785 protein-coding genes, 9 tRNA genes, 3 rRNA genes, 30 pseudogenes and 3 riboswitches (1 of these 830 only partly in view) are annotated in these 922746 nt (G+C 70.2%); of the genes and pseudogenes, 313 read left to right on the top strand and 514 right to left on the bottom strand.

From position 1 onward, the window contains the following. Nucleotides 1-539 carry the 5' portion of an AraC family transcriptional regulator gene (locus QFZ76_RS36535; protein ID WP_373464556.1) on the bottom strand. It extends 340 nt beyond the left edge of the window, so only the first 539 of its 879 coding nucleotides appear in the window; its start codon is at nt 537-539; the stop codon falls past the left edge of the window. 339 nt (nt 540-878) lie between these two features. Between QFZ76_RS36535 and QFZ76_RS36530 the strand changes: the two are divergent. The 3 genes and pseudogenes from QFZ76_RS36530 (at nt 879) to QFZ76_RS36520 (ending at nt 7613) form a co-directional block, all read left to right on the top strand. Beyond that, nucleotides 879-5859, top strand: a pseudogene (locus tag QFZ76_RS36530) (ATP-dependent helicase). 119 nt (nt 5860-5978) lie between these two features. Further along, nucleotides 5979-6815 (top strand): DNA-formamidopyrimidine glycosylase family protein, encoded by an 837-nt coding sequence (locus tag QFZ76_RS36525; protein ID WP_307677670.1) that lies wholly within the window; start codon nt 5979-5981, stop codon nt 6813-6815. 33 nt (nt 6816-6848) lie between these two features. Further along, a complete protein-coding gene (locus QFZ76_RS36520) occupies nt 6849-7613 on the top strand; it encodes an SDR family NAD(P)-dependent oxidoreductase (protein WP_307677669.1) in 765 nt (254 codons plus the stop codon). A 599-nt stretch (nt 7614-8212) separates the two neighbouring features. On the opposite strand, the gene QFZ76_RS36510 is transcribed toward QFZ76_RS36520, so the two are convergent. From QFZ76_RS36510 to QFZ76_RS36475, 8 genes are all read right to left on the bottom strand, one after another. After that, nucleotides 8213-8593, bottom strand: a complete 381-nt coding sequence (locus tag QFZ76_RS36510) for a helix-turn-helix domain-containing protein (RefSeq protein WP_003993396.1) — start codon at nt 8591-8593, stop codon at nt 8213-8215. A 109-nt stretch (nt 8594-8702) separates the two neighbouring features. Then, nucleotides 8703-9260 carry a CinA family protein gene (locus QFZ76_RS36505; RefSeq protein WP_307677667.1) on the bottom strand — a complete coding sequence of 186 codons (558 nt, stop codon included), beginning with the start codon at nt 9258-9260 and terminating at the stop codon, nt 8703-8705. Further along, nucleotides 9257-10081: a CDP-diacylglycerol--glycerol-3-phosphate 3-phosphatidyltransferase gene (gene pgsA, locus QFZ76_RS36500; RefSeq protein WP_307677666.1), complete on the bottom strand. Its 825-nt coding sequence runs from the start codon at nt 10079-10081 to the stop codon at nt 9257-9259. The genes QFZ76_RS36505 and pgsA overlap by 4 nt, the downstream gene beginning before the upstream one ends. Beyond that, complete coding sequence (rimO, locus tag QFZ76_RS36495) at nt 10078-11550, bottom strand: 30S ribosomal protein S12 methylthiotransferase RimO (protein WP_307677665.1); 1473 nt, start codon at nt 11548-11550, stop codon at nt 10078-10080. The genes pgsA and rimO overlap by 4 nt, the downstream gene beginning before the upstream one ends. 85 nt (nt 11551-11635) lie before the next feature. Further along, a complete protein-coding gene (locus QFZ76_RS36490; protein ID WP_307677664.1) occupies nt 11636-12475 on the bottom strand; it encodes a helix-turn-helix domain-containing protein in 840 nt (279 codons plus the stop codon). 234 nt (nt 12476-12709) lie between these two features. After that, nucleotides 12710-15412 carry a DNA translocase FtsK gene (locus QFZ76_RS36485; RefSeq protein WP_307677663.1) on the bottom strand — a complete coding sequence of 901 codons (2703 nt, stop codon included), beginning with the start codon at nt 15410-15412 and terminating at the stop codon, nt 12710-12712. 124 nt (nt 15413-15536) lie between these two features. Continuing rightward, nucleotides 15537-16217: a two-component system response regulator gene (locus tag QFZ76_RS36480; protein ID WP_307677662.1), complete on the bottom strand. Its 681-nt coding sequence runs from the start codon at nt 16215-16217 to the stop codon at nt 15537-15539. 318 nt (nt 16218-16535) lie between these two features. Beyond that, on the bottom strand, nt 16536-22028 hold the full coding sequence (locus QFZ76_RS36475) for a HAMP domain-containing protein (RefSeq protein WP_307677661.1): 5493 nt from the start codon (nt 22026-22028) through the stop codon (nt 16536-16538). A 374-nt stretch (nt 22029-22402) separates the two neighbouring features. Here QFZ76_RS36475 and QFZ76_RS36470 point away from each other — a divergent pair, with 374 nt between their 5' ends. After that, nucleotides 22403-25156, top strand: coding sequence for a SpoIIE family protein phosphatase (locus QFZ76_RS36470; protein WP_307677660.1), 2754 nt, complete (start codon nt 22403-22405; stop codon nt 25154-25156). 66 nt (nt 25157-25222) lie between these two features. Here QFZ76_RS36470 and QFZ76_RS36465 read toward each other — a convergent pair. From QFZ76_RS36465 to thyX, 8 genes are all read right to left on the bottom strand, one after another. After that, a tRNA-Thr gene (locus QFZ76_RS36465) sits at nt 25223-25298 on the bottom strand. A gap of 87 nt (nt 25299-25385) precedes the next feature. Beyond that, the gene (locus tag QFZ76_RS36460; protein ID WP_307680232.1) at nt 25386-26048 is read right to left on the bottom strand and encodes a DegT/DnrJ/EryC1/StrS family aminotransferase; all 663 of its coding nucleotides are present in this window, start codon (nt 26046-26048) and stop codon (nt 25386-25388) included. 114 nt (nt 26049-26162) lie between these two features. After that, nucleotides 26163-26279 (bottom strand): 5S ribosomal RNA (gene rrf / locus QFZ76_RS36455). A 92-nt stretch (nt 26280-26371) separates the two neighbouring features. Beyond that, a 23S ribosomal RNA gene (locus QFZ76_RS36450) occupies nt 26372-29496 on the bottom strand. Nucleotides 29497-29814: 318 nt separating this feature from the next. Continuing rightward, nucleotides 29815-31342: ribosomal RNA gene (locus tag QFZ76_RS36445) — 16S ribosomal RNA — on the bottom strand. The 16S, 23S and 5S rRNA genes sit together here, the layout of an rRNA operon. Before the next feature lie 499 nt (nt 31343-31841). Next, nucleotides 31842-33527: a ribonuclease J gene (locus QFZ76_RS36440; protein ID WP_307677659.1), complete on the bottom strand. Its 1686-nt coding sequence runs from the start codon at nt 33525-33527 to the stop codon at nt 31842-31844. A 153-nt stretch (nt 33528-33680) separates the two neighbouring features. Then, nucleotides 33681-34580, bottom strand: a complete 900-nt coding sequence (gene dapA, locus QFZ76_RS36435; RefSeq protein ID WP_307677658.1) for a 4-hydroxy-tetrahydrodipicolinate synthase — start codon at nt 34578-34580, stop codon at nt 33681-33683. 211 nt (nt 34581-34791) lie between these two features. Next, nucleotides 34792-35532, bottom strand: coding sequence for an FAD-dependent thymidylate synthase (thyX, locus tag QFZ76_RS36430; RefSeq protein ID WP_307677657.1), 741 nt, complete (start codon nt 35530-35532; stop codon nt 34792-34794). Between the two features lie 201 nt (nt 35533-35733). On the opposite strand from thyX, the gene QFZ76_RS36425 reads away from it, so the two are divergent. Together QFZ76_RS36425 and QFZ76_RS36420 are read left to right on the top strand one after the other, a co-directional pair. After that, the gene (locus QFZ76_RS36425) at nt 35734-35970 is read left to right on the top strand and encodes a hypothetical protein (RefSeq protein WP_307677656.1); all 237 of its coding nucleotides are present in this window, start codon (nt 35734-35736) and stop codon (nt 35968-35970) included. Nucleotides 35971-36062: 92 nt separating this feature from the next. Beyond that, on the top strand, nt 36063-36617 hold the full coding sequence (locus tag QFZ76_RS36420) for a hypothetical protein (protein WP_307677655.1): 555 nt from the start codon (nt 36063-36065) through the stop codon (nt 36615-36617). Nucleotides 36618-36690: 73 nt separating this feature from the next. On the opposite strand, the gene QFZ76_RS36415 is transcribed toward QFZ76_RS36420, so the two are convergent. From QFZ76_RS36415 to QFZ76_RS36390, 6 genes are all read right to left on the bottom strand, one after another. Next, nucleotides 36691-37143, bottom strand: a complete 453-nt coding sequence (locus QFZ76_RS36415; RefSeq protein WP_266433037.1) for a hypothetical protein — start codon at nt 37141-37143, stop codon at nt 36691-36693. A gap of 8 nt (nt 37144-37151) precedes the next feature. Then, the gene (gene dapB, locus QFZ76_RS36410) at nt 37152-37904 is read right to left on the bottom strand and encodes a 4-hydroxy-tetrahydrodipicolinate reductase (RefSeq protein ID WP_266433038.1); all 753 of its coding nucleotides are present in this window, start codon (nt 37902-37904) and stop codon (nt 37152-37154) included. 80 nt (nt 37905-37984) lie between these two features. Next, nucleotides 37985-39364: a pitrilysin family protein gene (locus QFZ76_RS36405; protein WP_307677654.1), complete on the bottom strand. Its 1380-nt coding sequence runs from the start codon at nt 39362-39364 to the stop codon at nt 37985-37987. Then, nucleotides 39361-41577 carry a polyribonucleotide nucleotidyltransferase gene (locus QFZ76_RS36400; RefSeq protein WP_307677653.1) on the bottom strand — a complete coding sequence of 739 codons (2217 nt, stop codon included), beginning with the start codon at nt 41575-41577 and terminating at the stop codon, nt 39361-39363. The genes QFZ76_RS36405 and QFZ76_RS36400 overlap by 4 nt, the downstream gene beginning before the upstream one ends. A gap of 338 nt (nt 41578-41915) precedes the next feature. Then, nucleotides 41916-42203, bottom strand: coding sequence for a 30S ribosomal protein S15 (rpsO, locus tag QFZ76_RS36395; RefSeq protein ID WP_307677652.1), 288 nt, complete (start codon nt 42201-42203; stop codon nt 41916-41918). Nucleotides 42204-42409: 206 nt separating this feature from the next. Further along, a complete protein-coding gene (locus QFZ76_RS36390; RefSeq protein ID WP_307677651.1) occupies nt 42410-43888 on the bottom strand; it encodes a PQQ-binding-like beta-propeller repeat protein in 1479 nt (492 codons plus the stop codon). Nucleotides 43889-44037: 149 nt separating this feature from the next. Here QFZ76_RS36390 and QFZ76_RS36385 point away from each other — a divergent pair, with 149 nt between their 5' ends. Beyond that, nucleotides 44038-44334, top strand: a complete 297-nt coding sequence (locus QFZ76_RS36385; protein ID WP_307677650.1) for a DUF397 domain-containing protein — start codon at nt 44038-44040, stop codon at nt 44332-44334. A 57-nt stretch (nt 44335-44391) separates the two neighbouring features. Here the strand turns inward: QFZ76_RS36385 and QFZ76_RS36380 are convergent, their stop codons facing one another. Further along, nucleotides 44392-45897, bottom strand: coding sequence for a PQQ-binding-like beta-propeller repeat protein (locus QFZ76_RS36380; protein ID WP_307677649.1), 1506 nt, complete (start codon nt 45895-45897; stop codon nt 44392-44394). Between the two features lie 16 nt (nt 45898-45913). Further along, on the bottom strand, nt 45914-47416 hold the full coding sequence (gene eccD, locus QFZ76_RS36375; RefSeq protein ID WP_307680231.1) for a type VII secretion integral membrane protein EccD: 1503 nt from the start codon (nt 47414-47416) through the stop codon (nt 45914-45916). 319 nt (nt 47417-47735) lie between these two features. Between eccD and eccCa the strand changes: the two genes are divergently transcribed. From eccCa to QFZ76_RS36345, 6 genes are all read left to right on the top strand, one after another. Continuing rightward, nucleotides 47736-51710 carry a type VII secretion protein EccCa gene (eccCa, locus tag QFZ76_RS36370; protein ID WP_307680230.1) on the top strand — a complete coding sequence of 1325 codons (3975 nt, stop codon included), beginning with the start codon at nt 47736-47738 and terminating at the stop codon, nt 51708-51710. 60 nt (nt 51711-51770) lie between these two features. Next, nucleotides 51771-52001, top strand: coding sequence for a DUF6199 family natural product biosynthesis protein (locus QFZ76_RS36365; protein WP_307677648.1), 231 nt, complete (start codon nt 51771-51773; stop codon nt 51999-52001). 163 nt (nt 52002-52164) lie between these two features. Continuing rightward, entirely contained in the window at nt 52165-52680 is a 516-nt protein-coding gene (locus tag QFZ76_RS36360) for a hypothetical protein (protein ID WP_307677647.1), read from the top strand. Beyond that, nucleotides 52680-54992 carry a DUF6571 family protein gene (locus QFZ76_RS36355; RefSeq protein WP_307677646.1) on the top strand — a complete coding sequence of 771 codons (2313 nt, stop codon included), beginning with the start codon at nt 52680-52682 and terminating at the stop codon, nt 54990-54992. Before QFZ76_RS36360 ends, QFZ76_RS36355 begins: the two co-directional genes overlap by 1 nt. Nucleotides 54993-54995: 3 nt before the next feature. Further along, nucleotides 54996-55634 (top strand): hypothetical protein, encoded by a 639-nt coding sequence (locus tag QFZ76_RS36350; RefSeq protein ID WP_307677645.1) that lies wholly within the window; start codon nt 54996-54998, stop codon nt 55632-55634. Between the two features lie 4 nt (nt 55635-55638). Next, nucleotides 55639-56367, top strand: coding sequence for a hypothetical protein (locus QFZ76_RS36345; RefSeq protein WP_307677644.1), 729 nt, complete (start codon nt 55639-55641; stop codon nt 56365-56367). A gap of 141 nt (nt 56368-56508) precedes the next feature. Here the strand turns inward: QFZ76_RS36345 and QFZ76_RS36340 are convergent, their stop codons facing one another. The 6 genes and pseudogenes from QFZ76_RS36340 to QFZ76_RS36315 all read right to left on the bottom strand — a co-directional run bounded on the left by QFZ76_RS36340 (nt 56509) and on the right by QFZ76_RS36315 (nt 60120). After that, on the bottom strand, nt 56509-57015 hold the full coding sequence (locus QFZ76_RS36340) for an ATP-binding protein (protein ID WP_307677643.1): 507 nt from the start codon (nt 57013-57015) through the stop codon (nt 56509-56511). A gap of 4 nt (nt 57016-57019) precedes the next feature. Next, nucleotides 57020-57586 (bottom strand): annotated as a pseudogene (locus QFZ76_RS36335) (contact-dependent growth inhibition system immunity protein); the annotation flags it as partial. Nucleotides 57587-57608: 22 nt separating this feature from the next. Then, nucleotides 57609-57898 (bottom strand): annotated as a pseudogene (locus QFZ76_RS36330) (RNase A-like domain-containing protein); the annotation flags it as partial. A gap of 73 nt (nt 57899-57971) precedes the next feature. Further along, nucleotides 57972-58688 carry a hypothetical protein gene (locus tag QFZ76_RS36325; RefSeq protein WP_307677642.1) on the bottom strand — a complete coding sequence of 239 codons (717 nt, stop codon included), beginning with the start codon at nt 58686-58688 and terminating at the stop codon, nt 57972-57974. A gap of 88 nt (nt 58689-58776) precedes the next feature. Next, nucleotides 58777-58938 (bottom strand): annotated as a pseudogene (locus QFZ76_RS36320) (S8 family serine peptidase); the annotation flags it as partial. A 537-nt stretch (nt 58939-59475) separates the two neighbouring features. After that, nucleotides 59476-60120, bottom strand: a complete 645-nt coding sequence (locus tag QFZ76_RS36315; protein WP_307677641.1) for a hypothetical protein — start codon at nt 60118-60120, stop codon at nt 59476-59478. 258 nt (nt 60121-60378) lie between these two features. On the opposite strand from QFZ76_RS36315, the gene QFZ76_RS36310 reads away from it, so the two are divergent. The 3 genes from QFZ76_RS36310 (at nt 60379) to QFZ76_RS36300 (ending at nt 63754) form a co-directional block, all read left to right on the top strand. Continuing rightward, nucleotides 60379-60849, top strand: coding sequence for a hypothetical protein (locus QFZ76_RS36310; protein ID WP_307677640.1), 471 nt, complete (start codon nt 60379-60381; stop codon nt 60847-60849). 10 nt (nt 60850-60859) lie between these two features. Continuing rightward, the gene (locus QFZ76_RS36305) at nt 60860-63118 is read left to right on the top strand and encodes a hypothetical protein (protein WP_307677639.1); all 2259 of its coding nucleotides are present in this window, start codon (nt 60860-60862) and stop codon (nt 63116-63118) included. A 63-nt stretch (nt 63119-63181) separates the two neighbouring features. After that, on the top strand, nt 63182-63754 hold the full coding sequence (locus tag QFZ76_RS36300) for a hypothetical protein (protein ID WP_307677638.1): 573 nt from the start codon (nt 63182-63184) through the stop codon (nt 63752-63754). A gap of 973 nt (nt 63755-64727) precedes the next feature. Here QFZ76_RS36300 and QFZ76_RS36295 read toward each other — a convergent pair. Further along, nucleotides 64728-64937, bottom strand: coding sequence for a DUF397 domain-containing protein (locus QFZ76_RS36295; protein ID WP_307677637.1), 210 nt, complete (start codon nt 64935-64937; stop codon nt 64728-64730). Next, complete coding sequence (locus QFZ76_RS36290; protein WP_307677636.1) at nt 64934-65806, bottom strand: helix-turn-helix transcriptional regulator; 873 nt, start codon at nt 65804-65806, stop codon at nt 64934-64936. Before QFZ76_RS36290 ends, QFZ76_RS36295 begins: the two co-directional genes overlap by 4 nt. A gap of 541 nt (nt 65807-66347) precedes the next feature. On the opposite strand from QFZ76_RS36290, the gene QFZ76_RS36285 reads away from it, so the two are divergent. Next, entirely contained in the window at nt 66348-67145 is a 798-nt protein-coding gene (locus tag QFZ76_RS36285; protein ID WP_307677635.1) for an ATP-binding protein, read from the top strand. A 539-nt stretch (nt 67146-67684) separates the two neighbouring features. Here the strand turns inward: QFZ76_RS36285 and QFZ76_RS36280 are convergent. The 5 genes from QFZ76_RS36280 to QFZ76_RS36260 form a co-directional block, all read right to left on the bottom strand. Further along, nucleotides 67685-67987, bottom strand: coding sequence for a WXG100 family type VII secretion target (locus QFZ76_RS36280; protein ID WP_307677634.1), 303 nt, complete (start codon nt 67985-67987; stop codon nt 67685-67687). A 65-nt stretch (nt 67988-68052) separates the two neighbouring features. Further along, nucleotides 68053-68391, bottom strand: coding sequence for a WXG100 family type VII secretion target (locus tag QFZ76_RS36275; protein WP_307677633.1), 339 nt, complete (start codon nt 68389-68391; stop codon nt 68053-68055). A 129-nt stretch (nt 68392-68520) separates the two neighbouring features. After that, nucleotides 68521-69792, bottom strand: a complete 1272-nt coding sequence (locus QFZ76_RS36270) for a S8 family serine peptidase (RefSeq protein WP_307677632.1) — start codon at nt 69790-69792, stop codon at nt 68521-68523. A 24-nt stretch (nt 69793-69816) separates the two neighbouring features. Beyond that, a complete protein-coding gene (locus tag QFZ76_RS36265) occupies nt 69817-71499 on the bottom strand; it encodes a WXG100 family type VII secretion target (RefSeq protein WP_307677631.1) in 1683 nt (560 codons plus the stop codon). Continuing rightward, nucleotides 71496-71960: a hypothetical protein gene (locus QFZ76_RS36260; protein WP_307677630.1), complete on the bottom strand. Its 465-nt coding sequence runs from the start codon at nt 71958-71960 to the stop codon at nt 71496-71498. The genes QFZ76_RS36265 and QFZ76_RS36260 overlap by 4 nt, the downstream gene beginning before the upstream one ends. 355 nt (nt 71961-72315) lie before the next feature. On the opposite strand from QFZ76_RS36260, the gene QFZ76_RS36255 reads away from it, so the two are divergent. Further along, nucleotides 72316-72663, top strand: coding sequence for a DUF4333 domain-containing protein (locus QFZ76_RS36255; RefSeq protein ID WP_307680229.1), 348 nt, complete (start codon nt 72316-72318; stop codon nt 72661-72663). A gap of 40 nt (nt 72664-72703) precedes the next feature. Here the strand turns inward: QFZ76_RS36255 and QFZ76_RS36250 are convergent, their stop codons facing one another. The 8 genes from QFZ76_RS36250 to eccB all read right to left on the bottom strand — a co-directional run bounded on the left by QFZ76_RS36250 (nt 72704) and on the right by eccB (nt 79800). Then, nucleotides 72704-73396, bottom strand: coding sequence for a contact-dependent growth inhibition system immunity protein (locus QFZ76_RS36250; RefSeq protein WP_307677629.1), 693 nt, complete (start codon nt 73394-73396; stop codon nt 72704-72706). Nucleotides 73397-73412: 16 nt separating this feature from the next. Next, nucleotides 73413-73712: an RNase A-like domain-containing protein gene (locus QFZ76_RS36245; RefSeq protein WP_307677628.1), complete on the bottom strand. Its 300-nt coding sequence runs from the start codon at nt 73710-73712 to the stop codon at nt 73413-73415. A 59-nt stretch (nt 73713-73771) separates the two neighbouring features. Beyond that, nucleotides 73772-74335, bottom strand: a complete 564-nt coding sequence (locus QFZ76_RS36240; protein WP_307677627.1) for a hypothetical protein — start codon at nt 74333-74335, stop codon at nt 73772-73774. A gap of 17 nt (nt 74336-74352) precedes the next feature. Then, nucleotides 74353-76104, bottom strand: coding sequence for an RNase A-like domain-containing protein (locus tag QFZ76_RS36235; protein ID WP_307677626.1), 1752 nt, complete (start codon nt 76102-76104; stop codon nt 74353-74355). Then, nucleotides 76104-76418, bottom strand: a complete 315-nt coding sequence (locus QFZ76_RS36230; RefSeq protein WP_307677625.1) for a WXG100 family type VII secretion target — start codon at nt 76416-76418, stop codon at nt 76104-76106. The genes QFZ76_RS36235 and QFZ76_RS36230 overlap by 1 nt, the downstream gene beginning before the upstream one ends. A gap of 42 nt (nt 76419-76460) precedes the next feature. After that, the gene (locus tag QFZ76_RS36225) at nt 76461-76883 is read right to left on the bottom strand and encodes a WXG100 family type VII secretion target (RefSeq protein WP_307677624.1); all 423 of its coding nucleotides are present in this window, start codon (nt 76881-76883) and stop codon (nt 76461-76463) included. Nucleotides 76884-77005: 122 nt separating this feature from the next. Then, nucleotides 77006-78262 carry a type VII secretion-associated serine protease mycosin gene (mycP, locus tag QFZ76_RS36220; protein ID WP_307677623.1) on the bottom strand — a complete coding sequence of 419 codons (1257 nt, stop codon included), beginning with the start codon at nt 78260-78262 and terminating at the stop codon, nt 77006-77008. 11 nt (nt 78263-78273) lie between these two features. Further along, nucleotides 78274-79800 carry a type VII secretion protein EccB gene (gene eccB, locus QFZ76_RS36215; RefSeq protein ID WP_307677622.1) on the bottom strand — a complete coding sequence of 509 codons (1527 nt, stop codon included), beginning with the start codon at nt 79798-79800 and terminating at the stop codon, nt 78274-78276. A gap of 199 nt (nt 79801-79999) precedes the next feature. On the opposite strand from eccB, the gene eccE reads away from it, so the two are divergent. From eccE to QFZ76_RS36200, 3 genes and pseudogenes are all read left to right on the top strand, one after another. Next, complete coding sequence (eccE, locus tag QFZ76_RS36210; RefSeq protein WP_307677621.1) at nt 80000-81337, top strand: type VII secretion protein EccE; 1338 nt, start codon at nt 80000-80002, stop codon at nt 81335-81337. Between the two features lie 5 nt (nt 81338-81342). Then, nucleotides 81343-82128 carry a hypothetical protein gene (locus tag QFZ76_RS36205; protein WP_307677620.1) on the top strand — a complete coding sequence of 262 codons (786 nt, stop codon included), beginning with the start codon at nt 81343-81345 and terminating at the stop codon, nt 82126-82128. Between the two features lie 344 nt (nt 82129-82472). Continuing rightward, nucleotides 82473-82553: pseudogene (locus QFZ76_RS36200) on the top strand (SCO5717 family growth-regulating ATPase); the annotation flags it as partial. 23 nt (nt 82554-82576) lie between these two features. Here the strand turns inward: QFZ76_RS36200 and QFZ76_RS36195 are convergent. Further along, nucleotides 82577-82807 (bottom strand): hypothetical protein, encoded by a 231-nt coding sequence (locus tag QFZ76_RS36195; protein ID WP_307677619.1) that lies wholly within the window; start codon nt 82805-82807, stop codon nt 82577-82579. A 319-nt stretch (nt 82808-83126) separates the two neighbouring features. Between QFZ76_RS36195 and QFZ76_RS51910 the strand changes: the two are divergent. Then, nucleotides 83127-85683, top strand: a pseudogene (locus QFZ76_RS51910) (AAA family ATPase). 87 nt (nt 85684-85770) lie between these two features. Here QFZ76_RS51910 and QFZ76_RS36185 read toward each other — a convergent pair. The 10 genes and pseudogenes from QFZ76_RS36185 to rimP form a co-directional block, all read right to left on the bottom strand. After that, nucleotides 85771-86727: a bifunctional riboflavin kinase/FAD synthetase gene (locus tag QFZ76_RS36185; RefSeq protein WP_307677617.1), complete on the bottom strand. Its 957-nt coding sequence runs from the start codon at nt 86725-86727 to the stop codon at nt 85771-85773. Between the two features lie 133 nt (nt 86728-86860). Continuing rightward, the gene (locus tag QFZ76_RS36180) at nt 86861-89719 is read right to left on the bottom strand and encodes a serine protease (protein ID WP_307677616.1); all 2859 of its coding nucleotides are present in this window, start codon (nt 89717-89719) and stop codon (nt 86861-86863) included. 369 nt (nt 89720-90088) lie between these two features. Further along, nucleotides 90089-90773 (bottom strand): annotated as a pseudogene (locus QFZ76_RS36175) (trypsin-like peptidase domain-containing protein); the annotation flags it as partial. A gap of 497 nt (nt 90774-91270) precedes the next feature. Next, entirely contained in the window at nt 91271-92176 is a 906-nt protein-coding gene (gene truB / locus QFZ76_RS36170; protein WP_266433102.1) for a tRNA pseudouridine(55) synthase TruB, read from the bottom strand. Beyond that, on the bottom strand, nt 92173-92619 hold the full coding sequence (gene rbfA, locus QFZ76_RS36165) for a 30S ribosome-binding factor RbfA (RefSeq protein ID WP_266433104.1): 447 nt from the start codon (nt 92617-92619) through the stop codon (nt 92173-92175). The genes truB and rbfA overlap by 4 nt, the downstream gene beginning before the upstream one ends. Nucleotides 92620-92658: 39 nt before the next feature. Beyond that, on the bottom strand, nt 92659-92952 hold the full coding sequence (locus QFZ76_RS36160) for a DUF503 domain-containing protein (protein ID WP_266433106.1): 294 nt from the start codon (nt 92950-92952) through the stop codon (nt 92659-92661). Between the two features lie 223 nt (nt 92953-93175). Continuing rightward, nucleotides 93176-96343: a translation initiation factor IF-2 gene (gene infB / locus QFZ76_RS36155; protein ID WP_307677615.1), complete on the bottom strand. Its 3168-nt coding sequence runs from the start codon at nt 96341-96343 to the stop codon at nt 93176-93178. Between the two features lie 147 nt (nt 96344-96490). Further along, nucleotides 96491-96769, bottom strand: a complete 279-nt coding sequence (locus QFZ76_RS36150; RefSeq protein ID WP_307677614.1) for a YlxR family protein — start codon at nt 96767-96769, stop codon at nt 96491-96493. 102 nt (nt 96770-96871) lie between these two features. After that, the gene (nusA, locus tag QFZ76_RS36145; RefSeq protein WP_307677613.1) at nt 96872-97858 is read right to left on the bottom strand and encodes a transcription termination factor NusA; all 987 of its coding nucleotides are present in this window, start codon (nt 97856-97858) and stop codon (nt 96872-96874) included. A gap of 2 nt (nt 97859-97860) precedes the next feature. Continuing rightward, nucleotides 97861-98370, bottom strand: a complete 510-nt coding sequence (rimP, locus tag QFZ76_RS36140) for a ribosome maturation factor RimP (RefSeq protein WP_266433114.1) — start codon at nt 98368-98370, stop codon at nt 97861-97863. Nucleotides 98371-98575: 205 nt separating this feature from the next. On the opposite strand from rimP, the gene QFZ76_RS36135 reads away from it, so the two are divergent. Genes QFZ76_RS36135 through QFZ76_RS36125 form a run of 3 tightly spaced genes read left to right on the top strand, consistent with a single transcriptional unit; the run spans nt 98576 to nt 100539 of the window. After that, nucleotides 98576-99133: a hypothetical protein gene (locus QFZ76_RS36135; RefSeq protein ID WP_307677612.1), complete on the top strand. Its 558-nt coding sequence runs from the start codon at nt 98576-98578 to the stop codon at nt 99131-99133. Then, nucleotides 99130-99612, top strand: a complete 483-nt coding sequence (locus QFZ76_RS36130) for a ferritin-like domain-containing protein (protein WP_307677611.1) — start codon at nt 99130-99132, stop codon at nt 99610-99612. The genes QFZ76_RS36135 and QFZ76_RS36130 overlap by 4 nt, the downstream gene beginning before the upstream one ends. Nucleotides 99613-99639: 27 nt before the next feature. Continuing rightward, nucleotides 99640-100539 (top strand): aminoglycoside phosphotransferase family protein, encoded by a 900-nt coding sequence (locus tag QFZ76_RS36125; RefSeq protein ID WP_266433120.1) that lies wholly within the window; start codon nt 99640-99642, stop codon nt 100537-100539. 32 nt (nt 100540-100571) lie between these two features. On the opposite strand, the pseudogene QFZ76_RS36120 reads toward QFZ76_RS36125, so the two are convergent. From QFZ76_RS36120 to QFZ76_RS36075, 11 genes and pseudogenes are all read right to left on the bottom strand, one after another. Beyond that, nucleotides 100572-100745: pseudogene (locus tag QFZ76_RS36120) on the bottom strand (ferredoxin); the annotation flags it as partial. Between the two features lie 6 nt (nt 100746-100751). Further along, nucleotides 100752-101276 (bottom strand): NADH-ubiquinone oxidoreductase-F iron-sulfur binding region domain-containing protein, encoded by a 525-nt coding sequence (locus QFZ76_RS51905; RefSeq protein ID WP_373464398.1) that lies wholly within the window; start codon nt 101274-101276, stop codon nt 100752-100754. Then, nucleotides 101249-101923, bottom strand: coding sequence for an FAD:protein FMN transferase (locus QFZ76_RS51900; RefSeq protein WP_373464397.1), 675 nt, complete (start codon nt 101921-101923; stop codon nt 101249-101251). Before QFZ76_RS51900 ends, QFZ76_RS51905 begins: the two co-directional genes overlap by 28 nt. A 62-nt stretch (nt 101924-101985) precedes the next feature. Further along, nucleotides 101986-103686: a proline--tRNA ligase gene (locus QFZ76_RS36110; RefSeq protein ID WP_307677610.1), complete on the bottom strand. Its 1701-nt coding sequence runs from the start codon at nt 103684-103686 to the stop codon at nt 101986-101988. A 73-nt stretch (nt 103687-103759) separates the two neighbouring features. Beyond that, nucleotides 103760-104290, bottom strand: coding sequence for a GNAT family N-acetyltransferase (locus QFZ76_RS36105; RefSeq protein ID WP_307677609.1), 531 nt, complete (start codon nt 104288-104290; stop codon nt 103760-103762). 41 nt (nt 104291-104331) lie between these two features. Beyond that, complete coding sequence (locus QFZ76_RS36100; RefSeq protein WP_307677608.1) at nt 104332-105180, bottom strand: GNAT family N-acetyltransferase; 849 nt, start codon at nt 105178-105180, stop codon at nt 104332-104334. 216 nt (nt 105181-105396) lie between these two features. Beyond that, nucleotides 105397-106554: a flavodoxin-dependent (E)-4-hydroxy-3-methylbut-2-enyl-diphosphate synthase gene (gene ispG / locus QFZ76_RS36095; protein ID WP_307677607.1), complete on the bottom strand. Its 1158-nt coding sequence runs from the start codon at nt 106552-106554 to the stop codon at nt 105397-105399. A gap of 169 nt (nt 106555-106723) precedes the next feature. Next, nucleotides 106724-108016 (bottom strand): RIP metalloprotease, encoded by a 1293-nt coding sequence (locus QFZ76_RS36090; RefSeq protein ID WP_307680228.1) that lies wholly within the window; start codon nt 108014-108016, stop codon nt 106724-106726. A gap of 8 nt (nt 108017-108024) precedes the next feature. Beyond that, nucleotides 108025-109281: a 1-deoxy-D-xylulose-5-phosphate reductoisomerase gene (gene dxr, locus QFZ76_RS36085; RefSeq protein WP_307677606.1), complete on the bottom strand. Its 1257-nt coding sequence runs from the start codon at nt 109279-109281 to the stop codon at nt 108025-108027. A gap of 106 nt (nt 109282-109387) precedes the next feature. Next, the gene (locus QFZ76_RS36080) at nt 109388-111319 is read right to left on the bottom strand and encodes an acyl-CoA dehydrogenase family protein (RefSeq protein ID WP_307677605.1); all 1932 of its coding nucleotides are present in this window, start codon (nt 111317-111319) and stop codon (nt 109388-109390) included. Nucleotides 111320-111507: 188 nt separating this feature from the next. Continuing rightward, nucleotides 111508-112317, bottom strand: coding sequence for an endo-1,4-beta-glucanase (locus QFZ76_RS36075; protein WP_307677604.1), 810 nt, complete (start codon nt 112315-112317; stop codon nt 111508-111510). Between the two features lie 343 nt (nt 112318-112660). On the opposite strand from QFZ76_RS36075, the gene QFZ76_RS36070 reads away from it, so the two are divergent. The 3 genes from QFZ76_RS36070 to QFZ76_RS36060 all read left to right on the top strand — a co-directional run bounded on the left by QFZ76_RS36070 (nt 112661) and on the right by QFZ76_RS36060 (nt 117103). Continuing rightward, complete coding sequence (locus QFZ76_RS36070) at nt 112661-113677, top strand: LacI family DNA-binding transcriptional regulator (protein ID WP_266433160.1); 1017 nt, start codon at nt 112661-112663, stop codon at nt 113675-113677. Between the two features lie 81 nt (nt 113678-113758). After that, nucleotides 113759-115819 (top strand): glycoside hydrolase family 31 protein, encoded by a 2061-nt coding sequence (locus QFZ76_RS36065; RefSeq protein ID WP_307677603.1) that lies wholly within the window; start codon nt 113759-113761, stop codon nt 115817-115819. Between the two features lie 96 nt (nt 115820-115915). Then, a complete protein-coding gene (locus tag QFZ76_RS36060; protein WP_307677602.1) occupies nt 115916-117103 on the top strand; it encodes a sulfotransferase in 1188 nt (395 codons plus the stop codon). Nucleotides 117104-117135: 32 nt separating this feature from the next. Here the strand turns inward: QFZ76_RS36060 and QFZ76_RS36055 are convergent, their stop codons facing one another. From QFZ76_RS36055 to QFZ76_RS36025, 7 genes are all read right to left on the bottom strand, one after another. Further along, on the bottom strand, nt 117136-117849 hold the full coding sequence (locus tag QFZ76_RS36055) for a hypothetical protein (RefSeq protein ID WP_307677601.1): 714 nt from the start codon (nt 117847-117849) through the stop codon (nt 117136-117138). A gap of 48 nt (nt 117850-117897) precedes the next feature. After that, on the bottom strand, nt 117898-120114 hold the full coding sequence (locus tag QFZ76_RS36050) for a glycoside hydrolase N-terminal domain-containing protein (RefSeq protein WP_307677600.1): 2217 nt from the start codon (nt 120112-120114) through the stop codon (nt 117898-117900). Next, a complete protein-coding gene (locus QFZ76_RS36045) occupies nt 120111-122078 on the bottom strand; it encodes a beta-galactosidase (RefSeq protein ID WP_307677599.1) in 1968 nt (655 codons plus the stop codon). Before QFZ76_RS36045 ends, QFZ76_RS36050 begins: the two co-directional genes overlap by 4 nt. Next, nucleotides 122078-124297 (bottom strand): exo-alpha-sialidase, encoded by a 2220-nt coding sequence (locus QFZ76_RS36040; protein ID WP_307677598.1) that lies wholly within the window; start codon nt 124295-124297, stop codon nt 122078-122080. Before QFZ76_RS36040 ends, QFZ76_RS36045 begins: the two co-directional genes overlap by 1 nt. A 192-nt stretch (nt 124298-124489) precedes the next feature. Then, nucleotides 124490-125452 carry a carbohydrate ABC transporter permease gene (locus tag QFZ76_RS36035; RefSeq protein ID WP_307677597.1) on the bottom strand — a complete coding sequence of 321 codons (963 nt, stop codon included), beginning with the start codon at nt 125450-125452 and terminating at the stop codon, nt 124490-124492. Continuing rightward, nucleotides 125449-126483, bottom strand: a complete 1035-nt coding sequence (locus tag QFZ76_RS36030) for a sugar ABC transporter permease (RefSeq protein ID WP_307677596.1) — start codon at nt 126481-126483, stop codon at nt 125449-125451. Before QFZ76_RS36030 ends, QFZ76_RS36035 begins: the two co-directional genes overlap by 4 nt. Nucleotides 126484-126509: 26 nt before the next feature. Next, on the bottom strand, nt 126510-128192 hold the full coding sequence (locus QFZ76_RS36025; RefSeq protein ID WP_307677595.1) for an extracellular solute-binding protein: 1683 nt from the start codon (nt 128190-128192) through the stop codon (nt 126510-126512). Between the two features lie 351 nt (nt 128193-128543). Between QFZ76_RS36025 and QFZ76_RS36020 the strand changes: the two genes are divergently transcribed. After that, complete coding sequence (locus QFZ76_RS36020; protein WP_307677594.1) at nt 128544-131399, top strand: glycoside hydrolase family 3 C-terminal domain-containing protein; 2856 nt, start codon at nt 128544-128546, stop codon at nt 131397-131399. Nucleotides 131400-131543: 144 nt separating this feature from the next. On the opposite strand, the gene QFZ76_RS36015 is transcribed toward QFZ76_RS36020, so the two are convergent. The 3 genes from QFZ76_RS36015 to QFZ76_RS36005 form a co-directional block, all read right to left on the bottom strand. Beyond that, nucleotides 131544-132989, bottom strand: a complete 1446-nt coding sequence (locus QFZ76_RS36015; RefSeq protein ID WP_307677593.1) for an aldehyde dehydrogenase family protein — start codon at nt 132987-132989, stop codon at nt 131544-131546. Nucleotides 132990-133101: 112 nt separating this feature from the next. Next, nucleotides 133102-134781 carry a PucR family transcriptional regulator gene (locus QFZ76_RS36010; protein WP_307677592.1) on the bottom strand — a complete coding sequence of 560 codons (1680 nt, stop codon included), beginning with the start codon at nt 134779-134781 and terminating at the stop codon, nt 133102-133104. Nucleotides 134782-134908: 127 nt separating this feature from the next. Continuing rightward, a complete protein-coding gene (locus QFZ76_RS36005; protein WP_307677591.1) occupies nt 134909-137041 on the bottom strand; it encodes an ATP-binding protein in 2133 nt (710 codons plus the stop codon). Between the two features lie 245 nt (nt 137042-137286). Here QFZ76_RS36005 and gabT point away from each other — a divergent pair, with 245 nt between their 5' ends. Together gabT and QFZ76_RS35995 are read left to right on the top strand one after the other, a co-directional pair. Then, a complete protein-coding gene (gabT, locus tag QFZ76_RS36000) occupies nt 137287-138621 on the top strand; it encodes a 4-aminobutyrate--2-oxoglutarate transaminase (protein ID WP_307677590.1) in 1335 nt (444 codons plus the stop codon). A gap of 120 nt (nt 138622-138741) precedes the next feature. Next, nucleotides 138742-139581, top strand: a complete 840-nt coding sequence (locus QFZ76_RS35995) for a phosphatase PAP2 family protein (RefSeq protein WP_307677589.1) — start codon at nt 138742-138744, stop codon at nt 139579-139581. 163 nt (nt 139582-139744) lie between these two features. On the opposite strand, the pseudogene QFZ76_RS35990 reads toward QFZ76_RS35995, so the two are convergent. From QFZ76_RS35990 to QFZ76_RS35960, 7 genes and pseudogenes are all read right to left on the bottom strand, one after another. After that, nucleotides 139745-140191 (bottom strand): annotated as a pseudogene (locus tag QFZ76_RS35990) (hypothetical protein); the annotation flags it as partial. 119 nt (nt 140192-140310) lie between these two features. Then, complete coding sequence (locus QFZ76_RS35985; RefSeq protein ID WP_307677588.1) at nt 140311-141729, bottom strand: FAD-binding oxidoreductase; 1419 nt, start codon at nt 141727-141729, stop codon at nt 140311-140313. Between the two features lie 29 nt (nt 141730-141758). Beyond that, nucleotides 141759-142559 carry an ABC transporter permease gene (locus QFZ76_RS35980; RefSeq protein WP_307677587.1) on the bottom strand — a complete coding sequence of 267 codons (801 nt, stop codon included), beginning with the start codon at nt 142557-142559 and terminating at the stop codon, nt 141759-141761. After that, nucleotides 142560-143489 carry an ABC transporter permease gene (locus tag QFZ76_RS35975; protein WP_307677586.1) on the bottom strand — a complete coding sequence of 310 codons (930 nt, stop codon included), beginning with the start codon at nt 143487-143489 and terminating at the stop codon, nt 142560-142562. It lies immediately after the preceding gene. Further along, nucleotides 143489-144659: pseudogene (locus tag QFZ76_RS35970) on the bottom strand (ABC transporter ATP-binding protein). Before QFZ76_RS35970 ends, QFZ76_RS35975 begins: the two are co-directional and overlap by 1 nt. A gap of 5 nt (nt 144660-144664) precedes the next feature. Further along, the gene (locus QFZ76_RS35965) at nt 144665-145912 is read right to left on the bottom strand and encodes a spermidine/putrescine ABC transporter substrate-binding protein (protein WP_307677585.1); all 1248 of its coding nucleotides are present in this window, start codon (nt 145910-145912) and stop codon (nt 144665-144667) included. A 60-nt stretch (nt 145913-145972) separates the two neighbouring features. Next, nucleotides 145973-147508, bottom strand: a complete 1536-nt coding sequence (locus tag QFZ76_RS35960; protein WP_307680227.1) for a gamma-aminobutyraldehyde dehydrogenase — start codon at nt 147506-147508, stop codon at nt 145973-145975. Nucleotides 147509-147726: 218 nt separating this feature from the next. Here QFZ76_RS35960 and QFZ76_RS35955 point away from each other — a divergent pair, with 218 nt between their 5' ends. Then, a complete protein-coding gene (locus tag QFZ76_RS35955; protein ID WP_307677584.1) occupies nt 147727-148293 on the top strand; it encodes an NADAR family protein in 567 nt (188 codons plus the stop codon). Nucleotides 148294-148348: 55 nt separating this feature from the next. Here QFZ76_RS35955 and QFZ76_RS35950 read toward each other — a convergent pair whose 3' ends face one another. Beyond that, entirely contained in the window at nt 148349-149317 is a 969-nt protein-coding gene (locus QFZ76_RS35950; protein WP_307677583.1) for a DUF4190 domain-containing protein, read from the bottom strand. A gap of 150 nt (nt 149318-149467) precedes the next feature. On the opposite strand from QFZ76_RS35950, the gene QFZ76_RS35945 reads away from it, so the two are divergent. Together QFZ76_RS35945 and QFZ76_RS35940 are read left to right on the top strand one after the other, a co-directional pair. After that, on the top strand, nt 149468-150529 hold the full coding sequence (locus tag QFZ76_RS35945; RefSeq protein WP_307677582.1) for an adenosine deaminase: 1062 nt from the start codon (nt 149468-149470) through the stop codon (nt 150527-150529). Between the two features lie 31 nt (nt 150530-150560). After that, a complete protein-coding gene (locus QFZ76_RS35940) occupies nt 150561-151247 on the top strand; it encodes a glycerophosphodiester phosphodiesterase (protein WP_266433214.1) in 687 nt (228 codons plus the stop codon). Nucleotides 151248-151260: 13 nt separating this feature from the next. On the opposite strand, the gene QFZ76_RS35935 is transcribed toward QFZ76_RS35940, so the two are convergent. Continuing rightward, nucleotides 151261-152922 (bottom strand): RNA polymerase sigma factor, encoded by a 1662-nt coding sequence (locus QFZ76_RS35935; protein WP_373464396.1) that lies wholly within the window; start codon nt 152920-152922, stop codon nt 151261-151263. A 311-nt stretch (nt 152923-153233) separates the two neighbouring features. Between QFZ76_RS35935 and QFZ76_RS35930 the strand changes: the two genes are divergently transcribed. After that, nucleotides 153234-154376: a serine hydrolase gene (locus QFZ76_RS35930; protein WP_307680226.1), complete on the top strand. Its 1143-nt coding sequence runs from the start codon at nt 153234-153236 to the stop codon at nt 154374-154376. Here QFZ76_RS35930 and QFZ76_RS35925 read toward each other — a convergent pair. The 7 genes from QFZ76_RS35925 to QFZ76_RS35895 all read right to left on the bottom strand — a co-directional run bounded on the left by QFZ76_RS35925 (nt 154366) and on the right by QFZ76_RS35895 (nt 158912). Further along, complete coding sequence (locus QFZ76_RS35925; RefSeq protein WP_307677580.1) at nt 154366-154896, bottom strand: hypothetical protein; 531 nt, start codon at nt 154894-154896, stop codon at nt 154366-154368. The genes QFZ76_RS35930 and QFZ76_RS35925 overlap by 11 nt on opposite strands. 52 nt (nt 154897-154948) lie before the next feature. Beyond that, nucleotides 154949-155404 (bottom strand): hypothetical protein, encoded by a 456-nt coding sequence (locus QFZ76_RS35920; protein ID WP_307677579.1) that lies wholly within the window; start codon nt 155402-155404, stop codon nt 154949-154951. Next, the gene (locus tag QFZ76_RS35915) at nt 155388-155879 is read right to left on the bottom strand and encodes an RNA polymerase sigma factor (RefSeq protein WP_266433222.1); all 492 of its coding nucleotides are present in this window, start codon (nt 155877-155879) and stop codon (nt 155388-155390) included. Before QFZ76_RS35915 ends, QFZ76_RS35920 begins: the two co-directional genes overlap by 17 nt. After that, nucleotides 155876-156502, bottom strand: a complete 627-nt coding sequence (locus QFZ76_RS35910; protein ID WP_307677578.1) for a class F sortase — start codon at nt 156500-156502, stop codon at nt 155876-155878. The genes QFZ76_RS35915 and QFZ76_RS35910 overlap by 4 nt, the downstream gene beginning before the upstream one ends. Next, nucleotides 156499-156885, bottom strand: coding sequence for a sortase-dependent protein (locus QFZ76_RS35905; RefSeq protein WP_307677577.1), 387 nt, complete (start codon nt 156883-156885; stop codon nt 156499-156501). Before QFZ76_RS35905 ends, QFZ76_RS35910 begins: the two co-directional genes overlap by 4 nt. Nucleotides 156886-157074: 189 nt before the next feature. Continuing rightward, entirely contained in the window at nt 157075-158259 is a 1185-nt protein-coding gene (locus tag QFZ76_RS35900) for a cell wall metabolism sensor histidine kinase WalK (RefSeq protein WP_307677576.1), read from the bottom strand. Further along, nucleotides 158256-158912: a response regulator transcription factor gene (locus QFZ76_RS35895; RefSeq protein ID WP_307677575.1), complete on the bottom strand. Its 657-nt coding sequence runs from the start codon at nt 158910-158912 to the stop codon at nt 158256-158258. Before QFZ76_RS35895 ends, QFZ76_RS35900 begins: the two co-directional genes overlap by 4 nt. A gap of 122 nt (nt 158913-159034) precedes the next feature. On the opposite strand from QFZ76_RS35895, the gene QFZ76_RS35890 reads away from it, so the two are divergent. Further along, nucleotides 159035-159574, top strand: coding sequence for a hypothetical protein (locus QFZ76_RS35890; RefSeq protein WP_307677574.1), 540 nt, complete (start codon nt 159035-159037; stop codon nt 159572-159574). 74 nt (nt 159575-159648) lie between these two features. Here the strand turns inward: QFZ76_RS35890 and QFZ76_RS35885 are convergent, their stop codons facing one another. Beyond that, the gene (locus tag QFZ76_RS35885) at nt 159649-161088 is read right to left on the bottom strand and encodes a gamma-aminobutyraldehyde dehydrogenase (RefSeq protein ID WP_307677573.1); all 1440 of its coding nucleotides are present in this window, start codon (nt 161086-161088) and stop codon (nt 159649-159651) included. A gap of 193 nt (nt 161089-161281) precedes the next feature. Between QFZ76_RS35885 and QFZ76_RS35880 the strand changes: the two genes are divergently transcribed. The 7 genes from QFZ76_RS35880 (at nt 161282) to QFZ76_RS35850 (ending at nt 168044) form a co-directional block, all read left to right on the top strand. Continuing rightward, a complete protein-coding gene (locus QFZ76_RS35880; protein WP_307677572.1) occupies nt 161282-161797 on the top strand; it encodes an Lrp/AsnC family transcriptional regulator in 516 nt (171 codons plus the stop codon). After that, nucleotides 161782-163161 (top strand): aspartate aminotransferase family protein, encoded by a 1380-nt coding sequence (locus QFZ76_RS35875; protein WP_307677571.1) that lies wholly within the window; start codon nt 161782-161784, stop codon nt 163159-163161. The genes QFZ76_RS35880 and QFZ76_RS35875 overlap by 16 nt, the downstream gene beginning before the upstream one ends. Nucleotides 163162-163345: 184 nt before the next feature. Continuing rightward, complete coding sequence (locus QFZ76_RS35870; protein ID WP_307677570.1) at nt 163346-164089, top strand: ABC transporter ATP-binding protein; 744 nt, start codon at nt 163346-163348, stop codon at nt 164087-164089. Beyond that, a complete protein-coding gene (locus tag QFZ76_RS35865) occupies nt 164071-165540 on the top strand; it encodes a hypothetical protein (protein ID WP_307677569.1) in 1470 nt (489 codons plus the stop codon). Before QFZ76_RS35870 ends, QFZ76_RS35865 begins: the two co-directional genes overlap by 19 nt. Nucleotides 165541-165646: 106 nt before the next feature. Then, entirely contained in the window at nt 165647-166063 is a 417-nt protein-coding gene (locus QFZ76_RS35860) for a VOC family protein (protein ID WP_307677568.1), read from the top strand. A gap of 23 nt (nt 166064-166086) precedes the next feature. Beyond that, complete coding sequence (locus QFZ76_RS35855) at nt 166087-167208, top strand: LOG family protein (protein WP_307677567.1); 1122 nt, start codon at nt 166087-166089, stop codon at nt 167206-167208. A 146-nt stretch (nt 167209-167354) separates the two neighbouring features. Then, complete coding sequence (locus QFZ76_RS35850; RefSeq protein ID WP_307677566.1) at nt 167355-168044, top strand: LAETG motif-containing sortase-dependent surface protein; 690 nt, start codon at nt 167355-167357, stop codon at nt 168042-168044. A 207-nt stretch (nt 168045-168251) separates the two neighbouring features. Here the strand turns inward: QFZ76_RS35850 and QFZ76_RS35845 are convergent, their stop codons facing one another. The 10 genes from QFZ76_RS35845 to rpsB all read right to left on the bottom strand — a co-directional run bounded on the left by QFZ76_RS35845 (nt 168252) and on the right by rpsB (nt 179011). Continuing rightward, nucleotides 168252-169274, bottom strand: a complete 1023-nt coding sequence (locus QFZ76_RS35845; protein WP_307677565.1) for an ABC transporter ATP-binding protein — start codon at nt 169272-169274, stop codon at nt 168252-168254. 53 nt (nt 169275-169327) lie between these two features. Then, nucleotides 169328-171001 (bottom strand): iron ABC transporter permease, encoded by a 1674-nt coding sequence (locus QFZ76_RS35840; RefSeq protein WP_307677564.1) that lies wholly within the window; start codon nt 170999-171001, stop codon nt 169328-169330. Further along, nucleotides 170977-172056 carry a thiamine ABC transporter substrate binding subunit gene (locus tag QFZ76_RS35835; protein ID WP_307677563.1) on the bottom strand — a complete coding sequence of 360 codons (1080 nt, stop codon included), beginning with the start codon at nt 172054-172056 and terminating at the stop codon, nt 170977-170979. The genes QFZ76_RS35840 and QFZ76_RS35835 overlap by 25 nt, the downstream gene beginning before the upstream one ends. Nucleotides 172057-172145: 89 nt before the next feature. Further along, nucleotides 172146-172251, bottom strand: a riboswitch (TPP riboswitch). A gap of 24 nt (nt 172252-172275) precedes the next feature. After that, nucleotides 172276-173382 (bottom strand): 23S rRNA (adenine(2503)-C(2))-methyltransferase RlmN, encoded by a 1107-nt coding sequence (gene rlmN / locus QFZ76_RS35830; protein ID WP_307677562.1) that lies wholly within the window; start codon nt 173380-173382, stop codon nt 172276-172278. A gap of 252 nt (nt 173383-173634) precedes the next feature. After that, nucleotides 173635-174084 carry an SRPBCC family protein gene (locus tag QFZ76_RS35825; protein ID WP_307677561.1) on the bottom strand — a complete coding sequence of 150 codons (450 nt, stop codon included), beginning with the start codon at nt 174082-174084 and terminating at the stop codon, nt 173635-173637. A 177-nt stretch (nt 174085-174261) separates the two neighbouring features. Then, the gene (locus QFZ76_RS35820; RefSeq protein ID WP_307677560.1) at nt 174262-175479 is read right to left on the bottom strand and encodes a phosphatidate cytidylyltransferase; all 1218 of its coding nucleotides are present in this window, start codon (nt 175477-175479) and stop codon (nt 174262-174264) included. Next, a complete protein-coding gene (gene frr / locus QFZ76_RS35815; protein ID WP_266433260.1) occupies nt 175479-176036 on the bottom strand; it encodes a ribosome recycling factor in 558 nt (185 codons plus the stop codon). The genes QFZ76_RS35820 and frr overlap by 1 nt, the downstream gene beginning before the upstream one ends. 130 nt (nt 176037-176166) lie before the next feature. Continuing rightward, nucleotides 176167-176925 carry a UMP kinase gene (gene pyrH, locus QFZ76_RS35810; protein WP_266433261.1) on the bottom strand — a complete coding sequence of 253 codons (759 nt, stop codon included), beginning with the start codon at nt 176923-176925 and terminating at the stop codon, nt 176167-176169. 185 nt (nt 176926-177110) lie between these two features. Then, nucleotides 177111-177947 (bottom strand): translation elongation factor Ts, encoded by an 837-nt coding sequence (tsf, locus tag QFZ76_RS35805; protein WP_266433263.1) that lies wholly within the window; start codon nt 177945-177947, stop codon nt 177111-177113. Nucleotides 177948-178045: 98 nt separating this feature from the next. Next, nucleotides 178046-179011 (bottom strand): 30S ribosomal protein S2, encoded by a 966-nt coding sequence (rpsB, locus tag QFZ76_RS35800; protein ID WP_307677559.1) that lies wholly within the window; start codon nt 179009-179011, stop codon nt 178046-178048. A gap of 272 nt (nt 179012-179283) precedes the next feature. On the opposite strand from rpsB, the gene QFZ76_RS35795 reads away from it, so the two are divergent. Then, nucleotides 179284-179874, top strand: a complete 591-nt coding sequence (locus tag QFZ76_RS35795) for a murein hydrolase activator EnvC (RefSeq protein ID WP_307677558.1) — start codon at nt 179284-179286, stop codon at nt 179872-179874. A gap of 242 nt (nt 179875-180116) precedes the next feature. Here QFZ76_RS35795 and QFZ76_RS35790 read toward each other — a convergent pair whose 3' ends face one another. The 18 genes from QFZ76_RS35790 to proS form a co-directional block, all read right to left on the bottom strand. After that, nucleotides 180117-180674 (bottom strand): TetR/AcrR family transcriptional regulator, encoded by a 558-nt coding sequence (locus QFZ76_RS35790; protein ID WP_307680225.1) that lies wholly within the window; start codon nt 180672-180674, stop codon nt 180117-180119. A gap of 83 nt (nt 180675-180757) precedes the next feature. Continuing rightward, nucleotides 180758-181600, bottom strand: coding sequence for an RNA polymerase sigma factor WhiG (whiG, locus tag QFZ76_RS35785; protein ID WP_266433269.1), 843 nt, complete (start codon nt 181598-181600; stop codon nt 180758-180760). 282 nt (nt 181601-181882) lie between these two features. After that, the gene (gene dprA / locus QFZ76_RS35780; RefSeq protein WP_307677557.1) at nt 181883-183043 is read right to left on the bottom strand and encodes a DNA-processing protein DprA; all 1161 of its coding nucleotides are present in this window, start codon (nt 183041-183043) and stop codon (nt 181883-181885) included. Next, on the bottom strand, nt 183040-184665 hold the full coding sequence (locus tag QFZ76_RS35775) for a YifB family Mg chelatase-like AAA ATPase (protein ID WP_307677556.1): 1626 nt from the start codon (nt 184663-184665) through the stop codon (nt 183040-183042). The genes dprA and QFZ76_RS35775 overlap by 4 nt, the downstream gene beginning before the upstream one ends. Before the next feature lies 1 nt (nt 184666). Further along, on the bottom strand, nt 184667-185038 hold the full coding sequence (locus QFZ76_RS35770; protein ID WP_307677555.1) for a YraN family protein: 372 nt from the start codon (nt 185036-185038) through the stop codon (nt 184667-184669). A gap of 119 nt (nt 185039-185157) precedes the next feature. Further along, nucleotides 185158-185466 carry a DUF2469 domain-containing protein gene (locus QFZ76_RS35765; RefSeq protein WP_069765426.1) on the bottom strand — a complete coding sequence of 103 codons (309 nt, stop codon included), beginning with the start codon at nt 185464-185466 and terminating at the stop codon, nt 185158-185160. A 56-nt stretch (nt 185467-185522) separates the two neighbouring features. After that, nucleotides 185523-186044, bottom strand: coding sequence for an NUDIX hydrolase (locus QFZ76_RS35760; protein ID WP_307677554.1), 522 nt, complete (start codon nt 186042-186044; stop codon nt 185523-185525). Then, nucleotides 186034-186810, bottom strand: coding sequence for a signal peptidase I (lepB, locus tag QFZ76_RS35755; protein WP_307677553.1), 777 nt, complete (start codon nt 186808-186810; stop codon nt 186034-186036). The genes QFZ76_RS35760 and lepB (QFZ76_RS35755) overlap by 11 nt, the downstream gene beginning before the upstream one ends. Nucleotides 186811-186904: 94 nt before the next feature. After that, on the bottom strand, nt 186905-187885 hold the full coding sequence (lepB, locus tag QFZ76_RS35750) for a signal peptidase I (RefSeq protein ID WP_307677552.1): 981 nt from the start codon (nt 187883-187885) through the stop codon (nt 186905-186907). Then, nucleotides 187773-188870, bottom strand: coding sequence for a signal peptidase I (lepB, locus tag QFZ76_RS35745; protein WP_307677551.1), 1098 nt, complete (start codon nt 188868-188870; stop codon nt 187773-187775). Before lepB (QFZ76_RS35745) ends, lepB (QFZ76_RS35750) begins: the two co-directional genes overlap by 113 nt. Then, nucleotides 188863-189603: a signal peptidase I gene (gene lepB, locus QFZ76_RS35740; protein WP_307677550.1), complete on the bottom strand. Its 741-nt coding sequence runs from the start codon at nt 189601-189603 to the stop codon at nt 188863-188865. The genes lepB (QFZ76_RS35745) and lepB (QFZ76_RS35740) overlap by 8 nt, the downstream gene beginning before the upstream one ends. A 45-nt stretch (nt 189604-189648) precedes the next feature. Beyond that, entirely contained in the window at nt 189649-189999 is a 351-nt protein-coding gene (rplS, locus tag QFZ76_RS35735; RefSeq protein WP_266433287.1) for a 50S ribosomal protein L19, read from the bottom strand. Between the two features lie 132 nt (nt 190000-190131). Further along, a complete protein-coding gene (gene trmD, locus QFZ76_RS35730) occupies nt 190132-190965 on the bottom strand; it encodes a tRNA (guanosine(37)-N1)-methyltransferase TrmD (protein WP_307680224.1) in 834 nt (277 codons plus the stop codon). Beyond that, on the bottom strand, nt 190965-191543 hold the full coding sequence (gene rimM / locus QFZ76_RS35725) for a ribosome maturation factor RimM (protein WP_307677549.1): 579 nt from the start codon (nt 191541-191543) through the stop codon (nt 190965-190967). The genes trmD and rimM overlap by 1 nt, the downstream gene beginning before the upstream one ends. 95 nt (nt 191544-191638) lie before the next feature. Next, entirely contained in the window at nt 191639-191878 is a 240-nt protein-coding gene (locus QFZ76_RS35720) for an RNA-binding protein (protein ID WP_005479813.1), read from the bottom strand. A 2-nt stretch (nt 191879-191880) separates the two neighbouring features. Next, the gene (gene rpsP, locus QFZ76_RS35715; protein ID WP_266433292.1) at nt 191881-192309 is read right to left on the bottom strand and encodes a 30S ribosomal protein S16; all 429 of its coding nucleotides are present in this window, start codon (nt 192307-192309) and stop codon (nt 191881-191883) included. Nucleotides 192310-192599: 290 nt separating this feature from the next. Beyond that, entirely contained in the window at nt 192600-193202 is a 603-nt protein-coding gene (locus QFZ76_RS35710; protein ID WP_266433294.1) for a hypothetical protein, read from the bottom strand. Between the two features lie 260 nt (nt 193203-193462). Further along, the gene (proS, locus tag QFZ76_RS35705; RefSeq protein ID WP_307677548.1) at nt 193463-194878 is read right to left on the bottom strand and encodes a proline--tRNA ligase; all 1416 of its coding nucleotides are present in this window, start codon (nt 194876-194878) and stop codon (nt 193463-193465) included. A 197-nt stretch (nt 194879-195075) separates the two neighbouring features. Here proS and QFZ76_RS35700 point away from each other — a divergent pair, with 197 nt between their 5' ends. Further along, complete coding sequence (locus QFZ76_RS35700) at nt 195076-195927, top strand: SAM-dependent methyltransferase (protein ID WP_307677547.1); 852 nt, start codon at nt 195076-195078, stop codon at nt 195925-195927. Here the strand turns inward: QFZ76_RS35700 and QFZ76_RS35695 are convergent. The 6 genes and pseudogenes from QFZ76_RS35695 to QFZ76_RS35670 form a co-directional block, all read right to left on the bottom strand. Continuing rightward, nucleotides 195924-197162 (bottom strand): annotated as a pseudogene (locus tag QFZ76_RS35695) (AAA family ATPase); the annotation flags it as partial. The gene QFZ76_RS35700 and the pseudogene QFZ76_RS35695 sit on opposite strands and share 4 nt — an antisense overlap. Nucleotides 197163-197397: 235 nt before the next feature. Continuing rightward, complete coding sequence (gene ffh, locus QFZ76_RS35690; RefSeq protein ID WP_307677546.1) at nt 197398-198951, bottom strand: signal recognition particle protein; 1554 nt, start codon at nt 198949-198951, stop codon at nt 197398-197400. A 138-nt stretch (nt 198952-199089) separates the two neighbouring features. Next, nucleotides 199090-201540: a [protein-PII] uridylyltransferase gene (locus QFZ76_RS35685; protein ID WP_307677545.1), complete on the bottom strand. Its 2451-nt coding sequence runs from the start codon at nt 201538-201540 to the stop codon at nt 199090-199092. Between the two features lie 26 nt (nt 201541-201566). Continuing rightward, entirely contained in the window at nt 201567-201905 is a 339-nt protein-coding gene (locus tag QFZ76_RS35680; RefSeq protein ID WP_006379495.1) for a P-II family nitrogen regulator, read from the bottom strand. Next, entirely contained in the window at nt 201902-203242 is a 1341-nt protein-coding gene (locus tag QFZ76_RS35675; RefSeq protein ID WP_307677544.1) for an ammonium transporter, read from the bottom strand. The genes QFZ76_RS35680 and QFZ76_RS35675 overlap by 4 nt, the downstream gene beginning before the upstream one ends. Before the next feature lie 325 nt (nt 203243-203567). After that, nucleotides 203568-205070 carry a hypothetical protein gene (locus QFZ76_RS35670; RefSeq protein WP_307677543.1) on the bottom strand — a complete coding sequence of 501 codons (1503 nt, stop codon included), beginning with the start codon at nt 205068-205070 and terminating at the stop codon, nt 203568-203570. 446 nt (nt 205071-205516) lie between these two features. On the opposite strand from QFZ76_RS35670, the gene QFZ76_RS35665 reads away from it, so the two are divergent. Then, complete coding sequence (locus QFZ76_RS35665) at nt 205517-206173, top strand: bifunctional DNA primase/polymerase (RefSeq protein WP_307677542.1); 657 nt, start codon at nt 205517-205519, stop codon at nt 206171-206173. An 84-nt stretch (nt 206174-206257) separates the two neighbouring features. On the opposite strand, the gene ftsY is transcribed toward QFZ76_RS35665, so the two are convergent. Next, nucleotides 206258-207460, bottom strand: coding sequence for a signal recognition particle-docking protein FtsY (gene ftsY / locus QFZ76_RS35660; RefSeq protein WP_307677541.1), 1203 nt, complete (start codon nt 207458-207460; stop codon nt 206258-206260). 170 nt (nt 207461-207630) lie between these two features. Here ftsY and QFZ76_RS35655 point away from each other — a divergent pair, with 170 nt between their 5' ends. Continuing rightward, a complete protein-coding gene (locus QFZ76_RS35655) occupies nt 207631-208602 on the top strand; it encodes an LLM class flavin-dependent oxidoreductase (protein WP_307677540.1) in 972 nt (323 codons plus the stop codon). Nucleotides 208603-208700: 98 nt separating this feature from the next. On the opposite strand, the gene QFZ76_RS35650 is transcribed toward QFZ76_RS35655, so the two are convergent. The 4 genes from QFZ76_RS35650 to QFZ76_RS35635 all read right to left on the bottom strand — a co-directional run bounded on the left by QFZ76_RS35650 (nt 208701) and on the right by QFZ76_RS35635 (nt 215142). Further along, nucleotides 208701-210119 (bottom strand): sugar porter family MFS transporter, encoded by a 1419-nt coding sequence (locus QFZ76_RS35650; protein ID WP_307677539.1) that lies wholly within the window; start codon nt 210117-210119, stop codon nt 208701-208703. 218 nt (nt 210120-210337) lie between these two features. Beyond that, complete coding sequence (locus tag QFZ76_RS35645) at nt 210338-214060, bottom strand: AAA family ATPase (protein WP_307677538.1); 3723 nt, start codon at nt 214058-214060, stop codon at nt 210338-210340. 213 nt (nt 214061-214273) lie between these two features. Further along, nucleotides 214274-214477, bottom strand: a complete 204-nt coding sequence (locus QFZ76_RS35640) for a hypothetical protein (RefSeq protein WP_053747983.1) — start codon at nt 214475-214477, stop codon at nt 214274-214276. 383 nt (nt 214478-214860) lie between these two features. After that, a complete protein-coding gene (locus QFZ76_RS35635) occupies nt 214861-215142 on the bottom strand; it encodes an acylphosphatase (protein ID WP_307677537.1) in 282 nt (93 codons plus the stop codon). A 168-nt stretch (nt 215143-215310) separates the two neighbouring features. On the opposite strand from QFZ76_RS35635, the gene QFZ76_RS35630 reads away from it, so the two are divergent. Then, entirely contained in the window at nt 215311-216393 is a 1083-nt protein-coding gene (locus QFZ76_RS35630; protein ID WP_307677536.1) for a CAP domain-containing protein, read from the top strand. Nucleotides 216394-216487: 94 nt separating this feature from the next. After that, a complete protein-coding gene (locus QFZ76_RS35625; protein WP_307677535.1) occupies nt 216488-216892 on the top strand; it encodes a helix-turn-helix domain-containing protein in 405 nt (134 codons plus the stop codon). On the opposite strand, the gene mutM is transcribed toward QFZ76_RS35625, so the two are convergent. From mutM to QFZ76_RS35585, 8 genes are all read right to left on the bottom strand, one after another. Next, entirely contained in the window at nt 216865-217725 is an 861-nt protein-coding gene (gene mutM / locus QFZ76_RS35620; protein WP_307677534.1) for a bifunctional DNA-formamidopyrimidine glycosylase/DNA-(apurinic or apyrimidinic site) lyase, read from the bottom strand. The genes QFZ76_RS35625 and mutM overlap by 28 nt on opposite strands. Nucleotides 217726-217808: 83 nt before the next feature. Then, nucleotides 217809-218621, bottom strand: coding sequence for a ribonuclease III (gene rnc / locus QFZ76_RS35615; protein WP_307677533.1), 813 nt, complete (start codon nt 218619-218621; stop codon nt 217809-217811). A gap of 19 nt (nt 218622-218640) precedes the next feature. Further along, a complete protein-coding gene (rpmF, locus tag QFZ76_RS35610) occupies nt 218641-218814 on the bottom strand; it encodes a 50S ribosomal protein L32 (protein ID WP_033321093.1) in 174 nt (57 codons plus the stop codon). A 2-nt stretch (nt 218815-218816) separates the two neighbouring features. After that, nucleotides 218817-219461, bottom strand: coding sequence for a DUF177 domain-containing protein (locus tag QFZ76_RS35605; protein WP_307677532.1), 645 nt, complete (start codon nt 219459-219461; stop codon nt 218817-218819). Nucleotides 219462-219624: 163 nt separating this feature from the next. Beyond that, nucleotides 219625-220719, bottom strand: a complete 1095-nt coding sequence (locus QFZ76_RS35600; protein WP_307677531.1) for an ATP synthase F0 subunit B — start codon at nt 220717-220719, stop codon at nt 219625-219627. Between the two features lie 57 nt (nt 220720-220776). Continuing rightward, nucleotides 220777-221256, bottom strand: a complete 480-nt coding sequence (gene coaD, locus QFZ76_RS35595) for a pantetheine-phosphate adenylyltransferase (protein WP_307680223.1) — start codon at nt 221254-221256, stop codon at nt 220777-220779. A gap of 26 nt (nt 221257-221282) precedes the next feature. Further along, the gene (gene rsmD / locus QFZ76_RS35590; RefSeq protein WP_307677530.1) at nt 221283-221867 is read right to left on the bottom strand and encodes a 16S rRNA (guanine(966)-N(2))-methyltransferase RsmD; all 585 of its coding nucleotides are present in this window, start codon (nt 221865-221867) and stop codon (nt 221283-221285) included. 76 nt (nt 221868-221943) lie between these two features. Continuing rightward, nucleotides 221944-225165 (bottom strand): helicase-related protein, encoded by a 3222-nt coding sequence (locus QFZ76_RS35585; protein ID WP_307677529.1) that lies wholly within the window; start codon nt 225163-225165, stop codon nt 221944-221946. 167 nt (nt 225166-225332) lie between these two features. Here QFZ76_RS35585 and QFZ76_RS35580 point away from each other — a divergent pair, with 167 nt between their 5' ends. Together QFZ76_RS35580 and QFZ76_RS35575 are read left to right on the top strand one after the other, a co-directional pair. After that, nucleotides 225333-227177, top strand: a complete 1845-nt coding sequence (locus QFZ76_RS35580; protein ID WP_307677528.1) for an HSP90 family protein — start codon at nt 225333-225335, stop codon at nt 227175-227177. Further along, nucleotides 227177-230239, top strand: a complete 3063-nt coding sequence (locus tag QFZ76_RS35575) for a tetratricopeptide repeat protein (protein WP_307677527.1) — start codon at nt 227177-227179, stop codon at nt 230237-230239. The genes QFZ76_RS35580 and QFZ76_RS35575 overlap by 1 nt, the downstream gene beginning before the upstream one ends. Before the next feature lie 34 nt (nt 230240-230273). Here QFZ76_RS35575 and QFZ76_RS35570 read toward each other — a convergent pair whose 3' ends face one another. Further along, nucleotides 230274-232070: a DAK2 domain-containing protein gene (locus QFZ76_RS35570; RefSeq protein ID WP_307677526.1), complete on the bottom strand. Its 1797-nt coding sequence runs from the start codon at nt 232068-232070 to the stop codon at nt 230274-230276. A gap of 482 nt (nt 232071-232552) precedes the next feature. Here QFZ76_RS35570 and rpmB point away from each other — a divergent pair, with 482 nt between their 5' ends. Beyond that, nucleotides 232553-232738 carry a 50S ribosomal protein L28 gene (rpmB, locus tag QFZ76_RS35565; protein WP_217234690.1) on the top strand — a complete coding sequence of 62 codons (186 nt, stop codon included), beginning with the start codon at nt 232553-232555 and terminating at the stop codon, nt 232736-232738. A 135-nt stretch (nt 232739-232873) separates the two neighbouring features. On the opposite strand, the gene thiD is transcribed toward rpmB, so the two are convergent. Continuing rightward, nucleotides 232874-233677 carry a bifunctional hydroxymethylpyrimidine kinase/phosphomethylpyrimidine kinase gene (gene thiD / locus QFZ76_RS35560; protein WP_307677525.1) on the bottom strand — a complete coding sequence of 268 codons (804 nt, stop codon included), beginning with the start codon at nt 233675-233677 and terminating at the stop codon, nt 232874-232876. Further along, nucleotides 233674-234639, bottom strand: coding sequence for a thiamine-phosphate kinase (locus QFZ76_RS35555; protein WP_266433349.1), 966 nt, complete (start codon nt 234637-234639; stop codon nt 233674-233676). The genes thiD and QFZ76_RS35555 overlap by 4 nt, the downstream gene beginning before the upstream one ends. Before the next feature lie 206 nt (nt 234640-234845). On the opposite strand from QFZ76_RS35555, the gene QFZ76_RS35550 reads away from it, so the two are divergent. Continuing rightward, nucleotides 234846-235079, top strand: coding sequence for an Lrp/AsnC family transcriptional regulator (locus QFZ76_RS35550; protein WP_020138723.1), 234 nt, complete (start codon nt 234846-234848; stop codon nt 235077-235079). Between the two features lie 20 nt (nt 235080-235099). Then, complete coding sequence (locus QFZ76_RS35545; RefSeq protein ID WP_307677524.1) at nt 235100-235609, top strand: DUF3515 domain-containing protein; 510 nt, start codon at nt 235100-235102, stop codon at nt 235607-235609. Nucleotides 235610-235649: 40 nt separating this feature from the next. Here QFZ76_RS35545 and QFZ76_RS35540 read toward each other — a convergent pair whose 3' ends face one another. From QFZ76_RS35540 to QFZ76_RS35530, 3 genes are read right to left on the bottom strand one after another with little or no spacing between them, the layout of a single operon-like run. Next, nucleotides 235650-236807: a D-alanine--D-alanine ligase family protein gene (locus tag QFZ76_RS35540; protein WP_307677523.1), complete on the bottom strand. Its 1158-nt coding sequence runs from the start codon at nt 236805-236807 to the stop codon at nt 235650-235652. 59 nt (nt 236808-236866) lie between these two features. Next, nucleotides 236867-237877 (bottom strand): NAD(P)H-dependent glycerol-3-phosphate dehydrogenase, encoded by a 1011-nt coding sequence (locus tag QFZ76_RS35535; RefSeq protein WP_307677522.1) that lies wholly within the window; start codon nt 237875-237877, stop codon nt 236867-236869. Next, nucleotides 237874-238650: a 1-acyl-sn-glycerol-3-phosphate acyltransferase gene (locus QFZ76_RS35530; RefSeq protein ID WP_307677521.1), complete on the bottom strand. Its 777-nt coding sequence runs from the start codon at nt 238648-238650 to the stop codon at nt 237874-237876. Before QFZ76_RS35530 ends, QFZ76_RS35535 begins: the two co-directional genes overlap by 4 nt. Before the next feature lie 154 nt (nt 238651-238804). On the opposite strand from QFZ76_RS35530, the gene cofC reads away from it, so the two are divergent. Both cofC and QFZ76_RS35520 read left to right on the top strand, forming a co-directional pair. After that, a complete protein-coding gene (gene cofC, locus QFZ76_RS35525; protein WP_307677520.1) occupies nt 238805-239443 on the top strand; it encodes a 2-phospho-L-lactate guanylyltransferase in 639 nt (212 codons plus the stop codon). Between the two features lie 9 nt (nt 239444-239452). Continuing rightward, nucleotides 239453-239656 (top strand): hypothetical protein, encoded by a 204-nt coding sequence (locus QFZ76_RS35520; protein ID WP_266433362.1) that lies wholly within the window; start codon nt 239453-239455, stop codon nt 239654-239656. 71 nt (nt 239657-239727) lie between these two features. On the opposite strand, the gene QFZ76_RS35515 is transcribed toward QFZ76_RS35520, so the two are convergent. The 4 genes from QFZ76_RS35515 to leuC all read right to left on the bottom strand — a co-directional run bounded on the left by QFZ76_RS35515 (nt 239728) and on the right by leuC (nt 243042). Next, nucleotides 239728-240366 carry an HU family DNA-binding protein gene (locus tag QFZ76_RS35515; RefSeq protein WP_307677519.1) on the bottom strand — a complete coding sequence of 213 codons (639 nt, stop codon included), beginning with the start codon at nt 240364-240366 and terminating at the stop codon, nt 239728-239730. Nucleotides 240367-240504: 138 nt separating this feature from the next. Beyond that, on the bottom strand, nt 240505-240735 hold the full coding sequence (locus tag QFZ76_RS35510; RefSeq protein ID WP_030045295.1) for a hypothetical protein: 231 nt from the start codon (nt 240733-240735) through the stop codon (nt 240505-240507). Between the two features lie 277 nt (nt 240736-241012). Next, nucleotides 241013-241606: a 3-isopropylmalate dehydratase small subunit gene (leuD, locus tag QFZ76_RS35505; protein ID WP_307677518.1), complete on the bottom strand. Its 594-nt coding sequence runs from the start codon at nt 241604-241606 to the stop codon at nt 241013-241015. A gap of 5 nt (nt 241607-241611) precedes the next feature. Beyond that, nucleotides 241612-243042: a 3-isopropylmalate dehydratase large subunit gene (leuC, locus tag QFZ76_RS35500; protein ID WP_307677517.1), complete on the bottom strand. Its 1431-nt coding sequence runs from the start codon at nt 243040-243042 to the stop codon at nt 241612-241614. Between the two features lie 187 nt (nt 243043-243229). Here leuC and ndgR point away from each other — a divergent pair, with 187 nt between their 5' ends. After that, nucleotides 243230-243946 (top strand): IclR family transcriptional regulator NdgR, encoded by a 717-nt coding sequence (gene ndgR / locus QFZ76_RS35495; protein WP_028806673.1) that lies wholly within the window; start codon nt 243230-243232, stop codon nt 243944-243946. A gap of 74 nt (nt 243947-244020) precedes the next feature. On the opposite strand, the gene QFZ76_RS35490 is transcribed toward ndgR, so the two are convergent. After that, nucleotides 244021-244533 (bottom strand): DUF4188 domain-containing protein, encoded by a 513-nt coding sequence (locus QFZ76_RS35490; protein WP_307677516.1) that lies wholly within the window; start codon nt 244531-244533, stop codon nt 244021-244023. A gap of 119 nt (nt 244534-244652) precedes the next feature. On the opposite strand from QFZ76_RS35490, the gene QFZ76_RS35485 reads away from it, so the two are divergent. Continuing rightward, nucleotides 244653-245297, top strand: coding sequence for a MerR family transcriptional regulator (locus tag QFZ76_RS35485; protein WP_307677515.1), 645 nt, complete (start codon nt 244653-244655; stop codon nt 245295-245297). 50 nt (nt 245298-245347) lie between these two features. On the opposite strand, the gene QFZ76_RS35480 is transcribed toward QFZ76_RS35485, so the two are convergent. The 9 genes from QFZ76_RS35480 to QFZ76_RS35440 form a co-directional block, all read right to left on the bottom strand. Further along, nucleotides 245348-245420 (bottom strand) — tRNA-Glu (locus QFZ76_RS35480). Nucleotides 245421-245448: 28 nt separating this feature from the next. Beyond that, a tRNA-Gln gene (locus QFZ76_RS35475) sits at nt 245449-245520 on the bottom strand. A gap of 35 nt (nt 245521-245555) precedes the next feature. After that, a tRNA-Glu gene (locus QFZ76_RS35470) sits at nt 245556-245628 on the bottom strand. A gap of 28 nt (nt 245629-245656) precedes the next feature. Further along, nucleotides 245657-245729, bottom strand: a tRNA-Glu gene (locus QFZ76_RS35465). A gap of 42 nt (nt 245730-245771) precedes the next feature. Next, nucleotides 245772-245843, bottom strand: a tRNA-Gln gene (locus QFZ76_RS35460). Nucleotides 245844-245934: 91 nt separating this feature from the next. Then, on the bottom strand, nt 245935-246666 hold the full coding sequence (locus QFZ76_RS35455; protein WP_307677514.1) for an HAD family hydrolase: 732 nt from the start codon (nt 246664-246666) through the stop codon (nt 245935-245937). Between the two features lie 94 nt (nt 246667-246760). Continuing rightward, nucleotides 246761-248245 (bottom strand): glutamate--tRNA ligase, encoded by a 1485-nt coding sequence (gene gltX / locus QFZ76_RS35450; RefSeq protein ID WP_307677513.1) that lies wholly within the window; start codon nt 248243-248245, stop codon nt 246761-246763. Then, on the bottom strand, nt 248238-249014 hold the full coding sequence (locus QFZ76_RS35445) for a fumarylacetoacetate hydrolase family protein (RefSeq protein ID WP_307677512.1): 777 nt from the start codon (nt 249012-249014) through the stop codon (nt 248238-248240). Before QFZ76_RS35445 ends, gltX begins: the two co-directional genes overlap by 8 nt. 119 nt (nt 249015-249133) lie before the next feature. Further along, nucleotides 249134-249325, bottom strand: a complete 192-nt coding sequence (locus QFZ76_RS35440; RefSeq protein ID WP_307677511.1) for a hypothetical protein — start codon at nt 249323-249325, stop codon at nt 249134-249136. A gap of 613 nt (nt 249326-249938) precedes the next feature. On the opposite strand from QFZ76_RS35440, the gene QFZ76_RS35435 reads away from it, so the two are divergent. From QFZ76_RS35435 to QFZ76_RS35400, 8 genes and pseudogenes are all read left to right on the top strand, one after another. Further along, nucleotides 249939-253622 (top strand): nitrate- and nitrite sensing domain-containing protein, encoded by a 3684-nt coding sequence (locus tag QFZ76_RS35435; protein ID WP_307677510.1) that lies wholly within the window; start codon nt 249939-249941, stop codon nt 253620-253622. 9 nt (nt 253623-253631) lie between these two features. Beyond that, nucleotides 253632-254045: a roadblock/LC7 domain-containing protein gene (locus tag QFZ76_RS35430; RefSeq protein ID WP_030611534.1), complete on the top strand. Its 414-nt coding sequence runs from the start codon at nt 253632-253634 to the stop codon at nt 254043-254045. 110 nt (nt 254046-254155) lie between these two features. Then, complete coding sequence (locus tag QFZ76_RS35425) at nt 254156-254551, top strand: DUF742 domain-containing protein (RefSeq protein WP_030611532.1); 396 nt, start codon at nt 254156-254158, stop codon at nt 254549-254551. Continuing rightward, nucleotides 254532-255107, top strand: a complete 576-nt coding sequence (locus QFZ76_RS35420) for an ATP/GTP-binding protein (protein WP_046258886.1) — start codon at nt 254532-254534, stop codon at nt 255105-255107. Before QFZ76_RS35425 ends, QFZ76_RS35420 begins: the two co-directional genes overlap by 20 nt. Nucleotides 255108-255485: 378 nt before the next feature. Then, nucleotides 255486-258704 carry a nitrate- and nitrite sensing domain-containing protein gene (locus tag QFZ76_RS35415; protein ID WP_307677509.1) on the top strand — a complete coding sequence of 1073 codons (3219 nt, stop codon included), beginning with the start codon at nt 255486-255488 and terminating at the stop codon, nt 258702-258704. Nucleotides 258705-258714: 10 nt separating this feature from the next. Beyond that, the gene (locus tag QFZ76_RS35410; protein WP_005479603.1) at nt 258715-259128 is read left to right on the top strand and encodes a roadblock/LC7 domain-containing protein; all 414 of its coding nucleotides are present in this window, start codon (nt 258715-258717) and stop codon (nt 259126-259128) included. A gap of 96 nt (nt 259129-259224) precedes the next feature. Continuing rightward, nucleotides 259225-259837: pseudogene (locus tag QFZ76_RS35405) on the top strand (DUF742 domain-containing protein). Further along, a complete protein-coding gene (locus tag QFZ76_RS35400; protein WP_026248371.1) occupies nt 259818-260399 on the top strand; it encodes an ATP/GTP-binding protein in 582 nt (193 codons plus the stop codon). Before QFZ76_RS35405 ends, QFZ76_RS35400 begins: the two are co-directional and overlap by 20 nt. A gap of 174 nt (nt 260400-260573) precedes the next feature. Here QFZ76_RS35400 and QFZ76_RS35395 read toward each other — a convergent pair whose 3' ends face one another. From QFZ76_RS35395 to QFZ76_RS35385, 3 genes and pseudogenes are all read right to left on the bottom strand, one after another. Next, nucleotides 260574-260765, bottom strand: coding sequence for an acyl-CoA carboxylase subunit epsilon (locus tag QFZ76_RS35395; protein WP_307677508.1), 192 nt, complete (start codon nt 260763-260765; stop codon nt 260574-260576). A 57-nt stretch (nt 260766-260822) separates the two neighbouring features. Further along, nucleotides 260823-262442, bottom strand: coding sequence for an acyl-CoA carboxylase subunit beta (locus tag QFZ76_RS35390; RefSeq protein WP_307677507.1), 1620 nt, complete (start codon nt 262440-262442; stop codon nt 260823-260825). A 151-nt stretch (nt 262443-262593) separates the two neighbouring features. Beyond that, nucleotides 262594-263067, bottom strand: a pseudogene (locus QFZ76_RS35385) (polysaccharide lyase beta-sandwich domain-containing protein); the annotation flags it as partial. Between the two features lie 216 nt (nt 263068-263283). Here QFZ76_RS35385 and QFZ76_RS35380 point away from each other — a divergent pair. Continuing rightward, nucleotides 263284-263892, top strand: a complete 609-nt coding sequence (locus QFZ76_RS35380) for a YceI family protein (protein ID WP_307677506.1) — start codon at nt 263284-263286, stop codon at nt 263890-263892. A 106-nt stretch (nt 263893-263998) separates the two neighbouring features. On the opposite strand, the gene QFZ76_RS35375 is transcribed toward QFZ76_RS35380, so the two are convergent. After that, the gene (locus tag QFZ76_RS35375) at nt 263999-264565 is read right to left on the bottom strand and encodes a YdeI family protein (protein ID WP_307677505.1); all 567 of its coding nucleotides are present in this window, start codon (nt 264563-264565) and stop codon (nt 263999-264001) included. Between the two features lie 276 nt (nt 264566-264841). Between QFZ76_RS35375 and QFZ76_RS35370 the strand changes: the two genes are divergently transcribed. Next, the gene (locus QFZ76_RS35370) at nt 264842-265624 is read left to right on the top strand and encodes a serine protease (RefSeq protein WP_307677504.1); all 783 of its coding nucleotides are present in this window, start codon (nt 264842-264844) and stop codon (nt 265622-265624) included. Nucleotides 265625-265934: 310 nt separating this feature from the next. Here the strand turns inward: QFZ76_RS35370 and QFZ76_RS35365 are convergent, their stop codons facing one another. Together QFZ76_RS35365 and QFZ76_RS51895 are read right to left on the bottom strand one after the other, a co-directional pair. After that, the gene (locus tag QFZ76_RS35365) at nt 265935-267293 is read right to left on the bottom strand and encodes a hypothetical protein (RefSeq protein WP_307677503.1); all 1359 of its coding nucleotides are present in this window, start codon (nt 267291-267293) and stop codon (nt 265935-265937) included. Nucleotides 267294-267610: 317 nt separating this feature from the next. Further along, nucleotides 267611-267874: pseudogene (locus QFZ76_RS51895) on the bottom strand (carbohydrate binding domain-containing protein); the annotation flags it as partial. Nucleotides 267875-268041: 167 nt separating this feature from the next. Here QFZ76_RS51895 and QFZ76_RS35355 point away from each other — a divergent pair. Beyond that, nucleotides 268042-268530, top strand: a complete 489-nt coding sequence (locus tag QFZ76_RS35355; protein WP_307677501.1) for a hypothetical protein — start codon at nt 268042-268044, stop codon at nt 268528-268530. A 7-nt stretch (nt 268531-268537) separates the two neighbouring features. On the opposite strand, the gene cimA is transcribed toward QFZ76_RS35355, so the two are convergent. From cimA to QFZ76_RS35325, 6 genes and pseudogenes are all read right to left on the bottom strand, one after another. Then, nucleotides 268538-270142 (bottom strand): citramalate synthase, encoded by a 1605-nt coding sequence (gene cimA, locus QFZ76_RS35350; protein ID WP_307677500.1) that lies wholly within the window; start codon nt 270140-270142, stop codon nt 268538-268540. Nucleotides 270143-270450: 308 nt separating this feature from the next. After that, a complete protein-coding gene (locus QFZ76_RS35345; RefSeq protein ID WP_307677499.1) occupies nt 270451-271665 on the bottom strand; it encodes a hypothetical protein in 1215 nt (404 codons plus the stop codon). Nucleotides 271666-271694: 29 nt separating this feature from the next. Further along, the gene (locus QFZ76_RS35340) at nt 271695-273785 is read right to left on the bottom strand and encodes a hypothetical protein (RefSeq protein ID WP_307677498.1); all 2091 of its coding nucleotides are present in this window, start codon (nt 273783-273785) and stop codon (nt 271695-271697) included. Nucleotides 273786-273908: 123 nt separating this feature from the next. Continuing rightward, nucleotides 273909-274107, bottom strand: a pseudogene (locus QFZ76_RS35335) (TetR family transcriptional regulator C-terminal domain-containing protein); the annotation flags it as partial. Nucleotides 274108-274298: 191 nt separating this feature from the next. Continuing rightward, nucleotides 274299-275405 carry a branched-chain amino acid aminotransferase gene (locus QFZ76_RS35330; RefSeq protein WP_307677497.1) on the bottom strand — a complete coding sequence of 369 codons (1107 nt, stop codon included), beginning with the start codon at nt 275403-275405 and terminating at the stop codon, nt 274299-274301. 265 nt (nt 275406-275670) lie between these two features. After that, complete coding sequence (locus tag QFZ76_RS35325; protein ID WP_307677496.1) at nt 275671-276714, bottom strand: 3-isopropylmalate dehydrogenase; 1044 nt, start codon at nt 276712-276714, stop codon at nt 275671-275673. 142 nt (nt 276715-276856) lie between these two features. Here QFZ76_RS35325 and QFZ76_RS35320 point away from each other — a divergent pair, with 142 nt between their 5' ends. After that, the gene (locus QFZ76_RS35320) at nt 276857-278437 is read left to right on the top strand and encodes a metallophosphoesterase family protein (protein WP_307677495.1); all 1581 of its coding nucleotides are present in this window, start codon (nt 276857-276859) and stop codon (nt 278435-278437) included. 76 nt (nt 278438-278513) lie between these two features. On the opposite strand, the gene QFZ76_RS35315 is transcribed toward QFZ76_RS35320, so the two are convergent. Continuing rightward, nucleotides 278514-278645 (bottom strand): hypothetical protein, encoded by a 132-nt coding sequence (locus tag QFZ76_RS35315; RefSeq protein ID WP_107091473.1) that lies wholly within the window; start codon nt 278643-278645, stop codon nt 278514-278516. Between the two features lie 233 nt (nt 278646-278878). Then, nucleotides 278879-279793, bottom strand: coding sequence for a LysR family transcriptional regulator (locus QFZ76_RS35310; RefSeq protein WP_307677494.1), 915 nt, complete (start codon nt 279791-279793; stop codon nt 278879-278881). Nucleotides 279794-279896: 103 nt separating this feature from the next. Here QFZ76_RS35310 and QFZ76_RS35305 point away from each other — a divergent pair, with 103 nt between their 5' ends. Further along, nucleotides 279897-280895 carry an NADP-dependent oxidoreductase gene (locus tag QFZ76_RS35305; protein ID WP_307677493.1) on the top strand — a complete coding sequence of 333 codons (999 nt, stop codon included), beginning with the start codon at nt 279897-279899 and terminating at the stop codon, nt 280893-280895. A gap of 415 nt (nt 280896-281310) precedes the next feature. Here the strand turns inward: QFZ76_RS35305 and QFZ76_RS35300 are convergent, their stop codons facing one another. The 4 genes from QFZ76_RS35300 to QFZ76_RS35285 all read right to left on the bottom strand — a co-directional run bounded on the left by QFZ76_RS35300 (nt 281311) and on the right by QFZ76_RS35285 (nt 284927). After that, nucleotides 281311-281565 carry a hypothetical protein gene (locus QFZ76_RS35300; protein ID WP_307677492.1) on the bottom strand — a complete coding sequence of 85 codons (255 nt, stop codon included), beginning with the start codon at nt 281563-281565 and terminating at the stop codon, nt 281311-281313. A 53-nt stretch (nt 281566-281618) separates the two neighbouring features. After that, the gene (locus QFZ76_RS35295) at nt 281619-281987 is read right to left on the bottom strand and encodes an alpha/beta fold hydrolase (protein ID WP_307677491.1); all 369 of its coding nucleotides are present in this window, start codon (nt 281985-281987) and stop codon (nt 281619-281621) included. Between the two features lie 142 nt (nt 281988-282129). Further along, nucleotides 282130-283761, bottom strand: a complete 1632-nt coding sequence (pruA, locus tag QFZ76_RS35290; RefSeq protein ID WP_307677490.1) for an L-glutamate gamma-semialdehyde dehydrogenase — start codon at nt 283759-283761, stop codon at nt 282130-282132. A gap of 239 nt (nt 283762-284000) precedes the next feature. Further along, nucleotides 284001-284927 (bottom strand): proline dehydrogenase family protein, encoded by a 927-nt coding sequence (locus tag QFZ76_RS35285; RefSeq protein WP_307677489.1) that lies wholly within the window; start codon nt 284925-284927, stop codon nt 284001-284003. Between the two features lie 162 nt (nt 284928-285089). Here QFZ76_RS35285 and QFZ76_RS35280 point away from each other — a divergent pair, with 162 nt between their 5' ends. Further along, nucleotides 285090-286292 carry a helix-turn-helix domain-containing protein gene (locus QFZ76_RS35280; RefSeq protein ID WP_307677488.1) on the top strand — a complete coding sequence of 401 codons (1203 nt, stop codon included), beginning with the start codon at nt 285090-285092 and terminating at the stop codon, nt 286290-286292. Here QFZ76_RS35280 and QFZ76_RS35275 read toward each other — a convergent pair. The 3 genes from QFZ76_RS35275 to QFZ76_RS35265 all read right to left on the bottom strand — a co-directional run bounded on the left by QFZ76_RS35275 (nt 286193) and on the right by QFZ76_RS35265 (nt 292315). After that, complete coding sequence (locus QFZ76_RS35275; RefSeq protein WP_307677487.1) at nt 286193-288433, bottom strand: hypothetical protein; 2241 nt, start codon at nt 288431-288433, stop codon at nt 286193-286195. The genes QFZ76_RS35280 and QFZ76_RS35275 overlap by 100 nt on opposite strands. Continuing rightward, nucleotides 288433-289482 (bottom strand): hypothetical protein, encoded by a 1050-nt coding sequence (locus tag QFZ76_RS35270; RefSeq protein ID WP_307677486.1) that lies wholly within the window; start codon nt 289480-289482, stop codon nt 288433-288435. Before QFZ76_RS35270 ends, QFZ76_RS35275 begins: the two co-directional genes overlap by 1 nt. A gap of 148 nt (nt 289483-289630) precedes the next feature. Then, nucleotides 289631-292315: a hypothetical protein gene (locus tag QFZ76_RS35265; protein ID WP_307677485.1), complete on the bottom strand. Its 2685-nt coding sequence runs from the start codon at nt 292313-292315 to the stop codon at nt 289631-289633. Nucleotides 292316-292535: 220 nt separating this feature from the next. On the opposite strand from QFZ76_RS35265, the gene QFZ76_RS35260 reads away from it, so the two are divergent. The 4 genes from QFZ76_RS35260 to QFZ76_RS35245 are packed head-to-tail and all read left to right on the top strand — an operon-like array spanning nt 292536 to nt 297480. Continuing rightward, on the top strand, nt 292536-294032 hold the full coding sequence (locus QFZ76_RS35260) for an ABC transporter substrate-binding protein (RefSeq protein ID WP_307677484.1): 1497 nt from the start codon (nt 292536-292538) through the stop codon (nt 294030-294032). Continuing rightward, nucleotides 294029-295813: an ABC transporter permease subunit gene (locus QFZ76_RS35255; protein WP_307677483.1), complete on the top strand. Its 1785-nt coding sequence runs from the start codon at nt 294029-294031 to the stop codon at nt 295811-295813. Before QFZ76_RS35260 ends, QFZ76_RS35255 begins: the two co-directional genes overlap by 4 nt. After that, nucleotides 295803-296786 carry an ABC transporter ATP-binding protein gene (locus QFZ76_RS35250; protein WP_307677482.1) on the top strand — a complete coding sequence of 328 codons (984 nt, stop codon included), beginning with the start codon at nt 295803-295805 and terminating at the stop codon, nt 296784-296786. The genes QFZ76_RS35255 and QFZ76_RS35250 overlap by 11 nt, the downstream gene beginning before the upstream one ends. Then, a complete protein-coding gene (locus tag QFZ76_RS35245; protein ID WP_307677481.1) occupies nt 296770-297480 on the top strand; it encodes a dipeptide/oligopeptide/nickel ABC transporter ATP-binding protein in 711 nt (236 codons plus the stop codon). The genes QFZ76_RS35250 and QFZ76_RS35245 overlap by 17 nt, the downstream gene beginning before the upstream one ends. On the opposite strand, the gene QFZ76_RS35240 is transcribed toward QFZ76_RS35245, so the two are convergent. Next, the gene (locus tag QFZ76_RS35240) at nt 297434-298015 is read right to left on the bottom strand and encodes a TetR/AcrR family transcriptional regulator (RefSeq protein ID WP_307677480.1); all 582 of its coding nucleotides are present in this window, start codon (nt 298013-298015) and stop codon (nt 297434-297436) included. The genes QFZ76_RS35245 and QFZ76_RS35240 overlap by 47 nt on opposite strands. Before the next feature lie 97 nt (nt 298016-298112). Between QFZ76_RS35240 and QFZ76_RS35235 the strand changes: the two genes are divergently transcribed. Next, complete coding sequence (locus tag QFZ76_RS35235; RefSeq protein ID WP_307677479.1) at nt 298113-299639, top strand: MFS transporter; 1527 nt, start codon at nt 298113-298115, stop codon at nt 299637-299639. A 94-nt stretch (nt 299640-299733) separates the two neighbouring features. Here the strand turns inward: QFZ76_RS35235 and serA are convergent, their stop codons facing one another. From serA to QFZ76_RS35205, 6 genes are all read right to left on the bottom strand, one after another. Continuing rightward, the gene (serA, locus tag QFZ76_RS35230) at nt 299734-301323 is read right to left on the bottom strand and encodes a phosphoglycerate dehydrogenase (RefSeq protein ID WP_307677478.1); all 1590 of its coding nucleotides are present in this window, start codon (nt 301321-301323) and stop codon (nt 299734-299736) included. Between the two features lie 248 nt (nt 301324-301571). After that, nucleotides 301572-302573 carry a ketol-acid reductoisomerase gene (gene ilvC / locus QFZ76_RS35225; protein ID WP_266433466.1) on the bottom strand — a complete coding sequence of 334 codons (1002 nt, stop codon included), beginning with the start codon at nt 302571-302573 and terminating at the stop codon, nt 301572-301574. Nucleotides 302574-302691: 118 nt separating this feature from the next. Then, nucleotides 302692-303219, bottom strand: a complete 528-nt coding sequence (ilvN, locus tag QFZ76_RS35220; protein WP_266433468.1) for an acetolactate synthase small subunit — start codon at nt 303217-303219, stop codon at nt 302692-302694. Between the two features lie 20 nt (nt 303220-303239). Next, nucleotides 303240-305096, bottom strand: coding sequence for an acetolactate synthase large subunit (locus tag QFZ76_RS35215; RefSeq protein WP_307677477.1), 1857 nt, complete (start codon nt 305094-305096; stop codon nt 303240-303242). 237 nt (nt 305097-305333) lie between these two features. Continuing rightward, the gene (locus QFZ76_RS35210; RefSeq protein WP_307677476.1) at nt 305334-308366 is read right to left on the bottom strand and encodes a bifunctional diguanylate cyclase/phosphodiesterase; all 3033 of its coding nucleotides are present in this window, start codon (nt 308364-308366) and stop codon (nt 305334-305336) included. A 487-nt stretch (nt 308367-308853) separates the two neighbouring features. After that, nucleotides 308854-309804, bottom strand: a complete 951-nt coding sequence (locus QFZ76_RS35205) for a 2-hydroxyacid dehydrogenase (RefSeq protein ID WP_307677475.1) — start codon at nt 309802-309804, stop codon at nt 308854-308856. Between the two features lie 76 nt (nt 309805-309880). Here QFZ76_RS35205 and QFZ76_RS35200 point away from each other — a divergent pair, with 76 nt between their 5' ends. Beyond that, nucleotides 309881-310879, top strand: coding sequence for an aldo/keto reductase (locus QFZ76_RS35200; RefSeq protein WP_307677474.1), 999 nt, complete (start codon nt 309881-309883; stop codon nt 310877-310879). 142 nt (nt 310880-311021) lie between these two features. Continuing rightward, nucleotides 311022-312194 carry a sorbosone dehydrogenase family protein gene (locus QFZ76_RS35195; protein WP_307677473.1) on the top strand — a complete coding sequence of 391 codons (1173 nt, stop codon included), beginning with the start codon at nt 311022-311024 and terminating at the stop codon, nt 312192-312194. Nucleotides 312195-312209: 15 nt separating this feature from the next. Here the strand turns inward: QFZ76_RS35195 and QFZ76_RS35190 are convergent, their stop codons facing one another. The 7 genes from QFZ76_RS35190 to QFZ76_RS35160 form a co-directional block, all read right to left on the bottom strand. Further along, a complete protein-coding gene (locus QFZ76_RS35190) occupies nt 312210-312401 on the bottom strand; it encodes a DUF6191 domain-containing protein (RefSeq protein WP_266433481.1) in 192 nt (63 codons plus the stop codon). Nucleotides 312402-312439: 38 nt separating this feature from the next. Then, entirely contained in the window at nt 312440-315538 is a 3099-nt protein-coding gene (locus tag QFZ76_RS35185; RefSeq protein ID WP_307677472.1) for a helix-turn-helix transcriptional regulator, read from the bottom strand. A 71-nt stretch (nt 315539-315609) separates the two neighbouring features. Beyond that, the gene (locus tag QFZ76_RS35180) at nt 315610-315795 is read right to left on the bottom strand and encodes a hypothetical protein (protein WP_307677471.1); all 186 of its coding nucleotides are present in this window, start codon (nt 315793-315795) and stop codon (nt 315610-315612) included. A 204-nt stretch (nt 315796-315999) separates the two neighbouring features. Further along, complete coding sequence (locus QFZ76_RS35175) at nt 316000-316587, bottom strand: hypothetical protein (RefSeq protein WP_307677470.1); 588 nt, start codon at nt 316585-316587, stop codon at nt 316000-316002. Nucleotides 316588-316622: 35 nt separating this feature from the next. Next, on the bottom strand, nt 316623-317198 hold the full coding sequence (locus QFZ76_RS35170) for a GNAT family N-acetyltransferase (RefSeq protein ID WP_307677469.1): 576 nt from the start codon (nt 317196-317198) through the stop codon (nt 316623-316625). Beyond that, on the bottom strand, nt 317176-319422 hold the full coding sequence (locus QFZ76_RS35165) for an MMPL family transporter (RefSeq protein WP_307677468.1): 2247 nt from the start codon (nt 319420-319422) through the stop codon (nt 317176-317178). The genes QFZ76_RS35170 and QFZ76_RS35165 overlap by 23 nt, the downstream gene beginning before the upstream one ends. Before the next feature lie 213 nt (nt 319423-319635). After that, nucleotides 319636-319929, bottom strand: coding sequence for a hypothetical protein (locus tag QFZ76_RS35160; RefSeq protein WP_307677467.1), 294 nt, complete (start codon nt 319927-319929; stop codon nt 319636-319638). A 188-nt stretch (nt 319930-320117) separates the two neighbouring features. Between QFZ76_RS35160 and QFZ76_RS35155 the strand changes: the two genes are divergently transcribed. Beyond that, nucleotides 320118-320921, top strand: a complete 804-nt coding sequence (locus tag QFZ76_RS35155; RefSeq protein ID WP_307677466.1) for a cyclopropane-fatty-acyl-phospholipid synthase family protein — start codon at nt 320118-320120, stop codon at nt 320919-320921. A 140-nt stretch (nt 320922-321061) separates the two neighbouring features. On the opposite strand, the gene gatB is transcribed toward QFZ76_RS35155, so the two are convergent. The 9 genes from gatB to QFZ76_RS35110 all read right to left on the bottom strand — a co-directional run bounded on the left by gatB (nt 321062) and on the right by QFZ76_RS35110 (nt 331988). Continuing rightward, nucleotides 321062-322576 (bottom strand): Asp-tRNA(Asn)/Glu-tRNA(Gln) amidotransferase subunit GatB, encoded by a 1515-nt coding sequence (gene gatB, locus QFZ76_RS35150; protein ID WP_307677465.1) that lies wholly within the window; start codon nt 322574-322576, stop codon nt 321062-321064. 15 nt (nt 322577-322591) lie between these two features. After that, nucleotides 322592-322831 carry a hypothetical protein gene (locus tag QFZ76_RS35145; RefSeq protein ID WP_307677464.1) on the bottom strand — a complete coding sequence of 80 codons (240 nt, stop codon included), beginning with the start codon at nt 322829-322831 and terminating at the stop codon, nt 322592-322594. Continuing rightward, nucleotides 322828-324330, bottom strand: coding sequence for an Asp-tRNA(Asn)/Glu-tRNA(Gln) amidotransferase subunit GatA (gene gatA / locus QFZ76_RS35140; RefSeq protein WP_307677463.1), 1503 nt, complete (start codon nt 324328-324330; stop codon nt 322828-322830). Before gatA ends, QFZ76_RS35145 begins: the two co-directional genes overlap by 4 nt. A 5-nt stretch (nt 324331-324335) precedes the next feature. Further along, complete coding sequence (gene gatC / locus QFZ76_RS35135; protein ID WP_007384860.1) at nt 324336-324632, bottom strand: Asp-tRNA(Asn)/Glu-tRNA(Gln) amidotransferase subunit GatC; 297 nt, start codon at nt 324630-324632, stop codon at nt 324336-324338. 93 nt (nt 324633-324725) lie between these two features. Next, nucleotides 324726-326981 carry a bifunctional diguanylate cyclase/phosphodiesterase gene (locus QFZ76_RS35130; RefSeq protein WP_307677462.1) on the bottom strand — a complete coding sequence of 752 codons (2256 nt, stop codon included), beginning with the start codon at nt 326979-326981 and terminating at the stop codon, nt 324726-324728. 279 nt (nt 326982-327260) lie between these two features. After that, nucleotides 327261-329453: an NAD-dependent DNA ligase LigA gene (ligA, locus tag QFZ76_RS35125; RefSeq protein ID WP_307677461.1), complete on the bottom strand. Its 2193-nt coding sequence runs from the start codon at nt 329451-329453 to the stop codon at nt 327261-327263. Nucleotides 329454-329468: 15 nt separating this feature from the next. Next, the gene (locus tag QFZ76_RS35120) at nt 329469-330470 is read right to left on the bottom strand and encodes a methionine synthase (RefSeq protein ID WP_307677460.1); all 1002 of its coding nucleotides are present in this window, start codon (nt 330468-330470) and stop codon (nt 329469-329471) included. A gap of 261 nt (nt 330471-330731) precedes the next feature. Further along, nucleotides 330732-331430 (bottom strand): SDR family oxidoreductase, encoded by a 699-nt coding sequence (locus QFZ76_RS35115; protein ID WP_307677459.1) that lies wholly within the window; start codon nt 331428-331430, stop codon nt 330732-330734. Between the two features lie 18 nt (nt 331431-331448). Further along, nucleotides 331449-331988 (bottom strand): TIGR00730 family Rossman fold protein, encoded by a 540-nt coding sequence (locus QFZ76_RS35110; RefSeq protein ID WP_307677458.1) that lies wholly within the window; start codon nt 331986-331988, stop codon nt 331449-331451. Nucleotides 331989-332038: 50 nt separating this feature from the next. Between QFZ76_RS35110 and QFZ76_RS35105 the strand changes: the two genes are divergently transcribed. From QFZ76_RS35105 to QFZ76_RS35085, 5 genes are all read left to right on the top strand, one after another. Continuing rightward, nucleotides 332039-332362 carry a DUF427 domain-containing protein gene (locus tag QFZ76_RS35105; protein ID WP_307677457.1) on the top strand — a complete coding sequence of 108 codons (324 nt, stop codon included), beginning with the start codon at nt 332039-332041 and terminating at the stop codon, nt 332360-332362. A gap of 73 nt (nt 332363-332435) precedes the next feature. After that, nucleotides 332436-333266 carry an alpha/beta fold hydrolase gene (locus tag QFZ76_RS35100; RefSeq protein ID WP_307677456.1) on the top strand — a complete coding sequence of 277 codons (831 nt, stop codon included), beginning with the start codon at nt 332436-332438 and terminating at the stop codon, nt 333264-333266. 89 nt (nt 333267-333355) lie between these two features. Next, entirely contained in the window at nt 333356-334981 is a 1626-nt protein-coding gene (locus QFZ76_RS35095; RefSeq protein ID WP_307677455.1) for a cellulose synthase catalytic subunit, read from the top strand. Continuing rightward, nucleotides 334978-335997: a glycoside hydrolase family 26 protein gene (locus tag QFZ76_RS35090; protein ID WP_307677454.1), complete on the top strand. Its 1020-nt coding sequence runs from the start codon at nt 334978-334980 to the stop codon at nt 335995-335997. Before QFZ76_RS35095 ends, QFZ76_RS35090 begins: the two co-directional genes overlap by 4 nt. An 11-nt stretch (nt 335998-336008) precedes the next feature. Beyond that, nucleotides 336009-337772 (top strand): glycosyltransferase family 39 protein, encoded by a 1764-nt coding sequence (locus QFZ76_RS35085; protein WP_307677453.1) that lies wholly within the window; start codon nt 336009-336011, stop codon nt 337770-337772. A 25-nt stretch (nt 337773-337797) separates the two neighbouring features. Here the strand turns inward: QFZ76_RS35085 and QFZ76_RS35080 are convergent, their stop codons facing one another. From QFZ76_RS35080 to mnmA, 3 genes are all read right to left on the bottom strand, one after another. Next, nucleotides 337798-338034 carry a M48 family metallopeptidase gene (locus tag QFZ76_RS35080; RefSeq protein ID WP_307677452.1) on the bottom strand — a complete coding sequence of 79 codons (237 nt, stop codon included), beginning with the start codon at nt 338032-338034 and terminating at the stop codon, nt 337798-337800. A 174-nt stretch (nt 338035-338208) separates the two neighbouring features. Continuing rightward, complete coding sequence (locus tag QFZ76_RS35075) at nt 338209-339351, bottom strand: ATP/GTP-binding protein (RefSeq protein ID WP_307677451.1); 1143 nt, start codon at nt 339349-339351, stop codon at nt 338209-338211. A 253-nt stretch (nt 339352-339604) separates the two neighbouring features. Beyond that, on the bottom strand, nt 339605-340735 hold the full coding sequence (gene mnmA, locus QFZ76_RS35070) for a tRNA 2-thiouridine(34) synthase MnmA (protein ID WP_307677450.1): 1131 nt from the start codon (nt 340733-340735) through the stop codon (nt 339605-339607). 60 nt (nt 340736-340795) lie between these two features. Here mnmA and QFZ76_RS35065 point away from each other — a divergent pair, with 60 nt between their 5' ends. Beyond that, nucleotides 340796-341464, top strand: coding sequence for an N-acetylmuramoyl-L-alanine amidase (locus QFZ76_RS35065; protein ID WP_307677449.1), 669 nt, complete (start codon nt 340796-340798; stop codon nt 341462-341464). 30 nt (nt 341465-341494) lie between these two features. On the opposite strand, the gene QFZ76_RS35060 is transcribed toward QFZ76_RS35065, so the two are convergent. From QFZ76_RS35060 to QFZ76_RS35050, 3 genes are all read right to left on the bottom strand, one after another. After that, nucleotides 341495-342664 carry a cysteine desulfurase family protein gene (locus QFZ76_RS35060; RefSeq protein ID WP_307677448.1) on the bottom strand — a complete coding sequence of 390 codons (1170 nt, stop codon included), beginning with the start codon at nt 342662-342664 and terminating at the stop codon, nt 341495-341497. A gap of 75 nt (nt 342665-342739) precedes the next feature. After that, a complete protein-coding gene (locus QFZ76_RS35055) occupies nt 342740-343006 on the bottom strand; it encodes a DUF4190 domain-containing protein (protein ID WP_307677447.1) in 267 nt (88 codons plus the stop codon). A 63-nt stretch (nt 343007-343069) separates the two neighbouring features. Further along, nucleotides 343070-343234, bottom strand: coding sequence for a hypothetical protein (locus tag QFZ76_RS35050; RefSeq protein WP_307677446.1), 165 nt, complete (start codon nt 343232-343234; stop codon nt 343070-343072). Nucleotides 343235-343380: 146 nt separating this feature from the next. Between QFZ76_RS35050 and QFZ76_RS35045 the strand changes: the two genes are divergently transcribed. Beyond that, nucleotides 343381-344007: a TetR family transcriptional regulator gene (locus tag QFZ76_RS35045; protein WP_307677445.1), complete on the top strand. Its 627-nt coding sequence runs from the start codon at nt 343381-343383 to the stop codon at nt 344005-344007. Nucleotides 344008-344041: 34 nt separating this feature from the next. Here QFZ76_RS35045 and QFZ76_RS35040 read toward each other — a convergent pair whose 3' ends face one another. Beyond that, a complete protein-coding gene (locus QFZ76_RS35040; RefSeq protein ID WP_307677444.1) occupies nt 344042-345016 on the bottom strand; it encodes a YafY family protein in 975 nt (324 codons plus the stop codon). A 69-nt stretch (nt 345017-345085) separates the two neighbouring features. Then, nucleotides 345086-345937: a thioesterase family protein gene (locus QFZ76_RS35035; protein ID WP_307677443.1), complete on the bottom strand. Its 852-nt coding sequence runs from the start codon at nt 345935-345937 to the stop codon at nt 345086-345088. A gap of 157 nt (nt 345938-346094) precedes the next feature. On the opposite strand from QFZ76_RS35035, the gene QFZ76_RS35030 reads away from it, so the two are divergent. After that, nucleotides 346095-347288 (top strand): esterase family protein, encoded by a 1194-nt coding sequence (locus tag QFZ76_RS35030; protein WP_307677442.1) that lies wholly within the window; start codon nt 346095-346097, stop codon nt 347286-347288. Here QFZ76_RS35030 and QFZ76_RS35025 read toward each other — a convergent pair. The 9 genes from QFZ76_RS35025 to QFZ76_RS34985 all read right to left on the bottom strand — a co-directional run bounded on the left by QFZ76_RS35025 (nt 347197) and on the right by QFZ76_RS34985 (nt 357199). Beyond that, nucleotides 347197-347853: a trimeric intracellular cation channel family protein gene (locus QFZ76_RS35025; RefSeq protein ID WP_307677441.1), complete on the bottom strand. Its 657-nt coding sequence runs from the start codon at nt 347851-347853 to the stop codon at nt 347197-347199. The two genes, QFZ76_RS35030 and QFZ76_RS35025, sit on opposite strands and share 92 nt — an antisense overlap. 71 nt (nt 347854-347924) lie before the next feature. Then, nucleotides 347925-349190 carry an ABC transporter ATP-binding protein gene (locus QFZ76_RS35020; RefSeq protein WP_307677440.1) on the bottom strand — a complete coding sequence of 422 codons (1266 nt, stop codon included), beginning with the start codon at nt 349188-349190 and terminating at the stop codon, nt 347925-347927. Further along, nucleotides 349187-350284: an ABC transporter ATP-binding protein gene (locus QFZ76_RS35015; RefSeq protein ID WP_307677439.1), complete on the bottom strand. Its 1098-nt coding sequence runs from the start codon at nt 350282-350284 to the stop codon at nt 349187-349189. The genes QFZ76_RS35020 and QFZ76_RS35015 overlap by 4 nt, the downstream gene beginning before the upstream one ends. Further along, nucleotides 350281-351279, bottom strand: coding sequence for an ABC transporter permease (locus QFZ76_RS35010; protein ID WP_307677438.1), 999 nt, complete (start codon nt 351277-351279; stop codon nt 350281-350283). Before QFZ76_RS35010 ends, QFZ76_RS35015 begins: the two co-directional genes overlap by 4 nt. 110 nt (nt 351280-351389) lie before the next feature. After that, nucleotides 351390-353189: an ABC transporter substrate-binding protein gene (locus QFZ76_RS35005; RefSeq protein WP_307677437.1), complete on the bottom strand. Its 1800-nt coding sequence runs from the start codon at nt 353187-353189 to the stop codon at nt 351390-351392. A 94-nt stretch (nt 353190-353283) separates the two neighbouring features. Next, nucleotides 353284-354291, bottom strand: coding sequence for an ABC transporter permease (locus QFZ76_RS35000; RefSeq protein WP_307677436.1), 1008 nt, complete (start codon nt 354289-354291; stop codon nt 353284-353286). 319 nt (nt 354292-354610) lie between these two features. Further along, entirely contained in the window at nt 354611-355429 is an 819-nt protein-coding gene (locus tag QFZ76_RS34995) for an enhanced serine sensitivity protein SseB C-terminal domain-containing protein (RefSeq protein ID WP_307677435.1), read from the bottom strand. Between the two features lie 174 nt (nt 355430-355603). Further along, nucleotides 355604-356407: an enhanced serine sensitivity protein SseB gene (locus QFZ76_RS34990; RefSeq protein WP_307677434.1), complete on the bottom strand. Its 804-nt coding sequence runs from the start codon at nt 356405-356407 to the stop codon at nt 355604-355606. Nucleotides 356408-356524: 117 nt separating this feature from the next. Beyond that, nucleotides 356525-357199: an AAA family ATPase gene (locus QFZ76_RS34985; RefSeq protein ID WP_307680222.1), complete on the bottom strand. Its 675-nt coding sequence runs from the start codon at nt 357197-357199 to the stop codon at nt 356525-356527. Nucleotides 357200-357373: 174 nt separating this feature from the next. Next, nucleotides 357374-357473: riboswitch (glycine riboswitch) on the top strand. 151 nt (nt 357474-357624) lie between these two features. On the opposite strand from QFZ76_RS34985, the gene gcvT reads away from it, so the two are divergent. The 5 genes from gcvT (at nt 357625) to QFZ76_RS34960 (ending at nt 362654) form a co-directional block, all read left to right on the top strand. Beyond that, nucleotides 357625-358743 (top strand): glycine cleavage system aminomethyltransferase GcvT, encoded by a 1119-nt coding sequence (gene gcvT, locus QFZ76_RS34980; RefSeq protein WP_307677433.1) that lies wholly within the window; start codon nt 357625-357627, stop codon nt 358741-358743. A gap of 131 nt (nt 358744-358874) precedes the next feature. Continuing rightward, nucleotides 358875-359252 (top strand): glycine cleavage system protein GcvH, encoded by a 378-nt coding sequence (gene gcvH / locus QFZ76_RS34975; RefSeq protein WP_307677432.1) that lies wholly within the window; start codon nt 358875-358877, stop codon nt 359250-359252. Nucleotides 359253-359267: 15 nt separating this feature from the next. Beyond that, entirely contained in the window at nt 359268-360530 is a 1263-nt protein-coding gene (gene glyA, locus QFZ76_RS34970) for a serine hydroxymethyltransferase (RefSeq protein WP_307677431.1), read from the top strand. 78 nt (nt 360531-360608) lie between these two features. Next, on the top strand, nt 360609-361976 hold the full coding sequence (locus QFZ76_RS34965; RefSeq protein WP_307677430.1) for an L-serine ammonia-lyase: 1368 nt from the start codon (nt 360609-360611) through the stop codon (nt 361974-361976). 120 nt (nt 361977-362096) lie between these two features. Next, on the top strand, nt 362097-362654 hold the full coding sequence (locus QFZ76_RS34960) for a glycoside hydrolase family 25 protein (RefSeq protein WP_307677428.1): 558 nt from the start codon (nt 362097-362099) through the stop codon (nt 362652-362654). A 35-nt stretch (nt 362655-362689) separates the two neighbouring features. Here QFZ76_RS34960 and QFZ76_RS34955 read toward each other — a convergent pair whose 3' ends face one another. Together QFZ76_RS34955 and QFZ76_RS34950 are read right to left on the bottom strand one after the other, a co-directional pair. Then, on the bottom strand, nt 362690-363370 hold the full coding sequence (locus QFZ76_RS34955) for an NADPH-dependent F420 reductase (protein ID WP_307680221.1): 681 nt from the start codon (nt 363368-363370) through the stop codon (nt 362690-362692). A 122-nt stretch (nt 363371-363492) separates the two neighbouring features. Continuing rightward, complete coding sequence (locus QFZ76_RS34950) at nt 363493-364500, bottom strand: zinc-dependent alcohol dehydrogenase family protein (protein WP_307677427.1); 1008 nt, start codon at nt 364498-364500, stop codon at nt 363493-363495. A gap of 101 nt (nt 364501-364601) precedes the next feature. Here QFZ76_RS34950 and QFZ76_RS34945 point away from each other — a divergent pair, with 101 nt between their 5' ends. Next, nucleotides 364602-365522: an AraC family transcriptional regulator gene (locus QFZ76_RS34945; RefSeq protein ID WP_307677426.1), complete on the top strand. Its 921-nt coding sequence runs from the start codon at nt 364602-364604 to the stop codon at nt 365520-365522. Between the two features lie 58 nt (nt 365523-365580). On the opposite strand, the gene QFZ76_RS34940 is transcribed toward QFZ76_RS34945, so the two are convergent. Both QFZ76_RS34940 and QFZ76_RS34935 read right to left on the bottom strand, forming a co-directional pair. Continuing rightward, nucleotides 365581-365793: an EF-hand domain-containing protein gene (locus QFZ76_RS34940; protein WP_307677425.1), complete on the bottom strand. Its 213-nt coding sequence runs from the start codon at nt 365791-365793 to the stop codon at nt 365581-365583. A gap of 50 nt (nt 365794-365843) precedes the next feature. After that, complete coding sequence (locus QFZ76_RS34935) at nt 365844-366758, bottom strand: MerR family transcriptional regulator (protein ID WP_307677424.1); 915 nt, start codon at nt 366756-366758, stop codon at nt 365844-365846. An 84-nt stretch (nt 366759-366842) separates the two neighbouring features. Between QFZ76_RS34935 and QFZ76_RS34930 the strand changes: the two genes are divergently transcribed. Further along, entirely contained in the window at nt 366843-367514 is a 672-nt protein-coding gene (locus QFZ76_RS34930; RefSeq protein ID WP_373464392.1) for an N-acetyltransferase family protein, read from the top strand. Here the strand turns inward: QFZ76_RS34930 and QFZ76_RS34925 are convergent. The 7 genes from QFZ76_RS34925 to QFZ76_RS34895 all read right to left on the bottom strand — a co-directional run bounded on the left by QFZ76_RS34925 (nt 367468) and on the right by QFZ76_RS34895 (nt 374691). Continuing rightward, entirely contained in the window at nt 367468-368079 is a 612-nt protein-coding gene (locus QFZ76_RS34925) for an ADP-ribosyltransferase (protein WP_307677423.1), read from the bottom strand. The two genes, QFZ76_RS34930 and QFZ76_RS34925, sit on opposite strands and share 47 nt — an antisense overlap. Nucleotides 368080-368169: 90 nt before the next feature. After that, entirely contained in the window at nt 368170-369360 is a 1191-nt protein-coding gene (locus QFZ76_RS34920; protein WP_307677422.1) for a YncE family protein, read from the bottom strand. Then, on the bottom strand, nt 369360-370154 hold the full coding sequence (locus tag QFZ76_RS34915; RefSeq protein WP_307677421.1) for a polysaccharide deacetylase family protein: 795 nt from the start codon (nt 370152-370154) through the stop codon (nt 369360-369362). Before QFZ76_RS34915 ends, QFZ76_RS34920 begins: the two co-directional genes overlap by 1 nt. Nucleotides 370155-370236: 82 nt before the next feature. Beyond that, entirely contained in the window at nt 370237-370740 is a 504-nt protein-coding gene (locus tag QFZ76_RS34910) for an ATP-binding protein (protein ID WP_307677420.1), read from the bottom strand. Between the two features lie 262 nt (nt 370741-371002). Then, nucleotides 371003-371770, bottom strand: coding sequence for an enoyl-CoA hydratase/isomerase family protein (locus tag QFZ76_RS34905; RefSeq protein WP_307677419.1), 768 nt, complete (start codon nt 371768-371770; stop codon nt 371003-371005). A 230-nt stretch (nt 371771-372000) separates the two neighbouring features. Next, complete coding sequence (locus tag QFZ76_RS34900; RefSeq protein ID WP_307677418.1) at nt 372001-373281, bottom strand: Ig-like domain-containing protein; 1281 nt, start codon at nt 373279-373281, stop codon at nt 372001-372003. A 165-nt stretch (nt 373282-373446) separates the two neighbouring features. Further along, nucleotides 373447-374691, bottom strand: coding sequence for an Ig-like domain-containing protein (locus tag QFZ76_RS34895; RefSeq protein WP_307677417.1), 1245 nt, complete (start codon nt 374689-374691; stop codon nt 373447-373449). Nucleotides 374692-374843: 152 nt separating this feature from the next. Here QFZ76_RS34895 and glgX point away from each other — a divergent pair, with 152 nt between their 5' ends. Further along, on the top strand, nt 374844-377090 hold the full coding sequence (gene glgX / locus QFZ76_RS34890) for a glycogen debranching protein GlgX (RefSeq protein ID WP_307677416.1): 2247 nt from the start codon (nt 374844-374846) through the stop codon (nt 377088-377090). Nucleotides 377091-377309: 219 nt separating this feature from the next. Here glgX and QFZ76_RS34885 read toward each other — a convergent pair whose 3' ends face one another. From QFZ76_RS34885 to QFZ76_RS34870, 4 genes are read right to left on the bottom strand one after another with little or no spacing between them, the layout of a single operon-like run. After that, the gene (locus tag QFZ76_RS34885; protein WP_307677415.1) at nt 377310-377954 is read right to left on the bottom strand and encodes a response regulator transcription factor; all 645 of its coding nucleotides are present in this window, start codon (nt 377952-377954) and stop codon (nt 377310-377312) included. Further along, complete coding sequence (locus QFZ76_RS34880) at nt 377944-379197, bottom strand: sensor histidine kinase (RefSeq protein WP_307677414.1); 1254 nt, start codon at nt 379195-379197, stop codon at nt 377944-377946. Before QFZ76_RS34880 ends, QFZ76_RS34885 begins: the two co-directional genes overlap by 11 nt. 25 nt (nt 379198-379222) lie before the next feature. Beyond that, nucleotides 379223-379972 (bottom strand): ABC transporter permease, encoded by a 750-nt coding sequence (locus QFZ76_RS34875; RefSeq protein WP_307677413.1) that lies wholly within the window; start codon nt 379970-379972, stop codon nt 379223-379225. Beyond that, entirely contained in the window at nt 379969-380874 is a 906-nt protein-coding gene (locus tag QFZ76_RS34870; RefSeq protein WP_307677412.1) for an ABC transporter ATP-binding protein, read from the bottom strand. The genes QFZ76_RS34875 and QFZ76_RS34870 overlap by 4 nt, the downstream gene beginning before the upstream one ends. A 206-nt stretch (nt 380875-381080) precedes the next feature. Here QFZ76_RS34870 and QFZ76_RS34865 point away from each other — a divergent pair, with 206 nt between their 5' ends. From QFZ76_RS34865 to QFZ76_RS34840, 6 genes are all read left to right on the top strand, one after another. Continuing rightward, nucleotides 381081-382886 carry an ABC transporter ATP-binding protein gene (locus QFZ76_RS34865; RefSeq protein ID WP_307677411.1) on the top strand — a complete coding sequence of 602 codons (1806 nt, stop codon included), beginning with the start codon at nt 381081-381083 and terminating at the stop codon, nt 382884-382886. Then, nucleotides 382883-384745 (top strand): ABC transporter ATP-binding protein, encoded by a 1863-nt coding sequence (locus tag QFZ76_RS34860; protein ID WP_307677410.1) that lies wholly within the window; start codon nt 382883-382885, stop codon nt 384743-384745. The genes QFZ76_RS34865 and QFZ76_RS34860 overlap by 4 nt, the downstream gene beginning before the upstream one ends. 37 nt (nt 384746-384782) lie before the next feature. Beyond that, the gene (locus QFZ76_RS34855; protein ID WP_307677409.1) at nt 384783-386531 is read left to right on the top strand and encodes an ABC transporter ATP-binding protein; all 1749 of its coding nucleotides are present in this window, start codon (nt 384783-384785) and stop codon (nt 386529-386531) included. After that, nucleotides 386528-388312: an ABC transporter ATP-binding protein gene (locus QFZ76_RS34850; RefSeq protein WP_307677408.1), complete on the top strand. Its 1785-nt coding sequence runs from the start codon at nt 386528-386530 to the stop codon at nt 388310-388312. The genes QFZ76_RS34855 and QFZ76_RS34850 overlap by 4 nt, the downstream gene beginning before the upstream one ends. Nucleotides 388313-388600: 288 nt before the next feature. Continuing rightward, entirely contained in the window at nt 388601-390679 is a 2079-nt protein-coding gene (locus QFZ76_RS34845; protein ID WP_373464391.1) for a M4 family metallopeptidase, read from the top strand. A gap of 73 nt (nt 390680-390752) precedes the next feature. Then, nucleotides 390753-391262, top strand: coding sequence for a DUF1990 family protein (locus QFZ76_RS34840; RefSeq protein WP_307677406.1), 510 nt, complete (start codon nt 390753-390755; stop codon nt 391260-391262). A 66-nt stretch (nt 391263-391328) separates the two neighbouring features. Here QFZ76_RS34840 and QFZ76_RS34835 read toward each other — a convergent pair whose 3' ends face one another. Continuing rightward, entirely contained in the window at nt 391329-393947 is a 2619-nt protein-coding gene (locus QFZ76_RS34835; protein ID WP_307677405.1) for a glycosyltransferase family 1 protein, read from the bottom strand. A 287-nt stretch (nt 393948-394234) separates the two neighbouring features. On the opposite strand from QFZ76_RS34835, the gene QFZ76_RS34830 reads away from it, so the two are divergent. From QFZ76_RS34830 to glgB, 5 genes are all read left to right on the top strand, one after another. Then, the gene (locus tag QFZ76_RS34830) at nt 394235-395434 is read left to right on the top strand and encodes a S8 family peptidase (protein WP_307677404.1); all 1200 of its coding nucleotides are present in this window, start codon (nt 394235-394237) and stop codon (nt 395432-395434) included. Between the two features lie 218 nt (nt 395435-395652). Further along, nucleotides 395653-397749 (top strand): alpha-1,4-glucan--maltose-1-phosphate maltosyltransferase, encoded by a 2097-nt coding sequence (locus QFZ76_RS34825; protein ID WP_307677403.1) that lies wholly within the window; start codon nt 395653-395655, stop codon nt 397747-397749. After that, nucleotides 397749-399449, top strand: a complete 1701-nt coding sequence (gene treS / locus QFZ76_RS34820) for a maltose alpha-D-glucosyltransferase (protein WP_307677402.1) — start codon at nt 397749-397751, stop codon at nt 399447-399449. The genes QFZ76_RS34825 and treS overlap by 1 nt, the downstream gene beginning before the upstream one ends. A gap of 104 nt (nt 399450-399553) precedes the next feature. Then, on the top strand, nt 399554-400942 hold the full coding sequence (locus tag QFZ76_RS34815) for a maltokinase (RefSeq protein ID WP_307677401.1): 1389 nt from the start codon (nt 399554-399556) through the stop codon (nt 400940-400942). A gap of 8 nt (nt 400943-400950) precedes the next feature. After that, a complete protein-coding gene (gene glgB / locus QFZ76_RS34810) occupies nt 400951-403461 on the top strand; it encodes a 1,4-alpha-glucan branching enzyme (RefSeq protein WP_373464555.1) in 2511 nt (836 codons plus the stop codon). Nucleotides 403462-403690: 229 nt separating this feature from the next. Here the strand turns inward: glgB and QFZ76_RS34805 are convergent, their stop codons facing one another. From QFZ76_RS34805 to QFZ76_RS34785, 5 genes are all read right to left on the bottom strand, one after another. After that, nucleotides 403691-404581, bottom strand: coding sequence for a Gfo/Idh/MocA family protein (locus QFZ76_RS34805; protein WP_307680219.1), 891 nt, complete (start codon nt 404579-404581; stop codon nt 403691-403693). A 144-nt stretch (nt 404582-404725) separates the two neighbouring features. Beyond that, a complete protein-coding gene (locus QFZ76_RS34800; protein ID WP_307677399.1) occupies nt 404726-405751 on the bottom strand; it encodes a Gfo/Idh/MocA family protein in 1026 nt (341 codons plus the stop codon). A 51-nt stretch (nt 405752-405802) separates the two neighbouring features. Then, on the bottom strand, nt 405803-406681 hold the full coding sequence (locus QFZ76_RS34795; RefSeq protein WP_307677398.1) for a carbohydrate ABC transporter permease: 879 nt from the start codon (nt 406679-406681) through the stop codon (nt 405803-405805). Then, nucleotides 406678-407658, bottom strand: a complete 981-nt coding sequence (locus QFZ76_RS34790; protein WP_307677397.1) for a carbohydrate ABC transporter permease — start codon at nt 407656-407658, stop codon at nt 406678-406680. The genes QFZ76_RS34795 and QFZ76_RS34790 overlap by 4 nt, the downstream gene beginning before the upstream one ends. Next, a complete protein-coding gene (locus tag QFZ76_RS34785; protein WP_307677396.1) occupies nt 407655-408995 on the bottom strand; it encodes an ABC transporter substrate-binding protein in 1341 nt (446 codons plus the stop codon). The genes QFZ76_RS34790 and QFZ76_RS34785 overlap by 4 nt, the downstream gene beginning before the upstream one ends. Before the next feature lie 176 nt (nt 408996-409171). On the opposite strand from QFZ76_RS34785, the gene QFZ76_RS34780 reads away from it, so the two are divergent. Beyond that, entirely contained in the window at nt 409172-410380 is a 1209-nt protein-coding gene (locus tag QFZ76_RS34780; RefSeq protein ID WP_307677395.1) for an ROK family transcriptional regulator, read from the top strand. Nucleotides 410381-410401: 21 nt separating this feature from the next. Here the strand turns inward: QFZ76_RS34780 and QFZ76_RS34775 are convergent, their stop codons facing one another. The 4 genes from QFZ76_RS34775 to QFZ76_RS34760 all read right to left on the bottom strand — a co-directional run bounded on the left by QFZ76_RS34775 (nt 410402) and on the right by QFZ76_RS34760 (nt 414103). Beyond that, entirely contained in the window at nt 410402-412624 is a 2223-nt protein-coding gene (locus QFZ76_RS34775; protein ID WP_307677394.1) for a UvrD-helicase domain-containing protein, read from the bottom strand. A 182-nt stretch (nt 412625-412806) separates the two neighbouring features. After that, nucleotides 412807-413121 (bottom strand): co-chaperone YbbN, encoded by a 315-nt coding sequence (locus QFZ76_RS34770; RefSeq protein WP_307680218.1) that lies wholly within the window; start codon nt 413119-413121, stop codon nt 412807-412809. Nucleotides 413122-413135: 14 nt separating this feature from the next. Further along, on the bottom strand, nt 413136-413564 hold the full coding sequence (locus QFZ76_RS34765) for a MerR family transcriptional regulator (RefSeq protein WP_307677393.1): 429 nt from the start codon (nt 413562-413564) through the stop codon (nt 413136-413138). Between the two features lie 29 nt (nt 413565-413593). Continuing rightward, nucleotides 413594-414103 carry an Lrp/AsnC family transcriptional regulator gene (locus QFZ76_RS34760; protein ID WP_307677392.1) on the bottom strand — a complete coding sequence of 170 codons (510 nt, stop codon included), beginning with the start codon at nt 414101-414103 and terminating at the stop codon, nt 413594-413596. Nucleotides 414104-414148: 45 nt separating this feature from the next. Between QFZ76_RS34760 and QFZ76_RS34755 the strand changes: the two genes are divergently transcribed. Then, nucleotides 414149-415066, top strand: a complete 918-nt coding sequence (locus QFZ76_RS34755; RefSeq protein WP_307677391.1) for an NAD-dependent epimerase/dehydratase family protein — start codon at nt 414149-414151, stop codon at nt 415064-415066. A 1-nt stretch (nt 415067) separates the two neighbouring features. After that, a complete protein-coding gene (locus tag QFZ76_RS34750) occupies nt 415068-415961 on the top strand; it encodes an aldo/keto reductase (RefSeq protein ID WP_307677390.1) in 894 nt (297 codons plus the stop codon). 179 nt (nt 415962-416140) lie between these two features. Here the strand turns inward: QFZ76_RS34750 and QFZ76_RS34745 are convergent, their stop codons facing one another. Continuing rightward, nucleotides 416141-417850 (bottom strand): ATP-binding protein, encoded by a 1710-nt coding sequence (locus tag QFZ76_RS34745; protein ID WP_307677389.1) that lies wholly within the window; start codon nt 417848-417850, stop codon nt 416141-416143. Between the two features lie 65 nt (nt 417851-417915). Continuing rightward, entirely contained in the window at nt 417916-418548 is a 633-nt protein-coding gene (locus tag QFZ76_RS34740) for a maleylpyruvate isomerase family mycothiol-dependent enzyme (protein WP_307677388.1), read from the bottom strand. A 103-nt stretch (nt 418549-418651) separates the two neighbouring features. Here QFZ76_RS34740 and QFZ76_RS34735 point away from each other — a divergent pair, with 103 nt between their 5' ends. Next, entirely contained in the window at nt 418652-419092 is a 441-nt protein-coding gene (locus tag QFZ76_RS34735; RefSeq protein WP_307680217.1) for a MarR family winged helix-turn-helix transcriptional regulator, read from the top strand. 66 nt (nt 419093-419158) lie between these two features. Here QFZ76_RS34735 and QFZ76_RS34730 read toward each other — a convergent pair whose 3' ends face one another. After that, nucleotides 419159-420850, bottom strand: coding sequence for an MFS transporter (locus QFZ76_RS34730; RefSeq protein ID WP_307677387.1), 1692 nt, complete (start codon nt 420848-420850; stop codon nt 419159-419161). Between the two features lie 124 nt (nt 420851-420974). Here QFZ76_RS34730 and QFZ76_RS34725 point away from each other — a divergent pair, with 124 nt between their 5' ends. Beyond that, nucleotides 420975-421610, top strand: coding sequence for a TetR/AcrR family transcriptional regulator (locus QFZ76_RS34725; protein ID WP_307677386.1), 636 nt, complete (start codon nt 420975-420977; stop codon nt 421608-421610). Nucleotides 421611-421772: 162 nt separating this feature from the next. Here the strand turns inward: QFZ76_RS34725 and QFZ76_RS34720 are convergent, their stop codons facing one another. Then, nucleotides 421773-423200 (bottom strand): cation:dicarboxylate symporter family transporter, encoded by a 1428-nt coding sequence (locus QFZ76_RS34720; RefSeq protein ID WP_373464553.1) that lies wholly within the window; start codon nt 423198-423200, stop codon nt 421773-421775. A gap of 124 nt (nt 423201-423324) precedes the next feature. Here QFZ76_RS34720 and QFZ76_RS34715 point away from each other — a divergent pair, with 124 nt between their 5' ends. Beyond that, on the top strand, nt 423325-424986 hold the full coding sequence (locus QFZ76_RS34715) for a sensor histidine kinase (protein ID WP_307677384.1): 1662 nt from the start codon (nt 423325-423327) through the stop codon (nt 424984-424986). After that, on the top strand, nt 424983-425672 hold the full coding sequence (locus QFZ76_RS34710) for a response regulator (RefSeq protein ID WP_307677383.1): 690 nt from the start codon (nt 424983-424985) through the stop codon (nt 425670-425672). Before QFZ76_RS34715 ends, QFZ76_RS34710 begins: the two co-directional genes overlap by 4 nt. Before the next feature lie 48 nt (nt 425673-425720). On the opposite strand, the gene QFZ76_RS34705 is transcribed toward QFZ76_RS34710, so the two are convergent. After that, a complete protein-coding gene (locus QFZ76_RS34705) occupies nt 425721-426266 on the bottom strand; it encodes a hypothetical protein (protein ID WP_307677382.1) in 546 nt (181 codons plus the stop codon). 26 nt (nt 426267-426292) lie between these two features. On the opposite strand from QFZ76_RS34705, the gene QFZ76_RS34700 reads away from it, so the two are divergent. The 5 genes from QFZ76_RS34700 to QFZ76_RS34680 all read left to right on the top strand — a co-directional run bounded on the left by QFZ76_RS34700 (nt 426293) and on the right by QFZ76_RS34680 (nt 432494). After that, nucleotides 426293-427156, top strand: a complete 864-nt coding sequence (locus tag QFZ76_RS34700) for a 5'-methylthioadenosine/S-adenosylhomocysteine nucleosidase (protein ID WP_307677381.1) — start codon at nt 426293-426295, stop codon at nt 427154-427156. 40 nt (nt 427157-427196) lie between these two features. Then, on the top strand, nt 427197-429227 hold the full coding sequence (locus tag QFZ76_RS34695; RefSeq protein ID WP_373464390.1) for a tetratricopeptide repeat protein: 2031 nt from the start codon (nt 427197-427199) through the stop codon (nt 429225-429227). Between the two features lie 68 nt (nt 429228-429295). Then, entirely contained in the window at nt 429296-430678 is a 1383-nt protein-coding gene (locus tag QFZ76_RS34690) for an extracellular solute-binding protein (RefSeq protein WP_307677380.1), read from the top strand. Further along, nucleotides 430675-431625 carry a carbohydrate ABC transporter permease gene (locus QFZ76_RS34685; protein ID WP_307677379.1) on the top strand — a complete coding sequence of 317 codons (951 nt, stop codon included), beginning with the start codon at nt 430675-430677 and terminating at the stop codon, nt 431623-431625. The genes QFZ76_RS34690 and QFZ76_RS34685 overlap by 4 nt, the downstream gene beginning before the upstream one ends. Before the next feature lie 5 nt (nt 431626-431630). Continuing rightward, nucleotides 431631-432494: a carbohydrate ABC transporter permease gene (locus QFZ76_RS34680; protein WP_307677378.1), complete on the top strand. Its 864-nt coding sequence runs from the start codon at nt 431631-431633 to the stop codon at nt 432492-432494. 38 nt (nt 432495-432532) lie between these two features. Here QFZ76_RS34680 and QFZ76_RS34675 read toward each other — a convergent pair whose 3' ends face one another. Beyond that, complete coding sequence (locus tag QFZ76_RS34675) at nt 432533-432988, bottom strand: PPOX class F420-dependent oxidoreductase (RefSeq protein WP_307677377.1); 456 nt, start codon at nt 432986-432988, stop codon at nt 432533-432535. 178 nt (nt 432989-433166) lie between these two features. Here QFZ76_RS34675 and QFZ76_RS34670 point away from each other — a divergent pair, with 178 nt between their 5' ends. Continuing rightward, nucleotides 433167-433874, top strand: a complete 708-nt coding sequence (locus QFZ76_RS34670) for an XRE family transcriptional regulator (RefSeq protein ID WP_307677376.1) — start codon at nt 433167-433169, stop codon at nt 433872-433874. 36 nt (nt 433875-433910) lie between these two features. On the opposite strand, the gene QFZ76_RS34665 is transcribed toward QFZ76_RS34670, so the two are convergent. After that, complete coding sequence (locus tag QFZ76_RS34665) at nt 433911-434936, bottom strand: ATP-dependent 6-phosphofructokinase (protein ID WP_307677375.1); 1026 nt, start codon at nt 434934-434936, stop codon at nt 433911-433913. A 211-nt stretch (nt 434937-435147) separates the two neighbouring features. Between QFZ76_RS34665 and pta the strand changes: the two genes are divergently transcribed. The 3 genes from pta (at nt 435148) to pyk (ending at nt 439959) form a co-directional block, all read left to right on the top strand. Beyond that, nucleotides 435148-437250 carry a phosphate acetyltransferase gene (pta, locus tag QFZ76_RS34660; RefSeq protein WP_307677374.1) on the top strand — a complete coding sequence of 701 codons (2103 nt, stop codon included), beginning with the start codon at nt 435148-435150 and terminating at the stop codon, nt 437248-437250. Next, the gene (locus QFZ76_RS34655; protein ID WP_307677373.1) at nt 437247-438455 is read left to right on the top strand and encodes an acetate kinase; all 1209 of its coding nucleotides are present in this window, start codon (nt 437247-437249) and stop codon (nt 438453-438455) included. The genes pta and QFZ76_RS34655 overlap by 4 nt, the downstream gene beginning before the upstream one ends. A gap of 73 nt (nt 438456-438528) precedes the next feature. Next, a complete protein-coding gene (gene pyk, locus QFZ76_RS34650; protein ID WP_307677372.1) occupies nt 438529-439959 on the top strand; it encodes a pyruvate kinase in 1431 nt (476 codons plus the stop codon). Nucleotides 439960-440070: 111 nt separating this feature from the next. Here pyk and QFZ76_RS34645 read toward each other — a convergent pair whose 3' ends face one another. The 4 genes from QFZ76_RS34645 to QFZ76_RS34630 form a co-directional block, all read right to left on the bottom strand. Beyond that, nucleotides 440071-441396: a hypothetical protein gene (locus QFZ76_RS34645; RefSeq protein ID WP_307677371.1), complete on the bottom strand. Its 1326-nt coding sequence runs from the start codon at nt 441394-441396 to the stop codon at nt 440071-440073. Next, entirely contained in the window at nt 441386-441979 is a 594-nt protein-coding gene (locus QFZ76_RS34640) for a DUF6114 domain-containing protein (protein WP_307677370.1), read from the bottom strand. The genes QFZ76_RS34645 and QFZ76_RS34640 overlap by 11 nt, the downstream gene beginning before the upstream one ends. Nucleotides 441980-442163: 184 nt before the next feature. Further along, on the bottom strand, nt 442164-442808 hold the full coding sequence (locus tag QFZ76_RS34635; protein WP_307677369.1) for a DUF6230 family protein: 645 nt from the start codon (nt 442806-442808) through the stop codon (nt 442164-442166). A gap of 650 nt (nt 442809-443458) precedes the next feature. Beyond that, nucleotides 443459-444445: a tetratricopeptide repeat protein gene (locus tag QFZ76_RS34630; protein ID WP_307677368.1), complete on the bottom strand. Its 987-nt coding sequence runs from the start codon at nt 444443-444445 to the stop codon at nt 443459-443461. 237 nt (nt 444446-444682) lie between these two features. Here QFZ76_RS34630 and QFZ76_RS34625 point away from each other — a divergent pair, with 237 nt between their 5' ends. Further along, on the top strand, nt 444683-445339 hold the full coding sequence (locus QFZ76_RS34625; RefSeq protein WP_307677367.1) for a TetR/AcrR family transcriptional regulator: 657 nt from the start codon (nt 444683-444685) through the stop codon (nt 445337-445339). Here QFZ76_RS34625 and QFZ76_RS34620 read toward each other — a convergent pair. The 4 genes from QFZ76_RS34620 to QFZ76_RS34605 form a co-directional block, all read right to left on the bottom strand. After that, nucleotides 445336-447036, bottom strand: a complete 1701-nt coding sequence (locus QFZ76_RS34620; RefSeq protein ID WP_307677366.1) for a methylmalonyl-CoA mutase — start codon at nt 447034-447036, stop codon at nt 445336-445338. The two genes, QFZ76_RS34625 and QFZ76_RS34620, sit on opposite strands and share 4 nt — an antisense overlap. 80 nt (nt 447037-447116) lie before the next feature. After that, entirely contained in the window at nt 447117-447455 is a 339-nt protein-coding gene (locus QFZ76_RS34615; RefSeq protein ID WP_266433689.1) for a DUF3817 domain-containing protein, read from the bottom strand. Between the two features lie 62 nt (nt 447456-447517). Continuing rightward, complete coding sequence (locus QFZ76_RS34610) at nt 447518-448027, bottom strand: MarR family winged helix-turn-helix transcriptional regulator (RefSeq protein WP_266433691.1); 510 nt, start codon at nt 448025-448027, stop codon at nt 447518-447520. Nucleotides 448028-448059: 32 nt separating this feature from the next. Further along, nucleotides 448060-449322 (bottom strand): MFS transporter, encoded by a 1263-nt coding sequence (locus QFZ76_RS34605; RefSeq protein WP_307677365.1) that lies wholly within the window; start codon nt 449320-449322, stop codon nt 448060-448062. 85 nt (nt 449323-449407) lie between these two features. Here QFZ76_RS34605 and QFZ76_RS34600 point away from each other — a divergent pair, with 85 nt between their 5' ends. Further along, a complete protein-coding gene (locus QFZ76_RS34600) occupies nt 449408-450388 on the top strand; it encodes a DUF5937 family protein (protein ID WP_307677364.1) in 981 nt (326 codons plus the stop codon). A 14-nt stretch (nt 450389-450402) separates the two neighbouring features. Here the strand turns inward: QFZ76_RS34600 and QFZ76_RS34595 are convergent, their stop codons facing one another. Beyond that, complete coding sequence (locus QFZ76_RS34595) at nt 450403-451311, bottom strand: SMP-30/gluconolactonase/LRE family protein (RefSeq protein WP_307677363.1); 909 nt, start codon at nt 451309-451311, stop codon at nt 450403-450405. A 46-nt stretch (nt 451312-451357) separates the two neighbouring features. On the opposite strand from QFZ76_RS34595, the pseudogene QFZ76_RS34590 reads away from it, so the two are divergent. Further along, nucleotides 451358-451720: pseudogene (locus QFZ76_RS34590) on the top strand (Lrp/AsnC family transcriptional regulator); the annotation flags it as partial. 71 nt (nt 451721-451791) lie between these two features. Here the strand turns inward: QFZ76_RS34590 and QFZ76_RS34585 are convergent. Both QFZ76_RS34585 and QFZ76_RS34580 read right to left on the bottom strand, forming a co-directional pair. Continuing rightward, nucleotides 451792-452088, bottom strand: coding sequence for an MTH1187 family thiamine-binding protein (locus tag QFZ76_RS34585; protein ID WP_266433699.1), 297 nt, complete (start codon nt 452086-452088; stop codon nt 451792-451794). After that, nucleotides 452085-452429, bottom strand: a complete 345-nt coding sequence (locus QFZ76_RS34580; RefSeq protein ID WP_307677362.1) for a DUF3817 domain-containing protein — start codon at nt 452427-452429, stop codon at nt 452085-452087. The genes QFZ76_RS34585 and QFZ76_RS34580 overlap by 4 nt, the downstream gene beginning before the upstream one ends. Nucleotides 452430-452527: 98 nt before the next feature. On the opposite strand from QFZ76_RS34580, the gene QFZ76_RS34575 reads away from it, so the two are divergent. From QFZ76_RS34575 to QFZ76_RS34555, 5 genes are all read left to right on the top strand, one after another. Next, nucleotides 452528-452695, top strand: a complete 168-nt coding sequence (locus tag QFZ76_RS34575) for a hypothetical protein (protein ID WP_307677361.1) — start codon at nt 452528-452530, stop codon at nt 452693-452695. Between the two features lie 158 nt (nt 452696-452853). After that, nucleotides 452854-453486 (top strand): AIM24 family protein, encoded by a 633-nt coding sequence (locus tag QFZ76_RS34570; protein WP_266448071.1) that lies wholly within the window; start codon nt 452854-452856, stop codon nt 453484-453486. 1 nt (nt 453487) lies between these two features. Continuing rightward, entirely contained in the window at nt 453488-454138 is a 651-nt protein-coding gene (locus QFZ76_RS34565; protein ID WP_307677360.1) for an AIM24 family protein, read from the top strand. Nucleotides 454139-454140: 2 nt separating this feature from the next. Continuing rightward, complete coding sequence (locus QFZ76_RS34560) at nt 454141-454938, top strand: AIM24 family protein (protein WP_307680215.1); 798 nt, start codon at nt 454141-454143, stop codon at nt 454936-454938. Nucleotides 454939-455034: 96 nt separating this feature from the next. Beyond that, nucleotides 455035-455511 carry a MarR family winged helix-turn-helix transcriptional regulator gene (locus QFZ76_RS34555; RefSeq protein WP_307677359.1) on the top strand — a complete coding sequence of 159 codons (477 nt, stop codon included), beginning with the start codon at nt 455035-455037 and terminating at the stop codon, nt 455509-455511. Nucleotides 455512-455545: 34 nt separating this feature from the next. Here QFZ76_RS34555 and QFZ76_RS34550 read toward each other — a convergent pair whose 3' ends face one another. Together QFZ76_RS34550 and QFZ76_RS34545 are read right to left on the bottom strand one after the other, a co-directional pair. Continuing rightward, complete coding sequence (locus QFZ76_RS34550; RefSeq protein WP_307677358.1) at nt 455546-456982, bottom strand: cell wall metabolism sensor histidine kinase WalK; 1437 nt, start codon at nt 456980-456982, stop codon at nt 455546-455548. Further along, a complete protein-coding gene (locus QFZ76_RS34545; RefSeq protein WP_307677357.1) occupies nt 456979-457653 on the bottom strand; it encodes a response regulator transcription factor in 675 nt (224 codons plus the stop codon). The genes QFZ76_RS34550 and QFZ76_RS34545 overlap by 4 nt, the downstream gene beginning before the upstream one ends. Before the next feature lie 135 nt (nt 457654-457788). On the opposite strand from QFZ76_RS34545, the gene QFZ76_RS34540 reads away from it, so the two are divergent. Continuing rightward, on the top strand, nt 457789-458454 hold the full coding sequence (locus QFZ76_RS34540; protein WP_307677356.1) for a PepSY domain-containing protein: 666 nt from the start codon (nt 457789-457791) through the stop codon (nt 458452-458454). A gap of 57 nt (nt 458455-458511) precedes the next feature. Here QFZ76_RS34540 and QFZ76_RS34535 read toward each other — a convergent pair whose 3' ends face one another. The 3 genes from QFZ76_RS34535 to QFZ76_RS34525 form a co-directional block, all read right to left on the bottom strand. Then, nucleotides 458512-459720, bottom strand: coding sequence for an MFS transporter (locus tag QFZ76_RS34535; RefSeq protein WP_307677355.1), 1209 nt, complete (start codon nt 459718-459720; stop codon nt 458512-458514). Nucleotides 459721-459879: 159 nt separating this feature from the next. Then, nucleotides 459880-460836, bottom strand: coding sequence for a methylmalonyl Co-A mutase-associated GTPase MeaB (gene meaB / locus QFZ76_RS34530; RefSeq protein ID WP_307677354.1), 957 nt, complete (start codon nt 460834-460836; stop codon nt 459880-459882). Nucleotides 460837-460910: 74 nt separating this feature from the next. Beyond that, the gene (locus QFZ76_RS34525) at nt 460911-462113 is read right to left on the bottom strand and encodes an acetyl-CoA C-acetyltransferase (protein WP_307677353.1); all 1203 of its coding nucleotides are present in this window, start codon (nt 462111-462113) and stop codon (nt 460911-460913) included. A 151-nt stretch (nt 462114-462264) separates the two neighbouring features. Here QFZ76_RS34525 and mce point away from each other — a divergent pair, with 151 nt between their 5' ends. From mce to QFZ76_RS34490, 7 genes are all read left to right on the top strand, one after another. Then, nucleotides 462265-462705, top strand: coding sequence for a methylmalonyl-CoA epimerase (gene mce, locus QFZ76_RS34520; RefSeq protein WP_266433721.1), 441 nt, complete (start codon nt 462265-462267; stop codon nt 462703-462705). A 233-nt stretch (nt 462706-462938) separates the two neighbouring features. Further along, nucleotides 462939-466850 (top strand): polarized growth protein Scy, encoded by a 3912-nt coding sequence (scy, locus tag QFZ76_RS34515; protein ID WP_307677352.1) that lies wholly within the window; start codon nt 462939-462941, stop codon nt 466848-466850. Nucleotides 466851-467045: 195 nt separating this feature from the next. After that, nucleotides 467046-467981, top strand: coding sequence for a cellulose-binding protein (locus QFZ76_RS34510; RefSeq protein WP_266433725.1), 936 nt, complete (start codon nt 467046-467048; stop codon nt 467979-467981). Between the two features lie 152 nt (nt 467982-468133). Continuing rightward, nucleotides 468134-469087, top strand: a complete 954-nt coding sequence (locus tag QFZ76_RS34505; protein ID WP_307677351.1) for an ABC transporter ATP-binding protein — start codon at nt 468134-468136, stop codon at nt 469085-469087. Between the two features lie 2 nt (nt 469088-469089). After that, a complete protein-coding gene (locus QFZ76_RS34500) occupies nt 469090-469860 on the top strand; it encodes an ABC transporter permease (RefSeq protein ID WP_307677350.1) in 771 nt (256 codons plus the stop codon). Nucleotides 469861-469972: 112 nt separating this feature from the next. After that, nucleotides 469973-471322: an ABC transporter ATP-binding protein gene (locus QFZ76_RS34495; RefSeq protein ID WP_307677349.1), complete on the top strand. Its 1350-nt coding sequence runs from the start codon at nt 469973-469975 to the stop codon at nt 471320-471322. Further along, nucleotides 471319-472191, top strand: a complete 873-nt coding sequence (locus tag QFZ76_RS34490; RefSeq protein WP_307677348.1) for an ABC transporter permease subunit — start codon at nt 471319-471321, stop codon at nt 472189-472191. The genes QFZ76_RS34495 and QFZ76_RS34490 overlap by 4 nt, the downstream gene beginning before the upstream one ends. 21 nt (nt 472192-472212) lie before the next feature. Here QFZ76_RS34490 and QFZ76_RS34485 read toward each other — a convergent pair whose 3' ends face one another. Then, on the bottom strand, nt 472213-472554 hold the full coding sequence (locus QFZ76_RS34485) for an ATP/GTP-binding protein (RefSeq protein WP_307677347.1): 342 nt from the start codon (nt 472552-472554) through the stop codon (nt 472213-472215). A gap of 222 nt (nt 472555-472776) precedes the next feature. Here QFZ76_RS34485 and QFZ76_RS34480 point away from each other — a divergent pair, with 222 nt between their 5' ends. Continuing rightward, the gene (locus tag QFZ76_RS34480) at nt 472777-473805 is read left to right on the top strand and encodes an LLM class flavin-dependent oxidoreductase (protein ID WP_307677346.1); all 1029 of its coding nucleotides are present in this window, start codon (nt 472777-472779) and stop codon (nt 473803-473805) included. A gap of 98 nt (nt 473806-473903) precedes the next feature. Here the strand turns inward: QFZ76_RS34480 and QFZ76_RS34475 are convergent, their stop codons facing one another. Then, a complete protein-coding gene (locus QFZ76_RS34475; protein ID WP_266433739.1) occupies nt 473904-474296 on the bottom strand; it encodes an SCO5389 family protein in 393 nt (130 codons plus the stop codon). A 245-nt stretch (nt 474297-474541) separates the two neighbouring features. Between QFZ76_RS34475 and nucS the strand changes: the two genes are divergently transcribed. Continuing rightward, complete coding sequence (nucS, locus tag QFZ76_RS34470) at nt 474542-475213, top strand: endonuclease NucS (protein ID WP_307677345.1); 672 nt, start codon at nt 474542-474544, stop codon at nt 475211-475213. A gap of 94 nt (nt 475214-475307) precedes the next feature. Here the strand turns inward: nucS and QFZ76_RS34465 are convergent. The 4 genes and pseudogenes from QFZ76_RS34465 to QFZ76_RS34450 all read right to left on the bottom strand — a co-directional run bounded on the left by QFZ76_RS34465 (nt 475308) and on the right by QFZ76_RS34450 (nt 480268). Beyond that, a pseudogene (locus QFZ76_RS34465) lies at nt 475308-477903 on the bottom strand (ATP-binding protein). A gap of 255 nt (nt 477904-478158) precedes the next feature. Further along, nucleotides 478159-478482, bottom strand: coding sequence for an STAS domain-containing protein (locus QFZ76_RS34460; protein ID WP_307677344.1), 324 nt, complete (start codon nt 478480-478482; stop codon nt 478159-478161). A gap of 151 nt (nt 478483-478633) precedes the next feature. Further along, nucleotides 478634-479482, bottom strand: a complete 849-nt coding sequence (locus QFZ76_RS34455) for a 3-hydroxyacyl-CoA dehydrogenase family protein (RefSeq protein WP_307677343.1) — start codon at nt 479480-479482, stop codon at nt 478634-478636. 144 nt (nt 479483-479626) lie between these two features. Next, nucleotides 479627-480268 carry a TetR/AcrR family transcriptional regulator gene (locus QFZ76_RS34450; protein ID WP_307677342.1) on the bottom strand — a complete coding sequence of 214 codons (642 nt, stop codon included), beginning with the start codon at nt 480266-480268 and terminating at the stop codon, nt 479627-479629. 80 nt (nt 480269-480348) lie between these two features. Here QFZ76_RS34450 and QFZ76_RS34445 point away from each other — a divergent pair, with 80 nt between their 5' ends. Genes QFZ76_RS34445 through QFZ76_RS34435 form a run of 3 tightly spaced genes read left to right on the top strand, consistent with a single transcriptional unit; the run spans nt 480349 to nt 482497 of the window. Further along, nucleotides 480349-481131: an ABC transporter ATP-binding protein gene (locus tag QFZ76_RS34445; protein ID WP_307677341.1), complete on the top strand. Its 783-nt coding sequence runs from the start codon at nt 480349-480351 to the stop codon at nt 481129-481131. Between the two features lie 30 nt (nt 481132-481161). Next, nucleotides 481162-481911, top strand: a complete 750-nt coding sequence (locus QFZ76_RS34440; RefSeq protein WP_307677340.1) for an ABC transporter permease — start codon at nt 481162-481164, stop codon at nt 481909-481911. A 13-nt stretch (nt 481912-481924) separates the two neighbouring features. Continuing rightward, a complete protein-coding gene (locus QFZ76_RS34435) occupies nt 481925-482497 on the top strand; it encodes a cob(I)yrinic acid a,c-diamide adenosyltransferase (RefSeq protein WP_307677339.1) in 573 nt (190 codons plus the stop codon). A gap of 343 nt (nt 482498-482840) precedes the next feature. Here QFZ76_RS34435 and QFZ76_RS34430 read toward each other — a convergent pair whose 3' ends face one another. Both QFZ76_RS34430 and QFZ76_RS34425 read right to left on the bottom strand, forming a co-directional pair. Then, nucleotides 482841-483032, bottom strand: coding sequence for a DUF5708 family protein (locus tag QFZ76_RS34430; RefSeq protein ID WP_307677338.1), 192 nt, complete (start codon nt 483030-483032; stop codon nt 482841-482843). Further along, nucleotides 483029-483616 (bottom strand): hypothetical protein, encoded by a 588-nt coding sequence (locus QFZ76_RS34425; protein WP_307677337.1) that lies wholly within the window; start codon nt 483614-483616, stop codon nt 483029-483031. The genes QFZ76_RS34430 and QFZ76_RS34425 overlap by 4 nt, the downstream gene beginning before the upstream one ends. Nucleotides 483617-483768: 152 nt before the next feature. Here QFZ76_RS34425 and QFZ76_RS34420 point away from each other — a divergent pair, with 152 nt between their 5' ends. From QFZ76_RS34420 to QFZ76_RS34410, 3 genes are all read left to right on the top strand, one after another. Then, nucleotides 483769-484935: a sensor histidine kinase gene (locus QFZ76_RS34420; RefSeq protein ID WP_307677336.1), complete on the top strand. Its 1167-nt coding sequence runs from the start codon at nt 483769-483771 to the stop codon at nt 484933-484935. Beyond that, complete coding sequence (locus tag QFZ76_RS34415; protein WP_307677335.1) at nt 484932-485582, top strand: response regulator transcription factor; 651 nt, start codon at nt 484932-484934, stop codon at nt 485580-485582. The genes QFZ76_RS34420 and QFZ76_RS34415 overlap by 4 nt, the downstream gene beginning before the upstream one ends. A 116-nt stretch (nt 485583-485698) precedes the next feature. Then, entirely contained in the window at nt 485699-487522 is a 1824-nt protein-coding gene (locus QFZ76_RS34410) for a glycoside hydrolase family 18 chitinase (protein ID WP_307677334.1), read from the top strand. A gap of 5 nt (nt 487523-487527) precedes the next feature. Here the strand turns inward: QFZ76_RS34410 and QFZ76_RS34405 are convergent, their stop codons facing one another. From QFZ76_RS34405 to QFZ76_RS34280, 26 genes are all read right to left on the bottom strand, one after another. Beyond that, a complete protein-coding gene (locus QFZ76_RS34405) occupies nt 487528-487974 on the bottom strand; it encodes a DUF2550 domain-containing protein (RefSeq protein WP_266433768.1) in 447 nt (148 codons plus the stop codon). A 142-nt stretch (nt 487975-488116) separates the two neighbouring features. Then, nucleotides 488117-488491 carry a F0F1 ATP synthase subunit epsilon gene (locus QFZ76_RS34400; RefSeq protein ID WP_266433771.1) on the bottom strand — a complete coding sequence of 125 codons (375 nt, stop codon included), beginning with the start codon at nt 488489-488491 and terminating at the stop codon, nt 488117-488119. Between the two features lie 132 nt (nt 488492-488623). Further along, on the bottom strand, nt 488624-490060 hold the full coding sequence (gene atpD, locus QFZ76_RS34395) for a F0F1 ATP synthase subunit beta (RefSeq protein WP_307677333.1): 1437 nt from the start codon (nt 490058-490060) through the stop codon (nt 488624-488626). After that, on the bottom strand, nt 490060-490977 hold the full coding sequence (locus tag QFZ76_RS34390) for a F0F1 ATP synthase subunit gamma (protein WP_307677332.1): 918 nt from the start codon (nt 490975-490977) through the stop codon (nt 490060-490062). Before QFZ76_RS34390 ends, atpD begins: the two co-directional genes overlap by 1 nt. Before the next feature lie 21 nt (nt 490978-490998). Beyond that, a complete protein-coding gene (gene atpA, locus QFZ76_RS34385; RefSeq protein ID WP_307677331.1) occupies nt 490999-492588 on the bottom strand; it encodes a F0F1 ATP synthase subunit alpha in 1590 nt (529 codons plus the stop codon). Nucleotides 492589-492711: 123 nt separating this feature from the next. Continuing rightward, nucleotides 492712-493527 (bottom strand): F0F1 ATP synthase subunit delta, encoded by an 816-nt coding sequence (locus QFZ76_RS34380; protein ID WP_307677330.1) that lies wholly within the window; start codon nt 493525-493527, stop codon nt 492712-492714. Then, nucleotides 493524-494075: a F0F1 ATP synthase subunit B gene (locus tag QFZ76_RS34375; protein WP_266433783.1), complete on the bottom strand. Its 552-nt coding sequence runs from the start codon at nt 494073-494075 to the stop codon at nt 493524-493526. The genes QFZ76_RS34380 and QFZ76_RS34375 overlap by 4 nt, the downstream gene beginning before the upstream one ends. Before the next feature lie 42 nt (nt 494076-494117). Beyond that, a complete protein-coding gene (gene atpE, locus QFZ76_RS34370) occupies nt 494118-494342 on the bottom strand; it encodes an ATP synthase F0 subunit C (RefSeq protein ID WP_018521144.1) in 225 nt (74 codons plus the stop codon). A gap of 78 nt (nt 494343-494420) precedes the next feature. Beyond that, nucleotides 494421-495245 carry a F0F1 ATP synthase subunit A gene (gene atpB, locus QFZ76_RS34365; protein ID WP_307677328.1) on the bottom strand — a complete coding sequence of 275 codons (825 nt, stop codon included), beginning with the start codon at nt 495243-495245 and terminating at the stop codon, nt 494421-494423. Between the two features lie 225 nt (nt 495246-495470). Next, entirely contained in the window at nt 495471-495905 is a 435-nt protein-coding gene (locus QFZ76_RS34360; protein ID WP_307677327.1) for a hypothetical protein, read from the bottom strand. Between the two features lie 298 nt (nt 495906-496203). Further along, on the bottom strand, nt 496204-497523 hold the full coding sequence (locus tag QFZ76_RS34355; protein WP_307677326.1) for an MraY family glycosyltransferase: 1320 nt from the start codon (nt 497521-497523) through the stop codon (nt 496204-496206). Between the two features lie 129 nt (nt 497524-497652). Continuing rightward, entirely contained in the window at nt 497653-498897 is a 1245-nt protein-coding gene (glyA, locus tag QFZ76_RS34350; protein ID WP_307677325.1) for a serine hydroxymethyltransferase, read from the bottom strand. Nucleotides 498898-499134: 237 nt separating this feature from the next. Next, nucleotides 499135-499812 carry a protein-tyrosine-phosphatase gene (locus tag QFZ76_RS34345; RefSeq protein WP_266433789.1) on the bottom strand — a complete coding sequence of 226 codons (678 nt, stop codon included), beginning with the start codon at nt 499810-499812 and terminating at the stop codon, nt 499135-499137. Continuing rightward, entirely contained in the window at nt 499809-500456 is a 648-nt protein-coding gene (locus tag QFZ76_RS34340; RefSeq protein ID WP_307677324.1) for an L-threonylcarbamoyladenylate synthase, read from the bottom strand. Before QFZ76_RS34340 ends, QFZ76_RS34345 begins: the two co-directional genes overlap by 4 nt. A gap of 52 nt (nt 500457-500508) precedes the next feature. After that, nucleotides 500509-501348: a peptide chain release factor N(5)-glutamine methyltransferase gene (gene prmC, locus QFZ76_RS34335; RefSeq protein WP_266433793.1), complete on the bottom strand. Its 840-nt coding sequence runs from the start codon at nt 501346-501348 to the stop codon at nt 500509-500511. Between the two features lie 82 nt (nt 501349-501430). Further along, entirely contained in the window at nt 501431-502507 is a 1077-nt protein-coding gene (prfA, locus tag QFZ76_RS34330) for a peptide chain release factor 1 (protein WP_307677323.1), read from the bottom strand. Nucleotides 502508-502615: 108 nt separating this feature from the next. Next, on the bottom strand, nt 502616-502837 hold the full coding sequence (rpmE, locus tag QFZ76_RS34325; RefSeq protein WP_030042685.1) for a 50S ribosomal protein L31: 222 nt from the start codon (nt 502835-502837) through the stop codon (nt 502616-502618). Between the two features lie 151 nt (nt 502838-502988). Next, nucleotides 502989-504125: an LCP family protein gene (locus QFZ76_RS34320; RefSeq protein WP_307677322.1), complete on the bottom strand. Its 1137-nt coding sequence runs from the start codon at nt 504123-504125 to the stop codon at nt 502989-502991. A 206-nt stretch (nt 504126-504331) separates the two neighbouring features. Then, nucleotides 504332-506137, bottom strand: coding sequence for a trypsin-like serine protease (locus tag QFZ76_RS34315; RefSeq protein WP_307680214.1), 1806 nt, complete (start codon nt 506135-506137; stop codon nt 504332-504334). A gap of 139 nt (nt 506138-506276) precedes the next feature. Continuing rightward, on the bottom strand, nt 506277-508394 hold the full coding sequence (gene rho / locus QFZ76_RS34310; RefSeq protein WP_307677321.1) for a transcription termination factor Rho: 2118 nt from the start codon (nt 508392-508394) through the stop codon (nt 506277-506279). Between the two features lie 408 nt (nt 508395-508802). After that, nucleotides 508803-509732, bottom strand: coding sequence for a homoserine kinase (gene thrB / locus QFZ76_RS34305; protein WP_307677320.1), 930 nt, complete (start codon nt 509730-509732; stop codon nt 508803-508805). A gap of 289 nt (nt 509733-510021) precedes the next feature. Next, nucleotides 510022-511080, bottom strand: a complete 1059-nt coding sequence (gene thrC, locus QFZ76_RS34300) for a threonine synthase (RefSeq protein WP_307677319.1) — start codon at nt 511078-511080, stop codon at nt 510022-510024. A 6-nt stretch (nt 511081-511086) separates the two neighbouring features. Continuing rightward, on the bottom strand, nt 511087-512379 hold the full coding sequence (locus QFZ76_RS34295) for a homoserine dehydrogenase (RefSeq protein ID WP_307677318.1): 1293 nt from the start codon (nt 512377-512379) through the stop codon (nt 511087-511089). A gap of 194 nt (nt 512380-512573) precedes the next feature. Next, a complete protein-coding gene (lysA, locus tag QFZ76_RS34290) occupies nt 512574-513974 on the bottom strand; it encodes a diaminopimelate decarboxylase (protein WP_307677317.1) in 1401 nt (466 codons plus the stop codon). 16 nt (nt 513975-513990) lie between these two features. Beyond that, entirely contained in the window at nt 513991-515037 is a 1047-nt protein-coding gene (nrtL, locus tag QFZ76_RS34285) for an ArgS-related anticodon-binding protein NrtL (RefSeq protein ID WP_307677316.1), read from the bottom strand. Between the two features lie 100 nt (nt 515038-515137). After that, nucleotides 515138-515653, bottom strand: a complete 516-nt coding sequence (locus tag QFZ76_RS34280) for a response regulator (RefSeq protein ID WP_307677315.1) — start codon at nt 515651-515653, stop codon at nt 515138-515140. A 156-nt stretch (nt 515654-515809) separates the two neighbouring features. On the opposite strand from QFZ76_RS34280, the gene QFZ76_RS34275 reads away from it, so the two are divergent. Beyond that, nucleotides 515810-515884: transfer RNA gene (locus QFZ76_RS34275), tRNA-Arg, on the top strand. Nucleotides 515885-516246: 362 nt separating this feature from the next. Here QFZ76_RS34275 and QFZ76_RS34270 read toward each other — a convergent pair. Then, a complete protein-coding gene (locus tag QFZ76_RS34270; RefSeq protein WP_307677314.1) occupies nt 516247-517278 on the bottom strand; it encodes a recombinase family protein in 1032 nt (343 codons plus the stop codon). Further along, nucleotides 517221-517586, bottom strand: coding sequence for a hypothetical protein (locus QFZ76_RS34265; protein ID WP_307677313.1), 366 nt, complete (start codon nt 517584-517586; stop codon nt 517221-517223). Before QFZ76_RS34265 ends, QFZ76_RS34270 begins: the two co-directional genes overlap by 58 nt. A 1068-nt stretch (nt 517587-518654) precedes the next feature. Here QFZ76_RS34265 and QFZ76_RS34260 point away from each other — a divergent pair. The 5 genes from QFZ76_RS34260 (at nt 518655) to QFZ76_RS34240 (ending at nt 523058) form a co-directional block, all read left to right on the top strand. Beyond that, entirely contained in the window at nt 518655-519314 is a 660-nt protein-coding gene (locus QFZ76_RS34260) for a DUF1707 domain-containing protein (protein WP_307677312.1), read from the top strand. Nucleotides 519315-519748: 434 nt separating this feature from the next. Beyond that, nucleotides 519749-520267, top strand: a complete 519-nt coding sequence (locus QFZ76_RS34255; protein ID WP_307677311.1) for a toxin-antitoxin system HicB family antitoxin — start codon at nt 519749-519751, stop codon at nt 520265-520267. Nucleotides 520268-520355: 88 nt separating this feature from the next. Further along, nucleotides 520356-521198, top strand: a complete 843-nt coding sequence (locus QFZ76_RS34250) for a DUF4097 family beta strand repeat-containing protein (protein WP_307677310.1) — start codon at nt 520356-520358, stop codon at nt 521196-521198. Nucleotides 521199-521274: 76 nt separating this feature from the next. Continuing rightward, a complete protein-coding gene (locus tag QFZ76_RS34245) occupies nt 521275-522270 on the top strand; it encodes an ATP-binding cassette domain-containing protein (protein WP_307677309.1) in 996 nt (331 codons plus the stop codon). Continuing rightward, entirely contained in the window at nt 522267-523058 is a 792-nt protein-coding gene (locus tag QFZ76_RS34240; protein ID WP_307677308.1) for an ABC transporter permease, read from the top strand. Before QFZ76_RS34245 ends, QFZ76_RS34240 begins: the two co-directional genes overlap by 4 nt. A 267-nt stretch (nt 523059-523325) precedes the next feature. Here QFZ76_RS34240 and QFZ76_RS51890 read toward each other — a convergent pair. From QFZ76_RS51890 to QFZ76_RS34205, 8 genes and pseudogenes are all read right to left on the bottom strand, one after another. Continuing rightward, nucleotides 523326-523628: pseudogene (locus tag QFZ76_RS51890) on the bottom strand (Tn3 family transposase); the annotation flags it as partial. 161 nt (nt 523629-523789) lie between these two features. Further along, nucleotides 523790-526335: pseudogene (locus tag QFZ76_RS34235) on the bottom strand (ATP-binding protein). Between the two features lie 52 nt (nt 526336-526387). Next, nucleotides 526388-527071: a response regulator gene (locus tag QFZ76_RS34230; RefSeq protein WP_307677307.1), complete on the bottom strand. Its 684-nt coding sequence runs from the start codon at nt 527069-527071 to the stop codon at nt 526388-526390. A gap of 124 nt (nt 527072-527195) precedes the next feature. After that, nucleotides 527196-527864 carry a potassium-transporting ATPase subunit C gene (locus QFZ76_RS34225; RefSeq protein WP_307677306.1) on the bottom strand — a complete coding sequence of 223 codons (669 nt, stop codon included), beginning with the start codon at nt 527862-527864 and terminating at the stop codon, nt 527196-527198. A 5-nt stretch (nt 527865-527869) separates the two neighbouring features. Continuing rightward, nucleotides 527870-530002 (bottom strand): potassium-transporting ATPase subunit KdpB, encoded by a 2133-nt coding sequence (gene kdpB, locus QFZ76_RS34220; protein ID WP_307677305.1) that lies wholly within the window; start codon nt 530000-530002, stop codon nt 527870-527872. Further along, nucleotides 529999-531663 (bottom strand): potassium-transporting ATPase subunit KdpA, encoded by a 1665-nt coding sequence (gene kdpA / locus QFZ76_RS34215; RefSeq protein WP_307677304.1) that lies wholly within the window; start codon nt 531661-531663, stop codon nt 529999-530001. Before kdpA ends, kdpB begins: the two co-directional genes overlap by 4 nt. An 8-nt stretch (nt 531664-531671) precedes the next feature. Continuing rightward, nucleotides 531672-531761, bottom strand: coding sequence for a K(+)-transporting ATPase subunit F (gene kdpF, locus QFZ76_RS34210; protein ID WP_307677303.1), 90 nt, complete (start codon nt 531759-531761; stop codon nt 531672-531674). 293 nt (nt 531762-532054) lie between these two features. After that, nucleotides 532055-532905, bottom strand: a pseudogene (locus QFZ76_RS34205) (amino acid permease); the annotation flags it as partial. Nucleotides 532906-532941: 36 nt separating this feature from the next. Here QFZ76_RS34205 and QFZ76_RS34200 point away from each other — a divergent pair. Both QFZ76_RS34200 and QFZ76_RS34195 read left to right on the top strand, forming a co-directional pair. Next, complete coding sequence (locus QFZ76_RS34200; RefSeq protein WP_307677302.1) at nt 532942-533229, top strand: hypothetical protein; 288 nt, start codon at nt 532942-532944, stop codon at nt 533227-533229. Further along, nucleotides 533229-533477: a hypothetical protein gene (locus QFZ76_RS34195; protein ID WP_307677301.1), complete on the top strand. Its 249-nt coding sequence runs from the start codon at nt 533229-533231 to the stop codon at nt 533475-533477. Before QFZ76_RS34200 ends, QFZ76_RS34195 begins: the two co-directional genes overlap by 1 nt. A gap of 357 nt (nt 533478-533834) precedes the next feature. Here the strand turns inward: QFZ76_RS34195 and QFZ76_RS34190 are convergent, their stop codons facing one another. Then, the gene (locus QFZ76_RS34190) at nt 533835-534122 is read right to left on the bottom strand and encodes a hypothetical protein (protein ID WP_307677300.1); all 288 of its coding nucleotides are present in this window, start codon (nt 534120-534122) and stop codon (nt 533835-533837) included. A gap of 6 nt (nt 534123-534128) precedes the next feature. Here QFZ76_RS34190 and QFZ76_RS34185 point away from each other — a divergent pair, with 6 nt between their 5' ends. Then, the gene (locus QFZ76_RS34185; protein ID WP_307677299.1) at nt 534129-534908 is read left to right on the top strand and encodes a MerR family transcriptional regulator; all 780 of its coding nucleotides are present in this window, start codon (nt 534129-534131) and stop codon (nt 534906-534908) included. 675 nt (nt 534909-535583) lie between these two features. Here the strand turns inward: QFZ76_RS34185 and QFZ76_RS34180 are convergent. Further along, the gene (locus QFZ76_RS34180) at nt 535584-537566 is read right to left on the bottom strand and encodes an amino acid transporter (protein WP_373464552.1); all 1983 of its coding nucleotides are present in this window, start codon (nt 537564-537566) and stop codon (nt 535584-535586) included. 388 nt (nt 537567-537954) lie between these two features. Here QFZ76_RS34180 and QFZ76_RS34175 point away from each other — a divergent pair, with 388 nt between their 5' ends. After that, nucleotides 537955-538455, top strand: a complete 501-nt coding sequence (locus tag QFZ76_RS34175; RefSeq protein WP_307677297.1) for a hypothetical protein — start codon at nt 537955-537957, stop codon at nt 538453-538455. A 167-nt stretch (nt 538456-538622) separates the two neighbouring features. Here the strand turns inward: QFZ76_RS34175 and QFZ76_RS34170 are convergent, their stop codons facing one another. Further along, nucleotides 538623-539297 carry a DUF2637 domain-containing protein gene (locus QFZ76_RS34170; protein ID WP_307677296.1) on the bottom strand — a complete coding sequence of 225 codons (675 nt, stop codon included), beginning with the start codon at nt 539295-539297 and terminating at the stop codon, nt 538623-538625. A gap of 325 nt (nt 539298-539622) precedes the next feature. On the opposite strand from QFZ76_RS34170, the gene QFZ76_RS34165 reads away from it, so the two are divergent. After that, nucleotides 539623-539886: a CopG family transcriptional regulator gene (locus QFZ76_RS34165; protein ID WP_307677295.1), complete on the top strand. Its 264-nt coding sequence runs from the start codon at nt 539623-539625 to the stop codon at nt 539884-539886. Further along, nucleotides 539883-540296 carry a type II toxin-antitoxin system VapC family toxin gene (locus tag QFZ76_RS34160; RefSeq protein ID WP_307677294.1) on the top strand — a complete coding sequence of 138 codons (414 nt, stop codon included), beginning with the start codon at nt 539883-539885 and terminating at the stop codon, nt 540294-540296. The genes QFZ76_RS34165 and QFZ76_RS34160 overlap by 4 nt, the downstream gene beginning before the upstream one ends. 140 nt (nt 540297-540436) lie before the next feature. Here QFZ76_RS34160 and QFZ76_RS34155 read toward each other — a convergent pair whose 3' ends face one another. Continuing rightward, nucleotides 540437-541489: an SPFH domain-containing protein gene (locus QFZ76_RS34155; protein WP_307677293.1), complete on the bottom strand. Its 1053-nt coding sequence runs from the start codon at nt 541487-541489 to the stop codon at nt 540437-540439. 4 nt (nt 541490-541493) lie between these two features. Further along, nucleotides 541494-541925, bottom strand: coding sequence for an NfeD family protein (locus QFZ76_RS34150; protein WP_307677292.1), 432 nt, complete (start codon nt 541923-541925; stop codon nt 541494-541496). Nucleotides 541926-542220: 295 nt separating this feature from the next. Here QFZ76_RS34150 and QFZ76_RS34145 point away from each other — a divergent pair, with 295 nt between their 5' ends. Further along, the gene (locus QFZ76_RS34145; RefSeq protein ID WP_307677291.1) at nt 542221-542691 is read left to right on the top strand and encodes a hypothetical protein; all 471 of its coding nucleotides are present in this window, start codon (nt 542221-542223) and stop codon (nt 542689-542691) included. A gap of 44 nt (nt 542692-542735) precedes the next feature. Here QFZ76_RS34145 and QFZ76_RS34140 read toward each other — a convergent pair whose 3' ends face one another. Next, complete coding sequence (locus QFZ76_RS34140; protein WP_307677290.1) at nt 542736-542954, bottom strand: hypothetical protein; 219 nt, start codon at nt 542952-542954, stop codon at nt 542736-542738. A 136-nt stretch (nt 542955-543090) separates the two neighbouring features. Between QFZ76_RS34140 and QFZ76_RS34135 the strand changes: the two genes are divergently transcribed. Both QFZ76_RS34135 and QFZ76_RS34130 read left to right on the top strand, forming a co-directional pair. Continuing rightward, nucleotides 543091-543591, top strand: coding sequence for a peptidylprolyl isomerase (locus QFZ76_RS34135; protein ID WP_307677289.1), 501 nt, complete (start codon nt 543091-543093; stop codon nt 543589-543591). A gap of 92 nt (nt 543592-543683) precedes the next feature. Next, nucleotides 543684-545126, top strand: a complete 1443-nt coding sequence (locus QFZ76_RS34130; RefSeq protein WP_307677288.1) for an acyltransferase — start codon at nt 543684-543686, stop codon at nt 545124-545126. 68 nt (nt 545127-545194) lie between these two features. Here QFZ76_RS34130 and QFZ76_RS34125 read toward each other — a convergent pair whose 3' ends face one another. Next, nucleotides 545195-547576, bottom strand: coding sequence for an endonuclease/exonuclease/phosphatase family protein (locus QFZ76_RS34125; protein WP_307680213.1), 2382 nt, complete (start codon nt 547574-547576; stop codon nt 545195-545197). 359 nt (nt 547577-547935) lie between these two features. On the opposite strand from QFZ76_RS34125, the pseudogene QFZ76_RS34120 reads away from it, so the two are divergent. Then, nucleotides 547936-549195 (top strand): annotated as a pseudogene (locus QFZ76_RS34120) (beta-ketoacyl synthase); the annotation flags it as partial. 81 nt (nt 549196-549276) lie between these two features. On the opposite strand, the gene QFZ76_RS34115 reads toward QFZ76_RS34120, so the two are convergent. After that, nucleotides 549277-550326: a Ku protein gene (locus QFZ76_RS34115; RefSeq protein ID WP_307677287.1), complete on the bottom strand. Its 1050-nt coding sequence runs from the start codon at nt 550324-550326 to the stop codon at nt 549277-549279. A gap of 63 nt (nt 550327-550389) precedes the next feature. Between QFZ76_RS34115 and ligD the strand changes: the two genes are divergently transcribed. Next, nucleotides 550390-551271, top strand: a complete 882-nt coding sequence (gene ligD / locus QFZ76_RS34110; RefSeq protein ID WP_307677286.1) for a non-homologous end-joining DNA ligase — start codon at nt 550390-550392, stop codon at nt 551269-551271. 99 nt (nt 551272-551370) lie between these two features. Here ligD and QFZ76_RS34105 read toward each other — a convergent pair whose 3' ends face one another. Next, nucleotides 551371-552174, bottom strand: a complete 804-nt coding sequence (locus QFZ76_RS34105; RefSeq protein WP_307677285.1) for a nuclease-related domain-containing protein — start codon at nt 552172-552174, stop codon at nt 551371-551373. 136 nt (nt 552175-552310) lie between these two features. Between QFZ76_RS34105 and QFZ76_RS34100 the strand changes: the two genes are divergently transcribed. The 6 genes from QFZ76_RS34100 (at nt 552311) to QFZ76_RS34075 (ending at nt 558348) form a co-directional block, all read left to right on the top strand. Further along, nucleotides 552311-552817: a dual specificity protein phosphatase family protein gene (locus QFZ76_RS34100; RefSeq protein WP_266433838.1), complete on the top strand. Its 507-nt coding sequence runs from the start codon at nt 552311-552313 to the stop codon at nt 552815-552817. Between the two features lie 76 nt (nt 552818-552893). Continuing rightward, nucleotides 552894-553667, top strand: coding sequence for a hypothetical protein (locus QFZ76_RS34095; RefSeq protein ID WP_307677284.1), 774 nt, complete (start codon nt 552894-552896; stop codon nt 553665-553667). After that, nucleotides 553664-554899: a HAMP domain-containing sensor histidine kinase gene (locus tag QFZ76_RS34090; RefSeq protein WP_307677283.1), complete on the top strand. Its 1236-nt coding sequence runs from the start codon at nt 553664-553666 to the stop codon at nt 554897-554899. Before QFZ76_RS34095 ends, QFZ76_RS34090 begins: the two co-directional genes overlap by 4 nt. 161 nt (nt 554900-555060) lie before the next feature. After that, nucleotides 555061-555471 carry an SH3 domain-containing protein gene (locus tag QFZ76_RS34085; RefSeq protein WP_307677282.1) on the top strand — a complete coding sequence of 137 codons (411 nt, stop codon included), beginning with the start codon at nt 555061-555063 and terminating at the stop codon, nt 555469-555471. Between the two features lie 43 nt (nt 555472-555514). After that, on the top strand, nt 555515-556876 hold the full coding sequence (locus QFZ76_RS34080) for an FtsW/RodA/SpoVE family cell cycle protein (protein ID WP_307677281.1): 1362 nt from the start codon (nt 555515-555517) through the stop codon (nt 556874-556876). Next, complete coding sequence (locus QFZ76_RS34075) at nt 556873-558348, top strand: penicillin-binding protein 2 (protein WP_307677280.1); 1476 nt, start codon at nt 556873-556875, stop codon at nt 558346-558348. Before QFZ76_RS34080 ends, QFZ76_RS34075 begins: the two co-directional genes overlap by 4 nt. Nucleotides 558349-558362: 14 nt before the next feature. Here the strand turns inward: QFZ76_RS34075 and QFZ76_RS34070 are convergent, their stop codons facing one another. Next, on the bottom strand, nt 558363-560339 hold the full coding sequence (locus tag QFZ76_RS34070; protein WP_307677279.1) for a nitrate- and nitrite sensing domain-containing protein: 1977 nt from the start codon (nt 560337-560339) through the stop codon (nt 558363-558365). 168 nt (nt 560340-560507) lie between these two features. On the opposite strand from QFZ76_RS34070, the pseudogene QFZ76_RS34065 reads away from it, so the two are divergent. The 5 genes and pseudogenes from QFZ76_RS34065 (at nt 560508) to QFZ76_RS34045 (ending at nt 564429) form a co-directional block, all read left to right on the top strand. Further along, a pseudogene (locus QFZ76_RS34065) lies at nt 560508-561082 on the top strand (DUF3291 domain-containing protein). A gap of 140 nt (nt 561083-561222) precedes the next feature. After that, a complete protein-coding gene (locus QFZ76_RS34060; RefSeq protein WP_307677278.1) occupies nt 561223-562161 on the top strand; it encodes a diiron oxygenase in 939 nt (312 codons plus the stop codon). A 97-nt stretch (nt 562162-562258) separates the two neighbouring features. After that, on the top strand, nt 562259-562912 hold the full coding sequence (locus QFZ76_RS34055) for a TetR/AcrR family transcriptional regulator (RefSeq protein WP_266433855.1): 654 nt from the start codon (nt 562259-562261) through the stop codon (nt 562910-562912). 10 nt (nt 562913-562922) lie between these two features. Beyond that, nucleotides 562923-563258, top strand: a complete 336-nt coding sequence (locus QFZ76_RS34050; protein ID WP_307677277.1) for a hypothetical protein — start codon at nt 562923-562925, stop codon at nt 563256-563258. Between the two features lie 103 nt (nt 563259-563361). Then, on the top strand, nt 563362-564429 hold the full coding sequence (locus QFZ76_RS34045; RefSeq protein WP_307677276.1) for a C40 family peptidase: 1068 nt from the start codon (nt 563362-563364) through the stop codon (nt 564427-564429). Here QFZ76_RS34045 and QFZ76_RS34040 read toward each other — a convergent pair. The 5 genes from QFZ76_RS34040 to QFZ76_RS34020 form a co-directional block, all read right to left on the bottom strand. After that, on the bottom strand, nt 564407-565669 hold the full coding sequence (locus QFZ76_RS34040) for a styrene monooxygenase/indole monooxygenase family protein (RefSeq protein ID WP_307677275.1): 1263 nt from the start codon (nt 565667-565669) through the stop codon (nt 564407-564409). The genes QFZ76_RS34045 and QFZ76_RS34040 overlap by 23 nt on opposite strands. Nucleotides 565670-565736: 67 nt before the next feature. After that, complete coding sequence (locus QFZ76_RS34035; RefSeq protein WP_307677274.1) at nt 565737-566372, bottom strand: ATP/GTP-binding protein; 636 nt, start codon at nt 566370-566372, stop codon at nt 565737-565739. Further along, nucleotides 566353-566772 (bottom strand): DUF742 domain-containing protein, encoded by a 420-nt coding sequence (locus QFZ76_RS34030; RefSeq protein ID WP_307677273.1) that lies wholly within the window; start codon nt 566770-566772, stop codon nt 566353-566355. The genes QFZ76_RS34035 and QFZ76_RS34030 overlap by 20 nt, the downstream gene beginning before the upstream one ends. Further along, the gene (locus tag QFZ76_RS34025) at nt 566769-567278 is read right to left on the bottom strand and encodes a roadblock/LC7 domain-containing protein (protein WP_307677272.1); all 510 of its coding nucleotides are present in this window, start codon (nt 567276-567278) and stop codon (nt 566769-566771) included. Before QFZ76_RS34025 ends, QFZ76_RS34030 begins: the two co-directional genes overlap by 4 nt. Continuing rightward, the gene (locus tag QFZ76_RS34020; RefSeq protein ID WP_307677271.1) at nt 567275-570007 is read right to left on the bottom strand and encodes a nitrate- and nitrite sensing domain-containing protein; all 2733 of its coding nucleotides are present in this window, start codon (nt 570005-570007) and stop codon (nt 567275-567277) included. The genes QFZ76_RS34025 and QFZ76_RS34020 overlap by 4 nt, the downstream gene beginning before the upstream one ends. A 378-nt stretch (nt 570008-570385) precedes the next feature. On the opposite strand from QFZ76_RS34020, the gene QFZ76_RS34015 reads away from it, so the two are divergent. Further along, entirely contained in the window at nt 570386-571174 is a 789-nt protein-coding gene (locus QFZ76_RS34015) for a protein phosphatase 2C domain-containing protein (protein ID WP_307677270.1), read from the top strand. A gap of 47 nt (nt 571175-571221) precedes the next feature. On the opposite strand, the gene QFZ76_RS34010 is transcribed toward QFZ76_RS34015, so the two are convergent. Continuing rightward, entirely contained in the window at nt 571222-571734 is a 513-nt protein-coding gene (locus QFZ76_RS34010; protein ID WP_373464386.1) for a MarR family winged helix-turn-helix transcriptional regulator, read from the bottom strand. 333 nt (nt 571735-572067) lie between these two features. Beyond that, on the bottom strand, nt 572068-574482 hold the full coding sequence (lon, locus tag QFZ76_RS34005; RefSeq protein WP_307677268.1) for an endopeptidase La: 2415 nt from the start codon (nt 574480-574482) through the stop codon (nt 572068-572070). 389 nt (nt 574483-574871) lie between these two features. Here lon and QFZ76_RS34000 point away from each other — a divergent pair, with 389 nt between their 5' ends. Beyond that, nucleotides 574872-575624 (top strand): GNAT family N-acetyltransferase, encoded by a 753-nt coding sequence (locus tag QFZ76_RS34000; RefSeq protein WP_307680212.1) that lies wholly within the window; start codon nt 574872-574874, stop codon nt 575622-575624. Between the two features lie 89 nt (nt 575625-575713). Here the strand turns inward: QFZ76_RS34000 and QFZ76_RS33995 are convergent, their stop codons facing one another. Further along, nucleotides 575714-576583 carry a rhomboid-like protein gene (locus tag QFZ76_RS33995; protein ID WP_307677267.1) on the bottom strand — a complete coding sequence of 290 codons (870 nt, stop codon included), beginning with the start codon at nt 576581-576583 and terminating at the stop codon, nt 575714-575716. Between the two features lie 215 nt (nt 576584-576798). Between QFZ76_RS33995 and QFZ76_RS33990 the strand changes: the two genes are divergently transcribed. The 5 genes from QFZ76_RS33990 (at nt 576799) to QFZ76_RS33970 (ending at nt 583806) form a co-directional block, all read left to right on the top strand. Further along, the gene (locus QFZ76_RS33990; RefSeq protein ID WP_307680211.1) at nt 576799-577476 is read left to right on the top strand and encodes a spermidine synthase; all 678 of its coding nucleotides are present in this window, start codon (nt 576799-576801) and stop codon (nt 577474-577476) included. A 124-nt stretch (nt 577477-577600) separates the two neighbouring features. Continuing rightward, complete coding sequence (locus tag QFZ76_RS33985) at nt 577601-578338, top strand: response regulator transcription factor (RefSeq protein WP_217239405.1); 738 nt, start codon at nt 577601-577603, stop codon at nt 578336-578338. Continuing rightward, on the top strand, nt 578335-579441 hold the full coding sequence (locus QFZ76_RS33980; protein WP_307677266.1) for an ATP-binding protein: 1107 nt from the start codon (nt 578335-578337) through the stop codon (nt 579439-579441). Before QFZ76_RS33985 ends, QFZ76_RS33980 begins: the two co-directional genes overlap by 4 nt. A 282-nt stretch (nt 579442-579723) precedes the next feature. Further along, nucleotides 579724-583539 (top strand): multifunctional oxoglutarate decarboxylase/oxoglutarate dehydrogenase thiamine pyrophosphate-binding subunit/dihydrolipoyllysine-residue succinyltransferase subunit, encoded by a 3816-nt coding sequence (locus QFZ76_RS33975; RefSeq protein ID WP_307677265.1) that lies wholly within the window; start codon nt 579724-579726, stop codon nt 583537-583539. An 84-nt stretch (nt 583540-583623) separates the two neighbouring features. Next, nucleotides 583624-583806 (top strand): DUF6104 family protein, encoded by a 183-nt coding sequence (locus QFZ76_RS33970; RefSeq protein ID WP_019075209.1) that lies wholly within the window; start codon nt 583624-583626, stop codon nt 583804-583806. Nucleotides 583807-583872: 66 nt separating this feature from the next. Here the strand turns inward: QFZ76_RS33970 and QFZ76_RS33965 are convergent, their stop codons facing one another. Beyond that, nucleotides 583873-584724 (bottom strand): hypothetical protein, encoded by an 852-nt coding sequence (locus QFZ76_RS33965; protein WP_307677264.1) that lies wholly within the window; start codon nt 584722-584724, stop codon nt 583873-583875. Between the two features lie 158 nt (nt 584725-584882). On the opposite strand from QFZ76_RS33965, the gene QFZ76_RS33960 reads away from it, so the two are divergent. Both QFZ76_RS33960 and QFZ76_RS33955 read left to right on the top strand, forming a co-directional pair. Then, nucleotides 584883-585839 (top strand): DUF4097 family beta strand repeat-containing protein, encoded by a 957-nt coding sequence (locus QFZ76_RS33960; RefSeq protein WP_307677263.1) that lies wholly within the window; start codon nt 584883-584885, stop codon nt 585837-585839. 1 nt (nt 585840) lies between these two features. After that, nucleotides 585841-586929 (top strand): helix-turn-helix transcriptional regulator, encoded by a 1089-nt coding sequence (locus tag QFZ76_RS33955; protein WP_307677262.1) that lies wholly within the window; start codon nt 585841-585843, stop codon nt 586927-586929. Between the two features lie 71 nt (nt 586930-587000). On the opposite strand, the gene QFZ76_RS33950 is transcribed toward QFZ76_RS33955, so the two are convergent. The 4 genes from QFZ76_RS33950 to QFZ76_RS33935 all read right to left on the bottom strand — a co-directional run bounded on the left by QFZ76_RS33950 (nt 587001) and on the right by QFZ76_RS33935 (nt 591063). Next, complete coding sequence (locus QFZ76_RS33950) at nt 587001-587564, bottom strand: Clp protease N-terminal domain-containing protein (protein ID WP_307677261.1); 564 nt, start codon at nt 587562-587564, stop codon at nt 587001-587003. Continuing rightward, nucleotides 587564-587773: a helix-turn-helix domain-containing protein gene (locus tag QFZ76_RS33945; protein WP_067439455.1), complete on the bottom strand. Its 210-nt coding sequence runs from the start codon at nt 587771-587773 to the stop codon at nt 587564-587566. Before QFZ76_RS33945 ends, QFZ76_RS33950 begins: the two co-directional genes overlap by 1 nt. A gap of 98 nt (nt 587774-587871) precedes the next feature. Beyond that, the gene (locus QFZ76_RS33940) at nt 587872-588837 is read right to left on the bottom strand and encodes a zinc-binding dehydrogenase (RefSeq protein WP_307677260.1); all 966 of its coding nucleotides are present in this window, start codon (nt 588835-588837) and stop codon (nt 587872-587874) included. A gap of 1002 nt (nt 588838-589839) precedes the next feature. Next, nucleotides 589840-591063: an NADP-dependent malic enzyme gene (locus QFZ76_RS33935; protein ID WP_266433895.1), complete on the bottom strand. Its 1224-nt coding sequence runs from the start codon at nt 591061-591063 to the stop codon at nt 589840-589842. A gap of 722 nt (nt 591064-591785) precedes the next feature. Between QFZ76_RS33935 and QFZ76_RS33930 the strand changes: the two genes are divergently transcribed. Genes QFZ76_RS33930 through QFZ76_RS33920 form a run of 3 tightly spaced genes read left to right on the top strand, consistent with a single transcriptional unit; the run spans nt 591786 to nt 594494 of the window. Further along, nucleotides 591786-592754, top strand: coding sequence for an ABC transporter substrate-binding protein (locus QFZ76_RS33930; RefSeq protein WP_307677259.1), 969 nt, complete (start codon nt 591786-591788; stop codon nt 592752-592754). Between the two features lie 34 nt (nt 592755-592788). Then, on the top strand, nt 592789-593736 hold the full coding sequence (locus QFZ76_RS33925; RefSeq protein WP_307677258.1) for an amino acid ABC transporter permease: 948 nt from the start codon (nt 592789-592791) through the stop codon (nt 593734-593736). Beyond that, complete coding sequence (locus QFZ76_RS33920; protein ID WP_307677256.1) at nt 593733-594494, top strand: amino acid ABC transporter ATP-binding protein; 762 nt, start codon at nt 593733-593735, stop codon at nt 594492-594494. Before QFZ76_RS33925 ends, QFZ76_RS33920 begins: the two co-directional genes overlap by 4 nt. A 108-nt stretch (nt 594495-594602) precedes the next feature. Here QFZ76_RS33920 and QFZ76_RS33915 read toward each other — a convergent pair whose 3' ends face one another. Then, the gene (locus QFZ76_RS33915) at nt 594603-595379 is read right to left on the bottom strand and encodes a trans-aconitate 2-methyltransferase (RefSeq protein WP_307677255.1); all 777 of its coding nucleotides are present in this window, start codon (nt 595377-595379) and stop codon (nt 594603-594605) included. A gap of 113 nt (nt 595380-595492) precedes the next feature. Between QFZ76_RS33915 and QFZ76_RS33910 the strand changes: the two genes are divergently transcribed. Continuing rightward, nucleotides 595493-596122 carry a CGNR zinc finger domain-containing protein gene (locus QFZ76_RS33910; protein ID WP_307677254.1) on the top strand — a complete coding sequence of 210 codons (630 nt, stop codon included), beginning with the start codon at nt 595493-595495 and terminating at the stop codon, nt 596120-596122. Here the strand turns inward: QFZ76_RS33910 and sodX are convergent. Further along, nucleotides 596026-596460, bottom strand: coding sequence for a nickel-type superoxide dismutase maturation protease (gene sodX, locus QFZ76_RS33905; protein WP_266448091.1), 435 nt, complete (start codon nt 596458-596460; stop codon nt 596026-596028). The two genes, QFZ76_RS33910 and sodX, sit on opposite strands and share 97 nt — an antisense overlap. A 144-nt stretch (nt 596461-596604) precedes the next feature. Here sodX and sodN point away from each other — a divergent pair, with 144 nt between their 5' ends. Together sodN and QFZ76_RS33895 are read left to right on the top strand one after the other, a co-directional pair. After that, nucleotides 596605-597000, top strand: coding sequence for a superoxide dismutase, Ni (gene sodN, locus QFZ76_RS33900; protein ID WP_020123534.1), 396 nt, complete (start codon nt 596605-596607; stop codon nt 596998-597000). Nucleotides 597001-597103: 103 nt separating this feature from the next. Further along, a complete protein-coding gene (locus QFZ76_RS33895; RefSeq protein ID WP_307677253.1) occupies nt 597104-597328 on the top strand; it encodes a hypothetical protein in 225 nt (74 codons plus the stop codon). Between the two features lie 101 nt (nt 597329-597429). Here QFZ76_RS33895 and QFZ76_RS33890 read toward each other — a convergent pair whose 3' ends face one another. The 4 genes from QFZ76_RS33890 to QFZ76_RS33875 form a co-directional block, all read right to left on the bottom strand. Continuing rightward, a complete protein-coding gene (locus tag QFZ76_RS33890) occupies nt 597430-598233 on the bottom strand; it encodes a phosphatidate cytidylyltransferase (protein WP_307677252.1) in 804 nt (267 codons plus the stop codon). Then, on the bottom strand, nt 598230-600020 hold the full coding sequence (locus QFZ76_RS33885; protein ID WP_307677251.1) for a histidinol-phosphate aminotransferase family protein: 1791 nt from the start codon (nt 600018-600020) through the stop codon (nt 598230-598232). Before QFZ76_RS33885 ends, QFZ76_RS33890 begins: the two co-directional genes overlap by 4 nt. A gap of 180 nt (nt 600021-600200) precedes the next feature. After that, nucleotides 600201-600434, bottom strand: coding sequence for a hypothetical protein (locus tag QFZ76_RS33880; RefSeq protein ID WP_307677250.1), 234 nt, complete (start codon nt 600432-600434; stop codon nt 600201-600203). Nucleotides 600435-600452: 18 nt separating this feature from the next. Beyond that, nucleotides 600453-601607 (bottom strand): inorganic phosphate transporter, encoded by a 1155-nt coding sequence (locus QFZ76_RS33875; protein WP_307677249.1) that lies wholly within the window; start codon nt 601605-601607, stop codon nt 600453-600455. Between the two features lie 113 nt (nt 601608-601720). Here QFZ76_RS33875 and QFZ76_RS33870 point away from each other — a divergent pair, with 113 nt between their 5' ends. Then, nucleotides 601721-602455 carry a VOC family protein gene (locus QFZ76_RS33870; protein WP_307677248.1) on the top strand — a complete coding sequence of 245 codons (735 nt, stop codon included), beginning with the start codon at nt 601721-601723 and terminating at the stop codon, nt 602453-602455. Between the two features lie 7 nt (nt 602456-602462). Here the strand turns inward: QFZ76_RS33870 and QFZ76_RS33865 are convergent, their stop codons facing one another. From QFZ76_RS33865 to QFZ76_RS33845, 5 genes are all read right to left on the bottom strand, one after another. After that, on the bottom strand, nt 602463-602795 hold the full coding sequence (locus tag QFZ76_RS33865; protein ID WP_307677247.1) for a DUF952 domain-containing protein: 333 nt from the start codon (nt 602793-602795) through the stop codon (nt 602463-602465). A gap of 9 nt (nt 602796-602804) precedes the next feature. Next, entirely contained in the window at nt 602805-604031 is a 1227-nt protein-coding gene (locus tag QFZ76_RS33860; protein WP_307677246.1) for an RNA polymerase sigma factor, read from the bottom strand. A gap of 7 nt (nt 604032-604038) precedes the next feature. Then, nucleotides 604039-604455 (bottom strand): YciI family protein, encoded by a 417-nt coding sequence (locus QFZ76_RS33855; protein ID WP_307677245.1) that lies wholly within the window; start codon nt 604453-604455, stop codon nt 604039-604041. A gap of 142 nt (nt 604456-604597) precedes the next feature. After that, nucleotides 604598-604843, bottom strand: coding sequence for a hypothetical protein (locus QFZ76_RS33850; protein WP_307677244.1), 246 nt, complete (start codon nt 604841-604843; stop codon nt 604598-604600). 26 nt (nt 604844-604869) lie between these two features. Then, nucleotides 604870-605454, bottom strand: a complete 585-nt coding sequence (locus QFZ76_RS33845) for a dihydrofolate reductase family protein (protein ID WP_307677243.1) — start codon at nt 605452-605454, stop codon at nt 604870-604872. Between the two features lie 125 nt (nt 605455-605579). Here QFZ76_RS33845 and QFZ76_RS33840 point away from each other — a divergent pair, with 125 nt between their 5' ends. After that, complete coding sequence (locus QFZ76_RS33840; RefSeq protein ID WP_307677242.1) at nt 605580-606170, top strand: TetR/AcrR family transcriptional regulator; 591 nt, start codon at nt 605580-605582, stop codon at nt 606168-606170. A gap of 507 nt (nt 606171-606677) precedes the next feature. Here QFZ76_RS33840 and QFZ76_RS33835 read toward each other — a convergent pair. The 3 genes from QFZ76_RS33835 to QFZ76_RS33825 form a co-directional block, all read right to left on the bottom strand. After that, on the bottom strand, nt 606678-607295 hold the full coding sequence (locus QFZ76_RS33835) for an N-acetyltransferase (protein WP_307677241.1): 618 nt from the start codon (nt 607293-607295) through the stop codon (nt 606678-606680). A gap of 167 nt (nt 607296-607462) precedes the next feature. After that, nucleotides 607463-608575 carry a family 2 encapsulin nanocompartment cargo protein polyprenyl transferase gene (locus QFZ76_RS33830; RefSeq protein WP_307680210.1) on the bottom strand — a complete coding sequence of 371 codons (1113 nt, stop codon included), beginning with the start codon at nt 608573-608575 and terminating at the stop codon, nt 607463-607465. Nucleotides 608576-608702: 127 nt separating this feature from the next. Next, the gene (locus QFZ76_RS33825) at nt 608703-610109 is read right to left on the bottom strand and encodes a family 2B encapsulin nanocompartment shell protein (RefSeq protein ID WP_307677240.1); all 1407 of its coding nucleotides are present in this window, start codon (nt 610107-610109) and stop codon (nt 608703-608705) included. A gap of 313 nt (nt 610110-610422) precedes the next feature. On the opposite strand from QFZ76_RS33825, the gene QFZ76_RS33820 reads away from it, so the two are divergent. Next, nucleotides 610423-611013, top strand: a complete 591-nt coding sequence (locus tag QFZ76_RS33820) for an N-acetylmuramoyl-L-alanine amidase (RefSeq protein WP_266433931.1) — start codon at nt 610423-610425, stop codon at nt 611011-611013. Nucleotides 611014-611037: 24 nt separating this feature from the next. Further along, the gene (locus QFZ76_RS33815) at nt 611038-611979 is read left to right on the top strand and encodes a 1-aminocyclopropane-1-carboxylate deaminase/D-cysteine desulfhydrase (protein WP_373464384.1); all 942 of its coding nucleotides are present in this window, start codon (nt 611038-611040) and stop codon (nt 611977-611979) included. Nucleotides 611980-612049: 70 nt separating this feature from the next. On the opposite strand, the gene QFZ76_RS33810 is transcribed toward QFZ76_RS33815, so the two are convergent. Next, on the bottom strand, nt 612050-613645 hold the full coding sequence (locus QFZ76_RS33810) for a Na+/H+ antiporter (RefSeq protein ID WP_307677238.1): 1596 nt from the start codon (nt 613643-613645) through the stop codon (nt 612050-612052). 86 nt (nt 613646-613731) lie between these two features. On the opposite strand from QFZ76_RS33810, the gene QFZ76_RS33805 reads away from it, so the two are divergent. The 3 genes from QFZ76_RS33805 to QFZ76_RS33795 all read left to right on the top strand — a co-directional run bounded on the left by QFZ76_RS33805 (nt 613732) and on the right by QFZ76_RS33795 (nt 615771). Beyond that, nucleotides 613732-613992: a UBP-type zinc finger domain-containing protein gene (locus QFZ76_RS33805; RefSeq protein ID WP_266433934.1), complete on the top strand. Its 261-nt coding sequence runs from the start codon at nt 613732-613734 to the stop codon at nt 613990-613992. A gap of 250 nt (nt 613993-614242) precedes the next feature. Beyond that, the gene (locus QFZ76_RS33800; protein ID WP_019058277.1) at nt 614243-614656 is read left to right on the top strand and encodes an anti-sigma regulatory factor; all 414 of its coding nucleotides are present in this window, start codon (nt 614243-614245) and stop codon (nt 614654-614656) included. Beyond that, nucleotides 614653-615771: an RNA polymerase sigma factor SigF gene (locus tag QFZ76_RS33795; RefSeq protein ID WP_307677237.1), complete on the top strand. Its 1119-nt coding sequence runs from the start codon at nt 614653-614655 to the stop codon at nt 615769-615771. The genes QFZ76_RS33800 and QFZ76_RS33795 overlap by 4 nt, the downstream gene beginning before the upstream one ends. Nucleotides 615772-615852: 81 nt before the next feature. Here QFZ76_RS33795 and QFZ76_RS33790 read toward each other — a convergent pair whose 3' ends face one another. Further along, nucleotides 615853-616302, bottom strand: a complete 450-nt coding sequence (locus QFZ76_RS33790; protein WP_307677236.1) for a hypothetical protein — start codon at nt 616300-616302, stop codon at nt 615853-615855. Nucleotides 616303-616418: 116 nt separating this feature from the next. Between QFZ76_RS33790 and QFZ76_RS33785 the strand changes: the two genes are divergently transcribed. Together QFZ76_RS33785 and QFZ76_RS33780 are read left to right on the top strand one after the other, a co-directional pair. Then, nucleotides 616419-617387, top strand: a complete 969-nt coding sequence (locus QFZ76_RS33785; protein ID WP_266433938.1) for a diacylglycerol kinase family protein — start codon at nt 616419-616421, stop codon at nt 617385-617387. 319 nt (nt 617388-617706) lie between these two features. Beyond that, the gene (locus QFZ76_RS33780) at nt 617707-617964 is read left to right on the top strand and encodes a WhiB family transcriptional regulator (RefSeq protein ID WP_006142322.1); all 258 of its coding nucleotides are present in this window, start codon (nt 617707-617709) and stop codon (nt 617962-617964) included. Between the two features lie 190 nt (nt 617965-618154). Here QFZ76_RS33780 and QFZ76_RS33775 read toward each other — a convergent pair whose 3' ends face one another. Then, nucleotides 618155-619630: a sensor histidine kinase gene (locus tag QFZ76_RS33775; RefSeq protein ID WP_266433940.1), complete on the bottom strand. Its 1476-nt coding sequence runs from the start codon at nt 619628-619630 to the stop codon at nt 618155-618157. A 374-nt stretch (nt 619631-620004) separates the two neighbouring features. Then, nucleotides 620005-620637, bottom strand: coding sequence for a TetR/AcrR family transcriptional regulator (locus QFZ76_RS33770; protein ID WP_307677235.1), 633 nt, complete (start codon nt 620635-620637; stop codon nt 620005-620007). Between the two features lie 97 nt (nt 620638-620734). Between QFZ76_RS33770 and QFZ76_RS33765 the strand changes: the two genes are divergently transcribed. Together QFZ76_RS33765 and nagB are read left to right on the top strand one after the other, a co-directional pair. Beyond that, nucleotides 620735-621487 (top strand): SDR family oxidoreductase, encoded by a 753-nt coding sequence (locus QFZ76_RS33765; RefSeq protein WP_307677234.1) that lies wholly within the window; start codon nt 620735-620737, stop codon nt 621485-621487. 160 nt (nt 621488-621647) lie between these two features. Further along, on the top strand, nt 621648-622433 hold the full coding sequence (nagB, locus tag QFZ76_RS33760; protein WP_307677233.1) for a glucosamine-6-phosphate deaminase: 786 nt from the start codon (nt 621648-621650) through the stop codon (nt 622431-622433). A gap of 1022 nt (nt 622434-623455) precedes the next feature. Here the strand turns inward: nagB and QFZ76_RS33755 are convergent. From QFZ76_RS33755 to QFZ76_RS33740, 4 genes are all read right to left on the bottom strand, one after another. After that, a complete protein-coding gene (locus QFZ76_RS33755; protein WP_307677232.1) occupies nt 623456-624952 on the bottom strand; it encodes a glycoside hydrolase family 3 protein in 1497 nt (498 codons plus the stop codon). A gap of 8 nt (nt 624953-624960) precedes the next feature. Next, nucleotides 624961-625839 carry a carbohydrate ABC transporter permease gene (locus QFZ76_RS33750; protein ID WP_307677231.1) on the bottom strand — a complete coding sequence of 293 codons (879 nt, stop codon included), beginning with the start codon at nt 625837-625839 and terminating at the stop codon, nt 624961-624963. Continuing rightward, nucleotides 625836-626822: a carbohydrate ABC transporter permease gene (locus tag QFZ76_RS33745; RefSeq protein WP_307677230.1), complete on the bottom strand. Its 987-nt coding sequence runs from the start codon at nt 626820-626822 to the stop codon at nt 625836-625838. Before QFZ76_RS33745 ends, QFZ76_RS33750 begins: the two co-directional genes overlap by 4 nt. Before the next feature lie 112 nt (nt 626823-626934). Then, on the bottom strand, nt 626935-628224 hold the full coding sequence (locus QFZ76_RS33740) for an extracellular solute-binding protein (RefSeq protein WP_307677229.1): 1290 nt from the start codon (nt 628222-628224) through the stop codon (nt 626935-626937). Nucleotides 628225-628601: 377 nt separating this feature from the next. Here QFZ76_RS33740 and QFZ76_RS33735 point away from each other — a divergent pair, with 377 nt between their 5' ends. Beyond that, nucleotides 628602-629366: a GntR family transcriptional regulator gene (locus QFZ76_RS33735; RefSeq protein WP_266433955.1), complete on the top strand. Its 765-nt coding sequence runs from the start codon at nt 628602-628604 to the stop codon at nt 629364-629366. Here the strand turns inward: QFZ76_RS33735 and QFZ76_RS33730 are convergent. Next, on the bottom strand, nt 629363-629521 hold the full coding sequence (locus QFZ76_RS33730; RefSeq protein ID WP_307680393.1) for a hypothetical protein: 159 nt from the start codon (nt 629519-629521) through the stop codon (nt 629363-629365). The two genes, QFZ76_RS33735 and QFZ76_RS33730, sit on opposite strands and share 4 nt — an antisense overlap. On the opposite strand from QFZ76_RS33730, the gene QFZ76_RS33725 reads away from it, so the two are divergent. The 8 genes from QFZ76_RS33725 (at nt 629459) to QFZ76_RS33690 (ending at nt 639064) form a co-directional block, all read left to right on the top strand. After that, nucleotides 629459-629635: a YbdD/YjiX family protein gene (locus QFZ76_RS33725; protein WP_307680209.1), complete on the top strand. Its 177-nt coding sequence runs from the start codon at nt 629459-629461 to the stop codon at nt 629633-629635. The two genes, QFZ76_RS33730 and QFZ76_RS33725, sit on opposite strands and share 63 nt — an antisense overlap. A 176-nt stretch (nt 629636-629811) precedes the next feature. Then, the gene (locus tag QFZ76_RS33720; protein WP_307677228.1) at nt 629812-631431 is read left to right on the top strand and encodes a transposase; all 1620 of its coding nucleotides are present in this window, start codon (nt 629812-629814) and stop codon (nt 631429-631431) included. 227 nt (nt 631432-631658) lie between these two features. Beyond that, nucleotides 631659-632726, top strand: coding sequence for an IS110 family transposase (locus tag QFZ76_RS33715; RefSeq protein WP_307672140.1), 1068 nt, complete (start codon nt 631659-631661; stop codon nt 632724-632726). A 187-nt stretch (nt 632727-632913) separates the two neighbouring features. Continuing rightward, the gene (locus QFZ76_RS33710; RefSeq protein WP_307677227.1) at nt 632914-633174 is read left to right on the top strand and encodes a DUF3311 domain-containing protein; all 261 of its coding nucleotides are present in this window, start codon (nt 632914-632916) and stop codon (nt 633172-633174) included. Beyond that, the gene (gene mctP, locus QFZ76_RS33705) at nt 633171-634799 is read left to right on the top strand and encodes a monocarboxylate uptake permease MctP (protein WP_307677226.1); all 1629 of its coding nucleotides are present in this window, start codon (nt 633171-633173) and stop codon (nt 634797-634799) included. Before QFZ76_RS33710 ends, mctP begins: the two co-directional genes overlap by 4 nt. A gap of 72 nt (nt 634800-634871) precedes the next feature. Then, entirely contained in the window at nt 634872-635378 is a 507-nt protein-coding gene (locus tag QFZ76_RS33700) for a GNAT family N-acetyltransferase (protein ID WP_307677225.1), read from the top strand. Nucleotides 635379-635455: 77 nt separating this feature from the next. Next, nucleotides 635456-635539, top strand: a riboswitch (cobalamin riboswitch). Nucleotides 635540-635684: 145 nt separating this feature from the next. Next, nucleotides 635685-638051, top strand: a complete 2367-nt coding sequence (locus QFZ76_RS33695) for a ribonucleoside-diphosphate reductase subunit alpha (protein WP_307677224.1) — start codon at nt 635685-635687, stop codon at nt 638049-638051. After that, a complete protein-coding gene (locus QFZ76_RS33690) occupies nt 638051-639064 on the top strand; it encodes a ribonucleotide-diphosphate reductase subunit beta (protein ID WP_266433968.1) in 1014 nt (337 codons plus the stop codon). Before QFZ76_RS33695 ends, QFZ76_RS33690 begins: the two co-directional genes overlap by 1 nt. On the opposite strand, the gene QFZ76_RS33685 is transcribed toward QFZ76_RS33690, so the two are convergent. Next, on the bottom strand, nt 638977-639219 hold the full coding sequence (locus QFZ76_RS33685) for a hypothetical protein (RefSeq protein WP_266433969.1): 243 nt from the start codon (nt 639217-639219) through the stop codon (nt 638977-638979). The two genes, QFZ76_RS33690 and QFZ76_RS33685, sit on opposite strands and share 88 nt — an antisense overlap. 92 nt (nt 639220-639311) lie before the next feature. On the opposite strand from QFZ76_RS33685, the gene QFZ76_RS33680 reads away from it, so the two are divergent. Continuing rightward, entirely contained in the window at nt 639312-640328 is a 1017-nt protein-coding gene (locus QFZ76_RS33680) for a GlxA family transcriptional regulator (RefSeq protein WP_307677223.1), read from the top strand. On the opposite strand, the gene QFZ76_RS33675 is transcribed toward QFZ76_RS33680, so the two are convergent. From QFZ76_RS33675 to QFZ76_RS33630, 10 genes are all read right to left on the bottom strand, one after another. Next, nucleotides 640282-641652 (bottom strand): cytochrome P450, encoded by a 1371-nt coding sequence (locus tag QFZ76_RS33675; protein ID WP_307677222.1) that lies wholly within the window; start codon nt 641650-641652, stop codon nt 640282-640284. The genes QFZ76_RS33680 and QFZ76_RS33675 overlap by 47 nt on opposite strands. Beyond that, nucleotides 641649-642734 carry an epi-isozizaene synthase gene (gene cyc1 / locus QFZ76_RS33670; RefSeq protein WP_307677221.1) on the bottom strand — a complete coding sequence of 362 codons (1086 nt, stop codon included), beginning with the start codon at nt 642732-642734 and terminating at the stop codon, nt 641649-641651. Before cyc1 ends, QFZ76_RS33675 begins: the two co-directional genes overlap by 4 nt. Nucleotides 642735-643025: 291 nt before the next feature. Beyond that, nucleotides 643026-643676 (bottom strand): peptide deformylase, encoded by a 651-nt coding sequence (gene def, locus QFZ76_RS33665; protein ID WP_266433977.1) that lies wholly within the window; start codon nt 643674-643676, stop codon nt 643026-643028. A 75-nt stretch (nt 643677-643751) separates the two neighbouring features. Beyond that, on the bottom strand, nt 643752-644732 hold the full coding sequence (locus QFZ76_RS33660) for a hypothetical protein (protein WP_307677220.1): 981 nt from the start codon (nt 644730-644732) through the stop codon (nt 643752-643754). 104 nt (nt 644733-644836) lie between these two features. Beyond that, complete coding sequence (locus QFZ76_RS33655; protein WP_307677219.1) at nt 644837-646084, bottom strand: HD-GYP domain-containing protein; 1248 nt, start codon at nt 646082-646084, stop codon at nt 644837-644839. Then, entirely contained in the window at nt 646081-647388 is a 1308-nt protein-coding gene (locus QFZ76_RS33650; protein WP_307677218.1) for an HD-GYP domain-containing protein, read from the bottom strand. Before QFZ76_RS33650 ends, QFZ76_RS33655 begins: the two co-directional genes overlap by 4 nt. A gap of 129 nt (nt 647389-647517) precedes the next feature. Next, nucleotides 647518-647829 carry a mycothiol system anti-sigma-R factor gene (gene rsrA, locus QFZ76_RS33645; protein WP_266433986.1) on the bottom strand — a complete coding sequence of 104 codons (312 nt, stop codon included), beginning with the start codon at nt 647827-647829 and terminating at the stop codon, nt 647518-647520. After that, entirely contained in the window at nt 647826-648512 is a 687-nt protein-coding gene (sigR, locus tag QFZ76_RS33640) for an RNA polymerase sigma factor SigR (RefSeq protein WP_307677217.1), read from the bottom strand. Before sigR ends, rsrA begins: the two co-directional genes overlap by 4 nt. 258 nt (nt 648513-648770) lie before the next feature. Further along, a complete protein-coding gene (locus QFZ76_RS33635; RefSeq protein ID WP_307677216.1) occupies nt 648771-649436 on the bottom strand; it encodes an alpha/beta family hydrolase in 666 nt (221 codons plus the stop codon). Nucleotide 649437: 1 nt separating this feature from the next. Further along, a complete protein-coding gene (locus tag QFZ76_RS33630) occupies nt 649438-650253 on the bottom strand; it encodes an SOS response-associated peptidase (protein ID WP_307677215.1) in 816 nt (271 codons plus the stop codon). Nucleotides 650254-650362: 109 nt separating this feature from the next. On the opposite strand from QFZ76_RS33630, the gene QFZ76_RS33625 reads away from it, so the two are divergent. The 4 genes from QFZ76_RS33625 to QFZ76_RS33610 all read left to right on the top strand — a co-directional run bounded on the left by QFZ76_RS33625 (nt 650363) and on the right by QFZ76_RS33610 (nt 654039). After that, nucleotides 650363-651085 (top strand): M50 family metallopeptidase, encoded by a 723-nt coding sequence (locus QFZ76_RS33625; RefSeq protein WP_307677214.1) that lies wholly within the window; start codon nt 650363-650365, stop codon nt 651083-651085. A gap of 111 nt (nt 651086-651196) precedes the next feature. After that, nucleotides 651197-652513, top strand: coding sequence for a 3-phosphoshikimate 1-carboxyvinyltransferase (aroA, locus tag QFZ76_RS33620; RefSeq protein WP_307677213.1), 1317 nt, complete (start codon nt 651197-651199; stop codon nt 652511-652513). A 9-nt stretch (nt 652514-652522) separates the two neighbouring features. Continuing rightward, complete coding sequence (gene rsgA / locus QFZ76_RS33615; protein WP_307677212.1) at nt 652523-653533, top strand: ribosome small subunit-dependent GTPase A; 1011 nt, start codon at nt 652523-652525, stop codon at nt 653531-653533. Nucleotides 653534-653715: 182 nt separating this feature from the next. Next, nucleotides 653716-654039 carry a multidrug efflux SMR transporter gene (locus QFZ76_RS33610; RefSeq protein ID WP_307677211.1) on the top strand — a complete coding sequence of 108 codons (324 nt, stop codon included), beginning with the start codon at nt 653716-653718 and terminating at the stop codon, nt 654037-654039. A 34-nt stretch (nt 654040-654073) separates the two neighbouring features. On the opposite strand, the gene QFZ76_RS33605 is transcribed toward QFZ76_RS33610, so the two are convergent. After that, the gene (locus QFZ76_RS33605) at nt 654074-654685 is read right to left on the bottom strand and encodes a TetR/AcrR family transcriptional regulator (protein WP_307677210.1); all 612 of its coding nucleotides are present in this window, start codon (nt 654683-654685) and stop codon (nt 654074-654076) included. A 176-nt stretch (nt 654686-654861) separates the two neighbouring features. On the opposite strand from QFZ76_RS33605, the gene hisN reads away from it, so the two are divergent. Together hisN and QFZ76_RS33595 are read left to right on the top strand one after the other, a co-directional pair. After that, a complete protein-coding gene (gene hisN, locus QFZ76_RS33600; RefSeq protein WP_307677209.1) occupies nt 654862-655662 on the top strand; it encodes a histidinol-phosphatase in 801 nt (266 codons plus the stop codon). A gap of 149 nt (nt 655663-655811) precedes the next feature. Then, entirely contained in the window at nt 655812-656204 is a 393-nt protein-coding gene (locus QFZ76_RS33595) for a cyclic nucleotide-binding/CBS domain-containing protein (protein WP_307677208.1), read from the top strand. A gap of 74 nt (nt 656205-656278) precedes the next feature. Here the strand turns inward: QFZ76_RS33595 and QFZ76_RS33590 are convergent. Both QFZ76_RS33590 and QFZ76_RS51885 read right to left on the bottom strand, forming a co-directional pair. Further along, a pseudogene (locus QFZ76_RS33590) lies at nt 656279-656503 on the bottom strand (catalase-related domain-containing protein); the annotation flags it as partial. Between the two features lie 39 nt (nt 656504-656542). Next, nucleotides 656543-656653, bottom strand: a pseudogene (locus tag QFZ76_RS51885) (hypothetical protein); the annotation flags it as partial. Between the two features lie 82 nt (nt 656654-656735). Between QFZ76_RS51885 and QFZ76_RS33585 the strand changes: the two are divergent. The 4 genes from QFZ76_RS33585 (at nt 656736) to QFZ76_RS33570 (ending at nt 660111) form a co-directional block, all read left to right on the top strand. Further along, nucleotides 656736-657152, top strand: a complete 417-nt coding sequence (locus QFZ76_RS33585) for a Fur family transcriptional regulator (protein WP_307677207.1) — start codon at nt 656736-656738, stop codon at nt 657150-657152. Nucleotides 657153-657347: 195 nt separating this feature from the next. Continuing rightward, the gene (locus QFZ76_RS33580) at nt 657348-658115 is read left to right on the top strand and encodes an ABC transporter ATP-binding protein (protein WP_307677206.1); all 768 of its coding nucleotides are present in this window, start codon (nt 657348-657350) and stop codon (nt 658113-658115) included. Next, nucleotides 658112-658972 carry an ABC transporter permease gene (locus QFZ76_RS33575; protein WP_307677205.1) on the top strand — a complete coding sequence of 287 codons (861 nt, stop codon included), beginning with the start codon at nt 658112-658114 and terminating at the stop codon, nt 658970-658972. Before QFZ76_RS33580 ends, QFZ76_RS33575 begins: the two co-directional genes overlap by 4 nt. Continuing rightward, nucleotides 658969-660111 (top strand): ABC transporter substrate-binding protein, encoded by a 1143-nt coding sequence (locus QFZ76_RS33570; RefSeq protein ID WP_307677204.1) that lies wholly within the window; start codon nt 658969-658971, stop codon nt 660109-660111. The genes QFZ76_RS33575 and QFZ76_RS33570 overlap by 4 nt, the downstream gene beginning before the upstream one ends. Before the next feature lie 70 nt (nt 660112-660181). Here the strand turns inward: QFZ76_RS33570 and QFZ76_RS33565 are convergent. From QFZ76_RS33565 to QFZ76_RS33550, 4 genes are all read right to left on the bottom strand, one after another. Continuing rightward, a tRNA-Met gene (locus tag QFZ76_RS33565) sits at nt 660182-660255 on the bottom strand. An 873-nt stretch (nt 660256-661128) separates the two neighbouring features. Continuing rightward, nucleotides 661129-662979, bottom strand: a complete 1851-nt coding sequence (locus tag QFZ76_RS33560; protein ID WP_307677203.1) for a tetratricopeptide repeat protein — start codon at nt 662977-662979, stop codon at nt 661129-661131. Nucleotides 662980-663210: 231 nt separating this feature from the next. Further along, a tRNA-Met gene (locus QFZ76_RS33555) sits at nt 663211-663284 on the bottom strand. Between the two features lie 109 nt (nt 663285-663393). Continuing rightward, nucleotides 663394-666354, bottom strand: coding sequence for a UPF0182 family protein (locus tag QFZ76_RS33550; RefSeq protein WP_307680208.1), 2961 nt, complete (start codon nt 666352-666354; stop codon nt 663394-663396). A gap of 163 nt (nt 666355-666517) precedes the next feature. Between QFZ76_RS33550 and QFZ76_RS33545 the strand changes: the two genes are divergently transcribed. Then, a complete protein-coding gene (locus tag QFZ76_RS33545; protein ID WP_266434019.1) occupies nt 666518-667060 on the top strand; it encodes a PPA1309 family protein in 543 nt (180 codons plus the stop codon). A 9-nt stretch (nt 667061-667069) separates the two neighbouring features. Here QFZ76_RS33545 and QFZ76_RS33540 read toward each other — a convergent pair whose 3' ends face one another. From QFZ76_RS33540 to QFZ76_RS33525, 4 genes are all read right to left on the bottom strand, one after another. Continuing rightward, a complete protein-coding gene (locus QFZ76_RS33540; protein WP_307677202.1) occupies nt 667070-668164 on the bottom strand; it encodes a PDZ domain-containing protein in 1095 nt (364 codons plus the stop codon). 53 nt (nt 668165-668217) lie between these two features. After that, nucleotides 668218-668382 (bottom strand): hypothetical protein, encoded by a 165-nt coding sequence (locus QFZ76_RS33535; RefSeq protein ID WP_307677201.1) that lies wholly within the window; start codon nt 668380-668382, stop codon nt 668218-668220. A 129-nt stretch (nt 668383-668511) separates the two neighbouring features. Beyond that, nucleotides 668512-668973, bottom strand: coding sequence for a molybdenum cofactor biosynthesis protein MoaE (locus QFZ76_RS33530; protein WP_266434025.1), 462 nt, complete (start codon nt 668971-668973; stop codon nt 668512-668514). A gap of 132 nt (nt 668974-669105) precedes the next feature. Continuing rightward, a complete protein-coding gene (locus QFZ76_RS33525; RefSeq protein WP_307677200.1) occupies nt 669106-670218 on the bottom strand; it encodes an SDR family oxidoreductase in 1113 nt (370 codons plus the stop codon). 191 nt (nt 670219-670409) lie between these two features. On the opposite strand from QFZ76_RS33525, the gene QFZ76_RS33520 reads away from it, so the two are divergent. Together QFZ76_RS33520 and QFZ76_RS33515 are read left to right on the top strand one after the other, a co-directional pair. Next, nucleotides 670410-671861: a zinc-dependent metalloprotease gene (locus tag QFZ76_RS33520; RefSeq protein ID WP_307677199.1), complete on the top strand. Its 1452-nt coding sequence runs from the start codon at nt 670410-670412 to the stop codon at nt 671859-671861. Further along, on the top strand, nt 671858-672379 hold the full coding sequence (locus tag QFZ76_RS33515; RefSeq protein WP_307677198.1) for an NUDIX hydrolase: 522 nt from the start codon (nt 671858-671860) through the stop codon (nt 672377-672379). Before QFZ76_RS33520 ends, QFZ76_RS33515 begins: the two co-directional genes overlap by 4 nt. 131 nt (nt 672380-672510) lie before the next feature. On the opposite strand, the gene QFZ76_RS33510 is transcribed toward QFZ76_RS33515, so the two are convergent. The 4 genes from QFZ76_RS33510 to QFZ76_RS33495 form a co-directional block, all read right to left on the bottom strand. Then, nucleotides 672511-673248, bottom strand: coding sequence for an AIM24 family protein (locus tag QFZ76_RS33510; protein WP_307677197.1), 738 nt, complete (start codon nt 673246-673248; stop codon nt 672511-672513). 19 nt (nt 673249-673267) lie between these two features. After that, complete coding sequence (locus QFZ76_RS33505; RefSeq protein ID WP_307677196.1) at nt 673268-673945, bottom strand: AIM24 family protein; 678 nt, start codon at nt 673943-673945, stop codon at nt 673268-673270. 5 nt (nt 673946-673950) lie between these two features. Beyond that, nucleotides 673951-675510, bottom strand: a complete 1560-nt coding sequence (locus QFZ76_RS33500) for a TerD family protein (RefSeq protein ID WP_307677195.1) — start codon at nt 675508-675510, stop codon at nt 673951-673953. Nucleotides 675511-675648: 138 nt separating this feature from the next. Further along, nucleotides 675649-676245 carry a M48 family metallopeptidase gene (locus QFZ76_RS33495; RefSeq protein ID WP_266434039.1) on the bottom strand — a complete coding sequence of 199 codons (597 nt, stop codon included), beginning with the start codon at nt 676243-676245 and terminating at the stop codon, nt 675649-675651. A gap of 276 nt (nt 676246-676521) precedes the next feature. Between QFZ76_RS33495 and QFZ76_RS33490 the strand changes: the two genes are divergently transcribed. Next, complete coding sequence (locus QFZ76_RS33490) at nt 676522-677736, top strand: TOMM precursor leader peptide-binding protein (protein WP_307677194.1); 1215 nt, start codon at nt 676522-676524, stop codon at nt 677734-677736. Next, the gene (locus QFZ76_RS33485) at nt 677729-679105 is read left to right on the top strand and encodes an AarF/ABC1/UbiB kinase family protein (protein WP_307677193.1); all 1377 of its coding nucleotides are present in this window, start codon (nt 677729-677731) and stop codon (nt 679103-679105) included. Before QFZ76_RS33490 ends, QFZ76_RS33485 begins: the two co-directional genes overlap by 8 nt. A 15-nt stretch (nt 679106-679120) precedes the next feature. Here QFZ76_RS33485 and QFZ76_RS33480 read toward each other — a convergent pair whose 3' ends face one another. The 5 genes from QFZ76_RS33480 to QFZ76_RS33460 all read right to left on the bottom strand — a co-directional run bounded on the left by QFZ76_RS33480 (nt 679121) and on the right by QFZ76_RS33460 (nt 683018). Further along, the gene (locus QFZ76_RS33480) at nt 679121-679330 is read right to left on the bottom strand and encodes a hypothetical protein (RefSeq protein WP_307677192.1); all 210 of its coding nucleotides are present in this window, start codon (nt 679328-679330) and stop codon (nt 679121-679123) included. 138 nt (nt 679331-679468) lie between these two features. Next, on the bottom strand, nt 679469-679792 hold the full coding sequence (locus QFZ76_RS33475; protein ID WP_307677191.1) for a hypothetical protein: 324 nt from the start codon (nt 679790-679792) through the stop codon (nt 679469-679471). Then, on the bottom strand, nt 679789-680157 hold the full coding sequence (locus QFZ76_RS33470; protein WP_252546277.1) for a WhiB family transcriptional regulator: 369 nt from the start codon (nt 680155-680157) through the stop codon (nt 679789-679791). Before QFZ76_RS33470 ends, QFZ76_RS33475 begins: the two co-directional genes overlap by 4 nt. A gap of 175 nt (nt 680158-680332) precedes the next feature. Beyond that, nucleotides 680333-680653, bottom strand: a complete 321-nt coding sequence (locus QFZ76_RS33465; RefSeq protein WP_266434050.1) for a hypothetical protein — start codon at nt 680651-680653, stop codon at nt 680333-680335. A gap of 166 nt (nt 680654-680819) precedes the next feature. Beyond that, on the bottom strand, nt 680820-683018 hold the full coding sequence (locus QFZ76_RS33460; RefSeq protein ID WP_307677190.1) for an ATP-dependent DNA helicase UvrD2: 2199 nt from the start codon (nt 683016-683018) through the stop codon (nt 680820-680822). 184 nt (nt 683019-683202) lie between these two features. Between QFZ76_RS33460 and QFZ76_RS33455 the strand changes: the two genes are divergently transcribed. Further along, a complete protein-coding gene (locus tag QFZ76_RS33455) occupies nt 683203-683445 on the top strand; it encodes a mycoredoxin (RefSeq protein WP_266434053.1) in 243 nt (80 codons plus the stop codon). A gap of 67 nt (nt 683446-683512) precedes the next feature. Here QFZ76_RS33455 and nudC read toward each other — a convergent pair whose 3' ends face one another. From nudC to QFZ76_RS33430, 5 genes and pseudogenes are all read right to left on the bottom strand, one after another. Continuing rightward, nucleotides 683513-684457 (bottom strand): NAD(+) diphosphatase, encoded by a 945-nt coding sequence (nudC, locus tag QFZ76_RS33450; RefSeq protein WP_307677189.1) that lies wholly within the window; start codon nt 684455-684457, stop codon nt 683513-683515. A 154-nt stretch (nt 684458-684611) separates the two neighbouring features. After that, on the bottom strand, nt 684612-686024 hold the full coding sequence (locus tag QFZ76_RS33445) for a dipeptidase (protein WP_307677188.1): 1413 nt from the start codon (nt 686022-686024) through the stop codon (nt 684612-684614). A gap of 10 nt (nt 686025-686034) precedes the next feature. Further along, nucleotides 686035-689565, bottom strand: coding sequence for an ATP-dependent DNA helicase (locus QFZ76_RS33440; protein ID WP_307677187.1), 3531 nt, complete (start codon nt 689563-689565; stop codon nt 686035-686037). A gap of 105 nt (nt 689566-689670) precedes the next feature. Continuing rightward, nucleotides 689671-692992 (bottom strand): annotated as a pseudogene (locus QFZ76_RS33435) (ATP-dependent helicase). 449 nt (nt 692993-693441) lie between these two features. Next, nucleotides 693442-693828: an MGMT family protein gene (locus QFZ76_RS33430; protein WP_307677186.1), complete on the bottom strand. Its 387-nt coding sequence runs from the start codon at nt 693826-693828 to the stop codon at nt 693442-693444. 186 nt (nt 693829-694014) lie between these two features. Between QFZ76_RS33430 and QFZ76_RS33425 the strand changes: the two genes are divergently transcribed. From QFZ76_RS33425 to QFZ76_RS33415, 3 genes are all read left to right on the top strand, one after another. Beyond that, nucleotides 694015-696801, top strand: coding sequence for a lysylphosphatidylglycerol synthase transmembrane domain-containing protein (locus QFZ76_RS33425; protein WP_307677185.1), 2787 nt, complete (start codon nt 694015-694017; stop codon nt 696799-696801). 89 nt (nt 696802-696890) lie between these two features. Further along, nucleotides 696891-698435: an alpha/beta hydrolase gene (locus tag QFZ76_RS33420; RefSeq protein ID WP_307677184.1), complete on the top strand. Its 1545-nt coding sequence runs from the start codon at nt 696891-696893 to the stop codon at nt 698433-698435. A gap of 138 nt (nt 698436-698573) precedes the next feature. Continuing rightward, the gene (locus tag QFZ76_RS33415; RefSeq protein ID WP_307677183.1) at nt 698574-700124 is read left to right on the top strand and encodes an alpha/beta hydrolase; all 1551 of its coding nucleotides are present in this window, start codon (nt 698574-698576) and stop codon (nt 700122-700124) included. 86 nt (nt 700125-700210) lie between these two features. Here QFZ76_RS33415 and moeZ read toward each other — a convergent pair whose 3' ends face one another. The 7 genes from moeZ to QFZ76_RS33380 form a co-directional block, all read right to left on the bottom strand. Further along, entirely contained in the window at nt 700211-701389 is a 1179-nt protein-coding gene (moeZ, locus tag QFZ76_RS33410) for an adenylyltransferase/sulfurtransferase MoeZ (protein ID WP_307677182.1), read from the bottom strand. A gap of 63 nt (nt 701390-701452) precedes the next feature. Beyond that, nucleotides 701453-702202: a spherulation-specific family 4 protein gene (locus QFZ76_RS33405; RefSeq protein ID WP_307677181.1), complete on the bottom strand. Its 750-nt coding sequence runs from the start codon at nt 702200-702202 to the stop codon at nt 701453-701455. Further along, a complete protein-coding gene (locus QFZ76_RS33400; RefSeq protein ID WP_307677180.1) occupies nt 702190-703149 on the bottom strand; it encodes an NAD(P)-dependent oxidoreductase in 960 nt (319 codons plus the stop codon). Before QFZ76_RS33400 ends, QFZ76_RS33405 begins: the two co-directional genes overlap by 13 nt. 333 nt (nt 703150-703482) lie before the next feature. Continuing rightward, nucleotides 703483-704778 (bottom strand): hypothetical protein, encoded by a 1296-nt coding sequence (locus tag QFZ76_RS33395; protein WP_307677179.1) that lies wholly within the window; start codon nt 704776-704778, stop codon nt 703483-703485. Beyond that, nucleotides 704775-706478 (bottom strand): DUF3492 domain-containing protein, encoded by a 1704-nt coding sequence (locus tag QFZ76_RS33390; RefSeq protein ID WP_307677178.1) that lies wholly within the window; start codon nt 706476-706478, stop codon nt 704775-704777. Before QFZ76_RS33390 ends, QFZ76_RS33395 begins: the two co-directional genes overlap by 4 nt. Nucleotides 706479-706700: 222 nt before the next feature. After that, the gene (locus QFZ76_RS33385) at nt 706701-708287 is read right to left on the bottom strand and encodes a DUF3152 domain-containing protein (protein ID WP_373464383.1); all 1587 of its coding nucleotides are present in this window, start codon (nt 708285-708287) and stop codon (nt 706701-706703) included. 8 nt (nt 708288-708295) lie between these two features. Next, nucleotides 708296-709360, bottom strand: a complete 1065-nt coding sequence (locus tag QFZ76_RS33380; protein ID WP_307677176.1) for an alpha/beta fold hydrolase — start codon at nt 709358-709360, stop codon at nt 708296-708298. 164 nt (nt 709361-709524) lie between these two features. On the opposite strand from QFZ76_RS33380, the gene QFZ76_RS33375 reads away from it, so the two are divergent. The 4 genes from QFZ76_RS33375 (at nt 709525) to QFZ76_RS33360 (ending at nt 711369) form a co-directional block, all read left to right on the top strand. Further along, the gene (locus tag QFZ76_RS33375) at nt 709525-709749 is read left to right on the top strand and encodes a hypothetical protein (RefSeq protein ID WP_307677175.1); all 225 of its coding nucleotides are present in this window, start codon (nt 709525-709527) and stop codon (nt 709747-709749) included. A 154-nt stretch (nt 709750-709903) separates the two neighbouring features. Continuing rightward, nucleotides 709904-710545 carry a TetR/AcrR family transcriptional regulator gene (locus QFZ76_RS33370; RefSeq protein ID WP_307677174.1) on the top strand — a complete coding sequence of 214 codons (642 nt, stop codon included), beginning with the start codon at nt 709904-709906 and terminating at the stop codon, nt 710543-710545. Nucleotides 710546-710691: 146 nt separating this feature from the next. Next, complete coding sequence (locus QFZ76_RS33365; RefSeq protein WP_019754243.1) at nt 710692-710919, top strand: DUF3107 domain-containing protein; 228 nt, start codon at nt 710692-710694, stop codon at nt 710917-710919. A gap of 180 nt (nt 710920-711099) precedes the next feature. Beyond that, nucleotides 711100-711369: a hypothetical protein gene (locus QFZ76_RS33360; protein ID WP_307680207.1), complete on the top strand. Its 270-nt coding sequence runs from the start codon at nt 711100-711102 to the stop codon at nt 711367-711369. A 44-nt stretch (nt 711370-711413) separates the two neighbouring features. On the opposite strand, the gene QFZ76_RS33355 is transcribed toward QFZ76_RS33360, so the two are convergent. Further along, nucleotides 711414-712160: a ferritin-like fold-containing protein gene (locus QFZ76_RS33355; RefSeq protein ID WP_307677172.1), complete on the bottom strand. Its 747-nt coding sequence runs from the start codon at nt 712158-712160 to the stop codon at nt 711414-711416. Nucleotides 712161-712633: 473 nt separating this feature from the next. Between QFZ76_RS33355 and QFZ76_RS33350 the strand changes: the two genes are divergently transcribed. Further along, on the top strand, nt 712634-715135 hold the full coding sequence (locus QFZ76_RS33350; protein ID WP_307677171.1) for a DEAD/DEAH box helicase: 2502 nt from the start codon (nt 712634-712636) through the stop codon (nt 715133-715135). 94 nt (nt 715136-715229) lie between these two features. Further along, the gene (locus QFZ76_RS33345) at nt 715230-716111 is read left to right on the top strand and encodes an alpha/beta fold hydrolase (RefSeq protein WP_307677170.1); all 882 of its coding nucleotides are present in this window, start codon (nt 715230-715232) and stop codon (nt 716109-716111) included. Between the two features lie 24 nt (nt 716112-716135). On the opposite strand, the gene QFZ76_RS33340 is transcribed toward QFZ76_RS33345, so the two are convergent. Beyond that, entirely contained in the window at nt 716136-717029 is an 894-nt protein-coding gene (locus QFZ76_RS33340) for an NYN domain-containing protein (protein ID WP_307677169.1), read from the bottom strand. 230 nt (nt 717030-717259) lie between these two features. Here QFZ76_RS33340 and QFZ76_RS33335 point away from each other — a divergent pair, with 230 nt between their 5' ends. After that, nucleotides 717260-717412: a hypothetical protein gene (locus QFZ76_RS33335; protein WP_217241068.1), complete on the top strand. Its 153-nt coding sequence runs from the start codon at nt 717260-717262 to the stop codon at nt 717410-717412. A gap of 87 nt (nt 717413-717499) precedes the next feature. Here the strand turns inward: QFZ76_RS33335 and QFZ76_RS33330 are convergent, their stop codons facing one another. The 3 genes from QFZ76_RS33330 to QFZ76_RS33320 all read right to left on the bottom strand — a co-directional run bounded on the left by QFZ76_RS33330 (nt 717500) and on the right by QFZ76_RS33320 (nt 719801). Continuing rightward, entirely contained in the window at nt 717500-718105 is a 606-nt protein-coding gene (locus QFZ76_RS33330) for a MarC family protein (protein WP_307677168.1), read from the bottom strand. Between the two features lie 66 nt (nt 718106-718171). Then, the gene (locus tag QFZ76_RS33325) at nt 718172-719029 is read right to left on the bottom strand and encodes a PHP domain-containing protein (protein WP_307677167.1); all 858 of its coding nucleotides are present in this window, start codon (nt 719027-719029) and stop codon (nt 718172-718174) included. A gap of 130 nt (nt 719030-719159) precedes the next feature. After that, nucleotides 719160-719801: a DUF6758 family protein gene (locus QFZ76_RS33320; protein WP_266434105.1), complete on the bottom strand. Its 642-nt coding sequence runs from the start codon at nt 719799-719801 to the stop codon at nt 719160-719162. 161 nt (nt 719802-719962) lie between these two features. Between QFZ76_RS33320 and QFZ76_RS33315 the strand changes: the two genes are divergently transcribed. Next, a complete protein-coding gene (locus tag QFZ76_RS33315) occupies nt 719963-721252 on the top strand; it encodes an MFS transporter (RefSeq protein ID WP_307677166.1) in 1290 nt (429 codons plus the stop codon). 41 nt (nt 721253-721293) lie between these two features. Here the strand turns inward: QFZ76_RS33315 and QFZ76_RS33310 are convergent, their stop codons facing one another. Further along, nucleotides 721294-721878, bottom strand: a complete 585-nt coding sequence (locus tag QFZ76_RS33310) for a suppressor of fused domain protein (RefSeq protein ID WP_307677165.1) — start codon at nt 721876-721878, stop codon at nt 721294-721296. A 475-nt stretch (nt 721879-722353) separates the two neighbouring features. Between QFZ76_RS33310 and QFZ76_RS33305 the strand changes: the two genes are divergently transcribed. Both QFZ76_RS33305 and QFZ76_RS33300 read left to right on the top strand, forming a co-directional pair. Next, on the top strand, nt 722354-723475 hold the full coding sequence (locus QFZ76_RS33305) for a magnesium and cobalt transport protein CorA (protein ID WP_307677164.1): 1122 nt from the start codon (nt 722354-722356) through the stop codon (nt 723473-723475). Nucleotides 723476-723497: 22 nt separating this feature from the next. Next, on the top strand, nt 723498-724010 hold the full coding sequence (locus QFZ76_RS33300; protein WP_307677163.1) for a hypothetical protein: 513 nt from the start codon (nt 723498-723500) through the stop codon (nt 724008-724010). A gap of 25 nt (nt 724011-724035) precedes the next feature. Here the strand turns inward: QFZ76_RS33300 and QFZ76_RS33295 are convergent, their stop codons facing one another. Next, entirely contained in the window at nt 724036-724791 is a 756-nt protein-coding gene (locus QFZ76_RS33295; RefSeq protein ID WP_307677162.1) for a hypothetical protein, read from the bottom strand. 235 nt (nt 724792-725026) lie between these two features. Between QFZ76_RS33295 and QFZ76_RS33290 the strand changes: the two genes are divergently transcribed. The 3 genes from QFZ76_RS33290 to QFZ76_RS33280 are packed head-to-tail and all read left to right on the top strand — an operon-like array spanning nt 725027 to nt 728076. Further along, a complete protein-coding gene (locus QFZ76_RS33290; RefSeq protein WP_307677161.1) occupies nt 725027-726313 on the top strand; it encodes a magnesium transporter MgtE N-terminal domain-containing protein in 1287 nt (428 codons plus the stop codon). Further along, on the top strand, nt 726303-726899 hold the full coding sequence (locus tag QFZ76_RS33285) for a DUF1003 domain-containing protein (protein ID WP_307677160.1): 597 nt from the start codon (nt 726303-726305) through the stop codon (nt 726897-726899). Before QFZ76_RS33290 ends, QFZ76_RS33285 begins: the two co-directional genes overlap by 11 nt. A 43-nt stretch (nt 726900-726942) precedes the next feature. Beyond that, entirely contained in the window at nt 726943-728076 is a 1134-nt protein-coding gene (locus QFZ76_RS33280) for an Mrp/NBP35 family ATP-binding protein (protein WP_307677159.1), read from the top strand. Nucleotides 728077-728149: 73 nt separating this feature from the next. Here the strand turns inward: QFZ76_RS33280 and QFZ76_RS33275 are convergent, their stop codons facing one another. From QFZ76_RS33275 to sigE, 5 genes are all read right to left on the bottom strand, one after another. Continuing rightward, the gene (locus tag QFZ76_RS33275; protein WP_307677158.1) at nt 728150-728806 is read right to left on the bottom strand and encodes a hypothetical protein; all 657 of its coding nucleotides are present in this window, start codon (nt 728804-728806) and stop codon (nt 728150-728152) included. A 225-nt stretch (nt 728807-729031) separates the two neighbouring features. Then, nucleotides 729032-729481 carry a sec-independent translocase gene (locus QFZ76_RS33270; protein WP_307677157.1) on the bottom strand — a complete coding sequence of 150 codons (450 nt, stop codon included), beginning with the start codon at nt 729479-729481 and terminating at the stop codon, nt 729032-729034. 220 nt (nt 729482-729701) lie between these two features. Then, a complete protein-coding gene (locus QFZ76_RS33265; protein WP_307677156.1) occupies nt 729702-731753 on the bottom strand; it encodes a S1C family serine protease in 2052 nt (683 codons plus the stop codon). 107 nt (nt 731754-731860) lie between these two features. Beyond that, nucleotides 731861-732841: an anti-sigma factor gene (locus QFZ76_RS33260; protein ID WP_307677155.1), complete on the bottom strand. Its 981-nt coding sequence runs from the start codon at nt 732839-732841 to the stop codon at nt 731861-731863. Next, on the bottom strand, nt 732838-733611 hold the full coding sequence (gene sigE / locus QFZ76_RS33255; protein WP_307677154.1) for an RNA polymerase sigma factor SigE: 774 nt from the start codon (nt 733609-733611) through the stop codon (nt 732838-732840). Before sigE ends, QFZ76_RS33260 begins: the two co-directional genes overlap by 4 nt. Nucleotides 733612-733774: 163 nt before the next feature. Here sigE and QFZ76_RS33250 point away from each other — a divergent pair, with 163 nt between their 5' ends. Further along, nucleotides 733775-734473 (top strand): O-methyltransferase, encoded by a 699-nt coding sequence (locus tag QFZ76_RS33250; RefSeq protein WP_307680206.1) that lies wholly within the window; start codon nt 733775-733777, stop codon nt 734471-734473. Between the two features lie 127 nt (nt 734474-734600). On the opposite strand, the gene QFZ76_RS33245 is transcribed toward QFZ76_RS33250, so the two are convergent. Continuing rightward, nucleotides 734601-734768: a DUF3117 domain-containing protein gene (locus QFZ76_RS33245; protein WP_003966491.1), complete on the bottom strand. Its 168-nt coding sequence runs from the start codon at nt 734766-734768 to the stop codon at nt 734601-734603. A gap of 377 nt (nt 734769-735145) precedes the next feature. Between QFZ76_RS33245 and QFZ76_RS33240 the strand changes: the two genes are divergently transcribed. Then, entirely contained in the window at nt 735146-735949 is an 804-nt protein-coding gene (locus QFZ76_RS33240; protein WP_307677153.1) for an enoyl-CoA hydratase/isomerase family protein, read from the top strand. A 38-nt stretch (nt 735950-735987) separates the two neighbouring features. Here the strand turns inward: QFZ76_RS33240 and QFZ76_RS33235 are convergent, their stop codons facing one another. Then, nucleotides 735988-736572 (bottom strand): DNA-3-methyladenine glycosylase I, encoded by a 585-nt coding sequence (locus QFZ76_RS33235; RefSeq protein ID WP_307677152.1) that lies wholly within the window; start codon nt 736570-736572, stop codon nt 735988-735990. Then, nucleotides 736569-736919, bottom strand: coding sequence for a DivIVA domain-containing protein (locus tag QFZ76_RS33230; protein ID WP_307680205.1), 351 nt, complete (start codon nt 736917-736919; stop codon nt 736569-736571). Before QFZ76_RS33230 ends, QFZ76_RS33235 begins: the two co-directional genes overlap by 4 nt. A 165-nt stretch (nt 736920-737084) precedes the next feature. Between QFZ76_RS33230 and folP the strand changes: the two genes are divergently transcribed. Then, nucleotides 737085-737945: a dihydropteroate synthase gene (gene folP / locus QFZ76_RS33225; protein WP_307677151.1), complete on the top strand. Its 861-nt coding sequence runs from the start codon at nt 737085-737087 to the stop codon at nt 737943-737945. A gap of 56 nt (nt 737946-738001) precedes the next feature. Here folP and QFZ76_RS33220 read toward each other — a convergent pair whose 3' ends face one another. Beyond that, nucleotides 738002-738760, bottom strand: a complete 759-nt coding sequence (locus QFZ76_RS33220) for a TIGR00730 family Rossman fold protein (protein ID WP_266434137.1) — start codon at nt 738758-738760, stop codon at nt 738002-738004. 122 nt (nt 738761-738882) lie between these two features. Continuing rightward, nucleotides 738883-739962 carry a succinyl-diaminopimelate desuccinylase gene (dapE, locus tag QFZ76_RS33215; RefSeq protein ID WP_307677150.1) on the bottom strand — a complete coding sequence of 360 codons (1080 nt, stop codon included), beginning with the start codon at nt 739960-739962 and terminating at the stop codon, nt 738883-738885. Nucleotides 739963-740047: 85 nt separating this feature from the next. On the opposite strand from dapE, the gene QFZ76_RS33210 reads away from it, so the two are divergent. Further along, the gene (locus tag QFZ76_RS33210) at nt 740048-741034 is read left to right on the top strand and encodes a heavy metal transporter (RefSeq protein WP_373464382.1); all 987 of its coding nucleotides are present in this window, start codon (nt 740048-740050) and stop codon (nt 741032-741034) included. Between the two features lie 338 nt (nt 741035-741372). Beyond that, nucleotides 741373-741822 (top strand): ATP-binding protein, encoded by a 450-nt coding sequence (locus QFZ76_RS33205; RefSeq protein ID WP_266434143.1) that lies wholly within the window; start codon nt 741373-741375, stop codon nt 741820-741822. 88 nt (nt 741823-741910) lie between these two features. On the opposite strand, the gene QFZ76_RS33200 is transcribed toward QFZ76_RS33205, so the two are convergent. Then, nucleotides 741911-743005 carry a bifunctional succinyldiaminopimelate transaminase/glutamate-prephenate aminotransferase gene (locus tag QFZ76_RS33200; protein ID WP_307677149.1) on the bottom strand — a complete coding sequence of 365 codons (1095 nt, stop codon included), beginning with the start codon at nt 743003-743005 and terminating at the stop codon, nt 741911-741913. Nucleotides 743006-743112: 107 nt separating this feature from the next. Further along, on the bottom strand, nt 743113-743433 hold the full coding sequence (gene fdxA, locus QFZ76_RS33195) for a ferredoxin (protein WP_003985062.1): 321 nt from the start codon (nt 743431-743433) through the stop codon (nt 743113-743115). A 141-nt stretch (nt 743434-743574) separates the two neighbouring features. Between fdxA and QFZ76_RS33190 the strand changes: the two genes are divergently transcribed. Next, nucleotides 743575-744591 carry a GNAT family N-acetyltransferase gene (locus QFZ76_RS33190; protein WP_307680203.1) on the top strand — a complete coding sequence of 339 codons (1017 nt, stop codon included), beginning with the start codon at nt 743575-743577 and terminating at the stop codon, nt 744589-744591. A gap of 99 nt (nt 744592-744690) precedes the next feature. Next, nucleotides 744691-745542 carry a transglutaminase-like domain-containing protein gene (locus tag QFZ76_RS33185; protein ID WP_307677148.1) on the top strand — a complete coding sequence of 284 codons (852 nt, stop codon included), beginning with the start codon at nt 744691-744693 and terminating at the stop codon, nt 745540-745542. Between the two features lie 118 nt (nt 745543-745660). On the opposite strand, the pseudogene QFZ76_RS33180 reads toward QFZ76_RS33185, so the two are convergent. The 5 genes and pseudogenes from QFZ76_RS33180 to QFZ76_RS33160 all read right to left on the bottom strand — a co-directional run. After that, a pseudogene (locus tag QFZ76_RS33180) lies at nt 745661-745904 on the bottom strand (ABC transporter permease); the annotation flags it as partial. A gap of 11 nt (nt 745905-745915) precedes the next feature. Then, a complete protein-coding gene (locus QFZ76_RS33175; protein WP_307677147.1) occupies nt 745916-748546 on the bottom strand; it encodes a hypothetical protein in 2631 nt (876 codons plus the stop codon). Nucleotides 748547-748704: 158 nt separating this feature from the next. Continuing rightward, nucleotides 748705-749118: a DUF6113 family protein gene (locus QFZ76_RS33170; protein ID WP_307677146.1), complete on the bottom strand. Its 414-nt coding sequence runs from the start codon at nt 749116-749118 to the stop codon at nt 748705-748707. After that, entirely contained in the window at nt 749115-749996 is an 882-nt protein-coding gene (gene mshB, locus QFZ76_RS33165; protein WP_307677145.1) for an N-acetyl-1-D-myo-inositol-2-amino-2-deoxy-alpha-D-glucopyranoside deacetylase, read from the bottom strand. Before mshB ends, QFZ76_RS33170 begins: the two co-directional genes overlap by 4 nt. A gap of 21 nt (nt 749997-750017) precedes the next feature. Beyond that, nucleotides 750018-750212, bottom strand: a complete 195-nt coding sequence (locus QFZ76_RS33160; protein WP_053749487.1) for a hypothetical protein — start codon at nt 750210-750212, stop codon at nt 750018-750020. 190 nt (nt 750213-750402) lie between these two features. Between QFZ76_RS33160 and QFZ76_RS33155 the strand changes: the two genes are divergently transcribed. Continuing rightward, complete coding sequence (locus tag QFZ76_RS33155) at nt 750403-752523, top strand: S9 family peptidase (RefSeq protein ID WP_307677144.1); 2121 nt, start codon at nt 750403-750405, stop codon at nt 752521-752523. A 160-nt stretch (nt 752524-752683) separates the two neighbouring features. Here QFZ76_RS33155 and QFZ76_RS33150 read toward each other — a convergent pair whose 3' ends face one another. Genes QFZ76_RS33150 through QFZ76_RS33130 form a run of 5 tightly spaced genes read right to left on the bottom strand, consistent with a single transcriptional unit; the run spans nt 752684 to nt 758280 of the window. After that, nucleotides 752684-753733: an ABC transporter ATP-binding protein gene (locus QFZ76_RS33150; protein ID WP_307677143.1), complete on the bottom strand. Its 1050-nt coding sequence runs from the start codon at nt 753731-753733 to the stop codon at nt 752684-752686. Further along, nucleotides 753726-754700 (bottom strand): ABC transporter ATP-binding protein, encoded by a 975-nt coding sequence (locus QFZ76_RS33145; protein ID WP_307677142.1) that lies wholly within the window; start codon nt 754698-754700, stop codon nt 753726-753728. Before QFZ76_RS33145 ends, QFZ76_RS33150 begins: the two co-directional genes overlap by 8 nt. A gap of 9 nt (nt 754701-754709) precedes the next feature. Next, a complete protein-coding gene (locus tag QFZ76_RS33140) occupies nt 754710-755723 on the bottom strand; it encodes an ABC transporter permease (protein WP_307677141.1) in 1014 nt (337 codons plus the stop codon). After that, entirely contained in the window at nt 755716-756639 is a 924-nt protein-coding gene (locus QFZ76_RS33135) for an ABC transporter permease (RefSeq protein WP_307677140.1), read from the bottom strand. The genes QFZ76_RS33140 and QFZ76_RS33135 overlap by 8 nt, the downstream gene beginning before the upstream one ends. Nucleotides 756640-756645: 6 nt before the next feature. Next, entirely contained in the window at nt 756646-758280 is a 1635-nt protein-coding gene (locus QFZ76_RS33130) for an ABC transporter substrate-binding protein (protein WP_307677139.1), read from the bottom strand. A gap of 483 nt (nt 758281-758763) precedes the next feature. On the opposite strand from QFZ76_RS33130, the gene QFZ76_RS33125 reads away from it, so the two are divergent. The 5 genes from QFZ76_RS33125 (at nt 758764) to QFZ76_RS33105 (ending at nt 764892) form a co-directional block, all read left to right on the top strand. Further along, entirely contained in the window at nt 758764-759789 is a 1026-nt protein-coding gene (locus QFZ76_RS33125; RefSeq protein ID WP_307677138.1) for an ABC transporter permease, read from the top strand. Between the two features lie 84 nt (nt 759790-759873). Then, complete coding sequence (locus QFZ76_RS33120; protein WP_307677137.1) at nt 759874-761631, top strand: ABC transporter substrate-binding protein; 1758 nt, start codon at nt 759874-759876, stop codon at nt 761629-761631. Between the two features lie 98 nt (nt 761632-761729). Beyond that, a complete protein-coding gene (locus QFZ76_RS33115) occupies nt 761730-762710 on the top strand; it encodes an ABC transporter permease (RefSeq protein WP_307677136.1) in 981 nt (326 codons plus the stop codon). Between the two features lie 71 nt (nt 762711-762781). Continuing rightward, nucleotides 762782-763819, top strand: a complete 1038-nt coding sequence (locus QFZ76_RS33110) for an ABC transporter ATP-binding protein (RefSeq protein WP_307677135.1) — start codon at nt 762782-762784, stop codon at nt 763817-763819. Between the two features lie 26 nt (nt 763820-763845). Continuing rightward, nucleotides 763846-764892, top strand: coding sequence for an ABC transporter ATP-binding protein (locus QFZ76_RS33105; RefSeq protein ID WP_307677134.1), 1047 nt, complete (start codon nt 763846-763848; stop codon nt 764890-764892). A 140-nt stretch (nt 764893-765032) separates the two neighbouring features. Here QFZ76_RS33105 and QFZ76_RS33100 read toward each other — a convergent pair whose 3' ends face one another. Then, nucleotides 765033-765536: a DinB family protein gene (locus QFZ76_RS33100; RefSeq protein WP_307677133.1), complete on the bottom strand. Its 504-nt coding sequence runs from the start codon at nt 765534-765536 to the stop codon at nt 765033-765035. A gap of 61 nt (nt 765537-765597) precedes the next feature. Beyond that, nucleotides 765598-765987, bottom strand: coding sequence for a VOC family protein (locus tag QFZ76_RS33095; protein ID WP_307677132.1), 390 nt, complete (start codon nt 765985-765987; stop codon nt 765598-765600). A gap of 102 nt (nt 765988-766089) precedes the next feature. Here QFZ76_RS33095 and QFZ76_RS33090 point away from each other — a divergent pair, with 102 nt between their 5' ends. Next, nucleotides 766090-766845, top strand: coding sequence for a trans-aconitate 2-methyltransferase (locus QFZ76_RS33090; protein WP_307677131.1), 756 nt, complete (start codon nt 766090-766092; stop codon nt 766843-766845). Between the two features lie 334 nt (nt 766846-767179). Here the strand turns inward: QFZ76_RS33090 and QFZ76_RS33085 are convergent, their stop codons facing one another. The 7 genes from QFZ76_RS33085 to QFZ76_RS33055 form a co-directional block, all read right to left on the bottom strand. Then, nucleotides 767180-768292: an ABC transporter ATP-binding protein gene (locus QFZ76_RS33085; RefSeq protein WP_307677130.1), complete on the bottom strand. Its 1113-nt coding sequence runs from the start codon at nt 768290-768292 to the stop codon at nt 767180-767182. Nucleotides 768293-768342: 50 nt separating this feature from the next. Next, complete coding sequence (locus QFZ76_RS33080) at nt 768343-769404, bottom strand: ABC transporter ATP-binding protein (RefSeq protein ID WP_307677129.1); 1062 nt, start codon at nt 769402-769404, stop codon at nt 768343-768345. Between the two features lie 10 nt (nt 769405-769414). Then, nucleotides 769415-770395 carry an ABC transporter permease gene (locus tag QFZ76_RS33075; RefSeq protein ID WP_307677128.1) on the bottom strand — a complete coding sequence of 327 codons (981 nt, stop codon included), beginning with the start codon at nt 770393-770395 and terminating at the stop codon, nt 769415-769417. A gap of 87 nt (nt 770396-770482) precedes the next feature. After that, nucleotides 770483-772291, bottom strand: coding sequence for an ABC transporter substrate-binding protein (locus QFZ76_RS33070; protein WP_307677127.1), 1809 nt, complete (start codon nt 772289-772291; stop codon nt 770483-770485). A 99-nt stretch (nt 772292-772390) separates the two neighbouring features. Next, nucleotides 772391-773425: an ABC transporter permease gene (locus tag QFZ76_RS33065; RefSeq protein ID WP_307677126.1), complete on the bottom strand. Its 1035-nt coding sequence runs from the start codon at nt 773423-773425 to the stop codon at nt 772391-772393. Nucleotides 773426-774089: 664 nt separating this feature from the next. Next, complete coding sequence (gene typA, locus QFZ76_RS33060) at nt 774090-775997, bottom strand: translational GTPase TypA (RefSeq protein ID WP_307677125.1); 1908 nt, start codon at nt 775995-775997, stop codon at nt 774090-774092. A gap of 139 nt (nt 775998-776136) precedes the next feature. Beyond that, a complete protein-coding gene (locus QFZ76_RS33055) occupies nt 776137-778296 on the bottom strand; it encodes an ABC transporter family substrate-binding protein (protein ID WP_307677124.1) in 2160 nt (719 codons plus the stop codon). 285 nt (nt 778297-778581) lie between these two features. Here QFZ76_RS33055 and QFZ76_RS33050 point away from each other — a divergent pair, with 285 nt between their 5' ends. From QFZ76_RS33050 to QFZ76_RS33035, 4 genes are all read left to right on the top strand, one after another. After that, nucleotides 778582-778872: a hypothetical protein gene (locus QFZ76_RS33050; protein ID WP_307677123.1), complete on the top strand. Its 291-nt coding sequence runs from the start codon at nt 778582-778584 to the stop codon at nt 778870-778872. 361 nt (nt 778873-779233) lie between these two features. After that, complete coding sequence (locus QFZ76_RS33045; RefSeq protein WP_307680202.1) at nt 779234-780070, top strand: hypothetical protein; 837 nt, start codon at nt 779234-779236, stop codon at nt 780068-780070. Continuing rightward, nucleotides 780070-782004, top strand: a complete 1935-nt coding sequence (locus QFZ76_RS33040; RefSeq protein ID WP_307677122.1) for a fumarate reductase/succinate dehydrogenase flavoprotein subunit — start codon at nt 780070-780072, stop codon at nt 782002-782004. Before QFZ76_RS33045 ends, QFZ76_RS33040 begins: the two co-directional genes overlap by 1 nt. Further along, nucleotides 782001-782771, top strand: a complete 771-nt coding sequence (locus tag QFZ76_RS33035; RefSeq protein WP_307677121.1) for a succinate dehydrogenase/fumarate reductase iron-sulfur subunit — start codon at nt 782001-782003, stop codon at nt 782769-782771. The genes QFZ76_RS33040 and QFZ76_RS33035 overlap by 4 nt, the downstream gene beginning before the upstream one ends. Here QFZ76_RS33035 and QFZ76_RS33030 read toward each other — a convergent pair. From QFZ76_RS33030 to QFZ76_RS33015, 4 genes are all read right to left on the bottom strand, one after another. Next, nucleotides 782752-783066, bottom strand: coding sequence for a hypothetical protein (locus tag QFZ76_RS33030; protein WP_307677120.1), 315 nt, complete (start codon nt 783064-783066; stop codon nt 782752-782754). The genes QFZ76_RS33035 and QFZ76_RS33030 overlap by 20 nt on opposite strands. Nucleotides 783067-783139: 73 nt before the next feature. After that, nucleotides 783140-784117, bottom strand: coding sequence for a class I SAM-dependent methyltransferase (locus QFZ76_RS33025; RefSeq protein ID WP_307677119.1), 978 nt, complete (start codon nt 784115-784117; stop codon nt 783140-783142). 91 nt (nt 784118-784208) lie between these two features. Beyond that, nucleotides 784209-785213 (bottom strand): phosphotransferase family protein, encoded by a 1005-nt coding sequence (locus QFZ76_RS33020; RefSeq protein WP_307677118.1) that lies wholly within the window; start codon nt 785211-785213, stop codon nt 784209-784211. A 101-nt stretch (nt 785214-785314) separates the two neighbouring features. Further along, entirely contained in the window at nt 785315-786406 is a 1092-nt protein-coding gene (locus QFZ76_RS33015) for a glycosyl hydrolase family 18 protein (protein ID WP_307677117.1), read from the bottom strand. A gap of 224 nt (nt 786407-786630) precedes the next feature. On the opposite strand from QFZ76_RS33015, the gene QFZ76_RS33010 reads away from it, so the two are divergent. After that, complete coding sequence (locus QFZ76_RS33010; RefSeq protein WP_373464550.1) at nt 786631-788385, top strand: hypothetical protein; 1755 nt, start codon at nt 786631-786633, stop codon at nt 788383-788385. A gap of 5 nt (nt 788386-788390) precedes the next feature. Here the strand turns inward: QFZ76_RS33010 and QFZ76_RS33005 are convergent, their stop codons facing one another. From QFZ76_RS33005 to QFZ76_RS32980, 6 genes are all read right to left on the bottom strand, one after another. After that, nucleotides 788391-791015, bottom strand: a complete 2625-nt coding sequence (locus tag QFZ76_RS33005) for a SpoIIE family protein phosphatase (protein WP_307677115.1) — start codon at nt 791013-791015, stop codon at nt 788391-788393. 252 nt (nt 791016-791267) lie between these two features. Further along, entirely contained in the window at nt 791268-791675 is a 408-nt protein-coding gene (locus tag QFZ76_RS33000; RefSeq protein WP_266448108.1) for an ATP-binding protein, read from the bottom strand. A 540-nt stretch (nt 791676-792215) separates the two neighbouring features. Next, nucleotides 792216-792626, bottom strand: coding sequence for a (deoxy)nucleoside triphosphate pyrophosphohydrolase (locus tag QFZ76_RS32995; RefSeq protein ID WP_307677114.1), 411 nt, complete (start codon nt 792624-792626; stop codon nt 792216-792218). 54 nt (nt 792627-792680) lie between these two features. After that, complete coding sequence (locus QFZ76_RS32990) at nt 792681-792872, bottom strand: SPOR domain-containing protein (RefSeq protein WP_053749454.1); 192 nt, start codon at nt 792870-792872, stop codon at nt 792681-792683. 385 nt (nt 792873-793257) lie between these two features. Then, nucleotides 793258-794010: a GntR family transcriptional regulator gene (locus tag QFZ76_RS32985; protein WP_307677113.1), complete on the bottom strand. Its 753-nt coding sequence runs from the start codon at nt 794008-794010 to the stop codon at nt 793258-793260. 147 nt (nt 794011-794157) lie between these two features. Then, nucleotides 794158-795387: a DUF4190 domain-containing protein gene (locus tag QFZ76_RS32980; protein WP_307677112.1), complete on the bottom strand. Its 1230-nt coding sequence runs from the start codon at nt 795385-795387 to the stop codon at nt 794158-794160. Between the two features lie 113 nt (nt 795388-795500). Here QFZ76_RS32980 and QFZ76_RS32975 point away from each other — a divergent pair, with 113 nt between their 5' ends. After that, the gene (locus QFZ76_RS32975; RefSeq protein WP_307677111.1) at nt 795501-796694 is read left to right on the top strand and encodes a serpin family protein; all 1194 of its coding nucleotides are present in this window, start codon (nt 795501-795503) and stop codon (nt 796692-796694) included. Between the two features lie 28 nt (nt 796695-796722). On the opposite strand, the gene QFZ76_RS32970 is transcribed toward QFZ76_RS32975, so the two are convergent. Next, complete coding sequence (locus QFZ76_RS32970; RefSeq protein WP_307677110.1) at nt 796723-798297, bottom strand: S8 family peptidase; 1575 nt, start codon at nt 798295-798297, stop codon at nt 796723-796725. A 305-nt stretch (nt 798298-798602) separates the two neighbouring features. On the opposite strand from QFZ76_RS32970, the gene QFZ76_RS32965 reads away from it, so the two are divergent. Together QFZ76_RS32965 and QFZ76_RS32960 are read left to right on the top strand one after the other, a co-directional pair. Next, the gene (locus tag QFZ76_RS32965) at nt 798603-799568 is read left to right on the top strand and encodes a hypothetical protein (RefSeq protein WP_307677109.1); all 966 of its coding nucleotides are present in this window, start codon (nt 798603-798605) and stop codon (nt 799566-799568) included. A gap of 5 nt (nt 799569-799573) precedes the next feature. Beyond that, a complete protein-coding gene (locus QFZ76_RS32960; RefSeq protein WP_307677108.1) occupies nt 799574-800542 on the top strand; it encodes a squalene/phytoene synthase family protein in 969 nt (322 codons plus the stop codon). Between the two features lie 128 nt (nt 800543-800670). Here the strand turns inward: QFZ76_RS32960 and QFZ76_RS32955 are convergent, their stop codons facing one another. Beyond that, nucleotides 800671-801591, bottom strand: coding sequence for a LysR family transcriptional regulator (locus tag QFZ76_RS32955; RefSeq protein WP_307677107.1), 921 nt, complete (start codon nt 801589-801591; stop codon nt 800671-800673). 322 nt (nt 801592-801913) lie between these two features. Between QFZ76_RS32955 and QFZ76_RS32950 the strand changes: the two genes are divergently transcribed. From QFZ76_RS32950 to QFZ76_RS32925, 6 genes are all read left to right on the top strand, one after another. Next, entirely contained in the window at nt 801914-804379 is a 2466-nt protein-coding gene (locus QFZ76_RS32950) for a CaiB/BaiF CoA-transferase family protein (RefSeq protein WP_307677106.1), read from the top strand. After that, nucleotides 804376-805176 (top strand): crotonase/enoyl-CoA hydratase family protein, encoded by an 801-nt coding sequence (locus tag QFZ76_RS32945; RefSeq protein WP_307677105.1) that lies wholly within the window; start codon nt 804376-804378, stop codon nt 805174-805176. The genes QFZ76_RS32950 and QFZ76_RS32945 overlap by 4 nt, the downstream gene beginning before the upstream one ends. A gap of 154 nt (nt 805177-805330) precedes the next feature. Beyond that, the gene (locus QFZ76_RS32940) at nt 805331-806512 is read left to right on the top strand and encodes a thiolase family protein (RefSeq protein WP_307677104.1); all 1182 of its coding nucleotides are present in this window, start codon (nt 805331-805333) and stop codon (nt 806510-806512) included. 12 nt (nt 806513-806524) lie between these two features. Then, nucleotides 806525-806941: a Zn-ribbon domain-containing OB-fold protein gene (locus QFZ76_RS32935; protein WP_307677103.1), complete on the top strand. Its 417-nt coding sequence runs from the start codon at nt 806525-806527 to the stop codon at nt 806939-806941. 84 nt (nt 806942-807025) lie between these two features. Further along, nucleotides 807026-808498 (top strand): aldehyde dehydrogenase, encoded by a 1473-nt coding sequence (locus QFZ76_RS32930; RefSeq protein WP_307677102.1) that lies wholly within the window; start codon nt 807026-807028, stop codon nt 808496-808498. Nucleotides 808499-808601: 103 nt separating this feature from the next. Continuing rightward, a complete protein-coding gene (locus tag QFZ76_RS32925; RefSeq protein WP_307677101.1) occupies nt 808602-809690 on the top strand; it encodes an NAD(P)-dependent alcohol dehydrogenase in 1089 nt (362 codons plus the stop codon). Nucleotides 809691-809819: 129 nt separating this feature from the next. Here the strand turns inward: QFZ76_RS32925 and QFZ76_RS32920 are convergent. The 3 genes and pseudogenes from QFZ76_RS32920 to QFZ76_RS32910 all read right to left on the bottom strand — a co-directional run. Beyond that, nucleotides 809820-810452, bottom strand: a pseudogene (locus QFZ76_RS32920) (DUF234 domain-containing protein); the annotation flags it as partial. Between the two features lie 689 nt (nt 810453-811141). Further along, complete coding sequence (locus tag QFZ76_RS32915; RefSeq protein ID WP_307677100.1) at nt 811142-811318, bottom strand: hypothetical protein; 177 nt, start codon at nt 811316-811318, stop codon at nt 811142-811144. A gap of 706 nt (nt 811319-812024) precedes the next feature. Beyond that, the gene (locus tag QFZ76_RS32910; protein WP_307677099.1) at nt 812025-812648 is read right to left on the bottom strand and encodes a low molecular weight phosphatase family protein; all 624 of its coding nucleotides are present in this window, start codon (nt 812646-812648) and stop codon (nt 812025-812027) included. 795 nt (nt 812649-813443) lie between these two features. On the opposite strand from QFZ76_RS32910, the gene QFZ76_RS32905 reads away from it, so the two are divergent. Beyond that, a complete protein-coding gene (locus tag QFZ76_RS32905; RefSeq protein WP_307677098.1) occupies nt 813444-813743 on the top strand; it encodes an LPXTG cell wall anchor domain-containing protein in 300 nt (99 codons plus the stop codon). 569 nt (nt 813744-814312) lie between these two features. On the opposite strand, the pseudogene QFZ76_RS32900 reads toward QFZ76_RS32905, so the two are convergent. Continuing rightward, nucleotides 814313-815217: pseudogene (locus tag QFZ76_RS32900) on the bottom strand (GDP-L-fucose synthase family protein). Nucleotides 815218-815509: 292 nt separating this feature from the next. Next, a complete protein-coding gene (locus QFZ76_RS32895) occupies nt 815510-816790 on the bottom strand; it encodes a nucleotide sugar dehydrogenase (protein WP_307677097.1) in 1281 nt (426 codons plus the stop codon). 252 nt (nt 816791-817042) lie between these two features. On the opposite strand from QFZ76_RS32895, the gene QFZ76_RS32890 reads away from it, so the two are divergent. The 5 genes from QFZ76_RS32890 (at nt 817043) to QFZ76_RS32870 (ending at nt 823623) form a co-directional block, all read left to right on the top strand. Further along, nucleotides 817043-818122, top strand: a complete 1080-nt coding sequence (locus QFZ76_RS32890; RefSeq protein ID WP_307680201.1) for an NAD(P)-dependent oxidoreductase — start codon at nt 817043-817045, stop codon at nt 818120-818122. Next, a complete protein-coding gene (locus QFZ76_RS32885; protein WP_307677096.1) occupies nt 818119-819279 on the top strand; it encodes a glycosyltransferase family 4 protein in 1161 nt (386 codons plus the stop codon). The genes QFZ76_RS32890 and QFZ76_RS32885 overlap by 4 nt, the downstream gene beginning before the upstream one ends. 142 nt (nt 819280-819421) lie before the next feature. Continuing rightward, on the top strand, nt 819422-820519 hold the full coding sequence (locus tag QFZ76_RS32880) for a glycosyltransferase family 4 protein (protein ID WP_307677095.1): 1098 nt from the start codon (nt 819422-819424) through the stop codon (nt 820517-820519). A 795-nt stretch (nt 820520-821314) separates the two neighbouring features. Further along, nucleotides 821315-822484: a glycosyltransferase family 4 protein gene (locus QFZ76_RS32875; RefSeq protein ID WP_307677094.1), complete on the top strand. Its 1170-nt coding sequence runs from the start codon at nt 821315-821317 to the stop codon at nt 822482-822484. Between the two features lie 47 nt (nt 822485-822531). After that, nucleotides 822532-823623, top strand: a complete 1092-nt coding sequence (locus QFZ76_RS32870) for a glycosyltransferase family 4 protein (protein ID WP_307677093.1) — start codon at nt 822532-822534, stop codon at nt 823621-823623. Nucleotides 823624-823849: 226 nt separating this feature from the next. Here the strand turns inward: QFZ76_RS32870 and QFZ76_RS32865 are convergent, their stop codons facing one another. Then, nucleotides 823850-824956: a glycosyltransferase gene (locus QFZ76_RS32865; RefSeq protein ID WP_307677092.1), complete on the bottom strand. Its 1107-nt coding sequence runs from the start codon at nt 824954-824956 to the stop codon at nt 823850-823852. Between the two features lie 81 nt (nt 824957-825037). After that, entirely contained in the window at nt 825038-825595 is a 558-nt protein-coding gene (locus QFZ76_RS32860) for a PIG-L deacetylase family protein (RefSeq protein WP_307677091.1), read from the bottom strand. A 369-nt stretch (nt 825596-825964) separates the two neighbouring features. Between QFZ76_RS32860 and QFZ76_RS32855 the strand changes: the two genes are divergently transcribed. Continuing rightward, complete coding sequence (locus QFZ76_RS32855; protein ID WP_307677090.1) at nt 825965-827344, top strand: O-antigen ligase family protein; 1380 nt, start codon at nt 825965-825967, stop codon at nt 827342-827344. Nucleotides 827345-827526: 182 nt separating this feature from the next. Here QFZ76_RS32855 and QFZ76_RS32850 read toward each other — a convergent pair whose 3' ends face one another. The 7 genes from QFZ76_RS32850 to QFZ76_RS32820 all read right to left on the bottom strand — a co-directional run bounded on the left by QFZ76_RS32850 (nt 827527) and on the right by QFZ76_RS32820 (nt 836326). Continuing rightward, a complete protein-coding gene (locus QFZ76_RS32850) occupies nt 827527-828654 on the bottom strand; it encodes a glycosyltransferase (protein WP_307677089.1) in 1128 nt (375 codons plus the stop codon). 6 nt (nt 828655-828660) lie between these two features. Then, nucleotides 828661-829539, bottom strand: a complete 879-nt coding sequence (locus tag QFZ76_RS32845; RefSeq protein WP_307677088.1) for an FkbM family methyltransferase — start codon at nt 829537-829539, stop codon at nt 828661-828663. A gap of 172 nt (nt 829540-829711) precedes the next feature. After that, nucleotides 829712-831103 carry a lipopolysaccharide biosynthesis protein gene (locus tag QFZ76_RS32840; protein WP_307677087.1) on the bottom strand — a complete coding sequence of 464 codons (1392 nt, stop codon included), beginning with the start codon at nt 831101-831103 and terminating at the stop codon, nt 829712-829714. A 76-nt stretch (nt 831104-831179) separates the two neighbouring features. Next, a complete protein-coding gene (locus tag QFZ76_RS32835) occupies nt 831180-832160 on the bottom strand; it encodes an NAD-dependent epimerase/dehydratase family protein (protein ID WP_307677086.1) in 981 nt (326 codons plus the stop codon). After that, nucleotides 832157-833293 carry a glycosyltransferase gene (locus QFZ76_RS32830; protein ID WP_307677085.1) on the bottom strand — a complete coding sequence of 379 codons (1137 nt, stop codon included), beginning with the start codon at nt 833291-833293 and terminating at the stop codon, nt 832157-832159. Before QFZ76_RS32830 ends, QFZ76_RS32835 begins: the two co-directional genes overlap by 4 nt. 127 nt (nt 833294-833420) lie before the next feature. After that, nucleotides 833421-835154, bottom strand: coding sequence for a DUF4012 domain-containing protein (locus tag QFZ76_RS32825; RefSeq protein ID WP_307677084.1), 1734 nt, complete (start codon nt 835152-835154; stop codon nt 833421-833423). A gap of 272 nt (nt 835155-835426) precedes the next feature. Beyond that, entirely contained in the window at nt 835427-836326 is a 900-nt protein-coding gene (locus QFZ76_RS32820) for a glutaminyl-peptide cyclotransferase (RefSeq protein WP_307677083.1), read from the bottom strand. 334 nt (nt 836327-836660) lie between these two features. Here QFZ76_RS32820 and QFZ76_RS32815 point away from each other — a divergent pair, with 334 nt between their 5' ends. Next, the gene (locus tag QFZ76_RS32815) at nt 836661-838103 is read left to right on the top strand and encodes a polysaccharide biosynthesis tyrosine autokinase (protein WP_307677082.1); all 1443 of its coding nucleotides are present in this window, start codon (nt 836661-836663) and stop codon (nt 838101-838103) included. Between the two features lie 211 nt (nt 838104-838314). On the opposite strand, the pseudogene QFZ76_RS32810 reads toward QFZ76_RS32815, so the two are convergent. Beyond that, a pseudogene (locus tag QFZ76_RS32810) lies at nt 838315-838359 on the bottom strand (hypothetical protein); the annotation flags it as partial. A 978-nt stretch (nt 838360-839337) separates the two neighbouring features. Between QFZ76_RS32810 and QFZ76_RS32805 the strand changes: the two are divergent. Further along, nucleotides 839338-839598, top strand: coding sequence for a hypothetical protein (locus QFZ76_RS32805; protein WP_307677081.1), 261 nt, complete (start codon nt 839338-839340; stop codon nt 839596-839598). Nucleotides 839599-839769: 171 nt separating this feature from the next. On the opposite strand, the gene QFZ76_RS32800 is transcribed toward QFZ76_RS32805, so the two are convergent. From QFZ76_RS32800 to ychF, 3 genes are all read right to left on the bottom strand, one after another. Further along, the gene (locus tag QFZ76_RS32800) at nt 839770-840024 is read right to left on the bottom strand and encodes a Txe/YoeB family addiction module toxin (protein WP_009321768.1); all 255 of its coding nucleotides are present in this window, start codon (nt 840022-840024) and stop codon (nt 839770-839772) included. Beyond that, the gene (locus tag QFZ76_RS32795; RefSeq protein WP_066983759.1) at nt 840021-840302 is read right to left on the bottom strand and encodes a type II toxin-antitoxin system Phd/YefM family antitoxin; all 282 of its coding nucleotides are present in this window, start codon (nt 840300-840302) and stop codon (nt 840021-840023) included. Before QFZ76_RS32795 ends, QFZ76_RS32800 begins: the two co-directional genes overlap by 4 nt. 203 nt (nt 840303-840505) lie before the next feature. After that, complete coding sequence (gene ychF / locus QFZ76_RS32790; protein WP_307677080.1) at nt 840506-841594, bottom strand: redox-regulated ATPase YchF; 1089 nt, start codon at nt 841592-841594, stop codon at nt 840506-840508. 396 nt (nt 841595-841990) lie between these two features. On the opposite strand from ychF, the gene QFZ76_RS32785 reads away from it, so the two are divergent. Further along, entirely contained in the window at nt 841991-842596 is a 606-nt protein-coding gene (locus tag QFZ76_RS32785; protein WP_307677079.1) for a DUF6542 domain-containing protein, read from the top strand. 32 nt (nt 842597-842628) lie between these two features. Here QFZ76_RS32785 and ppgK read toward each other — a convergent pair whose 3' ends face one another. Then, nucleotides 842629-843375, bottom strand: a complete 747-nt coding sequence (ppgK, locus tag QFZ76_RS32780; protein WP_307677078.1) for a polyphosphate--glucose phosphotransferase — start codon at nt 843373-843375, stop codon at nt 842629-842631. 81 nt (nt 843376-843456) lie between these two features. Next, nucleotides 843457-844473, bottom strand: coding sequence for a 4-hydroxy-3-methylbut-2-enyl diphosphate reductase (locus QFZ76_RS32775; protein WP_307677077.1), 1017 nt, complete (start codon nt 844471-844473; stop codon nt 843457-843459). Between the two features lie 164 nt (nt 844474-844637). Between QFZ76_RS32775 and xseA the strand changes: the two genes are divergently transcribed. The 3 genes from xseA (at nt 844638) to QFZ76_RS32760 (ending at nt 846840) form a co-directional block, all read left to right on the top strand. Then, on the top strand, nt 844638-845846 hold the full coding sequence (gene xseA / locus QFZ76_RS32770; protein WP_307677076.1) for an exodeoxyribonuclease VII large subunit: 1209 nt from the start codon (nt 844638-844640) through the stop codon (nt 845844-845846). Between the two features lie 9 nt (nt 845847-845855). After that, nucleotides 845856-846098 (top strand): exodeoxyribonuclease VII small subunit, encoded by a 243-nt coding sequence (locus QFZ76_RS32765; protein WP_307677075.1) that lies wholly within the window; start codon nt 845856-845858, stop codon nt 846096-846098. A 151-nt stretch (nt 846099-846249) separates the two neighbouring features. Then, nucleotides 846250-846840, top strand: a complete 591-nt coding sequence (locus QFZ76_RS32760) for a malonic semialdehyde reductase (RefSeq protein WP_307677074.1) — start codon at nt 846250-846252, stop codon at nt 846838-846840. 115 nt (nt 846841-846955) lie between these two features. Here QFZ76_RS32760 and QFZ76_RS32755 read toward each other — a convergent pair whose 3' ends face one another. Further along, the gene (locus QFZ76_RS32755) at nt 846956-847477 is read right to left on the bottom strand and encodes a DUF4245 domain-containing protein (protein WP_266434258.1); all 522 of its coding nucleotides are present in this window, start codon (nt 847475-847477) and stop codon (nt 846956-846958) included. A gap of 126 nt (nt 847478-847603) precedes the next feature. Here QFZ76_RS32755 and glpX point away from each other — a divergent pair, with 126 nt between their 5' ends. Next, complete coding sequence (gene glpX / locus QFZ76_RS32750) at nt 847604-848638, top strand: class II fructose-bisphosphatase (RefSeq protein WP_266434260.1); 1035 nt, start codon at nt 847604-847606, stop codon at nt 848636-848638. Between the two features lie 113 nt (nt 848639-848751). Here the strand turns inward: glpX and QFZ76_RS32745 are convergent, their stop codons facing one another. Beyond that, nucleotides 848752-849129 (bottom strand): WhiB family transcriptional regulator, encoded by a 378-nt coding sequence (locus QFZ76_RS32745; protein WP_307677073.1) that lies wholly within the window; start codon nt 849127-849129, stop codon nt 848752-848754. A 184-nt stretch (nt 849130-849313) separates the two neighbouring features. Next, nucleotides 849314-850006: a DUF1707 domain-containing protein gene (locus tag QFZ76_RS32740; protein WP_266434264.1), complete on the bottom strand. Its 693-nt coding sequence runs from the start codon at nt 850004-850006 to the stop codon at nt 849314-849316. A gap of 185 nt (nt 850007-850191) precedes the next feature. Here QFZ76_RS32740 and QFZ76_RS32735 point away from each other — a divergent pair, with 185 nt between their 5' ends. The 4 genes from QFZ76_RS32735 (at nt 850192) to QFZ76_RS32720 (ending at nt 857602) form a co-directional block, all read left to right on the top strand. After that, nucleotides 850192-851883, top strand: coding sequence for a fumarate hydratase (locus QFZ76_RS32735; protein WP_307677072.1), 1692 nt, complete (start codon nt 850192-850194; stop codon nt 851881-851883). 1153 nt (nt 851884-853036) lie between these two features. Beyond that, nucleotides 853037-854422, top strand: a complete 1386-nt coding sequence (locus QFZ76_RS32730; RefSeq protein ID WP_307677071.1) for an aspartate ammonia-lyase — start codon at nt 853037-853039, stop codon at nt 854420-854422. A gap of 83 nt (nt 854423-854505) precedes the next feature. Then, complete coding sequence (locus QFZ76_RS32725) at nt 854506-855201, top strand: DUF402 domain-containing protein (RefSeq protein WP_307677070.1); 696 nt, start codon at nt 854506-854508, stop codon at nt 855199-855201. Nucleotides 855202-855496: 295 nt separating this feature from the next. After that, nucleotides 855497-857602 carry a SpoIIE family protein phosphatase gene (locus QFZ76_RS32720; RefSeq protein WP_307677069.1) on the top strand — a complete coding sequence of 702 codons (2106 nt, stop codon included), beginning with the start codon at nt 855497-855499 and terminating at the stop codon, nt 857600-857602. Nucleotides 857603-857686: 84 nt separating this feature from the next. On the opposite strand, the gene QFZ76_RS32715 is transcribed toward QFZ76_RS32720, so the two are convergent. Beyond that, nucleotides 857687-859990, bottom strand: coding sequence for a transglycosylase domain-containing protein (locus tag QFZ76_RS32715; protein WP_307677068.1), 2304 nt, complete (start codon nt 859988-859990; stop codon nt 857687-857689). Between the two features lie 245 nt (nt 859991-860235). On the opposite strand from QFZ76_RS32715, the gene QFZ76_RS32710 reads away from it, so the two are divergent. From QFZ76_RS32710 to QFZ76_RS32690, 5 genes are all read left to right on the top strand, one after another. Next, nucleotides 860236-861171 carry an SPFH domain-containing protein gene (locus tag QFZ76_RS32710; protein WP_307677067.1) on the top strand — a complete coding sequence of 312 codons (936 nt, stop codon included), beginning with the start codon at nt 860236-860238 and terminating at the stop codon, nt 861169-861171. After that, entirely contained in the window at nt 861168-861422 is a 255-nt protein-coding gene (locus tag QFZ76_RS32705; protein ID WP_307677066.1) for a hypothetical protein, read from the top strand. Before QFZ76_RS32710 ends, QFZ76_RS32705 begins: the two co-directional genes overlap by 4 nt. A 93-nt stretch (nt 861423-861515) precedes the next feature. Further along, nucleotides 861516-862040, top strand: coding sequence for a PadR family transcriptional regulator (locus QFZ76_RS32700; RefSeq protein WP_307677065.1), 525 nt, complete (start codon nt 861516-861518; stop codon nt 862038-862040). Further along, a complete protein-coding gene (locus tag QFZ76_RS32695; RefSeq protein ID WP_266434284.1) occupies nt 862037-862726 on the top strand; it encodes an ABC transporter ATP-binding protein in 690 nt (229 codons plus the stop codon). Before QFZ76_RS32700 ends, QFZ76_RS32695 begins: the two co-directional genes overlap by 4 nt. After that, entirely contained in the window at nt 862723-865062 is a 2340-nt protein-coding gene (locus QFZ76_RS32690) for an ABC transporter permease (RefSeq protein ID WP_307677064.1), read from the top strand. Before QFZ76_RS32695 ends, QFZ76_RS32690 begins: the two co-directional genes overlap by 4 nt. Nucleotides 865063-865086: 24 nt before the next feature. On the opposite strand, the gene QFZ76_RS32685 is transcribed toward QFZ76_RS32690, so the two are convergent. The 5 genes and pseudogenes from QFZ76_RS32685 to QFZ76_RS32665 form a co-directional block, all read right to left on the bottom strand. Continuing rightward, a complete protein-coding gene (locus QFZ76_RS32685) occupies nt 865087-865467 on the bottom strand; it encodes a roadblock/LC7 domain-containing protein (protein ID WP_307680200.1) in 381 nt (126 codons plus the stop codon). Between the two features lie 187 nt (nt 865468-865654). After that, a complete protein-coding gene (locus tag QFZ76_RS32680) occupies nt 865655-866965 on the bottom strand; it encodes an AI-2E family transporter (protein WP_307677063.1) in 1311 nt (436 codons plus the stop codon). A gap of 123 nt (nt 866966-867088) precedes the next feature. After that, nucleotides 867089-867790 carry a transglycosylase SLT domain-containing protein gene (locus QFZ76_RS32675; RefSeq protein WP_307677062.1) on the bottom strand — a complete coding sequence of 234 codons (702 nt, stop codon included), beginning with the start codon at nt 867788-867790 and terminating at the stop codon, nt 867089-867091. A gap of 398 nt (nt 867791-868188) precedes the next feature. Further along, nucleotides 868189-869515: pseudogene (locus QFZ76_RS32670) on the bottom strand (PhoH family protein). 350 nt (nt 869516-869865) lie between these two features. After that, nucleotides 869866-870639: an isoprenyl transferase gene (locus QFZ76_RS32665; protein ID WP_307677061.1), complete on the bottom strand. Its 774-nt coding sequence runs from the start codon at nt 870637-870639 to the stop codon at nt 869866-869868. 862 nt (nt 870640-871501) lie between these two features. Between QFZ76_RS32665 and QFZ76_RS32660 the strand changes: the two genes are divergently transcribed. Continuing rightward, on the top strand, nt 871502-871696 hold the full coding sequence (locus tag QFZ76_RS32660; protein WP_307677060.1) for a hypothetical protein: 195 nt from the start codon (nt 871502-871504) through the stop codon (nt 871694-871696). A 23-nt stretch (nt 871697-871719) separates the two neighbouring features. On the opposite strand, the gene QFZ76_RS32655 is transcribed toward QFZ76_RS32660, so the two are convergent. Then, nucleotides 871720-872550 (bottom strand): class I SAM-dependent methyltransferase, encoded by an 831-nt coding sequence (locus QFZ76_RS32655; RefSeq protein WP_307677059.1) that lies wholly within the window; start codon nt 872548-872550, stop codon nt 871720-871722. A gap of 101 nt (nt 872551-872651) precedes the next feature. On the opposite strand from QFZ76_RS32655, the gene QFZ76_RS32650 reads away from it, so the two are divergent. Then, nucleotides 872652-873137: a DinB family protein gene (locus tag QFZ76_RS32650; RefSeq protein ID WP_307677058.1), complete on the top strand. Its 486-nt coding sequence runs from the start codon at nt 872652-872654 to the stop codon at nt 873135-873137. Between the two features lie 176 nt (nt 873138-873313). Beyond that, nucleotides 873314-873685 carry a DUF192 domain-containing protein gene (locus tag QFZ76_RS32645; protein ID WP_307677057.1) on the top strand — a complete coding sequence of 124 codons (372 nt, stop codon included), beginning with the start codon at nt 873314-873316 and terminating at the stop codon, nt 873683-873685. Between the two features lie 47 nt (nt 873686-873732). Here the strand turns inward: QFZ76_RS32645 and QFZ76_RS32640 are convergent, their stop codons facing one another. Both QFZ76_RS32640 and QFZ76_RS32635 read right to left on the bottom strand, forming a co-directional pair. After that, entirely contained in the window at nt 873733-874731 is a 999-nt protein-coding gene (locus QFZ76_RS32640; protein WP_307677056.1) for an alpha/beta fold hydrolase, read from the bottom strand. A gap of 190 nt (nt 874732-874921) precedes the next feature. Then, nucleotides 874922-875416 carry an ATP-binding protein gene (locus tag QFZ76_RS32635; RefSeq protein ID WP_373464381.1) on the bottom strand — a complete coding sequence of 165 codons (495 nt, stop codon included), beginning with the start codon at nt 875414-875416 and terminating at the stop codon, nt 874922-874924. Between the two features lie 275 nt (nt 875417-875691). On the opposite strand from QFZ76_RS32635, the gene QFZ76_RS32630 reads away from it, so the two are divergent. Both QFZ76_RS32630 and QFZ76_RS32625 read left to right on the top strand, forming a co-directional pair. Next, entirely contained in the window at nt 875692-876543 is an 852-nt protein-coding gene (locus tag QFZ76_RS32630; RefSeq protein WP_307677055.1) for a helix-turn-helix transcriptional regulator, read from the top strand. A gap of 11 nt (nt 876544-876554) precedes the next feature. Continuing rightward, a complete protein-coding gene (locus tag QFZ76_RS32625) occupies nt 876555-876746 on the top strand; it encodes a hypothetical protein (RefSeq protein ID WP_307677054.1) in 192 nt (63 codons plus the stop codon). Nucleotides 876747-876859: 113 nt separating this feature from the next. On the opposite strand, the gene QFZ76_RS32620 is transcribed toward QFZ76_RS32625, so the two are convergent. The 14 genes from QFZ76_RS32620 to QFZ76_RS32555 form a co-directional block, all read right to left on the bottom strand. Further along, a complete protein-coding gene (locus QFZ76_RS32620; RefSeq protein WP_307677053.1) occupies nt 876860-877492 on the bottom strand; it encodes an OmpA family protein in 633 nt (210 codons plus the stop codon). 7 nt (nt 877493-877499) lie between these two features. Then, on the bottom strand, nt 877500-878078 hold the full coding sequence (locus tag QFZ76_RS32615; protein ID WP_307677052.1) for a hypothetical protein: 579 nt from the start codon (nt 878076-878078) through the stop codon (nt 877500-877502). 34 nt (nt 878079-878112) lie between these two features. Next, the gene (locus QFZ76_RS32610) at nt 878113-878718 is read right to left on the bottom strand and encodes a pilus assembly protein TadG-related protein (RefSeq protein WP_307677051.1); all 606 of its coding nucleotides are present in this window, start codon (nt 878716-878718) and stop codon (nt 878113-878115) included. Continuing rightward, complete coding sequence (locus QFZ76_RS32605) at nt 878718-878915, bottom strand: Flp family type IVb pilin (RefSeq protein ID WP_307677050.1); 198 nt, start codon at nt 878913-878915, stop codon at nt 878718-878720. Before QFZ76_RS32605 ends, QFZ76_RS32610 begins: the two co-directional genes overlap by 1 nt. 100 nt (nt 878916-879015) lie before the next feature. Next, entirely contained in the window at nt 879016-879786 is a 771-nt protein-coding gene (locus QFZ76_RS32600; protein ID WP_307677049.1) for a response regulator transcription factor, read from the bottom strand. Nucleotides 879787-879800: 14 nt separating this feature from the next. Next, a complete protein-coding gene (locus tag QFZ76_RS32595) occupies nt 879801-881111 on the bottom strand; it encodes a sensor histidine kinase (RefSeq protein ID WP_307680198.1) in 1311 nt (436 codons plus the stop codon). A 70-nt stretch (nt 881112-881181) separates the two neighbouring features. Further along, a complete protein-coding gene (locus QFZ76_RS32590) occupies nt 881182-882069 on the bottom strand; it encodes a DUF5936 domain-containing protein (RefSeq protein WP_266448118.1) in 888 nt (295 codons plus the stop codon). A gap of 18 nt (nt 882070-882087) precedes the next feature. After that, nucleotides 882088-883032: a type II secretion system F family protein gene (locus QFZ76_RS32585; protein ID WP_307677048.1), complete on the bottom strand. Its 945-nt coding sequence runs from the start codon at nt 883030-883032 to the stop codon at nt 882088-882090. A gap of 11 nt (nt 883033-883043) precedes the next feature. Beyond that, complete coding sequence (locus QFZ76_RS32580) at nt 883044-884381, bottom strand: CpaF family protein (protein ID WP_307677047.1); 1338 nt, start codon at nt 884379-884381, stop codon at nt 883044-883046. A gap of 10 nt (nt 884382-884391) precedes the next feature. After that, nucleotides 884392-884766 (bottom strand): TadE/TadG family type IV pilus assembly protein, encoded by a 375-nt coding sequence (locus QFZ76_RS32575; RefSeq protein WP_307677046.1) that lies wholly within the window; start codon nt 884764-884766, stop codon nt 884392-884394. A 1-nt stretch (nt 884767) separates the two neighbouring features. Beyond that, nucleotides 884768-885187, bottom strand: coding sequence for a TadE/TadG family type IV pilus assembly protein (locus tag QFZ76_RS32570; RefSeq protein ID WP_307677045.1), 420 nt, complete (start codon nt 885185-885187; stop codon nt 884768-884770). 2 nt (nt 885188-885189) lie between these two features. Further along, complete coding sequence (locus QFZ76_RS32565; protein ID WP_307677044.1) at nt 885190-886449, bottom strand: AAA family ATPase; 1260 nt, start codon at nt 886447-886449, stop codon at nt 885190-885192. 9 nt (nt 886450-886458) lie between these two features. Further along, nucleotides 886459-887166 carry a Flp pilus assembly protein CpaB gene (cpaB, locus tag QFZ76_RS32560; RefSeq protein ID WP_307677043.1) on the bottom strand — a complete coding sequence of 236 codons (708 nt, stop codon included), beginning with the start codon at nt 887164-887166 and terminating at the stop codon, nt 886459-886461. A gap of 66 nt (nt 887167-887232) precedes the next feature. Continuing rightward, nucleotides 887233-888153, bottom strand: coding sequence for a hypothetical protein (locus QFZ76_RS32555; protein WP_307677042.1), 921 nt, complete (start codon nt 888151-888153; stop codon nt 887233-887235). Nucleotides 888154-888482: 329 nt separating this feature from the next. Between QFZ76_RS32555 and QFZ76_RS32550 the strand changes: the two genes are divergently transcribed. The 5 genes from QFZ76_RS32550 to QFZ76_RS32530 all read left to right on the top strand — a co-directional run bounded on the left by QFZ76_RS32550 (nt 888483) and on the right by QFZ76_RS32530 (nt 897992). Next, entirely contained in the window at nt 888483-890183 is a 1701-nt protein-coding gene (locus QFZ76_RS32550; RefSeq protein WP_307677041.1) for a chitinase, read from the top strand. A 187-nt stretch (nt 890184-890370) separates the two neighbouring features. Next, the gene (locus QFZ76_RS32545) at nt 890371-890979 is read left to right on the top strand and encodes a hypothetical protein (protein ID WP_307677040.1); all 609 of its coding nucleotides are present in this window, start codon (nt 890371-890373) and stop codon (nt 890977-890979) included. Then, complete coding sequence (locus QFZ76_RS32540; protein WP_307677039.1) at nt 890976-891653, top strand: hypothetical protein; 678 nt, start codon at nt 890976-890978, stop codon at nt 891651-891653. Before QFZ76_RS32545 ends, QFZ76_RS32540 begins: the two co-directional genes overlap by 4 nt. Further along, complete coding sequence (locus QFZ76_RS32535; protein ID WP_307677038.1) at nt 891653-896329, top strand: putative T7SS-secreted protein; 4677 nt, start codon at nt 891653-891655, stop codon at nt 896327-896329. The genes QFZ76_RS32540 and QFZ76_RS32535 overlap by 1 nt, the downstream gene beginning before the upstream one ends. 409 nt (nt 896330-896738) lie before the next feature. Continuing rightward, complete coding sequence (locus tag QFZ76_RS32530; protein ID WP_307677037.1) at nt 896739-897992, top strand: DUF1266 domain-containing protein; 1254 nt, start codon at nt 896739-896741, stop codon at nt 897990-897992. Here the strand turns inward: QFZ76_RS32530 and QFZ76_RS32525 are convergent. Further along, nucleotides 897973-898476: an ATP-binding protein gene (locus tag QFZ76_RS32525; RefSeq protein WP_307677036.1), complete on the bottom strand. Its 504-nt coding sequence runs from the start codon at nt 898474-898476 to the stop codon at nt 897973-897975. The genes QFZ76_RS32530 and QFZ76_RS32525 overlap by 20 nt on opposite strands. Nucleotides 898477-898752: 276 nt before the next feature. Between QFZ76_RS32525 and QFZ76_RS32520 the strand changes: the two genes are divergently transcribed. Then, nucleotides 898753-899604: a helix-turn-helix transcriptional regulator gene (locus QFZ76_RS32520; protein WP_307677035.1), complete on the top strand. Its 852-nt coding sequence runs from the start codon at nt 898753-898755 to the stop codon at nt 899602-899604. Nucleotides 899605-899615: 11 nt separating this feature from the next. Next, nucleotides 899616-899807 (top strand): hypothetical protein, encoded by a 192-nt coding sequence (locus QFZ76_RS32515; RefSeq protein WP_307677034.1) that lies wholly within the window; start codon nt 899616-899618, stop codon nt 899805-899807. 12 nt (nt 899808-899819) lie between these two features. Here the strand turns inward: QFZ76_RS32515 and QFZ76_RS32510 are convergent, their stop codons facing one another. After that, nucleotides 899820-900212, bottom strand: coding sequence for a hypothetical protein (locus tag QFZ76_RS32510; protein WP_307677033.1), 393 nt, complete (start codon nt 900210-900212; stop codon nt 899820-899822). Between the two features lie 169 nt (nt 900213-900381). Here QFZ76_RS32510 and QFZ76_RS32505 point away from each other — a divergent pair, with 169 nt between their 5' ends. Together QFZ76_RS32505 and QFZ76_RS32500 are read left to right on the top strand one after the other, a co-directional pair. Then, a complete protein-coding gene (locus QFZ76_RS32505; RefSeq protein ID WP_307677032.1) occupies nt 900382-900891 on the top strand; it encodes a SigE family RNA polymerase sigma factor in 510 nt (169 codons plus the stop codon). Between the two features lie 90 nt (nt 900892-900981). Continuing rightward, nucleotides 900982-902253 carry a hypothetical protein gene (locus tag QFZ76_RS32500; RefSeq protein WP_307677031.1) on the top strand — a complete coding sequence of 424 codons (1272 nt, stop codon included), beginning with the start codon at nt 900982-900984 and terminating at the stop codon, nt 902251-902253. Nucleotides 902254-902257: 4 nt separating this feature from the next. Here the strand turns inward: QFZ76_RS32500 and QFZ76_RS32495 are convergent, their stop codons facing one another. From QFZ76_RS32495 to QFZ76_RS32480, 4 genes are all read right to left on the bottom strand, one after another. After that, complete coding sequence (locus tag QFZ76_RS32495; protein ID WP_307677030.1) at nt 902258-903571, bottom strand: Nramp family divalent metal transporter; 1314 nt, start codon at nt 903569-903571, stop codon at nt 902258-902260. A 168-nt stretch (nt 903572-903739) separates the two neighbouring features. Beyond that, a complete protein-coding gene (locus QFZ76_RS32490) occupies nt 903740-904222 on the bottom strand; it encodes an ATP-binding protein (protein WP_307677029.1) in 483 nt (160 codons plus the stop codon). Between the two features lie 27 nt (nt 904223-904249). Further along, nucleotides 904250-905062: an MEDS domain-containing protein gene (locus QFZ76_RS32485; RefSeq protein WP_307677028.1), complete on the bottom strand. Its 813-nt coding sequence runs from the start codon at nt 905060-905062 to the stop codon at nt 904250-904252. 156 nt (nt 905063-905218) lie between these two features. Further along, nucleotides 905219-907549: a LuxR C-terminal-related transcriptional regulator gene (locus QFZ76_RS32480; RefSeq protein WP_307677027.1), complete on the bottom strand. Its 2331-nt coding sequence runs from the start codon at nt 907547-907549 to the stop codon at nt 905219-905221. Nucleotides 907550-907846: 297 nt separating this feature from the next. Here QFZ76_RS32480 and QFZ76_RS32475 point away from each other — a divergent pair, with 297 nt between their 5' ends. Next, on the top strand, nt 907847-909196 hold the full coding sequence (locus QFZ76_RS32475) for a M14 family metallopeptidase (RefSeq protein WP_307677026.1): 1350 nt from the start codon (nt 907847-907849) through the stop codon (nt 909194-909196). Nucleotides 909197-909283: 87 nt separating this feature from the next. Here QFZ76_RS32475 and QFZ76_RS32470 read toward each other — a convergent pair whose 3' ends face one another. The 5 genes from QFZ76_RS32470 to QFZ76_RS32450 all read right to left on the bottom strand — a co-directional run bounded on the left by QFZ76_RS32470 (nt 909284) and on the right by QFZ76_RS32450 (nt 914311). Continuing rightward, nucleotides 909284-910087 carry a hypothetical protein gene (locus QFZ76_RS32470; RefSeq protein ID WP_373464380.1) on the bottom strand — a complete coding sequence of 268 codons (804 nt, stop codon included), beginning with the start codon at nt 910085-910087 and terminating at the stop codon, nt 909284-909286. Nucleotides 910088-910180: 93 nt separating this feature from the next. Further along, nucleotides 910181-911659 carry a GntP family permease gene (locus QFZ76_RS32465; RefSeq protein ID WP_307677025.1) on the bottom strand — a complete coding sequence of 493 codons (1479 nt, stop codon included), beginning with the start codon at nt 911657-911659 and terminating at the stop codon, nt 910181-910183. Between the two features lie 116 nt (nt 911660-911775). Then, nucleotides 911776-912186 (bottom strand): RidA family protein, encoded by a 411-nt coding sequence (locus QFZ76_RS32460; protein ID WP_307677024.1) that lies wholly within the window; start codon nt 912184-912186, stop codon nt 911776-911778. Next, nucleotides 912183-912947, bottom strand: a complete 765-nt coding sequence (locus tag QFZ76_RS32455) for an IclR family transcriptional regulator (protein ID WP_307677023.1) — start codon at nt 912945-912947, stop codon at nt 912183-912185. Before QFZ76_RS32455 ends, QFZ76_RS32460 begins: the two co-directional genes overlap by 4 nt. Further along, nucleotides 912944-914311 carry a sugar kinase gene (locus tag QFZ76_RS32450; protein ID WP_373464549.1) on the bottom strand — a complete coding sequence of 456 codons (1368 nt, stop codon included), beginning with the start codon at nt 914309-914311 and terminating at the stop codon, nt 912944-912946. Before QFZ76_RS32450 ends, QFZ76_RS32455 begins: the two co-directional genes overlap by 4 nt. 142 nt (nt 914312-914453) lie before the next feature. Between QFZ76_RS32450 and QFZ76_RS32445 the strand changes: the two genes are divergently transcribed. Both QFZ76_RS32445 and QFZ76_RS32440 read left to right on the top strand, forming a co-directional pair. After that, nucleotides 914454-915719 (top strand): amino acid deaminase, encoded by a 1266-nt coding sequence (locus tag QFZ76_RS32445; RefSeq protein WP_307677022.1) that lies wholly within the window; start codon nt 914454-914456, stop codon nt 915717-915719. A 10-nt stretch (nt 915720-915729) separates the two neighbouring features. Next, the gene (locus QFZ76_RS32440; protein ID WP_307677021.1) at nt 915730-917337 is read left to right on the top strand and encodes an amidohydrolase family protein; all 1608 of its coding nucleotides are present in this window, start codon (nt 915730-915732) and stop codon (nt 917335-917337) included. An 11-nt stretch (nt 917338-917348) separates the two neighbouring features. On the opposite strand, the gene QFZ76_RS32435 is transcribed toward QFZ76_RS32440, so the two are convergent. After that, complete coding sequence (locus QFZ76_RS32435; protein ID WP_307677020.1) at nt 917349-918233, bottom strand: serine protease; 885 nt, start codon at nt 918231-918233, stop codon at nt 917349-917351. A 149-nt stretch (nt 918234-918382) separates the two neighbouring features. After that, nucleotides 918383-919108, bottom strand: coding sequence for a hypothetical protein (locus QFZ76_RS32430; RefSeq protein WP_307677019.1), 726 nt, complete (start codon nt 919106-919108; stop codon nt 918383-918385). Between the two features lie 126 nt (nt 919109-919234). Between QFZ76_RS32430 and QFZ76_RS32425 the strand changes: the two genes are divergently transcribed. Both QFZ76_RS32425 and QFZ76_RS32420 read left to right on the top strand, forming a co-directional pair. Continuing rightward, nucleotides 919235-920446 (top strand): pyridoxal phosphate-dependent aminotransferase, encoded by a 1212-nt coding sequence (locus QFZ76_RS32425; RefSeq protein ID WP_307677018.1) that lies wholly within the window; start codon nt 919235-919237, stop codon nt 920444-920446. Between the two features lie 76 nt (nt 920447-920522). Then, nucleotides 920523-920945 (top strand): hypothetical protein, encoded by a 423-nt coding sequence (locus QFZ76_RS32420; RefSeq protein WP_307677017.1) that lies wholly within the window; start codon nt 920523-920525, stop codon nt 920943-920945. 425 nt (nt 920946-921370) lie between these two features. On the opposite strand, the gene QFZ76_RS32415 is transcribed toward QFZ76_RS32420, so the two are convergent. Further along, the gene (locus QFZ76_RS32415) at nt 921371-922594 is read right to left on the bottom strand and encodes an RNA-guided endonuclease TnpB family protein (protein WP_307680195.1); all 1224 of its coding nucleotides are present in this window, start codon (nt 922592-922594) and stop codon (nt 921371-921373) included. Nucleotides 922595-922746 lie beyond the last annotated feature (152 nt).

The raw sequence follows: 922746 nt of genomic DNA, 5'->3' as shown, positions 1-922746 counted from the left end.
AGCACGGCACGCGCGCGTGCCGCGACCCGGGCCCCCGCCGTCCGTACCTCCCGCTGCGGCAGCGCCCCGCCGTTCAACCGCAGCAACCGGGTCACGGCAACCCGCAACAACGTGTCGGCGGCCAGTGCGTTCCCCTCCTCCGCGGCCCGCAGCACCTGATGCACCAGTTCCACGGCATACGCATCGTCCAGCACGGGCCGGACGAACCCCGGCATCCCCCGGATCCGCGTCGTCTCAGCAGCGATCTCCGCCACCACCTCCGGCGACGGATACACGGCCCCGTACCGCCACCCATCAGGAACGCCGGCCCGCCCCGTATGAGCCGTATCCGGATTGACCAGGGCCAGAGCCCCCGCCCCCGCGTACTGATCGGCCCCCCGATGATGAAAGACCTCGACCCCGTCAGCGATGGCCGCGATGACGAAGTTCTCATGCGTATGCCGCACAAAGGTCTTCCGGACATACCGAGCCCGCAGCAGATCGACCCCCGGCAACCCGGCATACCGCCAGTGCCGCGCCCGCTCACCCGAACCTGCCATGCCCCCATTTTCCGACAACGGCCGACAGCCCGGCCCGGCGGCGGCCACTCGCGTACCCGCAGGCGCCCACGGCGGGAAGGGGACGTGTCGGGGGGTGTCCGCCCGCAGCGGTTGGCGCGTCAACACGGGCGCGTTGGTAGGTGACCGATTCCGCGCCGTTCCGAGGACGGACACCCCCCGACACGGCCCCGACCCACCACCCAACGCAAGGCGCTACGCGCACCCCCACCCAACCCGCACAGGCCGCCGCAGGCATCCCCCGCCCCAGCCCAGCGCAGCGACGCCGCAGCGACACCGCAGGTCAGCCGCATTGTCAGTCCCGAGGTGCAGGATGGACACATGGTCAGCTCCGCACACCAGGCCCTCAAAGCCTTCTCCCCCGCGACCCGCGGCTGGTTCACGGGCGCCTTCGACGCGCCCACCGCCGCCCAGGCAGGCGCGTGGCAGGCCATCACAGCGGGCTCGGACGTGCTGGTCGTCGCCCCCACCGGATCCGGCAAGACCCTGGCCGCCTTCCTCGCCGCCCTGGACCAGCTCGCCGCCACACCCCCACCCGCCGACCCCAGGAAGCGCTGCCGCGTCCTGTACGTCTCCCCGCTCAAGGCCCTCGCCGTGGACGTGGAGCGCAACCTCCGCAGCCCCCTGACCGGCATCCGCCAGGAGTCCGTCCGCCTGGGCCTGCCCGAACCGGAGATCAAGGTCGGCATCCGCTCCGGCGACACCCCGGCCGCCGAGCGCCGCGCCCTGTCCACCCGCCCCCCGGACATCCTGATCACCACCCCGGAGTCCCTGTTCCTGATGCTGACGTCGGCCACCCGCGACGCACTGACCGGCATCGAGACGGTGATCCTGGACGAGGTCCACGCGGTGGCCGGCACCAAGCGCGGCGCGCACCTCGCCCTCTCCCTGGAGCGCCTGGACGAGCTGCTGCCGAAGCCCGCCCGCCGCATCGGCCTCTCGGCCACGGTCCGCCCGGTCGACGAGGTCGCCCGCTACCTCTCCCCTCGCGGCAAAGTGGAGATCGTCCAGCCGAAGTCCGGCAAGGAGTTCGACCTCTCGGTCGTCGTCCCGGTCGAGGACCTGGGCGAACTCGGCGGCTCCCCGGTCGCCGACGGCAACGAAGGCGCGGAACGCCCGTCGATCTGGCCGCACGTCGAGGAGCGCATCACCGACCTCGTCCAAGCCCACCGCTCCACCATCGTCTTCGCCAACTCCCGCCGCCTCGCGGAACGCCTCTGCAACAGGCTCAACGAGATCGCCTACGAGCGAGCCACCGGCGAACCCCTGGACGAGCACCACGCTCCCGCCGAACTCATGGGCGGCTCAGGCGCGGCCCAGGGCGCACCCCCGGTCATCGCCCGCGCCCACCACGGCTCGGTCTCCAAGGAGCAGCGCGCCCTCGTCGAAGAGGATCTCAAAGCAGGCCGCCTCCCCGCCGTGGTGGCCACCTCCAGCCTCGAACTCGGCATCGACATGGGCGCGGTCGACCTCGTCATCCAGGTCGAATCCCCACCCTCCGTCGCCTCCGGCCTCCAGCGCGTCGGCCGCGCGGGCCACCAGGTCGGCGCGGTCTCCACCGGTGTGGTCTTCCCGAAGTACCGCGGCGACCTGGTCCAGGCAGCGGTCGTCACCGAACGCATGCGCACGGGCTCCATCGAGTCCCTCAAGGTCCCCGCCAACCCTCTGGACGTCCTGGCCCAGCAACTCGTCGCGATGACCGCGATGGACACCTGGCACCTCGACGACCTCCTCGCGATGGTTCGCCGCGCCGCCCCCTTCGCCTCCCTCCCCGAGTCCGCCTTCACGGCCGTCCTCGACATGCTCGCCGGCCGCTACCCGTCCGACGCCTTCGCGGAACTGCGCCCGCGCGTGGTCTGGGACCGAGTCGCGGGCACGATCACCGGCCGCCCCGGCGCCCAGCGCCTCGCCGTCACCTCCGGCGGCACCATCCCCGACCGCGGCCTTTTCGGGGTCTTCCTCGCCGGTTCGGATCCCAAGAAGGGCGGCGGCCGGGTCGGCGAGCTCGACGAGGAGATGGTCTACGAGTCCCGGGTGGGCGACGTCTTCACACTGGGCACCAGCTCCTGGCGCATCGAGGACATCACCCGGGACCGCGTCCTGGTCTCCCCCGCGCCGGGCGTCCCGGGCCGGCTCCCCTTCTGGAAGGGCGACCAACTGGGCCGCCCGCTGGAACTGGGCCGCGCGGTGGGCGCGTTCCTGCGTGAGGTCGGGTCCCTCACCGAGGAGGACGCCCGCCTCCGCCTCCTCGCCGCGGGCCTGGACGCCTGGGCCGCGGACAACGTGCTGTCCTACCTGAACGAGCAGCGCGAGGCCTGCGGCCACATCCCGGACGACCGCACGATCGTCGTGGAACGCTTCCGCGACGAGCTCGGCGACTGGCGGGTCGTCGTGCACTCCCCCTTCGGCGCCCAGGTGCACGCGCCCTGGGCGCTCGCCCTCGGCACCAAGCTCTCCGAGCGGTACGGCATGGACGCCCAGGTCATGCACGCCGACGACGGCATCGTCCTGCGGCTGCCCGACGCCGACCTCATGGGCCTGGACCTGCTCGACCAGGAACCGACAAAGATCGGCACTGAATACGACGCGGACCAAGCCCCCGTCGGCGCGGCGGACGTCGTCTTCGACAAGGGCGAGGTCGAACAGACCGTCACCGAGCAGGTGGGCAGCTCGGCCCTGTTCGCGTCCCGCTTCCGCGAGTGCGCGGCCCGCGCCCTGCTGCTGCCGCGCCGCAACCCCGGCAAGCGCACCCCCCTGTGGCAGCAGCGCCAGCGTGCCTCCCAACTGCTCCAGGTCGCCAGCGAGTTCGGCTCGTTCCCGATCGTCCTGGAAGCCGTCCGCGAATGCCTCCAGGACGTCTTCGACGTCCCCGGCCTGGTAGAGCTGATGGGCGACCTGGAGTCCCGCAAGGTGCGCCTCGTCGAGGTCACCACCCCCGAACCCTCGCCCTTCGCCCGCTCCCTCCTCTTCGGCTACGTCGCCCAGTTCCTGTACGAGGGAGACTCACCGCTCGCCGAGCGCCGCGCCGCCGCCCTCTCCCTGGACTCGCGCCTGCTGGCCGAACTGCTCGGCCAGGCGGAACTGCGCGAACTGCTCGACGCCGAGGTACTGACCGAGCTGGAGAAAGAACTCCAGTGGCTCACCGAGGACCGCCGCGTCAAGGACGCCGAGGGCGTCGCCGACCTGCTCCGCCTGCTCGGCCCGCTCACCGACGCCGAGCTGGCCGAGCGGGGCGCCGAACCCCAGTGGGCCCAGGAGCTTGCCGCCGCCCGCCGCGCGATCCGCGTCCGCGTCGCCGGCACCGACCACTGGGCGGCGATCGAGGACGCGGGCCGTCTGCGCGACGCGCTAGGCACAGCACTGCCGGTGGGCGTCCCGGAAGCCTTCACGGAGCCCGTCAAGGACCCGCTCGGCGACCTCCTCGCGCGCTATGCCCGCACCCACGGCCCGTTCACATCGGCCACCGCGGCAGCCCGCTTCGGCCTGGGCGTGGCGGTCACCGATGGCGCCCTCCACCGGCTCGCCGCGACGAGCAGGGTCGTACAGGGCGAGTTCCACCCGGCCGGGATCGGCCAGGAATGGTGCGACGCCACCGTCCTGCGCCGCCTCCGCCGCCGCTCCCTCGCCGCCCTGCGCCACGAACTGGAACCGGTGCCGCCGCCCGCGCTCGCCCAGTTCCTCCCCCAGTGGCAGCACATCGGCAAGGGCCATGGCCTGCGGGGCATCGACGGACTGGTGCGTGCCGTGGAGCAGTTGCAGGGCGCGTCCGTACCCGCGTCCGCCCTGGAGAAGCTCGTCCTCCCCTCCCGCGTCGCGAACTACACACCCGCGATGCTGGACGAGCTCACCGCGGCCGGCGAGATCGTCTGGGCCGGCGCCGGAGCCCTCCCCGGCAAGGACGGCTGGGTCTCCCTGTACATCGCGGACGCGGCTCCCCTGCTGCTCCCGCCGCCCCACCCCCTGGAGCTGACGGCGCTCCACCAGTCCGTCCTGGACGCCCTCTCGGGGGGCTACGGCCTGTTCTTCCGCCAGATCGCCGATCAGGTCCCGCGCCACCACCCACCCGGAAGCCACCGACCCCCAACTGGCCGACGCCGTATGGGACCTGGCCTGGTCCGGACGGCTCACGAACGACACGCTCGCCCCCATGCGCTCCCTCCTGGGCTCGGGCCGCACCGCCGGCTCCACGGCCCACCGCGCCAAGCGCACCGTCCCGCGCGGGCGCTACGGCTCCCTCACTGCCGCCGCACGCCCCGCGTCCCGCACCGGCCCGCCGACCGTCGCCGGCCGCTGGTCCGTGCTCCCGGACCGCGATGCCGACCCCACCGTGCGCGCCCACGCCCTGGCCCGCGTCCTCCTCGACCGGCACGGCGTGGTGACCCGGGGAGCCGTCTCCGCGGAGGGCATCGAGGGCGGCTTCTCGGCGGTGTACCGCATCCTGTCCGCCTTCGAGGACAACGGCCAGGCCCGCCGCGGTTACGTGGTGGAGGGACTCGGCGCCGCACAGTTCGCCATGGACGGCGCGGTGGACCGCCTCCGCGCGGTGGCCAACGCCCGCGACCGGGGCGAAACCCTGCCACCCCCGCCCCAAGGCAACAGCGCTCAAGACGGCTTCGGCCCCGACACCCCCTTCGCACCGAACCCCTTCGACTCCCCCACCGACTTCGCACCCGACCCCTTCGCATCACCCGACCCCCACCCGACCACCGACGGACCGAACCCGGCCGACAGCCACACAGACCAAAGCGCCCCCACCTTCGACCCCGGCCGCACCGACGACTGGCCGCCCTTCCCCGCCCCCACCTCGCGGAGCGAATGGACCTCCCCCCGCGACTTCCCCCCATCGACCGGCCCCGCGTACGGCCCGTTCGGCACGCCTTCCTCCCCCCACCGCACCCGCCCCGCCCCCGACTCCCGAGCCGTCGTCCTCGCCGCCGCCGACCCCGCCAACGCATACGGCGCGGCCCTCCCCTGGCCGGACCCTCCGACCGACGCCGGCCACAAGCCGGGCCGGAAGGCGGGCTCCCTGGTAATTCTCGTCGACGGCGAGCTGACGCTCTACATGGAGCGAGGCGGCAAGACCCTGCTGGCCTGGCCCTCCGACCCGTCCGGCACAGCCACCGACGACCCACGTCTCCAAGCGGCGGCGCAGGCCCTCGCCGCGGCGGCAAAGGCGGGCTCCCTCGGCACAGTCACCGTCGAGCGCGTCAACGGCGCATCTGCCCTCACGTCCCCCATCGGCACCCTCCTGGAGGGAACGGGCTTCATCGCCACCCCACGCGGCCTGCGACTACGCGCATGAACCGGAAGGAGCCGCACCCCGCACCCACGCTCCACGCCGCAAAGCGCACCGCAGCACACCCACACACCCACCCCCACACCACGCATCCCCGCCGCCCACCCCCATGCCACCCTTGACCCATGCCCGAAGGAGACACGGTCTGGCAGGCCGCGAGGCGGCTGCACGGCGCCCTCGCCGGCAAGGTGCTGACCCGCAGCGACCTCCGGGTGCCGAAGTACGCCACGGCCGACCTCACAGGCCGCACCGTCCTGGACATCACCCCACGCGGCAAACACCTCCTCGCCCGCATCGAGGGCGGTCTCACCCTCCACTCGCACCTGCGCATGGACGGCTCCTGGAAGGTGTACGCCAACCACCAGCGCTGGACCGGCGGCCCGAGCCACCAGATCCGCGCGATCCTCGGCACCGCCGACCGCACGGCCGTCGGCTACCGCCTCCCCGTACTCGAACTCCTGCGCACCACCGACGAGCACCGCGCCGTCGGCCACCTCGGCCCCGACCTCCTGGGCCCGGACTGGAACCCGGACCAGGCTCTGGCCAACCTCCTCGCCGACCCCGCCCGCCCCCTCGGCGAGGCCCTGCTCGACCAGCGCAACCTCGCCGGCATCGGCAATGTCTACAAGAGCGAGCTCTGTTTCCTCCTCGGCGTCACCCCCTGGCTGCCCGTCGGCGCCCTCCCCGCCGACCGCGCCGCTCACCTGCCCGCGCTCGCCAAGAAACTCCTGGAAGCCAACCGCGACCGCCCGGTCCGCACCACGACGGGCCGCCGAGGCCAGGACCTCTTCGTGTACGGCCGCGCGCCCCGCCCCTGCCTCCGCTGCCACACCCCCGTCCGCGTGGCCGACCAGGGCGACGGATCCCGCGAGCGCCCCACGTACTGGTGCCCGACCTGCCAGCGAGGCCCCGCCCCAACCACCACCCCGCTCCGCGGAACCCAGCGCCGTACGACTAATTGACGGACCGTCAGAAATCCTCGTACCGTCCCCTTCATGCCCCTCACGGCGTACGACCTCACCGGCCGCACCGCATTCGTCACCGGCGCCGCCAGTGGCATAGGCCGCGCCTCGGCCGTCCTGCTCGCCACGGCCGGCGCCACCGTGCACTGCGCGGACCTCGACGCACCGGGCCTCGACGAGACCGCGAGAGCCATCAAGAACACCGGCGGCACGGCCCACACCCACGCCCTCGACGTCACCGACCGCGAACAGCTCCACGAGGCCGTCGCCTCCTGCGAGCGCCTGGACGTGATGGCGGCGGTCGCCGGCATCATGCACAGCAGCCCGGTCCTGGAGACCCGGGACGAGGACCTCGACCGGGTGCTGAACGTCAACTTCAAGGGAGTGCTGTACGCCTGCCAGGAGGCAGCCCGTCTGATGCTCGCCCGGCACATCAGGGGCAGCATCGTCACGATGGCCTCGGGCGCCGTGGACACCGGCGGCCCCGGCCTGCTCTGCTACGGCGCCGCCAAGGCGGCCGTCGTCCAGCTGACGAAGACACTGGCGACCGAGGTCGGCCGACACGGCATCCGGGTCAACGCGGTCGCACCGGGCTGGATCCGCACCCCCATGACCGACCGCCGCGACACCGAGGCGCAGGCGCACACCGAGTCGCTCATGGCCCGGATGTCGCCCCTGGGCCGGGTGGGCGAACCGGAGGACGTCGCCCAGGCCGTGCTCTACCTGGCCTCCGACGCCTCGTCCTTCACGACGGGCCAGATCCTGCGTCCGAACGGCGGTGTGGCGATGCCGTGGTAGGCGGCGACACCCGCGACACCGTGGTAGCCCGCGCCGCCCGCGACACCGTGGTGACCCGCGTCGCCCGCCAGGCCGCCGCCCACCGCCCCGAGGCCACGGCTCCCGCTGCCCGGCCCTTTGGCACACAGTGCACCGGCAGCAGACTCAGCCCCCACCCGCCGGCCGCGACCGCTCCCTCCAGCACCCCCGCGTCCGACGCCAGCGTGAGCCGCAGCACGGCCCACCACCACAGCACCCCGAGCCCGAGCACCGCCCCCCAGCGCGCTGTCGGCCCCGCCATGGACGTCACCTCCAGCCCCGACCAGCCCGACGCCAGGCCGCCGCCTCACCCACGGGGAGGGCGCACCGGCGGCACACGGGAGCACCGCCCGTCACTCGATCCCGGCCAGGCACAACCAAGCTCCACCATGACCGCCACCGACCCCACCGGCAAACGGACCAGAGCGACCCCGAGCCCACCAGAACGCGAAAAACCCCGACCGCTCCCCTCCAGGTTTCCCCGGAGAAGCCCCGGCCGGGGCCTCACACTTCTTCGGCGCAAGCGCAATCGGACGCGCTCAGCGCACGTCAACGTCGGCGCGAGCACATCCGCGTGAGCGTCACGCGGCCACCACGTCCACCGCTTCGGCGGGCGCCTTGATCGTCACCCGTTCCGGTGGCACACCGGTCACCGAGACGGAACCCAGCATCGGGCGAACCGGCGTCGGCACAGGCTCGCTGGGGGTGGCCGCAGCAGACTGGGCCAGCTCGGCGAGGGCGAGCTCGTCGCTCACTTCCCGCATGAGCTCGGACATCCGTACGTCCAGCGCGTCGCAGATGGCGGAGAGCAGCTCGGAGGAAGCCTCCTTCTGCCCCCGCTCCACCTCGGAGAGATAGCCGAGTGAGACTCGGGCGGACGAGGAGACTTCGCGCAGAGTACGGCCCTGGCGTTGGCGCTGCCGACGCAGCACGTCACCCAACAGGCGACGGAGCAGAATCATCGGTGGCTCCCTCCTCGGACCGCGTAGCCGCATCCTTCTCGCCCCACCGTACCGCCTTGCGCCGCGGCCGTGCGGGGAGCGATGTCGTGTTCACTCAGGGCTGCAAACATCAAAACCCCCCGTTCCGTTCCGTATCCTGTGTCCGCTCATTCCCGGTCAGTTCGCTCGCAAGCCCCTCCAGGAGCAGTGCGAGTACGCTCCGTACACTCTCCATACGAATTTCCGCACGGTCGCCGTTCAACCGCAGTGCGGTCACTTTCCCGCCACCGATTGCGCCGGAAGACTCCGCGAGGGGCCCGTCGACGGCCACGAAAACCGTCCCGACGGGCTTGCCGTCCTGCGGTTCCGGACCGGCGACTCCGGTGGTGGCGATGCCCCAGTCGGCGCCGAGCGCCTTGCGCACTCCGGCCGCCATCTGGCCCGCGACCTGCGGATCCACGGCCCCGCGCGCCGCCAGCAGACTGGCGTCCACGCCCAGCAGTTCATGCTTCAGTTCGGTGGCGTAGGCGGTCACCGAACCCCTGAAGGCCTTGGAGGCCCCGGGGACCGCTGTGATTTCCGCCGCGACCAAACCGCCCGTGAGCGACTCGGCAACGGCGAGCGTCTCACCCTTCACGGTGAGTAGTCGTACCACTTCTACGGCCACGTCCGCGGCCGGGGAACTCACGCTTCCGTCTCCTCCAACGCCGCCTTGCGCTCGGCGATTCCCTGCCGGCGCAGCACAATGGCCTGTCTCACATAGTCCAGCCCCGTCACGACGGTCAGCACGACCGCGGCCGCCATCACCCAGAACCTCAGGGTGGCCAGCCATCCCGTCAGTGCCAGGACGTACATCCCCACGGCCACGCCCTGCGTGAGGGTCTTCAGCTTGCCGCCGCGGCTGGCGGGAATGACGCCGTACCGGATGACCACGAAACGCAACAGCGTGATTCCGAGTTCCCGGCCGAGGATGACGCCCGTCACCCACCACGGCAGGTCACCGAGCGCGGACAGACAGATCAGCGCCGCGCCCATGATCGCCTTGTCGGCGATGGGGTCGGCGATCTTCCCGAAGTCGGTGACGAGGTTGTACGTGCGTGCCAGATGCCCGTCGAACAGGTCGGTGATCATGGCGACCGCGAAGGCCGCCCAGGCGAACGAGCGCCACGCCGGGTCGTAGCCGCCGTCGGCGAGCATCAGCGCGACGAAGCCGGGCACCAGGAGCAGCCGGAGCATGGTCAGCAGATTGGCGATGTTCCAGACACTGGCCTGATTGACGGCGGCAGCCGTCAGCTTCCCACCACGTGCCGACTTCCCACCGGCATCAGCGCCAGAGGCACCAGAAGCACCAGAAGCACTAAGCGCACCAGAAGTACCAGACGTACCAGAAGCACCGGAGACGGCACCGGACGCGGCACCGGACGCGGACGCGGCACCCGAAGCCGTGCCCGCGGCCGCACCCTTCGCAGCGGAGGAGCCACCCGCAGCGGACGCCGGGACTCCGGTCATCTGCCTGCCTCCTCACTCCACGCGAGCGAGCCCTGCAGCGGCTCGGCCACCAGGTCGACACCTTCCGTACCGACCACCTTCGCCTCGACCATACGACCGACACTCAGGCCCTCGCCGCTCGTGAGCAACACCTGGCCGTCGGTTTCGGGCGCCTGGTGCGCCCCACGGCCGTACACGCCCTCCACGGAGTCCACCGACTCCACGAGCACCTGCACGGTCTCGCCGACACGCTCCTCGGCCCGCTGCGAGACGAGTTCCTCCGCGAGTCGGGAGACGCGGGCCAGCCGCTCGGCGACGACGTCCTCGTCGACCTTGTTGTCGTACGTCGCCGCTTCGGTGCCGTCCTCGTCGGAGTACCCGAAGACGCCGATGGCGTCCAGCCTCGCGCCGTTCAGGAAACGCTCCAGCTCGGCCAGATCGGCCTCGCTCTCACCGGGGAAGCCCACGATGAAGTTGGAGCGCACGCCGGCCTGGGGTGCCTTGCTCCGGATGGTGTCGAGCAGCTCCAGGAAGCGGTCGGTGTCGCCGAAGCGGCGCATCGCGCGCAGCACGTCGGGCGCGGAGTGCTGGAAGGACAGGTCGAAGTAGGGCATGACCTTGGGCGTGGACGTCAGCACGTCGATGAGCCCGGGCCGCATCTCGGCGGGCTGGAGGTAGCTCACCCGCACCCGCTCGACGCCGTCGACCTCGGCGATCTCGGGCAGCAGGGACTCGAGCAGGCGGATGTCGCCCAGGTCCTTGCCGTACGAGGTGTTGTTCTCGGAGACCAGCATGATCTCCTTGACACCCTGCTCGCCCAGCCACCGCGCCTCGTTCAGCACGTCGCTGGGGCGGCGCGAGATGAAGGAGCCGCGGAAGGACGGGATGGCGCAGAAGGAGCAGCGCCGGTCGCAGCCGGAGGCGAGCTTCACCGAGGCGACCGGGGCGCCGTCCAGACGGCGGCGCAGGGGCGCACGGGGGCCGGAGGCCGGAGCGAGCCCCTCCGGCAGGTCGGACGCGGCGCCGTGCCCGGGCAGGGCGACGTCGGAGACCGACTGCCGCTCGGCGGGGCTGATCGGCAGCAGCTTGCGCCGGTCGCGCGGGGTGTGGGAGGCGTGGATTCCGCCGTTCAGAATGGTCTGCAGCCGGTCGGAGATGTCGGCGTAGTCGTCGAAGCCGAGCACGCCGTCGGCCTCCGGGAGGGCCTCCGCGAGATCCTTGCCGTACCGCTCGGCCATGCAGCCCACCGCCACGACGGCCTGGGTTCTGCCGTGCCCCTTGAGGTCGTTGGCCTCCAGGAGGGCGTCGACGGAGTCCTTCTTGGCGGCGTCGACGAAGCCGCACGTGTTGACGACGGCCACGTCCGCGTCCGAGGCGTCCTCCACGAGGTGCCAGCCGTCCGCCTCCAAGCGGCCTGCCAGCTCCTCCGAGTCCACCTCGTTACGGGCGCAGCCAAGAGTGACGAGTGCGACGGTACGGCGTTCAGGCATGGGCTCAAGACTACTTCGTCCCACTGACACCCCACGTCGACGGGGTTGGCCGATCTTGGCCAACCCCGTCCGTACCCGTCCGGTCCTAACCGACCTGAGGGTCGCCCTTCGTATAGGTGAGCCGCTCCACGGCCCCCGGCTGCCAGTCCTCGTCGATCTTCTTGCCGTTCACATACAGCTGGATCGCCCCGGCGTCGCCGAGGACGAGGTTGACCTTCTGGCTGTCCTGGAAGGTCTTGGACTCGCCCTGCTTGAGCAGTCCGTCGAACAGGCTCCGCCCGTTGTGGTCCTTGGCGGAGATCCAGCTCTTTCCGTCGGCGGCGCTGACCTGGACGGTCACCTTGTCCTGGGGCGCGGCGGCGATGGCGCTGTCCGAGGGCGCCGGCTCGGTGTCCTCGGGCTTGTCGTTCTTCGGCGTGGGCGAGGCGTTCTTGCTCGTCGAGGGATTGGAGCCCTCGGCGACCTGCGTCTTGCCGCCGTCGTCGTCACCGCCTCTGAAGGCGGTGAACCCGACGAAGCCGACCACGGCGACGATCGCGGCGACCATGGCCGCGGTCCAGTTGGGCCCGCGCCGCTCCGGACGGATCCGTTCCGCCTCGAACAGCGGAGCGGCCGGGGTCGGCGCCGGACGCCCGCCGTGATCGTGGTCGTACTGGGCGAGCAGCGGGGCGGGATCGAGACGGACGGCCTTGGCCAGGGTCCGGATGTGACCGCGGGCGTAGACGTCGCCGCCACAGGGGTCGAAGTCGTCCGCCTCGATGGCGTGCACGATGGCGATGCGGACCCGGGTGGCGGAACTGACGTCGTCGACGGTCAGTCCGGCCGCGATACGGGCCTGCTGGAGAGCACGACCGATCGAGGGGCGGGCTTCCTCACGGTCGTCTTCGAACGGACGCTCGTCTTCAGGGGAGTTGCCGAGGGACACGGGGGCGCCTTTCGAGCGTTTTAGCCGCCTGTGCTGGAGGTTCAGTCTATGGGGGGTAAGAAAGGGTGGGGCAACCGGGCGGTGGCACTTTGTACGCCATCGGTATGGCCGGACACGCCGATGGTGGGGCAGCAGCTTGTCGCTTCCCTCAACTTGACGTACGCGGAAGGGAAACGGTTGCTCAATGATCCCTTACGGGTGAGTCACGATTGAACAGCGGCCTTGGGACTCCCTTTAAGCCTCCCCGCGGATCACCGCGAGCACTCCGTCCAGTTCGTCAGCCTTCACAAGAACATCACGAGCCTTGGAGCCTTCGCTCGGCCCGACGATCCCCCGGGACTCCATGAGGTCCATGAGCCGACCCGCCTTGGCGAACCCGACCCGCAGCTTCCGCTGCAGCATGGACGTCGACCCGAACTGCGTGGAGACGACCAGTTCGGCGGCCTGGCACAGCAGGTCGAGGTCGTCGCCGATCTCCTCGTCGATCTCCTTCTTCTGCTTGGTGCCCACGGTGACGTCGTCCCGGAAGACCGGCGCCATCTGGTCCTTGCAGTGCTGGACGACCGTCGCGACCTCCTCCTCGGTCACGAAGGCACCCTGCATACGGGTGGGCTTGTTCTGACCCATCGGCAGGTACAGCCCGTCACCCTTGCCGATCAGCTTCTCGGCACCGGGCTGGTCGAGGATGACCCGCGAGTCGGCGAGCGAGGAGGTGGCGAAGGCGAGCCGCGAGGGCACGTTCGCCTTGATCAGACCGGTGACGACATCGACGGACGGCCGCTGCGTCGCGAGGACCAGGTGGATGCCGGCCGCGCGCGCGAGCTGCGTGATGCGCACGATCGAGTCCTCGACGTCCCGCGGGGCGACCATCATCAGGTCGGCGAGCTCGTCGACGATCACCAGCAGATACGGGTACGGCTGGAGCTCCCGCTCACTGCCCTCCGGCGACTTCACCTTGCCGCTGCGCACGGCCTCGTTGAAGTCGTCGATGTGCCGGTAGCCGTACGCCGCCAGATCGTCGTACCGAAGATCCATCTCCCGTACGACCCACTGGAGCGCCTCGGCGGCCCGCTTCGGGTTGGTGATGATCGGCGTGATCAGGTGCGGGATGCCCTCGTACGCGGTCAGCTCGACGCGCTTGGGGTCGACGAGGACCATGCGGACGTCCTCGGGAGTCGCGCGGACCATGATCGACGTGATCAGGCAGTTGATGCAGGACGACTTACCGGAACCGGTGGCTCCGGCAACCAGCACGTGCGGCATCTTCGCGAGGTTGGCCATCACATAGCCGCCCTCGACGTCCTTGCCTAGCGCGACCAGCATCGGGTGGTCGTCCTCGGCGGCCGCGGCGAGGCGCAGCACGTCACCGAGGTTGACCATCTCCCGGTCGGTGTTCGGGATCTCGATGCCGACCGCGGACTTGCCGGGGATCGGGCTGATGATCCGTACGTCCGGACTGGCGACGGCGTACGCGATGTTCTTGGTCAGCGCGGTGATCCGCTCGACCTTCACGGCGGGACCGAGCTCGACCTCGTAGCGCGTGACCGTCGGCCCACGGGTGAAGCCGGTGACGGCGGCGTCGACCTTGAACTCGGAGAAGACGGTCGTGAGCGAGGCGACGACCGCGTCGTTCGCGGCGCTGCGAGACTTGCCGGGGCCCCCGCGCGTGAGGAGGTCGAGCGAGGGCAGCGCGTAGGTGATGTCGCCGGACAGCTGCAGCTGCTCGGCGCGCGCCGGGAGCTCGCGGGGCACGTCGGGCGCGGACTTGGTGAGGTCCGCGACCCCCACGTCGAGCTTCTCCTGCTTGGGGCGCGCGGCCGGGACCGGCGTGGGAGTCGGGGTCGGCTCCTCGCGCTCCCCCACGCTGACGCCCTGGGTGAGGTCGGCGACGATCGGCGAGGGCGGCATGCCGTGCAGCACGGCCCCGTCGAGCGCGGCGGCGGCGGCCGCGGCGACGTCCACGGCGTCCATGGGACGGTCCAGATCGGGCTGCGGCACCGCGGAGCGCCGGGGGCGGCCACGACGCCGGGAGAGGGCCTCCTGCTCGGCTCCGTCGGGGTCGTACGCCGCGGGGGCCGGGCCGCGTCTGCGAGGGCGCGCGGGCACGGCGTCGCGCCACTGGTCGTCGTAGCGCTCGTCGTCCTCCCCGAACTCGTCCTCGGCGGGGTCGTGCACGAGGCCGAGACGCACCCCGAGCAGCCGCAGCCGCTGCGGGATGGCGTTGACGGGAGTGGCCGTGACGACCAGCAGCCCGAAGATCGTCAGCAGCGCGAGCAGCGGTACCGCGAGGACCTCGCCCATGGTGTACGTCAGCGGGGTCGCCGCTCCCCAGCCGATGAGGCCGCCGGCATCCCGTATCGCCTGCATGCCCTCACCGCGCGCGGGTGAGCCGCAGGCGATGTGGACCTGGCCGAGCACGCCGATGACGAGTGCGGACAGACCGATCACGATGCGACCGTTGGCCTCGGGCTGTTCGGGGTGCCGGATGAACCGTACGGCGATGACCGCGAGCAGTATCGGCACGAGCAGGTCGAGCCGGCCGAAGGCGCCCGTCACCAGCATCTCGACGAGGTCGCCGACTGGACCGCGCAGGTTGGACCAGGTACCGGCGGCGACGATCAGTCCGAGGCCGAGCAGCAGCAGCGCGACGCCGTCCTTGCGGTGCGCCGGGTCGAGGTTCTTCGCGCCCTGCCCTATCCCGCGGAACACCGCGCCGACGGCGTGCGCGACGCCGAGCCACAGCGCGCGCACGAGCCGGTAGATGCCCCCGGTAGGGCTGGGCGCCGGCTTCGGCGGCGCGACTTTCTTCGCCGCGGCCTTCTTGGCGGGCGCCTTTTTGGCGGGCGCCTTCTTCGCAGCGGCCTTCTTCGCCGGAGCCTTCGCCGGAGCGGCCGCCTTCTTGGCGGGCTTCTTGGCTGCGGAGGGACGTGAGGCCATAGGTGTGAGGTTACCGGTGGAGACGACAGCGGACACCTGTGCCTACTGCTTCACCCGTTCGTGTCGCCCTTGAAAGGGAGCTGAACTGACGCGCGTTCACGCACAACGACGCCTGTGGGAGGCATCAGTTCTGCGACGGCACCGAGGGAGAACTTCCCGTTCCGGGCTCCAGCGCGTCGAGCGCCCGCCGCAACCCCGTGAGTTTGCGTTCGAGATGGGCCGCCGTGGCGACCGCCGCCGCATCCGCGGAGTCGTCGTCCAGTTGCTTCGACAGCGCCTCGGCCTGCTCCTCCACCGCCGCCAGCCGCGCCGACAGCTCGGCGAGCAGCCCTGCCGGCTCCTTCGCGTCCCCGGCCGACGCCTTGCCGCCGCCCTCCAACTGGAGCCGCAACAGCGCCGCCTGCTCCCTCAGCTGGCAGTTCTTCATGTACAGCTCGACGAAGACGGAGACCTTGGCGCGCAGCACCCAGGGGTCGAACGGCTTGGAGATGTAGTCGACCGCGCCTGCCGCGTAGCCACGGAACGTGTGGTGCGGTCCGTGGTTGATCGCGGTGAGGAAGATGATCGGGATGTCCCGGGTGCGTTCTCGCCGCTTGATGTGCGCGGCCGTTTCGAAGCCGTCCATACCCGGCATCTGGACGTCCAGCAGAATGACCGCGAAGTCGTCCGTGAGCAGTGCTTTGAGCGCTTCCTCCCCGGACGATGCCCGCACCAGTGTCTGATCGAGCGCAGAGAGGATGGCCTCCAGCGCGAGCAGATTCTCCGGCCGGTCATCGACCAGGAGGATCTTGGCCTTCTGCACCATGGCCCGCCCTCCTCGCCCCGGCGTGGGGCCTCCCCTGTCCGCAGGACTTGGGGTGACGCCTACCGGCGCCGCCCCAGGGGACGACTCCCTTGCGCCGCCCGTCCTTGTGCCGGTCATCGTAGCCGCACCCCGCCCGTCGCCACACCCTGTCACCGCGATGTCACTGTGCACGTAGCAGAAACGCGACGGGAGACCAGAAGGTTCCCCGAATCCCGTACTTCTACACGGCTTCGGCCACCCAGAGTCAGCAACTCCGGGTACTCGCCGAAGGTTCCCGCCACATCCGCACGAAGCCCACGCATTGCCCGACCGATCCCGTCACTCGCCACGCATCCACTGGTCCATCACCGTCAGCAGGTGATCGGGGTCGACCGGCTTGGTCACGTAGTCGGAGGCGCCGGACTCGATCGCCTTCTCCCGGTCGCCCTTCATGGCCTTCGCTGTCAGCGCGATGATCGGCAGCCCGGCGAACTGCGGCATCCTGCGGATCGCCGTCGTCGTCGCATAGCCGTCCATCTCGGGCATCATGATGTCCATCAGGACGACCGCCACGTCTTCGTGCTGCTCCAGGACCTCGATGCCCTCGCGGCCGTTCTCGGCGTACAGCACGGACAGTCCGTGCTGTTCGAGGACGCTGGTCAGCGCGAAGACGTTGCGGATGTCGTCGTCGACGATCAGCACCTTCTCCCCGCCGAACCGGATGCCGCGGCGCGATTTCGGCGTCGTCTGCTGCTCCGCCGCCACGGGCCACTGCTCCTGCTGCGCGAGACGCTGCTCGATCTCCGGCATGGGCCGCCTGCGGCGCCTGAAGAGCGCCGCGGCACCGTTCTGCGTCTCCCGGTACGACCTCACCTCGGCCGGCGTCTCGACCTCCGCGTCGGACAGCTCTGTCGGCTCGTGCCGCCCCGAGGAGGAGGACCCCATCAGGTCGCCGGCCTCCAGGGCGGGCGGCGCGAGCTGCTGATAGCCCTGCGGCGGCAGTTCGCTCGGGTGCAGCGGCAAGTACAGCGTGAACGTCGATCCGCGCCCGGGCTCGCTCTGGGCATAGATCTCACCGCCCAGCAGCTGCGCGATCTCCCGCGAGATCGACAGCCCGAGCCCCGTACCGCCGTACTTGCGACTCGTCGTACCGTCCGCCTGCTTGAACGCCTCGAAGATCACCCGCATCTTGCTGGCCGCGATCCCGATCCCCGTGTCCGTCACGGAGAACGCGATCAGGTCGGCGTCCGCGTCACGCAGCGAACCCGCCTCCAGGAGCTGCTCCCTGATCGCCACCGGCACATCCCGGCCGGCGGGCCGGATGACCAGCTCGACAGCCCCGGAGTCGGTGAACTTCACCGCGTTGGACAGCAGGTTGCGCAGCACCTGAAGGAGCCGCTGCTCGTCGGTGTGCAGCGTGGCCGGCAGCTCCGGCGACACCCGTACGGACAGGTCCAGGCCCTTCTCCGCGGTCAGCGGCCGGAAGGTGGCCTCCACGTAGTCCACGAGCTGGACGAGCGCGATGCGCGTCGGGGAGACGTCCATCTTGCCCGCCTCGACCTTCGACAGGTCGAGGATGTCGTTGATCAGCTGGAGCAGGTCGGAACCGGCCCCGTGGATCGTCTCGGCGAACTCGACCTGCTTCGGCGAGAGGTTCCCCTCCGCGTTGTCGGCGAGCAGCTTGGCCAGGATCAGCAGCGAGTTGAGCGGTGTACGCAGTTCGTGCGACATGTTGGCGAGGAACTCGCTCTTGTAGCGCATCGACACGGCGAGCTGCTCGGCGCGCTCCTCCAGGACCTGCCGCGCCTCCTCGATCTCGGTGTTCTTCACCTCGATGTCGCGGTTCTGCTGGGCCAGCAGCTCCGCCTTCTCCTCCAGTTCGGCGTTGGACGCCTGGAGAGCCTTCTGCCGGTTCTCCAACTCCTCCGACCGCTCGCGAAGTTGCTCGGTCAGCTCCTGCGACTGCTTCAGCAGCACCTCGGTCTTGGTGTTGACGGAGATGGTGTTGACGCTGGTCGCGATCATCTCGGCGATCTGGTTGAGGAAGTCCTTCTGGATCTGCGTAAAGGGAGTGAAGGAGGCCAACTCGATGACACCGAGCACCTTGCCCTCGAACAGCACCGGCAGAACGATCACCTGCGCGGGCGGCGCCTCCCCGAGCCCGGAGGAGATCTTCAGATATCCACTGGGCGCGTTCTCCACGAGGATCGTGCGCTTCTCCTCGGCGGCCGTCCCGATCAGCGCCTCGCCCGGCCTGAACGACGTCGGCATGGAGCCCATCGAGTAGCCGTACGACCCCAGCATCCGCAGCTCGTACTGCTCCTCCGCCTCGGCGCTCAGGTCCTTGCCGTCCAGGAGCGGCATGGCGACGAAGAACGCGCCGTGCTGCGCGGTCACCACCGGCGTCAGCTCGCTCATGATCAGCGAGGCCACGTCGGCCAGATCACGGCGGCCCTGCATCAGTGCGGAGATGCGGGCGAGGTTGCCCTTGAGCCAGTCCTGCTCCTTGTTGGCGATCGTGGTGTCGCGCAGGTTGGCGATCATCTTGTTGATGTAGTCCTGGAGTTCCTGGATCTCGCCGGAGGCGTCCACGTCGATCTTCAGGTTCAGGTCGCCACGGGTCACCGCGGTCGCCACGCGCGCGATGGCACGCACCTGCCGGGTCAGGTTCCCGGCCATCTCGTTCACCGACTCGGTGAGGTCGCGCCAGGTTCCGTCGACGTCACGCACGCGTGCCTGACCGCCCAGCTGGCCCTCCGTACCCACCTCGCGGGCGACTCGGGTGACCTCCTCGGCGAACGACGACAGCTGATCGACCATGGTGTTGATGGTCGTCTTGAGCTCGAGGATCTCGCCACGAGCGTCAATGTCGATCTTCTTGGTCAGGTCACCCTTCGCGATGGCCGTGGTCACCATGGCGATGTTGCGCACCTGACCGGTCAGGTTGGACGCCATCTGGTTCACCGACTCGGTGAGGTCCTTCCAGGTCCCGGCCACTCCCGGCACCCGAGCCTGCCCGCCCAGGATGCCGTCCGTGCCCACCTCACGGGCTACCTTGGTGACCTGGTCGGCGAACGAACTCAGCGTCTTCACCATGGTGTTGAAGGTGTCCGCGAGCTGCGCGACCTCGCCGCGCGCCTCGATCGTCACCGTCCGCGTCAGGTCTCCGTTGGCGACCGCCGACGCGACCTGGGAGATGTTGCGCACCTGCATGGTCAGGTTGTTGGCCATCAGGTTGACGTTGTCGGTGAGGTCCTTCCAGATGCCCGTGACGCCCGACGCGTGGGCCTGACCGCCGAGGATGCCCTCCGTGCCCACCTCGCGCGCCACCCGCGTCACCTGCTCCGCGAAGGACGACAGCTGGTCGACCATCGTGTTGACGGTGCTGACGAGTTCGAGGATCTCGCCCTTCGCGTCGACGGTGATCTTCTTCGACAGGTCTCCCTTGGCGACCGCGGTCGTGACCTCGGCGATGTTGCGCACCTGGATGGTCAGGTTGTTCGCCATGAAGTTCACGGACTGCGTGAGGTCCTTCCAGGTGCCGGAGACACCCTGCACCTCGGCCTGGCCGCCGAGGATGCCCTCCGTGCCCACCTCGCGCGCCACCCGCGTCACCTGGTCGGCGAAGCTCGACAGCTGGTCCACCATCGTGTTGAGGGTGTTCTTCAGCTCCAGGATCTCGCCGCGCGCGTCCACGTCGATCTTCTGCGACAGGTCACCCCGGGCCACCGCCGTCGCGACCTGCGCGATGTTGCGCACCTGGGCGGTCAGGTTCCCCGCCATGCCGTTCACGGAGTCGGTCAGGTCACGCCACACACCGGCGACGCCGGGCACCTGCGCCTGGCCGCCGAGGCGGCCCTCCGTACCCACCTCGCGGGCGACCCGGGTCACCTGGTCCGCGAAGGCGGACAGCTGGTCGACCATCGTGTTGATGGTGTTCTTCAGCTCCAGGATCTCGCCGCGCGCATCCACGTCGATCTTCTGCGACAGGTCACCCCGGGCCACCGCCGTCGTCACCTGGGCGATCTGCCGCACCTGCGAGGTGAGGTTGCCGCCCATGAAGTTGACGGAGTCGGTGAGCTCCTTCCACGTACCGGACACGCCGGGCACCACGGCCTGACCGCCCAGCCGTCCCTCGGTGCCCACGTCCCGCGCCATCCGCGTCACCTGGTCCGCGAAGGCCGACAGCTGGTCCACCATCGTGTTCACGGTGTTCTTCAGCTGGAGCATCTCGCCGGAGACGTCCACGGTGACCTTCTGGGACAGGTCACCGTTGGCCACGGCCGTGGTCACCTGGGCGATGTTCCTCACCTGTCCGGTGAGATTCCGGAACGCGGTGTTGACGGAGTCCGTCAGGTCCTTCCACGTGCCGGCGGCCCCGGGCACCTGCGCCTGGCCTCCCAGCTCGCCCTCGACACCGACCTCGCGCGCCACCCGCGTGACCTCGGCGCCGAACGCGGACAGCTGGTCCACCATCCCGTTGACGGTGTTCTTCAGCTCCAGCATCTCGCCGGCCACGTCGACGGTGACCTTCTGCGAGAGATCACCGTTGGCCACGGCCGTCGTCACGGCGGCGATGTCCCGCACCTGCGTGGTGAGGTTCCTGAAGACCGTGTTCACCGAATCGGTGAGGTCCTTCCACGTCCCCGCCGCACCCGGCACGTTCGCCTGCCCGCCGAGCTGCCCCTCGGCACCGACCTCGTTGGCCACCCGCGTGACCTCGTCCGCGAAGATCCGCAGCGTCTCGGTCATCTGGTTGATCGTGTCGGCGAGCTGCGCGACCTCGCCGCGCGCCGAGACCGTCACCTTCTGCGACAGGTCACCGCTGGCGACCGCGGTCGTCACCTGCGAGATCCCGCGCACCTGGGCCGTCAGATTGCCGGCCATAAGGTTCACCGAATCGGTGAGGTCCTTCCACACACCGGCCACACCGGGGACCTGCGCCTGCCCGCCCAGCTCGCCCTCGACACCGACCTCGCGCGCGACCCGCGTCACCTCGGAGGAGAACGACGACAGCTGGTCCACCATCGTGTTGACGGTGTTCTTGAGCTCCAGCATCTCGCCGGCCACATGAACCGTGACCTTCCGGGACAAGTCACCCTTGGCGACCGCCGTCGTCACCAGCGCGATGTCCCGCACCTGAGCCGTGAGCCGGTACGCCATCGTGTTGACGGACTCCGTCAGGTCCTTCCACGAACCCGACATACCGCGCACCCGGGCCTGCCCGCCCAGCTTGCCCTCGGTGCCCACCTCGCTGGCCACCCGCGTGACCTCGTCGGTGAACGTCGACAGCTGGTCGACCAGATTGTTGACGGTCCGCCCGACCTTCAGGAACTCCCCGCGCAACGGATGCCCGGTCCCGTCCGGCGCCTGCGTCCGCAGCTCCATACGCGGCGACAGGTCGCCCTCCGCCACCGCGGACAGCACCCGGCTCACCTCGGAGACAGGCCGTACGAGATCGTCGACCAGCGCGTTCGAAGCATCGATGGCGGCAGCCCAGGAGCCCTCGGAGGCACCTGTTTCCAGCCGTTCCGTGAGCTTTCCCTCACGCCCCACCATGCGCCGGACCCGCGACAATTCACCCGTCAAGTGGAGATTCCGGTCGGCCACCTCGTTGAAAACCGCGGCGATCTCCGACATCACGCCGTCACCGGACACGGTGAGCCGCTTGCGGAAGTTCCCGTCGCGCATCGAGACGAGAGCCGCCAGCAGCCTGTTCAGGGCAGCCGTATCCACCGCGGTGGTGCCGTTGCGCGGTTTGCGCTGGTTACTCAGGGACTGTCCGCCTTTCGCGCGCGTCTTAGTGCCCCGCGTCGCTGCGCCAGACTCCACTGTGTCCCTCCCGCAGGGGTCGACCGTTACTGCTGTGCCCAGGTACTACTGCTCGGCTTGCCGGTTACTGCTGCCTATTCATGCCCGCTGTATCAGGCCACCCGGGGCTGCTGCCCACCGTGTGCACATCACACTCAGCCTGCCAGTACCTTCACCAGAAGCTTGCCCAGTGTTTCACCCTGGCCGAACCAGGCCATAACAGTTCGGCAGCTTCGCACATCGTCCGCACACCCTCCGGACGGAAACACTGCAGACCGGCATCCGCATGGACGGGGAAGGTAAGTAACCTTGCATGCGGCTGTCCAGCCGCGCCGGTCCGTCCGGCCTGGGCGGTGGCACAAGAACGAGCGGGCATCGGAGGGGCGGCCGCACACATGACCACCGGACTGATCCCTGGGGGACAGCCCCCGGACCCCCGGCCGACCAGCGGCCTGCCGCATCAGCGGCACGAGCTCGCCGGCCAGGGAGCCCTGCACGTCGACAACCGGCCGAGGAGTTCTGTGATCACCGCGCGCGCGGCCGCCAGCTTCGAGCCCGTCGGGCGATCGGTCGCGAGCGCCCGCGCCTTCGTCCGCGACACCCTCCAGGGCTGGGGCTTCGCCGACATCATCGACGACGCAGTGGTCCTCACCAGCGAACTGGTGACCAACGCCGTGGTGCACGCCGGCACCTCAGCCGACGTGTTGTGTCTACGGAGCGACGACGGCGTACGCGTGGAGGTCGCCGACCGTTATCCGGAACGCGAGATCCCGCTCCAGGGGCAGGCCGTCGACATGGGCAGCCCGGACCGGGAGGGAGGCCGCGGCCTCCAACTGTGCGCGGCACTGGCCGGCCACTGGGGCGTGGAGTACACGCCCACACACAAGCAGGTCTGGTTCCAGCTCGACCTCCCCGAACGTCCGGTGGGCACCCGCGCCGCGGGCCCCGCGCTGCCCGCCGACCTCCTCCCGCTGGCCGACGGCCGCGTCCGCGTCGCCGTGGTCCAGATCGACCGCACCGGCGCCCTCACGTCCTGGAACGAGGACGCCGAGGAACTCTTCGGCTACGCCGCCGAACAGGTCCTCGGCAAACCGCTGACCGACCTCGCCGCCTGGCCGCACACCCCGGGCACCAGCACCGGCATCGCGGAGGCCCTGCAACTCTCGCGCTGGGAGGGCAGTTACGGCATCAGGGCCGCCAACGGCCGCGTCAGCTCCGTGTACGCCTCCCACCTCCGCGTCCGCGACACGGGCGGCGAGCCCTCCACGGTCTGCCTCCTGGTCCGCGACCACGAACGGGCGGTCCTGCAGACGCCGTTGCGCGTCCCGGCCTCCGACACGAACACCGGGTCCGACGGCCAGAGCACCGACCCCTTCGAGGTGTTCATCGGCTCCCCGGCCCCGGACGACCTCGACGGCCTCCTCCAGCGCACGGTGGAACGCGCCCGCGACATGCTCGACGGCGACTCCGCCTTCCTGCTCCTGGCGACCGACGACGAAACGGAGTTGGAGGTCCGCGCCTCCACCGGCCTCCCCTCGGCCCGCCAGCGCTTCGCCCGCGTCCCCGTCGAGGCGGGCCCCGGCCGCTACGGCTCGGCCCGCATGCCGGCCGTCCACGACGACCTCACGGCCGTACCGGGCGCCGTACCGCTGCTGAGCGGCACCGGCATGCGCTCCGTCGTCACGGTCCCCCTGAAGGTGGAAGGCCGCCTCACCGGCTCACTCGGCGTCGCCGCCGAATCTCCCGGGAGATACTCGAACGAAGAGGCGCTGCGCCTCCAGTTCGCCGCCGACCGCATCGCCTTGGCGGTCGAGTCCGCCCGCCTCGGCGAACTCGAACGCCTGCGCCGAGGCTCCCTGAGCTTCCTCGTCGAGGCTTCCGACCTCCTCGCCGGCACCCTGGACCGCGACCAGACACTGGCCCTGATGGCCCAGATGACGGTCCCGACCCTGGCCACCTGGTGCGCGGTCTACACGATCGCCGACCAGGCCTCCGAGCCGTACCTGTCGTACGTCCTGCACGAGGACGAGGAACTGATCGACGGCATCAAGTCCCTCTTGTCGAAGGTCGCCCCGCCCGACCCGGTCCCCACCCCCGGCGCCCGCGTCTGGTCGGCCCCCGGCGAGGCAGCCCACCAGGCCGCCCTGCGCAGCTCCATGCGCAGCCTCGGCATGAGCGGCGGCCCGCCGCACCAGGTCACATCCGGCATCGGCCCCACCCTCGCCACGGCCTCCGCCGTCGGCGGCGAAACGGTGGTCCTTCCCCTCGTGGCCCGCAACCGGGTCATCGGCATGCTCACCCTCGGCAAGCCCACGGACGAGCACTTCCGCCAGGAAATCCTGGAACTGGCCGAGGACTTGTCCCGCCGGGCCGCCCTCGCCCTCGACAACGCCCGCCTCTACTCCGAGCGCACCGCCATCAGCCAGTCCCTCCAGCGCAGCCTCCTGCCGCCCGAACTCCCCGAGATCGACGGCGTCGAGGTCGAGGTCATCTACCGCGCGGCCGGCGAGGGCAACGAGGTCGGCGGCGACTTCTACGACCTTTTCCCGATCCGGGACGGCGCGTACGGCTTCGCCATCGGCGACGTCTGCGGCACGGGCCCGAACGCGGCGGCCGTCACGGGCCTGGCCCGCCATGCCCTCCGACTGTTGGCCCGGGAGGGCCTGAGCGGTCCCGCGGTCCTGGAGCGCCTGAACTCCGCGATCCTCGACGAGGGCGCCCGCAGCCGCTTCCTGACCCTCCTCTACGGCGAGTTGTGGCCCCAGGAGGACGGCAGTGCCCAGCTGAAGGTGGTCTGCGCCGGCCACCCCCTCCCGCTCCGCCTCCGCCAGGACGGCACCGTCGAACCGGCCGCCGAGCCCCAGCCGCTCCTCGGAGTCATGGAGGACCTGGAGCTCTACGAGCAGACGATCACCCTCGACCCGGGCGACGTCCTCCTCTGCGTCACGGACGGCGTCACCGAACGCCGTGAAGGCACCCGCATGCTGGGCGACGACGGCCTCGCCGACGTCCTCACGACCTGCACCGGCCTCACGGCAGGCGCGGTCGCCGCCCGCATCATGCGCGCGGTGGAACGCTTCGCGCAGGACGCCCCCTCAGACGACATGGCGATCCTCGCCATGCGCGTACCGGGCCTCCACAAGGACTGAAGGAACCGAAAGAACGGAAAAGGACATGCGAAAGGACCCCGCCCGTAAGGGCGAGGGCCTTTTTGCTGGAGCCCCCAAACGGAATCGAACCGTTGACCTTCTCCTTACCATGGAGACGCTCTACCGACTGAGCTATAGGGGCCAGTCACCTTTTCGAGGGATTTCCCCCGCGGCAACGGAATAGATCATACCCCGAACAGACCCGTACCCCCAACCACCTCACGGGTCCTCAGAAAGCCGGCTGGAGCAGTCCCCCAAGGGCATTGCACGCCCCCACAATCCGCTGCATGTCCCGCTTGGTCAACGCGGCATCCACCGGAAGAGCGAGCGTCTCGTCCGCGGCCCGCTCGGTCTCCGGCAGGGACACGCACCGACGGTATTCGGGCAGCCGGTGCACTGGCGTCTTCACCGGCACCCGGCACTCAACCCCCTTGGCCTGCACGGCCCGGGCAAAGGCGTCCCGATCCGGCCGCCCGTTCCCCGGTACCCGCACGACGTACTGCTGATAGGTGTGCCCGTCACCGCCATCAGGCGTCCGCACACCCCTCAACTTCGCATCGAGATACCCAGCCCGCTGCCTCCGCTGAGCGATCTCGTCGTACGGCTCCCCGGACTCCCCCTCCTGGAGCACAAGCAGCCCGTGCCGCTCCCCCACCCCGAGCAGCCGCACCATGTCGGCCGGCCGACCGAAGCGGTGTACGACAACGACGGCCGCGGTACGCGGAGTTATGGCCGCCTCGACAGCGGACGAGTCCAGGCAGTACGTCACCGGATCTATGTCGGCGAACACTGGAAGCGCCCCCGCCAGGACCACGGCCTCGGCGACTTCCACGTTTCCGAAGGCCGGCACGACAACCTCGTCGCCGACTCCGACACCAGCGGCCCTGAGCATTGCAGCAGTACCCATGTCGGTGATCGTGGTAGCGCAACGTGAACTTCAAGTGACGCACAACAAAAAAGGGTTGGACCCCGAACCGAAGTTCAGGATCCAACCCTTTGAAAAATTGTTCGGCGGCGTCCTACTCTCCCACAGGGTCCCCCCTGCAGTACCATCGGCGCTGTAAGGCTTAGCTTCCGGGTTCGGAATGTAACCGGGCGTTTCCCTCACGCTATAACCACCGAAACACTATGAAACTGTTTCAGCCGCACCGTTGTCGTGGCCCGACAACGGGGCTGTTCGTGGTTTCAGAACCAACACAGTGGACGCGAGCAACTGAGGACAAGCCCTCGGCCTATTAGTACCGGTCACCTCCACCCATTACTGGGCTTCCAGATCCGGCCTATCAACCCAGTCGTCTACTGGGAGCCTTAACCCCTCAAAGGGGGTGGGAATACTCATCTCGAAGCAGGCTTCCCGCTTAGATGCTTTCAGCGGTTATCCCTCCCGAACGTAGCCAACCAGCCATGCCCTTGGCAGGACAACTGGCACACCAGAGGTTCGTCCGTCCCGGTCCTCTCGTACTAGGGACAGCCCTTCTCAATATTCCTGCGCGCGCAGCGGATAGGGACCGAACTGTCTCACGACGTTCTAAACCCAGCTCGCGTACCGCTTTAATGGGCGAACAGCCCAACCCTTGGGACCGACTCCAGCCCCAGGATGCGACGAGCCGACATCGAGGTGCCAAACCATCCCGTCGATATGGACTCTTGGGGAAGATCAGCCTGTTATCCCCGGGGTACCTTTTATCCGTTGAGCGACGGCGCTTCCACAAGCCACCGCCGGATCACTAGTCCCGACTTTCGTCCCTGCTCGACCCGTCGGTCTCACAGTCAAGCTCCCTTGTGCACTTACACTCAACACCTGATTGCCAACCAGGCTGAGGGAACCTTTGGGCGCCTCCGTTACTCTTTAGGAGGCAACCGCCCCAGTTAAACTACCCATCAGACACTGTCCCTGATCCGGATCACGGACCCAGGTTAGACATCCAGCACGACCAGACTGGTATTTCAACGACGACTCCACCTGAACTGGCGTCCAAGCTTCACAGTCTCCCAGCTATCCTACACAAGCCGAACCGAACACCAATATCAAACTGTAGTAAAGGTCCCGGGGTCTTTCCGTCCTGCTGCGCGAAACGAGCATCTTTACTCGTAGTGCAATTTCACCGGGCCTATGGTTGAGACAGTCGAGAAGTCGTTACGCCATTCGTGCAGGTCGGAACTTACCCGACAAGGAATTTCGCTACCTTAGGATGGTTATAGTTACCACCGCCGTTTACTGGCGCTTAAGTTCTCAGCTTCGCCACCCCGAAGAGTGACTAACCGGTCCCCTTAACGTTCCAGCACCGGGCAGGCGTCAGTCCGTATACATCGCCTTACGGCTTCGCACGGACCTGTGTTTTTAGTAAACAGTCGCTTCTCGCTGGTCTCTGCGGCCACCCCCAGCTCGAGGAGCAAGTCCTCTCACCAGTGATGGCCCCCCTTCTCCCGAAGTTACGGGGGCATTTTGCCGAGTTCCTTAACCATAGTTCACCCGAACGCCTCGGTATTCTCTACCTGACCACCTGAGTCGGTTTAGGGTACGGGCCGCCATGAAACTCGCTAGAGGCTTTTCTCGACAGCATAGGATCATCCACTTCACCACAATCGGCTCGGCATCAGGTCTCAGCCTTGATGAGCGGCGGATTTACCTACCACTCGGCCTACACCCTTACCCCGGGACAACCACCGCCCGGGCTGGACTACCTTCCTGCGTCACCCCATCACTCACCTACTACAAGTCTGGTCCGTCGGCTCCACCACTCCCCTTTGCCCGAAGGCTCCAGGGCGGCTTCACGGACTTAGCATCGCCTGATTCAATGTTTGACGCTTCACAGCGGGTACCGGAATATCAACCGGTTATCCATCGACTACGCCTGTCGGCCTCGCCTTAGGTCCCGACTTACCCTGGGCAGATCAGCTTGACCCAGGAACCCTTAGTCAATCGGCGCACACGTTTCTCACGTGTGTATCGCTACTCATGCCTGCATTCTCACTCGTGAACCGTCCACAACTCGCTTCCGCGGCTGCTTCACCCGGCACACGACGCTCCCCTACCCATCACAGCACCCGTTGGGGCTATATGCTGCAATGACACGACTTCGGCGGTACGCTTGAGCCCCGCTACATTGTCGGCGCGGAATCACTAGACCAGTGAGCTATTACGCACTCTTTCAAGGGTGGCTGCTTCTAAGCCAACCTCCTGGTTGTCTGTGCGACTCCACATCCTTTCCCACTTAGCGTACGCTTAGGGGCCTTAGTCGATGCTCTGGGCTGTTTCCCTCTCGACCATGGAGCTTATCCCCCACAGTCTCACTGCCGCGCTCTCACTTACCGGCATTCGGAGTTTGGCTAAGGTCAGTAACCCGGTAGGGCCCATCGCCTATCCAGTGCTCTACCTCCGGCAAGAAACACACGACGCTGCACCTAAATGCATTTCGGGGAGAACCAGCTATCACGGAGTTTGATTGGCCTTTCACCCCTAACCACAGGTCATCCCCCAGGTTTTCAACCCTGGTGGGTTCGGTCCTCCACGAAGTCTTACCTCCGCTTCAACCTGCCCATGGCTAGATCACTCCGCTTCGGGTCTTGAGCGTGCTACTGAAACGCCCTATTCGGACTCGCTTTCGCTACGGCTACCCCACCCGGGTTAACCTCGCAACACACCGCAAACTCGCAGGCTCATTCTTCAAAAGGCACGCAGTCACGACTGTATGTGCAAGCACATACAGCGACGCTCCCACGGCTTGTAGGCACACGGTTTCAGGTACTATTTCACTCCGCTCCCGCGGTACTTTTCACCATTCCCTCACGGTACTATCCGCTATCGGTCACCAGGGAATATTTAGGCTTAGCGGGTGGTCCCGCCAGATTCACACGGGATTTCTCGGGCCCCGTGCTACTTGGGTGTCTCTCAAACGAGCCGCTGATGTTTCGACTACGGGGGTCTTACCCTCTACGCCGGACCTTTCGCATGTCCTTCGCCTACATCAACGGTTTCTGACTCGTCTCACGGCCGGCAGACCGTAAAAGAGAGATCCCACAACCCCGCATACGCAACCCCTGCCGGGTCTCACACGTATACGGTTTGGCCTCATCCGGTTTCGCTCGCCACTACTCCCGGAATCACGGTTGTTTTCTCTTCCTGCGGGTACTGAGATGTTTCACTTCCCCGCGTTCCCTCCACATACCCTATGTGTTCAGGTATGGGTGACAGCCCATGACGACTGCCGGGTTTCCCCATTCGGAAACCCCCGGATCAAAGCCTGGTTGACGACTCCCCGGGGACTATCGTGGCCTCCCACGTCCTTCATCGGTTCCTGGTGCCAAGGCATCCACCGTGCGCCCTTAAAAACTTGGCCACAGATGCTCGCGTCCACTGTGCAGTTCTCAAACAACGACCAGCCACCCATCACCCCGAACCAACCGGTTCGAGTTCACTGGGGCCGGCACCGAAGATCCAGACTCGAAAGCCCGTACCCTCAGACACCCAACAGCGTGCCCGACACCCTTCCCGCTCCCCTCAACGGTCCACGCTCTTGCGAGCAGTACTGGAAGGAGAAGACGATCAAGTGTGCCGAGTAGTCAACGTTCCACCCTTGAGCAACCAGCACCGGACGTTCGCCGATGAACTGGCCTCTGACCTCACCCCGAAGGGATCGGTAAGAAGTGCTCCTTAGAAAGGAGGTGATCCAGCCGCACCTTCCGGTACGGCTACCTTGTTACGACTTCGTCCCAATCGCCAGTCCCACCTTCGACAGCTCCCTCCCCACAAGGGGGTTGGGCCACCGGCTTCGGGTGTTACCGACTTTCGTGACGTGACGGGCGGTGTGTACAAGGCCCGGGAACGTATTCACCGCAGCAATGCTGATCTGCGATTACTAGCAACTCCGACTTCATGGGGTCGAGTTGCAGACCCCAATCCGAACTGAGACAGGCTTTTTGAGATTCGCTCCACCTCACGGTATCGCAGCTCATTGTACCTGCCATTGTAGCACGTGTGCAGCCCAAGACATAAGGGGCATGATGACTTGACGTCGTCCCCACCTTCCTCCGAGTTGACCCCGGCGGTCTCCTGTGAGTCCCCATCACCCCGAAGGGCATGCTGGCAACACAGAACAAGGGTTGCGCTCGTTGCGGGACTTAACCCAACATCTCACGACACGAGCTGACGACAGCCATGCACCACCTGTACACCGACCACAAGGGGGGCACCATCTCTGATGCTTTCCGGCGTATGTCAAGCCTTGGTAAGGTTCTTCGCGTTGCGTCGAATTAAGCCACATGCTCCGCTGCTTGTGCGGGCCCCCGTCAATTCCTTTGAGTTTTAGCCTTGCGGCCGTACTCCCCAGGCGGGGAACTTAATGCGTTAGCTGCGGCACCGACGACGTGGAATGTCGCCAACACCTAGTTCCCACCGTTTACGGCGTGGACTACCAGGGTATCTAATCCTGTTCGCTCCCCACGCTTTCGCTCCTCAGCGTCAGTAATGGCCCAGAGATCCGCCTTCGCCACCGGTGTTCCTCCTGATATCTGCGCATTTCACCGCTACACCAGGAATTCCGATCTCCCCTACCACACTCTAGCTAGCCCGTATCGAATGCAGACCCGGGGTTAAGCCCCGGGCTTTCACACCCGACGTGACAAGCCGCCTACGAGCTCTTTACGCCCAATAATTCCGGACAACGCTTGCGCCCTACGTATTACCGCGGCTGCTGGCACGTAGTTAGCCGGCGCTTCTTCTGCAGGTACCGTCACTTTCGCTTCTTCCCTGCTGAAAGAGGTTTACAACCCGAAGGCCGTCATCCCTCACGCGGCGTCGCTGCATCAGGCTTTCGCCCATTGTGCAATATTCCCCACTGCTGCCTCCCGTAGGAGTCTGGGCCGTGTCTCAGTCCCAGTGTGGCCGGTCGCCCTCTCAGGCCGGCTACCCGTCGTCGCCTTGGTGAGCCATTACCTCACCAACAAGCTGATAGGCCGCGGGCTCATCCTTCACCGCCGGAGCTTTCAACCCCCACCCAGGAGGGAGGGAGTGTTATCCGGTATTAGACCCCGTTTCCAGGGCTTGTCCCAGAGTGAAGGGCAGATTGCCCACGTGTTACTCACCCGTTCGCCACTAATCCCCACCGAAGTGGTTCATCGTTCGACTTGCATGTGTTAAGCACGCCGCCAGCGTTCGTCCTGAGCCAGGATCAAACTCTCCGTGAATGTTTGCCCGTAATCGGGTCGACACCACGAGAGCGGAACAGCCAGGCGGAATAAGCCCGGCCGTTCACAGCGTCCTCGCTGTGTATTCTTCAAAGGAACCTCGCCACCGGAAGAATCCGATGGACGGGGTATCAACATATCTGGCGTTGACTTTTGGCACGCTGTTGAGTTCTCAAGGAACGGACGCTTCCTTTGTACTCACCCTCTCGGGCTTTCCTCCGGGCGCTTCCCTTCGGTCTTGCGTTTCCGACTCTACCAGATCTTCCCGATCCGATTTCCTCGGTGCTTTCCAGGTTCCCGCTCTCGCGTTTCCCTTTCCGGCGATTCCGACTTTATCAGAAGTTCTGAGTCGGAATTCCCGCTCCCCGGGGACTGGTTCCGGCGCACGAAGCGGCCGGGTTCCCGTCTGGGCGGAGCCGTAAACCTACTGGAGCGGGGCGCCTCGATGCAAATCGAGGCGCCCCGCTCCTGGTTCACGCAGACGTAGGCCGACGGACCGTCAGACCTCCACCACCACAGGGAGGATCATCGGCCTGCGCCGGTAGTTGTCCGAGACCCACTTGCCCAAGGTCCGGCGGATGAGTTGCTGCATCTGGTGCGGCTCCACGACGCCGTCCTGGGCCGACCGCTCCAGTACCTCGGTGATCCTCGGGATGACATCGCTGAAGGCCGAGTCCTCGATGCCGGAGCCGCGCGCCTGGACGTGCGGTCCGCCTGTGATCTTGCCGGTCGAGGAGTCGAGGACCACGAAGACCGAGATGATGCCCTCGTCTCCGAGGATCTTGCGGTCCTTCAGCGCCGGCTCGCCCACGTCGCCGACCGAGAGGCCATCGACGTACACGTAACCCGCCTGGACCTTGCCGGAGATCTTCGCCTTGCCCCCGACCAGATCGACGACCACACCGTCCTCGGCGATCACGATCCGGTCGTGCGGGACGCCGGTCAGAGCGCCCAGCTCGGCGTTGGCGCGCAGGTGGCGCCATTCGCCGTGGACCGGCATCAGGTTCTTCGGGCGGCAGATGTTGTAGAAGTACAGGAGCTCGCCCGCGGACGCGTGGCCGGAGACGTGCACCTTGGCGTTGCCCTTGTGGACGACGTTCGCGCCCCAGCGGGTCAGGCCGTTGATGACGCGGTAGACCGCGTTCTCGTTGCCGGGGATCAGCGACGAGGCCAGGATGACCGTGTCTCCGGGGACGATGCGGATCTGGTGGTCACGGTTGGCCATGCGGGACAGGGCCGCCATCGGTTCGCCCTGGGAACCCGTGCAGACCAGGACCACCTCGTGGTCCGGCAGATCGTCGAGCGTCTTGACGTCCACCACCAGGCCCGGCGGGACCTTGAGGTATCCCAGGTCCCTGGCGATGCCCATGTTGCGGACCATCGAGCGGCCGACGAAGGCGACCCTGCGGCCGTACTCGTGGGCCGCGTCCAGGATCTGCTGGATGCGGTGGACGTGGCTGGCGAAGCTCGCCACGATGATCCGCTTGCGGGCGTTCCCGAAGACCGTGCGCAGGACGTTGGAGATGTCGCGCTCGGGCGGGACGAACCCCGGGACCTCGGCATTCGTCGAGTCGGAGAGGAGGAGGTCGATGCCCTCCTCGCTCAGCCGTGCGAACGCGTGCAGATCGGTGAGGCGGTTGTCCAGCGGGAGCTGGTCCATCTTGAAGTCGCCCGTGTGGACCACCATGCCGGCCGGCGTGCGGATGGCCACGGCCAGGGCGTCCGGGATGGAGTGGTTGACCGCGACGAACTCGCAGTCGAAGGGGCCGATGCGTTCGCGGTGCCCCTCCGCCACTTCCAGGGTGTACGGACGGATGCGGTGCTCCTGGAGCTTCGCCTCGATCAGGGCGAGGGTCAGCTTGGAGCCGATCAGTGGGATGTCCGGCTTCTCGCGGAGGAGGTAGGGGACACCACCGATGTGGTCCTCGTGTCCGTGCGTGAGGACGATGCCCTCGATGTCGTCGAGGCGGTCCCGGACGGACGAGAAGTCCGGAAGGATCAGGTCGATTCCGGGCTGCTCCTCCTCGGGGAAGAGCACGCCGCAGTCGACGATCAGCAGACGGCCGCCGTACTCGAAGACCGTCATGTTCCGGCCGATTTCGCCGAGGCCCCCGAGCGGGGTGACGCGCAGGCCGCTCTCGGGGAGCGGCGGGGGCGGGCCGAGTTCAGGATGCGGATGACTCAAAAGACTCTCCTCACCACACGCGCCACGTACCGGTGGGCACGTGGCGCGCATGACGTTCGTGCAGAAGCAGTTGTCGTTGTGGACACAGGCACCGGTGGCCTGCTTATTCAGTTGTGAAGTCTGATCGCGCGAAGAGATTCGCGAAGTCTGGTGCTAGACCTGTACCCCGCCGGCGGCAAGATCGATCTTGAGCTGCTCGACCTCCTCGGGCGCGAGCTCGACCATGGGGGCGCGCAGCGGTCCGGCAGGCAGGCCCTGGAGGGCGAGCGCCGCCTTGGTGGTCATGACGCCCTGGGTGCGGAACATGCCGGTGTAGACCGGGAGCAGCTTCTGGTGGATCTCGGTGGCCTTCTGGACGTCACCGGAGGCGAAGGCCTCCACGAGGGCCCGCAGGTCGGGCGTGACCACATGGCCTACGACCGAGACGAAGCCGACCGCGCCCACGGAGAGCAGCGGCAGGTTCAGCATGTCGTCGCCGGAGTACCAGGCGAGGCCGGAGCGGGCGATGGCCCAGCTGGCGCGGCCGAGGTCGCCCTTGGCGTCCTTGTTGGCGACGATCCGCGGGTGCGCGGCGAGGCGGACGAGTGTCTCGGTGTTGATCGGGACGCCGCTGCGGCCGGGGATGTCGTACAGCATGACCGGCAGCTCGGCGGCGTCGGCGATGGCTGTGAAGTGTCGGTACAGGCCCTCCTGCGGGGGCTTGTTGTAGTACGGCGTGACGACCAGGAGGCCGTGTGCGCCGGTCTCCTCGGCCGCGCGGGCGAGCTCGATGCTGTGGTGGGTGTCGTTCGTGCCGACGCCGGCGACGACGTGGGCGCGGTCGCCGACGGCCTCCAGGACGGCTCGTACGAGATCCGATTTCTCCGCGTCACTGGTCGTGGGCGACTCGCCGGTGGTCCCGTTGATGACCAGGCCGTCGTTGCCTGCGTCCACCAGGTGGGTGGCGAGCCGCTGTGCGCCGTCGAGGTCGAGTGCGCCGTCCGCCGTGAAGGGCGTGACCATGGCGGTGAGGACCCGCCCGAAGGGGGTCTGCGGAGTGGAGGTCGGAGCCATGGGTAACACGCTACTCGCTGCTCAAGGCCGGGTCTGCCCTCGGGGGAGGCGACAAGTGGTGACAAATGCGGAGCCCGGCACTGCCTGCTCGGGGGTTCAAGCAGTGCCGGGTCCGTTTGATCAGGCTAGATGAACTTCTCTAAATGCCGCAATACGGACACTTCGTGGGGCTGACCCGCACATCTGTGCCCTGCGGGAGAACGAGGGTGCGTTACGGCGCCACACGGCCGTTCGCATTGAAGGCCGCGTAGGTGAGCGGCATGAGCTTGGCCCACTCGGCTTCCATCTTCTCGCCGACCATCTCGATCTCACGCTGCGGGAAGGACGGGACCTTCGCCAACTCGTGCTGGGTGCGCAGACCGAGGAAGTGCATCAGCGAGCGGGCGTTGCAGGTGGCGTACATCGAGGAGAAGAGGCCGACGGGGAGGACCGCGCGGGCGACCTCGCGGGCGACGCCGGCGGCGAGCATCTCCTGGTAGGCCTCGTACGCCTGGCGGTAGGAGTCCTCCATGGCGCGACCGGCCAGCTCCCGCTGGGCCTCGGTGCCCTCCACGAAGACGTACTTGCCGGGGCGGCCCTCCTGGACCAGCTTGCGGGACTCGCCCGGGACGTAGAAGACCGGCTGGAGCTCCCGGTAGCGGCCGCTCTCCTCGTTGTACGACCAGCCCACGCGGTGTCGCATGAACTCGCGGAAGACGAAGATCGGGGCGCTGATGAAGAAGGTCATCGAGTTGTGCTCGAAGGGGCTGCCGTGCCGGTCCCGCATGAGGTAGTTGATCAGGCCCTTGGAGCGCTCCGGGTCCTTGCCCAGCTCTTCCAGGGACTGCTCGCCGACGGTCGAGACGCGGGCGGCGAAGAGCACGTCGGCGTCGGACGCGGTGTGCTTGACGAGCTCCACGGTGACGTCGCTGCGGAAGCTGGGCTTGAGGTCGTCGGCGGGGGTGTCGGTCACGGCTCGGAGGGTCCTTCCATCACTTCTCTCGGGCGGCGCCCACTCTACGGCCCGGCACTGACATCGGGGCGTTCGGTGCCGGGAGGCGACAACTTCGGTGAACTTCTGCGAATTCGGCGAAAGGTGGCACCTTTTGGGGCACCCGCTCGTCTGTGTCAGTGAGAGTCACTCGTTCGATCCCGGAAGGGAGAAGTACCCCCGATGTTCCGTCGGCGCGAACCCGTACCGTTCGCCTTCCTCGCCGAAGCCGACAAGTTCCGCAGCAATGTCACTCCCCCGCCCCGCGAGCGGGCGTCCGTGAGTCACATAGCCGGGCGCTGGCTGCTGGGGCTCACCATCATCGCCGCACTCGTGGGCTCCCTGGTCGTGGGGATGCCCGCGCTCAGTCAGGATCAGTCGGCGCAGACACAGCAGTCCCAGGCGTCCCAGGGGCACTGACTCCATCCGGACCCCCAAAGGTGGTGAGCGGGGGTACAGGTCGATAACCTCACCGGGCACAGCCCATGGATGGATTGAGTGAGGACCCAGCCGTGCCCCTGCCCTTCCTGACGGCCGACCGCGCATTCGAGGCGACGGACGACGTCGCGCTGCCGTTCGACGACCGCGATCGCTGGCGGCGCCCCTACCGCCCCGGCCCGTGGCGCGTGGGCGCCGCCGCGATCCTGCTGCTGCTCGCCTCGTACGTGCTGTTCGCGGCCGTGATCATCGCGCTGACCGGCTCGGTGTCCGAAGCGGGTGTGGTGTTCGGCATCGCGCTGCTCGTCATAGCCGGTGCCCTGCGGCTGCTGCGCGTAGGCGTGTGGGTGAGCGCGCTCGGCCTGCGCCGGGTGGGCTTCTTCCTCACGCATACGGTGCGCTGGGACCGGGTGGCGGCCGTGCGGACGGTGCAGCAGCCGGTGCGTTGGCTCGGGCTGCCGCGCACCGTTCAGGGACAGGCGCTGCTCCTCGTACGGCACGACCGTGCCGGTGATGACGCGCAGGCCCTGCTGACCACGCACAACGCGGACTTCCTGGCGCGTGCCGAGGCCTTCGACAGGGCGTCGGACGCGGTCGAGGCGTGGGGCGAGGAGTACCGGCGGGGCTGATGTCCGGCAGCGCGGCGAAGGGGCCGGTCCGCATCTGGTGCGGGCCGGCCCCTTCGGCGTACGGCTGGAGCGGTCAGACCTGGACCGGTTTGCCGTCGTGGAGGGCGATCGCCCGCTGCATGGCCTTGCGGGCGCGCGGGGTGTCGCGGGCGTCCTGGTAGGCGACGGCCAGGCGGAACCAGCTGCGCCAGTCGTCGGGGGCCGCCTCCGTCTCGGCCTTGCGCTTGGCGAAGACCTCGTCGGCGGAGTCGCGGTCGATGCGGCCGCCGGGGGTGCGCTTCAGCTCGTCGACGGGCAGGCCGCCCTGGGCGTCGAGTTCGGCGGCGAGCTGGTTGGCCCTGCGGACGAACTGGGTGTTCTTCCACAGGAACCACACGCCGATGACCGGCAGGATCAGCACCGCCACGCCGAAGGTGACGGTGAGGAGCGTGCCGGTCTGGATGAGCATGACGCCGCGGCTGCCGACCAGGACGAAGTAGAAGACCAGGACGGCGGCCGTTACGGCGTAGGAGAGCTTGGCTCGCATGGCGGGTGTCAGCCCAGGTCCAGGAAGTGTTCCAGGCCGAAGGTCAGGCCCGGGGTGGTCACCACGCGGCGGGCGCCGAGCAGGATGCCCGGCATGAAGCTGCTGTGGTGCAGGGAGTCGTGGCGGACGGTCAGTGTCTCGCCCTCGCCGCCCAGCAGGACCTCCTGGTGGGCGAGCAGGCCGCGCAGGCGGATGGCGTGCACGGGAACGCCGTCGACGCTGGCTCCGCGGGCGCCGTCCAGGGCCGTCGCCGTGGCGTCCGGCGCCGGGGCGGAGCCGGCCGCGCGGCGGGCGTCGGCGATGAGCTGGGCGGTGCGGGTGGCGGTGCCGGACGGGGCGTCCACCTTGTTCGGGTGGTGCAGCTCGACGACCTCGACGGACTCGAAGTAGGGCGCGGCGATCTGCGCGAACTTCATCGTCAGTACGGCCCCGATGGAGAAGTTCGGCGCGATGAGCACGCCGGTCTCCGGGGACTCGGCGAGCCAGCCCTCGAGCTGCGCGAGGCGCTCGTCGGTCCAGCCCGTCGTACCGACGACGGCGTGGATGCCGTGCCGTACGCAGTAGTCGAGGTTGTCCATCACCGAGGCCGGCGTGGTCAGTTCGACGGCGACCTGGGCGCCGCTCTCGGCCAGCGTCTCCAGCTTGTCGCCCCGGCTGAGGGCGGCGACCAGCTCCATGTCCTCGGCGGCCTCGACCGCCCGTACCGCCTCGGAGCCGATCCGGCCCTTGGCACCGAGGACCGCCACGCGCAGCTTGCTCATCTTCTTGCTTCCTTAACCGGGGTTCCGGAGTCTCAGGGACGGAGTCTCGGGGTTTCGGATTCTCGGGGTTTCGGACTTGGTCAGGCGACGGCCTCGTGCAGTCGGGACGCCTGCTTGTCCTTCAACGGGCCGATGACCGACAGCGAGGGCCGACGTCCCAGGATCTCGCGGGCGACCGAGCGGACGTCGTCCGGGGTGACCGAGGCTATCCGGGCCAGCATGTCGTCGACGGACATCTGCTCGCCCCAGCACAGCTCGCTCTTGCCGATACGGTTCATCAGCGCGCCGGTGTCCTCCAGGCCGAGGACGGTGGAGCCCTGGAGCTGGCCGATGGCGCGGCCGATCTCGTCGTCCGACAGGCTGTGCTCGGCGACGTGGTCGAGTTCGTCGCGGCAGATCTTCAGGACGTCGTGCACCTGGCTCGGGCGGCAGCCCGCGTACACGCCGAAGAGGCCGCAGTCGGCGAAGCCCGAGGTGTACGAGTACACGCTGTAGGCCAGGCCGCGCTTCTCGCGGACCTCCTGGAAGAGGCGGGAGGACATGCCGCCGCCGAGGGCCGTGTTGAGCACCCCCAGCGCCCAGCGGCGCTCGTCCGTGCGGGCCAGGCCCGGCATGCCCAGGACGACGTGGGCCTGCTCGGTCTTGCGGCCGATCAGCTCGACGCGGCCCGCGGTGCGCAGGGCTCGGCGGCCCTCACGAGGTGCGATGGGCTCGGCGTCGAGGTCCTTGAGGGAGCCCGCCCTCTCGAAGGCGGCGCGGACCTGTCGTACGACCTTGTTGTGGTCGATGTTGCCGGCCGCGGCGACCACGAGGTGGGTCGGGTCGTAGTGCTTCTTGTAGAAGCGGCGGATGCGGTCGGCGGTGAGGGCGTTGACCGTGTCGACCGTGCCGAGGACCGGGCGGCCGAGGGGGTTGTCGCCGAACATGGTGTGCGCGAACAGGTCGTGCACGCAGTCGCCCGGGTCGTCCTCGGTCATGGCGATCTCTTCGAGGATCGCGCCCCGCTCGACGTTGACGTCCTCTTCGATGATGAGGGAGCCCGTGAGCATGTCGCAGACGACGTCGATGGCCAGGGGCAGGTCGGTGTCGAGCACGCGCGCGTAGTAGCACGTGTACTCCTTCGCCGTGAAGGCGTTCATCTCGCCGCCGACGGCGTCGATGGCGGAGGAGATGTCCAGCGCGCTACGGCGTGACGTGCCCTTGAAGAGGAGGTGCTCCAGGTAGTGCGTGGCGCCGTTCAGGGCCGGCGTCTCGTCGCGGGAGCCGACGTGGGCCCAGATGCCGAAGGTGGCGGAGCGGACCGAGGGCAGGGTCTCGGTGACGATGCGCAGGCCGCCGGGGAGGGTGGTCTTGCGGACGACACCGATGCCGTTGGTCCCCTTGATCAGGGTTTGGGTACGGGCGACGGCCCGCGCCTCCGAAGAGGTGCGGGCCGTCGCCGTGGAGCTGCTCGACGTCACTGGTCGGTGTCGTCCTTCTTCTCGTCGTCGCCTTCGCCCTCGATCACGGGGATGAGGGAGAGCTTGCCGCGGGAGTCGATCTCGGCGATCTCGACCTGGACCTTGGAGCCCACGGCGAGCACGTCCTCGACGTTCTCCACGCGCTTGCCGCCGGCGAGCTTGCGGATCTGCGAGATGTGCAGCAGACCGTCCTTGCCTGGGAGCAGCGAGACGAACGCACCGAAGGTGGTCGTCTTCACGACCGTGCCCAGGTAGCGCTCGCCGACCTCCGGCATGGTCGGGTTGGCGATCGAGTTGATCGTGGCGCGGGCGGCCTCGGCCTGCGAGCCGACCTGGGCACCGATGTAGATGGTGCCGTCGTCCTCGATCGTGATCTCGGCGCCGGTGTCCTCCTGGATCTGGTTGATCATCTTGCCCTTCGGGCCGATGACCTCGCCGATCTTGTCCACGGGGATCTTGACGGTGATGATCCGCGGGGCGTTGGGGGACATCTCGTCCGGCGTGTCGATCGCTTCCATCATCACGTCGAGGATGTGGAGGCGGGCGTCACGGGCCTGCTTGAGAGCGGCGGCCAGGACGGAGGCCGGGATGCCGTCCAGCTTGGTGTCCAGCTGGAGGGCGGTCACGAACTCCTTGGTGCCGGCGACCTTGAAGTCCATGTCGCCGAAGGCGTCCTCCGCACCGAGGATGTCGGTGAGGGCGACGTAGTGCGTCTCGCCGTTGATCTCCTGGGAGATCAGGCCCATGGCGATACCGGCGACGGGGGCCTTGAGGGGCACACCGGCGTTCAGCAGCGACATGGTGGAGGCGCAGACCGAGCCCATGGACGTCGAGCCGTTGGAGCCGAGGGCCTCGGACACCTGACGGATCGCGTAGGGGAACTCCTCGCGCGTCGGCAGGACCGGCACGATGGCGCGCTCGGCGAGCGCTCCGTGGCCGATCTCGCGGCGCTTCGGGGAGCCGACGCGGCCGGTCTCGCCGACGGAGTACGGCGGGAAGTTGTAGTTGTGCATGTAGCGCTTGCGGGTCACCGGGGAAAGGGTGTCCAGCTGCTGCTCCATACGGAGCATGTTCAGGGTGGTGACGCCCAGGATCTGGGTCTCGCCACGCTCGAACAGCGCCGAACCGTGCACGCGCGGGATGGCCTCGACCTCGGCGGCGAGCGTACGGATGTCCGTCAGCCCACGGCCGTCGATGCGCGTCTTCTCCTTGATGACGCGCTCACGGACCAGGGACTTGGTCAGCGAGCGGTACGCGGCGGAGATCTCCTTCTCGCGACCCTCGAACTCCGGCAGGAGCTTCTCGGCGGCCAGCGCCTTGACGCGGTCCAGCTCGGCCTCGCGCTCCTGCTTGCCCGCGATGGTCAGCGCGGAGGTGAGCTCCGGGCGGACGGCGGCGGACAGCGCCTCCAGGACGTCGTCCTGGTGGTCGAGGAAGACCGGGAACTCGCCGGTCGGCTTGGCGGCCTTCGCGGCGAGGTCGGCCTGGGCCTTGCAGAGCACCTTGATGAAGGGCTTCGCGGCGTCCAGACCGGAGGCGACGACCTCCTCGGTCGGCGCCTCGGCGCCGCCCGCGACCAGCTGGATGGTCTTCTCGGTGGCCTCGGCCTCGACCATCATGATCGCGACGTCGCCGTCCTCCAGGACGCGACCGGCGACGACCATGTCGAAGACGGCGTCCTCGAGCTCGGTGTGCGTCGGGAACGCGACCCACTGGCCGTTGATCAGCGCGACGCGGACGCCGCCGATCGGGCCGGAGAAGGGCAGACCGGCCAGCTGCGTGGACGCGGAGGCGGCGTTGATCGCCACGACGTCGTACAGGTGGTCGGGGTTGAGCGCCATGATGGTGGCGACGACCTGGATCTCGTTGCGCAGGCCCTTCTTGAAGGACGGGCGCAGCGGGCGGTCGATCAGGCGGCAGGTGAGGATGGCGTCCTCGGAGGGACGGCCCTCACGGCGGAAGAAGCTGCCGGGGATCTTGCCGGCGGCGTACATCCGCTCCTCGACGTCCACCGTGAGGGGGAAGAAGTCGAGCTGGTCCTTGGGGTTCTTGGAGGCGGTGGTGGCCGACAGCACCATGGTGTCGTCGTCCAGGTACGCCACGGCGGAGCCGGCGGCCTGCTTGGCCAGGCGGCCCGTCTCGAAACGGATGGTGCGGGTGCCGAAGGAGCCGTTGTCGATGACGGCCTCGGCGTAGTGGGTCTCGTTCTCCACTAGTACTTTCTCCTCGTCTTCGTCCCTCGGCTGCCCGTGTGGCAGGGGGACGGTTGCGGAGAAGCGCTCCGTCTGGTGCGGGCCGGTCTTCGATCGAAGCCCTCGGGGCTCACTTCCCCCGGGGGCCACTACCGAGGACCGGCGGCGGCGAGGTGCGCTTCTCCTCGTTCGTTGTCGTATGACGCCATACCCTCAGCGAGTACACGTCATCACTCTGCGTCGTACGTCTTGCGTTGTGCTACCACACTACAAAGCGTCAGTGACACTCCGCACGTTTCCCTACGTACAGCAAAGGGAGCGGTCCCCCTAGTCACGGGAACCGCTCCCCTCACGGCGTCTTACTTGGCGCCCGCCGCACCGCGGCGGATGCCGAGGCGGTCGACCAGCGCACGGAAGCGCTGGATGTCCTTCTTCGCCAGGTACTGCAGCAGGCGGCGGCGCTGACCGACCAGGATCAGCAGACCACGGCGGGAGTGGTGGTCGTGCTTGTGGGTCTTGAGGTGCTCGGTCAGGTCCGAGATACGGCGCGAGAGCATCGCGACCTGGACCTCGGGGGAGCCGGTGTCGCCCTCCTTGGTACCGAACTCGCTGATGAGCTGCTTCTTCGTAGCGGCGTCGAGCGACACGCGTACTCCTCGTAGTCTGTGAAGGCCACCGAGTGCCCCTGGTCTAAATCTCAGGGAAGCTTCCGATACTCGGGAGGCGGGGATCCGCTGGGCGCGGCCTCCAGGGCCTGGGCTCCGGGGGCGCGTACACAAACGGCCACAGCACAGAGTACCAGCCTGGGAGGACGCCCCTGACCGGGGTCGTCTCGGGTATCAGCCACCCGGTATCAGCCACCGGTCTCGAACCCGTCGGCAAGCCAGAGGCCCTCCCCCTCGTCGTCCTTGCTCACCGGCCCGGCGAGGCTCGTCGCGGCGAAGAAGATGCGGCCATGCTCGTATCGGACGTCCAGATACTCGAAGGGCAGCATGCCGACGGTGCCGAAGAGCAGGAGCAGGGTCTCCTTCCCCGAGCTGGGGTCGATGCTCACGGCGGCGCTGGGTGTGTGTGCGGAGGAGGACTCCCGAGCGGCGATCAGCAGGTCGCCGCTCATACGGACGGGGTACATCGGGCGGCCGATCTTGGCGTCGAACTTCCTGAGGCTCTTCCCGGTGGCCAGGTCGAAGGCGACGATCTCGTTGGCCACCTGTCCGTGGGCGCTCACGGTGCCGGTGTCGCGTGCCTGAGTGGCGACGTACAGCTGCCGCTCGTCGACCACCACCGCCTCACAGGTCTCGATCGGGCCCGTGACGTCGATGCCGTCGCCGCACTTGGTGACGTAGGTCTGGACGGGCACCGAGATGGTGGCGCGAAACTCGCCCTGGTCACTGAGGGAGATCAGGTCGGTGATCACGAGGTCGCCCGCCGCGACAGCGATGACGACGGGGGACGAGGAGACCAGACGAACGTCCTGGACGCCTGGAGTCACCGTGTAGGTCCACAAGGGCTTTCCGGTCTCAGGGTCCGTCCCCTCCACCCGAAACCGTCTGTTGTCCGCATTGCCGCACTTGACGACCCGCACGAGGGCCTCGCCCCCGGAGTAGCCGCTGTCCCGGCAGGCCGGTCCGGGCGTGTGCGACCAGAGCAGCTTCCCGCCGGCCATGGCGTATGCCGCCGAGCCGTCCTCCCAGGCCGCGATGACCTTTCCGCGTGTGATCGTGAGCCTGGCGGGCACGAGTGGCTTCTCGGGCAGCTGGACGTGCCACAGCCGCTTGCCCGTGGCGATGTCGAACATGGCGATCCGGTCGCACGGGCCGCTCATGGTCCCACCGCTCGGATCGGTCCTGGTGGGCTCGCTCGAGAAGGCCACGGTTGTCCGGCCGTCGACGGTGACGTGCGGGGTGGCGGCGCAGACGCTGCCGGGGAAGGCCAGTTTCCACGCCTGGCGGTCGGTCGAGATCCTGTACCCCGTGATGCTGTTGCCCAGGGTCTTCGCAAACGTCTTGGCGGTCGCCCACGTGCCCGTCGCCTCGATGTTCTGGCCGGCCTTGACGCCCTCGGCTCGGCGCGCGACCGCGTTCACCGCTTCCGGGGTCGCAGGCCGCCGCTCGATCGTCTCCCGGATGTCGTCCGGGGCCTGGCTTGCCGCGGCCGGGCTCTGGCCGGAGGGGGTGGCGGTGCTGTCGAACGACAGTGCCCACATCCCCGCGAGCAGCACCGCGAGTGCGGTCGTCGTGGCACCGAGGACGAGCATCCTGCGGCGCTTCCTGCGTTTCTCGGCCGCCAGGGTGGACTCGGTGAAGACGGACGGCGGTGGGCCGAAACTCACGGACGGGACCTTTCCGACGAGGGCACGGAAGTGTGAGGGAGCTGTCGCCCTTCGTGACGGTCACTCATGGGCAAACGCCTGACCAGGGGGAACGGTGGCAAGTAGGGTGATTGGACAGCTCGTTGCAGAGGGAAGGATCAGACATCGCCATGGCCGACACCAAGGACGAGGAACTCAAGGCACGCAAGGAGCGGGAGAGGGACGAGCTGTACGCCCTCGACATCTCCGGCGTCGAGTGGCACAGCGCGCCGGGCACCGAGGAGCACGAGGAGCGCGTCGAGATCGCCTACCTCCCCGAAGGCGCCGTGGCCATGCGGTCGTCGCTCGACCCCGACACCGTGCTGCGGTACACGGAGGCGGAGTGGCGGGCGTTCGTGCTGGGGGCGCGGGACGGGGAGTTCGATCTGGAGCCGGGGCCGCGCGACGGGGGCCTCGCGGCGGAGTGACGTTGCGTGGGGGCGGGGAACCGGCACCCGGCCGGCTCCCCGCCCTCGTCTCCGCCCCTACTGCTTCTGCAGCTGTGCGGTCGATGACGCCTTCTGCGCCGCACTCCCGATGCCCAGGGCCAGCCAGGTCCACGTCTTCCTCTCAGGGCCGACCGCCTCCTTGGCGCCGAAGAACAGCCGTCCGTGGTCGACGAGGATGTTGTTCGAGTCCGTGACCGTGAGCGTCACAGCCTCCAGCGGCAGGCTGAAGTAGAAGTACGGAGTCTCCTTGCCGCTCTTCGGATTGAGACTGACGAGCGCCATCGGTGAGATGCCGTCGCTGCTCTCGCGCAGCGCGAGGAGTTGGCCGCCGCTCGTCTGCACCGGACGCAGCAGTTGCCCCGGCCCCGAGTCGAACTTCTTGGCGGTTCGCCCGGTCGCCAGGTCGAACCCGACGATCCAGTTGTAGGGGTTCTGAGCGTCGCTCTGGTCCTTGCTTCGTAGGAAGACCTGACCGCCGCCGACCGGGATCGTCGGGCAGTCGTCGATGACTCGGAAGTCGAGTTCCTCGTTGCACTCTCCGACGTACTGCCCGCTCTCGAGCCTGATCGTGGCCCGGTTCTTGCCCTGATCATCCAGGGAGAGCAGCTCGGTGAAGCCCGTGTCGCCGGCCGCGATCGCGAGGACGACCGGGTCGGTGGACGGCACCATGACCTCCCGGACTCCCGCCGCGACCGAGTACGTCCACAGGGTCCGGCCAGTGCGCGGCGCCACCTTGCGCACCTTGTAGGTGGTCGACTCCCACGAGGTGGCGGACTTGTTCTTGTCGAAGCAGGAGACCAGCACGAGCAGGCCGCGGCCGCCGGCGGCGCCGAAGTCGTCACAGTTGCCCGTGGCCTCGGTACGCCACAGCCGACGGCCGCGGTCCATGTCGTACGCATCGGAGCCACCACCCCATGTCACCGCGACCGTGGCGTGCGTCAGCGTCACGCTCGGCGTGTCCCAGCGGCCGGGTGTGAACGCCTGCTCCCAGAGCTTCCGGCCGTCGTCGAGGTCGACAAAAGCGACACGGTCGCACAGGGTGTTCTTGTCACCGCTCGACCGGAAGAGGACGGCCGTACGGTTCTCGACAGTCGTGTGCAGTGTGTAGCCGCAGACCGGGCCGGAGAAGCGGAGTTTCCACACCTCGTCGCCGACACTGACGTTCGTACCGATCCTGAACCCGACGAGGGTTTGGTTGATGCCCTTGGCGAGGATCTTGTCCGTGGCCCACATGCCTGGCATCGCATGGCGCTCAGCGGGAGTCATCTCGTCTTCGGAGAAGCGGAACGCCATAGCGCCGGTGGTGCTCCTGGGCTGTTTCTCGACGGCTTCCCTGACGTCCAGACGGTTCTGCGCCGCGGCGGCCGGCGGCTTGTCCGACTTCGGGGGATCCGGATCCCCCAGCAGCCAGCCGACCGCGGCCAACACGACCACCAGGACGGCGGCGACCACGCCGAGCAGCGTCCTACGACGTCTTCTGACCCGGCGATCCGCCGTCACGGTGGACTGGGTGTACACGGAGGGAGGTGGACCGAAGCTCACGCTGACAATCCCTCCGTCAGCTCGTCATCGACCGGGCGGTGGTGTACACGTCGAAGACGGCGAGGGCCAGCGGCACCAGGGTCAGCAGCACGAAGCCCTCGGCGATCTCCAGGAAGCGGCCCCAGAACGGGGTGAGACCGCCGCGCGCGACGATCAGGCCGATCGCCGTGACAAGCGCGGCCATCGCAGCGATCGCCGCGACCAACCAGATGGTCCGGATGTCGAGGTCGGTGCGGTCGCCCCTGAGGGCCTCGTAGACGATCGACTGCGGCGGGTTGAGCGCCAGGCCGAGGCCGAGCAGTACGAGGGAGGCGAGGCCGGCGCCCAGGACAGGCGCGACCTGGCCGGTGTACCGGAAGAGGTGGGCGCGCATCAGCAGGGCGACTCCGGTCGCGAGGGCGAGGAGTTGGGCCCAGACGTTCGAGGAGAAGCCGAGGACGATCGAGGCACCGACGGCGATCAGCGCACAGCCGCCCACCAGGCCGACCAGGAGTTCGTGTCCGCGCCGCGCCTTGGCAGTGACCCGCTCGGCGTCGACCGGCTCCTGCGGGGTGAGGTCGGTGTCGTACGCGCTGCGCGGGGCGGTGTCCGGGGTGTCGAAGCCGATCGGCAGCCGGGCGAAGCGCATCGACAGGCCCGGCAGGAAGGCCAGGCCGCCGACGGCGATCGGGGCGCACAGGGCGGCGATCTCGGAGGGCGTCCAGTCGGCGAGCGTTCCCGCGAACACGGCGAGCAGGCCGATGGCGGAGGCGAAGACGAAGGCGACGAACGGGCCGTCCCCGCTCGGCGAGAACAGGGTGAGCAGGAACGAGGCCAGCAGCACCGCCGCACAGGCGAGGAGGAACTGGAGCTTGCCGATGCCCTCGCCGTCAGCGAGCGGGAGGAGCCCCGAGCCCGCCACGCCGACGTTGGGCAGGGCACCGAGTCCCAGGGCGATGGCCGAGGCCCGGTCGTCGTAGACCCGGGCGCGCACGCACGCGAGGACGACCAGGAGGACACCCGTGACCCCGGCGAGGATGCCGGGGAGGCTGTTCATGTCGTGGAGCGGATCGCCGGTCCAGGCCACGAAGGCGAGCAGGACCGGCAGTACGCCTCCGCCGACGAGGCCCGAGGCGCGCGTCAAGTCGCCGCTCCACAGGGTGCGTTCGCTCGTCACGGCGGAGGCGACCGCTTCGGAGACGTCGTCGAAGACGGCGGGGGGCAGCGACTCGGAGAAGGGGCGCAGCGTGAGGAGTTCGCCGTCGAGGATGCGCTGGGCGGCGAAGGACCGGGAGCTGTCGAGGACGGTGCCGTCCCGGCGTACCAGGTGGTAGCCGACGGGTGCGCCCTCGGCGGGGCTCTGCTGGGAGAGCCTGAGGATCTCCGGATAGATGTCGGCGACCGGGATGTCGTCGGGCAGCGCCACGTCGATCCGGCTGTCGGGCGCGACGATGGTGACCCGGCAGAAACCGAGCCCGGTGCCCGCGCCGGAAGTCCCCGTTCCGGGCCCTCCCCCGGTGGCTGCCGCGGAGGCCGTCATGCTCACCTGCTGATCCCCCTCAGTGATGGTTCCGCGTCCATGGCGTGAATGTCCTGCGCCGCTTTCCGCGCTCGTCGTGGCCGACGATGCGGCACGGCGGCGACAAGGACTTCACAGGGCCGGCGCCCGGATTCCGTACCGTGTCGGATGACACGGAATGCCCCGATCCGCCAGCCCAACTCGCGTGTGCTCACGCGAACATCCGGCACCCTACCGTCCCCTCGTCTCGTATGAAGTCAGTAGGATCGCGCGGCGGCTTGCGTCCGCCTGACACGGGGCGGCGGACGGACTCTCGGGCCGGCCAAGGGAATGGATGACAGTGAGCCACATCGTCGTGAAGCGCCCGCCTCGGGCGCTGCCGTCCGAAGTGTCCACGCAGGAGATCGTCCTGCAACCTCCGCCCGAACTGCCGCGGGGACACCAGGAAAGCGTGCTGATGCAACTCCTGCCGACACTCGGCATGGGTGGCTCGGTGGTCTTCTTCTTCACGAACGGGCAACCGTTCATGAAGATCATGGGCATGATCATGATCGCGTCGACGATCGCCATGGCCATCGCCATGGTGATCCGCTTCCGCCGCGGTTCCCAAGGGCAGTTGGCGGACATGCGCCGCGACTACCTGAGTTACCTGGCGCAGACCCGGCGTACGGCCGTCAGTACGGCGAAGGCACAGCGCGACGCGCAGTACTTCCTCCACCCGTCCCCCGAGCAGCTGTGGGCCCTGGTCGCCGAAGGCAGCCGGGTGTGGGAACGCCGCCCCGGCGACGAGGACTTCGCCCAGGTCCGTATCGGCCTCGGCTCGCAGGGCCTCGCCAGCGCCCTGGTCGCCCCCGAGAGCGCCCCCGTCGAGCAGCTGGAGCCGCTGACCGCCGGTGCGATGCAGCGCTTCCTCGCCGTCCACAGCACCCTCGACGACCTGCCGATGGCGGTCTCGCTGCGGGCCTTCTACCACGTCACGATCAGCGGCGAACCGCAGTCCGTGCGGTCCTCCGCCCGGGCCATGGCCGGTTCGCTGGCTGCGCTGCACTCCCCCGAGGACCTGCTCATCGTGGTCGCGGCCGGCCGCGAGGCCCTGCCCCACTGGGAGTGGACCAAGTGGCTGCCGCACGTCCAGGCGCCCGGTGCCGTGGACGGCGCGGGCAGTCGCAGGCTGATCGACAGCGATTCCCGCGAACTGGAGAACCTGCTCGCCACCCGGCTGACCGGCCGTCCGCGCTTCCACCCGAACGCGGCGCCCCTGCCGGAGGAGCCGCATATCGTCGTCGTACTCGACGGCCTGTCCCTGCCGCCGGACTCCGTCCTGGCCAACCCCGAGGGCCTGCAGGGCGTCACGGTCCTCGAGGTCGTCCCCGGTGAGCTGACCGGGGCGGGCGGCGATCTCTCCATCGTCGTACGACCCGAAGCGCTGCACCTGGAGTCGGGGCACGGCGTCGTCTACGAGGGGACTCCCGACGTCCTGTCCTACGAGTCCGCCGAAGCCCTCGCCCGGCAACTCGCCCCCCTGCGGATGGCAGCCGGCGGGGACGACGACGAACCCCTGCTCGCCAACCTGGAGTTCACCGACCTGCTGAACCTCGGCGACGCGGCGTCCGTCGACACCAAGCGCACCTGGCGGCCGCGTTCGCTGGCCGAGCGGCTGCGCGTGCCGATCGGACTCGGCGAGGACGGCCGGCCCGTGATGCTGGACCTCAAGGAGGCCGCACAGGAGGGCATGGGCCCGCACGGCCTGTGCGTGGGCGCCACCGGTTCCGGCAAGTCGGAGCTGCTGCGCACCCTGGTGCTGGGCCTGGCGGTGACGCACTCCTCCGAGACCCTGAACTTCGTCCTCGCGGACTTCAAGGGCGGCGCGACCTTCGCGGGCATGGCACAGATGCCGCACGTTGCGGCCGTCATCACCAACCTCGCGGACGACCTGACCCTGGTCGACCGCATGGGCGACTCCATCCGCGGCGAGCTCAACCGCCGCCAGGAGATGCTGCGCGACGCGGGCAACTACGCCAACATCCACGACTACGAGAAGGCGCGGGCGGCGGGCGCGCCGCTGCAGCCGATTCCGTCCTTGGTGCTGGTGATCGACGAGTTCAGTGAACTCCTGACCGCCAAACCGGACTTCATCGAGATGTTCGTGCAGATCGGCCGTATCGGCCGGTCGCTGGGCGTGCACCTGCTGCTGGCGTCACAGCGCCTGGAGGAGGGGCGCCTGCGCGGTCTGGAGACCTACCTGTCGTACCGGATCGGTCTGCGGACGTTCTCCGCCGCGGAGTCCCGGGCCGCGATCGGCGTACCGGACGCCTACGAACTGCCGAACGTCCCCGGCTCCGGCCTCCTGAAGCACGGCACGGGTGAGATGGTGCGCTTCAAGGCGGCGTACGTCTCCGGTGTGTACCGCTCGGGCACGCAACGGTCGGCGCTGGGCGGTGGGCCGCTGCCGATGGACCGGCGGCCCGTGCTGTTCACGGCGGCCGAGGTACCGGTGCAGTACGTGGCCGTGCCGCAGCAGCGCACTTCGGCTTCGGACGCTCCGGAGGTCGACGACGCGCTCGCCGACACCGTGCTCGACGTGGTCGTGCGCCGACTTGAGGCGCAGGGACCGGCAGCCCACCAGGTGTGGCTGCCGCCGCTGGACAGCCCGCCGTCCATGGACTCTCTCCTGCCCGGACTCACGGCGGTACCGGGCCGCGGGCTCACGCAGCCGGGCTACGAGGGCGCCGGCCGTCTGGTGGTACCCCTCGGCCTGGTGGACAAGCCGTACGAGCAGCGCCGCGACCCGCTCTGGGCCGACTTCTCCGGCGCGGCCGGCCACATGCAGATCATCGGCGGTCCACAGTCCGGCAAGTCGACGCTGCTGCGCACCCTGATCTCGTCGTTCGCGCTCACGCACACGCCGTACGAAGTCCAGTTCTACGGCCTCGACTTCGGCGGCGGCGGCATGGCTGCGGTCGCCGGACTGCCGCACGTGGGGGGCGTGGCCTCGCGCCTGGACCCGGAGAAGGTGCGGCGCACGGTTGCCGAGGTGTACGGCGTGCTGACCCGCCGCGAGGAGTACTTCCGCTCCGCGGGCATCGCGTCCATCGCGGACTTCCGGGCACGACGGGCCCGGGGCGAGATCTCGGTCACGGATCAGCCGTGGGGCGACGTCTTCCTGGTCATCGACGGCTGGGGCAACTTCCGTGCCGACTACGAGGCGATGGACCAGCTGATCCTCGACATCGCGGCGCGTGGCCTCGGTTACGGCATCCACCTCATCCTGACGGCCTCCCGTTCGATGGAGGTCAGGGCCGCCCTCAAGGACCAGCTGATGAACCGCCTGGAGCTGCGGCTCGGCGACACGATGGACTCCGAGATGGACCGCAAGGTGGCCGCGAACGTCCCGGCGGGGGTGCCCGGCCGCGGACAGGCGCCAGGGAAGCTGCACTTCATGGCGGCGGTGCCACGCATCGACGGGCTGATGTCCGACACGGACCTGGCAGACGCCACGGCGGCCCTGGCGACCGAGGCCACCCGGCACTGGCAGGCACCCGGCGCGCCCCAAGTCCGGTTGCTGCCGCGCGAGTTCTCGGCCGCACAGCTGCCTTCGGGGGATCGCTTTCCGCGCCGAGGTGTCGCCTTCGCCCTCGACGAGGACAACCTCGAACCGGTCTTCGTCGACTTCGAGCAGGACCCGTTCTTCCTCATCTTCGGCGAGAGCGAGTCGGGCAAGTCGAACCTGCTGCGGCTGCTGATCAAGCAGATCACGGAGCGGTACGCGGGCCACGAAGCCAAGCTGTTCGTCATCGACAACCGGCGCTCGCTGCTGGACGTGACGCCGGCGTCCCACCTCGCCGAGTACATCCCCATGTCCAACTCCATGGACCACCACATGGCCGCCCTCGCCGACCTGATGCAGCGCCGCTCCCCCACGGCCGACGTGACGGCGCAGCAGCTGCGGGACCGGAGCTGGTGGCAGGGGCCGACGGTGTACGTCGTCGTCGATGACTACGACCTCGTGTCGACGTCGAGCGGGAATCCGCTGGCGGGGTTGACGGAGCTGTTGCCGTTCGCCCGGGACGTGGGGGTGCGGTTCATCATCGCGCGGTCGACTGCGGGTGCCGGGCGGGCGGCCTACGAGGCCTTCATGCAGCGCATCAAGGAACTGGGCGCGCAGGGGGTCGTCCTGGCCGGTGACCCGGGGGAGGGCGACATTCTCGGCGGGGTTCGGCCGCGGCCGATGCCTGCGGGGCGGGGGATCTTTGTCTCTCGGCGGCGGGGGAAGCCGTTGGTGCAGGTGGGGTTGGTGGAGGAGGGGGGGTACTGAGGTGGCGGGCTTGGCGTTGGTGAGGTCGGTGTCGTACGTGGCATCCGGAGGAATTCACTGATGGTGGGTGTGGGGATCTTTATGATCCTGCTGGCTCTGGCGCTCGCGGGGCTCGGTGCGGCCGATCAGCGTGCACTGTGGTGGCGATTCCAGGCACGCCGGTTCCGGGATCCGGAGGCGAACGAGCCTTCGGACTCGGAGTATCGGTCGAAGCGGATCGTGGCGTTCGTCTGTGCGGCGGTCATGGTGGGGATGGCTGTGTGGACGTTTTCGTTGGCTGCTCAGATGTGAGAGGGCGGGTGGTGGGCTGGAGGTCTCCTATCCGCCACCGTCAATCTGGTGGGACCTCTGAAGTCGCTTGAAACGAGTTCACAGGTCTGGCCAGTTAGTACTTTGACGGAACAGTTCCGCCCGAGGGGGCGGGCTTCACGGGGACACGGGGAGAGGTTTGCGCATGGCATGGGACGAGTGGGAGCAGCTAAAGTCGCAGGCGGCTGAGCGTCAGTCGACGCAGATGCAGCTGAACCAGCTGGATCCCGGTGACGGCGGGGGTTACACCTCAGCTCCCAGCCAGTACGGCGATCTCAAGGTCAATCAGGGCGACCTGTCGAACATCGGCAAGAAGGCGTTCGACTTGTACAACGACCTGTGGGACAAGGGACGCAGAGCTGTACCCAGCAGCGAAACAGCCGCGGGGACGCTGTCCAAGGACGGCTTCGCGCTGGGTGGCGGGCTCCAACACGTGGCGACTCGATGGGACGAACAGCTGTCGTCCCTCAGGGATGCGTGCGCGCATATTTCCAACCACATGACGACCACCAAGAAGCTTCACTCGGACGACGACCATTACATCCGTCGCCAGATGAGCAGCATTGACATGTTGGACGCGGGATTTGACGAAAGGGTCGGTGAACCGGGCGCGAAGAATTCGGTCTACGGCGACTCCGGCGAGAAGAAGGGCAAGAGCTGATGGACCTCGACGCTCTTCGTTTCGCCAGCTTCAGCCAGCTCGACACCGCCATCGAGGACTGGTCGACGATGGTCGGCGACCTCGAAACGCTCAAGGACACCGCCGAGAAGGGTCTCCGGGGAGCCGCCAACAAGGCCAACTGGGCGGGCTACAACGCCACCGTGTCCAAAGAGTTCATCGGCAAGACAGCCGGCGAATTCGCCGATGCCCACACGCAGGCGACGTCGATCCGGAACATCCTCCGTGACACACGGGACGAGCTCAAGCGTTACCAGGGCAAGCTCAACGACGCGATCGACCGGGGCCTGAAGAAGAACCTCACGGTGGTCTCCACCGGTGACGGCGCATTCACCGTCACCATGAACATCCACCCCGATCGCGCCGCGAAGGGCACCACGGTTCCCGAGCACCAGGAGAGCGACGTCACGGCCCTGCGCGACGAGATCCAGAAGATCCTCAACGAGGCTACAGAAAGCGACAGTTCAGCCAGTGAGGTACTGACCAAGCTCGTCGACCAGAGCCAGCTTGGCTTCTCCGAAGCCAACTACGGCAATCGGGACGAGGCAGCCAACGCGATCAAGGCAGCCGACGAGTTGGCCAAACTCGCCAAGAAGAATCCCGAGGATCTCACGCCGGCCGAGTTCGACCGGATCAACGACGGCCTCAAGGAGTACGGGAACGACGAGTTGTTCGCGGAACAGTTCGCCCACAGACTCGGACCGCAAGGGACTCTCGACTTCTGGACCGGTATCAACGACCATCACAGCGCCTGGGAACTGGGACAGAAGCGGGTCGATAAGTATGACGACTTGCAGAAGAACCTCAGCCTCACTCTCGCTACGGCGTCGCAGAGCGACAGCGCCAACATGGCCGACTGGAAGTACCAGATGACCGATCTGGCCGACAAACCCGTCGGCCGCAACGGCGGTTTCCCCCTCGGTGCTCAGGTCATGACGAACCTGATGCGGTTCGGCGACTACGACGACCGATTCCTCTACGACTACGGCGAAAAGCTGATCGAGACGGAGAAGAAGTTCACGGACAACGGCCGCCACGGCGCCTGGGCCCGCACAGGCGGCGACCCGCTCCTCAACCGCACGGGCACCGACTCGGGCTGGGACCCGATGACCGGCTACCTCAAGGCCCTGTCGAACAGCCCGGACGCGGCAACGGACTTCTTCAACGGCACCTTCGTCACCAAGGACGAAGATCACGATTTCACGCACGACACAGACGGTGATGGGAAGGAGGGAAGGAGAACTCTCAGCAACTTCGACTACCTCTTCGAAGAGCGGGACTGGCCGCAGGATAGGGACGACAAGGGCGAGGACAGTATCGCTGGGCGGAACAATCTGGCTCTAGCGTTGGAGGCGGCTACCACCGGGCATCCGGCAGGAGAGATGCCTACAGCGGATACGCCTCCGCACAACGCCGAACAGGCCAAGCTCACACAGAGCCTCGTATCATCGATCTCGGAAGATCCGACACGCCTCACTAAGTACGGTTACATGTCAGACAGCGTGGGCCAGATCGCTGCCGAATACATGCCGGATATCCATCGTGGACTCCATGCCGGAAATAAGGGCGAGGGACAACTGTTCCCCATCGCAGGCACAGCAGCAGAGTTGAGCGAAAGGGACACCACACGCCTCCTCTACACCCTCGGCCGCAATCCCGACAGTTACGCGGCTGTGAATCTGGGGCAGACCAGCTACACGACGCAGTTGATGCAGTATCACTTCGAACATCCCGAGGTGTATGCCAACGACCCTGCATTTGATCAGGAAGAGCGTCTCAAGCAAGGAATCGACGACATCGCCCGAACTGCGGGGCAGATCGAGGGCATGGTCGGCGCGGGTCGCGCCTACGAGAGCGAGCTCGAAGGTGGCATCAAGGATGCCGACTACAACGCCAAGATCGAGAGTATCGGCACCTGGGGTGGCACTGCTGTCGGCATTGGGGTCGGTATGGCCACGGCACCAGCCACAGGGCCCGGGGGCGCCATCATCGGAGACTTGGCCGGCGCAGCCGCCGACGAAATCATCAGCGGCATCACCGAGGGCTCCATGAAAGACAGTTCCGGAGAGGTCATTTACCGCAACGGCGAAAAGATCGAGGACACTAGATCCTCGACCTATGCGGCAGTTGAAGCGGCAGCCCAAAAGGCAGGAAAGAATTCCGGCCACAGCTATCCACTCATCGAGGCTTCTGTAGGTACTTCCGCGGAAGGCGGATTCGACAGTGCTCGCACGAAGATTCACGACTACTTCGACGGTGAAGGAATTCCTCGCCAACTCGACACGGAAGATTGACAGTTGAAACTCACCCGTTCCCAGATTCTGCTCTCCGTTGGAGTCGTAGCCACACTGGCACTCCTCGCAGGAACTGCATACATTTTCAAACTCCCACCATTCACAGAGAAAGGCGAGATCAAGGCAGGAGAGGTTTGCTCTTCGTTGGGGTCCTCGTCCATCAGTGTCGACTCCTTGAGAAAGGTGCTGCCCGAAGAATCCTCGTACTCCTTCGATGACAATGTGAATCCACGTGTTGATGTCACGGACACGAACTACGAATCCTCGTGTTTCGTCTCTGGAGAGGACAAACAGCTACTGGTCGCAGAAGCACGTCTGATGGAGGATGAATCGCCAACAAGCTGGACACAGTGGGTCAAAGGAACAACTGCGAGCGACGTATCTACTCAATCACTCACACCCTTCACGGCAGGCGCCACAGCGGTCGCTTCCGATAGGTTCGCAGCCATCTTTGTGCCGTGCACTTCAGCCGGTAAAGCTCCAGGCGGACAATACAATCTCAGCGTTTCTGCCGAATTGAAGCAGGCGGGAGACTCCAGTGATTCCGCAGCGCGCGATGAGCTGATCAAGCTCGTAAAGAATGCCTCTTCGTACGCCCACGTCAAGGCGAAGTGCGATATGCCACCCAAGCTTGACGGGTAACGCCATGCTTCTGCGACTGCGTTTTCTCGACGCATTAAATCATGACGATGAAGAGAACCGATGCAACATTCGCGATTCGAAGAACCCGAAGCCTCCTCGGAAACTCGTAATACGTCATGTCAGCCCATCTCGAGATCGAAGTCTGGCACCAGGCGAAAGGAACTCTTCGCGTCACGCCCGCCAGCTCAACCAATCCGCACGAATCGTCCGAGCTTGGGCTTCTGTCGCCATGGTACTGGCCGGAGCGCTGGCTGTTTCTGCATGCTCAGGCGGAGGCGGAGAAGAAGCGAAGAAGTACACGACCCCCAACGCCCTCTGCGGAATTTCACTGGACCCCGAGCTGCTCGATTCTTTCCTGCCAGGAGGTGACTCCATCTCCGTGAAGCCCTCGTCTCCCAACGGGGGAGCGAAACAGTGTGACGTGATCGTCGATGGCGATGTCTCAGTTCGGCAGATCCAGACATGGTGGAGTAACGGGGAGAGTGCGTCCACCGTCGCCGCCGCATACGACAAGATGGACGATGGCCAAGTAACTGACGATGATCGCTTTCTGTCCTCGGGCACTGGCTCGGTAGGGAAGACCACGGCATCGTGCAAGTCCTCGGATCATCCCGATCAGACCCTGTACGCCGTAGTCCAGGTGTTCGCTCCGGACCGATCAGACTCCGGCGCGATGAAGACACTGATCACGGCATACACCAAGGCTCTCGAGGACTCCGGTGCGTGCGGCTGACCACTGCCCATCCTTGCTTCTCTGCTCCGCGCACCGACGCTCGCGGCAGTCACGTTGACCCTGATCGCCTGTTTCTCTATATCACCGGAGGAACAGGTGATCACTTTCTCTCCCCGCTTCGGCACAACGCGCTCAAGCTCACTAGAAGCCGCTACTGAGACCTGAACGTTCCCATCCGGGTTCGATGACAAAGGTGCACCAGACCTGCTTCTCGTCGAAGCCCATGCGATGCCAACCCCAGCGCCACGCCAGGGACTCCACCATGCGCAGCCCGCGACCCCTTTCGCTGAATAGGTCGTTGTCGCGCGGCAGTTCGGGGGCTCGGTCCGGGGCGTGGTCGATCACCATCACGCGTAGGACTCGCGGGGCGAAGTGTCTCCGCGGTCCCAGAATCAGCTCGAGCCTTGCCAGTCCGTCGCCGTGCCGCGTTGCGTTCGCGCACAGCTCGCCGACCGCCAACTCCACGGAGTCCGCCAAGTCGGGAAGCTTCCAGTGCTGTTGAAGCCATACACGGGAACGGTGGCGGGCTTCGGCCACTGGGTGGTACGGATCCAGGAAGGATGCGTCCCAGCCGATGCGCCCTGGCTGGACCACCTGAGTGGGGGTGGTGTCGAAGGAGGTGGAGCCGGTAGAGACCTGGGCGTCCAAAGTGCACCTCCAAGGCGTAGTCGGACTCGTCGAGGTCCAGCGCGAGCAGTGCGTGCAGTTCGCCGACGAGGCGGGCCGTGAGCTGCGGGTCGGTCGAGGACCGGTAGTCGTCGACCGCCGCGTCATGGTCGTCGAACTCGTCCGGCATGTCCTGCGAGAACCAGCCACCCAGAAACTGGCCGAGCTCGGGGAAGCGGGCATGCCACTCCCAGTGGGTGGCGGGGGTGGCCGTGGGCGGGACCTCGCCCTCCTCGATGCTGTGCTTGATGTGGTCCGCGAGGCAGTACAGCCACTGCTGGATCTCGCCTTCGGGCAGCCCGACGTCAGGGATCGGGTAGAACTCGCCCAGGCGCAGCCGGAGTCGGCCGGGCGGATGGTCGGCGTACTCGCGCAGTTGCCGCTCGGCGACAGCCAGGGCCCACGGGCGGCTGTGCCAGGTCTGCCGCAGGTACGCGGTCAGGGCCGCGCCGGGCTTGTCCGCGGTGTCGTCCGCCGGCTGACCGGCGTAGGCACGCATCACCTGGTCCAGCTCGCCGTAGCGGCGGTCGTGTTCAAGAGGGCTCAAAGGCACGCTGATCAGCCTCTACGGGTCTCTACAGGTAGATGGGGAACGTGGCGTGGACGACGAAACCATGCGGACGGGACGCGTCCCGCTTCAGGATCACCCGGGCCGCGCGGACGTCCACCGGCTCCCGGCCGGCAAGCATCATCGCCTGCAACAGCACCCGGCCCACCGGCTCGGGCCGCGAGGGCCAGGACGCCTCGATGGTCAGACGGGGACGGGTGGACTGGGCCAGCCAGGGTGGACCACCTGTTCATTGGCGGTGACGACCTGCTGAGTGGCCCATTGGGCGGTTTCGCGGTCGGGATAGGAGGCGGAACGGAACGGGTGAGCATGGTCAGGACTCCTTTGCGCTCAGAGCGATCCCTGTGGAAGGAACGTCGTCAGGCGAGGGCTAACCCGAAATCCAGTGGGACGGATGCTGCTCACGCATGTGGACGGTAAACGTCTCGACGATGAGTAGCAGCCAGTCAGACCATGCCAGTGTCCCCGACCCCATACCCTGTTGCTTCTCGAAGAACTGTCGTAGCGATTCCATTTCGTGAAAGACGGCCAACGCTTCTGTGCACTCCGCCGTAATAGGGGGGAGGCGCCACAAGCAGATGGGGTGACAATGCTGGATGAAGAGCTGCAGCCCGTCTTCCTCGGTCATGTCACCTTCGGTAGCCATGCCGTCCTGGCCGTAGTAGTTCAGCAGGAATTCGTTCAACTGAGGAAATCGGCGGGCGAGTTCCTGACTCGTGGGAGTTGCCTGGGAAAGCTTCGCCACAAATCCTGCTTTCCAGGATTCCACATGTGAGGCGATGGCGCGTAGCAACGTTTCCGGGCGCTCCGCCGCCCATCCGGTCACGAGCTCCCGAAGGTCTGCCGGCACCACCGCGTCGCTTCCGGCACCCGGCTCCAGGGCATCCGCGATCAGGCGTACCTCAGCGGCCACCTCATAGAGGGTGCGTCCGCCTCTCTCTCCTGCCAACCACAGGGCCCGGAGGGAGGGCTCGAGAGCGGTGTCCCGCTTTTCCGGACTGTCGGATACCCGGCTCGCACGTAGTGGCGAGAGCAGCAGTCGTGCCCCTTCGAAGCGGAAGTGGTCGATCGTGTCATCGCTGAGCATGAGCTCGGCCACTCCTGGTTCCGCGGGTCAGTTCTTCGTGGGCGTGGACGTGATGAGAGTGAACGGAGGATCCAGCCCGGGGTCCGGCTTCGACCCCGGGGGCGGCCACGCCGACGAACTCGCCGGACTGGGAGAAGGAGGCGCGTTCGTTGTTGCGGTCCGAGGACGCGACCGCGAGGACACCCTTGTAGGACGCGGGGTAGGTCTCCTTGACGTTGCCGCCGAAGCCGTCGTTACCGGCCGAGGCCACGGTGAAGGAGATTGCGCGCAGGTCGGGCGAGATCGGTGGCACGCTCGCACTCGGGCGAAATGAAGCTGTTCCGGGGGCTGCGAAGGAAGCCGACGGCGACTTCGAAAACGCCGTCAACCAGAAGAAGAACTTGATCTCAGGCACCGTTGGCACGATCGTTGGCGTGGGCACATCCTTCATCGCCAGCCCCGCAGTCGGCGTCGGCATCGGCGGGCCGCAGGCACCACCACCAGCATGGTGCTTGAGCGGTTCTACAAGGATTCCGAGCCCGAGTTCACCAAGGAACTGGGTAGGAATTCGGCGAGCGCTAGGAGAACGCAAAGGATGCCAGCACAGCGATGGCTCACGACGCGCGCCCCGCGACCGCGGTCGACCGCGCGATGATGAACCGCACTCCCACATCGCGCGCGAACGGCAGCAGTTCCGTCAGGCAGTGGGGAGCCGGCGATGCTCGGCATCCTGCTGAAGTGGCGCTGCGGTGGTACGCAAGCCCCGCACGCCAGGCAGGATTCCGGCGTCCGCCAATAGCCCCCGACGTCAGGACTCCAGCTTTGCCGAGGGCCTGTCCCCGTTCTGTGCCTGGCGGACTCGTTTGGTCAGCATGGTGGCGAGGTCCTTGACGAGCTCATCGTCGATGGGGCCGGCACCGGACTCGTGGACAGTGAAAGCGGCAATGCAGGTTCCGCCTCTCACCTGTGCGTAGGCCCCGACTTGATCCCCCTTCTCATAGCCGACGCCGCCCTGCACGCCGTCACGGCGGTCCCCCAGCGAGCCCAGGTCGATGTTCTTCGGTTCAGCTATCGATCGGGAGTACCAGCTCCGGTTTGCTCCGTACGCCGCCTTGGCCGCTGCCTCGCTCGTGAAGGCAGTGACCCAGAAAACGATCTGCGCCTGATCGGAACGCTTGAAGGTGGAGGTACCCATGTAGCGGGCGCCTGTGCAAGTCGGCTTCGCACCCCCCTCGCAGGCTGCTTTGCCGAGCTGGCTCGTCATCGACGTCACATGCGGCGCATTCGTGACGTTCCAGTCCGGCATTGCTTTCCCATCGGGAGCCGTGGACTTGGTCTCCTGCGCGGTGAGTACGGAAACCCGGCCAGCAGGAGCCTCTTCGCCGCATCCCGCCAGGGTGGCCAGAATCGTTGCGGTGATTGTGACTGCGGCGGGTAGTCCGTTGGGTCTCACGATAGAGGCGCCTTTCTGAGAGGTGCATGCCCGTCACTTGCCGGTGATCCAGTGATCCGGCGCCTTCAGACCTTAGGAATGACTGTCGTGCGAGCGCAACATCGGGCGGGCGAGGTAAGTGTGAAGTAATGATGCGAGTTGACGCTCGACTGCTCAGGGCATCGTTGCCGTTGGTACGTTGAGGCTCGGGTAAGAAGATCTGCAAGCAGTCACGATCGGGACTGACGCAGCACGGGGACCGCAGGAAGGTACGGGGGCATGGCCTGGGACGAGTGGGAGCAGCTCAAGTCCGACGCGGCGCAGCGGAGCTCTACGCAGATGCAGCTCAACCAGCTGCCTGCGGACAGGGGCGGGAGCGGGGATGGCGATCTGGTGGTGAACCAGGACGACCTCGGAGCTGTCGGCCATGAGGCCTTCATCCTCTACGAGGATCTCCGCAGGGAAGCGGATATCGCCGGCGCGAGCCCGAACAAGGATGGCGCCGGGTCCACGGCGCAGGCAGCCGCCTCACTGAAGTCCCACAACTTTGCGACGGGCGCCGCCCTGGATACGACAGTCGAGATCTGGACCTCCCAGGTCAAGTCCGTGCTTCAGGCATGCGCGCACATCTCCAACCACCTCGACTTCACCAAGAAGCTGCATGCGTCGGACGACGCCAAGATCGCGGCAGTGGTGAGCCGTGACGGCGACGTCGTATCCGTGTCCGAGCTCGACAAGTACTTCAAGTAGGGGCGCAGCCATGGCCTTCACTTACCTCGACCTGTCCGAGGTCGACCTCGGCAGACTCGGCACGGCGGTCTCCGACTGGAAGAACACCGTCGACGGCCTTGAGACCCTGGCGGAGAACGCCCAGAAGGGCATGCAGGCCAAGTCGGACCGCGCTCGGTGGGCCGGGGTGAACGCCACGATCACACGGGAGTTCATCACCAAGACCAAGAAGGAGATCTCGGACCTCCACACGGAGGCGAGCAGCATCCATCAGGTCCTCGCCGACGCTCACACCGAACTCGTCTCGCTGCAGAAGCAGGTCAGGACCGCAGTCGAGACGGACGCCTCGAACCTCGGGGTCCGTGTCGAGGACATCGGCGAGGGAAGGGTCCGCTGCTTCTTCCCGCACATCCGGGGCGACACCGACGAGCGCACGCAGGAACAACTCGACGCCAAGCAGGAGTTGGAGAGCCGGATCAACCGGCTCCTCGCCCACGCCGCGGAGATCGACGAGTCGGTGGCCCTCGCCCTACGCAAGAGCCACGGAAACGACAAGAACAACGCCGGACACAGCTCGTACGAGTCCTTGAACGACGCCCAGGCCGAACGCGCCGTGGAACTGGCCCGCAAGGGCGACAAGATGACCGACGCGGAACTGCAGGAATTCAACCGGCTGATGCAGTTCAACGGCAGGGAGAAGAACGGCGAGTTCGCTACCGACTTCTACAAGGGGCTCGGCGGACCGGAGAAGACGCTCGAGTTCTACGCCGAGATGTCGATCAATGGAACCGACCCGGACGCGAGCAAGGTCCGCCTCGACGCCATGAAGGACCTCCAGAAGAACATGGGGTTGGCGCTGGCCAACGCCACGGACCCGGATACGAAGACCCACCTGCCCAGCAGCTGGGGCGACCAGCTCCGCCGCCTCGGCACACAGGAGATCGGCTGGGAGAAGGGCCAGATGAACAAGCCGTACGGCTACCAGGTCCTCGGTGGCCTACTGCGCTACGGCAACTACGACCCGCGTTTCATCAACCCGATTGCCGAGCACGTCACCCAACTGCACAAGAAGGACCCCTACTTCTTCATCGGCAATAAGCCCATGGGGTCGGAGGACATCTACGGCTTCAATCCGTCAGGCCAGCTGGGGACGGGCAACGAACCGCTCAACAGCGTCCTGGAGGCCCTCGGCCACAGCCCCGACGCGGCGGAGAAGTTCTTCACCGATCCGCCGACCACGTACAACGAGGACGGCACGGTGAACAAGGACGGGAAGGCGGGCTTCAACTCGTATCTCGACCTGTTCACCGACAAGGACTTCGAGTGGACGATCGACACCAACGACACGAACGTCCTCGCTGACGAGGAGAAGACGAAGAACGCGCTCGGCTTCGGCCAGCAGGCGCTCGGGCACGCGCTGGAGGCCGCGACGACCGGCCTGCCGTACGGCAGTGAAACCGTGTCGCCGCCGCACTCCGAGGAAGGTGCCGCCATCTTCCACAAGCTCGTCGAGCGCTACGGCGCCGACCCCGGGGACCTGGACGACTCGCCGATGCGGGCGAGTCTCGGGAATATCACCGCCGACTACATGCGGGATGTGCAGGGTGCCTTCATGGGGGACGGAAGCGTGGTGGGCACCCACGGCGCGAGCGCGCACCTCGGGAACTTCGACGTGGCCACGAATCCGGAGGGGCTTTCGCCTGGTGCCCTGAAGAACTTCCTGAGTGCCGTAGGAAAGGATCCCGATGCCTACGGAGCCATCGTGACTTCCCAGGAGGCGGTGACCACAGAACTCGTCAACGAAGGTTTCCATGACGCCGGCAAATACAAGGAGCTGGCTCCTGAGATCGCCAACCGGGTTGCCCCCGGCGGCGAGATCGCCGGCATCATGGCGGAATCCCGCACGCAGGCGGTCGTTGACGAGAAACTCGCCTCGGATGCGGAATTCAACGAAGGTGTCGCCACAGCCGACAAATGGGCTGGACGCGCCATTGGGATGGGCATCGGCAAGATTCCGGTGGCCGGTGAGGCAGTCGGCTGGGTGGTGGAGGACATTCAGGCGTCGGTCGTGGAGAACTTCACGAGGGATTCCAGCGAGGAGGCCCTGAAAGACCGAGGGAAATTCCTGGAGGAACAGAGGGCCAACTCGGCGGACGCGATCTACGACGCCACATACACGGCCGCCAAGGAAGCGGGCTACGACAACACGAATGCGGCGAGCCAGGCCGAAGCCGCCAAGCGGGAAGTCCAGGACTCCTATGGCCAGGGACGCCAGAGAGCAGGGAAGTAGTAGCTCGTGAATGGATCAGAGAAGCGGAGTCGGCGAGTCAAGACGTCGATCGCTCTAGCCGTCGTGGGGGCTCTGGCGGTGGCCGGAGTGGTGGTCTGGCAGGTCTGGCCGTCCGAGGAGCCCGCCGTCGCGGTGCCGGCGCGGGTGTGCGACGACGCGCTGCCGGGAGCGGTGGTGAAGGAACTCTTTCCGGAAAAGGGAGAACCCTTTAATCAATGGAGTTCCGGTGTCTTCAATCCTCAGGAGCCTTATCGCAAACAGGCACCCGGAACCTGCAAACTGTACGGCGGCGGGAAGGCGATAACGATCAACCACTCCTTCTACCTCCAGTCGGAATACAGCATGGATGACGCGGTTCGCGGCGCGAAGCAGGAGGGTCTCACTCGGGTCACTCTCGGTAAGGCCGTGGGGTATTACAAGGGGGACACCGTTTTCCTCTTTGCTGATTGCTCCTCCAAAGCAGCAGAAACCGAGGCGCTGGTGGAGGTGGACGTGACGTTCGAGAAGACGACGGACCGAACCGTCATCCAGAACATGGCTTCGCTTGCGGCGGACACCCTTCGGCTCGAGACCCGTGAACTCTGGACCTGCGACAGCGCGGACGACCTGCCGAACGGTAGCCCGCAAGTCGGCTGAGCCGTCACCGCCAGACAGTTGTTGCCGTCTGCGCATGAATCGCTCCGGATGTCGCCGGGGGCACGCCGTCTCTCCTCCCGCGCCCCCGGCGGCTCTCAGCCGCCAGGAAAGCTCGTTCGAGGCGATGGAGACATCAGCGCACTGGCCGATCGGTAGGCAACGCGACGGGCGGGCAGTGGGATGACGGTCTGGGCCGACATCGTTCTCACGTCGCTGCCCGGCGGGAAAGTGAAGGGCCTCCTGCCTGAGCACGGTGAGAAGTTCCAGTAGAAGAACGCCTACTACTTCACCTCCGCCGGACACCGCCAAGGAGCCATGCAGGACTGGGGACTTGGGCATTGTCTGCTGACCGACGGAGGGACGATCGTTGAGGTCGAGTACCGACTGCTCCATGGGGGCGACTACACGCGCGACGACGTCGAGCGCGATGCCAAAAGTCCGGCAGTACGCCGCTCACGCTCGGGGATGCGGTGGGATACCTGGATGGTCCCGGGGCCCACCTTTTCGTCGACGGCCCGGTCCGTGCGGGCGGCGACGAGCTCCTGGATGTGTCGGTCGGTGTGGGCGGAGGCGGTGCGGACATGAAGGATTCCGCCGTGCGCGCGAGCGCGGCCGACCCGCCGCCGACACCGCCCGACACGCTGCCCAGGACATCCGGCACTGTGTCGACGCCGAGAGCCTGCCGGGCGGCGCGCCGAGCATCGGGGGAGACAGAACCGCCCGTACGCGGAACGAGCCGTGCGCGGGTGGAGCGAGCCGGTACCAGTGGAAGAAGTGCCGCATCCCCAGAAAGTAGATCGTCCCGCTCGCCTTCTTCGCGGCCCTCACTACCCTTCAGTGCTCGCCGCTCTCGGCACCGGTGCTATGTGAAGCGGCAGATCAGGGTCGTCCAGCGGTGTTCCCGAGGGATGGCGGGCGCAGCCGGCGTATGTGGTGACCTGGAGGCGGTGCGCTGGTCTGCCTCGAAGTCTCACTATCTGCGGGCAATGCCTTCGACGAACGTGGCAAAGGCATCGGCCGAGATGGTGAGCGTGTCCCCTTGGGGAACTTTGGAGTCGCGTAGGGCCACTCGGGTTCGGAGGTCGGCGACCTCGACGCATTCGTTCCCCTCGCCGCCGCTGTAGCTGCTCTTGCGCCACCTTGCAGTTGAAGACTCAGCAGTAGGGGGCGCTATGTCGGTCATGAGGACAGCTCCTGTCGAGCTCTGGTGATGAGTCGGGATGAGGCGGTGGTGTCCAGGGCCTGTGAACGAAGGTAGTCGAAGGTCAACTTGTAGGCACCCACGTCCTCTGCGTCATCGAGGTACAGCCCACGGCGACGCATCTCGATGTACATGACCGCCATGGAGTTGAGAGGCTCTCGCTCGTCGTCCCGACCGAGGAGCACGAAGTGCCCGGCCCCTGCAGCGTGGGCGCCCGCACTGAACGGCAGGATCTGGAGATCGATGTTGGGGCTCTTGGCGACCTCCTGGAGGTGCTTGAGCTGCCCGTCCATGGTCTCGGTGTCCCCGACTGTCCTGCGAAGGACAGCTTCATCCAGAACCACCCACAGATGCAGAGCGGGGTCCCGCCGCAGGATGCTCTGACGCTGGATGCGTGCTTCCACCATCCGCTCGATCTCCTCGTTCGAGCTGCGTACTTCGCGAGCCTGATGAATCGCGAGGGCGTACTCGCTCGTCTGAAGCAGGCCGGGGATGACCGAGTTGGCGAATACGTGCTCGTACGCTGCCGCGTATTCGAAGGAGACGAGAGGGTCCAGCCACTCCGGCACCGCGCTGTTGCCGACCCACCAGCCGTCGGCCTGCGACTTGGCGATGGCCACCAGAGCTTCACGCTCCTGCGGTGTCGCCTCGCAGGCATCTGCCAGGGCCTTGACCGTGGCCCATCGAATGCGGGCACGGTCCTGCCACGCTTCGTAGCGGCTGACGGTTGTGGTGCTGACACCCGCCCTCTCGGCTACTTGAGTCTGGGTCAGCCTGCCTCGTTCCCGCAGTGAGATCAGCCCTCGCGCAATCTGCATGCGTCCGGCCGGCCCCGTGTGTGTTGCGGTCATGTCCCTGGTCCCTTCCTGAGGCGGAGCCAGCCGTTTCCGACTGCTGTGCGACCCAACGGGCTGACTTTATGGGCCCCTTGAGCACTTCGGACGTGGGTCCGAAGTCCGTCACCCACATTAGTGAACTCCCTTCAGGGGAGTGCCTGCTATGGGATTCCCATGACAGGCTTCCCTCAACTTCGAACGAGCCCTGAGGAGTTGTGGACGTGATCAAGTACTTGGAGTGCATGGCGAGTTGGTTGTGGCGAATCGCCGCTGTCTGTCGGCGGCACCGGGCTGATCGGCTGGCGGTGGTGCGGTTTCCGCCCACCCCGCCGTGTGAGCGACTCAAGCAGCTTCAGTCCGATCCAGCTCCTACCGTCCGCGCCTGGCACACCCCCATCGACGGCGCCTCCACCCCCCTCGTCCGCCCCTACCTCGCCGCACACGAACGCGAGGAAGAGGCTCGTCTCCAGCGCCTAGGCCGCGACACGCTCTGGTGTACCGCGTACGGCGTGGACCTTGATGTCCGTGACATCCACGCCGTGCTGGGAGCTGCGGCATGAGCCAGGAGGCGGACCGCGTACGGCTACTGCCCTGGACCGGTGCGCACGGGAAGCCCTGTCTCCTCCTCACGGACGGAGAGGGTGGGGTCGCCTCACGGTTGGCCGACCGGATCGAGGGCGTGCAACTCGGGCTCGCGCAGCGGCTTCTGGGGCGGGCGCGGGACGGGCTCTCGGCACCTGGGCCGAGGGGTGGTTCCGGGGAATTCGCTGGCCTGGCAGGTCAGTTGGCGGACGCGCTCCAGGACGTGCTGCTCATCGCCGTCTCCCGGGGCACCCGGCTTGGCCGGGAGCGGTGGACCGGAGGGAATGGACAGGCTCTTGCGGCATCGTCGGCAACCGTTCTTCACGACGCCCTGGCGCACACCCCGGCCGACCCCCGGGGCTTCGGCCTGCTCACTCTCCCTGGCCGCGACCTCACCTGCGCGAGCGCCGCCCGGCGCTACGTACGCGACATGGCCGGGGCATGGGGACTGCCATCCAGTACGACGGATGATCTGGAAACGATCACCGGAGAGCTGGTCGCCAACGCCCTGGAGCACACCGACAGCCGCACCATCACGGTCACGTGTGCCACTTTTGGGCGGACTGTCACAGTCAGCGTCACCGACCAGGGTGCGGGGCACCCGTCGGCGTCGTCCCCCACGCCGGCAGGGCCTCCGAGCCCGGAGCAGGAACACGGTCGCGGGCTGCTGATCACCGAAGCGCTGGCCAACCGGTGGGGAACACGACGGGCGGGCAGCGGGCTGACGGTCTGGGCCGACATCGTTCTCACGTCTTCGGAGCCTGCCGGATGAGCCGGATGGCTTCGCCGGCACCTCGGAACCGGCGTCCGAGCCGGCGGCATCGCCAGCTCGCCGTGCTCTTCGCAGGGGGCGGGCGCGGCCTCGCCTCGCCGGTGCGCTGGGTCGGTTGGCGGCTTCCGGCCGGTGGATTGGTGCGCGTCGGCGGGGCGGTGGGACGCCGGGCGGGTTATGCGGTTTGCGGGCCGTGGGCTGGGGATGGGCAGTGCCGTTCAATCGGCGGGCGGCGAGTGCGCAGGTCGGTGCGGGGAAGGGCGGAGCAATTGGAAGATTTGGGCCACTCCCGCGCCACCCCGGACCCGACCACCTGCATGTTTGTGATCTGCTGCTGGCCCAAATCGGCCAATTACTCCGCCGCTGCCGGTTGCGCGCGCCGTCGCGGATGAAGTAGAGGGCTGGCATATGGACTGGCATGCAGGTCAGGAGGCGAAAATCGAGTTCGCCGAAGCGTCGCCGGGTGCGAACGGCCCGCACCTACGCGCAGGGTGGGCACCTCCCGTGCGTGCCCACCCCTTCCTGCCGATCCGGTCAGCTCACTGGAAGTAGCTGGCCGCCTTGAGGTCGCCGCCTCGGTAGTCACCGCTGGCCAGGGTGACCTTCTGGCCGATGCTGACCAGCGCCGTGTGGATGGCGGCTGCGTCGGCGTCCCACTCCTTCATCTTCTGGCCGAACGCGTTCGCGGCTTCGCCTTCCCAGCCGGCGGCGGCACGGAGGACGGCCGACTTCAGGGCCTGGATGTCCTCTTCGAGCTTCCTGGCCTGGTTTCCGAGCTCAGTGGTGATCGCGTCGAGACCGCCGTACTTCACAGCCATCTCGTCGTTGTGGACGTTAACCATGGTTCCTCATCTCTTCATTGGCTTGTTGTGGGCCGCGACGGCCGAGGACACGCCAGAGGTATCGCTCAGTAGCTGCTGAGGGCCGAGTGCGACCCGCCGTGCTGGATGTCAATGCCCTGCATGGAAGCGCGCACCGCATCCTCGTTCGTGTTCGTGAGTTTGCGGGTCTCGTTGATGTTGTCCAGGAACCACGTGAGCAGCGCGCCGATGTGCTTGACGCGCTCGTTGATCTCAACCTGCTTGGTGTTGAAGGCATTGGCGCCGACGCCTCGCCAGTTCGCCTCCATGGTGTCCAGGGTTCCCTGGAGCTTGCTGAGCTGGCCCCGGATCGATTCGTACCCCTGGACCATTTCCTTTTCGAGCTTGATTACTTCGCCGTCGCTGAGCTTCTGCCCATCTGCCATTTCGGACTTCCCTTCGTGAACCGTCTTGAGGGCTTGGTTAGTTACGCATCACCGTGTGGTGAGGCGCTGGTACGGGAGTTGTTGCCGGTTCGGCTGCCCGCGGATCCATGCGGATCCGTGTGCCGCTGGTCAGGCGGTTCGCCGCTTGCGCAGTGCCACGAAGGCGCCGGCGCCGACGACCACGACGCCGGCCGCGCCGAGGATGACCCACAACTGGGTGTTGCCGTCAGAGGAGTTAGAGCTTGATGCTGCCGCCGAAGTATCCCCGCCCGAAGTGTCGTTCGGGGCTTGTGACGACGCTGAGGAGGGAGCGGAGGGAGAGGGGGAGGGGGAGGCTCCAGTGACGCCAGCCCCGTTCTCGTAGCTGAGCGGATCCGTGTTGGCGGGGTTGATACTGCTGTTTTCCAGCACCCTGCGAGGGCGGACCAATCCGTAGCCGAGATAGTTGCTTGGCTGGTCCTTCGGCCAGTCCCGGGCGGCTGTGTCGATCAAAGTGCCGAGAACCTGGTTGGCCGTCCAGTTGGGGTGGGCTGACCAGATGAGGGCGGCGGAGGCGGAGGTGATGGCGGTGGCCATACTTGTTCCTACTCCGTCGGGGCAGTACGCGCGAAATGTGGCGTCGCACCAGGTGGGCACTTTGAGGCCGGGAGCCGCTAGATCAACGTAGTTGCCGTGCTCCGAAAAGTCTCCGACTTTCCCCTTATCGTCCGCTGCGGCCACTCCGACGACATAGGGATAGGCAGCCGGATAGCCGATAAAGTTCTTTGATTCGGCGTCGTTGCCCGTGCCAGCGAACATCAGCTTGCCCTTGGATTGGGCGTACTTGACGGCGGCCTCCTCATCGGGGTTCATGATGTCACCGCCGAACGACATGCTCAGAATTTGGGCGTCGCTGTCAGCGGCCGCCTTGATCGCATCCGCGATTGATGGAGTGTTCTCTTTGTCGGTGCTGTTCGTCACACCTTTGGTCAGCACCCGATAGGGAACAATCTTCGCTCCAGGGGCCAGACCCTGCAGGCCGCCTCCGGCACCTGTACCGGCAATCAACTCCGCCATGCTGGTGCCGTGGCCGTCGTAGTCCTTGGTGGCGTTGTACGAGACCGCCTGCGACACCTCACCCTCGAGCACCTGTCCCTTCAGGGACGAGGTATCGGGATTCACACCGGTGTCCAGCACGGCAACCTTTACGCCTTTGCCAGTGCTGACCTTCCACATACCCTCCGCGTCCATCGCGTCCAAGTACCACTGCTTCGACTGGATATCGGCGGCCACTGCACTCGGAGCCAGCCCCGAAGACACGACGGCGAATGCGCCGAGTGCCGCGCACACGGCCGACACTCGTCGTCCGGCACGTCCTGCGAAAAGCGCAGTCAATCCGCCACGTGGGCTGGTCCCTGTCATGCCTGTGTAAATCCTCGCTCGTGTTCAGTCAGTCACTGGCGGCGCGTTACGCCGCTGCGGGTCGGGCTGACGTTCGCCCTCGCGGTCTTCATCATTCGCGTTCCGCCGATTCCCGCGCAGGCTGCGCGGGGCCTGCGCACTGCCTCCGGCCGCTCCACCGCTCCTCGCCGCAGGGGCTCGCCCCTGCGGCGTACCGACAACCCCGTCCGGATTGCCCCCGGCGGGTCGGGCAGTCTGCCCCGTACGGGCGCCGGCAGGAGTGGAGTTCGGTGCCCCGATGACTCCGCGCTGTCCGATCTTGCCAGCAGGTGTACGGGACGCGGTGTTGCCCTCGGCGCCGACGACCGTACCGCGCGACACCCTGGAACCGGTTGAAGCTGGCGTGGCACCGGTGGTGGGCCGTCCTCCGACAACTCCATTGCCGCGTGCCGCCCCTGAACTCGCGCCACCGGCACGGCCACTCGCCGGTCCCGCAATGGGACGTGGCGTACCACCGGAGACGCCTCGCCCCATGGGAGACGCGCCTCCGCCTCGGATTCCCGATTGTCCCGCAGCAGTGGCGCGCCCCATGGGGCCCGGCGTGCCACGCCCGCCGGCGGTGCCATTGGGAGTCGCTGTGCGGCCCTGAGCCGAGATCGGGGCCCTGTTGCCGTTCGCTCCGCCGAAGCCCGAGGTGCGGCCGGTCAACCCGCCCGGTCCAGGAGGAACCGTGCCGGAGGGGAATGGCGGGACCGTCCCTCCGTTCCCTCCGCTCGGACCAGGGCCCGTCGGCACGTTGGGCGCTGGCCTCATGGTCTCCTGGGGCGGGAGGGTTCCTACGCTGTCGATATTCGTGCCGACGTTCCCATCCGGGCGGATGGTGGGATCGTCCACATGCCTGAGCGGCGGTGTCGTGCCTTCCGAACGGGGATGCTTGGTTCCTGTGCCCGAATTATCATTTCCAGTCGCCAGGGACTCACGAGCGGCCCCAAGCCCCGCGCCACCTTGCACCTCACTGCCTTTGATCGGATCGCGATAGCTCGCATCCGGCTTAGGCACCCCCACATCCGGCATAGCCTCGAACGTAGGCGCCTCCTGCTTCGCCAGGTATCCCTCGGACACCTCGTAGAAGGAGGCCAGCCGGTTCATCTGGTTGATCGCCTCTTGGCGGTCCTTCTCGACCTTGACCGCCGCCGTGTACTCCTCGTTGCCGTCAACCTGCTTCGGCGTCGGGATGTCCTCCACCGGCGTGCGGACGAGCCGGGTGTCGCGGGGCGGCATGGCGCTGCGGACCGACGCGAGGCCCGTGGCCGCTGCCGTGATCTGGGTACCGGCGGCTTCGGCGAAGGTTGCGAGCTCAAGAGCATGCTTGACGAGGTTGCCGCCCCAGGTGTGGAAGGCCGTGGCGGACTCGCCCTCCCACTCAACCCTCCCAATATGGTCCTTGAGCTCGTTGGCGGCCGTTTCGATGGCGTCCTTGGCGTCCCACAGAGCCTTGCCCGCGGTCTCCAGATCCTCCGGTTTCGCCGACTCGACCAGGTCGATCATGGCGTTCAGGTCGTGGCCTTCGAAGTCCGTCTTGCCAAAGACGCGGGGGACAGCACCGCCGAAGGGAAGGGTCCTGACGAACGCCGTCCCCTGATTGATCAAGTCGATGGCACTGAGCTGCGCTGAGGCGTCTTCCTTCTCCGCCTGGTGCGGATCCTGGTGCTTCTGCTCGTCGCTCATTTGTACAGGCCCTCTTCGTCCCCGTCTGCCTGCTGGTTGTCAGAGCGCCGTGGCGCGCTCTCTCCACGCTCCGCGGCCTTCATCTCCCGCTTCGCTTCCTCTTCCTGCCGCCCGATTTCGGTCTGGATCTCCCAGAACCGTCGCCGCTGCTCCTCTTCGAGGTTGTTGAAGTCTCCGCGCGCGCCGGTCACGGCGATCTGGAGCGCCTCGATCTGCAGGCCCAGGTTCTTGGAGAGCGCGGTCAGCCGCTCGTGGACGCGCTCGTACTGCGCGTGGAGCCCCGTAGCCTCGGCGAAGCGGCCTGCGCCCTTGAACGACGCCTCGGAGAGGCGGTGCGCCCCGACCTTCTGCGCACTGCCTTGAGACTCCTCGAAGTTGGAGAGCGCGGTGTCCACACGCTTCTTGAACTCTCCGAGCGACTCCAGAGTGACCTTGAGAGCCTGGCGCTCCGCAGCAGGCACGATGCCTTCCTTCCCCGTTCCCCGTTGGTGAAGCTGTCGAGCGGTGCACAGGCGGTGGCCTGATCAACACACTCGATAACTACTGTAGTCATTGTGTAAATCGCGGCCAACTGAACTTTGTGTTAGGTGAGTTACGAAGTTGTCGAGGCACCGTCAGGAAGCCCGCCCCGAACTTCCCTGAATCGACTGAAACTTGGACAGAGCGACCCCGTTTCGCCGCGCTCGTCCGAGAACCAGAGCCGTTCCGAGAGGTCGCCTGCCACACGTGGCTCAATCTTTGCGATGCCAAAACGCGCCCGGACCTCATCCACCCTGCTACGCACGCCTGATCACCAGGATTGGAGCCCCCGTGACCATGGCCCGCTTGTCCGCAGCGACTTGGAGCCTCTCGGCCGTGGCAGCCGGCATGCTGCTCGTCGGCTGCTCGGGCTCGGTCACTGTCGGAACGTCCATGCCGAAGATGTCTTCCGACAAACTGGCCACCACCCTCGCCGAAAAGCTCGCCGCCACAACGGGCCGCCGCCTGCCGGACATCACGTGCCCCGAGGACCTCGCCGGGAAGGTCGGTACCACCACCCGTTGCACGCTCACAGCGGACGACGGCAGCACCTTGGGCGTGACGGTCAAGGTGACCGCTGTCGAAGAAGACCAGATCGACTTCGACTTCGAGGCCGACGGCACGGCTTCCCCGGCTCCGAACTGACAACGGAGCTTGACGACAACTCATCGCCCGGTTCGGTCACTCACGCGTCCCCCGTCTCCCGGGGCCCGTACTCCGCCCGCGGCGCACTGAGCCGATCGGCGACCAACGCCAGCCAGCCACCCGGCGAGTACGGGGTCGGCGGATCGACCTCCATGCCCAACTCCGCGACGGCCAAGGCGTAGTCGGACTCGTCGAGGTCCAGCGCGAGCAGTTCGTGCAGCTCGCCGACGAGCCGAGCCGCGAGCAACAGGTCGGTCGAGGACCGGTAGTCGTCGACCGCCGCGTCATGGTCGTCGAACTCGTCCGGCATGTCCTGCGAGAACCAGCCACCCAGAAACTGGCCGAGCTCGGGGAAGCGGGCATGCCACTCCCAGTGGGTAGCGGGGGTGGCCGTGGGCGGGACCTCGCCCTCCTCGATGCTGTGCTTGATGTGGTCCGCGAGGCAGTACAGCCACTGCTGGATCTCGCCTTCGGGCAGCCCGACGTCAGGGATCGGGTAGAACTCGCCCAGGCGCAGCCGGAGTCGGCCGGGCGGATGGTCGGCGTACTCGCGCAGTTGCCGCTCGGCGACAGCCAGGGCCCACGGGCGGCTGTGCCAGGTCTGCCGCAGGTACGCGGTCAGGGCCGCGCCGGGCTTGTCCGCGGTGTCGTCCGCCGGCTGACCGGCGTAGGCACGCATCACCTGGTCCAGCTCGCCGTAGCGGCGGTCGTGTTCGAGGGGGCTCAGGGGCACGGTCGGCCAACTGCTTTCACAAGTAGACGGGGAAACTGGCGTGCACCGCGAACCCGTGCGCGGCGGACGGCTCGCGGCGCAGCACGACCCGGGCGGCCCGTGCCTCGATGGAGCCGCGGCCCGCCAGCATCATCGCCTGGAGGAGCACCCGCCCGACGGGCTCCTCGCGGGACGGCCACGCCGCCTCGATTGTCAGCCGCTGGCGGGTGGACTGCGCCAGCCAACGGTGGACGACCTGTTCGTTGACGGTGACCACGCGCTGGGTCGCCCACTGGGCGGTCGCGCGGTCGGGGTAGGTGGCGGTACGGGTGCGCAAGGGGCTACTCCATCGCGGGCAGTACGGAGGATCGGGGCAGCACGGCGGATCTCATCACATCAGCGGAATGACCAGACCATCCCGACTTCCGTCTCCGACACGAGTACCAAGCCGAAGTCGAAGGTGCGAACGGAAAAGGGGTACCACCGAGAAACTCGCTGGTAGTAGTCGCGGGTATCGCTACCGTGCCCGGTGTTTGCATAGAAGTGCGAGCCTTCGGGGAAGCGCGACAGGATGACACGGGCCTTCGTTTCAAGGGCGTCCCTGCGCTCCTCGAAATCCGGTTCCTTTGTGACATCGATCCAGGGCGTGGAAAGGGCCACGAGGAACCGTACGGCCTGAGAACGCGGGATCTCATGCAGGTAGGGCTTCCAGGCGTCCGCCGTCGCGACGGCCTCCGGAGGCATGACGAAGGGGTAGGACGGTTCGTCGAGCCTTTCGAGTTCGCCCTCCCACATGTCCACCGTGCGCCAGCCGCGGGTGTCGCGGGTGTCACCGCGCATCAAGGTGGACAGGTCGAGCACCCAGTTCTCGTGCTCCCTGCTCGTCGCCTTGGCAATGGTCGCCCGACGCTCGTACATGTCGATCGCTTCGGACCACGAACGCTCGTCGAGTCCGGCCATCGCTGTCTCCTCACTCATCATTGGGGCATGGATGTCAGGACCACGAACGGCGGGTCCAGGTTCGGTTCGTACTTGAGCACGGTCAGAACACCGTGAGCGTCCTGTGGTGGCGTCGCCCGATCGTTCACCACCGGCGCCGTACGCCCCGTCACTGCCGGAGTCCCCAGAGGTCCCGAAGGCACCGCACCCACGGAGAATTCCTGCTTCTCACCTGGCACCGGAGGCGGCGGACCTTGAATCCACTTGTCGATTTCTGCCGTATTGGTCCGGACATTATGCTGAGTGTAATACTGCGCCGAATCCAGATCGGTGAAGGAGGAGGCCGCGGGAATATCGACCTTGCCCGCCCCGGTCGCCTCGTCCCGCAACCGCTGAGTCAGCTGCGCATCCGTCAGCCCGACATGCCTGTCAATGCTGTGCCCACCGTACAGTTCCTCCTCGGTGGCCAGATCGATGGAGTATTTGTAGGGGATCTGGCTCTCCGTACGCTGCCAGATGTGTTCCTTCTTGAAGTCGTTCAGGGAGCGCGCACCGTACGCCTCGGCGCGCGCCGCCTCCGCGCGGAACGTGGGCACACTGAGCAGTGCCTCGTCCAGTTCGATCTCCAGCGTCTTCAGCTTGGTGGCGGCGTCACTGAAGGCCTGGTGGTACTTCTCGACGGCCGCGTCGGCGGCCGCCTTGTCCATGTGTGAGCGGAACGTCAGCACGATCTCGCCGAACGCCATGGTCGCCGCGAGCCGGGTCAACTCGAAGAGGTCAAGGCCCGTGGTCAGGTCCTTGACCGTCGCCTTCGCGGCCTCCTGGCCGAGCCGGGTGGTCGTCTCCGCGGTCTTGATGCGCACCTCGGCCAGATGGTCGAGGGTCTCCTGCACGGTGGTCGCGGTCTGGCGGAGGATCTCGATGATGGGCCGCTGCTTCGCGGGCACGACGCTGCGGTTCGTCTTCCAACTGCGGCCCATGGAGGCCCGGTTGCCCTGGGCGTCGTAAGTCCTGCCCCATTCGGTGGTGCCCCAGATGGTCTGGCAGAACGCCTTCATCGCGCCCTGCCACTCGTCGTTGCCCTTGTTGTTGGTGATGAACTTGATGGCGCTGTTGAAGTTGTCCGACGCCGCCTTGGCGTCCTTCTCGACCGCGCGCCAGGCCGTGGCCATGCCCTTGAGCTCCTCGTCCCTGGCTCCCGGCGTGATCTCGTGCATCTTGCCGAGTCTGAGGCCGTGCTCGATCGCGGGCCGGATGACGTCGGCGAGGAAGTCGGGGACCTCGCCCAGGATTCCAGAAATGTCCCAGGAATCCGCGTCCTCTCCGGTGCCGGACCACTTGATGTCGTTGACCGGGCCGTACTTGGGCACGTTGTCGATGACGGCAGGCGGCGGTTTCTCGACGGGCGGCGGACCGTACATCCTGCGGGCCTGCCAATCGGCCTGCGTGTACTTGTTGGCCGTGTCCGTCAGGCCGACGGCGACCCCGCCCACACTGACCACGCTCTTCGCCCAGAGCTCCAGGAACCTCTCGTTCACCGACTTGTACGCCGCTGCGAAGGCATCCGCGCCCCAGCCGGTTCCCGCCGACTGGCTGTACTCGTTCAGCACGTCGACGAGTGCCCTGGCGCCCTTGTTGTAGTCGAACTGCCCGTCACGCACCACGAGCGCGGTGTAGTGCACGTGCTGCGGCTGTAGGTCGAATCCGCCGCCACTCGTCCTGGGCGAACGGGTTCGGGCGTCCGACCGCTCCTGTGCGCGTTCCTCGTCCGTGGGCAGCCGCTCGGCCATCAAGCAGCTCCCCAGCCCCGCAGCACCGCGAGGTGCGCGGCCGTGTAGCCGCTGTGGCCGCTGGTCACGACCTCGTGCAGCCACTTCTGGGCCGCCTGCAGATCCTGGGCGGAGCGGTCCCACTCGTCGAGTTTGTCGACGAAGACGTCGCGGGCCTCGCCCTGCCACGACAGCACGACGGGCACGACCTGGTCGTAGAGGTCGTCCAGCTTGCCGTTGAGCTGCTTGAGGATGTCCTCCAGGTCGGCGGCCAGCTCGGTGAGGGCGTCGAAGGAAACGGATATGTCCTCGTCGGGTGCGGAGCCGGTCGACATGATCCCCCTGTGTTCGTATCGGCAACTGCGGTTCTGAAAGGGCTACAGGTCGTCGAGACTGCTGCGCGGCGCCGATACCGGCGCGTCGGTGTTCGGCGTCGACAGTCTGTCCACCTCGCTCCCGACGTCCACCTGGATCTGCCGCATCTGCGCCAGCACGTCGAGGTCGTCCTGGGAGAAGCCGTCCCGGCTCAGCCGTACCGCCTCCTCCAGCAGCTTCATCACTTCACGGATGCGTACGGCGTCATCAGCAGCCGCTCGGTGGAAGTCGCGGTACACGGAGGCCGCCGGCCCGCGCCACCCCGCCTCGATGCGGTCCACGACCGCGTCCATGCGTTTGACCTGCTTGTCCAGGTGGTCCTGCATGTCGTCCAGGTCACCCGCGAGCTTGGTCAGAGCTTGGGAAGACACCCGGAGGTTCTTGCCACTGCCGCCCTGCGCCGAACCTGCTCCGTTCACACCCATACCCGTACCTCTGCCCCCGTCACTTCGGCATCACGAGTCTCCTGCTTCCGACAATCGTACGATTGTCGGAATCGGTGGGTGGGCCCCAACTGCACTTCACGGGCACGGAGATGCCCAGTCGCCTACTCCGCCCCCACGACCCGTCGCGCCCGCCTGCGCGCATCCCGGATCGCCACAGCCGTACCGCCGAGTCCGGCCACGAGTACCACCGCGCCCACGGAGACGTACGTGGCGAGGCGGGCGTTCCGTTCCGCAGCCGTTTCGCCGATCTGGAACTTGGCCGGTGTGGGGGCTTCCGGTTTGCTGAGGCCCTCTTGGGGGTTGGGGGACTCCAGCGGTTCGTTGTCCTCCGTGAGAGCGCGTACGGGGTCCACGACGCCCCAGCCGACCAGGCGGTCGTGGCCCGCGATGGTGCGTTCCGCGGTCTGTTCGATCTGGGCGACGATCTGCTGAGCCGTCCACCTCGGGTGCTTGGCCTTGATCAGCGCCGCGACACCCGCGACGTATGGCGCGGAGAAGCTCGTACCGCTGTCGGAACAGTGGCCGCCCTTGGGGACGGTGGAGATCATGTCGACGCCGGGGGCGGCCACGCCGACGAACTCGCCGGACTGGGAGAAGGAGGCGCGTTCGTTGTTGCGGTCCGAGGAGGCGACCGCGAGGACGCCCTTGTAGGACGCGGGGTAGGTCTCCTTGACGTTGCCGCCGAGGCCGTCGTTACCGGCCGAGGCCACCACGACGATCTTCTGGGACAGGGCCTCGTTGATCGCCAACTCCAGGTCGGAGGACGGCTTCACCGCGTTGGACGTGTCCTGGGAGATGTTGATGACGCCTGCCCCGGCCGTGATGGCGTAACGGATCGCGTCGGCCAGGGTCTCGGTAGTGCCGTGGCCCTCCGCGTCGTTCTGCTGGATGGGGATGATCGTCGCCTCGGGGGCCAGGCCCACGAAGCCGGTGCCCTCGACGGGGCGGGCCGCGATGATGCCGGCGACCTTGGTGCCGTGGCCGACGGTGTCCGTGGTGCCGTTCTCCTTGCCTCGCTCGAGCGGGTTGCCGTCGTCGTCCTTGAGGTTCTTCGGCAGGAGGTTGCGGCCGCTCTTCACGTCCACCGCGTCGGTGAGCTGAGGGTTCGTGACGTCCACCCCGGTGTCGATCACCGCTACCCGTACTCCCTTGCCCCTGGACTGGCTCCACAGTTCGTCCAGAAGGACGCGCTGCAGGGACCAAGGGCGGCCCGGGTACTTGCCGTTGGGGAAGGCGCACTGGTCCGAGTACGGGAGGTCGACCGCCGCCGCGGGGGGCGCGAAGAGGACGGGGGCAGTCGTGAGCAGGGTCGCGGCCGCCGCGGTCGTCAAGCGGCGGACGGAGGGCAGGTGTCGCATGTCCGCACCCCTCAGGAGCCCTGCGGCTGGCGTGCCGCCGTCGTCGACAGGCGTGGGCCCGTGGGCAGGAACTCCGACCAGGCTGCGGGGACCGGCGCGGGGTCCACGTCCTTGTAGCCGAGCCGGGTCTGGGCCTGCTCGGCCTCCTGCTGGGCCTGCTCGCGCTCCTTGGCCGTCGTGCCGATGCCGGCGTCGTCCGTGCCGCTGTCGGCGTTGGACTGGAGTACGTAGCGCAGGCCCGTGTCGGTGACGAGGAAGACGGGGCCGGCCTTGGTCTCCTTGCCCTGGAACTGGCGGTAGAGCTGGCCGGAGCCGGGCGTGACGTAGGCACTGGAGGAGCCGGTGGGGAGCTTGGCCGGGAAGTCGGTGCCCGCCCAGGTGCTCAGGGTGGTGGCGCCGGAGTCGCCGTTCACGCCGCGCAGGACGTTGCAGACGGTGCTGCGGCTGCCTGCCACGCCGGAGGCGTCGTTGACGGGCTGGGGGTCCTCGGTGGGCCAGACCTCCTCGGTGCCGAACGCCTTGCCCGGGACGATCGCACCGGGGCTCATCTCCTTGGCGTCACCGGCTTGGCCGAGGGTGGCCAGGTCCTCGCTGAACAGCAGGAGTTGGGCGACGAAGGCGGAGATGGGGGCGACCCGGCCGGGCAGCACCACGTAGTACTGGTCGCTGTTGAGGTCGGACGCCTTCAGCACCATGCCGACCCTGTTGGTCGTCTCGTCCAGCTGACCAGGGGCACCGGCCGCGGTACCCGGCTGGTCGGGAATCTCCGGGAAGGAGATCGCGTCACCGGTGTGCAGAGTGGCGAGCCACTCCTTGGACACCTTCTGGGGCTCCCGGCCGGAACCGACGACGGCACGCAGCAGCAGTTCGTCGGTCTTGTCGATGGGGTACGCCCGTCCGCCCGCGTCGACGACGTAACGGTTGCCGTTCGGGTCCGCGACGTAGAGGAGTTGACCGCCCGCGAGCTTCTCTCCCTTGCCCTCGGTCGCCTTCATGTCACGGGAGGCGAGGACCAGGGCCGCCTTCTGGATGGACTCACCGCCCGCGCTGGGGCGTTCGCAGACCACCCAGCGCTTGTCGCTGCCCGCCTCGGACGCCGAGGGCAGGCGGTCCGGTGCGTACGGGATGCCGATGGTCACGCCGTGCGGGATCTTGCCGTTGTCGAGGACGGACTCGGCGACGGTCACCACCTCGCCCTTGCCCTCGTTGAGGAGCAGCTTGGCGGACGCCATGTTGAGGACCGGATGCAGCTGGACCTGGGTGCCGGTCTTCAGGACGACGTAACGCGTGGTCGAGTCGCTGGCGATGATCACCTTGGCGTTGGGGGTGTTCCAGCCCTTGGGTGCGGTGGGCTTGAACATCCCCCATGCCCCAAAGACCGCGATGACGATCACGCCCACGATGATGCCGGGAAGTACCGACCGCAGCGGGCGGGGCGCCCCCTCCTCCGAACCGTCGGGCGACGACTGCAGGAAGGCCGCCAGCATGCGGCGCTTCGCGAAGGTGTAGGCATTGAGCTGATCGCGCCTGGATGCCATCTGTGCCTGTCTCTCCCCGTGTTCACATGGGCCGCGCTCGCCGGGGTGACATGGTCCCCCGCCTCCGATGTCAGAGCGGCCCCCTACTATGCCTGGTATCCGCGGGTACTTGTGGAGCGGGTAGGGTGCTCGGGCCTTCAAATGCCTTGTGCAGTGCTGAAATACCAGTGAGTTGTGAGCAAAACGGGGGGATGGAGTGATGGCTTCCGGAACACGCGCCCGGTCCCGCGGCCGATCGCGGTCACGGGGCTCGTCGGCGCCCGGACAGACACCGGCAACATCCCGGCAGACGCCGGTGCAGCGGCCGGCCTCGCCGGGCTCGCTCCACCTCAGGGTGCGTTCGGGTCAGGCCGGGGCATTCCGGTTGCAACGCGTCGTTCTGCTGGAGATCGCGCTCGCCGTCCTGCTCGTCGGGTGGGTGATCGGCACCGTCGCCCTGGTGGCCGCGGCCGTCGTCGCCGTCTGCCTGGTGCTGCTCGCCTTCCTGCGTCGCCGCGGCCGCTCCCTGCCCGAATGGCTGGGCATGGCAAGGGCGCTGCGCGCGCGACAGCGCCGGGCCGCGAGTACGCCGATACCGGAGGGCACGGAGCCGGGGCTCGCGCCGGCCGTGGAGTGCGACCCGACCCTGCGCACGAGTACGTACGCCGGCCGTGACCGCCGCTCCGTCGGCGTCATCGGCGACGGCACCTTCGTCACCGCCGTCCTCCAGGTCGAGGCCGACGCCACCGCCCTGCGCGCCGAGCGGAACCGGCAGCCGCTGCCGATCTCGCTGGTGTACGACGCCCTGGACGTCGACGACATCAGGCTGGAGTCGGCGCAGGTCGTCCTGCACACCCAGCCCGCGCCCGCGCTCCATCTGCCCCAGCAGTCGGTGGCCGTCGCCAACTACGCGCCGCTGCAGGAGCAGACGGGTGCGCCGGCCGTGCGGATCACGTGGATCGCGTTGAAGCTCGACCCGGAGCTGTGCCCGGAGGCGGTGGAGGCGCGCGGTGGTGGTCTCGTCGGCGCGCAGAAGTGTGTCGTACGGGCGGCCGATCACCTCGCGAGCCGGCTGACCGGGGCGGGATTCCGCGCCACCCTGCTCGACGAGGAGGAGCTGACCTCCGCCATCGCCACGTCGGCCTGTGCCAACCCGCTGGTGACGGCGGAGGCCGGACGGACGGACACGCGGGAGCGGCGGACCGAGGAGTCCAGCCGGAGCTGGCGCTGCGACAACCGCAGGCACACCACGTACTGGATCCGCCGGTGGCCGTCGCTGGGTGGTGAAAGAGCGCCCTCGCTGCCGCAGTTGGTCGCCCTGGTCACAGCAGTTCCGGCACTCGCCACCACCTTCAGTCTCACGCTCACGCGCGGGGAGCGGCAGGAGGTCTCCGTGTGCGGGCACCTGCGGGTGACCGGCCGCAGCGACGACGAACTCGTCGCCGCCAGACGGGCGGTGCAGGGCGCGGCCCGGCACACCGGCACCGGGCTCGCCCGCCTCGACCGGGAACAGGTCCCCGGCATGCTCGCCACAATGCCCCTCGGAGGTGTCCGGTGACGGCGATGACCACGCGCGCGGGACAGGCGGCGCAGACGGCCACCGGTCGCGGGGAACCCCGGCCCACCGCCCCGCAGCGGGCACGCGATCTGCTGCGCAGCGGCTTCGGGTTGATCGGCCCGCGCCATCCGCGGCACTCCCTGCCCGTGGAACAGCTGGACGCGCTCACACTGCCCATAGGCGACGACGGCGTGGTCATCGGCGTCGACGCGGACGGCCGGCCCGCGGTGCTGGGGCTCAACCGGCCGACGCCGTACGACGTCGTCCTCATCGGTGGTCTGTGGACCGCGCAGGTCATCGCGCTCCGGGCGGCGGCGACGGGCGCGCGGGTCGCCGTGGAGACGGGGCGGCCGCAGGCCTGGATGCAGATGGTGCACGCGATGGGCGGCGGGCAGAACGGTCTGGCGGTGTACGAGGTCGGGCGGGTGCCCCCGCAGGGCACCTCGGCCGGTACGCCGGTGCTGGTGGTGCGGGACTGCGGCATGCGCCCGCCGCGCGGTCGGGTCGTGTCCGGCCCCTGGCAGGCGGTGCTGACGCTGCTGCCGTATCTCAGCCCGGTGGCCCCGCGGCTGCTCAGACAGGCCCGGCTCGTCGGGGTGCAGCGCATCTCGCCGGACGAGGCCACGGAACTGGGCCGTACGATGGCGTTGCCCCGGGCGGAGATGGACGCGCTGCCCGGTCTCTCCGACGGGCTCACGCTCTGGTGCACCGATCGCGACCGGCAGTACGTGTTGACGCAGCCCACCGACGCCGAGATCGGATTGTTGGGTATGCCTCGAAGGATGGACTGAATCAGTCGTCACCTGACGCGAATTGACCATTCGAGGGCAATTGTTCCACTTTGCCGCGCACCGTCGTATCCGCTTTCGGGCGGTTTGTTCGCCGGAATTGGCGTTGTGCGCGGCACTTCAGGGACGGTTGTGATGCCGGAGGCAGGCCCGGAGGGATGGATGGGCCTGCCGAGGTGGGGCGCGTGGTGATTAGGCTGGTACCGGGCGCGACGCCAGAACCCCGTTGACCGGGCGTCGGCGCCCCAGGGGGAGCCGGTGGATCGGACGACCTCGAACGACCAAGGCCGACAAGTAATGGTCGCCCCGGCACGGCATGAGGGTGCTCGACCACACCAGGAGGAACTGTGAGCAGCGATCGGGACGGGATCCGCGGGGGCTGGGCCACACCCGACGATGACCAGCCCGACGCCGAGTCCGCCGTCGAGATGACGGGCGAGTTCACCATCGACTACGCGCCGCCCGCCTGGTACACGCAGAACTCGGGCGACACGGCGTCTGGACAGGGCGCGGCGGCCGGCGGGGCCTCTGGTACACCTACGCCCGCGGCCGTTCCGCCGCCGCCGGACAGCTCGTTCCCGCCGCCGGACAGCTCGTTCGCGCCGCCGGACAGCTCGTTCGCGCCGCCGGACAGCTCGTTCGCGCCGCCGGACAGCTCGTTCGCGCCGCCGCCTCCGGCCACGCCGGCGGCTGAGCCGATGTCCCCGCCGTCGCCTCCCGCAAGCGGCGGCTTCGAGCTGCAGCAGCCGCAGGGGCAGCCGGAGGGACCGGCTCAGGGGCAGGCGCAGGGGGGCCATGCGCAGTGGGCTCCGGCCCCGCCCGAGGCGCCCGTCGCGCCGCCTGCTCCGCCCGCACCGCCGGTCGCCTCCGTTCCGCCGGTCTCCCCGGCGCCGCCTGTCGCTCCCGCCCCGGCGGACCCCGCTCCCTCTCCCTCTCCCTCCCCCTTCCCGGCTTTCGGCGAGGAGGAGGCCGGTAACGGCGACCTGGAGAGCGGCGCCACCATGCGGTTCTCCGCCGCCTCCCTGAAGCAGGAGATCGCGGAGCTGGCCGCCGCAGCCGAAGCGCAGGCAGCGGGCGGGTCCGGATCGGGAACCCCGCAGCAGCCGGCCGAGGAGAACGAGGGCGAGCCCGCGGGCGACGGTTCCGCCGAGCAGGCTTCGACCGGCGCCTCGGCGCAGTCCGGCGACAGCAACGACGACGGTGAGGGCGATTCCGACCGTACGGCCGCCGATTCGGCCGGTGCCGACACGGACGACCACGCCGGCGACGCCGACGACTCCGCAGAGGTCACCGAGGCTCCCGCCCCCGTGTCCGACGACGCCACCACCCCCACGAACGGCGAGACGGAGACCCAGACAGAGGCAGAGGCAGAGGCTGCAGAGGACACCTCCTCGCCGAACGCCGGTGCCGACGCACCGCATCCCGACGCCGCCCCCCAGGGCGCCCCCTCCGCCTGGACTCCCCCGCCGGCCCCGCAGAGCGGCGTGCCGCCGCTGCCGCCGTCGTACCAGCCCGCTGCCCCTACGGCCGCGCCGCAGTGGCCCGCACAGCCGCAGCCGGACCCCGCCGCGCCTGCCCACCCCGCACAGCCCACACACGCACAGCAGCCGCCCTTCCAGCCGCAGGCGCCGCAGCCCGCGCCGACCGCCTGGAACCCGCAGGCCGGGCCGACGCCGCCGAACCCGGAAACCCAGCAGGCCCCGCCGCAGCCCGGCTACGGCTTCCCGCACCCCGGCACCCCGGCCCCCCAACAGCCGCCTGCCGCCGCCCAGGGCGGATACGGCTTCCCCCAACCGACGCCGCCGGCGCCCAACGCGCAGGGTGGTTACGGATTCCCGCAGCCCCCCGCGCCCAACGCCCAGGGCGGGTACGGATTCCCGCAGCCCGGCACCCCCGGCATCCCGGCAGAGGCGCAGGCACAGACCCCGGCCCCGAACACCCAGCCCGGCGGCGGTTACGGCTTCCCCCAGCCGCCCGCCCCAGCAGGGCCACCCCGGCCACCCGGCCAACCCCGCGCAACCCCACCCGGGCGCCCCGCACCAGCCCGACGGCCGACCTCCGCAAGGCGGCCCTCAGGCCCAGCCGTACCCCCAGCACCCCCAGCAGGGCCAGCCCGGTCACCAGGGCCAGCCGGGTCAGCAGCCCCCACAGCCCCAGCAACCCCAACAACCCCACCCGGCCGTAGACCCGCGCACCGGTGCCGCCTGGCCCCAGGCCGTTCAGCACGACCAGCGGCAGCAGGCCAACCCCGGTGCCGCGCCCCTCGGTTACACCGCGGCCGTGGAGCTGTCCTCCGACCGACTGCTCAACAGCAAGAAGCAGAAGGCGAAGAGCAGCCGCCCGGCGGCCGGCTCCAAGTTCAAGCTCGGCGGAAAGAAGGAAGAGGCCGAGCGGCAGCGGAAGTTGGAGCTGATCCGCACACCGGTGCTGTCCTGCTACCGGATCGCGGTCATCAGCCTCAAGGGCGGCGTCGGCAAGACGACCACAACCACCGCGCTCGGCTCCACGCTCGCCACCGAGCGGCAGGACAAGATCCTCGCGATCGACGCCAACCCGGACGCCGGCACACTCGGCCGCCGGGTCCGCCGCGAGACCGGGGCCACCATCCGCGACCTCGTCCAGGCGATCCCGTACCTCAACTCGTACATGGACATCCGGCGGTTCACCTCCCAGGCCGCGTCCGGCCTGGAGATCATCGCCAATGACGTCGACCCGGCCGTGTCGACCACGTTCAACGACGAGGACTACCGGCGCGCGATCGACGTGCTCGGCAACCAGTACCCGATCATCCTCACCGACTCCGGTACTGGTCTGCTCTACAGCGCCATGCGTGGTGTGCTCGACCTCGCCGACCAGCTCATCATCATCTCCACGCCGTCCGTGGACGGTGCGAGCAGCGCCAGCACCACCCTGGACTGGCTGTCCGCGCACGGATACGCCGACCTCGTCTCGCGGTCCCTCACGGTCATCTCCGGAGTCCGCGAGACCGGCAAGATGATCAAGGTCGAGGACATCGTCAGCCACTTCGAGACGCGCTGCCGCGGAGTCGTCGTCGTCCCCTTCGACGAACACCTCTCGGCCGGTGCCGAGGTCGACCTCGACATGATGCGGCCGAAGGTGCGGGAGGCGTACTTCAACCTCGCGGCGATGGTCGCCGAGGACTTCGTACGGCACCAGCAGCTGCACGGCCTGTGGACGGCCAACGGCAACCCGCCCCCGGTGGCGGCCCCACCGATGCCGGGCCAGGCCGCCGCCCAGCCGTACCCCCAACCGGGACAGCCGGGACAGCCCGGGCAACCGGGCCCGTATCCGCAGCAGCCCCACCCCGGCCAGCAACCGGGTCAGCCGTACCCGCAGGGCCAGCCCTACGCCCAGCCGGGTCAGCCGGGTCAGCCGGGTCAGCCGGGACAACCGGCACAACCGCCCGCCGCGCCCGGTCAGCCGTACCCCCAGCACGGGCAGCCCTATCCCCAGCAGGGCTACGGCTATCCCCAGCCGGGACAGCAAGGCCAACCGGGCGGGCAGACCCCGCCCCCGCAGGCGCCCCCACAGCAGTAGCAGTAGGCGCACACGAAAGGGCGGCCGGTGCCTGAGAGGCACCGGCCGCCCTTCGGCGTCACAGAGCAGGACAAGCCCTGGCAAGCCCTACTCGGCGGCCTCCGCGGCCCCCACCAGCTCCCGGCACCGCTTCACGTCCCGAGCAATCTGCTCCAGCAGCGCGTCGAGCGTGTCGAACTTCGCCTGGCCGCGGACGAAGGCCAGGAAGTCGACGGCGACGTGCAGGCCGTACAGGTCGAGGCCCACGCGGTCGATGGCGTACGCCTCCACCGTGCGCTCGGTGCCGTCGAACTGCGGGTTCGTGCCGACGGAGATCGCGGCGGGCATCGCCTCGCCGTTCACGTGCAGCCAGCCGGCGTAGACGCCGTCGGCCGGGATGGCGGTGTGGGGCAGGGTCTCGACGTTCGCCGTCGGGAAGCCCATCTCGCGGCCGCGCTGGGCGCCGCGGACGACCACGCCCTCCACGCGGTGCGGGCGGCCCAGGATCTCGGCGGCGCCTTCGACGTCCCCGCCGGCGACCAGGCGCCGGGTCAGGGTCGAGGAGAACGGCTCGCCGCCGCCCGCCGTGCCGGACACGTACAGGTCGACGACCTCGACCTCGAAGTCGTAGACCTTGCCCTGCTCGGCGAGGAACTCCACGTTCCCCGCGGCCTTGTGGCCGAAGCGGAAGTTGGGGCCCTCGACGACCGCCCTGGCGTGCAGCTTGTCGACGAGGACCTTGACGACGAAGTCGGCCGGGGACAGCTTCGAGAACTCCGTGGTGAACGGGAGGATCAGCACCGCGTCCACGCCCAGCTCGGCCATCAGTTCGGCGCGGCGGTGGTGCGGGGACAGCAGCGGCGGGTGGCTGCCGGGGCGGACGACCTCGCTGGGGTGCGGATCGAAGGTGACGACGACGGCCGGGACGCCCAGCTCACCGGCGCGTTCCACGGCATGCCGGATGATCAGCTGGTGCCCGCGGTGGACCCCGTCGTAGGAACCGATGGTGACGACGCTGCGCCCCCAGTCCTCGGGGATGTCCTCCAAGCCACGCCAGCGCTGCACTGTCACTGCTCCTCGTCGCAAACTCGTCGAACCCGTGTCCGTGCTTGTCTCATACGCAGGTCTAAGGGTGCCATGCCGGGGTGCCGGGGCCTGCATCGGCATGGGGGCTGTGACCCGGCGCACGTGCGACCCGTCAGGCGGGTACCCGTACGCCCGCCAGGTTCTCGATCATCCGGCGGGCACTCGGTCCCACCACGGCCGCCCATTCCTGAGGGGTCTCGGCAAGCCAGCCCGCCACCAGCGCGGCGAAGCCGGGCACGTGCCGCCCGAGGTCGACGAGGCCGCGGTCGAAGCAGGTCGCCCCTTCCGGGGTGCGGACGAGGAGGAGGCCGGTGCGGTGGACCAGGCCGCGGGCGACGAGGGAGTCGTCCTCGGCAAGCGACGCCGCCGCGTGCAGTACGGCCATCAGGACGGACGGGTCCTGTTCGCGGCTCAGGAGGAGTTCGAGGAGCTCCTGGCGCAGGGGGCGGGAGGCGGGTGTCCCGGGGGCGGCGAGTACGGCCGCGAGGGCCGCCCGCACCTGCTCGGTGCCGCCGTCCAGCAGGCCGCCGACCAGGGGGAGCAGAACTGTCCGGGCGGTGGGGCCGTGCTCCAGCCGCCGGTCCACGTACGCCGCCACGTCCGCGGCCGTCTCCGGGCGCCGCTCCACCGCCTCCCGTACGAGGGCCGCGACCCGGCGGGCCAGGGCGGGCGTGATGACGTCGGCGAGCGTGCGCAGCGCCGCCCCGGCGTCCGGGCGGCGCAGGCGGGCCCGGAAGGCGTCCAGGACCTGGTCCGGGTGGGTCGCCAGGGCGGGTACCAGGGCGTCGGGCGGCAGTTGCGGGTCGCCGGCCGCGAAGTGCCCGAGGGCCTGCGGGAGATGGCGGTCCCGGGTGTGCGGATCCCGGACGAGCAGGGCGAGCGCGCCGCCGTGCAGGGTGCAGTCGGCGGGGCGGGCGAGCAGGGCGAGGGCGGCGTAGCGCAGCAGTTCGCGGTCGGCCTCGGTGCGTACGTGCGGGGCGGCGCGCAGTCCGTACGCCACCGCGGCGACCCGCCGCGCGGGCCGCTCGTCGTGCGCCCACCGGTCCACGGCCCGGCACACGGCCGACGGCTCGTCCTCGGCCAGTACGGCGAGCAGCTCGTCGGCCCTGACGTGGGCGCTGTCGACGAGTACCTCCGTCAGGTCGTCCAGGGCCCGGTGCCGGTGGGTGTGCAGCAGCGCCTGCGCGGCCTTCGCCACGGTCGCGTGCGGGGCGGCGGGCAGCGGTCGCTCGTCGTCGAACCAGCGGGCCAGGAGCGGTTGTACGGCGGTGGGGTCGGCGGTGAGCAGCCGGGCCGCGGCGTCCAGGAACCGCGGGCCGCCGGTCTCGTGCGGCGGGCCGTCGGCGAGGACGAGCCGGCGCAGCAGGTCGAAGCGGGTGTCGGGCGGGAGCGGCAGGGACGTCCAGAACTCCGGTCCGAACGCGGTGGGCACGGGGCGTGCCTGCTGCCGCCAGGCCACCAGCCGGTCGGTGAGATGGCGGAGGAGGGGGGTGTACGGCGTCGCGTCGGGCACGCGGAGGAGGACCTCGGCGGGGAGGCGGGCGGCCCACCAGGAGTGCGGGTCGTCCTCCAGGGCGTGCACCAACTCCTCCAGACGGGCGGCGAGTTCACGGGTGCCGTGCTGGCGGGCCAGGAGCAGCAGGGCCTGGACGACGGGGCCGATGCGGTGGTGCGGCACGGGGAGGGGGTGCTCGCCGTGCGGGTGGGTGCGGCGGCGGTGGACCAGGGCGCGCAGCGCCTCGTCCAGGTCGAGGTGCATGCCCTGGATCCAGTCGGCGAGCTCCTCGTGGGCGAAGCGGTAGCCGCCGGCGGCGGGGACGAGGATGCCTTCGGTGAGTACGGCGGAGGCCCAGCCGGTGCCGCCGCCGAGCCGCGCGGGCGCCTGCCCCCACGGGAACACCGCCTCGAACGACTTCCGGTCCAGCTCGCCCTGCCCGGGGCCCAGGCTGCGGCGGGCGGCCTCGTGGACCTGGCCGGAGACCTTGGCGGCGAGGCGGCGTACGGCGGTGCCGCGGAGGCCGTTCTCCGCGGCCAGGCGGACCGCGATGCGCAGGCACATCAGGTCGAGGTGGGCCGAGAAGACGTCGTGGCGGTCCAGCGGAGTGTCGGGGGCGTCGGGGTGGGCGGCACGGATCTCCGAGAGGAGGCGGAGGGTAAGGGGGTGACGGGCATCGGGGTCCTGGAGGACGGCCTCGGGAATGCGGTACCGCGCGCGGGCTTGGCGGGCCTCGTCCTCGCGCAGGTCGCCGAGGTGGACGCACGGGGGGAGCAGTGGGGGAGTTTCGCCCTCTGGAAAACGCGGACCGGCATCGGCGGCCGAGGCCGGTCGATGCAGCATCTCCTCCGGGAACCCCGCCCCTGCCGCCTCCCAGTACTCCCCCCGACACGCCACCACCAGCCGCGCCCCCGTCTCCCGCAGCCACGCCGCCGTCCCGTCGGTCCACTCGGCGAGGCGGTGGGCCAGGACGGGCGGCATCTCCTCGGGGCCGTCCAGGAGGAGCAGGAGGGGGCGGCCGGCGGTGCGGGCCAGGTGGGCAAGGCGTTCGGGGCTGGTGTCGCCGAGGTCGTCGGGCGGGAGGGTGCGCGAGCGCTCATCGCAACGGCCTCGCTCGGCACGTCCGGCGCGCTCTTCTCCCTCGCCACGGCCTCGCTCGGCGCTGCCGGTGCGGTCCTCGGTCGCTTGGGCGCAGGCACCCGCCGCCCGGTCCGACGCCGCGACGATCCGCACCGCCCGAGCCAGCGCCCGCCGCGCCGCGTCCGCCACCGAGCCGTCGTCGTCCCTCAGATCGGCACCGCGCAGCCACAACGTGGGCGCCGGTTCCGCGCCGCGATGACGCCGCGCGGCAAGGGCCGCGAGCTCGGTCGTACGGCCGCTGCCAGGCGCCCCGACAAGCCCGAGGACGGCGGCTCCCCCCGCGACGAACGCGGCGAACTCCCCCACCAGGGCACCCCGTTCAACCGGCGCCAGCACCCCCGCTCCACCGACACCCACACCGCACTCACCGACACCAGCCCCACCCACACCAGACTCGCGCGCCCCAGCACCAGCCCCACCGGCCGCCGCACCCGCCTGACCCGACACCGCACCGGCCCCACCAGCCCCGCCCACACCCGCCCACGCACAGGCCCCGCCCACACCAGACTCGCGCGCCCCAGCACCGACCCCGCCGACCGCCGCACCCACCTGACCCGCCACCGCACCAGTGCCCGAACCCGGCTCGCGCACCCCCACGCCGGCCCCGCCCTCGCCGGAACCCGCCGCACCCCAGCCCTCATCAGCCCAAGACGTCCCCGCAGCCCCCACCCCACAGCAGCCCTCGCCCGCCCCCCTGTCACCAGAGCGCCCCACATCCCCCGCGCAACACCCCCACCGGCCCGTCCTGCCCCACCGAGGTCGCCGTGAGCTCCAGCACCCCGGCCAGGTTGAGGTCGGCGCCGTACGCAGGGACCGTCGCCGCGTTCACTGCAAGGAGGTTCGCGAGGGGGCCGCTCGGTACCGGGCGGAGTGGTACCGCGAAACCCACATCCCGGTGGCCGCTCCGCAGCGCCGTGCCGAGGACGCCGACCACGGCGCCGGTCGCGGCGTCGAGGACCGGTCCCCCGGCGGCCCCGCCGCCCAGTCGCAGGGCGTCGCGGCCGGCCGTGCCGATCGCCAACTCGAGGGCGTCGCCCAGGAGATGGAAGCGGTCCGTCGCGGTGTACGTCACGGGAGTCGCGCCCAGGACCCGGGCCTCGCGCCAGCAGCCGGCGGGGACCCTCACGTACGTACCCGTCGCGATCCGGTCCCGCACGGTGACGGGCAGCGGGTCCACGCCGAGGCTGCCCTCGGTGCGGACGAGGGCCAGGTCCAGATCGGGAAGAGGGGTCACCGCGTCGGCGGTCACGACGCAACTGCGGTCCCCGGCGCCGTACAGAACGAGCCGGAGCAGGCCGTCGACGGTCTCGTGGCTGGTGACGACCGTGCCGTCGTGGTCGGCCAGGAAGCCGGTGCCACGGGGGCGGCCGGCGAGGTCGTGGATGCGGATGAGTGAGGTGAGTGAAATGAATGAGTCGTCCCGGGCGGGGCCGTCCTCCGGCTCCCCGGCTCCCCGGCCCTGTCGGCCGCCGCCCGCGTGCCACGAGCGTGCTGTGCCGCGGGCGTCCCCGGTCCGCGGGCCCCGTCCCGCCATGGTCGAACCTCCCCGCCGTACACACGTGCCTGTCTGCCGTACGCACGCACGTGCCTGATTCGACGGTAGGCGCGAGATGATCAGCCGGACAGATCCCGCGACGAACGCGCCCCCTTCCGCTCCCCCACTTCACTCCGAGCGCCTGCCCGGTCGGGTGAATGGATGAGGGCGCCTGGATACACCCTAGGGGTGGGGGAACCGAGGGGGGACCGTGGAGCGGCGGCAGTGACGACCCCGTGATCGCCGCTCCACGGGCGGATCCCGCGCTCTGCGGACTGAGCGCACTGAACCGACTGCACGACTGAACTGACTGCGCGACTGAACTGACTGCGCGACTGCGCGGACTGTCGGCGTCAGCCGAAAATGGCGAGGCTCTTCGCCTTGCCCTTGTGCTCCTCGACGAGCGCGAGGAAGCGGCCCTCGGGGTCGTAGACGGCCACGGCACCGGCGCCGGTGTAGGCGCCGGGCATGTCGAGCCGTACCCCGTTGGTGAGCAGCCGGGCCCGCTTCTCGTCCACGTCCCAGCGCGGGAACGCGGCCGAGGCCGCCTCGGCGATCGGCATCACCGTCAGCTCCTGCTGGAGCTGGTCGAGGGTGCGGGCCGAGTCCAGCTTGTACGGTCCGACGCGCGTCCGGCGCAGCGCCGTGAGGTGGCCGCCGACGCCCAGGTCGGCGCCCAGGTCGCGGGCCAGCGCCCGGATGTACGTGCCGGACGAGCAGACCACCGACACCACCAGGTCCAGGACCGGGGTGCCGTCCTCGGCGACGGCGTCACGGACGTCGTACACCGCGAAGGACGAGACGGTGACGGGCCGGGCGGGGATCTCGAACTCCTCGCCCTCCCGCGCCCGCTTGTAGGACCGCACGCCCTTGATCTTGATGGCGCTTACCTTGGACGGCACCTGCATGATGTCGCCGCTCAGCTTGGCGATCCCGGCGTCGACGGCGTCGCGGGTGACCTTCGAGGCGTCGACCGACCCCGTGATCTCGCCCTCGGCGTCGTCGGTCAGGGTCGTCTGCCCGAGGCGGATGGTCCCCAGGTACTCCTTCTCGGTGAGCGCGAGGTGCCCGAGGAGCTTGGTCGCCTTCTCCACGCCGAGGACGAGAACACCCGTCGCCATCGGATCGAGGGTGCCGGCGTGGCCGACACGGCGGGTCCGGGCGATGCCGCGCATCTTGGCGACGACATCGTGCGAAGTGAAGCCCGACGGCTTGTCGACGATGACAAGGCCGTCGGGCGTCCGGTTCTGCTGGGTCATTCGGCGGCGTCGTCCTCGTCCTCGCCCGGCTTCTTGTACGGGTCCGGCTCACCCGCGAAGGCCGCGCCGGCCGAGACCTCGCGCACCTTCGCGTCCGAGGCCCGTGCCTTGTCGAGCAGGTCCTCGATGGTCTTGGCGGTGTCCGGCAGGGCGTCGGCCACGAAGGTCAGCGTCGGCGTGAACTTCACGCCCGCGGCCTGGCCGACCGCGGAACGGAGCACGCCCTTGGCGCTCTCCAGTCCGGCGGCCGCTTCCGCCCGCTCCTCGTCGTCCCCGTACACCGTGTAGAAGACGGTCGCCTCCCGCAGGTCACCCGTGACCCTGGTGTCCGTGATGGTGACCTTCGAGCCGAGCCGCGGGTCCTTGATCCCACGCTGCAGCTTCTGGGCCACCACCTCTCGGATGAGGTCCGCCAGCCTCTTGGCCCGCGCGTTGTCGGCCACTGGTCGTCTCCCGTTCTTCCTGTTCCACGTTCAGAAAATCTAGTCGTCGTCGCCGTGGAAGCGCCGTCTCACCGACAGCAGTTCCACCTCGGGGCGCCCGGCGACCAGGCGCTCGCACCGGTCCAGTACGTCGGTCACGTGCCCCGCGTCGCCGGACACCAGCGCGAGGCCGATGACGGCCCTGCGGTGAAGGTCCATATGGTCCACCTCGGCCGCGCTCACCGCGTACTTCCGCTGCAGCTCGGCGACGATCGGGCGGACGACGGAGCGCTTCTCCTTCAGCGACCGTACGTCGCCGAGGAGGAGGTCGAAGGACAGCGTCCCCACATACATGTGTGTAGCCGGTTCACCCGCCGGCACGGGATCGATGGCCCCGCCATCCAGTGGGCAGGGACATCAGGAACGGTACAACGAACGGGCGGGCCGCTCGACGGGATTCTTTCGCCCCCGTCGCCCCCTGCACCACCCCGCTCCTCGCACGCCGGAGCGGCTGGATACGGCCGAAGCCGGCCGACGGGACACAAGTCCCGCCGGCCGGCGAAGGAACCGTCGGCTGTTACGCCCGCGGCTTCTCGCGCATCTCGTACGTCGCGATGACGTCGTCGACCTTGATGTCGTTGAAGTTTCCGAGGTTGATACCACCCTCGAAGCCTTCGCGGATCTCGGTGACGTCGTCCTTGAAGCGACGCAGACCGGAGATGGTGAGGCTCTCCGCGACCACCTTGCCGTCGCGGATGAGGCGCGCCTTGGTGTTGCGCTTGACCTCGCCCGACCGGACCAGGACACCGGCGATGTTGCCCAGCTTGGACGACTTGAAGACCTCGCGGATCTCCGCCGTACCGAGCTCGACCTCTTCGTACTCCGGCTTCAGCATGCCCTTCAGGGCCGCCTCGATCTCCTCGATCGCCTGGTAGATGACCGAGTAGTAACGGACGTCCACGCCTTCGCGCTCGGCCATCTGCGCGGCACGCCCTGCGGCGCGCACGTTGAAGCCGATCACGATGGCGTCCGAGCCCATCGCCAGGTCGATGTCCGACTCCGTGACCGCACCGACACCACGGTGCAGGACGCGGATGTCGACCTCTTCGCCGACGTCGAGCTGGAGCAGCGAGGACTCGAGAGCCTCCACCGAACCGGACGCGTCGCCCTTGATGATGAGGTTGAGTTCCTGCACCAGACCGGCCTTGAGGGCCTCGTCCAGGTTCTCCAGGGAGAACCGGACTCCGCGCCGGGCGAAGTTGGCGTTGCGCTCACGCGCCGCGCGTTTCTCGGCGATCTGGCGGGCCGTACGGTCCTCGTCGACGACGAGGAAGTTGTCGCCGGCGCCCGGGACGTTGGTGAGACCGAGGACGAGGACCGGAGTCGACGGACCCGCCTCTTCCAGGTTCTCGCCCGTGTCGTCGAGCATCGCGCGGACACGGCCGTACGCGTCGCCGACCACCATGGTGTCGCCGACCCGCAGGGTGCCTCGCTGGACCAGGACGGTCGCGACGGCACCGCGGCCACGGTCCAGACGGGACTCGATCGCAATACCCTGCGCGTCCTGCTCCGGGTTGGCCCGCAGGTCGAGCGAGGCGTCCGCGGTGAGGACCACGGCCTCCAGGAGAGCCTCGATGTTGAGGCCCTGCTTGGCGGAGATGTCGACGAACATGGTGTCGCCGCCGTACTCCTCGGCCACGAGGCCGTATTCGGTCAGCTGACCGCGCACCTTGGTCGGGTCGGCGCCCTCGACGTCGATCTTGTTGACCGCGACCACGATCGGCACGTCGGCCGCCTTGGCGTGGTTCAGCGCCTCGATCGTCTGGGGCATCACACCGTCGTTGGCCGCCACCACGAGGATCGCGATGTCGGTCGACTTGGCACCACGGGCACGCATGGCGGTGAACGCCTCGTGACCAGGGGTGTCAATGAAGGTGATCTTGCGCTCTTCTTCGTTGACCTGGGTCGTGACCTGGTACGCACCGATGTGCTGCGTGATACCGCCGGCCTCGCCCGCGACGACGTTCGTCTTGCGGATGGTGTCGAGGAGGCGGGTCTTGCCGTGGTCGACGTGACCCATGACGGTCACGACCGGCGGACGCGCGACGAGGAACTCCTCGCCACCCTCGTCCTCGCCGAACTCGATGTCGAAGGACTCGAGCAGCTCGCGGTCCTCCTCCTCGGGGCTGACGATCTCGAGGACGAAGTTCATCTCGTCCGCGAGGAGCTTCAGCGTCTCGTCGGAGACGGACTGCGTGGCAGTGACCATCTCGCCGAGGTTCATCATCACGCCGACGAGCGACGCCGGGTTGGCGCCGATCTTCTCGGCGAAGTCGGTGAGGGAGGCACCGCGCGACAGGCGGACGGACTGTCCGTTGCCGCGAGGCAGCATCACGCCGCCGACCGACGGGGCCTGCATGGCCTCGTACTCCTGGCGCCTCTGCCGCTTCGACTTGCGACCACGACGCGCGGGACCGCCGGGACGACCGAAGGCGCCCTGCGTGCCACCACGACCGCCCGGACCACCGGGACGACCGCCGAAGCCGGGACGACCGCCGCCGCCACCGCCGGGACCACCCGGACGGCCGGCGAAACCGCCGCCACCGCCACCGGGACCACCGGGACGACCGGCGAAACCGCCGCCACCGCCACCGGGACCGGCCGGACGGCCGGCAAAGCCGCCGCCACCCGGACGACCGCCGCCGGCACCACCGGGACGACCGCCGCCACCGCCACCGGGACCGCGGCCGCCGGGGCCACCGCCGGGACGCGGGCCGGCAGCCGGACGCTGCGGCATCATGCCGGGGTTCGGACGATTACCACCGGGACCGCCACCGGGACGCGGACCGCCGCCCTGCGGACGGGGCATACCGCCCGGGCTGGGACGCGCGCCGCCCGGAGACTGCGGACGGGGACCGCCCGAAGCGCCCTGCGGACGAGGACCGCCCTGACCCTGCGGACGCGGAGCGCCGCCGGGAGCACCGGGGCCACCAGGACCGCCGGGCCGCGGGGCACCGCCCGGACGGGGCGCCTGGGGGCGCGCCATGCCGGTGGAGCCACCAGAGGTGAACGGGTTGTTGCCCGGACGGGGACCGGCCGGACGAGCACCGGGACGGGCCGACTGGCCGCCCTGACGCGGAGCCGCGGGACGGTCACCACGGTCGGGACGGTCACCGCGACCCTGGCCGCCCTGGCCGGGACCGGCCGGACGGGAGCCCGGACGCGGGGCCTGGCCGGCCGGACGCGGGGCGCCCGGACGGGGGCCGGAGCCGGTGCCGGCGCCAGTGCCGGAGGGTGCGCTGGTACCCGAAGAGGCAGCCGGCGCGGCGGGAGCCGACGGCGGTGCCGTGAACTCGGGCGTGGTCGGAGCCGGAGACGCCGGGGCGGGCCGCGGCGCGGGCTTCGGGCCCGGGGTGGGACGGAGGCCGGGAGCGGCCGGCGCGGCGGGAGCCGCGGGCTTCTCGGCGGCGGCCGGCTTGGGAGCCGGCGGGCGCGGGGCTGCCGGACGGGCGCCCTGCGCGGGAGAGGGGGCTGCCGGCCTGGCCGGAGCAGCCTTGCGTGCGGAAGCGGGCTTGCCGCCTCCGTTGCCCTGCTGGAGGGCGTCTGTCAGCTTGCGTACGACGGGCGCCTCGATCGTCGAGGAAGCCGAACGAACAAATTCACCGAGTTCTTGGAGCTTGGCCATGACGACCTTGCTCTCAACCCCGAACTCCTTGGCGAGTTCGTATACCCGGACCTTAGCCACTTCGCTCCTTTTAGGTCCGGGTTGTGTCCGGACCGTCGCTACTTCATGGGCGTACTCATCGCGTGCTCATCGAGTGCTCATCGCAATCTCGACCTACTTCCAACTCGCGGGGTACCAGGGCCGCACGGGGGTTCCGTACGACGCTTCTTACGGTGTTGCCTGCTCGACGTAGAGACGCAACGCCTGGGTGTCGAGCGGTCCCGGGGCGCGCAGCGCCCGTGGGATAGCCCGACGGCGTACCGCCAGGTCGAAACAGACCAGGGCGGGATGCATATACGCACCCCGGCCGGGCAGCGTACCGCGATCATCGGGGACGCATTCACCCTCGATGGCCACGATCCGCAGCAAGTCCTTCTTGGCCGCTCGCTCCCGGCACCCCACACAGGTGCGTTCAGGGCATGCGCGGGCTCGCGTCCGGCCAGACACTCTTAAGTCTACCTCCCCGCACCGACCTCACCCCTTCGGGGCAAGAATCGAACAGTTGCCGCGCATGAAACTGTCGTGATCTCAGCCACCTGCGGCTTGGATCTATTCCCCGGGCTGCTCGGTGTCCGGGCGGATGTCGATCCGCCAGCCGGTCAGACGGGCCGCGAGGCGGGCGTTCTGCCCTTCCTTGCCGATCGCCAGGGACAGCTGGTAGTCGGGCACCGTCACACGCGCGGAGCGGGCCGCCATGTCCACGACCTCCACCTTGGAGACGCGGGCCGGGGAGAGCGCGTTCGCCACCATCTCGGCCGGGTCGTCCGACCAGTCGACGATGTCGATCTTCTCACCATTGAGCTCGCCCATGACATTGCGCACCCGGCCGCCCATGGGGCCGATGCAGGCGCCCTTGGCGTTGAGACCCGAACGGGTGGACCGGACGGCGATCTTCGTGCGGTGGCCGGCCTCGCGGGCGATGGCGGAGATCTCGACGGACCCGTCGGCGATCTCCGGCACCTCGAGCGCGAAGAGTTTCTTCACCAGATTGGGATGTGTGCGGGACAGGGTGACGGACGGACCGCGGACCCCCTTCGCCACCCGGACGACGTACGACCGAAGGCGCATCCCGTGCTGATACGTCTCCCCCGGGACCTGCTCCTGCACCGGCAGGATGGCCTCCAGCTTGCCGATGTCCACGAGCACGTTCTTCGGGTCGCGGCCCTGCTGGACCACGCCGGTGACGATGTCGCCCTCCCGGCCCGCGTACTCGCCGAGCGTCGCGTCGTCCTCGGCGTCACGCAGCCGCTGCAGGATGACCTGCTTGGCGGTGGTCGCGGCGATACGGCCGAAGCCGGACGGGGTGTCGTCGAACTCGCGGGCCTCCTGGCCCTCCTCGAGGTCCTCGGGGTCCTCCTTCGCCCACACCGTCACGTGGCCGCTCTCCCGGTTGAGCTCCACGCGCGCGTGGCGGCGGCTTCCGTCGGTGCGGTGGTAGGCGATGAGGAGGGCCGACTCGATCGCCTCGACCAGCAGCTCGAAGGAGATCTCCTTCTCCCGCACCAAGCCCCGCAGGGCACTCATGTCGATGTCCATGGCTACGCCTCCTCCTCTTCCTTCATGTCGTCCTTGTCCTTGCGGTTGAACTCGACCTGGACGCGAGCCCGGTCGATGTCCCCGAAGGCGAGTCTGCGGGCGGTGGCCTTGCGGCCCTTCACACCAGGTACTTCGAGGTCGAGACCCTCGTCGTCGACCTTCAGGATCCTGGCGACCAGTTCGTCGCCGTCGGTCAGCTGGAACTTCACCAGGCGGCTCGTGGCGCGTACGTAGTGCCGGTGCTCCTTGAGGAGGCGCTCCGCGCCGGGTGTTCCGACCTCGAGGGTGTACTCGCCCTGGCCCATCGCGTCCGTCTCGTCGAGCTTCGCCGAGAGCTCGCGGCTCACATCGGCGATCTGGTCGAGGTCGGCGCCGGTGTCGGAGTCGACGACCACGCGCAGTACACGCTTGCGTCCGACCGAGTCCACCGCGATCTCTTCGAGATCCAGGCCCTGTGAGCTGACGAGCGGTTCCAGGAGCTCTCGCAGCCTCTCGCTCTGGGTGGTGCTCATCCGGGTGACTCCTCGGCCGCGTGTGCTGTTGTGGGTAGGGCGCGTGTCTGGTCAAAGGGTATCCGGTCCAGGGGAGTGTTGCCGTCCACCTGCACCGGGGTCGGTGCCGCTGAGTGGTGCCGAGCCGGTGCGCGGGTACCGTGATCACCGGCGGGGCCGCCCTGCCCGCCCGCGTGTTCTTACGAGCCCCCCGAGGACGTCTGACGTGCCGTACGCTCCACCGCCGCGCACCCCCTCGGGGCCGCGCAGAAGAACCCTGCTCGCCTCGGCCGCCGGGGCCGTCCTGCTGGTGGGCTGCTCCACCGGGTCCGAGGACTCGGACGGCGGTACGACGGGCGGCAGTCCGTCGGTCGTGGAGCGGGCCCGCGCGCGTGCGGCCGGCGAGAGCACGGACCTGGTGGCACGGTACGACGCCGTCATCGCCGTACATCCCGCGCTGGCGCAGCGGCTGGGACCGCTGCGGTCGGAGGCCGTACGGCATGCGGAGGCGTTCGGGGGCCTCCGGAAGGCGTCGCCTTCCGAGTCGCTTTCCGTGTCGCCTTCCGATGCGGCCTCCCCGCGCCCCGCCTCCGCCGCGCCGTCTCCTGCGGTCCCGGCCGACGAGCAGGCCGCCCTCGCCGAACTCGCCGCCGCCGAGCGGTCCCTCGCGGACCGGCGGGCGAAGGCGTTGCTCGACCTGCCGGGTGAGCCGGCACGGCTGCTGGCCTCGGTCGCCGCGGCCGGGGCGGCGCACGCGTATCTGCTGACGGAGGGTGCGAAGTGAAGGAACAGGAACCGAAGGAACAGGAGCTGAAGGCCCTCCAGGCGGCGCTGGCCGCCGAGCACGCGGCGGTGTACGGCTACGGGGTGGTCGGCGGCCGGATCCGCGGGGGCCGTCGTACGGAGGCGAAGGCGGCGTACGACGCCCATCGGGCCCGGCGCGACGCGCTGGCGCGCGAGGTGCGGGACGCGGGCGGCACGCCGGTGGCCGCGGCGGCGGCGTACGCGCTGCCCTTCCCGGTGCCGGACTCGGCCGCGGCGGTACGGCTGGCCGCCGAGCTGGAGGACCGGGTGGCCGGGGTGTACTCCGACCTGGTGCGAGCGGCGGAAAGCGGGCGGCGGGGCACGGCGGCCGAGGCGCTGCGGGAGGCGGCGGTGCGGGCGGTGCGCTGGCGCGGCGAGAGCGTAGCCTTCCCTGGGCTCGCCGAGCGGGCGGCGACGGCTTCGCCATCGGGCCCGGCGTCGGCGACGCCGACCTCGTAACGCGTACAGGAAGGAAACGACTCGCGCATGGCTTTCGAACCGCCGCAGCGTCTGGTGAGGGCGCTCGGCGAGACGGCACCGGACGGTGACGACTGGTTGGAGAAGCTGCCCGAGGCGGCCCGACGGGCCGTCGAACTGCGCGAGTTGACCGTCGAGCGGGTGCAGTTGCCCGGTGGGCGCAGCAGCCTGGTCGTGCTGGTGCGGCGACCGGACGGGACGCCCGCCGTGCTCAAGCTGGCCCCGCCCCGGGCCCGCCCGGAGAGCGAGCGGGCCGCGCTCGCGCACTGGGGCGGTCTGGGCGCCGTCCAACTGCTGGAACCCTTCGCCGCGGAGGGCGTGCTGCTTCTTGAGCGGTTGCATCCGGATGTGTCGGTGCGGTCGTTGCCGGAGGCGAAGGCGCTGCTGGAGGCGGCGGGGACGTTGCGGCGGCTGTGGGTCGAGGCGCCCGGCGGGCATGTCTTCGAGACGGTGGCCGAGCGGACCGGGCGGCAGGCCGGGGCGATGCGGGCGAGTGCCGCGGCCGATGCGGAGGTGGCGTCGCTGGTGGACGCGGCGCTCGCGGCCCGCGAGGAGCTGCTGGCCGCGCCGCCGGAGGACCGGCTGCTGCACGGGACGTTCCGGCAGAGCAAGGTGCTCGCCGGTGAGCGGGCGCCGTGGCTGGCCGTGGGGCCGGACCCGGTGGTCGGCGAGTGCGCCTTCGATCTGGCGCGGCTGGTGCGGGACCGGGTGGAGGACCTGATCGCCTCACCCTCGGGGGCGGCGACGACCCGGCGGCGGGTGAAGCGGCTCGCGGAGTCGCTGGACGTGGACCAGGAACGGCTGCGGGGCTGGACGCTGTTCCGGGCGGTGGAGTCGGGGGTGCGGGCGCTCCGGGTGGGGCGGCCGAAGGATGCGGAGCTGTTGCTGGAGTTCGCGGGCTGGCTCTGACTCCGCCCCGTCGGTGCCAGTTTGAGGGCGAGGACCGGACAGTCGGCCGCCGCCCTGCGGGCGCGTCTGACGGTTCCGGCGGGGACGGGGGTGCCGACGACGAGCGGATAGCCCCACTCGTCGAGCGTGATGTGTTCGGGGAGGATTTCCGCGCACAGGCCGTGGCCCTCACAGGCGGTCCAGTCGATGTCGATGCGCTGGTCCATGTCGGCTCAGCTCCGGTCCTGGGGTACGGGCAGCACGGGCGTGGCGTCGGTCGCGGTGCACAACCCGTGTGCGTGGGCGTCGAGTTGGGCGGCGAAGGTGGTGAGCGCGCCGCGGACCAGGCGGGCCGTGCCGTCGGGGTGGTGGCAGGTTCCGCGGCCCTCGGCCAGGCCGGACCAGCGGGCGACGTCGTCGCGGAGGGTGCTCTGGGGGCCCGGTTCGGCGAGGGTCCGGACGGCGGCGGCGATGCGGGGGAGGCCGTTGCGGCAGGGGCCGCACTGGCCGGCCGACTGGAGGGCCAGGTAGCGCAGGACACGGGCGGTCTCGGCGAGGCCGCAGCGGTCGGCGGGGAGCGCGGCGAGGGGCAGCAGCCGGCCGAGCGGTATGCCGAACGGGGCTTCCACGACCCGGACTTCACGTCCCGGCACATGGACGGTGTACAGGGCGCTGCCCGGCTGGCCGGCCGTCCCGGCGGAGCGGAACCAGTCGGCGCCGTAGCGGGCGATCAGGCCGAGGTGGGCCAGGGTCTCCACGTTCCGCCGAGGTACTGGGCAAGGGCCGAGGACTGGCCGGAAAGGAACCCCTTCGGGAGGCGTACGACCCGTACGGCGACGGGGCCGGTGACGTCCTGGACGCGGATCTGGCAGCCGCCGGCCGGGGGCTCGCCCGCGACGGCCGTGTCGCCGCCGAGGCCGACCAGGACCCCGCAGTCCGCGGCGCGGGCCAGCGTGGCCGCGGCCCGGTCGGCGGCCCAGGCCTTGGCGGTGGCGCCGAGGTCGAGGCGGAGGCCGGGCGGGACGGTGACCGTGCCGGTCGCGCGGTCCAGCCGCACCTGGCGCCGGCCGGGCGCCCGTTTCACGCGCAGCCGTACCGGGCGGTCGTCCTCCTGGACGAGGGTGAGGTCGCGGTCGTAGCCGATCGCGGCCATCGCCGAGCCGACCGTCGGGTCGACCACCCCGTCCGTCGCCTCGGCGGCGGCGAGGGCCACCGCGAGGGCCTCGGCGAGCAGCGGGCTGACCCGGACCGGGCGGCCCTGGGCGCTGTCGAGCGCGGCGAGGTGCCGGGCCAGGAGCAGGTTGCAGGAGTCGAGGAGGGCCGGGTCGGTGACGACGAGCCGGACGGTCGTACCGAGGGCACGCCCCTCGGCGGCGGCCGTGATGCGCGGGGAGCCGGCGGTCATCACGACGCCCCCGAGGTGGAGTCGGCGGAGCCGCTCGACGAGGGCGTCGGGCGGTCAGGCGGTCAGGCGGTCAGGCGGGCGATCGCCTCCTCGACCGTCAGCTCCTCGCGCTCACCGGTGCGGCGGTCCTTCAGCTCCAGCACGCCCTCGGCGGCCCGCCGTCCGGCCACCAGGATCTGCGGTACGCCCATCAGCTCCGAGTCCGTGAACTTCACGCCCGGGGAGACGCCGGCCCGGTCGTCCACCAGGACGCGGAGGCCGGCCGCGGCCAGCTTGTCGGAGACGTCGAGGGCGAGTTCGGTCTGGAGGGCCTTGCCGGCGGCGACGACGTGCACGTCGGCCGGGGCGACCTCGGCGGGCCAGCACAGGCCCTTGTCATCGGCGGTCTGCTCGGCGAGGGCGGCGACCGCGCGGGAGACGCCGATGCCGTAGGAGCCCATGGTCACGCGGACCGGCTTGCCGTTCTGGCCGAGGACGTCGAGCTTGAGGGCGTCGGCGTACTTGCGGCCCAGCTGGAAGATGTGGCCGATCTCGATGGCACGGTCCAGTTTGAGGCCGGTGCCGCAGCTGGGGCAGGGGTCGCCCTCCTGGACGACCACGACGTCGACGTACTCGCCGACCTCGAAGTCGCGGCCCGCGACGACGTTCTTCGCGTGCGTGTGCTCCTTGTTGGCGCCCGTGATCCACGCGGTGCCCGGCGCCACGCGCGGGTCGGCGATGTACCTGACCTTCTCCGGACCCTGCGGGCCGACGTAGCCGCGGACCAGGTCCGGGCGGCCCGCGAAGTCCGCCTCGGTGACCATCTCGACGGTGGCCGGGGCGAAGTGGGCCTCGACCTTGCCCAGGTCGACCTCGCGGTCGCCGGGCACGCCGACGGCCACGATCTCGCCGTCGACCTTCACGAGGAGGTTCTTGAGCGTGGCGGAGGCCGGAACGCCGAGGGAGGCGGCGAGGGTCTCGATGGTCGGGGTGTCGGGGGTGGGGATCTCCTCGGCGGCCGGGACGCCGGAGCCGTCCACCGTCTTCAGCTCGTACGTGATCGCCTCGGTGTTCGCAGCGAAGTCGCAGTTCGGGCAGTCCGCGAAGGTGTCCTCGCCGGCGCCGGCCGGGGCCAGGAACTCCTCCGACTTCGAGCCGCCCATCGCGCCCGCGGTGGCGGCGCAGATGCGGTAGTCGAGGCCGAGGCGCTCGAAGACCTTCTGGTAGGCCTGACGGTGCAGGGCGTAGGACTGGGCGAGGCCCTCGTCCTCGGTGTCGAAGGAGTACGAGTCCTTCATGAGGAACTCGCGGCCGCGCAGGATGCCGGCGCGGGGGCGGGCCTCGTCGCGGTACTTGTGCTGGATCTGGTAGAGGATGACCGGCAGGTCCTTGTAGGAGGACGCCTGGTCCTTCACGATCAGCGTGAAGATCTCCTCGTGGGTCGGGCCGAGGAGGTAGTCGCCGCCCTTGCGGTCCTTGAGGCGGAACAGCTCCGGGCCGTACTCGTCCCAGCGGCCGGTCGCGTCGTACGGCTCACGCGGCAGCAGCGCGGGGAGCAGCACCTCCTGGGCGCCGATCGCGTCCATCTCCTCGCGGACGATCCGCTCCACGTTGGCGAGGACCTTCTTGCCGAGCGGCAGCCAGCTCCAGATACCGGCCGCGGTGCGGCGGACGTAGCCGGCGCGCACGAGCAGCTTGTGGCTGAGGACCTCGGCGTCCGCCGGGTCGTCGCGCAGCGTCTTCGCCATCAACTGGGACATGCGCTGGACCGGTAGCTTCGCCATGGTTCTCGTACTCCTGCTGCGAGTGGGGTGATGGCAGGAGGTTAGCCGGGGGGTACGGGGCGGTGGAAATCGGTTAGCGGCGGCGCAGCGGCAGGGGGGCGCCCATCACGGCGTACGGCTTCGGTGCGCTGGGGAACAGGACCTGGCGGGCGAGGTCCTGGTAGCCGAGGGAGTGGTAGAGGCCGCGGGCCGGGCTGTCCTGGTCGATCGCGGAGAGGATCGAGCGGGGTTCGGCGGCGGTGTCGGTGATCGTGGTGATCAGCGCGCGGCCGAGGCCACGGTTCTGGTGGTGCGGGTGGACGTGCAGCTCGGTGATCACGAAGGAGTCGTCGAGCCAGTCGTCGCAGTGCCTGGCGCGGAGGTACGGCTCGACGACCGTGGACCACCAGTGGGTGCGGTCGTTGGGCATGCCGTACACGAAGCCGACGAGGCGGCCCTTGGTGGTGGCGCCGAAGGCCCGCGCGCCCGGGTAGGTCATGTGGCGCAGGACGATCTGGCGGCGTACGGCGACCTCGTCGGGGCCGAGTCCGAAGGCGAGGGCTTGGACGGCCAGGGCCTCGTCTACGTGGGTGGAGAGGTTCAAGGGGCCGATGACGAGGTCCATGCGGGGAGCCTACAGGGGGGTTTCGGCGGAGGTCGGTCCGGTCAGAACAGGACACTCATGAACTCGCCGACCTCCTGGAAGCCCACACGCCTGTACGTTCGCCTCGCCGCCGTGTTGAAGTCGTTCACGTACAGGCTGACCACCGGGGCCACGTCCGCGAGCGCGTAGCGCAGCACCGCCGCCATGCCCGGAGCCGCCAGGCCCCTCCCCCGGTACTCGGGGGCGACCCACACGCCCTGGATCTGGCAGGCGCGGTCGGTCGCGGCGCCGATCTCGGCCTTGAAGACGACCTTGCCGTCGGCGTCGAGGCGGGCGAAGGAGCGGCCGGAGCCGACGAGTTCGGCGACTCGGGCCTGGTACAGCAGCCCGCCGTCCCCCGCCATCGGCGAGACGCCGACCTCCTCGGTGAACATCGCCACGCACGCCGGCATGATCGTGTCCATCTCGTCCTTGCGGATGCGACGGACGTAGGGGTCCGGGGAGATCGTGGGGGACACGCGGTCGGTGACCATGAGCGGCTGGTGCGGGCGGACCTCGCGGGCCGGGCCCCAGTTCGGTTCCAGCAACCGCCAGAGCAGGGAGGTCGCTTCGGCCGGGCCGACGACGGAGGAGCAGCGGCGGCCGGCCCTGCGGGCGCGGTCGGCGAAGGCGCGCACGGCCCGCGGGGTCGCGCAGATCGGGACCAGGTTGGCGCCGGCGTAGCACAGGGACGTGAGCATGCCGTCCTCGTACCAGCCCCACATCTCGCCGCCGAGCCGCCACGGGTCGAGTCCGGCGATCTGCACCCGGGACGTCACGAAGGCGTTCGCGACCGGCTCACGGTTCAGGACGGCGAGCGCGGCGTCCAGGTCGCTCGGTTCGAGGACCCGGGAGGTCGTCTGGGTCAACACGGGCGGGGCCTCACACTGGGATCTGCTGATCTCCGCACTGTACCTGCGGAAGCTGAGCAGCGTCGCCCTGTGGTGCCGCTCGCTTGTCGGTGACCGTGGGCTGCAGTCCCGTCTCCTGGGGGCTGCCGCCCCCAGACCCCCGCTTCGGCCCTGAAGGGGCCTCGTCCTCAAACGCCGGACGGGCTGAGTGCAGCTGACCGGCGCTCGAAAGAACCGTCAGCCCGCGACCGAGATAGACGGCTCGCCCGACGCCACCCCGTCCGCCTCCATCTGTTCGGCCAGCTTCATGGCCTCCTCGATGAGGGTCTCGACGATCTTGGACTCGGGGACGGTCTTGATGACCTCGCCCTTGACGAAGATCTGGCCCTTGCCGTTGCCGGAGGCGACGCCGAGGTCGGCCTCGCGGGCCTCGCCGGGGCCGTTGACGACGCAGCCCATGACGGCGACGCGGAGCGGGACCTCCATGCCGGTCAGGCCGGCGGTGACTTCCTCGGCCAGCTTGTAGACGTCGACCTGGGCGCGGCCGCAGGACGGGCAGGAGACGATCTCCAGGCCGCGCTGCCTGAGGTTGAGCGACTCCAGGATCTGGTTGCCGACCTTGACCTCCTCGACCGGCGGGGCCGACAGGGAGACGCGGATCGTGTCGCCGATGCCCTGGCTGAGCAGCGCGCCGAAGGCGACCGCCGACTTGATCGTGCCCTGGAAGGCGGGGCCGGCCTCCGTCACACCGAGGTGGAGGGGGTAGTCGCACTGGGCGGCGAGCTGGCGGTACGCCTCGACCATCACGACCGGGTCGTTGTGCTTGACGGAGATCTTGATGTCCCGGAAGTCGTGCTCCTCGAAGAGGGACGCCTCCCACAGTGCGGATTCGGCCAGCGCCTCGGGGGTCGCCTTGCCGTACTTCTGGAGCAGGCGCCGGTCCAGCGAGCCCGCGTTCACGCCGATGCGGATCGGGGTGCCGTGGTCCTTCGCCGCCCTGGCGATCTCCTTGACCTGGTCGTCGAACTGCTTGATGTTGCCGGGGTTCACGCGGACCGCGGCGCAGCCGGCCTCGATGGCCGCGAAGACGTACTTGGGCTGGAAGTGGATGTCGGCGATGACCGGGATCTGCGACTTGCTCGCGATGGTCGCGAGGGCGTCGGCGTCGTCCTGGGTCGGGCAGGCCACGCGGACGATCTGGCAGCCGGAGGCGGTGAGCTCGGCGATCTGCTGGAGCGTGGCGCCGATGTCGGAGGTGCGGGTCGTGGTCATCGACTGCACGGACACCGGGGCGTCACCGCCGACCGCGACGGTTCCGACCTGGATCTGCCGGCTCTTGCGGCGCTCGGCGAGCCTGGTCGGAACGGACGGCATGCCGAGAGAAATCGCAGTCATCTGCTGTGCAACCCCAAGTCGTGGATCAAGGTCCCGGTCCCGTCAGCGGCGGGCTCCAGGCTTCGAGATTACGGCACGTGCCTGGGCGCGAGCACATCACGGCCGTAAACCCACTCGATGGGAGGCGGCCCGGCATCCAGCATGCCGGGCCGCCGCGAACTCCTGATGGCTAGGAGATTCTCACCGGGTTAACCACGTCCGCTATCAGGACCAGGATCGTGAAGCAGATGAAGATCCCCGCCACCACATAGGCGACCGGCATCAGCTTCGCCACGTCGAACGGGCCCGGGTCCGGCCGGCGCAGCACCTTCGCCGCGTTGCGGCGCAGGGACTCCCACAGGGCGCCCGCCACATGGCCGCCGTCCAGGGGCAGCAGCGGGAGCATGTTGAAGAGGAACAGGGAGAGGTTGAAGCCGGCGACCAGCATCAGGGCCATGGCCAGTTGCTGGGTCGGGGGGATGTCCAGGGTGAAGATCTCGCCGCCGACGCGGGCCGCGCCGACCACGCCCATCGGGGAGTCCGGCTCGCGCACGCCGTCGCCGAAGGCCGCGTTCCACAGGGCGGGGATCTTGCTCGGGATGGCGGCGAGGGAGTCGACGGCGTCGGCGACGCGGTCGCCCATCCAGGTCACGGAGTCGCCGAAGTCCTGTTTGACGATGCCGGTGGCGGCGCTGAAGCCGAGGAAGCCGGCGGTGACGTACTCGCCCTGGACGTACTGGCCGCTGGAGTCCTTCTTGGCGACCTGGTTGGAGGCGATCTTCGCGTGCAGGGTCACTTCCTCACCCTTGCGGTCGACGACGATCGCCACCTCCTTGTCGGGGTTGGCGCGGATCAGGTCGGAGAGCCTGTTCCAGTCGTCGGTCTTCACCCCGGCGAAGGAGACGATCTTGTCGCCCGCCTTGAGGCCGGCGGCCGCGGCCGGGGAGGCCGGGTCGGACTTCCGGCAGTCGTCGCGGTTCTGGCTCTGGGCGATGACGCACTGGGAGACCGAGCTGACCGTGTTGGTCTGCTGGGAGATGCCGAAGCCCATGAGGACGGTGAGGAACAGCGCCACCGCGAGGATCAGGTTCATGAACGGGCCCGCGAACATCACGATGACCCGTTTCCAGGGCTTGCGGGTGTAGAAGAGGCGGGTCTCGTCACCCGGGCGCAGTTCCTCGAAGGCGGCCGAGCGGGCGTCCTCGATCATGCCGCGCCAGGGCGAGGTGGAGCGGGCCTCCAGGCGGCCGTCCGGGCCGGGCGGGAACATGCCGATCATGCGGATGTAGCCGCCGAACGGGATGGCCTTGATGCCGTACTCGGTGTCGCCCTTCTTGCGGGAGAAGATGGTCGGGCCGAAGCCGACCATGTACTGCGGCACACGGATGCCGAAGAGCTTGGCGGTGGACAGGTGCCCCAGCTCGTGCCAGGCGATCGACACCAGCAGGCCCACGGCGAAGATCACTATGCCGAGGATGAACATCAGGGTCGTCATGCACGGGCCTCCGCCGTCTGTGCCGCCAGTTGCCGGGCCCGGGTCCGTGCCCAGGTCTCCGCTTCGAGGACGTCCGCGACGGTGAGCGAGGTTCCCGCCCGCGGGGTTCCGTGCTCGTCCACCACCCGGGTCACGGTCTCCATGATCCCGTCGAACGGCAGCGCGCCGGCCCGGAAGGCCTCGACGCACTCCTCGTTGGCGGCATTGAACACCGCCGGGGCCGTGCCCGCGAGCTCGCCCACGTGTCGCGCCAGGTTCACCGACGGGAACGCGTCGTTGTCGAGCGGGAAGAACTCCCAGGTCGACGCCTTGCTCCAGTCGAAGGCGGGCGCCGCGTCGGGGACGCGTTCGGGCCAGCCGAGGCCGATGGCGATGGGCCCGCGCATGTCGGGGGGCGTCGCCTGGGCGATCGTGGATCCGTCCGTGAACTCAACCATCGAGTGGACATACGACTGCGGGTGCACGACCACCTCAATCCGATCGAAGGGAATGTCGTAGAGGAGGTGTGCCTCGATGACCTCCAGGCCCTTGTTGACGAGGGTCGCGGAGTTGATCGTGATCACCGGGCCCATGGCCCAGGTGGGGTGCGCGAGGGCGTCCTCGACGGTGACGTTCGCCAGCTCGGCCTTCGTGCGGCCGCGGAAGGGGCCCCCGGAGGCAGTGACGACGAGCTTGCGCACGTCCGCTCTCGTGCCGGACGCCAGGGCCTGGAACAGCGCCGCGTGCTCGGAGTCCACCGGGATGATCTGTCCGGGCTTGGCGAGGGCCTTGACCAGCGGGCCGCCCACGATGAGCGACTCCTTGTTGGCGAGCGCGAGGGTGCGGCCCGCCTCCAGGGCGGCGAGGGTCGGGGCGAGGCCGATGGAGCCGGTGATGCCGTTCAGGACGGTGTGGCAGTCGGAGGCGGCGAGCTGGGTGGCCGCGTCGGGGCCGGCGAGGATCTCGGGCAGCGGCTCGCCGGTGCCGTACCGGTCGCTCAGGGCCTCGCGCAGGGCCGGTACGACGTCCTCGCGGGCGACCGCGACGGTCCGTACCCGCAGCTGGTGTGCCTGCTCGGCGAGGAGGGTGATCCGGCCGCCGTTGGCCGAGAGGCCGGTGACCCGGAACCGGTCGGGGTTGCGCAGCACGAGGTCGATGGCCTGGGTGCCGATGGAGCCGGTGGAGCCGAGGATCATCACATCCTTCGGCCCGTCGCCCGCCACGGGGTCGTAGACCAGGTGCGGATCGGCGAGAGGGGCTGGACTGTCGCTCATCCCTCCATTGTTGCCGTAAGGACGGTGTGTGAGGACAGCGCGTCCCTCTCGTCCCCCGCACGGGGGGCCGAGAGGGACGTCCGGTCATTGCCCGGACATGCGCCGCCTACCGGATCGGGCGGTGCACGTTTCCCTTCTTGCTCGGGCCCGGCGTCGCGTCCGCGATCCACGGTCCCTCGCCCGACGGGTCGACGATGCCCGCCTCCAGCCACTCGTAGGTGCCCGACAGCACGCCCTTGACGACCGTGCGGTCGAGGTCGTCGGTGTTGCTCCACAGGCGGCCGAAGAGTTCCTCGACGCGGATGCGGGACTGGCGGCAGAAGACGTCGGCCAGTTGGTAGGCCTCCCGGCCGTGGTCCTCGGTGGAGCGCAGGAGCTCCGCGCGTACGCAGGCCGCGCTCATCGCGAACAGTTCGGCGCCGATGTCGACGATCCGGCCCAGGAAGCCCTGCTTGGTCTCCATCCGGCCCTGCCAGCGGGACATGGCGTAGAAGGTGGAGCGGGCGAGTTTGCGGGCGGTGCGTTCGACATAGCGCAGGTGCGGGGAGAGGTCGACCTCGTGCTTGAACTCGCTGTAGGAGTTCGGGAGTTGGCCCGGCCCCGTGACCAGCTTGGGCAGCCACTTGGCGTAGAAGGCACCGGCCTGGGCGCCCGCCTTCGCCTTGTCGGACAGGGACTTCTCCGGGTCGATCAGGTCGCCCGCGACCGACAGGTGGGCGTCGACGGCCTCGCGGGCGATCAGCAGGTGCATGATCTCGGTGGAGCCCTCGAAGATCCGGTTGATGCGCAGGTCGCGCAGGATCTGTTCGGCGGGGACCGCGCGTTCGCCGCGGGCCGCCAGCGACTCGGCCGTCTCGAAGCCGCGGCCGCCCCTGATCTGGACCAGTTCGTCGGCCATCAAGCAGGCCATCTCGGAGCCGTAGAGCTTGGCGAGGGCCGCCTCGATGCGGATGTCGTTGCGGTCCTCGTCCGCCATCTGGGACGCCAGGTCGAGTACGGCCTCCAGGGCGAAGGTGGTCGCCGCGATGAAGCTGATCTTCGAGCCGACCGCCTCGTGGAAGGCGACCGGCTTGCCCCACTGTTCCCGGGCCGCCGACCACTCACGGGCGATCTTCAGACACCACTTTCCGGCGCCGACGCACATGGCGGGCAGCGAGAGGCGGCCGGTGTTCAGGGTGGTGAGGGCGATCTTGAGGCCGGCGCCCTCCGGGCCGATGCGGTTGGCGGCGGGGACGCGGACCTGGTGGAAGCGGGTGACGCCGTTCTCCAGGCCGCGCAGGCCCATGAAGGCGTTGCGGTTCTCGACCGTGATGCCCTCGGAGGCGGCCTCGACGACGAAGGCGGTGATGCCGCCCTTGTGGCCCTCGGACCTGGGCACGCGGGCCATGACGACGAGCAGGTCGGCGACCACGCCGTTGGTGGTCCACAGCTTGACCCCGTCGAGGACGTAGTCGTCGCCGTCGGGGACGGCGGACGTGGCCAGGCGCGCGGGGTCGGAGCCGACGTCCGGTTCCGTCAGCAGGAACGCCGAGATGTCCGTGCGGGCCAGGCGCGGCAGGAAGGTGTCCTTCTGCTCCTGGGTACCGAACATCTTCAGCGGCTGCGGTACGCCGATCGACTGATGGGCGGACAGCAGGGCCCCGATCGCCGGGTTCGCGGAGCCGAACAGGGCGAGGGCCTTGTTGTAGTAGACCTGCGTGAGGCCGAGGCCGCCGTACTTGGTGTCGATCTTCATGCCGAGGGCGCCGAGCTCCTTGAGCCCGTTGATCGTCTCGTCGGGGATCCGCGCGTCGCGTTCGATCCGCGCCGAGTCGATCTTCGTCTCGCAGAAGTCCCGCAGCTTGGCGAGAAACTCCTCGCCGCGCTGGGCGGCCTCGTCGGGCGGCATCGGGTGGGGGTGGATGAGGTCGAGCCGGAAGCGGCCGAGGAACAGTTCCTTGGCGAAGCTGGGCTTGCGCCAGTCCTGTTCCCGGGCAGCCTCCGCCACCTGGCGTGCTTCACGCTCGGTGACGGTGGGTTGGGTGGGTGCTGCGGACATTGAGGCTCACCTCGCCGCGAATCGGGATCTTGGGTCCGTTACGTTACTGACCGGTGCTACTGGATCGTATGTACCCGATAGCGGGCGACCCGACCACCCCTCGCGCCAGGTCCACCCGTTGGCCACCCGTACTTTCCCCGCGATTTTCCGTCACATCGTGGCGGACACTCGGTACGCCGTCCGGGGCGCTAGCCGATGTCGACGGAATACGACTTGGTGTCCAGCCTGCCGGTGCCCTTGAAGACCTCGGTGCCGGACTCGATGCCCGAGACGTACTTGTCGTTGCTCAGGAGCTTGCGGCGGACCAGGGCCTGGGTGAAGTCGTCGAGGTTCAGGGTGGCCTTGGTGGTGTTGGTGCGGCGGACGAAGGAGTAGACGTTCCAGCCGATGTCGCCCTGGTAGATGTCCCACATCGCGCCGCCGAGGCTGACGCTGCCGTACTTGGTGCCGAGCGGGCCGGCCCCGCCCTGCCGGTTGAGCCAGATCATGATCTCGTCGGTGGGCTGGTCCTGCCAGTCGGCGGTGTTCTTGGTGTGCAGCCACAGGTCGTAGGCGACGTTCATGGTGCCGGGGGTGGAGTTCAGCGAGAAGTCCCAGGTGGTCTTCACCGGCTTGCGGTCGCCGACCCGGATCGGCAGCCCGGTGGACGCCTTGTCGACCTTCCAGCCCCAGTGCCAGCCGAGGACCGTGCTGGCGTACGACTTCACGTCGTAGTCCTTGCCCGTGGCGCTGTTGGCCAGGCTGTAGCTCGTACCCCACGAGATGGTCGAGCCCGACTGCGAGTTGTCCCAGACGCACTGGGTGCCGGTGCACTTCCCCTCGTTCCAGAGGTTGTTGTTCACGTAGTACTTGCCGAGCGTGATCGTGTCGAAGGCCGCGCACTTCTTGCTCGACTCGTCCGCCTGGGCGACGGTGATGCCGGCCGCGGCCGCGAGGGCGACCGTGGTGGCGATGAGGGTCTTCGCCTTCTTGGACAGGCGGGGACGACGGTGCTGCATGGGGGTCCTTCCGGGGGTTCCTGCTACGCCCTCCCAGTGGTCGCCGGCTCGCGAAAGGTTGCCGTCGGATCGGCGGGTGGGCCTGGGGCGCCTTCGCGGCCGCCCGCCCGCCCGTGTTCCATGGCTCCCCGGGGCCGGGCGTGGTAGGCAGGAACCCCGCAGCCCGGAAAGACCGGGTCGGCCGCGGATCACCCCCATTCGGCCCCACATCCGCAAGTCCCTGTCGAAGCGCTTCGACAACCTATGGACACCCACCCCCGGTGGAGCTACTGTCGAACCACTTTCACCCGCCCTTATTCGCAACGCGCACTGTCGAAGCGCTTCACAAATCTTGGAGAGCTGGATGGTCACCCTCGCCGAGGTCGCCCAGCACGCCGGAGTCTCGGCGAGCACGGTGAGCTATGTCCTCAGCGGCAAGCGGTCCATCTCCGGGGCCACCCGGCAGCGGGTCGAGCAGAGCATCCGCGAGCTCGGCTACCACCCGAACGCGGGCGCCCGTGCGCTGGCCAGCAGCAAGTCGAACATCATCGCGCTGATGATCCCGTTGCGCACCGACATGTACGTGCCGGTGATGATGGAGATCGCCATCGCGGTGGCCACCACGGCCCGCACGTACGGCTACGACGTCCTGCTGCTCACCGGCGAGGAGGGTCCCGACGCCGTGCGCCGCGTCACCGGCAGCGGGCTCGCCGACGCGATGATCCTGATGGACGTCGAACTCGACGACGAGCGGCTGCCGCTGCTGCGCGGCACCGACCAGCCGTCCGTGCTGATCGGACTGCCCGCCGACACCTCCGGACTGACCTGCGTCGATCTCGACTTCAAGGCGACGGGCGCGCTGTGCGTCGAGCACCTCGCGAAGCTCGGCCACCGCGACATCGCTGTCATAGGCGAGGCCCCGGCCGTCTACGAACGCCACACCGGCTTCGCCGAGCGCACCCTGGACGGACTGCGCACCCGCGCCCAGGAACTGGGCGTACGGCTGCTGCACCGGCCGTGCGAGGGCGGGTACGACGCGATGGCCGTGACCTTCGCCCGGGTCCTCGACGAGCGTCCCGGCACCACCGGGTTCGTCGTGCAGAACGAGTCGGCGGTCGAGCCGCTGCTCGCCCTGCTGCGCCAGCAGGGCCGGGCCGTGCCCGAGGACGTGTCGGTGGTCGCGATCTGCCCCGACCAGGTCGCCGTCCAGGCCTCGGTGCGGCTGACGTCGGTCGCCATCCCCGCGCAGGAGATGGGCCGGCACGCCGTGGAGCGTCTGGTCGCCAAGCTCGACGGCCACGGGACCGACGAAGTCGTGCTGATCGCCCCCGAGTTGACGGTACGGACGAGCACCGGGCCCGCCCCGGCCGTCGCCCCCTGACCTTCGCCCCTCGCTCTTCCTTCTGACGCCGTGCCCCGCCAGGGCACCGCCATGCCCGCCCTCCTTCAAGGAGCACCAGACGTGAATCAGCCTGCCGAAATTCAGCCCCCGGCCGGGGACGAGCCCAAGGTCGGCCTCGCGCAGTCGTCACCCACCGTCGGCACCTTCCGCGAGCGGGACGGCGTGCTGGAGTGGAGCGGCCGCCAGGAGACCGTGCGCATCGAGCCGTGGGGGCCGGACGCGGTCCGGGTCCGGGCCCGGCTCGGCGGTCCGATCCTGGAGGGGCTGCCGGGCGCCCTGCTCGACGAGCCGCCCGCCACCGGGTCCACCATCAAGATGGAAGGCGGCCGGGGCACGCTGACCGTCGGCTCACTGACCGTCGAGGTCGACGCCGAGGGACTGATCCGCTTCCTGCGCACGGACGACGGTTCCGAGCTCCTCTCCGAGGCGCGAGCCCACTTCTGGTGGCCCGGCCCGCGCCTGTACACCGCCGTGGGCAACGGCTACCACCGCCTGGAGCAGCGCTTCGCCGCCTACGACGACGAGAAGCTGTTCGGCCTCGGCCAGCACCAGCACGGCCGGCTGGACCAGAAGGGCCTGGTCCTGGACCTGGTCCAGCGCAACGCCGAGGTCGGCATCCCGGTCCTCACCTCCAGCCGCGGCTACACGCTGCTGTGGAACAACCCGGCGATCGGCCGCGTGGAGCTGGCCGGCAACGGCACCCGCTGGGTGGCGGACTCGGCCCGCCAGCTCGACTACTGGATCACCGCGGGCGCCCCGGCCGACGCACAGCGCCACTACAGCGCGGTCACCGGCCGCACCCCGATGCTGCCTCAGTGGGCGGCGGGGTTCTGGCAGTGCAAGCTGCGCTACCGCACCCAGGACGAACTCCTCGCCGTGGCAAGGGAGTACAAGCGCCGGGGCCTGCCCATCGACGTGATCGTCTGCGACTTCTTCCACTGGACGCACCTGGGCGACTGGAAGTTCGACCTCAAGGAGTGGCCCGACCCTGCGGAGATGGTCCGGGAGCTGGAGGAGCTCGGCATCAAGCTGGTGGTGTCCGTCTGGCCGTCGGTGTCCCCCCTCTCCGAGAACCATGAACTCATGGAGCAGCGCGGCTACTTCATCGGCACCCAGTACGGCCCGATGGCCCACGCCGACTGGCCGGACAAGGAGGTCGCCTCCACCGTCCAGGTGTCCTTCTACGACGCCACCAACCCGGAGGCCCGCGACTTCCTCTGGTCGCGGGTGAAGCGGAACTACCTGGAGCCGTACGGCATCACGGCCTTCTGGCTGGACGCCTGCGAGCCGGAGCTGAAGCCGGGCTTCCAGGAGAACCTGCGCTACTGGGCCGGCCCGGGCCTGGAGGTCGGCAACAGCTACCCCGCCGAGAACTCCCGCACCTTCTACGAGGGTCTACGCGCGACCGGCGAGGAAGAGATCATCACCCTCAACCGCTCGGCGTGGGCGGGCAGCCAGCGCTACGGCGCCGCCCTGTGGTCCGGTGACATCGGCACCGACTTCGCGACCCTGCGCAGCCAGATCGCGGCCGGTCTCAACACCGCGCTGTCCGGCATCCCGTGGTGGAACACCGACATCGGCGGCTTCCACGGCGGCGACCCGGACGACCCGGCGTACCGCGAGGTGATGGTCCGCTGGTTCCAGTTCGGCGCCCTGTCCCCGCTGATGCGCCTGCACGGCTTCCGCGACCCGGGCATGCCGCTGGGCCCCGACATGACGGGCGGCCCCAACGAGGTGTGGTCGTACGGCGAGGAGGCCGGCGCGATCATGGAGCGGTACCTGCGCCTGCGCGAGCGCCTCAAGCCGTACGTCCTCAAGGTCATGCGCGAGGCCCACGAGGAGGGCCTGCCGGTCATGCGCCCGCTGTTCCTGGAGTTCCCCGAGGACCAGGCGACCTGGACGGTCGACGACGCCTATCTCTTCGGCGCGGACCTGCTGGTCGCCCCGGTGCTCACGGCGGGCGCCACGGCCCGTACGACGTATCTCCCGGCGGGCGCGACCTGGACGGACGCGTGGACGGGTGAGACGTACGAGGGCGGTACGACCGTGACGGTCGACGCGCCGCTGGACCGCATCCCGCTGTTCCTGCGGGACGGGGCGCGGCTGCCGGTGGTGGAGTAGCGGCGCTCGGGTGGGGCGGTGGCTTCGTGAACTTTCGTGTTTCGCACACTGGTTGGCGAACCCTCCGCCCGCCCCCGGACAAAAGGAACCCGCCTCGTGTCTTCCGCTTCCCTCCCTCTGACGCTGGCCAATCTGTTACTGCGGCCCGCGTTCGGTTCCCGGCGTGACCCGGACCGGGTCTTCGACCGGATCGCCGGCAAGGCCGGGCAGACGGACGGGGACGAGTGGTTCACCGACGGCTTCCGGCTGCTGTTGCGTGAGTGGGCGGCCGACGAGGGCCTGTCGCCGGTCGGCTGGCAGTCGGCGCGGTCCCACGTCCGCAGGCATCTCACCAACCGGGCCCGGATCCGGCGGCTCATCGCCGAGCACCCCGCGATCGCGCGGGAGCACATCGAGAAGCCGGTGTTCGTGGTGGGTCTGCCGCGCACCGCCACCACGCTCACCCACAGCGTGCTGTCCCTCTCCGACGAGCACCGCTGCCCCCGGCTGTGGGAGCTGCTCGCCCCCGGCCTCGCCCCCTCGCCCCGAGAGCGGCAGAAGGCGATCACGTCCGCGCGCCGGACCCTGGACGGCACCTACCTGCTCACCCCGCGTTTCCGCGACATCCACCCCATGACCGCCGAGGGCCCCGAGGAGTGCACCTTCCTCCTGCCGCACGCCTTGGTGCCGCTGTCCCAGGCCCACCTGCCGGAGTACCACGCCCGGCAGTTCGAGCGGGACTTCGTCCCCGACTACCGGCACCTCAAGGAGTGCTTCCAGGTGCTCCAGTACGGCCGTCCGCGCCGCCGCTGGATCCTGAAGTCCCCCATGCACACCGGGAACCTCGACGCCCTGCTCAGCGTGTTCCCGGACGCCACCCTCGTGTGGACCCACCGCGACCCGGCGACCGCCGTGGCCTCGTTCTGCAGTCTGGTCGAGTGCGGTATGGCCCTCTCCCGCCGCACGGTCGACCTGCCCGCCCTGGGTGCCACCTGGCTCGACCTGCTGAGCCGCTCGGTGCGGCGCGGGCTCGCGGCCCGGGCGGCCGTCCCGCGCGAGTCCCTGGTCGACGTCCCGTACTCCTGGCTCGGCTCCGACCCGGCCGCCGGCGCCCCGAAGCTCTACGAGGCGATCGGCGCCCGCTGGACCGAGGCCGACGCCGTCCGGCTCCCGGAGGTGGCCGCCCGCCCCAAGGGCAGTCGGCCGCACAGCTACGACCTGGCCCGCTACGGCCTCAGCCGCGCCGACGTGGAGGCGGCCTTCGGGGACTACAACGCCCTGCGGGCCGAGGTCGACCGCGCCTGACGGCACGGACCGGCCCCGGCCCTCGGGTCACGTCAGCTGCTGCTGACCGTCAGGTTGTTCGTGGCGAAGTCCAGACCGCCGGACGACGAGGTGATCTCGAAGCCGAACTGGACGTCACCGATGGTCTCGTTGCCCATCCAGCCCTTGGTGTCCTTGATCCACTTCAGGATCGGCAGGATGTTCACGGTGCCGGAGCTGGAGTTGGAGGTGCGGATGAACGAGAAGACCTCGTTGGCTCCGTTGGTGCCCTTGTAGACGGTCCAGGTGTGGCCGCCGAGGGTCACGTTGCCCTGCGAGGTGCCGAGCGGGCCGACGGCTCCGGTCTTGTTGACCCAGAGCATGATCTCGTAGTCGTAGTCCGTGTCCCAGATGTCGTACGACGTGTTGTACGCGCCGGACGACGGGACGCTGACGTTGTAGCTGCTGGAGAGGGAGCCCAGCGAGGTGATCGTCTTGTTGATCACCTTCTTGGAGTTGGGGTAGGACTTGATGCCGCCGGTGTTGGGGTGGTTGGCGTTGACGCCCCAGTTGGTGCCGGAGTTCGCCCAGATGCACTGGCTGCCGGCGCCGGAGCCCCAGATGTTGTTGTAGAGCGTGTAGCCGCCCAGGCTGGTGTTGCCCCACTGGTCGCAGGAGCTCCAGACGGCGGCGGAGGCGGGGGCGGAGGCGACGCCGACGGTGACGCCGAGCGCGAGAGCGGGGGCCAGCAGGACCTTGCTGATCCTGCTGAGGGTGCGTGATGCCATGGTGTCCCTTCCATGGGTGGGGGGAAATGCGGGGGATTTTTTTGGGGGTTACCACGCCCCGAGAGTGAGGACGCGGTCTTCTCCGGCGACGAGGTCGAGCTGCTCGGCACCGGAGGAAGTCCGGAGTTCGACGCGGTGGGTCCGGGTGGGGCGGATCACCGCGGTCGCTTCGTGCTGGTTCCAGGTGAGGTCGATCTCCGCCCCGAACCGGGTGCGGATGCCCAGGAGTCGGCCCGTCGGGTACGCCGTCGGCAGCGCGGGCAGCAGGACCAGCCGGTCCGGTGTCGACTGCACCAGCATCTCGACGAGCACGGCGGGCAGGGTGTGCGCCGCGTCCGCGTTGTAGACGTCACGGTTCGGGTAGTGCGCGCTCATCAGGGACGCGTGGAAGAAGTCCCCCTTGAGCACCTGCCCGAGGGCGTGCGCGACCCGCTCCCCGTCGCGCAGCCGGGCCGCGACGAGGGCGTGGTGCAGATGGCCGTGCGCGGAGTCGTTCTCGGCGCCGCGCAGTTCGAGGGCCCGGTACGCGGCTGCCGCCAGGTCCGGGGTGTCGTACGGGTTGATCTCGTCGAGCGGCCAGACGCCGTAGAGGTGGCTGAGGTGGCGGTGGTCGTAGGTGTCGTCGAGACCCGGCCAGGCCCACTCGGCCAGCGCCCCGTCGGCGTTGATCCGGTGCGGCGGGAGCCGGTCGGCGAGGGCACGCCAGCGTTCCGCCCGCTCCGGGTGGTACTCGGCGGCGGTGAGCAGGGCGTGGCGGGCGGCCGAGAGGTCCATGGCCGCGTTGATCGCGCCCCAGCTCGCGTTCGCGGGACGGTTCTCGGGCGAGTAGGAGGGGACGACTGCGAGGCGGCCGTTCTCGTCGGTGCGGGTGAGGAAGTCCTCGTAGAACAGGGCGACTTGGGCGAGGGCATGAGCCGTGCGCGGGTCGCGCTCGCCGCGGGTCTCGTCGTGGTCGACGAGCGGCTTGAGCAGCCAGTCGGCGCCGGCGGTCCACAGGTGCAGCGGGTATTCACGGCTGAAGTGGTAGGTCAGTCCGGACTCGCCGTCACTGTGGGGCGGGGCGACCACGCCCCGGGCGCCGAAGACGGCGCGGGCGTTGTCGGCCCAGTCGTCGAGTTGACGGTGGATCAGTGAGGCCTGGGCTTCGGTGACTTCGGGAAGGGCCGCGGCCGCGGCGGAGGAGGTCTGGAGGTTGAGGTTGGCGTCGTTGGTGAACGCGCCCGCCCAGCCCGTGTTCCAGTCTCCCGTCCACAGCCCGGTCAGACGGGGCGGGAGCATCCCGGAGGCGGACAGCAGGTGGTAGCGCCCCGCGGCGAAGAGACGCTCCAGGCAGGCCGGGCTGTCGGGCCGGGCCAGCAACTCCGAGCCCGGCAGGGCCCGTTCGGCGGGGTCCGCCCCGAGGTCGAGGGTCACGCGCTCGTAGGCCGTGCGGTGGAGCTCGGTGTGGCGGTCCAGGAGGCGGGCGTACGGGTCCTCGTCGTCCGGGATCAGGTCGCCGAGGGCGCGGGCCTGGGCGAGGGCGTCCGGGGCGTCGCTGTCCGGGGCGCCCGGGGCGCCGGTGTGGCGCAGGACGCGGGTGAGCAGCAGGACCGACTCGGCGCCGGTGATCCGCAGTCCGGGGGGCGTGAGCGTCGTACGGCCGCCGGTGACCAGGACCAGTGTCACCCCGGTGTACGCGCGGTCGCTGCCCGGGTAGCGGACGCGCAGGGTGAGCAGGGCGCCCTCGGGGGTGAGGACGGCGCCGTGGCCGACGGCGAGGTCGTGGGGTGCGCCCGGGAGCCGGTGGTCGAGGGTGATGTCCACGTCGGGCGTGGTGACCTGGTGGACGACGACGTCATCGGCGCGGGAGACGAAGACCTGGCTGCGCCGGCCCGCGCACTCGGCCGTGACGACGCCGGTGGCGAAGTCGACGCACCGGCGGTACGTGCGCGGTTCCTCCCGCGGCGCCCTCAGCCGTATGTGGAAGGCCGGGTGGAACGGCTGGACCCACTGGAGGGGACGGCCGTCGGTGAAGGTCTCGGCGGCGGTCAGCTCTCCCGCGAGCAAGCGGTCCTGGAGGGCGGGGAGCCCGGCGGCGAGTTCCGGCGGGCGGGCGCTTTCGCCGCCGTTCGGGCGGACGAGGGTGTGCTGGGTGACGACGACCCGCTCGTCGTTCGGATCGCCGAACACCATGGCGCCGTGGTGGCCGTTGCCGCTCAGGAAGGCGTCCTCCCAGCGGGCGGCGGGCCGCGGCTCCCAGGTGCCGTGGACGGGACCGGTGCTCATGGCTTCAGCACCGCCACTCCGTAGCGGCCGAGGGTGACCTCGCCCCGGACGGTCGCCCCCGTCAGCAGGTCGCGCCGGGTGCCCGGCACCTCGACCGTCACGGACTCGCGCCCGTGGTTCAGGACGAACAGCAGATCACCGCGGCGGACCGCCTCGACCTGGGCGGGGAGCGCGTCGAGCACGGGCCGGGCACCGGCGCCGGCGGCGACCCGGGCGAGCAGGTCGCGCATCGCCTCCGGCTCGGGGAGCGTCGAGAGGTACCAGGCACGTCCCTTGCGGAGCACGGCCGGCAGCCCGTCCAGCTCCCCGCCCTTGTACGCGGCCTCGACCTCGGCCTCCTCGGACGTCTCGATCTCCTCCGACCACAGGGTGCCGCGGAAGCCGCCGCACTCGACGTGCTCGTCGGCGTCCAGCGGCCACCACTCGTGCAGCGTGCGGATGCCGAAGAGCTCGCGCAGCCGGGCGTCCATGCCGCCGGCCCGCACCCGGTCGTCCTCGTCGGCTACGCCGGTGAGGAAGCCGGAGACGAGGGTGCCGCCGTCCCGGACGTAGCCGAGGAGATTCTCGATCGCCGCGTCGGTGAGGGCGTACAGCTGGGGTACGACGACGAGCTTGTAGCCGCTCAGGTCGTGCTCGGGGTGAGCGAAGTCGGTGGTGAGATGCGCTTCCCAGAGGGCTCGGTGCCAGGCTCTCAGGAGGTCGGGGTGGTCCACCTGCGTGGACAGACGCCCGTCCTGGGCGCCGGCCCACCAGGCGTGCCAGTCGTGCAGGACGGCGATGTCGTTGGATGAGTGACTGCCCGTCACTTCCTCGCCGATCCGGGCAAGTTCGGCACCGAGCTGCTTTACCTCCTGGTACGTCCGCCCCTCCTCCCCCGCGTGGCTGACCATCCCGGAGTGGAACTTCTCCGCGCCCTGCCGGGACTGCCGCCACTGGAAGTAGCAGACGGCGTCGGCCCCTCGGGCCACGGCCTGGAGGGACCAGAGGCGGTTGAGACCGCGCGGCTTGGGGTGGTTGACGCCCCGCCAGTTGACCGGTCCCGCTGCCTGCTCCATCAGCATCCAGGGGCCGCGCGCCTGGGAGCGGGTCATGTCCTGGACGAGGGCGCCGTTCTGGGCGCCGAGCGGATCGCGCGGGTCGGGATAGAGGTCGACGGAGACGACGTCCTCCTCCTCGGCCCAGCGCCAGGCGTCCTGACCGACCCACAGCGGCATGAAGTTGGTGGTGACGGGGAGGTGCGGGGTGGCCCGGCGGACGATGTCGCGCTCGGCGACGTAGCACTCCAGGAGCATGTCGGACGTGAAGCGCTTGAAGTCCAGCACCTGGGCGGGGTTCTTCAGGTAGTGGGCGTGGCGAGGCGTGTGGATCTCCGCCCAGTCGCCGTAGCCCTGACTCCAGAAGGCGGTGCCCCAGGCCTCGTTGAGCGCGTCGAGCGTGCCGTACCTGTCCTGGAGCCAGCCGCGGAAGCGGACGGCGGCCTCGTCGCTCCAGTCGTATGTGCAGTACTCGTTGTTGATGTGCCACATCGTGAGGGCCGGGTGGCCGCCGTAGCGGGCGGCGAGGTCCTCGGTGACGGCGGCGGCGTACCGGCGGTAGGTCGCGCTGGAGTGCGAGAAGTGCTGCCGGCCGCCCCACCACTCGGTGCGGCCGTCCTGGTCGACGGGCAGGGTCTCGGGGTGGAGGTGGCCCATCCAGGGCGGGGGCGAGGCGGTGGGCGTGGCCAGGACGACCCCGATGCCGTTCTCGTGCATCAGGTCCATCAGCCGGTCCAGCCAGCCGAAGTCCCGCTCCCCCGGGCGCGGTTCGAGCTTCGCCCAGGAGAAGACGCCGAGGGTGACGGAGTTGACGCCGGCGTCCTTCATCAGCCGGACGTCTTCGAGCCAGGTCTCCTCGGGCCACTGCTCGGGGTTGTAGTCGCCGCCGTAGAGGATGCGGCCGCGCGTGGCGTCGTTCAGCGAGGGCATCAGACGGGCTCCCCGTACTGGATGCCGCGCCCGTTGGTGGCGAGGTACACCCGGCCGTAGAGGCGCGGGTCGCCGACGACGACCTCGCCGGTCCAGCCCCACTGGTGGGCGTCGTCGTTGATCCGCACCCAGGTCCTGGCCTCGTCGTCGGAGCGGTAGACGGCGGTGACGCTCTCGGTGGCGCCGACCTGATAGATGGCGGGGTACCGGGCTCCCTCGGCCGCCTTGCCGAAGCCGAGGGTGTGCGAGGCCCAGCAGCTGTCGACCTTGGCGAAGGTCACGCCGCCGTCGGTGGACCGGTGGAGGCCGTTGGTCTTGGTGGAGAGCCACAGGTCGCCCGACCTGCCGGGGGCGGCGACCAGCTTGAACTGGCTGTCGCCGGACGGCAGTCCGGTCGCACGCGCTGTGAACGAGCGGCCACTGTCAGTGCTGGCGAGTAGCGTTCCTGTGTCGGTGTCGTATGCGTAGAAGCGCGTCGGGTCGGCCGGGTCGGCGACCGGCGTGGCGCCCTTCGGGAAGGAGGAGATCTCAGTCCAGGTGGCACCGTTGTCCGCCGAGCGGTGGGCCGGGTACTTCGTGCCGTCCCAGTGCACGAAGGACCACAGCACCGCGCTGCCGTCGGCGTTGGTGGCGATCGGCCCCGGTGCGTCCTTGGCGATGGCGGGCTGTGCCGCGAAGGGCGCCCAGGTCTGACCGCCGTCGTTCGAGTAGGCGCCGTTGCCGTTGTCGCCCCAGCCCGCGCGGACGACGTACGCCGGTCTGGCCGCGGCCTGCGCGAGTCCCGTCGCCGACCCGAACACGGGGTTCGTCGCCATGCCGCGCGACGGAGACGCCGTGAGCCGCTCGTGGTACATCACGCCGATGTCCCCGAGCCCGCTGATCAGGTGCGCCTTCCCGACCGGGGGCGAGATCAGCTGGCGCACGGCCGTCTCCTCCAGGCCGCGGATCTGCGGGGCCCAGTTCTTCAGGTCCCGGGTGGCGTAGAGGGTGGCGCCGGTGCCGTGGACGACGTGCCGGGAGTCGTACGGGTCGACGGCCACCGCCTGGATCCACCAGCCGAACTTCGGCTTGTCACCACCCCAGTTGAGGAAGGGAGTCTCGGACACGTCGAACACGGCAGCGTCCTTGAGGGACGTCCAGGTGCGGCCGCCGTCGGTGGTGCGGTACAGGGTGTCGACCGCGGCCCAGCGGTTGTTGGTGGAGACGACGACGGTGCCGGGGCGGCGGGCGTCGACGGCGACCCCGCCGTAACCGAAACTGTCGGCGGATCCGTCACTCGTGGTCCCGCCCGGCTTCACCGGCGTGACCTCGGTCCACTTCCCGTCCGCGGTGCGCAGCTTGTGCACACTGCCGTCGGACTGGCCGTTGGGGCCGGGCGCGTTGGCGTACGTCACGTACAGCTCGCGGGTGTACTTGTCGTACGCGGCGCGGATCGGGACCTTGGCGGCGGTGCCGGAGGGGTGCCCGGGGACGGCCTTCCAGGTGGTGCCGTCGGCGGTGCGGTACAGGTTGGCCGAGGTACCGTCCGAGTCGCCCCAGCCGGCGTAGAGGGTGCGGCCGGCGGCGACCAGGAGGGTGACGCCCTGGCCAGTCGCGCTCGGGGTGCCCGGGAAGCCGGTCGCGGCCGCCCAAGTGGCGCCCCGGTCGGTCGACTTGAGCAGCCCGTCGTGCCGGGTCCCCAGCCACAGGGTGTCACTGTCCCGCGGATCCACCAGAAGCCGCTCCCCCGCGCCCCGCCCGTCCTCGTTGGCACCGAGCTTCACGGTGAGGTCGGTGCGGCTCCAGGTGGCGCCACGGTCCTCGGAGCGCAGGACGGCTCCGTTGCCGGCCCAGGACTGGGCGTAGGTGCCGAGGGCGAGATAGAGACGGTTCGGGTGGGCGGGGTCGACGGCGATCGCCTCGACCCCGAGCAGGTTCCAGTCGTCCCAGCCGAGGTGATCGGTCAGCGGCGTCCAGCGGGCGGCCCGGTCGTCCCAGCGGTAGGCGCCGCCGATGTCGGTACGGGCGTAGGCGAGACCGCGGACGGAGGGGTGGAAGAGGACGCCGGTGACGAAGCCGGTGCCGCCGATGACTGCGGTGCGCCAGCGGTAGGCGGGGGCGGGGGCGGCTTGCGCCTCGGCGCCGTACGCAGGTCCCTGGGCCAGGGGCACTGCGGTGAGCGCGGCGGCGGCCGCGGTCCCGGCGAGAACGGCACGTCGACTCAGGCTGGACGTAGGCATGACATACCTCGTTCTGCAAGAAAGGGGGAGGGGAGAGACCCTTGGGGGCGCGGGCGGTATCGATATGCGGCTCCGCCGCGATGGGGGTCCCCCCGGGTTCGAGCGAAGCCGAGAACTTGGGGGAGCGACCAGCCACAACGGGCCCGCAGCCGCCAGAAGCGCGAAGCACCCCTCTGAGAAGGCACCGAACGGTCAGCCCTTGACCGCGCCCGTGAGCATGCCCTTCTTGAAGTGCCGCTGCACGAAGGGCGAGAGCACCGCGACCGGCACCAGGGCCAGCACCATCACGGCCATCTGCACAGCCAGCGGCGAGAGCTGACCCGTGTTGATCTGGGTGGCCAGTCCAACCGGCCGTTCCTGCTTCTGGACGAGCTGGATCATGACGTTCTGCAGCGGCATCATGTCCTGGTCGGTCAGATAGATCGACGCGTTGAACCAGGCGCTCCAGTACCCGACCGCGTAGAAGAGCGCGATCACCGCGAGCACGGCCCGCGACAACGGCATCACGATCGTCCAGAGAATCCGCCAGTCCCCGGCCCCGTCGATGCGCGCGCTGTCGGTGAGTTCCGGCGAGATGCCCATGAAGAACGCACGCAGGACCAGGATGTTGAAGACGCTCACCGCACTGGGCAGGATCAGCGCGAGGTAGGTGTCGGTCAGCCCGAGGGCCTGCACCAGCAGATAGGTCGGGATGAGGCCGGCGCCGAAGAACATGGTGGCGAGGAGCAGCATCAGGAACCAGCGGTGCCCGAGCGAGCCGACGCGCGAGAGGCCGTAGGCGGACAGGACGGACACCGTCATGCTGAACAGTGTGCCGACGAGGGTCACGCCCGTGCTCACCAGGGCGGCGCGCTGGACCTGCCCGCCGCTGAGGAGTTCCTGGTAGGCGATGAAGGTGATGTCCTTGGGGATCATCACGAGGCCACCGGTCGCGTCGATGGTCTTCTTCGACGAGAGGCTGGTGACGATGACGATCCACAGCGGGAAGAGGATCGCGAAGCAGGCCAGGGTGAGGACGATCCCCTTGCCGGCGAGACCCGCCTTCGAGGGCTCCTCCTCCCAGGCCGGCCGCTCCGGGGCGGCCCACGGGCTCGGCCCGGACGCGGCCCGGTCGGACGCCGCCGGCCGGTCGGGCTTGTCGATGACGGTGCTCACTTCTTGTACACCCCCTGCTCACCCATGAGATGGGCGACCTTGTTCGCGGTCAGCACGAGGGCCAGACCGACCACACCCTTGATCAGGCCGGCGGCCGCGGCGTAGCTGAAGTCCTGGTTGCGGATGCCGTTCCACCACACGTAGGTGTCGAGGACCTCGGAGGCGCCTGGACCCACCGAGTCGCGTTGGAGCAGGAGTTGCTCGAAGCCGACCGTAAGGGCGTCGCCGACGCGCAGCACCAGCAGCAGGGCGATCACCGGGCGCAGTGCGGGAAGCGTGATGTGCCACATGCGGCGCCAGCGTCCGGCGCCGTCCATCGCGGCGGCCTCGTACAGGTCGTTGGAGACGGCGGAGAGCGCGGCGAGGAAGACGATGATGCCCCAGCCGGCGTCCTTCCAGACGCCCTCGGCGGTCACCAGGAACTTGAAGATCCCCGGGTCGGTCATCAGGTCGAAGCCCTCGTAGCCGTGCTGCCGGAGGGTCTGCGCGATGATGCCGGCGCCGCCGAAGATCTGCTGGAAGACGGTGACGACCAGCACCCACGAGAAGAAGTGGGGCAGGTACATGATCGCCTGGGCGACCGCCCGGACCCGGGGCCTGATCACGCTGTTGATGACGAGTGCGAGCAGGATCGGGATGGGGAAGAAGAGCACGAGCTGGAGGAAGAACAGCACGAACGTGTTCTGCACCGCGTGCCAGAAGCCGGAGTCCTGGAAGATCCGCTCGAACTGCTCGAAGCCGACCCAGGGACTCTCGAACATGGCGACGAAGCCGTTGTCGCTGAGGTACGGGTCGTAGTCCTGGAACGCGACCACATTGCCGAAGATCGGTATGTAGTTGAAGACGAGGAGCAGCAGGATGGCCGGCAGGGTCATCAGGATCAGCGTGCGGTCGCGTCTGAACCTGAGCCGCAGGCTCAGCTTTCCCGCGCGCCGCTTGCCCCGGGGGCCGGCCGTGTCGCCGGACCCGGCCGGAGTCTTCTCGTCGGTCTTCGCCTCGGCCCTGGTCCGAGGCACCGTGCTGTGGGACACGGCTTTCTCCTTGCCTCAGCCCTGGGTCAGTTGGCCGCGGAGCCGTTGTCGTCGAGCAGCTTCTGGTACCAGTCGCGCAACCCGTCGCCGCCCTTGGACTTCCAGTCGGACACGGCCTGCTGGACGTCGCTGATCTTCTTGCGGCCGCGGACGACGTCGTCCTCCAGCTGCTCGAAGTCGTTGGCGAGATTGGTGAAGCGGTTGGGCTCGGTGATGGTCAGCCCGTAGAAGGAGGACTTCTTGGTGAAGGCGCCCATGCGCTGCTGCCACTCGACCTGAAGCTTGGCGATCTCGGGGAGGTCGGGGTGCGCCAGGTAGGAGGCCGGGTCGCCGGTGTAGTCGTAGGCGCCGAAGACCTCGTTGTTGCCCTTGGCGGTCTTGACGGGCATGCCGTCCTTCAGCGTGTAGTCGGTGCCCTCGACGCCGTAGGCGGTGAGCATGTACTCCTTGGTGCCGTACGGCGCGGCGCAGTAGTTGGCGAGCGCCAGGAAGTCCTTGATCTGCTGCTTGGACGCCTTCTTGCTGACGAAGGTGAAGATGCCCGCCGGCTGGGTCGCGTAGATCGTGGGGTCGCCGCCGTCGGGGCCGAAGATGTCGAACGCGCCCATCTCGAAGGCGGTCTTCTGGGTGCGCTGTTCGGCCGTCGAGCCGTACCAGTAGGAGATGTCGCCGTTGAAGACGAGGGACTGGCCCGCGGTGAAGCGGTTGGACGCGTCGCCCTTGACGGCCTTGGCGTCGGGGTGGACCACGCCGGCCGCGTAGAGCTTGCGCATCCACTCCAGGGCTTCGAGGTACTCGTCGGTCTCGATGCGGTTGACGAGCTTGCCGTCCCTGAGGTCCCACCACAGCGCCTTGTCGCTGCCGTTGAGGACGCCGTAGATGTTGAAGGCGGTCCACTTCAGGTCGTCGCAGGCCCACACCTTCGCCTTGGCGTCGGTGGCCTCCTTCGCCCAGGCCAGGAACTCGTCGGCGGTCTTGGGCAGTTCGTAGCCCTTCGCCTCGAAGATGTCCTTGCGGTAGAAGGGCACGATGTTCGTCACGTACGAGGCCGGCATCGGGATGGCGCGCAACTGGCCGCCGAAGATGGAACGCTGCCAGGCGTCGGTCGGCACCGCCGCGAGGTTCGGGTACGCCTTGACCTTGTCGCCGGACAGGTAGGGGCCGAGGTCGGCGAACTTGGCGTTGATGGCGCTGGGTATCTTGCCGTTCAGGTTCCAGCCCGGGACGACCACCACGTCCGGGATGTCGCTGGAGGCGAGGACGGCGCCCAGCTTCTCGTCGTAGGTGTTGCCGTCCTGGTTCTGCCAGGTCACCTTGACACCGACGGCCTCGTTCACGGCCGTGTAGTACGCGTTGTCGTTGGAGGGCGGGCTGCCCCACATCGGCGCCATGACCTTCAACTGGCTGCCGCCGCCGAGCTTCTTCGGCACCGAGGTCTTCAGGGCGTCCAGGTCGATCGGCTTGGTGAAGCCGGCCGACGAGCCGTTCTTCGAGGGGATGTCCGGCACGACGACGGTCGACGCCACGAAGGCCGGGAGGAGCTTCTCGGCCGCCTTCCCGGAGGTGGTGCCGTCCTTGCTTCCGCTCTGCCCGCCGCCGCAGGCGGCGAGCAAGGGCATCCCTCCGGCCACCGCTGCGGTGGCGACCGCGGTGGAGGCGAGGAAGCTTCTCCGACTCGGGGCGGAGGAGGCGGCGGCGTTCGGCGTCATTGCGTCAACCCTTCATGGCGCACCAGGACACCCGGCGGTGGAGCCGTCGGCTGCGGTGTCTTGAGTGGAACTGGCTGAGCTGAAGCGGTCATAGTGACTAGTCGAAGGAGTCGAAGTAGTCGAAGCGCTTCGATGTTGCTGCGAGGTTAAGTGAACACCCAGGGGTGCACAAGGGTCGCTTCCAAGATTCCTCCGAGGTATGAAGGATCGGATCGGGCTCTTACGCGACTTGAAATGTCGGTGGGGAGTCGGAGTTGTTGCCCCGGGGTGTCTTGACACCCACCCCCGGATCGAATCAGCATCGAAGCGCTTCGAAAGCGCTTCGCCGCTCCATCGCAAGGGGATCCCCACGTGACCGCACAAACGCCGCCTACCACGCCTTTCCGCGATCCGCGCCTGCCGTTCGCGAAGCGCATCGACGACCTGCTGTCGCGGCTGACCCTCGACGAGAAGACCGGGTTCCTGCACCAGTTCACGCCCGCCGTCGAGCGCCTCGGCATCGCCGCGTTCCGCACCGGCCAGGAGGCCCTGCACGGCGTGGCATGGATGGGCCCGGCCACGGTGTTCCCGCAGGCCGTGGGCCTCGGCGCGACCTGGAACACCGATCTGGTACGACGGGTCGGCGAGGCGGTGTCCAAGGAGACCCGCGCGATGCGCACCCGTGACGAGCGCGTCGGCCTCAACGTCTGGTCGCCGACGGTGAACCTGCTGAGGCATCCGCTGTGGGGCCGTAACGAGGAGGGCTACTCGGAGGACCCGAAGCTCACCTCCGCCATCGCCACCGCGTACACGCAGGGCCTGCGCGGCGACCACCCGACGTACTGGCGCACGGCGCCGGTCCTCAAGCACTGGCTGGCGCACAACAACGAGACGGACCGGGCCACCGCGTCGAGTTCGGTGCGTCCGCGGGTGCTGCACGAGTACGACCTGCGGGCCTTCCGCGAGACCGTCGAGGCGGGCGCGACGGCCGGGGTGATGCCGGCGTACAACCTGGTCAACGGCCGCCCGAACCACGTCTCGCCCTACTTGCGCGAGCAGTTGCGCACCTGGACCGACGAGGAGTTGCTGGTCTGCTCGGACGCGGGCGCGCCCACCAACCTGGTCGACTCGGAGCACTACTTCGACACCCACGAGGAGGCCACCGCGGCCGCGGTCCTGGCCGGCGTCGACAGCTTCACCGACCACGGGACGGACAGTTCGCAGATCGTCGCACGCGTCCAGGGGGCCTTGGACCGTGGCCTGCTGACCGAGGCCGACCTCGACACCGCCGTCCGCCGCCAGCTCTCCGTCCGCTTCCGGCTCGGCGAGTTCGACCCGCGCTACGACCCGTACGCCGACACCTCGGACTTCGACACCCCGGCGCACCGCGCGCTCGCCCAGGAGGCCGCCGAGCAGGCGATCGTCCTGCTCAAGAACGACGGCGTGCTGCCGCTGGCCCAGGACACCCGGATCGCCGTGGTCGGCCTGCTCGCCGACGAGTGCAAGCTCGACTGGTACAGCGGCACCCTCATCCACCGCTCGACCCCGCTGGAGGGCCTGTACGAGCGGTTCGGCGCGGAGCGCGTCGAGTTCGCGGAGGGGGTGGACCGGGTCCTGCTCAAGACGCGCGAAGGTACGTTCCTCCACGTCCCCGAGGCACAGGACGCGACCGACGAGGTGCGCGGCGCCGAGGGCGCGCTGGACCCGGCCCTGCTCGCGGGCCGCACCGACCTGCCCCCGCTCACCGCGGCCGCCGTCGGCACCGAACTCGCGCTCGTCGACTGGGGCGAGGGCGTCCTGACCCTGCGCGCCCCGGACGGCCGCTATCTCTCGGTCGCCGAGGACGGCTACGTACGCGCCTCCGCCGACCAGCCCGGAGGCTGGGTCGCCCAGGAGACGTTCCGGCTGGAACCGCACGAGAACGGACACCTCCTCAGGCACGTCGGTACCGGTCGCCACGTCTCTGTCGGCGCCGACGGGATCAAGGTTGCCGCCGAGAATCCGGAAATCGCGGATGAGCCGGAAATCTTCACGCTGATCATCGTCGAGCGCGGTGAGGACGCGGTGCGCCGGGTGACGTCCGAGGCCGACGTGGTCCTGGTCGTCGCGGGCAACGACCCGCACATCAACGGCCGCGAGACGGAGGACCGTACGACGCTGCGCCTGCCCGCCCAGCAGGAGCGCCTGCTGCGCGCCGCCCGCGCCGCCAACCCGAACACCGTGCTGGCGCTGACCTCCGCCTATCCCTACGCGCTCGACACCGCCGGCCTCCCCGCGGTGCTGTGGACGGCCCATGGCGGCCAGGCGGCCGGCACCGCCCTCGCCCGCGTCCTGGCCGGCGACGTCTCCCCCGCCGGCCGTCTCCCGCAGACCTGGTACGCCGACGACGCCGACCTGCCCGGCCTCCTCGACTACGACGTCATCGGCAGCCGCCAGACGTACCTCTACTTCGAGGGCACACCGCTGTTCCCCTTCGGACACGGTCTGTCGTACGCGACGTTCTCCTACGGCGGTCTCAGCTCCCGCGTCGAGGCCGAGACGCTGCACGTCTCCTTCACGATCACCAACACCGGTGACGTCACGGCCGACGAGGTCGCCCAGCTCTACACCCGCGCCGCGGACCCGGTGGTCCCGCGCCCGCGCCGCGAACTGCTGGCGCACCGGCGCGTGACACTCGCACCCGGCGCCGAGGCGGAGCTGGCCTTCGAAGTCCCCCTGCGTTCCTTCGCGTTCTGGGACGTGGCCCAGGGCGGGTGGCGCCTGGAGCCGGGCCCGTACGAGCTGCTGGCCGGCGCCTCCAGCGAGGACGTCCGCCTTCGTACGACCGTCCTCCTGGACGGCGAGCCCTCGGCCCCGCGTCCGGTGCTCGAACGCGGCCTGGACGGAGCCGACTTCGACGACCAGAGCGGCGTCGAGATCGTCGACCGTACGAAGACCGCGGGCGACGCGGTGACGGCGGCGGAGGGACGGACCGGTGAACTGGTCTACCGCGCCTGCGACTTCGGCGCCGGTGCCACGCGGGTGACGGTGTCGGTGGCGGGCGAGGGCGTGGTCGAGCTCGCCCTGGACGGCGGGCCGACGCTGGCCACCCTGACGTCGGACGCGTCCGGCTCCGGGCCGTACGCCTACACCACGCTCGGCGCCGGGTTCGTCGCCGAGGGCCTGCACGACGTCCACCTGAGACTGCGCGGCCCGCTGCGGCTCGCGCACGTCGGCTTCTCCGGCTGAGGGTCCGGAGGAGACCGGCGCAGAGAAGGGGCCCGGCACCGGAAGGCATCGGTGCCGGGCCCCTTCAGGGACGGCGTAAGCGCGTCGGACGCAACCTTAGCTGAAAATGGTTCCCATTAGCTAGAGGGTGAGTCCGGTCATTGGCTAGAGGGCGAGTCCGGTCAGTACAAGAACCCGCTCGTACGTGTAGTCGTCCATCGCGAACTTCACGCCCTCGCGGCCCACCCCGGACTGCTTGACACCGCCGTACGGCATCTGGTCGGCGCGGTAGGACGGCACGTCGCCGATGACGACACCGCCGACCTCCAGCGCGCGGTGGGCGCGGAAGGCGACCTGGAGGTCGTGCGTGAACACGCCCGCCTGGAGGCCGTACTTGGAGTCGTTGACGGCGGCGAAGGCAGCCGCCTCCCCGTCCACCTTCTGCACGGTGAGGACCGGCCCGAAGACCTCCTCGCAGAAGAGGGTGGTGCTCGCCGGCACGTCGGTCAGGACGGTCGGCGCGTAGGAGGCGCCGTCGCGCTTGCCGCCGGCGTGAAGCTGGGCCCCGGCCTCGACGGCCTCCTGCACCCACGCCTCGACCCGCTTGGCGGCGTCCTCGCTGACCAGCGGCCCGACGTCGGTCTTGTCGTCGCTCGGGTCGCCGGTGGTCTGGGCCTCGACGGCGGCGACGACGCGGGGCAGCAGACGGTCGTACACCGACGCGTCCGCGATGACCCGCTGGACGGAGATGCAGGACTGGCCGCCCTGGTAGTTGGAGAAGGTGGCGATGCGGGTGGCGGCCCAGTCGAGGTCGGCGTCGGAGGCGTAGTCGCCGAGGACGACCGCGGCGCCGTTGCCTCCCAGCTCCAGGGTGCAGTGCTTGCGCGGTACCGAGTCCATGATCGCGTAGCCGACCTTCTCGGAACCCGTGAAGGAGATGACCGGCAGGCGCTCGTCCTGGACGAGGGCCGGCATCCGGTCGTTCGGGACGGGAAGGATGCTCCAGGAACCGGCCGGCAGGTCGGTCTCGGCGAGCAGTTCACCGATGACGAGGCCGGAGAGCGGGGTGGCCGGGGCGGGCTTGAGAATGATCGGCGCACCGGCGGCGATCGCCGGGGCGATCTTGTGGGCGCACAGGTTCAGGGGGAAGTTGAACGGCGCGATGCCGAGGACCACGCCCTTCGGGAAGCGGCGGGTGAGCGCGAGGCGGCCCTGACCGCCGGCGTCGGTGTCCAGGCGCTGCGCCTCTCCCCCGTTGAACCTCCTCGCCTCCTCGGCCGCGAACCGGAACACGGAGACGGCCCGGCCGACCTCGCCGCGGGCCCACTTGATCGGCTTGCCGTTCTCCGCGGAGATGAGCTGCGCGATCTCCTCCGTGCGCTCGGCCAGCCGCCGGCTGACGTGGTCGAGGGCGGCGGCGCGGAGGTGGGCGGGGGTGGCCGCGAAGTCCTCGCGGACGGCGTGCGCGGCGGCCACGGCCTCCTCGATCTGCGCGTCGCTCGGCACGGCGACCTTGCCGACGAGGCGGCCGTCCCAGGGCGAGGTGACGTCGAAGCTGTCCTCGCCGGTGGCCTGGCGGCCGGCGAGCCAGAAGGCGTGGGTGGAAGTCATGTGTCGACGGTAGGGGTGGGGATGGCGGATGGCGTTTCGCCAGTGTGTAGTGGTGGGACGTTGACGTGCGCCGGATTGGCAGGGTGGTGGGGGTGCACCTTCTCCCGGGTGCCTACGCCGACGTCGCCTTCAGCGCCAGCCACAGCTCCATCCGCATGTCCGGATCGTCCAGCGAGCGCCCGAGGATCTCCTCGACCCGCCGCATCCGGTACCGCAGCGTATGCCGGTGAACGCCCAGGTCCGCGGCCGCCGCATCCCACTGACCGTGCCGCGACAGCCACGCCCGGAGCGAGGCCACCAGATCCCCCCGCCCGGTCGCGTCGTGCTCGTACAGCGGCCGCAGCAGACCGTCCGCGAACGCCTTCACCGCATCGTCGGCCAGCAACGGCAGCACCGACCCGGCCGCCATCTGCTCGTGCTCGACGAACACCCGCCCCCGCCGCCGAGCCACCGACAAGGCCTGCTCGGCCTGCTTGTACGCCGCCGCCGCGGCGATCGGCCCGACCGGCGCCGACAGCCCCACGACCAGCTCGTCCTCGTCACCGCCGGCCGCCTGCTCCCGTACCCCCGCCCGCGCCGCCTCCAGCGCCGCCGCGTACTCCCCGCACGCGGCCACCGCGGCACCGCCGTCCGCGGCGAGCACCACCAGCCGCTCGCTCTCGCCGCCCCCGTTCTCCGGCACGACCAGGACGGCCTCGCCGGAACGGGCCGCCGCCGACTCGACGACTTCGGTGAGCGCGCCCAGCGGGTCACCGTTCGTGTCGGCGGCGGCGAGGGTGGCGGCCGTCGGATTGGCGGGCGGCACGTGCGCGTGGTCGTCGGTCTGCACCCGGGCGGCCGACGCGGCGGAGGCCGACTCGGCGACGATCATCCGGAAGGGGGCGTCGAGCAGAGCGCCGTACAGATCCCCGGCGACCGTGCGCGCGTGGTCCGGCTCCCCGGCGAGCAGCATGCGCAGCACCGCCACGCCGAGCCGCTGTTCGGCCGCGTGCAGGGAACGTGACCGTTCCGTCGTGAGGGTGAGCAGGGCGATGGCCGAGTGGAGGGCGTACCGCTCGGCGGTGCCGAGGGCCGCGGCGGTCCCGACGGCCAGCGCGGCGCGCGGCCGCCGCCCGGTGCCCAGCGAGTGCAGTTCGACCCGGTCCTCGTGCTCGGGGCCGCCGACGACCGACGAGGCGGGCGCGGGCCGGTCCCGAAGCCGCTCGACGTCCGCCGTGAGCCGGGCGGCCCGCCGTACCGCCCACTCCGGCGCGGTGGCGACGACGGCGCCCGAGGCGTCGTAGAGCGCGGCCCACCCGTCGACCTGCGAGGCGAGCGCGCTCAGCAGCCCCTCCGGGCCGTCCGTGAGGGCCTGCTTGGTCAGTTCTCGCTGCGCCGCGAAGCCCGCGGTCACCGCCCGGTACTGGTCGGCGGCGATCTCCGCGGACACCGCCTTGCTGATGGCGAGGAAGGGCGTGCGGCGCGGTACCTCCAGCAGCGGCAGCCCTTCCTGCTCGGCCGCGTCGACGAGCGCCTTGGGGATCTCCTCGTAGTTGACCCCGACGGCGAAGCCGAGCCCGACGACCCCCGCGCCGACCAGCCGCTTCACATAGCGCGCCATCGCCTCAGGGTCCTCCGCGTCCAGCTTCAGCGCGGTGACCAGCAGCAGCTCGCCGCCCTCCATGTAGGGCACGGGGTCGGCGAGCTCGCTGACGTGCGCCCAGCGGACCGGCACGTCCAGGCGGTCCTCGCCCGCCCGCACGGTCAGTTTCAGCGCGGAGTGGTGGATGAGCGAGGCGAGCGTGGGGGGCATGAGGCCTTCAGGTGTACGAGACAGGTATGTGTGGCATGTGTGGCTGCCGCGATCTTTGTGATCTTTTGGCCGCTACGTATGAACGGCCTGTGCCGATTCTGCCTCAGCGTACGGTCCCCGCGTCACCTCAACCGCGCAGATCCACCAGCAGCGGCGGCGCGTGCTCGCCCTTCACGTTGGTGAGGGACAGCACCGCGTGCCCCGGCGGCACGCCGTGCGCCAGCTCGGACGCGGACCACCGCTCGCGCTCGACCTGCCGTACGGTCACCGCCCGCGCGGTCGGCGCCTTGCCGGTGATCACCCGCCGCACCGCGTGCAGCGCCTTGCCGGCCGGCGTCTCGGCGATGATCTGCCGGTCGGTGACGTCCCGCGCCTCGATCCACTCCTTGCCCCACACCTCGGCGAAGTCCTGCCCGTCCCACGGCGTCAGCCCGGACAGCGCCATCCGGCACCCGGTGGCCCCGAGCAGCGGCCCGCGCAACGGCCTCGGTACGTCGTCCAGGGTGCGCAGCGTCAGCACGACCCCGGCGTTGCCCGACCGCAGCCGCTGAATGCCCCGCACCGCTTCGGGCGTCACCACGCCCGTGGCGTCGTCCAGGATCAGGCAGGCGAACAGCGACCGGTCCTCCCGTACCGCCACACTCGCCGTGAACTGGGCCAGCACCAGCCGCGCCAGCATCCGCGAGGCGTCGGCGTGCCCGCGCTGCGGCAGGTCGACGCGCACCCGCACGGGATGGTCGAGCGCCTTGAGCGAGAACGGCCGCGACTGTCCGGACGTGTCGAAGAAGCCCGCGAAGGCCGGCCGGTCGAGCAGCGCCACGCGATCCGCGAGTACGCCGCCCACGTCCCCCGGCTGTCCCATCTGCCGTTCCCGCGCGTCCAGTTCGCGCAGCAGCGACTCCTGCCCGGAGTCCTCGAGGCCCTTGCGCAGTGCGGCCAGCGGCGCGGGCGATCCGTCGAGCAGCTGCCGCAGCTCCGGTACGGAGGGGAAGCGTCCGTGGACCGTCCGGAACGGCCCGAGGAGCTGGGCGAGGACGGTGGTGGAGCGGCGGGTGTCCCCGCCCTGGTGCGGCTCGGCGAGATCGCCGACGAGCGCCTCGGCGAGCACCGCCGCCGCCTCGTCCGGGTCCGTCGTCCCGCCGTACAGGTCGAGGTCGTACACCGATTCCGGATTCCCGATCCGTACGACCACGTCGTAGGAGTCGGCCGGGCCGAGCCCGGCGCCCGCCGCGCCGACCACCACGACCGAGGCGCGCCCGGCGAGCGCGTGCAGGCACAGCGACTCGGCGAGCGGGTTCACCACGGTCCCGGTCTTGCCGGAGCCGGGCGGCCCGACGGCGAGGAGCGAGGTGCCGAGCAGCTCGGGGCCGAGGCCGAGGCCGGTGCCGCGGTAGGCGTACGGGTTGCGGGCGTCGTCGGCCGTGGTGCCCAGGCGCACCTGGCCGGTGACCAGGTCGTGCCGGGCGATCCGGGTCGGCAGGTCGCGCTCGCCGGAGGGGTGCGCGCAGGCGGCGGCGCCTTCGCCGAGCACCGCGCCGGTGAAGGTGGCGAGGCTGTGCCGGCCGCTGCGCACGCCCTGCCAGGCGCGGTCGATCCGGGCGAGGTCGACGTCCCGCATCAGCCCGGCCCGGGCCTCGGCGGCGAGCCGCTCGGCGGCGTCGACGGCCCCGGCGGCCCGCAGCTGGGGCCACTCGGCGGGGTCCTGCTCGGGGGTGGGCGGCCGTTCGGTCACCGGCGCGGACCGGCGCCAGGCGGGCGGGCCGAAGCGGCGCCAGACCTCGCCCCAGCGGCCGAGGCGGCCGACGGCGAACATGATCGCTAGGGCGATCAGCGTGTAGTAGCTGTACCAGAGGACGGCGTTGCCGACGCGGTCGTTGCTGTGCCGCCAGGAGTCCGGCGTGAAGAGTTCGAGGGGCAGGACCCACCAGCCGCCGAGGTAGCCGTTCCACAGGAGCGACCAGATCAGCCAGCCGACGAGGAAGGCGATCACCGCGCCGCTGAGCAGCTGCCGGGTCGGGATCTGCTCGGGCTCCTCGTCCGGCCGCGGCTTGTGCCCGAACCGCCACACCCCCGGTGCCGCCTCCGGCCGGGGCGTCCGCAGCCACGCGAGGAAGGCCGACCCGTCCGGCCTCGGCGGCACGCCCGGCGTCGGAGCCGCGGTCGGCCGCGGCGGCATCGCCGGGATCCCCGGGGGTCCCGCCGGACGTGGCACAGGGTTCGCATGCGTACCCCGCGCGTCCCGCGTCCCGTCGCTGTCCATCGCCCTCGCCCCTTGACCAGCCGTTCCGTCCACCGTCAGCGAGTCAATCTAACGCCCCCGCCTGGGTAGTTCACCGCTTACGCGGCCGGGCCGCTACCGACCGGGCCGCACACCGCCATGTCCAAGACGGACAAGCCGCGTCGGCGAGAACGCCCACATGGAGCATGCCCACCTCCCGGTCCCCGCCCTAGCCTGCGAGAAAAGAGAAGGCAATCGTCAGCAAGAGCAACATCCCAGGAGCCCCCATGACCGCACTTCCGCAGGAGCGCCGCGTCGTCACCGCCATCCCCGGCCCGAAGTCGCAGGAGCTGCAGGCCCGCCGTGTCGCCGCGGTCGCGCAGGGAGTGGGCTCCGTGCTGCCCGTGTTCACCGCGCGCGCGGGCGGCGGGATCATCGAGGACGTCGACGGCAACCGTCTGATCGACTTCGGCTCCGGCATCGCGGTCACCTCGGTCGGCGCCTCCGCCGAGGCCGTCGTACGCCGGGCCTCCGCCCAGCTCGCCGACTTCACCCACACCTGTTTCATGGTCACTCCCTACGAGGGGTACGTGGAGGTCGCCGAGGCCCTCGCCGAGCTGACCCCGGGCGACCACGCCAAGAAGTCCGCGCTGTTCAACTCGGGCGCCGAGGCCGTCGAGAACGCCGTCAAGATCGCCCGCGCGTACACCAAGCGGCAGGCGGTCGTCGTCTTCGACCACGGCTACCACGGCCGTACCAACCTGACGATGGCGCTGACCGCGAAGAACATGCCGTACAAGCACGGCTTCGGCCCGTTCGCGCCCGAGGTCTACCGGGTCCCGGTGGCCTACGGTTACCGCTGGCCGACCGGCCCGGACAACGCGGGCCCGGAGGCCGCCGCCCAGGCCATCGACCAGATCACCAAGCAGGTCGGCCCGGACAACGTGGCCGCGATCATCATCGAGCCGCTGCTCGGCGAGGGCGGCTTCATCGAGCCGGCGAAGGGCTTCCTGCCCGCGCTGCGGAAGTTCGCCTCGGACAACGGCATCGTGTTCGTCGCCGACGAGATCCAGTCCGGCTTCTGCCGTACCGGCCAGTGGTTCGCCTGCGAGGACGAGGGCATCGTCCCCGACCTGATCACCACCGCCAAGGGCATCGCGGGCGGTCTGCCGCTCGCCGCCGTCACCGGCCGCGCCGAGATCATGGACGCCGCGCACGCGGGCGGCCTCGGCGGCACCTACGGCGGCAACCCGGTCGCCTGCGCGGGTGCGCTCGGCTCCATCGAAACGATGAAGGAGCTCGACCTCAACGCCCGGGCGAAGGCGATCGAGGCGACGATGAAGGCCCGGCTGTCCGCGATGGCCGAGAAGTTCGACATCATCGGCGACGTCCGCGGCCGTGGCGCGATGATCGCCATCGAGCTGGTCAAGGACCGCGCCACCAAGGAGCCGAACCCGGAGGCGACCGCCGCCCTCGCCAAGGCCTGCCACCAGGAGGGCCTGTTGGTCCTGACCTGTGGCACCTACGGCAACGTGCTGCGCTTCCTGCCCCCGCTGGTCATCGGCGAGGATCTCCTGCGCGAGGGACTCGACATCATCGAGCAGGCTTTCGCGCGCATCTGACGGGTGGGCCGCACAGGTGATTCCGCGAGCGGCAGACCGTGTGAAGAAGGTGTGCGGGGTGCATGGGAGGACTCGATTCCGCCTGTCTTAGGCCCACCCCCTGACGTAGGTTCTAACCAGATGAGAGATACACCCCGCCCACAGGGGACTGTGGGCGACTTCAGGCCGGGGCCTCCCCAGCTTCGACCTGGTCGTGCCCTCGCGCACACAACCGGTGCCTCCGGCTCCGGATCTCCTCACCGATCGGACAGTCGCCCGCCCCAAACCCCCCGGGGCGGCCGACGATCCGATCTGATCGGCCGCCCCGGAACCACCCCCCCTGTTCCGGGGCGGCCGACCTCCTTCTTCTTCCTCTTCGGGCTTCCGGCCCTCCTCTTCGCGCTGATCACCTGGCAGGTCGTCGCCGACGGACCGTTGCTGCGCGCGGACGAGCGCGTCAGCCGCGCCCTGGTCCATCCGGACCGCTTCTCCGAACTCCTCGCCGACCTGGGCAACATCCAGGTCGCGGTCCCCGTCCTCGCCGCCGTCCTGGCCCATGTCGCCTGGCGGGGCCGCCGCAGTGGTACAGACCGCTGGTGGCTCCCGCCCGCCGCGGCGGCCCTCCTCATGGCCCTGGTCCCGGCGCTGATCATCCCGCTCAAGGAACTCACGGCCCGCCACGGCACCTCGGTCATGCCCCCGGGGGCCGGCTACTACCCCTCCGGCCACACCGCCACGGCCGCCGTCGCGTACGGCTCCGCGGCCCTGCTCCTCTTCCCGTGGCTGCGCACGGCCTACGCCCGCCGGGAACTCCTCATCGCCTGTGCGGTCGTCAACGTCGGCGTCGGTTTCGGCCTGGTCCGCCGCGGCTACCACTGGCCGCTGGATGTCGTGGCCAGTTGGTGTCTGTGTGCGGTGCTGCTGTCGTCCTTGTGGCTGTTCCTCGGGCGGGGGACGCCCGACGACGAGCCGACGGAGTAGGTAGCAGGTGGGCGGAGGCGGCCTTCCGCGTCGGCCGCACGGGCGGCCGACGAGTCGCCTGATGGTGTGGACGACCGCTCGGTCGTACCTCGGGTGGTGCTCGTCTGGTCGTTCTCGGCTCGTACTGCTCGTCTCGCCGTTCTCGTCTGGTCGTGCCCGTCTGGTCGTGCTCGTCCGTCGCCAGGCCCGCCGCCGCCTCGTGCATCGCCAGTTCGAGGAGTGCCGGGTCGGTGAGGGTGCCGGAGCCGTCCGGGGGCACCAGCCAGCGGACTCCGCCGCCGGTGGAGCGGCCCGGGTACGGCACCACGATCCAGGTGCCGGCGCCCGCCGTACGGATGCCCGTGCCGAGCCAGCGGGCCGCGGTCCCGGGCGGTACGAAGAAGCCCATGCGGGCGTCGCCGAAGTCGACCAGCACCGGTCCCGGCTGGTCGAGGATGCGGGTGAGGACGTCGAGGTAGCCGAGCTCACCCGGCAGGATCAGTACGTCCCAGGCCTTGCCCGCGGGCAGGAGCGCGACCCCGTGAGGGCTGCGTTCCCACTCCCAGCGGCAGGCCTCGGGGTCCGGAGCCACGGATGCGAGCCAGTCGACCGCCGTCTTCGCCCCAGTCATGAGGGGACCTCCCTTTGTGTCGTGGACGCGAGTCGCGTCACGAGAGAGAGGGAGGTCTCCTGGCAGCATTCCGCGGGTTTGGGCTCCTCGTTGGAGTGAACCGGACCACATATGACAGGTCAGCTGTCGAAGCCGAGCCCGAGTCTGTCCATCGTCCGCAGCCACAGGTTGCGCCGCCCACCGTGCGCGTCCGCCCGTGCCAGCGACCACTTGGTGAGGGCGATGCCCGTCCACGCGAAGGGCTCCGGCGGGAAGGGCAGCGGCTTCTTGCGGACCATTTCCAGCGCCGTGCGCTCCGTGGACTCCCCCGCCAGCAGGTCCAGCATCACCTCGGCGCCGAACCGGGTGGCCCCGACGCCCAGACCCGTGTAGCCCGCCGCGTACGCCACCTTCCCGTGGTGGGCCGTGCCGTAGAACGCCGAGAAGCGCGAGCAGGTGTCGATCGCGCCGCCCCACGCGTGCGTGAAGCGGAGGCCCTCCAGCTGCGGGAAGCAGGTGAAGAAGTGCCCGGCGAGCGTGGCGTACGTCTGAGGGCGGTCGTCGTACTCGGCGCGCACCCGGCCGCCGTACGGGTAGATCGCGTCGTAGCCGCCCCAGAGGATGCGGTTGTCCGCGGACAGGCGGAAGTAGTGGAACTGGTTGGCGCTGTCCCCCAGCCCCTGCCGGTTCTTCCAGCCGATCGACGCCAGTTGGCCGGCGCTCAGCGGTTCGGTCATCAGCGCGTAGTCGTAGACCGGGACTGTGTAGGCCCGCACGCGCTTGACCAGGTTCGGGAAGATGTTGGTGCCGAGCGCGACCGTGCGGGCGCGGACCGAGCCGTACGGAGTGCGTACGGCCATCCCGGCGCCGTACGGCTTCAGCGTGAGCGCGGGCGTGTGCTCGTGGACCCGGACGCCGAGCCGGACGCACGCCCGCTTCAACCCCCAGACGAGCTTGGCCGGGTGGAGCATGGCGACGCCCCGGCGGTCGTGGAGGCCGGCCTGGAAGGTCGGTGAGGCCACCTGTTCCCGGACGGCCTCCCTGTCCAGGAACTCGACGCCGTCGGCGAGACCCTCGCGTTCCATCTGTTCGTACCAGTCGCGCAGTTCCCGCGCCTGGTACGTCTCGGTCGCCACGTCGATCTCGCCGGTGCGCTCGAAGTCGCAGTCGAGGTCGTGCCGGGCGACCGCCTTCTCGATCTCGTCGAGGTTGCGGGCGCCGAGCTCCTGGAGCTTGTGGATCTCGTCCGGCCAGCGGGTCAGGCCGTTGGGCAGACCGTGGGTGAGGGAGGCGGCGCAGAAGCCGCCGTTGCGGCCCGAGGCGGCCCAGCCCACCTCGCGGCCTTCCAGCAGGACGACATCCCGCTGCGGATCGCGCTCCTTGGCGAGGAGCGCGGTCCACAGTCCGCTGTAGCCGCCGCCGACGACCAGCAGGTCGCAGGTCTCGGCGCCGGTGAGCGCGGGTTCGGGGTGGGGCTTGCCGGGGTCGTCCAGCCAGTACGGGACCGGCTGGGCGTCGGAAAGGGACGTGGTCCAACGGCTCATGGCGCTTGGGGCCATGATGTCAACTCCCTACAGGGCTCTTTCGCTCACGCCTTTTGCTTGGTGCGGCGGTTTCCGATGACCATCGAGGTCAGGACGAACAGGACGGCGACCAGGAACATGGCCGTCCCGATGACATTGATCTGAACGGGAGTGCCGCGCTGTGCCGAACCCCAGACGAACATGGGGAAGGTGACGGTCGAGCCCGCGTTGAAATTCGTGATGATGAAATCGTCGAAGGAAAGCGCGAAGGCGAGCAGCGCACCCGCCGCGATTCCCGGAGCCGCGATCGGCAGGGTGACCCGTATGAAGGTCTGGAAGGGGCCCGCGTACAGGTCCTGGGCTGCCTGCTCCAGCTTCGGGTCCATCGACATCACGCGCGCCTTGACCGCCGTCACGACGAAGCTGAGGCAGAACATGATGTGGGCGATGAGGATCGTCCAGAAGCCCAGCTGCCCGCCCATGTTGAGGAACAGGGTGAGCAGCGAGGCCGCCATGACGACCTCGGGCATCGCCATCGGCAGGAAGATCAGCGAGTTGACGGCGCCCCGGGCGCGGAAGCGGTAGCGGACCAGCGCGAAGGCGATCGCCGTGCCGAGGGCGGTCGCGCCGAGCGTCGCCCAGAAGGCGATCTGGAGGCTGAGCGACAGCGAGCCGCACAGGTCGGAGACCCCGCACGGGTCCTTCCAGGCGTCCGTGGAGAACTGCTGCCATTCGTAGTTGAAGCGCCCCTTCGGTTTGTTGAAGGAGAACACCGTGACCACGACGTTCGGCAGGAGGAGATATCCGAGCGTCAGCAGTCCCGCGATGACGACGAGATGGCGCTTGAGCCAGTTGACGAAGGTCATTTAAACCAGATCCTCCGTGCCGGACTTGCGGATGTAGACGGTGACCATGGCGAGAATCCCGGCCATGAGGATGAAGGAGAGTGCCGCGGCCGTCGGGTAGTCGAGGATGCGCAGGAACTGGCTCTGGATGACGTTTCCGACCATGCGGGTGTCCGTGGAGCCGAGCAGGTCCGCGTTGACGTAGTCGCCGGCCGCCGGGATGAAGGTCAGCAGCGTGCCGGAGACCACGCCCGGCATCGACAGCGGGAAGGTGACCCGGCGGAAGGTCGTGAACGGCTTGGCGTACAGGTCGCCCGCGGCCTCGTGGAGCCGTCCGTCGATGCGCTCCAGCGAGGAGTAGAGCGGCAGGATCATGAACGGCAGGAAGTTGTACGTCAGACCGCAGACCACCGCGAGCGGTGTGGCCAGCACGCGGTCGCCGGAGGTCCAGCCGAGCCAGCTCGTGACGTCCAGGACGTGCAGCGTGTTGAGGGCGCCGACGACCGGGCCGCCGTCCGCGAGGATCGTCTTCCAGGCGAGCGTACGGATCAGGAAGCTGGTGAAGAACGGCGCGATCACCAGGATCATGATCAGGTTCCGCCAGCGGCCCGCGCGGAAGGCGATGAGGTAGGCCAGCGGGTAACCGAGGAGGAGGCACAGGACGGTCGCGGCGGCCGCGTAGGCGATCGAGCGCAGGAACTGCGGCCAGTACTCGGACAGGGCGTCCCAGTAGGTGGCGAAGTGCCAGGTGACCTTGTAGCCCTCCTCCAGGGAGCCCGTCTGCACGGACGTGGAGGCCTGGTAGACCATCGGCAGCGCGAAGAAGACGAGCAGCCAGAGGACGCCGGGCAGGAGCAGCCAGTAGGGGACGAGGCGGCCGCGTCTGCGCGGGGGCTTCTTCGCGGGTGCGGCGGGCGCGAGGGGCGGGGGCGCCTCGGTGAGGGTCGACATCAGGCGGCCACCACTTCGTCGGTGCCCGCGGAGCCCGCTGTCCCGGCCAGCAGGGACTGGGCGGCGTCCAGGCCGAAGGTGTGGGCCGGGCTCCAGTGCAGGACGACCTCGGCGCCGGGGCACGAGCCGGGCGTCACGGTCGATGTTCTGGGCGTACACCTCGAACTCCGGGCAGACCGGGCTGTCGACGACGTACTGCGTGGAGACGCCGATGAAGCTGGAGTTGGCGATCTTTCCGGTGATGCGGTTGCGGCCGACCGGGATCTCGCCCGCGTCGTCGGCGTGCGTGAGGGAGATCTTCTCCGGGCGGACGCCGACCAGCACCTTGCCGCCGGTCTGTGTCGGGGCGGAGCAGCGCGTCTCGGGGAGCACCAGCTTGCCGCCGCCCGCCCTGAGGACGATCTCGTCGCCGCTCTTGGAGTCGACCTCGGCCTCGATGAGGTTGGAGGTGCCGAGGAAGTTGGCGACGAAGGTGGTGTTCGGGTTCTCGTAGAGGTCGGTGGGCGAGCCGAGCTGTTCGACGCGGCCCGCGTTCATCACCGCGACCGTGTCGGCCATGGTCATGGCCTCCTCCTGGTCGTGCGTGACGTGCACGAAGGTGATGCCGACCTCGGTCTGGATGCGCTTGAGCTCCAGCTGCATCTGGCGGCGCAGCTTGAGGTCGAGGGCGCCGAGGGGCTCGTCCAGGAGGAGCACCTTGGGGTGGTTGATCAGGGCGCGGGCGACCGCGACGCGCTGCTGCTGGCCGCCGGAGAGCTGGTGCGGCTTCTTGCGCGCCTGCTCGCCGAGCTGCACCAGGTCGAGCATCTCCCCGACCTGTTTCTTCACCGACTTGATGCCGCGCCGGCGCAGGCCGAAGGCGACGTTCTCGAAGATGTCGAGGTGCGGGAAGAGGGCGTAGGACTGGAAGACCGTGTTCACCGGCCGCTTGTAGGGCGGGAGATGGGTGACTTCCTGGTCGCCGAGGAAGACGGTGCCGGAGGAAGGTTCCTCCAGGCCCGCGATCATGCGCAGGGTGGTGGTCTTGCCGCAGCCGGAGGCGCCGAGCAGGGCGAAGAAGGAGCCCTGCGGCACGGTCAGGTCGAGTGGGTGTACGGCGGTGAAGGAGCCGTAGGTCTTGCTGATGCCGGAGAGGCGGACATCGCCCGTGGTGTCGGTCTTGTTCGTCATGGTGGTCACGCCCCAGTCAGCTTCGCGAACTTCTCTTCGAACTCGGTCTCTTCCTTCGAGCTCAGCGAGCGGAAGGCGTGCGACTTCTCGGCCATGGCCTTGTCGGGGATGATCAGCGGGTTGTTCGCCGCATCCGCGTCGATCTTCTCCAGCTCGGGCTTCACCCCGTCGACGGGACACACGTAGTTGATGTACGCGGCGAGCTCGGCGGCCGGCTTCGGCTCGTAGTAGTAGTCGATGAGCCGTTCGGCGTTCGTCTTGTGACGCGCCTTGTTGGGGACCAGCAGGTTGTCGGTCGACGTCATGTAACCGCTGTCCGGGATCAGGAAGTCGATGTCGGGACTGTCCGCCTTCAGCTGGACGACGTCACCGGCCCAGGCGATGCAGGCGGCGAAGTCGCCGCTGGTCAGGTCGGAGGTGTAGTCGTTGCCGGTGAAGCGGCGGATCTGGCCCTTGTCGACGGCCTTCTGGATGCGGGCGATGGCGGCGTCGTAGTCGTCGGCGGTGAAGTTCGCCGGGTCCTTGCCCATGTCGAGCAGGGTCATGCCGATGCTGTCGCGCATCTCCGACAGGAAGCCGACGCGGCCCTTGAGCTTGGGGTTGTCGAGCAGGTCGGAGACCGACTTCACCTCGACGCCGTTCAGCGCCTTCTTGTTGTAGGCGATGACCGTGGAGATGCCCTGCCAGACGTACGAGTAGGCGCGGCCGGGGTCCCAGTCGGGGTCGCGGAACTGCGCGGAGAGGTTGGCGTAGGCGTGCGGGAGGTTGGACGGGTCGAGTTTCTGGACCCAGCCCAGACGGATCAGGCGGGCGGCCAGCCAGTCGGTGAGGACGATGATGTCGCGGCCGGTGTCCTGGCCCGCGGCGAGCTGCGGCTTGATCTTGCCGAAGAACTCGTTGTTGTCGTTGATGTCCTCGGTGTACTTGACCTTGATGCCGGTCCGCTTGGTGAACGCCTCCAGCGTCGGATGGTGCTTGCCGCTGTCGTCGACGTCCATGTACTCGGTCCAGTTGGAGAAGTTGACGCTCTTCTCCTTCGCCGAGTGGTCGTCGGCGGAGACCCCGCCCTGCGTCTTGCCCGCCGCGGGGATGCCGCAGGCGCTCAGCGCGCCCATTCCGCCGACCGCGAGCGCGCCGCCCGCGGAGGCGCGCAGCAGTGAGCGGCGGGTGAGGGCGGCCCTGCCGTTCCTGAAGCTGCGCCGCATGGCGGCCACCTGGGCCGGGGACAGGCGGTCGGGCTCGTACTGCTCCATGCGCGTGGTGCCCTTTCGGGAGGGTGTGGGCGGCCGCGGGTCAGGCGGCCTTCGGTGTGGCTATCGGTCCCCGAAGATCGTGCGGTGCCAGTCCTTGCGGGGCACCGCCGTGTTGTCGAACATGACGTGCTTGAGCTGGGTGTACTCCTCGAACGAGTACGCGGACATGTCCTTGCCGAAGCCGGACGCCTTGTATCCGCCGTGGGGCATCTCGCTGATGATCGGGATGTGGTCGTTGACCCACACGCAGCCCGCCTTGATCTCACGGGTGGCGCGGTTCGCCCGGTAGACGTCGCGGCTCCAGGCGGAGGCGGCGAGCCCGTACGGGGTGTCGTTTGCCAGCTCGATCCCCTCGTCGTCGCTGTCGAAGGGCAGGACCACGAGCACCGGCCCGAAGAGCTCGGACTGGACGATCTCGCTGTCCTGGTCGGCGTCCGCGATCAGGGTGGGGCGATAGTACGCACCGTTCTTGAGATCCCCCTGAGGAGCCTCGCCGCCGGTCACCACGCGCGCGTAGGCACGCGCCCGGTCGACGAAACCGGCGACCCGGTCGCGCTGTACGTGCGAGATCAGCGGGCCGAGATCGGTGCCCGGCGCGAACGGGTCGCCCAGCCGGACGGTCTCCATGAGGGCGGCCGTCCGCTCGACGAACGCCTCGTAGAGGGGCCGCTGTACGTACGCGCGCGTGGCGGCCGTGCAGTCCTGCCCGGTGTTGATGAGCGCGCCCGCGACCGCGCCGTGGACGGCCGCCTCCAGGTCGGCGTCGTCGAAGACCACGAAGGGCGCCTTGCCGCCGAGCTCCAGGTGGAGGCGCTTGACGGTCGCGGTGGCGACCTCGGCGACCCGCTTGCCGACCGCGGTGGAGCCGGTGAAGGAGGTCATGGCCACGTCCGGGTGGCCGACGAGGTGCTCGCCGGCCTCCTTGCCGGTGCCGCTGACGATGTTGATCGCGCCGTCCGGGATCCCGGCGTCGGAGGCGGCCTGGGCGAAGAGCAGCGAGGTGAGTGGGGTGAGCTCGGCGGGCTTGAGGACGATCGTGTTGCCCGCGGCGATCGCCGGGAGGATCTTCCAGGCGGCCATCTGGAGGGGGTAGTTCCAGGGCGCGATGGAGCCGACGACGCCGATGGGTTCACGGCGTACGTACGAGGTGTGGTCGCCGGAGTACTCGCCGGCCGACTGCCCCTGGAGGTGGCGGGCGGCACCGGCGAAGAAGGCGGTGTTGTCGATGGTGCCCGGGACGTCGAACTCGCGGGTCAGCTTGAGCGGCTTGCCGCACTGGAGGGACTCGGCGCGGGCGAAGTCCTCCGCGCGTTCGGCGAGCACGGCGGCGAAGCGGTGCAGGGCGTCGGAGCGCTCGCCCGGGGTGGCCGAGGACCAGCCCGGGAAGGCCGCGCGGGCGGCGGCGACGGCCGCGTCCACGTCGGCGGCGCCCGCCAGCTCGTACGTGTACACCTCCTCGCCGCTCGACGGGTCGACGACCGCGTGCGTACGACCCGAGGTGCCCTTGGTCAGGCGCCCCGCGATGAACTGCGCGCCGTCCGCGAAGCGGTCCTGGGCCGGGAATCGTTCCGGGGTGGCATTGCCCGGGTTGTGCATGTCGCTCTCGCTCTCCTCCGCCGTCACCCCGCGTTTGTCGAAATGCGGGTGGCGTAGCTCCAGCTCGATTTGAGTGCCGATCCTGACAGAGCTAAGGGCACTCAACAAGTGATTCCGTTGTTGCCTTTTGGTTACGCGACGGAATCTGTCGACCAGGTGTCGAGTCGGCGCGGAAAAGGAAGGACGGAGTGTCAGTGGTGGCTGCCAGACTCGGGTGCATGGAGAGAACCACGGGGGAGATCACTTCCTGGGAGGCCCTGACCAGCGAAGTCCGTTCTGGGGCGAAGGTGAAGTACCTGCACTTCTGGGGACATCGGCCGCGCCCGGACGGACAGGTGGGCGCGAGCTGCCTCAGTCAGTGGTGGCCGTCCCCGTTCACCGTGGACGGCGTGGCGTACCGGACGGCCGAGCACTGGATGATGGCGTCCAAGGCGCGCCTCTTCGGGGACCCGGAGGCCGAGCGCGCCGCTGTCGAGGCGCGCAGCCCGGCCCAGGCCAAGAAGGCGGGGCGGCTCGTGCGCGGCTTCGACGACGCCGTATGGGAGCGCGAGCGGTACGGGATCGTGGTCGAGGGCAGCGTCCACAAGTTCGCCGCGCACGCTGACCTGCGGGAGTTCCTGCTGGGCACCGGGAACCGGGTGCTGGTCGAGGCCAGCCCCCTGGACCGCATCTGGGGCATCGGGCTCGCGGCGGACGACGAGCGGGCCGGGAACCCGGAGCTGTGGCGGGGGCCGAACCTGCTGGGGTTCGCGTTGATGGAGGCGCGGGGGCGGTTGCGGGGGTAGGGCGTACCGGGTGCGCCCGGTGATCGGGTGCGCCCGGTATCCCCCTCGGTCGGCCCTACGACACGAAGATCAGCAAGGCGATCATCCCGACGGCCAGGGCCAGACCCACCGAGCCGCAGATGATCCCGGCCAGGGCCTGGCCCGCGTTCGTGGCCTCGCCCCGCCGCGCCTTCTGCCGGGCGAGCACCCCCAGGACCACGGCCACGATCCCGCCGATGATGGCGATCGGCCACATGCAGAAGCCGACGGCCGAGATGATGCCGACGATCAGCGCGGCCGTGCCCATCCCGTTGTTCGGCTGGGGCGCCATGCCGGGCCAGCCGTAGTAGGCACCGGGGCCCTGGGAGTGCGGGGCGTGGGAGCCGTAGCCGGGTCCGGGCGGGGCCGGGTAGCCGTAGCCGCCGGGGTAGCCGTACGGGGCCTGGCCCGGGCCGCCGGGGGCGATGGGCGGCGGGGGCACCTGCTCATGGCCGTAGGGCGCGGCCGGGTAGGGGGCGATGGGGGCCGGGGGCGCGAAGGCGCCCGCCGGGCCGGGGTTCGCGGGTGCCGTGGCGTTCGGCGGGGCGAAGGGGTTGGCCTCGCCGTTGGGCTGGGCCGACGGCGTGAAGGGCGAGGACCAGGGCTGAGGTGCCTCGGTGCCGCCGGCGGGCGCCTTGCCGCCGAAGGGCGGGACGGCATCGGCCGGAGCGGTGCCGCCCTGGGACGGCGTGGCACCGTGCGGCGGCGTACCGCCCACGCCCGGCATCGACGTGACCGTCTGCTGGTCGTGCACGGAGGAGGACGGCGGGGAGGTCGGCGGCAACACGGACTCCGCGTCGGCGACGGTCGCACCGGGGCCGGGCGGGGAGTCCTGCGGCGGCGTCGGCCACGGCTTGGACCCCGCCTCGGGCCGGTCGGGCCCCTGGTCGCCCGGCGCGGCCCACGGGTCGCGGGGAGCGTCGGCGGGCTCACCGACCCCACGCGTCGGCGTCGGTCCGGGAGCGGCGTTTCCCTGCGCTTCCGGCGTCTGCGCGTCGTCGGACATGCGCGGGCCCCCTCTGTCGAACGTTCCGTCATGCTAAGGCCCGGGACCGTCCGGCGTGACCCCGGCCTACGATGATCCCCGAGTCACCGATCAGCCGATCACCGCGTCCCGCCGCACACCGGCCGGGGACGCCGTTCCCGGGGAGGAACCTTGACCGACCACCTCATCGAGCCCCGTGTCCCGCGCGACCTGCACGCCTTCATCGCGTCGCTGCCGAAGGCCGAACTGCATGTGCACCACGTGGGCTCCGCCTCCCCGCGGATCGTCTCGGAACTGGCCGCCCGCCACCCCGACTCCATGGTGCCGACCGATCCCGAGGCCCTGGTCGACTACTTCACGTTCACGGACTTCGCCCACTTCATCCAGGTGTACCTGTCGGTCGTCGACCTGATCCGCACTCCGGAGGACGTCCGGCTGCTGACGTACGAGGTGGCCCGGGACCTGGCCCGGCAGCAGGTGCGCTACGCCGAGCTGACCATCACGCCGTTCTCCTCGACCCGGCGCGGTATCGACGAGGGCGCCTTCATGGACGCGATCGAGGACGCCCGCAAGGCGGCCGAGGCGGACTTCGGGACCGTACTGCGCTGGTGCTTCGACATTCCCGGTGAGGCCGGTCTCGAGGCCGCCGAGGAGACGACGCGGCTGGCCACCGAGGACCGGGTGCGGCCGGAGGGGCTGGTGTCCTTCGGGCTCGGCGGGCCCGAGATAGGCGTACCGCGGCCGCAGTTCAAGCCGTACTTCGACCGGGCGATCGCCGCGGGCCTGCGGTCGGTGCCGCACGCGGGCGAGACCACCGGACCCGAGACGGTGTGGGACGCGCTGAACCACCTGCGCGCCGAGCGCATCGGACACGGCACCAGTTCCGCGCAGGACGAGAAGCTCCTCGCCCACCTCGCCGAGCACCGGATCGCCCTGGAGGTGTGCCCGACCTCCAACATCGCCACCCGCGCGGTCCGCACCCTCGACGAGCACCCGATCAAGGAGTTCGTGAAGGCCGGCGTCCTGGTCACGATCAACTCCGACGACCCGCCGATGTTCGGCACCGATCTCAACAACGAGTACGCGGTCGCCGCCCGGCTGTTGGACCTCGACGAGCGGGGTCTGGCCGACCTGGCCAAGAGCGCGGTGGAGGCGTCCTTCCTCGACACGGCCGGCAAGGCCCGCATCGCGGAAGAGATCGACACCTACACCTCGGCGTGGCTCGCCCCCTGACGACGACCATGGCAACCACCACAATGGGCGCATGCAGAAGCTGACCGCCGTGGCGCACCGCGGCGACCCCTACCGCGTCCGTGAGAACACCATCGACTCGCTGCGTTCCGCGCTCCGACTGGGCGCGGACGCGGTGGAGATCGACGTACGGCTCACCCGGGACGGCGTGCCCGTGCTGCTGCACGACGAGACGCTGAAGCGGCTGTGGGAGCACGACCGTCCGCTGCTGTCGCTGTCGTCGGACGAGGTGTGCGGGCTCACCGGCGACGAGGTGCCGACGCTGGCCCGGGCGCTCGCCGCGACCGGCGACAGCCGGGTGATGCTCGATCTGCCGGGCACCTCCGACGTGCGGGTGGCGCGCCGGGTGGTGGACGTCGTGCGCGAGTGCGGGGCCGAGGAGCGCGTGTACTACTGCGCGGACGCCACGGCCATGCTCGCCGTGCGTGCCGCCGATCCGGCCGCCGAGATCGCGCTGACCTGGACGACCCTGGCGCCGCCGCGGCCCGCGCTGCTGGCCGCGGTCCGGCCGCGCTGGCTCAACTACCGGTTCGCGCTGGTCGACCGCGCCCTCGCCGAGCGCGTCCACACCGACGGCTACCTGCTCTCCGTCTGGACCCCCGACACCCGCCGCTCGATGCGCCGCCTCATCGACATCGGCGTCGACTCGATCACCACCAACCGCGTCGACATCCTGTGCGCCCTGCGGGACGGCGTCTGACGTCGCGGGAGCGCTACACGCGTGATTCCTGAGGGACGGTCGCGGGGTCGGCCGGTGTCGCGCGGGTGACGTACTGCGGTACGGGGGCGTCGTCCTCGCCGGTGTCGCGGACCAGGCCGTAGCGGATCGCGCCCTCGGGAGGGCCGGCCGTGATGTCCGCGGTCACCTTGTCCCAGGTGGTCGGGAAGACGGTCAGGCCGTAGGACGCGCCGCGCTCGTTCTGGTTGAGGGTGACGGTGCCGTCGACGTAGAAGTACTCGTTCTGCCACATCTGCTGGGTGCCCTCGGGCAGGACCGTGTAGCCGATGTCCGGGCCGCCCATGCCGGTGACGTAGCCACGGTCGGAACCGTCCCCGACGACGTCGTCCATACGGCGGCCGCCACCGGAGGCGACGTGGAAGATCTTGCCCTTCAGACCGGTCCAGGTCGGCATGGTCAGCCCGCCGGGCCGGTCGTGCGGCGCGATCTGCCAGCGCACCAGGACATAGCCCTGCCCGCTGAGTGTCACGCTTTCCCCGCGGTGCTGCATCACGGCCTGCCGGCCGCCGGTGCTGGTGATCCCGGGCTCGGGCCGGTGCGGCAGCGCCGCGGGCTTCGCGTTCGGGTCCGGCGCCCGGTCGACGGCGTCGACGACGCTGCCGTACAGGTCGGTCTTCTTCGTCACCGACGGCGAGGGGGACGGGGCGGCCGAAGCGGGCGGCGGCGCGGCGGAGGTGGCCGCCGGGGCGGAGCTGGTGACGGCCGCGCGCGGTGGCGGGACGGGATCCGGGGGCTGCGTGACGACGTACGCGCCGCCCGCGACGATGGTCGCGCCCGCCGTCATGGCGACGGCCGGCTTGGTGAGCGCGCCCAGCACCTTGGCGGACCAGCCGACGGAAGTGCCGGCGAAGGTGGCCGCGGCCGCCGTCTTGCCGCCGAAGGCCAGCGAGAGGGTGAAGCCGACGGGGATCGGGACGAGCGCGATCCCGACGAGCAGGCGCTCCGCCGGTACGACGGGCTCGCGGGCGTCGCCGCAGTAGCCGCAGCCCCGCAGGTGCCGGGCCAGCCGCTTGCGCCAGACCGAGTCGGGGCGGCCGTTCCAGCGGGCGGTCAGCTCGCGCAGGTCCGGGCAGGCGCCGTCGAGGGCGCGCACGATGCCGCGCGAGGTCTCCAGGCGCTCCTTCATCCGCTGGACGCGCACGGCGGCGTGCTGCCGGCTGATGCCGACGGCCGCGGCGAGCTCGCGCCGGGTGAGTTCGCCCGCCACCTCCAGCCACCACAGGGACAGCAGCTGGCGGTCCTCGTCGTCGAGCCAGCGCACCGCCTCCGCGACCTCACGCCGCTGCCCCTCCAACTGGAGCCGCAGCACGGTCAGTTCGGCGAAGTCGGCGGCGTCCTGCGGTGCCGACTCGTCCAGCCGGTCGGTGGTCCGGCGGCGGGCCCGGTCCCGGATCTGCCGCATGGCGATCGCCACCAGCCAGGACCGGAAGCTGTCCGGGTCGCGCAGCGAGCCGAGGTTGTCGACGGCCCGCAGCATCGTCTCCTGGACGACGTCGTCGACGTCGGCGTGACCGTTCAGGGCCCGGCCGACGATGTTGTACACCAGCGGCAGCCAGCCCGCGACGAGCTCGTCCAGCGCCTGCCGGTCGCCGGCCTGGGCGGCGGCGATGGTGGAGCGCCAGTGCTGGGTGTCCACGGGGCCCTTTCGGTGGCGGTGACTCAGGTGACTCATGTGTCGGCTGAGGTCAGTGGTCTTCTGCACGCAGCCTCTCAGGCAGTCCGGGGCTGGTGGCTATGTCCGGGATCACAGTGCGGAGACGGTGTGAAGGCCGCGGGGATAACAGTTTTTCGGCGCCCTTAGGGGGCGCCCCTGACAACCCCCTTGCCGGGCACGGCAGTTACTAGGGGTTCCACCAGGGTCCGGTGCCCTCCTCGCCGACGATCCGGGGATCGCCGTACGCCCGGAAGATGATCAGCAACACATACGTCGACCTCTGGAGCAGACGCATGCGCGCCCGCCGCCGTACGACCGTCCTCGCCGCCTCCCTCGTCCTCGCCCTGGGGGCCGTCCCCCTGGCCGCCCCCGCGTTCGCCGCGTCCGGGCCGGCCGCGGCGCACGCCACCACGGCCGGCCCCGACACCGAGGCCCTGGAGGCCGCGATCGCGGGCCTCCCGGACCAGGACGCCACCGCGGCCCTCGTGCGGGTGGGCGGCAAGGGGAGCTGGCGCGGGACGGCCGGGGTGCGCGACCTGAGAACCGGGGCGCCCGCGCTGGAGAAGGCGCGGTTCCGGGCCGGATCGACGACGAAGATCGTGACCGCGGCGCTCGCGCTGCAACTCACGGCCGAGGGCCGGATCTCCCTGGACGGGACGGTCCAGCAGTACCTGCCCGGCCTGCTCACCGAGGACTTCGCACCGATCACCGTCCGGCAGCTGCTGAACTTCACGAGCGGCCTGCAGCCCGGGGCGTCCCTCGGCAACACCACCGAGGAGATGTACCCGCACCGCTTCGAGACGCTGACGCCCGAGAGGGTCGTGGCCGCGTCGGTCGCCAAGGGCCCGAACCCCGACCACGCACCCGGCGAGCGGCAGTTCTACAGCAACATCCACTACACCGTGCTCGGCATGCTGATCGAGAAGGTCACCGGCGACTCGTACGCCCACCAGGCGGCCGTACGGATCTTCCGCCCGCTCGGCATGCGGCACACCTCGTTCCCCGCCGGCCCCGACCCCCGCATCCACGGACCGCACAACCGCGGATACGACCGGATCGACGGCAAGCTGGTGGACGTGACCGACTGGAACATGTCCGACCGGTGGGCGGCCGGGGACATGATCTCGACGAACGCGGACCTGGAACGGCTGCTGGTGGGCGTGTTCCGCGGGCGGGTCGTGCCCGAGCCGCAGCTGAAGGAGATGTTCGCGGTGCCGGACGTGCCGGACGCCACGATGGGCGCGCCGTTCTCGCCGTTCAAGCTGAACGGCCGGACGGTCTGGGCCAAGACGGGATCCCGCCCCGGCTACCACACGGTCGTCGCGGCCACCCGCGACCTGTCCCGGACCGTGGTCTACTCCGTCAACTCGACGGACGCGCGGGGCGACGGCGAGGCCATCGCCCGGCGCTTCGCCTTCCCCGCGTTCAACCGCTGACGACGGCAGGGGCTGGAGGCGCTGCTGCCGTCAGCGCCTCCAGCCGCTTGATCCTCTTCCGTACGACGTACAGCGGGATCACCCCGAAGACCCCGAAGGCCATGTCGATCACGCTCCACCAGAAGGGGATCCCGCGGATCGGCCCGCAGATCAGCGCGAGCGGGACGATCCCGGCGCAGGCGATCATCCCGAACTCGACGACCCAGATGTTGCGGACCGGGTCGCGGTAGGGGCCGTAGAACGCGACCGCGATGACGAGGTGCGCGAAGGCCAGCCAGTCCGTGCCGTACAGCACGAAGGGGTACTCGGCGTCCACGACGTCGAGCCCCTGCCGGACCCGCTCGATCCAGTCCATGAGCCCGGGCAGGTACTCCGGCACGGACAGCGCCCGCAACAGGTCCTCGGTCCAGCGCAGTTCGTGGACCAGGGGGAAGGCCGTGGCCCCACTGAGCACCAGGCAGACGACGAAGAAGGCCAACCACGCGCGGATGCCCTTGAGCAGGGCGGCTCTGTCGCTCATGGCAGCAGCGTACGCGTTAATTGAACACGTTCAAAACTTACGCGAACCGATGCTACGGTCCGGCGCTGCTCGCGGGCGGAGCGGTGGTCCCGCCGGGCTGTGAGGTGGGAGCCGGCGTCGGCGCGACGGAGGGGGCGGACGTGCCGGCCGGAATGGAGGGGCTGGGGGTCGCGCCCCTCTCGGTAGGAGGGAGGCCGCTGGGATCAGCGGTCGCCGACGGGGCGGGCGGGACCGAAGGACTGCTCGCGGCCGGCGGGGCCAGAGGGACCGACGGGGTCGCGGGTGCCTCCTGCGTGGCCAGGCGGAACGGCAGCGCGGCGAGGGCGGCGACCGCGCACGTCACGCCCACCCCCGCCGCGGCGCGCAGCAGGCGGCGGCGGCCGGCCCGGCGGCGGATCGCCTCGTAGCGGCCGGCGGGTGGGCCGAGGTAGTCGGAGGCGGGTCGCAGGATGACGGCGAGCGGGTCGTCGGGCTCGAACTCCGGACCCTCGTCAGCGTGTGTGATCAAGGCTTCTCCCCAGATGGGCGCGGAGCAGTTCACGGGCCGCGTGGAGGTCGGACTTGACGGTTCCTTCCTTACGCCCGGTCAGCGCGGACACCTCCCGGATCGGCATGTCGGCGTAGTAGTGCAGCAGGATCGGGACGCGCAGCCGCTCCGGCAGCGACTGCACCAGCAGGCGTACGGACGGGTCGGCCTGTTCGGCCGGCGGGAGTACGGCTGCTTCGGCGGTGGCCCGGCGTACGGCCCTGCGTTCGCGCTCCAGTTTGCGCCAGTGGTCCCGGACGAGATTGGCCGCGGTGACGTAGAGGAAGCCCCGGGGCTCCGACACCGATGTCCAGCGGCCCCAGAGCCGGGTGAAGGCCTCCGAGGCGATCTCGTGGGCCGTCTCGTCGTCGTCGACCAGCCGGCGGCACCAGCCGGCGAGGCGTGGGTAGAGGGCGGCGAACAGCTCGGACGCTGCCCTCTCGCGGGACCGTTTCAACGTTCTCCTGCGGAACTCGACGCCGAAGCCGACGCGGCGAAGACGATCACGTTGTCGCGATAGCCGTCACCGGAGAGAGGCCCGCCGCAGGTGACAAGACGCAACTCCGGCCGCTTCACGTTCCCGTAGACCTCCGCCGCGGGGAATTCCGCCTTGGCGACCGTCCGTACCTCGGTGACGGCGAACTCGGCCGTCGTGCCGTTCTCCAGGCGCGCCGCGATCCGGTCGCCGCGGCGCAGCCGGTCGAGGTGACGGAAGACCCCGTCCCCGTAGTCGCCGACCGTGACATGCCCGAGGATCACCGACGGACCGGTCTGGCCCGGTGTTGGCGAGTGCCGGTACCAGCCCGCCCGGTCGTTCGCCGTGATCGGGGGCACCTGCACGCTGCCGTCCGCGGCCAGCCCCAGCTGCATCACCGGGGTGTCGACCCCGATGGCCGGGATCCGCAGCCCGACCGGGACCGAACGCCCGAGGGCCTGCCCCACCGTCGCCGAGGACCGCTCGGGTGACGGCGTGTTCGTGGGGCGTGCGGTCGGATCCGGGTCGGACGGGGAGCCGCCGCAGCTCACGAGCAGTGAGGCGGTCGCCGCGGTGACGAAGGCGCGCCTGGAGAGCGAGGTCATGCCCCGGTCGCCCGCCGACGGCGTACGACGTAGAACGCGGCGCCGCCGACTGCGAACGCCGCGGCGGCACCCCCGCCGATCAGCCCGCCGGTGGATCCGGACTGCGCCGACTCCTCGCCGACACCGGTGTCGGGCGCTCCGCTCGGCACCACGGACACCTGGCCCGGCGAAGGCGCCAGGGTCGGTTCGGCACTCGGCGAGACGTCGGTCGGGGCTTCGCTCGGTGCGGTGGTCCCGGCCGGGACCGGGGTCGCGTCGGCGCCGGCGGACGGGACGCTGGTGGGGGCCGGGGTCGGGGTCCCCCCGTCGGCGAACGCCGGCACGGCACCCGCCAGTACGGCGGTGCAGGCAAGTGTCATGGCGCTCAGGACAGTTCGGCGCATGAATCGCTCTCTCTCGTCGGTGCGCCCGCCCGGTGGCTCGGCGGGCTGGGTTGCAGATCGACGGGAGAGACGAGGCAGCGCGGCAACGGGTTGTAAAGAGATGGCAAAGTCGCCCTGGAGCCGGATCACGCCGCCGGACACCAGCCCTGACACCAACCCCGACACCAACCCAGGACACCAGCCCAGGCATCAGCCCGTACGGCGTCCCCCGCCCCCGGCGACCGGATGCCCCGGCAGGCTGACCTCCACGGTCAGTCCGCCCTGCGGACGCGTCCGGGCCAGCACCCGTCCCCCGTGCGCGGCGACGACCGCGGCGACGATCGACAGGCCCAGGCCGACGCCGTCCCGCTTGCGGACCCGCTCCGGACCCAGCCGGCGGAACGGCTGGAACAGCCCCGGCGCCTGCTCCGGCGAAATCACCGGCCCGCTGTTCTCGATCCGCAGACCGGCCCGGCCGGCCGGGTCGAGGCCGGTCCACACCCGCACCCACCGCTCCTCACCCGCCACCGCGGGGAGGTTGTGCCGTACGGCGTTGTCGGTCAGGTTGACCACCAGCCGCTCGATCAGCTGCGGATCACCGAACACGGGCGCCGGATCCAGCCGGGCCTCCACCCGCGGGCCTCCGGTCGGCAGCCGCTCCCGCACGATCGCCGTGAGGTCGACGAACTCCCGCCGCTCCAGCCCGCGTTGGCTGCGCGCCAGGGTCAGCAGCGCGTCGATCAGCCGTTCCTGCTCCTCCCCCGCCGCCCGCGACCGAAGCAGCGCGGCGCGCAGGGTGTCCATGGACGCGTCGGGGTCGGCGAGGGCCACGTCCACGATCGCCTGCTGGAGGGTGAGCGGGGTGCGCAGTTCGTGCGAGGCGTTCGCGACGAACCGCTGCTGCGCCTCGAACGCGCCCTCCAGCCGGGCGAGTACGTCGTCGATGGTGTCCGCCATCGCCTTCAGCTCGTCGTCGGGTCCGGGCACCGCCAGCCGCTCGTGCAGGTTGTCGGCGGAGATCCGGCGGGCCCGCGCCGTCATCGTGCGCAGCGGCTCCAGGACCCGCCCCGCCATCAGCCACCCCAGCGCCACCGAGACGACCGTCATCACCGCGAGCGCGACGACCGACTCGACCAGCAGGTCGTGCAGTTGCTCGGCGCGCAGCACCGACAGCCGCCTCTCGACGTACGAGGCGACGGTCGGCGCGTCCGGAGCGGGGAGCCCCTCGGCGTGACCGGTCACGCGAGGCGTGCCCGCGGTGAGGGACGGCTCGGAGTTGGCCACAAGGACGTAGGTGAAGGCCAGCAACACAGCCCCCGCGACCGCGAACAGCGAGCTGTAGAGCAGCGTGAGCCGCCAGCGGACGGTGTGCGGACGCCAGACCAGCACCCTCACCGGACGCGGTAGCCGGCCCGGTCCACCGTCTCGATCAACGACGGCTCCCCCAGCTTGCGGCGCAGTCTGCTCACGGTCACCTTCACCGTCTGACTGAAGGGGTCGGCGGCCTCGTCCCATGCCCGCTCCAGGAGTTCCTCGGTGGACACGACCGCTCCCTGCGCGCCGAGCAGGAGTTCCAGCACCGCGAACTCCTTGGGGCTGAGCGGCAGTCGCAGCCCGGCCCGGGTCGCCTGGCGCCGCGCCGGGTCGAGCCGCAGTTCCCCGCGGACCAGGACCGGCGGCAACGCGGGCTGCGCCCGGCGCGCCAACGCCCGTATGCGTGCGACGAGTTCCGTGAAGGCGAACGGCTTGGGCAGATAGTCGTCGGCCCCGAGGCTCAGCCCCGCCACCCGGTCGGCCACCGTCCCGGACGCCGTCAGCATCAGCACCCGGGCCCGGCTGCCGCCCGCGGCCAGCGTCCGGCACACCTGGTCGCCGTGCAGCCCGGGCAGGTCGCGGTCGAGGACGACGACGTCATAGCCGTTGACCTCCCCGCGTTCCAGGGCGGTCGGCCCGTCGAAGGCCAGGTCGACCGCCATCCCCTCCCGGCGCAGCCCGGCGGCGACGGTCTCGGCGAGCTCTTCATGGTCCTCGACCACCAGCACACGCATGCGGTCAGTGTGGAGTGCGGGCGGTTACAGGGCGATAAGGGCCGCCGTTCCCGTGCCGTAACCGGCGGGGCGGTTGTGTGGTCGGCGTGAGCAACAGCCGTACCGCAAACGGAGGAAACAACATGCCCGCACCGGCCACCCGCCCCCGGCGACTCGCCCTCGCCCTCGTCGCGATCACAGCCGTCACCCTCGGCACGGTCAGCGCCTCGACGGCCGCCGCGTCCGACACGAGCGCCGCCACGGACGACCCGCCCCGCAGCGGGCCCGACCGGCCCGGTCACGCGGTGGGCTACGAGCCGACCGAGAACGCCCCGGACGACGTCAACGAGGCCAACGACGACTTCGCCGCGTGCATGCGCGGCGAAGGACAGACGTTCTACCCGGACTTCCACGCGGAGAAGGGCGACGACGGCTCGGTCCGCCTGCGCGTGACCCTGAAGGGCGACCGGGCCGACCTGACCGACGTCGCCGGCAAGGAGTACCGCGAGGCGGTCAAGAAGTGCGCCCCGGTCCTGGAGGACGCCGGGATCACCTTCCCGTCCGCACCGGACCTGCCGAAGCACGCCGGCCAGCCCGGCCAGCCCGGCAAGGGCGAACTGCCCGAGCTCCGCAAGCACTTCAAGTCCGGCGACGAGCTGCCGTCCCTGACCCGCAGCGCCTGACCACCACGGAGGGGGGACAGCGCGGCCCCGGACGGTCGGTCAACCGTCCGGGGCCGCGCTGTACGCCGTACCGGCTAGGAGTCCAGCGACGTCATCACGTGCTTGATCCGCGTGTAGTCGTCGAAGCCGTACGAGGAGAGGTCCTTGCCGTAGCCGGACTTCTTGAAGCCGCCGTGGGGCATCTCGGCGACCAGCGGGATGTGGGTGTTGATCCACACGCAGCCGAAGTCGAGCTTCTTGGACATCCGCATCGCGCGGCCGTGGTCCTTGGTCCACACGGAGGAGGCGAGGGCGTACTCGACGCCGTTGGCCCACTCCACGGCCTGGTCCTCGTCCGAGAAGGACTGGACGGTGATGACCGGCCCGAAGACCTCCTTCTGGATGATCTCGTCGTCCTGCTTGAGGCCGGAGACGACGGTCGGCGCGTAGAAGTAGCCCTTCTCGCCGACCTGGTGGCCACCGGTCTCGACCTTGGCGTGCGCGGGCAGCCGCTCGATGAAGCCGGAGACCTGCTTGAGCTGGTGCGGGTTGTTGAGCGGGCCGTACAGGACGTCCTCGTCGTCCGGCTGGCCCGTCCTGGTCTCGGCGGCGGCCTTCGCCAGCGCGGCCACGAACTCGTCGTGGATGGCCTCCTGGACGAGGACGCGGGTGGCGGCCGTACAGTCCTGCCCGGCGTTGAAGAAGCCCGCGACGGAGATGTCCTCGACGGCCTTGGGGATGTCGGTGTCGTCGAAGACGACGACCGGCGCCTTGCCGCCCAGCTCCAGGTGGACCCGCTTGAGGTCCTTGGACGCCGACTCGGCGACCGACATGCCCGCCCGGACGGAACCGGTGATGGAGGCCATCGCCGGGGTCGGGTGCTCGACCATCAGGCGGCCGGTGTCACGGTCGCCGGTGATGACGTTGAAGACGCCCTTGGGCAGGATCGAGCCGATGATGTCGGCGATCAGGACCGTCGAGGCCGGGGTGGTGTCCGACGGCTTCAGCACCACCGTGTTGCCCGCCGCGAGCGCCGGGGCGAACTTCCACACGGCCATCATCATCGGGTAGTTCCACGGCGCGACCTGCGCGCAGACACCGACCGGCTCGCGGCGGACGATCGAGGTCAGGCCCTCCATGTACTCGCCGGCCGAGCGCCCCTCCAGCATCCGGGCCGCGCCCGCGAAGAAGCGGATCTGGTCGACCATCGGCGGGATCTCCTCGGAGCGGGTCAGCCCGATCGGCTTGCCCGTGTTCTCCACCTCGGCCGCGATGAGGTCCTCGGCCCGCTCCTCGAACGCGTCAGCGATCTTCAGGAGGGCCTTCTGGCGCTCGGCGGGGGTCGTGTCGCGCCAGGCCGGGAAGGCAGCGGCGGCGGCCGCCATGGCGGCGTCGACATCCGCCTGCCCGGACAGCGGCGCGGTCGCGTACGCCTCGCCCGTCGCGGGGTTGACCACCTCGGTGGTCCGCCCGTCGGCGGCGTCCCGGAACTCACCGTCGATGTAATTGCGCAGACGACGCAGCTCGGTGCTCACTGCCGGCCTCCTGTGTCGGGTCGAATGTGTCGAATGTGTCGGGTCGGACTGTCCATCGACTGAGACACCCACCCTAATCCGCCCGCCCACGTTTTCAACACCCCCGATCGCGCCATTGCTGCGAAATCCGCAGGTCTCAGTCACGTAAACAACGAATTTCATCGCCTCGACCTTGCGGAAGTGTCGAGACGTCGTGCACAGTGACGTCGTGGCCAGTCGAAGCGCAGACCCCAGGGACTCCCGCGAGTCCAGGCACGGCACCCCCCACCTGGATGCCGTCTCCCTCGCCATCGTCGAACAGCTCCAGGAGGACGGCCGCCGGCCGTACGCCGCCATCGGCAAGGCCGTCGGTCTGTCCGAGGCCGCCGTGCGCCAGCGCGTGCAGAAGCTGCTCGACCAGGGTGTGATGCAGATCGTCGCCGTCACGGACCCGCTCACCGTGGGCTTCCGCCGGCAGGCGATGGTCGGCATCCGCGTGGAAGGCGACGTGGAGTCCGTCGCCGACGCGGTCACCGCCATGTCCGAATGCGAGTACGTGGTGATGACCGCAGGCTCCTTCGACCTGATGGTGGAGATCGTCTGCGAGGACGACGACCACCTCCTGGACGTCATCAACAAACGCATCCGAGCCATCCCCGGAGTGCGCTCCACCGAGAGCTTCGTCTACCTCAAGCTCAAGAAGCAGACCTACATGTGGGGAACCCGATAGCCGTGAGCAAGGACCTCAGCCAGACCGCGTACGACCACCTGTGGATGCACTTCACCCGCATGTCCTCGTACCAGAACTCCCCCGTCCCGACCATCGTCCGGGGTGAGGGCACCTACATCTACGACGACAAGGGCAGGCGCTACCTCGACGGTCTCGCGGGTCTGTTCGTGGTCCAGGCCGGTCACGGCCGCACGGAACTCGCCGAGACCGCCTTCAAGCAGGCGCAGGAGCTGGCGTTCTTCCCGATCTGGTCCTACGCCCACCCGAAGGCCGTCGAGCTCGCCGAGCGCCTCGCGCACCACGCGCCCGGCGACCTGAACAAGGTCTTCTTCACCACCGGCGGCGGCGAGGCGGTCGAGACCGCCTGGAAGCTCGCCAAGCAGTACTTCAAGCTGACCGGCAAGCCCACCAAGTACAAGGTCATCTCGCGCGCGGTCGCCTACCACGGCACCCCGCAGGGCGCCCTGTCCATCACCGGCCTGCCGGCCCTCAAGGCCCCGTTCGAGCCGCTCGTCCCGGGCGCGCACAAGGTGCCGAACACCAACATCTACCGCGCCCCGCTCTTCGGCGACGACCCCGTGGCCTTCGGCCGCTGGGCCGCCGACCAGATCGAGCAGCAGATCCTCATGGAGGGCCCGGACACCGTCGCCGCGGTCTTCCTGGAGCCGGTGCAGAACGCGGGCGGCTGCTTCCCGCCCCCGCCCGGCTACTTCCAGCGGGTCCGCGAGATCTGCGACAAGTACGACGTGCTGCTGGTGTCGGACGAGGTCATCTGCGCCTTCGGCCGCCTCGGCACGATGTTCGCCTGCGACAAGTTCGACTACGTCCCGGACATGATCACCTGCGCCAAGGGCATGACCTCGGGCTACTCCCCGATCGGCGCCTGCATCATCTCCGACCGTCTGGCCGAGCCGTTCTACACGGGCGACAACACCTTCCTGCACGGCTACACCTTCGGCGGCCACCCGGTGTCGGCCGCGGTGGGTCTGGCGAACCTCGACCTGTTCGAGCGCGAGAACCTCAACCAGCACGTGCTCGACAACGAGGGCGCCTTCCGCGCGACCCTGGAGAAGCTCCACGACCTGCCGATCGTCGGCGACGTCCGCGGCAACGGCTTCTTCTACGGCATCGAGCTGGTGAAGGACAAGCACACCAAGGAGTCCTTCAACGAGGAGGAGACCGAGCGCGTCCTGTACGGCTTCCTGTCGAAGGCGCTGTTCGACAACGGCCTGTACTGCCGTGCCGACGACCGCGGCGACCCGGTCGTCCAGCTCGCCCCGCCGCTGATCTCCAACCAGGAGACGTTCGACGAGATCGAGCAGATCCTGCGCGCGACGCTCACGGAGGCGTGGACCAAGCTGTAGTCCCCCGGCGGTCCCGCGGCCCGGGTGCACCCGTACGAGTGAGAACGGATGCACCCGGGCCGCGTGCTGTCCGGCGTTGTGGCCCCGGATCCCTAGCGTGCCCTGTAACCGATCGGCCCTGCCTTCGTTCCCCCGCACGGGGGATCGGCACAGGGAATTACGGATCTGAACGAGGTGTACGCCCATGGTGGCCCCGCCGGACAACGACGTGCTCTGGGCACGCGCCCTGCACTTCACCCACAAAGACGGCTCGCCCGCGCTCAGCGGCGTCTCGCTCGGCGTCCGCGAGGGCGAGATCCTCGCCGTCAGCGGACCGCGCGGCAGCGGCAAGTCGACCCTGCTGCGGTGCCTGTCCGGCCTGGTCCCCGCGCAACGCGGCGAGGTCTGGTTCAACAGCGCGCCCGTGCACACCATGGGCGCGATGACCCGCGAACGCCTGCGCCGCGACCGCTTCGGCTGGATCGACCCGGCCCCGGCCCTCGTCCCCGAGCTGAACGTCTGGGAGAACGCCGCCCTGCCCCTGATGCTGCGCGGCACCAGCCGCCGCCGCGCCAAGACCGCGGCCCTGGAGTGGCTGGAGCGCCTCGACATCGGCGACAGCACCCGCAAGCGCCCGCACGAACTGCGCCAGTCCGAACGCCAGCGCGTCTGCATCGCGCGGGCCCTGGCCCCCGCTCCCACGGTCCTGTTCGCCGACGAGCCGACCGCGCCCCTGCACCGCGCCGACCGCGCCCACGTCCTGCGCACCCTCACCACGGCGGCCCGCTCGCACGGCATCACGGTGGTGCTGGCCACCCACGACGCGGACACGGCCGCCCTCGCCGACCGCACGATCTCCCTGCTGGACGGGCGGCGCGTGAACACCGTGCACCTGCCCCCGGTCACCGAGACGGAAGGCCGGGCAGCCACGTGCTCGCTCTCCGTCTGACCCGCGGCGCCCACCCGGCCGTCCAACTGCGCCGCCTCCTGGTGGCGGCGGCCTCGGCAGGCACGGGCTTCCTCCTGCTGTGCACCCTCGGCTACGCGATGAGCCACCCGGACGACCCCGGGGGCTCGATGCTCCGCCTGGCCTGGTGTGCGACTCCGCTGGCCGCCACGGTCCACTTCGCCGTCGCGGTGGCCCGCACCGACCCCGCCACCAAACCCCGCCCCGGCCTCTCGGCCATCGGCCTCGGCCCGACCCGCCTGATGGCCGTCACGGCCACCACAACGGCCCTCGCCTGCACGCTGGGCTCGATGCTCGCCCTCCTCGTCTTCCTCCACCTGCGGGGCGACCTCACGGGCATGCCCTTCGACGGCGCGGCATCGGAGTTCCTGGCGGCCAAGGACCCACTGCCGTTGCCGGCCGCCCTGACCCTGCTCACCCTGACACCGGCGATCGCGTCGGTGGCGGTGGGCTGGGTCCTGAGGCCACGGGACGACAGGCCGACCCCGACGCGCACCGCGGGCCGGTCGTTCGGCCGCTTCGGTGCGTACGGCAACCCGCCCGCGCGGGAGACCTTCGGAGCGTACGGCCGCTTCGGCGCCCGCCTACGGGGCACGGACAGCCGCTCCACACACCCCGCAACCGACCAAGCCGCGCAGCCTGCGGGCAGTCGTGCCGCTGGGACGATGGGGGTCCCCCCGCTCGAGCGAAGCCGAGAGTGGGGGAGGGTGGGCGCAGGCGGCACCCCGCAAGCGCCGGGGAGCGACCCCACCCCCGCGGCAACCCCCACCCCGGGCAGCACCACCCCGGACCTGGCCCCCAACGCCCTCCCCCCAGCCCCCCAAGGCGCCCCCCGAGGCCTCCCCTGGGGCATCGCCGTACTCGCCGCGGGCCTCGCGGTGGAGGCATACGCCACGCGCTCAGCGACCGGCGCCCCCGTCACCATGCCCGGCGGCCTCGCCACCGCCGGCCCGGCCTCCGTCCTCGTCGGCTGGATCCTCACCGCCACCGGCCTCGCCCTCGCCGGCCCCGGCCTCACCCACCTCTGCGGGCGCCTCCTCCAGACCGCCCGCCCCGGCGCCCTCCGCCTCCTCGCCGGCCGCGTCCTCATGGCGGAGGCCACCCGCATCGGCCGCCCCCTCGGCGTCGTCTGCGCGGTGGCCTCGGGCGCGTACGCCATGGCCGCGCTGTACGACACGGCGGAACCCTCCTTCGGCCCGCTCACCACCCTCGGCCTGCTCCTGGTGACCGGCTGCACGGTGGCGACCCTCCTCACCGCCGCCACAGAGGCCAAGCACGCCCGCGCCGACACCACCGCCGCGCTGCTGCGGCTCGGCGCCCCCGCCACGATGCTGCGCAGTGCCGCCGCCCTCCGCGCCGGCGCGCTGCTGGCCCTGTTCGGCCCGCTCACGCTGATCGTGGCCGAGCTGGCGGCGCTGCCGCTGGCCGCCTGAAGGACCGTACGAGAACCGGGCGCGAAAGAATTTCCGCCCGCCGATGAGTTCCGCCGGGTCGTAGCGTCTACCCCACCGAACGCCACATACCCGATGGGAGAGACCGATGAGCTCGACGTACCAGCAGATGATCTTCGTGAACCTGCCTGTGAACGACCTCGACGCCTCGAAGAAGTTCTTCACGGAGCTGGGGTACTCGATCAACGCGCAGTTCAGCGACGACAACGCGGCCTCCGTGGTGATCAGCGACACCATCGTCGCCATGCTGCTCACCAAGCCGTTCTACTCGACCTTCACCAAGAAGGAGATCGTCGACGCCTCGAAGAGCAGCGAGGTACTGATCGCGCTGAGCGCCGAGAGCCGCGAGAAGGTCGACGAGCTGGTCGAGAAGGCGCTCGCGGCGGGCGGTTCCCCGGCGGGCGAGCCCCAGGACCACGGCTTCATGTACGGCCGTTCCTTCGACGACCTCGACGGCCACACGTGGGAGGTCATGTGGATGGACCCGACTGCCGTCGAGGGCTGAACCACTGTGCCTAGCATGGGCGGGTGCAGACGATGCCCGCCCATGCGGCCCACCACAACGACCGTGAGATCGAGACCCTCGACGAGTTCGACGCGACGGTCTCGGCCCGCGCGACGCTCGCCGGCTTCCGGGTCCAGGCCGTCGACCTGACGGACCGTACGCGCGAGTTGCTCACGACGGACACGGCAGGTGCCGTCTTCCTCGGCTGCCCCATGCGCCAGGACGCGGCGGCCAAGGTCCGGGCGGACGGCGCGATGGTCTTCCCGCCCGTCCCCGACCTGCCCTTCGACCCGTACCGGGGCCTGCTCTACTCTCCCGACGAGCTGTTCGCGTCCCTGGCTGACGGCTACGAGTCCACACCCGACGCCCTCGCGTACGCCTGGTTCCAGCGGACCAAGGCCGACCACGACATATTCGCCTCCACTCTCCGCTCGATCCACGACGACTCGGTCTCGGACGCCCTCGACGAACTCCTGCGCGGGACACCCGTGGTGGGTGTGATGGGCGGCCATGCGATGGCCCGCGGCACGGAGGCGTACGCCGGTGCCGCACGGCTCGGCCGGGAGCTGGCCCGCGCCGGTCTCACGGTCGCCACCGGCGGCGGCCCGGGCGCGATGGAGGCGGCGAACCTCGGCGCGTACGCCGCCCCGTACGACGACGCGATGCTGGCCGACGCGCTCCGACTCCTCGCCAAGACACCGAAGTTCACGCCGTCGATCACCGAATGGGCGTCGGCCGCCTTCGAGGTGCGTTCCCGGTGGCCGAAGGGCGGTACCTCCGTCGGCATTCCGACGTGGTTCTACGGCCACGAGCCGCCGAACGCCTTCGCCTCGCACATCGCCAAATACTTCGCCAACGCCACCCGCGAGGACGGCCTGCTGGCCCGCTGCACCGCGGGGGTGGTCTTCCTGCCGGGCGCCGCCGGGACCGTACAGGAGATCTTCGACAACGCGACGCCGAACTACTACGAGTCGCGCGGCGAGCCCACGCCGATGGTTCTCGTGGACCGTGCGCACTGGACGGAACGGCTGCCCACGTGGCCGCTGCTTCAGGCGCTCGCTCGGGAGCGTTCGATGGAGGCCCGAATCGCCCTGGTTGACCGGATCGAGGAAGCTCCGGAGGCGCTGAAACGTCTTGGCAGTTAAACAGACGGTAAAGCAACCGCTTGTAGCCTGCATATGCGTTGACACTTCTTATGCAGCGCTTATAGACCTGTGAGCCTCTTGGGGATGCTGGTATCCATCAACATCCCACCAACCCCCCGCAGTTGCTTAACTCGTGAAGGACAAACGTGTCCATAACTCGCCGTACCGTCGCACGTTCCGTGCGCATCCTCGGTGTCGCCACCGCCTCGGCCGCGCTCACGCTCGGTGCCGCCGGCAGCGCGCTTGCCTGCAGCATCAGTGATTTCTCCGCTGAAGCCAAGTGCGACGGCGCCAAGGGCGTCATCACCGTCACCGACGTGGACGCCGGCGGTGTCCCGGCCGTCGTCTCCGTGTTCCTCGAGAACAACGGCGCCGACGTGAAGAAGGTCGGCCAGCAGGTGGTCAAGGGCTCGGCCGCAGGCACCACGATCACCTTCGAAGAGGACTGGCTGCCGAACGCCGAGTACCGCATCCACGTCAAGGCCGCGGGCTACGTCGACGAGGACATCAAGCCGAACCTGACCACCCCGTCGACGGCCTGCAAGACCGAGGACAGCCCGACGCCGACGCCCACCCCGACGCCGTCGGACTCCGCCTCGACCCCGGCCGAGGAGACCATCACCCCGAGCCCGTCGGCCTCCGAGAGCGGCAGCACCGCCCCGGCGGACACCGCGAGCAGCGCCCCGTCGCCCGCGGCCGCCGAGTCCAACCTCGCCGAGACCGGCGCCAACTCCAACACCGGCATCATCGCCGGGATCGCGGCCGCCCTGGTCGTGATCGGCGGCGGCGCCGTCTTCTTCGGCCTCCGCCGCCGCGGAGCGAGCAACAGCCGCTGACCCTCCCCCACACCACGGTGGCCCGTCCCCTCACAGAGAGGCGACGGGCCACCGCCGTCGCACCTAGCTGCGGGCAGTCGTGCCGCTGGGGCGGCTCCCGACCTACCGAGAGCGGCACCCGGCCAGCGCCGGTGAGCGAACCCACCCGACGCCGACCCCGACGCCGGGCACCCCACAACGCACAGACGCGGGACATCGCCCCGCCGATCAACCGAGCACGACAATCTCCTCCGCGTCGAACTCCACCCCCACCACATCCCCCACCCCCGGCGCCACCCGCAACGCACAAGCCGCCTCCAACCGAGGCGCACCCTCCTCCGGCTGCAACCGCACAGCGACATGCGTGCCCTTGAACGTCCGCGCGACCACCACGCACCGCAGCCCCTCGTCCGCCCCCACCAGCCGCACCCCCGCCGGCCGCACCAACACAGAACGCACCCCCTGCGCAGCCCCCGCAGGGACCGGCACCTTGCCCCAGGCCGTGTCCGCGGCCTCCCCCGCGACACTGCCCTCGACCACGTTCTCGAAGCCGAGGAAACGGGCCACGAACTCGTCCGCCGGCCGCTGCCACACCTCAAGGGGCGTACCGGACTGGGCGATCCGCCCGTCCCGCATCACCACGACCCGGTCGGCGAGCGCGAAGGCCTCGCCCTGGTCATGCGTCACCGCGAGCACAGTCGTTCCCAACCGCCCGAACAGCTCCCGCAGTTCGACGACCAGCCGCTCCCGCAGTGACCGGTCGAGCTGCCCGAGCGGCTCGTCCAGCATCAGCAGCCGCGGCCGGGGCGCCAGGGCTCGCGCCAGCGCCACCCGCTGCTGCTCACCCCCGGACAGCGAGGCGACGGCCCGATGCCCGGCCCCCGGAAGCCCGACCAGGTCGAGCAGCTCCCGCACCCGCTCGCCCTGTAGCTCCTTGGCCGCCCCGTGCATCCGCAGCCCGAACCCGACATTGCCGCCCACGTCCCGCTGCGGGAAGAGCTGATGGTCCTGGAACATCAGCCCGACCCCCCGCTTGTGCGCGGGCACGCCCGCCTGGTCCCGCCCGTCGAGCAACACCCGCCCGCTGTCCAGGGGCTGGAGCCCGGCCACCGCCCGCAGCAGCGTCGACTTCCCGCTGCCGCTGGGCCCGAGCACGCACACGATCTCGTGCTCGGCGACACCGAGGCCGACCCCGTCCAGCACGGCCCGCCCTCCGAACCGTACGGTCGCGTCCTCAAGGCTCAGCAGCATCCAGAGCCTCCCGGCAATCCAGAACTCCTCGGCGATCGAGAACTCTCCGGCATCTAGAACTCCCCGGTCCGGTCGGTCCGCAGCCGCTCGAGCACCAGCAGCGCCACCGCGCACACGATCATCAGAATCGTCGAAAGGGCCATCGCCTGGCCGTAGTTGAGTTCCCCGGCCCGCCCGAGCAGCCGCGCCACGGCGACCGGCAGGGTCGGGTTGTCGGGCCGCGCGATGAACACCGTCGCCCCGAACTCCCCGAGCGAGACCGCGAAGGCGAACCCGGCCGCGATCAGCAGCGCCCGCCGCACCATCGGCAGATCGACCTCCCGCCACACCCGCCAGGGCGACGCCCCCAGCACGGCGGCCGCCTCCCGCAGCCGTACGTCCACCGCCCGCAGCACGGGCAGCATGGTCCGTACGACGAAGGGGACGCCGACCAGTGCCTGCGCGAGCGGCACCAGGATCCACGAGGACCGCAGGTCCAGCGGCGGCTCGTCCAGCGCGATCAGGAACCCGAACCCGACGGTCACCGCGGACACCCCGAGCGGCAGCATCAGCAGCGCGTCGAACCCGCGTACGAACCGGCCCGCGTCCCGGCGGGTGAGCGCCACGGCGGCCAGACCGCCGATCAGCACGGCGATGGCGGTGGCCACGACGGCGTACTGCAGCGAGTTGCCGATCGCCTCGATCGGCGGCACCAGGAAGAGCCCGCCGTCCTCGCTGGTCAGCGCCCGGTAGTAGGCGAAGTCGGGCGCGTCGAGGGACCGCTGCACCAGGACGGCGAGCGGCAGCAGAAGCAGGACGACGACACAGACGAGGACGCCGGCCAGCAGCGCCCACTGACCGGCCCCGCGCGGCCGGCGTGCGGTCACGGACGCGTCTACCAGCCGCAGGGCGGTCTCCCGCCGCCGTACGGTCCACGCGTGCAGGGCGAGGATCCCACCCACCGCCACGAACTGGATCAGCGTCAGCACGGCGGCGGTGGACAGGTCGAAGATCTCGGACGTCTGCCGGTAGATCTCGACTTCGAGCGTCGAGAAGGTCGGCCCGCCGAGGATCTGCACCACACCGAAGGAGGTGAAGGTGAAGAGGAACACCATCAGCGCGGCGGCGGCCACGGCGGGCGCGAGCGCGGGCAGCGTCACCTTCCGCCAGGCCGCGAGCCGGGAGGCGCCGAGCATCCGCGCGGCCTCCTCCTGCCGCGGGTCCAGCTGTCCCCAGAGCCCGCCGACGGTCCGTACGACCACCGCGTAGTTGAAGAAGACGTGCGCCAGCAGGATCGCCCACACGGTCGTGTCGAGGCGTACGCCCCACAGCTCGTCCAACAGCCCGCCGCGCCCGACGAGCGCCAGGAACGCCGTACCGACGACGACCGTCGGCAGCACGAAGGGGACGGTGACGACGGCCCGCAGGACCTGCTTGCCGGGGAACTCGAAGCGGGCGAAGACATACGCGCCCGGCAGCGCGATCAGCAGCGTGAGCGCGGTGGAGGCCAGCGCCTGCCAGGTGGTGAACCACAGCACGTGCCGGACGTCGGACTGCCCGAGCACGTCCGCGATCCGGCCGAGGTGCCACACCCCGTCGACCTTGAGTCCGCGGACGACGATCGCGGCGACGGGGTAGGCGAAGAAGACCGCGAAGAACGCGACGGGAACGGCGATGAGGCCGAGCCGCGCCGCCGCGCTCTTCCCGGGGCCCTTGCGCGGGGCTACTTCAGTACGAGCGAGGTCCACGACTTGACCCACTGGTCACGGTTGTCGGCGATCTCGGCCGGGTCCATGGTCTCGGGATCCTTGGCCTGCGGACCGTACTTCGTGAACTCGGCCGGCACCTGCGCGCCCTCCCGCACCGGGTAGACGAACATGTTCAGCGGCATGTCGTCCTGGAACTCCTTCGTGAGCAGGAAGTCCAGGAGCGCCTTGCCGCCCTTGGCGTTCGAGGCGTTGCTCAGCAGACCCGCGTACTCGACCTGGCGGAAGCAGGTACCGGTGGCGACGCCGGTCGGCGCTGTTGTCGGCTTCGGGTCGGCGTAGATCACCTCGGCGGGCGGCGAGGAGGCGTAGGAGACGACGAGCGGCCGGTCGGCGCCGGTCTTCTTGCCGGTGGAGGAGCCGGAGAACTCCTCGTTGTAGGCCTGCTCCCAGCCGTCGACGACCTTGACGCCGTTGGCCTTGAGCTTCTTCCAGTAGTCCGCCCAGCCGTCGTCGCCGTACTTCGCGGCCGTGCCGAGCAGGAATCCCAGTCCCGGCGAGGAGGTGGAGGCGTTCTCGGTGACGAGGAGGTTCTTGTACGCGGGCTTGATCAGGTCGTCGAACGAGGTGGGCGGGGTCAGCTTGTGCTTGCTGAAGTACGCCTTGTCGTAGTTGACGCAGATGTCGCCGGTGTCGATCGGCGTGACCCGGTGCTTGTCCTCGTCGGCCCGGTACTCGGGCAGGACCAGGTCGGAGCCCTTCGCCTCGTACGACTGGAAGAGACCGTTGTCGAGGGCCCGGGACAGCAGGGTGTTGTCGACGCCGAAGAAGACGTCGCCCTGCGGGTTGTCCTTGGTCAGGATCGCCTTGTTGACGGCCTGCCCGGCGTCGCCGTCCTTGAGGACCCTGACCTTGTAGCCGGACTGCTTCTCGAAGTCCGCGAGGACGTTCTTCGAGACGGCCCACGAGTCGTGGCTGACGAGGGTCACGGTCTTGGAGTCCCCGCCGCCGCTCCCGCCGTCGGAGGACCCGCACGCGGAGAGCGTGACGAGGCCGAGTCCCACGGCGACAACCGTGGCCTTCTTGGTGATGCTCACAGAATTCCTCCTGGGGGTGGCCAGGAAGAGACGCGGCCCTGCCCGGGCGCCTCGGAAAAGTCCGAGAGCTCCCGGGCAGGGCGCAACAGCTCGAGTAGTGACCGAACTTCCTACCCAGAATGACCTGGGCGAGGTTCAGAGGGTCTGCGGCCGGTGCCGCACTCTCAGCGCTGTGGCGCTCCCCTGTCGGAATATGAAGATGTACGTACGGACGTCACACTACCGCTCGGTCGCGGCGAGCTGACCACACGCCCCGTCGATCTCCTGTCCACGGGTGTCCCGGACGGTGACCGGCACACCATGAGCGGCGATGGCCTCGACGAACGCCTTCTCGTCCTCGGGACGGGAGGCGGTCCACTTCGAGCCCGGCGTCGGGTTCAGCGGAATGAGATTGACGTGCACGGGCTTGCCCTTGAGCAGCCGCCCGAGCCGGTCACCGCGCCACGCCTGGTCGTTGATGTCCCGGATCAGCGCGTACTCGATGGACAGCCGGCGCCCGGACCGCTCCGTGTACGCGAAGCCGGCGTCCAGGACCTCGCGCACCTTCCACCGCGTGTTCACGGGGACGAGAGTGTCGCGCAGCTCGTCGTCGGGGGCGTGCAGGGAGATGGCGAGCCGGCACTTGAAGCCCTCGTCGGTGAAGCGGTTGATCGCCGGGACGAGTCCGACCGTCGAGACGGTGATCCCACGCTGCGAGAGCCCGAGCCCGTCCGGCTCGGGGTCGGTGAGCCGGCGGATGGCCCCCACAACCCGGTTGTAGTTGGCGAGGGGCTCACCCATACCCATAAAAACGATGTTGCTGAGCCGCGCCGGACCACCGGGAATCTCGCCGTCCCGCAGCGCGCGCATCCCGTCCACGATCTGGTGCACGATCTCGGCGGTGGACAGGTTCCGGTCCAGGCCCGCCTGCCCGGTCGCGCAGAACGGGCAGTTCATGCCGCAGCCCGCCTGCGAGCTGATGCACATGGTCACCCGGTCCGGGTAGCGCATCAGCACCGACTCGACGAGCGTCCCGTCGAACAGCCGCCACAGCGTCTTGCGGGTGGTGTCCTGGTCGGTCGACTGGTGCCGGACGACCGACATCAGGTCGGGAAGCAGCGCCTCCTGGAGCCGGCCGCGGGAGCCGGCCGGGATGTCCGTCCACTCCTGCGGGTCGTGCGCGTACCGCGCGAAGTAGTGCTGCGAGAGCTGCTTGGCACGAAACGGCTTCTCACCGACCGCGGCCACCGCTTCCTTGCGCTCGGCGGGCGTGAGGTCGGCGAGGTGCCGCGGCGGCTTCTTGGCTCCGCGCGGGGCGACGAAAGTGAGTTCTCCGGGCTTAGGCATGGCTGTACCAGTGTCGCAGATCCACTCGCATGCCCCGGTCGGCTCAGAAGCCGTCGGTGATCACGAGAACAATCCGAGTGACGTAGAACCTGATCCGGGCCGGCCTCCGCAGTAGCGCCGCACCCGGCGCCGGCCGCCCTGGTCGAGCAGCGCGCCGCACCACTGACACGGCAGATCACCGCGACACCTGCCGCCGCCATCCAGCCGCGCCCGCTCCATGGGCGGACCTTAATGGGCCGCCCACCAGCCGGGCTACGCCGTCGGGTGCTCCAGCTGTTCCTTGAGCAGTTGCTCGTCGCGCGGCAGTTCCTTGCGGAGCTGTGGGCGGACGACGAGAGGGACGAGGACCTTGCCGAGGCCGTGGCCCTCGAAGTCGACGTCGATCGTCACGCGGGAGCGTCGCCCGTCGTCGAGCGGCTCGATCTCACCGTGGACGCTCGGCCTGACCGGACCGTCGACGCCGTGCAGACCCCAGCTGACCGGCGGGACGACCTCGGTGAACTCCACGGTCATCGGCATCTCACGGGTGCCGATGCGCCGGGTGACCCGGACCCGGGAGCCCTCCTGCAGCGGACCCTCGTCGAGCCGCTGCGCGGAGACCGCGCTCAGCTGCCACTCGGGCAGGTGAGAGGAGTCCGTGACATACGCGTAGACCTCGTCGGGGCTGCAGTCGACATCGATCACTTCTCGGATGGCGGACATCGCACCCCTCCTTCCAGGGTGAACCCATTTGAGGGCTTACACCGGAATCGTCCCACTCCCCGGCCGGGGAGGCCATCGCCCGGAAACCCGAGGAGCCCCCGCCGAAGCGAGGGCCCCACGAGAACGACGTACGACGGTCAGCCGGACACGACCGGCCACGACCGGACGCGACGACGGTCAGCCTGACCCGACGAAGATCACCATCAGCAGCCACACCACCGGAGCCGTGGGCAGCAAAGAGTCCAAGCGATCCATGATGCCGCCGTGCCCCGGCAGCAGCGTGCCCATGTCCTTGATGCCCAGGTCCCGCTTGATCATCGACTCGCCGAGGTCGCCCAGCGTGGCGCTGGCCGCGACCGCGAAGCCGAGGATCAGCCCCTGCCACCAGGTGCCGTCCTCAATCAGGAACTGCATGCACAGCGCGCCCGCCGCCATGGCGAAACTCACCGCTCCGAGCAGGCCCTCGCGGGTCTTGCCCGGGCTGATGCGCGGAGCGAGCTTGTGCTTGCCGAAGCGCCAGCCGATGGCGTACGCCCCGGTGTCGCTCACGACCGTCAGCAGCAGGAACGTCACCACGCGCCGGTGTCCGTCGTCGGCGGCGAGCATCATGGCGACGAACGTGGCCAGGAACGGGACGTAGAAGGCCGCGAAGACACCCGCGGTGACGTCCCTGAGATAGCCCTCCGGCGGTTCCGTCATCCGCCAGACCAGAACGGCCAGCGCGGTGAGCGCCATCGCCACCCACGCGCCCTCGGCACCCCGGACGTAACCTGAGACCACCATGGCCGCCCCGCCGAGCGCGAGCGGCACCAGGGGCGCCTTGATGCCCTTGCGCTCCTCCAGCCGCCTCGTCAGCTCCCACAGGCCCACCACGACGGCGACCGCTATGACCCCGACGAACACGGCCTTGACGACGAACAGCGACGCGACGATCACCACGCCCAGCCCGACGCCGACCCCTATGGCCGCACTCAGGTCACGGCCCGCGCTCTTCTTCTGCGGCGCGGACGCCGGCTGCGAGGAGGAGTCGGGCATGGGCTCCGGATTCTGCGGCACCGCCCCGTAGGACGGCGTCTGCTGCATGTCGTCAGGGCCGTAGGACGGGGCCTGCGGCGGGTCGTACGGCTGCGACTGCCGTACCTCGTACGGCGGCTGCGGCGTCTCGTCGCGGAACAAGGGGCCACTCAGCCGAGCGGCCCCCCGGTCGTCATCCTGGTCTCCGCCATGTGCGGGTACGTCGGGCACGATGGGCATGGGGCGAGTCTGCTGCGCGTCATGCGCATCGTACGTGGGACCCGCCGGGCCGGCCCCTTGGGCAGGGCCCTGGTCGGTGGGCCCCCAGTACCCGGCGGGTGGCCCGGTTTGTGGCGGAGAGCCCCAGGAAGAGTCGTTCATCAGACCTCGAGCAGCTCCGCTTCCTTGTGCTTGAGGAGCTCGTCCACCTGGGCGACGTACTTGTGGGTGGTGTCGTCGAGCTCCTTCTCCGCACGGCGGCCCTCGTCCTCACCGACATCGCCGTCCTTGACGAGCTTGTCGATGGCGTCCTTGGCCTTGCGGCGCACCGAGCGGATGGAAACCTTGCTGTCCTCGGCCTTGCTCCGGGCGACCTTGATGTAGTCGCGGCGGCGCTCCTCGGTCAGCTCGGGGAACACCACTCGGATGATGTTGCCGTCGTTGCTCGGGTTGACGCCCAGGTCGGAGTCGCGGATCGCCTGCTCGATGTTGCGCAGCGCGGTCTTGTCGAACGGCGTCACGACCGCCATGCGCGGCTCCGGCACGGAGAACGAAGCCAGCTGGTTGATCGGCGTCGGCGCGCCGTAGTACTCCGCCACGATCTTGTTGAACATCGCCGGGTGCGCACGACCGGTGCGGATCGCGGCGAAGTCCTCCTTGGCGACCACGACGGCCTTCTCCATCTTCTCCTCGGCCTCGAGGAGGGTCTCTTCGATCACCACTTGCTCCTGCGTGTCTTGAGTAGGCCCGGCTGCGGTTCCTTGGTGGGGGCGGCGGCCGGCTGCGTCGCGTCTTCTTCCTGCACGGTTCCCGACCGGCAGGACATTGTCCATCCCCCGGTCAGGGTCATCAGCCCTGGCTGACTTGGTCACCCACAAGCGTGCCGATCTTCTCACCCTTGACGGCGCGCGCGATATTGCCCTCGGCCAGAAGCTCGAACACCAGGATCGGGAGCTTGTTGTCGCGGCACAGCGTGACGGCCGTGGCGTCGGCGACCTTGAGGTCGCGGGTGATGACCTCGCCGTAGCCGAGGGCGTCGAACTTGACCGCGTCGGGGTTGGTCTTCGGGTCGGAGTCGTAGACCCCGTCCACGCCGTTCTTGCCCATGAGCAGCGCCTCGGCGTCGATCTCCAGGGCGCGCTGGGCGGCGGTGGTGTCGGTGGAGAAGTACGGCATGCCCATACCGGCGCCGAAGATGACCACACGGCCCTTCTCCAGGTGCCGGACGGCGCGCAGCGGAATGTACGGCTCGGCGACCTGGCCCATGGTGATGGCGGTCTGTACCCGGGACTGGATGCCCTCCTTCTCCAGGAAGTCCTGGAGGGCGAGGCAGTTCATGACCGTGCCGAGCATGCCCATGTAGTCGGAGCGGGCGCGGTCCATGCCGCGCTGCTGGAGTTCGGCACCGCGGAAGAAGTTGCCGCCGCCGATGACGACGGCGATCTCCGCGCCGTCCCGCACGACCGCCGCGATCTCGCGGGCGATCTTGTGCACCACATCGGGGTCGACGCCCAGGCCCCCGCCACCGGCGAACGCCTCTCCGGACAGCTTCAGCAGAAACCGCCCGCGTACTTTGCCGTCGTCGCTCTTCTGGGCCTTGGTGGTCATGGCGTTCTCACTTCTTTGACGGGTCACACATACGAAGAAGGCCATTGCCGGTGGGGTGTGGTTCGCATCCCATGCGCGGCAATGGCCTCCTCGTCAGATCTGCTGTCGTCCGCCACACATGTGACGGCGTACGCGGACGACTGCTGCCGACCCTATCGGGGTCGCGCGTCGATCGCGGTACGGACTCAGATGCCGACCTTGATGCGCGTGAAGCGCTTCAGGGTGACACCTGCCTCGTCCAGAACCTTCTGGACGGACTTCTTGTTGTCGAGCGCGTACGGCTGGCCGAGCAGCGTGGCGTCCTTGAAGAAGCCGTTGACGCGACCCTCGACGATCTTCGGCAGGGCGGCCTCGGGCTTGCCCTCGGCGCGGGTGGTCTCCTCGGCGACGCGGCGCTCGGACTCGACGACCTCGGCCGGCACGTCCTCCTTGGAGAGGTACTTCGGCGCGAAGGCGGCGATGTGCTGGGCGACGCCCTTGGCGATCTCGGCGTTGGGCTTGTCGAGCTCGACGAGGACACCGATCTGCGGCGGCAGGTCGGGCATCGTGCGGTGCATGTACGCCGTCACGAAGCCGTCCGCGAACACCGCGAAGCGGTCCAGGACGATCTTCTCGCCCAGGGTGGCGTTGGCCTCGTCCACGAACGCCTGGACGGTCTTGCCGGGCTCGATCTCGGAGGCGAGCAGCGCCTCGAGGTCGGCCGGGGCGGTCTTGGCGACGTGCTCGGCGATCGTGGTGGCGACGGCCTGGAACTTGTCACCCTTGGCGACGAAGTCCGTCTCGCACTTCAGCTCGACGAGGACGCCGGAGGAGTTGTCGTCAGCGATGATCGAGACCACGGCGCCGTTCTCGGCGGAGCGGCCCTCGCGCTTGGCGACGCCCTTCTGGCCCTTGATGCGGAGCGCCTCGACTGCCTTCTCGACGTTGCCCTCGGCCTCGTCCAGCGCCTTCTTGCAGTCCATCATGCCGGCGCCGGTGAGCTCGCGGAGCTTCTTGACGTCGGCGGCGGTGTAGTTCGCCATGATTCTGGAATCTCTCTCGAAGTCTGAAGATCTACCGGTGCCGGACGGCGGGGGCTTCGTGGGCCCCCGCCGTCCAGAACCCGAAGGTGTGTGAGGGGTCAGGCCTGCTCGGCGTCCGCGGCAGGGGCCTCGGCGGCGGGGGCCTCAGCCTCGACGGGCGCTTCGGCGGCAGCCTCGGCCGGAGCCTCAGCAGCGGCCTCCTCGGCCGGCGCCTCGGCGGCGGGGGCCTCAGCGGCGGGGGCCTCGGCAGCAGCCTCGGCAGCGGCGGGGGCCTCGGCCTCGTCGGCCTTCTTCTCGCCCTCGAGCAGGTCGCGCTCCCACGCGGCCAGCGGCTCGCCCGCGGCCTTGTCGCCCTTGCCCTCGGTGGCGACACCGGAGCGGGAGATGAGGCCCTCGGCGACCGCGTCGGCGATCACACGGGTGAGCAGCGTGACGGAGCGGATCGCGTCGTCGTTGCCGGGGATCTTGTAGTCGACCTCGTCGGGGTCGCAGTTGGTGTCGAGGATGGCGACGACCGGGATGTTGAGCTTCCGGGCCTCGCCGACCGCGATGTGCTCCTTCTTGGTGTCCACGATCCAGACGGCGCTGGGAACCTTGGACATCTCGCGGATACCACCGAGGGTCTTCTCCAGCTTGGCCTTCTCGCGCGAGAGCACGAGAAGCTCCTTCTTGGTCAGACCGGACGCGGCGACGTCCTCGAAGTCGATCTGCTCGAGCTCCTTGAGGCGCTGCAGACGCTTGTAGACGGTCGAGAAGTTGGTGAGCATGCCGCCCAGCCAGCGCTGGTTGACGTAGGGCATGCCGACGCGGGTGGCCTGCTCGGCGATGGCCTCCTGCGCCTGCTTCTTCGTGCCGACGAACATGACCGTGCCGCCGTGGGCGACGGTCTCCTTGACGAACTCGTAGGCGCGGTCGATGTACGACAGCGACTGGAGCAGGTCGATGATGTAGATGCCGTTGCGCTCCGTGAAGATGAACCGCTTCATCTTCGGGTTCCAACGACGGGTCTGGTGACCGAAGTGGACGCCGCTTTCCAGCAGCTCCCGCATCGTGACGACGGCCATGGCCGTTCTCCTTGGTGTTCTCGGTTGTGCCGCGCGCGCCGGATGGCACTCGCGCCTGACGCCCGCGATGCGCCTTGCCGCTAGGGACCGAGAGGCGCTGACACCAGCTTTGTGACGGCCTGATGTCGGGGCGTGCGAAGTCGACCCGGTGACCCGGATCGCCAGAAGAAGTGTACGGGACCCGCGAGGCACCGGGTGACGCCGCTGTCCACAACCAGGGAGTAGTCCACAGGCCCCGGCCGGGAGCGGAGCGCGTGCGGGACCGTTCTCGCATGCGAGCGATGCGATGTCTGGCTACGTGGACGGGGCTGCTGCTGCTTCTGACGGCGACAGTGCTGACCTGCACGCCCCCACCGAGCAGCCTGCCGACCCCTTTCCGCCCGGCGGCCACGGACACCTCCGTCCCGCCCCTCGGCCGCACCTGGCCGGTGGGCACCCGCCCACCGATCCTGCGCGGCTGGGAACCCCCCGCGACGCCCTACGGCCGCGGCCACCGAGGCGTCGACCTCACGGCCGCCCCCGGCACACCAGTACGAGCGGTCGCGGCGGGCCGGGTGTCCTTCGCGGGCCGGGTGGCCGGCAAGGGGGTCGTCTCGGTGGAACTGCCGGGGACGGGCGACCCACCCCTGCGCACGACGTACGAGCCGGTACGGGCGTCGGTGAAGAAGGGCGAGGAGGTGGCGGCGGGCGAGGTGGTGGGCACGGTGGAGCCGACCGGCTCGCACTGCACGACTGCGTGCGTGCACTGGGGCCTACGCAGAGGCGAGACCTACCTTGACCCACTGTCGCTGCTGCCACCCTGGCTGCTCACCCGAGGACCCTCGCGGCTCCTGCCGGTGATCGGCGTACCGGTACCGCCGTGACCTCCGTAGCTGCGGGTCCCGTCCCAGCCGCCGTAGCTGCGGGTCCCGTCCCGGCCACCGCAGCTGCGAGTCCCGCCCCCCACCGCAGCTGCGGATCCCGCCCCAGCCACCGCAGCTGCGAGTCCTGCCCCGGCCACCGTAGCTGCGGGCAGTCGTGCCGCTGGGGCGGCACGGGTGGGCGCAGCGGCACCCCGCCGGCGCCGGGTTGCGCGACCCACCCCCGCCCAGCAACAGTCGACGCGTCAGCCTCGGACACCCCGCAGAGCCATAGAAACCGCCGCTTCCGTAACCACGCCCGGCTCCTCCGCCGCCCCCAGCTCGATCCGCCGCACCGCCGCATCCACAACCCCCTGCAACAACATCGCCGCCATCCGAGGCTGCTCGTGCCCCATCTCCCCCAACGCCTCGACGATCATCGCCACCAGCCCCCCGTGCGCGGCCCGGATCTTCTCCCGAGCCCCCGCATCCAGCTCACTCGCGGAGATCGCCACGACAGCCCGGTGCCGCCGGTCCCCGACCAGCGCCAGCTGCCGGCGCACATACGCCTCGACCTTGGCGTCAGGTGTCCCGGCCCGCTCCATCGCCGCCGACACCTCGGCCGCCCACACGGGAAAGTCGACCTCGCACAGCTCCTCGACCACGGCGGCCCGCGACCGGAAGTACTCGTACACGGACGACCGCGCGAGACCCGTCCGCTCGGCCAGGGCCGGGAAGGTCAGCGCCTCCGTCCCGCCCTCGGACAACAGGGAACGAGCCGCGTCCAGCAGGGCGGCTCGCTGCATCGACCGGTGCTCGGCCACGGAGGCCGCTCGAATCCTTGGCACGTCAACCACTCTACGGACGGAGCATCGCCGGCGGGAGTGGCTCCTACCGCTCCGCGCCCTCAGCGACCGAAACTCGCCAGCTTCGCGCGCAGCTGGAGCACCGACTTGGTGTGGATCTGACTCACCCGGCTCTCGGTCACCCCCAGCACGTTCCCGATCTCGGCGAGCGTGAGCCCTTCGTAGTAGTACAGCGTCACCACGGTCTTCTCCCGCTCGGGCAAGGTGTTGATCGCCCGCGCCAGGAACCGCCGCAGTTCCCGGTCCTCGGCCACCTCCACCGGGTTGTCCGCGGCGGTGTCCTCCAGCGTGTCCATGAGGCTCAGCCGGTCGCCGCCCTCACCGCCGACGTGCAGCAGCTCCTCCAGAGCCACCACGTTCGCCAGCGACAACTGACTGAAGACGGCGTGGAGTTCGTCGACCGCGATGCCCATCTCGGCGGCCACCTCCCCCTCGCTCGGCGTCCGCCGCAGCCGCGCCTCCAGCGTGGCGTAGGCCCGCTCGACGTTGCGTGCCTTCTGCCGTACGGACCGCGGGATCCAGTCCAGCGCCCGCAGCTCGTCGATCATCGCGCCGCGGATCCGGGTGATCGCGTACGTCTCGAACTTGATCTCCCGGTCGACGTCGAACTTCTCGATCGCGTCGATGAGCCCGAAGACCCCCGACGAGACGAAGTCCGCCTGCTCCACATTGGGCGGCAGACCGACGCTCACCCGTCCCGCCACGTACTTCACGAGCGGTGAGTAGTGCAGGATCAGCTGCTCGCGCAGCCGCTCGTCCCCCGTCGCCTTGTACGACCGCCACAGCTCGTCGAGCGTCGAGGGAGCGGGCGGCCGCACGCTGCCACCGTCGCGGGCGGCTGGGGGGATCGCCGCCCGGTCGGACCCGGAGGTGTGCTGGGGCATTCGTCGCCTTGTGCCGTTCTGCCGTGAAGTGGGGGGACCTGGGTGAGCTGTCGGACTGATGGGGTTCTGATGCCGAGTCGCCTGTCTGTGTCGGAATCCTCGTGAGCGTAGCGTGACTGAAGTGTCGCGGTGCGCGAAGGGCGAGGCTCGGACCATGCGCAGATACGTTCCGCTGGACGCCCTGCCGAGCCCCGTCCGTCGCTCTACGTGATCACCGGAGGGCGCCAACTGCGGGAATTTCCAAGGGCATCAGGGTTCCCTCGGACGGCCGAACACGCTCGGTCAACAGCCGCGTCCGCCACCGCCCGCGGAGATCATTGCCTGGCGTGTCAACTTCCAGCCGTCGCCGTGTCGTTCGACGTAACCAAGTGATCGGAGTTCGTACAGCCTCGCGATCGCGTCGTCCCGGGTCGTCAGCGCGCCGCGCGCGATCTCGTCCGGCGTCGCCGCGCGGCGTCCGGGCAGTGCGGCCAGGACCCGCCGGGCGGCGGCGTCGAGCAGATCACGCGGCAGCACGGGCCCGCGCCGGTCCGGGGCCAGCTCCCCCATGTCGCCGACGAGTTCGACGACTTCCGCGGCGTCCGTGACCAGCACCGCTTCCCCGCGCAGCAGCTCGTGCACACCGGCGGAGAGGCCGCTGGTGGCCGGACCGGGCACGCCCATGGTGTGGCGGCCCAGGCGCTGCGCCGCACGTGCGGTGACCAGCGAACCGCTGCGGTGGGCGGCCTCGACGACGACCGTGCCCCGGGTAAGCGCGGCGATGACCCGGTTCCGCAGGACGAATCTGCTCGGTGTCGGGTGATCGCCGGGCGGCAACTCCCCGATCACCAGCCCCTGTTCCGCGATCCTGCTGATCAACTGGGTGTGTCCGCGCGGGTAGGGCCGGTCCACTCCGCAGGCGAGTACGGCGACGGTGGCGCCGCCGGCACCGAGGGCACCGCGATGGGCGGCGCCGTCGACCCCGTAGGCACCGCCGGACACCACGACCCAGCCGCGTTCGGCGAGGTCCGCGGCGAGGGTGGCGGCCATGTGGGCGCCGTACTCGGTGCAGGCGCGGGCGCCGACCACGGCCACCGAGCGGAGCGCCCACATACGCAGGCTGGGCTTTCCACGCACCCACAGGCCCAGGGGCCGGGCGTCCCCCAGGTCGTCGAGCTGTCCCGGCCACTCGGCGTCGCCCGGCCCCACGAACCGCACCCCGGCGTCCCGCGCGACGGCGAGATCCCGCCCGGGCTCGGCCGCCGCCGCCCGCCCGAGCAGCCCGGCCCACCTCTTGTCACTCACCCCGGGCAACGGCACCCCACCGCCCCGCAACCGCCGGACCACCTCCCGCACCCCGTACTCCCGCACCCACCGCCCGGCGACCTCGTCACCGGGCTCGATGACCCGGGCGAGGAAGACCCGCCCGATCAGCTCGCCGTCCGGTTCGTCGCCGACACTCACGTCAGCGCTCCGATGGCCATGGGAACGCCCCGTGGCACTCCCGTGCGCAGTTGCAGCGCCAGGGCGACGTCCGTCGCGTCGGGACGGTCGTGGCCGACGAGGTCCGCGACGGTCCAGGCCACGCGCAGCACGCGGTCGATCCCGCGAGCGGTCAGCACGCCCCGCTCCAGGTTCCGCTCCGCGTCGTCCATGGCACCGGGTACGGCATGCCAGCGGCTGCGCAGCTCGCGTCCGGGAACCTCGCTGTTCGTGCGCCACGGGGTACCGGCCAGCCGGGCCACCGCTCGTTCCCTGGCCTCCCGGACCCGGCCGGCCACGGTGGCCGTGGACTCGCCCCGCGCACCGCGCTCGGTCAGCTGGGCGCGGGTGACCCGGTCCACCTCGACCCGCAGGTCGACCCGGTCGAGGAGGGGGCCGGACAGCCTGGCCTGGTAGCGCCGGATCGCCGAGGGCGGGCACTCGCACAAGTCGTCCGTCCGGGAGAAGCGGCCGCACGGGCAGGGGTTGGCGGCCAGCACCATCAGGAACTTCGCCGGGAAGCGCACCACGCCCGCAGTGCGTGCGATCACGACATGCCCGGCCTCCAGGGGCTGCCGGAGGGCGTCCAGTGCCTGGCTGTTGAACTCGGGTGTCTCGTCCAGAAAGAGCACACCTCGGTGAGACAGCGACACCGCCCCGGGACGGGCGATGCCGGGCCCCCCGCCGACCAGCGCCTGCATCGTCGCCGAGTGGTGCGGGGCGCAGTAGGGGGCGACGTCGATCAGCGGCTTGCCCGGAGGCAGCAGGCCGGCCACCGAATGCACCGCCGTGACCTCCAGCGACTCGATCCGGCCGAGCCGCGGCAGGATGGCGGGCAGCCGCTCCGCGAGCATCGTCTTCCCGGCACCGGGCGGACCCTCCAGGAACAGGTGATGTCCGCCCGCCGCGGCGACCTCCACGGCCGTGCGTGCCGAGATCTGGCCGACGACATCGGCGAGGTCATGGCCGTGGTCGAGCTGGGCGGCACCCACACTGTGCATGCCGGTGGCCGCGCCGGTGCCCGGCACCCGCAGTCCGGCGAGGAGCGGGTCGGGGCGGCCCACCTCGTCCGGCTCCTCGTCCGGCACGGGCTCGTCGGCGAGGACCGCGATCAGCTGCCGCAGGCTGCGCACCCCCAGCACCGACACACCGGGCACCAGGGATGCCTCGGCGGCGGCACTTTCCGGTACCACCACCTGTTCGTAGCCGGCGTCCGCCGCGGCCAGCACCGCCGGCAGGATGCCCCGCACCGGCCGCACGCGACCGTCCAGGCCCACTTCTCCGATCATCACGATGTCGGCGAGCACCCGCGGATCGATCCGCTCGGCCGCCCCCAGCACCGCCGCCGCGACGGCGAGATCGAAACCGCTGCCGCTCTTCGGGACGGACGCCGGACTCAGGCCGACCGTCAGCTTCTTCTGGGGCCAGGTGGCGCCCGAATTGACCACCGCCGCCCGGACCCGGTCCCGGCTCTCCGTCAGGCTCTTGTCCGGCAGTCCCACCAGCGTGAACGCCGCGACCCCGGGCTCCAGGTCGGCCTGGACCTCGACCACCACGCCCTCGACGCCCACCAGCGCCACCGAGCACGTACGCGCGAACCCCATCTCAGGCCACCCCCCGCACATGCTCGACCACGGGCGCCCCGCGGCTGGGCAGGACGACCCCCACCAGGTCGATGCGGACCCCTCCCGGCGGTGCCCCTCCGTGTGCGTGGATCCAGCGTTCGGCGAGGCCTCGCAGGCGCTCCGCCTTGTCGGGGGTCACCGCGGCCATCGGATGCTCGAAGAGCCCGGCCCGCCGCGTCTTGACCTCGCAGACGACCAGGACGTCCCCGTCCCGCGCCACGATGTCGATCTCGCCGGTCCTGCCACAGCGCCAGTTGCGCTCCAGGACCGTCATCCCGGCCTCCGCCAGCCGCCGCGCGGCCAGCGTCTCGCCGTACTTGCCGAGTGCACTGCGTGCCTGATGTGTGTTCATGTCGGCACCACCTCCGGCGCCAACCGTCACGCACTCAGGCCGACCAAGTTGATCTTGGTGGACTACTCACCGGTTGTGGAAAACTCCGCCACCCCGGAGAGGGAACCTCACCCGCGATCTCACCCGCCGGGCAGCTCCAGATCGTTCTTGTTCAGCTCCTCGATGTTCACGTCCTTGAACGTGAGCACCCGCACCTGCTTCACGAACCGAGCCGGCCGGTACATGTCCCACACCCAGGCATCCGCCATGGACACCTCAAAGAACACCTCGCCCTGGACCGAGTGCACCTGCATCTCGTAGTCGTTGGTCAGATAGAAGCGCCGCTCGGTCTCGATCACGTATTTGAACAGACCGACGACATCGCGGTACTCCCGGTAGAGCTTGAGCTCCATCTCGGTCTCGTACTTCTCGAGGTCCTCGGCGCTCATGGCATGTTCCCCTTCAGCCGTGCGATCCCACCATTGTGCGCCAGCCCCGCGAGCCCCTAGACGATTTCGGTGTCCAGGGTCACGGGTCCGGCCGGGGGACCTTCGTCGAGCAGCCTGCGCAGCAGCTCGGCGAGTCTGGTCGGATACACCGTCTCATGTGCCTGGTTCAGTTCCCGACACGTCCACCAGCGCGCTCCGGCGACACTGCGCCGCTCCAGCTCGGTCAGCCCCATGGCCGCGGGCACCACGCTGGGCGTATGAGCCGTCCGGGCCAGGTAGTACCACTCGTCCTGGTCCCAGCGGCGGCCGGCGAACGGGAACGAGCACGTCCGCCGCCAGAGCACCGGGCCGAGCTCGACCTCGGTGATGCCGGTCTCCTCGGCGAGTTCCCTGAGCGCGGCCTCTTCACGTGTCTCGTCGCCCTCCAGGCCGCCGCCGGGGGTGAACCACCAGTCGTCGGCCGGATCGTCCGGCTCATGGCCGTGCAACAGGAGGATGCGGTCCTCGGGGTCGAGGAGGACCACCCGTGCCACCTTGCGCAGGCCACCCTCGTACGTGTCCGTCGCCTCAGCGGGCACCGGCCGGCTCCGTCCGCGTCCGGGAGCGGGAGCGCCCGCCGAGCAGCTTGGCGACCGGTCCGTACGCGCCTCCGCCGAGGACGAGCACGGCCCCGACGACGATCAGCGCGACGATCGTACGGAGCGGTCCCGGCGAGGACAGCGTGCCGAGCGCCTCGAAGCCGGTCGGCCGCCCCAGCATGCCGTTCATGGGCCAGACCACGGCGTCCACCCGGGCCGTCACGGCGCTCCGGGCCACCGTGCCGTTCGCCGCGTCGGTGAGGTGGGTCGAGGAGTCCAGGGAGCCCGCTCGCTCGTCGCCCAGCAGGAACAGCCGGCCCTCCGGCACCGTCACGGTCGGGAAGCCCGTGATCTCGGCCGCGCTCCCCTCGGGCAGATACGGTTCGTCGATCTGCTTGCCGTTGACGGTCAGCTTGCCCTTGCTGCAACACGCCACCGTGTCGCCGCCGACCGCGACCACTCGCTTGACCACGGGGGCGTTGGTCACCCAGGTCTTGTCCGAGAACACGACGACGTCGCCACGGCGTATCTCACCGCCGTCGACCCGCTGGGCCAGGACCCGGTCGCCGGCGTCGATCGTGGGCGTCATCGAGCCGGTGGGCACGGTGTACGGGCGGTAGACCACCGCTCCCCAGGCGAAGCCCCCGAGGAACAGCACAAGGCCCAGTGCGACGGCCAGTCCGGACAGTCGCTGTCCGGTCCGGCTGCCCACCGGGCCTGTGTCCCCGCTGCGCGGGGCCGTACGCGTCGTGCTCTCGCCACCCATGGATCCGCACCCTACCCGGCGGTACCTGACCCGGTCAGCCCTTCGGCCCCGACCAAGGTCACAAGCTGTACGAGGGTTTTGTCGAGCCTTGACCTCAGCGTGTCGCGACGACGGTGATCTTCCGACGGCGCCACAGCGCCACCGGCACCACGCCGACGAGGGCGAGCGCGTCCGGCGCGACCGTCAGGGCCGGGGACGCCGACGACTGGGTGTTCAGACCGGACTGGTCGAAGGTGTCCGGGACCGGCAGGGTGCCCCAGCGGTTGATCGGCCAGGCCTTCACGATGGCGCGGCCGACGACCTCGTCCACCGGGACCATGCCCTTGTTCTTGTCGTTCTGGTTGTAGCGCGAGTCGCGCGAGTTCTGCCGGTGGTCGCCCATGACCCAGATGAAGCCCTTGGGAACCTTCACCGTGAACTGGCCGCCCTGGTCGTCCTGGCTGCACGGCGTGTTGCCGGGATAGACGTACGACGCCTCGTCCAGCGCCTTGCCGTTGACCTTCAGCGGGCCGGTGCCCGAGCACGACACGGTGTCGCCGCCGACGCCGATGACCCGCTTGATCAGGTCCTTCTCCTCCGCGGACGGCATCAGGCCGATCCAGCTGAGGAACGTCTGCACCGCGTTCGGGTCCGCCACCGGCTCGCCCGCCAGCCAGTTGGCCGGGTCGTGGAAGACGACGACCTCGCCGCGCTCGGGCTCGGAGCCGAACCACGGGGTGAGCTTGTCGACCAGGACGCGGTCACCCTCCTGGAGGGTGTTCTGCATCGAGTCGGAGGGGATCGAGAACGCCTGCACCAGGAACGTCTTGATCAGCAGCGCGAGCACCAGCGCGATGCCGATCAGAATGGGCAGCTCCTTCCAGAAGGAGCGCGGCTTCTTCCCCTTGGGGGCCGAGCCACCCGGCCCCTCGTCGCCCGTCCCGGTGTCCTCGGTCATCGTGCCGTCCTCGGTCGCCCCGGAGTCACTCCCGGAGGTCACGGCGCTGTTCGCGGCCGGGCCGGCGGATTCCACGGGGCGCCCGCGGTGCTCCTCGCCGTCGTGCCCGGACCGTGCGCCAACCGCCACATCCCCCACGCCAACTCCTTACTCTGTGCCGCCGCCTGCCCCACATTCGGCGCAGGCCCACCACTCCCATAACGAGCGGGAATGCCGCAGGGCTCGGGAGTTGGATCGATGCGTTCGGATCGTCGGGTGCAACCCTAAGCGACGGCGGAGCGGCCGCGGTCGACCCGGTCGCCGAGTCGGACACGGAAGCGTAGGTTTTCGGCTCCTCCAGCGAGCTCCAGTGGCCGAAGGGCCAGGCGATGACCCTGGCCCGGCCCACTACCGAGTCCTCGGAGACCGTGCCCCGGTAGTCGGTGTTCTGATGCGCGCGGGAGTCCGCGGAGTTGGCCCGGTGATCGCCCATCACCCACAGCCGCCCCGGCGGGACGGTGATGTCGAACTCGGTCGTGGAGGGGGCGTTGCCGGGATACAGGTAGTCCTGCTCGGTCAGGGGAACGTCGTTGACGGTGACGCGCCCCTGGGTGTCACAGCACTTGACGCGGTCGCCGCCGACGCCGACGACCCGCTTGATGAGGTCCTTCTCGTCGTCGGACGGCAGCAGGCCGATGAAGGTGAGCACCTCCTTGACCTGCTTGACGACGATGGGGTCGTCCTTCTTCGTGGTGGTCGTCTCGTCGTTGAGCCAGCCTCCGGGGTCCTTGAACACGACCACGTCTCCGCGCGCGGGCTTGGAGCCGAACCACGGGGTGAACTTGTCGACCAGGACCCGGTCGCCGATCTGGATCGTCTGCTCCATGGAGCCGGACGGGATCACGAACGCCTGGACGAGGAAGGTCTTCAGGACGAGCGCTATGAGGACGGCGACACCGACGAGGAGGGGTATCTCCTTGACCGCTCCGCGCCTGCGGCGCCGCTTGACCTTGCGCTGGAGCTTGCGCCGCTCGGCGCGGGTACGACCGGCGGACGAGGCGGAGGAGGAACGTCGGGAGCCGGTGGGCAGCAGGTTGTCGGCCGCGCTCTCGGGCACACCGCGCGGTTTGCCGCGGTTACCCATGGGCGCCGTCCGCTGGTCCGGGCTCAGTCGTCTCCGGGGTGGGCACGCGCGCGTAGGCGTCGGGGCGGTGGAGGCGGGTGAAGTGGCCGACGGGCCAGAGGATCCAGTCGGCTCGTCCGATGACCTCGTCGACGGGGATCATGCCGCCGCCCGGTGAGCCCAGGTGGTCGCGGGAGTCGCTGGAGTCGCTGCGGTGGTCGCCGAGGACGAACAGGGTGCCGACGGGCACCTCGACGTCGAAGGACACCGTGGAGGGGCTGTCACCGGGATACAGGAACGTCGACTCGTCGACCGACCGGCCGTTCACCTCGATCCTCCCCTCCTTGTCACAGCAGACCACGTGGTCTCCCCCTACCCCCACAACGCGCTTGACGTAGTCCCCGTCCCCGAAATACCCGGTTCCGTCGAACACGACGACATCGCCGCGCTGCGGATCGGCACCGAAACGGTACGCCAACTTATTTACGAGAACGCGGTCCCCGATCCTCAATCCGCCTTCCATGGATCCGCTGGGAATCTGGAAGGGCTGCAGCACGAAGTTGCTGAGCAGCAGCAGGAACAGCAGACAGACCAACAGGGCGAGGCTGATCCGCCCGCCGGGCAGCCACGTGGCGGCCCGCGTCACCAACACGAAACGCGACCGGCCCTCCGGCCCCCCTGTGTCCGAGATCTCCTCGGCATCAAAGGGGCGGGAGGAGCGGTCGCGCTCCGTCGGCTGTGCTTCGGTGTCCATCGGGGCCAGATGCTATCCGGCCCCTCTGTGGGACCCCGCGCGAGATCAGTTGTCGCGCTTCTCCTTGATCTTCGCGGCCTTGCCGCGCAGCTCGCGCAGGTAGTAGAGCTTGGCGCGACGCACGTCACCGCGGGTGACGAGCTCGATCTTCTCGACGATCGGGGTGTGCACCGGGAAGGTGCGCTCGACGCCGACGGAGAAGGAGACCTTGCGGACCGTGAAGGTCTCGCGGACACCGGCGCCCTGGCGACGGATGACTACGCCCTTGAACTGCTGCACACGGGAGCGGTTGCCCTCGATGACGCGGACGTGGACGTTGACGGTGTCACCCGGGCGGAAGGCCGGGACGTCGCTGCGCAGCGACGCGGAGTCGACGGAGTCGAGCAGGTTGGACATTTCGTCTGCTTTCCTCGCTGATGCCACAGGTCATCAACGGAATCTAGGTCTCTGGAAGGAGTCGTACGGTCGGGGCGGGCGTCGTGTCCCCCTGTGGCAGGGGCGCACGCCCGGACGACGCACAACAGCGACCTATTGTTCCATGCCCTCTGGCCTGCGCCAAAATCGGCCGTACGGCCCCCCCGCCGGATCTGGCGCCCAGCCCAGGATGGAGAGCATCTCGCGGTCCTTCTTGTCGAAGACCTTGGGGTCGCAGCGCTCGATGAGGTCGGGCCGGTTGGCCGTCGTACGCTTCAGGGCTTCGTCCCGACGCCAGCGGGCGATCTTGCCGTGGTGGCCGCTGAGCAGCACGTCCGGGATCCCGCGCTCGCGCCACCGGGGCGGCTTGGTGTAGACGGGGCCCTCCAGGAGGCTGGCCATGGCTCCGGGCGCGAAGGAGTCGTCCCGGTGGGACTCGGCGTTGCCCAGGACACCGGGCAGCAGCCGCGCCACGGCCTCGGTGACGACGAGTACGGCCGCCTCACCGCCGGCCAGGACGTAGTCGCCGATGGAGACCTCGTAGACCGGCATCCGCGTCGCGTACTCGTTGATGACGCGCCGGTCGATGCCCTCGTAACGGGCCGGCGTGAAGATCAGCCAGGGGCGCTCGGAGAGCTCGACGGCGAGTTCCTGGGTGAAGGGCCGGCCGCTGGGGGTGGGGACGATCAGCGCGGGCGCGTGGGAGCCCGTCTCGTAGCCGTCGGCGAGGACGGAGTCCAGCGCGTCGCCCCACGGGTCGGTCTTCATCACCATGCCCGGGCCGCCGCCGTACGGGGTGTCGTCGACGGTGTTGTGCCGGTCGTACGTCCAGGTGCGCAGATCGTGCACCTGGACGTTCAGTTGGCCACGCGCGCGTGCCTTGCCGACGAGAGAGACGTTCAGAGGGTCCAGGTACTCGGGGAAGATGGTGACGACGTCGAGCCGCATCACGCCTCGTCCCCGGACGAGCCGTCGGCCGCCTCGCCGGTCTCGTCCCTGGAGGACGCGATCTCCGCCCGGTCGTCGATCAGACCCGGCGGCGGGGAGATGACCGCCCGCTGCTCCTCCAGGTCGATCTCGGTGACGATCTCCTCGACGAAGGGGATCATGACCTCGCTCCCGTCGGGCCGCTCGACGATGAAGAGGTCCTGGGAGGGCAGGTGCGAGATCTCGGTGATCCGGCCGACCTCCGTGCCGTCCTCGGTGACCACGTCGAGGTCCATGAGCTGGTGGTCGTAGTACTCGTCCTCCTCCTCGGGCAGCGCTTCCGGGTCGATCTCGGCGATCAGGAGGATGTTGCGCAGGGCCTCGGCGGCGGTCCGGTCGCGGACGCCCTCGAAGCGCAGAAGAAGACGGCCGCTGTGGACGCGGCCGGTCTCGATGGTGAGCGGGCCCGCCGAGGCGGGGTCGGTCGCCAGTACGGCGCCGGGTGCGAGCCGCAGTTCGGGCTCGTCTGTACGGACCTCGACGGTGACCTCGCCCTTGATGCCATGGGCGCGGCCGATCCGCGCGACTACGAGCTGCACTTTTCGAAGATCTCCTGTCGTGACGACCCGTAACGACTACGGGCCGGGGACGGCCCAGTGGCCCTCCCCGGCCCGAGCCGGTGTTGCATGTGGCGTCAGCGGACGTGGTCCACGTCGACGAGGTCGACGCGGACACCGCGGCCGCCGATGGCGCCCACGACGGTGCGCAGGGCGCGTGCGGTGCGGCCGTTGCGACCGATCACCTTGCCGAGGTCGTCGGGGTGCACCCGGACCTCCAGCACCCGCCCGCGACGCAGGTCGCGCGAGGCGACCTGCACATCGTCAGGGTTGTCGACGATGCCCTTCACGAGGTGCTCGAGAGCCTCCTCGAGCATGCTCAGGCCTCGGTCGGCGCAGACGCAGAGGACTCCGCCGGGGCGTCGTCCTTCTTCTCAGCCTTCTTCTTCTGGGTGATGGCCTCACCCTTGCCCTCGTCGTCGCCACCGAGAGCCTCGAACAGCGGACGAGCGGCCTTCTCGGCCGGCTGGAGCAGCGGAGCCGGGGCGGGCTCGCCCTTGAACTTCTGCCAGTCGCCGGTCTTCTTCAGGATGGCGAGCACGGGCTCGGTCGGCTGCGCGCCGACGGAGAGCCAGTAGGCCACGCGCTCGGCGTCGACCTCCATGCGCGAGGGGTTCTGCACCGGGTGGTACAGGCCGATCTCCTCGATCGCACGACCGTCACGACGGGTACGGGAGTCGGCGACGACGATGCGGTAGTGAGGCGAACGGATCTTGCCCAGACGCTTCAGCTTGATCTTGACTGCCACGGGAGTGGGTTCTCCTGGATTTGACGTGATTGGGCACGGCGAGATGGCCGCGTGGGGTTGCGGTACCCGAGTGCCCGATGGACGCGTCAGCCGGAGGCGAGAGGGTTCCTGTGCGGCTGTCGAGTACAGCTAGCCATTGTGCCATACCCTGCGGGTCGCGTAGGACCGCGGGTGCGGCGAGGCATGCCTGAGAGACCCGGCGCCGCGGGGTGCCGCCGCGTACGACCACGGCGGCGCCCCGCGCCCATGCCACCCGCTCGTCCGGCACCCACGAGATGCCGGTGTGACGGTCAGCTCGCCGCGGCGCCCACGACCTCCGGGATGCGGAACGGCTTCCCGCACCCTCCGCACACGATCGGCGCCTGGGCCAGTACCGACGGGACGACTCGGACGTTGCGGCCGCAGTCGCAGACCGCCTTGACCCGGACGCCACCGCCGGAGGAGCCGTGCCGGGCGGCCGGGCCGCGGAAGGTACGGGACGTGTCGGAGGCGGTCGCCACCGAGTGGGCCTTCAGGGCGCGCTGGAGGCGCTCCATGGTCGGGCGGTAACGGCGCTTCGCCTCGGGGTTGAGCGTGACCAGGGAGAAGCCACTGCTCGGGTGCGGCTCCTCCGGGTGGTCCAGGCCCAGCTCCTCGGCGATCGCGAGGAATCTGCGGTTGTGGTAGCGGCCGGCACGGGACGTGTCGCGGATGCCGCGCGCGGCGGCGATGCCATGGACTGCCTCGTGAAGCAGTCGCTCGAAGGAGAGCTCGTGACCGCACGCGGACGACGACTCCCCGATCAGGGACTCTGGCGCGGCAAGATCGGGCAGCTCGGGGTGGTACCGCTGAATGTCGGCCCACGCCTGCGCCAGCTCTGCGGCGAGAACAGGTGGTGTCTGTGTCGTGCTCACGTAATGACAACGAGCCAGAGTGCCCCTGTGTTCCGATTCCGGGGCATCCCAAATATTTTGCACGTACCCGTCAGTTGCCGCTGATGCGTCCTGACGAGGGCGGGTGCGCTGATCTGCGGATAAGCCTCACAGCTCGTACCAAGCCGGTGCGTAGTCTGACGTACGCCCCGGCACGTAGACGATGTCCGCGCGCCGGGGTGACTGTGGTCCGCAGTTGCGCAAGAGGCGTTTCGGTCGCTCTCCCGCCGGAAGGGCGCTACTCAGTAAGCGCGCGCGACGATCGCGACGTTACCCGGTGCGTCGCCGTCCTGAGGCACCGACCCGTCCTCGGCGACCAGACACCGTACGGTCACCGCGTGGTCGGCCAGCTTGGCCTCGCCCTCTTCACCGAGGGTCGCCCACGGGATGCGCGCCCAGCCGCCGGCGACGGCGGCCTCGACGGCCTCCTCGATCGTCGACACCTCGGACGTACGGGACTCGCGGCGCTCGCGGGACTGCTTCAGGAGCAGCGCCTGGTCCTCTTCGAGGATCGCGGGGAGGAGGCCGACGAGGGAGTCCAGGGCCACCGGCTCCTTGCCTCCCGGGATGCGGCGGGCCAGCATCGCGGTGCCGTTCTCCAGGTCACGGGGCCCGATCTCGATCCGTACGGGCACGCCCTTCAGCTCCCAGTCGACGGCGCGGCGGCCGAAGGGGGTGTCCACGCGGTCGTCGACCTGGACGCGTACGCCCGCCGCCTTCAGCTGATCGCCGAGCTCGCGGACCTTGGCCAGAACCGCCTCGTCGCCCTTGATGGCGAGGACGACGGCCTGGATCTGCGCCAGGCGCGGCGGGACCCTGAGGCCGTTGTCGTCGCCGTGCATCATCACCAGGGCGCCGATCATGCGCGTGGTCGATCCCCAGGAGGTCTGCCAGACCAGTTCCTGCGTGCCGTCCTTCGACAGGTACGAGGTGTTGAAGGCCTTGGCGAAGTTCTGGCCGAGTTCGTGGCTGGTGGCCATCTGGAGGGCCTTGCCGTCGCCCATCATGCCTTCGAGCGTGAGGGTGTTGATCGCGCCGGCGAACCGCTCCTTGACGGTCTTGCGGCCGGGGACGACGTCCATCGCGAGGACGTTCGCCATGAAGTCCTCGTAGACCTGGCGGTGGATGTGGGCGGCGAAGTCGCGCGCGTCATCGAAGGTGGCGTGCGCGGTGTGGCCCTCCTGCCACAGGAACTCGGTCGTGCGCAGGAACAGGCGGGGCCTGAGCTCCCAACGGACCACGTTCGCCCACTGGTTGATCAGCAGGGGCAGGTCGCGGTAGCTCTGCACCCACTTCGAGAAGTAGTCGTTGATGATCATCTCGGAGGTGGGGCGGACGACCGCCGGCTCCTCCAGCTCCTTGCCGCCGCCGTGCGTGACCACGGCCAGCTCCGGCGCGAACCCCTCGACGTGGTCCGCCTCGCGTGTGAGGTACGACTGCGGGATCAGCAGCGGGAAGTACGCGTTCTGGGTGCCCGTCTCCTTGATGCGGGCGTCCATCTCCGCCTGCATCCGCTCCCACAGCCCGTACCCGTACGGTCGGATCACCATGGTGCCGCGCACCGGACCGTTGTCGGCCAACTCGGCCTTGTTGATCAGATCCTGGTACCAGCGCGGGAAGTCGTCCGCGCGGGGCGTGAGAACGGGAGCCTTTGCCATGGCGCGATCGTACGGGCCCAGGTTGCCGGAATGTGAATTCTCGCCACTGGCACAGTCAACCCACAAGCCGGGCCCGACAACCCCTGGACGAGCGGTCGAGTGCGGAGTTATCTGGCATACGGGGGGAGTGCGAGCGCACGTCACGGGGGCTACGAAATCGGGCACAGCCACAACTCGGCGGATTGGGGCGCTTACCTATGACACCTACGCTCGTGCGGCAGCACCTGCCTCATACGGGAGAGACACCCCGTGTGGACCTCGGTGCACGCGCGCGTGACTGGTCCGAGATCCAGGAGCGGATGCTGGTGCCGCTCTACGAGACCGTCTACGAGCGACTGGAAGTGGGCCCCGCCTCGCGGCTGCTGGGCCTCGGCTGCGGCTCCGGGCTCGCCCTGCTGATAGCGGCCTCCAGAGGGGCCGCGGTGACCGGTGTCGACGACTCCTCGCCCCAGCGGCTGGCCCTCGCCCGGGAGCGGCTGCTGCCGCCGGCGGGGGGCACGCCCGCGCGGGTCGGCACCCGGCTCGTCGAGGGCTCCCCCGAGGACGCGGCCGAGGCGACCGCGTACACCGTGGTGACCGCCTTCGAGCCCATCGGGTGCCTCGCGGGCGACTCCGAAGGGCTCGGTGAGCGGCTCGCCTCGGCGGTACCGCTCGCCGAGCGGGGGGCGCCGGTGGTGCTGGCCGGCTGGGGTCCGCCGGAGCGGTGCGCCACGACGTCCGTGCTGCGGGTGGCCACCAAGCTGTCGGATCCGCTGCGCGGCACGTCCGGCTGGCGCCCCGCCCTGCGGGACGACCTGGAGGAGGTCGCCCACCGGGCCGGCCTCAAGCCGGACGGCTCCGGCCGGGTCGCCTGCCCCTTCGGGTACGCCGACGTCGACAGCGCCGTACGGGGACTGCTGTCGACGGGGCTGTTCGACGCGGCGATCTCGGCGACGGACCAGGTACAGGTCGACAAGGAGCTGGCGGAGGCCCTACATCCGCATCAGCGCCGGGACGGCACGGTGTGGATGCCGAACGTGTTCCGGTACCTGATCGCGCGGGTCCCTTAGACGTCGGCCTCCTTCAGCAGGCGCGTGATTCCGGCGGTCCGGTACGCGTCCGTCTCCTCCAGAGTTCCGTTCGCCAGCAGCGCCTGGGCCAGCGCGTCCAACTGCCCGCGGTGGTCGCGGAGTTTGTGGCAGGCCTCCTCGTAGCACTCGTCGACGATCCGCCGCATCTCGTGCTCGATCGTGTCGAGGGTCCCGGGGGCCGCCGCGAGGCCGTAGGCCTGCTGGGTGTCGTTCGGGAGCGCGGAGAGACGGCCCACGCGCTCGCTCATGCCCCAGCGGGCGACCATGCCGCGCGCGAGGTTGGTGACCTGTTCGAGGTCGTTCTCCGAGCCGGTGGTGACGACCCCGTAGACGACGTGTTCCGCGGCCATGCCGCCGAGCGCGCCGATGATGCGGCCGCGCAGGTACTCCTCGGTGTACGCGTACCGGTCCGCGTCCGGCGTCGAGAGCGTCACGCCGAGCGCCCTGCCGCGCGGCACGGTGGGGATCTTGCGGACCGGGTCGGCGCCCAGTTGCATCTTCTCCAGGGCCTCCGAGAGGTCGGTCCGCGTCACCTGCTCCTGCTTTCGCTTGACGGCCAGCAGGGCCGCCTCATTGGCCAGGTCGGCCAGATCGGCGCCGGTCATGCCCGGGGTCGTACGGGCCACCTGGGCCAGGTCGACGTCCTCGGCGAGCGGGATCTCGCGGGTGTGGATCTCCAGGATGGCCTCGCGGCCGCCCCGGTCCGGGGGCGAGACCATGACCACCCGGTCGAAACGGCCGGGGCGGGTCAGGGCCGGGTCGAGGACATCGGCGCGGTTGGTCGCGGCGATGACGATGACGCCCTCCACGCCTCGTCGTGGCCGCCCGTGCCGGAGCCGCCGCCGCGGGCCCGGCCGATGGTGTCGATCTCGTCGATGAAGATGATCGACGGGGCCACCTTGCGGGCCTCGGCGAACAGTTCACGGACGCGGGAGGCGCCCACGCCCACGATCATCTCGATGAACTCGGAGGCGGACGCCGAGAAGAAGGGCACCCCCGCCTCGCCGGCCACCGCCCTGTCCCGACTCCAGTTCCACCGGCTTGGGCGGGGTCTTGCGGCCGAGCATGCCGCCCGCGCCACCCATGCCCGCGCTCATCCGCCGCGCGATGAAGATCCACAGGACGACCAGGAGCAGCATCGGGGCCGGCGAGATCAGCAGATTGGCCAGAAAGCTGCGCTGTTGGACGACCGGCTCCGCGGTGACGGTGACGTGGGGCGCGCGCGTGTCGCCGCCCCGGGGTCGAGTACGCCGGGGACCAGTACGCCCAAGACCGTTCGGGGCGTGTCAGTGCGCGGACTGAACTCCCGCTCACTGGTCAGGAACGGTGCCCTCGGTGCGCCAGGGCTCGTCGGTACCTGCGGGAACGCGCTGGGGGCGCCCCTCCGTAAAGGAAGGGCGCCCCCAGCGACGTAGGGACGGGCTCAGCGCTGAGCCCGTACAACAGCTGTCAGCCCATGAACTTCTTGAACTCGTCGGGCAGCTCGAAGTCCTGAGGAGCCTGCTGTCCCGGGACGCCGAAGGCGTTGCCGCCCTCGGCGGCGGCCGCGCGGCGGGCGGCCTCCTCCTGCTCCTGCTGCTTGCGCTTCATCGGGTTGCCGGAGCGCTGCTTGCCCTTGGCCTTCTTCGGCTGCTTCTTGGACCGGCCGGGGCCGCCACCCATGCCCGGGACCCCCGGCATGCCGGGCATGCCGCCGCCCTGGGCCATGCGGGACATCATCTTGCGGGCCTCGAAGAACCGCTCGACCAGGCCCTTGACCGCGCTGACGTCGACGCCGGAGCCCTTGGCGATACGGGCGCGGCGCGAGCCGTTGATGATCGTCGGCTCCTGGCGCTCGGCCGGGGTCATCGACTTGATGATGGCGGCCGTGCGGTCGACGTCCCGCTCGTCGAGGTTGTTGATCTGGTCCTTGATCTGGCCCATGCCCGGAAGCATGCCGAGCAGCTTGGAGATGCTGCCCATCTTCCTGACCTGCTCCATCTGGGCCAGGAAGTCGTCCAGGGTGAAGTCCTGGCCCTTCTTGGACGCCAGCTTGGAGGCCATCTGCTGGGCCTCTTCCTGGCTGAACGTCTTCTCCGCCTGCTCGATCAGGGTGAGCAGGTCACCCATGTCGAGGATGCGGGAGGCCATCCGGTCAGGGTGGAAGGCGTCGAAGTCGTCGAGCTTCTCGCCGTTCGACGCGAACATGATCGGCTTGCCGGTGACCGAGGCGATCGACAGGGCCGCACCACCGCGGGCGTCGCCGTCGAGCTTGGACAGCACCACGCCGTCGAAGCCGACGCCGTCGCGGAAGGACTCGGCGGTGTTGACCGCGTCCTGACCGATCATCGCGTCGACGACGAAGAGGATCTCGTCCGGCGAGACCGCGTCCCTGATGTCCGCGGCCTGCTGCATCATGTCGGCGTCGATGCCGAGGCGGCCGGCGGTGTCCACGATCACGATGTCGTGGACCTTGGTCTTCGCGTGCTCGATGGAGTCCTTGGCGACCTTGACCGGGTCGCCCACGCCGTTGCCCGGCTCCGGAGCGTATACGGCCACGCCGGCGCGCTCGGCGACGACGCTGAGCTGGTTGACGGCGTTCGGGCGCTGGAGGTCGGCGGCGACCAGGATGGGCGAGTGGCCCTGCTCCTTCAGCCAGCGGCCGAGCTTGCCCGCGAGGGTGGTCTTACCGGCACCCTGCAGACCCGCCAGCATGATCACGGTCGGCGGCTGCTTGGCGAAGCGCAGACGGCGGGTCTCGCCGCCGAGGATCGTGACGAGCTCCTCGTTCACGATCTTCAGGACCTGCTGGGCGGGGTTCAGTGCCTTGGAGACCTCGGCGCCGAGGGCACGCTCCTTGACGTTCTTGATGAACGTCCGCACGACGGGCAGGGCGACGTCGGCTTCGAGGAGCGCGATGCGGATTTCGCGCGCCGTGGCGTCGATGTCCGCTTCGCTCAAGCGCCCCTTGCCGCGCAAGTTCTTGAAGGTCGCTGATAGGCGATCGGAAAGAGTATCGAACACGGCGGCGTCGGTCCTCGGAGTCGGGGGCAGTGTGAGCGTCTTCCAGGGTATCCGGCCCGGCAAGACAATCGTCCCCGCCCGCTGCACACGGCGGGCGGGGACAGGGTCCCCGCGTCAGCGGGGAAGAGGACGAGAAGGTCAGCCTCGCAGCGTCTCCTCCAGCTTCCGCGCCACGCTCGCCGCCTCCTCGCTGGGCAGCGGCGCGCCCTCGGGGCCGGTCACATAGAAGGCGTCGACCGCGTTCGCGCCGAGCGTGCTGACGTGCGCGCTGCGCATCCGTACGCCCGCCTCCTCCAGCGCGTGGCCGATGCGGTGCAGCAGGCCGGGTACGTCCTGGGCGCGGACCTCGATGACCGTGGCCAGCCGGGACGCGGTCGGGTGGACGGTGACCCGGGGCGGGGGCGCCACGACTCCCCGGCGGCGCGGATAGGCGGCGTCGCGTTCGGCGAGGCGGGCGGTGATGTCGAGGGAGCCGTCCAGGGCGCGTACCAGGTCGGCGCGGAGCCGGGCGGCCTGGGGCAGGGAGCCGTACTCGGCGGCGACCCGCCAGTTCAGCAGCAGGACGGAGCCCTCGACGCCGTCGGGCAGGTCCAGGGCGCGCAGCTCGGCGGTGCGGACCGTCAGGCGGTGCATGGCGAGGACGCCGGCCACCGCGGGCAGCACGCCCGCCTGGTCGGGCACGGCGATGAGCAGTTCGACGCCGAGCGGCTCGGGGTCGCCGGCCGGCTGTTCCTCGGTCGGCGGCGGCTCGGTCTGCGCGCGCAGGGCGAGCACCGGGCCGCCGGTGGCGACCGACTCGATGGCGAGCCGCTCCTGTTCGGCGGTGGGTGCGGCGGACTCGGGCTCGTCCTCCAGGTCTCCGGACAGGACCGCGTGGACCCGCTTGACCAGGTCGGCGACGAGCGAGCCGCGCCAGGACGACCAGGCCGCCGGTCCGGTGGCCAGCGCGTCCGCCTCGGTCAGCGCGTGCAGCAGTTCCAGCGTGCTCTGCGAGCCGACCGCCTCGGCGACCGAGCGCACGGTGGCCGGGTCCTCCAGGTCGCGCCGGGTGGCGGTGTCGATGAGCAGCAGGTGATGGCGTACGAGGGTGGCGAGCACCGTCACGTCCGTGCGGTCGAAGCCGATGCGGGCGGCCACGTCCTTGGCGATGATCTCGCCGGCCACCGAGTGGTCGCCGGGCCAGCCCTTGCCGATGTCGTGCAGCAGCGCGGCCACCAGGAGGAGGTCGGGGCGGCTGACGCGGCGGGTGAACTCTGAGGCGCGGACGGCGGTCTCGATGAGGTGCCGGTCGACGGTCCAGACGTGCACGGCGTTGCGCTGCGGCCGGCAGCGCACCCGCTCCCAGTCGGGCAGCAGGCGGGTGATCAGGCCCTCGGCCTCCAAGGCCTCCCACACGTCGATGGTGGGCTGGCCGGAGCCGAGCAGGGTCACGAGTTGTTCGCGCGCCTCGGCGGGCCAGGGCGAGGGCAGCGGGCGCGCGGCGCCCGCCATGCGCCGTACGGCGTGCAGGGAGAGCGGAAGACCGGCCTGCGCGGCGGCGGCCGCGGCACGCAGGGGGAGCACGGGGTCGCGTTCGGGGCGCGCGGCACGGGCAAGCACCACCTCGCCGTCCTGCTCCACGACCCCCTCGGCCAGCGGCGAGCGGTCGACGACCGGCTTGCCGCCCCCGAGCATGGCGCGCAGACGCGGCCGCACGGCGCGCGACCTGAGGACGCGCCCCACTTCCCGCCAGGTGACATCACTGGCGTACGAGATGACCCGCGCCGCCTCGTACACCTGCCGCAGCAGCGTGTCGGCGTCGAGCAGGCCGAGCTCGGCCGCGACCTGGTCCTGCTCCTGGAGTGCGAGCCGGTCGGTCGCCCGCCCGGTCGTCAGGTGCAGGGCGTCACGGACGTCGAGGAGCCGGCGCCGGGCGTCGTCGAGGCCCTCGCGCGGGGCGTCGGCCAGCCAGGAGGCGGCGACGGCGCGCAGGGCGGTGGCGTCGCGCAGGCCGCCACGGGCCTCCTTGAGATCGGGTTCCAGGAGGTACTGCAGCTCACCCTGCCGCTCGGCGCGCTCGGCGCACAGCTCCTGGAGCTCGGGGAGACGTTTCGGTGCCTGGTTGCGCCAGTCGGCGAGGACGGCCGTACGCAATCCGGCGGTGAGGCCGAGGTCGCCCGCGAGGTGCCGGGCGTCCAGCAGACCCAGCTGCACCTTCAGGTCCTCGCCGGCGGTCTTGCGGGCCTCGGCCGGTGTCCGCACGGAGTGGTCGAGGGCGAGGCCGAGGTCCCAGACGGGGTACCACATGCGGTCGGCCAGGGCGGCGACCGCGTCGGAGTCGCTGCCGTCGTGCAGCAGGAGCAGGTCCAGGTCGCTGCGTGGGGACAGTTCACCGCGTCCGTAGCCGCCGACGGCGATCAGGGAGACCCCGCGCAGCTCCTCCCCCGCCGCGCTGAAGAGCCCCGACAGCCAGTCGTCGGTCAGTTCGGCGAGGGCAGCACGGCGCGGCGGCCCGGACCGCGCCCCCTCGGTGAGGAGGCGCAGCCGGGCCGCCGCGTAGCCGCTGGGTCCCGAGTCATCTGCATCCTTGCGCACGTCCGTACTCGTCACCCAGTGGCTCCTGTTCTGTTCTTCTGTCAGAGCGCGTCCGGGCCGCGCTCGCCGGTGCGGACCCGTACGGCGGTCTCGACCGGGAGGGACCAGACCTTGCCGTCACCGATCTTGCCGGTGCGGGCCGCCTTGACGATGACGTCGATGAGACCCTCGGCGTCGTCGTCCTCGGCCAGCACCTCGATGCGGATCTTGGGGACCAGGTCGACCGTGTACTCAGCACCGCGGTAGACCTCGGTGTGACCCCGCTGACGACCGTATCCGCTCGCCTCGGTGACCGTCAGTCCGTGGACCCCGAAGGCCTGGAGGGCTTCCTTGATCTCGTCGAGCCGGTGAGGCTTCACGACGGCGGTGATGAGCTTCATGCGTCCACCTTCTTGGACTCAGACGCGGGCGGGGCCGGGACGGCGCCGCGGTCGTAGCCACCGCCGGCGCCACTGAAGTCGTATGCGGTCTCGGCGTGCTCGGCCTGGTCGATACCGGCGACCTCCACGTCCTCGGGAACCCGCATGCCGATCGTCTTGTCGATGAGGAACGCGAGGACCGCGGAGGCGATCAGCGAGTAGGCGAGGACCGCGAAGACACCGGCGCACTGCTTCCAGAACTGGTCCAGGCCGCCGCCGTAGAAGAGGCCCTCGACCTCGGACTGGCCCTTGCCGCTGGCGAGGAGGCCGATCAGCAGGGAGCCGACGACACCGCCGACCAGGTGGACACCGACGACGTCGAGCGAGTCGTCGTAGCCGAGCTTGTACTTCAGGCCGACGGCCATGGCGCACAGGACACCGGCGATGACACCGACGGCGATCGCACCGAGCGGGGAGACGGCACCACCCGACGGGGTGATGGCGACGAGGCCCGCGACGGCACCGGAAGCCGCGCCCAGCGTGGTGAACGCGCCGTGGCGGATCTTCTCGTAGATCAGCCAGGCCAGCATGGCGGCGGCGGTGGCGACCTGCGTGTTGACGAACATCAGCGCGCCGACACCGTCGTCGTTGCCGAGCCACGAGCCGGCGTTGAAGCCGAACCAGCCGAACCACAGCAGGCCGGAGCCGAGCATGACCAGCGGGAGGCTGTGCGGGCGCATCGGGTCCTTCTTGAACCCGACCCGCTTGCCGATGACCAGGATCACGCCGAGCGCCGCGGCACCCGCGTTGATGTGGACCGCCGTACCGCCGGCGAAGTCGATGACGCCCAGTTCGAAGGCCCAGCCACCGGCGCCCCAGACCCAGTGCGCGACCGGGAAGTAGACGACCGTGGCCCACAGGGCGACGAACAGCGCCCACGCGGTGAACTTCACGCGGTCCGCGAGAGCACCGCTGATCAGGGCGGGGGTGATGATGGCGAACATCATCTGGAAGATCATGAAGACGAAGATCGGGATGGTGTAGCCGTCCCACAGCTCCGTCAGGCCGATGTTGCTGAGGCCGACCCAGTCGGAGTTCCATCCGATGATGCTGCCGGAGTCAGTACCAAAAGCCATGGAGAAGCCGTACAGCACCCACAGGATGGTGACGATCCCGATGCTGATGAAACTCATCATCAGCATGTTCAGAGTGCTTTTGACGCGGACCATGCCTCCATAGAAGAAGGCAAGACCCGGAGTCATGATCAGCACCAGGGCAGAACAGATGAGCATGAAGCCCGTGTTGGCGGCAGACAGCGTGGGCGCTTCTGCGGCGAGCGTGATGGCTGCTGGTGCCATCGGCGTCTCCTCGTCGTTGGTACGGCCCCGTGCGGGCGAAGCCTGAGCGGATTCCGGGGATGGGCCGGTTATGCGCCATGAGATTGACGCAGCGCCGTTTCGATGGAAGCCCCTCATTGTTTCGCCGCCGTGACGAAGGCGCCTGGCGTGTTACGCGTCGATGAACTGGCGGATAGGAGCCGAGTCGATCGTTATCGTGGCGCAACCTTCGGTCGAGGAAAGAAACCGGCCGCGGCCGGCCTTCCGATGACCTGGCACGGGGGAGCCGAGTCGGGCAGTTCGGGAGGGCCGGCCACGGCCGGGGTTCAGGGGTTCTCCTGGGATCTCAGACCGCCTCGGTGGTCTCGGGGAGCTCGATGGCGAGCTGCTCGGTGAGGTCCACGACCTCGGCGAGATCACCGAAATCGCGTACAGCCGTGTCGACCGTCTTTCGAATACGAGTGTTGACGCGCTCGGAGCGCACTTTCTTGGCTTCCAGCATGGCCTTCGAGGCCAGCTGCGCGCTCCGCTCGGGCTCCCGCTGGAGCAGGTGGACCGTGGCCATACCGATCAGATTGAGTGCGTACGAACGCTGGTGATCGGAGTCCTCGGCGAAGAGCTCGACGGCTCGCTGCATGAGGGGCTCGGCCAGGGAGGCGTAGGTGGGGCTGCGACCGGCGACATAGGCGAGGTCGCGGTAGGAGTGGGAGTTCTCGCCGTACAGCTCGGCCTCGGAGAAGAAGCCGATCCAGTCGGGGTCCGGCTCGTCCCACTCGCCGGCGTCGGCGAAGGTGTCCTCGGCCATCCGGACCGCCCTCTTGCACTTGCCGGGCTGCCCCATGTTGGCGTAGGCGCGGGCCTCCATCGCATACAGCATGGACTGGGTGCGCGGGCTCGCGCAGTCCCGGCTGCCGTACTGCGCGAGGTGGATCAGTTCCAGGGCGTCCTCGGGCCGCCCGAGGTGGATCATCTGGCGGCTCATGCTGGACAGGATGTACGAGCCGAGCGGCTTGTCGCCCGCCTCCTTGGCGGCGTGCAGGGCGAGGACGAAGTACTTCTGGGCGGTGGGCTGCAGCCCGACGTCGTACGACATCCAGCCGGCCAGTTCCGCGAGCTCGGCGGCGACCTTGAAGAGCTTCCGGGCGGTGGCCTCGGGCTGTGACTCCTGGAGGAGGTCGGTCACCTCGTGCAGCTGGCCGACGACCGCCTTGCGGCGCAGGCCGCCGCCGCACTGGGCGTCCCACTGGCGGAACATCACCGTCGTCGACTCGAGGAGGTCCAGCTCGGGCCTGGAGAGCCGGCCGCGGCGGGCCGAGACCGCCGAGGACCCGGACGGCTCGGGCTCGTGGTGCGGGGACGGGGGCGCGGGCACCAGCCAGCGCTGCATGGGCTCGATGAGGGACGGGCCCGCGGACAGGGCCAGCGAGGTCCCGAGGAAGCCGCGCCGCGCCAGCATCAGGTCGCTGCGCGAGAACTCGCTGAGCAGGGCCACCGTCTGCGGGCCGGTCCAGGGCAGGTCGACGCCGGTCGCGGAGGGTGACTGGCGGGCGGTGCGCAGGCCGAGATCCTCGACGGAGACGACACAGCCGAACCGCTCCGAGAACAGCTCGGACAGGATCCGGGGGATCGGCTCGCGGGGGTTCTCGCCGTCCAGCCAGCGGCGTACGCGCGAGGTGTCGGTGGAGATGTGGTTGGCGCCCAACTGGCGGGCCCGGCGGTTGACCTGGCGGGCGAGCTCGCCCTTGGACCAGCCGCTGCGCACGAACCACGAAGTGAGCAGCTCATTGGGGCGCTTGTCAGCGTTCGTTGCGTTTGCCGCGCTCGTCCCGCTACCGCCGTTGCCGCTCACTGGAACGCCCCCATCCCTGAGACCACTTGTCACTGAGTGCGCCAAGCCTTATCAGAATGCCGGTAAATACGGCCGTCCGTCCGGCGGTTGCCGCCCTTCGAACAGAAAGCCGAGTTGCCTCCGGCATACCCATGAGTGCATGTGCCCCCAGGCCTCATGCACTCAAAGTAATCCTACGATCACGCGTCCAGCCATGGCGATCCCGGAAACGCCACCATTCGCCACCCCTTCGAATGAACTCACGACCGCCTCCACACGATTCACTTGACAGAGCATGGCCGGGAGTGGGCGGAGCGATGCACTCAGGGGCGCGCGTTGGTGAGCACGCCACCCAGGGTGCTTCCGAGCGCCGCCATGACCCGGACGTGGCAGCGGGAAGGGCAACGGAGAGTCACAGTTCGCGTTCGTCGCGTAACCACCGGCACGCCGGACACGTTGGAGGGGGCATGGGCTTCACGATCGGCGGCATTCGGGAGATCCGCTCCGGTTCACGTCGGCGCGGCCGCTCGTCGGAGTGCACGACCGTCGCCGAGTTCACCGGACTCTGGGGCTGGGACGTCGTCCCGGGGGCGCGCGCCGCGGCGGGTGCCTGCTCGTGCGGGCGCGCGGACTGCGCCGCCCCGGGCGCCCATCCTCTGGACTTCGCGCCACCCGTCCCGGCCGGCGCGACCCTCGACGACGTCACCAAGGCCTGGGCGGAGTTCCCCGGCGCCGCGGTGATGCTGCCGGTCGGCCAGGCGTTCGACGTGATCGAGGTGGCCGAACCGGCCGGGCGCCGCGCCCTGGTCCGCCTGGAGCGCATGGGCCTCCCCCTCGGCCCGGTCACCGCCGGCCCCGAGGGCCGTGCCCACTTCTTCGTCGCCCCCGGCGCCGCCGCCGAACTCCCCGGGCTCCTCTACCGCATGGGCTGGGACGACCCCACCTCCCTCGACCTCCACGGCCTCGGCCCCGGCACCCACATCACGGCTCCGCCGTCCGACCGCGGCGGCCTGGGTCCGGCACGCTGGCTGCGGCCGCCGTCACTGGACACGGCGACGAAGCCGCCGGCGGCGCGGTTGCTGCTGGGGACGCTGGCTTACGTGGCGCACCGGTCGCGCGCATAGTCGTACACAGCGAAGCGCCCGTCCCCGACTGCACCTCGGGGGCGGGCGCTTCTTCGACCACATACGGACATCCGTAACCGCTGGTCACTCGCCGATAAGGGCATCCACGAACGCTTCCGGCTCGAACGGCGCCAGGTCGTCGGCGCCCTCTCCCAGGCCGACCAGCTTGACCGGCACACCCAGCTCGCGCTGCACCGCGACGACGATGCCGCCCTTCGCCGTGCCGTCCAGCTTGGTGAGGACGATGCCGGTGATGTCGACGACCTCGGCGAAGACCCTGGCCTGCACGAGACCGTTCTGGCCCGTCGTCGCGTCGAGGACGAGCAGGATCTCGTCCAGCGGGGCGTGCTTCTCGACGACGCGCTTGACCTTGCCGAGCTCGTCCATGAGGCCGGTCTTGGTGTGCAGGCGCCCGGCGGTGTCGATGAGCACGACGTCCGCGCCCATCTCCTTGCCCTCTTTGACCGCGTCGAAGGCGACGGAGGCCGGGTCGCCGGCCTCGGGGCCGCGCACGGTGTGGGCGCCGACCCGGTCGCCCCAGGTCTGCAGCTGGTCGGCGGCGGCGGCCCGGAAGGTGTCGGCGGCACCGAGCACGACACTGCGGCCGTCGGCCACCAGGACGCGGGCGAGCTTGCCGGTGGTGGTGGTCTTGCCGGTGCCGTTGACACCGACGACCATCACGATGCCGGGCTTGCTGGCCTCCGGCTCGGTCCTGACCGTACGGTCGACGTCGGTACCGACGAGCTTGAGCAGCTCCTCGCGCAGCAGGGCGCGCAGCTCCTCCGGCGTGCGGGTGCCGAGCACCTTCACGCGCTCGCGCAGGCGTTCGACCAGCTCCTGGGTGGGCGTGACGCCGACGTCGGCGGTGAGCAGGATGTCCTCGATCTCCTCCCAGGTGTCCTCGTCGAGGTGCTCGCGCGCCAGCAGCGTGAGCAGGCCCTTGCCGAGGGCGTTCTGCGAGCGCGAGAGGCGGGCGCGCAGACGGACCAGGCGGCCCTCGGTCGGCTCGGGGATCTCGATCTGGGGGGCTTCAACAGAGGGAGGCTCCTCCACGACGACGGGAGCCGAGCCGTCCGGGAGGTCCACCTCCTCTATCGTCCGGCGCGGTTCGTCGCGCGGCGTCTCGGCCTCGTCGCCGACGTGCGGCTCGGCCGGAGGGGCGGTGATGTCGGGGGCGGTGGGCGGCGGCGGGGGCAGCGGCTTCCTGCGCCGGCTGCCGACGACGAGCCCGCCGAGCACACCGAGCAGGACCACGGCGATGACTACAGCAAGGATGACGGTTTCCATAACGGCTCCAGTATGCGTGACCCCTCCCCGCCAGGTCCGTCGCCCGCGCCTCCGAACGGGGCACGGAAGGGGCACGGAACGGAGGCGGGCCCTACCCCTGGTTACCTGACGAACCGTCAGTTAATCTCCCCCCGCACCGGCACCCCACCCACCCGGCGAAGGGGGCTCCCATGCCCGTCACGGTCGTCCGTTTCAACCTCGTAGAACCCGGCGCCACCCCCGCCTCGCTCGGCGCCCGCTACCGGGCCGCCCTGGAGATGGCCGCGTACGCCGACGACCACGGGATCACCACCGTGCAGACCGAGGAGCACCACGGCGTCGACAACAACTGGCTGCCCTCGCCGTTCGCCTTCGCGGGCGCGGTCTTCGGCGCCACGCGCCGGATCGCGGTGACCGTCTCGGCGGTCATCGGGCCGTTGCACGACCCGCTGCGGCTGGCGGAGGACATCGCCGTACTGGACCTGCTGAGCGGCGGGCGGCTGGTGACGGTCGCCGGGATCGGATACCGGCCCGAGGAGTACGCGCAGTTCGACGTGGAGTGGAAGCGGCGGGGGCGGCTCCAGGACGAGTTGCTGGAGACGCTGCTGAAGGCGTGGACGGGTGAGCCCTTCGCGTACCGGGGCCGTACGGTACGGGTCACCCCGCGCCCGTACTCCGACCCGCACCCCCTGCTCCTGGTCGGCGGCTCCTCGAAGGCCGCCGCCCGCCGGGCCGCCCGGCTCGGCCTGCCCTTCTTCCCCAGCGCGCATCTGCCGGAGCTGGAGGCGTACTACAAGGAGCGGCTGGTGGAGTACGGCACCGAGGGCTGGACCATGATGCCCGCCGCCGAGACTCCCCTGATCCACCTCGCCGAGGACCCGGACGGGGCGTGGGCCGCGCACGGCGAGCACTTCCTGCACGAGGCCCGGACGTACGCCTCCTGGCAGTCCGGCGACATCCGCTCGGCGGTGAGGTCGGCGGCCACGACGGTGGACGAGCTGCGCGCCGAGGGCGTGTACCGGATCCTCACACCTGACGAGTGCCTGGACCAGGGCCTGGACAACCTCGTCCTGCATCCGCTGGCGGGCGGGATGCCGGTGGACGAGGGGTGGCGCAGTCTGCGGCTGTTCTGCGAGAACGTACTGCCCCGGCTCGGACCGTGAAGGCCGGGTGAGCCGGGGCAGTACGTCCTACGGGTGTCGAGGAGCCGGCAGCGGGGACTTGGCCCGGCTCCTCGAGTGCGAGGGCCTCGGTACGAGGCTCAGCCCATCTCCTCCAGCGCCTTGCCCTTCGTCTCCTTGACGTACTTGAGGACGAAGGGGATGGAGAGCGCGGCGAAGACCGTGTAGATCACGTAGGTGAAGGAGAGGTTCCAGTCGGCCAGCGACGGGAAGCTCGCGGTGATGGCCCAGTTGGCGATCCACTGCGCGGCGGCTGCCACACCCAGGGCGGCGGCGCGGATCCGGTTCGGGAACATCTCGCCGAGGAAGACCCAGACGACCACACCCCAGGACAGGGCGAAGAAGAGCACGAACACGTGGGCGGCGATCAGGGCGATCCAGCCCTGGGTGGCCGGCAGCTTGCCGTCGACCAGGTCGAAGGAGAACGCCCAGGCCTCCAGCGCGAGGCCGATCACCATGCCGACGGAGCCGATGAGGGCCAGCGGCCTGCGGCCGACGCGGTCGACGAAGATCATGGCGATGACGGTGCCGACGATGTTGATGATCGACGTCGTGAAGGAGTAGAAGAACGAGTCCGTCGGGTCGACGCCGACCGACTGCCACAGCGTCGAGGAGTAGTAGAAGGCGACGTTGATGCCGACGAACTGCTGGAAGACCGACAGGCCGATGCCGACCCAGACGATCGGCTTGAAGAAGAAGGAGCCGCCGAGCAGGTCCTTGAAGGTGGACTTGTGCTCGCTGGTCATCGCGTGCTCGATCTCGGTGACGCGGGCGTCCAGGTCGACGCTCTTGCCCTCGACCTCTTCGAGGATCTCGCGGGCCCGCTCGTGCTTGCCGACGGAGATCAGGAAGCGGGGGGACTCGGGGATCGCGAAGGAGAGCAGGCCGTAGAGGACGGCCGGGATCACCATGACGCCGAGCATGACCTGCCAGGCCTCCAGGCCCATGAGCTTGCCGCGCTGGTCGCCGCCGGCGGCGTTCAGCAGACCCCAGTTGACCAGCTGGGAGATCGCGATGCCGATGACGATCGCGGCCTGCTGGAAGGAGCCGAGCCGGCCGCGGTAGGCCGGCGGGGCGACCTCGGCGATGTAGGCGGGGCCGATCACGGAGGCCATGCCGATGGCGAAGCCACCGATGACCCGCCAGAAGGCGAGGTCGTACAGCGAGAAGGGGAGCGCCGAGCCGACGGCGCTGACCGTGAAGAGGACGGCCGATATCTGCATGCAACGGATGCGGCCGATGCGGTCGGCGATGCGACCCGCGGTCGCGGCGCCGATGGCGCAGCCGATGAGGGCGATGGCGATGACCTGGGCCAGCGCCGCGGAGCCGATGTCGTAGCGGTCCCGGATGGCCTCGACGGCGCCGTTGATCACGGAGCTGTCGTAGCCGAAGAGGAAACCGCCCATCGCGGCCGCCGCCGCGATGAAGATGACATGCCCGAGATGATCGGGATGAGCCGAAGCGGCTCCTGACTTGGGTGCCGACGCTGTGCTGGTCACGTGTACTCCTCGGGCCACCGGCAACGCTGCCGGAGTGGGGTGAGCCCTTCACGTCGCTCACCCCTGAAGGTAAAAACAACGTTGCCGAGACTATGCCTTCAAGTATCGAAGTCAATAATTCGTTCTGTGTGAGATTTGAACGGCGAAGTAAGAGAAGTGTGTTCAAGAGTTGAACTTATGGAGACGCGCAGGTCAGGGTCGGTGTAGGCGACACGTATCTAACGAAGTCGCTGCGAGATGACCTTCGACACACCGTCGCCCTGCATGGAGACGCCGTACAGCGCGTCGGCGACCTCCATCGTGCGCTTCTGGTGCGTGATCACGATCAGCTGGGAGGCCTCCTGCAGCTCCTGCATGATGCGGATCAGCCGCTGGAGGTTGGTGTCGTCGAGCGCCGCCTCGACCTCGTCCATGACGTAGAACGGGCTGGGCCGCGCCTTGAAGATCGACACCAGCAGCGCCACGGCGGTCAGTGAGCGCTCACCGCCCGAGAGCAGGGACAGCCGCTTGACCTTCTTGCCCGGCGGCCGGGCCTCGACGTCCACGCCCGTGGTGAGCATGTTGTCGGGGTCGGTCAGGATCAGCCGCCCGTCGCCGCCCGGGAACAGCCTGCTGAACACGCCCTCGAACTCACGGGCCGTGTCCCGGTAGGCCTCGGTGAAGACCTGCTCGACGCGTTCGTCGACCTCCCTGACGACCTGGAGCAGGTCGGCACGGGTCTTCTTCAGGTCTTCGAGCTGCTCGCTGAGGAACTTGTGGCGCTCCTCCAGCGCCGCGAACTCCTCAAGGGCCAGCGGATTCACCTTGCCGAGCTGCTGGTACGCCCGCTCGGTCGCCTTCAGCCGCCTCTCCTGCTCGGCCCGGTGGAACTGCTTCGGCTGGTTGCGCGGGTGCTCCGGGTCCTCCGGCAGTTCCTCGCCCTCGGCGGGGGGCGAGGGCGGTACCAGTTGGTGCGGGCCGTACTCGGCCACGAGCCCCGCCGGTTCCACACCGAGCTCCTCCAGCGCCTTGGTCTCCAGCTGCTCGATCCGCAGCCGCTTCTCGGCGCCGAGTACCTCACCCCGGTGGACCGAATCCGTCAACTTGTCGAGCTCCGCCTTGAGATCGCGTCCCTCGGTGCGGGCGGCGGCCAGCTCCTGCTCACGGCGGGCCTTGGCGGCCTCGGCGGCGGTGCGCTCCTCGTCGGCGCGGGCGAGGGAGACCTCGACGTGCGCGAGCAGCTGCCGCGCACCGGAGGCGACGGCCTCCGCGACGGCCGCCTCGTGTCTGAGACGGGCCCGCCGTTGCTCGGCACGCGCGCGTGCCTCGCGTTCCGCACGGGCGGCCCGGTCGAGCGAGTCGGCCCGTCCGGACAGGCCCTTGACTCTTTCCTCGTGTGTACGGACCTGGAGGCGGGCCTCCATCTCGGTCTGCCGGGCGTTGGCCCCGTCGGCGGCAAGCCGGTCCCGTACCGAGGTGTCGGGCTCCTCCTCGACCGGCATCTCCTCGGCGACGGCGAGCCGCTCGGCGAGTTCCTCGACGTCCTGGAGGGCCTTGTCCAGCGCCTCCTGCGCCCGCGCGGCGGCGGCCACGGACCGCTCGGCCTCCCCCGCGGCCCCACGCGCCTGCCCGGACAGCCGCCCCAACTGCTGCGCCACGCCCGACTTCTCCCGGTCGGCGGCCCGGCGCCGCTCCCCCAGCTCCTCCACGCTCGCGGCACACTCCCGGCGCCGCTCCCCCGCCACGTGCTGCGCCTCGGTCAGCTCCTCGCACCGCACGGCCAGCTCCTCGAGCTCGGCGGCCGCCTCGTCCACGGACGCCTGCACCTCGAGCAGGCTGGGCGCCCCGGCGGACCCGCCCTGCGCGAAGTGCGCGCCCAGCAGATCGCCTTCGGCGGTGACGGCGGTGAGGTCGGGCCGGGCGTAGACCAGATCCTCGGCGTCTTCGAGGGTGCTGACGACGACGATCCCGCGCAGCAGGCGGCGTACGGCGGGCATGAGGTCGGAGGGGCCGCGGACGAGGTCGGCGGCGAAGGGCGGGCCGTCGGGGTGCGGCCGTCCGGACGCGGCGTCGGAGTGCGGGCTGTCGGCGGAGTGGACCGCGTCGCCGAGGCGCGGGTCTGCGGAGGCCGCGTCGGCCGTCAGAGGCTGCCATGCCTCGCCGCCGGTGTTCGTGGGTGCCGCCACCGAGCCTGCCGGTGCGCCGGCTCCGGTCCTCGCGGCGGCCGGGCCGGTGTCCTCCGGGGCCCCCGCCAGCAGCAGGGCCGCCCGTCCGGCGTCCTGCTTGCGCAGCAGCCGGATCGCGTCGGCGGCCGAGGACGGGGTGGTCACCGCGATGGCGTCCGCGGCGGCGCCGAAGGCGGCGGCCAGGGCCACCTCGTGGCCCGGGGTCACGGTCAGCAGCTCGGCGGCCGGGCCGAGGAGGCCGGTGAGGCGGTCCTTCGCGCCGAGCAGCGCGCCCGTGCCGTCCTTGCGGCGCAGACCGAGCGCCAGCGCCTCGTGGCGGGCCTGGGTCGCGGCGCGTCTGCGCTCGGCGGCCGTGGCCGCCTCGCGGGCCGCGGTCAGCGCGGCCTCCGCCTCGGCGAGCTGCCGCTTCGCCGCCTCATGCTGCTCGGCGAGTTCCGCGTCGCCGGCGTCGAGGCCGTCGACCTCGGCCTTCAGGACCTCGTACTCCTCCTGCGCGGCGACCGCCCGCTCCTGCGCCTCGTCCCTCGCGGCGGCGAGGCGGTCGATCTCGGCCTGGGCCGAGGCCGCACGCGAGCGGGCCGCGTTGACCTGGCCGTTCAGGCGGGCCAGGCCCTCGCGGCGGTCGGCGATCGCCCGGGCGAGGTCCTTCAGGCGCCGTTCCTCATGGGCCAGTTCGCGTTCCAGGTCGGCGCGGTGCGCGACCGTGTCCTCCAGGGCGCGCTCGGCCGCCTCCAAGGCCGCTTCGAGCTCGGCCTCCTGCTCACGGATCCGGGCGGCCTCGCGTTCCATGTCCTCGGGGTCACGGCCGCGCCGCTCCTCGGGAGGCGCCGAGGTCGCGCTCTTCACGCGCGCGTCGGCCAGCGAGATCGTGCCGCGCACCCGTTCGGCGAGCTGGGAGAGCTCGTACCAGCTCTGCTGCGCCCGCTGGAGGCGCGGTGTGAGCTGTCGTACCTCGTCCTCCAGGAGCGCCTCGCGCTGGAGCGCCTTCTTCAGCTCCAGCTCGGCGGATTCCTTGCGCTCCTTGAGCGCGGCCTCGTCCGCGACCTCGGCCCGCAGCGCCTCCCGCAGCCGTACGAGATCGTCGGCCAGCAGACGAAGGCGCGCATCGCGCAGATCCGCCTGGATCACGGCGGCCCGGCGGGCGACCGCGGCCTGGCGGCCCAGGGGCTTCAGCTGCCGGCGCAGCTCGTCGGTCAGGTCCTGCACGCGCGCGAGGTTGGCCTGCATCGCGTCCAGCTTCCGCAGCGCCTTCTCCTTGCGCTTGCGGTGCTTGAGGACGCCCGCCGCCTCCTCGATGAAGGCACGGCGGCCCATGGGATCGGCGTGCAGGACGGAGTCGAGCTGGCCCTGGCCGACGATGACGTGCATCTCACGGCCGATGCCGGAGTCGGACAGGAGTTCCTGGATGTCGAGGAGACGGCAGGTGTCGCCGTTGATCTGGTACTCGCTGCCGCCGTTGCGGAACATGATCCGCGTGATGGTGACCTCGGCGTACTCGATGGGCAGCGCCCCGTCGGAGTTGTCGATGGTCAGCGACACCTCGGCGCGGCCCAGCGGCGGGCGCCCGGTGGTGCCGGCGAAGATGACGTCCTCCATCTTGCCGCCGCGCAGCGACTTGGCGCCCTGCTCGCCCATGACCCAGCTGAGCGCGTCCACGACGTTGGACTTGCCCGAGCCGTTCGGCCCCACGACACACGTGATGCCCGGTTCGAACCGGAGCGTGGTCGCCGAGGCGAACGACTTGAAGCCACGGAGGGTCAGGGCCTTGAGGTGCACGGCGCTGGACTCTACCTTCCGGGGGTGTCTCACTCCATGAACCCACGGTTTCACCCATGAACGTGCAGGGCACACCAGACGTTAAAGGAAGTGAAAGGATGCGCGGGGGAAAGAAAGAAGGGACGCCGAAGCGTCCCTTGCAAACTCTGACAACTTAGCGGTTGATACAGGCTGCCCAACCACTGCGTGAGCTGTCGTGTAGCGATGCAGTGATCAGGTGAGCGCGGGCTCCGCCTGGTGTGCGTCGATGCTCTCCATGATCCTGTCGTGAGAAGCGGCAGCCGCGAGCGTGTCGTTCTCGGCCTGAATCCGTACAAGCTCGGATTCGAGGTCCTGGACGCGCTGCTGAAGCCGTCGCATCTCGGCGAGGAGTCGAGGGTCGGAGCCGCCGACGTAACCGAGAAGCGCCTTTGCCATGATGGATGGTCCTCCACACTGAGTGACCGACCGAAGCGGTGTGGGTCGTGAGGGATTCGCACCCGCGGTGCTTGACACTTTTGAGTTCTTGCTGCCGTTCTTCCATGCCAAACAGCTAGGGTGCGCGGGGTGCTTTTAGCGTCTCACCAAAAAGTTTGACGGTCAACACGATCACGCCCCGTATTGGCGGGCAACCCGGTGCTGCGCGGCCTGAACCGGCGGCGCTGCGACTCCTGCGGGGCCCTCAGGGCGTGGCGATCATCCTTACCTGGCGGAGCCTGTCACGGCAAGCGATTCTTGGCAACCACCAGGCTCTTTCTGCTCCGGGCAGCTGCCAGTGGCATGTCCCTCCGCTTCCCGCTGGGCCGTTTTACAGAATCGGGTCAGCGGATGGCGAAGCCGTCGTAACCCCCGCGAGGTGTGTCCCAGATCTCGGTGACACCCTCCACGCGGCCGGGCGTGTCGTCACCCTGGAGCCAGTCGAGGAGTACTTCGCACCCCGGGCGCGACCCCTCGGCGACCACCTGGACCCGTCCGTCGCCCAAATTGAGAGCAAAACCACTCAGGCCGCCGATCTCCAGGGCCTTGGCCCGCGTGAACCAGCGGAAACCCACACCTTGGACCCGTCCACGCACCCAGGCGACCAGTCGCACATCCTCGCTCATGAGTGCAACCTAACCGGCCAATGTCTCTTGGGACACTTCCTCCCCTGGCGCCATGCGGTACCGTCCCCACCCAATGAATCTCATACGAAACTCACTCGATCGTGTGAGTTTTGTGAGCTTGGTTGACCGGGGGGACGCGTCGACCGCCAGGACGAGGAAGGCAAGGACATGGGACGCCACCGACGCTCCGCCGCCGGCCGCGCCGCCACGGGCCGCGCCACGGGGGTCACAGAAGCGCACGGCTTCTCCACAGGCAGCCACGGACGCCACGACTCGTACCCGGGGGAACACCCGACGATAGGTATCGCTCCCTATCTGAACCCCGAGGGTCACGCCGAGGCCAACGCGAGGAGTGACGCCTACCTCTTCGCCACGGAGGAGGACTACGCCCTCTACCGCGGCGAGGGCTTCACACCGGACGACGGTCCCCGCCGCTCCGGCTCGCACCGCCGGCGCAAGAGGAGCGCCGTGACGCCGGTGAAGACCGGTCTGCTCGGCGTCTCCGCGGCGGTCGCCCTCGGCACGGTCGCGGTCGCCACGGGCGCGATGCCGGGCCTCGAGAACTACAAGCTCGGCGGCGGCAACAGCAGCGACGGCGGCAGCGTGCAGGCCGCGGACTCGCCGACCAACAGCGCGACCGAGCAGGGCGGCACCTCCGGCAGCGCCGAGAGCCGTGACGAGGACGAGTCGACCAGCCGCGACGCCGACCGCTCCGCCTCGCCCACGCCCGCCCCCTCGACCTCGTCGGCCGCGCCGACCGAGACGCCGTCGAAGAAGCCGAAGGCCACGCCCAGCAAGAAGCCGAAGACCACCCCGCCGCGTGCGGCCACGAAGGCGCCGGAGGAGACCAGCGCCCCCGTGACGGTGTCCGCGGAGACCGCCGCCGCGGCCGAGGTGCTGAAGCTCGTCAACGACGAGCGGGCGAAGGTGGGCTGCAGTGCGGTCGCCGCGAACAGCGCGCTGGCCGACCTGGCCCAGGCCTTCAGCAAGGACATGGCCGAGCGCGGCTTCTTCGACCACACCAACCCGGACGGGCAGAGCCCCTGGGACCGGGCCGCGAAGGCCGACATCACCGATCTCGGCGGCGAGAACATCGCCCGGGGACAGGCCGACGCGGCCGCGGTGATGGAAGCCTGGATGAACAGCCCCGGCCACAAGGCCAACATCCTGAACTGCGACTTCAAGACGCTCGGGGTCGGCGTACACATGGGCCCGGGCGGCCCCTGGTGGACGCAGGACTTCGGCTACTAGCCCCGGCGGCCCGGTCGGTGGCTCACTCCTTGCAGCACTAACTCACGGTTAGTGCAACCTGTCGGTTAGCGCTGTGTTCACGTACTCTTGGGACATGGACACCACGCAGGACCGCTCGGAGGTGCAGGACCTCCCGTACAACGTGTTCGCCAAGGCCTGCCCCTCGCGCGGCACCCTGGAGCACGTCACGGGACGCTGGGGCGCCCTCGCCCTCGGTGCGCTGCACGAGGACGGGTCGCTGCGCTTCAACGAGCTGCGCCGCCGGATCGACGGCGTGAGCGAGAAGATGCTCTCCCAGACGCTGCACGCCCTGGAGCGCGACGGCCTGGTCCACCGCGAGGCCCAGCCCACGAACCCGCCCCGCGTGGACTACGAACTGACCCCCCTTGGCCGCGAGGTCGCCGCGCGGCTGATCGGCCTCATCCACTTCGTGGAGGGGCGGATGGACGACGTACTCACGGCCCGCGAGCGTTACGACGAGACGCGCGGCGCCCGCTGACACCTCGGGCAGAAGTAGCTGGACCGGTTCATCCAGGGGCGCCGGCGCATCGGTGTGGCGCAGCGCTTGCAGGGCAGACCCTCGCGTCCGTACGCGTCGAGCGAGCGGTCGAAGTAGCCCGACTCCCCGTTGACGTTGACATAGAGGCTGTCGAAGCTCGTGCCGCCGACCGCGAGGGCCGCGTTCATCACGTCCCGGACGTGGCCGAGGAGTTCGGCGGTGCGCGGGCGCGTGAAGTTCGCCGTCGGACGCTCGTAGTGGATGCGGGCGCGCCACAGGGCCTCGTCCGCGTAGATGTTGCCGACACCGCTGATCAACGACTGGTCGAGCAGAGCCCGTTTGATGGTGCTGCGCTTGCGGCGCAGGGCCTGGTGGAAGGCCTCGTCGTCGAAGTGCGGGTCGAGGGGGTCGCGGGCGATGTGCGCGATGACGTCGGGCAGGCCGTCCGGGGTGGTGTCGTGCAAGGACAGGCCGCCGAAGGTGCGTTGGTCGACGAAGCGGAGTTCGGTGTCGACCTCGTCGGCGAAGCGGACCCGGATCCTGAGGTGCTTCTCGTCGGGCGCCGCGTGCGGCTGGACCAACAGCTGCCCGCTCATGCCCAGGTGCGCCAGGATCGCCTGGTCGGTGTCCTCCAGCGGCAGCCACAGGTACTTGCCGCGGCGGCTGGGGGTGCCGATGCGGTGGCCCTTGAGACGGTGGGCGAAGTCGTCGGCGCCGGCGAGGTGACGGCGTACCGCACGCGGGTGCAGCACCTCGGCCTCGGCGACCGTCCGGTGGGCGACCCACCGCTCAAGGCCGCGTCGTACGACCTCGACCTCGGGCAACTCGGGCATGGGGCTCCCCCGTCACATCCGGTGTATGAGTCGAGCGCCCGCCCTCGGTGAAGGGGGCGGGCGCTCGGGTCGCGCTTGTTCGGTCAGGCGGAGACGGACGACGGACCTTCGCCGTCCTGGGCGACCCGCTCGGCCGCCTCCTTGGCGCGCTCGTCCGCCGCGGACCGAATGGCCCGCCACGCGGATTCCGCGGCCTGCTGCTCCGCCTCCTTCTTGCTGCGGCCGGTGCCGGTGCCGTACGAGACGCCTCCGACGCGGGCGGCAGCAGTGAAGGTCTTCTCGTGGTCGGGGCCGGTCTCCGTGACCAGGTACTCGGGCACGCCGAGTCCTTCGGTCGCGGTGAGCTCCTGGAGACTGGTCTTCCAGTCCAGGCCGGCTCCGAGGTTCGAGGACTTCTCGATCAGCGGGTCGAACAGGCGGTGCACGAGCTCCGCCGCCGAGTCCAGACCCTGGTCGAGATAGACCGCGCCGATCACCGCTTCCAGGGTGTCGGCAAGGATGGACGCCTTGTCCCGGCCGCCTGTGCCCTCTTCACCACGGCCGAGCCGGATGAAGGAACCCAGGTCGAGCCCACGGCCGACCTCCGCCAGTGCACGCGAGTTGACCACCGCGGCCCGCAACTTGGCCAGCTGGCCTTCGGGCAGGTCGGGGTGGGTGCGGTACAGCGTGTCCGTGACCACGAGGCCGAGCACGGAGTCCCCGAGGAACTCCAGACGCTCGTTGGTCGGCAGACCGCCGTTCTCGTATGCGAACGAGCGGTGGGTCAGCGCACGCACCAGAAGGGCGGACTCGAGCTTGTACCCGAGCCGCCCTTCCAACAGCGTGTGGGACGAGGCTGTGTTGTCCGCCGGGTCGACCCCGTTGGCACGGGGAGCGTTCTTCTTTGGCGTGGACACGGTGCCTCTCACCAGCCGCTCAGACCTCGAGGACCTGGCGCTTGTTATAGGTGCCGCAAGCCGGGCACGCGATGTGCTGCAGCTTGGGCTCGTGGCAGCGCTCGCACGCAACCAGGTTGGGGACCGCAGCCTTCCACTGCGACCGGCGGTGGCGCGTGTTGCTGCGCGACATCTTCCGCTTCGGAACAGCCACGGCTACTTCTCCTGCTTCTCGTCGACGCCCGCTTCGGCGTCGCTGGTGTCGTCCTTCTCGCCATCTTCGAGTGAACCGGCGAGTCCCTGCAGTGCCGCCCAACGGATGTCGACGGCGTCATGGTGGTGGCCCGGGTCGTCCGCAAGGCGTGCACCGCACTGGGCGCACAGTCCTGGGCAGTCTTCCCGGCACACCGGCTGCATCGGCAGTGCGAGCACCACCGCGTCGCGCAGCACGGGTTCGAGGTCGAACAGGCCGTCCTCGATGAAGAGCATGTCCTCGTCGTCCTCGGCGTCGTCGGCCGGCTCCGCCTTGGGGCGGCCCCGGTCGTCGGCGTCAGGGTACGAGAACATCTCCTGGAAGTCCGCTGTGAGCTCCAGCTCGAGCGGCTCCAGACACCTTACGCACTCCCCCTTGGCCGTTGCACGGACGGTGCCTGTGACGAGCACACCTTCCATGACCGACTCGAGGCGGAGTTCGAGCTTCATCGGGGCGCCTTCCGGCACTCCGATGACCTCCTGGATCCCGAGATCCTTGGGGGCGTCGATCTCACGGGTCAGGCGCTGCAGCGCGCCAGGACGCCGCCCCAGCTCGTGTGTGTCGAACACGAGAGGGTTGCGGTGGTCGAGGCGGGCGTTCAGGGCCATTCCTGCTTTCGATCTTCTGAGCTCGGGGACGCTGTCCTTCGGTGTTCCCGGGCAGCGTTGATCGCGGACGTGCACGCGACCGAAGAGCCAGGATACTGGACCTTTCGCTCACGGCCCAATCCGGTGTGCGCTCCCGGCCACCGGCCCTTCCTGGACGGGCTGATCAGCCGTTTCCGCGCCCCTGCTCGTAGGCCCGCAGCTGCTCGGCGCTGATCATGCCGGTGTCGAAGAGGCTGGTCTCGTCGAGGGCGGGCATCTGCTGCTGCTCGGCGTAGCCCTGCTGGGCCTGCTGGGCCTGCTGGGCCTGCTGGGCCTGCTGGGCCTGCTGCGGGTCGTAGGTCCCCTGCTGAGCGTCGTAGCCCTGGTAGGCGTACGGGTCGGCCTGCTGGTAGCCGTACGGGTCCTGCTGGCCGGCGTACTGCTGCTGGTAGCCGTAGGGGTCGGCGGCCTGCTGCTGGTAGCCGTAGGCCGGCTGCTGCTCGTACTGCTGGGGTACCGGCTGCTCGGCCGGGGCGGCCTGGGCCGCCGGGGTGTCCGCCTCCGTCTGGGCGACGAGGTCGGCGAGGTAGTCGGCGTCGCTGGAGTGCTGGATGGTCGTGAGGTCGTCGGCGAGGGAACCGAGGTCGTCGCTGGCGATCCGGCCGTGCAGCTTCTGGCGGCCGCGGCCGACGGCGTCCAGGGTCTTGGCGAGGACCGCCTCGAAGGCGCCGAGCTTGACGTCGACGTACTCGTCGGCGCTGCGGCGCAGGGTCTCCGGGTCGTGGCTGCGCTCGGGAGCGTCCTCGTCCTCGTAGCCCTGCTCGTCGATGCCGGGTCCGGTGCCGAGGAGCTTCTCGCGGCCGCGGCCCACCGAGCCGAGGGTCTTGGTGAGGACGACCTCGAAGTTGGCGAGCTTGGAGTCGACGTAGTCGTCGGCCTCGGCGCGGACGTCCTCGGCCTCCTTGCGGGCCTCGGCGAGGATGCGGTCCGCCTCGGCCTGGGAGCGGCGGGCGACCTCCGTGTCGGAGATCAGGGAGCCGCGCTCGGCGTGTGCCTGCCCGATGATCCGCTCGGCCTCCTGTCGGGCCTGCTCGACCAGCTGCTCGCGGTCGCCGATCAGCTCCTGGGCCTGCGCGAGGGAACCGGGCAGGGCCTGGCGCAGCTCTTCGAGCATCGAGAGCAGTTCGGCGCGGTTGACCACGCACGAGGCCGACATGGGCATCGACCGGGCACCGGAGACCGTGGTCACGATCTCGTCGAGCTTCTTCTGCACGTCCACCTGTGCTCGCCACTCTCTACAGCTGTGTTGGAGACGGACGGGACGACTTTAGCCCCATCAGTCCTTGCGCAAGCGCTCGTTGAGGGCCTCGAGAACCGTGGGCGGGACCAGGTGCGAGACGTCTCCGCCCCAGGTCGCGACCTCCTTGACGAGCGAGGAGGAGAGGAAGCTGTACGTCGGGTTGGTCGGCACGAAGAGCGTCTCCACCCCCGACAGACCGATGTTCATCTGGGCCATCTGCAGTTCGTAGTCGAAGTCGCTCACCGCGCGCAGGCCCTTGACGATGGCCGGGATGTCGCGCTGCTTGCAGTAGTCGACCAGGAGGCCGTGGAAGGCCTCGATCCGGACGTTCTCGTACTCGGCGGTGACCTGGCGGATCAGGTCGATCCGCTCCTCGACCTCGAACAGGCCCTTCTTGGACTTGTTGATCATCACCGCGACATAGACCTCGTCGTACAGACGGGAGGCGCGGGAAATGATGTCGAGGTGTCCGTTGGTGATCGGGTCGAACGACCCGGGACAGACGGCGCGGCGCACTTGAGTTCCCTCGCTCTCCGGTCCGGTCATCGTGCGTCTTCGCACGTAGAGGCGGCGCGACCGTACCAAAACGTTCCCTCGCCGTAGCGACGGGACCGGATCGCGTCGAAACCGTCCGGCCAGCTGAATTCGCCGCCTCTGGTGCTGCGCTCCACGGTGACGAGGGCAGCGGCCGCGAGCCAGCCTTCCGTACGGAGTGTGAGCAGAATCTCCCGAAGATCGTCGTCCGTGACGGCGTACGGCGGGTCCAGGAAAACGAGGTCGTACGGCTCCGCGGGCGGCGTCTGGATCACCTGGTGGGCCTTGCCCGCCCTGACCTCGGCGCCGGGCAGGCCGAGGCTCTTCACGTTCTCCCGGATGATGCGGGCGGCCCGGGCGTCGGCCTCGACGAGCAGGGTGTGGCCGGCACCGCGGGACAGCGCCTCCAGGCCGACGGCGCCGGAACCGGCGTACAGGTCGAGGACCCGCTCGCCGTCCAGCGGGCCGCCGAGGAGGGACTGCCAGGTGGAGAAGAGGCCCTCGCGTGCGCGGTCGGAGGTGGGGCGGGTGCCGGTGCCCGGCGGGACGGCCAGGCGGCGTCCGCCGGCTGCGCCGGCGATCACGCGGGTCATGTCCTCGGTCCTTGTCCGTACGTCGGTGAAGCTCGGTGGGGTTCCAGTGTCTCAGCCGGTGTGGCGGTGCACCGGGTCACCCCTTGTCGAGGTACTGCTCCCGTTCCTCGTCCAACAGGGCGTCCAGGGCCGTGCGCAGGCCCGGGAGGCGGGTGAGGTCCGGATCGGCGGCGACGAGGGCGGCGGCCTCCTCGCGGGCCTCCGCGATGATCTCCTCGTCCTCGATGACCGCGAGCATCCGCAGGCTGGTGCGGGCGCCCGACTGGGCCTGGCCGAGGACGTCGCCCTCGCGGCGCTGTTCGAGGTCGATGCGGGAGAGCTCGAAGCCGTCGAGGGTGGAGGCCACGGCGTTCAGCCGCTGGCGGGCCGCGCTCGCCTCCGGCATCTCGCTGACCAGGAGGCACAGGCCGGGAGCCGAGCCACGGCCGACGCGGCCGCGCAGCTGGTGCAGCTGGGAGACGCCGAAGCGGTCGGCGTCCATGATCACCATCGCGGTGGCGTTGGGCACGTTGACGCCGACCTCGATGACCGTGGTGGCGACCAGGACGTCGGTCTCCCCGGCGGCGAAGCGGCGCATGACCGCGTCCTTGTCGTCGGGGTGCATACGGCCGTGCAGGACCTCGACCTTGACGCCGCTGAGGGGGCCCTTGGCGAGTTGGTCGGCCACCTCGAGGACGGCGAGCGGCGGGCGCTTCTCGGCCTCGTCCTCGGGGGACTTCTTCTTGCCGGCCTTCTTGGGGTCGTCCTCCTCGTCGCCGATCCGGGGGCAGACGACGTACGCCTGGTGGCCGTTCTCCACCTCCTCGCGCACCCGCTCCCAGGCCCGCGCGAGGAAGTGCGGCTTGTCGGCGGCCGGGACGACATGGCTGGCGATCGGTGAACGCCCGGCCGGGAGCTGGTCCAGGACCGAGGTCTCCAGGTCGCCGAAGACGGTCATGGCGACCGTGCGCGGGATGGGGGTGGCGGTCATGACGAGCAGGTGGGGCGGCTGCTTGCCCTTGCCGCGCAGGGCGTCGCGCTGTTCGACGCCGAAGCGGTGCTGCTCGTCCACCACGACCAGGCCGAGATCGTGGAACTGCACCTTGTCCTCGATCAGCGCGTGCGTGCCGATCACGATCCCGGCCTCGCCGGTGACGAGATCGAGCAGGGCCTGGCGGCGGGCGGCCGCGCCCATGGACCCGGTGAGCAGCACCACCTTGGTGGCCTGGTCGGCCCCGCCGAGCATGCCGCCCTCGGCCAGCTCGCCCATCATCTCGACGACCGACCGGTGGTGCTGCTGGGCTAGCACTTCGGTGGGCGCGAGCATGGCGGCCTGGCCGCCCGCGTCGACCACGGCGAGCATGGCGCGGAGGGCCACCATGGTGTTGTGGGTGACCGTGAAGTTGTCGGTGACGTAGGCATGGCCGGGGTGGGCGACGCTGATGCACTGGACCAGCTTGCGTCCCACGTGCTCGACAGCCCGGATTCCGCGTCGAAACGTGTGGTATTCCGGCCGGGGCCGTACGCGGTCGGCCTTGCGGGTCAGCCGGAATGGCGCATGTTCCTCAGACAGGGCCACGGAGACATGGAAAACGGCTCGCTTCGGCAGGACTCGTGCACGGCCACCCAGCGAACGCACGAGCCAGGCAACGTCGTCTGCGAGCCTGCGCGAGGCCGGACAGAGCGAGATGCTCATGCCGTCCGCGTGGACAGTGCCGTCCGTGTCCAAGAGGCCCTGCAACAGGGCCAGGCGGTTCTTGACCGACGTGTTCTTGAACTCGTCCGGCACGAACGTGCCGTGTGACGTCAAGCCCCACAGGTTCAGGTCGCGCAGGGTCTGAATCACGGGATTGCGGACACCACCAGCACGTTGTGTCAGCTGGATCGTGTAGTCGCAGCTGGAGCCCGCTACCGGCACCAGCCGGCATTCGGGCGCCACAGCGGCTGCCACGGCATCGCGAATCTCCTCATCGATCGTGGAGAAACGCAGGTCGTGGCGGAACGAGCCGTCCCCCAGGAGGAGGCCGAACAGATAGGGATCCAGCGGCAGCCCTGAATCGCCTCCGAGGTCAACGGGGGTTGCAGCCGGGATGTACCACTTCGAGGAGCCGTTCGCCTTGAGCGTGTCGAGACGGATCTCTCGAGTGGTCATGACCTTGGGTTTCTGCCCTCGATGCCACCCACAACTCGTACCGACGATCCACAGATGCTCGTCATCGCACTCGACGGAGCTGCCGTCGGACAGCACCAGCCGCCAGACATCACGCTCCCCCTGCGGGAAGACGCCGTCGATCAACGCGATCTCCCCATCGGGCGCGACAACCTCGTCCCCCACTTTCACGTCCCCCATACGACGGAAACCGGCAGGGGTGAGCACCAACGAGTCGAGAGGCTGGGCCTTGCCCGAACCGACCTCTCCCTGCAGCAACCGGTGCATCGGATGCTCCGTCGCCAGGTCGTCGAAGATCTCGCGGGTGACCTTCTGCTGGCCGTCGGTGAGAGTGAAGGGCAAGCGGGCGTCGAAGGACGTGAGCAGGCCGTCCGGGGCGGGTTTGCGGGGGACGGCCGGGAGTTGGGCGTCCGCGTGGCGGCGGCGGGCGAGGGCGACCTGGAGGACGAAGGCCTCGTCCCACTTGAGGCGGGAGCGGGCGTCCTCGATGTCCGCCTTGGTGTGCGGGCGGTGGATCTTGAGGAGGGCCTCGGGGAGGGCGACCAGGCCGCGGCCCTCGCGGAGGGAGTCCGGGAGGGGGTCGAGGGCTTCCTGGGCGCTCGGCAGGACGGTCTGGATCGCCTTGCCGATCTTCCAGGACTCCAGCTTGGCAGTGGCGGGGTAGATCGGGATGAGGGCGCCGGCCCAGGCGTCGACCGCCTCCTCGCTGTCGCCGCGCAGCAACTCGTACGCCGGGTGGGCCAGTTGGAGGCGGCGGTTGAAGACGGAGACCTTGCCGGCGAACAGCGCGCGGGTGCCCGGCAGGAGTTCCTTGTGGGGTTTGTGAACGCCGTGGCCGAAGAAGACCAGTTGGAGTCGGCCACTGCCGTCCGTGATGGTCACTTCGAGGCGCTGGCCCTTGCCGCGCGGGGCCTTGGCCGAGGCGAAGGTGTGCAGGCGGGCGTCGGCGACCTGGGCGACCACCGTGACGTGCTCGTCCATGGGGAGGTCGGCGAGGTGGGTGAGCTGGCCCCGCTCCTCGTATCGGCGCGGGTAGTGGTGCAGGAGGTCGCCGACGGTGAGCAGGCCGAGATGCTCGGCCATCACCTTCGCGGTGGCGGGGCCGAGCACCTTTTTCAATGGTTCTTCCAGTGCGGGCACGAGATCCATTGCACACCACACCACTGACAATGCCGTAAACGTCTCGGGAAACCCCTGGTCAGACGGCTGGTTGAGGCTTAGGATGGCGCGCCTCAAGCCATCCCCCGCGGTCACCGCCTCACACGGGACCGCCCGACCCCGCGCCGTCGCCCGTTCCCCCCACCGGCGCTGCGACGATGGACTCCCAGATTTCACAGCCCTCCCCGGCATCCCAGCCGCCCCAGTCACCTCATACGTTCCAGGTCGACCTGCGTGGTCTGGTGGACCTGCTCTCCCATCACCTCTACTCCAGCCCCAAGGTCTATCTGCGCGAGCTGCTGCAGAACGCGGTGGACGCGATCACCGCCCGGCGGGCCGAGCAGCCCGACGCCCCGGCGCGCGTGCGGCTGTACGTAGACAGCGGCGCGGGCGGGTCCCTGCGTGTCGAGGACTCCGGGATCGGGCTCACCGAGGCGGACGTGCACACCCTCCTCGCCACCATCGGGCGCAGCTCCAAGCGCGCCGACGGGCTGCAGGAGGCTCGCTCCGACTTCCTCGGGCAGTTCGGCATCGGGCTGCTCGCCTGCTTCGTGGTCGCCGAGCGGATCCGGGTGGTCAGCCGCAGTGCGCGTACGCCCGGTGCGGCACCCGTGGAGTGGACGGCGAGCGACGACGGTTCGTACACCGTGCGGACACTGCCGGACGAGGCCCGCCCGGAACCGGGCACCACCGTGCACCTGATGGCGCGGGCCGGTGCCGGGGAGTGGCTCACCGAGGAGCGGGTCCTCGCGCTGGCGCGGGACTTCGGCTCGCTGCTGCCGTACGACGTGCGGGTGGGCGACGAGGCGGTCACCGATCTGCCCGCGCCCTGGGACCGGACGTATCCGAGCCCCGCCACCCGAAGGGTGGCCCTGGCGCGGCACTGCTACGACCTGTTCGGGTTCGCTCCGCTGGACTCGATCGAGCTGGACGTGCCGCTCGCCGGGATCCGTGGAATGGCGTACGTCCTGCCGTCGGCGGTCAGTCCGGCCCAGCGGGCGAGTCACCGCGTGCACCTGAAGGGCATGCTGCTGACCGAGCGGGGCGAACAACTGCTGCCGGACTGGGCGTTCTTCGTGCGCTGTGTCCTGGACACGGACAGTCTGCGCCCCACGGCCTCGCGCGAGTCGCTGTACGAGGACGAGACGCTGGCGGCCGTACGGGAGGCGCTGGGCGAGCGGATCAGGTCCTGGCTGACGGGTCTGGCGGCCGGTGATCCGGAGCGGCTGGCGGCATTCCTGGAGGTGCACCACCTGGGCGTGAAGTCGCTGGCGCGGCACGACCGGGAGATGCTGCGCACGATGCTGCCGTGGCTGCCCTTCGAGACGACCGACGGGCGGCTGTCCCTGGAGGAGTTCGCGCAGCGCCACCCGGTGGTGCACTTCACGCGGACCGTCGAGGAGTACCGGCAGGTCGCGCCGATCGCCTCCGCGCAGGGCGTCGGGGTGATCAACGGCGGCTACACGTACGACAGCGAGCTGATCGAGGCGCTGCCGTCGGTGCGGCCGGGGACGGTGGTCGCCGAGCTGGACGCCGACACCGTGACGGCGCATCTGGACGCGGTCGATCCGGCCGAGGAGCTGGCCCTGGCGGGCTTCCTGGCGGCCGCGCGGGCGAAGCTCGACCCCTTGGGCTGTGACGTCGTACTGCGCGCCTTCCATCCGCTCTCCGTGCCCGCGCTGCACCTGGACGACCGGTCGACGCGGCACGAGCAGGCCCGGGCGGAGGCCGAGGAGCAGGCCGACGACCTGTGGGCGGGCATCCTCGGCTCGCTGCGGGGCAGCGCCCCGCGCGCGCGGCTGGTGCTCAACCACCTCAACCCGCTGATCCGGCGGATCAGTTCCCTGGGCGACCCGGAGCTGATCGGCACCGCCACCGAGTCCCTGTACGGGCAGGCGCTGCTGATGGCCCAGCGGCCGCTCAGGCCCGCGGACTCGGCGCTGCTGAACCGGGCGTTCATCGGCCTCCTGGAATGGGCCACCCACGGCGAGGAGGGTCACTGATGAGTGAGATCACGGACTTCGACGAGCTGCGCCGGGCGATGGCGGAGAACTCCGAGCAGCCGGAGGGGCCGGCCCGCAACGCGCGCGCGGAGCAGCTGCTCGCGGAGGCGGAGAAGCTGAACGTCCCGCTCGCGGTGATCGAGGCGCTCGGGCACCAGCTGAAGGTCTACAACTACAGCTCCGAGAAGGCCAAGATGTTCGTCCCCTTCGCGCGGCTGCTGCGCATGTGGGACGAACGGCCCGAGGACTTCGACGAGTACGAGGCGCACTCGCTGCACTGGGTCTTCAAGTGGATGTCGTCCGGCATGCTCGACCAGCCGCACGTTCCGCTCGCCTCCGTCGAGAAGTGGCTCGGCGAGATGGAGCACCGCTACCGGCTGGCCGGGCACTCCGAACGGGCCGTGCGCAGCGCCGAGTTCAGCGTGGCCGCGCACATCGGGGACGTGGCGCGGGCCGAGCGTGCGTACGCCGCGTGGCTGGCCGCCGACCGGGACGCGATGGCCGACTGTCACGCCTGCGAGCTGCACGGGCAGGGCTGGTGGCAGGCGGAGCGCGGGCGGGACGCGGCGGCGCTGGAGCTGTGGATGCCGGTCCTTACGGGCGAGTACACGTGCGCCCACGAGCCGCACACGGTGCTCGCGTCCTCCCTGGTGCCCCTGCTGCGGCTCGGCCGCGCGGACGAGGCGCGCGCCAACCATCTGCGGGGCTTCCGGCTCGTACGGGCCATGGAGAGCATGCGGGGCGCCTACGCCGACCACGTCGAGTTCTGCGCGCTGTCCGGCAACGAGGCGCGTGCTCTGGAGCTGCTCGCGGAGCGGCCGGCGTACTTCACGGACGACGGACATCCGCGCAGCAAGCTGGACTTCATGGCCGTGGTGGCCCTGCTCATGGACCGTCTGACCGAACTCGGGCTCGGCGGGCAGCCGGTGCCCGGACCGGCCGAGCGGGCGTGGAACGCGCGCGAACTCGCCGCCCACGCGCGCGGGGAGGCCCTCGCGCTGGCCGCCCGCTTCGACGAGCGCAACGGCACCCGGTACGTCAGCGAACGGGCACACGCGCGGATGGCCCAGCGGCCGCTGGTGGAACGGCTGCCGCTGGGCGTGCGGTCGGCGCGCGCGGTCTCCGCACACCCTGTGGCGGCCCCCATGTCCGTCACCCCGCAGGAGCCCGATCTGGCCGCCCTGATCGCCGAGGCGCGACGGCTGTCGGACACCCTGCAGCCGAACGCCGTCGAGGCCTGGGCGGCGGTCGCGCGGGCCGCTGAGGGCGTCGAGCTGGACGCCCGCGACCGGGCCGAGATCGCCGACCACGAGGCGATGGACCGAGGCCCCGAGGGCGTCGGCCTCTTCGAGCGCGCCGCCGAGCTGTACGCGGAGGCGGGCGACCCCGGTGAAGCCTTGGCGGCACGCGCGCGTGCGGCGTACGTGTGCGCCCTCACAGGCGACGTGGACGCGGCACTGACAGCGGTCGCCGAGCCGTACGACGAGATCCTCGCGCTGTACGCCGAGGACGGCACCGGCGTACGGCAGACGGCGTCGGTGCTGATGGGGCGGGCGCGGATTCTGATGCGACGGGTGCAGCAGGTCGTCGAGTCCCGGGGGGACGACGAGCTCCTGGCCGATGAGCGGCAGGGGGCAGCGGCGCCGGGTGGCGAGGCGACCACTGACGGCGGCCCTCAGCCTGCCGTGCCTCCGGTCGGCGGCCCCTCCGTGGGCTCGGTTCTCGCCGCTGCCGAGATGGCCGCGCGGGAGGTGCTGGCGCTGGCCGAGGGGCGTACCGAGGAGGACGTGCGGCTTGCGGCGCGGGCCGCGGAAGCACAGGCCATGCTCGCGGAGCTGGCGGGGCACCGAGGGGACGTGGAGGTGGCCGCGGAGCTGTTCGCGCGGGCCGCGGCGGCGTTCGTGGGTGCGGGACTGCCCTGGTTCGCGGTGGAGTACGAGGCCCGGTTGGCGGGGCTCGCGCACCACCTCGGCGACCCGGCCGAGACGGAACGGGCGCTGCGGGCCGCCCTGGAGCACGGCGGGCCGCATCTGGAGGCCATCGGACGGGCCCAGCTGCACCTCCAGCTCGCCGAGGTCGTCGGCGGCAGAGGGCTGGCCCAGGAGGCGGCCGAGCACGCCCTGGAGGCGGCGCACTGGGCCGACGAGGCCGGCGAGGGCCCGACGCTCGGGGCCTGGGCACGTCAGCAGCTCGGCGGGTTCCTGCTGCGGCTTGGGCGGTGGGCCGAGGCCGCGGAGGTGCTGGAGTCGGCGCTGCCGGATCTGAACGCCGAGACGCACGGCGACGGCGCGGTCGTGCAGACGCAGTGGTGGCTCGGCGACTGTCTGAGCGAGCTCGGCGAACACCGCGCGGCAGCCGAACGGCGGCTCCAGGCGGCCGACATCGCCCGGCACTGGCCCGAGCAGCACGACCACGCGACGCTCGCCCACCTCGCCGCCGAGTCCCTCGGGCACGCGGGGCAGCATGCCGACGCGGACCGGGCGTACGCGCGCGCGGGCGAACTTTGGCGGTCCCTCGGCAACGTCCACGGCCTTGTCCGCTCCCTGCGCGCCCGCGCGTGGCTCGCGCTGCGCCCGGAGGAGGGGCCCGAGGAGGCACGGGAGTTGATGGCGAGCGCCGTCCGGGAGTGCGAGACGGCGCTGGGATCGGAGCTGGCCGACGAGGACGCCCGGCAGCGGCTCGTCGCCGAACTCGGCCACACCCGCCGCCAGTTCGGTGACCTGCTGGCCCGTTCCGCCGCCGAGGACGCCGAGGACGACTCGATCCGGGCCGTGCTGGAGGATTCCCTGGCCCAGGTGGCGGAGGCCATCGTGCTGTTCGCCTCCCTCGGGGCGGACGCCCTGGACAGCCGGACCGGCGCCGAACTCACCGCGGGCTGGCTGGAGGCCGACCTGAGCCGCCCCGCCCGGGCGGCGGCACGCGCGCGTGCGGTGCTGGCGGCGTACGGCGCGGACGAGGCCGAGGACGAGGTGGCTCGGGCACGACTGGCCGAGGCCAGGCAGCTGCTCCAGGTCGTGGAGGAACAGGCGGCGGCACAGGCGGACGAACAACCGGCCGACTAGGGGCCCACGCGACCCCGATCAGCCCGCCCAGGGCCTACTCCACCCCGATGAGGAGCACGGCTCCCTGCCGACCGCCCCGGTACACCACCGTGTCGACGGCCAGGTACGACTCCCGCACGCGCGCTTCGAGATGCTCGGCGACAAGCTCGGGCGCCTCGTCGCCCAGCACGAGGGTGACCAGCTCGCCGCCGGCCGCGAGCATGCGGTCGAGGACCGTTTCGGCGGTGACGGTGACGTCCGCCCCGATGACGGCCACGTCGCCGTCGATGAGGCCGAGGACGTCACCGGCCTGGCAGATGCCGGCCATGGTCCAGGACTGGCGTTCCGCGACGACGACCTCGGCGTACCGGGTGGCACCCGCCGCCGAGGTCATCGTCACGACGTCCTCGTCGAAGCGGCGGTCCGGCTCGTGCACGGCGAGCGCGGCGATGCCCTGGACCGCGGAGCGCGTCGGGATGAGCGCCACGCGGATGCCTTCCGTGCGGGCCTGCTCGGCGGCCGCGGCCGCGGTGTGGCGCAGGTCCGCGTCGTTGGGCAGCAGCACCACCTCGCGCGCGTGGGCCCGTCGTACGGCCTCGACGAGTTCTCCGCTCGCGGGCGGCTCCCCGGGACGCGCGAGCACGGTCGTCGCGCCGGCCTCGGTGTAGAGCCCGGCCAGACCTTCGCCGGGCACGACGGCCACGACGGCGCGCTGGGCACGCTCCCGGGGCGGCCGCTCGGCGCCGGTGGTGTGCACGTCCCCGAGTCCGAAGTGCGTGATCCGGATCCGGTACGGCCGCCCGGCCTCGACGCCCGCCTCCACGGCGGCGCCCGCGTCGTCGACGTGCACATGGACGTTCCACAGCCCGTCGCCGCCGACCACGACGAGCGAGTCCCCGAGGGCGTCGAGCCGCGCGCGCAACCGCGCGACGGCCGCGTCGTCGGCTTCCAGGAGGTAGATCACCTCGAAGGCGGGCCCGCCCTCCTCCGAGGCACCGTCCGCGCACTCGTCGGCGCCGTGCTCTCGACCGCCGTCACTGTCGCGGTCGCCGTCGCGGACTGCCCAGCCGCCCTGCTCCCCGTCGCCCTCGTCCTCGTCCCCACCATCGTCGTCCGCCCGACCGACCTCACCGTGCTCCACGCGCGCGTGCCCGCCCGCACCCGGCGCACCCGAAGGGTCCACCCCCGGCGCCTCCCCCGTGAACGTCTCCACCAGCGCCCCCAGCACCGCCACCAGCCCCCGTCCGCCCGCGTCGACCACCCCGGCGCGCTCCAGGACGGCCAGCTGGCCGGGGGTCGCGGCGAGGGCGGCACGGGCGCCCTCGTAGGCCGCGCGGGCCACCGTCGCGCAGTCGCCCTCGGCTCCGGTGGCCGCGTCGGCGGCGGCCGAGGCGACGGTGAGGACCGTGCCCTCGACGGGACGGGCCACGGCCTGGCGGGCGGAGTCGGCCGCGTGCCGCAGGGCGAGCGTCAGGCCCCGGCCGTCGGTGTGAGCGGTCTCACCGTCGGCGGCGAGCACCTGTGCCATGCCGCGAAGCAGCTGGGCGAGGATCGTTCCCGAGTTGCCCCGCGCGCCTATGAGTGCCCCGTGCGCCATCGCCCGCGCGGCGTCGGCCAGCGCGGGCCTCCCGGCGGTCGGCATGCTCGCCGCGTGCCCCGCGAACACCGCCTCCACGGCCGCGGCGGCCGACTCGACGGTCAGGTACAGGTTCGTGCCGGTGTCCCCGTCCGCGACGGGATAGACATTGATCGCGTCGATCTCCTCGCGTGCCCGGCCCAGCGACCGGAGCGCGAGACCGCACCAGGTGCGCACCGCGAGAGCATCGAAGAATGTCTGCGGCACCTGCGCCACCTGTCGCCTCCTAGGACCTGCCCGGCTGATCATGTCGCAGACGCGGGGTCTGGTGCGCGCATCTGCCGCGTTGTCGTCGGTCGCCGACTCCCCCACGCTCGAAACAACCTCCGCGCGGGGGGACCGCCATCGCGTCGGTTCCCTCCTCCGCCTTGCAGCCGCACGCACCAGACCCGGCTCACCCTGTGCAGGAAAGGCGCCGCCCCTTTCCTGCGACCTGATCAGCCGGGCAGGTCCTAGCTGCTGGACGTGGGACGCAGCGTAGACCGCGGGGTGGTGTTCACCGGAAGAGGGCCTGGAGCGAGGCCCTGAGCAGCCATGGTAGTTTCGTTCTACTGGCGCAGTCGTTGTATGCTGCTCCGGTTGCCCGATCCACTCGGGCCAATCCCCCTGGCACCGCCAATCAGATCTCTGATCCTACGATCTCGATCCCGGCATGCCGGGATCCACCGTAAGTGCATCTGAAGTCTTTGGAGTGACCCGTGGCTGCCAACTGCGACGTCTGCGGCAAGGGGCCGGGCTTCGGCAACAGCATCTCGCACTCGCACCGCCGTACGTCCCGTCGCTGGAACCCGAACATCCAGCGCGTGCGTACTGTGGTCGGCGGGACGCCGAAGCGCCTGAACGCTTGCACCTCGTGCATCAAGGCCGGCAAGGTCTCGCGCTGACGCACAGCTAAGCGCGCGGCCACTGCTGGTTCGCTGCACAGAGCCGGTCCACCCCGTGTGGACCGGCTTTTTGCACGCCCGCACCCGGCTCACCGGACCGCGCTCACCAGACCGCGTAAACGCTCGCGCAAGCGTTTACGCCCCGCCGCCCGCCCTGAACCGCCACCCGTGGTCCACTGGCCCGATCCCCCCGCCGAGCGCGAACCCGGCCGCGATCGCGCCGGTGACGTACTTCTTGGCCGCCGCCACCGCCTCCGGCACGGACTGCCCCTTCGCGAGCTGCGAGGCGATCGCCGAGGCGAGGGTGCAGCCCGTGCCGTGCGTGTGCCGGTTGTCGTACCTCGGCGCGCGCAGCCAGTGCTCCTCGGAGCCGTCGGTGAGCAGGTCCACGGCGTCACCGGGCAGGTGACCGCCCTTGATGAGCACCCAGCGCGGTCCGTACGACAGCACGGCCACGGCGGCTTCGGCCATCCCGGATTCCGACTCGACCCGCACACCCGTGAGCTGGGCCACCTCGTCGAGGTTGGGCGTCGCCACGGTCGCGACCGGCAGCAGTTTCGTCCGTACCGAGTCCAGGGCCGACGCGGCGAGCAGGGGGTCCCCGTGCTTGGAGACGCCGACCGGGTCGACGACGGCGGGCGCGTCCGTCCCGCCGATCAACTCGGCCACCGCCTCCACGAGTTCCGCGGAGGCAAGCATCCCGGTCTTGATCGCCTGGACGCCGATGTCGTCGACGACGCTGCGGTACTGCGCCCGTACGGCCTCCACCGGAAGCTCCCAGGCCCCTTGCACGCCAAGGGAGTTCTGCGCGGTGACCGCCGTGACGACACTCATGCCGTGCACGCCGAGCGCGAGCATGGTCTTCAGGTCGGCCTGGATGCCCGCGCCACCTCCGGAGTCGGAGCCCGCGACCGTGAGAACACGAGGCGGCGCGCTCATGACTCGATGTCCCCGAAGTGGTCCCAGCCGCCCTTCTTGGTCCACGGCGCCCCGTCCACCGTCACCTGGGGCAGCGCCGACGGGTTGAGGACCTCGCCGATGATCTTCCAGCGGGCCGGCAGCTTCACGTCCGGCGGGAAGGTCGCGACGATCGCATGGTCCTCTCCCCCGGTGAGCACCCACTGCATGGGGTCGACGCCGACGGCCTGCCCGATGTCGTTCATCTGGGACGGGATGTCGATCGCCCCGGAGCGGACGTCGATACGGACCTTGCTGGCCTCGGCGATGTGCCCGAGGTCGGCGATCAGCCCGTCGCTCACGTCGCACATCGCGGTCGCGCCGAGCCCGGCGGCGGCCGGTCCCGCGTGGTACGGCGGCTCGGGGCGCCGGTGTGCCTCCACGAAGGCGCGCGGCGAGCGGAAGCCGCGGGAGAGCACCGCGAACCCGGCCGCGGACCAGCCCAGCCAGCCGGTCACCGCGACGATGTCGCCGGGCTGCGCGCCTCCTCGCGTCACGGGCTCGTTGTTGCGCAGATCGCCGAGCGCGGTGATCGACACCATGATCGTGTCGCCGCGTACGACATCCCCGCCGACCACGGACGCGCCTGCGACCTGGCACTCGTCGCGCAGGCCGTCCATCATCTCGACCGGCCAGGCCACCGGGAGTTCGGCCGGGACGACCAGGCCGAGCAGCAGCGCGGTCGGGACGGCGCCCATGGCGGCGATGTCCGCGAGGTTCTGCGCGGCGGCCTTGCGGCCCACGTCGTAGGCCGTGGACCAGTCGCGGCGGAAGTGCCGTCCCTCCAGGAGGATGTCGGTGCTCGCCACCACCCTGCGGTCGGGAGCGGCCACCACCGCGGCGTCGTCGCCGGGGCCGACCCGGACCGCCGGGGTGGTGGTGAGACGGGAGGTGAGCTCCCTGATGAGCCCGAACTCACCGAGCTCACCAACAGTGCCCTTCATTGCCCTTACGCCCCTTCTGTACCTGTCCGTGCCCGGTCGCGCGTCACCAGTGTCCTCGATACGGTCGAGAAGACCGTCAACTTCTGCCGTGCCTGCACCCCGGCGCGCAAGCCCTGGTCTCCGCAGGTCTCCCCGCGGCGAGCGGGGACGCGATACCGTGGCGTTCCTTTTCCCCACATGATCCTCGTGGCCGCCCTGGAGGTTCCGTGGTACAGGCGTACATCCTGATCCAGACGGAGGTCGGCAAGGCGTCGACCGTCGCCGAGACGATCAGCAAGATTCCTGGGATCATCCAGGCCGAGGACGTGACGGGACCGTACGACGTGATCGTGCGCGCCCAGGCCGACACGGTCGACGATCTCGGCCGCATGGTGGTCGCGAAGGTCCAGCAAGTGGACGGCATCACCCGCACACTGACCTGCCCGGTCGTCCATCTGTAGTCCCCGTCTACCCTTGGCCGGTGAACTTCTTCCGCCACCGGTACCGCATCCTCATCGGGCCGCCCGCGCTCGCCGTGCTGATCACGGTCGCGGGCTGCTCCTCAGCAGACGACAGTGCGTCGGCGGCGGTTCCCAGTCCGAGTGCGAAGGTCATGAAGCTGTGCCAGAACCTGGACAAGGCGCTGCCGACGAAGCTGGACGGTCTGGGCCGTGAGGATCCCGAGCCCGTCTCCGCACTGACGGCGGGCTGGGGAAGCCCGGCGATCATACTGCGCTGCGGTGTCGTACGACCGCCCAAGATGGTCGACCCCAAGGTGGCCGAAGGCGGCGACCCGGACGCGGTGGCCGGCGGTGTGAACGGCGTCGACTGGCTGATGGAGAAGCAGGACGACGGAGCGTACCGCTTCACCACCGCCAATCGCAGCGCGTACGTCGAGGTGACGGTGCCCAAGGGGCAGGACAGCTCCGGAGTACTGGTCGACCTCGCTCCGGCCGTCAAGAAGGCGGTCCCCGAAGGGATCGCCGACTAGCCGCCCGCCGGCCGCCCGCTCGGGCGACCGGCCCGCCGGCTCAGCGCAGGCCCGTCGCCCGCCGCAGCGCCGCCTGCACCAACAGGTCCACCAGCTCCGGATAGCTGATCCCGCTCGCCTGCCACATCTGCGGGTACATCGAGATCGGTGTCATGCCGGGCATCGTGTTGATCTCGTTGATCACGAACTCGCCGTCCTCGGTGAGGAAGAAGTCCGCGCGCACCAGTCCCTCGCAGGAGGCGGCGTCGAAGGCCTCCACCGCGAGCCGCTGCACCTCGGCGGTCTGCTCGTCGGTCAGCGGGGCGGGCACGATGCCGGGCGTCGAGTCGATGTACTTCGCCTCGAAGTCGTAGTACGCGTGCGTGTCCGGCGGCGGGATCTCCGAGGGCACGCTCGCCCGGGGCCCGTCCTCGAACTCCAGCACCCCGCACTCGATCTCGCGGCCGCGCAGTGCCGCCTCCACAAGGATCTTCGGGTCGTGCCGCTGAGCCTCGGTGATCGCCTCGTCCAGCCCCGCCAGGTCGTCGACCTTGGTGATGCCGATCGACGATCCCGCGCGCGCGGGCTTCACGAACAGCGGCCAGCCGTGTTCGCCCGCCAGGTCGACGATCTTCTTGCGGGCGGCGGACTCGTCGCGCTCCCACTCGCGCGGCCGGATCACCACGTACGGGCCCACCTTGAGCCCGAAGGAGGTGAACACCCGCTTCATGTACTCCTTGTCCTGGCCGACGGCCGAGGCGAGCACCCCCGAACCCACGTACGGCACACCGGAGAGCTCCAGCAGGCCCTGGAGGGTGCCGTCCTCGCCGTAGGGGCCGTGCAGCACCGGGAAGACGACGTCGACCTCGCCGAGCGCCTTGGGCACCGATCCGGGCTCGCTGTAGACGACTTCGCGGTTCGCGGGGTCGACCGGCAGCACCACGCCGCCCTCGCTCGAGTCGGCGAGCTCCTCGACGTTCGGCGTACGGCGTTCCGTGATCGCCATGCGTTCGGGTTCGTCGGCGGTGAGCACCCACCGGCCTTCCCGGGTGATGCCGATCGGCAGGACGTCGTACTTCGTCCGGTCGATGGCCCGCAGTACGGCGCCGGCGGTGACCATGGAGATCCCGTGTTCGGAGCTGCGTCCGCCGAACACGACGGCCACGCGCGGCTTGCGAGGCGGCTGCTCAGGGTTCTGGGGGAGGTTCTCGGTGCTCATATCGCGTTGAGAGTACCCGCTGGTATCCGATTGGTCAGCGACCACTTGGCCGCCGTAGCTCAGCGTCGTTCCGGCTTCGCGCTGCGCGACATGAGCTCCTTGAGGGCGACCACGGGAGGCTTGCCCTCGTGGACGATTCCCACGACCGTCTCGGTGATGGGCATGTCGACGCCGTGCCTGCGGGCCAGATCCAGCACGGACTCACAGGACTTGACGCCCTCGGCGGTCTGCTTGGTGACCGCGATGGTCTCCTGAAGCGTCATGCCCTTGCCGAGGTTGGTGCCGAAGGTGTGGTTGCGGGACAGCGGCGAGGAACAGGTCGCCACCAGGTCGCCGAGCCCGGCGAGTCCCGAGAACGTCAGCGGGTCGGCGCCCATCGCGAGACCGAGGCGGGTGGTCTCGGCCAGCCCGCGCGTGATCAGGGAGCCCTTGGCGTTGTCGCCCAGGCCCATGCCGTCCACGATGCCGACGGCGAGACCGATCACGTTCTTGACCGCACCGCCGAGTTCGCAGCCGAGGACGTCGGTGTTGGTGTACGGGCGGAAGTACGGCGTGTGGCAGGCGGCCTGGAGCCGCTGGGCGACCGCCTCGTCGGTGCACGCGACCACGGCCGCGGCCGGCATCCGGGCGGCGATCTCGCGCGCGAGGTTCGGCCCGGTGACCACGGCGATGCGGTTCTGCCCCACCTTGGCGACGTCCTCGATCACCTCGCTCATCCGCATGGCGGAGCCGAGTTCGACGCCCTTCATCAGCGACACGAGGACGGTGTCCGGCGCGAGCAGCGGCGTCCACTCGGCCAGGTTGGCGCGCAGCGTCTGGGAGGGCACGGAGAGGATCGTGAAGTCGGCGCCGGCGGCGGCCTCGGCCGCGTCCGTGGTGGCTCTCATGTTCTCCGGCAGCTCGACGCCGGGCAGGTAGTCGGGGTTCGTCCGGGTGGAGTTGATCGCTTGTGCGACCTCCGCCCGGCGCGCCCACAGAGTGACCTCGCACCCCGCGTCGGCGAGCACCATGCCGAAGGCGGTACCCCACGAACCGGCGCTGAAGACCGCTGCCTTGACCGGCTTGCTCACGTGCCCTGCCCCTCTTCCTGTTCGACCTTCCGCTGCGTCTGCGCCCGGGTGCGGCGCCGTTGCTCGATCCGCTCGCGGCGCGGGTCGTAGGGCGTGACGGGCGCCTTCTCGCCGCGGATGTCCTCCAGCAGGCGGGTGATGGCGGCCATGATCACCTCGGTCGCCTCCTTCAGGAGGTCCGGGGTCATCTCCCTGTCGTAGAAGGACGCCAGGTCCACGGGCGGGCCCGCGAGCACCCGGTGCGTCTTGCGCGGAAGGAGGTTGAGCTTCTTGGCGTACGGCGGCAGCACCTCGTTGGCGCCCCACTGGGCCACCGGAATCACCGGGCACTTGGTCTGCAGGGCGACCCGGGCGGCACCGGTCTTGCCGGTCATGGGCCAGCCGTTCGGGTCGCGGGTGAGGGTGCCCTCGGGGTAGAAGGCGACGCATTCGCCGCGCTCCACGGCGTCGATCGCGGCGCGGAAGGCGCTGAGCGCGTCCGTGCTCTCGCGGTAGACGGGGATCTGTCCGGTGCCGCGCATCGCGGCGCCGACGAATCCCTTCCGGAAAAGGCTGCTCTTCGCCAGGAATCTTGGAACACGGCCGGTGTTGTACTGGAAGTGACCGTAAGCGAAGGGATCGATGTGCGAATTGTGGTTCACCGCGGCGATAAATCCGCCCTCGACCGGAATGTTCTCCATTCCGCGCCAGTCCCGCTTGATCAGAACCACCAGCGGCGGTTTGCACAGGACCGCTGCGAAGCGGTACCAGAACCCGATTCTGCGGCGGGGCACGCGGACACCTTCCTCTAGGGCCTGGGGGCCGCACAAGTGTCGCCCCAGGCCGCCGGTCTGTCGAGAACACCGTACGCCCCGGCTCCGCGACCGCCAGATGGTCCTGGTGACGGCTGAGTGACAATGGCCGCGACAAGAGAGGGACGAAACGCTCGTGCAGTGGACCTTGGTCATACCCCTGAAACCTCTGGCGCGGGCCAAGAGCAGGCTCTCGGACACCGCCTCCGACGGGCTGCGCCCGGGCCTCGCCCTGGCCTTCGCCCAGGACACCGTGGCGGCCGCGCTGGCCTGCCCCGCGGTGAAGGATGTGGCAGTCGTCACGGACGACGTCCTGGCCGGCCGGGAGCTGGGCGCACTGGGCGCCCACATCGTCACCGACGAGCCCGCCGGCGGCCTGAACGCCGCTTTGGCGCACGCGGCGGCCGTCGTACGCGCGCAGCGCCCGGAAAGCGCCGTGGCGGCCCTGAACGCCGATCTTCCGGCACTGCGCCCGCTGGAATTGGCCCGAGTACTGGACGCGGCCGCGGAATTCCCCCGCGCTTTTCTCCCGGACGCCGCCGAAATCGGCACCACTCTGCTGGCCGCCCGGGAAGGCGAGGAATTGCGTCCCGCCTTCGGTACGGATTCCCGCGCCCGCCATCGCGTGTCCGGTGCCGCGGAACTCGTCCTCGACGCGGTGGATTCCGTACGCCAGGACGTGGACACCGGCGCCGACCTGCGCGCCGCGCTCGCCCTCGGGGTGGGTCCACGGACGGCCGCGGCGGCCGCGCGGCTGCTGATTCCCGGGCAGTAGGCTGCCGTCATGCAGGCGACCGCATACACGTACGACCCCGACAGCCGCAGCGGCCAGGTACTCCTGGACGACGGCACCCCGGTGCCCTTCGACGCGCCGGCGTTCGACGCGGGCGGGCTCAGACTGCTGCGGCCCGGGCAGCGGGTGCGCATCGAGACGGAGGGCGAGGGGGAGGCCCGCCGGGCCACCCTGGTCACGCTCCACACTTTCTGAGGGCCCTGTGGACACGCCGCGGGCCGGACTCCGTGGGGAGTCCGGCCCGGCGCGTGAGTGCCCGTGTGCCCTTACCTCTTGCGGGCGGTGGCCTTCTTGGCGGTGGTGGTGCGAGACGTCGACTTCTTGGCGGGGGCCTTCTTGGCCGTCGCCTTCTTCGCCGGGGCCTTCTTGGCGGTGGTCTGCTTCGCGGCGGTGGACTTGGCGGTCGCCGTGGTCTTCTTGGCGGGCGCCTGCTTGGCCGTCGTCTTCTTGGCGGCGGCCGTGGTCTTCTTGGCCGTCGTCTTGCGCGCCGTGGTCTTCTTCGCGGCGGCCGTCCCCCTCTTCGCCGGGGCGGCCTTCTTCGCGGCGGCCTTCCTGACCGTGGCGGAAGCACCACCGGTCAGGCTGCCCTTGGGTGCCTTCTTGACGGCGATGTCGCCCTTCGGGAGCTTCTTCGAGCCGCTCACCAGGTCCTTGAAACCCTGGCCCGCGCGGAAGCGCGGCACGGAGGTCTTCTTGACCCGGACCCGCTCGCCCGTCTGAGGGTTGCGGGCGTAACGGGCCGGACGGTCCACCTTCTCGAACGAACCGAAGCCGGTGACCGAGACCCGGTCACCCGCGACGACCGCGCGGACGACGGCGTCGAGGACGGCGTCGACAGCCTCGGCGGCCTGCTGACGGCCGCCCATCTTGTCGGCAATGGTTTCTACGAGCTGCGCCTTGTTCACGTCTTCCCCTTCGGAGACATTGCCAGAACGAAAGTGTTCAAGCTTTTTTCGCACGTTAGGCAGATATATACCGCAAATCAAACACGAAACGGGCTTATCACCCGTGCGCCGCAACGAACTCGACTGTCTCGGACTCGTTCAGCGTTCCTCTTCGGGGAATCGACCCGCGTCGAGGTCCGCCACGAACCGCTCCAGACGCCTTGTCGCATCGGCGAGATCGTGCTTGGCCGCGGCCGTAATGACCAGCAGCTTCCGGGTCAGCGCCATCCGTACGCCCTCCGGGACTTGCAGTGCGCGCACTCTTGTGTGCGCTTCCTTGAGTTGGTCCGCGACTGCCGCATAGAGCTCGAGTTGGCCGTCGTGTTCCATGCACAGATTGTGCCATCTGGGGCGAGTTGTCGCCTGCTCAGGGTGCAACTGCCGCCTCGAACGGCCTCCCGGGCGCCCGTTGGAGCCACGGTCCCAACGGTCGCGTACCCCGACAACAACCGTCGTAACGTGGGAAGTTGAGATGGCGGGTCGGGGCGTCCAGGGCCGTTCGGGTGCAGACACAGCTGTACCCCCGATCGGGCTGATCGGGGGTACGGCGGGGGTGTCACGGTGGCCGAAACTCGACCTGTTCAGTTGCTTGGGGCGATCGCTCCGGTCAGACCTGGATCGTCCTCGGCTTGTACGAGGGGCGCTTGGCCTCGTACGCGGCGATGTCGGCCTCGTTCTGCAGCGTGATGGAGATGTCGTCCAGTCCGTTCAGCAGCCGCCAACGGGCGTTCTCGTCGAGCTCGAAGGCCGCGGTGATGCCCTCGGCGCGAACCTCACGAGCCTCAAGGTCCACTGTGACCTCAGCAGTCGCGTCCTTCTCCGTGAGCTCCTGCAGCGCGTCCACGATCTTCTGCTCCACGATCACCGTGAGCAGGCCGTTCTTGAGCGAGTTGCCGCGGAAGATGTCCGCGAAGCGGGAGGAGATGACGGCCTTGAAGCCGTAGTTCTGCAGCGCCCAGACGGCGTGCTCACGGGAGGATCCGGTGCCGAAGTCGGGGCCGGCGATCAGGACGGTCGCGCCCTTGCGCTCGGGCTGGTTGAGGATGAAGGACGGGTCCTTGCGCCAGGCCTCGAACAGCCCGTCCTCGAATCCGTCCCGGGTCACCTTCTTGAGCCAGTGAGCAGGGATGATCTGGTCGGTGTCGACGTTGGAGCGGCGCAGCGGGACGGCCCGGCCGGTGTGCGTGGTGAATGCTTCCATGACTCTCAGACTCCAGCGGGCGTACGGGTCTCGGCGTCGGACAGATCGGCCGGGGAGGCCAGGTGGCCCAGGACCGCCGTCGCGGCCGCGACCTGCGGCGACACCAGGTGCGTACGACCGCCCTTGCCCTGCCGGCCCTCGAAGTTGCGGTTGGAGGTGGACGCGGAGCGCTCACCGGGGGCCAGCTGGTCGGGGTTCATGCCCAGACACATCGAGCAGCCCGCGTGCCGCCACTCGGCGCCGGCCTCCTTGAAGACGATGTCCAGGCCCTCGGAGACGGCCTGCAGACCCACCCGCGCGGAGCCCGGGACGACCAGCATCCGTACGCCGTCGGCGACTTTGCGGCCCTTCACGAGCTCGGCGGCGGCGCGCAGGTCCTCGATGCGGCCGTTGGTGCACGAGCCTACGAAGACGGTGTCCACCTTGATGGAGCGCAGCGGCTGCCCGGCCTCCAACCCCATGTATTCCAGGGCCTTTTCGGCGGCGTGGCGCTCCGATGCGTCTTCGTACGAAGCAGGATCGGGGACGTGCGCCGAAAGCGGGGCGCCCTGGCCGGGGTTGGTGCCCCAGGTGACGAACGGCGCCAGCTCGGCGGCCTCGATGACGACCTCGGCGTCGAACTCGGCGTCCGTGTCCGTCTTCAGCGTCTTCCAGTACGCGACGGCCGCGTCCCAGTCCTCGCCCTTGGGGGCGTGCGGGCGGCCCTTGAGGTACTCGAAGGTGGTCTCGTCGGGGGCGATCATGCCCGCGCGGGCGCCGGCCTCGATCGACATGTTGCAGATGGTCATCCGGGCCTCCATCGAGAGCTGCTCGATGGCGGAGCCGCGGTACTCCAGGACGTAGCCCTGGCCGCCGCCGGTACCGATCTTGGCGATGATCGTCAGGATCAGGTCCTTGGCGGTGACCCCGTCGGGCAGATCGCCGTTGACGGTGATGGCCATGGTCTTCGGGCGGGCCATGGGCAGCGTCTGGGTGGCCAGCACGTGCTCGACCTGGGAGGTGCCGATGCCGAACGCCAGACCGCCGAAGGCGCCGTGCGTGGAGGTGTGGGAGTCGCCGCAGACGACCGTCATGCCCGGCTGGGTCAGACCCAGCTGCGGGCCCACGACGTGGACGACGCCCTGCTCGACGTCGCCCAGCGGGTGCAGCCGGACGCCGAAGTCCGCGCAGTTCTTGCGCAGCGTCTCCAGCTGGATCCGGGAGACCGGGTCGGCGATGGGCTTGTCGATGTCGAGGGTCGGGGTGTTGTGGTCCTCGGTGGCGATGGTCAGGTCGAGCCGGCGCACCCGGCGACCGCCCTTGCGAAGGCCGTCGAAGGCCTGCGGGCTGGTCACCTCGTGCAGCAGGTGCAGATCGATGAAGAGGAGGTCGGGCTCGCCCTCGGCGCGCCGGACGACGTGGTCGTCCCAGACCTTCTCCGCGAGTGTCCTACCCATCGCTTTCCCTCCGGCCGGCAAAGGTGCGCCGGCCCAACTAGAGATCTTGAGGAGGCGGCGCCCGCGCCCCTGTGTCCGGGCATCCGCCGCCGGCCCCTTGTTCCGCGGGCCGCTGTGTCTTCCAGAGTGGCGTGTTCCACCGAAAATTGAACTTGCGTTTCACAGAGTGAGACGCGAGTATCGTTTCATGGACAACAGTAGCGGCGTCGGCGTTCTGGACAAGGCGGCCCTTGTTCTGAGCGCTCTGGAGTCCGGTCCGGCCACCCTCGCGGGTCTGGTCGCGGCGACCGGACTGGCAAGGCCCACGGCTCACCGGCTGGCCGTGGCTCTGGAACACCACCGGATGGTGGCGCGTGACATGCAGGGCCGTTTCATTCTCGGCCCTCGCCTCGCCGAGCTGGCCGCGGCCGCCGGCGAGGACCGCCTCCTCGCGACGGCGGGCCCGGTGCTCACCCACCTCCGTGACATCACGGGCGAGAGCGCGCAGCTCTACCGCCGCCAGGGCGACATGCGCATCTGCGTCGCCGCGGCGGAGCGCCTGTCCGGCCTGCGCGACACCGTCCCGGTCGGTTCGACGCTCACGATGAAGGCGGGCTCCTCCGCTCAGATCCTCATGGCCTGGGAGGAGCCGGAGCGCCTGCACCGCGGCCTCCAGGGCGCCCGTTTCACGGCCACCGCGCTCTCGGGCGTACGACGCCGGGGCTGGGCCCAGTCCATCGGCGAGCGCGAGCCGGGTGTCGCGTCCGTCTCCGCGCCCGTGCGCGGTCCCTCCAACCGCGTGGTGGCCGCCGTGTCCGTCTCCGGCCCCATCGAGCGGCTGACCCGCCACCCGGGCCGTATGCACGCCCAGGCGGTCATCGACGCCGCCGGCCGCCTCTCCGAGGCCCTGCGCCGCACAGGCTGACTCCCTGGGGGACATCAAGCGAGAAGGGCCTGCCTCAACGCCGCGGCAGGCCCTTCTCGCTCCCCCGATCCCCCTCAGGCGCCGCCCGCACCGGCCGAGCGGTGCGCGAACCGCTCCGCCGCCCGCCGTCCCCGGCTCTCGACCGGCAGCACCCCCGTGGCCGCCGCGAGGCCGAAGGGCGGCATGTCGAAGTAGATCGACTCGTACGACCCCTCGGGCACGACATAGGCCTCGTGCCACAGCCCGACATGCCCGCGCACCTTCCCCGCCCGCTCCTTGCGGTTGACGATCCCCCACGCCCGGTGGTGGAACATGTCGGGCGAGGTCGCGTACGCGTAGAGCTTCTCCTTGGACTCCCAGTACTGGACGACGTAGTACGTCCGCGGCGAAGCCGTCAGCAGCACGCGCCCCAGCAGCCCCCGGTCGCCGTCCCGCGCGAGCTCCCCCAGCATGCGGAACATCGACAGCATCACCGGCGCCCACTGGTGCACCGCCCAGAAGTGGTTGACCCGCATCCCGATCAGCAGGACCACCACATCGCCTTCGGCAGCCGCGGTCGTACGGCCGACTGTCGGTTTCGCGAACACGGCGACCCCCTGGTTACCCGGTCGGACAGCGGCACTATCCTTCTGAGCGATGCTTGGATAGTGGCACTTCCCAAGGGTGCGGCGCAAGAGAGCGGCGCCGCCGGAGAGAGGCGCGAGCGATGCGGTTGGCGGAGTTGAGCGAGCGCAGCGGGGTGTCCACCGCGACGATCAAGTACTACCTGCGCGAAGGGCTGTTGACGCCGGGCCGCCAGATCAACGCGACCACGGCCGAGTACGACGAGGAGCATCTGCGCCGACTGCGGCTGGTGCGCGCGATGATCCAGGTCGGGCGGGTGCCGGTGGCGACGGTCCGGGAGGTGCTCCGGCATGTCGACGACGACTCCCTGGGCCGCACGATCCGGCTGGGCGCCGCCCTGTGGGCGCTGCCGCAGGTTCCCGAGCCGGACGAGGAGGACGAGCACATCCGGGCCGCACACCGCGAGGTGGATCAACTCCTGGAGACACTGGGCTGGTCGAACGCCCGGGCCCTGGTCACCATCTCCCCCGCCTACCGCTCACTGGTGGTGGCGATCGCCACGTTCCGCCGGCTCGGCTACGACTGGGATCCCGAACTGAACCTGGCCTACGCCCGGTTGATGCATCAGGCGGCCGTCCTCGACCTGGACTTCGTGGAGACGCACCCGTCGGAGGCGGAGAAGGTGGAGACGGCGGTCGCGGGCGCGATCTTCGTCGAGCCGATGCTCCAGGCGCTGCACCGGCTGGCACAGGAGGAGGAGTCGGCGCGGAGATACGGCTTCGAGTAGGCCCGGGAACGCCCAAGGGCCCTCACCGAAGTGAAGGCCCTTGGAACTCGTACCCCCGACCGGATTCGAACCGGCGCTACCGCCTTGAGAGGGCGGCGTGCTAGGCCGCTACACAACGGGGGCCTGGACTCTGCGTTTCCGCAGGTCGGAGCTGGTCTACCTGGACTCGAACCAAGAATGACGGTACCAGAAACCGTAGTGTTGCCAATTACACCATAGACCAATGTGGTTTAAACCAGTGTGGTTTAGACCGGGCAGTACCCCCGACCGGATTCGAACCGGCGCTACCGCCTTGAGAGGGCGGCGTGCTAGGCCGCTACACAACGGGGGCCCTAGTGATCCCGGAGAACCAGGATCCGTACCCCCGACCGGATTCGAACCGGCGCTACTGCCTTGAGAGGGCAGCGTGCTAGGCCGCTACACAACGGGGGCTTCGCGGAGATGATCCCCGCTGTTGCAGATGAGCTCTGCGAGCTGGCCTACCTGGACTCGAACCAAGACTAACGGAACCAGAAACCGTCGTGCTGCCAATTACACCATAGGCCACTGGAACTCAAGCCCCTGAGGGGATCTTGTTCTAGTGTGCTCCCCCGGGTTCCGGCCTTTCGGCCCGCTCCCCGGCGGCGCAGGAAGAACATTACCCGAAGGTGGACGGGGCTCCAAAACGGGTATCCGCGCCGAGGACGGCGGGGAGTTCGGCGAGCGAGGCGATCCGGTGCGGCCCGCCGGGAGCGTCACCGACGGTGTGCACACCCTCGCGGTCGATCCAGACCGACAGCAGTCTGGCGTCGGCGGCACCGCGCCCGTCGATCTCCGGGTGGTCACCGACGTACGCCACTTGGTGCGGGGCCAGCTTCAGGGCGTCGCAGGCGGCCAGGAAGGCGCCGGCCTCGGGCTTGGAGACGCCGAGCTCCGCCGCGCACAGGATGACCTCGAAGCGGTCGTGCACACCGAGGACGCGCAGCTTGCGGTCCTGGACGCGGATGCTGGAGTTGGAGAGCACGCCGTGGCGGTGGCTGGCGGCAAGGGCGTCCAGGACGGGCAGGACGTCCGGGAAGAGGGCCCAGGCGGTCTCGTAGTGCGCGACGTACCGCCCGAACCACGCGTCCGCGTCGGCGTCGCTCAGCTCCTCGCCCAGGAACACCCGTACGCGGTCCCGGCGCTGCCCCTGGAAGGTCAGCTCCCCCGCCGCGAACCGCGCCCACTGCCGGTCCGTGATCTCCCGCCACCGCACGATGGCCTGCTCGACACTGTCGTACGAGTCGAGCAGCCCCTCGGCCGCGAGGTGGACGCGCATGCCGACGCGGTCGGCCGCGGTGTAGTCGAAGAGGGTGTCGTCGACGTCCCAGACCACGGCCCGAATGCTCATGGTCCGACGGTAACCCGGGGCCGGGTGGTCCGTCCGGCGGAACGGCGAAGGTGCGGCGCCCCGCACGGGGTGCCGCGCCTCACGGGCGTACGGGTTACGCCGCCAGCCTCGCCAGCGCCGCGTCGACGCGGGCCAGCGTCTTCTCCTTGCCCAGAATCTCCAGGGACTCGAAGAGGGGCAGGCCGACGGTGCGGCCGGTGACGGCCACGCGGACCGGGGCCTGGGCCTTGCCGAGCTTGAGGCCGTGGGCCTCGCCGGCGGCCAGGACGGCCTCCTTCAGGGACTCCGGGGACGTCCAGTCCGCCGACTCCAGCTTCTCGCGGGCCGTGCGGAGCAGGGCGTCCGAGCCCTCCTTCATCGCCTTCGTCCAGCTCGGCTCGTCGAAGACCGGCTCGGAGAGGAACAGGAAGTCGACGTTGTCGGTGATCTCGGAGAGGACCTTGAGGCGGGTCTGGGCGTGCGGGGCGATCGCCTGCCACTTCGTCTCGTCGAAGGCCTCCGGCGCCCAGGGGGCGAAGGGGGGCTGGAGCCACGGGCGGCAGCGCTCGGTGAAGTCCTTCACGTCGAGCAGCCGGATGTGGTCGGCGTTGATCGCCTCGCACTTCTTCAGGTCGAAGCGCGCCGGGTTGGGGTTCACGTCCGCGATGTCGAAGGCCGCGACCATCTCGTCGATCGTGAAGATGTCCTGGTCGGCGGAGAGCGACCAGCCGAGGAGGGAGAGGTAGTTGAGCAGGCCCTCCGGGAGGAAGCCGCGCTCGCGGTAGATGTTGAGCGAGGCCTGCGGGTCACGCTTGGAGAGCTTCTTGTTGCCCTCGCCCATCACGTACGGCAGGTGGCCGAAGGAGGGGATCTGCCGGGCGACGCCCAGCTCGATCAGGGCCTTGTACAGGGCGACCTGCCGCGGGGTCGACGACAGCAGGTCCTCGCCGCGCAGGACGTGCGTGATCTCCATCAGCGCGTCGTCGACCGGGTTCACGAGCGTGTAGAGCGGGGCTCCGTTGGCTCGTACGATCCCGTAGTCCGGCACGTTCTCCGGCAGGTACGTGATCTCGCCGCGGACCAGGTCCGTGAAGGTGATCGCCTCGTCGGGCATGCGGAAGCGGACGATGGGCGTACGGCCCTGGGCCTTGTACTCCTCGACCTGCTCCGCGCTCAGGTCGCGGCAGTGGCCGTCGTAGCCGGACGGCTTGCCGGCGGCGCGGGCGGCCTCGCGGCGGGTGTCCAGCTCCTCCTGGGAGCAGTAGCAGTGGTAGGCGTGGCCGGCGTCCAGGAGCTTGTCCGCGACCTCCTTGTAGAGGTCCATGCGCTGCGACTGGCGGTACGGCGCGTGCGGGCCGCCGACCTCGGGGCCCTCGTCCCAGTCGAAGCCCAGCCAGCGCATCGAGTCGAGCAGCTGGTCGTAGGACTCCTCGGAGTCGCGGGCCGCGTCGGTGTCCTCGATGCGGAAGACCAGTGTGCCCTGGTGGTGCCGGGCGAACGCCCAGTTGAACAGGGCGGTGCGGACCAGGCCCACATGGGGGTTACCGGTGGGCGACGGGCAGAACCGTACTCGGACGGCGGGGACGGGTGCGCTAGCCACGCTTGACAACCTTGTTGGTGAGAGTGCCGATGCCTTCGATGGTGACGGCGACCTCGTCGCCGACGGTGAGCGGTCCGACGCCTGCCGGGGTGCCCGTGAGGATCACGTCGCCGGGGAGCAACGTCATGGCCTCGGTGATGTTGACGATCAGATCCTCGATGGAGTGGATCATCTCGCTGGTGCGGCCGAGCTGGCGCTGCGAGCCGTTGACGGTGAGCTGGATGGTCAGGTCGGACGGGTCGAGGTCCGTCTCCACCCAGGGGCCGAGCGGGCAGGACGTGTCGAAGCCCTTGGCCCTGGCCCACTGCTTCTCGCGCTTCTGGACGTCGCGGGCGGTGATGTCGTTGGCGCAGGTGTAGCCGAGGATGACGTCCTTGACGCGCTCGCGCGGGACCTCTCGGCACATCCGGCCGATGACGACGGCCAGTTCGGCCTCGTGGTGGAGGTCCTCGGAGAAGGAGGGGTACTGGATCTCGTCGCCGGAGCCGATCACCGAGGTGGACGGCTTGAAGAAGGCGAACGGGGCGTCGGGCACCTCGTTGCCGAGTTCCTTCGCGTGCTCCGCGTAGTTGCGGCCGTAGGCCACGACCTTGTTGGGGAGCACCGGCGGCAGCAGCCTGACCTTGCTCAGTGGGACCTTCGTACCGGAGAGTTCGAAGTCCGCGAACGGGATGCCCTTGATGATGTCGAGGACGAGTTCGTCCGGCCTGTCACCCTCGACCGCACCGAAGGCGACGTTCCCGTCGATGGAGAATCTGGCGATGCGCACGAGATCCTTGCGCCCCTCACTGAGCTGGCTGGAGTCTGACGCTCCAGGCTAACGCGGTAAGGGGCAGGCGCCTCGCGCATTTGTGGCGGGCGCCCTTGATCCATGTCGGGCTTGGTGATCTACTCCTGGGCGGAGCCGGCCTGGGCCGGTACTTCCATCAGGATCGTGCGGCGGGGGTTGGCGGTCTGGGTCGGGAGGGCGACGGCGTGGTCCGGCTGCTCCGGGGTCTGCAGTTCGTCGGCGTCCTCGAGGTGGGCCAGCGTCGTGCGCCGCGGGTTGGCGGTGTTGCGGAACATCATCGTCGTCTTCACGGTTCTACGAGACCTGTTCTGTACGTGGCGCCGGGCGAGCGGGGTGCCGAAGAGCCCCTGGACCGGCGCGGGTTGTCTGTTTTGCCATCTCTGTAAAGCGTCAGGCTAAACATGCAATTCCCCTCCTGGGACGCACAGACCACAGGAGAGGCGTGTGAGTTTCCTCACTCACCTAGGGGTAAAACGGTCAAATCAGACAAGCAACTCACCCCTACGAAACGGACATTAGACCCCTGAAGCCACCATTCCGCTCCTGATCATGGCGACTGGGACACCGCTTACATCCGGGGGACTCGCGGGCATACGTCCGGTATGGGGGAGATAAACTTCTACGTCCGGTGACTTGGCACTCACGCGGTGTCACGTAGGTCACGGCCTGACCCATGGCCCTTGTTGGAGATCCTGCACTGTGCTGGAATTCCACGGACCGCCGCAGGATCGAGCCGGCGCACAGGGGGCGCAGAGAAGCGCCGAGCGGCGGCGAGATAGGGAGAACCAGCGCGCCGGTCACTCACGACCACCACGGGGGGCGTTTTTCAGGGCGCCCCCTACGACGCCGACACCGTCCTTCCGTTCGCGCGGAGGGGCGCCTGGTCCAGAGGTTGCGACGCTAGTGCAGGGACGTTTCAAGAGGGATGGCAGTGCTTCGGCGGAGCCGGAGCCGCACGGCGGGACTGGCCCGACGGCCGGCAGCTCCTCGCCCCAGCACGCCCAGAACCTGGGCCCGGCCCCGTCCGGCGACGGCGGTGAGCGCTCCGGGCGCCCCGGCGCGTCCGCGTCGACCGGCCCCGCCACTCCGACCACGCCGGCCGTGAAGCCGCCGAAGGGCGCGAGCGGTCCCGGCCCACGAATAGCCCTGCGCAACTGGCGCATCTCCACGCGTCTGGTGTCGCTGCTCGCACTCCCGGTGGTCGCCGCCACCTCACTGGGTGCGCTGCGTATCAACGACTCCATGGACGACATCCAGCAGCTCGACAACATGAAGCTGCTGACGGAGATGACCAAGCAGGCCACCGAGCTGGCCGCCGCGCTCCAGGAGGAGCGCGACAAGTCGGCCGGTCCGCTGGCGCACGGCTCGACCGCCACCGACTTCACGGTCAAGGGCGTCCGGGACAAGACCGACCAGGCCAGGACCGCCTTCCAGGACGCCGCCGAGGAGATCGACACCTCCAGCAAGGACGGCAACCTCCAGGGCGTCCGCGAGAGCCTCGTCGGCCTCATCCGCGACCTGAACGGTCTCGAGGAGATCCGCAGCGCCGCCTACGAGACCAAGAACAACTCCTCCCAGACGGTCGAGGGCTACCACCGCCTCGTCACCCACCTGCTCGACCTCTCGCAGGACATGGCGGAGGCCACCAGCAACCCCGAGATGATCCAGCGCACGCGCGCCCTGGCGGCCTTCTCGTCCGCCAAGGAGTACGCGTCCATCCAGCGCGCGATCCTCGCGGCGGCCCTGCCCGTCGGCAACACCACCTTCGGCAAGCTCAGCGAGAACGACCGGCTGTACGCCGACGGCGCCCTGGAGAGCGAGGACTCCGACCTCTCCAGCTTCCGGAGCATCTACGGCAACGACAACGCCCCCGAGCTCCTCAAGCCCATCGAAGAGGGCAACCCGACCATCCAGTCCACCGACACCTACGCCAGCCGCGCCCTGCGGACGGCGGGTGGTCTCGCCGACCTGGACAAGCGGTCGTACAAGGACTGGGTGGACGACAGCTCGACCAAGATCGAGCAGATGGGCAACATCGAGCACACGCTGCTCGAGGACATGGAGCAGAAGGCCCGCGAGCTGCGCAACCAGTCGGAGCGCGAGGCGATCATCTCCGGCGCGCTGATCCTGCTCGTGCTCGGCGTCTCGCTGGTCGGCGCCTTCGTCGTCGCCCGGTCCATGATCCGCTCGCTGCGCCGCCTCCAGGAGACCGCCACCAAGGTCGCCCAGGACCGGCTGCCCGAGCTGGTCAAGCAGCTGTCCGAGTCCGACCCGCAGGACGTCGACACCTCCGTCGAGTCGGTCGGTGTGCACTCCCGGGACGAGATCGGCCAGGTGGCCGCGGCCTTCGACGACGTGCACCGCGAGGCGGTCCGCCTCGCCGCCGAGCAGGCCCTGCTGCGGGGCAACGTCAACGCGATGTTCACCAACCTCTCGCGCCGCTCCCAGGGTCTGATCCAGCGCCAGCTGTCGCTCATCTCCGAACTGGAGTCCCGCGAGGCCGACCCGGACCAGCTGTCCTCGCTGTTCAAGCTCGACCACCTCGCGACCCGCATGCGCCGTAACGGTGAGAACCTGCTCGTTCTCGCCGGTGAGGAGCCCGGCCGCCGCTGGACCCGTCCGGTCCCGCTGGTCGACGTGCTGCGCGCCGCCGCGTCCGAGGTGGAGCAGTACGAGCGCATCGAGCTGTCCTCCGTACCGACCACCGAAGTGGCCGGCCGCGTGGTCAACGACCTCGTGCACCTGCTCGCCGAGCTGCTGGAGAACGCGACCTCGTTCTCCTCCCCGCAGACCAAGGTCAAGGTCACCGGTCACGCGCTGCCCGACGGCCGGGTGCTGATCGAGATCCACGACACCGGCATCGGCCTCTCCCCCGAGGACCTCGCCGCGATCAACGAGCGGCTCGCCTCGCCGCCCACCGTGGACGTGTCGGTGTCCCGCCGCATGGGTCTGTTCGTGGTCGGCCGGCTGTCGCAGCGTCACGGCATCCGCATCCAGCTCCGCCCGTCCGACTCCGGTGGTACGACCGCGCTGGTCATGCTGCCCGTGGACGTCGCCCAGGGCGGCAAGAAGCCTCAGCCCACGCCCGGCCAGGGCGCGGGTGTCGGCGCCGCCGCCGCGGCCGCCGGTGTGGCGGCCGCTCGCCGCGGTGGTCAGCAGGGTGGCGGTGCCCTCGGCGGCGCCCCCGCCGGAGCGGGCGCCGGTGCGCTCGGTGCCGGTTCGCCCACGGGTGGCCGGCTCACCGCCGGTCAGGGGCCGCGCGCAGCGCTGCCCGGACGTGACGGTGGCGGTCGTCCCGGCGGAGCGCCGGGCGGACCGCGCGGGCCGCAGGGTCCGGGTATGCCTCCGCAGGGCCGCCCCGCTCCGGCCGGTGCCGGTTTCGGCGGTCAGGCTCCGGGTGGCCCGCAGGGCCTGCAGGCCACGGGCACGAACGCGCCGGGCCAGGACGCCTTCGGTGGCGGTCGGCCCCCCGTACCGCCGCAGCCGCCGCAGTCGGCGCAGCCGTCGAACCCGGGCAACGAGCCGCAGGGCAGGCGTCGTCGGCCGCAGCTGCCGGGCCGCGGCGGTCCGCGGGCCGAGCTGCCCGGCGGCAACCCGCAGCCCCGCGTGCCGAGCTGGAGCGACGAGAACGCGCAGCCGCCGGTGCCGCGGGCCTCGCTCGACACCCCGCGCGGCCATGACGAGCAGGACGCGGCGCAGACCTCGCGGATGCCGCGGATCGACGACCGGCAGGGCCCGGGCGCGACCACGGAGATGCCGGCGATCCCGCGCGGCGACAGCCGCCAGGGCCCCGGTGGACCGGCCTCCGGCCGGAACAACGACTCCCAGAGCACGGGTCAGTTCCCCCGTCCCGGCAGCAACGGCGTCCAGGACTCGGGCCACTTCGTCCGCCCGGACGTCTTCGGCTCCCCGGTCGGCCAGAACAACTCCGCGGCGTCGTCGAGTCCGTCGGCCACCGGTCAGTTCGCGATGCCGCCGTCGTACGACAGCGGCTCCACCGGCCAGTTCCCCGCGCCGGCCTTCGGCAACGGCTCCACGAACGGCGGCGCCGACTTCGGTGCCCCGCGTCCGCCGGTCCCGCCGCGTCCGCAGCAGCGGCCCGCCCGTCAGGACCCCGAGGCGCTGCCGCCCGCGGGTCCCGGTGACGGCCGTACGCCGCTGTACGACACGCTCGAGACCAACTGGTTCCACGGTCAGCAGAACGGGCAGCAGGGCAACGGCTCCGCTCCCGCTCCGGCGGCCCCGCAGCAGCAGCCGCAGGCTCCTGCCGCTCCTCAGCGTCCCGTAGCCAGCTCCTGGCGCAGCTCTCCGAACGACGATCTCGTCCGGCAGGCAGAGCGCGTACGGCAGCCGGCCGCGGGCGGCGTCACCACTTCCGGCCTGCCGCGCCGGGTGCCCAGGGCGAACCTCGTTCCGGGTACGGCTCAGCAGCAACAGCACCAAGCCGGTCCGCAGGTCTCGCGTGCGCCTGACGACGTACGCGGCCGGCTGACCAATCTCCGTCGGGGCATCGCCCAAGGTCGACAGGCCGGTACCACCGGCCAGACCGGAAGCTTCCCGAGCCCCACTCACCAGCAGGAGCACTAGTTGAGTCCGATGAGCCAGGCGGCACAGAACCTGAACTGGTTGATCACCAACTTCGTGGACAACACCCCCGGGGTGTCCCACACCGTCGTCGTGTCCGCCGACGGACTCCTTCTGGCAATGTCCGAAGGCTTCCCGCGCGACCGCGCCGATCAGTTGGCCGCGGTCGCCTCCGGTCTGACGTCCTTGACGGCCGGGGCCTCCCGGATCTTCGAGGGCGGCAGCGTGGCACAGACGGTCGTCGAGATGGAACGGGGATTCCTCTTCCTCATGTCCGTCTCGGACGGCTCGTCACTGGCCGTACTCGCCCACCCCGACTGCGACATCGGCCTCGTCGGCTACGAGATGGCGCTCCTGGTCGACCGCGCGGGCGCGGTGCTCACGCCCGACCTGCGCGCCGAACTCCAGGGCAGTCTGCTCCACTGACTGCGCAGGATCCACCCGCCTCACCAAATCACCGTCCGGCCGCCACAATCCCCCCACCGGCCCCTGTCCGACGGCTTGCTGACCGACTTGCTGTCCCGCCCGGAGGATTCATGACCCCGCCCACCGCCTCTCATGATCCGTACGCGGAGCCGTACGAGGATGAGGGCGACCAGCCGCTGGTACGTCCGTACGCGATGACCGGCGGCCGGACCCGGCCGCGCTACCAGCTCGCCATCGAGGCCCTGATCAGCACCACGGCCGACCCGGCGGCGCTCATGGGACTGCTCCCGGAGCACCAGCGGATCTGTCACCTGTGCCGTGAGGTGAAGTCGGTCGCCGAGGTCTCGGCGCTTCTTGCCATGCCCCTGGGCGTGGCCCGCATCCTCGTCGCGGACCTCGCGGAGGCCGGACTCGTCGCCATTCACCAGCCCGGCGGCGACGAGAGCACCGGCGCTCCGGACGTGACACTGCTCGAAAGGGTGCTCAGTGGACTTCGCAAGCTCTGACGGAGGCCGGGCGACCACCTCCGCGAAGATCGTGGTGGCCGGTGGCTTCGGCGTGGGCAAGACCACGTTCGTGGGCGCCGTCTCCGAGATCAACCCGCTGCGCACGGAGGCCGTGATGACGTCCGCGAGCGCGGGCATCGACGACCTCACCCACACCGGAGGCAAGACGACCACCACGGTCGCCATGGACTTCGGCCGCATCACGCTGGACCAGGACCTGATCCTGTACCTCTTCGGTACCCCGGGCCAGGACCGCTTCTGGTTCATGTGGGACGACCTGGTGCGCGGCGCCATCGGCGCGATCGTGCTGGTGGACACCCGCCGCCTCGCCGACTGCTTCCCCGCGGTCGACTACTTCGAGAACAGCGGCCTGCCGTTCGTCGTCGCGCTCAACGGCTTCGAGGGGCACCAGCCGTACGCTCCCGAGGAGGTCCGCGAGGCGCTGCAGATCGGTCCGGACACCCCGATCATCACGACGGACGCCCGCCACCGCTCCGATGCGAAGAGTGCGCTGATCACGCTGGTGGAGCACGCTCTGATGGCACGGCTGAGGTAGCACTCAAATCTGCGATCCCGTACGGAAGTTGTCGTAGACGCTCCGGAGCCGGCTGTGTCTTTTGACACGGTCGGCCCCGGTGTTCATAACGTTTCGGCAGAGGAATCGGGTGGTACGGCCACTCGTCGCGGTCAAGCGGTGTCGCTGCGCGCACAAAGGCCCCGTCTTTTGACGGGGCTCGCTCTTTATGACCGTTTTATCTGGGGCTTACATCACTTCGAATCCCCAGCCTGCACTGTTTGGAACTGTGTAGGCCGACGTGCTGGAATGCCTGAACTGCCCAATAGTCAAAGACGTAGTCCCCAGTCGATGGCGCACCGGGCTCTGAGACACTGCGGCACAACGTAAGGTGCCGACCGCCGGAAGGTTGTTGGTCGAGTGAGGCGAAGCAAGAACGGTCCCGAGCCGTCGGCCCGGGGCAACTTCACCCCGCCGCCGCGCGGAGCGGCGCCCGCCCCTGTGCCCGGTTCGGAGCAGGCGGCCGCGCCACCGGCGAGCGGCGGCCGTTTCTCCCCGCGCAACTGGCGCGTGCCGACCAGGCTGAACGCGATCCTGCTCATACCCGTGGTCGTCGGCCTCGTCATGGGCGGCATACAGGTGAAGAGCTCGATCGACACCTGGCAGGAGGCCGAGGACGCGGAGAACACCGCGCGTCTGGTGCGGGCGTCCCTCAACTACGCCGACGCCCTCTACATCGAGCGGGACAGCACGGCCGCCCCGATTCTGCTGGGCAAGGACAAGGCCGTCGTCACCGCCGCCCGCAAGAAGACGGACCAGGCCGCCGACGCCTTCGACGAGGCGGCCCAGAACATGCCGCAGAAGGCCGGCCTGCTGCGCCGCCTGCAGCTGTTCCGCGAGGCGGAGCCCAAGCTCGAGGGGCTGCGCACGACCGCGTACACCACCAAGCGCACCGGCGTGCAGACCGAAGAGGGCTACGTCGAGGTCGCGCACCCGCTGACGGAGTTCGCCAACGAGCTCGGTCTGGGCACCGGCAACATCACGAGCTACGGCCGGACCGTCTACGCCATCGAGCTCACCAAGGCGGCCCTGTCGCTGCAGCGCTCCATCGGCATGCATCTGCTGGTCAGCCCGGGCCCCAAGCCCACCGACCTCGCCACCCAGCGCGTCGCCCTCTCCTCGTACGCGTACCTGGAAGGCATCGCCATCGAGGAGTACACCGGCGGCGGCACCGAGGCGGACGCGCAGAAGCTCACCGACGCCGAGAAGCAGATCAGGGCGGACGGCGCGGCGATGGCCAAGGAGGCCGCGGCCAAGAACCCCGACTACGTGCCCCCGCCGTCCAATCCGGTCGACATGGTCCGGGGCATCGGGACTCTCACGTCCACGGACACCAGCGAACGCCAGGCGCTCGCCGAGAAGGGCATCACCGCCGACAACTGGTGGGCGGTCAACACCCTCAAGTACAACGCCTACCAGCAGATCGAGTCGGACCTGGCCGACAAGGCGGTGAGCGAGGCCTCCACCATCGCCGACGACTCCCGGCGCAACGCCTTCATCACCGGTGGCGCCGTCGTGATCGCCCTGCTCCTCGCCTTCATCCTGGCCGCCGCGATGGCCCGCCAGATGAGCCGCGCGATGCGCCAGCTGCGCAACGCCGCCTTCGGTATCGCCGAGCAGCGCCTTCCGATGCTGGTCGACCAGCTGTCGCGCACCGACCCGGGCCGCGTGGACACGCGCGTGCAGCCCATCCCGATCAACACCAGGGACGAGATCGGCGAAGTCGCCCGCGCCTTCGACCAGGTACACCGCGAGGCCGTCCGGCTCGCCGCCGAGCAGGCCCTGCTGCGGGGCAACATCAACGCGATCTTCACCAACCTGTCGCGCCGCAACCAGTCGCTGATCGAGGGCCAGCTGACCCTGATCACGGACCTGGAGAACAACGAGGCCGACCCGGACCAGCTGGAGAACCTCTTCAAGCTGGACCACCTGGCCACCCGTATGCGCCGCAACGGCGAGAACCTCCTGGTCCTCGCCGGCGAGGAGCCGGGCCGCCGCTGGGACCAGCCGGTTCCGCTGGTCGACGTGCTGCGCGCGGCCTCCTCCGAGGTGGAGCAGTACGAGCGCATCGAGCTGTCGGGCGTCCCGGAGGCCGAGATCCACGGCCGCGCGGTCACCGACCTCGTGCACCTGCTCGCCGAGCTCCTGGAGAACGCCACCACGTTCTCCTCCCCGCAGACCAAGGTCCGCGTCACCGCGACCCGTCTCCCCGACGGCCGCATCATGATCGAGATCCACGACAAGGGCATCGGCCTCACCGCCGAGGACTTCGCGGACATCAACCACAAGCTGGCCAACCCGCCGACCGTGGACGCCGCGATCTCCCAGCGCATGGGCCTGTTCGTGGTCGGCCGGCTGTCCGACCGGCACGGCATCCGCGTCCAGCTGCGCCCCTCCGGCGAGCAGGCCGGCACCACCTCGCTGGTCATGCTTCCCGACGCGATCACGCACGGCGGTGGCGGCGGCGAGCACCAGCGCGACGAGTTCACCGTCTCGCAGATCATCCCGGAGCAGCCGAACTTCCAGGGCGAGAACTTCAACAACGGCCTGCCGATGCGCACGGCCGCGGAGCTCGGCTTCGACGACAGCCGCTACACCCAGGTCCCGGACGACATCCGCGAGCTGGACCCGGTGGGCCGCTCGCTGATGCGGGAGGAGCGCCGCGCGGCCCTGGAGGGCCCGAGCCCCGACCAGCAGTCCCCCGACTCCCCCGGCTACGCCGAGGGCTTCGACGGCCAGGGCGGCTACCAGGAGCAGCAGCAGGCGTCGTACAACCACCAGGCGGCGTACGAGGACCCGCAGCAGCCGACGTACGAAGAGCAGCAGCAGACGGCCTACGAGGACCCGCAGCGGCCGACGTACGACGAGGGGTACTACGCGCCGAACGGCGGCCTGCCGCAAAACGACGCCTTCTCGTCCAACGGCGGCTACCCCGAGCCGACGTATCCGGAGCCGGTCCGTGAGGAGCAGGCGCAGCCCAGTGCCGCCGCTCCCGAGACCTTCTCGGGATTCGGGGAGCAGTCCTACCAGGACGACTGGCCGCAGCAGGACACCTACCGCAACGGCTACCCGGACCAGTACGCTCCGCAAGCGGAATCCGTGCAGGCCGCTGACGTGAGTGAGCGGGACCGCGTAGGCTTCGACCGACCGGGACCGACCTCCTCCGCCAGTCACGACCTGACCGACGCCGGCCTCCCGCGCCGCGGATCCACCCCGAGCGGTGCGAACGGCTCGGGCGCCGCGCGGCACGTGAGCCCGGAGCCGTCGGCCCCCGCGGAGAGCAAGGGCGACTGGCGTTCGGCGAACGACGACCGCTGGCAGCAGGCCTCAGCGCTCCGCAAGCCCAAGGCGGGCGGGGTCACCTCCTCCGGTCTGCCGCGGCGGGTGCCCAAGGCCAACCTGGTCGAGGGAGCCGCCGAATCCACCCCCCAGGGGGGCCCACAGGTCTCCCGCGCGCCCGAGGACGTCCGGGGCAGGTTGAGCAACCTGCGCCGCGGTGTCGAGCGGGGCCGCAGCGCGGGAAGCGAAACGAACGGTCAGGGCTTCGGTTCTGACAGCACCTACAACCAGGAGCGTTAGTGTGAGCCCGATGAGCCAGGCGGCGCAGAACCTGAACTGGTTGATCACCAACTTCGTGGACAACACCCCGGGGGTGTCCCACACGGTGGTGGTCTCCGCCGACGGACTCCTTCTGGCGATGTCCGAAGGCTTTCCGCGCGACCGTGCCGACCAGCTCGCGGCCGTCGCCTCCGGCCTGACGTCTCTGACGGCAGGCGCCTCCCGTATCTTCGAGGGCGGCAGCGTGAACCAGACGGTTGTGGAGATGGAGCGGGGATTCCTCTTCATCATGTCCGTTTCCGACGGTTCGTCGCTCGCGGTTCTCGCACACCCGGAGGCGGACATCGGCCTCATTGGGTACGAGATGGCGCTTCTGGTGGACCGTGCCGGTACGGTCCTGACACCCGATCTGCGTGCGGAGCTCCAAGGGAGCCTTCTCAACTAACAGACACACGGTGCGTTTTGACGTCCCGAGGCCATAAGGTTTCGGGACGCGGCTCCACAGTGATGGGTGCCCGGCACGGTCGGAGGAGGAGAGAAAGTGGCAACACCCCCAGGCGGTTCACCTTCGGGCAACTGGTCGTACGGCCCTGCCCAGGGCCCGGGCGACGGTTCCCAGAACCCCAACCGTTACAACTTCCCCTCCGCCCCGAGCCAGCGGCGCCAGCAGCCGTACGCGCCCCAGGGCCCCCAGGGCCCCCAGGGCCCCCAGGGTCCCGGGCCGTCGCCGTACGACCAGCCGCAGGCGCCGCGTATCCAGCCCGTGCAGCCGCATCGACGCACCCCTGAGCCGTCGCCCGCCGGGGCGGCGAACAACCCGTTGGTGCGTCCGTACGCCATGACCGGCGGCCGGACCCGCCCGCGCTACCAGCTCGCCATCGAGGCACTGGTGCACACCACCGCGCAGCCGCACCAGATGCAGGGGCCAGCTGCCCGAGCATCAGCGGATCTGCAACCTCTGCCGTGAGATCAAGTCGGTGGCCGAGATCTCGGCCCTCCTGACGATCCCTCTCGGCGTGGCCAGGATCCTCGTCGCCGACTTGGCGGAGGCGGGCCTGGTCGCCATCCATCAGCCCGGCGGCGACGAGAACGCCGGCGGCCAGCCAGACGTGACACTGCTCGAAAGGGTGCTCAGTGGACTTCGCAAGCTCTAGCGGAGGGCCTTCCCGCTCCACCACGTCCGCGAAGATCGTGGTGGCTGGCGGCTTCGGCGTGGGCAAGACCACGTTCGTCGGCGCCGTCTCGGAGATCAACCCGCTGCGCACCGAGGCCGTGATGACGTCTGCTTCGGCGGGCATCGACGACCTCACCCACACCGGAGACAAGACCACCACCACGGTCGCCATGGACTTCGGCCGCATCACGCTGGACCAGGACCTGATCCTGTACCTCTTCGGCACGCCCGGCCAGGACCGCTTCTGGTTCATGTGGGACGACCTGGTGCGCGGCGCCATCGGCGCGATCGTCCTGGTTGACACCAGGCGCCTTGCCGACTGCTTCCCCGCGGTCGACTACTTCGAGAACTCGGGGCTTCCTTTTGTGATCGCCCTGAACGGGTTTGACGGGAACCAGCCGTACAACCCGGACGAGGTGCGCGAGGCGCTCCAGATCGGCCCCGACACCCCGATCATCACGACGGATGCTCGGCATCGGGCCGATGCGAAGTCGGCGCTCATCACGCTCGTGGAGCATGCGCTCATGGCACGGTTGCGGTAATTCGACGTGCGGCCACCGGGCTGCCTCTGACGGTCGTGAGCCGTCTGCGGGCAGCCGGTGGCTTGTCGCGCCCACGCGGCGGAGCCGCATTGTGATACAGCCCCGCGCCCCTTGGGGGCGCACGAGAAGGGCCCCTCTTGCAAGAGGGGCCCTTCTCGTTGTACTGCCGCCGGCTCAGCGCCAGCTGTGCGGGGCGCGGAAGCCGCCCTCGCGCTCCAGGCGGCGCCAGCCTGCCTTCGGGCGGCTGCGGTGGGTCGGGGCGTCAGCAGGGGCGGCCGCCGCGCGGGCCAGGAGGATGGCCGTGATGGCGGCGACTTCCTCGGGCTCGGCGTGGCCCTTCTCGACACGAATGTCAGGGGTGCTCATGGGCGTCAGTCTCCGTGAGAGAGGTTTCCGCGGGGGTACCGCAGAGGATCCGCGGGGTTACTGCGGGGGGTTGCCGTGCTTGCGGGAGGGCAGGTCGGCGTGCTTGGTGTGCAGCATCGCCAGGGACTTGATCAGAACCTCGCGGGTTTCCGCCGGGTCGATGACGTCGTCCACCAGGCCGCGCTCGGCCGCGTAGTAGGGGTGCATCAGCTCGGACTTGTACTCCTTGACCATGCGGGCCCGCATGGCCTCGGGGTCCTCGGCCTCGGCGATCTGGCGGCGGAAGATGACGTTGGCCGCACCCTCCGCACCCATCACGGCGATCTCGTTCGTCGGCCAGGCGTACGTGAGGTCCGCACCGATGGACTGGCTGTCCATGACGATGTACGCACCTCCGTAGGCCTTGCGCAGGATCAGGGAGATCCTCGGCACGGTCGCGTTGCAGTAGGCGTAGAGCAGCTTCGCTCCGTGCCGGATGATCCCGCCGTGCTCCTGGTCGACGCCCGGGAGGAACCCGGGGACGTCCAGGAAAGTGATGATCGGGATGTTAAAAGCGTCGCACATCTGGACAAATCGTGCAGCTTTTTCCGACGCCTCGATGTCCAGGACCCCGGCCAGGGACTGCGGTTGGTTGGCGACGATGCCCACCACCTGGCCGTCGAGACGGGCCAGCGCGCAGATGATGTTGCGAGCCCAGCGCTCGTGGACCTCCAGGTAGTCGCCGTCGTCGACGATCTCCTCGATGACCTTGGTCATGTCGTACGGCCGGTTGCCGTCGGCCGGGACCAGGTCGAGCAGGACCTCGCCGCGGCGCTCGGCCTCGTCGCTCGGCTCCACCCGGGGCGGGTTCTCGCGGTTGTTCTGCGGGAGCATCGACAGCAGGTAGCGCACCTCGGCGAGGCACGTCTCCTCGTCGTCGTAGGCGAAGTGCGCCACACCGGACGTCTCGGCGTGCACGTCCGCGCCGCCGAGGCCGTTCTGGGTGATCTCCTCGCCGGTGACCGCCTTGACGACGTCCGGGCCGGTGATGAACATCTGCGAGGTCTCGCGGACCATGAACACGAAGTCGGTGAGGGCGGGGCTGTAGGCCGCGCCGCCCGCGCACGGGCCGAGCATCACGGAGATCTGCGGGATGACCCCGGAGGCCTTGGTGTTGCGCTGGAAGATGCCGCCGTAGCCCGCGAGGGCCGAGACGCCTTCCTGGATACGGGCGCCCGCGCCGTCGTTCAGGGACACCAGCGGCGCCCCGGCCGCGATGGCCATGTCCATGATCTTGTGGATCTTCGTGGCGTGGGCCTCGCCCAGCGCGCCGCCGAAGATGCGGAAGTCGTGGGCGTAGACGAAGACCGTACGGCCCTCCACCGTGCCCCAGCCGGTGATCACGCCGTCCGTGTACGGCTTCTTGGCCTCCAGGCCGAAGCCGGTCGCCCGGTGCCGCCGCAGCTGCTCGACCTCCCGGAAGGTACCGGGGTCAAGGAGCAGCTCGATGCGCTCCCGCGCGGTCAGCTTGCCCTTGGCGTGCTGCGCCTCGGTCGCCTTCTCGCTGGGGCCGGCCAGCGCCTGCGCACGAATCTCGTGCAGCTCGGCGACCCGCCCGCGCGCGTCCGTCGGCTCACCCGTCGGTTCACTCGTCGACTCGTCCGTCGACTCACCCGGCGCCTCTTCCAAAACGGTCATGTAGCGACCTTACGAAGCCCACCAAGAAAAGCTCGCCGTCGACTCCGTACAGTCTCCGGACCGTTTTCCTGGTACCCCTGAACAGAACCTCGCCGCCATGCAGCCGTTCCGACTGCTCAGAGGGCCCGGCGCTTGTAGGGGTCGTACAAACTCATCCGGTGAGAGTCACCTCACATCGATGGGTGGCACATGCCCTCCCAGGGGTGACCCGAAGGCGCAGTCGGCGGTCTGCGGAGATCACCTCGACCGCGTCGTCCGCGCGGATCACCGCGCCGACCGGGTGGTCCCAGGTGATCTCCAGCGGCTCGCCGGTGCGGGGCGGTTCGCTCACGCAGAGGGTAGCGGTGCGGCCGCGGCGCCGGACCAGCACGCTCGCGCCGGCGGACGCGGTCAGTCCGCCCGCGGTCCCGGCCTGCCAGAAGGTGGCGGCCGTGAGGCCGAGAGAGGGGACGCGGACGGCCTGGCAGGTGCCGTCGTTGGCGAGGACCGACAGCCAGTGCCGGTCGGCGGCGCGGGCGGCCACCGTACGGCGGGTGGCTCCGGGCAGGAGGACGTAGACGTACGAGGCGTTCACCGGGTCGGTGCCGTGGTCCAGCCAGAGGGTCTGCCAGCGGCGGGTGCGGCGCGGCCATCAAGGCGGCCGTGAGCAGCACGCCTCGGCGGGTAGGCCCGCGTCCGCGTCCGGGTATGGCGAAGGGGCGACGGAAGGGTCGGCGCCGGGGGTTCATGACCGTCTCACGCAAACACTCCGCGGAAGACGTTGCTGCGCGCTCGGAATAGGTCTACGGTCGCTCCTGTTGGCATGGTTGAATATTCAACATCAACGGCAAGGAGCAGTCTGATGAGCATCTTCGGCCGCAAGGACACCACCGACACGACCGCCGCGGCGCCCGCCGCCGTGAACCCCGACCTGGCCGCACTGACCGGCGACTACACCATCGACGCGTCCCACTCCGCGCTCGGCTTCGTCGCCCGGCACGCCATGGTCACCAACGTCAAGGGCAAGTTCCTCGACTTCAGCGGCTCGCTGCACCTCGACGGCAGCGACCCGTCCGCGTCCACGGCGTCCATCGACGTCAAGATGGACAGCATCGACACGGGTTCCGCGGACCGCGACGGTCACCTCAAGAGCTCGGACTTCTTCAAGACGGACGAGTTCCCGACGATGACCTTCCGCTCGACGTCGGCGGAGGCCCTGGGCGGCGACGACTACCGCATCACCGGCGACCTCAGCGTCCTCGGCGTCACCAAGCCGATCACCATCGACCTCGAGTTCAACGGCGCCGCGAAGGACCCCTTCGGCAACGAGCGCGTCGGCTTCGAGGGCAAGGCGGAGATCATCCGCTCCGAGTGGGGCCTGACCTGGAACGCGGCGCTGGAGACGGGCGGCGTCCTGGTCTCCGACAAGATCAAGCTGAACTTCGACATCTCGGCGATCAAGAACGCGTGAGGCTGCCGGCGGCAACGCCGGTGACCCCTTCGCGCCACCCGGCCTTCGGCCTTCGAGCGCACCCGCTCTCCACTCCGGCGCACCGGGAGGGCGGGCGCTCGGCGTGTCATCCCTGAGCCAATTTCTTGACGGTTGCCGTGAGTTGGACCTCGCGACTCTCCGGGGTACGGGCGCGCAGCACGGGGAGCATGGTGAGGTACTGGTCGGTCTTGCCGAGGCGTTCGAACGCGGCCTTGGCTCGCGGGTTCCGCTCCAGGGCCGCGGCCAGGTCGTCGGGGACCGTGGCCTCGCGTTGGGACTCGTACGCCGCGTCCCATCTGCCGTCGGCCTTGGCGGCCGCCACCTCGGTGAGTCCGGCGGGGCGCATCCGGCCGGCCGCCGTCAGTTCCGCCACCCGCCGGACGTTGACCATCGACCAGAGGCTGCCGGGGCGGCGCGGGGTGATCCGTTGCAGGTAGTGCGTCGCGTCGAGGCTCCTGCGCTGACCGGTGATCCAGCCGTGACACAGGCTCACGTCGTTGACCTCGGCGGCGGTGACGGAGGGCAGGCCCGAGGACCTCTTGGCGACCTTCACCCAGAGGCCGGGGTGGGGCGCGGGGTGGGCGGCGAGCCAGGCGTCGAGGTCGGTCGCGGTGTCGAAGGCTCGGGGCTGCGGGTCTTCGGGGGCGGTCATGGGGACACCGTAGGCGGGGAGTAGGCCAGGAACGGTCCTCGTTGGGTCTCGGGTTCACTCACCCGAGAGGCGGCCGGTGAGCGCTGCGCGCGTGGCTGAATCACACCCCTTGTGCCGGTGCTCACGGCGTTCCCATAATCCAGCAACAGATTTGACCTGCCCATGCCAGCACATGGGCATTTGTTTGTGGTTGCGATGTCATGCGCACGTCAATTCTGTGTTTCGTCCGCACGTGCTGCACGGTCCCCAGGTCAACCCCCCACGGAAGGCATCACGTTGAAGAGACTCCTCACGGCCCTCAAGAGATGCGCGGCCGTCGGCGCCGCCGCCCTCGCGATCGCCAGCCTTCAGCCCGTCTCGACGGCCACCGCCGCCCCCGCGCCCGTCGTCGGCGGAACCCGCGCCGCGCAGGGCGAGTTCCCGTTCATGGTCCGGCTCTCGATGGGCTGTGGCGGTGCGCTGTACACCCAGCAGATCGTGCTCACCGCCGCGCACTGCGTGGGCGCGACCGGCGCCAACACCAGCATCACCGCCACCGCCGGTGTCGTGGACCTGCAGTCCACCAGCGGCCGGGTCCAGGTCCGGTCCACCTACGTCTACCGGGCGCCCGGCTACAACGGCACCGGCAAGGACTGGGCGCTCATCAAGCTCGCCTCGCCCATCAACCTGCCGACACTGAAGATCGCCACGACCAACCAGTACAACACCGGTACGTTCACCGTCGCCGGATGGGGGTCGGCCTCCGAGGGTGGGGCACAGCAGCGGTACATGCTCAAGGCGAGCGTGCCGTTCGTCAGTGACGCCACGTGTCGTTCCTACAGCGGGTACAGCGGCCTCGTCGCCTCCGAGGAGATCTGCGCCGGATACGCGTCCGGGGGCGTCGACACCTGCCAGGGCGACTCGGGCGGGCCGATGTTCCGACGGGACAGCGCCAACGCCTGGATCCAGGTCGGCATCGTCAGCTGGGGCATAGGCTGCGCCCGGCCCAACGCGCCCGGCGTCTACAGCGAGGTCTCGACCTTCGCCTCCGCGATCGCCTCGGCCGCGTCGTCGCTCTGACGCGCGGCTGTCTCGCCTCGTCTCGTATCTCGTACGCACGTTCGCGGGTCCGGTGCGCTTTGTGCCGGGCCCGTGTTCGGTGGTTTCGCCCCCGCCGCCCCTACCCGTCCCATCCCCAGGGGCGCTGCCCCTTCGACCCCGCCAGGGGGCTCCGCCCCCTGGACCCCCGACCTCGCCCACCCACCACCCGACTCGGTGGGTCGAGAGGTGAACCAATCAAGAGACCGAGACGGGTGGTGGGTGGGCCTAGGCCCGGGGGTCTGGGCCCCCAGGGACGCGCACCCCCGCCGCGGGATGGGCACAGGACGCGTCAGAACCCTCCGCCGAAGTCCCCGCCGCCTCCGAAGTCGCCGCCGCCGAAGCCGCCGCTGAAGTCGTCGGTGTTGAAGTCCGCGCCGGAGACGTCGCCGCCCTCGTAGCCGGCGGCGCCGAAGTCGCCGTAACCGGAGCCGTAGTCGGCCGCGTAGGCCGGGGTGGCCATCATGCTGCCGAGCATGGTGCCGATGAGGAGGCCGGGCAGGATGCCGCCGCCGAAGTAGCCGCCGGCCCAGGGGCCGTAGGCGGGGCCCGCGTCCCAGTAGGGGCGGCGGCCCCGGTCGGTGTCGACCTCGCGGATCACCGGGTCGCGGCCGTCGGCCAGGCGGGTGCGGTCCGCCGCGCAGACCGGGACCTCTCGCGGGGCGCCGTCCACCGGTGTCCAGGTCACGTCGGCGACCGAGGGGCCGTGGCGCGGGTCGAAGAAGCAGGGCGCCCGGCGTTCGGGCAGCGGTCGGCCCTCGCGGCGGGCGGCGAGTTTGGCGAGGGAGAAGCGGCCGTCCTCGATGGACTGGGTGACGGCCCGGACGTCCTCCGGTTTCACGGCCTGGGCCATGAACGTCTTCGCCTTCTCGTACGAGTCGAGCGCGCGCTCGTAGTCCTCGCGCATGGCGTCGGTCGCGCCCGGCTCCCCGGGGTGGAAGTCCAGACGGTCCAGCTCCTCGCCGAAGGCGGTGATGTCCTCGTCGACCACGACCCGCAGCTTCTCCAGCGCGGCCCGCTGCTCCTCCTCGTGCCGGCGCCGCCTGCGCCGGACCAGTGCGTACGCGCCACCGCCGCCGGCCACCAGGACCGCACCGGCGGTGATCAGGGCGGTGGTGGATCCGCCGCCGTCGTTGTCGGTGGAGTCCCAGGCGGAGGGGGCCGCGCCGCCCATGTTGGTCAGGGCGCGGTCGGCGAAGTCGTCCAGCTGGGTCTCGGTGTCCTTCTCGGTCGCGACGCTGCTGACGAGGTTGTCCACGGCGGCCGACGGCAGGACCGACGAGTCGGCCTGGGCGTCGAAGCGGTCGCCGACGCGGATCGCGTACAGGCCCGTGATGCCGGTCGCGGTGCGCAGGTCGGTGAAGAGCTTCTCCGTGGGCTGGTCGGCAGGCAGGACCGCCACGAACAGGGCCTTGTCCGCAGCCCTGATCTGCTCGGACAGTGCGTCCGCGTCCGCGGACGACAGCTGGTCGGCGGCGGCCGGGGCGACGTAGACCGGGTCCTCGCGGAGGGCCTCGGCGATGGTCGAGACGTCGGTGGCCGCCAAGGCGCGCGGGGCGCCCGCCATGAGGACCGCCAGAGCGGTCAGGACGGCGAGCGCCAGTGCGGTCAGCAGTCCGACGGGGCCTCGGACGGGGTTCGCGGCCTTCATACCTCGAAACTACCCGAAAGGCTCACAATCAGACATACGTGCGGCGGAGGCTGTCAGGACGCCCGGTACGCCGTCGTCAGCTTCTCCACCGCCTTTCCGTACCGCTCGGTCAGCAGCAGATGGTCCGCGTCGGCGAAGGGTTTCGCGACCGCCGCCGTGATGTCCTGGCCCACCTTCTGCTGGACGACCAGCCGAGCCTTGGTCACGAGCGCGCGTCCCGCCTCCTCCGCGCCGGCCTTCTCGGCCACGGCGGCCGCGACGGCGAGCGCCTTCAGCGTCGTCGCCCCGCCCTCCGGTGCCTTGCCGAGCGTCGTCAGGAAGTCGTGGGTGAAGCCGCCGTAGCCGCTGATGTCGTAAGTGCCGGTGAGCACCTTGTCGCCCTCGGGGGCGTCTTCGCGGGCGGTGAGCCGGAGGGCGGGCGGGTCGTCGGTGTCGCTGCCCCAGGTGAAGATGCCTTCGGCGGGTGGATTCGCGAAGGGGACTTCGCCTTCGAAGCGGTCGATGGCGACGGGGGCCCCAACTTCACCGTGACTCCCGGCACTTGGACCGCGTTCCTCACGCTGGCGCGGCGGGAAAGGCACGTTTGGGGGCGATGGCCGCCGGGGGGACGAGTGGTGGGCCATGAGGCCGAGAAGGAACCGCGCACTCAACCCAAGTTGTACGACCGCAACGAGACCGGTGCGCAACGGTGGTCGTGCGGCGCTGTGACCAGTGGTGTGCTCAGGTCAGCAGCGCGAGGGGGGCAGGGATGAGACGGTACGTCGTCGCGGTAGCCGGAGTGGTCGCCGCCGTAGGACTGTTGAGCGGGTGCGGGGCGGAGATCCTGCCGTTGGTCGCGGTGCGGCTGGACGGTCAAGGCAGACCTCAGGCCGTCGTAAGAACCTGCGGCGACGACCTGATCCAGGGCCTGTCGCTCTCCGGGGCGCCGGACGAGGAGGAGTCCGGGGAGTTGCTGTCCGGGTGGAATGTGGCCGGCAAGCGGCGTGGTGCCGACGCCGAGTTCCCGCTCTTCTCTCCGCCCGCCGCCTGGCACGCCCGGGCGGTCGGGCCGCAACGGCTCGTGTCGTCGTACACCTATGAACTCGGCTTCGGAAAGGCGGAGTTCAACTACGAGTACACCGGCATCGTCACGTTCCGGGCGAGCGATCTCGCCGTGCTCAAGACGGCGCAGGTATGGGCCGACGGCCGGGCCATGAGCCTCGACGAGTTCGAGGAACTCGCCGAGGACTCGTGTTGAGCAGTGGCTACTCCGCGGGCTCCACGCCCGCCCGCAGCAGCCCGTACGTGTAAGCGTCCTCCAGGGCCTGCCAGGACGCGGCGATCACGTTCTCGGCGACGCCCACCGTGGACCACTCCCCCGCCCCGTCGGACGTGGAGATGAGCACGCGGGTGGTGGAGGACGTACCGTGGACGCCCTCCAGGATGCGGACCTTGTAGTCGACGAGGTCGAGCTTGGCGAGCTGGGGGTAGATCTTCTCCAGCGCGACCCTGAGGGTGCGGTCGAGGGCGTTGACGGGGCCGTTGCCCTCCGCCGTGGCGACGATGCGCTCGCCCTTGGCGTAGAGCTTGACCGTGGCCTCGTTGGCGTGGGTGCCGTCGGGGCGGTCCTCGACGATCGCGCGCCAGGACTCGACCTCGAAGTACTTGAGGGGCCTGCCCTCCACCTCGGCGCGCAGCAGGAGTTCGAAGGACGCGTCGGCCGCCTCGTACGTGTAGCCCTTGAGCTCGCGCTCCTTGACCCGGTCGACGACCCGCTGGACCAGCGCGCGGTCGCCGCCGAGGTCGATGCCGAGTTCCTTGCCCTTGAGCTCGATCGACGCGCGGCCGGCCATGTCGGAGACCAGCATCCGCATGGTGTTGCCGACCTGCTCGGGGTCGATGTGCTGGTACAGGTCGGGGTCGACCTTGATGGCGGAGGCGTGCAGGCCGGCCTTGTGGGCGAAGGCGGAGACGCCGACGTAGGGCTGGTGGGTGGAGGGGGTGAGGTTCACGACCTCGGCGATCGCGTGCGAGATGCGGGTCATCTCGCGGAGCTTGCCGTCGGGGAGGACCTTCTTGCCGTACTTGAGTTCCAGGGCCGCGACGACCGGGAAGAGGTTGGCGTTGCCGACCCGCTCGCCGTAGCCGTTCGCCGTGCACTGGACGTGCGTCGCGCCCGCATCCACCGCGGCCAGGGTGTTGGCGACCGCGCAGCCCGTGTCGTCCTGGGTGTGGATGCCGAGGCGGGCGCCGGTGTCGGCGAGGACCGTCGAGACGACCGCCTGGATCTGCGCGGGGAGCATGCCGCCGTTGGTGTCGCAGAGGATGACGACGGACGCGCCGGCCTCGGAGGCGGACCGGACGACCGCCTTGGCGTACTCGGGGTTCGCGCGGTAGCCGTCGAAGAAGTGCTCGCAGTCGACGAAGACCCGGCGCCCCTGCTCACGCAGGAAGGAAACGGTGTCGCGGACCATCTCCAGGTTCTCGTCCAGCGTGGTGCGCAGGGCGAGCTCCACATGCCGGTCGTGGGACTTGGCCACGAGGGTGATGACGTCGGCTCCCGAGTCCAGGAGTGCCTTGACCTGGGGGTCCTCGGCGGCCTTGGCGCCGGCCCTGCGGGTCGCGCCGAAGGCGACCAGCTTGGCGTGCTTGAAGTCGATCTCCTGCCGCGCGCGGGCGAAGAACTCGGTGTCCCTCGGGTTGGCGCCTGGCCAGCCGCCCTCGATGAAGCCCACGCCGAAGTCGTCCAGGTGCCGTGCGATGGCCAGCTTGTCCGCCACGGTGAGGTTGATGCCCTCCCGCTGGGCGCCGTCGCGCAGGGTGGTGTCGAAGACGTGGAAGGAATCGTCGAGTTCGCTGGGTTCGGTCATGGTGTCAAGGCTCCTGTGTCGGATCTCGGTCTGTACCGGAATGACCGGCTCCACCGTCCTCACATGGTCCCTCGCGCTCTCGCCTCCGGCTGCGGGTGGGCCAGAAAAGCGAAAAACCTCTCGCGGGTGCGAGAGGTCTGCGCGCGGGTCGAAGACGACGGTGTCCGCTCGTACCTGGTCGTACGGAGCGGTCACTGCGGACCGGCGCGCCTGCTGCCAATAATCGTGGCGAACGAGAGCACGGAGGCAGTCTGGCACAGACCGTCCCCGTGCTCACTGTCCGTCTCAGGATACGAGCACTGTGCTGATCATCGCAGGTGCCGTACGAAGGCGTCGGTGCCCTCGTTGGTGTCGCCGGCCGGGATCAGCGTCGAGTCGGACGACTGGAAGAGGACCTTGCGGGCGCCGTCGGCGATCCGGCCCGGCAGGACCTCGGCCGTCGCGGTGCCGCCGGTGGTGTCCGGGGTGGCCAGGGTCGTGGTGCCCTTCTTCAGGTCCCGCAGGTAGACGGGCCATTCCTTGCCGTACTGGCTGCCGGGCTCCGTCACCTCCGACATGAACGTGACGTACCGGCCGTCGGCGCTCACCGCGGCGTTGCGGGTGTAGACCTGGCCGGGTCCGCCCTGGGTGCCGTGGATGCGCTGGTTCTTCCCCGTGGCGATGTCGTGCACGAACACGTTCCAGCTGGCGTCGTTGTCCTCCGGGACGAGGTGGGTGTCCCGGGACTCGAAGACGACCGTACGGCCGTTGCCGCTGATGGACGGGTTCAGCGACTCCCGTTCGGTCTTCGAGCCGTCGTAAGAGCGGTCGATCTGGGTGTGCTTGCCCGTGGTGCGGTCGTACATCCAGACGTCGCCCCAGTCGTCGCCGCGCGGGCCGTTCGCGTAGTTGTACTGGTAGACGACACGGCGCCCGTCGTCGCTGACGGTGGGCCGGAAGGCGTTGCGGGGCTCCCAGGTGGGCTTCGGGTGGCTGATCCGCTCGGTGGTGCCGGCGACGCGGTCGCGCAGGAAGACCACGCTGGTGCCGTCGGCGGGATCCTGGAGCGTGTAGACGGCGTAACGGCCGTTGGGGCTCACGGAGACCTCGGCGGGCTGCCCGGTGAAGCCCTCGGGAACCTCGATGCCGAACCCGACGCGCTTGCCCGTGGCGATGTCATGGATCCACACGTCGGTGGTCGCGGCGTACTCGGCGTAGACGTAGCGGCCGTCGTTCAGGACCGCGACCAGGCCGCCGAAGCCTGCGAACCGGAGCTTCCCGGTGTGCGGGTCGCGCAGGTACATGCCGCCGTGCGGGACATTGGGGTCCAGGTCCTCGGCGTCCGAGGTGAGGGCGCTGTGGCGGCCGTTGCGGCTGATGACGGCGGTGCTCGTGGCACCGTTGCCCGCCTTGCCGTCCGGCGTGACGCTGATCGGCTCGGTGTGCGGGGCCCTGGGTGCGGCGCTCGCCGCGGGACCGGTCAGCGTCGCCGTGGCGGCGGCGAGGGCGACGGCGAGCGCGAGAACTCGCTTGTTGCGGTGCATGGTTGTTCCCCCGTAGTGGTTGCTGCTTGTCATTGTGCTGTCCGCAGGAAGACGTCCGACACCCCGTTGGTGTCCTGCTCCACCAGATCGGGTGACGCCGATTCGAACGCGACGACGGTGCCGTCGGCGTTGACGGACGGGTGCCGGGCCGGCAGGTCGTTGCGGCCGCCCCAGCGGTCGACGCTGATCAACTGCCGCTTGCCGGTGGCGAGTTCGAGCAGGTACACGGAACGGTCCGAGGTGTACGCGACCCGCGTGCCATCCCCGGAGAGCGAGGGCTGCGCGCCCTTGACCCGGGTCGTGGTCCCGGAGTCGAGGTCGCGGACGTGGACGTCCCGGCCCTGCCGGAAGGCGACCTTGCGCCCGTCCGCGCTCAGGGAGGGGGCCGAGGCCTGCGCTCCGGCCTTCTCCAGGGCGCCGGTGTCCAGGTCACGGACGTGGACATCGCCGCCCTGTTCGAAGGCGATGTACCGGCCGTCGTAGTTGATCGACGGGTTGCCCGCCGGCTCGCCCGTGGGCGCGCTGACCAGGTCGGTCGTCCCGCCGTTGAACTTGAAGCGGTAGACGCGGGGCTGGGGCGACGGGTCGGTCTCGGTGGCGGGGAGCGTGGCGGCATAGGTGATCCACTGGCAGGTGGGGTCCACGCTGGGCTGCCCCATCCACGTGAAGCGGACACCCTGGTAGGAGCCCAGCCGGGTCAGCTTGCCGACCGAGCGGTTGCGGATGTTGACCTCCGGGGCGCCGTCGGCCTCGGACGGGGCCACGTAGCCGACCATGCGTCCGCTGTAGCAGGGCGTCCCCTCGTGCGAGGGGCCCTGCGTACTGGAGTCGACCTGGGAGATGCCGCCGGGCGCGTTGACGAACACGCTCGTGCCCTTCGGGTCGTCGGTCCGCTGCGAGGTGAACGCGACGACCTTGCCCTCCCCCATCACCGGGTCGTGGGACGCCCCGGGGCGTTGCTGCCCGTCCGACGTCATGCTGATCCGTTCGGTGACGGACGGCATCGGGTCCGGGTTCTCCCGGAGCGCGCCCGAGAAGACGAACACGTCCGCCTCCCCGTTGGTGTCGCCCGCCACCAGGTGGGAGGCCCTCGAACCGAACGCCACCGCACGCCCCTGGGCAGCCAGCATCTCCGATCCCGGCTGGGTGTCCGCCGGAAGAGCCGCGCCGCGCCGGCCCGTCCGCAGGTCGCGCACCCGCATGCCGTCCTCGCCCGCGACGACCGCGTACCGGCCGTCCGCCGTGGCCGAGAAGGTCCGGCCCTCGGCCACGCGCCGTGAGTCACCTGTGCGGAGGTCGTGCACGTACAGGCCGCCGTCCGCGTCGAGGAGGACCCGGCGGCCGTCCGCGGTGATGCGGACCAGTGAGGCCTGGCCGAGGCCCGTGTCGACCTGGACATGCTCGCCCGTCGTCCGGTCCTTGACGAAGACGTCGTCCGGGTCCTCCTCGGTGGGCCCCTGGACCTGGTAGGCGACCCGCTCGCCGTCGCCGCTCACCGAGGCCCCGCGCTTGGAGCCCTCCTCGGCCGGTGAGACCAGTTCGTCGGTGCCGGTGGCCGTGTCGCGGACGTACAGGAGCCGGGTGTTCTCCGGCCCGTGGCGGTTGCCGATGGTGTACGCGACGTGCGTGCCGTCCGGACTGATCGACTCCACGCGGCCCAGCTCGTTGGAACCGGGCGGGTTCTCCGGCCACAGGCGCTCCGAGCGCCCGGTGGCGCGGTCGTACAGGTACGGGGCCAGGAACCGGGTGCCCGCGGAGTAGGCGATACGGCCCCCGTCGGCGCTCGGCATCGGCGAGCCGTACGTGTGGCCGCTGCCGAGGTCGATCCTGGTGACCCCGCCGGTGGCCAGGTCCTTCACGAGCAGGCACGACGAGAAGCGGGCGCAGCCGAAGCTCGGCGCGATGGACGTAAAGGCGATGTGCCGGCCGTCGGCACTGATCGCGGCACCGTTGGACGGCCCGTCGGCCTGGGTGCCGTCGGCGGCGGTACTGACTCGTTCGACGCGCGGTGTGTGCGGTGCGTGTGGTGCCGCGGTGGCATTCGGAACGGCTGTTCCGGCGAGCGCGAGCAGCAGCACCGCGCCTAAAGAGCATCTGGACACATGTACGGCTCTGGACATGTTCCCCCCTGTGGTCCCCGTTGACGCTTCACCCCCGGCCCCGCGCCGTGGGCTCCCTTCGAGGCAAACGCACCACCGCCCACAGGGTCAATCGGCCTTATTGCGTACAACCCGGGCGCGGCCTCAGGCGTCCGCGAGGAGCGCTTCGTCCAGGAACTCCCGTACGTGGCCGAGAATCTGCGCCCGGTCGCTCCCCCGCAGCCCGATCGCCACGTGGATGGAGAAACCGTCGAGGAGGGCGCGCAGCCGGGACGCGAAGCGGTCGGGACGCGAAGCAGTCGGGGTCGGCGGCCCGGAACTCCCCCCTGGACATCCCCTCCGCGCGTACGAGGCCCGCTGCAGTCCCTGACGGGCGGAGTGGACTGCAGCTTCCTGCTGTCGGGGGCGGTGGGCGGGTCGGCGTACCTGGTGGCGACGGGTCGGGAACGCCGCGGGGCCGCCGCGGACAAGGAGTCCACGACGGCCCGGCGGGCAACGACCGACGCCTGACCCGGCGCGGGCGACGACCGGCGCTCAGCCCAGCTTGTGCATCCAGCCGTGCTTGTCCTGCGCCGTGCCGCGCTGGATGTCCAGGAGGGCCTGGCGAAGCCTGAGGGTGACCTCGCCGGGCTCGCCGCCCGACTGCTTCCACTCGGCGGTGGCGCGCTTGACCGTGCCGACCGGGGTGATGACCGCGGCGGTGCCGCAGGCGAAGACCTCGGTGAGGGTGCCGTTCTCGGCGTCGCGCTGCCACTGGTCGATGGAGATGCGGCCCTCCTCGGACTCGTAGCCGAGGTCGCGGGCGACGGAGAGGAGGCTGTCGCGGGTGACGCCCTCGAGGATGGAGCCGGTGAGGGCGGGGGTCACGATCACCGGCTTTTCGTTGGATGCGGCGCCGTACACGAAGTACAGGTTCATGCCGCCGAGTTCCTCGACCCACGTGTGCTCGACCGCGTCGAGGTAGCAGACCTGGTCGCAGCCCTTGGTGGCCGCTTCGGCCTGGGCGAGGAGGGAGGCCGCGTAGTTGCCGCCCGTCTTCGCGTCGCCCATGCCGCCGGGGACGGCGCGGACGCGGTCCTCGGAGAGCCAGATGGAGACCGGCTTGACGCCGCCCGGGAAGTACGCGCCCGCGGGGGACGCGATGACGAGGAACAGGTACTCGTTGGCGGGCTTCACACCGAGGCCGACCTCGGTCGCGATCATGAACGGACGCAGGTAGAGGGACTCCTCGCCGCCGTGCGCCGGGACCCAGGCCTGGTCCTGGCGCACCAGCGCGTCGCACGCCTCGATGAACGTCTCGACCGGCAGCTCGGGCATGCCGAGGCGGCGGGCCGAGGACTGGAAGCGCTTCGCGTTCTTCTCGGGGCGGAAGCTGGCGACGGAACCGTCGGGCTGACGGTAGGCCTTGAGTCCCTCGAAGATCTCCTGCGCGTAGTGCAGGACCATGGTCGCCGGGTCGAGGGAGAGCGGCGCGTACGGGACGAGCTGGCCGTCGTGCCAGCCGCGGCCCTCCGTCCACTTGACGGTCACCATGTGGTCGGTGAAGTGGCGGCCGAACCCGGGGTCGGCCAGGATCGCCTCGCGCTCCGCGTCGGAGAGTGGCGAGGCCGAGGGCTTGAGCTCGATCGTGGGCGTCGTCATGAGTGGTTGTCCTTCACCGGTCGGATAGTGACGGGCCGCGCTCACGCCCGTACTGCCAGTGGCCAGTGCTAGGACGTCCGAGCATTCCCTCAATCCGCGGCTCCGCGTTCGATTATCGCGCGACGGAGGCCGTGGACGAAAACAGCGTGAATGCGACCCAGAGGATGATGGTGGCACCCGGCGGGGACATGCGAAAGCCGCCGGGTGTTGAGTGACCCGGCGGCTTCGTGAAGATCTCCCTGAGGAGACCAGGCAGCGCGGCGGGTCAGCCGGCTACTCGTACGGCGAGCGCGTCGCCGATCTCCGAGGTGCTGCGGGCGGGCTTGCCGGTGCGCTCCGCGAGGTCGGCGGAGACGGCGTCCTCGATGCGGGTCGCCTCGGCCTCGTAGCCGAGGTGGCGCAGCAGGAGGGCGACGGACAGGACCGTGGCGCTGGGGTCGGCCTTGCCCTGACCGGCGATGTCCGGGGCCGAGCCGTGGACGGGCTCGAACATGGACGGGAACTCGCCGGAGGGGTTGATGTTCCCGCTCGCGGCGACGCCGATGCCGCCGGAGACGGCCGCGGCGAGGTCGGTGATGATGTCGCCGAAGAGGTTGTCCGTGACGATCACGTCGAAGCGCTCGGGCTGCGTGACCAGGTAGATGGTCGCCGCGTCCACGTGCATGTACTCGGTGGTGACCTCGGGGAACTCCTCGGCCACCTTGTTGAAGATGTTGGTCCACAGGTGACCCGCGAAGGTCAGCACGTTGTTCTTGTGGATCAGCGCGAGCTTCTTGCGCGGGCGGGCCTGGGCGCGGGCGAAGGCGTCCCGGACCACGCGCTCGACACCGAAGGCCGTGTTCACGGAGACCTCGGTGGCGACCTCGTGCGGGGTGCCCTTCCTGATGGTGCCGCCGTTGCCGGTGTACGGACCCTCGGTGCCCTCGCGGACCACGACGAAGTCGATCTGCGGCTCGCCGGCCAGCGGGGTGGCGACACCCGGCAGCAGCTTCGAGGGGCGCAGGTTGACGTGGTGGTCGAAGAGGAAGCGGAGCTTGAGCAGGAAGCCGCGCTCCAGGACACCGGACGGGACCGACGGGTCACCGATCGCGCCGAGCAGGATGGCGTCGTGCTGCTTGAGGGCCTCGGCGTCCGCGTCGGTGAGGGTCTCACCGGTGGCGTGGTAGCGCTTGGCGCCGAAGTCGTACTCCTTGGTCTCCAGCTTCACATCCTGCGGGAGGACGGCGGAGAGGACCTTCAGGCCTTCGGCCACGACTTCCTGCCCGATGCCGTCACCGGGGATCACTGCGAGATTGAGGCTGCGAGACATGTCGGCACCGTACCCCTGGTCCCACGGGATGACACGGGCCGTCCGCGATACGGACACCCACACGGGGGACGGCCTCAGCCCTTCGGTTGCCGTTCACCCGTATGTGGGGCGGGTGTTGGGCTGCGCTGGGAAGTTCACCTGCATGGAGACACCGGACTTCGGCATTCCCCCGCGGCTCGCGCGCCGGATGAGCATGGCCGAACAGCACGAGTACCTGCGGACCAGGCTGTCGCGGCGCCGCACGCTGGTGACGGCGGGCGCGGTGGCGGGCGGGCTGCTGACCGGATGTTCGGGCGGTGGATCGCCGAATGCGACGGCGTCGGCGTCGGCGTCGGCGTCGGCAACCGCCTCGTCCCGCGGCAAGGTCCACGGCTCGGTCCTCGCCCCCTTCGGCCGCCATCTCGCCTTCGGCGCCGACCCCAAGACGCAGATGCGGATCTCATGGCAGGTGCCGCTCGCGGTGCGAAGGCCGTACGTCCGGATCGGCACCCGTCCCGAGGATCTGAGCCGCAGGATCGGGGCCGAGGTGCGCGACCTGCACACGCCGGGCATGGCCGGCGTACGGTCGGCGCTCGACCAGTACTACCTGCACGCGGCCCTGGACGGCCTGCGCCCCGGCACGACGTACTACTACGGCGTCGGCCACGAGGGCTTCGACCCGGCGTCGCCCGAGCGCCGGAAGACCATCGGCACCTTCCGCACGGCCCCGGCGAGCCCGGAGCGGTTCGTGTTCACCGCGTTCGGCGACCAGGGCGTCAGCAAGGCCGCGGCCGCCAACGACCACGTGCTGCTGCGGCAGGACCCCGCCTTCCATCTCCACGCGGGCGACATCTGCTACGCCGACGTCAACGGCCGGGGCGAGAAGTCGGACGGCTACGACCCCGCCTTCTGGGACCTGTTCCTCAAGCAGAACGAGCTGGTCACGAAGTCCGTGCCGTGGATGGTGACGACCGGCAACCACGACATGGAGGCCTGGTACTCGCCGGACGGCTACGGCGGCCAGCTGGCCCGCTGGTCCCTCCCGGACAGCGGCTTCGACCCGCGCAAGGCACCGGGCGTGTACGCGTTCACGTACGGCAACGTCGGCTTCGTGGCGCTGGACGCGAACGACGTGTCGTACGAGATCCCCGCCAACTTCGGGTACACGGACGGGAAGCAGACGGCGTGGCTGGACCGGAAGCTGGGTGAGCTGCGGGCAGACACCTCGGTGGACTTCGTCGTCGTCTTCTTCCACCACTGCGCGTACTCCACCTCCTCGCACGCCTCCGACGGCGGAGTCCGCGACGCGTGGCTGCCGCTGTTCGCCAAGCACCAGGTGGATCTGGTGATCAACGGGCACAACCACGTCTACGAGCGCACCGACGCGATCAGGGGCGGCCAGGTCGGGGGGCCGGTCCCGATCGGCGCGTCCACGGACCCCACGCGGGACGGGACCGTGTACGTCACGGCGGGCGGCGGCGGCAAGGATCTGTACGGCTTCCCGACGGGCGTGAAGGAGAGCTACGAGGGGCACGTCAGCGAGCGCGAGTCCGTCGAGACCTTCCAGTGGACCAAGTCGAAGCAGTCCGAGGAGGAGATCGTGGAGTGGTCGCGGGTGCGCTACCGGGGCTTCTCCTTCCTCTCGGTGGAGGCGGAGAGCGGGGCGCGGCCGCGGCTGACGGTGTCGGCGCTGGCGCAGAGCGGGGAACGCATCGACCATTTCGAGGTGCGGCGCGGCGGTTGAGACCGCGCCGCACCTCGTGCGGGTGCGGCTCCCGGCTTATGGGTTCCCGGTAAGGGGTTGTTTTCGGGGCAGCGGCTCAGTGGCCGGTCGAGCCGCCGTTGTCGCGGCGGTCGAGGGCGCGCTGGAGGGCGGCTGCGGCGTTCTTGCGGTCGGACTCGCTCGTACGGGAGATACGACGGACTCGGCGGCGGGCGGTCGTCTCGGCCATGGGAAATCGACTCCTTCGAGTTCCTGGAATGCACGACTGGAGTGCACAAAAGGGATGCGAGACGCCGGAAGAGGCGGGGAGCGGTGCCGCAGGGGTTGCCTGCTCGGGGCCCGGCTCACGACCGCCATTCGCTTGATCGAGCGAGACGTTCGGCTCCTACAAAACTAAGGGAGGAGCGCGCGTCTGTCTCCACAATTACTCGGACTTCCTACTATCTGAGACGGTGCAGTGGCTCACACCGCCCTGACCTGTGGCTTCGCGTCCGCTCGCAGCTCCCTGACGAGGGCCCGCACGGCCGCCGTCGCGGCGAGCTCCGGGGTCGTGACATAGCCGACCCGACGCGTGGGCCGCTCGGGTCCCAGGTCGGTGATCGCGGTGGTGGGCGGGGCTCCGGTGAGGGAGAGCCCGGGCATGATCGCCATGCCGAGACCGCTGCCCACCATGGACAGCACCGCTCCGTCGTCCTCGGCGCGGACGGTCGCGGTGGGGATCCAGTCCTGCGCGGCCCACCACTGCCGGGTGTAGGAGGAGCAGTTCTCCTGCCAGTCGACCAAGGGCAGCGAGCGCGGGCGCGGGTGTCCGGCCGGGTGCACGAGCGCGTACGGCTCCTCGAGGAGTACGTCGCCGACCAGCTCCGGCGGGATCGGTGAGCTGGTGCCGATGGTGGCGATCCCGAGGTCGGCACGCCCGTCGGCCACCTCGCCCGCGGTGCCGGGGCCGACCTCCCGTACGACGGTCACGGTCGCCTCGATTCCGGGGTGGCGGGCGGCCAGCCGTTCCAGCACGGGCGGCAGCAGGTACAGGGCCGCGCTGCGGAAGGCGGCGATGCGCAGCGGCCCGCCGATCTCGCCGATCTCGCCGATCTTGCCGTCCCGGGCGGCCTCTCGGGTCTCGGTGACCAGCACCTCCAGCATCCGCAGGATCCGGCGCGCATGGGCGGCGGCCCGCTCGCCGGCCGCGGTGGGCCGGGCGCCGTACCGCCCGCGCTCGAACAGCACGACTCCCACCTTGCGTTCGATGCCGCGCACCGCGTGCGAGACGGCGGACTGGGTGGTCCCGAGCCGGACGGCGGCCGCCGAGAAACCTCTCTCGTCGGCCACCGCCACCAGGGTCCGCAACTCCTGCGGCGCGAGATCGACTGGGCTCACGAAGGGTCCCCCACCTGCTGCTATGAGGACGGCTCATGGATCCGCCCGTTCCATGAGCCCAACCCTCTGCCCGCCGCCCGCATTCCTCCCTACGGTCCCTGCCATGACCCACACCGCGATCACCGTGCACCAGACCGCCCGCCCGACCGGCTTCCCCACCCCCGACCACTTCCGCTTCGTCGAGTCCCCCGTGCCGGACCCGGCCCCCGGCACGGCGTTGGCCGAGAACCTCTACTGGTCGGTGGACCCGTATCACCGCGAAATGATGGACGGCGACTTCGCGTTGAACGCCCCGCTGGAGGGCCGCACCCTCGGCCGGATCGTCGCCTCGCGCGAACCGGCCCTGCCCGAGGGCGAGATCGTCTTCCACCGCCAGGGCTGGCGCACGCACTCCGTCGTACGCCCGGCAGAGGTCAGACGCCTGCCCCTGTACGAAGGCGTGCCGCTCTCCGCCTACTTGAGCGTCCTCGGCGGTACGGGCCTCACCGCCTACGTCGGCCTCACCCGTATCGCCCGGCTGCGCGAGGGCGACGACCTGTTCGTCTCCGCGGCCGCGGGCGGGGTCGGCACGGCGACCGGACGCTTCGCCCGGCTGCTCGGCGCGGGCCGGCTGATCGGCAGCGCGGGGTCTGCGGAGAAGGTGAGCCACCTGAAGGAGCGGGTCGGTTACGACGAGGCCTTCGACTACCACACGGGCCCCGTCGCCGACCTGCTCGCCAAGGCGGCCCCCGACGGCATCGACGTGTTCGTCGACAGCGTCGGCGGCGAGCACCTCGGCGCCGCGATCGGAGCACTGCGGGAGCGCGGGCGGGTGGTGCGGATCGGCACGGTCGGGCAGTACAACGCTCCGGGCATGACGGCAGCCCTGTTCAACCACGCGGACCTCGTGGAGAAGAGCCTGCGGCTGGAGGGCTTCCTGGTGCGGGACCACGCCGACGTGCAGGAGGAGCTGTACGAGTTCGCCGTACCGCATCTGCTCAGCGGGGCCCTCGCGCTCGACGAGACGGTGGTGGACGGGTTCGGGCGGATCGTGGAGGCGTTCCGACTGATGCTGCGCGGCGGGAACACCGGGAAGATCCTGGTGCGCGCGGAGGCGGGCTGACGGCGGGGGCGGACGGGGCCCGCGGCGCCACGACGGACAGGAGCGGCCGTATCCGCCGCCCCGGTCCACGCGACGCGGCGGCACGTCCGGGAGGGAGCTCCGAATGACCACGGAACAGCCCCGCACCGAGGTGACGACCCAGCACCGCTTCGGGGGACCTGAGGTCCTGACGGTCGAGGACCGGCCGCGTCCCGTGCCCGCGGCCGGCGAGGTGCTGGTCCGGGTGCGCGCGGCGGGCGTCGGCCCGGAGGACCGGCTGGCCCGCTCGGGGGCGGCCCGGTGTACGGGGAGCCGCCGTTCACGCTGGGCAGGGACGTCTCCGGCGTGGTGGAAGGGGTCGGTGCGGAGGTCGTCGGGTTCCGCCCCGGCGACGAGGTGTCCGGTCCGGTCGACGGCGGCGGTCACGCCCTCCATGTCACGGCGCCGGCCGGCCACTTCGCGGTGAAGCCCGCCCCGCTGGACCACGTCCGCGCCGCCGCGCCGACGGCGACACGCGGCGGTCCAGCTCGCCAAGGCGCAGGGCGCGTACGTCATCGGCACCGCCCGCGCCGACGATCACGTCTTCCTGCGCGACCTCGGCGCCGACGAACTCGTCGACGACAGCACCTCCGACTTCACCACCGCCGTCCACGACATCGAGGTCGCCCTCGACCTGGCCGGCGGCGCCCACGGCCCGCGCACTCTGGGCACCCCGGTGACCGCCTCTCGGAAGCCGTCCGGGGCTCAGAGCACGCTCGTGACCGCCTCCCGGAAGCCCTCCGGGTCCTCCACCCACGGCAGGTGCCCGGCGTCCCGCAGCACCACCCGCCGTCCCCGCGGCAACGCCCGCTCCAGGGAGTCCACGGCCGAGCGGGGCCGGATGTCCTCGGCGCCGTCGACGATGAGCACGGGCAGATCGAGGGCCTCGCAGGCGGCGTACAGCTCGGGGGTGCCCCAGGCGCGCCTCGTCTCGTCGTTCAGGGCCTTGTTGCACTCGGTGTTGATCCCGAACCAGGGGTCGGCCATGCGTCCGGCGTGCTCCGACGCCCGCTCGCGGTCCTCGAACTCGATCGACCACTGCAGGACCGCCCGCTCGCGGTCCCCGTCCGGCAACTCCCGCCAACGGGCGAGCCGTTCGGGGACCTCCCCGAGGCGGGCGAGGAAGTTCGTCCCAGCGATGGCGAAGAGTCTGCCCGCTCCGGAACCGGCGAGGGGCCGGGCAAGTACCCGGCCCCTCTCATGTTCTGACCGCCCGTCAACCCATGTGCGGGTACGTGTAGTCGGTCGGCGGGACCAGGGTCTCCTTGATGGCGCGGGTCAGCGTCCAGCGCATCAGGTTCTGGGGGGCGCCCGCCTTGTCGTTCGTGCCGGAGGAGCGGCCGCCGCCGAAGGGCTGCTGGCCGACGACGGCGCCGGTCGACTTGTCGTTGATGTAGAAGTTGCCGGCCGCGTAGCGCAGCTTGTCCATCGTGTACGCGGCGGCGGCGCGGTCGCCCGAGATGACCGAGCCGGTCAGCGCGTAGTCGGACACCGACTCCATCTGGGTCAGCATCTCGTCGAACCCGTCGTCCTCGTAGACGTGGACGGCGAGGATCGGGCCGAAGTACTCGGTGGTGAAGACCTCGTTCTCCGGGTCCGCGCACTCGATGACGGTCGGCCGGACGAAGTAGCCGGTCGAGTCGTCGTACGAGCCGCCCGCGACGATCGTGCAGGCGGGGTCCGCCTTCGCGCGGTCGATGGCCGCCTTGTTCTTGGCGAACGCGCGCTCGTCGATGACCGCGCCGACGAAGTTGGACAGGTCGGTGACGTCACCCATGGTGATGTAGTCGACCTCGGCGGCGAACTCCTCGCGGAAACCGTTGTTCCAGATCGACGCCGGGATGTACGCCCGGGAGGTCGCCGAACACTTCTGGCCCTGGTACTCGAAGGCACCGCGGGTCAGGGCGGTCTTGAGGATCGCGGGGTCGGCGCTCGGGTGGGCGACGACGAAGTCCTTGCCGCCGGTCTCGCCGACCAGGCGCGGGTAGGAGCGGTACTTCTCGATGTTGGCGCCGACCGTCTTCCACAGGTACTGGAAGGTCTTGGTGGAGCCGGTGAAGTGGATGCCGGCGAGGTCGCGGTGTTCCAGGGCGACCTTGGAGACCTCGATGCCGTCGCCGGTGACGAGGTTGATGACGCCCTTGGGCAGACCGGCCTCCTCAAGGATCTGCATGAGGAGCACGGCGGCGTGCGTCTGGGTCGGGCTCGGCTTCCACACCACCACGTTGCCCATGAGCGCGGGCGCGGTCGGCAGGTTGCCCGCGATCGCCGTGAAGTTGAACGGCGTGATCGCGTAGACGAAGCCTTCCAGCGGGCGGTGGTCGAGGCGGTTCCAGACGCCCGGGGAGTTGGCCGGGGGCTGCTCGGCGAGCAGGTCACGGGCGTACTTGACGTTGAAGCGCCAGAAGTCGACCAGCTCGCAGGGGGTGTCGATCTCGGCCTGCTGGGCGGTCTTCGACTGGCCCAGCATGGTCGAGGCGGCCAGCGTCTCGCGCCAGGGCCCGGCCAGCAGCTCGGCGGCGCGCAGGATGATCGCGGCGCGGTCGTCGAAGGACATCGCACGCCAGGCGGGCGCGGCGGCGAGGGCCGCGTCGACGGCGTCCTGGGCGTCCTGCTGGGTGGCGTTGCCGTACGTCCCGAGGACGGCCTTGTGGTTGTGCGGCTGCACGACGTCGAACCGCTCGCCGCCGCCGAGCCGCTTCTCGCCGCCGATGGTGCACGGCAGGTCGACCGGGTTCTCGGCCAGCTCCTTCAGCTTGGCCTCCAGCCGGGCACGTTCGGGCGAGCCGGGGGCGTAGCCGTGCACCGGCTCGTTGACGGGGGTGGGGACCTGGGTCACAGCGTCCATGAGCTACCTCTTCCGAGTGAATCCCTGGCTTCAACCGGGGGGAGCCGAAGCCGTGTGCGTATGTTGGGCGGCGGTCAGGGCTTGACCGTCACGAGCCCGCTGCGGCGAGCTAGTGAGAAGCCCCCACGGGGGCGGAGTCACGAGTTCCGTAACTCCTTTCCGGAACCGGGTCGGCTCAGCCGACCGATGGGCGGTAGCTGCCGTCACCCAGGATGCACCCGGGTCCCGACAGCTACCGCTCACCCTTTGCTGATCATCGAGCGGGCGAAGAAGCGCAGGTTGGCCGGCTTCTCCGCGAGGCGCCGCATGAAGTAGCCGTACCAGTCGGTGCCGTAGGCGGTGTAGACGCGCATCCGATGGCCCTCGGCGGCGAGCCGCAGATGCTCGTCGCTCCGGATGCCGTACAGCATCTGGAACTCGTACTCGTCGAGCTTGCGGCCGGACTGCCGGGCGAGTTCCTGGGCGATGGAGATGAGGCGCGGGTCGTGGGAGCCGATCATCGGGTACCCCTCGCCCGCCATCAGGACCTTCAGGATCCGGACGTACGCCTTGTCGATCTCGTGTTTCTGCTGGTAGGCGGCCTCGGCGGGCTCCTTGTAGGCACCCTTGACCAGTCGCACGCGGCTGCCGCTGTCGGCGAGGCGGCGGGCGTCGGCCTCGGTGCGGAAGAGGTAGGCCTGGATGACGCAGCCGGTCTGCGGGAAGTCCTTCCGCAGCTCCTCGTGGATCGCGAACATCGAGTCGAGGGTGGTGTGGTCCTCCGCGTCCAGTGTGACCGTGGTCCCGATGGCGGCCGCGGCCTCGACGACGGGCCGGACGTTGGCGAGAGCCAGCTCGTGCCCGCCCGCGAGCGCCTGCCCGAACATCGACAGCTTGACGGACATCTCCGCGCGGGTGCCCAGCTCCAGCTGCTTCAGCCGGTCGACCAGCTCCAGGTACGCGTCCCGCGCGGCGGCGGCCTGCCCGGGCGTGGTGATGTCCTCGCCGACGACGTCCATCGTCAGCTCCAGCCCTCTGTCGGTCAGCTCCCGGACGATCGGCACGATCTCGTCGACGGTCTCACCCGGGATGAAGCGGTCCACGACCTGCCTGGTCACCGGGGCCGCCGAGATCAGCCGTCGTATCCGGTCGCTGCGCGACGCGGCGAGAATCACGGGACCCAGCACGGGGCACCTCCACACAGGAGCAGCGGATGGCCGGAACCCGGTCATTCGGGTACGGCACGGAGAACCACCGTGAAACCTAAGGATCCCTCCGATCGTCGGCCATCGACAGCTGTCACGCATCCGTGCCGAAGATCTCAGACAGATGTATGAAGGGAGCGCGAAATGCGGGAGAATGCCCGGGTGACGACGTCGGAGTACAAGGACCACAAGGGCGACTACCAGGAACTGGTCGACGAGATCTCGGAGCTCCTCGGCGCACCGGCGACGCTGGAGAACCGTGACTTCGAGCTGATCGCCTTCGGGGCGTACGACAGCGAGGGCGAGCTGGACGCCTCCGCCCTGGACCCGGTGCGCACCCGCTCGATCCTGACCCGGCGCTCCACGGCCGCGGTCCGCACCTGGTTCGAGGGCTTCGGCATCACCCGGGCGACCTCCCCGGTCCGCATTCCGCCCGCTCCGGAGGCGGGGGTGTACCGCGGACGGATCTGTCTCCCCGTACGCCATCGCGGTGTCGTCCTCGGCTACGTCTGGCTGCTGGACGACGACCCCGGGCCGACCGATCGGCAACTGACCGCCGCCATGGAGGTGACGACCCGGATCGGCGCCCTGCTCGCGGACGAGGCGCAGCACGGGGCGGACCTCTCGCGGGAACTCCGTGCGGTGCTCACCGCCGAGCGCGACTGGCAGCGCGACATGGCGGTCGCCGAACTCCGCACCGCCCTCGGCCCCCGCGCCGACACCCTCCACACGGTGATCTGCGTGACCCCCTGGCCCTCCGCCGACCCGGACGACGCCCCCTCCGTCCGTACGGTCCCGGGCGCGACGGCCCTGTGCACGCTGCCCTGGGGGACGACGGCCACGGCGCTGGCCCTGCTGGTACGGCTGCGCTCGGCGGACGTGATGACACCGGCGACGTCGGCGGCGGGACGGTTGCTGGAGCGGGCGCGGGGCACCGGCGCCGCCGCCGGCATCGCGGCGGCCCGCGCCGGACTGGTGGACCTGGGCGTCGCCTGGCGGGAGGCCGCGGCCGCCGCCCGCGCGGCCCTCGCGGAACCCCACCTCGGCCCGATCGCCGAGTGGTCGTCCATCGGCCCGTACCGCCTCCTGACGTCCCTCCCCCCGGAAACGGCCCACGACCCCGCCGTACGCGCCCTCCTCTCCCCCACCCACCACGAACTGGCCCGCACGGCCGAGGTCTACCTCGACTGCGCGGGCCAGGCGGGCCGCACGGCGGCGGAGCTGGGGATCCATCGCCAGACGCTGTATTACCGGTTGTCGCGGGTGGAGCAGTTGACGGGGTTGGATCTGGATGACGGGGAGGATCGGTTGTTGCTGCACATGGCGTTGAAGGGGGCGCGGCTGTAGCTCTGCGGACGTGGGCTCAACCGATCTCTGAAGTCTCCGACGTCGTCGTTCGGGTCGGCGTTCGGGCCGTTGTTCACGTCGTCGCCGTCCTCCTCCAGCACCCGGACGCCCAGCCCCGACAAGGGAACGGTACGGACAACGCCCGCCGCGTCATCGGGGATCTTCAAGACCGCCTCCCGCAGACCGGTCTCAGTAGGCCGGAAGACGACGTCGATCCGGCAGGACTGCTCTGGGCGGAGCTGTGTGCCGGAGCAACCGTCGTCGGTGATCACGAAATCCTGGAACGCTGTGCCCTCACGCTCCGCCGTCCCGACGCTCAGTGCGGCTGTTCCCGTGCTGGTCAGGGTGAGCGTGCTGGGGGCGCTGTCAATATCGATCACGGTGTCGAGGAACGCCAAGGTGAGTGGGCTGTTCTCCGCCGCAAGGACCGTCGGCTCGTCGGGCGACGACACCGTCGGCGTCTCCGGCGTCTCCGGCGTCTCCGGCGTCTCCGGGGTCTCCGGGGTCTCCGGGGTCTCTGGGGTGGCTGTGGGGCTCGACGGCTCTGAACTGGGGGGTGTGACCGGAGGGGTGACCATGACGACGGGTTCGCGGGACATCGCCTGCACTGCCGCCACCATCGCCACCCCACCCACGATGGTGAGCAAGGCAGCCAGGAACACCCGCGCCCGGGTCCGCGACCCGCGTCGGTCACGCGAGGCAACCGAGTCAGGCGGCGGCCCGTAGTTCTGTACGGACTGCACCAGCCCCAGGTGGGCGCGACTCAGCTCCGCCCCCACCCGATCCCCCAGCCGCGACCGCAGCTCCTCCGCCCGTTGCAGCAGGTCCCGCGCCTCCTCGAGACGGTCCTCGCAGTACGCCAGGGTGCCCTTCTGGTGGGCGAAAAGGGCTTCCGCTGTTGCGTCCCCCACCTGCCGCGCCGCGTCGATGCCCTGTCCGAGAACGTCCCGCCACTCCTTCCAGCGGCCCAGCACGAAGAGCACCGGCTCCACCAGCCGGATCAGCCGCACCACCACCTCGAACTGTGCCCGTTCGGACGCGAATCCGAGCAGACTCAGCGCCGCCTCCAGTGCCTCCAGGGCATGAGGTCCGGAGGGGTCGGCGAGCCAGTCGGCGAGGCCGCGCACCGCTCCGGCGTAGTCGATCTGGCCGAGGAGTTGTTGCTGATGGCTCTCCTTCCGGCACACCGGGATGCCGAACCGGTCGTCCGGGTGCTCGGCCAGTCCGTCCCGGTGCAGTTCGTCCAGGTACTGGAGGACGAACGCGATGTCTCCGACCCCCGACACCAGCGCAGCCGGAAGCAGCGCGCCGCCGAAGAGGGTCAGGACGGTCAGCGCCCGCCGTTTGACGCCGTCGAGCCTGCGCAGGGAGAGCCGGTCGAGCGCCTCCGGACCGGCCGCCGCGGCTTCCTCCGCGAGCCGCGACGCGGTGAACTCCCCGGACCGTACGAGCGCCGCGGCCTGCTTGATGTGCAGCGGCCGGCCGTCCAGAGCCGCCAACAGCCGCCGCACATCCGGAACTTCGCTCGCTCCGAGCCCTCGGCCCAGCGACCGCGCGTACAGGTCGAGCGCCGCGTCCGGCGGCAGCCCGTGCAGCATCCGGGAACCGCCGAGCCCGGTCAACACGGGCCGTGTCGAGCCGATGACCAGCCCGCAGCCCTGGAGCGACGCCGCAAGCTGGTTCGGGATGGGTGAGCCGGGCGGCACATCGTCCAGCACCATGAGGGCGCGGCAGCCGCGGATGATCGCCTCGCACTCCGCACGGGTCGGCTTCACCGGCTCCGGGGACGAGTAGAGCCGGTCGACGACCATCTGCAGCACGTCGTCCAACGGCGCGGATCCCACCCGTACATACACGGAAGGCGCCCGCACGGCACCCGAGGCCAGATAGCGAAGCAGTGTGGTCTTGCCGAACCCGCACGGGGCGTGGAACTCCACGGGCCGCCCCGCGAGGATGTCGCGCCGCGCGGCCGCGACCACCGCCTCCCGCCCCGGAAGGGGCGGGCAGGCGACGGTCCTGGACCAGAGCGGGCGCGTCTGTGCGCGTACCTGGGCCCGCAGGTGCAACTCGACCGGCTCCAGACGCACCCCGTGCGCCGCGGTCAGGACGATCCGCCAGGTCCCGGACAGTACGGTGTTCATCAGCTGAACATCCGCCAGTCGTAGACCAGTTCGTACTTGCCGCCGTGTCCCCTGAACGTGACGACACGTTCGGGACTGTCGGCGCGGCCCGCCCAACGGCTGGTCCGGGACTGGACGGTGGTCTCGACGGTGACCGGCTGGAAGATGTCGTCCTGCCAGATCGCCTTGAGGGTGTCGAAAATCCTCGTGACCACGGCGATGACGACTTTGCGGATCAACTCGTCGATCGGGACGGGCAGCACCGCGCCGACGGCCTCCCCCACAGCCTCGGCGACCGCGTCCCGCACCTTGACGTACAGCCTGTTCACGAAATCGGAGAAGCCGCCGTGGTCCAGCTCGGCCAGCACGAGCGTCACGAAGTAGGTCTTCGGGAACCTCACCGGACCCTCGGTGAGGCTGAACCGGACCAGGCGCCGCGGCGGTGTGTACGTCTGGACGCCGCCGGTCTTGAAGCTGCGCACCTTGAAGGTGGGGAACTTCTCCACGTCTCCGCTCTCGTCGACGGCGGTGCCGCCGAGCCCGATCTCGTCCTTGAAGAGCTCACTGGTGTCATCCAGGCACTTCACCCGGTGCAGCCGCAGTTCCAGCTGCCGCAGCGGGACGGCCGCCGCGGCAGCGCGCTCCGCTTCCGCGCTCTCCGCCATGGATGCCTTGGCGACGGACCCCGCCTTCCGCAGCTCGTCCGCCGGGAACCGGAGCCTCGCGGGGAAGGGCAACTTCTTGACCTGTGCCTCGACCGTGGTCGTGGAACGCAGATCGACCTTGGCCAGGTCGTCCAGCTTCTTCGCGCGGCCGGGCGCGTTCCTCAGATCGGTCACGACACGGTCCGCCGCCTTCTTCCGCGTCCCCTCGGGCAGCGCCTTGAAGCGGCTCGCCATCAGGTGCTCCATCGCGGTACTGCCGGCCGGCATCGGGTACTTGGCGGGCTCGTTGTGGTGGGCCGCGACCTTCTCCGCGGCCAGCTGGAACTCCCGTACCACCCGTTCGGCCACGGCGAGCACCTTGGCGTTGTCGATCCCGGTGGCGACGGAATCGGTGTTGTCGGTCATCTGCGTCTCGTCTCCTCGGTGGTGAGCTGTCTGCTCATCTCCAAGGGCGTGCATCGGGGCGGCACATCGTTCCTCCCGACGGCACACTTCGCGAAAGCCGGCGGCACACCTGTCCGGGATGCGGAAACGCCGATTCAGAACCGCCGATTCAGAACCGCCAGGCGATACGGGTCGCGGGGTCGGGCGCGTAACAGCAGTACGTGCCCGTCCGCACGCTGCGCTCCAGATGGCGGCCCAGGACGGGGTCCTCGCGGGTGATCCGCCGTATCGCCGACTTGAGTGCCTTGGTGACGTTGAGCCGGGCCCGCTCGGTCGCCGACGCGGCCCTGCGGTCGCGGCCGCCGAGGCCGACCGCTGCCGCCAACTGCTCGGTCAGTGCGTCGATTTCGCACCGTGCTCGTTCGGCCCGTCCGGCGTCGCTCCACCGCTCGGCCTCTTCCAGGTCATCGGCGAGTTCACCCAGCCGGTGCCGGTACTGCGCCTTGGCCTGTGCGTCGAGGACCGGCCCCGCGTCGCCGAGGACCGCCTCCGGGTCGGCGCCGGCGAGGTCGAGGGCGAGAAGCTCTCGGTCGGGCTCGCGAAGGAGCCGGCTCAGGTAACCGACGCCGAGCGTGTCCTTGAGGTGGAAGACATGACCGCCGTGGGTGACGGCCCAGTACTCGCCCTCTTTGCCAAGGGTGGCGGCCTCCGCCGGAGGCTCGGCCGACTCGGCCGCCTCGACGGCCTGTTCATCGTCGTAGGGCCGAGGGGCAGGCAGCCGGAGTTCTTCGGCGACCGCACGGGCCGCCGTATCCATCGACCACGCCCTGCCGCATTCCCACGCCGCGTCGAACGACCTGGCACCGAGCACGGCGCGGCCCTTGGCAGCGGCGGCCGACACGAATTCGGCGAGGAAGGGCAGCAACGCCACGCCTGCCGCTTCGCGAAGCGCCTCGGCCGCGCCCAGCAGAGCGGCTCCCCGTTCCCGGTTGCCACGGCCCACGGCGATCTGACCGGTGAGGCAGAACACCTCGGCCAGCCCCCACCGTGCCTTCAGCCCCCAGAACCGCCGGAGCGCCTCCGCGACCTTGGCGTCGGTGCCCTCTCCTCCCCCCATCGTCCAGGTGGCCATCGCGTGGGTGAGACAGGCCCATGCGAGACTCTCGGGTTCGCCCGTCTGCCGCAGGGCCGTGTACGCGGCTTCCGCCAGCATGCGGGCCGGCTCGTAGTCGTGGCGCGCGAGCTGCGCGGTCGTGAGGAATTGGTACGACCAGCCCACCAGCCACAGATCCGCCGACTCCCGCGCAACGACCAGAGACTGCTCCAGACGTTCGACCGCCCGGTCGAGCTCGTCGGCGCAGACCGCGGCGAAGCCCAGGTATTGAAGTGCGTAGGCCAGTCCCCGTAAGTCACCGACCCGGCGAGAGAGCTCCACCGCCTCGGCGCAGGCGCTGGTGGCGCGCGGGAGGTCGCCCTGGATGACCGCGAGGGTGGCCAGGCCGTTCAGCGCACGTACCCGGCCTTCGGGGGACGTCACGGCGTCCGCCGACAACGCCCGGTCCAGCCAGACGTGTCCTTCGGCGTAGTGGCCGCGCAGGTCCCAGAAGGGCGCGAGCGCACCGGCCAGGCGGACGGCGCCTTCGAAGTCCCGGGTGGTGAGGAGCCGGTCGAGGGCCGCCCGGAGGTTGGAGTGTTCGGCCTCCAGCCGGTCGAGGCAGTCCGGCTGGTCCGGCCCCCGGTACCGGTCCCACGCCTGTTCGGCCAGGTCCAGGAAATGCGCGGCATGGCGGGCGCGCAGCGGCTCGGCCCCCTCCCCGTCGCCCAGCCGCTCCAGGCCGTATGCGCGCAGGGTCTCCAGGAGCCGGTAGCGGGGCGCTCCATGCCCCGGGACGACGGTCACCAGGGACTTGTCGACCAGCCTGGGCAGCAGGTCCGCGATGTCCCCCGGGCCGTCCGGGCCACCGGCGACGGCCTCGGCGGACTCCTCGCCGAAGCTGCCCGCGAACACGGCGAGCCGGTCGAACAGCTCGCGCTCCGGGGTGGAGAGCATCCGGTAGCTCCACTCGACCACGCCCCGCAGGGTGCGGTGGTGCGGCAGGGCGTCCCGGCTCTCCACCGCCAGCAGTCCGAACCGGTTGTCGAGACGCCGGCTGATCTGTTCCACTCCCAGGGAGTTGACCCGGGCCGCGGCGAGTTCGATGGCCAGCGGAAGTCCGTCGAGTCGGCGGCAGATGTCGGCGACCGCCGCGGCGTTCGACGCGGTGAGACGGAATCCGGGGTCGGCGGCGGTGGCCCGGTCGAGGAACAGCCGTACGGCGTCGAAGCCTTGGGCGGTGCCGGCCTCCCCGACCCCGTCGGGCGGCGCGGACAGCCCCGCCACCGGCCAGAGGGTCTCGCCGGTGACCCCGAGGCGTTCCCTGCTGGTGATCAGTACACGCAGGCCTCGGCAACCGGCCAGCAGGTCCTGGACCAGTTGGGCCACCGGATCGAGGAGATGTTCACAGCTGTCCAGGAAGATCAGCATGTCGCAGTCGCGGAGCCGCTCGGTGAGAACGGCGCTCTGGGCCCGTCCGCCCTGCTCGGGAACATCGAGGACCCCGGCGACGGTGTGCGCGACGAGGACGGGATCGGCGAGCCCCGCCAACTCGACCAGCCATACGCCGTCCTGATGGTGTTCCGTCCGCCGGGCGGCCACTTCCAGGGCGAGTCGGCTCTTGCCCGCTCCCCCTGCTCCGGTCAGCGTCACGAGTCTGGCCTGTTCCAGGCTGGCGCCGATCTCCCCGAGTTCCTGGCGGCGGCCCACGAAGGTCGTCAAAGGTGCGGGCAGGTTGTCGGTTCTCCGGAAAGCCGCCATGTCGGACGCTCCAGCTGGGAGCGCGGTGCCGTGCCCCCCTGCGGAGCATAGGGGCGGCCTCCGACCGCAGCAATGGAGAGGGGCCGCACTGGGAGGGAGGGGGCAGTCGTTGAAAGTGAGAGAGAGGTCTGGTTGAAAGTGAGACAGATTATTGAAAACGATTGTCATCGTGCTACGGTCGGCGCACTCCCCTTGACCACCCCTTTACCCGGAGGGCTCCGTGCGCCTGCCCGCCCACCGCCTGCTCCCCGCCACCGCCCTCACGGCCGCCACCGCCCTGCTCACCGGCTGCTTCGCCGGTGCGGAGTCGGCCACGGGAGACGCCGGGGGTGGCAAGCGCATACGTGTCGCGATGATGCAGCCCCCGCGCTCCGGGCTGTCGCCGCTGTCCGACGACGCCTTCAAGCTGTCGCGCTGGTCGACGGCCGAGACGCTCGTGAAGCTGGACGAGGAGGGGGACGCCGAGCCCGCGCTGGCGACCAAGTGGACTCAGTCGGGGAAGAGTTGGACCTTCACCGTGAGAGATGGGGTCACCTTCCACGACGGTACGGAGCTCACCGCCGAGGATGTCGTCCGCTCGCTCACCGAGGCCGCCGGCGCCTCCCCCAAGCCCCGCATCCTCGACGGCGTCGAGCTGACGGCGAAGGCCGGGGGCAAGGACACGGTCGTCGTCACCACCGGCGACGAGGACCCCCTCGTCCCGCAGCGGCTCAGCTCCCCGCAGCTGTCGATCCTCGCGGCGAAGGCGTACGAGGGGAAGACGGTCAGCCCCGTCGGCGCCGGCACCGGCCCCTTCGAGCTGACCAAGGTCAACGGCACCTCCTCGGCCACCCTCGACCGCTACGACGCCTACTGGGGCGGCAAGGCCAAGTCCCCCGGCATCGACGTACGGTTCGTGCCGGACGGCACCGCTCGCGCCGCCGCCCTGCGCAGCGGCGAGGCCGACATCGTCGAGGCGGTGCCCGTGTCGCAGGCCGCGCTGCTGGACGAGGACCTGATCACCGAGGTCCCGATGCCGCGCACCAACACGCTGTACCTGAACACCGAGAAGGGCGTCTTCAAGGACGCCTCGCTGCGCGCCGCCGCCCGTGCGGCGATCGACGCCGAGTCGATCGTGAAGGGCGTGTACGAGGGGCGCGCCGACGTCGCCGAGGGGCTGCTGGGACCCGCGCTGCCGTGGGCGGCCGGCCTGCGCACGCCGGTGTCCCACGCCAAGGCGGGCAACCCGTCCGGGAAGTCCCTCACCATCGGCACCTTCACCGACCGCGCCGAGCTCCCCGAGGTCGCGGCCATCCTCCAGCAGCAGCTCCAGAAGGCCGGCTTCAAGGTGAAGCTGGACGTCCGCGAGTACGCCAACATCGAATCCGACGCGCTGGCGGGCGAGTTCGACGCGTTCATCCTCTCGCGCGCCACCATCCTGGACTCCGGCGACCCGGCCGCCTACCTCTACAGCGACTTCGCCTCCGACGGCTCCTTCAACCTCTCCCAGCTCGCGGACCCGACCGTGGACAAGGCCCTGACGAAGGCGGGCGGCACCCAGGCCGGCGAGGCTCGCCGCAAGGCCGTCATCGAAGCCGAGGGCGCCGTGCTCGCCACCGACGCGGCCCTGCCGATGCTGCACGAGCGGGTGATCCAGGGCGACGCCGCCGGGGTCACGGGCGCCGCCCACGACCCCCGTGAGCGGGAGCTGATCACGGCGGACACGTACGTCAAGTGAAGCTCCGCACACGAGCGGCCGGGGCGACCCGGGCCCTCTGCCTCCTCGCCGTCCTGACCACCGTCGGCCTGCTGCCCTGGCTCTCCGGCCGGGACCCCGCCCTGGCGGTCCTGCGCGCCCGCTCCGCCGAGCAGGAGCCGACCGAGGAGGCCCTGGACTCCGTACGACAGGATCTCGGGCTCGACGCGGGCCCCCTGTCGCTGCTGCGGAACTGGGCCTCGGACCTGCTGCACGGGGACCTCGGCACGTCCTGGGTGTCCGGTACCGACGTCCTGCCGTCCGTCACCGCCGGGCTTCAGGTGTCGCTCGGGCTGATGGGCGCGGCCTTCGCGGTCGCGGTGCTGCTGGCGTGTGCGCTGGTCGCGCCCGTGCTGGTGCGCGGGCGCGGGTCGGCGGGGGCGTGGGCCGCGATGGCGGCGGCGTTGCCGGAGTTCCTACTGGCCACCCTCGCGTTGCTGGTGTGCGGGGTGTGGCTGGGGTGGCTGCCGACGTCCGGCTGGCAGGGACCCGAGTACATGGTGCTGCCCGCGCTCGCCCTCGGCGTCCCGGCGGGCGGCCTGCTCGGCCGGCTGGTCGCGGACGCGCTGCCGGCCGTGCTGGACGAGCGGTGGGTGGAGCTGTGGCGGGGCGCCGGAGTCGGCCGGCGCACCATCTCGGCGGCCGCACTCAAGCGCGTACTCCCGCCGCTGGTACCGCAGTTCGGGATGGTGGCCGTAGGACTGACGGGTGGGGCGGTCGCCGTCGAGACCGTGTTCGCGGTGCCCGGCATCGGCCGTACGGCGCTCGGCGCGGCCAAGTCGCAGGATCTTCCGCTGCTCCAGGGCTCGGTCCTCTCGCTGCTGCTGCTCGGCCTGGTCGCGGGCGCGGCGGCGGCTCTCGTACGGCGTCGGCTGCTGGGCCCGGCTCTGCGTGACGCCGGGCTGTCGCTGCCGCCGGTGCGGCCGGTCCGTACCCACCCGGTGATCCCGTTGACACTGCTCACAGTGCTGACCGTGACCATCGGCTGGGGCCTGCTGCGCGACCCGTACACCGTGGACACGGCCGCCCGCCTGGCCGCGCCCTCCTGGTCGCACCCGCTCGGCACCGACGGCCTCGGCCGCGACGTTCTCGCCCGGCTCGGGCACGGCGCGGCCCCGACCGTCGGCACCGCGGCGGCCGTATGCCTGCTCAGCCTGCTGGTCGCGCTGGCCCTCGGCTTCCTGCCGGGCGTCGCGGCCGGCGCGGCGGACATCGCGAACGCGCTGCCCCCGGTGATCGTCGGCATCCTGGTCGCCGCGGCGGCCGGGCCCGGCACCGGCGGGGCGGCCCTCGCGGTCGCGCTGATCTCCTGGCCGCCCCTGGCCGCGCACGCGGCGGCGCTGGTGCAGGAAGTCCGGGCGTCCTCCTTCCTCACCGCCCAACGGGCCATCGGCGCCTCCCCGTCGTGGATCCTCACCCGGCACGTCCTGCCGTCGGTGGCCGCGCCCGTCGCCCGGCACGCCCTCCTCCGGCTGCCCGGCATCGCCCTCGCCCTGGCCTCCCTCGGCTTCCTGGGCCTCGGCGCACAGCCGCCGGCCCCCGAGTGGGGCCTGCTCCTCGACGAGTCCCGCGCCTACGTGGAACGCGCCCCGTGGGCGGCCCTCGCCCCGGCGGTGGCACTGGCCCTGCTGGCGGGGCTGGCGGTGTCGGGCGCGGCGTACGCGCAGGGCCGTCGGAACATCGGGCGGGGCACGAAGAAGCGCGTCACAAAGCGCGTCACGAAGCGCGTCACGAAGGAGAAGGAGGCCCTCGTTGAGGTCTGAGGCACTGCTCTCGGTACGCGATCTCCGCATCGCCTTCGACGGCGTCGAGGCCGTCCGCGGCCTGTCCTTCGACGTCCGCCCGCGCGAAGTCCTCGCCGTGGTCGGCGAATCGGGCGCGGGGAAGTCCCTCACGGCCCGCGCCCTCCTCGGCATGCTCCCCCCGGGCGCGACGGCCGGCGGGACCGTCCGGCTCCTGGGCGAGACCGACCTCGCCGCCCAGCGCGGCCGCCGTATCGCCCTCGTCCCGCAGGACGCCCTCTCCGCCCTCTCCCCCGTGCACCGGGTGGGCGACCAACTCGCCGCCGCCGTACGGTCGGTGGCCCGCGTCTCCCGGAGGGAAGCCCGGGCCCGGGCGGTGGCCGCGCTCGACCGCGTCGGCATCCCGGACGCCACTCGCAAGGCCCGCGCCTATCCGCACGAGTTCTCCGGCGGCATGCGGCAGCGCGCGGTGATCGCGATGGCGACCATCAACGAACCGGACGTCCTCGTCGCCGACGAACCGACCACCGCGCTGGACGAGGAGCGCCGCGACCAGGTGCTCCGGGTGCTCGGCGAGCAGCGCGAGGCGGTCGGGGCGGCGCTCGTCCTGGTCACCCACGACCTGGACGTCGTGCGACGGCACGCGGACCGCGCGCTGGTGATGTACGCCGGGCGCCTGACCGAACTCGGCCCGGCGGACGAGGTGTTGACCCGGCCCCTGGCTCCCTACACGGCGGGCCTCCTGGCCTCGCTCCCCGAGCATGCGCGCGGCCGCCGTCTGCCCACGCTCCCCGGCACCCCGCCCGCCCCAGGCGCCCTGCCCGCGGGCTGCGCCTTCGCGCCGCGCTGCCCGCTCGCCGCGGAAGCCTGCCACCACGAGGAGCCGGAGCCGGTCCCGGTGGACGAGCGGCTGGTCGCCTGCCACCGATGGGCACAAGTCCCGGACCTCGCCGTCGAGTTGTTCATGGAGAAACCGCATGCCTCGTCTTCTTGAGGTCCGCGACCTCGTCGTCCGCTACGGACCGGTCACGGCGGTGGACCGGGTCTCCTTCTCCCTGGAGGCCGGCGAGACCCTCGCCCTCAACGGCCCCTCCGGCTGCGGCAAGTCCTCCACGGCGCTGGCGGTACTGCAACTGCGACGCCCGGACGGCGGCGAAGTCGGCTTCGAAGGCCGGGAGTTGACCACCCTGACCGAACGCGAGCTGCGCCCCCTCCGCCCACGCATGCAGCCCGTCTTCCAGGATCCGTACGGCTCCCTCAGCCCCCGCCACCGCATCCGTGACGCCGTCGCGGAACCGCTGAAGGTCCAGGGCCGCTGGAACGCGGAGACCGGCCCCGCCCGCGTGGCCGAACTCCTCGACCGGGTCGGCCTCGACCCGTCGTACGGCGACCGCCACCCGCACGAACTCTCCGGCGGCCAGTGCCAGCGCGCCGGCATCGCCCGCGCGCTCGCCTCCGAGCCGCGCCTGCTGGTCCTCGACGAACCGGTGTCGGCCCTCGACCCGTCCGTGCGGGCCGGCGTGCTGAACCTGCTCGCCGACCTCCAGGACGAGCTGGGGCTCGGCTACCTGTTCATCTGCCACGACCGGGCGGTCGTACGGCACTTCGCGGACCGGGTCATCGAGATGCGGGACGGGCGGATCAGCTCTTCACAGCTCCGGCGATCACCTGGCGCAGCCCCTCGGTGAGTTGCTCCGCGCCGGGTGCGGTCTCGGGGTCGAAGCTCCACTGCGCGATGAGGCCGGTCATCAGGGTCACGTAGAACAGACCGAGCGTGTCCGCCGTCTCGTCGGAGACGTCCTCCTCGCGCCCGCCCATGAGCAGCGGGATGAGCCCGCGCCCGGCCTCGCGCTGGGCGCGCGCCAGGTGATCGCGCACCTCGGGCATCTGGTCGCCCATGACCACGACCTCCATGCTGAGGTGCCAGATGGAACCCGGCTTCCGCATGGTGCCGACGATGTTCGACCACACCTCCTGGAACCGTTCGAGAGAGCCGGGCTCGGCGCTCAGGCCGGCCCCGCCCCCCTCGAAGGCATCGCCCATGTCCTCGACGATCGCCACGTAGGCCTGCGCGAGCAGCGCGTCCTTCGATCCGTAGTGGTAGCCGATGGACGCCAGGTTCGTCCCCGACTCCTTGACGATGTCGCGTGCCGTCGTGCGGGCGAATCCCTTCTGCAGGAGGCAGCGCTTGGCGCCTTCGAGCAGATCCTCACGGTGTCCCATGCGAGCCACCTTACCGCCGTCGCATACAACCGTCCTAGACGTTCGTCTTATACAATCGTTCTAGACAAGCGTTTAGGACGCGCGTACATTCCTCCGCATGACGACGAACCCGACGAGCACCTCTGTGCGCCCCCGAGCCGGGCGCCGCGAATGGACCGCTTTCAGCGTGCTGATGCTTCCGCTGCTACTGGTCTCCATGGATGTCTCGGTCCTCTACTTCGCGATCCCGGCGATCAGCGCGGACCTGGAGCCGAGCGGCACCCAGCAGCTGTGGATCTTCGACATCTACGCCTTCGTGCTGGCCGGCCTGCTGATGACGATGGGCTCACTCGGCGACCGCATCGGCCACCGCAGGCTCCTCCTGATCGGCGCCGCCGCCTTCGGCGCGGCCTCGCTGGTGGCGGCGTACGCCAACAGCGCCGAGACCCTGATCGCCGCCCGCGCGGTCCTCGGCATCGGCGGCGCGACCCTGATGCCGTCGACGATCGCGCTGACCCGCACGATGTTCACCGACCCCGGACAGCGCGCGAAGGCGATCGGCATGTGGTCCGGCGTGATGACGGCGGGCATCGCACTCGGCTCGGTCATGAGCGGTGTGCTGGTCGAGTACTTCTGGTGGGGCTCGGTCTTCCTGGTCAACCTGCCCGCGATGACACTGCTGCTGCTCCTCGGGCGAGTGCTGCTCCCCGAGTCGAAGAACCCCGAACCCGGCCGCTTCGACTGGCCGAGCGTCCCGCTGTCGATGGCCGCCGTGCTCCCCGTGGTCTACGGCCTCAAGGAGATCCCCTCCGAGGGCTGGAACGTCCGCTACGTCGTCTCGATCACCGTCGGTCTGCTCTTCGCGGCCCTCTTCGTCCACCGCCAGCGCACCGCCGCCTCGCCGATGATCTCCCCCGCCCTGTTCCGCGGCCGCGGCTTCGCACCCGCCGTCGCCCTGAACCTGGTCTCGGCGTTCGGGATCATGGGGTCGGCCTACTTCACCACGCAGTACCTGCAGTCGGTGCTCGACAAGAGCGCGCTGGAGGCGGCCCTGTGGGCGCTGCTGCCGTCGGTACCCATCGCGGCCGCGGCCCCGGTCGCCGCCGCCCTGGTCCAGCGGGGTGTCGACCGCGCGCACGTCGTCACCGCGGGCTTCGCGATCTCCGCGAGCGGGTTCGCACTGCTGTCCCTCGCCGGCACGGACTCGATGTGGCTGGTGCTGGCCGCGTGCGCTGTCCTCGCCGTCGGCGGCGTCGTCGTGATGTCCCAGCTCATGGACCTCGCGATGGGCACCGCCCCGGTGGAGCGGGCGGGCTCGGCCTCCTCGCTGATAGAGACGGGCGCGGAGTTCGGCGGCGCGCTGGGCATGGCGGTGCTCGGAGCGATCGGTGCGGCGGTCTACCGGCACGAGATTCCGGGCTCGGCGCCCGACGTGGCCCACGAGACGCTGGGCGGGGCGCTGGCCGTGGCCGACCAGGTGCCCGGGCTGGCCACGGCCGCTCGGGAGGCGTTCACCAGTGGGATGCAGGGGGCGGCGATCGCGGGAGCGGTGGTCCTGGCGGGGGCGGCCGTGCTGGCGGCGGTGACGCTGCGGCGGGTCCAGGTGCGGGAGGAGACTCCGGAGCCGGAAAAGGTCCTGGCATGACAGAAGCCGGGTGAACCGAGATGTCTCGGCTCACCCGGCTTCCTGCCGTCACACGTCGTCGAACGTGTCAAACGCCGTCAAACGCCGTCGAACGTCAGACCAGGTTCACCGCGCGTGCGGACGTCGCGCCGATCTCCGCCTCGACCTCGGCCAGCACCCCGGCGGGCACGGTGTCGTCCACGGTCAGCACGGCCAGCGCCTCGCCGCCCGCCACCGCCCGCGACACCTGCATACCGGCGATGTTGATGCCGGCCTCGCCGAAGACCCGGCCGACCGTGCCGACGACGCCCGGACGGTCCTCGTACCGCAGGACGACCATGTGGTCGGCGAGCGCGAGGTCGACGTCGTACTCGCCGACCGCGACGAGCTTCTGCAGGTGCTTCGGGCCGGCCAGCGTGCCGGAGACCGCGACCTCCTCGCCGCTGCCGAGCGTGCCGCGCACGGTCACCACGTTGCGGTGGTCGGCGGACTCCGAGCTGGTCGTCAGGCGCACCTCGACACCGCGCTCCTGCGCGAACAGCGGGGCGTTGACGTACGACACGGTCTCGTCGACGACGTCCTCGAAGACACCCTTGAGGGCACTGAGCTCCAGCACCTTCACATCGTGCTGGGTGATCTCGCCGTACACCTCGACGTCCAGGCGGACCGCGACCTCACCGGCGAGCGCCGTGAAGATACGGCCGAGGCGCTCGGCGAGCGGCAGACCCGGCTTGACGTCCTCGGCGATGACTCCGCCCTGGACGTTCACCGCGTCCGGGACCAGCTCGCCGGCCAGGGCCAGGCGCACCGACCTGGCGACGGCGATACCGGCCTTCTCCTGCGCCTCGTCGGTCGACGCGCCGAGGTGCGGGGTGCAGACGACCTGGTCGAGCTCGAACAGCGGGGAGTCGGTGCACGGCTCCTTCGCGTACACGTCCAGGCCGGCGCCGGCGACGCGACCCTCCTTGAGCGCCGAGTACAGCGCCTCCTCGTCGACGATCCCGCCGCGCGCGGCGTTGACGATGCGCACGCTCGGCTTGACCTTGTGCAGCGCCTCGTTGCCGATGAGACCGAGGGTCTCGGGGGTCTTCGGCAGGTGCACGGTGATGAAGTCGGCGACCTCGAGCAGCTCATCCAGCGACAGCACCTTGACGCCCATCTGCGCGGCCCGCGCGGGCTGCACATAGGGGTCGTAGGCGACGACCTTCATGCCGAAGGCCGACATCCGCTGGGCGACGAGCGCGCCGATGCGGCCCAGACCCACGACACCGAGGGTCTTCTCCGCGAGCTCGACACCCGTGTACTTGCTGCGCTTCCACTCGCCGTTCTTCAGCGCGGTGTTGGCCTGCGGGATGTGGCGCGCGGTGGCGAGCAGCAGGCCACAGGCCAGCTCGGCGGCGGTCACGATGTTGGAGGTGGGGGCGTTGACGACCATGACGCCGGCCTTGGTGGCGGCGGAGACGTCGACGTTGTCCAGGCCGACGCCGGCTCGTGCGACGACCTTCAGCTTGTTGGCGGCGGCGACGGCCTCGGCGTCGACCTTGGTGGCCGACCGGATCAGGATCGCGTCCACGTCGGCGATGGCGGGCAGCAGTTCGGCCCGGTCCGCGCCGTTGACGTGCCGGATCTCGAAGTCCGGGCCCAGGGCGTCGACGGTCGCGGGCGACAGCTCTTCAGCGATGAGTACGACAGGTTTCGAGCTCACGTGAGTCCTCACAGGTCCATTGCGGACGGCCGTCCCGACGGCCGCAGGCGGTGGAGGGTAGCCGCGTGGAAGACGCACGACACTGTGTGCCCGACGCGTTTGTAATGCAGCAGTCTAGTGCCGCGACGGAGGTCGTCTTACGCCTCCACAGAAGGATCACTCGTCCGTGGCTGGACGCCGTGGACAAGCGGCAAGCGGTGGTTCGGCGACGGGGCCGCGGCGTATCGCCGCGGCCCCGTCCCTACGGCCTACGCCTCGTCGTCGTTCACCCACGACATGAGCTTGCGCAGCTCCTTGCCGGTGGTCTCCAGCAGGGAGTCGGCGTCCTGCTGCTTGTACTCGTTGTACTTCTTCAGACCGCCGTGGTACTCGGCCATCCACTCGCGGGCGAAGGTGCCGTCCTGGATCTCGGCGAGGACCTTCTTCATCTCGGCCTTGGTGGCGTCCGTGATGATCCGCGGGCCGGTGACGTAGTCGCCCCACTCGGCGGTCTCGGAGACCGACCAGCGCATCTTGTCCAGGCCGCCCTCGTACATGAGGTCGACGATCAGCTTCAGCTCGTGCAGGCACTCGAAGTACGCGATCTCCGGCTGGTAGCCCGCCTCGGTCAGCGTCTCGAAACCGGCCTTGACCAGCGCGGCCGTACCACCGCACAGGACGACCTGCTCACCGAACAGGTCGGTCTCGGTCTCCTCGGTGAAGGTCGTCTTGATGACGCCGGCGCGGGTGCCGCCGATGCCCTTCGCGTACGAGAGAGCCAGCTCGAAGGCGCTGCCGGTCGCGTCCTGCTCGACGGCCGCGATACACGGAACGCCGCGGCCCTCCTCGTACTGGCGGCGCACCAGGTGGCCCGGGCCCTTGGGGGCGACCATGCAGACGTCGATGCCGGCCGGGGGCTTGATGAAGTCGAAGCGGATGTTCAGGCCGTGGCCGAAGAAGAGGGCGTCGCCGTCCTTGAGGTTGTCCTTGATGGACTCCTCGTAGACCTGGGCCTGGATCGGGTCCGGGACCAGGATCATGATGACGTCGGCCTCGGCGGCCGCCTCGGCCGGGGTGACCACGCGCAGCCCCTGCTCCTCGGCCTTCGCCTTGGACTTGGAGCCCTCGTGCAGACCGACACGCACGTCGACACCCGAGTCACGGAGCGACAGCGCGTGGGCGTGGCCCTGGCTGCCGTAACCGATGACCGCGACCTTGCGGCCCTGGATGATGGACAGGTCGGCGTCGGCGTCGTAGAACAGCTCGGCCACTTTGGGTTCTCTCCTTGTGTGCAGGTGTTGCGTCCCACCGTATGACGGCGGGCGGAAGTCGAGTTTCGGGGTCTCGGTATACGGGCGGTCGGTGCTCGCCGACCGCCCGTTCTCGTTGTTAGGCGGACCGGTCCAGGGCGCGCAGCGACCGGTCGGTGATCGACCGCGAACCGCGGCCGATCGCGATCGTGCCGGACTGGACGAGCTCCTTGATGCCGAACGGCTCCAGCATCTTGAGCATCGCCGACAGCTTGTCGCCGCTGCCGGTGGCCTCGATGGTGACGGCCTCCGGGGAGACGTCGACCGTCTTGGCGCGGAACAGCTGGACGATCTCGACAATCTGGGAGCGCGTCTCGTTGTCGGCGCGCACCTTCACCAGAACGAGTTCCCGCTGAACGGCGGATCCGGCCTCCAGCTCGACGATCTTCAGCACGTTGACGAGCTTGTTGAGCTGCTTGGTGACCTGTTCGAGCGGGAGTTCCTCGATCACGTTCACCACGATGGTGATACGGGAGATCTCGGGGTGCTCGGTGACGCCGACGGCGAGCGAGTCGATGTTGAAGCCGCGGCGGGAGAACAGGGCGGCGATCCGGGCGAGGATGCCGGGCGTGTTCTCCACCAGGACGGAGAGCGTGTGCTTGGACATGTCTCTTGGGTCTCTCTCGCTCAGTCGTCTTCGTTGTCGCCGAAGTCGGGGCGGACGTCCCGGGCGGCCATGATCTCGTCGTTGGAGGTGCCGGCGGCGACCATCGGCCACACCATGGCGTCCGCGTGGACGATGAAGTCGACGACGACGGGGCGGTCGTTGATGGAGTTGGCCTCTTCGATGACCTTGTCGAGGTCGTCCGGGGACTCGCAGCGGATCGCGTAGCAGCCCATGGCCTCCGACAGCTTCACGAAGTCGGGGATGCGGGTGCCGGCGCTCGGCTCCTTGCCGTTGGACTCGGGGCCGCTGTGCAGCACGGTGTTGGAGTACCGCTGGTTGTAGAAGAGGGTCTGCCACTGGCGGACCATCCCGAGGACGCCGTTGTTGATGATGGCGACCTTGATCGGGATGTTGTTCAGGGCGCAGGTGGTGAGCTCCTGGTTGGTCATCTGGAAGCAGCCGTCGCCGTCGATCGCCCAGACGGTCTGCGCGGGCGCGCCCGCCTTGGCACCCATGGCGGCCGGCACCGCGTAGCCCATCGTTCCGGCGCCGCCGGAGTTCAGCCAGGTCGCGGGCTTCTCGTACTGGATGTAGTGCGCGGCCCACATCTGGTGCTGGCCCACGCCCGCCGCGAAGATCGTGCCCTCGGGGGCGAGCTGGCCGATGCGCTCGATGACCTGCTGGGGGGAGAGCGAGCCGTCGTCGGGCTGGTCGTAGCCCAGCGGGTAGGTCTCGCGCCAGCGGTTGAGGTCCTTCCACCAGGCGCTGTAGTCGCCCCGGTGGCCTTCGCTGTGCTCCTTCTGGACGGCCTGGACCAGGTCCGCGATGACCTCGCGGGCGTCACCGACGATCGGCACGTCGGCGGCGCGGTTCTTGCCGATCTCCGCCGGGTCGATGTCGGCGTGGACGATCTTGGCGTGCGGGGCGAAGCTGTCCAGCTTGCCGGTGACACGGTCGTCGAAGCGGGCTCCGAGGGCGACGATCAGGTCGGCCTTCTGCAGCGCGGTGACGGCGGTGACCGCACCGTGCATGCCCGGCATTCCCACGTTCAGCGGGTGGCTGTCGGGGAATGCGCCGAGCGCCATCAGGGTGGTGGTGACGGGCGCTCCGGTGAGTTCGGCGAGGACCTTCAGCTCGGCGGTGGCATGGGCCTTCAGGACGCCGCCGCCGACGTAGAGGACGGGCCGCTTGGCCTGAGTGATCAGCTTGGCGGCCTCGCGGATCTGCTTGGCGTGCGGCTTGGTCACCGGGCGGTAGCCGGGCAGGTCCAGGACCGGCGGCCAGGAGAAGGTCGTCCGCGCCTGGAGGGCGTCCTTGGCGATGTCGACCAGGACCGGGCCGGGGCGGCCGGTGGCGGCGATATGGAACGCCTGCGCGATCACCCGCGGGATGTCCTCGGCCTTGGTGACCAGGAAGTTGTGCTTGGTGATCGGCATGGTGATGCCGACGATGTCCGCCTCCTGGAAGGCGTCCGTGCCGATCGCCTTGGAGGCCACCTGGCCGGTGATCGCCACGAGCGGCACCGAGTCCATGTGGGCGTCCGCGATCGGCGTCACCAGGTTGGTGGCACCGGGGCCGGAGGTCGCCATGCAGACGCCGACCTTGCCGGTGGCCTGCGCGTAACCGGTGGCCGCGTGGCCGGCGCCCTGCTCGTGCCGGACCAGGACGTGGCGCACCCGTGAGGAGTCCATCAGCGGGTCGTACGCCGGGAGGATCGCACCACCGGGAATACCGAATACCGTCTCGGCGCCGACCTCCTCGAGAGAGCGGATGAGGGACTGCGCGCCCGTGACGTTCTCGGGGGCGGGCTGGTGTCCTCCGGATCGGGGCCGCGGCTGCGGATGATGGGCCCCGGTGGCCTGCTCGGTCATCGTCATTCTCTTCTCGATGCTGAGGGTTTTTGCGAGGTTTGTGCGGTGTGCGGCTCTTGTACAGCAGGTGTCTGTGCAACAAAAAACCCCTCGTGCCGTGAGGCAAGCGAGGGGAGCGCGCCGGGTGCGGTCGCTGGGAGTTCCGGGTCCGTCCGGACGTCACCAGCGTCAGCCGACGCGCTTTCCAAGTACGAGAATTCGGGTGCGCATGGGTCTGACCCTCCCCCCGGCGCACACTCACTGTCAAGTGGGTGGGACGGGAGTCTCATTATGTGAGCGGAGGGTGGTTCCGCCACCGAAAACCGCCGGCACACCACCGGTGTACACCCCCGCACCGCCACCCGCGAACGCGGGCTCCGCCGGTCCGTGCGGCACCGGATAGTGGCCGGATCCGAGCGCTCTGCGCAGCCTGTACTCGTCCAGCGGGCCGGAGAACGCCATGCCCTGCCCGTGCGTGCACCCCATCGCGCGCAGCGCCACCACCTGTTCCGGCAGGTCCACACCCTCGGCCACGGACTTGAGCCCGAGATCGCCGGCGATGCGCAGCAGCCCACCGGTGATCTTGTGCAGCCGGGCCGACTCGACGACGCCCTCGACCAGACCGCGGTCGAGCTTCAGTACGTCGACGGGGAGCCTGCGCAGGGCCGTGATGGCCGCGTACCCGCTTCCGAAGCCGTCCAGGGCGATCCGGACGCCGAGCCTGCGCAGGGCGCTCAGACGGCGCTCCAGCTCGTCCAGCGGAACCCGGGGGTCGGTGTCGGACAGCTCGATGACCAGCGCCCCGGACGGCAGCCCGTGCCGGGTCAGCAGGGCCTCGATCGAGGCGAGCGGCATCGAGCGGTCCAGCAGCCGGCGCGCGCCCATCCGCACCGCGACCGGCACGGCCAGCCCGTTCGTGGCGCGCTCGGCGGCCTGTTCCACGGCCTCCTCCAGGACCCAGCGCCCCAGCTCGGCCGTCTTGTCGCTGTCCTCGGCCACCCGCAGGAACTCGGCGGGCGTGAACAGCACGCCCTGCGAGGAGCGCCAGCGCGCCTGGGCGGCGACCGAGGTGATCCGGCCGTCCTCCAGACACACCACGGGCTGGTGCAGCAGCGTGAACTCGCCGTCGTTCAGCGCGGCACGCAGACGGGTGGCCAGCTCGGCCTTGCGTACGACGTCCTGCTGCATCTGTGGGGCGTACAGCTCGACGCGGCCCTTGCCGCCCGCCTTGGCGCGGTACATGGCCAGGTCGGCGTTGCGCAGGATCTCGCCCGCACCGAGGCCGGGCTCGGCGAAGGCGACGCCGATGGAGGCGTTGACGCGGACGTCATTGCCGTCGATGAGGTAGGGCTGGGAGAGCGTGATCCTGAGGCGGTCGGCGAGCTCCATGATGTGGCGCTCCCGGGCCGAGCGGTCACGGGCGCCGTCGCCGACGATCAGGGCCGCGAACTCGTCGCCGCCCAGCCGGGAGGCGGTGTCGCCCTGCCGGACCGCGTCCTGGAGTCTGCGGGCGGCCTGGACGAGCAGTTCGTCTCCGGCCTGGTGCCCGATCGTGTCGTTGACGGCCTTGAAGCCGTCCAGGTCGATGAAGAGCACCGCCGTGCCCCGCAGGGCGGCGCCGCGGTCGGTGGAGCGGCGGCCGGACAGGGCCTGCTGGACCCGCTGGGTGAACAGGGCGCGGTTGGGCAGGTCGGTCAGCGGGTCGTGCTCGGCGTTGTGCTGGAGCTGCGCCTGCAGGCGCACCCTTTCGGTCACGTCCCGGCTGTTGAAGATGAGGCCGCCGTGGTGCCGGTTGACGGTGGACTCGACGTTGAGCCAGCCGCCGTCGCCGGAGCGGAACCGGCACTCGATGCGCGTGGTGGGTTCTTCCAGTGGGCTGGCGGCGAGGAAGCGGCGCACCTCGTGCACCACGCAGCCCAGGTCCTCCGGGTGGATGAGGCCGGCCAGTTCCGTTCCCACCAGCTCCTCCGCGGGACGTCCGTAGACTCCGGCGGCGGCCGGGGAGACGTACCGGAGGATGCCGTTCGGTGCGGCGATCATGATGACGTCGCTGGAGCCCTGCACCAGGGAGCGGAAGTGGTTCTCCTTCTGCGCCAGCTCCTGGGTGAGGGTGATGTTGTCGAGCAGCATGATGCCCTGGCGCACCACAAGGGCGAGCACCACCGTGCCGCCGGTGAGGAGCACGACGCGGTCGACGCTGCGGCCGCTCAGGACGTTGTAGAGGATCCCGAGCGTGCAGACGGCGGCGGCGAGATAGGGCGTGAGGGCGGCCAGCGAACCGGCGATCGGCCGGGCGGCCGGGTACCGGCTGTGATCACCTCCCTGTGCGGGGCCCGGGGGCTGGTGGTGGTGCGGGACGGTGCGCTGTCCCGGCACGTGCTCGTGCACCACGCGCGTGCGCCCGTCCGTCCGGCGTCGAGCCGGGTGCCGCTGCGCAGCCTCCGCTTCGCCTCGTCGCGGGGCGGCCCAGGGGGCGTACGCGAGCAGCAGCGAGCCGGCGAACCAGCCCGCGTCGAGCAACTGCCCGGAGCGGTAGGTGTGGTGGAGCAGCGGTGAGGTGAACAGGGCGTCGCACATCACGGTCAGGGCGAGCGCGCCGATGGCGGTGTTGACCGCCGTACGGTTCCCCGCCGAGCGCCGGAAGTGCAGGGCGAGCACCATGCTGACCAGGGCGATGTCGAGCAGTGGGTAGGCGAGCGACAGCGCGGCGTGCGCCACGCTCGACCCCTCGGACTTGGCCGCCTGCGCGAGGGCGAGGCTCCAGGACAGCGTGAGCAGCGAGCCGCCGATCAGCCAGGCGTCCAGGCCGAGGCACACCCAACCGGCCTTGGTCACCGGCCGCTTGGCGAGCACCAGCAGTCCCACGATCGCGGGCGGCGCGAAGCACAGGAAGAACAGGTCGGCGTAGCTGGGGCTGGGCACGGGCCGCTCCAGGACGACCTCGTACCACCCCCAGATCAGGTTGCCCATGGCCGCCATCGCCGAGGAGAGGGCGAAGAGCAGCCAGGCGGGGCGAAAGCGGATGCGGGGGTTGCGGGCGTAGAGGAAGCAGGACACGGCCGCGGCGCCGGCTGCGGCGCTCAGCCCGAAGTCGCCCATGATCAGCGCGACATGCCGTGAACCCCAGCCGAACGCGGAACCGACGGCATATCCCGCGCACACCAGGGCCAGGACGAGTTGGTGGACCAGGCTCGACGCGCCGCCGAGGGCCGGTGGGCGGGTCGGCGTCGCCCCCGGCGCGGGCTGGGCCCGCAGCGGTCCGTCAAGGGTGGTCGTGGAAGACGGGGGCGAACTCACCGGGCCCTCCCGGTCCGCGCCGCCCCCGGGTCCCTGGGGTCCCGGTGCGCTGGGTGCGCATGCCTCCTGCGGCTGCTGTGCCTGCGGTGATGATGGCTGTGACTGTGTTGGCTCTGCCGGCCGTCGTGCTGTGCGTGGTGACTGCCGTGGCCCGCGGGATGGCCGCGCCTGCGCGCAGCCGTGTGCCAGGGTCGCCGCCGGCGGCCCCGCCGCGTCGGATCGCTCGTCCATAGGCCGTGCATCGCCCGTCGCCCCCCTCACAGTCTGAAATGTCCATCCCCGGCGCCGAACGGTGCGCGGCGCAGCCCCTGTCGGGACGATACACCAGTCTCGTCACTCAGGGACATAGTTCCTCTACGCTCCGTGACGACCAGCACAGATGCGAGCACGGACCGCGTCCGGAGGGTTGCGGAGGGTACCGGAAACGGATTACGCGCCTGTTGCACCCGGCGTGCGGGCCGGGCGCGCGATGCTCATCCGGGTGGCGTCATACGCCTGTTGGGCCTGTCGTACGGATCACGTTGCGCAAGGGCTCCCGGTTCACGAAACGGTTCAACTGGTCCACCAGCAGTCGTTTGGCGCGGGGCAGGAACGCGGACGTCGGTCCGCCGACGTGCGGGCTGATCAGCACGCCCGGGGCCTGCCACAGAGGGTGGCCCGGCGGCAGCGGTTCGGGGTCGGTGACATCGAGGGCGACGGTGATGCGACCGTTCTCCAGCTCGGCGAGCAGCGCCTTGGTGTCGACGACCGGGCCGCGGGCCACGTTGACCAGCAGCGCGCCCTTCTTCATACGGCCGAGGAAGTCGGCGTTCACCAGGTGGCGGGTGGTCTCGGTGAGGGGCGTGGAGAGGACGACGACGTCCGCCTCGGGGAGCAGGGCGGGTAGTTCGGTGAGCGGATGCACCGGCCCGCGCGCCGTGGTGCGCTCGGAGCGCGCGACGCGCGCCACCCGCGCGACCTCGAACGGAACGAGCCGGTCCTCGATCGCTGATCCGATCGAGCCGTACCCCACGATGAGGACGTTCTTGTCGGCGAGCGCGGGCCGGAACCCGCCGCGCCACTCCCCCTTGTCCTGGGCCCGTACGAAGTCGGGTACGCCGCGCAGCGAGGCGAGGATCAGGGTGAGGGTGAGTTCGGCGGTGCTGGCCTCGTGCACCCCGCGCGCGTTGCACAACCGCACGCCCTGAGGCAGGTACTTGAGGCCCGGCTCGATCGCGTCGGTGCCGGCCGAGAGCGTCTGCACGACCTGCACGGAGCTCAGGCGGGGTACCGGCCGCAATCCGACCTCCATGGGCTTCATGTAGGGGACGACGTAGTACGCGCAGTCGGCCGGGTCCGCGGGAAAGTCCTCATCGCCGTTCCAGAAGCGGTAGTTCAGGCTCTCGGGGAGCCCTTCGATGTCTTCCGGCGGGATGGGCAGCCACACGTCAGCAGTCATGGTCAGGAGGCTATGTCAGGCACTGCCGACCGCAGAGGTTAGGTTGGGGGACCAGGACAGGGAGGGTCACGAGCAGGTGGAGCGCAGGACGATCGGCGCGGCGGCGCTCACGGTGGGTGCCGTCGGACTCGGCTGCATGCCGATGAGCTGGGCGTACAGCGGTTCGCGGCAGCGCGGCGACGAGTCGGTCAGGGCCGTGCACCGGGCGCTGGACCTGGGCTCGACGCTCCTGGACACGGCCGACATGTACGGCCCCTTCACCAACGAACTGCTGCTGGGGCGGGTGCTGAAGGAGCGGCGCGAGGACGCCTTCGTGTCGACCAAGGTCGGCCTGCTCGTGGGCGAGCAGCACATCGTGGCCAACGGCCGCCCCGGCTATGTGAAGCGGGCCTGTGACGCGTCGTTGCGGCGCCTGCAGACCGACGTCATCGACCTCTACCAGCTGCACCGGGCCGACCCCGAAGTGCCCGTGGAGGAGACCTGGGGTGCGATGGCGGAGCTCGTGCAGGCCGGAAAGGTACGGGCGTTGGGACTGTGCGCGATGGGCGCGCGGGGCGGCCGCCGCTCCGGGGCCCGGCTGTACGACGCCACCATCCGGCAGTTGCAGCGGGTGCAGCAGGTGTTCCCGGTGAGCGCCGTACAGGCCGAGCTGTCGGTGTGGTCGCCGGAGGCGACGGAGGCGCTGCTGCCGTGGTGCGAGGCGCGCGGCATCGGCTTCCTGGCCGCGATGCCGCTCGGCAACGGTTTCCTGACCGGCACGCTCACCCCCGGCGAGGGCTTCGAACCGGACGACGTACGCGCCCGCCACCCCCGCTTCACCGCGGAGATGATGGCCGCCAACCAGCCGATAGTGGTCGGCCTGCGCCGTGTGGCCCGCCGCCACGGCGAGGACGTCACCCCGGCCCAGGTGGCCCTGGCCTGGGTGCTGGCGCAGGGGCGCCATGCGGTCCCGGTGCCCGGGGCGAAGCAGGAGCGCTGGGTGACGGAGAACGCACGGGCGGCGACCCTGCGCCTGACGGCACAGGACCTCGCGGAGATGGCGGAGCTGCCGCGGGCGCAGGGATCCTGGGAGTAGGACCTGGGAGTAGGACCTGCGGTACGGATGCGGGTCGCCGCGGGAGGTTCCGTGGATCGGGTTGCGGTGATCGGGAACCTGTGAGGCACGAGCGGTGTATGACAAGTAGAACCTGCCGCGAGACCGCCCCGTCGAAGGGACCATGATCGTGCAACGTCGAGCTGTGTCGGCCGTATTGGCCGCGACCGCGCTCGTGCTGACGGCCGGCTGCTCCTCCGACGGCGGAGGAGGATCGTCGGACGGCGCTGACAGCGCCGCACCGAGCAGTACGACATCAAGGTCGTCGCCCACCGAACAGGCCGCCGAGGAGGCTCCTCCCGCCAAGGGCTCGGTGAAGGTGCTCCGCACCGTCGCCGAGGACCTGAGCACCCCCTGGGGCCTCGCCCCGCTCCCCGGCGGCGGCCTGCTGGTCTCCTCCCGTGACGAGGCCACGATCACTCGGGTCGACGAGGAGACGGGCAAGAAGACCGAGCTGGGCGAGGTGCCGGGGGTGTCACCGGCCGGCGAGGGCGGCCTCATGGGCCTCGCCCTCTCGCCGGACTACGCCTCGGACCACATGGTCTACGCGTACTTCACCTCGGCCTCCGACAACCGCATCGTGCGCATGCTGTACGACGAGCAGAAGCCGTCCGGCCAGCAGCTGGGCGCCCCCGACACGATCTTCAAGGGCATTCCGAAGGGCTACATCCACAACGGCGGCCGGATCGCCTTCGGCCCGGACAAGCTGCTGTACGTGGGCACGGGCGAGAGCGGCGACACCGGTCTGTCCCAGGACACCAAGTCCCTGGGCGGCAAGATCCTGCGCATGACCCCGGAGGGCGAGCCGGCCCCGGGCAACCCCTTCCCGGACTCCCCGGTGTATTCGTACGGCCACCGCAATGTGCAGGGCCTGGCCTGGGACGACAAGCAGCGCCTGTTCGCCGCGGAGTTCGGCCAGGACACCTGGGACGAGCTGAACGCGATCACGCCGGGCGACAACTACGGCTGGCCGGAGGCCGAGGGCAGGTCGAGCGATTCCAAGTACCACAACCCGATAGCCCAGTGGGGCACGGACGACGCCTCGCCCAGCGGCATCGCCCACGCCGAAGGATCTGTCTGGATGGCGGGGCTCAAGGGCCAGCGCCTGTGGCGCATCCCGCTGAAGGGCACGGAGGCCTCGGCGGATCCGCAGGCCTTCCTGGAAGGCGAGTACGGCCGGCTGCGCACGGTGGTCTCGGCGGGCGGCGACAAACTGTGGCTGGTCACCAGTAACACGGACGGCCGGGGCGACCCGAAGGAGGGCGACGACCGGATCCTGGAGATACAGGTCAGTTGACGCCCGCGCCCGCCCTCAGTCCTCCGACGAGGAGTCTTCGTCGTCCGGCTGCGGCGGCCGTACGACGACCTTCCCGGACGTGAGGTCTATGGGCCCGCGTCCGGGGTCGCCGTCGCCGACGTCCTCCCGGGTGAGCTCCAGCCGGTTCTGCTCGTCGCGGGTGTGCTTGCGGCCGGGGGCGAACAGTTCCTCGAAGGGGTTGAACACGGAGTCTCCCTCGGCAGGCGTCCTTTTCAGCGTAGACCTCAGGGCGCCGTCCGCATCGTGAGCGTTTCTGACGGAAACAGCCCCAGGCGATGCGCCACCGCCGCGGCCTCGCCGCGGCCCGAGACGCCGAGCTTGGCCAGGATGTTCGAGACGTGGACGCTGGCCGTCTTCGGAGAGATGAAGAGGACCTCGGCTATCTGGCGGTTGGTGCGGCCCGCGGAGACCAGGCGCAGGACGTCGCGTTCCCTGCCGGTCAGACCGAGGGACTCGGCGGGGTCCGCGAGGGCGGGCGACTGCTCGGGGGCCCTGTTCAGCCTGTTCAGGGGGATGCGGGCGCGTTGGGCAAGGAGCGTGACGGAGTCGGCGAGCGGGCGGGCGCCGAGGTGGGAGGCGACGGAGTGGGCGAGGCGGAGCAGCTCCGTGGCGCGGTCGCGGTCGTCGCCGCCCTCCCCCGGCAGCAGCAGGGCCTCGGCGAGGCGGAGGCGGACGCGGGCGAGGTCGTAGGGGCGCTCCAGGGCCTCGAAGGCGGTGACGACCTCCGTCCAGGTGTCCGCGCGGGCGTCGCCCTCCGCTCGGAGCAGTTCGGCGCGGACCCAGCGTTCGTAGGCCTGCCAGACGGGGACGTGGGTGGCCAGGGGCTTGGCCGTGGTGCGGATGCGTTCGAGGATCTCGGGGCGGCCCGGGCCGGCGGCGGGCAGGTCGCGGGCGTCGGCCTCCGCGGTGGCCGCGCTGAGCAGCATCCGCCAGACATAGCGCTGGGTGGCGGGCGGGAAGCCGGCGTCCATGGCGCGTTCGAGTTCGGCGCGGGCGTCCAGGAGGCGGCCCTCGCCCGCGGCGACACCTATCGCGAGGCGGACCAGGGGCAGCCCGTGCTGGGGGGCGAGGTCGTGGTTGCCGAAGTACTCGCGGGCGGCGGCCAGATGGCTGGCGGCTGCGGCCAGGTCCCCTCGGTCGAGGGCGAGTTCGGCGCGGAGGGTGGCGTGGAAGCCACGGGGCTTCGCGCTCTGGCCGGCGCGTTCGGCCTTGGTGCCCGCTTCGGCGGCGTGGTCCCAGCGGCCCAGGGAGTACAGGGACTCCGCGAAGTTCCCCCAGATCCAGGCCTCGGAGTCCAGCAGGCCGAACTTCTGGGAGTAGGCGAGGCCTTCCTCCAGAACGGGAACGGCCTCCTTGGAGCGACCGACGGATTCGAGGGCGTCGGGCAGGTTCATATAGGCGCGGGCCGCGATGGTGGAGATGCCGGACTCGACGGTCTGCCGTTTGACCTCGCGCATCTCGGCGAGGCCCGCCTCGACGTCACCGGCCTCGACCATGAGCCCGCCGAGCGTGAGGCGGGCGTTCATCTCGGTCTCGCGGACGCCGACCATGCGCGCGTACTCCACGGCCCGTTCGGCGGCCGTGAAGGCGTCGGGTCCCGGGGCGTGCACCATGGACCAGTTGGCCACGTTGGCGAGGACCTCGGCGTGCACCTCCGAGGGCGGTAGACCGCGTACGAGTTCCTGCGCGGTGGCCAGTTCGGCCCAGCCGTCGCCGCGGGCCTGTGCCTGGACCAGGCGCGAGCGCTGGGTCCAGAACCAGGCGGCGCGCAGTGGGTCGTCCTCGTCCTCCAGCAGTCGCAGCGCCCGCTTGATGATCTTCAGGGCGCGTTCGCGTTCCGAGCACAGCCGTCCGGCGACCGCGGCCTCGGCCATCAGGTCGAGGTAGCGCAGCGGGGTGGTGGCCGGGTCGCAGCCACAGGGCGGGTAGATCTCGGTGTAGTCGGCGGGCCGCAGCCTGGCGCGGACGTCCTCGGGGGCGGCATCCCACAGCTCCATCGCGCGTTCCAGGAGCCGCAGTTGTTCGGAGTAGGCGTGCCGGCGGCGGGCGGTGACGGAGGCGTCCAGGACGGCGGGCAGGGCCTTGGCGGGGTCGTGGGCGTGGTACCAGTAGCTGGCCAGGCGCATCACGCGTTCGCCGGCCGGGACGAGCGTGGGGTCGGCCTCCAGGGCCTCGGCGTAGCGGCGGTTGAGGCGGGAGCGTTCGCCGGGCAGCAGGTCGTCGCCGACCGCCTCGCGGACCAGGGAGTGGCGGAAGCGGTAGCCGTCCCCGTCGGGCGCGGCGAGCAGGATGTTGGCGTTGACGGCGGCCCTGAGCGCCTCGATGAGGTCGTCCTCGACGAGCCCGGCCACGGCTGCGAGCAGCCGGTATTCGACGGTGGAGCCGCCCTCGGCGACGATCCGGGCGACCCGCTGGGCGCTCTCGGGCAGTGCCTCGACGCGGACCAGGAGGAGGTCGCGGAGGGAGTCGGTGAGGCCGGTGCGGCAGCCCTCGTGGGCGGCCACGGCGAGTTCCTCGACGAAGAAGGCGTTGCCGTCGGAGCGTTCGAAGATCTCGTCGACCTGGGCCGGCTCGGGCTCGTGGGCAAGGATGCCGGCGACCTGGCGGCCGACCTCGGCTCGGGTGAAACGGCCGAGTTCGAGGCGGCGGACGGTGCGCAGCCGGTCGAGTTCGGCGAGCAGGGGGCGCAGCGGGTGGCGGCGGTGGATGTCGTCGGAACGGTAGGTCGCGAGGACGACGAGGCGGCCGGTGCGCAGGGTGCGGAAGAGGTAGGCGAGGAGGTGGCGGGTGGAGGCGTCGGCCCAGTGCAGGTCCTCCAGGGCGACGACGACCGTGCGGTCGGCGGCGACGCGCTCCAGGAGGCGGGCGGTGAGTTCGAAGAGGCGGGCCATGCCCTCCTCGTCGTGCCGGCCAGGCCCTCGGGCAGTCGCGGCCTCGCCTAGTTCGGGCAGCAGCCGGGCGAGTTCCTCCTCCTGGCCGGCGGCCGCGGCGGCGAGCTCGTCGGGCAATGCGCGGCGCAGGGCGCGCAGGGCGGTGGAGAAGGGAGCGAACGGCAGTCCGTCGGCGCCGATCTCAACACAGCCGCCGAGCGCGACGACCGCTCCGCGCCGGCAGGCGGCGGTGGCGAACTCCTCGACGAGGCGGGTCTTGCCGACGCCGGCCTCGCCCCCGAGCAGTAATGCCTGCGGCTCTCCCCCAGTGCCGAAAGCCTGGGAGGTACCCCCACCGGCAGCGCGGGCGAGCGCGTCGTTCAGCGTGTCCAGCTCATCGGTGCGACCGACGAACACCGGACTGACGGACCTGGTCTCCACAAGGCCGAGCATCGCACGCGAGTCTGACAGTGCGGCACCGGTTTTCGCGGGGAGACCGGGGAGGCCGTCCCCCGCCCCGGCACTCACGCCGTGCGCGGGAACCGGTGCCTGCGGGGGCGGCCGGTATGCACCTCGCCCTCGGCGGCGCGCCGGGCGGCCTCGCGGCGGGCGGCGCGGCGGCCGCGGAGGGCCTCGCGGGCCAGCCGCTCCTGCTCGGCCCGGCGGATCAGTTCGGCGGAACGGAGCTGGGAGATCTCGTACTCATACATGGTGTGTCCCCTGTGTCCCTGGTGAGAGGCCGGTGTCGGCTTCGCTTGCTGCGATGTCTCCACCTTCGTCTCCCAGGCGGGGCCGCCACATCGGGAGAGTTCCGCATCTTCCGCGGCGGGCGGGGCCTTAGACGTGCGTGAGGGGCCTTAGAGGGCCGTAAGTCGCTCACGGCGTTCCTAAGACCCCTCGGGTCACGTGGTGGGTCAGCTGGCCGACGGCAGTCCCAGCAGGACGTCGGTGTACTTCAGGACGGCCAGGAGCAGGCCGATGACGCCGAGCGAGACACCGCCCCAGGCGACCGACTTGATCCACACGGCCTGCGGCTTGCCGGGCGTCCCGAAGGCGGGCCGGACCAGGACCGCGGCACCGACGATCAGCGCGACGAGCGCGAAGATGCCACCCCACATCGCGGTGGTCTCCCAGGCGTCGCCGTACACCTCCTTGACCTGCGTGGCGACGCTCGCGGTGGACGAGGTCCCCAGCTGGCCGATGAGGGTCTCGCGCGCGGCGGCGACGGTGGAGACCCACCCGCCGGTGAGCGAGACGACGCCGAGCGCGGCGGAGACGACGGCACCGGCACCCTGGCCCACGCCCGTCGGGCCCTCCGCCTCGACCGCCTCGAGCTCCTCGCCCAGGTCGTCGGCGTCGGTGTCGACGTCGGCCTCGGCGTCGGCCTCGGTCTTCGTCGCCTCGTCGGTCTTGGTCAGGTCGGTGGTGCCCGTCTTCTCCTCGTCGGTCGTGGTCTCGGCACCCGTCTCGGCGCCGGTCTCGTCAACTGTCTTGGTTCCCATGTCCGGCACCGTACGGATCCTGTCTGAGAGGTTTCTTAATGATCGCTGTGAGCGGCACGCGCGCGTGCGTCCCGCCACTCGGGCGCGAGAATCGACCACACCTCGAGGTTGTGCCGCACACCACCATAGGGGTGGCTCTCCCGGCGCACTCCCTCCAGGGTCATCCCCAGCCGCCGGGCCACGTTCAGGCTGGGCGTGTTCCCCGTGGCGGCGATCCACTCGACGCGGTGGATGCCGCGCTGCTCGACGGCGAAGTCGATGAGGATCCGCATGGCCCGGGTGACCAGACCGCGCCCGGTGCCGGCGGGTTCCAGCCAGCAGCCGACCTCGCAGTTGGCGTTCTCCGCGTCGAAGTTCAGGAACAGCACTCCGCCCACGAGCTTCCCCTCCAGCCACAGGCCGTGCAGGGAGGCGGTGTCGGCGGCGCGCATGTCGGCGTACCGCTGGAGCATGGCCCGCGTGGACTCCACGTCCGTCGCCTTGGAGCCGAAGGCGATGAACTGTCCGATGAACTCCCGCCCCCGGTCCAGATGCGCCAGGAACTCCTCGGCGTGCCACGGCTCCAAGGGACGCAGTTCGGCTCCGTCGTCACCCAGAGATATCGCGTACATCCTCTTCGTCCCGCCCCTTCATCAGTACGTCCGCCACCTCGGCGTCCGCCACGGCGGCCAGCCTTTCATGGGCGGCGCGGCGCTCGGGCGGCTCGATACTGATGCGGGGCATACGGCGGTCCAGCCAGCGCGGCAGCCACCAGTTGGCGCCGCCGAGCAGGTGCATCAGGGCCGGCACCAGCAACGTACGGAGCACGAACGCGTCGAGGGCGACGGCGGCGGCGAGCGCGATGCCGAACATGGCGATCACCCGGTCGCCGCTGAGCACGAAGGCGAGGAAGACGGAGATCATGATGACGGCGGCGGAGTTGATCACCCGGCTGGTCTCGGCGAGACCGACGCGGACGGCCCGCCGGTTGTCACCGGTCTCCAGCCACTCCTCGTACATCCGGCTGACCAGGAAGACCTGGTAGTCCATGGAGAGCCCGAAGAGGACCGACACCATGATCACCGGGAGGAAGGGCTCGATGGGCCCGGCGCGGCCCAGCCCCAGCAGTTCGCTCCCCCAGCCCCACTGGAAGATCGCGACGACCACGCCGAAGGCGGCGGCGACCGCGGCGACGTTCATCACGGCGGCCTTCAGCGGGATGCCTACGGACCGGAAGGCGAACAGGAGCAGCAGACAGCCCAGGCTGATGACGACACCGACGAACAGGGGCAGCTTTCCGACGATGACGTCGGCGAAGTCGTCGTACCCGGCGGTCACCCCGCCGACCTGGACGTCGAGGGCGGTCCCGGTCTCGGCGCGCGGCAGGACGTCGCTGCGCAGCCGGTCGACGAGGTCGCTGGTCCGCTGGGACTGCGGCGAGGACTCGGGGACGATCGTGAAGTACGCGGTGTCGCCGCCGGAGCCGTACGTCACCGGCGTCACCGACGCGACGCCCTCGGTGGTGCGGACGGTGGCGTCGAGGTTGTCCAGGGCGAGTTTGTCCTCGGCGCCGTGGACGTGCGTGACGAGGGTGAGGGGGCCGTTCACGCCGGGTCCGAAGCCGTCCGCGAGGAGGTCGTACGCCTGGCGTGTGGTCGACGCCTGTGGGTTGTTGCCCTGGTCGGAGGTGCCCAGGTGGAGCCCCAGGGTGGGCAGGGCGAGGACCGTGATCACGCCCAGGGCGAGTGCGCCGAGCAGTTTGGGGTGGCGCTCGACGAACGCCGACCAGCGGGCGGCGAACCCGGTCGGCAGCTCCGGCTGGGGCCCGTGTTCGGTGAGGTGGCGCCGCTCGCGTCGGCTGAGGGCGCGCATGCCGATCAGGGACAGCAGGGCGGGCAGCAGGGTCACGGAGGCCGCGACCGTCAGGACGACGGTCAGCGAGGCGGCGATCGCGACACCGTTGAGGAAGCCGAGCCGGAGGATCAGCATCCCCAGCAGGGCGATGCAAACGGTGGCACCCGCGAAGACCACCGCTCGCCCGGTGGTGGCGACGGCGTTGGTGACCGCTTCCGTCACGGACAGGCCGCGTTTGAGGCCGCGCCGGTGTCTGGTGACGATGAACAGCGCGTAGTCGATGCCGACGCCGAGCCCGATCAGCATCCCGAGCATGGGCGCGAAGTCGGCGACGGTCATGACGTGCCCGAGCAGCACGATCCCGGCGTACGCGGTGCCGACGCTGACCAGTGCGGTGGCGATGGGCAGCAGCGAGGCGGCGAGCGAGCCGAAGGCGAGGAACAGGACGAGGGCGGCGACGGCCACGCCGACCACCTCGGCGAGGTGTCCGCCGGACGACTCGGTGAGCGCGATGGCGGTGCCGCCGAGCTCCACCTGGAGCCCGTCGCTCGCGGCGTCCTTCGCGGCGCTGACGACGTCCCGTGCCTCGCCCTGGTCGATGTTCTCGGCCGGATCGTCGAAGGTCACCGTGGCGTAGGCCGTGTGTCCGTCGGCGCTGATCCGGGCGGCGCCCTGATCGTCGTACGGGCCAAAGACGGCGGCCACGCCGGGCAGGGCCTCGATCCGGTCCAGGGTGCGGGTCATGGTCTGTTCGACGTCGGCGGCCCGGACGGTGCCGGAGTCGGTGTGCCAGACGATGGTGTCGCTGTCGCCGCCGAGGTCCGGGAAGCCGTCACGCAGCAGCTGGGTGGCGCGGCCGGATTCGGTGCCGGGGACCTCGTAGTCGTTCGAGTAGGCGGAGCCCGCGACGACGGCGGCCGTGCTCACTCCGCCGAGGGCGAGGAGCCACAGGAGAACGACGACGAGGCGTCGTTGGACACACCAGCGTGCGAGGGCTGCCACGAACGAGCTCCCGGGGGCTATATGTGGATCTTTGACCGGGAACAGTCGTTCATGAAGACATCTTCGAACTACACGATGTGAACGGCCCGCAAAGAACGCATGAGCAATGTGAAGGACCACTCTGGCAGGCGGAAATGATCGTTTGACGCGTTCGTGCGTTTATTCACAAGAGTGGGAGGCAGATCACAGGACAGTAACGGGCACTCTGTCACCTCAGTCGAACTGGTCGCCCAGCGCCATCACCATCACGCCGGCGATCAGCAGCCACAAGGCCCGCCGGGTGCGCCCGCGGGACCCGAGGACCGACGCCAGCGCGCACACGGCAGCGCCGAGGGCGTAGGCGGCCGGGACGAGCGTGGGGGCGGAGCCGGTGAGGCGGAGCGTCGACGCGGCCAGACCCGCGAGCGCCAGCAGCGCCCCGCCGACGGCCGCCGTCCAGCGGGCCCGCCGGGCGTCCTCAGCCGGATCTCCGACGTCGTGTATCTCGGAATCACCGCGTCCACTCATGGCGGGCGAGCGTACCGCGTCCGGCTGAGAAATCGGATGCGGGGCCCGGCGGCCGACTGATAGTTTCCGCGCGTCTTCCGTCCTCGCGGCACCTCGCCGCCGACCTGAGCAGGTGCGTTGTTTGAGCGTCCGGCCGAGCTCCTCCGTATCCCCTTCCGCTTCCCCGGACTCAAGGAGCCCGTTCACCGATGCCAGACAACACCCCGAGGACCTCGAATGAGGACCTCACCAAGCGGCTGACCCACGCCCGCTACCCGCGCAGCAACAGCTACGACGTCCGCTGGACCATCGACAACCAGATGGGCCCGCACGCGCTGTGGCTGCTGGAGTGGCTCGCGCCCGCCCTCGGGCTCGACGCCCTGCGCCCCGGCGCCCGCGTCCTCGACCTGGGCTGCGGCCGGGCGATGACCTCGGTCTTCCTGGCCAGGGAGTACGACGCCCAGGTCACCGCGGCCGACCTGTGGGTCAAGCCCGACGAGAACGCCCGCCGGATCGCCGAGGCCGGCTTCGCCGACCGGGTGCAGCCCGTGCACGTCGAGGCGCACGACCTGCCCTTCGCGGAGGGCAGCTTCGACGCCATCGTGAGCATCGACGCGTACCAGTACTTCGGCACCGATGACCTCTATCTGCCTGCCCTGACACGGCTGTTGAAGCCGGGCGGGCGGATCGGTGTCGTCGTCCCCGCACTGCGGGAGGAGCCGACGGGCACCGAGCCGCCCGAGCACCTCACGCCGTGGTGGGAGCCCGACTTCTGGTGCTTCCACTCCCCCGACTGGTGGCGGCGCCACTGGACGCGCAGCGGGGTCGTCGAGGTCGAAGCGGCCGACTGGCAGCCGGACGGCTGGCGGGACTGGCTCCTGTGGTGCGACGTGGTCGCCGAGGAGAGCACCGAGGAGTTCCACGTGCGGATGGCCCGCCAGTGCGCGGAGATGCTGCGGGTGGACGAGGGGCGCGCGCTGGGCTTCGTACGGCTCGTGGGGCGCCGGCTCTGAGCTCGTAGGGGGCCACTCTTAGGGCGCCACCTCTTAGGGCGTCCGCCCCTGAAAACGCGCCCAGGGGGATGCATCGCGACCGATGCATCCCCCTGGGCTTACTGCTTGCGGCTTACTGCTTGGGGCTTACCGCTCGGGACTCAGCCCTCGCTGACGCCCAGCTTCTCCAGGATCAGCTCCTTGACGCGGGCCGCGTCCGCCTGACCGCGGGTGGCCTTCATGACGGCGCCGACCAGGGCACCGGCCGCGGCCACCTTGCCGCCGCGGATCTTGTCCGCGATGCCCGGGTTGCCGGCGATGGCCTCCTCGACGGCGGTGGTGAGGGCGCCCTCGTCGGAGACGACCTTCAGACCGCGCTTGTCGACGACCTCGTCCGGGGTGCCTTCGCCCGCGAGGACGCCTTCGATGACCTGGCGGGCCAGCTTGTCGTTCAGGTCGCCGGAGGACACCAGCTTGCTGACCCGGGCGACCTGTTCGGGCGTGATCGCCAGCTCGTCCAGGGTCTTGCCGGACTCGTTGGCGCTGCGGGCCAGTTCGCCCATCCACCACTTGCGCGCGGAGCCGGCGTCGGCACCGGCGTCGATCGTGGCGACGATCGTCTCCAGGGCACCGGCGTTGAGGATCGCCTGCATCTCGGTGCCGCTGATGCCCCACTCCTCGCGCAGGCGGTTGCGGCGGACCAACGGCAGCTCCGGCAGACCGGAACGGATCTCCTCGACCCACTCGCGCGTCGGGGCCACCGGCACCAGGTCCGGCTCCGGGAAGTACCGGTAGTCCTCGGCCTCCTCCTTCACGCGGCCCGAGGTCGTCGACCCCGTGTCCTCGTGGAAGTGCCGGGTCTCCTGGATGATCGTGCCGCCGCTGTTCAGCACGGCCGCGTGCCGCTGGATCTCGAACCGGGCCGCGCGCTCCACCGACCGCAGCGAGTTCACGTTCTTCGTCTCGGAGCGCGTGCCGAACTTCTCCCGGCCGTGCGGGCGCAGCGACAGGTTCACGTCGCAGCGCATCTGGCCCATCTCCATCCGGGCCTCGGAGACGCCGAGCGCCTTGATGACCTCGCGCAGCTCACGGACGTACGCCTTGGCCACCTCGGGAGCACGCTCACCGGCGCCCTCGATCGGCTTGGTGACGATCTCGATGAGCGGGATGCCGGCGCGGTTGTAGTCGAGGAGCGAGTGCGAGGCGCCGTGGATACGGCCCGTCGCGCCACCGACGTGCATCGACTTGCCGGTGTCCTCCTCCATGTGGGCGCGCTCGATCTCCACGCGGAAGGTCTCGCCGTCCTCCAGCTGCACGTCGAGGTAGCCGTTGAAGGCGATCGGCTCGTCGTACTGGGAGGTCTGGAAGTTCTTCGGCATGTCCGGATAGAAGTAGTTCTTCCGCGCGAAGCGGCACCACTCGGCGATCTCGCAGTTCAGCGCGAGACCGATCCTGATCGCGGACTCGACGCCGGTCGCGTTGACGACCGGGAGCGAGCCGGGCATGCCGAGGCAGGTCGGGCAGGTCTGCGAGTTGGGCTCGGCGCCCAGCTCGGTCGAACAGCCGCAGAACATCTTCGTCTTGGTGCCGAGTTCGACATGGACCTCGAGGCCCATGACGGGGTCGTACGACGCCAGCGCGTCCTCGTACGACACCAGGTCGATCGTGGTGGTCACGGTGAAACTTCCCTCTCAGCCCAGCAGGACGTCGTCGTCGCCCAGCCGCTTCAGCTCGCGGTAGAGGATGGCGAGGCCGGTGACGATGGCGACGGCGGACACGGTGGCGTCGATCAGGACCAGGGTGTCCTTGTCGGCGCGGGCCTTCTTGAGCCGCTTGGCGACGCCGAGCGCGCCGAACGCGGTCCCGGCGATGGACAGGTACGTACCGGACTTGGACTTCTTGAAGCCCTTGGCCTTGGTCAGTGCGCTCACAGCGACGGTGCCTCCTCGATCAACGGGTGACCCCACCTTTCCACGAAGGCGGCCTCGACGGCGGCGCCGACCTTGTACAGACGGTCGTCCTTCAGCGCCGGGGCGATGATCTGCAGCCCGACCGGGAGGTTGTCCTCCGGGGCGAGACCGCAGGGCAGCGACATGGCCGCGTTGCCCGCCAGGTTGGTCGGGATGGTGCACAGGTCCGCGAGGTACATCGCCATCGGGTCGTCGGCCCGCTCGCCGATCGGGAAGGCGGTGGTGGGCGTGGTCGGGGAGACGATCACGTCGACCTGCTCGAACGCCTTCTCGAAGTCGCGCGTGATGAGCGTACGGACCTTCTGGGCGCTGCCGTAGTACGCGTCGTAGTACCCGCTCGACAGGGCGTACGTGCCGAGCATGATGCGGCGCTTGACCTCGGGGCCGAAGCCCGCCTCGCGGGTGAGGGAGGTGACCTCCTCGGCGGAGTGCGTGCCGTCGTCGCCGGTCCGCAGGCCGTAGCGCAGGCCGTCGAAGCGGGCGAGGTTGGAGGAGCACTCGGAGGGCGCGATGAGGTAGTACGCCGACAGGGCGAGGTCGAAGGACGGGCAGTCCAGCTCGACGATCTCGGCGCCCAGTTCCTTGAGGAGGGCGACGGACTCGTCGAAGCGCTGGATGACGCCGGCCTGGTAGCCCTCGCCGCGGAACTGCTTGACCACGCCGACGCGCATGCCCTCGACGCTGCCGTTGCGGGCGGCCTCGACGACCGGCGGGACCGGGGCGTCGATGGAGGTGGAGTCGAGCGGGTCGTGCCCGGCGATGACCTCGTGCAGCAGGGCCGCGTCCAGGACCGTACGGGCGCAGGGCCCGCCCTGGTCGAGGGAGGAGGAGAAGGCGACCATGCCGTAGCGGGAGACCGCGCCGTACGTCGGCTTCACGCCGACCGTGCCGGTGACGGCGGCCGGCTGGCGGATGGAGCCGCCGGTGTCGGTGCCGATGGCGAGCGGCGCCTGGAAGGAGGCGAGCGCGGCGCTCGACCCGCCGCCGGAGCCGCCGGGGATCTTGGTGAGGTCCCAGGGGTTGCCGGTCGGGCCGTAGGCGCTGTTCTCCGTCGACGACCCCATGGCGAACTCGTCCATGTTGGTCTTGCCGAGGATGACGACGTCGGCGGCCTTCAGCTTCTTGGTGACGGTCGCGTCGTACGGCGGGATCCAGCCCTCGAGGATCTTCGAGCCGACGGTCGTCGGGATGCCCTCGGTGGTGAAGATGTCCTTGAGCGCGAGGGGGACGCCGGCGAGGGGGCCGAGCTTCTCGCCCTTGGCCCGCTTCGCGTCGACGGCACGAGCCTGGGCCAGCGCGCCCTCGCGGTCGACGTGCAGGAAGGCGTGCACCTTCTCGTCGACCGCTTCGATGCGGGCCAGGTGGGCCTCGGTGACCTCGACCGCGGTGAGCTCGCCGGAGGCGATCTTCGCGGCGGTCTCGGCGGCCGTGAGCTTGATGATGGTGACGTTGTCCGTCATGGCGGTTAGTCCTCCCCCAGGATCTGCGGCACCTTGAAACGCTGCTGCTCCTGGGCCGGGGCGCCGGAGAGCGCCTGCTCGGGGGTGAGCGACGGACGGACCTCGTCCGCGCGCATGACGTTCGTCAGCGGGAGCGGGTGCGAGGTCGGCGGTACGTCTTGGTCGGCGACCTCACTGACGCGGGCGACCGCGCCGATGATGTCGTCCAGCTGTCCCGCGAAGTGCTCGAGCTCTTCGGGCTTCAGCTCCAGACGCGCCAGCCGTGCGAGGTGGGCGACCTCCTCGCGCGTGATGCCAGGCATGCAGCGATCCTCTGGGGTGAGTGTGTGTGGTTTGGGGCCAATCCTATGGGGCACCGCCCCCTGCCCGTTAAACGGTTTCCCCGATGCCGAAGATCACTCCGCGGCCGGCAGGGCCGCCCGCGGCCGCTGCCAGCCCCGCGACCCCCGCGCCCGCAGCCATGCCGTCGTCTCCTCCGGCGGCATCGCGGCCGCGACCAGCCAGCCCTGTACGGCGTCACAGCCCATGTCCCGCAGCCGCTCCCAGGTCTCGTCGTCCTCGACGCCCTCCGCGACGACGAGGAGGCCGAGCGAGTGCGCGAGGTCGACCGTGCAGCGCACGATCTCCGCGTCCTCGGTGTCGACGGCCAGCCGGGCGACGAAGGAACGGTCGATCTTCAGCTCGCTGACGGGCAGCCGGCGCAGGTGCACCAGCGAGGAGTAGCCGGTGCCGAAGTCGTCCAGGGACATCTTCACGCCGTGGCCGGTCAGCGCGGCGAGGGTGTCGGCGGCACGCTGCGGGTCCTCCAGGAGCACATGCTCCGTTATCTCCAGTTGGAGCGCTCCCGCCGGGACGCCGTGGCGGGCCAGCCGGGCGGCCACCGAGCCGGCGAAGCCGGGCGTGTGGACGTCGCGCGGGGAGACATTGACCGCCACCGGGACGAACAGCCCCTGTGAGCGCCACTCGGCGACCTGGGCGAGGGCCGTGTCCAGGACGTATTCGGTGAGGTGGGGCATCAGGCCGGACGACTCGGCGATGGCGATGAACTCGTCCGGCGGCACCTTGCCGCGCTCGGGGTGCACCCAGCGGACCAGGGCCTCGAGGCCGGCCACCTGTCCGTCGAAGCGGACCTTGGGCTGGTAGTGCAGCTCGACCTCGCGCGCGTCGAGAGCCCGGCGCAGATCGCCCAGCAGTCCGAGCCGGTCCGGGGTGTTGGAGTCCCGCTTGGACTCGTAGACCTCGACGCCCGTACGGTCCCGCTTCGCCTGGTACATCGCCACGTCCGCCCGGCGCAGCAGCCCCTCGGCGTCGGGGGCGTGGTCGGGGAAGACGGCGACTCCGGCGCTGGCCTCCAGGACGAGGGTGAGTCCGTCGAGGTCGAGCGGGGAGCTGAGGGCGGCGACGAGGCCGCGGGCGAGCCGGGCCACGGAGGTCGTGGAGTCGGCGACCGGCAGTAACACGGCGAACTCGTCCCCGCCGAGCCGTGCGGCCTCCGCACCGCGCGGCAGCGCCAGCCGGAGCCGGTCGGCTATCTGGAGGAGCAGCCGGTCACCGGCGAGGTGACCCAGCGTGTCGTTGACCGACCGGAAGCGGTCCAGGTCGATCAGCATCAGGGCGGAGCGGGCGCCGATGCGCTCGGCGTCGTCCAGGGCCGTCCAGATGCGCTCCAGCAGCCACTGGCGGTTGGGAAGCCCGGTCAGCGGATCGCGCAGCTGCTCCTCCGCCCGGGCCCGGGCTATCCACAGCGTGGAGTCGAGGGCGACGAGAGGGATGGCGAACAGCGGCAGCAGGATGGGCTTCGCGGCGGCGACCACGCAGACCAGGGGCGCGATGCCGAGCAGCGCGACCGCGAGCAGGCCCTGTCTGACCAGGGCGGTGCGGGCGACGGTGGGCAGGCCGCCGGAGCGCGGGGCGTGCAGATACCAGCCCAGGGTGCGGGTGACCGCGAGGTAGGCGCCCGCGACCAGCACGACCTCGGGGGCGGTGTAGACGGTCCAGGTGTCGGGGTTCCAGGGGTGCTCGACGGACGGCACCCGGCCGAAGGCGCGCAGCAGCAGGGCTCCGGCGCCGATGCCGAGGATGTCGACCGCGCCGTACATGACGCCCTGGCGCCAGCGGCCGCGGCGGGCCACGCCGACCAGCAGGACGACGGTGAGGCTGACCAGTCCGGCGGCCACCCAGCCGTACAGCAGCAGGACGGCGAGGGTCAGGGCAGCGCCCGAGCCGGTGCCGCCCCACCAACGGGCGCGGCCCAGTGCGACCAGGTGGCCGACGATGACGCCGGTGAGCACGGCCAGCGACCAGCCGACGGTGCCGGACGGGAAGAGCGCGTGGCCGTCCGTGAAGGCCCGGTAGAAGCCGGCTCCCAGGACGAACCCGGCCGCCGCGACGACCGCCGCGGGCAGCGCGGGCCAGGACAGGTGTCGTTCCGCCTCGGTGTCCGACAGTCCGGACGCGCGGTCGGCGGTGTGGTGGTGGGCGCCCGGGCCGTCGGTCTGCGTGTAGGGTCCGGCCGGGTACTGTCCGGCGGCGTGCCCCTCCGTGCCCGGACGCTCCGCGGGCCGCGCGGCCCGCCGGATCTCCCGCCATGCGCCGACCATCCGGCGCAGGCGCAGCCGTGAGTCCGGGGCGGCGCTCTCGCTCGGTTCCATTCCCGTCCCTCTCACAGCCGGCGGTGCCCACGCCACGCGGCCCTCGCCTCGACCACCCTCGGCGGTGCCGCGTTGGAAAACCCTTCCCACCGCTCCTGAAGGCTCTTCAAGAGCAAAGGGATGCCCCGACCGCAGCTGGGCACGGCAGGCGCATGTCTCAACAGTAGGCCGCAGAAGGCTTCCACGGGCACCGGTCGTCGACGGTTGCCCGAATGCGCCCCGGCCACCCGTATGCATCTGGTATGCGCCGATCGGGTGGCCTTCAACCGCTGCACCTCGCTACTCCTGGGCCGGAAGCGCGACTTCGGCCGCCGCCTCCGGGCCCTGTTCCAGCAGGACGTTGAAGCCGTCCTCGTTCAGAACGGGCACCTTGAGCTGCATCGCCTTGTCGTACTTCGAACCTGGATTGTCACCCACAACCACGAAAGACGTCTTCTTCGAAACAGAACTGGTCACTTTCGCGCCACGAATTTGCAACGCCTCCTTGGCGCCGTCCCGGGTGAAGTGCTCGAGTGTGCCGGTCACGACGAGGGTGAGCCCTTCGAGCGGACGCGGCCCCTCGTCCCCGCCCGAGCCCTCCTCCTCCATCCGGACGCCGGCGGCCTTCCATTTGCGGAGGATCTCCTGATGCCACTCTTCGGAGAACCACTCTTTGAGTGATTTCGCGATGATCGGGCCGACGCCGTCGGTGCCCGCCAGCTCCTCCTCGGAGGCCTGCTCGATGCGGTCGACGGAGCGGAACTCGCGGGCCAGTGCCTCGGCGGCGACCGGGCCGACATGGCGGATCGACAGGCCGGTCAGGACGCGGGCGAGGGGGCGCTGCTTCGCGGCCGCGATGTTCTCGAGCATGGCGAGCGCGTTCTTCTTCGGCTCGCCCTGCTGGTTGGCGAAGACGGTGGCGACCTTCTCCTCGCCGGTCTTCGGGTCCCGCTTGGGCAGACCGCTGTCCTGGTCGAGGACGTACGCCTTGATCGGCAGCAGTTGCTCGATGGTCAGGTCGAAAAGGTCGCCCTCGTCGGTCAGCGGCGGCTCCTCGGGCTCCAGCGGCTTGGTGAGGGCGGCCGCGGCCACATACCCGAAGTGCTCGATGTCCAGCGACTTGCGGCCCGCGAGATAGAACAGACGCTCCCGCAACTGGGCGGGGCAGGTGCGGGCGTTCGGGCAGCGGAGGTCGATGTCGCCTTCCTTCATCGGCCTCAGCGGGGTGCCGCACTCGGGGCACTTCGACGGCATGACGAAGGGCTTCTCGCTGCCGTCGCGCAGGTCGACGACCGGGCCGAGGATCTCCGGGATGACGTCACCGGCCTTGCGCAGCACCACCGTGTCCCCGATGAGGACACCCTTGGCCTTGACGACCTCCTGGTTGTGCAGGGTGGCGAACTCGACCTCGGAGCCCGCGACCGTGACCGGTTCGACCTGGGCGTACGGCGTGACCCGGCCCGTACGGCCCACGCCCACGCGGATGTTGATGAGCTTGGTGTTCACCTCTTCCGGCGCGTACTTGTATGCGATCGCCCAGCGCGGAGCGCGCGAGGTGGAGCCCAGACGCCCCTGGAGCGGGATCTCGTCGAGCTTGACGACGACTCCGTCGATCTCGTGCTCCACGGAGTGCCGGTTCTCGCCGTAGTACGCGATGAACTCCCGTACGCCGTCGAGGCCGTCGACCACCTTGTTGTGCCCGGAGGTGGGCAGGCCCCAGGTCTTCAGGAGGTCGTAGCCCTGGGAGAGGCGGGTCATGCCGTCGAAGCCCTCCAGGACTCCGATGCCGTGCACCACCATGTGGAGGGGGCGGGTGGCGGTGACGCGCGGGTCCTTCTGGCGCAGTGAACCGGCCGCCGCGTTGCGCGGGTTGGCGAAGGGCTTGTCGCCGGCCTCGACCAGGCGGGCGTTGAGCTCCTGGAACTTCTCCATCGGGAAGTAGACCTCGCCACGGATCTCGACGAGGTCCGGGACGCGGTCGCCCTTCAGACGGTCCGGGATCTCCGCGATCGTACGGACGTTGGGCGTGATGTCCTCGCCGGTGCGGCCGTCGCCTCGGGTCGCCGCGCGCGTGAGCCGGCCGTGCTCATACGTGAGGTTGACGGCGAGGCCGTCGACCTTGAGCTCGCACAGCAGGTGGTAGTCGGGGGCGCCCACGTCCTTGGCGACGCGCTCGGCCCAGGCGGCGAGCTCCTCGTCGCTGAAGGCGTTGTCGAGCGAGAGCATGCGGGAGCGGTGCTGGACCGCCGTGAACTCCGTCTCGTACGCCCCCGCGACCTTCTGGGTCGGCGAGTTCGGCGTGCGCAGCTCGGGGTGCTCCTCCTCCAGCGCCTCCAGGGTGCGCAGGAGCTTGTCGAACTCCGCGTCGCTGACGACCGGAGCGTCGTTCACGTAGTACCGGAAGCGGTGCTCCTCGATCTGCTCAGCGAGCTGCGCGTGCTTCTCCCGTGCCTCGTCTGGCACCGTCGTCTCCGCTTGCTTTTCGCCGGCCACCGTGTTGTCCTCCCGTTACTCTGGGTTGTCCGCGAGGGATCTCGCCGCCCGGGCGCAGTGGGCGAGGGCCTCGCGCGCATACGCGGGGGACGCCCCCGCGAGTCCGCACGACGGTGTCACCGTGACCGCCTCCCCGAGAAGCCCCGGATGCAGCCCCAGCCTGCGCCACAGCGTCCTGACACCCATGACGCTACCGGCAGGGTCTGACAATGGGCCGTCCGTGCCCGGCACGACACCGGCGAAGAGCCGGGTGCCGCCCTCCACCGCCTCGCCGATCGCGTCGTCGTCACGCTCGGTGAGGAGCGAGAAGTCGAAGGAGACCGCGGCCGCGCCCGCCCGGCGCAGCAGGGCGAAGGGGACGTCCGTTGCGCACGAGTGGACCACGACCGGGCCGCCGCCGTGAACTCCGATGATGTTCCGGAGCGTGGACTCGACGAGCTGGCGGTCGGGAGTGCGGTACGTGCGGTAGCCGCTGGCCGTCCTCACCTGGCCGCGCAGTACGGCGATGAGGGACGGTTCGTCGAGCTGCAGCACGATCTGGGCGCCGGGGACCCGGCGTCGCACGTCCGCGAGATGCTCCCGCAGGCCCTCGGCGAGCGAGCCCGCGAGGTCGCGGTAGGCGCCGGGGTCGGAGAGGACGGCCTCGCCGTTCCTCAGCTCGAGGGCCGCGGCGAGGGTCCACGGTCCCACGGCCTGCACCTTCAGCTGTCCCTCGTAGCCCTGGGTGAACTCCTCCAGTGCGTCGAGGTCTTGGACGAGCCACGACCGGGCTCGCTTGGTGTCCCGCCCCGGGTGGTCGCCGAGCCGCCAGCCGCTGGGCTCCACGCGCGCGTACAGCTCGACGAGCATTCCGGCGGTCCGGCCGATCATGTCCGCGCCGGGGCCGCGGGCGGGGAGCTCTGGAAGGAAGGGGAAGTCCTCGAAGGAGCCGGTGGCTGTCCTGGCGGCCTCCCTGGCGTCACCGCCGGGGAGGGAGCCGATGCCGGTGGCGGGGGCGAAGGTGGGGATTGCGTTCACGTGGTGAAGCCTACGTAGGTCGCCTGGTGCGGCGTGTCTACGGTGCTGGCCTGGTGGTTTCTCGCCCCCGCCGCCCCTTCCCGTCCCGTCCCGTCCCCAGGGGGCTCCGCCCCCTGGAACCCCCGGGCCTTTGCCCACCCACCACCCGACTCGCTTGCTTGAAAGGTTGCCCACTTAACCGACCGCGTCGGGTGGTGGGTGGGCATGGGCCGGGGGTCTGGAGGCGGAGCCCCCAGGGGCGAACCCCACGGTCGTGAGCCGTCAGCGGCCCGGGCGGACCGTCAGGTCGTTGATTTCCGCGTCCCTGGGGAGGTCGATCGCCAGCAGGATCGTCGTCGCGACCGACTCCGGGTCGATCCACTGCGAGGGGTCGTACTCCTTGCCCTCCTGCTGGTGGACCTTGGCCTGCATGGGGCTTGCCGTGCGGCCGGGATACACCGAGGTGACGCGGACGCCGTTCGCGTGTTCCTCGTGGCGCAGCGCGTCCGCCAGGGCCTTCAGGCCGTGCTTCGACGCCGCGTACGCGGACCAGTCGGCGTGGGCGTTCAGGCCGGCCCCGGAGTTCACGAAGACCACGTGACCGCGGGCGGCGCGGAGTTGGGGCAGGAAGTGGCGGGTCAGCTCGGCGGGCGCGACGAGGTTGACGTTGAGCTGGTGGCGCCAGGACTTGGGCGTGAGGTCGCCCACCGGGCCGAGGTCGACGACGCCGGCGATGTGGAGCAGGGAGTCCACGCGGTCGGGAAGCGACTGGTGCGAGAAGGCCCAGGACAGCTTGTCGGGGTCCGCCAGGTCACCGACCAGCGTCCGCGCGCCGGGGAACTGAGCCGCCAGTTCCTTCGCGCGGCCCGCGTCGCGCGCGTGCAGCACGAGATCGTCCCCGCGCGCGTGCAGACGGCGGGCCACGGCCGCGCCGATGCCGGACCCGGCTCCGGTGATCACATGAGTAGCCATGCCCGCCATGCTCGCATCAGGCCCGCCTCATTCGACGCCCCGGCTCTCCTCCAGGTACGCCAGTGCCCCCACCGGCTCCTCGGCGAAGAACACCAGGTCGGTCAGCGGGCGTGGCAGGAACCCCTCGTCCTCCATACGGCGGAACTGTTCCTTGAGGCCGTCGTAGAAACCCGCGGTGTTGAGGAGCACGACCGGCTTGTCGGTGTGGCCGTGCTTCTTCAGTTCCAGGATCTCGGTCGCCTCGTCGAGCGTGCCGGTACCGCCGACCATGATGACGACCGCGTCGGCCTTCTCCAGGAGGAGCTTCTTCCGCTCGGCCAGGTCGCGCGCGACGACCATCTCGTCGGCTCCCTGTCGGGCCTTGGCCGCCAGGAAGTCCACGGAGACGCCCAGGAGCCGGCCGCCCGCCTCCTGCACCCCGTCGGCGACCACTTTCATCAGCCCGACGTCGGAGCCGCCCCAGACCAGCGTGTGCCCACCTTTGCCGATCAGCTTCGCGAACTCCCGTGCGGGGCGGGTGTATCGCTCGTCGAGGTCGGCCGCGGAAAGGAAGACGCAGATTCGCATGAAGCCACCGTACGCGGGAAGAACCGGCGGCCCGCGAGCGCTGTTCCGGTATGGCCGAAGGACACACGATCACCATCGAGCAGGGCACGCAGCGCGTACGGGTCCTCCACGGAGACCAGGTGCTGGCGGAGACCGAGCGGCCCCTTCTCCTGCGGGAGACGGGCTGTCCGGTGCGGTACTACATCCCGCCGGAGGACGTACGGCTCGACCTGTTGAAGCCCTCCGAGACGCACACCTACTGCCCGTTCAAGGGCACCGCCTCCTACTGGTCGCTGCCGGACGCGGCGGACCTGGTGTGGGCGTATCCCGACCCGAAGCCCGACGTCGCCCGGATCAAGGACCATTTCTGCTTCTACGAGGTGGAAGTGCTGTGACCGGGTAGCAGTGTGCGCCGAGCGGCAGTGTTGTGACCGATTAATCCGGTGCTTTCCGGCAGTCTTGACAGGCATGGACAAGAAGACCCTTTCGCGCGACGGCACGCCCCTCGCGTACGAACGCACCGGACAAGGCCCCGCGGTCGTGCTGGTGAGCGGCGCGATGTCGACGGGCGCCACGATGCGTCCGCTGGCCGCCGCGCTCTCGGACCGTTTCGGCGTCGTCGTGTACGACCGCCGGGGCCGCGGCGAGAGCGGCGACACGGCCCCGTACGCGGTGGAGCGTGAGGTCGAGGACATCGCGGCCCTGGTCGAGGCGGTGGGCGGCGAGGCGGCGCTGTACGGCATCTCGTCGGGCGGCGCGCTGGCGCTGCACGCGGCGGCGAGCGGGCTGCCGTTGCGCGGCGTGGCCGTGTACGAGGTGCCGTACGCCGTCCACGAGGGCGCCACGAAGCAGCGCACCGAGTACACCGAGCGGCTGACCGAGGCGCTCGCCCAGGGCCGGCGCGGGGACGCCGTCGAGCTGTTCCTGAGGCTCACCGGACTGGCCGAGGAGATGATCCAGGGCGCCCGGCAGTCCCCCATGTGGCCCGGCATGGAGGCCATCGCGCCGAGCCTTGCCCACGACGACGCCGTGATGGGCGGCGGGCTGGTGCCCACGGAGCGACTCGCCTCGATCACCGTCCCGGTGCTGTCCGTCGCGGGCGGCGCGAGCCCCGCGTGGATGCGCGAGGCCGCCCGGGCCGTGGCCGAAACCGCACCCCAGGGGACGTACCGGAGCCTGGAGGGCCAGACTCACACGGCGGATCCGAGCGTCCTCGCGCCGGTGCTGGCGGAATTTTTCTCGTCGGCCGCACAACCCGGCCAAGAATTGATGAACCCGAAACCCACTGACCAGAAATAGTCACATAAGCTTCACCATCAACTCGCGCTTCCGGCGACGAGCCTCCTTGTCCCCCCGGCATTCCGGCTCGCCCGTGGAGAGCACGTCCCATGAACACCGCGCACACCCTGCCCGACGGCGGCAGACCGGCGGTCCCCCAGCGCCGCCGCCGGGCCGACTCCCGCAAGGCTGTTTCCGGCCATGTGCATCCTGGGCTGCTGCCGGCCCCGCCCGACGACCAGGAGAAGGTCTCGTACGTCCGGCGGCACGTCTGGGTGCTGACCCTCTCGTCCGCCGTCGGGTTCGTGTGCCTGGTGATCAGCCAGGTGCGGGCGGCGGCGACCAGCGTGTGGATCTGGGCGTACGTCCCGCTCCTGCTGCTGTCCGTCGTGAGCTATCTGATCTCGCTCCGGCTGGACTCCTTCACCCCGAGTTTCGACCTGCGCGGGCACCGCCGCCTGGTCAAGGCGTGGCAGCCGGAGCGGTACCCGGACGTCGATGTCTTCCTGCCGGTGTGCGGGGAGCCCATCGAGGTCCTGCACAACACCTGGCTCCATGTGCGCACCCTGGCCGAGCGCTACCCGGGGAAGGTCACCCCGATCGTGCTGGACGACTCCGACGACGCGGAGATCGGCTCGATGGCGGCCGACTTCGGCTTCCGGTACCTGGTGCGCCCCAACCGGGGATGGATGAAGAAGGCGGGCAACCTGCGCCACGGCTTCGAGCGCTCCTCGGGCGAGTTCATCCTCATCCTCGACGCCGACTTCGCCCCCCGCGCGGACCTGCTGCACGAGCTGCTGCCGTACATGGACCGCGAGCCGCGCACCGGGATCGTGCAGTCGCCGCAGTTCTTCCGGGTCCTGGACCAGCAGAACTGGATCGAGCGGGGGGCGGCGGCCGTGCAGGAGCTGTTCTACCGCAGCGTCCAGGTCTCCCGGCAGAAGAGCGACGGCTCGATCTGCGTCGGCTCCTGCGCGGTCTACCGGCGCGGCGCGCTGGCGGAGATCGGCGGCATGAGCCTGGTCGAGCACTCCGAGGACATGTACACCGGCTTCGAGCTGCGGGCCCGCGGCTGGGACCTGACGTACGTGCCGCTCGCGCTGTCCACCGGGGTGTGCCCGGACACCGTGGGCGCCTTCTACAGCCAGCAGTACCGCTGGTGCATGGCCTCGCTCGCGATGCTGGGCAGCGGGGAGTTCTGGCGCACGAAGATGCGCTTGGTGAGCCGGCTGTGCTATCTGTCCGGATTCCTCTACTACATCGAGACCGGACTGCTGACCTTCAGCGGTCCGCTCATCGCCCTGACGATCATGCTGGCGGCGCCCGAGCAGCTGAAGCTGGCGAACATCGGCCTGGTGCTCCCCAGTGTCATCTACCTGACCGTCGTCTACCCCATCTGGCACCGCAACCCCTACCGCCTGGAGGCCTGGGCCACCCGCATCCTGTACGGCTGGGCGCACGCCTTCGCCATCTGGGACACCGTTCGCCGCCGCCCGATGGGCTGGACGCCGACCGGAGCGGGCGGGGCCAAGGGCAGCAAGACGCGCCGCCTGTGGATCGGTCTGTGGGCCTGGAGCGGGATGTCGGCCGTGGCCTGGATCGCGGTGGCGGTGTGGCGCATGAGCACCTCGCTCAGCCCGTCCGACTACGACCTGATGCTCGCGTCCGGCCTGTTCTACGGCGTCGCGGTCGCCCGCGCCCTCATCCAGCCGCGCGCCGAGGTGGCCGCCGCATGACCACACCGCGCCGCTCTCGCCGCCCGCGCCGCCTGCTCCTCGCCCTTGTCGGCTGTCTGTTGGCGGCCACCGTCGGCGCCTGCGCACCGCCCGCCCCGCAGGTCTCCCCGGCCGCGGCGGCCCAGGAGGACAAGCAGACCCAGACGCAGAGCACCGAACCGCCGTACGACATACGCCCGCTGCTGAACCCGGACCACAAATATCTCGGCGTCGCCGTCAACGGCTCACCCCGCGCGACCGCGCCCCTGACCGCCTTCACCGAGAAGGCGGGGAAGCGGCCCAACCTGCGGGAGTACTACGCGAAATGGGGCGACCCGTTCCAGTCCGAGGTCAACCGTGCCGTGTGGGACCACGGCCAACTGCCCTTCCTGGTCTGGGAACCCTTCTCCCGTACGGCCGCACAGATCGCCGCCGGCCAGGACGACACGTACATCCGTGAGTTCGCCGACGCCGTACGCGACTACAACCGGCCGCTCGCGCTGAGCTTCGGGCACGAGATGAACGGCGGCTGGTACCCCTGGGGCAGCCGGAAGACCAAGGCCGCCGACTTCGCGCGCGCGTGGCGGCACATCCACGACCTGTTCACGGACGAGGGCGCCGCCGACGTCATCTGGGTGTGGAGCCCGAACGTGATCAACCCGGTCCCGGACGTCCGGCTCGAGCCGTACTACCCGGGCGACGCCTACGTGGACTGGATCGGCGTCGTCGGCTACTACACCCTGAGCGGCCCGACCTCCTTCCGCACCCTGTTCGGGCCGACCCTGACCGAGATCCGCCGCTTCAGCCGCAAGCCGTTCATCGTCGCGGAGACCGGCGTCGAGGCCGGGGAGCGCAAACCCGGCGAGATCGCCGACCTGTTCGCGGGCGTCCGGGCGCGGGACGACGTGCTGGGGCTGATCTGGTTCAACCTCAAGAAGGAGGCCGACTGGCGCATCGACAGCGGCCCGTTGTCGCTGGCCGCGTTCCGCAAGGCGGCGGCCGACGACTCCTTCGGCTTCGACGTCCGGAAACCTTAGAGGGGCCGTAGATGGAGCAGCACACCACCACGACTCCGCCCGAACCACCGGTCGACGTCCCCGAGCCGGATCCGGATCCCGGCTACGAGTTCCATCCGCCCGCGCGCGAGGAGAGCTGGTTCGGGAAGGCGCCCGACGTCACCATGCAGCTGCCCGTGGCGCATCCGAAAGCCCGGTCCCGGGTCGCGGAGACGATGCAGCTGCGCGTGCTCCGGGCGACGTCCTCCGGCTACACGCTGCGCCCCGTCCCCGACTCCGGCTGGTCCGCCGCCGCGAGCTCACGCCGGATGTGGGTCAGCCGGCTCGTCCTGCTCGGCCTGCTGCTGGTGCAGACCGCGCTGTCGCTGCGCCTGCAGAACACGGCCTTCGAGGACGAGGCCCTCTACCTGTTCGCCGGTCACGCCGAGCTCGGCCACCTCCTGCATGGGACGAAGCTCTACGGCGGCTTCGACAGCTACTTCTCCGGTGCGCCCGTCCTCTACCCCGTCCTGGCGGCCGCCGTCGACTCCGTGTTCGGGCTGGCCGGGGCCCGCGCGCTGAGCCTCGCCTGCATGCTGGGCTGCACGTCCCTGCTGTACGCGATGACGCGCCGGCTGTTCAACGAGCGCGCGGGACTGTGCGCGGCCGGCGTGTTCGCCATCGCCCAGTCCACGGCGTTCATGGGCAACTTCGCCACGTACGACGCCCTCGCCCTGTTCCTGCTGGCGCTGGCGGCCTGGATCGTCGTACGCACCGCGGGATCGCACCCGCTGCTCACCCTGCTCGCCGCCCCGGTCGCCGCGCTCGCCGTGGCGGTCAAGTACGCCTCCGCGCTGTATGTGCCCACTCTCGTGCTGCTCGGTGTGCTGACCGCGTACCAACGGCGCGGTCTGCCCCGGGCGTTGGCGCGCGGCGTGCTGCTGGCCGTGGCCACCGCCGCACTGCTGGTCGCGGGGCTGTACGCCTCCGGGTACCTGTCGGCGATCCAGTCCACCACCACCGCCCGCGCCGTGGGGACCACGCCCGCCTCGCAGATCCTGCGCGACTGCGCCCGCTGGGGCGGCCTGGCCGTCGCCGTGGCCTGCCTGGGGACGGTCTCGTACGTCCGCAGCGGCCGCATGAGCGAGATGCCCGGCTGGCGCGGAGCACTGCCGGGGGCCCGCTGGCGGGCCGCGCTCGGCCTGGTGCTGGTCGGCACGGCCCTGCTCGCGCCCGCCTACCAGCTGCACCTGCACACCGAGGTCTCGCTGCACAAGCACATCGGCTACGGGCTGTTCTTCGCCGCGCCGCTCGCCGGTGTCGGCGTCACCCGCCTGATGGGCCCGCACTTCAAGTACCCGCAGTGGGCGATCTTCCTGGGCGTGCTGCTGCTCTCCAACGGCATGTCACAGGCATACGCCAACTATCACGCGTGGCCGGACTCCAGCTCTCTGGTGTCCGCCCTGCGCCCGTACATCGACGCGCACGGCCGCTACCTCGCCGACACCTACGAGGTGCCGGTCTACGAGCTGGGGCGGGACACCTCGTACCGCCAGTGGAACTCCACCTACACGATCGACTACACGACCCGTTCCGGGCACCATCTGACCGGCGCGGCCGGTTTCCGGGCCGCCGTGGCCGAGCGGCACTTCACGCTCATTGTGCTCGACCGCGGCAACCCGACCGGCCAGAGCACCACCGTCCGCGACGGCCTGGTCCACTCCACCGGCTACCGCCTCATCGGCACGGTTCCCTATGCCACGGCCTGGGGCACCAGCCGGTTCGAGCTGTGGGCGCCGCAGGGCGGCGGGTCGTAGGTTCGCGCGATAGCTCGACCGGCTCTCACACGGCCCCGCGCCACGGCTCGGGCTCCGCCTGCGCGAATCGGTGTTCCAGCTCTTCGAGGTCTTCGAGCACCAGCCTCATCCGGCGTCGGAACGCCGTCCCGTGGGCGGGAACCGTCAGGTGCGTCAACTCATGGACGAGGACCAGGTCCACCAGGGCGGGAGGCAACTGCATCAGCGCCCAGTGGACGGCGATGCTCCCATCCGGCTCGCAGGCGCCCCAACGCTCCCCCAAGTCCCGTACGGCGACTCTTCCAGGGGTGGCCCCCGTTCTCTCGCCGCCAAAGGCGCCGTACGGGCGGCCACCCACCGACTACCACGTGCGACGTACGCTTGCGCCGCGCTTCCGCTCCTCCTGCCCCTCCCGCGCTGCCGTCGCCGCTGCCCTGCTGCTGTCCGCCCCGCCTGCTCACGCTGTTTCCTTCGCCTCCTGCCAGGACAGTTCACGAGCGATCGCCCCCGCGCCGACGCGCGGTACGCCGCCGTAGCGGCCGCGCAGATATCCGCTCTCCAGATCTTCGTCCTCCGCCGGGTGGGCGGCGGTCACCGGATAGAAGCCGGTCGCCCCGGAGCGTTCCTTCGCCGCGATCCACACCTGCTCGCGGTCGAGCGGGCGGTCGAGGACCGCGCTGCCGAGCAGGGTGGCGTCATGCGTGGTGAAGATCAACTGGGCGTCGTTCGGGTTGGCCTTGGGGTCCTGGAAGATTCGTACGACCTCTGCGGCCAGGGTGGGGTGCAGGCTGGACTCGAGTTCGTCGACCAGAAGCGTCGTCCCGTTGTCCAGTACCGTGAGCATCGGACCGAGGAAGGCGAACCACGCGTGCGTGCCGAACGATTCCTCGCGCAGGAAGTCCAGCGGGACGTCGCCACCGTCCGGGGTGCGGTGCCTGAGCCGGATGCCTCCTGACTCAGGGTCGATGTCGATGCCGGTGATGCCCAGATCGGCGATGGCGAGGAGCTGGAGGATCCGCTCCCGGTACGCGTTTTTCTTGTTCTTAGCGGTCTTCTCGGTGAGCATCCGCTGTGTGAACGTCGTACGCCCCGTGATGTCCTCACCCGGCGTCACCAGCCACAGATTGGCGAGGAACCAGCGGTGCAGTGCCGACAGCTGGGGATCGTTGAGGGTGGCTCCGGCGGAGAGGAACAACGCGTCCGGCCGTGTGAAGCCCACCAGAGCCTCGCGGTTCCCGGTGAAGCCGTCGCCCTCGAACACGAACTCGGGGCCTTCGGAATCCGGCCGGTCCGCCTCCCGGTCGAACCAGACCTGGCGTTCCCCGTCGGGGTAGGCGTGCAGCCATTCAGCCTCGACGCGCTCGTCGGAGAGTTCGAAGCCGTAGGTGTAGCGGACCTTTCGGTGGCTGCCCAGGACGATGTCCACCTCGAAGAGAGTCGTCTCGTCGGCGCTGTCCCGGTCCAGTTTGAAGGGCTGACGGGGCACTCCGGGAGACTTCGGCCAGTCCGCGAACGAGGTGCGTACCGCCTCACGCATGGCCGTCATGGCACTGAGCAGGTTGGTCTTGCCCGATGCGTTGGCGCCGAAGACATCCAGCACGGGGAGCCCTGGAACCGGTCGGTGATCATGCTCTATGCCGGTGTCCCGGGCAGTGCCCTCTTTGAGTTCGGTGCCGATCAACGACAACTCGCACTCGGCACGAATCGAGCGGTGATTCGCCACCCGAAAACGGAGGAGCACCCTCAACGTCCTGGCAGACGGGAAGGCGGCCCCGTCGTTCTCGTTCCCTTGCGGACGATCCGCAGGGGAAGCCTATGACGGCGGCGGGGCCGGGGCCAGCCCCGAAGATCGTCTAGGCGATGGCCGTGGCAGCGCGTGTCGTCGTCGCGATCGTCGCCGAGCCCACCACTCGGGTGCCGTCGTAGAGGACGATCGCCTGGCCGGGGGCGACGCCGCGGACGGGCTCGGTGAAGCGCACCTGGAGCTCGCCGTCGACCAGCTCCGCCGTCACCTCGGTCTCGCCGCCGTGGGCGCGGAGCTGGGCGGTGTAGGTGCCGGGGCCGGTCGGGGCGGCGCCGCACCAGCGGGGCTTGATGGCGGTGAGCGCGTTCACGTCCAGGGCGTCGGCCGGGCCGACCGTCACCGTGTTGTTCACCGGCGAGATGTCCAGGACGTAGCGCGGCTTGCCGTCGGGCGCCGGGGTGCCGATCCTGAGGCCCTTGCGCTGGCCGATGGTGAAGCCGTAGGCGCCCTCGTGGCTGCCGAGCCTGGCTCCCGACTCGTCGACGATGTCGCCCTCCGCCTTGCCGAGGCGGGAGGCGAGGAAGCCCTGGGTGTCGCCGTCGGCGATGAAGCAGATGTCGTGCGAGTCGGGCTTCTTGGCCACCGCCAGCCCGCGGCGCTCGGCCTCGGCGCGGATCTCGTCCTTCGTCGTCACCGTGTCGCCGAGGGGGAACAGGGCGTGGGCGAGCTGCCGGTCGTCCAGGACGCCGAGGACGTACGACTGGTCCTTGGCCATGTCGGAGGCGCGGTGCAGTTCGCGGGTGCCGTCCTCGCGGACGATCACCTGGGCGTAGTGGCCCGTGCAGACCGCGTCGAAGCCGAGGGCGAGGGCCTTGTCGAGCAGGGCGGCGAACTTGATCTTCTCGTTGCAGCGCAGGCAGGGGTTCGGGGTGCGGCCGGCCTCGTACTCGGCGACGAAGTCCTCGACGACGTCCTCGCGGAAGCGGTCGGCGAGGTCCCACACGTAGAACGGGATGCCGATGACGTCGGCGGCACGGCGGGCGTCGCGGGAGTCCTCGATGGTGCAACAGCCACGCGCGCCCGTGCGGAACGATTGCGGGTTCGCCGAGAGGGCGAGGTGGACGCCGGTCACGTCGTGCCCCGCCTCGGCCGCGCGGGCGGCGGCGACGGCGGAATCGACCCCGCCCGACATGGCGGCAAGGACGCGAAGAGGACGGGTGGGCTGCGTGGTGTCAGTCATAACCCTTCAAGAGTAAGGGCGCTCGGGAACCGAAGCCCACGAGTATCCGTTCACGATCACATGGGGGCGAGACGAGCCAACGAGAAGGACGCCGACCGGCACATCGGCCGGCGTGCCCTGCTGATCGGCGGAGCGGCGGCCGCGGCGGGCACGGCCGTGCTGGCCCGTGACGAGCTGGGGCGCCTGTGGTGGCGCACACCGGGCGTGGAGAAGCCGCGCAAGGAGGGCGAGGTCGACTACGCGGGCGCGCGTTGGGTGGCCGCGTCGGACGCGAACTGGCGGCGCGCGGACCGGCCCGAGGACTACGGCGTGGATCTGGTGGTCATCCATGTCACCCAGGGCAGCTTCGACAGCGCGGTGAAGGTCTTCCAGGACCCGGGGCACGGCGCGGCCGCGCACTACATCGTGGGCCAGGACGGCACCGTCGCGCAGATGATCCGCGAGCTGGACGTGGCGTTCCACGCGGGCAACCGGGACTACAACGAGCGCAGTGTCGGCATCGAGCACGAGGGCTTCGTCGACCGGCCGCAGGACTTCACGGCCGAGATGTACGAGTCCTCGGCCCGGCTCACGGCCCGAATATGCGCCCGCTACGACATCCCGGTCGACCGCGAGCACATCATCGGCCACGTCGAGGTGCCGGGGACGGACCACACCGACCCGGGGGAGCACTGGGACTGGGACCGGTACATGAAGCTCGTACGGAAGGCCCGTACGGCGGTGGCCTGAGCGGCCCCGGACGGAACCGCTCGGCGCGTGTTACGTCAGTCCCGCCGCGCGTGCCCGCTCCACCGCCGGGCCGATCGCCTTGGCGACCGCCTCGACGTCGGCCTCCGTGGAGGTGTGGCCGAGCGAGAACCGGAGGGTGCCGCGGGCCAGGTCGGGGTCGGTGCCGGTGGCGAGGAGGACGTGGCTGGGCTGGGCGACGCCCGCGGTGCAGGCGGAGCCGGTGGAGCACTCGATGCCCTGGGCGTCCAGCAGGAGCAGCAGGGAGTCGCCCTCGCAGCCCGGGAAGGTGAAGTGGGCGTTGGCGGGGAGGCGGCCGCCGGGTGCCGGGTCGCCGCCGAGGATGGCGTCGGGGACCGCCTTGCGGACCTCGTCGACCAGGCTGTCGCGCAGGGTGCCGATCTCCCGCTCGAACCACTCGCGCTGCTCGGCGGCCAGGAGGCCGGCGACCGCGAAGGAGGCGACCGCGGGGACGTCGAGGGTGCCGGAGCGGACGTGCCGTTCCTGGCCGCCGCCGTGCAGGACGGGGACGGGGGTGTGCTCGCGGCCGAGCAGCAGGGCGCCGATGCCGTACGGGCCGCCGATCTTGTGGCCCGAGACCGTCATCGCGGCGAGGCCGGAGGCGGCGAAGTCGACGGGGACCTGGCCGAAGGCCTGGACGGCGTCGGCGTGCAGGGGGACGTCGAACTCGGCGGCGGTTTCGGCCAGTTCGCGGATCGGCAGGACCGTGCCGATCTCGTTGTTCGCCCACATGATGGTGGCCAGGGCGACGTCGTGGGGGTTGCGGGCGATGGCCTCGCGCAGCGCGTCGGGGTGGACTCGGCCGTAGGCGTCGACGGGGAGGTATTCGACCGTGGCGCCCTCGTGTTCGCCCAGCCAGTGGACGGCGTCCAGGACGGCGTGGTGCTCGACGGGGCTCGCGAGGACCCGGGTGCGGGCCGGGTCGGCGGCGCGGCGGGACCAGTAGAGGCCCTTGACGGCGAGGTTGTCGGCCTCGGTGCCGCCGGAGGTGAAGACGACCTCGCTGGGGCGGGCGCCGAGCGCTTCCGCGAGGGTCTCGCGGGCCTCCTCCACGGTCCGCCTGGCTCGGCGGCCGGATGCGTGGAGGGAGGAGGCGTTGCCGGTGATGCTCAGGTGCGCGGTGAGTGCCTCGACTGCCTCGGGAAGCATCGGGGTGGTCGCGGCGTGGTCGAGGTATGCCATGGTGACGCCGATTCTACGGGCCTCGCTGGTGGCCTCGGAGAGGCGCCCCACGGTGGCGGACCGGCCGCCGCCGCGTCAGATGCTCCAGGACACCGCGTTGTCCATCTGCATGAACGCCAGCAGGACCAGCAGGTCGGCGACGCCCAGGCCCAGGCCCAGGTACGCGCGGCCCTTGCGGGTCGTGCCGCGCCACAGGGAGACGGCTGCCAGGGCGATGGCGGTCGGGCCGAGGAAGAGGTTCAGGACGAGGAGTCCGAGCAGGCCGAGGACGAAGGACGCTACGGCCATGCCGTCGGCGTCCCGGATGCCGGTGCGGCGGGTGGCCGGTGCGGTGAGTTGCATGACGGGTCAGCTCCTGGAAGTCGCGGGCGTCGTATGGACGGTCGGTCGTCGGTGGACGGCCGGTCAGTGGGTGGTGCCGTGACGGCGGCCGTGGCGCTCACGGATCGCGAAGATGCCGAGCCAGACGGCGATCACGACGGCGGCGACGGCGGAGAAGCCGAGCGGCGCGTGGGCGACGGTGCCGAGGACGACACCGAGCAGCAGGAACGCGGCGACGAGGAACAGCATGGGTGGAACCCCCTCCGACGAGAGAACTCGCAAGTCGCTCTCGTTACGTTTCGGTGAACGCTTGTAGGTACAGTTGTTCACTGACTTCCCAGTCTAGCGCGTCCCACGGCTTTCCAATTCCAGAGAACAGTTGTTAACTGCATGGTATGAGTCACATTCTCGGCGTCCGGCAGGCACAGAAGCAGAAGACCCGACAGGCGCTCCTGGACGCCGCGTTGGGACTGCTGGAGGAGCAGAGCCTGAGCAGTCTCGGCCTGCGCGAGGTCACCCGTGCCGTCGGTGTCGCCCCCACGGCCTTCTACCGGCACTTCCGCTCCACCGCGGATCTCGGCGTGGCCCTGGTCGAGGAGGCACTGGGCAGCCTGCACCCGATGATCCGGACGACGGTGTCCGGGGCGGACGACCACGACCAACGCATCACACGCGCGGTCCAGTTGATCGCCGGCCATGTGGACGTGTACCCCGCACATGTCCGTTTTATCGCCCGTGAGCGACACGGCGGAGTCCAGCCGGTGCGGGAGGCGATACGCGAGCAACTGGCGCGGTTCGGCCAGGAGGTGAAGGCCGAGCTGGCCAAGGACCCCGAGTCCGCGGGCTGGAGCGAGGACGACCTCCTCATGCTGGCCAACCTGTACGTCGACCAGATGCTGATCACCGCCTCACTGTTCCTGGAGACGCTGGAGGCTTCGCCGGAGGAGCGCGAGCGGGTGGTCCAGGTGGCGACCCGGCAGCTGCGGCTGATCAGCATCGGCCGTGACCACTGGCTGGACTGAGCCGAGCCGGGGGTCACAGGGGCCCTGCGGGCACTCAGTCCTGCCCGACGCCGGGGAGGTAGAGGTCCGTGACAGCGGCGGCCGCCCGAGCCAGTTCCTCGCGTACTTCCGGCGGGGAGAGGACCTCCACCCGGTCGGAGAACTGCAGCAGTTGACGGGCCTCGCCGAGCACGCCGTACGACAGCCGGGCCGTCACCCAAGCGCTCTCGCCGTCGTCGTCGGGGAGTTCGACCAGCGACGAGGCGCTGATGCGCAGGAACAGGTCGAGGCGGTCGCGGCGGACACGTACGGTGACGTCGAGTCCGCCGGGGCGCTCCTCGACCTGCCGGCGCAACACCTCCCAGACGTCGGCGAGTTCGACGTCGGGCCGGCGCCTGACCGGTTCTGCCAGGACGGTCGCCGACCGTACCCGGTCGGCTCGGAAGAGCCGTGGCCCCCCGCGCCGGTCGGCGACCAGGTACCAGACGCCCGCCTTGGCGACCAGCCCGTACGGGTCCACGGTGTACGTCCGCACGTCCCGCGCGCCGCTGTGCCGGTAGCGCAGCCGCAGCCTGCGGTCGGCGAACACCGCGTCCTGCAAGGTCTCCAGGTCCACCGCCTGTCGCGGGCCGTCCTTCCAGCGCGTGGCGTCGACGAGGATGCGGCGGGAGGTCACCTCGGCGGCCGGGCGGTGCGGGGCGGGCAGCGCCGCCATGACCTTGCGCAGGGCCGAGCCGAGGGCCGCGTCCAGCCCGAGCGCGGCGTGCGCACCCTGGGCGGCCAGGATGAACAGCGCGCGGGACTCGTCGGCGGTCAGTCCTGTGACGTCCGTACGGAACCCGGCGAGCAGCTCGATGCCGCCGTGCCGGCCGCGTTCGGCGTAGACCGGGACGCCGGAGGCGGACAGGGCCTCGACGTCCCGGTAGATGGTGCGTACGGACACCTCGAGGCGCTCGGCGAGTTCGGGCGCGGGGACGCGGCCGCGGGTCTGCAGGAGCAGCAGGATCGACAGCAGGCGGTCGGACTTCACCGCACCAGGATCCAGGGCCGGGCCCGGACCGAGGGCCTCAGGGTCCCGGCGGCCTCCCGGCCGAGGACCTCAGCCGAGCCTGACCCTGGCCAGCTGCCGCGACTGCGCGACCAGCCGGTCCGCGCTGTCCCACACCTCGGCATCCTCCTCCAGGAAGCCGCCGGCGAGGTTGCGGGTGGTGATCGCGACGCGCAGCGGGCCCGGGGCCGGGCGGCAGCGGACGTGGACCGTCAGTTCGACCGTGGGCACCCAGCCGGACAGGCCGATCTCGAAGGCGGTCGGCGGCAGCGCGTCGACGGCCAGGAGCAGCGCGAAGGGGTCGGGGTCGCGGCCGTCGGCGAGGCCGAACCAGGCCCGCATCTCCCCCTTGCCGGAGGGCGCTCCGAGCGCCCAGCCCAGCGTCGAGGGGTCGAGCTTCAGCATCAGCCGGTCGGTGATCGCCGAGCTGCCGGGCACCGGCGCCGGGCTGTCGTCCGGCCCGAAGCACTGCTCCACGGGCGGGATCGCGGGCGGCTCGGCCGCGGTGCGGACGTCGTCCGGCAGCGCGTCCAGGTCGCCGTAGGAGGCGAGGACGCGGATGCGTTCGACCTCGCGGCCCCGGTCGTCGTACTGGAAGAGGGAGGCCTGGCCGGTGGAGAGCGTGCGGCCGGTGCGGACGACGTCCGTGCGGACCACCGCCGGGCCGGGCTGGGACGCGGTCAGGTAGTGCGCCGAGATGGTGAACGGGTCGGCGTGCGGCAGGGCGTGCGCGAGCGCGCGGCCCAGGACGGCCAGGAGATAGCCGCCGTTGACGGCACTGATGATCGTCCAGCCGGCGGAGAGGTCGATGTCGTAGACGCCGGGTTCGCGCAGGGTGACCGCGGTGTCCCGGTCGAACTCGCTGTCGCCGATGACGGCGCGCACGGTAGCTGCTTCTGACATGGCTGAACGGTACAACAGGTAATTACTAAGCGGTAGCTTTCATCGTTACGGGCGCGTGACACCGGCTCTCGCACCCCAGGTGAGAAACGGTCAATTTCCTGGTAAGTGTCCCCACTCGTCCGTAAACCCGAGGCCGCCGCCGTCCCTCTCCAGATACATGAGCCTCACCGGGACTTCGTTCCTCTACACGCTGATCGCGCTGGCCGTCGTCGCCCTCGCGCTGCCGCTCGCGCTCTGGTCGCGGATGCGGGGACCCCGGGCCCTGCGCGCCGCGGCCCGGGTGCTGATGCTGGTGTTCGCGCAGGGCACGGCGGTCGCGCTGGTCTTCGTGCTGGTCAACAACCAGAACAGCCTCTACGACAACTGGGGTGACCTCCTCGGCACGGGCAACCACGTCCAGCAGGCCGCCGACCTGGGCACCGACGGAACCGGCGGGATCGCGCTGGACCGGCTGCCCAAGGTCCGGCAGAGGTTCACGGAGACCGACGGCGTGCGCGTCACCCAGCTCAAGGGCCGGGTGTCGGGCGTGAACGCCGAGGTCTACGTCTGGCTGCCGCCCCAGTACAGCCGACCCACCTACCGGCACCACAAGTTCCCGGTCGTCGAGCTGCTGTCGGGCTATCCCGGCTCGGCGAAGGCCTGGTTCGCGTCCCTGCACGCCGACAGACAGCTGCGGCCACTGATGCGGGGCGGCGAGGTCGCGCCGTTCATCCTGGTCGCCCCGCGCACCAACCTGCTGGCCGGCGTGGACCCGGGCTGCGCCAACATCACGGGCACGGTGAACGCGGACAGCTGGCTCAGCGTGGACGTGCCGAACATGGTCATGGACAACTTCCGCACCGAACCCGCACCGGCGGGCTGGGCGGTGGCCGGGTACTCCGCGGGCGCGCACTGCGCGGCGAAGCTCGCCGTCGCGCACCCCGACCGCTACCGGGCCGCGGTCAGCCTGTCGGGCTACAACGACCCCGTCGGCGAACGCAGCTCGCTGGCCGCGCAGAACCCCGTCCTGCGCAACGCGAACAACCCCTACCTGCTGCTCCGCGAGGCCCGCACCCCGCCCCCGGTCGCGCTCTACCTCTCCGGCCAGCCGCACGACGGCTACGAGGACGCCGTGGCCCTCGAACAGATCGCGAAGGCGCCGACGAGCGTGCACGTCGTCTACATCCCGAAGAGCGCGGGCGGCCACACCATGGCGCTGTGGCGACCGCAGGTGGTGCCCGCCTTCCGCTGGCTGACCGAACAGCTGGGCCTCGGCACCGCTACTCCTCCCGTACGGTCGAGCGCCGGTTCCACGCACGCGGCGCTCGCCAGTGGAACCGCATCGCGAGCAGCCGCAGGACGAACGCGGTGACGACCGCGAGCGCGCTGGTGAGCGGGGTGAGGGCGTCGTAGTGGATGCACAGGACGACCATGGTGGCGCCGACCATCGCCGGGACCGCGTACAGGTCGCGGTCCCAGCGCAGCAGCGAGGGCACCTCGTTGGCGAGCACGTCCCGCAGCACACCGCCGCCGACCGCGGTGGCGAGGCCGAGGGCCGCCGACTGGGCCAGGCCGAGGCCGTACTCGTAGGCCTTCGTCGTGCCGGCGACGCAGAACAGGCCGAGGCCGGCCGCGTCGAAGACGTTCACGCCGGCCTGGATGCGCTCCACGTGCGGGTGCAGGAAGAAGACCAGGAGGGCGGCGAGCAGCGGGGTGGTGAAGTACCCGAGGTCCGTGAAGGCGGCGGGCGGTACGGCCCCGATGATCAGGTCGCGGAACAGCCCGCCGCCCAGCGCGGTGACCTCGGCGAGGACGGCGATGCCGAAGACGTCGAAGTTCTTGCGCACGGCCAGCAGGGCGCCGGAGATGGCGAAGACGAAGATGCCGATCAGGTCGAGCGTGTGCTGGACGGACGGGCTGAACAGTTGCTGAAGCACCCCTACATTCTTACCCGACAGCGAGCCCCCGCCTTCCAAACGAAGGCGGGGGCTCGCTGATCGGGCAGGTTCTACTTGTCCCTGGAGGGAGTCTCACCCTCCGCAGGAGTCTCCGCGGGGGTCTCCGCGGGCGCCTCGGCGGCGGCCTCGACCTCCGCCGCCACCGCCGCCGACGTCTCCGCCGACTCCGCCAGCACCTCGTCCGCGACCAGCTCGGCAGCCTCCTTGGCCACGGTCAGCAGCACCGTGTCCTGCGGGGCCTGGTCCGCGAAGTTCTCCGGGTGGTGGCAGGCGACCTGCTGGCCGGGCTTCAGCTCGACGAGCGGCGGCTCGACCGTCGTACAGATCTGCGTCGCCTTCCAGCACCGGGTGTGGAAGCGGCAGCCGCTCGGCGGGGAGATCGGCGAGGGCACGTCGCCCTTGAGCAGGATGCGCTCGCTCTTGGCCGCCCTGCGGCGCGGGTCCGGGATCGGCACCGCCGACATCAGCGCCTTGGTGTACGGGTGCATCGGCGCCTTGTACAGCGAGTCGCGGTCGGAGAGCTCCACGATCTTGCCGAGGTACATCACGGCGATCCGGTCCGACACATGGCGTACGACGGACAGGTCGTGCGCGATGATCACGTACGTCAGGCCCAGCTCCTGCTGGAGGTCGTCCAGCAGGTTCACCACCTGTGCCTGGATCGACACGTCCAGAGCCGAGACCGGCTCGTCCGCCACGACCAGCCTCGGGTTCAGCGCGAGCGCGCGGGCGATGCCGATGCGCTGGCGCTGGCCGCCGGAGAACTCGTGCGGATAGCGGTTGTAGTGCTCGGGGTTGAGGCCGACCACCTCCAGCAGGCGCTGGACCTCCTTCTTGATGCCGCCCTCGGGCTCGACGCCCTGGAGCTTGAAGGGGGCGCCGACGATCGTGCCGATGGTGTGGCGCGGGTTCAGCGAGGAGTACGGGTCCTGGAAGATCATCTGCACGTCGCGGCGCAGCGGACGCATGCCGCCCACGCCGAGATGCGTGATGTCCCTGCCCTCGAACTCGACCTTGCCGGCGGTCGGTTCGAGCAGCCGGGTGATCAGCCGGCCCATCGTGGACTTGCCGCAGCCGGACTCGCCGACGACGCCGAGCGTCTCGCCGGAGCGGACCTCGAAGTCGATGCCGTCGACCGCGTGCACCGCGCCGACCTGACGCTGGAGCAGGCCCTTCTTGATCGGGAAGTGCTTCTTCAGCCCGGTCACCCTCAGCAGGACCTCGCCGGGGGCGGGGTCCTTCGTGAGGGTGGCGCCCTCCTTCTGAGGAGCGTCGCCCTGCGCGGGAATGGTCACCGCTTTCTCGTCGTCACTCACAGCTTCGGCGCAATCTCTTCGGTCCAGATACGCTCCCGCTGCTCCGTGCCCAGGTGGCAGGCGGCCCAGTGCCGGCTGCCCACTTCGGCGAGCTCGGGGCGGACGGTGCGGGTGACGTTGTCCTTCGGGAGGTCCGCGTACGGGCAGCGCGGGTTGAAGGCGCAGCCGGACGGGATGTTGATCAGCGAGGGCGGGGAGCCCTTGACCGGGATCAGGCGCTCCTGCTGCTCGCGGTCCAGGCGCGGCATCGAGCCCAGCAGACCCCAGGTGTAGGGGTGCCGGGGCTCGTAGAACACCTTCTCGGCCGGGCCCCGCTCGACGCAGCGGCCGCCGTACATCACCAGGATGTCGTCGGCCAGTTCGGCGACGACGCCCAGGTCGTGGGTGATGACGATGACCGCGGAGCCGAACTCCTTCTGCAGGTCGCGGATCAGGTCGAGGATCTGCGCCTGGACGGTGACGTCCAGGGCGGTCGTCGGCTCGTCCGCGATCAGCAGCTCGGGGTTGTTGACCAGGGACATCGCGATCATCGCGCGCTGGCGCATACCGCCGGAGAACTCGTGCGGGTAGCTGTCGACCCGCTTGTCCGGCTGCGGGATGCCCACCCGGTCGAGCATCTCGACCGCGCGGCGCTTGGCGGTCTTCTTGTCGACGTCGTGGTGGATCCGGTACGCCTCCACGATCTGCTGGCCGATCGTGTAGTACGGGTGCAGCGCCGACAGCGGATCCTGGAAGATCATCGCCATCTCGCGGCCACGCAGCTTGCGCACGTAGTCCGGGTCGGCGGACAGGAGTTCGGTCCCGTCCAGCCAGATCTCGCCGGAGATCTGCGCCTTGCGCTTGCCGTACTGGCCGGCGGTGTGCAGGCCCATGATGCCGAGCGAGGTCACCGACTTGCCGGAGCCGGACTCGCCCACGATGCCGAGGGTCTTGCCCTTCTCCAGCTGGAAGCTGAGCCCGTCGACGGACTTGACCAGGCCGTCGTCGGTCGGGAAGTGCACCTTCAGGTCGCGCACTTCCAGGAAGGAGGTCGGGGCGGGCGAAGAACTGGTGGGCTCGCCCACGGCCGCTCCGCTCTTGCTGAGTTCGGTCATGTGAGCCTCACTCGGGGGTCGATCACGGCGTACAGGATGTCCACCACGAGGTTGGCGACGAGCACCGCGAGGGATGTGATCAGGGTGACGCCCACGATGATGGGCAGGTCCTGATTGCGGATGGCGTCCAGTACGGCCCGGCCGAGGCCGGGCAGGTTGAACGTGGACTCGGTCAGGATCGCGCCGCCGATGAGGGCGCCGAGGTCCATGCCGAGCATGGTGAGGATCGGCGTCATCGTCGAGCGCATGGCGTGCTTGCCGATGACGGTCTGCTCCTTGAGGCCCTTGGCGCGGGCCGTGCGGATGTAGTCCTCGCCCAGGATCTCCATCATGGTGGCGCGGGTGATCCGGGCGTACATCGCCGCGTAGAGGAACGCCAGGGTGATCCAGGGCAGGATCATGCCGCCGAACCAGCCGCCGAAGCTCTCCTCCAGGGGCACGTACTGCGCGTCGATCCATTTCAGCCCGAAGGCGAAGATCGCCAGGCTGAGCATGCCGGTGAAGTAGATCGGGAGGGAGACACCGCCGAGCGCGATGACCATCGCGCCGCGGTCCCAGATCGTTCCCCGCTTGAGCGCGGAGAGCACACCCGCCGCGACACCGAAGACCAGCCACAGTACGGCGGCACCGAGCGCGAGACCCAGGGTCACCGGGAAGCGGTCGGTCAGCACCGGCCAGACGGCCTGCTCACTGCGGAACGAGTACCCGAAGCACGGTGCCGAGCAGTGGATGGTGTCCCCGCCGCCCGAGTACGTGCGGCCGGCGAAGATGCCCTTGAAGAACTCCCAGACCTGGGCGTAGATCGGGTCGCCGAGACCCAGCTTCTGCCGCACCGCCTCGACGGAGGCCGGGTCGGCCTGCTTGCCCACGAAGCTCGAGGCGATGTCTACCCCCGCCCACTTGGGGACGAGGAAGAAGATGCCGAAGACCACCATGATGATGACCACGAGCATCACTGCGGCGGCGAACAACCGCCTGATGAGGTAAGCGAGCACAGCTCTCGGCCCGCCGCGGACCGTGGGCCACCGGAGGTTGTCCGGTGGCCCACGATCACGCTGCGCCGGCCTTCACCTGCCTTTCGTGCCGTGTGGCGGGTGTGCCGGGACTACTTCGCGGACTTCAGACCGAGGTTGACGAAGTCGTACATACCGCTGTAGCCGTCGGTGGTGTACACGTTCGCCAGGTTGTCCGAGCGCCAGTTGATGAACTTCTCGAAGACGAAGGGGAGGTAGTACGCGCCCTCCATCACCTTGTGGTTGATCTCCGTGGCGATCTTGGTCTTGCCCGCGTCGTCCAGCGTGGTGATGTAGTCGTCGAACAGGCCGTCGATCGTCTTGTCCTTGATCAGAGAGAAGTTGTTGTTACCGCTCTCCAGGATGTACTTGCTGTCCCACAGCGGCATACCGAAGCCCTGGACGGTCGGGAAGTCCGGACCCCAGCCCATGATGATGATGCCGTAGCCCTTCTTCTTCACGTTCTCGGGGCTGCCGATGATGCCGGAGGTCTGCGAACCGTCGAACTGGTCGATCTGGGCGTTGATGCCGATCTTCTTCAGCGACGCCTGCAGGGACTGGGCGGTGGCCACCTCGACCGGCTTGTTGTTGCGGACCGCGATGGTTGTGGAGAAGCCGTTCGGCTTGCCGCAGGCCTTCAGCGCTTCCTTGGCCTTGGTGGCGTTGCCGGACTTGTTGGCACCGGCGATCTCGTACGGGTCGTACTTCTGGCCCTCGGAGCCCGACACGGACGGCGGCAGCATGTTGGTGCCGATGTCACCACCGGCGACGGGGCCACCGCGCGCGGTCTGGAGCGACACGTGGTCGGCACCGTAGATCACGGCCTTGCGGCACTCGGCGTTGTTGAACGGCGCCACGCTCTGCGGGAAGGTCGCGTAACGGATGTAGCCGGAGACCGGGTTGTCCAGGTTGGCCTTGTGCTGCTTCAGGGCGGTGGTGCGGCCCTGCGGCGACATGCCGGTCTGGTTGATGTCGAGGTCCAGGTCACCGTTGAGCAGACGCTGGTCCAGCTGGTTGGCGTCCGAGAAGAACTGGACGGTGATCTTGTCCGGGTAGGCCTTGCGGATCGGGTCCGAGGCCTGCTTCCACTCGGTGTTGCGGACCAGCGTGAGGTCCTTGCCCGGGCTGTACGACTGGAACTTGTACGGGCCGGAGGAGAACGGGTGCAGACCGTACTTGGACTTGGTGTCCTTGTCCTGGCGGACCGGGGACGCGGAGATCAGACCCAGCATCTCCTCGAAGTCCGAGTTGGCGGTCGGCAGCTTGAAGACGACGGTCTTGTCGTCCGGCGTCTCGATCGCCTTCAGACCCAGCTTGTCCGGGGAGGTGTCCTTGTACGGGCCCTTGTACTCGCCCTTCGGGTCGAGCACGTCCTTCAGGTAGACCGGACCGCCGGACAGCACGTCCTGCGCCCACACACGCTCGATGCCGTACTTCACGTCCTTGGACGTGATCGGCTTGCCGTCCTCCCACGTGACGCCGTCACGCAGGGTGTACGTGTAGGTCTTGCCGTCGTCCGTGACCTTGGCGAGACCGGTGGCGAGGTCCGGGGCCAGCTCGGCGCCGGCCTTTCCGGGCTCCGTCTTGTTCGTGACGAGCTGGCGGCTGTAGTAGCGCGCGAAGTTCCACATGAAGCCGTAGTAACCGCGCGTGGTGTCCCACGAGTCGGCATCCTGGGCGCCACCGAACTTCAGCGTGCCGCCCTTCTTGGCGGCAGAGGCCTGGGCGACCTTGTTGTTCGCGGCGTCGAAGCCGGCGGCACCGGTGCTCGAGCCGCCGTTGTCGCCGTCGTCTCCACCGCCGCCGCACGCCGCCGTGGTCAGCAGCGCGGCGACCGCGGCGACAGCGGCAAACGCCTGCTTCCGCCGCCCTGAGGTGCGTTGGGTAGTCACGATCTCGGATCCTCCGGATTTGATGAGAGACCCCGTGTGAGTGCCACGGGACAGTTGGGGTGCTGCGCCTGGACGGTTCGGCGGTTCGGCCGGTTCAACGGGAGGCCTTCGGGTCCAGCGCGTCCCGGACGCCGTCGCCGAAGAGATTGAAGGCCAGCACGGTGATGAAGATCGCCACGCCCGGGACCACCATGTACATGGGGTCGGACTCGTAGTAGTCGATCGCACTCGAGAGCATCTGCCCCCAGGAGGCGGTGGGCGGCTTGACGCCCACGCCCAGGAAGCTGAGCGCCGCCTCGGTGAGGATGTTGGTGGGGATCATCATCGTCGTGTAGACGACGATCGGGGCGACGAGGTTGGGCAGCAGTTCCTTGAACAGGATGTACAGCCGCCCCGCGCCCAGCGATCGGGCGGCCTCCACGTACTCGCGCTCACGCAGCGAGAGTGTCTGGCCGCGCACCACGCGTCCGATGTAGGGCCAGCCGAAGAAGCCGATGACGATGATCATCACGAAGACGCGCACGCTCGAACCGGTGAGCCCCAGCATCTCGTTCGGCATGACGGAGACCAGCGCGATGATGAACAGCAGCTGCGGGAAGGCGAGCAGGCCGTCCATCACCCGGCTGATCACGGAGTCGAGCCAGCCGCCGAAGAACCCGGCGAGGATGCCCAGCACCGTTCCGAGGATCACGGCGACCACGGCGGACAGGAAGCCCACCAGCAGGGAGATCCGGGCGCCGTAGAGGATGCGGGCGAGGATGTCGCGGCCGTTGACCGGCTCTACGCCGAGCAGGTGGTCGCCGCTGATGCCGCCCAGGGAGCCCGTGGGCGTGCCGAAGAGCGGGTCGATGAGGTTCTCGTGGTACTCGTTCGGGTCCTGCCCCAGGAGGCTCGTGATGACCGGGGCGAGCAGCGCGATCACCACCAGGAAGAGAACCACGGCGCCGCCCGTGAGAGCCAGCTTGTCCCGCTTCAGGCGCTCCCAGGCGATCCGGCCCAGGGAACGCCCCTGTACGGCCTTCGCATCGGCGCTGACCAGCGCCGCTTCTTCGGCCGCACTCGGGGCCGCTTCCGCGGTCGGCTCGTGCAATGGTGCCGTCATCTGGCAGGGACCCCTCTCAACCGGCGGTAGCCGGCCCGCACTTGCCGCTGTGGCGGCATTGATTCAGTCCGTCGTACACAGGGACGAAAGGCCCCTGGTGCGGGAGTCTTCAACGCTTTGGCGATCTGTTGCCAGACTTGACGGTGAAAGGATGCATAAACGTGATGCGACCCAGAGGGTTCCGTTATCCGGACGGCGGGTAACGCGGGGCGGACGCAGTCCAGTTGGGGCATTGGGGACACAGGGGTACGATTCACCCAGTTCTACGCGCGAAGACGGGGAAGGCGGGTCCGGCCGCCGGAGCCGGAGAGGAGTTCGGTCAGTAGCCGCCGCGGGCCGGCGGATAGCCGTAACCGGCCACCGGAGCCTGAGCCGAGGAGGGTGCGGGGGCCGGGGCGGACGCCGCATGGGCCTCGCGGTCGTAGAAGGGGCGGGCGCTCGCCCGCATCCACAGCGCCACCGGGTCGTACTCGTCGGACATCGCCACGGTCGACACCGGGAGCCCGTCCGGGACCGCGCCGATCGACTGCTGCATCATCGCGCGCACCGAGTCGACGGCCGGCGGGCTGGTGTCGTACACATCGAGACCGATGGCGAGATACGGCGCCCCGAGCGCGGGCTGCACCCAGGCACGGCGCAGCGCGCGGACGGCGGGGGTGCGGTGGGCGTTGTGCGCGAGCAGGGCGTAGAACTGCGGGATCTCGATGCCGGGCTCGGACAGCCGCAGGGGTCCGGCGGGCTGGCGCTCCAGGCCGGTGGCGATGCGGCGCAGATCCAGCCAGGGGATGCCGACGCCGCCGCCGGGGGCGTGCGGATTCAGCCAGAGGCCGTAGTGGTCGGGGTACAGGGTGCGGGCGACGTCGATTCCGTCGACGACCTCATAGGAGCGGTTCCAGCCGCTGGCCGAGAGTTCCTGGGCCGAGGTCACGCACGGTGCGTAGCCGTACCCGTCGACCTCCATGTTTCCGTACTGGGCGTCCGGGGAGCCCGCCTGACCGTGCCACAGCAGCATCCAGACCTGGCCGGAGGAGGGGGTCGCGAGCGCGCGCAGGAGTGCCTCGTAGGCGTCGTAGCGCCCGGGCGTCACCTGGCGCAGCATGTGCTCGACCTGCCCGGCCGCGATGCCGCTGGCGCTCACCTGTACCGCCCCTTCGTGAAGTTGCCTCGATATGAAACCAGCTTATGTGGCGGCGCCGACAGCAGCCGCCCAAGAGCTCGGGACTTGTTCGCCGTCGGCGGGTGCGAGCGGTGGGGGCCGGTCGCGCCCCGCGGCGGAGCCGCATGTCGACACAGTCCCGCGCCCCTGAATACCTCAGTAGCCGTACTGATAAAAGGGCCGGACCTGCTCGCGCATCCAGTGGCCCACCGGGTCGTCCGCCACGTCCAGGAGGACCAGGTTGACCGGCCAGGGGGCCGGGGCGCGGCCCAGGGCCGCGGCCAGGGCGTCCATGGGGGCCGTGCGCAGGTCGGGGGCGTCCCAGTGGGAGAGCTCCACGCCCACGAACATCACCGGGTTCGCCGTCTCGATGGCGGCCAGGCAGCGGCGGGCCGTGAGGATGACGCCGGTGGCCGCGAACTCGGCCGAGGCCGCGGCGAGGAAGTCGACGGGGTCGTCCTGCCAGTCGGGCTCGTAGAGCTTGACGCGGCCGCCGCTCGCGGGGCCGTCCAGCGGGGTACGGCCGGTGCGGCAGAGGTCGGCCACGGCGGGCGGGGGCAGCGGGACGCCGACCGTGCCGTCCGGGTTCACGGCGATGCCGACCTGCGGGGGCAGCCCGCGGGCGAACTCCACCGCGGGCGCGATGGTGTACGACATGTGCGAGCCGACGACCTGGCGGAACTGCTCCTCGGAGCTGAACACCGGGACGTAGGCCTGGCCGTCGATCTCCAGTGTGGGCAGGTCGAGCGGGCCGCTGTGCGGGCCGCCGCCGCTGGGCAGCGGGATCCACACGAAGCTGCGGCCGAGCACCTCGACGATCCGCCCGCCGGCCCCGGGGATGCCGAGGGAGGCGGAGAGCACCTCCTCCAGCTCGTTGCCGGGCCATCCGCCGTGCGAGTGGGCGTGCGCCTGTGCCGGGAACTCCGAGAAGCCCGCTGGGAGATCCGCCGGGAAGTCCATCTGTTGTCTACCGCCTGCCGAATACCGCTGCTGTGGCTGAAAAGGCTAACGGGTGCGGGCGGGCCGGGAGTCAGCCCGTCACAGCAATCCGGCCCCGGGCCGTGAAACCGACCCGCCTCAGCCCGTGAAGCCGATCCGCGTCAGGACGTTCGCCGCGTCCCGGTCGATCAGGACCGCCGAGCCGCAGCCCGGCGGCAGGTCGCCCTGCTCCACGGAGCTGATCAGGCGGGCGGCCGCGCCGCGGTGGCGCAGGAACGCGTACCGCGAGACGCCGCGGCCGCGTTCGCGCTGGCCGGCCAGGGCCGTGCCGGGGGCGACGTCGAGCAACAGCAGGTGCAGGGTGCCGCCCCGGCGGCGGGCCTCGCGGGCCAGCCAGCCGCGCACCCAGGCCTGCGTACCGCAGTCGTGCACGACGACGCCCTTGCCGGAACGCAGGGCGCGGCGCAGTCCGGCGTAGTGGGCGACGCGGACGAGCGGGCGGTAGACCGCGTACGGCAGGAAGCGGGACAGCCGGCCGTCCCAGCGGTCGCGGGTGTCCTGGGAGTCGATCCGGGTGCCCTTGACGGTGCGCCGCATCAGCGTGGACTTGCCGCTGCCGGGCAGGCCGGTGATCACGACGAGGTCGCGGGGCCCGAAGAGCAGTGCGTGCGGGCTGTGGCCCTCGCGCTCGCGCAGGTCGCGGAGGACGGCTGCCGGGCGCGCTCCACACGCGCCGCGGGCCGGGGCCGAGGGCTGCTCGGGCAGCGCTACGGCCGAGGTCGTGGCGTACGCAGTGGTCCTGTTCACCGTGATCGTCCTCCCCTGGGGTGGGTCACGAGTTTCCCTCCCCGTCGAGTGTAAAGAGAAGGTAATACGCGGTGTCTCGCGTTTTCATGCGCTTACTGCCACAGGCCGGTTACAGATGTGGCCCTGCCACGCGCCGAGGATGCGTGCAATGATGTGCGCGCCAACTGCATACCGGCCGCTTGAATCCGCGCGGGAGAGTCCCCAGCCGTACCTCGCTGGGGCGCCGAAGGAGCAAGTCCCTCCCTTGAATCTCTCAGGTCCCCGTTACCGCGCGGGCGAGGCACATCTGAAAAGCGGGCCGCTGCGACAGTGGCTCCACCCAAGGTGCAAGTCGTGACCACCGTTTCGCGGGGTCACGTCGAACCTCTCAGGTTCCGATGACAGATGGGGAGGAACGACCTCGCCGTCATGCCTTGGGAGACGACCGTCCGATGAGCAGCACCGCACCCCGTCACACCGCCCTCGATGCCCTGCATCGTTCGCTCGGCGCGACGATGACCGACTTCGCCGGCTGGGACATGCCCCTGCGCTACGGCTCCGAACGCGACGAGCACAACGCCGTACGCACCCGCGCCGGGCTCTTCGACCTCTCGCACATGGGCGAGATCACGGTCACCGGGCCGGAAGCCGCGCAGTTCCTGAACTACGCGCTGGTCGGCGACATCGCGGCCGTGAAGGTGGGCCGCGCCCGCTACACGATGATCTGCGCCGCTGACGGCGGAATCCTCGACGACCTGATCGTGTACCGGCTGGCCGAAGACGAGTACATGATCGTTGCCAATGCCTCCAACGCCCAGAACGTCGTGAACGAGCTCAGCAGTCTCGGTGAGGAGTTCGAGGTCGAGGTCCGCGACGACCGCGATCACTACGCGCTGATCGCCGTCCAGGGGCCCGAGTCCCCCGGCATCCTCAAGTCGCTCACCGACGCCGGCATCGACGGCCTCAAGTACTACGCCGGCCTGCCCGGCACCGTCGCCGGCGTCCCCGCGCTCATCGCCCGCACCGGCTACACCGGCGAGGACGGCTTCGAGCTGTTCGTGAAGCCGGAGCACGCCGTCGAGCTGTGGCAGGCCCTGACCAAGGCGGGCGAGGGCGTCGGCCTGGTCCCCTGCGGCCTGTCCTGCCGGGACACGCTGCGTCTGGAGGCGGGCATGCCGCTGTACGGGCACGAGCTGTCGCTGTCGTTGACTCCGTTCGACGCCGGGCTCGGCCGGGTGGTGAAGTTCGAGAAGGAGGGCGACTTCGTGGGCCGCGAGGCGCTGACCGAGGCGGCCGCCCGCGCACAGGCGAACCCTCCGCGCGTCCTCGTCGGCCTGGTCGCCGAGGGGCGTCGGGTCCCGCGCGCCGGGTACGCGGTCGTCGCCGGCGGCGAGGTGATCGGCGAGGTCACCTCCGGCGCGCCCTCCCCCACGCTGGGCAAGCCGATCGCGATGGCGTACGTCGACGCCGCGCACGCGGCGCCGGGCACGCCGGGTGTCGGTGTGGACATCCGGGGCAGCCACGAGCCGTACGAGGTCGTGGCGCTGCCGTTCTACAAGCGCCAGAAGTAGAGACTCAAGCGCCGGAAGTACAGACTTGAACGGTCCGTGCGCGTGACCCTGCGCACATTTCCGCTGCTCACGTGCGTTTCCAGCAGTCCCCCATTCACCAGCACTCCCCCGCGTACAGGAGAATTCAGGCCATGAGCAACCCCCAGCAGCTGCGTTACAGCAAGGAGCACGAGTGGCTGTCGGCCGCCGCGGACGGCGTCTCGACGGTCGGCATCACGGAGCACGCGGCCAACGCGCTCGGCGATGTCGTGTTCGTCCAGCTTCCGGAGGTCGGTGCCACGGTGACCGCGGGCGAGACCTGCGGCGAACTGGAGTCGACCAAGTCGGTCAGCGACCTGTACGCCCCGGTGTCCGGTGAGGTCACCGAGGTCAACGAGGACGTGGTGAACGACCCGTCGCTGGTGAACTCCGCGCCCTTCGAGGGCGGCTGGCTGTTCAAGGTACGCGTCACGGACGAGCCGGCCGACCTGCTCTCCGCCGACGAGTACACCGCCTTTTCCGCCGGCTGAGGAGTCGTACACCCGATGTCCGTTCTGAACACGCCCCTGCACGAGCTCGACCCGGAGATCGCCGCCGCGGTCGACGCCGAGGTGAGCCGCCAGCAGTCCACCCTCGAGATGATCGCCTCCGAGAACTTCGCGCCGGTCGCGGTCATGGAGGCGCAGGGCTCGGTCCTCACCAACAAGTACGCCGAGGGCTACCCGGGTCGCCGCTACTACGGCGGCTGCGAGCACGTCGACGTCGCCGAGCAGATCGCGATCGACCGGGTCAAGGAGCTGTTCGGCGCCGAGTACGCCAACGTCCAGCCCCACTCCGGCGCCTCCGCCAACCAGGCCGCGCTCTTCGCGCTGGCCCAGCCCGGCGACACCATCCTCGGCCTGGACCTCGCCCACGGCGGCCACCTGACCCACGGGATGCGGCTGAACTTCTCCGGCAAGCAGTTCAACGTGGTCGCCTACCACGTCGACGACGCCGGCCTGGTCGACATGGCCGAGGTCGAGCGGCTCGCCAAGGAGCACCGGCCCAAGGTGATCATCGCGGGCTGGTCGGCGTACCCGCGGCAGCTGGACTTCGCCGAGTTCCGCCGGATCGCCGACGAGGTCGAGGCGTACCTGTGGGTCGACATGGCGCACTTCGCGGGTCTGGTCGCGGCGGGCCTGCACCCGAACCCCGTCGAGTACGCCGACGTCGTCACCTCCACCACCCACAAGACGCTGGGCGGCCCGCGCGGCGGCATCATCCTCGCCAGGAAGGACTTCGCGAAGAAGCTCAACTCGTCCGTCTTCCCGGGCTTCCAGGGCGGCCCCCTGGAGCACGTGATCGCGGCCAAGGCGGTGTCCTTCAAAGTCGCGGCGAGCGAGGACTTCAAGGAGCGCCAGCGCCGTACGGTCGAGGGCGCACGGATCCTCGCCGAGCGGCTGACCGCGCCGGACGCCCGCGAAGCCGGGGTCAACGTCCTGTCCGGCGGCACCGACGTGCACCTGATCCTGGTCGACCTGCGCGAGTCCGAGCTGGACGGGCAGCAGGCCGAGGACCGCCTCCACGAGGTCGGCATCACGGTCAACCGCAACGCCGTCCCGAACGACCCGCGTCCGCCGATGGTCACCTCGGGCCTGCGGATCGGTACGCCCGCCCTCGCCACCCGCGGCTTCACGGCCGAGGACTTCGCGGAGGTCGCGGACGTCATCGCCGAGGCGCTCAAGCCGTCCTACGACGTGGAAGCCCTCAAGACCCGGGTGAAGACGCTTGCCGACAAGCACCCTCTGTACCCCGGTCTGAACAAGTAGTTCCTTTTTGTGGCGTGCCCCGCACACTCGACAGTGCGGGGCCCCCGCCCCCTGCACCACCCGTATTGAGGAGTACCCGTGGCCATCTCGGTCTTCGACCTGTTCTCGATCGGCATCGGCCCGTCCAGCTCCCACACGGTCGGCCCGATGCGCGCGTCCCGCATGTTCGCCCGCCGCCTGCGCAACGAGGCCCTGCTGGAGTCGGTCGCGTCCATACGGACCGAGCTCTACGGCTCTCTCGGCGCGACCGGCCACGGGCACGGCACGCCCAAGGCGGTGCTGCTCGGCCTGGAGGGCGACTCGCCGCGCACGGTGGACGTGGAGAAGGCCGACCAACGGGTGGAGGACATCAAGGCGGCGAGGCTGCTGCGGCTCCTCGGCGAGCGCGAGATCGCCTTCGACTTCGACAAGGACCTCGTCCTCCACCGCCGTAAAACCCTGCCCTACCACGCCAACGGCATGACCCTGTGGGCGTACGACGCCTCCGGGGCTGAGCTGCTCACCAAGACGTACTACTCGGTGGGCGGCGGCTTCGTCGTCGACGAGGACGCGATGGGCGCGGACCGCATCAAACTCGACGACACCGTCCTCAAGTACCCCTTCCGCACGGGCGACGAACTGCTGCGCCTGACGCAGGAGACCGGCCTGTCGATCTCCGCGCTGATGCTGGAGAACGAGCGCGCCTGGCGCACGGAGGAGGAGATCCGCGCGGGCCTCCTGGAGATCTGGCGGGTGATGCAGGCGTGCGTCTCGCGCGGCATGGCCCGCGAGGGCATCCTGCCGGGCGGGCTGAAGGTCCGCCGCAGGGCGGCCATGTCGGCACGCCAACTCCGGGCGGAGGGCGACCCGTTGGCGCACGCGATGGAGTGGATCACGCTCTACGCGATGGCGGTGAACGAGGAGAACGCGGCGGGCGGGCGCGTGGTGACCGCGCCGACGAACGGAGCGGCGGGCATCATTCCGGCGGTGCTCCACTACTACCTCAACTTCGTGCCCGGCGCGGACGAGGACGGCGTGGTCCGCTTCATGCTCGCCGCCGGCGCGATCGGCATGCTCTTCAAGGAGAACGCCTCCATCTCCGGCGCCGAGGTCGGCTGCCAGGGCGAGGTCGGCTCGGCCTGCTCGATGGCGGCGGGCGCCCTCGCCGAAGTACTCGGCGGCTCCCCCGAACAGGTCGAGAACGCCGCCGAGATCGGCATGGAACACAACCTCGGCCTCACCTGCGACCCGGTCGGCGGCCTCGTCCAGATCCCGTGCATCGAGCGCAACGGCATGGCCGCGGTGAAGGCGGTCACGGCGGCGCGGATGGCGATGCGCGGGGACGGCACGCACAAGGTGTCGCTGGACAAGGTCATCAAGACGATGAAGGAGACCGGGGCGGACATGTCGGTGAAGTACAAGGAGACGGCCCGGGGCGGGCTGGCGGTGAACATCATCGAGTGCTGACGTCTGGAGACGACGACCACACGTCGGCGTTTCCGTGCCAGGCGCCGATCACCCGTGCCAAGGTGGGACCGCAGGCAACAGCCAACTCCTGTTTCCCCACAGGCACTTCAGGGAGTCCCCATGCTGCGCGGCATAGACGTGAGCGCCTACCAGTCCTCCTCCTACAGCACGGACGGCCTCTCCTTCGTCTTCATCAAGGCGACCGAGGGCCGCTCGTACGTCAACTCGAAACTCGCCGCCCAGACGAAGCGGGCCCGCGACGCCGGCCTGGTCGTCGGCTTCTACCACTTCCTCTGGCCGGGCAACCTCACGGCCCAGGCCGAGTACTTCGTGAAGCATGCCCCTGAGAAGGCGGGCGACATCCTGGCCGTCGACTGGGAGACGACCGGCGACGGCACGCACGCCACCAACGCGGAGAAGGACAGCTTCATCCGCAAAGTGCGGGCGCTGCGGCCGAACAATCGGGTAGTGCTTTACACAAACCGCAACTACTGGCTGACTGTGGACACCACTTCCTACGCGGGCGATGGGCTGTGGATCGCCGACTACGTCACGGCGGGAAAGCCGCGCATCAAGGCGAAGTGGCGCTTCCACCAGTACACCGACGATCCGCTGGACAAGAACGTGGCGGACTTCGCGAGCAAGGCGGCGCTGCGCGAGTGGGCCGAGGGCGCCTGACGGGGAGCCGCGCGTGCCCCTGCGGCCGTTCCGGCCTATCCGCGGAACTCCGGCTTGCGCTCCGGGCTCGCCTCGGCCAGGGCCTTCGCGACGCCGTCGATGCCGGCCCGCAGCCCGTACACCGGGGTGTCCGGCTGCTGGCGCCAGGAGTCGTCGAGGCCGCCCGTGTCGACCGTGTCGAAGCCGAGTGCGTCGATGAGGGCCCGCACCTTGCGCTTCGCCGCCTCGTCGTCGCCCGCGACCGGCAGTGCCAGGCGGTCGGGGGCGCCGGCCGGGCGCGGGCGGTCCAGGATGTCCTGGGCGTAGGTGCCGTTGAAGGCCTTGATCACGGGGTGGTCGAGCTGCCGCTGAGTCCAGCGGCTCTCTGTGAGGCCCTCGTCGTCGATCTCCGCGATCTTGCCGTCGCGCTGGGGATAGTAGTTGCCGGTGTCGACCACCGCGACGCCGTCCGCCGCCTCGTCGAGCAGGCCTGCGGGCAGGTCCGGTACCGCCTTCACGGGGATCGCGACGATGACGATCTCGGCGCCGCGGGCCGCCGCCTCCACCGGTACGGGGCTCGCGCCCGTCTCCTCGGCGAGTGCGGTGAGGGTGTGCGGGCCGCGGGAGTTGGCCACGGAGACGTCGTGGCCGAGGGCGGTGAGCCGACGGGTGAGGTTGCCGCCGATGTTGCCCGCGCCGATGATGCCGATCTTCATGCCGCGCCTCGCCTTTCGCAGGTGTGCCGCGGAGCCTTCGGCTCCGGTTGTCCGGTTCTTCGGACACGGACACCAACCTCCGGGAAGGGCGAGCTGTTCCACACCGCGCCGAACGGGTGGCGGGCGGCGGGCGGCGGGCGGCCTCAGACCCGTACGACGATCTTGCCCGTGTGCCGATTCGACTCCATCAACCGGTGGGCGTCCTGGATCCGGTCGAGGCCGTCGAAGACCTCGGCCACGACCGGGCGGAAGCCGCCGTCGGCCAGTCCGGCGTTCAGGAACGCGGTGGAGCGGCGGCGGCCGCCGGGGGTGCCGGTGAGGGTCATGTTCGCGTACGTGTGGATGGTGAACGGCCAGTTCCAGGGGATCTCGGCGGGGCGGCGGTCCAGCCAGCCGTAGACCAGCACGGATCCGCCCTCGGCGAGTGCGTCGGCGAGCGGGCGGAAGGCGGGGCCGCCGATCGCGTCGAAGATCACCTGGGCGCCCTGGCCACCGGTGAGTCGCCGGACCTCCTTCGCGACGGCCTCCGAGCCGCCGTCCGGCTCCCCCGAGACGATCACTTCCGCCGCGCCCAGATCGAGGAGTTGCCGCCGCTTCTCCTCGGTGCGCGTCGTGGCGAGCGGGATCGCGCCGATGCGGCGCGCCACCTGGATCGCCGCGGTGCCGACCCCGCTGGACGCGCCGGTGATGAGGACGTGGTCGCCGGGCTTCAGGCCCGCGGTTTCCAGCAGGGCGCCGTACGCCGTCGTGTACGTAAGCCAGGCCGCGGCCCCGGTGACGCCGTCCACGGACGCGGGCCGTCGTACGACCGCGGTCTCGGGGAGGACGACCCGCTCCGCATACACGCCCTGCGCGCTCATCTCGATCCCGGGGCCCGTCATCACGGGGTCGCCGACGGCGACTTCGGTGACTCCCTCGCCGACCGCCTCGACGACGCCGGAGGCCTCGTAGCCGAGGCGGGAGGCGGGAAGCGCGGGCTGGTAGTAGTAAGACCCGGCCCGGAAAAGGGCTTCGGCTCGATTCAGTCCCAACGCCTCTATGCGTAGAGCCACTTGGCGCGGACCGGGTTCGGGGACGGGCACGTCCTCGATCTTCAGTACCTCAGGTCCGCCGATCTCATGAAAAAGCACGGTGCGTGCGGTAGTTGGCATACCGAAGACGCTAGGACCCGAGGGCAGGACGATCCATGTCCACCGATCTCGCTTTCCTGTCCGTACGTCTTCCTACTCGACCTCGCGGCTACGGTGAGAACATGGACGTACTCAGCGACGCCGTCGCCGCGATGCGCTCCGGGCGGCCGCACTCCGGGCGCCGGGACTATCACGCCCCCTGGGGCACCCGCTTCGAGCCCTCGGACGGCGCCGGGTTCCATGTCGTGCTGCGCGGGTCGGCGTGGCTGGTCCCGGCGGAGGGCGACCCGGTCGCACTCGGGCCCGGTGACGTGGCCTTCCTGGCGCACGGGCGCGGGCACGCGCTCGCCAGTGGTCCCGACGTGGAGATGGACGTCGTACGGCTGGATCCGGACGGGGCGTGGCCCGAACTGCCGTCCCCCGAACGGGACGCACCCCCGGACACGGTCATGCTCTGCGGCGCCTACCTGCTGGACCGCAGCCGCGCCCACCCCCTGCTCACCGAGCTGCCGGAGGTCGTGCACCTGCCCGCCCGGGTCGGCGCCCATCGCTCGCTGCGGGCGGCCGTGGAACTGCTGGGCGCCGAGTTGGAGGAGGCGCAGCCGGGAGCGGACACCGTCGTCGCCTCACTCCTCGACACCCTGCTGCTGTACATCCTGCGGGCGTGGTGGCAGGGCGAGCGGCACGGCACCGGGCAGCCGACCGGCTGGGCCGCCGCGCTCGCCGACCCGGCCGTCGCGGCGGCGCTGCGCGCGATCCACGGCGACCCGGCCCACTCCTGGACGGTGGAGGAGCTCGGCGCCCGCGGCGGCCTGTCCCGCGCGGCCTTCGCGCGCCGGTTCGCCGCGCTGGTGGGCGAGCCGCCGCTGGCCTACCTCACCTGGTGGCGCATGACGACGGCCGGCCGGTTGCTGCGCACCGACGACCTCCCGCTGCGCCAGGTCGCCCGACGCACCGGCTACACCTCGGAGTTCGCCTTCGCCAAGGCCTTCAAACGGGAGTACGGGGTGGCGCCGGGCCAGTACCGCAGGCAGGCCTCATAACCCGGCAGGCGAAGGGGGGCGCCCATGGGCGCCCCCCTTCGCCACTCGCGCACTCACGTCACTTGCTCAGGTAGGCCCAGAACTCGTCGAACGACAGGACCTTGTCCCCGTCGAGGTCGCGGGACTTGATGATGACCTCGGCGACCGACTCGGTGACGTTCCAGTCGCCCTGCTGGGCCAGGGCGGTCTTGAACTCGGCGGCGGTGATGAAGCCGTCACCGTCAGTGTCGATCCGCTGGAAATGCTTGCGTGCTTCTTCGATGTCCGCCACCGATTCGCCCCTTTTTCTCGTACCTTGCTGTCCCGTTGACGAAGGTCAGATTAACTGCCCGCCCGCGCCTCCAGTGCAGCGACCACCCACGCGAACTCCTCGCGGTGCGCCGCCACCGTCCCGTGGCCGTTCACGATCCCCAGCAACTCCCGGTAACGGGCGACCTTGTCGTTCGTCGTGGACTTCAGGCGCTCGAGTACGTCCGTCAGGTCGGCGTTCCCGAGCAGGTCCCGCAGCACCTGCTCGGCCTCCTGGGACTCGGGGGCCACGCCCCGCTCCCGCGCCCCGGCGCCCAGTTGCACCAGCCGCCGGGCGAACCACAGGGACGCCCCGTCGGGGGTGTCGTGCCCGCGGTCGGCGGCATTGAACTCGGCCGCCTTCCGCATCTGCGCCCGGAACTCCGCGTCCTCCAGCAACTCGGCCAGCTCCACCCACGCGTCCACCTGCTCGGGCGTCGGCTCGTCCGGGAGGTTCGCGGTCGTGGCGCGCATCCGCTCCCGGATCACCGGATCCGCGGTGTCGAGGCCACGGAAGGTCTCCTCGACGAACTCCTCCAGGATCCGGCTCCGCTCTGCCGCCGACAGCCGTGCCAGCTTGTTCATCAACGTCATCTCCTCTGCGGTCGAACCGCGTCGCGCCACGGTCGACAGCACCGCACGGGTCACCTTCAGTGAGCGGATCTGCGCGTCCAGCGCCGCCACGTGCGCGGCAGCGACCTGCGCGACCGTCGTCTCCCCGGCCAGCACCTTGCGTACGTCGTCCAGGCCGAGGCCCAGCTCACGCAGGGTGCGGATCAGCTCCAGGCGGGCGACGGACGCGGCGTCGTACAGCCGGTATCCGCCCGTCGACCGGGTCACCGGGGGCAGGGCGCCCTCGTCCGACCAGTAGCGGATGGTGCGCACGGTCAGCCCGGTCGCCCGGGCCAGCTCGCCGATGGTGAAAAGTCCGGTGCCGTCGTCGATCATGTCTGCGAGTCTGGGCCTTCCAGTGGGTGGAGACTCAAGGGCGCGGTGGGCGCGGTGGGCGCGGTGGGCACGATGGGGGCGGTCGTGGCGGAGACCTTGCGGGACATTCTCGACGCGGCGGCGCGGGGCGTCTTCCCGTCGGCGGACGGCCGTACGACGGTCGTGGCCCAGGCGTCCCACCGGGACGCGGGCGTCCTGTCCTTCACCGCGCACTCCGTCGTCTTCACGGACGAGGATCCGCAATGGGTGTACGACACGCTGGACGCCGTGCCGTGCGACGTCCTCGCGGCGACGATGAACGCGCGGTTCCTGGCCGCCTTCATGGAGCGGACGGGGCGTACCAGCGAGACGATCGACGCGCTGTTGGTCGGCTCGCCCCTGCCGGGTGAGCCGCCGCTCGCGCTCGAGGAGATCGCGGACACCGGGCATCCGCGGATCGAGTACGCCCGCGGGCGGCGCGACGACGTGCGCGCGTGGACGGCGGACGGCGGTGTGCTGGTGATCGGGCGAGGGGTCGCCGGGCGGGCGGAGGTCTCCGTCGAGGTGGACGAAGGGGCCCGCCACCGGGGGCTGGGCCGGGCCCTGGTGACGGCGGCCCGGCATCTCGTCACGGAGCCGCTGTGGGCGCAGGTGGCGCCGGGGAACGCCCGCAGCACGCGGGCGTTCCAGGCGGCCGGCTACCGGCCCGTGGGCGCGGAGGCGCTGCTGCTCAGTGCCAGGGCTCGTAGTGCGGGTTGCTCTCGCAGTCGCCCATGATCTCGACCTTGGTCTTCTTGTCGACCGGACAGACCCCGATGATGTACTTCCGCGCGATGCCGCCGGGGAAGGCGACCTCGACCTGGTCGGCCCACTTGTGGGTGTCGCCGATGGTCTTGTTGACGTCCACACCGCCGGGGGCGTCGATGTAGTAGTTGTAGCCGGCCTTCCACCACGTCTTGTACAGGTCGTGGTCGTACGTCGTGGAGACGTACGGGGAGGGCTGGTTGACCAGGACGTACTTCTCGATGTCGTACTGGCCGTTGACGACGTCCTTCGGGTGGAAGCCCTGCTCGAAGACGATGTCCGGGCCGCGGCCGTCGCTGCGGTAGAGCGTGCCGCAGGTCTTGCGCCAGACCGGGTCGGGGGTGATGCGGTCGACGTCGACGCGATGGTCGACGGCGGCCTCGACCGGGTCGTCGAACTGGGGGCAGGCGGGGGCGGCAGCCGCGGTGGGGGCAGGGGCGGCGGGCTGCTGGGGAGTGGTCGCGGCCGTCGTCGCGAGGACGGCCGCGAGGGACAGGGCGGCGGCAGCGGCGCGCCGCCGCAGGCGAGTTGTGATCATGGGAGCACGATCCCGGTCCCGCGGCGGCGCGTCGGGGACCTTCACTCGTGCGGCGGCGCGTCAGCTGACCACACGTCAATCAGCCGTGCCTCAGCGGAAGATGCCCGTGTGGCCCAGCGAGTAGCGGCCCGGCTGCGGGTAGACCGCGAGGCCGTGCGGGCCACTGCCGACGGGGACGCGGGCGAGCTGGGTGCCGGTGCGGGTGTCGATGGCGTACACCTCGGAGTCGTAACGCCCCGACAGCCACAGGACCTTGCCGTCGGCGGAGACGCCGCCCATGTCGGGGCTGGCGCCGTCGGGCAGGTGCCACTTCTTGGTGAGCTTGTTCTGGGTGAAGTCGAAGACGGAGACGGTGCCTTCGCCGCGGTTCGAGACGTACATCTCGCGGGAGTCGCGGCTGACGTAGAGGCCGTGGGTGCCCTTGCCGGTGGGCAGGAGCTTCGGCTCGGTGAACTTGGCGCCGTCCAGGACCCACATGCCGTCGGCCATCATGTCCGCGATGTAGAACCGCTTGCCGTCCGGCGAGATCTTCACGTCCTGCGGCATGGCGCCGTCGAACGGGAGCTTCTGCTGCCCGACGACCTTCATCTTCTCCGTGTCGACCTTGAGGAGTTCGCCGCTGAACTCGCAGGAGACGATGAAGTACTTGCCGTCGAGGGAGAAGTCGGCGTGGTTGACGCCGTAGCAGGTCACCGGCTCCGTCTTGATCGTCTTCATGGTGTGCGGGTCGCGGAAGACGAGTTCGCGGTCGAGGGAGGCCATCACGACGGCGTACTTGCCGTTGGGCGTGAAGTAGAGGTTGTACGGGTCGTGGACCTCGACCGGCTTGCCCGCCTTCCCGGTCTTCGGGTCGATCGGGGTGAGGGTGTGGCCGCGGTTGTTGTTGACCCAGAGAGTCTTCAAATCCCAGGAGGGGACGACGTGTTGGGGCTGCCGTCCGACCGGGATCGTCTCGATGATCTCGTACGTCTTCGGATCGATCACCGAGACGGTGTCGGACTCGGTGTTGGGGACGTAGACCCGGGACGGGAAGTCCTTGACCACCGGGGAGAGCTTGTTCGGGCGGTCGGCCGCGTACACGTCCTCCGGGTCGAGGACGGGCGGCATGCCGGGCAGGCCCTGCACCGGCTTCCTCGTCGGCGGGGCGGGTACGGCTGCCTCTGTGATCCCGGATTCGCCGGCTCGGTCCCTGGTCGTCTCGGTGCCACAGGCGGCGAGCGCGGTCAGGGCGGTGAGGGCGGTCAGGGCGGCGAGGGTGCTCGTGGTGAGGTTGCGGTGCATCAGCTCAGCAGCTCCGTGGTGGTGACCGCGCGCAGTCCACGACGGTCGAGTTCTTCCAGTACGGCGGGGAGTGCGGCGACCGTGTCCGCGTACCCGAAGTGCAGGCTCACCACGGATCCGTTGCGGATCTCGCCGAGGACCTTGCGGGTGACGGCTCCGGCGCCGGGCGAGGTGAAGTCGAGGGAGTCGACGTCGTAGGAGAGAACGTGCGGGTAGCCCGCGGTGTGCGCCAGGCGCTCGACGAGGGGGGAGGCGCGGGCGGCGCGGGAGGGGCGGAACCAGGTGCCGATGGATGCGGTGAGGCGTTGGAGGCGCTCGGCGCAGCCGGTGATCTCCGCCCGGGCGGCCGCCACGGACATGGTGTTGATGTCGAGGTGGCGGAGGGTGTGGTTGCCCAGGTCGTGGCCGCCGTCGAGGATGCGGCGGGCGAGGGCGGGGTGTTCGTCGAGCCAGGTGCCGACGGCGAGGACGGTGACCCGGGCGTCGTGTCGTTCGGCTTCGGCGAGGAGGGCGCGGGCGGTGGTGGGGTCGCCGCCGCCGTGGAAGGTGAGGGCGATGCGGGGGTGGGTGCGGGGGCCGTGGGTGAGCTGGGTGGGGTGGGTCGGGAAGTGGCGGGGGGCGGGGGCTTCGGATGTGGCTTTGGCTTTGGCTTTGGGGGAGGACCTTTCGGTGGCGGGGGCCGGGCGGGCGACTTCGCCGTGGGTCGCGCAGCCGGCGGCGAGGGCACCTGCGGTGACGAAGGTGGCGCCTGCGCGGAGTGCCGTACGGCGGTCGGTCGTGGTCACCCGCACCATTTAAGGGGGGTTGCGGGGGAAAGTGGGCGATTCGTCCGAACGGCGGCCGGTGCGGGTCGCGCCGCACCAGGGGGCTCCGCCCTCAGCGGTCCGCCACTCTCATCTCGAACCAGGTCGTCTTGCCTCGCGGGAGCAGATCCACGCCCCAGCGGTCGGAGAGCTTGTCCACCAGGAACAGGCCCCGCCCGCTGATGTCCATCTCCTGGACCGGCATCAGACAGGGGAGACCCCGGGACGGGTCGCGGACCTCGATGCGGATCCAGCCGCGGCGGCGGCGCATGCGGAGGCCGAAGACGCGGGCGCCGGTGTGGCGTACGGCGTTGCCGACGAGTTCGGAGACCAGTAAGACCGCGTCTTCCGTCACCTTGGGGGTGAGGCCCCACTGGCGGAGGACGACGACCTGGGCCAGCCGGCGGGCCGTGGCCGCGGACTCGGGGCGGGACGGCAGCGGAACCTCCGCCTCCGTGGGGTTGCCGAACAGTTCGAGCGCCTTGAGTGCGTGTTCGTCCTCGACCGTCGGAGACCAGCGCGCCGCGGTCGCACGGCTCTCTCCCCGCGGCTGTTCGATACCCTCCAGCCCCGCCATGCCCCCATCATGGCCGCCGAAAGGGCCCTCCGGGGCCGTTCCTGACGAATACGCCCCCCGGAATCTGTCATTCCGCGCGGGTCGTCCGGCATATGCCAATGGCACTTCGGTGCCTGGAACAGCCCGTCCGACCTGCGGCGGAGGCTCCGTGGGCGGCAATCGACAGGCTCCCTCGACAAGGCAGACTTAAGGTTGCCTTAAGGCTCCCATAAACCGCCCCATCGAGGGACCCGCATCAGACACGGCGTCAATTGCAAGCGGTTCAGAGAAACTTCGCCTTGCCGGGGCCTTCTTCCACGAAGCTCTTCATCCCGCGTGCGCGGTCCTCCGTGGCGAACAGACCCGCGAACCAGTTCCGTTCGACGGCCAGACCGGTCTCGAGGTCGGTCTCCAGGCCGGCGTCGATCGACTCCTTCGCCGCGCGCAGCGCGATCGCCGGGCCCTGCGCCAGCTTCGCCGCCCACGCGTGGGCCTGCGTGTAGACCTCGTCGGCGGGCACCACGCGGTCCACCAAGCCCAGGGTCAGCGCCTCGTCCGCCTTCACCATGCGGCCGGTGAAGATCAGGTCCTTCGCCCTGGAAGGGCCGGTGAGCCGGGACAGGCGCTGTGTACCGCCCGCGCCCGGGATCAGGCCCAGCAGGATCTCGGGCTGGCCCAGCTTGGCGTTCTCGGCGGCGATACGGAAGTCCGCGCACAGCGCCAACTCACAGCCACCGCCCAGCGCGTAACCCGTCACCGCCGCCACCACCGGCTTGGGGATCCGGGCCACCGCCGTGAACGAGTCCTGCAGGTCGCGGGCGCGCAGGACCATCGCCGTGTGGTCCATGGCCTGCATCTCCTTGATGTCCGCGCCGGCCGCGAACACCTTCTCCCCGCCGTAGATCACCACGGCCCGCACATCGTCCCGGCGAGCCGCCTCCTCCGCCAGCTCCTTGAGCCGGTCCTGCGTGGCGACGTCCAGCGCGTTCATGGGCGGGCGGTCGAGGCGGATCGTGCCGACGCCCTCGGCGACTTCGAGATTCACGGTCATGCAGGCAGGTTAACGGGGACTAACGGCAACTGGTTCGGTGCCGTGGGTCACACTCGGCCGGGGGTCTGGGGGTTGTCCCCCAGGCAGACACAGCACGGGGACTAACGACAACCTGTTCGGTGCCGTGGGCCACACCCGGTTGCCCAGGCCCCGGTGCCGTGGGTCACACCCGGTTGCCCCCAGGCCCCGGTGCCGTACCTCACACCAGGGCCGTGCGCCTACGGGAAGTCCTACGCCTTCCACTTCTCCCACGACATGTTCCAGCCGTTGAACCCGTTGTCGGGCGCGACCGTCGCGTCGTTGGAGTTCTTCACGGTCACCACGTCACCGATCATCGAGTGGTTGAAGAACCAGGCCGCCGGCACGCCGCTGTCGTAGCCGCCGCGCACGTCGCGCAGGCCGATGCAGCCGTGGCTGGCGTTGTAGTTGCCGAAGGCGCCGCCGCCCCAGTAGTTGCCGTGGATGAAGGTGCCGGAGTTGGTCAGGCGCATGGCGTGCGGGACGTCCTTGATGTCGTACTCGCCCTTGCCGTCGGCGTCGGTGTAGCCGACCGTCGCGCCGTTCATACGGGTCACCGTGAGCCGCTCGCTGATGACCATCTGGCCGTTCCAGGTCTCCATGCCTGGCTTGCCGGTGGTGACCGGGATGGTCTTGACGACCTTGCCGTCCTGCATGACCTTCATCGTGAGCTTCTTGACGTCGACCACGGAGACCTGATTGCGGCCGATGGTGAAGGAGATGGTCTTGTCCTGCTTGCCGTAGACGCCGTCGCGGCCCTCGACGCCGTCGAGGTTGAGGTCGACGGTGACCTTGGTGCCTTCCTTCCAGTACTCCTCGGGGCGGAAGTCCAGGCGGTCGTTGCCGAACCAGTGGCCCTCGACCTCGACGGCCGGCTCGGTCTTGATGCTGATGGCGCTCTCGACGTCGGCCGGGTTGGTGATGCCCCGGGTGAAGCGGACGGAGAACGGCATTCCGACGCCGACCTTCGAGCCGTCCTCGGGGGTGAAGCTGCCGACGAACGTGTTCTCGGGCGTCAGGGTGGTGAAGCTGGAGTCCTCGGCGGCCTCGCGGCCCTCGGAGTCCTTCGCGACCGCGTGCACCGTGTACTTGGTGGCGGCGGCGAGATGTGTGGACGGCGTCCAGGTGGCGCCGTTGCCGGTGATCTTCCCGGCTATCTCGGCGCCCTTGGCGTCCTTGACCTCGACCTGGGTCAACTCGCCCTTGGCGGCGCTGACCTTGAGGGCGCCGCTGGTGTCGACGGACTTGGCGCCGTCCTTCGGGGCTATGGAGACGACGGCCTGCGACTGCTTGGCCTCCGCCTGGGACGAGCTCTTGTCCTTGTTCGTCCCGTTCCCGTTCCCGTCCCCGGACTCGCCCCCCGAGTCGGAGCCGCCGCCCCCGCCGCACGCGGTGACGGCCAGCAGCAGGACGCCGAGTATCAGCGCCAGCAGCCCCCGGCCGCGTCGCCCCCGCGCGTCAACCGACGCCCCCGATATCGGTCGCACGTTCAACTCTTCTCCCCTCGCGGGGCCTGGTCCGGCCCCCGCTCCCCCGCGCGTACCACCACGCGCACCGGCGCATAGTAACCACAAGGTCAGGGGCACATGCGGCTCCTGATTGTCACTGTTCCGTACCGACTTCAACGGAACGTTGGAGCAACCCGCCCCCCTGTCGGGTCACTTCAGCGCGCTGCCCGCCTTCCACTCCTTCCAGCCCATGTTCCACCCTCCGAGCCCGTTGTCGGGAGCGACCTTCTTGTCATTGCTGTGGACGACCTCGACGACGTCCCCGATGAGGCTGCGGTCGAAGAACCAGCCCGCGGGCGTGTCCGCACCGCCGCCCTTCACGTCCCTGAGGCCCACGCAGCCGTGGCTGACATTGACCCGGCCGAAGGCGTCCGGCGCCCAGTAGTTGCCGTGCAGGAAGGTGCCGGAGTCGGTCAGGCGCATGGCGTGCGGGACGTCCGGAATGTCGTACTCGCCCTTGCCGTTCTTCTTCTTGAAGCCGACCGTGGCGCCGTTCATCCGGGTCACCTCGAGCATCTCGGTGACGACCATCCTGCCGTTGTACGTCGTGGTCTTCGGGGCGCCGGCCGTGATCGGCACGGTGGCCAGCAGGTCGCCGTCCCGCCGCACCTCCATGGTGTGCTCGGCCGCGTCGACCAGGGAGACCTGGCTGCGGCCGATGGTGAAGGAGAAGGTCTTGTACTGCAGGCCGTAGACGCCGGGGGCTCCTTCGACGTCCCTCAGCCGCAGGCTGACCGTGACCTGGGTGCCGGGCTTCCAGTACTGCTCGGGGCGGAAGTCCAGGCGGCCGTTGCCGAACCAGTGCGGGCGGATCTCGACGGGCGGATTCGCGGTGACGTGGACCGCCCGTTCGACGGCCGCGCGGTGCTCGATCTCCCGGTTGAACTCCAGGGAGACGATCATTCCGGTGCCGACGGTGGAGCGGTTCTCCGGGGTGACGTATCCGATGAAGCGCTCGTCGGGGACGTGCGTCGTGAAGATGGTGTGGCGCGCCGAACGGCGGCCGTGGCCGTCCACGGCGACCGCGTCGATCGTGTACTTGGCGGCCAGCGCGAGCTTCTCGTCGTCGGGTTCCCAGCTCAGGCCGTCCTCGGAGAGATGCCCGGGCACCGGGGACTCCTGGGCGTCCTGGGATTTGACGGCCTTGACCGACTCCAGTCGTCCCTCGGGCACCCGTACCAGGAGTTTCTCCTCGGGCCGTACCCCCTTGGTGCCGTCGTCGGGCGTGATCCTGATGATGTCCTTCGGTGCCGGGGGTTTGCCGAGCCCGCCGAGGTCGACGGCGCCCCTGCCGTCGGTAGTGCAGCCGGTGGCCCCGGCCAGCAGTCCTGCCCATGTCAGTACGGTGGCCAGTGCGACCCCCACGCGCCGTGCGCGCCCAGTTACGTGCCTCACGGCGTGCCCAACGACGGCGCCTGCTTCGGGGAAACGTGAGTGCGACCGCAGCTCTGGGCAGAACAGTGGGGAGAACGACGCGAGGGGGTGCCGTGGCCGGGACGTCACCTGCCCTTTCCCACGTCGTTCCACGAGCCGTGGGAGGCTGACAGGTGTCCAGCGCAGCCGAGCAGGAGGCGGTGGCCGAGGACGGTCGCACCGCCGCCGTCGTCAACGGCGCGCGCCGCACCGCGCCACCGCCGGCCGTGCCCGTGCGGCCGGGGGCGCCCACGCCGCTGGGCGCCCGGTTCCGGGTCGGCCCGGACGGGGTGGCGGGCACCAACTTCGCGTTGTGGGCGGGCGGGGCTGAGGCGGTCGAGCTCTGTCTGTTCGACGAGGCGGGCAAGGAGACACGGGCCCGGCTGACCGAGCTGACCCATGAGATCTGGCACGGCTTCGTGCCGGGCGTGATGCCCGGCCAGCGCTACGGCTACCGGGTGCAGGGCCGCTGGGACCCGTGGACCGGCGGCCGCTGGAACCCGGCGAAGCTGCTCCTGGACCCGTACGCCCGTGCGGTGGACGGCGACTTCAGTCTCCCGCCGGAGGTGTACGGGCACGTTCGCGACTGGCCCCAGCAGCACGTGGCGGACACCGTGCGCGACGACCGGGACTCGGCGCCGTTCGTCCCGAAGGGTGTCGTGGTCCACGACGACGGCCCCGACGACGAATGGATGGACGACCACCGTCCCAAGACGCCGTGGGCGGACTCGGTGATCTACGAGGTGCATGTGCGGGGCTTCACGCGGCTGCACCCGGGCATCCCCGAGGAGCTGCGGGGCACGTACGCCGGACTGGCGCATCCGGCGGCGATCGAGCACCTGGTGAAGCTGGGCGTCACGGCCGTCGAGCTGCTGCCGGTCCACCAGTTCGCGCACGAGGACCATCTGCTGCGCAAGGGCCTCAAGAACTACTGGGGCTACAACTCGATCGGCTACTTCGCGCCGCACGCGACGTATGCCGCCTCCGGTACGACGGGACAGCAGGTCGGCGAGTTCAAGCGCATGGTCCACGCGCTGCACGAGGCCGGCATCGAGGTCATCCTCGACGTGGTCTACAACCACACGGCGGAGGCGGGCGAGCTGGGCCCGACCCTGTCCCTGAAGGGCATCGACAACCGCGGCTACTACCGCCTCCAGTCGGACGCCCGCCGGTACGCCGACTACACGGGCTGCGGCAACACCCTGCACGTGGTGCAGCCGCACGTCCTCAGGCTCATCACCGACTCGCTGCGCTACTGGGTGACCGAGATGGGTGTGGACGGCTTCCGCTTCGACCTGGCCGCCGCGCTGGCCCGCTCGATGCACGACGTCGACATGCTGTCGCCGTTCCTCGCCGTGATCGCGCAGGACCCGGTGCTGCGGCGGGTGAAGCTGATCGCCGAGCCGTGGGACGTCGGCTCCGGGGGCTATCAGGTCGGGGCCTTCCCGCCCCTGTGGACGGAGTGGAACGACCGCTACCGCAACGCCGTACGGGACTTCTGGCGGGGTGCGCTGCCGGACGTACGCGACCTGGGCTACCGCCTGTCGGGGTCGAGCGACCTGTACGCCTGGGGCGGGCGCCGGCCGTACGCCTCGGTCAACTTCATCACCGCGCACGACGGTTTCACGCTGCGGGACCTCGTCTCGTACGAACGCAAGCACAACGAGGCCAACGGCGAGGGCAACCGGGACGGGACGGACGACAACCGGTCGTGGAACTGCGGGGCGGAGGGGGAGACGGACGACGAGCGCGTACGGGCTCTGCGGCGCCGCCAGTTGCGGAACCTGCTGACGACCCTGTTGCTGTCGACGGGCGTGCCGATGCTGGTCGCGGGCGACGAGCTGGGCCGCACCCAGCGCGGCAACAACAACGCGTACTGCCAGGACAACGAGATCAGCTGGGTCGACTGGAGCCTGCTGGAGGACCCCGGCTGGAAGCAGCTGTTCGACCTCACCGCCCGCCTGATCGACCTGCGCCACCGCCACCCCGTGCTCCGCCGCCGCGCCTTCTTCTCCGGGCGGGCGCACTCGGCGGACGGTCTGCGGGACCTGGCCTGGTTCACGGCACGCGGCACGGAGATGACGGAACGGGACTGGTACGCCCCCGCCGCCACCCTCGGCATGTACCTCTCCGGCCGGGACATCCCCGGCCGCGACGAGCGCGGCGCCCCGATCCTCGACGACAGCTTCCTCGCCGTCCTGCACGCCGGGGACCGGCCCGCGAGCTTCACGCTGCCGGGGCCGCCGTGGGCGGAGCGGTACGAGGTGGTGGTGGACACGTCGAGGGAGGAGCAGGGAGAGGCACCCGGGGTCGAACACCGGGCGGGGGCGGTGATCACGGTGCCGGCGCGGGCGGTGCTGCTGCTGAAGGTGGCCGACTGAGAGTCCACGCCCCCGCCGCCCCTACCCGTCCCATCCCCCAGGGGCTCCGCCCCTTCAACCCCGACGGGGGCTACGCCCCCTACGACCCGGGCGGGGACCGCGTTCCCGCATCCCCCGGAGGACTCCCGCCCCTTTGAGCCCGGTGGGGACCGCGTCCCCTGGTCTGCTTGGAGGCCTGTCGCGTGGGCGGCGCCGCTGGCCGTGTGCTGGGCGGCGTGGTCAGCCGAGGATTCCGCGGTCGTAGGCCGTTGCCACTGCTGCCGCGCGGTCCTTGACGCCCAGCTTGGCGTAGAGGTGGGTGAGGTGGGTCTTGACGGTGGCCTCGCTGATGAAGAGTTCGCGGGCTATCTCGCGGTTGGAGGTGCCCCGGGCGACCAGGGCCAGTACCTCACGTTCGCGGGCGGACAGCGGCTCCTTGCCGGGGGCCCTGGGGGTACGGACCGCGGAGACCAGGCGGGAGGCGACGGCCGGGGAGAGGACGGTACGGCCTTCCGCGGCCGCGCGGACCGCGGTGAAGAGTTCGTCGCGGGGGACGTCTTTCAGGAGGTAGCCCGTCGCGCCCGCCTCGATCGCGGGGAGGGTGTCGGAGTCGGTGTCGTACGTGGTCAGGACGAGGACCTTGGCGCGGGCGCCGCGGCGGGTCAGCTCCCGGATGGCGTCCACCCCGCCCCCGCCCGGCATGCGCAGGTCCATCAGGATCACGTCGGGGTCGAGGGCGGCGGCCCGCTCCAGCGCCTCGATGCCGTTCGACGCCTCGCCGAGGACGCGGAAGCCGGGCGCCGACTCGAACATGCCGCGCAGACCGTCCCGTACGACGGGATGGTCGTCGACGATCAGCAGGGTGACGGGCGCGTCATCGGTCATGGCGGACCAACGGTACGCGAGCCGACACCGCCGTACCGTGCCCCGGCTCGGACTCGACCGTGAGGGTGCCCGCGATGCGTTCGGCGCGGGCGCGCATGCCGTCGAGGCCGAAGCCGCCGGTGCGGGTGCGGGCGCGGTCGGCGAGGGGGTCGAAGCCGCGGCCGTCGTCGCGGATGTCGAGGATCACCTCGTCGCCGAGGAAGGTGAGGGTGACGCCGAGGCGGGTGGCCCGGGCGTGCCGGGAGGCGTTGGAGAGAGCCTCCTGGGCGATGCGCAGCAAGGTCGCCGCGACCTCCTCGTGGAACTGTTCCGCCGGCCCCGTCACCGTGAACTCGGCGCGTATGCCCGTCCGTTCGCCCCATTCCGCGACCGTGTTCTTCAGGGCTTCGGGCAGTCCGTCGTTCGTCAGCGCCACCGGGGCGAGGTTGTGCACGGAGCGGCGGGCCTCGCCCAGGCTGTCGCGGGCCAGGGCGGAGGCGCGTTCCAGGTGGGTGCGGGCGATGTCGAGGTCGGGGGCGTTCGCGACGACCTGGAGCTGGGCGATGATGCCGGTCAGGCCCTGGGCGATGGTGTCGTGGATCTCGGCGGCGAGGCGGCGGCGTTCGTCGGCGACCCCGGCTTCCCTTGCCTGGACGAGGAGTTGGGCGTGCAGGGCGGCGTTCTCGTCGAGCGCCTGCTGCAGGGCCGTGTTGGTGCGTTCGAGTTCGACGATGGTGGCGGCGCGGTCGCGGGAGCGCTGCTCCTCCTGCTGGGCGAAATGGCCGGCCACCATCAGCAGCACGTTCATCGTGACCAGCATCACGCCGAACAGTGCCCACTGGACGGGGCTGTGGAACGGCATCCCGCCGGCCTGCGAGCTCGCCACCACGACGCTGGTGGCGAAGAGACCGAGCCGCTGCCGGCGCGTTCCGGGGATCAGTTCGTCGGCGTCGAGGTAGCCGGTGGACGCGTAGAACCCGAAGAGCGGGTTCAGCCAGGTGAGGGCGAAGGAGATCGCCCAGCGCAGGACGTAGTAGACGGTCCCGCGGCGGGACGGGGTCCGGCGGCCGTGGCGTGGCCCGTGCCACAGCTGAAGCACTGCCGCCGCGACCACCAGCGCCCCGGCCGCGTACCACTCGGCGGGGCCCGCCATCAGATCGCTCGCGACCGCCGCAAGGAGGGCGGAGACAACGAGCAGCCCGTAGACGCCCCAGGTGTGGAACTGGTCCTGACGGCGGTCGATCCGCCGGTCCGCCGCGGTCATCTCCCCAGTCTGCACGGGACTTCGCCTACTCCCAGCGGAACCAGCGCGCGGCCCCGGCCGTCAACAGCACCGTCCAGGCCACCAGCACGCCCAGGTGGCCCCAGCCCGGCCAGTCCCCCGCCGCCGCCTGGTTCAGGGCCTGCGAGGCGGCGCCGAACGGCGTGTACTCGACGATCCGGGCCAGTACGTCCGGCATGGTCTGCACCGGCATCCACACGCCCGCGCAGAACATCGCCGGGAAGAACACGGCGGACCCGATGGCGCCCGCGACCTTCGTCGTCGGGGACAGGGCGCAGATCACCGCGCCCAGCGCGAGGGCGGCCAGGACGGTCAGGAGCAGGGCCACGGCGTATCCGAAGGGCTGCTCGGGCAGTCGTACGTCGAAGGCGAGCCGGCCCACCACGAGGGCGAGCAGCGCCGACGCCAGCGCGGCCGCGCCGTACACCAGCATCTGCGCGGACAGCAGGGCGACGGGCCGGACGGGTGTGGTGGACATCCGGCGCAGGATGCCGCGCTCGCGATACCCGGTGAGGGTCTGCGGCATCGCCTGGATCCCGCCGACGATCAGGCCGAGCAGCACGGTCACCGGGACGTAGACGTCGATCACGCGCAGTCCGTCGAGGGACGGGTCGGGGTCGCGGAAGGACGGGATGGAGCCGAGGATCACCAGCAGGAGGGTGGGGAACAGCAGGATCCAGAAGAGGCTGCCGGGCTCGCGCCTCAGGAGGCGGAACTCGCCTTTCAGTACGGCGCTGTTGATGACGGCCGTGCTCATGCCGCCGCCTCCTTCGTGAGGTCGAGGAACGCGTCGTCCAAGGTGGCGTCGGTGACGCGGAGTTGGTGGGCGGTGATGTGGCACCGGGCGAGCAGGGTGATGACCGCGTTGACCGTCTCGTCGGTGCCGGAGAGGGTGATCCGGCCGTCCTTGTGCTCGATCGACGCGAGCGCGGGCAGCGCGTTCAGGTCACGGTCGTCGAGCGGGGCGGACGGGGTGAAGCTGATGACGGTGGCGCCGGCCGAGCGGCGGATGAGGCCGGCCGGGGTGTCCAGGGCGGCGATCCGGCCCTTGTCGATCACGGCGATCCGGTCGCACAGGCGCTGTGCTTCCTCCATGAAGTGGGTGACGAGGAGGACGGTGACGCCGTTCGCCCGGATGTCCTCGATGAGCTCCCAGGTGTCCCGGCGGGCACGCGGGTCGAGGCCGGTGGTCAGCTCGTCCAGGACGACGATCCGGGGATTGCCGATGAGCGCGAGCGCGATGAACAGGCGCTGCTTCTGGCCACCGGAGAGCTTCGCGAACCGGGTGGTCAGCTTGGCGGTCAGGCCGAGGCGTTCGGCCAGGGGCCGCCAGTCCAGCGGGCGGGGATAGAAGGCCGCGTACAGCTCCAGCGCCTCGCGGACGGTGAGCCTGGCCTGCAGCTCGCTCTCCTGGAGCTGCGCGCCGAGCACCCGGCGGGTGGCCTCGTCCTCGGTGACGGGGTCGAGGCCGGTCACCCGGACGCGGCCGGCGTCGGGGACCCGCAGTCCCTCGACGCACTCGACGGTGGTGGTCTTGCCGGCCCCGTTCGGGCCGAGGACGCCGAAGATCTCGCCTTCCTCGACGATGAAGGAGACACCGTCGACGACGGGGCGGCCGGCGTAGGACTTGCGCAGGTCGGTCACTTCGATGACAGGCATGGCATCAGCGTCGCGGCGGGCGCGGGGCGAGCGCATCGGCCGTCGCGCTCGAAGCGGCATCAACCGATCGGCTGATGCCGCCGTACGACCCCCCGCGTCCCCGCTGTACGACTCCTCGAACACCCAGGTCGTAGGACCAGCGGCCGATCCTGGTCCGGCCAAAACTCGGTGGGCGTTGTCAGTGCCGATCCGTAGGCTCCGTGCTGATGGCGACGACACCTGCAACCACCATGGACCCCGCAAAACCCGTCGGCCGGTCGGCCGTACGCGCGCTGTTGCGGTTGTGGCCGTACGTCCGGCCCGTGCGGATGCGGCTGTTGACCGCCGCGTTCGTCGCGGTGCTCGCCTCGTGCGCGGGGCTGGTGATTCCGCTGGTGCTGAAGTGGATGGTGGACGGTCCGGTCGCCGACCGGGACTCCGCGGGGGTGTGGCTCGGGGCGCTGTGCCTGCTGCTGCTCGGGCTCGCGGAGGCGCTGCTGTTCGGGCTGCGGCGGTGGCTGGTGGCGCGGCCGCTCGCGGCGGTCGAGGCGGGGATGCGGGCCGATCTGTACCGGCATCTCCAGCGGCTGCCGGTGGCCTTCCACGACCGGTGGGCGTCCGGGCAGCTGCTGTCCCGGGCCACGACGGACCTGATGCTGCTGCGCATGTTCCTCGCGTTTCCGCTGACGTTCCTGCTGGTCAACGGGGTGACGATCGTCATCGGCGTGGTGATCATGCTGATCCAGGACTGGTCGCTCGGGCTGGTCATCCTCGGTCCGGCGATCCCGGTGATCGTGACCTGCGTGGTCTTCGAGACGCGGTACACCAAGGTGGCGCGGCAGGCCCAGGACCAGGTCGGCGATCTGACGACGGTCGTCGAGGAGAGCGTGCTCGGCATCCGGATCATCAAGGGGTTCGGGCGGCACCGGAGTCAGGCCCGGGCGTTCCGGGAGCTGTCGCGGACCTTGCGGGGGACGGAGCTGCGCAAGGCGGGGCTGCTGGCGACGATCTGGGGCGTCATCGTGACGCTGCCGGAGGTGGCGATCGGGGTGGCGCTGGTGCTGGGGGCGGTCCAGGTGGCCGACGGGGATCTGTCGGCGGGGACGCTGGTGGCCTTTCTGTCGACGGCACTCGCGCTGCGGTGGCCGGTGGAGTCCATCGGCTTTCTGCTGGCGATGAGTCAGGAGGCGGCGACGGCGACCGAGCGGTACTTCGAGGTGATGGACGAGAAGCCCGAGTCGCGGGCGACAGCCGCCGCACCGCGGGCCGAGGACAGCGGACTTCGCTTCCAGGACGTGTCGTTCCGCTACCCCGACGCCCCCGAAGACTCACCGCCCGTCCTCGACCGCATCAACCTCCACATCCGCCCCGGCGAGTCCATGGCCCTCGTCGGTGCCACCGGGAGCGGCAAGACCACGCTCACCGCGCTCGTGCCGCGCCTGCACGAGGTGACGTCCGGGCGGATCACGCTGGACGGCGAGGACATCACCGCGATGTCCCGGGAGGAGCTGCGGTCCAAGGTGGCCGTCGCCTTCGAGGAGCCGACCCTGTTCTCCGCCGGAGTGGGGGACAACGTACTCATGGGGGCTCAAGGCGGCGCAGGACAGGACGAGTTGGAGCGGGCCTTGGCCGTGGCGCAGGCCGACTTCGTGTACACGTTGCCGCAGGGCACGGACACCCAGGTGGGCGAGCAGGGGCTCAGTCTCTCGGGCGGCCAGCGGCAGCGGCTGGCGCTGGCCAGAGCCGTGGTGGGCCGGCCCCGGTTCCTGGTGCTGGACGATCCGCTGTCCGCGCTGGACGTGCACACCGAGGCCGCCGTCGAGGCCGCGCTGCGGGACGTCCTCGCCCGGACCACGGGGCTGATCGTGGCGCACCGCCCGTCGACGGTCCTGCTCGCCGACCGCGTCGCGCTGCTCTCCGGCGGCCGGATCGCCGCCGTCGGCACGCACCAGGAACTGCTGCGCACGAACGCCGAGTACGCCCATCTGATGGCCGGGACCCCCAGCGGCACGACTGAGGAGGCAGCCCGATGACGGCGCCGGCGACCACGACCACCGCACCGGGCAAGGAGCACCAGCCCGCCGACGAGACCGCCCGGCAGGACGACGCCTTCGACCGGGACGTCCTGCCCACTGCTCCGGGCGCCACCGCCGCCCTGCTGCGCTCCCTGCTCGCCCCGATGAAGGCCCGCGTCGCCTTCACGACACTCCTGCTGCTGCTCCAGCAGGCGGCCATGCAGGCGGGCCCGCTGCTGGTGGCGTACGCCATCGACAGCGCCGTCCCCGCGTTCCGCGACCACGACAACGGCCCGCTGGTCGCGGTCGGCGTCGGCTATCTGGTGTGCGCGCTCGCCTCCGGCTCCCTGCAGTCGGCGTTCGTCGTCGCCGCCGCCCGCGTCAACCAGGACGTGCTGCTCGACCTGCGCGGCCGGATCTTCCGCCACGCGCAGGCGCTGAGCGTCGACTTCCACGAGCGCTACACCTCGGGCCGGCTCATCTCCCGCTCCACCACGGACGTGGAGTCGCTGCGCGAGCTGCTGAACGAGGGTCTGCAGGAGCTGGTCGGGGTCGTCCTGTCCTTCGCCTACATCTCGGCGCTGCTGCTCTGGCTCGACCTGGGGCTCGGCGCGGTGGCGGTGGCGTCCTTCGTGCCGCTGTATCTGCTCATCCGGATCTACCGGCGCCGCGCGGGGCGGGTGTACCGGGCGCGGTCGACGGCCATCGCGGCCGTGATCGTGAAGTTCGTCGAGACGATGAACGGCATCCGGCCGGTGCGCGCCTTCCGCCGGGAGGCGGTCAACGACACCGACTTCGGGGTGCTGAACACCCGGCACGAGCGGACCAACGGTGACGCGCTCCTGGAGATGGCCCGCTATGTGGTCGGCTCCCGGCTGGTCGCCAACACGGCGGTCGCCGTCATCGTGCTGTGGGGCGCGCACCGGGTGGCGGACGGCTCGTTGGAGCTGGGGGTGCTGGCGGCCGCGGTGCTGTACTTGCGGCGGCTGTACGACCCCATCGACCGGCTCGGGATGTTCCTGAACTCCTACCAGTCGGCGGCGGCCTCCCTGGAGAAGATCGCCGGACTGCTCGCCCAGACCCCGTCCGTGGCCGAACCGGCGGCACCCAAGGAGCTCCCGCCCCTCGAGTCCGAGCACCCGGGCCGCGAGGTCGTCTTCGACGGGGTCCGCTTCGCCTACCGCACCGGCGGCGAGGTCCTCCCCCGCTTCGACCTGACGCTCGCTGCCGGGCAGACGGTCGCGGTCGTCGGCTCGACCGGCGCGGGCAAGTCGACCCTGGCCAAGCTGCTCGCCCGCTTCTACGACCCCTCCGACGGGCGGGTCCTGCTCGACGGCGTCGACCTGCGCGACCTCGCCGTGCCCGAGCTGCGGCGCGGGGTGGTCATGGTGACGCAGGAGGCGTTCCTGTTCTCCGGCACGGTCGCCGAGAACATCGCGATCGGACGGCCGGACGCCACCCGTGAGGAGATCGAGGAGGCCGCGAAGGCGATCGGCGCGCACGACTTCGTCACCGCGCTGCCCGACGGCTACGACACGGACGTCCGCAAGCGGGGCGGCCGTATCTCCGCCGGGCAGCGCCAACTCGTCGCGTTCGCGCGGGCGTTGCTCGCCGACCCGGCGGTGCTGATCCTCGACGAGGCGACCAGCTCGCTGGACGTCCCGGGTGAGCGGGCGGTGCAGCGCGCGATGGCGACGGTGCTGAAGGGGCGTACGGCCGTGGTCATCGCGCACCGGCTGTCGACCGTGGAGATCGCGGACCGGGTGCTGGTCATGGAGCACGGGCGGATCGTCGAGGACGGCAGTCCGGACGAACTCGTCGCGGGCACGGGCCGGTTCGCGGATCTGCACCGGGCGTGGCGGGACAGCCTGGCGTGACCGATCAGGGAGACACCAGCCAGGGAGACACCAGCACATGATCGACGCGTACGAGGATCCCGGCACGCCCGACTGCCGCGGCGGCGGCCGGTATCTGTGGTGGCTGGTGAGGTGCCAGCCGGGCCGGGCCGCCGCCGGGGCGCTGCTGGGCAGTACCTGGATGGTGCTGCTGGCGGCGACGCCGTACCTGATGGCCCGGGCGATCGACGAAGGCCTGGAGCCGGGTGACAGGGGCGCGCTGGTCGGCTGGAGTGTCGCGCTGTTCGCGGTGGGGGCGTTCAACGCCTGGCTGAGCATCATGCGGCACCGCACGATGACCCGGGTGCGGATGGACGCCAACTTCCGCACGGTCAAGGTCGTCGTCGGGCAGGCGGTCCGGCTGGGTGCCGCGCTGTCCCGGCGGGCCGGGGCCGGGGAGGTCGTCACGATCGGCGTGGGCGACGTGCAGACGATCAGCCAGTCCCTGACCGTCGTCGGGCCCGGGGTCGGCGCGGTCGTCGCCTATCTGGTGGTCGCCGGGCTGCTGCTGTCGGTCTCGACGCTCATCGCCGTGGTGGTGCTGCTCGGCATCCCGGTGATCGTCCTGCTGGTCGGGCCACTGCTCACCCGCCTCCAGGGCACCGAGACGGAGTACCGGGAGCGGCAGGGCGTGCTCACCGCCCGGATCGCCGACCTCGCGGGCGGGCTGCGTGTTCTCAACGGGCTTGGCGGGAAAGGGCTGTTCGCGGACGCCTTCCACCGGGACTCGCAGCGGCTGCGGTCGCAGGGCTACCGGGTCGGCGCGGTGACCAGCTGGGTGCAGGCGCTCGGGGTGGGGCTGCCGACGCTGTTCATGGCCGTCGTGACCTGGCTGGCGGCCCGGCTCGCCGCCCAAGGCGCCATCACCATCGGCGAGTTGGTGTCGGTGTACGGCTATGTGGCGGTCCTGGTGGGGCCGGTGGCGTTCTGGGTGGAGTGCGGCTACCAGATCAGCCGGGGTCTGGTGGCGGCCCGGCGGGTCGTACGGTTCCTGCGTCTGGAGCCGATGGAGGACACCGGCACCCGGGACGCGCCCGCGGAACCCTCGGTGCTGCACGACCCCGAGTCGGGCGTGCGGGTGCTGCCGGGGCGGCTGACCGCGCTGGCCTGCGCCCGCCCCGCCGACAGCGCGGCCGTGCTCGACCGTCTGGGCCGGTACGTCCCCTCGGCGGCGGCGTGGGGCGGGGTGCCGCTCGACGAGATCGCGCTGGCGCAGGTCAGGCGGCGGATCCTGGTCGCCGACCACGAGGCCGACCTGTTCGCCGGCACCCTGCGCGAACTGGTCGGCGGCGGGGACGACCCCGGCGACGAGGAGCGCGTCGCGCGGGCCGTGCACACCGCCGTCGCCGACGACATCGTGCAGGGTCTGCCGGACGGGCTCGACTCGGCGATCGACGCGCAGGGCCGCAACCTCTCCGGCGGCCAGCGGCAGCGCGTGCGGCTGGTGCGGGCACTGGTCGCCGACCCCGAGGTGCTGCTCGCCGTCGAGCCGACCTCGGCGCTGGACGCCCACACCGAGGCGCGGGTGGCCGAACGGCTGGGGGCCGCGCGAAAGGGCCGTACGACGGTCGTCACCACCACCTCCCCGCTGGTGCTGGACCGCGCGGACACCGTGCTCCACCTGGTCGACGGCAAGGTCGCGGCCACCGGCAGCCACCGCGACCTGCTGGAGCGGGAGCCGGGATACCGGGCGCTGGTGGCGCGAGACACCGAGATCACGGACGCCGAGATCACAGACACCGCCGACGCCGAGGAGGCCGTACGGTGACCGGCTCGACGACCTCTTCCGGACAGTTGCCCGTCGCCGGACCCGCCGACGTGCGGCGGGCCTCCGTGCGGCTGGTGAAGGCCGACCGGCGGGCCTTCGCGGCCACGCTCGCGCTGAACGCGCTGGCCGCCGTCGCCGGGCTCGCCGGACCGTGGCTGCTGGGGCGGATCATCGACGAGGTGCGGGGCGGGGACGGGGTCTCGGCCGTGGACCGGCTGGCGCTGGCCCTGCTGGTGTGCGCGGTGGCGGAGTTGCTGCTGGCCCGGTGGGCGCGGTACGTCGGGCACCGGTTCGGGGAGCGGACGCTGGCGCGGGTGCGCGAGGAGTTCGTGGACCGGACGCTGGCGCTGCCGGCGTCGGTGGTGGAGCGGGCCGGCACCGGCGACCTGACCGCGCGCGGCACGGCCGACGTGGCCACCGTCGGCACCACGCTGCGCGACGCCGGGCCCGAACTGCTCATCAATGGGGTGCAGTTCCTGTTCGCGCTGGTCGCGGTGTTCGTGATCGACCCGCTCCTCGGCGCGTTCGGCGTGCTGGGCCTGACACCGATCTGGTTCGCCCTGCGCTGGTATCTGCGCCGGGCACGGGACGGCTATCTGGCGGAGGGTGCGGCCAACTCGGAGGTCGCCGAGGTCGTCGCGGCGACCGCGTCGGGCGCGCGCACGGTCGAGGCGCTCCGCCTGGAGGAGCGGCGGATCAGGGCGAGCCGGGAGGCTCTGGAGACGTCCCGGCGCACCCGCCTGCACACCCTCTACCTGCGCACGGTGTTCTTCCCGGCGGTGGAGGTGTCGTACCTGATCCCCGTGGCCGGGGTGCTGGTGATCGGCGGGATGCTGCACGCGGACGGCGAGATGAGTCTGGGCGCGGTGGTGGCGGCGGCGCTGTACCTGCGGCAGATGAGCGAGCCTCTCGACCAGATCCTGGTCCGGGTGGAGCAACTGCAGAGCAGCGGCGCCTCGTTCGCCCGCGTGGAGGGGCTGGCCCGGGCCCCGCGGGCCGACGCGGCCGACGCCCCCGTCCCGGCGGACGACCTGATCGAGGTGACCGGCGTGCGCTACGCCTACGACCGGGGCGGCGAGGTACTGCGGGGCGTCGACCTGACCGTGCGCCCCGGGGAACGGCTCGCGGTCGTCGGGCCCTCCGGCGCCGGCAAGACCACCCTGAGCCGGCTGCTGGCGGGCGTGGACGCGCCCAGCACCGGCACGGTGACGGTCGGCGGGGTGCCCGTCGTCGGCCTCGGCCCCGAACAGCTGCGCCGCCAGGTCGTCCTGGTCACCCAGGAGCACCACGTCTTCCTCGGCACGGTCCGCGACAACCTCCTGATCGCCGAACCCACCGCGACGGACGAGGACCTGTGGGCCGCGCTGGAGGCGGTCGGCGCGGACACCTGGGTACGGGAGCTGCCGGACGGCCTCACCACGACGCTCGGCGAGGGAGGTTGCCGTACGGACGGCTCGCAGGCGCAGCAACTCGCCCTCGCCCGGGTCGTCCTGGCCGACCCCCACACCCTGATCCTCGACGAGGCCACGGCCCTGCTCGACCCGACCACCGCCCGCCACACCGAGCGCGCCCTGGCCGCCGTGCTGGAAGGCCGTACGGTCATCGCCATCGCTCACCGGCTGCACACCGCCCACGACGCGGACCGGGTGGCGGTGATGGAGGACGGCCTGCTGACCGAACTCGGCACGCACGACGAACTGGTGGCGGCGGACGGGGCGTACGCGGCGCTGTGGGGGTCGTGGCACGGGGACCGGTCGGCCTCGACCGAAACCTCGCTCTGACCGTCCAGTCCGTTCAGTCCGTTCAGTCCATTCAGTCCGTTTCAGTCCGTATACCGAACATGATCTCCCGGACAACGAACCATTTCCGGCCAACTTTCTGACGCGCTCCTGACAGAAACCGCCGTCTCCTGCGACTCTTCCCACGGCCGCTTCGCAGCAACCCCACAGCACATCCGTGTGACGCGGCCGCATGTGGTTCCCCGCACCGCCCTGTTCTGCCCGGACGGCCCACCCGCCGACCGGTCTCCCCTGGCCGTGCGACCCGCGGCCACGCAGAAGGAGTCAGTGTTGAGAGACAGTTCCTCCCACAGACGCACCTCCCACACCAGCACCTCCCCCACCCGCACCACCCCCCGTCGCAGGGTCGCCGCCGTGGCCCTGGTCGGCGTGTCCGCCCTGATCGCCGCGGCCGTCCAGTCGGGCGCCGCCACCGCAGCCCCTCAGAAAGCACCGTCGGCCGCGGGAAAGGTCATACCGGGCGCCGAGTCGGTCAAGCTCACCCCCGCCCAGCGCGCCGCGCTGCTCCGCACGGCCGAGTCCGCCAAGGCGGAGACCGCCGAGGAACTGGGCCTCGGCACCAAGGAGAAGCTGGTCGTCCGTGACGTCCTCAAGGACGGCAACGGCACGGTCCACACCCGCTACGAGCGCACCTACGACGGCCTGCCCGTCCTGGGCGGCGACCTGGTCGTGGAGAGCACCAAGGCCGACGCGACCGATGCCGTCGTGAAGGCCACCCGGGCCACCATCAAGCCGGCGACCACGACGGCCAAGCTGTCCACCGCCAAGGCCAGGACCCAGGCCCTCGCCGCGGCGAAGGCCGAGGACGCCAAGAGCCCCGAGGTCAACCGCGCCCCGCGCAAGGTGATCTGGGCGGCCGACGGCAAGCCGACCCTCGCCTACGAGACGGTCGTGGGCGGCTTCCAGCACGACGGCACCCCGCAGGAGCTGCACGTCGTCACGGACGCGACGACCGGCGCGCAGCTGTACGAGTGGGAGGCCATCGAGACCGGCACCGGCAACACGGTGTACAGCGGTCAGGTCACCCTCGGCACCACGCAGTCCGGGACGACGTTCAACCTCACCGACGGCGCCCGCGGCGGCCACAAGACGTACAACCTCAACCGCGGCACCTCGGGCACCGGCACCCTGTTCTCCGGCCCGGACGACATCTGGGGCAACGGCACCCCGTCGAACCTGGAGTCGGCGGCCGCGGACGCGCACTACGGGGCCGCGCTGACCTGGGACTACTACAAGAACGTACACGGCCGCAGCGGCATCCGCGGTGACGGCGTCGGCGCCTACTCCCGGGTCCACTACGGCAACAACTACGTCAACGCCTTCTGGTCCGACAGCTGCTTCTGCATGACGTACGGCGACGGCTCGGGCAACGCCAACCCGCTGACCTCGATCGACGTGGCCGCGCACGAGATGACCCACGGGCTCACCTCCAACACGGCGGGGCTCACCTACAGCGGCGAGTCCGGCGGTCTCAACGAGGCGACCTCCGACATCTTCGGCTCGACCGTCGAGTTCTACGCCAACAACTCCTCCGACGTCGGTGACTACCTCATCGGCGAGGAGATCAACATCAACGGCGACGGCACGCCGCTGCGGTACATGGACAAGCCGAGCCAGGACGGCTCGTCGTACGACAACTGGTACTCCGGGATCGGGTCGGTCGACGTCCACTACTCCTCGGGCCCCGCGAACCACTTCTTCTACCTGCTGAGCGAGGGCAGCGGCACCAAGACCATCAACGGGGTCAGCTACAACTCGCCCACCGCGGACGGCCTCGCGGTCACCGGCATCGGCCGGGACAAGGCGGAGAAGATCTGGTTCCGTGCGCTCACCACGAAGTTCACCTCGACCACCAACTACGCGGCGGCCCGCACCGGCACCCTCGCGGCGACCGGTGAGCTGTACGGCACGACGAGCGCCGAGTACAAGGCCGTGCAGGACGCCTGGGCGGGCGTCGCGGTCGGCGCCCGCTCCGACGGTGGCGGCGGGGGCGGTGGCGGCACCGCCTTCGAGAACGCCACCGACGTATCGATTCCGGACAACGGAGCGGCGGTCACCTCGTCACTCACCGTGTCCGGGCGGACGGGCAACGCGCCGTCGAACCTGGCGGTGGCGGTGGACATCGTCCACACCTACGTCGGTGACCTCCAGGTGCAGCTGGTCGCGCCCGACGGCACGGCGTACACCCTGAAGGCGTACGGCACCGGTGGCAGCGCGGACAACCTCAACACCACGTACACGGTGAACGCCTCCTCCGAAGTGGCCAACGGGGTGTGGCAGTTGAGGGTCCAGGACAACGCGGCCCAGGACACCGGCTACATCAACAGCTGGAAGCTCACGTTCCCGTAGGCCTCACGGCGGGGTGAGACGCGCGGCCCCCGGGACGAAGGCATTCCCGGGGGCCGCCCTACTCTTGGTACTCATGTCCTTCACGTACGACGACGTCGGCGCCACCCGGCGGGACGGCTTCTGCCCGCCCGGCTTCCACCCCCTGCATGTACGCGCGCGTATCGGTGAGGGCGAAGAGGTCTTCCGCAGAGCCGCCGAGGCGGTCCTGACCTGGGAGATGCACCGCGAGCTGGGCGTCGGCATCGACGCCGACGCGGACCGCGCCGCCCCCGAGGTCGACGTCACCGTGACCCTCGCCGGACTGATCAAGGCCCCGTGCCGCGTGGTCTGGACGGTCGAGGAACCCCGCCGCGCCGGCTGGGCGTACGGCACGCTGACCGGTCACCCGGAGTGCGGCGAGGAGTCCTTCGTCGTGGACCGCACCGGCGACGGCACGGTCTGGCTGACGATCTCCGCGTTCAGCAAGGGCGCCAAGTGGTACGCCCGAGCGGGCGGCCCGGCGACCCGGGGGCTGCAGCACGCGTACGCCCGGCGGTGCGGGGCGGTGTTGCGGCGGCTGTGCGCGCCGCTGGAGAAGATCTGAGCCGACCCACGCACAGCGACCCCAACACCACACCCGCCGCCTCAGCCCCTCAGCACTCCCGCCGCCTCACCTCATCAGCACCCCGGCCTCCTCCACCACGTCCTCCGCCGGCAGCGCCACCAGCCCCAGCTCCGCCCCGGAAGCCAGCAGCCGGTGCGCGGGAAGGATACGGACCGTGTAGCCGTACGGCCCGGTCCGGTCCAGGGACAGCGGGCCCTCGTACACCCACCGTCCCTCCGGATCCGGACCGCCCGCCGCCTTCAGCGGGACGCTCGCGGCGTCGGTGATGCGGTCCTCCCCGTCCACCCGGCCGGAGACCGCCTGCACCTCGACGTCCTCGGGGGCGAGGCCGCCGAGGCCGACGTGCACCCTCAGCCCGAGGGTGGTGCCGAGTTCGGCGGTGGCGGTGGCGGCGGTGGTCTCGACGTGGTCGACGGTCACGCCGTGCCAGGCGGAGCGCAGCCGGGACTTCCACTCCGCCAGTTCACGGGCGGCCTCGGGGGCCATCGTGCGGTGGGCGTGGGCGGCCGGGGCGTAGAGCCGCTCCACGTACTCGCGGACCATGCGGCCGGCCAGCACCTTCGGGCCGAGCAGGGTGAGGGTCTGGCGGACCATCTCGATCCAGCGGTCGGGCAGCCCGCCCTGCCCGCGCTCGTAGAAGCGCGGGGTGACCCGCTGTTCCAGCAGGTCGTAGAGCGCGTCGGCCTCTATGTCGTCGCGGCGGTCGGGATCGGTGCCGACGCCGTCGGCGGTGGGGATCGACCAGCCGAAGTCGGGCTGGAACCACTCGTCCCACCAGCCGTCCAGCACGGAGAGGTTGAGGCAGCCGTTGAGCGCGGCCTTCATCCCGCTGGTCCCGCAGGCCTCCAGCGGCCGGAGCGGGTTGTTCAGCCAGATGTCGCAGCCGGGGTAGAGCTTCTGCGCCATCCCCATGCCGTAGTCCGGCAGGAACACGATCCGGTGCCGCACCCTTGGGTCGTCCGCGAACCGCACCAGCTCCTGCACCAGCCGCTTCCCGCCGTCGTCCGCCGGGTGCGCCTTGCCCGCGACGACGATCTGGATCGGCCGCTCCGGGTGCAGCAGCAGATCCATCAGCCGGTCCCGGTCGCGCAGCATCAGCGTCAGCCGCTTGTACGAGGGGACGCGCCGCGCGAACCCGATGGTGAGGACGTCCGGGTCGAGCACCCCGTCGATCCAGCCCAGCTCGGCGGTACCGGCCCCGCGTTGCCGCCAGGAGGCGCGCAGCCGCTCCCGCACCTCGGTCACCAGCTGCTCGCGCAGGTTCCGCCGCAGCTCCCAGATGTCCTGGTCGGCGATGTCCCCGACCGCGTCCCAGCGCTCCGAGCCGCCGACGGTCATGGCGTCCTCGGTGCGCTGCGCGCCGATCTGCCGGGCGCCCAGCCGGAAGACCTCCGGGGCCACCCAGGTCGGGGCGTGCACCCCGTTGGTGACGGAGGTGATCGGCACCTCCTCGGCGTCGAATCCCGGCCACAGTCCCGAGAACATCTCCCGGCTGACCCTGCCGTGCAGCAGGGAGACGCCGTTGGCGCGCTGGGCGAGGCGCAGGCCCATCACGGCCATGTTGAAGAGGTTGGGTTCGCCTCCCGGGTAGGTCTCCATGCCCAGTTGCAGGACGCGTCCGACGTCGATGCCGGGGAGTTCGGCGTCGGGGCCGAAGTGGTGGGCGACCAGCTCGCGGTCGAAGCGGTCGATACCGGCCGGGACGGGGGTGTGCGTGGTGAAGACGGTCCCGGCCCGGACCGCTTCGAGGGCGGAGTCGAAGTCCAGCCCCTGCGCGCACAGTTCGGCGATCCGCTCCAGGCCGAGGAAGCCGGCGTGCCCCTCGTTGGTGTGGAACACCTCGGGCTCGGGGTGCCCGGTGAGCCGGCAGTACGTCCGCACGGCCCGGACACCCCCTATGCCGAGGAGCATCTCCTGGAGCAGCCGGTGCTCGCTGCCGCCGCCGTACAGCCGGTCGGTCACCCCGCGTTCGCCGAGGGCGTTCTCCTCGACGTCCGAGTCCAGCATCAGCAGCGGGACCCGGCCGACCTGGGCCAGCCAGATCCGGGCGTGCAGCTGCTTGCCGCCGGGCAGGGCGAGGGAGACCTGGGCGGGGGTGCCGTCGGGCTCCTTGAGCAGGGCGACGGGCAGCTCGTTCGGGTCGAGCACCGGATAGTGCTCCTGCTGCCAGCCGTCCCGGGACAGGGACTGGCGGAAGTAGCCGTGCCGGTACAGCAGTCCGACACCGATCAGCGGTACGCCGAGGTCGCTGGCCGCCTTCAGATGGTCGCCGGCGAGGATGCCGAGGCCGCCGGAGTACTGGGGCAGGGCGGCCGTGACACCGAACTCGGGCGAGAAGTAGGCGACGGCGGCGGGCAGTTCGGCCGTCTGGGTCTGGTACCAGCGGGCGCCGGTCACATAGTCGTTCAGATCGTCGGCCGCCGCGGCGAGCCGGCGCAGGAAGCGGCGGTCCTCGGCGAGCTCGGCGAGCCGCTCGGGGCGCAGACTGCCGAGCAGCCGGACGGGGTCACCGCCCGAGGCGGCCCAGCGCTCGGGGTCGACGGACTGGAAGAGATCGCGGGTCTCCGCATGCCAGGACCAGCGCAGATTGCGCGCGAGGTCGCTCAGCGGCCAAAGGGGTTCGGGGAGCACGGGTCGGACGGTGAATCGACGGATCGCCTTCACATTCCACCTCAAGCGGGCGTGAGGAAGAGGACGCACGGCGGTGTGCGTCCGTCGGCAGCTTCGAAGGTATCGGGCACGGGGCCTCCGGAACCACGGCGCCTGCCGGCGGGCACGGTTCTGGCCGCACTCTATGACTCCTGACCCGATTTGGCCGATTCCGCCCCCGTAGGCGCCCTTGTCGTACTTCACACCGCACGACAGGCTGCCAAGTGGCGTACCGGCCCGAGGAGCCGCGCACGCGGTGACCCCGGCTGTCGTACGCCGAGTTGAGGAGGGGGTACAGAGCCATGGCACGGACGCGAACACGGCGTCTGCGCGTGGCGGGGGGCCTGACTGCGGTGACCTGTGCCGCGGCGCTTTCGGCCATCACCCTGCCCGCGCACGCCGTTCCGGAGGGGCGGATACTCGGCGCCGGACAACCCGGTTCCGTCGGCGGAAGTTACCTGGTGACACTCGAGGGGGGAACGAAGGCCCCGTCGGCGGCCGGAAAGGGCATAGCCGAGAAATACGGGGCGAAAATAAGCCACACCTACGGCACGGTGATGAACGGCTACGCGATCAGGGCCGACGAGAGACAGGCCGAGCTGCTCGCGGCCGACCCGCGCGTCGCCTCGGTCGTCCAGGACACCCGGGTGACCCTGGACCACGTCCAGAAGAACCCGCCGTCCTGGGGCCTGGACCGCATCGACCAGCCGAACCTGCCGCTGGACAAGAGCTACACCTGGCCGGACTCCGCGGGGGCGGGCGTCACGGTCTACGTGATCGACACCGGCATCCGGACCGGCCACAAGGACTTCGGCGGCCGGGCGAGCTACGGCTGGGACTTCGTCGGCGGCGACAAGAGCGCGGGCGACGGCAACGGCCACGGCACCCATGTCGCCGGCACGGTCGCCGGCACCAAGTACGGCGTGGCCAAGAAGGCCAAGGTGGTCGCCGTACGCGTCCTCGACAACGCGGGCGCGGGCACCACCGCCCGGGTCATCGCCGGCATCGACTGGGTGACCAGGAACGCGAAGAAGCCCGCGGTCGCCAACCTCAGCCTGGGCGGCTACCGCAACGCCCAGCTGGACGCCGCCGTACGCACCTCCATCGCGTCCGGCGTGACGTACACGATCGCCGCCGGCAACGACGGCCGGCCCGCCTCCCTCTACTCCCCGGCGGGCGTACGGCAGGCGATCACGGTCGGCGCGAGTGACAGGAAGGACGTCAGGGCGGGCTTCTCCAACTACGGCTCGGCCCTCGACCTGTTCGCGCCAGGTGTGTCGGTCACGTCGGCCGCCATCGCGAGCAACACCGCCACCGCCACCTCGTCCGGTACGTCGATGGCGTCGCCGCACGCGGCGGGCGCGGCCGCGCTCTATCTCGCGGACCATCGAAAGGCCACTCCGGCCCAGGTCGGGAAGGCACTTGTCGACATGGCCGGGTCCGGAAAAGTCTCCGGCCGGGGCCTTGGATCTCCGAACAAACTGCTGTGGGTACCGCGCTGACCGGGGCCGACTCCCGCACCGGCCCCGTTCGGCCAGAACGGGGCCGGTCTTGTGTGCAGACATACGCGTGAGTAGTTAACAAAGTGCCGGATTGCCCACCCGAATAGGGTGGGAAGGCTCCTCCGGTACGCCCCTGAGAAAGACCACAGGGACACCACGCAGGACCCACCTCCCCACAGCCATCCGCCCACCCAACGTTGACGCGGACAGGAGCGGTCATGCCCGCCACGCACCACTCGTCAGCACCCCCGACACCGAGCACCGAAGCAGTACCCGTGCGCCCGGTCGACGTCGGTCCGCCGGCCCCGGAGCCACCCTCCGCGGGCGACACCGCCACCGGCATCGGACGCATACCCGTCCTGGACGTCCGCCCGGTCGTCCAGCGCGGACGCAGGCCCGCCAAGGCCGTCGTGGGCGAGACCTTCGAGGTCTCGGCCACCGTCTTCCGCGAGGGGCACGACGCCGTCGCCGCCAACGTCGTCCTGACGGATCCGGAAGGCCGGCCGGGCCCCTGGACGCCGATGCGCGAACTGGCGCCCGGCACCGACCGCTGGGGCGCCACCGTCAGCGCCGACGCGCCCGGCCGCTGGACGTACACCGTTCAGGCCTGGGGCGATCCCGTCACCACCTGGCGGCACCACGCCCGGATCAAGATCCCCGCGGGCATGGACACCGAACTCGTCCTGGAGGAGGGCGCCCGGCTGTACGAACGGGCGGCCGCCGACGTCCCCAAGAAAGGCAAACGGCAGGTCCTGCGCGCCGCCGTCGCCGCCCTGCGCGACGAGACCCGCCCGGCAGCGGCCCGACTGGCCGCCGCGTTGACGCCGGAGGTGGACGCGGTCCTGGCCCGATACCCGTTGCGGGAGCTGGTGACGGCGTCGGAGACGCTGCCGCTGCTGGTGGAGCGGGAGCGGGCCCTGTACGGCTCCTGGTACGAGTTCTTCCCGCGCTCGGAGGGCACACCGCAGCGCCCGCACGGCACGTTCCGCACCGCGGCCCGCCGGCTGCCGGCGATCGCCGCGATGGGCTTCGACGTGGTGTATCTGCCGCCGATCCACCCGATCGGCCACACCTTCCGCAAGGGCCGCAACAACACGCTCTCACCCGGGCCCGAGGACGTCGGGGTGCCCTGGGCGATCGGCTCCCCCGAGGGCGGCCATGACGCGGTCCACCCCGACCTGGGGACGATCGAGGACTTCGACTGGTTCGTGCGGGAAGCCAAGGGCCTGGGCATGGAGATCGCCCTGGACTTCGCGTTGCAGTGCTCCCCGGACCATCCCTGGGTGCAGAAGCATCCGGAGTGGTTCCACCATCGCCCGGACGGCACGATCGCGTACGCGGAGAACCCGCCGAAGAAGTACCAGGACATCTACCCGATCGCCTTCGACGCCGACCTGGACGGTCTGATCGCCGAGACCCTGCGGGTGCTGCGGCACTGGATGGACCACGGGGTGCGGATCTTCCGCGTGGACAATCCGCACACCAAGCCGGTGGTGTTCTGGGAGCGGGTCATCGCGGACATCAACCGCACCGACCCGGACGTGATCTTCCTGGCCGAGGCGTTCACCCGCCCGGCGATGATGCACACCCTGGCGCAGACCGGTTTCCAGCAGTCGTACACGTACTTCACCTGGCGCACCGGCAAGCAGGAGCTGACCGAGTACCTGACCGAGCTGTCCGGCGAGGCGGCCGCCTACATGCGGCCCAACTTCTTCACCAACACCCCGGACATCCTGCACGAGTACCTCCAGCGCGGCGGCCGGCCCGCCTTCGAGGTGCGCGCGGTGCTCGCCGCGACTCTGTCGCCGGCCTGGGGCATCTACAGCGGCTACGAGCTGTGCGAGAACACCCCGCTGCGGGACGGCAGCGAGGAGTACCTCGACTCGGAGAAGTACCAGATCAAACCCCGCGACTGGGAGGCGGCCGACCGCGAGGGCCGCTCCCTGACCCCCCTGATCACCCGGCTCAACACGATCCGGCGCGCGAACCCGGCCCTGCGGCAGCTACGCGATCTCCACTTCCACCAGGCGGACCAGGAAGCGGTGATCGCGTACTCGAAGCGGAGCGGCTCGAACACGGTTCTGGTGGTCGCCAACCTCGACCCCCACCACACCCAGGAGGCCACGGTCTCGTTGGACATGCCGCAACTCGGCCTGGAATGGCACGAGTCGGTGCCGGTGCGCGACGAGCTCACCGGCGAGACCTACTACTGGGGCAGGGCCAATTATGTGCGCCTCGAACCGGGCACCCGGCCCGCGCACATCTTCTCGGTTCTGCGACCGTCCACCCCGCAGATCGGAGGGTCACCCACATAATGATCGTCAACGAGCCCGTCCAGGACACCTTCGAGGACACTCCCGCCAAGGACCGGGATCCCGAGTGGTTCAAGCGCGCCGTCTTCTACGAGGTCCTCGTCCGCTCCTTCCAGGACAGCAACGGCGACGGGGTAGGCGACCTCAAGGGACTGACCGCGAAACTGGACTACCTGCAGTGGCTGGGCGTCGACTGCCTCTGGCTGCCGCCGTTCTTCAAGTCACCCCTCCGGGACGGCGGTTACGACGTCTCGGACTACACCGCGGTCCTCCCCGAGTTCGGCGACCTCGCCGACTTCGTGGAGTTCGTCGACGCCACCCACCAGCGCGGCATGCGCGTGATCATCGACTTCGTCATGAACCACACCAGCGACCAGCACCCGTGGTTCCAGGAGTCCAGGAAGGACCCGGACGGCCCGTACGGCGACTACTACGTCTGGGCCGACGACGACAAGCAGTACCAGGACGCCCGGATCATCTTCGTCGACACCGAGGCGTCCAACTGGACCTTCGACCCGGTGCGCAAGCAGTACTACTGGCACCGCTTCTTCTCCCACCAGCCGGACCTCAACTACGAGAACCCGGCCGTCCAGGAGGAGATCATCTCCGCGCTGCGGTTCTGGCTGGACCTCGGCATCGACGGCTTCCGGCTGGACGCGGTGCCGTACCTCTACCAGCAGGAGGGCACCAACTGCGAGAACCTTCCGGCGACCCACGAGTTCCTCAAGCGGGTCCGGAAGGAGATCGACGCCTCCTATCCGGACACGGTGCTGCTCGCGGAGGCCAACCAGTGGCCCGAGGACGTCGTCGACTACTTCGGCGACTACCGGGCCGGCGGCGACGAATGCCACATGGCCTTCCACTTCCCGGTCATGCCGCGCATCTTCATGGCGGTCAGGAGGGAATCGCGCTATCCGGTCTCGGAAATCCTCGCCAAGACCCCGGCCATCCCGTCGAACTGCCAGTGGGGCATCTTCCTGCGCAACCACGACGAGCTCACGCTCGAAATGGTCACCGACGAGGAACGCGACTACATGTGGGCGGAGTACGCCAAGGACCCCCGCATGCGCGCCAACATCGGTATCCGGCGGCGGCTCGCGCCGCTGCTGGACAACGACCGCAACCAGATCGAGCTGTTCACGGCCCTGCTGCTGTCCCTCCCGGGCTCGCCGATCCTCTACTACGGCGACGAGATCGGCATGGGCGACAACATCTGGCTCGGCGACCGCGACGCGGTACGAACCCCGATGCAGTGGACGCCGGACCGCAACGCGGGCTTCTCGTCGTGTGATCCCGGGCGGTTGTACCTGCCCACGATCATGGACCCGGTGCACGGCTACCAGGTGACGAACGTCGAGGCCTCGATGGCCTCCCCGTCCTCCCTGCTGCACTGGACCCGCCGCATGATCGAGATCCGCAAGCAGAACCACGCCTTCGGCCTGGGGTCCTACACGGAGCTGCCCTCCTCCAATCCGGCGGTGATCGCGTTCCTGCGGGAGTACGAGGACGACCTCGTACTGTGCGTGAACAACTTCTCGCGGTTCGCGCAGCCGACGGAGCTGGACCTCAGCGCGTTCAACGGCCGGCACCCGGTCGAGCTGTTCGGCGGGGTGCGATTCCCGGCCGTCGGGGATCTGCCGTACCTGTTGACTCTCGGCGGGCACGGGTTCTACTGGTTCCGGCTCCGCAAGGAAGCCGCGTAGCGACCGGAAATGCCCGGTAGAACCCCGGGCGGGTCGGTTTCCACCGCCCCGCCCGGGGCACGCATCAGTAACACCCCGCCCACCCGGGGAAAGGACGCGACGCCATGTCGGAAGCCGTCACCCGTACCGCCACGACACATCCTGGCCTCCTTGCGTCACTGGATCCCCTGTTGCGGGAGTGGCTGCCGCGGCAGCGCTGGTTCGCGGGCAAGGGGCGCCCGGTCACCGGGTTCTCCCTGGTGGCGGCCACCGAGCTGCTGCCGCCGACGGCGAAGCAGGGCGTGTACCACCTGCTGGTGCGTGCCCACCAGCCCCTCGCGCTGGGCAGCGCGCCGCATCCCGGTGACTGCTACCAGCTCCTCATAGGCGTGCGCGAGGCGCTGCCGCCCCGGCTGGCGCCCGCGCTGATCGGACACGTCGACGACGGCCCGCTCGCCGGATACACGGCGTACGAGGCCCTGTACGACCCCCGGCCGGCCGAACTGCTCCTGGAGGCCCTGCGTACCCGGGCCCGGATCGGCGGGCTGCGCTTCGAACGCGACCCGCAGCAGGAGATCCGGGACGGTCTCGTGCCCCGGGTGATGACCGCCGAGCAGTCCAACTCGTCGATCGTCTACGGAGATACGTTCATCCTGAAGCTGTTGCGCCGGATCGTGCCCGGCACCAACCCCGACCTTGAACTGCCGCTGGCCCTCGCCCGGGAGGGGTGCCCCCGGGTGCCCGCGCCGACGGGATGGCTGCGGGCGGAGCTGGACGGGGAGTCGTACGTCCTCGGCGTCCTCCAGCCGTTCGTGCAGGGCGCCTCCGACAGCTGGGAACTCGCGCTGCGGGAGCTGGCCAAGGGCGAGGACTTCGGCGCGGAGGCACGGTCGCTGGGGCGGGCCACCGCCGAGGTGCACACCGCGCTGGCCCGCGCGCTGCCCACGGTGACCCTCGGCCACACCCAGCTCCAGCTGCTGGCCGACGGCATGATCGAGCGTCTTGAGGCGGCCGTGCAGGCGGTGCCCGCGCTCCGGCCGTACGCGCCCGGGCTGCACTCCGCGTTCACGGCGCTGGCCGACCTGGCCGCGGAGGGCCGTACCTGGACCGCGCAGCGCATCCACGGCGACCTGCACCTCGGCCAGTGCCTGCGCTCTCCGGCCGGCCAGTGGTCGCTGATCGACTTCGAGGGCGAGCCGTCGAAACCGCTCGCCGAACGCCGGATGCCACAGCCGCCGGCCCGGGACATCGCGGGCATGCTCCGCTCCTTCGATTACGCGGCCCACTCCACCGACCTGCCGGTGCCGGGCTGGGCCGAGGCCTGCCGGGCGGCGTACTGCTCCGGGTACGCGGAGGTCAGCGGCGTCGATCCGCGGACCGACCCGGTGTTGCTGCGCGCCTACGAGACGGACAAGGCGATCTACGAGGTCGTCTACGAGGCCCGCCACCGTCCCGACTGGCTTCCGGTGCCGATGGCCGCCATCGAGGGCTACGTGACATCCGACCTGATCTGACCGACCAGATTTTCGCCCAGGAGGCTCCGCCAGTGACCCCCCGCACACCGTCCAGCGGTTCGGATCCGAAGAAGACGGCTGCGCAAGCCGCGAAGAGTGTGAAGAAGGCCGCGGAGAAGGCGACCGCGCCCAAGAAAGCGGTGAAGAAGGCGGCGGCGAAGAAGACCACCGCCGAGAAGACGGTGACGAAGAAGACCACGGCGAAGAAGACGGCCCCGGCCGCCAAGAAGGCCACGACGAAGAAGGCCGGCGCGAAAAGGGCCACCGCGAAGAAGGCCACGACCAACAAGGCCACCGCGAAGAAGGTCACCGCGCCGATTCCCGCTCCGCGGCAGGAGGCACCCGTCGTGGTCTCCCCCGCCGTGGACGCCGGTGACCGCGAGCGTCTGCTGGCCGGCACCCACCACGCCCCGCACTCGGTGCTCGGCGCCCACCCGGTGCCCGGCGGGGTCGCCTTCCGCGCGTTCCGGCCGTACGCGCTGTCCGTCACGGTCGTCGCCGGGGAGCTGCGGGCCGAACTGCACGACGACGGGGACGGCTTCTTCTCGGGCCTGCTGCCGCTGCCCGAGGTCCCGGCGTACCGACTGCTCGTGGCGTACGAGGGGACGGTCCAGGACACCGAGGACGCGTACCGTTTCCTGCCCGCGCTGGGCGATCTCGACCTGCACCTGATCGGCGAGGGCCGGCACGAGCAGCTGTGGACGGCGCTCGGCGCCGAGCCGATGACCCACCAGGGCGTGACCGGCACCCGCTTCACGGTGTGGGCGCCGAACGCGCGGGGCGTGCGCGTGGCCGGCACCTTCAACTTCTGGGACCCGACCGCGTATCCGATGCGTTCACTCGGCGGCACCGGCGTGTGGGAGCTGTTCCTGCCCGGCATCGGCGAGGGCGAGCTGTACAAGTTCGAGCTCACCCGGCCGGACGGCTCCAGGACCCTGCGCGCCGACCCGCTGGCCCGCCGCACGGAGGTCCCGCCGAACACCTCGTCCATCGTGACCTCCTCGCACCACGAGTGGCACGACGAGGAGTGGCTGGCGAAACGCACGGACACGCACGCGCACGAGGCGCCGTTCTCGGTCTACGAGGTCCATCTGCCGTCCTGGCGCCCCGGACTGACCTACCGCGAACTGGCCGAGCAACTGCCCGCGTACGTCAAGGATCTGGGCTTCACCCACGTCGAGCTGATGCCGGTCGCCGAGCACCCCTTCGGCGGCTCCTGGGGCTACCAGGTCACCGGCTTCTACGCCCCGACCGCCCGCCTCGGCACCCCCGACGACTTCAAGTACCTGGTCGACGCGCTGCACCAGGCCGGCATCGGCGTACTGATGGACTGGGTGCCGGCGCACTTCCCGCGCGACGACTGGGCACTGGCCGAGTTCGACGGCCGTCCCCTCTACGAGCACGAGGACCCGCTCCGGTCCGCCCACCCCGACTGGGGCACCCTGGAGTTCGACTACGGCCGCACCGAGGTGCGCAACTTCCTGGTCGCCAACGCCGTGTACTGGTGCGAGGAGTTCCACATCGACGGCCTGCGCGTGGACGCGGTCGCCTCGATGCTCTACCTCGACTACTCCCGCGAGCCGGGCCAGTGGACGCCCAACGAGCACGGCGGCCGGGAGAACCTGGACGCGGTGGCCTTCCTCCAGGAGATGAACGCCACGGTGTACCGGCGGGTGCCGGGGGTCGTGACGATCGCGGAGGAGTCCACGGCCTGGGACGGAGTGACCCGCCCGACCGACACCGGCGGCCTGGGCTTCGGGCTGAAGTGGAACATGGGCTGGATGCACGACTCGCTTGACTACGTGAGCCACGACCCGATCCACCGCAAGTACCACCACGGCGAGATGACCTTCTCCATGGTCTACGCCTACAGCGAGAACTACGTCCTGCCCATCTCCCACGACGAGGTCGTCCACGGCAAGCGGTCCCTGGTCTCGAAGATGCCCGGCGACTGGTGGCAGCAGCGCGCCAACCACCGCGCCTACCTCGGGTTCATGTGGTCCCACCCCGGCAAGCAACTCCTCTTCATGGGCCAGGAGTTCGCGCAGGGCGCCGAGTGGTCCGAGGCGCACGGCCCGGACTGGTGGCTCCTGGACCCCGCGTACGGGGCGGAGCCGGACCACCGGGGCGTGCGGGACCTGGTCCGGGACCTCAACATCGTCTACCGGCACACCCCGGCGCTGTGGCAGCGCGACACCGACCCCTCCGGTTTCCAGTGGGTGGTCGGCGACGCGGCCGAGGACAACGTCTTCGCGTTCCTGCGGTACGACGCCGAGGGCAACCCGTTGCTCGCGATCTCCAACTTCTCGCCGGTGGTCCGCCACGACTACCGCCTCGGCGTTCCGGACGAGATCCCGGCCTGGCACGAGTCCCTCAACACGGACGCGGCGAAGTACGGCGGCAGCGACGTCACCAACCCGGACGTCATCAAGCCGGAGCCGCAGCCGTGGCACGGCCGGGCGGCCAGCATCCGGCTGACGCTGCCGCCGATGGCCACGGTGTGGCTGCGGCCGGCCTAGGGCCTGTCCGGCGGATCAGGTCGCAGGAAATCGGCGGTGCCTGATCGACGCAGGTGAGCGGGGCGTGGTGCGTCGAGCTGCAAGGCGGAGGAGGGCGTCGATGCGATGGGGGTCCCCCCGCTCGAGCGAAGTCGAGAGTGGGGGAATCGGCAACCGACGACAACGCCGCAGATCGGCGTGCCACGCCCCGCGTCTGCGGCATGATCCGCCGGACAGGCCCTAGCGGTCGTCAGTCGGCTGCCGTCCCGACGGCAGCCGACAGTGCCACCGGATGTCCGGTACGCAGCGACTCGTAGGCGGCCAGCACGATCCGGAGGGTGCGCAGGCCCGACTCGCCGTCGGGGGACGGCCGCCGTCCGGTGCGTGCGGCGTCGAGGAACTCGTCGAGCATCGCGGCGTCCAGATCGGCCCCGCCCGCCTCCCAGCGGTCGCGGCCGGTGGCGGAGTCGAAGCCGCCGAGCAGCGGGGGGAAGGCGTCGAACTCCACGATCGCCTTCTCGCCGACGCAGGTCATGGCGAGCCCGCCCCAGGTCGGGTGGTCGGGCGGATGGCTCCAGCTGGCGTCCACGGCGGCGACCACCCCGCCGGGGTAGCGGATGGTGACCAGGCCCGCGGTCTCGACGTCCGGTGCGGGGCCTCCGTCGTCCAGGACGCTGTTCGCCTGGGCGTACACCTCCGCCGCCTGCTCGCCGTCCAGCAGCGCGTCCACGAGGTCGGCGAGGTGGACGGTGTGGTCGGCCAGCGCTCCGCCGCCCGCCAGTTCCGGGTCGGCGAACCAGGGGCGCGAGCGGGCCGGGTTCGAGCCGTTGTTGGCTCCGTGGACGCTGATCAGCCCGCCGAGCAGGCCGTCGGCCAGCGCGCGGCGCAGGGCGACGAAGGCCGGGCTGAACCGTACGGGATAGGCGGTCATCAGCCCGACCCCGGCGCGTGCGCAGGCGTCGATCATGGCCCGTGCGTCCGCCTCCGTCGTCGCGAGGGGCTTCTCGCACAGCACGTGCGCCCCGGCCGCGGCGGCCCGCTCGACCAGGTGCCGGTGGCGGGCGTTCTCGCTGGTGACCACCACGGCGTCGGGGCTCAGGGCGAACACCTCGTCCCAGGTGTCGACGTAGGCCGCGCCCAGTCGTTCGGCGAGGTCCCGGCCGCGGGGTGGGGTCGTCCGGCGGGGCGTCGGGGTCGGCGGTGATCAGTTCGATGTCCTCGCGGTCGCGCAGCAGCCCGATGTAGGTCGCGGCGTGCACATGGGCGAAGGACAGTACGGCGACTCTCACTGGTCGATTCCCCCTGTGGGTACGGTGGTTGTCTGCGGGGCGAGCTCGATGGTGCGCCCGGTACGGGCCGACTCCGCCGCCGCCTCGGCGATGCGGACGGCGGCCACACCGTCCCGGCCGCTCACCCGTGGTTCCGGACCGCCCGCGAACGCCTCGGCGAACTCGCGGATCTGGGTGAGGTAGGGCGACTCCCCGAAGTCTCCGCCCGGTATGCCGTCCGCCGGGCCGCCGGACGCCGCGCCGGTGATCCGCAGGTCGAGGTGGGCCTGGGAGTCGTGCTGGACGGTACCGCCGGTGCCCGACACATGGAACGTGGTGCGGAAGGGCGTCGCGGGTGGCCCCCACACCCCTACGACCTGGGTGAGGGTGCCGCCCGCGTGGGTGAGGACGGCGGTCCCGGTGGCGACCGCTCCTTCCGGGGCCGGGGCGGTGAGATGCCCCTGCTGCCGGGCGTGGACCCGTACGACGTCTCCGAAGAGCCAGCGGGCCATGTCCATGTCGTGGAGCATCTGGTCCGTCAGGATCCCGCCGGACCGTGCCGGGTCGGCGAACCAGCCGCTCCAGGTGGGATAGCGGCCGGTACGGGTGAACCGGGCGACCGCCACCCGGCCCAGGCCGCCCCCGGCGACGAGGGCGCGCAGGCGGGCGTAGGCGGGGAAGTAGCGCACGACGTGTCCCGGGTACAGCCGCACCCCGGCCGCTTCCGCCGCGTCGGCCATCTCCGCGGCCTCGGCCGCGCCGAGCGCCAGCGGCTTCTCGCACAGGACGTGGGCCCCGGCCGCGACGGCGGCCAGGGTGATCTCCCGGTGGGTGTCGGTCGGCGTGCACACATCCACCACGTTGGCCCCGGCGATCGCCTCACGCAGGGAGCCCACGGACGTCGCGCCGAACTCGCGGGCCAGGGCGGGGGCCTGGCCGTCGGGTGCGTAGAGGCGTACGCGCGCGCCGAGGGCGACCCACGCGGGCAGATGCGTGCGGGCGATGCCGCCCGCGCCGATCAGCGCGACTTCGAGTTCTGCCATGGAATTCTCCGACCTCCTGTATGTCCGGTGTCTTCTGTACGGCCTGTGTGGTCAGCCCTTGAGGGCGCCGCTGAGTACGCCACTGATGAAGTGCCGCTGGAAGAACAGGTAGACGAGCACCACCGGGGCGATCACGATCAGGGTGGCCGCGGCGAGCAGCGGCACGTCGACGCCGTACTGCCCGGTGAAGAAGCCCAGTCCGGCGGGGGCCGTACGGCGGGCCGGGTCCTGGATGAGAATGAGCGGGAGCAGGAACTGGTTCCAGCTCCACACGAAGTACAGGACGCCCAGCGTGGTCACCGCCGGGCGGGAGCTGGGCAGCAGGATCCGCCAGAGGGTCGCCCATGACGAGGCGCCGTCCAGCCGGGCCGCTTCGATCAGGCTGCGCGGCATGGTGGCGAAGTGGGCGCGCATCCAGAACACCCCGAACGGCATGAACGCGCCGATCTCCGCGAGGGCGAGGCCGGGCACCGTGTTGGTCAGTCCCAGGGCACGCATGTCGTAGTAGAGCGGGATGACGGTGCTCTCGGTGGGGATGGACAGGCCGAGCAGCAGATACGCGTAGAGCCGTCCCCGGCCGGGGACTTCGAGGGTCGCCAGCGCGTACCCGGCCAGGGTCGCGCACACCACCGCGGCCGGCACCACGCACAGCGCGATCACCACACTCGACCGCAGCAGCGTGCCGAAGCCCGCCGCGGACCAGGCGCGGGAGAAGTTCTCGAAGTGCAGTCCGTCGGGCAGGGCGAAGCCGGTCAGCGGAGCGCCCGCCGGCTGGAGGGAGGCCAGCAGCAGGGAGGCGAACGGCACGAGGACGGCGGCCATGAACAGCGCGAGCACGACGGGTGCCGCCAGCCGCCCGGTGACCGCTCCGGTCGTCGAGGCCGGTGAGGCCGGTGAGGTCGTCGAGGTCGTCGAGGTCGTCGAGGTCACGGTGCCTCCCTGGACAGCCGGTTGATCACCAGGACGGCGAGGGAGATGACCACCGTCAGCACGATCGCCAGGGCGCTGGCCACACCGACGGCGCCGCCCCCGAAGGCGAGGCGGTAGATGAGGATGCCGGGGACGACGGTGCTGTTGCCCGGGCCTCCCCCGGTGGTGATGTAGATGAGGTCGAAGCTGGACAGGGCGGCGATCACGGTGATGGACAGTGCAATGGCGAGTTCCGGCCGCAGCAGCGGGACGGTGATGGCCGTGAACTCGCGTACGGGGCCTGCCCCGTCCATCCGTGCCGCCTCGTATATCTCCTGGTCGATGCGCTGGGTCCCGGACAGGAACAGCACCATGCACAGGCCCGAGACGACCCAGGTCCCGATCAGTCCGACGGCCGGCAGCGCCCAGGTGAAGCTGCCCAGCCAGGCGTCGGTGAGGCCGCCGAGGCCGACCGCCCGCAGCGCCTGGTTGAGGGTGCCGTCCTCGCCGTACACCCAGCGCCAGAGGATGCCGACCGCGACCAGCGGGATGACCTGGGGCAGGAACAGCACCGTGCGCACCAGGGCGGTCCCCCGGCGCCCGGCACGCCGGGACACGATCGCCGCCGAGACCAGCCCCACGCAGATCGGCAGGACGGAGAAGAACAGGATCAGGGCGCCGGCGTGCCAGGCGGCGGCCCGCAGTTGCGGGTCGGTGCCGATACGGCGGTAGTTGTCGACTCCGACGAAGGACGGCAGGGTCACCCCGTCCCAGTCGAACAGGGAGAGGTACGCGGTGTGCAGCAGCGGCAGCACGGCGAAGAGCGTGTAGGGCAGCAGAGCCGGCAGCAGGTACAGCAACGCCACGGCCCGGCGCCGGCGGCGGCCGGACCGTACCGTGCGGGGGCGCCGGTGCACGGCGGGGCCCGCTCCCCGCTTCGCCGAACGCGCGGTGCGGGGAGCGGGGGCGGGCTCGGTCAGTCGGTCGGCCGTGGTCATTTGTGGTAGTTCTCGAAGTCCGTCTGGAGGCCGGCCAGGAACTTCTCGGGGGTGACCTTGCCTCCGGCGAGCAACTGCAGCTGGGTGGTGAGGGTGTCGCCCATCGTCGGGCTGGAGGCGTTCTGGATGAACGGCTGCAGGCCGGCGTCCTTGACGACGGTCTGCCAGCCCTTCTGGACATCGCCCAGCAGTCCGCTCTGGCTCGGCATGGCGCCCGCGTCGGGGGCCATGAAGCCCGCCTTGGCGGTGATCGCGGCGGCCTTGGCACCGGCGGCGAAGTCGAGGAAGGCGGCGGCCGCGGCGGCGTTCTTCGACTTGCCGGACACGCAGTAGTACACCCCGGCGCCGGTGGTGCGGACCTTCCCGCCCGCGGTGACGGGCGGCATGTTGAAGTAGCCGGCCCCCTCCCCCAGACCCTTGGCCACCGCGGCCGCCGCCCAGTTGCCGCTGATCCGGAAGACACCCTCGCCCTTGGCGAACGCGGCGGTGGCGTCGTTGTCGCTGACGCCGTTGACCTTGGGGGTGACGTACCCCTTGTCGACCCATCGCTGGAGCGTCTCGGCCGCCTTCTCGGCCTCCGGCAGCACGATGGTGGCGCTCGTGTGGCCAAAAGCCCACGCCTCGCGGTCCTTCGGCGTCAGGTAGGCCGAGAGCAGCACGTTGAAGGGGTGGTTGAGGCCGCCGTCGAGGTTGCCGGCGACCAGCGCGGTCTCGCCGGCCGCCTTGGCCTTGGCGAACAGGGCCTCCAGGTCCTCCAGGGTGGCCGGGGGAACGGTCAGGCCCAGCTTCCGCGCCTTGGCCTTGTTGTAGTAGACGCCTTCGAAGGACAGGCCCGCGCCCACCCCGTAGAGGTCACCGGTGCCTACGGTCTTGCCGTCCGGGGTGAGGGTGATCTGGTCCAGGCCGGGGAACTTCTCGGCCCAGCCGTACGCCTTGCCGTACTCGCCGACCTTGAGCAGCAGCCGTCCGGGGACGAGGTTCTGCATGCCGGAGGTGAACTGCGCGATGTCGGGGGCGCTGTCGGCCGACATGGTGGTGTTGATGCTCTTGAGGTAGTCGTCCCAGCCCGTGTACTGGCGCTTCACAGTGATGTTGGGGTGCTTCGCGCGGAAGGCCGCGATCAGACCCGGGGTCATGGTGGTGTCGTCGGCGTCGGCGACCACCAGCGTGATCTTCTCGTCGGCCGGTACCGCCGTGGAGACGGGGCCGGAGCTGCTCTTCTCGGCGGACGAGGCGCCCGGAGTCAGATCGCTGCACGCGGCGAGTGCCGCGGCGCCGACCGCGCCGGTGGCCGCGAGGAGGGTACGTCTGGACAGGGACGACGGGCTGGGGCTCATGGGATCTCCTGGGCGTGACGGGACGCGGCGCGGCGGAGGCGGCGGAGGAGGGGCGAGAAGATCGTTCGATTAGTTCGATAACGCAGTTGCGTTTTATAATCAGAGCGAGCCCGGCAGGCGTCAAGGACTCATGGCTGGATTGTTATCGTCGGGCGGTCACAACAGGAGGTTGATCATTGGCCACGTCCAGGGACCGGTGGCCGCTCGGCGGGCTGCCGCAGCCGCACTCCCCCGGCCGCGAACTGCCCGCGGTGGTGGGCGTGGCGGACCTGCGCGCCACGAACGCCGCGGCCATCCTCGCCGCTGTCCGCTCGGCCGACCCGCACCCCCGGCTCTCCACCCTGGCCGAGGCGACCAAGCTCTCCCGCCCCACCGTCGAGGCGATCGTCGAGGAACTCACCGACCGCGGGCTCATCGAGGTCGCCCCGGCCGTCTCCGCCCGTGGCCAGCGGTCGCCGGGCCGCCCGGCCCGCCGGTTCCGTTTCTGCCCGCACGCCGGATTCGTCGTCGGCGTGGACGTACGGGCCCGCTCGGTGAGCGCCTGCCTGGCCGACCTCGACGGCCGGCCGGTGGCCGTCGAACGCAAGGCGGTCCGCGCCGACCTGGGTGGCCAGGCCCGCGCCCGCGCCGTCGTGGCGGTGGTACGGAACGCGATCGAGCGCTCCGGAGCCGACGCCCGCCGGGTGTGGGCCGCGACCGTGGGCACCCCCGGCCTGGTGGACCGGAGCAACACCCGCATCCGGCAGGCCGACAACCTCAAGAACTGGGCCGAGGCCGACATCGTCACCGTCCTCCGCGAAGCCCTCGGCTGCCCGGTCGCCGTGGAGAACGACGCCAACCTCGCCGCGCTCGGCGAGCAGTGGCGCGGGGTCGGCGGCGCCGCCGACGAGATGGTCTTCGTGCTGCACGGGGAACGCCTCGGGGCCGGTGTCATCACCGGGGGGCGCCTGCTGCGCGGGCACCGCGGTGCGGCCGGAGAGATCGGCTTCATCCGCTTCCCCGGCAGCACCTCGTCACAGCCCGGCCTCGAACCCCTGGTCCCAGATCCGGACGCGGAGGCGGCCATCACGTCGTACGGGCGGAGACTGGCCGCCGGGATCGCCCCCGTGCTGCTCGCGCTCGACCCCGCACTGGTCGTGCTCGGCACCAGCCTCTTCCCCGACCCCGGCCTGCGGCCGGCGGCGGAACTCCTCCTGAGCGCCGCCGAGGAGGAAGCCGGCAACCTCCTGGTCGACCTGCCGCGATGGCAGTTGTCCGCCCTGGGCGACGAGGCCGTGATCACCGGCGCGGTCCGCTTCGCCCTCTCCTCGGTCGAAGAGGTGCTGCGCACCCGCCCCACCAGCCTTCCTGTCGTGCCGACCGAGTCGGGTGGCGGGAAGGCATAAGCCGGGGGGCCGGGGGCGTTCCTACCCGAACGCCTCGGCCAGCGCCTTCGGCAGTTGCCCGGTGTGCAGCACCCCGAGCCGCTGGGTCGCCCGGGTCAGCGCGACGTACAGGTCGCTCGTGCCGTAGTGCGCGGGCTCGACCACCAGCACCGAGTCGAACTCCAGGCCCTTCGACTGCCGGGGGTCCAGGAGGACGACGGTCCGGGTCAGGTCGGGCTCCGCGTCCGCCGTCACTCCGTCCAGCCGGGCGGCCAGCCGGCGGTGCAGGTCGCGCGGGGCGATGACCGCGAGGCGGCCCTCGGCCGGGGTGAGTTCCCCGACCGCCTTGGCCACGGCTTCGGGCAGGTCGTCGGTGGCGCGCACCCAGGGCCGTACCCCCGTGGACCGCACCGAACTCGGCGGCTCGAAGCCGGGCTGCTCGGCACGTACGACGGCCGCCGCCACGTCCATGATCTCGGCCGGCGTGCGGTAGTTGACGCCAAGACGCGTGTGCTCCCAGCGGTCCTCGACGAACGGCTCCAGGATGCCCGCCCAGGAGCCGACGCCCGCCGCCTCCGCGGTCTGCGCCGGATCCCCGACCAGGGTCATCGAGCGGGTCGGGCTGCGCCGCATGAGCAGCCGCCAGGCCATCGGCGACAGTTCCTGCGCCTCGTCGACGATGATGTGCCCGAACGCCCAGGTGCGGTCGGCCGCCGCGCGCTCGGCGGCGCTGCGGTGGTCGTCCTCCTCGTGGCGTTCGGCGAAGCGCTCCGCGTCGATGATGTCGTGCGCGGACAGGACCTCGGAGTCCTCCTCGTCCTTGTCCTCGAACTCGTAGGTGCGGGAGGCGTACGAGACGTCGAGGACGCCCTGCGCATAAGCGACCTGCGTCTCGCGCTCCCGCTCCGCCCGCGCCCGCGCCACCCGGTCGTCCTCGCCGAGCAGTTCCGCCGCCTCGTCGAGCAGCGGTACGTCCGCCACGGTCCACGCCCGCGTCACCGGGCGCCGGATGGCAGCGGCGTCCTCGGCGCTCACGTACCCCTCGGGTTCCGCCAGGAAGTCGGCGACGAGCCGCTGCGGGGTCACCCTCGGCCACAACTGGTGGATCGCCGACCAGACTTCCGGGTTCTCGGCGAGTTCGTCGCGGATCTGGGTGATGTCGCTCGGGTCCAGCAGATTGGAGCCGTCGTACGGGTCCGTGCCGATGCGCTCGGCGACCATGTCGGTGAGCGTGTTGAGGATGTGGCCCTCGAAGTGCTCGCGTGCCGCGTTGTGCGGGAGTTCGGCCGCCCGGGTGCGCTCGCGGGCCATGTTGACCAGGTCGTCGTCCAGCATCAGGATCTCGCGGTCGTGCTCGATCGTGATCACCGGGTCGGGCAGCGACTGACGGTCGCGTACGACGGCGGCGAGGACGTCCGCCATGTCGGCACGGCCCTTGACCGCGGCCGCCTCGGGCGGGTCCGTCGCCCGTGCCTTCACGCCGGGGAACAGCTCGCCGACCGTGGCCAGCAGGACACCGGTCTCGCCCAGCGAGGGCAGGACCTCGCCGATGTAGCCGAGGAAGGCGGGGTTGGGGCCGACGATGAGGACGGCCCGCTTGGCGAGCAACTCCCGGTGCTCGTACAGCAGGTACGCGGCCCGGTGCAGGGCGACCGCCGTCTTGCCGGTGCCTGGGCCGCCCTCGACCACCAGGATCCCTCGGTGGGGCGCGCGGATGATCTCGTCCTGCTCGGCCTGGATGGTCTGCACGATGTCGCCCATCCGGCCGGTGCGCGCGGAGTTGAGCGCCGAGAGCAGGACGGCGTCGCCGGTCGGGTCCTCGTGGCCGGTGCGGGTGGCGTCGCCGAGGTCGAGGATCTCGTCGTGCAGGGCGGTGACCCGGCGGCCGTCGGTGGTGAGGTGCCGGCGCCGGCGCAGGCCCATCGGGGTGTGGCCGGTGGCCAGGTAGAAGGGCCGGGCCACGTCCGCCCGCCAGTCGATCAGGACCGGCGTGCGCTCGTCGTCGTCGGCGCGCAGGCCGATCCGGCCGATGTGGTGGCTGACGCCCGAGGTGAGGTCGATCCGGCCGAAGCAGAGCGAGCCGTCCACCGCGTTCAGCGCCGCCAGCAGGCCCGAGCGCTCGGCGACCAGGATGTCCCGTTCGAGGCGGGCCTGCATGGGGGTGTTGCCCTGGGCGAGCGCGTCCGTGACCGAGCCCTCGGTGTCGCCGCGCAGGGCGTCGACCCGCACATAGAGCTCGTCGATGAATTGCTGCTCCTGCCGCAATTCAATGTCTTCACTGTCTTGAAAACCGGTGTTTGACAATTCCGCTCCCGCCCGGATATACTGTGCTCACTGAGCTTCTTTGCGACTCAATATCCTTGAAGTCGCGAACCATTGAATATACGCAAAGAAATCCCCCGAGCGCAATTGCTCGGGGGATTTCCGCGTAGACGGGCTCGTGGCGCTCAGAGCACGTCGGACAGCTCCTCCAGGAGCCGGCGCTTGGGCCGGGCCCCCACCATCGCCTTCACGGCCTCGCCGCCCCGGAACACCATGAAGGTCGGCATGGACAGCACCTTGTACGCGTTGGTGGTCTCCGGGTTGGTGTCCACGTCCAGCTGGACCACCTTCAGCCGCTCCCCCTCCTCCTCGGCGAGGGCGCTGAGCACCGGCCCCATCTGCCGGCACGGCGGGCACCAGTCGGCGGTGAACTCCACCAGCACCGGCAGCTCCGCCCCGATCACCTCCGCCGCGAAGTCCGCGTCCGTCACCTCGGTCACACCCGCCGCCTTGATCACTTGAGGTTCCTCCCCAGCTCGCACACCGGCTCCGGACCCCCCGGAACCTCCGCCTCGGCCGCCAGCTCGTCCCGCGCCCGCTCCGCCTTCACCAACTGCGCCCCGACCTGCGCACGCACGGCCTGCAACTCGCCGATCAGGTCGTCCAGCTCCGCCAGCTTGCGCCGGTAGACCTCGAGCGACGCCGGGCACGAGTCGCCCTCCGGATGCCCGGCCCGCAGACACTCCACGAACGGCCGCGTCTCCTCCAGGTCGAACCCGAAGTCCTGCAGCGTCCGGATCTGCCTCAGCAGCCTCAGGTCGTTCTCGTCGTACGTCCGGTATCCGTTGCCGCCCCGCCGCGCGGGCAGCAGCCCCCGTGACTCGTAGTAGCGCAGCGTCCGGGTCGTGGTGTTGGCCCGCGCGGCCAGCTCGCCGATTCGCATGGGTACGAACGTAAGCCTTGACGCCGACGTCAAGGCAACAGCGGTTTCCGCTCCACCGGGGAGGTCAGCACGATCGAGGTCGTCGTGCGCCCCAGGACGGAGACGTCTTCGAGGACTTCCTCCAGGTGGACGGTGTCCTGGACCGCGACCTTGAGGATCCAGCAGTCCTCGCCGACCACGTGGTGCACCTCGGTGATCTCGGGGCGCTCCATCAGCTCCAGGGTCCTCGGGTGTTTCAGCGTGTAGCCGCCGTGCGGGTTGACGCGGATGAACGCCTGGATGCCGTAGCCGAGCCGGCCCGGGACGACGTGGGCGCCGTACCCACTGATCACGCCCGCCGCCTCCAGCCGCCGTACCCGCTCGGTGACCGCCGCCGGGCTCAGCCGGACCCGGCGGCCCAGCTCGCTGAGTTTGATCCGGCCGTCGGTCTGGAGCAGCTGGAGGATCTGCCGGTCCAGCGCGTCGAAGGCCACCGAGGTTTCGGCGGCGGCGGCGCGCGGATGCCGCGGTTCTTTCGGTGCGGCGGCCGGAACTCCCATGGTTCCCCCTTCAGTACGTGCCTGTACGCCGGGAGAATTATGGTCATGGACAAGGGACGAGAGGTATTGGTCATCGGCGGAAACCGCTATTTCGGCAAGCGGCTCATCGCGCGGCTGCTGGCGGCCGGGGACCGCGTGACCGTACTGAATCGCGGATCGTCGCGGCCGCCCGCGGGCACAATTCATCTGGTCGCCGACCGGAATGACGAGAAGGCGCTGACGGACGCTCTCGCTTCCCGCACCTTCGACGTCGTCGTCGACCAGGTCTGCTACACCCCGCGCCAGGCGGAGACCGCCCGCCGGGTCTTCGCCGGCCGCACCGGCCGCTATGTGATGACCTCGACGGCCGAGGTGTACGAGTACGAGGACTCGACCACGCTCGTACGGGAGGCAGCCGTCGACCCGCTGACCGTCCCCGTCGACCTGGAACTGCCCTGGGACGACCCGGAGTTCCTGGAGGCCCACTACGGAGAGGGCAAGCGGCAGGCGGAGGCGGTGTTCGCGGCCGTCGGCCCGGAGTTCCCGTACACGGCCGTCCGCGTGGCCCATGTGCTGGGCGGCGCCGACGACTTCACCGGGCGGCTCCAGCACTACGCCGACCGGATAAGCACCGGCGAGCCGATCGCCGTGCCGGTCGTGAACCGGCCCGCCACCTACGTCCACGTCGAGGAGATCGCCGACTTCCTGGCCTGGGCGGCGGGCGAGGACTTCACCGGCCCGGTCAACGCGGCCTCCGACGGTCTGCTGACGACGCAGGAGTTGTGCGAGGCGGTGGCGGCGCACTTCCCCGACGGCACGACGGTCCTGCACCCCGTCGAGGTCGGCGCGGTCTCGCCGTTCTCCTTCACCCGTTCCTACGGCATGGACAACTCCCGGGCCGCGCGGCTCGGGTTCACCTTCGGCGACGTACGGCGGTGGCTGCCGGGTGCCGTGGCCGAGACCCTGAGTGGAGGCGGCAACTGACATGCGGTACCGCACACTTGGCGACCTGCGCGTGAGCGCCGTCGGACTGGGCGCGATGCCCCTGTCCATCGAGGGCCGCCCGGACGAGTCCCGCGCCCTGGCCACCGTGCACGCGGCGCTGGACGCGGGCGTGAGCCTCCTGGACACGGCGGACTCCTACCACCTGCCCGGCGCCGAACCCGGCCACAACGAACTGCTGGTGGCCCGGGCGCTCGCCGCGTACGGCGGTGACACGGCCGACGTGCTGGTGGCCACGAAGGGCGGCCGGGGCAGGCCGGGCGACGGCGGCTGGACGGTGACCGGCAACGCACGGCATCTGAAGACGGCTGCCGAGGCTTCCCTCAAGCGGCTCGGCGTGGAGGCGATCGGCCTCTACCAGCTGCACAAGCCCGACCCCGCCGTGCCCTTCGAGGAGTCGGTCGGCGCCCTGCGCGAGCTGCTCGACGAGGGCAAGATCCGGCTGGCCGGGGTGTCCAACGCGCACGTCGGGCAGCTCCGGGCGGCCCGCGAGATCCTCGGCGACCGGCTGGTCTCGGTGCAGAACCAGTACTCGCCGGCCGTACGGGACAGCGAGGCGGAGCTCGCGTTGTGTGCGGAGCTGGGACTGGCGTTCCTGCCGTGGAGCCCGCTCGGCGGCATCTCGCGCAGCTCCCTGGACGGCCCGTCGCGGGTCGAGGGCCCCCGGCGTTTCGGCGCCTTCCACGACGTGGCCGCCGAGCGCGGGGTCAGTCCCCAACAGGTTTCCCTGGCCTGGTTGTTGGCGAAGTCGCCGGTCGTGATCCCGATCCCGGGAGCGAGCCGTCCGGAGACGATCCGGGACTCGGCGGCCGCGGCGGACCTGGTACTGGACGCGGCGGAACTGGCCCGGCTGGACCGTGCCCTCGGCCGACCTTGACGAGAGTGACCCTCCGTCGTCGTTGCTCATCCGGCCTTCGTCGGTCCATCGCCCCACCCAGGCGCCGAGCGCCTCGTGCCGGGGTCTCCGGCCGGATCCCCGACCGTCGGCGTGCTCCGTGCCTCGGTTGACCGCCACCACGCGTGGACCGGCGAGCCGCGCCCGATGCGCCCGGCGGCTCAGCGCCGGGGCATGCCGGGGGGCGGCGGATCGTAGAAGCCGGGCGGCATGCCGGGGAACGGGCCTGGACCAGGGGGCGTTCCGGGGTACGGGCCGGGACCGGGGGCCGGGTGCACGCCGCCGTAGAAGTACTCTCCGGCGTGCTCCTCCTGTTCCTCGCCCGGCATCCAGTCCTCGTCCTCGACATCCGTGCCGCCCCGCACGCCCAGCAGGCGGCGGGTGAGGCGGTCCTGGTCGGAGAGGAGTTCGTCGAGGGCGGCGCGGACGTCCTCGGGCTCCGTGCGCGCCGATTCGCGTTCGGCCGCGATCAGCACGGAACGGCGTACGAGTTCCTTGGTGAAGGACGCCGTGGTGCCTTCCGTGCGGGCCACCACCTCGTCGGCGATGTCCTTGCCGAGGTCGAGGCCGGCGCCGTACAGGTCGAGGAGGCGGGCGCGGCCTTCGGCGTCCGGGAGGGGGATCTCCACGGCGAGGTCGACGCGGCCGGGGCGCTGGACGAGGGCCGGTTCGAGGAGGTCGGCGCGGTTGGTGGTGAGGAGGAAGGCCACGTCGGCGTCGTCGCCGAGGCCGTCCATCTCGTTCAGCACCTGGAAGAGCAGGGGCTGTTCGCCGCCGCCGTAGTCGCGGGCCTCGGCGATCAGGTCGCAGTCCTCCAGGACGACCAGCGCCGGCTGGAGCATCCGGGCCAGCGCGCAGGCGGGGCCGATGGCGTCGATGCTGGTGCCGGCCAGGACGACGACCGTGAACTGGGGGAGGTGGGAGAGGAGATAGCGGATGGTGTGGGTCTTGCCGGTGCCGGGCGGGCCGTAGAGGAGGAGTCCGCGGCGCAGGTGCTGGCCGGCGGCGCGCAGTTGCTCACGGCGGCGGGCCACGCCGACGACCTGGCGTTCGACGCGCTCCAGCAGACCCTCGGGCAGCACGATCTCCTCGCGGCCGAGGCCGGGCCGCCGGTGGAAGCGGAACGGGCCGAGGCCGTGGCCGAACTCGGAGCCCTCGAAGGAGAGGACCTGGCCGCGGAAGACGTTGTGCTCGCGGACGAGTGTGTCGAGTTCGGCGAGCAGCCGGTCCGCGAACTCCTTGTTCTCCGCGAGGACCTCGAGCTCCGCCTTGTTGCGGCCGTACTCGTCGGCCGGGCCGCGCAGCAGGATCGCGAAACGTTCGTCGCCGTCCGTGCCGAGGTAGAACCCGCAGGAGACACAGGGGAGTTCGGTGTCGGGGGCGATCGGCAGGTGGGCGTAGTCGACGGCGCCGATCACGAACCGGTCGTAGCGGTCGGCCGATTCGAGGATGTCGCCGAGGGTGAGCTCGCCGTGGTGCTGGGCGCCGCGCATGCCGATCAGTTCGTAGCCGCGGCCGTCGGCGGCGAACCAGCGCTCCAGGGCGAGGTGCACGTTGGGGAGGTCGTACGGCGGGTAGGCGGCCTTGACCACCGGGCGGTCGGCGGGGGCTGAGCCCAGGTGGGCGCGCAGGCGGGCGGTGAGGTCGCGGCTGCCGTCCCGGTCCCTGCGCCGGGGGTGGGCGACGGCGTTGAGGAACTCGTAGAACAGGTCGTGCACCTGCTCCATCGAGAGGTGCGAGGTCTCCCCCGCGACGCGTCCGTCCTGCTCCCCCGTGCCCTCCGTACTCGCCCTGTCCGCCATACCCGCCTCCGTACGTCCGCCCGCGCCTGCGAGGGTTTCCAGGGTGGTGGTGGATTCCGGGCGGGTCAACGGAATTGGGGTGACTCTCGCGAGTCTCACAAACGGGGCCGGTCAGCTCTCACACACAGGGCCGGTCAGCGAAGGCCCTCCACACCGGCCAGCTCGCACCACTCCCGGGCCGCCTCCGGGCGCCCGGTCAGCAACAGGAGCAGCGCGGCGACCGGGCCGCGGATCTCCGCGCCGTCCCCGCGCGTCCACTCGATGTCGGTGGCGACGAGCCGGGCCTTCGGCAGCGGCCAGGGCCTGGGCGGCACCCGCATGGTCCACACCCGGTCGGCGGCGTCACGGGCGGCCTCCGGCGGCATCTCCCGCCCGCGGCCGAGAGCCAGGGCGATGTCCTGGCCGTGCACGAGGATGTCGAGGAGCGGCTCACGGGGCGAGGTGGTCGGTGCGAGGCGGCGGGAGCCGACGATCCCACGGAGGTTGGCGACGATCTCGGTGACGGGCGACTCGGCCTCCCGGACCGCCGAGTCGTGGATCATCCGGTCGAAGCTGCCGCGGGCACGGACGAACGCGGCCAGGACGTCCTTGTACGTGAAGCGCGCGGCGACGGTCAGATGCGCGGCGACGTCCCTCACCCGCCAGTCCCCGCACCACGTGGGCGTCTCCCACTCCTCGGGGCTCAGCCCCTCCAGCAGGTCGGCCAGGCCCGCCCGCTCCCGGTCGACGAGCTGCCAGCGCTCGTCGGTCCCCAGTACCGCGTTCATGGGAGTCACCCTGAATCACCCACCCCAGCAAGTGGTAAGCTTCTCTGACCAAATTAGTCAGAGACTCTGACCAATGTCAAGCAGTGTTCGGGAGGCGTCGGCCATGGTGGCGGAGAGCGAGCTCAACACGGGCGTGCTCCTGTTCCTTCCTTACCGGGCCCTGGAGAACCGGGTCTTCGCCGCGCTCGCGGAGGCCGGTTTCGACGACTTCACGCCCGCCCAGGCCCGCGTCATGCAGCGCATCGGCCCGGACGGCACCCGGCTGACCGAGCTGGCCGAGCAGGCCCAGATCACCAAGCAGACCGCGGGCTTCCTGGTCGACCAGCTGGAGAAGGCGGGCTACGTCACCCGCGTACCGGACCCGACGGACAAGCGGGCCCGGCTGGTGCGCGGGGCGGCGAAGGCGTGGGCGGCCAAGGAGGTCGCCAACGCCGTGGTCGCCGAGGTCGAGCGGGAGTGGGAGGAGCACCTCGGCAAGCGCCGCATGAAGCAGCTGCGCGAGGCGCTGACACTGCTGCGCGAGGTCACGGACCCGTGGGCGTGACGCTCGCGCGGACAGTGGCGGTCGGGGCGCTCGGGGCGCTGAGGACAGTCGGCGGCCGGTCGCCGGCTAGCCGACTCGGCTGAGCGCCGATTCCCCCTTCTGCCGCTGCTTCTCCTTCTCCGGCTGTTCGGACTGCTCCTCGCTCTTCCCGCCCGGCAGCAGCACCGCGACCACGAGCGTGCCGAGGCCCAGGACCACCGCGCCGATGAGGCTGGTGTGGGCGACCGCGTCGGAGAAGGACGAGCCGACGGCGTCGGCCATCCGGTGGGCGCCCTGGGCGAGTTGGTCGGCCTGGGCCTTCAACTGGGCCGCCTGCTGGGGGTCGGTGGCCCGGGCGGCCTGCGCGGCGGCCTTCTCGGCCTGTTCGGCGATGCCCTGGGAGACCGCGTATCCGGCGCCGACCGAGTCCTGGGCCGTGGCCAGGGAGGAGGCGGGGAGCCGGCTGCCGGCCGTCGCGTCCGTGAGGTGGTCGTGGTACGACGTGGCCAGCAGCGAGCCGAGGATGGCGATGCCGAGCGAGCCGCCGAGCTCCAGCGAGGTGTCGTTCACCGCGCCGCCGACGCCCAGTTCCGACTCCGGGAACGCGCCCATGATCGCGTCCGTGCAGGGCGAGAGGGCGAGTCCGATCGCGAGGCCGAGGATGATCAGAGGCGCGACGAAATCGCCGTACGACGAACTCGCGTCGACCTGCGTGAGCAGGGCGAGGGCCGCCGTGCCGCCGACCATGCCCGCGGTGACCGTGAGCTTCATGCCGACGCGCGGGGTGAGGTAGCCGGTGAGGGCCGCGCCGACGAAGACCGCGCCGGCGAGGGGCAGCATGCGCAGACCGGTCTCCAGGGCGCTGTAGCCGAGGACGAACTGCAGTTGCTGGGTCAGGTAGTAGAAGGCGCCGAAGACGGCCAGGAAGAACAGGGCCACGGCGAGGTTGGAGCCCGCGAAACGGCGCTCGGTGAAGCGGCGCACGTCGATGACCGGGCGCGGGTGGCGCAGCTCCCACACCACGAACAGCACGAGCCCGACGCCCGCGACCACCGCGGCGGTGACCGCCTTGACGCCCCAGCCGAAGTGCGGACCCTCGATGATCATGTAGACGAGCGCGGCGATCCAGACGACAGACAGCAGACCGCCGACGTAGTCGATCCGCCCCTTGCCCTCGGCCTTCGACGGCGGCACGAGGAGGAGAGCGCCGACGATCGCGGCGGCGGCGATGGGCACGTTGATCAGGAACGTGGACTTCCAGCTGTGCTGTTCCAGCAGCGCCCCCGCGAGCAGCGGTCCCGCCGCGATCGCGAGACCGGCGGTGGCCGTCCACAGGGTGATCGCCTTGGCGCGTTCGGCGCGCGGGAAGGTGGCGGCGAGGAGGGAGAGGGTGGCGGGCATGATCATGGCCGCGCCGAAGCCCATGACCGCGCGGGCCGCTATGACTCCGTCGGCGCTGTCGACGAGCGATCCCGCGACCGCCCCTCCGCCGAAGACGAGCAGCCCGAGGACGAGCGCGCCGCGGCGGCTGTACTTGTCGCCGATCGCGCCGAGCAGCAGCATCAGCGCCGCGTACGGGACGGTGTAGCCGTCGATGACCCACTGCAGGTCGGCGCTGGACAGGCCCAGGTCCTGGGTCATGTCGGGCGCCGCGACCGTGAGGGCCGTGTTGGCCATCACGATGATCAGCAGGCTGAGGCAGAGGACCAGCAGCGCCCACCAGCGCCGGGCATAGGGGCGGTCCATCCTCTCGACCGGTTCGTTCATGACGAGTCGCATGGCTTGGGGGCCTTCCTCACTGACGTACGCGATGTGCATTGCACAGCACTGTGCAATTGCTCAGCCATGTGCAAGGTACGCTTTATGCACAGCGCTGTGCAAATCGAGGAACGAGGCGTGCAGAATGTCAGCCATGAACACCGGCCCCATCAGCCCCACCGGCCCCACCCGCCGCGCCGACGCGAACCGCCGTCGCATCCTCGACGTCGCCCTCGCGGAGCTGCTGCGCGACCCCGACGCCTCCATGGACCAGATCGCGCGCGCCGCGGGTGTCGTACGACGGACCGTGTACGGCCATTTCCCCAGCCGCGAGGCGCTGGTCGGCACGCTCGTCGACCAGGCCGTGGAGTCGGTGGCGGCCGCGCACGCGGCGGGCCGGGAGGGCGTCGAGGACCCGGCGGAGGCCGTGGCGCGCTCGGTGCTGGCGGTCTGGGAGGTCGCCGACCGCTATCGCATCCTGGTCGCCCTGGCCCAGCGCAGCGTCACCATGCAGGGCATCCGCGACCGCCTCACGCCCGTACGAGGGGCCGGCGTGGAACTGCTGCGGCAGGGTCTGGAGGAGGGCGTCTTCAGCTCACCGCTGCCGGCGCCGGCGCTGGCGTACGTGCACGAGCAGACCGTCATCGCGCTGATGGAGGCGGTCAACGACGGTCTGCTGGCAGCGGAAGAGGCGGGCCGCTCGGCCGCGGTCACCGTACTGACCGCGGCGGGCGTGCCCGCCTCTCGAGCCACCGAACTGGTGGCGAAGCTGAACGACTAGGAACAATCGGGCCGGAACGATCGGGCAGGAACGATCGGGGAGAAAAGCCGACCGGGCGGCTGAGCCACGGGGGAGTGCTCAGCCGCCCGGAGGCGTTGGGGCGAGCCCGGGTTCAGGACCGGGCCCGACCCGGCATGGGGGTCGGGTCTCGCGGGGCGGCCGTCAGGCCTTGGTGAGCTCCTTCTCGCCGCCCTGCTCGGGGACCTCCGCGTGGGCGTCCTCGGAGGCGCCACCGCTCTCGCCGTCGTCGAGGAGGGTCTTCTCGTCGAAGGGGATCTGTCCGGCGAGCACCTGGTCGACGCGGCCGCGGTCGATCTCCTTCGTCCAGGTGCCGATCAGCACCGTGGCGACGGCGTTGCCCGCGAAGTTCGTCAGGGCGCGCGCCTCGCTCATGAAGCGGTCGATGCCGACGATCAGGCCGATGCCGTCCACCAGCGCCGGCTTGTGGGACTGAAGGCCACCGGCCAGCGTCGCCATACCCGCACCGGTCACACCGGCCGCGCCCTTGGAGGCGACGAACAGGAACAGCAGCAGCGGGATCTGCTCGCCGACCGACATCGGCGTACCCATGGCGTCGGCGATGAACAAGGACGCCATGGTCATGTAGATCATGGTGCCGTCGAGGTTGAAGGAGTAGCCGGTCGGGACGGTGATGCCCACCACCGGCTTGCTGACGCCGAGGTGCTCCATCTTCGCGATGAGCCGCGGCAGCGCCGACTCGGACGACGAGGTCGACAGGATCAGCAGGAACTCACGGCCCAGGTACTTGAAGAGCGTGAGGATGTTGAGGCCCGCGACGACCCGCAGCAGGACGCCCAGCACGATGAAGACGAACAGGAAGCAGGTGACGTAGAAACCGAGCATCAGGACGGCGAGGCTCTTGAGTGCGTCGACGCCCGCGGAACCGACCACGGCGGCCATGGCGCCGAAGGCGCCGATCGGGGCGGCCCACATCACCATGGCGAGGATGCGGAAGACGAGACGCTGGATGTGCTCGACACCGCGCAGGACCGGCTGGCCGGCCGGGCCCATGGCCTGCAGCGCGAAACCGGCGAGCAGGGCGATCAGCAGGGTCTGCAGCACCTCGCCCTCGGTGAAGGCGGAGACGATCGTGGTCGGGATGATGCCGAGCAGGAAGGTGGCGGTGTCCTTGGCCTCCCCGTCGACCTGCGCGTGGCCGGCGTCCTTGATCGCGTCGGTCACGGCGAGGCCGGTGCCCGGCTCCAGGATGTTGCCGACGACCAGGCCGATACCCAGCGCGACCAGCGACATGATCGTGAAGTAGAGGAGCGCGATGCCTCCGACCGCACCGACCTTGGCGGCCTTGCGGACCGAGCCGATGCCCAGCACGATCGTGCAGAAGATGATCGGCGAGATCATCATCTTGATCAGGTTCACGAAGCCGGTGCCGATGGGCTTCAGCTCGACCGCGAAGTCGGGGGCGACCAGACCGACGGCGATGCCGATGGCGACCGCGACGATCACCGCGATATAGAGGTAGTGGGTGCGGTCCCGCTTGGCTTTCGGTGCGGCAGGTGCCGTATTGGCTGCGCTGGTCACAGCGGCCCTCCTTGACGTCGTCGTCGGCATCACCGGCGTGCGGCTCACGTCCGGGGGATGTACAGGGGAATGCCGTGACTATCTCCCGCCGTGTGAGAGCGGTCACCCTTCCGTTCATTTAGTTCATGCTTAACCTGCGAGGCACACTGACGACATGCGCATACGCGTCCCACGCCCCCGCAGCCTGGCCGGCCAGCTCTTCGCCATGCAGGCCGTGCTCATAGCGGTGGTCGTCGCCGGTTGCGCGCTGTTCACCTACGTCAGCGACCAGAGCCAGGCCGAGGACGCGGCGCGGCGGCAGGCCATGGCCGTGGCCCGCTCGGTCGCGGACGCCCCGTCCGTGCGGGAGGCGATCCGCACCTCCGACCCGACGTCCGAGCTCCAGCCCTACGCGCTGCGGGTGATGCGGGACGCCGACGTCGACTTCGTCACGATCATGAACCCGAAGGGTATCCGCTGGACCCATCCCAAGACGTCGGAGATCGGCAAGCCCTTCCGCGGCAACATCGCCCCCGCCGTGGCGGGCGGCTCCTTCACCGAGACCTACACCGGCACCCTCGGCCCCTCGGTCCGCGCGGTCACCCCGGTCTGGTCGAGCGGCGAGGTCGTCGGTCTGGTCAGCGCCGGCATCAAGGTCGACGAGATCAGCAAGTGGGTGCAGGGCCAGCTGACGGCCCTGCTCGGCGTCGCGGCCGGCGCGCTCGCGCTCGGCGCGGTCGGCACGTACGTCGTCAACGCCCGGCTGCGCCGCCACACCCACGGCATGAACGCGGCCGAGCTCAGCGCCATGCACGACTACCACCAGGCCGCACTTCACGCCGTACGCGAGGGGCTCCTGATGCTCGACGGGCAGTACCGTGTGGCGCTGATCAACGACGGCGGACGGGAGCTGTTGGGCGTGTCGGGCGATGTGGTGGGCCGGTCCGTCGCCGATCTCGGCCTGCCCGCGCCGGTGACGGGCGCGCTGCTGGCGTCCGAGCCGCGGGTGGACGAGGTGCACCTGACGGCGGACCGGGTGCTGGTGCTGAACACGTCCCCGGTGTCGGGCGGTGAACACCGGGGCACGGTCGTCACCCTGCGGGACGTGACCGAACTCCAGTCCCTGATGGGCGAGCTGGACTCCGAGCGCGGCTTCACCCAGGCCCTGCGCTCCCAGGCCCACGAGGCGGCGAACCGGCTGCACACCGTCGTCTCGCTGATCGAGCTGGGGCGGGCGGAGGAGGCGGTGGACTTCGCGACCGCCGAACTGGAACTGGCGCAGGCGCTGACCGACCAGGTGGTGGCGGCGGTGAGCGAACCGGTGCTGGCCGCGCTGCTGCTGGGCAAGACGGCCCAGGCGAACGAGCGGGGCGTGGAACTGGTGGTGTCGGAGGAGAGCCGGCTGGACGACGGACTGCTGCCGCCGTCGCTGCCCTCCCGGGACCTGGTCACGATCCTCGGCAACCTCATCGACAACGCGGTGGACGCGGCGCAGGGAAGTGTGCGCGGGCGGGTGACCGTGACGGCCTACACCGCGGACGGCGAGCTGGTGCTGCGCGTGTCCGACACGGGCGCGGGGGTCGACCCGGCCCTCGCGGACACGGTCTTCCAGCGGGGCTTCTCCACGAAGCCGGCGGGGCCGGGCGGCCGGGGGCTGGGGCTGGCGCTCGTACGGCAGGCGGTGAGCCGGCATGAGGGCGCGCTGACGGTGGCGGAGGCCGACGGGGGTGGGGCGGAGTTCGAGGTGCGGTTGCCGTTGGGGGACGGGAACCGCGCTGAGCGGGTGTCCGAGGGTGCCGTTCCTACCGGCGGCACCGCTTCTGGAGGCGACGTATGACGACGACCGAGCAGCAGCCCATCCGTGTCCTGGTCGTCGAGGACGATCCCGTCGCCGCCGACGCACACGTCATGTACGTCAACCGGGTCCCCGGCTTCACGGCCGTCGGCAAGGCGCACACCGGTGCGGAGGCGCGTCGCGCCCTGGAGCGTACGGCGGTGGATCTCCTGCTGCTGGACCTGCATCTGCCGGACGTGCACGGACTGCAGCTGGCGCGTTCACTGCGGGCGGCCGGGCTGCACGCGGATGTCATAGCGGTGACGTCGGCGCGGGACCTGACGGTGGTCCGGGAAGGAGTCTCGCTGGGCGTCGTCCAGTACGTCCTGAAGCCGTTCACCTTCGCCACCCTGCGGGACCGCCTGGTGAGATACGCCGAGTTCCACGCGGCGGCGGGCGAGGCGAGCGGACAGGACGAGGTGGACCGAGCGCTGGCCACCCTGCGGGCACCGGGCCCGGCGGCACTGCCGAAAGGGTTGAGCGGGCCGACGCTGGAGCGGGTGACGGTGGCGCTGCGGGACTGCGGGGAGGGGCTCACGGCGACGGGAGTGGCGGAGGCGGTGGGGATTTCGCGGATCACGGCTCGGCGGTATCTGGAGCATCTGGTGGAGGGGGGAAGGGCGGCTCGGAGTCCGCAGTACGGGGCTGTGGGGCGGCCGGAGTTGCAGTATCGGTGGGTGAAGGGGTAGCGAGGCCAGCTCGTGACGGTACGTCAAGGCGCGTCGTGCGGAGCGAGTTCACGCCCCCTTCGCGTACCACACGACCTGCGAAGCAAGCCCTCCCACGGCAAGCGCCTCCACCACCGACAGCGCGACGAGCAACCCGCCACCTTCGCCGTCGCCGTCCACCCAGAACACCACCAGCGCGGCCAGCGGCACGGCACAGAACGCCGTCAGGTCCACCACGGTCTGGACGACCTTCCGGGACCTGCGCCGCGCGTCCCCCCGATGCGCGGTCTCCCACCCGAACGCCTCGAAGCCACCGCCCGGTTCGGCCAGCGCCGCGAGCCGGGGCCCGAGATCCTCACGGACGTACGCACCGATCGCCGAGATCTTCTCGTCGTTCACCAGGTAGGTCCACCCAAGCACGACACACACCGGCGGCAGCGCCAGCAGCATCGACGCCTGCTTGGCCTGCGCGGTCGCGGCGATGACGGCGGCGACGACGGCCAAGGTCACGTAGAGCAGGTTGTCCCGGAACCCGATCCGCGCCTTCTGCTCGTCCTTGACGCTCTGGTACTCGGCGAGCAGCAACTGCCCGACGGTGACGTCCTGTTCCGGCACTCGAATCCCTTCCCCCGGCGTACCTTGTGAGTGTGCCGGAGACCCAGCCCACCGCTCTCGTCCTGACCGCGCTCCCCCTCGAATACGCCGCCGTCCGCGCGCACGTCGAGAACCGTGAGGAACTCGTCCACCGCGACGGCACCCGAGTCGAACAGGGCCAACTACCCGGCACATCCTGGCAGGTTGCGCTCGCCGAGCTGGGCATGGGCGCCGAGCGGGCCGCCGCCCTCACCGCACAGCTCATCAACTGGCTGCGTCCCCAGACGGTGTTCTTCGTCGGTGTCGCCGGCAGCCTGAAGGACGACGTCGGGATCGGAGACGTAGTCGTGGGCACCCAGGTGTACGAGATCCACGGCGGAAAGCAGACGCCAGAGGGCTTCCTGGTCCGGCCGAAGGCGTTGCCGGGCTCGCACGCGCTGGAGCAGGCGGCGCGTTCCGCGGTGCGGGACATGCCCGACGTACGGGCGCACTTCTTGCCGATCGCGACGGGTGACGTGGTTCTGGCGGATGCCGAGTCCGAGATCGTGCGGTTCATCCGCGGGAACTACAACGACGCCGGCGCGATCGAGATGGAGGGCTCGGGGGCAGCCCACGCGGCCCATCTGAACGGCGGGGTGGACACCCTGGTGATCCGGGGCATCAGCGACCGCGCCGACGCGGGCAAGGAGAGGGCCGATGCCTCGGGGTCGCAGAAGCTCGCGGCTGCGCAGGCCGCCTTGGTGACGGTAGCGGTGCTGCACAAGCACCGGCCCCGCGAAGGTTCCACCGACTCCGAGGAGCGTCCCCATCGACGCCGGGAGGGCGGATCCACGTACAGCGGAGACCACATCGACTTCCGGGGCGGCACCTTCTACGGCCCCGTCACCGGCAAGACCGACGGGCGACGGTAGGGGCACGACCCACGGCCCGGTCCCCCGCGCGACGGCCACCTTGCCGCCCCGGCCCCTGGGCTTCACGGGCCGGTCGGCGGAACTGGAACGCCTGCTCCCGCACCTCGCACCCACTGAGGACGACACGACCGCGCTGCCGCTCCTCATCTTCGCCGTCACCGGCATGGGCGGCATCGGCAAGACCGCGCTGGCGGTGGAGGCGGCGCACCGGGCCCGCGCGAAAGGTTGGTTCCCGGGCGGGACGCTCTTCGTCGACCTGCGGGGATACGACGACGACCCGGTCACGGCTGATCAGGCGGTCTTGGCTCTGCTCGACGCGCTCGGCGTACGTGGGCAGGATCTGCCGCCGACGACAGAACGCCAGTGCGACGCGTATCGCGGGCTGCTTGCCGAACGACGCGACCGGATGCTGGTGATCCTGGACAACGCGTCGGACCCGTCCCAGTACCTGCCGCTACTGCCCGGCACGGACCATCACCGGGTGTTCATCACCTCGCGGGACCGTCCCGACGCCCTGCCCGTACGCCTCATCAACCTCGAAACGCTCGGCCCGGTCGACTCCGCCGCCCTGGTGACGCGCGGCCTGCACGACACCGACGATCGCGACGAACGCCCGGGGCGTGAACCCGACGCGCTGCGCGAACTGACCGGCCTCTGCGGCAACTTGCCCCTGGCCCTCCAGATCGCCACCGGGATGCTGCGCCGACGCCGCCACCGTGACATCGCCTCGCTGGTGGCCGAGATCAAGAAGGCCGACGACCCGACCGTCGTCCTCGACAACCACAGTCCCGGCACGGACCTGTACGGCCGTTCGCTCGTCCTCGGCCCAGTGCTGGAGACCTCCTACCGGCGGCTCCCGCCCGACCTCGGCCGGCTACTGCGTCTGCTCACCGTCGCGCCCGGCGCGGAAACCAGCACGGAGGCCGTGGCCGCCCTGGCCGGACTCGACGAGCCGACCGTGCTGTCCCTGTTGGAGGATCTGGCTGCCACCTATCTGGTGTCACCGGTGCTGAGCACCGACGGCCCCGCCGCCGTCAGGTGGCGAGTGCACGACCTGGTCCGCGCGTTCGGGCAGCGGGTGGTGGCGGCGGATCCGGTTCTGCGCGAGGAGGCGGACGCGGCGCGGGAGCGGCTGCTGGCCTTCTGCCACCGCTGGGCGGCGGCGGCCGACGAGCGGTCTCTCTGGCTGCCGGGGCGACCGGAGCCGGAGCGGTTCGCGGACCGGCCGCAGGCCTGGGCGTGGCTGAACGGCGAACGCGCCACGCTGGTCGGGGCAGTGCAGTGGGCGGGCGAAGAACGGTTCGCGGCCATGGCGCTGCGGCTGGCCATGCGCCTCATCAGATTCCTCGAGTGGTGGCGGTACCTCGACGACGGAATCACCGTCGCCCGTACGGCTCTTGACGTCACGCGCCGCACCGGAAACCGCGCGGGCGAAGCCAGGGCATGGAACTGCCTGGGCATGATCCTGGGGACGGCCGATCAGGCGGAGGAGGCGATCGAAGCCCACATCCGCGCCGGCGATCTGTACCAGGAGGTTTCAGACCTCAAAGGCGTGGCCGGATCCTGGGACGGACTCGCGATTTCCCTGTCCGAGGCCGGCCGGGCGGAAGAAGCGATCGAGGCCCACACCCGCGCCCGCGACCTCTATCGGGCGATCGGGCACCGCCAAGGCGAGGGCTGGGCATGGAACCACCTCGGCGGCACTCTGCAGGACCTGGGCCGGATCGGCGAGGCGATCGAAGCCCACGTCCGCGCCCGCGACCTGTTCCAGGCCGTGGGAGACCTCAACCGTGAGGGCCTGGCCTGGACGAATCTCGGCACCGCCCTGAACCGGGAGGGTCGCAGCGAGGAAGCCATCGAGGCCTACACGCACGCCCTGACCATCCACCGCGGGTTCGAGGACTGGCGCAGGGTGGGCGGCGTACTCCACAATCTGGCGCTCACCCACGAAGTCAACCACCGCCCTGCCGAGGCCCGAGCCCTCTGGTTCCAGGCCGCCGAAGCCTTCACCCTTGCCAACGCCCCGGAAGAAGCCTCCCGCGCCCAATCCGCCGCACATGCATTGACCTGACTAGACCACTCCTCTTAGGTTCACCGGGCAGCCATCCCGGCCACAACGAAGTGAGCCCGCAGGAGGTCATGCCCGTGCGCCCCACCGCCGTACTCCCCTCACTCCTCGCCGCGACCCTCGCCGCCACCGCCCTCACCGCCTGCGGAGGCGGCTCCGGCAGCGGCCCCGACACCGTGAAGGTCTCCTTCAAGCAGTCCACGGACAACTCGATCCGCGTCATGGACGACTACCTCGCCGGCATCAAGAAGCAGTTCGAGAAGGCCAATCCCGGCAAGAAGGTCGAGCTCGTCCCCATCAAGGCCCCGGACTCGGAGTACTACACCAAGCTCCAGCAGATGCTCCGCTCCTCCAAGACCGCTCCGGACCTGGTCTACGAGGACACGTTCCTGATCAACAGCGACATCACGTCCGGCTACCTCAAGCCCCTCGACCCGTACCTCGCCAAGTGGCCGGACTGGAACCAGTTCATCGAGACGGCGAAGACGGCGGCGAAGGGTGAGGACGGCAAGACGTACGGCGTCCCGGACGGCACCGACACCCGGGGCCTCTGGTTCAGCAAGGACATCTTCCGGAAGGCCGGCCTGCCCGCCGACTGGCAGCCGAAGACCTGGGACGACGTCCTCACCGCCGCCCGCACGATCAAGGAGAAGGTCCCGGACGTCATCCCCCTGAACGTCTACACGGGCAAGCCGGTCGGCGAGGCCGCCACCATGCAGACCTTCGAGATGCTTCTCTACGGAACCGGAACCCAGGACGGCGGAAGCCAGGATCCCCTTTACGACAAGGCATCGAAGAAGTGGGTCGCCACCGGCGACGGCTTCAAGGACTCCCTCGCCTTCGTCAAGACGGTCTACAAGGAGAAGCTCGGCCCGGACATCGAGGACGCCCTCGACCCCAACGTCATGACCAGGGTCCGCGGCGAGTGGCTCCCGCAGGGCAAGCTCGGCATCGCCCTCGACGGCTCCTGGCTCCCGCAGGACTGGCTGCCGGGCAGCGGACACGAGTGGCCCGAGTGGTCGGACGAGCTCGGCCTCGCCGCGATGCCCACGCAGCACGGCCAGGCGCCCGGCAAGGTCAGCATGTCGGGCGGCTGGACCTGGTCGATCCCGGCCAAGGCGGGCAACCCCGACCTGGCGTTCGAGTTCGTGAAGACCATGCAGACCAAGGCGAACGCCCAGAAGTGGTACCTGGCCAACTCGGGGATCGCCGTACGGAAGGACGTCGCCGACGATCCCGCCTACGCCGAGGCGCAGCCCGGTACCAAGTTCTTCACGGACCTGGTCGCGAGCACGCACTACCGGCCCGCCTACCCGGCGTACCCGAGGGTCTCCACCGCGATCCAGGAGGCGATGGAGGGCGTGACGACGGGTGACATGTCGGTGGAGGAAGCCGCACGCGGCTACGACGACGAGCTCAAGAACGCCACGGACAACCAGGTGGTCCAGAGGTGACCACCGCCGCCCCGCACGCGACGGACGGCCCGGGGGCGGCGAAGTCCCCCTCGGGCCCGCCCGCTTCACGGCCTCCCGCCCCGCCGAGGGTCCCCCGCGGCCTCACCCGCGCCCTCCCCGTCGCCCCCGCCGTCATCCTCCTGCTCCTCTTCCTCGCCGGCCCGATCGCCTACTGCGCCTACATCGCCTTCACCGACCTCCAGCTCACCGGGCAGGCCGAGTCGTCGTTCGTGGGGTTCGAGAACTTCCGTACGGCGTTCCAGGACGAGGAGTTCCTCAACGCGGTATGGCTGACGCTGGTGTTCACCGTCGTGTCGTCCCTGATCGGGCAGAACACCCTCGGGCTGGCGCTCGCCTCCCTCATGCAGCGCGCCTCGAAGCCGGTCCGCACCCTCACCGGCGGGATCGTGATCACGGCGTGGGTGCTGCCGGAGGTGGTCGCCGGGTTCCTGCTCTACGCCTTCTTCCGCCGTGAGGGCACCCTGAACGCCGTACTCGACTGGCTCCATCTCCCGTCCCAGAACTGGCTGTTCGCGCTGCCGATCCTGGCGGTGTCGTTCGCGAACGTGTGGCGGGGCACCGCCTTCTCGATGCTCGTGTACTCCGCCGCGCTCAACGAGATCCCGAAGGAGATCACGGAGGCGGCCGAGGTCGACGGCGCCGGCGGCTGGCGGCGGATGTGGCACATCACGCTGCCGATGATCCGGCGTTCCATCGGTACGAACCTGATGCTGAACACCCTCCAGACCCTCTCCGTCTTCGGTCTGATCTGGGTGATGACGAGGGGCGGCCCCGGCGACAAGAGCCAGACGCTCCCCCTCTTCATGTACGAACAGGCCTTCCAGAACAGCCTGATCGGCTACGCCACCGCGGTGGCGCTGCTCCTGCTGCTGGTCGGCTCGCTCTTCTCCGTCGTGTACATGCGCCTGCTGCGGACGGAGGTCTGACCCGCATGGCCCTCACAGTCTCCTCCCGTCGCCGAAGCCCCCGCCGAAGCCGCCGTCGAAGCCGTCGCCTCGCCGCCGACGCAGGCCTCCTCGCCTTCGCCGCCGCCTTCGCGCTGCCGCTGGCCTGGGTGGTCCTGTCGTCCCTGGACCCGCAGGCGGACCTCAGGGTGAAGGCCCCCGACGGCCTCACCCTGGACAACTTCGACGCGATCCTGACGTCGGAGATCACCTTCACGCCGCTGCTGAACAGCCTGATCCTGTGCGGCAGCGCGACGCTGCTGACAGTGGTGTGCGCGGCGCTGGCGGCGTATCCCCTGTCCCGCTTCAGGTCCCGTCTGAACCGCCCCTTCCTCCTCACGATCCTCTTCGCGACGAGCCTGCCCATCACGGCGATCATGGTTCCGGTGTACGCGCTGTTCGTTCAGGTGGACCTGATCGACACCATGCAGGGCACGATCCTCTTCTTCGCCGCCTCCCAACTCCCCTTCGCCATCTGGCTGATGAAGAACTTCATGGACGGCGTGCCGAAGGAACTGGAGGAGGCGGCCTGGACGGACGGTGCCTCGTCGCTCCAGTCCCTGATCCGGATCGTGCTCCCGCTCATGGGCCCCGGAGTCTCCGTGGTGACGGTCTTCTCCTTCGTCATGATGTGGGGGAACTTCTTCGTCCCGTTCATGCTGCTGCTGTCCCCGGACCAGATGCCGGCGAGCGTGAGCATCAACGAGTTCTTCGGCAACCGGGGCATGGTGGCGTACGGCCAGCTCGCCGCGTTCTCGATCGTCTACTCGACGCCGGTGATCCTGCTGTACGTGCTGATCGCCCGGCGGCTGGGCGGGGGGTTCGCGCTGGGCGGGGCGGTCAAGGGGTGAACCCGGCCCGCCTCGCTGCGGGAGCACCCCGGCCCGCCTCATTCCGGCAGCACCCCCGGCCGGAACGGCTCCACTCCCACCACCCGGCGCACCCGCACCGGCTCGATCAGCAGCATCACCCGTCGCTCGCCGGGGAGCAGCCACGGGTAGCGGTCCTCGCCGATGTACTTCCGGGTGAGCCGGTCCATCGAGCGCTCGGCCTCCTCCCCCTCCACGAACCGGACGACCCGGCCCCGGATCTCGACACGGTCGTACGGGTTGTCGGGGTCGTGGTGGGAGAGGGAAACGTTCGGATTGCGCCGCAGGTTCTCCTCCTTCACACGGCCGATCGCCGTGTTGACCATGACGTACTCACCTTCGATGTCCGCCCACATGGGCGAGATCTGCGGAGTGCCGTCCTGGCCGACCGTCGCGAGGTGCCAGAAGTTCGGCGCCAGCAGACGCTCGCGAATATGCCCCTCTACCTTGCCATTCACCTCGTACACGAAAGCCACGCTCCTCCCGGGCGCCCGTCCGGACGGCCCGCCGCCATCCTCGCCACCCCTCGCCGACAGGCGACAGGCGATCTTCGGCCACCCCGAACAGACGGCCGGAACCGTACGTTCCTACAATCCGTGATCCTGGCCGAACAGACCGTAGTCAACGCAGTTTCGTGCCCCTACGTTGTGGCCCGTGCGCCGACCCCCAGCTCTCCCCAGCCAGCCCGGTCCCCCGTTCAACGCCCCCGCCGCCCGCAGACTCCGTGCCGCGCTCAGCATGGGGCCCGAGCATGTCGCCTACGGCATGCGGGCCTCGTTCGGGCTGCCCTATGTGACCCCGGACCTCGTCATCGCCTGGGAGCGCGGGGCCGCCTCTCCCACCAGTCCCGAACTCACCGCTCTCGCGGGCGTGTTGTGGTGTTCCCCCGGCGAACTCATCGACCGGCCGCGGACCCTGCGCGAGCACCGCGTCACGCGCGGTCTCGCGCCCGAGGACGTCGCGCGCGGCGTCGGGCTCGAACTCCTCGCCTATCTCCACATGGAGGAGCACGACGAATGGCGCGGCACCGACCGTCAGTCCGCCGCGCTCGCCGACCTGCTCGACCTGTCGCTCCCGGACTTCGTCACCGTCACGGGCCGTGAGGCACGACTCGCCGAGCACCTGCGCAGCGCCGTCACCACCCGCTGGCAGGGCTACGTCCGCCCGGTCGCCAAGCTCGTGCCCCTGGACCGGCGCCTGGTGGAGGACACCCTCCAGGAGCTGCACCGGGAGTACCAGGGGCAGATGGTCGCCACGCTCAGCTGGGGCGGCGACAGCGATCGCACGGTCGGGGCCGGCCAGGACTTCCTCGACCGGATCGTGGACCACTTCTGGTCCACGGTCCGCGACCGCACCGGATAGTCCGGAGCAGTCGCGGCACAGGACGGTCGGACCGGCCTAGAAGACCGACTCCGCCTCGAGCATCCGGTCCTTCGGCACCGTCTTCAGCTCGGTCACGGCCTCCGCCAGCGGCACCATCACGATGTCGTTGCCCTTGAGCGCGGTCATCCGGCCGAAGTCACCCCGGTGCGCGGCCTCCACCGCGTGCCAGCCGAAGCGGGTGGCGAGGACGCGGTCGAACGCGGTCGGCGTGCCGCCGCGCTGGACGTGGCCGAGGATGACCGGCTTGGCCTCCTTGCCGAGGCGGCGCTCCAGCTCGTAGGCCAGTGCGGTGCCGATGCCCTGGAAGCGCTCGTGGCCGAACTGGTCGATCGCGCCCTTGCCGTAGTCCATGGTGCCCTCGGCGGGGTGGGCGCCCTCGGCGACGCAGACCACGGCGAACTTCTTGCCGCGGGAGAAGCGCTCCTCGACCATCTTGACCAGGTCGGCCGGGTCGAAGGGGCGCTCGGGCAGGCAGATGCCGTGGGCGCCGGCCGCCATTCCGGACTCCAGGGCGATCCAGCCCGCGTGCCGGCCCATGACCTCGACGACCATGACGCGCTGGTGGGACTCGGCGGTGGTTTTGAGGCGGTCCATCGCCTCGGTGGCGACACCGACCGCGGTGTCGAAGCCGAAGGTGCGGTCGGTGGAGGAGATGTCGTTGTCGATGGTCTTCGGGACGCCGACCACCGGCAGACCCGCGTCGGACAGCATCCGCGCGGCCGTCAGCGTGCCCTCGCCGCCGATCGGGATCAGGGCGTCGATGCCGAAGTCGCGGGCTTCCTCGGCGAGGTGCCCGCAGGCCTCGCGCAGCCGGTCCCGTTCCAGGCGGGAGGAGCCGAGGATGGTGCCGCCGCGGGCCAGGATGCCGCTGACGCCGTTCAGGTCAAGGGAGCGGTAGCGGCCGTCCAGCAGACCCGCGTATCCGTCCTCGAAGCCCAGGACCTCGTCGCCGTAATTGTCGACCGCTCGGTGCACGACCGACCGGATCACGGCGTTCAGGCCGGGGCAGTCGCCGCCTGCGGTGAGCACTCCGATGCGCATCGTGCTGTGTCTCCTGCTCGCTGTTGATACCGGTGAGCCGAGTCCGATTCTTTCACGTCCGGCAGGTGGGCGCCGCATCCGATCCTGACGGGCGCCTTATCTATCGTGGGAGGTATTGTCAAGAGGGTTCTGCTCACCTCGGTGGGCGATTTTTATGACAGCACCGAAAGCCGCCCAGGCAAGGCGACCACCCACGAAACGGAGAGCACGCGTGACCCGCAGCGTGTACGTGACCGGTATCGACCGCGGCGACGGCCGTCAGGTCGTCGAGCTGGGGGTCATGGAACTCCTGACCCGGCAGGTGGACCGGGTGGGTGTGTTCCGTCCCCTGGTCCACGACGACCCCGATCGCCTGTTCGAGCTGCTCCGGGCCCGCTACCGACTGTCCCAGGACCCGGGCACCGTCTACGGCATGGACTACCACGAGGCGTCCGCCCTGCAGGCCGAGCGCGGCGCCGACGAGCTGGTGTCGACGCTGGTCGACCGCTTCCACCGGGTCGCGCGGGACTACGACGTCGTCCTCGTCCTCGGCACCGACTACGCCGACACGCAGTTCCCCGACGAGCTGTCCCTCAACGCCCGGCTGGCGAACGAGTTCGGCGCCTCCGTGATCCCGGTGGTCGGCGGCCGTAAGCAGACCGCCGAGTCCGTGCTCGCCGAGACCCGCAACGCCTACCGGGCGTACGAGGCCCTCGGCTGCGACGTCCTCGCCATGGTCACCAACCGGGTCGCCCGCGAGGACCGGGACAAGATCGCCGAGCAGCTCGACAGCCGGCTCCCCGTACCCTGCTACGTCCTGCCGGACGAGCCCGCCCTCTCCGCGCCGACCGTCGCCCAGGTCTCCCACGCGCTGGGCGCCAGGGTCGTCCTCGGGGACGACTCGGGGCTCGCCCGGGACGCGCTGGACTTCGTCTTCGGCGGGGCGATGCTGCCGAACTTCCTGGGCGCCCTGACCCCGGGCTGCCTGGTCGTCACCCCCGGCGACCGCGCCGACCTGGTGGTCGGCTCGCTGGCCGCGCACAGCGCCGGCACCCCGCCGATAGCGGGCGTCCTGCTCACCCTGAACGAGGTGCCGAGCGACGCCGTCCTGACCCTCGCCGCCCGCCTCGCCCCCGGCACCCCCGTGCTCTCGGTGCCCGGCAACAGCTTCCCCACCGCCGCCGAACTCTTCTCCCTGGAGGGGAAGCTGAACGCGGCGACCCCGCGCAAGGCGGAGACCGCGCTCGGCCTCTTCGAGCGGTACGCCGACACCGCCGAGATCGACCGGCGCGTCTCCGCTCCGAGCAGCGACCGCCTCACGCCGATGATGTTCGAGCACAAGCTCCTGGAGCAGGCCCGCTCGGACAAGCGCCGCGTCGTGCTGCCCGAAGGCACCGAGGCGCGCGTCCTGCACGCCGTCGAGGTGCTGCTGCGCCGCGGGGTCTGCGACCTGACCCTGCTCGGTCCGGTCGACCAGATCCGCAAGAAGGCCGCCGACCTCGGCATCGACCTGGGCGACGCCCAGCTGATCGACCCGGCCACCAGCGAGCTGCGCGACTCCTTCGCAGAGAAGTACGCGGCCCTGCGGGCCCACAAGGGCGTCACGGTGGAGCTGGCGTACGACGTCGTCTCCGACGTGAACTACTTCGGCACGCTGATGGTCCAGGAGGGCCTCGCCGACGGCATGGTGTCGGGCTCGGTGCACTCCACGGCCGCGACCATCCGCCCCGCCTTCGAGATCATCAAGACGAAGCCGGACGCCGACATCGTGTCGTCCGTGTTCTTCATGTGCCTGGCCGACAAGGTCCTCGTCTACGGCGACTGCGCGGTGAACCCCGACCCGAACGCGGAGCAGCTCGCCGACATCGCCATCCAGTCGGCCGCCACCGCCGGTCAGTTCGGTGTGGAGCCGCGGATCGCGATGCTGTCGTACTCGACCGGCACGTCCGGCTCGGGCGCCGACGTGGACAAGGTGCGCGAGGCGACCGAGCTGGTGCGCTCGCGGCGGTCCGACCTGAAGATCGAGGGGCCGATCCAGTACGACGCCGCCGTCGAGCCGTCGGTCGCCGAGACCAAGCTGCCGGGCTCCGAAGTCGCCGGCCTGGCCAGCGTGTTGATCTTCCCGGACCTCAACACCGGCAACAACACATACAAGGCCGTGCAGCGGTCGGCCGGCGCGATCGCGGTCGGGCCGGTGCTGCAGGGTCTGCGCAAGCCGGTCAACGACCTGTCCCGGGGCGCGCTCGTCCAGGACATCGTGAACACCGTCGCCATCACCGCCATCCAGGCCCAGTCCCCCGCCCCGGCCCCGATCGAGAAGGCAAGCGCCCAGTGAGCTCCACCCGTGTCCTCGTCCTCAACTCCGGCTCCTCGTCGGTGAAGTACCAGCTGCTCGACATGCGGGACAGCAGCCGGCTGGCCGTGGGGCTCGTCGAGCGCATCGGCGAGGAGAGCTCCCGGCTGAAGCACACGCCCGTCGAGAGCGGGCGGACCCGCGAGTGGACCGGCCCGATCGCCGACCACGAGGCCGCGCTGAAGGCGGTGGCGGAGGAGTTGTCGCGGGACGGGCTCGGCCTCGACTCCCCCGAACTGGCCGCGATCGGGCACCGGGTGGTGCACGGCGGCAAGCACTTCACCGAGCCGACCGTGATCGACGACGCCGTGCTCGCCGAGATCGAACGGCTGATACCGGTGGCCCCGCTGCACAACCCGGCCAACCTGACCGGCATCCGCACGGCCCAGGCGCTGCGCCCGGACCTCCCCCAGGTCGCCGTCTTCGACACCGCCTTCCACACCACGATGCCGGAGTCGGCCGCCCGCTACGCGATCGACGTGAAGACCGCCGACGAGCACCGGATCCGGCGCTACGGCTTCCACGGGACCTCGCACGCGTACGTCTCCCGGGCTACGGCCCAGCTGCTGGGGAAGTCGCCGGAAGAGGTGAACGTGATCGTGCTGCACCTCGGCAACGGGGCGTCCGCGTCCGCCGTACGAGGCGGGAAGTGCGTCGACACCTCCATGGGGCTGACGCCTTTGGAGGGACTCGTGATGGGTACGCGCTCCGGAGACATGGACCCGGCCGTCATCTTCCATTTGATGCGCGTTGGCAAAATGTCCACGGACGAGATCGACACTCTTCTCAACAAGAAGAGCGGATTGATCGGTCTGTGCGGGGACAACGACATGCGGGAGATCCGCCGCAGGGTCGACGCGGGTGACGAACAGGCACAGCTGGCCTTCGACATCTACATTCACCGCCTGAAGAAGTACATCGGCGCCTATTACGCGGTGCTCGGCCGGGTGGACGCGATCGCGTTCACGGCCGGGGTCGGCGAGAACGCGGCGCCGGTGCGGGAGGCCGCCGTGGCGGGCCTGGAGGAGCTGGGCCCGGTGGTGGACGGCGAGCTGAACGCGATACGCAGTGACGAGCCGCGGCTGGTCTCGCCCGCCCACGCGCGCGTGGCGGTCGCCGTGGTGCCGACGGACGAAGAACTGGAAATCGCCACTCAGACTTATGCACTGGTGGAAAAGAACAACTGAGCGCCCATCCGCCCATTTGTATCTTCCACCAGACGGAATATTCCGTAGCGAAACAAACCGATAGGATCGCCCCATGCGCCGTTCGAAAATCGTCTGTACTCTCGGCCCCGCGGTCGACTCCCACGAGCAGCTTGTCGCCCTGATCGAAGCCGGCATGAATGTGGCCCGCTTCAACTTCAGCCACGGCTCGCACGCCGAGCACCAGGGGCGGTACGACCGCGTCCGGGCCGCGTCCAAGGAGACCGGCCGTGCCATCGGTGTCCTCGCCGACCTGCAGGGCCCGAAGATCCGGCTGGAGACCTTCGCCGAGGGCCCGGTCGAGCTGGAGCGCGGTGACGAGTTCGTCATCACCACCGAGGACGTCCCCGGTGACAAGCAGATCTGCGGCACGACCTACAAGGGCCTGCCCGGTGACGTGACCAAGGGCGACCCGATCCTCATCAACGACGGCAACGTCGAGCTGAAGGTCACCGAGGTCGCAGGCCACCGGGTCAAGACCATCGTCATCGAGGGCGGTGTCGTCTCCGACCACAAGGGCATCAACCTCCCCGGCGCGGCCGTGAACGTGCCGGCACTGTCCCAGAAGGACATCGAGGACCTGCGCTTCGCGCTGCGCATGGGCTGCGACATGGTCGCGCTGTCCTTCGTGCGGGACGCGAAGGACGTCGCGGACGTCCACAAGGTGATGGACGAGGAGGGCCGCCGGGTCCCCGTCATCGCCAAGGTGGAGAAGCCGCAGGCGGTGCAGAACATGGAGGACGTCGTCGCGGCGTTCGACGCCGTGATGGTGGCCCGTGGCGACCTGGCCGTCGAGTACCCGCTCGAGAAGGTCCCCATGGTGCAGAAGCGCCTGATCGAGCTGTGCCGGCGCAACGCCAAGCCGGTGATCGTGGCGACCCAGATGATGGAGTCGATGATCACCAACTCCCGTCCGACCCGCGCCGAGGCCTCCGACGTGGCCAACGCGATCCTGGACGGCGCGGACGCGGTCATGCTGTCGGCGGAGTCGAGCGTGGGCGCCTACCCGGTCGAGACCGTGAAGACGATGTCGAAGATCGTCACGGCGGCGGAGCAGGAGCTGATGTCGAAGGGCCTGCAGCCGCTGGTCCCCGGCAAGAAGCCGCGTACGCAGGGTGGTTCGGTCGCCCGTGCCGCCTGCGAGATCGCCGACTTCCTCGGCGGCCGGGGCCTGGTGGCCTTCACCCAGTCCGGCGACACCGCCCGCCGCCTCTCGCGCTACCGCGCGGTCCAGCCGATCATCGCGTTCACCACGGACGAGGGCACCCGCAACCAGCTCACGCTCAGCTGGGGCGTCGAGTCGCACGTCGTGCCGTTCGTGAACAGCACCGACGAGATGGTCGACCTGGTCGACCAGGAGATCACCAAGACCAACCGCTTCAACCCGGGCGAGATCGTCATCATCACCGCCGGCTCGCCCCCCGGCGTCTCCGGCACGACCAACATGCTCCGGGTGCACCACCTGGGCGAGGCCGCCCGCGACTGATCCTCCAGGCCCCGCAAGGGCCTTGTACGGCGCTGAGGGCGCCCCCTGTGGCCAGGGGGCGCCCTCAGCTGTGTGCGGCTCCCGAACGGGCTTGTGGCGGCCGTGCCGGCCTCAGTCGGTCGTGTACTGCTGCATCCCGGGGACATGCAGCGTTCCGCCGAACTGGGCGGCCTGGGTGATCTTCACGTTGGTGAAGTAGACCAGCGGGATGTTCAGCGGCGGCGGGTGCTCCGGGTCGAACGTGATCGGGATCAGGCCGAACAGGTTGCCGGAGATGCTCTCGGTGTACATCACCGTGTCGCCGTCGGTGATCGTGGAGGTCGAGCCCTTCTCAGCCTGCACGTGGTAGGTCTTGCCGTACTCCTTGACGAGCTGGTGCAGGTCGCCGATGTCGGTGCCGTCGGAGACGACGTACTTCAGGACCTTCTTGATCTTGCCGCTGGCCGTCTTCACCTCGACGACGCCCTGGTAGTCCGCCCCCTTGAGGGTCAGCGAACTGGCCTCCAGGTACCAGGGGTTGTCCGCCACCAGCACCTTGTTGTCGACGTCGCCCTCGGCCTCGGTGGCGACCGGGCAGTCCTCGGCGGCCGTGGTGGGGCTCGCGGAGGGGCTGGGCGTGGCCGTGGCGTCAGCGGCGTCCTCGGCCGCTTCCTCCACCGCCTTCGTGGTGTCCTCGGCCGCCTTGGACGCCGTGTCGGTCGTGTCCTTCACGGTGTCGTCGACCGTGCCGGTGACCTTCTCGGTCGTCTCCTTGACGGCGTCGGAGGCGTCCTTGTCCGCGCTCTCCGACGCGGAGGCGGATGCGGAGGGCGTCGCCGACGGAGTCGGGCTCGCGCTCTCCGACGCCTTGTCACCACCGGTGAAGATGCCGGTGATTGCATCTCCTATGTCCTCCAGCAGGTTGCCCCCGCTGTCGGACGGCGAGGGGCTCGCCGTGGCGGTGTCGCCGGAGGAGTTGCCCTCCTTGCTCGGCGAGGCCGAGGCGGACGGGGTGGGGTCGGCCTTGTCGTCGGAACCTGAATCCGGCGAAGAGGCGTCCCCCGAGCCCGAGTTCGAGTCCGAGGACGCGGAGGCAGAGGGGGACGGCTCGGCCGACTCACCCTTGTCCTCGTCCGTCGACGCCTCGTCGCTCGACGAGGCGGACGGCGACGGCGTGGGCGACGCGGACGCGCCGTCCTCGTCGATGGCCGCGAGGCAGTCCTTGTACTCGTCGGCCGTGAGGCTCTTCGAGCTCGGCTGCTCGTCGGCGAGGGCGAGCGTCGGCGTGAACCCGATGCCCATGAGGACCGCCGTCGGCATCGCCGCCATGGCTATCGCCTTGCCGGCCGGCATGTGGAACCTGGTGAACAGCGGCTTCTTGGGCGCCGCGTGACGGGGGCCCGTTCTGACCCCGGTCGACACCTCGGGGCCCGCGCCATGGCTTTCGTCAGCCGACACGGTACCCCCCGTTCGAGTCGGCGGCGGCAGCTTCGGGTGTCCGGTCCGCCGGTCCGTCGGTCGCGGGGTTCTGCGCGTAGTACGGCGCACCCGGCTCACCCACGGCACCGTCGGGAGCGGTCTCCACGGCACCTTCGTTGGAGGGGCCCTGCTCTGCCTCGTGCGGTCCGGCGCCCTCCGCCTTCGGCTTGCCCGGCGCCCACGAGACGGCGAGCGCGCCGCCGAGCATCGCGAGCAGGAAGCCGATGACGAAGCCGCCGATGTTGGAGACCACCAGCGAGACCAGGGCGAGGACGATCGCCGCGACGCCCGCGAAGACGCGCGTCGCATGCTGGAACCACATGGTCAGGCCCAGCGTGACCAGCAGTACGCCGATGATGAGGGAGCCGGCACCCGCGGTGGTCGCCATGGCGACCGACATGGTGCCCAACTTGAGGGTGGCGTACGGGAAGTAGGCGATCGGCACGCCGCCGAGCAGGGTGAACAGACCTGCCCAGAACGGCCGGGTGCCCCGCCAGGCCCGGAATCGCAGGCGCAACCGGGCGAACGTCCCGGCGCTCTGGACCGGAGTCTCGGCACTCATGGAAAACAGCTCCCTGGGTCCGGTTGGAGTACGTACCGGCTCGGCCGTTGGCGTGGAGAAGCCGGAAAGTCTGAGTTTGGTGTCCGCCGTCGGGCGGCGGACTGGCATGCGGGGCGGAGAAGCACGTGCTTCCCCGCCCCCTCGGCAGCTCAGCTGTCCGAGAGCGCCCCTACGGCCTCAGCCGTCAGAAGCACTCCATCTTGGGGTCGGTGCCGAGCTTCATCGACAGGCCGCTCAGCTTGAACGTGCCGGCCGAGGTCGCCCACGCCGTCTGCTCGACGTCCGACAGGTCGGCCGACTCCGCCTGCTGGGCGAACCCGCCCGGCAGCGTCGTCTTCGTGTCCTTCACGGCAGGACCACGGGTCTTGTCCTGAACGGCCACACCGATGTCGATGTTCTTGAACTCTGCATCGGCGTCGAGCTGCGACATGTCGATGTAGAGGTTGTGCGCCGTGACCGGCTTCTTCGGGTCCCTGCCCGCGTCAAGACGAAGGTAGATCGTCTTGCCTATGAGAGGGATCTCCGTCTTGACCGACTGACACATCTTGGTGAGCGTCGCGTCGTCGAACGACGAGATGGCGACGGGAACCTGCGTCTTCTTGTCACCTGCGGTCGAGGTGTAGACGGTGTCGATGCCGCCGTACTGGGCGAAACCCTCACCGTGCAGGTCCGCGACCGACACCTTGAACTGCTGGCCCGACACACTGAACGACGCTGCCAGCGCACCCTGCGCCAGCCCGACACCCACAGCCGCGGCCGCGGCGACGCTGGGCACCATGACCACAGCGAACCGCTTCCATCTGGTCCCGCCACGCACCTGGGACTCCATATTTCCTCCTTCTCGGACGTACATCTCCTGGCCCTGACTGCCCCTGTCGAAGCGACGGCTCAGCCGGGCAGGGATGGGAGAAGTGCTACGTCCTCGGGAAGGGGAGCGCCCGCGCTCGGAGGCGCGAACCGCACCCGAATCACCGGCGATCACCCCCGAGCGACAACCACTGGTCGCGCCTGACACGCATCACGCACAACCTTGCTGGACAGGCTTCGCCGAAACGGCGAAGACCCCCCTGCCCAAGGGCCGACTCCACTGCCGTCGGCCCTACTCGGTGGGGACCCTGGGTTCCCGTCGTCCCAACCGGCTGTCGGGGTACGGGAATGGACCGAGCGTCGCCGATCGTGGTCCATTCTCGCCGTCGACACAAGGGGGTTCGTTACTCGCTAGTAACGGCCGGATAACCGAACAACGACCCGCTGGTCTCGGTCGACAACGCTGGGTGTCAGATGGTCGCCGGACAAAAACATTGATCGTTGGACAGATTCCGACAGATCAACGCCCGCGACTTACTCCAAGTAACAGCGGCCGCGATTACCAAGATTTGGTAAAGCGCGGCCGCACTGGCCCCAGATCGGCCAATCTTTCACTCGTGCATCACATGCCGTGATGTTTAGGGACTGGTCAGAACCGGGCTCCCGCCCCGGTCAGAACAGGGCGCGCGCAAGGGCCCTGCGCGCCGCCGCCACCCGCGGGTCGTCGCCGCCGACCACCTCGAACAGCTCCAGCAGCCGAAGACGTACGGCATCCCGATCGTCACCCACAGTGCGCTGCACGGTCTGGATGAGCCGCCCGAACGCGTCCTCGACATGTCCGCCCACCAGATCCAGGTCGGCGGCGGCGATCTGCGCCTCGGAGTCGGCCGGCTTCTCGGCGGCGTCCTTGCGCACCTGCTGCGGGTCGAGGCCCTGCACGCGATGGAGCAACTCGGCCTGGGCCAGGCCCAGTTTGGCCTCGCTGTTGCCCGGGTCGTCGCTCAGTACGTTCTTGTACGCCTGCACCGCACCGCCGAAGTCCCCGGCGTCCAGGGCGCGTACAGCGGCTTCGAGGAGGGCGTCGTACGGCCCCGCGGGCATCTCGGGAGCGGCCTGGGCGTCCCCGCCCGCGCCCGGCTCGGCGTCGGGGTCGACGGTCAGACCGGTGAGCCCGAAGCGCTGCTCGGCGACCTGCACCAGCTGGTCCAGGGTCTCCCGGATCTGCGTCTCGGGGGCGGCACCCTGGAAGAGCGGCAGGGCCTGCCCGGCGACCACCGCGAAGACCGCCGGGATCCCCTGGATCCCGAACTGCTGCATCAACATCTGGTTGGCGTCGACGTCGATCTTGGCGAGGACGAAGCGTCCGTTGTACTCGACGGCGAGCCGCTCCAGGACGGGACTCAGCTGCTTGCAGGGCTCGCACCACTCGGCCCAGAAGTCGATGACGACGGGCACTTCGGCGGACCGCTGCAGGACGTCCTGCTCGAACCCCGCCTCATCGACATCGATGACGAGATCGGCCGGCGAGACCCCACCGGCGCCGCCGCCCTGCCGGGCGGCCTCGGCCCGCGCCTGTTCCGCCTTCGCCTTGGCCTCTTGGGCCGCCTTCACCGCGGCGAGGTCGACGACTCCGCTCATGGACATGTTCCGTGGCTGCATGCGTACATCCTCCCCCGTTCCCGCGCCCATGTGAAAAGCGTTGTGAAAGCCGGTCGTACTCTCGGGTGTCCGGCGCCGGGGTCCCCACCCCACACCGTGCGTGTGTGCGTCGCGCGCGTACGTCCGTCACGCGCTTTCGCTACGAGTCGTAGCGTAATGGCACGCGGTGCCTTCGGAACAGCGCGGTCCGGTGATCTCCCTCACGGCGACACGGGAACGGCCGGTTATGGTCGGGGGATGCAGAGCCGCACTCCCGCCAGCCGTGCCGGGCGTCCGCGCAGCGCCGCCGCGGACACCGCGATCCTGGCCGCGACGCGGGAGGCCCTGGTCGAGCTCGGCTGGTCGAAGCTCACCCTGGGGGACGTGGCCACCAGGGCCGGGGTCGCGAAGACGACCCTCTACCGCCGTTGGGCGGGCAAGAACGAACTCGTCGTCGACGCGGTGGCAGAACTGTTCGACGAGCTCCGCCTCCCCGACTGCGGCACCCTCGCCGCCGACATCGAGGGCGTCGTCCTGCAGTACGCGGCGATCCTGGCCCGGCCGGAGGCCAAGAGCGGCCTGATGTCGGTCGTGGCGGAGTCGATCCGGGACGAGGCGCTGCGGGAACGCATCCGGGCCTCGATCGTGGAGCGCCAGAAGCGGCTGGTCCTGGAGGGGCGGGCCCGCGCGCAGCAGCGCGGCGAGCTCCCCCCGGAATCGGATCCGGAGGAAGCCGCCCGCACGGTGGATCTGATCTTCGACGTGGTCGCCGGTGCCGTGGTCCACCGGACGCTGGTGAGCGCGGAACCGGCGGACGAGGAGTGGGTGCGCAGCTTCGCCCGGATCCTGCTGTTCGGCCTCGCCGGAGCGGGCGAGGACCATGACGCGGCTCCGACCCCGGAAGGTAGGTCCTAGAACCCCGCCGGCTCCGTGTACACCCCCCACTCCTCCCGCAGCACCCCGCAGATCTCCCCGAGCGTCGCCTCGGCCCGTACCGCATCCAGCATCGGCCCGATCATGTTCGACCCGTCCCGCGCGGCACCGAGCATCGCGTCCAGGGCAGCCCGCACACCCGCCTCGTCCCGCCCCGCCTTACGCGCCCCCAGCACCCGCACCTGCTCCCGCTCCACCTCGTGACTGACCCGCAGGATCTCCAGGTCACCGGTCACGGAACCGTGGTGGACGTTCACCCCCACGACCCGCTTGTCGCCCTTCTCCAGGGCGCGCTGGTACTGGAAGGCCGACTCGGCGATCTCGCCGGTGAACCAGCCGTCCTCGATGCCGCGCAGGATGCCGGAGGTGATCGGACCGATGGGGTGCTGTCCGTCCGGGTGCGCCCGCAGCCCCCGCTCCCTGATCTGTTCGAAGATCTTCTCGGCGTCCGCCTCGATCCGGTCCGTCAGCTGCTCGACGTACCACGAACCGCCCAGCGGGTCGGCCACGTTGGCGACGCCGGTCTCCTCCATGAGCACCTGCTGCGTCCGCAGAGCGATCTCCGCGGCCTGCTCCGAAGGCAGCGCGAGGGTCTCGTCCAGGGCGTTGGTGTGAAGGGAGTTGGTGCCCCCGAGGACCGCTGCGAGCGCCTCCACGGCCGTACGCACCACGTTGTTGTACGGCTGCTGGGCGGTCAGCGAGACCCCGGCGGTCTGCGTGTGGAAGCGCAGCCACTGCGCCTTCTCCGAACGGGCCCCGTACACGTCCCGCATCCAGCGGGCCCAGATCCTGCGCGCCGCACGGAACTTGGCGATCTCCTCGAAGAAGTCGAGGTGCGCGTCGAAGAAGAAGGACAGGCCGGGGGCGAAGACATCGACGTCGAGCCCGCGCGACAGCCCCAGCTCCACGTACCCGAAGCCGTCCGCCAGCGTGTACGCCAGTTCCTGCGCGGCCGTCGAGCCGGCCTCGCGGATGTGGTAGCCGGAGACGGACAGCGGCTTGTAGTCGGGGATGCCGGCCGCGCAGTACTCCATCAGGTCGCCGATGAGGCGCAGGTGCGGCTCGGGCTGGAAGAGCCACTCCTTCTGGGCGATGTACTCCTTGAAGATGTCCGTCTGGAGGGTGCCGTTGAGGACGCCGGGGTCGATGCCCTGGCGTTCGGCCGCGACGAGGTACATGCAGAAGACGGGCACGGCGGGCCCGGAGATCGTCATGGAGGTGGTGACATCGCCCAGCGGGATGTCCTTGAACAGGACCTCCATGTCGGCGGCCGAGTCGATGGCGACGCCGCAGTGCCCGACCTCGCCGAGCGAGCGCGGGTCGTCGGAGTCACGGCCCATCAGGGTCGGCATGTCGAAGGCCACGGACAGTCCGCCGCCGCCGTTGGCGAGGATCATCTTGTAGCGCTCGTTGGTCTGTTCGGCGTTCCCGAACCCGGCGAACTGCCGGATGGTCCAGGTGCGTCCCCGGTAGCCGGTCGCGTACAGACCGCGGGTGAAGGGGTACTCCCCCGGCCAGCCGATCCGCTCGAAGCCCTCGTAGCTGTCCCCTGGCCTCGGCCCGTACACCGGCTCCACGGGGTCACCGGAGAGCGTGGTGAAGTCCGCCTCACGCGTGCGTGAAGCGTCGTACCGGGCCTGCCAGCGTCGGCGGCCCTCTTCGATCGCGTCAGCGTCCATGCTTCGAATTTACTAGGACATCCTAGTAAATGTCGATGGCTGACCACCGTACGGAACCCGTACGGCGGTGCGCCGAGCGCTTACGCCTTGGCGACCGCCGGAGAGTCCTCGGCGGTCTTCCCCTCCAGTTCGCGGCTGATCTTCCGCTCCACGAAGAAGGCGGCCGTGGGGATCGTCCCGGCCAGCAGCACCCACAGCTGCTTGGCGACCGGCCACTTCGCCTTCGAGCCCAGGTCGAACGCGAAGACCAGGTAGACGACGTACAGCCAGCCGTGCGCGATGCCCACGACGCGGGTGAAGTCGTCCGCCCCGTCCATCTTGAGCAGGTACTTGGCGATCACGCCCAGGGTCAGCAGGACCAGCAGCACACCGGTGACGTAGGCCATGACGCGGTAGCGGGTCAGCACGGACTTTTTCATGCGTACGAGCGTAACCATCCGCTTCGGGAGATCTTGCCCGGGGTCGGCCCTCGTCTGCCGGGTCAGTCCTCGTCGAAGTCGTGCGCCGCCACCCGCAGCGGCCTCAGCATCGCGAAGATCTCCGCGCACTCCTCGGCGTCGTACACACCGAGCCCGAAGTCCATCGCCATCAGGTCGCGGGTCGCCGCCTCGACCACCTCGCGCCCCTTGTCGGTGATGACGGCGAGCGTGCCGCGCCCGTCGTTGGGGTTGGGCTTCTTGTCCACCAGGCCCGACTTCACCAGCCGGTCCACGGTGTTCGTCACGGAGGTGGGGTGCACCATGAGCCGCTCGCCGATCTTGGACATGGTCAGCTCACCGGCCTTGGAGAAGGTGAGCAGCACGAGCGCCTCGTACCGCGCGAACGTCAGCCCGTACGGCTTGACCACCGCGTCGACCTCGGCGAGCAGGATCTGATGGGCGCGCATGATCGAGGTGATCGCGGCCATGGACGGCACGTTTCCCCAGCGCCGCTTCCAGAGTTCGTCGGCGCGGGAGATGGGATCGAACGGGAGACTGAGGGGCTTCGGCACGGCAAAGACCTTACCGGCCGGTCACATCGTGGTCAGCCCCGTCTCGCCCTTCGGTCCGAGGCCCTCCGTCCGAGGCCTTCGGTCCGGCGGGCTTCCAGCGCCAGCACCACACAGCACACCGCCCCCAGCACTCCCGCTCCCGTGACCGTGGCGGCCACTCCGGCGAACTCCGCCGCCACACCCGCGAGCGCCATGCCCACTCCCTGGATCGTCATCAGACCGGCGGTCATCAGGGTCATGGCCCGCCCGCGCAGTTCCTCCGGCACCTCCCGCACGAACCACTGGTCCAGGCCCAGCGTGTACGCCGTCCCCGCCCCCGAGATCACCAGGAGCAGCAGCGAGACGGCGAGGCCGGGGCCGATCGCGTAGCCGAGGTACGGCAGCAGCGTGCAGCAGAGCAGCGGGAGGGCGATCCGCTCCCGCGTGGCGGGGCGCAGTCGGGAGCCCGCGTACAGCTCGCCGGCGATCGTGCCGACGGGCAGCGCGCACATCAGCAGACCGAGGCCGACCGAGCCGACGCCCAGGTCGTCGGCGTACGGGGCGGCCAGCGCCTCCGGAGCGACGGAGAACATCGGTGGCAGCCAGAACATCAGGAGCAGCACCCGCACCCGCCGGTCGGCGAGCACCTGCCGGGCGCCCTTGAGGGAGTCCTTGACCAGCGCGCCGCCGTTCCCGGCGCGGGCCGGGCGGCGCCGCGTGCCGAAGCGGAGCAGTGCGGCCGAGGCGCAGAAGGTGCCCACGGTGATCAGCAGGGCGTGGCGCGGGGAGACGACGGTGAGCAGCAGGCCGCCGAGCCCGAAGCCGACGAGCAGCGCGCTCTGCGAGACGATCCGCAGCAGCGAGCGGCCGAGCACGAACAGGTCGCCGTCGCCCAGGATCTCGGCGAGCGTGGCCATCCGGGTCCCCTGGAACACCGGCGAGACGACGGCCACGCAGCAGCGCAGGGCGAGCAGTACGGCGATGGGGGCGCCCGGCGTCACCATCAGCGCGACGCCCCCGGCGCACACCAGGTCGCACACCACGAGCACCCGCCTGGCCGGGAACCGGTCGGCGATCCCCGCGAGCAGCGTCCCGCCGACCAGATACGGCAGGAACCCGAGCGCGAACGTCAGCGCGCTCATCAGGGGCGAGCCGGTGAGGTCGTAGACGAGGACGGACAGCGCGACCTCGCTGACGATCAGGCCGAGCAGGGAGAGCGCGTGGGCGGCGAAGACCGCGCGGAACTCGCGGACGGTGAAGAGGCGGGCGTAGCCGGTGGGCGGTGCCGCAGGAGTGTCCAACAGCTGTTCTGGCATGGGCAGCAGCGTGCTCGCCCGACGGGACGGGCCCTAGAGTTTCGGTTCCGGCCGAATGTTCGCGCATGTTCGTCAGGAGGTGGCCGTGCCGTCGCGACTGCACTTCGGGGAGGACGACTTCCTCCGCTGCCGGTTCGCCGTGTCGCCGCTGTGGGAGACGCAGGAGGTGGTGCGCACGCTCAAGCGGCCCGAGCGGCACGGCTATCACGCGCACTGGCTGCGCCGGATCCGTACGGCGGCCGCCGGGCTGGACCTCGCTCCGCTGTGGCTGCTGATGCCCCGGCGCGGTCACTCGCCGGACTGGCTGTGCCCGCCGCCGACCGGACCGGCCGCCTCGTTCGAGGAGGAGATCGCCGCGGTGCGTGCCGCCGATCCGGACGCGGCCCGGGAGGACACCGCCCGCTCGCTCGCGGACACCCCGGGTGCGCTCGACTCGCCCCGGGGACAGACCTGGCTGCGTGATCCCGGGCGGATGGTCCGGGAGCTGTCCGACGCGCTGGAGGAGGTCTGGCACACCCTCATCGAGCCGGACTGGCCGCGGCTGCGCGCCCTGCTGGAGGCGGACGTGGCGTTCCACTCGCGCCGGCTGGCGGAGGTGGGCCTGGGCGGGCTGCTGCCGGAGATCAACCGGCGCTGCGGCTGGAGCGCGGGCACGCTGACCGTGGAGTGGCGGGGCGAGCACGAGCGGGACCTGGGCGGGCAGGGCCTGGTGCTGATGCCGAGCGTCTTCAGCTGGCCGGACATCGTCAGCAGCTTCGACCCGCCCTGGCAGCCGACCCTCGTCTATCCGGCCCGGGGCATCGGCGGCCTGTGGGCCGAGCCCGCCGACCGCACCCGCGACACGCTCGTACGGCTCCTCGGCCGCGGCCGGTCCGCCGTCCTCACCGCCCTCGACGAACCGGCCACCACGACCGCGCTCGCCCACCGGCTGGGTCTCGCGCCGTCGTCGGTGTCGGCGCACCTGACGGTCCTGCGCGACGCGGGACTGCTGACCGCCCGGCGCTACGGCCATCAGGTGCTGTACGAGCGGACGCCGCTGGGGACGGCGCTGGCGGCGGGCGACTGATCCCCAGGCCGGGCCTATACGCGCGGCGCTCCCGTCACCGACATCACCAGCGAGTACAGGGAGGTGGTGGCCGTGATGAACAGGCGGTTGTTCTTCGGGCCGCCGAAGGTCACGTTGGAGACGGGCTCGGGCACGCGCAGCCGGCCGATGAGGGTGCCGTCGGGGTCGTAGCAGTGGACGCCGTCGTCCAGGGCGGCGGCCCACAGGCGGCCCTCGTCGTCGAAGCGGATGTTGTCGAAGTGGACGTCGCCGCGGCCCTCGGCGAAGACCTTCCCGTCCGCGAGCGTGCCGTCCTCGCGGATGTCGAAGACGTGGATCCGGGCGGTCCGCGAGTCGGAGACGTACAGCCGCTGCTCGTCGGGCGACAGGATGACGCCGTTGGGTCCCTCGAACCCGTCGGCGGCCAGGTGGACCTCGCCGGTCGTCGGGTCGATGCGGTACACGTGGCACGCGCCGATCTCGGATTCGGCGCGATGGCCCTCGTAGTCGCTGGTGATGCCGAAGTCCGGGTCGGAGAACCAGATGGTGCCGTCGGAGCGTACGACGGAGTCGTTCGGGCTGTTGAGCCGCTGGCCGGCGTAGCGGTCGGCGAGGACGGTCACCGTCCCGTCGGGCTCGGTGCGGGTGACCCGGCGGTTGCCCTGCTCGCAGGTGACCAGGCGGCCCTGCCGGTCGAGGGTGTTGCCGTTGCTGTACCCGGCCGGGGCGCGGAAGACGCCGACCGTGCCGGTGGCCTCGTCCCAGCGCAGGATGCGGTCGTTCGGGATGTCGCTCCAGATCAGCTGGCGCCATGCGGGGAGGTACAGCGGGCCCTCGGCCCAGCGGCAGCCGTCGTGCAGGACCTCCAGCCTGCTGTCGCCGTTCGCACAGCGTCCGGTGCGGAAGCGGTCGTCCAGGATCTCGTACGGGCCGTCGGCGGGCATGGCGTCCTCTCGGCGAGATGATGACCAGGATCTGGTTCAACATACGGCGGTCGGCCTGTCGGCGGGTGCCGCGCACGAGCGCGTGCGCAAGCTGCGCGAGCAGGGGGTCATCCGCGCCACGACGGTCGACGTCGATGCCGCGGCGCTCGACCGCGGGGTCCTCGCCTTCGTCCTGGTCGACTCGACGGCGTGGATGGGCGACCGGGCCGAGGACCTCGCCGCCGTGCCGGAGATCCAGGAGGCGCACGTCATCGCGGGCAGCGCGGCCGTCCTGGTGAAGGTGCGCACCGCGACCACGGAACGGCTCCAGGACGTACTGCGCCGCCTGTACGCGATCGACGGGGTCAGCGGAACGCAGGCGACGGTGGTCCTGGAGACCTTCTTCGAGCGGCCGCTGGACGCCGGGTAGCACCGGGCGGCCTGGCCTGTCATACGAGAAACCCCGGTCCGCGCGGGACCGGGGTCTCTCCTGCTGTGGGACTACTGCTCGGCGAGGTGCCGCTCGACCGTCTCCACCTTGGAGGTGAGACCGTCGGTCACTCCGGGTCGGATGTCCGCCTTGAGGACCAGCGACACGCGCGGCGCCCGCGCCTCCACGGCGGCCACGGCTCGCTTGACGACGTCCATCACCTCGTCCCACTCGCCCTCGATCGAGGTGAACATCGCGTCCGTGCGGTTGGGCAGGCCCGACTCCCGGACGACCTTCACGGCGTCGGCGACGTACTCCCCCACGTCCTCGCCGACCCCCAGAGGCGTCACGGAGAAGGCGACGATCATGCCTTCACGGCCTTTTCCTGGCGGGCCCGGGAGGCGATGACCGCGTCCTCGGTCTCACGCCTGAGCTTGCGCTCGGCGAAGAAGCCGCCGGTGGGCAGCACGGAGAGGACGAAGTAGAGGGCGGCGGTCTTCAGCGGCCACTTCGTACGGTTCCAGGCGTCCGCCCAGAAGATCACGTACAGGATGAAGAGGACGCCGTGGATCATCCCCATCGGGCGGACCGCGTCGAAGTCCGTGGTCCGCTTCAGCACCGAGCAGACGAGCAGGAGAAGGAACGAGATCGCCTCGGGGGCCGAGACCAGGCGGAGGCGGCGGAGGGCGGTGGCGGTCTTGATGTCCACGGGTCACCTTCGGTGGGAGAGACGTCGGACGGTTTGTGAATCCAGGCACAAACGTTCGCCCCATTGTGGCAAACAGCTGGGCGGAGGACGGCCGGGGGGTGGAAGCTGCTGCCGACGACCCGGGGAGCGCGTATGCAGTTCGTCTCGGGCGGGCCGGTGTGCTGCACTGGCGCAACGCGGGGCGGCAGGGCCGGATCTCCGCGACCGGGTTCGAGCAGCTGCACGCCGCCAACGGGGATCTTCGCCGTGGTCCACGGTCGACCTGACCAAGGGGAAGGCCGTCATCCGGCTCCCCGGGGCGAGCGACTGACCCCTTGGGGGCTCTGAACGGCCCTCAGTGGCCCTTAGGGGCGCGATCAGGGTCTTTCTCCACCCACAGGCTCTGTTGGCCGAGCCTTCCGGCGGCTACCTTCGCTGCGTGGCGATGTTCCGACTTCAAGGCAGCAAGGTGCTCGCCGTCGACATGACCGGGGATGCCGTGAAGGCGAAGAACGGCTCGATGGTCGCGTACGACGGGCAGATGGACTTCAAGAAGCTCAGCGGCGGCGGTGAGGGCATCCGGGGCATGGTGACCCGGCGGATCACCGGCGAGCAGATGACACTGATGGAGGTGAAGGGGCACGGCACGTGCTGGTTCGCGGACCGGGCCTCGGAGATCAACCTCGTCGCTCTCCAGGGGGACAAGCTGTACGTGGAGTCGAGCAACCTGCTCGCGACCGACTCGGGGCTGCGGACCGGCACGTCGTTCACGGGCATGCGCGGGGCCACGCAGGGCAACGGGCTGTTCACGACGACGATCGAGGGCCACGGACAGGCCGCGATCATGTCGGACGGGCCGGCGGTCGTGCTGCGGGTCAGCGCGCAGTACCCGCTGACCGTCGACCCGGGCGCCTACATCGCGCACCAGGGAAACCTGCGGCAGTCCTTCCAGTCCGGTGTCACGTTCCGCACCTTCATGGGCGAGGGCGGCGGCGAGGCCTTCCAGATCCGCTTCGAGGGCGACGGCCTGGTCTACGTCCAGCCGAGCGAGCGGAACACGATCGCGGGGGAGGTGTGACATGGCCTTCAGCGAGATCAACTCGAAGATGGTCGAGGCGACCGTCCAGCCCGGGCAGCGGCTGTTCAGTCAGCGCGGGGCGATGCTCGCCTACAAGGGCGAGGTGTCCTTCACGCCCAACATCCAGGGCGGCCAGGGCGGCGTCATGTCGATGCTCGGCCGCCGGGCGGCGGGCGAGGCGGCGCCCCTGATGACCGTCGAGGGCAGCGGCACCGTGCTGTTCGGGCACGGCGGCCACCACGTCCAGGTCATCAACCTCACCGGCGACACCCTGTTCGTGGAGGCGGACCGCCTGCTCGCCTTCGAGGGCACCCTGGAGCAGGGCACCATGTTCATGGGCTCCCAGGGCGGCGTCATGGGCATGGTCCGCGGCCAGGTCAGCGGCCAGGGGCTGTTCACGACCACCCTCCGCGGGCACGGCTCGGTCGCGGTCATGGCGCACGGCGGGGTCATCGAGGTCCCCATCACCCCGCAGCGCCCGATCCATGTCGACCCGCAGGCGTACGTCGCCCACCACGGCGACGTACGCAACAAGCTGTCCACCGCGCTGGGCTGGCGGGACATGGTGGGCCGCGGCTCCGGAGAGGCGTTCCAGCTGGAGCTCAGCGGCAACGGCGCGGTGTACGTCCAAGCCTCGGAGGAGAAGCTGTGAGCATGTACGGGGCTCCGGGCGGCGGCCCGACGGTCTACGACCCCATGACGCTGCCGGTCGACGACAACGTCAACAACTACACCTTCTGCGTGGAGCTCAAAGGGAGCCAGTGGTTCCTGCAGAAGGGGAAGATGATCGCCTACTACGGCTCGATGGAGTTCAACGGCATCGGGCACGGCCGGCTGGACCGCCTCGTGCGTACGTCGTTCCATTCGCCTCTGCACGCGAGCGACTGGGTCGTGGCGGAGGGCTCGGGCAAGATGCTCCTCGCCGACCGGGCCTTCGACGTGAACTCCTACGACCTGGAGAACGGCAATCTGACCATTCGCTCGGGCAACTTGCTCGCTTTTCAGCCAAGTCTCGCCCTCAAGCAGTCGATCGTGCCGGGTTTTCTGACACTCATCGGAACCGGAAAGTTCGTGGCGGCCTCCAACGGGCCGGTGGTGTTCATGGAGCCTCCGATCCGGGTGGACCCGCAGGCGCTCGTCGGCTGGGCGGACTGCCCCTCTCCGTGCCATCACTACGACCACGGGTACATGACGGGCCTGATGGGCGGGCTACGTGCGATGACAGGCGTAGGCGGGGCCTCCGGGGAGGAGCACCAGTTCGAGTTCGTGGGGGCCGGCACGGTGCTGCTCCAGTCGTCGGAGGCCCTGATGGCGGAGCAGGCGACGGGGGCGGTTCCGCACGAGCCCGGGGTGCCCGGTGGCGGCGGGTTTCCCGCAGGCCCCGGACAGCAAGCCGGCGCACCGCGCCTTCCAGGACAGCTGGGGGACCTCCAGCGTCGCTTCGGGCTGTGAGCGGTAGTCTGCGCAGTGTGACGTCGAACGTGTGCGCGCCCGACATCACACCACCCTCACTAGTTCGCCTTTCAACCTTTTAGGTAGACTTCATTCATGGAGACCGAGACGGCCACGCGCTGGCTGACCGATGCGGAGCAGTGCGCCTGGCGCACCCACCTGGAGGTCAACAGGCTGCTGACGTACCAGCTCGAAAGGGACCTGCAGCCGTTCGGCCTGACAATGAACGACTACGAGATCCTGGTGAATCTCTCCGAGTCGGAGGGCGTACGGATGCGGATGAGCGACCTCGCGTCCGCCACCCTCCAGTCCAAGAGCCGCCTCTCCCACCAGATCACCCGCATGGAGAACGCGGACCTCGTGCGGCGCGAGAACTGCGAGTCGGACCGCCGCGGTCTGTACGCGGTGCTCACCGACCACGGCATGGAGACGATGCAGAAGGTCGCGCCGCATCATGTGGCGTCCGTGCGGAGGCACTTCATCGACCTGTTGCCCCCCGAGTCCCTGGTGGAACTCGAGAAGTCCCTGAGGCCCGTCGCGGACCACCTCCGGGGACAGCGCGGCCGGCCGTGACCCGGACCCCGGCAGTCCATCGGCCCCCGGCCGGCTAGACGAGCGGCAGGCGGAGTTCGAACAGAGCTCCGCCTTCCGGGGCTTTGCGGACCGTGAGCGTGCCGCCGTGGCGTACGGCGACGTCCCGGGCGATGGCGAGTCCGAGCCCGGCGCCGCCGTCGTCGCGGCTGCGGGCGTCGTCGAGCCGTACGAACCGCTCGAAGATCCGCTCCCGGTCGCCGTCCGGCACGCCGTCCCCGTCGTCGGCGACCCCGGCAACAGCCCACTCCCCCTCCCGCCGCACGGTCACCGTGACCGTCGAGCGGGCATGCCGCCGCGCGTTGTCCAGCAGGTTGGTGAGCACCCGCTCCAGCTGCCCCCGGGACCCGGCCACCGGTACCGCCTCGAGCGCCTCCACGCGCACGCCCGTCCGCCCCTCGGCCTTCTCCCGCGCCAGTGCCGCGAGGTCGAGCCGGGCACCGACGGCGGGCCGCTCCCCCGCGTCCAGCCGGGCGAGCAGCAGCAGATCGGTGGCGAGGCGCTGGAGTCGTACGGTGTCCTCGACCGCGCCTGCCACGTCCAGCAGCTCGGGGTGTGCGGCGCCCACTTCGAGCTGGGTGCGCAGGGACGCGATCGGGGAGCGCAGCTCGTGGGAGGCGTCGGCGACGAACCGGCGCTGGCGTTCCACGGAGGTCTCCAGGGCGGCCAGCGTCTCGTTCGTGGTGCGGGCCAGGCGGGCCACCTCGTCGTGCGTGTCCGGCACCGGGACCCGGCGGGCGAGGTCCTCGGAGGCGGTGATCGCGGCCATCTCGCTGCGGATGCCCTCCACCGGGCGCAGCGCGCGCCGGGTGACCAGCCAGGTCACGACCGCGACGACGGCGAGCAGCAGCGGGAAGCCGATCAGCATGACGGTCAGCGCGGTGCGCACCGCGCTCTGCTCCGCGGACAGGGGGGCACCGGCGTAGACGGTGAGCGTGCCCTGTTTCTCGGTCTCCACCCGGACGGCGGCGAAGCGGTAGTCGGCACTGTGCTGGTCGATCGTCGCGGAGCCGTCGGTGAAGACGGTGTTCTCCTCGATCTTGCCGGGTTCGAGGGAGGCGTCGTCGTCCGCGTCGTCGGCGTCGTCGTCGACGTCGCCGCCGCCACCGCCGTCCGTGGGTGTGGGCGTGGGTGCCTGCGGGCGTACGGCGCCGGTGCCGGTGCCGCTGATCCGCTCCAGGTCCTCGGTCGCGGCGACGAGCCTGCCCCGTTCGTCGACGACCTGGACGGGCTGGTCCTCGTCGTCCAAGGACAGCTGCTCGTACGTCTTCCCGCCGGCCAGGTGGGTGGCCACCGTCCGCGCGGAACGGTCCGCCGCCGTACCGGCCTGGTCGATCAGGTTGGAGCGCAGGGACAGCAGTACGGCGGTCCCGGCCGCGACCAGTGCCACCGCGACGACGAGGGTGGCGGCCAGGGTCGCACGGGACCGTACGGAGCCGAACAGCCGTTTCATCGTTGCTCCGTCTCCAGCCGGTAGCCGACGCCGCGGACCGTCCGGATGAGCTCGGCGCGCAGCTTGCGGCGCAGGGTGCTGATGTACACCTCGACGATGTTCGGATCGCCCTCGTACGCGAAGTCCCAGACGTGCTCCAGCATCTGGGACTTGGACACCACCTCGCCGGCCCGCACCGCGAGCTGCTCCAGGACGGCGAACTCCTTGGCGGTCAGCGCGATCTCGTCGTCCGCCAGGAAGACGCGGCGGGCGGCGGTGTCGATCTTCAGGTCGCCGTGGACCTGCACGGGCGAGGCTCCGCCGCCGCCCTGTGCGCGGCGCCGCAGCAGGGCCTTGATCCGGGCGACGAGGACGACGTACGAGAACGGCTTGGTCAGATAGTCGTCGGCGCCCGTGTCCAGGCCCTCCGCCTCGTCGTACTCGCCGTCCTTGGCGGTGAGCATCAGGATCGGCACGTCGTGGCCCGCGGCGCGCAGGGCGGCGCAGACGCGGTAGCCGTTGAGGCCGGGCAGCATGATGTCCAGGATCACGAGGTCGTACGTCCCCTCGGTGGCCCGGTGCAGTCCCTCCCGCCCGTCGTGGACCACGTCCACGGCGTACCCCTCGGCCGTCAGGCCCTTGGCGAGCGACAGGGCAAGCCGCTTCTCGTCCTCCACGATCAACAGGCGCATGCGTAAAGGTTCGCAAAGCCAAGCTGAAGATCTCTTCAGGGGGCTTCAGGTTCCTCTCAGCGTCGGTCGTCCAGGGTGGTTGACGTCGCAAACGAAACGAAGCGATCGAACCATTACGACTCTGGAGGAACCCGCATGAAGCGCAACATCGTGATCGCCGTAGCTACGTCCGCCGCTCTGATCGGGGGCGGTACGGCCACGGCCCTCGCGGGGACCGGTGACGGCGAGGGGGCGGCGCAGCGGGCGGACGCACAGGTGAAGCAGGCCAGTGTCCAGGACGACGACACCCAGGACACCGACGACACCGACGACGCCGACGACGCCGACGACGCTCAGGACGACGACGCGGCGCGGGTATCCGGTGACGTGACGGCGGCCCAGGCCATCACCTCGGCGCTGCGGCACGACGCGGGGACGGCCGTCTCCGTGGAACTCGACGACCAGGACGACACCGGGCCGGTCGTCTGGGACGTCGACGTGCTCGGCGGCGGCAACACCTGGCACAGCGTGCGCATCGACCCCGGCACCGGCAAGGTACTCGGCTCCCACACCGAGCACGAGGACGACACCGCCCAGGTGCGGGCCGGGCTGAAGGGGGCGACGGTGACGGCTGCGGAGGCGGCCGAGGCCGCAGCCGGCAAGGGCACCGTGACGTCGGTGGACCTGGACGAGGACGGCGCCTCGAAGGCCTGGGAGGTGGAGACGCACAAGTCCGGCAAGGCCGAGCAGGACTGGCGCGTCGACCTCACGACGGGCAAGGTCACGGCGGACGCGTCGGACGACGACGGCGACGACGACTGACGTGAGGGGCGCCGCCCCTACAACCCCGCCAGGGGGGTCCGGGGGCGGAGCCCCCAGCTACGCCCGCGCCGGTGCCGGTGTGCTCACCCCCGCGATCACCGCCGCCCCCACCGACACCCCGCCCGCCACCACGAAGCACACCCCCAGCGGAAGTCGCTCCACCAGTACCCCCATCGTCGCCGCCCCGGCCGAACTCCCCGCGTTGACGGAGGTGTTGACCCACGCCCCCGCCTGCGTCCGGAACCCGGCCGGGGCGGCGTCATCGGCGATCAGGTACGCCGTGGTCAGGGCCGGCGCGACGAACAGCCCCGCACAGGCCGCCGCCCCGGCGAGGGTGGCCACGTCGGGCGCCAGACCGGCGACGCCGAGCGTCACGCCCAGGCCCGCCGCCAGGAACGAGAGCCGGACCCGGGCGGGCGTACGCCAGTCCACCGCCCCGTTCAGCAGACCGCCCACCGCACTGCCCGCGGACAGCGCCGCGAGTACCCAGGCAACAGTGCCGTCCCCGAGCTGCCGCTGCCCGGCGAAGGCGACGACCAGTAGGTCGACGGCGCTGAGGGACAGGCCCACACCGCCCGCGACGACGATCGGTTGCAGCAGTTCCCGCCCCGGCCTCAGCGACGCCCGCCGACCCTTGCGCACCGCCCCGCTCCCACGCACCGCGCCGACCGCCGGTGACATGACGAAGACCGGCGTACCCACCCCCATCAGCAACGCGCCCAGCACCACACCCACGACGGGTGACGCGAAGCCGACCAGCACGCCGACCAACAGCGGGCCGATGACGTAGAGAAGTTCCTCCGCCACCCCGTCCAGGCTGTAAGCGCGTTGCAGCAGGAGCCGGTCCTCGGCAATCCGGCCCCACACCACGCGCATGGTGGGACCGAGCGGCGGCGCGCAGGCGCCAGTGCCGGCGGCGATCAGGCCGAGCAGCAGTCCGGACACGCCCGGACGCCAACAGGCCGCCGCCAGCGCGCAGAGCAGCCCCGCGTGCAGCAGGGCCATCGGAAGCAGAGCCCGGCGCGGGCCGTGCCGGTCGACCAGGGCGGCCCGGTACGGCGACAGGAAGACGACCGTGGCGCCGAACACGGCCATGACGACACCGGCGACGGCGTACGACCCGGTTGCCCGGGTCACGCTGAGCATCACGGCGATCGGGGCCATGCCGTACGACAGCCGGGCGGCGAGGGCGGCCGCGAAGGTGCGGCGGGCATGGGGAATGCGGAGTACCGCGGCATACGAGGGCCGCGGGGACACAGCGGACACGACAAGGTTCCTCTACTGGAGGCAGGGAGGGGACGCCGAAGTGCCGCGACGGCCACGGCGTGCTGCCGGGTGCGGTCGCGGGCTCGGGCGGGCCCTATGCCAAGAGAAGGAACATGTGGGTCAACGTACCAGCGGGGCCGGTGAGTTCACCGTGGGCAGTCAGCCCTCCGTGAGCCCCGCGACCAGTTCGTCCGCCGCCCGGTAGGGGTCCAGTTCCCCGGCGACGATCTTCTCGGCGAGCGTGCTCAGCCGACGGTCGCCGTGCAGGTCGCCGATGCGTTCGCGCAGGGCGGTGACGGCGATGGCCTCCACCTCGTGGGCGGCGCGGGCGCGCCGGCGTTCGGCCAGGACGCCCTGCTCCTCCATCCAGGCGCGGTGCTTCTCCAGCGCCTCGACGACCTCGTCGATGCCCTCCGCGCGGGCGGCGACCGTCTTGACGATGGGCGGGCGCCAGTCGCCGGGGCCGCGGGACTCGCCGAGGCCGAGCATGTGGTTCAGCTCGCGGGCGGTGGCGTCCGCGCCGTCGCGGTCGGCCTTGTTGACGACGTACACGTCGCCGATCTCCAGGATTCCGGCCTTCGCCGCCTGGATTCCGTCCCCCATGCCGGGGGCCAGCAGCACCACCGACGTGTCCGCCTGGGAGGCGATCTCGACCTCCGACTGGCCGACCCCGACCGTCTCGACCAGGATCACCTCGCAGCCCGCCGCGTCCAGGACCCGGATCGCCTGCGGGGCGGCCCAGGCGAGACCGCCGAGGTGGCCGCGCGTGGCCATCGACCGGATGTAGACACCCGGGTCGGAGGCGTGCTCCGACATCCGGACCCGGTCGCCGAGCAGCGCGCCCCCGGAGAACGGGGACGACGGGTCGACGGCCAGGACGCCGACCCGCCTGCCCTGCTTGCGGTACGCGGTCACCAGGGCGGACGTGGACGTCGACTTGCCGACGCCCGGCGAACCCGTCAGGCCCACCACGTACGCCCCTCCGGTCAGCGGGGCCAGTGCCGCCATGACCTCCCTGAGCTGCGGGGACGCCCCCTCCACCAGGGAGATCAGCCGGGCCACGGCCCGCGGCCGGCCCTCCCTGGCCTGGGCGACCAGTGTGGAGACGTCCTGCATCACAGCTCCGTTCACGAAGAGACCACGAAGGCCACGAAGAGACCACGAAAAGAGGGGCGGCCGAAAAGCCGTGCTCAGGCCTTCGGTACCCGCACGATCAGCGCGTCACCCTGACCGCCGCCACCGCACAGCGCCGCCGCGCCCACGCCACCGCCGCGCCGCTTCAGCTCCAGCGCCAGGTGCAGGACGAGGCGGGCGCCGGACATGCCGATCGGGTGGCCGAGGGCGATGGCGCCGCCGTTGACGTTCACCCTTTCCGGGGACACCTCGAGGTCCTTCATTGACTGGACCGCGACCGCCGCGAAGGCCTCGTTGATCTCGATCAGGTCGAGGTCGGAGACCTGAAGGCCTTCCTTCTTGAGGGCGTGCAGGATGGCGTTCGACGGCTGGGACTGGAGGGAGTTGTCCGGGCCCGCCACATTGCCGTGGGCGCCGATCTCGGCGATCCACTCCAGGCCGAGCTCCTGCGCCTTGGCCTTGCTCATCACCACGACCGCGGCGGCACCGTCGGAGATCTGCGAGGCCGAGCCCGCCGTGATGGTGCCGTCCTTCGTGAACGCCGGACGCAGCTTGCCGAGGGACTCGGCCGTGGTCTCCGCGCGGATGCCCTCGTCCTTGCTGAAGACGACCGGCTCGCCCTTGCGCTGCGGGATCTCGACCGGGGTGATCTCGGCCTCGAACAGGCCGTTCTTCTGGGCGGCGGCAGCGCGCTGGTGGGACAGGGCCGAGAACTCGTCCTGCTCGGGGCGCTGGATGCCGAGGCGGGTGTTGTGCTTCTCCGTCGACTCGCCCATGGCGATGTTCTCGAAGGCGTCGGTGAGACCGTCGTACGCCATGGCGTCGAGCATCTCGATAGCCCCGTACTTGAAGCCCTCGCGGGACTTGGGCAGCAGGTGAGGGGCGTTGGTCATGGACTCCTGGCCGCCGGCGACCACGATGTCGAACTCGCCGGCGCGGATGAGCTGGTCGGCGAGCGCGATGGCGTCGAGGCCGGACAGACACACCTTGTTGACGGTGAGCGCCGGGACGCTCATCGGGATGCCGGCCTTGACCGCGGCCTGGCGTGCCGGGATCTGCCCCGCCCCGGCCTGGAGCACCTGGCCCATGATCACGTACTGCACCTGGTCGCCGCCGATGCCCGCACGGTCGAGGGCGGCCTTGATCGCGAAGCCGCCGAGCTCGGCTCCCGAGAAGGACTTCAGCGAGCCGAGCAACCGCCCCATGGGCGTGCGGGCGCCCGCGACGATCACCGAGGTCGTGCTGTTCGATCCAGTCATGAGCTGCGATCCCCTTATCCGGCCTGCACTGGCCGAGGAGTGAACGAGGGTTTACTTCGAATGTACTGAGCGGTAGTCCACGCCGTCATCGGGCTGTCGGTGTGATCGCGCGCACGTTGCGTAACCACCTCCGTCGCGCTGCACTGAAACCATGCTGACGCGAATCGACCACATCGGGATCGCCTGTTTCGACCTCGACAAGACCGTCGAGTTCTATCGGGCCACGTACGGCTTCGAGGTGTTCCACTCCGAGGTCAACGAGGAGCAGGGCGTGCGTGAGGCCATGCTCAAGATCAACGATACGTCCGACGGCGGAGCTTCGTACCTGCAGCTCCTGGAGCCGACCCGGGAGGATTCCGCCGTGGGCAAGTGGCTCGCGAAGAACGGGGAGGGCGTACATCACATCGCCTTCGGTACGGCGGACGTGGACGCGGATGCCGCGGCCATCGGGCAGAAGGGCGTACGCGTTCTGTACGAAGAGCCGCGAATCGGTTCCATGGGGTCACGGATCACCTTCCTGCACCCGAAGGATTGCCACGGAGTACTGACAGAACTGGTCACTTCGGCGTCTGTTGAGTCACCTGAGCACTGACCCCCGTACATATGGGCCGGTAGGGTTGGGGGCGGTCGCCGCTCCACCCAGGGCGACCAGGGTCCTGCCATGACGGCGGGACCTGGCCGGGGTCCGGGTTTCGGGGGACGAGCGTCGGGGCAGCAGTCCGTGCTCCGCCGTTGATCTGACACCATTCCCCGGGAGCCCCGTTCGGCAGACGGCCGGGGCTCGTACTCAGAGACTTGCGACCAGGGGACGGATGGGACCGCGCAGTGCGGGGCTACGAGAGCCAGGAGCGGGAACCGGCGGCTGACGTCGACCACCTCACTCGTTTCGAAGCCGAGATGAAGCGGCTGAAGACCGAGCGGGAAAAGGCGATCCAGCACGCCGAGGACCTCGGCTACCAGGTCGAGGTGCTGCGCGCCAAGTTGCACGAGGCGCGGCGCACCATCATGTCCCGGCCCGCGTTCGACGGCGGCGACATCGGCTACCAGGCCGAGCAGTTGCTGCGTAACGCGCAGGTCCAGGCCGACCAGTTGCGCCTGGAGGCCGAGCGCGAGCTGAGCCAGGCCCGGGCGCAGACCCAGCGCATCCTCCAGGAGCACGCCGAGCAGGCCGCACGGCTCCAGGCGGAGCTGCACCAGGAGGCGGTCACCCGCCGCCAGCAGCTCGACCAGGAGCTCGCCGAGCGCCGGCAGACCGTCGAGTCGCACGTCAACGAGAACGTGGCCTGGGCGGAGCAGCTGCGCGCCCGGACCGAGCAGCAGGCGCGCCGGCTCCTGGACGAGTCCCGTGCCGAGGCCGAGCAGGCCATGGCGGCGGCCCGCGCGGAGGCCGAGCGGGTGACCTCCGAGGCCCGCCAGCGGCTGCAGAGCGAGGCCGAGTCGGCCCGCGCCGAGGCCGAGCAGCTGCTGCGCCGCGCCCGCACGGACGCCGAGCGGCTGCTGAACGCCGCCTCCACGCAGGCCCAGGAGGCCACCGAGCACGCCGAGCAGCTGCGTACCTCCACCAGCTCGGAGTCGGAGACGGCCCGCCGCGAGGCCCTGGAGCTGAGCCGGACCGCCGAGCAGCGCATCGCGGAGGCCGACACGGCCCTGCGGGAGGCGCGCGCCGAGGCGGAGAAGGTGGTCGCCGAGGCCAAGGCGGCCGCCGAGAAGGCGCTGTCGAGCGCGGAGTCGACCAACGAGCAGCGCACGCGTACCGCGAAGGAGCAGGTCGCCCGGCTGGTCAGCGAGGCCACCAAGGAGGCCGAGGCCACCAGGTCGGACGCCGAGCAGATCGTCGCGGACGCCCGCGCCGAGGCCGAGAAGCTGCTCGACGAGGCCGCCGAGAAGGCCCGCACCCTCACGGCCGAGGAGAGCGCGACCCAGCTGTCGAAGGCGGCCAAGACGGCCGAGGACGTCCTCGTCAAGGCGCAGGAGGACGCGCGGAACACCACCAAGGCCGCCGCCGAGGAGGCCGAGCGGATCCGCAGCGAGGCGGAGGCCGAGGCGGACCGGCTGCGCGCCGAGGCGCACGACATCGCCGAGCAGCTCAAGGGCGCGGCGAAGGACGACACCAAGGAGTACCGCGCCAAGACGGTCGAGCTGCAGGAGGAGGCCCGCCGGCTGCGCGGCGAGGCCGAGCAGCTGCGCTCCGACGCGGTCGCCGAGGGCGAGAAGATCCGCGCGGAGGCCCGCAAGGAGGCCGTCCAGCAGATCGAGGAGGCGGCCAGGACCGCCGAGGAACTGCTGGCGAAGACCCGGCAGGACGCGGACGAGCTGCGCCAGAAGGCCACCACGGACAGCGAGAAGGTCCGTACGGAGGCCATCGAGCGGGCGACGACCCTGCGCCGGCAGGCCGAGGAGACCCTGGAACGCACCCGCAAGGAGGCCGAGCGGCACCGCGCGGAGGTCGTCGAGCAGTCCGAGGGCATCAAGGCGGACGCCGAGCGGGCCGCGCGCGAGCTGCACGAGGCGACCGAGCGGGCCATAGAGGCCCGCCGCGCGGACGCCGCCGAGGAACTGACCCGGCTGCACACCGAGGCCGAGGAACGCCTCACCGCCGCCGAGCAGGCGCTCACGGACGCCCGTGAGGAGGCAGTGCGGCTCCGCCGGGAGGCCGCCGAGGAGATCGACCGGCTGCGCGCCGAGGCCGCCGAGCGGATCCGTACGCTCCAGCAGCAGGCCGAGACGGAGGCCGAGCGGCTGCGCACCGAGGCCGCCTCGGACGCCTCCGCCTCCCGCGCGGAGGGCGAGGCCATCGCCGTACGCCTGCGGTCGGAGGCCGCGGCCGAGGCCGAGCGGCTGAAGTCGGAGGCGCAGGACACCGCCGACCGCGTGCGGGCGGAGGCGCAGGCCGCCGCCGAGCGGCTGGCGACGGAGGCGTCGGAGACGCTGGCCGCCGCGCAGGAGGAGGCCAACCGGCGTCGCCGTGAGGCCGAGGAGTACCTCGGCACGGCACGGCAGGAGGCCGACCAGGAGCGCCACCGGGCCCGCGAGCAGAGCGAGGAACTGCTGGCCTCGGCGCGCAAGCGCGTCGACGAGGCGCAGACCGAGGCCGTACGCCTGGTCGAGGAAGCCGACCGGCGGGCCACCGAGATGGTGTCGGCCGCCGAGCAGCACGCCCAGCAGGTACGGGACTCGGTCGCCGGGCTGCACGAGCAGGCCCAGGAGGAGATCGCCGGGCTGCGTTCGGCCGCCGAGCACGTGGCGGACCGTACGCGCCGCGAGGCCCAGGAGGAGTCGGACCGGGTCCGCGCCGATGCCTACGCCGAGCGGGAGCGGGCCGGCGAGGACGCGAGCCGGGTCCGGCGCGAGGCGACCGAGGAGACGGACGCCGCCAAGGCGCTCGCCGAGCGCACGGTCTCGGAGGCGATCGAGGAGGCGGAGCGCCTCAGGTCGGACGCGTCCGAGCACGCCCAGCGGGTGCGCACCGAGGCGTCGGACGCCATCGCCGAGGCCGACCAGGCGGCGGCGCGTACCCGGGCGGACGCCCGCGAGGACGCCAACCGCATCCGGTCGGACGCGGCGACGCAGGCCGACACCCTCATCACCGAGGCACGCAACGAGGCCGAGCGGCTCACCACCGAGACGATCACGGACACCGACCGGCTGCGCCAGGAGACGGTCGCCGAGGCGGAGCGGCTGCGGTCCAAGACGGTCGCGGAGGCCGAGCGGGTACGGTCCGAGGCGCTCGCCCAGGCCGAGCAGCTGCTCGGGGAGGCCACCGGCGAGGCGGAGCGGCTGCGCGCCGAGGCCGCCGACACGGTCGGGGCGGCCCAGCAGCACGCCGAGCGGATCCGCAGCGAATCGGAGCGGGTCAAGGCCGAGGCGCTGTCGGAGGCCGAGCGGGTCACCTCGGCCGCGCGCGACGAGGCCGACCGCACGCTGGACGCGGCCCGCCAGGAAGCCAACAAGCGGCGCTCCGAGGCGGCCGAGCAGGTCGACAAGCTCATCACGGAGACGGCCGCGGAGGCCGACAAGCTGCTCACCGAGGCGCAGCAGCAGGCACAGAAGGCCACCGCGGAGGCGGAGGCCCAGGCCGACAGCATGGTCGGCGCCGCCCGCACCGAGGCCGACCGGCTGGTGTCCGAGGCGACGGTCGAGGGCAACGCCCGGGTGGAGAAGGCCCGTACGGACGCGGACGAACTGCTCGTCGGCGCCCGCCGGGACGCCACCGCGATCAGGGAGCGGGCCGAGGAGCTGCGCGACCGCATCACGACCGAGATCGAGAACCTGCACGAGCGGGCCCGCCGCGAGGCCGCCGAGACGATGAAGTCGACCGGCGACCGCTGCGACGCGCTCATCAAGGCCTCCGAGGAGCAGCTGCAGAAGTCGCAGGCGAAGGCCAAGGAGCTGGTGTCGGAGGCCAACTCCGAGGCCGGCAAGGTGCGCATCGCCGCTGTCAAGAAGGCCGAGGGGCTCCTGAAGGAGGCCGAGCAGAAGAAGGCGGCGCTCGTGCGGGAGGCCGAGGAGCTCAAGGCCGAGGCGATCCGCGAGGCGAAGCGCACGGTCGAGGAGGGCAAGCGCGAGCTGGAGATCCTGGTGCGTCGCCGCGAGGACATCAACGCCGAGATCTCCCGTGTCCAGGACGTCCTGGAGGCGTTGGAATCCTTCGAGGCCCCCACGAGTGGCAAGGACGGCGTCAAGGCGGGTGCCACGGTCGGCGCCCCTCGATCGGGTGGCAAGTCGTCCGACAGCTAGAACACGGTGGGAACAAAGGATCAAATTTCGGCGGCTTCTGGGGCCTTTGACCAAGTCTTTGGCAAGTGGTCCGCGAGTTAGCCACCCAAAAGGGGTGTCATTCTCCAGATCAAACACGCATCCGCTCGATGACACACCGCTTCGGCCCCTAGGATTCCCCCTATCACCTCACCGGTCTCATTCGACAGGAACCCCATGAGCGACACTTCCCCCTACGGCTTCGAGCTTGTGCGGCGTGGGTACGACCGCGCTCAGGTGGACGAACGCATCTCGAAGCTCGTCTCCGACCGTGACAGCGCTCTGGCCCGTATCACTGCTCTGGAAAAGCGCATCGAGGAGCTTCACCTCGAGACGCAGAACGCCCAGGCACAGGTGACCGACGCCGAGCCGTCGTACGCCGGCCTCGGCGCGCGTGTCGAGAAGATCCTCCGCCTCGCCGAGGAGGAGGCCAAGGATCTGCGCGAGGAGGCCCGGCGCGCTGCCGAGCAGCACCGCGAACTTGCCGAGTCCGCGGCCCAGCAGGTTCGCAACGACGCAGAATCGTTCGCTGCGGAGCGCAAGTCCAAGGCCGAGGACGAGGGCGTCCGGATCGTCGAGAAGGCCAAGAGCGACGCTTCGCAGCTGCGTTCGGAGGCTCAGAAGGACGCGCAGTCGAAGCGCGAGGAGGCCGACGCTCTCTTCGAGGAGACCCGCGCCAAGGCCGCGCAGGCCGCCGCCGACTTCGAGACGAACCTCGCCAAGCGCCGCGAGCAGTCCGAGCGCGACCTGGCGTCGCGTCAGCAGAAGGCGGAGAAGCGCCTCGCGGAGATCGAGCACCGCGCGGAGCAGCTGCGCCTGGAGGCGGAGAAGCTGCGCACGGACGCCGAGCGCCGCGCCCGCCAGACCGTCGAGACGGCGCAGCGCCAGGCCGAGGACATCGTGGCCGACGCCAACGCCAAGGCGGACCGGATCCGTTCGGAATCCGAGCGGGAGCTGGCGGCTCTCACCAACCGCCGCGACTCCATCAACGCCCAGCTGACGAACGTGCGCGAGATGCTCGCCACGCTCACGGGCGCCGCGGTGGCCGCCGCCGGCACGCCGGCCGACGACGAGCCGATCTCCCGGGGTGTCCCGGCTCAGCAGTCCCGGTAAGCGTGTGCCGTAGTACGGCTGTGACGCAGTAAGGCAAAGGCCCGCATCCTCCGCGAGGGGGGTGCGGGCTTTCGCCTTTCTTGCCCCGCTCGTCGGTCTCCGTTTGCCCACACGATTGGCATCCGCCGAACCCCGCCCCTAGCGTGGGTCGCATGATCGAGCTCGAGGGACTGACCAAGCGGTACGGCGAGAAGGTGGCGGTCAACAACCTGACCTTCACCGTCAGACCGGGCATCGTGACGGGCTTCCTCGGGCCGAACGGCGCCGGCAAGTCGACCACCATGCGGATGATGCTCGGGCTCGACCGGCCGACCGCCGGGGACGTCCGTATCGACGGCAAGCACTACGACCAACTGAAGGACCCGTTCACCTACATCGGCGCCCTGCTGGACGCGAAGGCGATGCACGGCGGGCGCAGCGCCTTCAACCACCTGCTGTGCCTCGCGCAGAGCAACGGCATCCCGAAGAAGCGGGTGCACGAGGTGCTGGACACCGTCGGGCTCACGGCCGTGGCGAAGAAGAAGGCCAAGGGCTTCTCGCTCGGCATGGGGCAGCGGCTCGGCATCGCGGGGGCGCTGCTGGGCGATCCGCGGATCCTGATGTTCGACGAGCCGGTCAACGGCCTCGACCCAGAGGGCATCCATTGGATCCGCAACCTGATGAAGTCGCTGGCGGCGCAGGGCCGTACGGTCTTCGTCTCCTCCCACCTGATGAGCGAGATGGCGCTGACCGCCGACCACCTGGTCGTCATCGGGCAGGGGCGGCTGCTCGCCGACACCTCCATGGCCGACTTCATCGCGCAGAACTCGCGGTCGTACGTCCGGATCCGCTCGCCGCACCGCGAGCGGCTGCTGGACGTGCTGCACAGCGCCGGGATCACCGCCGTGGAGACCGGCAACGGCACGCTGGAGGTCGACGGCACCAAGCCCGAGTACATCGGTGAACTGGCCGCCCAGTACCAGATCGTGCTGCACGAGCTGAGCCCTCAGCAGGCCTCCCTGGAGGAGGCGTTCATGCAGCTGACCGCGGAGTCGGTCGAGTACCACGCACACGCCGACACGCCCTTGGAGCAACCGCAGTGGGGCGACGGCTGGAAGGGGAACTGACCATGGCGGCGATCCAGGTCGTCCGGTCCGAGTGGACCAAGATCCGGTCGGTGGCCTCCACCGTGTGGACGCTCTCCCTGGCGGTGGTCGTCACCATCGCCCTCGGCATGCTGATCTCGGCGCTGTCGAAGAACGAGTTCGACACGATGAACCGCGACGACCAGCTCTCCTTCGACCCGACGTTCATCAGCTTCGCGGGCATGAGCCTCGGTCAGCTCGCGATGATCGTGTTCGGGGTGCTCGTCGTGTCGAACGAGTACAGCACCGGCATGATCCGCACCTCGCTGGCCGCCGTACCGCAGCGCGGCACCTTCCTCTTCAGCAAGATCGCGGTCGCGACCGCGCTCTCGCTGGCCGTCGGCCTGGCCACCAGCTTCGTCGCCTTCTTCCTGGGGCAGGCGATGCTGGGCACCCACAAGGCGCAGATCGGCGACTCCGGTGTGCTGCGCGCGGTCATCGGCGGCGGTCTCTACATGACCCTCATCGTGATGTTCTCGATGGGCGTGGCCGCGATGCTGCGCTCGCCGATGCTGTCGCTGGGCATCCTGATGCCGTTCTTCTTCCTGATCTCCAACATCCTCGGCAACGTCGACGCGACGAAGAAGATCGGCCGCTATCTGCCCGACCAGGCCGGCAGCAAGATCATGCAGGTGGTCCCCCCGATCGACGACGACACTCCGTACGGCCCCTGGGGCGGCCTCGGGATCATGGCGCTGTGGGTGCTCGCGGCGCTGATCGGCGGTTATGTCCTGTTGAAGAAGCGGGATGCGTGACCGCTCTGGGCTTTGCTTCGATTTGAGCGGAACCGTCAGCGCCCCGATAAGCTCCTAACCCTTACGGGGGGCGTGTGCCCCGCTGTCCTGAACCTTGCGATGGGTGCGGAGCATGATCGAGGCAGTCGGCCTGACCAAGCGCTACGGCGACAAGACCGCTGTGTACAACCTTTCCTTCCAGGTGCGGCCCGGTGCCGTCACCGGATTCCTCGGGCCCAACGGCTCGGGCAAGTCGACGACGATGCGGATGATCCTCGGCCTGGACAACCCCACCTCGGGGCAGGTGACGATCGGCGGCTATCCGTACCGCAGGCTGCCGAACGCGCCCCGGCAGGTCGGCGCGCTGCTCGACGCCAAGGCCGTGCACGGCGGCCGGGCCGCCCGCAACCACCTGCTGTGCCTTGCCCAGCTGTCCGGCATCCCGGCCCGGCGGGTCGACGAGGTGCTCGGTGTGGTCGGCCTCCAGGACGTGGCCAGGAAGCGCTCCAAGGGCTTCTCGCTCGGCATGGGGCAGCGGCTCGGCATCGCCGCGGCGCTGCTCGGCGACCCGCAGGTGCTGCTGTTCGACGAGCCGGTCAACGGGCTCGACCCCGAGGGCATCCTGTGGGTGCGCAACCTCATGAAGGCGCTCGCGGCGGAGGGCCGTACGGTCTTCGTCTCCTCGCACCTCATGAGCGAGATGGCGGTGACCGCCGATCACCTGATCGTGATCGGGCGCGGGCAGCTGCTCGCCGACATGAACATCAAGGACTTCATCTCGGCCAACTCGGCCGACTTCGCGCGCGTCCGTACGCCGGAGACCGACCCGCAGCTGCGCGAGAAGCTGTCGTCCGCGCTCACCGAGGCGGGCGCGCACGTGATGCCGGAGCAGGACGGGGCGCTGCGCGTGACGGGACTGCCGCTGCCGCGCATCAGCGACATCGCGCACGACACCGACGTACGCCTGTGGGAGCTGTCGCCGCACCAGGCCTCGCTGGAGGAGGCGTACATGCGGATGACGCAGGGCGCCGTCGACTACCGCTCGACCATCGACCAGAAGACCGGGCTCCAGCAGCCGCTGCCGCCGGGCGCGCAGCCGCCGATGCCGGTACCGGGGCAGGGCCAGCCGGGCTGGTACGCCCCGCCGCCGCCCCAGCAGGGCGGGCAGCCGTTCTCCATGCCGCAGGGGCAGCAGCAGATGCCGCAGGCGCAGCCGCCCGCGGGCCCGTACGGCGCTCCGGGCGCCGCTCCGGGCCCCGGCGCCGGTGCGCCCAACCCGTACGCCCCGCAGGCCCCGTACGCTCCCCAGGCACCGCAAGCCCCGCAGACACCGCAAGCACCGCAGGCACCCCAAGCACCGCAAGGACAGCCCTCGCCCGCCGCGCAGCCCGCCGCGCAGCCCGCCGCGCCTGCCCCGGGAGCCCCTGCCCCCGCCTCCTCCGCCCCTGCCGCCGACCCGAACAAGCCCGAGGACGCCCGATGAGCACCCCGCAGCCCCAGATGCCGCAGGCCGCGCCCACCACCTGGCAGGCCTCGTCCGGACCGTCGTACCCCACGTACACCTCGCCGATCCCCGTGCTGCGTACGCACCTCGGGCACGCGATCGCCTCCGAGTGGACCAAGATCCGGTCGGTGCGCTCCACGATGTGGACGCTCGGCGTGTTCGTGCTGCTCGTCATCGGCATCGGGCTCGCGGCCGGCGCGCTGGTCGCCTCGAACTCGGGCGAGGAGAGCCTGGCGGGCGAGAACCCGCTGTCGTTCGGCTTCTTCGGGCTGCTCCTCGGCAGCATGTGCATCATCACGCTCGGCGTGATGACCACGGCCTCGGAGTACGGCACCGGCATGATCCGGACCACCATGGTGGCCTGCCCCTCGCGCGGCCGGGTCCTCGCCGCGAAGGCGATCGTGTTCTTCTCGGTCGCGTTCGTGGTGACGCTGGTGTCGGCCCTGCTGGTCGCCCTGGCGGACGTCGCCATGCTGGAGGGCGCCAAGGAGCCCTCCGCCCAGGAGTGGCTGAAGGGCACGGTCGGCATCTCGTTCTACATCGCGCTGCTCGGCCTGCTCTCGCTGGTGGTCGGCTCGATCATCCGGCACTCGGCGGGCGCGATCACCATCATGATCGGCCTGGTGCTGGCCCCGCTGGTCATCGCGCTGTTCATGTTCTCGGCCTCGCTGGAGGACCTGCGCCAGGCCCTGTTCGAGTACTCCATCCCGAACCAGCTCAGCGTCTTCTACTCCAACTCCCTCACCGAGACGGGCCCGTCCGGCTGGGACCCGCTGTGGATCGCCCTCGGCGTCACGGCCGCCGCGTTCGCCGGCGCCTTCGCGCTGCTGGAGAAGCGGGACGTGTAGGCCACACCGACAACGGGGCTCTCAGAACCTCGGCGCGTTACGGGACCGCTGCACCCGCGTGGTGCGGCGGTCCTTCGCGTTCCAGCACGCCTTGTGCCAGTGGCGGCGCTCGTCGACGCCCGAGTGCGCGGGCCAGGCCACGACGTGCGGAACGCCGTCCGGGATCAGCTGCTCGCAGCCCGGGCAGCGGTACGCCTTCCCCTGGGCGCTCGCCCCGGCCACATGACGCACGCTCCACTGGTCGCCCTGCCAGTCCTCGGCGGACTGGAAGCCGCCGTAGCGGCCGGAACGGTCGTCCTCGGCGCTCCGGCCGGACGAGCCTGACGAACCAGCTCCCTTGGGTCGGTTGCGACGCGGGGACACGGGACACCTCACGGGGCTATACAGGGAGCATGGGCTGTGTCCAGCCTACGCGGCACGGACGGGGGTACGCGTAGGGAACCAACCCCCACAAGTCCCCCTCCACCGCGCCTCATTCTGCAGACAATCCGCAAATCTCTTCGCCAGGCCGTGTCCTCGGCACGTGTCAGACGGTTATGCCGGGTGGGGGAGCTCCGCGTCGGAGCCAAGGAAGCAGGAAATGCGATGCACGTAGGAAGTTTCGTGTTGGCGGCCCAGTTCCCGGGGCAGGGCCAGGGGGAGGCGCTGCACCGCGCGGTCCGCTCGGCCGAGGTCGCGGAGGAAGCCGGCCTGGACGCGGTCTGGCTGGCCGAGCACCACTTCGTGCCGTACGGCACCTGTCCGTCCGCGGTCACGCTGGCGGCGTTACTGCTCGGCCGCACTCGTCGCATCCGGGTCGGCACCGCCGTCAGCGTGCTGCCCACCACCCACCCCGTGGCCCTCGGCGAACAGGCCGCGCTGCTGCACCTGACGAGCGGCGGGCGCTTCTCGCTGGGCGTGGGGCGCGGCGGACCGTGGGTCGACCTGGAGGTCTTCGGCGCGGGCCTCGAAGCGTACGAGTCGGGGTTCCCGGAATCACTCGATCTGCTGGTGCGCTGGCTGCGCGAACCCTCGGTCGCGGCCGCCGGCGAGCGGTTCACCTTCCGCGAGGTCCCTGTCGTACCGAGGCCGTCGGAGGCGCTGACGGAGGCCTCGGGCCCCGAGGTCGTCGTCGCGTGCACCTCCCCGGCGAGCGTGCGGCTGGCCGCCGAGCGCGGACTGCCGATGCTGCTCGGGATGCACGTGGGGGACGAGGAGAAGGCCGAGATGGTCGCCCTGTGGCGCAGGCTCGCGCGGGCGGCGGGGCGTTCGCCGGAGGAGGTCCTCGGCGCGGGCCATGTGTCGGCCGGCGTCTGCCAGATCGCGGACCGGCGTACGGACGCGGTGGAGACGCTGACGAAGGCGATGCCGGGCTGGCTGAAGCAGGGTCTCGGCGCCCATGTCACGGTGGACGGCCGCGAGCGTTCGATGCGCGACCCGCTGGCGTACACCGAACTGCTCTGCGGACTGCACCCGGTGGGCACCTCGCGACTGTGCGCCGACCGGCTGGCGGCGACCAGCGAGCGGACCGGCGTCACCCGGTTCGCCCTGCTCACGGAGGGCTCGGGAGACCTGGCGGCCACCGAGGAGAACATCCGGCGGCTGGGTGCCGAAGTCATCCCGCAGCTCGGCTGAACCGGGCCGTCGTCAACCGGCCTGTCCGGCGGGGAGCTTGCCGCCCCGGTACGAATGCACCTCCCGTGTACGGAGCGGCAAGCAAGCGGCTCACCGCGTCAGCAGTCCCGCAGTTCCGGGGACTGGTTCAGCAACTGGTTGCGTGCCGAGGTGAAGCGGGCCAGCGTCTCGTCGACGGAGGAGTCCAACGGGAACACCGCCACCCGGTGGCAGTTCTGGAACGCCAGTCGTACCCCGAAGTGCCGTTGCAGCGCGCCGCGTATCGCGTCACTCGCAAGCGCACGCAGCAGCTGACCGCGTGCCTGCTCGTCCGGCGGGGGCGTCTGGTTGTCGGCGAACGCTCCGCCGTCGACCTTCAGCTGGGCCACCAGGGAGCTGATCATCTCCCATGCGTAGGGCAGGGAGGTCCGGACGCAGTCGACGAAGGCAGCTTCGTCGACCTCGCCTCGCTCGGCCTGTTCGAGTAGGGCCGGTGAGACGTCGAGCGACATGGGTTCTCCTCTCGCACCCCCGGTCAACAGGGGTTGCCGGACAGATAAAGGGAGCTCGCGACACCGAGCACGCTGCGTACACAACTCGCGACCTCCCGTTTACTACGGTAAGCAACGGACGGTGACGGCACCAGGAGAATGCGTACATGCGGAGACCTCATTAGGCACACAATCGGCCACAACCGAACAGGTATGTTCCGGGCCGAATCGCGTGCACTGGGGCCCGTCGAGTAGCGTTGCCGACCATGCGTCTCGTCATCGCCCGGTGCTCCGTCGACTACGCCGGCCGGCTCACCGCCCACCTCCCCTCCGCCCCCCGTCTCATCCTGGTGAAGGCGGACGGCAGCGTCTCGATTCACGCGGACGACCGGGCCTACAAGCCCCTGAACTGGATGTCGCCGCCCTGCACGCTGAAGGAGGGTTCCGGCGAGGAGGAAGGCGTCTGGACCGTCATCAACAAGGCGGGCGAGAAGCTCATCATCACGATGGAGGAAGTTCTCCACGACTCCTCGCACGAACTGGGCGTGGATCCCGGCCTGATCAAGGACGGCGTAGAAGCACACCTCCAAGAGCTCCTCGCCGACCGCATCGAGACCCTCGGCGAGGGCTACACGCTCATCCGCCGCGAGTACATGACGGCCATCGGCCCGGTCGACATCCTGTGCCGGGACGCGGCCGGCCAGACCGTCGCGGTGGAGATCAAGCGGCGCGGCGAGATCGACGGAGTCGAGCAACTCACCCGCTACCTCGATCTGTTGAACCGCGATCCCCATCTCGCCCCGGTCCGCGGCGTCTTCGCCGCCCAGGAGATCAAGCCGCAGGCCCGCGTCCTCGCCACGGACCGCAACATCGGCTGCACGATCCTCGACTACAACGCCCTGCGGGGGATCGAGGACGACAAACTGCGGTTGTTCTGACCGTCATTCCGCTACGACGTGAAGGGCCCGGTCCGTTTCCTCGGACCGGGCCCTTCCGCGCTGTGCGTGTGCCTGTGTCTGTGCCTGTACGGCGTCAGATCACCGACCCCGAGCTGCTCGGCGTGCCCGCCTCGCTGGACTGCGGGGCGCCGGCGGAGCTGCTGGACTCCACCGGTGAGGATGCCGGGCCACTGGCCGAGTCGGAGGTCGACGGGGTGGTCGTGGGCGTGGGCGTCGTGGGCGTGGGCGTCGGTGTCGGCGTCGTCGGTGTCGGTGTCGGGGACGTCGGAGTCGTCGGCGGCTTCGAAGGCGACGTCGGCGGCTTGGACGGGGACGGCGGCGGAGTCGTCGGCCTGGACGGCGTCGACGATCCGGTGCTCGACCCCTGCGTCCCGCTCGGCCGGTCGGACGGCTCGGCCGCTTCCGTGGGCGTCGGGTCGTCGGAGGTGCCGTACGTGCCGTCGGGGCCCGGGTCCGTCGGCCGGCTGGTCGCCGGGCCGGTGTCGCCGGAGCCGTCGTCGTTCTTCGGCACGTCCGCGCCCAGGCTGCCGTCGTTCAGGCCCTGGCTGGCCGACGGGTTGACGCCGACCTGGTCGGACGGGTTGTTGGCGTCGTTCTCGGAGGTCGCCCCGAGCGTCACCACCGTGCCGAGCACGGCCACGAGGAGCGCGCCCGCCCCGGCCGCCACGAGATTGCGCTTGGCGAGGCCCTTGAGGCCGCCCCGGGCCTTGTGCGACGCCGGGGACGACCCGGCGGCCCCGTTGGACCGGGGCGCGGAGGACGACGGGGACGACGCCTGGTAGGTGACCAGTGTGGAGCTGTCCGCGGGCCGCTGAAGCTGCGGGAACGCCGCCGGGACGCCGCCGGGAGGCGACTGCGACTCCTCGTACCGGGCGTCCGGCACCTCCTCCCCCGCCATCGCGGCGAGGCCGGGCACGGTGCCCGAGCGGTCGGCGACCAGGGCGAGGGCACGGCGTCCGGCGACGGCACCGCGCTTGTCGGCCAGGGCGCCGCGCATGCCGATGGACGACTCCAGTTCGGCACGCGCCCGGTCGAGCTGTCCCCCGCAGAGCGCGAGGATGCCCAACTCGTGATGGAAATAGGCCTGTTCCGACACGTCCCCGGCGAGCCCGGAGGCCTCCGCCCCGGAACGCAGCGCCCGCTCCCAGGCACTCCAGTGCCCGCCCGCGGCGAATGCCGGTGCCGCCGTGCGGGCCAGCAGCACGGTGACGCTCTCCTCGTCCTCGGCGGGCGGGGTCGTCCCCGGCACGAGCAGTCCGAGGGCGGCGAGCACGGCGTCCGCCTCGGCGCACACCCGCTCCGGGGTGACCGAGGGGTGTCCGGCCCACCAGGCGTAGTGCTGGGCGGCGGTGCGGGCCTGGGCCTCGATGTCGTCGCCGTACCCGGCGGCCTCCAGCTGGGCCTGGACACCGGCGGCGAGGCGGTAGCGGGCGCCGACCGGGGAGACCAGGCCGCAGGAGGCCAGTTCACCGAGGGCGGCGTCCGCGTGGGTGTCGCCGACGAGGGCGGGCAGGTGCGCCTGGTGCGGCACCTCGCCGCCGAGCGCCACGGCGAACCGCAGGGTGGCGCGCGCCGATTCGCTGAGCCGGGCGGCGAGCAGCGGGGCGGGCGCGGCGGCCTCGCCGAGCGCGGGCAGGGGTACGTGCTCGCGCTCGTCCGGGTCGGTGGACGAGTCCGAGGAGGTGTCGAAGGGCGCGTCGAACGGTGCGTCGACCGGTGTGGCGTCCGCGAAGACGCCGAACTCGTCGACGGCACCGGCTCCGGCCCGCAGCCGCTCGCGCTGCCGCAGCAGTGCCCCGGCCTGCACGAACCGCAACGGCAGGCCCTCGGACTCGAACCAGAGGTCTCCGGCCCAGTTGGCCTCCTCCTCCGCTGAGGACGCGGCCGACGGCACGCTCCAGGAGCTCCACGCCGTCGGCGCGCTCCAGGCCGCCGAGGAAGACCTCTTCGAGCGCGGAGTCGGCGGACGGGGCGGGCACGTCGGGCGTGGCCGCGACCAGGAAGGCGCACTCGGGCGTGGCGTCCAGCAGCTCGTCCAGGGCGGCGCCGCCGAACTCGACGTCGTCGAGGACGACGACCGCGCCGATCTCACGGACGTAGGAGAGCAGTTCGTCCCGGTCCGGGCGGTGCAGGGGCGCGTTGTGGACGGCGTAGAAGAGGTCGTGGAGCAGGTCGCTCGACGTGCGGTGGAAGCCGCTGAGGCGGACGACGCCATCGGGGGCGAGGTCTGCGCAGTCCTCGGCGACCACGTCGAGGAGGCTGGTGCGGCCGGAGCCGGCCGGGCCGGTGAGGCGTACGGAGCGGCCGCGGGCGAGCAGCCGTACCAGCCGCTCGCGCTCGTCCTGGCGGGCCAGGAGCGGCAGCTCGGGCTGGGCCGGTCCGGGCGGGACCGGCGGCCCGGCCGCGCGGGCGACCTCGGCGCGTTCGGCCGGACCGAGCTTCTCGGGACGGTCGGGGCGCTCGCCCGGCGGGCAGGCCTCTATCTCGCTGCCGTCGACGGGGTTGACGGTGAGCAGGTAGTCGCCCGCGACGAGCTGCACGGTGCGGGCGAGTGCGGGCGTGTGCTGTGCGAAATCGGATGCGAGGGGATCCCTCGGCGGACGTCGGCCGGACGCATGGGCGTCACCGTCGTGGCCGTACTCCTCGGGCTCCCGGCTGTTCGGGTCCATAGGTTTCAAGCCCCCCAAAAGCGTCGTGTGCCAGATCCGGCCCCTCCCGGCCTGTTGCACACCGCGCTGTCGCTTCTGGTCCGGGCCCGCTAGAGGGAAATCAGCAGCGGGCGACCGAACCCTAAACCTTCGCACAGTATCTACGACAGCCCGGGGTCCCGCGCCGTCCGAGACGTCACAGTCTCGTGAGGATTGCGCGCGTCGTGTGGTTCGCAGCCGGAACGTCCGGCCGCCTGGCCCCATCGGTACCGGGCGTCACACCCGGGGCAGTGCCTCCATCCCGATGCCGCCCTCGATGGCGAGGATCCGGTGCAGTCTGGTGGCGACCAGCAGGCGCTGCATCTGCAGCGGTACGCCGCGCAGCACGAGCCGTCGCCCGCAGCGGCCGGCGCGCCGGTGTACCCCCATGATCACCCCGAGGCCGGTGGCGTCCCAGGAGTCCAGCTCGGACAGGTCCAGCACGAGATCGCCGACTCCGTCGTCGACGGCCGTGTGCAGGACCGTACGGGCGTCCGCCGCGCTGCGGACGTCGAGGCGGCCCCCGACGACCAGCTCGGCGTGGTCGCCCCTGATGTACATATGCGCTCCCCGTGCGTCGTCTTGTGCTCCGCGGAAGTGAAAGGCCGGTGATGCAACCTCTGACTGCGTTGGGCGGTCAGAGGTTGCCGTTTGTAAGCGAACCGATACCGAATTCACCCATGGGTGTGATGCCCCAGGGGCATGTGCGGTTTCAGTGCTTGTAGAAGCCCTGCCCGCTCTTGCGCCCGATGTCACCGGCGTCAACCATCCGGCGCATCAGCTCTGGTGGGGCGAACTTCTCGTCCTGGGATTCGGTGTAGATGTTGCTGGTGGCGTGCAGGAGGATGTCGACGCCGGTGAGGTCCGCCGTGGCGAGCGGTCCCATGGCGTGGCCGAAGCCCAGCTTGCAGGCGAGGTCGATGTCCTCGGCGGTGGCCACGCCCGACTCGTACAGCTTGGCGGCCTCGACGACGAGCGCCGAGATGAGACGGGTCGTCACGAACCCGGCCACGTCCCGGTTGACGACGATGCACGTCTTGCCGACGGACTCGGCGAACTCCCGCGCGGTGGCGAGGGTCTCGTCGCTCGTCTTGTAGCCGCGCACCAGCTCGCACAGCTGCATCATCGGGACCGGTGAAAAGAAGTGCGTGCCGACGACCCGCTCCGGGCGCTCCGTACCGGCCGCGATCTTGGTGATCGGGATGGCGGAGGTGTTGGAGGCGAGGACGGCGTCGTCGCGGACGATCTTGTCGAGGGCACGGAAGATCTCGTGCTTGACTTCGAGCTTCTCGAAGACGGCCTCGACGACGATGTCGGCGTCGGCGACGGCGTCCAGGTCGGTGGTCGCGGTGATCCGGGCGAGGGCGGCGTCGGCGTCGTGCGCCTCGAGCCTGCCCTTGCTCACGAACTTGTCGTACGAAGCCTTGATGCCGTCGGTGCCGCGTTTGAGTGCCTCGTCGGTGACATCGCGCAGGACGACGTCCCAGCCCGCCTGCGCGGAGACCTGGGCGATCCCGGAACCCATCAGGCCGGCGCCGATGACGGCAAGCTTCCGTGCCACTGTGCGACTCCCCTTTGACTGCACACAAGCGCTCACACGCTGTTCAAATTGCCTCTCCGGCGGACCATAGCGAAGGTGAGGGGCTGTGTGACCGGTAAGTAATGCGCGTCACGTCTCATCTGACGGACATCACACCGGCCCGGCTCAGCGCTCGCCCCGGACGGCGTAGTTGAGCACCTTCTCGCTCAACAGCTCCTCCATGTGGTCGAGAAGCACGAGCACCTCTCGTGACACTTCGTCCGGATTGCGCCCGGCGACCATCTCGCGGCCGATGACACCCATGACCGTGTGATGGACCCAGTTGATCTGACCGGCCATCAGGGTGGGGATCGGGTCGTCGGTTGCGGCGCCCGTCTCCTCGCGCAGGGTCGCCTCCAGGTTCTCCTGGACCTCCTGCTGGATGCTCCAGAGCCGGGAACGGAGCGGGGGCGAGTCGTGGATGACCCGCATGAACCGTTCGTAGCCCTCCATCAGGCCGACCCGGGGCGAGACCGCCTCGACCTCGTCGCGCAGTTCCCGCAACACGGCCGCGGCCGCCGACTCGCCCACGTCACGGGCGCGCACCCAGCGCGAGAGCCGGCCGACGACGCCCTTGCTGCGATCGAGGAAGAGATCTTCCTTGGTCGGGAAGTAGTTGTAGACGGTGTTCACGGAGACGTCGGCCGCCTCGGCCACGTCCGCGATGGTCACCGTCATGAAGCCGTGCTCCAGGAACAGCCCCGTCGCGATGTCCGAGATGCGTTGCCTGGTCTCGCGCTTCTTCCGCTCCCTGAGTCCCTCTGCCATGCCCGGATCCTAACCGTTCTTGGGCTCCCTCAAATTTTGGGGCCGTTGCAAAATTTAAGGGACTCTGTTTTTCTGGGGTCATGGCAATCATCAGTACGGCCGGTCTGGCCCGTACCTTCCAGACGAAACTCGGCCCGGTGGAGGCCGTGCGCGGCGTGGACCTGACCGTCCGCGAAGGGGAGATCCTCGGCTTCCTGGGCCCGAACGGCGCCGGGAAGACCACGACCCTGCGCATGCTGACCACCCTGTTGGCCCCCACCGGCGGCGTGGCCACGGTCGCCGGCTGCGATCTGGCGACCGACCCGGGCGGAGTGCGGCGGGCGTGCGGTTATGTGGCGCAGTCGGGCGGCGTCGACCCGCAGATCAGCGTGCGGGAGGAACTGGTCACCCAGGGGCGCCTCTACCGCCTGACGAAGGATCAGGCCGCGGGACGCACGGAGGAGTTGGCTCGCGATCTGGACCTGACCGATCTCCTCGACCGCAAGGCCGGCGCGCTCTCCGGCGGGCAGCGCAGGCGCCTGGACATCGCCATGGCGCTCACCCACCGCCCCAAGGTCCTCTTCCTCGACGAGCCGACGACGGGCCTCGACCCCGGCAGCCGCGCCGACCTGTGGGACCTGGTCCGCCGACTGCGCGACGAGCACGGCACGACCGTCTTCCTGACCACCCACTACCTCGACGAGGCCGACGCCCTCTCCGACCGCCTGGTCGTCGTCGACCAGGGCGTGGTCGTGGCGGAGGGCACCCCGAGCGCGCTGAAGCTGCGGTACGGCGGCTCGATCGACGCGTCCCTGCAGGACACGTTCCTCGCGATCACCGGCCGCGGTCCCGCCTCGGCCGACGCCGCCCCCGTAGCCGTATAAGAATCCCCAGCCGTATAGGAATCCCAAGAGATGCTGCTCCACGACACGGCCCTCATCTACGGCCGCTACCTCCGCCAGTCCCTCCGCTCCCGCTTCGCGCTGCTCTTCGGCGTGCTGATGCCGCTGCTGTACCTGGTGTTCTTCGGCCCGCTGCTGACCGGTCTGCCGTTGGGCGAGCGCGGCAGCTCCTGGCAGCTGCTGGTTCCCGGGCTGCTGCTCCAACTCGGCTTGTTCGGGGCGTCGTTCGCGGGCTTCTCGGTCATCATCGAGAACGGCCAGGGCGTGGTCGAACGCATGCGGGTCACGCCCGTCAGCCGCCTGGCCCTCCTCCTGGGCCGCGTGCTGCGCGACGCCACGGTGTTCGTCTTCCAGGCGGTGCTGCTGGTGCTGGCCGCAGTGGTGATGGGCCTGCGCGCGCCCCTGGCCGGCGTACTGATCGGCTTCGCGTTCGTCGCGCTGCTGACGGTCTCCCTGGGCTCGCTGTCGTACGCGCTGGCGATGAGGGTCCGCACCCCGGGGGAGTTCGGCCCCTTGATCAACGCCGTGAGCATGCCGTCCATGCTGCTGTCCGGCCTGATGCTGCCGATGACGCTGGCTCCGGGCTGGCTGGACGTCCTCTCGCACTTCATGCCGTTCCGCTATCTGGTGGACGCGGTGCGGGACGCGTACGTCGGCTCGTACACCTCGACGGCCATGCTGTACGGCGTCCTGGTGGCCGTCGGCCTCGTCGCGCTGTCCGTGACGGTGGGCACACGGGTCTTCCGGACGTCGGGCGCGTAACTACTCTGACCTCATGGTCAAGCTGACGCGCATCTACACCAGGACCGGCGACAAGGGCACCACCGCCCTCGGCGACATGAGCAGGGTCGCCAAGACCGACCCGCGGATCTCCGCGTACGCGGACGCCAACGAGGCGAACGCGGTGGTCGGAACGGCGATCGCGCTGGGCAACCTGGCCGAGGAGATCGTCACGGTCCTCACCCGCGTCCAGAACGATCTGTTCGACGTGGGTGCGGACCTGTCGACGCCGGTGGTCGAGAACCCCGAGTTCCCGCCCCTGCGGGTGGAGCAGTTCTACATCGACAAGCTGGAGGCGGACTGCGACCGCTTCAACGAACAGCTGGAGAAGCTCCGCTCCTTCATCCTGCCGGGGGGAACCCCGGGCGCGGCCCTCCTCCACCAGGCCTGCACGGTCGTACGCCGGGCCGAACGGTCGACCTGGGCGGCGATGGAAGTACACGGCGAGGTGATGAACCCCCTCACCGCGACCTACCTCAACCGGCTGTCCGACCTCCTGTTCATCCTGGCGCGGACCGCGAACAAGGACGTGGGAGACGTCCTGTGGGTGCCGGGCGGCGAACGCTGAAGAAACCCACCCCAGCCGGGAGTCCGGGGACATCCCCGGAAGATCCGGCATCCTCGCCCGGACGACGAACAAGGCCGCAGTCGACGTCCTGGGGGTGCCGGGCGGCGAACGCCGAGAAAACCCACCCCGGCCGGAGCCCAGGGGTCCCCACCGGCGGATCCAGCATCCTGGCGCGCACCGTGAACAAGACCGCGGGGCGATGCCCTGGGGGTGCCCGGCGGCGAACACCGAGTAAACCCACCCCGGCCGGAGCCCAGGGGTCCCCACCGGCGGATCCAGCATCCTGGCGCGCACCGTGAACAGGACCGCGGGGCGATGCCCTGGGGGTGCCCCGCGGTGAACGCTAGCGCGAGCGGAGGCGTGCCGTTCGGTACAGCCCTGTGGCGATGAGCACGCCCCCGACGCACATCATCACCATGCCGACCTTCGTCAGGGTGACGCCCGGGACCTCCACTCCCCTGGTGAACAGCCACAGCACCAGGCCGGCCACGAAGGTGCCGGCGCCTTCCAGCAGGTTCTTCGACGCCCGGTTCATCGGCGGGCACTCTCCTTCGGGGAGGTGAACCGCTGCCCGTCCTCGGTCCCGGCCGGCGCCTTCTTCGGCCAGATCAGGTAGGCCAGCGCGACCAGGCCGTGGATGCCGGCGGTCCTGAGCGCGGCCCCCTGGAAGGACCGCAGGGACGAGACGTCGCCGGAGCCGCCGACGTACCAGACCGCCCCCTGGAGCAGGGCGCACGCCACCGCCGCGGCCAGGAGCGTACGCAGCCACAGGCGGCCCTCGTGCCGGGCCCGCGGCATGCCGTACCGCGGGGGTCCCACGGGCTTCGGGGCGCCGCCCAGGCGGTGCGCGGCGTGGCCGTCGAGCCAGCGGATCGTGTAGTGGCCGTAGGCGACGGTGAAGCCGATGTAGAGCGCGGCCAGGCCGTGCTCCCAGCTGGGTTCGGCGCCGTTCTTGAGGTCGATCGCCGTGACGACGAACAGGACCAGCTCCAGGACCGGCTCGCACAGCAGCAGCACCACGCTCGTCCGGCGCCGCTTCAGCAGGTAGCGGACGGCCAGGCCGAGCGCCAGCAGCACCCAGAAGCCGACCTCGCAGGCGATGATCAACGCGACGATCACGGTTCGCTCCTCTCGGTCGCCCTTCCAGGCTCCCGGCGCGGTCCGGCGGAGTCGTCGTCGGCGGTGACGAGGTCGCGGTACATCGAAAGATGCAGTTCGGGACCCTTCCCGGGAATCAGGCGTCGGGCAGGCGGGCCGTGTTGGATGGAGTCATGGCCCTGCGACTGCCTCGCCCGCACCGCTTCGACGTGTGTGTCGCCGTCACCGGACTGCTGTGCGGTGTGCTGGTCTGGGCGCTCGGCCTGTACTCCAACCCCGGGCGGGCCCTCCCCGGAGCGTGGGTGCTGGCACCGCTCGCCGTCATGTCGGTCCTGGAGCTGATGCGCCGGACCAGGCCCCAGCTGGCGCTGTCCATCGGGACCGCCATGCTGATCGCCGACCAGTTCACCCGCGGCAACCTCGTCACGGTCACCATGTACACGGACCTGATGTACGCGGCCGCCCTCTACGGCAGCCCGTCGGCCGCCCGCCGCCTGCCCGTCACCACCGGCCTGGTCACCGTGGCCGTGACCATCGGGTTCGTGGCCTGGTGGCGGGTGCCGGAGGCGCTGCTGATCGGGTTCGTGACCGGCGTGGTGTCGTTCGCCCCGGCCGCCACCGGTGCACTCGTCCACTCCCACCGCGACGCCGCCGAGACGGCCCGGCTGCGGGCCGAACAGACCGCGCTGCTCGCCGAGATGGACCGCTCGCAGGCGGTCGTCGCCGAGCGCTCCCGGATGGCCCGGGAGCTGCACGACATGGTCGCCAACCATCTCTCCGCGATCGCCATCCACTCCACGGCCGCACTCTCCCTGGACGACCCCGCGACCTCCCGGGACGCGCTCGGCGTCATCCGCGAGAACAGCGTCGAGGGACTGGCCGAGATGCGGCGGCTCATCGGCATCCTGCGCGACAGCAGCGGCGACCTCGAACCGGCCGCGGCCCCCACGCTCGACGGCCTCGGCTCCCTCGTCGACGGCGCCCGCGCCAACGGCCTCGACGTCGCCCTCGACACCACGTACGGCCCGCTGCCCACGCCGGTCGAGCTCGCCGCGTACCGCATCGTCCAGGAGTCCCTCACCAACGCCCTCAAGCACGCCTGCCCCGGCCGCGTCACCGTGGCGCTCGCCCAGAGGGACGGCTCGCTCACCGTCGCGGTCACCAGCCCGTACGGCGACCGGGACGGGCCGCGCGCACCGGGCTCGGGCGCCGGACTGGTCGGCATGCGGGAGCGGACGGAGCTGCTGGGCGGCACGTTCGAGGCCGGTCCCGAGGGGCCGTTGTGGACCGTACGCGCCACGCTTCCCGTCACCGAAGTCACCGAAGGAGACTCCGCATGAGCCGACCCGTCCGGGTCCTCGTCGCCGAGGACCAGTCCGCCGTCCGGGCCGGACTCGTCCTCATCCTGCGCAGCGCCCCCGACATCGAGGTGGTCGGCGAGGCCGCGGACGGCGAACAGGCGGTGGCACTGGCCCGCGAACTACGGCCGGACCTGGTCCTGATGGACATTCAGATGCCGCGCCTGGACGGGGTGTCGGCAACCCGGCAGGTCGTCGCGGAGGGCCTCGCCGACGTGCTCGTACTGACCACCTTCGACCTGGACGAGTACGTCTTCGGCGCACTGCGGGCGGGAGCCGCCGGGTTCCTCCTGAAGAACACGGAGGCCAAGGACCTCATCGAAGCCGTCCGCACGGTGGCCCGCGGCGAGGGCCTCATCGCCCCGGCCGTCACCCGGCGCCTGATCGCCGAGTTCGCGGCGAAGCCGGTACGGGCGCCGGGAGCCGACCCGGCGGTCCTCGACACCCTCACCCGCCGCGAACGCGAAGTGCTGTCCTGCCTCGGCGAGGGCCTGTCCAACGCGGACATCGCGAGCCGTCTCGACATGGCCGAGGCCACGGTGAAGACGCACGTCAGCCGACTGCTGGGCAAGCTGGAGCTGCGCAGCCGGGTCCAAGCCGCCGTACTGGCGCAGGAGTTGGGGATCTGAGCCAACAGCAGGACTAGTGGTCCAGACCTATTGACCGATGGTCCAGACCTTTCTATTCTCGCGGCACCGTGGGCGTGAAGGCTCAGTCGCGCCCCCAACCCCCGAGGAGGCGCAGCATGCGCTTCAGACACAGAGCCGCGGCAGCGTTCGCGACACTGATGCTCCCCTTCGCCGGCCTGGTCGGCCTCGCGAGCCCCGCCCAGGCCGCGACGTCCGCCACCGCCACCTACACCAAGGCCTCCGACTGGGGCACCGGATTCGAGGGCAAGTGGACGGTGAAGAACACCGGCACCACGTCCCTCAGCTCCTGGACCGTCGAGTGGGACTTCCCCTCCGGGACGTCCGTCACCTCCGCCTGGGACGCCGACGTCACCTCGTCCGGCACCCACTGGACCGCCAAGAACAAGTCCTGGAACGGCACCCTCGCCCCCGGCGCCTCCGTCTCCTTCGGCTTCAACGGCACCGGCTCCGGCTCCCCCGCGGGCTGCAAGCTCAACGGCGGCAGCTGTGACGGCACCACCGTCCCCGGCGACGCACCGCCCTCCGCCCCCGGCACCCCCACCGCCTCCGGCATCACCAACACCTCGGTGAAACTGACCTGGAGCGCCGCCACCGACGACAAGGGCATCAAGAACTACGACGTCCTGCGCGACGGTGCGAAGATCGCCACCGTGACGACGACCTCGTACACGAACACCGGCCTGACCGCCGGTACCTCCTACTCCTACTCCGTCCAGGCCCGCGACACCGCCGACCAGACCGGCCCGGTCAGCGGCGCGGTCGCCGTGCGCACCACCGGCGGCACCACCGACCCGCCGCCCACCGGCAACAAGGTCAAGCTCGGCTACTTCACCGAGTGGGGCGTCTACGGCCGCAACTACCACGTCAAGAACCTGGTGACCTCGGGCTCGGCCGCGAAGATCACGCACATCAACTACGCCTTCGGCAACGTCAAGGACGGCAAGTGCGTCGTCGACGACACCTACGCCGCCTACGACAAGGCGTACACCGCCGACCAGTCCGTCAGCGGCACCGCCGACACCTGGGACCAGCCGCTGCGCGGCAACTTCAACCAGCTCCGCCAGCTCAAGGCCAAGTACCCGCACATCAAGGTGCTGTACTCCTTCGGCGGCTGGACCTACTCCGGCGGCTTCGCCCAGGCCGCGGCCAACCCCGCCGCCTTCGCCGCCTCCTGCAAGGCCGTCGTCGAGGACCCGCGCTGGGCCGACGTGTTCGACGGCATCGACATCGACTGGGAGTACCCCAACGCCTGCGGCCTGACCTGTGACACGTCAGGACCCGCGGCCTTCAAGAACCTGATGCAGGGCCTGCGTTCGTCGTTCGGCTCGAACTACCTCGTCACCGCCGCCATCACCGCCGACGGCTCCGCCGGCGGCAAGATCGACGCGGCCGACTACGGAGGCGCCGCCCAGTACCTGGACTGGTACAACGTGATGACGTACGACTACTTCGGCGCCTTCGACGCGGACGGCCCCACCGCCCCGCACTCGCCGCTCACCTCGTACTCCGGCATCCCGACCGCGGGCTTCAACTCCGCCGACGCGATCGCCAAGCTGAAGGCGAAGGGCGTCCCGTCCGCCAAGCTCCTGCTCGGCATCGGCTTCTACGGCCGCGGCTGGACCGGCGTCACCCAGTCCGCCCCCGGCGGCACGGCGACCGGCGCGGCTCCCGGCACCTACGAGGCGGGCATCGAGGACTACAAGATCCTCAAGACGTCCTGCCCCGCCACCGGCACCGTCGCGGGCACGGCGTACGCGCACTGCGGCAGCAACTGGTGGTCCTACGACACTCCCGCGACGATCGCCGGAAAGATGACCTGGGCCAAGAACCAGGGCCTGGGCGGCGCGTTCTTCTGGGAGTTCAGCGGTGACACCGGCAACGGCGAGCTGGTGAGCGCCATCAACAGCGGCCTGCAGTAGAGCCGTCAGGCCACATTGACGCGCTGACCGGGCGGGGCTGCCTCCAGCCACGCGAGGAAACCGGTCAGCGCGTCTTCGCTCATGGCGAGTTCGAGACGCGTGCCCCGGTGCAGACAGGTGAGGATGATCGCGTCGGAGAGCAGCGCCAGCTCCTCCTCGCCCTCGGGGAGGCGACGGCCGGCCACCTCGATCGAGGAACGCTCCAGGACGCGGCGCGGGCGGTAGGCGTAGGAGAAGACGCGGTACCACTCGACGCGGTCACTGTTGTAGCGGGCGACGCCGTAGCTCCAGCCCTTGCCGCTGGTGTCCGTTTTCTCGGGGACGTCCCAGCGCAGGGAACAGTCGAACGTGCCGCCGGAGCGCTGGATGAGTCTGCGGCGCAGGCCGAAGACGAACAGCCCCAGGACCACCAGGGCCACGACGATTCCGCACACAGTCAGAGCGAGGACCATCGACACCGACCTCCTCGTCTCCTAAGTACCCGAAATAGGTAACGGAACGGAAAAAACATCCATATCTGCCTCAGCCGCGGTCGGCTCCGGATTGCTCCGGTGCCGGCCGCGGCTGAGTGACGTCATCGCATCCGCGCTGGGTTCAGCGCGCCGCCGCCGCACGCAGTCGTACGTCCGCACGACGCTCGGCGTGGGCGTCGCCCTCCGCCTTCGCGCGCTCGAGCTCGCGCTCCGCGCGCTGGACGTCGATCTCGTCCGACAGCTCGGCGATCTCGGCCAGCAGCGACAGCTTGTTGTCGGCGAACGAGATGAAACCGCCGTGCACCGCGGCGACGACCGTTCCACCGTCACTCGTACGGATGGTCACCGGGCCCGACTCCAGCACACCGAGCAGCGGCTGGTGACCGGGCATGACGCCGATGTCGCCGGACGTGGTGCGCGCGACGACCAGGGTGGCCTCGCCCGACCAGACCTCTCGGTCGGCCGCGACCAGCGCGACGTGCAGCTCAGCAGCCAAGGTGGCTCCTCGGGTCACCACCCGGCGGTTCTGCCGGGTGTTGGTTACAAGTCTAGTAGGCGTGGCTGAGGGGGCGGGACGCGCCCGCCCCCTCACACGTGACTCAGAGCTCAGAACTCTTCAGGTCCGAGTTCAGGAGACGCCCAGCTCCTTCGCGTTCTTCTTCAGGTCCTCGATGCCACCGCACAGGAAGAACGCCTGCTCCGGGAAGTGGTCGTACTCGCCGTCGATGATCGCGTTGAACGCGGTGATCGACTCCTCCAGCGGCACGTCCGACCCGTCGACGCCGGTGAACTGCTTGGCGACGTGAGTGTTCTGGGACAGGAAGCGCTCCACGCGACGGGCACGGTGGACGGTGAGCTTGTCCTCCTCGCCCAGCTCGTCGATACCGAGGATCGCGATGATGTCCTGGAGGTCCTTGTACTTCTGCAGCACCGTCTTGACGCGCATGGCGGTGTTGTAGTGGTCCGCCGCGATGTAGCGCGGGTCCAGGATGCGGGACGTGGAGTCCAGCGGGTCCACGGCCGGGTAGATGCCCTTCTCGGAGATCGGACGGGACAGCACCGTCGTCGCGTCGAGGTGGGCGAACGTGGTGGCCGGGGCCGGGTCGGTCAGGTCGTCCGCGGGCACGTAGATCGCCTGCATCGAGGTGATCGAGTGACCACGGGTCGAGGTGATGCGCTCCTGGAGGAGACCCATCTCGTCGGCCAGGTTCGGCTGGTAGCCCACCGCGGAGGGCATCCGGCCGAGCAGGGTCGAGACCTCGGAACCGGCCTGCGTGAAGCGGAAGATGTTGTCGATGAAGAACAGCACGTCCTGCTTCTGCACATCGCGGAAGTACTCCGCCATGGTCAGACCCGCGAGGGCCACGCGCAGACGGGTGCCCGGGGGCTCGTCCATCTGACCGAAGACCAGAGCGGTCTTGTCGATGACACCCGACTCCGCCATCTCCTCGATGAGGTCGTTGCCCTCACGGGTGCGCTCGCCGACACCGGCGAACACGGAGACACCGTCGTGGTTGTTGGCGACGCGGTAGATCATCTCCTGGATGAGCACCGTCTTGCCGACGCCGGCACCACCGAACAGACCGATCTTGCCGCCCTTGACGTACGGGGTCAGCAGGTCGATGACCTTGACGCCGGTCTCGAACATCTCGGTCTTCGACTCGAGCTCGTCGAAGTTCGGCGCCTTGCGGTGGATGGGCCAGCGCTCACCGTCGTAGGTCTCGTCGACGTTCAGCACCTCACCGAGGGTGTTGAACACCTTGCCCTTGGTGAAGTCGCCGACCGGGACGGTGATGCCCGTGCCGGTGTTGGTGACGGCGGCCTGGCGGACCAGACCGTCGGTGGGCTGCATCGAGATCGTGCGGACCAGGCCGTCACCCAGGTGCTGGGCGACTTCCAGGGTCAGCGTCTTCTTCTTGCCGGCCTCGGCCGGGTCGGAGATCTCGACATGAAGGGCGTTGTAGATCTCCGGCATGGCGTCGACGGGGAATTCCACGTCGACGACCGGGCCGATGACCCGGGCGACGCGGCCCGTGGCAACGGCCGTCTCAACTGTCGTCGTCATTACCTGTCACTCCCCGCGGTCGCGTCGGCCAAAGCTGCAGAGCCACCGACGATCTCGCTGATTTCCTGGGTGATTTCGGCCTGGCGGGCCGCGTTGGCAAGGCGGGAGAGGGTCTCGATGAGCTCTCCGGCGTTGTCGGTCGCCGATTTCATCGCACGCCGCGTCGCGGCGTGCTTGGAGGCGGCCGACTGGAGAAGCGCGTTGTAGATGCGGCTCTCCACGTAGCGCGGCAGCAGGGCGTCGAGGACGTCCTCCGCCGACGGCTCGAAGTCGAACAGCGGAAGGATCTCGTCCTTCGTCGCCGACTCCTGAGCCACCTCGTCGAGGCTGAGCGGCAGCAGCCGGTCGTCGAGCGCCGTCTGCGTCATCATCGACACGAACTCGGTGAACACGATGTGGATCTCGTCCACACCGCCGTCCGCCGTGTCCGTCTCGATGGCCTCGATCAGCGGAGCCGCGACCTTCTTGGCATCCGCGTACGTCGGCTGGTCGGTGAACCCGGACCACGACTCCGCGACCTTGCGCTCACGGAAGTTGTAGTGGGCGAGGCCACGGCGGCCGACGATGTACGTGTCGACCTCCTTGCCCTCACGCTCCAGGCGCTCGGTCAGCTGCTCCGCCGCCTTGATGGCGTTGGAGTTGAAGGCACCGGCCAGACCGCGGTCGCTGGTCAGGAGCAGTACCGCGGACCGCACGACCGTCTCGGCCTGCGTGGTCAGCGGGTGCTTCGTGTTCGAGCCGGTACCGACCGCCGTGACCGCGCGGGTGAGCTCGGTCGCGTACGGCGCGGAGGCCCTCACCTTGCGCTGCGCCTTGACGACGCGCGAGGCGGCGATCATCTCCATCGCCTTGGTGATCTTCTTGGTCGCGGTGACGGATCGGATGCGACGCTTGTAGACCCGGAGCTGGGCTCCCATGAGTCAGGTCCCTTCCTTACGTCACTTGGCCGCGGCCGGGGCGTCCTCGCCCAGGAGCTTGCCGTCCGAGGTCTCGAACTGCTTCTTGAACTCGGCGATGGCGTCCGCGATGGCGGTGAGGGTGTCGTCCGACATCTTGCCGCCCTCCTTGATGGAGGTCATGAGGCCCTGCTCCTTGCGGTGCAGGTACTCCAGGAGCTCCTTCTCGAAGCGGCGGACGTCGGAGACCGGTACTTCGTCCATCTTGCCGGTGGTACCGGCCCACACGGAGACGACCTGGTCCTCGGTCGGCATCGGCTGGTACTGAGGCTGCTTGAGCAGCTCGACCAGCCGCTGACCGCGCTCCAGCTGCGACTTCGACGCGGCGTCCAGGTCGGAACCGAAGGCGGCGAACGCCTCCAGCTCACGGTACTGGGCGAGGTCGAGGCGGAGCCGGCCGGAGACCTGCTTCATCGCCTTGTGCTGCGCGGAACCACCGACTCGGGAGACGGAGATACCGACGTTCAGCGCGGGGCGCTGACCGGCGTTGAACAGGTCCGACTCCAGGAAGCACTGGCCGTCGGTGATGGAGATGACGTTGGTCGGGATGAACGCCGACACGTCGTTGGCCTTGGTCTCGACGATCGGCAGACCGGTCATCGAGCCGGCGCCCAGGTCGTCGGAGAGCTTCGCGCAGCGCTCCAGCAGACGGGAGTGCAGGTAGAAGACGTCGCCCGGGTAGGCCTCACGGCCCGGCGGGCGGCGCAGCAGCAGCGACACGGCGCGGTAGGCGTCGGCCTGCTTCGACAGGTCGTCGAAGATGATCAGGACGTGCTTGCCCTCGTACATCCACTGCTGGCCGATGGCCGAGCCGGTGTACGGGGCCAGGTACTTGAAGCCGGCCGGGTCGGACGCCGGGGCGGCGACGATGGTCGTGTACTCCAGCGCGCCGGCCTCGTCCAGGGCGCCCCGCACGGAGGCGATGGTCGAGCCCTTCTGGCCGATGGCGACGTAGACGCAGCGGACCTGCTTCTTCGGGTCGCCCGAGCGCCAGTTGTCGCGCTGGTTGATGATCGTGTCGACGGCCAGGGCGGTCTTGCCGGTCTGGCGGTCACCGATGATCAGCTGACGCTGACCACGGCCGACCGGGGTCATCGCGTCGACGGCCTTGTAGCCGGTCTCCATCGGCTCGTGCACCGACTTACGGGCCATGACGCCCGGGGCCTGCAGCTCCAGGGCGCGTCGGCCGCTGGTCTCGATCTCGCCGAGGCCGTCGATCGGGTTGCCGAGCGGGTCGACGACGCGGCCGAGGTAGCCCTCGCCCACGGCCACCGACAGGACCTCGCCGGTACGGGTGACCGGCTGACCCTCCTCGATGCCGCTGAACTCACCGAGGACGACGCAGCCGATCTCGCGCTCTTCCAGGTTGAGCGCGAGGCCGAGGGTGCCGTCCTCGAACTTCAGCAGTTCGTTGGCCATGGCCGAGGGCAGGCCCTCGACCTTCGCGATGCCGTCGCCGGCAAGGGTGACCGTACCGACCTCCTCGCGCGAGGCCGCGTCCGGCTTGTACGACTGGACGAAGTTCTCCAGCGCGTCCCGGATCTCCTCCGGCCGGATCGTGAGCTCCGCCATCTGGGTTCCCTGCTCTCCTTGTTGGGCCCGAAGTTTCACTTTGGGGTCTGGGGGCGACCCCCAGGATTCTTCTGCACGGCCCAACATGGGCCGTAATAAGTACGTACTGCTGTGAAGTTGCTGCTAGCTCGCCATGCGGCGGCCGGCGTCCTCGATGCGGTCCGCGATGGAGCCGTTGATGACCTCGTCACCGACCTGCACCCGGATCCCGCCGAGGACCTCGGGGTCCACGTCGAGGTTGAGGTGCATCGTGCGGCCGTAGAGCTTCGCGAGGGCGGCACCCAGGCGCTGCTTCTGCGGGTCGCTCAGCGGTACCGCCGAGGTGACGACGGCCACCATGCGGTCCCGGCGCTCGGCGGCGAGCTTGGACAGGGACTCCAGTCCCGCTTCCAGGCTACGTCCCCGGGGCGCGGTCACAAGGCGCGTCACCAGACGCTCGGTGGTCGCGGCGGTCCGGCTGCCGAGCAGGCTGCGCAGCAGCTCGCCCTTGGCCGAGGCCGGGGCCCTGCGGTCGGTCAGCGCGGCACGCAGCTCGGTGCTCGAGGTGACGATCCGGCCGAACCGGAACAGCTCGTCCTCGACGCTGTCGAGCGTGCCCGCCTGCTGCGCGGCCGTGAGGTCGGCGAGGGCGGCCAGCTGCTCCAGCGCGTCCACCAGGTCGCGCGACTGTGACCAGCGGGAACGCACCAGACCGGACACCAGGTCGACGGCCTGGCCGCCGACCTGGGAACCGAGCAGGCGCTGGGCCAGTTCGGCCTTGGCCTCGCCGGACTGCGACGGGTCGGTCAGGACCCGACGCAGCGACACCTCGCGGTGCAGCAGCGCGGTGACGGCGGCCAGCTCGTCGGCGAGCGAGCCGGCGTCCACGGACGTGGAGTCCGTCAACGCGTCGAGACGCTCGCGTGCGGCTGCCAGGGCCTCGCGGCTCGCTCCGTTCATCGGCTGGCCTCGGCCTTCTCCTCAAGCTCACCGAGGAAGCGGTCGATCACGCGGCTCTGGCGGGCGTGGTCCTCGAGGGACTCGCCGACCAGCTTGCCGGCCAGTTCGGTCGCGAGCGTGCCGACGTCCTGGCGCAGCGCGGACGCGGCGGCCTTGCGGTCGGCCTCGAGCTGGGAGTGACCGGCGGCGACGATCTCCTCGCGCTGCCGCTGGCCTTCCGCACGCATCTCGGCGATGAGCGCGGCACCCTGCTCCTGCGCCTCCTGGCGCAGCCGCGCGGCCTCGTGGCGTGCCTCGGCGAGCTGGGCCTTGTACTGCTCAAGGACGCTCTGGGCCTCGGTCTGTGCGGCCTCGGCCTTCTCGATACCGCCCTCGATGGCCTCGCGACGCTCTTCCAGAACCTTGTTGATGGTCGGGAGGAGCTTCTTGGCGAGGAAGCCGAAGACGATGACGAAAGCGATGAGGCCGATGACAACTTCCGGCCACGGCGGGATGAGGGGGTTCTCCTTCTCACCCTCAGCCGCCAGGAAAACCAGGGCGGATGTCACATCAGTGCCTTTCGTCGAAAGGGTCGGTCGTCAGTGTTCGTCTTAGTAGACGAACGGCATGACGAGACCGATCAGGGCGAGCGCCTCACAGAAGGCGAAGCCCAGGATCTGGTTGGCGCGGATCAGGCCGGCCGCCTCGGGCTGGCGGGCAAGAGCCTGCGTGCCGTTACCGAAGATGATGCCGACGCCGACGCCGGGGCCGATGGCCGCAAGACCATAACCGACGGAGCCAAGGTCACCGGTGACAGCAGCGAGGGTCTGGGACATGCCAGTTCTTCCTTCTCTTTACGGACCGGTGGGGGTTGGCCACCGGACGACTCTGGGGTGTTCGAAAAGCGGCGGTGCTCAGTGGTGCTCGGCGAGCGCGCCCTGGATGAAGGTGCAGGTCAGGAGGACGAAGACGTACGCCTGAACTGCCTGGATGAAGAGCTCGAAGGCCGTCATCACGATGACCATCACGAACGAGACGGCGGAGTAGGCGATGCCGATGCCGTTCAGCATGTACCAGCTGGCGATCGTGAACAGCAGCAGCAGGGTGTGGCCGGCGAACATGTTCGCGAACAGTCGCACCGCGTGAGTGAACGGGCGGACCAGCAGGTTCGAGAAGAACTCGATGGTCATGGCGAGCGGGAGCACCGGGCCCAGCGACTTGTCGTAGCCGGTGAAGTTCTTGAAGGCGCCCACGAAGCCGTGCCGCTTGAAGGTCAGGGAGACCCAGGTGATGTAGACGATCAGGGCCAGGATCGCCGGGTAGGCGATGATCGACGTCACCGGGAAGGCGGCGACCGGGATGATCGACCAGAGGTTCATCATCCAGATGAAGAAGAAGAGCGAGACGGCGAGCGGTACGTACTTCTCGCCCTCCTTCTTGCCGATCGTCTCGTAGACGATGCCGCGGCGTACGAAGTCGTAGCCGGCCTCGGCGACCATCTGGAGCTTGCCGGGGACCAGCTTCGGCCTGGCGAACGCGGCCCAGAAGAAGCCCACGATGATGACGGAGCCCAAAAGCGCCAGCAGCATCGGCTTGTTGAAGTAGAGGCCGTTGCCGTCGGCGTCGCCCAAGAGCGGCTCGAACAGGAACGAGTGCAGGCCCGGAGCCGGGAAGCCACAACCGTCGAACAGGTGGCAGTCGGTCTCGAAGGCGAGCGTCTGCGTCGGGTCAGCACTCACCGCGGGCTCCTTCAGCGTGGCGCATAGGTACGGCAACCTCGTTGTGTCGGCGCGGCGCGCAGCCGCGGTTCGGCACGGGACAGGTGTTTCGGATATGGGGGCGGCTGGGGGGCATCTCGCCTCGCGATTGAGCAGGCGTCAGCTCAGATGCCCGCGCCCGCGATGCCGCAGTTGGCACCGGACGATAGCAGCATCTCTGTAGCGCCCTTATCCCGGCCCTACCCCTCACGACGAGTGCCCCGTCTTTTCGGGCTTGTCGCCCGAGGACTCGGGCTCGACGTAGAGGATCTTGGACTTCATGTGCGCGCGCGTCTGGGCGGCGGTCCACACGAGGGTGCCGACGACGAGCGTGATCGCGAAGGCCCGGGCGTTGAACAGAGTCGTGTTCTTGAAGGCCGCGAGGAAGATGAAGAGCAGCAGGATCTGTGCCGCGTACAGCATCAGGCCCATCGCCTGGAACAGGTGCGGAAGCGATTTGGCAGTGCGCTGCAGAACGTAGAGACCGATTCCCATGAACAGGATCACGATCAGCGTCGCGACGCCCGCCCCGACCGCTCCCTTGCCACCGGCGACCACACCACTGACGACGGCGGCTACAGCGCCGACGGCTGCTGTGGGCACAGCGGCCTGGAGCAGGATCCGGACGTCGTTGGACGGCATGGCGGCAACTCCGCTTTCACAGGGGGCAGGGGTGTCGTCATGGACGAGCGTAGTCCCGGGCTGAGGGGATACCTCACGCCAAGGGACCGTCGCACTGCGGTCCTTCGGCTCTATCCGGGGTTCTCGTGAACCGTATCACAAACTATTTGATGCGGTCTTTACCAAGTGGTGTGCTCGGCGTCACACATGAGAGTGACAGTGCCCGTCTGTGCGAGACTCGGGGCGACTTGTCTGGTATTGGGGAGCTTTGCTTCCCCACGAGTTGGCAATGCTCTAGTCAGATTCTTACCTTGTCCCGTCAGCGGGACGTCTCGGCCTTCCGCCTCTCCAGGGGACGCGAACGCGCGCCGAGGGCGGTCGCGCCGTTGACGCCGGCCACCCCCGCGGTCACGGGAGCGCGGCTCTCCTCCTCCACCGCGGGCGCCGGCACGGGCTCCTCGACGACCGCCCGGCGCCGCCGGTAACGCGGCGGCACGAAGTGCTCGGCCCAGCGCGGGGCGCGCGGGGTGAAGCGGGGCAGCAGGAGCAGCGCGAGGCCGATCGCGCTGAGGAAGACGACGCCGAGCACGATCCACATGGACGCCGAGTTCACCGAGTAGGCGAGCGCGCCGAAGGCGATCAGCGCCGACCAGAAGTACATGATCAACACCGCCCGGCTGTGCGAGTGGCCGACCTCCAGCAGGCGGTGGTGCAGGTGCCCCCGGTCCGCCGCGAACGGCGACTGGCCGCGCCAGGTGCGGCGCACGATCGCGAGGATCAGGTCGGCGGCCGGGATCGCGATGATCGTCAGCGGCAGCAGCAGCGGGATGTAGACGGGCACCGTCTGGTGCACGGCCGCCTTCTCGGAGCCGGCGAACAGCTTCAGCGCGTCCGGGTCGACCTGCCCGGTGATGGAGATGGCGCCGGCCGCCAGCACCAGGCCGATGAGCATCGACCCGGAGTCGCCCATGAAGATCCGCGCGGGGTGCATGTTGTGCGGCAGGAAGCCCAGGCACATGCCCATCAGGATCGCCGCGAACAGCGTGGCGGGGGCGGCGGCCTCGATGCCGTACGAGACCCAGACCCGGTAGGCGTAGAGGAAGAACGCGGCCGCGGCGATGCACACCATGCCCGCGGCGAGGCCGTCGAGGCCGTCGACGAAGTTGACCGCGTTGATGGTGATGACGACGAGCGCGACCGTCAGCAGGGTGCCCTGCCACTGGGTCAGCGCGACCGAGCCGACGCTGGGGATGGGCAGCCACAGGATCGTCAGACCCTGCATGACCATCACGCCCGCGGCGATCATCTGGCCGCCCAGCTTGATCAGGGCGTCGATCTCGAACTTGTCGTCCAGGACGCCGATCAGCCAGATCAGGGCGGCTCCGGACAGCAGCGCCCGGGGCTCGTTGGACTTGGAGAAGACCTCGTTGAGGTTTTCGAGGTGGTCGGCGACCAGCAGGCCCGCGCACAGGCCGAAGAACATGGCGATCCCGCCGAGCCGCGGAGTCGGTTCCCGGTGCACGTCACGGGCCCTGATCTCCGGCATCGCTCCGGCGACGATCGCGAACTTCCGTACCGGCCCTGTCAGCAGATACGTCACCGCGGCCGTCACGCAGAGCGTCAGCAGGTATTCACGCACAGGCTTCCCCACAGGTCTCGCTGGCCATCTCAGCCCCACACACTAGCGACGGACGCATACGGTTGGGGACTTCCGGGTAGCGACGATGGTTGCACGTGTGGCTGTGTACGGATCAGCGCCTACCCCGGTTCAGCCGGGATACGGCGGAAATCCCCCGGCCAGCTCCCGCACTTCTTCACGTGCCTTCTGACTCTCCACGTCACCCCTGAGCACCCCTGCGAACAGTACGGCGATCCGCACCATCTCCGCCTCCCCCATGCCCTGCGTGGTCACGGCCGCGGTGCCGAACCGCAGGCCACGGGCGTCCGCGTGCGGCAGCGCACAGCAGTCGAGCACCATTCCGGCCGCCGCGAGCCGGCCGCGCGCGGTGCGTCCGTCGACACCGAGCGGCGCCGGATCGGCCGTCACCAGGTGGGTGTCGGTCCCGCCGGTGGTGACGACGAGTCCCTCGGCGGCGAGCGTGGCCGCCAGCACCCGGGCATTGGCGACCACCTGATGGGCGTACGCCGTGAAGGCCGGTGTTGCCGCCTCGCCGAACGCGACGGCCTTGGCGGCGATGGTGTGCATCTGGGCACCGCCCTGGGTGAAGGGGAACACCGCCCGGTCGACCCGCTCCGCGAGATCGGCGCCGCACAGGATCATGCCGCCGCGCGGGCCGCGCAGCACCTTGTGGGTGGTGGCGCACACGACGTCGGCGTACGGCACCGGGTTCGGCGCCGCTCCCCCGGCGACCAGCCCGATGGGGTGGGCGGCGTCGGCGATGAGATACGCGCCGACCTCGTCGGCGACCTCCCGGAAGTAGGCGTAGTCGATGTGCCGGGGGTAGGCGATGGAGCCGCACACGATCGCCTTGGGCCGGTGGGTACGGGCCAGCGTGCGCACCTGGTCGTGGTCGATGAGCCCGGTCTCCGCGTCCACCCCGTACCCCACGAAGTCGAACCAGCGGCCGGAGAAGTTGGCGGGCGAGCCGTGCGTGAGGTGACCGCCGTAGGGCAGGCCGAGGGCGAGCACGGTGTCGCCGGGGCGCAGCAGGGCGGCATACGCGGCGAGCACGGCCGACGAGCCCGAATGGGCCTGCACGTTGGCGTGCTCGGCGCCGAACAGCGCCTTCGCCCGCTCCACGGCGATCCGCTCGGCGAGGTCGACGATCTCGCAGCCGCCGTGGTACCGGGACCCCGGATAGCCCTCCGCGTACTTGTTCGCGAGGCGCGAGCCGAGGGCGGCCAGCACGGCCGGCGAGGAGAAGTTCTCGGCCGCGATCAGCTGGAGCGTGGTCGACTGCCGGTCGGCTTCCCCGAGCAGGATCTCGGCCAGCTCGGGGTCCTGCCGCCGCAGGACATCGACGGCGGACTCGGGGGCATGGGTGACCGACATGGCGGACTCCGGGAGTCGACGGTGACGTAGGTCCAATGTAGGCCCGGGACGCGCTCTCAGCCCGTCCGGCGCTTGAGGACAAGGCCCGTTAGGGGCTGAAGGGGCGTCTGGGGCCCCGGGACGCCTCTCAGCCCGTCCGGCGCTTGAGGACAAGGCCCCTTAAAGGCCGAAGGGGGGTCTGGGGGCGCAGCCCCCAGGGACGGGACGGGAAGGGGCGGCGGGGGCGAAACCACGGCGTCACGTGCGCGCGGGCACGCCCGTCAGCGCCGTGACCACCGGATCCAGCGCCTCGTTTATCTCGTCCCCGATCGAGCGGAAGAAGGTCAGCGGGGCGCCGTACGGGTCGTACACCTCGTCCGCCTCGGCCGTCGGGGCCAGAAGCCACCCGCGTAGAGCCGCTGCAGCGCGAACCAGGGCACGGGCGCGCGCGACCATGCCGTCCTCCAGGGGAGGCAGGGTCGCGGGGTCGATCGCCTTCACCAGGCGGGTGAACTCCTTCAGGGTGAAGGTGCGCAGGCCCGCCGAGTGGCCCATGGAGATGACCTGGGCGCGGTGGTCGCGGGTCGCTGTCAGGACCAGGTCGGCCCTGATGACGTGTTCGTCGAGCAGTTCGCGGCCGGTGAAGCCGGAGGCGTCCGCGCCGAAGTCGGCCAGCACGGTCTCCGCGTTGGCCTCCATGGGCGCGCCCTCATGGCCCCAGGTGCCGGCGCTCTCCACGATCACCCCGCCCCACAGGGGGTCGCCGAGCCGCTCCGCCAGGGCATGACGGGTCAGCCGCTCGGTGATCGGCGAGCGGCACACGTTGCCGGTGCTGACGTGGAGGATGCGGAAGCTGTCGAGCGGGAGGCCCTGTTCGAACAGGCTCCCCGTCCCTTCCCCGTTGCCTATGCCACGCCCCGCGTCAGGGGCCGTCAATTCGCCACCTCGAGGTCGGGTACGACCTTGCGCAGCTCGTCCGCGGAGATGGCTCCCGCGCGCAGCAGCAGCGGTACCTCGCGGGTGACGTCGACGATCGAGGACGGCACGTTGCCGGGGGTCGGGCCGCCGTCCAGGTACACGGAGACCGAGTCGCCGAGCATCTCCTGCGCCGCGTCACAGTCCTCCGGCGCCGGGTGGCCGGTCAGGTTCGCGGAGGAGACGGCCATCGGGCCGACCTCGGTGAGCAGCTCGATGGCGACCGGGTGCAACGGCATGCGCACGGCGACGGTGCCACGGGTGTCCCCCAGGTCCCACTGGAGGGACGGCTGGTGCTTGGCGACGAGCGTGAGCGCGCCCGGCCAGAAGGCGTCGACCAGCTCCCAGGCCAGCTCGGAGAAGTCCGTGACCAGGCCGTGCAGGGTGTTCGGGGAGCCGATGAGGACGGGGGTGGGCATGTTGCGGCCGCGGCCCTTGGCCTCGAGGAGATCGGACACCGCTTCCGAGGAGAACGCGTCGGCGCCGATGCCGTACACCGTGTCCGTCGGCAGCACCACGAGTTCGCCACGGCGGACGGCGGACTCGGCCTCGCGCAGACCGGTCGTGCGGTCGGTCGCGTCGTTGGTGTCGTATCGCCGTGCCATATCTAGCGGGCCTCCTCGTACACGAACTTCTGGAAAAGAGTCTGCGGGGCGCTCACGGCGTCGCCTTGCGGGCCGTCGCGAAGCGGGGGCGGTTGTTGAGGTCGGGGTGGTCGGCCGCGTCGGCCCAGCCCCGCTCCTCGGTGAAGATCCACGGCACCTGGCCGCCCTGGGTGTCGGCGTGCTCGATGACGACGACACCGCCCGGGCGCAGCAGCCGGTGGGCGGTGCGTTCGATGCCGCGGATCAGGTCGAGGCCGTCCTCGCCCGAGAACAGGGCGAGTTCGGGGTCGTAGTCCCGCGCCTCGGGAGCGACGTACTCCCATTCGGTCAGCGGGATGTACGGCGGGTTGGAGATGACCAGGTCGACCTGGCCGTCGAGGTCGGGGAAGGCGTCCAGGGCGTTGCCCTGCCGCAGGTCGACCCTGGACCCCGCCATGTTCTTGCGGGTCCACTTGAGGGCGTCCTCGGACAGCTCCACGGCGTGCACACGCGAGCGCGGGACCTCCTGGGCGAGGGCGAGCGCGATCGCGCCGGACCCGGTGCACAGGTCGACGATCAGCGGCTCGACGACGTCCATCGCGCGTACGGCGTCTATGGCCCAGCCGACCACGGACTCCGTCTCGGGACGGGGCACGAACACCCCTGGCCCGACCTGGAGTTCCAGGTACCGGAAGAAGGCCCGCCCGGTGATGTGCTGCAGCGGCTCGCGCTGTTCACGCCGGGCGATGACCTCCCAGTAGCGGGCGTCGAAGTCGGAGTCCTTCACGGAGTGCAGCTCGCCCCGCTTCACGCCGTGCACGAACGCGGCGAGCTCCTCCGCGTCGTTGCGCGGCGAGGGCACGCCGGCGTCGGCCAGCCGCTGGGTGGCCTGAGCCACCTCGGCGAGCAGCACGCCTCGGGGGTTTGGGGGTCGCCCCCCAAATGATTGCTGCACGCAGGTCCTCCGTGTCGTACTCGGTCGTACGTGTGGTGTCTTACGCGGCCGCCAGCTTCGCTGCCGAGTCCGCGTCGACGCAGGCCTGGATCACCGCGTCGAGGTCGCCGTCCAGGACCTGGTCCAGGTTGTACGACTTGAAGCCGACGCGGTGGTCCGAGATGCGGTTCTCCGGGAAGTTGTACGTGCGGATCTTCTCGGAGCGGTCGACGGTGCGGACCTGGCTGCGGCGGGCGTCGGCGGCCTCCCGCTCCGCCTCCTCCTGCGCCGCGGCAAGCAGCCTGGAGCGCAGGATACGCATCGCCTGCTCCTTGTTCTGCAGCTGGCTCTTCTCGTTCTGGCAGGAGGCGACGACTCCGGTGGGAATGTGCGTGATGCGCACGGCGGAGTCGGTGGTGTTGACGGACTGGCCGCCGGGGCCGGAGGACCGGTAGACGTCGATACGGAGGTCGTTGGGGTTGATCTCCACCTCGACCTCCTCCGCCTCGGGGGTCACGAGGACACCGGCCGCGGAGGTGTGGATACGGCCCTGCGACTCGGTCGCCGGCACCCGCTGCACGCGGTGCACGCCGCCCTCGTACTTCATCCGCGCCCACACACCCTGTCCGGGCTCGGTCGCGCCCTGGCCGCCCTTGGTCTTCACGGCGACCTGGACGTCCTTGTAGCCGCCCAGTTCGGACTCGGTGGCGTCGATGATCTCGGTCTTCCAGCCGACCCGCTCGGCATACCGCAGGTACATGCGCAGCAGGTCACCGGCGAACAGGGCGGACTCGTCGCCGCCCGCGCCCGCCTTGATCTCGAGGATGACGTCCTTGTCGTCGCTGGGGTCGCGCGGGACGAGGAGAAGGCGCAGCTTCTCCGTCAGTTCCTCGCGCTGCTTCTCCAGCTCCTTGACCTCGGCGGCGAAGTCGGGATCGACGGCGGCGTACTCGCGCCCGGTCTCGATGTCGTCGCCGGTCTGCTTCCAGGAGCGGTACGTGGCGACGATCGGGGTGAGCTCGGCGTACCGCTTGTTCAGCTTGCGCGCGTTGGCCTGGTCGGCGTGGACCGAGGGGTCGGCCAGCTTCTTCTCCAGGTCGGCGTGCTCACCGAGGAGTTCCTCGACGGCCTCGAACATCTTTCGGCTCCTGTACTGCTGGGAAAGGGGGTAGGCGGGCGACCAAAAACGCCGGTCCCGGTGCGCCCGGTGAAGGGGCGCGACCGTGGACCGGCGATATGGGGCTCGCTACTTCTTGGAGCCGGCAGCCTTGCCGAAGCGGGCCTCGAAGCGGGCCACACGGCCACCGGTGTCGAGGATCTTCTGCTTGCCCGTGTAGAACGGGTGGCACTCGGAGCAGACCTCGGCACGGATGGTGCCGGAGTCGATGGTGCTGCGAGTGGTGAACGACGCGCCACAGGTGCAGCTGACCTGCGTCTCGACGTACTCGGGGTGGATGTCGCGCTTCAAGGGTGTCTCCTAGTTTCGGGAGGGCGCCGGGTCGCAGCCGCGGGATGCGGAGGCGTGAACCGGAGCCGACGTACCAGTCTGCCAGGACTGGGGCCATCCCCCAAAACCGGGGGTTACGGTGATCTATTCCCGCGGGGCTCGTCAGGCAGGTTCAGGACGAGGTCACGACGCCGTCGGCGTCACCCGTGGCCGTGCCCGTGGTGGCCGACTTCGGGATCGCCCTGTCGTTCTCCAGCGCCGTCCACACCTGCTTGGCCTTGCTCTCCTCGACGATGACCCGGTTCGGGTCCGCCGGGTCGTACTGGACCGGCATCGTGACCATGTGCATGTTGGCGGCGCTGATGCCCTTGAGGCCGGTGGCGAAGGACATGAGCTTGTTGATCGAGCCCAGGTCGGAGTCGGTCGTGACGGCCTTGGTGGCGGTGTCGGCGAGGTCGTACAGCTTGGTGCCGCTGCCGAACAGGTCGATGGCCTTGACCTGGTTGATCAGCGCCTTGATGAAGGCCTGCTGGAGCTGGATGCGGCCGAGGTCGGAGCCGTCGCCGACGCCGTGCCGGGTGCGGACCAGGCCGAGGGCCTGCTCGCCGGTGAGGGTGTGCGTGCCGGCCTTCAGGTCCAGGTGGCTGTCGTCGTCCTTGATGTCCTTGGTCGTGGTGACCTTGACGCCGCCCAGCTCGTCGATGATCTTCTCGAAGCCGCTGAAGTCGACCTCGAGGTAGTGGTCCATGCGGATGCCGGTGAGGGACTCGACGGTCTTCACCGCACAGGCGGCGCCCCCGGTCGAGTACGCGGAGTTGAACATCACCTCGGACGCGGCGTCGTGCGTCTCGCCCTTGGTGTCGGTGCACTCGGGGCGGTCGATGATGGTGTCGCGCGGTATGGAGACGACGCTGGCCTTCTTGTGGCCCTCGTAGACGTGCACGACCATCGCGGTGTCGGAGCGGGCGCTGCCGTCGTCGGTGCCGCCGCCGAGCTTCTTGTTGGAGCCGGAGCGGGTGTCCGAGCCGAGGACGAGGATGTTCTCGGAGCCGTTGTCGACCTTGGTCGGCCGGTCGGTGCCGAGGGCCGAGTCGATGTCGACGCTCTTGAGGTTGCCGTTGAGCTTGAAGTACACGTAGCCCCCGCCGGTGCCGCCGAGGACAACGATGCCCGCCGCGACCCAGGCCATGACGAGAAGGCCCTTGCGGCTCTTGCCTCGGGGCTTGCGGCGGCTGCCCTTGGCTCGGTGGCGGCCCCTGGTACCGGACTCGTCCGGTATGCCGGACTCCGGCGTGCTCTCGGCTGACATCTGCTCCTCGAATCCCGTCCGGTCGGTTACCCCCTGCTTTCAGGGTCAGGCGTGGTCGTGGCAAGACCCGACCGCACCGCTGTCGCTCCGCCTGGTCAGACGGCGAAACTCGGGAAAGGGTTGCACAACGCACTGTGGCCACCCTGTGAAGCGGTGGCCACAGTGCGTAACGGACTATCCGGGGCGAACGCCACTCACCAGCGGTTTCAGCCGAAGATGTCGTACTGCTTGAAATCGGTCCCCACGGAGACCCTTGTGGCGAAGATCTCGCTCGTCGCCTTGCCGGTGCCCTTGTACAGGTAGAGCGTGCCGCCGGGCGTACGGGCCAGGAAGTCGGCCTTGCCGTCGCCGGTGACGTCACCGACCGCGTCGAAGGCGTTGTATGTCGTGGTGCTCCAGGTGCGCACCTTGACCCGGGCGGAGAAGGCTCCGCTGCCGGACTTGCCGGTGCCCTTGTAGAGGTAGATGTAGCCGTTGCTCTTGCCGCGGGCGATCAGGTCGGTCTTGCCGTCGCCGGTGAAGTCGCCGTGCCCGAGCAGGGCGTTGTACTGGTTCCAGCCGGAGCCGAACTTCACGCGGGCCGCGAAGGTGCCGTTGCCCTTGCCCGGGTAGATCCACAGGACGCCGGCGGAGTCGACCGAGAGCATGTCGGGCAGGTAGTCGCCGGTGACGTCGCCGGGGGCCAGGATGCGGGTGCGGGTCTTCCAGTTGTCGAAGATCTGCTTGGGGTCGGCCCAGCTCTCGGTGGCCGGGACGTAGCGCCACCAGTAGACGTCGCCGGTCGTGCTCTCGCGGTACACGAAGTCCTGGTAGCCGTCCCGGTTGAGGTCGGTCTGCAGGACGACGTTGACGCCGCTCCAGTTGCCCCAGGACTGCCGGGCGCCGAAGGCGCTGCCCGTGGAGTCCTTCTCGTAGCCGGTCTTGGTGGAGGCGTTGCGCACCCACAGGTCGGCCTTGTGGTCGAAGCTCAGGTTGGTGTCGTCGACGCGCGGATAGGCGGCGCCGACGTACGTGCTGACCTTGGCGAAGACGCTGTAGGCGCCCTTCGCCACACAGTTGGCCACGCCCCAGGAGACGACGCCCACGATGCGGTTGTTCACGACCAGCGGGCCGCCGGAGTCGCCGTTGCAGGCGGACGTCGTACCGGTGTCGCTGCCGCTGGCGGGGTTGCCCGCGCAGACCATGTGGCCCTTGACGAAGTCGGTGCCGTAGTAGCCGGCGCAGGTGGCGTCGGACTTGATCGGCAGCGTCGCCGTCTTCAGCGTCTCGGAGATGTCCTGGGTGGTGGAGCTGGTACGGCCCCAGCCGTAGAGCTTGGCACTGGTGCCGGTGGCGTACGAGGCGGTGTCGTTGGACGTCGTCATGCGGATCGGCGTCGCCTTGACGGGGCTTGCCAGGGTGAGCACCGCGATGTCGTTGTCGATGGTCCGCGCGCTGTACGAGGGGTGGTTCCACTGCCGCAGGACACCGCTGACGGTGCCGCCGTGCAGGTCGCCCGCCGAGGGCAGCTGGGAGGTGCCGGTCACGACGGCGCCGCCGACGTGCCAGTCGTAGCCCTTCACGCAGTGCGCGGCGGTGAGGATCTTCGTGGGCGCGATGACGGCGCCGCCGCAGAAGAAGCCGGTGTCGTCGCTCTCGTCGGCGGTGCCCTGGTCGTCGGTGTACCAGAGCTGCGCCATCCACGGGGCCGTGGTGATGGTGGTCGTCGTACCGCCGATGACCTTCGGGTCGACGGTGGACGTGCCAGGGTCGGTGCTCGCGCTCAGCGAGGTCTTGGCCGTCGTACCGCCCGGGGTGTCGTCACCCGCCATGGCGTCGGCGATCCGCTGTTGCAGCTCGGCCAGCGAGGGCTGCGCGACCGCGGCCTTGACCGGCGGCTTCGGCGAGACGGCGGTGGCGGCACCGGCGGACGAGGTCAGCAGCGCGGCGGCCACAGCGGCGACCACACCGGCCACGCCCACGGGCAGGGCGATCCGTATCCGACGTCTGTGTCGGCCACCGCTCCCGGACATGGGTGTACCCACGTAAGTCCCCCCTCGGGATCATGAGTTCGCGGTCGAAAAGTTGACCGAAGAGCGCGATCTTACCCCGGCCACATACAGCACAAAGGGCCACCCCTGGCACAGGGGTGGCCCTTTGCGGAAGCTGACGTCAGTCGCCGTTGCCGGGCATCGGCGTCGTCTTCTGGATCTGGAGCAGGAACTCCGCGTTCGACTTCGTCTGCCTCATCTTGTCGAGAAGCAGCTCGATCGCCTGCTGCTGGTCGAGCGCGTGCAGCACCCGGCGCAGCTTCCAGGTGATGGCGAGCTCGTCGCTGCCGAGCAGGAGCTCTTCCTTACGGGTGCCGGACGCGTCGACGTCCACCGCCGGGAAGACCCGCTTGTCGGCGAGCTTCCGGTCGAGCTTGAGCTCGGCGTTGCCGGTGCCCTTGAACTCCTCGAAGATGACCTCGTCCATGCGGGACCCGGTGTCCACCAGGGCGGTGGCGAGGATGGTCAGCGAGCCGCCGTCCTCGATGTTGCGGGCCGCACCGAAGAAGCGCTTCGGCGGGTACAGGGCGGTCGAGTCGACACCGCCGGACAGGATGCGGCCGGAGGCCGGGGCCGCCAGGTTGTACGCACGGCCCAGACGCGTGATCGAGTCGAGCAGCACGACCACGTCGTGACCCAGCTCCACCAGGCGCTTCGCACGCTCGATGGCGAGCTCGGCGACCGTGGTGTGGTCCTCGGCCGGGCGGTCGAAGGTCGAGGAGATGACCTCGCCCTTGACCGACCGCTGCATGTCGGTGACCTCTTCCGGACGCTCGTCGACCAGGACGACCATCAGGTGGCACTCGGGGTTGTTGTGCGTGATCGCGTTGGCGATCGCCTGCATGATCATGGTCTTGCCGGTCTTCGGCGGGGCCACGATCAGACCGCGCTGGCCCTTACCGATCGGCGCGACGAGGTCGATGATGCGGGTGGTGAGGATGCCCGGGTCCGTCTCCAGACGGAGGCGTTCCTGCGGGTACAGCGGCGTCAGCTTGTTGAACTCCGGCCGCCCGCGCCCGGATTCGGGCGCCATCCCGTTCTGCGAGTCCAGGCGGACCAGCGCGTTGAACTTCTCGCGGCGCTCGCCTTCCTTGGGCTGACGCACCGCACCGGTGACGTGGTCACCCTTGCGCAGGCCGTTCTTGCGGACCTGGGCGAGGGAGACGTACACGTCGTTGGGGCCCGGCAGGTAGCCCGACGTACGGATGAAGGCGTAGTTGTCGAGGATGTCGAGGATGCCCGCGACCGGGATCAGGACGTCGTCGTCGGCGAGCTGCGGCTCGGGGCCGCCCATCTCGTCACGTCCGCGACGGCCACGGCGGTCGCGGTAGCGTCCGCGACGGCCACGGCGGCCGCCCTCGAAGTCGTCGTCGTCCTGCGGGCCGGTGTCACGCTGGCGGTCCTGGCGGTCCTGACGACCACCGCCACCCTGCTGCTGACGGTCCTGACGGTCCTGACGATCGGGACGGTCCTGGCGGTCGGGACGGTCCTGGCGCTGCTGCTGGCCGCCGCCCTGGCCGCCCTGCTGCTCCTCGCCCTTGCGGCGGTCACCGCGGTCGCCACGATCGCTGCGCTCACCACGGTCGCGGCCGCGCTCACGGCGGTCGCGGCGACGGTTCTCGCCACCGTCGGCGTCGCTCTTGGCCTCGCCCTGCGCCTGCGGGGCGGGCGTCTCGGCCTTCGGCTCGCTCTTCGCCTCGGCGGTGACCGTCTCCGGGCTGCCGGCCTCGGCAGTGGCACGACGGCGACGGCGCTCCACGGGAGCGTCATCTCCCCCACGCTCGGCTTCGCTCGCGCGGGAGGGGCCCCCAGCCGGCTGGCCGGGAATCTCGATCTGCTGCTGGGCCACGGCCTTCTCGGCGGGGGCCTCGGCCTTCGCGGCCGCCTTCTTCGCGGCGGCGGGAGCGGCCTCGTCGCCCGTACGGGCCTTGGAGGTGGCCCGGCGCTTGGGCTTGGTCTCGGCGGCGTCCCCGGCGGGAACCGCGGCCTTGGGAGCCGCACCCCCTCCCGCCTGCGCCTCCTTGATGACCTCGATCAGCTGGCTCTTGCGCATCCGCGCGGTGCCCCTGATACCGAGGCCCGAGGCGACCTGCTGCAGTTCGGCCAGCACCATGCCCTCGAGGCCGGTACCGCGGCGCCGCCGGGAGCCGGCACCGCTGGCAGGCGCGGAGGCGTCCGTGGCGGGCGCGGCAGCTGTCTCCTCGACACGTGCGCCCATCAGATCGGTGGTGTCGCTCACGAAGGGTCCTTCCCTGGAGCGGACGTCGGCCTGTCTGGCTCGGCGACCGGTTGTGCTGTCCGGCATCGGTCCTTGCTGTGTGGACCGTGCCGGGGCGGTGGTCCGCCTGGACGGCGGAGGAATGTGGTGACGGCGCTTCCCAAAGCAGTGGCACTGAGTGTCCGTGTCACGTGGCTTGGTCGCACCGGTTCCGGAGCGTGCCCGGCAAGTCGCTCAGTGCCCGCGTACGGCGTACTGCCCGCGTACGTCGTACGGAACACAGTGCGGCTTGGGAGGCTCCCGGAAGAATGTCTGTCCCGGACGGGGACGTGAAGCACCTCGCCATGGTGGGGTCGGGTGCAGACTTGAGGTTAACACTACCGGATCCAACAAACATTCCCCCTCTCGAAATCCGGCAACCGCCGGATTTCAGATGTCACCGGAGGGCGCGAGCGGCAGCACGCTCGCCCCCTGAGCGTCGAGTTCCAGCCGGTTCGCGGCCCATCCCTCGCCCGCCAGATGGGCGACCTTGTCGGCGCTTTCGCCGTCCACCAGCGCGAGCACCGTGGGGCCCGCGCCGGAGATGACTGCCGGGACCCCGTCGGCCCGCAGCCGCTCCACCAGCGCCGCGCTCTCCGGCATGGCCGGCGCGCGATACTCCTGGTGGAGACGGTCCTCAGTGGCGGGCAGCAGCAGCTCGGGGCGCCGGGTCAGGGCCTCGACTAGCAGGGCTGCACGGCCCGCGTTGGTGGCGGCGTCGACGTGCGGCACGGTGCGCGGGAGCAGTCCCCGCGCGGTCTCCGTCAGGAGCGGCTTGCCGGGCACGAAAACCACCGGAACGATGGAGTCGGCTGGATCCATCCTGATGGCCCGGGCGGCGCCGGCCTCCATCCAGGACAGGGTGAATCCGCCGAGCAGACAGGCCGCCACGTTGTCGGGGTGGCCCTCGATCTCGGTCGCGAGCTCGAGCAGGGCGACGTCGTCCAGCTTGGCCTCGCCGCCTATGGTCACGGCGCGCGCGGCGACGATGCCGGCGCAGATGGCGGCCGAGGAGGAGCCGAGGCCCCGGCCGTGCGGAATACGGTTCGCGCAGACGATCTCCAGGCCGCGCGGCTGTCCGCCGAGCAGGTCGAAGGCGGTGCGCAGGGACCGTACAAGAAGGTGTTTCTCGTCACGCGGGAGCGTCTCGCTGCCCTCACCCGCGATGTCGACGTGCAGCCCCGAGTCGGCCACCCGGACGACGACGTCGTCGTACAGCCCCAGCGACAGGCCGAGGGCGTCGAAGCCCGGGCCGAGGTTGGCGCTGGTGGCGGGGACGCGCACTCGGACGGCGGCGGCGCGGAATGCTGGACCGGCCATCTCTCGATGACTCTCCTTGAGCTGCGGGACTGTCGAAGACATTCGATACGTACGGAGGTTCCCCGGTGCGTGAAAACCCTGGGAACCGCTTCCGGGCCGCACAGACGACGCGGCACCCGGCCATATGCGGAGGCATATGCGGCGGGCGGGTTCGGTACAGCCTATCGAAGGAAGGTTCTGTGGCGACATAGGGCGCACAGGAGGCGCACGATGCGTGTCGTAAGCCCCCTGTGCCACCCCCTGCGGGTTGACCCTTGGCGGAGGTCAGCCGGACGAACCTTCGCGGAGGTCAGGCGAGACCGAGGCGTTCGGCCGCCGTCGCCGCGTCGACCGGGACGATGACCGGCCGCGGGGCGCCCTCGACGGCCCAGCCGGGGTCCTTGAGGCCGTTGCCGGTGACGGTGCACACGATCTTCTGCCCCGGGTCGACCTTGCCCTGCTCGGCGGCCTTCAGCAGACCGGCCACGGACGCGGCGGACGCCGGCTCGACGAAGACACCCTCCTGAGCGGCCAACAGCCGGTAGGCGCGCAGGATTTCACGGTCCGTCACCTCGTCGATGAAGCCGCCGGACTCGTCCCGCGCCGCCAGGGCGAACTGCCAGGACGCGGGGTTGCCGATGCGGATCGCGGTGGCGATGGTCGACGGTTCCTTGACGATCTCGCCGCGCACGATCGGGGCGCTGCCGGAGGCCTGGAAACCCCACATGCGCGGGGTCTTGGCGGCGATGCCGTCGGCGGCGTACTCCTTGTAGCCCTTCCAGTACGCCGTGATGTTGCCCGCGTTGCCGACCGGCAGGACGTGGATGTCGGGGGCGTCGCCGAGCATGTCCACGATCTCGAACGCGGCCGTCTTCTGGCCCTCGATCCGCACCGGGTTGACCGAATTGACCAGCGCCACGGGGTAGTTGTCGCTCAGGGCGCGGGCGAGGGTGAGGCAGTCGTCGAAATTGCCGTCGACCTGGAGGATCTTGGCGCCGTGCACGAGCGCCTGCCCCATCTTGCCGAGCGCGATCTTGCCCTGCGGGACGAGGACGGCACAGACCATCCCGGCCCGCACGGCGTACGCGGCGGCGCTCGCGGACGTGTTGCCGGTGGAGGCGCAGATGACCGCCTTCGCGCCCTCCTCCTTCGCCCGCGTGATGGCCATGGTCATACCGCGGTCCTTGAAGGACCCGGTGGGGTTGGCGCCCTCCACCTTGAGGTGGACCTCGCAGCCCGTGCGCTCGGAGAGCACCTGCGCGGGCACGAGGGGCGTGCCGCCCTCGCGGAGCGACACGACCGGCGTGGTGTCGGACACCGGAAGCCGGTCCCGGTACTCCTCGATGATTCCGCGCCACTGGTGGGTCATTGCTGGTTACTCTCCTTCAACCCGCATGATGCTGGCGACACCACGCACGGTGTCGAGCTTGCGCAACGCCTCGACGGTGCCGCCCAGGGCGGCGTCGGACGCGCGGTGCGTGACGACGACGAGAGAGGCCTCGCCGTCCTTCCCCTGCTGGCGAACCGTATCGATCGAGACACCGTGCTCGGCGAACACGGTGGCGACCTGGGCGAGAACACCCGGTTTGTCCGCCACGTCGAGGCTGATGTGGTAGCGCGTGACGACCGCGCCCATGCCCGACACGGGCAGCGCGGCGTACGACGACTCCCCCGGGCCGGTGGCGCCGTTGAGCCGGTTGCGGCAGACGGCGACGAGGTCACCGAGCACGGCGGAGGCGGTGGGGGCGCCGCCGGCGCCGGGGCCGTAGAACATCAGCTGCCCGGAGGCGTCGGACTCGACGAACACGGCGTTGTACGCGCCGCGCACGGAGGCGAGCGGGTGGGTCAGCGGAATCATCGCGGGATGCACGCGTGCGGTGACGGACCCGCCGTCCTCCGCCCGCTCGCAGATGGCGAGCAGCTTGATGGTGCAGCCCATCTCCCGCGCGGAGGCGAAGTCGGCGGCGGTGACCTCGGTCATGCCCTCGCGGTAGACGTCGTCGAGACGCACGCGCGTGTGGAAGGCGATCCCGGCGAGGATGGCCGCCTTGGCGGCGGCGTCGAACGCTTCGACATCGGCGGTCGGGTCCGCTTCCGCGTATCCGAGCGCCGTGGCCTCGTCGAGGGCTTCCTGATAGCCGGCCCCCGTGGAGTCCATCTTGTCGAGGATGAAGTTGGTGGTCCCGTTGACGATCCCGAGCACCCGGTTCACCTTGTCCCCGGCGAGGGACTCGCGCAGCGGACGGATCAGCGGGATGGCACCGGCGACGGCGGCCTCGTAGTAGAGGTCCTTGTTGTGCGCCTCCGCCGCCGCGTGCAGGTCGGCGCCGTCCTGGGCGAGGAGGGCCTTGTTCGCGGAGACCACGGACGCGCCGTGCTCGAAGGCGGTGGTGATGAGCGTACGAGCGGGCTCGATGCCGCCGATGACCTCGACGACCACGTCGATGTCGCCGCGCTTGACGAGGGCGGTGGCGTCGGTGGTGACGAGGGCGGGGTCGATGCCCTCGCGGACCTTGGAGGGCCGGCGTACGGCCACACCGGCGAGCTCCACGGGGGCGCCGATGCGCGCGGCGAGGTCGGCGGCGTGCGTCGTCATGATGCGCGCCACCTCTGAGCCGACCACTCCACAGCCCAGCAGCGCCACCTTCAGCGGACGCGTACGCATCATCCGACCTCGTTTCCTCATACCGTCACGGTTGGACCAGTCTCACTCACCGAACGGGAGTTTCTATCCCATGTCCGGATCGTGAGACATCGATTTCATTTGTACAGGGGCGGAAGACAGGAGATCTTCCGCTCCCCGTTTCCCCTGTCTTTCCAGAGGACTTTCGAGAGGCCTTTTGAGGGGCCTTTCTCAGGGCCTCACCCGACGTCGAGGCGCAGGAGGTCCTCCTCCGTCTCGCGGCGGACGATGACACGGGATGCTCCGTCGTTGACCGCAACGACCGGCGGGCGCAGCACATGGTTGTAGTTGCTGGCCATGGACCGGCAGTACGCGCCCGTCGCCGGTACGGCGATCAGGTCACCCGGTGCCAGGTCGGCGGGCAGGAACGCGTCCTTCACCACGATGTCGCCGCTCTCACAGTGCTTGCCGACGACGCGGGCGAGCATGGGCGCGGCATCGGATGTGCGGGACACGAGAGCGACGCTGTACTCGGCGTCGTAGAGCGCGGTACGGATGTTGTCGGACATGCCGCCGTCGACGGAGACGTACGTCCGCAACCCGTCGAGGGGCTTGATGGTGCCGACCTCGTACAGCGTGAAGGCGGTCGGCCCGACGATGGCGCGCCCCGGCTCGACGGAGATGCGGGGGGTGCGCAGCTTGGCGGAGTCGCACTCACGGCTGACGATCTCCGTCAGCGCCTTGGCGATCTCGTGGGGCTCGCGGGGGTCGTCGTCGCTGGTGTAGGCGATACCGAGGCCGCCACCGAGGTCGATCTCGGGGAGCTCGACGCCGTGCTCGTCGCGGATGTCCTTCAGCAGTCCGACGACACGGTGGGCGGCGACCTCGAAGCCTGACATGTCGAAGATCTGGGACCCGATGTGGCTGTGAATCCCGATGAGCTCGAGCCCGTCGAGCCTCAGGGCACGGCGTACGGCCTCGGCGGCCTGGCCGCCGGCCAGCGGGATGCCGAACTTCTGGTCCTCGTGGGCGGTGGCGATGAACTCGTGGGTGTGGGCCTCGACGCCGACGGTGATACGGATCTGGACGCGCTGCCGCTTGCCGAGGGACTCGGCGATGTGGGCGACGCGGACGATCTCCTGGAAGGAGTCGAGGACGATGCGGCCGACGCCTGCGGTGATCGCGCGGTGGATCTCTTCGGTGGACTTGTTGTTGCCGTGGAAGGCGATGCGGTCGGCGGGCATGCCGGCGGAGAGGGCGGTGGCGAGTTCCCCACCGGAGCACACATCCAGGTTGAGCCCTTCCTCGTGCAGCCAGCGCACGATGGCGCGGGAGAGGAAGGCCTTGCCGGCGTAGAAGACGTCGGCGTCGTGCCCGAAGGCGGTGCGCCAGGCGCGGGCACGGGCACGGAAGTCGGTCTCGTCGACGATGTAGGCGGGGGTGCCGTGTTCTTCGGCAAGGGCCTTCACGTCGATGCCACCGACGGTGACGACGCCCTGGGAGTCGCGGGTGACCGTCTGGGCCCAGACCTTCGGGTCGAGGGTGTTGAGGTCGGCCGGCGGGGCTGCGCTTGCTACGGAGCGCCCCTCGGGGAGGACATCGGCGTGACGGGGCCCGGCGGGGTGTGCGGAACGGCTCATTTCTCGGGTGGCTCTCTCAGAGGTGTTGGGGTGCGTCGATGCCGAGCAGGGACAGGCCACCGGCCAGCACCGCCCCGGCGGCTTCGGCGAGCGCGAGCCGGGCACGGTGGGCGGCCGAGGGTTTCTCGTCGCCGCGCGGGAGGACGGTGGGGAGGAGGGGGGCGACGGCATCGGCGACGGTGACGAGGTGCCGGGCGAGACGGTCGGGGGTGCGGTGGGATGCGGCCTGGGTGAGGACGCGGAGGTGGTCGGCGAGGGCGTTCTCCAGTGCCCGCGCGTCCGGTACGTCTCCGGGCTCGGCGGCGAAGCCCAGATCGGCGGCGTTGCGGCGGAGGGCCCGGGTGCGGGCGTGGGCGTACCGCACGCGGAAGAGGGGGTTGCTCTCACGCTGGACGAGGTGGTCGTCGGTGAGGCGGGGGCGGTCGTGGAGGGCGGGATGGAGGAGGGCCCACCGGGCGGCGTCGCGGCCGAGCGGGAGGGGGTCGACGGGGGCGGCCGGCACGGGTCGCAGGGAGAGGCCGCCCGGCGTTGCGGAGGGGCCGTGGCTGTCGACGCGTACGCCCAGGATGTCGGTCCACTCGGGCTGGAGAGGGGCCTCACAGTTGGTGCGGACGAAGGCCCCGTGCGAGCGGAGGATGCGGGCGGTGGCGTCCATGACGACGACGGCGCGGACCTCGTGAGGGGCGTGGAGCGGTACGAGCGGCTGCGCGTCGGGCCCGTGGACATGGCCGTACCACTTTCCGCGCCGCAGGATCTCCTCGACAAGCGCCGCGGGCGAACCGCTCCGCAAGCTGATGTTGAGGAATCCGGGCCCCGTGACGACAACGTCGGTGACGGCGTCCGCGGCGAGGAGGTACGGCAGCAGCACCTCGGCGACCTGGAGGGGCGGCCGGCCGGCCGGGCGAGCCAGCTGGAGGGCGATGTTGGTGGCGTAATCACCACAGCCACCAGGCCCGGGAGGCGTGACGACAGCCCGCCCCGGCACGGTGACACTCAGCTCCCCCTCGTCGACAGCACGACGCACCGCGCGCAGCACGGTGCCGGAGAGCTCGACGGGGGTCACGGGACAAGCGTAGGGGAGGAGGGGGGTGGGTAGGCGAGTCGGTTTGGGCGAGGGTCCGCGATGTGGACGAGGGGCGCTGCTGACCGCGCGACGTCGGTGCTCAGCCGCCGGTACGGCCGGCCCGCTCGGCTTCCCCGCCCCCGAGGACACTCCCGAAGGCCACCCCGTCCACTCCCCCGGGCACTCCGCTCCGCTCGCGCTCGATCAACTGCCGTACGAGGCGGACAAGTTCGGCGGGCTCAAAGGGCTTGGCGAGGAAGGCATCGACGCCGACGTCGAGGCCGGCCTCGACCTCGTGCTGGGTACAGGCGCTGACGATGGCGAGCGGAAGATCACGGGTCCGGTCGTCGGCACGCAGCCGAGCGGCAGTCCGCAGCCCGTCCAACCGAGGCATGACGACATCAAGGGTGACCACATCGGGCTGCACCTGATGAACGACATCCAGACACTCGGCACCATCGGCCGCGGTCACGACCTCGATGCCCTCCAGCTCGAGATTGACCCTGATCAGCTGCCGGATGACCTTGTTGTCGTCCACAACAAGCACCCGGCCCGACGCGCCTGACACAACTCGAGAGTAGGTCCGGACCGGCCACCGCGTCCGGGTTTTCCCCACTTCCGCCCCGTGCGGGGTACCTCTCCCCCCGCGACGACGCACTGCCCCCTCCCTGCGGCCTGCTCCCGACCGCCCCTGACCCCGGGAAACCGTTCATGAACACCCCGAGAGAACTGGTAGGGTTCTACCCGTCGCCGCGAACACCGCGACCGACACGCCCCCGTAGCTCAGGGGATAGAGCAACGGCCTCCGGAGCCGTGTGCGCAGGTTCGAATCCTGCCGGGGGCACCAGATCACATTCCGGGTTCTCGCAGGTCAGGGCCGACATTGGCCCTGCCTGCGGGACTACCTCTGGTGCGCAGAAAGTCAGCCGTTGAGGAAGATCACCTCTCGTCTGCGGCATGCCCGGAAGTGACATTGCCGCAGGTGAGGGGCGTGCCGCAGCGGTTTAGGGACCCGCTTGGCGGCATGCGCAGGTTCGAACCATACGGGGGGTGCCAGCAGCAAGCACTTCCGTCACGCTCTGCCATACGAGCTGGTCACGGAGTACGCTCCTCCCTGACGGATTCGTGCGCGGCGGCCTCTCGTCGTGACCGCGCCTATGTCCCGCCGCTCCCTCGGTCCGCCAGCCAGGCCAGCACCCTCACCATCGCCTACAGCTGTCGCTCTTGCAGCGCTGCGGCATCCGCCCCGTCAGGGACGGCAACTTCGCAGCGGACGGCGTGAGCCTCGCTCTGCGGGATCCCGTATGACTCGTCGTTCGTGACGGCGAAGGGAAGGACGATCCCGCACACGGCATCGCCGGTGCGGCCGTCGTAGCGAACGCTCAGTTGTAGGGGTTCGAAGAGCGGCCGGGACATCTCGTCCGGCAGACGCGACAGCTGGGCTGCTGTCACCGGAACCTTGCTGAGTGGTACGCGCGCTCCGTCCCGGTACCGCTCGTGTTCGCCTGCCTCAGTGTTCAACTCGGTGATGAGCCGCTGTTGGAGGTCCTGCTGCTGCGCCCGTAGCTCGGTGGGGCGTGCCGCGATCTCGTGGAGGAGGCTCGGGTGGGGCCGCTCCAGCAGTTGCAGGTTCCGGACCAGGCGCCGGCTCCTGGCTGCACAGTCCGCGACGGCTGTCCGCAGGGACGACAGCCGCTGGCGCCGCTCCCGCTGCTGCTCCGCATCGACCGTTCCCTCGTGGGCTTCTATCAGTTGACGCCGTGTCGCGCCGAAGAGGTGGACGCTCAGGAAGTCCTCGAGCCGGTCGAGGAGTGTGTCCTCGCGTATCCAGATGCTGGGCGGATGTCCTTCGGGGCGGTATTCCGCCTTGGGCGCGCACACGTAGTAGGTGGTCCCTCCGCTGGGCTTGCCGTGTATGCGGCGGCCGCACAGGGTGCAGACGACGTAGCCGCGCAGCCGGTAGACGCGCTTGGTCTGTGGGTGCCGGTTCGGCCCAGGGACGGGGCGCGAGCGCTGGCGGCCCTCGGCGATCTGCTGCGCGCGCACGAACGTCTCCAGGTCGACCAGCGCCTGATGCACGGGGGTTGACCACACCCACTGCCACGCCGGGTTGAGGCGGTTGCGGCCTGCGGCCTTGCGGGCCCGCCGGTTCCACACCATGTGCCCGGTGTACCTCGGATTCGTCAGTACCTCCCGGACGCTGGAGGTGGTCCAGCGCCCCGCCGCCCTCGCGGCGTCCACCGGTGCCGGCGGTGGATGGGTGAGCAGATCGGTGTCAGCCGCTCGGCGATCTGCCGGTAGCTGAGCGCCTCCGTCACCCGCCAGGCACAGCACTTCGACACCACAGGGCCTTCCACCGGGTGGGCCTTGAGCAGCGTCTTCTTCATGCCCTTGGCCCGGCGCGCCGGCACGGGGTGGGGCACTCTGCGGGCGCGGTAGCCGTAGCAGGGCTTGCCGACGTTGCAACCCTGCTCGGTATGCGTCTCGAAGCCCGCCCAGGACTTCTCCAACAGCTCGGCGACATACCACTCGACCACCCCCTGCTTCACCCGGCGGATCAACACCTCCGTGGCACTCCGGCCCCTGCGGCCCCGGCTGGCTCCCCGGATCGGCTCATCCGCCGCCCACAGCACCACCCCGCCTGCTCCAACCGGTACTCGAACTCCGTCGCCAAACGGGCGCGCCGCGCAATCCGATCAATCGACTCACGGATCACCGCATCGAACCGACGCCCTGGCCGGCCCGCCTCCCGCAGCAGAGCCCCGATACCGCCATCGCGCGGAACAGGGATCTCCATCTGCTCATGGGCGACACCACGGCCGCGGTCGGCAAGAGCCCTGCGCCCCGACTCCACGTCATGGAAGTGAGCGGCGATGACCGCACCCTCCGGCAGAGCCCGTCGGCACACCCGCAACTGCCTGGGCAGCGACAACGTCGGATCCTGCCGATCGAAGGTCGACGTCCGCCCCAGCCACGCCACCAGAACCACGCTCGAACCCGCAGCGGACCAAGGCTCGCCAAGGCTGCAGGGCGATCCCGCTCCGTCCGTACGCCGCAACGCAGCCCACGCCTGGATCGCCTTCGGGCTGCCCACTCGCTGCCACCTCCCCCGCCGACCAGCCCAAACTCCCGGGCTCAACGAGACCGCCCTCACCCAGCACCGACCGGATGCCGACACGAACTACCGGCTACTGCAACTCTTGGCTGTGCGACCTGCGAGGAATCCCTCCAAACGGGTGACGCTGGTCATCGGTGGCGCGGTGATCCGCTCCCGCTTGATCCCGTCATGGTCGAACAGTCGTCAGGGGCCCGGCGTTTCATCGCCGAGATCGGGAAGAGTTCGGCTGCTGGGACGAGCAGACTCGGGGGACGCTTCCTCTTCTGGCCCTGACGTTGGTTAGCGGCCCCGGGGAACGGTGTGAACTGGCCCCTGGGATGCGGTTGTTGTCGCGGCCGGGCCTCGGCATGATGGACGCCGCATGCCGCGAATCGCCACTGCCCATCGCCTCTCCGCGACGGGGTCCAGCCGGGATCCATATCGCGATATAGCGTTAGTCTGCTACTCGCGCCCGCTGCCTGCGTCGCGCGGAGACGTTCGACAGGATCAGGACGGAAGCATGTCGGGAGAGATTTCGCCCACCGGGAAGCGCTCCAGCTCCGGCTCTTCGCCCGAGCTGCGAGCATCTCATGCCGACCGGGACCGGGTGGTGGATGTGCTGCGTATCGCGGCGGGGGACGGCCTGCTGACCGCGGACGAGTTGGACGAGCGCCTGGAGGCCGCCCTGTCGGCGCGGACTCTGAGCGAACTGACCGCGCTCACCGCTGACCTGCCGCCCGTATCGGCTACGGTCGGCGGGACTGGAGCAGAGGTCAAGGACATAGTTCGGATCGAACAGGTCCACAGCGGCGCGGTCGAGCGCGTGGGGCGCTGGGTGGTACCGCGGAGGCTGGAGCTTGCGGTGACGTACTGCGGGGTGACGCTTGACTTCACTGAGGCAGTGATCACGCACGACCTCCTGCGGATCGACGTGGCGATGACGGGGAAGACCCTGACGCTGGTCACGAGGCCGGGCATCGTGGTCGATACTGATGGTCTGCAGCTGGTACACAGCAGGGTCAAGTACCGTCAGACTCCGACGAATCCTGATAGGCCGGTCACTCTGCGCGTGGAGCTGGTCGGTCAGAAGGCCCACGGCCGCATGGTGGTGCGGCCCTCGCGTCGGACGGTCGGGCAGTGGCTGCTGCGCAGGCTCCCGTCCCTTTCCGCAGGCGCTTGACTCCATCGTTGTGAACTATCGGCGGGGCGGTCGCTGAGGTCTCCTGAACTGGGCGACGTTCGGTTATTGCGGGTGCGGCAGCTGCCGAAGTGAGCCTGGTCACGACTGCTTGGGCTGGTTGGCGTTGCCGCGGGCGAGCCTGTAGGACTCGGTTCGAGCGAGCCGACGGTGGACGCCGCACTTCCGTGACAAGGCCCGGATCAGCATCTGCTGTTACCAACTCACCCCATGGCGCTGGGTGGCGCCACTCAGCACCATGGGGCACCACTCGGCGCTATCCCGCCCTCCACAGTGGACATGAGCACGCATGGCGCCACAATGACTCAGGTCATCCCTTCCTGTTTTCGCAGTTCAGACGGCCACTCTCAACCTCGCCCCACACAAGGCGCCACCCAGGCTTGCGAATGGCGCCATGATGGTGCCATGATGGCGTTATGGACCTCACCCCGTATGTCGACACCCTCCGCCGCGAACTCGCGGTGGCCGCCGAAGCCGGTGGCGACGAAGCCCGCGAGCTGGCCGAGAGGCTCACCGCTCCCCTGGAGTCGGCGACCCGGCTGACCATGCTCAATGTGCTCTCCGCCGCGATGGACGAGATCACCCGCGAACTCGCCCCCGGCTCGGTCGACGTACGGCTGCGCGGGCTCGACCCCGACTTCGTGGTGACACCGCCGCCCACCTACGGCGGCGCCCTCGCGGAGCAGGCTGCGCCCGTCGAACCGCTCAATACCCCGGCCCCGGCCGACGGGGACGAGGGCGGCACCGCCCGCGTCAACCTGCGTCTACCGGCCCATCTCAAGGCGCGCGCCGAGGAGGCCGCGGCCCGCGAGGGCCTGTCGGTCAACGCGTGGCTGGTGCGCACCGTGTCGGCCGCGGTCGACGGCGCTACCCGGCCGCGTACGACGGAGAAGGCCCAGACCGTCGGACGGAGCATCACGGGCTGGGTGCGCTAGCCGCTCCTCCGCCCACACCCGCACCACTTCACCCGCACCACGTCCCACCAGCGGGGACGCCCCAAAGACTCAAGAGGACGGGACAGCCATGCCTTCTTTCAACACTCCCGAACCGATTTCGGTCACCGCCTACGTGTACGCCGGTTCCATCCAGTTCACCGCGGGCGACCGCCTCGATACCGTCGTAGAGGTGCGGCCCCGCGACCCGCAGAAGGACCTGGACGTACGGACAGCCGATCAGACCGAGGTCGCCTTCGCGAGCGGCATCCTGACCGTCACCACGCCCAAGGCCAATCTGCTCGGGCGTGGCGGCACCGTCGACGTGGCGGTGGAACTGCCCACGGGCTCGAACATCGACGTGACCGGCGCCGCGGCCAGGGTGCTCGGCGAGGGACGGCTCGGCGAGGTCCGCGTGAAGACCTCGGCCGGCGACGTCCGCCTCGAAGCCACCGGCCCGCTGCAACTGAAGGTGTCGCATGGTTCGACCATCGTCGACCGGGTCGAGGGCATGGCTGAGATCATCAGCAGCACCGGCGACGTGCGCGTCGGCCTCGTCGACGGCCCCGCCGTCTTTAAGAACTCGCACGGTGCCACGACCGTCGGCGCCGTGACCGGCGATCTGCGGGTGAACGGCGCCAACGGTGCCATCGACATTGCACGCGCCGAGGCGTCGGTCACCGGCACCACCACCAACGGCCTCCTTCGCGTCGCCGAAGTCGCTCGCGGCACCGTCCAGTTGGAGACCTCCAACGGCTCCATCGAGGTCGGCATCCGCGAAGGTACCGCCGCCTGGCTCGACGTCAGCTCCAACCGCGGGCAGGTACGAAACGCGCTCGCCGCGTCCGAGGCCCCGGAGCAGACCGAGGACACCGTCAAGGTCCGCGCACGGACCAACTGGGGCAACATCGACGTCCTTCGCGCCAAAGCCTGAGCACCGGCCCCGCAACTCGCCCCTCACCCCAGTCACTTCACTCTTCGAATGGGAGGGCTCCATGCCTTCATCTGTCATGCCCACGACCAGGCAGGGTGGCGGTCAGCTGTCCCCGGCAGCCGTCTCCGCCGTCGGTCTGCGCAAGTCGTACGGCGACAAGACCGTCCTCGACGGCATCGATCTGCGTATCCCGGCCGGGTCCGTGTTCGCGCTGCTCGGCCCGAACGGCGCCGGCAAGACCACGGCCGTCAAGATCCTCTCCACCCTCATCACCGCCGACGCCGGCGACCTGCACGTCGGCGGCCACGACCTGGCCACCGACCCGCAGGCGGTGCGCGCCGCGATCGGCGTCACCGGGCAGTTCTCCGCCGTCGACGGCCTGATCACCGGCGAGGAGAACATGCTCCTCATGGCGGACCTGCACCACCTGTCCAAGCCTGAGGGGCGCCGCACCGCCGCCGAACTCCTGGACCGTTTCGACCTGGTGGAGGCCGCGAAGAAGCCCGCCTCCAGCTACTCCGGCGGCATGAAGCGCCGCCTGGACCTCGCCATGACCCTGGTCGGAGGCCCGCGGATCATCTTCCTCGACGAGCCCACCACCGGCCTCGACCCGCGCTCCCGGCACAACATGTGGGGCATCATCCGCGAGCTCGTCTCCGACGGGGTGACCGTCTTCCTCACCACCCAGTACCTGGAGGAGGCCGACGAACTCGCCGACCGCATCGCGGTGCTCAACGACGGCAAGATCGCCGCGCAGGGCTCCGCCGAGGAGCTCAAGCGGCTGATCCCCGGCGGGCACGTCCGGCTGCGCTTCGCCGACCCGGCGGCGTACCAGTCGGCCGCCTCCGCTCTGCGCGAGGTCACCAGGGACGACGAGGCGCTGGCGCTGCAGATCCCCAGCGGCGGCAGCCAGCGCGAGCTGCGTTCCATCCTCGACTGGCTGGACTCCGTCGGCATCGAGGCCGACGAGCTGACCGTGCACACCCCCGACCTCGACGACGTGTTCTTCGCCCTGACCGGCCCAGCCGACGTCCCCACCCAGCCGAACCAGCCCAAGGAGAACGTCCGATGAGCGCCCTCTCCCTCGCCGTCCGGGACTCGAACACGATGCTGCGCCGCAACCTCCTGCACGCGCGGCGCTACCCGTCCCTCACCCTGAACCTGCTGCTGACGCCGGTCGTCCTGCTGCTGCTCTTCGTCTACATCTTCGGTGACGTGATGAGCGCGGGCATCGGTGGCGGCGGCGCCGACCGCTCCGAGTACATCGCCTACCTCGTGCCGGGCATCCTGATGATGACCATCGGCGGCACCGTGGTCGGGACCGCGGTGTCCGTTTCCATGGACATGACCGAAGGCATCATCGCCCGCTTCCGCACCATGGCGATCCACCGCGGCTCGGTGCTCGTCGGGCACGTCATCGGCAGCGTGCTGCAGGCGATCGCCAGCGTGGTCCTCGTCGGCGCCGTCGCGGTGGCCATCGGCTTCCGGTCCACCAACGCCACGGCCCTGGAGTGGCTGGCGGCGTTCGGGCTGATGGCGCTGGTCGCCCTCGCGCTCACCTGGATGGCGGTCGGGATGGGCCTGGTCAGCCCGAACGCCGAGGCGGCCGGCAACAACGCGCTGCCGCTGATCGTCCTGCCGCTCATCTCGAGCGCCTTCGTCCCGATCGACGCGATGCCGGGCTGGTTCCAGCCGGTCGCCGAGTACCAGCCGTTCACGCCGGCCATCGAGACCCTGCGCGGCCTGCTGCTCGGCACCGAGATCGGCCACAACGGGTGGATCGCGATCGTCTGGTGCCTGGGTCTGACCGTGCTCGGCTACTACTGGTCGAAGGCGGTTTTCCACCGCGACCCGAAGTAGCCGAAGTAGCCGAGACGACTGCGCGGGCACCTCCCGCAGCTCGTCCCGTCCGAGGGCGGCGTACACCGACACCGCGTCGGCGTACGCCACCCCGGCAGCGTTCCCGGCGGCCACGACCGCCTTCCGGGCGCGGTCCGCCGACATCGTCGGCTGGAACCCTCGCAGCACCCGCAGCCGTTCGGCCAGCGCGATCATCCGTATGACGGAGGCATCGCCGGACGCCAGCACACCAGCCTCCCAGGCGGGAAGCTGACCGCCCAGCTGGTCCGAGCCGAGCTGGTCCTCCATCCCCTGCCGGTATGCCTGGTGGATGGTGCCCTTCTTGCCGTGGCAGATGTCGCGGGCGAGGTTGTGGGGAGACTCCTGGTCAGTGAGCCGGTTGCTCATCTGCCGCCGGAAGGTGTCGTCCACGGGGTCGACGACGGCAAGCAGGTGCAGGGTCCTGGCGGTGCGCCCGTACTCGGCGAACGCCTGCCCCAGCGGCGTCAGGTGCCCCTCGCGGCCCAACATCCGCATCAGGTCATAGCCGCGGAGCTGGTTGGTGACCAGGGAGCCGGCCACTCGCAGCATGCTGGAGTGCCGATCGGCCTCCGCCGACGGAGTGGAGCGCTCTCCCGCCGACCACACGTGAAATCGGGGCCATACCCGCTTCCACTCGGGCACGACGGCCCGGAGGGACTCCAACGCCGTACTGGCCTGTACTGGCCTGTACTGGCGGGATGTTGGCGTCGCTATGAGGTGGCGGTCGCCGGAAGGCCGGAGGGGAGCGGTCGGCGGTTGGACGCGGCCGGGACGGTGAGGACCATGGTGAGGCCTCCGCCGGGGGTGTCCTCGGCGTTGAGGGTGCCGCCCATGGCTTCGGCGAAGCCGCGGGCGACCGCGAGGCCGAGGCCCACGCCGGCGCCGCGCGGTGCATCGCCGTAGCGTTGGAACGGCTCGAAGATGCGGTCCTTGGCCTCGTCCGGGACGCCCGGGCCGCGGTCCACCACCCGCACCTCCACCCGGTCGGCCATGGCGCTGGCAGCCACCAGGACGCGCTCGTCGGCGGGGCTGTATTTGACGGCGTTCTCGACCAGGTTGGCCACCGACCGTTCCAGCAGGCCCGGGTCGACGGCGACCATGGGCAAGGTCTCCGGGATGTCCAGCTCCACGCTGTCCTCGGGTACGCCGCCCAGGGCCATGGGCACCACCTCGTCGACGTCGATCTCGCGGATCAGCGGGGTGACCGTGCCGGTCTGGAGGCGGGACATGTCGAGCAGGTTGCCCACCAGGTGGTCGAGTCGGTCGGCGCCCTCCTCGATGGCCTCCAGCAGTTCGGCCTGGTCCTCCTCGGACCAGGCCACGTCGTCCGAACGCAGGGAGGAGACGGCGGCTTTGATCCCGGCGAGCGGGGTGCGCAGGTCGTGGCTGACGGCGGCGAGCAGGGCGGTGCGGATGCGGTTGCCCTCGGCGAGTTCCTTGGCCTGGTCGGCCTCGGACTGCAGGCGCTGGCGGTCCAGGACCACGGCGGCCTGGGCGGCGAACGCGGCGAGGATCCGGCGGTCCGAGGCAGGCAGCACCCGGCCGGACAGCGCGAGCGCCATATGGTCGCCCACCGGCATGTCCACGTCCGCGTCCTCGGGGTACTGGCAGGGCTGTGGGCCCACGCTGCCCGCGCACGTCCACGGATCCACGTCGCTCTCCCGCTCCAGCAGGGCGACCGACTCCATACCGAAGGTCTCCCGCATCCGCTCCAGCAGGGCCTCCAGGCTGGTCTCGCCGCGCAGCACGCTGCCCGCCAGGAAGGAGAGGATCTCCGACTCGGCGCGCAGCCGGGCCGCCTGGTGCGTACGACGGGCGGCCAGGTCCACCACGGAGGCCACCGACACCGCCACGGCGAAGAAGACCACGAGGGCGACGATGTTCTTGGGATCGGCGATGGTGAGGCGATGCAGGGGCGGGGTGAAGTAGTAGTTCAGCAGAAACGACCCGAAGGCCGCCGAGGCCAGCGCCGGGAGCAGGCCGCCGAGCAGGGCCGCCGCCACGGTCAGCGTCAGGAACAGCAGCATGTCGTTGGCGAGACCGAGCTCGGCGTCGACGTTGGTCAGCAGCAGCGTGAGCAGCGTCGGGCCGACCACCCCGGCCAGCCAGCCCCAGATGATCCGCGCACGGCCGAGCCGCGCACCTCGCGCAACCGGCAGCCCGCGGCCCTTGCCGGCCTCGTCGTGGGTGATCAGGTGGACGTCGAGGTCGGGGCCCGACTCCCGCGGGCGACCGTGGCGCCGACACCGGGCCCGAAGACGTACTGCCATCCCCTGCGCCGCGAGACGCCGAGGACTATCTGGGTGGCGTTCACCCCCCGCGCGAAGTCCAGCAGAGCCGACGAGACGTCGTCGCCGATGACGTGGTGGAAGGTGCCGCCCAGGTCCTCCACCAAGGTGCGCTGGACGGCCAGCTCCTTGGGCGAGGCGTTGGTCAGTCCGTCGCTGCGGGCGATGTAGACGGCCAGCACCTCGCCACCCGCGCCCTTCTCGGCGAGCCGGGCGGCACGGCGGATCAGCGTGCGGCCCTCGGGGCCACCGGTCAAACCGACCACGATCCGCTCACGCGAGCCCCAGATCTTCGACACCCGGTGTTCGCTGCGGTACTCGGTCAGATACGCGTCGACCCGGTCGGCCACCCAGAGCAGCGCCAGCTCCCGCAGCGCGGTCAGATTGCCCGGGCGGAAGTAGTTGGACAGGGCCGCGTCGACCTTGTCGGCCTTGTAGATGTTGCCGTGCGCCATCCGCCGGCGCAGCGCCTGCGGCGACATGTCGACCAGCTCGATCTGGTCCGCCCGCCGGACGACCTCGTCTGGGACAGTCTCCTGCTGCCGCACCCCGGTGATCGACTCGACGGTATCCGCCAGCGACTCCAGATGCTGGATGTTGACCGTCGAGACGACGTCGATCCCGGCCGCGAGCAGCTCCTCGACGTCCTGCCAGCGCTTGGCGTTGCGGGAGCCGGGGATGTTGGTGTGGGCGAGTTCATCGACGAGAGCCACCTGGGGGTGCCGGGCCAGGACCGCGTCGACATCCATCTCGGAGAAGACGCTCCCCCGGTACTCCAGCTCCTTGCGGGGGATCTGCTCCAGGCCGTGGAGCATGACCTCGGTGCGGGGCCGGTTGTGGTGTTCCAGGAAGGCGACCACACAGTCGGTGCCCCGCTCGACACGGCGGTGCGCCTCGGACAGCATCGCGTACGTCTTGCCGACGCCCGGTGCCGCGCCGAGGTATATCCGGAACTTGCCGCGTCCCATGGTCTCGTCTCTACGTCGTAGTACGTATGCGGTCAGAACGGTCGAGAGCGGGTCAACTCTCGAAGCGGTAGCCCATACCCGGCTCGGTGATCAGGTAGCGGGGGTGGGCCGGGTCCGCCTCCAGCTTGCGCCGCAGCTGGGCCATGTACACACGCAGATAGTTGGTCTTGTTGCTCTGGGAAGCACCCCACACCTCCTGCAGCAGGTGCTTCTGCGTGATGAGCCGGCCGGGGTTGCAGACCAGGATTTCCAGCAGATGCCACTCGGTGGGGGTGAGGCGCACATCGCGTCCGGCACGGATGGCCTTCTTGGCCAGCAGATCGATGGTGAAGTCCTCCGTGGTGACCAGCGTCGTCTCGGGAGTGAGCGGCACGGGCTCGGTGCGGCGGACCGCGGCGCGCAGCCGGGCCAGGAGTTCGTCCATGCTGAACGGTTTGGTGATGTAGTCGTCGGCGCCCGCGTTGAGCGCGGCGACCTTCTCGTCGGAGGCCTGGCGGGCGGACAGCACCAGGATCGGGACCTTGGTCCAGCCGCGCAGGGCCTTGATGACGTCCGTGCCGTCCATGTCCGGCAGCCCCAGATCGAGGAGGACCACGTCGGGCTGGCGGGCGGCGGCGAGCCGGAGCGCGGTGGCGCCGTCGGGGGCCGCGTCGACGCCGTACTGCCGTGCCTGCATGTTGATCACGAGCGCCCGTACGAGCTGGGGGTCGTCCTCTACGACCAGTACCCGGGTCATCGGTGTGCGCCTTTCCTGTTGCACGGAGAGCCAGAGGATGCGTAACCCATGTCATGGCCACGGCAGTTGACGGATCGGGAATGCCTCCAGGCCCGCCAACTCCCGCGTGGTGCGCGTAAGCCCATCAGCTCTTCGCCACGAGTTCCTTGAGCGCGATGTTGAGTTCGAGGACGTTGACGGTGGGCTCGCCCATGAAGCCGAGGACGCGACCGTCCGTGTGCTCGTCCACGAGCTTCTGGACCTGGGCGACGGACAGCCCGTTCGTCTCCGCGATCCGGTGGACCTGGATGTCGGCGTACTCCGGGGAGATGTCCGGGTCCAGGCCGGAACCCGAGGAGGTGACCGCGTCGGCAGGTACGTCGGACGCCTTGACCTTGTAGTCGGCCGTCGAGTTGTCCTTGATGACCGCCGCCTTGGCGTCCTTGACCCACCTGATCAGTTCGGCGTTGTCACCGGAACGGTTCGTGGCGCCGGACAGGATCAGCTTGTACTGGGTGTTGGCGCTGTTGGTGCCCAGACCGTTCTGCGGACGCCCCTGGAACCACTTCAGGTCGGGCTCCGGGGTCTCCTGGCCCTGCTTCAGCGGCAGGTTGTACGCCTGGCCGATGAGAGAGGAGCCCACGACCTTGCCGTCCGCCTTGATCTCCGAGCCGTTCGCCTTGCCGGGGAAGAGCCCCTGGGCGACACCCGTGATGGCCAGCGGGTAGAGGATGCCCGTCACCACGGTCAGCACGAGAAGGGCGCGCAGGCCGGCCCAGAGCAACCGGGCAGTGTTCGTAACCGAGTTGTTCATGACGGTCAGCCGATCCCGGGGATGAGAGAGATGAGCAGGTCGATGATCTTGATGCCGATGAAGGGGGCGATCAGCCCGCCCAAGCCGTAGATCCCGAGGTTGCGGCGGAGCATCTTGTCCGCGCTGACCGGGCGGTACTGCACGCCCCGCAGGGCGAGCGGGACCAGCGCGATGATGATCAGCGCGTTGAAGATGACCGCGGAGAGGATCGCGGAGTCGGGCGAGGACAGGTTCATGATGTTGAGCTTGTCCAGGCCCGGGTAGACCGCCGCGAACAGTGCCGGGATGATCGCGAAGTACTTCGCGACGTCGTTGGCGATGGAGAAGGTGGTGAGCGCGCCCCGGGTGATGAGGAGTTGCTTGCCGATTTCGACGATCTCGATGAGCTTGGTGGGGTTGGAGTCGAGGTCGACCATGTTGCCGGCCTCCTTGGCGGCCGACGTCCCCGTGTTCATCGCCACGCCGACGTCGGCCTGCGCGAGCGCGGGTGCGTCGTTCGTGCCGTCGCCGGTCATCGCGACGAGCTTGCCGCCTGCCTGCTCGCGCTTGATGAGGGCCATCTTGTCCTCGGGAGTGGCCTCCGCGAGGAAGTCGTCGACGCCCGCCTCGTCCGCGATCGCCTTGGCCGTCAGCGGGTTGTCGCCCGTGATCATGACGGTCTTGATGCCCATCCGGCGCAGTTCGTCGAACCGCTCGCGCATGCCCTCCTTGACGACGTCCTTGAGGTGGATCACCCCGAGGACCCGGGCGCCCTTGTCGTCCTCCACGGCGACCAGCAGCGGCGTACCGCCCGCCTCGGAGATCCGGTTGGCGAGGACATCGGCGTCCTCGGCGACCGTTCCGCCCTGCTCCTTCACCCATGTGATGACCGAACCGGCCGCGCCCTTGCGGATCTTGCGCCCGTCGACGTCCACGCCCGACATCCGGGTCTGGGCGGTGAAGGCGATCCACTCGGCCTGCGCCAGCTCGCCCTGGTGACGTTCGCGCAGCCCGTACTTCTCCTTCGCCAGTACGACGATGGAGCGGCCCTCGGGCGTCTCGTCGGCCAGCGAGGAGAGCTGCGCGGCGTCCGCCAGCTCGGCCTCGGCCGTGCCACGTACCGGCACGAACTCGGCGGCCTGCCGGTTGCCGAGCGTAATGGTGCCGGTCTTGTCGAGCAGCAGCGTCGACACGTCGCCGGCAGCCTCGACCGCCCTGCCCGACATGGCCAGGACGTTGCGCTGCACCAGCCGGTCCATGCCCGCGATACCGATCGCGGAGAGCAGCGCGCCGATCGTGGTCGGTATCAGACAGACCAGGAGCGCCACCAGCACCACCATGGTCAGGTGCGTGCCCGCGTAGTCCGCGAACGGCGGCAGCGTGGCCACCGCGAGCAAGAAGACGATCGTCAGCGAGGCCAGCAGGATGTTCAGCGCGATCTCGTTGGGCGTCTTCTGCCGTGCCGCGCCCTCGACCAGGTTGATCATCCGGTCGATGAAGGTCTCGCCGGGCTTCGTCGTGATCTTGATGACGATGCGGTCGGAGAGGACCTTCGTACCGCCGGTGACGGCCGAGCGGTCGCCGCCGGACTCCCGGATGACCGGGGCCGACTCACCGGTGATCGCCGACTCGTCCACGGACGCCACGCCCTCGACGACGTCACCGTCGCCGGGGATGATGTCGCCCGCCTCGCAGACGACGAGGTCACCGACGCGCAGCTCGGTGCCGGGCACCTGCTCCTCACGGCCGTCCATGAGCCGCCGGGCCACTGTGTCCGTCTTGGCCTTGCGCAGGGTGTCCGCCTGGGCCTTGCCGCGGCCCTCGGCCACCGCCTCCGCCAGGTTGGCGAAGATCACGGTGAGCCAGAGCCAGGCGCTGATGGCCCAGCCGAACCAGTCGCCCGGGTCCTTGAACGAGAACACCGTCGTCAGTACGGACCCGACCAACACCACGAACATGACGGGTGACTTGACCATCACCCGCGGGTCGGTCTTGCGGAGAGCGTCCGGCAGCGACCTGAGCAGCTGCTTGGGGTCGAAGAGGCCCGCGCCGACCCGGCCTTCGCCGGTCTTGTGGCCGGTCGGTGCGTCCTGGTGGGGAGCGAGCGTCGGAGTCGGGGTGGACATCGAGTCCTCTTGATTCGTTACGTCGGTGGTCATGACGCCAGCCCCTCGGCCAGCGGTCCCAGCGCCAGCGCCGGGAAGTAGGTCAGACCCGTGATGATCAGGATCGCGCCCACCAACAGCCCGGTGAACAGCGGCTTCTCGGTGCGCAGCGTGCCCGCGGTGGCCGGCACCGGCTTCTGCTCGGCCAGCGAGCCGGCCAGCGCCAGCACGAACACCATCGGCAGGAAACGCCCGAGCAGCATCACGATGCCGATCGTGGTGTTGAACCACTGCGTGTCCGCGTTCAGACCGGCGAAGGCCGAGCCGTTGTTGTTGGCGCCCGAGGTGTACGCGTACAGGATCTCGGAGAAACCATGCGCGCCCGAGTTGGTCATCGAGTGGCCCGGAGTCGGCAGCGCCATCGCCGCGGCGGTGAAGATGAGCACCAGCGCAGGGGTGATGAGGATGTAGCAGGCCGCGAACTTGATCTGGCTCGTGCCGATCTTCTTGCCCAGGTACTCGGGCGTGCGGCCGACCATCAGGCCGGCGATGAACACCGCGATGATCGCCATGATCAGCATCCCGTAGAGGCCGGAGCCGACACCGCCGGGCGCGATCTCGCCGAGCTGCATGCCCAGCAGATTCAGCCCGCCGCCAAGGCCTGTGTTGGACGAGTGGAAGGAGTCCACCGCACCGGTCGAGGTCAGCGTCGTGGAGATCGAGAAGATCGACGAGGCGCCGATGCCGAACCGGGTCTCCTTGCCCTCCATCGCCCCGCCCGCGATCTCGAACGCCGGGCCGTGATGGGCGAACTCGGTCCACCACATCAGACAGATGAACCCGACCCAGATGGTCGCCATCGTCGCGAGGATCGCGTAACCCTGCCGCAGCGAGCCGACCATCCGGCCGAAGGTCCGCGTCAGCGCGAACGGGATCAGCAGGATCAGGAAGATCTCGAAGAGGTTGGAGAACGCGTTGGGGTTCTCGAAGGGGTGGGCGCTGTTGGCGTTGAAGTACCCGCCGCCGTTGGTGCCCAGCTCCTTGATGGCCTCCTGAGAGGCGACCGCGCCGCCGTTCCACTGCTGCGAGCCGCCCATGAACTGACCCACGGAGTGAATCCCGGAGAAGTTCTGGATGGCACCGCAGGCAACGAGCACCATCGCGGCGATCACGGAGAGCGGCAGCAGGATGCGTATGACACCACGCACCATGTCGGCCCAGAAGTTGCCGAGCTCACCGGTGCGGGACCGGGCGAAGCCGCGGACGAGCGCCACCGCGACGGCGATGCCGACGGCCGCGGAGAGGAAGTTCTGTACCGCCAGGCCGCCGGTCTGCACGACGTGGCCCATGGCCTGTTCGCCGTAGTACGACTGCCAGTTGGTGTTCGACACGAAGGAGGCGGCGGTGTTGAACGCCTGGTCCGGGTCGATCGAGGAGAAGCCGAGCGAGCCGGGCAGCCTGCCCTGCACGCGCTGCAGCAGGTACAGGAAGAGAACACTCACCGCGGAGAAGGCGAGGACACCGCGCAGATAGGCGGGCCAGCGCATCTCGGTGTTCGGGTTGGCGCCGATGCCCTTGTAGATCCACTTCTCGACTCGCAGGTGCTCGTCGGAGGAGTAGACCCGGGCCATGTAGTCGCCGAGCGGACGGTATGCCAGCGCCAGCGCCGCGATCAGCGCGAGCAACTGGAGCACACCGGCGAGGACGGGGCTCATAGGGGTGCTCAGAACCTCTCCGGGAAGACAAGGGCGAGGATGAGATAGCCCAGCAGGGCGACGGCCACGATCAGGCCGACAATGTTCTCGGCACTCACAGCTTCGTCACCCCCTTGGCGACGAGAGCCATCAGCGCGAAGACCGCGATCGTGGTGACGACGAAGGCCAGGTCGGCCATCGCGAGCTCCTAGATGAGGTTCGGATCGAACGGACGATTAGAGGAAAGCGCCTCGTCGCCCGGATTCGACCACCGTTGACGCCTCCCATACGGCGGCCCGTTCGCTTTTGACGGAACCCATACGCCGGAGTCCCCCGCGGGTGCCGGACCAGCTCCTCCCAGGGAACGCCGACGGCCCACACCGGTGAGGTGCGGGCCGTTCGGGCACAGCGGTCAGGAGGTGCGGAACCGCAGCCGGCAGATCACCGCGTCCGTGTCCCGGCGTACGGCATGCGCGACGACCGCGCCCCGCTGGTTCTGTAGCATCCGCTGCCATAGTCGGTCGGGCTCGGCCTCGGGGATCAGGACCGTGACGCGGGTGCCGGGGCCGGCGATCCCTCGTACGTACGCGGCGATCGGGCGGCCGAGGGCGCGGTGCTCGGAGGCGATTCGGACCAGCGGCACGCCTGGATTCCACTGGGCCCAGTCCCGTTCCATTGTGGCGGTCTGTGCCCGGTCCTCGGCGTCCGGATGACAGACGGTGACCGCGTGCACCTCGTCGCCGAGCGAGGTGGCGGCGTTCAGGGCTTCGCAGGTCAGCAGGGACAGATTGGACACCGGGACGATCACAACGGATCGGTCTCGGTGCGGCGGTTCCGGGATACGGCCCAGGCCGAGCCGCTCGCCGATTCGCGTGTACGCCCGGTGCACCGCCTCGAATGCGGCGACCAGCAGCGGCAGGGCGATGACGAGCACCCAGGCCCCCTCCTCGAACTTGGTCACTGTGACCACGCCGGCCGACACCCCGTGAGGACCGCGCCCAGGCCGTTCAGCACCGTCTTGCCGTGCCATCCCTTCCCTCGCTCGCCGCGCCAGTGCCGGACCATGCCGACCTGGGCGATGGTGAAGCCGACGAAGACGCCGATGGCGAACAGCGGAACAAGGGTGTTCGTGTTGCCGCCGGAAAAGACCAGCAGCCCGGCCGATACGGCCGCCAGCGCGAGGACGCCGTGGCGGTGGACCTGGCGGTCGGCCTTCAGTGCGAACACGTGCGGCAGGTAGTTGTCGCGGGCCAGCAGCTTCAACCGGCGTCGGCCGTCTCGGTGCCTAGCGTCAGCGCCATGAGACACCCCGACGATGCGCGAGACGACACGGTCAGCACTCTCGCGCACCAGCCCTCCGAAGCGGCATACGACCACCTTTGGGCCGCGGACCTACGCAGCTCGAGCCACTGCTCAGCCGTTCTCCTCAGCCTCCTGCTGGTGATCGACTGGGTCGCCGGCAGCTTCACACTCTGGCGCGGCGCGCTCTGGGCCGCCCTCGCCGTCCTGTTCTTCCTGGTGCTGTTCCCGCCTCGGGTGGCTCGCGCGGGCTGCTGCGGGAGCGGCGGATCCACACCGACCACCTGATGTCCGTCCAGTGCCTGAACGGTGTCGGACAGCGGCTCGTACTGCGCGACACGTTCGGCGGGCGGCTCGAAATCGACCCCCGCGTTCTGATCGCCAACCCACCGCTGTGGCACCGCCTCAACGAGGACGCGCGCGTCTCCGCCAACAGCGGATCACTGACGTGCGGGACGATCACGCTGCTGCGGCTGTCGCAGCGGATCGACCGGGAGACGGCGTTGACGGTGTTCAAGGTTTCCGGTCTGGAGTGAGAGCAGCCGCTCATCTGCGCGGTCACCGGCCTCGTGCTCGCCCTCGTGGCGGCCACCAAGTTCACGCAGGGGGCGTGTGCGATGAACACCGCATCAGTGGCGTCGCGGACCGGCCGTCGCTCAGTGAACGTAGCCCGGCGATGCTCGCCACCACCATGCCCTGGGCGGGCAGCAGCACCATCTGAGCGCCCGCTGACCACCCAACCGGTGCCGCGGCGGATGATCCGCAGCAGGCGCCGGCCCTATCGCCCACGCGCACCGGTTCGGCCATGCCGAACACTCTGGCCCGAGCACGCCAGCGGCGAGCCGAACCCGATGGCCACGGCCTGGAACCCCACGGCAAGGCCGCTCGGATCCTCAGTCCCGCTGCCCGTCGGCTGGTGCCTTCAACAGCCGGTCCAGCTCCCTTCCGGCCTCATCGTACCCGGCGTCGGAGATCCGTTGCAGCTCGCGCAGGTCGCCGGCCGCCACCGCGCGTCGCGTGAGCAGGAACCCGGCGTGCATGGATCCCTCGTCCAACAGCTCGCTTAGCTCCCCGAGGTCGCCGGCCGCGTCGGCGAGGTCGGCCAGCCGGTCCAAAGCGGTCTCGTTGCCCTCATCGGCCAGCTCGCGCAGAGTCTCCCGATCGATACTCGTGTTCGCCATGACGCCATGCTGCAACCCTGCCCCAGGGGAAGGGTCAAGTGGGACGATGGCCGGGTGATCACCATCGGGCAACTGGCAAGGTACGTCGGAGTGTCGGTCAAGACCATCCGCGTCTACCACGCCAAAGGCCTGCTCCCCGAGCCCGACCGCGATGCGTCCGGCTACCGGCGATACGGCGCGGACGACGCCATCGCCCTGATCAAGATCCGCACGCTTGCCGAAGCCGGCGTCCCCCTGGCCCGTATCCGGGGCCTGAGATCCGCGACCGACGAGGAGTTCCAGGAGGCGCTGCGCGAGATCGACGACGAGCTCACCGCCCGCATCCGTGGCCTGCGGGCAACTCAGGGGCGCCTGCGCCGGCTCGCCGCCGGGCAGCTGGCGCCGCTGCCCACCGAGGTCGGTGCCCATCTGGAGGACCTGGCCCGCTGGGGATTCACCCCTCGTTGGGTGGACCTCCAACGCGACCTGTGGATCCTCGTGTTCGCCACCTACCCGGACCGCGCGATCACCCTGTTTCACGACCAGGCCGAGACCCTGGCCGACCCAGCGCTACGGCAGCTCTTCCTCGACTACGACCACGCGCACGATCTCGACGCCGACGATCCCCGCATCGACGACCTCGCCCGCCGGATCACCGAGGCGACCCGGGACCGCTACGGACCCGACGAACCGCCCGAGCTGGATGCGGCCTCCGCGATCCCCGCCCTCATCCAGGGCACGGTCAACGCCTCATCCCCGGCATGGCAGCGACTCGACACGCTCATTCGGGCACAACGGGACGCGTGACTCGACGTGTCCGGACGCACGGTCCAGACTGCGTGCGGAATGGATCAGCAAACGACGCGTGGACGGCTCTCGCCTGGTGCGCCGGCTCGGGGCTGATCGGCTACCGGTGGGCCCGTTCGACCTTCAAGCGGGGCGCCGAACGCTGACCCGCACGCTTCAGCGAATTCGGCCAGCCGCGGACGCGGGCCCAGCAGTCTCGGCTGGGCGGCACCTACGGACCGAACCCTGACAGCAGCCGCACAGAAGGCTCCCTCACCTGGCAGCCCGCGCCGCCATAGGCGCGTCTGCTCCTCGTCCGCGTCACCTTCGCATACGACGGTCCGCGAGACGTCGTACGACCTGTGACTTCGCATCCGCTTCCTGCTCTCGTCATCTCGACCTGCCCAACCCGCTCCCGATGGCGACAATGGGCGGCAAGGACCGGCGGAGACGTTCCTCTCAGCGTGCGCACCACCCTGGGCCTGTGGATCACTGGATGCATACGCTGACCCCCGCCGTCCGCGTGATGGCCGGATCCGCGCGCCGAGCCGCACGTCAGGAGCACACCGATGGCCCCCACCGACCGCGTGCGTACGGCGCGGGCCCAGTCGGTGGCCCACATCGGCGGCACGCCCAGCTCGCGGCCCTCGCGGCCTCGCCCGCGCCTTCGTCGTCCTCGCCGGACGGGGCGCGGGGTCAGCCGCCGACGTGGATGCCGGGGCGGCGGTCGGGGTCGGGTTCGTTGCTGCGGATGATCTCGCGGGTGACCGGAGCGGTGTCGCCTCGGCCGAGCAGGAAGTAGCGGAACATGTGCATCAAGGGGCTGCCTTCGGCCCACGCGAAGTAGCAGTGCGGCTGCACGCCGGTGGCGTCGCGCAGGGCGAGCAGGATCGCAGCGATCGCGTTCGGTGCGGCCGGTGCCTCGGCGCGCAGGATGCGGTAGCCGTCGACCTCGACGCCGCGTACCGCGAGGACTTCGCTGAAGTCGGACGGGTCGACCACGTCGATTTCCACGAACAGCACATCGGCCGGGGCGGGCACCGGGTTGCTGCCGCGCTGCTCGCGCTCCTTGCCGGAGTACTCGGCGCCGTCGCCGGCCTCACGCCGGTTGGCGATGATGTTGATGGAGTTGTCGTGGGCGAGGGTGTCGGTGATGAACCGGCGGGCGGCCGGGTCGAAGACGATGCGGTCGGCGCGCAGTTCGGTGGTGCGCGAGACCCGGGAGATCAGCGACACGGCGATGATGCCGGAGATGAACATGCCGGAGATGGCGATGCCGTCGGGCTTGTCGACGATGTTGGCCACCAGGGCGTAGAGCAGGACCGCGGCGAGCAGTGCGAAGCCTGTGGCGGTCGCGCGCCGGCGGCGGCGTACGACCGAGACGGTGACCGCGAAGGCGCCGGAGACCATCATGGCCAGGATGCCGGTGGCGTAGGCGCCGGCCTGGGCGTCGACGTCGGCGTCGAACGCAATGGTGATGAGGACACAGAGGACGGTGTAGACGATCACGACGGGGCGTACCGCGCGTCCCCACTCCGGGGCCATGCCGTAATCGGGCAGGTATCGCGGGACGATGTTGACCAGCCCCGCCATCGCGGAGGCGCCCGCGAACCAAAGGATCAAGATGGTGCTGACGTCGTAGACGGTCCCGAACGCCTCCCCGACGTTCTCGTGCGCCAGCCAGGCCAGGGCCCGGCCATTGGCCCCGCCACCGGGCTCGAACTCCTTGTGCGGGATGAGGACGGTGGTCACGAAGCTCGCGGACAGCAGGTAGACGCTCATGATGAGCGCGGCGGTGGTCAGCAGCCTGCGGGTGTTGCGGATCCGCGAGCGCAGCCGCTGCTCGGGATCGGCGCCGTCGGCGGACACCAGCGGCATCATGCTCACCCCGGTCTCGAAGCCGGACAGCCCCAGCACCAGCAGCGGAAACGCCACCAGCGCCGGCCCCGCCAGATCGCCGAACCCGCCTCCGCCCTCGCCAAGCGCGTCCGTCCACGCCGACCACGCCCCCGGCGTGGTGAACACATCCACCAGCCCAACGGCGATAACCACGGCGTTGAGGACCAGGAAGACCGCGACCAGCGGGATGGCCACAGTGACCGCTTCGCTGAACCCGAGCAGGAACACCCCTCCGAGCACCAGCAACAACGCCACCGTGATGGCGACCTCATGACCGTGCAGGGCATGGGGCAGGTAGGGGTTTTCCACCATGTGGACGGAGGCGTCCGCCGCGGACAAGGTGATCGTGATGATCCACGACGTGGCCACAAAGCCGAGCAGGACCAGCACGAACAGCTTGCCCCGCCAAAACGGCAGCAGATCCTCCAGCATCGCCACCGACCCGGCGCCGTGCGGACTCTCCCGAGCCACCCGCCGATACATCGGCAGCATCCCCACCAGCGTCAACGCCACGATCAGCAACGTCGCCAACGGCGACACCGCCCCGGCCGCAAGCGCCGCGATCGCCGGCACATAGGCCAGGCTGGAGAAGTAGTCCACGCCCGTCAGGCACATCACCTTCCACCAGGCATGCGGCTCGGTATGCCCCTCACCCGCCGCCGGCCCGACCGGCTGCACCCGGTGGCGCAGCAACCACCGCGCCAGACTGCCGCTCGGCTGCTCCCGAAGAGCGGGACTGTCCACCACTTCCGGCACGGCAAGTTCGTTCGCGTCCTTCATATCCCCCATCAGCCTTCCTGCCTGCCCAGTGCACCGGTCAAAGCAGTCACCGCACGCACGGCACCGCAACGATCACCGAGTATGCGGACCTCTCGACAGCGCCGACCCACCGGGGGCCACACACCGTCGACCGTGCGCGCCCTCACCTTGTTCCCCAACCCCCGCTCTCACCCTCCAGCCTCACCTGCCCGGCCCGGGTCACGGCACGCCGCCGCAGCACAGCGGCGCGGATAGGCGCGTCCGGTGGGTCGCGCGACTGCTGAGGGTCCTGATCGCATCCGGCGGCGTCGCGAGACCCACCGGGAGCGACGACCGGATTCCGGCGGCCTGCTTCAGGACTTCCTCCAAGCGTGTGCGTGCGTCCTCAAACGCCTTGTCGGCTCCGGCGATGCGAGAAGCGGCCTGCGCGGCGGCTTCCCGCAAGGCCGTGCTATGCGGCGGCGGGGTGGGGCTCGCCTCCGGCTTCGCCGTGGCGGCCCTCGCCTCCTGGATTCCCTGGGTCCTGGCCAACGCCCTGATCAACCTGGTCTCCACGCTCCTCGCCACCGAGCTGCACGCACGCTTCACCTTCGGCGCGGGCGAGCGCGCGACATGGCGCCAGCATGCGCAGTCGGCCGGGTCCGCGGCGGCCGCCTACGCGGTGACCTGCGTGGCGATGCTTGTCCTGCAGCAGCTGGTGGCGGCGCCCGGTGCGGTGCTCGAGCAGGTCGTCTACCTGTCCGCCTCCGCACTCGCCGGTGTCGCGCGGTTCGCGATGCTGCGCCTCGTCGTCTTCGCGCGGAACCGCCCGCAGACCGCGGCCACCGTCCGCACCGCCCGTCCCGTGCCCGCGACCGTGGCCCGCGCCGCGGCCCCGGCCGGCCCCGCGGTGCTCTGCCACGCCGCCTGACCGTTCCGCCGGGCGGTGTGCCGCGCGGGCCGGCGGGCGGAAAACGCCCGAAAAGCTACGGGTTTGCAACTCCCGAAGGCGGCTGGCCGCCGAGGGCGGGCAGTCGCGGAAGTATAAGACCAGGTCAGAGCCTCGCTGGCAGACAAGTCGGGCTGTACGCCGGGTACTCAACCTCGAAGGCCGCCGTTACGGCTCGCCCGCACCAGGGCCACCAACTGTCTCGACCGGTCAGCACCGATCCGCAGCTCTTTCCGCAGCGACTCGGCCGAGACCGGGCGCTGATGCAGTTCCCAATGCCGAGCATCCAACCACCGGGCACGCTCCAGCAGCGGATCACCCTGGGCCCCATCACGGTCGGCATCGCCCTCGCTGTCCTCCCCACCGCCGAGTTCCACCTTCACCCGACCCGCCGGCCGATGCGCCAACAACTCCACCGACAACAGCAACGCGACCGGCGGCCACCCGGCAACCAGCACCGGCTTCCACGCCAGCGACGGCGCGGCCGCAATATTCGCCGCCAGGGACACCACGATCCCCAGCAAAAAAGCCAGCCACACGGCATACCGCGCCCGACGGCCACCACCCCCGGACGGCTTGAGCAGGCCGACCGTCGCCAGCAGCAGCAACCCGTCAACCGACAGCGGCCACAAGGACGCACTCACCTCATCCGCACCGCCCTGCAGGGCGAAATCCCGCTGATGGACGTACGAGGCATACGCCGCAACCCCCGCGACCACCAGCGCACAGCCACAGCGCAGCCAGACATCAAGATCAGGCGACTCGCCCCTCGCCGTCCGGTGCGGGCCTTCGCCCGGGACAAACCCCACGTCCGAGTCGCCCATCACACCGACCCATCCCACGCCGCAGGACGAAACCGCCCCTCCACCACCAGCCGCCCAACAAGAAACCGCTGGTCAGCCCTGCAACTATCTGCGTGTGGCCCCGCCGGGGGCACTCCGGATCAAGGCGCTGAACTGCAGAAATGCAGGTCAGTGCCCTTTTTGTGCGTTCGCATCGGCGCGCTCAGGGGGTCATTACCGCAGCCCGTCCGGAGGAGCCGGGGCCAGTGCCTCGAAAGCGGCGCCCTGCATAGGCGGCCGAGTCATACGGCGAAGCTCTCCGCCGAGCCACCCGGCGACCAGGAAGACAGGAGGTAGGATAGGTAGCATGACCGAGCCCACCGGCAAGTATTCGATCACTATGCCGCGTGACATCGCGGAAGCGGCCAAGGCCCGCAGTGGCCCCTCCGGATTGTCCGCCTATGTAGCCGCCGCCGTGGCCCGTCAGATCGAACGCGACAACCTCAACGAAGTCATCCAGGTTGCCGAGGCCGAGCACGGACCCGTCACCGACGAGGAGATCCAGGCTCTCCGCGATCAGCTCCACCAGGCCCGCCGGCAGCAGACGCAAGGCGGGACAAGCGCCGCATGACCCGCTCCCCCGCCGTCCCCGGCGGCACCCTGGTCCTCGACAGCGAGGGCCTGGCCAAGGCCGTGCTGCGCGACCGCGCCGTCACCGGCTGGCTCGCCCTCGCCCGCGCCGACGACCTGCGGGTGATCACCTCCGCGGCAACGCTTGTCGAGGTGGTCCATCCTCGGATCAACCGACCGGCCCTGGAGTGGACGCTCTCCCGCCTTGTCGTCGAACCGGTCACCGAGCCCGTCGCCCGCCACGCGGCCGCCCTCCTCCATGGCGCCGGCTTGCACGGCCACAAGTACGCCATCGACGCCATGCTCAGCGCCACCGCCCTCGCCGCCCCCGCCCCCGTCACCGTTCTCACCTCCGACCCGGAGGATCTCACCGCAATGTGCGGTGGACGTGTCACCGTCATCAAGGTTTGACCACGACGCTTTCCGGCGGCCTCGCAATCCACCAGCTAGGCCGCTGGCCTGGTGAAACCTCGTCGTCGGGCGGGAATCCGACGCCCTTCGGAGCCGTGTGGACCGGATTCTTGTCGTTCTCGAACATGGCTGATGTCCGGTCACTGCCCCCCGCCGTCAGCGAGCGTGCGGGGCGGGACGGTGTCGGGGGTGGTGCCCTCCGCCTTGGCTGCGTCGGCGAGGGCTGCGGCTGCGGCTTCTTCTGCCTGGGCCTTGTCGTTGGCTGCCTGGGCGGCCATGTCGTCCGGGGGCCTTTCGCGGGTGGCCGGCGACTGGGGCAGGACGTCGGTGAAGGCGCGGGACATGCCCTGGAGTGCTGAGGTGATCTCGCTGGGGATGACCCAGAAGTTGTTGCCGGGGCCTTGCGCGAGTTGGGGCAGGGTCTGGAGGTACTGGTAGGCGAGGAGCTTGGGGTCCGGATCGTTGCGGTGTACGGCCTGGAAGACCTCGTCGATGGCCCGGGACTGGCCCTCGGCCTGGAGGATCGCAGCGGTCCGGTTGCCTTCCGCGCGCAGGACGGCGGCCTGCTTGTCGCCTTCGGCGGTGAGGATCTGCGACTGGCGTTGGCCTTCGGCCCCGAGGATCGCGGCGCGCTTGTCCCGCTCGGCTCGCATCTGCTTCTGCATCGCGTCCTTGATGGACTGCGGGGGATCGATAGCCTTGATCTCCACCCGGTTGACCCTCAGCCCCCACTTGCCGGTGGCCTCGTCCAGCACGCCACGGAGTTGGCTGTTGATGGTGTCCCGTGAGGTGAGGGTCTTTTCCAGGTCCATGGATCCCACGACGTTGCGCAGGGTGGTGACGGTGAGCTGTTCGACCGCCTGGAGGAAATTCGCGATCTCGTAGAAAGCCGCTCGCGGGTCAGTGACCTGGAAGTACAGGACGGTGTCGATCTCGACGACCAGATTGTCCTCGGTGATGACCGGCTGCGGTTTGAAGGAGACGACCTGTTCCCGTAGATCGATTACTGGATGAACTCGGTCGATGTACGGGATGACGAGGCTGAGGCCGGGATTCAGGGTCCGGTGATAGCGGCCGAGTCGCTCGACATTACGCGCACGTGCCTGGGGAACGATACGGACCGCCCGCACCACGGTGAAAACCGCGATCAGCGCGACGATCAGGCCGGCAATCAAGAACGCCGAGGTTTCCATGGTTTCAGTCCCGGGGGTAGACGATCGCGGTGGCGCCGCTGATCTCCATGACGTCGACAGTCGTTCCTGGAGGAATCACCAGCGTCTCGTCGTACGCGCGGGCCGTCCATTCCTCGCCGTCGATACGGACCCTGCCGCCCCGGCCCGTCACCTCCGACACCACATAGGCAGCCCTGCCGATCAGTGCGTCTATGCCGAATCGCTCCGTCTGGGGTCCGCGCACGTGGCGCAGCGCAATGGGGCGCACGAACACCACGGTGACTGTGGCGACGACGGTGAACACCAGGAACTGGAAGGGCAGCGGCAGCCCTAGCGCGGCGGACCCCGCCGTGACCAGTGCGGCTGCACTCAGCAATCCGAGTGCAGCAGTAAGCGTGAAGATCTCCGCCACAGCCAATACGGCTGCGATGATCAACCAGATCAGCCATGGATCCATTGCGTGCCTCTTCTGACCGGCGCGGGTGCGAAGGGCTTGACTCTCACCATTGGACCCCGACAAGGGACAGCCGCGATACCCCTCGCCATACACCAACGCGCCCCGAACCGATTCCAGGCAGACACTGGAATAGCTGGGACAGAGTGCGTCGGCGCAGGCAAGGGGGTGTCGGCCCGTGGTAGTGAGGACGCGGCGTTCGAAGGTGTGGTTGTGGCGGTGGCGGCGTAATCCGCTGCGGCGTGGCAGTGATGTCGTCGAGGCTTGGGTACTGCTTGCCGCTTGGGTGCTGGCCCTGGTGGGAGGGATTCTGGTGGGGCTGGTCGCGCAGGGTGCCGTGGAGCGGGATCTTGATCGGCAGCGGGTCGAGCGCCGGGCCGTTACCGCCGTGCTCGTCGAGGACGCTCGGGACAAAGTGGCGCACGCGGCGGCCGCCGGGGACGAACGGGTGTGGGCCAAGGCGCGCTGGGCCACTCCGGACGGCTCGCGGCAGACCGGTCTGGTCAAGGTGCGGCCGGAGGACGCCACGGCCGGGGCCCGGGTCGCCGTGTGGACGGACCAGCGAGGCGCGGTGGTGTCGAAGCCCGTGTCGCCCGAGGAGGCCCGGCTTCAGGGGGTTCTCTCGGGTGTGCTGTGTGCCTTGGTCACCGGTGGGGCCGTGACCGGCGGCGCTTACGCCGTACGGGCGGGGCTCGATCGGTGGCGCCGGGGGCAGTGGGACGCGGAGTGGGCGCGGGTCGATACACGGTGGGGCGGTAAGACCGGGTGATGGGTGATGGGTGATGGGCACCGGGCGATGGGCACAGAAAGTTACTACGGTGTGTTGCTCCATACGTACGGTCCGCCACCGCGCCACTCGATCAGTTCGGGGTCGTCGACGGCCCGGTCCTCGGCGGGGAGGCCCGCGCGGTGCATGAAGTCGAGCACGTCGAACAGGCTGTAGGCGGTGCCCATGCGTTCGTCGTCGATCGTGACTCGCCGTCCGCCGTCCGCCTCCGGCGGAAGCACAACCACAGGGGGGCGTACGTCCATGTGTCCAGCATGCGCCGGAACCGGGTCCGCGCGCAGCAGGGAGCGTCGGCAGGGACCATGGGGCGTCGGCCTCGGGGATGTGTCAGCCGTGTGACACCATTCCTCGGTCAAGCCCCGTCAGAAAAGGACCATTCCCATGTCAAGGGTCGAGCTGGCCACCAACTTCGGGCGTATCGTCCTCGAGCTCAACGACGCCGAGGCTCCGAAGACCGTCGAGAACTTCCTGACGTACGTCCGCAACGGGCACTACGACGGCACGATCTTCCACCGTGTGATCGACGGCTTCATGGTCCAGGGCGGTGGCTTCACCGCGGACATGGTGCAGAAGCCGACCATGGCGCCGGTGCCGAACGAGGCCGACAACGGGCTGAAGAACGTCGCCTACACCGTGGCGATGGCGCGGACCAGTGCCCCGCACTCCGCGACCGCCCAGTTCTTCGTGAACGTCTCGGACAACGACTTCCTCAACTACACGGCGAAGACCCCGAACGGCTGGGGTTACACCGTCTTCGGCCGGGTGGCCGAGGGGCAGGACGTCGTCGACTCGATGAAGAAGGTCCGGACCGGCAGCAGCCGTGGGCACGGGGACGTTCCGACCCAGCCCATCATCATCGAGGGCGCCAAGGTTCTGGACTGACCCGGTCAGGGTGGTGTCGTACCGGGCACGGAATGGTTGCGGCGTGGGCTTTTCGCCGTGACCGTGCCGTGCCCACGGCAGCATGACGTCGTATGAGTCGTGCGAATCGCAGCAGCCGGGATCGGTACGTCGACTTCCTGCGGGCCTGGGCCATCGTCCTCGTCGTGTTCGGGCACTGGCTGATCACCGGGCTGGTTCGCGGGCCCGGCGGGGAGATCTTCGCGCCTGAGCTGCTGGCGACCCTTCCCTGGACCCAGTGGCTGACCCTCTTCTTCCAGGTCATGCCACTGTTCTTCCTGGCCGGCGGGTACGCGGCGGGCGGCTCCTGGTCACGCGCCGGGGGCGGTACGGCCGAATGGGTGAGGCGGCGGGCCGTGCGGCTGCTGCTGCCGACCGGTGTCTACAGCGGGCTGGTGCTGGTCGCCGTAGCCGTCTGCTCTGCCGTCGGGGTGGATCCGGGGACCCTCGCCCTGGTGGGCTGGGCCATGGCCATGCAGTTCTGGTTTCTGCCCGTCTACCTGCTGCTCAGTGCCCTGACGCCCCTGCTGTACGCGGCGCATCTGCGCTGGGGGCTCCTCGTCCCCGTCGTCATGGGGCTCGTCGCCCTCGCCGCCGACGCCCTGGTGCTCACCGCGCACCTGCCGTACGTCGGGCTCCTCAACTACGTCCTCGTCTGGGGCGTCGCCTACCAGCTCGGCTTCTGCTGGCGGGACGGCGGGCTGACCGGCGGACCCGGGAACGGGACCAGGACCGGGAACGGGAACGGCAACGGGAACGGCAACGGGAAGCCGTGGGTGGCCGCCGCCATGGTCGTCGGTGGCGGGGGCGCCTTCGCCGTGCTCGTCGGGCTCGGGCCCTTTCCGGTCAGCCTGATCCTCGTCACCGGGCAGGAGCCCAGCAACACCAATCCGCCGTCCGCCGCCATGCTGGCCTGGACCGTGGCGCAGGTGGGGCTCGCTCTTCTCCTCGCTCCGGGCCTGCGGCGGCTTCTGGGGCGGGAGCGGGTGTGGCGGGCCGTACGGCCCCTCGGCGGGGTCAGCATGACGCTCTATCTCTGGCACATGCTGCCTGTACTCGTTGTCGCCGCCGCCTTCTATCTCACCGGGCTCGCGCCCCAGCCCGGCTACGGGTCCGCGGGGTGGTGGGCACTGCGGGTGCCCTGGCTGGTCGTCCTCGGGGTCGTGCTGGTCGGGGTTGTGGTGGCTCTTCGGCCGTTGGAGCGCGGGCTGGGTGTTCTGTACGAGCGGGGTGGGACAGGGCGTCCCTGGGCTCTCTGGCTCGGGCTCGCCCTGAGCGTGGCCGCGCTGACCCGGTTCGCCGCGCAGGGGTTCGCGTACGAGGGGCGGTTCCCCGTGCTGCCCGCGCTGGGGCTTGCGGTGGGCGTCGCGCTGGTGACGGTGCGCGGGCGCGGCGACGCGACAAACTCCGAGAGCCCCGAGGGCTCCAAGGGCTCCGAGGGCTCCAAGGGTTCCGAGGGCTCCAAGGGTTCCGAGGGCTCCAAGGGTTCCGAGGGCACCTTGGAGGAAGCCGCCTGACACCGGTTCCCATCATCAGAGGGGGGCGGGATGGGCGTACGTCGTCCCGCCCCCTCGGCATCTGGCACTCAGTGCCTGCCGCACCTCGCCACATCGATCCGCACGATCTGCGGGTCGTGGTCGCTCGCCTGGTCCGCGAACTCCGCGTTGATGTGGACGACGTCGTAGTCGTACGACGTGACGGCCGGGCTCGTCAGGATGTGGTCCAGGGTCTGGGAGTTGCCGTCGTACACGTAGGTGTAGCGCTCGTTGGCGGGGAGGGTGCTGATCAGGGGGGTCAGGACGTTTCCGGCCGTGAGCGTGGTCATCGTCCGGGAGAACTCGTAGTCGTTGAGGTCGCCCAGGACCACCGCCTTGGCGTTCTTGTCGGCCGCCAGGAGGGACTTGACGAAGGTGTTGACCTCCGTCGCCTGGGCCGCGCGCTGGGTCTCCGAGCTGCGGGCCGGCGGCTGGTAGCGGCCGTGGAGGGGCTGGTCGCCGCCCTTGGACGTGAAGTGGTTGGCGATGATGAAGACCGGCTCACCCTGGAAGGTGAACTCGCCCACCAACGGCTTGCGGCTGTTGTCCCAGGCGTCGCCGGCCGGGGCGATGCGGCCCGGGGAGTACGTGAGCCGGGCGCCCATTCTCGTCTTCACCACGCTCGTCGCGGTCGTGGCGTCGCCGCCCGCGCGGTCCGTGAAGGAGACGCGCTTGGGGTTGTAGAGGAAGACCTGGCGGATGTTGCCGCCGGGTTCGCCGCCGTCCTGGTTGTTCTCGGGGGCGACGTAGCGCCAGGAGTAGCGGGGGCCGCCGGCCGCGCGGATGGCGTCGGTGAACCTGGTCAGGGTGGCCTCGGCGGTGACGGTGCCGTCGTTCACGGCGCCGTTGTCGTCCTGGATCTCCTCCAGGGCCACGATGTCGGGCGACTTGAGGTTGACCGCGACGCCCTGGGCGAGGCGGTCGAACTTCTGCTGGTCGTCGAGGGCGTCGAGGTTCTCGACGTTGTACGTGGCGACCGCGAGCTCGCCGCCCTTGTGGCGACGGGTCACTTCCTGCTTCAGGCCGTTGTCCACCAGGGTGCCGAGCTGGGTGGCCTGGAGGATGTAGCCGCCGAAAGTGGAGTAGTCGAGGGGGCCGGTGGTCGTGCCGGAGAGTTCGTCGCCGACGTCCGCCGCGGGGAAGGCGGTGGTGGTGTCCAGCGACGCGACCTTCATACGGCCCGTGTTGGGCTGGTCGTAGGAGGAGTAAAGGGCGCCGCCGCGGGCCGTCGTGCTCTCCTCGGGCTTCACCGTGACCCACAGCTCGTCGTACGCGTCGGTCGCGCCCACGACGCGCGCGTCGGCGAGCGTGGCCCGCATGCCTTCCAGGGACTCGTAGAAGTCCTGGGCGTAGGCGGCCGGTTCGAGCGGGAGGGTGTCGATGCTGCCGCCGGCCGCGGTCGGTATGTAGGCGTCGGGGACCGTCGTGGCGTCCAGGGTGGCGGCGGCGGGGAGCGCGTTGCCGCTGGAGAGGACGACGGTGGTGGGGGCCGTGATCTCGGTGAGCGACTGGGTGGTGCTGCTCGGGTAGTACTCGGTGACCTTGCCGGTGACGAGGACCGAGTCGCCGACCGCCACGGTGGGGGTCGCCGAGCCGGTGTAGACGAGGACGCCCTCGCTGGTGCGCGGGTCGGTGTCGGCCTGCGGGTCCTGGATCCAGTAGCCCTTCGAGCCGCTCGTACGGACGCCGGTGACGATGCCGGGCACGCGGGTGACCGTCTGTCCGGCGTACGGGGAGACGCGGGTGGTGCCCTGGATGTCGTGGACGCGGACCGTGCCGGGGTCGGTGGAGCCGCCGCCGTCGCCGCCGCCTCCGTCGCCCGAACCGGGGGTCTCGCCCGCCGAGTTGACCGGTGACGGGGTGCCGGCGGTGAAGTCCGTGGCGTTGTCGTCGGTGTCGGTCAGGGCCGCGGCCCTCGCGACGGAGGCCGTGTTGGAGGCGCCGGTGGCCGGGCCGCCGCCCTCGCGGACGAGCGCGCTGCCGTAGCCCGCCAGGTCGACGATCCGGGGGTCGGCCGCGCAGTCCGCGGCGGTCTTGCAGGCCAGGGCGGTGGTGCCGGAGACCAGGGCGATGGTGCCGGAGGTGGCGCTCATCGCGATGGAGCCGGTCGCGTCGGCGGTGGGGAGTGCCGTGGTGCCGCCCGTGCCGGCGGCCTCGGCGACGAGGTAGCGGGCGCCGGGGGCGAGGGCGCCGGTGAGTGCGGTCACCTGCCACTGGGAGGTGGCGGACGGCGATCCTGGCAGGTACTGCACGCTGTAGCCCGACAGGTCGTAGGCCGCGGCGCCGGCGTTGGCGAGCTCGACGAAGTCGCGGGTCAGGGTCGCCCCCGAGTTGCCTCCGCCGCCGTACACCTCGGCGATCACCGCGGTGGCCGAGGGTGCGGCGAACGCGGCGGGGAGGGCGGTGAAGGCGAGTGCGCCCGCCGCGCCCACGGAGATGATCGGGTAGGCGGCGCGGCGCGCGCGGGGTCTGCTTCCTGCGGGTCTGGACACGCTGGCGGTCTCCTCGTACCTCGCGTACGTACCTCGTGCACGTACGGACATCAACGCGCCGTCCGAGGACGGAGCTTGAACCATTGCCCGTGGGGAGTCGGCTCAAGTTACGCGCGTAGAAAGGGATCCACCAAGGGGTCTTGCGTTAAATCCCGGAAACATGCGGGTGAGAGTTCGGTGGATGACCGGGGCAGGGTTGGGGCGTGAGGAGGCCCACGCTGAACAACCGTCCCTTTTGGGGCAGTTGAGAACCGGGCGCGGTTTACCTTTCAACCATGACCTCTGTGCGCACGGACATGCCGCGGCGGGTCGTCGTCACCGGGCTCGGGGCCGTCACGCCGCTGGGCGTCGGGGTCGGCGAGCTGTGGCGGGGGCTGCTCGAAGGACGGCACGGGATAAGGGAGTTGACGGACGCCGAGTTCGACGGGCTGCCGGTGCGGGTGGCCGGTACCGTGCCCGTCGATCCGGCCGGGCTGCTGCCCCGGCCGGTGGCCCGGCGGATGAACCGGGCCGCCCAGTTCGCCGTACTCGCCGCGCGGGAGGCCTGGGCCGACGCCGGGCTCGTGGCGGGCGGCACGCGGGAGAGCGGGCTCGATCCCGAGCGGGTGGGGGTGAGTCTCGGCGCGATCCTCGGGGACGCGTCCGTGCTCGTCGGCGGTGACCGCGCGCTGCGGGACAAGGGGCCGCGCGCCGTCTCGCCGCTCACCACACCGATGACCGTGCCCTCGCAGGCCGCCTCCCAGGTCTCGCTCGACCTGCACATCACCGGCGAGGCCCGCACCGTGACGGCCGCGTGCGCGTCCGGCACCGAGGCGATCGGGCAGGCCGTCGACCGCATACGGTACGGCCATGTCGACGTCTCCCTCGCGGGCGGGGCGGAAGCCGTCGTCACCCCGGCGATCATGGCGTCCTTCGCCGCGATGCGGGCGCTGTCCACGCGGGGGCTCGTGGACGGGGCCTCGCCGTCCCGGCCGTTCGCCAAGGACCGCGACGGGTTCGTCAACGGGGAGGGTGCCGGGGTGCTGCTACTCGAGGCCGAGGAGCACGCGCTGGCCCGCGGGGCGCGGATCTACTGCGAGGCCGCCGGATGGGGACTCTCCGCCGACGCTCATCACATGGCCGCGCCCGATCCCTCCGGCAGCGGGGTCGCGCTCGCGCTGCGGCGAGCGCTGCGGGATGCCGGGGGCCGTGTCGTCGACGTCGTCCATGTCAACGCGCACGCGACAGCCACGGTTGACGGCGATCTCGCCGAGGCGGGCGCGGTGCGGGCGGTGCTCGGGACACGGTCCGTGCCGGTCACCGCGCTCAAGGGGCACCTCGGTCATCTGCAGGGGGCCGCGGGCGGCGTCGAGGCGCTGGCCACGGTACTGACGCTGCATCACGGGGTGGTACCGCCGACCGTGGGGTGCGAGGAGGTGGACGAGGCGATCGGGCTGGACGTGGTGACCGGCGCTCCGCGGGCGCTGCCGGAGGACGGGGACCTGGCGTTGAGCAACTCGTTCGGGTTCGGGGGGCACAACGCGGTGCTGGCTCTGCGGAGGGTGGGGCGGGGGGCGTAGGGCCGGGGGCGTGGCAGGCAAGACCGGGGAACGGCGCGTCAGGTCCGCATCAGCCGCAGCCGACCCACCGGAACCTGCACGTCACGCCGTACGTTTGCGTGACGTCGTCTTCTTCGCTGCCGTCTTCTTCGCCGCGGTCTTCTTCGTCGTCGTGCTCTTCGCCGTCGTCGTCTTCTTCGTTCCCTGGGTCGACTTGGCGGTGGACTTCTTGGCCGCGGGTGTCTTCTTCGCGGGCGTCTTCTTCGCCGTGGACGTGGACTTCTTGCCGCCCGCCTGCTTGGGGGTCGACCGCGCCGACTTCCGGGCCGGCATCTGTCTGACCTCGGCCTCGGCCTCGCCCTCCTCGCCGCGCGACTCCTTCGCCGCCTTCACGCTCTTCTCCAGCGCCGCCATCAGGTCGAGGACCTTGCCGGTCTTCGCCGGTTCGGGCGCCTCGGGCGGGGCCTCGCCGGCGGCCTTCGCGGCGACGACCTCCTCCAGGGCCTCGCGGTACTCGTCGTGGAGGTCTTCGAGGTCGATCTCGCCGAGGGTGTCCATCAGGGCGTCGGCGAGGTCGAGTTCCTTGTCGTTGACGGTGACCTTGGTGTCGGGGGCGAGGCCCTCGGGAGCGCGGACCTCGTCCGGCCAGAGGAGGCCGTGCAGGGCGATGGCGTCGCCGACCACGCGCAGCATGCCGAGGCGTTCGCGGCCGCGGAGCGCGAACTTGGCGATGGCGACCTTCTGGCTGCGCTTGAGGGCCTCGCGCAGCAGGGTGTACGGCTTGGCGGCCGGGGCGCCGCCCGCCGCGAGGTAGTACGCGGCGTCCATCTGGAGCGGGTCGATCCGGTCGGCCGGCACGAACGCGACGATCTCGATGGTCTTGGCCGTGGGGAGCGGCAGGTGGGCGAGGTCGTCGTCCGTGATCGGGATGATCGTGCCGTCCGCGTCCTCGTAGCCCTTGCCGATCTCCGCCGTGCTGACCTCGCGGTCCTCCAGCTCGCAGACCTTGCGGTAGCGGATGCGGCCCATGTCCTCCGTATGGATCTGGCGGAAGGAGATCGAGTGGCTCTCGGTGGCGTTCACCAGCTTGATCGGGATGCTGACCAGGCCGAACGAGATGGCGCCGTTCCATATGGATCGCACGTGCAGCACCCTTTCGATCGGATCGCGGGGTCTTGTCAGTCTTTACTACGGAATCTCTGGGATTCTCATCGTATGACGCCGATCACAGAGGTGGAGGGGCGAAGGCTCGCGCTCAGCAACCTGGAGAAGGTGCTGTATCCCGCGACCGGGTTCACCAAGGGCGAGGTGCTGCACTACTACGCGACCACCGCCGAGGTCCTGCTGCCCCATCTGCGGGATCGGCCCGTGTCCTTCCTGCGCTACCCGGACGGCCCCGACGGGCAGGTCTTCTTCGCCAAGAACGTGCCGCCCGGTACGCCCGACTGGGTCACCACCGCCGAGGTGCCCAGGTCGGAGGGGCCGGCCCGGATGGTGCTGGTGCAGGACCTGCCGAGCCTGATGTGGGCGGCGAACCTGGTCACCGAGTTCCACACCCACCAGTGGGTCGTCGACGCGCCCGGCGAGGCCGACCGGCTGGTCTTCGACCTCGACCCCGGGACGCCGGCGAGCATCGTCGAGTGCTGCGAGGTCGCGCTCTGGCTGCGCGAACGGCTCGCGGCGGATGGCATCGAGGCGTACGCGAAGACCGCCGGCTCGAAGGGGCTGCACCTGCTGGCGGCCCTGCGGCCGGTCTCCTCCGACGCCGCCTCCGACTACGCCAAACAGCTGGCCGTCGAGGCGGAGAAGGCGATGCCCCGGCTGGTCGTACACCGTATGACGCGGAGCCTGCGGCCCGGGAAGGTGTTCGTCGACTGGAGCCAGAACGCCGCACGCAAGACCACGGCCACGCCCTACACCCTGCGGGCCCGGGCGCGGCCGTTCGTGTCGGCGCCGGTGACCTGGGTCGAGGTGGAGGAGTGCGGGGCGCCCGACCAACTGGCGTTCCAGGCCCCGGACATCGCGCCGCGCGTGCAGGACTACGGCGATCTGCTGGCCCCGCTCCTCGACGCGGACGCGGCGGGATCGCTGCCGTGAGCATCCCCTCTCGGGGATCGCATCACGAGAAGCAGCAGCATCGCGGCCCGAGGCGCCCACCCGACCCAGGACCACCGCTCGCGCCCCTCCCCGCAGCGATCACACCCGCACCCACGTCCGCCGGTCCCGCGCCATCGCGTGCAGCGCCTCCACGTCCGCCGGTTTGAGGACGCCGCCGAGCCTGGCCAGTCCCTCGACGTCCGTGTCCGTCACGATCCGGGCCTCGCGCGGCGGGGCGGTGACCTGGACGTCGGTGGGGCCGACGAGGGCCAGGACCGGGTGGACCTCGGCGGTCAGGGCGTAGGAGGCGCGGTCGGCGTCGGCGCGGACGCGGCGCAGCAGCGGGCGGGGTTCGCGGCGGCCCAGCGTGACCATGGGGTCGGCGACCGTGACCCGCTGCTTGCGGGCGTACAGGGTGTGCACCGCGAAGAGCCCGCCGGGGCCGATCAGCAGGTGGTGGACGTGGTCGCCGCCGGGCAGCGGGACCGAGTGCAGGGTGTGCCAGCCGGCGCCGTCGAGCCGGTCCAGGGCCTCCCCCACCGCCTGCTCGGCCGCGAGGGCCCGGCGGCGGGGGTCGGGGCGGAGCCGGCGGGCGGGGCCGGGGTCCCGGTCCAGGGCGATCTGGAGCGCCTCGCCGGGGCGGTTGGGTGCCAGGTCGTCGTCCGGGTGGAGGGACAGCCGGGCCAGTTCCGCGGGGGTCGGTACCGGGGGCGGGCCGATGGCCACCGGTCCGGTCAGGAAGGGCCCGAGGGCGTCGAGGACGTCCTGTCTGCGGTCCTCGCTCAGCAGGTTGACCCGGGATGCCTCACGGTCGTACCAGGCGATGTTCCTGCCGTCCGTGAGGCAGACGTACAGCCGCTCCTGGCCGTGGCGCCAGGTCGGCACGACGCGCAGTCCGCTCATGCACCATCACCCCACGACCATGGGAACAGGCCGGGTGCTCCAGGGGCAAGAAGCCGGTTGGCTTTGCCGGTCACCTTTGAAGGGGAGTTGACCCGGGTACCTATGGGTGAGTTGGCGGGGGCTTGGGGAGGCGCCGTTGCGGACGCGCAGGAAGCAGGCCGATGTGCCCGCTCCGGAGGATGCGTGGAACGAGGTCGTGCCCGGGCTGTGGATGGGCGGGCACGAGTTCAGGGCCCGCTCCGGGCAGGTCGGGTTCGCCGTCGTGCGGGACGAGTTCGATCTCGTACAGACGTTGTTGAGGCTGCCGGGGCACGGTCCGGACGCGGGCGTCGAGCACCATGTGTGGCCGATTCCCGACGGACCGCTGGACGGCACGCAACTGGCGGGCGTGATACGGCTGGCACGGGCCGCGTGCGACGCGCTGGACGAGGGCCGCAAGGTCCTCGTCCGCTGTTACCACGGCTACAACCGTTCGGGGCTGGTCGTCGCGCACGCCCTGGTCCGCCAGGGGCACTCCACGGAGGAGGCGATCCGGCTGATCCGGTCCCGCCGCTCGCCCTGGGCCCTGCACAACGAGCTGTTCGTCGAGTACCTGCAAGCGGGGCTGCCGACGGCACGGCTGCTTGAGGAGCTCGCCGAGTAATCGTTTCTTCGCGGCCGTGGGCGGGCACGGCCGACCGGCGCGTAAAAAGGACTTCCCGCCGAATAGGGTGTACGGCGTGCTCCCCACCCCGCTCCGCGCCGCCACCACCGTCGCCCTGCTGTCGGCGGCCCTGGCGGCGCTCGCGGGCTGCGGCGACACGGGCGGGCTGCACGGCGCGGGCCCGACCTCGACCGCGATCAGCCCGGAGCGGCTGTGGCCGAGCCTGCCGCCGGTGTCGAGTCCGGCCTTCGTCATCGGCGAGGTGAACACCGAGGTCGTCAAGGGCGTCGCCGTACCCGGCGACGACATCCGCGAGGCGGACCCGGTCGCGATCGTGCGGAAGGAGATCGCGGCGAGTCCGGGCGACTACGGCTCCGGTGCGCCGTACCACGAGACCTCCCGCCGGATGGCCGACTGCGGCGAGGGTGCGGGGAAGGGCGGGTGCCCCGTCCTCCAGCCGTACTACCGGGACCTGACCGGCGACGGGCGCGAGGAGCTGACGCTGGGCTTCCGGCAGCTGCCCGAGAAGCTGACGGCCGTTCGCGTCTACACGGTCGACAAGCACCGGCTCGTGAAGGTCATGGCCTGGGAGGACGCCGTGAACGGGGTCGAGCTGGCCGGGCGGTCCGTGATCATCCGCTCGCCGTCCGAGGTGGCGGGGTACGAGTACCGGCTCCAGTGGACCTGGGACCGGCAGCAGAAGGCGATGCTGCTCACCCACGACGAGATGCTGCGGAGCGGCTCGCACACGAAGACGCCGCGCCCCTCCGCGTCCCCGTCTGCCTCCCCGTCTGCCTCCCCGTCCGTCTCCGCCTCCCCCTCCGGCTCGCCGTCCGCGAGTGGCCGATGAGGCTCGCGCTTCCCCGCTGGGCCGGCACGCTCGCCGTGAAGGCCGCCGTCTTCATCACCGTGATGTGCTGCGCGCTGGCCGCGCTGCTCGGCGTCCTCGTGCACGTGTCGGTGACGAACCAGACCGTCGGCCAGGCCCGTGACCTCGCGCTGGACCGGCTGACGGAGGCCACGGCGGCGTTCAAGGCCGGGGACTCGCCGGAGCGAGGTGTCGGCGTCGATCCCCCGGGCCTGCCCGAGCCGCTGCGGGCGCTGGCCGCGGCCGGGGAGCGCGGCACGATGGTCGGCGAGCACCGTGGGCGCCCCACGATGTGGGCGGCGGGACCGGTCGACGGCGGCCGGGCGCTGGCCGTGGAGGTCGACTACTCCCAGGGCGAGCGGACCATCGACGGCCTCGACCGGGCGATCGTGTGGTCGTCGGCGCTGGCGATCGGGGCGACGCTGCTGGTCGGCGCGTTCGCCGTCACCCGGGTGACGCGGCGGCTGCACAGCACCGCGCAGGTCGCCCGGCGGATCACCGCCGGCGACCTGGACGCCCGCGTCGACGACCCCCGCACGAAGGATCCGACGCGCCCCGAGGACGAAGTGGCCGCGGTCTCCGCCGCGCTCGACTCCATGGCCGCGTCCCTCCAGGGCAAGCTCCTCGCCGAGCAGCGGTTCACCGCGGACGTGGCCCACGAGCTGCGCACCCCGCTGACCGGCCTGCACGCGGCGGCCGAGCTGCTGCCGGCGAGCCGGCCGACCGAGCTGGTCCGGGACCGGGTGGCGGCGCTGCGCACACTCACCGAGGACCTGCTGGAGATCTCCCGCCTCGACACCGGGCGGGAGCGGCTGGAGCTGGAGCGGGAGCCGTTGGCCGCGCTGGCCGAGCGGGTGGTGCGGGCGTCGGGGACGGACACGGAGGTCGTCGTCGTACGGGATGTCGCCGTGGAGACGGATCGGCGGCGGCTGGAGCGGGTGCTGGGGAATCTCGTCGCGAACGCGCATCGGCACGGGCGGGGACCGGTGACGCTGACGGTGGACGGGCCTGTGGTGACGGTGCGGGATCACGGGGACGGGTATCCGGAGTATCTGGTCGAGCACGGGCCGCAGCGGTTCCGTACGGAGGGGGTTTCCAAGGGGCACGGGCTGGGGTTGACCATCGCGGTGGGGCAGGCGGAGGTTTTGGGGGCGCGGCTGGTCTTTGACAATGCAGCGGATGGTGGGGCGGTTGCGACGCTGACGTTGCGTTAGGGGGCGGGTTCGGGGGAGAGCTCGGGACGGCGGAGCCGCACCATGTCACAGCCCCGCGCCCCTTCAGGGCGCTCCTATGGACCAGCGTGACGGGCGACAGCAGGCACCCCCTCCTAATGTGGCGATTAGTCAGCTTCACCCCCATTCATGGAGGTACCCCCATGTCCCTGCGATCCCGCTGCGCCATAGCCGTCGCCGCCGGCGCCCTCCTCGCCACTGCCGCCACCATCACACCCGCCGTCGCGAACGACGACTGGGGGCAGACCCCGGGCAATGACGGGTGGGGGCAGAGTCAGAGCAGCAACGACTGGGACGGGCAGCACCAGAACAACGACCAGCGCTTCTACCAGGGCGTCGTCACCACCGACTCGCTGGCCCTGCGCAGCGCCCCGACCCGTGGCTCACAGGTCATCCGGTACGCCAGTCGCGGGGAGATCCTGAACATCTTCTGCAAGGTCGGAGGCCCGTCGGTGCACGGGAACCCCCTCTGGTACCAGATCGCGGACGGCACCTGGGCCTGGGGGCCGGCCCGCTTCATCGACAACATCGGGCCCGCGCCCCGCTGGTGCTGATGCGGGAGGCGAACAAGAAGCCCTATTTGGGTAGGTTCCGGACATGACCAACGCCGGCACCACCGTCGTAGAGGCGGACGCGCCCGCTCCCGCCGTACGCCTCCCCCGGCGCCGTGGCATCGAACTGGCCCTCATCGTCCTCGCCGTCCTGCTGTCCGTGTACGGCTACTGCGACGTCGGCCTCGCCAAGAACGGCACCGTTCCGCCCGGCGCCGCGGGATACGGTGCCGGGCTCGGCGTGCTCGCGCTGCTCGCGCACATCGCGGTACGCCTGCGCGCCCCGTACGCCGATCCCCTGCTGCTGCCGATCGGCGTCCTGCTCAACGGCGTGGGCCTGGTCCTGATCTACCGGCTCGACCTGGAGACGCCCGGCGACCGGGCGGCACCCACCCAACTCGTGTGGTCCACGCTCGGGATCGCCCTCTTCATCGTGGTCGTGCTGCTCCTGCGCGACCACCGCGTCCTCCAGCGCTACGCCTACGTGTCCGTCGCGGCCGCGATGGCCCTGCTGATCCTGCCGATCTTCTTCCCGTCCGTGAACGGCGCCCGCATCTGGATCCGGGTCGCCGGGTTCTCCATCCAGCCGGGGGAGTTCGCGAAAGTGCTGCTCGCGGTGTTCTTCGCCGCGTACCTGGCGGCCAACCGCAACGCACTGGCCTACGCAGGACGCCGTGTCTGGCGGCTCCAGCTCCCCACCGGCCGGGTCCTCGGCCCGATCGTCGCCGTCTGGCTGCTGAGCGTGGGCGTGCTGGTCCTGGAGCGGGATCTCGGTACCTCGCTGCTGTTCTTCGGCCTGTTCGTCGTCCTGTTGTACGTCGCCACCGGCCGCACCGGCTGGATCGCCGTCGGCCTGCTGCTGGCCTCGCTGGGCGCGGTCGCGGTGGGCTGGCTGGAGCCGCACGTGCACAACAGGGTCGAGGACTGGCTGCATCCGTTCGCGTCGATCGAGGCGGGCCAGGGTCCGAACCAGCTGGCCCAGTCGCTCTTCTCCTTCGCGGCCGGCGGCATGCTCGGCACCGGCCTCGGCCTCGGCCACTCCATCCTCATCGGCTTCGCCGCCAAGTCGGACTTCATCCTGGCCACGGCGGGCGAGGAGCTCGGCCTGGCGGGCATCTCCGCGATCATCCTCCTGTACGCCCTCCTGGTGGAGCGCGGCTACCGGGCCGGACTCGCCCTGCGCGACCCCTTCGGGCGGCTGCTCGCGGTCGGGCTCTCCTCGATCGTGGCGCTCCAGGTGTTCGTGATCGCGGGCGGGGTGACGGGCCTGATCCCGCTGACCGGCATGGCGATGCCGTTCCTCGCCCAGGGAGGTTCGTCGGTCGTCACCAACTGGGCGATCGTGGCGCTGCTGATCCGGGTGAGCGACTCGGCCCGCAGCCAGTACGACGGGGAGGTGGGTCCGTGACCCGCCACATCCGGCACGCCGCCTGCTTCTGCGCCCTGCTGCTCGTGGCGCTCCTGGTGAACGCCACCCGCATCCAGGTCGTCCAGGCCGGCTCCTACGACGACAACCCGGCCAACCGCCGCAACAGCATCGCCCGTTACGGCCAGCCGCGCGGCGACATCCTGGTCGACGGGGCACCGGTGACCGGATCCCGGGACACCCGCGAGCAGCTCCGCTATGAACGGACGTATGCGGACGGGCCGTTGTACGCGCCCGTCACCGGCTTCGCCTCGCAGGAGTACGGGACGACCTTCCTTGAGCACTCCGAGGACGACGTCCTGTCCGGCACGGATCCGATGCTGTCGGGGTTCCCGCTGTGGAACGACTTCACGCGCTCCCGGCCCTTGGGCGGTGACGTGGTGACCACCCTCGACCGGGCCGCGCAGCGTGCGGCGTACGACGGACTGCGCGGGCGCAAGGGCGCGGTGGCCGCGATCGAGCCGTCGAGCGGGCGGATCCTGGCGCTGGTGTCGACGCCGTCGTACAACCCGGCGGCGCTCTCCGGTAACGACGCGACGGTCGGCCGGTCCTGGGCGCGGCTGAACGGCGACGCGGACAAACCGATGCTGAACCGGGCGGTACGGCAGACGTATCCGCCGGGCTCGACCTTCAAGGTCGTGACCGCGGCGGCGGCGCTGGACGCGGGCGTCGTCACGGACCTCGACGCGCCGACCGACTCGCCGGTGCCCTACCGGCTGCCCGGGACGACGACGAGCCTGACGAACGCGTCGGACGGCTGTGAGGACCTCTCGGTGCGGGAGGCGTTCAAGTGGTCGTGCAACACGGTGTTCGCGAAGCTCGGGGTGGACGTGGGCGTCGACGACATGGCGGCCACCGCGCGGGCCTTCGGCTTCAACGACAGGGCGCTCAGGATTCCCTTCTCGGTGGCGCAGAGCACCTTCGACTCCTCGCTGGACAGGGCGCAGCTGGCGCTGTCGTCGATCGGGCAGTACAACACGCGGGCGACGCCCCTGCAGATGGCGATGGTCTCGGCGGCCGTCGCCAACAACGGGCAGCTGCGGCAGCCGTACCTGGTGGAGCGGATCATCCGGGCGGGCGGCGCCACGGTGTCGACGGCCGGCTCGCTTCCCGCCCGGCAGGCGATGTACCCGGCGACCGCCGCCCGGCTGAAGGAGCTGATGACAGAGGTGGTCACGGAGGGCACCGGCACCAACGCCGCCATCCCCGGCGCCACCGTCGGCGGCAAGACCGGCACCGCCCAGCACGGCATCGGCAACGCCGGCACGCCGTACGCCTGGTTCGTCTCCTGGGCGCAGGGCGAGCGTGACATGGAGGCGAAGGTGGCGGTCGCGGTGGTGGTGGAGGACGCGGAGGCGGACCGGGGGGAGATCAGCGGGGGCGGGGACGCGGCGCCGATCGCCCGGTCAGTGATGGAGGCGGTGCTGAACCCCGGTTCGAAGAGCGGAGGTTGACGCGCCCCGGCAACTCAGCGGGTGGCCGTCGCCCTCGACACCTCCTGGACCAGCGCGCTCGGCAGGGCCACGTACGCCGTCACCCCCGAGCCCTGGGTCGGGCGGAGTTCGACGTGGGCACCGAGGCGGGCGGCCAGGGCGCCGACCACGTGGTGGCCGAGGAAGCGGGTGGGGGCCTTGAGGAAGGAGCCGCGGCCGGACAGCAGCGCGTTGGCCTCGGCCATCCGGGCGGCGGTCATGCCGATGCCCCGGTCGACGACGGCGAGGCAGTACTCGGCGCCGTCCTGCCAGCCGTAGACCTCGACGGGCTTCTTGGGCGGGCTGAACATCAGGGCGTTCTCCACCAATTCGGCGAGCAGGTGGGAGAGTTCGGCGACGCAGTGACCGCGCACCTGACAGGGCTGGACGTCGGTGACGGCGACGCGCTGGTACTGCTCCACCTCGGCGACGGCCGACTGCACGACCTCGTGGACGGCGACCGTGCCCCGCCAGACCCGGGCCGGTGCCTCCGCGCCGGCCAGCACGAGCAGGGACTCGGCGTTGCGCCGCATCCGGGTGGCCAGATGGTCGAGTTCGAAGAGCTCGGCGAGGGCCTCCGGGTCGAGTTCCTGGCTCTCCAGGGTGGTGATCAGACCGAGCTGGCGGTTGAGCAGCGCCTGGTTGCGGCGGCCCAGGCTGGTCAGGGACTCGGTGCTGTTGCGGCGCAGCACGGCCTGTTCGGCGGCGAGGTCGACGGCGGTCCGCTCGACGTTGCGCAGGGCCGCGGCCAGCCGGGTGATCTCCCGTGCGGCGCCCGGGAGTTCGGGTTTCTCGAACTCCGGCGGGAGCGGGGCGTCGGGGTCGGCCTCCTGGATGCGCCGCACGGCGGCGGGCAGCCCCGCGCCGGCCACCACGTCCGCCTCGTCGGCCAGGGCGCCCAGGGGGCGGGTGATGGAGCGGGCCGAGAAGAGGGCGAGCGCGGTGGCCACGGCGAGGATCAGCGCGCCGAGGGCGAGGAAGCCGACGAGCTGCCGGGTGGCCGCGTCCCCGGTCTCCTCGCCGTGGGCGCGCACGTCGTCGCCGACCTGTTTCTGCACCCCGTGCAGATCGTCCACGAGGGTGGTCATGTCGGCCCACCAGCGGGCCGGGGCGACGGACAGCGCGGAGCCGTCGGCACCGCGCTCGGCCTGCCCCTCGTACCCGGTGACGCGGCGGGCGGCCGCGGTCGCGAAGGCGTCGTCGAGCGCGGATTCCTGGCCCTCGCCCGCGAGTTGGCGGAACTGGCCGAGCGCGGCGACCCGGGTGGCGCGGAGCTCGGTGAAGTCGAGGTATTCGCCGGAGCGGAAGCGCCCGGCGGCGAACACGCCGTTGAGGGAGCCGCGTTCGAGGGCGACGGCCTCGGTGGCCCGCGCCAGCGACTGAAGGGCCCGCACGCCTTGGGCGACACGGCTGTCGCCGTCGGGCGCGCCGGCCGACTCCGCGTCGACCAGAGCGGTGACGGCCTTGGTGTAGGCGGTCAGGGTGGAGGTGCGGCCGGCGGTGCCGTCGTCGACGTCCGCGCGGACGGAGGTGAGGGCGGCGAGGGGCACTTCGGCGGCGACGAGAGCGGAGACGGTGGCGCCGGGCAGGTCGCCGCGCCGGTCGTCCAGCGCCGTCCGCAGCTCGTCCCGGGCGGCGTCGGTACGGTCCCGCTGCGTGCGTACGTCGTCCCGGTACTCCTCGGCCCCGCCCAACAGCCCGCTGCTCAGCCCGCGTTCACGCTGCACCTCGCGCACCAGGTCCTGCACGCGCAGCAGGACGCCGACGTGCCCCTCGGTCGCGCGGGCGGCGGACCAGTCGGCGGCGCGGTCGGCGGCGCCGATTCCGATGAGGGCGAGCAGCAGGCAGGTCGGCACGGCCAGGACGATGGCCATGCGACCGCGGATGGAGTTCCAGCCCGGAAGGGCGGACAACCTTGTTCCGCTCGAACGGTGGGTGGTCGAACGCTGGGTGGTCGATACGTTCCCCGTCATGCCCCGTGAGGCTACGGGCGCGCAGGTCAGAAGGCGGTTTCTGGGGCGTAAGCCGTCGGTGCACAGGTACTCACCCGGGCGGTGACCGGGCTGTGAAAGACGGACAATGCCCATCTGATGAGACAGGCCCTGGGCCGTCGACACTCTCCCGACCTATCGTCCGGCTCCATGACGACACCCGCCGCGTTCGAACTCGCCCAGGTCAACATCTCCCGGCTCAAAGCCCCGCTGGATTCACCGCAGTTGAAGGCCTTCGTCGACGCCCTCGACCCCGTCAACGCCGATGCCGAGGCCGCCGACGGTTACGTCTGGCGCCTGCAGAGCGACTCCGGCGACGCGACGGACCTCCGCGTCTTCGACGACGACTGGCTGATCATCAACTTGACGGTGTGGCGCGACCCGAACGTGCTGACGGCCTTCATGTACCAGGGCCGCCACCGCGAGATGCTGTCCCGCCGCAACGTGGGGGTGCCCCCACGCCGTTCAGGCAGTGGGGGAGGTTCGAGCGCGTGGCGGAGGTGATGACGGCCCTGTGGTGGGTCCCGGCGGGCCACCGCCCGACCATCGCGGAGGCGGAGGCCCGTCTGCTGCACCTGCGGGCCAACGGGCCGACGCCGTACGCCTTCACTCTGCGGAAGTCGTTCCCGGCGGGGGCGGACGCGGCGGCGGTTTCGGGGGCGGTTTCGTGGGCGGTGGAGCCGGTGGCCGGGGAGGTTCCCGAGGGGCTGGGGTGCTCGGCGTAGGCGTGGTCTCGAACCCGGCCGTGCCCGCATGTAGACGCCGAGTCAACAAGTCGTGCGAGAGGGATTGACGGGCTTGCTGACAAGCAGTCTCATAACACTCGGACGATGACGTGACCCCGGGTGACTTAGGTGGACCAGCCATGACGACCCTGACCGAAGCCGACGCGCTCGACGGGCTGCGTGACGCACTCGGGCTGCTCAAGGACCGCGAGCAGGTGGCCGAGCGGCTGCTCGCCTCTTCGGCCAGGCACTCCTTCGACCCGGACAAGGAGCTGGACTGGGACGCGCCCTTCGAGGAGGGCAAGTGGTTCTGGCCGCCGGAGCTGGTGTCGCTGTACGACACCCCGATGTGGCAGCGGATGAGCGAGGAGCAGCGGATCCTGCTCTCCCGGCACGAGGCCGCCGCGCTCGCCTCGCTCGGCATCTGGTTCGAGCTCATCCTGATGCAGCTGCTCGTCCGGCACGTCTACGACAAGGCGGCGACGAGCGCCCATGTGCGGTACGCGCTCACCGAGATCGAGGACGAGTGCCGCCACTCCAAGATGTTCGCCCGGCTGATCTCGCAGGGCGGGACGCCCTGGTACCCGGTGAGCCGGGCACACCAGCACCTCGGCCGGCTGTTCAAGACCATCTCCACCACACCGGGTTCCTTCACCGCCACGCTGCTCGGCGAGGAGGTCCTCGACTGGATGCAGCGGCTGACCTTCCCGGACGAGCGGGTGCAGACCCTGATCCGCGGGGTCACCCGGATCCACGTGGTCGAGGAGGCCCGCCATGTGCGGTACGCCCGGGAGGAGCTGCGGCGCCAGATGCTGACGGCGCCGAAGTGGTCGCAGGAGTTCACCCGGATCACCTCCGGCGAGTTCGCGCGGGTGTTCTCGGTGGCGTTCGTGAACCCCGAGGTGTACCCGAACGTGGGGCTGGACCGCCGGGAGGCCATGGCCCAGGTGAAGGCGAGCGTGCATCGGCGGGAGGTCATGCAGACGGGGGCGAAGAAGCTGACGGACTTCCTGGACGACATCGGGGTGCTGAGGGGAGCCGGGCGGCGGCTGTGGAGGTCCTCCGGCCTGCTGGCCTAGGGCCTGGTGGCCAGGGTCTGCTGATCTAGGCCTGGTGGCCGAGTACCGGCCGGTTCGCCCGCTCACCTGCCGAGGCATGCCGGTTACGCTGCCCGTCATGACCCCCTCGGCCCCCACTCCCGCCTACCGCCGCCTCAGCGTCGAGGAGCGGCGCAGTCAGCTGCTCGACGCCGCGCTGTCGCTCTTCGCGCACCGGGTGCCCGAGGACGTGTCGCTCGACGACGTGGCGGAGGCGGCCGGAGTGTCACGGCCGCTCGTGTACCGGTACTTCCCGGGCGGCAAGCAGCAGCTGTACGAGGCCGCCCTCCGGTCCGCCGCCGAGGAACTCCAGCAGTGCTTCGACGAGCCCCGCCAGGGCCCCCTCCTCCCCCGCCTCGCCCGCGCCCTGGACCGCTACCTCACCTTCGTCGACGAGCACGACGCCGGCTTCAGCGCGCTGCTCCAGGGCGGCAGCGTCGTCGAGACGTCCCGTACGACGGCCACAGTGGACGGCGTACGGCGGGCCGCGGCCGAGCACATCATGCGGCACCTGGAGGTCACGGACCCCGGCCCCCGCCTCCGGATGACCGTCCGGATGTGGATCACGGCGGTGGAGGCGGCCTCCCTCATCTGGCTGGACGAGAACAAGCAGCCGCCCGCCGACGAGCTGCGGGACTGGCTGGTGGAGCAGTTCGTGGCGGTCCTGTCGGTGACGGCACGGCGGGACCCGCAGACCTCCACGCTGGTCGAGGCGCTCGCGGTGGATGGCTGACACTGGTGCCGTGAAGAGCGAAGACACCCCCTTCGAGGGCGGCCCCATGGACGGGCGGGTCCTGCCCGTCCTGCTGGGCGCCACCGGGCACCCGCCCAAGACGTACCGCATCCCGGTCCCGGATGCCGCCGGCGGCCCGCCGACCGTGCTCGTCTACCGCAGGGTCCCGCGCGCGCACAGCAAGCGGCTCGGGCTCCACCAGGGGTGGAAGTACGAGTACGACCCCACCGGACAGGCCGGCCGACGCAAGTGGCCCTGGTCCAAACCGGACGCCAAACAGGACACCGAGCCGGACACCCAGCCAGGCGGCACGCCGGGCGGCAAGCCGGACGCCACCGACGGGTGACCCCGTTGCGCCGAACCGCGCACACTCGGCGCGCGGACCCGGCACCCACGTCTCATGCTCGCGGTGCGGAGCGGAAGGGCTGCCCCGCACCGGAGGTGATGACGTGTCAGGAAGGCTTCTGCGTCTCGTCTGTACGGCGGCGATCGCGGCCGGAACCGTCCTCGCGCCACTGCCCGCGGCGGCCGTGCCCGAGCCCCCGGAACCCGCCGGACGGTCCGTCGCCGAGCTGCTGACGGACCTTCAGCGCCTGTACCAGGAGGCCGAGCAGGCCACCGAGACGTACAACGCCACCGAGGAAGAGCTGAAGAAGCGGCGCGCCGAGGTCAGGCGCCTGGACACCGAGCTGTCCCGCGCCCGGCTCTCCCTGCACGACAGCCGGGGAGCGGCCGGCCGGCTGGCCCGCCAGCAGTACCAGAACAGCACCGACATCTCCCCCTACGTACGCCTGCTCCTCGCCCGCGACCCCCAGCACGCCCTCGACCAGGGCCATGTGATCGGCCAGTTGGCACGCGAGCGCGCCGAGACGGTGGGCCGCCTCACCGGCAGCGAGAAGAAGGCCGACGATCTGGCCCGCGAGGCCCGCAAGGCCCTGGACGGCCAACTCACCCTCGCCGCCCGCCAGAAGAAGGAGGGGGACGCCGTACACAAGCGACTGAAGGAGGTCGAGGAGCTCCTCGCCTCCCTCACCGCCGAACAGCTCACCGCCCTGGCCGAGTTCGAGGAGAAGGGCATCGCGAAGGCCCAGGACAAGCTCATCACCTCCGGCGCCCTGAGCAGCGAACGCGAACCGTCCCCGCAGGGCGACCGGGCGCTGCGCTACGCCGTACGGCAGCTGGGGAAGCCGTACGAATGGGGCGCCGAGGGCCCCAAGACGTACGACTGCTCGGGGCTGACCTCGCAGGCCTGGACCCACGCGGGGACCCCGATCCCCCGTACCAGCCAGGAACAGTGGGCCCAGCTGGAGCGCATTCCGCTCGACGAGCTGAGGCCGGGTGACCTGGTGATCTACCACCCGGATGCCACCCACGTGGCCATGTACATGGGTGAGGGCGAGGTGGTCGAGGCCCCGAGACCGGGCGAGAAGATCAAGATCTCCCCGATCGCGTCGTATCCGATCCTGGGAGCCGTACGTCCGGACAAGCCGACCTCTACGGCGACTGAGCCCCAGTGACCGAGGCGAGGTAAGCCCCCGTCTTCTCCGGCTCGTAGAAGAAGTTCTCGAAATCCGCCGGATCGTCGAACCCGTTGGCGAAACGATCAGCCACCGGCGGCAGCTGCCCCGCCGCCCCGATCAGGTTCAGCACATGCTCCGGCGGCGGCCCGAGCATCGCGTTGGTCCACTTGGTGACGTGCTGCGCGGTGTCCCAGTACCGGTCGAACGTCGCCCGCATCCACTCCTCGTCGAACTGCTTGTCCTCGCGCTCGAGAATCGACGCGAGATACGCTGCCGCACACTTGGACGCGGAGTTGGAGCCCTGCCCGGTGATCGGGTCGTTGGCGACGACGACGTCGGCGACGCCCAGGACCAGTCCGCCACCGGGGAGGCGGCCGACAGGGTTGCGGACCGTGGGCGCGTAGCGGCCGGCCAGCGTGCCACCGGCATCCGTCAGTTCGACCTTGGAGGCCCGCGCGTGCTCCCAGGGCGTGTACTTCTCCATGAGTTCCAGGGTCAGGGAGAGGTGCTCCGCCGGGTCCTTGACGCCGTTGAAGACGTCCAGCGGGCCGCCGGGTATGCCCTCCCAGAAGAGGATGTCGGCGCGGCCGGAGGTGGTGAGCGTCGGCATGACGAACAGCTCGCCGACGCCGGGGACCAGGTTGCAGCGGACCGCGTCGTAGTCCGGGTGCTCCGGGCGCGGGCCGAGACCGTGGACGTAGGCCACCGCGAGGGCGCGCTGCGGCTCGCTGTAGGGGGAGCGCTCGGGGTCCCGGGCGAACATGGAGACCAGCTCGCCCTTGCCCGCCGACACCAGCACCAGGTCGTAGGCGCGGGAGAAGTAGTCGAGGTCGCCGACCGCCGTGCCGTGGATGACCAGCTGGCCGCCGCGCTGCGCGAACGTCTCCATCCAGCCGGCCATCTTCACCCGCTGGTCGACCGACTGCGCGTACCCGTCGAGCGTGCCCACCCAGTCGATCGCGCGGGCCGCGGGGCCCTCGCCCCAGGAGCCGGGGGCGGCGACCGAGACGCCGAGTCCTTGGATCTTCGGGGCCTGGGACTCCCAGAAGTTCAGCTGGAGATCGCGCTCGTGCTGGAGTGCCGTGTGGAACATGCACTGCGTCGACATGACCCGGCCGGTACGGATCTCGTCCGCGGTCCGGTTGGACATCAGGGTGACCTCGTACCCGTTCGACTGGAGTCCGAGGGCGATCTGGAGTCCGGACTGGCCGGCTCCGACGACGAGTATCTTCCGCATGCGGGTGGTGTTCTCCTACTCGGGGTGCTGCTCAGGTCTGCTCGGGTCTGCACGCCTCTGCCCGGGCCTACTCGGGGGTGACGTCCAGCGCGTGGCCGACGACGGACAGCAGGGTCTCGATGACGGATATCCTGCGGCGCGCGTCCATGATCATGACAGGTACGTGCGCGGGGATCGTCAACGCCTCCCGCACGTCCTTGGGCTCGAACCGCTCACTGCCGTCGAAGTGGTTGACCGCCACGACGTACGGCATCCCGCAGCTCTCGAAGTAGTCGAGCGCGGGGAAGCAGTCCTTCAGCCGGCGGGTGTCGGCCATCACGACCGCGCCGATCGCGCCGCGCACCAGGTCGTCCCACATGAACCAGAACCGCTGCTGGCCCGGCGTGCCGAACAGGTAGAGCACCAGGTCGTCGTCGAGCGTGAGGCGGCCGAAGTCCATGGCCACGGTGGTGGTCAGCTTCTCCGGCGTGGCGGTGAGGTCGTCGTGCTCCTCGCTCGCCTCGGTCATCAGCGCCTCGGTCTGCAGGGGCGTGATCTCCGAGACGGCGGTGACCAGCGTGGTCTTGCCGACGCCGAAGCCGCCCGCCACGACTATCTTCGTGGCGATCGGGGCACGGGTACGGTCCGTCTGCCAGGGCTGTACCGGCCCCTCTTCCTCGAGGAGCGGGGAGACGCCAACGGCGTCAGAGACGACGGAGTCCACTCAGCACCCTTTCCAGCAGAGCGCGGTCCGGCCGACCCGTGCCGTGACCGGTTCCTGTTCCGTACACCCGGATCTTTCCCTGGTCCGCGAGGTCGCTGAGGAGCACCCGGACCACGCCGAGCGGCATCTTCAGCAGCGCGGCGATCTCCGCCACCGTGCGCATACGGCGGCACAGTTCGACGATGGCCCGCATCTCCGGCATGACCCGGCTGTGCAGGGAACCGTTCGTCAGTTCCCTGCGCTCCTCGGCTGCCTCGATCGCGGCGGTGGTGGCCACGAACGTCTCCACCAGGAGGACGTGTCCGAAGCGGGTACGGCCGCCGGTGAGCGAGTAGGGGCGCACGCGGGCGGGTTTGCGGTCGGCGCCGCGCACGGGAAGCCTGTTCGGTGTACCGCTCATCGGGTGCTCCCCGTCGGCGTCGACTCGTTCTCCAGGGATTGCCGCAGCTCGCTGCGGAGTTCGGGGGTCAGGACGTGGCCGGCCCGGCCCACGAACAGCGCCATGTGGTACGCCACGACGCTCATGTCGCAGTCGGCGGCGCCGTGCACGCCGAGCAGCGAACCGTCGCTGATCGACATCACGAACAGGCTGCCCTCCTCCATCGCGACCATGGTGTGCTTCACCGGACCGGAGTCCATCAGCTTGGCGGCGCCGATGGTGAGGCTGCCGATGCCGGAGACGATGGTGGCGAGGTCGGCGGCGGAGCCGCGCGGGCCGGACGGCTTGTCCTGACGGGGTTCCCGCGCCTGCGCGTTGCGGTCGGCGTCGGAGGAGAGCAGGAGCAGACCGTCGGAGGAGACGACGGCGACCGACCGGATGCCCGGCACCTCCTCGACGAGATTCGTCAGCAGAAAGTGAAGATTGCGGGCCTCACGGCTCAGTCCGAAGGTACTGGGCGCGGTCAACTGCTTGCCTCCTCGACGGTGCCCCCCGTGGCTTCTTCGGATGCTGCGGATTCCCTGACGGGCGCCTTGTGGGTGCCTGTCTGTTCGGCGATCTCCGCCTCTACGTCCCGGTAGCCGGCCTCCGCCCCCCGGCGGAAGCCACCGAGGCGGCGGCGGAGTGCTTCGGCGTCCACGGAGCCACTGCGCTGGCGCGGTGCCTGGGTGGGTGCGGTGACCTTCGGGGTGCGCTTGGGGAGGCCCTTGTCGGTGACGAGTTCCTCCGGCTCGTCGGGGACGCGCTCGTGTTCCGTTTCGGCTGCGGTGTCGGCTGCGGCTGCGGCTGCGGTTTCAGCTTTGCCTTCGCCTTTGCCTTCGCCTTTGCCTTCGCCTTCGACGGGTTCTGTTCCGTCCGCCGCGGGTTCGGGGATCAGGAGTTCCATCGTGGTCTCGGCTGGGGTCTCCCCCTCCGACCGTTGTACGGCCTTCTCCGCGAGGGCGACCAGGGGGTCGCCGTTCTCCGAACGGCCGTACAGAACATTGGAGTTGACCTCGGCATCCGCGCCGGGCAGGGAGAAGGCGTGCGTGCCGCTCCCGGACATGGGCGAGGACGCGGCAGGGACGGCGGCGGTCGGTGCGGGCGCCAGCAGGGTCTTGGGCAGGACGACGACGGCCGCGATGCCGCCCTGCTTCTGCTCGCGCAACTGCACGCGGACGCCGTGCCGGTGGGCGAGGCGGGCGACGACGTACAGGCCGAGGCCGAGGCCTTCCTCGTCCTCCTGGTCGTAGGAGTCGTACGTCGTCTCGGGGTCGAAGTCGGCGAGGCGGCTGTTGAGCCTGGTGAGGCGGTCGCCGGCCATGCCGATGCCCTCGTCCTGGACGGAGAGCATGACCTCGCCGCTCTCCAGGAGCCAGGCGGAGACCTCGACGGGCAGGTCGGGCGGGGAGAACGAGGTGGCGTTCTCCATCAGCTCGGCCAGCAGATGGGAGAGGTCGTCCGCGGCGAACCCGGCGATGTGGGCGTGCGGCGGCAGGGCGGCGATGCGGACCCGCTCGTAGCGCTCGATCTCGCTGACCGCGGCACGCACGACGTCGACGAGCGGGACGGGGCCGGCGCTCTGCTGGACGTGCTCGGTGCCGGCCAGGACGAGGAGGTTCTCGCTGTGCCGGCGCATGACCGTGGCGAAGTGGTCGAGCTTGAAGAGCGTGGCGAGCCGGTCCGGGTCCTGCTCGCGCTCCTCCAGGCCCTCGATGACGGCGAGTTGCCGCTCGACGAGGCCCAGGGTGCGCAGCGCGAGGCTGACGAAGGTGGCGCCGATGGTGGTACGCAACCGCTCCAACTGCGCGGCGGACTCGGCGAGTTCGGCCTTGAGCTGCTCGCGGGCGTCGGCCATCTTCTGCCGCTGGCCGACCAGGTGCTTGCGGTCGGCCTCCAGGGTGGTGACGCGCTCGGCGAGGGCGGCGGCGTGCGCGTGCAGGGCATTGACCGAGCGGACGACCTGGGCGAACTCGTCGTTGCGGCCGGTGAAGGCGACCGGTTCCTCGGCGGTCGGGTCCTCGGCGCCGGCGAGGCGGGCCGAGCCGCGGCGCAGGACGGACAGCGGCCGGGTGAGCGTACGGGCCATGGCGGTGGCGATACCGACGGCCAGCAGCATCAGGGCGCCGAGGACGGCGATGCGGATCTCCAGCGCGGTGACGTCGTCGTCGCGCAGCTGGGCGAGGTCCTTGACCCGGCGGTCGTAGAGGGCGGCCTCCGCTCCGCGCATCGCGTCGATGCGGGCGGAGAGGGCGGCGTCGAGTTTGGTGGCGCTGGTGCCGAGTTCGCCGTCGGACAGGGTCGGCTGGTCGGTGAGGGTGGCGAGGTACTTGTCGGCCGAGTTGATCTCGGGGCCGGTGACCGTGGAGTCGTAGCGCGCCTTGGCCGTCGTGGGCGCGGTGTCCGCGAAGTCGGCGAGGGCGGCGTCGGAGCGCACGCGGGCCTGCTGGGCGGCGGCGGAGAGGGCGTCGCGCTGCTTGGCGTCGGCGTCCGAGGAGGTGGTCTCGGTGGACGCCAGGCCGGTGATCGGGTCCACGACGGTCCGGGTCGTCGTCGGCACCGCGAGGGCCGCGAGGAGGAGCCCTCGGGTGGCGGCGGCCTGCTGGACGGCGGAGTCCAGCTCGGCGAGGGCGTACCCGCCGGAGCCCGCGCGGGGCGGCAGCTGCTCGGCCAGGTCCTCGGCGAGCCGGTGCAGGTCGTTGATGGCGGCGGAGTACGCCTGGTGCGCTTCCAGGGCACTGCTCTTGCCGCTCAGCGCCGCCCGGCGGACGGCCGCGATGCCGTCGAGATCGCCGCGGAGGGTGGCGGGCAGGTCGGTGTCGGCATGCAGCTCCTCCACCTGCCGGTCCACGCGGACGCTGCGCTGCTCGCTGGGCGCCTTGGACTTGGGCCGTCCGGCGGCGATGTACGGCGTCACCTCGTCGCGCTCGTCGGCGAGCGAGTGGGCGAGCGCCAGGGCGTCCTGGGTCTGCTCGGCGAGCGTGACCAGGTCCTGCGAGTCGCTCAGCTCCCCGGAGGCGGTGACCAGGGAGGGCACACCGGCTCCGGCGATGGCGGCGGCCACGACGGTGACGGCGAGGATGAGTCGGTTACGGACGTGGGTGGGACGGCCCTTGCCGACGGGGGTACCGGGGGTGCCGGAGGTGCCGGGCGTGGGGTCCACGCCTTTTTCGGAGGCCGCCTTCTTGCCTGTACGACGAGGCCGCGTCTTCTGCACCGGTGCTCGCATTCCTGACTCGTGAGTACCCATGGGCCGGGCTACGCTCCGTCACTGACTGCCGACTCTGCGTACACCCGGTACGGTCCCCGACCCTCCCAGTGCCGGTGGGCAGTGGTCGCGCATCGCTGGGCCCGCCACCCGAAGGAGTGAACATCGGACCCGAGTTGGCGGGCAAGTCACTCCGGCCCGTGCGACACCCTTGCACGGCGGGCCGGTTGGACGTCGGCGGCGGGCAGTGGCAGTATTCGCCGCCGCGCCTTCCCGGAGGGATTCATTCCACCCCAAACCAGGCGCCTGACCTGCACGTGTACGTCGATTCGGCAACCGATGCCAGCCTTTCGCGCACCTTGTGAAGAGCTCGTGCAGACTGGCCGGATGCGTACGGAACTTGTTTCGGAGCCCGGCGATCCGACCCGCCCCAACGAGGACTTCGCCGGCGTCGCCCTACCGGCTTCCGGACTGGGCGGCGCGCTGGTCGTCCTGGATGGAGTGACACCCCCGCGGACTTCGACAGACTGTCTGCATTCGGTTCCCTGGTTCGTGTCCCGCCTCGGCGGCGCACTGACCGAACTGACCGTTTCCTGCCGAGATCTGACGCTGCCGGAGATCCTCTCGCGGGCGATCCTTCGAACAGCCGAGGCCCACTACACCACTTGTGACCTTTCTCACCCACGCACCCCACAGGCAACCGTGGTTGTGGCGCGCTGGTCGCCGGAGTCGGTGGAGTACCTGGTCCTGTCCGACTCGGCCCTGCTGGTCGAGTCCCCCGACGGCACGGTGACCCCCCACCTCGACGACCGCCTCGCCCTCCTCCCCCGCGCCGCCCTGGCCACGGACGCCCTCATCGACGCGGAGATCCGCAACAAGGAGGGCGGCTTCTTCACGGCCGCGGCGGATCCGACGGTGGCGGGGCGGGCGGTGACGGGGGTCGTAGCGCGGGCTGAGGTCCGCGCCCTGGCCGCGCTGACGGACGGGGCGACCCGGTGGGTGGAGACCTTCCGGGAGGGCGACTGGGCGGACTGCTTCCGGTTCGTGCGCAAGGAGGGGGCGGGGGCGTTGGTGGAGCGGGTGCGAGGGCTGGAGCGGGGGGATGCGGGGGCTCGGGAGTTTCTGGGGCGGAGCAAGACGCATGATGATGCGACGGTGGTGTTCGTGGAGCTGTGACTCCGGGTGTGCACGGGCGTGACGCGGACTTGCCCGGTGGCCCGCCTCTACTTCTCCATCCCTCGATTCAACTGCTGCAGCAACCGCGCCAGTTCCCCCACCTCGCGCGTATCCCAGTCGGCAAGCCGCCCGGCGTACCGCGCCCGGCGGGCCTCGCGCACCCGCCGTACCCGGTCGTGGCCCTCTTGAGTGAGCGCGACCAGCCAGGCACGGCCGTCCGCCGGGTCGGGTTCGCGGGTCACCAGGCCGAGGTCCTCCAGGGCGCGCAGCTGGCGGGACATCGTGGCCTTGCCGACGCCGATGTACGCGGCGAGCTCGGTGGCACGCTGGGGGCCGCACTCGTCGAGCCGTACGAGAAGGCCGTACGCCGCCGACTCCAGGTCGGGGTGGACCTCACGGGCCATCTCGCCCTGGTTGGCACGGGCGCGTCGCAGCAGGACGGTCAGTTCGCGTTCCAGGGCGAGGAACGCGGGTTGGTCCACACCGCTCGCGGACACTCCCCCGGAGGGGGCACCCCCAGGTTCGACTCCGCGTCCGTCGCCGATCCCGTTGTCGTGCACGTCAGCCCCTGCCTCGGTTTTCCCGTACTGAAAGTTTCCGCCGAACGCCTGTCATCGCCGCAGCTCCGTCAGTATTTCGCAGGGCTGGACCAACGGCAGCCTCTGGGCCCCTTCCGACCCGGCGCTCTCCGTGCGTGGCTGGCCCGTCGGACGGGCTTCGCCGCCGCCAGCCCGCTGGGGTCGCCCGCTACGCCTCGACGGTGGAGACGCCGTCGGCGGGATGGTCGTACCGCACCCTGTGGCAGGGCGCCTCCTCCGGACCGAGGAACAGGCAAGGCGAAGGCCCGGGCCTCCCTCACGAAACCCGGGCCTTCCCTCATCCGGCAGCGCCCGTCACGCCGCCACCGGAACCTCCGGCGCGGCCCCGTTCGTCGCCGGGGACAGCGCCAGCTCCAGGACCTGGCGGACGTCCGTGACGGCGTGGACGTCGAGCTTGTCCAGGACCTCGGCCGGGACGTCGTCCAGGTCGGGCTCGTTGCGCTTCGGGATGACGACGGTCGTCACTCCTGCCCGGTGCGCGGCCAGCAGCTTCTGCTTCACGCCGCCGATCGGGAGGACCCGGCCGGTCAGCGAGACCTCGCCGGTCATCGCCACGTCCGTGCGGACCAGACGGCCCGACAGCAGCGACGCCAGTGCCGTCGTCATCGTGACGCCCGCGCTCGGGCCGTCCTTCGGGACCGCGCCCGCCGGGAAGTGGATGTGCACGCCCCGGTCCTTCAGGTCGGCCACGGGGAGTTCCAGCTCCGCCCCGTGCGAGCGGAGGAAGCTGAGCGCGATCTGCGCCGACTCCTTCATGACGTCGCCCAGTTGGCCCGTCAGGGTCAGGCCCGCCGCGCCCGTCTCCGGGTCGGCCAGCGACGCCTCGACGAACAGGACGTCACCGCCGGCGCCCGTGACCGCGAGGCCCGTCGCCACGCCCGGCACGGCTGTGCGGCGCTCCGCCGGGTCCTGTGCGGACTCGGGCACGTGGTGCGGCCGTCCGATCAGGCCGCGCAGGTCCTCGTCCCGGACGGTGAACGGCAGCTTCCGCTCGCCCAGTTCGTGCTGGGCCGCGACCTTGCGCAGCAGCCGTGCGATGGACCGCTCCAGGTTGCGGACGCCCGCCTCGCGCGTGTACTCGCCGGCGAGCTTGCGCAGCGCGCTCTCGTCGAGGGTGACCTCGGCCGTCTCGAGCCCCGCCCGCTCCAGCTGGCGCGGCAGCAGGTGGTCACGCGCGATGACGATCTTCTCGTCCTCGGTGTAGCCGTCGAGGCGGACCAGCTCCATACGGTCGAGCAGCGCCTCCGGGATGGCCTCCAGCACGTTGGCCGTGGCCAGGAAGACGACGTCCGACAGGTCCAGCTCCACCTCCAGGTAGTGGTCCCGGAAGGTGTGGTTCTGCGCCGGGTCCAGGACCTCCAGGAGGGCGGCCGCCGGGTCGCCCCGGAAGTCGGACCCCACCTTGTCGATCTCGTCGAGGAGCACCACCGGGTTCATGGACCCGGCCTCCTTGATGGCGCGGACGATCCGGCCGGGCAGCGCGCCGACGTACGTCCGCCGGTGACCGCGGATCTCGGCCTCGTCGCGGACACCACCGAGGGCGACCCGGACGAACTTCCGCCCCATGGCGTGCGCGACGGACTCACCGAGCGAGGTCTTGCCGACACCGGGCGGGCCGACGAGCGCGAGCACGGCACCGCCTCGGCGCCCGCCGATGACACCCAGCCCGCGGTCGGTACGGCGCTTGCGCACCGCCAGGTACTCGGTGATCCGCTCCTTCACGTCCTCCAGGCCGGCGTGCTCGGCGTCCAGGATCGTCTTGGCGCCGTGGATGTCGTACTGGTCCTCGGTCCGCTCGTTCCACGGCAGTTCGAGGACGGTGTCGAGCCAGGTGCGGATCCATGAGCCCTCGGGCGACTGGTCGCTGGACCGCTCCAGCTTGTCGACCTCCTTGAGGGCGGCCTCGCGGACCTTCTCGGGCAGGTCGGCGGCCTCGACGCGGGCACGGTAGTCGTCGGACTCCTCGCCCTCCGACTCGCCGTTGAGTTCGCGCAGTTCCTTGCGTACGGCCTCCAGCTGGCGGCGGAGCAGGAACTCGCGCTGCTGCTTGTCGACGCCCTCCTGGACGTCCTTGGCGATGGTCTCGGCGACGTCCTGTTCGGCGAGGTGGTCGCGCAGGTGCTGGGTGGCGAGCTTGAGCCGGGCGACCGGGTCGCCGGTCTCCAGGAGTTCCACCTTCTGTTCGGTGGTCAGGAAGGGCGAGTAACCGGAGTTGTCGGCGAGGGCGGACACGTCGTCGATCGCCTGGACCCGGTCGACCACCTGCCAGGCGCCGCGCTTGCGCAGCCAGGCGGTGGCAAGGGCCTTGTACTCCTTGACCAGTTCGGTCACCTGCCCGGGCAGCGGCTCGGGCACGCTCTCGTCGACACGGGTGCCCTCGACCCAGAGGGCGGCACCCGGGCCCGTGGTCCCCGCACCGATCTTCACCCTGCTCCGGCCGCGGATCAGCGCGCCCGGGTCACCGTCGGCCAGCCGGCCGACCTGCTCGATCGTGCCGAGCACGCCGGTGCTCGCGTACGTCCCGTCCATGCGTGGCACCAGCAGAACCCTGGGCTTGCCGGGTTCCGAGCGCGCGGCGGCCTGGGCGGCCTCCACCGCGGCGCGCACATCGGCGTCATTGAGGTCCAGTGGAACCACCATCCCGGGCAGCACGACCTCGTCGTCGAGCGGCAGCACAGGCAGGGTGAGCGGTGTGGACGTCGAAGCCATGATCTCCCCTTCGGCAGTCAAGTTGAGCTATGCCGACTCAATGCACGGGAGCCTCTGGATGTTCCCCGGGTTGCGTTCGCTGTGAGCGATCACGCTCGGACTGCCCTCTGACCAGGCATGTCACTCCCACACCCTCGGTCGTCCTTGCGGGCCGTACGTCCGACAACGCTCAACCTCTGCCGGACCTTCCCGGCACTCGGTGGCCGACCACGCGTCTTGCCGCCTCGCCGCGAAGGCCGGGTTCGCCCTGGAGGGCACCTGCACGCGCGCGTGCAGACCCAAGGCCGGTGGGGAAAAACCGGTTGCCCTCGCTTGCCCCCTCACCCGACCGTCGTCCGGTGACAGAAACAGCCACCACCGGCCCCCTTCTCGCCGCCTACGACGACCAGATGCGCGGTGCTCCCCCGAATCCGCCCGCGGGAGTGACGTACGAACACGACGGGCCGCTGCTGCGGATCGTCGGGCAGTTCCGCGGGTTCGTCAGCGGGCCGCGCGACCTCGGCGTGGAGGGCGACGTGCTGGATGAACTGATCGCGCGTCAGCGGGACTTCTTCGCGGCGCGCGGTGAGGCGGTGGAGTGGAAGACCCGGGCGCACGACGTCCCGGCCGACCTCACCGACCGGCTGCGGGCGGCCGGGTTCGTACCCGAGGAGCGGGAGACGGTACTTGTCGGACGCGCCGCCGAGATGGCCGTACGACAGCCGGTCCTGCCGGACGGTGTCGCGCTGCGCCGGGTGACGGCGGACGCGGACCTGCGGCGGATCGCGGACATGGAGTCGGTCGTGTGGGACGACGACTGGAGCTGGCTCGCCGAGGACCTGATCGGCCGGGTGGCCGCCGCGCCGGACGAGATCGCCGTGTACGTGGCCGAGGCGGGCGGGGAGGTCGTCTGCGCCGCCTGGCTGGTCTTCCGCGCGGGCACGGGGTTCGCGAGCCTGTGGGGCGGCTCCACGCTCGCCGAGTGGCGCGGCAGGGGCATCTACCGGACCCTGGTGGCCGAGCGGGCCCGGCTCGCCGCCGCCCGGGGCGTCACGTACCTGCACGTCGACGCCTCCGACGACAGCGCGCCCATCCTGCGCCGCCTGGGCTTCCAGGCCGTCACCACGACCACGCCGTACGTCTGGACGCCACCCGCCGGCTGACCGGCCCGCCCAGGCCGACACAGCGCCGCAAGTCCGACGCCATGACCCCGCACCAGCGCTCGCACGGGAGTTGGCCGCGGCCCGCGGCCCTAGGCGACCCCGGGCAAGGGGCCCGCAGCGAGCCGTGCCCGGTACCAGCCCCGCACCACCGGCCAGGTCCCGATGCCGATCGCGAACGCCGTCAGGTGCCCCCAGTCGGTCATCGGGTCCGTGAACGCCAGCAGACTCCGCAGCAGCATCGCGCCGAACACCGCCAGCAGCGGCCAGCGCAGCCACGGGGTGAGGAGTCCGGCCAGGGCGCCCACCCCGGCGGCGACGCCGAAGCTGACGCCGTAATCGAGGCGGTGCAGCGAGCTGTCGGGCAGGTGGCCGATCAGGACCGCGAGCCCTATGGGGACTTCGGTCGCGAGGGTGGCGAGGACATGCCCGAGCAGGAAGACCCCGGCCGTGCGCAGCCCGCCGATCCGGCGCTCCAGTGCGGTGAGGACGAGCAGGAAACCGATCGCGAACGGCGAGAGGATCCCGCCCGCGATCCACAACGCGCTGGTCAGCAGCACCAGTGCGGGCGTCTGCACCAGGTGCGCCACATCGGTGCTGGAGGCCTGGTGGAGGTCGTGCACGACGGCCGGGTCGGCGTACTCGGTGACGAGTGAGGTGACGGCGAGGACGACGCCGTAGCCGAAGGTGAACGGTGTGCCGGTGGGGGTGGGGAGCAGGCGCCAGGGGCGGGGGCGGGGGCCGGGGCGGGCTTCCGGAGGCTCGACGGCGAGGGGCGCAACCGGCGGTCCAACCGGCATGGTCGCAGGCGCCTCTCGCTGGCGCGGCATCCCGTCCAGCAGTCCTGAGACGTCCTGCAGGCAGGCGTCGTAGCGCGGAGGGGGCACATCCTGAGGGACGGACGAATCGCTCGGCGCGGGCGCCGGCGAACCCGCCGTACCGTCCGTCTCAGTCCGTTCCACGGTGAGGCGCTCCTTCCGTTTCACCCCAGCCTCCGTGCCCCGTGCAGCCGCTGTCTGTGACGGGCGCCACCCGGGTGCCGATTCACAGTCACTTCTCAAGGATGTGCAGCCACTTCGCGCCCGGCCATGGCGAAGCCCTCGTGGCCGAGGACCCACGGTCGCCGTCCGAGGTGATTCCATCGGCCCGGCCTTCTCCCACCTGCAAGAATGGGCCGATGTCCACCTCGTACGACATTCCCCAGATCCTGGACCGGCGCGAGGGCCCGCACGGCGAGGTCGTGCTGCGACGGCACGGTGAGTTGCTGCAGATCATCGCCAACGGCTGTTTCCTGATGGACACCTCCGACGGCCGCTCGGAGCGGCGGCTCGTGGACGCGGCGCTGGACGCGCTCGGGGGTCGCGGTCGGCCGAGCGTGCTCATCGGCGGTCTCGGCGTCGGGTTCTCGCTCGCGCACGCCGCGGCCGATTCCCGTTGGGGCCGGATCACCGTGGTCGAGCGGGAGCGCGCCATCATCGACTGGCACCGCGCCGGGCCGCTGTCCGCGCTGTCGGCGCGGGCCCTCGCGGATCCGCGCACCGACATTGTGGAAACCGATCTTGTCGCTTTCGTCAATGAGACATGCGACACGTTCGACGCGTTGTGCCTGGACATCGACAACGGCCCCGGCTGGACGGTCACCGAGGGCAACGGCGGACTGTACTCCGAGGCCGGACTGGCAAGCTGCGCAAGGATGTTGAGGCCAGGAGGGGTACTGGCCGTGTGGTCGGCCCAGCCCTCTCCGGAATTTGAAGGATCCCTACGGAATGCCGGGTTCCAACGGGTGCGTACCGAAGAGATCCCGGTTGCCCGGGGCGTTCCGGACGTCGTGCACCTTGCCGTCCGACCTGGATAGCAAAGCCGAGGTAACTCCCCGTACTCTGCTTCCCTGACGCCGATCATTCAAGCGTCAAGCGCAGTCATGCGCAGACAAGGGATCACCCCACTGGTTCCGGAATTGCACACCTCAGGGGCGGGCGATGGAGCAGACACACACCTCCCACAACGGCACGGCGACGACCCCGGGCGCACAGCGACGGGTGCTTGTCGTCGAAGACGATCCGACGATCGTGGACGCCATCGCGACCCGCCTGCGCGCCGAGGGATTCCTCGTGCAAACGGCGGGCGACGGTCCGTCCGCGGTGGACACCGCCGAGGCATGGCAGCCCGATCTGCTGATCCTCGACATCATGCTGCCCGGCTTCGACGGTCTGGAGGTCTGCCGGCGTGTGCAGGCATCCCGGCCGGTGCCGGTGATGATGCTCACCGCGCGGGACGACGAGACCGACATGCTGGTCGGGCTCGGCGTCGGCGCCGACGACTACATGACCAAGCCCTTCTCCATGCGGGAGCTGGCCGCGCGCGTGCACGTCCTGCTGCGCCGGGTGGAGCGGGCCGCGATCGCGGCGTCGACCCCGCGCAGCGGCATCCTGCGGCTCGGCGAGCTGGAGATCGACCACGCGCAGCGCCGGGTGCGGGTGCGCTCCGAGGACGTGCACCTGACGCCCACGGAGTTCGACCTCCTGGTGTGCCTGGCGAACACCCCGCGCGCGGTGCTCTCCCGTGAGCAGTTGCTGGCCGAGGTGTGGGACTGGGCGGACGCCTCGGGCACCCGCACGGTCGACAGCCACATCAAGGCGCTGCGGCGGAAGATCGGCGCCGAGCGGATCCGCACGGTGCACGGCGTGGGCTACGCCCTGGAGACGCCGACGCCATGAGCGACGGGCCGGCCGCACCAAGACGCCCCGGGGAGCCCTGGGGCGGCGTACGCCCGTTCTCGATCAAGACCAAGCTGGGCGCTCTGGTCGTCATCTCGGTGCTGATCACCACGGGTCTGCTGGTGATCGCGGTGCAGACCAAGACGGAGCTGCGCTTCATCACGGTCTTCTCGATGATCGCCACACTGTTGATTACGCAGTTCGTGGCGCACTCGCTCACCTCGCCGCTGGACGAGATGAACGCGGTGGCCCGTTCGATCTCGCACGGCGACTACAGCCGCCGGGTTCGGGAGAACCGCCGGGACGAGCTGGGCGACCTGGCCCAGACGATCAACCGCATGGCGGACGACCTGGAGGCGCAGGAGCAGGCGCGCAAGGAGCTCGTGGCGAATGTCTCGCACGAGCTGCGCACGCCCATCGCGGGCCTGCGTGCCGTCCTGGAGAACATCGTCGACGGCGTCACGCAGGCCGACCAGGAGACGATGCGGACGGCCCTGAAGCAGACGGAGCGGCTGGGTCGTCTCGTGGAGACGCTCCTCGACCTGTCCAGGCTGGACAACGGGGTCGTACCGCTGCGCAAGCGGCGGTTCGAGGTGTGGCCGTACCTGTCGGGGGTCCTGAAGGAGGCCAACATGGTCGCCTCCGCGCGCGCGGGCATCGCCTCCGGATCCGGCAGCCACACGCGGACGGACGTCCATCTGCATCTCGACGTGTCCCCGCCGGAGCTGACCGCGCACGCGGACCCGGAGCGGATCCACCAGGTCGTGGCGAACCTCATCGACAACGCGGTCAAGCACAGTCCGCCGCACGGCCGGGTCACGGTCAAGGCGCGGCGCGGGGGCGGCTCCGAGTCGCTCGAGCTGGAGGTTCTCGACGAGGGCCCCGGCATTCCGCGGTCGGAGTGGCACCGGGTCTTCGAGCGGTTCAACCGCGGCAGCGTCAACCGGCCGCACGGTCCCGGCAGCGACGGCGGCACGGGTCTCGGCCTGGCGATCGCCCGCTGGGCGGTGGATCTGCACGGCGGCCGGATCGGAGTGGCCGAATCCGAGCGGGGCTGCCGGATCCTTGTCACCCTTCCGGGACTTCCATCTTTGCCAAGTTGACGTAAAGTTCGAAACGGAGCCACAAGATCCACGGTCGTTCCGTGCTGACGGACACGTGTGATCAGGCACAGGCCCGCGCCGTCGTCGCGCTGAGGCCGGCTCAGCCCATCCCGGATGAAGCGGAACCTCGCTTGTTTCCCGCCATTTCCACCCCTGAAACTCGCTGTTTGATGTGACTTACACGACGATGGACGGACCCGGCCTGACCTTCTCGGTCTTGGAGGCGTAGCCTTTATTCCCGCTGTCCATCACCTTGTGAAGCGGAAGAGGGCGGTTGCCGCCGTGTCGCCACAGTCCCCCAGTAACTCGAGCATCTCCACCGACGCAGACCAAGCGGGTAAGAACCCCGCAGCGGCCTTCGGTCCGAACGAGTGGCTCGTCGACGAGATCTATCAGCAGTACCTCCAGGACCCCAATTCGGTAGACCGAGCCTGGTGGGACTTCTTCGCCGACTACAAGCCGGGGGCGGCCACCGCCTCGGCTCCGGCGGGTACTGCGGCCGCGGGGGCCGCAGAGACCACCACCACGGCCCGCCCCGCGCCTGCCGCCCCGCCGGCGCAGGCCCAGGCGCCCGCCCAGGCTCCGGCCGCGGCCGCCCCGGCTCCCGCGGCCCCGAAGCCCGCGGCAGCCGCTCCTGCGCCCGCACAGGCCGCCGCGCCGGCCAAGGCTCCGGCTCCGGCCGCGAAGCCGGCCGCCGCGGCCCCGAAGGCAGCGCCCGCCGCCTCCGCCGAGGGCCCGGAGTTCGTGACGCTGCGCGGCCCGGCCGCCGCGGTCGCCAAGAACATGAACGCCTCCCTGGAGCTGCCCACGGCCACGTCCGTGCGCGCGGTCCCGGTGAAGCTGCTGTTCGACAACCGCATCGTCATCAACAACCACCTCAAGCGGGCCCGGGGCGGGAAGATCTCCTTCACGCACCTGATCGGCTTCGCGATGGTGCAGGCCATCAAGGCCATGCCGTCGATGAACTGGCACTTCGCGGAGAAGGACGGGAAGCCCACCCTCGTCAAGCCGCCGCACGTCAACTTCGGCCTGGCCATCGACCTGGTGAAGCCCAACGGCGACCGCCAGCTCGTCGTGGCCGGCATCAAGAAGGCCGAGACGCTGAACTTCTTCGAGTTCTGGCAGGCCTACGAGGACATCGTCCGCCGCGCCCGCGACGGCAAGCTGACGATGGACGACTTCACCGGTGTCACGGTCTCCCTGACCAACCCCGGCGGCCTCGGCACCGTCCACTCCGTCCCGCGCCTGATGCCCGGCCAGTCGGTCATCATGGGCGTCGGCTCGATGGACTACCCGGCGGAGTTCCAGGGCACCTCCCAGGACACCCTGAACAAGCTCGGCATCTCGAAGGTCATGACGCTCACGTCGACCTACGACCACCGGGTGATCCAGGGCGCCGCGTCCGGCGAGTTCCTGCGGATCGTCGCGAACCTCCTGCTCGGCGAGAACGGCTTCTACGACGAGATCTTCGAGTCGCTGCGCATCCCCTACGAGCCGGTCCGCTGGCTCAAGGACATCGACGCCAGCCACGACGACGACGTCACCAAGGCCGCCCGCGTCTTCGAGCTGATCCACTCCTACCGGGTCCGCGGCCACGTCATGGCCGACACCGACCCGCTGGAGTACCGCCAGCGCAAGCACCCCGACCTGGACATCACCGAGCACGGCCTCACCCTGTGGGACCTGGAGCGCGAGTTCGCGGTCGGCGGCTTCTCCGGCAAGTCGATGATGAAGCTGCGCGACATCCTCGGTGTGCTGCGCGACTCGTACTGCCGCACCACCGGCGTCGAGTTCATGCACATCCAGGACCCCAAGCAGCGCAAGTGGATCCAGGACCGCATCGAGCGCCCGCACAGCAAGCCGGAGCGCGAGGAGCAGCTGCGCATCCTGCGGCGCCTGAACGCGGCGGAGGCCTTCGAGACCTTCCTGCAGACGAAGTACGTCGGCCAGAAGCGCTTCTCCCTGGAGGGCGGCGAGTCCGTCATCCCGCTGCTGGACGCGGTGCTGGACTCGGCCGCCGAGTCCCGCCTGGACGAGGTCGTCATCGGCATGGCCCACCGCGGCCGCCTGAACGTGCTCGCCAACATCGTCGGCAAGTCGTACGCGCAGATCTTCCGCGAGTTCGAGGGCAACCTCGACCCGAAGTCGATGCACGGCTCCGGCGACGTGAAGTACCACCTGGGCGCCGAGGGCACCTTCACCGGTCTCGACGGCGAGCAGATCAAGGTCTCGCTGGCCGCCAACCCCTCCCACCTGGAGGCGGTCGACCCGGTCCTGGAGGGCATCGCCCGCGCCAAGCAGGACATCATCAACAAGGGCGGCACGGACTTCACGGTCCTGCCGGTGGCCCTGCACGGTGACGCGGCCTTCGCGGGCCAGGGCGTGGTCGCCGAGACCCTGAACATGTCGCAGCTGCGCGGTTACCGCACCGGCGGCACGGTTCACATCGTCATCAACAACCAGGTCGGCTTCACCGCCGCGCCGGAATCGGCCCGCTCCTCCATGTACGCCACCGACGTGGCCCGCATGATCGAGGCGCCGATCTTCCACGTGAACGGCGACGACCCGGAGGCCGTGGTCCGCGTGGCCCGCCTGGCCTTCGAGTTCCGCCAGGCGTTCAACAAGGACGTCGTGATCGACCTCATCTGCTACCGCCGCCGCGGTCACAACGAGTCGGACAACCCGGCCTTCACCCAGCCGCTGATGTACGACCTGATCGACAAGAAGCGCTCGGTGCGCAAGCTGTACACCGAGTCCCTCATCGGTCGCGGCGACATCACCCTGGAAGAGGCCGAGCAGGCCCTGCAGGACTACCAGGGCCAGCTGGAGAAGGTCTTCACCGAGGTCCGCGAGGCCACCGCGCAGCCGCTGTCGTCGGAGTCCGCGGACCCGCAGCCGGAGTTCCCGGTCGCCGTGAACACCGCGATCTCCACGGAGGTCGTCAAGCGGATCGCCGAGTCCCAGCTCAACGTCCCCGACCACATCACCGTCCACCCGCGTCTGCTGCCGCAGCTGCAGCGCCGGGCGACGATGGTCGAGGACGGCACCATCGACTGGGGCATGGGCGAGACCCTGGCGGTCGGCTCGCTCCTCCTCGAGGGCGTCCCGGTCCGGCTGGCCGGCCAGGACTCGCAGCGCGGCACCTTCGGCCAGCGCCACGCGGTGCTGATCGACCGCGCGACGGGCGACGAGTTCACGCCGCTGATGTACCTCTCCGAGGACCAGGCGCGTTACAACGTCTACAACTCGCTGCTCAGCGAGTACGCGGCGATGGGCTTCGAGTACGGCTACTCGCTGGCCCGCCCCGACGCGCTCGTGCTGTGGGAGGCCCAGTTCGGCGACTTCGTCAACGGTGCGCAGACGGTCGTGGACGAGTTCATCTCGTCGGCGGAGCAGAAGTGGGGCCAGACGTCCGGCGTCACCCTGCTCCTCCCGCACGGCTACGAGGGCCAGGGCCCGGACCACTCGTCCGCCCGCCCCGAGCGCTTCCTCCAGATGTGCGCGCAGAACAACATGACGGTCGCGATGCCCACGCTCCCGTCGAACTACTTCCACCTCCTGCGGTGGCAGTCGCACAACCCGCACCACAAGCCGCTGGTCGTCTTCACCCCGAAGTCGATGCTGCGTCTGAAGGCCGCGGCGTCGAAGGCGGAGGAGTTCACGACGGGCCAGTTCCGCCCGGTCATCGGCGACGCGTCGGTCGACCCGGCCGCGGTCAAGAAGGTCGTCTTCTGCGCCGGCAAGGTCTACTACGACCTCGAGGCCGAGCGTCAGAAGCGCGGCGTCAGGGACACGGCGATCATCCGCCTCGAGCGTCTGTACCCGCTGCCGGGTGCCGAGGTCCAGGCCGAGATCGCCAAGTACCCCAACGCCGAGAAGTACCTCTGGACCCAGGAGGAGCCGGCCAACCAGGGCGCCTGGCCGTTCATCGCCCTCAACCTCATCGACCACCTCGACCTGGCGGTCGGCGCGGACGTCCCCCACGGGGAGCGCCTGCGCCGCATCTCCCGCCCGCACGGCTCCTCGCCGGCGGTCGGGTCCGCGAAGCGGCACCAGGCCGAGCAGGAGCAGCTGGTGCGTGAGGTGTTCGAGGCGTAACCGCTCTCGCAGGCCGTACGTGACCGGGCCGCATCCCCTCTGGGGGGTGCGGCCCGGTCGTTTCCGCCCACTTATCCTTGAGGCATGTACTTCACGGACCGTGGCATCGAAGAGCTGGAGAAACGGCGGGGCGAGGAGGAGGTCACCTTCGAGTGGCTCGCCGAGCAGCTGCGGACGTTCGTCGATCTGAACCCGGACTTCGAGGTGCCGGTGGAGCGGCTGGCGACGTGGCTGGCGCGGCTGGACGACGAGGACGACGACGAGTAGGACGACAGGCAGGACGAGTAGGACTGGTTTCGCCGGGCGCCCGTGCGGCGCCCCTTTTTTGTGCTCTCAGTCGCGCGGGCGTGCCAGGTCGTACGTCAGTCCCAGCGCGCCGTGCGCCAGCAGGAGTGCCCCTGCCGTGATCCAGCCGGCGCTGCGGCGCCGTACGCCCCAGGCAGTGACCGGGAGGCCTGCCGTGAGCTGGGCGAGGGCCAGGAGGCGGGCTCGGGGGTCGCCCGACCAGGGCAGCCAGGGGCTGAGGCGGGGGCGGGTCACGGCGTCGATCTCCGTGCGGACCGCGGCGCGCAGGCCGGGCCACTCGACCGGGCGGGCGTCCGGCTGGGCGCGGGCGGCCTCGTGGAGGCGGGCGACGGGTTCGCCGGGGGTGAGGCCGGTGGGGAGGGTGACTCCCGCGCGCGTGAGGACGGCGAGCAGGGCGCCCAGCCGGGCGCGGGCGTCGGTCCTGGCGGCCGGTTTCGTGAGCTGGTCGAGGGACTGCGTGTCGAGGACCGGATCCAGGCCGAGGCGGGCGGCGAAGGTGCGCATGGCCTCGTCCTCGCCCGCGGGGGTGCCGTTGGCCAGCCAGACGTAGCCGACGGGACGGCGGAAGCCGACGGCGAGGACGAAACCGGCGCGGTCCGCGTCCCACCACAGGGCGAGTACGGGCCAGGAGGCGCAGACGGCGAGTGCGGTGGCCCAGCCGGTCAGGACGCGGTCGACGGGCTCGCCGCCGTGCAGCCAGGGCCTGCCCTCGGGGACGAGCACGCTCCAGTCCTCGCCCGCGCGCGTGAGCAGCATGCGTTCGCGCAGCAGCTGGGCCGCGGGGGCGACGGAATCGGGCTGCGCCCGGCAGAGCAGCACGGCGCCGGGGGCGCGACCGGCGGGACCGGCCGGACCGGTTCGGGATGCTTCCGTCGACATGCTCACACGCTAGGGCGATTCGCCCTATTTGAGCATCATTTGATCGCTCACCATGACCCAAAGATCCCCGGAACGGGTGTCTTGACTTTCCCGAACCGCGATATATCGTGAATAGCAGGAGACGCGATATGGCGCGTTGCTACGGGAGGTCTGAACCGATGTCCGAGTGGTCCGTCACCGAGCCCACGAAGCTCACCTTCGACGATCCCGTCACCACCCTCCGCGTCCGTATCGTCGACGGAACAGTGAACGTGGTGGGCACCGACGAAGGTTCCGCCCGCCTGGAAGTCTCCGAGATCGACGGCCCACCCCTGGTCGTGACCCAGGAGGGCGGCACGCTCACCGTGGCGTACGACGACCTCCCCTGGAAGGGCTTCCTCAAGTGGCTCGACCGGAAGGGATGGCGGCGCAGTGCCGTCGTCTCCCTCGCCGTGCCGGCCGACACGCATGTCGAGGTGGGTGTGATCAGCGCGGGAGCCGTCGTCTCCGGGCTGCGCGGGCCGTCCGTGGTGAAGGGGGTCTCCGGCGACACGACACTCGTCGGGCTCTCCGGCCCGGTCCGCGCCGACACGGTCGCCGGGAACCTGGAGGCCCAGGCCGTCACCGGCGACCTCCGGTTCAACTCCGTTTCCGGCGATCTGACCGTCGTCGACGGCTCGGGCAGCGCCGTGCGAGCCGACTCGGTCAGCGGCTCCATGATCGTCGACCTCGACCCCGGCGGCCCCACCGACGTCCGGCTGACCAGCATCTCGGGCGAGATCGCCATCCGGCTCCCCCAGCCGGCCGACACCGAGGTCGAGGCCAACACGGCGAGCGGGACCATCTCCAACGCCTTCGACGGCCTCCGGGTGCACGGCCAGTGGGGCGCCCACAAGATCACCGGCCGCCTCGGCCCGGGCAACGGCAAGCTGCGGGCCACCACCATCTCCGGCTCGATCGCCCTCCTGCGCAGGCCACCCCGGGAGGACGAGCCGTGGGACGACACCATGGACTCCGGCGCCGGCGACCCGGCGGACAGCCCGCGGAGCGGCTCGGGGGACAATTCCGTTTCCGGCCCGGGCGACGGCTCGACCAGCGCCCCGGCCGACGGTACAACCGACAAGAAGGTGCTCTGACATGTCCCCCGTCTTCGCGCACGGCCGCCTCCGCCTCTACCTGCTGAAGCTGCTGGACGAGGCCCCGCGCCACGGCTACGAGGTGATCCGCCTCCTGGAGGAGCGCTTCCAGGGCCTGTACGCCCCCTCGGCGGGCACTGTCTACCCCCGTCTGTCAAAGCTGGAGGCCGAGGGCCTGGTCACCCACACCACCGAGGGCGGCCGCAAGGTGTACGCCATCACGGACGCGGGCCGCGCCGAGCTGGCCGACCGCAGCGGTGAACTGGCCGACCTGGAACTGGAGATCCGCGAGTCGGTCGCGGAACTCGCCGCCGAGATCCGGGCCGACGTGCGCGGCGCGGCGGGTGATCTGCGGCGCGAGATGCGGGCGGCGGCCTCCGAAGCCCGGCGGAGCACCGGGCCCGGCGGCACCGGCACCAAGGCCGGCGACGGCGAACAGGGCGGCCCCTTCGGTGACTTCGGCGAGTACACCGACAAGGAGGCGTGGCGCGCCGCCAAGGAGGAGATGCGCCGCGTCAAGCAGGAGTGGAAGGAGCAGGCCCGGCGCGCCAAGGACGAGAGCCGGCGGGCGCGGGAGGAGGCCCAGCGGGCCCGCCACCAGGCCAAGGAGGCGCAGGAGCGGGCCCGGGAACAGGCACAGGAGGAAGTGCAGCGCATCGCCCGCCGGGTCCAGGAGCAGGTGCAGGACCACTTCGCACGCGGCGACTGGCCGACGGGCGTACGGGAGGGCCTGACCGAACTGGCCAAGGAGTTCGGCGAGCTCGGAAAGGACTACGGCAAGGAGTTCGGGAAGGACTTCGGCTTCGGCTTCGCACGGGGCAACGGCGACGCGGGGAAGACGGCGCCCGCGCCCGAGTACTCACACACCCCGGAGGACTTCCCGGCCGAGTACGAGCCGACGTGGGCCCATGAGGACCCCACCGGCGACCCGGCCCGCGACCTGGACCGCCTGCTCGACCGCTTCCGGGACGACATCCGCGACACCGCCCGGGACCACGGAGTCACACCCGACCAACTCCGCGACGCCCGCCGTCACCTGTCGACAGCGGCGGCACACATCGGGGCGCTGCTGCGCACGCCGAAGGCGTGAGCGACACACCGATGGCAGTGCGGCAGAGCCGGTGCCTCAGCCCCACTGCCGGAGCCACCACCAGGCCCCGCTCAGCCGGCCTTCGCCTCCCCGCCCCCGTACAGCACGCGCGTCACCGTCTCGTACGTCACGCCGTGGTCGGCGAGGACCTCCGCGGGCACGCCGGGGCGGGCCGTCAGGGCCAGCAGGATGTGCTCGTCGCCGACATGGCGGTCGCGGCGGGCGAGGGCAATTCGCAGCGACTTCTCCAGGACCTCCTTGGCGTCCCGGCCGAAGGTGCGGCGCCCCGACCACCAGCCCTTGCCCTTGCGGTCGCCGGACATCGCTCCGACGCCGTGCACCTCCTCCACCCGGGCGACGATCTCGGAGACGTCGATGCCCAGTCCCGCCAGAGCGTCGGCGTCGGCCTGGGAGAGGCCCGCGCGTCGCCGCGCCTCGCTCAGGGAGGACCGTACGGACTCCTTGCGGTCGGTGAGACCGAGTGCGGCCAGACCGAAGGAGGCGCGGGAGGCCTTCCGGTCCAGTAGGGCGAGCAGCATGTGCTCCGCCTCGACGGCCTGTGCGCCCGCTCCCTCGGCGTACTCGACCGCCCCGCGCACCACGTCCCGGGCGTCCTTCGTGAACCGTTCGAACATCAATGCCTCCCGTACTTCTTGTGCACGGCCTGCCTGCTCACACCGAGTTCCGCGGCGATCTCCTGCCACGACCAGCCCTGATTGCGCGCACTGCGCACCTGCACCGCTTCCAACTGCTCCAGCAGCCTGCGCAGCGCCGCGACGGCCCGCAGGCCGATCCGGGGGTCCCGGTCGCCCGCGCGCTCGGCGAGATCCGTTGCTTCGGTCATGACGTCAACTTACATTGACACATCTCGCCCGTCAACCGAAGTTGACAAGCCAAACGGCCGGCCCGAAAACCGGACCGACCGTCAGAGACCAAGACCTGCTAGCCGTTCGTGAGGACGATCTTCCCGAACTGCTCCCCGGACTCCAGCCGCTCGAAGCCCTCGCGGGCCCGGTCGAGCGGGAACGCCTCGTCGATGACGGGACGTACGCCGGTGGCGGCACAGAAGGAGAGGAGGTCCTCCAGTTCGTCCTTGGTGCCCATCGTGGAGCCGACGACCTTGAGTTCCAGGAAGAAGATCCGGGTCAGCTCGGCGTGCGAGGGACGGTCACCGCTCGTCGCGCCGGAGATGACGAGCGTGCCGCCGGGCCGCAGCGACTTCACCGAGTGCGACCAGGTGGCCGCGCCGACGGTCTCGATCACGGCGTCGACCCGCTGCGGCAGTCGCGCCCCCGGCTCCACCGCCTCCACGGCCCCCAACTCGACGGCCCGCTTCCGCTTCGCCTCGTCCCGGCTGGTCGCGAAGACCCGCAGCCCCGCCGCCTTGCCGAGCACGATGGCGGCCGTGGCGACACCGCCGCCGGCGCCCTGCACGAGCACGGAGTCACCGGGCCGGACCCCCGCGTTCGTGAAGAGCATCCGGTACGCCGTCAGCCACGCCGTGGGCAGACAGGCGGCCTCCTCGAAGGAGAGCTCCTTGGGCTTGGGCAGCAGGTTCCACGTCGGTACGGCGACCTGCTCGGCGAACGTGCCCTGGTAGCGCTCGGTCAGGATGGAGCGAGGCTCCTTCGGGCCGACGCCGTGGCCGGTCTGGCCGATGACGGAGTGCAGGACGACCTCGTTGCCGTCCTGGTCGACGCCGGCGGCGTCACAGCCGAGGATCATCGGCAGCTTGTCCTCCGCGAGGCCCACGCCTCGCAGGGACCAGAGGTCATGGTGATTGAGGGAGGCGGCCCTGACGTCGACGACGCTCCAGCCGGGGCGGGGTTCAGGAGCCGGGCGCTCCCCCAACTCCAGACCGGAGAGCGGCTGGTCGCGGTCGATTCGGGCGGCGTAGACAGCGAACATGACCTTGACGATAGGGCTGCGGGCGTGCGGGCGGAACCGCCGACCCCTGTGACACACACCCTCTTGTCAACCCACCCGGCACGCCTACGGACCCCCGCTGGGGGCTCCGCCCCCAGACCCCCAGGCCTATGCCCACCCACCACCCGTCTCGGTCGGCCAAGAGGCGGACCTCGCCCCGGGGGCTGCGCCCCCAGCGGGTGGGCGGGGTTCCAACTGTTCGCCGCGAAGCGTGCACGAGGTCGAGTTAGCTCGATCGTGTGATGATCGGCGCCCTGGCTTGCGGCGCCCTGGGCCGTTCGGGCTACGGTGATCCTGCGATCTGGGACGCCGGGTGCGGTGCCAGCGTGCGGGGCCCCTGCTCCACCGGAGTGATGGTTCAGGGCCTCCCCGTCGCCTCTGGCCGTGCCCATCCGGCCAGATCGCGCAGGGAGCTGGCCTCCCGGGATCGGACCACGCACAAGATGCGTGTCGCTGCCCCGGGGTTGAGTACGCCGGGGGCCAGTGCGCCCAAGACCGTTCGGGGCGTGCTGCTGAGCGGACTCACTCCTGCTCAGTCCAGAGGAACGGTCCGGGACGGCCTCCACCCACCACCCGACTTGGTCAGCCGAGAGGTGAGCTTCGGCCTGGGGACTGGACTGCCCCAGGCGGGTGGCTCGATGCGCCGAGAGGTGGTCGGTCGGAAGGTCGGAAGGTGGACGCTCCCGCAGTCGCGTACGGCGGGAAGGGGACGTGTCGGGGGGTGTCCGCCCGCAGCGGTTGGCGCGTCCACGCCGGTACCTCCCTGGCCGACCGATTCCGCGCCGTTCCGAGGACGGACACCCCCCGGCGCGGCCCCGACCCACCACCCAACGCAAGGCGCTACGCCCGCCCCCACCCACCCGGCACAGGCCGCCGCAGGCATCACCCGCCCCACCCCCGAACCCACTCAACCCACCCGAACAGCCGGTCCCGCAGGTAAAAAATGGCCCCGTCCAACCGGACGGGGCCACACCGCACAGAACCTCAGCGCCGAGCCACGCCCTCCGCCCGAGCCGCCGCGGCCACAGCCGCCGTCACGGCCGGAGCAACCCGCTCGTCGAACGGCGACGGAATCACGTAGTCCGCGGCAAGGTCGTCGCCGACCACCGACGCCAGCGCCTCAGCCGCAGCGATCTTCATGCCCTCGGTGATCCGGGAGGCCCGCACCTGCAGCGCCCCCGCGAAGATCCCCGGGAACGCGAGCACGTTGTTGATCTGGTTCGGGAAGTCGGACCGACCCGTCGCCACGACCGCCGCGTACTTGTGCGCGACATCGGGGTGGACCTCGGGATTCGGGTTCGCCATGGCGAAGACAAACGCACCCTTGGCCATGGAGGCGATCGCCGGCTCCGGCACCGTACCGCCGGACACGCCGACGAAGACGTCGGCGCCTTCCAGCGCGGCCTCCAGCGACCCGGTGATGCCCGCCTTGTTCGTGAACGAGGCCAGCTCCTGCTTGACCGAGGTCAGGTCGTCCCGGTCACCCGACACGATCCCCTTGCGGTCCGCCACCGCCACGTCCCCGATACCGGCCTCGACCAGCATCTTCGCGATCGCGACCCCGGCCGCACCGGCGCCCGAGATGACGACCCGCAGCTCACCGATACCCCGCCCGGTCAGCTTCGCCGCGTTCCGCAGCGCCGCCAGCGTCACGACCGCCGTACCGTGCTGGTCGTCGTGGAAGACCGGGATGTCCAGCCGCTCCTGGAGCTTGCGCTCGATCTCGAAGCACCGGGGCGCCGAGATGTCCTCCAGGTTCACGCCGCCGAAGGACGGCGAGAGCCGGACCACGGTCTCGACGATCTCGTCGACGCCCGTGCAGTTCAGAGCGATCGGCACCGCGTCCACGCCGCCGAACTGCTTGAAGAGGATCGCCTTGCCCTCCATCACGGGGAGGGAGGCCTCGGGACCGATGTCGCCGAGTCCGAGCACCGCCGTACCGTCCGTCACGACGGCGACGACCGACGACTTCCACGTGTAGTCGTGGACGAGGTCGGGCTGCTCGGCGATCGCGCTGCACACTTTCGCGACGCCGGGCGTGTACGCCAGGGACAGGTCGTCCTTGTCGCGGACCGGCACGGTGGCCTGCACGGCCATCTTGCCGCCGCGGTGCAGCGCGAACGCCGGATCGATGGAATCGAGGGGCTCGGCCCCGCCTTCCTGCTCCGTACTGCTGTCGCTGCGAGGATTGACGATCTCCGCTGCCACTTTGTCTTACCCCTTAGGTCTTCATGGTTTGAGGGTGGCCACTCCTGGTTGAGAAGTGGGCGGGCACCGCGGACGGCCCTGGTAGTGCTGCACCTGTGCTGCATCTGCATCTGCTGCATCTGGTGCCGCACCCGCACGGGGTACGTACGAGCCATACGCGACGGGCGCGCCGCACACGCGCCCTGAGCCCCGGATGAGGGGTGTAAAGAACCTTCTTACCGGACGGACCGCACCGAGGACGAGTCCAATACGTGCAAGGTCACATGGCGGAATGCGGACATCCACTTACCGGCCACTTGCCCGCCACCCACCCGGTGACATGAATCATGGGACATACCGGCACAAGCTCTCAAGATCGGCTTGACGGGTGCTTGAACGGCGCTCAACCCGCTCCGACCTGCACCGGTCCGGCGTCCACATCCCGAGATGTACCGGAGATCTTGCGGCCGGAAGGGAGGATTCCCGCAGATGGTGCGGTCGGGATGTACCGACCTGGTGTGGTTCGGGTGTCGCCCGTTATCCGATTTTGACATCGCTGCGCCCCTGAATGCCTTCGTCCGAATGGCAAGATGCGGTCATCACACGAGGTCGCGACACTCGAAGACGTGTGCTCTCGTCGACCCAGGACCCAAGCACCAGCCGAGGTCCCATGGCAGTTGCCGAACCCATCGGCAGCCGTCCGCCCCATCGGCAACTCCACCCATCCGCCGGAGGAACCCACCATGACCGCAAGCTCCACCCGTCGTACGACCGCCGCGCACTCCCGGCTAGCAGCGGTCGGTGCGATCGCGGTCGCAGGCGCGCTGCTGCTCACCGGCTGCGGTGACCAGACGAATGACAGTGACAGCGGTTCGGACAGCACCGACACCCCCTCGGCGAGCGCGGCCCCGCTGGCCGACAAGCTGCCGAAGGAGATCCGCGACGCGGGCGTCATCAAGGTCGGTTCCGACATCGCGTACGCGCCGGTCGAGTTCAAGGACAGCTCCGGCAAGACCGTCGGCATCGACCCCGATCTCGCGGCCGCCATGGGCAAGCAGCTCGGCGTGACGTTCGAGTTCGAGAACGGCACCTTCGACACGCTGATCACGGGTCTGCGCTCGGACCGGTACGACATCGCCATGTCCGCGATGACCGACACCAAGGACCGCCAGGAGGGCGTCGACTCCGACACCGGCAAGAAGGTCGGCGAGGGCGTCGACTTCGTGGACTACTTCACCGCCGGTGTCTCGATCTACACCAAGAAGGGCGACGACCAGGGCATCAAGTCCTGGTCCGACCTGTGCGGCAAGAAGATCGTGGTGCAGCGGGGCACGGTCTCCGAGGACCTCGCCAAGGCCGAGGCCAAGAAGTGCACCGGCGGCAAGACGATCTCCATCGAGGCCTTCGACAACGACCAGCAGGCCCAGACCCGCCTGCGCGCGGGCGGCGCCGACGCCGGTTCCTCCGACTTCCCGGTCGCCGCGTACGCCGTGAAGACCTCCGGCGGGGGCAACGACTTCCAGCTGGTCGGCGAGCAGGTCGAGGCCGCCCCGTACGGCATCGCGGTCGCCAAGAACGACACCCAGCTGCGGGACGCCCTGAAGGCCGCGCTGGACGCGATCATCGCGAACGGCGAGTACGACAAGATCATCACGAAGTGGGGCGTCGCCGACGGCGCCGTCAAGGAAGCCACCATCAACGGCGGCAAGTGACCGCGCGGCCTGCGGCCACTGAAAGGCAACACCCGTGACTGCTGACATCGACAAGACGGACGGGCCGGCGGACACCCCGCCGGCCGGCCCGGAGGCCATCAAGGCCATCCCGGTCCGTCACTACGGACGGTACGTCTCCGCCGTCATCGCCCTCGCCCTGCTGGGCGGGGTCATCTACGCGTTCTCCCAGGGCAGGATCAACTGGGGGGCGATCCCGGACTACTTCTTCAACGACCGCATCCTCAGCGGCGTGGGCAAGACGCTGCTGCTCACGGTGTTGTGCATGCTGATCGGCGTCGTCGGCGGCATCCTGCTGGCGGTGATGCGCCTGTCGAAGAACCCGGTCACCTCGTCCATCGCGTGGTTCTACATCTGGTTCTTCCGCGGCACCCCGGTCCTGGTCCAGCTCATCGTCTGGTTCAACCTGGGCCTGGTCTTCGAGACCATCAACCTCGGGCCGATCTACAAGGACGAGTGGTCGCAGTTCATGACCCCGTTCCTGACGGCGCTGCTGGGCCTCGGCCTCAACGAGGCGGCCTACATGGCCGAGATCTGCCGGGCCGGTCTGCTCTCGGTCGACGAGGGCCAGACCGAGGCGTCGCACGCGCTGGGCATGAGCCACAGCAAGACGCTGCGTCGGATCGTCGTCCCGCAGGCGATGCGCGTGATCGTGCCGCCCACGGGCAACGAGGTCATCAACATGCTGAAGACGACCTCGCTGGTGTCCGTCGTCCAGTACTCGGAACTGCTGCGCGTCGCCCAGGACATCGGCCAGACCTCCGGTGCCCCGGCCGAGATGCTGTTCCTCGCCGCGGCCTGGTACCTGGTGCTGACCTCGATCTTCAGCGTCGGCCAGTACTACCTGGAGCGCTACTACGCCCGCGGTTCCAGCCGCAGCCTGCCGGCGACACCGTTCCAGAAGATCAGGGCGAACCTGCTGTCCCTGTCGAACCGTTCCTCGTCGGCGGGAGGCACCGCATGACCGCCATGGTGAAGGCCGAGGGCGTCCACAAGTCCTTCGGTCTGGTCGAAGTCCTCAAGGGCATCGACCTGGAAGTGAAGTCCGGCGAGGTGTTCTGCCTCATCGGCCCCTCCGGTTCCGGCAAGTCCACGTTCCTCAGGTGCATCAACCACCTGGAGAAGATCAACGCGGGCCGTCTGTACGTCGACGGCGAGCTGGTCGGCTACCGCCAGAAGGGCGACAAGCTGTACGAGCTGAAGGACAGCGAGGTCGCTCTCAAGCGCCGGGACATCGGCATGGTCTTCCAGCGCTTCAACCTGTTCCCGCACATGACGGCGATGGACAACATCATGGAGGCGCCGGTCCAGGTCAAGGGCATCAGCAGGGCACAGGCCCGGGAGCGCGCGGGCCAGCTGCTCGAACGCGTGGGGCTGGCCGACAAGGCGAGCGCCTATCCCTCGCAGCTCTCCGGCGGCCAGCAGCAGCGCGTGGCGATCGCCCGCGCGCTGGCCATGGACCCGAAGCTGATGCTCTTCGACGAGCCGACCTCGGCCCTGGACCCGGAGCTGGTCGGTGACGTCCTCGACGTCATGCGCGACCTCGCCGAGTCCGGCATGACGATGATCGTCGTCACCCACGAGATGGGCTTCGCCCGCGAGGTGGGCGACAGCCTGGTCTTCATGGACGACGGCGTGGTGGTCGAGTCCGGCGACCCGCGGGACGTCCTGACGAACCCGCAGCACGAGCGGACGCAGTCGTTCCTGTCCAAGGTGCTGTGACGCTTCGCTGAACAGAGGCTGAACAGAGCAGGGGCGGTACGGAGATCTCCGTACCGCCCCTTTCCGTACCGCCCTTCGCCGTACCGCCCCTTGCCGTATTCTCCGGCGCTACTTCAGCGCCAGCAGCAGCGTGTCCGACGGCGAGCACCACACCGGACGCGCCTCCCCGAAGCCCTTCTCGCGCAGCACGCGCGCGTGCCATGCGGCGGGCGGCATGTCGCCGTCGGCGTGCTCGCCGTAGATCGCGAAGCGCTGGGCCGTGGGCCCGGCGAGGACGGGGTCCTTGGCGGCGACCTGCCACCACTCGGCCCAGTCGAGGGCGCCGTCGGCCTTGGCCTGTTCCATGCCCGCATGCCGCCGCGCCCGCTCGGCCGCGTTGATCCTGGGCGTGGTGTCGTCGATCATGTGGTCCGCGTTCATGAAGACACCGCCGTCGCGGACGAGTTCCGCGACCTGACCGTAGAGGGCCGCGAGGGGATCGCTGTGCAGCCAGTGCAGGGCCGTGGCGGTCAGGACGGCGTCGTACGACTCGTACGGCAGCCTCGACGGCCAGTCGGGATCCTTGAGGTCGGCGGTGACGAGGGAGACCCGCTCGTCGCCCGCGAAGGTGCCCTCGGCGATGGCGAGGAGCGCCGGGTCGAGGTCGACGCCCGTGCTGGTGGCCTCCGGGAACCGGGCGAGGAGCCTGGCCGTGATACTTCCCGTGCCGCACGCGAGGTCCAGGACGCGCGGGGCGGTGCCGACGAGGGCCTCGACCATGTCGAGCATGATCCGGAAGCGTTCCTCCCGGTCGGGCATGTACCACTCCTGCTGCCGGTCCCAGCTCTGCTGCCAGGCCTGCCAGTCGGTACCGGCCGTGGTGGTGTCCGTGTTCGTGTCCGTCATCGAGCCCCTCCGTCACGATGTCACGTCATAGACGTCACGTAATACCCTGGATGCACGACCGGCTGTTACCCCGACCGCCCGACGACCATAGAACGCCTCCGTAAGGACTACAAGTGGAACTGGCCTATTACTCGGACTACGCCGTACGACTCGTCAACAGCGAGGAACCGGCCCGGGGCAAGGACGCGCTGACATCCGTCGAGGCAATCCACGACCTCTTCGGCGGCAACGAAGGGGTGGCCCGGCGCGCCACGGACGCCGACGTCACCCGCTTCCGGGGCGTACGGGCCCGGCTCCGGGCGGTCTTCGAGGCGGCGGACGCCGACAGCGAGACCCTGGCCGTCGACCTGCTGAACTCACTCCTCCTGGAGTTCCCGGTGAGCCCGCAGATCTCCGGCCACGACTACCGGGACGACGAGGGCCGCCCGCTGTGGCACATGCACCTGGCGGACCACCCGTCGAACGCGACCGCGGGCTACGCGGCCATCGCGGCGATGGGCCTCGCCTTCCACCTCACGGAGTACGGCGTCGACCGCCTCGGCCTGTGCGAGGCCGCGCCGTGCCGCAACGCCTACCTCGACACGTCCACGAACCGCTCGCGGCGCTACTGCTCCGACCGCTGCGCCACCCGAGCCAACGTGGCGGCCTACCGCGCCCGCAAGCGCCTGGAGGCCGACCGGTCGGAGAAGACCGGCCTCGCGGCCGACAGCGCCCAGCGCACCGCGGCGAACGGCGAGCGCTGATCCGGCCTGCGCGGCCGGTAGCGGAACCGGACCTTGCCGAGCACCAGTTCGTCCGGCACGGTCCCGTAGTCGGTGCTGTCGCCGCCGGCGTACGCGTTGTCCCCGAGCACCCACCAGCCGCCCTCGCGCCGCTGCGCGGCCCGCTTGACGACGAGCAGGTCCTGTTGGAACGGATGGCGCAGGACGACCACGTCACCGGGCCTGACCCGAGCCCCCCACTGCACGACGAGCTGATCCCCGTGACTGAGCGTGGGCACCATGGACGGCCCGGTCACCTCGGCCAGCCCGAAAGGCAGTACGGCCCCCCTGCGCTCGGTCTCCTGCGACAGCTCCGGCATCGCCGGCACCTCCCCGGTCCGTTCCTCCACCAGTCTCAGTCTGACCCCGGACTTTTGTCCTAAGCCCATGGGGGCACTCGCGAAATCCCTTCCCTCGGGGAGTAATGTCGCACCTGAGAAGACGATCACGAGGAAGGATTGCGCATGCTTTCCCGCCTGTTCGCCCCCAAGGTCAAGGTCAGCGCCCACTGCGACCTGCCCTGCGGCGTGTACGACCCGGCCCAGGCCCGCATCGAGGCCGAGTCGGTCAAGGCCGTCCAGGAAAAGATGGCCGCCAACGACGACCCGCACTTCCAGGCGCGCGCCACCGTCATCAAGGAGCAGCGTGCCGAGCTGGCGAAGCACCACGTCTCCGTGCTGTGGAGCGACTACTTCAAGCCCCCGCACTTCGAGAAGTACCCGGAGCTGCACCAGCTGGTCAACGACGCCCTGAAGGCCCTCTCGGCCGCCAAGGCGTCGACCGACCCGGCCACGGGCCAGAAGGCCCTGGACTACATCGCCCAGATCGACAAGATCTTCTGGGAGACCAAGAAGGCCTGACCTTCCGTCAGCCTGCGCCCGACCGGCGATCGGTGCACCATCGCGGGTCTATGGGCAATCCGAAGGGGCCCGACCGGACGAACTCCGGTCGGGCCCCTTCGGCGTGTCGGCCCGCGCAGCCCGCCGCGTGCCCCATGCCGCCCTGCGCGCCGAGGAGATCACCGATCCCTGCCGGCACGGCACGCTGCCCACCACTCGCGCCATCAGCGGCGCGAAGGAGCCTGGTCGCCCGAGGTCCCCCGCCGCCCACGTCCCGTACGTCGGCGAACGGCTGCTCGGCAGCGACGACTTCCCCGCCGAGGCAGGCGGCAGGCCGTCCGCGACCTGACCGCCGCGGCGGCCGTCGTCGTCCTCACCGTCGACGCCGGAGGATGCGGCCGCGGCCCCATCCTGGTCGCGATCCGCCCAGTGTCGGGCTCTCGGCACAGGTCAGCGCAGAACGAGCAGGACGGCCAGCGCGACGAGCAGCGAGTCGATCCGGTCCAGCAGGCCGCCGGAGCCGGGCAGCCAGTGGCCGGCGTCCTTCGTCTGCACACCTCTCTTGACCATGGATTCGAGCAGGTCGCCGGCCGGGCCGCCGACCGCCACCGCAACCGCCATCGGCCAGCTCAGCGCGGACAGCACGGCGAGCACGCCGAGGCCGGCCGCGGCCCCGGCCAGGGTCCCGCTCCACCGCTTGGCCGGGGAGAGGGGCGACAGCCGCGGCCCGCCCAGCCGTTGACCGGCGAAGTACGCCACGATGTCGGCGACCGAGACCGCCACGAACAACGCCAGCGCACTCGCCCCGAGCGGCACCAGCGCGGCCAGCACACTCAGCCAGGCCAGCCCGAGGAGCCCGGCGCCGAGCCGGTGCAGGCCGTGGTCGGCGTCGCCGGCCAGGAGCGGCACCGCGGCCACCGCGAGCGCCCCGATCGCGGCCGCCCGGAGCTCCTGCCCGGGCGCCAGCCAGGCGGTCAGCACCACGCCCGCCACCGCCGCGGCCAGCACCGCCCGGTCCGGCCGGCCCAGCCGCATCAGCCCGCCGAACTCCAGCACCGCGATCACCCCGACCGCGATGGCGACGGCCGCGGCGCCCGGACGGCCCAGCCAGAACGCACCGGTGACCAGGGGCACTCCGACCGCCCAGGCGCACCACCGGATCAGCAGCTCGCGGCGCCGGGACGCGGCCACCGCGATGCCGCCGAGCGCCAGCGCCCCACCGAGGTAGGGCGCCAGGGAGGCCACGGTGATCACCGAGCGGCTCCGGCGGCGGCAACGCCCTCAGGCGTCGAAGGGAGCGAGGCCGCCGCACGCGGCAGCAGCACGTCCAGGGCGGCCTGACAGGCGGCCACGATGCGCGCGTTCTCGGCGGTGTCCTTGACGGCAATGCGGACGGTGCGGCCCTGGTACTCCGAGGACATCGGCGACAGGTCGCGCAGGTAGACATCGCGGCGGCGGCACTCGTTCACCAGCTGTGCGGCGCTCGGCCCGCCGGACGGCAGGGTCACGGTGAGGAAGTTCGCCACGCCCTCCTCGACCACCAGGGCCTCGTCCGAACAGGCCAGGTCGGCCAGGTCGGCGGCGAGCTGCCGGCGCAGCGCGTGGGTGCGCAGCCAGCAGGCGCTGTAGTACGCCGGGTCGCGCAGGGCTGCCACCGCGGCCAGTTGTGCCGGGAGGCTGACCGGCCAGGGCGGTGTCCGCAGACGTAGCTGGGCCGCGGTGGTCGGCTCGGCCACCAGGTACGCGGCCCGCATACCGGACAGGGCGTACATCTTGGACAGCGAGCTGCAGACCACCACCCGCGGGTCCGTCGCGGCGAGGCCGGCGAGCGACTCGGCCATGTCGACATAGCCGAGGTATGCCTCGTCGATCCACCAACGGGTTCGAGCCGGTGCGGCGGCGATCACGGAGCGCAGTTCCGCGGCCGGTGCGTGGCGTCCGGTCGGGTTGTTCGGGTTGACCACCACCACGAGGTCGTAGCGGCCGGAGGCGACGGCAGCGGACAGCCGGGCCGGATCGATCCGCCAGCCGTCCTCGCGGCGCAACCGGAACCGGTCCACCCGGCATCCGATCACCCGCTCCGTGACGTGGGCGTACTCGCCGTAGCCCGGGTCCATCAGAAGCACCCTGCTCTCCGGGGTCAGCCACTGGCCGAACGCCCTGAAGATCAGGTCGGACGAACCGGCGCCCACCGCGAGTGTCCCGGTCGGCAGCGCCCGGGCCGCGGCGATCTCCGCCAGCAGTCCCTCGGCGCCGGTCGGCGGCGAGGTCCGGGCGGCCCAGTCCGGATCGTCCGCGAGCGCCGCCCGCACTCCGGGGGCCGGCGGGAACCAGGCGTCCAGCACGTCGGCCGCGACGACCTGATGACGCCGGTGCAGGCTGCGGAAGTCCGTCCCGACGGCCGTGAACGAGGCGCCGCCGTGCTCGCAGCCGTCCGGCCGGGGTGCGAACGGCACGTCCAGCCGCCAGTCCACCTCGGACCGCAGACGCTCCAGCGTGGTGCGGTAGCGGTCCATCGTGGCCTTCGTCAGCTCGGTCACGTCGCCCGTCAGCACCTCGAACGTCAACGCACCGCTGTGGACGGTACGGCCGACCGGGCGCAGGCCGGCGGCCCGGTACATGGCGAGCAGCTCGGTGCGCCCCATCACCACCACCCGGCGACCGCCCCGGGCGGCGATCCAGCGCAGCGCCGCGTACATCAGCAGCGGTGCCGCCGCGGAGGCCCGCCAGCGCGGCTCGACGGTGAGGATCCGCACCTCGAACACATCGTCCTCGGTCAGCAGCGGCAGCTCGTCACGGGTCAGGTACTTGTCGAGCGCGTAGCGCCCCAGCCAGGGCGGAGTCAGGCTGACGAAGCCGATGCGTGCCGAGCCCCGCGCCGCGACCAGGTAGACGTTGTCGCCGTCCAGTCCGTCGCGCAGCCGCCCGGCCGGATCCGGCGCATGCTGGCCCAACTCCTGTGCGTACACCCGGTGACGCAGTTCGTGGATCCACTCGAGATCCTCCAAAGTGGCGGAGCGTAGCTGCAGGTCACAGCCCATGAGTACCTCTTCTGATGCAGGGAGGATTGCATCATGGGGAACGCGGATCGGCCGCGCCAGGGCCGAGCGGCACACTCGGCCTGAGTACGCGTACTCAGGCGCGGTCGTCCGCCGTGTGTCCCGTCGACAGAGGCCGGGCGGCCGGAGTTCGCCGTTCCGGTCTCTTGCCTGAAGCCCGTGTCAGTGGAACTGCGGCACGATCAGACAGATCCCGTGCGCCACCACCGCCTCGCAGGCGAGGAAGCACAGGCCGGCCTGGGCGAGGCCGACCGCCGAGGTGCCGCCGTTCCCCTCCCGCGCCCCCTCGAAGCGGGCGAGGCCGAGGATGCCGAGGGCGAAGACGACGACCACGGCGACGGTGACACCGATGCTCACGGCGGTGACCTGGCCGAGTGCGGTCCAGTCGATGCTCATGGTGTGAACTCCCTTGGCTCAGGCGGCCGTACCGACACGCGTCGGCTCGGTGGCTCGGAGGGCGACCTCGTGGGCGTCGTTGACGTTGTGCGCGCTCACCGGGTTGCGGCGGGAGACGGCCACGATGCCCGCGGCGACGGCAGCGCCGACGAGGGCGACCACGACCGTGCCGGCGTTGCCGCCGTGCTTGACCACGCTCGCGGAGACGCCTCCGACCAGCGCGGCGGCGGGCAGCGTGACCAGCCAGGCCAGCACCATCCGGCCCGCGATGCCCCAGCGCACCTCCGCGAGGCGCCGGCCGAGGCCCGCCCCGAGGATGCTGCCCGATGCCACCTGTGTGGTGGACAGGGCGAAGCCGAGGTGCGCGGAGGTGAGGATGACGGTCGTGGAGGACGTCTCCGCGGCGAAGCCCTGCGGCGACTGGATCTCGGTAAGGCCCTTGCCCATGGTGCGGATGATCCGCCAGCCCCCGAGATACGTACCGAGGCCGATGGCGAGCCCCGCCGACGCGATCACCCACACCGGCGGACCTGCGTCGTGCCCGAGCGCCCCCGCCGAGATCAGGGTGAGGGTGATGACGCCCATGGTCTTCTGGGCGTCGTTCGTTCCGTGGGCGAGGGAGACGAGGGAGGCGGAGGCGATCTGGCCGAGCCGGAAGCCCTTCGTCACCGAGTTCTCGCGGGCCCGGGTGGTGAGCCGGTAGGCGAGGTAGGTGGCGATCAGTGCCGCGGCGCCCGCCACCACCGGCGAGGCCACGGCCGGGATCAGCACTTTCTCGACCACCTTGTCGAAGTGCACGCCCTGGGAGCCGGCGCCGACCCACACCGCCCCGATCAGCCCGCCGAACAGCGCGTGCGACGAACTCGACGGCAGCCCGACCAGCCAGGTCAGCAAATTCCACAGAACCGCCCCGACCAGGCCCGCGAAGACCATCCCGGGCGTGACGAGGGTGTCGTCCACGATGCCGCCGGAGATCGTCTTCGCCACCTCGGTGGACAGGAAGGCGCCCACCACATTGAGGATCCCGCTGATCAGTACGGCAGTTCTGGGCCTGAGCGCCCCCGTGGCGATGGACGTGGCCATCGCGTTCGCCGTGTCGTGGAAGCCGTTGGTGAAGTCGAAGGCGAGCGCCGTGACGATGACGACGACCACCAGCAACGTGATGTGGTCCATTCCGCAATGCAAACAAGCCGAAGCCGCTCCCCGGCGAACTGAAGGCAAAGGCTGTTCCAGGTCCACGCGCCCGGGTGAGGGAGACCGCCGGTCACCCCGCCTACGATCACCGGATGAGCATCCGCTGGACGTACGCCTTCATCGACCGGCCCGCCCAGGGCCTCGGCCGGGCCCAGGAGTTCTGGACGGCCGTCACGGACACGCGGCTGTCCGAACCCCGGGGCGAGCAGGGCGAGTTCGCGACGCTCGTGCCGGACGGCACGGACGCCTGCGTGAAGGTCCAGGGGGTGGCGGACGGCGCCGGGGGCGCGCATCTCGACTTCGCCGTGGCGGACGTACCGGAGTTCGTGACGTCGGCGGTGGGGTGCGGGGCGTCCATGGCCGCCGAGCACGAGGGGTGGGCCGTACTGCGGTCGCCCGCGGGGCAGTTGTTCTGTGCCGTGCCCTGGCAGGGGGAGTCGGTGCGGCCGCCGGTGGTGCGGGGCAGCCGGCTCGACCAGGTGTGTGTCGACGTCCCGCCGTCCGCGTACGACGCCGAGGTCGCCTTCTGGGGCGCGCTGCTGCCCGACTGGCAGTCCCTGCCCGGATCGCTCCCCGAGTTCCATGTGGTCAAGCCGCCGCCCGGGCTGCCGATCCGCATCCTCCTCCAGCGTCTCGGCGAGGAACGGCCCGTCTCCGCCCATCTGGATCTGGCCTGCGCGGACATCGCAGCGACCCGCGTCGAACACCAGCGGCTCGGCGCGGAACTCGTGGCCCACGGCCGTCACTGGACGGTGATGCGCGATCCGGCGGGCGGCACATACTGCCTGACGGGCCGTGACCCGGAGACGGGCGGGCTTCCCGCCTGATCCGCGCTCAGTCCCACGCCTCCACGTCCACCACGGCCGCCACCGGGATGGACCCGTACACGTGCGGGAACTCCTCGCCGCCGGGCTTCGCCGCCTCGTACTTCACCGGCGCGTCGAGGCGGGAGGGGTCCACGACCAGGACCACGAGATCCTCGACGCCCTCGTAGAAGGCTGCCGCCGTGCGCGGGAGCTGGGCGCGGGTCGAGCAGTGGATGAAGCCCTCCTCCTGGAGGGTGCGGCCGCGGGTCGACATCTCGTACGTGCCTCGCGCGCGGGCCGCCTCCCAGAGGGAGCGCTCGGTGAGGTGAAGGAGGGGCGTGGGAGGCGTAGGACCGGTCATGGGATCAAGTTACGGGCTCAGGCGGGCCGCCCGCGCCCGCAGGTAACGCTGTTCCGGCAGGCTCAGGGTCTTGGCCGCGGCCGATTCGTAGGCGGCGCGGGCCTCGTCGTACGAGCCGGCGCGTTCCAGGAGGTGGCCCCGGACCGCATCCAGACGGTGGCCCGTGCGCAACTCGCCTTCCAGGGCGTCCAGTTCGGCGAGCCCGGCCCGCGGCCCCCGCACCATGGCGACGGCGATCGCACGGCCCAGCCGCTCGACGGGCCCTGGGACCAGGCGCACGAGGACGTCGTACAGGCCGAGGATCTCCCGCCAGTCCGTCGCCTCGGCGGTCGGCGCCTCGCCGTGCACCGCGGCGATGGCGGCCCGCACCTGGTAGGGGCCGGCGGGGCCGTGGCTCAGGGCGCGGGTGACCAGGGCGACGCCCTCCTCGATCGCGGCCTTGTCCCAGCGGTCGCGGTCCTGCTCGTCGAGGGGGATCAGCTCGCCGTGCGGGCCGCTGCGGGCGTCGCGGCGGGCGTCGGTGAGCAGCATCAGGGCCAGCAGGCCGGCCACCTCGCCGTCGTCGGGGAGGAGGCGGTGGACCGTGCGGGTCAGACGGATCGCCTCGCCGGCGAGGTCGCGCCGCTGGAGGGCGGGGCCGGAGGTCGCCGTATGGCCCTCGTTGAAGACCAGGTAGAGGGTCTGCAGGACGGCGGGCAGGCGCTCGGCCCAGTTGTCCGGCCGCCCGAAGCGCACCCCGCGCACCTTCTGCTTGGCGCGGCTGATGCGCTGGGCCATGGTCGCCTCGGGGACGAGGTACGCGCGGGCGATCTCCGCCGTGGTGAGGCCGCCGACCGCGCGCAGGGTGAGCGCGATCTGCGCGGGCGGGGGCAGATCGGGGTGACAGCACAGGAAGAGGAGCGAGAGGGTGTCGTCCTCGCGGGGCGCCCGGTCCACGCCCGGCGGTGGTGACGTGAACGCGTCGCGCGGGGCGAGTGCCGCCGCCTTCTCCTCCCGCGCCCGCCGCGCCTCCTCCGCCCGCAGCGCGTCGGTCAGCCGCCGTGAGGCCACCTTGATGAGCCACCCGCGCGGATTGTCCGGCACCCCTGCCGAGGGCCACTGCCCGGCCGCCGCGAGGAGTGCCTCCTGTACGGCGTCCTCGGCGGCGTCGAAATGGCCGTACCGCCTGACCAGCGCACCGAGGACCTGCGGCGCGTGGCGGCGCAGCAGGTCCTCGATCTCACGGCCGGTGCTCACGGTCGCGTCAGCAGATGTCCCCGGCGCCGTCCAGAATGGGCCGGATCACCACCGGGTAAGTGGGGGCGCCCTCGGGCTGGGGGCAGCGGGTGACGCGGTCGGCGATCTCCGTGACCCGCTCCAGGCTCTCGCACTCCAGCACCCAGTAGCCGGCCATCAGCTCCTTGGTCTCGCTGTACGGGCCGTCGGTGATCACCGCCTTGCCGTCGTCACCGAGCGTGACCGTGCGGATCTTGGCGGGCTCGGCCAAGCCCTGTCCGTCGATGAACTCGCCGGTCTCGGAGAGGTCGTTGTTGATCGCTTCCATGTAGGCGTACATCGCCTGGATCTCCTGCTCGCTCCAGGCCGGCGAGCCCGGGGACGCCTTGCCGCGCATCGCCTCGTAGTCCGCCTGGGTGCCCTGCACCATGACCAGGTACTTCATGAGTTCACTCCTTCGCGTCTTCGGCGTCTTCGCCTCGGTCCGCCCGTGGTGGGCGGCTCTCACAGGGGACGTCGGAGCCGGTCGGGGGTTCTCGACAACTCGGCTCGGCTTTTTCTTCGACCCGCTTTTTCCTGGACTCGGCTCAGGTCTTCTTCGTGTCGGCGGTGTCCGTGGAGGTGTTCGTCACGGGCGTGTTCGTCACGGCGGTGCGGTGCTTGTCGTCGGCCGTGGCCACTTCCGCGGCCTTGGCGACGTACGCCTCGCACCTCGGGTTGCGGCACGGGCCGGGCACCCATACCGGGACCCACGCGCCCAGCGTCTTGTGACGCCGGACGACTGTATCGACGGGCTGTCCGCATGCGGGACAGGCAGGTGCGTCGCTGTCCATGCCTTCAGAGTAGGGCGAGCCGGGCCTCAGCGCTTCCTGCTGTACGTCCGCACCAGCGCCCCGTTCTTGAAGGTGCGCACCGAGTCCAGCTCGAAGTCGGTGACCGCGAAGCCGGACCCGAACATCGGCATGCCGGTGCCCAGCACGATCGGGTACGTCTTGATGACCAGCTCGTCGACCTCGTCGAGCAGTTCGCCGGCGAGCACCGAGCCGCCGCAGAGGTAGATGCCGAACTCGCCGTCCTCCGCCTTGAGTGCGCGCACCTTCCCGACCAGGTCGTCGGCGATGATCTCGACGTTCGGGTCCGGCGACTCCTCGAGGGTGCGCGAGGCGACGTACTCGCGCAGGTGGGCGTACGGGCTGGTGATGCCCTCCTGCAGTGCGATGTCGTAGCTGGCGCGGCCCTGGATGATCGTGTCGAACTTCTGGTTCGGCCGGTCGTCGATGCCGACGCTCCGGCGGCCTTGGGTCGGCACGGTCTCCGGATATTCGGTGCTGAGGAACTCGAAGAACTCCTCGTCGACGAAGCGGTACATGGTCGTCGCGTCGCCGCCCGGGTCCCCGATGAACCCGTCGATGGAGCAGGCGATGAAGTAGGTGAGCTTTCGCAAGCCGATCTCTTTTCGTAGGCTGTCCGGTGAACAACTCCAGTTGTAGTACTTCACTTGTAGTACTTCGGTTGTAGTGGTTGCAAGTGGATTCCGGGCACGGAATCAAGTGGCAGAGGGGATTCCGCATGGCCAGCAATCCGGAGCGCCGGGCCGTGCTCGTGGACGCCGGGGTCGAGGTGCTCGCGCGCGAGGGGGCGCGCGGGCTGACGTTCCGCGCGGTGGACACCGAGGCGGGGGTGCCGGTGGGGACGGCCTCGAACTACTTCACCGACCGCGACGACCTGCTGCGGCAGATCGACGCCCGGGTACACGTGCGGCTCGCACCCGACCCCGAGGTGATGGCCGACCTGCTGAAGGGACCGAGGGACCGTTCACTGGTGACCGCCTTCATGCACGACCTCATGACCCGCGCGACCCGCGACCGCACCGGCTATCTCGCCCTCCTGGAGATGCGCCTGGAAGCCACCCGCCGCCCCGGACTGCTCGCCTCCTACACCAAGTCGGTGCGCGGGGACCTGGAGTACGGCATGGAGTTCCACCGGAACGCCGGCCTGCCCGGCGGCGACGAGACCGTCACCGTGCTCTACCTCGCGATGCTCGGGCTGATCCTGGAACACCTGACCCTGCCGGGCGTCCTGGACGGCGTACTGCCCGGGGTGAGCGTGCCGGAAGGGCTGGTGGAGCGGATCGTGGCGACGGTGGTGCCGGAGGGGTAGGCAACTGCTCGCCGGGAAGCGTGCGTGAGGGTGATTTAGCTCGATCGTGTGATCGTCGGCTTTTAGGCTTGCGGTGTCCAGTGCAGGCCGGAGTAACGTGAGCGACGCGATCTGGGACGCCGAGCGCGGTGCCGCCATGCGGGGCCCCTGCTCCACCGGCGAGATGGTTCAGGGCCTCCCCGTCGCCTCTGGCCGCATTCATACGGCCAGGTCGTGAGGGACTCCGCCCTTCCGGGACCGGACCACGGACAGGATCCGTGTCGCCACCCGGTTGCGAAAGCGGACGACCAGTGCGCCCAAGACCGTTCGGGGCGTGCCAGTGCGCGGACTCACTCCCGCCCACTGCCCAGGAACGGTAGCGGGAAGGGTGGGGCTGCGGGGGCGGCATACGGGAGGCCGGGCCCAGCTGCCGGGTGCAGGCACACCGAAAGCGGGGCCCAGGGCCGGGCGCCGGCACACCGGAAGCGCGGCTCAACTACCTGATGCCGGCACACCGGAGGACCTGGCTCAGCTGCGCGGCTCGCGCCACATCGGCCACATCTGCGGGCCGTCCGGCAGGTCGAGGGGGGCGCCGACGAGCTCGAAGCCGAGGCGCTCGTAGAGCTTGCGGCTGCGGGCGTTGCTGGCCTCCAGATAGGCGGGCAGGCCCTCGCGGTCGCAGCGGTCGAGCACCGAGGCGATGAGCGCGGTGCCCAGGCCCTCGCCCTGGTGCTCGGGGGCGACGCCGATCACCCACAGGTAGGCGTGGGCGCGGCCCGAGGGGTGGATATCGGCGGTGAGCCGGCCGATGACTTCGACGCGCTCGTTGTCGGGGTCGACGGCGGCGCGCACCTGGGCGGGGCCGTCGTCCTCGCCGGTGTCCTGGCCGTCGCCCTGACCGTGGTCGTCCGCCGCCGGTACGGACAGCCACAGCGCGCACGCCGTGCCGTCCTCGGTGACGTCCACACGGCCCTCGGCGAGCACGATGTCGGTGAACGCGGCCATCAGCCTGGGGTGCGTCGTACGGCGGTGCTCATCGCCGGGGAACACCCAACGGCTGACCGGATCGTCCTGGAAGGCCGCGTCCAGCAGCCGGACGACCAGCTCACGGTCGTCCGCGCTCGCCGTCCGGATCACCACGCCCATGTTCCGCCCCTTCGCGTCAACTGGCCTTGACCGTACGAGCGTTGAGCCTATCGGGAGGAACGGGCGAGGGCCCGCACACCGTGGGGATGTGCGGGACCCGCCCGACCGGAGCCGCCGACAGCCGCGCGGGGTCAGGACCGCACGGCCCCGGCGGCTCCGGGGTAACTTCAGCTGCTGCGCCGCGTCACGAACTCCGCCAGCGCCAGCAACCCGCCCGCCGCCTCCGGGTCGGACACCGCGCGGGCCAACTCCTGCATGGCGCGGGCCATGCGGTCGGCGGCCTGGACCTGCGCCCAGTCGCGACCGCCCGCCCGCTCCACGGCGAGAACCGTCCGCTCCAGGTCCCCCTCCTCGTACGGAACGCCGTACAACTCGGCCAGTTCTCCGGCCGCCGGCGTGCCGGAGGTGAGCGCGGCGACGACCGGCAGCGACTTCTTGCGGGCGACGAGGTCCGCACCGACCGGCTTGCCGGTGCTGCCAGGATCGCCCCATATGCCGATCACGTCGTCGATGAGCTGGAAGGCGAGCCCGGCCTCACGGCCGAACGCGTCCAGCGCCTCGACGTCCTCCTCCGGTGCCCCCGCGTACAGGGCGCCCAGCGCGCAGGCGCATCCGAGCAGCGCTCCCGTCTTGGCCTCGGCCATGGCGAGCGCCTCGTCGAGCGTCACATCGCCCGGGCGGCACAGCTCCAGGGCGGTGTCCGCGTGCTGGCCGGCGCACAGCTCGACGACACAGTCCGCGAGCCGGGCGGCGGCCCGCGCGGAAGCCGGATGGGGATCCTCGGCGAGCAGCCGCAGGGCGAGCGCCTGGAGCGCGTCCCCGGCGAGGATCGCGTCGGTGTCACCGAACACGGTCCACGCGGTGGCCCGGTGCCGCCGGGTGGTGTCCCGGTCCATCACGTCGTCGTGCAGCAGCGTGAAGTTGTGGATCAGTTCCACCGCCGCGGCCGCCCGTACGGCCGCCGTCCGCGCCCGCGGTCCGCCCAGTGCCGCGGCCGCGGTGAGAACGAGCGCGGGGCGTATGGCCTTTCCCGCGTTGCCTGCCGCCGGGCTGCCGTCCGCGTGCTCCCAGCCGAAGTGGTAGAGCGCGATACGGCGCATGGAGCCGGGCAGCGACTCGAGGGCGGAACGCAGCTCGGGGTCGACCGAGGTCCGGGCCCGCTCCAGGATCACCCCCGCCTCGTACCCGTCGAGCGGATGCGCGCCCGCGGAGTGCCCGCTGGGGTGTCCTGCGCACTGTCCGGTGGGCTGTGCACCGACGCCCTGCTTCGTCTCCGTCATGAACTCGGCCATGGGGTCCCCCTCGGAGAGTCCGCGGACCGTGGCGCGCCTGCGCTGTGGCTGGGCGCGTACGACCGGGGTGTACCCGCCCCGCAGGGCGGGGGCACGGCTTTCGAGTGCGCGAACGTCACCTCCAGCGGCCGATCTCGACGTTCTCCAGGACGCCGAGCGCGTCCGGCACGAGGACCGCGGCCGAGTAGTAGGCCGTCACCAGGTACTTGATGATCGCCTGCTCATTGATCCCCATGAAGCGCACCGACAGGCTCGGCTCGATCTCGTCCGGGATGCCGGCCTGCTGAAGACCGATGACGCCCTGCTCGGCCTCGCCGGTACGCATGGCGATGATCGAGGTCGTACGGGCCTCGGTGACCGGGATCTTGTTGCACGGGTAGATCGGCACGCCGCGCCAGGTGGGAATCCGGTTGCCGGCCACCTCGATGGTCTCCGGGACGAGGCCGCGCTTGTTGAGCTCACGCCCGATGGCGGAGATCGCGCGCGGGTGGGCGAGCAGCAGCTTGGTGCCGCGCCGCCTGCTGAGCAGCTCGTCCAGGTCGTCGGGGCTGGGCACGCCGTCGTGCGGCTGGAGCCGCTGGTCGTACTCGCAGTTGTGCAGCAGCCCGAACTCGCGGTTGTTGACGAGCTCGTGCTCCTGGCGTTCCTTCAACGCCTCGACCGTCAGCCGGATCTGCTGCTCGGTCTGGTTCATCGGCTGGTTGTAGAGGTCGGCCACGCGGGAGTGGATGCGCAGTACCGTCTGGGCGATGCTCAGTTCGTACTCGCGGGGCCTGGCCTCGTAGTCCACGAAGGTGTGCGGGATGTCCGGCTCGCCGTCATGGCCGGCCGCGAGGTCGATCTCCTTCTCGCCGAACTTGTTGGTGCGCTGCGAGGGGATCGCGCGCTGCTCCTGGAGGTGCCCGCCCAGGGACTCCGAGCGCTCCGCGACCTGCTCGACATGCGTGCGAGGCAGGACGAGCACCGTGCAGGCGGTGACGGCGCGGGCCGTGTACTCCCAGATGGTGTCCGGGTCGAGGAGCCCCTGGTCGCCGAAGTACGCCCCGTCGGCGAGGACTCCGAGGACCGCGTCGTCGCCGTACGGGCCGGTGCCGACCTTCTCCACCCTGCCGTGCGCCAGCAGGAAGATCTCGTCGGTCTGGCTGCCGAACTCCGCGATCACGGCCCCCGCGTCGAACTCCCGTTGCTCGCAGCGCCGGGCGAGCTCGGTGAGCACCTCCTCGTCTTCGTAGGACCGCAGTGCGGGAAGCTCGCGCAACTCGGCGGGGATCACCTCGACGCGGTCACCGGTCTTCACGAACGTCACCCGGCCGTCCCCCACGGCATAGGTGAGTCGCCGGTTCACCCGGTACGTGCCGCCCTGCACATTCACCCAGGGCAGCGTGCGCAGCAGCCAGCGGGAGCTGATCTCCTGCATCTGCGGTACGGACTTGGTGGTGGTGGCCAGGTTCCGCGCGGCCGCCGTGCCGAGGCTCTGCTGCGGCTTGTCCTGCTCGGTGCGGACCTCTTCGCCTACCGACATAAGGAATTGCCCTCCCGGTTTGCCCGGCGCTGATCTGCGCCACGCGTCGATCTCCGTGCACAAGCCTTCCATCACGGACCGTTCCGGTGCTATTACACGAACGAGCGGGAATGGATCATTGTCCGACTGGGCACATAGGGGGATCCCGTCCAACACCGCCTTCCGCTTCCACAGTCCGGGGAGCGGACAGAGGTTGTCCGGATCGGCTCGCACGCCGCGCGAACGAGTAGTCCGGATCCTCCGCTTCCGGTACAAGCAAGCGGTACGAGGCGGCCGCGCACGGCGGTCGGCGTGCAGTGTGAAGGAGGCGGCCATGGCCTCACCCATGTCCGCGGGTGGTTTCCTGGCCCGATTGCGGGCGGAGGGGCTCAGCGTCGTCGAGGTCGGCGACTGGGAGCACCACAACCGCAACCACAAGGGTCCGTGGGGCCCCGTCCACGGCGTGATGATCCACCACACCGTGACCAAGGGCAGCGAACGCACCGTGAAGCTCTGCCGGAACGGCTACGAGGGCCTCCCGGGCCCGCTGTGCCACGGCGTCATCACCAAGGACGGCCGTGTGCACCTCGTCGGCTACGGCCGCGCCAACCACGCCGGTCTCGGTGACGACGACGTCCTGCGCGCGGTGATCGCCGAGAAGGCACTCCCCCACGACAACGAGGCCAACACCGACGGCAACCGCCACTTCTACGGCTTCGAGTGCGAGAACCTCGGCGACGGCAAGGACCCCTGGCCCGAGGCCCAGCTGGACGCGATCGAGAGAGCGGCCGCCGCGATCTGCCGCCACCACGGCTGGACGGAACGATCGGTCGTCGGCCATCTGGAGTGGCAGCCGGGGAAGGTGGATCCCCGGGGCTTCACGATGGCGTCGATGCGCAAGCGGATCCGGGAACGCCTGAAGTGACCTGCCGCCGGGCGCACCGGACAGATGGCGGCAACGGGTGACGACAATGGAGCTGTGACCAGCCCCGACGCCTCCGACCTCGCCGCCCTCCGCCCACGGCTCCCCTCGCCGTTGCAGGAGGTCACCGACGACCGCTTCACTCGCCGGGGCGTCCGCCTGCTGCTCAAGCGCGACGACCTGATCCACCCCGAACTCGTCGGCAACAAGTGGCGCAAACTCGCCCCCAATCTCATCGCCGCAGCCAGCCGTACGGTCGTCACCTTCGGCGGCGCGTACTCCAACCACCTGCGCGCCACGGCCGCGGCCGGGCGCCTCCTGGGCATCCCCACGATCGGTATCGTGCGGGGCCAGGAACTGGCCGACCGCCCTCTCAATCCCTCCCTCGCCCGGTGCGTCGCCGATGGCATGCGGCTGCACTTCGTCGACAGGACGACATACCGACGCAAGAGTGAGACGGAGACCCAGGCGGGGCTGCTGCGGGCGGCCGGCGCCGAAGGGGCGTACGTCGTCCCGGAGGGCGGCAGCAATGCGCTTGCCGTGCGAGGCTGCCGGGAGCTCGGCGAGGAGCTGCGGGGGCAGGCCGATGTCGTCGCGCTCGCCTGCGGTACGGGCGGCACACTGGCCGGGCTGGCGGCAGGACTGGGGCCCGGGCAACGGGCGTTGGGCATACCGGTGCTGAAAGGCGCCTTCCTGGCGGCCGACATCGAGCGGCTCCAGGAGCAGGCCTTCGGCGAGCGGCGCGGCGACTGGGCACTCGACGACCGCTTCCATTTCGGGGGCTACGGCCGTACCACCGCCGAATTCGACGCCTTCGCCAAGGACTTCGAGGAGCGGCACGGGGTGGCGGTCGAGCGTCTCTATGTCGCCAAGTTGCTGTATGGGCTTGTCGTGATGGTGGAGGAGGGGAGGTTCGGGAAGGGGGATGCGGTGATCGCGGTGGTGACCGGGGCGCCGTTCGGCCGGTGACGGGCGGGACTTCCGGCTGAAGCCGCGCTTGGGTCTTGGGCGCTTGGGTCTTGAGCTCTTGGCCGGATGCTCACGCCGCCTCCCGATAGGCGGCCGCCTCCTCCAGGTCCAGCCGGCGCAGCAGCGTCCGCAGCATCTCGTCGTCGATGTAGCGGCCGTCGCGGAGCTTGACGAAGACCGCGCGCTCGGCGCTGATCATCTGCCGGGCCAGACGGCGGTAGGTGTCGTCGACGGTTTCGCCGGTGAGGGGGTTGACCTGGCCAAGGCGTTCCCAGACGGCGTTGCGGCGGCGTTCCAGGACGCTGCGGAGGCGGTCTGCGAGCGGCGGTGGGAGGGCGTTGCGCTCGTCGGAGAGGAGTTCGTCCAGGCGGCGCTCGGCGGCCCGGGAGGCCTGCGCCTGGGCGTTCGCCTCGGCGAGGGTCTCGGCCTGGGCGTCCCGGCCGGGGAGTTTCAGGAGGCGGATCAGCGGGGGCAGGGTGAGGCCCTGGAGGACCAGTGTTCCGATGACCGTGGTGAAGGTCAGGAAGAGGATGAGGTTGCGCTCGGGGAAGGGCTCGCCGCCGTGCATCGTCATCGGGATGGAGAAGGCGATGGCCAGGGAGACCACGCCTCTCATGCCGGCCCAGGAGATGACGAACGGCGCCTTCCAGGTGGGGTTCTCCTCGCGTTTCCGGATACGGGCCGACAGGTGGCGGGGCAGGAAGGTCGCCGGGTACACCCACACGAACCGGGTCGCCACGACGACGAGGAAGACGGCGACCGCGTACCAGGCGGCGCGGCCGCCCTCGTACTCCCCGAGGCCCCTGAGGATCACGGGCAGTTGCAGCCCGATCAGGGCGAACACCGCCGACTCCAGGACGAACGCGACCATCCTCCACACCGCGTCCTCCTGGAGGCGGGTCGCGAAGTCGACCTCCCACGCGCGGTGTCCGAGATAGAGCGCGACCGTGACGACCGCGAGGACACCGGAGGCGTGCACCTGTTCGGCGGCGGCGTACGCCACGAACGGGATCAGCAGGGACAGCGTGTTCTGCAGCAGCGCCTCCTTGAGGTGGGTGCGCAGCCAGTGGATCGGCACCATCAGCACCAGCCCGAAGCCGACGCCGCCGACCGCCGCGAGCAGGAACTCGCCGATCCCGCCGGCCCAGGTGGCGCCCTCGCCGACCGCCGCCGCCAGGGCCACCCGGTAGGCGGTGATCGCGGTGGCGTCGTTCACCAGCGACTCGCCCTGGAGGATCGTGGTGACCCGGGAGGGCAGCCCGACCCGGCGCGCGACGGCCGTGGCCGCGACCGCGTCCGGCGGCGCCACCACCGCGCCCAGCACCAGCGCCGCGGTCAGCGGCAGGTCCGGCACGATCAGGTAGGCGGCCCAGCCCACGGCGAAGGTCGCGAAGAGGACGTACCCGACGGACAGCAGAGCCACGGGCCGCAGTTGTGCGCGCAGATCCAGGTACGAGCTGTCGGTGGCCGCCGTGTACAGCAGCGGGGGCAGGATGAGCGGCAGCACGATGTGCGGATCGAGGGTGTAGTCCGGGACCCCCGGCACGTACGAGATCACGAGCCCGGCGGCGACCAGCAGCAGCGGAGCCGGCACGGGGGTCCGGCGGGCGGCCGCGGCGATCACCGCGCTGCCCGCCACCAGCAACAGCAGGGGCATCACGTCCATGATCCTCGCCCACCCTCGTTCATCGTCCTTCGCCCGCCCTCGGTATTCCGCGCGGTCGCCCGCACAGCCGTCGTAACCTGGCAATCATGAAACAGTGCACGCACGCCGACGCGCTGCCGCACCCGGAACCCGGGCCGCTGAGCGAGACCTGCCTGGAGTGTCTGGCGACCGGCACGCACCCGGTACAGCTTCGGCTGTGCCTGACCTGCGGCCACGTCGGCTGCTGCGACTCCTCTCCGCATCGGCATGCGACGGAGCACTACAAGGACTCCGGACACCCGATCATGCGGACCTTCGAGCCCGGTGAGGCATGGCGGTGGTGCTTCGTCGACCACGTCCTCGTATGACCCCCGATCCGGACGGTTCGACCGTCTGACGCCTGGGTACGTCAACCCGGCGCGCGCTCTTCCCAATTGGGTCCGCGAACCCCCTAGCCACGGAGCGTGTTCGCATGTTTACTATGAGTGACAGCGCGGGGTTGGGGTCCTGGGGACAGGAATGTTGAGAGCGCGGTAGCGTCACCGCAGAACCACGTATCGCGTTACCCCGGGGGGCGACCCTCGGCCCCGAGAAGCTTGTACCACCTTGGAGGTGAGGGTGTCCCAGATCGCAGGCGAGCCCGCGACCCAGGACTTCGTCGAAGTCCGGCTGCCGGCTGCGGGTGCCTACCTGTCGGTGCTGCGTACGGCCACGGCCGGTCTCGCGGCCCGTTTGGACTTCACCCTCGACGAGATCGAGGATCTTCGCATCGCGGTGGACGAGGCCTGCGCGATCCTGCTGCAGCAGGCCGTGCCCGGCTCCGTACTCAGTTGCGTCTTCCGCCTTGTCGACGACTCACTGGAGGTCACCGTCTCGGCGCCGACCACGGACGGTCACGCCCCCGCGCGGGACACCTTCGCCTGGACCGTGCTGTCGGCCCTCGCGGGCAAGGTCTCATCGGCGGTCGACGAGGACAAGACCGTTTCGATCAGCCTCTACAAACAGCGCGGCGCGGGACCCGGGCCGGCGTGAGGGACGGGGACGGGCCGGTGCGGGACGAAGAGCGCGGCACACGGGAGCTGCCGGTCGCCGAGGACACGGGCGGCCCGAGCACGTCCCGACGCATGGCGGACGGCATCGACGGCATCCCCGAGCAGGCCCGTCCGCACCCGGAGGACGACTCCTCGGAGACCGGCCTCGTGGACGACGGGCAGGGTGATCGGGAAGGTGCCGCACAGAGCACGCCTCTGGACGGACGGATCGGGGTGTCCCCTGTCCGAGCGCAGGCGAGGGCTCGGGGAAGGGCTACGGGCGGGACGATGAGCGAGCACGAGCGAAACTCCGACAACGAGGCGAAGGCCCCGCAGCGCGTGCAGGCCACGCGGCACGACCCTCAGGACCGCAGCGGGGCGCGTGCCTTGTTCCTGGAGCTGCGCACCCTGAAGGACGGCAGCCCGGAGTACGCGGAGCTGCGCAACAGGCTGGTCCGCATGCACCTGCCGCTCGTCGAGCACCTCGCGCGCCGTTTCCGGAACCGGGGAGAGCCGCTGGACGACCTCACCCAGGTCGCCACCATCGGCCTGATCAAGTCGGTCGACCGCTTCGACCCGGACCGCGGGGTGGAGTTCTCGACGTACGCGACCCCGACGGTCGTCGGCGAGATCAAGCGGCACTTCCGCGACAAGGGCTGGGCGGTGCGGGTGCCGCGCAGGCTCCAGGAGCTGCGCCTCGCACTGACCACGGCTACGGCCGAGCTGTCCCAGCAGCACGGCCGCTCCCCGACGGTGCACGAGCTGGCCGAGAAGCTGGCCATCTCGGAGGAGGAGGTCCTGGAGGGCCTGGAGTCCGCCAACGCGTACTCCACGCTGTCCCTGGACGTCCCCGACACCGACGACGAGTCCCCGGCGGTCGCGGACACCCTGGGCGCGGAGGACGAGGCACTGGAGGGCGTCGAGTACCGGGAGTCGCTCAAGCCGCTCCTCGAGGACCTGCCCCCGCGCGAGAAGCGGATCCTGCTGCTGCGGTTCTTCGGCAACATGACCCAGTCGCAGATCGCGCAGGAGGTCGGCATCTCGCAGATGCACGTGTCCCGGCTGCTGGCCCGGACACTGGCACAGCTGCGGGAGAAGCTGCTGGTGGAGGAGTAACGCCTCAGGGGTAACGCTCAGGAGTAACGCTCCGGGAGCAATGCTTCGGGGGCAACGCTTCGTGAGCAGCGCCTGTGGCGGTTACTTCTGCACGTTGCCGGGCCCCCGGATCCCGAGGGCCCGGGTCGTCTCCGCATTGATGAGCAGCACCAGCGAGGTGAGGGCCACGACGGCGAGGGCGATGCCCGCCGGGATCGCCACGCTGTCGGCCTGAAGCAGGTTGTAGGCCACCGGCAAGGCCATGATCTGGGTGATGACGGCCGGCCCCCGGCTCCAGCTGCGCCGGGCGAGCAGTCCGCGCGCGGCGAGCAGCGGCAGCAGCGCGAGCACGATCAGGGTGATGCCGCCGGTGACGGCCGACTGCCGGTCGTCCGGGTCCCCCGCGAAGCCCTCCACCAGCATCCAGGCACCGCCGACGGCCAGGGTGAGCCCTTCCAGCGCGGTCAGCGCCGCCGCGGCGGTCAGCCGGCCGGGACGGGGCTCCGCTCGGGCGGAATCCGCGGCTTCGGGGGTGGGGTTTTCAGCGCTCACCCCAGCAGAGTAGCTCTCGGTCCGTACGCCCTCGTGGCGAGGTTCACGCCCGGAAGTCTTACTTGATCCCTACCTCGCCCTGTGCCCGGTACCACCCAGTAGGTACGCTGCAACTCATGCGTGCACTTCTCGTGGTCAATCCGGCGGCAACCACCACAAGCGCACGTACGCGCGACGTCCTGATCCACGCGCTCGCGAGCGAGATGAAGCTCGAGGCGGTCACCACCGAGTACCGCGGCCATGCGCGCGACCTGGGCCGCCAGGCGGCGGAGAGCGCGGACGTCGACCTGATCGTGGCCCTCGGCGGCGACGGCACGGTCAACGAGGTGGTCAACGGCCTCCTGCACGCCGGCCCCGACCCGGAGCGCCTGCCCGGCCTCGCGGTGGTCCCCGGCGGCTCGACCAACGTCTTCGCCCGCGCCCTGGGGCTGCCCAACGACGCCGTGGAAGCCACCGGCGCCCTGCTCGACGCCCTGCGCGAGGGCAGCGAACGTACGGTCGGCCTGGGCCTGACCTCGGGCACCCCCGGCACGGACGACGAGGCCGTGCCGCCCCGCTGGTTCACCTTCAACGCCGGACTCGGCTTCGACGCCGGTGTGGTGGGGCGCGTCGAGCAGCAGCGCGAGCGCGGCAGAAGGTCCACCCATGCGCTCTACGTCCGCCAGGCGATGCGCCAGTTCTTCGGCGAGGCGCACCGGCGGCACGGGACGATCACGCTGGAGCGGCCGGACACGGAGCCGGTGACCGATCTGGTCCTCTCCATAGTCTCGAACACCTCTCCGTGGACCTTCCTGGGCAACCACCCGATGTACGCGTCACCTAAGGCCTCGTTCGATAAAGGCCTCGACGTACTCGGTCTCAGCCGTATGACGACGACCGCGGTTGCCCGGTATGGCACCCAGTTGCTCACTTCGTCCCCCGAGCGTGGACCGCACGGCAAGCACGCGGTATCCCTGCACGACCTGGACCAGTTCACCTTGCATTCGAAGGTGCCGCTACCCCTCCAGATGGACGGCGACCACCTCGGACTGCGTACGAGCGTGACGTTCACAGGCGTACGCCGTGCACTGCGTGTGATTGTGTGAGCAGAAGGGGCCAAAGTCCTTTCACTCGAACGTTTAGACCAGGGTCCACCCCATGGAAGTACGGCTGTGACCTAGTCGACACCGAGGAATCAAAAAAAACTTTCCAGAAGGGGTTGTATCCGCCGCTGAGGTTTGCGAGTCTCTACGTGGCGATCGGGACGGCCCGCAGCATCGGTCTCAGCAGATCACCGGAACCCCTCTCCAAATCACAGGACCACACCAGGGAACCTGGCAGTCGGCCCTTCACTTGTTGAGGGATTCGTGAAAGCGTTCACATTCACAAGCAACCTGAATGTAATACCAAGGAGAGGTAGCAGCCATGGACTGGCGTCACAACGCCGTTTGCCGCGAGGAAGACCCCGAGCTCTTCTTCCCCATCGGCAACACCGGTCCTGCGCTGCTGCAGATCGAGGAAGCCAAGGCCGTCTGCCGTCGCTGTCCCGTTATGGACCAGTGCCTGCAGTGGGCGCTCGAGTCCGGCCAGGACTCCGGCGTCTGGGGTGGTCTCAGCGAGGACGAGCGCCGCGCCATGAAGCGCCGCGCCGCCCGCAACCGGGCCCGTCAGGCTTCTGCCTGACACACCCGCCCCGCAAACAGCCTGAGCTTGGCGGCGCGTACAGCGAGTACGCATCTCCCGCCCCCGAGCCGCAGCGCGCAGTACCCCCGATGCGCAGCAAATGCTGGCAACGAGCATGTTGGGCCCCGGACCTTGAACGGTCCGGGGCTCTTTGCTGTGCGCCGACTCCGGTCCGGCCTCTCGCGCGGCGCTACTTGTGGGCCCGCACCGGAATGTCCAGGATCACCTGGGTTCCCCGCTCCGGAGCCGGGACCATGTCGAACGTGCCGCCCAACTCGCCCTCCACCAGGGTTCGTACGATCTGCAGGCCGAGGTTGCCGGCGGTGTGCGGGTCGAAGCCCTCGGGGAGGCCGACACCGTCGTCCTGGACGGTGACGAGGAGGCGGGACTCCTTGGTGGTGCCGCCGCGGACCGCGGAGACCTCGACGGTGCCGGTGTCGCCCTCGCGAAAGCCGTGTTCCAGGGCATTCTGAAGGATCTCGGTCAGGACCATGGACAGGGGTGTGGCGACCTCCGCGTCCAGGATGCCGAAGCGGCCGGTGCGCCGGCCGGCGACCTTGCCCGGCGAGATCTCGGCGACCATGGCGAGGACTCGGTCGGCGATCTCGTCGAACTCCACGCGCTCGTCCAGATTCTGGGACAGCGTCTCGTGCACGATCGCGATGGACCCGACCCGCCGTACCGCCTCTTCGAGCGCCTCGCGGCCGCTCTCGGAGTCGATGCGCCGGGCCTGGAGTCTCAGCAGCGCCGCCACCGTCTGGAGGTTGTTCTTGACGCGGTGGTGGATCTCCCTGATCGTCGCGTCCTTGGTGATCAACTCGCGCTCGCGGCGGCGCAGTTCCGTGACGTCGCGGAGCAGCACCAGTGAACCGATCCGGGTGCCCTTGGGCTTGAGCGGGATCGCCCGGAACTGGATCACACCGTCGCGGGCCTCGATCTCGAACTCGCGCGGCGCCCACCCGCTGGCGACCTTGGCGAGCGCCTCGTCCACCGGCCCGTGGGTGGGCGCGAGTTCGGCGGTGGTCTTGCCGAGGTGGTGGCCGACGAGGTCGGAGGCGAGGCCCATCCGGTGGTAGGCGGACAGCGCGTTCGGCGAGGCGTACTGGACGACGCCGTCCGCGTCCAGGCGGATCAGGCCGTCGCCGACGCGGGGCGAGGCGTCCATGTCGACCTGCTGGTTCGCGAACGGGAAGGAGCCGGCCGCGATCATCTGCGCGAGGTCCGAGGCGCTCTGGAGGTACGTCAGCTCCAGGCGGCTCGGAGTGCGCACGGTGAGGAGGTTGGTGTTGCGCGCGATGACACCGAGCACGCGCCCTTCCCGTCGTACGGGAATCGACTCGACGCGGACCGGGACCTCTTCGCGCCACTCCGGGTCGCCCTCGCGTACGATCCGGCCCTCGTCGTGGGCGGCGTCCAGCAGGGGGCGGCGGCCGCGGGGGACGAGGTGGCCGACCATGTCGTCCTGGTAGGAGGTGGGGCCGGTGTTGGGCCGCATCTGCGCTACGGACACATAGCGGGTGCCGTCGCGGGTGGGGACCCACAGTACGAGGTCGGCGAAGGAGAGGTCGGAGAGCAGCTGCCACTCCGAGACCAGCAGGTGGAGCCACTCGAGGTCGGAGTCGTCGAGGGCTGTGTGCTGGTGTACGAGTTCGTTCATGGAGGGCACGTGTGCGAGCGTACCCGGGCATATGGGCGGGCCCGAAAACACCCGCGGGCCGCGGCGCCTGAGAGGGACCCTCAACCCTCCCGGCACCGCAGCCCGGAGCAACATCGACCGTGGGGTGTGCGGTCCCAGTCGGCCGAAGGATGAGGACCCGGGGCAGTCAGGGCAGAGAGCTCCGGTTCCTCGGTCCGCCTTCCTGTGCGGGGAAGGCGGAAGCATGCTGGTTTTTACTTGTCCCTACGCATTGTGGACTAGACCACTTCGTGTGTCCATGCGTTGAAGCCTGTTTGTTGTTGGGACTTTCCTGCGGGCGTCACTGCGGTGTCCCCGGTAGTTGGACGCCCTGGCATCCACCACGCAGCCTAACCCGTGTGGGTTCATGTGCGGGGCCAGATGGTCATGGCAATTTCCGCGAGCGCCTCCAACTCCCCCCGGCTCGCGCCGTCGCGCGCCTGTTGGGACATGCCCTGGATGACCGCGCCGGTGTGCCGGGCGAGGGCGGCGGCGTCGGTGTGGGGCGGGAGTTCACCCGCGGCGATGTCGGCCTTGATACGACTCTCGAACGCGGCGATGTTGGCGTTGCGACGATCCCGCAGGGACTGCTCGACCTCGGGGGTCGAGCAGTTGGCGGCCGCGTGGATCACGAGACAGCCGGAAGGGTGGGCGGGGTCGGTGTACTCGACGGCGGCCTCCCGCAGCATGCGCTCGACGGCGGCACGGGCCGTGGGCTCCTCGGCGAGGGCGCGGTCACCGAAGGAGCCGTACTTCGTGCCGTACTCCCGCACGACCTCCTCGAACAGCGAGCGCTTGTCGCCGAAGGCCGCGTAGAGGCTGGGGGCACCGATGTCCATCACGCGGGTGAGGTCCGAGACCGACGTGGTCTCGTAGCCGTGCTCCCAGAAGGCGAGGAGCGCCTTCTCCAGCGCGGTCTCGCGGTCGAAGGAGCGGGGGCGACCTCGGGGCTTGGGTGCGGTCCTGGCCTGCGCTTTCGTCTCCTCGCTGCTCACCATGGAGTGAATTGTATAGCGGCTGCTAGAGAAATGTCGGGGTCGTGTTGTACGGTCTTTTCTGTAGCGACCGCTAGGGAAATACGAAGGGGGCGCCGACATGGGCGTGCTTGCGGGCAGGACGGCTCTGGTCACCGGGGCGAACAGGGGCATCGGCCGAGGAATCGCCGAGCGGCTGGGTCGTGACGGCGCCCGGGTCGCGGTGCACTACGGCAGGAACGAGGCGGCGGCCAAGGAGACGGTGGCGGCGATCGAGGCCGCCGGCGGCTCGGCCTTCGCGATCGGGGTCGAACTGGGGCTGCCGGGAGACGCCGAGGCCCTGTGGGAGGAGTTCGACCGGCACGCGGACGGCCTTGACATCCTGGTGAACAACGCCGCCATCGGAAGCTCCAGGCCGATCGAGGAGCTCGACGAGGAGGAGTACGACACGGTCTTCGCGGTGAACGTGAAGGCACCGTTCTTCCTGGTCAAGCACGGCATACCCCGCCTGCGGGACGGCGGCCGGGTCATCAACATCTCGTCGGGGCTCGCCCGGACAGCGGCGATGCCGAACAACATGGCGTACGCCATGACGAAGAGCGCGCTGGACGTGCTCTCCCGGGACCTGTCGAAGGTGCTCGGCCCCCGGAACATCACCGTGAACTCGGTGGCACCGGGGATCATCGCCACCGACAACACCTACGAGCTGCTGCACAAGAGCGAGGACGCGTGGGCGGACGCGGCGGCGCTGTCGGCGCTGGGCCGGGTGGGCGAGACCGCCGACGTCGCGGACGTGGTGGCGTTCCTGGCGTCGGATGGCGGCCGGTGGGTCACGGGGAGTTGGGTGGACGTGACGGGAGGTTCGCTGACGTAGGACTGCGCCGGCACAGCGCGCCTGCGTCACCCTTGTTCTGCCACCTGGGCCGTAGGAGCCGCCTCTGTTAGATTGGTCTAAACCACATAGGCCCTATCGGGTCATAGGTGAGTGCCCCTCTTCAGAGTCGAGTGCCCCTCTTCAGATCGGCAGGCCCAGCGTGGAAGTTGTCATCGTTCCGGACGCCAAGTCGGGCGGCGAGCTCATCGCCGAGGCCATGGCACAGTTGCTGCGGCGCAGGCCCGACGCCCTGCTCGGCGTGGCCACCGGCTCGACGCCGCTGCCCATCTACGAGGCGCTGGCGGCGAAGGTGCGCTCCGGTGCCGTGGACGCCTCTCGGGCGCGGATCGCGCAGCTCGACGAGTACGTGGGGCTGGCCGCCGAGCACCCGGAGTCGTACCGCTCGGTGCTCAGGCGTGAGGTGCTGGAGCCGCTCGGGATCGGGATGGACGCGTTCATGGGGCCGGACGGCACGGCGGAGGACGTGCAGGGAGCGTGCGAGGCGTACGACGGGGCGCTGGCCGCGGCCGGCGGGGTGGACCTTCAGCTGCTGGGGATCGGCACCGACGGGCACATCGGGTTCAACGAGCCGTGCTCCTCGCTGGCCTCGCGGACCCGGATCAAGACGCTGACCGAGCAGACCCGCGTCGACAACGCGCGGTTCTTCGACGGTGACATCGCACAGGTGCCGCACCACGTCATCACACAGGGCATCGGGACGATCCTGGAGGCGCGGCACCTGGTGCTGCTGGCGACGGGCGAGGGCAAGGCCGACGCGGTCGCCGCGACCGTGGAGGGACCAGTCGCCGCGGTGTGCCCCGCCTCGGCGCTGCAGCTCCACCCGCACGCCACGGTCGTGGTCGACGAGGCCGCCGCGTCCAAGCTGAAGCTGGCGGACTACTTCCGGCACACGTACGTCAACAAGCCGGACTGGCAGGGGATTTAGCAGGGCGGGATACACGAAGGTGCCGGCTGCCCCGAGGGGGCTGACCGGCACCTTTGTCGTGCGGGGTCGTGCGGGTGGGGTGGCCGGGGGCCCCAGCCTCGCGGGAGCTTGTCCGCCGGGGGGACTGGCGTCCCGACCGCCGGGGTCGGGGTCTCAGCCCCCGCGGGAGCCTCTCCACCGGGTGGGACTGGCGTGCCGCCCGCACGGCGAGCCTGTCCGCTGGGTGAGGTTGGGCCCTGCGGGGCCCGCCCGTCGGCTGGGGTTGCCAGCTGTTGGCCGGGGACTGTGGACGAGGACGGTTTAACTCGATCGTGTGATGGTCGACTTCCGGGCTTGCGGCGTCCTGGTCCGTTCGGGCTACGGTGATCGTGTGATCTGGGACGCCGGGTACGGCGCCAGCGTGCGGGGCCCCCGCTCCACCGGAGTGATGGTTCGGGGCCTCCCCGTCGCCTCTGGCTGTACCCATCTGGCCAGGTCACGCAGGGAACCGGCCTCCCGGGATCGGACCACGGACAGGATCCGTGTCGCTGCCCCGGGGTCGAGTACGCCGGGGACCAGTGCGCCCAAGACCGTTCGGGGCGTGCGGCTGAGCGGACTCACTCCTGCTCAGTCCACAGGAACGGTTGACGTCCTGCCCGTGCGGGAGCCCGCCGGGTGGGGTGGGGCCCGGCCCGCTCGGGAGCCTGCCCGCCTGGCGGAGTTGGGGCCCCGCACGCACGGCGAGACTGACCGCCGAGCAGGATGCAAACACCGGCCTGCGCGGGAGCCCGCCCGCCCGGCGGAGTTGGGGCCCCGTCCCGCTCAGGACCCTGCCCTCCGGGCGGGATGCAGGCCCCCCGTACAGGGCGCCTGCCGCCTCCCCCAAACGGAAGCCTGCACGCCAGGCCCGCAGGAGCCGTCGTGCCGGGCGGGCGCAAGGTACCGCCAGCGGCCACTGAGCGGCCACTGCCCCGGCGGCCACTCCCTCCGAGGCCGCGCCCCTGCGGCCGCTCCCCCGAGGTTGCCCCGCCTCGCCAAACCGGCTACACCCCCGCGATGACCTCCGCCGCCACCCGCCCGCAGACGCGGGCCGCGCCGTGGGTGGCGATGTGCAGGGCGCCTCGGGGGGTGGCCTGGGGGAGGCCCATTTCGACCACGATCGTGTCGGGGCGGGCCGCCATTAGGGTGTCGAGGGCCGCGGCCGTCCAGGGGTGGCGGTGTTCGTCGCGGACGACGGCCACGATGCGGCGCCCGTCGGCCGACCGCAGGGCCGTGTGTGCGGCGTCCTCGTCGGTGAAGGTGCCCGTCCGCGTGCCGGGGAGCAGGCGGGACAGCTCCGCGGCCACACCCCAGGGGGTCTCGTCACCCACGGCGAAGTTCGCCACCGGGGTGAACGCGGCGACGTACGGCGGTTCGGTGAGCGGAGTGAAGGTCTCCCCGCCGGTGAGCCGCAGGGCACGCCGGGCCGCGCGCAGACCGACGTCATCGCCGAGGGAGTCCGGCGGGACGTCACCCGCTGTGCGGGCCGCCGATGCCGTCCACCGGGCCAGCTCGCGTACCCGTTCCGCGGCGTCCGCCAGGCGGGCCTCGGGGAGTTCGCCGGTGCGTACGGCGGTGATCAGGGCGTCGCGCAGGCGGCGTACCGTCGCGTCGTCGGCCAGGCCACCGCCCACGCAGATCGCGTCGGCGCCGGCGGCGAGGGCGAGGACGCTGCCGCGTTCGATGCCGTAGGTGCCGGCGATGGCCTGCATCTCCATGCCGTCGGTGACGACGAGGCCGTCGTAGCCGAGTTCGCGGCGGAGCAGGTCGGTGAGGATCCGGCGGGACAGGGTGGCCGGGCGTTCCGGATCCAGGGCCGGGACCAGGATGTGGGCGGTCATGAGCGCTCGGGTGCCGGCGGCGATGGCCGCGCGGAACGGGGCCAGTTCGCGTTCGCGCAGCGCCGGGGCGTCCACGTCGATGCGGGGCAGCGCGTGGTGGGAGTCGACCGCCGTGTCGCCGTGGCCCGGGAAGTGCTTGGTGCAGGCGGCGACGCCGGCCGACTGGAGGCCGGTGACGTAGGCCGCGGTGTGCCGGGCGACCAGGTCGGGCTCGGCGCCGAAGGACCGTACGCCGATCACCGGGTTCGAGGGGTTCGAGTTCACGTCGGCCGACGGGGCCCAGTTGAGGTTCACGCCGCAGGCCGCGAGGCGGCGGCCGAGTTCCGACGCCACCTCCCGCGTGAGTGACGTGTCGTCCACCGCGCCCAGCGCGTTGTTGCCGGGGAAGCTGGAGCCCGTCCGCACCTCCAGGCGCGTCACGTCTCCGCCCTCCTCGTCGATCGCGACCAGGACGTCGTCGCGTTCGGCGCGCAACTGTGCCGTCAGCGCGGCGAGTTGTTCGGGTGAGGCTATGTTGCGGCCGAACAGGCCGACGGAGGCGAGGCCCTCGCCCAGGCGGCGCAGCAGCCAGTCTGGGGCGGTGGTGCCCGGGAAGCCGGGCTGGAGGACCGTCAGCGCGTCGCGCGTGAGAGTGTCCGTACCGCTGGCGAATGTCGTCATCGGGGGCGTTATCCCTTCACGGCGCCCGCGGTCAGGCCCGCGGCCATCTTGCGCTGGACGAGGAGGAACAGGACGACGATCGGCACGGCCATCATGGTGGATCCGGCCATCATCGGGGCGTATTCGGTGCCGTGCTTGGTGGTGAAGTTGCCGAGCCAGACGGTCGCGGTCTGGTTCTTCTGGCTGAGCAGCATCAGGGCGTACAGGTACTCGTTCCAGGCCTGGATGAAGCCGTAGACGGAGGTGGCGACCATGCCGGGGGCCAGCAGCGGGAACACCACCCGGATGAAGGCGCTGGTGCGGGAGCAGCCGTCGACCATCGCCGCCTCCTCCAGCTCCTTCGGGATGTTGACGATGAAGCCGCGCAGCGTCCACACCGTGAAGGGGAGGATGAAGGTCAGGTAGGTGATGATCAGGCCGGTCAGCCGGTCGTACTGGCCGAGGTCGTTCAGGAGCAGGAAGACCGGGATGATCATGGCGACCAGCGGGACCATCTGGACCGCGAGGATGCCCACTATCACGATCTTCCGGCCGCGGAAGGCGAAGCGGGAGATGGCGAGCGCGGCCAGCAGGCCGACGACCATGCCGATCAGGACCACGGCGAGGGACACGATCAGGCTGCGGCCGACCGGGCCCCAGAAGTCCGCGATGTCCAGCGCACGGCTGAAGTTGGACAGGGTGAGGCCGGTGGGCAGCACGCTCGGGTCCGGGTCGATGGCGTCCTTGGCCGGCTTGAACGCCGTGTTGAGCATCCAGTAGACGGGGAAGCCGGCGGTGACGAAGACGAGGAGACCGAGGAGGTTCCAGCCGGCCTTCGACTTCCGGCGCACGGGAGTCGAACCGGAAGTCGTCCCGGGTGCCCGCACGGGAGTCGTCAGCGTACTCATTCGACCTCTCCGATCTTCAGCATCTGGCGCATGTAGACGGCGACCACGCCGAGCAGCAGCAGCACGGTGAGCAGGGCGATCGCCGAGCCCTGCGCGTAGTCGTTGACCACGAAGGCACGGTCGTACGAGTACGTGGTGAGGATCTGGAACTCGGCTTCGGGATGGCCGTTGCGCATCACGAAGACCTGCGGGAAGACGCCCATGTCCCAGATGACCGACAGGGTCGTGAGCATCACGATGATCGGCTTGAGGATGGGCAGCGTGACGTACCGGAAGACGCCCCAGGCGCCGGCGCCGTCGAGGCGGGCCGCCTCCTCCAGTTCCTGCGGGACCTGGGTGAGGCCGGCGCTCAGCGTGATCACCACGAAGGGCACGGCCCCCCAGACCACCAGCAGCATGATCACGGCCAGGCCCTGCGGCCCGCTGGCGAACCAGTTGTGGCCGATCATCTCCACGCCCGGCAGCTTGCTGAGCAGCGCGTTGAGGATGCCGTAGTCCGCGTCGAACAGCCACTTGAAGACCGTGGTGGCCACGATGATCGGCATGCCCCAACTGGCCACCAGCGCGATATTGATGAGCGTCTTCACCCAGCCGGAGACCCGCTGGAGCAGAAGCGCGATCAGCATGCCGATGACCATCGTGAAGATCACGCAGCCGGCCGCGAAGACGATCGTCCGTACGACGACCGCCCAGAACTCGCTGTCCCCGAGCACCTTGGTGAAGTTGTCGAACCCGACCGACTCGGCCGGCTGGAAGCCCCACAGCTGGGACTGCCCGAACTTCTGGAAGGAGAGGGTGACAAGGCGGACCAGCGGATAGCCGAGGACGAGCCCCAGGATCAGCAGGCAGGGGGCGAGCAGGAGCCAGGGGGCACCCGCTCCGCCGGAGGCCCGGTCTCTGGGTGGCTTCTTAGCCACCGGCGGTGGTGGCGGTGCCTGCCGCGGCGGCGGCACCTTGGCAGGGGTGGTCGTGTCGGCACTCATCCGCGCGCTCCTCAGCGGTCCCTCAAGGTCCTACAAAGCCCTCGTACGCCCCACAGGCGCGGTCCGTACGACAAGCAGGGCCCCGCCGGTCTCAACGGGGCCCTGCCCTTGGTCACTTGGTGTTGATGACCTTGTCGATCGCGGCGTCCGCTTCCTTCGCGGCGTCCTCGACCGACTTCTTGCCGGTGCCGATGCTCTGCAGCATGGTCTGCAGGACCTGGCCCTTCTCGACCTGGCCCCAGCCCGGTGCCATCGGGACGAACCAGTTGGACTCGGCCGCGGTGGCCGGGACCGCCGTCGCCGGGTCGTTCTTCAGCGTGGCGAGGTCGGTCTTGTTGTTGGGCAGGTTGCCCTTGGCGATCAGGCCCTTCTGGCCGGCGGGGCCGGTGAAGGCGTTGATCCACTCGGCGGCGACGGCCTGCGCGTCCGACTTCACCGGGACGGCGAGGTCGCTGCCGCCCAGGAAGACGGGGAGGTTCTTGCCGGACGGGCCGGGCATCACGAAGTTCTCGACGTTGTTCTTGAGCTTGCCGGTCTTGTCGTTCTCCGGGGCCGCGGCGGTCGCGCCCTCCCAGGCGGGGGCGAAGATCATGCCGGACTTGCCCTGGCCGTAGACGATGTAACGGTCGGACTCGTCCTTGGTCTTGTCGCCGTGCATGTACGTGTCGACGACGTTCTGGAACTCCTTCAGGCCCTTGACGGACTCCGGCGAGGAGAGGTTGCCCTTCCACTCGCCGCCCGACTCGACGGCGATCGAGCCGCCGGCGTCGTAGACGAAGGACATGGCCGCGTACCAGTCACGGGTGGGCTGGTACCAGGCGCTGAACTTGTCGCCCTTGTCCTTCTGGACCTTGTCCAGGGCGGCGGTGAGCTCCTCGTACGTCTTCGGGGCGGACTTGACGCCCACCGAGGCGAACAGGTCCTTGCGCCAGTTGGCGACGCGACCGCCCGCGTAGTAGGGGACGCCGTAGGTCTTGTCCTCGTACGTCACCGAGGCCTTGAGGCCGTCCAGCCAGGCGGCGGAGTTGTCGAACTTCGCCGGGTCGAGGGGCGCGAAGGCGCCCTTGACCATGTAGCTCAGCATCTCGGTGTTGCCCATCTCGACCACGTCGGGGGCCTTGTCGGTCGCGAGGACCGCGTCGAGCTTGGCGTTCTTGTCCGGCCAGCCGTAGTACTCGTGGTTGATCTTGATGCCGGGGTGCGCCTTGGTGACGGCGGCGTCGGCCGCCTTCACCAGCTCCGGCCAGTTGTTCTGGGCGTCGACGGTGAGCCAGACAGTGAGCTCCTTGGCGTCCGCCCCGCTCTTGTCCGAGCCCCCGCTGTCGCTCTCGCCGCCCCCGCACGCCGCGATGGAGACCATCATGCCCGCGATACCGATCGCGACTGTCAGCTTGCGCTTCACGCCAACCTCCTCAGGGATGCCTACAAACCCCCCTGCTTCCCTGCGGCTGACCTGCGTCTGCCCTCGGGGCCGGGACTGGACCAATGGTGTAGACCAGTAGGGGGAGCTTGGCCCAGACCAATAGGGCTGTCAAGGGTGCTTCCCTGGGCTTCAGCGGTCCGTTACGGGACCGCGATATGCAGGGATCCTTCATTACGAGCCCGGCAGATCGGACAGACCACTGGACGACTCTGTGGACTAGACCAGCGGGCGGTGTGAGGGTATACAGAGGGGATCACGCAGCGTGCGGGACATCCCGGTACGCTGCCGTGCCACGATGTGAGCCGTGGCCGACGGGACGTCGGCCGCTTCGGCACCCGGAGCCGGGAAGGCAGAACATGAGCACCGACGTCAGCAGTGCGGAGAACGAGGGTGGGGCGACCGTCCGTACCGCGCGCGTGCCCAAGTACTACCGCCTGAAGAAGCATCTCCTCGACATGACGGAGACGCAGTCGCCCGGCACCCCCGTGCCGCCCGAGCGCACCCTGGCCGCCGAGTTCGACACCTCGCGCACCACCGTGCGCCAGGCCCTTCAGGAACTGGTCGTCGAGGGGCGCCTGGAGCGGATCCAGGGCAAGGGCACCTTCGTCGCCAAACCGAAGGTCTCGCAGGCGCTGCAACTCACCTCGTACACCGAGGACATGCGCGCCCAGGGCCTCGAACCCACCTCCCAGCTGCTCGACATCGGCTACATCACCGCCGACGACCGCCTCGCCGGCCTCCTCGACATCACGGCCGGCGGACGGGTGCTGCGGATCGAGCGCCTGCGCATGGCCAACGGCGAGCCGATGGCCATCGAGACGACGCACCTGAGCGCGAAGCGCTTCCCGGCGCTGCGCCGCAGCCTGGTGAAGTACACGTCCCTCTACACCGCGCTCGCCGAGGTGTACGACGTCCATCTCGCCGAGGCCGAGGAGACCATCGAGACCTCGCTGGCCACCCCGCGCGAGGCCGGCCTGCTCGGCACCGACGTGGGCCTGCCGATGCTGATGCTGTCCCGCCACTCGGTGGACCGGCAGGGCGAACCGGTGGAATGGGTGCGATCCGTCTACCGCGGCGACCGCTACAAGTTCGTGGCGAGGCTCAAGAGGCCCCAGGACTAGGAGGGGTCCCAGCACCCGGACGAGTACTGCACGCGGTCGTCGGTGGCGGTGATGGCCCTGGTGGCGAGCATCATCGACCCCGGTCTGTATTCATCTCCCCCGCCGACCTCGCCCAGGCGGCGGACGAGTCGGCCTACGACGGCTATGTCGCGCACGTACGCGCGGAGTGCCCGCAGGCCCCGGCGCCGTCCCGGCGCGACTTCGAGCGGATGCGCACGGAGCGGCAGGAAGCGGACCCCCGGCAGGGATTGGGAACTGTCGGGGTCTGACTGAGTGCGAGTGCGTTCTGGCGTGTGTGAGTGAGTGCTGAGGCTCCCGGTCGGCGGCTGGGTGGTGCTGTCCCGGGATGGGAATCAGAGTTTGCCTGTCGAATGTGTGACCTTTTCGGGTGGTGCTCGTTGGGTGTGATGACCGGCTTTTCGAGGGGCTGTATGGGGGGTGTGGGGTGGGCGGGTTGCGGGAGCTTGCGGCGTCGTTCGTCGTGCCCGGTCCCACGGGTGTGGCGGTCCGTACCCGGTTGAAGCAGCTCGCGCCCGCCGATGAGAAGGTCCTCGCGCTGGTGGGCGCGCACCTCGGCTCGCTCGCCTCCGGTGATCTGAGGGCGCGGTGCGCGGATGGTCTGGAGCACTCCGCGGAAACGTGGGCTGCCCGTAAGCGGGGCCTGACGCCGGTGTCGTCGTCCCGCTGGGCCGGGTCGATCACCAAAGCCAGCCACGACCAGTGGGCGCTCGCCCGCCGTGGCCAGCTCGCCCACATCCAGTCCCTGGAGGCGGGGATCCGTACGATCGCGCACCGGCTGTCGCTGCCGGTCGGCGCGAAGGGCTCGAGGAAGGCGCCCGGCGACTACCGCAGCACACAGGAGTGGCACGCCAAGTCCCGCCGCCTGCACGCGCTGGAAGACCGTCTGGAGCGCGAGCGCGCCGACCGTGAGGCCGGGACCGTGCACGTGGTGCGGGGCGGTAAGCGGCTGGCCCGCACCCGGCACCACCTGCCTGCCGCGCAGCTCACCGAGACCCAGTGGCACCGGCGGTGGGAAGCATCACGCTGGTTCCTGCAGGCCGACGGCGAATCCGGCAAGCGGTACGGCAACGAGACCCTCCGCGTCAGCCCGGACGGCGAGGTCAGCATCAAGCTCCCGGCCCCGCTCGCCGGGCTGGCCAACGCGCCACATGGCCGGTACGTCATGGCCTGCCAGGTCGCCTTCCCGCACCGGGGCCCTGAGTGGGCGGACCGGGTGGCGGCGAACCGGGCGGTGGCCTACCGCATCCACTGGGACGTGGCCCGTGGCCGCTGGTACCTCACCGCGTCCTGGCAGATCCCGGTGTCGAAGACCATCCCGCTGGCCGCCGCCCTCGCGCAGGGCGTGATCGGCGTCGACACGAATGCCGATCACCTCGCCGCCTGGCGCCTCGACACCCACGGAAACCCGATCGGGAACCCGCGCCGGTTCCTCTTCGACCTCTCCGGCACCGCCCAGCACCGCGACGCCCAGGTCCGCCACGCCCTCACCCGCCTCCTCCACTGGGCCCGAACGTGCGGCGTGGGCGCGATCGCGGTCGAGGACCTGCACTTCACCGCCGAGAAGACCCGGGAGAAGCACGGCCGCAAGAAGCGCTTCCGGCAACTGATCTCCGGCATGCCCACCGGCAGACTCCGCGCCCGGCTGACTTCGATGGCTGACCAGACGGGGATCGCGGTCATCGCCGTGGACCCGGCCTACACCAGCCGCTGGGGCGCCCAGCACTGGCAGAAATCCCTCAATCACGGCAACAGGAAGACCACTCGCCACGACGCTGCCGCCGTGGCGATCGGACGGCGCGCCCAAGGGCACCCGATCCGGCGACGGACGACACCGCCCCCACACGACCGGAGCGATCGTGTGGGGCATCGGACCGTCCAGGCCAGATCGGGAACCCGTGGGCGTGAGGAAACCCGCCCCCGCATCCCCGGACCACGGACACGATCCGTCGGCGCCGGACGCGGAGCGAACGCGGGCAACCAGAACGCCCAACACCGTCCGGGGCGTTCGGCTGAGCAGCAGTCCTGGCAACAGGACTCACAGTGATGATTGCGGTGGCACCGCTCGGAGGTCTGACTCAAGGACTCACTGGCGCTTCGGCTGTCTGTCGGGAGAACCGTCGGCCTGTCGGGCGGTGCCACCGCGCGCGCGTGCCGGTCAGGCGTTCGTGACCTCATAGGAGCCCGGCCAAAGGTCCCATCACTGTCTTGTCCGTCCGCCCGACCGGCGCGTGCCCTCCCTGATGCGTCGTACGGAAGGACAGCACGTCCAGCATGGCAGCAGATGAGATAGCGGTCATTGGCGGGATCGACACCCACACCGACCTGCACCAGGCGGCCGCGATCGACACCGTGGGCCGGCACCTGGCCACCGAGCCGTTCCCGACCGGTCCCGCCGGCTATGAGCAGCTGCTCCACTGGCTGCGTTCGCACGGCGAGGTTCTGGCGGTAGGCATCGAGGGCACCGGCGCCTACGGGGCCGAGATCGCCCGTTTCCTGACCACAAAGGGTGTCACCGTCATCGAGGTCGACCGACCCGACCGCAAGGCCAGGCGGGACAATGGCAAGTCCGACCCGGTTGACGCCTACGCCGCCGCGACCGCCGTGCTGTCCGGCCGGGCCTCGGGCATTCCGAAGACCCGCAACGGGATCGTGGAGGCCATCCGCACCCTGCGGGTGGCCCGCAGTTCGGCCGTCAAGGCCCGCACCCAGACCATCAACCAGATCCGCACGCTCATCATCACCGCACCGGCCGCGGTGCGCGAGAGGCTGCGCGGCCTGGCCACCGGCGAGCTGATAGACGCCCTGGCCCGGTCCCGGCCCGTGGGCGACCTCGCGGATCCGGACTGCGCGGTCAGGATCACGCTGCGACGGCTCGCCCGCCGCTGCCAGCGGCTGGAGGAGGAAATCGCCGAAGCCGACGCGGACCTGGGCCCGCTGGTCACCCGGGCCGCACCACGGCTGATCGCTCTGCCCGGCGTCGGCCCCGAGAGCGCGGGCCAGCTGCTGACCACCGTCGGCGACAACCCGGACCGCCTGCGCTCGGAAGCATCCTTCGCCCACCTGTGCGGTGCCGCCCCGCTGCCGGCCTCCTCCGGCCGCACCAACCGGCACCGCCTCAACCGGGGCGGAGACCGCCAAGCCAACCGGGCCCTGCACACGATCGTGCTGGTCCGCATGCGCCACGACCAGCGCACCCGCGAGTACGTCGCCAGACGCACCGCCGAAGGCATGACCAAGAAGGACATCATGCGCTGCTTGAAACGGTTCGTCGCCCGCGAGGTCTACCAGCATCTACCCCGCCCTCACATCACCGCCGAACAGCTCAAACAAGCCGCTTGACGGTCTATAGGAGCTTCCCCCGCTCAGCCTTTAGGAACGGTTCCGCTGCTGCTGAGGGGGACAGAGCTGAGGGGGACACAGAACCACCACATACCGATATGCGGACGAGGTCTTCCGCTCTCTCGACACCGTCGCCTAGATTGCCTGCGCGTTGCACAGATGATCAGTGAGGGGACGGAGCCGCGGTATGTCGAATGCGCCTGAAGTGAGACCACCGGTGGTGACACCGGCCCGCGTGGTCATCGCGCTCTGCCTCTTCGCGCCCTTCGTGGCGATGCTGTGGGTGGGTTCGTACGCGAAGGTCGACCCCGCCTTCATCGGCATCCCGTTCTTCTACTGGTACCAGATGCTGTGGGTGCTGATCTCCACCGCGCTGACGATGATCGCGTACAAGCTGTGGCAGCGTGACCAGCGCGCCCGCTCCGCCAAGGGGGGTGCGTCGGAATGAAGGACGGCGTGAACGGCGTCGCACTCGCCGTCTTCATCTTCTTCTTCCTGGCCGTCACGGTCATGGGCTTCCTGGCCGCGCGCTGGCGCCGGGCCGCCGAGGAGCAGACCCTCGACGAATGGGGCCTGGGCGGACGGTCGTTCGGCACCTGGGTCACCTGGTTCCTGCTCGGCGGCGACCTGTACACGGCGTACACCTTCGTCGCCGTGCCAGCGGCGATCTACGCGGCGGGCGCGGCCGGCTTCTTCGCGGTGCCGTACACCATCCTGATCTACCCGCTGATCTTCACGTTCCTGCCCCGCCTCTGGTCGGTCTCGCACAAGCACGGGTACGTGACGACCTCGGACTTCGTACGCGGCCGCTTCGGCTCGAAGGGCCTGTCGCTCGCCGTGGCCGTCACCGGCATCCTCGCGACCATGCCGTACATCGCGCTCCAACTGGTCGGCATCCAGGCCGTCCTGGACGTGATGGGCGTCGGCGGCGGCGAGGACACCAACTGGTTCATCAAGGACCTGCCGCTGCTGATCGCCTTCGGCGTGCTCGCGGCCTACACCTACTCCTCGGGCCTGCGCGCCCCCGCGCTGATCGCGTTCGTGAAGGACACGCTGATCTACATCGTCATCGCGGTGGCGATCATCTACATCCCGATCAAGCTGGGCGGGTTCGACGAGATCTTCGCCAAGGCGAGCGAGGCGTACAGCCAGACCAACCCGGCCACGGGCGCGCCGCGCGGCGCGGTGGTGCCCGGCGAGGCGGGCCAGTGGACGTACGCCACGCTGGCGTTGGGCTCCGCCCTCGCGCTCTTCATGTACCCGCACTCGATCACGGCGACGCTGTCCTCGAAGAGCCGTGAGGTCATCCGCCGCAACACCACCATCCTGCCCCTGTACTCGCTGATGCTGGGCCTGCTGGCGCTGCTGGGCTTCATGGCGATCGCGGCCGGAATCAAGGTCAGCAACGGGCAGTTGGCGATCCCGCAGCTCTTCGAGACCATGTTCCCCGACTGGTTCGCGGGCGTGGCCTTCGCGGCGATCGGCATCGGCGCGCTGGTCCCGGCGGCGATCATGTCCATCGCGGCTGCGAACCTCTTCACCCGCAACATCTACAAGGACTTCATCAAGCCGGACGCCACACCGGCCCAGGAGACGAAGGTTTCCAAACTGGTGTCCCTCCTTGTGAAGGTCGGCGCGCTGGCCTTCGTCCTCACCATGGACAAGACGGTCGCCATCAACTTCCAGCTCCTCGGCGGCATCTGGATCCTGCAGACCTTCCCGGCCCTGGTCGGCGGCCTGTTCACCCGCTGGTTCCACCGCTGGGCCCTGCTCGCCGGCTGGGCGGTCGGCATGGTCTACGGCACGGTCGCCGCGTACGGTGTCGCCTCGCCGACGCAGAAGCACTTCGGCGGCTCGTCCAAGGAGATCCCCGGCATCGGGGAGATCGGCTACATCGGCCTCACGGCGTTCGTCCTGAACGTGGTGGTGACGGTGGTCCTGACCTTCGTCCTGAAGGCCCTGAAGGCCCCCGAGGGCATCGACGAGACGTCCCCGCAGGACTACACGGCGGACGCGGGCGACCCGGGCGTGCAGGTGGAGCTGCCGCCGGCGACCGCGGGCACCGCCCACTGAGCCGTACGTCATCACGGGCCGCCGGAGAAATCCGGCGGCCCGTTGTCGTACCGCTGATGCACACTGCGGGCCATGGACATCGTGATCAGGCAGGCGACCCCCGACGACTACGAGCCCCTCGGCGACATCACCGCCCAGGCCTACCTCCAGGACGGCCTCCTCGACTTCGGCGAGAGCGACGAGTACCTCGGCGAGCTGAAGGACGTGGCCAAGCGAGCCTCCGCCGCCGAGGTCCTCGTAGCCGTGGAGAACGACCACCTCCTCGGCGGCGTGACCTTCGTACCGTCCGGCGGCCCGATGGCCGACATCGCCACCCCCGGCGAAGCCGAGATACGGATGCTCGCCGTCGCCCACAAGGCCCGGGGCCGAGGCACCGGCGAAGCCCTCGTCCGCGCCTGCGTCGACCGCGCCCGGGCCACCGAGGGCTGCACGGCCGTCGTGCTGTCGACGCAACGCACCATGCACTCCGCCCACCGCATCTACGAACGCCTCGGCTTCGCCCGCACTCCCGGACGGGACTGGAACCCCTTGCCGCACCTCGACGACATCACTCTGATCACCTATGAGTTGACGCTCTGAAACCGGCGCGACACAACATATGGGGGTTCTGCCCTCACCCGGCACAAGATGTATGCTCATGCTCGCTGTCGCCGCAGGGGAATCCGGTGCGAATCCGGAACTGTCCCGCAACGGTGTACTCATGCCTGCTTTATGCGCGTATGAGAGTCAGTCCGAGGACCTGCCGACAGCGCGCCCGGCCATCAGGCCCGGGTGCCATGACGTCCGGGCCTCGTGGAGTGGGCCGGTGGGCGCGACGCCGTGTGCGCTCGTGTGCTGCCGTCCGCCCTCCGCAAGGCCCCCGTGCCGAGCGAGGGAGAGCCCCACGTGACCATCGCGCCAGCAGACCCGGCTTCAGCTTCAGCTCCAGTGACCCCGGTGGCCGACGACGGTCCCGGGACCGCGTTGCTGCGGACCCTGACCGAGCTGACCGCCGACCTCCCCGACGCCGACCCCGGCCGGGTCGCCGCCGCCGCGTTGCGCGGCCGGTCCGCGCGGGCCGACGGGACGGAACTGCGCGAGCTGGCCACCGAGGCGGCCGCCGGCCTCATCTCCGAGGACCCGGCCTACTCGCGGCTCGCCGCCCGCCTCCTGACCGTCAACATCCGCGCCGAGGCCGCCTCCCAGGGCGTCACGTCCTTCACGGAGTCGGTCGCGGTGGGCCACCGCGAGGGCCTCATCGCCGACCGTACGGCCGAGTTCGTCCGGGTCCACGCCGACCGCCTCGACGCGCTGGTCGACGTGCACGCCGACGACCGCTTCGGGTACTTCGGCCTGCGCACCCTGCACGGCCGCTATCTGCTCCGGCACCCGATCACCCGGCACGTGATCGAGACGCCCCAGCACTTCATGCTGCGTGTCGCGAGCGGCCTGGCCGAGGACGACAGCATCCGGGCACTTGACGAAGTCGCCGCCCTCTACCGGCTGATGAGCCGCCTCGACTACCTCCCCTCCTCCCCCACCCTCTTCAACTCCGGCACCCGGCACCCCCAGATGTCGTCCTGCTACCTCCTCGACTCCCCGAAGGACGAGCTGGACTCCATCTACGACCGCTACCATCAGGTCGCCCGCCTCTCCAAGCACGCCGGCGGCATCGGCATCGCCTACTCCCGCATCCGCGCCCGCGGTTCGCTGATCCGCGGCACGAACGGGCACTCCAACGGCATCGTCCCGTTCCTGAAGACCCTCGACGCCTCGGTCGCCGCCGTGAACCAGGGCGGGCGGCGCAAGGGCGCGGCCGCGGTCTACCTGGAGACCTGGCACTCCGACATCGAGGAGTTCCTGGAGCTGCGCGACAACACCGGTGAGGACGCCCGCCGTACGCACAACCTGAACCTCGCGCACTGGGTCCCGGACGAGTTCATGCGCCGTGTGAACGCCGACGCGCAGTGGTCGCTGTTCTCCCCCGCCGACGTGCCGGAACTGGTCGACCTGTGGGGCGAGGAGTTCGACGCCGCCTACCGCGAGGCCGAAGAGAAGGGCCTCGCGCGCAAGACCATCCCGGCCCGTGACCTCTACGGCCGCATGATGCGCACCCTCGCGCAGACCGGCAACGGCTGGATGACCTTCAAGGACGCCGCCAACCGCACCGCCAACCAGACCGCCGAGCCGGGCCACGTCGTCCACTCCTCCAACCTCTGCACGGAGATCCTGGAGGTCACGGACGACGGGGAGACGGCGGTCTGCAACCTCGGTTCGGTCAACCTCGGCGCGTTCGTGGTCGACAACGGCATCGACTGGGAGCGGCTGGACGAGACCGTCCGCACCGCCGTCACCTTCCTCGACCGGGTCGTGGACATCAACTTCTACCCGACCGAGCAGGCGGGCCGCTCCAACGCCAAGTGGCGCCCGGTCGGCCTCGGCGTCATGGGCCTGCAGGACGTCTTCTTCCAGCTGCGGCTGCCCTTCGACTCGCCGGAAGCCCGTCGGCTCTCCACGCGCATCGCCGAGCGCATCATGCTCGCCGCGTACGAGGCCTCCGCCGACCTCGCCGAGCGCAACGGCCCGCTGCCGGCCTGGGAGAAGACCCGTACCGCCAAGGGTGTTCTGCACCCCGACCACTACGACACCGAGCTGACCTGGCCGGAGCGCTGGGCGGCCCTGCGGGCACGCGTCGCCACCACCGGCATGCGCAACTCCCTGCTCCTCGCGATCGCGCCGACCGCCACCATCGCGTCGATCGCGGGCGTGTACGAGTGCATCGAGCCGCAGGTGTCCAACCTGTTCAAGCGCGAGACGCTGTCCGGCGAGTTCCTCCAGGTCAACTCGAACCTGGTGAAGGAACTCAAGGCGTTGGGCGTCTGGGACGCCCGCACCCGCGAGGCGCTGCGCGACGCGAACGGCTCGGTGCAGGGCTTCGCCTGGATCCCCGAGGACGTACGGGCGCTGTACCGCACGGCGTGGGAGATCCCGCAGCGCGGCCTGATCGACATGGCGGCGGCCCGGACGCCGTTCCTGGACCAGTCCCAGTCCCTGAACCTGTTCCTGGAGACGCCGACCATCGGCAAGCTCTCCTCGATGTACGCGTACGCCTGGAAGTCGGGCCTGAAGACGACGTACTACCTGCGCTCGCGCCCGGCGACCCGCATCGCCCGCGCGGCCCAGGCCGCTGTCACCGTGCAGCAGCCGGCCCCCGATCCCGAGGCCGTCGCCTGCTCCCTGGAAAACCCCGAGTCCTGCGAGGCCTGCCAGTAATGAGCTCCACCGAAAAGAACCTGCTCGACCCGGGCTTCGAGCTGACCCTCCGCCCCATGCGCTACCCGGACTTCTACGAGCGCTACCGGGACGCCATCAAGAACACCTGGACCGTCGAGGAGGTCGACCTCCACTCGGACGTCGCCGACCTGGCGAAGCTGTCCCAGGGCGAGCAGCACATGATCGGCCGGCTGGTCGCGTTCTTCGCGACGGGCGACTCGATCGTCGCGAACAACCTCGTGCTGACGCTGTACAAGCACATCAACTCCCCGGAGGCGCGCCTGTACCTGTCGCGCCAGCTCTTCGAGGAGGCCGTCCACGTCCAGTTCTACCTGACGCTCCTCGACACCTACCTGCCCGACCCCGAGGACAGGGCTGCCGCCTTCGACGCGGTCGAGAACATCCCCTCCATCCGCGAGAAGGCCGAGTTCTGCTTCAGGTGGATCAACGAGGTCGAGAAGCTGGACCGCCTGGAGACCAAGGCCGACCGGCGCCGCTTCCTCCTCAACCTCATCTGCTTCGCCGCGTGCATCGAGGGCCTGTTCTTCTACGGTGCCTTCGCGTACGTCTACTGGTTCCGCAGCCGGGGTCTGCTGCACGGCCTCGCCACCGGCACCAACTGGGTGTTCCGGGACGAGACGATGCACATGAGCTTCGCCTTCGAGGTGGTCGACACCGTCCGCAAGGAGGAGCCGGAGCTGTTCGACGACGCGCTCGGGCAGCAGGTCGTCGACATGCTGAAGGAGGCCGTCGAGGCCGAGCTGCAGTTCGCGCGCGACCTGTGCGGTGACGGCCTCCCGGGCATGAACACCGACTCCATGCGGCAGTACCTGGAGTGCGTCGCCGACCAGCGCCTCACGCGCCTCGGCTTCGCTCCGGTGTACGGCTCGGAGAACCCCTTCTCCTTCATGGAGCTCCAGGGTGTTCAGGAGCTGACCAACTTCTTCGAGCGGCGGCCGTCGGCGTACCAGGTCGCGGTGGAGGGCACCGTGGACCTGGACGAGGACTTCTGACCCTCCGCGGCCTTCCGGGCCTCCTGGGCCTCCCTGATCTGACGGTCGACGCGCCTGTCGTGCACGATCCCGATCACTGACGGGAGGACCAGGAGGACGAGGATTCCGAGGACGGTGAGCATGGCGATCAGTCCTTCTGTCTGTGCGGTAGTCATGTCACTACTGTCGCTCCCCAGACTCCTTACCAACAGTGGCAGGACTGCCGTAGCCCCTCGATTTACTGCCACTTCCGAGGCACACTGGCAGCATGCTGACCAACGTGGCCGCCGTCCTGCTCGACGGCGTGCATCCCTTCGAACTGGGCGTCGTCTGCGAGGTCTTCGGCATCGACCGCCGCGACGAGGGCCTGCCCGCCTACGACTTCGCGGTCGTCTCGGCGGAGGGCCCTTCGCTGGGCACGCACGTCGGCGGCCTCACCGTCTCCACGCCGTACGGCCTCGAGCGGCTGGAGGAGGCCGATCTGATCGCCGTACCGGCCGGGAGCGACTACGTCACGCGTGACTACCCGCCCGAGCTCCTGGACTCCCTGGTCCGGGCCGTCGACCGCGGCGCCCGGGTGCTCAGCGTCTGCTCGGGCGTCTTCGTGCTCGGCGCCGCCGGGCTGCTGGACGGCCGGCGGTGCAGTGTGCACTGGCGGCAGGCGGAGGAGCTGGCCCGGCGCTATCCGCGGGCGGTCATCGAGCCGGACGTGCTGTACGTCGACGAGGACCCGGTGATCACCTCGGCCGGCACCGCCGCCGGTATCGACGCCTGTCTGCACATCGTGCGCAAGGAGCAGGGGCCCGAGGTCGCCAACAAGATCGCCCGGCGGATGGTCGTACCGCCGCACCGGGACGGCGGGCAGGCGCAGTACATCGAGCGGCCGCTGCCCCGGTCGCAGTGCGACACCGTCGGCGAGGTGCTGGTGTGGATGGAGCAGCACCTCGACGAGGAGGTCACCGTCGAGCAGCTCGCCGACCGTGCCCACATGTCCCCGCGCACCTTCGCCCGTCGCTTCCAGCAGGAGACGGGTACGACTCCCTACCGCTGGATCCTGCGCCAACGCGTGCTGCTGGCCCAGCGGCTGCTGGAGGCGACGGACGAGACGGTGGACGCGATAGCCGGTCGGACAGGGTTCGGGAACGCGGCCGCGCTGCGGCACCAGTTCGTCCGGTCGGTGGGCACCACCCCGAACGCCTACCGGCGCACGTTCCGGGGCCCCGAAGCGGCCTGGCCTCTCACCGGGGAACCGGCTTCAGCAGCAGCCGCTGCGGACGCAGGGTGATCCCCACCCGGGTCGCGTCGTCGGAACCGGACACCTGCTCGAAGCGGTACTTCGTCGACAGCGCCGCCGTGATGAGCGTCAGCTGGGCCATCGAGAAGTGGTCGCTGGGGCACTTGCGATTGCCCACGCTGAACGGGCTCATGGCGTATTTGGGCACGTCCTTGACCCGGTCCGGAAGCCAGCGGTCGGGGTCGAACGCCAGGTTGTCCGCATAGGACCGCCCGTCGCGCTGGATCGCGTACGGACTGTAGACGAGGTCGGCACCGGCCGGAATGCGATACCCGCCGAGTTCGGTGTCGCGCACCGCCCGTCGCGTCAAAATCCATACGGCGGGCCGCAAGCGCATGGCTTCGACGACGACATTGTTCGTATGCCTGAGCGCGCGGACGTCCTCGAATGCCACCGGACGCCCGCCGGTGACGGATTCGACTTCCGAGCACACCCTGTCCGCGTGTTCCGGATGTTCCGCGAGGACCTGGAGCAGCCACATGATCGTGGACGCGACGGTTTCACTCCCGGGTGTGAGGATGGCGACGACCTGGTCGTGGATCTCCTGTTCCCCGATGGGCTCGCCATTCTCGTCCTTCGCCGCCAGCAATGCCGTCAGCAAATCGTCCGGCTTTTGACCAGATTCCCTACGCTCGGCGACGATCTCGTCGACGAGGAGATGCAAATCGGCCAGGGCGCGGTTGAATTGGCGATTGGCCGGGAGCGGCAGCCGGTAGAGCGGTCCCGCGGGAATCACCATCCGCCGGTACATGCCCTGGAAGACGGTGGCGAGGGCGACGCACAGCCGCTCGGCGCGCTCGTCCATGAAGTCGCCGCGCAGCAGACAGCGGGCCGCGATGCGCACCGCGATCCGGAAGGACTCCGAGGTGCAGTCGACGGTCTCGCCGGGCTTCCAGCGCTCGGTCAGCGCATGCGCCTCCTCCTCCATGATCGGCCCGTACGCGGGGATGGCGTCGAGCCGGAAGGCGGGCTGGATGGTGCGGCGCTGGCGCCGGTGCGTGGGCCCGTTGGCGGTGGCCACGCCCTCCTTGCCGAGCAGTCCCTCCAGCGACTCCCACAGCGGGCCGGCGATGATGTAGTCGGTGCTCAGCGCCATGGCTCCGGTGAGGGCGGGGGCGGTGACGGCGTACACCGTCTTGGGGCCGAGCTTCAGGCGTACGACGTCGCCGTGGTCGCGCAGCCGGGCCATGAAGCTGAGCGGGTCGCGCACCAGTTTCCAGCCGTGGCCGAGGACGGGGACGCCGCCGCCCGCCAGGGGCGGCTCGCGCAGTTCCCGGGCCTCCGGGGCCGCGGGCTTCACAGATTCGACGGTCATTTCTCACCTGCCGCTTCGTTGTTGACGTACGGGGGCGTGGACCGGTCGTCCCAGCTGTCGACCATGTACCGGCCGGACTCGTGGTGGAACCAGTAGACGGTGCTGAACCAGTTCCGCATGTTGCAGACACAGGCCCGCACGGCCGCGCTCAGTTCCTTTCCGCGTACCGTTCCGTCGGCGAGGTCGTCGGCGAAACATAAGGCGTCCCGTTCGGCGACGAGGAATTCCGACACGCATTCCTCGACCCGTCGCCTGACTTCGGCGATCGCCTCTTCAAGAGTCAGCCGCTGGTGGGTGATGAGGCTGATTCCGAGATTGTGCACCTCGTCGCCCGCTATTTCCTTGGGGAGCGAACAGAGGTCGTTGTACCAGGCGGCGAATTCCTGGCTGAGCAGCGCCGCCCGCCGATATGCCGGGTGTTTCCGTACGGCGTCCGGGAGTTCGCAGCCGGCGCTCGGCTCCAGCAGATCGGTCCAGATCCAGTGCGCGAAGGTGAGCCGCCGCAGCGCGAGGTATTCCTCGACCGTGGGGACGACGCCTTCGGTGCGGTTGCGGAATTCCCGGTCGTAGGCCTCGATCACCTCGTGGAAGTGCCGGGCGAACCGGGCGTTCCAGGTCTGCGGCAGGAACGAGTACAGCCGCGTCACGCTGTCCGCGAACCCGGCGACCAGTGCGTCCTCGTGGTGCAGGTGGTGGTGTGGGGAGTCGAGGGCCGCGTGGAGACGGAACCTGAGCCGCCGCCAGGCGGCCGGACGGCGGTGCACGATGTCACGGTCGTGGCGGTCGTCCCAGACGAAGAACCACGCGCTGTAGTCCGCTATCGCCTGGAGGACCTCGTCGGGGGCGTCGATGTAGTACCCCGCCATGAGGTCGGTGTAGCACAGGCCATCGGCATATTCCTCCACCTTGTCCGCCGGCATGAGCCGTTTTTCCAGTAGCCAGGTACGGGTCTTCTCCTGGAGCCTGGGCCAATACGGATGAAGTTGCCTGGGAAACGCTGCCTCGATCACCGGGAGGGAGAGCGAGGGTGGAACCGCGATCGCCGTCGGTGTCGATGTGGTGCTGTGTGGGAAAGCAGGCACGAACAAACCCCTTCCAGCCGCCAGTTGGCGCACACACCTCTCCCGTTGTGCCGGGCGTGCGCCCGTTGCGTATCCCCGCTCATCCCATTCAGCCTTACAACTGACCGTTCTGGGAACGGATTTGCTCCATTCACTACCCCACAGTGCTGAGATCCCCCCCTTGCGTGTCTGGATTTGGATCACTAAGAGAGCGCAAGCGATCGAATGTGCGAAGGACAGACGAACGGCGCCTGGTCAGGGGGTGTTCAGACCAGGCGCCGTGCGTAAGGGAGTTGTGAGGCGGCAGAGCACTCAGTCGTTGGCGACCACGGGGTAGCGGGGCTCGTTCTCGGCCATCTGCCGCAGTGCGTCCTTGCGTTCGCGCTTGGAGAGCCGGTCGATGTAGAGGTACCCGTACAGGTGATCCGTCTCGTGCTGCAAACACCGAGCGAAGTAGCCGGTGCCGCGCAGCTTGACCGGGTTGCCCTTCTCGTCCTGCCCGGTCACCTCGGCGTAGTCCGGCCGGGCGAGCGGCGCGTACGCGGTGGGCACCGACAGACAGCCCTCGTTGCTGTCGTCCAGCCGGCGCTTGTCCGCGGGCAGGTCGACGAGCTTCGGGTTGCAGACGACACCGACGTGCCGCTTGCCCTCGTCGTCCATGCAGTCGTACACGAAGACCTTCAGGTCGACGCCGATCTGGTTGGCGGCCAGGCCCACGCCCTCGGCGGTGCGCTGCGAGGCGAACATGTCCGCGACCAGCTGGTCCAGCTCCGCGCCGAACTCGGTGACGTCCCTGCACTCCTTGTGCAGCACCGGGTTCCCGACCACCGTGATGGGCCGCGAGGTGCCGCGCTCACGCCAGGCGTTCTCGCGCTCCTCGGTGTCCTCGGTGTCGATGACGAAGCCCTCGTCGTCCACGGGAAGCACGCCCGCGTGCTGCTGATCGGTGTCCTGCTGCGCCATGACCGACGTACGCCTTCCTGCATGCCTGGGAATTCTGCGAGTACAGCCTAAAGGGGTCGGCGAGGCGGCACGGCCTCAGCAGACCTCTTCCAGGTCCCGCCAGTCACGAGAATCCGGGCTGTCCGCGACCCACCCGTCCAGCAGCCCCCGCACCAGCGAGGCCGGCGCAGCCACCCCGCACTCCCGCTCCGGCACCCACAGCTGCCCGTCCGTGACATGGCCGAGCGGCCCCGGATGTCCCGGCTCGCTGTGGTCGTGCGGGTCGAGATGCTCGCCGTCGCCCTCGTCGGACGGCATCCGGGACTCGGAGCACATCCGGCACAGCAGCCGTACGGACGACGACCAGTCCTCCGCGGCGAAGCCGGCGTCGGCGGCCAGCTGTTCCAGGGCGTCCCGGTCGGCCTCGGTGGCGGCCTCCAGGAGAACCACCCAGGTGGGCACGGGCGAGGGCGCCCACAGCTCGATCTCGTCGAACACCGGGTAGGAGTGCCCGGCGGCGGTGGTCCGCTCCCCGTGGGGCACGCCGTCGTGCAGCACGACCTCGCCCCAGCGCCGCCCGGACGACGGCAGTGGAATGGACAGCACCTCGACCCGCGCGGGGTCGAGCCTGCGTCCCCACACCACCTCGGCCTCGCCCTCGGGGGACAGCCGTACGGCCGCGCTGCCGAGGTCCATGCCGACGGGCTCGCCGGAGGCGGTGGCGCCGCCCGGCACCCGCAGCCCGTAGGCCTGCCAGGAGCGCCGCGCCAGCGGCCAGTCCTGCAGGGCGGTGGCCGCGATGCCGACGTTCCACCAGTCAGGTGCGCCCGTCTCCCGGTCCAGCAGGGCCACGGCCCGCAGACCGGCCGCCCGGGCCTGCTCCCAGTCGTGCCGGAACTTGTGCAGGAGAGCGAGGTTGAACCAGGACTCGGACAGCCAGGGCTCCAGGTCGGCGGCGCGCGTCAGCAGCGCCCCCGCGTCCTCGTACCGGCCGTCGCCGATCAGCGTGAACGCACGATCTGTGGCCTGCCGCCAGGAGGCGGAGGGCCGGTTCCGTCCCTTGCCGAAGATCCTCACGATTCCCGCCTGCCAGTTCCGTTCAGTGGGCTGGCTGTGCCCCCGGACACCCTCTCATTCGCATCCAACCACGTACGGCTGGAAGGGCGCTCATTACCCATGGGTTACCCAGCCAGGGGGAGGGTCAGACAGTCCCGTGACAGGACACGGGCCAGCGCTTCGACGACCTCGGGCGCGTACTCGTCCGCGGTCGCCAGCCGCAGTTCCTCCAGCGCGGTGAGCGGCCCGCCGGGCCCCGCGTCCCGGGCCTTCTCCTCGTACGCGTTCACGGCCCGCACCACCCGCGCGGCGACCGGCTGCTCCCGCCAGGGGTCGGCCTGCCGCTCCACGACCATCGCCACCTGCGCGTTCACCCCGGTCTGCCGTACGACGGCCCCGCCCAGCAGCGCGATCCGGCGCTGCTCCTGCACGGGCAGCCCCGCCGTGGCGCCCGCCGGCACCGGATCGACGAGGCTGAGCTGCCCGATGTCGTGCATCAGGGCCGCGTACTCCAGCACGGTCAGCTCCGGCTCGGTGAGCCCCAGGTCCCGCCCGACGGCCTGCCCGAGCGCGGCGACCCGGCGGGCGTGCCCGGCCGGGGTGTACCCGGCGATCTCGGTGGCCCGGGCGAGGCAGGCGATGGTCTGCCGGTAGGTGGCCCGGACGGCCGCGTACCGCCGGAAGGACATCTGGGTGAGCAGCAGGGGCAGCGAGAACACGGGCAGCGCCCACAGCCCCACCACGGCGACCGCGAGCGCCATCACGGCCCCCGTCGCACACACGGCGGACCCGATCCCCAGCAGCGCCCGCAGCTCGTCCTGCAGCAGCGGACCGAAGGGCCACCGGGTACGGGAGTGCGCGAGCGCGGCGGCGAGCACGGCGTCGCACAGCGCGGTGAGGGCGAGCAGCGCGAGCAGCAGCAGGGCGTGGGCGGGCCCGACCCAGCCGCTGACCGTGCCCTGGTTGTACAGCGGCTGGAAGCACACGGCCGCGAAGCCGACGGTCAGCACCCGCCGGGCGAGATGGTCGAGCGTCCCGCGCTGCCCCCGCGCGATGTGCGGCACGCTGCCGAGGAGGGCGGCGGCGAGGACGACGGTGACGACCTGTGCCACGCCGTGCTGCGTCGGCTCCCCCGCGTCCGCGCCCAGCAGGGCGTACGACAACGCCCCCGCGGCCCCGAGCGGCGCGGCCTCCCTGACCTGCGCCCCGGTCCACCGGGACAGCTCACCGACGGTGACCAGCACCCCGAAGGCGAGGGCCGTACCCCGCTCGTCGAGGCCGGTCCACAGGGTGGTGGCGAGACAGACGGCGGCGAGGAGGGCGGCGGAGGCGTGGACGAGGGTGAGGAGCAGAGGGGGCCGGCATCCGCTCATCGACGCGCTCCCGGCCTGCTGGGGGCTGAGGGGCGGGGGCGCGGCGGGCCGGCCTCGTCCGCGGTGACGGCCGGGCGCCAGCCGTGCCGGCTCAGGGCGCGGACGAGGGCCGTCACCATCCGGGGGTCGAACTGCGTCCCCGCACACCGCTCCAGCTCCTCCAGGGCGACCGGAACGGGCCGGGCCCTGCTGTAGCAGCGCGTCGAGGTCATCGCGTCGAAGGCGTCCGCCACCGCCACCACCCGGGCCGACTCGGGGATCTGGCCCCCGACCAGTCCGTACGGATAGCCGCTCCCGTCCAGCCGCTCGTGATGGTGCAGCACCGCCGCCCGGGCCTCCCCGAGAAAGGAGATCCCGCGCACCATCTCGTGCCCGTACTCGGGGTGCAGTTCGATCACCCGCCGCTCCTCGGGAGTCAGCGGACCGTCCTTGCGCAGCAACCGGGTGGGAACCCCCAGCTTCCCCACGTCGTGCAGGATCCCGGCGAACCGCAGTACCTCGACGCGCTCGTCGGGCATCCCCAGCTCGCGCGCGATCATCATCGACGCCTGCCCGACCCGCTCGCTGTGCCCGCGCGTGTACCCGTCCTTGATGTCGACGGCCTGCACCAGCGCCCGGATCGTCGCCTGATGGGCGGCCCGCTCCCGGTGGTACTGGGCGAACACCCACCAGGACACGCACATTGGCAGCAGCACGAGCAGCGCGGCGACGGGCCCGTACGGGCTGCGCCACAGCACGGCCATCATCAGCCCGGCGAGCCCGTGCACGACGACGGGCGCGAGCGACCGTAGGAACAGCCCCCGCCACGCCCGCCGCACCGGCACCCGCTCGGCGAACGCCAGGATCCCCCCGTCCAGCACGGTCAGCGTCAGACAGAAGGCCGCCACGGCGGCGCCGGCGGGCGCGAGCGCGTACGGGAAGTCGGAGTCGAGGACGGCGTCCCGCCCGCCCAGCGCCCGGTGCACCCGGGCGGCCACCCACACGCCGACGACGAGCTGGGCGGCCCGCCAGAGTCGGCGCAGCCATCGCGGCCGCTGCTCGACCCCGGACAGCAACGCCCCCGGCACCGCCACCAGTGCGGCGGCGGGCGGGGGCAGCAGGAAGGCGCCGGCGAGCAGCACGGGGTAGAACGTGCCGGTGAACCGCCACCGGGCGGCGGCCCGCTCGCAGCCGGCGTACAGCGCGGCGAGCAGCAGGACCGCCCACCAGGGCGTTCGCACGGTGGGCAGGGGAAGCAGACAGCACAGGGCGCCGAGGACCACACAGGCCACGTACACACGCGCCCGCGCCGGAATCGCCTCCATACGCCCCTCCCCCGAGCCCGGCCATGACTGTCCAGCGTCCGGAGCCTAAGGCGGGGCGGGGGAGTCCGCGGGCCGATAACCCGCGGATTAGCACGTTCGAGTGACGACAGCCCGTTCCCGGGCGGGAGTTCAGGACTCCTGCGGGGTGACCTGGGTCGCTGTCACGTCATGCTCGGGCACGGTCTGCCCGGAGCGGATCAGCTCGATCCGCCCCATGACCTTGGAACGCAGGTCGGTCGGCACGTCGTCCTGTCCACAGCACCGCTTGACCAGCTTCTTCACGGCCTGCTCCAGGCCGTACTTCTCCAGGCACGGCGAGCACTCCTCGAAGTGGTGCTCGAACTTGGTGCAGTCGGCGTCTGGCATCTCCCGGTCGAGGAACTCGTAGAGATGGTCGAGTACCTCACTGCAGTCCGTCTCGTGCGGCTCTCCGCAGCTCATGAGCCCGAGCCTTTCGCTTCGTTCGACTCTCCGGCGCCGGCCGGGACCAGTCCGCGCTCGCGGGCGTAGTCCTCGAGCATGCCGCGCAGTTGACGGCGGCCCCGGTGCAGCCGGGACATCACCGTACCGATGGGTGTCCCCATGATGTCCGCGATCTCCTTGTACGCAAAGCCCTCTACGTCCGCGAGATAGACGGCGATGCGGAACTCCTCGGGGATCGCCTGCAGTGCTGACTTCACGTCCGAGTCGGGCAGATGGTCGAGCGCCTGCGACTCCGCGGAGCGCAGACCGGTCGACATGTGCGACTCGGCACGCGCGAGCTGCCAGTCCTCGATCTCCTCGGCCGCCGAGCGCTGGGGTTCGCGCTGCTTCTTGCGGTACGAGTTGATGAAGGTGTTGGTGAGGATGCGGTACAGCCACGCCTTGAGGTTCGTGCCCTCACGGAACTGGTGGAAGGACGCGTACGCCTTGGCATACGTCTCCTGCACCAGGTCCTCGGCGTCGGCCGGGTTGCGCGTCATGCGCAGCGCCGCCGAGTACATCTGGTCGAGAAACTCGAGCGCGTCCCGCTCGAAGCGCGCGCTGCGCTCCGCGGTCGACTCCGCGCTCGTGCCGCCCTGGCCCTCGGGCTGGTCCGCCTGGCCTTGTTCGGTCCCTGCGTCGGTACCGGGAACCGGACCCACCTCCTCAAGATTCCGGGCAGGGCCGAAACCGGTCCCACCAGAATCGGAGGATAGAACACGATCCGGTCCGCCCGCCGCCCGAATAGGGGCAGCCTTGGCCGCGTGCAGCACCGTCCAGTCCAGGTCGGCACGGCTGCTGCGGCTCGGGCAGTAGGTCGAACCCATGCGGCGGACTTCCTCTCGTACGACGTCGGTGCCGGTTTCCTCAGCACTTCTGTCCGGCTCAACAGAGGTCTTCCGCTCAACATTCCCGAAGCTTTACCCGAGTGACCGGCTCCACCTCGCGACACCGTCCGTGACGATTCCCACGGCCTCCTCCTGGCCGATGTCCGCCCGCTTCGGCACGACGAAGCCGTGATCGCCGTACGGCACCTCGATCAGTTCGTACGCCCCCTTCGGGAACTCCTCCGGCTTCCCGAACGGGTCGTTTCCGCCCTGGACGACCAGCGTGGGCACTCCCGCGCCGAGCAGTTCCTCGGCGCGGGACTTCTCCGGCCGGCCCGGCGGGTGCAACGGGAAGCTGAGGGCGAGGACGGCATGCGCGCCGAGCTCGACGGCCGTACGGCAGGCGACGCGGGCGCCGGCGCTGCGGCCGCCGGAGATCACCGGGAGGCCGGGCTCGGCGAGGGCGGGCCACAGTCCCCGCCAGCCGAGGTCGAGGGTCTTGGGCGCGGGCGCCATCTTCTTCCCCGCCACCCGCCAGGGCTGCTCGACGAGGGCGACGGTGACGCCGTGCTCCGGGAGGGCGTGCGCGAGGGCCTGGAGGTCGCGGGCCCCGATGCCGCCGCCGGCGCCGTGGCTGACCGCGAGCAGCAGCCGGGGCTTCTTCGCCTTGTGCCAGGTGATGCGGGCGGTACCGGCGTCGGTCTCGACGGTCTCTTCCGTGCCGCTGGTCACATTGGTCACGTTCGTTGCTTTCGTCACGTCAGAAGAGTGTGCCCTCTTCGGGGCCCTCCAGCTCCTTCAGCAGCTCCGGTCCGTTGTTGCGGACATTGCTGACGGCCGTGGAGACGGGGTACGCGCGCATCAGCCCGGCGGGCGGCGGGGCGAGGAGCTCGCGCAGGTCGTGCGGGTCCGTGCGGGACGGGTCGAGCCAGGTGTCCCAGCGGTCCGGCGTCAGCATCAGGGGCATCCGCGGGTGGATGTCGGCGAGCACGTGCGGCCCGTCCGCCGGGGCGAGGGCCAGCGGGGTCGTCTCCGCCTCCGTGGTGATCACCGAGCACGTCACCCACCAGGCCTGCGGGTGGTCGTCGGGCAGCGTCTTGTCCCGCCAGAACTCGTACAGCCCGGCCATCGCGAACACCGACCCGTCGGCGGGAAGCACGAAGTACGGCTGCTTGCGCGGCCGCTTCTTCCTGCCCTCGACCTCCAGGTCCCGCTCCTGCGTGCCGGTGACCCACTCGTAGTAGCCGTCGGCGGGGATGATGCAGCGCCGGGTGGCGAAGGCACGGCGGAACGACGGCTTCTCGTGGACGGTCTCCGCGCGGGCGTTGATCATCCGGGCGCCGCCCTCGGGGGTCTTCGACCAGGACGGCACGAGTCCCCACTTGAGCCTGCGCAGCTGTCGAACCGGCTTCGGGTCCTCCGCGTCCTTGAGAGGGCGGTCCAGTACGGCGTAGACCTCCTTGGTCGGGGCCACGTTGTAATCGGGCGCCAGGGCCTCCTCGGGCTCCCACTTCTCGACCTCAAAGATTCCTGCGAGATCCTCGGGCCCACGACTCGCTGCATACCGTCCGCACATACGTGCCACACTGCCAGGCCCACCCGCCGCCCGACCACCACCCCTCAACGACGACGCTCCGCGCCGACGCTGTTTTTTCCTACGACACCCACGGGAGCCTCCGCCGACAATGCACACCACCGCATCCGACTCGCTCGCCTCCCTCTGGGACGAGGTCTTCGGCTCCCAGCCCGACCCCGACCTGTGGGTGGTGATCGCGACCCTCGTCGCCGCACTCGCCGTGGTCGTCCCGCACGTCCTGTGGCGCATCGCGCGCAACGCCATCACCATCGCCCACGAGGGCGGCCACGGCCTGATCGCCCTCCTGACCGGCCGCACCCTGACGGGCATACGCCTCCACTCCGACACCAGCGGCCTCACCGTCAGCCGCGGCAAGCCGCACGGCATCGGCATGATCCTCACCGCGGCCTCCGGCTACACCGCTCCCCCGCTCCTCGGCCTCGGCGGCGCCGCTCTCCTCGGCGCCGGCCACATCACCGCCCTGCTCTGGCTGGCGACGCTGCTGCTGGTGGCGATGCTGGTGATGATCCGCAACGCGTACGGCGCCCTGACCGTCGTCCTCACCGGCGGCACCTTCGTGGTGGTGTCCTGGCTGACGGGACCTCAGGTACAGGCGGCGTTCGCGTACGCGGTGGTGTGGTTCCTGCTCATCGGCGGGGTACGCCCGGCGTTCGAGCTCCAGGCGAAGCGGTCGCGGGGCGGGGCCGGAGATTCGGACGCGGACCAGTTGTCGCGGCTGACGCATGTTCCGGCGGGGCTGTGGCTGTTCCTGTTCCATGCCGTGTCGCTCTGTTCGTTGATAGGCGGGGGCCGCTGGCTCCTGGAGGGCTGAGAACTCCCTGTCAGAGGCGCGGAGCCGTATCGATATGCGGCTCCGCCGCAGGGCGCGACCAGCCCCAACGGCGCCGCACCCGAACCACGACCGACCATTAAAGTGGGGCCCATGGCCCCAAACCCCGCACCCACCGCCCTATGGCCCGCCCCGCACGCAAGCGGAGCCGTCGATGCGACGGTCCACGTGCCCGGGTCCAAGTCGGTCACCAACCGCGCCCTCGTGCTGGCCGCCCTCGCCTCCGAGCCCGGCTGGCTGCGCCGCCCGCTGCGCTCCCGCGACACCCTGCTGATGGCCGGTGCGCTGCGTGAGATGGGCGTCGCCATCGAAGAAGGGGTCGGCCCCGACGGCTCCGGCGAGGCCTGGCGCGTGCTCCCCACGGGTCTGGCCGGCCCGGCCACGGTCGACGTCGGCAACGCCGGCACGGTGATGCGCTTCCTGCCGCCGGTCGCCGCGCTCGCCGACGGCCCCATCCGCTTCGACGGCGACCCGAGGTCGTACGAGCGTCCCCTGAACGGCGTGATCGACGCCCTGCGCGTCCTCGGCGCCCGGATCGACGACGACGGCCGCGGCGCCCTGCCGCTGACGGTGCACGGCGGTGGCGCACTGGACGGCGGCACCGTGGAGATCGACGCGTCCTCGTCCTCCCAGTTCGTGTCGGCCCTGCTGCTGTCCGGCCCGCGCTTCAACCAGGGCGTCGAGGTCCGCCACATCGGCTCGGCGCTCCCCTCCATGCCGCACATCCGGATGACCGTCGACATGCTGCGCTCGGTCGGCGCGCAGGTGGACACCCCGGAGTCGGGCGGCGAGCCGAACGTGTGGCGGGTCAAGCCGGGCGCCCTGCTCGGCCGGGACCTGACCATCGAGCCGGACCTGTCGAACGCCCAGCCGTTCCTGGCGGCGGCCCTGGTGACCGGCGGCAAGGTGCTCGTCCCCGACTGGCCGGCCCGCACCACCCAGCCCGGTGACCGGCTGCGGGAGATCTTCACCGAGATGGGCGGTTCCTGCGAACTGACCGAGTACGGCCTGGTGTTCACCGGCTCGGGCGCGATCCACGGCATCGACGTGGACCTCGGCGAGGTCGGCGAGCTGACCCCGGGCATCGCGGCGGTCGCGGCCCTCGCGGACTCCCCCTCCACGCTCCGGGGCGTCGCGCACCTGCGCATGCACGAGACGGACCGCCTGGCCGCGCTCACCAAGGAGATCAACGAACTCGGCGGTGACGTGACGGAGACCGCCGACGGGCTGCACATCCGCCCGCGCCCGCTGCACGGCGGGACCTTCCACACGTACGAGGACCACCGCATGGCGACCGCCGGCGCGATCATCGGCCTCGCGGTGGAGGGCGTGCGGATCGAGAACGTGGCGACGACGGCGAAGACCCTCCCGGACTTCCCCGACCTGTGGACCGGGATGCTCGGGGCGTAGGGACTCACCATGCGCCGCTACGGCAAGCACACCGACGAGGACGACATCCGCTCCCGCCCGAACCGCAAGGGCAACCGACCCCGTACGCACACCCGCCCCAAGCACGAGGACGCGGTCGAGGGCATGGTCCTCACCGTCGACCGGGGCCGCCTGACCTGCCTCGTCGACGACCGGATCGTCCTGGCGATGAAGGCCCGCGAACTGGGCCGCAAGGCGGCCGTGGTCGGCGACCGGGTGGACATCGTCGGCGATCTGACCGGCGACAAGGACACGCTCGCCCGCATCGTCCGCATCGGGGAACGCAGGTCGGTCCTGCGCCGCACGGCGGACGACGACGACCCGTACGAGCGGGTGATCGTGGCCAACGCCGACCAGCTCGCCATCGTCACGGCCCTCGCCGACCCGGAACCCCGCCCGCGCCTGATCGACCGCTGCCTGGTGGCGGCGTTCGACGCCGGTCTGGAACCCCTCCTGGTCATGACAAAGTCGGACCTCGCCTCGCCGGACAAGCTCTTGGAGCTCTACGGCCACCTGGACATCCCGTACGTCGTCACCAGCCGCGAGGAACTGGAGAGCGGCGAGGCGGTGGGCCGGGTTCTCGAGCAGCTCGACGGCCGGATCACCGCCTTCGTGGGCCACTCGGGTGTCGGCAAGACGACCCTGGTCAACTCGCTGGTCCCGGAGGACCGCCGCCGGCTGACCGGCCATGTGAACGCGGTGACGGGCCGCGGCCGCCACACCACGACCTCGGCACTGGCCCTGCCGCTCGCGGACGACGCGGGCTGGGTGGTCGACACCCCGGGCCTGCGGTCGTTCGGACTGCACCACGTGGATCCGTCCCGGGTGATCCAGGCCTTCCCCGACCTGGAGCCCGGCACCGAGGGCTGCCCGCGCGCGTGCAGTCACGACGAGCCGGACTGCGCGCTGGACCAGTGGGTGGCCGACGGTCACGCGGATCCGGCCCGCCTGTACTCGCTGCGCCGGATGCTGGCGACGCGGGAGCGGACGGAAGGCGACTAGGACGCGAATCCAGGAAGGCGACTGACCTCCGCGTTGTTTGTCTCTGGGTAGGTCCGGTAAGGGCATAATCGCACCGAGCCGGATCCAGGCCTGACCAAAGCCTGACCAAAGCCTGATGAAGCGGTCACACAACGACGGTCACACAACGCTGGGACACGTGGACATCTACGGGAGGACAGCACATGGCGTGGCTGCTGGTCGTCGTGGCCGGGTTGCTCGAGACCGGATTCGCCGTCTGTCTGAAGCTGTCGCACGGCTTCACCAGACTCTGGCCGACCGTCGCATTCTGCATTTTCGCCCTCGGCAGCTTCGGTCTGCTGACCCTGTCGCTGAAGAAGCTCGACGTGGGCCCGGCGTACGCGGTATGGACGGGCATCGGCGCGGCGGGGACCGCGATCTACGGGATGATCTTCCTCGGCGACCTGGTCTCGACGCTGAAGATCGTCTCGATCAGCCTGGTGATCATCGGGGTGATCGGACTCCAGCTGTCGGGGTCGTCCCACTGACGGGGCCCGGGCTGTGCCCGTCCCGGGGCCTGCCCTAGAACACCAACTGCCGCTGGAGCGCGCCGCGTACGAGATCCGCGACGCCGCCCTCGCCGGGCGGGGCCGCCACGCAGGACAGCGCGAGACGGACCACGAGCTCGCAGGAGCGGGCCAGTTCGGCGGTGTCCGACTTGAGTGCGCCCGGTCCGGAGAGAACCGTCACGGCCCGGTCGCGTACCAGGGCCACGAAGTCGCCGGGTGACGGCAGCGGACCGTCCGCCCGGCGCTGCGCCGGTACGGCCGAGGAGGACGGCACCGCCGACAGGGTCGGCGAGGGCAGCCGTTCGCTCCAGCAGCCGGTGAGCATGGCCCGTACGAGCGCGTTCTCCCGGGCCGTCGACGCGGTCCACTCGGCGGTGGCGGTCAGCCGCTCGCGGGCGTCGCCGTTCGCGGTGAGCGCGCGCTCGACCCCGACGAGATAGCCGTCCGCCTCTCTCCTGACGAGGGCGCGGGCCAGCCCTTCCTTGCTCCCGAACTCGTTGTACAGCGTCTGCCGGGACACTCCGGCCGCCGCCGCCACGTCCACCATCCGGACAGCGGACCACGGCCTACGGGCCAGCGCCGCGTAAGCGGCGTCCAGCAGGGATTCCCGCGCTGCAGGCATCATCGCCTCCCGAGGGCGAGCGGCACTGCGCCCAGATTTGACGCGCACGGGGGCACTGTCAAGGGGTCGCGAGAGCACTGGGGAGCGCCCTCGGTTCCCCGCGAGCCGCCTGACCGGCCGCTGTCCGCACCCTGGCCCCCTGTAGCCCGGTACGTCTCACGGCAGATAGCGTTCATCACATGCCGGATTACCACGACGACCTCCGCCTCGCCCACGTCCTCGCGGACGCCGCCGACGCGGCGACCATGGCCCGCTTCAAGGCCCTCGACCTCAAGGTGGAGACGAAGCCGGACATGACGCCGGTCAGCGAGGCGGACAAGGCCGCGGAGGAGGTCATCCGCGGCCAGCTCCAGCGCGCCCGCCCCCGCGACGCGATCCTCGGCGAGGAGTACGGTATCGAGGGCACCGGACCCCGCCGGTGGGTGATCGACCCCATCGACGGCACCAAGAACTACGTACGGGGCGTCCCCGTGTGGGCGACCCTCATCTCCCTCATGGAGGCGGCTGAGGGCGGCTACCAGCCCGTCGTCGGCGTGGTCTCCGCCCCCGCCCTCGGCCGCCGCTGGTGGGCCGCGAAGGGCCACGGCGCCTTCTCGGGGCGCAGCCTCACCTCGGCCTCCCGTCTGCACGTCTCCCGCGTCTCGAAGCTCTCCGACGCCTCCTTCGCGTACTCCTCGCTCACCGGCTGGGAGGACCAGGGCCGCCTGGGCGGCTTCCTGGACCTGAGCCGCGAGGTGTGGCGCACGCGCGCGTACGGCGACTTCTGGCCGTACATGATGGTCGCCGAGGGCTCGGTCGACCTGTGCGCCGAACCCGAGCTCTCGCTCTGGGACATGGCCGCGAACGCGATCGTCGTGACGGAGGCCGGCGGCACCTTCACCGGCCTCGACGGCCGCCCCGGCCCGCACAGCGGCAACGCGGCCGCGTCGAACGGCCTGCTCCACGACGAGTTCCTTGGCTATCTGAACGAGCGCTACTGAGCGGCACGATTGAGCGCGCACGCCCTCAATCAGCCGCGCGCCCCCTCTTGTTGACCTCCGCTTTACCTGCCACTCTGAGGACACCCTCATTTGTGAACTTGTGAACCGCTGAACTATCGCAGTGGTTCCTAGGAGGTGACTCGGAACCCATGCTGGTCCGCGACGCCATGAGCACGGTGGTTCTCACCATCGGCCCCACCCACACCCTCCGCCAGGCCGCCGCCCTGATGTCCGCCCGCCGGGTCGGCGCGGCCATCGTCAACGACCCCGACGCCGATGGCATCGGCATCCTCACCGAACGCGACGTACTCAACTCCGTCGGCCTCGGCGAGAGCCCGGACTCGGAACCCGTCCACGCCCACACCACCACCGACGTCGTCTTCGCCGCCCCGACCTGGACCCTGGAGGAGGCGGCCCGCGCCATGACTCACGGAGGCTTCCGCCACCTCATCGTGCTCGACCGCGACGAGCCCGTCGGCATCGTCTCGGTCCGCGACATCATCCGCTGCTGGGCCCCGGTCCGGCAGCACGCGCCCGCCTGAGCACGCGAACGGGCCGGACCCCCCGTCCGGGGAAGTCCGGCCCGCCCGCTCACGACAAGCGATCCAGTACTGGTTCGCTCGACGACGTCCTCGCGCGAGACCTTGGCGATGAAGCCCGCCAGGTCGGCGATCAGGCGCTCCTTCTCGTCCTCCGCCATCAGGCGGTAGAGGTTGCCCGCCTGCACGAAATCGTCGTCCTCGACGTGCACCGGGGCCTGGTGGTTGCCGGTGCCGCCGGTCACGGCGGTGGCGGACCACAGCGGACGATCCGTCCGGACCGGCCCGCCGACGCTGCGGGGGACGTCGGCGGTCACGGTGAAGGTGCCGTACGCCCCCGCGCCGCGGGTGTGGACGACGCGCTCCGGAATGCGCTCGCGGTCTCGCTGTTCTGATTGTCGGCGACCGGAGCCCCGGCCTCCGCCGTAAGCGGGCCCTCGAACTCGCCCCACAATAGATAATGTCTAAGTTAAGTAGAGATCTAAAGTCACACCTGGTCGCGACCTGGTCCCTCTTGCTGCTAGGCTGGTGCGCATGAGCGACCTTCTGGAACGACTGCGCGGACGCGGATGGCGGATGACCGCGCAGCGGCGTGTCGTGGCCGAGGTGCTCGTCGGCGAACACGTCCACCTGACGGCCGACGAGGTCCACACGCGGGCCGTCGCCAAGCTGCCCGAGATTTCCCGGGCGACCGTCTACAACACGCTGGGCGAGCTGGTCTCCCTCGGCGAGGTCCTCGAGGTCGCCACGGACAAGCGCGCCAAGCGCTACGACCCGAACGCACACCGGCCGCACCACCACCTGGTCTGCGCCCAGTGCGGCACCATCCGGGACGTCCACCCCGGAGGCAACCCGCTGGCCGACCTCCCCGACACCGAGCGCTTCGGCTTCACGGTGTCGGACGTCGAGGTGACGTACCGGGGCGTGTGCCCGAACTGCGCGGCGGCGTAGCACTCTCCCTGTCTTCAGAAAGCCCCGGCACCAGTGGATGCCGGGGCTTTCTGCCGCGCTCCCCGCTCCGCCTCCCGCCGCGTACGGCACCTTCCGCCGCGTACACCCTTCCCGCACCCTTCCCGTATCTGACGGTCCGTCATATCGTCGTGCGGCACACCCCCCACCCCGTACCGAACTCCGCGAGGAGCAACCGTGGGAGATCCGCACCCAAAACTCCACGCCACCGATCTGACCCGCACCTTCGGCCGCGCACCCCGTGCCGTCGACGCCCTCGGCCCCGTCGATCTCACCGTCACCCCGGGCGAGTTCGTCTGCCTGGTGGGCCCGTCGGGCTGCGGCAAGTCCACGTTCCTGCGCATCGCGGCGGGCCTGCTCCGCCCGAGCACGGGCCGCCTGGAGATCCGTACGTCCAGCCCCCGCCCGGCCGCCATGATCTTCCAGGACTACGGCATCTACGACTGGAAGACGGTCCGCGCGAACGTCCGCTTCGGACTGGACATCCAGCGCGTCCCCCGCCGCGAGGCGAACGCACGCGCCGACCAGTGGCTGACCCGCATGGGCCTCGCCGACTTCGCGCACGCCTACCCGGCGGCCCTCTCCGGCGGCATGCGCCAGCGCGTGGCGATAGCCCGTGCGCTCGCGGTCGAGCCCGAACTCCTCCTCATGGATGAGCCGTTCGCCGCCCTGGACGCCCAACTCCGCATGATCCTCCAGGAGGAGCTGCTGGAGCTCACTCAAGCCACCCGCACCACCACCCTCTTCGTCACCCACAGCCTGGAGGAGGCGATCGTCCTCGGCGACCGCGTCCTGGTGATGTCCGCCCGCCCGGGCCGGATCATCGCCGAGCACCACCCGCCGTTCCCGCGCCCGCGCACCGGCGACATCCGCTCCACACCCGAGTTCACCTCCCTCAAGAGCGACCTGTGGGACCTCCTCAGGAAGGAGGCGGTGCCGGCATGACCACGCTCACTCCGGACCGGACCTCGGTCGTGGTCCGCCGCCCCGGTCCCCAGGAACTCCACCCCGTACGCACCCACCGCCGCAGGCGCGCGCTGGAACTGTCGCTCGCCGCGGCCGTCCCGTTGGTACTGATCCTGCTGTGGCAACTGGCCGCCGCCCAGGCCTGGATCGACGACCGCGTCTACCCGGCCCCGTCCACGATCCTCGCCGACGGCTGGGACCGGGCGGCGGCCGGTGACCTGTGGCCGGACGTATGGGCCACCCTGAAGCGCGTCCTGGCCGGCTACGCGATCGGCACGGCGGCGGGCTACGCGCTGGGCCTCCTGATGGGCTCCCTCTCCCTGGTGAGAGCGGCGCTGGAGCCGTCGCTCGACGCCCTGTACGTCGTACCGAAACTGGCCCTGCTCCCGATCTTCCTGAACATGTTCGGCCTGGGTGAGGGCCCGCAGGTGGCCCTGGTGGCGGCCACGGTCTTCTTCTTCGTATGGATCTCGACCATGTCGGCGGTGATCGCCGTCCCGACCGGCCACCGCGACGCGGGCCGGGTCTTCGGCGCCTCCTGGTGGCAGATGTTCCGCCATGTCCTGCTGCCGGCCTCGTTGCCGTCCGTCCTGGTGGGCGCGCGGATAGCGGCGGGCGTGGCGGTCCTGGTGATCGTCGCCTCGGAACAGATCGCCGCCACGAACGGCCTGGGCCACCTGATCTTCGACTCTCGCGCGCTGTTCCAGAACGACGTGATGTTCGTGGGCATCGTCTGTGTGGCCGTCCTGGGCGTCCTGTTCTCCGAACTGGTACGGATCGTGGGGCGGTTGCTCACTCCGTGGGCGCCCCGGGACCGCGGACGGGGGCAGTCATGAGGGGACGACGTGCTTACGGTGCCGTGCTCGCCGTGGGTGTCCTGCTGGTGTCGGCGGCCTGTTCGTCGCCGTACGAGTCGGACTCGGAGCCGAAGGCAGGCGCGAACAACCGCACGATCCGCCCGGTGGAGGGCTGCGGCGACACATCCTGGACCGACCCCGCCGACCTCTCCCCCACCCGCCTGCCGGCCCGCTGCCAGGCCGGGGCCCCTCCGCCGCAGCCCCTCCCCAAGACCCGGAAACTGACGATCGCGACGGGAACACTGAGCGCCGAGTACGTGGCACCACTCCAAGTGGCCCTCGACAAGGGCGAGTTCAAGAAGGAGGGCCTGGACGTCACCCTGAAGGTACTGCCCACGCCGGACGCGCTCCCCCTCCTCGCCAAGGGGGACATCGACGCGCAGTGGGCGGCCCCGGAGGCGGCCGTCATGAACGGCATCCGCGGCGGTTTCGACATCAGGTGGGTCGTGGGCAACTTCTCACCCGACCCGGAGTCGAAGAGCGGCCTGTGGGTGCGGCTGAAGAAGGGCGAGAGCGCGGACCGGGTGGCCATGGCCGGGCGCAGGATGGGCACGATGATCGGCAAGGGCTCCGTGATCGCCTACCCCATGGAGCAGGCGCTGGAGAAGCACGGCGGCGGCCTCGACAAGATCCAGTACGCCCAACTGGGCTCCGCCGACGTCCTCACCGCCCTCCAGAACGGAGGCGTCGACTCGGCCTGGCTCCTCGACCCCGTCTGGCGCAGGGTCGACGGCGAGCCCGGATACACCTTCCTCGGCGGCCAGCCTCTGGGCGAGCCCCTGGGCGGCATGCTGTACGGCCCGAGCCTGCTGAACGACGACGTGGACGCGGGAGTTGCCCTGCTCCGGGCCTACATCCGCACGATCAACACGTACTTCATATCCGACTACAAACAGGATGCGGCCTTCGTCTCCTACCTGGCCAAGCTCCTGAAGTCCGACGAGGCGATCCTCAGGTCCACCCCGTCCCTCCGCATGGACTGGGAGATCCGCACCGGCACCACGGACCGCCTCCAGTCCGCCTACCGCGCCCAGGGCGTGAGCGAGGGCGACCCGCTACCGGAGTCGAAGACGGTGAACAGAGCCTTGTACGAGGAGGCGACAGGCCACCGCTCCTGACAAACACGCCCATCACCGACAAACACCGAGGGCCGGAACCCATTTCTGGATTCCGGCCCTCGGCCTTCAGTAGCGGGGACAGGATTTGAACCTGCGACCTCTGGGTTATGAGCCCAGCGAGCTACCGAGCTGCTCCACCCCGCGTCGATGAATGGAACACTACGTCAAGGAGACCAGCAGAGGCAAATCGATTACCACCCCCTCATCAGCCCAGGTCAGCGCCACCCCTCACCCCTCGACTCCGATCCGCACCCTTCAGCCCGCCCGGCCTTCGAGGACGAGACCCTTCGGCCCGAAGGGGGTCCGGAGCGCAGGCCCGGCGGGGTGCAAAGCCTCACGTGGGGTGCGGAAGCGGAGCCTGCCCGGATCCAGGGGACGGAGCCCTCGCCCGGATCCAGGGGACTCAGCCCCGCCCGGATCCAGGGGGCACCCCACCAGGCGTGCAGGGGACGCAGTCCCCGCGGCGTCCAGGGGCACGGCCCCGCATGGGGTGCAAGGGACGCAGTCCCCGCCAGGCTCCAGGGAAGGCGCCCCACCAGGCGTGCAGGGGACGCAGTCCCCGCGGCGTCCAGGGGCGCAGCCCGGCATGGAGTGCTGGGGACGGAGCCCCCGCCAGGGGTGCAGGAGACCGATCCCCAGCTGCGCCCACGGACGAAGCCCTGCGTGGGCGCAGGGGGCAGAGCCCCGCCAGACGTGCAGGAGTCGGAGCCCCGCCAGGGTCAAGGGGCACAGCCCCGCACGGGGTGCAGGGGACGCAGTCCCCGCCCGGGGGGCGAACCCGGCCAGGCGTGCAGGCGACGCAGCCCAGCGGGTCCCAGGGGCGCAGCCCCGCAGGCGAAGCCTCGCCTGGGATGCAGGGGACGCACTCCCCGCCTGGGTCCAGGGCGGAGCCCCTGGCGGGGTCGAAGGGGCGGAGCCCCTGGGATGGGACGGGTAGGGGCGGCGGGGGCGAGGAACACCCCGGCAGCAACCCCCAACCCCGAGCCGGCGGCCCCCGGCCTCAGCCCAGCGAAAGCCTCACGCCGACAGCTCCTGCCGCAACGCATCCCGCAACCGAGCCGCCCGCTCCGCAACCTCCCCCGGCCCAAGCACCACCGCCCGATCAGCCCACCGCTGCCCCTCAGCCAGCTCCCCCCGACGCGCGTAGACGAGGGCAAGCCGCAACGCCGCCCGCCCATGCCCCGCATCAGCCGCCCGAGTCCACCACACCGCCGCCTCCGGCTCACTCCCCTCCCGAGCCAGCAACAGCCCAAGATTGAACGCACCGTTACGAGACCCGGCTTCGGCAGCCTCCCGATACCACCGCGCGGCCTCCACGACATCGCCCCGCGCAGCGGCCAGCATCCCGACCCGCACCTGCGCCCGCCGATGCCCGAGCGACGCCGCCCGCTCGTACCACTCCTCGCACTCGCTCTTCTCGTGCACCGTCTCCCCGAGCTCATGCGAAGGCACCGGCGGCCGCCGGGCATCCAGGACAGTCGCCAGCCGGTACGCGGCCTCCGCACTGCCACCCCCCGCCGCACACCGCAGGTACCGCTCCGCCTCCCGCTCGTCCCCGTCCCGCAGCCGCGCGATCCCGACCTGAAGCGCCGCTTCCGTATGCCCGGCGCCCGCAGCCCGCTCATACCACCGCAGCGCGACGGCATCCTCGCCCCGCCCGGCGAACAGAATCCCCAGGTTGAACGCGGCGTCGACGCTCCCGGCCTCCGCGGCCTTGGAGAACCACGGCTCCGCCCCCCGCGCGTCCCCGCCCTGCAGCAACAGGATCGCCAGCGCGTTCGCCGCCTCGCGGTGTCCGGCGTACGCCGCCCGCCGGTACCACTGCTCGGCCTGCGCGGTCCGCCCCTGCTCGGCACAGAGCAGCCCGAGGTTGTACGCCCCGTTGTCGTCACCGGCGTCCATCGCCGCCCGGTACCACCGCTCGGCGGTCTGCGGCTCCCCGCGCTCGGCGTGCAGCGCGCCCAGCGCGTTGGCCGCGTTGCCGTCGCCGTCCTGCGCGGCCCGCAACCACCACACGGCGGCGCTCTCGGGGTCCCCGGCGTCCCGCAGCAGGAACCCGAGCGCGCAGGCGGCCCGCGCCTCCCCGTCCTTGGCGGAGGTCAGGTACCAGCGCCCGGCCTCCTTGAGCTCGCCGCGCTTCTCCAGGATCGCCCCGAGGTGCAGCGCGGCCCGCCGGTGCCCGCGCGCGGCGGCCTGCCGGTACCACTGCTCGGCCTCGTCCGTCGCACCAGCACCAGCACCAGCACCAGCACCAGCGACAACGCTGTCACCCCCGGCGTCCACCTCACCCACCGTCTTGCGATCAAGCGCACGGGCCAGCCGGTACGCCGCCTCCCGATGCCCCCGCTCGGCCGCGGACCGCATCCACAGCTCCGCCCCGGCGTCCCCGCGATGCTCCAGCAGATCGGCGAGGGCGTACGCGCCCAGCGCGTGCCCCTGTTCGGCGGACTGCCGCAGCCAGTACTCCGCGGCCGGCTCGTCGCCCCGCTCCCGGTGGTGCCGGCCCAGCGCGTGCGCGGCCGCGGCGGACCCGGCGACGGCGGCGATCCGCCACCATCCGGCGGCGTCGTCGGCGTACCCGCGCTGATGGAGGAGGACTCCCAGGTTGTTGGCGGCGGCCCGGTCACCGGCCGCGGTGGCGGCACGCAGATGGGGCTCGGCTCCGTCGAGATCACCGCGGCGCAGCAGCATGGCCCCGAGGACGCTCATCGCCTCGACGTCGCCGGTCTCGGCGGCGATCCGCCGGCGGACCTCTTCGGCCGCGTCCTCGGCGACACCCTCGACCGCCTCCCCGGCCTCGTCCGGCTGGGAAGGTTGCACAAAACGCCCTGTCTCGAACAGAGTTGCCTTGTCCCCCATAACGTCCATCGTCGCACCACCTGCAACCTGGGTACACCTGGTATACCGCAGCCAGTGAGGTCACTTCAGCGTTTTGTCGACATGCCCACAGAGAGACAAGTCAAACACAGAAGTCCCCAACTCCCCTCGGCGGCACGGCCGTCCCTGATGTCGGCACATGCGTTCGCACATCACGAAGGCCCGGATCCTATTCAGGATCCGGGCCTTCGTTGGTCTGTGACTCACGTCGTCGACCTTGAGTAGCGGGGACAGGATTTGAACCTGCGACCTCTGGGTTATGAGCCCAGCGAGCTACCGAGCTGCTCCACCCCGCGCCGTTGTTCTGCAACCGTATCACGGCGCGGGGTGGGCTTTGACCAGCTGCTTTGGACTACCGATCAACGACTGTCAGGGCTACCGAACAGCCGCTGTCGGGACTGTTGATCAGCCGCTGTCCGGACTGCCGGTCGGGCTCGGACTGCCACTCGGGCTCGGACTGCCGCTGGGACTGGGACTGCTGGTGCCGCCACCGCCGGGCTTGTCGGCGGCGGCCTGCGCGTCCTCGGCCCGCCGCAGCGCGGCCTCCAGGTCCGCCTGGGCCCGGCCGTACGCCTCCCAGTCACCCTTCTTCAGGGCTTCCTGGCCGGCGTCGAAGGCCTTCTGGGCGTCGTCCAGGGCCTTTTGGACCGTGGGGTTACTGGACGTCGGTGGTGGGGTCGTGCCCGGGTCCTCGCCCTCGTCCGGTGGCTCGGGAGTCGAAACGTCCGCTCCGAAGACCTTGTTGAGGGCTTGGTCGAGGGTGTCCTCGAAGGCGGTGTTGCCTCCGTAGCTCACCAACACCTTCCGCAGCAGCGGGTACTTGAGTCCACCACCGCGTACGTAGACCGGCTCCACGTAGAGCAGTCCTCCGTCGAGTGGCACCGTCAGCAGGTTGCCGTACTCCACCTCGGAGTCGCCGCCCTGCAGAAGTCTGATGGACTCGGCGATGTCCTGTTCGGAGTTGAACTGGCTCTGCACCTGTTTGGGCCCGTTGACGGTCGTGCTGGTCGGCAGTTTCAGGATTCTGATCTTGCCGTAGTCGGGCGTGCCCGCCTCCGCGTCGACCGCCATGAACGCACTGAGGTTGTCCCGCCCGTTGGGCGTGAAGGTGGTCGTCAGCGAGAACGCCTGTGCCGACTGGTCGGGCATCTTCATGCTCAGGTAGTACGGCGGCACCGCGTCACCCGACTTGTTCGACGGGTCGTCCGGCACCTGCCACACCTCGCTGCCGCTGAGGAACGTGTCCGCGTCCTCGACGTGGTAGCGGCTGAGCAGTTCGCGCTGGACCTTGAACAGGTCCTGCGGGTACCGGAGATGGGCCATCAGCGATGCGGAGATGTCGCCCTTGGCCTTCACCGTGCCCGGGAACGCCTTCATCCAGGTCTTCAGGACGGGGTCCTGGGTGTCCCACTGATAGAGCTTGACCTGGCCGGTGTACGCGTCGACGGTCGCCTTCACCGAGTTGCGGATGTAGTTGACCTGGTTCTGCTGGGCCACCACCGCACGCGAGTTGTTCGTCGCGGTCAGCGAGTCGGCCGTCGTGTCACCGAGCGTCGTACGCGAGGAGTACGGGTAGCCGTTCGTCGTCGTGTACGCATCGACGATCCACTGGATCTTGCCGTCCACGACCGCCGGGTAGGCGTCGCCGTCGATGGTCAGCCAGGGGGCCACCGCCTCGACACGCTGCTTGGGCGTGCGGTTGTAGAGGATCCGCGATCCCTCGCCGATCGCCCCGGAGTACATGATCTGCGGTTCGCTGAACGCCAACGCGTACGCGGCCCGGTTGACCGGGTTGGAGAGGTTGACCCCGCTGTCGGCCGTGTAGCTGAAGGTCTTCTCTCCGCTGTCGTCGGAGTAGTCGATCTCCTTCTGGGGACCACCGACGATCGAGTACGTGGTGGTCTTCTCGCCGTAGTAGATCCGCTGCTGGTATGTCCCGAGGTCACCCTGGGACGGCAGGTCGGACTCGGTGAAGACCGGGCGGCCCTCGGCGTCGGCCGTGGTGCCCTTGGCGGCGACCACGCCGTATCCGTGGGTGTAGCGGAAGTGGTCGTTGATCCAGTTGTTCTTCGGAATGCCGTTGAGGTTCAGCTCACGCAGACCGATGACGGTGTCCTGGTCCTTGCCGTCCTTGCTGTAGCGGTCGACGTCCAGGTTGGTCGGGAACGCGTAGTAGTTACGCATCTGCTGGAGCTGCTGGAACGTCGGCGAGACGATGTTCGGGTCCATGACGCGGATGCTGGCCGTGCCGTCGACGTCGTCGCGCAGCTTGGTCTTGTCCGTGGTGGTGGACTTGCCCGCGTAGTCGGTGACCTTGGTGTCGTCGATGCCGTACGCGTCACGCGTCGCCTTGAGGTTCTTCGCGACGTACGGCGCTTCCTTGGCCTGCTCGTTGGGCTGGACCTGGAACTTCTGGACGATCGCCGGGTACAGACCGCCGATGAGGATCGCCGAGAGCACCATCAGACCGAAGCCGATGACGGGCAGCTGCCAGGTGCGCCGCCACAGGGTGGCGAAGAACAGCACGGCGCAGATGACGGCGATGCAGAACAGGATCGTCTTGGCCGGCAGATAGGCATTCGCGTCGACGTACCTGAGGCCGGTCCAGGCGTCGGTGGCCTTGAAGTCGCTGGACTTCACGGCCAGTCCGTACCGGTCGAGCCAGTACGCGACCGCCTTGAGGGCGACGAAGATGCCCAGCAGCACCGACAGATGCCCGGTCGCGGCGGACGTGGCACGCGCGCCCGGAGAGGTGACCCTGAGCCCGCCGTACAGGTAGTGGGTGAGCGCGGCGGCGATCACGGAGAGGATCGCGGCGGCGAAGCCGAAGCCGAGCAGGAACCGGTACCAGGGCAGGTCGAAGGCGTAGAAGGAGACGTCGAGGTGGAACTGCGGGTCCTTCTGGTTGAAGGGCACGCCGTTGACCCACATCAGCCAGGTCCGCCACTGGCTCGACGCCGAGGCGCCGGCGATGAGGCCCACCAGGGCGGTGATTCCCAGGAGCAGCCACTTCTTGTACGGCGCGATGCCCATCCGGTAGCGGTCCAGGCTCTGCTGCTCCATCGACATGGCGCTCAGCGGCGGACGCAGCCGGTGGGCCAGCCAGATGTTGAGGCCGACCGCCAGGGCCATCAGCAGACCGAAGACGAAGAACAGCCCGATCTTGGTCCACAGGGTGGTCGTGAACACCGACGAGTAGTTCACCGACCGGTACCAGAGCCAGTCCGTCCAGAACCCGGCGAACATGGTGAACGCCATGCCGAGGACGGCAAGGACGCCCAGTGTCATGAGCAGGGTCCGGACACGCCGGGACGGGCGGCCCACTCTGATCCGTGGCCCCGTCGGGCCTCCGCCGCGGTCCGGCATCTGGAAAGCCAAGGTGCGCACCTCGAAGTTCGCTGTTGGTATGTCAGACCCGCGTCGTCACGGGCCGTCCGTGGGCCTCGTGATCGTAGGCCCCCACCTATGCAACTTACTCACGCTTTACTCGGTTCCCGATTCCGGCCCTGAACGAGAGAGGATTGTGACCATGTCCAACACCCCCATGGCGGCGAGCCCGCTGACCCGGGCCGTTCTCGAGATCGACGAGTACGCCTCCGGCCTCGGCTGGGACCAGCCCGCCCGCCTCTTCGCCCTCGTAGACACCGCCCGGCTGCGCACTCAGGAACCCGCCCTCGCGGCCCAGCTCGGCCTCGACGCGGAGCAGCAGACCACCGGCCTCACCCCGATCGAGCAGGAGGAGATCCCCGCGGGCAAGCCACTCGACGAGTTCCTCGGCACGATCGCCTGGCCCGACGCCGTGGTCGGCTGCGCGCTCACGGTGGAGCGCCTGATGCTGCCGCCGTCCGCGGAGGCGTCCGTCCCGGAAGGGCTGACCGAGAAGAAGCTCGCCCAGTGGGTGGCCGAGCACCCGGACCGTCAGGAGGTCCGCATGACGGTCGCGGTCCTGCGCGACGGCGCCCGCGACTCGGCCCTGCGGCTGCGCGAGAAGGACTCCCCGACGGAGGTCCTCACGGGCGGTGCTCTGGTGCCGGGCCTTGCGGAGGCGCTGGCGGCGACGTTCGAGGAGTAGTCCCGCGGGCTACTGCGTCGTGCACTTCGTCAGGTCGGCGGTGTCGCCCGAGCGGATGTCCTTGAGGGCGCCGAGGGCGTCGTCGATGGTCTTCACCTTCACGAGGGTGAGCCCGTCGGGGGCGTCGCTCGCGGCGGCCGCGCAGTTGTCGGCTGGCGTGAGGAAGTACTGGGCGCCCTTGGTGCGCGCGCCGACGGTCTTCATCTCGATGCCGCCGATCGGGCCGACCTTGCCGTCGTCGTCGATCGTCCCGGTGCCGGCGACGAACTTGCCGCCGGTGAGGCTGCCCGGGGTGAGCTTGTCGTAGATGCCGAGCGCGAACATCAGCCCGGCACTCGGCCCGCCGACGTCGGCGAGCTTGATGTCGATGGTGAACGGGAACGTGTGGTCCGTCCCCGCCGAGATCCCGACGATGGCGCGCTTCTCGCCGCCGTCGTCGGAGGCCTTCGTCGTAATGGTGACGCCCTCGGTCCGGGTCGCCGTCTTGTTCTCCTTCTCGGCGGCGGCCTGTTCCTTGGCGGGCACGATCGTGAAGACGACGTCCTCGCCGGGCTTGTGCTTGGTCACCAGTTCGGCGACGTCGGCGGGCTCCTTCACCGCCGTACCGTCGACGGCCTTGATCACATCCCCGGCGTGCAGCCGGCCCTCGGCCGGGGAGTCCTTGACGACCGTCGAGACGATCACCCAGGACCGCACCGGGACGTCCAGCTCCTTGAGGGCCGCGACCTTGGCGCTCTCCTGGGACTGGCTGAACTCCTCGGCGTTCTCCTGGGTCGACTGCTCCTCGGTCTTGCCGTCCGGATAGAGGGTGTCGTGCGGCACGACCTTGTTGTCGTGCGCGAGCCACCCGTAGACGGCCTCGACGAGGTTCATCTTGTAGTCGGCGCTGGTGACCCGGACGGTGGTCATGTTCAGGTTCCCAGTCGTCCCGTACGTCTTCCGCCCCGAGATCTGCAGCACCGGCTCGCCGTCGTGGTCCCCGAGCGTGTTCACCGTCGGACCCGGTGACATCTCCGAATACGGCACATTGATGAAGACTCCCGCGCACAGGAGCGCGATCAGCATCAGGGTGGAGGCGAGCATCGTCGCGGTGCGGCGTGGCATGGCACGACAGTACGGGACGCCTCTGTCAGCGCACCGTCAGGGCCGCGTCCGGGTCATGTGCCGGAGCGGGGCTTCTCCATGGCGGCGCGGAAGCGGGCGTACCCGTCGAGCTCGGGGCCGTCGCTACGGACCTTGCGGGTCCGATTGGCCCAACTGCCCCAGAGGCCGGCGCCGATCGCAGCCACAAGCGGAATCAACAACCAGGCGAGCGCCGCCATGCCGTCCTCCCAACCCCGATGAGCGACCGCAAACTGACTGGTCAGCAGACTAACCGTCCGCACCGACAACGCTCACGCCAGGGGTGCGGTTACGCAACCGGAAGGGGGGTCACGCAGGGTGAGGCGGGCTCAGCAAGCGCCGACCCACTCCTCGGTGCCGTCGGAGAACTTCTGATGCTTCCAGATGGGCACTTCGTGCTTGAGGTCGTCGATCAGCTTCCGGCACGCCTCGAAGGCCTCGCCCCGGTGCGGACAGGAGACGGCCACCACGACGGCGAGGTCCCCGACCTTCAGGTCACCCACGCGATGCACGGCCGCGAGGGCCCGCACCGGGTACTCGGCGACGACCTTCTCGGCGATCCGCCGCATCTCGGCCTCGGCGCTGGGATGGCACGAGTACCCGAGCTCATCGACATCGGCACCCCCGTCATGGTTGCGCACGGTCCCGACGAACAACGCGGTCCCGCCCGCGGCCTCGTCCCCGACGGCCCGGAAGACCTCGTCCAGGGAGAGCGCCGTCTCCCGGATGGCGAGGAGCTTGACGGGATCCTGCGCGGCCTGCTCACCGGGGTGGTCGTGTGTGGGTGCCATGCCTCCATCCTGCCGCACGCCTACGAGGACGAGGAACAGCGTCATCGACCGGTACGCACGCGTGCCTGCTCGGAGCCTCCTACAGGGGGCGCGCCGCGACCGACTGAAGGCGTTGTGCGGCATGCCCTTCCGTCAGATCCGGCGCCGAGCCTTCCGGGCCCGCCGTACGACCGCCGCCGCACCCAGCAGAGCCACCGTCGCCCCCGCGGCCCCGGCCGCGGTCGCGTCCTTGCGCCCGAGTCGCCGGCCCGCCACGGTATGTCTCCCGGAGACCTCGTCCAGCAGCTCCGCGAGCACCTCCTCGTTGGTCCACTGCGGCCGCCACCCCGCGTCGTGCAGCCGGCTCCCGCTGACCACCCAGGGGTACATCGTGTAGGCCAGATCGCCCGCCGGGGACGGCGTCAGCCCGATCCGGTGCAGCCGGGCCGCCGCGCCCAGCGCGACGGTGGACGGCAGTTCCATCCGCCTGATCCCGCTGAGTTCCTCGACCTCTTCCTGCTCCAGCCACCCGTCGCACCCGACGGCGAGTTCCCCGTCGACCTTCTCCAGGACGGCGTACTCCAGAGCACTGCACAGGTCCTCGACGTGGCAGAACTGCCAGGCGGGGCGCGACCCGGCCACCACCAGCAGCCGAGGCGACTCGAAGTACCTGGTCAGCGCGGTGTCCGTCTCCCCGACCAGCACCGCCGGCCGGACCACGGTGACGTTGAGCCCCGGATGCGCCCGCGGCGCGCGCCGGGCGAGTCGCTCGATCTCCAGCAGGTCCCCGACCCCGGTCGCCTCCGCCGTGGCCCGCAGCTCCGCGTCCTCGGAGAGCGGCAGCTCGTTGTCCGGCAGGGCCCCGTAGACCATGGCGGACGTGCACAGCACGACCCGGTGGACGCCGGCCGCCGCGGCAGCCGTCAGCACGGTCTGTGTCCCCCGTACGTTGTAAGCCGTACGGGCGGCCGCGTCGGTCTCCAGATCCAGGTCGAGCGCCAGATGCACGACCGCGTCGGCCCCGCGCAGCTTCTCCGCGATGGCCGGATCCCGTACATCCAGGATGTGCCACTGCGCCGCCGCGCACTCGCCGCGGCGCTCGTCGATGGCGATGACCTGCTTGATCTCGTCCGAGGCGGCGAGCCGCTCGACGAGCAGCGCGCCGACACCGGACGCGGCACCGGTGACCGCGACGACGGGCCCGCGCGCACCGGGCGTGGTTGAGTGGTTTCGCGCTGCGCGAACCTGCGGATCTGGGGAACTCACCGGGCGTCTCCAGCGGTTGTCTTCAGTACGCACGCGAGTGACGCGTACGTACCAGGTGGCATCCATCCTGCCGCAGGCCGAGAGTCGGCGAAGCACCGAGGCCCGAAGCGCCTCGGGTGTCTACGCTGGGTGGTGTTATCGGGCAGTCAGCCGTCGGAGACAACCGGCGGCCTTACCAGCCGAGGAATCCCGTGAGTGACACCCCATTCGGATTCGGCCTTCCGCCGGAGGAGCCGGACGACGGCGACGAGGGCAAGAAGAAGGACCCGCAGAGCGGCGGTGGTCAGGGCCCGGCCAACCCGTTCGGTTTCGGCGGGCTGCCCGGCGCCGGGGGCTTTGGCGGCCCCGGTGCGGACAATCCGCTCGCTGCCATGTTCGGTTCGCTGAACCCCAACGACCTGGGCGCCGCCTTCCAGCAGCTGGGCCAGATGCTCTCGTACGAGGGCGGCCCGGTGAACTGGGACATGGCCAAGCAGATCGCCCGCCAGACGGTCTCCCAGGGCACGGCCGACGGCACCAAGGACGCGAGCGTCGGCCCCGCCGATCGCACCGCGGTCGAGGAGGCCGTCCGGCTGGCCGACCTGTGGCTCGACGACGCGACGTCCCTGCCGTCCGGCGCGGGCTCCGCGGTGGCGTGGAGCCGCGCGGAGTGGGTCGAGGCGACCCTGCCCGCGTGGAAGGAGCTCGTGGACCCGGTCGCCGAGCGCGTCGGCGCGGCCATGGGCGACGTCCTGCCGGAGGAGATGCAGGCCATGGCCGGCCCGCTGATCGGCATGATGCGCTCGATGGGCGGCGCCATGTTCGGCACGCAGATCGGGCAGGCCGTCGGCGTGCTCGCGGGCGAGGTCGTCGGTTCCACCGACATCGGCCTGCCGCTGGGCCCGGTCGGCAAGGCCGCGCTGCTGCCGGTGAACATGGAGGCGTTGGGCAAGGACCTCGGCGTGTCGAAGGAGGAGGTGCGGCTGTACCTCGCCCTGCGCGAGGCCGCCCACCAGCGCCTGTTCGCACACGTGCCGTGGCTGCGCTCGCACCTGTTCGGCGCGGTCGACGGCTACGCGCGCGGGATCAAGGTCGACACCGCCAAGCTGGAGGACGTGGTCGGCCAGTTCGACCCGCAGAACCCCGAGCAGCTGCAGGACGCCCTTCAGCAGGGCATGTTCCAGCCGGAGGACACGCCCGAGCAGAAGGCCGCCCTGGCCCGTCTGGAGACGGCCCTGGCGCTCGTCGAGGGCTGGGTGGACGCGGTGGTGCACGCGGCCGCCAAGCCGCGGCTGTCGTCCGCGGACGCGCTGCGCGAGACGCTGCGCCGCCGCCGTGCCTCGGGCGGCCCCGCCGAGCAGACGTTCGCCACGCTGATCGGCCTGGAGCTGCGCCCGCGCCGTCTGCGCGACGCCTCCCGTCTGTGGGCCTCGCTCACCGACGCGCGCGGTGTCGACGGCCGGGACGCCCTGTGGGCGCACCCGGACATGCTGCCGACGGCCTCCGACCTGGACGACCCGGACGGCTTCGTGCACCGCGAGCAGCTGGACTTCTCCGAGCTGGACAAGATGCTCGGCGAGGCGGCGGACAAGCCCGACCTCAAGAAGAAGGGCAACGGCTCCGACGACGCCAAGGACACCGACAAGGGCGACGACACCGAGTGAGCCTGTCCGACGACGCGGTCCTCGTACTGAAGAGCTACGAGGGCCAGGAGGAGCTGCGCCAGGCTTACCTGGACCACCTCGCCGCACATCCGGACGGCATGTGGAAGGCGTGCCGGGCCGGTCACCTCACGGCGAGCGCCCTGGTGATCGACCCGGAGCGCGGCCGGGTGCTGCTCACGCTCCACAAGAAGCTGCGCATGTGGCTCCAGATGGGCGGCCACTGCGAGCCGCAGGACGCCTCCCTGGAGGCGGCGGCCCTGCGTGAGGCGACGGAGGAGTCCGGCGTCGAGGGGCTGACGCTGCTTCCGGGCGGCCCGGTGACCCTCGACCGGCATGCGATCCCGGCGCCGTGCCACTGGCACTTCGACGTCCAGTACGCGGCCGTGGCCCCGCCCGACGCGGCGCACGCTGTCAGCGACGAGTCGCTCGACGTGCGCTGGTTCGGATACGACGAGGTGGCGTCCGTGGCGGACGAGTCGGTCGTACGGCTGCTGGAAGCGACCCGCGCGAGGCTCTGAACGTGTGGGGCTGTGAACGTGTGGGGCTGTGAACGTGTGGGGCTGTGAACGTGTGGGGCTGTGAACGTGTGTAAGGGGCGACCACCAGTGGTGGTCGCCCCTTACGTTCGCCTTCCAGCGATGCCGGAGGCTCAGGCGTTGCTTGCCCCGAGGGAGTTCCCTCGCATGCCGAACTGGCCGAGCATCCCCGACGAGCGAAGGTGCTGCGGCGGCAGCAGCTCGCTGGGCTGCACCAGGACATGCCCCGTGCCGGAGAACTGCATCTCCCAGCCCTCGCCGGTGGAGCCCTTGCGGCGCCACACGGCGGACGTGGAGGTGGGGGCCTGGAGCTGGGTCCGCAGGGACGTGGACCAGGCGACCACGGCGTCCGCGTCGCAGCAGACGTTCTTCTCCGGGGTCACCTCCATCACCAGCGGCTCGCCCGAGGTCATGAGCACGACCTGCCCGGACCCGGTCAGCTCCAGGTTGTAGGCACCCGCCGAGGCGATCTCCACAGCACTGTCGACCGCGACGATGCCGACCCCGAGGGAGCCGTCGAAGGCGAGGACGTAGGAACTGTCGACGGTCAGGCCGCGGCCGACCTCCATGATGTGCAGGTGCTGGGCGAGATTGGCGAGATACACGATGCCGTTGCCCTTGCAGCGCATGAGCTCCAGGCGCTCGCCGGTCATCCGCTCGACGTTGCGCCAGCTGCGGTTGCGGTACTGGCTGTCGAACTCCACCTGCCCCTCGAAGGCGACCATGGCGCCCTGGCGGGCGAGCACGGGGCTGCTGCCCTGGGTGACGTCGGTCTTCAGGAGCTGCGGGTTCTGCAGGGTGTAGCGGCCGGTGGACTCCACCGGGACGTGTGCGAAGAGTGTGCTGTGCATGATGTGCGTGGTGCTCCCTTCAGCCCCGGATCTTGAATCGGTCGCCGGTGTCCTCGCTCGGCTGGACGACCACGAAGCCCTGGCCCTTGAAGCCGATCTGGAAGGCCTCACCACTGCCCCGGCCGATGAGGGCGCTCGCCTTGACCGTGCGACGCGCCTTCATGTCCAGGCCGGTCGTCCAGGCGATCAGCGCGTCCGGGTCGACGTACGTCTCGCGTTCGGCGCAGTCCAGGGCCATCGGAATGCCCCGGCTGACCAGCGCGACCCAGCCCGTGCCCCGTACGACGAGGTTGGTCAGGCCCGAGCCGGACAGCTTGGCGAGACCCTTGACCGGCTCGATGGTCAGCTCCAGCGAGGCGTCGCAGGCCAGCAGCGTGGCTCCGTTGACCGAGAGCGCCTCGCCGTTCAGGTGGAGGACGATGACGTCGCCGCCGTAGTCGGCGAGATAGAGGTCGCCGTCACCGCGGCAGAGCATGAGCCTGCCGCCCTCGCCGCTGACCATCTCCTCCGCCGAGCGGCGCAGGCTGGCCGGCGCCCCGTCGAACTGCACATAGCCCTCGTACGCGATCATCGAGCCGGCCTTGGCCAGCAGATCGTGTCCGCTGGCCATGGTGACCTTGAGCGTCTTGGAGCTGTGCACAGTCATCCGGACGCCGGTCGAAGCGGCGCGGTGAGCGCTGAGAGTCTGGGTGTCCATGGGCCTCACACCTCGAAGGGCTGTACGACGACGAAGTTGCCGGGGGCGCCGCGGAACTGGAGGTTCACGGCCTCCGAGCTCTGCCGGGAGTACCCGGAACGGCGCAGCCTGAGCGCGGTGGTGGTGACGGCCTGCGCACCGGCGGACCAGGCGATGACGGCGTTCCCGTCGACGTAGGTGGCCGGACCCACGGGGATCACGACCGGCACGCCGCGTGTCTTCACGGCGACCGCTCCGGTCCCCGAGAAGAGCATGCTGAACAGCCCGCCGCCCGGCAGACCCGCGCCCTCGATGCGGCGCACCTCGGTGTCCAGGGCCTCGTCGAAGGCGAGCACACCCTGCGCGCTGGTGTAGAGCTGCTCCCCCTGGAGGCGGATGACGAACACCCGACTGGCCTCGTCGGCGAGGAAGACCTCGCCGTCACCGGAACAGCGCATCAGGGACATGCCCTGGCCGGTGAGCGCTCCGGTGAGCTTGCCGAGCAGCCCGGAGCCCTTGTGGGCGAAGTCGATGTCGCCCTGGTAGGCGACCATGCTGCCCTGCTTGGCGAGGATGTTGGCACCCTTGGTGAGCGTGGCCCGCACCAGCTGCGAGTTCTGCTCCGTCCAGCGGTCCCCCACGGGGGCTTCCGCGTACTTCGTGAGGACGACACGGACGTTCGCCTCGGGCGGCACCGGCGCCAGCGTCGTGGCGCCGCCGAAGGGCTGGGCCTGGCCCGGGAAGGCGCCGGGGGCGCCCGGAGGCGCGAACTGGCCGGCGGGTGCCCCAGGGGGCGTGAACTGGCCGGCGGGTGCTCCCGGGGGTGTGAACATCTGCGGGCTCGTGGGCGCGGGGGCCGCCTGCGGCGGGACGCCGGGCGGGGTGGTCCCGGCGAGCGTCGGTGCCGTGTGGACGGACGGGGCCACGGGGGCGGGGGCTCCGAAGGAGGGAGCCGGCGCGGGGGCGGGAGGTGCCGCGGGCGCGGCGGCCTGCGGCGGCGGCGCGAACGCCGGTGCCTGAGTCTGCGCCGGGGCGGCCGGTGCGGGCGCGGGCTCCTCCTCGGCGACCTCGCCGCCGAAGTTCTTCAGCAGCGCGTCGAGGCCGCCGTCGAAGCCCTGCCCGACCGCGGCGAACCGCCAGACGTCCTTCAGGTACAGGTCGCCCAGCATGACGGCACGTTCCGTGGAGAACTCGCCGCCGGCGAAGGAGTACCGGGCGACCTCCTCGCCGCCGGCGACGATACGGACGTATCCGGGAGCGATCTGCGACATCTGGCCGGCGCCGTCGATCGTCGCCGTGAACGACAGCTTCTGGATCTGCGGCGGGATCTTGTCGAGCGTGATCCTGAAGGCCTCTGTGTCACCCGCCTGCGCGCCCAGGAGCTGGATGGATTCCTCGGGGGACTTCGGCTGGTTGAAGAAGACGAAGTACCGGTCGTCCGAGAGCTGTTCGTCGGCGTCGAGCCCGAAGCAGCTGATGTCGAAGGTCAGCCCGGGGCCGGAGATCTGTACGCCTACGTACAGATCCGTGCCCGCGGTGAGGTCACTGATCTTGGCCTTGTGGCCGCGTTGGAATTCCCTGGCCATGCGTAACGACCGTCCCCCATCCCGAATGCGAGTGCGTCGCGACAGGCTAACGGCAAAGTCGGACACCCGAGGAAGTCGGTACAGATCCGGTACAAAATCCCGCGCGGCTCCCGATACGACCTGCCGTCAGGGCGGCCGTCACTCTCCGCGCGCGGCCGGAAGGTGGGGCAACCGCTCGGCGGCGACCACTCCTTCGAGATAGCCGCGGGCCCGCTCGGTGCGCGGATACGCCTCCAGCAGCCGCCAGAAGCGGGGGCCGTGCCCGGGGACGAGCAGATGCGCCAGCTCGTGGAGGAGGACGTAGTCGACGACGTACTCGGGCATGCCCTGCAGGCGGTGGGACAGCCGGATGCTGCCCTCGGACGGGGTGCACGAGCCCCAGCGGGTGTTCTGGTTGGTGACCCAGCGCACCGAGTTCGGCCGGGCCCGGCCGTCGAAATACTGGGCCGACAGGCGTTCGGCACGCTCGGCCAGCTCGGCGTCGCCGAGGACCCGTTTGCTCTCCTGGGCGGCCAGTTTGTCGAGCATGACGCTCACCCAGCGCTGTTCCTCGGCCTCGGACATCCGGGCAGGGATGAGCACGACGGTGCGATCGCCCTCGCGGTACGCGGAGACCGTCCGACGTCGACGGGAACTCCTGCGCACCTCGATCGCGCTCGCCCCCGAGCCGCTCGACGGCAGGCTCGTCGTACTGCGCTGTGGCGTTCCGGCGCGGTGCAGTGGGTCGGCGGGCACGCCCCGACGTTACCCGTTGCACACAGGGGAAGTCCCGACTCCGGGTCGGTTCCGTTCCGATCCCCCACATGCGTTTGATTCATACGACTGACTTGTACGACTAACACCCCCTGCCTGTGGACAACTTTGGGCGCCCCGCGCCGGGCCCGGGCATGCTGGCTCGTGTCGGCGGAGCTGCGGGACGACCTCCTCCGGCAGGCGGGGACGTTCGGGGATGTTCTACGAGGGCTACGGGGGCCTGTCATGCAGTCGATGGATCCGCATCCGACGGTTTCGTTGGTTCCGCTTGTGAAGCCCGCGCTCCGGCGCGGCTGGCGTGATCTCAACACCGTGCAGTTCGGGATGACCCCGGCGCACGCGATGACGCTGGGTCCGATGGACACGGCGACGGGCAGTTTCCTCGACCTGCTCAACGGCACTCGCGGTCTGCCGCTCCTGCGGGAGGAGGGCCGTCGCATGGACCTGCCGGACGGGCATGTCGACGCGCTGGTGGAGCGGCTCGCGCGGGCCGGGCTGGTCGACGACGCCAAGGGCGGCGGGTCGGCCGCCGAGGCCCTGCGCACCAAGAAGGAGGTCCTCGACCGGCTGCGTCCCGACCTGGCCTCGCTCTCCCTGACCACGTCCGAACCGGGCGAGGCGATCAGGCTCCTGGCCGCCCGCCGCTCCCTGCGCGTCCAGGTGAGAGGAGCAGGCCGGGTGGGCGCGGTCCTGGCCTCGCTGCTGTCGGGGGCCGGGGTGGGCGAGGTCGACGTGCGCGATGTGGGCTCGGTCGAGCCGGGGGACGTGGCGCCGGGCGGGCTGCCCGCCGAGTCCGTCGGCGACCGCAGGCAGGAGGCCGCGCGGCGTGCCGTGCGACGGTCGGCGCCGGACCGCCCACCACGCCGCGGCCCCCGCACGCCGTCCGAGAGCGACGACCCGGGCTTCTCCCTCGTGATCCTCGCCCCACGCGACGACATCGACGTGCACGCGCCGCTCCCGTCCGCCGCCGACCCCCTGATCACCTCCGGCACACCCCATCTGTACGTTGGCGTGGTGGAGGCGACCGGGGTGGTCGGTCCGTTCGTGCTGCCGGGCGAGACGGGCTGCGCCGGCTGTCTGCACGAGGCGCGCACCGACCGTGACCAGGTGTGGCCCCGTCTGATCGCGCAGTGGCGCTCCGGCGGGCCGCGCCGGGAGCGTTCCTGCGATCTGGCGCTGGCCACGACAGTCGCGGGCCTTGCCGCCGCGCACGCGCTCGCCTTCCTGGACGGCAAGGTCCCCTCGAGCGTCGGCGCACGCTGGGAGGTCTCCCTGCCCACCCTTCACTGGCATGCGCGGCCGGTCTGGGGGCACCCCGCATGCCGGTGCGGAGCAGCGGAGAAAGGTAAGGGGGAACACACACCCAAGTACGAGGAGTCGCACGAGACAATGGCGGAGCAACAACCGTCGAAGGAGTTACGCCGTACGACACACGCGGCGCGGCTTGCTGGGACCTGGAGGGCGCATGTCTGATCTTCCCCGCAAGGCGGTCACCCGTACCGCCAAGCTCGCCGCGCTGCCGCTCGGTTTCGCCGGACGGGCGACCTGGGGACTGGGCAAGCGGATCGTCGGCGAGTCCGCCGAACTGGTCGGCCGCGAGCTGCAACAGCGCACAGCCGACCAACTGTTCAAGGTGCTCGGCGAGCTCAAGGGCGGCGCCATGAAGTTCGGCCAGGCCCTGTCCGTCTTCGAGTCGGCGCTCCCCGAGGAGGTCGCCGGCCCCTACCGGGCGGCGCTGACCAAGCTCCAGGAGGCGGCGCCTCCGATGCCGACGCGCACCGTGCACGCGGTGCTGGAGAAGCGGCTCGGCCAGGACTGGCAGGAGTTGTTCCTCGAGTTCGAGGACAAGCCCTCGGCGGCCGCCTCCATCGGCCAGGTGCATCGCGGGGTGTGGCGCGACGGCCGCGAGGTGGCGGTCAAGGTGCAGTACCCCGGAGCGGGCGAGGCCCTGCTGTCCGACCTGAACCAGTTGAGCCGTTTCGCTCGCCTGCTGGGTCCCCTCATTCCCGGTGTGGACATCAAGCCGCTGATCTCGGAGCTCAAGGACCGCGTCTCCGAGGAACTGGACTACGGCCTGGAGGCACAGGCCCAGCGGGCCCATGCCGAGGAGTTCGCCGGCGATCCGGACGTCGTGGTGCCGGATGTGGTGCATCAGTGCGACCAGGTGCTGATCACGGAGTGGATGGACGGCATCCCGATGTCCGAGGTGATCGCCGACGGCACCCGGGAACAGCGCGACCGGGCCGGCCAGCTCCTGGCCCGCTTCCTGTTCTCCGGCCCCGCCCGCACCGGACTGCTGCACGCCGACCCGCACCCAGGCAACTTCCGCCTCCTGCCCGGTGGCCCGGAAGGCGAGGACGACTGGCGCCTGGGCGTCCTGGACTTCGGCACGGTCGACCGTCTCCCGGGTGGCCTGCCGACCCCGATCGGCATCTCCCTGCGGATGACGCTCGACGGCGAGGCGGACGCCGTCTACGAACTCCTCCGCGCCGAGGGCTTCGTCAAGGAATCCATAGAGCTGGACCCGGACGCCGTCCTCGACTACCTCCTGCCGATCATCGAACCGGCCCAGGCCGAGGAGTTCACCTTCACCCGCAGCTGGATGCGCAGCCAGGCGACCCGGATCGGCGACCCGCGCTCCCCCGCCTACCAGCTGGCCAAGCAGCTCAACCTGCCGCCGGCGTATCTCCTCATCCACAGGGTGACGCTGAGCACGATCGGGGTGCTGTGCCAGCTGGGCTCGACAGTGCGCCTGCGTGAGGAACTGGAGGAGTGGCTGCCGGGGTTCCTGCCGGAGGAAGACCTGGAAGAGGCCCTGGAGGAGCCGGCGGCGGAGGCGTGAGGCTTCGCGGGAGCCTCACCACCAGGCCGAGTCCAGCCGCCCCTCGATCGCCCTGAGGTTCTCCCGGGAGCAGGTGTCGCAGAAGTACTGACGGACGCCGTTCTCCACGGAGCAGGTCCAAGTGGGCTGCGGGCCCTCGGCCGCGGTGCCGCACCGAGCGCACACAAGGGCCTCGGACTCCCTGGCGGAGCCGCTGTCGTCACTGCCTCCGGAAAGACTCGTCACTCGGCGACGATATCCCCGCGGCCTGCGGATCGGCGGACACAACGCACCGCGGGGGCCGGTCCGTTCGGACGGACCGGCCCCCGCGGGAAGAGCTTCGCCTCCCTGGCCGGGAGGCCACCGCTTCAGGTGTGTTCGGGATTACTGCATGACGGCCATGGCGAGCGCCCGGCGGGCACGCAGCGAGGCGCGCTCCGCCCGGCGCTGCATCCGGCGAGCGGTCACCAGGCGCGTGGCCCGGCGTTCCCGCTCGGCGTCCCGCAGGCGCTCGTGCATATGCGCACGAGCCAGGGCTTCTGGAATGAGTTGCATCTCTCGGGTCCTGTTCTGGCGCGAGTCGATCGCACCACTGGTGGTGAAGTCTTCAGGCGCGGAGCCTGCGAGTTCGTCGATGGACGGCTTCATCGGGGCCTGCTTCTTGGGGTCGTGCGTGAGGGGGCGATCGATCGTTCCTGCGGTGTTCATGCCGAGACCGGGTTCTTGCGCGGGCGACCACGCGGCCGCTTCCGGGCTACGACGACACCCTGGACGAACAGCTCGCCACCCCAGACGCCCCAGGGCTCGCGCCGCTCCTTGGCACCGGCGAGGCAAGCCTCGACCAGCGGGCAGGTGCGGCAGAGCGACTTGGCGTACTCGACGTCGGCCGGCGACTCGGCGAAGAAGACCTCCGGGTCGTACGAACGGCAGGGGACGGGTACGCCGAGGTTCTCGATGGCGTCGTCGAGCGCGGTGAGCGCAGTGAGCGGAGTCAAGGTGGAGTCCTCCGTGAGGCCGGGCGGGGGGATCGTTTCGGAAGGCGGTACGGACGGGGCGTGCGCTTCGAGTTGCACGGTTCGTCTTCCTCGTCTGTCGTTCCGGCCCTGTTGGGCCGAGTGGCGGCTGGTACCGGGTTCTTTTCTTGTCCCGAGGCCCCTTCGCTCCGCTGTCCCCGTTCGGGGACAAACAGAAGGGCCGCGGATCCCGGATGGGGTTCCGCGGCCCTGAAGGCACCGGCCTGATGGTCGATCAGGCTGGATCACTCCAGGGTTCTGGCCCACGGAAGGCCCACATCTGGTGGTGCTGCGTCGTCTGCTTCCGGCTACCGGCACCGGCGGCCGCAAAGGCATAGGCGTGCGCCTGTGCCCCTACTGCTTCCAGTGCCTTGGTCGGTCGCTCATTGCGCTCCCGGACGGGAAGGCCCGCGAGAGACACGGAGGACGCCGGACGGACGGCAGGAATGCCGGACAGACCGGTGCCCAGGTTCGAGACGCCGAGCATGCACGTGGAGACGACCGAGCGATCGGTCACTTTGGCGGTGCTGATGGAGCTGAAGTTGATGCTGATCACTGGAATCGCCTCCTCTCGGCGTCTAGAGGGACCGGGGGTGAACCGGTCCGACGGATATGCAAGTACAGCACGAAAGCGGGGCCTCCGAGAAGGCCTCCGGTCTCGTGGCTACGAACCTATGGGGATTGCTGGGGCATGCGCAAACTATTTTTTCGACGAGTTCGCGTCAGTCCCCAACTTCTTCTCCTGCGAGGTCCTGGCCTGCGCAGATCGCCAGGACATCGGCTCCGTAGCGGTTGAGCTTGCGCATCCCGACCCCGGGGATCCGCGCCAGCTCCGCGTCGTCGTCGGGGACGGACTCCGCGATCGCCATCAGCGTCTTGTCGGTGAAGACGCAGAAGGCGGGCTGCCCGCTGCGCTGCGCCTGGACCGCACGCCACTCACGCAGCCGCTCGTAGAGCCCCTCGTCCATGTCCGACGGGCAGTCCTCACAGCGCATCAGCTTCAGCTCACCGGCGTCGGTGAGCGTGCGCCCGCACACCCGGCAGCGCGCCGGGGTGCGCTGCGTGCGCCGTGGGACGGCGGCGCCGGCTCTGCTGGTGGTGAAGCCCCGCTCGACACCTCCAGGGCCCGCAGCACTCCGTCCGGCGGCGCCGGCCGAGCCGGGCCGCAGACCGTCGAGGAAGCGGCTGGGCCTGCGACTGGGACGGCCGCCAGGCGCGCGGGACAGCGCCCAGGACACATACAGGCGCTCTCTGGCACGGGTGACGCCGACATAGAGGAGGCGGCGCTCCTCCTCGATCTGCTCGTCGGTCTTTGCGTAGGTGATCGGCATCATGCCCTCGGCGACACCGACCAGGAAGACGACGTCCCACTCCAGTCCCTTGGCCGAGTGCAGGGAGGCGAGCGTGACGCCCTCGACGGTCGGTGCGTGCTGCGCGCTCGCCCGCTCATCGAGCTCGGCCACCAGATCGCTCAGAGTGGCGCCGGTTCTGGAGGCTGCGAAGTCCTGCGCGAGGTTCACCAGGGCGGCCAGCGACTCCCAGCGCTCCCGGACGGCCCCGGAGCCGGCCGGCGGCTGGGTGGTCCAGCCCTCGCCCGACAGCACGGCACGCACTTGGGAGGGCAGGTCGACGGCGTCGTCGAGGAGGGAGTCGTTGCCGCCGAAGCGGGCCGCGCCGCGCAGGGCGACGCCCGCCTTGCGCACTTCGGGGCGGTCGAAGAACCGCTCGGCACCTCGCAGCTGGTAGGGGACACCGGCGTCGGCGAGGGCCTGTTCGTAGGTCTCGGACTGGGAGTTGGTGCGGAACAGGACGGCGATCTCGCTGGCCCGGCAGCCCGCGTCGATGAGCTCGCGGATGCGGCGGGCGGCGCCCTCGGCCTCGGCGGGCTCGTCGGTGCATTCGGTGTAGACGGGCTCGGGGCCGGCAGCGCGCTGGGAGATCAGCTCCAGCCGGTGGTCGGCGGCGCGGCCCCTGGCCTGGGCGAGCAGGCCGTTGGCGAGATGGACCACCTGCGGAGTGGAGCGGTAGTCGCGGACCAGCTTGACGACGGTGGCCCCGGGGTGGCGGGTGCGGAAGTCGAGCAGGTGGTCGGGAGTTGCTCCTGTGAACGAATAGATCGTCTGGCTGGCGTCGCCGACCACGCACAGGTTCTCCCGGTCGCCCAACCACAGCTCCAGCAGGCGCTGTTGGAGGGGACTGACGTCCTGGTACTCGTCGACGACGAAGTGCTGATACTGGGAGCGGACCTGCTCGGCGATGTCGTGCCGGTCCTGGAGGACCGCGACGGTCAGCAGCAGGACGTCCTCGAAGTCGATGACCCCGCGGGCGCGCTTAAGGTCCTCGTAGGCGGAGTAGACCTGGGCGATCTCCGCCGGGTTCCGGGGGGCCTCGCGGCCGGCCTTGGCGGCCGCGAGGGCGTAGTCGGCGGGGACGGTCTGGGTGACCTTGGACCACTCGATCTCACCGGTGACGTCCCGCAGCTCGCCCCGGTCGAGGCGGATGCGGCAGGCGGCGGCAGCGTCGGCGACGAGCTGGACCTTGCGGTCGACCAGCCGGGGCATGGAGCCGCCGACGGCTTTCGGCCAGAAGTACTGGAGCTGGCGCAGGGCGGCCGAGTGAAAGGTGCGGGCCTGGACACCGGCGGCGCCGAGCTGGCGCAGCCGGCCGCGCATCTCCCCGGCGGCACGGTTGGTGAAGGTGACGGCCAGCACGCTGGAGGGCTGGAGGATCCCGGCGCGCACGCCGTAGGCGATGCGGTGGGTGATCGCCCGTGTCTTGCCCGTGCCGGCGCCCGCCAGCACGCACACCGGGCCGTGCAGGGCGGTGGCCACCTCGCGCTGCTCGGGGTCGAGCCCTTCGAGCACCGCGTCGGCCGAGCCCGGTGTCTGCGGGAAGAGGGTGGAGTGCGTTGCTGCTGTCACACGGCCATGCTGCCAGGTCGCCGGAGACGGGTGAGCCGGTTGTCCACAGGCAGGCACTCGTAGTCGTACTAATGCGGCAGGTGTCACGTCCGGCGGACCCCGGCCACCGGGAATGGTGGTCCTTCCACATACGTTTCCCACTGCGAGCGCACATCCGCCGACCCGCCGAAGGAGCACGAGAGACATGCAGGGCACTGTGACGATGTACAGCACCACGTGGTGCGGCTACTGCCGTCGGCTGAAGAGCCAGATGGACCGCGAGGGCATCGCGTACAACGAGATCAACATCGAGCAGGACCCTGACTCCGCCGCGTTCGTCGAGAAGGCGAATGGCGGGAACCAGACGGTTCCGACCGTGCTCTTCCCGGACGGCTCGACGCTCACGAACCCTTCGCTGGCTCAGGTCAAGCAGAAGATCGGCGCGTAACCGCTGCGCGGACGTGTTCCGGAAGGCGGTCCCTGACGTGCGTCAGGGACCGCCTTCTTGTGGTTTGTCAGACGAAGCTCCTCGTCGGCAACGGCTTGCCGTACCAGAGCTCGATCAGGCGGGCCGCGATCGAGATGCCGTACGGCGGGAGCACCTCGCCGGACTCGAAGGCGGCGCCGAGTTCGTCGCGGGAGAACCAGCGGGCCTCGTGGATCTCGTCGCCGTCGACGTCGATGTCGGTCGAGGTGGCGCGGGCCATGAAGCCCAGCATGAGACTGGACGGGAAGGGCCAGGGCTGGCTGGCGACGTACTCGACCTGGCCGATCGTGATCCCGGCCTCCTCGAAGACCTCGCGGCGCACCGACTGCTCGACGGCCTCACCGGGTTCGACGAACCCGGCGAGCGTCGAGAAGCGGCCTTCGGGCCAGTGGACCTGACGGCCCAGCAGTATGCGGTCGTCCTCGTCGGTGACGGCCATGATCACGGCGGGGTCGGTGCGCGGGTAGTGCTCGGCACCGCAGGCCTGGCAGCGGCGGATGTGGCCGGCCGCTGCGATGACCGTGCGTTCGCCGCAGCGGGAGCAGAAGCGGTGCGTGCGCTGCCAGTTCTCCAGCCCGACCGCGTGCACCATCAGACCGGCCTCGCGCGGCGACAGGAGCAGGCCGGCCTCGCGCAGGCCGGCCGCGCGTGCGGACTGGTCGATACGCCCGGGAAGCGCGTCCTTCTGGAGGGCGAAGTAGCGCACGCCGTCTTCGTCGATGCCGAGAAAGTAGCGGTGTGCCTCGGTGAGGGGGGCCTCGAAGGACGGGGTCATGACGAGTTCGGTACGGCCCTCGGCCGTCTCGTCGATGAGGACCTGGCCGCCGGAGACCACGAAGCAACGGGTGGTGGGGTGGCTCCATGCCGCCGCGAGCCAGGCCTCGTCGAGCCGGTGGTGGGCGGCCCGGTCGATGCCGCTCGGAGCGGTGAGCGAGATGGGGCGGTCGGCGGTGTGGTCGGTCCAGGTGGTCACGAGTGCTTCCAACTCCCCCGGGGGAAAGGGTGTTTCGCGGGCGGTCCAGCGGGACGTACGGCGGGAGGCGACCGGGTCCGGCGGGGCGTGGCGGTACGGGGCGGTTCTTCCAGTGTGCCCCGCATGCCAGGCCGATCCGGGCGGTGCGGGACGGTCAGGGCGCATGGCGCCAGTTCTCCGCGAGATCGCCCCAGAGGTACGCGGTGGTCTCGACGCCCTTGAGGAGGAGGTCCAGCTCGACCTTCTCGTTCGGGGCGTGCCAGCCGTCGGACGGGACGGAGATGCCGAGGAAGAGCACGGGTGCGCCGAGGACCTCCTCGAGATCGGCGGCCGGTCCCGAGCCGCCCACACGCGTGAAGCCGACGGGCTTGTCGAAGGCTCGGCTCATGGCGCGGACGACGGACTGCAGGGCCGGGTGGTCCAGCGGTGTCAGGCACGGGCGCGTGGCCGCGCCGAAGGAGATCTCGTAGCGGATCCCGGCGGGCACCTGCTCGGCGGCCCAGTCGCGGACGGCCTTCTCGATGTGATCGGGGTCCTGGCCCGCGACCAGCCGGAAGGAGAGCTTCAGCAGGGCGGAGGACGGGATGATCGTCTTGCTGCCGGGGCCCTGGTAGCCGCCGCCGATGCCGTTGACCTCGGCGGTGGGGCGGGCCCAGATGCGCTCCAGGGTGGTGTGCCCGAACTCACCGTGGGTGGCGTGCGACTTGGCCGTGCGCAGCCACTCCTGCTCGTCGAAGGGCAGCTCGGCGAAGAGTGCGCGTTCACGGTCGGTGAGCTCGACGATGCCGTCGTAGAAGCCGGGGACCGCCACGCGCGCGTGCTCGTCGTGCAGGGCGGCGACGAGGCGGGCAGCGGCCGTGGCCGGGTTGGGGACGGCGCCGCCGAAGGCGCCGGAGTGGATGTCCTGGTCGGGGCCGTACAGCCGTATCTCGCACTCGGCGAGGCCGCGCATGCCGGTACATACCGTGGGAGTGTCCTCGGACCACATGCTGGTGTCGGACACGATGACGACGTCGGCGGCGAGCCTCTGCGCGTGCTCCTGGACGAGTGCGCGGAAGTGCGGGGACCCGGACTCCTCCTCGCCCTCGATCAGCAGCTTGAGGTGCACGGCCGGCGCGGTGCGGCCGGTGGCGGCGAGGTGGGCGCGGACGCCGAGTGTGTGGAAGAACACCTGGCCCTTGTCGTCGGCCGCCCCGCGCGCGTAGAGACGGTTCTCCCGGATGACGGGCTCGAAGGGCTCGCTGTCCCAGCCGTCCTCGCGGGCGGCGGGCTGCACGTCGTGGTGGCCGTAGACCAGGACCGTGGGCGCCTCGGGGTCGTCGCAGGGCCATTCGGCGAAGACGGCGGGCGCGCCCGGTGTCTCCCAGACCTCGGCGGTCGGGAAGCCGGTCTCCTGAAGCCTGGCGGCGAGCCAGTCGGCGCTGCGGCGTACGTCGGTCGCGTGGTCGGGCTGGGCCGACACGGACGGGATGCGCAGCCACTCGGCGAGCTCGTCGAGGAAGGCGGCACGGTGCCGCGCGATGTACGTACGGACGGCGCTGACGGCACTGTCAACGGGCTGGCTCATGGTCACGAGCCTATCGGCCCGCACCGACATCCTCGTCGTGCGGTTCCTCACCCCCCGGCTCCTCCAGCAGCAGCCGCTCCAGTGCGGCTCTGCCGGGCAGGTCGTCCGGTCGTACGACCTCGCCGCTGCGTACGTAGAGGAAGGTTGCCGTGACCGACTCCAGGGGTACGCCCTGCCGCTCGGCCCAGGCGAGCCGGTAGACGGCGAGCTGGAGCGGATCCGCGGTGCGGGTGCGGCTGGTCTTCCAGTCGACGATCTCGTACGTGGCCGTCGGGCCGTCGCCCTCCTTGTAGACGGCGTCGATACGGCCCCGGACCACGCGCCCGGCGATCGCGAGCTGGAAGGGGGCCTCCACGCGGTAGGGCGTGCGCTGGGCGTACTTGGTGCGCTCGAAGGCGTCCTTGAGGGCTTCGAGATCGCGTTCGTCGGCGATCTCGGCCTCGCTGCCGGGCAGTTCCTCCGGCTCCAGCATGGGCAGCGTCAGCGCCTCGAAGCGGGACTCGATCCAGGCGTGGAAGCGGGTGCCACGGCGCGCTGCCGGCTGCGGCGGGCGGGGCATGGGACGGGCCAGTTCCTGGGCGAGGCCCGCCGGGTCGGCGGCCAGGCGCATCAGCTGGGACGCGGTCAGCGACGCGGGCAGGGGGACGTCGGTGACGCTTTCGCGGGCGCGCAGGAGTTCACCGGTGAGGGCGTCGAGGTCACGGTCCCAGGAGGCGATGGTGCGGGCCTCTTCCGGGGTGAGGGGCGCGCTTCCCGGTTCCGTGGGGTGGGGCCGCGCCGGTTCGGTACGGGGGTGTTCCGTGGCGCCCGGCCCCACGGCCTGGTGCGGGACGGTCGGGCGATCCGCACTCCAGGAGTCCCAGTCGGCCGAGTCCTCCCCGGCGAACGAGGCCTCCTCGTAGGGGTCGAGTTCGTAGGGGTCGGGCTCGGGAACCGCGTCGTCCTCGGGAACCACGTCGTCGTCCAGCGGCACGGGCCAGTCCGGGTCGTCGAAGGTGTCCGGGTCGTGCAGGGCGGCGGGGTGGCCGTCCTCGTGGGAGGCGAGGTGTTCCAGGTGGGTCAGGACCGTCTCGGCGGCCGCGCGGCGGCGGGCCAGGGATGTCTCGTCCAGGGGCAGGGGCCACACCTGGTCGGCGGTCCGCTGGTGCAGGGCCGGGTTCTCCTCGTCCTCGGCGGGCTCGTCCGCCCAGGCCTCGATCTCGCCGTGTCCGGCCGCGCAGTGCTCGTACAGGGCCTGGAGGAAGTCGGACGGCCCGCGCGGCTTCTTCTGGGTGGGGCCCCACCAGTGGCCGGAGCCGAGCAGCAGGGAGCGGGGGCGGGTGAAGGTGACGTAGCCGAGGCGGAGTTCCTCGGTGTGTTGGTGCTCCTTCATGTCCTCGTGGAAGGCCCTCAGGCCGCGGGAGTCCCAGGAGGTGACGTCGGGGAGGGTGTCGGCGTCGCCGCGCAGTTCGTGCGGCACCACCTTGCCCTGGGCGGTCCACTTCTCGCGGCCCTGGGTGCTGGGGAAGGTGCCCGTGACCAGTCCGGGGACGGCCACGACGTCCCACTCCAGGCCCTTGGACTTGTGCGCGGTGAGCACCTTGACGGTGTTCTCGCCGCCGGGGAGGGCGTTGTCGAGGCCCTTCTCGTACTGGGCGGCGGTGCGCAGGAAGGCGAGGAAGGCGAGCAGGCTCGTCTCGTTGTCGCCGGCGGTGAACGAGGCGGCGACGTCCAGGAAGTTGGAGAGGGTCTCGCGGCGGCGGGCGGCCAGGGCGTGCGGGGACGCCGACAGTTCCACCTCCAGGCCGGTGACGGCGAGGACGCGGTGCAGGACGTCCATCAGCGGGTCGGACAGCGAGCGGCGCAGGTCGCGCAGTTCGGTGGCCAGGCGCGCGAACCGCACGCGCGCGTCCGGCGAGAAGGGCAGCCCGTCGTCGTCCCCGTCGCCGTCGAGCGGCGTCTCCAGGAACGTGTCGAGGGCGTCGGCGAGCGATATCACCTCGGCCGGGTCGACCCCTTCGACGGCCTCGGCGAGCCGGCGGTCCGGGTCGTCCTCGCCGTCCACGCGCGCGTGGGAGACGAGCAGCCGGGCGCGTCGCCCCAGGAGGGCAAGGTCGCGCGGGCCGATGCGCCAGCGCGGGCCGGTCAGCAGACGGACGAGGGAGGCGTTGGCGCCGGGGTCCTGGAGGACCTCGCAGACGGCGACGAGGTCGGCGATCTCGGGCAGGTGCAGCAGCCCGGACAGGCCGACGACCTCCACGGGGACGTCCCGGGCGACGAGCGCGCCCTGGATCTCGGCGAAGTCGGTGGCCGTACGGCACAGGACAGCGATCTCACCGGGTGCCTTGCCCGTGTTCACCAGGTGCGCAATGGAGTCGGCGAGCCAGTCGAGCTCCTCGGCGTGGGTCGGCAGGAGGGCGCAGCGGACCATGCCGTCGCGTTCGGCGCCGGGGGCCGGGCGCAAGGCCTCCACGCCCGCGTGCATGGCGCGCAGGGGCTCGGCGAGGCCGTTGGCGAGGTCGAGGAGGCGGCCGCCGCTGCGGCGGTTCTCGCTGAGCGACTGACGGGCGGCGAGGCGGCCGTCGGCATGGGCGAAGTGCTCGGGGAAGTCGTCCAGGTTGGCCACCGAGGCGCCGCGCCAGCCGTAGATCGCCTGACAGGGGTCGCCGACCGCGGTCACGGGGTGGCCGGTGCCGCCGCCGAACAGGCCCGCCAGGAGGACGCGCTGGGCCACTGAGGTGTCCTGGTACTCGTCCAGGAGCACCACCCGGAACTCGTCGCGCAGGACGCGGCCCACCTCGGGGATCCGGGCGAGCCGGGCGGACAGGGCGATCTGGTCGCCGAAGTCCAGCAGGTCGCGGTCGCGCTTGGCAGCGCGGTAGCGGACGACCAGTTCGGCGAGTTCACGGCGGGCGGCGGCCGTCTCGGGCACTTTGCGCAAGGCGTCGTTGGTGAGCTTGGCGCCCTGCAGAGCTCGCAGCAGGTCGGCGTCGTAGGCACGCAGGTCCTCGGGTCGGACGAGGTGTTCGGCGAGCTCGGCGTCGAGCGCGAGGAGGTCGCTGACCAGGTCGGCGAAGGAGCGGGTCAGCGCCGGGTAGGGGCCGGGAGCCTCGCGCAGTACGCGCGCGGCGAGCTGGAAACGGGTGGCGTCGGCGAGCAGGCGGGAGGTCGGTTCGAGGCCGATGCGCAGGCCGTGGTCGGTCAGCAGGCGGCCCGCGAAGGCGTGGTAGGTAGAGATCACCGGCTCGCCCGGCGGGTTGTCCGGGTCGATGACGTCGGGGTCGGTGACGCCGGCCTTGATCAGCGCCTTGCGGACGCGCTCGGCGAGCTCACCGGCGGCCTTGTTGGTGAAGGTGAGGCCGAGCACCTGTTCGGGAGCGACCTGGCCGGTGCCGACCAGCCAGACCACGCGGGCCGCCATCACCGTCGTCTTGCCCGAGCCGGCTCCGGCCACGATCACCTGCGGGGCGGGCGGCGCGGTGATGCAGGCCGTCTGCTCCGGGGTGAACGGGATGCCGAGGAGCTCCTTGAGCTGATCGGGATCGGTGATACGGGCGGGCATGTCGGAGAGGCTAGCGGCGGACACTGACAGTCGAGGACACATCGCCCTCGGGGCCGGGTGAAGCGCAGGTCAGCACACGTGGTGCGACTGATCACACCAGTGCGCTCACTCCACCACGTGCCGTCCCTCCGGCTGCGCGCTGCACGACGCCCGGAACGCGCAGTGCGAGCAGTGCTGGCCCGCACTCGGCGTGAACCGTTCGTCGAGAACCTTGCCGGCGGCCGTGGCCAGCAGATCGCCGACCCACTCCCCCTCCAGCGGCTCCTGGGCCTGCACCTTGGGCAAGGTCTCGCCGCCGTCCCGCTTGGCGGCGCCCTGGCGGAGCTGGACGAGTTCGGCGCCGCCCGGCTCGGGGCGCACTCCGTCGAAGACCTCGTCGACGGCGCCCTCGCGGACGGCGAGCTGGTAGACGGCGAGCTGGGGGTGGTGCTCCACCTCGGCGGCGCTGGGCGCCTGCTTGCCGGTCTTGAAGTCGACGACGTAGGCGCGGCCCTCGCCGTCGGCCTCCACCCGGTCCATCTGGCCGCGGATGCGCACCTCGACCTCGCCCGCCTCAAGGGTCACGTCGAAGTCGTGCTCACTGGCGACCGGTGTGCGCCCGCTGCGGTCCATGACATGCCACTTCAGGAAGCGTTCGAGAGCCACGCGCGCGTTGTCCTTCTCCTGCGCCGACTTCCACGGCGCGTCGAAGGCGAGCGCGTTCCACACGGAGTCGAGGCGTTCCATGAGGACGGCCAGGTCGGCCGGGGTGTGCCCGGAGGCGACCTCGTCGGCGAGGACGTGCACCACGTTGCCGAAGCCCTGGGCGACCGTCGCGGGCGCGTCGGCCTTCACCTCGCGGCCCAGGAACCACTGCAGGGCGCAGGTGTTGGCGAGCTGGTCGAGGGCGCTGCCGGAGAGCACGACGGGCTGGTCGCGGTCGCGCAGCGGGATCTTGCTCTCGGTCGGTTCGAACATGCCCCACCAGCGGTAGGGGTGGGCGGACGGCACCAGGGGGCGGCCCTCCTCGTCGGCGAGTGCGGCGAGTCGGGCCAGCCGGCCGGGCGGCTGCCTCCCTGAGGGTGTCCGAGACGCGCGGGTCGACGGTGGTGGCGCGGAGTTCCGCGACAAGTGCGGCCACCGACAGCGGGCGGCGGGGGCGGCCTGTGACGTCCCTGGGTTCGACGCCGAGTTCGGTCAGGAAGCGGGAGGACTGGTCGCCGTCGTCGGCGGGCGCCTTGACCGCGGTGACGACGAGGCGTTCACGCGCGCGCGTGGCGGCCACGTAGAACAGGCGGCGCTCCTCGGCGAGCAGCGCCCCCGGGGTGAGCGGTTCGGCCAGTCCGTCGCGGCCGATGCGGTCGGCCTCCAGGAGGGAGCCACGCCGACGCAGGTCCGGCCACAGCCCCTCCTGGACGCCAGCGACGACGACGAGCCGCCATTCCAGGCCCTTGGAACGGTGCGCGGTCATCAGGCGGACGGCATCGGGGCGTACGGCACGCCGCGTGAGCGTGTCGGCGGCGATGTCCTCGGCGTCGATCTCCTCCAGGAAGTTCAGGGCGCCCCGGCCGCCGGTGCGCTCCTCCGCGCGGGCGGCGGTCGCGAACAGCGCGCACACGGCGTCCAGGTCCCGGTCGGCGTTGCGTCCCGCGGCGCCGCCGCGTCGGGCGGACCGCTCCAGGCGCGTGGGCCACGGCGTGCCCTCCCAGAGGTCCCACAGCGCCTCTTCGGCCGTACCGCCGCCCGCCAGGCGCTCACGGGCCTTCCTGAGCAGCGCGCCGAGCCGCTGGGCACCTCGCGCGTATGTGGGGTCGTGCACGGCCAGGCGCTCCGGCTCGGCCAGCGCCCGCGCGAGGAGCTCGTCCGAGGGCGGCGGCAGAGGGTTGCCCGCGGCCCGCTCCTCGTCACGCAGGGCACGGCCGAGGCGGCGCAGGTCGGCGGCGTCCATGCTCGCGAGGGGGGAGGCGAGGAGGGTGAGGGCGGTTTCGGTGTCGAGCCAGCAGGTCTCGGGCTCGCGCTCTTCAGAGGGAGCCCCTTCCGGAGGCTGCTCCGTGGCCTTCTCTTGCGTGGCCTCCCCTACTTCGGCTTCTGCGGCTTCTGCGGCTTCTTCGGCTTCTTCGGCCTGCTCCGTGGCCTCCCCTGTTGCGGCCTGCTCCGTTGCTTCCGCTGTTGCGGCCTGCTCTGTGGCTTCCGCCGCTGCCACCGCCCGCAGTGCCGTCAGCAGCGGGGCCACCGCCGGCTCGTGCCGCAGTGGCAGGTCGTTGCCGTCGATGTCCAGGGGCACGCCGGCCGCGGTGAGCGCGCGGCGGACCGTCGGGATGGTGCGGGATCCGGCGCGCACCAGGACGGCCATCTCGCCCCAGGGGACGCCGTCCTCCAGGTGCGCCCTGCGGAGGATGTCGGCGATGTTGTCCAGCTCGGTGCCGGTCGTCGGGTAGGTGTACACCTCGACGCGGCCTCCGTCCCGGACGGGAGTCAGCTCCCGGTGGGCGCGCACCTTGTGGGCCGGAAGGCGGGTCAGCGGCATGCGCTGGGTCAGCAGCCGGGTCGCGGCCAGCAGAGAGGCTCCGGAGCGCCGCGAGGTACGCAGGACCTCGACCGGCGCCGGACGGCCGTCCGCGCGCGGGAAGGTCTGTGGGAAGTCCAGGATGCCGTTCACGTCGGCGCCGCGGAACGCGTAGATCGACTGATCCGGGTCGCCGAAGGCGACGAGGGTGCGGCCGCCGCCGGCGAGGGCGTGCAGCAGTCGTACCTGGGCCGGATCGGTGTCCTGGTACTCGTCGACGAAGACGGCGTCGTACTGCGCGGCGAGCCGCTCGGCGACCTCGGGGCGGCGGGCGAGGAGGACCGCGCGGTGGACCAGTTCGGCGTAGTCGAGCACGCCCTGCAGGTCGAGGACGTCGAGGTACTCGGCGAGGAAGGCGGCCGCCGCACGCCAGTCGGGGCGGCCGATGCGGCGGGCGAAGGCGTCCAGGGCGCCCGGGCCCAGGCCCAGTTCGCGGCTGCGGGCGAGGACCGCGCGGACCTCGTCGGCGAAGCCTCGGGTCGTCAGGCAGGCGCGCAGTTCGTCCGGCCAGCGCACGTGCGCGAGGCCGAGCCGTTCCAGGTCGGGCTGGCCCGCGAGCAGTTCACGGACGGCGACGTCCTGCTCGGGACCGGACAGCAGCCTGAGGGGCTCCACGAACAGGTCGGTGTCCTGGTGGGCGCGGACCAGGGCGTAGCAGAACGAGTGGAAGGTGGTCGCCTGGGGCGCCCGCGCCGCCCCTATGCGCAGCGCCATGCGGTCGCGCAGTTCGACGGCCGCCTTACGGCTGAACGTCAGCACCAGCACGCGCGCGGGGTCACCGCCCCGGGCGATCCTCGCCGCCACCGACTCGACGAGCGTGGTGGTCTTTCCGGTGCCCGGACCTGCGAGAACGAGCAGCGGGCCGGTGGCGTGGTCAACCACGGCGCGCTGTGCGGCGTCCAGACGAGGGGGATCCACGCGGGCCGGCGGGGTACGCACCAGTCGGTAAGCGCCACGGTTCCCCTGTCGCCCCTGTGGGTGCGACAGGCGCTTGGTGGAGGAAGAGGAGCTCACGTGGTTCGCCGGTCCTGGTGGGTGTGCAGTGGGGCTGTCCTCCATGCGGGGAGGACGGTGATCGCGGGATGAAGGGGGCACGTGCAGCCGACGCTACGCCGATGGGAGGCGCGGAAGCAGGGCTTCCTCTTCTTCCCTCACGGCACTCTCGACACGTACGCCCCTCGCCCCACGAACGTACGGCATGCCTCGGACATGCCTGCTTTTCCCAGGCACACCACGCACGTGTCCACTTTTTACCGTCATGTCACAGACGCGCCCCGTTTCGCCCGTACGGCCGTCCGGCCGCCCCTGAGGCCACCCGATGGCGGAAGCTGTCAGGTGTGACCCTCCGCGCGTTCACCGCCGTCCCACCGCGCCCGTCTCATGTCGATGCGCGGGAGATGGCCCTCAGCGGCCCTGCTCGCCTCCTTCAGGGGCGTGCCCTCCGCGCGGTAGCGGCTGAAAGCCTCCAGCTCGTGGCCCGGCAGCAGGACACCGTCCGCGCGGACGACCCGCCACCACGGAACGGCTCCCCCGTAGAGCGCCATGACGCGTCCCACCTGCCGGGGTCCGCCCTCCTCCAGCCACTCCGCGACGTCCCCGTACGTCATGACGCGGCCGGGCGGAATCCGTTCGGCGACGTCGAGGACTCGCTCGGCGTACTCCGGCAGCGCGTCCGCGTACTCCGCACGGGCTTCGTCCGGAAGGCTCTCCTCGCTCATCCGCCCCATCCTGCCCCACCCCACCGACAATGTGACGCGCTCACGACTGTGGGTATCCCTCGCCCTGAGACGGCGCTTCCGGCAGACTGTGCGCCCCCGCTTGTGCACCCTGACACCCCCCTGTGTCCGTGGGGCATGCCACCATCGTGCGGGCGGTGACCGGTGATACGAGACCAAGAAGAGACGATGAAACAGCAGGGTGTGCATCCCGAGGGCGCGGAGAGCACCCCTGCCGCATCGTCGCGCCCGGACACCGCCGACGCGGACGAGAAGACGGACAAGGCGGACGGGGAGACGGCCAAGAAGGGTGCGGGAGACGCCGACAAGGAGGCGCCCTCGGCACCGTCCGGGCCCGACTCCGGCGATCCTGACGAGGTACACGCCGACGAGGTCGAGGGTGACGAACCTCTCCTCCCCGCGCGCGTGCACCGGCCCAACGATCTCATGCGGCTCCTGGTGGGCGTGCTAGCGGTGGCCCTGCTGCTCGCGATCGCCGCGTTCGCCCACGGCACCACCTCGGGCCTCGAGCAGGACATCAACAAGGGCACCGGACGGGCACCGGATCTGCTGATCAAGATCGCCGGGCTGGCGTCCAGCATCGCGATCCTCCTGGTGCCGGTCGCGTTCGCGATCGAGCGGCTGATCAAGCGTGACGGGCTGCGCATCGCCGACGGTGTCCTCGCGGCAGTCCTGGCGCACGGGGTGACCCTCGCCACCGACCTGTGGGTCGCCAAGGGCGCCCCCGACTCGATCCAGGAGGCGCTCACCCAGCCCTCCCCCGGCGACATCCACGCCCTCACCGACCCCGTGCACGGCTATCTGGCGCCCGTCATCGCGTACATGACGGCTGTGGGCATGTCACGCCGGCCACGCTGGCGAGCGGTGCTGTGGATCGTGCTGATGCTCGACGCGTTCTCGATGCTCGTCACCGGCTACACGACACCCTTCTCGATCATCCTGACGGTGCTCATCGGCTGGACCGTGGCCTACGGGACGCTCTACGCGGTCGGCTCGCCCAACGTCCGCCCCACCGGCCGGACGCTGATGGCGGGCCTCAGCCACGTCGGTTTCCGCCCGGTGAGCGCGGCTCGCGAGGAGGTGGCGGAGACCCCGGAGACCGGAGACCGCGGCCGACGCTATTTCGTCACCCTGGAGGACGGTCCACCGCTGGACGTCACGGTCGTCGACCGGGAGCAGCAGGCCCAGGGCTTCTTCTACCGTGCTTATCGCAATCTGACCCTGCGCGGCTTCGCCACCCGCAGCAGCCTCCAGTCGCTGCGGCAGGCGCTGGAGCAGGAGGCGCTGCTCGCCTACGCCGCGATCGCGGCCGGCGCCAACGCGCCCAAGCTGATCGCGACCTCCGAACTCGGCCCCGACGCGGTGATGCTCGTCTACGAGCACACCGGCGGGCGCACCCTCGACTCCCTCGCGGACGAGGAGATCACCGACGAACTGCTGCGCGACACCTGGCACCAGGTGCGGGCGCTGCAGTCCCGGCGCATCGCGCACCGAAGGCTCGTCGGCGACGCGATTCTGGTGGATCGTTCCGGCACGGTGATCCTCACCGACCTGCGCGTCGGCGAGATCGCGGCCGGCGACCTGCTGCTGCGCATGGACACCTCCCAGCTGCTGGTGACGCTCGGCCTCAGGGTGGGCGCCCAGCGCGCGGTGGCCGCGGCCGTGGACGTGCTCGGTCCGGACGCCGTGGCCGACTGTCTGCCGATGCTGCAGCCCATCGCGCTGAGCCGCTCCACGCGCGCGACGCTGCGCAGACTGGCCCGCGAGCGCGCCGAACGCGAGCGGGAGGCGGTCCTCGAGGCGTCCCGGCAGGACAAGCAGGCCCGCCTGGAGGAAGCGCCGCACTCGACCCGGCCCGTACTCGAAAAGCCCGACAAGAGGGCCGTGAAGGCGGAGGCCAGGGCCGAGAAGCGGGCCATCGACGAGGCCCTGGAGGAGGCGCGCGAGGAGGACCTGCTCACGCAGATCCGCCACGAGGTGCTGCTGATCAGGCCGCAGGCCCCGGTGGAGCCGGCCCGCCTGGAGCGGGTGCGGCTGCGCACGCTGCTCAGTTTCATCGCCGGCGCGATCGGCGCGTACTTCCTGCTGACGCAGCTCACGCACATCGAGTTCGGCCCGCTCATCGAGAACGCCGAGTGGGGCTGGGTCGCCGCCGCCGTGGTCTTCTCCGCGCTGAGCTACCTGGCGGCGGCGATGGCCCTGCTGGGCTTCGTGCCCGAGCGGGTGCCCTTCGTGCGGACCGTGGCGGCCCAGGTCGCCGGCTCGTTCGTGAAGATCGTCGCGCCGGCCGCCGTGGGCGGCGTCGCCCTCAACACGCGCTTCCTGCAACGCGCGGGCGTGCGGCCCGGGCTCGCGGTGGCGAGCGTCGGCGCGTCGCAGCTGTTCGGGCTCGGCTGCCACATCCTGATGCTGTTGTCCTTCGGCTATCTGACCGGTACCGAGAAGACACCGTCGCTGTCGCCGTCCCGGACGGTCATCGCGGGTCTGCTGACAGTGGCGGTGCTGGTGCTCGTGGTGACCTCGGTGCCGTTCCTGCGGAAATTCGTCGTCACGCGCGTGAGGTCGCTGTTCGCGGGTGTCGTGCCGCGCATGCTCGACGTGCTCCAGCGGCCGCAGAAGCTGATCACCGGGATCGGCGGCATGCTGCTCCTGACAGCCTGCTTCGTGATGTGTCTGGACGCCTCGATCCGGGCGTTCGGCACCGAGGGCACCTCGATCAGCATCGCCAGCGTCGCCGTCGTCTTCCTCGCCGGCAACGCGCTGGGGTCCGCGGCCCCGACGCCGGGCGGTGTGGGCGCGGTGGAGGCGACCCTGACGGTCGGTCTGATCGCCGTCGGCCTCCCCAAGGAGGTCGCCGCGCCGGCGGTGCTGCTCTTCCGTCTGTTGACGCTGTGGCTGCCGGTGCTGCCCGGCTGGCTCGCCTTCAACTACCTCACGCGCAAGGGAGCGCTGTAGTACGAGCATCCGGTACGGCGGTCCCGGCGGCGTACCTCGTACGGCTCGCGCCCCGAGCGTCCCGTCGTGTGCGACCGCAGGATGGGGTCATGCCGAATCCTCCCCGGCTGCGCGCCGCTGCCCTCACCGCCACCGCCCTTCTGCTGTCCTCCGTGCTGGCGGGCTGCGGTGACGACTCCCAGGACGAGGACCTGTCGGCCCAGGAACTGAGCTGGGAGGACTGTCCGGCACCGTCCCCGGCGGAAGGCGGCGGTGACGCCCCGTCACCTCTCGCGGACGGCGACAAGTGGCAGTGCGCAACTATGAAGACGCCCCTGGACTGGGCCGAGCCCAGCGGCGACACGATCAAGCTCGCGCTGATCCGGGCGAGGGCGAGCGGCGACGAAAGCGAACGCATCGGCTCGCTGGTCTTCAACTTCGGCGGCCCCGGCGGCTCCGGCGTCACCACGCTGCCCGCCTTCGGCGAGGACTACGCGAAACTGCGTACCCGCTACGACCTGGTCAGCTTCGACCCGCGCGGGGTCGGCCGCAGCGTCCCCGTGGAGTGCCAGAACGACCTCCAACTGGACGCCTTCTTCCAGCAGGACGCCACTCCCGACGACGCGGCCGAGCGCAGCACGCTCCTGGACAACACCAAGGAGTTCAACGAGGACTGCGAGGCGAACTCCGAGAAGGTGCTGCCGCATGTCCGCACCACGGACGCGGCCCGCGACATGGACCTGATGCGCCAGGTCCTCGGCGACGCCGAACTGCACTACTTCGGCATCTCGTACGGCACCGAACTCGGCGGTGTCTACGCCCACTTGTTCCCCAAGCGCGTCGGCCGCGCGGTCTTCGACGCGGTCGTGGACCCGACGCAGAACGCCGAACAGGGCTCGCTCGGACAGGCCCGGGGCTTCCAGCGCGCTCTCGACAACTACGCCGAGGACTGCACCTCCAAGGCCGAGGACTGCCCGGTCGGCGACACCGCTCAGGACGTCAAGGACCGCATCGCCAAACTGCTCAAGGACCTCGACCGCAAGCCGATCCTCGGCATCCCCCCGCGCGAGCTGACCCAGACCGCCGCGACCAACGGCATCGCGCAGGCGCTGTACTCACAGGACTTCTGGGAGTACCTCACCGAGGGCCTCGATCAGGCGTACGACGGTAACGGGCAGATCCTGATGGCGCTGTCCGACTCGATGAACGGCCGTAATCAGGACGGCGAGTACAGCAACATCACCGCCGCCAACATCGCCATCAACTGCGCCGACGACAAGCCGCGGTACACCGCCGACCACGTGGAGCGGAAACTGCCCGAGTTCCGGGCCGCCTCCGCCGTGTTCGGCGACTTCCTGGCCTGGGGCATGATCAGCTGCACCGACTGGGCCGTGCCGGGCGCCGCCGACCATCCCGACGTGAGCGCACCCGGTTCCGCGCCGATCCTCGTCGTGGGCAACACCGGCGACCCGGCCACCCCGTACGAGGGTGCGAGGAAGATGGTGGACGCGCTGGGCGAGGGCGTCGGTGTCGAGCTGACCTACCAGGGGCAGGGGCACGGCGCGTACGACAGCAAGAACAAGTGCGTGCAGGACGCCGTGAACGGCTATCTGCTGGACGGGAGGATTCCCGCGGCCAAAACCGTCTGCTCCTGACACATCCCACCCCGAATCGGGGAGAACTCGCAGGTCAGAACGTTATCCACAGGCCGCAGCGGCTGAGCTGAGATCCGCCTACCATGGCCGGAAGCCATCCGCGGCACAGGGCGGACGGCCTGCGAGGGGGGAAGTGCAATGACGCGTTTCGTACGGTGGACGGCCCTGGGCGCCGCCGCCGCACTGCTGGTGACGGGCTGCAGCGGCGGCTCGTCGAGCGATGACAAGGGCGGCCGGAAGACCGGCCGGACACAGCCGTCGGCCGAATCCTCCGGTACGGCCGACTCCGCCCTGCCCTCCTCACTGACCTCCCAGAAGCTCGACTGGGCGCGCTGCAAGGCCACCGCGGACTCCTCCGCGCCGGGCAGCGACTGGCAGTGCGCGACACTCAAGGTGCCGCTGGACTGGTCGAAGCCGGACGGCGAGACGATCGGCCTCGCGCTGATCCGCACCAAGGCCCGGGGCGACAACCGCATCGGCTCGCTCCTGTTCAACTTCGGCGGCCCCGGCGGCTCCGGTGTGTCCACGATGCCTGCGTACGCCGCCACCACCTCCCTCCTCCGCGAGCGGTACGACCTGGTCAGCTGGGACCCGCGCGGAGTGGGCGCCAGCGAGGGCGTCCGCTGCCGCAGCGACAAGAAGATCCAGGCCGCCGAGTCGGTGGACGTCTCACCGGACACACCGTCCGAGGAGTCGGCGTACTTCAAGGACGCCGCCGACTTCGGCAAGGGCTGTGCGAAGGACGCCGGAAAGCTGTTGGCGCACGTCTCGACCACCGACACCGCCCGCGACATGGACCTGATGCGCCAGGTCCTCGGCGACCGGAAGATGCACTACTTCGGCATCTCGTACGGCACCGAACTCGGCGGCGTCTACGCCCACTTGTTCCCGAAGAACGTGGGCCGACTGATCCTGGACGCGGTCGTGGACCCGAGTGCCGACACGGTCGGCCATGCGAAGAACCAGGCCCGGGGCTTCCAGCGCGCACTGGACGACTACCTGAAGTCCACCGGCCAGGACCCGGAGCAGGGCACACAGAAGATCGCGGACCTGCTGAAGGAGATCGACGCGAACCCGCTGCCGACGTCGTCCGGGCGGGAACTGACGCAGACGCTCGCCGTCACGGGCATCGTCCTGCCGCTGTACAGCCAGGACAGCTGGCCCACACTGACCAGCGCCCTGGAGGCGGCGGAGCAGGGCGACGGGTCGGAGCTCCTGGCGCTCGCCGACGGTTACAACGAGCGTGACCCGTCGGGTCGCTACGGCACGACGACCCACTCGCAACGGGTCATATCGTGCTTGGACGACAAGCAGCGGCCGACGGCCGCGGAGACGAAGAAGCTGCTGCCGGAGTTCGAGAAGATCTCGCCCGTCTTCGGAACCTTCCTCGGCTGGGACACGGCCGGCTGGTGTCACAACTGGCCGGTGGCCGGGCAGCACGAGAGCCCGGAGGTGAGCGCGCCCGGAGCGGCGCCGATCCTGGTGGTCGGCAACACGGGCGACCCGGCGACGCCGTACGAGGGCGCGCAGAAGATGGCGGACGAGCTGGGCAAGGGCGTAGGCGTGGTGCTCACCTGGAAGGGCCAGGGCCACGGTGCGTACGGCAGCGGGAGCGACTGCGTGGACTCCACGGTGAACGCGTATCTGCTGGCCGGGACGGTGCCGAGGGACGGCAAGGTCTGCTCATGAAGACGGCGAGGGCCTCGGGCACCGTCGGTGCGCGAGGCCCCCGCCGCTCAGGCCGGGATGCCGGGCCGGTAGACCGGCTGGTGCCGTCAGTAGACCGGCTTGCTCGGCTCGATCTGGTTGACCCAGCCGATCACGCCGCCGCCGACGTGCACGGCGTCGGAGAAGCCCGCGGACTTCAGGACCGCGAGGACTTCCGCACTGCGGACACCCGTCTTGCAGTGCAAGACAATCTTCTTGTCCTGCGGCAGGGTCTCCAGGGCGGTGCCCATGAGGAACTCGTTCTTCGGGATCAGCTTGGCGCCCGGGATGGAGACGATCTCGTACTCGTTGATCTCACGGACGTCGATGATCTCGATGTTCTCGCCGTCGTCGATCCACTCCTTGAGCTGCTTGGGAGTGATCGTCGAGCCGGCGGCCGCCTCCTGGGCCTCCTCGGAGACGACGCCACAGAAGGCCTCGTAGTCGATGAGCTCGGTGACGGTCGGGTTCTCGCCGCAGACCGCGCAGTTCGGGTCCTTGCGGACCTTGACCTGGCGGTACTGCATCTCCAGGGCGTCGTAGATCATCAGGCGACCGACGAGCGGCTCGCCGATGCCCGCGAGGAGCTTGATGGCCTCGTTGACCTGGATGGAGCCGATGGACGCGCACAGCACGCCCAGGACACCGCCCTCGGCGCAGGAGGGGACCATGCCCGGCGGCGGGGGCTCGGGGTAGAGGCAGCGGTAGCAGGGGCCGTGCTCGGACCAGAACACCGAGGCCTGACCGTCGAAGCGGTAGATCGAGCCCCACACGTACGGCTTGTTCAGCAGCACACACGCGTCGTTGACCAGGTAGCGGGTCGCGAAGTTGTCCGTGCCGTCGACGATCAGGTCGTACTGGCTGAAGATGTCCATCACGTTCTCGGCTTCGAGCCGCTCTTCGTGAAGGACCACGTTGACGTACGGGTTGATGCCGAGGACGGAGTCGCGCGCGGACACGGCCTTGGAGCGGCCGATGTCGGCCTGGCTGTGGATGATCTGACGCTGCAGATTCGACTCGTCGACCTCGTCGAACTCCACGATGCCGAGCGTGCCCACGCCCGCGGCGGCCAGGTACATCAACGCCGGCGAGCCCAGGCCGCCGGCGCCCACACAGAGCACCTTGGCGTTCTTCAGCCGCTTCTGCCCGTCCATCCCGACGTCGGGGATGATCAGGTGGCGGGAGTACCTGCGGACCTCGTCTACGGTGAGCTCGGCAGCGGGCTCGACCAGGGGTGGCAGCGACACGGGGACTCCGTTGGTCGGTCAATCATTACGGTTGTTCTCCCCGTAACAGTGCCATGGCCTTTTTCATTCCGAGACACCCGTTCCGATCCGCGAGACGATCTCGTCCCAGTAACCGGGCATGGTCTCCCAGGGATCGGTGCGGCCGCCGCGGTCCGTGCGGTCGGTGAAGTAGATCGTCGACGCCCCCTGCCAGCGGGCGATGCGCAGCGCCTCCTCCAGGTGAGGACGCGGCACCCCGTGGACGAAGTGGCAGAAACGCTCGGGGGGATGATCGGCGGTCCACTCCGCCACCTGCGACCAGCGGTAGTCGCTCCAAGGTCCGGAGAAGGTGACCAGTTGGTCGGCGTTCTCGGCGTAGCCGGGGTACGGGTGGATGCCGTGGCCGAGGACGACGTGGGCCTCCTCACACAGCGCGCGGAGCGTGGTGACCGTGCGGCGGATCTCGGGCAGCGCGGCGCGTTCGGTCGGACAGCGGTCCAGAAGGAAGCCGTCGACCTTGTACCAGTCCATGTAGCGGTGCGCCTCGGAGATCACCTCCCCGAAGGCGCGGGCGCCGTACGCGGTGTCGAGGTGGCCGAGGACGCGGATGCCCGCGTTGCGCAGCCGGCCGGCCGCCTCCAGACAGTGCGGGTCGGGACGGCTGCCGGGACCGTCCGCGACGTTCAGGACGACCCAGTGCAGAGGGATGCCCGGGCGGGTGAGTTCGGCCCACTCGGCCGGGGCGACGAGGGGGTGGGCGAAACCGGGGATGCCGAAGCCGGTGCGCAGGTCGGTGCTCGCCGTGCCCGGTTTGGCGCGGGTCAGATGCGGCATGCCGCCTCCATCCAGATGTCGGCGAGGGACTCTTCGAGGCCGATCCGGGGGCGCCAGCCCAGCCGGTCGCGAGCGGTGCGCACATCGGCCTGCTGCCAGCTGCCACAGCCGTCGGGGTACGGATACGCGACGGTGGCCGCGTGGTCCGACTCGGTGCGGGGGTGGCCGATGGTTGCCCTCAACGGGCCGGAGTGGCCGTCGAGTTCGTGGAGGGCACCGCCGTATCCGGCCACGCGGGCGAGAACCGCAGCGGCGTCGCGCAGGCGGACGGCGCGGCCCGACCCGATGTTGATGACGCCCTGGGCGGCGGAGAGCGAGGCCGCGTGTACGGCGCGGGCCACGTCGCGTACGTCGACGAAGTCGCGCTGGGCTCCGAGTCCGCCGAGTTTGAGCTCGCCGTCGCCGGACTGCATAGCGCGGCGCATGGCTTCGGCGAGGCGGCCGAGCGGGGAGCCGGCGGGGGTGCCGGGGCCCGCGGGTGAGAAGACCCGGAGGACCACGGCGTCCAGACCGGAGCCGAGGACGAGTTCGGTGGCGGCGAGTTTGCTGACGCCGTACGGGCCGCCGGGGCGGGGGACGGCGTCCTCCGCGGTGGAGGAGCCGGGCTGGCTGGGACCGTACTCGGCGCCGCAGCCGATCTGCACGAGACGGGCGCCGCAGCCGCTGCGGCGCAGAGCCTCGCAGACGGTGGCGACGGCGACGGTGTTGTGGCGGGTGAGTTCGCGGGCGCCGCCGCGGGTGGCGCCCGCGCAGTTGACGACCACGCCGGGGTGGACCGCATCGAGGAAGCGGGTGAGGGCGCCGGGGCTGCCGGACGCGAGGTCGAAGCGGACGTCCGCGTCGTCGCCGCGGCCGAGGGCGGTGAGCTGGACGGCCGGGTCGGCGAGCAGGCGGTCGGCGACGAAGCGGCCGAGGTAGCCGTTGGCTCCGATCAGCAGGACTCTCATCGGGCGGCTCCCGGGGCCGAGGCGTCGGGTCGGGAGGTGATCATTTGGGGGTCTCCTTCGGAGAGGTCAAAAGCGGGTGGGGTTGCCCCGTGGTGGGGCCGGATGCCTGCGGCGGCCGGTGCGGGCTCGGTGGGGGTGCCGCCTTCGCCTACGGCGGGTGCGTGGGTCCGGGCCGCGTCGGCGGGTGTCCGTCCTCGGTCTGGCGCGGAATCGGTCTCTCACCAGGGCGAACATGTTGACGCGCCATCCGCTGCGGGCGGACACCCCCCGACACGTCCCCTTCGCGCCGTATGCGGGTGCCGCACCGCTGGGGTACCGGTCGCCGTCGCGTCATCACCGCTTCTCCGCCGGGGTGTGGGCCGAGGCCCGGGTGAGGGTGCGGGTTGCGTGGAGCAGGAGGATCAGCGCTCCCGTGCCGCAGGTGAGGGCCTGGACGCTGCCCGGGCCCCAGGTGTCGGTGAGGGTCTGGACCGGGAGGGCCAGGACCTCGCAGCCGGGGAGGCGAGCCGCGAAGACCGTGGCCAGGGCCGCTGCCTGGGCCGTGGCGGTGGCCGTGAGGATGACCGCGGGGGCGTGGGTGAAGCGGTGGATGGCGAGGAGGCGGGAGAGGAGGAGAAGGGCACCCAGGGTGGTGGTCTGGGCGTAGGTGATGGGTTCGTCGAGGGTCGTGGCGGTCAGGGTGAGGAGGGCGGTCAGGGCGCAGAGGAACAGGGCGAACGTGCCGAGCAGCAGCGGGCGTACGGATGCGGCGAAGTCCTCCAGGCCGCGGCTGGCCGTCAGTTTGCGGCGGGCTCGTGCGGTGAGGAGGTGGGTGGTCCAGGCCGCTGAGGCGCAGGCCCAGGTGAGGGCCAGGAACGGTGCGGTGGCGAGGGGCCAGGGGGCGTCCGGGGTGCCGTCGGGCAGGCCGTCGGGGCCGCCGACCAGAGCGGTTCGCAGCAGGCCGTCGCCCAGGAGGGCGTAGGCGATGAGCCAGTACGTCCAGGCGCTGGTGCCGGTCGCGAGGGTGCCGGATCTGGGGCTGAGCGGGCCTCGGGCGAGGGCCGCGCGCAGGGCCAGGGCCACGGCGAGGGCGCCTGCGGCGGCGACCGTCGGGCGGGCCTGTCCGTGGGTGAGGTGCAGGCCGACCACGGTCGCCGTGCACAGGGCGCCGGGGAGGAGGGTGAGGAGGACCCAGTCGACGCGAGGGCGAGGGTCAGCCTCGGAAGCGCGGGGTTTGGGGGTTGCGCCGTCGCGAGGGATCCTCGCGTGCATCTCCTCGGCCAGGGAGAAGACGTCGCGGTGCCGGAAGCGGGCGGCGGTGCGGTCGGTGACGCCGTGGGCCTCCAGGCCGGCCGCGATCTCCAAGGGGTCCACCGCTCGTTCGCAGAGGTCCCGGTGACGGTGCATCAGGGCCTTGACCGGGTCCGCGGTGGCGCGGCGGGGGGTGGGGGTGGTGGAGCGGGCGTTTCCGGTTTTACCGCTTTTACCGCGCGCGCTTGGGTCAGGGCCTGGGGCGTGGTCGGTGGTGGCGTCCGCGTCGGGCCCCTGGTCTGCGGCCGTCTCCGTGACGAGCCACTCCTCCGAGCGTTCGTCCCAGGCTCCCGGGCTGTTCGGGGCCCCGGGGCGGTCCAGTTCGCCGAGTTCGCTCATGACGCTCCCTCCGTGGCCGCGGCCGGCGCCGTGGCGCGTACGGGCGGTCCCGCGGCCCAGCCGGGCCCACCGCGTGCCACGACACGTAGGCCCTGCTCGGTCCAGCGTCCGGGTACGTGGGCCTCGGCGGGGGTGGCGAACGGCAGGGGTTCGCCGGTGGCGTCGAGGAGGACGCGGCGGACCGGGGTGCGCGAGACGATGTCCAGGTAAATGCCGTGAAATGCCGTGATGTTCTGCTCGACGGTGAACAGTTCGAGCGCGCGGGCACGGGCGGCGGCGCCCAGGCGCTCACGGCGCTCGGTGTCGCGCAGCAGCGCCACGCACGCCTCGGCGAGCGCCCGCGGATTGCGCGGGGGCACGACGAGACCGGTGCCGCCGATGACCTCCACGACGGCACCGACGTCCGTGGACACCGTCGCGCGGCCGCAGAACATGGCCTCGACCAGGCTGATCGGGAAGCCCTCGACGACGCTGGACAGGACGGTCACCGCGCCCGCGGCGTACGCGTCGGCCAGGGTCGGCAGTTCCGGGCCGCCGATCTCCTCGAAGGAGACGGGGTTGTCGCCGACGGCGTGCGGGCCGTCCGCCTCGTCGGGGAAGAGCTGCGCGGCCAGCGCCTTGCAGTGGCCGAGGTAGGCCGTGCCCTCCGAGCCGGAGGGGGCGCCGACGATCCGCAGCCGCGTCTTGGGCTCCTCCTTTCGGATCTCCGTGAAGGCGTGCAGCAGGGAGACCAGGTCCTTGGCCGGTTCCACCCGGCCGATCCAGACCAGGGTGTGCGGGTCGGCGCACTCCGGCGATTCGCCGACGTCCGCGAAGCGGGAGGCCTCCATGCCCGGGTAGACCGTGCGGAGCTTGTCGCGGTCGGCGCCGCAGCGTTCCTGCCAGCGGCGCGCGTGCGCGTTGCCGGACGTGACGATCGCGGCCCGGCCGTAGGCCTCGGCGGCGAGTCGGCCGTGGAAGGCGGCGAGCAGGGCGCGTACAGACGGCGAGGACTCGGTGGCGGTCAGGTAGTGGGTGCGCAGCCGCACGCCGTACTCGGTCACCAGCAGGGGCACGCCGCAGAAGTGCCGGGCGAGCAGCCCGGGCAGGGCCGCCGCACCACCGGACGTCACATGGCAGAGGTCGACGGAGCCGAGGTCGTCGTCCTCGTACCAGTCGAGCGAGAGAGGGCGCAGAGCGCGTTCCAGATGCGCGGCGACGGTGAGCAGATCCGGTACGCGCGCCTCACGCGCCGTGCGCAGTGCGCCGGGAGCGCGACAGGCGCGTTCCAGGGCGCGTACGGCAGCCTCGGAGCGCAGCGCGCCCACCAGCCCGCCCTCGTCGCGGGCGAGTTCGGCGAGGCCGTACAGCGCGCTGGCGAAACGGTCCGCCTCGGTGGCCGACGGCTCCCCGGCGGCCTCCGCGACGCTTCCCTCGCACAGGGCGGCCGCCAACTCGCCGTAGCACTCGGCGAACCGCCGGCGCGCGCGCCGGCCGTATCCGACCTCGTCCTCCTCGGCCGTCCACAGCGGTGCCGTGCGCACCCTGCTGACCTGCGGCGGCAGCGGAACCCAGCCCTCGTCCTCCTGGCGCTCGCTGCTGCTGAGCGCGTAGATGTCGAACTCGTGCTGCTCAAGCCCGCGCACGAGCCGGTCGCACCAGAGCCTGGCGTCACCGCTCACATACGGATAGCCACCCTCCGTAAGCAGTCCGATGCGCACCAGCGCACCCCCGATCTCCCGTATGGGGAGCCGCCGTTGAACCGGCGACTCGCAGCGGGACGAACGTATGCGGACAAGGCGGTGGTGCGACGGACGGTTGTCCGTCGCACCACCAAAAGGGGTGAACAGTCGTAACTTTCCCGTGCGGGTCGCGTTCCGTCGCGCTAAGAGATCATGCGGGTACGGATCGTCACTCGCGGGCCACTCGAGGCTCGGCGCCCGTCAGCGGCCCGGATAGGGCCAGGGATTGGCCCGGCAGCGGATTCCGTCGTGGTCGAGGAACTTGGTCTGCTGCTGCATGACCGGGGCGAGGTCGCCGTTCTTGTCGCAGGTGACGTGGCTGTAGCCGAGCCGGTGGCCGACTTCGTGGTTGATCAGCATCTGGCGGTATGCGTGGATCTGATCACCGTAGGTCTTCGATCCCTGCGCCCATCGATAAGCGTTGATCATCACGCGCTCGGTGGAGGCCGAGTCGCACGACACGTTGTCCACGGTGGTGTCCAGACCGGACTTGGCGCACCAGGTCGCGGTGGTCCCCGGACTGGCGAGGGTGATCACGAAGTCGGGCTTGCCGGAGTAGACGCGCTCGAAGGTGCGGGCGCCGTTGTGGGCCCAGCTCCGGTCGTCGTTGAGCGTCTTCTGCACGGCCTCGGCGAAGAGTCCGCCGTCGAGCCCGAGCCCCTGCTCCACGTCCACGCGGTAGGTGTACTTCTGCCCCTTGCCGGGCGCCTTGGCGATCCCCTTGATCGCGTCGAACTCGCCCGGCCCCTTGAACGCGGCACCGAGCGCGTACCTCTTGTCCATCCCCTGCTCGTACGTCAGCGTCGCCACGCTCGGCGAACCCGAAGGCGTCGGCCGGCCCTCCCCGCGCGAGGCCCCGTCGCGGGCGTCGCGGGCCTGGTCGGTGGCGGACTGCGACTGTACGGCGTTGTCGTCCCGCCCGTCCGTGACCTGACCGGCCACGACGACGGCCAGCACGGTGGTGACGGCGGCGGCCGCGATCCCGGTGAAGGTGCGTCCCTTGCCGCCCTTGACGGGCGCCGGTTCGCCCGTGGGAGGCGCATCGTCGTCCTCGGGGCGGTCGACACCGGTCTCGGCGGGCCAGTCGGTGACGGTGCCGTAGGGATCGGAGGCGTGCGCGGAGAGCGGTTCCCGGTGCGCCGGGGCGACGGACGTCCGGGGCGCGAAGACGTCGTCGTCCCCCGCGAAGAGGTCACCGTCCCGCTCGAAGGCGTCGAGGTAGTCCTGCCGCGGCTCTCTCCGCCCCCTCGTGCCCACCGGCGGCGCCTGCCGCTGCCGCGGAAGACCGACGCCCGGGCCGCCCGGCCTGCCGCGCCCGCTCAACTCCCCCCAGGCGCCACCGGATTCCCGCTGCTCGGGATGCCCGCCACGAACCTGCGGGAAGCCATGCGCGGGCGTGCCGTCGGGAAACCTGGGGACACCGTGGGCGGGCGTCCCATCGGGAAACCTAGGCACCCCATGAGCCGGCGTCCCGTCAGGAAACCTGGGGACACCGTGGGCCGGCGTCCCGTCAGGAAACCTCGGCACCCCATGAGCCGGCGTCCCGTCAGGAAACCTCGGCACCCCATGAGCCGGCGTCCCGTCAGGAAACCTCGGCACCCCGCCCGCGGGAGTCCCGTCGCCGTACCTCGGAACCCCCTGGGCCTGCGTTTCGTACCCCGGCTGCGGCGCGGGCGTTGCCTGCCGCGCGGCCGGTGGGCCCTGTGTCCGGCCCTGGACAGCGGGCTCGGTGCCGTCCCCCTTGGGGCCACTCTTGGGAGCAGATCCACGTCGACTGTGGCGTCCCACCTCGCCCCTCAGCTCCCCGAGTTCGTACTGCCCGACATTCCGGCCCCACCGCCGGAGGCTCCTTCTGTGGCGTCAAAGGTACCCTCGCCCCCGCTGAAGTCCCGCACCCCACCGGCACAGGCCGCCACATCGGCGAGCAACTCGCGGACCGCCCCGGCCACCGTCTCCGGGTATTCCATCATCGCCACGTGCCCCGCCTCCGGCAGGGTGAGGAGGCGCGAGTCGCGGAAGGCGCGAGTCGCCTTCGATGCCATGCGGAAGCCCACGAGTTGGTCGCGGCCGCCGTAGACGAGGAGGGTCGGCGCGAGGACCCGTTCGGCCTGGCGCCACAGCGCGTGCTGGCCGCCCAGGGTGTACGCGTTCACCAGCCCGCGCGCGGAACGCGTCATCGCGTCCCAGAAGTACGGCAGTTGCAGGCGCCGCTCCATCTCCTCCACGGCGTTGCGGAACCCTTCCGGAGTGACCCGCCCGGGATCGCCATAGCAGAGGGCCATGACCCCCCGGACCCGCTGTTCCGCCGTCCACTCCTTGGTGAACCGGGTGAAGAGCCCGGCCACGCCGGGCACCGCCAGCAGCCCCGTCGGCACGGCCGTGCGCTGGACGCGGATCTCCGGCAGCGCGGGCGAGACAAGGGTGAGGGTGCGGACGAGATCGGGCCGTACCGCGGCGACGCGCGTGGCGACGGCGCCGCCGAGCGAGTTCCCGAAGAGATGCACCGGACCGCGCCCCGAGGCGTCGAGATAACGCATCACCGCGCGCGCGTGCCCGGTGATCGAGTAGTCGCCGTCGTCCGGCGGTGGGGAGTCGCCGAAGCCGGGCAGGTCGACGGCCTCGCCGTCGACGGCGTCCTCCAGCTGCTGCATCAGCGCCGACCAGTTCTGCGAGGAACCGCCGAGCCCATGGACGTAGAGCGCGGGTGGCAGCCCCTCGCGCGCGGGCGGCCTCGACCGGACCGTCAGCGTGACCCCCGGCAGCTCGACCGACCTGAGCCGCTCGCCCTCGGCCACCCTGACGGGCGCCACTTTGGGCAGCACGTTGGCGGGCGGCACGAACGGCAGCTCGGTCGAAGACATGCGGCAATGTTACGAGATGATCACGCAGTGGTTCGTGTGTTCGCCGTCACAGAAGGTACCCGGATCGCATGGCGTCCAGATCGGGTGTCTCCTAGGCTCGTACGCAGGGCACCCGCATGTGGCCCCCTGTTCCACTCAGGGATGTTCTAGGAAGGGAGCCCATCATGGCCGTCGACCCCCGCGACCCCGAGACCTTCATGAACGAGGACACCGAGGAAGCGACCGAGATCGACGTCGAAGCGCCGGAGGGTGACGCCGCCGAGCAGCAGGCGGACGTCAAGCCGGACCGCGACGACCCGCTGACCGGCGTGGACCCGGGCCGGGCCAACGAGGCGGACCTCATCGAACAGGCCCGCGTCGTCTCCATCGACGAGGACGACTATCGGTGACAGTGCCCGTTCCATCCCGGTTTGAGAGACGGTGCGCGGCATTCACCAGCGTCCGGTCCGTGAAATTCTGCGCTCGCACTGCGCACACCACGGTTACCGAAAAGTACGATGGCGGCGCGGCGCACACCGCACGAGGACGACTTTGGGAGGCGGCGTGACAGCCATCGAGCAGACAGAGGCGGCGCGCCCGCGAGGCACGCGCCTGCCGCGCCGTGCCCGACGGAACCAGCTGCTGGGCGCCGCGCAGGAAGTCTTCGTGGCGCAGGGCTACCACGCGGCCGCCATGGACGACATCGCCGAGCGCGCCGGCGTCAGCAAGCCGGTGCTCTACCAGCACTTCCCCGGCAAGCTCGACCTCTACCTCGCGCTGCTGGACCAGCACTGTGAGTCGCTGATCCAGTCCGTACGCACGGCGCTGGCGTCAACGACCGACAACAAGCAGCGCGTACGGGCGACCATGGACGCCTACTTCGTGTACGTCGAGGACGACGGCGGCGCCTTCCGCCTGGTCTTCGAGTCGGACCTGACGAACGAGCCCGCGGTGCGCGAGCGCGTCGACAAGGTCACGAACGAGTGCGCCGAGGCGATCTCCGAGGTCATCGCCGAGGACACCGGCCTCTCGCCCGCGGAGTCGATGCTGCTGGCCTCCGGCCTCGGCGGGCTGGCCCAGGTGGTGGCCCGTTCCTGGCTGCACAGCGACCGCAGCGTGCCGCGCGAGCAGGCGGTCCAGCTGCTGACCTCGCTGGCCTGGCGCGGCATCGCCGGTTTCCCGCTGCACGGCACGGACCACCACTGACACACACCACCCCGAGGGTTTGTTCCCGCCCGCTGTTCGCTCCTGGCGTTCTTGGGCGGAGCATGTACGTCCCCTCACCGGGCTAATGTGTGCGGAGTACGGCGCGGAAGGTCGCGCACTTCACTGACCGTCGGAGGGACATAGCCGTGGAGGTCAAGATCGGCGTGCAGCACGCGCCTCGCGAGATCGTTCTGGAGAGCGGTCAGAGTGCCGAGGAGGTCGAGCGGGCGGTGTCCGAGGCGCTGGCCGGCAAGTCGCAGCTGCTGAGCCTCGTCGACGAGCACGGCCGCAAGGTCCTCGTCCCGGCCGACCGCCTCGCCTACGTCGAGCTCGGTGAGCCGGCCCCGCGCAAGGTGGGCTTCGGCGCGCTGTAGTCATACGTATCGAGAGGGGCCCGGCGACCGTGAGTCGTCGGGCCCCTCTCGGTTTCTTCGGTTTTTTTCTCCACATCCGGAGCACAACTCGCACACAGAGGAGGATTGCATTCCGCAGGTCACGGGTATGACGGGCTACGACCGTGACGCGCAGTGTGGCCGTGTGGGAGGAACCCCATGATGTTGTTGGAAGCGCTCGGCTCCGCTCTGCTCGGTCTCGTGCTGGCGGGCTTGGCGGTCCACCGACTGTCCCACCGTCTGCCCGCCCGTTCCCTGGTCCTCGCGACCGGTGTGGCCGGGGCCCTCTTCGGAGCCTTCGTCACGCACAGCGCGCTGGACACGGGCGGCGTCCTGCTGATCCTCCTGGGCGCGGCGATCGTCTGCGCGGCCTCGCTCTCGCTGCTGCTGCGCCCCGCGGGAAGACTCCGCCGCCGATCGGCAACCGCCTGATCCGCCGCCGATCGCGGCGTCCTCGATGAACTAATGCCGCGGCCCTAGGCAGCAAGCCCAAGTGCCGCCATCCGCTTGGTGTGCGCCTCGGTGATGCGGGAGAACATCCGGCCGACCTCGGCGAGGTCGAAGCCGTCCGCGACGCCGCCCACGAGCATCGTCGACAGCGCGTCCCGGTCGGCGACCACGCGCTGGGACTGCGACAGGGCCTCGCCCATCAGCCGCCGCGCCCAGAGCGCGAGCCGGCCGCCCACGCGCGGTTCCGCGTCGATCGCCGCACGCACCTTCTCGACGGCGAAGCCGGCGTGCCCGGTGTCGTCGAGGACGGCCAGGACGAGCTCGCGGGTGTCGGTGTCGAGCCGGGCGGCGACCTCCCGGTAGAAGTCGCTGGCGATCGAGTCGCCGACGTACGCCTTGACGAGCCCCTCCAACCAGTCCGAGGGCGCGGTCTGCTTGTGGAAGCCGTCCAGCGCGGCGACGAACGGCTCCATGGCCGCGGTCGGCTCCTCGCCGATCTCGGTCAGTCGGTCGCGCAGCTTCTCGTAGTGGTGGAACTCGGCCGACGCCATCTTCGCCAGCTCCGCCTTGTCCGCCAGCGTCGGCGCCAGCTTCGCGTCCTCCGCGAGCCGCTCGAACGCCGCCAGCTCGCCGTACGCGAGCGCGCCGAGCAGGTCGACGACCGCGGCTCGGTACTGCGGTTCGGCGGAGGCCCGCGTCCAGTCCTGGGCGGCGACTCCGGTGTGTGCTGCAGGTGCGGCGGAGGCGTTGTCAGGCTTGTCAGAGGTCGTCATGAAGCGCACAATAGCTCGCTCTCCGCGCGACGGAAGTCCCTGGTCAATCAGTGTGACGACGACTACGTGACCGAATCGGCCATCGCATGTGCGCGTTTCCGGGGTACAGTGGTAATGCGCCCGGCGACTATTCGACGGGCCGCACGAATGAGGATGCCCGGTCGGTGGCCCGATCGGCTCCGACCCGACAGCCCTCCTCGCCCGTACGACGCAGTGCGTACGAAGTTCGGAGGGGGACCCTCAGCGGTTCGAGCGCTAGAGCGTCGGCAGTGGTCCCGTGTCATACGGCTCGCCCGTAAGGCAGTAGTCGACGTCCCCAGCACGGTCCTAGACGACCCCCGCGCTCGCCCTCGCGCCGCGCACACAGAAGAGGCAGCACCCTGACTACGACTTTCCGAGAGCTCGGAATCCTTCCCGAGACGGCCGAAGCACTTGAGGCCGTCGGCATCATCACTCCCTTCCCCATCCAGGAGATGACACTCCCCGTCGCCCTCTCGGGCAGCGACGTCATCGGCCAGGCCAAGACCGGCACCGGCAAGACGCTGGGCTTCGGCCTCCCGCTCCTGGAGCGCGTCACCGTTCCCGCCGACGTCGAGGCCGGCCGCGCCCAGCCCGAGGACCTCACCGACGCCCCGCAGGCGCTCGTCGTCGTCCCCACCCGCGAGCTGTGCACGCAGGTCACCAACGACCTGCTGACCGCGGGCAAGGTGCGCAACGTCCGCGTTCTCGCCATCTACGGCGGCCGGGCGTACGAGCCGCAGGTCGAGGCCCTCAAGAAGGGCGTCGACGTGATCGTCGGCACCCCGGGCCGTCTGCTGGACCTCGCTGGCCAGAAGAAGCTCAACCTCAAGCACATCAAGGCGCTCGTCCTGGACGAGGCCGACGAGATGCTCGACCTGGGCTTCCTGCCCGACGTCGAGAAGATCATCAACATGCTGCCGGCCCGCCGCCAGACCATGCTGTTCTCGGCGACCATGCCGGGCGCGGTCATCGGCCTCGCGCGCCGCTACATGTCGCAGCCCACGCACATCAGCGCCACCTCGCCGGACGACGCGGGCAAGACGGTCGCGAACACCAAGCAGCACATCTACCGCGCGCACAACATGGACAAGCCCGAGCTGGTCGCGCGGATACTGCAGGCCGAGGGCCGCGGTCTCGTCATGGTCTTCTGCCGTACGAAGCGGACGGCGGCCGACCTGGCCGACCAGCTCCAGCAGCGCGGTTTCGCCTCCGGCGCGGTCCACGGTGACCTCGGCCAGGGCGCCCGCGAGCAGGCGCTGCGCGCGTTCCGCAACGGCAAGGTGGACGTCCTCGTCTGCACCGATGTCGCCGCCCGCGGCATCGACGTCGAGGGTGTCACCCACGTCATCAACTACCAGTCCCCCGAGGACGAGAAGACGTACCTGCACCGCATCGGCCGTACGGGCCGCGCGGGTGCCAAGGGCATCGCGATCACCCTCGTCGACTGGGACGACATCCCGCGCTGGCAGCTCATCAACAAGGCGCTGGACCTCGGCTTCAGCGACCCGCCGGAGACGTACTCCACCTCCCCGCACCTCTTCGAGGAACTGAACATCCCCGCGGGCACCAAGGGCGTCCTGCCGCGCGCCGAGCGCACCCGCGCCGGGCTCGGGGCGGAGGAGCTGGAGGACCTGGGCGAGACGGGCGGCCGTGGGGCGCGCGGCGGTCGCGGTGACCGAGGCGGCCGTGGAGACCGAGGCGGCCGTGATGACCGCGGCGGTCGCGGTGACCGTGACGCCCGAGGCGGTCGGGAGGAGTCCCGGCCGGCCGAGGGCGAGCGTGCGGCCCGTACGCCGCGTCGCCGCCGCCGTACCCGCAACGGCTCCCCGCTGGACTCGACGGCCCCCGTCGGCACGGCTCCCGTCGAGGGTGTCGCCCCGCAGGAGACCACCGCGGCCCAGGACGCCACCGAGACCCGCACCCCGCGCCGCCGTCGCCGCACCCGCGGCGCCGCATCGGAGACGGTGCCGGCCACGGCAGCGGCGACGATCGAGCCGACGGTGTCCGAGATCGCTCCGGTGCCGGAGGCCGCGGAGGCCGCCGTCACCACGGCCGAGGGCACGGCTGCCCTCGACACCGCCGGGGCCCCGGCGAAGTCGCGCCGCCGCCGTACCCGCAAGTCCGCGGAGACGGCCGTCGACACGGCCGAGTCCACGACGCCGGAGACGGTGCCGCAGACCCCGGTGGAGGCGGAGGCTCCCGCCGCCGCACCGCGCCGCCGTACCCGCAAGGCCACGGCTGCGACTGCGGCCGAGGTCGCGGTCGACACGGCCGAGGGGACCGGGACTCCGGAAGCCGAGGTCGCGGAGGCTGCGGAGGCCAAGCCTCGTCGTCGTACGCGGAAGGCCGTAGCCGCCGCCGAGGCTCCGGCCGAGGCCGCCCTCGACACGGTCGAGGCCGTGGAGGCCAAGCCCCGTCGCCGTACCCGCAAGGCCGTTGCCGCCGAGCCCGTCGCCGTCGTCGCCGAGATCCCGGCGCAGACGGCCCCGGAGGCGGAGCCGGCCGCGGTCAAGCCCCGCCGGACGCGCAAGGCCGCCGCCACCGCCGAGGCAGCGGTCGACACGGTCGAGGCCCTGGAGGCCAAGCCGCGCCGCACGCGCAAGACGGCGGCTGTCGCCGAAGCCGCCGTCGACACCGCGGAAGGTACGGCTGCCAAGCCGCGCCGGACGCGCAAGACCGCCGCCGCGGCTCCGGCCGAGGCCGCCGTCGACTCCGCCGAGGCCGTGGAGGCCAAGCCGCGCCGGACGCGGAAGACCGCCGCGGCCAAGGCAGTCGAGGGTGACGTGGTCGAGGCGGAGGCCGAGGCGAAGCCTCGTCGTCGCACCCGCAAGGCCGCGGAGCCCGCGGTGCCCGCCGCCGACATCCCGGCCCAGGCCGTAGCCGAGGAAAAGGTCGCCGCTCCCCGGCGCCGGACCCGTAAGGCCACGGCAGCCACGGAGCCCACGGAGAGCTGATCTCCCGCCCGACGGCCCGGTTCACCTCGTGTGAACCGGGCCGTCGGCATTCCCGGAGCCGACGACCCCGCACCCCACCCGATACCCTCCCCCCGTGACCAGCCAAGCCTCCTTCACTCGGCCCCGCAACGCCCGCGCCTACTCCCTGCGCACCCCACGCGGAGACTTCGCCGTCGTCGATTCGCCCGCGGCCCCCGGCGTCGAGCCGAAGGGCACCGTGCTGATGCTGCCCGGCTTCACGGGGAGCAAGGAGGACTTCACGCTGTTGCACGAGCCGCTCGCGGGGCGCGGGTACCGTGTCGTGGCCGTGGACGGGCGAGGGCAGTTCGAGTCGGACGGCCCCGAGGAGGACGAATCCGCCTACGCGCAGGCCGAGTTGGCGCGGGACGTGCTCGCCTTGGCCGAGAGCGTCGGCACGCCCCTGCATCTGCTCGGGCACTCCCTCGGCGGCCAGATCGCCCGCGCTGCCGTACTGCTCGACCACTCCCCCTTTCTCTCGCTCACCCTGGTCTCCTCCGGACCCGCCCAGATCTCCGACTCCCAGCAGAAGCGCGTGAAGCTGTTGCGGGACGCGCTCGACGTGATGGGTATGGCCGAGGTGTGGGAGGCCATCCTGGCGATGGGCCCGCCGGAGGAGGTCGGCGGCCCCGCCCGCGGCATCGGCGGCACGGAGCAGCTGCGCCGCCGCTGGCTGGGCAACAAGCCCGCCCAACTCCGAGCCACCGGCCGCCAGTTGTGCACGGAGCCGAACCGGGTCGCCGAACTCGCCGCCGTTCCGCTCCCGTTCCACGTCCTGTCGGGCGCCCGGGACGACACCTGGCCGGTGCCGCTGCTGGACGGCATGGCCGTACGACTGCGGGCGCGGCGGACGGTCATCCCGGGCGCCGAGCACTCCCCCAACGCCGACCAGCCCCTCCCCACCGCCCGCGCCCTCGCGGACTTCTGGGACAACACCCGGCTCAGCGAGCACGAGTAAGGGCCCGCCAAGGGACCGTAGGGTCTAGTACTGCGTCCGCAGGTGCTCCCAGAAGCCGTCCCGCAGCGCGCGTCTGAGGTCGGCCTGGCCGCGGAGCGAGTACTGCAGCAGGCCCTCCGCCTCGACCAGGAGGTCCTGGTCCACCGAGCCGGGGAGGTACGGGTGGCCGGGCAGCAGGTCCCCGAGTGAGTCCCGTCCCCTCGCCGCCAGCCACTTCGCCGCGATCTGCGCGCCCACGAAGCGGACGTCCTCGCGCGCGGGGCGGGGCGCCGTCGACTCGTGGGCGAGGCCCGTGCGGCGGGACACGTACGACTTGAAGAAGTCGAGGTCGAAGGTGCGCTGGCTGTCGACCTCCCAGAGCAGGGGCTCGGCCTGGTTGCGGCCGTCCGGCGCCTCGATGCCCCAGAGGTGGACGCGGGCGCCGTAGCCCTGGGCCGCCTCGACCGCGGAGACCAGGTCCTCGTCGCCGCCGAGGAGTGCCGCGTCGCTGATGGCGCGGTGGCGGGCGAGGGACTCCAGGTCGGAGCGGATGAGGGAGTCGACGCCCTTCTGCTGGTTGTTCGCGTTCAGGTTGCCCAACCGGACCTTGACGTCCGGGAGTTCGGCGATGGACTGCTGCTCGGCGGTGTGGATGCGGCGTCTCGCGCCGTCGTACCAGTAGACCCGCAGCAGCCTGCTGTCCGCGAAGATCGTGCGCGCCTTGTCGATGAGCGCCTCGATCAGCCCCTCGGCGTCCAGGTCGAACGCGCGGCGGTCCTCCGTCCCGGAGACCAGGCGTCCCGCGGCCGCGTACAGGTATCCCGCGTCGACGAAGATCGCATGGGTCGAGGGCGTCTTCGCCACCTCGGCGAGCATGCGCTGGAGCAGCTCGTTGGTGCGGTCGATGCGGGCGCTGAGGGCCGCGAGGTCGTCGTTCATCGTCTCCATTGTCCCGGCGGTCACGCTGCGAACACAACCGGTCCCGGTCAGTCCCGTTCACACCTCTTCCGAACCTCTTACCGGTCAGTAATTAGCCGTTCGAAAAATTTCTTTAGCGTAGGGAATGTTTGTAACACGCATCCCGTTGACTACCTACAGAAGGCGCAGCACCACGCGGCGCCACCCAAGTAGTTCTCCGCAGGAGGATGACCAGACGAAGGGAGAAGCCAATGCGCTTCGAAATCATGCGACTCGACGATGTCGACGGCACGGCCGTGGACAGCACCGTCGTGGACGCCGCCTCCGTCAACCGAATCGTGCAGCAGGCCGCCGCCATAGGACAGCGCCTCTGGATTCGCCCGGCCGAGACCTCGGCCTCATAACGCGCGAGTCCCCGCGACAGACTTCAGAGCCCCCGTACGGCACCGACGCCGTGCGGGGGCTCTGCGTATGTCCGGGCCACCGGGCTCTCAGCTCGCCCGGATCACCTGCGTGACGCCGTTGATGATCTGCTGCACGGCGATGGCGGAGAGCATCATGCCCGCGAGCCGCGTCACCAGGACCACGCCGCCGTCCTTGATGACCCGGATGATCAGCAGCGAGTACCGCATCACCAGCCACAGCACGACATGGATGGCGAGGATCGCCGTCCACACCGACACCTGCATGGCGACGCTGTCGGCCTTCTGCACGGCGAGGATGACCGACACGATCGCGCCCGGCCCGGCCAGCAGGGGCATGCCCAGCGGTACGAGGGCGACGTTGACGTCCTTGGTCTGCTTCGGCTCGTCCGTCTTGCCGGTGAGCAGGTCCAGCGCGATCAGCAGGAGCAGCAGCCCGCCCGCGATCATCAGCGCGGGCACGGACACGTGCAGGTAGTCGAGGATCTGGTGCCCGAGCAGCCCGAAGACGGTGATGACCCCGCCGGCCACGCAGACGGCCTGGAACGCCATCCGCTTCTGCACCTTGCCGGGGCGTCCGGAGGTCAGCGCGAGGAAGATCGGGGTGATCCCGGGGGGATCCATGATGACGAAGAGGGTCAGGAACAGGGAGCCGAAGACGGCGAGGTCGAACATGAGGGTGAGGGCCTTGCTGAGTGACGTGCGGGACGAACGGACGGGGAGTACGCGAGGGACGTGACTTCAGGCCCCGCCGGCCCCCGGCACCGGGAAGGCTCCCGTCGCCCGTCGCGTGATCTCGCCGTACACCTCGGGATCCGTCACGTACTCGCCGAGCACGCACGTCTTCCGGCTGCCGTGGTAGTCGCTGGACCCGGTGGTCAGCAGCCCGAGTTCCTTGGCGAGGCCGCGCAGCCGCGCCCGGGTGTCCGGGTCGTGGTCCATGTGGTCGACCTCGATGCCGTCGAGCCCGGCCGCGGCCATCTCGGCGATCGCGGACTCCGGGACCGTACGCCCCCGCTTGCTCGCGCCCGGGTGGGCGAACACGGCGACGCCGCCCGCGCCCTTGATCAGCCGGATCGCCTCGAAGGGGTCGGTCTCGTGCTTCGCCACGTAGGCCCGGCCGCCGTCGGCCAGCCAGTCGGCCGTGAACGCGTCGTCCACGGTCGGTACGACGCCCAGCTCGACCAGCGCGGTCGCGACATGCGGGCGTCCGACCGAACCGTCACCCGCGATCCGCGCCACCTGCTCCCAGGTGACCGGCACGCCCTGCTCCTGAAGCCGGGCGACCATGCCCCGCGCCCGCGGCACCCGGTCGTCCCGCACCAGCTCGCGCTCGGCGAACAGCGCCGGCTCCTCGGGGTCGAAGAGGTAGGCCAGCATGTGCAGGGAGACGCCGTCGATACGACAGGACAGCTCAGCGCCGGTGACCAGTGTCAGCCCCTGCGGCAACGCGGCGACCGCCTCGGCGTGCCCGCGGGTGGTGTCGTGGTCGGTCAGCGCGACGACGTCGAGACCGGCCGCGGCGGCGTTGCGCACCAGCTCGGCCGGCGTGTCCGTACCGTCGGAAGCGGTGGAGTGGGTGTGCAGGTCGATGCGCACGACGCGGACTCCAAGCGGTGACGGGACGGAGGAAGACGCTCAAGGATAACCGGATTTTCGGGCTCCCCTGTCACACCCGCAACCACACAGTGCCCCCTACACGCGCTCGCAGCCGGCCCTCAGCCGACCCCTAGGGTTCGAGCAGCCGGGGCGACAACGCGCCGCACGGCACCAGCTCCAGCTCGGCCCCCGCATCGCGCAGATCCGTCAGCACCAGCTCGTCGTACATCAGCAGCCCGGACTGCTCGGGCCACACGACGGCCCACACCCACAGCCCGAGCGCCTCGCCCGCGAAGACCGCACGGTCGTCCGGCGCGCCGGCCACATGCCACAGCGGGGTCGGGCGACCGGCGGCGAGGACCTTGGCCTGGGGCGGCTTCTCGACGTTCATGTACGGCCCCGGGTCCGGGCCGTCGATGCCGCCGTACCGCGCGCCGAGACCGACGCCGAGTTCCTCGGCGACCAGGATCAGCTCGCCCATGCCGCCGAGCGGTCCGGGTCCGGAGCAGGCCACGGCCGTGGCACGGCCGCCGCTGCGGTCGTCGCCCGCGCAGGCCACGCCTGTGAACAGCCAGCCGACGGGCAGTGGCCACGGCATCCACACCGGCACCTGGGTGCGGTGCACCACGACACCGAGGGCCTCGACGCTGGGCGGGATCACGGGCTGCACCGGATGCACGGTCCCGTGGACGTCGCACTGCCAGGTATCGGCGAAGAGTCCGGGAGCCCTGACCCGGCCACCACACTTCGGGCAACTGGGTTCGCCCCTCATAGGGCCCCACGGTCCTACCCCTGCTCCGCCACGTCAAGGACTGATCACCCGTCCGGGCGGAAGCCGTTCACCGGCGAAAACCAGATGTAGCTTGCATTAATTAGGCGATCTAACTTATCGTGTGTATATACCAACTAACTTCGTCGGGATGGGAGCACACGATGGGAGACACCAAGGACCCCTTCGACGCGGGAGCCGGTGGCATCCTGCGGCAGCCGAGGGCGGTGTGGGCGACCGCCGGCGCGTCCGTCGTCGCCTTCATGGGCATCGGGCTCGTCGACCCGATCCTGCCGTCCATCGCCTCGGGCCTGGACGCCACCGCCAGCCAGGTCTCGCTGCTCTTCACGTCGTACTTCCTGATCACCGCGATCGCGATGCTGGTCACCGGCTTCGTCTCCAGCCGCATCGGCGGCCGCCGGACCCTGCTGCTCGGCCTCGCCCTGGTCGTGGTCTTCGCGGCGCTGTCGGGCACCTCGAACTCGGTCGGCGAACTCATCGGGTTCCGGGCCGGCTGGGGCCTCGGCAACGCGCTCTTCGTCTCGACGGCCCTCGCGGTCATCGTCGGCGCGGCGAATCCAATAGGGGCCGCGCGCAGCGCGTCCGGCAAGGGTGGTGGTGGGCGACGGGCGGGAGGCAGCGCGGCCGCGATCCTGCTGTACGAGTCCGCCCTCGGCCTCGGCATGGCGTGCGGGCCCCTGGTGGGCGCACTCCTCGGTGACGCCAACTGGCGCTACCCCTTCTTCGGCACCGCGTTCCTGATGGCCATCGGCTTCCTGTGCATCACGGCGTTCCTGAAGGAACAGCCGAAGCCGGCCCGGAAGACCTCGCTGCTGGACCCGATCAAGGCCCTCGGCCACGGCGGGCTCGCCTCCGCCGCCGTCTCGGCGTTCTTCTACAACTACACGTTCTTCACCGTGCTGGCCTTCACGCCGTTCGTGCTGGACATGACCCCGTACAAGTCGGGCGCCGTGTTCTTCGCCTGGGGTGTGCTGCTCGCCGTCTTCTCGGTGATCGTGGCGCCGCGCATGCAGGAGCGGTTCGGTTCGCTGAAGGTGCTCGGCGGCTCGCTGGTGCTGCTCGCGGTCGACGTGCTCGTCCTCGGGTACGGCAGCCACACCGCCGCCATCGTCTGCACGATCCTGTCCGGCGCCTTCATCGGCGTGAACAACACCGTCTACACCGAGTTGGCGCTCGGCGTGTCGGACGCGCCGCGTCCCGTGGCGAGCGCGGGCTACAACTTCGTGCGCTGGTTCGCGGCCGCCGCGGCGCCCTACTTCGCGCCGAAGATCGAGGAGTGGAGCGACATCCACATCCCGTTCGTGGTCGCGGCGGTGACCGCCGTGCTGGGCGCGCTCGTGGTCGCCGTACGGCGGAAGGCGCTCGCACACGACGCCGAGGAACTGGAGCCGGTGCACGCGACCGAGGACGGGGTCACCGTCTTCGCCAACTGACGCTTTTCGGCCACCGGTTGGTGAGCTTGCTCACCCGCGTGTCAGTCCAGCGGGACGGACTTCCGGGACGGATCCCTGAGGTCCGTCCCGTTCGTCAGCCAGCGCTCCTGGAGGGCCTGAGCACCGTGCACCCGCTTCCAGGCCGCCTCGTTCGGGGTCATCGGGAGCAGGGGCAGGAACCGTACGGGGTCGAGGGGTTCGTCGAGTTCCAGGTCCTCGACCAGGCCGCCCGGCTCGGCGACCAGCACCGAGGTGAAGGGAGCGCCGGGCCACAGGGGCTCACCGATGTCGAGAGAGGCGCCGGGGGCCACCACCACGCCCTCGACCTGCGGGGACGCGCCGAGCACGGCGAGCGGGCGGAGTGCCTTGTCGGTGTCGGCGAGGCCGCCGCGTACCGAGAGGATCAGCTCGGCGCGCGGGCCCTTGACCGGGTCGGCGAGCGCGGCGGTGGGGTCGCTCATCGGCTGGGCGGACATGCCGAGCGTGGCGTAACGGACGATGTCCCCCTCCTGGAAACGCAGCACCTCGATGCGGTCGGTGCCGAGGAAGGTGACCGCCGCGCGCGCGTCCGGCTCGCCCAGCGCGCTGCGCAACCGGGCCTCGACCAGAGGAAGAACATCAGCCATGTCGCGAGCATAGAACTCGTCAGTACCGGGCAAAGCAGCGCCTTGACACTTCGGTCGGCTGATACTCTTGCCCGGTGGTTCGGGGCAGCACGCAGAAGCGTCGCGATCAAGCCCCGACGCCGAAGGAACTCCCTTACGAGGGACCGGCCGGAGGAGGTGGGGCTGCAATGGACCGAAGTCGACCGTGCAGTAGCACCCGCTCTTCCCGCCGCTGATGTAGCTGCTCTGGCTCTGGCTGGCTGCCACCTCTCGCACTCGCTTCACCGCGGAAGAGCGCTTCGTTTCGTTTTGCCTGATCTGTCCGAACTGCCCGATCAGAGGCAGTAGCTGAATCAGTAGCGAAGCTCGCCACCGCGACGGTGCGGTGCTCCCCGCTTTGTGGACGTGCCAAACATCCGCAGTCAGGACGTCCCCATTCCGGGCAGTTCCAACCGTCGTCGGCGGCCTTTCGTTGCCAGTCACGAAGGAGCCTGCCATGTCGATGATCCGCGACCTGCGTGCCGTCGTCCGCCCGTCCCGCGTCTCCCTGCGCAAGGACAGCAGCAGCCTTTACGACACCACCCGCGACCCTTCGACGCCGTCCGCCGTCGTCGACTGCGCCGTCTACCGCGACGGCGCCCGCGTCGTGACGCCGAAGCCGCTCACCCCGAACGAGGCGATGCGTGTCGTGCGCCGCGACGGAGGCTTCGTGTGGATCGGGCTGCACGAGCCGACCGAGGCCGAATTCTCCGGTATCGCCGGCGAGTTCGGGCTGCACCCGCTTGCCGTCGAGGACGCGGTGCAGGCCCACCAGCGCCCCAAGCTGGAGCGCTACGACGACTCCCTGTTCACCGTGTTCAAGACCATCCACTACGTCGAGCACGACCGGGTCACCGCGAACAGCGAGGTCGTCGAGACCGGCGAGGTCATGTGCTTCACCGGCCGGGACTTCTTCATCACCGTCCGGCACGGCGGCCAGGGCTCGCTGCGGGCACTGCGCCACCGCCTCCAGGACGACCCCGAGCTGCTCGCCAAGGGCCCCTCGGCGGTGCTGCACGCGATCGCCGACCATGTCGTCGACGGCTACATCGCGGTCGCGGACGCGGTGCAGGACGACATCGACGAGGTGGAGACCGAGGTCTTCTCGCCGGGGCGCCGCGGCGGGGTCTCGCGCGGTGTGGACTCGGCGGGCATCTACCAACTCAAGCGTGAGGTCCTGGAGTTCAAGCGGGCCGTCTCTCCTCTGCTGCGCCCCATGCAGCTGCTGAGCGAGCGGCCGATGCGGCTGATCGACCCGGACATCCAGAAGTACTTCCGGGACGTCGCCGACCACCTCGCCCGCGTCCAGGAGCAGGTCCTCGGCTTCGACGAGCTCCTCAACTCGATCCTCCAGGCCAACCTCGCGCAGGCGTCCGTCGCGCAGAACGAGGACATGCGGAAGATCACCTCGTGGGCCGCGATCATCGCCGTACCGACGATGGTGTGCGGGGTGTACGGCATGAACTTCGACCACATGCCGGAGCTGCACTGGAGGTACGGCTACCCCGTGATCATGTCGGTCACGGTGGCCCTCTGTGTGGGCATCCACCGCACGCTCAAGCGCAACGGCTGGCTCTGAGGGCGCTGGATAGGCTGAGCCCATGACAAGCGAGCTGCTCGACCAGGCCCTCGTCGAGGAGGCCACGAAGAAGTCCGGCCTCATCTGGGTCGAGGGTCCCGGCGGCCCGGCCCGCGCGCTGTGGCACGTGTGGCACGAGGGCGCGGCCTGTCTGGTCGGCGACGGGCCCGGCGAACAGCCGCTGCCGGGGCTGGCCGACGGGACCACCGCCCAGGTCACGGTCCGCAGCAAGGACAAGGGCGGCCGGCTGGTCTCCTGGGCGGCGAAGGTCGTGGAGCTGCCGCCCGGGTCCCCCGAGTGGGAGGCCGCGGTCGCGGAGCTCAAGGGCAAGCGGCTGAACGCCCCGGACGCCGAGGTCATGACAGAGCGGTGGGCCCGCGAATGCCGGGTACTCCGCCTGGAGCCGACCGGCACGACGGCAGCGCTGCCCGACGGAGACCTGGCCGGGGCGCCGCTGCCGACGCCGGCGACGACACGTGAGCAGATCCCCGCGGGGCTGCCGAGGCTGCTGCTGAAGAAGCGCAAACGGCGGTAGCCCCCAGGAAACCGTCAGGCCTGGCCTACGACGTCGGCAGCTTCTTGCCGTAGTCCACCGTCTCGTCCTTCTCCGGCTCGGTCAGGGCGAAGGTCTTGCCCCAGGCCGAGAAGGTCAGGGTGCCCGCGCCGCCCGCCCGCACCAGGCGCAGGGGGTACGGCTCGCCCTCCAGGGAGACGTCCAGCGTGCCGCCGGAGCCCTTGTCGCCGGTGATGCGGATGGTGCGGATGCCCGCCTGCTTGTGGTGGCCGTCCGTCTCCAGCGTGCCGTGCAACGTCAGCAGACCGTCGAGGAGGACGTTCATGTCCGTGAAGCCGCTGAACTTCTTGTACGAGGGGTCGCCCTGCGGCACCTTCACATACTTGCCGTCGAGCTTGTCGGCCGCCGCCGCGTCCGCGTCGGAGCCGTCGCCCTTGCCGTCCGCGTCGGTCCAGAAGCCCGCGTCCGCCTTCAGGAAGAGCTGCTCGCCCAGCCGCAGCAGCTGGAAGGTCGCCCCCTCCGCGGTGACCGAGCCGGAGCCGCCGTCGGACTTCAGGCGCATGTCGAGCTTGTACGTCCGCCCGCCGGCGACCACATTCCCGGCGAGCTGCACCGCGGTGGCGGACGTGGCGGCGGTACGGGTCCGGGACTGGATCTGCTCGGCCGGCAGCTTGCCGACCCCGTTGGTCCCCGCGTCCGGGTCCTCGCTGCATCCCGCGAGGCCCGGCCCCGCCACGACGAGGGCGCTCAGCGCGCTCACCAGTGCGGCCCTGCGGGTACGGCGCCGGGGAATCGCAGTCACAGGTGGGGCTGCCTTTCTGACAAGGGTCCTTCAGCGGCGTACGGCAGCGTACCGGGGCCCCGGGGCGCGGGCGGAGCCAGTCCGTCCGGACCGCTCACCAGGGCGTATCCGATCGGGACGGGCTAGCCTGAAGCCCACCCGAGCGGGCAATTCGGAAAAGAGACCCACCCAGCGACCCAGGATGCAACTCCGCACGCAGCACCGTTCGAACCCCGCACGAGAAGGAAGCACAGCCATGGCAGCGGGCGCCCCCCGGATCTTCGTCTCGCACCTCGCCGACCTCGCCGTCTTCGACCCGGCCGGCGACCAGGTCGGCCGCCTGCGCGACCTGGTCGTCATGCTGCGCGTCGGACGGCGGCCGCCGCGCCTGCTCGGCCTGGTCGTCGAACTCACCACGCGCCGCCGCATCTTCCTGCCCATCACCCGGGTGACCGGGATCGATTCCGGCCAGGTCATCACCACCGGTGTGCTCAACGTCCGCCGCTTCGAGCAACGGCCCACCGAGCGGCTCGTCTTCGGGGAGCTCCTCGACCGGCGCGTCACGCTCGTCGAGACCGGTGAGGAGGTCACGGTCCTGGACCTGTCGGTGCAGCAGCTGCCGGCCCGCCGCGACTGGGAGATCGACCGGGCCTTCGTCCGCAAGGGCGGCAAGGGCGGCGCCTTCCGGCGCAAGGGCGAGACGCTGACCGTCGAGTGGTCCGCCGTCTCCGGCTTCTCCCTGGAGGAGCAGGGACAGGGCGCCGAGAGCCTCCTCGCCACCTTCGAGCAGCTGCGCCCCGCCGACCTCGCCAACGTCCTGCACCATCTCTCCCCCAAGCGGCGCGCCGAGGTCGCCGCCGCCCTCGACGACGACCGGCTGGCCGACGTACTCGAAGAGCTGCCGGAGGACGACCAGATCGAGATCCTCGGCAAGCTGAAGGAGGAGCGGGCCGCCGACGTCCTGGAGGCGATGGACCCGGACGACGCGGCCGACCTGCTCTCCGAGCTGCCCAAGGCCGACCAGGAGCGGCTGCTGAGCCTGATGAAGCCCTCCGACGCGGCCGACATGCGGCGCCTGCTGGCGTACGAGGAGCACACGGCCGGCGGTCTGATGACGACCGAGCCGATCGTGCTCAGGCCCGACGCGACCGTCGCCGACGCCCTCGCCCGCGTCCGCAACCCCGACCTCTCCCCCGCCCTCGCCGCCCAGGTCTACGTCTGCCGGCCGCCCGACGAGACCCCGACCGGCAAGTACCTGGGCGCGGTCCACTTCCAGCGCCTGCTGCGCGACCCGCCGTACACGCTGGTCAGCTCGCTCCTCGACGAGGACCTGCAGTCCCTGGCGCCGGACGCGGCGCTGCCGCTGGTCGCCGGGTTCTTCGCGACGTACGACATGGTCGCGGCGCCCGTCGTCGACGAGGCCGGGTCGCTGCTGGGCGCGGTGACCGTGGACGACGTACTGGACCACATGCTGCCCGACGACTGGCGCGAGACGGAGTTCCACCTCGACGAGGGCGAGGAGGTGGCCCCCCATGGCTCCTGAGCGCGAGAGCACCCGCGAGGCCGCCCGGGAGCGCACCCTGGCGGGCGCGACCGCCGCCACCCGCTCACGCCCCCGGCTCGACCAGCCGCGCCCGCGCCGGCGCCGGCTCCTGCCCGAGTGGGACCCGGAGGCCTTCGGGCGGCTGTCGGAGCGCATCGCGCGGTTCCTGGGCACCGGACGGTTCCTCGTCTGGATGACGCTCGTCATCATCCTGTGGGTGCTGTGGAACATCTTCGCGCCCAGTGACCTGCGGTTCGACAACTACCCCTTCATCTTCCTGACGCTGATGCTGTCGCTCCAGGCCTCCTACGCCGCCCCGCTGATCCTGCTGGCGCAGAACCGGCAGGACGACCGCGACCGGGTCAACCTCGAACAGGACCGCAAGGCGAGCGAGCGGTCGATCGCGGACACCGAGTACCTGACCCGGGAGATCGCCGCGCTCAGGATCGGCCTCGGGGAGGTCGCCACCCGCGACTGGATCCGCTCCGAGATGCAGGACTTCGTGAAGGAACTGGAGGAGAGGCGCGACGGGCATGTCGTATTCCCGGCAGAACGGTCGCGGGCACGTGACGTAGACGACCGGTGACGGGCTTTCCTAGGTCCTTGTGCAGCGCCGTACCATCGTCCTTATGGCTACGGAAGACGCGGTGCGTGAAGCACTGGCGACGGTGAACGACCCCGAGATCAACCGACCCATCACCGAACTCGGGATGGTCAAGTCCGTGGAGATCGGTGCGGACGGAGCGGTCGCGGTCGCCGTGTACCTGACGGTCTCCGGCTGCCCCATGCGCGAGACGATCACGCAGCGCGTGACGGATGCGGTCTCGGCGGTCGAGGGCGTCACCCGTGTCGACGTCGAGCTCGACGTCATGAGCGACGAGCAGCGCAAGGAACTGGCGACCGCGCTGCGCGGTGGCCAGACCGAGCGCGAGGTCCCCTTCGCGAAGCCGGGCTCGCTGACCCGCGTGTACGCGGTCGCCTCCGGCAAGGGCGGCGTCGGCAAGTCGTCGGTGACGGTGAACCTGGCGGCGGCGATGGCGGCCGACGGCCTGAAGGTCGGCGTCGTCGACGCCGACATCTACGGCCACAGCGTGCCGCGCATGCTCGGCGCCGACGGCCTTCCCACCCAGGTCGAGAACATGATCATGCCGCCGTCCGCGCACGGCGTGAAGGTCATCTCGATCGGCATGTTCACCCCGGGCAACGCCCCGGTCGTCTGGCGCGGCCCGATGCTCCACCGGGCGCTGCAGCAGTTCCTCTCGGACGTGTACTGGGGCGATCTGGACGTGCTCCTGCTCGATCTGCCGCCCGGCACCGGCGACATCGCCATCTCCGTGGCCCAGCTCGTCCCGAACGCCGAGATCCTGGTCGTGACGACGCCTCAGCAGGCGGCGGCCGAGGTGGCCGAGCGGGCGGGCTCCATCGCCGTCCAGACGCACCAGAAGATCGTCGGCGTGGTGGAGAACATGTCCGGCCTCCCGTGCCCGCACTGCGGCGAGATGGTCGACGTCTTCGGCACCGGCGGCGGCCAGTCGGTCGCGGACGGCCTGACCCGCACGACTGGCGCCTCGGTCCCGGTCCTCGGCTCCATCCCGATCGACGTCCGCCTCCGCGAGGGCGGCGACGAGGGCAAGCCGGTCGTCCTGACCGACCCCGACTCCCCGGCCGGTTCGGCCCTGCGGGCGATCGCCGGGAAGCTGGGCGGGCGGCAGCGGGGTCTTTCGGGACTGTCGCTGGGGATCACGCCGCGCAACAAGTTCTAGCTCTGGTACGACGACTTGGTACGACGATGGGGGCGCCGTCTCACGGACGGCGCCCCCATCGTCGTATCACCGGCTATGCGTAGTCGCTGATGTCCTTGATCATGGCGAAGCCGAGACCGTACGCGCTCATGCCTCTTCCGTACGCCCCCACGTGCACCCCTTCCTGAGTCGACCCGGCCAGCACCCAGCCGAACTCGGACTCGCGGTAGTGGAAGGATGTCGGCACGCCGTCCACGGGGAGGGACAGCGTCGACCAGTCGTCGCCGTCCAGGTCGTCCGCGAGGGCCCAGGCCGTCTCGGTCTGCTGGTCCAGCCAGTCGTCACGCAGGCTGTGGTCCATCTGGCCGGGCCAGGTGAAGGACAGCAGCCCCACCCCGGCCAGCCAGGCCGCCGAGGACACCGACGTGGCCTCCAGGAGGCCCGTGCCGTCCGCACTGCGCCGCACCGGATTGGCCGCCACGGTGACCACCACCGCGAACTTCTCCTTGTCCTCCGTGCCTTCGTTCCGTACGGAGGGCTCGTCGCCGTGCCCGATGGAACCGTGCTCCACGGCCCCGTCGGCCGCCGTACCGACCTGCATCAGCCAGCGCGGTCCCGTGAAGGCCTCGTCGAGGCCGTACCACGGGAAGGGCGCCAGCAGGTAGCCGTCGACCGTGCGCCGGGCGGAGGGGACCTGTTGTCCGCCCTCCGCGGCCGACGCCTGCGCGACTGCCCGACTCGTCGTCTCCATGTGCCCGGACGCCTCCTCGCTCTCGTCGGAACGAACGGCCCGCCCCCCTTCGGGCGTACTCGTCCGTTCCGCACAACAACTCGGCAGCATAGCCACCTCGCTCCGAGCAGCCGGGAAAGCGACCGGCGCGTGGGTCGCTCAGAGGGGTGCGTTCAGGCCCTGTGGGCCTGTCCGGCGTATGAAACGCGTCACGTACGGCGGAGGCGTGCGCCCCGGCGGCACGGATCAGGTGGCGTCCGCGTCGTACGGCGGGCGCTCGTCGGGCGTCTCGGGCTTCTTCGTCATGTCGACGGTGCCACCGGAGGAGCCGGACGAGGACGAGGAAGAGGGGGAGGACGACGACGAGTCGCTGCCCCGGCCGTGGACCGCGTCCGTGACCTCGGCCATCTCCTTCTTCAGGTCGAAGCCGTTGCGGATCTCCTTGAGCCCCAGTTCGTCGTTGTCCATCTGCTTGCGGATGAACGTTTTGGGGTTGAGGTCCTCGAACTCGAAGTCCTTGAACTCCGGGCCCAGTTCGCTCCGGATGTCCTCCTTGGCGCTCTCCGAGAACTCCCGGATCTTGCGGATGGTCCGCGTGACGTCCTGGATGAGCTTCGGGAGCTTGTCCGGACCGAAGACGAGCACGGCGAGGACAACGAGCGTCACCAGCTCGAGCGGTCCTATGTCATTGAACACCTGAAGCTCCTTGCGATGTCCTCGGTCCTCGGCCCTCGGTGGTCTGTGCGGTCTTCCGTGGTCCGGGCCGGGTCCACGGTACCCGGCGATCCCGCACAACCGGTACTGTCCCGAGCCCTTCGAGTGCGGGTACGTGTGGGGTTTTCCGGGTTGTTTGCCTTGTGGGGGCGTTGGTGGGGGTGTTTCCGGACCCCTGAGATGTGATGTTTCTGTGAGTCTCTCAGTCACTGCCACCGGAGGATCCGAGCACCAGTGTGATCGTCCGCTCCTTGCCGTCGCGCTCGACGGTGAGTTCGAGGCGGTCGCCGGGGCGGTGGGCGCGGGTTTTGACGATGAGCTCCTCGCCGGAGTGGATGCGCTGGCCGTCCACCTCGGTGATGACGTCGCCGGCCTCGATGCCGGCCCGGTCGCCGGCACCGCCGACGGTGACCGCGGGGCCGCCGTCGCTGCCCTTCGTTCCTACGCGGGCGCCGTCGCCCGCGTAGTCCATGTCGAGGGTGACGCCGATCACCGGGTGGGTCGCCCTGCCGGTGTTGATGAGCTCCTCGGCGACGCGCTTGCCCTGGTTGATCGGTATGGCGAAACCGAGGCCGATGGAACCGGACTGGCCGCCCTCCGGATCGGAGCCGCTGTCGGCGGACCGGATGGCGGAGTTGATGCCGATGACGCGGGCGCGGGAGTCGAGGAGCGGGCCGCCGGAGTTGCCGGGGTTTATGGGCGCGTCGGTCTGCAGCGCGTCGACGTACGACACGTCACTCGCGTCCCCGCTCTCGCCGCCGGCCGTGATGGGCCGCTCCTTGGCGCTGATGATGCCGGAGGTGACGGTGCCGGCCAGGTCGAAGGGGGCGCCGATGGCCACGACCGGGTCGCCGACCTGGACGTTGTCCGAGTTGCCGAGGGTCAGCGGCTTAAGACCGCTCACCCCGCTGACCTTGACGACGGCGAGGTCGTAGCCGCTGTCCCGGCCGACGACCGTGGCCTTGGCGGTGTCGCCGCTGTGGAAGGTCACGGATATCTCGCCTGTGTCGCCGTCTGAGGCGGCGGCGTCGACGACGTGGTTGTTGGTGAGGATGTGGCCGCGGTCGTCGAGGACGAATCCGGTACCGGTGCCGGATTCCTCGGCCCCGCTCACATGCAGGGTCACCACGCTGGGCAGCGCCCGCGCGGCAATCCCGGCGACGCTGTCCGGAGCCCGCCCGGCCGACTCCGCCCCGGCCTGCGGCAGCTCCACGGCCCCGACCCCACCATCGCGCTCCAGATACGCGCCTACGACGCCACCGACGCCCCCGGACACGAGCGCCACCAGCGCGGCCCCACCGACGAGCACCTTCTTCACCCGTCTGCGCCGGCGGTCCTCGGTGGGGACGGCCGCGCCGTTCTGCTGGAGGGGGGCGGCGGGGAGCGGGGCCCAGGGGTCGTAGTTCTTCCAGGGGGTGGAGAGGGGTGGGGCGGGCGGGGCGTCGGCGTAGGAGGGTGCGGAGGCGACGGAGGGTGCGGAGGGAGGTGCACCCTGCGCGGGGCCCTGCGGGGCAGCTGGAGGGGCAGCGTGGGGCGGGGCGGGCGCTGCGGCTGCGCCGGGTGGGCGGGCTTGAGCGGGGACGGCGGGCGGCTCGTGGGCCGTGCTGGGCGCGAAGGCTGCAGCAGGGGCGCCGGGCAGCCCGTCGGCCGCGCCGGGCGGAGCCGAGCCGACAGGGGCCGCTGGTGCGGCGGTGAGAGGCGGAGGCGGGGCGGACGGGCTGGGAGCCGGAGCCGTGGCTGGCGGGAGCGCGGTGGAAGCCGTGGGCGGCGCCGGTGTCGCCGTGCCGTGCGTGGGCGTGGGCGTCGCCGGGTGCTGGACGGGCGGGGCGGGCGCCCAGGGGCCAGGCTCGCCGTACGGCGGGGTGCTGTAGGGGTCGGGGTCGTGCAGGGGCCGGGGGCGCTCGGTGGCGGGCACAGCGGGCCGCTCGGCGGCAGGGGCGGCGGCAAGGTCAGCGGCAAGGTCAGCGGGCCGGGCCAGTTCGAAGTCGCCCTCCGTGGCGGGCGCATCCTCCGGTGCCCTGAGTTCGAAGTCGCGCCCGGTGTCGGGGGCGTCCTCCGGGGCCCTGAGTTCGAAGTCGCCGCCGGACTCGTCACCACGGCCTGAGCGGCGGCGCACGTCATCCGGCACCGCGTCCGCCAACGGAATGGGCGTCTCCCCGTCCCCCGTCGGCGTGGCCCCCTCCGCCGTGGCCGGGAGGTCGTGCGGTCGAGGACGGCTCCACCACTTGGCCTTCGCGGGCTTCCCCTCGTTCATGCTCTCCCCACAGCTCGGGCTCCGCCTTGCGGCACAGGCAGTGCGTCGGCCCCCTGGCCGACCCCCTTGGATTCAACCAGGTTCCCGAGCCGCCGCGCAGTGGCCGGTCAGCGGGGAGTGGAGGAGGAAGACGCCGAGGTCGGGTCGAGGACGGGTGCGGCGAGGAGGCCGGGGGTCGGGAGGAGGTCCGGGGTGGTGGACCACGTGGTGAGGGAGAGCGGCGGGGTCGCGCTGAGCGGACGTATCAGAGGGGACATGGCGGCCGCGCCGGCCATCACGGGCGCGGTCAGCGAGTGGACGCCCTCGTGCACTTGGCCCGCAGCGGACGTCGGCGCCCCGGGCAACAGCGGTGCCGAGACCGCGGTCGGGGCGACCGGGGTGTCATCCAGCGAGCCCTGGCTCTGGCCCTGGGCGAGCAGCGGGCCGAGCCCACGGCGTCGCTGGCTCTCGGGTGCCGTCACGGCTCCGGTGCCCTGTGTGCGGGCCGGTGTCACATTGCTGCCGCCGGATCCGCCGCGCGCGTCCGCGGCCGTGTCGGTCGGTGTCACCGTGGTGACCCCGCCCAGCGCGATCGCGGCCAGGGACACGGCCCCGGCGGCGACGAACGCGAACCGCAGCCCACGGGAGGACGACCGCTCGGCCTCGTGACGGCTGACGTCATGGATGCGGAAGCCGCGGTTCGCCGAGGACGACGGAAGCATCGAGGCGTGCGAACGGGTCGGCAGGTAGGCGAACTCGAAGCGCTCGCCGCGCCTCGGACCGAAGACCCCGGCGGCGCCGGGCCGTCCGGTCAGTCCGCCGGCGAATGCCGAGCCGCCGAACGGCGAGTCGTCGCCGTCGTCCGGGTCGTCTCCGGCGGGCAGCCCTTGGAGGCGGGCCAGGAAGCTCTCCGAGGGCGGCGGCGGGGCCGCCTCCGCGAAGACGTTCTTCAGTCGGCGCTGTGCGTCCGCCTCCGCCTTGCACTTGGCGCAGGTGGCCAGGTGCGCGAGGACGCGGTCGCGCGACTCATGACCGAGCTCTCCGTCCACAAGGGCGGCGAGTCGATCTCCCAGATGCTGTTCGGACGGGGTAGGCCGTGATCCACTCACGCGGTCGCGCCCCCTCCCCCCAGCGCGGGAACACGGGCCATGAAGGAGCGGCGCTGGGCCCGGGCCTCCGGCGAGCGGTGGGCGAGAGCCTTGCGCAGCTGGGAACGGCCACGGTGGATCCGGGACCGGACGGTGCCGAGCTTGACGCCCAGGGTCGCGGCGATCTCCTCGTACGACAGTCCTTCGATGTCGCACAGGACGACCGCGGCACGGAACTCGGGGGCGAGGGTGTCGAGGGCCTGCTGGACGTCGGCGTCGAAGTGCGCGTCGTTGAAGACCTGCTGGGGCGACGGCTCGCGGCTGGGCAGTCGCTCGGCCGCGTCCTCGCCGAGGGCGTCGAAGCGGATGCGCTGCTTGCGGCGGACCATGTCCAGGAAGAGGTTGGTCGTGATGCGGTGCAGCCAGCCCTCGAAGGTGCCGGGCGTGTAGGTCGACAGCGAGCGGAAGACGCGGACGAAGACCTCCTGGGTGAGATCTTCGGCGTCGTGCTGGTTGCCCGTCAGACGGTAGGCGAGCCGGTAGACCCGGCCGCTGTGAGTGCTGACGATCTCCTCCCAGGTGGGCGGAGTCCACGCCTGCCCGTCCGCGTCGGTGGAGAAGGTCGCGGTCTGGGCGTATTCAGCGGCGTGGCTGTGGTCAGCAGCGGTGTCGTTCACGGATTTCGGCCTGCCCGCCGATCCGAGGAAGCGCCGCAGCACTCCTCCCCGATTCACAGGTGCGGCCGCACCTCCCCTGTCGGCTCTGGTGGTGTCCAGTGGAGCCCCTACCATAGCCACCTCGCCCGTTAGCTCCGGATAAGCGGTTTTACGAGAAATTGATCTGTGCTGATACGGCTCGTGCGGCTGCGTCAGCAGTTGCTCGAGCGCCTGCTCGTCGTCGTGATCCAACTGTGTCCCCCCGCTCTGTCTCCCACCCCTCTAAACGCCCGGTCCCATCTGCGGGTTCCCGGCGCCAACGGATACAGTCACGCCCAGGCAACCACGGGGACAGGAGAGGGTCATTACCGGCAACCGGCAGACGAGCTGGGCGTTCGCCGACGCCTATGTCGCCGAGGACGAAGCCCTTCGCTGGGCCCGTGACCGGGCCCGCGAGGCGGGGCTGCGCTCGGTGTCGCCCGGCACGGGCGCGGCGCTCGGGTTGCTCGCCGCCACCGTGGAGGCCAAGGCGATCGCCGAGATCGGCACCGGGACCGGCGTGTCGGGGATCCATCTGCTGCACGGCATGCGCGCGGACGGCGTGCTGACGACCGTCGACCCCGAGCCGGAACACCAGCAGTTCGCCCGCCAGGCCTTCCGTGCCTCCGGCTTCGCCAGCAACCGGGCCCGCTTCATCCCGGGCCGCGCCCTGGACGTCCTGCCCCGGCTCGCGGACGCCGGCTACGACCTCGTCTTCTGCGACGGCGACCGGCAGGAGGTCATGGACTACCTCGCTGAATCGTTGCGCCTGCTGCGGCCCGGCGGCCTGGTCGTCTTCGAGGGCGTCTTCGCCAACGGCCGGACCGTCGACTCGGGCCCGCAGCCCACGGAGGTCCTGCGGCTGCGCGAGCTGCTGCGCGCGGTGCGCGAGAGCCAGGAACTCGTGCCGTCACTGCTCCCAGTGGGTGACGGGCTGCTCTGCGCGGTCAAGCGCTGACCGTTCGAAAACGGGCATTGATCGGACATCGATCGGACATCGAACACGACACCCGGCACAGCACACAGCGACCCCGGGCACCGCATGCGGCGCCCGGGGTCGCTGAAAGGGTATGGTCGCGTCCGCGTCAGCCGACGACCTTCTTGAGGGCGTCACCGAGCGCGTCGGCCTCATCGGGGGTCAGCTCGACGACGAGCCGCCCGCCGCCTTCGAGCGGAACTCGCATGACAATGCCCCGCCCCTCCTTGGTCACCTCGAGCGGGCCATCGCCCGTCCGCGGCTTCATGGCCGCCATGCTCGTTCCCCTTCCTGAAACCAGCTCATCGTCAAAGCCGACGGCCCTGGAGGGCACGCGTCTCCCGGGGGTGGGACACACGACACCGGCATCGAACACATTGCTTCCAGGCCATTATCCCGCATCTCAGCACCCGATGACCAACATCAGTCGGCATCGCTTGGGCAACGCGCGCGAGCAAAACCACTCAATTCGGCGATGTGACTGCGATACTGCGCCGCCCCACGGACATCCGCCGAGCGAATACGGTGCGGAATTCTTTGACGCAGGTCACACGTCCGGTCCGGTCCCCGCACGGTGATCTCCGCCATGCTGTCCTTCGGACACAGGGACGTACCGACGGGTACGTCCGAGCCGCGAACCCGAGGGGATACGCCATGGCCGACACCGTGCTGTACGAGGTGAGCGACGGACTCGCGACGATCGTGCTGAACCGCCCGGAGGCGATGAACGCGCTGAACATCGCCACCAAGGTCGCTCTCCGGGACGCGGTACAGGCCGCGGCCGCCGACGAGGCCGTACGGGCGGTGCTGCTGACCGCAGCGGGCGAGCGGGCGTTCTGCGTGGGGCAGGACCTCAAGGAGCACATCGGGCTGCTGGCCGCCGACCGGGAGTCGGGGACCGGGCAGACCATGAGCACCGTGCGGGAGCACTACAACCCCGTCGCGCGGGCGCTGACGGAGATGCGCAAGCCCGTGGTGGCCGGGGTGAACGGGGTGGCGGCCGGGGCCGGGTTCGGGTTCGCGCTGGCCGCGGACTACCGGATCGTGGCGGACACGGCGGCCTTCAACACGTCGTTCGCGGGCGTCGCGCTGACCGCCGACTCGGGCATCTCCTGGACGCTGCCCCGGGTGATCGGACCAGGCCGGGCCGCCGACCTGCTGCTCTTCCCGCGCAGCATCACGGCGCAGGAGGCGTACGACCTCGGGATCGCCAACCGGGTCGTGCCGTCGGCGGACCTGCGCGGCGAGGCGGAGAAGGTGGCGCGGGCGCTGGCCGAGGGGCCGACGGTGGCGTACGGGGCGATCAAGGAGGCGATGGCCTACGGGCTGTCGCACTCCCTGGCCGAGACCCTGGAGAAGGAGGACGAGCTGCAGACGCGGGCGGGCCGGTCCGAGGACCACGCGATCGCGGTGCAGGCGTTCGTGAACAAGGAGAAGCCGAAGTACCTGGGGCGGTGAGCAGGCAGGTGCCGGGCCGGTGAGCCGGGAGGCGGGGCTCAGCCCCGCCTCGCCGCACAGGCCTCCAGGTGGTCGTCCACCAGGCCGCACGCCTGCATCAGCGCGTACGCGGTCGTCGGCCCGACGAAACGCAGCCCCCGCTTCTTGAGGGCCTTCGACAGCGCCGTCGACTCGGGAATGACCGCCGGGACGTCGGAGAGGTTCTTCGGGACCGGGCGGGCGGCCGGGTCCGGGGCGTGGGACCAGATCAGGTCGTCCAGGTCGCCCGGGGCCCAGTCGGCCAGCACGCGCGCGTTGGCGAGGGTCGCGTCGACCTTGGCGCGGTTGCGGATGATGCCCGGATCGGCGAGGAGGCGCTCGCGGTCGTCGTCGGTGAAGGTGGCGACCTTCGCGATCTCGAAGCCGGCGAAGGCGGTGCGGAAGGTGGGGCGGCGGCGCAGGATCGTGATCCAGGACAGGCCGGACTGGAAGGCCTCCAGGCTGAGCCGTTCGAAGAGCGCGTCGTCGCCGTGGACCGGGCGGCCCCACTCCTCGTCGTGGTACGTCACGTACTCCTCGGCCGACAGGGCCCACGGGCAGCGCAGCGCGCCGTCCGGACCGGGGAGGGCGGAGCCGTCGCTCACGGGCGCTCCTCCTGTGCGGGCTTCTCCATGGAGACGTGGGTCGCGGTGGCCTGCGCGCCGGCCAGCGCGGACTCCAGGTCGGCGATCCGGGCGTCCCGCTCGGCGAGCTCCGCGCCGAGCCGCCCGAGCGCGTCGTCGACGTCGGACATGCGGTAGCCGCGGGCGGCCAGCGGGAAGCGCAGGGTCTCGATGTCGGCGCGGTTCACCGGGCGGTCCAGCGGCAGCGGGTCATGCAGGCGCTCGGGCGCGGCCTCCGGCAGCGGGCCGTCGCTCTCCCCGCCGCCCACGACGGCGAGCGTCACCGCGGCGACCACCACGGCCAGTGCGATGACCAGGAACAAGAACATAACCATCGCTGAGGTCCCCATGGTCGGTGCCGACGTGCTGGGCGCCGGCGTCGAATGTGTCAGGGTCCGATCGTGCCATGCGAATCTGACAGTTAGGGTCGCAGGCGGCCACAGACGCCGAGACCGCGACGCGAGACCACGACGTACGAGGAGAGGTCACAGGGGATGCTCAGGCTGGGCAGGCGTGAATTCGGCGCGCACGAGCCGGTGATCATGGCGATCGTGAACCGGACCCCGGACTCCTTCTACGACCAGGGGGCCACGTTCCGCGACGAGCCCGCTCTCGCGCGCGTGGAGCATGCGGTGGCGGAGGGCGCGGCCATCGTCGACATCGGCGGGGTCAAGGCCGGGCCGGGCGAAGAGGTGACGGCTCAGGAAGAGGCACGGCGCACGGTCGGCTTCGTCGCGGAGGTCCGGCGGCGCTTTCCCGATGTCGTCATCAGCGTGGACACCTGGCGGGCCGAGGTCGGCGAGGCCGTGTGCGAGGCGGGCGCGGATCTGCTGAACGACGCGTGGGGCGGGGTGGATCCGGGGCTCGCGGAGGTCGCCGCGCGGTACCGGGTGGGCTTGGTGTGTACGCACGCGGGGGGTGCCGAGCCTCGTACGCGGCCGCATCGGGTGACGTACGACGACGTCATGGCCGACATCCTGCGGGTGACCGTGGACTTGGCCGAGCGGGCGGTGTCGTTGGGGGTGCCCCGGGAGTCCGTGCTGATCGATCCCGGGCACGACTTCGGGAAGAACACGCGACACAGTCTGGAGGCGACGCGGCGGCTGGGCGAGATGGTGGCCACCGGGTGGCCGGTGCTGGTGTCGCTGTCCAACAAGGACTTCGTGGGCGAGACCTTGGACAAACCGCTGAAGGAGCGCGTGGTGGGGACGTTGGCCACGACGGCCGTGTCGGCGTGGCTCGGTGCTCAGGTGTACCGGGTGCACGAGGTCGCCGAGACCCGGCAGGTGCTGGACATGGTGGCGTCGATCGCGGGGCACCGGGCGCCGGCGGTGGCGCGGCGGGGGCTGGCGTAGGCCCGCATGCCGTCCTGGGGGTCCGCCCGCCCCCAGGACGGTCACCCCGGCGTCCGCTAGCGGCCCGCCTCCTTCGACACCAACGCCACCGCCTCGTCCACGTCGTCCGTGAGGTGGAACAGGAGCAGGTCCTTCTCCGAGGCCTTGCCCTGGGCGATCAGCGTGTTCTTCAGCCAGTCCACCAGCCCGCCCCAGTACTCCGTACCGAAGAGGACGATCGGGAAGCGGGTGACCTTCTGGGTCTGGACGAGGGTGAGCGCCTCGAACAGCTCGTCCAGCGTGCCGAGGCCGCCCGGCAGGACCACGAAGCCCTGGGCGTACTTCACGAACATCATCTTGCGGACGAAGAAGTAGCGGAAGTTGAGCCCGATGTCGACGTAGGGATTGAGGCCCTGCTCGAAGGGGAGCTCGATGCCCAGGCCGACGGAGATGCCCTTGGCCTCGCAGGCGCCCTTGTTGGCGGCTTCCATCGCGCCCGGGCCGCCGCCCGTGATCACCGCGAAGCCGGCTTCCACCAGGCCCCGGCCGAGCCGCACGCCCGCCTCGTACTCCGGCGAGTCCACGGGCGTACGCGCGGAGCCGAACACGCTGATGGCGGGCGGGAGTTCGGCGAGCGTGCCGAAGCCCTCGATGAACTCCGACTGGATGCGCAGGACGCGCCACGGGTCGGTGTGGACCCAGTCCGAGGGGCCGCCCGCGTCCAGCAGACGCTGGTCGGTCGTGCTCGCCTGGACCTGCCCCCGCCTCCGGAGGACGGGTCCCAGGCGCTGCTCCTCCGGTGGCCGCTTCTTGCCCTCGGGGTTGCCAGTAGCCATGTGCGCTCCCTCCGCTTGCCGTCTTTCCACCTCAGCGTAGATCTACGCGGGTTACGGACGGGGGACGTGAGCATGTCCGCCATGAAGCGCCGTCAAGCACGCTCCCGGCTTCTTTCGCCCCCTCATGCCGTCAGCCACGACCTCAGCCGCTCCTCCGCCTCGGGGATGAGGGACGCCTTCACCCGCTCGTCCACCTTGTGGGCGAGAAGCGGCTCGCCGGGGCTGTAGTTCACGGCGGGTACCCCAAGGGCGCTGAAACGGGCCACGTCCGTCCAGCCGAACTTGGGACGGGCCTCGCCGCCGACGGCCGCCATGAAGGCCTGCGCCGCGGGGTGGGTGAGGCCTGGGCGGGCGCCGCCGGTGTGGTCGTCGACGACGAACTCGTCGACACCGCAGTCCGCGAAGTACTCGCGCACGAACGCCTCCGCCTCCGCCTCGCTGCGGTCGGGCGCGTAGCGGAAGTTGACGACGAGGGTGCAGGCGTCGGGGATGACGTTGGTGGCGACACCGCCCTCGACGCGTACGGCGTTGAGGCCCTCGTGGAACTGGAGGCCGTCCACGACCGGCTTGCGCGGCTCGTACACGGCGAGCTTGACGAGCGCCGGGGCGGCCGCGTGGATCGCGTTGGAGCCCATCCACGCGCGCGCGGAGTGCGCCCGCTGTCCCGTGAACTTCAGGAACACCCGCAGCGTGCCCTGGCAGCCGCCCTCGACCTGGTTGTCCGTCGGCTCCAGCAGGATCGCGAAGTCGCCCTCCAGCCACTCGGGGTGGGCCGCGGCAACATGCTTCAGGCCGTTCAGATGTGCGGCAACCTCTTCGTTGTCGTAGAAGACGAAGGTGAGGTCGCGGTTCGGGGCGGGGACGGTCGCCGCGATGCGCAGCTGCACGGCCACCCCGGACTTCATGTCACAGGTGCCGCAGCCCCACAGGTAGCCCTCGTCGTCGAGCCGGGAGGGGACGTTGTCCGCGATCGGGACGGTGTCGATGTGGCCGGCGAGGATGACGCGTTCCGGGCGGCCCAGGTTCGTCCGGGCGACGACGTTGTTGCCGAACCGGTCGACCCGCAGGTGGGGCAGCGCCCGCAGCGCGATCTCGATCGCGTCCGCGAGGGGCTTCTCGTTGCCGCTCTCGGAGGGGAGATCGACGAGCTGCGCGGTGAGCTTCGCTGCGTCCAGCGTCAGGTCAAGTGGGGTGTCAGCCATGCTGTCGACCCTAACGCGCCGGGTCACCGCCCGACTTTCCCCACCTGGCACAGCGCGCACAGTACTCTCCAGTATCTTGTGGCGGGTGTCAGAGCTGTCCCCTCCTTCCAAGCGTCGCGGCCGCCTCCTCCGTTTCGGGGCGGCCCTCGTGGTCATGTGCGCCGTCGCCGGTTACCTCGTGGTGCAGTACGTCACCGGAGGCGCGGGCCCGGGGTGCAAGGTCGTCTCGGGCAGGACCGACGGAGCCACCTACGAGTTCTCTCCCGAGCAGGCGGTGAACGCCGCGACGATCGCGGCCGTCGGTACCGGGCGCGGGATGCCCGAGCGGGCCGTGACGATCGCGCTCGCCACCGCGCTCCAGGAGTCGGCGCTGCGCAACATCGGCTACGGCGACCGCGACTCGCTCGGCCTGTTCCAGCAGCGGCCCTCGCAGGGCTGGGGCACACCGAAGGAGATCCTGGACCCGACGTACTCGGCGAACAGCTTCTACAAGCACCTGGCCAAGGTGCCCGACTACACGAAGCTGCCGCTGACGGTCGCCGCGCAGAAGGTGCAGCGCAGTGGCTTTCCGACGGCGTACGCCAAGCACGAACCGGACGCCGCGCTGCTCGCCGCCGCCCTCACCGGGCAGTCGGCGGCCACGCTGACCTGCGCGGGCCGCCCCGCCGCCACGCAGGCCGCGGGTGCCGACGCGGTGCGGACGGCGCTCGTACGGGACTTCGGGCAGGACGTGCTGAAGTCGGCGTCGGCCGAGGTGGGCGCCGAGGCGACGCCCACGCCGACGCCCTCCGCGAGCGGGAGCGGAAGCGGGCGGACCGTGACGCTGCCCGTGACCGCCGAGACGGGCTCCGGCTCCGGCTCCGGCTCCGACCGCAGCCTTCGGCAGCGCGGCTGGCAGCTGGCGCACTGGGCCGTGGCCAACGCCTCCGCGCTGCACATCGAACGTGTCTCGTACGCCGGGCGGCAGTGGACGGCCGGGAACACGGACAGCCAGTGGCGCGCGGCCGGCGCGGAAGGCGCCGCGGGCGCGGAGCAGGACGCCGGGGCGGTCCGGATCGTCACTGCGCAGTAGTACGGGTACTCACTCGGAAGGGTTACGTCCGGCGGGTTCGGGCGCGGTTGTGCGCAGGTTTTCGGTGCGTCACCCGCGTATCCGTCGAAACCCTTGAGAACAAAGGGCTGTAAGGATTCGGCAGACTTTCGGACCGGGCACTTTTTGCCCGTTTTTATCCGCAGCCGATAATGCGACGCATTGCCAACTCTTTACGTTGCCCCGCCGCAACCTTCCCGGGCTTCGAGCGGTAGTCACTGCGTCCGAGGCCCGGAGATCAACAGCCGGACCGACAGCCAGTCGGTCAACTGCCGGGCACGGTCGGACACTTCATCGTTCTCTTCCGTCAAAGGAGCAACATGTCCCTCCCCCTGACCCGACGGATCGCCCGTGCCGCGCTGCTTGTCGCTGCGGGAGCGGCTGCCGGGGTCGGTGCGGCCGGTTCCGCCAGTGCGGCCCCCGAACTGCCGGCCGCCCCGAACCTCGGTGGGCTGACCGCCCTGGACGGGGCGAGCGTCGGCAACACGGTCGACGGCGCGGCTCAGAACCTGACCGGCACCGCCGGCCAGACGGGCGGCAAGGCCGTCCAGAAGGCCGTGCCGGCCGCGGGCAAGACCAGTGGCAAGGCCGTGAAGAAGGCGGCCCCGGCCGCGCAGAAGACCGCGGGCGAGGCCGCGGGTTCCGCCGGGGACATCCTCGGTGACACCGCGTCGACGGCGACGAAGGGTGGGCTGCCGACGGACTCCCTCACCAAGGGTGGACTGCCGGCGGCGGACTCTCTGCCGGTGCAGAGCCTGCCGGTCGGCTGACCTCAGCCGCCAGTTCGGCTGTACGGCGACGGGGCCCAGGGAGTTTCCTGGGCCCCGTCGCCTTCGTGCGTGGTGGTAGCCGTAGCGCCTACGTGAGCCGCTCCACCGCTGCCCGTACCCGCTCGTCCGTCGCCGTGAGTGCGACGCGTACGAAGTTCTCGCCCGCCTCGCCGTAGAAGTCGCCCGGGGCCACGAGGATGCCCAGGTCGGCCAGGTGGGCCACCGTGGTCCAGCAGGGCTCGTCGCGGGTGGCCCAGAGATAGAGGCTGGCCTCGCTGTGCTCGATGCGGAAGCCGTGACTCAGCAGCGCCTCGCGCAGGGCGGTGCGGCGGGCGGCATAGCGCTCGCGCTGTTCGCGGACGTGGGTGTCGTCGCCGAGGGCGGCCACCACCGCCGCCTGCGTGGGCGCGGACGTCATCATGCCGCCGTGCTTGCGGATCTCCAGGAGCGGGGCCAGGACGGCCGGGTCGCCCGCCAGGAACGCGGCGCGGTAGCCGGCCAGGTTGGAGCGCTTGGAGAGGGAGTGGACGGCGACGATGCCGTCGTAGGAGCCGCCGTTCACCTCGGGGTGCAGGACGGAGACCGGGTCGGCCTCCCAGCCCAGCTCCAGGTAGCACTCGTCGGAGAAGAGCAGGACGCCGTGCTCGCGGGCCCAGGCGACGATCCGGGTCAGCTCGGCCTTGGACAGGACCTGGCCCGTGGGGTTGGACGGCGAGTTCAGCCAGAGCAGCTTCAGGCCGGCCGGGTCCAGGTCCGTCGGGTCGTCGTAGACCTCGTAGCCGGCGCGGGCCAGGCGGGCGCCGACCTCGTACGTCGGGTAGGCCAGGCGCGGGTAGGCGACCCGGTCGCCGGGGCCGAGGCCCAGCTGGGTCGGGAGCCAGGCCACGAGTTCCTTGGAGCCGACGATCGGCAGGACGTGCCGGTGGGTGACCTCACGGGCGCCCAGGCGGTGCTCCAGCCAGCCCGTGATCGCGTCGCGCAGCTCGGGCGTGCCCCAGACGGTCGGATAGCCCGGGGAGTCCGCCGCGGCGACCAGAGCTTTCTGGATCAGCTCGGGGACCGGGTCGACCGGGGTGCCCACCGACAGGTCGACGATGCCGTCCGGGTGCGCGGCGGCCGTCGCCTTGTACGGCGCCAGCTTGTCCCAGGGAAAGGCGGGGAGACGGTCGGAGACTGCGGACACGGTTCTCGGCTCTCTTTCTTCGGTACGGCAAACGCCTCGGCCCCGTACGGCGATCATGGTGATCAGGCCGTACGGGACCGAGGCGGCGCGAGTGACGCGGGCCGCTCTCAGCCGTTCTGCGGCGGCAGCGCAGCGATGAAGGGGTGGTCGCGCTCGATCAGACCCAGCTTGCTGGCGCCACCGGGAGAACCCAGCTCGTCGAAGAACTCGACGTTCGCCTTGTAGTAGTCCTTCCACTCCTCGGGAGTGTCGTCCTCGTAGAAGATCGCCTCGACCGGGCAGACCGGCTCACAGGCACCACAGTCGACGCATTCGTCCGGGTGGATGTACAAGGACCGGGAGCCCTCGTAGATGCAGTCGACCGGGCACTCCTCGATGCACGCCTTGTCCTTGACGTCGACACAAGGCTGCGCGATGACGTAGGTCACGCTGTCGTTCCTCCTCGATAGGGCGCTGGCGAGCCGTCTTCAGGCTCCGCCACCTGGCGCGCGGGAGCGCGGCGTCGTCGATGCCCGCCCCTAGTATCTCCGTTCTTGGGCATGATCCGAACAGGAGGGGTGGACCGACCTGTGGAAATCTCCGCGACCGGACGTCTCGTGGTCCGTATCACCGCTGCTGACGTGGGTAAACGGGTGTCCGTACGGCGCTTGGCGGAACCTGGGGTGACGGACACGAAGTTCACCGACACGGTGGGTGTTCTCACATCATGGGACGACGGTGTGCTGCTGATCACTCGACGGGACGGCGAGAGTGTCCGTATTCCGGAATCCTCGCTGGTCGCGGGCAAGATCGTACCTCCCGCCCCGGCCCGCCGACGAGGTCCCGCGGCCTCGTACGAGGAGCTGGCGCGCGTCTCCTCCCGGGCCTGGCGGCCGGTGGAGAGCGAGCGGCTCGGCGAGTGGGAGCTGCGGGCCGCCGCCGGATTCACGCGGCGCGCCAATTCGGTGCTGCCGCTCGGCGACCCGGGCATACCGCTCGACGAGGCCCTGACCGTCGTACGACGCTGGTACGGCGACCGCGGCCTGCCCGCCTACGTCCAGACCGCGACCGGCGCCGAGGGCACGCAGGAGCTGCTGTGCGCGGAGCTGGAGCGGCGGGACTGGACGCGGGAGGTGACCGCCGAGCTGTGGACCGGGGCACTGGCGCCGGTCGCCGACCTGGCCGAGGCCTCCGAGGTGGTGCTGTCCCGTGAGGCGGACGAGGCCTGGCTTGCCCGGTACCAGCGCAAGGGGATGAGCGAGGTGGCTCTGAGGGTGCTGGGGAGCGGGCCTTCGGTGTGGTTCGCCACGATGCCCGGTTCGTCGCAGGGTGCGGCTCCCGCCGCCATCGGGCGGTGTGTCGTCGACGGGCGGTGGGCCGGGTTCGCCGCCGTCGAGGTGGATCCCGCGCTACGGCGACGGGGGCTGGCCTCCGCCGTGATGGCCGCGCTCGCGCGGCGTGCCCTCGACGAGGGCGCCTCGGCGTCGTGGCTCCAGGTCGAGACGGACAACGCGGGGGCGCGGGCGCTGTACGCCGGGATGGGCTTCTCCGCGCATCACGCGTACCACCACTACCGCGCACCCGGACGTGCCGGGAGCGAACGGTAGCGAGTGACAGCGAAGGGCACTAGCTGCACGAACAGCACGAACAGCACGAACAGCAGCGAACGACCGGTAGCGATCGCCGTGAAAGGGCACGAGCCAGCTATGCGTCCCCCCTATCCCCCGCCCCCCGAACGCTCCGCCGAACTGCGCCGCCGGTTCGCCGAGGAGGCCCGCTCCGAGCGGCCCGACCTGTCCACGCTGTGCCTGCTGGTGGGCGCGGAGGCGGACGGCACGCTGGACGAGGCGGGCCTGGACGCCGCGCAGATCGAGCTGGACCGGCTGGCCGGACAGCTGCCGTTCCGGCCCGGCGGGCCACGGTCCTGGGCGGTGGCGCTGCGCGAGCTGCTCGGGGACCGGTGTGGTTTCCGGGGCGCCCCCGTCGACTACCAACGGCTGGAGTCCTCGCTGCTGCACGAGGTGCTGCGGCGGCGGCGCGGGCTGCCGATCCTGCTGTCCGTGGTGTGGATGGAGGTGGCGCGGCGGGCCGGGGCGCACGTGTACGGGGTGGCGCTGCCCGGGCATTTCGTCGTCGGCTTCGGTCCGCCGGACGAGCAGGTGCTCGCCGATCCGTTCGACGGGGGGCGGGTGCTGACCGGGGGCGATGCGGAGGTGCTGGTGGCGGGGGCGACGGGGGCGTCGCTGCATCCGTCGATGCTCGGTCCTGCGGAGCCTTTGGAGGTGGTGCTGCGGATCCTGAACAACGTGCGGGCGTGGGCTGCGGCTCGGCCGGAGCGGTCGGACGTGTCGTTGTGGGCGGTGGAGTTGTCGTTGCTGTTGCCTTCGCATCCTGCGCGGTTGCGGTATGAGCGGGCCGAGTTGCTCGTGCAGCGGGGGGATTTCGTGGCGGGCGCTGTGGAGTTGGAGGCGTATGCGGAGGTGGTGGGGGCCGTGGATGAGGCTGCTGCGGCTCGGGTTCGGCAGCAGGCTCATGCGGCGCGATCAATGTTGAATTGACCGTTGTCGCGCGACTACACGCCCCAAAGCCAGCCCTTTTCCCTCGCGATTCTCACCGCCTCCGCCCTGTTCCGCACCGCCAGTTTCTGGATGGCAGCAGCGGCGGGCGCCGCTGTGTGATCATCGTGATCGGCCGGACCGTGTCCCCGCTCGCCAGGTACCCGATGGCGACGCCGAGCGCGGCAAAGACGAGGCTGCCGCCCAGATCGCGCAGGTGAGGGCGAGCCACTGCCAGGCGTCCAGCCGTACGTCCTTCACGGCCGCCGCCACGACAGCACGTAGCCGCGGCCCGGGAGCGTGGTCAGCCGCAGCTGCCGTACCCAGCCGCTCTCGCGTTCCTTCTCGTGCGGTCGTGCTCCGCCGGTTCGGTCGGTCAGTTCGGGTTGGTGTCGATGACCACGGTGCGCTCCGCCGTCGTCTTGCCGCGCAGAGCCTTGCCCAGCGCGGAGGCGACGTCCTGCGGCAGGACGTCACGCTTGCCGCTCGCGCCCTCGATCTGCACGCCGTCGAAGGTGGTGCCGTACGCCTCCTTGAGCGCCTCGAGGTCGTACGTCTCCACGAGCTTTCCGTTGACGGCCTTGAAGCCGAGGATCTTCGGCAGTGACAAGGAGCCGAAATCGATGCTGTGCGCCGCGTCGGTCTGCACGGTGACGAGCTCGGACATCGCCGGCTCCGCGAACTCCTTCATCATCCGGTCGACCTCGGCGTTCGAGATCGTCGGCTGCTTGGTGGTCGTCGGGAGCGTCACCGCGGGGGCCGTGCCGGTCTCCACCTGGGTGCGGTACGCCTCCTCGATCGCCTCGGTCGACCTGGCGACGTCGACGCCCTTGCCCGCCTTGCCGTACACGGCAACGGCCTTGCCGGACTTGAACTCGATGGTGCCGTCGGTCGCCGAGCCGGTGCCGCCCGCGGTGTCCTGGAGTTCGACCTGCAGCTTCTCCTCGTCGACCGGCATGACCGGCTCGACGACCCGGTGGTTGCCGAACAGCGAGCCGATCACGGAGACCGGGTTGTAGTCGCTGTGCGCCGCCCCGCTGACGGTGGCCGCCATGTCGAACTGGAGCCCGGCCTGTTCCGGCTTGAGCGTGACGCTCTTGCCGTCGACCGTGAGCTTCAGGTCCTTGTTCACCCGGCCGTCGAAGGCCTTGTTGAGCTTCTCGACGGCGTCGTCCCGGGTGCCGCCGCCGATGTCGACGCCGAGCACGGTGGTGCCCTTGGGCACGTCGGAGCTGTTCATCAGCAGCCCGGCGCCGTAGGCACCCGCGGCGATGACGATCACGCCGGTGCCGAGGAGGGCGAGCTTGTTGCGGCCCTTCTTCTTGGGCTTCTTGGACGCGGCGGGCGCGGCCTGCCGGCCGGGTTCGGGCTTCGGGGCCGCGTGGGGCGCCAGGGCGTCGGTGTGGGCGCCCGGCGGGAAGGTTCCGTTGCGGTCCGCCGGCACGACGGGGATGCCGCTGGTGACGGTGTGCCCGGAGACGTTGTCGGAGGCACCGCCGAAGCCGTGGCCGCCGGGTTCGGGGGCGGGCTTCTGCGGGGTGAGGATCGCGGTGTCGTCACTCATACCGCCGCCGGGGCCGAGGCCGCCGAGGGCGGGGTTGCCGAGGGCAGGGGTGCCGCCGGGGCCGGTGGGACCACCGAGGGCGGGAGACCCGCCGGGACCGGTCGGACCACCCAGGGCAGGAGATCCACCAGGACCGGTGGGGCCGCCGAGCGCAGGAGACCCGCCGGGGCCGGTCGGACCGCCGAAGGCCTGTGGCGCACCGGGGCCGCCAGGGCCCGCGGGTCCGCCACGGCTGTCGGGACCACCCGGGCCGGCAGGTCCGGAACGCCCGGAGCGCGAACCGGGACCGCCGGGACCGCCCGGGCCGCGGCCCTCGGAGAGACCACCGGGACCACCGGGGCCTGCGGGCCCGCCGATGCCGCCAGGCCCGTTGAAGTCGTAGGAGCCGCCGAGGGTGTCGCTCACCCCGCCGACGGGCGGAACGATCGGACCGTCGCCGGTGACCGGACCGCCGGTCGGGCCCGCGGGGCCCTGCCCGCCGCCCGGACCTCCGGGGCCACCGGGGCCGTTCGGGCCGTTGAAACCGCTCGGGCCGCCGGGGCCGCTCGGGCCGCCGTAGGGACTCTGGCCGTTCGGACCGCCGTAGCTGCTCAGATCGGTGTCGTAACCGCTCAGCGCGCTCTGACCGCCGGTGCCGTTCTGAGCACCGCCGTTCTGACCACCGTCGTTCAGACCGGCACCGTGCGGACCGGCACCGTTCTCCGAGAAGTACGGCAGGTCGTCGCGGCCCGGGCCGGGGCGGGAGCCGCCCGGCTGCGGGCCGCCCGCGGACAGCGCCTCGGTCACGTCGAAGGAGCCGGTGCCGCCGCCGTGGCCGGGGGCGACGGGGCCGCCGGTGGCACCACCGGGGGCCCCGGAGCCGTTCGTGCCACCCGGGCGGGAGCCGTTCGCTCCGCCGGACCGGGAGCCGCCCGGCACGCTCATGGAGCCGACCACCCCACCGGGCCGGGCACCACCGGGACGCGTACCGGCGCCCGCGGCACTCGCGGGACCGGAACCGCCCGGCGTACCGGCCCCGTTGGTGGAGCCCCCGCCCGGACTGCCCTTGGCGGGCCCGGACTTGCGGGGCGCGAACCAGTCGCTCGTCTTCTCGTCGGCGCCCGGGGCGCCCTCGGCGGGAGACTCGTCGGCGCCCGTGGGCATGGCAGGGCCCGGCGCCGGCGCCTCGGCGTCGTCCGTGCCGTTGCCGTCGGAACCCTCGGCATCGGGGACGGTCTGGCGCACGACGACCGGCGGAATGGGCCGGGATCCGGGGATGTTGATCCGGATCCGGGTGGTCAGCGTGGTCTCGGTCTTGCGTTCCTCCGGCTGCGCGGCCGAACGGCCCGCGTCCGCACCGCCGTCGGAAGCCGTGGGCGTCCCGTACGGCGGCGTGCCCGAGGGGTATGCGGCTCCGCCGCGCCCGTTGGGCCCGGAGGACGGACTGTCAGTTTCACGACTCAAGGCAGGTTCTCCCGGTTGGCTCCGCCGCCCGCGTTACGACCTCTCTCGGGCGGCTCGGCGGCGCGCACCACCATACTGGCCACTTCTGGCGTGTATCCCACGACCGCCGGGGAAACCATCACCGGACTCCCACGCGCTCCGTACGGCGAAGTGGTACGTCACTTCCCAAGTCGGACGCCATCGCCGTCCGGTTGCCGCCCCTGGGCAAGCGTGGCGCAGATCACAGCAACGGCCATCCCGCCGAGCAGGAAAAGGTAGGACCCGCTGCCCGCGGCGAAGACGAAGTCGCCTTCCGGCCGGCTGGCGGTGAGCAGGATGACCGCGACGATCCAGCCGCCGGCGGGCGCGACGGCCCCGGCCCGGCTGCCGGTGGCTCTCGCTCCGCCGAGGCAGAGCCCGGCCTCGCCGGCGAGACCGAGCAGCAGCCCGCCCGGGAACCAGCCGGACTGCACCAGTGATCCGGCCACGCCGACCAGTGCGCCGAGCACGATGAGCCCGAGGTAGGCGGCGGCCCGCCCGAAGGAGGGCCGCTGCAAGGGCTGGGCCAGCGCAGAGGTCGTCCGGTCACTCATGACGTCTCCTCGATACCGGACATCTCCTCGACACCGGCGAACAGGTCGGTCTCCCGCGAGCCCGACGCCGCCCGCTCCCCGCGCACCAACTCGTAGTACTCGGTGGTGAAGAGGGGCTGGGCGAGCTCGTTGGAGAGCAGGAAGTACGGGTCGGCGACCGTGATCTGCGTGGCGTGCGCGCGCATCGCGGCGGCCTTGGCGGCGGCGTGGGCGGTGCCGTCGATCTCGGCGGTGACGTGCTCGTCGGCCACCACGCCCGGTACGTCGTCGATGACCGCCGCCTTGGTGAAGGGGAGGCCGGGCAGCTCCCTCTCGAGCCGCGCGAAGGCGTCTTCGGCGACTGAGCGCGGCACCCGGTTCCAGTAGACCTTGGCGATCCCGATGCCCGCCTCGGCGGCCAGCTCGGCCGCGCGCATGGCGACGCGGTGGGCCTGGATGTGGTCGGGGTGGCCGTAGCCGCCGTTCTCGTCGTAGGTGACGAGGACCTGCGGCCGTACCTCGCGGATCACCTCGAGCAGCCGCGCGGCCGCCTCGTCGACGTCGGCCTGCCAGAAGCAGCCCGGGTCGTCGTTGTCGGCGAGGCCCATCATCCCGGAGTCCTGGTAGCGCCCCGCGCCGCCGAGCTGCCGGAAGTCCTCGACGCCGAGCTCACGCATCGCGGCCGCGAGCTCGCGCAGCCGGTGCTCGCCGAGGGCGGCGCCGGTCAGATGCCCGAGCCCGGGCGGGATGACCTCGCCGCGTTCACCGAGGGTGCAGGTGACCAGTGTCACCCGGGCACCCTCGGCCGCGTACCTGGCCATGGTCGCGCCGTTGTTGATCGACTCGTCGTCCGGGTGCGCGTGCACCAGCAGCAGACGCCGGGCGGGCAGTTCCGTCATGGGGCCACTCTAAAGGGCTGGTCAGAACTTGATACTTCCGATCATGCCCGCGATGTTCGTCGTCAGCTCACTGATCGTCGGGGCCACCGTGGACGAAGCCAGGTAGAAGCCGAGCAGGACGCACACGACCGCATGACCTCCCTTCAGCCCTGATTTCTTGATCAGAAGGAAGACGACGATCGCCAGCAGCACCACCGCCGAAATCGAGAGTGCCACGGCGGCTCACCTCCAAAGAACCCAGGGACGTGGGGGGTCGGACGGGGAACGGAACTATGGGGGCAGATAAATCCATACAAGAAGCCAGCAGGTTGATACCCACTATGCGCTAGTGATCATAACTATCCGTACGTGCGCATCGATCGGCGCACAGCCTCACAAGGGGGCGCACGGCCAATATGGTCGAGGCATGACGACCGAGCCTGACTCCTTCCCCCGTCGGCACGCCCGCACCCAGCGATTCACGCTCGGCGCGCCACGCGCGTTCACCGTGGCGCCCGACGGTTCCCGTGTCGTTTTCCTGCGTTCGAGCTCCGGCACGGACCGGGCCAACTCGCTCTGGGTCCTCGACCTTCCGGACGCCGGGGAGCGCGTCGCGGCGGACCCGCGCGCCCTCCTGGGCGGCACCGAGGAGCACCTCTCGCCCGAGGAGCGGGCGCGGCGCGAACGCAGCCGTGAGGGCGGTGCCGGCGTGGTCGGCTACGCCACCGACTCCGCCGTCGAGTTGGCCTCTTTCGCCTTGTCAGGGCGGCTTTTCACGGCGGAGCTGCGGGCCGGCACGGCACGTGAACTCCGGGTGCCCGGACCGGTGATCGACCCGCGCCCCTCCCCCGACGGACGGCACGTCGCGTACGTGGCGCAGGGCGCCCTGCGGGTGGTGGGCGCGGAGGGCGAGGGTGACCGGGCGCTGGCGGAACGCGAGTCGGAGCAGGTCACCTATGGTCTGGCGGAGTTCATCGCGGCCGAGGAGATGGGCCGTTCGCGGGGCTTCTGGTGGTCGCCGCAGTCGGACCGGCTGCTGGTCGCGCGCGTGGACGACACGCCGGTGCGGCGGTGGTGGATCTCCGATCCGGCCCACCCGGAGCGTGAGCCACACCACGTGCCGTACCCGGCGGCGGGCACCGACAACGCGGAGGTACGGCTCTTCGTGATCGGCCTGGACGGGGCGCGCACGGAGGCCGTCTGGGACCGGGCGCGCTATCCGTATCTGGCGCATGTGCACTGGTCAGCGGCGGGTGCGCCACTGCTGCTCGTACAAGCGCGCGACCAGCGCAGTCAGCTGTATCTGGCCGTGGATCCGGAGACCGGCACGACCCGGATGGTGCACGCGGACGAAGATCCAATTTGGCTGGATCTTTTCCCTGGAGTGCCGTCCTGGAGCCCCTCCGGACAGCTGGTGCGCATCGCCGACGAGGGAGGTGCGCGGGTCCTGGCGGTCGGTGAACGGCCACTGACGGGAGCCCAGTTGCACGTGCGGGCGGTGCTGGACGTCGCCGACGACGACGTGCTGGTCTCCGCGTCGGCCGGCGAGGACGCCGAGTCCCCGGAGACGGGCGAGGTGCACGTCTACCGGGTCAACGAGCTCGGCCTGGAACGCCTCTCACAGGAACCCGGCGTGCACTCGGCGGTGCGCGCCGGGGGCGTGACCGTACTGGTGTCCGCCGCGCTGGACCGGCCGGGCGCCCGCGTCCAGGTGCTGCGCGACGGCAAGCCGGTGGCGACTGTCACCTCGTACGCCGAAGATCCCGGTATGTCCCCGCGCGTGACGCTCACCGAGGGGGGCGCACGACGAATCCCGTGCGCCGTGCTTATGCCTACTGACTACGACGGGGACACTCCCCTTCCCGTGCTGCTGGATCCGTACGGCGGTCCGCACGGCCAGCGGGTGGTCGCCGCGCACAATCCGCACCTGACCTCGCAGTGGTTCGCCGACCAGGGGTTCGCGGTGGTCGTCGCGGACGGCCGGGGCACTCCGGGCCGCTCCCCCGCCTGGGAGAAGGCGGTCAGGGACGACCTCGCGGAGGTGGTCCTGCAGGACCAGGTCGACGCGCTCCAGGCCCTCGCCGCCGACTTCCCGCTCGACCTGAACCGGGTCGCGATCCGCGGCTGGTCCTTCGGCGGCTACCTGGCCGCGCTCGCGGCCCTGCGCCGCCCGGACGTCTTCCACGCGGCCGTGGTGGGCGCCCCGGTCACGGATCTGCGGCTGTACGACACCCACTACCAGGAGCGCTACCTGGGCCACCCCGACGAGCAGCCGGAGGTCTACCGCCGCAACTCCCTGCTCGACGACGCAGGTCTGGTCGACGCCGTGGAACCGCACCGCCCGATGATGATCATCCACGGCCTGGCGGACGACAACGTGGTGGTCGCCCACGCACTGCGACTGTCCTCGGCCCTGCTGGCCGCCGGCCGCCCGCACGAGGTGCTGCCACTGTCCGGCGTGACCCACATGACCCCGCAGGAGACGGTCGCCGAGAACCTGCTGCGGCTTCAACTGGACTTCCTCAAGCGGTCGTTGAAGCTCGCGTAGAGGGCGCTGGGTACGGCAACGGGCCGGAGCGACATGGCGCGCTCCGGCCCGTTTACGGCACCCGCACGGCCGTACGTTGTTCAGACTGACGCGTCCGTATATCGGGATCGGGTCAGCCGAGTTGCCTGCTTGTAAACGCGATTGCGGTGCATTTGTACGACTATGCCGAGCCCTCTGTGTGATCGTCCGGGGGCACCACCTGCTTCTCCTCCGCGAAGTGGCACGCCGAGTCGTGGGCCGCCGGGCCGGGGACGTGGCGGAACTCGGCAGGGACCGCCAGGGCCGGCACCTCCACCGCGCACCGCTCCCGCGCCTTCCAGCAGCGGGTACGGAAGCGGCAGCCGGAGGGGATGTTGGTCGGGGACGGCACGTCGCCCGCCAGGATGATCCGCTCCCGGTGTTCGCGGGCCTCCGGGTCGGGCACGGGGACCGCGGACAGCAGCGCCTGGGTGTACGGGTGCGTGGGATGGTCGTAGATCTCGGCGTCCTTGCCGATCTCGACGATCCGCCCGAGGTACATGACCCCGACCCGGTCAGAGATGTGCCGGACGATCGACAGGTCGTGCGCGATGAAGACGTACGAGAGGTCGAACTCGTCCTGGAGGCTCGCCATCAGGTTGATGACCTGCGCCTGCACCGAGACGTCCAGGGCCGAGACCGGTTCGTCGGCGACGATCACCTCCGGGCGCAGCGCCAACCCCCTCGCGATGCCGATGCGTTGGCGCTGGCCGCCGGAGAACTGGTGGGGATAGCGGTTGATGTACTCGGGGTTGAGGCCGACGACGTCCAGGAGCTCCTGGACCTTGCGGCGGCGGTCGCCCTTCGGGGCCACCTCGGGGTGGATGTCGTACGGCTCCCCGATGATGTCGCCCACCGTCATCCGGGGGTTGAGCGAGGTGTAGGGGTCCTGGAAGACCATCTGGATGTTGCGGCGTACGGCCTTCAGGGCGCGGCCGGACAGCCTGCCGATGTCCTCGCCCTTGTACTTGATCGAACCGGCCGTCGGCCGCTCCAGGTTGACCAGCATCTTGGCGACCGTCGACTTGCCGCAGCCGGACTCCCCGACGATGCCGAGGGTTTCGCCGCGGTTCAGGATGAAGTCGACGCCGTCGACGGCCTTCACCACGCCGACCTGCTTCTTGAAGAGGATGCCCGTGGTGAGCGGGTAATGCTTGACCAGCCCGCTGACCTCCAGAATCGGCTCAGCCATGCAGGCACTCCGTCCAGAAGTGGCAGGCGCTGCCCCGGTCGTCCGACACCTCGTACAGCGGGGGTTCGTCGGTACGGCACACGTCCCGGGCCATGGGACAGCGGGGGTTGAAGGCGCAGCCCGGCGGGATGTGCATGAGGTTGGGCGGCAGGCCCTTGATGGCGTAGAGCTCCTGGCCCTTCTGGTCCAGGCGCGGGATGGAGTCCAGCAGGCCCCGGGTGTACGGGTGCGCGGGCGCCTTGTAGATGTCGTGCACCGGCGCCGACTCCACGATCCGGCCCGCGTACATGACGACGATGCGGTCGGCCACGTCCGCGACCACACCCAGGTCGTGGGTGATGAGGATCAGCCCCATGTGGTACTCGCGCTGCAACTCCGCGAGCAGGTCCATGACCTGGGCCTGGACCGTCACGTCCAGGGCCGTCGTCGGTTCGTCGGCGATGATCAGCGCCGGTTCCAGCGCCAGCGCCATCGCGATCATGATGCGCTGGCGCATACCGCCGGAGAACTGGTGCGGGTAGTCGCGCACCCGCGCCCCGGCGCCGGGGATGCGGACCCGGTCCATAAGCTCGACGGCCCTGGCCCGCGCGTCCTTCTTCGACATGCCCCGGTGGACGACGAACATCTCGCCGAGCTGGTCGCCCACGGAGAGCACGGGGTTCAGCGACGACAGCGCGTCCTGGAAGATCATCGCCATCTCGGCGCCGCGGACCTTGCGCCGCTCCTCCTCCTTCAGCTTCAGCAGATCCCGGCCCTGGAAGAGGATCTCGCCGCCGGTGATCCGCCCCGGCGGGATGTCGAGGATGCCCATGATCGCCTGCGCGGTCACCGACTTGCCGGAGCCGGACTCGCCGAGCACGGCGAGGGTCTCGCCCGCGTCCACGCCGTAGTTCACACCGTTGACGGCCCTGGCGACCCCGTCCCGGGTCCGGAACTCCACGTGCAGGTCACGCACTTCGAGCAGCATGACGGCGGGTCACCTCAGCTTCGGATCGAGGGCGTCGCGCACCGCGTCGCCCAGCATGATGAACGCGAGCACGGTGAGCGCCAGCGCTCCCGCCGGCCAGAGCAGCATGTGCGGGGCGTTGCGGATGTAGGAGGAGGCCGCGGAGATGTCGATCCCCCAGCTGACGGTCGGCGGCTTCAGCCCGACGCCGAGGTACGACAGCGTCGCCTCCAGCGCGATGTAGGTGCCGAGCGCGATGGTCGCCACGACGATCACCGGCGCGATGGCGTTGGGCATGATGTGCCGGAGCAGGATCCGGGAGTTGGAGGCGCCCAGCGCCCGGGCGGCCTGGACGTAGTCGTTCTGCTTGGCGGTGATGACGGAGCCGCGGGCGATGCGGGAGATCTGCGGCCAGCCCAGCAGCACCATGAAGCCGATCACCGGCCACACGGTGTTGCTGGTGACGACCGACAGCAGGACCAGACCGCCGAGGACGACCGGGATCGCGAAGAAGACGTCGGTGATCCGGGACAGGAACGAGTCGGAGAGCCCGCCGAAGAACCCGGCGAGCCCGCCCAGCACCGAGCCGAGCAGGGACACCCCGAGCGTGGCGCAGACGCCGACCGTGACGGACGTACGGGCGCCGTAGACGGTACGGGTGTAGACGTTGCAGCCCTGGCCGTCGTAGCCGAACGGCGCTCCGGGCTGGGAGCCCTCCTGGGCCTTGGCGAGGTCGCACCTGAGGGGGCTTCCGGAGGCGATCAGCGACGGCCAGATCGAGATGACGACGAGGAAGAGGATCACCAGGCCGGAGATGATGAAGACCGGGTTCCGGCGCAGGTCGCGCCAGGCGTCGGACCACAGGGAGCGGGGCCGGTCCCAGGGGCCCGTGCCGTCCGGGCCGCCGGGGCGCTTCTCGAGGGTCTCGCCCTCGCTGGTGGCCAGGTCCATCGCGCCGCCCATGCCGGTCGCGGCGATCGCTCCGTCCTCGGGAGCCCGGCCCCCGCCGGACGTGTACGGCTCCTGCGGCAGGGGCTCAGGCATAGCGGATCCTGGGGTCGAGTACGGCGTACAGGAGGTCCACGATCAGGTTGGCGACCAGGAACACCAGGACGAGGACCGTCACGAAGCCGACGACGGTCTGGGTGTTCTGGCGGAGGATGCCCTGGTAGAGCTGGTAGCCGACGCCGTGGATGTTGAAGATGCGCTCGGTGACGATGGCTCCGCCCATCAGGGCACCGATGTCGGTGCCGATGAAGGTGACGACGGGGATGAGCGAGTTGCGCAGCAGGTGCCGGGTGATCACCCGGCGACGAGGCAACCCCTTCGCGACCGCCGTACGCACGTAGTCGGACCGCTTGTTCTCCGCGATGGAGGTGCGGGTCAGGCGGGTGACGTAGGCGAGGGAGACCGAGGCGAGGACCAGGCCCGGCACGATCAGCTCGCCGAAGGTGGCCTCCGCCGACACCGACGGCTTGATCCAGCCCCATTCGACGCCGAGGAGGAGCTGGAGCAGCAGACCGGTGACGAAGGTGGGGACCGAGATCACGACGAGGGTGAACATCAGGACCGAGGTGTCGACGGGGCGGCCGCGCCGCAGTCCCGTGATGACCCCGAGTGTGATGCCGATGACGATCTCGAAGAGGATGGCGACGATCGTCAGCCGGATGGTGACCGGGAACGCCGTCGCCATCAGCTCGGTGACCTCCTGGCCGTTGAAGGCGGTGCCGAAGTCGCCGGTGAAGACGTTCCCCATGTAGGTCAGGTATTGCTGCCAGACCGGCTTGTCGAGGCCGAACTCCTTCTCCAGCTGGGCGGCCGTGGACGGGTCGCACTGCCGCTCCCCGCACAGGCCGGCGATGGGGTCGCCCATCACGTTCACCATGAGGAAGATCAGCAGGGTGGCCCCGACGAAGACCGGGATCATCTGGAGCAGCCGCCGGACGACGTACCGTCCCATGGACGCTCAGCCGACCTTGATCTCGTTGTAGACCGGGACGCTGAAGGGGTTGAGCTTCACGTTGGACAGCCGGTCCGAGTAGCCGGCGCTGCCGTTCTGGTACCAGAGCGGGATGGCGCCCATGTCGTCCCTGAGGACCTCCTCGGCCTGCTGGAACTTCTCCACCGCAGTCGCCGTGTCGGTCTCGGCGTTGGCCTCGTCGACGAGCTGGTCGAACTCCTTGTTGGTCCACTTGCCGTCGTTGGAGGAGGCGTTGGTGTAGTACAGCGGCTGCAGGAAGTTCTGGATCAGCGGGTAGTCCATCTGCCAGCCGGCGCGGAACGGGCCGGGCATCTTCTCGTCGGTGATCTGGTTGCGGAAGTCGGCGAAGGTGCCGATCGGGTTGCCGACGCAGGCCTTGTCGTTGTCGAGCGCGTTGTTGATGGAGTTGCAGACCGCGTCGACCCACTCCCGGTGGGACCCGGTGTCCGTGTTGTACGTGATCTTGACCTGCCCGCCGGGGAGCCCGCCGCCCTCCTTGATCAGCTTCTTGGCGGCGTCGGCGTCGTACTCGCAGGCGTCCCCGCACAGGCCTTCCTTGAAGCCGCCGTCCTCGCCGAGGACCGGGGAGGTCCAGTCGGTGGCGGGGGTGCGGGTCTTCTGGAAGATCGTCTCGGTGATCTGCTCGCGGTTGATGGCCCGGGACAGTCCGGTGCGGACCTTCTCCGTCCCGGCCTTGTTCCAGGCCTCGTCGTAGAACGGGAAGGAGAGCGTCTGGATGATGCCGGCCGGGGTGTTGATGTACCGGTCGCCGAGGTCGCTCTTGACGTTCTTGAGCTGGGCGGCGGGGACGTCGTCGACCAGGTCGAGGTTGCCGGCCATCAGGTCGGTGTAGGCGGTGTTGTTGTCGGTGTAGACCTTCAGGTCCACGCCGCCGTTCTGCGCCTTGTCCGGGCCGGGGTAGCCGTCCCAGGCCCGCAGGGACATCTGCGAGCCCTTGGTGTACGAGTCGACGGTGTAGGGCCCGTTGCCGACCGGCTTCTTCACCCAAGCGTCGTGGTCGTCGAAGAAGGCGCGCGGGAGCGGGGCGAACGCGGGGTAGCCGAGGGTGTCGGGGAAGGTCGAGAACTTCTGGCTGAGCTTGACCGTGAAGGTCCTGTCGTCGACGACCTTCAGGCCGGAGAGCGTGTCGGCGCTCTGCTTGCCCTTCGCGGGGTGGGTCTTGTCGTAGCCCTCGATGTAACCGAAGAAGTACGCGTTCTTCTGGTTGTTCTTCAGGCTCGCGCCGTAGTTCCAGGCGTCGACGAAGGACTTGGCCGTGACCTTCTCGCCGTTGCTGAAGGTCCAGCCGTCCTTGATGGTGACGGTGAAGTTCTGCGAGTCCGAGGTGTCGATCTTCTCGGCGAGCATGTCCTCGGCCTTGCCGGTCTCCGGGTCGTACTTCTTCAGACTCCGGAAGATCATGTCGAGGACCTTGCCGCCCTGCACCTCGTTGGTGTTGGCCGGCTCCAGCGGGTTCTGCGGGTCTCCCCAGGAGGAACTGAGCACCGCGCCGGTGTCGCCGCTGCCGCCGGTGTCGCTGTCACCGCCCCCGCAGGCCGTCGCGGCGAGCGCTGCCGCCGCCGCGCAGGCGGCCCATCTGGCGTGCGTGGCTCCGCGCATGGAGTGCCTCCTATGAATGCCGGTCCGTTACCGGCAAATATCGGGGCAAAGGATGGATACCGCACACGGGCTCGGGCCTTTGGAGGTACGCGCCATCCGGATGCACGCACCCGAACGGGACACTGAAGCGGACGATCCGGTTCCGAAGCAATGGATCTTCACCAAAGGGCGCAATGGATCTTCGGCAAGCGATACCGAACCGTTGGAAAGGAACGTCTCGGTGTACGCATTCCGACACAGCGGCGTCCGCATATCGAACTCATTGACCGATTGGTCCAGTTAGCCCGATGTAAGACACGAGTCGATCACGGCACGCTACACGCGTAGCTACGGAAGAGTCATGGAAAGGCAAAGAACGTAAAGAGACGCCCAAGTCGACTCAGATTTTATTGACCTTGAACGAATTGCGTTGAAAAAGTCCGGCGTAGCCCGTAGGGGAGTGCCCTGCGGAGTCATCGGACTTTTCCGTGGGCCAGGAGCACCATGACCCCCCCAACATCTGCGGCTGCCCCGCTCGAGGTGACCGACGAGACCGTCGAGAAGCCTGCGGCGTCCTCCACCCTCAAGGGCGCCGAGAGCCGCTCCCCGGGCCGTCTCGCCTGGACCCGCTTCAAGCGGGACCGGACGGGCGTGATCTCCGCGTGCATCGTGATCTTCTTCTTCGTGATCGCGATATGCGCTCCGCTGATCGCCTCGCTCTACGGCAAGGACCCGTACACGCTGTACGGCCAGGAGCAGACCGGCCTGCTCAACGAGGCCGGCTTCCCGCTCAAGCCGAACGGCGGCATCGACGGCGACTTCTGGTTCGGCATCGAACCGGCACTGGGCCGCGACGTCTTCACGTTCCTCCTGTACGGCATCCGCACCTCGCTGCTCATCGCGACGGCCACCACGGTCCTGGTCACCATCATCGGCGTGGTCATCGGCATCACCGCCGGTTACCTCGGCGGCAGGACCGACTACCTCATCGGCCGGGTCATCGACATCCTGCTGTCGTTCCCGTCCACGCTGTTCTTCATCGCCTTCATGCCCGTCGTGTACGGCCTCTTCGTCGCCCCCGACGACGAGATCCCCACCTCTTTGCGGGCCACCTGCCTGATCCTCGTCCTCACGGCCTTCGGCTGGGCGTCCATCGCCCGCCTGCTGCGCGGCCAGGTACTGGCCCTTCGTGAGCGGGAGTTCGTGGAGGCGGCGAAGGTGACCGGGGCCTCGCCGGCCCGCATCATCTTCAAGGAACTGCTGCCCAACCTGTGGACTCCGATCCTGATCCAGTCCACCCTCGCCCTCCCGGCCTTCGTGACCGCGGAGGCGGGCCTCGCCTTCCTCGGCGTCGGCATCATCGACCCGACCCCGGACTGGGGCGTCATGATCCAGCGCGGCGCGCAGTTCTACACGGAAGACATCACGTTCATGATCTTCCCGGGCGTCTCGATGATCATCTTCGTCCTCGCCTTCAACCTGCTCGGCGACTCGGTACGCGACGCACTCGACCCGAAGTCCAAGCGCTGAGTCCTACCCGGCCCGGTCATCGTCGTCCGGTCGCCGACAGCTCGTAGCCCGTCTCTCTCATCCATCACGTCTAGGCAGGTAGCCATGTCCTTTTCCCGCAGAAACTTCCTGATAGCCACCACCGTGGCTGCAGGTGCGTCCACCGTCCTGAGCGCGTGCAGCAGCGGCAACGCCGGTGGCAGCGGCGGTAGCTCCACCAAGGCACCCCAGGGCAAGGCTGCCGAGATCACCGTCGGCACCAAGGCCGACTCCGCGGGCCCCGCCCCGGAGATGCCGGGCGCGGTCAAGGGCGGCACGATCTACACCCTCGACCAGATCGACTTCGACCACCTGGACCCGGCGCAGATCTACTCGTCGTACACGGGTGCCGGCTCGGTCCTGTTCCTGCGCGGTCTGACCGGCTACCGGGTCGACTCCAAGGGCAACACCACCCTGGTCGGCGACCTCGCCACGGACGCGGGCACCGTGAAGGACGGCGGCAAGACCTGGTCCTTCACGCTGAAGGACGGCGTGAAGTGGGAGGACGGCGCCGACGTCACCATCGACGACGTCCGCCACACCTTCGAGCGCCTCTTCGCCTCCTTCGTCACCGAGGGTCCCCGCTACCCGCAGGGCTGGCTCGAGGGCGGCGACAAGTACAAGGGCCCCTACGAGGGCAAGCACCTGTCCTCGCTCGAGGTCGACGGCAGCACCATCACCTTCCGGCTGAAGGAAGCGCACGCCGACTTCCCGTTCATGCTGGCCATGCGCGGCTTCGCGATCGTGCCCAAGAAGCACGACACGCAGAAGAAGTACGACAAGCGCCCCTACTCCTGCGGCCCGTACAAGATCCAGTCCCGCAGCATCGACAAGTCCCTGACCCTGGTGCGCAACGAGCACTGGGAGGCCGACAAGGACCCGGTCCGCAACGGCTACCCGGACAAGGTCGTCATGCAGTTCGGCTTCCAGTCGCTGGCCTCCACGGACCGCTACATCGCGGACTCGGGCAACGACCAGTTCTCGCTCTCCCTGCTCAACGAGGTCGCTCCCGAGCGCGTCTCGAAGGTGCTCGGCGACGCCACGCTGAAGAAGCGCGTGCTGACCCAGGTCGACACGACCTGCTACTACTTCCCGATCAACCTGACCCGCGTCAAGGACGTCAAGGTCCGCCAGGCCCTCAACTGGGCGTGGCCCGCGGCGCAGCTCAAGCAGCTGCGCGGTGGTTCGGCCGTGACCGCGACCGCGACCACGATCATCTCCCCGCTCACCCCGGGCCACACGGACTTCGACCTGTACGGCAAGAAGACCAAGCCGATGGGTGACCCGGAGAAGGCCAAGGCGCTCCTGAAGGAGGCCGGTGCCGAGGGCCAGAAGATCGTCATCGCCTTCCAGCAGTCCGACCAGGCCGTCAAGTCGGCCGTCACCATCAAGACCGCCCTCACCAAGGCCGGCTTCGACGTGGTGACCCAGCAGGTCGACAAGACGACCTTCTACAGCCAGATCGGCCAGCTGGACAACAAGTTCGACATGTTCGCCGCCGGCTGGGGCCCGGACTGGCCGGCCGGTTACGCGGTCATCCAGCCCTGCTGGGACGGCAGCCAGATCTCCGACGGCGGCGTCAACTGGTCGCAGCTGAACAACACCAGCGTGAACAAGGCCATCGCCACGGCCACCGCCATCACCGACCCGGACAAGGCCAACGCCGCCTGGGGCGCGATCGACAAGCAGATCATGGAGCTCGCCGCCTGCGTCCCGGACTACAACCCGGTCCGCAACTACTTCTACGGCTCCAAGGTCGGCGGCGTCGTCTACAACGCCGGCGACACCTGCGTCGCCATCGGCAAGGTCTTCGCCAAGGCCTGACGTCTCCTCGGGGCGGCGGTTCTCGCGACCGCCGCCCCGGCCCCGTCCACGCTCCCCACACCCCCGGCGACGGCGCCCCGTCCGGAAAGTCTCACCCCATGTTCCGTTTCCTGGTCCGCCGAGTGCTCGGCGCACTCGTCATTCTGCTGATCATCAGCGCCGTCACCTTCTTCCTCTTCTACGCCATCCCGCGTGACCCGGCGCGGATGGCCTGCGGCAAGGTCTGTGACGACCAACTGCTCGCGCAGGTACGGCAGAACCTCGGGATCGCCGACCCGATGCCGGTCCAGTACTGGCACTGGCTGCAGGGCATCTTCGTGGGCCGTGACTACACGGGCGTCGGGCACTGCGACGCGCCGTGCCTCGGCTACTCGTTCACCAACAGCGAGCCGGTCTTCGGGACGATCATGGACCGCTTCCCGACGACGCTGTCCCTCGCCTTCGGTGCGGCCTTCTTCTTCCTGATCGTCGGTATCGGCGCGGGCATGGTGGCCGCGGTCAAGCAGGGCAAGGCGCTGGACAAGATCGCCAGCTCGTTCTCGCTGCTCGGCTCGTCGATGCAGATCTACTTCGTCGGCTACATCGCGATGTTCTTCCTGGTGCAGCAGGCCGGCATCCTGAGCCAGCCCTCGTACACGCCGTTCACCGAGAACCCGGGCGCCTGGGTCTCCGGCCTCCTGCTGCCGTGGATCGTGCTGTCCATCATCTTCACGGCCAACTACACCCGTATGACCCGCTCGCAGCTGGTGGAGCAGCTGAGCGAGGACTACGTGCGCACGGCCCGCGCGAAGGGCCTGTCGCGGCGCTCGGTCTTCTTCCGCTTCGCCTGGCGCGGTGCCATGGGGCCGATCGTGACCATCTTCGGCATCGACATGGGCACGCTGATCGGCGGCGCGATCATCACCGAGTCGACGTTCAGTCTCCAGGGCATCGGCACGCTCGCCGTCCGGGCGGTCACCGACAGCGACCTGCCCATGCTGCTCGGCGTCACGGTCGTCGCGGCCGCCGGCATCGTCTTCGCCAACATCATCGTGGACGCCGTCTACGCCCTCATCGACCCGCGGATCCGGCTCGCCTGACCTCCGCCCCAGCCATCTTCCTCCCACCGCCCCACCCGGCGACTCTCGCACCATCCCCCAGGAGCGTCCCCGTGACGAGCACCGATCAGCAGTCCTTCCTCTCCGTCAGGGACCTGAAAGTCCACTTCTCCACCGAGGACGGCATCGTCAAGGCCGTCGATGGCCTCAGCTTCGACGTCGCCAAGGGCAAGACGCTCGGCATCGTGGGCGAGTCGGGTTCTGGCAAGTCCGTCACCAACCTGACGATCCTGGGCCTGCACGACCGTGCCCGCACCGCGATCGACGGGGAGATCCTGCTCGACGGCAAGGAGCTGCTCACCGCCTCCGAGCGGGAGCTGGAGCGGCTGCGCGGCAACAAGATGGCGATGATCTTCCAGGACGCCCTGGCCTCGCTGTCGCCGTACCACACCATCGGCAAGCAGATCGGCGAGACGTACCGCAAGCACACCGGCGCCTCCAAGAAGGAGGCCCGGGCGCGGGCGGTCGAGATGCTGAAGCGGGTCGGGATTCCCCAGCCGGACGTGCGGGTGGACGACTACCCGCACCAGTTCTCCGGCGGCATGCGCCAGCGCGCGATGATCGCGATGGCGCTGGTGTGCGACCCCGAGCTGCTGATCGCGGACGAGCCGACGACGGCCCTGGACGTGACGGTCCAGGCGCAGATCATGGACCTGCTCAAGGATCTCCAGCAGGAGTTCGGGACGGCGATCGTCTTCATCACGCACGACCTCGGTGTCATCGCCGACATCGCGGACGACGTGCTGGTGATGTACGGCGGCCGGTGCGTGGAGCGCGGCACCAAGAAGGAAGTACTGCGCAGCCCGCAGCACCCCTACACGCTGGGCCTGATGAACTCGATGCCGAGCCTGGACGGTCCGGTCGACGTGCCGCTGTCACCGATCCCGGGCTCTCCGCCCTCCCTGCTCAACCCGCCGTCGGGGTGCCGCTTCCACCCGCGGTGCACCTTCGCCGAGAAGGTCGCGGGCGGGTTCTGCTCGACCGAGCAGCCGGCCCTGGAGGTCGTGGCCGGCCGGGGTTCCGCCTGCCACCTCACGCCGGACCAGCGCCGGGAATTCTTCGCCGACTTCGCCGTAGCCCGGCACAACTGACGGACACGAGACGGGACTTCAAGATCATGAGCAACGCGAACCCCCTCCTGGACGTCAGCGGTCTGACCAAGCACTTCCCGATCAGGGGCGGCTTCCCGATCCGGCGCACGGTCGGTGCCGTACAGGCCGTGGACGGGCTGGACTTCTCCGTCGCCGAGGGCGAGAGCCTGGGCCTGGTCGGCGAGTCCGGCTGCGGCAAGTCCACGACCGGACGGCTGATCACGCGGCTGTTGGAGCCGACGGGCGGCAAGGTCTCGTACCGCGGCCAGGACATCACGCACGCCGGCCGCAAGGAGCTGGCGCCGATCAGGTCCGAGATCCAGATGATCTTCCAGGACCCGTACGCGTCCCTGAACCCCCGGCAGACGGTCGGCAAGATCATCGCCGGTCCGATGGAGATCAACGACATCAACCCGGCGGGCGGCCGCGAGAAACGCGTCCGGGAACTGCTGGAGATCGTCGGCCTCAACCCTGAGCACTACAACCGCTTCCCGCACGAGTTCTCCGGCGGCCAGCGCCAGCGCATCGGGGTGGCCCGCGCGCTGGCCCTGGAGCCGAAGCTGATCGTGGCCGACGAGCCGGTCTCGGCGCTGGACGTCTCCATCCAGGCACAGGTCGTGAACCTGCTCCAGCAGGTCCAGAAGGACCTGGGCATCGCCTTCGTCTTCATCGCCCACGACCTCGCGATCGTCCGCCACTTCTCGCAGCGCGTGGCGGTCATGTACCTCGGCAAGATCGTGGAGATCGCCGACCGCGACGACCTCTACGGCAATCCGCGCCACCCCTACACGCGGGCCCTGCTGTCCGCCGTACCCGAGGCCACCGCGGACGACGTCCCGGCCCGTGAGCGCATCCTCCTCAAGGGCGACGTGCCGTCCCCGATCAACCCGCCCTCCGGCTGCCGCTTCCGCACCCGCTGCTGGAAGGCGACGGACAAGTGCGCGAGCGAGGCCCCGCCGCTGGTCCAGGTCGAGGGCAACAAGCCCGGTCACCTCACCGCCTGCCACTACCCCGAGACGGAGGGAACCGTTCCGGCCCCCCGCCTCTCCAAGGACCCCCAGGCGGCGGTCTGACACACCTCTTCACCGTCAGCCGCCTCCACAGCGGAACGGACCTTCCGGCCCATTGACCCGAGCCCACGAACGTCCGCTCCAGGGGACGAAGGCCCGCGCCCACCCAGGCGCGGGCCTTCACCTTTACGGCCGTTCGTCGCCTACACGCCCGTCGTGCCGTCGACCAGTTCCCGCAGGATGTCCAGGTGCCCGTTGTGCCGTGCCGTCTCCTCGGTCAGGTGGAGGAGGATCCAGCGGAGGTCGGCCCGGACGCCGTCGCGCATGGTGCGCTTGGCCTTGGTGTCCAGGTCGTGGGCGGCGACCAACTCGCGGTATCGGGACGCCTGTTCGGCGTACTCCTTCAAGAGGTCCGGGAGCGGGAAGTCGACGGCGATGCGCATCTCGCGGTCGGGGTCCTCGTCGGTCCAGGGCCCCTCGTCCTCCTCACCGAGGAAGACCACCTGGAACCAGTAGTACTCGACCCAGCGCAGGTGATTGATCAGTCCGCTCACGGTCATCAGCGGCGAACCCGGCAGCGGGGCCTTGCGCGCGTTCTCCGCCGAGACGTCCTCGCACTTGGCGCGGGCGGTGTCGCGGGCGTAGTCGAGGAAGGTGGTCAGCTGGGTGCGTTCGTCCCACGCGGGAGGAGTGTCGGTTCTTGTCATCGACGAGGATGCTCCCGGACCGGCACCCGCCTGTCGAACGATTAAGCGAATCGGTCCTCGCTCAGTTCTTCCGCGCCACCAGCTCCACCTCGAACCCGTCCCCGTCCTCCAGGTAGCCGGCGTAGTGCTCCGGCCCGCCCGCGTAGGGATGCCGGTCCGGGAACATCAGGGTCCAGCCGTGTTCCGGCGCCGCCTCGATCAGCGCGTCGAGGTCCGCGCGGCTCGGCACGTGGAAGGCGAGGTGGTTGAGGCCGGGGCGCATGCGGTCGTACGGCTCGCCGAGACGCAGCGCCGGCGACTGTTCGAGGACGATGTACGTGTCCGCCATCCGCCAACTGCGCCCGTCGGCCCAGCTCTGGTACTCCTCGTAGCCCAGCCGCTCCAGCAGCCATCCCCAGGAGCCGACCGCGCGCTCCAGATCCGGCACCCACAGCTCCACGTGGTGCAGCAACTCCCGCTCCCTTCAAGGCCGTACGACCAAGACCGAACCGACAAGACCGTACGAACCCCCGATCCTGTCATCCGCCGCACCCCCTTGTGGCAGACTGCCGCGATGGTCGATCGGTCGTTCGGCGACCCCGAGCTCGCCGCGTTGTACGAGACGCTCAATCCGTGGCAGGCGGGGGACGCCTTCTGTCTCGGGTTCGTGATGTCCGCCGGGTCCGTACTGGACGTCGGATGCGGCACCGGGCGGCTGCTCAGGCGGGCCCGGGAGGCGGGGCACCGGGGGCGGCTGGTGGGGCTCGATCCGGCGGCCGCCATGCTCGTGCTGGCGCGGCGGAGCGCACCGCACGTGGAGTGGGTGCTCGGGGATCTGCTGACGCGGGAGTGGCACGGGGAGTTCGATCTCGTCGTGATGACCGGGCACGCGTTCCAGGTGCTCGTCAGCGACGAAGAGGTGCGGCTCGCGCTGCGGGCCGTGCGGGCCGCGCTCGCGGACGGGGGGCGGTTCGTGTTCGAGACACGGAACCCCGGCGCCCGCGCCTGGGAGCGATGGACACCGGAGCGCGTGTACGAGATCACCGGACCGGACGGCGCCCCCGTACGCGTGTGGCACGAGGTCGATCAGCCCGTCCTCGGCGACCGGGTGACGTTCACCGAGACCTTCGAGGGCGGCCCCTGGCGGCGGACCGCGATCAGCAGGACCACCCTGCGGTTCCTCGACACCGACGACCTGTCCCGCTTCCTCGGCGAGGCGGGCCTCACCGTCGTCGAGCAGTACGGCGACTGGGGGCGAGGGCCGTGCACCCCCGCCAGCCACGAGATCATCACCGTGGCGCGACCCGCTCAGTGCCTGTCCGGCGGATGACGTCGCAGGAAAACGGCGGTGCCTCATCGAGGCAGGTCAGCGAGGGCGACGGGTGCTCCGCGCGCGAGCGAAGTCGAGCGTCCGGCCCCGCGTCTGCGGCATGACCGCCGGACGGCCCTCCGGCGGATCAAGTCGCAGGAAATCGGCGGTGCCTGATCGACGCGGGTGAGCGGGGCGTGGTGCGTCGAGCTGCAAGGCGGAGGAGGGCGTCGATGCGGTGGAGTTCCCCCGCTCGAGCGAAGTCGAGAGCGGGGGAACCGGCAACCGACGACAACGCCGCGGAGCGGCTGATGCCACTGCGGCCCCGCGTCTGCGGCATGACCGCCGGACGGCCCTAGTCCTCCTCCAGCGCCGCCAGCGCCGGGTCCAGCACGATGTCCTCGTCCCGGCCCTCGATCGTCGGGTCCTCCGGGAAGTGGCAGGCCGTCAGGTGGCCGGCGCGGTTGCCGGAGATCTGGATCAGGGGCGGCTCCTCGGTCGCGCACTTGTCCTGTGCCTTCCAGCACCGGGTGCGGAAGCGGCAGCCGGAGGGCGGGGCGATGGGCGAGGGGACGTCGCCGGCCAGGCGGATGCGCTCGCGCCGGCCCGCCCCGGCGTCCGTGAGGTCCACCTCGGGTACGGCGGACAGCAGGGCGTGGGTGTAGGGGTGGCGGGGGCGGGTGTAGATGGAGTTGCGGTCGCCGACCTCGATGATCTTGCCGAGGTACATCACCGCCACGCGGTGCGAGAAGTGCCGTACCACCGCCAGGTCGTGGGCGATGAACAGGAACGCGATGCCGAGTTCCTGCTGGACCTTCTTGAGCAGGTTCACCACCTGCGCCTGGATCGACACGTCCAGCGCGGACACCGGCTCGTCGGCCACGATCAGCTTCGGCTCCAGGGCCAACGCGCGGGCCACCCCGATGCGTTGCCGCTGGCCGCCGGAGAACTCGTGCGGGAAGCGGTTGTAGTGCTCGGGGTTCAGGCCCACGATCTCCAGGAGTTCGCGTACGCGCCTCTCCCGGCCGCCGTCCGGCTCGATCCCGTTGATCTCCATCGGACCGGAGATGATCTTGCCGACGGTCTGCCGCGGGTTCAGCGAGGAGTAGGGGTCCTGGAAGATCATCTGGATCTCGGACCTGATCGGCGCGAGCTGCTTGCGGCCGGCATGGCTGATGTCCTGGCCGCGGTACGAGATCGTGCCGGCCGTCGGCTCCAGGAGCCGGGTGATCAGGCGTCCGGTCGTCGACTTGCCGCAGCCCGACTCGCCGACCAGGCCGAAGCTCTCGCCGACGTTCACGGTCAGGTCGATGCCGTCGACGGCCTGTACGGCGCCGACGGTCCGCCGGATCGGGAAGCCGCCCTTGACCGGGAAGTGCTTGGTGAGCCCCTCCACCACGAGCAGCGGCTCCCCGGCGCCGCCGGTGGCGGCCTCGCGCGGGGCGGGGAGGACGAGATCCTCTTTCATGGCTCCTCTTTCAGGTCCGTCACGACTGTGTCCGTCACGACGATGTCGTCCTACCCCAGGCGGGGTTTGATCTCTTCGATGAAGATGGTCCGCTTCTGTTCCGCCGTGAGGTGGCAGGCCGAGTCGCGGTCCGGGCCCAGCAGCGGGCGCTCGTCCACGCAGCGCGTGCCGCCGACCCGGTCCTGGAAGGTGCAGCGGGGATGGAAACGGCAGCCGGACGGAGGTGTGAGCAGCGACGGCGGGGCGCCGGGGATCGGCGCGAGGGGGGCGTCGAGGTCGGAGTTCAGACGGGGCATCGAGTTCAACAGGCCCCAGGTGTACGGGTGCTGGGGCGAGCGCAGCACCTCGTTCACCGTGCCGCGTTCGACCGCGCCGCCCGCGTACATCACCATGATGTCGTCGGCCATGTCGGCGATGACCCCGAGGTCGTGCGTGATGAAGACGATCGCCGTGCCGAACTCGCGCTGGAGATCCTTGAGCAGGTCCAGGATCTGCGCCTGGACCGTCACGTCCAGGGCGGTGGTCGGTTCGTCGGCGATCAGCAGGTCGGGGTCGCACACCAGCGCCATCGCGATCATCGCGCGCTGGCGCATACCGCCGGAGAACTGGTGCGGATAGTCCTTCGCCCGCTCCTTCGGGTTGGGGATGCCGACCTTGCCGAGCATCTCCACCGTGCGTTCCCAGGCCGCCTTCTTGGAGGCGCCGGTGTGCTTCATGAAGGGTTCGGCGATCTGCCGGCCCACCGTGTAGTACGGCGACAGGGCCGTGAGGGGGTCCTGGAAGATCATGGCGACCTTGTTGCCACGCAGCTTCTCCAGCTCGGACTCCCGGGCGGTGGTCAGCTCCTGTCCCTCCAGGAGGATCTCGCCCTCGACGGTGGTGAACTTCGGGTTGTGCAGCCCCAGGATGGTCAGGTTGGTGACGGACTTGCCGGAACCCGACTCTCCGACGATGCCCAGGGTCCTGCCGCGTTGCAGGTCGAAGGAGAGCCCGTCCACGGCCTTGACGATGCCGTCCTCGGTCCTGAACCTCACGTGCAGGTCCCGCACCGACAGGAAGGCGCCCGCGTCCGCCGGGTCCGGGGATACGGCTTCCTTGGTCAGAGTGGTCACGACAGTGCTCCTAGGACAGCCGCACGCGCGGGTCGATGAGGGCGTAGCAGGCGTCGACGATGATGTTGCACAGCAGGATCACGGCAGCGGAGAACAGCATCACGCCGAGCAGCAGCGGCAGATCGCTGAACTGCACCGAGTCCACCGCGAGCCGCCCGAGCCCGGGCAGTCCGAAGGTGTACTCGGTGATGATCGCGCCGCCGAGCAGCGAGCTGAGGTCGATGCCGAGGATGGTGATGATGGGGATGAGGGAGCCCCGCCAGGCGTACCGGAAGAAGACATAGCGACCGCTCATGCCCTTGGCCCGGGCCGTGCGGACGTGTTCCTCCTGGAGCTGCTCGATCATCGCGGAGCGCGCCATACGGGTGTACTGCGCGGCGAAGATCGTCGACAGGACGGCCCAGGGGATCAGCAGCCCGGTGAACCAGGCGGCCGGATTGTCGGTGATGCTGGTGTACTTGGGCTCGTCGAAGAGGTGCGCCTGGTACACCAGGAGCGCCAGCGCCAGGGGGCCCAGGAAGTAGATCTGCATCGAGCTGATCACCATGGAGCCCGCGGTGAACGACTTGTCGATGAGGGTGCCGCGCTTCCATGCGGCCAGCAGGCCGGTGCCGAGCCCGACGAGCAGGAACAGGATGGTGGCGCCGAAGGCCAGCGACAGCGTCAGCGGCAGCCTGTCGATCAGGGTCGACCAGACCGCCTCGTTGGTGTGGTACGAGTAGCCGAAGCACGGGGCGGGGCAGGGCCCCTGCGGGAAGTTGTCGCGGCCCATGACGAGCCCCTGCAGGAAGATCCAGAACTGCTCCGGAATCGACTTGTCGAGCCCGAGGGTCTGGTGGATGTTCGCCAGGGCGTCGGGGGTGCACGTCTTGCCGCACATCAGCAGCGCCGGATCACGGGGCATGCCGAAGAAGAGCAGGAAGGCGACCACGGTCAGCAGGACCAGGATCACAAGTGAGCCGAGGATCCGGCGGAAGAGGAAGCGCAGCATCTCAGGGCAGCTTTCGGGCGTCGGAAGCCTGCGGCGAGGTGCGCCCCGTCACGGGACGGGGCGCACCTGACGCCGCTTGGACGGGCGTTACTTCACGAACAGCCTGCGCGGGTCGACGCCGCCGATGACGTCGTCGTACACAAGGCCGCCGATCTTGGACCCGGCGATCTGGGTCTGCTTGTAGTACGCCGTCGGGATGTTGGAGACGACATCCTTCACGATGTACTCGTTGATCTTGTTCCACTCCGCCGCGGCCTTCACGGGGTCGGTGATGGCCGAGACCCGGTCGATGTCCGCGTTGACCTTCTCGTCGTTGATGTGCGAGTAGTTGGAGGCACCGTCCTGGATCTGGCGGCCGTCGTACAGCGGCGGGATCACGGTCGAGGCGCTCGGCCAGTCGGCACCCCACGCGGTGTGGAAGATGTCGTAGTTGTTCTTGACCTTGCTGACCTGGTCGTAGTACGTCTCGGCCGGGATCTCCTGGCGCTGGACGTCGAAGCCGGCCTTCTCCAGGCCCGCCGCCATGGCGGTGGAGTACTGCTGGCCCTCAGGGGTGTTGATGTAGCCGAAGGTCAGCTTCAGGCCCGTCTTGCCGGCCTTCTCCAGCAGTTCCTTGGCCTTGGCCGGGTCACCGGCGGGCTTCTTCTTCTTGCCGAACGGGTCGAAGGTCGGGTCGTAGCCGGAGACGGTCGGGCTGATCAGACCGCCGGCGACCTCCATCGCGTCGGTGCCGCCGAAGGCACGCACGAACGGGGTGATCGGCAGGGCGTAGGCGATGGCCTCGCGGACCGCCTTGTCCTGCATCTCGGGCTGCGACAGGTTGATGTTCATCTGCCCGACGTACGGCTGGTAGCCGGAGACGGTACGGGGCTTCAGCGCCGCGTCGGCGAGGACCTTCGACAGGTTGCCCGCGTCGACCTGGTTGCTGAAGCTGATCGCGGTGGCGTTCGCGCCGCTGTCGTCCAGGATGGCCTTGGTCGAGTCCTCGAACTGCTTGTTGAACTCGAAGTTGAACTGGTCGACGTACTGGTGGCGGACCGCGTCGGTCTTCGGGTCCCAGTTGGTGTTCTTGACCAGCGTCATCGACTTGCCGGACTTGAACTCCTGGATCTTGTACGGGCCCGCGGCCATCGGGGCCTTGTCGTACTTCTCCTTGGTGTCCTTCTTCTCCGACACCATGGAGTAGCCGGCCATGGCCAGCGCGTACGGCAGGTCGGGCTTCGCCTGCTCGAATTTGAAGACGATGGTCTTGTCGTCGGGCGTCGACAGGACGCTGTCCGGCAGGTGCTTGCCCTTGTACGGGCCGTCCGGGAGGAGCTTGCGGTACTCCGCGCCCGGGGTGTTGGCCATCCACTGCTGGATGTACGTCGGGCCGTTGGAGACGAACGGCGCGAAGAGCCGCTCGAAGGTGTGCCGTACGTCAGCGGCGGTGATCGCGGAGCCGTCGGCCCACTTGATCCCGTCCTTCAGCTTGTACGTCCAGGTCTTGCCGCCGTCGGTGGTCTCACCGCTGTCGGTGGCCAGGTCTCCGACGACCTCGTGCTTCTTGCCGTCGTCGCTGGTGGCCTTGTAGCTCGTCAGACCACGGTGGATCAGCTGCGAGAGCGCCATCTCGTCCGAGACGTAGATCTGTCCCGGGTCGAGGTGCGCGAAGCTGTCGCGCTGGAGAACCGTTACCGTGCCGCCCGGCTTGGCGCCGGAGATCTCGGCCGCCGGACCGGTCGAGGCCTTGGCGTCGCCGAAGTCGATGCCCTCCTGCTGCCGCGCGGCGTTCTCCTCGTTCTCCTTGTCGTTGCTGCTGCCCTTACTGCCACCTTCGCTGCAGCCGGTGAGCACGAGAGCCCCCGCCGCGAGCAGTGACAGTGCGGCGTACGCGGGGCGTCCACCCTTACCCATCACAGAATCCACCCATCTTGTGTCACCAGTGCCAATGAAATGCCGACCGGTACAAGTGCCATCCGGTATGCGTCGGGCGGGATGCCCACGATCTCGCGGTCAGCGCTCCGACTTGGGGTCGAAGGCGTCCCTGACCGAGTCCCCGAGCAGGTTGAACGCCACGATGAAGATGATCATCGAGATGCCCGGGAAGAACATGTAGGTGATGTCGTTCTGCATCACGAGTTCGGTGGACGCCTTGGAGAACATCTGTCCCCAGTCCGGCGTCGGTTCGACGATTCCCACGCCGAGGAAGGACAGACCGGCCTCGGCGGTCACGAAGTTGGGGAGCATGTAGGTCGACTGCACCAGGATCGGCGTGACCACGTTGGGCAGGATCTCCTTGCGGATGATCCGGCCGGGCGGCGCCCCGCTCACCTTGGCCGCCTCGATGAACTCCCGTTCTCGCAGGGCCAGGGTGGTGCCGCGCAGGATACGGGCCAGACTCATCCAGCCCAGCACCCACTGCACCGCGATGAGGGCGACCACCCGGACGTACACCGGCGTCTCGTCGCGCGGGCTCACGAAGAGCGACACCACGACCGGCATGCTCGCGATGAAGAACAGCTGCGCCGGGAAGGCCAGCAGGAAGTCGACCAGCCGGCTGATCCAGAAGTCGGGCTTGCCGCCGAGGTAGCCCGCGGCGACGCCGAGGAGGATGCCGGTGACGACGGTGGCGACCGTCACCGCCAGGGAGATCATCAGGGAGTTGCGGATGCCGTAGAGCAGCTTGGTGAAGACGTCGTAGCCGTTGCCCGGCTCCAGGCCGAACCAGAACTCGCCGCTGATGCCGCCGTTGGGCTGCAGGGGCACACCCGCGCTGTCGAAGAGCTCAGGACGTTCGTCCGCGTACACCGTGTACGGGTTCTTGCCGTACAGCTTGGAGATCAGCGGAGCCGCGAGGCCGATCACGAAGAAGAAGATCACGACGCAGGCCGAGATCACGCCGGCGCGGTCCCGCCGGAAGCGGATCCACATCAGCTGGCCGGGTGAGCGGCCGACCAGCTGCTGCTCCTCGGGTTTCTTCTTCGGCTCCGGTTCGCCGTCGACGACGACCGACGTCCCGCCGCCCTCGATGTCGATAGGACTTGTCACAGTTCGCCCATTTCACAGATGTGGGTGTGCCGAGCCGGCGACCGGCACAGGTGTGCGCGGTCACGGACCGGATCATGAAGAAGCGTCAGGACACCGCGAAGCAGGCGGGAAAGGCGCAGCCGGACGCGCGTAGGCGCCAGGGCGTGCTGAGCCGCCGGCCACCTGCGCTCAGTGGCAATCGCCGTACAGTGCCGGGCACTCGACGGCTACGGATGACGCTGTGACCCACCTGGTGCTTGTGACACCGCGCATGGGACTCCTCCTCATGACTCCACGTGTTCACCAACAGGAGGGGGTACATCTCTGACCTCCGACACCCCTGACGGAGGGTCAGGCACCCCCTGGTGCTCGTGAGTCGGCGCCGTCCCCACGGCGCGAGACCCATTGACCCGAGCGTTACGCGGCTAACTATCTGCCATGCGCCAACCACCGACCACCGTCTTTAAATCTCAATTCAGTCACAGCTGACGCGTACATCTTCCAAAACTTGGACAAACTGTTCGGCACGAGATGGGTGCGAAACGGACTTGTTACATGTGTACCGGGCGAGGATCACCGCAATCCGGACACGGGGTCTGTGCGGATGCGGCCAAAACCGGTTGCAAAAAACCCGGCCGCCCCCACGATGGGGCAACCGGGTCTCAGGCTGTGCGTCGGCCGGGCGTCAGCCGTGCTTGGCGCGGCTCGCGGAGCGGGCGCGCTCGCGGGCGTCCAGGTTCACCTTGCGAATGCGAACAGCCTCCGGGGTGACCTCGACACACTCGTCGTCGCGGCAGAACTCCAGCGACTGCTCGAGCGACAGCTTGCGCGGCGGGACGATCGCCTCGAAGGAGTCGGCCGCGGCCGACCGCATGTTGGTGAGCTTCTTCTCCTTGGTGATGTTCACGTCCATGTCGTCGGCGCGCGAGTTCTCGCCGACGATCATGCCCTCGTACACCTCGGTGCCGGGGTCGGTGAACAGCACGCCGCGCTCCTGAAGGTTCGTCATCGCGAAGGCGGTGACGGCGCCCGCGCGGTCGGCGACCAGCGAACCGTTGTTACGGGTCGTCAGCGGGCCGAACCACGGCTCGTGGCCCTCGTGGATGGAGTGGGCGATGCCCGTGCCGCGCGTGCCGGTCAGGAACTCGGTACGGAAGCCGATGAGACCGCGGGAGGGAACGACGAACTCCAGGCGCACCCATCCCGAGCCGTGGTTGGACATGTTGTCCATCCGGCCCTTGCGGACGCCCATGAGCTGCGTGACCGCGCCCATGTGCTCCTCGGGCACGTCGATCGTCATGCGCTCGACCGGCTCGTGGACCTTGCCGTCGATCTCCTGGGTGACCACCTGAGGCTTGCCGATGGTCAGCTCGAAGCCCTCGCGGCGCATCTGCTCGACCAGGATGGCGAGCGCGAGCTCACCACGGCCCTGGACCTCCCAGGCGTCCGGACGCTCGGTGTCGAGCACGCGGAGCGAGACGTTGCCGACCAGCTCGCGGTCGAGGCGGTCCTTGACCTGGCGGGCGGTGACCTTGCGGTCCTTGACGGCGGCCTTGGCTGAGGCGCCCTTACCGGTGCCGCCACGGCCGACCAGCGGCGAGGTGTTCGTACCGATGGTCATCGAGATCGCCGGCTCGTCGACCGTGATCAGCGGCAGCGCGATCGGGTTCTCGGGGTCGGCGAGCGTCTCGCCGATCATGATGTCCGGGATACCGGCCACGGCACAGATGTCACCGGGGCCCGCCATCTCGGCGGGCTTGCGGGTGAGCGCCTCGGTCATCAGCAGCTCGGTGATGCGCACGTTGGACATCGTGCCGTCACGCTTGATCCACGTGACGGTCTGGCCCTTGCGCAGCTCGCCCTGCTCGACGCGGAGCAGCGCGATACGGCCGAGGAAGTTGTCGGCGTCCAGGTTGGTGACGTGCGCCTGGAGCGGGGCCTCCTCGTCGTACTGGGGGGCCGGGACGTGCGACAGGATCGTCGAGAAGAAGGGCTCCAGGCTGTCGCTGTCCTGCGGGACGGTACCGTCCTCGGGCTTGGTCAGCGAGGCCACGCCGTCGCGTGCACACGCGTAGACGATGGGGAACTCGATCTGCTCCTCGTCCGCGTCCAGGTCCAGGAAGAGGTCGTAGGTCTCGTTGACGACCTCGTCGATCCGGGAGTCCGCGCGGTCGGTCTTGTTGATGCACAGGATGACCGGCAGGCGCTGCTGGAGCGCCTTGCGCAGCACGAAGCGGGTCTGCGGGAGCGGCCCCTCGGAGGCGTCGACCAGCAGCACCACCGCGTCGACCATCGACAGACCGCGCTCGACCTCGCCGCCGAAGTCGGCGTGGCCGGGGGTGTCGATGATGTTGATGGTGATGACATCGCTGCCATCCTTGGGGTGGTACTTGACGGCCGTGTTCTTGGCCAGGATCGTGATGCCCTTCTCACGTTCCAGGTCGTTCGAGTCCATCATGCGGTCGTCGAGCGATTCGGCAGCGTGCGCGGCGAAGGCCCCGGCCTGCTTGAGCATGGCGTCGACGAGGGTCGTCTTGCCGTGGTCGACGTGGGCGACGATGGCGACGTTACGGATGTCGTGGCGCGTGGCCATATTGGAGCGATCTCCCGGAGTGTGAGGAAGGCCTGCGCGTACATCTGTGTTACGCGGGACCCTGCCGGGCTGGACACGCCACGGCCTCACCCCATGGTACGTGGCCCTGGCAGAGACGGCCTCCACAGGGCCACGTGGATCACTTCCGCGAAGGGCCCGAGGCCGGATTCGCGCCCTTCTTCAGGAAGCCCATGTCCTCGTACACCGGGGTCTGGAAGCCGAAGGAACCGGCGTTGACCAGGTTCTTCCGTGCGGCCGTGAGCTGGGGGCGCTGGTAGAGGGGGATGGATCCGGCCGCCGCCCAGATCCGGGAATCCGCCTTGCGCAGGAGGCCGCGGCTCTCGCTCTCGTCGAGGGTGGCGATGGCCTGGTCGAAGAGCTGGTCGACCTGGTCGGTTCCGACGCGGGTGTAGTTCTGCTCGACGTTCAGGGAGCCGTCGGCGGCCGGCACCGGCTTGGCGAAGATCGGGCGGGCGTCGGTCGCGGGGAAGGCGGAGGCGGGCCAGGAGTACAGGGCGAGGTCGTACTGGCCGGACGCGATGTGGTCCTTGAAGTAGCTCTCGTCGGCGACCTTGGAGATCTCGGTGCGGATGCCGACCTTGCGCAGCATGCTGCTGATCCGGTCGGCGACCGTGCGCAGCGTCTGCGAGCCCGGTCCCGAGGGGAGCACGAAGCGGAGGGTGAGCGGCTTGCCGTCCTTGGCGAGCGCCCCGGCCGCGGAGCCCGCCGGGGCGGCGGTGCCCAGGGGGGCGTAGGCGCCGGGCGCGCCGCCCTGGTTCAGCTGGTTCGCGTACTGCCCGCCGTCCTGGGCGAGGTGCTTGCCGAGCTCCTCGCCCTTCTCCGTCCGGCTCTGCGGGTGCTTCTTCTTCTCCCGGTCGGCCTCGTGGGGCGCCTTGTCGTCCTCACCGACGATGTACGTCCCGTCCTCGTCCCCCGCCGCCCCCTGCTCGGCCTCCTCGGACGTCCCGGCCTTCTCCTCCCCCTCGGCGCCTGCCGCCTTCTCGCCCTTCTTCTGCTCCTTGACCGGCCCGCCGGGCACCCACCCGGCGTCGGCGAGCAGCGCCCGCGCCTCCGCGGTGTCCTGCCCGCCGAGGGCGCCGCTGTTGTCGGCGTAGTGGGCCTGCCCGGACAGCGCGAGGTGGCTGCCGACCGGCTCGGCGGGCAGCCCGAGCGGCTTGAGAACGACCTGGGCGAGCGCCTCCCGGTCCAGGGCCCGGGCGACGGCCCGGCGGACCCGCTCGTCGGCGAGCGGGCCGTCGGCGCCGTTGAGGGCGAGCTGGGTGTAGGCGGGCTCCAGCGACTTGCGGAGCTCGAAGCCCTGAAGGGGCGCCCGGAGGGGCTCCTTCAGGCTCTCGTCCCCGGCCTTCGCCCTGCGCTCACCGGGGCCCTGGAGGGGGGTGCTCGTGCCCTTGCCCGCGGCGCGCGCGGCGAGGGTGACGCGTCCGGCGGACTCGGGGTCGATCTCGGCGAGGTCGACGGTCCCGGCGGCCAGCGCGGTGGCCCGCTTGTCGCGGGGTACGGCCCGCAGCACGATCTCGGAGAGCTTGGCGGGCTCCCCCCACCAGCGCGGGTTGCGGGCGAGGGTGACCTCGCCGTCCTTGCGGTCGACCTTCTTCAGGGCGAAGGGGCCGGCGGTGACCTTGAGCTTTCTCCTGGCGCCGTCGTTGAAGGCGTCCGGCGTGCCCATGACGTCCTTCGGGTACAGCGGCGAGAACAGCGACCGCCAGTCCGTGTACGGCCGCCCGAAGGTCACCCGCACCTCCAGGTCGTTCGCCCCCCGCTCGACCTTCTCGATGCGGTCGTACCCGGCGTTGCGCGCGGTCCAGTAAGCGGTGTCCTTGCCGGACAGGGCCCGCCACTGGGCGGCGAAGTCGGCGGCGCCGATCTCCCGGCCGTCGCTCCACACCGCCTGCTGGTTCAGCTTGTACAGCACGACCTGCTTCGGCTCGGTCTCGACGACCTTCGCCGACTCCAGGTAGTCCGGGTTGCGCTCCGGCCGCCCGTTCTCGTCCAGCCGGTACATCGACGGCAGGACGGCCTGCGCGATCCGGCCGGTGGCCGCGTCCGCGTCCGACTGGAACGTGTTCAGCGTCTCCGGTACGGCGTCCACGGCCCAGCGCAGGGTGCCGCCGTCGGCGACCCGGGCCCGGGCGGCGGACGCGATGTCCTGTCCGGCGAGCGGCTTGCCCGCCTGGTCCTCGGAGCTGCATCCGGCAAGAACGGACACCGCGAGCGCACCCGCGGTGAGGAAGGAGACCGAGCGCATGACAGAGCTCAGTCCGACGCCGTCGTGGGACATCTGCTTACCTCCGGGAGCCGCGGGCGTTATGATCACTTTTGGCGGTATATGGAGCTGATCACATGTATGCGGCCACTGAAGAGGAAAGGGTTCGGTAACGGACGGCGACACGGCGAGCACGGCCGGGAAGGTCACCCGTGCGGCGCAACGCACCACGGAGTGCACCCATACGCCTCGGCCAATCGGTGCACGTCCCTTCCCACCGACCGGTGTGACGCGCAACACTCGCAGGCGCATGAACGTTGCCGCCCAGGGCACCACCGCCCACGGAAGTGAGGTCACGTCATGTCCGTGCACGACGAACTGACATCGGTCCAGCGCTGCCTGGACGATCTGGCCCGGTCGGTCGGACGTCTGGAGCAGCAGCTCGGCAGCGGCGGGCTCGACATGCGCCGCGTCCGCGCCGACGCCGACCACCTGCGCGAGAGCGTCGCGCTGCTGCGCGCGGCGGCCTCCGCACCGGCCGCGCCCAGGCGCCCCGACCTCGTCACCATCCCCGACACCCCGTACGACGACTCACTGTGGATCGACTCGGACGACGAGGGACTGGGTGCCCGCGACCGGCACGCCCCCTGATTCAGGTGCGACCGGTCACGCCCTCTACTGCTACTTCGAAGGAGTGGACTTGACCACTGGTACGGAACCGTTCCTAGGCACCGGAGCAGAACAGACCTGTCCGGCGGCACACCCCGAACGGTCTTGGGCGCACTGGTCGCCCGCTTTCGCCCCCGGGCGGCGACACATGTCCTGCATGCGGTCCAAGTCCGGGAGGGCGGGGTCCCTCACGATCCGGATCACCTGGTGAGGCAACCGACTTCGAAGAGGCCCTGGCCCATCTCTCCGGTGGGACAGGGGCAACGAAGCCGACCCGCAGCCAGACGTCGCGAATCGCACCGCAGACGCTAGCCGAGATCACCGGAGGGCCCACAAGCCGATGATGCGAACATCACTCGATCAGGGGACGTCGGACGTCAGTGACCAGCAAGGCGGCGTACGCACCCGTACGCGCGCCGCGATCGACGCCCCGCACCTGCGCACCGACCGCTGGTGGCTGGCCCCGGCCGCCACGGCCGCCGGTCTGCTCGCGTTCATCGTGTACTCGACCTGGCGGGCGTTCGCGAACGCCGACTACTACGCGGCGCCGTACGTCTCGCCGTTCTACTCGCCGTGTCTGGCGGAGAACTGCGACGCGATGCGCGCCGGTCCCAACTGGGACCTCTTCGGCGGCTGGTGGGGCATCTCGCCCGCGATCATCATCCTGATCTTCCCGCTCGGCTTCCGCCTGACCTGCTACTACTACCGCAAGGCCTACTACCGGGGCTTCTGGGCGTCCCCGCCGGCCTGCGCGGTGGCCGAGCCGCACAAGAAGTACACCGGTGAGACGCGCTTCCCGCTGGTGCTGCAGAACATCCACCGGTACTTCTTCTACGCCGCGATCGTCGTCGCCGGGATCCTGACCTACGACACCGTGCTCGCCTTCCGCGACGAGCACTACGAGTGGGGCCACATGGGCCTCGGCACCCTGGTCTTCCTGGTCAACATCGTGCTGATCTGGGCGTACACGATCTCCTGCCACTCCTGCCGGCACATCGTCGGCGGCAAGCTCAAGCACTTCTCCAGGCACCCCGTGCGCTACCGGATGTGGCAGTGGGTCGGGAAGCTCAACGCCCGGCACATGCTGCTCGCCTGGGCGTCGTTGGTGAGCGTGGCGCTCGCCGACTTCTACGTGTACCTGGTCGCGTCCGGGGCCTTCGACGATCCGAGGTTGTTCTGATGTCCGTGGTCGACCGGCAGGAATGGGACGTCGTCGTGGTCGGCGCCGGCGGAGCCGGGCTGCGCGCCGCCATCGAGGCACGCGAGCGCGGTGCCCGTACGGCCGTGATCTGCAAGTCGCTGTTCGGCAAGGCGCACACGGTGATGGCCGAGGGCGGCATCGCGGCGGCGATGGGCAACGTCAACTCCGGCGACAACTGGCAGGTCCACTTCCGCGACACCATGCGCGGCGGGAAGTTCCTCAACCAGTGGCGGATGGCCGAACTGCACGCGCAGGAGGCCCCGCAGCGGGTGTGGGAGCTGGAGACCTGGGGCGCCCTCTTCGACCGTACGAAGGACGGCCGGATCTCGCAGCGCAACTTCGGTGGTCACGAGTACCCGCGCCTGGCGCATGTCGGCGACCGTACGGGTCTGGAGCTGATCCGCACGCTCCAGCAGAAGATCGTCGCGCTCCAGCAGGAGGACCACCGGGAGACCGGCGACTACGAGTCGCGCCTGAAGGTGTACCAGGAGTGCACGGTCACCCGAATCCTCAAGGACGGCTCGCGGGTGTCCGGCGTCTTCGCCTACGACCGGGAGACCGGCCGCTTCTTCGTCCTCGAAGCGCCCGCCGTGGTGATCGCGACCGGCGGCATCGGCAAGTCCTTCAAGGTGACGTCGAACTCGTGGGAGTACACGGGCGACGGCCACGCGCTGGCCCTGCTGGCCGGGGCTCCCCTGCTGAACATGGAGTTCGTGCAGTTCCACCCGACGGGCATGGTCTGGCCGCCGTCGGTGAAGGGCATCCTCGTCACGGAGTCGGTGCGCGGCGACGGGGGCGTGCTGCGCAACTCCGAGGGCAAGCGGTTCATGTTCGACTACATCCCGGACGTCTTCAAGGAGAAGTACGCGCAGTCGGAGGACGAGGGCGACCGCTGGTACGAGGACCCGGACCACAACCGGCGCCCGCCGGAACTGCTCCCCCGTGACGAGGTGGCCCGCGCGATCAACTCCGAGGTGAAGGCGGGCCGCGGCTCCCCGCACGGCGGCGTGTTCCTCGACGTGTCGACGCGGATGCCCGGCGAGGTCATCCGGCGCCGGCTGCCGTCCATGTACCACCAGTTCAAGGAGCTCGCCGACGTCGACATCACGGCGGAGCCCATGGAGGTCGGGCCCACCTGTCACTACGTGATGGGCGGCATCGCCGTCGAGTCGGACACGGCGGCCGCGCGCGGGGTGCCGGGCCTGTTCGCGGCCGGTGAGGTCGCGGGCGGCATGCACGGCTCCAACCGCCTGGGCGGCAACTCCCTGTCCGACCTGCTGGTGTTCGGCCGGCGAGCGGGGTGGCACGCGGCGGACTACGCGACCGGGCTCGGGCCTCACCGCCCGCCCGTGGACGACACCCAGGTCGACACGGCGGCGGCGGAGGCCTTGCGGCCGTTCTCGGCGGAGGGTCTGGAGCCTGCCGGGGGGCCGCCGGAGAACCCGTACACCCTCCACCAGGAACTCCAGCAGACCATGAACGACCTCGTCGGCATCATCCGCCGCGAGGCGGAGATGCGGCAGGCCCTGGAGAAGCTGGCCCAGCTGCGCGTACGGGCCCGCCGGGCCGGTGTCGAGGGCCACCGCCAGTTCAACCCGGGCTGGCATCTCGCGCTGGACCTCAGGAACATGCTCCTGGTCAGCGAGTGCGTGGCGCGGGCCGCGCTGGAGCGCACGGAGTCGCGCGGCGGGCACACCCGCGAGGACCATCCGGCGATGGACCGCAAGTGGCGCCCCGTCAACCTCCTGTGCCGGCTCACCGATCCCACCGAGGGCCTGGCGGCCACCGACCCGGTGCGCGGCCAGATCGACCTCTCCCGTGAGTCCACCGACCCCATCCGCCCCGACCTGCTCGCCCTCTTCGACAAGGAGGAGCTGGTCAAGTACCTCGCCGAAGAGGAGCTGTACGAATGAGCGGCTACACGGCCCAGTTCAAGGTGTGGCGGGGTGACGTGCAGGGCGGCGGGCTCGAGGACTTCAAGGTCGAGGTGAACGAGGGCGAGGTCGTCCTCGACATCATCCACCGCATCCAGGCGACGCAGGCCCCCGACCTCGCCGTGCGCTGGAACTGCAAGGCGGGCAAGTGCGGCTCGTGCTCGGCGGAGATCAACGGGCGTCCCCGGCTGCTGTGCATGACCCGCATGTCGGTGTTCACCCCTGAGGAAACGATCACCGTCACTCCGCTGCGCGCCTTCCCGGTCGTACGGGATCTCGTCACGGACGTCGGCTTCAACTACACGAAGGCGCGCGAGGTCCCGGCCTTCGTGCCGCCGGAGAAGCTCGCCGCCGGCGAGTACCGGATGATGCAGGAGGACGTGGACCGGTCGCAGGAGTTCCGCAAGTGCATCGAGTGCTTCCTGTGCCAGGACACGTGCCATGTGGTCCGCGACCACGAGGAGAACAAGACGGCCTTCGCGGGCCCGCGCTTCCTGATGCGGGTCGCGGAACTGGACATGCACCCGCTGGACGCGGCGGCGGAGGCCGGGCTCGACCGGAAGCAGACGGCCCAGGACGAGCACGGCCTCGGCTACTGCAACATCACCAAGTGCTGCACGGAGGTCTGCCCCGAGGGCATCAAGATCACGGACAACGCGCTGATCCCCTTGAAGGAACGGGCCGTCGACCGCAAGTACGACCCGCTGGTATGGCTGGGGTCGAAGATCAGGAGGCGGAGTTCGTAGCGGGCAGGACTGGAGTACGGCCGGGGCGCTGGGCCAGCATCTGAATACCCAGGCTCCCCATGAACACGAACCAGCCGAGGAGCGCGAGCGCGTCGAACCTGGCGGGGAACACGCCGAGGAACATCCACAGGGACGCGCCGACCGCGCCGAGCAGCTGGCCGTACCCCCACAGCTTCGGCCGCAGGATCCGGTGCCGGCCCAACGGCAGCACCCAGCCTCTCGTGATGCCCGCGATACCGAACCCCGCCATCAGCGCCACGACCAGCGCGCCCGCGACCACCAGGTACATGTGCATGACGGTCATCGTCCCACGAGGGCCGGGGCCGCACCAGGCTCGCCTGCCGCGCCGTTCCGGACGAACAACCGCCTCAGGCCTCTGCCCGCAGATAGCCCGAGTGCGCGACCTGGCCGAGGAAGGTGAACCGGGTCTCGGTGGCCATGTGCTTCTCGAAGGCCTCCTTGATGCCGGGCCACTTGGGGTGCCCGAAGTCGTCAAGGACGACGATGCCGCCGGGCGCGACGATCTGCTCGGCCCACTCCAGGTCAGCCGCCACACCGGCGGCGGAGTGGTCGCCGTCGACGATGACCACGCCGTAGGAGCGGTCGGAGACCAGGGCGCGCACCTCGGGGTCCTCGGAGAAGCCCTGCTGGATCCGGGCCGCGGTCCCGGCCGCGCCCGCCAGGGCCAGGTTGATCCGCACCGCGGCCCCCTGCACGGGGGTGCCCGAGGCGTCGTCCCCCATGGTGGTGCCGGGCTGCAACTGCGACCCCGCGAGCGGGTCGACGATCGTCAGCTTCGGGTCACGCCCCGCCCGCTCCATCATCCGGATCAGCGCCGCGCCGAACATGCCGTACAGGGTGCCGATCTCCAGGACCTCGTCGTTCGGCGGGTCCAGCAGCGGTACGGCGGACAGCTTGCCGACGATGTTCATGGTGCCGCCGGCGATCCGCCCGACCCCCAGCGCCTCCATCGCGATGAGCAGTCGGAAGGCCTGAGCGACATTGCGCTCGGCACCCTCCTTGTCCCCGGTCACCTGCGCCAGCTCCGCGATCGTGCGGTTGAGGTGGGGCGCGGACGGCAGCCGGGACGCCCCGCGCCCGGTCCCGTCGAAGAACAGTTCCAGGGGGCGCTGGCGGCTGCGCAGCTTCTTCAGTTCCTCCTGCAACGCGTCCGGCGCGGGAGTTCCGGTGGTGCTCGCCAGGGTGTTCCCGGCGGGTTTCCCGACAGTGTTCGTGACGGTGTTCGTGACGGCACGGCGGACCTGGCGCTCGATGCGCTGGTCGATGAGTTCGACGATCGGCCGCAGGGCACGCCGGGCAGCCTTGCTGGTGAGTAGCGCTCGCATCCGTGGACGGTAGGGCCGCCCACAGTCCGCTCACAACCAACGGAAGAGCCCCTGCGGGCAAAGCGCACATGACGTCTGGGTCACCGGATGTTCACCTCGTCCCGCCGCGGCCTCCGGTCAGCTCCAGGGCCCGGCGCAGATTGTGCTCGGCGATGTCCCGCATCGGCTCCGGGTTCGGGAAGTCGCCGTCGAGGAGGCGCAGGGGCCCGGCCACCAGGGACAGGTGCATGGCCAGGCGGTAGAGGCGGAGGCGGTCCTCGTCCAGGCCGGGGGCGCGGAGAGTGTCGTAGTGACGGCGGAAGCGGATCCGGAGGAAGACGTGCTCCCACTCCGCGTCGAAGTACATGAGGCCCTCGATGTCGATCAGGGCGGGGGTGCCGTCCGTGTCCAACAGGACGTGGTCCGGGCCGAGTTCGCCGTGGATGAGGGAGTACCGGGAGCGGGGGCGGACGGCGGAGGCCAGCTCTCGTACCGTGTCCGCCAGTTCTTCCTGTACGGCGGTGATCCGGGCGTCTCTCGCAGCGACTTCGGCGATGTCCCGCAGGGCGCCCTCGGTCACGCGCTGCTCGCAGGAGCTCGCGGACGACTCACCGCCGCTGTCGACGAGGGCGACCTTGCCGAAGGCCGGCGCCTCGTGCGCGTGGAGCTCGGTGAGCTGTGCGGCCAGTCTCTGGAGACAGGCGCGCCCCAGGGCCGGGTCCCGCTCCAGCGCCTCCTCCAGGCTCCCGCCCCGCAGGTCCTCGACGACCGCAGTGTCCGCCGGGAGATGCGTGTGCGTGGCGTCGGCGTACAGCAGCCGGGGCGTGCGCACGCCGGCGGCGGCCAGCCGGTCGTGCGCCGCGGTGAACAGGCCGAAGCCGGTCCCGTGGGAGAAGGGGTCGCGCGGGTCCAAGGGCCCGGCGTCCCAGTAGTCCTCGTCCGCCGACCAGACGTAGGCGACGGCCGTCGAGTCGTCGTCGAAGGTCAGCCGGTAGACGCCCTTCTTGGAGCCGCCGCGCAGCCGGGCGACGGCGGCGAGGGTGCGGTGGGGGCCGGTCGCCGCCCGGGCGAGGGGGGTGAGGTCGTCGCGGGTGAGGGGCCTGCGGGTGGTGGTCATCGTCGGATGCTCGCACCGGCGGGACCCGGCCGCAGCCGGATTCCAGGGCGGCCGGGTCCTCAGCGCCGGATTCTCAGCGCCGGATTCTCAGCGCCGAGTCCTCAGCGCACCCAGCCCTCCCGGTACGCCGTCCAGTCCTCCTCCGTGGCCGCGAAGTCCACGTACGCGGCGACGCCGAAGTTGGCGCGGGCCGCGTCCGTGCGGGACAGGCCCAGCCGGACTCCCCGGACCGCGGCGGCGGCGGTCTCGGCGTGATTCCAGTGACCGAACCGGTTCTCGTGGTAGAAGGGCAGCCCCATGAGCAGGTCGGTGGAGTGCGGAGTGACCTCCAGGGCCAGCGCGGTCTGCTGGGCGACATAGCCGCCGTACGTGCTCTCCAACGGCTGGATCGTGTCGTACGACATCACCGCGATCTGGTCGACCCGGCGCGCGACCTGTCCGAAGAACTCCTGCGACCACCACTTCGGGTGCCCGGTGAGCGCGTTCCAGAAGGAGTGGAACGCCGGCACCGGGTCGATCTGGTGCGCGGCGATCGACAACTGCGCGTCCTGCGCGCGGGTGACGGGGCGCAGTGAGTCGAGGAGGGTGAGGTAGTTCCGGTCGCCCGAGTGCAGCGGCTCCAGGTCGAAGTGCACGCCGTCGAAGCCGACGGCGAGGATCTGCCGGGCGGACCCGACGACGGCGGCCCGGGTCTCGGGCAGCTCCAGCCGCATGCCGTTCGGGCTCTCGCTGGCGAGTACGTCACCGAGCCATGCCTGCACGCGGATGCCGGGTGCGGCGCGGTGCATCGCGTCGATGAACCAACGCGCTCTCGGGTAGGCCGACTCGGGCAGTGTGCCGTCGTGCTCCAGCGGCCCGGAATGAACGTAGAGATCACGCATTCCGGTGCTCTCCAGCCGGCGGGCCAGCGCCGAGACGTCGGCGTCCTTCTTCCGGCCGTCGACCCAGGCGTGGCCGAGCCAGATCGCGTCCTTGTTGCGGGTGTACGTGCCGTCCGCCGGATCGCCGGTGTAGTTCACACGGAGGGCGATCTCCCCGGCGAGCAACGGCAGGACGACGACCAGTACGAGACCGAGGGCGCTACGCCGGACCCAGCGGACCCAGGCCCGCCGTCTCTTCGGTTCCGGTGGCGCCTGCTCACCATCGGCGACCGCAGGTGTCTCACCCTCCTCGGGCTTCTGCTCCGCTTCCATCCCCGTCCCCCCAGAACGTTCCGTCACGGCGTTCCCCTCCCCCATCGGCCCACGGCCACCCGCCACCCCGGTCGCGCGCCCGCATTCCTCCTCATACGCTCCCAAATGTGACGTCATCGTTGATCCGGGGCCGGCCGCGGCGCACCCGCTCTCACATATCCGTGCGGGTGGCGCATGCCGTACTGGGCGGTGCGGCCGGGCTCGTGTGGCTGGTGTTGCCGGGGATGACGATCAGCACGGACGTTCCGGTTGCGATCAGCACCGATGCCCCGGTGGCGGCCGCCGCGCCGGAGGACGAGGAGACCTCGGGAGCGGACCTGGTCCTGCCGCTCGTCGTGGTGGGTGCGGTGGGCGCACTGGCCGGATACGCGTACCTACGACGCACCCGACGGGCCAGAACCCGCACCACACCCGGCGGCACCCGCATCACACCCCCCGCCCCGCCCCTCACGGAACTCGACGAGGACTCCCGGACCCTCCTCGCCGAGGCCGACACCTGGATCCGCACCAGCCGCGAGGAACTGAGCTTCGCCGAGGCCCGTTCCGGCCCGGCGGCCGTCGCCCCCTTCGCCCGGGCCGTACGGGACGCGGAGTCCGAACTGTCGGCCGCCTTCCGCATACGACGGCAGTACGACGCCGGCGTCCCGCCGGACGAACCGTCCCGGCGCCACGCGCTCGCCGGGATCGTGGGCCGGTGCCAGGAGGCGGGCCGGCGCCTGGACGAGGAGGCGGCGGCCTTGGACCAACTCCGCGCCCTGGAAGGGGAGATCGGTGAGGCGCTCACCGTCGCGGAGACCCGCTTCCGGGAACTCACCGGCCGCGCGGTGGCGACCGGGACGACCCTCGCGGACCTCGCCGAGCGGTACGCGCCCTCCGCCACCGCCCCGGTCACCGGCTACGCCGAACAGGCCAAGGACCGCCTGGTGTTCGCCACGACCCACCTCAATCGTTCCCGCCAGGCCGTCGACTCGGGCGAGGCCGAGGGAGCGGTCCGGCAACTGCGCGCCGCCGAGGGAGCCATCGCTCAGGCCGCCGCCTTCGTCGACGGCATCGACCGACTCGCCGCGGAGCTCGGTGCCGCCGCCGGGATGGTGGCGAGCGCCCTGACCGGGGCGGAGGCGGAACTCTCCGGAGTGCGGGGCGTGCTACCGACCGCCGGGGAGTGGCAGCAGCCGGCGGACGCGGGCACGGGCGCCATGACGGGCGCGGTGCCGGACGCCGGGGCCGGCACCGGGACGGGGGCGGTGCCGGACACCGGGGCGGGTACGAGGACGGGCGGGGGCGGGACGGCGGAGGACGCGAGGGCCGGCACCGGGCCGGGCGCAGGGGCGGACGCGGTGCCGGACGCGGTGCCGGACACTGGGGCCGGTACGACGAGGGGTGGGGGCGGGACGGCGGAGGACGCGGGGAGAGCGACACGGTGGTCTCGGCTCCCGGACGCCGCCCTGCTGGGCGTCCCCGTGGGTGAGCTGCGGTCCCGGGTTCTGCACGCCGACACCGTGCTGACCTCCGTACGGCAGGAGCTGACCGGCGGGCGGCCGTACGACCCGCTGGACGTCCTGCGCCGGATCGTGCGCGTCCTGGCGCCGGTCGCCACCGGGCGGGCCGGGGTGCTCCCGGCGGCCGCCCGGCTCGCCGCGGGCAGCGCCACCGCCGTCGCGGACACCTTCGTCACCACGCACCGGGGCTCGGTGGGCGCCGACGCCCGCACTCTGCTCGCGGCGGCACGGGAACTGCTCGACGCCGCGTCCCTCACCGACCTGGTGCGCGCCCACACCCTGGCCCGGCAGGCCCGCGAACTCGCCGAGCAGGACGTGCGCGTGCACGGCAACCCGGTCGCCGGTGCGGCCGAGCACGAGCAGGGGGCCGCCGGGGCCGTCCTCGGCGGGATCCTCCTGGGCGAGGACGCGGACGGCGGCCCGCCGCCGAGCTTCGGCGGACCGCACACCCGGGCCAGACGAGGACTCACCTCCGCGTAGCCGGCTCAGAACAGGCTCAGCAACGCCTCCGCCGGGTCCGCCAGGCCGTTCTCCCCGTCCGGCAGCGGCAGTTCGAACCACACCGTCTTGCCGCGCGGCGTCCGGCGGGAGCCCCAGGCCGCGCTGAGGAGGCCGACCAACTGCAGTCCGCGTCCGCCCTCGTCCGTGTCGCGGGCGCGGCGGCGGCGGGGCTGGACCAGGCCGGAGTCCCAGACCTCACAGACCAGCGTGCCGTCGAGGAGCAGCCGCAACCTGATCTCGCCCTCGCCGTACCGCAGGGCGTTCGTCACCAGCTCGCTGACCAGCAGTTCCGTCGTGTCGACCAGGGGTTCCAGGTCCCAGCTCAGCAGCTGGCCGCGCGCGTACTCACGGGCCTTGCCCACGCTGCGCGGCTCGCGCGGCAGCGTCCAGTCGCCGACCGAGTCGGCGGGCAGGCCCTGGACGCGGGCCATCAGCAGGGCGATGTCGTCCTCGCCGTGGTGGGTGTCGAGGGTGTTGAGGACGTGGTCGCAGACGTCCTCCAGGGGAGCGGAGGGGTCCGTGAGGGCTCCGACGAAGGCCTGGAGGCCCTCGTCCAGCGGGTGGTCGCGCGATTCGACCAGTCCATCCGTGTAGAGCGCCAGCAGAGCGCCCTCGGGGAGCTCGACCTCGACCTCCTCGAAGGGTTCGCCTCCCACGCCGAGCGGCATGCCCGGCGGCACGTCCAGCATCAGCGCCGACTCACCGGGTTCGACCAGGACCGGAGGCAGGTGGCCCGCGTTCGCGAACGTGCACCTGCGGGTCACCGAGTCGTAGACCGCGTACACGCAGGTCGCCAGGTACACCTCGGAGAGGTCAGCCTCGCGGGGGCGACGGGCGGCGCGGGTGGCCTGCTGGACGCCTCCCGGTGCCCCGAGTCCGCGCGCGATCTCGTCCAGCGCGGAGAGGACTTCGGCCGGTTCGAGGTCCAGCAGGGCCAGGGTGCGTACGGCCGACCGGAGTTCGCCCATCGCGACCGCGGCCCGCAGGCCCCGGCCCATCACGTCCCCGACCACCAACGCCGTGCGGTGCCCGGGCAGTTCGATCACGTCGAACCAGTCGCCGCCGACCTCGCTGGGCCGGTCGGAGGAGGAGTTGCCGGGCAAGTAGCGGCAGGCGATGTCCAGGCCGGAGGCGACCGGGTCGCCGGGCGGCAGCAGGGACCGTTGCAGCATCAACGCCCGCTCGTGCTCGCGCCGGTAGAGACGGGCGTTGTCGATGCAGACGGCGGCGCGGGCCGCCAGCTCGACGGCCAGGTCCCGGTCCCGGTCGCCGAACGGCTCGCTGCCCTTCGTGCGGGCGAACTGCGCGAGTCCTACGACCGTGTCGTGGGCGACCATCGGCACGGCGAGCGTGGACTGGACCAAGCCGCCTTCCTCGGCCGGGATGCGCCGCGGCCGTGCGGTGCGCAGGGCGTCCGCGCACAGCGAGTTGAAGGGGTAGTGGTGGACCGCGCCGACCGCGACCGGATCGCCCGAGCCGGCGAAGGGCGCATCGGAGACGGCACTGGCGAAGGCGACGCGACGCAGTTCCGCGCTGCCGTCGGCGAGGCCGGGCGGCGTCTCGTCGCCGGCCAGCAGGCCCTGGTAGAGGTCGACCGTGGCCAGGTCGCAGAAGCCGGGGACGACGACGTCGAGGAGTTCGCGCGCCGTGGTCTCCAGGTCGAGGGAGTTGCCGATGCGGGCGCCGGCCTCGTTCAGTAGGGCGAGATTGCGCCGGGCGGCGGCGGCCTCCCGGGCGGCGGCGCGGCGGGCGGTGATGTCGAGTCCGAGCCACGCGATGCCGATGGGGCGGCCGGAGCCGCTGTGCACGCGATAGAGGTTGACGGACCAGTGGCGGCGCTCCTCGGAGCCCGGCACGAAGCCCGTGACGTGCATGTCCGTGATGGAGTTGCCGGTGTCCAGCACCCGGCGCAGGGTCGCGGCGACCCGCTCGGCCTCGGGGTGCTGCAGATAGTCGTACACACCCTTGCCGCGGTGGTCGTCGGGGGTGCCGCCGAAGGTGTTGACGAACTGCTGGTTGGCGCGGCGCACCCGCAGATCGGGGTCGATCAGCAGGAAGCCGAACGGAGATTGACCGAAAATCGCCTGCGAGGCGGCGAGGTCGGTCTCGATGCTGCGCAGGGTGCGGACGTCGACGACGATGCAGACGGCGGCCTTCTCGCCGTCCTCGGTCCGCGTCGGCATGACGTACACCTCGGCGAGACCCTGCAGGCCGCGCTCCCCGGATGCCGTGTCCGGCATCCGGAAGGGGACCACGCCGGTCCACTCCCGCCCGTCGAGGATCTCGGCCATCTTCCGCTGGCCCCGCTCCTGGAGGTCGGGGTCGATGAACGCCTCGATGGGGTCCATGCCGACGGCCCGCTCGACGGCGATACCGAAGAGCTGCTCGGCCCGCAGGCTCCACTGGTCGACCAGCCCGTCGGGGCCGATGGAGAAGGACGCGACCTTGATGTAGTCGTAGATCGAGCCGGGCGGACTGCTCTGCCACATGGCGTCCCCGGGCGGCACGTCTTCCGGACGGATCACGGCCTCGGCACCACCCGCTGCCTCCGTCCTCGCGCCGTCCGACGGGTCTTCCGACTCCGTGGCCTTCGCTGGTATCTCGCTCACGCGAACCGTCCCCTCCAGCTCACCGCGTCCGGCACCGGTCACCGGGGGCGGCTGCCCGCAGTATCCAGCACTACGGCGCCGCACAACACGGTGTTCACGATCACAGCACGGTCCCGATGGTTTTCGGTCCGGACCGTGACAACACCTACAGTCTTCTAACCAGCGGACACGTCGTCGAACCCCGCCTGTCGACAACCGCCACTGGCCTGAACCAGTTGCTCGACAGAGCGCGAGCGGTCGTACACCGTCGGATCATCCCGGCACGGCGAGTTCGAACCACACCGTCTTGCCCGCCTCGCCGGGGCGGCTGCCCCAGCGGCGCGAGGAGTGGGCGACGAGTTGCAGGCCCCGGCCGCTCTCGTCCTCGGGCCGGGCGACGCGCTCGCGGGGCGGGTCCGGGAGCGGGTCGGAGACCTCGACGAGCAGGACGCCGCCCAAGTCCGCGGGGCGCACCAGCCGTACGCCGATGGGGCCGGTGGCGTGGCGCAGGGAGTTGGTCACCAGCTCGCTGACGAGCAGCGCCGCGAGGTCGGCGAGGCTGTCGAGACCCCAGTCGCGCAACTGCCCCCGGACGACGGCACGGGCGCTGCGGACGGCACCCGGGTCCGCGGGAAACGTCCACTCGACACAGTCGTCTTCGGTGTCGATCACGCCGATCACATCCCGAGCCGGCCAGCTCACCCATGTCCGCTTTCGTGGGGTTAATGGGCACATACCCGATATCAAGCGGGCAGTACCGCCCCCGACGGCGCACTGTGGCACGAACGGCGTACGAGCGATCAGCGCACGCCGGCCGCGGACAACGCGCCAGAGAGGGTGCGCCCCCGGACACGGACACCATGCGGGAGTCCGTACGCCCCGGTCATGGACGACATCCGGGAGCCGGTACGCCTCCGGACACGACCGCCGTACGGCGATCAGCGCGGTCCGGCCTCCAGCCACGCCACCTTTCCCCGCACCGCCACACGTCCTGGGTCCAGCCAGTGGACGAGACGGGGGCCCGGTCACGGACAGCATGCGGGAGCCCGCACACCCTCGGTCACCACCCCCGTACGGGATCAGCGCGGCCCGGCCTCCAGCCACGCCACCTTTCCCCGCACCGCCACACGTCCTGGGTCCAGCCAATGGACGAGACCGGGGCGCCCGGTCACAGACGGCATGCGGGAGCCCGCACACCCTCGGTCACTACCCCCTACGGGATCAGCGCGGCCCGGCATCCAGCCGCGTCGCCGCGTCGCGGACCGCCGGCACGTCCTGGTCCAGCCAGGGCACGTCCCAGATCTCGCCCGGGGCGAGCCAGCGGAGCTCGTCGTGGTCCTGGAGGGGCTTGGGGTCGCCGGAACCGGAATGGAGGCGGGCCGTCCACACCTGGAGGACGTAGGGCGGCTTCAGGGGCCACTCGCCCGGGATGCGCTCGACGGGCTCGGTCTCGACGCCGAGTTCCTCGCGCAACTCCCGCACGAGCGCCACCTCGGGCGTCTCGCCCGCCTCGACCTTGCCGCCGGGCAGTTCCCAGCGCCCGGCGAGTTCGGGGGGCGCACTGCGACGTGCGGCGAGGAGGCGGCCGCCGTCGAGCAGGGCGGCCCCCACCACCACGATCCGTTCCGTCATGCGCCGGAGCCTACGGGAGCGCGGGGGCCGGAAGGACCGGAAGGGTCGGAGGGCTCAGTCGGCCGAACTGCTGCCGTTCTGCCCGATCCGCTCCACCCAGTAGAGCTGCTTGTGGCCGCGGGAATCGAGACTGTCGGCGATCTTCTGCGCCTCGGCACGGGTCGCGTACCTGCCCACTCGGTAGCGATTGCCGTTGTCGTCCTGCCGTATGACGAGCCAGGGAAGAGTGATCGTGCCGTCGTTCATCGCGCCCCACTGCTCCTTCCCGCCCCGGCCCGCCCGCTTCCCACCCACAGCCTGCGCCGAGCCCCACCCGCTAAGGAAACCGCAATCCGCATATGCCCGAGCCTACGCCCTACCTTTACGCAGCGAACACGCCTTTTCACAAAGAGGTACGCAACCAGCCAGGACGGACCGGCGCACCGGGGGGGCGCGCACCACCGAACGCGCCCCCTGTGCGCATCGATGCATCCGGTCAGCGACATGCCCCGCGCATCCGCGCCGACCTGCAAAAACGGCCGAATTCGAACGCCCTACGAACAGGCATCGGTTGGGCGATCGCCGGGGGCAACTGCCAGGAGGGCGTGCGCCACTTCACACGGGGCATACAACAAGTCGGCCGGGAGGCGCGCTACTTCACCGGAAGGTGATACGCGACCCGGTACCGGTCCGCCGGAATCACCACGTCCGCCGTCTCCACCGGGCGGCCCGAGGCGTAGTACGTGCGCTGGACGACGAGGACCACATGACCGGGGACACCGCCGAGCGCCTGGAGTTCCTCGGCGAGGCCGGGGCGGGCGCCGACCTCCTCGGTGACGTTGTCCACGACCACGTCGATGGCGGCCATCCGCTCGACGACGCCCATGCCGCCGAGCGGGCCCTCCTCGGGCAGCATCACCGGCGTACGGCCGGTGACCGCGAGGGGCTCCCAGGAGGTGGAGAGCATCATCGCCTCGCCGGCCTCCCGGAAGACGTACTTCGTGCACATCACGCGGTCGCCGGCCCGGATGTCGAGCCGCTCGGCGACGGCACCGCTCGCCTCGGCCTGTTCGCTGCTCGACTCCCAGGTGCCGCGCACCTCGCCGTCGGCCTGCTCCTGCCGGAAGGGTGTGGCCCCGCCGGCCGGGCGGTAGCCGGAGCGGGCGATGGGCCGGGGCACGGGCCGCTCGCGCACATACGTGCCCGAGCCGGAGCGGCCCTCGACCAGCCCCTCGGCCATCAGCACCTTGCGCGCCTCGAGCGCGACCGTGTCCGAGACGCCGTACTCCTCGCGGATCCTGGCCTGGGACGGGAGGCGGGTGTGCGGTGGCAGCGAACCGTTGACGATCTTCTTGCGGAGATCACCCGCGACACGCAGGTACGCCGGCTGCTCACCGAATGTCACTGGCCGCTCCCATCAGGTTGTACAGACAGCAACAGCGTGGCAACCGTAGGTTGGGCCGTGCAAGCAAAGGCCAGAGAATCACTCGATGTGATGACATATCTGGGGGCGGGGCTTTACGCAGGCACTTTCTCCCCGCTATGGCGACCGTCACACCTCCAGGTCGTCGCCCGATCCCCCGGTGTCCCCGCCGGTGCCGCCGTCGTCCTCGGCCGGTGGGGTGTTGGCCAGCCCCAGAGCCTTGCGTGCGGTGACCGACAGGTCGGAGTCCTCCAGTTCCAGGGCCTCGCCGTAGTGCAGGTAGAAGGCGTCCACGTCGGCCGCCACGGCCGCCTTCGCCCACGGCAGCACCAGTGCCTTGGCCTCCTTGGCGACGGCCTCGACGGGCTTCTGGGCATCGGCGGGCCACGTGTGGCCGCGCAGCAGCCGGGCCTCGTCGTCGAGCGCGGCCGCCACCTGCGCGGCCCACTCCTTGTTGGCCTTCAGATCGTCCTCGGGCAGGTCCTCGGGCACCGACTCCATGGCGGCCTGTGCGCCGTTGACCGCCTTCAGGTAGGCGAGTTGGTCCGCGTCGAGCGTCGTCTCGTCGTTGCGCAGCGAGCCGCCCTCCATGGCCACGTCACTGTCCGTGTTGCCGAACGCGCAGGTGATCTCGCGGTCGCCCAGATCCCAGCTCTCCGCGGACGGCACGACGTAGTAGACGTCCACGTCGTCCGGGACGGCCCAGGCGTCCATGGCGTAGGCGGACCGGAGCGCGTAGCACTTGTCCTCGGCGGTGGCGGTGACCGACGCGTCGCCGGGGAAGTCACCGCTCGGCAGCACGACGACCGCGAACACCTCGCCGTCGTGCGCGCCCGCGCAGGACACCTCGTCGAGGTCGTACGTCGAGCCCTCCAGGCCGGTCGGCGAGTCGAAGCACTCGCCCTTGGCAGGCGAACTGGTACTGCTCGCCGCGTCCTTGAACCCGTCCCAGAACTCCGACATACCGTTCGTGGCGAGCGCCAGCACCCACAGGGCGAGCCCGAGGGACGACAGCACGGACCCGACGACGGCCATGGCCTTCCCGCGCTCGCCCCGCTTCTTGATCTGCCGCAGCGCGATCAGCCCGAGGACCAGCCCCACGGCCGGCAGACAGCACAGGACACCGAGGACGAGAGCGGCGATGGCGAGCCCGTTGACGGGCGCCGGCTGGTTGTACGGGCTGTAGCCCTGGCCCCAGCCCTGGTAGGGCGCCTGGGGATACGGACCGTAGGGAGCGCCGTACGGCCCCGGTGCGGACGGCGGAGGCGGCGGGTACTGGCCCTGCGGGTACTGACCCTGCGGGTACGGCCCTTGGGATTCCTGAGGCTGGTAGGGCCCAGGGGGCGGGGGTATGGACACGAGTACCGTGCTTCCTGGTTCGGGCGGCGGGGCCGGGACGAAGACCGTGACGAGGCCGTACAGAACTGACGTACGCCAGGCCGCATGGTAAGCGCGGGGCTGATGGGGGCGGAATGCCGGTCACGAATACGACGATCCGGGCGGCGAACGCGCTGACCGCGAGGTGGGCGGGGTCGGCGGAGGGCGGGACGGTGTTCTCGGCGCCGGGCGTCTGGCCGTTGCTGGCCTTTCTGGCGGACGGGGCAACGGGGGCGGCGCGGGCGGAAATGGCGCAGGCGCTCGGGGTACCGGCCGGTCAAGCGGCCGCCGCGGCCCGGGAGTTGCTCGCCGCGATGGCGCACATCCGCGGTCTGGACACGGCCGTCGGGCTGTGGACCGAGCGCACGCTGGAGCCTCGGAAGGAGTGGGAGGCGGGACTGCCGACGGGGACGCGCGGGGTGCTCACGGGAGACACGGCGGCCGACCAGAAGGCGCTGGACGCGTGGGCGGCCAAGCGGACGGACGGCATGGTCGAGCGCATGCCGGTCGCGCTGACGGACCGTACGAAGCTGGTGCTGGCGAGCGCGCTGGCCCTGCGGACGGAGTGGCTGCGCCCTTTCCGGGAAGGTCCGCTGATGCCGCAGACCGGGCCCTGGCGGGGCCGAGTGCTGCGGGGTCTGCGCCGGAGCAGCGCGCTGCTGGACCGGGTCGGCGTGGCGGACACGCCCCACGGTCATGTCACCGAGCTGAAGGTGCTGGGCGACACCGCCGTCGACGTCCACCTGCTGCTCGGCGAGGAGGGGATGACGCCCGGGCGGGTGCTCGGGGCGGGCGTGGATGTCCTGGCCCGCCGGAGTCCGGTCGTGCCGGGGCCTGAACTCCCGTACGGGGAGGTGGGTCCGGGTGTGCACGTGGTGAAGGAGCGCCGGGCGCGGCCCCTGCCGCCGACGCTGGAAGTGGTGACCCCGGCCTTCCACCTGAACGCGCGGCACGATCTGCTGAAGCTGCCCCGGGTGTTCGGCCTCTCCACCGCGACGGACACCTCGACCGGCCACTTCCCCGGCATCAGCGCTCTTCCCCTGGCCATCGGCTCGGCCCGGCAGTGCGCGACGGCGACGTTCGGCGGACTGGGCTTCCGTGCCGCGGCCGTGACGGCCGTCGCCGCGCACCCGGGCAGCGCTCCGCCCGCCCTTCGCTGGACCACCACCACCGTCCGGGCCGCCTTCGACCGCCCCTTCGGCTTCCTCGCCGTGCACCGCGCGACGCGGCTCGTCCTCGCGGCGGGCTGGGTCACGGACCCGAGGCCCTTCCGCGAGGACGAGTACTGAAGAGGACGAGTACTGAAGGGATGAACCGTCAGAACTGCAACGCCCAGGCGTCGATCCGCCCGACGTCCTGCGCCGCGTTGTCGCCGACCCGCAGCCGCCACGTGCCGTTCGCGACCTCGGAGGAGGCGTTCACCGAGTACGTGGTGTCGATGTTGTCCGAACTGCCTCCGGCGCCGTACGCCTTGAGGGTGTACGCCGTGCCGTCGGGGGCGACCAGCTGGACCTGGAGGTCACCGATGTAGGTGTGGACGATGTGGACCTCGACGGCCAGGGCCGAGGGCGCGTTGCCGGTGACTCCGGAGACGGTCACCGGGGACTCGGCGGTGGAGTTGTCGCTGATCGCGTAGTCCCCGGTGTTCTCGAAGCGAGGGCCGGGCGGGGTGGTCGTACCGCCGCCGACGTACAGGAGCCGGTTGGGTGAACCGGTGCCGGGGCTCGTGACCACGCCGGTGGTGGCGGCGGCCGTCAGCGCGGCGGAGACCTGGGCGGGGGTGGCGGCCGGGTTGTCGGCCAGGTGGAGGGCCGCGGCTCCGGCGACGTGCGGGGTCGCCATGGACGTACCGGAGATGGTGTTGGTGGCCGTGTCGCCGGTGTTCCAGGCCGAGGTGATGGACGAGCCGGGCGCGAACAGGTCCAGGACCGAGCCGTAGTTGGAGTAACTGGCGCGGGCGTCGCCGGAGGTGGTGGCGCCGACGGTGATCGCCTCGGTGACGCGGGCGGGCGACCTGGTGGAGGCGTTGACGTTCTCGTTGCCGGCCGCGACCGCGAAGGTGACGCCGGAGGCGACGGCGTTGCGTACGGCCGTGTCGAGGGCGGTGTCCACGGTGCCGCCGAGGGACATGTTGGCGACGGCCGGCTTGACCGCGTTCCGGGCGACCCAGTCGATACCGGCGACGACCTGGGCGGTCGTACCGGAACCGGAGTTGTTCAGCACCCGCACGCCGACGATCTTCGCCTTCTTGGCCACCCCGTAGGCGGTGCCGGCGACCGTGCCGGCGACGTGGGTGCCGTGGCCGTTGCCGTCCTGGGCGGTGTTGTCGTTGTCGATCGCGTCGTAGCCGTAGGAGGCGCGGCCGCCGAAGTCGCTGTGCGTGATGCGGACGCCGGTGTCGACGATGTACGCGGTCACGCCCTGCCCGGCGGAGTCCGGGTAGGTGTACGAGCTGTTCAGCGGCAGGTTGCGCTGGTCGATCCGGTCCAGGCCCCAGGAGGGCGGGCTGGGCTGGGTCGCCGCGATGCGGAAGGTGCGGTTCTGCACGACGGAGGCGACGGCCGGGTCCGCGGCCAGCTGCTTCGCCTCGGCCTCGGAGGCCTCTACCGCGTAGCCGTTCAGAGCCTTCGTGTACGTCCGCTCGATGTCGGCACCGTACTTCTCGGCCAGGGTCCGCCCCTGGGCGGTACCGGCACGCGCCTGGTCCGCCTTCAGGGTCACGATGTAGCTGTCGGCGACGGCGTTCGCGGCGCCCTTGTACTGGATACGGTCCTCGGAAGCGCCGGGTGCGGCACCCGCGGGGAGAGCGGAGACGAGGCCCGCGACGAGCACCGCGGTGGCCATGGCGCTGATCGTGGCCAGTCTTCGCCGGGTTCGACGCATCACTGCCATGTGAGGGGTCCTCCTCAATTGGTGGTGCGCTGGTGGGGATGGTGCGGTGGTGGGGATGGTGGTGCACGCGCAACAGAGCCCGACGCCGTTTACGGCAGGAACATGTCAATCTCCGTGCCGCCCCTGTGCGTCAGCCGAAAGATTGGGGCTTGCGAAGGAATTGCACAAGGGCCCTGCACGAACGAAGGGACGGATCGGTCCGATGCTCGCGGCGCAGGCGACCCGGCCGACCCGGCGACCACAGGGGCGTGACATAACATCAACCTCCGTTCTCACTTGGCCACTTACTCCCCAGGGCTGCTCGCATGCAAGACAGAGACACGGCGGACGCCGGCTCCGCGAATGACGACGCGTCCTCGTCATTCGCGGACGACCTGATCGAGAGTGTCCTTCCCGACGCAGCCGACACGGACCGGCGCCGGCGGAACCGGAAGGTCCTCATCAGCGTGGGCTGGGTGGTCGTCAGCTCGCTCGTGCTGTTCCTGCTGACGAAGAGCATCGACTGGCTGACCTCGGAGCACGACGCGAGGGTGACGAGCGAGGCCGACGACAAGGTCGACCGGGAGGGGCCCGCGTTCTCCGCCAGCGTCCGGCAGGACACCGAATACCCCGAGGCCTCGCTCTACAACGCCCCGTTCTCCGATCAGGAGAAGCGGCAGATCCTCGGCCCGCGCCCGGACCTGGGCCCGTTCGACAAGGCCCACGGCGCACGCAGCGTCTTCTACTCCGACGTCTGGCACGCCTCGACACGTTCGGAGTGGTGGGGCTACTCCGAAGCCTGGCTGGCGGACCTCATCAGCGACCGGCAGGCCGCCCTCGTGATCAACGGCATGCGGATGAAGGGCGTCCGGTGCACCCCGGCCAAGGCCAACACGGTGATCATCACCCACGGTGAGGGCGAGGGCAGCTACAGCGGAATGCTCTTCGACGTGACGCGCTCCACCAGCACCCCCCTGATCACCGGGAGCGACGAACAGCACTACGGCGAGCCGTACTTCGCGCACAAGAAGATCGACCTCGGCAACGGCGCCACACCTGGAGGCCTGCGCATCCAGGTCACGTCCGGGACCAAGGACTGCACCTGGAAGGCGTTCGAGGTCACCTACGTCGACTCGGACGGAACCCACACTCAGGACATCACGAACAACGGCAAGCACTTCGCGGTGCACGGCATCGCGGAACACCCCAAGCAGGTGTACGAGTTCACCGTCACCGGCATGGCGGAGTGCGGTCCGCTGGAGCGAGGGCGCTACGAATGCCCGGGATGGTGACGAAGATGATCACATGGAAGCGGAGCCTGACCGCGGCCGGTGTCCGGGAACCGGAGCTGCGCAGCGACTACGACGACGGGCGTCGGCTGGTGGCGCGGTTCCGCCGCAGTTCCTACCTGGCGGCCCGTCTGCTGCTGCCGCCGTCGGTGCTGCCGCACGTGGTGGCCGCGACGGCCGTGATGCACCACGGGGACAACCTGCTGGACACCGGCCCGAAGCCGCAGCGGACCGCGGCGTGGGCGTCCTGGGAGCGTCGGGTGCGCGAGGCGCTGGAAACGGGGATGTCCGACGAACCGCTGATCCGCACGTTGCTGCACACCGTCGCCGCGTGTCCACGGCTTCGGGGGGTGGTGGAGGAGTACCTGTCCACCGCCGGCGCCGAGCTGGAGTTCACCGGCTTCGACTCCGAGGCCGACTACCAGGCCTACGTGGACGCCTACTCACTGCCCGCCTTCATGCTGGTCGCCGTACTGCTGGGCCCTGAGGACGATGACGGCCGGTACCGGGCGATGTGCCGGACGCTCATCGACGGCAGCCAGCGACTGGACTTCGTCAATGATCTCGCCGAGGACGTCGCGGAAGGGCGGCCGGGCATTCCGGCTCAGACCCTGGCGCGTTTCTCGGTCACGGCGGCGGACCTCGCGACGGGGCACGAGTCGCCGGGCCTGCGCCTGTTGGTGGAGCACGAGGTCGGCGCGGCCCGGGCCGCCCTGGAGGCAGCCCGCGAGGCAGCCCAAGGGCTTGCCACCCAGGTCTCGGCCTCCGGCCTGGCCCTGCTGAACGCATTCGTCGAGATCGAGCTGCTGACCGCCGACGCGGCCCTGGCCCGCGGAGCGGCGCTCCTGCACGGCTCCGCGAGCCCTCCGCTGCTGAGCACGCTGCGGGTCCTGCGAAATGCTCGCCGGACCGTGAGCGGCCGCCGCACGTTCGAAGGCGAGCGCAGGAGATCCGAGCCCCCGCGCCGCGCCGCGTAATCCAGCGGGCCGCGAGGATCACGATCTCTTTCTCGGCAACCGCCGCTCCCGCTCGACGTGCGCGTACCTTCCCGGGACAACCGACTGACCTTGAACCCCACCGGCCTTGTCCATCATGAAGAGCGTGTCTACAGGGAGATCGGGTTCGCGCCGTACTCGTCGCGCAGGGCGGTGAGCACGTCATCCAGGCCGGGCACCTGGGCTTCGCTGCCCGGGCGCCAGGCCACCCCTATGGAGACCGTGATCCGCGGTGCGCCCAGCGGCACCAGCCGGTAGTCCGGGGAGCCGAAGACCCTGGCCGCCGGATGGTTGGGGCCGCCCGGCGTGAGGTTGAGGGCTCCGGTCCGTGACACCTGCGTGGCCACCTGTATGACATCGGTGTGCGGGAGGTCGATGATCCGGGTGATGCCGGCGGCGAGCATGGCCGCTCGAATTCCACCCATGAAGAAGGGATGCACCTTCGGCGATGCCATCAGGAATTCCCGGTGCCGCAACTCCGAGAGGGTCAGTGAATCGCGCCCGGCGAACTCGTCATCGGCTCGCATGGCCACCGCGTACGGGCCGCGGCCGACGGTCAGGCTGCTCAGATCCGGCACGCCGATCGGAAGGTGGACGACCGCGAGGTCGAGGCCGTCGCCGGCGAGTTCGGCCAGCAGTTCCGCGGAGGGAGCGGGCATGAGCGGCAGCTCGACATCCGGTGCCGCCTTGTGGAAGGCGTCCAGGACCGCGTCGACGACCAGCGGAGCCGCCAGCGGCGCCACCCCGAGCCTGCAGCGGCGGCGCCGGTAGGCCTCGGGGTCCTGGGAGAGGTGTTTCAGGGCGTCGAACCGCTTCAGGACCTCGCGGGCCGGCTCGAGGAAGTCCAGGCCGAAAACCGTCAGCCGGACGCGGTGGTATTCACGGATGAACAGATCCGATCCGAGCTCGTGTTCCAGTTCCCTGATGCGCCGGCTCAACGGTGACGGGGTGACGTGCAGACGCTCCGCGGCGCGTCCGAAGTGCAGCTCGTCGGCTACTGCCACGAAACAGCGGAGCTGCTGGATGTCCACATTGCCCAGTAGATCACCGGGATCCCGCCACGGCTACGGTCGGGCACGACCGGAAGCACATTGCGGTTACGAGCACGTGCACGTGCGGAAATCGGCCATGGGCAGGGGCGCGGGCGGAGTGTCACGATGACGCCGGCGCCGTTAACAGCACGGTAACGCGGGATGACCCGAGCCGCCGGACCGGCGGACAACCGGGTCCGCGTCCCCGCGCACCTACCGCTCTTTCCCACCCCCTGACGGGACTCCCCAGGTCATCCGGCATGCCCGGACGCCTCGGCGACCCCGGACGGGGCCGAAGCGCACGGAAGGAACGTGGTGACCTATGGCAGCTCACCGTGAGACCGGACCAGGACCTCTGTCCGGGGTTCGAGTGGTCGACATGACCGACAGCCGTGGGGAGACCGCCGGCCGGTTCCTTGCCGACCTCGGAGCCGACGTGATCCTCGTCGAGCCACCCGAGGGCGCCGCCGCCCGGCGCCTGCCCCCGCTGATGGGCGACATCAGCCTGTACTTCGCGACGCACAACGCCAACAAACGCGGCGTCACGCTCGATCCGCGCGTGGACACCGACCGTGCGCGACTGCTGACGCTGCTGGACAGCGCCGACATCTGGATCGAGTCGGGCGCCCCCGGCGCCACGCGCGGACCGGGGCTGGACTTCGCGGCGGTGGCCGCTCGCAACCCCCGGCTGGTGACCGTCTCCATCACCGACTTCGGCCACACCGGCCCGTACCGCGACTACTGCGCGACCGAGCGCGTCCACTGGGCGCTCGGCGGCGTCCTGTCGCGCTCCGGCCTCCCCGGACAGCCACCGCTGCTGCCCCCCGGCTCCCTGGCCACGGAGTCCGCGGCCCTCCAGGCGGCCTGGTACGCCGTACTCGCGTACCTCAACCGGCTGGACACCGGGCACGGCGACCATATCGACTTCTCGCTCCACGAGGCCGTGGCCCAGGTCCTCGACCCCGGCTACGGCATCGGTGGCTCGGCCACCGGCGGCCGCCGGGCCAGCGAACTCCCCAGGGGCCGCCCCGACGCGCGGCACATGTATCCGATCTTCCCGTGCGCCGACGGCCACGTCCGGATCTGCGTCCTCAGCCCTCGGCAGTGGCGCGGCATGCGGGCCTGGCTCGGCGAGCCGGAGGAGTTCGCGGATCCGAAGTACGAGTCGCTGGGTACGCGGTTCCAGGCCGCCGGCCGGATCCACCGGCTCATCGGGGAGCTGTTCCAGGACAGACCACGGGATGAGCTCGTACGGGAGGGGCAGCGGCTGGGCGTACCGATCGCCTCCGTCCTCACTCCCGGCGAGGCGCTGGAGGCAGGGCACTACCTGGAGCGAGGCGCACTGACCGACGTCGAAGTGGCGCCCGGCCTCGATGCCCGCGTACCGACCGGCTTCCTCGAACTCGACGGCACTCGGGCGGGTTTCCGGCACCGGGCGCCGCTGCTCGGCGAGCACAACGCGGAGGTCTTCGCGGAGCCGGCCCGTACGGCGTACGCCACCACGCCGCCCGCCCCCGAGCAGAAGGCCACCCCCCAGCAGGAGCGCGCCACCGAGCAGGAGTCCGCCGCCCGACGGCACCCGCTCAACGGGCTGCGGGTCCTCGACCTGGGCGTCATCGTGGCCGGGGCCGAGCTGGGACGGCTCCTCGCCGATCACGGCGCCGACGTCATCAAGGTGGAGAACCGGGCGTTTCCCGACGGCGGCCGCCAGTCGATCACCGGGGAGGCCATCACCGCCTCCTTCGCCTGGGGCCATCGCAACAAGCGCGGCCTCGGCATCAACCTGCGCTCACCGGAAGGCGTCGAGCTGTTCAAGCGGCTCGCCGCCGGAGCCGACATCGTCCTGTCCAACTTCAAGCCCGGCACGATGGACTCCCTCGGCCTCGGCCACCAGGAGCTGTCGAAGCTCAACCCGCGGATCGTCATGGCCGACACCAGCGCCTTCGGCTCCTGGGGCCCGTGGAGCGACCGCATGGGATACGGACCGCTGGTACGGGCTTCCACCGGACTCACCGAGCTGTGGCGCTACCCCGGTATGGAGGACGGCTTCAGCGACGCCATCACCATCTACCCCGACCACCTCGTCGGCCGGGTCGGCGCCGCCGCCGTGCTGGCCCAGCTCGTCGCCGTACGCCGCACCGGGCGCGGTGGCACCGTCAGCGTCTCGCAGGCGGAGGTCATCCTCACCGCCATGTCGGACCTCCTGCTCGGCGAAGGGCTGAATCCCGGGTCTCTCACCGCCCAGGGCAACGTGGGTGTCTCGGACGCCCCTCAAGGCCTGTACGCCTGCGCGGGCGACGACGAATGGTGCGCCGTCGAGGTCAGGGACGACGACGACTGGCAGCGCCTCACCGCCGTGATCGGCCGGGCCGACCTGTCCGGGGACCCCCGGCTGAGCACCGCCGAGGGCCGCCTCGCACACCGCCAGGAGATCGACGAGGCGCTGTCGCGCTGGACCGCCGGGCACGAGCCGCGCAAGGTCATGGAACTGCTCCAGCAGGCCGGCGTCCCGGCCGGCGCGATGCGGCGGGTGCCCGAGCTGACGAGCGACCCGCAGCTGACGGCCCGCGGCTTCTTCGGCGTACTGCGGCAGCCGGGCATCGACGAGGACCTGCCCACCGAGGCGCGGCCCGCGCTGTCCCGGCGGATCGCCGACCCGCCGCTGCGCCCCGCTCCCCACCAGGGCGAACACACCAGGGAGCTGTGCCGGGAGTGGCTGGGCCTCACCGAACACGAAATCGACACGCTGGCGGCCGCCGGTGTGCTGGAAGAGGGAGAGTCCGCGTGAACAACGACACCGTCGCACCCCCCGTACTGGTGGAGCGCCAGGACCACATCATGATCGTGACGCTCAACCGCCCCGAGGCCCGCAACTCGGTGAACCTGGAGGTCACCCTCCGGGTCGGCGAAGCGCTGGAGGAGGCCGACCAGGACCCGGACGTGTGGGTCGTGGTGGTGACCGGCGCCGGGGACAAGGCGTTCTGCGCCGGAGCCGACCTCAAGGCGGTGGCGCGCGGCGAGGCGTTCTTCCCGGAGGGCAAGGAGCACTGGGGCTTCGCGGGTTACGTCTCCCACCACATCAGCAAGCCCACCATCGCCGCCGTGAACGGCTTCGCGCTCGGCGGCGGCACCGAGATCGCACTCTCCAGCGATCTGGTGGTGGCCGCCGACACCGCGCACTTCGGCCTCCCCGAGGTCAAGCGCGGCATCATCGCCGGCGCCGGCGGCGCCTTCCGGCTCGCCGCGCAGCTCCCCACGAAGATCGCCATGGAGCTGCTGCTCACCGGCGACCCGGTGGACGCCGCCACCGCGCAGGGACTCGGGCTGGTCAACCGTGTCGTCCCACAGGACAAGGTGCTCGACGAGGCGCTGGCCCTCGCCGAGCGGATCACCGTCAACGCGCCACTGTCGGTGCAGGCCAGCAAGCGCATCGCGCTCGGGATCGTCGACGGAAAGGTCGCTTCCGAGGAGGCCGCGTGGCGGCTCAACGAGGCCGAGATCAAGGTGCTGATGGCGTCGGAGGACGCCAAGGAGGGCCCGCGCGCCTTCGCCGAGAAGCGCGCCCCGGTCTGGCGGGCCCGCTGACGCGCGGCGCCCGGCGCGGCATACCCGCGGCGGGTGAAGGGCGGAGCTCCGCGATGACCGCGACCGGGACGCCGCCGCCCCGGACTCCAGCCGCGACCAGGACCACGGCCCCGACCCGGACCACGGCCCCGACAACCAGTGAAGGAGACCCCACGTGAACGACACGTCAGGAGCCGGATCGCGCCGACCGGTGATCGCCGGACTCGGTCTCACCGAGATGGGCAAGGTGTACGGCCGCTCCCCCGCCGAGTTCGCCGCCGACGCCGTGCGGCGCGCGGCCCAGGACGCCGGACTGCGGCTGTCCGACATCGATGGCCTGCTGTTCAGCAACGGAGTCGGCGGAGGAGTGGGGCTGACGCTCCAGCGCGAGCTCGGACTGCGGGACCTGCGCATGCTGTCGGAGGTCCAGGCGTACGGGTCGACGGCGGGCGCGATGGTGCAGTACGCGTCCATGGCCGTCCAGTCCGGCATGGTCGACACGGTGGCCTGCGTCTTCGCGGACGCGCCGCTGCGGGAGAAGGGCTCGGCCGGGGCCGTGTACAGCTCCGGTCTGAAGTTCACCGGCTGGCAGCTGCTGGACTTCGCGAGCGGCCTCTCCGGCGCCAACCCGATGTACGCGCTGGCCGCCCGGCGGCACATGGACACCTACGGTACGACCAGCGAACAGTTCGCCCATATCGCGGTGGCCCAGCGCGCCTGGGCGGCGAAGAACCCGCTGGCCCAGATGCGTGAGCCGATCACCGTCGAGGACCACCAGAACTCCCGCATGATCTCCGATCCGTTCCGCCTGCTGGACTGCTGCCTGGTCAGCAACGGAGGGGCCGCCGTCATCGTCACCTCGGCCGACCGGGCCGCCGACCTGCGGCAGCCGGCCGTGCACGTGCTCGGCTGGGGGCAGGCGCACCCGGGCTACGAGATGGGCCGCGGCACCGACTTCGGGCTGGTCAGCGGGGCGGCCACAGCCGGGCCCGCGGCGATGAAGATGGCCGGGGTCGGCCCGGCCGACATCGACATCGCGGAGATCTACGACTGCTACACGTACACCGTCCTCATCACCCTCGAGGACTACGGCTTCTGCGCCAAGGGCGAGGGCGGCGCCTTCGTCTCCAGCGGGGTGCTGGGCCCTGAGGGCTCGTTCCCGCTCAACACCGGGGGCGGCGAGCTGTCCTCGTACTACATGTGGGGCATGACCCCGCTCTCCGAGGCCGTCATCCAGGCCCGCGGACAGGGCGGCGAGCGCCAGGTGGCCAAGAACGACCTCGTCCTCGTCAGCGGCAACGGCGGCGTCCTCGACCACCACTCGACGCTCGTCCTCAGCCCCCACCCGCACAGCTGAAGGGAGACCGCGATGACGGTCGGCATCATGCAACGGGACCCCGCCACGACGGAGTTCTTCGACGGTACGGCCAGGGGCGAGCTGTTGATCCGCCGCTGCGCCGACTGCGGCCACCACAGCGCGCCGCGCTGCGAAACCTGTCCGGCCTGCGGCTCGGCGGCACTCGACCGGGTACCGGCCAAGGGCACCGGGACGATCGCCTCCTGGACGCTGGTCCATGGTCGCCCGCCGCGCGACGGCGGGCCCGCTCCGGTCACCGCCGTGGTCGTCGTCGAACTCGACGAAGGCCCCTGGCTGCACTCACAGGTCATCACCGACGCCCCGCAGGAGGTACGCACCGGCTTCCGGGTGGCCGTGGACTTCGAGCGCCCCGAAGGTGGGGAAGCGATACCTGTCTTCCGGTTGGCACCGGACGCCGTGTCCGCGTAGGCCCTCCCCCTTCCCCCTCTTCTCCGCCTCTCGTCCGCCCTCTCCCCTCCCCCGTCTTCCCTCCCGCCCACGCCAGGAGCACGCATGTCCGACAACGAAGGCATCACAGCAGGCGGAAGCTCCGACTTTCTCCTCTACATCGACGGCGAGTTCACGCACCCGCTGTCGTCCGCCACCATCCCCGTCGTCGAAGCCGCCACCGAGCAGCTGCTGGGGCACATCCCCGACTCCTCCGCCAAGGACGTCGAGCGCGCCGTCGACGCCGCCCGGCGGGCCCGGTCCGGCTGGGCGGCCACCGACCCGGCCGAGCGCGCCGCGCTGATGGAGCGGCTGGCCGAGGAGGTGGAGCGGCGCGGCAAGGAGATCAGCGAGACGGTCTCCCGGCAGAACGGCATGCCTCTGATGCTGTCCCGGATGTCCGAGGTCGATTCGGTGGCGGGCACGCTGCGTTACTACGCGTCCCTGGCCCGTGCAGGCTTCGACGACGAGAAGCGCCCGGCGCTGGCCTTCCCGGGCGATGTGCGCATTCAGCGGGAACCGGTGGGTGTGGTGGCGCTCATCGTGCCGTGGAACTACCCGCTGGGCCTCACCGCCATGAAGCTGGCCCCGGCGCTGGCGGCCGGCTGCACCGTGGTGCTCAAGCCGGCGCCGGAGACCTCGCTGGACACCAGGTATCTGATGGAGGCGGTGCACGCGGCCGGCCTGCCCGCCGGTGTCGTCAACCTGGTGACCGGCGGGCGGGACACCGGCGAGGCCCTGGTCCGCCACCCGGGCGTCGACAAGGTCGCCTTCACCGGCTCGACGGCGGCGGGGCGTGCCATCGGCGCCCTCTGCGGCGAGGCCCTCAAGCCCGTCACGCTGGAACTCGGCGGGAAGTCGGCCGCCGTGGTGCTGCCGGACGCGGACCTCTCCCAGATGCTGCCGGGTCTCGCCTTCCTGTCCTTCGCCAACAACGGCCAGTCGTGCTTCCTCAACTCGCGGGTGCTGGCGCCGCGGGAGCGCTACGACGAGGTCGTCGACGGACTCGCCCAGCTCGCGCAGTCCTTCAAGCTCGGCAATCCCCTGGACGCGGACACCACGATGGGCCCGCTCGTCAGCGACCGGCAGCGACAGCGCGTGGAGTCGTACATCGCCGTCGGCCGGACCGAGGGGGCGCGGGTGGTGGCCGGCGGCGGCCGCCCGAGCGGCCTGGACCGGGGCTGGTTCGTCGAACCCACCGTCTTCGCCGATGTCGCCAACACCATGACCGTGGCCCGGGAGGAGATCTTCGGACCCGTGATCTGCGTGATCCCGTACGACACCGAGGACGAGGCCATCGCCATCGCCAACGACTCGGACTACGGGCTGGCCGGCAGCGTGTGGAGTACGGACTCCGCACACGCGCTCTCCGTGGCGAGCCGTATCGAGACCGGCAGCATCGGCGTCAACATGTGGACGCTCGACCCCGGTTCGCCGTTCGGCGGCTGGAAGGCCAGCGGCATCGGCAAGGAGTTCGGCCCCGAGGGCCTTGCCGCGTATCTGAAGACGCGGTCCGTCTTCGTCCCCTCCGTCGCCTAGCCACCTCCTTCCGGTGGCCATCCGTGGGCGACCTCCGTCCCGGACACCGCGGCCCGCGGCCCGAGCCGCGCGGCCCTTCCCCTTCCGTACAGCAGGAGCACCCATGAAGATCACAGCCGCGGTGTCGCACGGACCGCAGGAGCCTTTCGCGATCGAAGAGCTGGACCTCGACGGCCCCCGGGACGGGGAGGTCCTGGTCCGGCTGGTGGCGACCGGCGTGTGCCACACCGACCTCACCATCAAAGGGATGCTGCCGGACGGTCTGGCGTACGTCCTCGGACACGAGGGCGCCGGCGTGGTGGAGGAGGTCGGCCGGGACGTCACCGGTGTGCGGCCCGGCGACCAGGTACTGCTCAGCTTCAACTCCTGCGGCACCTGCCTGCCGTGCTCCGCGGGGCGGCCCGGCTACTGCGACAGCTTCCGGGTGCTCAACACCGGCGGCACCCGGCCCGATGGATCGACCGTGCTGACCAAGGACGGTACGCCGGTCCTCGGCTCCTTCTTCGGCCAGTCCAGCTTCGCCAGCCATGTGATCACCACACCGCAGAACACCGTCGTCGTGCCGGACGACGTCGACCTGCGTATCGCGGCCCCGTTGGGCTGCGGCATCCAGACCGGCGCCGGAGCCGTGCTCAACGTACTGAGACCGGGCGACGGCAGCCGGTTCGTGGTCTACGGGGCCGGCGGTGTCGGACTGGCAGCACTGATGGCCGCCGTGACCACCGGAGCCACGGCCGTCGTCGCCGTCGACCCGGTGCCCGCCCGGCGGGAGCTCGCGCTGAAGCTGGGCGCCACCGCCGTGATCGACCCCGCGGACGGCGACCCCGTGGAAGCGGTGCGGGAACTCACCCAGGGCGGCGCGACCCACGCCCTCGACACGACGGCGAAACCCGCCGTCATCTCGGGCGGCGTCAAGGCGCTCGGCGGCGGGGGAACACTGGTGATGGTCGGCATCGGAGCCCCGGACGTGACCGTCGACGTGCAGGACATGATCTCGGGCGGCAAGTCGCTGCGCGGCAGCATCGAGGGCGACGCCGTGCCCCACGACTTCCTGCCGAGGCTGCTGGAGATGCGTGCCGCCGGGCAGCTCCCCGTGGAGGAACTCATCAGCTTCTACCCCTTCGCGGAGATCAACCGTGCGGTCGACGACACCCGGTCGGGGGCGGCCGTCAAGCCAGTGCTCGTCTTCTGACACCGTTCCCGTTCCCGGTCTCCGTCTCCCTTCCGCGGGGCCGGGCTCTGGCGAGCCCGGCCCCTTCTCCCCAACGTCCACAACCTGATCGCGCTCACCAACTCCCGTTCCTCGCCTGCCATCCGCCACTCACAGTGGCCAAGCGGCCAGCAAATCGCCGGGGCCGTAGGCAGCGTCGAGGCCCGGACAGTCGACGCCGCTGCGCGAGGCCGCCACGACTGGAACAGGTTCGTCGGTGAGGGCGGCCCGGTGCCGATGGAGAGCGGCCAGGTCGTGCCGGTCGAAGGGCGACTGCTCCAGCCACTTGATGGAGCCGACAAAGAGCAGCTCCGTGGCAATGGGAGCGCGGTCCGCCCCGACGATGTCGATCTCAACGTCGTTGGTGCGGGTCCAGTAGCCGCCGACTGCGTGCGCTGCGGGAAGTCGATCGTCGGGCAGTATCCGGGCGAGCGCCTCTCGGATGAGCGGCTCGATCGCCCGGCCGCGCCAGCTGGTCCAGCTCTCCCGGATCCGCGCCAACGTCAGATCGCCCCGCCCTCGCTCGATCTCCTCCATGGACGGGCCGAGCAGGTGCAGCCAAAACCGCAGGTAGGGATCTGTCACCCGGTAACGGCGATCCTTCGACGGACGCAGCGACACGGGCAGCTCCGCGGTGACGATCCGCTTGTTCGTGAGCAGCTCCAGCGCTCGCTGCAGGGGCGTGGCCCCGATCCCGCCGGCCGCACGGGCGATATTGGTGAAGGTCCGCTCGCCACTCCGGTTGTCGCTCATGATCACGAGTCATGGACTTGCATGTCGAGAACCGGGCGACACTGGGCCGGTCGCACAGAGCAGGGCCAAGGCCGGCATCCCGAACGAACGCGACACCACCGAGGGTCATGCCTGCGTCGTTGGCGATGTTCACCCTCTCGTTGTCCAGGTGGCTGCCGAGGAGGCGGTCGGCGATCTCGCCCTGGAGCGCGGACTCCAACAGCCGCTCGGTCAGCTGCTGAACCAGCCCACAGTCACGGCCAGGAACGCCCCTCCTACGGAGTTGCGGCCCACGAACCAGCACGGGAGCCTCACTGGCATCCCAGCACCATTCCCTGCACGGGAACTGACCAGAGGCCCGACCTCGAAAGATCAGACCCCTTCTGACCTGCAGGTCTGCCAGACCATCAACGTGGTGGTGAGTCACCCGGCTACACGTTGAAGCGGAACGTTTGAAACACCGCTCCGACCTGCGAAAACGCGGTTCCCGGGGGCCGAGGTCAGCACAGAATCAGCACGGGAGCTCTGTTCCAGCACGAGGCAGCTCAAGACTCGGCGGGGTTGAGGGACGCGGGCCGTCGGCGTTCTGATACGCCGATGCCGTGGGCGTTCCTCCCTGCCGCGCCTGCACGGCGAAGAGCACCACCTCTCGACCACGCTTTGGCGGTGGCGGTCAGCCGTGCGGCGCCGTCAGTTACCGGTCAGTGACCGTCCCCGGTGATCGGTGCGAACGCGGCTGCGGTGACCCTGAAGCACGGGTCCAGGGCCGCCCACTGTTCCGTCAGCAGCGCGTCCGCGTCCTGGGCGGAGGTGTTCAGGTCGAGGTGGTGCCGCGCGGTCGACATCGAATCCCCGTCCGACCGGTAGGTGCTGAGCATGACCGCCTGCCCGGAGTTCGCCCAGCGCGACGACGCCTGGTGTCCGGGCTCTCACGATCGCCCTCGGGTCGGCGTGCCGCACCGAGCCAGGACCGTCGGCCGGCACGGTCCACGACGGCGGTGATCCGAGGCGTGTGGATCGGCACATCCGGCTCGTAGCCGAGATCCTCCAGGGCACTGCCCGGTGCAAGTCCCTTCGCCAGCCGGGCCGGTGACCTCCGCCGTCTGTTCGCCGTTGCCGTAGACGGTCCACCACTCGCCCTCGCTCGCGGCGATGTAGTGCCGTAGGGCATCGTGGCCCATGGCACCGACGGGTACGACGGCCAGTTCGCCGGACGGAGCGGAATCAACCCGGCGACCCTGAGAGGCTTCGCTCCGCCCGGTGAGCGCGTACCGGCGGTCAGTTCCCCGTTCAGCGATCCGCCACGGCGTCAACGCACACAAGCGCGGTCGAGGCGAAGAAGTGCCTCAGCGAGTACGGGTGGCACTACGACTTACCTTTCACGGTACATGTAGGTGTTCGCAGTGGGCACGGTCCGCTCCCCCGCTCGCGGGGGAGCGAAGAACACTTCGATCTGGCGCGTCTTCCCGGCCCTGACTTGAAACGTGACCCGCTGAGGCGGAAGCCCCCTCAAGATCCCGGCCTCACGCAGCCCGGCGACCTATGCGGTTCACTGCACCAGCTCGCAGTTGACGAAGACGGGTGCTATCTGGTCCGCATGGCGGCGGCGATCCGCCCGACGATCTCGTCGATCTGAACCAGACACTCATGTACTTGTGGTGGAGGTACACCAAGAGGGTCGTTCACGTCTACGTCACCCATGCGTGTCGACACGGCACCACGGCGAGCGGCCGCGCCCTGGACGAGGGTCACAAACCGTGCGGCCGGATCCACCACGCCTGCGGCGTCCTCTGAACGCACCAGCCGGGCGAACTCACGGAAGGTGAACGCACGGGACAACGCACGCACAGGGCACAGCCGCACAGCGGCCTCACGATGCTCCGTCGCAGCGCCCAGCACCAGGTCCGCGTTTTCGACCATCTCCTTGGTCAGTCGGCGGGAGCTCATCCCGCAGGGCTGCACGCCACGTCCGAGGAGGAAGGAGGCGACAGCAGCCGCCATTGGCATACCCGCGACGGCCCGGGTGCCGGCACTGCTCAGATGGATCACTTGCCGATGCTCCAGCAGTCGGTGCCTGAGCAGGCACTCGGCAAGCGGAGAGCGATAGACGTTGCCGGTGCACACCACAAGTACGTGGAACGGGGGCACACACCCTCCATGAGGGGAAGAAGAGAAGACCAAGACGTGCGGCGCGGTGTCAGTATTCATCCGACATCTCCGCCGGGTGAGGACTTCACAGAGCGTTTCTTCCCGGCTGTGGGGGTGTTCGGGATCGCGCCATCCGATCAAGCAGCGGTCGTCGGGTGAGCGTCGCGGCCCGGGCGGGGCGCTGATGCTCGACGACACCGCTTTCCTCAGGAAAGGCGCCACGTCGGTCGGGGTCGGCCTGCCGTACACCAGCACCTCTGAAAGCGACACGTGTGGGATCGCTGTGTTCGCCACTACACCACCGGCCATGGCCGGGCCTGGCCGACCGGGTGTCGCCGCGGTTCATGCCAGACGGGGGCCCAGCCCCTCGGTGGACCGCATGGCTCGCATCTCCTTGAGCGGAGTGGGCTGCGCCAGGGCATCGCGGGTCAAGGCGGTCGCCACAGGGCGACCAACCGCATGGCACATATCGGGCGCCCCCGCTCCTCGTATCTAGGGAACTGGCTGCCAGTCCGGTGATCTGCATACGCCATACGACGCCTGATCTCCAGAAAATGCTTAACAGCCGCCATTCGGCGCTATCTATGCACATACCGTACCCGCGGGCCGGACCATGCCGTCGCCCGATTCCATTTGAGGAGCGTGAATGCGATGACGGCCTCATCGAAGTGTCGTGCCGCCTTCGCGGCCGCGGCAGCCTCTGCTGTCCTGGCCGCAGTCCCAGTCGTAGGGGCCCAACCTGCCCACTCCCAGCCGTATCCACCCGGTGCCCCGAGCCTGACCCTCAGCGCCACCACCGTCGACGCAGGAGACGACCTCGACTTCACAGGGACCGGGTTCACTCCGAACGAGGGGGTGGACGCATTCCGCCTCTCCAAGCCGATCAAGCTGGGCCACTTCACCGCCGACGCGAACGGCACGGTGGAGGGCACCGTCACCATCCCCAAGTGGACCGATCCGGGCAAACACCTCTTCCGTCTCAAGGGAGAGGAATCAAAACTGACCCTCTCGGCCGAGATCACCGTACGCTCGCACAAGCCTCACCTCGCCAACACCGGTGAGGACCACTCGTCCGTTCTGTTGGGCGGAGCCGCAGGACTGCTCGCGCTCGGCGCCGGCACGATGATGGCCGTCCGGCGACGGAAGCACAACTGACCACCCCGCTCCATCGGGCAGCCGCGAAGCCTGCACCAATACCGGCGGCCGACAGCGGAACTTCCGACGCATGACCTCACGTTGTCGTCGAGGTACCCGCCGTCGGCCGCTGCCGCTCTGACCGCCTGAAGCAAAGCCCGCCAGGGAAGGCGGTCGAAACCCGGGCGGCCGGAGCCCGGTTCGGCACAGCAAGCAGCCCACCGTGGTGACCTGGGATCTCGTCCTCCAGGGCTATGCGGCGCCGTCCGAACAGAGCGGCACGGCACGGCACGGCACGGCGCCAGCATGATGCTGTGCCCGCCGCCCATGTCGAAGTAATCGACGTGGGCGTCCTCGCTCGTTTCGACGGGAAGCCCGGTGGGCTGAGCCGGCCGAGGTGCCGTGCCGACCAGGGACGGCACGTGCGCCGACCCCTCCCAGGCGGCTTCGCAGACAGCGGGCAGTCTCACCTGGATCCGGCCGTCGCAGGACAGGCGCCGTCAAGGAGCCGCCTACCATGGGCCCTTCCACGGATGGCACGGCGGGGGCGGTTCGCCTTCGGCCCCCGCCCCAGGCCGCCGTGGAGTCTGTCAGTGCCGCAGCGTCCCGGACTCGAGGTTTTCCACGTACCAGGCGTACGTCCGGGCGATTCCTTCCCGCAGGCCGATACGAGGAGCCCAGCCAAGCGCGGTGAGCCGGGAGACGTCAAGGAGCTTGCGCGGGGTACCGTCCGGCTGCTTCGTGTCCCACTCGACCCTCCCCCGGTACCCGACGACGTCCGCGACGAACTCCGCCAGTTCCCGGATGGTCAGGTCCGTACCGGTGCCGACGTTGACCGGACTGTCCGCGTCGTAGTGCTCGATCAGGTGCAGGCACGCCCGTGCCAGATCGTCCACATGGAGGAACTCCCGACGAGGCGTGCCACTGCCCCAGTTCACCACCCGTCGCGCACCCGACTCCCGCGCCTCGTGGAAGCGCCGCATCAGGGACGGCAGCACATGAGAGTGCTCGGGGTGGAAGTTGTCGCCCGGCCCGTACAGATTGGTCGGCATGGCGGAGATCCAGGGCAGACCGTACTGGCGTCGTACCGCCTGCACCTGCAGTATGCCGGTGATCTTGGCGATGGCGTAGGCGTCGTTCGTCGGCTCCAGAGGACCCGTCAGCAGCGCCTCCTCGCGGATCGGCTGCTCAGCGAACTTCGGGTAGATGCAACTGGAACCCAGGAACAGCAGCCTCTCCACCCCGTGCTCCAGGGCCGCGTCCAGCATGTTCACCTGGATGCGCAGGTTGTCGGAGAGGAACTCGGCGGGCCGGCTGGCATTCGCCTTGATCCCGCCCACTCGCGCCGCGGCCAGTACCACCACGTCCGGGCGCATGGCCGCGAACCAGTCGAACACCGCCTGGCGCTCCCTCAGGTCAGCTCCGCCGAGCCGGGCGCGACCACATCGGTGAACCTTTCGCGGCGAAGCTCCCTGCGCACCGCCGAACCGACCAGCCCCGAGCCCCGGCCACGAACACGCGCACCGAGCGGTCGAAGGGGCGGCGCACCCTGTCGTCCCGCACCGAGGCACGGGCGTTCACCGCCGAGGCCACCGGGACGGTGGCACCGGAATCAGCACAAGCGGCCATGGGCCTTGATGCCCTCCTTCACGGACGGTGTGCCGAGGGTCAGAGGCACTTTTGCTTGTCTGACCACCCGTCGGACATCAGGCTTCATGAAAGCGCGAGGCTAAGCGTCAGGAAGGTCGGAGTTCCCCGTCGTCGCCTTCAGCAGCGGTACCCACCGCTCACAGGACCTCGACCTGCTCGCCCCGGCATCGGTTTCGGGTGTCGAGGACGTATGACGCCGTCTTTTCGACGAGGGAGTAGTCGAAGACGTCGTGGTCGGTGGCCACGACGACCACGTCCGCCGCCCGGACCTCCTCTTCGGTGAACTCCACGCACATGATGTCCGGGGGCAGCAAGTGGGAGTCGGTGTACGGTTCCACCGCGACGACCTGGGCGCCGAGCTTGCACAGCGCCTGGGCGAGCATGACGGCCGGCGACTCGCGGATGTCCCCGGTGTTCTTCTTGTAGGCCAGGCCCAGTTGCAGGACCCGGGACCCCTTGACGGACTTGGCGCGTTCGTTCAGGCCCCGGGTGATCCGCGAGGTGACATAGGCGGGCATCTGATCGTTCATCTCGTTCGCCAGGGAGATGAAGCGGACGTCCTGTCGCAGCAGCCGTCTGACCTGCCAGGACAGATACGAGGGGTCGACCGGCAGGCAGTGTCCGCCCACGCCGGGGCCTGGAGTGAAGGGCATGAAACCGAAGGGTTTGGTGGCCGCGGCCTCGATGGCTTCCCAGATGTCCGCCCCCAACTGCCGCGAGACCATCGCCATCTCGTTGACCATAGCGATGTTGACGTGCCGGAAGGTGTTCTCCAGCAGCTTCGTCAGTTCGGCGGTGCGGCACGAACTGACCGGCACGGTGCGCTCCACGATGCGTGAGTAGAACCGCTCGACGCTGCGGAGTGAGGCGGGATCGATGCCCGAGGTCACCTTCGGCGTGTTCTCGAGGTGCCAGTCGGGGTTTCCGGGGTCGATGCGCTCGGGGCTGTACCCGAGGTGGAAGTCCACGCTCGCCTTCATCGCACTGCCCTCCTCCAGCAGCGGACGCAGCAGGCTCTCGGTGGTCCCCGGGTACGTGGTGGACTCCAGGACGACGGTGGCTCCGGCCGTGATGTGAGGGGCGATGCTCCGGCCCGCGCCCTCCACGAAGCTCAGATCGGGCACGCCGTCGCGCAGCGGCGTGGGCACGGTGATCACACACACGTCGAAGTCGACGATCCGGTCGTAGTCGGTGGTGGGCTCGTAGCGGCCGCTGTCCAGCGCGGCGGTCAGGCGTGCGCCGTCGACGCCCTCGATATAGGAATCGCCTGAGGCCAAGCGCTTCACGCGCAGTTCGTCGGTGTCCACGCCCACCACGAAGAAGCCGGCCTCCACCGCCCGCACAGCGAGGGGAAGTCCCACATATCCCTGACCGACGACAATCAGTTTCTCTTGCTCGTGCGGGTCGTGCGCCATCATTACCATGGCCTCCCGGGCAGTTAGAGTTCTCCGGTCAATTGAGGCACATACGATGCGCAGTGGGCCCATTGCCGCGTCATGTCTCCCCGGCATCACTCCAATCGAGTATCAGGCAGCCGCGTCGAAGTAACGTGAAGCGTGCCGATGTTTCGATGTCCTGCATTTATCCCATAGGTGAATGTTGGGCTCAGTACGACGATCGAGCCCTGTGGGAGTTGTCCGACGCTCACCCACCGAACCGGAGTGGCCCGCATGGATTCTTGTTCAAAGTACATGGTCACCGGTGGAGCCGGATTCATCGGCTCGCACCTCGTGGACGCGCTGTTGGCCGAAGGAAAGGAAGTGGTGGTCCTCGACAACCTCGCCACCGGGCGAATGTCCAACCTCGTCCGGGCGCAGGAGCATCCACGCTTCCGTTTTGTCCACGGCTCCGTGCTGGACGCACTCCTGGTCGACGAGTTGGCGCGCGAGTGCGACACCGTGGTCCATCTGGCTGCCGCCGTCGGGGTCAAACTCATCGTCGAGCAACCGCTGAAATCGTTCATCACGAACATTCGGGGTACCGAGACGGTCCTCGAGTCGGCCCAGCGGTACGGGCTCAGGGTTCTGGTGGCCAGCACCTCGGAGATCTACGGCAAGAACTCCTCGGGACAGCTCAGCGAAACCTCCGACCGAATCCTGGGAAGTCCTTCAGTGGTTCGGTGGTCGTACAGCACGGCCAAGGCGGTCGACGAGATCCTCACAGGCCTGTATCACCGCGAGCGGGGCCTGAAGGCGACGATCGTCCGGTTCTTCAACACCGTCGGCCCTCGCCAGAGCCCGGCATATGGGATGGTGATTCCGCGCTTTGCCCGGCAGGCGGTGCGCGGAGAGCCTCTCACCGTCCACGCGGCCGGTCGGCAAAGGCGCTGTTTTCTCCATGTCGCGGACGCCGTCGAGGCACTGCTGCTCCTGCTGGAGCAGCCAGGGGCGGACGGCGAGACATTCAATATCGGTTCCTCCGAAGAGATCAGCGTCCGCGAGCTCGGGGAGCGGGTCATCGCCCAGGCGGGAAGCGCCTCCTCGCTGGAATACGTGCCATACGCCGAGGCATACGGAGCGGGCTTTGAAGACATGCAACGCAGAGTGCCGGACACCACGAAACTTCGCGCGTTGACGGGGTGGCAGCCCAAGCACGACCTCACCGACGTGCTCACCGACGCCATCGCGGACGCACGCGGCGAGGTGAGCCGCTTGGCGTCGACGAGCCTGCCGGGCGGCAGGGCGGAGCGTCTTCCCGCGGCCACCGCGAGCATCGTCAAAACCGCACTGGCGGGCCCATGTCAGTCATGAGTCCCTTGCCGACGACGGTGATGGTCGGTTGCGTGGCCCTGGCACTCGGTACGCTGCTGACGGAACCGCTGCGGCGTTTCGCCCTGCGTCACGGCGTCACCGACCGGCCCAACGGCCGCAAGGGCCACACCCGGCCTACCCCGTACCTCGGCGGGATCGCCGTCGCCGTCGTCACGCTCGCCGCGGGAGCCGGCACGGCGTTCGCCGGAGGTTTCGGGAACCCGGGCCTCGCGGTACTGCTCGGGGGTGCCGCGATCATGGCGGTGTTGGGGCTCATCGACGACCTGCGCCCGTTGGGCCCGGCGCCGCGGCTGGGCGTGGAGACGACGGCGGCTTCGGTGGTCGTGCTAGTCGGCGGACATCCGACGGTCTTCGGCGGCGCGTTCGACGCCGTCCTCGCCGTCATGTGGATCGTCTTCACCACCAACGCGTTCAACTTGCTGGACAACATGGACGGAGCGGCTTCGTCGGTGTGTGCGGTCATCGGCGGATTCCTGTGCTGGCACGCGTGGTCGAGCGGACAGGCCGGGCTGGGAGTGGTCCTCGTGGCTCTCTCCGGCGCCTGTCTGGGTTTCCTCTTCCACAATTGGCACCCGGCACGGATCTTCCTCGGCGACTCCGGGTCCCTCTTCATCGGTTTCACCCTGGCGTCAGCGTCAGTGGTGCTCCACAAGGACGCGGCGGGTCTCGCGGTGCCCGCCGGGCTGCTGGTCACGACGCTGGTAGTCACCGTGGACACCGCACTCGTCATGCTGTCCCGTTACCGGGAGGCGAGGCCGCTGATGCAAGGGGGACTGGACCATGCGTCGCACCGGCTGCGCCGAATGGGGCTGACGGTGCGGCAGACTGTTGTGGCCATCGGGACGTTCGCGGCCCTGGGTGCTCTGTCCGGGGCACTCCTGGCACGGGGCGTCCTGCCGTCGGGTGGCCTGCTCCTGGCAGCCGCCGTGGTCGGCCTTGCCACGGTGGCGCTGTTGCTGAGAGTTCCTTCCCTCCCCGGCGGGGCACGGTCCGCAGCATCAAGGCGAAGGCTCTCCGTGGGGCGGCAGCTGGCCCGTCAGACAGCTGGCGAGCTCTCGAACGTACGGCAGGATCCCAACCCTCTCGGTCAGTCCGGCGCGGCCGGCGCCCGTGCTTCCACTGGTCCTATTCAGTGAGCATCGGCGGGGCGGGCGCCGTGGGAGCGGAATGGGAGGCGATGCTTCGTCGACATAGGTATTCGAGTCGGCCGTGGGGTGGAGCGATACTGCCATGCGCATTGTCCGGGTGAGTTACCGGGTTCCTCCAATGCCGGGTGGAATGGAACGCCACGTCGAGTGCCTGACGCGTGAGCAGGTCGCTCACGGGCACCAGGTGAGCATGGCGTTCCGCCACGGCTCAGTGGTCCCGCGGGGTGCCACGCGGCTGCCGCTGCGTGCCGCCACGCTGTCCCGGGCGCTGGCCCCCGCATCCGACCGGCTGGCGTTCGGGGCGGAGGTCGCAGCCGCCGTCCGGCGTCTGTGCGACGGTCCGGGTTCGCCCGCCGTGGACCTGGTGCATCTGCACGGCGACCATCTTGAGGCCTCCCTGCTCGGCCCCGTGTGCCGACGTCTCGGCATCCCGCTGTTCCTGACCGTCCACGGGGCCCTGACCCAACGTCACCGCCGCCTGGCACGGCACGCCTTCAAACATGTGGCGGCCTTCATCGCCCTCGGATCGGCCACGGCGGCGGATCTCGTCGCACGAGGGGTGGACGAGCGTCGCGTTCTCACGATGTCGAGCGGCCTGGAGTTGTCCGCCATGCTGTCGCCGACCGGCCCCCCGCCTCGTGAGCCGGGGCTGATCGTCAGTGTCGGCGCCCTGGATCCGGTGAAGAACCACGGCCTGCTCATCGAGGCGTTCCATGAACTGGCCCGCAGCCGGCCGACGCTGCGCTTTGTCATCGCCGGCGACGGGCCGGAGCGGGACCGGCTGGCCCGGCTGGCGGCGGCCGGACCGGGAGTGGAGCTGGCCGGTCCGCTCTCGCGGGCAGACGTCTACCGGCTCGTGCGCCGGGCCGAGGTCTTCGCACTCGCCTCGCGCCGACTCACCGGCAAGGGAGAGGGCGTACCGACGGCGGCGCTGGAGGCACTCGCTCTCGGTACCCCCGTGGTGGTGTCGTCGGAGGCCTCGCTCGAACCCGTGGTCACCGACCGCGAGGTCTACCGGATCTTCCGGTCAGGGTCGACGGCCGACGCCGTGCGCGTGCTGGGCGGCGTGCTGGACGACGAAACGGCCCGGAACAAGATGAGCGCGCTCGGAGTACGGGCAGCCTCCGCGCTGGACTGGGCGCTGGTCGCCGAGCGTGTCGAGAACTGGTACCGGGTGGGCCGCGACAGCGGTGTTCCATCCGACCTCCAACGGAATCCCAACCCGTGACGGCGTGAAAGCGAGAAGGAGGCAAGCATGCGTATATCCATCGAAATTCGCGGTCAAACCCTTGATGTCGCCCTGGATCCCCGGTGGGGGTCCACAGGACTGGACAGACGAACCTTTACACGCTCACCGCTCCCGGCGGCAGTACGGCCGTACGGGAGTGGCTCACGGCGGGGCCACCGGCTTCTCCCGCCGCCTCCGGCACGCCGCTACCGGCAAGGTCTGCACTGGCCGCGCTATGTCTGGGCGAGAACGGCGGCGTGAACCGCCCTTCCGCGCCACGTCTACTCGCTGGCGGCCCGACGCCTCGGCGCGCAGTCGAGGTAGCGCGCCAAGGCGGGCGCCGACTGAGCAGGCGGCGGTTCGGCCGCCGCCGAAGTGCTCAAGGACGCCCGCTGCGGACAGGCGGGGGCGAGTGCACATTGACCACGTCGGGCGAGAGGCCAGTGGTCCGGGACTCTGCGGCTGAGAAGGTGGCCGGAGCAGGTTCTCGTGATCTGCTGAATCCCCTTGGGGCCGTTTGCTGACGATCGAGTGATTCTGGATCGCGGCAACCGCAATCTGTCAATGTTTGGTGCGTTTCCAGTCATTTGGCGCATAGTGTCCTGCAGTGCAGAGCAGTTCTGGTCTCACAGACGCCCGCTCGCTCGATACCGAGAGGCCGCCGATGATTCTCCCTTGTCAGTTCCGCGTGCCCCGCAACCCGCGATGTGCGGGCCGACTCCTCGCCCTGTCTCACGGGGAGCACATCCAAAAACATTCCCCTGCAACCAAGCCTGCACGATGAAGGGGCAGATCATGGGCCAGGAGTTCGGCAGCGAAACCGCCGTCACCCGCCAGCCGCGGCCCAAGCTGGTCTACGTCATCCCCCACTTCTCCGTGGACTCCGCGGAACACTTCGCCCACATCCCCACACTGCTGGGGGCGCTCGGCGAACGGGTCGACGTTCTGGCCGTGGTGGAACGAGGGCATGCCCCCGAATCCTTGCCAGGCGTGCGCACTGTCCTCAACCTTGCGAAGCGAAGCAGGCTCGGCCGGCTCCTCGAAATGCTGCGCGCCATTCGGTACTGCGCCCGTTCGGGATACGACACCTACTTCCTGCGCTACTCACGGATCTTTGTGACGGTTCTGCTCCTGAGCCGGCCGTTCTACCGTCACAGGGTGCTGTTCTGGCGCAGTGGCATGGCGGACCTCGTGGAACCCGGACGGCGGGTCACCGTGCGTGCGCGGATCGACGAGGCGGTGAACTGGCTGGTGCTGCGGTTCGTGGACCGTCTTGTCACCGGCCCCGAGAGCATGGTCGACTTCATGGCGCGCCGCTGGAGTGTGCCCCGACGCAGGATCTCCCTTCTCTACAACGACATCGACACTGATCTCTTTGCTCCGCTGCCCGATGCAGAACGTGCCAGGACCCGGGCGCGCTTCGGCTGGGGCGACGACGAGTTCGTGGTCCTGTTCGTTCATCGCCTGTCCTTTCGCCGGGGTACACGCTTGCTCGCACCGCTTTTCGACAGCCTTCAGGCGCAACTCGAACACCCGGTACGGCTGGTCGTCGTGGGCGATGGTCCGGACCGGACACTGCTCGAAAAGGCGGCCACTGATCCGGGGCGCGAACGCATGGAGATCTGCGGTGAGGTCTGCAACCGGGAGCTACCAGGTGTCTACGCGGCCGCAGACTGCTTTCTCATGCCCAGCTTCGAGGAAGGGTTCGCCAGGGTACTGCTTGAGGCCATGGCGAGCGCCCTGCCCGTGGTCACCACTGACGCCGGCGGCTCCGTGGACGTGGTCGGACATGATTACCCCTACCGCATCCGGGTCGGCGACCTCAGCGCGTTGGCGAAGCATGTACAGGCGATCGCTGGCCTGACTGCTGTCCAGAGGCGAGACCTGGGCGTGCAGTTGCGTGCACGCGCGAGCACCGAGTTCTCCCCCCAACGAGTGGCCCGGATGCTGGAGGAACTGCTGTGAATGCTTGCTCGGTCGTGGTCGTCGGAGCTCACCCTTGGAGCAGCGAGGTGACCACGGACGATCTGAACCTGCGCCCGGCCAGGGCGCTGGCCGAACGCTTGGGCGGCAGGTACGACGTGATCGTCCCGAGTGGCGGAGCGCCCAGCGGTCAGGCCACCTTCGGGCCGGTCCGCCTGCACCGGCTGCAGTCGCCGAACCGGCTGGCTTTCCTCATCACCGCTCGACGCAAGATCGACGAGCTGGTCGCTCCGGGAGGGCGGAGCGTGTTGATGTCGAGTGAGCCGCTGGCGGCGGTGGCAATCGAGATGTCGAAGGCTCGGCGACGACGACCACACCTGGTGCATATCCAGGGCGAGGTTCTTTCACCCGGTCCGGAGTACGGCAGCCGGTTCAAGCGGTCCAGTCTCTCCCTCGCAGCGCGCATGGCGGTGCGACGCGCCTCCGCCGTACGGGTGGTCAGCCGGAAACTGGAAAGAGAAGTACAGGCCCTGACCAGTAGTCCGGTCGTCTTCCTTGGGAGCCGGGTCGACACCAGCAGGTTCCAGCCCGCCACTCCGCCCGCCCCCCAGACACCGCTGGTCGAGGGGGTGATGGTGGGGTCGCTTCTGGACGTCAAGAACCATGACACGGCCATTCGCGCCTGGGCCCGCGTCGTGGAGGAACTCCCGCACGCCAAGCTGCGCATCATTGGCGACGGGCCACGGCGTTCGCACGTTGAGGCTCTCGTGGACAGCTTGTTCCTGCGGGAGCACGTGGAGTTCGTCGGCACTGTCAGCCATGATCGAGTGCCCGGCCTGCTCACCAGTGCTCGGTGCTTCATCCATCCTTCCTGGTCAGAAGGCCAGCCGCGAGCTGTGCTCGAAGGGATGGCATGTGGACTACCGGTGATCTGTTCGGACATCTCCGCGCACCGGGAGATGGTGCCGGACGTGGGACGGCTCGTACCCCCCGATGACGTCGAGGGATGGACCGCTGCCCTGCTGGAGGTCCTGAGGGACCCGTCTCGATCAGCCGATATGGGTGGCCGCGCCCGCTCCCACATCATGAAGAGCTACCAGTTCGAAGCGAACCTCGATCGCTATGCCGAACTTATCCTCGCCGTGGCCACCGGCGAGTACCGCGAGGTAGTACGGACATAGGGCCATGAGGCGAGCTACGGGAATCCGCCCCAGGCAAGCCTCTGAAGAAGGGTTGCACAGCCTTGCCGTCCCGAAGGCAGTTGCTGTCGGGGCAGCAGGTTACGCTCGCCTGCCTCACCCCGGCGGTCCTCTCACCGGGGCACGGCGCGTTGAATGGGCTCGCGGCGACGAGCCGCGCGCGAAACCCCGTTTACCCCGACGGCGAATCAGGGGGTGCGAGCGGTAATCAGCCCCGGCGGGCCTCGGCCATCATGCTCAAGTAGAGGTCGTCGAACCAGTCGGCGGTTTCCGACACGTCCACCTTGGCGGCGTCCGCGCGGGCCCCGGCAGCGAGGACCCGATGGACTTCGGGGCGCATGGCCCGAAGGACGCCCTCCGCGAGGACCTCCGGCGAGCCCGGTGGAGTGAGGATCCCGTTGCGGTTGTCGTGGATCAGTTCGGGGATACCGCCGACCGCGGTGGACACCACCGGTACGCCGGCCGCGAGCGCCTCCATGACCACGACCGGCAGTCCCTCGTGTGTCGAGGACAACAGCAGGATGTCCGCCGCCGCCACCAGCCGACCCGCTCCCGGCACCAGGCCCAGGTAGCGAAACCGCTCCCGCAATCCGCGCCTGTCGATGTCCGCGAGCACCTGTTCACGCAAGGGACCGTCCCCGGCCAGGACGAACAGCGCGTCGGGGCGCTCGGCGAGTACCCGCGCGGCGGCTTCGATCAGCAGTGCGTGGTTCTTCTTCGGGCTCAAGCTGGCCACGCAGACCAGAAGGAACGCGTCGGCGGGAAGGCCGAACTCGTCCCGCACCTGTGCGGTCTGCCGTGCCCACGATTGCTGCGCCGCGACATCCACGCCGTGGACCCGGGTACGGACCCTGCGCGCACCTCGCACGGTGGGCGCGTCAGCCACCAGCGACGAGACGGCAACCGTCTGATCGTCCAGCCGCCGGGTGTGCCGGTCGAGCAGCATGGTGAGCGGGTGGTACCGAACCTGATGCACTGTCGACACTAGCAAGGGCCGGCGCCTCATCAGACGCAGGGCGGGGCGCAGCACCGCGGCGACCAACGGCGAGTGGAAGTTGACCACGTCGGGGGCCAACCGCCGGACCACACCAATGAGCCTGGCGTAACGCAGCCAAAGTCGGCCCGACCTGAGGTCGACCACCGTCACTCCGTCCTCCCGGAGCGCTTCGACCAGTTCCTCGGTGTCAGCCTGAAGAAAGACCACTGTGTATTCACGGTCCGTCCGGGGCGCGCGGCGCAGCCGTTCCACCAGAAGGACCTCGGCCCCACCGACGTTGAGTGTTTTGATCACTTCGCAGATCCGCGTCGTGGTCATCGCCGACCCATTCATTCCTCTCACGCCAGTGCGCCTTCCAGGCGCGACACCTCGAACGCCTCGCCGTGACGGGCGCGCATCTCATAGCCGCGGTAGCGCGATCGGGCCTCGACGCCTTCGATCCAAATGCTCGCCGTACTTCTCGTACTCCGACTTGTGCTGTCGCAGGGCCTGCAGTTTCTGTTCGATGCTGATGTACAGCTGCGGCCGGAAACCGACATAGCTGCGACCGGAGGGCACGATGGGCTCGTACATCACCACGGAGTTGTCGTACCTGCTGGCCGCAATGGTGGCGAGCCCGGTGTTCGCGTGGGACCGGTGGGTGTTGAACGGCCAGTGCGTGAAGACCATGGTCGCGCGGAAGTCGTCGACGACCTCGTTGATCGACTCCACGACGGCCGAGTGGTTCTCCACGTCCTTCGCCGGAAACCTGAGGATGTCGATTTCCTTCACCCCGAGTGTCGCCGCGGCCTCCCTGCCTTCGGCCACCGCCACATCCGCGTCGCAAAAGTGACTGCCGTTGTAGCTGGTGTACTCCGAGGTGCTCATCACCAGGAAACGCACCTGCGCTCCCGCGTTGACCAGCCTGGCGGCGGTTCCGCTCGCCGCCAGTTCGATGTCGTCGAGATGGGCTCCCACGAACAGACTGCGCTCGAAACATCGGGTTGCTGCAGAACATCACGTCTTCCTTTCGCGTAACGCCTGGCGTGGGCCCGGGAAGCGGACGGCACGCCGCGACGCGACGCCGCGTCACCCGGAGTCGGCCGGTGACCCAGCGGTGTGTCAGGCCCTGGAAACCGCGGCCTCGGCCTCAGCGTGGCACGCACATGGCCGCACGCTGCCGCCGACGAGCCGCCCCGGAGAGCCGGTGTACTCCAACGGCGTAGAGCGCCCGGGAGCTCCGCGCGCCGGATAAGTCAACGTGGCCCATCCGGTCGACACTTGGCCTGTACCACCACCGAGGATGCCGCAGACGGCGCTCCTCCAGTCAGCGGAGGGAACTCGCGGATGCGAACCCGGTCCCGGGAAGCTGTCCTTGTCATGGCCTGTGCCGCGGTGTTCGTCGTGCTGGTCACGGCACTCGGGATCGTGACCAGCACGACCGGCCCGGCAGAGGTCGCGGTACTTGTGCTGGGCAGTTCCCCAGCATGGCTGCCGACGGTGGCTCTGACGGCTGTCGCCGTACTGGCGGCGCTGGTGCTGTCGCCCACCCTTCTGCTGGCCGGCGCCGTCGTGGCTGGCCATGGGCTCGGCATCGCAGCCCTTCAGGAGCCACTGGCAGGGCCGCTGGTCATCAGCGACCTGCTACTGCTCGCCCATCTGCTGGCCTCCTTCGCCAAGCAGCGCATCGAGAAGGCGGCACTGTTCGCGCCCGTGTGCCGATGGCTGGGACTCTTCCTGGCCTGGTCCTTTCTGGCCACGGCGTCCGCCGGCGCGCCCATCACGCCGCTGCTACGGATCAGCGTCTACGCGGCCGTGTTCGTCCTCTTGTCGAACCACCCGATCGATCGGACGCTGATGTACGGGGCCGTTCTGTGCTACGCCCTGGTCAACCTGGTGGGCGGAGTACTCCTGGGGCAGTCGCGGCTCATCGGGCTCGACATCGGAGACCCGGCGCAGATGGGGGCACTCCTGCTGGCCGCGCTGTGCCCGCTGCTGACGACCGAACTGCGGTTCACCGGCCGGTGGGTGGTCGGCGCGATGCTGCTGGGCGGAATCTTCCTGACGCAGACACGTAGCGTGTGGTTCGCCACGACCGTGGTGCTCGTCGTCTGGGCGCAGAGGAAGGTGTCGCTCGTCAGGATCGGAGCCATCCTGCTGGTGCTCGCACTGCTGGGGTTGGGGACCGTCGACCTGGTCACCCGCTGGTTCGGCCTCAATCCGTTCAGCGGGGATCTCCGCACGCTGAGCATGATCAACGGAATCCATGCCGGCATGCAGGAGCCCTTGTTCGGGGCCGGATGGGGGCGGATCTCGTTCGTGGATTGGGCAGGGGCCTCTGTGCCGCCCTCGCCCGACCCGGTCATGCCCTACAACCTACTTGTCGGCGTGTTCGCCTCGGTGGGCCTGCCTGCCGCTCTTCTCCTCCTGCTGTTCCTGGGAGAACTCCTGCGCCGACTGGCCCCCCAGCGTGGAACTCCTCTGCTGTTCACGGTCGGAGTGCTCGCCATGTCGCTGACGGAGATGACCTTCTATGCCGGATCGATGCTGACGGTTCTGTTCTTCGTCTACGCGGGAATGGGTCTCGGCAGGGAGCCACGAGGGCTCGGCATCGACGGAACGCCGACGCCGTACGGCGTGGGAACCACGGGCAGGTGCCCACCCTCGACGGACCACGAGGCCTCGGCGCTACCCGACGCCACACGGGGCGCGCCTGCGTTGACGTGAATGACGCCGGTATCGGGAACGGGCCGCACTCGTCCGCTTACCGTAGGGGCTTGCCCAGTCGGCGGAGGGTATGGCAGTGCGCGGCTTTGGTGATCGGGGAAGGCTCGTGTTGCGGGGCCGAATAGGCCGACCGTGCTCAGGAACAGCGCTGACGCGCCACGGCGCCTACCACCTGGCAGCGCTCACGACATCACGCCGACAAGGCCGGCCCGCCCTCCGGCCGGAAGAAACTCGTCCAGCAACTCGGCGTACCTCTGGGCGAGCACGTTCCAGTCCACGAGGGAGGCCGCCGCACGTGCGTTGTCCGCCAACCGCCCGCGTAGCACCGGGCTGCGCAGCACGTGTGTGAGGTGGCGGACGAACTCCTCGGTGGTGTCGACGACGATGCCTGCGCCTGTGCGGGTCACCAGGTCGGTCGGGACGCAGCGGTAACCGATCACCGGTACTCCCGCGCTGATGTACTCGGACAACTTGACAGCGGCGCGCCGGTGTTGAATGCGTCGTGGATAGACAGCGGCATCGAATGCGGCGAGATAGGTCGGCACCTGGTGCTGCGGAACCCGGCCGACGATCTCGATGTCGTCCCGGCCGTCGAGCTTGCGGCGCAATCCGGCGCCGATTCCGCCTACCAGCCACAGGCGGGCGCGCGGACACGCTCTCACCACGGCGGGCCACACCTCGTCGACGAGGTGGTCGACGTCGTAGGCAGTGCCGGCGCCGGCCTCCTCGGCGGTCTGGTGCCAGGCTGCCACATACCCCACGGTCAGCTCCCCGGGCACGCGGCGCTGACGCAGCTGTCTGGCTAGACCGGGGTCGACGCCGAGAGTTGACGCGCCCTGGCCGATGACTCGGATCGGGGCCCGGATGCCCAGTTCACAGTAATGGTTGGCGGCGGACTCGTTGGTCACCACGATCGCGGCCACGCGCTGAGAGCCGAGCAAGGAGATCTCCTCCGTCGTGAAGAAGGGATCGTCCATGTCCACGACGACTGGAAACCGCGTATGAGCGATGTGCTGGACGTTGGTGATGAACCCGTAGCGGTAGGTTCTCGCCGCACGGCCGAACAGGTATGTGTTGTGTACCCCGCTTGTCATGTGCAGCGTCCGGAACTGCACTCCGCGGACATACCTGTTGTCAGCGCATTTCAACAGGTAGTTGTCAATACGGTGCAGCCGGGGCAGCAGGCTCTCATATCGGGCGTTGCTTCCCGTGAACCAGATGTTCGTGTGAAAGATACGGTTCTCTGCGTCGCCTTTGCGGCCGAGACTCAGAAAAGCCGTCGGGCTCTTCCCGGCAACCACCATGGCCATCCCCGGTCAGCCGGAGTAGGGGCGGGTGCAGAAAAGGAAGTTGGTGTGGAGGAGGTCTGGATCTCTGAAACGGCCGGTCACTGGAACAACCCCCTGGGCGCTGATGTGGTAGACGTGCGTGTATCCGGCGGGAGTCACCACCTGGCGAGCACTCTCCAGCGCCGCCGGGTCAAGGCACTCGATGATCAGGTGAGGTGCGCGGGTGCGGAGAACCTCGGACATTCCCCCCAGTACCTGTGACTCCAAGCCCTCCACATCGATCTTGACCAGGTCCACCGGCATACCTGAGAGGAGTGCGTCCCCCGTCGTCACCTCGGCCTCGATGGTCGCCTCCCCCTGGAGAGGGGCGCGAAGTGATGCCGCGTGGGTCCGTTTGCGCGGGATGGAGAGTGTGGCACTTCCCGGTGCGTCAGACAGCGCCGCCGCCACCACCGTGAGTCGTTCGGTGAGTCCGTTCAGCGCGGCATTGGCCCGGATGCGCTCGGCCAGGCCCGGGTTCGGCTCGCAGGCGATGACCCGCAGCTCGGGATTGGCAAGGCATCCCAGGATCGAGTAGATCCCGGTGTGCGCTCCCACATCGACGAATACACGGGACTTCTTGGCCAACGAGTACAGCAACGGCTGGGTTGTTCTCTCCCAATCCCGCATATCGCGCCAGACGATCATGCGGCCGAACCCGTCCTCCTCGAAACACTCATAACGGAACGGGGACCCGTCCGGGGCATGCAAGGTGGCCACGCCGATGGGTTGGAGCCGTCGGTACAAGGCTTTGGGGAGACAGTTGTGCGTGGCCCCCTGCTGGATCAGACGCTGCATCGCCGGGCTTCGTCGGACAATGCCGTTCCTGATGCTGATGGCAGTGGAGCGCAAGGACGTTGTGGTCATCTGCAATAACTCCTCTTTGAGTCTTGAAACCTGGTATCTGACGATATATGAGGCATCATCGCCTACAGGGCTTCGCCACCGCCGGTGGTCGGCCGTTCACCCGTGAGCAGGGGGCGAGCAGGGATTGCGGTGCCTGTCCCGACAGACGCCGGTCTCTGTCCCGCCCGAGTGCTCATGCGCATGAGCTGTCCGCCGACGCCTTCATCTGGCGTGGCGAAGCCGGGGTGTCCGCACCGGGCAGGGTCCGGGTGAGGAACCACAGCACGACGAACCAGCCGACCGTGCTCAGAGCCAGTAGGCCCAGGGAGCCCCAGGCGAAGGTCAGCGCCACGAGTGACGCGCCGGCCCAGATCTGGGTGACGCCGACCAGAACTCCCAACTGGCAGAGACCTTCGACGGTCAGGAAGGCCAGTCGGACGCCTGGGAAGCCCAGGGCTGGCGGCAGCACCTTCCCCCAGACCACGCCGCCGCGCAGCGCAGCTCCGGCCACCAGCACCACGGCGGTTGTCGACAACATCACGTACTCATGGCCGTAGACCAAGGTCAACAGCGGGCCCACCAGGGGCGTGGCGATGACGACGGCGATGACCCCGATACTCCCGATCAATGCACTGCAGCGCAGGGTGTCGCGCACCACCGCCGCACGGCGCCCCTCGGCGCCAGCCTGCGCCAGACGAGGGTAGAGCTGCGTCGCCACCGGGCTCACGAAACTCGAGAAGAGGCGGCCCGGTGCGGAGGCAATCCTCAGGTACGTCACGAGCGTCGGACCGCCGAGCAGTCCGGCCAGAACGGAGATACCGGTGTCCGAGGCCAATGAGACGGACCCTGCCGCCGAACTCTTCACCAGGAAGGGCACCAGGCCGATGGGCATCGCGGCAGGGCCGACAGCGGGCGAGCCGCATGCTTCGCGCACCCGTCGGCAGGCACTGGTGGTCAGCACGGATGTGGACACCAACGCCATGACCACGGTTGCCGCGAGGTAGCCGATCGGGCCGGCCACCAGCAGGACCGCAAGCGTGCCCAGGCAACCGACGACGGCGAGAACCAGACGGATGGCGCCCAGTCGGGCCAGCTGGTCGGCGATCGCGAAACCGGACGATGCGCTCCCGGAAGGAGTGGCCGCCCCGGCAGCCAGCATGGCCAGCAGGAACAGCCAGAATCGATCGCCGGAAACCCATCCGGTGGCGGAGGCGGCCATCACCGCGACTACTCCCGCCATCGTCGCCAGCACCCCGGCCGCGACATCCAGCCGGAGCAGCCGGATATACAGCCGGGTTCCGCGGCCATGGCCTCGAAGCCGCTCGGCGGGGACGAACCGCTGCTGCGCGTCCTCGAAGCGCGGATCCCACAACAGGAACCAGATTGATGCCACCGCCTGGGCGAACAGCACCTCTCCCGCCCCGGCGCCGCCGCCCATTCTGACCAGAGCCGCGGTGGTGGCGAACGACAGGGCCGACTCGATCTGACCGGCGGCCGTGAGCGAGCCGAAGGTCCGCAGATGCCTCTGCCACGACCGCCGTTTCCACCCCGGCCCGGCGTGTTGCTGTCGCTGGGTCTCCTTCACAGGACCTCGTCGCGCTCCCTCCGGATGTGGCCGTGCGGCATCGGCGGTTTCACAGGCCGGCGTGCGGTTGTCGGGGTCAGAGCACACCGGCACCAGCCGGTTCGCCGGCTGACCGCGCCGCGTACTCCGGAAGCCCGCGGAACCACCGCACCGTGTCCGCCAGCCCGTGGTCCAGCGGCACCGGGGTGACATCGGGGAAGAGGCCACGCAGCACGCCGTCGGCGGCCTGGGAGTCACGGACATCTCCGGGACGGGCTGCCAGGTGTTCCACTGTGGGCGGTGGACCTCCCACCGCCGTGGCGAGGCGCTGGATGAGCTCGCGGATGGAGACCCGGGTACCGAAGGCCAGGTTCACGGGACCGGCGCAGGTGACCTGGTGGAGCACGGCGTCAGCCAGGACCCGGACAACGGTGCCGACATATGTGAAGTCACGCGTCTGCAGACCGTCGCCGTGGACGGTCACCGGTGCTCCGCGCAGCATGGCGTCGATGAACGCGGGGACGACCGCGGCATAGGCGTGCCCCGCGGGCTGGAGCGGTCCGTACACGTTGAAGAAGCGCAGCGCGAGCACGGGGAGGCCGAAACTGGCTCCGTGCGCGAGTACGTACGCCTCCGTGGCGAGCTTGCTTGCGGCGTAGGGACTGAGAGGGCGGGTCGGCAGGTCCTCGTGCTTGGGCAGCGTGGGGACCGCTCCGTAAACGGACGAGGAGGAAGCGGCGACCAGATGAGTGCCTCGGCGGCGGCACGCCTCCAGCACTCGTACGGTGCCGGTGGCGTTGACTTCGTGGCTGGCGAAGGGGTCAGCGAGGGAGCGGGGGACGGACGGGCGCGCGGCCAGGTGCACCACGGCGTCCGCAGCGGAGACCACGTCGTCCAGCAGATCGGTGTCGAGGATGCTGCCTTCCACCAGTTCCGCGTCGACGCCCTTGAGATTGGCCGCGCTGCCGGTGCTGAGATCGTCCAGGGCGGTGATCCGCCCGACTCCGGGACGGGTGGAGAGTTCACGGCACAGGTTCGCGCCGATGAATCCGGCTCCGCCGGTGACTACTACGTTCATTTCCCTTCACCCTCTGTCGGAGTAGGCGGCCACCAGCCATGCGCCACGGCGATGGAGGCGTAGAGGCGGTGGGTGTCGTCGACCAGGCGCTCCGCGCCGAAGCGGCGCGTGGTCCAGGAGCGGGCGCGCTCGCCCATGTCGTGACGCAGGCGCGGGTCACGAAGGAGACGCACGGTGTGGCGGGTCAGCTGCGGGACGTGCGGTCCGCACAGCAGCCCGGTCTCCCCGTCCCGTACGACCTCCGCCACGCTGCCCACGTCGGTGGCCACCACGGGCACCCCCGCTTGGCCCGCCTCGATGAGGCTGACCGGCGTCCCCTCGTTGTCGGAGGTGAGCAGGACAACGTCCGCCGCCGCGTACACGGTCTCCACGTCGGTGCGCCAGCCCAGGCGGTGGAGAGCACCGTCCAGGCCGGGGTTCTGCTGCAGGGCGGGTCCCAGGTCGCCTTCCCCGCACATCAGAAAGTGGGCCTCGGGAACCGCGCGACGTACCTCCTGCGAGACGGCCAGGAAGCGGTCCGGCCGTTTGATCTGCGTCACCCGGCCGACGTAGGCCACCACCGGGGCGTCCTGGGGGAGGCCCAGCATGCGCCGGGCCTCGGAACGCTCCGGCGGGCTGGGGAGCAGGGTGCCGGGCGGCACCACCGCGTACTGTTCCGTCCGGCCGATTCCTGCGGCGAGGAGTTCGTCGCGCACTCGTTCGCCGACCGCCACCAGCCGGTCGGTGCCCCGTGCCAGCCGTCGCTCGGCGTGTACGACCAGTCTGGTCTTCCGGGGTGAGAAGTAGCCGTGCAGCAGATGCCCGTGAAACGTGTGCACCCGGGCGGGGACGCGGGCCGTGATCGCCGCGATACGCCCGAGCGCCCCGGCTTTGGCCGTGTGCGTGTGAACAATGTGCGGACGGAATTGCCGCATTGCCGCGACGAGTTCCCGAAGAGCCCGGACGTCATCAGTGGGTCGCACCGCTCGCCCCAGGAAGGGCACACGGGACACCGCGACATCGGTGGCCGACTTTTCGATGTAGTCCGCTTCGTCCGGTCCCACGGAACCGGCGAACAGCCGGTGGTCGAAACGCTCGGTGTCCAGGCCGCGCATCAGGGCGGAAATCTGTAGGGCAGGTCCACCGATGTTCATCCTGGCGATGACTCTTATGACGCGGAGACGCATAGACGGTGACCTCGCTTTTCGGAATTCGAATGAGCGCCGGCTGAAGAATGTTCCGGCCGAGGCCGGGTGCCCGATCGCGGGGAGCTCGTTGCGTCTATTCGCAGACGGACACGGCCTCCAGGCGGGCGCGCGTCGGCGTGACCAGCGGCTGGTCCAGCAGCGCCGGGGTGCGGTTGCTGATCGGTTCCAGGAGGTCGAGCGTCAGCGTACGGCTGCTCTGCGCGGGCAGTTCCACATCCAGCGTGTAGACGGCGTGGCCGCGTTCGACGCTGCTGCCTACGGTGACTCGGTGACCGTCCAGGGTGGCGCCGGTCAGGTGTGCGCCCGAGCTGGCGTAGTAGGAGACGAGCACGCGGTTGTCACCGGGCCGGGTGAGGTACGGCGGCTTGTCGACACGCTGAGTGACATAAGGGGGGAGCCCCGACGCGGGGGCCCGGTTGTCGAGTGTGACTCGCGCGGTGACCTTTCGTCCGTGCGGAGTGCAGTTGCCGGGAATCCAGTGCAGCTTCCGCTCCAGGTAGTAATCGAGCTTGCCGCCCGCGGCGTTGTTGACCACCACTCCCGCGATCGGTCCGGGCTGCGACGGCAATGCCCCGGCCAGGGGGTGTTTCTGCAGCAAACTTTGTTCCCGACTCTCGGCGCTCCACACTTTCAGGCGTCCTTGTTGCGTGATGTCGTAGGTCGCCTTGAGGAGTTCCGGCAGCTGCTCAGGGGTGCTCAAGGCACCTGTGAACCTGGCGGCTGCGGCTCGGGCGACACCGAGGAGGAACGCCTTGCGCTCCCGGCTGTCGGCGAAGCGGGCATAACCGGTGCGCTCGGTGAGGTCCAGTACGTTGTCGGCCGTGAGCGCCGTACCGTCGGGCAGTCGGCCCGGGCCCGTCGCCTGCAGAAGCCTCGCCAGAGCGCTGGGATCCACGGCGGCCGCACCCTCCACCTGCTGTCCGCTGTACTTGCTCCACACGGCCGTCCAGATGCGGGCCGCGTAGGGGAAATGGGGGCTGACGTTCGAGTTGGCCCAGGTGCCGGTGGGGTCCATGGCGCCGTACTGAGCTCGGTACTCGGCTCCCAGGTCGACGGCGGGGCGCACATTGGCCAGCATGGTGTCGGTGCCGAAGGTCTCGAACTGCAGCCTTCCCTGAGCGGCTGTCAGTACGGCGAAGGCTCCGGGGAGGCCTCCTGTGCCTCTCGCTTCGGCGGTGTTCTGGAACACGACGATGTAGCGCCGCGGGCCGTCCACTCCCAACATGGAGGGAAGCACGCGGCCCGCCACAGCCATCTCGGCCATGGCGGGGGCCGTCTGTTGGAGCTGAGAGACCAGCTGGGCACGCGCCCGATCGAGACCCGGCACCCAGGACGTACGAGGCAGCCCATCGGCGAGAGTGCGAGTGTCGGCGGCAGCCCGTGCGGCCTGCTCCAGCGCCGGGGCCGTGCCGCGGAGTTCGGACAGCAGGGCCAGTAGCCCGGTGTGGCGGACATCGTCGGTCGGCTGCGCTACGAGTTCCACCATCGGCGGCAGTACGTCACCGGTCAGTCGGTCGGCGGCTTGGGCGATGCCGCGAACCGTGGTGACGGGCCGGCCCAGATACGGCACGTGCGAAGCCATGTACCAGGCAGGCCCGGTGGTGAGTTGGTGTGCCCGGGCGGCATGCGCCGCCGCGCTCTGCATCGCTTTCTCCGGGCTCGCCGGGGCGACGTTCCCCGACGAGCTCATGACGGATTGCTTGAGCGCTGAAAGCTCTCGCTCCACGTTCAGCAGCTCGGAGCGGGCGAGCAGCCCGGTGACCCCGATCCAGGCGGCGCCGGCCACGCACAGCGTGGCGGCGGCCAACAGCGCGTTCCTGACCGAACGACGCCGACCGGATCCGCGCAGGCGGAAGAGGCTTCGGGCAGGACCGGGATTCCCTGGAACGGCGGGCACTTGTCGCTCCGTCATGTCCCCCCACTCGGCAACGTCGTCATGTTCTCCACTCTTCTCGAGTGAGTCCAAGTCAGGCGGTGATGTGGCACAAGCCTTTGACCGAGACATGGATACATGGACGAACGGAGTGTCCGGCTGCCGAGCAGACCGGTGTTGCAGGAAGTCACCTGATGGTGTGGTGCTCACTCCTCCTCCGGGCCCCTGCCGGGTGAGCTCGTCGCGGGACTGAACACCACGCGGAACATCTTGGGCCAGAACTTGCCGGTGATCAGGAACTGGTTGGCGCCGGGGACGGCCGCCACGCCGTTCAGGACGGAACCGTTCACGCGTTCGTTCTCACGCAGCAGCCCTGTGGCATCGATGCTCGCCTTCACCGCACCGGTGGCGGGGTCGATGCGTACGATCCGTTCGGTGAACAGGACGTTGGCGTACACGGCGTCGCCGACGCATTCCAGTTCGTTCAGCTTCGCCACCGGTCGCCCGTTCTCCGTGACACCGATGTCGCCCGTCTTCGCGAGCGTCTTCGGGTGCCGGAACGTCAGCCGGGACGAACCGTCGCTCGTCACCAGCCTGTTCCTGGACCGCTGGTGGCACACCCCCCAGCCCTCGTCGGGGTACGGGACGCGGCGTACCTCCTCCAGTGTCGTCGCATCGCGCTCGACGGCGATCCTGTTCCGCCAGGTCAGCTGCCAGAGCGTCCGGCCGAGGACGGTGATCCCCTCGCCGAACAACGGCGCGGGCATATCCACACGGGCCGTGGGCCGACTGCCGGGTGGGCCCGCCCGTACCGACGACCGCCCGGCCAGACCAGTGCCTTCGTACAGCGTGTCACCGGCCATCTCCAGTCCCTGGGTGAAGGCCTGCGGATCGTGCGGCAGGACCTCGAGTACCTTGGCCCGCAACCGGTCGACACCGTCCGCGGGTGCCGACTCGGGCGCCGGGGCGCCGTCGGCGTGGGTCTCGGTGGCCGGACCAGAGGTGCGGCCTTCCGCTGCGTCCCCCGCCGTGCAGGACATGCAGCAGATGAGCAGCGCTCCCATCGCTGATGTCGGAACAGCCCGCAGTCTCGGCAATGTCGTCATTTTCTCCACTCTCCTCGGTCGAGTTCGAACCAGGCGCGGTGAGACGCCGGAGCCTTGGACCGAGACATGGATACACGGACGAATGCGGTGTCCGGCTGCCGGAGGGTGTGGCGTGCCAGGAGGTCGCCGGATGGTGTGACGCGCTCCGCCATGGCAGCAACACCGACCCCTGACAGGTGTGGCACGGACAGAGTGTCTGCCTCCAGGGCTGTTGGCCGGACCGATATTGGGGTGGCTCCCCGGATTGAGACGTTCGAGCCCCTATGTTCACCCGTGTACATAGGGAACAAACCCACCCTTTGGGTGTTTTCCTCGGTCTTATAAGGGGTGCAGCTTGGATCTCCACGGATTCCTGAAGGCTCTTGCCAGACGCTGGTTGACCGTCGCGGTCTGCTTGGCCCTCGCGATCGGCGCTGCGGTCGTCGTCACGGCATGCAGCACCGCCGTCTACGAGGCCAGGACGCAGCTCTTCGTCGCCACCCACACCGGTGAGGACACCACTCAGCTGAGCCAGGGACAGAGCTTCTCGCAGGCGCGGGTGCAGTCGTACGCCGCCATCGTGCCGACCCGCCAGGTGGCCGGGCCCGTGGTGCGTGAGCTGAAGCTGCGCACCACACCGGAAGAGCTGACGTCCCGGATCACCGCCGAGGCCCCGCTCAACACAGTGCTCATCAACATCACCGTCCGGGACACCGACCCCGAGCGTGCCGCGAACGTCGTCAACGCCGTCGCGGCGTCTTTCAGCGCCGTCGTGGAGCGGCTGGAGACACCTATGCCGGACCAGGCGGCGGCGCGCGAACAAGATGCGCCTGACCCCGTCTCACCTGTCTCGCTGGGCGTCACCCAGTACGCGGTCGCGCCCGCCGATCCCGTCTCGCCGCGCCCGTTGCTCAACCTGGCCGGCGGGGCGCTCGCCGGACTGCTGCTCGCCGCCGGACTCGTCGTCCTGCGTGAGACCCTCGACACCACCCTCAAGACCAGCCAGGCGCTCTCCGAGCTCACCGGTCTGCCGGGCCTCGGGGCCATTCCGTACGACAAGAGCGCCCCCGCACAACCACTCATCACCGCCGACAGTCACTCCCAGCGCGCCGAGGCGTTCCGCAAGCTGCGCACCAATCTGCAGTTCGCCCAGGTCGACGACCGTCCCCGGATCATCATGGTGACCAGTTCGGTGCCCGGCGAGGGCAAGACAAGCACCTCGGTGAACCTGGCCCTCTCCCTGGCCGAGGCGGGTGTCTCCACCTGCCTCGTGGACGCCGACCTACGCCGCCCGTGCGTGGCCAGGACCTTCGGCCTCGTCCAGGACGCCGGACTGACCACCGTGCTCATCGGGCAGGCCCGAGTCGAGGAAGTGATGCAACAGGTCGGCAACGGGCTCTCGGTGCTCGCCGGCGGTGCCGTGCCGCCGAACCCCACCGAGTTGCTTGCCTCGGCCCGTATGAACGAAGTCCTGCATGACCTGGCGAACAGGTACGAGGCGGTCATCGTCGACACGGCGCCGCTGCTGCCGGTAGCCGACACCCTCGGACTTGCCTCGCTGGCCCAGGGCACGCTGCTCGTCGTCCGGGCCTCGAAGACCAGCCGTGACCAGGTCCGCACCGCCACAGATGCGCTGGAACGGGTGGGCGGCCGCGTGCTCGGCACCGTCTTCAACATGGCCGTGCCGCCGAAGGGCGACCGCTACGGCACCTACGGGGCGTATGGCGAACTGCCCTCGCCCCGTTTGTCGGCCCATCAGAAGGAGGCCACCGTGGCGGACCTCGCGGGTGAGAAATGAGCCGAGGGCTGCTGGTCTGACGTGCGGCAGCGCACCTCGGCGGGTGCCGAGGACTGCCGCGCTGGCGGCTGGTCAGTACGGGCCAGACCCGGGGACACCCCGAGGAGGCTCTCCTTGACGGCGTCCCCGTCCTGCGACGGCCGGGACCAGTCGAGGCTGCCCGCGTTCTCAGGGCCGCGTTGACGGTCTGGGGCGATGCGGTCGGGTGAGTGGCCCGGTACAGCGCAGCGCCGCCCGCCACGTACGGCGCGGCCATGGAGGCGCCGGACATGGTGGTGTAGCCGCCGGCGAGGTAGGTCGACCGGATGCACACGCCCGCCGGGGTGCCGCTTCAGGTGGCTCAGCCACCGGTTGCGGTGCCGGAAGCACAGCACCAGCTGCAGGCTGAACGCTGGCCGCTGCGGGCAGATCCGGCACATCAACTCCTTCGGCGCCTCGGCGGCCAGCAGCGGTTCCGCCGCCCGCAGGAAATGAGACCGGCTCATCCCGCGCGCCTCCGCCTCCTGCCACTGGTCGGCGTGCACCGAGCACATCGCGTAGCGCCGCCAGCGCGACCGCGCGCAGTCGGAGACCGTGCAGTTCCACGGATAGACCGGGTGAGCCGGCGGGATCTTCAGCACCCCGCCGCGCAGCACCGGGTCGAACTCGGGCCCGCCGATCAGCGCGGTGAGCACCTTCAGCCGGTCCAGTCGTGTGCGGGCTTCCTGCAACAGCGGGGACGGCGCCCTCACTTGACCTCACCCCAGACCGTGCGGAGCGCGGCGTCGAAGGCGGGGTCATGGACGTCGACGTGACCGTAGACCTCATCGACCATGCGGCCGAGGCCCAGCCGCCGGCATCCCGGGCAATCAGCAGGTTGCCTCGGCGGCGTCGAGAACTGCGGAAGTAAAGCTGTGCCGGAATGCGTGGGGCTTCACGACCCCGGGACCGGCGCGTTTCCCGGCACGGCCGAGCATGCGACGGGCCCCCACCGGCGCCCATGGCTGCCCGGAGTCCGCGCCGTGCAACTGGACCAGGAGCATTCAGTGCCCAGCCTGTCCTCGTGGATACTCGCCGCCGGTGAGGTACTCGAAGCAGGCGTGCACCATGGCGGGACTGACACGCCAAGGATCCCCAGCATCGGCCTCACAACGCGCGCGCGGTCGTCCACGCGATCAAGGAGATCGAGCGGGACCTCGATGCGTCCGGAGCAGAGCGACGTGCTGACGGCCCCTCTCCAGGGCCGGGCGCATCCATGTGCGACAACGGCTTCGCCGATCAACTGAGCGCTGCCGAACTCACGGTACGACGGCTTATCTGGAAGCACGGCCAGGACCATGCTCTGGTCATCGCTGCGCGCATGGAACTTGCCGACCTCACTGGGCATAGCGGTGACGTGCGCGGAGCCGCCGAACTGTACGACCGGCTCGGTCGGGACTGCAGCGCCTGGTTCGGTCCGGGACACAGCCGCACGCTCGACGCCTTTGAAGGTATGGCGCGGTGGGTTAGCGCCTGAGGCGAGGAAACCCAGTAGTGCATGCAGCATGTCATGGGTATGGCCCGTGTTGGATCACCTGGAGTCTACCCGTCAGGCCCTGGCCTCTCCCTGCGGAAACCTCCGCTTCGATCGCCCCCCCCAGCATCATTCCGGCACGAGAGCGGCAACCCAGCACGGACAACCCCGCGGTCAGTAGTGATAGCGGGCTGCGAGGATCACGATCTCTTTGTCCGTGACCAGGTAGACGAGGCGATGCTCGTCATCGATCCGCCTCGACCACGCACCGGGCAAGTGGTACTTGAGCGGCTCGGGCTTGCCGATCCCCGTGAAGGGGTCACGCTTGACGTCCTCGATGAGCTTGTTGATCCGAGCGAGCATCTTGCGGTCGTTCTTGAGCCAGGACGTGTAGTCTTCCCAGCCCTGATCCTCGAAGACAAGCCTCACGCAGCACCCTCAGCAGGATCCGCCGCATCGGGATCAATCAGCTCGCGCTCCGAGACGTTGATGTTGCCCAGGGCATTCTCGTACGCCTTGAGCAGGCGACGTGCGTTCGCAGGCGAGCGCAGCAGGTACGAGCCCTCGCGCAGCGCCGCGTAGTCCTCTGCCGAGACGAGTACGGCGTTGCCATGCTTGGACACGATCTCGATGGCCTCGTGATCGTCGTTGACCTTCTTGATCAGCGGAAAGAGAGCCTTGCGGGCTTCGCTCGCAGTTATCGACATGGATTGACTCCCTCTACCAAGTGGTACCGAATAACGTACCACTAATGGCCGCCCGAAGCGAAGCTAAATGAGTGACAACCCGTCAGAAATCCCAGCACCATCCCAGCATCATCCCAGCACGGGAAAGAGCCAGGGGCCCGACTCCGACGAGTCGGACCCTTCTGGCCTGCGCATTTAACAAAGGCGACGTGGTGGATTTGCGCCTAAACGTTGAACCGGAACTCCACCACATCCCCGTCCTGCATGACGTAGTCCTTGCCCTCCATCCGCGCCTTGCCCTTCGCGCGGGCCTCCGCCACCGAACCGGTCTCCACCAGGTCGTGGAAGGAGATGACCTCCGCCTTGATGAAGCCCTTCTGGAAGTCGGTGTGGATGACTCCGGCGGCCTCGGGGGCGGTGGCGCCCTTCTTGATGGTCCAGGCGCGGGATTCCTTGGGGCCGGCCGTCAGGTAGGTCTGGAGGCCGAGGGTGTTGAAGCCGACGCGGGCCAGGGTGGTGAGGCCGGGCTCCTCGGTGCCGACGGACTGGAGGAGCTCCATGGCGTCCTCCTCGTCGAGCTCGGCGAGGTCCGCCTCCAGCTTGGCGTTGAGGAAGATCGCCTCGGCGGGGGCGACCAGGGCGCGCTGCTCGGCCTTGAAGTCGTCGTCGACCAGTTCGTCCTCGTCGACGTTGAAGACGTAGAGGAAGGGCTTGGTGGTGAGGAGGTGCAGGTCGTGCAGCAGCTCCTCGTTGCCGGAGCCCTGGACGATGCCCTGCGAGAAGAGGGTGTCGCCCCTCTCCAGGATGTCCTTCGCCTCCTCGACCGCCGCGACCTTCGGACCGACGTCCTTCTTGATGCGCGACTCCTTCTGGAGGCGCGGCAGGACCTTCTCGATCGTCTGGAGGTCCGCGAGGATCAGCTCGGTGTTGATCGTCTCGATGTCGTCCTTGGGCGAGACCTTGCCGTCCACGTGGACGACGTTCTCGTCCTTGAAGGCGCGGATGACCTGGCAGATCGCGTCGGACTCACGGATGTTCGCGAGGAACTTGTTGCCCAGGCCCTCGCCCTCGGAGGCGCCCTTCACGATGCCCGCGATGTCGACGAAGTCGACCGTCGCCGGGAGGATGCGCTGGGAGCCGAAGATCTCCGCCAGCTTGCCCAGACGGGCGTCGGGGACGCCGACCACACCGACGTTCGGCTCGATCGTGGCGAACGGGTAGTTGGCCGCCAGCACGTCGTTCTTGGTCAGGGCGTTGAACAGGGTCGACTTGCCGACATTCGGCAGTCCGACGATTCCGATCGTGAGCGACACGGTGCGACTTCCCGGAGTGAGAGGGCTGGCGTGAGGACCGGGGGCGGGCCCCCGGCGGCGGGCCCTGGGCCCTGTCGTCACATGCCCGTCGTCCGCCCGGAGGCGGGCCCCGCGCCCGCCGCGGTAGCGGCTGATGTGGCTGTGGGAGCGTGGTCTCGGTGCGCCGGGCGCGGGCCCTCGTACTGGTGGTACGCGGGTCTGCGCCCGGTGCGGCGAGCGTGCGTGCGATGGCGCCGCGGGGCAGGCGGGAATGTGACGACAGGGCCCAGGGGGCCGATCCACCAGTCTACGGCGTACCCGCACCCGCACCGGCGACGTATCGAACGCTTGGCCAAGGTCCGGTCGACGGCGTGTCTGAGGGCCGATTCGGCACATAAACCGACCTAAGTTGGTGCAGTGGAGCAACACAGGACACGAACCCCGCACGACGGAACGCGACGCGGTGTGCCGCCGCCCCTGCCTCCGCAGGCGGCTCGGGGCGGTGCCGGGGCCGGCAGAACCGGTTCGTCGGCGGCGCGGGCAGGCGGGACGCCGCGGCGGCCGACAGCGGCGGCAGCAGCAGCGGTACGGCCGACCGGGCCGCCGCCGATCGTCCAGGCCGTACGGCGGATGCCCAATCCCCGGCTCACCGGGCTCGGCGGCGGGCTGTTCTGCGGGGCTCTGATGTTCGCGCTCGGCTGCCTCGACCAGCTGCTGTTCGGGGCGTCGCTCACGGTGTACGGCGTGCTGTTCCTGCCGGTGTGCGTCGTGACCGCCGTCTGGATCCGGCGGGGCGATCTGCTGACCGCGCCCATCGTCGTACCGATCGCCTTCGCCGTGGGGCTCCTCCCCGTGGCCGAGAGCGGGCAGGGCGTCAGCGGTCGCCTGATGGGCCTCTTCACCGCACTCGCCACACAGGCCGGGTGGCTGTACGGGGGCACGCTGGTCGCCGGCTCGATCGCGACGGTGCGGAAGATTCGCCTGATGAACCGCCGGTCCACCAGAAACCGTCCGCCCGTCTGACCCGGCTCGGCCCGGCCCGGCCTCGAAGAGGTCTAGCTTCCCTTCACCGCGTGCATCGCCGCCCCCACGATCCCCGCGTTGTTCAGCAGCTGCGCCGGGACGATCTCCGCCTTGATGTCCTCGATGTGGTGCAGGAACTTCTGTGACTTGCGGCTGACGCCGCCGCCGATGATGAACAGCTCCGGCGAGAAGAGCATCTCGACGTGGGCGAGGTACCTCTGGACGCGGTGGGCCCAGTGCTCCCACGTCAGTTCCTCGTCCTCCTTGGCCTTGCTGGAGGCGCGCTTCTCCGCGTCGTGGCCGTGCAGCTCCAGGTGACCCAGCTCGGTGTTGGGGACGAGGACGCCGTCGACGAAGAGGGCGCTGCCGATGCCGGTGCCGAAGGTGAGGAGGACGACGGTGCCCTTGCGGCCCTGGCCGGCGCCGAAGTTCATCTCCGCGACGCCCGCCGCGTCCGCGTCGTTGACCACCGTCACCGGCAGGCCGCCCAGGCGGCCGCTGAACAACGCGCCCGCGTCCTTGTCGATCCAGCTCTTGTCGACGTTTGCCGCCGTACGGATCGTGGCGCCGCCGGTGACCACGCCCGGGAAGGTGAGCCCGACCGGCCCGGTCCAGCCGAAGTGGTCGACGACCTGCTTGACGCCGTCGGCCACTCCTTCCGGGGTCGCCGGGTGCGGAGTCAGCACCTTGTAACGCTCGTCCGCCAGGTCGCCCCTGTCCAGGTCCACAGGGGCGCCCTTGATCCCGGATCCACCGATGTCCACGCCGAAGATCTGCATGGCCCTACGTTACGACGGACGACTTACAGTCACTCCGCCGAGGTGCGTTCACAGCGCGGCCGAGCCGCTCTCACACAGCTCTCACACACCTTCGCCACCGGCTGCGGCACGCTGCTTCATCAGCGCCGCCGCCTCCTCGCGCAGATCGCGGCGCAGCTCCTTCGGCAGCGAGAAGGTGATGGACTCCTCCGCCGCCCTGACCAGCTCGACGTCCTCGAACCCGCGCTGCGACAGCCACTCCAGAACCTGCTCGACCAGGATCTCCGGCACGGAGGCGCCGGAGGTGACGCCGACCGTGGACACGCCCTCCAGCCACGCCTCCTCGATCTCGTCGGCGAAGTCCACGAGGTAGGCCTCGCGGGAGCCGGCGAGCTTGGCGACCTCGACGAGCCGCTTGGAGTTGGAGGAGTTGCGGGAGCCGACGACGATCACCAGCTCGGCCTCGGCGCCCATCTGCTTCACCGCGAGCTGACGGTTCTGCGTGGCGTAGCAGATGTCGTCGCTGGGCGGGGAGATGAGCTGCGGGAACTTCTCCTTCAGGGCGTCGACGGTCTCCATGGTCTCGTCGACGGACAGGGTGGTCTGGGACAGCCAGACGACCTTCGACTCGTCACGGACCTCGACCTTGGCGACGTCCTCGGGGCCGTCGACGAGCTGGATGTGCTCGGGGGCCTCGCCGGAGGTGCCGATGACCTCCTCGTGGCCCTCGTGCCCGATCAGGAGGATGTCGTAGTCCTCGCCCGCGAAGCGGACGGCCTCCTTGTGGACCTTGGTGACCAGCGGGCAGGTCGCGTCGATGGTGGCGAGCCGGCCCTGCTTGGCCTCGTCGTGGACGGTCGGTGCGACGCCGTGCGCGGAGAACATGACGATGTTGCCCGGAGGCACCTCTTCCGTCTGTTCGACGAAGATGGCGCCCTTCTTCTCCAAGGTCTGCACGACGTACTTGTTGTGGACGATCTCGTGCCGGACGTAGACCGGAGCGCCGTACTGCTCCAGGGCTTTCTCGACGGCGATCACGGCGCGGTCCACACCCGCGCAGTAGCCACGGGGGGCGGCGAGCAGGACACGGCGGCCAGGCGAAGCAGTCATGCCCCCCATCGTAAGGCCGCGTACGGCGGGTCAAAGATCGCGTGTGTGCCGGGTTGGTGGTGAGACGGGTGGTGACCCGGGCGGTTTCGCCCCCGCCGCGCATAGGCCCGGGGATCTGGGGGCGGAGCCCTCAGTGACGGGGCGTTGTCGTACCGGGCCGTTACCCTCGCGGCATGGCTGTCAACACGTCGCCCGAGACGCCCCTGCCCGTCGGTGAGGTCTCGCGGCTCATCGGGGGGTGGATCGACCGGCTCGGGGCCGTGTGGGTGGAGGGGCAGATCACCCAGTTGTCGCGGCGGCCGGGCGCGGGGGTCGTGTTTCTGACGTTGCGTGATCCGTCGTACGACATCTCCGTCGGCGTCACCTGTTATCGCCAGGTGTTCGACTCCGTCGCCGATGTCGTCAGCGAGGGCGCGCGGGTCGTCGTCCTCGCGAAGCCCGAGTGGTACGCCCCGCGGGGGCAACTGTCGTTGCGGGCCGCCGAGATCAGGCCCGTCGGCGTCGGCGAGCTGCTCGCGCGGCTCGAGCAGTTGAAGAAGGCCCTCACCGCCGAGGGACTGTTCGCGGCCGAGCGGAAGAAGCCGCTGCCCTTCCTGCCCCAGCTCGTCGGGCTGGTCTGCGGGCGGGCCTCCGCCGCGGAGCGGGACGTGCTGGAGAACGCCCGGCACCGCTGGCCGGCCGTCCGCTTCGAGGTGCGCAACGTGGCCGTGCAGGGCGTGCACGCCGTACCGCAGGTCGTCCAGGCCGTGAAGGAGCTCGACGAGAACGACGAGGTGGACGTGATCGTCGTCGCGCGCGGGGGCGGCAGCGTGGAGGACCTGCTGCCCTTCTCCGACGAGCAGCTCATCAGGACCGTCGCGGAATGCCGTACCCCCGTCGTGTCCGCCATCGGGCACGAACCCGACACGCCGCTCCTCGACTACGTCGCCGACCTGCGCGCCTCCACCCCGACCGACGCCGCGAAGCAGGTCGTACCGGACGTCGGCGAGGAGTACGAGCGGGTACGGCTGCTGCGGGACCGGGCCCGGCGGTGTGTGCAGGCGTTCGTGGACCGGGAGGAACGCGGGCTCGCCCAGGCGCTCGCCCGGCCGGTGATAGAGGATCCGCACCGGATGATCGACGAACGGGCCGACCAGGTCGCGTCCCTGCTCGACCGCGGCCGGCGCACCCTCGGCCATCACCTCGACCGCGCCGACTCCGAGCTGACGCACACGCACGCACGCGTGGTGGGCCTCTCCCCCGCCGCCACCCTCAAGCGGGGGTACGCGGTGCTGCAGAAGACCGACGGGCACGTCGTCCGGGACCCGGGCGAGGTCACGGGGGACGAGGTCCTGCGCGCGCGGGTCGCCGAGGGTGAGTTCGTGGTTCGAGTCGATGCATAGGGTGGGCGAATGAGCAGCAAGACGGACGAGGCGCTCGGGTACGAGCAGGCGCGGGACGAGCTGATCGACGTCGTACGGCGGCTGGAGGCGGGCGGTACGACGCTGGAGGAGTCCCTGGCGCTCTGGGAGCGGGGCGAGGAACTGGCGAAGGTGTGCCGGCGCTGGCTGGAGGGGGCGCGGGCGCGGCTGAACGCGGCCCTCGCGGAGGAGGAAGAGCAGGCGGACCGGGGAGGGGCCGAGGCCGCCGAGTAGCGCCGGGCATCCGAAGCTGTGCGGCGAACCTGTGAGGCGGATCACCACGGTCCGGTTTTTGTTGAAGGTTGAACTTCACTGACGTACGGTCGATGACGTCAGCCGGTCCGGTTTCTCCGGATCCGACGTACGTCCCCGAGAAGGTTCACGCATGTCAATCGTTCTTGACCCCGCCGCCCAGGACCTCCTGTTCCGTGAGGCCCGTACCGCGAACACCTTCACCGACGAGCCGGTGACCGACGAGCAGGTGCAGGCGATCTACGACCTGGTCAAGTACGGCCCGACCGCTTTCAACCAGTCCCCGCTGCGCATCACCCTGGTCCGCTCCGCCGAGGCCCGCGAGCGCCTGGTCCAGCACATGGCCGAGGGCAACCAGCCGAAGACCGCCACCGCCCCGCTGGTCGCGATCCTCGCCGCGGACAACGAGTTCCACGAGGAGCTGCCGGAGCTCTTCCCGCACTTCCCGCAGGCCAAGGACGTCTTCTTCGGCGAGCGCTCCGCCCGTGAGGGTGCCGCCACGCTGAACGCCGCCCTGCAGGCCGCGTACTTCATCATCGGCATCCGCGCCGCGGGCCTCGCCGCCGGTCCGATGACCGGTCTGGACTTCGAGGGTGTCCGCAAGGAGTTCCTGGACGACGACCACACCCCGCTGATGGTCGTCAACATCGGCACCCCGGGCGAGGACGCCTGGTTCCCGCGCTCCCCGCGTCTGGCGTACGACGAGGTCGTCACCACCGTCTGAGCGGTTCGGATCCACAGAATCTCAGCTCCATGGCTCCATAGCTCCATAGCTCTATAGCTCCACAGAAGAAGGCCCCCGGCTGCGATGCCGGGGGCCTTCTTCGCGTCCTGGGGGCTCACGCCATCTTCAGGGCCCCGGCCATCTCCGCCAGCCGGCCGATCGTGCCGGTGCCCGCCACCACCGTCGTCACGCCGTCGCCCTGGTGCACGAGCGCGTCGTATCGGCCGCCCGTGTAGCGCGTCCAGGTGCGGCCGTCGATCTCCTGGGTGGTCTTCGTCGCTTCGGCGCCCTGGCTGGCCTCGTCGATGAACGTCGACGGCTTCTGAGTCGACTGCTCGACCTGGACGTACTCCCCGTCGGGCGCGTGGAAGCCCAGGTGCCAGGCGTCGAAGTTGTCGCCCTGGAAGCGGACGGAGGTGGCCTTCCAGTCGGAGGAGAGGCCCTCGGGCGCGGCCACCGGGTAGGAGGCCGCCCGGCGCGCCGTGAGCAGCTCGACGCGGTAGTCGACCGTCTTGATCTCCGGAGCGGAGTCGTCGTGCGGGATGAAGAGGTAGATGACACCCGCCATGAGCCCGATCAGACCCAAGGAGAGGATCATGTCCCGGACCGTCTTCTGCTTACCGTTCGAACCTGCCACGTCCCTATCGTCGCAGGTGCCCTGGTCCGCTCATCCGTGGGGCCCCCTGCTCATTTTGTCTGCCTGACGATAGAGTCGGGCCCATACCCTCATCCGGCCGTCGCCGTATCAGAAAGGTGCGCTCCGATGACCGAGCATCATCATCTGCCGTCCGAGCTCGAGGTTCCCTCCGAGGCTCCCGACCGCAACCTCGCCCTGGAACTCGTACGGGTGACCGAAGCCGCGGCGATGGCCGCGGGCCGCTGGGTCGGGCGTGGCGACAAGAACGGCGCCGACGGTGCCGCGGTTCGAGCCATGCGGACCCTCGTCTCCACCGTCTCGATGAACGGCGTCGTAGTCATCGGGGAGGGCGAGAAGGACGAAGCCCCGATGCTCTTCAACGGGGAGCGCGTCGGCGACGGGACCGGTCCCGAGTGCGACATCGCCGTCGACCCGATCGACGGCACCACGCTGACCGCGAAGGGCATGACGAACGCGATCGCGGTGCTGGCCGCCGCCGACCGCGGGTCGATGTTCGACCCGTCCGCCGTCTTCTACATGGACAAACTGGTCACCGGGCCCGAGGCCGCCGACTTCGTCGACATCAACGCGCCCGTGTCCGTGAACATCCGCCGGGTCGCCAAGGCCAAGCGGTCCACGCCCGAGGACGTCACCGTCGTCATCCTGGACCGGCCGCGGCACGCGGGCCTCATCGAGGAGGTCCGCGAGACCGGCGCGCGCATCAGGCTGATCTCCGACGGCGACGTGGCCGGCTCGATCCTGGCGCTGCGCGAAGGCACCGGCGTCGACCTGCTGCTCGGCGTCGGCGGCACGCCGGAGGGCATCATCTCGGCCTGTGCCGTGAAGTGTCTGGGCGGCACGATCCAGGGCAAGCTGTGGCCGAAGGACGACGAGGAGCGGCAGCGGGCCATCGACGCGGGGCACGATCTGGACCGGGTGCTGACGACCGACGACCTGGTGTCCGGCGAGAACGTGTTCTTCGTGGCGACGGGCATCACCGACGGCGAGCTGCTGCGGGGCGTGCGGTACCGGTCGGAGACCGCGACCACCGACTCGATCGTGATGCGGTCGAAGTCCGGGACGGTGCGTCGGATCGACTCGGAGCACCGGCTGAGCAAGCTGCGGGCCTACAGCGCGATCGACTTCGACCGGGCCAAGTAGGCACGTCCGGGCGAAGTGAGCACGTCCGGGCGAAGTGAGCACGTCCGACCAGCGTCGATGGGGCGCCCCCGGTGCGGTGGGGGCGCCCCATCGGCGTATGCCGGGCGGGCCGGTCAGCCCGCTGCGGCTATGCGCTCCGCCGACCTCGCGGCCTTTTTCAGCTCCAGGTCGCGGCGGCGGCGCCTCGCCAGGACCACTCGGCGTTCGGCGGCGGTAAGTCCGCCCCAGACGCCGTACGGTTCCGGTTGCAGGAGCGCGTGCTCGCGGCACTCGACCATGACCGGGCAGCCCGAACAGACTCGTTTCGCGGCCTGCTCGCGGGAGAGCCGGGCGGCGGTGGGCTCTTTGGACGGTGCGAAGAACAGGCCGGCCTCGTCGCGCCGGCACACCGCCTCGGTGTGCCAGGGTGCGTCTTGGTCCCTGTCCCGCACTGGCACCCGCTGGGCCGGAACGGCAGCTACCTGCAGGGACGAATGCGGCGGTTGCAGCACGGTCTACTCCTGACGACGGCTTCGCGAGCGAGCGACGATGCAGCAAGGCCTACCCGCTGTGCGCGCGCCTATGCACTGAGTTCCGAACCGCTGGATTCCCGTAGGGATGTGCGCGCTTCGGGCGCGACAGGCGATGATCCCCTCCCCTCCCATCCGCTTCACATCCCGGTCGAATTCACAACCGTCAATGATCCAGGTGCTTGCGCAAACTCTTGTCGACCTTGCGGTGCACGCGGTCGAGGATGTCCGCGACGAGCTTGCCGCGCTTGGGCTTGCCCTCGATGTTGCCGAGCACGGCCCAGCCGTCCACGTAGACCACGGGGGCCTCGGGGTCGGCCGAATCGAGCGTGTCCACCTCGAAGTTCCCGAGGACGCCGCCGCCGGTGCCGCGCAGCGACACGTTCTCCGGGACGCGGACCTCGACGTTGCCGAAGACCGAGACCGCCTTGATGACGACCTGCCGGTACTCGAAGATCGCCTCGCTCAGATCGATCTCCACGCTGCCGAAGACGGCGTACGCGTGGATACGGCGGCCCGCTCGCCAGCGGCCCTTGCGGACGGCGCTGCTGAAGACCGCGACCACGTTGTCGTCCGGGTCGTGCGGGATGGCGTCGGTGGGGCGGTTGGGGGCCGGGTTGTAGACAGGGGCGGCCCGGCGCTCGTGGGCGGCCGGCAGGTCCCGTATGAAGACCTCCAGTTCGCCCACCGTCTTGGCGTTCAGCACCCCCTCGACGCGCTCCGCGTGCTCGTCGGCGGTGAGGCGGCCCTCGGCGAGGGCCTCGCGCAATATGTCGGCGATCCGGTCGCGGTCGGCGTCCGAGGCGCGCAGTCCGGCGGGGGACTGCGGCTGCGGTTCGGTGTGCTTCTGAAGGTCCACGGCAGCAGCGTACCCAAACGCGATAGATCGCGACTAGGGCTGTGGACAACCTTGACCCGGCTCGATCCGGCTGGATCCGGCCAACTGAGGATTACCTCACAAGAGTGCTGTCGGTGGCAGGTTCTACGCTGGTGGGCGCTGCCAATGGAGGCCAGCGGCCGTCTGTCGAGTGAGGAATGGGCGAGATGCCTGAGTTCGCGTACACCGATCTGCTCCCTACGGGAGAGGACACCACCCCGTACCGGCTGGTGACCTCCGAGGGTGTCTCCACTTTCGAGGCCGACGGGCGGACGTTCCTCAAGGTCGAGCCCCAGGCGCTGCGCAAGCTCGCCGAGGAGGCCATCCATGACATCCAGCACTATCTGCGCCCGGCCCACCTGGCCCAGCTGCGCCGGATCATCGACGACCCCGAGGCGTCGAGCAACGACAAGTTCGTGGCCCTCGACCTGCTGAAGAACGCGAACATCGCGGCCGCGGGCGTGCTGCCGATGTGCCAGGACACCGGCACGGCGATCGTCATGGGCAAGCGCGGGCAGAACGTGCTCACGGAGGGCGGCGACGAGGCCGCCCTCTCGCGCGGCATCTACGACGCGTACCTGAACCTGAACCTGCGCTACTCGCAGATGGCCCCTCTCACCATGTGGGAGGAGAAGAACACCGGCTCGAACCTGCCGGCGCAGATCGAGCTGTACGCCACCGACGGCGGCGCCTACAAGTTCCTCTTCATGGCGAAGGGCGGCGGCTCCGCCAACAAGTCCTTCCTCTACCAGGAGACGAAGGCCGTCCTGAACGAGGCCTCCATGATGAAGTTCCTGGAGGAGAAGATCCGTTCGCTCGGTACGGCCGCCTGCCCGCCGTACCACCTGGCGATCGTCGTCGGCGGTACGTCGGCCGAATACGCGCTCAAGACCGCCAAGTACGCCTCCGCGCACTACCTGGACGAGATCCCCGCCGAGGGCTCGGAGCTGGGCCACGGCTTCCGGGACAAGGAGCTGGAGGAGAAGGTCTTCGAGCTGACCCAGAGGATCGGCATCGGCGCGCAGTTCGGCGGCAAGTACTTCTGTCACGACGTGCGTGTCGTGCGGCTGCCGCGGCACGGGGCCTCCTGCCCGGTCGCCATCGCCGTGTCCTGCTCCGCCGACCGTCAGGCCGTGGCGAAGATCACCGCCGAGGGTGTTTTCCTGGAGCAGCTGGAGACCGACCCGGCGCGGTTCCTGCCGGAGACGACGGACGAGCACCTGACTGAATCCAATAGCGGCTCCGCCGCGGGGGCGGGCGACGTCGTCAAGATCGACCTGAACCAGCCGATGGACGACATCCTCGCGGAGCTGACCAAGTACCCGGTCAAGACGCGGCTTTCGCTGACCGGGCCGCTGGTGGTCGCCCGTGACATCGCGCACGCCAAGATCAAGGAGCGGCTGGACGCGGGCGAGGAGATGCCGCAGTACCTGAAGGACCACCCCGTGTACTACGCGGGCCCCGCGAAGACCCCGGAGGGCTACGCGTCCGGTTCCTTCGGCCCGACGACGGCCGGCCGCATGGACTCCTACGTCGAGCAGTTCCAGGCGGCGGGCGGCTCCAAGGTGATGCTGGCGAAGGGCAACCGGTCGGCGCAGGTCACCAAGGCGTGCGACGCGCACGGCGGCTTCTACCTCGGTTCCATCGGCGGCCCCGCCGCCCGCCTCGCCCAGGACTGCATCAAGAAGGTCGAGGTCGTCGAGTATGAGGAGCTCGGCATGGAGGCCGTCTGGAAGATCGAGGTCGAGGACTTCCCGGCGTTCATCGTCGTGGACGACAAGGGCAACGACTTCTTCCAGGACCCGGCGCCCGCGCCGACGTTCACGTCGATTCCGGTGCGTGGGCCCGGGCTCGCGTAGTGCCTGCGGGGCGGCGGCCGGGAACGGGTTTCGCCCCCGCCGCCCCTACCCGTCCCATCCTCCAGGGGCTCCGCCCCTTCAACCCCGACGGGGACTGCGTCCCCTGCACCCCGCCGGGGGCTCGGCCTCCGCGTCCCGCAGCCGCTGAGGCTCCGCCTCCACACCCCCCTGCGGCTGCCGCCTCAACACCGCCCGGGTGCCCCGCAACCTGGCAACGACCCGCCTCCCGCAGGCCTGCCACGCTTCCCCTACGGCCGCCCCTCAAGACCCCGCCCTGGAGCCCCACAACCCGCCGAGGCAACGACCCGCACTCCCGTGGGGCTGCGCCTCCTCCCGCTAGGGCGACGGACCCACACTCCGCTGGCTCCGCCGCCACACTCCTCTGCGGCTGCCGCCTCAACACCCCGCCCTGGCGCTCCGCCTCCGCACCCGCTGAGGCAGCCTCTTGCAACCCGCTGGTGCTGCGCCTCCATGCGCCACCCTGGTTCGGCCGCCGCAACTCGCTGGGGCGACGCCCTTCACGCCCTTGCGGCTGTGCCTCCACAACCGAGCCCCGAGGCTCCGCCTCCACACCCGCTGAGGCAGCGCCCCGCAACCCGCCGGGGCTGAGCCTGCGCAACCCGCTGGGGCAACTACCCGCACTCCCTGGGGCTGGGCCCCCGAACCCGCTGAGGAAACGTCCCGCACCTCGCCGGAGCTCCGCCTCCACACCCCGCTGAACCAGCGCCCAACACCCCCTGCGGCTCCGCCTCCCCACACCACTGGGGCTCCACCTCCGCACCCCACTGAGGCAACGCCCGCACCCCGCTGGCGCTCCGCCTCCACACCCCGCTGAACCAGCGCCCAACACCCCCTGCGGCTCCGCCTCCCCACCCCGCCCTGGGCCCCACCTCCGCATCGCCCTGCCGTAGCACCCCGCACCCCGCCGGCACTCCCCCTCCGCACCCCCTTGACGCAGCTGTCCCCGCGGCCCCTTCGACCTCCCCTGCGGCCCCTTCCGCCTCCCCCCGCGGCCCGCAGGGCAAGGGTGTCGCCGGATGCTCCGTCTCCCGCGGTCGTCCGGCGCGGGACCGGGGGACGGTGGGGCGCGGCGGAATGGTGGAACCTTGGGGGGCTCCGGAACATCCGTGGCCTTCCGATCGCTGTATCCGGTATGAGCGACTACCGCATCGAGCACGACTCCATGGGCGAGGTCCACGTCCCCGCGGACGCGAAGTGGCGGGCCCAGACGCAGCGCGCCGTCGAGAACTTCCCGATTTCCGGGCAGCATCTGGAACGCGCCCATATCGAGGCCCTCGCCCGGATCAAGGCGGCCGCCGCCAAGGTGAACGCCGAGTTGGGGGTGCTCGAGAAGGACGTCGCCGCGGCGATCCAGGAGGCGGCGGACGAGGTCGCGGAAGGGCGTTGGGACGCGCACTTCCCGGTGGACGTGTTCCAGACCGGGTCCGGTACGTCGTCCAACATGAACACCAACGAGGTCATCGCCACGCTCGCGACCGAGCGGCTCGGGCGGGACGTGCATCCCAACGACCACGTCAACGCGTCCCAGTCGTCCAACGACGTGTTCCCGTCGTCCATTCACATCGCCGCCACCGCCGCCGTCACCCGGGATCTCGTCCCGGCACTGGAGCACCTCGCCGACTCCCTCGCCCGTAAGTCCGAGGAGTTCGCCGACGTCGTGAAGTCGGGGCGGACGCATCTCATGGACGCCACGCCGGTGACACTGGGGCAGGAGTTCGGGGGATACGCGGCGCAGGTGCGGTACGGCGTCGAGCGGCTCCGGGCCTCCCTCCCGCGGCTCGCCGAGCTGCCCCTCGGGGGGACCGCCGTCGGGACCGGGATCAACACGCCCCCCGGGTTCTCCGCCGCCGTCATCGAGGAGGTCGCCCGCACCACCGGGCTGCCGCTCATCGAGGCCCGCGACCACTTCGAGGCGCAGGGGGCCCGGGACGGGATCGTCGAGACGAGCGGGCAGCTGCGGACCGTCGCCGTGTCGCTCACGAAGATCGCCAATGACCTGCGGTGGATGGCCTCCGGGCCGCGCACCGGGCTGGCGGAGATCTCGCTGCCCGATCTCCAGCCGGGGTCGTCGATCATGCCCGGCAAGGTCAACCCGGTGATCCCGGAGGCCGTGCTCATGGTCTCCGCCCAGGTCATCGGCAATGACGCGACCGTCGCCACCGCCGGTGCCGCCGGCAACTTCGAGCTCAACGTGATGCTGCCGGTCATCGCGAAGAACGTGCTGGAGTCCATTCGGCTGCTCTCCAACGTCTCGCGGCTGCTCGCCGACCGGACCGTCGACGGGATCGTCGCCCACCGGGAGCGGGCGCGGGAGTACGCCGAGTCGTCGCCGTCCATGGTGACCCCGCTCAACAAGTACATCGGGTACGAGGAGGCCGCGAAGGTCGCCAAGAAGGCGCTGGCGGAGCAGAAGACCATCCGTCAGGTCGTCGTCGAGGGCGGGTACGTGGAGCGCGGGAACCTCACCGAACAGCAGCTGGACGAGGCGTTGGATGTCCTGCGGATGACGCGTCCGTAACCGATCGGGCACGCCTCGTGCCCGGCGCGTGAACCGTGACGCGCGCCGCAGCGTCGTATGCCTGCGGCACCTAATATCTGTGCATGGCAGACGGTGGAGCGGTGAGAGCCGAAGCGGACGCGGGCGGGTCGGCGGTGTGCTGGGCGCCCGGGAGTCAGATCCTGTGGCGTTACCGGGAGAACGGCGGCGCGCGCTTCCACATCGCGCGTCCCGTCACCGTCGTACGGGACGACAGCGAGGTGCTCGCCGTGTGGATGGCGGCGGGCACCGAGTGTGTGAGGCCGGTGCTCGCGGACGGTACGCCGGTGCACGTCGAGCCGTTGGAGAGCCGCTACACCAAGCCGCGGACCGTGCAGCGCGACCGGTGGTTCGGGACGGGCGTGCTGAAGCTGGCGCGACCCGGTGAACCCTGGTCGGTCTGGCTTTTCTGGGATCCGGGCTGGCGGTTCAAGAACTGGTACGTGAACCTGGAGGAGCCGCTGACGCGTTGGGACGGCGGGGTGGACTCCGAGGATCACTTCCTGGACATCTCCGTACATCCCGACCGAAGTTGGCACTGGCGGGACGAGGACGAGTTCGCGCAGGCCCAGCTGGACGGGCTGATGGATGCTCAACTGGCCGAACAAGTAAGGGAGGCGGGGCGGTCCGCCGTGGAGGTGATCCGGGCTTGGGGGCCGCCGTTCTCGGACGGCTGGCAGCACTGGCGTCCCGATCCGTCCTGGAGTGTCCCTGCCCTGCCGGAGGACTGGGATCGTACGCCCGCGCACATGTCCTCATGAGACCCTTGATGCGCCCCGGGGCAAGAAACGTAGGATCGTCCTCCGCAAGGGCGCGCAGTGACAAGTACCGGAGCACGCGCTGGGCTTGACCTATCGTCACCGAGGGGCGGCAGGACGTGAACGAGAGGTACGAGGGCAACACCGGTGTGGAGCGCGACGCCCCCGCCGGTGGCACAGAAACAGCCTCTGGCCACGCCGGAAATCCGTTCCTGGGACATGTATTCCGGGTATCGGGTTTTCGGCGGGACCAACTGCACGCGCGGTACGCAGCGCCGGACGGACGGATTCGACACGCGTGACGGAGCAGCCGACCTCCTTCGAACGGCCCCAGACGGGCGCCGACCCCGCGGATCCCCGCGGGGCGCTCCTGCGTACCTCGGCGCCGTCGCACCCGAACAGTGCCGAGCACGCCTCGGACACGCCGTCGCACGCGCCCGGCGCGGGCGCCTTACCGGCACAGGCGCGCGCCGGCGAGACGCCGCCCGCCGGTCCCGGCACGACGACTTCGAGCGGTAAGGACACCAGAGCCGTAGGTACCGACCCCGAGCACTCCCAGCCCGCCGTCTCCGCCGAGCCGGACACGCACCGTCCCCGGCCGGTGCCCGAGGCGATCCCGGCCCAGCCGGGCACCGAGAGCGCCAAGAGCCAGGAGCGCCGTACCGGGCAGGGGCTGCCGCCCGGCCGGCCCACGCCGATGCGGCGGGACGGGGACCGGCTGCGGTTCGTGGGCGCCGCGACCCGGCGGATCGCCCGCGGCATCGACCTCGACGAGATCGTGATGGGGCTGTGCCGGGCGACCGTGCCGACCTTCTCGGACGCGATCCTCGTCTATCTGCGCGACCCGCTGCCGGTCGGCGACGAGCGGCCCACCGGGCCCCTGGTGCTGCGGCTGCGCCGGACCGACCGGATCCCGCAGGAGCGGGACCTGGAGGACGGGATCCTGCCGGTGCCGGTCCCGGATCAGCCCGAGCTGGACACGATCGGCACGGAGCTGTGCGAGGTACGGCCCGGCAGCGCGCTCGCCGAGGTGCTGCGTGGGGTGCGTCCCGTGTTCACGGACACCTCGGACGTGCGCGCCGCACTGACCGAACTTCTCGGCGAGGGCGGCGAGTTCACCGTACCCGCCGGACAGCGGGCGATCCTCGCCCCGCTGCGCGGCCGGCGCCGGGTGATCGGTGCCGCGCTGTTCCTGCGCCGCCCGGAGCGCATCGCCTTCGAGCCGGACGACCTGCTGGTCGCCGCCCAGCTCGCCACGCACAGCGCGCTCGGCATCGACAAGGCGGTGCTGTACGGCCGTGAGGCGTACATCGCCGACGAGTTGCAGCGCACGATGCTGCCGGAGACGCTGCCGCGACCCACGGGCGTGCGGCTGGCGTCCCGCTACCTCCCGGCGGCCGAGACCGCCCGGGTCGGCGGCGACTGGTACGACGCGATCCCGCTGCCGGGCAGCCGCGTGGCGCTGGTGGTGGGCGACGTCATGGGGCATTCCATGACGTCCGCCGCGATCATGGGCCAGCTGCGGACCACCGCGCAGACCCTCGCCGGGCTCGACCTGCCGCCGCAGGAGGTCCTGCACCACCTCGACGAGCAGGCCCAGCGGCTCGGCACCGACCGCATGGCGACCTGCCTCTACGCCGTCTACGACCCGGTCTCGCACCGCATCACCATCGCCAACGCCGGCCATCCCCCGCCGGTCCTGCTGCACCTGGGCGGCCGTGCCGAGGTACTGCGGGTGCCGCCGGGCGCGCCGATCGGGGTCGGCGGTGTCGACTTCGAGGCGGTGGAGCTGGACGCACCGGCCGGAGCGACCCTGCTCCTCTACACGGACGGGCTCGTCGAGTCGCGCCTGCGGGACGTGTGGACCGGGATAGAGCAGCTGCGCGAGAAGCTCGCCGCCACCGCGCAGCTGACCGGACCCGATCATCCGCCGCCCCTCGAAGCGCTGTGCGACGAGGTGCTCGACATGCTCGGCCCCGGCGACCGGGACGACGACATCGCCCTGCTCGCCGCCCGCTTCGACGGGATCGCGCCGAGCGACGTGGCGTACTGGTTCCTGGAGCCGGAGGACGCGGCACCGGGCCGGGCCCGGCGGCTGGCCCGGCGGGCGCTCGCCCGCTGGGGCATGGAGGAGATCACCGACTCCGTGGAGCTGCTGGTCAGCGAGGTCGTGACCAACGCCGTGCGCTATGCGACCCGGCCGATCACGCTCCGGCTGCTGCGGACGGACGTACTGCGCTGCGAGGTGGGGGACGACGTTCCGCAACTGCCCCGGCTGCGGCAGGCTCGCGCCACGGACGAGGGCGGGCGCGGGCTGTATCTGGTGAACCGGCTGGCCCGGCGGTGGGGGGCGACGCGGCTGAGCACCGGGAAGGTCGTCTGGTTCGAGCTGAACAGCAGTTGAGGGTCCCTGCGGACCTCAAGGAGGTCCAGGGGACCTCAGACAACGGCAAGGGCGCCCGGTGCATACCGGGCGCCCTTGCCGTTGCTACAGGGTGTCGTCTTCCCTCGGGTCCAGCGGGTCCTCCGGCGTGGTCCCCTCCGCCGGCGGTGAAGTCGTCGGGGTCGTCGGGGGTCTGGTCGTCGGAGGCGTCGTCGTCGGGCTCTGGGTCGGCGGTTCGGTCGTCGCCGGTTCCGTGGTCTCGGGCTCCGTCGTCGGGGGCTCCGTGGTCGGCTCCTGCGTCGGGGTCCGGCTGGGAGTCCGGCTCGGGGTCACCGACTTGGTCGGCTGGACCGCCGCGCCCTGGTCGGTGTCCAGGTCGAACTTGGAGTTCTTGGCCGAGACGCCGAAGGTGTACGCCGCCCAGATCTGCGCCGGGAAGCCGCCGCCGTTGACCCGTTCCTCGCCGCCCGCGCCGTACATCTTGGTCTGCGCGCCGGACTTCGCGTCCTCGCCGAACAGGCCGACCGAGGTGACCAGGTCGGGCGTGTAGCCGGTGAACCAGGCCGACTTGTTGTCGTCGGAGGTGCCCGTCTTGCCGGCGACCTGCTGGCCGTCGCGCTCGGAGTTGTCGCGGACCGAGGTGCGGGCCGTACCGTCGTCGACCACGCCGGTCAGGACCGAGGTGACCGTGTCGGCGGTCTCGCGGCTGAGCACCTGGTCGCCGATCGGGTCGGGCAGCTCCACCGTGCGGGTGTTGTGCTCGGCCGACTTGAGGATGGTCGGCGTGACCTTCTTGCCGTGGTTGTCGAGAGTGGCGTAGACGCCGGCCATCTGCAGCGGGCTGGCCCCCATGGTGCCGAGGGTCTGCGCGGGGACCGCCTTGAGGTCGGTGGTGTCCATGCCGAGCTGCCCGGCCACCTTGAGGACGTTGTCCATGCCGACGTCGACACCGAGTTGCGCGAAGACGGAGTTGATGGACTTGTTCATCGCGGTCTGGACCGTGACGTCGCCGTAGTCCTGGTCGTCCTCGTTCTCGGGGGCGAACCCGACCTTGGTGCCGTTGTCCACGACCGGCCGCTTGCTGGTGCCGTCGTAGATCGTGCTCGTGGTGATCGGCTTGTCGTCCTGCGTCTTCGCGTTCTCCTCCAGCGCGGCGGCGAGGATCACCGGCTTGAACGTCGACGCGGGCTGGTAGTCGGCGCGGGTCGCGTTGCTGCGGAAGTGCTTGTAGTAGTCGACGCCGCCGTAGAGGGCGACGACCTTGCCCGTCTTGGGGTCCACGGAGACCGCGCCGGCCTGGATGGTCTTGTCGACCGGCCGCTTGTCGGGGTCCAGCTTGCTGGTCAGCTGGGTCTTGGCCGCCTGCTCCAGCTCGGCCTGCTTCTTCTTGTCGATGTTCAGGGTGATGGTCCAGCCCTGGTTCTTGACCTGCGCCTCGGCCTCGTCCCGCGAGATGTCCTGCTCCTTCATGAGCTGGTTCTCGAGCTGCTGGTTGGCGAGGTCGACCAGGTAGCCCTTCTGCCCGTCGAGGCCGGGGGCGCCCTTCGGCTCCTTCGGCACCGGGAACTCCATGGCGTCGCGCTTGGCCTTGGTGAGCCAGCCCTCCTCGACCATGTTGTTCAGGACGTAGTTCCAGCGCTCCTTCACCAGCGCCTTGCCGGTGTCGGTCGCGGCCTGCCAGTCGTACTGGCTCGGCGCCTGGAGCAGCGCGGCGAGGTAGGCGCCCTGCGCGACGCTGAGATCCTTGGCGTCGACGCGGTAGTAGGCCTGGGCGGCGGCCTGGATGCCGTAGGCGCTGCGGCCGTAGTAGCTGGTGTTGATGTAGCCCGCGAGGATGTCGTCCTTGGACGTCGTGCGGTCCACCTTCAACGAGATGACCAGTTCCTTCAGCTTGCGCGTGACGGTCTGGTCCTGGTTGAGGTAGTAGTTCTTGACGTACTGCTGGGTGATCGTCGAGCCACCCTGCTTGCCCTTGCCGGACAGCGTGTTGAGCAGGCCGCGAGCGGTGCCCTTGAGGTCGACGCCGGCGTCCGTGTAGAAGGTCTTGTTCTCCGCCGCGACGAAGGTGTACTGGACGGGCTTGGGGACCTCACTGAGCTCCACGATCTCGCGGTTGGTCTCGCCGACGCGGGCCAGGATCGTGCCGTCGCTGTACTCGTAGACGTTGCTCTGCTGCTGAGCGGCCGCGTTGCCCTTGGGCACGTCGACCATCATGTACAGCGCGATGAACGCGCCGATGCCGAGCAGGCACAGGCCGAAGAAGGTGCCGAGGATCTTCTTCCAGGTGAACAGCCTGCGTATGCCGCTCTTCCCGGGCTTGCCGCCCGCGGCGGCCGACGAGTGGCGGCTCTTGGGCGCCGCGCGGCGACCACCGCGCTGCCGCGCTCGTCTCTCTTCCGCTCGTCCCATGACTCCGCTCGCTCCGCTTCGTTCTCGGCTGTCACACAGGTTGCTGGCCCAAGTCAGCTCAGAAAGCTAACACCGCTCTCTGTGACAAAGGGCCTTCGATCCGGTCTTTTACGGACGTGAGAATCAGCACCCGAGTCCATGGAACCTGACCACTGAGAGGGGGTCAGGGTTGCCGTGACGGGGTAAAGTGATATCAATTAGCTAGAACGAAGCTAGAACGAGAAGCTAGAAAAACGGGGGGACCCATGTCCACACACGACTCCGCACCCACCTCCGACGTGCCCCGCATGCCCGATCCACGGGTGCGCGAGTTCGCCGCGCACAGCATCGGCGGCGCGCTCGCGCTGCTGCTGGGCCTGATAGGCCTGCTGCTCGGCATCGGCATGGTCGTCACCGCCACGGCGGTCGCCGCGACCGGCGCCAAGGCCGCGCTGATCGTCGTCGGCATCGTGATCGCCCTCGCCGCCTTCATCGCGATGTGCGGCTTGAACACGGTGGCGCCGGGCGAGGCCCGGGTGGTCCAGCTCTTCGGGCGCTACCGCGGGACGATCCGCGAGGACGGACTGCGCTGGGTGAACCCGTTCACCTCCCGCGAGAAGATCTCGACCCGGGTCCGCAACCACGAGACCGCCGTCCTCAAGGTCAACGACGCCTACGGCAACCCGATCGAGCTCGCCGCGGTCGTGGTGTGGCGGGTCGAGGACACCGCGCAGGCCACCTTCGAGGTGGACGACTTCCTGGAGTTCGTCTCCACCCAGACCGAGGCGGCCGTCCGGCACATCGCCATCGAGTACCCGTACGACGCCCATGACGAGGACGGCCTCTCGCTGCGCGGCAACGCCGAGGAGATCACCGAGAAGCTCGCCGTCGAACTGCACGCGCGCGTGGAGGCGGCCGGCGTCTCCATCATCGAGTCCCGCTTCACGCACCTCGCCTACGCTCCCGAGATCGCCTCGGCGATGCTCCAGCGGCAGCAGGCCGGGGCGGTCGTCGCGGCCCGGCGGGAGATCGTGGACGGCGCGGTGGGCATGGTCGAGGCGGCGCTGGCCCGGATCTCCGAGCGGGGCATCGTGGAGCTGGACGACGAACGGAAGGCGGCGATGGTGTCCAACCTGATGGTGGTGCTGTGCGGCGACCGGGCTCCGCAGCCGGTCCTCAACACGGGGACGCTCTACCAGTGACGGATCCCTCCGAGGGCTCGACCCCTCAGCGTCGGCCGCAGCAGCGCAAGCAGGTGCTGCTGCGGCTGGACCCGTCGGTGTACGAGGCGCTCGCCCGGTGGGCCGGTGACGAGCTGCGCTCGGCGAACGCGCAGATCGAGTTCCTCCTGCGGAAGGCGCTGGCCGACGCGGGGCGGCTGCCGAGGGAGACCGGTCCCCTGCCCCGCCGGGGGCGTCCGCCCGGGGGTTCGGGGCCTGTCGCAGAACCGTGACAATCGACTCCCACCTGCACGGCCGTACGCCCCGCCAGGACGTACACACTCCAGGTATACATGCGGGGTATACACCCCATGTACAGTCCCCTCATGTCCATCGGTCACACCCTCCTGGGACTCCTGGAGTCCGGCCCCTGTCATGGTTACGACCTGAAGCGGGCCTTCGACGAGAAGTTCGGTCACGACCGGCCGCTGCACTACGGCCAGGTCTACTCGACGATGTCCCGCCTGCTGAAGAACGGGCTCGTCGAGGTCGACGGGATCGAACCCGGCGGCGGGCCCGAGCGCAAGCGGTACGCCATCACCGAGGCCGGCGTCACCGACGTACAGCGGTGGCTCGCCACGCCGGAGAAGCCCGAGCCGTACCTCCAGTCGACGCTGTACACCAAGGTCGTCCTCGCGCTGCTCACCCGGCGCGACGCGGGCGACATCCTCGACACCCAGCGTGCCGAGCACCTGCGCATGATGCGGATCCTCACCGACCGCAAGCGCAGGGGCGATCTGGCCGACCAGCTGATCTGCGACCACGCGCTGTTCCATCTGGAGGCCGATCTGCGCTGGCTGGAACTGACGGCCGCGCGGCTGGAGAAGCTCGCCGAGGTGGTGACCAAGTGACCGCCCCCGCCGGTTCCCTGCTCGCGGCCGACGAGCTGCGCAAGGCGTACGGCCCGACCGTCGCCCTCGACGGCGCCGAGTTCTCCATCCACCCCGGCGAGGTCGTCGCCGTGATGGGCCCGTCCGGGTCCGGCAAGTCGACCCTGCTGCACTGTCTCGCCGGGATCGTGCCGCCCGACTCCGGGTCGATCACGTACAACGGGCGCGAGATGGCCACCATGAACGACGCCCAGCGCAGTGCGCTCCGGCGCAGCGACTTCGGGTTCGTCTTCCAGTTCGGGCAGCTGGTGCCCGAGCTGACCTGCGTGGAGAACGTCGCTCTGCCGCTCAGGCTGAACGGCACCTCCCGCAAGGAGGCCGAGCGGACCGCGCTCGGGTGGATGGAGCGGCTGGAGGTCGACGACCTGAGGAAGAAGCGGCCCGGCGAGGTGTCCGGCGGGCAGGGGCAGCGGGTCGCCGTCGCGCGGTCGCTGGTCACCAACCCGCGGGTGCTGTTCGCCGACGAGCCGACCGGCGCGCTCGACTCCCTCAACGGCGAGCGGGTGATGGAGCTGCTCACGGACGCCGCCCGGTCCACCAACGCCGCCGTCGTGCTGGTCACGCACGAGGCGCGGGTGGCCGCGTACTCCGACCGCGAGATCGTCGTACGGGACGGCAAGTCCCGGGACATGGAGCGCGTCGTATGAGGGTGAGGCAGTGGTGGCGGGACCTGGCCATGGGGGTCAGGTTCGCGTTCGCCGGGGGGCGCGAGGGGTGGATGCGGGCGGTGCTGACGGCCGTCGGCGTGGGGCTCGGGGTGGCGTTGCTGCTGCTGACGACCGCGCTGCCGAACGCACTGGCCGTCCGGGACGACCGGGCGGCCGCGCGCAACGACCTCTACTACGGTGACACCGAGACCAAGGTCTCCAGGTCGGACCACTCCCTCCTGATCACGAACGCCGATACGGCCTTCCGCGACCAGTACGTCCGGGGGCGGGAGCTGGAGCCGGAGGGGCCGCGGGCGCCGCTGCCGCCGGGGGTGGAGGAGTTCCCGGCGCGGGGCGAGATGGTGGTCTCCCCCGCGCTGAAGGACCTCCTGGAGTCCGGCTCCGGGAAGCTGCTGCGGGAGCGGCTGCCGCAGCGGATCGTCGGCACGATCGGCGAGAGCGGGCTGATCGGCTCGGCCGAGCTCGCCTTCTACCGGGGCGGCCAGGGCCTCGCCGAGAAGCTCGGCGGAGGCGGGGTGGCGCGGATCGAGAAGTTCGGGCTCTCCCAGGGGGCCTCCGAGGACATGGACCCCGTCCTGCTCCTGCTGATCCTCGTCGTCTTCGTCGTCCTGCTGATGCCGGTCGCCGTCTTCATCGCCGCGGCCGTGCGCTTCGGCGGTGAGCGGCGCGACCGGCGGCTGGCGGCGCTCAGGCTGGTGGGCTCCGACAGCCGGTCCACCCGGCGGATCGCCGCCGGCGAGGCGCTCGCGGGCTCGTTGCTCGGGCTGGTCTTCGGGGCGGGCTTCTTCCTGATCGGCCGTCAAGTGGCGGGCTCGGTCGAGGTCTACGACATCAGCGTGTACCCGAGCTACCTCAACCCCTCCCCCGTGCTCGCCCTGCTGGTCGGCCTCGCCGTGCCGGCGGCCGCCGTACTGGTGACGCTGTTCGCGCTGCGCGGGGTGGTCATCGAGCCGCTCGGTGTGGTGCGTACGGCGAAGCCCGCGCGGCGCCGGCTGTGGTGGCGGCTGCTGCTGCCGCTGGGCGGACTCGCGATGCTCTACCCGATGGTCGGACAGGGCCGCGACGAGGGCGACTTCAACCAGTACCTCGTCACCGGCGGTGTCGTCCTCCTGCTCGTCGGCGTGACCGCGCTGCTGCCGTGGATCGTCGAGGCGGTCGTGGCCCGGCTGGGTTCGGGCGGCGTGGCCTGGCAACTGGCCGTGCGCAGGCTCCAGTTGAGCAGCGGTACGGCCGCCCGGATGGTGAACGGCATCGCGGTCGCGGTGGCCGGGGCGATCGCACTGCAGATGCTGTTCGCCGGGGTGGAGAGCGACTACACGAAGAGAACCGGCTACGACGTCTCGCTGGCGCAGATGCAGGTGACGCTCGGGGACGGGGAACCGCTCGGCCCCTCCGTCGAGAAGTTCCGGCGGACCGAGGGCGTGCGCCAGGTCTACGCGTACTCCGGGGGATACGTCGGCGAGCGGCGCACGGACCCGGTCCTCGGCACCCAGGTGACCGTCGCGGACTGCGCGTCACTGCGGGAGGTGGCCACGCTGCCCTCGTGCCGGGACGGCGACGTGTTCGCCGTACGGGGTGCCGACTACGACACCGACACGCAGAAGCTGGCCAAGGGCGGACGGACGCTGTACCTCGACCCGTCCTACGAGGGCGACGTGAAGAACTCCGAGGTGCCCTGGGTGGTCCCGTCGGGCATGAAGCAGGCACAGACCCGCCCGGACCCGACCGGGTCGGAGCGGGGCGGCTTCCTGATCACCCCGAAGGCGCTGCCGGCCGCGGCCGACGCGGCCCTGGAGGGACAGCTCTACCTCAAGCTCGACGAGTCCGTGCCGGACGTCCGCGACCTGGTGCGGAACACGGCGGCGACCATCGACCCGCTGAGGGAGCCCATGGTCTGGCAGTCGGTCCAGCGGGCCGACCGCTACACCGCGATCCGCACCGGCCTCTTCGTCGGCGCCGCCTGCGTGCTCGCCCTCATCGGCGCGAGCCTCCTGGTCTCGCAGCTGGAGCAACTCCGCGAGCGCAAGAGGCTGTTGTCGGCGCTGGTCGCCTTCGGCACCCGGCGGCGCACTCTGAGCCTGTCGGTGCTGTGGCAGACGGCGATCCCGATCGCGCTCGGTCTGCTGCTGGCCTCGGTGGTGGGGCTGACGCTGGGCGCGGTCCTGCTGCGGATGGCGGGCAACGGGGTGCGCGTGGACTGGCCGAGCGTGCTGTCGATGACCGGCGTCGGTGCCGCGGTCGTCCTGGTGGTGACGCTGCTCAGCGTGCCGCCGCTGCTGCGGCTGATGCGGCCGGACGGACTGCGGACGGAGTAGCCCGCGCGCGGCCCGCCGGTTCCTTCAGGCTGTTTCCCGGTCGGTGAGGATCGAGCCGATACGGCGCAGAGCCGGCTGGGTCGCGCGGTGGAGCTCGTCCACGTCGATCCCCTCGTCGCCCAGGACGACCATCAGCGCGGTGTCGCCGACGGCGTACACCGCGGCGCAGCCGTGGCTGCCGTACGTCACCGTCCGGCGCAGGCTGCCGCGGGCGGTGGCCTCGGCGGTACGGCGGGCGAGACCGAGGCCGGCCGCGGCGAGGGCGGCGAGGCCCTCCGGGTCGATGGAGTCGGCGGTGTCGGCGACGATCAGCAGTCCGTCGGCGGCGGCGAGGGCGGTGTCGGTGATCCCGGTGACCTGTTCGCGCAGGCCGCGCATTTCCAGCGCCAGGGCTTTGTGGTCCATGTGGTCCATGTGTCCGGCTCCCCTATCTCTGTGAGCAGCACCGAGGGAGGCATGCGTATCAGGTCGGGCGCATATTCCGGACGCGGTATTCCGAGCTGTCGCCGACTGGCGTTAGTTGAGCCTTCCGGTTGCCCAACTGCCTTTGCACAGCGCCCATTTGACAACTACCGGCGTTGTCGTCGCCGGGCTACGACGCCGGGGGCGGCTCCGTCGGTGCCGTCTCCACCGCCGTGGCGCCCCTCGGCCTCGGCGACTGCTTCAGCGCGGCCTCGTGGGAGTACGAGCGCAGATAGCCGACCACCGTGTTCGTCACCGCCACCAAGGGCACCGCGACCACCGCACCGCCGATCCCCGCGACCATCCCGCCCGCGGCGACCGACAGGACCACCGCCAACGGGTGCACCCGGACCGCGCGGCCCAGGATGAACGGCTGGAGGATGTGGCCCTCGATCTGCTGGACCGCGAGGACGACCACGAGCACCATGACCGCCGTGAAGACACCCTGCGTCACCAGCGCGACCACCACCGCCAACGCCCCGGACACGACCGCGCCGACGAGCGGGATGAAGGCGAACAGGAAGATGAAGACGGCGAGCGGGACGGCCATCGGGACGTCGAGGAAGTAGATGCCGAGGCCGATGAAGATGGCGTCGATCAGGGCCACTATCACCGTGCCGCGGACGTACGCCGTCAGTGTCCGCCAGGCCCGCGGGCCCGCGCCCGCCACACCCGGCCGGGCCGCCGCCGGCACCAGCTTCAGCGTCCACTCCCAGATGCGCCGGCCGTCGTACAGCAGGAACAGCGTCGAGAAGGCCGCCAGCAGTATGCCGGTCAGCGCCTCGACCACGACCGTCACGCCCTCCAGGCCCGCCGAGGTGATCTGGTCGGTGTTCGCGCCGACCGCTTCGCGCAGGTTCTCGGCGATGTCGTTGATCTGCTTGTCGGTGACGTGGAAGGGGCTGTTGAGCAGCCACTTGCGCAGCTCGTCGATGCCGTCCTGGACCTGGTCGGAGAGGTTGTCGATGTTCTCCATGACCTGCCAGGTCACGAACCACCCGATCAGGCCCATGACGACGAAGCCGAGGATCGCGGTGAGGGCGGTGGCGAGCCCGCGGGGGAAGCCGAGCCGCCGCAGCCGTTCCACCGTCGGCTGGAGCAGCGCGGTGATGAGCAGCGCCGCCACGAACGCCAGCACGACGAGTTGTACGGCGCTGATGACCCGCATGAGGACCCAGAGGGTGCCGGCGAGGACGAGCAGGCGCCAGCCGGCCTCGGCGGCGACCCGGACGCCCCAGGGCACGGCGAGGGCGGGATCCGGGCGGTCCGCGGCGACCGGGGGCGTGGGATCGGCGGGCGACGGACGGTGGTCGGGAGGCAGGTCGCGTTCCTCCGCCTCCGCGTGCTCGCGCTCCGCCTCGGCCCGGCGCTCGCCGAACCGCTCACCCATGTCGGTCAGTTTGGCGCCGACCCGACCGAGCCACCCCGGCACTGGTGACATGATCCGTCCCTTTTCCCCGTCTCTCCCCACCACTCCCCCTGGCGTCGTCCGCACCGACCGTACATGGCGAAAGCCCCTCCCCCTAGGACGGGGAGGGGCTGCGCGGGGTTGAGCGTCGCGGGCTCAGTACCAGTTGTTGGCCTGCCAGAAGGACCAGGCCTCACAGGGGCTGCCGTAGCGGCTGTCCATGTAGTTGAGGCCCCACTTGATCTGGGTGGCCGGGTTGGTCTGCCAGTCGGCGCCGACCGACGACATCTTGGAACCCGGCAGGGCCTGGAAGAGACCGTAGGCGCCGGAGGAGGCGTTGACGGCGCGGTAGTTCCAGCTGGACTCGTGGTCCACGATGTTGCTGAAGCACTGCCACTGGCCGCTCGGCACCATCGCCTGCGCCATCGCCTGGATCTGCGCGATGGTGTAGGAGTTCTGGACGGGGAAGCTGGAGGAGTCCCGGCTGGCCTTGGTCTTCGCCTCGGCGCGTTCCTTGGCCTCCTGGGCAGCCTTCTCGGCGGCTTCCTTCTTCTCTATCGCGGTCTGGGCGGCAGCCTTGCGGGCCGCTTCCTCCGCCACCTTCTTGGCGCTCGCGTCCGCGGCGATGGCCTGTACGTCCGCCTGCTGTGTCAGCGAGGCGGTCTGTACCTGGGCCTGCTGACCCGCGGGGATGTCTGCGAGGAGCGTCGAGTCGGCTGCAGTCGCCTCGGCGTCGTTGTTCTGCGCGGTGCTGCCCGAGGCAACTCCAACAACGCTTCCGACAGCGGTGACCGCCGTGGCAGAGGCCACTGCGAATCCCCGGACCGAAATCGGGCTCACACGGTTTCCTTCCAGCATCGCCCGCTTCGGTGACCCTGGCGGACGCAATCGTGCCCCTGGCACTGGCCTCCCCACTGCGGGGTCACGGAGGCGCGGGCCCGGTGGGCAACTCCCTTGCGGGGAGCGCCGCGTGGTGAGCGGGCGGCATACGGCGACGATATGGAGTTGATGTGGTGCTTCAGTGGTGCCGTACCGCTGGGGGTACAGGTGTGCCGTATGCGGGGCCTGACAGGAGTGAGACTCTGCCGTAACCGGACGCCGCAAGGCAATTCTGAGTTGCGTGTGAAAGCTCACATCTCGTTTGGGCCAGGGGATTCCGAGAAAGCTCCACGCGCGAAGGCGCCGCCCGGCTAGGCTCACTGCCTTTCCGAACGGCGCCAACTACCGCGTAACCGGCCCTAATTGGACCGGGCTTATCAGATGTGCCCATCCTCCAGCATTTCGGTCACAAGGGCCGCGATCTGGGACCTCTCGGACCGCGTCAGCGTGACATGGGCGAAGAGCGGATGCCCCTTCAGTTTCTCGACGACGGCGACGACACCGTCGTAGCGGCCGACTCGCAGATTGTCCCTTTGCGCCACATCGTGGGTCAGAACGACCCGTGAATTCGCGCCGATCCGGGACAGAACGGTCAGCAGGACGTTCCGTTCCAGTGACTGCGCCTCGTCCACGATCACGAACGCGTCGTGCAGGGAGCGGCCGCGGATGTGGGTGAGCGGGAGCACCTCCAGCATCCCGCGGGCGCTGATCTCCTCGATGACCTCGCGGCTGGTGACCGCGGACAGCGTGTCGAAGACCGCCTGTGCCCAGGGGCTCATCTTCTCGGACTCGGAGCCGGGCAGATAGCCGAGCTCCTGCCCGCCCACCGCGTACAGCGGCCGGAAGACCATCACCTTCTTGTGCTGACGGCGCTCCAGGACCGCCTCGAGCCCCGCGCACAGCGCGAGTGCCGACTTGCCGGTGCCGGCCCGGCCGCCCATGGACACGATCCCGACGTCCGGGTCGAGGAGCAGATCGAGCGCGATGCGCTGCTCGGCGCTCCTGCCCTTGATGCCGAAGACCTCGCGGTCCCCGCGCACCACCCGGACATTGCCCTCGGGCGTGACCCGGCCGAGCGCCTTGCCGCGCTCCGACTGGATCATCAGCCCCGTGTGCACGGGCATGTCCGCGGCCTCGGGGACGTAGACCTGCCCCTCCTCGAAGAGGATGTCGACCTGCTCGCCGGGCAGGGTCAGTTCGGACATTCCGGTCCAGCCGGAGGCGTCCGTGATCGCGAGCTCGGCGCGGTACTCCTCGGCGAGGAGCCCCACGGACGAGGCCTTGATCCTGAGCGGGGAGATCCTTCGACACAACCGTGACGTCGAATCCCTCGGCCTGCAGATTGCGGGCGACCGCGAGGATGCGGGAGTCGTTGTCCCCGAGGCGGTAGCCGCTGGGCAGGACGCTGGGGTCCGAGTGGTTGAGCTCGACACGGACGGTCCCGCCGAGGTCCCCGATCGGGATGGGAGCATCAAGGCGGCCGTGCTGGACGCGGAACTCGTCGAGCAGGCGCAGGGCCTGCCGGGCGAAGTAGCCGAGTTCGGGATGGTGCCGCTTGGCCTCCAGTTCCGTGACCACGACGATCGGCAGCACGACTTCATGCTCGTCGAAGCGGTTCAGGGCGTGCGGGTCGGCCAGCAGGACGCTGGTGTCGAGAACATAAGTGCGCCGGTCTGGCTTGTGGCGCTTTGTGCTGGTCACCACGGAAGGACGTACCCCCTCGGATGAGGTCGGGGAGCGACGGAGTGGAGCTGGACCGGTCGTCGGCCGCTCTGCACGGACCGAGAACCGGCCCTCCGCCTTGTCGTCCGCGCTGTGACCGCACGGTCGGGCTGGTGCAAAGGGCCTCCCGGGCGGACGGCCCCGTGCCGTCCGCTGAGATACGACACCCGTGGTTCGGGCGTCGACCTGCTTGGCTTATGCCCTCGAACATGCGCCGCCATGCCAGTGCATATGACGGCGCGCTGGTGAACTCCTTGTTACTTCCGCCCCAAAACGGGGTATTCGGGCGCCCTTCGACGGGTTGGCAGCCCCGGCTGACGGAACGCGGTCGACTAGCCGCCGTAACGGCGGTGGCGCGCTGCGTAGTCGCGCAGGGCGCGCAGGAAGTCGACCTTGCGGAAGGCCGGCCAGAAGACCTCGCAGAAGTAGTACTCCGAGTGGGCCGTCTGCCAGAGCATGAACCCGGACAGCCGCTGCTCGCCGCTGGTACGGATCACCAGGTCGGGGTCGGGCTGGTCGCCGGTGTAGAGGTGGCGGCCGATCATGTCGACGTCGACGGACTCGGCGAGGTCCTCCATCGAGGTGCCCCTGTCGGCGGCGTCGAGGATCATCGAGCGGACCGCGTCGGCGATCTCCTGGCGGCCGCCGTAGCCGATGGCGACGTTGACCAGTATTCCGTCGACCTTCTCGGTGGCCTCCTCGGCCTCCTTGATGGTGCGCTGCATGCCCTGCGGCAGCAGGTCGAGCGTGCCCACGTGGTGCACGCGCCAGCGGCCGTCGGCGGCGAGGGAACGGACGACGTCCTCGATGATCCCGAAGAGCGGGACCAGCTCTTCCTGCGGCCGGTCGAAGTTGTCCGTCGAGAACAGCCAGAGGGTGACGACCTCGACGTCCGTCTCGGTGCACCAGCCGAGGAACTCCTCGATCTTGTCCGCACCGGCGCGGTGACCCTGGGCTGTGGTGGAACCCGCGGCCTTCGCCCAGCGCCGGTTGCCGTCCATGACGACACCGATGTGCTTGGGCACCTGGGCGTGGTCCAGGTGGCCTTCCACCCGGCGTGCGTACAGCCTGACGAGCAGGCTGCGCAGCTTGTCGCGCAGGTTCACGTGATTGTCAGCCCCTCCGGACGGTGGCGGTCCCCGCGGAGCGAAGGGTATCGCGGGCGTGTGGTGTGGGGTGCGGGAGGGTTGCGGCGCCTGTGGCGGCGGGCTCGCCCCCCGGGGAGGTGGCCCCACATCTCCTACGGGTGCCCCCTGTGAGAACAAAAAACGGGCCGGTCCGTGGGGGGGATACGGACCGGCCCGAGGGGGGGTTTCCACCATAACCCTTCGTAAGTGATGCTGCGTGCATCGGCGTGCCACAACTACTCTCCGGAGTCGGGCAGCGACGGCCCGGTGGCCGTTCGGGGCCCCTCAGGGGCGGGTTCATGGCCGGAACACAGCGGATTCTCAGGGGAATCGGAAGGTTGCGGGGAGATCCGGGAGGTTCGGTGCACTTCCCTCTTCCGGGTGACGCCGGGCCGAGCGCGCCTTTGACGCCGGGAGTGTCGGCGGTGGCCGCGGCACCGCGCAGCCCCCTCCACTGCACGGTACCGCCCGCGCAACTTTGCTCACGCGAATTACCTTGGTCTGAACTTACGTGAGAGGCGAGTAAGAGGCGAGCCGCCTGCGATAACAATGTGGAAACCCTGTGGAGGCATGGATATACGGGGCACACATCCCCGTTGGGCGTTTATGGAGAACCCGAACCCTTCGGACTAGGACAGGATCTGACCTCATACCGTCATACCGTCCTCCCCTCGCCGCATGACCGTGAGAATCACGTGGGACCAGGCGGTCGGCGCGGGACCGTCCATCTGCTCGCCGCGCGGGAACTGGCGGGAACTGCCGGTGTGGAGCGCCGCGCTGACGGCCGTACCGTCCGGGCGAGTCCGTTCGCACCGGACGCCCCGTCACCGAGGAGCAGATCATGGCGGCGATCGGGGACGCCCTGGACGGCGTGTGTCTGACCATCGACGAGCTGAGCGAGGAGGTCGTCGCCCGTACCGGCACGGTGGAGCCGCTCGGGCGCCTCACGGCGCGGCAGGAGCGGGAGTTGGGCGAGCAGGCGGAGCGGGCGGGGGAAGTGCTGGAGGCGAAGGCGGAGTTGGTGGTGGGGAAGTGACGGCGGGGCCGCACGCGTGAACGCTATTGCTTCGGCTTTCGGGCGTCGAAGAGGTGCCGGGTGCTGTGGGCGACGAAGGGGCCCTCGGACTCGATTCGCTCGTGCAGGGCGCGAAGTCGGGGTTCGTACGCCTCGACGGTGAAGCCGGGGACCATCCAGACGACCTTGCGCAGGAAGTGGACGACGGCCGCGATGTCGTGGAACTCCATACGGAGGCGCTCGGCGCGCAGGTCGACGACCTCCAGGCCGGCGGCCTCGGCGGCGGCGCGTTCGCGGTCGGGGTGGCGGTCCGCGCTGATCTCCGGCGGCAGGGGGCCGAGGAAGTACTCGACGAGCTCGAACACGCTGCGGGAGCCGACGTGCTGGGCGAAGTAGGTGCCGCCCGGCTCCAGCACACGGACGATTTCGGGCCAGTTGGGGTTCACGGGATGCCGGCTCACCACGAGGTCGAAGGTCGCGTCCGCGAAGGGCAGGGGCGCGTCCTCCGGCGAGGCGACGACGGCGACGCCGCGCGGCCGGAGCAGGGTGGTGGCCTTGGCCACGTTCGGCGGCCAGCCCTCGGTCGCGACGGTGAGCGCCGGGGCCTTCGGGGCGGCCGCGCCGAGGGCGAAGTCCAGGACCTCTCCCCCGCCGGTCTGGAGGTCGAGCGCGGCGGTCGCGCCGGCCAGCCGGCCGGCCATCGAGCGCGCATAGCCCCATGAGGGCCGCGCCTCGGTGGCCCGCCCCTCGAACCAGGAGAAGTCCCAGCCCTCGGTGGGGACGGCGGCGCCCTCGGCGAGGAGCTCCTCGAAGCCGCGTCGCCGCCGCACGTGCTTCGTCGTGCCGTGGTCCGTCGTGCCGTGCTGCTCTGCCATGGGGAGATGGTCCCAGGGCGTTGTCAGTGGCCGCTGTTAATTTTCACATCATGACGAGTCAGGGTGTTCAGGGAGTACCAGGAGTACAGGACGCTTCGGGCATGCCGTACGCGGGCGGGGAGAAGGAGACCCTGCGCGCGAGCCTGGACCGCCACCGGGACGCGGTCCTGTGGAAGCTGGAGGGGCTGGACGACGAGCAGCTGCGCCGGCCGGTCACCCCGTCCGGCACGAACCTGCTCGGCCTGGTGAAGCATCTGGGATCCGTGGAGTACGGCTGGTTCGTGGAGGCCTTCGGCGGCGAGGTCGAGCCGCTGTGGTTCGACCCGTACGAGGACATGGTGGTGGCCGAGGACGAGCCGACGTCCCGGATCACCGACTTCTACGGCCGCGCCCGCACCGCCGCCGACCGCACGATCTCCACCCTGCCCCTGGACGAACTGGGCCGTCCGGCCTGGCGCGAGGGGGCCTCCATGTCCCTGCGCTGGGTCCTGGTCCACATGATCGAGGAGACCGCGAGACACGCGGGCCACATGGACATCCTGCGGGAGCTCATCGACGGGGCTACGGGGGATCACCGGCCGGGCTGACCAGGTGACCAAGGGAGTCACCCGGGACAGTCCCGGGCACGGAGGTGCGGCAGGACCAGCAGGGCGTGGTCACGCGTCGCCGGTGCGGTCGCGCTCGTGGCGCCGGAGGACGACGCCGTTGCCGAAGGTGTCGCGTATGAATAGGGAGGCGCAGAGGGAGAGGTGGGTGGCTCGCGATGGGTCGGTGGCGTGACGGGCGGGGGGAGCTGGTCGTACCCGGCGAGGGCGGGGCGGTCGTCAGGGTCCCGCTGGAGATCGCCGCGTCGTACCGGGCCCGTACGAAGGGCCTGCTCGGCCGGGACTCCGTCGACGGGGCGATGCTCCTCTCCCCCGCCGGCAGCGTCCACACGTTCCGGATGGGCATGCCGATCGACGTCGCGTACCTGGACCGAAGGCTCAGGGTCATCGCCGTACGCACCATGAAGCCCGGGCGACTGGGCCTGCCGAGGGTACGGGCCCGGCATGTGCTGGAGGCGGAGGCCGGGGTGATGGCGGGATGGGGGCTGCGGGTCGGGGTTCGGGTGGCGGTCGAGGTGAAGGCGGAGTAGGAGCCGGCAACGGGTTCGATGGGAGCACCTGGGAGCACCGGGGAGCACTACGGCAGCAGGCCGTGCAGAAGGTCCGTCACCCGCGTCGGGTTCGAAGGGCCGAGATGGCCGGCGTTCGGGAAGTCGTGGACCGTGAAGCGGTTGTCCGGGGTGAGTTCGTCGGCTTCCGCGATCATGCGGTCCTGGAGCTCCGGGGACACGGTCCTGTCCTTGCCGCACCGGATGTACGTGCGGGGAACCCGGCCCCACGTGTGCGCACGGCCCACCGCCCGGCCCGCGTACGCCGTCACCGACTCGTCCGTCTGCATGCCTTCCAGCACCCGCAGGAACTCGGCGTCCGTGTAGTCCGCGCAGATCATCTCCTTGAACACGGCGAGGTCGCGGGGATTGGACGTACGCCAGTTGAGGCGCAGTACGCCCAGCTTCTCCGGGTCGCCGACCATCTGCTCCAGCGGGGTGATGGAGCGCTGCCCCTCGGGGGACGCCGCGCACGCGTCCAGGGACGGCATGCTGCGGCTCGGGCAGAAGGCCGCCAGGTAGCAGATGTGCGCCAGGAGTTCGGGGACGGCGTCCGCGACCCTGCTGACCGAGACGCCGCCCAGGCTGTGCCCGACCAGCACGACCGGACCGCCCAGACGCGCGGCGCGGCGTACGGCGCCCGTCACCCGCCGCTCGAAGTCGTCCAGGGTGAGCGCGGCGACCGGGGAGGGTTCCGTCGCGAGAGCCCGCAGGTCCTGTGCCTGATAGGCCTTCGGGATGAACTTCTCGGTGCCGTGCAGGGGTTGGTCCACCGCGACGACGCGGTGCCCGCGCAGCGCCAGCTCCCTGCCGATCGCCGTCCAGAACGCGCCCGCGCTGTGGGTGCCGTGGACGAGGACGTACGTACGTACTCCGGTATGTGTACGTTCCGTCGCGCGGCCCGAGTAGGTCGCCCGCGCGGTGCCCGCGCCGACGCTGACGGCGAGTGCGGCACCGCCCGCCGATGCGGCGAGCCGGAGCGTGTGGCGCCGCGTGGGCCTGTCGTTGTGAGTCACGTTGTCTGCCATGCCGACGAGGCTACGAACGCCCTGGTCGCCTCACCATGGCTCTGCCCACCCGGCCGACGGTGTACTTGCCGACACCCGGCATCCACCCACGGTGCTGTGGTGTAGGCGGTGGTGTCCACGACCTCGATCAGTGCGCGGCCGGTTTGGGCGGCGATCGTTCACCTGTAGGCAAGTTCGCCTACCCGAACCATCAGACGTAAGCCCGTGCCCCCTCCCTCGGCAGGACCGCCCACATCCGCGTACCGCCGCCCGGTTCACGCGCGTCGCCGAAACCCCAGTCGCCGCCGCACGCCTTGACCACGCACGCCAGTACGCGCAGGGCCGCGCGACGGCGGGACTCGCAGGCGGAGGCGAGGCGGGGATGGGTGTGGCGGGCGTGGCCGTCGTAGAGGATCACTCGGAGGGCCCCGTCCCGATAGCGGAGCGATACGTAGACCTCGGCGGTCGGCGTGAAACGGCAGGCGCAGGACGCCAGTTCGCTCACCACCTGCACGGCCGCATCCATCACGTCGTCGAGGCCGTGCGCCCGCAGGATCGTGCGGGTCGCTGCGCGGGCGATCGCCGGGCTCTGTGCGGAGGCGGGGAGCGTGAGGCTGTAGGCGAGGGTTTCGGGAGTGGGCGGGATGAGGTGCATGCTCTCCGTCGCAGTCGGGGGCGGGCAGGAGGTGAACGTGATGGGCGGCATGGCAGCAACTCCTTTGGTGAGGCGGTGGATTGGGACTGCTGCGGCCGGTGGCTTGTCTACCTGACGCGGGCCCGCCCCTCCCAGGGGAGGAGGTTGCGGGCAGGCTCGCGTGATGCGCTTCCGGTTTGACAGCGGGTCGTAGTCGACCTGTCACGGAATGTAGAAGATGCGGAGTCACACTGTCCATCACTTCAGTGATAATTACCCCCACCGTGGTGGACCCGAGACGTCGCTCACCGGCAGACTGAGACCCACCACAGTGGAGAAGGGACGGCATGTCGACGAGAAGCACGCCGACTGAGCGGCAGAAGCGGCTGGGCGCCGAGTTGCGCAAGATGCGACTGGCGGCGGGCGCCACCACGGAGTACGCGGCCGGACTGCTCGGCATCGATCGGACCCGGCTGTCCAACATGGAGTCGGGGATCCGCCCGTTCTCAGCCGAACGCATTCGCACCCTCGCCTGCAACTACGCATGCTCCGACGAAAGTTACGTCGCAGCGTTGGTCGCCATGGCCGAGGGCAAGGAGCGGCGGTGGTGGGAGCAGTACCGGGGCACCCTGTCCGCCGGGCTGCTGGACATCGCCGAGTTGGAGTGGCACGCCGCGCGCGTGCGGACCATGCAATTCATGCACGTACCCGGACTGCTCCAGACCGAGGAGTACGCCCGCGCAGTCTTCGCTGCCGTCCTGCCGGCGTTGAGCCGGCTCGAAGTAGAGCTGCGGGTGGCGCATCGCATGGGGCGACAGCAGGTGCTCGAGCGGGCCGAGCCGCTTCCGTACGTCGCTTACGTCCACGAAGCTGCGCTGCGCATGCCGTACGGCGGCACGGAGGTGACCCGGCAGCAGCTGGATCACCTGGCCGCCCAGTCCGAGCGCGACGCGATCGACGTACGGGTCGTTCCGACCAGTGTCGGTGGCTTCCCCGGCGCCGGGCACGCGCTGCTGTACGCCGACGGGGCCGTTCCCCAACTCGACACCGTGCAGCTGGATTCTGCGCACGGGCCGGAATTCACCGGCGCGGAGGCTCAGCTCACCAAGTACCGTTCCCACTTGGACTGGATGGACGACGCGGCGCTGCCCTCGGCGGCCTCGCGCGACCTCATCCGTACCGTCGCCCGCGAGATCTGAGGGAGCCCGCCATGACCGGCATCACCTGGGAAGACCCCTTCTGCGGTGAAGGCAACAACTGCTTCCGCATAGGCACCGACGCCGACGGCAACGCCTACATCGCCGTCGCCGGACAGGAGGAGCACCACCTGACCGACAGCCGCGACGCCCTCCGTACGCTCATCCGGGACATCAAGGCGGGCAAAGCCGATCATCTGCTCTGACACGCACAGCGACGTCAGTTCGGACCACCCGGGAATGCCACCGTTGCGCTCGCTGCACGTGTTGGTGATAGAGGCCGGGGCGCCGACCCGATGGCGGACACGTCAGGCGCTTCTCAGCTCTCCGTTCGCGGGAAGGACACTTCCACCCGTCGGTTCTTCTTGCGGCCGCTCTCCGTCGCGTTCGAGGAGATCGGGTACTGCTCGCCGTAACCGCGGACCTCGAAGGTGACGTTCGGGTCGTTCAGTTCCTGGTCCAGGACTGCCTGTACGGCGTTGGCGCGTTGCCTGGACAGGACGTCGCCGTGCGCGGAGGAGCCGAGGTTGTCCGTGAAGCCGAAGACGCGGATCCTCGTCGCGTTCTGGGTGTTGATCTCCTCCGCGATCCCGGAGATACGGGCCCTCGCCTCGGCGCTCAGCTTCGCGCTGTCCTTGCCGAACAGCACTTCCGCCTGGAGCGCGAACTTCACGTCCGCGTTGGTGTCCTCGCGGCGTTCGTCACCGCTCTGGTCTTCGACGACCTGCTTGATGTCGAGAACCTTGGCCTCGGCGAGGGTGGCGCCCTCGGGGAGCTTGAGGTCGGGGTCGTTGGCGTCGACGTTGACGGGGGCGGAGGCGGACGGTTCGGTGCCAGGGGGGACGCTGGGCGAGTCGTCGGCGTGGGCGGTTGTGGCGGTGAGGAGGTTCGCGGCGACCATGAGGGAGGCGGCGGTGAGGGTCAGGGCGAGGCGGGGGGCCGTGGGGTTCATGTAGGCCTCACCCAGAGATCGTGATCGTTGCGCTGGCGAACGTCGGCAACTGGAAGGCTACTTCGGTCGTATCCGTAGGCGGTGCCGGGAACTGCATGAACACGGCCAGGCTTTCGCCCGCCTTGAGGGTAGAGAAACCCGTCGTTGTCAGCGGACGGCCGTCCGTGTCGCGGAGCACGTAGTACCGCTTCTTGCCCTTTGAGTCGACGAGAGTGGCGCCGCCGAATGACCGACCGTTTCTGATGATCTCGGTCTCGTCACCCCGCACCGCTCCGGGAACCAACACGCTCTTGTCTCCGTCGTTCTTCATGCTGCCGTTCACCGTGACGAACCCGCCGGAATCACGCTCGGCAGAGGTGATTTGGAGAACCAAGCCATCCTGGCCCTTCAACTCGGCCAAGGGCTCGTCCGCCTGCCCCTCCTGAGCACTCGGCTTGGACTCGCCCTCCCTTGATGCCGACGCCGGTGTGTCCGGCTTCTTGTCGTCGCCGCCTCCGCCGCAGCCGGCCACACCGACGGCCAGACCGGCCGCAACGGTCAACGCGACCATCCCCCTGCGGGCCCTCGCATTGAACCGATTGCTCATCTCTCCGCTTCCTTCATCACTCGTCGTTCGCTTGTCAGTCGGCCAGATGGACGTCGAAGAGGTCCTGGGGTTCCGGCAGAACGGTGAGGTCGTCCGGGTCCAGTTCCCAGGTCCGGTCGTCCTTGCAGGTGAGTTGCGGCAGTACGTCGTCCGCCGCGTCCTCCCCCGGGAGCTCGAACTCACAGAGCGGCTCGATAACAGCGGTGGCGGACGCCGTTGAGTGAATGTTCTCCGTACCGGGAACGATGGAGTCTCCCACGGGCTTATTGGTTTTCAGCTCGACCCTGTAGCCCAGGAGCCCCACCGGAGCGCAGTCCACCTCGTCGGCGTCGTTCTGCGCGGCCAGCTGGTTCGCCCGCTCGCAGGAGTTCACAACTCCTGGCACGTTGCCGTCGAAAATGCCCTGCCACTGGGTCGGGTCAAGTACGTCCTCGACCCACTGGCCCGCGAGCTGGTCCCGCGTGTCCAGGGCCGCCGCCAGTGCCGCCGCGTCGGCGGCCGTTTGCGCACCGTTCCGATTCGCCGCGGCTTGGCCGACCGCGAGGTACGCGAACGCGAGAAAGAGCAGACCCCCCACCACCGTGATGTAGATGGGAAAGGCCTGCCCTGCGTCATTGCACCTGCGGGGCCATGACCACATCAGCCGCCGGTGACTTCTGTGATCTTGTCCGTGATCGCGTCGTAGATCGTGGTGCCGATGTCCGTCCCCGTGATCGCCAGCACGATGGCCACCACCACCGCGATGATCCCCAGGTACTCCACCGCGGTCTGCCCCCTGTCGTCGCGGGCGGCGCGGGCCTGAAGGTACGCGATGGTCGTGTTGATCCAGTTGCTCATGGTGTTCCCCTCCGCTGTCGTCGCCATCGACATGCGAACCGTAAGCCGGAACACCCCACCCTGCCGAGGGCCCCTGGGCCCAATTCCCCGTCATCACAGCTCACCCCAGTTCCCGGTAGGAACTCGGTGCCGTGCCGAGCCACTTCGCGGCGGCCTGGGAGCGGCTCGTGCTGTGGAGCTTGGCGAAGATGCGGTTGATGTGGTTCTTGACCGTCTTCTCGCTGATGAAGCAGGCGGCGGCGATCTGCTGGTTGTTCATCCCCGACGCGATGAGGTCCATGATCTCCGCCTCCCTCGTACTCAGCTGGAACCGCGACCTCGACGACTGTCCCACAATTGGTTGCAGTTGCGAAAGCCCTTTGGGGAAATTGCGGGGGGCCGGGATGGCTCGCAGGGCGAAATAGCCTGGTGGAGCTGGTAGTTCATCATTCACTTGTGGAATGAGTGCGTCCACATTTTCGTATGCAGTAGCACTCTCATGGGTCGCCGCAGCCGCCGCCCGTACGGCGCTGACAAGTTCCGTCACGGTGAACTCACCGTGGACCAGGTAGCCCCCGGCACCTCGGCGCATCGCCTCGCGGACGGTCTCCGGCTCCGCGCTGTACGTCAGCATCAGGACCGGGGCGATCTTCACCAGGTACGGGAGTGCCGAGATGCCGTCCGTGCCGGGCATGCGGACGTCCAGGAGGACCACGTCAGGGCGGTGGTCGCGGGCCGCCTCGCAGGCCTCCTGGCCGTTGGTGGCCTCTGCGACGACGGTGATGTCCGGGCGGCCGGAGAGCAGGGCGGTGAGGCCTGCGCGTACGACCGGGTTGTCGTCCGCCACTACGACCCGTAGGTGGGTGCGGGGCGGTGTTTGCTGGTCCGGCATCTTTCGGCCTCCTCTCAGGGAGTGGTGGGGGGTTGAGTGGCGGATAACGGGGGCAGCGGGGTTACTGCTGCCAAGGGGAGTTCCAGTAGGACCTCCGTGCCTTTCGCATGGGCACCCCGGCCTATCTCGATCCGGGCACCGACTGCCTTCGCGCGCTCGACCATGCCGACCAGACCGAAGTGGCCCGACCTGCGGAGGTCTTCGAGTGTGATGTCGGGCGGGAGGCCGCGGCCGTCGTCGTACACGCTGATGCGGAGCAGGTCGCCGTGGACGACGCCCGCGTGGACGTCCACGCGTGTCGCGGACGCGTGGCGGTGGGCGTTCTCCATGGCCTCCGTGGCGATGGTGAGGAGTTGGCGGGTCACGGCGGGCGGGACGAGGGGTGGTGGCTCGGTGTTCTCGCCGGTGGGGTGGTACGTCGCCGGGAGAGACGTACGGGCGGTGAAGTCCTTCGTGCGGGCGGCCAGTTCGGACAGTACGTCCGTGGCGTGCGCCGGGTCCGACTCGCGGCGCAGGTCGGTGAGGAGTTCGCGGGACTCGGCGGCGGCGCGGCGGGCGGCGCGGGCGACGAGTTCGGCCTGCTGCTTCACGCGGGCCGGGTCCAGGTCCGGCGAGCCCGCCGTGTGGGCCAGGCCGTCCGCCGCGAGGGCCACGCCGTGCAGGGTCTTGGCCACGGAGTCGTGCATCTCGCGGGCCAGGCGGGCCCGTTCGGCGCCGACCGCCTCCGTGACGGCGAGGCGGGCCCTGACGGTGGCCAGCGCCTGCGTCGCCGTACCGAAGCGGAGCATCAGGTTGCGCAGGGTGGAGCCCACGGCGCCGGTGATGACGCACAGACCGGGGAGGAGGAGTCGCTCCGCCAGGCCGACCTCGGGTCCGTCCTTCAGGGTCGCGTGGACCAGCAGGAGGATCAGGGACTGGAGCGAGGCGAAGACGGCGGCGCCGCGCCACCCGTAGACGATGCCGGCAAGGAGCGGGGTGCAGACGCTGACGTAGGCGAGGGTGGTGTCCGGGCCCGCGGAGATCAGGAGCAGGGAGCCCAGGAGGGTGTCCGCGGCCAGGAGGGTGGGGTGGCGGAGGAGTAGGGGACCGAAGCGTTCCCAGTCCCTGAAGAGGACGTAGGACGTCATGAAGGTGACCACTACGGCCGCGCCGACCAGGCGGACGCCCAGGCCGGGGTTGGCGTTGAGGAGGGCGGCGGGGGCGGCTACGGCGATCATCGCGAGGCGGAAGCCGAAGACCTGGCGGCACATGGCCTGGAGGGCGTTGACCTGGACGGAGAGTGCGCGTGCGCCGAGGTGAACCCTCTGACTCCCCTGCGCCCCCATCGCCGCCTGCGAGGCCTGATCGCCGTCGGCGGTCGTGTGTCCGGTCACCGTCTCCATGCCGTCCCCCTCCCTACTCCCCTGTGATGGACCCGAAGTCCGTCCCCGAGCCCAGCAGCAACCCCGCCCCCAGCAGGATCATCGTGGCCGGGACCATGAACGTCGTGATCATCATCGTGGCCTTGGGGACCGCCCTCGCGGCCTTGCGGCGGGCGTTCTGGGCGTCGGTCCGGCGCATGTCCTTCGCCAGGGACACCAGGGTGTCGACGATCGGGGCGCCCAGTTCCTCCCCCTGCTGCAGCGCCGTCACGAACATCGCCACCTGCTCGGAGTCGTTGCGTCGGCGCAGTTCCGCGAAGGCCTGGCGGCGGCTCATGCCGAGGTCCATCTGGCGCAGGGTGATGCGGAGTTCGTCCGCCCAGGGGCCCTCGTACTTCGACGCCACCCGATCGAGTGCCTGCCGGAAGCCGAGGCCCGCGCTCACGACCACCGCCAGTACGTCCAGGAAGTCCGGCAGGGTCCGCTCGATGACGTCCTTGCGGATCCGGATCGCCGACCAGATGCCGACCTCCGTCCAGAACGCGCCGAAGGCCAGCAGCAGGAGGGCCACCAGGAGGTCACCCCGGAGCAGGAACACCAGGAAGCCGACGCCGCCCAGGAAGCCGTAGACCGCCCGGCGGGCCGCGTACCGGTCGATGGTCAGGCCGCCGGGGTTGCCCGCGAGGTCGATCTTGCGGCGGTACTTCGCGACCTGCTTGGGGCCCATCAGCCGTAGGACCGCGGGGGCGTAGCGCATGCCCATGCGGTCGATGAGGGAGTCGACCGCGCCGGTGCGGGTGGCGCCGACCTCCAGGGCCAGTGCCAGGTCGCTGGGGAGCTTCGCGTCGGCCCGGTACATGCGGATGCCGGCGAAGATGCCCCAGACGCTGAGGCCCATCAGCAGGGCGAGCAGGAGTGCCATCATGTGATCCCCCGCTGCTCAGACGTCGATGCGGGACAGGCGGCGGATGAGGATGAAGCCCACCGCGTAGAGCGCGAACGCGATGATCACCGCCCCTTGGCCGACCGGTGAGCCCGTCATGCGGTCCAGGGCGCCGTCCTTCACGCCGTTCATGAGGAAGAGCGAGCCGACGCCGAGGACCGGGACGGCGTACGACGTCATGCTCACCTGGGACAGCTGCGTACGGACCTCGCGCCTGGTCTCCTTCCTCTCCTCCAGCGTCTCGGTCAGGTTCCGCAGGGCGCTGACGACCTGGCCGCCCGCCCGGTTGGACAGGACCAGGGTCGTGACGAGGACGACCAGTTCGCGGGAGGGCAGGCGTTCGGCCATCTCGCCCAGCGCGTCGTCCATCGTCGCGCCCATCGCCAACTGGTTGGCGACCTTGGCGAGTTCCTCGCCCGCCGGGGCCTCCAGTTCCTCCGCCGCCATGCCGATGGCCGTCCGCAGGGCCAGTCCCGCGTGGGTCGCGTTGGCCAGGATGCGGGACATTTCGGGGAGTTGGTTGATGAACTTCTCGATGCGTTTCTGGCGTTGCCAGTTGAGGAACTGGACCGCCGCCCAGATCCCGAGCAGCCCGGCGATCGGGCCGAAGAAGGGGGCCAGGGCGGCCTGGCCGACCAGCCAGAGGCCGGCAACGGCGGCGAGCATCGCGGCGAAGAACTCGCCGGGGGTGATGTCCAGGCCGGTCGCCGCCAGGCGGAGTTCCAGCTTCCGGCCGAGATTCGTACCGCGCACTCTGCGGTCGAGGTTGCGGAAGCGGCGCCGGCGGCCGGTGAGCGGTATCTGGCCGGCGGCCGAGAGGCGTTCGACGAGTGCGGCCCGCTGCGCCTTGCCCTTGGCGTAGGTGTGGACGCCGATGACGGCGAGTACGCAGGTCAGCAGCGCGATGCCGGTGGTGAGGGTGACGAGGGTCTCGAGATCCATGGGGGTCGTTCCTACCTGGCTACTCGGGTGGCTAGCTGATCTGCGGACTGGGCCACGCCGAAGGCCTGGGGCGTGGGCTGGCTCGCCATGTAGAGGCGGTCGGCGGTGCGGCGCGGGATCGGGAAGTACTCGAAGCGGCCGTGGACCCGGCCGTCGGCCGCCATCGGCTGGGCGTTGAAGCGGGCGACCGTGGCGATGCGGTACGGCTCGCTGCCGTGGCTGTCGAGCAGGGCGATCTCGGTGATGCGGCGGACGCCGTCGGCGAACCGGGTCAGCTGGATGATCACGTCGATCGCGCTGTTGATCTGATCGTGCAGCGCCTCGAAGGGAATCTCGACCTCGGACATCGCCGCCAGGGTCTTCAGCCGCATCAGCGCGTCCTCCGCACTGTTGGCGTGCACGGTGGCCAGCGAGCCGTCGTGGCCGGTCGACATCGCCTGGAGCATGTCGAGGGACTCGCCGCCGCGGACCTCACCGACGACTATCCGGTCGGGGCGCATCCGCAGGGAGTTGCGGACCAGGTCGCGGATGGTGACCCGGCCCTGGCCCTCCACGTTCGGCGGGCGCGACTCCAGGCGGACCACGTGCCGCTGCTGGAGCTGGAGTTCGGCCGAGTCCTCGATGGTGATGATGCGGTCGGTGTCGGGGATGAGTCCGGACAGGGCGTTCAGGAGCGTGGTCTTCCCGGTGCCCGTGGCGCCCGAGACGATGATGTTGAACCTCGCCTGCACCAGGCCCGCCAGCAGATACAGCATGTGGTCGTCGAGGGAACCGAAGCCCGCCAGCTCCTGGAGCGTAAAGGAGCGGGGGAAGCGGCGGATGGTGAGGATGGCGCCGGTCAGGGACAGCGGCGGGATGATCACGTTCACGCGCTCGCCGGAGGGGAGGCGGGCGTCGACCATCGGGTTCGACTCGTCCACCCGCCGGTTGACCGTCGAGACGATCCGCTCGATCGTCTGCATCAGCTGGTCGTGGGAGGGGAAGCGCAGCGGCAACTGTTCGACCCGGCCGCCGCGTTCGACGAAGATCGCGTCCGGGCCGTTCACCATGATCTCCGTGATCGACGCGTCTTCGAGCAGCGGCTCCAGGATGCCGAGTCCGAGCGCCTCGTCGACCACCCTGCGGATCAGCTGGGAGCGCTCCACCGTCGACAGGACCGGACCCTCACGGCTGATGATGTGCCCGAGCACCCGCTCCAGCCGCGCCCGGCGCTCGGCCGCCGCGAGCGAACTCATCTCCGCGAGGTCGATCTCCTCCAGGAGTTTGGCCCGGTAGGAGGCGACCAGGTGGCCGTCCTCGCCCCGGCTGCCGTTCTCTTCCGGGGTGTTGATGCGTGACCGCAGGCTCATGGGTGCGTCCTCAGTGGTCGAGCGGCATGGTGGCGGTCTTCCGGGCGGGGTCGAAGTCCCAGCCGGGGACGACGGACGGGATGTCGACGGTGGCCGTGACGGTGACCTCGTCGGCGCCGCGCGCCTCCGTGCACGTGGTTCCGTCCGCCAGCCAGTCGCTGACCGCGTTCTGGCAGCCGTCCTGGGCGCCCAGGTCCAGCGAGGCGGCGCGCGCTCCGGCCCGGGCCGCGGTCCCGGCCTGCTGGGCGGTGTAGGCGATCAGCCCGATCTGTACGCCCGCCAGTGCGACGAGGACCAGGATCGGGATGAACCCGAGGTATTCCAGGGCGACCTGGCCGCGGTCGCGGCCTGTGCGGCGGGCCGTCCCCTTCCCGTCGTACGACATCTCAGTCCTTCGCCTCCTCTACGGCGCCCGCGTGGCCGTCGACCGTGAACGGGAAGCCGATCGAGCCGGGGAAAAGGACGGGGACTTCGAGATGGACGTCGGCCGTGACATAGCCGCCGGCCGTGTCGCACTCCACCGTGCCGCTCCACGCGTCCGGCAGTTTGTCCAGGCCCGCCTGCTGACACGCGCCCTGCCGCGCACCCGGGTCCGCCGCCGTCGCCGCCCGTACCGCCTCGTCCGCAGCATTCCCCGCGAGCGTGTACGTGTATCCCAGCAGCACGAACTGCCACATCAGCACCAGCGTGAGGATGATCAGCGGGGTCATGCCGAGGAACTCGATGGTGACCTGGCCGTCGTCACGTCGGCCCGAGGAAGGCGCCCGGATGGCCCGGATGGTCCGGATGGTCCGCGTGGCCCGCATCCCTACCTCCCCAGCTCTCTGCGCCGCCGGAAGCCGATCGCCGACCGGTCGCCGTTCCGCAGCCGGCCGGCGCGGTGGCCGGGCGACTCGGACCCCTTGACCAGGCCCAGCTCCCCCGCGAGACCCCACAGGGCCTGTTTCACGGTGCTGCGGTTGTCGAGTTCGTGGACGCGGCCGGCGTCCACCGCGCTCTGGAGTTCCTTGAAGTTGGCGGGGATCGCGGTGCCGGCGACGGCGGTGCCGGTGATCTTCTGAATGAGCGGGGGCTGGATCTCCGTACCGCGGCTGTGGCGGTTGACGACGACCGTCGTCTCCTCGGCCTTGCGGATCTGCAGCCGGTCCCACATCCGTACCGTGCGCTTGGCACCCCGGACCGCCACCACGTCCGGCGTGGTGACCAGCAGCGCGGTGTCGGCCATCTCCACGGCGGCCGCGCCCGCGCCGCTGAGCTGGGAGCCGCAGTCGACGACGACGATCTCGTAGCGGGAGCGCAGGGCGCTGACGATCTGGCGGGCGGCGCGGTCGGTGACCTCCTCGCCGCGTTCGCCCTCGCCGGGGGCGAGCAGCAGGGCGAGGCCGGTGTCGTGGGGGAAGACGGCGTCGGCGAGGACGCGGGGCGAGATGTCGGTGATGGTGGCCAGGTCGACGACCGAGCGGCGGAACTGGACGTCCAGGAACGAGGCGACGTCCCCGGTCTGGAGGTCCATGTCGACCAGGGCGGTGCTGCGGCCGGACGCCTGGGCGGCGAGGGCGAGTTGGATGGAGGTGAGGGTCGCACCCACGCCTCCCTTGGCCCCGCTGACCGTGACGACGGTGCCGCCGACGCCGGTGAACACGTCGCCGCCGGCGCCGAGGTGACGCCGTACGCCCACCGACCACTGGGCGACCGCCTGGACGCGGATGGCCAGCTCCTCGTACCCGAGCGGCAGGGCGATCAGGCCGCGGGCGCCGTAGTCCATGGCGGCCTGGAAGAGGCCGGGGCTGGCGTCGGAGGTGACGAGGATGACGCCGACGGCCGGGAAGCGGAGGGCGACCTCGCGGATGAGCTCCAGGGCGGGCACCGGCCCGATGCGCTCGTGGACGACGACGACCTCGGGCAGTTCGTCGATCGACTCGGCGGCGAGGCGGGCGAGGGTGTCGATGAGCTGCGTGGAGTCGGTCACCGGGGCCACCGGCTCGGCGTCCGGGAGCTGGCTGAGGAGTGTGGTGATGGACCGGACCGCGTCCGCGTCGCCGACAGCCGGGAGGATCCTCGTGGGCATGGCGGCCTCTCACTTGTCCTTGGCGAGTTCGTAGGTGCGGTCCTGCTCCGGGACGGTGGTGTCGGTGCCGGGCGCGACGAGCGCGAGCCGGACCTCCTCGGCGAACGACTCGGCGTACGTGATGCGCTGGGCGTCGACGGTGGTGAGCGCGAAGGTGATCGGGACGGCGTCGGTCTCCTGCCGGGTGTTGTCGCTCTCGTCGGGCTTGAGGGCGGTCAGCTTGCCGACGTCGAGGACCTTGGCGTTCGTCACGATGATCTTCGACTGGGCCGGGTCACCCTCCCGCTGCCCCTCGAAGGTGGCGTAGACGTTGACCGACGAACCCGGCGTGATCTTTCCCGCCACCCCGGTCGCCGCGTCGATCATGATGGCGACCTCCTGCTGCCCGGGCTGCAGGGCGGGCTGGTCGACGATCATGTCGCTCTGCAGCAGGGAGCCCGCCTTCAGCGTGGTGACGGCGATCTTGCCGCGGATCTGGGAGAGATCGGTGACGGCGGTCTCGGAGAGCCAGCGCTCGGGCATCTCGGTCTTCTCGAACTGGCCCGCGCTGAGGCTGGTGTAGGGCTGCACGTCGGACTTCAGCCGGTACGCCGTGACCTCGGGGCCGACCTTGGACTTCACGTCGTTGATGACGGACAGCACGCCGGCGAAGGCGCCGAGGGCGCACAGGACCGACAGAAGCAGGAGTATCACGCCGCGGCGCTGACGGGAGTTCATGAACCGTGCAACCTCATTGGGGGTTCGGTCGAGCGGAGTCGGTGGGTGCGGGCGGCCTTCGAGGGATTACCCGGCGGGCAGTTGGTTCTGGTACCGGTTCTGATACCGGGGTGACACAGCTGACGCCGGTGATGCTTGTGGTCCTGCCGGTGCGGGGGCCGTCGCGGAGCAGAAGACGCAGCGATCGCCGATGAGGTCGATTCCGCACCAGTGGCAGATGTTCTGCCGTACCGAGGTGACCAGTTGGTAAAGCACCGACAGGTCGGGCAGGAAACTGCAGAACTCGATCAGCTTCCCGGTCCCCCACCACCGCACGGACTCGGCCGGCAGCGGGCACTCGCGCAGTCCCTGTACGTTCCACGCCTTGGCCAGCGAGTCGTTGACCCAGTCGGACTGGAGCTGGCCTCTGGCCACCAGCATCGACGTGGCGAACTCCGGGCCCGCCAGGGTGGCCCCGGGCGCGATGCGCTCGAGCTGCGGCTGCGGATGGGCGAGCACCGCGAACTGGCTGCCCGGCACCCAGGACTTGGCGTGCGACTTCAGGCCCACGGGCACGCGGTCGAGCTTGGTGACGGTGCCGAGGAGCGCGCCCGCGTGGATGTAGTGGGTGAGCAGCCGGCCGGCCGAGGCGAGCACGCCCGGACTGAGGTCGCAGGAGGCGAGCTGCCTCAACTGACGTGCCAGGACGGCGAGTCCGAGGGGCGGCAGTTCGGGACGGAACAGGGCGATACGGTCACTCTCCAGCAGGGACCGTACGGTGTGCAGCCGCCGCTCCGTCTGCTGTGACACCGCCTGCGAGCAGACGACGATCACATGTCCGTGCTGGTCGATCAGCGACTGCAGGACGGCCAGCGACCGCTCCAGCGGCTCGCTGTCCAGGTCCGGCAGGACCACGGCGGGCATGGTCCGTTGATCCTGCGGTGGCAGCGCCATGTCGGCACTGGTCACAGCAATGGCAGTTGGCACGCGCAGCTCCCCGAATCCCATGCCCGTCGGCCCGCCCGGCCCTACCCCGGCGCACCCAGTCGACTTCACTGCGTGACTACCTGAGCACTGTATCCACGCCCCTGTGACCGGAGAACAGCGTTTCTGTGACTTCCTGGTCCTGTTGGGAGCGCAAAAGGGGGCTATTTCAGTCCAGATGGGGCGCATGTGCCACGTGATCTTTTACTGCGGGGGGAGTTGGCCCCGCAAAAGCACCCCTCCCCCTCCCGACCTCTTGACAGGTTAATTGGTCTGGACCAACTTGTACGCCAACGGTGGCCACCGTCGTCCTCTCCTCTCCTCTCCGCACCTCTCCCCCACCGGAGGCCCCAGTGGACCCCGTACCAGGCATACCCAGACGCACCCGGCTGCTGCTCCTTTCCGGAGCCCTCGCCCTCGCACTGGCCGTGGCCGGCGCGGGCCCGGCGTCCGCCGCGGACGTCAACAACGCGAAGAACGCCGGCTTCGAGTCGGGCCTGACCAACTGGACCTGTTCCGCGGGCAGCGGTACGCCGGTCTCCTCGCCGGTGCACGGCGGCTCGACCGCGCTGAAGGCGACGCCGGCCGGGCAGGACAACGCGCGGTGCGCCCAGACGGTCGCGGTGCGGCCGAACTCGACGTACACGCTGAGCGCGTGGGTGCAGGGCGGGTACGCCTATCTGGGCGCGACGGGCACGGGCACGGCGGACGTGTCGACGTGGACGCCGGACTCCACCTCCTGGAAGCAGCTGACGACGTCCTTCAAGACGGGCGCGACCACAACGTCGGTGACGGTGTACACGCACGGCTGGTACGGGCAGGCCGCGTACTTCGCGGACGACGTGTCGGTGTTCGGGCCGGATGGCGGCGGGGGCGGCGACCCGGCGCCGACGATCCCGGGGGCACCGAGCGGTCTGTCGGTGGCAGGGACCTCGGCGTCGTCGGTGTCGTTGGCGTGGAGCACGGTGCCTGGCGCGACCGGCTACACCGTCTACCGCAACGGCACGAAGGTCACGGCGGTGACGGGAACGTCGGCGACGGTGACGGGCCTGGCGGCGTCGACGTCGTACTCCTTCCAGGTCACGGCGACGAACGCGGCGGGCGAGTCGGCGAAGTCGGCGGCGGTGACGGGGACGACCACGGCATCTCCGGGCGGTGGTGATGTCTCGCTGCCGAAGCACGCAGTGACGGGCTACTGGCAGAACTTCAACAACGGAGCGACGGTCCAGAAGCTGTCCGCCGTCCAGTCCCAGTACGACATCATCGCGGTGGCCTTCGCCGACGCGACGACCACACCCGGCGCCGTGACCTTCAACCTCGACTCCGCCGGACTGGGCGGCTACACCGTCGACCAGTTCAAGGCGGACGTGAAGGCGAAGCAGGCCGCCGGGAAGAAGGTCATCGTCTCGGTGGGCGGCGAGCGCGGGACGGTGTCGATCAACGACTCGGCCTCGGCGACGAACTTCGCGAACTCGGTGTACGCGCTGATGCAGACGTACGGCTTCGACGGCGTCGACATCGACCTGGAGAACGGGCTCAACGCGACCTACATGTCGCAGGCGCTGCGGGCGTTGTCCGCAAAGGCGGGCCCGTCGATGATCCTGACGATGGCACCGCAGACCATCGACATGCAGTCCACGTCCAACGCGTACTTCCAGACCGCCCTGAACGTGAAGGACATCCTCACGGTCGTCAACATGCAGTACTACAACAGCGGCTCGATGCTGGGCTGCGACGGCAAGGTGTACAGCCAGGGATCGGTGGACTTCCTGACGGCCCTGGCCTGCATCCAGTTGGAGGGCGGGCTCGCTCCGTCACAGGTGGGGCTGGGACTGCCGGCTTCGCCGAGTGGAGCGGGGAGCGGGTATGTGTCTCCGTCCGTGGTGAACAACGCGCTGGACTGCCTGGCGAAGGGAACGGGGTGCGGGACCTTCAAGCCGGCCCGGACCTACCCGGAGCTGCGTGGGGCCATGACGTGGTCGACCAACTGGGATGCGGCTGCGGGGAATGCTTGGTCCAACGCGGTGGGGCCGCATGTGCATGGGTTGCCGTAGGGGGTTGGGGGTCTGACGGGTGCGGCAGTGCTGGGAGGCGTGCCGCACCCGTTGGCGTGGTGTGGGGTCTGATTGATCAGCCCCTCCATCGCCCGGCCTTCCGTCCGTGTAGCGTCCACCGGTCAACAACCGGCCACTTTGACGCGCCGCAGAGTGTCCGCGTTGCCTCCACCAGTATGCCGATGTGATGATTCCCGGCGTGGCGGATCAAGGGCAGAGTGAAGCGGTAGCCGGGCACATACCCAGGTCCCGTCTGTACGACTACGTCGAGATGACGGCACCGGACACCAGTGGTGAGAGCCGCCCGCCGGCAGACCCTCCCCCGGTAGTTCAATTGCCGCCGCCGCACACCTCCGACGGGCCTTCCGGGCCGCCCACCAGCCGGGCCGTCGTCCCAGAGAAGGCCGATGAAGTCGTCGGCACAGGCCGAGAGTTCGCCGCGCTGCTGGGCGAGTTCCGCCGTACCGCCGTACTCGTGCCGATCACGGAGGACGGGTCACCCCTGGCCGGAGATTTCGACGGAATCCGTTGGATCTACGCCTTCTCTAACGAGTCGACGCTGGCTCGATTCGCGATCACAAAGGGTGAGGGCGCGCGGGAGTGGCCGTATCGCCGTGTCCTGGGCGCCCGGTTGCTGGATGCCGCTGTCCCGGCCACAGGCGTTCCGTGCGGAGTTGCCCTGGACGTGGCAAGCGATGGCGACGGCGTGCTGTTCCCGCCGGTGGTAGGGATCGTGCCGACTGCGGCGGCTGTGGACGCGGAAACGGTGGACGCCTCCGAAGAGGAGTCACGGTGAGCGAGGGCGCGGGCGGGCACCGCACGGATCTGCAGGCCGTCGGGCTAGGCGAGATCGCCAAGGGCATCACGCTGACCCTGGAGGAGCTCAGGGAACTCGGCATCGACAGCCTTGCGGGGGCAGGCCGGGGCTTTGCGGAACTCGAGTTGTCCGGGCTGAAGTTGGGGCATGGCGAGCTGGCGTCGTCCTTCAAGTCGTTCTGCGAGCGCTGGGAGTGGGGCGTGCGGGCGCTCGTCGCGGAGGGGAACAACTTCGCGGAGGGGGTGAAACTCTCGGCGGGCACGTACTACGAGACGGACCAGTACGTCGAGGGCACGATGAAGATCGTCGCCAACTCGGCTACGGGCAACCCGTACGCCACCGAGGACGACGTCACGCGGATGAGCTGGCAGGAACTGAACCAGACCAGCGCGCTCGCGAACCCCGACTACAGCGCGGAGTCCTTCGAGCAGGCGTGGGAGAACAGCAAGCAGGGCGTGCAGGACGCCGGGCGGGACGTCATGACCTCGCACACGCTGGCTCCGGTGCCGGGGCTGACACCGGAGAACCTGCGCAGCGCGGCCGGGGTGAGCGACGGCGAGTACGAGCAGATACTCGATGGCTCCTTCGGACCGTCACCTGAGGAGCGGGCCGAGGCGTCTGAACAGGGACAGCAGGGCGGGGACGCCGGCTGATGGGGATCGGGGACTTCGCCGACTCCGCTCTGGGCAAGCTGGAGGACGGCATCGATGCGGGCAAGAAGCTCGCGGGCGAGGCCGTCGACGAGGGCGCGAACGCCGTCAGCGACCGCCTCGAGGACCTCGGCGCCAACGACTGGGCCGACAAGGTCGACTCCGTCGGCGACAGCATCGCCTCCGACCTCGGCGCCACCCCGGACGAGCAGCAACTCGGCCGGACGGACCAGCCCACCCAGCTGATCCACGGCGACCCGGCCGACATCAGGAACACAGCCGACCACCTGAAGGACTTCCGCACGGCGTTCGACATCGTGGGCCAGGGCATGCGGAAGCTGGACTCCTCGGCCTGGAAGGGCGAGGCCGCCGAGACCTTCCGCGAGAAGTTCGCCATGCACCCCGTCAAGTGGCTCCACGCGGCAGACGCCTGCGACAAGGCGGCCACGGCCCTGACGTCGTATGCGGACACAGTCGAGTGGGCCCAGGGCCAGGCCCGGGACGCCATCAACCTCTACAACGCGGGCAAGGAAGCCGACGACAAGGCCGCTGTCGCACGCGCCCAAGAGATCCTCGGCGAGGCCCGCCGCCAGCGCAACGACGCCGCCGGCACCGCAGCGGCGTCGGTCCGCGCCGCCCTCGCCCACGCCCCCGCCGAGCCGCCACCCCTCAAGCGGCTCAAGTCCGACTGGGACGACGGTCTCAACGCCGTCCACACCGAACTCACCCATTTCACCGGCGGCGCGTTCAAAGGCGCCGCGGGTCTGATCAACTCCGCCCGCGGGATGAACCCGCTGGACCCATACAACCTCGCCCACCCCGCCGAACACCTCCAGAACGTCAGCATGACGCTCTCGGGCCTCGTCTCCACGGCCGCCCATCCCGAGCGCGCGGCGAAGGCCGCGTGGGAGGAGTTCAAGAAGGACCCGTTGGAATTCGGCGGCCGGCTGCTGCCCGAAGCGGTCGGCACCAAAGGGGCGGGGCTGGGGCGGGGCGGACTGCAGACCACGGTCCGGGAGGGACTGGAACAGGCGGCGGGACGGGCAGCGCGCAATGACGCGAAGGGAGTCGCCGACAACTCCGCAGCGGACACCGCAAGAAACCGCCCCGAAGAGCACGACACAGCCAACCCCAGCGAGCAGGTCGAGAAAGACCTCACGGACCCGGTCGACCTCACCACCGGCAAGATGTACCTGCCGCAGACGGACGTGACACTGGCGGGCTCCCTTCCTCTCGTCTTCAAACGGCGTGTGGAGTCGGGGTACCGCTTCGGCCGCTGGTTCGGCCCTTCCTGGTCCTCGACGCTCGACCAACGCCTCGAAATCGACTCCGAAGGCGTCGTCCTCGTCACGGAGGACGGGCTGCTCCTCGTCTACCCACACCCGGCACCCGGCCTACCCACCCTCCCCAGCCACGGCCCACGCTGGCCGCTGGACCGAGAGGACGGCGGCTACACGGTCACCGACCCGCAGACACGCCGCGTCTGGCACTTCACCGACCGCGGCGACGACCTCGCGGTCCTGGAACAGATCGACGACCGCAACGGCAACTGGATCACCTTCGAGTACGACACCGAGGGCACCCCGCTCGGGATCGTCTCCAGCGCCGGCTATGACGTACGTATCTCCACGGACGCGGGCAGGGTGACAGCCCTGCGCCTGTCAGCGGCCGACCAGGTACTGATGCGCTACGGCTACACCGATGGCAACTTGACCGAAGTCGTCAACTCGTCGGACTTGCCGCTGCGATTCACGTACGACGAGGCGGGCCGCGTCACCTCCTGGACAGACACGAACGACCGCAGCTACTCCTACGATTACGACGATCAGGACCGATGCATCGCCGAGGGCGGCACGCACGGCCACATGGCCCTGCGCCTCTCCTACGACGAGACAGACCCGGACACCGGCCTGCGCGTGACCACGGCGACCACCGCCGAAGGCCACACCCGCCGCTATGTCGTCAACCACGCCTGCCAGGTGGTCGCCGAATACGGCCCCTTCGGCGCGGTCACGCGCTTCGAACGTGACCGCTACCAGCGCCTCCTCTCCCGCACCGATCCACTCGGCAGACGCACTACGTTCCGCTACGACGAGACAGGCAACCTGCTCAGCCTGACCCGCCCCGACGGGCGCGATGCGAGAGCCGAGTACAACGAGCTCGGCCTACCGGTGAAGGTGGTGAGGACGGACGGTACGGTCGTCCGCCAGACGTACGACGAACGCGGCAACCGCATGTCTGTGACCAACCCTGCAGGCCAGACCACCCGGTTCACGTACAACGAGGCGGGCCATCTGACCTCGGTGACCGACCCGCTCGGATCCACGACGACTGTCGTGTGCGACCGCGCAGGTCTCCCCCTTGCGATCTCGGACCCCCTCGGCGCGGTGACGCGCTACGAACGCGACGCCTTCGGGCGCCCGATCTCGATCACGGATCCGACCGGCGCGGTAACCCGCCTGGAGTGGACGACAGAGGGCCACCTTGCCCGACGCACAGCCGCTGATGGCACGACTGAGTCCTGGACGTACGACGGCGAGGGCAACCGCACCAGTCACACAGATCCGATGGGCGGGGTCTCGCACTTCGAGTACACCCACTTCGACTTGCTGACGTCCCGCACGGGACCGGACGGGGCGCGCTACAAGTTCGACCACGACCTGGAACTGCGGTTGACCAAGGTGACCAACCCGCAGGGCCTGACGTGGACTTACCACTACGATGCGGCCGGACGCCTGGTCACGGAGACCGACTTCGACGACCGCTCACTCACGTACACATATGACGCAGCCGGGCGTCTGGCCTCCCGCGCCAATGCCCTCGGCAACACCGTGACTTTCGAGCGCAACGAGTTGGGTCAGGTGGTCCGCAAAGAGACAGCCGGCTGGCCGACGACACAGGTCACGACGTACGCGTACGACATGACCGACCAACTCGCGCAGGCAACCGGCCCGAACGGCACCACGCTTACCCTGCTCCGGGACCGCTTCGGACGCGTGTGCTCGGAGACGGTCGACGGTCGCGAACTGACCTACGCCTACGACGAATGGGGACGCCGAACCGGCCGCACGACTCCCACTGGCGCGACGACGACGTGGTCCTACGACGCGGCAGGCCATCGCACCGGAATGGTGGCTTCTGGCCGCTCCATCGACTTCACGTACGACGTGGCTGGCCGCGAACTTGCCCGTCACATCGGAGACACGATCGCCCTGGAACAGGGCTTCGACGAGCTCGGTCGTCTGTCAACCCAATCGGTGACGGGAGCGGGCAACCGCACGGTCCAGTTCCGCGCATACACCTACCGCGCCGACGGCAGCCTGACCGGCATCGACGACCAACTCTCCGGCACACGACGCTTTGAGTTGGACACGGCTGGCCGGGTGACCGCGGTGCACGCGGCGAACTGGACGGAGACATACGCCTACGACGCGGCGGGCAACCAGACCTCCGCCTCCTGGCCGGCGGGTCACCCCGGCGGGGAGGCGACCGGCGCCCGCGAGTACACGGGCACCCTCATCACCCGCGCGGGCAACGTCCGCTATGAACACGACGCCCTCGGCCGCATCACTCTGCGCCAGAAGACTCGCCTGTCCCGCAAGCCGGACACCTGGCGATACGAGTGGGACGCCGAAGACCGCCTGACCTCCGTCACTACCCCGGACAGCACCCAGTGGCGCTACACCTACGACCCGCTGGGCCGCCGTACGGCGAAACTCCGTCTGGCCGCCGACGGCGAAACGGTCGTCGAGCGCGTGGTGTTCACCTGGGACGGCACAACTCACTGCGAACAGACCACCACATCTCCCGACCTGCCCAACCCGGTCATTCTCACCTGGGATCACCAGGGCCTGCGTCCGATCGCCCAGACCGAACGCATCGCCGTCGCCGACGCCCCACAGGAGGAAACCGACTCCCGCTTCTTCGCGATTGTCACCGATCTGATCGGCGCCCCCACCGAACTCGTCGATGAACAAGGCGACATCGCCTGGCTGCGACGGAGCACCCTGTGGGGCACCACCGCATGGGCCGCGAACAGTACGACGTACACGCCCCTACGCTTCCCGGGCCAGTACTACGACCCCGAGACAGGCCTCCACTACAACTACTTCCGCCATTACGACCCCGAAACCGCCCGCTACCTCACCCCTGACCCTCTCGGCCTCGCCCCCTCCCCCAACCCCACCGCGTATGTCCATAACCCCCACACCTGGAGCGACCCTCTCGGACTCGCTCCAGAGGGATGCCCTGAAGAAGAGCACCTGTTTCGAGGCACCACGAGAGAGTTCAACGCAAGCGAGGGCACACAAAATTCGGGATTCACGCCCACATCAACAGACCCTGGTGTGGCAGCAGCGTTCGCTAGACACTCAGAACAATTTGGTGAAGCCATAGTTCAGGTCATCCCTCGGAGTGCACTTGAAGGAATTGAAACCATGAGGGGATTCATTCGGGCCGAGGCGGAAGTCGGCGTAAACCTTCCCGCGACCGAACTGGCCCATAGGGCTGCCGTAGAATTGCCGGTCAGTGCCGCCACCGATATCCTCAAGGATATGGGCATCCATATACCCAGAGTAAAAACTTATGACGGCATCACCGACGCTCTAGAATGGGATATACCAAAACTCACACCGGAACAAGTAAAGCAATTCGTCTCGGAGGCTTACCAGCATGGATGACGCTACGGTGGGAAAGTTGCAGATCTACTCGGTCGAAGAAAGGGGAGTTAGCTCCGCTACATGTATTATCCGGTGTATTGGCGGCGTCGTACACACCGGAGAACACTTCAGCATCGAATCGGACACGCCCCCAAACGCGGCCATGGCACCCATAATCCTTGACTGGATTAATCGCTACGAGCAGCTGGTGGATTTTATCGATCCGCCCCACAGTGCCAAAGTCCAATTGTCGGGGAAGGCGGTTGTCGGCCTGGAGAGAGGGGTCACGCTCGCATCCATTGGGGCGGACGACTCATAGTCGAACCATCAGGCCCTGGTGCTGTTTGGACGTTCGGCGGGCTTCGCTGCTACCCGGAAGTCTGAGCGAGCCTAATCTTGACCCATTCTTCCGTGAAGGATTGAAAGCAGCATGTCGTTCGGGCCTCCGCCCACCGGATTCGGGCCTCCCGCATCACCCGCCTGGACCCCGCCGACCGAGGTCGAGCAGGCCCTCTTCAAAGCCAAGTCCGGCGACGACTGGGCGGCGTACTTCGCCACGCTCGCGGAGAACCGGCTCTTCTTCGAGGTACGGCGGGACAAGGTGGATGACGGCGCGAGCGGGACGTACCCCGTCTTCGGGTTCGATCCGCGAGCGGGCGGCCCGATCTGGGCGATGTACACCGCGGGAATGCTTCCCGCTCCGGAGCCGAATCGGGTCTTCAACTGGAACACCCTCAAGTGGTTCGCCCGGGTGTGGGTGCCCACCGATCCGCCGACGATCGTGGTCAATCCCGGCAGTCCCTGCGAGGCATTTCTCCCCGCCGCGCCGCCGCACTCCGCAACTTGGGCTCAGTACTCCCGAGGCGAAGACGATCCGGAGCCGTCCTTGCGCCTGCGTACCCTCGGCGTGGGCGGCCCGCTTCACGGCCCTGTCGCCCACGGGCTCGCTTGCGGAGCCCTCCTTTGCGTCAACAACGGCTCCTGGTGGAACGCCATGGCCTGGCACGGCTCCGGCTATCCCAACGAACGCAAACGACTGCGCGAGTGGTGGGGCATCACCACCCGTGAAGAGTGGCTGTCCGCGCTGAGCGGCCTACTGGCCTGCGAATCACACAGCTCAGTGTGGGAGTTCACCCTCCGACTGCGCCGCACCATCGCCCGTGACTTCGGCGGTCACGTCGACGCTGGGTACTGGCGACAGGCCGCCGCCAACGTCATCCGCGCCAACTCCGCGGGCTCGGTCATGGTTACCGACGACGGCGTCACCAAGACCGGGCCACGGCCCGAATCCGAGACCGAAGCCCGGATTGAAGGTGTGCAGCGGCTGATCGGACGTATCACTCGATACGAGGCCCGGATGCGCGCCGACGGGGTGCTCGACGAGGGCCGGTACGTCACCTCCGTCGACGCCTGGGATCTCGGCCGGGCCTCGAAGATGGCGCGGTGGGGGCTCGGGGCCCGGTTCGGCACCGTGAAGGAAGCCGAGTCCGCCGTCATCCAGGCGGGGCATAACGCAGCGCGCGAATACCGCTCCTGGCAGGACTTCTCAGCCGGCTACATCCTCGGGCGGTGCCTGCACTTCGACGACGAGGAGTTCGGGGACTGGTATCAGGACATGGTCAGCGCCCATCGAATCCTGATGTCCGAGCCCGGTAGTCCCTGGCTCAACATCCCCTTCCGATAGGCCGTCCGTACGACGCCGCGCTCGCCCTCGGCAGCGTCGCCCACATCCGCGTACCGCCGCCGGGTTCTCGGGCCTCGCCGAAGCCCCACGTGCCGTCGCAGGCACGGCAGACGCAGGCCAGGACGCGGAGGGCTGCGCGTCGGCGGGTGTCGCAGGCGGTGGCGAGGTGGGGTTGGGTGTGGCGGGGGTGGCTGTCGTAGGCGATCAGGCGGAGGGTGGAGGAGCGGTAGCGGAGGGAGAGGTAGAAGGTTGGGGACTCCGTGAACTGGGCGGCTGTTGCGGTGAGTTCGCCTACTGCTTGTAGGGCCGGGTCCAACATGTCTTGCAGGTTGTGAGCCCTCAGGATCTCCCTCGTCGCCGCTCTCGCCAGCGCGGGGCTGGCCAACGCGGCCGGGAGCGTGAAGCTGTAGGACAGGGTTTCGGGGACGGGGGCGGTGGGGTCGGCCGCGAAGGTGGGGGCCACGGGGCAGCGGGAAATGGGCATGGCGGGACTCCTTCGGATACGTGCGTGGACTGTCATGTGTCGTGTGGTGGCGGGTCGGTGGCTTGTCTCCCTGGCGCGGGCCCACCCCTCCCAGGGGAGGAGGTTGCGGGCAGGCTCACGCGATGCGCTTCCGGTTGCCGGGTGTAGCTGACGCGCTACTCAATGTACCGAAGGCGGGGGCTATTTTGTTCCCTTGTGGTGAAAGTTGGATCCTTCCGTGCTTCCGCCGCGCGGTCAGGCGGCAGACTTCATACGACCGCGCGCGGAAGGATCGGCATGGCAGCGAGGACTTCACCGACGGAGCGTCAGAAGCGACTTGGCGCTGAGTTGCGCAGAATGCGCATGTCAGCGGGCATGACGGCGGAGTACGCCGCCGGGCTGCTTGGAGTGGACCGGGCCAAGATCTCCAACATCGAGACGGGTGTCCGCGGCATCAGCGGGGAGCGCGTGCGTACCCTCGCCTGCAACTGCGACTGCCAGGACGAGCGGTACGTCGATGCACTGGTCGAGATGGCCCGCACCGGCCAGCGAGGCTGGTGGGACAAGTACCGCGGAGCGCTTCCCAAAGGGCTACTGGACATCGCCGAGTTGGAGGCGAACGCCGTCCGGATGCGGGCCGTCTACTCCGTGCACATCCCGGGGCTGTTGCAGACTTCCGACCACGCACTCGCCATCTTCCGGGTGGTCATTCCGGAGCTGCCGCACCACGAGGTCGCCCTGCGTCTTGCTCACCGCGTGGAACGGCAGAAGGTGCTGGACGGCGACAACGCGCCCGACTTCGTCGCCATCGTGCATGAGGCCTCGCTCCGGATGCGGTTCGGCGGACCGGAGGTCGCCAGAGCTCAACTCGACTATCTGGTCAAGAAATCCGAGCAGGACAACGTGACTCTCCTGGTCATCCCGTTCGAGGCAGGTGCGTTTCCCGGGGCCGGGCAGACCGTGCTGTACGCGGAGGGACCCGTGCCGCAGCTGGACACCGTTCAGATCGACAACTCTCACGGACCTGATTTCCTGTACGCGGAGGCGCAGTTGGCGAAGTACCGTGCCCACCTGGACTGGATGGAGGGCATCGCCCTGTCGCCTGCGGCGTCGCGCGACTTCATCCGGGGCATCGCCACCAACCTGTGAGGAGAAGCCCGATGATCGCGATCACTTGGGAGGAGCCGTTCTGTGGTGAGGGAAACTCCTGCTTCCGCCTCGGCACCGACCCCAACGGCAACGCCTACATCGCCATAGCCGGCTCCGAGGACGCCTACCTCACCGACTCCCGCGAAGCGCTCCGCACGATGATCCTCGACATCAAGGCAGGGAAGGCGGACCACCTCCTCTGACCCCGCCCCGACCTACCCCATCGGCCGGTAATACCCCAGCACCGCCGGCAACTGCCCGAACCACTCCCCCAGCAGCTCCCTCGGTTTCGCGTCCACAACGCACTCGACGCCGCCGTCGACGTGGACGACCGCCATCATGAGGGACTTGCCCGAAGGGCTCGCCTTGTAGTGGACGCTGCGGACCTCCGGCCAGGGGAACTCGGCCTCGTGGCCGTTGATCTCGAAGACGACGCCCGAGGCCTCGATCGCGATCGAGCTGTGGCGGTCGACCGCGAGGAAATCCGGACCCGTTACGACGGGCTGGGGCGGCGGCGCGTACGCGTACTGCGGGGGCGGTGGGCCGAAACCGGGTGGGGGCTGGTGGCCGTACGGCGGCTGCGGTCCGTTCGTCGCCCCGTGGTTCATGGTCTGTCCGCTCCTCGCGCCGCACCGATGGGTCGGACGCAACCTACCCGTCCGTGCCCCGGCAGAGCCTCCCGCCGAGCAGCCCGTGAAGTCGTCGTGAAACATTTCCGGGGGCCCACCGCATCAATAAGGGTGAGGGCACAGTCGGGGCGCAGCGCAGGGGGAGCACATGAGGAAGGTCCTGGCGGATCAGTACGCGGAGTTCGCCGCGGCGCGCGCGGCGCATCTGTACCGGTCCGCGTGTCTGCTCACCGCGGGGGACACGCATCTCGCCGAGGACCTGGTGCAGGAGACCCTGGGCCGGCTCTACATCAGCTGGCACCGGGTGGCCCGCGTCGGCAACCCCGCCGGGTACGCGCAGACCGTCCTCACCCGGACCTTCCTCACCCACCAGCGGCGCCGCAGCAGCACCGAGCGGGCCACGGACGTGCTGCCCGAGCGGGCCGACGGCGCCCACGGCGACGTCCCGCTGCGGCTGACCCTGATGGAGGCGCTGGCGCGGCTGCCCGCCAAGGACCGGGCGGTGGTCGTCCTGCGGTACTGGGAGGACCGGTCCATCGAGGAGACCGCCGACGCGATGGACGCCAGCTCGGCCGCCGTACGCACCCGCTGCACCCGTGCCCTGGGGAGACTGCGCGAGCTCCTCGGCGAGGACCTCGCCGAGTACGTCAGTCCCTGACCCACGGTTGACCCACAGTTCACCAACGACCTTCGCCAGCCTCCAACCTCCCACCTCCCACCTCCAACCACGCCGAAACGGTGGTTTGCCATGCCCGTAGAACAGCACAGCGACCCCTTCGAGGACCGGCTCGGCACCGCGCTGCGTCAGGCCGGACACTCCTTCGACCCCGACGACGGCGCCGCGCTCGCCGCCGCCGGACACGCCCGCGGCCGCAGGCTCCGGTTGCGGCGGCGCCGGGCCGCGGTCGCGGGCGGGGCCGCGAGTCTCGCGCTCGTCGGGGTGGGCGGGGCACTGCTCCTGCCCGGTGACGACTCCCAGGAGCCTCAGCAGCGCTCCGTGGCCACCGGGACGACCGCCGCCCCGACACCGACCACCACGCCTCTGCCCCTCTCCAGGGCCGACATGATCCGTACGCTCCAGGAGTTGCTCCCCGAGGGTCAGTTCGGCGAATCCGACGCGCGCGGCACGGGCGAGGAGCTGCCGCCGTACGCACGTGTCGTGTTCGACGACGGCAAGGGCGCCGCGAGCATTTCCATGAGCCTCGACCGGATCGAGCCGGGGAGCGACCATGCCCGGCAGATCGTCGAGTGTCCCGACAAGGTGCTGACGCCGTACGACAGTTGCAGCTCCAGCAGGCTGGCGGACGGGTCGCTGCTCAAGATCTTCAAGGGGTACGAGTATCCCGACCGGCGCGTCGACACCAAGCTGTGGACCGCCGATCTCGTGACGCCGGACGGGCACTACGTCGCCGTGAGCGAGTGGAACGCGGCGGCCGAGAAGGACGCGCCGGTCAGCAGGCCCAACCCGCCGCTGTCGAAGGCGCAGTTGGAGGCGCTGGTGTCGGCCGGTGTGTGGCGGCAGGTCGTCGACGCGATGCCCGCGGACTCCGCGAAGCCGGATCCCTCGGTGACGGAGACCGTTCCGGCGGGTGCCGACGGAGCCGCCGTCGGGCAGACCCTCGCCGATCTGCTTCCCGAGGGAGTGGAGGTGGTCGCCAAGGGCGGCCAGGACACCGAGTACGCCTATCTCGTCGTCGATGACGGCAAGGGCAAGAGCTTCGTCCAGGTCAACGTCCAGCCCGACATGCGGGATGTAGCGGACCAGCTCTACGGCTCCGGCTCCGAGACGCTGCCGGACGGTACGCGGGTGACCGTCCGGCAGGGCCCGGGCGACGACAAGGCCGGGTCAGGTGTCGTCATGTGGACCGCCGACACCATGCGGGCGGACGGTTTCCGCGTCGTGATCAGCGCCTTCAACGCCGGTGGCCAGAACCGCGACGCGACCCGCGAGACGCCCGCCCTCACCGTCGAGCAGCTTCGGAAGATCGCCCTCAGCCCGAAGTGGGACGCGCTGCGTTAAGGGCTCAGAAGAACTCCGCCCACGGCTGGTCCCAGATCTGCTTCACGCACAGGACCAGGAACAGCAGGCCCGCGATCGCCAGCATCGCGTTGCTCAGGGGACCGTTGCGCCACTCCCGCGGGGTGCGGGCGGTGTTCAGCAGCCACATCAGCGTGCCGGCCAGGAAGGGGAGGAAGGCGGCGCCTAGTACGCCGTAGAGGATGATCAGGCGGAACGGCTGGCCCTCGAAGAGCAGCACGATCGGCGGGAACGTCAGCCACAGCAGGTACGCGCGGAAAGGCCATGACTTCTCGCGCTCGCCCGACGCGACCTCCTCGCCCCCTGCCTCCCCGCGCGAGCGGTAGCGCGCCACGAAGTCCGCGAACATCAGGCTCACGCCGTGCCAGACGCCGATCAGGGACGTGAAGGAGGTGGCGAAGAAGCCGATCAGGAAGAACTTGGCGGTCGCCGTGCCGTACTCGTCCTCCAGGATGTCGCTGAGCTGGATCAGACCCTTGTCCCCGCTGGCGATGGCGACGTTGGCGGAGTGGAGGAGTTCCGCGCCCACGAAGAGCATCGAGACGACGAAGATGCCGGTGGTGGCGTAGGCGACACGGTTGTCGAGGCGCATCACCTTCATCCACCCCGTGTTGGTCCAGCCCTTGGCGTTGACCCAGTAGCCGTACGCGGCCAGCGTGATGGTGCCGCCGACGCCGCCGATCAGGCCGAGGGTGTTGAGGATGGAGTCCTTCTCGTCGGGGAGGACGGGGAGGAGGCCGGCGAAGGCGTCGCCGAGGTTCGGGGTGACGCGGATCGCGAGGTAGACCGTCACCACGAACATGACGCCCACCAGGACCGTCATGACCTTCTCGAAGACCGCGTACTTGTTGAACCAGACGAAGACCAGGCCGACCAGGCCGCACGCGATGCCCCACCACTTGAGGTCCATCACGTCCGGGAACAGCGCCTGGAGCGGCAGCGCGCTGGACGACATCGCCGCGGCGCCGTAGACGAAGCCCCAGATCACGACGTAGACGACGAAGAACCAGGTCGTCCAGCGGCCGAGGCTCGCCCAGCCTTCGAAGAGGGTGCGGCCGGTGGACAGATGCCAGCGGCCCGCCGCCTCGGCGAGGGAGATCTTGACGAGGCAGCCGATGACGGCGGCCCACAGGAGGGTGTAGCCGAAGTTGCTGCCCGCGATGAGAGTGGCCACGAGGTCACCGGCGCCGACGCCCGTGGCGGCGACGACGATTCCCGGGCCGATGTACTTCCAACTGGACTTGCGGGGTGCTGAGGTGGCTGCCGTCCCTGTCGCTGTGTTGTCCGTGGTGTCCGCCATGCCGATCAAGAAAGCGCAAAGCGGACGCGGGCACAAGGGGGCGTGCGGTGAAGGAAAACGGTGGTCCGGGACGGGCCCCGGAGGCTGGGCGTGCCGCCGGGGCCCGGGCTGTGGTTCCGGGGTGGGCAGCCCGGCACGGTCGTCCCGGGCGTTCGGAACCCGCGGATGTTACGGCTGTCGCCGACCGCAGCCGTCGGACCCGCACGTGCCGAGCTCGAACCAGACGGTCTTGCCCGGCCCGTCCTGGTGGCAGCCCCAGCGCAGGGCGAGCGCATCCACCAGGAACATCCCCCGGCCGCTCTCCGAGGCGCCCGCGGCGAGCACCTGGGGAGTGCGGCGGCCGGAGTCCGCGACCTCGCAGCGCAGGACGCCGTGGGCGGCGGTCAGGGTGAGCCTGAAGCGGCTCGCGGAGTGCAGCAGGGCGTTGGTCGCCAGCTCGCTGACCAGGAGCTCCGCCGCGTCCAGCACCTCCTCGCGGTCCGCCAGTCCCCATCCTTCCAACTGCCTGCGGACCTCGGCGCGAGCCTCGCGGACGGCGGAGGGGCGGGGGTCGTACTCGACGCTCAGATGACCTGCTCCCAGGGGAGGTTGGGGGAAGGCGCCGTATCTGGAGTCGGGGTCCGGGAGGGATCCCCCGGAGAGTTGCAGCATGCTTTCAGGGTGGCCTCCCCGGGCCGGTCAGGCACGGGGAGGACTACCCGATTCCGTACCTGTACGGCTGATTCCGTGGGTACGGCTACGCGGTTGCGTGGGTACGGCTACGCGTACTGGAGGCGGACCGTCGACCCGGCGCCCTCGTCGTGGACGTCGACGTACGCGCACACCTGGCGGGCGAACCACAGTCCCTGTGCGGGGTCGAGCTCGTCGGTGGGCGGCGGGACGAAGCCGGCGAGGGGGTCGTCGACGCGGCGGGCCGTGCGCAGTTCGCAGACGCAGGACGGGGCCTCGCCCCACAGGAGCGTGCGCGATGCGGGCCGGGTCCTCGTACGCGCCGGTGCCGGGGTGGGTGCGGCGGGCCGCGTCGATGATGGCGGGGCCGGCGGTACGGGTGTCGTAGGCGCACAGGGCGGTGGTGGCGAACGGGGCGAAGAGGAGGTTGGCGAGGGCCTCGTAGCGGATCCACTCGGCGGACTCGCGCGGGGAGCGGCCGGCTCGGCCGTTCCATACGGGTTCCATGAGGAGGTGGATGCGGCCGGCGGGGGCGGCGTGTGCGGCGAGGTAACCGGCGCCTTGCGCTATCGCGTTGGCGGCGGATCCCGTGTACCAGTCGGTGTGCGGGACGAGGGCGACGTTCTTGGCGTCGGGGCCGAGGGCGTTGTGCAGGAGGTCCAGCTTGTCGGGGGCGGCGATGGCTACGGGTGGGGGTTCGTTGGTTGCGGTGAGGCCTTCGGTGAGGAAGGGGAGGGCGGTGGCGAGGAAGTCGTCGTCGGCGCCGAAGACGGTCATGCGGTGGTCGAAGGGGTGGGGGGTGGGGGCGGGTTCGGGGGTCACGTGGGTCGTACCTTTCGTGCGGTGGGTGTGACGGTGCGGTGGGTGGGGGCCGGCGGGGGTGGGTCGCGCAGCCCGGCGCTGCGGGGTGCCGCGCCTCTTTGGGTCGGGAGCCGCCCCAGCGGCACGACTGCCCGCAGCTAGGGCGGCTACGGCTCGTCAGCGTTGGGCTGTTACCCAGGCGGCGATCTGGCTGCGGTTGTTGAAGCCGAGTTTGGTGAGGATGCGTTCCACATGGCCTTCGGCGGTGCGGCGGGCGATCACCAGGCGGTCGGCGATCTGTTGGTTGGCGAGGCCTTCGGCGACGAGTTCGGCGACCTGGGCCTCTCGGCGGGTCAGGCGGACTTCGGGGGTGGTGTTCGACGGGGTGCGGGCGGCGGGGTGTTCGGGGAGGCCGGGTTCCTGGAGGGCGTAGCCGACGATCTCGGTGAGGCCGAGGGCGGCGCCTCGGTCGTAGGCCTGCTGGAAGGAGGACCGGCCGACCGCGTCGAGGGCGCGGCGTTCGCTGTCGAGGCGGGTGGTGCTCAGGGCGGGCGAGCCCCAGCGGTCGCGGTCGACGGCGGTCCAGACGCGGTCGGCGCCGCCGAGCAGGACGGCGGCGCGTTCGTGGGCGCCGCCCTGGGTGGCGATGAGGGCGGCCAGGTCGAGGGTGAGGGCGAGGCCGAGGACGTCGTGGAGGGCGAGTTTGAGGCGGAGGGCCTCACGGATGTGCCGTTCGGCGCGCGGCCAGTCCCGCTTCACGGTGTGGGCGAGGGCGAGCATCCGCAGGACGTAGGAGCGCACCCATTCCTCGCCGTGTTCCTCGCAGAGACGCAGGGCCCGGCGGCAGACGTCGACGGCCCGGTCCGCCTGTCCCAGGAAGCCGAGGGCGCAGGCGAGTCCGACCTGGTCGAGGCCGACGAGGCTGAGGTGCTGGCCGGGGACGGGGCCGCGGGCGACGCCCGCCTCGAAGTGGGCCAGCGCGGCGGGGAGGTCGTCGGCGAAGAGCCGGATGACGCCGATGACGTAGTCGGCGTGGGCGGCCTCGGCCGTGTCGCCCAGCCGTCTGGCCAGGGCGCGGGCCTCCTCGGCTCTGCGGCGGCCCCCGGTGAGGTCCTCGGGGCACCCGGCGAGCAGCCCGGCGACCCACAGGCCCCGGGCCCGCTCGCGGGTGGGCCCGGGGTTGGCGTCGAGGGCGCGGTCGAGCCAGTAACGGCCCTCGCGGGGGGCGCCGCAGGCGTGCCAGTAGAACCAGAGGGTGCCGGCGAGACGGAGTCCGGCCAGGGCCTCCCCCGGCGCCGTGAGGCTGAAGTCCAGCGCCGCCCGCAGGTTGTCCCGGTCGGCCCGCAGCCGGGCCACGATCTCCCGTTGGCCGGGACCGAACCAGGCCCGTTCGCAGGTGGTGGCGAGGGCCTGCATGCGGTCGCGGTGGCGGCGGCGGGTGGCGGGTTCCTCGCCCGGCAGCTGCCGTAGTCGGTCCAGACCGTAGTGGCGCAGGGTGTCCAGGAGCCGGTAGCGCACGCCGTCCGGGCCGGGCTCGCGGCACAGTACCGACTTGTCGACCAGGCCGGCGACGGCCTCCAGGACGTCGTAGGACTGGATCCGCTCGCCGTCGGCGCAGACCACCTCGGCCGTCTCCAGGTCGAAGCCGCCGGCGCAGACCGACAGCCGGGCCCAGACCAGCTGTTCGCGCGAGGTGCACAGGTCGTGGCTCCAGTCGACGGCCGCGCGCAGTGTCTGGTGGCGGGGCAGGACGGCGGGGCTGCCGGCGTTCAGGAGGCGGTAGCGGTCGTCGAGGCGTTCCAGGAGCTGTTCGACGCCGAGGACGCGCATGCGGACGGCGGCGAGTTCGATGGCGAGCGGGAGGCCGTCGAGGCGGTGGCACAGACGGGCCACCGCGGCCCGGTTGCCGGCGGTGAGACGGAAGCCGGGGGCGACGGCGGCGGCGCGGTCGGCGAAGAGGGCGAGGGCCGGGTAGCCGTGGGCGGCGGACAGGTCGCCGTCGGGGTCGGGGACGGGCAACGGCCGTACGTCCAGGAGGTGTTCCTCGGTGAGGCCGAGGCGGTGCCGGCTGGTGGCGAGGACGCGGACGCCGGTGGTACCGCGCAGCAGGGCGGCGGCGAGTTCGGCGCAGGCGGACAGCAGGTGTTCGCAGTTGTCGACGACGAGGAGGAGGCGCCGGTCCCGTACGTGGGCGACGAGGGCGTCCAGCGGTGGCCGGTCGGAGTGGTCGTGCAGGCCGAGGGCGGCGGCGGCGGCGAGCGGGACGAGCGCCGGGTCGTACAGGTCGGCCAGGTGCATGAAGCGCACGCCGTCGGGGAAGGCCCGCTCGACGCGGGCCGCGATGCGCACGGCGAGGCGTGTCTTGCCGACGCCGCCGGGTCCGGTCAGCGTGACCAGCCGCGCCCGGGCCAACAGCTCGCGGCCGTCGGCCTGTTCGCGGCGCCGGTCGACGAAGCTGGTGGTCTCGACCGGCAGCTGACCGTCCCGTCCTGGCGCTGATCCGCCCATGATCAGCCTCCCGTTGCCGAATCCTCACTTTCTCCGGAGTCCGGCATATATGCACGCGGGGGTCACACCCGCGGGTGCACTTCACCGGGGACCGCACTTCAGGGCGCCAACGCGGGTACACTGCATGGCTTTTCCTACCGACCACTTCACGCCATCGCGTCTTTATTCACTCTTGACCTGCTCATGCCATACGCCGACGATGAGCGGCACACCCGCACCAGTTCGTCGCTGAACCACCCCCCGCTCCACTCCCCCCTTCCGGAGATCCCGGAAGTCCTGGAGAAACTAGGAGACTTCATGCGACTTCGCATACGAGGCTCGGGCGCCCGCCCCGGCAGACGGCGCGCCGCCGTCGCCGCCGTCGCCTCGCTGATGGCCCTCGCCCTCGCGGCCCCGCTCTCCGCGAACGCCGACAGCGCCCCGAAGGCGGCCCCGTCGGCCGACGACGTCCGCCAGTACGAGGTGCACATGCACTCGGACTCCAAGTCCCGTACGGCACTTCAGCGGTCCGGCGTGACCGTGGACGACGCCGACGACCACTCGGTCTTCGTGTCCGGACGCGCGGACCAGGTCAAGAAACTGAAGCAACTCGGCTACGACGTCACACCGATGGGCGCGGTGCCGGACCGGTCGAACGGCGAGGACGACGTACGGCTCCTCGACTTCCCCTCGGCCGACTCCCGCTACCACAACTACACCGAGATGAACGCGGAGATCACCACGCGGCTCTCGGCGTACCCGAACATCATGAGCAGGCGCGTGATCGGGAAGTCGTACCAGGGCCGGGACATCGTCGCCATCAAGATCAGCGACAACGTGGCGACGGACGAGTCCGAACCCGAGGTGCTGTTCACCCACCACCAGCACGCCCGCGAGCACCTGACGGTGGAGATGGCGCTCTACCTGATCCGCGAGCTCGGCGCGGGCTACGGCTCCGACTCCCGGGTCACCAGCATGGTCAACAACCGCGAGATCTGGATCGTGCCCGACCTCAACCCGGACGGCGGCGAGTACGACATCGCCAGCGGGTCGTACCGGTCGTGGCGCAAGAACCGGCAGCCCAACAGCGGTTCCTCGTACGTCGGTACGGACATGAACCGGAACTGGAACTACCGGTGGGGCTGCTGCGGCGGGTCGTCGGGGTCGACGTCCTCCGAGACCTACCGGGGCACCGCCGCCGAGTCGGCGCCGGAGGTCAAGGTCGTCGCCGACTTCGTGCGCAGCCGGGTGGTCGGGGGCACGCAGCAGATCACGGCGGCCATCGACTTCCACACCTACAGCGAGCTGGTGCTGTGGCCGTTCGGGTACACCACCGCCGACACGACGACCGGAATGACGGCGGACGACCGCAACGCGTTCGCGACGATCGGGCAGAAGATGGCCGCGAGCAACGGCTACACCCCGGAGCAGTCCAGCGACCTGTACATCACCGACGGGTCGATCGACGACTGGCTGTGGGGCAACCAGAAGATCTTCGCGTACACGTTCGAGATGTATCCCTCGTCCAGTTCGGGCGGGGGGTTCTACCCGCCCGACGAGGTGATCGAGCGGGAGACCGCGAACAACCGGGACGCGGTGCTGCAGTTGCTCGAGAACGCGGACTGCATGTACCGGGCGATCGGGAAGGAAGCGCAGTACTGCAGTTGAGTGCGTCGCTCTGACGTGCCGGCCGCAGGGTCCGCGCCGGGCGTGCTCACGCCCGGCGCGGGCCGGGCCGGGCCTGAGTACCCGTACTCAGTCGGCGTCCTTGTCCGCCTTCTTTGCCTCGTCCGCCTTCTCCGCGTCCGGTTCGACGTCGGCTTCCGCGTCCGGTTCGGGGGTGGCTTCCGCGTCGTCCTCGAAGTACGCGTCGAGGACCGCGTCCAACTGCGCTTCCCACTCGGCGAAACGCGCCCTGGCCGCCGCCTCGATCTCGATCGGGTACCAGCGGCGGTCGGGGGTGTGCACCGTGATGGTGAACCGCTTGCCGAAACGGGGGGACTCCGTCTCGACCGCGCCGATCTCGTCCCAGCGGAACTCGCAACTCTGGTCGTCCAGGGACAGTCGTACGCCCTTGTGGTCGGCGACGAACTTCGCGCGGCGGTCGGACGCCTCGAAGACGGGGCCGTCGGGGGTCTCCTCCTCGTCGGCCTCGTCAACCTCGCCGGAGTCGACCGACGCCTCCGGCGCCTCGGGGGCGGCCTCCTCGGCGACGGCTTCCTCCGAAGCGACCTCCTCGGTCTCTTCCGGTTTGGCGTCCGCCGGCTTCTCGCCGGACACGGGTGAGGTGAGCCCGGGGACGAAAGCCGGGTCGAATCCGGCGCCTTCCAGGGGCTGGCTGCTCGAACCTATGCGCTGCTCCACAGCGGGCAGTATGGTCGACGATCCTGTGTCGTACACAGCCAGCCCCCACTTCGTTATCAGACGCCTACAACCGGCGGCCTGGAAGGTGGCCCGGCGCTCGCAGTTCGTGGCGATGGTGTCGCTGGTGGCCCTGCGGTCGCCGAGGGCGCTGTCCCCGGAGCCTCCGTCGCAGTCGGCCGAGTCGTTGCCGCCCACGCCGTCGCGCAGGTTGATCGTGTCGTTGCCGCCGCCGGTCCGTACGAAGTCGGGGGCCCGGCCCGTGCGCGGCCTGGGCCCACCGCACGACCGCTACACGAACAGGCTCAGCACCGCCGCCACCACGAAGCCCACCACCGACAGCACCGTCTCCAGCACGGTCCAGGTCTTGAGCGTGTCCCGCTCGCTGATGCCGAAGTACTTCGCCACCATCCAGAAGCCGCCGTCGTTGACGTGCGAGGCGAAGATCGAGCCCGCCGAGATGGCCATGATGACCAGGGCGACGAAGGCCTGGGAGTGGTCGCCCTCGGCGAGGAGGGGGGCCACGATGCCGGCCGTCGTCACGATCGCCACGGTCGCCGAGCCCTGCGCGACCCGCAGGACCACCGAGATCAGGTACGACAGCGCGATCACCGGGAGGCCGACGTCGTTGAAGGTGTCGGAGAGGGCCTGGGCGACGCCGCTGGCCTTGAGGACGGCGCCGAAGACGCCGCCCGCGCCGACGACCAACAGGATGTTGCCGACGGGCTTCAACGAGGCCGTCGACACCGTCTCCAGGGACTTGCGGGACCAGCCGCGGCGGATGCCGAGAAGGTAGTACGCCAGCAGCAGGGCGATCGTGAGGGCCACGAACGGGTGGCCGAAGAACTCGATCACCGAGCGGCTGGTGGAGGGGTCCAGGGCGATCGACGAGAAGGTGGCGGCGAGGATCAGGATCAGCGGCGTACCGATGATGCCGAGGACCGTGCCGAGCGGTACGGGGGTCTCCCGGGGCTCCACGCCCGTCTCCCGCTGCTCGTTGACGACGGCGAGCCTGGCCTCCGCCGCCGCCTCCACCATGTCCTGCGGTACGGCGACGAAGATCCGCCGGCCGATCCACGCCGAGAACGCCCAGGCGGCCAGCACGGCCGGGATGCCGCAGACGATGCCCATGAGGATGACCCAGCCGAGGTCGACGTGCAGGAGACCGGCGGCGGCGACGGGGCCGGGGTGCGGGGGCAGGAACGCGTGGGTCATCGACAGGCCCGCGAGCAGCGGCAGGCAGTAGAGCAGGATCGACTTGCCGGAGCGTTTGGCGGCGGCGTACACGATCGGTGCCAGGACGAAGATGCCGACGTCGAAGAAGACCGGGATACCGAAGATCAGGCCGGTCAGGCCCATCGCGAGGGGGGCTCGCTTCTCGCCGAAGAGATTGAGCAGCCTCGACGCCAACACCTCCGCCCCGCCGCTGACTTCGAGGATCGCGCCGAGCATCGTGCCGAGGCCGATGATGATCGCGACATGGCCGAGGATGCCGCCCATGCCCGACTCGATGGTGGAGACGGCGTCCGACCGCTGGACCGTGCCGAAGAGTTCGGTGACGGACAGCCCGGCGAGCAGGCCGACGGCTATGGAGACGGCGAGGAGGGCGACGAAGGGCTGGAGGCGGGCCTTGATGATCAGGAACAGCAGGAGGGCGATGCCGATGGCGGCGACGGTCAGGAGACCTGCGGTGCCGTCGATCCAGAGGAGCAGGCCTCCGGTGTGGGGTGGGATCTCGGGGGTGGGGGTCGCCGCGAGTGGATAGGCCATTGGGGGTCCTCTGCGTAAGTGCATTCTGCTTTCGGGCAGGGGGGATCGCGGCACGGCGCCCCGAAGGGCGCCGTGCCGGGTAGGGCGTGCGGGAGTTGAGGGGGCGTCAGCCGGGCTCAGCCCAGGACGGCGAGGGCGTCGATCTCGACGAGGAGCCCGGCGGGAAGGCCGACGTAGACCGTCGTGCGGGCGGCCGGGGGCGCGGTGAGGGCCTGCTCCTCGAAGTACGTGTTGTAGATGGCGTTCATCTCGGCGAAGTGGTCCACGTCCGTGAGGTAGACGCGGATCATCATCACGTCGTCCCAGCTCGCGCCGCCCTCCTCCAGGATCGCCTTGACGTTGGCGAGGGTCTGGAGGGTCTGCTCGCGCAGGGTCGGCCCGGCGGGCGTGGGCGGCTTGCCCTCCTCGGCGGGGAGGAAGCCGACCTGGCCGGCGACCTGGAGGATGTTGCCCTTCTTCACGCCGTGGGAGAACTTCGCGGGCGGGGTGGTGTGGGTCTTCGGGGTGAGCGCGGTCTTCTCGGTCATGAGGAGGCTTCCTTGACGGGAGTTCTGCCGGAGTACTCGCCGCTGATCGCGTCCGCCGTACGGCGGACCAGCGGCAACAGGGTGAGGAGTTCGTCCGCCGTGACGACGACGTTCGGCGCGGACACCGACATCGCGGCGACGACCCGGCCGTCGGCCCCGCGGATCGGCGCGGCGACGCAGTTGATGGACTCCTCGTGGCCACCGAGGTCGGTGGCCCAGCCCTGTTCGCGCACCTTGTCCAGCTCCCGCAGGAACGCGGGGGCGTTGGGGGTCGAACGGGCCGTGTACATGGGGTAGTCGAGCTTGTCGGCGCGGGCGCGGCGCTCGGGTTCGGGCAGGTCGGCGAGGAGGAGCTTCGCGACCGCGGCGACGGTGATGGCGACGGGCTTGCCGATCCGGGAGTACATCCGCACCGGGTACCGGCTCTCCACCTTGTCGATGTAGAGGACCTCGTCCTCCTCGTGGACGGCGAGGTGGACGGTGTGTCCGCACTGCTCGTTGAGGCGTACGAGGTGGGGGTGGGCGATCTCGCGGATGTCGAGGTTCTCCATCGCCTCCTGGGCGAGGGCGATGAGGCGGGCGCCGAGGCGGTAGCGCTGGTCGGACTGGCGGTAGACCATGCCGTGCTCGTGCAGGGTGCGGAGGAGGCGCAGCGCGGTGGACTTGTGCACCCCGAGGCGGTCGGCGACCTGTCCCAGGTCGGCGGGGCCCTCGGCGAGCAGCGGCAGGATGTTCAGCGCGCGGTCGACGGTCTGGCTCATGGCGTACGTACCTCCTCCTCGGCCCGCTGTGCGGCCTGTGTCCAGCCGGGGCCGAGTCGAAGTCTCCCCCACGCGTCGTCGTCGAGGGCGGCGAGGCGGTCGGCGTGGGGGCGTGTGGGGGGTGTCGCCAGGTCGCCGGGGGCCGTGAGGGCGGCGGCGGCCCAGAGGTGACCGTGGCGGATCCTGTCCCGCACGGGGAGTTCGCGGAGGGTGGCGGAGAGGAAACCGGCGGCGAAGGCGTCACCGGCGCCGACGGGTGCGACGACGTCGACGTTGAGGGCGTGGACGAAGGTGAAGGTGTCGGAGGTGGAGGCGGGAGGCAGGGTCGGTTCCGTCGGCTGTGCGGTGCCCGGTGTTGCTGCCCGGGGCTGGGTCGCGCGGCCCGGCGCTGACGGGGTGCTGCCTGCGCCCACCTTCCCCCACTCTCGGCTTCGCTCGAGCGGGGGGACCCCCATCGCCGCAGCGGCACGACTGCCCGCAGCCTGACGGCATGGCTGAGCACCATGCGTGGACACGGGCGCCGGCGCGGAGACCCGCCCGGGCCCGGGTCGGCCAGGCGGCTGGACGGCTTGCGCACTCGTACCCGCATCCGCATCCGCCCCCGCACCCGCGTCCCCGTCACCACCGCCCCGCTCGAAGACCGTCGCCCCCCGCGCTCCCCCCTTCACCACCAGCACGGCCGGCTCCGGCAGGACCTCCCGGATCGCCGCAGGTCCGCCCGTCACCCCCCACGCCTCCTCCGCCTCGTCCTCCCCCACGAACGCGATGTCGGCCGCGCGCGCCAGCTCCAGCAGCACCCCCGGTCCGTCGGCGTCCCGCCACAACCCCGCCCGGTAGTTGACGTCGAAGGAGACGAGTGGGCGGCCCGGCCGCCGGGCGGTCAGCTCTCGCAGCAGGCTCAGGCAGCTGTCGGACAGCGCGCCTGTGATCCCGGAGAGATGGAGGATCCGGCCCGCCCGTACCGCCGCCAGGTCCATGTCGTCCAGCGACATCGCCGAGGCCGCCGACCCGGCCCGGTAGTACGCCACCTCGTGCGTGTCCGTCGCCCGGTCCTCGGCCGTGCGGAAGTACACGCCGGTCGGGCGCGCCGGGTCCCGGTGCACGGCGGACACGTCGACGCCGTACGAGCCGATCTCCTCGACCAGGTGATCACCGAACCCGTCCGCGCCGACCCGGCTGACCCACCGCACGGAGTGCCCCGCGGCGGCCAGCACGCAGGCCACGTTCGACTCCGCGCCCCCGATCCCCCGCTCGAAGGACGGAACATCGGCGAGGCGGCCCGGGCGGGAGGGCAGGAACGTGACCATGGACTCGCCGAGCGCGACGACGTCCACGACGTCGGGGGCATTGCAGGGTCCGCTGATGGTCACGATCGTCGTAGCTCCTGAACCTTGTGCGGGGGCGGCGGCTCCGTTGACCCCGCGTTGGCCGAGATGTTAGACAGCAGTAAGCGATATACGCAATGAGCGTTGCAGTTAGCGCAACGCACCTGATCAGGGAGGCTCCATGGCCAGCGAAGCGCTCGCCCGCCTGGCGGAGGAACGCGTCGACCACCGTTTCAAGGGCCTCCCCCCGGACGCCGACGGCCTCACCGTCGGCGAGCTGGCCGCCCAGCGCCGCAACCTGTTCACCGACGGATTCGCGACTCCCGTGCTCGCCCTTTCCGCCGAGCGCCTGGAGCACAACCTCCGGCTCATGGAGACGTATGCGGCCCGCCACGGCCTCGCCTTCGCCCCGCACGGCAAGACCTCCATGGCCCCCCAGCTCTTCCGGCGCCAGATCGAGCACGGGGCGTGGGGCATCACGCTCGCGGTGCCGCATCAGGTGCGGGTGGCCCGGGCCTTCGGCGTCCGGCGGGTCTTCCTCGCCAACGAGCTGGTCGACGCGGCCGCCCTGCGCTGGATCTCCGGGCAGCTCGATTCCGACGACGACTTCCGCTTCCTGTGCTACGTCGACTCCGTGCGCGGTGTCGAGCTGATGGACGCCGCCCTGCACGGGGCCCGCCGCCCCCTGGACGTCGTCGTCGAGCTCGCCGCCGGGGAGGGCGCCCGCACCGGCGTCCGTACGGAGGCGGAGTGCGCGGCGGTCGCGGATGCGGTGGCGGGAGCGGAGACACTGCGCCTCGTCGGCGTCGCCGGTTACGAGGGCGAGGTCCCGCAGGCGGACCCCGGGCGGGTGCACGCCTGGCTGCGGCGGCTGATCGCGCTCGCCGTGGACTTCGACAAGGCGGGGCGGTTCGCGCACACCGACGAGATCGTCGTCAGCGCCGGCGGCAGCGCCTGGTTCGACGCGGTCGCCGACGTCTTCGCGGAGATCCCCGAACTCTCTGCCCCGGTACTGAAGTTGCTGCGCTCGGGTGCCTACGTCTCGCACGACGACGGCCACTACCGCAAGATCACCCCCTTCAACCGCGTCCCCGAGGAGGGCGCCCTGGAGCCCGCCTTCCGGCTGTGGACGCAGGTGGTGTCCCGGCCCTCCGCCGAGCAGGCCTTCACCAACGCGGGCAAGCGGGACGCGGCGTACGACCTCGACCTGCCCTTCGCCCAGGTGGTCCGCCGGGACGGCGTCGAGCGTCCGGCCACCGGCATCGAGGTGACGGGCCTGTCCGACCAGCACGCCTGGCTGCGCACCGCCCCCGAGGCGGACCTGGAGGTCGGCGACTGGCTCGGCCTCGGCCTGTCCCACCCGTGCACGTCCTTCGACAAGTGGCCGCTGATCCCGGTCGCGGAGGCGGACGGCACGGTCGTCGACTACATCCGTACGTTCTTCTAGGAGGTCCGGCGTGGAAGAGCTCGTCATCCGGGACGCGGACGTCGTGGACGGCTCCGGCGGTCCCTCGTACCGCGCCGATGTGGTGATCGACCACGGCCGGATCGTGTCGATCGTCCAGGAGGCCGCGGCGGCCGGCTGTCAGCGGCCGAAGGCCCGCCGGGAGCTGGACGCCGAGGGGCTCGTCCTCTCCCCCGGCTTCATCGACATGCACGCCCACAGCGACCTCGCCCTCCTCCGCGACCCCGACCACAGCGCCAAGGCCGCGCAGGGCGTCACCCTCGAAGTCCTCGGCCAGGACGGGCTGTCGTACGCGCCCGTCGACGACCGCACGCTCACCGAGGTCCGCCGCGCGATCACCGGCTGGAACGGCCACGGCGACGACGTCGACTTCGACTGGCGGTCGGTCGGCGAGTACCTCGACCGGCTGGATCGCGGGATCGCCGTGAACGCGGCCTACCTCATTCCCCAGGGCACGGTCCGCGCCCTCGCCGTCGGCTGGGAGGACCGCGAGGCGACGCCCGAAGAGCTGGACCGGATGCGGCAGTTGGTCGCGGAGGGCATGGAGCAGGGCGCGGTCGGCATGTCGTCCGGGCTCACGTACACCCCCGGCATGTACGCCAAGGACGCCGAACTCACCGCACTGTGCCGGGTGGTGGCCTCGTACGGCGGCTACTACTGCCCGCACCACCGCTCGTACGGCGCCGGGGCGTTGCAGGCGTACGAGGAGATGGTGGCCCTCACGCGCGAGGCCGGCTGCCCGCTGCATCTCGCGCACGCCACCATGAACTTCGGCGTGAACAAGGGCCGCGCGCCCGAGTTGCTGGCCCTCCTGGACGACGCGCTGGCCGCCGGAGCCGACATCAGCCTCGACACGTATCCCTACACGCCCGGCAGTACGACGCTGGTGGCGCTGCTGCCGAGCTGGGCGAGCGAGGGCGGCCCGGAGGAGATCCTCAAGCGGCTGGCCGACGAGGAGAGCGCCGAGCGCATCCGGCACCATCTGGAGGTCGTCGGCGCGGACGGCTGCCACGGGGTGCCCGTCGAGTGGGACACGATCGAGATCTCCGGCGTGACGGATCCGGGGCTCGCGGACTTCGTCGGCCGTACGGTCCGGGAGTCCGCCGCTCTGCGCGGCGAGGCCCCCTGGGCCACCGCCCGCCGGCTCCTCCTCGACGACCGGCTCGGCACGACGATCCTCCAGCACGTCGGCCACGAGGAGAACGTCCGGACGATCATGCGACACCCCGTGCACACCGGCGGCTCGGACGGCATCCTCCAGGGCGCCAAGCCGCACCCGCGCGCGTACGGCACCTTCCCGCAGTATCTCGGCCGGTACGTACGGCAGTTGGGCGTGCTGTCCCTGGAGGAGTGCGTCGCCCATCTCACCGCACGCCCGGCGGCCCGGCTGCGACTGCCGGACCGCGGGCTGGTCCGCGAGGGGTACCGGGCGGACCTCGTGCTGTTCGACCCGGCCACGGTGGCGGCGGGCTCGACCTTCGAGAACCCGCGCGTGCTGCCCACGGGCATCCCGTACGTGCTGATCGACGGCCGTTTCGTGATCGAGGACGGCCGGCGGACGGACGTACTGGCGGGGCGGGCGGTGCGGAGGACGCCCTGACCCTGACGGCTCTACGGCTTCGGCAGGACGCAGCCGCTCGCACTCAGGCTGAGCTGGTTGCCGGTCGTGAAGCAGGCCGGGAACTGGTACGTCTCCTGGGCGTAGTTGATGCCCTGGCGGACGGTGACGTTGCCGCTCGCGTCGACCTCGCAGGGGTTGTTCACCGTGCAGCGCTCGCCGTCCTCGTTGCCGGTGTTGTTGACGGCGACGACCTTGCCGGTGGCCTGGTCGACGACCGGCGAGCCCGAGGTGCCGCCGATGGTGTCGCAGGCGGAGGTGTAGCGGACCGAGTCCTTCCAGGTCCAGTCGCCCTCCTTCATGGTGTGCACGAACCCGTCGATGCTGCAGCTGTAGAGCCGCTTCCAGTAGCCGGAGGCGACGGTGATCGCGGTGCCGGCCGTGGGGTGCGTGTCCTGCACGGTCAGCGCGCTGATGCCGTAGGAGTTCCGGATCGTCGCGTAGGTGCTGGTGAGCTGGTAGATCGTGGCGTCCGTGTCGGTCATCGTCGAGTAGGCGATCTTGCTGGCCCGCAGGGTCGCGACGCGGGTGCCGGCGGAGTTGAGCAGGCCGAAGGTGCGGGTCGACGCCCGGTTGACGATCACCTCGCCGGGCTCCGGGAAGCCGCTCTCCAGGCAGTGGCCGTTGGTGAGCACCAGCGCGGGGGCGGTGTCCAGGGAGTTCGGGAAGCGGACGACCGAGCCGGAGCAGTTGCTCAGCGCGACGGTTCCGGCGAGCGTGACGGCCTGGAGCGTGGGCGAGGCGGCCGTCCTGGTGTCCGCCTCGGCCGCGGATGCGGTGGCCGCGGGCGCGCCGGGCGCGGGTGCCGCTACCGCGGGTGCCGCGCCCGCCCCGGCGATCACCAGGGCGAAGAGTGCGGCGACGAGAGGTTTTCTCATGTGGGGGTCCCCTCTGCATGACGAGGGTGACCGGAGATCTTCCGGTCACCCGCAGTTTGTCATGCGCATTGTCATTGGAGGGGTACATGGGGGCAAGGAGGTGTTTTCGGCCTGGGGACGGGGCCGAAAACACCTCCCCGGCTCAGCCGCTACTTCGGCCCTTTCGTACTGCCCGGCCCCCGCCCCTTGCCGTCGGAGTTGCCCGGGGCCGAGCCGTCCGGGGAGGCAGTGGAGGTCGAGGGGTCCGTGGGAGTGGAGGTGGCGGCCGGGTCCGTGGACGACCCCGCCGAGGGCTCCCCGGACTCCCTCGCGTCCGGCGGGGCACCCTCCGACGCGCCCGCCGTACCGCCCGGCCCCTGGGTGTCCGGGGAACCGGAGGACGCCGGGCCGTCCGAGGAGGGCGAACCCGCCGGGCCGGTGGACTCGTCCGGCGCCGAGCGCGTGGCGTCCTCCTTGCCCTGCGTCCCGTCGGCAGAGGACCCCGAGACGGAGAACCCGGCGATCAGCGCCGCCACGGACACCGCACCCGCCGCCCCGGCGGCGACCACCGCGCGGCGCGACCGCCACCGGCTCGGCTTCCGCCGCGACCGCCGCGGCCCCGGGTCGGCCGGGCGGGTGGCGACCGGTTCGGCGCCGACCGCCGGCGCGCCGACCGCCACCGGCCCGACCTCCGCCAGCGGGGGCAGTTCGGCCGTCTGGTCGTAGGCGTTCTGCCAGCCGTGTGCGGCGGCCGGGTCGACGTACTCCTCGTACGGGGGTGTCGATTCGACCAGAGGGAGGTACACGTTCGGCGCCTCCCACGGCTCGCCGCCGTGGACGCCGGTCGCGCCGTCGGCGCCGTACGCCCCGCTCTCGTACTGAGGTGGCCTGGACATGGCCGCGCATTGTAGGGACGGGAGGGGCCCATGGGACAGCCGTCGGCGATATCAGCCCAAACCACCGCGTCTCACGTGGCGGAAAACACGGCCCACGAAGCGTTACCGGGCCGTAAGCTCCCAGACATGCAGGTGATCCAGTCGACCAAGCTCGCCAACGTCTGTTACGAGATCCGGGGCCCGGTTCTCGAGGAGGCGATGCGCCTGGAAGCGGCAGGGCACCGCATCCTCAAGCTGAACACCGGCAACCCGGCCGCGTTCGGTTTCGAGTGCCCGCCCGAGATCCTGGAGGACATCCTCCGCAACGTCTCGTCGGCGCACGGCTACGGCGACGCGAAGGGCCTGCTGGCCGCACGCCGGGCCGTCGTGATGCACAACCAGACCCTCGGCATCGAGACCGACGTCGAACACGTCTTCATCGGCAACGGCGTCTCCGAGCTGATCGTGATGGCGATGCAGGGGCTGCTGGACGACGGGGACGAGGTCCTCGTACCGGCCCCCGACTATCCGCTGTGGACCGCGGCCGTCTCCCTCTCCGGCGGCACCGCCGTGCACTACCGGTGCGACGAGCAGGCCGACTGGATGCCCGACCTCGCGGACGTGGAGCGGAAGGTCACCGACCGCACCAAGGCGATCGTCATCATCAACCCGAACAACCCGACGGGCGCGGTGTACGACGAGGCGATGCTGCGCGGGCTGACGGACATCGCCCGCCGGCACAACCTGCTGGTCTGCTCCGACGAGATCTACGACAAGATCCTGTACGACGAGGCCACGCACACCCCGACCGCCAAGGTCGCCCCCGACCTGCTCACCCTCACCTTCAACGGGATGTCGAAGGCGTACCGGGTCGCCGGTTACCGGGTCGGCTGGATGGCGATCTCCGGGCCGCGCGCGCACGCCGACTCCTACATCGAGGGTCTGACGATCCTGGCGAACATGCGCCTGTGCGCGAACATGCCGGGCCAGCACGGTGTCGTGGCCGCGCTCAGCGGGCGGCAGACCATCAACGACCTGGTGCTGCCGGGCGGGCGGCTGCGGGAGCAGCGGGACGTGGCGTACGAGCTGCTGACCCAGATCCCGGGGGTGAGCTGCGTGAAGCCGAAGGGGGCGCTGTATCTGTTCCCGCGCCTCGACCCCAAGGTCTTCAAGATCAAGGACGACCGGCAGATGGTCCTGGACCTGCTCCGACAGGAGAAGATCATGGTCGTCCAGGGCACCGGCTTCAACTGGCCCGAGCCGGACCACTTCCGGGTGGTGACCCTGCCGACGGCGGGAGACCTGCGGTCGGCGATCACCCGGATCGGGAACTTCCTGGACGGTTACGGCCAGCCGTGACCGAGTTTTGTGGGTCGCTCAACTTTAGACGAGATCTAAGCTAGGATGGTTTCCTGACAGCACAGGAGGCCATCCCATGTACGAGCCGATCCGCACCAAGTCGGTCCACAGCACGATGGCCGGCACCACCTCGGACTTCCCCCACCGTTCCCGTGAGGAAGAGCTGGACATCCAGCTCGCGGGCCATCTCGCCGCGCTGCTCACCGTCACGGACGAGCTGCGCGCGCCGGCACCGTCCGCCGATCTGGACACCGCCGCCGACCGGCTCGCCGAGCAGGTGACCCGGCTGCGGGGAGGCCGTGCGCCGGCCCGAGCGCCCCTCACGTCCGTCACCGGCCGGCCCAACCTCGCGTCCATGCACCGGCGGGCGCATACCCTCGCGGGGCGGGCGCTGGTGGTGGCCGCGTCGCGAGCCGACACCGCGGCGGCGATCCTGTCCGCCGAGCGGATGGACGCGCATGCGGCGGCGCTGGAGCCGCGGGAGCTCGCCGCGCACTGAGCCGTTCGGCTCCCTTGATCGGCCCCGGTCCGCGTGCACCCGTAGCGAGGCGCGGACCGGGTGCCACGGCACTGCGTTGGCTTGAGCGGCGGTCGTCGTTCTCGCCGGTTGTGAAGTGCCGGTCGGATGCGGTGCGTTTCGCCGCGGGGGATCTGTCGTTGGGCGGCCGCGGGTTGTCCGTGGCTTGTCGCGCAGTTCCCCGCGCCCCTATTGGGGACGCCGCAGTACCGGGACCGGTACGTCACCCCCGTTCATGCTTCCCGCCGGGGAATGTTCGGTTCCGCGAGCACTCTTCCCTTGTGAGACGAATCGCAGGAATCGTCCTCGCGGTCCTGCTGGTCGGCGGCGGAGTGGTGGCAGCCGTCTTGACTTGCACCTCGGGCTGAAGCACGAGGATTCTGGCCTTCTCGATCGTTGCTGTGCCGCTACGCGGCACGGGATTCGGTCGGGAATCCGTGGCTTCCTGTTTCTTCGCGCTGTGCCGGGATTGCTCCTGGTCTTACCGGCGCTCCGCAGGCCGATACCGCCAGTCCGGCGGCCGTCTTCACGTTGAGTGCGGCGTTGATGTCCCGGTCGTGGACGGTGCCGCAGGCGGTACAGGCCCACTCCCGGACGTTCAGGGGTTTGGGTCCGTCCTTGACGCCGCAGGTGGAGCAGGTCTGGGAGGTCGGCTCGAACCGACCAATCTTGACCAGGGTGCGGCCGTACCGTTCTGCTTTGTACTCCAGCATGCTGATGAACGATGACCATCCGGCGTCGTGCACGGACTTGGCCAGCTTCGTGCGGGCCAGTCCCGCCACCGACAGGTCCTCCACGGCGATCCCTTGGTTCTCGGAGATCAGCTTCGTGGAGAGCTGGTGGTGGAACTCGCGGCGTGCGTCGGCGACCTTGGCGTGGGCGCGGGCGACCTTCAGGCGGGCCTTGGCGCGGTTCTTGCTTCCCTTCTGCTTACGGGACAGCTCCTGCTGGGCCTTCTTCAGCTTCTTCTCCGCGCGCCGCAGGAAGCGCGGGGAGTCGATTTTCGTGCCGTCGGACAGGACCGCGAAGTGGGTCAGACCGAGATCGATACCGATGGTGCGGTCGGTTTCGGGCATCCGCTCCGCGTCGGCGGCGGGGTCGGTGTCGATGACGAAGGAGGCGAAGTACCGCCCGGCCGTGTCCTTGATGACGGTGACGGAGGTGGGGGGCGTGGGCAGCGTGCGGGACCACTTCACCTTCACCGCGCCGATCTTCGGTAGGTTCAGTCGGCCGCTGTCGGTGATGTTCCAGCGGGCGTTGGCGGTGAACCTGATCGACTGCCGCTTGTCCTTGCGGGACTTGAAGCGGGGCGGGCCGATCTTCGGCCCCTTGCGGGTGCCCTTGAGGGAGGCGAAGAAGTTGCGGTACGCGCTCTCGGCATCGCGCAGGGACTGCTGGAGCACCACCGCGGAGACCTCACTCAGCCAGGACCGCTCCGCTGTCCGCTTGGCCTCGGTGATCAATCGCGTGGACAGCTCGGCGGCCTTAGGGAACGGCTGCTCGGCCTTGCGGGCGTCTTCACGGGCGCGGACCGCGTCGTTGAACACGACGCGGGCACACCCGAACGCCTTCGCCAATGCGGTCTGTTGGCCGGTGTCCGGGTACAACCTGAAGGCGTACCGAAGCTGCATGACGATCACACTAGACATGTCGCAACCACACCGTCACGACGGAACATTCGTACGAACCCTCACTGCTCCCGCAGCCACACAGTCCGGCTCCGCCGGAAGGACACCGGACGCTCCGCGTCGCGAATGAATCCCGGTAGCGGCGGCGGGAACCC

The sequence above is a fragment of the Streptomyces sp. V4I2 genome (genome assembly GCF_030817655.1).
GTDB classification, from domain to species: Bacteria; Actinomycetota; Actinomycetes; order Streptomycetales; family Streptomycetaceae; genus Streptomyces; species Streptomyces plumbiresistens.
The sequence above is the reverse complement of the archived record's forward strand: the minus strand, read 5'-3'. Positions and strand labels throughout refer to the sequence as shown.

Excerpts from the sequence above, each read along its gene's own strand:
- QFZ76_RS36525 (WP_307677670.1), top strand. The coding sequence starts at position 5,979 with ATGCCCGAAGGAGACACGGTCTGGCAGGCCGCGAGGCGGCTGCACGGC.
- QFZ76_RS36520 (WP_307677669.1), top strand. The coding sequence starts at position 6,849 with ATGCCCCTCACGGCGTACGACCTCACCGGCCGCACCGCATTCGTCACC.
- QFZ76_RS36510 (WP_003993396.1), bottom strand. The coding sequence starts at position 8,593 with ATGATTCTGCTCCGTCGCCTGTTGGGTGACGTGCTGCGTCGGCAGCGC.
- pgsA (WP_307677666.1), bottom strand. The coding sequence starts at position 10,081 with ATGACCGGAGTCCCGGCGTCCGCTGCGGGTGGCTCCTCCGCTGCGAAG.
- rimO (WP_307677665.1), bottom strand. The coding sequence starts at position 11,550 with ATGCCTGAACGCCGTACCGTCGCACTCGTCACTCTTGGCTGCGCCCGT.
- QFZ76_RS36485 (WP_307677663.1), bottom strand. The coding sequence starts at position 15,412 with ATGGCCTCACGTCCCTCCGCAGCCAAGAAGCCCGCCAAGAAGGCGGCC.
- QFZ76_RS36480 (WP_307677662.1), bottom strand. The coding sequence starts at position 16,217 with ATGGTGCAGAAGGCCAAGATCCTCCTGGTCGATGACCGGCCGGAGAAT.
- QFZ76_RS36470 (WP_307677660.1), top strand. The coding sequence starts at position 22,403 with ATGACCACCGGACTGATCCCTGGGGGACAGCCCCCGGACCCCCGGCCG.
- QFZ76_RS36460 (WP_307680232.1), bottom strand. The coding sequence starts at position 26,048 with ATGCTCAGGGCCGCTGGTGTCGGAGTCGGCGACGAGGTTGTCGTGCCG.
- dapA (WP_307677658.1), bottom strand. The coding sequence starts at position 34,580 with ATGGCTCCGACCTCCACTCCGCAGACCCCCTTCGGGCGGGTCCTCACC.
- QFZ76_RS36425 (WP_307677656.1), top strand. The coding sequence starts at position 35,734 with ATGTTCCGTCGGCGCGAACCCGTACCGTTCGCCTTCCTCGCCGAAGCC.
- QFZ76_RS36415 (WP_266433037.1), bottom strand. The coding sequence starts at position 37,143 with ATGCGAGCCAAGCTCTCCTACGCCGTAACGGCCGCCGTCCTGGTCTTC.
- dapB (WP_266433038.1), bottom strand. The coding sequence starts at position 37,904 with ATGAGCAAGCTGCGCGTGGCGGTCCTCGGTGCCAAGGGCCGGATCGGC.
- QFZ76_RS36385 (WP_307677650.1), top strand. The coding sequence starts at position 44,038 with ATGGCCGACACCAAGGACGAGGAACTCAAGGCACGCAAGGAGCGGGAG.
- eccD (WP_307680231.1), bottom strand. The coding sequence starts at position 47,416 with ATGACGGCCTCCGCGGCAGCCACCGGGGGAGGGCCCGGAACGGGGACT.
- QFZ76_RS36365 (WP_307677648.1), top strand. The coding sequence starts at position 51,771 with ATGGTGGGTGTGGGGATCTTTATGATCCTGCTGGCTCTGGCGCTCGCG.
- QFZ76_RS36360 (WP_307677647.1), top strand. The coding sequence starts at position 52,165 with ATGGCATGGGACGAGTGGGAGCAGCTAAAGTCGCAGGCGGCTGAGCGT.
- QFZ76_RS36355 (WP_307677646.1), top strand. The coding sequence starts at position 52,680 with ATGGACCTCGACGCTCTTCGTTTCGCCAGCTTCAGCCAGCTCGACACC.
- QFZ76_RS36345 (WP_307677644.1), top strand. The coding sequence starts at position 55,639 with ATGCTTCTGCGACTGCGTTTTCTCGACGCATTAAATCATGACGATGAA.
- QFZ76_RS36325 (WP_307677642.1), bottom strand. The coding sequence starts at position 58,688 with ATGCTCAGCGATGACACGATCGACCACTTCCGCTTCGAAGGGGCACGA.
- QFZ76_RS36310 (WP_307677640.1), top strand. The coding sequence starts at position 60,379 with ATGGCCTGGGACGAGTGGGAGCAGCTCAAGTCCGACGCGGCGCAGCGG.
- QFZ76_RS36305 (WP_307677639.1), top strand. The coding sequence starts at position 60,860 with ATGGCCTTCACTTACCTCGACCTGTCCGAGGTCGACCTCGGCAGACTC.
- QFZ76_RS36295 (WP_307677637.1), bottom strand. The coding sequence starts at position 64,937 with ATGACCGACATAGCGCCCCCTACTGCTGAGTCTTCAACTGCAAGGTGG.
- QFZ76_RS36290 (WP_307677636.1), bottom strand. The coding sequence starts at position 65,806 with ATGACCGCAACACACACGGGGCCGGCCGGACGCATGCAGATTGCGCGA.
- QFZ76_RS36285 (WP_307677635.1), top strand. The coding sequence starts at position 66,348 with ATGAGCCAGGAGGCGGACCGCGTACGGCTACTGCCCTGGACCGGTGCG.
- QFZ76_RS36280 (WP_307677634.1), bottom strand. The coding sequence starts at position 67,987 with ATGGTTAACGTCCACAACGACGAGATGGCTGTGAAGTACGGCGGTCTC.
- QFZ76_RS36275 (WP_307677633.1), bottom strand. The coding sequence starts at position 68,391 with ATGGCAGATGGGCAGAAGCTCAGCGACGGCGAAGTAATCAAGCTCGAA.
- QFZ76_RS36270 (WP_307677632.1), bottom strand. The coding sequence starts at position 69,792 with ATGACAGGGACCAGCCCACGTGGCGGATTGACTGCGCTTTTCGCAGGA.
- QFZ76_RS36265 (WP_307677631.1), bottom strand. The coding sequence starts at position 71,499 with ATGAGCGACGAGCAGAAGCACCAGGATCCGCACCAGGCGGAGAAGGAA.
- QFZ76_RS36255 (WP_307680229.1), top strand. The coding sequence starts at position 72,316 with ATGGCCCGCTTGTCCGCAGCGACTTGGAGCCTCTCGGCCGTGGCAGCC.
- QFZ76_RS36240 (WP_307677627.1), bottom strand. The coding sequence starts at position 74,335 with ATGGCCGGACTCGACGAGCGTTCGTGGTCCGAAGCGATCGACATGTAC.
- QFZ76_RS36235 (WP_307677626.1), bottom strand. The coding sequence starts at position 76,104 with ATGGCCGAGCGGCTGCCCACGGACGAGGAACGCGCACAGGAGCGGTCG.
- QFZ76_RS36230 (WP_307677625.1), bottom strand. The coding sequence starts at position 76,418 with ATGTCGACCGGCTCCGCACCCGACGAGGACATATCCGTTTCCTTCGAC.
- QFZ76_RS36225 (WP_307677624.1), bottom strand. The coding sequence starts at position 76,883 with ATGGGTGTGAACGGAGCAGGTTCGGCGCAGGGCGGCAGTGGCAAGAAC.
- mycP (WP_307677623.1), bottom strand. The coding sequence starts at position 78,262 with ATGCGACACCTGCCCTCCGTCCGCCGCTTGACGACCGCGGCGGCCGCG.
- eccB (WP_307677622.1), bottom strand. The coding sequence starts at position 79,800 with ATGGCATCCAGGCGCGATCAGCTCAATGCCTACACCTTCGCGAAGCGC.
- eccE (WP_307677621.1), top strand. The coding sequence starts at position 80,000 with ATGGCTTCCGGAACACGCGCCCGGTCCCGCGGCCGATCGCGGTCACGG.
- QFZ76_RS36205 (WP_307677620.1), top strand. The coding sequence starts at position 81,343 with ATGACCACGCGCGCGGGACAGGCGGCGCAGACGGCCACCGGTCGCGGG.
- truB (WP_266433102.1), bottom strand. The coding sequence starts at position 92,176 with ATGACCCAGCAGAACCGGACGCCCGACGGCCTTGTCATCGTCGACAAG.
- QFZ76_RS36160 (WP_266433106.1), bottom strand. The coding sequence starts at position 92,952 with ATGTATGTGGGGACGCTGTCCTTCGACCTCCTCCTCGGCGACGTACGG.
- nusA (WP_307677613.1), bottom strand. The coding sequence starts at position 97,858 with ATGGACATCGACATGAGTGCCCTGCGGGGCTTGGTGCGGGAGAAGGAG.
- rimP (WP_266433114.1), bottom strand. The coding sequence starts at position 98,370 with ATGAGCACCACCCAGAGCGAGAGGCTGCGAGAGCTCCTGGAACCGCTC.
- QFZ76_RS36125 (WP_266433120.1), top strand. The coding sequence starts at position 99,640 with ATGGCTTTCGAACCGCCGCAGCGTCTGGTGAGGGCGCTCGGCGAGACG.
- QFZ76_RS51900 (WP_373464397.1), bottom strand. The coding sequence starts at position 101,923 with ATGACCGCCGGCTCCCCGCGCATCACGGCCGCCGCCGAGGGGCGTGCC.
- QFZ76_RS36110 (WP_307677610.1), bottom strand. The coding sequence starts at position 103,686 with ATGGCGAAGCTACCGGTCCAGCGCATGTCCCAGTTGATGGCGAAGACG.
- QFZ76_RS36105 (WP_307677609.1), bottom strand. The coding sequence starts at position 104,290 with ATGGACCTCGTCATCGGCCCCTTGAACCTCTCCACCCACGTAGACGAG.
- ispG (WP_307677607.1), bottom strand. The coding sequence starts at position 106,554 with ATGACTGCGATTTCTCTCGGCATGCCGTCCGTTCCGACCAGGCTCGCC.
- QFZ76_RS36090 (WP_307680228.1), bottom strand. The coding sequence starts at position 108,016 with ATGTTCATCCTCGGCATAGTGATCTTCGCCGTGGGCCTGCTGGTGTCG.
- dxr (WP_307677606.1), bottom strand. The coding sequence starts at position 109,281 with ATGAGCGACAGTCCAGCCCCTCTCGCCGATCCGCACCTGGTCTACGAC.
- QFZ76_RS36080 (WP_307677605.1), bottom strand. The coding sequence starts at position 111,319 with ATGTCCGCAGCACCCACCCAACCCACCGTCACCGAGCGTGAAGCACGC.
- QFZ76_RS36075 (WP_307677604.1), bottom strand. The coding sequence starts at position 112,317 with ATGCAGCACCGTCGTCCCCGCCTGTCCAAGAAGGCGAAGACCCTCATC.
- QFZ76_RS36070 (WP_266433160.1), top strand. The coding sequence starts at position 112,661 with ATGGTCACCCTCGCCGAGGTCGCCCAGCACGCCGGAGTCTCGGCGAGC.
- QFZ76_RS36055 (WP_307677601.1), bottom strand. The coding sequence starts at position 117,849 with ATGGCATCACGCACCCTCAGCAGGATCAGCAAGGTCCTGCTGGCCCCC.
- QFZ76_RS36050 (WP_307677600.1), bottom strand. The coding sequence starts at position 120,114 with ATGAGCACCGGTCCCGTCCACGGCACCTGGGAGCCGCGGCCCGCCGCC.
- QFZ76_RS36045 (WP_307677599.1), bottom strand. The coding sequence starts at position 122,078 with ATGCCCTCGCTGAACGACGCCACGCGCGGCCGCATCCTCTACGGCGGC.
- QFZ76_RS36040 (WP_307677598.1), bottom strand. The coding sequence starts at position 124,297 with ATGCCTACGTCCAGCCTGAGTCGACGTGCCGTTCTCGCCGGGACCGCG.
- QFZ76_RS36025 (WP_307677595.1), bottom strand. The coding sequence starts at position 128,192 with ATGACGCCGAACGCCGCCGCCTCCTCCGCCCCGAGTCGGAGAAGCTTC.
- QFZ76_RS36015 (WP_307677593.1), bottom strand. The coding sequence starts at position 132,989 with ATGACTTCCACCCACGCCTTCTGGCTCGCCGGCCGCCAGGCCACCGGC.
- QFZ76_RS36010 (WP_307677592.1), bottom strand. The coding sequence starts at position 134,781 with ATGCCCCCCACGCTCGCCTCGCTCATCCACCACTCCGCGCTGAAACTG.
- QFZ76_RS36005 (WP_307677591.1), bottom strand. The coding sequence starts at position 137,041 with ATGGACAGCGACGGGACGCGGGACGCGCGGGGTACGCATGCGAACCCT.
- gabT (WP_307677590.1), top strand. The coding sequence starts at position 137,287 with ATGACCGCACTTCCGCAGGAGCGCCGCGTCGTCACCGCCATCCCCGGC.
- QFZ76_RS35995 (WP_307677589.1), top strand. The coding sequence starts at position 138,742 with ATGAGAGATACACCCCGCCCACAGGGGACTGTGGGCGACTTCAGGCCG.
- QFZ76_RS35985 (WP_307677588.1), bottom strand. The coding sequence starts at position 141,729 with ATGGCCCCAAGCGCCATGAGCCGTTGGACCACGTCCCTTTCCGACGCC.
- QFZ76_RS35980 (WP_307677587.1), bottom strand. The coding sequence starts at position 142,559 with ATGACCTTCGTCAACTGGCTCAAGCGCCATCTCGTCGTCATCGCGGGA.
- QFZ76_RS35975 (WP_307677586.1), bottom strand. The coding sequence starts at position 143,489 with ATGTCGACCCTCACCGAGGCGCCCCCGCCCCTCGCGCCCGCCGCACCC.
- QFZ76_RS35965 (WP_307677585.1), bottom strand. The coding sequence starts at position 145,912 with ATGGAGCAGTACGAGCCCGACCGCCTGTCCCCGGCCCAGGTGGCCGCC.
- QFZ76_RS35960 (WP_307680227.1), bottom strand. The coding sequence starts at position 147,508 with ATGCACAACCCGGGCAATGCCACCCCGGAACGATTCCCGGCCCAGGAC.
- QFZ76_RS35955 (WP_307677584.1), top strand. The coding sequence starts at position 147,727 with ATGGAGAGAACCACGGGGGAGATCACTTCCTGGGAGGCCCTGACCAGC.
- QFZ76_RS35950 (WP_307677583.1), bottom strand. The coding sequence starts at position 149,317 with ATGTCCGACGACGCGCAGACGCCGGAAGCGCAGGGAAACGCCGCTCCC.
- QFZ76_RS35940 (WP_266433214.1), top strand. The coding sequence starts at position 150,561 with ATGCAGAAGCTGACCGCCGTGGCGCACCGCGGCGACCCCTACCGCGTC.
- QFZ76_RS35930 (WP_307680226.1), top strand. The coding sequence starts at position 153,234 with ATGCGCGCCCGCCGCCGTACGACCGTCCTCGCCGCCTCCCTCGTCCTC.
- QFZ76_RS35925 (WP_307677580.1), bottom strand. The coding sequence starts at position 154,896 with ATGAGCGACAGAGCCGCCCTGCTCAAGGGCATCCGCGCGTGGTTGGCC.
- QFZ76_RS35910 (WP_307677578.1), bottom strand. The coding sequence starts at position 156,502 with ATGACCTCGCTCTCCAGGCGCGCCTTCGTCACCGCGGCGACCGCCTCA.
- QFZ76_RS35905 (WP_307677577.1), bottom strand. The coding sequence starts at position 156,885 with ATGCGCCGAACTGTCCTGAGCGCCATGACACTTGCCTGCACCGCCGTA.
- QFZ76_RS35895 (WP_307677575.1), bottom strand. The coding sequence starts at position 158,912 with ATGCGTGTGCTGGTGGTCGAGGACCATGAAGAGCTCGCCGAGACCGTC.
- QFZ76_RS35890 (WP_307677574.1), top strand. The coding sequence starts at position 159,035 with ATGCCCGCACCGGCCACCCGCCCCCGGCGACTCGCCCTCGCCCTCGTC.
- QFZ76_RS35870 (WP_307677570.1), top strand. The coding sequence starts at position 163,346 with ATGGTGGCCCCGCCGGACAACGACGTGCTCTGGGCACGCGCCCTGCAC.
- QFZ76_RS35860 (WP_307677568.1), top strand. The coding sequence starts at position 165,647 with ATGAGCTCGACGTACCAGCAGATGATCTTCGTGAACCTGCCTGTGAAC.
- QFZ76_RS35845 (WP_307677565.1), bottom strand. The coding sequence starts at position 169,274 with ATGCTGCTGAGCCTTGAGGACGCGACCGTACGGTTCGGAGGGCGGGCC.
- rlmN (WP_307677562.1), bottom strand. The coding sequence starts at position 173,382 with ATGCCTAAGCCCGGAGAACTCACTTTCGTCGCCCCGCGCGGAGCCAAG.
- QFZ76_RS35825 (WP_307677561.1), bottom strand. The coding sequence starts at position 174,084 with ATGTCCGCCATCCGAGAAGTGATCGATGTCGACTGCAGCCCCGACGAG.
- QFZ76_RS35820 (WP_307677560.1), bottom strand. The coding sequence starts at position 175,479 with ATGAACGACTCTTCCTGGGGCTCTCCGCCACAAACCGGGCCACCCGCC.
- pyrH (WP_266433261.1), bottom strand. The coding sequence starts at position 176,925 with ATGACCACCAAGGCCCAGAAGAGCGACGACGGCAAAGTACGCGGGCGG.
- tsf (WP_266433263.1), bottom strand. The coding sequence starts at position 177,947 with ATGGCGAACTACACCGCCGCCGACGTCAAGAAGCTCCGCGAGCTCACC.
- rpsB (WP_307677559.1), bottom strand. The coding sequence starts at position 179,011 with ATGGCCGTCGTCACGATGCGGGAGCTGCTGGAAAGCGGCGTCCACTTC.
- QFZ76_RS35795 (WP_307677558.1), top strand. The coding sequence starts at position 179,284 with ATGCGAGCGATGCGATGTCTGGCTACGTGGACGGGGCTGCTGCTGCTT.
- whiG (WP_266433269.1), bottom strand. The coding sequence starts at position 181,600 with ATGCCCCAGCACACCTCCGGGTCCGACCGGGCGGCGATCCCCCCAGCC.
- QFZ76_RS35775 (WP_307677556.1), bottom strand. The coding sequence starts at position 184,665 with ATGGGGTTCGCGCGTACGTGCTCGGTGGCGCTGGTGGGCGTCGAGGGC.
- QFZ76_RS35770 (WP_307677555.1), bottom strand. The coding sequence starts at position 185,038 with ATGAACACACATCAGGCACGCAGTGCACTCGGCAAGTACGGCGAGACG.
- QFZ76_RS35765 (WP_069765426.1), bottom strand. The coding sequence starts at position 185,466 with ATGAGCGCCGAGGACCTCGAGAAGTACGAGACCGAGATGGAGCTCAAG.
- lepB (WP_307677553.1), bottom strand. The coding sequence starts at position 186,810 with ATGGGTGGCGAGAGCACGACGCGTACGGCCCCGCGCAGCGGGGACACA.
- lepB (WP_307677551.1), bottom strand. The coding sequence starts at position 188,870 with ATGGGTAACCGCGGCAAACCGCGCGGTGTGCCCGAGAGCGCGGCCGAC.
- lepB (WP_307677550.1), bottom strand. The coding sequence starts at position 189,603 with ATGGACACCGAAGCACAGCCGACGGAGCGCGACCGCTCCTCCCGCCCC.
- rplS (WP_266433287.1), bottom strand. The coding sequence starts at position 189,999 with ATGTCCAACCTGCTCGACTCCGTCGACTCCGCGTCGCTGCGCAGCGAC.
- trmD (WP_307680224.1), bottom strand. The coding sequence starts at position 190,965 with ATGCGGCTCGACGTCGTCACCATCTTCCCCGAGTACCTGGACCCTCTG.
- QFZ76_RS35720 (WP_005479813.1), bottom strand. The coding sequence starts at position 191,878 with ATGCTCGAGGAGGCTCTCGAGCACCTCGTGAAGGGCATCGTCGACAAC.
- proS (WP_307677548.1), bottom strand. The coding sequence starts at position 194,878 with ATGGCAAAGGCTCCCGTTCTCACGCCCCGCGCGGACGACTTCCCGCGC.
- QFZ76_RS35700 (WP_307677547.1), top strand. The coding sequence starts at position 195,076 with ATGACACCTACGCTCGTGCGGCAGCACCTGCCTCATACGGGAGAGACA.
- QFZ76_RS35680 (WP_006379495.1), bottom strand. The coding sequence starts at position 201,905 with ATGAAGCTCATCACCGCCGTCGTGAAGCCTCACCGGCTCGACGAGATC.
- QFZ76_RS35675 (WP_307677544.1), bottom strand. The coding sequence starts at position 203,242 with ATGGCACCAGCAGCCATCACGCTCGCCGCAGAAGCGCCCACGCTGTCT.
- QFZ76_RS35665 (WP_307677542.1), top strand. The coding sequence starts at position 205,517 with ATGGGCTTCACGATCGGCGGCATTCGGGAGATCCGCTCCGGTTCACGT.
- ftsY (WP_307677541.1), bottom strand. The coding sequence starts at position 207,460 with ATGGAAACCGTCATCCTTGCTGTAGTCATCGCCGTGGTCCTGCTCGGT.
- QFZ76_RS35655 (WP_307677540.1), top strand. The coding sequence starts at position 207,631 with ATGCCCGTCACGGTCGTCCGTTTCAACCTCGTAGAACCCGGCGCCACC.
- QFZ76_RS35640 (WP_053747983.1), bottom strand. The coding sequence starts at position 214,477 with ATGGCAAAGGCGCTTCTCGGTTACGTCGGCGGCTCCGACCCTCGACTC.
- QFZ76_RS35635 (WP_307677537.1), bottom strand. The coding sequence starts at position 215,142 with ATGAGCGAGGATGTGCGACTGGTCGCCTGGGTGCGTGGACGGGTCCAA.
- QFZ76_RS35630 (WP_307677536.1), top strand. The coding sequence starts at position 215,311 with ATGGGACGCCACCGACGCTCCGCCGCCGGCCGCGCCGCCACGGGCCGC.
- QFZ76_RS35625 (WP_307677535.1), top strand. The coding sequence starts at position 216,488 with ATGGACACCACGCAGGACCGCTCGGAGGTGCAGGACCTCCCGTACAAC.
- mutM (WP_307677534.1), bottom strand. The coding sequence starts at position 217,725 with ATGCCCGAGTTGCCCGAGGTCGAGGTCGTACGACGCGGCCTTGAGCGG.
- QFZ76_RS35605 (WP_307677532.1), bottom strand. The coding sequence starts at position 219,461 with ATGGCCCTGAACGCCCGCCTCGACCACCGCAACCCTCTCGTGTTCGAC.
- rsmD (WP_307677530.1), bottom strand. The coding sequence starts at position 221,867 with ATGACCCGCGTGATCGCCGGCGCAGCCGGCGGACGCCGCCTGGCCGTC.
- QFZ76_RS35585 (WP_307677529.1), bottom strand. The coding sequence starts at position 225,165 with ATGGATCTCGTGCCCGCACTGGAAGAACCATTGAAAAAGGTGCTCGGC.
- QFZ76_RS35580 (WP_307677528.1), top strand. The coding sequence starts at position 225,333 with ATGGACTCCCAGATTTCACAGCCCTCCCCGGCATCCCAGCCGCCCCAG.
- QFZ76_RS35575 (WP_307677527.1), top strand. The coding sequence starts at position 227,177 with ATGAGTGAGATCACGGACTTCGACGAGCTGCGCCGGGCGATGGCGGAG.
- thiD (WP_307677525.1), bottom strand. The coding sequence starts at position 233,677 with ATGAGCGCGCCGCCTCGTGTTCTCACGGTCGCGGGCTCCGACTCCGGA.
- QFZ76_RS35555 (WP_266433349.1), bottom strand. The coding sequence starts at position 234,639 with ATGAAGGGCACTGTTGGTGAGCTCGGTGAGTTCGGGCTCATCAGGGAG.
- QFZ76_RS35540 (WP_307677523.1), bottom strand. The coding sequence starts at position 236,807 with ATGAGCACCGAGAACCTCCCCCAGAACCCTGAGCAGCCGCCTCGCAAG.
- QFZ76_RS35520 (WP_266433362.1), top strand. The coding sequence starts at position 239,453 with ATGCAGGCGACCGCATACACGTACGACCCCGACAGCCGCAGCGGCCAG.
- QFZ76_RS35510 (WP_030045295.1), bottom strand. The coding sequence starts at position 240,735 with ATGGAACACGACGGCCAACTCGAGCTCTATGCGGCAGTCGCGGACCAA.
- leuD (WP_307677518.1), bottom strand. The coding sequence starts at position 241,606 with ATGGAAGCATTCACCACGCACACCGGCCGGGCCGTCCCGCTGCGCCGC.
- leuC (WP_307677517.1), bottom strand. The coding sequence starts at position 243,042 with ATGGGTAGGACACTCGCGGAGAAGGTCTGGGACGACCACGTCGTCCGG.
- ndgR (WP_028806673.1), top strand. The coding sequence starts at position 243,230 with ATGGACAACAGTAGCGGCGTCGGCGTTCTGGACAAGGCGGCCCTTGTT.
- QFZ76_RS35485 (WP_307677515.1), top strand. The coding sequence starts at position 244,653 with ATGCGGTTGGCGGAGTTGAGCGAGCGCAGCGGGGTGTCCACCGCGACG.
- QFZ76_RS35455 (WP_307677514.1), bottom strand. The coding sequence starts at position 246,666 with ATGAGCATTCGGGCCGTGGTCTGGGACGTCGACGACACCCTCTTCGAC.
- QFZ76_RS35430 (WP_030611534.1), top strand. The coding sequence starts at position 253,632 with ATGAGCCAGGCGGCACAGAACCTGAACTGGTTGATCACCAACTTCGTG.
- QFZ76_RS35425 (WP_030611532.1), top strand. The coding sequence starts at position 254,156 with ATGACCCCGCCCACCGCCTCTCATGATCCGTACGCGGAGCCGTACGAG.
- QFZ76_RS35410 (WP_005479603.1), top strand. The coding sequence starts at position 258,715 with ATGAGCCAGGCGGCGCAGAACCTGAACTGGTTGATCACCAACTTCGTG.
- QFZ76_RS35395 (WP_307677508.1), bottom strand. The coding sequence starts at position 260,765 with ATGAGCACCCCTGACATTCGTGTCGAGAAGGGCCACGCCGAGCCCGAG.
- QFZ76_RS35390 (WP_307677507.1), bottom strand. The coding sequence starts at position 262,442 with ATGACCGTTTTGGAAGAGGCGCCGGGTGAGTCGACGGACGAGTCGACG.
- QFZ76_RS35380 (WP_307677506.1), top strand. The coding sequence starts at position 263,284 with ATGAGCATCTTCGGCCGCAAGGACACCACCGACACGACCGCCGCGGCG.
- QFZ76_RS35375 (WP_307677505.1), bottom strand. The coding sequence starts at position 264,565 with ATGACCGCCCCCGAAGACCCGCAGCCCCGAGCCTTCGACACCGCGACC.
- QFZ76_RS35365 (WP_307677503.1), bottom strand. The coding sequence starts at position 267,293 with ATGAAGGCCGCGAACCCCGTCCGAGGCCCCGTCGGACTGCTGACCGCA.
- QFZ76_RS35355 (WP_307677501.1), top strand. The coding sequence starts at position 268,042 with ATGAGACGGTACGTCGTCGCGGTAGCCGGAGTGGTCGCCGCCGTAGGA.
- cimA (WP_307677500.1), bottom strand. The coding sequence starts at position 270,142 with ATGACCGAACCCAGCGAACTCGACGATTCCTTCCACGTCTTCGACACC.
- QFZ76_RS35345 (WP_307677499.1), bottom strand. The coding sequence starts at position 271,665 with ATGCACCGCAACAAGCGAGTTCTCGCGCTCGCCGTCGCCCTCGCCGCC.
- QFZ76_RS35340 (WP_307677498.1), bottom strand. The coding sequence starts at position 273,785 with ATGTCCAGAGCCGTACATGTGTCCAGATGCTCTTTAGGCGCGGTGCTG.
- QFZ76_RS35330 (WP_307677497.1), bottom strand. The coding sequence starts at position 275,405 with ATGACGACGCCCACGATCGAGCTCAAGCCCTCGGCCTCGCCACTCTCC.
- QFZ76_RS35325 (WP_307677496.1), bottom strand. The coding sequence starts at position 276,714 with ATGTCTCGCAGCCTCAATCTCGCAGTGATCCCCGGTGACGGCATCGGG.
- QFZ76_RS35320 (WP_307677495.1), top strand. The coding sequence starts at position 276,857 with ATGGAGACACCGGACTTCGGCATTCCCCCGCGGCTCGCGCGCCGGATG.
- QFZ76_RS35315 (WP_107091473.1), bottom strand. The coding sequence starts at position 278,645 with ATGGCCGAGACGACCGCCCGCCGCCGAGTCCGTCGTATCTCCCGTACG.
- QFZ76_RS35305 (WP_307677493.1), top strand. The coding sequence starts at position 279,897 with ATGACCCACACCGCGATCACCGTGCACCAGACCGCCCGCCCGACCGGC.
- pruA (WP_307677490.1), bottom strand. The coding sequence starts at position 283,761 with ATGGACGCTGTGACCCAGGTCCCCACCCCCGTCAACGAGCCGGTGCAC.
- QFZ76_RS35280 (WP_307677488.1), top strand. The coding sequence starts at position 285,090 with ATGCGGGAGAATGCCCGGGTGACGACGTCGGAGTACAAGGACCACAAG.
- QFZ76_RS35275 (WP_307677487.1), bottom strand. The coding sequence starts at position 288,433 with ATGAACACCGTACTGTCCGGGACCTGGCGGATCGTCCTGACCGCGGCG.
- QFZ76_RS35270 (WP_307677486.1), bottom strand. The coding sequence starts at position 289,482 with ATGACCGACAACACCGATTCCGTCGCCACCGGGATCGACAACGCCAAG.
- QFZ76_RS35265 (WP_307677485.1), bottom strand. The coding sequence starts at position 292,315 with ATGGCGGCTTTCCGGAGAACCGACAACCTGCCCGCACCTTTGACGACC.
- QFZ76_RS35245 (WP_307677481.1), top strand. The coding sequence starts at position 296,770 with ATGCCTCGTCTTCTTGAGGTCCGCGACCTCGTCGTCCGCTACGGACCG.
- QFZ76_RS35240 (WP_307677480.1), bottom strand. The coding sequence starts at position 298,015 with ATGGGACACCGTGAGGATCTGCTCGAAGGCGCCAAGCGCTGCCTCCTG.
- QFZ76_RS35235 (WP_307677479.1), top strand. The coding sequence starts at position 298,113 with ATGACGACGAACCCGACGAGCACCTCTGTGCGCCCCCGAGCCGGGCGC.
- ilvN (WP_266433468.1), bottom strand. The coding sequence starts at position 303,219 with ATGTCCAAGCACACGCTCTCCGTCCTGGTGGAGAACACGCCCGGCATC.
- QFZ76_RS35215 (WP_307677477.1), bottom strand. The coding sequence starts at position 305,096 with ATGACGATGACCGAGCAGGCCACCGGGGCCCATCATCCGCAGCCGCGG.
- QFZ76_RS35205 (WP_307677475.1), bottom strand. The coding sequence starts at position 309,804 with ATGACTGCTGACGTGTGGCTGCCCATCCCGCCGGAAGACATCGAAGGG.
- QFZ76_RS35195 (WP_307677473.1), top strand. The coding sequence starts at position 311,022 with ATGATCGTGCAACGTCGAGCTGTGTCGGCCGTATTGGCCGCGACCGCG.
- QFZ76_RS35185 (WP_307677472.1), bottom strand. The coding sequence starts at position 315,538 with ATGCTCGGCCTTGTGGAGACCAGGTCCGTCAGTCCGGTGTTCGTCGGT.
- QFZ76_RS35180 (WP_307677471.1), bottom strand. The coding sequence starts at position 315,795 with ATGTATGAGTACGAGATCTCCCAGCTCCGTTCCGCCGAACTGATCCGC.
- QFZ76_RS35175 (WP_307677470.1), bottom strand. The coding sequence starts at position 316,587 with ATGGGAACCAAGACAGTTGACGAGACCGGCGCCGAGACGGGTGCCGAG.
- QFZ76_RS35170 (WP_307677469.1), bottom strand. The coding sequence starts at position 317,198 with ATGTACGCGATATCTCTGGGTGACGACGGAGCCGAACTGCGTCCCTTG.
- QFZ76_RS35160 (WP_307677467.1), bottom strand. The coding sequence starts at position 319,929 with ATGAGTGGACGCGGTGATTCCGAGATACACGACGTCGGAGATCCGGCT.
- QFZ76_RS35155 (WP_307677466.1), top strand. The coding sequence starts at position 320,118 with ATGCCAGACAACACCCCGAGGACCTCGAATGAGGACCTCACCAAGCGG.
- gatA (WP_307677463.1), bottom strand. The coding sequence starts at position 324,330 with ATGACGGACAACGTCACCATCATCAAGCTCACGGCCGCCGAGACCGCC.
- gatC (WP_007384860.1), bottom strand. The coding sequence starts at position 324,632 with ATGCCTGGCATCACGCGCGAGGAGGTCGCCCACCTCGCACGGCTGGCG.
- QFZ76_RS35130 (WP_307677462.1), bottom strand. The coding sequence starts at position 326,981 with ATGGAACCGAGCGAGAGCGCCGCCCCGGACTCACGGCTGCGCCTGCGC.
- QFZ76_RS35115 (WP_307677459.1), bottom strand. The coding sequence starts at position 331,430 with ATGGCGGGCATGGCTACTCATGTGATCACCGGAGCCGGGTCCGGCATC.
- QFZ76_RS35110 (WP_307677458.1), bottom strand. The coding sequence starts at position 331,988 with ATGCGAATCTGCGTCTTCCTTTCCGCGGCCGACCTCGACGAGCGATAC.
- QFZ76_RS35105 (WP_307677457.1), top strand. The coding sequence starts at position 332,039 with ATGGCCGAAGGACACACGATCACCATCGAGCAGGGCACGCAGCGCGTA.
- QFZ76_RS35100 (WP_307677456.1), top strand. The coding sequence starts at position 332,436 with ATGGACAAGAAGACCCTTTCGCGCGACGGCACGCCCCTCGCGTACGAA.
- QFZ76_RS35095 (WP_307677455.1), top strand. The coding sequence starts at position 333,356 with ATGAACACCGCGCACACCCTGCCCGACGGCGGCAGACCGGCGGTCCCC.
- QFZ76_RS35090 (WP_307677454.1), top strand. The coding sequence starts at position 334,978 with ATGACCACACCGCGCCGCTCTCGCCGCCCGCGCCGCCTGCTCCTCGCC.
- QFZ76_RS35085 (WP_307677453.1), top strand. The coding sequence starts at position 336,009 with ATGGAGCAGCACACCACCACGACTCCGCCCGAACCACCGGTCGACGTC.
- mnmA (WP_307677450.1), bottom strand. The coding sequence starts at position 340,735 with ATGACTGACACCACGCAGCCCACCCGTCCTCTTCGCGTCCTTGCCGCC.
- QFZ76_RS35065 (WP_307677449.1), top strand. The coding sequence starts at position 340,796 with ATGGGGGCGAGACGAGCCAACGAGAAGGACGCCGACCGGCACATCGGC.
- QFZ76_RS35060 (WP_307677448.1), bottom strand. The coding sequence starts at position 342,664 with ATGGCATACCTCGACCACGCCGCGACCACCCCGATGCTTCCCGAGGCA.
- QFZ76_RS35055 (WP_307677447.1), bottom strand. The coding sequence starts at position 343,006 with ATGCAACTCACCGCACCGGCCACCCGCCGCACCGGCATCCGGGACGCC.
- QFZ76_RS35050 (WP_307677446.1), bottom strand. The coding sequence starts at position 343,234 with ATGCTGTTCCTCGTCGCCGCGTTCCTGCTGCTCGGTGTCGTCCTCGGC.
- QFZ76_RS35045 (WP_307677445.1), top strand. The coding sequence starts at position 343,381 with ATGAGTCACATTCTCGGCGTCCGGCAGGCACAGAAGCAGAAGACCCGA.
- QFZ76_RS35035 (WP_307677443.1), bottom strand. The coding sequence starts at position 345,937 with ATGTCAGAAGCAGCTACCGTGCGCGCCGTCATCGGCGACAGCGAGTTC.
- QFZ76_RS35030 (WP_307677442.1), top strand. The coding sequence starts at position 346,095 with ATGAGCCTCACCGGGACTTCGTTCCTCTACACGCTGATCGCGCTGGCC.
- QFZ76_RS35015 (WP_307677439.1), bottom strand. The coding sequence starts at position 350,284 with ATGACCGAACTCAGCAAGAGCGGAGCGGCCGTGGGCGAGCCCACCAGT.
- QFZ76_RS35000 (WP_307677436.1), bottom strand. The coding sequence starts at position 354,291 with ATGACGGCACCATTGCACGAGCCGACCGCGGAAGCGGCCCCGAGTGCG.
- QFZ76_RS34990 (WP_307677434.1), bottom strand. The coding sequence starts at position 356,407 with ATGGACTTCCCGGCGGATCTCCCAGCGGGCTTCTCGGAGTTCCCGGCA.
- gcvT (WP_307677433.1), top strand. The coding sequence starts at position 357,625 with ATGAGCAGCACCGCACCCCGTCACACCGCCCTCGATGCCCTGCATCGT.
- gcvH (WP_307677432.1), top strand. The coding sequence starts at position 358,875 with ATGAGCAACCCCCAGCAGCTGCGTTACAGCAAGGAGCACGAGTGGCTG.
- glyA (WP_307677431.1), top strand. The coding sequence starts at position 359,268 with ATGTCCGTTCTGAACACGCCCCTGCACGAGCTCGACCCGGAGATCGCC.
- QFZ76_RS34960 (WP_307677428.1), top strand. The coding sequence starts at position 362,097 with ATGCTGCGCGGCATAGACGTGAGCGCCTACCAGTCCTCCTCCTACAGC.
- QFZ76_RS34950 (WP_307677427.1), bottom strand. The coding sequence starts at position 364,500 with ATGCCAACTACCGCACGCACCGTGCTTTTTCATGAGATCGGCGGACCT.
- QFZ76_RS34945 (WP_307677426.1), top strand. The coding sequence starts at position 364,602 with ATGGACGTACTCAGCGACGCCGTCGCCGCGATGCGCTCCGGGCGGCCG.
- QFZ76_RS34935 (WP_307677424.1), bottom strand. The coding sequence starts at position 366,758 with ATGATCGACGACGGCACCGGACTTTTCACCATCGGCGAGCTGGCCCGG.
- QFZ76_RS34925 (WP_307677423.1), bottom strand. The coding sequence starts at position 368,079 with ATGATCACAACTCGCCTGCGGCGGCGCGCCGCTGCCGCCGCCCTGTCC.
- QFZ76_RS34920 (WP_307677422.1), bottom strand. The coding sequence starts at position 369,360 with ATGCACCGCAACCTCACCACGAGCACCCTCGCCGCCCTGACCGCCCTC.
- QFZ76_RS34915 (WP_307677421.1), bottom strand. The coding sequence starts at position 370,154 with ATGGTGCGGGTGACCACGACCGACCGCCGTACGGCACTCCGCGCAGGC.
- QFZ76_RS34910 (WP_307677420.1), bottom strand. The coding sequence starts at position 370,740 with ATGGCGGGGCTGGAGGGTATCGAACAGCCGCGGGGAGAGAGCCGTGCG.
- QFZ76_RS34905 (WP_307677419.1), bottom strand. The coding sequence starts at position 371,770 with ATGACCGTGAATCTCGAAGTCGCCGAGGGCGTCGGCACGATCCGCCTC.
- QFZ76_RS34885 (WP_307677415.1), bottom strand. The coding sequence starts at position 377,954 with ATGACCGATGACGCGCCCGTCACCCTGCTGATCGTCGACGACCATCCC.
- QFZ76_RS34880 (WP_307677414.1), bottom strand. The coding sequence starts at position 379,197 with ATGACCGCGGCGGACCGGCGGATCGACCGCCGTCAGGACCAGTTCCAC.
- QFZ76_RS34875 (WP_307677413.1), bottom strand. The coding sequence starts at position 379,972 with ATGAGCACGGCCGTCATCAACAGCGCCGTACTGAAAGGCGAGTTCCGC.
- QFZ76_RS34870 (WP_307677412.1), bottom strand. The coding sequence starts at position 380,874 with ATGCCTGTCATCGAAGTGACCGACCTGCGCAAGTCCTACGCCGGCCGC.
- QFZ76_RS34865 (WP_307677411.1), top strand. The coding sequence starts at position 381,081 with ATGGCGACGACACCTGCAACCACCATGGACCCCGCAAAACCCGTCGGC.
- QFZ76_RS34860 (WP_307677410.1), top strand. The coding sequence starts at position 382,883 with ATGACGGCGCCGGCGACCACGACCACCGCACCGGGCAAGGAGCACCAG.
- QFZ76_RS34855 (WP_307677409.1), top strand. The coding sequence starts at position 384,783 with ATGATCGACGCGTACGAGGATCCCGGCACGCCCGACTGCCGCGGCGGC.
- QFZ76_RS34840 (WP_307677406.1), top strand. The coding sequence starts at position 390,753 with ATGTCCTTCACGTACGACGACGTCGGCGCCACCCGGCGGGACGGCTTC.
- QFZ76_RS34830 (WP_307677404.1), top strand. The coding sequence starts at position 394,235 with ATGGCACGGACGCGAACACGGCGTCTGCGCGTGGCGGGGGGCCTGACT.
- QFZ76_RS34825 (WP_307677403.1), top strand. The coding sequence starts at position 395,653 with ATGCCCGCCACGCACCACTCGTCAGCACCCCCGACACCGAGCACCGAA.
- treS (WP_307677402.1), top strand. The coding sequence starts at position 397,749 with ATGATCGTCAACGAGCCCGTCCAGGACACCTTCGAGGACACTCCCGCC.
- QFZ76_RS34815 (WP_307677401.1), top strand. The coding sequence starts at position 399,554 with ATGTCGGAAGCCGTCACCCGTACCGCCACGACACATCCTGGCCTCCTT.
- QFZ76_RS34800 (WP_307677399.1), bottom strand. The coding sequence starts at position 405,751 with ATGGCAGAACTCGAAGTCGCGCTGATCGGCGCGGGCGGCATCGCCCGC.
- QFZ76_RS34790 (WP_307677397.1), bottom strand. The coding sequence starts at position 407,658 with ATGACCACGGCCGACCGACTGACCGAGCCCGCCCCCGCTCCCCGCACC.
- QFZ76_RS34785 (WP_307677396.1), bottom strand. The coding sequence starts at position 408,995 with ATGAGCCCCAGCCCGTCGTCCCTGTCCAGACGTACCCTCCTCGCGGCC.
- QFZ76_RS34765 (WP_307677393.1), bottom strand. The coding sequence starts at position 413,564 with ATGCGAATCGGCGAGCTGGCCGCGCGGGCCAACACCACGACCCGGACG.
- QFZ76_RS34760 (WP_307677392.1), bottom strand. The coding sequence starts at position 414,103 with ATGGGAGTTCCGGCCGCCGCACCGAAAGAACCGCGGCATCCGCGCGCC.
- QFZ76_RS34755 (WP_307677391.1), top strand. The coding sequence starts at position 414,149 with ATGGACAAGGGACGAGAGGTATTGGTCATCGGCGGAAACCGCTATTTC.
- QFZ76_RS34750 (WP_307677390.1), top strand. The coding sequence starts at position 415,068 with ATGCGGTACCGCACACTTGGCGACCTGCGCGTGAGCGCCGTCGGACTG.
- QFZ76_RS34740 (WP_307677388.1), bottom strand. The coding sequence starts at position 418,548 with ATGAACGCGGTACTGGGGACCGACGAGCGCTGGCAGCTCGTCGACCGG.
- QFZ76_RS34735 (WP_307680217.1), top strand. The coding sequence starts at position 418,652 with ATGGTGGCGGAGAGCGAGCTCAACACGGGCGTGCTCCTGTTCCTTCCT.
- QFZ76_RS34730 (WP_307677387.1), bottom strand. The coding sequence starts at position 420,850 with ATGCGACTCGTCATGAACGAACCGGTCGAGAGGATGGACCGCCCCTAT.
- QFZ76_RS34725 (WP_307677386.1), top strand. The coding sequence starts at position 420,975 with ATGTCAGCCATGAACACCGGCCCCATCAGCCCCACCGGCCCCACCCGC.
- QFZ76_RS34720 (WP_373464553.1), bottom strand. The coding sequence starts at position 423,200 with ATGCCGACGACGACGTCAAGGAGGGCCGCTGTGACCAGCGCAGCCAAT.
- QFZ76_RS34715 (WP_307677384.1), top strand. The coding sequence starts at position 423,325 with ATGCGCATACGCGTCCCACGCCCCCGCAGCCTGGCCGGCCAGCTCTTC.
- QFZ76_RS34710 (WP_307677383.1), top strand. The coding sequence starts at position 424,983 with ATGACGACGACCGAGCAGCAGCCCATCCGTGTCCTGGTCGTCGAGGAC.
- QFZ76_RS34690 (WP_307677380.1), top strand. The coding sequence starts at position 429,296 with ATGCCCGTGCGCCCCACCGCCGTACTCCCCTCACTCCTCGCCGCGACC.
- QFZ76_RS34680 (WP_307677378.1), top strand. The coding sequence starts at position 431,631 with ATGGCCCTCACAGTCTCCTCCCGTCGCCGAAGCCCCCGCCGAAGCCGC.
- QFZ76_RS34665 (WP_307677375.1), bottom strand. The coding sequence starts at position 434,936 with ATGCGCATCGGAGTGCTCACCGCAGGCGGCGACTGCCCCGGCCTGAAC.
- pyk (WP_307677372.1), top strand. The coding sequence starts at position 438,529 with ATGCGCCGTTCGAAAATCGTCTGTACTCTCGGCCCCGCGGTCGACTCC.
- QFZ76_RS34640 (WP_307677370.1), bottom strand. The coding sequence starts at position 441,979 with ATGAGTGCCGAGACTCCGGTCCAGAGCGCCGGGACGTTCGCCCGGTTG.
- QFZ76_RS34635 (WP_307677369.1), bottom strand. The coding sequence starts at position 442,808 with ATGGAGTCCCAGGTGCGTGGCGGGACCAGATGGAAGCGGTTCGCTGTG.
- QFZ76_RS34630 (WP_307677368.1), bottom strand. The coding sequence starts at position 444,445 with ATGCAGCCACGGAACATGTCCATGAGCGGAGTCGTCGACCTCGCCGCG.
- QFZ76_RS34625 (WP_307677367.1), top strand. The coding sequence starts at position 444,683 with ATGCAGAGCCGCACTCCCGCCAGCCGTGCCGGGCGTCCGCGCAGCGCC.
- QFZ76_RS34620 (WP_307677366.1), bottom strand. The coding sequence starts at position 447,036 with ATGGACGCTGACGCGATCGAAGAGGGCCGCCGACGCTGGCAGGCCCGG.
- QFZ76_RS34615 (WP_266433689.1), bottom strand. The coding sequence starts at position 447,455 with ATGAAAAAGTCCGTGCTGACCCGCTACCGCGTCATGGCCTACGTCACC.
- QFZ76_RS34605 (WP_307677365.1), bottom strand. The coding sequence starts at position 449,322 with ATGCCAGAACAGCTGTTGGACACTCCTGCGGCACCGCCCACCGGCTAC.
- QFZ76_RS34595 (WP_307677363.1), bottom strand. The coding sequence starts at position 451,311 with ATGCCCGCCGACGGCCCGTACGAGATCCTGGACGACCGCTTCCGCACC.
- QFZ76_RS34585 (WP_266433699.1), bottom strand. The coding sequence starts at position 452,088 with ATGATCGTCGCCTTCTCCGTGACGCCTCTGGGGGTCGGCGAGGACGTG.
- QFZ76_RS34570 (WP_266448071.1), top strand. The coding sequence starts at position 452,854 with ATGTTCCGACTTCAAGGCAGCAAGGTGCTCGCCGTCGACATGACCGGG.
- QFZ76_RS34565 (WP_307677360.1), top strand. The coding sequence starts at position 453,488 with ATGGCCTTCAGCGAGATCAACTCGAAGATGGTCGAGGCGACCGTCCAG.
- QFZ76_RS34560 (WP_307680215.1), top strand. The coding sequence starts at position 454,141 with ATGTACGGGGCTCCGGGCGGCGGCCCGACGGTCTACGACCCCATGACG.
- QFZ76_RS34555 (WP_307677359.1), top strand. The coding sequence starts at position 455,035 with ATGGAGACCGAGACGGCCACGCGCTGGCTGACCGATGCGGAGCAGTGC.
- QFZ76_RS34550 (WP_307677358.1), bottom strand. The coding sequence starts at position 456,982 with ATGAAACGGCTGTTCGGCTCCGTACGGTCCCGTGCGACCCTGGCCGCC.
- QFZ76_RS34545 (WP_307677357.1), bottom strand. The coding sequence starts at position 457,653 with ATGCGCCTGTTGATCGTGGAGGACGAGAAGCGGCTTGCCCTGTCGCTC.
- QFZ76_RS34540 (WP_307677356.1), top strand. The coding sequence starts at position 457,789 with ATGAAGCGCAACATCGTGATCGCCGTAGCTACGTCCGCCGCTCTGATC.
- meaB (WP_307677354.1), bottom strand. The coding sequence starts at position 460,836 with ATGCAGGACGTCTCCACACTGGTCGCCCAGGCCAGGGAGGGCCGGCCG.
- QFZ76_RS34525 (WP_307677353.1), bottom strand. The coding sequence starts at position 462,113 with ATGACTGGATCGAACAGCACGACCTCGGTGATCGTCGCGGGCGCCCGC.
- mce (WP_266433721.1), top strand. The coding sequence starts at position 462,265 with ATGCTGACGCGAATCGACCACATCGGGATCGCCTGTTTCGACCTCGAC.
- QFZ76_RS34510 (WP_266433725.1), top strand. The coding sequence starts at position 467,046 with ATGAGCGACACTTCCCCCTACGGCTTCGAGCTTGTGCGGCGTGGGTAC.
- QFZ76_RS34505 (WP_307677351.1), top strand. The coding sequence starts at position 468,134 with ATGATCGAGCTCGAGGGACTGACCAAGCGGTACGGCGAGAAGGTGGCG.
- QFZ76_RS34500 (WP_307677350.1), top strand. The coding sequence starts at position 469,090 with ATGGCGGCGATCCAGGTCGTCCGGTCCGAGTGGACCAAGATCCGGTCG.
- QFZ76_RS34495 (WP_307677349.1), top strand. The coding sequence starts at position 469,973 with ATGATCGAGGCAGTCGGCCTGACCAAGCGCTACGGCGACAAGACCGCT.
- QFZ76_RS34490 (WP_307677348.1), top strand. The coding sequence starts at position 471,319 with ATGAGCACCCCGCAGCCCCAGATGCCGCAGGCCGCGCCCACCACCTGG.
- QFZ76_RS34480 (WP_307677346.1), top strand. The coding sequence starts at position 472,777 with ATGCACGTAGGAAGTTTCGTGTTGGCGGCCCAGTTCCCGGGGCAGGGC.
- QFZ76_RS34475 (WP_266433739.1), bottom strand. The coding sequence starts at position 474,296 with ATGTCGCTCGACGTCTCACCGGCCCTACTCGAACAGGCCGAGCGAGGC.
- nucS (WP_307677345.1), top strand. The coding sequence starts at position 474,542 with ATGCGTCTCGTCATCGCCCGGTGCTCCGTCGACTACGCCGGCCGGCTC.
- QFZ76_RS34460 (WP_307677344.1), bottom strand. The coding sequence starts at position 478,482 with ATGTACATCAGGGGCGACCACGCCGAGCTGGTCGTCGGGGGCCGCCTC.
- QFZ76_RS34450 (WP_307677342.1), bottom strand. The coding sequence starts at position 480,268 with ATGGCAGAGGGACTCAGGGAGCGGAAGAAGCGCGAGACCAGGCAACGC.
- QFZ76_RS34445 (WP_307677341.1), top strand. The coding sequence starts at position 480,349 with ATGGCAATCATCAGTACGGCCGGTCTGGCCCGTACCTTCCAGACGAAA.
- QFZ76_RS34440 (WP_307677340.1), top strand. The coding sequence starts at position 481,162 with ATGCTGCTCCACGACACGGCCCTCATCTACGGCCGCTACCTCCGCCAG.
- QFZ76_RS34435 (WP_307677339.1), top strand. The coding sequence starts at position 481,925 with ATGGTCAAGCTGACGCGCATCTACACCAGGACCGGCGACAAGGGCACC.
- QFZ76_RS34430 (WP_307677338.1), bottom strand. The coding sequence starts at position 483,032 with ATGAACCGGGCGTCGAAGAACCTGCTGGAAGGCGCCGGCACCTTCGTG.
- QFZ76_RS34420 (WP_307677336.1), top strand. The coding sequence starts at position 483,769 with ATGGCCCTGCGACTGCCTCGCCCGCACCGCTTCGACGTGTGTGTCGCC.
- QFZ76_RS34415 (WP_307677335.1), top strand. The coding sequence starts at position 484,932 with ATGAGCCGACCCGTCCGGGTCCTCGTCGCCGAGGACCAGTCCGCCGTC.
- QFZ76_RS34410 (WP_307677334.1), top strand. The coding sequence starts at position 485,699 with ATGCGCTTCAGACACAGAGCCGCGGCAGCGTTCGCGACACTGATGCTC.
- QFZ76_RS34405 (WP_266433768.1), bottom strand. The coding sequence starts at position 487,974 with ATGGTCCTCGCTCTGACTGTGTGCGGAATCGTCGTGGCCCTGGTGGTC.
- atpD (WP_307677333.1), bottom strand. The coding sequence starts at position 490,060 with ATGACGACGACAGTTGAGACGGCCGTTGCCACGGGCCGCGTCGCCCGG.
- QFZ76_RS34390 (WP_307677332.1), bottom strand. The coding sequence starts at position 490,977 with ATGGGAGCCCAGCTCCGGGTCTACAAGCGTCGCATCCGATCCGTCACC.
- atpA (WP_307677331.1), bottom strand. The coding sequence starts at position 492,588 with ATGGCGGAGCTCACGATCCGGCCGGAGGAGATCCGGGACGCGCTGGAG.
- QFZ76_RS34380 (WP_307677330.1), bottom strand. The coding sequence starts at position 493,527 with ATGAACGGAGCGAGCCGCGAGGCCCTGGCAGCCGCACGCGAGCGTCTC.
- atpE (WP_018521144.1), bottom strand. The coding sequence starts at position 494,342 with ATGTCCCAGACCCTCGCTGCTGTCACCGGTGACCTTGGCTCCGTCGGT.
- QFZ76_RS34360 (WP_307677327.1), bottom strand. The coding sequence starts at position 495,905 with ATGCCGTCCAACGACGTCCGGATCCTGCTCCAGGCCGCTGTGCCCACA.
- glyA (WP_307677325.1), bottom strand. The coding sequence starts at position 498,897 with ATGTCGGTCACCCATGCCCCCGAGTCCGCCGTCGATGTCCTGCGGCGG.
- QFZ76_RS34340 (WP_307677324.1), bottom strand. The coding sequence starts at position 500,456 with ATGGCACGGCGATACGACACCAACGACGCGACCGACCGCACGACCGGT.
- prfA (WP_307677323.1), bottom strand. The coding sequence starts at position 502,507 with ATGTTCGAGGCCGTCGAGGAACTCCTCGGTGAGCACGCCGACCTGGAG.
- QFZ76_RS34320 (WP_307677322.1), bottom strand. The coding sequence starts at position 504,125 with ATGTCAGCCGAGAGCACGCCGGAGTCCGGCATACCGGACGAGTCCGGT.
- QFZ76_RS34315 (WP_307680214.1), bottom strand. The coding sequence starts at position 506,137 with ATGTCCGGGAGCGGTGGCCGACACAGACGTCGGATACGGATCGCCCTG.
- thrB (WP_307677320.1), bottom strand. The coding sequence starts at position 509,732 with ATGGCCGGTCCAGCATTCCGCGCCGCCGCCGTCCGAGTGCGCGTCCCC.
- thrC (WP_307677319.1), bottom strand. The coding sequence starts at position 511,080 with ATGACCCACCAGTGGCGCGGAATCATCGAGGAGTACCGGGACCGGCTT.
- QFZ76_RS34295 (WP_307677318.1), bottom strand. The coding sequence starts at position 512,379 with ATGATGCGTACGCGTCCGCTGAAGGTGGCGCTGCTGGGCTGTGGAGTG.
- lysA (WP_307677317.1), bottom strand. The coding sequence starts at position 513,974 with ATGAGCCGTTCCGCACACCCCGCCGGGCCCCGTCACGCCGATGTCCTC.
- QFZ76_RS34260 (WP_307677312.1), top strand. The coding sequence starts at position 518,655 with ATGTCGGGAGAGATTTCGCCCACCGGGAAGCGCTCCAGCTCCGGCTCT.
- QFZ76_RS34255 (WP_307677311.1), top strand. The coding sequence starts at position 519,749 with ATGGACCTCACCCCGTATGTCGACACCCTCCGCCGCGAACTCGCGGTG.
- QFZ76_RS34250 (WP_307677310.1), top strand. The coding sequence starts at position 520,356 with ATGCCTTCTTTCAACACTCCCGAACCGATTTCGGTCACCGCCTACGTG.
- QFZ76_RS34245 (WP_307677309.1), top strand. The coding sequence starts at position 521,275 with ATGCCCACGACCAGGCAGGGTGGCGGTCAGCTGTCCCCGGCAGCCGTC.
- QFZ76_RS34240 (WP_307677308.1), top strand. The coding sequence starts at position 522,267 with ATGAGCGCCCTCTCCCTCGCCGTCCGGGACTCGAACACGATGCTGCGC.
- QFZ76_RS34230 (WP_307677307.1), bottom strand. The coding sequence starts at position 527,071 with ATGACCCGGGTACTGGTCGTAGAGGACGACCCCCAGCTCGTACGGGCG.
- QFZ76_RS34225 (WP_307677306.1), bottom strand. The coding sequence starts at position 527,864 with ATGAACAACTCGGTTACGAACACTGCCCGGTTGCTCTGGGCCGGCCTG.
- kdpB (WP_307677305.1), bottom strand. The coding sequence starts at position 530,002 with ATGACCACCGACGTAACGAATCAAGAGGACTCGATGTCCACCCCGACT.
- kdpA (WP_307677304.1), bottom strand. The coding sequence starts at position 531,663 with ATGAGCCCCGTCCTCGCCGGTGTGCTCCAGTTGCTCGCGCTGATCGCG.
- QFZ76_RS34200 (WP_307677302.1), top strand. The coding sequence starts at position 532,942 with ATGAGACACCCCGACGATGCGCGAGACGACACGGTCAGCACTCTCGCG.
- QFZ76_RS34195 (WP_307677301.1), top strand. The coding sequence starts at position 533,229 with ATGTCCGTCCAGTGCCTGAACGGTGTCGGACAGCGGCTCGTACTGCGC.
- QFZ76_RS34190 (WP_307677300.1), bottom strand. The coding sequence starts at position 534,122 with ATGGCGAACACGAGTATCGATCGGGAGACTCTGCGCGAGCTGGCCGAT.
- QFZ76_RS34185 (WP_307677299.1), top strand. The coding sequence starts at position 534,129 with ATGCTGCAACCCTGCCCCAGGGGAAGGGTCAAGTGGGACGATGGCCGG.
- QFZ76_RS34180 (WP_373464552.1), bottom strand. The coding sequence starts at position 537,566 with ATGAAGGACGCGAACGAACTTGCCGTGCCGGAAGTGGTGGACAGTCCC.
- QFZ76_RS34175 (WP_307677297.1), top strand. The coding sequence starts at position 537,955 with ATGCGAGAAGCGGCCTGCGCGGCGGCTTCCCGCAAGGCCGTGCTATGC.
- QFZ76_RS34170 (WP_307677296.1), bottom strand. The coding sequence starts at position 539,297 with ATGGGCGACTCGGACGTGGGGTTTGTCCCGGGCGAAGGCCCGCACCGG.
- QFZ76_RS34165 (WP_307677295.1), top strand. The coding sequence starts at position 539,623 with ATGACCGAGCCCACCGGCAAGTATTCGATCACTATGCCGCGTGACATC.
- QFZ76_RS34160 (WP_307677294.1), top strand. The coding sequence starts at position 539,883 with ATGACCCGCTCCCCCGCCGTCCCCGGCGGCACCCTGGTCCTCGACAGC.
- QFZ76_RS34155 (WP_307677293.1), bottom strand. The coding sequence starts at position 541,489 with ATGGAAACCTCGGCGTTCTTGATTGCCGGCCTGATCGTCGCGCTGATC.
- QFZ76_RS34150 (WP_307677292.1), bottom strand. The coding sequence starts at position 541,925 with ATGGATCCATGGCTGATCTGGTTGATCATCGCAGCCGTATTGGCTGTG.
- QFZ76_RS34140 (WP_307677290.1), bottom strand. The coding sequence starts at position 542,954 with ATGGACGTACGCCCCCCTGTGGTTGTGCTTCCGCCGGAGGCGGACGGC.
- QFZ76_RS34135 (WP_307677289.1), top strand. The coding sequence starts at position 543,091 with ATGTCAAGGGTCGAGCTGGCCACCAACTTCGGGCGTATCGTCCTCGAG.
- QFZ76_RS34130 (WP_307677288.1), top strand. The coding sequence starts at position 543,684 with ATGAGTCGTGCGAATCGCAGCAGCCGGGATCGGTACGTCGACTTCCTG.
- ligD (WP_307677286.1), top strand. The coding sequence starts at position 550,390 with ATGACGCCGATCACAGAGGTGGAGGGGCGAAGGCTCGCGCTCAGCAAC.
- QFZ76_RS34105 (WP_307677285.1), bottom strand. The coding sequence starts at position 552,174 with ATGAGCGGACTGCGCGTCGTGCCGACCTGGCGCCACGGCCAGGAGCGG.
- QFZ76_RS34090 (WP_307677283.1), top strand. The coding sequence starts at position 553,664 with ATGAGGCTCGCGCTTCCCCGCTGGGCCGGCACGCTCGCCGTGAAGGCC.
- QFZ76_RS34085 (WP_307677282.1), top strand. The coding sequence starts at position 555,061 with ATGTCCCTGCGATCCCGCTGCGCCATAGCCGTCGCCGCCGGCGCCCTC.
- QFZ76_RS34080 (WP_307677281.1), top strand. The coding sequence starts at position 555,515 with ATGACCAACGCCGGCACCACCGTCGTAGAGGCGGACGCGCCCGCTCCC.
- QFZ76_RS34070 (WP_307677279.1), bottom strand. The coding sequence starts at position 560,339 with ATGACGGGGAACGTATCGACCACCCAGCGTTCGACCACCCACCGTTCG.
- QFZ76_RS34060 (WP_307677278.1), top strand. The coding sequence starts at position 561,223 with ATGACGACCCTGACCGAAGCCGACGCGCTCGACGGGCTGCGTGACGCA.
- QFZ76_RS34055 (WP_266433855.1), top strand. The coding sequence starts at position 562,259 with ATGACCCCCTCGGCCCCCACTCCCGCCTACCGCCGCCTCAGCGTCGAG.
- QFZ76_RS34040 (WP_307677275.1), bottom strand. The coding sequence starts at position 565,669 with ATGCGGAAGATACTCGTCGTCGGAGCCGGCCAGTCCGGACTCCAGATC.
- QFZ76_RS34030 (WP_307677273.1), bottom strand. The coding sequence starts at position 566,772 with ATGAGCGGTACACCGAACAGGCTTCCCGTGCGCGGCGCCGACCGCAAA.
- QFZ76_RS34015 (WP_307677270.1), top strand. The coding sequence starts at position 570,386 with ATGCGTACGGAACTTGTTTCGGAGCCCGGCGATCCGACCCGCCCCAAC.
- lon (WP_307677268.1), bottom strand. The coding sequence starts at position 574,482 with ATGGCTTCGACGTCCACACCGCTCACCCTGCCTGTGCTGCCGCTCGAC.
- QFZ76_RS34000 (WP_307680212.1), top strand. The coding sequence starts at position 574,872 with ATGCGCGGTGCTCCCCCGAATCCGCCCGCGGGAGTGACGTACGAACAC.
- QFZ76_RS33990 (WP_307680211.1), top strand. The coding sequence starts at position 576,799 with ATGTCCACCTCGTACGACATTCCCCAGATCCTGGACCGGCGCGAGGGC.
- QFZ76_RS33985 (WP_217239405.1), top strand. The coding sequence starts at position 577,601 with ATGGAGCAGACACACACCTCCCACAACGGCACGGCGACGACCCCGGGC.
- QFZ76_RS33980 (WP_307677266.1), top strand. The coding sequence starts at position 578,335 with ATGAGCGACGGGCCGGCCGCACCAAGACGCCCCGGGGAGCCCTGGGGC.
- QFZ76_RS33970 (WP_019075209.1), top strand. The coding sequence starts at position 583,624 with ATGTACTTCACGGACCGTGGCATCGAAGAGCTGGAGAAACGGCGGGGC.
- QFZ76_RS33965 (WP_307677264.1), bottom strand. The coding sequence starts at position 584,724 with ATGTCGACGGAAGCATCCCGAACCGGTCCGGCCGGTCCCGCCGGTCGC.
- QFZ76_RS33960 (WP_307677263.1), top strand. The coding sequence starts at position 584,883 with ATGTCCGAGTGGTCCGTCACCGAGCCCACGAAGCTCACCTTCGACGAT.
- QFZ76_RS33955 (WP_307677262.1), top strand. The coding sequence starts at position 585,841 with ATGTCCCCCGTCTTCGCGCACGGCCGCCTCCGCCTCTACCTGCTGAAG.
- QFZ76_RS33950 (WP_307677261.1), bottom strand. The coding sequence starts at position 587,564 with ATGTTCGAACGGTTCACGAAGGACGCCCGGGACGTGGTGCGCGGGGCG.
- QFZ76_RS33945 (WP_067439455.1), bottom strand. The coding sequence starts at position 587,773 with ATGACCGAAGCAACGGATCTCGCCGAGCGCGCGGGCGACCGGGACCCC.
- QFZ76_RS33940 (WP_307677260.1), bottom strand. The coding sequence starts at position 588,837 with ATGTTCGCTGTCTACGCCGCCCGAATCGACCGCGACCAGCCGCTCTCC.
- QFZ76_RS33930 (WP_307677259.1), top strand. The coding sequence starts at position 591,786 with ATGACCGCAAGCTCCACCCGTCGTACGACCGCCGCGCACTCCCGGCTA.
- QFZ76_RS33920 (WP_307677256.1), top strand. The coding sequence starts at position 593,733 with ATGACCGCCATGGTGAAGGCCGAGGGCGTCCACAAGTCCTTCGGTCTG.
- QFZ76_RS33915 (WP_307677255.1), bottom strand. The coding sequence starts at position 595,379 with ATGACGGACACGAACACGGACACCACCACGGCCGGTACCGACTGGCAG.
- sodX (WP_266448091.1), bottom strand. The coding sequence starts at position 596,460 with ATGCCGGAGCTGTCGCAGGAGACCGAGCGCAGGGGGGCCGTACTGCCT.
- sodN (WP_020123534.1), top strand. The coding sequence starts at position 596,605 with ATGCTTTCCCGCCTGTTCGCCCCCAAGGTCAAGGTCAGCGCCCACTGC.
- QFZ76_RS33885 (WP_307677251.1), bottom strand. The coding sequence starts at position 600,020 with ATGGGCTGTGACCTGCAGCTACGCTCCGCCACTTTGGAGGATCTCGAG.
- QFZ76_RS33880 (WP_307677250.1), bottom strand. The coding sequence starts at position 600,434 with ATGAGCATCGACTGGACCGCACTCGGCCAGGTCACCGCCGTGAGCATC.
- QFZ76_RS33875 (WP_307677249.1), bottom strand. The coding sequence starts at position 601,607 with ATGGACCACATCACGTTGCTGGTGGTCGTCGTCATCGTCACGGCGCTC.
- QFZ76_RS33870 (WP_307677248.1), top strand. The coding sequence starts at position 601,721 with ATGAGCATCCGCTGGACGTACGCCTTCATCGACCGGCCCGCCCAGGGC.
- QFZ76_RS33865 (WP_307677247.1), bottom strand. The coding sequence starts at position 602,795 with ATGACCGGTCCTACGCCTCCCACGCCCCTCCTTCACCTCACCGAGCGC.
- QFZ76_RS33855 (WP_307677245.1), bottom strand. The coding sequence starts at position 604,455 with ATGAAGTACCTGGTCATGGTGCAGGGCACCCAGGCGGACTACGAGGCG.
- QFZ76_RS33850 (WP_307677244.1), bottom strand. The coding sequence starts at position 604,843 with ATGGACAGCGACGCACCTGCCTGTCCCGCATGCGGACAGCCCGTCGAT.
- QFZ76_RS33840 (WP_307677242.1), top strand. The coding sequence starts at position 605,580 with ATGGCCAGCAATCCGGAGCGCCGGGCCGTGCTCGTGGACGCCGGGGTC.
- QFZ76_RS33835 (WP_307677241.1), bottom strand. The coding sequence starts at position 607,295 with ATGGGCGTGGTGATCCGGACGGCGAGCGCGGACGACCGTGAGCTGGTC.
- QFZ76_RS33830 (WP_307680210.1), bottom strand. The coding sequence starts at position 608,575 with ATGACGGAGACGAAGCAGGGCGTCGGTGCACAGCCCACCGGACAGTGC.
- QFZ76_RS33825 (WP_307677240.1), bottom strand. The coding sequence starts at position 610,109 with ATGTCGGTAGGCGAAGAGGTCCGCACCGAGCAGGACAAGCCGCAGCAG.
- QFZ76_RS33820 (WP_266433931.1), top strand. The coding sequence starts at position 610,423 with ATGGCCTCACCCATGTCCGCGGGTGGTTTCCTGGCCCGATTGCGGGCG.
- QFZ76_RS33815 (WP_373464384.1), top strand. The coding sequence starts at position 611,038 with ATGGCGGCAACGGGTGACGACAATGGAGCTGTGACCAGCCCCGACGCC.
- QFZ76_RS33810 (WP_307677238.1), bottom strand. The coding sequence starts at position 613,645 with ATGGACGTGATGCCCCTGCTGTTGCTGGTGGCGGGCAGCGCGGTGATC.
- QFZ76_RS33805 (WP_266433934.1), top strand. The coding sequence starts at position 613,732 with ATGAAACAGTGCACGCACGCCGACGCGCTGCCGCACCCGGAACCCGGG.
- QFZ76_RS33785 (WP_266433938.1), top strand. The coding sequence starts at position 616,419 with ATGCGTGCACTTCTCGTGGTCAATCCGGCGGCAACCACCACAAGCGCA.
- QFZ76_RS33780 (WP_006142322.1), top strand. The coding sequence starts at position 617,707 with ATGGACTGGCGTCACAACGCCGTTTGCCGCGAGGAAGACCCCGAGCTC.
- QFZ76_RS33770 (WP_307677235.1), bottom strand. The coding sequence starts at position 620,637 with ATGGTGAGCAGCGAGGAGACGAAAGCGCAGGCCAGGACCGCACCCAAG.
- QFZ76_RS33765 (WP_307677234.1), top strand. The coding sequence starts at position 620,735 with ATGGGCGTGCTTGCGGGCAGGACGGCTCTGGTCACCGGGGCGAACAGG.
- QFZ76_RS33755 (WP_307677232.1), bottom strand. The coding sequence starts at position 624,952 with ATGACGACATTCGCCAGCGGTACGGACACTCTCACGCGCGACGCGCTG.
- QFZ76_RS33750 (WP_307677231.1), bottom strand. The coding sequence starts at position 625,839 with ATGAGTACGCTGACGACTCCCGTGCGGGCACCCGGGACGACTTCCGGT.
- QFZ76_RS33745 (WP_307677230.1), bottom strand. The coding sequence starts at position 626,822 with ATGAGTGCCGACACGACCACCCCTGCCAAGGTGCCGCCGCCGCGGCAG.
- QFZ76_RS33735 (WP_266433955.1), top strand. The coding sequence starts at position 628,602 with ATGAGCACCGACGTCAGCAGTGCGGAGAACGAGGGTGGGGCGACCGTC.
- QFZ76_RS33715 (WP_307672140.1), top strand. The coding sequence starts at position 631,659 with ATGGCAGCAGATGAGATAGCGGTCATTGGCGGGATCGACACCCACACC.
- QFZ76_RS33710 (WP_307677227.1), top strand. The coding sequence starts at position 632,914 with ATGTCGAATGCGCCTGAAGTGAGACCACCGGTGGTGACACCGGCCCGC.
- mctP (WP_307677226.1), top strand. The coding sequence starts at position 633,171 with ATGAAGGACGGCGTGAACGGCGTCGCACTCGCCGTCTTCATCTTCTTC.
- QFZ76_RS33700 (WP_307677225.1), top strand. The coding sequence starts at position 634,872 with ATGGACATCGTGATCAGGCAGGCGACCCCCGACGACTACGAGCCCCTC.
- QFZ76_RS33690 (WP_266433968.1), top strand. The coding sequence starts at position 638,051 with ATGAGCTCCACCGAAAAGAACCTGCTCGACCCGGGCTTCGAGCTGACC.
- QFZ76_RS33685 (WP_266433969.1), bottom strand. The coding sequence starts at position 639,219 with ATGACTACCGCACAGACAGAAGGACTGATCGCCATGCTCACCGTCCTC.
- QFZ76_RS33680 (WP_307677223.1), top strand. The coding sequence starts at position 639,312 with ATGCTGACCAACGTGGCCGCCGTCCTGCTCGACGGCGTGCATCCCTTC.
- QFZ76_RS33675 (WP_307677222.1), bottom strand. The coding sequence starts at position 641,652 with ATGACCGTCGAATCTGTGAAGCCCGCGGCCCCGGAGGCCCGGGAACTG.
- def (WP_266433977.1), bottom strand. The coding sequence starts at position 643,676 with ATGGCGCAGCAGGACACCGATCAGCAGCACGCGGGCGTGCTTCCCGTG.
- QFZ76_RS33655 (WP_307677219.1), bottom strand. The coding sequence starts at position 646,084 with ATGAGCGGATGCCGGCCCCCTCTGCTCCTCACCCTCGTCCACGCCTCC.
- QFZ76_RS33650 (WP_307677218.1), bottom strand. The coding sequence starts at position 647,388 with ATGGAGGCGATTCCGGCGCGGGCGCGTGTGTACGTGGCCTGTGTGGTC.
- rsrA (WP_266433986.1), bottom strand. The coding sequence starts at position 647,829 with ATGAGCTGCGGAGAGCCGCACGAGACGGACTGCAGTGAGGTACTCGAC.
- QFZ76_RS33630 (WP_307677215.1), bottom strand. The coding sequence starts at position 650,253 with ATGTGCGGACGGTATGCAGCGAGTCGTGGGCCCGAGGATCTCGCAGGA.
- QFZ76_RS33625 (WP_307677214.1), top strand. The coding sequence starts at position 650,363 with ATGCACACCACCGCATCCGACTCGCTCGCCTCCCTCTGGGACGAGGTC.
- aroA (WP_307677213.1), top strand. The coding sequence starts at position 651,197 with ATGGCCCCAAACCCCGCACCCACCGCCCTATGGCCCGCCCCGCACGCA.
- rsgA (WP_307677212.1), top strand. The coding sequence starts at position 652,523 with ATGCGCCGCTACGGCAAGCACACCGACGAGGACGACATCCGCTCCCGC.
- QFZ76_RS33610 (WP_307677211.1), top strand. The coding sequence starts at position 653,716 with ATGGCGTGGCTGCTGGTCGTCGTGGCCGGGTTGCTCGAGACCGGATTC.
- QFZ76_RS33605 (WP_307677210.1), bottom strand. The coding sequence starts at position 654,685 with ATGATGCCTGCAGCGCGGGAATCCCTGCTGGACGCCGCTTACGCGGCG.
- hisN (WP_307677209.1), top strand. The coding sequence starts at position 654,862 with ATGCCGGATTACCACGACGACCTCCGCCTCGCCCACGTCCTCGCGGAC.
- QFZ76_RS33595 (WP_307677208.1), top strand. The coding sequence starts at position 655,812 with ATGCTGGTCCGCGACGCCATGAGCACGGTGGTTCTCACCATCGGCCCC.
- QFZ76_RS33585 (WP_307677207.1), top strand. The coding sequence starts at position 656,736 with ATGAGCGACCTTCTGGAACGACTGCGCGGACGCGGATGGCGGATGACC.
- QFZ76_RS33575 (WP_307677205.1), top strand. The coding sequence starts at position 658,112 with ATGACCACGCTCACTCCGGACCGGACCTCGGTCGTGGTCCGCCGCCCC.
- QFZ76_RS33570 (WP_307677204.1), top strand. The coding sequence starts at position 658,969 with ATGAGGGGACGACGTGCTTACGGTGCCGTGCTCGCCGTGGGTGTCCTG.
- QFZ76_RS33560 (WP_307677203.1), bottom strand. The coding sequence starts at position 662,979 with ATGGACGTTATGGGGGACAAGGCAACTCTGTTCGAGACAGGGCGTTTT.
- QFZ76_RS33550 (WP_307680208.1), bottom strand. The coding sequence starts at position 666,354 with ATGCCGGACCGCGGCGGAGGCCCGACGGGGCCACGGATCAGAGTGGGC.
- QFZ76_RS33545 (WP_266434019.1), top strand. The coding sequence starts at position 666,518 with ATGTCCAACACCCCCATGGCGGCGAGCCCGCTGACCCGGGCCGTTCTC.
- QFZ76_RS33540 (WP_307677202.1), bottom strand. The coding sequence starts at position 668,164 with ATGCCACGCCGCACCGCGACGATGCTCGCCTCCACCCTGATGCTGATC.
- QFZ76_RS33535 (WP_307677201.1), bottom strand. The coding sequence starts at position 668,382 with ATGGCGGCGCTCGCCTGGTTGTTGATTCCGCTTGTGGCTGCGATCGGC.
- QFZ76_RS33530 (WP_266434025.1), bottom strand. The coding sequence starts at position 668,973 with ATGGCACCCACACACGACCACCCCGGTGAGCAGGCCGCGCAGGATCCC.
- QFZ76_RS33510 (WP_307677197.1), bottom strand. The coding sequence starts at position 673,248 with ATGCACAGCACACTCTTCGCACACGTCCCGGTGGAGTCCACCGGCCGC.
- QFZ76_RS33505 (WP_307677196.1), bottom strand. The coding sequence starts at position 673,945 with ATGGACACCCAGACTCTCAGCGCTCACCGCGCCGCTTCGACCGGCGTC.
- QFZ76_RS33500 (WP_307677195.1), bottom strand. The coding sequence starts at position 675,510 with ATGGCCAGGGAATTCCAACGCGGCCACAAGGCCAAGATCAGTGACCTC.
- QFZ76_RS33485 (WP_307677193.1), top strand. The coding sequence starts at position 677,729 with ATGTCTGATCTTCCCCGCAAGGCGGTCACCCGTACCGCCAAGCTCGCC.
- QFZ76_RS33475 (WP_307677191.1), bottom strand. The coding sequence starts at position 679,792 with ATGAACACCGCAGGAACGATCGATCGCCCCCTCACGCACGACCCCAAG.
- QFZ76_RS33455 (WP_266434053.1), top strand. The coding sequence starts at position 683,203 with ATGCAGGGCACTGTGACGATGTACAGCACCACGTGGTGCGGCTACTGC.
- QFZ76_RS33445 (WP_307677188.1), bottom strand. The coding sequence starts at position 686,024 with ATGAGCCAGCCCGTTGACAGTGCCGTCAGCGCCGTCCGTACGTACATC.
- QFZ76_RS33440 (WP_307677187.1), bottom strand. The coding sequence starts at position 689,565 with ATGCCCGCCCGTATCACCGATCCCGATCAGCTCAAGGAGCTCCTCGGC.
- QFZ76_RS33430 (WP_307677186.1), bottom strand. The coding sequence starts at position 693,828 with ATGAGCGAGGAGAGCCTTCCGGACGAAGCCCGTGCGGAGTACGCGGAC.
- QFZ76_RS33425 (WP_307677185.1), top strand. The coding sequence starts at position 694,015 with ATGAAACAGCAGGGTGTGCATCCCGAGGGCGCGGAGAGCACCCCTGCC.
- QFZ76_RS33420 (WP_307677184.1), top strand. The coding sequence starts at position 696,891 with ATGCCGAATCCTCCCCGGCTGCGCGCCGCTGCCCTCACCGCCACCGCC.
- QFZ76_RS33415 (WP_307677183.1), top strand. The coding sequence starts at position 698,574 with ATGACGCGTTTCGTACGGTGGACGGCCCTGGGCGCCGCCGCCGCACTG.
- QFZ76_RS33405 (WP_307677181.1), bottom strand. The coding sequence starts at position 702,202 with ATGCCGCATCTGACCCGCGCCAAACCGGGCACGGCGAGCACCGACCTG.
- QFZ76_RS33400 (WP_307677180.1), bottom strand. The coding sequence starts at position 703,149 with ATGAGAGTCCTGCTGATCGGAGCCAACGGCTACCTCGGCCGCTTCGTC.
- QFZ76_RS33395 (WP_307677179.1), bottom strand. The coding sequence starts at position 704,778 with ATGAGCGAACTCGGCGAACTGGACCGCCCCGGGGCCCCGAACAGCCCG.
- QFZ76_RS33380 (WP_307677176.1), bottom strand. The coding sequence starts at position 709,360 with ATGTCTTCGACCGAGCTGCCGTTCGTGCCGCCCGCCAACGTGCTGCCC.
- QFZ76_RS33375 (WP_307677175.1), top strand. The coding sequence starts at position 709,525 with ATGGCCGTCGACCCCCGCGACCCCGAGACCTTCATGAACGAGGACACC.
- QFZ76_RS33360 (WP_307680207.1), top strand. The coding sequence starts at position 711,100 with ATGTTGTTGGAAGCGCTCGGCTCCGCTCTGCTCGGTCTCGTGCTGGCG.
- QFZ76_RS33355 (WP_307677172.1), bottom strand. The coding sequence starts at position 712,160 with ATGACGACCTCTGACAAGCCTGACAACGCCTCCGCCGCACCTGCAGCA.
- QFZ76_RS33350 (WP_307677171.1), top strand. The coding sequence starts at position 712,634 with ATGACACTCCCCGTCGCCCTCTCGGGCAGCGACGTCATCGGCCAGGCC.
- QFZ76_RS33340 (WP_307677169.1), bottom strand. The coding sequence starts at position 717,029 with ATGAACGACGACCTCGCGGCCCTCAGCGCCCGCATCGACCGCACCAAC.
- QFZ76_RS33335 (WP_217241068.1), top strand. The coding sequence starts at position 717,260 with ATGCGCTTCGAAATCATGCGACTCGACGATGTCGACGGCACGGCCGTG.
- QFZ76_RS33330 (WP_307677168.1), bottom strand. The coding sequence starts at position 718,105 with ATGTTCGACCTCGCCGTCTTCGGCTCCCTGTTCCTGACCCTCTTCGTC.
- QFZ76_RS33320 (WP_266434105.1), bottom strand. The coding sequence starts at position 719,801 with ATGAGGGGCGAACCCAGTTGCCCGAAGTGTGGTGGCCGGGTCAGGGCT.
- QFZ76_RS33315 (WP_307677166.1), top strand. The coding sequence starts at position 719,963 with ATGGGAGACACCAAGGACCCCTTCGACGCGGGAGCCGGTGGCATCCTG.
- QFZ76_RS33310 (WP_307677165.1), bottom strand. The coding sequence starts at position 721,878 with ATGGCTGATGTTCTTCCTCTGGTCGAGGCCCGGTTGCGCAGCGCGCTG.
- QFZ76_RS33305 (WP_307677164.1), top strand. The coding sequence starts at position 722,354 with ATGTCGATGATCCGCGACCTGCGTGCCGTCGTCCGCCCGTCCCGCGTC.
- QFZ76_RS33300 (WP_307677163.1), top strand. The coding sequence starts at position 723,498 with ATGACAAGCGAGCTGCTCGACCAGGCCCTCGTCGAGGAGGCCACGAAG.
- QFZ76_RS33290 (WP_307677161.1), top strand. The coding sequence starts at position 725,027 with ATGGCAGCGGGCGCCCCCCGGATCTTCGTCTCGCACCTCGCCGACCTC.
- QFZ76_RS33285 (WP_307677160.1), top strand. The coding sequence starts at position 726,303 with ATGGCTCCTGAGCGCGAGAGCACCCGCGAGGCCGCCCGGGAGCGCACC.
- QFZ76_RS33280 (WP_307677159.1), top strand. The coding sequence starts at position 726,943 with ATGGCTACGGAAGACGCGGTGCGTGAAGCACTGGCGACGGTGAACGAC.
- QFZ76_RS33275 (WP_307677158.1), bottom strand. The coding sequence starts at position 728,806 with ATGGAGACGACGAGTCGGGCAGTCGCGCAGGCGTCGGCCGCGGAGGGC.
- QFZ76_RS33265 (WP_307677156.1), bottom strand. The coding sequence starts at position 731,753 with ATGAACGAGGGGAAGCCCGCGAAGGCCAAGTGGTGGAGCCGTCCTCGA.
- sigE (WP_307677154.1), bottom strand. The coding sequence starts at position 733,611 with ATGGTAGGGGCTCCACTGGACACCACCAGAGCCGACAGGGGAGGTGCG.
- QFZ76_RS33245 (WP_003966491.1), bottom strand. The coding sequence starts at position 734,768 with ATGGCGGCCATGAAGCCGCGGACGGGCGATGGCCCGCTCGAGGTGACC.
- QFZ76_RS33240 (WP_307677153.1), top strand. The coding sequence starts at position 735,146 with ATGGCCGACACCGTGCTGTACGAGGTGAGCGACGGACTCGCGACGATC.
- QFZ76_RS33230 (WP_307680205.1), bottom strand. The coding sequence starts at position 736,919 with ATGTTCTTGTTCCTGGTCATCGCACTGGCCGTGGTGGTCGCCGCGGTG.
- folP (WP_307677151.1), top strand. The coding sequence starts at position 737,085 with ATGCTCAGGCTGGGCAGGCGTGAATTCGGCGCGCACGAGCCGGTGATC.
- QFZ76_RS33220 (WP_266434137.1), bottom strand. The coding sequence starts at position 738,760 with ATGGCTACTGGCAACCCCGAGGGCAAGAAGCGGCCACCGGAGGAGCAG.
- dapE (WP_307677150.1), bottom strand. The coding sequence starts at position 739,962 with ATGGCTGACACCCCACTTGACCTGACGCTGGACGCAGCGAAGCTCACC.
- QFZ76_RS33205 (WP_266434143.1), top strand. The coding sequence starts at position 741,373 with ATGTCCCTCCCCCTGACCCGACGGATCGCCCGTGCCGCGCTGCTTGTC.
- QFZ76_RS33185 (WP_307677148.1), top strand. The coding sequence starts at position 744,691 with ATGCGTCCCCCCTATCCCCCGCCCCCCGAACGCTCCGCCGAACTGCGC.
- QFZ76_RS33170 (WP_307677146.1), bottom strand. The coding sequence starts at position 749,118 with ATGAGTGACCGGACGACCTCTGCGCTGGCCCAGCCCTTGCAGCGGCCC.
- mshB (WP_307677145.1), bottom strand. The coding sequence starts at position 749,996 with ATGACGGAACTGCCCGCCCGGCGTCTGCTGCTGGTGCACGCGCACCCG.
- QFZ76_RS33155 (WP_307677144.1), top strand. The coding sequence starts at position 750,403 with ATGACGACCGAGCCTGACTCCTTCCCCCGTCGGCACGCCCGCACCCAG.
- QFZ76_RS33150 (WP_307677143.1), bottom strand. The coding sequence starts at position 753,733 with ATGGCTGAGCCGATTCTGGAGGTCAGCGGGCTGGTCAAGCATTACCCG.
- QFZ76_RS33145 (WP_307677142.1), bottom strand. The coding sequence starts at position 754,700 with ATGCTGCTCGAAGTGCGTGACCTGCACGTGGAGTTCCGGACCCGGGAC.
- QFZ76_RS33140 (WP_307677141.1), bottom strand. The coding sequence starts at position 755,723 with ATGCCTGAGCCCCTGCCGCAGGAGCCGTACACGTCCGGCGGGGGCCGG.
- QFZ76_RS33135 (WP_307677140.1), bottom strand. The coding sequence starts at position 756,639 with ATGGGACGGTACGTCGTCCGGCGGCTGCTCCAGATGATCCCGGTCTTC.
- QFZ76_RS33130 (WP_307677139.1), bottom strand. The coding sequence starts at position 758,280 with ATGCGCGGAGCCACGCACGCCAGATGGGCCGCCTGCGCGGCGGCGGCA.
- QFZ76_RS33125 (WP_307677138.1), top strand. The coding sequence starts at position 758,764 with ATGACCCCCCCAACATCTGCGGCTGCCCCGCTCGAGGTGACCGACGAG.
- QFZ76_RS33120 (WP_307677137.1), top strand. The coding sequence starts at position 759,874 with ATGTCCTTTTCCCGCAGAAACTTCCTGATAGCCACCACCGTGGCTGCA.
- QFZ76_RS33115 (WP_307677136.1), top strand. The coding sequence starts at position 761,730 with ATGTTCCGTTTCCTGGTCCGCCGAGTGCTCGGCGCACTCGTCATTCTG.
- QFZ76_RS33105 (WP_307677134.1), top strand. The coding sequence starts at position 763,846 with ATGAGCAACGCGAACCCCCTCCTGGACGTCAGCGGTCTGACCAAGCAC.
- QFZ76_RS33100 (WP_307677133.1), bottom strand. The coding sequence starts at position 765,536 with ATGACAAGAACCGACACTCCTCCCGCGTGGGACGAACGCACCCAGCTG.
- QFZ76_RS33090 (WP_307677131.1), top strand. The coding sequence starts at position 766,090 with ATGGTCGATCGGTCGTTCGGCGACCCCGAGCTCGCCGCGTTGTACGAG.
- QFZ76_RS33085 (WP_307677130.1), bottom strand. The coding sequence starts at position 768,292 with ATGAAAGAGGATCTCGTCCTCCCCGCCCCGCGCGAGGCCGCCACCGGC.
- QFZ76_RS33075 (WP_307677128.1), bottom strand. The coding sequence starts at position 770,395 with ATGCTGCGCTTCCTCTTCCGCCGGATCCTCGGCTCACTTGTGATCCTG.
- QFZ76_RS33070 (WP_307677127.1), bottom strand. The coding sequence starts at position 772,291 with ATGGGTAAGGGTGGACGCCCCGCGTACGCCGCACTGTCACTGCTCGCG.
- typA (WP_307677125.1), bottom strand. The coding sequence starts at position 775,997 with ATGGCCACGCGCCACGACATCCGTAACGTCGCCATCGTCGCCCACGTC.
- QFZ76_RS33055 (WP_307677124.1), bottom strand. The coding sequence starts at position 778,296 with ATGTCCCACGACGGCGTCGGACTGAGCTCTGTCATGCGCTCGGTCTCC.
- QFZ76_RS33050 (WP_307677123.1), top strand. The coding sequence starts at position 778,582 with ATGTCCGTGCACGACGAACTGACATCGGTCCAGCGCTGCCTGGACGAT.
- QFZ76_RS33045 (WP_307680202.1), top strand. The coding sequence starts at position 779,234 with ATGCGAACATCACTCGATCAGGGGACGTCGGACGTCAGTGACCAGCAA.
- QFZ76_RS33040 (WP_307677122.1), top strand. The coding sequence starts at position 780,070 with ATGTCCGTGGTCGACCGGCAGGAATGGGACGTCGTCGTGGTCGGCGCC.
- QFZ76_RS33035 (WP_307677121.1), top strand. The coding sequence starts at position 782,001 with ATGAGCGGCTACACGGCCCAGTTCAAGGTGTGGCGGGGTGACGTGCAG.
- QFZ76_RS33030 (WP_307677120.1), bottom strand. The coding sequence starts at position 783,066 with ATGCACATGTACCTGGTGGTCGCGGGCGCGCTGGTCGTGGCGCTGATG.
- QFZ76_RS33025 (WP_307677119.1), bottom strand. The coding sequence starts at position 784,117 with ATGCGAGCGCTACTCACCAGCAAGGCTGCCCGGCGTGCCCTGCGGCCG.
- QFZ76_RS33020 (WP_307677118.1), bottom strand. The coding sequence starts at position 785,213 with ATGACCACCACCCGCAGGCCCCTCACCCGCGACGACCTCACCCCCCTC.
- QFZ76_RS33015 (WP_307677117.1), bottom strand. The coding sequence starts at position 786,406 with ATGGAAGCGGAGCAGAAGCCCGAGGAGGGTGAGACACCTGCGGTCGCC.
- QFZ76_RS33010 (WP_373464550.1), top strand. The coding sequence starts at position 786,631 with ATGACGATCAGCACGGACGTTCCGGTTGCGATCAGCACCGATGCCCCG.
- QFZ76_RS32995 (WP_307677114.1), bottom strand. The coding sequence starts at position 792,626 with ATGACGGAACGGATCGTGGTGGTGGGGGCCGCCCTGCTCGACGGCGGC.
- QFZ76_RS32990 (WP_053749454.1), bottom strand. The coding sequence starts at position 792,872 with ATGAACGACGGCACGATCACTCTTCCCTGGCTCGTCATACGGCAGGAC.
- QFZ76_RS32975 (WP_307677111.1), top strand. The coding sequence starts at position 795,501 with ATGCCGGTCACGAATACGACGATCCGGGCGGCGAACGCGCTGACCGCG.
- QFZ76_RS32970 (WP_307677110.1), bottom strand. The coding sequence starts at position 798,297 with ATGGCAGTGATGCGTCGAACCCGGCGAAGACTGGCCACGATCAGCGCC.
- QFZ76_RS32965 (WP_307677109.1), top strand. The coding sequence starts at position 798,603 with ATGCAAGACAGAGACACGGCGGACGCCGGCTCCGCGAATGACGACGCG.
- QFZ76_RS32960 (WP_307677108.1), top strand. The coding sequence starts at position 799,574 with ATGATCACATGGAAGCGGAGCCTGACCGCGGCCGGTGTCCGGGAACCG.
- QFZ76_RS32950 (WP_307677106.1), top strand. The coding sequence starts at position 801,914 with ATGGCAGCTCACCGTGAGACCGGACCAGGACCTCTGTCCGGGGTTCGA.
- QFZ76_RS32935 (WP_307677103.1), top strand. The coding sequence starts at position 806,525 with ATGACGGTCGGCATCATGCAACGGGACCCCGCCACGACGGAGTTCTTC.
- QFZ76_RS32930 (WP_307677102.1), top strand. The coding sequence starts at position 807,026 with ATGTCCGACAACGAAGGCATCACAGCAGGCGGAAGCTCCGACTTTCTC.
- QFZ76_RS32925 (WP_307677101.1), top strand. The coding sequence starts at position 808,602 with ATGAAGATCACAGCCGCGGTGTCGCACGGACCGCAGGAGCCTTTCGCG.
- QFZ76_RS32915 (WP_307677100.1), bottom strand. The coding sequence starts at position 811,318 with ATGCTCAGCACCTACCGGTCGGACGGGGATTCGATGTCGACCGCGCGG.
- QFZ76_RS32910 (WP_307677099.1), bottom strand. The coding sequence starts at position 812,648 with ATGAATACTGACACCGCGCCGCACGTCTTGGTCTTCTCTTCTTCCCCT.
- QFZ76_RS32895 (WP_307677097.1), bottom strand. The coding sequence starts at position 816,790 with ATGATGGCGCACGACCCGCACGAGCAAGAGAAACTGATTGTCGTCGGT.
- QFZ76_RS32890 (WP_307680201.1), top strand. The coding sequence starts at position 817,043 with ATGGATTCTTGTTCAAAGTACATGGTCACCGGTGGAGCCGGATTCATC.
- QFZ76_RS32885 (WP_307677096.1), top strand. The coding sequence starts at position 818,119 with ATGAGTCCCTTGCCGACGACGGTGATGGTCGGTTGCGTGGCCCTGGCA.
- QFZ76_RS32880 (WP_307677095.1), top strand. The coding sequence starts at position 819,422 with ATGGAACGCCACGTCGAGTGCCTGACGCGTGAGCAGGTCGCTCACGGG.
- QFZ76_RS32875 (WP_307677094.1), top strand. The coding sequence starts at position 821,315 with ATGGGCCAGGAGTTCGGCAGCGAAACCGCCGTCACCCGCCAGCCGCGG.
- QFZ76_RS32865 (WP_307677092.1), bottom strand. The coding sequence starts at position 824,956 with ATGACCACGACGCGGATCTGCGAAGTGATCAAAACACTCAACGTCGGT.
- QFZ76_RS32855 (WP_307677090.1), top strand. The coding sequence starts at position 825,965 with ATGCGAACCCGGTCCCGGGAAGCTGTCCTTGTCATGGCCTGTGCCGCG.
- QFZ76_RS32850 (WP_307677089.1), bottom strand. The coding sequence starts at position 828,654 with ATGGCCATGGTGGTTGCCGGGAAGAGCCCGACGGCTTTTCTGAGTCTC.
- QFZ76_RS32845 (WP_307677088.1), bottom strand. The coding sequence starts at position 829,539 with ATGACCACAACGTCCTTGCGCTCCACTGCCATCAGCATCAGGAACGGC.
- QFZ76_RS32835 (WP_307677086.1), bottom strand. The coding sequence starts at position 832,160 with ATGAACGTAGTAGTCACCGGCGGAGCCGGATTCATCGGCGCGAACCTG.
- QFZ76_RS32830 (WP_307677085.1), bottom strand. The coding sequence starts at position 833,293 with ATGAACATCGGTGGACCTGCCCTACAGATTTCCGCCCTGATGCGCGGC.
- QFZ76_RS32820 (WP_307677083.1), bottom strand. The coding sequence starts at position 836,326 with ATGACGACATTGCCGAGACTGCGGGCTGTTCCGACATCAGCGATGGGA.
- QFZ76_RS32805 (WP_307677081.1), top strand. The coding sequence starts at position 839,338 with ATGTGCGACAACGGCTTCGCCGATCAACTGAGCGCTGCCGAACTCACG.
- QFZ76_RS32795 (WP_066983759.1), bottom strand. The coding sequence starts at position 840,302 with ATGTCGATAACTGCGAGCGAAGCCCGCAAGGCTCTCTTTCCGCTGATC.
- ppgK (WP_307677078.1), bottom strand. The coding sequence starts at position 843,375 with ATGCAGATCTTCGGCGTGGACATCGGTGGATCCGGGATCAAGGGCGCC.
- QFZ76_RS32775 (WP_307677077.1), bottom strand. The coding sequence starts at position 844,473 with ATGGGGGGCATGACTGCTTCGCCTGGCCGCCGTGTCCTGCTCGCCGCC.
- xseA (WP_307677076.1), top strand. The coding sequence starts at position 844,638 with ATGGCTGTCAACACGTCGCCCGAGACGCCCCTGCCCGTCGGTGAGGTC.
- QFZ76_RS32765 (WP_307677075.1), top strand. The coding sequence starts at position 845,856 with ATGAGCAGCAAGACGGACGAGGCGCTCGGGTACGAGCAGGCGCGGGAC.
- QFZ76_RS32760 (WP_307677074.1), top strand. The coding sequence starts at position 846,250 with ATGTCAATCGTTCTTGACCCCGCCGCCCAGGACCTCCTGTTCCGTGAG.
- glpX (WP_266434260.1), top strand. The coding sequence starts at position 847,604 with ATGACCGAGCATCATCATCTGCCGTCCGAGCTCGAGGTTCCCTCCGAG.
- QFZ76_RS32735 (WP_307677072.1), top strand. The coding sequence starts at position 850,192 with ATGCCTGAGTTCGCGTACACCGATCTGCTCCCTACGGGAGAGGACACC.
- QFZ76_RS32730 (WP_307677071.1), top strand. The coding sequence starts at position 853,037 with ATGAGCGACTACCGCATCGAGCACGACTCCATGGGCGAGGTCCACGTC.
- QFZ76_RS32725 (WP_307677070.1), top strand. The coding sequence starts at position 854,506 with ATGGCAGACGGTGGAGCGGTGAGAGCCGAAGCGGACGCGGGCGGGTCG.
- QFZ76_RS32715 (WP_307677068.1), bottom strand. The coding sequence starts at position 859,990 with ATGGGACGAGCGGAAGAGAGACGAGCGCGGCAGCGCGGTGGTCGCCGC.
- QFZ76_RS32710 (WP_307677067.1), top strand. The coding sequence starts at position 860,236 with ATGTCCACACACGACTCCGCACCCACCTCCGACGTGCCCCGCATGCCC.
- QFZ76_RS32700 (WP_307677065.1), top strand. The coding sequence starts at position 861,516 with ATGTCCATCGGTCACACCCTCCTGGGACTCCTGGAGTCCGGCCCCTGT.
- QFZ76_RS32690 (WP_307677064.1), top strand. The coding sequence starts at position 862,723 with ATGAGGGTGAGGCAGTGGTGGCGGGACCTGGCCATGGGGGTCAGGTTC.
- QFZ76_RS32685 (WP_307680200.1), bottom strand. The coding sequence starts at position 865,467 with ATGGACCACAAAGCCCTGGCGCTGGAAATGCGCGGCCTGCGCGAACAG.
- QFZ76_RS32680 (WP_307677063.1), bottom strand. The coding sequence starts at position 866,965 with ATGTCACCAGTGCCGGGGTGGCTCGGTCGGGTCGGCGCCAAACTGACC.
- QFZ76_RS32675 (WP_307677062.1), bottom strand. The coding sequence starts at position 867,790 with ATGCTGGAAGGAAACCGTGTGAGCCCGATTTCGGTCCGGGGATTCGCA.
- QFZ76_RS32660 (WP_307677060.1), top strand. The coding sequence starts at position 871,502 with ATGGCGGCGATCGGGGACGCCCTGGACGGCGTGTGTCTGACCATCGAC.
- QFZ76_RS32655 (WP_307677059.1), bottom strand. The coding sequence starts at position 872,550 with ATGGCAGAGCAGCACGGCACGACGGACCACGGCACGACGAAGCACGTG.
- QFZ76_RS32650 (WP_307677058.1), top strand. The coding sequence starts at position 872,652 with ATGCCGTACGCGGGCGGGGAGAAGGAGACCCTGCGCGCGAGCCTGGAC.
- QFZ76_RS32645 (WP_307677057.1), top strand. The coding sequence starts at position 873,314 with ATGGGTCGGTGGCGTGACGGGCGGGGGGAGCTGGTCGTACCCGGCGAG.
- QFZ76_RS32640 (WP_307677056.1), bottom strand. The coding sequence starts at position 874,731 with ATGGCAGACAACGTGACTCACAACGACAGGCCCACGCGGCGCCACACG.
- QFZ76_RS32635 (WP_373464381.1), bottom strand. The coding sequence starts at position 875,416 with ATGCCGCCCATCACGTTCACCTCCTGCCCGCCCCCGACTGCGACGGAG.
- QFZ76_RS32630 (WP_307677055.1), top strand. The coding sequence starts at position 875,692 with ATGTCGACGAGAAGCACGCCGACTGAGCGGCAGAAGCGGCTGGGCGCC.
- QFZ76_RS32625 (WP_307677054.1), top strand. The coding sequence starts at position 876,555 with ATGACCGGCATCACCTGGGAAGACCCCTTCTGCGGTGAAGGCAACAAC.
- QFZ76_RS32620 (WP_307677053.1), bottom strand. The coding sequence starts at position 877,492 with ATGAACCCCACGGCCCCCCGCCTCGCCCTGACCCTCACCGCCGCCTCC.
- QFZ76_RS32615 (WP_307677052.1), bottom strand. The coding sequence starts at position 878,078 with ATGAGCAATCGGTTCAATGCGAGGGCCCGCAGGGGGATGGTCGCGTTG.
- QFZ76_RS32610 (WP_307677051.1), bottom strand. The coding sequence starts at position 878,718 with ATGTGGTCATGGCCCCGCAGGTGCAATGACGCAGGGCAGGCCTTTCCC.
- QFZ76_RS32605 (WP_307677050.1), bottom strand. The coding sequence starts at position 878,915 with ATGAGCAACTGGATCAACACGACCATCGCGTACCTTCAGGCCCGCGCC.
- QFZ76_RS32600 (WP_307677049.1), bottom strand. The coding sequence starts at position 879,786 with ATGCCGGACCAGCAAACACCGCCCCGCACCCACCTACGGGTCGTAGTG.
- QFZ76_RS32595 (WP_307680198.1), bottom strand. The coding sequence starts at position 881,111 with ATGGGGGCGCAGGGGAGTCAGAGGGTTCACCTCGGCGCACGCGCACTC.
- QFZ76_RS32590 (WP_266448118.1), bottom strand. The coding sequence starts at position 882,069 with ATGGCACTCCTGCTCGCCCTGCTGATGGGCCTCAGCGTCTGGGGCATC.
- QFZ76_RS32585 (WP_307677048.1), bottom strand. The coding sequence starts at position 883,032 with ATGGATCTCGAGACCCTCGTCACCCTCACCACCGGCATCGCGCTGCTG.
- QFZ76_RS32580 (WP_307677047.1), bottom strand. The coding sequence starts at position 884,381 with ATGAGCCTGCGGTCACGCATCAACACCCCGGAAGAGAACGGCAGCCGG.
- QFZ76_RS32575 (WP_307677046.1), bottom strand. The coding sequence starts at position 884,766 with ATGTCGTACGACGGGAAGGGGACGGCCCGCCGCACAGGCCGCGACCGC.
- QFZ76_RS32570 (WP_307677045.1), bottom strand. The coding sequence starts at position 885,187 with ATGCGGGCCACGCGGACCATCCGGACCATCCGGGCCATCCGGGCGCCT.
- QFZ76_RS32565 (WP_307677044.1), bottom strand. The coding sequence starts at position 886,449 with ATGCCCACGAGGATCCTCCCGGCTGTCGGCGACGCGGACGCGGTCCGG.
- cpaB (WP_307677043.1), bottom strand. The coding sequence starts at position 887,166 with ATGAACTCCCGTCAGCGCCGCGGCGTGATACTCCTGCTTCTGTCGGTC.
- QFZ76_RS32555 (WP_307677042.1), bottom strand. The coding sequence starts at position 888,153 with ATGGGATTCGGGGAGCTGCGCGTGCCAACTGCCATTGCTGTGACCAGT.
- QFZ76_RS32545 (WP_307677040.1), top strand. The coding sequence starts at position 890,371 with ATGATTCCCGGCGTGGCGGATCAAGGGCAGAGTGAAGCGGTAGCCGGG.
- QFZ76_RS32535 (WP_307677038.1), top strand. The coding sequence starts at position 891,653 with ATGGGGATCGGGGACTTCGCCGACTCCGCTCTGGGCAAGCTGGAGGAC.
- QFZ76_RS32530 (WP_307677037.1), top strand. The coding sequence starts at position 896,739 with ATGTCGTTCGGGCCTCCGCCCACCGGATTCGGGCCTCCCGCATCACCC.
- QFZ76_RS32525 (WP_307677036.1), bottom strand. The coding sequence starts at position 898,476 with ATGCCCATTTCCCGCTGCCCCGTGGCCCCCACCTTCGCGGCCGACCCC.
- QFZ76_RS32520 (WP_307677035.1), top strand. The coding sequence starts at position 898,753 with ATGGCAGCGAGGACTTCACCGACGGAGCGTCAGAAGCGACTTGGCGCT.
- QFZ76_RS32515 (WP_307677034.1), top strand. The coding sequence starts at position 899,616 with ATGATCGCGATCACTTGGGAGGAGCCGTTCTGTGGTGAGGGAAACTCC.
- QFZ76_RS32510 (WP_307677033.1), bottom strand. The coding sequence starts at position 900,212 with ATGAACCACGGGGCGACGAACGGACCGCAGCCGCCGTACGGCCACCAG.
- QFZ76_RS32505 (WP_307677032.1), top strand. The coding sequence starts at position 900,382 with ATGAGGAAGGTCCTGGCGGATCAGTACGCGGAGTTCGCCGCGGCGCGC.
- QFZ76_RS32500 (WP_307677031.1), top strand. The coding sequence starts at position 900,982 with ATGCCCGTAGAACAGCACAGCGACCCCTTCGAGGACCGGCTCGGCACC.
- QFZ76_RS32495 (WP_307677030.1), bottom strand. The coding sequence starts at position 903,571 with ATGGCGGACACCACGGACAACACAGCGACAGGGACGGCAGCCACCTCA.
- QFZ76_RS32490 (WP_307677029.1), bottom strand. The coding sequence starts at position 904,222 with ATGCTGCAACTCTCCGGGGGATCCCTCCCGGACCCCGACTCCAGATAC.
- QFZ76_RS32480 (WP_307677027.1), bottom strand. The coding sequence starts at position 907,549 with ATGGGCGGATCAGCGCCAGGACGGGACGGTCAGCTGCCGGTCGAGACC.
- QFZ76_RS32475 (WP_307677026.1), top strand. The coding sequence starts at position 907,847 with ATGCGACTTCGCATACGAGGCTCGGGCGCCCGCCCCGGCAGACGGCGC.
- QFZ76_RS32465 (WP_307677025.1), bottom strand. The coding sequence starts at position 911,659 with ATGGCCTATCCACTCGCGGCGACCCCCACCCCCGAGATCCCACCCCAC.
- QFZ76_RS32460 (WP_307677024.1), bottom strand. The coding sequence starts at position 912,186 with ATGACCGAGAAGACCGCGCTCACCCCGAAGACCCACACCACCCCGCCC.
- QFZ76_RS32455 (WP_307677023.1), bottom strand. The coding sequence starts at position 912,947 with ATGAGCCAGACCGTCGACCGCGCGCTGAACATCCTGCCGCTGCTCGCC.
- QFZ76_RS32445 (WP_307677022.1), top strand. The coding sequence starts at position 914,454 with ATGGCCAGCGAAGCGCTCGCCCGCCTGGCGGAGGAACGCGTCGACCAC.
- QFZ76_RS32435 (WP_307677020.1), bottom strand. The coding sequence starts at position 918,233 with ATGAGAAAACCTCTCGTCGCCGCACTCTTCGCCCTGGTGATCGCCGGG.
- QFZ76_RS32430 (WP_307677019.1), bottom strand. The coding sequence starts at position 919,108 with ATGTCCAGGCCACCTCAGTACGAGAGCGGGGCGTACGGCGCCGACGGC.
- QFZ76_RS32425 (WP_307677018.1), top strand. The coding sequence starts at position 919,235 with ATGCAGGTGATCCAGTCGACCAAGCTCGCCAACGTCTGTTACGAGATC.
- QFZ76_RS32420 (WP_307677017.1), top strand. The coding sequence starts at position 920,523 with ATGTACGAGCCGATCCGCACCAAGTCGGTCCACAGCACGATGGCCGGC.
- QFZ76_RS32415 (WP_307680195.1), bottom strand. The coding sequence starts at position 922,594 with ATGCAGCTTCGGTACGCCTTCAGGTTGTACCCGGACACCGGCCAACAG.